The 922,746-nt window shown below is 52.5% G+C and carries 803 protein-coding genes and 2 tRNA genes (1 of these 805 running past the window's edge); 403 read left to right on the forward strand and 402 right to left on the reverse strand.

Annotation, left to right across the window (positions count from 1 at the left end):
- Both dnaA and ACYVC2_RS17560 read left to right on the forward strand, forming a co-directional pair.
- On the forward strand, positions 1–180 hold the end of the coding sequence (dnaA, locus tag ACYVC2_RS17555) for a chromosomal replication initiator protein DnaA (RefSeq protein WP_461107174.1). Its footprint begins 1,230 nt before the window's first position; the window shows 180 of its 1,410 coding nt (coding positions 1,231–1,410); the start codon falls outside the window, past its left edge; it ends in the stop codon at positions 178–180.
- Between the two features lie 58 nt (positions 181–238).
- Positions 239–1,219 carry a GNAT family N-acetyltransferase gene (locus ACYVC2_RS17560; RefSeq protein ID WP_461104044.1) on the forward strand — a complete coding sequence of 327 codons (981 nt, stop codon included), beginning with the start codon at positions 239–241 and terminating at the stop codon, positions 1,217–1,219.
- 63 nt (positions 1,220–1,282) lie between these two features.
- Here ACYVC2_RS17560 and ACYVC2_RS17565 read toward each other — a convergent pair whose 3' ends face one another.
- The 9 genes from ACYVC2_RS17565 to ACYVC2_RS17605 form a co-directional block, all read right to left on the reverse strand.
- Entirely contained in the window at positions 1,283–2,074 is a 792-nt protein-coding gene (locus ACYVC2_RS17565) for a DUF3108 domain-containing protein (RefSeq protein ID WP_461104046.1), read from the reverse strand.
- A gap of 28 nt (positions 2,075–2,102) precedes the next feature.
- A complete protein-coding gene (locus ACYVC2_RS17570; RefSeq protein WP_461104048.1) occupies positions 2,103–3,149 on the reverse strand; it encodes an aminopeptidase in 1,047 nt (348 codons plus the stop codon).
- A gap of 82 nt (positions 3,150–3,231) precedes the next feature.
- Complete coding sequence (locus ACYVC2_RS17575; protein WP_461107176.1) at positions 3,232–4,311, reverse strand: AAA family ATPase; 1,080 nt, start codon at positions 4,309–4,311, stop codon at positions 3,232–3,234.
- 113 nt (positions 4,312–4,424) lie between these two features.
- Positions 4,425–5,345 (reverse strand): PorP/SprF family type IX secretion system membrane protein, encoded by a 921-nt coding sequence (locus tag ACYVC2_RS17580; RefSeq protein ID WP_461104050.1) that lies wholly within the window; start codon positions 5,343–5,345, stop codon positions 4,425–4,427.
- Positions 5,346–5,451: 106 nt separating this feature from the next.
- Positions 5,452–8,730 carry a hypothetical protein gene (locus ACYVC2_RS17585; protein WP_461104052.1) on the reverse strand — a complete coding sequence of 1,093 codons (3,279 nt, stop codon included), beginning with the start codon at positions 8,728–8,730 and terminating at the stop codon, positions 5,452–5,454.
- 120 nt (positions 8,731–8,850) lie between these two features.
- Complete coding sequence (locus ACYVC2_RS17590) at positions 8,851–9,903, reverse strand: NAD(P)/FAD-dependent oxidoreductase (RefSeq protein WP_461104054.1); 1,053 nt, start codon at positions 9,901–9,903, stop codon at positions 8,851–8,853.
- An 87-nt stretch (positions 9,904–9,990) separates the two neighbouring features.
- A complete protein-coding gene (gene cmk / locus ACYVC2_RS17595; RefSeq protein WP_461104056.1) occupies positions 9,991–10,710 on the reverse strand; it encodes a (d)CMP kinase in 720 nt (239 codons plus the stop codon).
- A 142-nt stretch (positions 10,711–10,852) separates the two neighbouring features.
- Complete coding sequence (locus ACYVC2_RS17600; protein ID WP_461104058.1) at positions 10,853–11,440, reverse strand: GNAT family N-acetyltransferase; 588 nt, start codon at positions 11,438–11,440, stop codon at positions 10,853–10,855.
- Between the two features lie 123 nt (positions 11,441–11,563).
- Positions 11,564–12,160 (reverse strand): LutC/YkgG family protein, encoded by a 597-nt coding sequence (locus tag ACYVC2_RS17605; protein ID WP_461104060.1) that lies wholly within the window; start codon positions 12,158–12,160, stop codon positions 11,564–11,566.
- A gap of 270 nt (positions 12,161–12,430) precedes the next feature.
- On the opposite strand from ACYVC2_RS17605, the gene ACYVC2_RS17610 reads away from it, so the two are divergent.
- From ACYVC2_RS17610 to ACYVC2_RS17630, 5 genes are all read left to right on the forward strand, one after another.
- On the forward strand, positions 12,431–12,913 hold the full coding sequence (locus tag ACYVC2_RS17610) for an SgcJ/EcaC family oxidoreductase (protein ID WP_461104062.1): 483 nt from the start codon (positions 12,431–12,433) through the stop codon (positions 12,911–12,913).
- 237 nt (positions 12,914–13,150) lie between these two features.
- Positions 13,151–14,629 carry a histidine kinase gene (locus ACYVC2_RS17615; protein ID WP_461104064.1) on the forward strand — a complete coding sequence of 493 codons (1,479 nt, stop codon included), beginning with the start codon at positions 13,151–13,153 and terminating at the stop codon, positions 14,627–14,629.
- 98 nt (positions 14,630–14,727) lie between these two features.
- On the forward strand, positions 14,728–15,510 hold the full coding sequence (locus tag ACYVC2_RS17620) for a LytR/AlgR family response regulator transcription factor (RefSeq protein ID WP_461104066.1): 783 nt from the start codon (positions 14,728–14,730) through the stop codon (positions 15,508–15,510).
- Between the two features lie 11 nt (positions 15,511–15,521).
- Positions 15,522–15,737, forward strand: a complete 216-nt coding sequence (locus ACYVC2_RS17625) for a hypothetical protein (protein WP_461104068.1) — start codon at positions 15,522–15,524, stop codon at positions 15,735–15,737.
- A gap of 39 nt (positions 15,738–15,776) precedes the next feature.
- Positions 15,777–16,112 (forward strand): translation initiation factor, encoded by a 336-nt coding sequence (locus ACYVC2_RS17630; protein WP_461104070.1) that lies wholly within the window; start codon positions 15,777–15,779, stop codon positions 16,110–16,112.
- An 8-nt stretch (positions 16,113–16,120) separates the two neighbouring features.
- On the opposite strand, the gene ACYVC2_RS17635 is transcribed toward ACYVC2_RS17630, so the two are convergent.
- Positions 16,121–17,626, reverse strand: a complete 1,506-nt coding sequence (locus tag ACYVC2_RS17635; protein ID WP_461104072.1) for a peptide MFS transporter — start codon at positions 17,624–17,626, stop codon at positions 16,121–16,123.
- Positions 17,627–17,811: 185 nt separating this feature from the next.
- On the opposite strand from ACYVC2_RS17635, the gene ACYVC2_RS17640 reads away from it, so the two are divergent.
- The 4 genes from ACYVC2_RS17640 (at position 17,812) to ACYVC2_RS17655 (ending at position 20,504) form a co-directional block, all read left to right on the forward strand.
- Positions 17,812–18,501: a peptidoglycan DD-metalloendopeptidase family protein gene (locus ACYVC2_RS17640; protein ID WP_461104074.1), complete on the forward strand. Its 690-nt coding sequence runs from the start codon at positions 17,812–17,814 to the stop codon at positions 18,499–18,501.
- Positions 18,502–18,592: 91 nt separating this feature from the next.
- Entirely contained in the window at positions 18,593–19,093 is a 501-nt protein-coding gene (locus tag ACYVC2_RS17645) for a GbsR/MarR family transcriptional regulator (RefSeq protein ID WP_461104076.1), read from the forward strand.
- A 51-nt stretch (positions 19,094–19,144) separates the two neighbouring features.
- A complete protein-coding gene (locus ACYVC2_RS17650; RefSeq protein WP_461104078.1) occupies positions 19,145–19,909 on the forward strand; it encodes a thiol-disulfide oxidoreductase DCC family protein in 765 nt (254 codons plus the stop codon).
- A gap of 49 nt (positions 19,910–19,958) precedes the next feature.
- The gene (locus ACYVC2_RS17655; protein WP_461104080.1) at positions 19,959–20,504 is read left to right on the forward strand and encodes a hypothetical protein; all 546 of its coding nucleotides are present in this window, start codon (positions 19,959–19,961) and stop codon (positions 20,502–20,504) included.
- Positions 20,505–20,532: 28 nt separating this feature from the next.
- Here the strand turns inward: ACYVC2_RS17655 and ACYVC2_RS17660 are convergent, their stop codons facing one another.
- Positions 20,533–21,327 carry an alpha/beta fold hydrolase gene (locus ACYVC2_RS17660; RefSeq protein ID WP_461104082.1) on the reverse strand — a complete coding sequence of 265 codons (795 nt, stop codon included), beginning with the start codon at positions 21,325–21,327 and terminating at the stop codon, positions 20,533–20,535.
- 99 nt (positions 21,328–21,426) lie between these two features.
- Here ACYVC2_RS17660 and ACYVC2_RS17665 point away from each other — a divergent pair, with 99 nt between their 5' ends.
- From ACYVC2_RS17665 to ACYVC2_RS17680, 4 genes are all read left to right on the forward strand, one after another.
- Positions 21,427–21,693, forward strand: a complete 267-nt coding sequence (locus ACYVC2_RS17665; RefSeq protein WP_461104084.1) for a hypothetical protein — start codon at positions 21,427–21,429, stop codon at positions 21,691–21,693.
- Positions 21,694–21,713: 20 nt separating this feature from the next.
- On the forward strand, positions 21,714–21,947 hold the full coding sequence (locus tag ACYVC2_RS17670) for a hypothetical protein (RefSeq protein ID WP_461104086.1): 234 nt from the start codon (positions 21,714–21,716) through the stop codon (positions 21,945–21,947).
- Between the two features lie 47 nt (positions 21,948–21,994).
- On the forward strand, positions 21,995–22,384 hold the full coding sequence (locus ACYVC2_RS17675; protein ID WP_461104088.1) for a DoxX family protein: 390 nt from the start codon (positions 21,995–21,997) through the stop codon (positions 22,382–22,384).
- 66 nt (positions 22,385–22,450) lie between these two features.
- Positions 22,451–23,164: a hypothetical protein gene (locus ACYVC2_RS17680; RefSeq protein ID WP_461104090.1), complete on the forward strand. Its 714-nt coding sequence runs from the start codon at positions 22,451–22,453 to the stop codon at positions 23,162–23,164.
- Between the two features lie 61 nt (positions 23,165–23,225).
- On the opposite strand, the gene ACYVC2_RS17685 is transcribed toward ACYVC2_RS17680, so the two are convergent.
- Positions 23,226–23,765 (reverse strand): hypothetical protein, encoded by a 540-nt coding sequence (locus ACYVC2_RS17685; protein WP_461104092.1) that lies wholly within the window; start codon positions 23,763–23,765, stop codon positions 23,226–23,228.
- 144 nt (positions 23,766–23,909) lie between these two features.
- On the opposite strand from ACYVC2_RS17685, the gene sufB reads away from it, so the two are divergent.
- Positions 23,910–25,388 (forward strand): Fe-S cluster assembly protein SufB, encoded by a 1,479-nt coding sequence (gene sufB / locus ACYVC2_RS17690; RefSeq protein ID WP_461104094.1) that lies wholly within the window; start codon positions 23,910–23,912, stop codon positions 25,386–25,388.
- 119 nt (positions 25,389–25,507) lie between these two features.
- On the forward strand, positions 25,508–26,455 hold the full coding sequence (locus ACYVC2_RS17695; protein WP_461104096.1) for an alpha/beta hydrolase: 948 nt from the start codon (positions 25,508–25,510) through the stop codon (positions 26,453–26,455).
- Positions 26,456–26,472: 17 nt separating this feature from the next.
- Here ACYVC2_RS17695 and ACYVC2_RS17700 read toward each other — a convergent pair whose 3' ends face one another.
- Positions 26,473–27,003, reverse strand: a complete 531-nt coding sequence (locus ACYVC2_RS17700; protein ID WP_461104098.1) for a DUF2911 domain-containing protein — start codon at positions 27,001–27,003, stop codon at positions 26,473–26,475.
- Between the two features lie 273 nt (positions 27,004–27,276).
- Entirely contained in the window at positions 27,277–29,298 is a 2,022-nt protein-coding gene (gene uvrB / locus ACYVC2_RS17705; protein ID WP_461104100.1) for an excinuclease ABC subunit UvrB, read from the reverse strand.
- Between the two features lie 180 nt (positions 29,299–29,478).
- On the opposite strand from uvrB, the gene ACYVC2_RS17710 reads away from it, so the two are divergent.
- Complete coding sequence (locus tag ACYVC2_RS17710) at positions 29,479–30,000, forward strand: hypothetical protein (RefSeq protein ID WP_461104102.1); 522 nt, start codon at positions 29,479–29,481, stop codon at positions 29,998–30,000.
- 17 nt (positions 30,001–30,017) lie between these two features.
- Here ACYVC2_RS17710 and ACYVC2_RS17715 read toward each other — a convergent pair whose 3' ends face one another.
- A complete protein-coding gene (locus tag ACYVC2_RS17715; RefSeq protein WP_461104104.1) occupies positions 30,018–31,091 on the reverse strand; it encodes a long-chain-fatty-acid--protein ligase in 1,074 nt (357 codons plus the stop codon).
- 37 nt (positions 31,092–31,128) lie between these two features.
- Here ACYVC2_RS17715 and ACYVC2_RS17720 point away from each other — a divergent pair, with 37 nt between their 5' ends.
- Positions 31,129–31,674 (forward strand): hypothetical protein, encoded by a 546-nt coding sequence (locus ACYVC2_RS17720; protein ID WP_461104106.1) that lies wholly within the window; start codon positions 31,129–31,131, stop codon positions 31,672–31,674.
- Between the two features lie 4 nt (positions 31,675–31,678).
- On the opposite strand, the gene ACYVC2_RS17725 is transcribed toward ACYVC2_RS17720, so the two are convergent.
- Positions 31,679–32,878, reverse strand: a complete 1,200-nt coding sequence (locus tag ACYVC2_RS17725; RefSeq protein ID WP_461104108.1) for a sensor histidine kinase — start codon at positions 32,876–32,878, stop codon at positions 31,679–31,681.
- A 342-nt stretch (positions 32,879–33,220) separates the two neighbouring features.
- Between ACYVC2_RS17725 and hemA the strand changes: the two genes are divergently transcribed.
- Positions 33,221–34,519 carry a glutamyl-tRNA reductase gene (gene hemA, locus ACYVC2_RS17730; protein WP_461104110.1) on the forward strand — a complete coding sequence of 433 codons (1,299 nt, stop codon included), beginning with the start codon at positions 33,221–33,223 and terminating at the stop codon, positions 34,517–34,519.
- A gap of 83 nt (positions 34,520–34,602) precedes the next feature.
- Here the strand turns inward: hemA and ACYVC2_RS17735 are convergent, their stop codons facing one another.
- Positions 34,603–35,334 (reverse strand): class I SAM-dependent methyltransferase, encoded by a 732-nt coding sequence (locus ACYVC2_RS17735; protein ID WP_461104112.1) that lies wholly within the window; start codon positions 35,332–35,334, stop codon positions 34,603–34,605.
- 159 nt (positions 35,335–35,493) lie between these two features.
- Here ACYVC2_RS17735 and ACYVC2_RS17740 point away from each other — a divergent pair, with 159 nt between their 5' ends.
- On the forward strand, positions 35,494–35,892 hold the full coding sequence (locus tag ACYVC2_RS17740) for a phage holin family protein (RefSeq protein WP_461104113.1): 399 nt from the start codon (positions 35,494–35,496) through the stop codon (positions 35,890–35,892).
- Positions 35,893–35,963: 71 nt separating this feature from the next.
- Here ACYVC2_RS17740 and ACYVC2_RS17745 read toward each other — a convergent pair whose 3' ends face one another.
- From ACYVC2_RS17745 to moeB, 5 genes are all read right to left on the reverse strand, one after another.
- Positions 35,964–36,629, reverse strand: coding sequence for a zinc metallopeptidase (locus ACYVC2_RS17745; protein WP_461107178.1), 666 nt, complete (start codon positions 36,627–36,629; stop codon positions 35,964–35,966).
- A 184-nt stretch (positions 36,630–36,813) separates the two neighbouring features.
- On the reverse strand, positions 36,814–37,293 hold the full coding sequence (gene rfaE2, locus ACYVC2_RS17750) for a D-glycero-beta-D-manno-heptose 1-phosphate adenylyltransferase (RefSeq protein WP_461104115.1): 480 nt from the start codon (positions 37,291–37,293) through the stop codon (positions 36,814–36,816).
- A 16-nt stretch (positions 37,294–37,309) separates the two neighbouring features.
- A complete protein-coding gene (locus ACYVC2_RS17755; protein ID WP_461104117.1) occupies positions 37,310–38,362 on the reverse strand; it encodes a lysylphosphatidylglycerol synthase transmembrane domain-containing protein in 1,053 nt (350 codons plus the stop codon).
- Positions 38,363–38,466: 104 nt separating this feature from the next.
- Complete coding sequence (gene panD, locus ACYVC2_RS17760; RefSeq protein WP_461104119.1) at positions 38,467–38,820, reverse strand: aspartate 1-decarboxylase; 354 nt, start codon at positions 38,818–38,820, stop codon at positions 38,467–38,469.
- Positions 38,821–38,925: 105 nt separating this feature from the next.
- Positions 38,926–40,065, reverse strand: a complete 1,140-nt coding sequence (moeB, locus tag ACYVC2_RS17765; RefSeq protein ID WP_461104121.1) for a molybdopterin-synthase adenylyltransferase MoeB — start codon at positions 40,063–40,065, stop codon at positions 38,926–38,928.
- 163 nt (positions 40,066–40,228) lie between these two features.
- Here moeB and ACYVC2_RS17770 point away from each other — a divergent pair, with 163 nt between their 5' ends.
- Entirely contained in the window at positions 40,229–40,984 is a 756-nt protein-coding gene (locus tag ACYVC2_RS17770; protein ID WP_461104123.1) for a 3-keto-disaccharide hydrolase, read from the forward strand.
- Positions 40,985–41,117: 133 nt separating this feature from the next.
- Positions 41,118–41,990 carry a hydroxypyruvate isomerase family protein gene (locus ACYVC2_RS17775; RefSeq protein WP_461104125.1) on the forward strand — a complete coding sequence of 291 codons (873 nt, stop codon included), beginning with the start codon at positions 41,118–41,120 and terminating at the stop codon, positions 41,988–41,990.
- A 51-nt stretch (positions 41,991–42,041) separates the two neighbouring features.
- On the opposite strand, the gene ACYVC2_RS17780 is transcribed toward ACYVC2_RS17775, so the two are convergent.
- The 3 genes from ACYVC2_RS17780 to purQ form a co-directional block, all read right to left on the reverse strand.
- Positions 42,042–42,914, reverse strand: coding sequence for a glycosyltransferase family protein (locus tag ACYVC2_RS17780; RefSeq protein WP_461104127.1), 873 nt, complete (start codon positions 42,912–42,914; stop codon positions 42,042–42,044).
- 140 nt (positions 42,915–43,054) lie between these two features.
- Positions 43,055–43,624: a type 1 glutamine amidotransferase domain-containing protein gene (locus tag ACYVC2_RS17785; protein ID WP_461104129.1), complete on the reverse strand. Its 570-nt coding sequence runs from the start codon at positions 43,622–43,624 to the stop codon at positions 43,055–43,057.
- A 273-nt stretch (positions 43,625–43,897) separates the two neighbouring features.
- A complete protein-coding gene (gene purQ / locus ACYVC2_RS17790; RefSeq protein ID WP_461104131.1) occupies positions 43,898–44,584 on the reverse strand; it encodes a phosphoribosylformylglycinamidine synthase subunit PurQ in 687 nt (228 codons plus the stop codon).
- 285 nt (positions 44,585–44,869) lie between these two features.
- Between purQ and ACYVC2_RS17795 the strand changes: the two genes are divergently transcribed.
- Positions 44,870–45,466, forward strand: a complete 597-nt coding sequence (locus ACYVC2_RS17795; protein WP_461104133.1) for a hypothetical protein — start codon at positions 44,870–44,872, stop codon at positions 45,464–45,466.
- Positions 45,467–45,491: 25 nt separating this feature from the next.
- Here the strand turns inward: ACYVC2_RS17795 and ACYVC2_RS17800 are convergent, their stop codons facing one another.
- From ACYVC2_RS17800 to ACYVC2_RS17860, 13 genes are all read right to left on the reverse strand, one after another.
- On the reverse strand, positions 45,492–46,421 hold the full coding sequence (locus tag ACYVC2_RS17800; RefSeq protein ID WP_461104135.1) for a bifunctional metallophosphatase/5'-nucleotidase: 930 nt from the start codon (positions 46,419–46,421) through the stop codon (positions 45,492–45,494).
- The gene (locus ACYVC2_RS17805) at positions 46,399–47,139 is read right to left on the reverse strand and encodes a 5'-nucleotidase C-terminal domain-containing protein (RefSeq protein WP_461104137.1); all 741 of its coding nucleotides are present in this window, start codon (positions 47,137–47,139) and stop codon (positions 46,399–46,401) included. The genes ACYVC2_RS17800 and ACYVC2_RS17805 overlap by 23 nt, the downstream gene beginning before the upstream one ends.
- Positions 47,140–47,277: 138 nt before the next feature.
- Positions 47,278–48,060: an ethanolamine ammonia-lyase subunit EutC gene (eutC, locus tag ACYVC2_RS17810; RefSeq protein ID WP_461104139.1), complete on the reverse strand. Its 783-nt coding sequence runs from the start codon at positions 48,058–48,060 to the stop codon at positions 47,278–47,280.
- Positions 48,061–48,113: 53 nt separating this feature from the next.
- On the reverse strand, positions 48,114–49,496 hold the full coding sequence (locus ACYVC2_RS17815) for an ethanolamine ammonia-lyase subunit EutB (RefSeq protein WP_461104141.1): 1,383 nt from the start codon (positions 49,494–49,496) through the stop codon (positions 48,114–48,116).
- 74 nt (positions 49,497–49,570) lie between these two features.
- Entirely contained in the window at positions 49,571–50,902 is a 1,332-nt protein-coding gene (gene eat, locus ACYVC2_RS17820) for an ethanolamine permease (protein WP_461104143.1), read from the reverse strand.
- 12 nt (positions 50,903–50,914) lie between these two features.
- The gene (locus tag ACYVC2_RS17825; protein ID WP_461107180.1) at positions 50,915–53,461 is read right to left on the reverse strand and encodes a phosphocholine-specific phospholipase C; all 2,547 of its coding nucleotides are present in this window, start codon (positions 53,459–53,461) and stop codon (positions 50,915–50,917) included.
- Between the two features lie 136 nt (positions 53,462–53,597).
- Positions 53,598–54,743, reverse strand: coding sequence for a hypothetical protein (locus tag ACYVC2_RS17830; protein WP_461104145.1), 1,146 nt, complete (start codon positions 54,741–54,743; stop codon positions 53,598–53,600).
- Between the two features lie 42 nt (positions 54,744–54,785).
- The gene (locus tag ACYVC2_RS17835) at positions 54,786–55,058 is read right to left on the reverse strand and encodes a hypothetical protein (protein WP_461104147.1); all 273 of its coding nucleotides are present in this window, start codon (positions 55,056–55,058) and stop codon (positions 54,786–54,788) included.
- A 124-nt stretch (positions 55,059–55,182) separates the two neighbouring features.
- Entirely contained in the window at positions 55,183–56,493 is a 1,311-nt protein-coding gene (gene ahcY, locus ACYVC2_RS17840; protein ID WP_461104149.1) for an adenosylhomocysteinase, read from the reverse strand.
- Between the two features lie 136 nt (positions 56,494–56,629).
- Positions 56,630–58,486, reverse strand: a complete 1,857-nt coding sequence (locus ACYVC2_RS17845) for an outer membrane protein assembly factor BamB family protein (protein ID WP_461104151.1) — start codon at positions 58,484–58,486, stop codon at positions 56,630–56,632.
- A 79-nt stretch (positions 58,487–58,565) separates the two neighbouring features.
- Positions 58,566–60,227: a beta-N-acetylhexosaminidase gene (locus ACYVC2_RS17850; RefSeq protein ID WP_461104153.1), complete on the reverse strand. Its 1,662-nt coding sequence runs from the start codon at positions 60,225–60,227 to the stop codon at positions 58,566–58,568.
- A 36-nt stretch (positions 60,228–60,263) separates the two neighbouring features.
- Positions 60,264–60,929: a GDSL-type esterase/lipase family protein gene (locus ACYVC2_RS17855; RefSeq protein ID WP_461104155.1), complete on the reverse strand. Its 666-nt coding sequence runs from the start codon at positions 60,927–60,929 to the stop codon at positions 60,264–60,266.
- Positions 60,930–60,963: 34 nt separating this feature from the next.
- Positions 60,964–62,283: a UDP-N-acetylmuramoyl-tripeptide--D-alanyl-D-alanine ligase gene (locus ACYVC2_RS17860; RefSeq protein ID WP_461104157.1), complete on the reverse strand. Its 1,320-nt coding sequence runs from the start codon at positions 62,281–62,283 to the stop codon at positions 60,964–60,966.
- Between the two features lie 89 nt (positions 62,284–62,372).
- Between ACYVC2_RS17860 and ACYVC2_RS17865 the strand changes: the two genes are divergently transcribed.
- The gene (locus tag ACYVC2_RS17865) at positions 62,373–64,601 is read left to right on the forward strand and encodes an FG-GAP-like repeat-containing protein (RefSeq protein ID WP_461104159.1); all 2,229 of its coding nucleotides are present in this window, start codon (positions 62,373–62,375) and stop codon (positions 64,599–64,601) included.
- Between the two features lie 92 nt (positions 64,602–64,693).
- Positions 64,694–65,059, forward strand: coding sequence for a hypothetical protein (locus tag ACYVC2_RS17870; RefSeq protein ID WP_461104161.1), 366 nt, complete (start codon positions 64,694–64,696; stop codon positions 65,057–65,059).
- A gap of 19 nt (positions 65,060–65,078) precedes the next feature.
- Here the strand turns inward: ACYVC2_RS17870 and ACYVC2_RS17875 are convergent, their stop codons facing one another.
- The gene (locus ACYVC2_RS17875) at positions 65,079–65,519 is read right to left on the reverse strand and encodes a response regulator (protein ID WP_461104163.1); all 441 of its coding nucleotides are present in this window, start codon (positions 65,517–65,519) and stop codon (positions 65,079–65,081) included.
- 544 nt (positions 65,520–66,063) lie between these two features.
- On the opposite strand from ACYVC2_RS17875, the gene ACYVC2_RS17880 reads away from it, so the two are divergent.
- The 7 genes from ACYVC2_RS17880 (at position 66,064) to ACYVC2_RS17910 (ending at position 74,549) form a co-directional block, all read left to right on the forward strand.
- On the forward strand, positions 66,064–67,335 hold the full coding sequence (locus tag ACYVC2_RS17880; protein WP_461104165.1) for a LamG-like jellyroll fold domain-containing protein: 1,272 nt from the start codon (positions 66,064–66,066) through the stop codon (positions 67,333–67,335).
- 95 nt (positions 67,336–67,430) lie between these two features.
- On the forward strand, positions 67,431–68,426 hold the full coding sequence (locus ACYVC2_RS17885) for a phosphotransferase enzyme family protein (protein WP_461104167.1): 996 nt from the start codon (positions 67,431–67,433) through the stop codon (positions 68,424–68,426).
- Entirely contained in the window at positions 68,423–69,499 is a 1,077-nt protein-coding gene (locus tag ACYVC2_RS17890; protein ID WP_461104169.1) for an NAD(P)H-dependent flavin oxidoreductase, read from the forward strand. The genes ACYVC2_RS17885 and ACYVC2_RS17890 overlap by 4 nt, the downstream gene beginning before the upstream one ends.
- Before the next feature lie 21 nt (positions 69,500–69,520).
- Positions 69,521–70,102 carry a YdeI/OmpD-associated family protein gene (locus ACYVC2_RS17895; RefSeq protein ID WP_461104171.1) on the forward strand — a complete coding sequence of 194 codons (582 nt, stop codon included), beginning with the start codon at positions 69,521–69,523 and terminating at the stop codon, positions 70,100–70,102.
- Between the two features lie 129 nt (positions 70,103–70,231).
- Positions 70,232–71,755, forward strand: coding sequence for a gliding motility-associated C-terminal domain-containing protein (locus tag ACYVC2_RS17900; RefSeq protein WP_461104173.1), 1,524 nt, complete (start codon positions 70,232–70,234; stop codon positions 71,753–71,755).
- Between the two features lie 73 nt (positions 71,756–71,828).
- Entirely contained in the window at positions 71,829–72,623 is a 795-nt protein-coding gene (locus ACYVC2_RS17905) for a ThuA domain-containing protein (RefSeq protein ID WP_461104175.1), read from the forward strand.
- Positions 72,624–72,701: 78 nt separating this feature from the next.
- Positions 72,702–74,549 (forward strand): glycoside hydrolase family 9 protein, encoded by a 1,848-nt coding sequence (locus ACYVC2_RS17910; RefSeq protein WP_461104177.1) that lies wholly within the window; start codon positions 72,702–72,704, stop codon positions 74,547–74,549.
- Between the two features lie 56 nt (positions 74,550–74,605).
- Here the strand turns inward: ACYVC2_RS17910 and ACYVC2_RS17915 are convergent, their stop codons facing one another.
- The 3 genes from ACYVC2_RS17915 to msrA (ACYVC2_RS17925) all read right to left on the reverse strand — a co-directional run bounded on the left by ACYVC2_RS17915 (position 74,606) and on the right by msrA (ACYVC2_RS17925) (position 77,306).
- Entirely contained in the window at positions 74,606–75,220 is a 615-nt protein-coding gene (locus ACYVC2_RS17915; RefSeq protein WP_461104179.1) for a Uma2 family endonuclease, read from the reverse strand.
- A gap of 128 nt (positions 75,221–75,348) precedes the next feature.
- Positions 75,349–76,557 (reverse strand): MFS transporter, encoded by a 1,209-nt coding sequence (locus ACYVC2_RS17920; protein ID WP_461104181.1) that lies wholly within the window; start codon positions 76,555–76,557, stop codon positions 75,349–75,351.
- An 86-nt stretch (positions 76,558–76,643) separates the two neighbouring features.
- Positions 76,644–77,306 (reverse strand): peptide-methionine (S)-S-oxide reductase MsrA, encoded by a 663-nt coding sequence (msrA, locus tag ACYVC2_RS17925; RefSeq protein ID WP_461104183.1) that lies wholly within the window; start codon positions 77,304–77,306, stop codon positions 76,644–76,646.
- A gap of 124 nt (positions 77,307–77,430) precedes the next feature.
- Between msrA (ACYVC2_RS17925) and ACYVC2_RS17930 the strand changes: the two genes are divergently transcribed.
- A complete protein-coding gene (locus ACYVC2_RS17930; RefSeq protein ID WP_461104185.1) occupies positions 77,431–78,279 on the forward strand; it encodes a helix-turn-helix domain-containing protein in 849 nt (282 codons plus the stop codon).
- Positions 78,280–78,343: 64 nt separating this feature from the next.
- Here ACYVC2_RS17930 and ACYVC2_RS17935 read toward each other — a convergent pair whose 3' ends face one another.
- Positions 78,344–78,898 (reverse strand): fasciclin domain-containing protein, encoded by a 555-nt coding sequence (locus tag ACYVC2_RS17935; protein WP_461104187.1) that lies wholly within the window; start codon positions 78,896–78,898, stop codon positions 78,344–78,346.
- A gap of 532 nt (positions 78,899–79,430) precedes the next feature.
- Between ACYVC2_RS17935 and ACYVC2_RS17940 the strand changes: the two genes are divergently transcribed.
- From ACYVC2_RS17940 to ACYVC2_RS17960, 5 genes are all read left to right on the forward strand, one after another.
- Entirely contained in the window at positions 79,431–80,000 is a 570-nt protein-coding gene (locus tag ACYVC2_RS17940; protein WP_461104189.1) for a hypothetical protein, read from the forward strand.
- An 802-nt stretch (positions 80,001–80,802) separates the two neighbouring features.
- Positions 80,803–81,483 (forward strand): sensor histidine kinase, encoded by a 681-nt coding sequence (locus tag ACYVC2_RS17945; protein ID WP_461104191.1) that lies wholly within the window; start codon positions 80,803–80,805, stop codon positions 81,481–81,483.
- A gap of 108 nt (positions 81,484–81,591) precedes the next feature.
- Positions 81,592–82,239 (forward strand): response regulator, encoded by a 648-nt coding sequence (locus tag ACYVC2_RS17950; protein ID WP_461104193.1) that lies wholly within the window; start codon positions 81,592–81,594, stop codon positions 82,237–82,239.
- Between the two features lie 42 nt (positions 82,240–82,281).
- Positions 82,282–83,310 carry a dipeptide epimerase gene (locus ACYVC2_RS17955; RefSeq protein WP_461104195.1) on the forward strand — a complete coding sequence of 343 codons (1,029 nt, stop codon included), beginning with the start codon at positions 82,282–82,284 and terminating at the stop codon, positions 83,308–83,310.
- Between the two features lie 30 nt (positions 83,311–83,340).
- A complete protein-coding gene (locus ACYVC2_RS17960; protein WP_461104197.1) occupies positions 83,341–84,414 on the forward strand; it encodes an aminotransferase class I/II-fold pyridoxal phosphate-dependent enzyme in 1,074 nt (357 codons plus the stop codon).
- A 60-nt stretch (positions 84,415–84,474) separates the two neighbouring features.
- Here the strand turns inward: ACYVC2_RS17960 and ACYVC2_RS17965 are convergent, their stop codons facing one another.
- The 5 genes from ACYVC2_RS17965 to ACYVC2_RS17985 form a co-directional block, all read right to left on the reverse strand.
- Positions 84,475–85,314, reverse strand: a complete 840-nt coding sequence (locus ACYVC2_RS17965) for a sugar phosphate isomerase/epimerase family protein (protein WP_461104199.1) — start codon at positions 85,312–85,314, stop codon at positions 84,475–84,477.
- Positions 85,315–85,403: 89 nt separating this feature from the next.
- A complete protein-coding gene (locus ACYVC2_RS17970; RefSeq protein ID WP_461104201.1) occupies positions 85,404–86,312 on the reverse strand; it encodes a 2-oxoadipate dioxygenase/decarboxylase family protein in 909 nt (302 codons plus the stop codon).
- Positions 86,313–86,357: 45 nt separating this feature from the next.
- Complete coding sequence (locus ACYVC2_RS17975; protein ID WP_461104203.1) at positions 86,358–87,125, reverse strand: acyl-[acyl-carrier-protein] thioesterase; 768 nt, start codon at positions 87,123–87,125, stop codon at positions 86,358–86,360.
- A 52-nt stretch (positions 87,126–87,177) separates the two neighbouring features.
- Positions 87,178–89,382: a M28 family peptidase gene (locus ACYVC2_RS17980; RefSeq protein WP_461104205.1), complete on the reverse strand. Its 2,205-nt coding sequence runs from the start codon at positions 89,380–89,382 to the stop codon at positions 87,178–87,180.
- A gap of 131 nt (positions 89,383–89,513) precedes the next feature.
- Positions 89,514–90,233 carry a LolA family protein gene (locus tag ACYVC2_RS17985; RefSeq protein WP_461104207.1) on the reverse strand — a complete coding sequence of 240 codons (720 nt, stop codon included), beginning with the start codon at positions 90,231–90,233 and terminating at the stop codon, positions 89,514–89,516.
- Between the two features lie 187 nt (positions 90,234–90,420).
- Between ACYVC2_RS17985 and ACYVC2_RS17990 the strand changes: the two genes are divergently transcribed.
- From ACYVC2_RS17990 to ACYVC2_RS18000, 3 genes are all read left to right on the forward strand, one after another.
- On the forward strand, positions 90,421–91,641 hold the full coding sequence (locus ACYVC2_RS17990; protein ID WP_461107182.1) for a nucleoside permease: 1,221 nt from the start codon (positions 90,421–90,423) through the stop codon (positions 91,639–91,641).
- 230 nt (positions 91,642–91,871) lie between these two features.
- Positions 91,872–92,648, forward strand: coding sequence for an exodeoxyribonuclease III (locus ACYVC2_RS17995; protein ID WP_461104209.1), 777 nt, complete (start codon positions 91,872–91,874; stop codon positions 92,646–92,648).
- Positions 92,649–92,776: 128 nt separating this feature from the next.
- Positions 92,777–93,370, forward strand: coding sequence for a pseudouridine synthase (locus tag ACYVC2_RS18000; protein ID WP_461104211.1), 594 nt, complete (start codon positions 92,777–92,779; stop codon positions 93,368–93,370).
- Between the two features lie 170 nt (positions 93,371–93,540).
- On the opposite strand, the gene radC is transcribed toward ACYVC2_RS18000, so the two are convergent.
- From radC to ACYVC2_RS18015, 3 genes are all read right to left on the reverse strand, one after another.
- On the reverse strand, positions 93,541–94,236 hold the full coding sequence (gene radC, locus ACYVC2_RS18005; protein ID WP_461104213.1) for a RadC family protein: 696 nt from the start codon (positions 94,234–94,236) through the stop codon (positions 93,541–93,543).
- Between the two features lie 113 nt (positions 94,237–94,349).
- Positions 94,350–94,616, reverse strand: a complete 267-nt coding sequence (rpsT, locus tag ACYVC2_RS18010; protein ID WP_461104215.1) for a 30S ribosomal protein S20 — start codon at positions 94,614–94,616, stop codon at positions 94,350–94,352.
- A 215-nt stretch (positions 94,617–94,831) separates the two neighbouring features.
- Positions 94,832–95,230: a Dabb family protein gene (locus tag ACYVC2_RS18015; RefSeq protein WP_461104217.1), complete on the reverse strand. Its 399-nt coding sequence runs from the start codon at positions 95,228–95,230 to the stop codon at positions 94,832–94,834.
- Between the two features lie 89 nt (positions 95,231–95,319).
- On the opposite strand from ACYVC2_RS18015, the gene ACYVC2_RS18020 reads away from it, so the two are divergent.
- Positions 95,320–96,342, forward strand: a complete 1,023-nt coding sequence (locus ACYVC2_RS18020) for a zinc dependent phospholipase C family protein (RefSeq protein ID WP_461104219.1) — start codon at positions 95,320–95,322, stop codon at positions 96,340–96,342.
- A 124-nt stretch (positions 96,343–96,466) separates the two neighbouring features.
- On the opposite strand, the gene ACYVC2_RS18025 is transcribed toward ACYVC2_RS18020, so the two are convergent.
- Positions 96,467–97,345: a sugar phosphate isomerase/epimerase family protein gene (locus tag ACYVC2_RS18025; protein ID WP_461104221.1), complete on the reverse strand. Its 879-nt coding sequence runs from the start codon at positions 97,343–97,345 to the stop codon at positions 96,467–96,469.
- A 139-nt stretch (positions 97,346–97,484) separates the two neighbouring features.
- Here ACYVC2_RS18025 and ACYVC2_RS18030 point away from each other — a divergent pair, with 139 nt between their 5' ends.
- Positions 97,485–98,693 (forward strand): class I SAM-dependent rRNA methyltransferase, encoded by a 1,209-nt coding sequence (locus tag ACYVC2_RS18030; RefSeq protein WP_461104223.1) that lies wholly within the window; start codon positions 97,485–97,487, stop codon positions 98,691–98,693.
- A gap of 174 nt (positions 98,694–98,867) precedes the next feature.
- On the forward strand, positions 98,868–100,604 hold the full coding sequence (locus ACYVC2_RS18035) for a pyruvate dehydrogenase complex dihydrolipoamide acetyltransferase (RefSeq protein WP_461104225.1): 1,737 nt from the start codon (positions 98,868–98,870) through the stop codon (positions 100,602–100,604).
- Between the two features lie 155 nt (positions 100,605–100,759).
- Here ACYVC2_RS18035 and trxA read toward each other — a convergent pair whose 3' ends face one another.
- From trxA to ACYVC2_RS18075, 8 genes are all read right to left on the reverse strand, one after another.
- Complete coding sequence (gene trxA / locus ACYVC2_RS18040; RefSeq protein ID WP_461104227.1) at positions 100,760–101,104, reverse strand: thioredoxin; 345 nt, start codon at positions 101,102–101,104, stop codon at positions 100,760–100,762.
- A 312-nt stretch (positions 101,105–101,416) separates the two neighbouring features.
- Positions 101,417–101,644 (reverse strand): type II toxin-antitoxin system MqsA family antitoxin, encoded by a 228-nt coding sequence (locus tag ACYVC2_RS18045; RefSeq protein WP_461104229.1) that lies wholly within the window; start codon positions 101,642–101,644, stop codon positions 101,417–101,419.
- The gene (locus tag ACYVC2_RS18050) at positions 101,641–101,922 is read right to left on the reverse strand and encodes a DUF4258 domain-containing protein (RefSeq protein ID WP_461104231.1); all 282 of its coding nucleotides are present in this window, start codon (positions 101,920–101,922) and stop codon (positions 101,641–101,643) included. Before ACYVC2_RS18050 ends, ACYVC2_RS18045 begins: the two co-directional genes overlap by 4 nt.
- Before the next feature lie 4 nt (positions 101,923–101,926).
- Positions 101,927–105,562: a DNA polymerase III subunit alpha gene (gene dnaE, locus ACYVC2_RS18055; RefSeq protein WP_461104233.1), complete on the reverse strand. Its 3,636-nt coding sequence runs from the start codon at positions 105,560–105,562 to the stop codon at positions 101,927–101,929.
- Entirely contained in the window at positions 105,562–105,687 is a 126-nt protein-coding gene (locus tag ACYVC2_RS18060; protein ID WP_461104235.1) for a type II toxin-antitoxin system RelE family toxin, read from the reverse strand. Before ACYVC2_RS18060 ends, dnaE begins: the two co-directional genes overlap by 1 nt.
- Before the next feature lie 127 nt (positions 105,688–105,814).
- The gene (locus tag ACYVC2_RS18065; RefSeq protein WP_461104237.1) at positions 105,815–106,006 is read right to left on the reverse strand and encodes a hypothetical protein; all 192 of its coding nucleotides are present in this window, start codon (positions 106,004–106,006) and stop codon (positions 105,815–105,817) included.
- Between the two features lie 39 nt (positions 106,007–106,045).
- The gene (locus ACYVC2_RS18070; RefSeq protein ID WP_461104239.1) at positions 106,046–106,261 is read right to left on the reverse strand and encodes a hypothetical protein; all 216 of its coding nucleotides are present in this window, start codon (positions 106,259–106,261) and stop codon (positions 106,046–106,048) included.
- Positions 106,262–106,456: 195 nt separating this feature from the next.
- Positions 106,457–106,780 (reverse strand): hypothetical protein, encoded by a 324-nt coding sequence (locus tag ACYVC2_RS18075; protein ID WP_461104241.1) that lies wholly within the window; start codon positions 106,778–106,780, stop codon positions 106,457–106,459.
- 191 nt (positions 106,781–106,971) lie between these two features.
- Between ACYVC2_RS18075 and ACYVC2_RS18080 the strand changes: the two genes are divergently transcribed.
- Together ACYVC2_RS18080 and ACYVC2_RS18085 are read left to right on the forward strand one after the other, a co-directional pair.
- Complete coding sequence (locus ACYVC2_RS18080; protein ID WP_461104243.1) at positions 106,972–107,517, forward strand: hypothetical protein; 546 nt, start codon at positions 106,972–106,974, stop codon at positions 107,515–107,517.
- Positions 107,518–107,617: 100 nt separating this feature from the next.
- Positions 107,618–108,094: a nuclear transport factor 2 family protein gene (locus tag ACYVC2_RS18085; protein ID WP_461104245.1), complete on the forward strand. Its 477-nt coding sequence runs from the start codon at positions 107,618–107,620 to the stop codon at positions 108,092–108,094.
- Positions 108,095–108,169: 75 nt separating this feature from the next.
- Here the strand turns inward: ACYVC2_RS18085 and ACYVC2_RS18090 are convergent, their stop codons facing one another.
- Positions 108,170–108,685 (reverse strand): acyl-CoA thioesterase, encoded by a 516-nt coding sequence (locus ACYVC2_RS18090; RefSeq protein ID WP_461104247.1) that lies wholly within the window; start codon positions 108,683–108,685, stop codon positions 108,170–108,172.
- A 184-nt stretch (positions 108,686–108,869) separates the two neighbouring features.
- On the opposite strand from ACYVC2_RS18090, the gene ACYVC2_RS18095 reads away from it, so the two are divergent.
- The 3 genes from ACYVC2_RS18095 to polA all read left to right on the forward strand — a co-directional run bounded on the left by ACYVC2_RS18095 (position 108,870) and on the right by polA (position 114,253).
- Positions 108,870–109,745, forward strand: coding sequence for a sterol desaturase family protein (locus ACYVC2_RS18095; protein WP_461104249.1), 876 nt, complete (start codon positions 108,870–108,872; stop codon positions 109,743–109,745).
- 144 nt (positions 109,746–109,889) lie between these two features.
- On the forward strand, positions 109,890–110,942 hold the full coding sequence (locus tag ACYVC2_RS18100; protein WP_461104251.1) for a fasciclin domain-containing protein: 1,053 nt from the start codon (positions 109,890–109,892) through the stop codon (positions 110,940–110,942).
- Positions 110,943–111,175: 233 nt separating this feature from the next.
- Complete coding sequence (polA, locus tag ACYVC2_RS18105) at positions 111,176–114,253, forward strand: DNA polymerase I (protein WP_461104253.1); 3,078 nt, start codon at positions 111,176–111,178, stop codon at positions 114,251–114,253.
- 267 nt (positions 114,254–114,520) lie between these two features.
- On the opposite strand, the gene ACYVC2_RS18110 is transcribed toward polA, so the two are convergent.
- The 6 genes from ACYVC2_RS18110 to ACYVC2_RS18135 form a co-directional block, all read right to left on the reverse strand.
- Positions 114,521–114,973 carry a YHS domain-containing (seleno)protein gene (locus ACYVC2_RS18110; RefSeq protein WP_461104255.1) on the reverse strand — a complete coding sequence of 151 codons (453 nt, stop codon included), beginning with the start codon at positions 114,971–114,973 and terminating at the stop codon, positions 114,521–114,523.
- A complete protein-coding gene (locus tag ACYVC2_RS18115) occupies positions 114,970–115,881 on the reverse strand; it encodes an alpha/beta fold hydrolase (protein WP_461104257.1) in 912 nt (303 codons plus the stop codon). The genes ACYVC2_RS18110 and ACYVC2_RS18115 overlap by 4 nt, the downstream gene beginning before the upstream one ends.
- 37 nt (positions 115,882–115,918) lie before the next feature.
- Positions 115,919–116,548, reverse strand: a complete 630-nt coding sequence (locus ACYVC2_RS18120; protein ID WP_461104259.1) for a LysE family translocator — start codon at positions 116,546–116,548, stop codon at positions 115,919–115,921.
- A gap of 89 nt (positions 116,549–116,637) precedes the next feature.
- Complete coding sequence (locus tag ACYVC2_RS18125) at positions 116,638–117,141, reverse strand: DinB family protein (RefSeq protein WP_461104261.1); 504 nt, start codon at positions 117,139–117,141, stop codon at positions 116,638–116,640.
- A gap of 37 nt (positions 117,142–117,178) precedes the next feature.
- On the reverse strand, positions 117,179–117,613 hold the full coding sequence (locus ACYVC2_RS18130) for a DoxX family protein (RefSeq protein ID WP_461104263.1): 435 nt from the start codon (positions 117,611–117,613) through the stop codon (positions 117,179–117,181).
- Between the two features lie 39 nt (positions 117,614–117,652).
- Entirely contained in the window at positions 117,653–118,126 is a 474-nt protein-coding gene (locus tag ACYVC2_RS18135) for a YHS domain-containing (seleno)protein (protein ID WP_461104265.1), read from the reverse strand.
- A 386-nt stretch (positions 118,127–118,512) separates the two neighbouring features.
- Between ACYVC2_RS18135 and ACYVC2_RS18140 the strand changes: the two genes are divergently transcribed.
- Positions 118,513–120,879 (forward strand): ATP-binding protein, encoded by a 2,367-nt coding sequence (locus tag ACYVC2_RS18140; protein ID WP_461104267.1) that lies wholly within the window; start codon positions 118,513–118,515, stop codon positions 120,877–120,879.
- The gene (locus tag ACYVC2_RS18145; RefSeq protein WP_461104269.1) at positions 120,876–122,387 is read left to right on the forward strand and encodes a sigma-54-dependent transcriptional regulator; all 1,512 of its coding nucleotides are present in this window, start codon (positions 120,876–120,878) and stop codon (positions 122,385–122,387) included. Before ACYVC2_RS18140 ends, ACYVC2_RS18145 begins: the two co-directional genes overlap by 4 nt.
- A gap of 20 nt (positions 122,388–122,407) precedes the next feature.
- Here ACYVC2_RS18145 and ACYVC2_RS18150 read toward each other — a convergent pair whose 3' ends face one another.
- The 4 genes from ACYVC2_RS18150 to ACYVC2_RS18165 form a co-directional block, all read right to left on the reverse strand.
- Positions 122,408–123,037: an MOSC domain-containing protein gene (locus ACYVC2_RS18150; RefSeq protein ID WP_461104271.1), complete on the reverse strand. Its 630-nt coding sequence runs from the start codon at positions 123,035–123,037 to the stop codon at positions 122,408–122,410.
- 6 nt (positions 123,038–123,043) lie between these two features.
- Positions 123,044–123,589 carry a nuclear transport factor 2 family protein gene (locus ACYVC2_RS18155; RefSeq protein ID WP_461104273.1) on the reverse strand — a complete coding sequence of 182 codons (546 nt, stop codon included), beginning with the start codon at positions 123,587–123,589 and terminating at the stop codon, positions 123,044–123,046.
- A gap of 74 nt (positions 123,590–123,663) precedes the next feature.
- Positions 123,664–124,203: a carboxymuconolactone decarboxylase family protein gene (locus tag ACYVC2_RS18160; protein ID WP_461104275.1), complete on the reverse strand. Its 540-nt coding sequence runs from the start codon at positions 124,201–124,203 to the stop codon at positions 123,664–123,666.
- A 75-nt stretch (positions 124,204–124,278) separates the two neighbouring features.
- Complete coding sequence (locus ACYVC2_RS18165; protein WP_461104277.1) at positions 124,279–124,839, reverse strand: TetR/AcrR family transcriptional regulator; 561 nt, start codon at positions 124,837–124,839, stop codon at positions 124,279–124,281.
- A gap of 283 nt (positions 124,840–125,122) precedes the next feature.
- Here ACYVC2_RS18165 and ACYVC2_RS18170 point away from each other — a divergent pair, with 283 nt between their 5' ends.
- From ACYVC2_RS18170 to ACYVC2_RS18205, 8 genes are all read left to right on the forward strand, one after another.
- On the forward strand, positions 125,123–125,908 hold the full coding sequence (locus ACYVC2_RS18170; protein WP_461104279.1) for a hypothetical protein: 786 nt from the start codon (positions 125,123–125,125) through the stop codon (positions 125,906–125,908).
- On the forward strand, positions 125,895–127,010 hold the full coding sequence (locus ACYVC2_RS18175) for a hypothetical protein (RefSeq protein ID WP_461104281.1): 1,116 nt from the start codon (positions 125,895–125,897) through the stop codon (positions 127,008–127,010). The genes ACYVC2_RS18170 and ACYVC2_RS18175 overlap by 14 nt, the downstream gene beginning before the upstream one ends.
- A 263-nt stretch (positions 127,011–127,273) precedes the next feature.
- Positions 127,274–127,780, forward strand: coding sequence for a peptide-methionine (R)-S-oxide reductase MsrB (msrB, locus tag ACYVC2_RS18180; protein WP_461104283.1), 507 nt, complete (start codon positions 127,274–127,276; stop codon positions 127,778–127,780).
- Positions 127,781–127,795: 15 nt separating this feature from the next.
- On the forward strand, positions 127,796–128,440 hold the full coding sequence (gene msrA / locus ACYVC2_RS18185) for a peptide-methionine (S)-S-oxide reductase MsrA (RefSeq protein ID WP_461104285.1): 645 nt from the start codon (positions 127,796–127,798) through the stop codon (positions 128,438–128,440).
- A 70-nt stretch (positions 128,441–128,510) separates the two neighbouring features.
- The gene (locus tag ACYVC2_RS18190; protein WP_461104287.1) at positions 128,511–129,299 is read left to right on the forward strand and encodes a hypothetical protein; all 789 of its coding nucleotides are present in this window, start codon (positions 128,511–128,513) and stop codon (positions 129,297–129,299) included.
- A 12-nt stretch (positions 129,300–129,311) separates the two neighbouring features.
- A complete protein-coding gene (locus ACYVC2_RS18195) occupies positions 129,312–129,761 on the forward strand; it encodes a DM13 domain-containing protein (RefSeq protein WP_461104289.1) in 450 nt (149 codons plus the stop codon).
- A 137-nt stretch (positions 129,762–129,898) separates the two neighbouring features.
- Entirely contained in the window at positions 129,899–130,819 is a 921-nt protein-coding gene (locus tag ACYVC2_RS18200; RefSeq protein WP_461104291.1) for a carbohydrate-binding protein, read from the forward strand.
- A 76-nt stretch (positions 130,820–130,895) separates the two neighbouring features.
- The gene (locus tag ACYVC2_RS18205) at positions 130,896–131,054 is read left to right on the forward strand and encodes a hypothetical protein (protein WP_461104293.1); all 159 of its coding nucleotides are present in this window, start codon (positions 130,896–130,898) and stop codon (positions 131,052–131,054) included.
- 100 nt (positions 131,055–131,154) lie between these two features.
- On the opposite strand, the gene ACYVC2_RS18210 is transcribed toward ACYVC2_RS18205, so the two are convergent.
- The 12 genes from ACYVC2_RS18210 to ACYVC2_RS18265 form a co-directional block, all read right to left on the reverse strand.
- Entirely contained in the window at positions 131,155–131,994 is an 840-nt protein-coding gene (locus ACYVC2_RS18210) for a hypothetical protein (RefSeq protein ID WP_461104295.1), read from the reverse strand.
- 76 nt (positions 131,995–132,070) lie between these two features.
- Positions 132,071–133,105: a Rieske 2Fe-2S domain-containing protein gene (locus ACYVC2_RS18215; protein ID WP_461104297.1), complete on the reverse strand. Its 1,035-nt coding sequence runs from the start codon at positions 133,103–133,105 to the stop codon at positions 132,071–132,073.
- 6 nt (positions 133,106–133,111) lie between these two features.
- The gene (locus ACYVC2_RS18220) at positions 133,112–133,534 is read right to left on the reverse strand and encodes a hypothetical protein (RefSeq protein ID WP_461104299.1); all 423 of its coding nucleotides are present in this window, start codon (positions 133,532–133,534) and stop codon (positions 133,112–133,114) included.
- Positions 133,531–133,764 carry a hypothetical protein gene (locus ACYVC2_RS18225; RefSeq protein WP_461104301.1) on the reverse strand — a complete coding sequence of 78 codons (234 nt, stop codon included), beginning with the start codon at positions 133,762–133,764 and terminating at the stop codon, positions 133,531–133,533. Before ACYVC2_RS18225 ends, ACYVC2_RS18220 begins: the two co-directional genes overlap by 4 nt.
- Positions 133,765–134,357: 593 nt before the next feature.
- Positions 134,358–134,885, reverse strand: coding sequence for an SCO family protein (locus ACYVC2_RS18230; RefSeq protein ID WP_461104303.1), 528 nt, complete (start codon positions 134,883–134,885; stop codon positions 134,358–134,360).
- Between the two features lie 128 nt (positions 134,886–135,013).
- Positions 135,014–135,481 carry a toxin-antitoxin system YwqK family antitoxin gene (locus ACYVC2_RS18235; protein ID WP_461104305.1) on the reverse strand — a complete coding sequence of 156 codons (468 nt, stop codon included), beginning with the start codon at positions 135,479–135,481 and terminating at the stop codon, positions 135,014–135,016.
- A 169-nt stretch (positions 135,482–135,650) separates the two neighbouring features.
- Entirely contained in the window at positions 135,651–136,400 is a 750-nt protein-coding gene (locus ACYVC2_RS18240) for a YHYH protein (protein ID WP_461104307.1), read from the reverse strand.
- 306 nt (positions 136,401–136,706) lie between these two features.
- A complete protein-coding gene (locus ACYVC2_RS18245; protein ID WP_461104309.1) occupies positions 136,707–137,390 on the reverse strand; it encodes an SDR family NAD(P)-dependent oxidoreductase in 684 nt (227 codons plus the stop codon).
- A 103-nt stretch (positions 137,391–137,493) separates the two neighbouring features.
- Entirely contained in the window at positions 137,494–139,509 is a 2,016-nt protein-coding gene (locus tag ACYVC2_RS18250) for an amylo-alpha-1,6-glucosidase (RefSeq protein ID WP_461104311.1), read from the reverse strand.
- Between the two features lie 102 nt (positions 139,510–139,611).
- On the reverse strand, positions 139,612–142,260 hold the full coding sequence (locus ACYVC2_RS18255; RefSeq protein WP_461104313.1) for an MGH1-like glycoside hydrolase domain-containing protein: 2,649 nt from the start codon (positions 142,258–142,260) through the stop codon (positions 139,612–139,614).
- A gap of 47 nt (positions 142,261–142,307) precedes the next feature.
- Positions 142,308–143,123 (reverse strand): SDR family oxidoreductase, encoded by an 816-nt coding sequence (locus tag ACYVC2_RS18260; protein ID WP_461104315.1) that lies wholly within the window; start codon positions 143,121–143,123, stop codon positions 142,308–142,310.
- A gap of 442 nt (positions 143,124–143,565) precedes the next feature.
- Positions 143,566–145,140 carry a GMC oxidoreductase gene (locus tag ACYVC2_RS18265; RefSeq protein ID WP_461104317.1) on the reverse strand — a complete coding sequence of 525 codons (1,575 nt, stop codon included), beginning with the start codon at positions 145,138–145,140 and terminating at the stop codon, positions 143,566–143,568.
- Positions 145,141–145,760: 620 nt separating this feature from the next.
- Here ACYVC2_RS18265 and ACYVC2_RS18270 point away from each other — a divergent pair.
- Together ACYVC2_RS18270 and ACYVC2_RS18275 are read left to right on the forward strand one after the other, a co-directional pair.
- Complete coding sequence (locus ACYVC2_RS18270; RefSeq protein WP_461104319.1) at positions 145,761–148,721, forward strand: ligand-binding sensor domain-containing protein; 2,961 nt, start codon at positions 145,761–145,763, stop codon at positions 148,719–148,721.
- Entirely contained in the window at positions 148,714–150,198 is a 1,485-nt protein-coding gene (locus ACYVC2_RS18275; RefSeq protein WP_461104321.1) for a sigma-54-dependent transcriptional regulator, read from the forward strand. The genes ACYVC2_RS18270 and ACYVC2_RS18275 overlap by 8 nt, the downstream gene beginning before the upstream one ends.
- A gap of 270 nt (positions 150,199–150,468) precedes the next feature.
- Here ACYVC2_RS18275 and ACYVC2_RS18280 read toward each other — a convergent pair whose 3' ends face one another.
- The 6 genes from ACYVC2_RS18280 to ACYVC2_RS18305 form a co-directional block, all read right to left on the reverse strand.
- Positions 150,469–151,719 (reverse strand): exo-beta-N-acetylmuramidase NamZ family protein, encoded by a 1,251-nt coding sequence (locus ACYVC2_RS18280; protein WP_461104323.1) that lies wholly within the window; start codon positions 151,717–151,719, stop codon positions 150,469–150,471.
- A 213-nt stretch (positions 151,720–151,932) separates the two neighbouring features.
- Positions 151,933–153,063, reverse strand: a complete 1,131-nt coding sequence (locus ACYVC2_RS18285; RefSeq protein ID WP_461104325.1) for a PA14 domain-containing protein — start codon at positions 153,061–153,063, stop codon at positions 151,933–151,935.
- 152 nt (positions 153,064–153,215) lie between these two features.
- Positions 153,216–155,837, reverse strand: a complete 2,622-nt coding sequence (locus ACYVC2_RS18290) for an ABC transporter permease (RefSeq protein WP_461104327.1) — start codon at positions 155,835–155,837, stop codon at positions 153,216–153,218.
- 58 nt (positions 155,838–155,895) lie between these two features.
- Positions 155,896–158,532 (reverse strand): ABC transporter permease, encoded by a 2,637-nt coding sequence (locus ACYVC2_RS18295; protein ID WP_461104329.1) that lies wholly within the window; start codon positions 158,530–158,532, stop codon positions 155,896–155,898.
- Between the two features lie 59 nt (positions 158,533–158,591).
- Positions 158,592–161,192: an ABC transporter permease gene (locus tag ACYVC2_RS18300; RefSeq protein WP_461104331.1), complete on the reverse strand. Its 2,601-nt coding sequence runs from the start codon at positions 161,190–161,192 to the stop codon at positions 158,592–158,594.
- A 94-nt stretch (positions 161,193–161,286) separates the two neighbouring features.
- Positions 161,287–161,613, reverse strand: coding sequence for a PadR family transcriptional regulator (locus ACYVC2_RS18305; protein WP_461104333.1), 327 nt, complete (start codon positions 161,611–161,613; stop codon positions 161,287–161,289).
- A gap of 332 nt (positions 161,614–161,945) precedes the next feature.
- Here ACYVC2_RS18305 and ACYVC2_RS18310 point away from each other — a divergent pair, with 332 nt between their 5' ends.
- Positions 161,946–162,269: a hypothetical protein gene (locus ACYVC2_RS18310; RefSeq protein ID WP_461104335.1), complete on the forward strand. Its 324-nt coding sequence runs from the start codon at positions 161,946–161,948 to the stop codon at positions 162,267–162,269.
- A gap of 108 nt (positions 162,270–162,377) precedes the next feature.
- Here the strand turns inward: ACYVC2_RS18310 and ACYVC2_RS18315 are convergent, their stop codons facing one another.
- Positions 162,378–163,388 carry an SDR family oxidoreductase gene (locus ACYVC2_RS18315; protein ID WP_461104337.1) on the reverse strand — a complete coding sequence of 337 codons (1,011 nt, stop codon included), beginning with the start codon at positions 163,386–163,388 and terminating at the stop codon, positions 162,378–162,380.
- 189 nt (positions 163,389–163,577) lie between these two features.
- On the opposite strand from ACYVC2_RS18315, the gene ACYVC2_RS18320 reads away from it, so the two are divergent.
- Positions 163,578–164,141, forward strand: coding sequence for a dihydrofolate reductase family protein (locus ACYVC2_RS18320; RefSeq protein ID WP_461104339.1), 564 nt, complete (start codon positions 163,578–163,580; stop codon positions 164,139–164,141).
- Positions 164,142–164,147: 6 nt separating this feature from the next.
- Here ACYVC2_RS18320 and ACYVC2_RS18325 read toward each other — a convergent pair whose 3' ends face one another.
- The 5 genes from ACYVC2_RS18325 to ACYVC2_RS18345 form a co-directional block, all read right to left on the reverse strand.
- Positions 164,148–165,035 carry an NmrA family NAD(P)-binding protein gene (locus ACYVC2_RS18325; protein ID WP_461104341.1) on the reverse strand — a complete coding sequence of 296 codons (888 nt, stop codon included), beginning with the start codon at positions 165,033–165,035 and terminating at the stop codon, positions 164,148–164,150.
- Between the two features lie 99 nt (positions 165,036–165,134).
- The gene (locus ACYVC2_RS18330; protein ID WP_461104343.1) at positions 165,135–165,887 is read right to left on the reverse strand and encodes an SDR family NAD(P)-dependent oxidoreductase; all 753 of its coding nucleotides are present in this window, start codon (positions 165,885–165,887) and stop codon (positions 165,135–165,137) included.
- Between the two features lie 90 nt (positions 165,888–165,977).
- The gene (locus tag ACYVC2_RS18335) at positions 165,978–166,919 is read right to left on the reverse strand and encodes a helix-turn-helix domain-containing protein (RefSeq protein WP_461104345.1); all 942 of its coding nucleotides are present in this window, start codon (positions 166,917–166,919) and stop codon (positions 165,978–165,980) included.
- Between the two features lie 91 nt (positions 166,920–167,010).
- Entirely contained in the window at positions 167,011–167,457 is a 447-nt protein-coding gene (locus ACYVC2_RS18340; RefSeq protein ID WP_461104347.1) for a type II toxin-antitoxin system VapC family toxin, read from the reverse strand.
- Positions 167,454–167,678, reverse strand: coding sequence for a hypothetical protein (locus ACYVC2_RS18345; RefSeq protein WP_461104349.1), 225 nt, complete (start codon positions 167,676–167,678; stop codon positions 167,454–167,456). Before ACYVC2_RS18345 ends, ACYVC2_RS18340 begins: the two co-directional genes overlap by 4 nt.
- 183 nt (positions 167,679–167,861) lie before the next feature.
- Between ACYVC2_RS18345 and ACYVC2_RS18350 the strand changes: the two genes are divergently transcribed.
- Genes ACYVC2_RS18350 through ACYVC2_RS18360 form a run of 3 tightly spaced genes read left to right on the forward strand, consistent with a single transcriptional unit; the run spans position 167,862 to position 171,837 of the window.
- A complete protein-coding gene (locus ACYVC2_RS18350; RefSeq protein ID WP_461107184.1) occupies positions 167,862–168,659 on the forward strand; it encodes a 2Fe-2S iron-sulfur cluster-binding protein in 798 nt (265 codons plus the stop codon).
- 19 nt (positions 168,660–168,678) lie between these two features.
- Positions 168,679–169,686, forward strand: coding sequence for an FAD binding domain-containing protein (locus ACYVC2_RS18355; RefSeq protein WP_461104351.1), 1,008 nt, complete (start codon positions 168,679–168,681; stop codon positions 169,684–169,686).
- A 24-nt stretch (positions 169,687–169,710) separates the two neighbouring features.
- A complete protein-coding gene (locus ACYVC2_RS18360) occupies positions 169,711–171,837 on the forward strand; it encodes a xanthine dehydrogenase family protein molybdopterin-binding subunit (protein ID WP_461104353.1) in 2,127 nt (708 codons plus the stop codon).
- 45 nt (positions 171,838–171,882) lie between these two features.
- Here ACYVC2_RS18360 and ACYVC2_RS18365 read toward each other — a convergent pair whose 3' ends face one another.
- From ACYVC2_RS18365 to ACYVC2_RS18375, 3 genes are all read right to left on the reverse strand, one after another.
- Complete coding sequence (locus ACYVC2_RS18365; RefSeq protein ID WP_461104355.1) at positions 171,883–172,314, reverse strand: putative quinol monooxygenase; 432 nt, start codon at positions 172,312–172,314, stop codon at positions 171,883–171,885.
- 355 nt (positions 172,315–172,669) lie between these two features.
- Positions 172,670–173,215 (reverse strand): hypothetical protein, encoded by a 546-nt coding sequence (locus ACYVC2_RS18370; protein ID WP_461104357.1) that lies wholly within the window; start codon positions 173,213–173,215, stop codon positions 172,670–172,672.
- 219 nt (positions 173,216–173,434) lie between these two features.
- Positions 173,435–174,343, reverse strand: coding sequence for an SDR family oxidoreductase (locus ACYVC2_RS18375; protein ID WP_461104359.1), 909 nt, complete (start codon positions 174,341–174,343; stop codon positions 173,435–173,437).
- 245 nt (positions 174,344–174,588) lie between these two features.
- Here ACYVC2_RS18375 and ACYVC2_RS18380 point away from each other — a divergent pair, with 245 nt between their 5' ends.
- Together ACYVC2_RS18380 and ACYVC2_RS18385 are read left to right on the forward strand one after the other, a co-directional pair.
- Complete coding sequence (locus ACYVC2_RS18380; RefSeq protein ID WP_461104361.1) at positions 174,589–175,179, forward strand: Crp/Fnr family transcriptional regulator; 591 nt, start codon at positions 174,589–174,591, stop codon at positions 175,177–175,179.
- Positions 175,180–175,459: 280 nt separating this feature from the next.
- Entirely contained in the window at positions 175,460–177,595 is a 2,136-nt protein-coding gene (locus ACYVC2_RS18385) for a xanthine dehydrogenase family protein molybdopterin-binding subunit (protein ID WP_461104363.1), read from the forward strand.
- Positions 177,596–177,659: 64 nt separating this feature from the next.
- Here the strand turns inward: ACYVC2_RS18385 and ACYVC2_RS18390 are convergent, their stop codons facing one another.
- The 3 genes from ACYVC2_RS18390 to ACYVC2_RS18400 form a co-directional block, all read right to left on the reverse strand.
- A complete protein-coding gene (locus ACYVC2_RS18390) occupies positions 177,660–179,234 on the reverse strand; it encodes a Na+/H+ antiporter (RefSeq protein ID WP_461104365.1) in 1,575 nt (524 codons plus the stop codon).
- 193 nt (positions 179,235–179,427) lie between these two features.
- Positions 179,428–179,733 carry a hypothetical protein gene (locus tag ACYVC2_RS18395; RefSeq protein ID WP_461104367.1) on the reverse strand — a complete coding sequence of 102 codons (306 nt, stop codon included), beginning with the start codon at positions 179,731–179,733 and terminating at the stop codon, positions 179,428–179,430.
- Positions 179,734–179,788: 55 nt separating this feature from the next.
- Positions 179,789–180,283, reverse strand: a complete 495-nt coding sequence (locus tag ACYVC2_RS18400; protein WP_461104369.1) for a PD-(D/E)XK nuclease family transposase — start codon at positions 180,281–180,283, stop codon at positions 179,789–179,791.
- A gap of 409 nt (positions 180,284–180,692) precedes the next feature.
- Between ACYVC2_RS18400 and ACYVC2_RS18405 the strand changes: the two genes are divergently transcribed.
- A complete protein-coding gene (locus ACYVC2_RS18405; RefSeq protein ID WP_461104371.1) occupies positions 180,693–181,502 on the forward strand; it encodes an AraC family transcriptional regulator in 810 nt (269 codons plus the stop codon).
- A 70-nt stretch (positions 181,503–181,572) separates the two neighbouring features.
- Positions 181,573–183,006, forward strand: a complete 1,434-nt coding sequence (locus ACYVC2_RS18410) for an alpha/beta fold hydrolase (RefSeq protein ID WP_461104373.1) — start codon at positions 181,573–181,575, stop codon at positions 183,004–183,006.
- 118 nt (positions 183,007–183,124) lie between these two features.
- Here the strand turns inward: ACYVC2_RS18410 and ACYVC2_RS18415 are convergent, their stop codons facing one another.
- The 4 genes from ACYVC2_RS18415 to ACYVC2_RS18430 form a co-directional block, all read right to left on the reverse strand.
- Positions 183,125–185,785 carry an ABC transporter permease gene (locus tag ACYVC2_RS18415; protein ID WP_461104375.1) on the reverse strand — a complete coding sequence of 887 codons (2,661 nt, stop codon included), beginning with the start codon at positions 185,783–185,785 and terminating at the stop codon, positions 183,125–183,127.
- A gap of 68 nt (positions 185,786–185,853) precedes the next feature.
- Positions 185,854–188,502, reverse strand: coding sequence for an ABC transporter permease (locus ACYVC2_RS18420; protein ID WP_461104377.1), 2,649 nt, complete (start codon positions 188,500–188,502; stop codon positions 185,854–185,856).
- Between the two features lie 94 nt (positions 188,503–188,596).
- Positions 188,597–191,212, reverse strand: coding sequence for an ABC transporter permease (locus ACYVC2_RS18425; RefSeq protein WP_461104379.1), 2,616 nt, complete (start codon positions 191,210–191,212; stop codon positions 188,597–188,599).
- Between the two features lie 110 nt (positions 191,213–191,322).
- Positions 191,323–191,661, reverse strand: coding sequence for a PadR family transcriptional regulator (locus ACYVC2_RS18430; protein WP_461104381.1), 339 nt, complete (start codon positions 191,659–191,661; stop codon positions 191,323–191,325).
- A 193-nt stretch (positions 191,662–191,854) separates the two neighbouring features.
- Here ACYVC2_RS18430 and ACYVC2_RS18435 point away from each other — a divergent pair, with 193 nt between their 5' ends.
- The 3 genes from ACYVC2_RS18435 to ACYVC2_RS18445 all read left to right on the forward strand — a co-directional run bounded on the left by ACYVC2_RS18435 (position 191,855) and on the right by ACYVC2_RS18445 (position 194,758).
- Positions 191,855–192,367 carry a Uma2 family endonuclease gene (locus ACYVC2_RS18435; RefSeq protein WP_461104384.1) on the forward strand — a complete coding sequence of 171 codons (513 nt, stop codon included), beginning with the start codon at positions 191,855–191,857 and terminating at the stop codon, positions 192,365–192,367.
- Between the two features lie 20 nt (positions 192,368–192,387).
- On the forward strand, positions 192,388–192,909 hold the full coding sequence (locus tag ACYVC2_RS18440) for a dihydrofolate reductase family protein (RefSeq protein WP_461104386.1): 522 nt from the start codon (positions 192,388–192,390) through the stop codon (positions 192,907–192,909).
- 103 nt (positions 192,910–193,012) lie between these two features.
- Positions 193,013–194,758: a serine hydrolase gene (locus ACYVC2_RS18445; RefSeq protein ID WP_461104388.1), complete on the forward strand. Its 1,746-nt coding sequence runs from the start codon at positions 193,013–193,015 to the stop codon at positions 194,756–194,758.
- A 2-nt stretch (positions 194,759–194,760) separates the two neighbouring features.
- Here the strand turns inward: ACYVC2_RS18445 and ACYVC2_RS18450 are convergent, their stop codons facing one another.
- The gene (locus ACYVC2_RS18450; RefSeq protein ID WP_461104390.1) at positions 194,761–195,036 is read right to left on the reverse strand and encodes a hypothetical protein; all 276 of its coding nucleotides are present in this window, start codon (positions 195,034–195,036) and stop codon (positions 194,761–194,763) included.
- A 174-nt stretch (positions 195,037–195,210) separates the two neighbouring features.
- Here ACYVC2_RS18450 and ACYVC2_RS18455 point away from each other — a divergent pair, with 174 nt between their 5' ends.
- Positions 195,211–196,158: an SPFH domain-containing protein gene (locus ACYVC2_RS18455; RefSeq protein WP_461104392.1), complete on the forward strand. Its 948-nt coding sequence runs from the start codon at positions 195,211–195,213 to the stop codon at positions 196,156–196,158.
- 96 nt (positions 196,159–196,254) lie between these two features.
- The gene (locus ACYVC2_RS18460) at positions 196,255–196,983 is read left to right on the forward strand and encodes a universal stress protein (RefSeq protein WP_461104394.1); all 729 of its coding nucleotides are present in this window, start codon (positions 196,255–196,257) and stop codon (positions 196,981–196,983) included.
- 54 nt (positions 196,984–197,037) lie between these two features.
- Here the strand turns inward: ACYVC2_RS18460 and ACYVC2_RS18465 are convergent, their stop codons facing one another.
- The 3 genes from ACYVC2_RS18465 to ACYVC2_RS18475 all read right to left on the reverse strand — a co-directional run bounded on the left by ACYVC2_RS18465 (position 197,038) and on the right by ACYVC2_RS18475 (position 198,611).
- On the reverse strand, positions 197,038–197,514 hold the full coding sequence (locus tag ACYVC2_RS18465) for an OsmC family protein (RefSeq protein WP_461104396.1): 477 nt from the start codon (positions 197,512–197,514) through the stop codon (positions 197,038–197,040).
- A 100-nt stretch (positions 197,515–197,614) separates the two neighbouring features.
- On the reverse strand, positions 197,615–197,953 hold the full coding sequence (locus ACYVC2_RS18470; RefSeq protein ID WP_461104398.1) for a cupin domain-containing protein: 339 nt from the start codon (positions 197,951–197,953) through the stop codon (positions 197,615–197,617).
- 16 nt (positions 197,954–197,969) lie between these two features.
- On the reverse strand, positions 197,970–198,611 hold the full coding sequence (locus ACYVC2_RS18475) for a pyridoxamine 5'-phosphate oxidase family protein (protein WP_461104400.1): 642 nt from the start codon (positions 198,609–198,611) through the stop codon (positions 197,970–197,972).
- Positions 198,612–198,730: 119 nt separating this feature from the next.
- On the opposite strand from ACYVC2_RS18475, the gene ACYVC2_RS18480 reads away from it, so the two are divergent.
- Positions 198,731–200,206, forward strand: coding sequence for an aminotransferase-like domain-containing protein (locus ACYVC2_RS18480; protein ID WP_461104402.1), 1,476 nt, complete (start codon positions 198,731–198,733; stop codon positions 200,204–200,206).
- Here ACYVC2_RS18480 and ACYVC2_RS18485 read toward each other — a convergent pair.
- The 4 genes from ACYVC2_RS18485 to ACYVC2_RS18500 all read right to left on the reverse strand — a co-directional run bounded on the left by ACYVC2_RS18485 (position 200,124) and on the right by ACYVC2_RS18500 (position 202,998).
- On the reverse strand, positions 200,124–200,483 hold the full coding sequence (locus ACYVC2_RS18485; protein WP_461104404.1) for an Ada metal-binding domain-containing protein: 360 nt from the start codon (positions 200,481–200,483) through the stop codon (positions 200,124–200,126). The two genes, ACYVC2_RS18480 and ACYVC2_RS18485, sit on opposite strands and share 83 nt — an antisense overlap.
- A complete protein-coding gene (locus ACYVC2_RS18490; protein ID WP_461104406.1) occupies positions 200,480–201,172 on the reverse strand; it encodes a 2OG-Fe(II) oxygenase in 693 nt (230 codons plus the stop codon). Before ACYVC2_RS18490 ends, ACYVC2_RS18485 begins: the two co-directional genes overlap by 4 nt.
- Positions 201,173–201,307: 135 nt before the next feature.
- Positions 201,308–202,177, reverse strand: a complete 870-nt coding sequence (locus ACYVC2_RS18495; RefSeq protein WP_461104408.1) for a methylated-DNA--[protein]-cysteine S-methyltransferase — start codon at positions 202,175–202,177, stop codon at positions 201,308–201,310.
- Positions 202,178–202,275: 98 nt separating this feature from the next.
- A complete protein-coding gene (locus tag ACYVC2_RS18500) occupies positions 202,276–202,998 on the reverse strand; it encodes a lysoplasmalogenase (protein WP_461104410.1) in 723 nt (240 codons plus the stop codon).
- A gap of 128 nt (positions 202,999–203,126) precedes the next feature.
- Between ACYVC2_RS18500 and ACYVC2_RS18505 the strand changes: the two genes are divergently transcribed.
- Complete coding sequence (locus tag ACYVC2_RS18505; protein ID WP_461104412.1) at positions 203,127–203,729, forward strand: hypothetical protein; 603 nt, start codon at positions 203,127–203,129, stop codon at positions 203,727–203,729.
- Positions 203,730–203,785: 56 nt separating this feature from the next.
- Positions 203,786–204,088 carry a hypothetical protein gene (locus ACYVC2_RS18510; protein ID WP_461104414.1) on the forward strand — a complete coding sequence of 101 codons (303 nt, stop codon included), beginning with the start codon at positions 203,786–203,788 and terminating at the stop codon, positions 204,086–204,088.
- 102 nt (positions 204,089–204,190) lie between these two features.
- On the opposite strand, the gene ACYVC2_RS18515 is transcribed toward ACYVC2_RS18510, so the two are convergent.
- Positions 204,191–206,812 (reverse strand): M1 family metallopeptidase, encoded by a 2,622-nt coding sequence (locus ACYVC2_RS18515; RefSeq protein WP_461104416.1) that lies wholly within the window; start codon positions 206,810–206,812, stop codon positions 204,191–204,193.
- Between the two features lie 143 nt (positions 206,813–206,955).
- Here ACYVC2_RS18515 and ACYVC2_RS18520 point away from each other — a divergent pair, with 143 nt between their 5' ends.
- The gene (locus tag ACYVC2_RS18520; protein ID WP_461104418.1) at positions 206,956–208,224 is read left to right on the forward strand and encodes an asparagine synthetase B; all 1,269 of its coding nucleotides are present in this window, start codon (positions 206,956–206,958) and stop codon (positions 208,222–208,224) included.
- A gap of 27 nt (positions 208,225–208,251) precedes the next feature.
- On the opposite strand, the gene ACYVC2_RS18525 is transcribed toward ACYVC2_RS18520, so the two are convergent.
- The 6 genes from ACYVC2_RS18525 to ACYVC2_RS18550 form a co-directional block, all read right to left on the reverse strand.
- A complete protein-coding gene (locus tag ACYVC2_RS18525; protein ID WP_461104420.1) occupies positions 208,252–208,896 on the reverse strand; it encodes a DUF3575 domain-containing protein in 645 nt (214 codons plus the stop codon).
- A gap of 154 nt (positions 208,897–209,050) precedes the next feature.
- The gene (locus ACYVC2_RS18530) at positions 209,051–209,983 is read right to left on the reverse strand and encodes an NADP-dependent oxidoreductase (RefSeq protein WP_461104422.1); all 933 of its coding nucleotides are present in this window, start codon (positions 209,981–209,983) and stop codon (positions 209,051–209,053) included.
- 83 nt (positions 209,984–210,066) lie between these two features.
- Entirely contained in the window at positions 210,067–210,678 is a 612-nt protein-coding gene (locus tag ACYVC2_RS18535) for a 2,3-bisphosphoglycerate-dependent phosphoglycerate mutase (RefSeq protein WP_461104424.1), read from the reverse strand.
- 330 nt (positions 210,679–211,008) lie between these two features.
- Positions 211,009–211,845 carry a T9SS type A sorting domain-containing protein gene (locus ACYVC2_RS18540; RefSeq protein ID WP_461104426.1) on the reverse strand — a complete coding sequence of 279 codons (837 nt, stop codon included), beginning with the start codon at positions 211,843–211,845 and terminating at the stop codon, positions 211,009–211,011.
- Positions 211,846–211,851: 6 nt separating this feature from the next.
- Complete coding sequence (locus ACYVC2_RS18545; protein ID WP_461104428.1) at positions 211,852–212,466, reverse strand: type VI secretion system tube protein Hcp; 615 nt, start codon at positions 212,464–212,466, stop codon at positions 211,852–211,854.
- Positions 212,467–212,849: 383 nt separating this feature from the next.
- Positions 212,850–215,138, reverse strand: a complete 2,289-nt coding sequence (locus ACYVC2_RS18550) for a GH92 family glycosyl hydrolase (RefSeq protein ID WP_461104430.1) — start codon at positions 215,136–215,138, stop codon at positions 212,850–212,852.
- A 172-nt stretch (positions 215,139–215,310) separates the two neighbouring features.
- Between ACYVC2_RS18550 and ACYVC2_RS18555 the strand changes: the two genes are divergently transcribed.
- Genes ACYVC2_RS18555 through ACYVC2_RS18565 form a run of 3 tightly spaced genes read left to right on the forward strand, consistent with a single transcriptional unit; the run spans position 215,311 to position 220,281 of the window.
- Positions 215,311–216,213: a ThuA domain-containing protein gene (locus ACYVC2_RS18555; RefSeq protein WP_461104432.1), complete on the forward strand. Its 903-nt coding sequence runs from the start codon at positions 215,311–215,313 to the stop codon at positions 216,211–216,213.
- Positions 216,214–216,222: 9 nt separating this feature from the next.
- Positions 216,223–219,393, forward strand: coding sequence for a PVC-type heme-binding CxxCH protein (locus ACYVC2_RS18560; protein ID WP_461104434.1), 3,171 nt, complete (start codon positions 216,223–216,225; stop codon positions 219,391–219,393).
- Positions 219,394–219,417: 24 nt separating this feature from the next.
- Positions 219,418–220,281, forward strand: coding sequence for a sugar phosphate isomerase/epimerase family protein (locus tag ACYVC2_RS18565; protein WP_461104436.1), 864 nt, complete (start codon positions 219,418–219,420; stop codon positions 220,279–220,281).
- Positions 220,282–220,330: 49 nt separating this feature from the next.
- Here ACYVC2_RS18565 and ACYVC2_RS18570 read toward each other — a convergent pair whose 3' ends face one another.
- Positions 220,331–221,659 carry a sensor histidine kinase gene (locus tag ACYVC2_RS18570; RefSeq protein WP_461104438.1) on the reverse strand — a complete coding sequence of 443 codons (1,329 nt, stop codon included), beginning with the start codon at positions 221,657–221,659 and terminating at the stop codon, positions 220,331–220,333.
- A 99-nt stretch (positions 221,660–221,758) separates the two neighbouring features.
- Positions 221,759–223,282 (reverse strand): right-handed parallel beta-helix repeat-containing protein, encoded by a 1,524-nt coding sequence (locus ACYVC2_RS18575; protein WP_461104440.1) that lies wholly within the window; start codon positions 223,280–223,282, stop codon positions 221,759–221,761.
- Between the two features lie 197 nt (positions 223,283–223,479).
- On the opposite strand from ACYVC2_RS18575, the gene ACYVC2_RS18580 reads away from it, so the two are divergent.
- From ACYVC2_RS18580 to ACYVC2_RS18620, 9 genes are all read left to right on the forward strand, one after another.
- The gene (locus ACYVC2_RS18580) at positions 223,480–224,421 is read left to right on the forward strand and encodes a phosphatase domain-containing protein (protein WP_461104442.1); all 942 of its coding nucleotides are present in this window, start codon (positions 223,480–223,482) and stop codon (positions 224,419–224,421) included.
- A gap of 212 nt (positions 224,422–224,633) precedes the next feature.
- Complete coding sequence (locus ACYVC2_RS18585; protein ID WP_461104444.1) at positions 224,634–227,774, forward strand: SusC/RagA family TonB-linked outer membrane protein; 3,141 nt, start codon at positions 224,634–224,636, stop codon at positions 227,772–227,774.
- 25 nt (positions 227,775–227,799) lie between these two features.
- On the forward strand, positions 227,800–229,251 hold the full coding sequence (locus tag ACYVC2_RS18590; RefSeq protein WP_461104446.1) for a RagB/SusD family nutrient uptake outer membrane protein: 1,452 nt from the start codon (positions 227,800–227,802) through the stop codon (positions 229,249–229,251).
- 34 nt (positions 229,252–229,285) lie between these two features.
- Positions 229,286–229,765, forward strand: coding sequence for a DUF4843 domain-containing protein (locus ACYVC2_RS18595; protein WP_461104448.1), 480 nt, complete (start codon positions 229,286–229,288; stop codon positions 229,763–229,765).
- Positions 229,766–229,844: 79 nt separating this feature from the next.
- A complete protein-coding gene (locus ACYVC2_RS18600) occupies positions 229,845–232,337 on the forward strand; it encodes a S9 family peptidase (RefSeq protein WP_461104450.1) in 2,493 nt (830 codons plus the stop codon).
- 212 nt (positions 232,338–232,549) lie between these two features.
- Complete coding sequence (gene nadE, locus ACYVC2_RS18605; protein WP_461104452.1) at positions 232,550–234,634, forward strand: NAD(+) synthase; 2,085 nt, start codon at positions 232,550–232,552, stop codon at positions 234,632–234,634.
- A 28-nt stretch (positions 234,635–234,662) separates the two neighbouring features.
- Complete coding sequence (locus tag ACYVC2_RS18610) at positions 234,663–234,905, forward strand: DUF433 domain-containing protein (protein WP_461104454.1); 243 nt, start codon at positions 234,663–234,665, stop codon at positions 234,903–234,905.
- Positions 234,905–235,171: a DUF5615 family PIN-like protein gene (locus ACYVC2_RS18615; protein ID WP_461104456.1), complete on the forward strand. Its 267-nt coding sequence runs from the start codon at positions 234,905–234,907 to the stop codon at positions 235,169–235,171. The genes ACYVC2_RS18610 and ACYVC2_RS18615 overlap by 1 nt, the downstream gene beginning before the upstream one ends.
- Before the next feature lie 2 nt (positions 235,172–235,173).
- Positions 235,174–236,040 carry a DMT family transporter gene (locus ACYVC2_RS18620; protein WP_461104458.1) on the forward strand — a complete coding sequence of 289 codons (867 nt, stop codon included), beginning with the start codon at positions 235,174–235,176 and terminating at the stop codon, positions 236,038–236,040.
- Between the two features lie 17 nt (positions 236,041–236,057).
- Here ACYVC2_RS18620 and ACYVC2_RS18625 read toward each other — a convergent pair whose 3' ends face one another.
- Both ACYVC2_RS18625 and ACYVC2_RS18630 read right to left on the reverse strand, forming a co-directional pair.
- Positions 236,058–236,579 carry a helix-hairpin-helix domain-containing protein gene (locus ACYVC2_RS18625; RefSeq protein WP_461104460.1) on the reverse strand — a complete coding sequence of 174 codons (522 nt, stop codon included), beginning with the start codon at positions 236,577–236,579 and terminating at the stop codon, positions 236,058–236,060.
- Positions 236,580–236,673: 94 nt separating this feature from the next.
- Positions 236,674–237,618, reverse strand: a complete 945-nt coding sequence (locus tag ACYVC2_RS18630) for an OmpA family protein (RefSeq protein ID WP_461104462.1) — start codon at positions 237,616–237,618, stop codon at positions 236,674–236,676.
- A 205-nt stretch (positions 237,619–237,823) separates the two neighbouring features.
- On the opposite strand from ACYVC2_RS18630, the gene ACYVC2_RS18635 reads away from it, so the two are divergent.
- The 25 genes from ACYVC2_RS18635 to ACYVC2_RS18755 all read left to right on the forward strand — a co-directional run bounded on the left by ACYVC2_RS18635 (position 237,824) and on the right by ACYVC2_RS18755 (position 266,107).
- Entirely contained in the window at positions 237,824–238,906 is a 1,083-nt protein-coding gene (locus ACYVC2_RS18635; protein WP_461104464.1) for a hypothetical protein, read from the forward strand.
- Between the two features lie 295 nt (positions 238,907–239,201).
- Entirely contained in the window at positions 239,202–239,756 is a 555-nt protein-coding gene (locus ACYVC2_RS18640; RefSeq protein ID WP_461104466.1) for a peroxiredoxin, read from the forward strand.
- 96 nt (positions 239,757–239,852) lie between these two features.
- Entirely contained in the window at positions 239,853–240,440 is a 588-nt protein-coding gene (locus tag ACYVC2_RS18645; RefSeq protein ID WP_461104468.1) for a carboxymuconolactone decarboxylase family protein, read from the forward strand.
- Positions 240,441–240,607: 167 nt separating this feature from the next.
- Positions 240,608–241,606, forward strand: a complete 999-nt coding sequence (locus tag ACYVC2_RS18650) for a c-type cytochrome (protein ID WP_461104470.1) — start codon at positions 240,608–240,610, stop codon at positions 241,604–241,606.
- A 340-nt stretch (positions 241,607–241,946) separates the two neighbouring features.
- Positions 241,947–243,116 carry a sensor histidine kinase gene (locus ACYVC2_RS18655; RefSeq protein WP_461104472.1) on the forward strand — a complete coding sequence of 390 codons (1,170 nt, stop codon included), beginning with the start codon at positions 241,947–241,949 and terminating at the stop codon, positions 243,114–243,116.
- Positions 243,055–243,813 carry a LytR/AlgR family response regulator transcription factor gene (locus ACYVC2_RS18660; RefSeq protein ID WP_461104474.1) on the forward strand — a complete coding sequence of 253 codons (759 nt, stop codon included), beginning with the start codon at positions 243,055–243,057 and terminating at the stop codon, positions 243,811–243,813. The genes ACYVC2_RS18655 and ACYVC2_RS18660 overlap by 62 nt, the downstream gene beginning before the upstream one ends.
- A gap of 144 nt (positions 243,814–243,957) precedes the next feature.
- Positions 243,958–244,101, forward strand: coding sequence for a hypothetical protein (locus ACYVC2_RS18665; protein WP_461104476.1), 144 nt, complete (start codon positions 243,958–243,960; stop codon positions 244,099–244,101).
- 229 nt (positions 244,102–244,330) lie between these two features.
- Positions 244,331–244,528: a hypothetical protein gene (locus ACYVC2_RS18670; protein WP_461104478.1), complete on the forward strand. Its 198-nt coding sequence runs from the start codon at positions 244,331–244,333 to the stop codon at positions 244,526–244,528.
- 22 nt (positions 244,529–244,550) lie between these two features.
- Entirely contained in the window at positions 244,551–244,718 is a 168-nt protein-coding gene (locus ACYVC2_RS18675; RefSeq protein WP_461104480.1) for a hypothetical protein, read from the forward strand.
- A gap of 21 nt (positions 244,719–244,739) precedes the next feature.
- Entirely contained in the window at positions 244,740–245,924 is a 1,185-nt protein-coding gene (locus ACYVC2_RS18680; protein ID WP_461104482.1) for a radical SAM protein, read from the forward strand.
- A gap of 51 nt (positions 245,925–245,975) precedes the next feature.
- Entirely contained in the window at positions 245,976–248,264 is a 2,289-nt protein-coding gene (locus ACYVC2_RS18685; protein WP_461104484.1) for a peptidase domain-containing ABC transporter, read from the forward strand.
- A 6-nt stretch (positions 248,265–248,270) separates the two neighbouring features.
- A complete protein-coding gene (locus ACYVC2_RS18690; RefSeq protein ID WP_461104486.1) occupies positions 248,271–248,987 on the forward strand; it encodes a hypothetical protein in 717 nt (238 codons plus the stop codon).
- 235 nt (positions 248,988–249,222) lie between these two features.
- A complete protein-coding gene (locus ACYVC2_RS18695) occupies positions 249,223–249,432 on the forward strand; it encodes a hypothetical protein (protein ID WP_461104488.1) in 210 nt (69 codons plus the stop codon).
- Positions 249,433–249,549: 117 nt separating this feature from the next.
- The gene (locus tag ACYVC2_RS18700; RefSeq protein ID WP_461104490.1) at positions 249,550–251,991 is read left to right on the forward strand and encodes a TonB-dependent receptor; all 2,442 of its coding nucleotides are present in this window, start codon (positions 249,550–249,552) and stop codon (positions 251,989–251,991) included.
- A gap of 17 nt (positions 251,992–252,008) precedes the next feature.
- Complete coding sequence (locus ACYVC2_RS18705) at positions 252,009–253,193, forward strand: lanthionine synthetase LanC family protein (RefSeq protein ID WP_461104492.1); 1,185 nt, start codon at positions 252,009–252,011, stop codon at positions 253,191–253,193.
- Complete coding sequence (locus ACYVC2_RS18710; protein ID WP_461104494.1) at positions 253,190–254,422, forward strand: lanthionine synthetase C family protein; 1,233 nt, start codon at positions 253,190–253,192, stop codon at positions 254,420–254,422. The genes ACYVC2_RS18705 and ACYVC2_RS18710 overlap by 4 nt, the downstream gene beginning before the upstream one ends.
- Before the next feature lie 60 nt (positions 254,423–254,482).
- A complete protein-coding gene (locus ACYVC2_RS18715) occupies positions 254,483–255,412 on the forward strand; it encodes an LLM class flavin-dependent oxidoreductase (protein WP_461104496.1) in 930 nt (309 codons plus the stop codon).
- A gap of 2 nt (positions 255,413–255,414) precedes the next feature.
- Positions 255,415–257,604 carry a peptidase domain-containing ABC transporter gene (locus ACYVC2_RS18720; protein ID WP_461104498.1) on the forward strand — a complete coding sequence of 730 codons (2,190 nt, stop codon included), beginning with the start codon at positions 255,415–255,417 and terminating at the stop codon, positions 257,602–257,604.
- 24 nt (positions 257,605–257,628) lie between these two features.
- Positions 257,629–258,633 carry a hypothetical protein gene (locus ACYVC2_RS18725; RefSeq protein WP_461104500.1) on the forward strand — a complete coding sequence of 335 codons (1,005 nt, stop codon included), beginning with the start codon at positions 257,629–257,631 and terminating at the stop codon, positions 258,631–258,633.
- A 172-nt stretch (positions 258,634–258,805) separates the two neighbouring features.
- Positions 258,806–259,015 (forward strand): class I lanthipeptide, encoded by a 210-nt coding sequence (locus tag ACYVC2_RS18730; RefSeq protein WP_461104502.1) that lies wholly within the window; start codon positions 258,806–258,808, stop codon positions 259,013–259,015.
- 25 nt (positions 259,016–259,040) lie between these two features.
- The gene (locus ACYVC2_RS18735) at positions 259,041–259,265 is read left to right on the forward strand and encodes a class I lanthipeptide (RefSeq protein WP_461104504.1); all 225 of its coding nucleotides are present in this window, start codon (positions 259,041–259,043) and stop codon (positions 259,263–259,265) included.
- A 60-nt stretch (positions 259,266–259,325) separates the two neighbouring features.
- Entirely contained in the window at positions 259,326–259,541 is a 216-nt protein-coding gene (locus ACYVC2_RS18740) for a class I lanthipeptide (protein ID WP_461104506.1), read from the forward strand.
- 208 nt (positions 259,542–259,749) lie between these two features.
- Entirely contained in the window at positions 259,750–262,944 is a 3,195-nt protein-coding gene (locus ACYVC2_RS18745) for a lantibiotic dehydratase (protein ID WP_461104508.1), read from the forward strand.
- Positions 262,945–262,949: 5 nt separating this feature from the next.
- A complete protein-coding gene (locus tag ACYVC2_RS18750) occupies positions 262,950–263,648 on the forward strand; it encodes a hypothetical protein (protein WP_461104510.1) in 699 nt (232 codons plus the stop codon).
- Between the two features lie 11 nt (positions 263,649–263,659).
- On the forward strand, positions 263,660–266,107 hold the full coding sequence (locus tag ACYVC2_RS18755) for a S9 family peptidase (RefSeq protein WP_461104512.1): 2,448 nt from the start codon (positions 263,660–263,662) through the stop codon (positions 266,105–266,107).
- Between the two features lie 87 nt (positions 266,108–266,194).
- Here ACYVC2_RS18755 and hemH read toward each other — a convergent pair whose 3' ends face one another.
- The 4 genes from hemH to ACYVC2_RS18775 all read right to left on the reverse strand — a co-directional run bounded on the left by hemH (position 266,195) and on the right by ACYVC2_RS18775 (position 270,105).
- On the reverse strand, positions 266,195–267,256 hold the full coding sequence (gene hemH / locus ACYVC2_RS18760; protein WP_461104514.1) for a ferrochelatase: 1,062 nt from the start codon (positions 267,254–267,256) through the stop codon (positions 266,195–266,197).
- 111 nt (positions 267,257–267,367) lie between these two features.
- The gene (locus ACYVC2_RS18765; RefSeq protein ID WP_461104516.1) at positions 267,368–268,162 is read right to left on the reverse strand and encodes a hypothetical protein; all 795 of its coding nucleotides are present in this window, start codon (positions 268,160–268,162) and stop codon (positions 267,368–267,370) included.
- Between the two features lie 299 nt (positions 268,163–268,461).
- On the reverse strand, positions 268,462–269,280 hold the full coding sequence (locus tag ACYVC2_RS18770) for a hypothetical protein (RefSeq protein WP_461104518.1): 819 nt from the start codon (positions 269,278–269,280) through the stop codon (positions 268,462–268,464).
- A gap of 93 nt (positions 269,281–269,373) precedes the next feature.
- Positions 269,374–270,105, reverse strand: a complete 732-nt coding sequence (locus ACYVC2_RS18775) for an NUDIX hydrolase (RefSeq protein ID WP_461104520.1) — start codon at positions 270,103–270,105, stop codon at positions 269,374–269,376.
- A 153-nt stretch (positions 270,106–270,258) separates the two neighbouring features.
- On the opposite strand from ACYVC2_RS18775, the gene ACYVC2_RS18780 reads away from it, so the two are divergent.
- Positions 270,259–271,893 (forward strand): carboxylesterase/lipase family protein, encoded by a 1,635-nt coding sequence (locus ACYVC2_RS18780; RefSeq protein ID WP_461104522.1) that lies wholly within the window; start codon positions 270,259–270,261, stop codon positions 271,891–271,893.
- 62 nt (positions 271,894–271,955) lie between these two features.
- On the opposite strand, the gene ACYVC2_RS18785 is transcribed toward ACYVC2_RS18780, so the two are convergent.
- Positions 271,956–273,233: an NAD(P)/FAD-dependent oxidoreductase gene (locus ACYVC2_RS18785; protein WP_461104524.1), complete on the reverse strand. Its 1,278-nt coding sequence runs from the start codon at positions 273,231–273,233 to the stop codon at positions 271,956–271,958.
- A 275-nt stretch (positions 273,234–273,508) separates the two neighbouring features.
- Between ACYVC2_RS18785 and ACYVC2_RS18790 the strand changes: the two genes are divergently transcribed.
- The 6 genes from ACYVC2_RS18790 to porG all read left to right on the forward strand — a co-directional run bounded on the left by ACYVC2_RS18790 (position 273,509) and on the right by porG (position 278,559).
- Positions 273,509–274,123, forward strand: coding sequence for an anthranilate synthase component II (locus ACYVC2_RS18790; protein WP_461104526.1), 615 nt, complete (start codon positions 273,509–273,511; stop codon positions 274,121–274,123).
- The gene (locus ACYVC2_RS18795) at positions 274,120–274,896 is read left to right on the forward strand and encodes an alpha/beta fold hydrolase (protein WP_461104528.1); all 777 of its coding nucleotides are present in this window, start codon (positions 274,120–274,122) and stop codon (positions 274,894–274,896) included. Before ACYVC2_RS18790 ends, ACYVC2_RS18795 begins: the two co-directional genes overlap by 4 nt.
- Positions 274,897–275,037: 141 nt before the next feature.
- On the forward strand, positions 275,038–275,706 hold the full coding sequence (locus ACYVC2_RS18800; RefSeq protein ID WP_461104530.1) for a CBS domain-containing protein: 669 nt from the start codon (positions 275,038–275,040) through the stop codon (positions 275,704–275,706).
- Between the two features lie 84 nt (positions 275,707–275,790).
- Complete coding sequence (locus ACYVC2_RS18805) at positions 275,791–276,666, forward strand: NAD kinase (RefSeq protein ID WP_461104532.1); 876 nt, start codon at positions 275,791–275,793, stop codon at positions 276,664–276,666.
- A 162-nt stretch (positions 276,667–276,828) separates the two neighbouring features.
- Entirely contained in the window at positions 276,829–277,830 is a 1,002-nt protein-coding gene (locus ACYVC2_RS18810; RefSeq protein ID WP_461104534.1) for a DUF6089 family protein, read from the forward strand.
- 57 nt (positions 277,831–277,887) lie between these two features.
- On the forward strand, positions 277,888–278,559 hold the full coding sequence (gene porG, locus ACYVC2_RS18815; protein ID WP_461104536.1) for a type IX secretion system protein PorG: 672 nt from the start codon (positions 277,888–277,890) through the stop codon (positions 278,557–278,559).
- A gap of 49 nt (positions 278,560–278,608) precedes the next feature.
- Here the strand turns inward: porG and ACYVC2_RS18820 are convergent, their stop codons facing one another.
- The 4 genes from ACYVC2_RS18820 to ACYVC2_RS18835 form a co-directional block, all read right to left on the reverse strand.
- Entirely contained in the window at positions 278,609–281,356 is a 2,748-nt protein-coding gene (locus tag ACYVC2_RS18820) for a VWA domain-containing protein (protein ID WP_461104538.1), read from the reverse strand.
- 60 nt (positions 281,357–281,416) lie between these two features.
- Positions 281,417–282,196, reverse strand: coding sequence for a hypothetical protein (locus tag ACYVC2_RS18825; RefSeq protein WP_461104540.1), 780 nt, complete (start codon positions 282,194–282,196; stop codon positions 281,417–281,419).
- Positions 282,197–282,267: 71 nt separating this feature from the next.
- A complete protein-coding gene (locus ACYVC2_RS18830) occupies positions 282,268–283,008 on the reverse strand; it encodes a LytR/AlgR family response regulator transcription factor (protein WP_461104542.1) in 741 nt (246 codons plus the stop codon).
- Complete coding sequence (locus tag ACYVC2_RS18835) at positions 283,005–283,760, reverse strand: sensor histidine kinase (protein ID WP_461104544.1); 756 nt, start codon at positions 283,758–283,760, stop codon at positions 283,005–283,007. The genes ACYVC2_RS18830 and ACYVC2_RS18835 overlap by 4 nt, the downstream gene beginning before the upstream one ends.
- A 204-nt stretch (positions 283,761–283,964) precedes the next feature.
- On the opposite strand from ACYVC2_RS18835, the gene ACYVC2_RS18840 reads away from it, so the two are divergent.
- Both ACYVC2_RS18840 and ACYVC2_RS18845 read left to right on the forward strand, forming a co-directional pair.
- Positions 283,965–287,138, forward strand: coding sequence for a two-component regulator propeller domain-containing protein (locus tag ACYVC2_RS18840; RefSeq protein ID WP_461104546.1), 3,174 nt, complete (start codon positions 283,965–283,967; stop codon positions 287,136–287,138).
- Between the two features lie 264 nt (positions 287,139–287,402).
- A complete protein-coding gene (locus ACYVC2_RS18845) occupies positions 287,403–287,792 on the forward strand; it encodes a hypothetical protein (RefSeq protein WP_461104548.1) in 390 nt (129 codons plus the stop codon).
- A 4-nt stretch (positions 287,793–287,796) separates the two neighbouring features.
- On the opposite strand, the gene bshB1 is transcribed toward ACYVC2_RS18845, so the two are convergent.
- Entirely contained in the window at positions 287,797–288,516 is a 720-nt protein-coding gene (bshB1, locus tag ACYVC2_RS18850) for a bacillithiol biosynthesis deacetylase BshB1 (protein ID WP_461104550.1), read from the reverse strand.
- A gap of 306 nt (positions 288,517–288,822) precedes the next feature.
- Here bshB1 and ACYVC2_RS18855 point away from each other — a divergent pair, with 306 nt between their 5' ends.
- Together ACYVC2_RS18855 and ACYVC2_RS18860 are read left to right on the forward strand one after the other, a co-directional pair.
- Entirely contained in the window at positions 288,823–289,980 is a 1,158-nt protein-coding gene (locus ACYVC2_RS18855) for a sensor histidine kinase (RefSeq protein ID WP_461104552.1), read from the forward strand.
- Positions 289,977–290,699: a LytR/AlgR family response regulator transcription factor gene (locus tag ACYVC2_RS18860; protein WP_461104554.1), complete on the forward strand. Its 723-nt coding sequence runs from the start codon at positions 289,977–289,979 to the stop codon at positions 290,697–290,699. The genes ACYVC2_RS18855 and ACYVC2_RS18860 overlap by 4 nt, the downstream gene beginning before the upstream one ends.
- A gap of 87 nt (positions 290,700–290,786) precedes the next feature.
- Here ACYVC2_RS18860 and ACYVC2_RS18865 read toward each other — a convergent pair whose 3' ends face one another.
- Both ACYVC2_RS18865 and ACYVC2_RS18870 read right to left on the reverse strand, forming a co-directional pair.
- On the reverse strand, positions 290,787–291,902 hold the full coding sequence (locus ACYVC2_RS18865; RefSeq protein ID WP_461104556.1) for an AI-2E family transporter: 1,116 nt from the start codon (positions 291,900–291,902) through the stop codon (positions 290,787–290,789).
- Positions 291,903–292,001: 99 nt separating this feature from the next.
- Positions 292,002–292,952 carry a helix-turn-helix transcriptional regulator gene (locus ACYVC2_RS18870; RefSeq protein ID WP_461104558.1) on the reverse strand — a complete coding sequence of 317 codons (951 nt, stop codon included), beginning with the start codon at positions 292,950–292,952 and terminating at the stop codon, positions 292,002–292,004.
- Between the two features lie 215 nt (positions 292,953–293,167).
- Here ACYVC2_RS18870 and ACYVC2_RS18875 point away from each other — a divergent pair, with 215 nt between their 5' ends.
- On the forward strand, positions 293,168–293,716 hold the full coding sequence (locus ACYVC2_RS18875; protein WP_461104560.1) for an anthrone oxygenase family protein: 549 nt from the start codon (positions 293,168–293,170) through the stop codon (positions 293,714–293,716).
- A 37-nt stretch (positions 293,717–293,753) separates the two neighbouring features.
- Here the strand turns inward: ACYVC2_RS18875 and ACYVC2_RS18880 are convergent, their stop codons facing one another.
- Both ACYVC2_RS18880 and ACYVC2_RS18885 read right to left on the reverse strand, forming a co-directional pair.
- Complete coding sequence (locus ACYVC2_RS18880; protein ID WP_461104562.1) at positions 293,754–294,512, reverse strand: LytR/AlgR family response regulator transcription factor; 759 nt, start codon at positions 294,510–294,512, stop codon at positions 293,754–293,756.
- Positions 294,509–295,618, reverse strand: coding sequence for a sensor histidine kinase (locus tag ACYVC2_RS18885; RefSeq protein ID WP_461104564.1), 1,110 nt, complete (start codon positions 295,616–295,618; stop codon positions 294,509–294,511). Before ACYVC2_RS18885 ends, ACYVC2_RS18880 begins: the two co-directional genes overlap by 4 nt.
- Before the next feature lie 294 nt (positions 295,619–295,912).
- Here ACYVC2_RS18885 and ACYVC2_RS18890 point away from each other — a divergent pair, with 294 nt between their 5' ends.
- The 13 genes from ACYVC2_RS18890 (at position 295,913) to ACYVC2_RS18950 (ending at position 318,876) form a co-directional block, all read left to right on the forward strand.
- Positions 295,913–298,474: an AfsR/SARP family transcriptional regulator gene (locus ACYVC2_RS18890; protein WP_461104566.1), complete on the forward strand. Its 2,562-nt coding sequence runs from the start codon at positions 295,913–295,915 to the stop codon at positions 298,472–298,474.
- A 278-nt stretch (positions 298,475–298,752) separates the two neighbouring features.
- On the forward strand, positions 298,753–299,355 hold the full coding sequence (locus ACYVC2_RS18895; protein WP_461104568.1) for an RNA polymerase sigma-70 factor: 603 nt from the start codon (positions 298,753–298,755) through the stop codon (positions 299,353–299,355).
- A gap of 162 nt (positions 299,356–299,517) precedes the next feature.
- On the forward strand, positions 299,518–300,771 hold the full coding sequence (locus tag ACYVC2_RS18900; RefSeq protein WP_461104570.1) for a FecR family protein: 1,254 nt from the start codon (positions 299,518–299,520) through the stop codon (positions 300,769–300,771).
- Positions 300,772–300,952: 181 nt separating this feature from the next.
- Positions 300,953–304,450 carry a TonB-dependent receptor gene (locus tag ACYVC2_RS18905; protein ID WP_461104572.1) on the forward strand — a complete coding sequence of 1,166 codons (3,498 nt, stop codon included), beginning with the start codon at positions 300,953–300,955 and terminating at the stop codon, positions 304,448–304,450.
- A 42-nt stretch (positions 304,451–304,492) separates the two neighbouring features.
- Positions 304,493–306,025 (forward strand): RagB/SusD family nutrient uptake outer membrane protein, encoded by a 1,533-nt coding sequence (locus ACYVC2_RS18910; RefSeq protein WP_461104575.1) that lies wholly within the window; start codon positions 304,493–304,495, stop codon positions 306,023–306,025.
- Positions 306,026–306,322: 297 nt separating this feature from the next.
- Positions 306,323–308,362 carry a hypothetical protein gene (locus ACYVC2_RS18915; protein WP_461104577.1) on the forward strand — a complete coding sequence of 680 codons (2,040 nt, stop codon included), beginning with the start codon at positions 306,323–306,325 and terminating at the stop codon, positions 308,360–308,362.
- Between the two features lie 16 nt (positions 308,363–308,378).
- The gene (locus ACYVC2_RS18920; RefSeq protein WP_461104579.1) at positions 308,379–310,601 is read left to right on the forward strand and encodes an outer membrane protein assembly factor BamB family protein; all 2,223 of its coding nucleotides are present in this window, start codon (positions 308,379–308,381) and stop codon (positions 310,599–310,601) included.
- Positions 310,602–310,790: 189 nt separating this feature from the next.
- Positions 310,791–311,774, forward strand: a complete 984-nt coding sequence (locus ACYVC2_RS18925; RefSeq protein WP_461104581.1) for a hypothetical protein — start codon at positions 310,791–310,793, stop codon at positions 311,772–311,774.
- Positions 311,775–311,824: 50 nt separating this feature from the next.
- Entirely contained in the window at positions 311,825–313,189 is a 1,365-nt protein-coding gene (locus ACYVC2_RS18930; protein ID WP_461104583.1) for an enolase C-terminal domain-like protein, read from the forward strand.
- A 139-nt stretch (positions 313,190–313,328) separates the two neighbouring features.
- Positions 313,329–314,612 carry a glycoside hydrolase family 71/99-like protein gene (locus ACYVC2_RS18935; RefSeq protein ID WP_461104585.1) on the forward strand — a complete coding sequence of 428 codons (1,284 nt, stop codon included), beginning with the start codon at positions 313,329–313,331 and terminating at the stop codon, positions 314,610–314,612.
- Positions 314,612–316,174, forward strand: a complete 1,563-nt coding sequence (locus tag ACYVC2_RS18940; RefSeq protein ID WP_461104587.1) for a glycoside hydrolase family 43 protein — start codon at positions 314,612–314,614, stop codon at positions 316,172–316,174. The genes ACYVC2_RS18935 and ACYVC2_RS18940 overlap by 1 nt, the downstream gene beginning before the upstream one ends.
- Before the next feature lie 185 nt (positions 316,175–316,359).
- The gene (locus ACYVC2_RS18945; protein ID WP_461104589.1) at positions 316,360–317,751 is read left to right on the forward strand and encodes a chloride channel protein; all 1,392 of its coding nucleotides are present in this window, start codon (positions 316,360–316,362) and stop codon (positions 317,749–317,751) included.
- A gap of 138 nt (positions 317,752–317,889) precedes the next feature.
- Complete coding sequence (locus ACYVC2_RS18950) at positions 317,890–318,876, forward strand: amidohydrolase family protein (protein ID WP_461104591.1); 987 nt, start codon at positions 317,890–317,892, stop codon at positions 318,874–318,876.
- A gap of 53 nt (positions 318,877–318,929) precedes the next feature.
- Here ACYVC2_RS18950 and ACYVC2_RS18955 read toward each other — a convergent pair whose 3' ends face one another.
- Complete coding sequence (locus tag ACYVC2_RS18955) at positions 318,930–320,036, reverse strand: alkene reductase (RefSeq protein WP_461104593.1); 1,107 nt, start codon at positions 320,034–320,036, stop codon at positions 318,930–318,932.
- Positions 320,037–320,136: 100 nt separating this feature from the next.
- A complete protein-coding gene (locus ACYVC2_RS18960) occupies positions 320,137–320,406 on the reverse strand; it encodes an ArsR/SmtB family transcription factor (protein ID WP_461104595.1) in 270 nt (89 codons plus the stop codon).
- A 408-nt stretch (positions 320,407–320,814) separates the two neighbouring features.
- On the opposite strand from ACYVC2_RS18960, the gene ACYVC2_RS18965 reads away from it, so the two are divergent.
- The 8 genes from ACYVC2_RS18965 to ACYVC2_RS19000 all read left to right on the forward strand — a co-directional run bounded on the left by ACYVC2_RS18965 (position 320,815) and on the right by ACYVC2_RS19000 (position 326,724).
- Complete coding sequence (locus tag ACYVC2_RS18965) at positions 320,815–321,135, forward strand: hypothetical protein (RefSeq protein WP_461104597.1); 321 nt, start codon at positions 320,815–320,817, stop codon at positions 321,133–321,135.
- 168 nt (positions 321,136–321,303) lie between these two features.
- Positions 321,304–321,816, forward strand: coding sequence for a molybdopterin-dependent oxidoreductase (locus ACYVC2_RS18970; protein WP_461104599.1), 513 nt, complete (start codon positions 321,304–321,306; stop codon positions 321,814–321,816).
- Positions 321,817–321,915: 99 nt separating this feature from the next.
- Complete coding sequence (gene modA / locus ACYVC2_RS18975) at positions 321,916–322,656, forward strand: molybdate ABC transporter substrate-binding protein (protein ID WP_461104601.1); 741 nt, start codon at positions 321,916–321,918, stop codon at positions 322,654–322,656.
- Positions 322,657–322,741: 85 nt separating this feature from the next.
- Complete coding sequence (modB, locus tag ACYVC2_RS18980; RefSeq protein ID WP_461104603.1) at positions 322,742–323,407, forward strand: molybdate ABC transporter permease subunit; 666 nt, start codon at positions 322,742–322,744, stop codon at positions 323,405–323,407.
- Entirely contained in the window at positions 323,404–324,219 is an 816-nt protein-coding gene (locus ACYVC2_RS18985) for an ATP-binding cassette domain-containing protein (protein WP_461104605.1), read from the forward strand. The genes modB and ACYVC2_RS18985 overlap by 4 nt, the downstream gene beginning before the upstream one ends.
- A 167-nt stretch (positions 324,220–324,386) precedes the next feature.
- Positions 324,387–324,929, forward strand: coding sequence for an L-threonylcarbamoyladenylate synthase (locus ACYVC2_RS18990; protein WP_461104607.1), 543 nt, complete (start codon positions 324,387–324,389; stop codon positions 324,927–324,929).
- Positions 324,930–324,985: 56 nt separating this feature from the next.
- Complete coding sequence (locus ACYVC2_RS18995) at positions 324,986–326,434, forward strand: CCA tRNA nucleotidyltransferase (protein ID WP_461104609.1); 1,449 nt, start codon at positions 324,986–324,988, stop codon at positions 326,432–326,434.
- A gap of 80 nt (positions 326,435–326,514) precedes the next feature.
- Positions 326,515–326,724, forward strand: coding sequence for a hypothetical protein (locus ACYVC2_RS19000; protein ID WP_461104611.1), 210 nt, complete (start codon positions 326,515–326,517; stop codon positions 326,722–326,724).
- 98 nt (positions 326,725–326,822) lie between these two features.
- Here the strand turns inward: ACYVC2_RS19000 and ACYVC2_RS19005 are convergent, their stop codons facing one another.
- Positions 326,823–327,614 carry a M23 family metallopeptidase gene (locus ACYVC2_RS19005; RefSeq protein WP_461107186.1) on the reverse strand — a complete coding sequence of 264 codons (792 nt, stop codon included), beginning with the start codon at positions 327,612–327,614 and terminating at the stop codon, positions 326,823–326,825.
- Positions 327,615–327,913: 299 nt separating this feature from the next.
- On the opposite strand from ACYVC2_RS19005, the gene ACYVC2_RS19010 reads away from it, so the two are divergent.
- The 3 genes from ACYVC2_RS19010 to ACYVC2_RS19020 all read left to right on the forward strand — a co-directional run bounded on the left by ACYVC2_RS19010 (position 327,914) and on the right by ACYVC2_RS19020 (position 331,128).
- Complete coding sequence (locus ACYVC2_RS19010) at positions 327,914–328,105, forward strand: cold-shock protein (RefSeq protein WP_018620078.1); 192 nt, start codon at positions 327,914–327,916, stop codon at positions 328,103–328,105.
- 189 nt (positions 328,106–328,294) lie between these two features.
- Positions 328,295–330,436: a Tex family protein gene (locus ACYVC2_RS19015; RefSeq protein WP_461104613.1), complete on the forward strand. Its 2,142-nt coding sequence runs from the start codon at positions 328,295–328,297 to the stop codon at positions 330,434–330,436.
- Between the two features lie 74 nt (positions 330,437–330,510).
- The gene (locus ACYVC2_RS19020; protein ID WP_461104615.1) at positions 330,511–331,128 is read left to right on the forward strand and encodes a C40 family peptidase; all 618 of its coding nucleotides are present in this window, start codon (positions 330,511–330,513) and stop codon (positions 331,126–331,128) included.
- Positions 331,129–331,231: 103 nt separating this feature from the next.
- Here the strand turns inward: ACYVC2_RS19020 and ACYVC2_RS19025 are convergent, their stop codons facing one another.
- Complete coding sequence (locus ACYVC2_RS19025) at positions 331,232–331,486, reverse strand: GIY-YIG nuclease family protein (RefSeq protein ID WP_461104617.1); 255 nt, start codon at positions 331,484–331,486, stop codon at positions 331,232–331,234.
- Between the two features lie 150 nt (positions 331,487–331,636).
- Here ACYVC2_RS19025 and ACYVC2_RS19030 point away from each other — a divergent pair.
- Positions 331,637–331,710, forward strand: a tRNA-Ala gene (locus ACYVC2_RS19030).
- A gap of 145 nt (positions 331,711–331,855) precedes the next feature.
- Here ACYVC2_RS19030 and ACYVC2_RS19035 read toward each other — a convergent pair.
- Complete coding sequence (locus ACYVC2_RS19035) at positions 331,856–332,353, reverse strand: DUF3299 domain-containing protein (RefSeq protein WP_461104619.1); 498 nt, start codon at positions 332,351–332,353, stop codon at positions 331,856–331,858.
- A 90-nt stretch (positions 332,354–332,443) separates the two neighbouring features.
- Here ACYVC2_RS19035 and ACYVC2_RS19040 point away from each other — a divergent pair, with 90 nt between their 5' ends.
- The 5 genes from ACYVC2_RS19040 (at position 332,444) to ACYVC2_RS19060 (ending at position 336,730) form a co-directional block, all read left to right on the forward strand.
- Complete coding sequence (locus ACYVC2_RS19040) at positions 332,444–334,018, forward strand: sensor histidine kinase (RefSeq protein ID WP_461104621.1); 1,575 nt, start codon at positions 332,444–332,446, stop codon at positions 334,016–334,018.
- Between the two features lie 4 nt (positions 334,019–334,022).
- On the forward strand, positions 334,023–334,679 hold the full coding sequence (locus tag ACYVC2_RS19045) for a response regulator transcription factor (RefSeq protein WP_461107188.1): 657 nt from the start codon (positions 334,023–334,025) through the stop codon (positions 334,677–334,679).
- Between the two features lie 139 nt (positions 334,680–334,818).
- Complete coding sequence (locus tag ACYVC2_RS19050) at positions 334,819–335,454, forward strand: peroxiredoxin (protein WP_461104623.1); 636 nt, start codon at positions 334,819–334,821, stop codon at positions 335,452–335,454.
- A gap of 144 nt (positions 335,455–335,598) precedes the next feature.
- Entirely contained in the window at positions 335,599–335,844 is a 246-nt protein-coding gene (locus ACYVC2_RS19055) for a hypothetical protein (protein WP_461104625.1), read from the forward strand.
- Positions 335,845–335,956: 112 nt separating this feature from the next.
- Positions 335,957–336,730, forward strand: a complete 774-nt coding sequence (locus ACYVC2_RS19060; protein ID WP_461104627.1) for a glycoside hydrolase family 25 protein — start codon at positions 335,957–335,959, stop codon at positions 336,728–336,730.
- Between the two features lie 32 nt (positions 336,731–336,762).
- Here ACYVC2_RS19060 and ACYVC2_RS19065 read toward each other — a convergent pair whose 3' ends face one another.
- The 3 genes from ACYVC2_RS19065 to ACYVC2_RS19075 all read right to left on the reverse strand — a co-directional run bounded on the left by ACYVC2_RS19065 (position 336,763) and on the right by ACYVC2_RS19075 (position 339,018).
- Entirely contained in the window at positions 336,763–337,506 is a 744-nt protein-coding gene (locus tag ACYVC2_RS19065; RefSeq protein ID WP_461104629.1) for a shikimate dehydrogenase family protein, read from the reverse strand.
- Between the two features lie 72 nt (positions 337,507–337,578).
- Positions 337,579–338,223 (reverse strand): DedA family protein, encoded by a 645-nt coding sequence (locus tag ACYVC2_RS19070; RefSeq protein WP_461104631.1) that lies wholly within the window; start codon positions 338,221–338,223, stop codon positions 337,579–337,581.
- Positions 338,224–338,256: 33 nt separating this feature from the next.
- Complete coding sequence (locus ACYVC2_RS19075) at positions 338,257–339,018, reverse strand: phosphosulfolactate synthase (protein ID WP_461104633.1); 762 nt, start codon at positions 339,016–339,018, stop codon at positions 338,257–338,259.
- 129 nt (positions 339,019–339,147) lie between these two features.
- Here ACYVC2_RS19075 and ACYVC2_RS19080 point away from each other — a divergent pair, with 129 nt between their 5' ends.
- The 3 genes from ACYVC2_RS19080 (at position 339,148) to ACYVC2_RS19090 (ending at position 342,967) form a co-directional block, all read left to right on the forward strand.
- Entirely contained in the window at positions 339,148–339,597 is a 450-nt protein-coding gene (locus ACYVC2_RS19080; RefSeq protein ID WP_461104635.1) for a PaaI family thioesterase, read from the forward strand.
- 751 nt (positions 339,598–340,348) lie between these two features.
- Positions 340,349–342,364 (forward strand): hypothetical protein, encoded by a 2,016-nt coding sequence (locus tag ACYVC2_RS19085; RefSeq protein WP_461107190.1) that lies wholly within the window; start codon positions 340,349–340,351, stop codon positions 342,362–342,364.
- Between the two features lie 141 nt (positions 342,365–342,505).
- The gene (locus ACYVC2_RS19090; RefSeq protein ID WP_461104637.1) at positions 342,506–342,967 is read left to right on the forward strand and encodes a PPC domain-containing DNA-binding protein; all 462 of its coding nucleotides are present in this window, start codon (positions 342,506–342,508) and stop codon (positions 342,965–342,967) included.
- Positions 342,968–343,047: 80 nt separating this feature from the next.
- Here the strand turns inward: ACYVC2_RS19090 and ACYVC2_RS19095 are convergent, their stop codons facing one another.
- From ACYVC2_RS19095 to ACYVC2_RS19105, 3 genes are all read right to left on the reverse strand, one after another.
- Positions 343,048–343,644, reverse strand: a complete 597-nt coding sequence (locus tag ACYVC2_RS19095; protein ID WP_461104639.1) for a bifunctional nuclease family protein — start codon at positions 343,642–343,644, stop codon at positions 343,048–343,050.
- Positions 343,645–343,749: 105 nt separating this feature from the next.
- Complete coding sequence (locus ACYVC2_RS19100) at positions 343,750–344,712, reverse strand: electron transfer flavoprotein subunit alpha/FixB family protein (RefSeq protein ID WP_461104641.1); 963 nt, start codon at positions 344,710–344,712, stop codon at positions 343,750–343,752.
- 86 nt (positions 344,713–344,798) lie between these two features.
- Positions 344,799–345,536 (reverse strand): electron transfer flavoprotein subunit beta/FixA family protein, encoded by a 738-nt coding sequence (locus ACYVC2_RS19105; protein ID WP_461104643.1) that lies wholly within the window; start codon positions 345,534–345,536, stop codon positions 344,799–344,801.
- Between the two features lie 171 nt (positions 345,537–345,707).
- On the opposite strand from ACYVC2_RS19105, the gene ACYVC2_RS19110 reads away from it, so the two are divergent.
- Positions 345,708–346,037, forward strand: a complete 330-nt coding sequence (locus tag ACYVC2_RS19110) for a tetratricopeptide repeat protein (RefSeq protein WP_461104645.1) — start codon at positions 345,708–345,710, stop codon at positions 346,035–346,037.
- Here the strand turns inward: ACYVC2_RS19110 and ACYVC2_RS19115 are convergent, their stop codons facing one another.
- On the reverse strand, positions 346,038–346,844 hold the full coding sequence (locus ACYVC2_RS19115) for a hypothetical protein (protein WP_461104647.1): 807 nt from the start codon (positions 346,842–346,844) through the stop codon (positions 346,038–346,040).
- A 315-nt stretch (positions 346,845–347,159) separates the two neighbouring features.
- On the opposite strand from ACYVC2_RS19115, the gene ACYVC2_RS19120 reads away from it, so the two are divergent.
- On the forward strand, positions 347,160–348,023 hold the full coding sequence (locus tag ACYVC2_RS19120) for a sugar phosphate isomerase/epimerase family protein (RefSeq protein ID WP_461104649.1): 864 nt from the start codon (positions 347,160–347,162) through the stop codon (positions 348,021–348,023).
- A 140-nt stretch (positions 348,024–348,163) separates the two neighbouring features.
- Here ACYVC2_RS19120 and ACYVC2_RS19125 read toward each other — a convergent pair whose 3' ends face one another.
- A complete protein-coding gene (locus ACYVC2_RS19125; protein WP_461104651.1) occupies positions 348,164–348,802 on the reverse strand; it encodes a YciE/YciF ferroxidase family protein in 639 nt (212 codons plus the stop codon).
- 416 nt (positions 348,803–349,218) lie between these two features.
- Between ACYVC2_RS19125 and ACYVC2_RS19130 the strand changes: the two genes are divergently transcribed.
- On the forward strand, positions 349,219–349,572 hold the full coding sequence (locus ACYVC2_RS19130) for a hypothetical protein (RefSeq protein ID WP_461104653.1): 354 nt from the start codon (positions 349,219–349,221) through the stop codon (positions 349,570–349,572).
- 204 nt (positions 349,573–349,776) lie between these two features.
- On the opposite strand, the gene ggt is transcribed toward ACYVC2_RS19130, so the two are convergent.
- The 14 genes from ggt to ACYVC2_RS19200 all read right to left on the reverse strand — a co-directional run bounded on the left by ggt (position 349,777) and on the right by ACYVC2_RS19200 (position 363,082).
- Positions 349,777–351,519: a gamma-glutamyltransferase gene (gene ggt, locus ACYVC2_RS19135; protein WP_461104655.1), complete on the reverse strand. Its 1,743-nt coding sequence runs from the start codon at positions 351,517–351,519 to the stop codon at positions 349,777–349,779.
- Between the two features lie 230 nt (positions 351,520–351,749).
- On the reverse strand, positions 351,750–353,066 hold the full coding sequence (locus ACYVC2_RS19140) for a gluconate:H+ symporter (RefSeq protein ID WP_461104657.1): 1,317 nt from the start codon (positions 353,064–353,066) through the stop codon (positions 351,750–351,752).
- Between the two features lie 63 nt (positions 353,067–353,129).
- Positions 353,130–353,885 (reverse strand): hypothetical protein, encoded by a 756-nt coding sequence (locus ACYVC2_RS19145; RefSeq protein WP_461104659.1) that lies wholly within the window; start codon positions 353,883–353,885, stop codon positions 353,130–353,132.
- A 214-nt stretch (positions 353,886–354,099) separates the two neighbouring features.
- Positions 354,100–355,755: an alpha-glucan family phosphorylase gene (gene glgP / locus ACYVC2_RS19150; RefSeq protein WP_461104661.1), complete on the reverse strand. Its 1,656-nt coding sequence runs from the start codon at positions 355,753–355,755 to the stop codon at positions 354,100–354,102.
- Between the two features lie 143 nt (positions 355,756–355,898).
- Positions 355,899–356,597 carry a DUF4097 family beta strand repeat-containing protein gene (locus ACYVC2_RS19155; RefSeq protein ID WP_461104663.1) on the reverse strand — a complete coding sequence of 233 codons (699 nt, stop codon included), beginning with the start codon at positions 356,595–356,597 and terminating at the stop codon, positions 355,899–355,901.
- Positions 356,598–356,617: 20 nt separating this feature from the next.
- Positions 356,618–357,397, reverse strand: coding sequence for a DUF4097 family beta strand repeat-containing protein (locus tag ACYVC2_RS19160; protein WP_461104665.1), 780 nt, complete (start codon positions 357,395–357,397; stop codon positions 356,618–356,620).
- Between the two features lie 43 nt (positions 357,398–357,440).
- Positions 357,441–358,211: a HEAT repeat domain-containing protein gene (locus tag ACYVC2_RS19165; RefSeq protein ID WP_461104667.1), complete on the reverse strand. Its 771-nt coding sequence runs from the start codon at positions 358,209–358,211 to the stop codon at positions 357,441–357,443.
- Entirely contained in the window at positions 358,195–358,713 is a 519-nt protein-coding gene (locus ACYVC2_RS19170) for an RNA polymerase sigma factor (RefSeq protein ID WP_461104669.1), read from the reverse strand. The genes ACYVC2_RS19165 and ACYVC2_RS19170 overlap by 17 nt, the downstream gene beginning before the upstream one ends.
- 98 nt (positions 358,714–358,811) lie before the next feature.
- Positions 358,812–359,198 carry a type II toxin-antitoxin system VapC family toxin gene (locus tag ACYVC2_RS19175; RefSeq protein ID WP_461104671.1) on the reverse strand — a complete coding sequence of 129 codons (387 nt, stop codon included), beginning with the start codon at positions 359,196–359,198 and terminating at the stop codon, positions 358,812–358,814.
- Positions 359,195–359,419 carry a DUF2281 domain-containing protein gene (locus ACYVC2_RS19180; RefSeq protein WP_461104673.1) on the reverse strand — a complete coding sequence of 75 codons (225 nt, stop codon included), beginning with the start codon at positions 359,417–359,419 and terminating at the stop codon, positions 359,195–359,197. Before ACYVC2_RS19180 ends, ACYVC2_RS19175 begins: the two co-directional genes overlap by 4 nt.
- A gap of 47 nt (positions 359,420–359,466) precedes the next feature.
- Positions 359,467–360,609 carry a glycoside hydrolase family 5 protein gene (locus tag ACYVC2_RS19185; RefSeq protein ID WP_461104675.1) on the reverse strand — a complete coding sequence of 381 codons (1,143 nt, stop codon included), beginning with the start codon at positions 360,607–360,609 and terminating at the stop codon, positions 359,467–359,469.
- Between the two features lie 48 nt (positions 360,610–360,657).
- Entirely contained in the window at positions 360,658–361,422 is a 765-nt protein-coding gene (locus tag ACYVC2_RS19190) for a M15 family metallopeptidase (protein ID WP_461104677.1), read from the reverse strand.
- Positions 361,423–361,549: 127 nt separating this feature from the next.
- Positions 361,550–362,416, reverse strand: coding sequence for a hypothetical protein (locus ACYVC2_RS19195; RefSeq protein WP_461104679.1), 867 nt, complete (start codon positions 362,414–362,416; stop codon positions 361,550–361,552).
- A gap of 195 nt (positions 362,417–362,611) precedes the next feature.
- Entirely contained in the window at positions 362,612–363,082 is a 471-nt protein-coding gene (locus tag ACYVC2_RS19200) for a lipocalin/fatty-acid binding family protein (RefSeq protein ID WP_461104681.1), read from the reverse strand.
- A gap of 162 nt (positions 363,083–363,244) precedes the next feature.
- Here ACYVC2_RS19200 and ACYVC2_RS19205 point away from each other — a divergent pair, with 162 nt between their 5' ends.
- From ACYVC2_RS19205 to ACYVC2_RS19220, 4 genes are all read left to right on the forward strand, one after another.
- Positions 363,245–364,138, forward strand: coding sequence for a helix-turn-helix domain-containing protein (locus ACYVC2_RS19205; protein WP_461104683.1), 894 nt, complete (start codon positions 363,245–363,247; stop codon positions 364,136–364,138).
- Between the two features lie 70 nt (positions 364,139–364,208).
- Positions 364,209–364,628 (forward strand): ester cyclase, encoded by a 420-nt coding sequence (locus tag ACYVC2_RS19210; protein ID WP_461104685.1) that lies wholly within the window; start codon positions 364,209–364,211, stop codon positions 364,626–364,628.
- A 15-nt stretch (positions 364,629–364,643) separates the two neighbouring features.
- Positions 364,644–364,988, forward strand: a complete 345-nt coding sequence (locus ACYVC2_RS19215) for a YciI family protein (RefSeq protein WP_461104687.1) — start codon at positions 364,644–364,646, stop codon at positions 364,986–364,988.
- A 110-nt stretch (positions 364,989–365,098) separates the two neighbouring features.
- Entirely contained in the window at positions 365,099–366,592 is a 1,494-nt protein-coding gene (locus tag ACYVC2_RS19220) for a serine hydrolase (RefSeq protein WP_461104689.1), read from the forward strand.
- 69 nt (positions 366,593–366,661) lie between these two features.
- Here the strand turns inward: ACYVC2_RS19220 and ACYVC2_RS19225 are convergent, their stop codons facing one another.
- The 8 genes from ACYVC2_RS19225 to ACYVC2_RS19260 form a co-directional block, all read right to left on the reverse strand.
- Positions 366,662–367,558, reverse strand: a complete 897-nt coding sequence (locus tag ACYVC2_RS19225) for a YihY/virulence factor BrkB family protein (protein ID WP_461104691.1) — start codon at positions 367,556–367,558, stop codon at positions 366,662–366,664.
- A 96-nt stretch (positions 367,559–367,654) separates the two neighbouring features.
- Positions 367,655–368,059, reverse strand: a complete 405-nt coding sequence (locus ACYVC2_RS19230; protein WP_461104693.1) for an energy transducer TonB — start codon at positions 368,057–368,059, stop codon at positions 367,655–367,657.
- Positions 368,060–368,171: 112 nt separating this feature from the next.
- A complete protein-coding gene (locus ACYVC2_RS19235; RefSeq protein ID WP_461104695.1) occupies positions 368,172–369,026 on the reverse strand; it encodes an SDR family oxidoreductase in 855 nt (284 codons plus the stop codon).
- 382 nt (positions 369,027–369,408) lie between these two features.
- Positions 369,409–370,395 carry a YihY/virulence factor BrkB family protein gene (locus ACYVC2_RS19240; protein WP_461107192.1) on the reverse strand — a complete coding sequence of 329 codons (987 nt, stop codon included), beginning with the start codon at positions 370,393–370,395 and terminating at the stop codon, positions 369,409–369,411.
- A 252-nt stretch (positions 370,396–370,647) separates the two neighbouring features.
- Positions 370,648–371,580 (reverse strand): hypothetical protein, encoded by a 933-nt coding sequence (locus ACYVC2_RS19245; RefSeq protein WP_461104697.1) that lies wholly within the window; start codon positions 371,578–371,580, stop codon positions 370,648–370,650.
- 114 nt (positions 371,581–371,694) lie between these two features.
- Entirely contained in the window at positions 371,695–372,702 is a 1,008-nt protein-coding gene (locus tag ACYVC2_RS19250) for a c-type cytochrome (protein ID WP_461104699.1), read from the reverse strand.
- A 120-nt stretch (positions 372,703–372,822) separates the two neighbouring features.
- Positions 372,823–373,701: an SDR family oxidoreductase gene (locus ACYVC2_RS19255; RefSeq protein WP_461104701.1), complete on the reverse strand. Its 879-nt coding sequence runs from the start codon at positions 373,699–373,701 to the stop codon at positions 372,823–372,825.
- Between the two features lie 100 nt (positions 373,702–373,801).
- Positions 373,802–374,302, reverse strand: coding sequence for a hypothetical protein (locus tag ACYVC2_RS19260; RefSeq protein WP_461104703.1), 501 nt, complete (start codon positions 374,300–374,302; stop codon positions 373,802–373,804).
- A 333-nt stretch (positions 374,303–374,635) separates the two neighbouring features.
- Here ACYVC2_RS19260 and ACYVC2_RS19265 point away from each other — a divergent pair, with 333 nt between their 5' ends.
- From ACYVC2_RS19265 to ACYVC2_RS19280, 4 genes are all read left to right on the forward strand, one after another.
- Positions 374,636–374,980: a PadR family transcriptional regulator gene (locus ACYVC2_RS19265; RefSeq protein ID WP_461104705.1), complete on the forward strand. Its 345-nt coding sequence runs from the start codon at positions 374,636–374,638 to the stop codon at positions 374,978–374,980.
- Between the two features lie 112 nt (positions 374,981–375,092).
- Entirely contained in the window at positions 375,093–377,717 is a 2,625-nt protein-coding gene (locus tag ACYVC2_RS19270; protein WP_461104707.1) for an ABC transporter permease, read from the forward strand.
- A 46-nt stretch (positions 377,718–377,763) separates the two neighbouring features.
- On the forward strand, positions 377,764–380,418 hold the full coding sequence (locus ACYVC2_RS19275) for an ABC transporter permease (RefSeq protein ID WP_461104709.1): 2,655 nt from the start codon (positions 377,764–377,766) through the stop codon (positions 380,416–380,418).
- A 587-nt stretch (positions 380,419–381,005) separates the two neighbouring features.
- Complete coding sequence (locus tag ACYVC2_RS19280; RefSeq protein ID WP_461104711.1) at positions 381,006–382,043, forward strand: sialidase family protein; 1,038 nt, start codon at positions 381,006–381,008, stop codon at positions 382,041–382,043.
- Here ACYVC2_RS19280 and ACYVC2_RS19285 read toward each other — a convergent pair.
- Positions 382,040–383,446: a TolC family protein gene (locus tag ACYVC2_RS19285; RefSeq protein ID WP_461104713.1), complete on the reverse strand. Its 1,407-nt coding sequence runs from the start codon at positions 383,444–383,446 to the stop codon at positions 382,040–382,042. The two genes, ACYVC2_RS19280 and ACYVC2_RS19285, sit on opposite strands and share 4 nt — an antisense overlap.
- A 106-nt stretch (positions 383,447–383,552) precedes the next feature.
- Between ACYVC2_RS19285 and ACYVC2_RS19290 the strand changes: the two genes are divergently transcribed.
- A complete protein-coding gene (locus tag ACYVC2_RS19290; protein WP_461104715.1) occupies positions 383,553–385,184 on the forward strand; it encodes an amidohydrolase in 1,632 nt (543 codons plus the stop codon).
- Between the two features lie 3 nt (positions 385,185–385,187).
- Positions 385,188–385,424, forward strand: a complete 237-nt coding sequence (locus ACYVC2_RS19295) for a hypothetical protein (protein WP_461104717.1) — start codon at positions 385,188–385,190, stop codon at positions 385,422–385,424.
- An 81-nt stretch (positions 385,425–385,505) separates the two neighbouring features.
- On the opposite strand, the gene ACYVC2_RS19300 is transcribed toward ACYVC2_RS19295, so the two are convergent.
- A complete protein-coding gene (locus tag ACYVC2_RS19300) occupies positions 385,506–385,970 on the reverse strand; it encodes a 3-oxoacyl-ACP synthase (protein WP_461104719.1) in 465 nt (154 codons plus the stop codon).
- Positions 385,971–386,027: 57 nt separating this feature from the next.
- Positions 386,028–387,755, reverse strand: a complete 1,728-nt coding sequence (locus tag ACYVC2_RS19305) for a GMC oxidoreductase (protein WP_461104721.1) — start codon at positions 387,753–387,755, stop codon at positions 386,028–386,030.
- A 133-nt stretch (positions 387,756–387,888) separates the two neighbouring features.
- Between ACYVC2_RS19305 and ACYVC2_RS19310 the strand changes: the two genes are divergently transcribed.
- The 4 genes from ACYVC2_RS19310 to ACYVC2_RS19325 all read left to right on the forward strand — a co-directional run bounded on the left by ACYVC2_RS19310 (position 387,889) and on the right by ACYVC2_RS19325 (position 391,709).
- On the forward strand, positions 387,889–388,743 hold the full coding sequence (locus tag ACYVC2_RS19310; RefSeq protein WP_461104723.1) for an SDR family oxidoreductase: 855 nt from the start codon (positions 387,889–387,891) through the stop codon (positions 388,741–388,743).
- Between the two features lie 81 nt (positions 388,744–388,824).
- Positions 388,825–389,688: an SDR family oxidoreductase gene (locus ACYVC2_RS19315; protein WP_461104725.1), complete on the forward strand. Its 864-nt coding sequence runs from the start codon at positions 388,825–388,827 to the stop codon at positions 389,686–389,688.
- 64 nt (positions 389,689–389,752) lie between these two features.
- Complete coding sequence (locus tag ACYVC2_RS19320; protein ID WP_461104727.1) at positions 389,753–391,123, forward strand: cytochrome P450; 1,371 nt, start codon at positions 389,753–389,755, stop codon at positions 391,121–391,123.
- A 211-nt stretch (positions 391,124–391,334) separates the two neighbouring features.
- On the forward strand, positions 391,335–391,709 hold the full coding sequence (locus ACYVC2_RS19325) for an HPF/RaiA family ribosome-associated protein (protein WP_461104729.1): 375 nt from the start codon (positions 391,335–391,337) through the stop codon (positions 391,707–391,709).
- Positions 391,710–391,784: 75 nt separating this feature from the next.
- On the opposite strand, the gene metK is transcribed toward ACYVC2_RS19325, so the two are convergent.
- The 4 genes from metK to ACYVC2_RS19345 form a co-directional block, all read right to left on the reverse strand.
- Positions 391,785–393,062, reverse strand: a complete 1,278-nt coding sequence (gene metK, locus ACYVC2_RS19330) for a methionine adenosyltransferase (RefSeq protein WP_461104731.1) — start codon at positions 393,060–393,062, stop codon at positions 391,785–391,787.
- 84 nt (positions 393,063–393,146) lie between these two features.
- On the reverse strand, positions 393,147–394,328 hold the full coding sequence (locus ACYVC2_RS19335; protein WP_461104733.1) for a lycopene cyclase family protein: 1,182 nt from the start codon (positions 394,326–394,328) through the stop codon (positions 393,147–393,149).
- Between the two features lie 137 nt (positions 394,329–394,465).
- Complete coding sequence (lipA, locus tag ACYVC2_RS19340; protein WP_461104735.1) at positions 394,466–395,344, reverse strand: lipoyl synthase; 879 nt, start codon at positions 395,342–395,344, stop codon at positions 394,466–394,468.
- 135 nt (positions 395,345–395,479) lie between these two features.
- Positions 395,480–396,271 carry a hypothetical protein gene (locus ACYVC2_RS19345; protein WP_461104737.1) on the reverse strand — a complete coding sequence of 264 codons (792 nt, stop codon included), beginning with the start codon at positions 396,269–396,271 and terminating at the stop codon, positions 395,480–395,482.
- 211 nt (positions 396,272–396,482) lie between these two features.
- Here ACYVC2_RS19345 and ACYVC2_RS19350 point away from each other — a divergent pair, with 211 nt between their 5' ends.
- Complete coding sequence (locus ACYVC2_RS19350; RefSeq protein WP_461104739.1) at positions 396,483–396,926, forward strand: OsmC family protein; 444 nt, start codon at positions 396,483–396,485, stop codon at positions 396,924–396,926.
- A gap of 91 nt (positions 396,927–397,017) precedes the next feature.
- Here ACYVC2_RS19350 and ACYVC2_RS19355 read toward each other — a convergent pair whose 3' ends face one another.
- Together ACYVC2_RS19355 and ACYVC2_RS19360 are read right to left on the reverse strand one after the other, a co-directional pair.
- The gene (locus tag ACYVC2_RS19355; protein ID WP_461104741.1) at positions 397,018–397,383 is read right to left on the reverse strand and encodes a hypothetical protein; all 366 of its coding nucleotides are present in this window, start codon (positions 397,381–397,383) and stop codon (positions 397,018–397,020) included.
- A 561-nt stretch (positions 397,384–397,944) separates the two neighbouring features.
- Positions 397,945–398,742 carry a hypothetical protein gene (locus ACYVC2_RS19360; RefSeq protein ID WP_461104743.1) on the reverse strand — a complete coding sequence of 266 codons (798 nt, stop codon included), beginning with the start codon at positions 398,740–398,742 and terminating at the stop codon, positions 397,945–397,947.
- Between the two features lie 139 nt (positions 398,743–398,881).
- Here ACYVC2_RS19360 and ACYVC2_RS19365 point away from each other — a divergent pair, with 139 nt between their 5' ends.
- From ACYVC2_RS19365 to ACYVC2_RS19395, 7 genes are all read left to right on the forward strand, one after another.
- Positions 398,882–399,673, forward strand: coding sequence for a FecR family protein (locus ACYVC2_RS19365; protein WP_461104745.1), 792 nt, complete (start codon positions 398,882–398,884; stop codon positions 399,671–399,673).
- 23 nt (positions 399,674–399,696) lie between these two features.
- Positions 399,697–402,849, forward strand: coding sequence for a SusC/RagA family TonB-linked outer membrane protein (locus ACYVC2_RS19370; protein ID WP_461104747.1), 3,153 nt, complete (start codon positions 399,697–399,699; stop codon positions 402,847–402,849).
- Between the two features lie 79 nt (positions 402,850–402,928).
- On the forward strand, positions 402,929–404,608 hold the full coding sequence (locus ACYVC2_RS19375) for a RagB/SusD family nutrient uptake outer membrane protein (protein WP_461104749.1): 1,680 nt from the start codon (positions 402,929–402,931) through the stop codon (positions 404,606–404,608).
- A 151-nt stretch (positions 404,609–404,759) separates the two neighbouring features.
- Positions 404,760–406,181 carry a Gfo/Idh/MocA family protein gene (locus ACYVC2_RS19380; RefSeq protein WP_461104751.1) on the forward strand — a complete coding sequence of 474 codons (1,422 nt, stop codon included), beginning with the start codon at positions 404,760–404,762 and terminating at the stop codon, positions 406,179–406,181.
- A gap of 118 nt (positions 406,182–406,299) precedes the next feature.
- Positions 406,300–407,697 (forward strand): putative oxidoreductase C-terminal domain-containing protein, encoded by a 1,398-nt coding sequence (locus ACYVC2_RS19385; RefSeq protein WP_461104753.1) that lies wholly within the window; start codon positions 406,300–406,302, stop codon positions 407,695–407,697.
- A gap of 37 nt (positions 407,698–407,734) precedes the next feature.
- A complete protein-coding gene (locus ACYVC2_RS19390) occupies positions 407,735–408,907 on the forward strand; it encodes a Gfo/Idh/MocA family protein (protein WP_461104755.1) in 1,173 nt (390 codons plus the stop codon).
- Between the two features lie 52 nt (positions 408,908–408,959).
- Complete coding sequence (locus ACYVC2_RS19395) at positions 408,960–409,793, forward strand: ThuA domain-containing protein (RefSeq protein WP_461104757.1); 834 nt, start codon at positions 408,960–408,962, stop codon at positions 409,791–409,793.
- A gap of 20 nt (positions 409,794–409,813) precedes the next feature.
- Here ACYVC2_RS19395 and ACYVC2_RS19400 read toward each other — a convergent pair whose 3' ends face one another.
- Positions 409,814–410,674, reverse strand: coding sequence for a hypothetical protein (locus ACYVC2_RS19400; RefSeq protein WP_461104759.1), 861 nt, complete (start codon positions 410,672–410,674; stop codon positions 409,814–409,816).
- Between the two features lie 183 nt (positions 410,675–410,857).
- The gene (locus tag ACYVC2_RS19405; protein ID WP_461104761.1) at positions 410,858–412,255 is read right to left on the reverse strand and encodes a Gfo/Idh/MocA family protein; all 1,398 of its coding nucleotides are present in this window, start codon (positions 412,253–412,255) and stop codon (positions 410,858–410,860) included.
- Positions 412,256–412,620: 365 nt separating this feature from the next.
- Here ACYVC2_RS19405 and ACYVC2_RS19410 point away from each other — a divergent pair, with 365 nt between their 5' ends.
- Positions 412,621–413,085 (forward strand): DUF3244 domain-containing protein, encoded by a 465-nt coding sequence (locus tag ACYVC2_RS19410; RefSeq protein ID WP_461104763.1) that lies wholly within the window; start codon positions 412,621–412,623, stop codon positions 413,083–413,085.
- Between the two features lie 71 nt (positions 413,086–413,156).
- Here the strand turns inward: ACYVC2_RS19410 and ACYVC2_RS19415 are convergent, their stop codons facing one another.
- Positions 413,157–413,558 (reverse strand): c-type cytochrome, encoded by a 402-nt coding sequence (locus ACYVC2_RS19415; protein WP_461104765.1) that lies wholly within the window; start codon positions 413,556–413,558, stop codon positions 413,157–413,159.
- 173 nt (positions 413,559–413,731) lie between these two features.
- Here ACYVC2_RS19415 and ACYVC2_RS19420 point away from each other — a divergent pair, with 173 nt between their 5' ends.
- Positions 413,732–414,490, forward strand: a complete 759-nt coding sequence (locus ACYVC2_RS19420) for a class I SAM-dependent methyltransferase (protein ID WP_461104767.1) — start codon at positions 413,732–413,734, stop codon at positions 414,488–414,490.
- Here ACYVC2_RS19420 and ACYVC2_RS19425 read toward each other — a convergent pair.
- From ACYVC2_RS19425 to ACYVC2_RS19435, 3 genes are read right to left on the reverse strand one after another with little or no spacing between them, the layout of a single operon-like run.
- Positions 414,468–414,860: a type II toxin-antitoxin system VapC family toxin gene (locus ACYVC2_RS19425; protein WP_461104769.1), complete on the reverse strand. Its 393-nt coding sequence runs from the start codon at positions 414,858–414,860 to the stop codon at positions 414,468–414,470. The genes ACYVC2_RS19420 and ACYVC2_RS19425 overlap by 23 nt on opposite strands.
- Positions 414,842–415,144: a hypothetical protein gene (locus ACYVC2_RS19430; protein WP_461104771.1), complete on the reverse strand. Its 303-nt coding sequence runs from the start codon at positions 415,142–415,144 to the stop codon at positions 414,842–414,844. Before ACYVC2_RS19430 ends, ACYVC2_RS19425 begins: the two co-directional genes overlap by 19 nt.
- Before the next feature lie 42 nt (positions 415,145–415,186).
- Positions 415,187–416,875, reverse strand: a complete 1,689-nt coding sequence (locus ACYVC2_RS19435; protein ID WP_461104773.1) for a VRR-NUC domain-containing protein — start codon at positions 416,873–416,875, stop codon at positions 415,187–415,189.
- A 91-nt stretch (positions 416,876–416,966) separates the two neighbouring features.
- On the opposite strand from ACYVC2_RS19435, the gene ACYVC2_RS19440 reads away from it, so the two are divergent.
- The 5 genes from ACYVC2_RS19440 to ACYVC2_RS19460 all read left to right on the forward strand — a co-directional run bounded on the left by ACYVC2_RS19440 (position 416,967) and on the right by ACYVC2_RS19460 (position 421,074).
- Positions 416,967–417,974: a DUF2157 domain-containing protein gene (locus tag ACYVC2_RS19440; protein WP_461104775.1), complete on the forward strand. Its 1,008-nt coding sequence runs from the start codon at positions 416,967–416,969 to the stop codon at positions 417,972–417,974.
- A complete protein-coding gene (locus ACYVC2_RS19445) occupies positions 417,961–419,151 on the forward strand; it encodes a hypothetical protein (protein ID WP_461104777.1) in 1,191 nt (396 codons plus the stop codon). The genes ACYVC2_RS19440 and ACYVC2_RS19445 overlap by 14 nt, the downstream gene beginning before the upstream one ends.
- 45 nt (positions 419,152–419,196) lie before the next feature.
- Entirely contained in the window at positions 419,197–419,412 is a 216-nt protein-coding gene (locus ACYVC2_RS19450) for a type II toxin-antitoxin system VapB family antitoxin (protein ID WP_461104779.1), read from the forward strand.
- Positions 419,409–419,804: a type II toxin-antitoxin system VapC family toxin gene (gene vapC / locus ACYVC2_RS19455; RefSeq protein ID WP_461104781.1), complete on the forward strand. Its 396-nt coding sequence runs from the start codon at positions 419,409–419,411 to the stop codon at positions 419,802–419,804. The genes ACYVC2_RS19450 and vapC overlap by 4 nt, the downstream gene beginning before the upstream one ends.
- Positions 419,805–419,886: 82 nt before the next feature.
- Entirely contained in the window at positions 419,887–421,074 is a 1,188-nt protein-coding gene (locus tag ACYVC2_RS19460) for a phosphoglycerate kinase (protein WP_461104783.1), read from the forward strand.
- Between the two features lie 124 nt (positions 421,075–421,198).
- Here the strand turns inward: ACYVC2_RS19460 and ACYVC2_RS19465 are convergent, their stop codons facing one another.
- The 4 genes from ACYVC2_RS19465 to ACYVC2_RS19480 all read right to left on the reverse strand — a co-directional run bounded on the left by ACYVC2_RS19465 (position 421,199) and on the right by ACYVC2_RS19480 (position 425,644).
- Positions 421,199–421,999 (reverse strand): SDR family oxidoreductase, encoded by an 801-nt coding sequence (locus ACYVC2_RS19465; RefSeq protein ID WP_461104785.1) that lies wholly within the window; start codon positions 421,997–421,999, stop codon positions 421,199–421,201.
- Between the two features lie 111 nt (positions 422,000–422,110).
- Positions 422,111–423,607 (reverse strand): tetratricopeptide repeat protein, encoded by a 1,497-nt coding sequence (locus ACYVC2_RS19470; protein WP_461104787.1) that lies wholly within the window; start codon positions 423,605–423,607, stop codon positions 422,111–422,113.
- A 33-nt stretch (positions 423,608–423,640) separates the two neighbouring features.
- On the reverse strand, positions 423,641–424,396 hold the full coding sequence (locus ACYVC2_RS19475; RefSeq protein WP_461104789.1) for a zinc ribbon domain-containing protein: 756 nt from the start codon (positions 424,394–424,396) through the stop codon (positions 423,641–423,643).
- Between the two features lie 150 nt (positions 424,397–424,546).
- Entirely contained in the window at positions 424,547–425,644 is a 1,098-nt protein-coding gene (locus tag ACYVC2_RS19480) for a Nif3-like dinuclear metal center hexameric protein (protein ID WP_461104791.1), read from the reverse strand.
- A gap of 639 nt (positions 425,645–426,283) precedes the next feature.
- On the opposite strand from ACYVC2_RS19480, the gene ACYVC2_RS19485 reads away from it, so the two are divergent.
- Together ACYVC2_RS19485 and ACYVC2_RS19490 are read left to right on the forward strand one after the other, a co-directional pair.
- Entirely contained in the window at positions 426,284–426,496 is a 213-nt protein-coding gene (locus ACYVC2_RS19485) for a hypothetical protein (protein ID WP_461104793.1), read from the forward strand.
- A gap of 44 nt (positions 426,497–426,540) precedes the next feature.
- Complete coding sequence (locus ACYVC2_RS19490; protein ID WP_461104795.1) at positions 426,541–426,972, forward strand: hypothetical protein; 432 nt, start codon at positions 426,541–426,543, stop codon at positions 426,970–426,972.
- A gap of 135 nt (positions 426,973–427,107) precedes the next feature.
- Here ACYVC2_RS19490 and ACYVC2_RS19495 read toward each other — a convergent pair whose 3' ends face one another.
- The 8 genes from ACYVC2_RS19495 to ACYVC2_RS19530 form a co-directional block, all read right to left on the reverse strand.
- On the reverse strand, positions 427,108–428,265 hold the full coding sequence (locus tag ACYVC2_RS19495) for an aldose epimerase family protein (protein WP_461104797.1): 1,158 nt from the start codon (positions 428,263–428,265) through the stop codon (positions 427,108–427,110).
- A gap of 219 nt (positions 428,266–428,484) precedes the next feature.
- Positions 428,485–429,183, reverse strand: coding sequence for an L-ribulose-5-phosphate 4-epimerase (locus ACYVC2_RS19500; RefSeq protein WP_461104799.1), 699 nt, complete (start codon positions 429,181–429,183; stop codon positions 428,485–428,487).
- 86 nt (positions 429,184–429,269) lie between these two features.
- Entirely contained in the window at positions 429,270–430,814 is a 1,545-nt protein-coding gene (locus ACYVC2_RS19505) for an alpha-N-arabinofuranosidase (RefSeq protein WP_461104801.1), read from the reverse strand.
- Positions 430,815–430,873: 59 nt separating this feature from the next.
- Positions 430,874–432,364, reverse strand: a complete 1,491-nt coding sequence (gene araA / locus ACYVC2_RS19510; protein WP_461104803.1) for an L-arabinose isomerase — start codon at positions 432,362–432,364, stop codon at positions 430,874–430,876.
- 100 nt (positions 432,365–432,464) lie between these two features.
- Positions 432,465–434,105 (reverse strand): ribulokinase, encoded by a 1,641-nt coding sequence (locus tag ACYVC2_RS19515; RefSeq protein ID WP_461104805.1) that lies wholly within the window; start codon positions 434,103–434,105, stop codon positions 432,465–432,467.
- Between the two features lie 310 nt (positions 434,106–434,415).
- Entirely contained in the window at positions 434,416–434,844 is a 429-nt protein-coding gene (locus ACYVC2_RS19520) for a response regulator (RefSeq protein ID WP_461104807.1), read from the reverse strand.
- Between the two features lie 318 nt (positions 434,845–435,162).
- Positions 435,163–435,588, reverse strand: a complete 426-nt coding sequence (locus ACYVC2_RS19525) for a response regulator (protein WP_461104809.1) — start codon at positions 435,586–435,588, stop codon at positions 435,163–435,165.
- Positions 435,589–435,829: 241 nt separating this feature from the next.
- Positions 435,830–436,531: an NUDIX hydrolase gene (locus ACYVC2_RS19530; RefSeq protein WP_461107194.1), complete on the reverse strand. Its 702-nt coding sequence runs from the start codon at positions 436,529–436,531 to the stop codon at positions 435,830–435,832.
- A 232-nt stretch (positions 436,532–436,763) separates the two neighbouring features.
- Here ACYVC2_RS19530 and dtd point away from each other — a divergent pair, with 232 nt between their 5' ends.
- The 6 genes from dtd (at position 436,764) to ACYVC2_RS19560 (ending at position 441,957) form a co-directional block, all read left to right on the forward strand.
- Positions 436,764–437,216 carry a D-aminoacyl-tRNA deacylase gene (dtd, locus tag ACYVC2_RS19535; protein WP_461104811.1) on the forward strand — a complete coding sequence of 151 codons (453 nt, stop codon included), beginning with the start codon at positions 436,764–436,766 and terminating at the stop codon, positions 437,214–437,216.
- A 96-nt stretch (positions 437,217–437,312) separates the two neighbouring features.
- Entirely contained in the window at positions 437,313–437,954 is a 642-nt protein-coding gene (locus ACYVC2_RS19540; RefSeq protein ID WP_461104813.1) for an O-methyltransferase, read from the forward strand.
- A gap of 38 nt (positions 437,955–437,992) precedes the next feature.
- Entirely contained in the window at positions 437,993–440,482 is a 2,490-nt protein-coding gene (locus tag ACYVC2_RS19545) for a LysM peptidoglycan-binding domain-containing protein (protein WP_461104815.1), read from the forward strand.
- 126 nt (positions 440,483–440,608) lie between these two features.
- Positions 440,609–441,178, forward strand: coding sequence for a DUF3109 family protein (locus ACYVC2_RS19550; RefSeq protein ID WP_461104817.1), 570 nt, complete (start codon positions 440,609–440,611; stop codon positions 441,176–441,178).
- A gap of 77 nt (positions 441,179–441,255) precedes the next feature.
- Positions 441,256–441,588, forward strand: coding sequence for an MGMT family protein (locus ACYVC2_RS19555; RefSeq protein WP_461104819.1), 333 nt, complete (start codon positions 441,256–441,258; stop codon positions 441,586–441,588).
- Positions 441,589–441,687: 99 nt separating this feature from the next.
- Positions 441,688–441,957, forward strand: coding sequence for a hypothetical protein (locus ACYVC2_RS19560; protein ID WP_461104821.1), 270 nt, complete (start codon positions 441,688–441,690; stop codon positions 441,955–441,957).
- Positions 441,958–442,130: 173 nt separating this feature from the next.
- Here the strand turns inward: ACYVC2_RS19560 and ACYVC2_RS19565 are convergent, their stop codons facing one another.
- The 5 genes from ACYVC2_RS19565 to pgi form a co-directional block, all read right to left on the reverse strand.
- A complete protein-coding gene (locus ACYVC2_RS19565) occupies positions 442,131–442,679 on the reverse strand; it encodes an NADPH-dependent FMN reductase (RefSeq protein ID WP_461104823.1) in 549 nt (182 codons plus the stop codon).
- Between the two features lie 19 nt (positions 442,680–442,698).
- Positions 442,699–443,265 (reverse strand): precorrin-2 dehydrogenase/sirohydrochlorin ferrochelatase family protein, encoded by a 567-nt coding sequence (locus tag ACYVC2_RS19570; RefSeq protein WP_461104825.1) that lies wholly within the window; start codon positions 443,263–443,265, stop codon positions 442,699–442,701.
- 91 nt (positions 443,266–443,356) lie between these two features.
- Entirely contained in the window at positions 443,357–444,262 is a 906-nt protein-coding gene (locus ACYVC2_RS19575; protein ID WP_461104827.1) for a hypothetical protein, read from the reverse strand.
- A gap of 236 nt (positions 444,263–444,498) precedes the next feature.
- Positions 444,499–445,377 (reverse strand): porin family protein, encoded by an 879-nt coding sequence (locus tag ACYVC2_RS19580; RefSeq protein ID WP_461104829.1) that lies wholly within the window; start codon positions 445,375–445,377, stop codon positions 444,499–444,501.
- Positions 445,378–445,532: 155 nt separating this feature from the next.
- Positions 445,533–447,191, reverse strand: coding sequence for a glucose-6-phosphate isomerase (gene pgi, locus ACYVC2_RS19585; protein ID WP_461104831.1), 1,659 nt, complete (start codon positions 447,189–447,191; stop codon positions 445,533–445,535).
- 130 nt (positions 447,192–447,321) lie between these two features.
- Between pgi and ACYVC2_RS19590 the strand changes: the two genes are divergently transcribed.
- Both ACYVC2_RS19590 and ACYVC2_RS19595 read left to right on the forward strand, forming a co-directional pair.
- On the forward strand, positions 447,322–448,986 hold the full coding sequence (locus tag ACYVC2_RS19590) for an ArnT family glycosyltransferase (protein WP_461104833.1): 1,665 nt from the start codon (positions 447,322–447,324) through the stop codon (positions 448,984–448,986).
- Positions 448,987–449,266: 280 nt separating this feature from the next.
- On the forward strand, positions 449,267–449,695 hold the full coding sequence (locus ACYVC2_RS19595; RefSeq protein ID WP_461104835.1) for a hypothetical protein: 429 nt from the start codon (positions 449,267–449,269) through the stop codon (positions 449,693–449,695).
- Positions 449,696–449,700: 5 nt separating this feature from the next.
- On the opposite strand, the gene ACYVC2_RS19600 is transcribed toward ACYVC2_RS19595, so the two are convergent.
- From ACYVC2_RS19600 to ACYVC2_RS19610, 3 genes are read right to left on the reverse strand one after another with little or no spacing between them, the layout of a single operon-like run.
- Entirely contained in the window at positions 449,701–451,194 is a 1,494-nt protein-coding gene (locus ACYVC2_RS19600; protein WP_461104837.1) for a serine hydrolase domain-containing protein, read from the reverse strand.
- 29 nt (positions 451,195–451,223) lie between these two features.
- Positions 451,224–452,294, reverse strand: coding sequence for a helix-turn-helix domain-containing protein (locus tag ACYVC2_RS19605; protein ID WP_461104839.1), 1,071 nt, complete (start codon positions 452,292–452,294; stop codon positions 451,224–451,226).
- A 49-nt stretch (positions 452,295–452,343) separates the two neighbouring features.
- Positions 452,344–453,489, reverse strand: coding sequence for an acetamidase/formamidase family protein (locus tag ACYVC2_RS19610; protein WP_461104841.1), 1,146 nt, complete (start codon positions 453,487–453,489; stop codon positions 452,344–452,346).
- A 162-nt stretch (positions 453,490–453,651) separates the two neighbouring features.
- Between ACYVC2_RS19610 and ACYVC2_RS19615 the strand changes: the two genes are divergently transcribed.
- Positions 453,652–455,133: an MFS transporter gene (locus ACYVC2_RS19615; protein WP_461104843.1), complete on the forward strand. Its 1,482-nt coding sequence runs from the start codon at positions 453,652–453,654 to the stop codon at positions 455,131–455,133.
- Positions 455,134–455,272: 139 nt separating this feature from the next.
- Here the strand turns inward: ACYVC2_RS19615 and ACYVC2_RS19620 are convergent, their stop codons facing one another.
- Entirely contained in the window at positions 455,273–455,677 is a 405-nt protein-coding gene (locus tag ACYVC2_RS19620) for a Dabb family protein (RefSeq protein ID WP_461104845.1), read from the reverse strand.
- A 177-nt stretch (positions 455,678–455,854) separates the two neighbouring features.
- On the opposite strand from ACYVC2_RS19620, the gene ACYVC2_RS19625 reads away from it, so the two are divergent.
- Positions 455,855–456,619: a M48 family metallopeptidase gene (locus ACYVC2_RS19625; RefSeq protein WP_461104847.1), complete on the forward strand. Its 765-nt coding sequence runs from the start codon at positions 455,855–455,857 to the stop codon at positions 456,617–456,619.
- A gap of 200 nt (positions 456,620–456,819) precedes the next feature.
- Here ACYVC2_RS19625 and ACYVC2_RS19630 read toward each other — a convergent pair whose 3' ends face one another.
- From ACYVC2_RS19630 to ACYVC2_RS19655, 6 genes are all read right to left on the reverse strand, one after another.
- Positions 456,820–456,963 carry a DUF433 domain-containing protein gene (locus tag ACYVC2_RS19630; protein ID WP_461104849.1) on the reverse strand — a complete coding sequence of 48 codons (144 nt, stop codon included), beginning with the start codon at positions 456,961–456,963 and terminating at the stop codon, positions 456,820–456,822.
- A gap of 97 nt (positions 456,964–457,060) precedes the next feature.
- Positions 457,061–457,723, reverse strand: coding sequence for a restriction endonuclease (locus tag ACYVC2_RS19635; protein WP_461104851.1), 663 nt, complete (start codon positions 457,721–457,723; stop codon positions 457,061–457,063).
- Positions 457,720–458,190 carry a type II toxin-antitoxin system VapC family toxin gene (locus ACYVC2_RS19640; protein ID WP_461104853.1) on the reverse strand — a complete coding sequence of 157 codons (471 nt, stop codon included), beginning with the start codon at positions 458,188–458,190 and terminating at the stop codon, positions 457,720–457,722. Before ACYVC2_RS19640 ends, ACYVC2_RS19635 begins: the two co-directional genes overlap by 4 nt.
- 324 nt (positions 458,191–458,514) lie before the next feature.
- Entirely contained in the window at positions 458,515–461,136 is a 2,622-nt protein-coding gene (gene clpB, locus ACYVC2_RS19645) for an ATP-dependent chaperone ClpB (RefSeq protein WP_461104855.1), read from the reverse strand.
- A gap of 227 nt (positions 461,137–461,363) precedes the next feature.
- The gene (locus ACYVC2_RS19650) at positions 461,364–462,314 is read right to left on the reverse strand and encodes a tryptophan-rich sensory protein (protein WP_461104857.1); all 951 of its coding nucleotides are present in this window, start codon (positions 462,312–462,314) and stop codon (positions 461,364–461,366) included.
- 19 nt (positions 462,315–462,333) lie between these two features.
- The gene (locus ACYVC2_RS19655; RefSeq protein ID WP_461104859.1) at positions 462,334–463,428 is read right to left on the reverse strand and encodes an SDR family NAD(P)-dependent oxidoreductase; all 1,095 of its coding nucleotides are present in this window, start codon (positions 463,426–463,428) and stop codon (positions 462,334–462,336) included.
- Between the two features lie 158 nt (positions 463,429–463,586).
- On the opposite strand from ACYVC2_RS19655, the gene ACYVC2_RS19660 reads away from it, so the two are divergent.
- A complete protein-coding gene (locus ACYVC2_RS19660) occupies positions 463,587–464,144 on the forward strand; it encodes a DUF4136 domain-containing protein (RefSeq protein ID WP_461104862.1) in 558 nt (185 codons plus the stop codon).
- Positions 464,145–464,210: 66 nt separating this feature from the next.
- Here ACYVC2_RS19660 and ACYVC2_RS19665 read toward each other — a convergent pair whose 3' ends face one another.
- The 4 genes from ACYVC2_RS19665 to pheS form a co-directional block, all read right to left on the reverse strand.
- On the reverse strand, positions 464,211–465,530 hold the full coding sequence (locus ACYVC2_RS19665; RefSeq protein WP_461104864.1) for a DUF937 domain-containing protein: 1,320 nt from the start codon (positions 465,528–465,530) through the stop codon (positions 464,211–464,213).
- A 185-nt stretch (positions 465,531–465,715) separates the two neighbouring features.
- Positions 465,716–465,904 carry an exodeoxyribonuclease VII small subunit gene (xseB, locus tag ACYVC2_RS19670; RefSeq protein ID WP_461104866.1) on the reverse strand — a complete coding sequence of 63 codons (189 nt, stop codon included), beginning with the start codon at positions 465,902–465,904 and terminating at the stop codon, positions 465,716–465,718.
- Between the two features lie 64 nt (positions 465,905–465,968).
- Positions 465,969–467,165 (reverse strand): exodeoxyribonuclease VII large subunit, encoded by a 1,197-nt coding sequence (gene xseA, locus ACYVC2_RS19675; RefSeq protein WP_461104868.1) that lies wholly within the window; start codon positions 467,163–467,165, stop codon positions 465,969–465,971.
- An 85-nt stretch (positions 467,166–467,250) separates the two neighbouring features.
- Positions 467,251–468,312, reverse strand: a complete 1,062-nt coding sequence (gene pheS, locus ACYVC2_RS19680) for a phenylalanine--tRNA ligase subunit alpha (RefSeq protein ID WP_461104870.1) — start codon at positions 468,310–468,312, stop codon at positions 467,251–467,253.
- Between the two features lie 377 nt (positions 468,313–468,689).
- Between pheS and ACYVC2_RS19685 the strand changes: the two genes are divergently transcribed.
- Together ACYVC2_RS19685 and ACYVC2_RS19690 are read left to right on the forward strand one after the other, a co-directional pair.
- Positions 468,690–469,121 (forward strand): LytR/AlgR family response regulator transcription factor, encoded by a 432-nt coding sequence (locus ACYVC2_RS19685; protein WP_461104872.1) that lies wholly within the window; start codon positions 468,690–468,692, stop codon positions 469,119–469,121.
- Between the two features lie 256 nt (positions 469,122–469,377).
- Positions 469,378–469,797, forward strand: a complete 420-nt coding sequence (locus ACYVC2_RS19690; protein WP_461104874.1) for a LytR/AlgR family response regulator transcription factor — start codon at positions 469,378–469,380, stop codon at positions 469,795–469,797.
- A gap of 104 nt (positions 469,798–469,901) precedes the next feature.
- Here ACYVC2_RS19690 and ACYVC2_RS19695 read toward each other — a convergent pair whose 3' ends face one another.
- The gene (locus ACYVC2_RS19695; protein WP_461104876.1) at positions 469,902–470,576 is read right to left on the reverse strand and encodes a porin family protein; all 675 of its coding nucleotides are present in this window, start codon (positions 470,574–470,576) and stop codon (positions 469,902–469,904) included.
- 226 nt (positions 470,577–470,802) lie between these two features.
- Here ACYVC2_RS19695 and radA point away from each other — a divergent pair, with 226 nt between their 5' ends.
- Positions 470,803–472,188, forward strand: coding sequence for a DNA repair protein RadA (gene radA / locus ACYVC2_RS19700; RefSeq protein WP_461104878.1), 1,386 nt, complete (start codon positions 470,803–470,805; stop codon positions 472,186–472,188).
- A 66-nt stretch (positions 472,189–472,254) separates the two neighbouring features.
- Here the strand turns inward: radA and ACYVC2_RS19705 are convergent, their stop codons facing one another.
- Both ACYVC2_RS19705 and ACYVC2_RS19710 read right to left on the reverse strand, forming a co-directional pair.
- Positions 472,255–472,392, reverse strand: coding sequence for a YgjP-like metallopeptidase domain-containing protein (locus ACYVC2_RS19705; protein ID WP_461104880.1), 138 nt, complete (start codon positions 472,390–472,392; stop codon positions 472,255–472,257).
- A gap of 317 nt (positions 472,393–472,709) precedes the next feature.
- Positions 472,710–473,720 (reverse strand): DUF2268 domain-containing putative Zn-dependent protease, encoded by a 1,011-nt coding sequence (locus ACYVC2_RS19710; RefSeq protein ID WP_461104882.1) that lies wholly within the window; start codon positions 473,718–473,720, stop codon positions 472,710–472,712.
- 516 nt (positions 473,721–474,236) lie between these two features.
- Here ACYVC2_RS19710 and ACYVC2_RS19715 point away from each other — a divergent pair.
- Positions 474,237–475,124: an alpha/beta fold hydrolase gene (locus tag ACYVC2_RS19715; protein WP_461104884.1), complete on the forward strand. Its 888-nt coding sequence runs from the start codon at positions 474,237–474,239 to the stop codon at positions 475,122–475,124.
- A gap of 40 nt (positions 475,125–475,164) precedes the next feature.
- On the opposite strand, the gene ACYVC2_RS19720 is transcribed toward ACYVC2_RS19715, so the two are convergent.
- The 3 genes from ACYVC2_RS19720 to ACYVC2_RS19730 are packed head-to-tail and all read right to left on the reverse strand — an operon-like array spanning position 475,165 to position 476,933.
- Positions 475,165–475,824 carry a hypothetical protein gene (locus tag ACYVC2_RS19720; protein WP_461104886.1) on the reverse strand — a complete coding sequence of 220 codons (660 nt, stop codon included), beginning with the start codon at positions 475,822–475,824 and terminating at the stop codon, positions 475,165–475,167.
- Positions 475,766–476,017, reverse strand: coding sequence for a hypothetical protein (locus ACYVC2_RS19725; RefSeq protein ID WP_461104888.1), 252 nt, complete (start codon positions 476,015–476,017; stop codon positions 475,766–475,768). The genes ACYVC2_RS19720 and ACYVC2_RS19725 overlap by 59 nt, the downstream gene beginning before the upstream one ends.
- Positions 476,018–476,060: 43 nt before the next feature.
- Positions 476,061–476,933 carry an AraC family transcriptional regulator gene (locus ACYVC2_RS19730; protein WP_461104890.1) on the reverse strand — a complete coding sequence of 291 codons (873 nt, stop codon included), beginning with the start codon at positions 476,931–476,933 and terminating at the stop codon, positions 476,061–476,063.
- Positions 476,934–477,070: 137 nt separating this feature from the next.
- On the opposite strand from ACYVC2_RS19730, the gene ACYVC2_RS19735 reads away from it, so the two are divergent.
- Genes ACYVC2_RS19735 through ACYVC2_RS19745 form a run of 3 tightly spaced genes read left to right on the forward strand, consistent with a single transcriptional unit; the run spans position 477,071 to position 482,946 of the window.
- A complete protein-coding gene (locus ACYVC2_RS19735; RefSeq protein WP_461104892.1) occupies positions 477,071–477,955 on the forward strand; it encodes a sugar phosphate isomerase/epimerase family protein in 885 nt (294 codons plus the stop codon).
- Positions 477,956–477,997: 42 nt separating this feature from the next.
- Complete coding sequence (locus ACYVC2_RS19740; protein ID WP_461104894.1) at positions 477,998–479,113, forward strand: Gfo/Idh/MocA family protein; 1,116 nt, start codon at positions 477,998–478,000, stop codon at positions 479,111–479,113.
- Between the two features lie 32 nt (positions 479,114–479,145).
- Complete coding sequence (locus ACYVC2_RS19745; RefSeq protein WP_461104896.1) at positions 479,146–482,946, forward strand: PVC-type heme-binding CxxCH protein; 3,801 nt, start codon at positions 479,146–479,148, stop codon at positions 482,944–482,946.
- 144 nt (positions 482,947–483,090) lie between these two features.
- Here the strand turns inward: ACYVC2_RS19745 and ACYVC2_RS19750 are convergent, their stop codons facing one another.
- The 4 genes from ACYVC2_RS19750 to ACYVC2_RS19765 form a co-directional block, all read right to left on the reverse strand.
- Complete coding sequence (locus ACYVC2_RS19750) at positions 483,091–483,549, reverse strand: hypothetical protein (RefSeq protein ID WP_461104898.1); 459 nt, start codon at positions 483,547–483,549, stop codon at positions 483,091–483,093.
- Positions 483,550–483,622: 73 nt separating this feature from the next.
- Positions 483,623–484,153, reverse strand: a complete 531-nt coding sequence (locus ACYVC2_RS19755; RefSeq protein WP_461104900.1) for an RNA methyltransferase — start codon at positions 484,151–484,153, stop codon at positions 483,623–483,625.
- 51 nt (positions 484,154–484,204) lie between these two features.
- Complete coding sequence (locus ACYVC2_RS19760) at positions 484,205–486,034, reverse strand: Kelch repeat-containing protein (protein ID WP_461104902.1); 1,830 nt, start codon at positions 486,032–486,034, stop codon at positions 484,205–484,207.
- 85 nt (positions 486,035–486,119) lie between these two features.
- Entirely contained in the window at positions 486,120–486,671 is a 552-nt protein-coding gene (locus ACYVC2_RS19765; protein ID WP_461104904.1) for a PH domain-containing protein, read from the reverse strand.
- A gap of 107 nt (positions 486,672–486,778) precedes the next feature.
- On the opposite strand from ACYVC2_RS19765, the gene mutS reads away from it, so the two are divergent.
- The 5 genes from mutS to ACYVC2_RS19790 all read left to right on the forward strand — a co-directional run bounded on the left by mutS (position 486,779) and on the right by ACYVC2_RS19790 (position 496,947).
- Complete coding sequence (mutS, locus tag ACYVC2_RS19770) at positions 486,779–489,439, forward strand: DNA mismatch repair protein MutS (RefSeq protein ID WP_461104906.1); 2,661 nt, start codon at positions 486,779–486,781, stop codon at positions 489,437–489,439.
- A 226-nt stretch (positions 489,440–489,665) separates the two neighbouring features.
- Positions 489,666–490,070, forward strand: coding sequence for a hypothetical protein (locus ACYVC2_RS19775; RefSeq protein WP_461104908.1), 405 nt, complete (start codon positions 489,666–489,668; stop codon positions 490,068–490,070).
- Between the two features lie 5 nt (positions 490,071–490,075).
- A complete protein-coding gene (locus ACYVC2_RS19780) occupies positions 490,076–491,332 on the forward strand; it encodes a hypothetical protein (RefSeq protein ID WP_461104910.1) in 1,257 nt (418 codons plus the stop codon).
- Positions 491,333–492,070: 738 nt separating this feature from the next.
- A complete protein-coding gene (locus ACYVC2_RS19785) occupies positions 492,071–495,262 on the forward strand; it encodes a SusC/RagA family TonB-linked outer membrane protein (RefSeq protein WP_461104912.1) in 3,192 nt (1,063 codons plus the stop codon).
- Between the two features lie 26 nt (positions 495,263–495,288).
- Positions 495,289–496,947, forward strand: a complete 1,659-nt coding sequence (locus ACYVC2_RS19790; RefSeq protein ID WP_461104914.1) for a RagB/SusD family nutrient uptake outer membrane protein — start codon at positions 495,289–495,291, stop codon at positions 496,945–496,947.
- A 187-nt stretch (positions 496,948–497,134) separates the two neighbouring features.
- On the opposite strand, the gene ACYVC2_RS19795 is transcribed toward ACYVC2_RS19790, so the two are convergent.
- From ACYVC2_RS19795 to ACYVC2_RS19820, 6 genes are all read right to left on the reverse strand, one after another.
- Positions 497,135–497,884, reverse strand: a complete 750-nt coding sequence (locus ACYVC2_RS19795) for a TMEM175 family protein (protein WP_461104916.1) — start codon at positions 497,882–497,884, stop codon at positions 497,135–497,137.
- Positions 497,885–498,025: 141 nt separating this feature from the next.
- Positions 498,026–499,003 carry a tryptophan--tRNA ligase gene (gene trpS / locus ACYVC2_RS19800; RefSeq protein WP_461104918.1) on the reverse strand — a complete coding sequence of 326 codons (978 nt, stop codon included), beginning with the start codon at positions 499,001–499,003 and terminating at the stop codon, positions 498,026–498,028.
- A gap of 89 nt (positions 499,004–499,092) precedes the next feature.
- On the reverse strand, positions 499,093–501,360 hold the full coding sequence (locus tag ACYVC2_RS19805) for an NADP-dependent malic enzyme (protein WP_461104920.1): 2,268 nt from the start codon (positions 501,358–501,360) through the stop codon (positions 499,093–499,095).
- A gap of 111 nt (positions 501,361–501,471) precedes the next feature.
- The gene (locus ACYVC2_RS19810; protein WP_461107196.1) at positions 501,472–501,879 is read right to left on the reverse strand and encodes a PIN domain-containing protein; all 408 of its coding nucleotides are present in this window, start codon (positions 501,877–501,879) and stop codon (positions 501,472–501,474) included.
- 310 nt (positions 501,880–502,189) lie between these two features.
- Positions 502,190–502,606, reverse strand: coding sequence for a hotdog fold thioesterase (locus ACYVC2_RS19815; RefSeq protein ID WP_461104922.1), 417 nt, complete (start codon positions 502,604–502,606; stop codon positions 502,190–502,192).
- 162 nt (positions 502,607–502,768) lie between these two features.
- Positions 502,769–505,399: an ABC transporter permease gene (locus tag ACYVC2_RS19820; RefSeq protein ID WP_461104924.1), complete on the reverse strand. Its 2,631-nt coding sequence runs from the start codon at positions 505,397–505,399 to the stop codon at positions 502,769–502,771.
- A gap of 283 nt (positions 505,400–505,682) precedes the next feature.
- On the opposite strand from ACYVC2_RS19820, the gene ACYVC2_RS19825 reads away from it, so the two are divergent.
- The 9 genes from ACYVC2_RS19825 to ACYVC2_RS19865 all read left to right on the forward strand — a co-directional run bounded on the left by ACYVC2_RS19825 (position 505,683) and on the right by ACYVC2_RS19865 (position 515,359).
- Positions 505,683–508,487 carry a PAS domain S-box protein gene (locus ACYVC2_RS19825; RefSeq protein ID WP_461104926.1) on the forward strand — a complete coding sequence of 935 codons (2,805 nt, stop codon included), beginning with the start codon at positions 505,683–505,685 and terminating at the stop codon, positions 508,485–508,487.
- 5 nt (positions 508,488–508,492) lie between these two features.
- Positions 508,493–508,882, forward strand: a complete 390-nt coding sequence (locus ACYVC2_RS19830) for a response regulator (RefSeq protein WP_461104928.1) — start codon at positions 508,493–508,495, stop codon at positions 508,880–508,882.
- A gap of 253 nt (positions 508,883–509,135) precedes the next feature.
- Entirely contained in the window at positions 509,136–509,405 is a 270-nt protein-coding gene (locus ACYVC2_RS19835; RefSeq protein ID WP_461104930.1) for a sigma-70 family RNA polymerase sigma factor, read from the forward strand.
- 438 nt (positions 509,406–509,843) lie between these two features.
- Entirely contained in the window at positions 509,844–510,482 is a 639-nt protein-coding gene (locus tag ACYVC2_RS19840; RefSeq protein WP_461104932.1) for a histidine phosphatase family protein, read from the forward strand.
- Between the two features lie 140 nt (positions 510,483–510,622).
- A complete protein-coding gene (locus tag ACYVC2_RS19845) occupies positions 510,623–511,723 on the forward strand; it encodes a sensor histidine kinase (protein WP_461104934.1) in 1,101 nt (366 codons plus the stop codon).
- 57 nt (positions 511,724–511,780) lie between these two features.
- Positions 511,781–512,518 carry a LytR/AlgR family response regulator transcription factor gene (locus ACYVC2_RS19850; protein ID WP_461104936.1) on the forward strand — a complete coding sequence of 246 codons (738 nt, stop codon included), beginning with the start codon at positions 511,781–511,783 and terminating at the stop codon, positions 512,516–512,518.
- A 37-nt stretch (positions 512,519–512,555) separates the two neighbouring features.
- Positions 512,556–513,419, forward strand: a complete 864-nt coding sequence (locus tag ACYVC2_RS19855; RefSeq protein WP_461104938.1) for a DUF3298 and DUF4163 domain-containing protein — start codon at positions 512,556–512,558, stop codon at positions 513,417–513,419.
- A gap of 117 nt (positions 513,420–513,536) precedes the next feature.
- Complete coding sequence (locus ACYVC2_RS19860) at positions 513,537–515,075, forward strand: hypothetical protein (protein WP_461104940.1); 1,539 nt, start codon at positions 513,537–513,539, stop codon at positions 515,073–515,075.
- Entirely contained in the window at positions 515,072–515,359 is a 288-nt protein-coding gene (locus ACYVC2_RS19865; protein WP_461104942.1) for a hypothetical protein, read from the forward strand. The genes ACYVC2_RS19860 and ACYVC2_RS19865 overlap by 4 nt, the downstream gene beginning before the upstream one ends.
- A 22-nt stretch (positions 515,360–515,381) precedes the next feature.
- Here ACYVC2_RS19865 and ACYVC2_RS19870 read toward each other — a convergent pair whose 3' ends face one another.
- A complete protein-coding gene (locus ACYVC2_RS19870; protein WP_461104944.1) occupies positions 515,382–515,858 on the reverse strand; it encodes a group II truncated hemoglobin in 477 nt (158 codons plus the stop codon).
- Positions 515,859–515,964: 106 nt separating this feature from the next.
- Positions 515,965–517,098, reverse strand: coding sequence for an alanine dehydrogenase (gene ald, locus ACYVC2_RS19875; RefSeq protein ID WP_461104946.1), 1,134 nt, complete (start codon positions 517,096–517,098; stop codon positions 515,965–515,967).
- 175 nt (positions 517,099–517,273) lie between these two features.
- On the opposite strand from ald, the gene ACYVC2_RS19880 reads away from it, so the two are divergent.
- Together ACYVC2_RS19880 and ACYVC2_RS19885 are read left to right on the forward strand one after the other, a co-directional pair.
- Complete coding sequence (locus ACYVC2_RS19880) at positions 517,274–517,738, forward strand: Lrp/AsnC family transcriptional regulator (RefSeq protein WP_461104948.1); 465 nt, start codon at positions 517,274–517,276, stop codon at positions 517,736–517,738.
- A 173-nt stretch (positions 517,739–517,911) separates the two neighbouring features.
- A complete protein-coding gene (locus ACYVC2_RS19885) occupies positions 517,912–518,634 on the forward strand; it encodes a DsbA family oxidoreductase (protein ID WP_461104950.1) in 723 nt (240 codons plus the stop codon).
- 132 nt (positions 518,635–518,766) lie between these two features.
- On the opposite strand, the gene ACYVC2_RS19890 is transcribed toward ACYVC2_RS19885, so the two are convergent.
- Complete coding sequence (locus ACYVC2_RS19890; protein ID WP_461104952.1) at positions 518,767–520,395, reverse strand: catalase; 1,629 nt, start codon at positions 520,393–520,395, stop codon at positions 518,767–518,769.
- 230 nt (positions 520,396–520,625) lie between these two features.
- On the opposite strand from ACYVC2_RS19890, the gene ACYVC2_RS19895 reads away from it, so the two are divergent.
- The 4 genes from ACYVC2_RS19895 to ACYVC2_RS19910 all read left to right on the forward strand — a co-directional run bounded on the left by ACYVC2_RS19895 (position 520,626) and on the right by ACYVC2_RS19910 (position 524,375).
- On the forward strand, positions 520,626–521,597 hold the full coding sequence (locus ACYVC2_RS19895; RefSeq protein WP_461104954.1) for a Kelch repeat-containing protein: 972 nt from the start codon (positions 520,626–520,628) through the stop codon (positions 521,595–521,597).
- Between the two features lie 85 nt (positions 521,598–521,682).
- Positions 521,683–522,582, forward strand: a complete 900-nt coding sequence (locus ACYVC2_RS19900; protein WP_461104956.1) for a 3-keto-disaccharide hydrolase — start codon at positions 521,683–521,685, stop codon at positions 522,580–522,582.
- Between the two features lie 29 nt (positions 522,583–522,611).
- Positions 522,612–523,769, forward strand: coding sequence for a DUF1624 domain-containing protein (locus ACYVC2_RS19905; RefSeq protein WP_461104958.1), 1,158 nt, complete (start codon positions 522,612–522,614; stop codon positions 523,767–523,769).
- A gap of 180 nt (positions 523,770–523,949) precedes the next feature.
- The gene (locus tag ACYVC2_RS19910) at positions 523,950–524,375 is read left to right on the forward strand and encodes a Uma2 family endonuclease (RefSeq protein WP_461107198.1); all 426 of its coding nucleotides are present in this window, start codon (positions 523,950–523,952) and stop codon (positions 524,373–524,375) included.
- A gap of 26 nt (positions 524,376–524,401) precedes the next feature.
- On the opposite strand, the gene ACYVC2_RS19915 is transcribed toward ACYVC2_RS19910, so the two are convergent.
- Together ACYVC2_RS19915 and ACYVC2_RS19920 are read right to left on the reverse strand one after the other, a co-directional pair.
- The gene (locus ACYVC2_RS19915; RefSeq protein ID WP_461104960.1) at positions 524,402–524,785 is read right to left on the reverse strand and encodes a VOC family protein; all 384 of its coding nucleotides are present in this window, start codon (positions 524,783–524,785) and stop codon (positions 524,402–524,404) included.
- A 92-nt stretch (positions 524,786–524,877) separates the two neighbouring features.
- Complete coding sequence (locus ACYVC2_RS19920; RefSeq protein ID WP_461104962.1) at positions 524,878–525,267, reverse strand: helix-turn-helix domain-containing protein; 390 nt, start codon at positions 525,265–525,267, stop codon at positions 524,878–524,880.
- Positions 525,268–525,371: 104 nt separating this feature from the next.
- Here ACYVC2_RS19920 and ACYVC2_RS19925 point away from each other — a divergent pair, with 104 nt between their 5' ends.
- Together ACYVC2_RS19925 and ACYVC2_RS19930 are read left to right on the forward strand one after the other, a co-directional pair.
- The gene (locus ACYVC2_RS19925; protein WP_461104964.1) at positions 525,372–526,358 is read left to right on the forward strand and encodes a metallophosphoesterase family protein; all 987 of its coding nucleotides are present in this window, start codon (positions 525,372–525,374) and stop codon (positions 526,356–526,358) included.
- A gap of 120 nt (positions 526,359–526,478) precedes the next feature.
- The gene (locus tag ACYVC2_RS19930) at positions 526,479–527,792 is read left to right on the forward strand and encodes an esterase-like activity of phytase family protein (protein WP_461104966.1); all 1,314 of its coding nucleotides are present in this window, start codon (positions 526,479–526,481) and stop codon (positions 527,790–527,792) included.
- A 232-nt stretch (positions 527,793–528,024) separates the two neighbouring features.
- Here the strand turns inward: ACYVC2_RS19930 and ACYVC2_RS19935 are convergent, their stop codons facing one another.
- Both ACYVC2_RS19935 and ACYVC2_RS19940 read right to left on the reverse strand, forming a co-directional pair.
- A complete protein-coding gene (locus tag ACYVC2_RS19935; protein ID WP_461104968.1) occupies positions 528,025–528,270 on the reverse strand; it encodes a hypothetical protein in 246 nt (81 codons plus the stop codon).
- A gap of 168 nt (positions 528,271–528,438) precedes the next feature.
- Complete coding sequence (locus ACYVC2_RS19940; protein ID WP_461104970.1) at positions 528,439–529,119, reverse strand: hypothetical protein; 681 nt, start codon at positions 529,117–529,119, stop codon at positions 528,439–528,441.
- Positions 529,120–529,502: 383 nt separating this feature from the next.
- On the opposite strand from ACYVC2_RS19940, the gene ACYVC2_RS19945 reads away from it, so the two are divergent.
- Both ACYVC2_RS19945 and ACYVC2_RS19950 read left to right on the forward strand, forming a co-directional pair.
- A complete protein-coding gene (locus tag ACYVC2_RS19945; RefSeq protein ID WP_461104972.1) occupies positions 529,503–532,706 on the forward strand; it encodes a TonB-dependent receptor in 3,204 nt (1,067 codons plus the stop codon).
- 223 nt (positions 532,707–532,929) lie between these two features.
- A complete protein-coding gene (locus ACYVC2_RS19950; RefSeq protein ID WP_461104974.1) occupies positions 532,930–533,721 on the forward strand; it encodes a hypothetical protein in 792 nt (263 codons plus the stop codon).
- A 20-nt stretch (positions 533,722–533,741) separates the two neighbouring features.
- Here the strand turns inward: ACYVC2_RS19950 and ACYVC2_RS19955 are convergent, their stop codons facing one another.
- Entirely contained in the window at positions 533,742–534,122 is a 381-nt protein-coding gene (locus tag ACYVC2_RS19955; protein ID WP_461104976.1) for a hypothetical protein, read from the reverse strand.
- A gap of 164 nt (positions 534,123–534,286) precedes the next feature.
- Positions 534,287–534,430: a hypothetical protein gene (locus ACYVC2_RS19960; RefSeq protein ID WP_461104978.1), complete on the reverse strand. Its 144-nt coding sequence runs from the start codon at positions 534,428–534,430 to the stop codon at positions 534,287–534,289.
- Positions 534,431–534,776: 346 nt separating this feature from the next.
- Here ACYVC2_RS19960 and ACYVC2_RS19965 point away from each other — a divergent pair, with 346 nt between their 5' ends.
- Entirely contained in the window at positions 534,777–535,421 is a 645-nt protein-coding gene (locus ACYVC2_RS19965; protein WP_461104980.1) for a response regulator, read from the forward strand.
- Here ACYVC2_RS19965 and ACYVC2_RS19970 read toward each other — a convergent pair.
- Complete coding sequence (locus ACYVC2_RS19970; RefSeq protein ID WP_461104982.1) at positions 535,418–537,511, reverse strand: tetratricopeptide repeat-containing sensor histidine kinase; 2,094 nt, start codon at positions 537,509–537,511, stop codon at positions 535,418–535,420. The two genes, ACYVC2_RS19965 and ACYVC2_RS19970, sit on opposite strands and share 4 nt — an antisense overlap.
- Before the next feature lie 181 nt (positions 537,512–537,692).
- Between ACYVC2_RS19970 and ACYVC2_RS19975 the strand changes: the two genes are divergently transcribed.
- From ACYVC2_RS19975 to ACYVC2_RS19990, 4 genes are read left to right on the forward strand one after another with little or no spacing between them, the layout of a single operon-like run.
- Positions 537,693–537,872, forward strand: coding sequence for a hypothetical protein (locus ACYVC2_RS19975; protein WP_461104984.1), 180 nt, complete (start codon positions 537,693–537,695; stop codon positions 537,870–537,872).
- A complete protein-coding gene (locus ACYVC2_RS19980) occupies positions 537,872–538,012 on the forward strand; it encodes a hypothetical protein (protein ID WP_461104986.1) in 141 nt (46 codons plus the stop codon). The genes ACYVC2_RS19975 and ACYVC2_RS19980 overlap by 1 nt, the downstream gene beginning before the upstream one ends.
- 58 nt (positions 538,013–538,070) lie before the next feature.
- A complete protein-coding gene (locus ACYVC2_RS19985; RefSeq protein WP_461104988.1) occupies positions 538,071–538,589 on the forward strand; it encodes a carboxypeptidase-like regulatory domain-containing protein in 519 nt (172 codons plus the stop codon).
- 19 nt (positions 538,590–538,608) lie between these two features.
- Positions 538,609–538,881, forward strand: coding sequence for a DUF4242 domain-containing protein (locus tag ACYVC2_RS19990; protein ID WP_461104990.1), 273 nt, complete (start codon positions 538,609–538,611; stop codon positions 538,879–538,881).
- A 123-nt stretch (positions 538,882–539,004) separates the two neighbouring features.
- Here the strand turns inward: ACYVC2_RS19990 and ACYVC2_RS19995 are convergent, their stop codons facing one another.
- The gene (locus tag ACYVC2_RS19995; protein WP_461104992.1) at positions 539,005–539,136 is read right to left on the reverse strand and encodes a hypothetical protein; all 132 of its coding nucleotides are present in this window, start codon (positions 539,134–539,136) and stop codon (positions 539,005–539,007) included.
- Between the two features lie 275 nt (positions 539,137–539,411).
- Between ACYVC2_RS19995 and ACYVC2_RS20000 the strand changes: the two genes are divergently transcribed.
- The gene (locus ACYVC2_RS20000; RefSeq protein ID WP_461104994.1) at positions 539,412–541,601 is read left to right on the forward strand and encodes a bifunctional alpha,alpha-trehalose-phosphate synthase (UDP-forming)/trehalose-phosphatase; all 2,190 of its coding nucleotides are present in this window, start codon (positions 539,412–539,414) and stop codon (positions 541,599–541,601) included.
- Positions 541,602–541,794: 193 nt separating this feature from the next.
- Here ACYVC2_RS20000 and ACYVC2_RS20005 read toward each other — a convergent pair whose 3' ends face one another.
- On the reverse strand, positions 541,795–542,364 hold the full coding sequence (locus ACYVC2_RS20005) for a response regulator (RefSeq protein WP_461104996.1): 570 nt from the start codon (positions 542,362–542,364) through the stop codon (positions 541,795–541,797).
- Positions 542,365–542,772: 408 nt separating this feature from the next.
- Between ACYVC2_RS20005 and ACYVC2_RS20010 the strand changes: the two genes are divergently transcribed.
- The 3 genes from ACYVC2_RS20010 to ACYVC2_RS20020 all read left to right on the forward strand — a co-directional run bounded on the left by ACYVC2_RS20010 (position 542,773) and on the right by ACYVC2_RS20020 (position 544,462).
- Positions 542,773–543,264 carry a response regulator gene (locus ACYVC2_RS20010; protein ID WP_461104998.1) on the forward strand — a complete coding sequence of 164 codons (492 nt, stop codon included), beginning with the start codon at positions 542,773–542,775 and terminating at the stop codon, positions 543,262–543,264.
- Positions 543,265–543,381: 117 nt separating this feature from the next.
- Complete coding sequence (locus ACYVC2_RS20015; RefSeq protein WP_461105000.1) at positions 543,382–543,906, forward strand: hypothetical protein; 525 nt, start codon at positions 543,382–543,384, stop codon at positions 543,904–543,906.
- A 184-nt stretch (positions 543,907–544,090) separates the two neighbouring features.
- Complete coding sequence (locus ACYVC2_RS20020) at positions 544,091–544,462, forward strand: hypothetical protein (protein WP_461105002.1); 372 nt, start codon at positions 544,091–544,093, stop codon at positions 544,460–544,462.
- Positions 544,463–544,620: 158 nt separating this feature from the next.
- Here the strand turns inward: ACYVC2_RS20020 and ACYVC2_RS20025 are convergent, their stop codons facing one another.
- Positions 544,621–544,986, reverse strand: coding sequence for a hypothetical protein (locus ACYVC2_RS20025; protein WP_461105004.1), 366 nt, complete (start codon positions 544,984–544,986; stop codon positions 544,621–544,623).
- A 249-nt stretch (positions 544,987–545,235) separates the two neighbouring features.
- Between ACYVC2_RS20025 and ACYVC2_RS20030 the strand changes: the two genes are divergently transcribed.
- Complete coding sequence (locus tag ACYVC2_RS20030) at positions 545,236–546,819, forward strand: ATP-binding response regulator (protein WP_461105006.1); 1,584 nt, start codon at positions 545,236–545,238, stop codon at positions 546,817–546,819.
- Positions 546,820–546,834: 15 nt separating this feature from the next.
- Here the strand turns inward: ACYVC2_RS20030 and ACYVC2_RS20035 are convergent, their stop codons facing one another.
- On the reverse strand, positions 546,835–547,035 hold the full coding sequence (locus tag ACYVC2_RS20035; RefSeq protein ID WP_461105008.1) for a hypothetical protein: 201 nt from the start codon (positions 547,033–547,035) through the stop codon (positions 546,835–546,837).
- 163 nt (positions 547,036–547,198) lie between these two features.
- On the opposite strand from ACYVC2_RS20035, the gene ACYVC2_RS20040 reads away from it, so the two are divergent.
- From ACYVC2_RS20040 to ACYVC2_RS20055, 4 genes are all read left to right on the forward strand, one after another.
- Positions 547,199–547,966: an SDR family oxidoreductase gene (locus ACYVC2_RS20040; RefSeq protein WP_461105010.1), complete on the forward strand. Its 768-nt coding sequence runs from the start codon at positions 547,199–547,201 to the stop codon at positions 547,964–547,966.
- A 5-nt stretch (positions 547,967–547,971) separates the two neighbouring features.
- Positions 547,972–548,481 carry an SPW repeat protein gene (locus ACYVC2_RS20045; RefSeq protein ID WP_461105012.1) on the forward strand — a complete coding sequence of 170 codons (510 nt, stop codon included), beginning with the start codon at positions 547,972–547,974 and terminating at the stop codon, positions 548,479–548,481.
- A gap of 447 nt (positions 548,482–548,928) precedes the next feature.
- Entirely contained in the window at positions 548,929–550,584 is a 1,656-nt protein-coding gene (locus ACYVC2_RS20050) for a hypothetical protein (protein WP_461105014.1), read from the forward strand.
- An 11-nt stretch (positions 550,585–550,595) separates the two neighbouring features.
- Positions 550,596–551,132 (forward strand): T9SS type A sorting domain-containing protein, encoded by a 537-nt coding sequence (locus tag ACYVC2_RS20055; RefSeq protein ID WP_461105016.1) that lies wholly within the window; start codon positions 550,596–550,598, stop codon positions 551,130–551,132.
- A gap of 100 nt (positions 551,133–551,232) precedes the next feature.
- Here the strand turns inward: ACYVC2_RS20055 and ACYVC2_RS20060 are convergent, their stop codons facing one another.
- From ACYVC2_RS20060 to ACYVC2_RS20085, 6 genes are all read right to left on the reverse strand, one after another.
- Positions 551,233–553,005: a hypothetical protein gene (locus ACYVC2_RS20060; RefSeq protein WP_461105018.1), complete on the reverse strand. Its 1,773-nt coding sequence runs from the start codon at positions 553,003–553,005 to the stop codon at positions 551,233–551,235.
- Positions 553,006–553,197: 192 nt separating this feature from the next.
- Entirely contained in the window at positions 553,198–554,817 is a 1,620-nt protein-coding gene (locus ACYVC2_RS20065; RefSeq protein WP_461105020.1) for a RagB/SusD family nutrient uptake outer membrane protein, read from the reverse strand.
- A 16-nt stretch (positions 554,818–554,833) separates the two neighbouring features.
- A complete protein-coding gene (locus ACYVC2_RS20070; protein WP_461105022.1) occupies positions 554,834–558,256 on the reverse strand; it encodes a SusC/RagA family TonB-linked outer membrane protein in 3,423 nt (1,140 codons plus the stop codon).
- Positions 558,257–558,277: 21 nt separating this feature from the next.
- Positions 558,278–559,279, reverse strand: a complete 1,002-nt coding sequence (locus ACYVC2_RS20075; protein WP_461105024.1) for a FecR family protein — start codon at positions 559,277–559,279, stop codon at positions 558,278–558,280.
- A 38-nt stretch (positions 559,280–559,317) separates the two neighbouring features.
- Positions 559,318–559,968 carry an RNA polymerase sigma-70 factor gene (locus ACYVC2_RS20080; protein WP_461105026.1) on the reverse strand — a complete coding sequence of 217 codons (651 nt, stop codon included), beginning with the start codon at positions 559,966–559,968 and terminating at the stop codon, positions 559,318–559,320.
- Positions 559,969–560,543: 575 nt separating this feature from the next.
- Positions 560,544–560,705, reverse strand: coding sequence for a hypothetical protein (locus ACYVC2_RS20085; protein WP_461105028.1), 162 nt, complete (start codon positions 560,703–560,705; stop codon positions 560,544–560,546).
- 9 nt (positions 560,706–560,714) lie between these two features.
- On the opposite strand from ACYVC2_RS20085, the gene ACYVC2_RS20090 reads away from it, so the two are divergent.
- The 8 genes from ACYVC2_RS20090 to ACYVC2_RS20125 all read left to right on the forward strand — a co-directional run bounded on the left by ACYVC2_RS20090 (position 560,715) and on the right by ACYVC2_RS20125 (position 569,265).
- Complete coding sequence (locus ACYVC2_RS20090) at positions 560,715–560,918, forward strand: hypothetical protein (RefSeq protein ID WP_461105030.1); 204 nt, start codon at positions 560,715–560,717, stop codon at positions 560,916–560,918.
- Positions 560,919–560,926: 8 nt separating this feature from the next.
- Positions 560,927–561,124: a histidine kinase gene (locus ACYVC2_RS20095; protein WP_461105032.1), complete on the forward strand. Its 198-nt coding sequence runs from the start codon at positions 560,927–560,929 to the stop codon at positions 561,122–561,124.
- Complete coding sequence (locus ACYVC2_RS20100; RefSeq protein ID WP_461105034.1) at positions 561,121–561,267, forward strand: DUF3500 domain-containing protein; 147 nt, start codon at positions 561,121–561,123, stop codon at positions 561,265–561,267. Before ACYVC2_RS20095 ends, ACYVC2_RS20100 begins: the two co-directional genes overlap by 4 nt.
- 263 nt (positions 561,268–561,530) lie before the next feature.
- Positions 561,531–563,786 carry a TonB-dependent receptor gene (locus ACYVC2_RS20105; protein ID WP_461105036.1) on the forward strand — a complete coding sequence of 752 codons (2,256 nt, stop codon included), beginning with the start codon at positions 561,531–561,533 and terminating at the stop codon, positions 563,784–563,786.
- A 152-nt stretch (positions 563,787–563,938) separates the two neighbouring features.
- Positions 563,939–566,572, forward strand: coding sequence for a TonB-dependent receptor (locus ACYVC2_RS20110; protein ID WP_461105038.1), 2,634 nt, complete (start codon positions 563,939–563,941; stop codon positions 566,570–566,572).
- Positions 566,573–566,721: 149 nt separating this feature from the next.
- Entirely contained in the window at positions 566,722–567,864 is a 1,143-nt protein-coding gene (locus tag ACYVC2_RS20115) for a sensor histidine kinase (protein WP_461105040.1), read from the forward strand.
- 46 nt (positions 567,865–567,910) lie between these two features.
- Positions 567,911–568,690, forward strand: coding sequence for a LytR/AlgR family response regulator transcription factor (locus ACYVC2_RS20120; RefSeq protein WP_461105042.1), 780 nt, complete (start codon positions 567,911–567,913; stop codon positions 568,688–568,690).
- 332 nt (positions 568,691–569,022) lie between these two features.
- Entirely contained in the window at positions 569,023–569,265 is a 243-nt protein-coding gene (locus ACYVC2_RS20125) for a TraR/DksA family transcriptional regulator (RefSeq protein ID WP_461105044.1), read from the forward strand.
- Between the two features lie 386 nt (positions 569,266–569,651).
- Here the strand turns inward: ACYVC2_RS20125 and ACYVC2_RS20130 are convergent, their stop codons facing one another.
- Positions 569,652–573,218 (reverse strand): carboxypeptidase regulatory-like domain-containing protein, encoded by a 3,567-nt coding sequence (locus ACYVC2_RS20130; protein WP_461105046.1) that lies wholly within the window; start codon positions 573,216–573,218, stop codon positions 569,652–569,654.
- A 510-nt stretch (positions 573,219–573,728) separates the two neighbouring features.
- Here ACYVC2_RS20130 and ACYVC2_RS20135 point away from each other — a divergent pair.
- A complete protein-coding gene (locus ACYVC2_RS20135) occupies positions 573,729–574,391 on the forward strand; it encodes a dihydrofolate reductase family protein (protein WP_461105048.1) in 663 nt (220 codons plus the stop codon).
- A gap of 191 nt (positions 574,392–574,582) precedes the next feature.
- On the opposite strand, the gene ACYVC2_RS20140 is transcribed toward ACYVC2_RS20135, so the two are convergent.
- The 3 genes from ACYVC2_RS20140 to ACYVC2_RS20150 form a co-directional block, all read right to left on the reverse strand.
- A complete protein-coding gene (locus ACYVC2_RS20140) occupies positions 574,583–575,809 on the reverse strand; it encodes a PAS domain-containing sensor histidine kinase (RefSeq protein WP_461105050.1) in 1,227 nt (408 codons plus the stop codon).
- A gap of 521 nt (positions 575,810–576,330) precedes the next feature.
- The gene (locus ACYVC2_RS20145) at positions 576,331–578,763 is read right to left on the reverse strand and encodes a TonB-dependent receptor (protein ID WP_461105052.1); all 2,433 of its coding nucleotides are present in this window, start codon (positions 578,761–578,763) and stop codon (positions 576,331–576,333) included.
- Positions 578,764–578,941: 178 nt separating this feature from the next.
- Complete coding sequence (locus ACYVC2_RS20150) at positions 578,942–579,298, reverse strand: DUF6249 domain-containing protein (RefSeq protein ID WP_461105054.1); 357 nt, start codon at positions 579,296–579,298, stop codon at positions 578,942–578,944.
- Positions 579,299–579,490: 192 nt separating this feature from the next.
- On the opposite strand from ACYVC2_RS20150, the gene ACYVC2_RS20155 reads away from it, so the two are divergent.
- Entirely contained in the window at positions 579,491–580,042 is a 552-nt protein-coding gene (locus tag ACYVC2_RS20155) for an RNA polymerase sigma factor (RefSeq protein ID WP_461105056.1), read from the forward strand.
- Positions 580,043–580,077: 35 nt separating this feature from the next.
- Complete coding sequence (locus ACYVC2_RS20160) at positions 580,078–580,563, forward strand: hypothetical protein (protein WP_461105058.1); 486 nt, start codon at positions 580,078–580,080, stop codon at positions 580,561–580,563.
- Positions 580,564–580,785: 222 nt separating this feature from the next.
- Here ACYVC2_RS20160 and ACYVC2_RS20165 read toward each other — a convergent pair whose 3' ends face one another.
- Both ACYVC2_RS20165 and ACYVC2_RS20170 read right to left on the reverse strand, forming a co-directional pair.
- A complete protein-coding gene (locus tag ACYVC2_RS20165; protein ID WP_461105060.1) occupies positions 580,786–581,265 on the reverse strand; it encodes a CYTH domain-containing protein in 480 nt (159 codons plus the stop codon).
- A gap of 10 nt (positions 581,266–581,275) precedes the next feature.
- Complete coding sequence (locus ACYVC2_RS20170; RefSeq protein ID WP_461105062.1) at positions 581,276–582,220, reverse strand: CHAD domain-containing protein; 945 nt, start codon at positions 582,218–582,220, stop codon at positions 581,276–581,278.
- A 289-nt stretch (positions 582,221–582,509) separates the two neighbouring features.
- Between ACYVC2_RS20170 and ACYVC2_RS20175 the strand changes: the two genes are divergently transcribed.
- Positions 582,510–584,378 carry a glycoside hydrolase family 2 protein gene (locus tag ACYVC2_RS20175; protein WP_461105064.1) on the forward strand — a complete coding sequence of 623 codons (1,869 nt, stop codon included), beginning with the start codon at positions 582,510–582,512 and terminating at the stop codon, positions 584,376–584,378.
- A 450-nt stretch (positions 584,379–584,828) separates the two neighbouring features.
- Entirely contained in the window at positions 584,829–585,479 is a 651-nt protein-coding gene (locus ACYVC2_RS20180; RefSeq protein ID WP_461105066.1) for an HAD family hydrolase, read from the forward strand.
- Between the two features lie 163 nt (positions 585,480–585,642).
- Here ACYVC2_RS20180 and ACYVC2_RS20185 read toward each other — a convergent pair whose 3' ends face one another.
- A complete protein-coding gene (locus ACYVC2_RS20185) occupies positions 585,643–586,614 on the reverse strand; it encodes an NAD(P)H-quinone oxidoreductase (RefSeq protein ID WP_461105068.1) in 972 nt (323 codons plus the stop codon).
- Between the two features lie 267 nt (positions 586,615–586,881).
- Here ACYVC2_RS20185 and ACYVC2_RS20190 point away from each other — a divergent pair, with 267 nt between their 5' ends.
- Positions 586,882–588,606 (forward strand): M14 family metallopeptidase, encoded by a 1,725-nt coding sequence (locus tag ACYVC2_RS20190; protein WP_461105070.1) that lies wholly within the window; start codon positions 586,882–586,884, stop codon positions 588,604–588,606.
- A 55-nt stretch (positions 588,607–588,661) separates the two neighbouring features.
- On the opposite strand, the gene ACYVC2_RS20195 is transcribed toward ACYVC2_RS20190, so the two are convergent.
- The gene (locus tag ACYVC2_RS20195; RefSeq protein ID WP_461105072.1) at positions 588,662–591,997 is read right to left on the reverse strand and encodes a glycosyl hydrolase; all 3,336 of its coding nucleotides are present in this window, start codon (positions 591,995–591,997) and stop codon (positions 588,662–588,664) included.
- Between the two features lie 420 nt (positions 591,998–592,417).
- Positions 592,418–592,798 (reverse strand): hypothetical protein, encoded by a 381-nt coding sequence (locus ACYVC2_RS20200; protein ID WP_461105074.1) that lies wholly within the window; start codon positions 592,796–592,798, stop codon positions 592,418–592,420.
- Between the two features lie 267 nt (positions 592,799–593,065).
- On the opposite strand from ACYVC2_RS20200, the gene ACYVC2_RS20205 reads away from it, so the two are divergent.
- Positions 593,066–593,842, forward strand: coding sequence for an NUDIX hydrolase (locus ACYVC2_RS20205; protein ID WP_461105076.1), 777 nt, complete (start codon positions 593,066–593,068; stop codon positions 593,840–593,842).
- Positions 593,843–593,971: 129 nt separating this feature from the next.
- Here the strand turns inward: ACYVC2_RS20205 and ACYVC2_RS20210 are convergent, their stop codons facing one another.
- Positions 593,972–594,334 carry a T9SS type A sorting domain-containing protein gene (locus ACYVC2_RS20210; protein WP_461105078.1) on the reverse strand — a complete coding sequence of 121 codons (363 nt, stop codon included), beginning with the start codon at positions 594,332–594,334 and terminating at the stop codon, positions 593,972–593,974.
- Positions 594,335–594,637: 303 nt separating this feature from the next.
- Here ACYVC2_RS20210 and ACYVC2_RS20215 point away from each other — a divergent pair, with 303 nt between their 5' ends.
- From ACYVC2_RS20215 to ACYVC2_RS20225, 3 genes are all read left to right on the forward strand, one after another.
- Positions 594,638–595,267, forward strand: a complete 630-nt coding sequence (locus ACYVC2_RS20215; protein WP_461105080.1) for a DUF4142 domain-containing protein — start codon at positions 594,638–594,640, stop codon at positions 595,265–595,267.
- 196 nt (positions 595,268–595,463) lie between these two features.
- A complete protein-coding gene (locus ACYVC2_RS20220; RefSeq protein WP_461105082.1) occupies positions 595,464–595,958 on the forward strand; it encodes a DUF2231 domain-containing protein in 495 nt (164 codons plus the stop codon).
- A gap of 18 nt (positions 595,959–595,976) precedes the next feature.
- Positions 595,977–596,660 carry an NUDIX hydrolase gene (locus ACYVC2_RS20225; protein WP_461105084.1) on the forward strand — a complete coding sequence of 228 codons (684 nt, stop codon included), beginning with the start codon at positions 595,977–595,979 and terminating at the stop codon, positions 596,658–596,660.
- Between the two features lie 294 nt (positions 596,661–596,954).
- Here the strand turns inward: ACYVC2_RS20225 and ACYVC2_RS20230 are convergent, their stop codons facing one another.
- From ACYVC2_RS20230 to ACYVC2_RS20240, 3 genes are all read right to left on the reverse strand, one after another.
- Positions 596,955–597,818: a manganese catalase family protein gene (locus tag ACYVC2_RS20230; RefSeq protein WP_461105086.1), complete on the reverse strand. Its 864-nt coding sequence runs from the start codon at positions 597,816–597,818 to the stop codon at positions 596,955–596,957.
- A 232-nt stretch (positions 597,819–598,050) separates the two neighbouring features.
- On the reverse strand, positions 598,051–598,419 hold the full coding sequence (locus ACYVC2_RS20235) for an SPW repeat domain-containing protein (RefSeq protein WP_461105088.1): 369 nt from the start codon (positions 598,417–598,419) through the stop codon (positions 598,051–598,053).
- A 19-nt stretch (positions 598,420–598,438) separates the two neighbouring features.
- Entirely contained in the window at positions 598,439–598,687 is a 249-nt protein-coding gene (locus ACYVC2_RS20240) for a hypothetical protein (protein ID WP_461105090.1), read from the reverse strand.
- A 268-nt stretch (positions 598,688–598,955) separates the two neighbouring features.
- Here ACYVC2_RS20240 and ACYVC2_RS20245 point away from each other — a divergent pair, with 268 nt between their 5' ends.
- From ACYVC2_RS20245 to ACYVC2_RS20265, 5 genes are all read left to right on the forward strand, one after another.
- Positions 598,956–599,732, forward strand: a complete 777-nt coding sequence (locus tag ACYVC2_RS20245) for a hypothetical protein (RefSeq protein ID WP_461105092.1) — start codon at positions 598,956–598,958, stop codon at positions 599,730–599,732.
- 125 nt (positions 599,733–599,857) lie between these two features.
- Positions 599,858–600,175, forward strand: a complete 318-nt coding sequence (locus ACYVC2_RS20250) for a hypothetical protein (protein WP_461105094.1) — start codon at positions 599,858–599,860, stop codon at positions 600,173–600,175.
- Between the two features lie 30 nt (positions 600,176–600,205).
- Positions 600,206–601,360 (forward strand): zinc-dependent alcohol dehydrogenase, encoded by a 1,155-nt coding sequence (locus ACYVC2_RS20255; RefSeq protein ID WP_461105096.1) that lies wholly within the window; start codon positions 600,206–600,208, stop codon positions 601,358–601,360.
- 12 nt (positions 601,361–601,372) lie between these two features.
- The gene (locus tag ACYVC2_RS20260) at positions 601,373–601,864 is read left to right on the forward strand and encodes a hypothetical protein (protein WP_461105098.1); all 492 of its coding nucleotides are present in this window, start codon (positions 601,373–601,375) and stop codon (positions 601,862–601,864) included.
- Between the two features lie 48 nt (positions 601,865–601,912).
- The gene (locus ACYVC2_RS20265; protein WP_461105100.1) at positions 601,913–602,167 is read left to right on the forward strand and encodes a hypothetical protein; all 255 of its coding nucleotides are present in this window, start codon (positions 601,913–601,915) and stop codon (positions 602,165–602,167) included.
- Between the two features lie 128 nt (positions 602,168–602,295).
- On the opposite strand, the gene ACYVC2_RS20270 is transcribed toward ACYVC2_RS20265, so the two are convergent.
- Positions 602,296–603,204, reverse strand: a complete 909-nt coding sequence (locus tag ACYVC2_RS20270; protein WP_461105102.1) for a manganese catalase family protein — start codon at positions 603,202–603,204, stop codon at positions 602,296–602,298.
- Between the two features lie 166 nt (positions 603,205–603,370).
- A complete protein-coding gene (locus ACYVC2_RS20275; RefSeq protein ID WP_461105104.1) occupies positions 603,371–603,850 on the reverse strand; it encodes a YciE/YciF ferroxidase family protein in 480 nt (159 codons plus the stop codon).
- A 342-nt stretch (positions 603,851–604,192) separates the two neighbouring features.
- Between ACYVC2_RS20275 and ACYVC2_RS20280 the strand changes: the two genes are divergently transcribed.
- The 3 genes from ACYVC2_RS20280 (at position 604,193) to ACYVC2_RS20290 (ending at position 606,782) form a co-directional block, all read left to right on the forward strand.
- Positions 604,193–604,975, forward strand: coding sequence for a sterol desaturase family protein (locus tag ACYVC2_RS20280; RefSeq protein ID WP_461105106.1), 783 nt, complete (start codon positions 604,193–604,195; stop codon positions 604,973–604,975).
- A gap of 235 nt (positions 604,976–605,210) precedes the next feature.
- Positions 605,211–606,176 (forward strand): fasciclin domain-containing protein, encoded by a 966-nt coding sequence (locus ACYVC2_RS20285; RefSeq protein ID WP_461105108.1) that lies wholly within the window; start codon positions 605,211–605,213, stop codon positions 606,174–606,176.
- Positions 606,177–606,500: 324 nt separating this feature from the next.
- Complete coding sequence (locus ACYVC2_RS20290; RefSeq protein ID WP_461105109.1) at positions 606,501–606,782, forward strand: hypothetical protein; 282 nt, start codon at positions 606,501–606,503, stop codon at positions 606,780–606,782.
- Here ACYVC2_RS20290 and ACYVC2_RS20295 read toward each other — a convergent pair.
- On the reverse strand, positions 606,779–607,255 hold the full coding sequence (locus ACYVC2_RS20295; protein ID WP_461105111.1) for a helix-turn-helix transcriptional regulator: 477 nt from the start codon (positions 607,253–607,255) through the stop codon (positions 606,779–606,781). The two genes, ACYVC2_RS20290 and ACYVC2_RS20295, sit on opposite strands and share 4 nt — an antisense overlap.
- Before the next feature lie 304 nt (positions 607,256–607,559).
- Between ACYVC2_RS20295 and ACYVC2_RS20300 the strand changes: the two genes are divergently transcribed.
- The gene (locus ACYVC2_RS20300; protein ID WP_461105113.1) at positions 607,560–607,955 is read left to right on the forward strand and encodes a response regulator; all 396 of its coding nucleotides are present in this window, start codon (positions 607,560–607,562) and stop codon (positions 607,953–607,955) included.
- Between the two features lie 107 nt (positions 607,956–608,062).
- Here the strand turns inward: ACYVC2_RS20300 and ACYVC2_RS20305 are convergent, their stop codons facing one another.
- Entirely contained in the window at positions 608,063–608,539 is a 477-nt protein-coding gene (locus ACYVC2_RS20305; RefSeq protein ID WP_461105115.1) for a low affinity iron permease family protein, read from the reverse strand.
- A gap of 108 nt (positions 608,540–608,647) precedes the next feature.
- Here ACYVC2_RS20305 and ACYVC2_RS20310 point away from each other — a divergent pair, with 108 nt between their 5' ends.
- Positions 608,648–609,718 carry a DNA glycosylase AlkZ-like family protein gene (locus ACYVC2_RS20310; protein WP_461105117.1) on the forward strand — a complete coding sequence of 357 codons (1,071 nt, stop codon included), beginning with the start codon at positions 608,648–608,650 and terminating at the stop codon, positions 609,716–609,718.
- A 360-nt stretch (positions 609,719–610,078) separates the two neighbouring features.
- Here the strand turns inward: ACYVC2_RS20310 and ACYVC2_RS20315 are convergent.
- The 7 genes from ACYVC2_RS20315 to ACYVC2_RS20345 form a co-directional block, all read right to left on the reverse strand.
- Positions 610,079–610,155: transfer RNA gene (locus ACYVC2_RS20315), tRNA-Asp, on the reverse strand.
- A 185-nt stretch (positions 610,156–610,340) separates the two neighbouring features.
- Entirely contained in the window at positions 610,341–611,546 is a 1,206-nt protein-coding gene (locus tag ACYVC2_RS20320; protein ID WP_461105119.1) for a cellulase family glycosylhydrolase, read from the reverse strand.
- A 66-nt stretch (positions 611,547–611,612) separates the two neighbouring features.
- The gene (locus ACYVC2_RS20325) at positions 611,613–612,671 is read right to left on the reverse strand and encodes a glycoside hydrolase family 43 protein (RefSeq protein WP_461105121.1); all 1,059 of its coding nucleotides are present in this window, start codon (positions 612,669–612,671) and stop codon (positions 611,613–611,615) included.
- Positions 612,672–612,730: 59 nt separating this feature from the next.
- Complete coding sequence (locus ACYVC2_RS20330) at positions 612,731–613,222, reverse strand: Fur family transcriptional regulator (RefSeq protein WP_461105123.1); 492 nt, start codon at positions 613,220–613,222, stop codon at positions 612,731–612,733.
- A gap of 58 nt (positions 613,223–613,280) precedes the next feature.
- Entirely contained in the window at positions 613,281–613,619 is a 339-nt protein-coding gene (locus ACYVC2_RS20335; protein ID WP_461105125.1) for a DUF6686 family protein, read from the reverse strand.
- A 16-nt stretch (positions 613,620–613,635) separates the two neighbouring features.
- Entirely contained in the window at positions 613,636–613,971 is a 336-nt protein-coding gene (locus ACYVC2_RS20340) for a hypothetical protein (protein ID WP_461105127.1), read from the reverse strand.
- A 322-nt stretch (positions 613,972–614,293) separates the two neighbouring features.
- Positions 614,294–619,000 (reverse strand): translocation/assembly module TamB domain-containing protein, encoded by a 4,707-nt coding sequence (locus ACYVC2_RS20345; protein ID WP_461105129.1) that lies wholly within the window; start codon positions 618,998–619,000, stop codon positions 614,294–614,296.
- A 497-nt stretch (positions 619,001–619,497) separates the two neighbouring features.
- Here ACYVC2_RS20345 and ACYVC2_RS20350 point away from each other — a divergent pair, with 497 nt between their 5' ends.
- From ACYVC2_RS20350 to ACYVC2_RS20370, 5 genes are all read left to right on the forward strand, one after another.
- On the forward strand, positions 619,498–620,376 hold the full coding sequence (locus ACYVC2_RS20350; protein ID WP_461105131.1) for an MOSC domain-containing protein: 879 nt from the start codon (positions 619,498–619,500) through the stop codon (positions 620,374–620,376).
- Positions 620,377–620,412: 36 nt separating this feature from the next.
- The gene (locus ACYVC2_RS20355; RefSeq protein ID WP_461105133.1) at positions 620,413–621,255 is read left to right on the forward strand and encodes a UbiA prenyltransferase family protein; all 843 of its coding nucleotides are present in this window, start codon (positions 620,413–620,415) and stop codon (positions 621,253–621,255) included.
- A gap of 53 nt (positions 621,256–621,308) precedes the next feature.
- Entirely contained in the window at positions 621,309–622,292 is a 984-nt protein-coding gene (locus tag ACYVC2_RS20360) for a 3-hydroxyacyl-CoA dehydrogenase family protein (protein WP_461105135.1), read from the forward strand.
- Between the two features lie 143 nt (positions 622,293–622,435).
- Positions 622,436–623,524 carry a dipeptidase gene (locus ACYVC2_RS20365; RefSeq protein ID WP_461105137.1) on the forward strand — a complete coding sequence of 363 codons (1,089 nt, stop codon included), beginning with the start codon at positions 622,436–622,438 and terminating at the stop codon, positions 623,522–623,524.
- Positions 623,525–623,689: 165 nt separating this feature from the next.
- The gene (locus ACYVC2_RS20370) at positions 623,690–624,295 is read left to right on the forward strand and encodes an RNA polymerase sigma factor (RefSeq protein ID WP_461105139.1); all 606 of its coding nucleotides are present in this window, start codon (positions 623,690–623,692) and stop codon (positions 624,293–624,295) included.
- Positions 624,296–624,331: 36 nt separating this feature from the next.
- On the opposite strand, the gene ACYVC2_RS20375 is transcribed toward ACYVC2_RS20370, so the two are convergent.
- From ACYVC2_RS20375 to ACYVC2_RS20435, 13 genes are all read right to left on the reverse strand, one after another.
- Positions 624,332–625,252: an SMP-30/gluconolactonase/LRE family protein gene (locus tag ACYVC2_RS20375; RefSeq protein WP_461105141.1), complete on the reverse strand. Its 921-nt coding sequence runs from the start codon at positions 625,250–625,252 to the stop codon at positions 624,332–624,334.
- 49 nt (positions 625,253–625,301) lie between these two features.
- On the reverse strand, positions 625,302–626,411 hold the full coding sequence (locus tag ACYVC2_RS20380) for a bile acid:sodium symporter family protein (protein ID WP_461105143.1): 1,110 nt from the start codon (positions 626,409–626,411) through the stop codon (positions 625,302–625,304).
- A gap of 132 nt (positions 626,412–626,543) precedes the next feature.
- Positions 626,544–627,821: an amidohydrolase/deacetylase family metallohydrolase gene (locus ACYVC2_RS20385; RefSeq protein WP_461105145.1), complete on the reverse strand. Its 1,278-nt coding sequence runs from the start codon at positions 627,819–627,821 to the stop codon at positions 626,544–626,546.
- 119 nt (positions 627,822–627,940) lie between these two features.
- Positions 627,941–629,164, reverse strand: coding sequence for an aminotransferase class V-fold PLP-dependent enzyme (locus tag ACYVC2_RS20390; RefSeq protein WP_461105147.1), 1,224 nt, complete (start codon positions 629,162–629,164; stop codon positions 627,941–627,943).
- A 152-nt stretch (positions 629,165–629,316) separates the two neighbouring features.
- Positions 629,317–629,787: a RidA family protein gene (locus tag ACYVC2_RS20395; RefSeq protein WP_461105149.1), complete on the reverse strand. Its 471-nt coding sequence runs from the start codon at positions 629,785–629,787 to the stop codon at positions 629,317–629,319.
- A 146-nt stretch (positions 629,788–629,933) separates the two neighbouring features.
- Complete coding sequence (locus ACYVC2_RS20400) at positions 629,934–631,703, reverse strand: PQQ-dependent sugar dehydrogenase (protein WP_461105151.1); 1,770 nt, start codon at positions 631,701–631,703, stop codon at positions 629,934–629,936.
- Positions 631,704–631,859: 156 nt separating this feature from the next.
- Positions 631,860–633,107, reverse strand: coding sequence for an amidohydrolase/deacetylase family metallohydrolase (locus ACYVC2_RS20405; RefSeq protein ID WP_461105153.1), 1,248 nt, complete (start codon positions 633,105–633,107; stop codon positions 631,860–631,862).
- A gap of 156 nt (positions 633,108–633,263) precedes the next feature.
- Positions 633,264–634,478 (reverse strand): aminotransferase class V-fold PLP-dependent enzyme, encoded by a 1,215-nt coding sequence (locus ACYVC2_RS20410; RefSeq protein ID WP_461105155.1) that lies wholly within the window; start codon positions 634,476–634,478, stop codon positions 633,264–633,266.
- A 92-nt stretch (positions 634,479–634,570) separates the two neighbouring features.
- Positions 634,571–635,287 carry a carbohydrate-binding family 9-like protein gene (locus tag ACYVC2_RS20415; RefSeq protein WP_461105157.1) on the reverse strand — a complete coding sequence of 239 codons (717 nt, stop codon included), beginning with the start codon at positions 635,285–635,287 and terminating at the stop codon, positions 634,571–634,573.
- A 23-nt stretch (positions 635,288–635,310) separates the two neighbouring features.
- Positions 635,311–635,775 (reverse strand): RidA family protein, encoded by a 465-nt coding sequence (locus ACYVC2_RS20420; RefSeq protein ID WP_461105158.1) that lies wholly within the window; start codon positions 635,773–635,775, stop codon positions 635,311–635,313.
- Positions 635,776–635,902: 127 nt separating this feature from the next.
- Positions 635,903–637,465 carry a SusD/RagB family nutrient-binding outer membrane lipoprotein gene (locus ACYVC2_RS20425; protein WP_461105159.1) on the reverse strand — a complete coding sequence of 521 codons (1,563 nt, stop codon included), beginning with the start codon at positions 637,463–637,465 and terminating at the stop codon, positions 635,903–635,905.
- A gap of 18 nt (positions 637,466–637,483) precedes the next feature.
- Positions 637,484–640,882, reverse strand: coding sequence for a SusC/RagA family TonB-linked outer membrane protein (locus ACYVC2_RS20430; RefSeq protein WP_461105160.1), 3,399 nt, complete (start codon positions 640,880–640,882; stop codon positions 637,484–637,486).
- A gap of 259 nt (positions 640,883–641,141) precedes the next feature.
- Positions 641,142–642,263: a FecR family protein gene (locus ACYVC2_RS20435; protein WP_461105161.1), complete on the reverse strand. Its 1,122-nt coding sequence runs from the start codon at positions 642,261–642,263 to the stop codon at positions 641,142–641,144.
- Positions 642,264–642,457: 194 nt separating this feature from the next.
- On the opposite strand from ACYVC2_RS20435, the gene ACYVC2_RS20440 reads away from it, so the two are divergent.
- On the forward strand, positions 642,458–642,850 hold the full coding sequence (locus ACYVC2_RS20440; protein ID WP_461105162.1) for a VOC family protein: 393 nt from the start codon (positions 642,458–642,460) through the stop codon (positions 642,848–642,850).
- A gap of 22 nt (positions 642,851–642,872) precedes the next feature.
- Here ACYVC2_RS20440 and ACYVC2_RS20445 read toward each other — a convergent pair whose 3' ends face one another.
- The 6 genes from ACYVC2_RS20445 to ACYVC2_RS20470 all read right to left on the reverse strand — a co-directional run bounded on the left by ACYVC2_RS20445 (position 642,873) and on the right by ACYVC2_RS20470 (position 649,414).
- Positions 642,873–643,814: an alpha/beta fold hydrolase gene (locus tag ACYVC2_RS20445; protein WP_461107200.1), complete on the reverse strand. Its 942-nt coding sequence runs from the start codon at positions 643,812–643,814 to the stop codon at positions 642,873–642,875.
- 74 nt (positions 643,815–643,888) lie between these two features.
- Entirely contained in the window at positions 643,889–646,459 is a 2,571-nt protein-coding gene (locus ACYVC2_RS20450) for a penicillin-binding protein 1A (protein WP_461105164.1), read from the reverse strand.
- A 266-nt stretch (positions 646,460–646,725) separates the two neighbouring features.
- A complete protein-coding gene (gene msrB / locus ACYVC2_RS20455) occupies positions 646,726–647,247 on the reverse strand; it encodes a peptide-methionine (R)-S-oxide reductase MsrB (RefSeq protein WP_461105166.1) in 522 nt (173 codons plus the stop codon).
- A gap of 147 nt (positions 647,248–647,394) precedes the next feature.
- Positions 647,395–648,231, reverse strand: coding sequence for an anti-sigma factor (locus tag ACYVC2_RS20460; RefSeq protein ID WP_461105168.1), 837 nt, complete (start codon positions 648,229–648,231; stop codon positions 647,395–647,397).
- Positions 648,228–648,782 carry an RNA polymerase sigma factor gene (locus tag ACYVC2_RS20465; protein ID WP_461105170.1) on the reverse strand — a complete coding sequence of 185 codons (555 nt, stop codon included), beginning with the start codon at positions 648,780–648,782 and terminating at the stop codon, positions 648,228–648,230. Before ACYVC2_RS20465 ends, ACYVC2_RS20460 begins: the two co-directional genes overlap by 4 nt.
- Positions 648,783–649,027: 245 nt before the next feature.
- The gene (locus ACYVC2_RS20470) at positions 649,028–649,414 is read right to left on the reverse strand and encodes a hypothetical protein (protein WP_461105172.1); all 387 of its coding nucleotides are present in this window, start codon (positions 649,412–649,414) and stop codon (positions 649,028–649,030) included.
- 136 nt (positions 649,415–649,550) lie between these two features.
- Between ACYVC2_RS20470 and amaB the strand changes: the two genes are divergently transcribed.
- The 8 genes from amaB to ACYVC2_RS20510 all read left to right on the forward strand — a co-directional run bounded on the left by amaB (position 649,551) and on the right by ACYVC2_RS20510 (position 656,077).
- A complete protein-coding gene (amaB, locus tag ACYVC2_RS20475) occupies positions 649,551–651,086 on the forward strand; it encodes an L-piperidine-6-carboxylate dehydrogenase (RefSeq protein WP_461105174.1) in 1,536 nt (511 codons plus the stop codon).
- 604 nt (positions 651,087–651,690) lie between these two features.
- Positions 651,691–652,101, forward strand: coding sequence for a hypothetical protein (locus ACYVC2_RS20480; RefSeq protein ID WP_461105176.1), 411 nt, complete (start codon positions 651,691–651,693; stop codon positions 652,099–652,101).
- A gap of 581 nt (positions 652,102–652,682) precedes the next feature.
- Positions 652,683–652,997 carry an ArsR/SmtB family transcription factor gene (locus ACYVC2_RS20485; protein WP_461105178.1) on the forward strand — a complete coding sequence of 105 codons (315 nt, stop codon included), beginning with the start codon at positions 652,683–652,685 and terminating at the stop codon, positions 652,995–652,997.
- A 2-nt stretch (positions 652,998–652,999) separates the two neighbouring features.
- On the forward strand, positions 653,000–653,488 hold the full coding sequence (locus ACYVC2_RS20490) for an SRPBCC family protein (RefSeq protein ID WP_461105180.1): 489 nt from the start codon (positions 653,000–653,002) through the stop codon (positions 653,486–653,488).
- A gap of 455 nt (positions 653,489–653,943) precedes the next feature.
- Complete coding sequence (locus tag ACYVC2_RS20495; RefSeq protein WP_461105182.1) at positions 653,944–654,426, forward strand: hypothetical protein; 483 nt, start codon at positions 653,944–653,946, stop codon at positions 654,424–654,426.
- A gap of 242 nt (positions 654,427–654,668) precedes the next feature.
- Positions 654,669–654,899, forward strand: coding sequence for a hypothetical protein (locus ACYVC2_RS20500; protein ID WP_461105184.1), 231 nt, complete (start codon positions 654,669–654,671; stop codon positions 654,897–654,899).
- A 370-nt stretch (positions 654,900–655,269) separates the two neighbouring features.
- Positions 655,270–655,467 carry a hypothetical protein gene (locus ACYVC2_RS20505; RefSeq protein ID WP_461105186.1) on the forward strand — a complete coding sequence of 66 codons (198 nt, stop codon included), beginning with the start codon at positions 655,270–655,272 and terminating at the stop codon, positions 655,465–655,467.
- Positions 655,468–655,624: 157 nt separating this feature from the next.
- Positions 655,625–656,077: a hypothetical protein gene (locus tag ACYVC2_RS20510; RefSeq protein ID WP_461105188.1), complete on the forward strand. Its 453-nt coding sequence runs from the start codon at positions 655,625–655,627 to the stop codon at positions 656,075–656,077.
- Positions 656,078–656,120: 43 nt separating this feature from the next.
- Here ACYVC2_RS20510 and ACYVC2_RS20515 read toward each other — a convergent pair whose 3' ends face one another.
- The 4 genes from ACYVC2_RS20515 to ACYVC2_RS20530 all read right to left on the reverse strand — a co-directional run bounded on the left by ACYVC2_RS20515 (position 656,121) and on the right by ACYVC2_RS20530 (position 659,430).
- Positions 656,121–657,152 (reverse strand): aldose epimerase family protein, encoded by a 1,032-nt coding sequence (locus ACYVC2_RS20515; RefSeq protein WP_461105190.1) that lies wholly within the window; start codon positions 657,150–657,152, stop codon positions 656,121–656,123.
- Positions 657,153–657,264: 112 nt separating this feature from the next.
- Complete coding sequence (locus ACYVC2_RS20520; RefSeq protein WP_461105192.1) at positions 657,265–658,074, reverse strand: TIGR02757 family protein; 810 nt, start codon at positions 658,072–658,074, stop codon at positions 657,265–657,267.
- Positions 658,071–658,289, reverse strand: coding sequence for a hypothetical protein (locus tag ACYVC2_RS20525; RefSeq protein WP_461105194.1), 219 nt, complete (start codon positions 658,287–658,289; stop codon positions 658,071–658,073). The genes ACYVC2_RS20520 and ACYVC2_RS20525 overlap by 4 nt, the downstream gene beginning before the upstream one ends.
- Positions 658,290–658,311: 22 nt before the next feature.
- Positions 658,312–659,430 (reverse strand): DPBB and LysM peptidoglycan-binding domain-containing protein, encoded by a 1,119-nt coding sequence (locus ACYVC2_RS20530; RefSeq protein ID WP_461105196.1) that lies wholly within the window; start codon positions 659,428–659,430, stop codon positions 658,312–658,314.
- A gap of 468 nt (positions 659,431–659,898) precedes the next feature.
- Between ACYVC2_RS20530 and porX the strand changes: the two genes are divergently transcribed.
- Together porX and ACYVC2_RS20540 are read left to right on the forward strand one after the other, a co-directional pair.
- On the forward strand, positions 659,899–661,464 hold the full coding sequence (gene porX, locus ACYVC2_RS20535; protein ID WP_461105198.1) for a T9SS response regulator signal transducer PorX: 1,566 nt from the start codon (positions 659,899–659,901) through the stop codon (positions 661,462–661,464).
- 241 nt (positions 661,465–661,705) lie between these two features.
- On the forward strand, positions 661,706–664,147 hold the full coding sequence (locus tag ACYVC2_RS20540) for a PAS domain S-box protein (RefSeq protein ID WP_461105200.1): 2,442 nt from the start codon (positions 661,706–661,708) through the stop codon (positions 664,145–664,147).
- A gap of 6 nt (positions 664,148–664,153) precedes the next feature.
- Here the strand turns inward: ACYVC2_RS20540 and ACYVC2_RS20545 are convergent, their stop codons facing one another.
- A complete protein-coding gene (locus tag ACYVC2_RS20545; RefSeq protein ID WP_461105202.1) occupies positions 664,154–666,610 on the reverse strand; it encodes an alpha/beta hydrolase in 2,457 nt (818 codons plus the stop codon).
- A 38-nt stretch (positions 666,611–666,648) separates the two neighbouring features.
- A complete protein-coding gene (locus ACYVC2_RS20550) occupies positions 666,649–667,881 on the reverse strand; it encodes an ROK family transcriptional regulator (protein ID WP_461105204.1) in 1,233 nt (410 codons plus the stop codon).
- Between the two features lie 307 nt (positions 667,882–668,188).
- Here ACYVC2_RS20550 and ACYVC2_RS20555 point away from each other — a divergent pair, with 307 nt between their 5' ends.
- Both ACYVC2_RS20555 and ACYVC2_RS20560 read left to right on the forward strand, forming a co-directional pair.
- Complete coding sequence (locus ACYVC2_RS20555) at positions 668,189–671,512, forward strand: SusC/RagA family TonB-linked outer membrane protein (RefSeq protein ID WP_461105206.1); 3,324 nt, start codon at positions 668,189–668,191, stop codon at positions 671,510–671,512.
- 20 nt (positions 671,513–671,532) lie between these two features.
- Complete coding sequence (locus ACYVC2_RS20560) at positions 671,533–673,131, forward strand: SusD/RagB family nutrient-binding outer membrane lipoprotein (RefSeq protein WP_461105208.1); 1,599 nt, start codon at positions 671,533–671,535, stop codon at positions 673,129–673,131.
- A gap of 97 nt (positions 673,132–673,228) precedes the next feature.
- On the opposite strand, the gene ACYVC2_RS20565 is transcribed toward ACYVC2_RS20560, so the two are convergent.
- From ACYVC2_RS20565 to galK, 4 genes are all read right to left on the reverse strand, one after another.
- Positions 673,229–674,791 (reverse strand): FG-GAP repeat domain-containing protein, encoded by a 1,563-nt coding sequence (locus ACYVC2_RS20565; protein WP_461105210.1) that lies wholly within the window; start codon positions 674,789–674,791, stop codon positions 673,229–673,231.
- Between the two features lie 74 nt (positions 674,792–674,865).
- Complete coding sequence (locus tag ACYVC2_RS20570) at positions 674,866–675,546, reverse strand: cell division ATP-binding protein FtsE (RefSeq protein WP_461105212.1); 681 nt, start codon at positions 675,544–675,546, stop codon at positions 674,866–674,868.
- A 78-nt stretch (positions 675,547–675,624) separates the two neighbouring features.
- The gene (fsa, locus tag ACYVC2_RS20575; RefSeq protein ID WP_461105214.1) at positions 675,625–676,293 is read right to left on the reverse strand and encodes a fructose-6-phosphate aldolase; all 669 of its coding nucleotides are present in this window, start codon (positions 676,291–676,293) and stop codon (positions 675,625–675,627) included.
- A 59-nt stretch (positions 676,294–676,352) separates the two neighbouring features.
- On the reverse strand, positions 676,353–677,519 hold the full coding sequence (galK, locus tag ACYVC2_RS20580) for a galactokinase (protein ID WP_461105216.1): 1,167 nt from the start codon (positions 677,517–677,519) through the stop codon (positions 676,353–676,355).
- A gap of 365 nt (positions 677,520–677,884) precedes the next feature.
- Here galK and ACYVC2_RS20585 point away from each other — a divergent pair, with 365 nt between their 5' ends.
- The 3 genes from ACYVC2_RS20585 (at position 677,885) to ACYVC2_RS20595 (ending at position 679,878) form a co-directional block, all read left to right on the forward strand.
- Complete coding sequence (locus tag ACYVC2_RS20585) at positions 677,885–678,607, forward strand: tetratricopeptide repeat protein (protein WP_461105218.1); 723 nt, start codon at positions 677,885–677,887, stop codon at positions 678,605–678,607.
- Positions 678,608–678,688: 81 nt separating this feature from the next.
- On the forward strand, positions 678,689–679,036 hold the full coding sequence (locus ACYVC2_RS20590) for a transmembrane 220 family protein (protein WP_461105220.1): 348 nt from the start codon (positions 678,689–678,691) through the stop codon (positions 679,034–679,036).
- Complete coding sequence (locus tag ACYVC2_RS20595; RefSeq protein WP_461105222.1) at positions 679,036–679,878, forward strand: hydroxymethylglutaryl-CoA lyase; 843 nt, start codon at positions 679,036–679,038, stop codon at positions 679,876–679,878. The genes ACYVC2_RS20590 and ACYVC2_RS20595 overlap by 1 nt, the downstream gene beginning before the upstream one ends.
- Before the next feature lie 82 nt (positions 679,879–679,960).
- On the opposite strand, the gene ACYVC2_RS20600 is transcribed toward ACYVC2_RS20595, so the two are convergent.
- Positions 679,961–680,485: a DUF7935 family protein gene (locus ACYVC2_RS20600; RefSeq protein WP_461105224.1), complete on the reverse strand. Its 525-nt coding sequence runs from the start codon at positions 680,483–680,485 to the stop codon at positions 679,961–679,963.
- Positions 680,486–680,610: 125 nt separating this feature from the next.
- Between ACYVC2_RS20600 and ACYVC2_RS20605 the strand changes: the two genes are divergently transcribed.
- The gene (locus tag ACYVC2_RS20605) at positions 680,611–680,907 is read left to right on the forward strand and encodes a HesB/IscA family protein (protein WP_461105226.1); all 297 of its coding nucleotides are present in this window, start codon (positions 680,611–680,613) and stop codon (positions 680,905–680,907) included.
- Between the two features lie 38 nt (positions 680,908–680,945).
- Here the strand turns inward: ACYVC2_RS20605 and ACYVC2_RS20610 are convergent, their stop codons facing one another.
- Positions 680,946–681,539 carry an HNH endonuclease gene (locus ACYVC2_RS20610; protein ID WP_461105228.1) on the reverse strand — a complete coding sequence of 198 codons (594 nt, stop codon included), beginning with the start codon at positions 681,537–681,539 and terminating at the stop codon, positions 680,946–680,948.
- 374 nt (positions 681,540–681,913) lie between these two features.
- Here ACYVC2_RS20610 and ACYVC2_RS20615 point away from each other — a divergent pair, with 374 nt between their 5' ends.
- Positions 681,914–682,285: a CoA-binding protein gene (locus ACYVC2_RS20615; protein WP_461105230.1), complete on the forward strand. Its 372-nt coding sequence runs from the start codon at positions 681,914–681,916 to the stop codon at positions 682,283–682,285.
- Between the two features lie 85 nt (positions 682,286–682,370).
- On the opposite strand, the gene ACYVC2_RS20620 is transcribed toward ACYVC2_RS20615, so the two are convergent.
- From ACYVC2_RS20620 to selD, 7 genes are all read right to left on the reverse strand, one after another.
- Positions 682,371–683,378: a 3-oxoacyl-ACP synthase III family protein gene (locus tag ACYVC2_RS20620; protein ID WP_461105232.1), complete on the reverse strand. Its 1,008-nt coding sequence runs from the start codon at positions 683,376–683,378 to the stop codon at positions 682,371–682,373.
- Between the two features lie 102 nt (positions 683,379–683,480).
- A complete protein-coding gene (purS, locus tag ACYVC2_RS20625) occupies positions 683,481–683,732 on the reverse strand; it encodes a phosphoribosylformylglycinamidine synthase subunit PurS (protein WP_191038342.1) in 252 nt (83 codons plus the stop codon).
- Between the two features lie 82 nt (positions 683,733–683,814).
- Entirely contained in the window at positions 683,815–684,489 is a 675-nt protein-coding gene (pssA, locus tag ACYVC2_RS20630) for a CDP-diacylglycerol--serine O-phosphatidyltransferase (RefSeq protein ID WP_461105235.1), read from the reverse strand.
- Positions 684,490–684,587: 98 nt separating this feature from the next.
- Complete coding sequence (locus ACYVC2_RS20635) at positions 684,588–685,226, reverse strand: MBL fold metallo-hydrolase (RefSeq protein WP_461105237.1); 639 nt, start codon at positions 685,224–685,226, stop codon at positions 684,588–684,590.
- 63 nt (positions 685,227–685,289) lie between these two features.
- Positions 685,290–685,991 (reverse strand): SAM-dependent methyltransferase, encoded by a 702-nt coding sequence (locus ACYVC2_RS20640; RefSeq protein WP_461105239.1) that lies wholly within the window; start codon positions 685,989–685,991, stop codon positions 685,290–685,292.
- Positions 685,992–685,998: 7 nt separating this feature from the next.
- On the reverse strand, positions 685,999–686,769 hold the full coding sequence (locus tag ACYVC2_RS20645) for an alpha/beta fold hydrolase (protein ID WP_461105241.1): 771 nt from the start codon (positions 686,767–686,769) through the stop codon (positions 685,999–686,001).
- Between the two features lie 72 nt (positions 686,770–686,841).
- Positions 686,842–687,894, reverse strand: coding sequence for a selenide, water dikinase SelD (gene selD / locus ACYVC2_RS20650; RefSeq protein ID WP_461105243.1), 1,053 nt, complete (start codon positions 687,892–687,894; stop codon positions 686,842–686,844).
- Positions 687,895–688,222: 328 nt separating this feature from the next.
- Here selD and ACYVC2_RS20655 point away from each other — a divergent pair, with 328 nt between their 5' ends.
- The 3 genes from ACYVC2_RS20655 to ACYVC2_RS20665 all read left to right on the forward strand — a co-directional run bounded on the left by ACYVC2_RS20655 (position 688,223) and on the right by ACYVC2_RS20665 (position 693,845).
- Positions 688,223–691,639 carry a TonB-dependent receptor gene (locus ACYVC2_RS20655; protein WP_461105245.1) on the forward strand — a complete coding sequence of 1,139 codons (3,417 nt, stop codon included), beginning with the start codon at positions 688,223–688,225 and terminating at the stop codon, positions 691,637–691,639.
- 73 nt (positions 691,640–691,712) lie between these two features.
- Positions 691,713–692,582 (forward strand): glycerophosphodiester phosphodiesterase family protein, encoded by an 870-nt coding sequence (locus ACYVC2_RS20660; RefSeq protein ID WP_461105247.1) that lies wholly within the window; start codon positions 691,713–691,715, stop codon positions 692,580–692,582.
- A gap of 9 nt (positions 692,583–692,591) precedes the next feature.
- Positions 692,592–693,845 carry a ComEC/Rec2 family competence protein gene (locus tag ACYVC2_RS20665; protein ID WP_461105249.1) on the forward strand — a complete coding sequence of 418 codons (1,254 nt, stop codon included), beginning with the start codon at positions 692,592–692,594 and terminating at the stop codon, positions 693,843–693,845.
- A 3-nt stretch (positions 693,846–693,848) separates the two neighbouring features.
- On the opposite strand, the gene ACYVC2_RS20670 is transcribed toward ACYVC2_RS20665, so the two are convergent.
- The gene (locus ACYVC2_RS20670) at positions 693,849–694,844 is read right to left on the reverse strand and encodes a patatin-like phospholipase family protein (protein WP_461105251.1); all 996 of its coding nucleotides are present in this window, start codon (positions 694,842–694,844) and stop codon (positions 693,849–693,851) included.
- Positions 694,845–695,113: 269 nt separating this feature from the next.
- On the opposite strand from ACYVC2_RS20670, the gene ACYVC2_RS20675 reads away from it, so the two are divergent.
- Together ACYVC2_RS20675 and pafA are read left to right on the forward strand one after the other, a co-directional pair.
- A complete protein-coding gene (locus tag ACYVC2_RS20675) occupies positions 695,114–696,088 on the forward strand; it encodes a polyprenyl synthetase family protein (RefSeq protein WP_461105253.1) in 975 nt (324 codons plus the stop codon).
- Between the two features lie 86 nt (positions 696,089–696,174).
- A complete protein-coding gene (gene pafA, locus ACYVC2_RS20680) occupies positions 696,175–697,836 on the forward strand; it encodes an alkaline phosphatase PafA (RefSeq protein ID WP_461105255.1) in 1,662 nt (553 codons plus the stop codon).
- Positions 697,837–697,929: 93 nt separating this feature from the next.
- Here pafA and ACYVC2_RS20685 read toward each other — a convergent pair whose 3' ends face one another.
- Complete coding sequence (locus ACYVC2_RS20685; protein WP_461105257.1) at positions 697,930–698,700, reverse strand: biotin--[acetyl-CoA-carboxylase] ligase; 771 nt, start codon at positions 698,698–698,700, stop codon at positions 697,930–697,932.
- A gap of 115 nt (positions 698,701–698,815) precedes the next feature.
- Between ACYVC2_RS20685 and rsfS the strand changes: the two genes are divergently transcribed.
- Both rsfS and ftsH read left to right on the forward strand, forming a co-directional pair.
- A complete protein-coding gene (rsfS, locus tag ACYVC2_RS20690; protein ID WP_461105259.1) occupies positions 698,816–699,211 on the forward strand; it encodes a ribosome silencing factor in 396 nt (131 codons plus the stop codon).
- A gap of 158 nt (positions 699,212–699,369) precedes the next feature.
- Positions 699,370–701,397: an ATP-dependent zinc metalloprotease FtsH gene (gene ftsH, locus ACYVC2_RS20695; RefSeq protein WP_461105261.1), complete on the forward strand. Its 2,028-nt coding sequence runs from the start codon at positions 699,370–699,372 to the stop codon at positions 701,395–701,397.
- 55 nt (positions 701,398–701,452) lie between these two features.
- On the opposite strand, the gene ACYVC2_RS20700 is transcribed toward ftsH, so the two are convergent.
- The 18 genes from ACYVC2_RS20700 to ACYVC2_RS20785 form a co-directional block, all read right to left on the reverse strand.
- Positions 701,453–701,944 carry a metallophosphoesterase family protein gene (locus ACYVC2_RS20700; RefSeq protein WP_461105263.1) on the reverse strand — a complete coding sequence of 164 codons (492 nt, stop codon included), beginning with the start codon at positions 701,942–701,944 and terminating at the stop codon, positions 701,453–701,455.
- Positions 701,945–702,054: 110 nt separating this feature from the next.
- Positions 702,055–703,731 carry a fatty acid--CoA ligase gene (locus tag ACYVC2_RS20705; RefSeq protein ID WP_461105265.1) on the reverse strand — a complete coding sequence of 559 codons (1,677 nt, stop codon included), beginning with the start codon at positions 703,729–703,731 and terminating at the stop codon, positions 702,055–702,057.
- Between the two features lie 182 nt (positions 703,732–703,913).
- Positions 703,914–705,155 (reverse strand): NupC/NupG family nucleoside CNT transporter, encoded by a 1,242-nt coding sequence (locus ACYVC2_RS20710; RefSeq protein WP_461105267.1) that lies wholly within the window; start codon positions 705,153–705,155, stop codon positions 703,914–703,916.
- A gap of 285 nt (positions 705,156–705,440) precedes the next feature.
- On the reverse strand, positions 705,441–707,777 hold the full coding sequence (gene ppk1, locus ACYVC2_RS20715) for a polyphosphate kinase 1 (RefSeq protein WP_461105269.1): 2,337 nt from the start codon (positions 707,775–707,777) through the stop codon (positions 705,441–705,443).
- Positions 707,778–707,845: 68 nt separating this feature from the next.
- Positions 707,846–709,849, reverse strand: coding sequence for a DNA topoisomerase (ATP-hydrolyzing) subunit B (gyrB, locus tag ACYVC2_RS20720; RefSeq protein WP_461105271.1), 2,004 nt, complete (start codon positions 709,847–709,849; stop codon positions 707,846–707,848).
- A gap of 449 nt (positions 709,850–710,298) precedes the next feature.
- Complete coding sequence (locus ACYVC2_RS20725) at positions 710,299–710,703, reverse strand: hypothetical protein (RefSeq protein WP_461105273.1); 405 nt, start codon at positions 710,701–710,703, stop codon at positions 710,299–710,301.
- Between the two features lie 66 nt (positions 710,704–710,769).
- Positions 710,770–711,978 carry an alanine dehydrogenase gene (locus ACYVC2_RS20730; RefSeq protein WP_461105275.1) on the reverse strand — a complete coding sequence of 403 codons (1,209 nt, stop codon included), beginning with the start codon at positions 711,976–711,978 and terminating at the stop codon, positions 710,770–710,772.
- A gap of 91 nt (positions 711,979–712,069) precedes the next feature.
- A complete protein-coding gene (gene tsaE / locus ACYVC2_RS20735) occupies positions 712,070–712,492 on the reverse strand; it encodes a tRNA (adenosine(37)-N6)-threonylcarbamoyltransferase complex ATPase subunit type 1 TsaE (protein ID WP_461105277.1) in 423 nt (140 codons plus the stop codon).
- A 38-nt stretch (positions 712,493–712,530) separates the two neighbouring features.
- Positions 712,531–713,820: a Gfo/Idh/MocA family protein gene (locus ACYVC2_RS20740; RefSeq protein ID WP_461105279.1), complete on the reverse strand. Its 1,290-nt coding sequence runs from the start codon at positions 713,818–713,820 to the stop codon at positions 712,531–712,533.
- Between the two features lie 272 nt (positions 713,821–714,092).
- Positions 714,093–715,475: a RagB/SusD family nutrient uptake outer membrane protein gene (locus tag ACYVC2_RS20745; protein ID WP_461105281.1), complete on the reverse strand. Its 1,383-nt coding sequence runs from the start codon at positions 715,473–715,475 to the stop codon at positions 714,093–714,095.
- Positions 715,476–715,481: 6 nt separating this feature from the next.
- Positions 715,482–718,679, reverse strand: a complete 3,198-nt coding sequence (locus ACYVC2_RS20750; protein WP_461105283.1) for a SusC/RagA family TonB-linked outer membrane protein — start codon at positions 718,677–718,679, stop codon at positions 715,482–715,484.
- A gap of 301 nt (positions 718,680–718,980) precedes the next feature.
- Positions 718,981–720,687 (reverse strand): RagB/SusD family nutrient uptake outer membrane protein, encoded by a 1,707-nt coding sequence (locus tag ACYVC2_RS20755; protein ID WP_461105285.1) that lies wholly within the window; start codon positions 720,685–720,687, stop codon positions 718,981–718,983.
- A gap of 34 nt (positions 720,688–720,721) precedes the next feature.
- A complete protein-coding gene (locus tag ACYVC2_RS20760; protein ID WP_461105287.1) occupies positions 720,722–723,997 on the reverse strand; it encodes a SusC/RagA family TonB-linked outer membrane protein in 3,276 nt (1,091 codons plus the stop codon).
- Between the two features lie 268 nt (positions 723,998–724,265).
- A complete protein-coding gene (locus ACYVC2_RS20765) occupies positions 724,266–726,026 on the reverse strand; it encodes a phospho-sugar mutase (RefSeq protein WP_461105289.1) in 1,761 nt (586 codons plus the stop codon).
- A 525-nt stretch (positions 726,027–726,551) separates the two neighbouring features.
- Positions 726,552–727,613 (reverse strand): NAD-dependent epimerase/dehydratase family protein, encoded by a 1,062-nt coding sequence (locus tag ACYVC2_RS20770; protein WP_461105291.1) that lies wholly within the window; start codon positions 727,611–727,613, stop codon positions 726,552–726,554.
- 90 nt (positions 727,614–727,703) lie between these two features.
- Positions 727,704–729,656, reverse strand: coding sequence for a KUP/HAK/KT family potassium transporter (locus tag ACYVC2_RS20775; protein WP_461105293.1), 1,953 nt, complete (start codon positions 729,654–729,656; stop codon positions 727,704–727,706).
- Between the two features lie 339 nt (positions 729,657–729,995).
- Positions 729,996–731,456, reverse strand: coding sequence for a M20 family peptidase (locus tag ACYVC2_RS20780; RefSeq protein WP_461105295.1), 1,461 nt, complete (start codon positions 731,454–731,456; stop codon positions 729,996–729,998).
- A 770-nt stretch (positions 731,457–732,226) separates the two neighbouring features.
- Positions 732,227–733,771, reverse strand: a complete 1,545-nt coding sequence (locus ACYVC2_RS20785) for a TROVE domain-containing protein (RefSeq protein WP_461105297.1) — start codon at positions 733,769–733,771, stop codon at positions 732,227–732,229.
- 114 nt (positions 733,772–733,885) lie between these two features.
- Between ACYVC2_RS20785 and ACYVC2_RS20790 the strand changes: the two genes are divergently transcribed.
- Positions 733,886–734,923 (forward strand): helix-turn-helix transcriptional regulator, encoded by a 1,038-nt coding sequence (locus ACYVC2_RS20790; protein WP_461105299.1) that lies wholly within the window; start codon positions 733,886–733,888, stop codon positions 734,921–734,923.
- Positions 734,924–734,967: 44 nt separating this feature from the next.
- Here ACYVC2_RS20790 and ACYVC2_RS20795 read toward each other — a convergent pair whose 3' ends face one another.
- On the reverse strand, positions 734,968–736,158 hold the full coding sequence (locus ACYVC2_RS20795) for a hypothetical protein (RefSeq protein ID WP_461105301.1): 1,191 nt from the start codon (positions 736,156–736,158) through the stop codon (positions 734,968–734,970).
- A gap of 118 nt (positions 736,159–736,276) precedes the next feature.
- A complete protein-coding gene (locus ACYVC2_RS20800; RefSeq protein WP_461105303.1) occupies positions 736,277–737,611 on the reverse strand; it encodes an Nramp family divalent metal transporter in 1,335 nt (444 codons plus the stop codon).
- A 198-nt stretch (positions 737,612–737,809) separates the two neighbouring features.
- On the opposite strand from ACYVC2_RS20800, the gene ACYVC2_RS20805 reads away from it, so the two are divergent.
- The 9 genes from ACYVC2_RS20805 (at position 737,810) to ACYVC2_RS20845 (ending at position 748,145) form a co-directional block, all read left to right on the forward strand.
- The gene (locus tag ACYVC2_RS20805) at positions 737,810–738,469 is read left to right on the forward strand and encodes a metal-dependent transcriptional regulator (RefSeq protein WP_461105305.1); all 660 of its coding nucleotides are present in this window, start codon (positions 737,810–737,812) and stop codon (positions 738,467–738,469) included.
- Positions 738,470–738,500: 31 nt separating this feature from the next.
- Complete coding sequence (locus tag ACYVC2_RS20810; protein ID WP_461105307.1) at positions 738,501–739,577, forward strand: LptF/LptG family permease; 1,077 nt, start codon at positions 738,501–738,503, stop codon at positions 739,575–739,577.
- A gap of 91 nt (positions 739,578–739,668) precedes the next feature.
- Positions 739,669–740,601, forward strand: a complete 933-nt coding sequence (locus ACYVC2_RS20815) for a DMT family transporter (protein WP_461105309.1) — start codon at positions 739,669–739,671, stop codon at positions 740,599–740,601.
- A 16-nt stretch (positions 740,602–740,617) separates the two neighbouring features.
- Positions 740,618–742,051, forward strand: a complete 1,434-nt coding sequence (locus ACYVC2_RS20820; protein ID WP_461105311.1) for a DUF6056 family protein — start codon at positions 740,618–740,620, stop codon at positions 742,049–742,051.
- A gap of 4 nt (positions 742,052–742,055) precedes the next feature.
- The gene (locus tag ACYVC2_RS20825) at positions 742,056–743,798 is read left to right on the forward strand and encodes a hypothetical protein (RefSeq protein ID WP_461105313.1); all 1,743 of its coding nucleotides are present in this window, start codon (positions 742,056–742,058) and stop codon (positions 743,796–743,798) included.
- A 70-nt stretch (positions 743,799–743,868) separates the two neighbouring features.
- Entirely contained in the window at positions 743,869–744,852 is a 984-nt protein-coding gene (locus ACYVC2_RS20830) for a glycosyltransferase family 2 protein (protein WP_461105315.1), read from the forward strand.
- Between the two features lie 61 nt (positions 744,853–744,913).
- The gene (locus ACYVC2_RS20835) at positions 744,914–745,885 is read left to right on the forward strand and encodes a glycosyltransferase (protein WP_461105317.1); all 972 of its coding nucleotides are present in this window, start codon (positions 744,914–744,916) and stop codon (positions 745,883–745,885) included.
- An 87-nt stretch (positions 745,886–745,972) separates the two neighbouring features.
- A complete protein-coding gene (locus tag ACYVC2_RS20840; protein ID WP_461105319.1) occupies positions 745,973–747,505 on the forward strand; it encodes an MBOAT family O-acyltransferase in 1,533 nt (510 codons plus the stop codon).
- 34 nt (positions 747,506–747,539) lie between these two features.
- Complete coding sequence (locus ACYVC2_RS20845) at positions 747,540–748,145, forward strand: Uma2 family endonuclease (RefSeq protein ID WP_461105321.1); 606 nt, start codon at positions 747,540–747,542, stop codon at positions 748,143–748,145.
- A gap of 321 nt (positions 748,146–748,466) precedes the next feature.
- Here the strand turns inward: ACYVC2_RS20845 and ACYVC2_RS20850 are convergent, their stop codons facing one another.
- The 4 genes from ACYVC2_RS20850 to prmC all read right to left on the reverse strand — a co-directional run bounded on the left by ACYVC2_RS20850 (position 748,467) and on the right by prmC (position 751,845).
- Positions 748,467–749,321: a DUF2911 domain-containing protein gene (locus ACYVC2_RS20850; protein ID WP_461105323.1), complete on the reverse strand. Its 855-nt coding sequence runs from the start codon at positions 749,319–749,321 to the stop codon at positions 748,467–748,469.
- A gap of 99 nt (positions 749,322–749,420) precedes the next feature.
- Positions 749,421–749,936, reverse strand: a complete 516-nt coding sequence (msrB, locus tag ACYVC2_RS20855; RefSeq protein ID WP_461105325.1) for a peptide-methionine (R)-S-oxide reductase MsrB — start codon at positions 749,934–749,936, stop codon at positions 749,421–749,423.
- A gap of 51 nt (positions 749,937–749,987) precedes the next feature.
- Positions 749,988–750,965 carry an AAA family ATPase gene (locus tag ACYVC2_RS20860; protein WP_461105327.1) on the reverse strand — a complete coding sequence of 326 codons (978 nt, stop codon included), beginning with the start codon at positions 750,963–750,965 and terminating at the stop codon, positions 749,988–749,990.
- A gap of 31 nt (positions 750,966–750,996) precedes the next feature.
- Complete coding sequence (gene prmC, locus ACYVC2_RS20865; RefSeq protein WP_461105328.1) at positions 750,997–751,845, reverse strand: peptide chain release factor N(5)-glutamine methyltransferase; 849 nt, start codon at positions 751,843–751,845, stop codon at positions 750,997–750,999.
- Between the two features lie 76 nt (positions 751,846–751,921).
- On the opposite strand from prmC, the gene ribD reads away from it, so the two are divergent.
- Positions 751,922–752,947 carry a bifunctional diaminohydroxyphosphoribosylaminopyrimidine deaminase/5-amino-6-(5-phosphoribosylamino)uracil reductase RibD gene (gene ribD, locus ACYVC2_RS20870; RefSeq protein ID WP_461105330.1) on the forward strand — a complete coding sequence of 342 codons (1,026 nt, stop codon included), beginning with the start codon at positions 751,922–751,924 and terminating at the stop codon, positions 752,945–752,947.
- 46 nt (positions 752,948–752,993) lie between these two features.
- Here ribD and ACYVC2_RS20875 read toward each other — a convergent pair whose 3' ends face one another.
- The 4 genes from ACYVC2_RS20875 to nagA all read right to left on the reverse strand — a co-directional run bounded on the left by ACYVC2_RS20875 (position 752,994) and on the right by nagA (position 758,423).
- Positions 752,994–753,500: a hypothetical protein gene (locus ACYVC2_RS20875; RefSeq protein ID WP_461105332.1), complete on the reverse strand. Its 507-nt coding sequence runs from the start codon at positions 753,498–753,500 to the stop codon at positions 752,994–752,996.
- Between the two features lie 13 nt (positions 753,501–753,513).
- On the reverse strand, positions 753,514–756,468 hold the full coding sequence (locus tag ACYVC2_RS20880) for a TonB-dependent receptor (RefSeq protein WP_461105334.1): 2,955 nt from the start codon (positions 756,466–756,468) through the stop codon (positions 753,514–753,516).
- 56 nt (positions 756,469–756,524) lie between these two features.
- Complete coding sequence (locus ACYVC2_RS20885) at positions 756,525–756,716, reverse strand: hypothetical protein (RefSeq protein ID WP_461105336.1); 192 nt, start codon at positions 756,714–756,716, stop codon at positions 756,525–756,527.
- A 543-nt stretch (positions 756,717–757,259) separates the two neighbouring features.
- A complete protein-coding gene (gene nagA, locus ACYVC2_RS20890; protein ID WP_461105338.1) occupies positions 757,260–758,423 on the reverse strand; it encodes an N-acetylglucosamine-6-phosphate deacetylase in 1,164 nt (387 codons plus the stop codon).
- A 108-nt stretch (positions 758,424–758,531) separates the two neighbouring features.
- Here nagA and ACYVC2_RS20895 point away from each other — a divergent pair, with 108 nt between their 5' ends.
- Positions 758,532–759,806 (forward strand): 3-phosphoshikimate 1-carboxyvinyltransferase, encoded by a 1,275-nt coding sequence (locus ACYVC2_RS20895; protein WP_461105340.1) that lies wholly within the window; start codon positions 758,532–758,534, stop codon positions 759,804–759,806.
- Positions 759,807–759,808: 2 nt separating this feature from the next.
- Here ACYVC2_RS20895 and ACYVC2_RS20900 read toward each other — a convergent pair whose 3' ends face one another.
- The 3 genes from ACYVC2_RS20900 to ACYVC2_RS20910 form a co-directional block, all read right to left on the reverse strand.
- Entirely contained in the window at positions 759,809–760,192 is a 384-nt protein-coding gene (locus tag ACYVC2_RS20900) for a DUF1398 family protein (RefSeq protein ID WP_461105342.1), read from the reverse strand.
- 73 nt (positions 760,193–760,265) lie between these two features.
- Positions 760,266–761,042, reverse strand: a complete 777-nt coding sequence (locus tag ACYVC2_RS20905; protein WP_461105344.1) for a helix-turn-helix domain-containing protein — start codon at positions 761,040–761,042, stop codon at positions 760,266–760,268.
- 72 nt (positions 761,043–761,114) lie between these two features.
- A complete protein-coding gene (locus ACYVC2_RS20910) occupies positions 761,115–762,035 on the reverse strand; it encodes a hypothetical protein (protein WP_461105346.1) in 921 nt (306 codons plus the stop codon).
- Positions 762,036–762,283: 248 nt separating this feature from the next.
- Here ACYVC2_RS20910 and ACYVC2_RS20915 point away from each other — a divergent pair, with 248 nt between their 5' ends.
- Both ACYVC2_RS20915 and ACYVC2_RS20920 read left to right on the forward strand, forming a co-directional pair.
- Complete coding sequence (locus ACYVC2_RS20915) at positions 762,284–763,324, forward strand: NAD(P)H-binding protein (protein WP_461105348.1); 1,041 nt, start codon at positions 762,284–762,286, stop codon at positions 763,322–763,324.
- A 31-nt stretch (positions 763,325–763,355) separates the two neighbouring features.
- The gene (locus tag ACYVC2_RS20920) at positions 763,356–763,700 is read left to right on the forward strand and encodes a DUF4260 domain-containing protein (RefSeq protein WP_461105350.1); all 345 of its coding nucleotides are present in this window, start codon (positions 763,356–763,358) and stop codon (positions 763,698–763,700) included.
- A 61-nt stretch (positions 763,701–763,761) separates the two neighbouring features.
- Here ACYVC2_RS20920 and ACYVC2_RS20925 read toward each other — a convergent pair whose 3' ends face one another.
- The 5 genes from ACYVC2_RS20925 to ACYVC2_RS20945 form a co-directional block, all read right to left on the reverse strand.
- Entirely contained in the window at positions 763,762–765,198 is a 1,437-nt protein-coding gene (locus ACYVC2_RS20925; protein ID WP_461105352.1) for an alpha-L-fucosidase, read from the reverse strand.
- A 106-nt stretch (positions 765,199–765,304) separates the two neighbouring features.
- A complete protein-coding gene (locus ACYVC2_RS20930) occupies positions 765,305–766,324 on the reverse strand; it encodes an AraC family transcriptional regulator (RefSeq protein ID WP_461105354.1) in 1,020 nt (339 codons plus the stop codon).
- The gene (locus tag ACYVC2_RS20935) at positions 766,325–766,906 is read right to left on the reverse strand and encodes a Uma2 family endonuclease (protein ID WP_461105356.1); all 582 of its coding nucleotides are present in this window, start codon (positions 766,904–766,906) and stop codon (positions 766,325–766,327) included.
- The gene (locus tag ACYVC2_RS20940) at positions 766,903–767,646 is read right to left on the reverse strand and encodes a helical backbone metal receptor (protein ID WP_461105358.1); all 744 of its coding nucleotides are present in this window, start codon (positions 767,644–767,646) and stop codon (positions 766,903–766,905) included. Before ACYVC2_RS20940 ends, ACYVC2_RS20935 begins: the two co-directional genes overlap by 4 nt.
- A gap of 62 nt (positions 767,647–767,708) precedes the next feature.
- Positions 767,709–768,626 carry a cation diffusion facilitator family transporter gene (locus tag ACYVC2_RS20945; protein WP_461105360.1) on the reverse strand — a complete coding sequence of 306 codons (918 nt, stop codon included), beginning with the start codon at positions 768,624–768,626 and terminating at the stop codon, positions 767,709–767,711.
- Between the two features lie 360 nt (positions 768,627–768,986).
- Between ACYVC2_RS20945 and ACYVC2_RS20950 the strand changes: the two genes are divergently transcribed.
- Together ACYVC2_RS20950 and ACYVC2_RS20955 are read left to right on the forward strand one after the other, a co-directional pair.
- Positions 768,987–769,838: a GLPGLI family protein gene (locus tag ACYVC2_RS20950; RefSeq protein WP_461105362.1), complete on the forward strand. Its 852-nt coding sequence runs from the start codon at positions 768,987–768,989 to the stop codon at positions 769,836–769,838.
- A gap of 163 nt (positions 769,839–770,001) precedes the next feature.
- Positions 770,002–772,980 (forward strand): TonB-dependent receptor domain-containing protein, encoded by a 2,979-nt coding sequence (locus tag ACYVC2_RS20955; RefSeq protein WP_461105364.1) that lies wholly within the window; start codon positions 770,002–770,004, stop codon positions 772,978–772,980.
- 93 nt (positions 772,981–773,073) lie between these two features.
- Here ACYVC2_RS20955 and ACYVC2_RS20960 read toward each other — a convergent pair whose 3' ends face one another.
- Complete coding sequence (locus tag ACYVC2_RS20960) at positions 773,074–774,000, reverse strand: LysR family transcriptional regulator (RefSeq protein ID WP_461105366.1); 927 nt, start codon at positions 773,998–774,000, stop codon at positions 773,074–773,076.
- A gap of 132 nt (positions 774,001–774,132) precedes the next feature.
- Here ACYVC2_RS20960 and ACYVC2_RS20965 point away from each other — a divergent pair, with 132 nt between their 5' ends.
- Positions 774,133–774,534 (forward strand): hypothetical protein, encoded by a 402-nt coding sequence (locus tag ACYVC2_RS20965; RefSeq protein WP_461105368.1) that lies wholly within the window; start codon positions 774,133–774,135, stop codon positions 774,532–774,534.
- A 208-nt stretch (positions 774,535–774,742) separates the two neighbouring features.
- Positions 774,743–775,648 carry a LysR substrate-binding domain-containing protein gene (locus ACYVC2_RS20970; protein WP_461105370.1) on the forward strand — a complete coding sequence of 302 codons (906 nt, stop codon included), beginning with the start codon at positions 774,743–774,745 and terminating at the stop codon, positions 775,646–775,648.
- Positions 775,649–775,693: 45 nt separating this feature from the next.
- Here ACYVC2_RS20970 and ACYVC2_RS20975 read toward each other — a convergent pair whose 3' ends face one another.
- Both ACYVC2_RS20975 and ACYVC2_RS20980 read right to left on the reverse strand, forming a co-directional pair.
- A complete protein-coding gene (locus ACYVC2_RS20975) occupies positions 775,694–775,921 on the reverse strand; it encodes a hypothetical protein (RefSeq protein WP_461105372.1) in 228 nt (75 codons plus the stop codon).
- Positions 775,922–776,017: 96 nt separating this feature from the next.
- Complete coding sequence (locus tag ACYVC2_RS20980) at positions 776,018–776,602, reverse strand: hypothetical protein (RefSeq protein WP_461105374.1); 585 nt, start codon at positions 776,600–776,602, stop codon at positions 776,018–776,020.
- 336 nt (positions 776,603–776,938) lie between these two features.
- On the opposite strand from ACYVC2_RS20980, the gene ACYVC2_RS20985 reads away from it, so the two are divergent.
- Positions 776,939–777,844, forward strand: coding sequence for a helix-turn-helix domain-containing protein (locus ACYVC2_RS20985; RefSeq protein ID WP_461105376.1), 906 nt, complete (start codon positions 776,939–776,941; stop codon positions 777,842–777,844).
- Positions 777,845–777,848: 4 nt separating this feature from the next.
- Entirely contained in the window at positions 777,849–778,721 is an 873-nt protein-coding gene (locus ACYVC2_RS20990) for an aldo/keto reductase (protein ID WP_461105378.1), read from the forward strand.
- A gap of 222 nt (positions 778,722–778,943) precedes the next feature.
- On the opposite strand, the gene ACYVC2_RS20995 is transcribed toward ACYVC2_RS20990, so the two are convergent.
- Both ACYVC2_RS20995 and ACYVC2_RS21000 read right to left on the reverse strand, forming a co-directional pair.
- On the reverse strand, positions 778,944–780,014 hold the full coding sequence (locus ACYVC2_RS20995; protein WP_461105380.1) for a M42 family metallopeptidase: 1,071 nt from the start codon (positions 780,012–780,014) through the stop codon (positions 778,944–778,946).
- Positions 780,015–780,139: 125 nt separating this feature from the next.
- On the reverse strand, positions 780,140–780,565 hold the full coding sequence (locus ACYVC2_RS21000; RefSeq protein WP_461105382.1) for a helix-turn-helix domain-containing protein: 426 nt from the start codon (positions 780,563–780,565) through the stop codon (positions 780,140–780,142).
- A 135-nt stretch (positions 780,566–780,700) separates the two neighbouring features.
- Between ACYVC2_RS21000 and ACYVC2_RS21005 the strand changes: the two genes are divergently transcribed.
- From ACYVC2_RS21005 to argB, 9 genes are all read left to right on the forward strand, one after another.
- Complete coding sequence (locus tag ACYVC2_RS21005) at positions 780,701–781,390, forward strand: ClpP family protease (protein ID WP_461105384.1); 690 nt, start codon at positions 780,701–780,703, stop codon at positions 781,388–781,390.
- 201 nt (positions 781,391–781,591) lie between these two features.
- Complete coding sequence (gene clpX, locus ACYVC2_RS21010) at positions 781,592–782,824, forward strand: ATP-dependent Clp protease ATP-binding subunit ClpX (protein ID WP_461105386.1); 1,233 nt, start codon at positions 781,592–781,594, stop codon at positions 782,822–782,824.
- 174 nt (positions 782,825–782,998) lie between these two features.
- On the forward strand, positions 782,999–783,604 hold the full coding sequence (locus ACYVC2_RS21015; RefSeq protein ID WP_461105388.1) for a hypothetical protein: 606 nt from the start codon (positions 782,999–783,001) through the stop codon (positions 783,602–783,604).
- A gap of 203 nt (positions 783,605–783,807) precedes the next feature.
- Positions 783,808–784,443, forward strand: a complete 636-nt coding sequence (locus ACYVC2_RS21020) for a hypothetical protein (protein WP_461105390.1) — start codon at positions 783,808–783,810, stop codon at positions 784,441–784,443.
- An 8-nt stretch (positions 784,444–784,451) separates the two neighbouring features.
- Entirely contained in the window at positions 784,452–785,174 is a 723-nt protein-coding gene (locus ACYVC2_RS21025) for an alpha/beta fold hydrolase (RefSeq protein WP_461105392.1), read from the forward strand.
- A 217-nt stretch (positions 785,175–785,391) separates the two neighbouring features.
- Positions 785,392–786,528 carry an aspartate aminotransferase family protein gene (locus tag ACYVC2_RS21030; RefSeq protein ID WP_461105394.1) on the forward strand — a complete coding sequence of 379 codons (1,137 nt, stop codon included), beginning with the start codon at positions 785,392–785,394 and terminating at the stop codon, positions 786,526–786,528.
- Positions 786,529–786,561: 33 nt separating this feature from the next.
- On the forward strand, positions 786,562–786,939 hold the full coding sequence (locus ACYVC2_RS21035; RefSeq protein WP_461105396.1) for a GxxExxY protein: 378 nt from the start codon (positions 786,562–786,564) through the stop codon (positions 786,937–786,939).
- A gap of 50 nt (positions 786,940–786,989) precedes the next feature.
- Positions 786,990–787,964, forward strand: a complete 975-nt coding sequence (locus ACYVC2_RS21040; protein WP_461105398.1) for an N-acetylornithine carbamoyltransferase — start codon at positions 786,990–786,992, stop codon at positions 787,962–787,964.
- A gap of 79 nt (positions 787,965–788,043) precedes the next feature.
- Positions 788,044–788,826, forward strand: coding sequence for an acetylglutamate kinase (gene argB, locus ACYVC2_RS21045; RefSeq protein ID WP_461105400.1), 783 nt, complete (start codon positions 788,044–788,046; stop codon positions 788,824–788,826).
- A 59-nt stretch (positions 788,827–788,885) separates the two neighbouring features.
- Here the strand turns inward: argB and ACYVC2_RS21050 are convergent, their stop codons facing one another.
- Together ACYVC2_RS21050 and ACYVC2_RS21055 are read right to left on the reverse strand one after the other, a co-directional pair.
- Entirely contained in the window at positions 788,886–789,416 is a 531-nt protein-coding gene (locus tag ACYVC2_RS21050) for a C40 family peptidase (RefSeq protein ID WP_461105402.1), read from the reverse strand.
- Between the two features lie 344 nt (positions 789,417–789,760).
- Positions 789,761–790,195 (reverse strand): cytochrome B, encoded by a 435-nt coding sequence (locus tag ACYVC2_RS21055; RefSeq protein ID WP_461105404.1) that lies wholly within the window; start codon positions 790,193–790,195, stop codon positions 789,761–789,763.
- Between the two features lie 52 nt (positions 790,196–790,247).
- Between ACYVC2_RS21055 and ACYVC2_RS21060 the strand changes: the two genes are divergently transcribed.
- The 3 genes from ACYVC2_RS21060 to ACYVC2_RS21070 all read left to right on the forward strand — a co-directional run bounded on the left by ACYVC2_RS21060 (position 790,248) and on the right by ACYVC2_RS21070 (position 794,971).
- Positions 790,248–790,589 (forward strand): DUF4286 family protein, encoded by a 342-nt coding sequence (locus ACYVC2_RS21060; protein WP_461105406.1) that lies wholly within the window; start codon positions 790,248–790,250, stop codon positions 790,587–790,589.
- 342 nt (positions 790,590–790,931) lie between these two features.
- Complete coding sequence (locus tag ACYVC2_RS21065; protein ID WP_461105408.1) at positions 790,932–793,298, forward strand: glycosyltransferase family 4 protein; 2,367 nt, start codon at positions 790,932–790,934, stop codon at positions 793,296–793,298.
- A gap of 170 nt (positions 793,299–793,468) precedes the next feature.
- A complete protein-coding gene (locus tag ACYVC2_RS21070) occupies positions 793,469–794,971 on the forward strand; it encodes a glycoside hydrolase family 130 protein (RefSeq protein WP_461105410.1) in 1,503 nt (500 codons plus the stop codon).
- A 93-nt stretch (positions 794,972–795,064) separates the two neighbouring features.
- Here the strand turns inward: ACYVC2_RS21070 and ACYVC2_RS21075 are convergent, their stop codons facing one another.
- Both ACYVC2_RS21075 and ACYVC2_RS21080 read right to left on the reverse strand, forming a co-directional pair.
- A complete protein-coding gene (locus ACYVC2_RS21075) occupies positions 795,065–796,441 on the reverse strand; it encodes a SusD/RagB family nutrient-binding outer membrane lipoprotein (protein WP_461105412.1) in 1,377 nt (458 codons plus the stop codon).
- Positions 796,442–796,461: 20 nt separating this feature from the next.
- Entirely contained in the window at positions 796,462–799,572 is a 3,111-nt protein-coding gene (locus tag ACYVC2_RS21080) for a SusC/RagA family TonB-linked outer membrane protein (RefSeq protein ID WP_461105414.1), read from the reverse strand.
- A 1,269-nt stretch (positions 799,573–800,841) separates the two neighbouring features.
- On the opposite strand from ACYVC2_RS21080, the gene ACYVC2_RS21085 reads away from it, so the two are divergent.
- From ACYVC2_RS21085 to ACYVC2_RS21110, 6 genes are all read left to right on the forward strand, one after another.
- Positions 800,842–804,015, forward strand: coding sequence for a SusC/RagA family TonB-linked outer membrane protein (locus tag ACYVC2_RS21085; protein WP_461105416.1), 3,174 nt, complete (start codon positions 800,842–800,844; stop codon positions 804,013–804,015).
- A gap of 66 nt (positions 804,016–804,081) precedes the next feature.
- Positions 804,082–805,536 (forward strand): SusD/RagB family nutrient-binding outer membrane lipoprotein, encoded by a 1,455-nt coding sequence (locus ACYVC2_RS21090; RefSeq protein WP_461105418.1) that lies wholly within the window; start codon positions 804,082–804,084, stop codon positions 805,534–805,536.
- A 260-nt stretch (positions 805,537–805,796) separates the two neighbouring features.
- Positions 805,797–809,027 carry a SusC/RagA family TonB-linked outer membrane protein gene (locus ACYVC2_RS21095; protein ID WP_461105420.1) on the forward strand — a complete coding sequence of 1,077 codons (3,231 nt, stop codon included), beginning with the start codon at positions 805,797–805,799 and terminating at the stop codon, positions 809,025–809,027.
- Positions 809,028–809,048: 21 nt separating this feature from the next.
- Complete coding sequence (locus tag ACYVC2_RS21100) at positions 809,049–810,605, forward strand: SusD/RagB family nutrient-binding outer membrane lipoprotein (protein WP_461105422.1); 1,557 nt, start codon at positions 809,049–809,051, stop codon at positions 810,603–810,605.
- A 484-nt stretch (positions 810,606–811,089) separates the two neighbouring features.
- Positions 811,090–811,602, forward strand: a complete 513-nt coding sequence (locus tag ACYVC2_RS21105; protein ID WP_461105424.1) for a hypothetical protein — start codon at positions 811,090–811,092, stop codon at positions 811,600–811,602.
- Between the two features lie 50 nt (positions 811,603–811,652).
- On the forward strand, positions 811,653–812,042 hold the full coding sequence (locus ACYVC2_RS21110) for a hypothetical protein (RefSeq protein ID WP_461105426.1): 390 nt from the start codon (positions 811,653–811,655) through the stop codon (positions 812,040–812,042).
- A gap of 127 nt (positions 812,043–812,169) precedes the next feature.
- On the opposite strand, the gene meaB is transcribed toward ACYVC2_RS21110, so the two are convergent.
- The 4 genes from meaB to ACYVC2_RS21130 form a co-directional block, all read right to left on the reverse strand.
- The gene (meaB, locus tag ACYVC2_RS21115; protein ID WP_461105428.1) at positions 812,170–813,150 is read right to left on the reverse strand and encodes a methylmalonyl Co-A mutase-associated GTPase MeaB; all 981 of its coding nucleotides are present in this window, start codon (positions 813,148–813,150) and stop codon (positions 812,170–812,172) included.
- 29 nt (positions 813,151–813,179) lie between these two features.
- Positions 813,180–813,851 carry a 2-C-methyl-D-erythritol 4-phosphate cytidylyltransferase gene (locus ACYVC2_RS21120; protein WP_461105430.1) on the reverse strand — a complete coding sequence of 224 codons (672 nt, stop codon included), beginning with the start codon at positions 813,849–813,851 and terminating at the stop codon, positions 813,180–813,182.
- Between the two features lie 69 nt (positions 813,852–813,920).
- Positions 813,921–814,964: a tRNA preQ1(34) S-adenosylmethionine ribosyltransferase-isomerase QueA gene (gene queA / locus ACYVC2_RS21125; protein WP_461105432.1), complete on the reverse strand. Its 1,044-nt coding sequence runs from the start codon at positions 814,962–814,964 to the stop codon at positions 813,921–813,923.
- Positions 814,965–815,079: 115 nt separating this feature from the next.
- Positions 815,080–815,442 (reverse strand): hypothetical protein, encoded by a 363-nt coding sequence (locus tag ACYVC2_RS21130; protein WP_461105434.1) that lies wholly within the window; start codon positions 815,440–815,442, stop codon positions 815,080–815,082.
- A gap of 136 nt (positions 815,443–815,578) precedes the next feature.
- On the opposite strand from ACYVC2_RS21130, the gene ACYVC2_RS21135 reads away from it, so the two are divergent.
- From ACYVC2_RS21135 to ACYVC2_RS21145, 3 genes are all read left to right on the forward strand, one after another.
- Positions 815,579–816,574, forward strand: coding sequence for a gluconolaconase (locus ACYVC2_RS21135; protein WP_461105436.1), 996 nt, complete (start codon positions 815,579–815,581; stop codon positions 816,572–816,574).
- Positions 816,575–816,760: 186 nt separating this feature from the next.
- Complete coding sequence (locus ACYVC2_RS21140; RefSeq protein WP_461105438.1) at positions 816,761–817,735, forward strand: gluconolaconase; 975 nt, start codon at positions 816,761–816,763, stop codon at positions 817,733–817,735.
- 992 nt (positions 817,736–818,727) lie between these two features.
- A complete protein-coding gene (locus ACYVC2_RS21145) occupies positions 818,728–820,947 on the forward strand; it encodes a reprolysin-like metallopeptidase (RefSeq protein ID WP_461105440.1) in 2,220 nt (739 codons plus the stop codon).
- A gap of 233 nt (positions 820,948–821,180) precedes the next feature.
- Here ACYVC2_RS21145 and ACYVC2_RS21150 read toward each other — a convergent pair whose 3' ends face one another.
- Positions 821,181–821,822 carry a 3-keto-disaccharide hydrolase gene (locus tag ACYVC2_RS21150; RefSeq protein ID WP_461105442.1) on the reverse strand — a complete coding sequence of 214 codons (642 nt, stop codon included), beginning with the start codon at positions 821,820–821,822 and terminating at the stop codon, positions 821,181–821,183.
- Between the two features lie 270 nt (positions 821,823–822,092).
- On the opposite strand from ACYVC2_RS21150, the gene ACYVC2_RS21155 reads away from it, so the two are divergent.
- Entirely contained in the window at positions 822,093–824,447 is a 2,355-nt protein-coding gene (locus ACYVC2_RS21155; protein ID WP_461105444.1) for a PAS domain-containing sensor histidine kinase, read from the forward strand.
- Between the two features lie 54 nt (positions 824,448–824,501).
- Here ACYVC2_RS21155 and ACYVC2_RS21160 read toward each other — a convergent pair whose 3' ends face one another.
- Positions 824,502–825,713, reverse strand: a complete 1,212-nt coding sequence (locus ACYVC2_RS21160; RefSeq protein WP_461105446.1) for an alpha/beta hydrolase — start codon at positions 825,711–825,713, stop codon at positions 824,502–824,504.
- Between the two features lie 630 nt (positions 825,714–826,343).
- On the opposite strand from ACYVC2_RS21160, the gene ACYVC2_RS21165 reads away from it, so the two are divergent.
- The 3 genes from ACYVC2_RS21165 to ACYVC2_RS21175 all read left to right on the forward strand — a co-directional run bounded on the left by ACYVC2_RS21165 (position 826,344) and on the right by ACYVC2_RS21175 (position 829,294).
- Positions 826,344–827,225: a PE-PGRS family protein gene (locus ACYVC2_RS21165; protein ID WP_461105448.1), complete on the forward strand. Its 882-nt coding sequence runs from the start codon at positions 826,344–826,346 to the stop codon at positions 827,223–827,225.
- A 77-nt stretch (positions 827,226–827,302) separates the two neighbouring features.
- Entirely contained in the window at positions 827,303–828,481 is a 1,179-nt protein-coding gene (locus tag ACYVC2_RS21170; RefSeq protein ID WP_461105450.1) for a cation:proton antiporter family protein, read from the forward strand.
- Between the two features lie 111 nt (positions 828,482–828,592).
- Positions 828,593–829,294: a porin family protein gene (locus tag ACYVC2_RS21175; protein WP_461105452.1), complete on the forward strand. Its 702-nt coding sequence runs from the start codon at positions 828,593–828,595 to the stop codon at positions 829,292–829,294.
- Between the two features lie 222 nt (positions 829,295–829,516).
- On the opposite strand, the gene ACYVC2_RS21180 is transcribed toward ACYVC2_RS21175, so the two are convergent.
- Both ACYVC2_RS21180 and ACYVC2_RS21185 read right to left on the reverse strand, forming a co-directional pair.
- Positions 829,517–830,227, reverse strand: a complete 711-nt coding sequence (locus ACYVC2_RS21180) for a hypothetical protein (protein WP_461105454.1) — start codon at positions 830,225–830,227, stop codon at positions 829,517–829,519.
- Positions 830,228–830,480: 253 nt separating this feature from the next.
- Complete coding sequence (locus ACYVC2_RS21185; protein WP_461105456.1) at positions 830,481–830,792, reverse strand: hypothetical protein; 312 nt, start codon at positions 830,790–830,792, stop codon at positions 830,481–830,483.
- Positions 830,793–830,907: 115 nt separating this feature from the next.
- Here ACYVC2_RS21185 and nhaD point away from each other — a divergent pair, with 115 nt between their 5' ends.
- Both nhaD and ACYVC2_RS21195 read left to right on the forward strand, forming a co-directional pair.
- Positions 830,908–832,203: a sodium:proton antiporter NhaD gene (gene nhaD, locus ACYVC2_RS21190; protein ID WP_461105458.1), complete on the forward strand. Its 1,296-nt coding sequence runs from the start codon at positions 830,908–830,910 to the stop codon at positions 832,201–832,203.
- A 144-nt stretch (positions 832,204–832,347) separates the two neighbouring features.
- Positions 832,348–833,058: a LolA-like protein gene (locus tag ACYVC2_RS21195; protein WP_461105460.1), complete on the forward strand. Its 711-nt coding sequence runs from the start codon at positions 832,348–832,350 to the stop codon at positions 833,056–833,058.
- A gap of 113 nt (positions 833,059–833,171) precedes the next feature.
- Here ACYVC2_RS21195 and ACYVC2_RS21200 read toward each other — a convergent pair whose 3' ends face one another.
- From ACYVC2_RS21200 to ACYVC2_RS21230, 7 genes are all read right to left on the reverse strand, one after another.
- Positions 833,172–833,945 carry a hypothetical protein gene (locus tag ACYVC2_RS21200; RefSeq protein WP_461105462.1) on the reverse strand — a complete coding sequence of 258 codons (774 nt, stop codon included), beginning with the start codon at positions 833,943–833,945 and terminating at the stop codon, positions 833,172–833,174.
- A 120-nt stretch (positions 833,946–834,065) separates the two neighbouring features.
- Positions 834,066–835,160 (reverse strand): exosortase N, encoded by a 1,095-nt coding sequence (gene xrtN / locus ACYVC2_RS21205; RefSeq protein WP_461105464.1) that lies wholly within the window; start codon positions 835,158–835,160, stop codon positions 834,066–834,068.
- A complete protein-coding gene (locus ACYVC2_RS21210; protein ID WP_461105466.1) occupies positions 835,147–837,783 on the reverse strand; it encodes an XrtN system VIT domain-containing protein in 2,637 nt (878 codons plus the stop codon). Before ACYVC2_RS21210 ends, xrtN begins: the two co-directional genes overlap by 14 nt.
- Positions 837,784–837,873: 90 nt before the next feature.
- Entirely contained in the window at positions 837,874–838,173 is a 300-nt protein-coding gene (locus tag ACYVC2_RS21215; protein WP_461105468.1) for a winged helix-turn-helix domain-containing protein, read from the reverse strand.
- On the reverse strand, positions 838,170–838,817 hold the full coding sequence (locus tag ACYVC2_RS21220) for a hypothetical protein (protein WP_461105470.1): 648 nt from the start codon (positions 838,815–838,817) through the stop codon (positions 838,170–838,172). Before ACYVC2_RS21220 ends, ACYVC2_RS21215 begins: the two co-directional genes overlap by 4 nt.
- Positions 838,818–838,871: 54 nt before the next feature.
- Complete coding sequence (locus tag ACYVC2_RS21225) at positions 838,872–839,237, reverse strand: diacylglycerol kinase family protein (protein ID WP_461105472.1); 366 nt, start codon at positions 839,235–839,237, stop codon at positions 838,872–838,874.
- 46 nt (positions 839,238–839,283) lie between these two features.
- On the reverse strand, positions 839,284–839,985 hold the full coding sequence (locus ACYVC2_RS21230) for a DUF1361 domain-containing protein (protein WP_461105474.1): 702 nt from the start codon (positions 839,983–839,985) through the stop codon (positions 839,284–839,286).
- A 174-nt stretch (positions 839,986–840,159) separates the two neighbouring features.
- On the opposite strand from ACYVC2_RS21230, the gene ACYVC2_RS21235 reads away from it, so the two are divergent.
- The 4 genes from ACYVC2_RS21235 (at position 840,160) to ACYVC2_RS21250 (ending at position 845,111) form a co-directional block, all read left to right on the forward strand.
- Complete coding sequence (locus tag ACYVC2_RS21235; RefSeq protein ID WP_461105476.1) at positions 840,160–840,786, forward strand: Uma2 family endonuclease; 627 nt, start codon at positions 840,160–840,162, stop codon at positions 840,784–840,786.
- Between the two features lie 31 nt (positions 840,787–840,817).
- Positions 840,818–841,654 (forward strand): nucleoside triphosphate pyrophosphohydrolase, encoded by an 837-nt coding sequence (gene mazG / locus ACYVC2_RS21240; RefSeq protein WP_461105478.1) that lies wholly within the window; start codon positions 840,818–840,820, stop codon positions 841,652–841,654.
- A 109-nt stretch (positions 841,655–841,763) separates the two neighbouring features.
- Positions 841,764–842,513, forward strand: coding sequence for a metallophosphoesterase family protein (locus tag ACYVC2_RS21245; protein ID WP_461105480.1), 750 nt, complete (start codon positions 841,764–841,766; stop codon positions 842,511–842,513).
- A 210-nt stretch (positions 842,514–842,723) separates the two neighbouring features.
- Positions 842,724–845,111, forward strand: coding sequence for an ABC transporter permease (locus ACYVC2_RS21250; RefSeq protein WP_461105481.1), 2,388 nt, complete (start codon positions 842,724–842,726; stop codon positions 845,109–845,111).
- Positions 845,112–845,167: 56 nt separating this feature from the next.
- Here the strand turns inward: ACYVC2_RS21250 and ACYVC2_RS21255 are convergent, their stop codons facing one another.
- From ACYVC2_RS21255 to ACYVC2_RS21265, 3 genes are all read right to left on the reverse strand, one after another.
- Positions 845,168–846,118, reverse strand: a complete 951-nt coding sequence (locus ACYVC2_RS21255) for an aldo/keto reductase (RefSeq protein ID WP_461105483.1) — start codon at positions 846,116–846,118, stop codon at positions 845,168–845,170.
- Between the two features lie 211 nt (positions 846,119–846,329).
- The gene (gene guaB, locus ACYVC2_RS21260) at positions 846,330–847,802 is read right to left on the reverse strand and encodes an IMP dehydrogenase (protein WP_461105485.1); all 1,473 of its coding nucleotides are present in this window, start codon (positions 847,800–847,802) and stop codon (positions 846,330–846,332) included.
- A 299-nt stretch (positions 847,803–848,101) separates the two neighbouring features.
- Positions 848,102–848,530: a DUF2141 domain-containing protein gene (locus tag ACYVC2_RS21265; protein ID WP_461105487.1), complete on the reverse strand. Its 429-nt coding sequence runs from the start codon at positions 848,528–848,530 to the stop codon at positions 848,102–848,104.
- Between the two features lie 40 nt (positions 848,531–848,570).
- On the opposite strand from ACYVC2_RS21265, the gene recJ reads away from it, so the two are divergent.
- The 5 genes from recJ (at position 848,571) to ACYVC2_RS21290 (ending at position 855,519) form a co-directional block, all read left to right on the forward strand.
- The gene (gene recJ / locus ACYVC2_RS21270) at positions 848,571–850,313 is read left to right on the forward strand and encodes a single-stranded-DNA-specific exonuclease RecJ (protein ID WP_461105489.1); all 1,743 of its coding nucleotides are present in this window, start codon (positions 848,571–848,573) and stop codon (positions 850,311–850,313) included.
- A gap of 69 nt (positions 850,314–850,382) precedes the next feature.
- Positions 850,383–851,114, forward strand: coding sequence for an LPS export ABC transporter ATP-binding protein (gene lptB / locus ACYVC2_RS21275; RefSeq protein WP_461105491.1), 732 nt, complete (start codon positions 850,383–850,385; stop codon positions 851,112–851,114).
- 98 nt (positions 851,115–851,212) lie between these two features.
- On the forward strand, positions 851,213–852,073 hold the full coding sequence (locus ACYVC2_RS21280) for a hypothetical protein (protein ID WP_461105493.1): 861 nt from the start codon (positions 851,213–851,215) through the stop codon (positions 852,071–852,073).
- A 220-nt stretch (positions 852,074–852,293) separates the two neighbouring features.
- Positions 852,294–853,232 (forward strand): hypothetical protein, encoded by a 939-nt coding sequence (locus ACYVC2_RS21285; RefSeq protein ID WP_461105495.1) that lies wholly within the window; start codon positions 852,294–852,296, stop codon positions 853,230–853,232.
- A 4-nt stretch (positions 853,233–853,236) separates the two neighbouring features.
- Positions 853,237–855,519: a hypothetical protein gene (locus ACYVC2_RS21290; RefSeq protein WP_461105497.1), complete on the forward strand. Its 2,283-nt coding sequence runs from the start codon at positions 853,237–853,239 to the stop codon at positions 855,517–855,519.
- 28 nt (positions 855,520–855,547) lie between these two features.
- Here the strand turns inward: ACYVC2_RS21290 and recO are convergent, their stop codons facing one another.
- On the reverse strand, positions 855,548–856,240 hold the full coding sequence (gene recO / locus ACYVC2_RS21295; protein ID WP_461105499.1) for a DNA repair protein RecO: 693 nt from the start codon (positions 856,238–856,240) through the stop codon (positions 855,548–855,550).
- Between the two features lie 349 nt (positions 856,241–856,589).
- On the opposite strand from recO, the gene ACYVC2_RS21300 reads away from it, so the two are divergent.
- On the forward strand, positions 856,590–857,426 hold the full coding sequence (locus tag ACYVC2_RS21300; RefSeq protein ID WP_461105501.1) for a fumarylacetoacetate hydrolase family protein: 837 nt from the start codon (positions 856,590–856,592) through the stop codon (positions 857,424–857,426).
- Between the two features lie 65 nt (positions 857,427–857,491).
- Here the strand turns inward: ACYVC2_RS21300 and ACYVC2_RS21305 are convergent, their stop codons facing one another.
- The 3 genes from ACYVC2_RS21305 to ACYVC2_RS21315 all read right to left on the reverse strand — a co-directional run bounded on the left by ACYVC2_RS21305 (position 857,492) and on the right by ACYVC2_RS21315 (position 859,682).
- The gene (locus tag ACYVC2_RS21305; RefSeq protein ID WP_461105503.1) at positions 857,492–857,707 is read right to left on the reverse strand and encodes a hypothetical protein; all 216 of its coding nucleotides are present in this window, start codon (positions 857,705–857,707) and stop codon (positions 857,492–857,494) included.
- Between the two features lie 54 nt (positions 857,708–857,761).
- Entirely contained in the window at positions 857,762–858,904 is a 1,143-nt protein-coding gene (locus ACYVC2_RS21310) for a 5-(carboxyamino)imidazole ribonucleotide synthase (RefSeq protein ID WP_461105504.1), read from the reverse strand.
- Between the two features lie 73 nt (positions 858,905–858,977).
- Positions 858,978–859,682 carry a head GIN domain-containing protein gene (locus ACYVC2_RS21315; protein WP_461105506.1) on the reverse strand — a complete coding sequence of 235 codons (705 nt, stop codon included), beginning with the start codon at positions 859,680–859,682 and terminating at the stop codon, positions 858,978–858,980.
- A 335-nt stretch (positions 859,683–860,017) separates the two neighbouring features.
- Here ACYVC2_RS21315 and ACYVC2_RS21320 point away from each other — a divergent pair, with 335 nt between their 5' ends.
- Entirely contained in the window at positions 860,018–860,719 is a 702-nt protein-coding gene (locus tag ACYVC2_RS21320) for an ABC transporter ATP-binding protein (RefSeq protein ID WP_461105508.1), read from the forward strand.
- Here the strand turns inward: ACYVC2_RS21320 and ACYVC2_RS21325 are convergent.
- On the reverse strand, positions 860,684–861,523 hold the full coding sequence (locus tag ACYVC2_RS21325; protein ID WP_461105510.1) for an aminotransferase class IV: 840 nt from the start codon (positions 861,521–861,523) through the stop codon (positions 860,684–860,686). The genes ACYVC2_RS21320 and ACYVC2_RS21325 overlap by 36 nt on opposite strands.
- Positions 861,524–861,604: 81 nt before the next feature.
- Between ACYVC2_RS21325 and ACYVC2_RS21330 the strand changes: the two genes are divergently transcribed.
- From ACYVC2_RS21330 to ACYVC2_RS21340, 3 genes are all read left to right on the forward strand, one after another.
- Positions 861,605–863,116, forward strand: coding sequence for a TolC family protein (locus tag ACYVC2_RS21330; protein ID WP_461105512.1), 1,512 nt, complete (start codon positions 861,605–861,607; stop codon positions 863,114–863,116).
- A 97-nt stretch (positions 863,117–863,213) separates the two neighbouring features.
- Complete coding sequence (locus ACYVC2_RS21335) at positions 863,214–864,638, forward strand: efflux RND transporter periplasmic adaptor subunit (protein ID WP_461105514.1); 1,425 nt, start codon at positions 863,214–863,216, stop codon at positions 864,636–864,638.
- A gap of 163 nt (positions 864,639–864,801) precedes the next feature.
- A complete protein-coding gene (locus ACYVC2_RS21340; RefSeq protein ID WP_461105516.1) occupies positions 864,802–865,806 on the forward strand; it encodes an NAD(P)H-dependent glycerol-3-phosphate dehydrogenase in 1,005 nt (334 codons plus the stop codon).
- 190 nt (positions 865,807–865,996) lie between these two features.
- Here ACYVC2_RS21340 and ACYVC2_RS21345 read toward each other — a convergent pair whose 3' ends face one another.
- Positions 865,997–866,185 carry a hypothetical protein gene (locus tag ACYVC2_RS21345; RefSeq protein WP_461105518.1) on the reverse strand — a complete coding sequence of 63 codons (189 nt, stop codon included), beginning with the start codon at positions 866,183–866,185 and terminating at the stop codon, positions 865,997–865,999.
- Between the two features lie 144 nt (positions 866,186–866,329).
- Between ACYVC2_RS21345 and ACYVC2_RS21350 the strand changes: the two genes are divergently transcribed.
- From ACYVC2_RS21350 to ACYVC2_RS21370, 5 genes are all read left to right on the forward strand, one after another.
- Positions 866,330–866,905, forward strand: a complete 576-nt coding sequence (locus tag ACYVC2_RS21350; RefSeq protein WP_461105520.1) for an RNA polymerase sigma factor — start codon at positions 866,330–866,332, stop codon at positions 866,903–866,905.
- 83 nt (positions 866,906–866,988) lie between these two features.
- The gene (locus tag ACYVC2_RS21355) at positions 866,989–868,008 is read left to right on the forward strand and encodes a S1C family serine protease (protein ID WP_461105522.1); all 1,020 of its coding nucleotides are present in this window, start codon (positions 866,989–866,991) and stop codon (positions 868,006–868,008) included.
- Between the two features lie 102 nt (positions 868,009–868,110).
- The gene (locus ACYVC2_RS21360) at positions 868,111–868,392 is read left to right on the forward strand and encodes a hypothetical protein (protein ID WP_461105524.1); all 282 of its coding nucleotides are present in this window, start codon (positions 868,111–868,113) and stop codon (positions 868,390–868,392) included.
- Positions 868,393–868,513: 121 nt separating this feature from the next.
- Positions 868,514–868,762 carry a MoaD/ThiS family protein gene (locus ACYVC2_RS21365; RefSeq protein WP_461105526.1) on the forward strand — a complete coding sequence of 83 codons (249 nt, stop codon included), beginning with the start codon at positions 868,514–868,516 and terminating at the stop codon, positions 868,760–868,762.
- A gap of 67 nt (positions 868,763–868,829) precedes the next feature.
- Entirely contained in the window at positions 868,830–869,240 is a 411-nt protein-coding gene (locus tag ACYVC2_RS21370) for a molybdenum cofactor biosynthesis protein MoaE (protein ID WP_461105528.1), read from the forward strand.
- Between the two features lie 80 nt (positions 869,241–869,320).
- Here ACYVC2_RS21370 and ACYVC2_RS21375 read toward each other — a convergent pair whose 3' ends face one another.
- Positions 869,321–870,442 (reverse strand): endonuclease/exonuclease/phosphatase family protein, encoded by a 1,122-nt coding sequence (locus tag ACYVC2_RS21375; RefSeq protein WP_461105530.1) that lies wholly within the window; start codon positions 870,440–870,442, stop codon positions 869,321–869,323.
- Between the two features lie 190 nt (positions 870,443–870,632).
- Between ACYVC2_RS21375 and ACYVC2_RS21380 the strand changes: the two genes are divergently transcribed.
- The 13 genes from ACYVC2_RS21380 (at position 870,633) to ACYVC2_RS21440 (ending at position 890,113) form a co-directional block, all read left to right on the forward strand.
- Positions 870,633–871,145 (forward strand): ribosome maturation factor RimP, encoded by a 513-nt coding sequence (locus ACYVC2_RS21380; protein WP_461105532.1) that lies wholly within the window; start codon positions 870,633–870,635, stop codon positions 871,143–871,145.
- Positions 871,146–871,231: 86 nt separating this feature from the next.
- The gene (nusA, locus tag ACYVC2_RS21385) at positions 871,232–872,476 is read left to right on the forward strand and encodes a transcription termination factor NusA (RefSeq protein WP_461105534.1); all 1,245 of its coding nucleotides are present in this window, start codon (positions 871,232–871,234) and stop codon (positions 872,474–872,476) included.
- A 167-nt stretch (positions 872,477–872,643) separates the two neighbouring features.
- Positions 872,644–876,021, forward strand: a complete 3,378-nt coding sequence (infB, locus tag ACYVC2_RS21390) for a translation initiation factor IF-2 (RefSeq protein ID WP_461105536.1) — start codon at positions 872,644–872,646, stop codon at positions 876,019–876,021.
- A 175-nt stretch (positions 876,022–876,196) separates the two neighbouring features.
- Entirely contained in the window at positions 876,197–876,901 is a 705-nt protein-coding gene (locus tag ACYVC2_RS21395) for a metallophosphoesterase (protein WP_461105538.1), read from the forward strand.
- 172 nt (positions 876,902–877,073) lie between these two features.
- A complete protein-coding gene (locus ACYVC2_RS21400; RefSeq protein WP_461105540.1) occupies positions 877,074–879,173 on the forward strand; it encodes a BatA domain-containing protein in 2,100 nt (699 codons plus the stop codon).
- A 127-nt stretch (positions 879,174–879,300) separates the two neighbouring features.
- Positions 879,301–880,488 (forward strand): esterase, encoded by a 1,188-nt coding sequence (locus ACYVC2_RS21405; RefSeq protein WP_461105542.1) that lies wholly within the window; start codon positions 879,301–879,303, stop codon positions 880,486–880,488.
- Positions 880,489–880,686: 198 nt separating this feature from the next.
- Positions 880,687–881,778 carry an esterase gene (locus ACYVC2_RS21410; protein WP_461107202.1) on the forward strand — a complete coding sequence of 364 codons (1,092 nt, stop codon included), beginning with the start codon at positions 880,687–880,689 and terminating at the stop codon, positions 881,776–881,778.
- A 195-nt stretch (positions 881,779–881,973) separates the two neighbouring features.
- Positions 881,974–883,596 carry a carboxylesterase/lipase family protein gene (locus tag ACYVC2_RS21415; protein WP_461105544.1) on the forward strand — a complete coding sequence of 541 codons (1,623 nt, stop codon included), beginning with the start codon at positions 881,974–881,976 and terminating at the stop codon, positions 883,594–883,596.
- 20 nt (positions 883,597–883,616) lie between these two features.
- Positions 883,617–884,489 (forward strand): alpha/beta hydrolase, encoded by an 873-nt coding sequence (locus tag ACYVC2_RS21420; protein WP_461105546.1) that lies wholly within the window; start codon positions 883,617–883,619, stop codon positions 884,487–884,489.
- 139 nt (positions 884,490–884,628) lie between these two features.
- Complete coding sequence (locus ACYVC2_RS21425) at positions 884,629–886,179, forward strand: carboxylesterase/lipase family protein (protein WP_461105548.1); 1,551 nt, start codon at positions 884,629–884,631, stop codon at positions 886,177–886,179.
- Positions 886,180–886,215: 36 nt separating this feature from the next.
- Positions 886,216–888,555, forward strand: coding sequence for a glycoside hydrolase family 3 protein (locus ACYVC2_RS21430; RefSeq protein WP_461105550.1), 2,340 nt, complete (start codon positions 886,216–886,218; stop codon positions 888,553–888,555).
- Between the two features lie 99 nt (positions 888,556–888,654).
- Positions 888,655–889,701 (forward strand): SDR family NAD(P)-dependent oxidoreductase, encoded by a 1,047-nt coding sequence (locus tag ACYVC2_RS21435; RefSeq protein ID WP_461105552.1) that lies wholly within the window; start codon positions 888,655–888,657, stop codon positions 889,699–889,701.
- Between the two features lie 124 nt (positions 889,702–889,825).
- The gene (locus ACYVC2_RS21440; RefSeq protein ID WP_461105554.1) at positions 889,826–890,113 is read left to right on the forward strand and encodes a hypothetical protein; all 288 of its coding nucleotides are present in this window, start codon (positions 889,826–889,828) and stop codon (positions 890,111–890,113) included.
- A gap of 170 nt (positions 890,114–890,283) precedes the next feature.
- Here ACYVC2_RS21440 and ACYVC2_RS21445 read toward each other — a convergent pair whose 3' ends face one another.
- The gene (locus ACYVC2_RS21445; RefSeq protein WP_461105556.1) at positions 890,284–890,541 is read right to left on the reverse strand and encodes a DUF6582 domain-containing protein; all 258 of its coding nucleotides are present in this window, start codon (positions 890,539–890,541) and stop codon (positions 890,284–890,286) included.
- An 82-nt stretch (positions 890,542–890,623) separates the two neighbouring features.
- On the opposite strand from ACYVC2_RS21445, the gene namA reads away from it, so the two are divergent.
- Positions 890,624–891,694, forward strand: a complete 1,071-nt coding sequence (namA, locus tag ACYVC2_RS21450; RefSeq protein WP_461105558.1) for an NADPH dehydrogenase NamA — start codon at positions 890,624–890,626, stop codon at positions 891,692–891,694.
- A 91-nt stretch (positions 891,695–891,785) separates the two neighbouring features.
- Positions 891,786–892,640 (forward strand): KPN_02809 family neutral zinc metallopeptidase, encoded by an 855-nt coding sequence (gene ypfJ, locus ACYVC2_RS21455; protein WP_461105560.1) that lies wholly within the window; start codon positions 891,786–891,788, stop codon positions 892,638–892,640.
- Between the two features lie 261 nt (positions 892,641–892,901).
- Here ypfJ and ACYVC2_RS21460 read toward each other — a convergent pair whose 3' ends face one another.
- On the reverse strand, positions 892,902–896,636 hold the full coding sequence (locus ACYVC2_RS21460; protein ID WP_461105562.1) for a PAS domain S-box protein: 3,735 nt from the start codon (positions 896,634–896,636) through the stop codon (positions 892,902–892,904).
- A gap of 168 nt (positions 896,637–896,804) precedes the next feature.
- On the opposite strand from ACYVC2_RS21460, the gene ACYVC2_RS21465 reads away from it, so the two are divergent.
- The 3 genes from ACYVC2_RS21465 (at position 896,805) to ACYVC2_RS21475 (ending at position 898,964) form a co-directional block, all read left to right on the forward strand.
- Positions 896,805–897,140 (forward strand): PKD domain-containing protein, encoded by a 336-nt coding sequence (locus tag ACYVC2_RS21465; protein WP_461105564.1) that lies wholly within the window; start codon positions 896,805–896,807, stop codon positions 897,138–897,140.
- A 7-nt stretch (positions 897,141–897,147) separates the two neighbouring features.
- Positions 897,148–898,059: a hypothetical protein gene (locus ACYVC2_RS21470; protein WP_461105566.1), complete on the forward strand. Its 912-nt coding sequence runs from the start codon at positions 897,148–897,150 to the stop codon at positions 898,057–898,059.
- A gap of 104 nt (positions 898,060–898,163) precedes the next feature.
- The gene (locus ACYVC2_RS21475; protein ID WP_461105568.1) at positions 898,164–898,964 is read left to right on the forward strand and encodes a hypothetical protein; all 801 of its coding nucleotides are present in this window, start codon (positions 898,164–898,166) and stop codon (positions 898,962–898,964) included.
- A gap of 89 nt (positions 898,965–899,053) precedes the next feature.
- Here ACYVC2_RS21475 and ACYVC2_RS21480 read toward each other — a convergent pair whose 3' ends face one another.
- From ACYVC2_RS21480 to ACYVC2_RS21510, 7 genes are all read right to left on the reverse strand, one after another.
- Positions 899,054–900,460: a WG repeat-containing protein gene (locus ACYVC2_RS21480; RefSeq protein WP_461105570.1), complete on the reverse strand. Its 1,407-nt coding sequence runs from the start codon at positions 900,458–900,460 to the stop codon at positions 899,054–899,056.
- A 110-nt stretch (positions 900,461–900,570) separates the two neighbouring features.
- On the reverse strand, positions 900,571–901,146 hold the full coding sequence (locus tag ACYVC2_RS21485) for a retropepsin-like aspartic protease family protein (protein WP_461105572.1): 576 nt from the start codon (positions 901,144–901,146) through the stop codon (positions 900,571–900,573).
- Positions 901,147–901,159: 13 nt separating this feature from the next.
- A complete protein-coding gene (locus ACYVC2_RS21490; protein ID WP_461105574.1) occupies positions 901,160–902,503 on the reverse strand; it encodes a hypothetical protein in 1,344 nt (447 codons plus the stop codon).
- Between the two features lie 75 nt (positions 902,504–902,578).
- Positions 902,579–906,013, reverse strand: a complete 3,435-nt coding sequence (locus ACYVC2_RS21495; RefSeq protein ID WP_461105576.1) for a hypothetical protein — start codon at positions 906,011–906,013, stop codon at positions 902,579–902,581.
- Positions 906,014–906,148: 135 nt separating this feature from the next.
- Positions 906,149–907,639, reverse strand: coding sequence for a hypothetical protein (locus ACYVC2_RS21500; RefSeq protein WP_461105578.1), 1,491 nt, complete (start codon positions 907,637–907,639; stop codon positions 906,149–906,151).
- A gap of 80 nt (positions 907,640–907,719) precedes the next feature.
- Positions 907,720–908,163: a hypothetical protein gene (locus ACYVC2_RS21505; RefSeq protein WP_461105580.1), complete on the reverse strand. Its 444-nt coding sequence runs from the start codon at positions 908,161–908,163 to the stop codon at positions 907,720–907,722.
- Between the two features lie 88 nt (positions 908,164–908,251).
- Positions 908,252–909,757, reverse strand: coding sequence for a hypothetical protein (locus ACYVC2_RS21510; RefSeq protein WP_461105582.1), 1,506 nt, complete (start codon positions 909,755–909,757; stop codon positions 908,252–908,254).
- Positions 909,758–909,958: 201 nt separating this feature from the next.
- On the opposite strand from ACYVC2_RS21510, the gene ACYVC2_RS21515 reads away from it, so the two are divergent.
- From ACYVC2_RS21515 to ACYVC2_RS21550, 8 genes are all read left to right on the forward strand, one after another.
- The gene (locus ACYVC2_RS21515) at positions 909,959–911,698 is read left to right on the forward strand and encodes an Ig-like domain-containing domain (protein ID WP_461105584.1); all 1,740 of its coding nucleotides are present in this window, start codon (positions 909,959–909,961) and stop codon (positions 911,696–911,698) included.
- A gap of 288 nt (positions 911,699–911,986) precedes the next feature.
- Positions 911,987–912,502 carry a Rieske 2Fe-2S domain-containing protein gene (locus tag ACYVC2_RS21520; protein WP_461105586.1) on the forward strand — a complete coding sequence of 172 codons (516 nt, stop codon included), beginning with the start codon at positions 911,987–911,989 and terminating at the stop codon, positions 912,500–912,502.
- A 33-nt stretch (positions 912,503–912,535) separates the two neighbouring features.
- A complete protein-coding gene (locus tag ACYVC2_RS21525; RefSeq protein WP_461105588.1) occupies positions 912,536–912,979 on the forward strand; it encodes a thioredoxin family protein in 444 nt (147 codons plus the stop codon).
- Positions 912,980–913,939: an FAD:protein FMN transferase gene (locus ACYVC2_RS21530; RefSeq protein WP_461105590.1), complete on the forward strand. Its 960-nt coding sequence runs from the start codon at positions 912,980–912,982 to the stop codon at positions 913,937–913,939.
- Positions 913,940–913,968: 29 nt separating this feature from the next.
- Positions 913,969–914,193 (forward strand): DUF4266 domain-containing protein, encoded by a 225-nt coding sequence (locus tag ACYVC2_RS21535; RefSeq protein WP_461107204.1) that lies wholly within the window; start codon positions 913,969–913,971, stop codon positions 914,191–914,193.
- Positions 914,194–914,204: 11 nt separating this feature from the next.
- Positions 914,205–915,410, forward strand: coding sequence for a DUF3570 domain-containing protein (locus ACYVC2_RS21540; RefSeq protein WP_461105592.1), 1,206 nt, complete (start codon positions 914,205–914,207; stop codon positions 915,408–915,410).
- 230 nt (positions 915,411–915,640) lie between these two features.
- On the forward strand, positions 915,641–917,173 hold the full coding sequence (locus tag ACYVC2_RS21545) for a DUF2271 domain-containing protein (RefSeq protein ID WP_461105594.1): 1,533 nt from the start codon (positions 915,641–915,643) through the stop codon (positions 917,171–917,173).
- Positions 917,118–917,798: a PepSY-associated TM helix domain-containing protein gene (locus ACYVC2_RS21550; protein ID WP_461105596.1), complete on the forward strand. Its 681-nt coding sequence runs from the start codon at positions 917,118–917,120 to the stop codon at positions 917,796–917,798. The genes ACYVC2_RS21545 and ACYVC2_RS21550 overlap by 56 nt, the downstream gene beginning before the upstream one ends.
- Before the next feature lie 95 nt (positions 917,799–917,893).
- Here the strand turns inward: ACYVC2_RS21550 and ACYVC2_RS21555 are convergent, their stop codons facing one another.
- Complete coding sequence (locus tag ACYVC2_RS21555) at positions 917,894–918,115, reverse strand: hypothetical protein (RefSeq protein ID WP_461105598.1); 222 nt, start codon at positions 918,113–918,115, stop codon at positions 917,894–917,896.
- A gap of 254 nt (positions 918,116–918,369) precedes the next feature.
- The gene (locus ACYVC2_RS21560; protein WP_461105600.1) at positions 918,370–919,128 is read right to left on the reverse strand and encodes a PAS domain-containing protein; all 759 of its coding nucleotides are present in this window, start codon (positions 919,126–919,128) and stop codon (positions 918,370–918,372) included.
- 736 nt (positions 919,129–919,864) lie between these two features.
- Between ACYVC2_RS21560 and ACYVC2_RS21565 the strand changes: the two genes are divergently transcribed.
- The gene (locus ACYVC2_RS21565; protein WP_461105602.1) at positions 919,865–921,193 is read left to right on the forward strand and encodes a vanadium-dependent haloperoxidase; all 1,329 of its coding nucleotides are present in this window, start codon (positions 919,865–919,867) and stop codon (positions 921,191–921,193) included.
- A 22-nt stretch (positions 921,194–921,215) separates the two neighbouring features.
- Here the strand turns inward: ACYVC2_RS21565 and ACYVC2_RS21570 are convergent, their stop codons facing one another.
- Both ACYVC2_RS21570 and ACYVC2_RS21575 read right to left on the reverse strand, forming a co-directional pair.
- The gene (locus ACYVC2_RS21570; protein WP_461105604.1) at positions 921,216–921,653 is read right to left on the reverse strand and encodes a response regulator; all 438 of its coding nucleotides are present in this window, start codon (positions 921,651–921,653) and stop codon (positions 921,216–921,218) included.
- Between the two features lie 226 nt (positions 921,654–921,879).
- Complete coding sequence (locus tag ACYVC2_RS21575) at positions 921,880–922,335, reverse strand: hypothetical protein (protein ID WP_461105606.1); 456 nt, start codon at positions 922,333–922,335, stop codon at positions 921,880–921,882.
- Positions 922,336–922,746: the final 411 nt, after the last annotated feature.

The raw sequence follows: 922,746 nt of genomic DNA on the forward strand, positions 1-922,746 counted from the left end.
CAGGTGGCTATGTATCTGGCCAAAGAAAAAACGGATCTATCGCTAAAGTCCATTGGCTATCATTTTGGGGGCCGTGACCACAGTACGGTTATCCATGCGGTACAAACCATCAGCGAAAAAGTGGCCAAACATGCCGAAACCCGCGATGTGGTCGAGAAGCTAAAAGCACAGCTCAAGTAGGGTATTCGGTCGTTCACTTCCGTTACCGCAACACATTTTCGTCGTCAGCATGACAACCATGCTGAAGCTGCTAGCGCGTTCTCAAATCAACACCATTGCCTGGAACACCTGCGTCAGGACATCGACGCGGCCGATTGTGTATGGCTATAGCTGGTATCTGGACGCAGTCCTGCCAAAACCTGACTGGAAGTGGGTCGGGCTGGCGCTCATTGACGAAACCGGCGACTATCGGGCGGTTATGCCGGTTCCGCTGCGCCGGAAAAAAGTTGCCGGCTTTTCCTACGAATGGGTAGTTCATCAACCGTTTTTCTGTCAGTTTTTGACGGTTTTTGGCTTCAGCGACGCTCTTGACCCAATGCCATTCTGGCAGGCCATGCAGACCAATTTTCGCTACGGGTCGATACTTACCCTCCAGCATCCGACGGCTGATTTTTCTTCTTTTGCCACACCTCGTCAGACGGCGACTCAGGTGCTTGATCTGTCGGTCAGCTACGAAACCCTGTTCCGCAACTACACTGCCGACCGTCGGACGAACCTGCGCCGGGCCAGGCTGGCAAACTGGCTCATCGTCGAAGCCGATGAGCCGGAAGCGTTGCTGCACCTGTTTCACGAAAACCATGCGGAAACCATTCCCGGGGCTGTTGCCGACTGGGCTTATGAGATGCTTAGAAATCTGTTTGCCGAACTTAGCCGTCGTAAGCGGGTAACTTTATGGTACGCCACTCAGCACGGACGCATTGAAGCGGGGGCATTATTTGTTCGGGATGCAAACCGAATCATTTATCTTTTCAATGCTTCGTCGGCTGTCGGTCGACGGGGGAACGCCCGAACGTGGCTGATCGATCGGATGATTCAGGAAAATGCCGGTTGTACGGATTTGATCTTTGATTTCGAAAGCCCCGAAAAGCCGACGGTTCGGTCCTTCTATCGCAGTTTTGGCGCGGTCGACGAACCCTGCTGGATGGTCCGCTGGAATCGTTTGACGCCGATCGAGCGGTTCGTCCTGGGGGTGAGAGATCGGCTTCAAAAACTAACTTAGCGTATAAAAAGCGTGCCCCGGTTCTAAACCGGGGCACGCTTTTTATACCCTGAAAACCACTTCTTAATAAAATTTAAGCGGTTGTTTGAGGCCGTTATTTTGTTTGAGGTCCATGACCATCGAGCCAATCCACAGATCGACCTCTACTTTCACCGGTACTTTATTATTGTCGTCGGAAACGAAAATTCGAATCGATTCTTCTTCTTTGAACATCGCGTTGCCGGGCGGCAGAACGGGGTTCAGTTTGATGACATTGACTTTCCCCCGTTTCGTTTTCACTACGTCTTTCCCCCGATACCGGACTTTCATGTTGTAGACCGTGTCGTCGTAGAAGGCAGGAACCTCAATGATCTGATCTTTATTGACTTTGTTGAAATCGATGGTTCGGAGAAAATAATAACCACTGATCAGGTCGTGCACGTTGTCGGGTACTTTAAACACGTCGTGTTCGGTCCGTTCTTCGGCTTTTACCGTATTGGTTTCGTGGTTGAAGGTGATGTTCTCTTCCTTCCGGTAACTGTTTTCCTGAAGGTTGGTATAGAACTTCTGCGGCAAAATAGCAGCGGTATCGATGTACGATCGCCAGGTATCCCGAACGCGCGTTACCAGATCGAAGGCCCCGACCGTCCGTCCGTCTACATTGACGCGGTAGCAGGGGCGATTATTCACTTTGTAGAGGGTAGGGCTAACGTCTACGATCGCTTCGGCTGCATTGATAAAGCCGTAATGCACCCGGTATTCGAGATGTTCGCCTGGCCCGAAACTATTGTTCGCGACACGTCGGTAGGCATCCATCGCCATAAAGCCAGTGCTCAGGATAGAAAAAATACCGATGCCGATGACTAACTTTTTCATACGAACAGCCGCCCCATACGGGCTTCGTTTACAAAGATGGATAGGTTTGTTTCAGGTAGGTCAGATATCGTTTAAAGTTGCCACCAAACTGCTTCTCGAATTCCTGTTTAAATCGGTTTTGTTGTTTTCGATACGTTAGATAACCAATAAAATACGCATTATTCGGTAGGTTTAGTTTGTCGAGCCGGCGTTTTTTTACTGAGCGTACCGACGTCGGGCTCTGTTCGCTGCGAATCGTATCGACACTCACCACGATTTGCCGAATGGTCTGCCACTTCAACGAATCTTTGAGGGCAACAGGCGTGTCAGGTTTAAACGCATGGTATAAACTATCGAGCGTCCGCGTACCCCGTAAAATATGATCATCATATCGATCATAAAACGCTTTTGTCGACATATAGTTCTGATAAGCTACAGCCGACATCCCATACTTCTGAGCCAGAAATCGTTGTGCGCCGTATTCGCCCACAAAATCGGCCAGATTTTCATTATACTCCAGGCTATTTTTCACAAAAAGCGTGCCATGCGTCAACTCATGAATAATCAGTTCGGCCAGGCTCCCTTCGGGTCGATCGAGAAAACTGGACAGAATAGGATCATTCAAAAAGCCTAAAGTCGACCAGGCCGACACTTCGCTGGTTCGGGTATCGAATCCTTCACGCTTCAAAGTCGAAACCGTAGAATCAGCCCAGTCTTTCTCGAAAAAACCTTTGTACGAAAAAGTGCCAATAACCGGGAAATGCCACTGTTTGGCAACGAGCGCATACGGCTCGGCCCCCGTGACAACCCACAGAATCGGTTTCCCATGCTGATCGTAAAACGACTCGTAGCTGCCCGATGGGTCCAGCCCCAGCGAGTCAATGGCAAAACGCTTGATGTCGCGGATGAGTTCTATCTTTCGTTTCAGCGAATCGGGGTAAGCCGGATCGGCCAGCACCTCGGCAACCGGGCGGGTGTTCCACAAAATGCGGAGTTGCCCCCGGGCCTGCATCCAGCCATAGCTAACCAATTCCCACTGCCAGACAACCAGCATGACCAGTACCCCTACGATGACAAGACCGATTTTTTTGCGCATGGGTTGGAAGACAACTGTACGGTTGCAAATTACGCTAAAGAACGTACAACTGGCTTAGTTGTTTGAAGGCTTGCATGGCGGCCTAGAAACCCATTTTCACCTCATACCGCTCGCCCGAAACGGTTTGTTCGTCGAGGTTGAAAATATCGGCCAGCGTCATGGCCGCATCCGTACGGTAAGTTACACCCAGATGCGTGAGCAGGGTATTGGCCTTAGCCGCGGTTAATTTCCCAAAGGCGTAGTCGACCATCAGACGCCCTTTTCGCAGGAGCGCTTTGTCCAGAAGATGTTTACTGGCATTGAAGGTAGCAATGACCTGGATGTGCATGCAGTCGGCCAGCAGCCCGTCGGTGAGGTTCAGAATGTTCGAAACACTGTTGGTATCGCCCCCAGCCTCGCGCGATTGCAGAATCCGCTCGGCATCTTCGATGATCAGCACCGATTCCTTGTTGTCGAGCAGAAAGGGAATGATTTCGGGTGAGGTCAGGTAGTTCGTCATGTAGGGGGGCAGAATGAGCATGTCCTTCTTGATCAACGAACTGAGGTATTTGATGTAGGTCGTTTTTCCCGTGCCGGGTTCGCCGTGCAGCAGCACCAGCCCTTTACTTTTGGGCTGCGCCAGCAGATCGACTAACCGCTCATGCACAGCCGGAAAGTCGTCGTTATAGTGAAGTTCGAGGCTGATATCGGGTGGGAGAATCTCGACCCGTTCGGTATGTAGTCCGCCCAGTCCGCTCTGTATCAGGTAAATATGCGTCTGGTTATCTTCGTGGACGTACTTATGCTCCTGAAATCCATCGAGGAGGGTTTTAGCCGATGCTTCGTCGCGAAAATAGCCGTACAACCGGAAGAACCGATCGCCCACAAACTCAGCTTTAAGCACAACTCCATCGTCGTGCTGATAGACTCGTTCGATGACGTGCCAGCCCTGATCCGTCACCCGCGTCGAATGGTTGACCAGCACGAATCCGCGGCTATCGAGCAACTGCTGAGCCGACGGCTTGAAGTCGTCGTTGAAATGAAGATAATTAGGATAGCTGCCGAACGTCTGAACAAAGTGCGGGGCCAGCGGAAACTCCCGATCGAGATCGTTGGGAATGTACAGATTCTGGATAATAGCTTGGTTTGGCATACGACTGTTGGCCGACAGATAGCGCAACATATCGTCCCTGGAAATGTTCTCGTAGGTTTTCAAACAGGCGTTGCGTTACGGTTCTGGGGTACTAAGTTACCGAAAAATTCGGATGCCTGTTCGAAAAGATGATTACGGAGATCCTAATAGGTAAAGCGCAACGCGTTGGGGGCAAAGCGCAGCATAATCTCGTGAACGCTTTTCTGGTCGAACTGCGTAGCATAAGGGCTCTCGGGCGTCTGGGAGTTGAAAATATACCCGAGCCGGATTGTTTTCGTCAGTTGATACTCCGCAAAAGCCTGCAGGTAATCCGTTGAGATAATCCCCGGACTGTTCTGCCGGTACGATAAGCCCAGCCCGACTTCTTCGCTGAACCAGGCACGGAGGTTGAGGTCGACGCCGAGCGGGCGGTTTTCTATTTTTGAAATCAACACCGACGGGATCAGGACAATATCGTCGGCCACTTCAAACGGAACTCCTGCCTGGAACATGATGGGACGAACGCCCTGATAAATCGACTGACCTGAGTAATTTAAGGTCGGTACGGAAAGCTCGGGAGCCGATACGCCCGCAAAAAAACGATCCGACTGGTAATAAATTCCGACTCCCAGGCTGCTGGTGGCCTTGTTGATGGTCGTACCGCTCGCAAAGTCGTATAGCGGCAATACGTTGACGCCCCCCTGAACGCCAATAGACAGTTTTGCCAGAGCAGGCATGTTGAAGCGGTACGCCACGCTGCCGTATACCCCCGTGTTGGCAAACAAACCCATCCGGTCGTTCAGCGCCTGAAAGCCGAGTCCTATTCGGCCGTTGGCAATTGCTCCATCACCCGAGACACTCTGCGTGATGGGAGCGTAGCGCACGCTGAACCATTTACGACGAAGAAAAGCCGATAAATGAAACGATTCCCGACTGCCCGCGTATGCCGGATTGATACTCAACGGATTCTGTAAGTACTGGGAGTAGAGCACTTCTTTCTGGGCGTATACAGGTCGGCCCGTTAGCCAAAACCCCAAACAGGCTACGGCCAGTAGCGCGGCTCGTTTGCAGGAAAAATGCCTCATAGAGTCGTAAAAAAAGTACAAGTATGGCGTAAAAAAAGCGTGTCACGGTTTTTGATTATGGGGTATCATACCGCGACACGCTTTGTATCAAAAATGCTTGTGCAAGCTAGAAATCATACCCGAGCGTCAGGTAGGCGATGGGCTTGCCAACGGTTTTGTCCTCCAGCCCCCAGGCATAATCGAACTTAACGAAATAGCCGAAGATCATAGTCCGTACACCAGCCCCGTAGCCAATCAGGAACGGGTTCTTAAAGTTGGTCACCGTGGCCCGGAACGGGATGTTACCCCCACCGACCACTTCCGTGTTCAGGCTGTTTTGCTGGCTGAAAGGGCCGCTGCCTGTCCAGGCCGTACCGATGTCGGAGAACGCGACCAGTTGCAGGTTTCTAAGGAAATTCGAAGTTACGTTACCACGATACAGGTAGCGAATCAGTGGCAGCCGTAGCTCGGCATTGAACAGCATGTAGCTGTTTCCGGTTAATTTTCCCTGCCGGAAGCCACGCAGCGGAGCGGCAAAGTCCAGGAAGAACACGTTGCGGTAGTCGTACGGAATTTCGTTTTGGGTAGTGTTCGGCACCAGCAGCGGATTCGATGCAACCTGCTCTTTCTGGTTGTTGATCCAGTTTTCCATACCACCCAGGGTGGCCTGCTTGGGCGCGGCTCCTCCCGACTGACTAAACGCAAAGCGCAGGGCCAGTACCATATCGCGGTGGATCTTCTGGTAGTGGCGGGCATCGAGCGACAGGCGCCGGAAACTTTCGGACGACGAACGCAACCCGGCATATTCTTCGTAGCGCAGTTTGACTTTCGTACCCATGGTCATGTTCATGCCATTGATCCGGCTGTTGTCGAATACGAACTCTCCCCGCAAACCGGCGTAGTCGGACACTAGATCGGGCAGCGCAAAGGACGACAGGTCGATCAGGCGGGTCATGGCGTAGAACGGCGATACCGTAAACCGGCTATTGACGGAAATTGGATACGAAGCCGACACGGCGATGCGGTTGTACCGGTTTTTCTGCGTCAGGCCCGCATCGGGCACGAACAGGGTCTGGCGGTCGACCCGCACCCCGTAGTCGATAAGATGCGTCAGGTTGGTGTATTCGGCAAACAGATCGCTGTTATGCAGGGCGTTGGTCAGGCTGAGGTAACCCCCGGCGCGCAACACATGATTTTCCAGCAAATCGGTCAGGGTAACCTCCTGGGTATAACCAAAACCCCGGATCGGATCGATGCGCCAGTTCGAAGGAGCTTCGTTGATACCGAAGGTACTCTTGTAATCGAAAGGTCCGCGAATGGTAATGTTCTCCCGACGGCGGTTGCGCAGCGGGGCGGTCGTCAGGCTGGGCAGGGTGCCTGCTCCGGTTCGACGCTGACGGTACTCGGCGGCTTTCAGCACGTCCGGATCGAACTGGTAATTGTCGGTATCGACTTCACCGGGCTCAAGTTTCAGCTTGTTCGCCGATCGCGCACCCGCAACACTGGGGGCCGTTCCGCTGGAATCGGCAGGCATACGAGCCGCGGTTGCCGAATCGATTTTCGCGGGGGCAGGCTTGGGGGTATTCTGTGCGTTGAGTCGGTTGATGGCCGCGGCCCGTTGCGTGGGGGGCGTCTGAACCGATTGGTTCAGGCTCAGCTTCGAGCGAAACCCAATGTATTCATCTCCATCTTTCAGGGCGCTGTAGACGAAGCCGCCGTTGGCCGGGGTTAAATCGTACAACCGAATGCTTTGCGGCAGCGCGGTAACCTGACTGACGCTTCGGTTCAGGCTGTCGGCCTCCAGCCGGTAGAGGTTCCGAATGCCATTCACGTCATTGAGAAAATAAGTCGTGGTTTCGCTGGCCGGAATGGGCTGCGTAGCGTGCGAAAGTGAGTCTGTCAGCCGAACTACCGACAAATCCCGGGCGCTGCCTTCGTGCGAGAACAGGCTCATGTAATCCCGAACCGTTCGGTACGAACCTTTGTCGACTCCCAGGGTATCTTCCCGGCGGTTGGAACTGAAAACCACCTGCCGAGCCGTGCGTCCGACGAAAGCAGGGTATAAATCATCGTAGAGGTCGTTGGTCAGCTGCTGATAGGAACCCCGGTTGATGCTGTATAAAAACAGATCGTTCTGGCCTTTGCGATCGGCGCTCAGAATCAAGCTGCCTCCATCCTCCGAAGCATCCATCCAGACGACCTGCGATAAGCCATTGACCTGGCGTTTGAACTGCTGCTTCGGCCGCTTCTCGAAATCGCTGAACTGGTACAGGTTCGTTTTTCCGAACTCATCGGTCATGACCAGCAAATTATTGCCTTTCTGCCAGGCCAGCAGGGGCGTACTGGTTGGGGTAAACAGCCCATCGAGCCGGTAGCCACCCGACAGCACGTTGGTTTTTTTACGGTTAGTCGTGTTGATCACTTCCACCGTGAATTTGCCATCGCGCAGGATGCTGTAAGCTATAAACTGTTTATCGGGGCTTAGTTTAAGGCTAACCAGCGAAGACTTGTCATCGGCCGAACTGACCTTGACCTGGAAATCGTCGGCGCCCCCCTGATACGCCTGCGTTACGCTGTTGGCCATGCCCGCGTAGTATTCGCGCCATTCGCGCAGAAACCGGCCGTAAGGAACGCCCAGCGTACTGGTAATGCTTTTTTCTTCGTTGCGGATGATGCGCGTCAGGTTCAGAATGTTCGAGACGTTATCCCGTCCATAGCGCTGAACAATGTAATTCCAGATCGAATGGCCGACTCGCTCGGCATCTTTTCCCGACAGGCCGGCCAGCAGCGAGGCCTTTTTGATGGGGTGTGTCAGAGTCACATCGCGCATGTAGTCGTCTAGTTCGAGGCTGTTGCCATCGGCGATATACGAGGCAATTCCCGGCATGAACCAGTCGGGCAGGGTCAGTAGCAATGAACTTTGGAGCGCATCTTTCAGACTGCCGCCGTAGAGCATATCGTATACGAACAGCATCGCAACATCATGAATGATCTGCCGCCGGAAGCTGACCTGGTCGCCGGTGAACGCCAGCTCGATCCGGGATTTGGACAGGTCCTGTTCGCGGCTGGTCAAGCCGCTCTGGGCGGTGATGCCAATGTTACTCTGCGCCAGCTCGGAAGGTGAGTTGAACAGGAAAATCTTAACCCGGTTGTAGGGCGTATACCCCAGCAGTTCGGTAATCCGGTCGAATTCCGACTCCGCATACTGGGCCGTCAGGTTAGCGATCTGGGTGCCGTCCTGATAATAGTAAATCTCGAAGTTTGAGGTGCGGATGGTCTTCCAGTCGAAACTGCGGTACTGAATACGATTTTTCCCAAATCGCTCAAGCGACGGGTAATTTTGAGCTGTCGCGATGCCCAATCCGCCCAACAACAGGCTCAACAACAAAATGTATTGTTTTCGCATAATAAAACGATCGCCATACGCCGTGTTTCCGTGGATCAGAGTAACAGGCGTTTACCTAACTAATGTAGTACCGTAAAGCTAACAGATCGACGCTGGTCGATGCCAGTTTAATTTGTGTTACTATAACGAAACATAACGGCTAATATTCGCTTCGGAGTCCAAATCTTCATGATCTAACAGATACCTGGCAAATTGCTCGGCCAGATAGGGGGCCAGCGAAACCCCCTTAGTACCCATCCCGCCAAAAATACCTACGGTCGGATGGGCAGGATGGAGCCCAATAAACGGCCTTCGGTCTTTGGTCGACGGCCGGATGCCCGCCTGCTGCGCTACCACCCGATACGGAACGTTCAGAATTTCACGCACTTTCGATTCCAGAAACGCGCGGCCGTCGTCCGTTGTTTGCCAGTCCAGGTCATGCCAGCTGTACGTTGCGCCGATCCGGATCAACCCATCGCGAACGGGTAAGATAAAAACACCCTGATTGACGATGTTTTTGACGGTATATGTTTCGGCTACCGCTGTCAGAATTTGCCCTTTGACCGGGTTATAAGGCAGCCAGCTAAAGAGCGGATTTTCGCGGGTCATTACGCCGTCGCAAAAGATGACTTTCGAGAAGGTAATATCTTTCCAGACAACGCCCTCATCTTTAATCTTCAGATCGTCCGACTCGATACGGCCTTCGAAATATTGGTTCTTTCGAACGAAATAGCCTTTGATAACCCGAACAAATTCGGTTAGGTCCAGCCAGCCCGATTGCGTCACCGTCAGTCCGCCAAAGGGATTGTTGACAAAAGGGCGGTAAGCCTGATCATCAGTGCTTTCGGCTACGTAGGGTCGTATGGCTGGGTCGGCCGTCAGGGCCAGGTAATCGGATTGCTCGCGGCTAGAGCGGAAAGGGCGGTAAATGGTTTTTGGGTGAAAGAACCGAACGGCCAGTTCCTGTTCGATACCGGTATAAAACTGATGCAGAAACGGAAATAATTCGTCGGCTTTCCAGGTACGAACGAGTTTGCGGCCCGTCAGCGGATTGACGATGCCTGCCGCTACGGCCGATGCGGAGGGTAATCCTGGATCGTCGGCCAGAATCACCGAACACCCGCGCTGGTCGAGCGTCCAGGCCAGCACGGAGCCCGCTACACCCTGGCCCACAATCAGAAAATCGGCAGTCATGAAGGGGAAATTAAGAATGAATAATGGATAATGAATAGTTAATAATGTTTAGATGAGTCAGCCCCATTATCCATTGTTCATTATGCATTAATCATTGTCCAGTTTAACCTGTTCGTTGGTTCGATGAAGCTCGGCCAGGCGCCGGTCGGCCAGTTCGATTACCCAGTCGACCTGCTCCTCGATGGTCATGTGCGAGGTGTCCAGTGAAACGGCATCGGGAGCCTGTACCAGCGGACTTTCAGCGCGGGTTGTATCGATATGGTCCCGTTTTTCAAGGTTTTGGATAATCTCTTCCAGGTTGACCAGCTCGCCTTTTGCGAGCAGCTCCTGCTGTCGGCGTCTGGCTCGGGTAAAGGTATCGGCTGTCATAAACACTTTGACTTCGGCATCGGGAAAGACCTTCGTGCCTATATCACGTCCATCCATGACGACGCCCCGCCGGCGGCCCATTTTCTGCTGCTGTGCGACCAGCGCCCAGCGAACTTCCGGAATGGCACTGACCTCGCTGACGATATTGGAGATATACATTTTACGTATTTCTTCCTCTACGTTCAGGCCGTTCAGGCAGGTTTCGTTGCGGTCTGTTTTGTTATTGTGCTTGAAGGAGATATGGACTTTGTCCAGTGCAGCCATGACCTCTTTGTGATTGGAAAGAGATATCCGTTCCTGAATGAAAAACAAGCTAACGGCCCGGTACATAGCCCCCGTGTCGATATATCCGTAGCCCATGCGGGCCGCTACGGCTTTAGCAGTTGTGCTTTTCCCACAACTGGAATACCCGTCGATGGCAATCACTATTTTCGGCATGAATCATAAACCCGCCGGAGCAGGAATGGTTGAGCAAAGTAAGCACAAAAAGCGGAGGAGGCAAAGGGGAGAGGCCAGGGCGTGGGCATAGGAATAAAGGCATAGGGTGAAGAGTAATTCTCAGCATCCCATGCCCTTGCCTCTATGCCCTATCCTCGCTGCTCTCCGCCCCGAGCCTTATTGCTTCCGTTCTTGGCCTTTCTGCCCGAAGCATGGCGAAGATATGCTCGTCGAGGTATTCATTGTTTTTGACCGCGGCTTTCCGATGAATGGCTTCGTGCCGGTAACCGGCAGCTTCGAGCACGCGCATCGACCCGATATTCCGCTCCAGCACACAGGCGAAAATCCGATTCACCTGAAAGTTCTGGAAGATGTAATCCGTCATGATGGGTAATGCACTGGTCATGATGCCCCGGCCCCAGTAGTCTTCGCTGAGCCAGTAGCCGATTTCAGCATTGTACCGATAAATGTCGTCTTTCACCGTGAAACCAATGTTACCGACGGCCTGTCCGTCGATCTCGATGGCCAGGTTGTTGGGCTGCTGGTAAGATTTGTTCGAGCGCACCCAGGAATGCGCATCCCGGGGCGTGTACGGATACGGGAAAAAATCGCGGACGTTGTTCCAGATGCGCCGATTGCTGGCATGGCGAACCAGCGACTCTTCATCACCTTCACGCCAGGGACGTAATTGACCAAGAGAGAGCGGAAACGTAATCAAGGTAGTAGTCAAAAGGTGCGAGGATTGTATACGTCACTAACTAGATGAACCGCCAAATGTTAAGCGATTATACCCCTTACCGATCTCGAATCGAAGATTCGGGCCGAATGATCATATTTTGGCTCGGCTGATGGGTCACTGCTTTTCCGAAGGCGTCATAATCACCGTCAGGCTCCGGGCACCGTGGGCACCCACAACCAGCGACTGCTCGATATCGGCCGTTTTCGAGGGCCCGCAGATGAAAACTCCGTATGTAAGCGCGTTTCGGTCGATATGCTGGTAAGCAATGTGCATGTTCGGCACCAGCGTATCCCGGCCGACAACGAGTACCAGATGCTGCGTAATGAACGGCAGCGAGCGGTTCAGCATGTTGGGTTCGGGAAGCCAGACCGCTCCGTTTTCGGCAACCACAAACTCGCCCTGGAGAACCGTCAGGTCCATTTGTTCCAGAATCATTTTGTCGGTTTCCGACCCCACGGAAACCAGGTCGAAGCCGGGTAGCGGAACCGACGAAGCAATGCGCTCGGCATCCGGGAAAGCCGTCCGCAGTTGATCGCCAATCGAGTCACCGGGCTTTAGTTCGACCAGTTTCCCGCCCACAAACGCCAGCGCATCACGGAAGCGGGTAAATATATCGTCGGCCTCATTGACAAACGTCGGTACATTGGGTAGAGGTAGGGGTTCGGGTTTGTTCTGCCGGACGCGGGCCAGCAGTTGATCGCGAGTACTCATAACGGAAAAATTGCGTTTAGGGGCAATACTACAAAATAACTGCAGGAGTTTCACGAAACGTCAGTAAAGCCGGGCCACAGTTTCTGGCTCCTGGCTTACCGATCATAACCTGACGTGGTGGGCAATCCGTCAGCCAGTTCATCCTGGTCTTACCTGATTTCATACCCGCTCAATTGGCATTCGTCGGAAAAAACGACCCGTTAACTATAGACCTCGCTAGTTTTGAGCTAGTCTATCAGCCAAGCCTGAACAGCTACAACAAATGTACCGATGATCAAAGGAATCGAAACCACTGCTTTCTCAACTGTCATCAAAGCGGAAGAACTGACAGTACGGCGGGTGTTCGACGCCATGGCCGCTGCCTGGAATGCCGGTGATGCAACCGCATTTGGAAAATGCCTGACGGATGACTGCGATTATGTCACCTTTGCGGGGCAGCACATCAGGGGGCGTCAGGCGAATGAGCAGATTCACCGGGAACTGTTCGACTCATGGATCATGAGCGGCTCCACGATGCATGTGGGAAAAGAGCGGCCGTCGGTTGTTTTCCTGAGCCCTGCGATTGCACTGGTCCATTCGACCGGTACGGTTCAACTGCGCTTTCAGAAAGAACCGCCCCCTGACCGGCTGTCGATCCAGACCACGGTGTTGGTGAAAACAGCCGGCGACTGGAAGGTTCGGGCGTTCCACAATAACCGGATTCGACGACCCGGATTTCTGCAGCGAATCCTGATGAGCCTCAAACGCAGGTAGTTGACTGCGAGCTACCGCACCGAATAACCGATGAAAGCCCGCCGAATAATAGCCGATACTAATTGCCCAATTTGGGTACAGTCAACCGAGGCTACCGGCTATAAGCCGGAAAAGCAGGCTACCGAAAAAATTTTTACATTTAAACCGGCCAGCAATGTATAGCTTATGTCGAGGCTCAACAAGGGCGTATCGGCGGGTAACGATCACTGACGGCTCTTGCCTATCGCTAGAAAACCTATGACCCGCGAACAACTTATCGGTACAATTGGCAAAAACGGTCGACGGCTCAACATGATGGGCTCCGACCTGGCCCGTTTCGATTTCAGTGGGCTTGACCTGACCGGAGCCGACTTTCGCTTTTCTAATCTGGAAAAGGCTAATTTCCGCGGAGCCATTCTCCGGGCGGCCGATCTGAGTTTTTCAAACCTCGAAGGCGCTTCCTTCGTCGACGCCGATCTGTTCGAAGCGAATCTGAATTTCTGTGGCCTGGAAGACGTCGACCTGACCGGTGCCAACGTAGAAGGGGCCACGTTCAATTTTTCGGGACGCAGCAAATACCGCCCCCCAACGGTAGAGCGTCCGGAACCCATCACGCTGACAACTATTCTGCAGAAACCGGGCCTGGGCACCTGCATCGGGGCGCTATTGGGGGGACTGCTGATCTACGGTTGCAATGCGGTCATTTACTTTACAAACCTGATCGCTACCGCCGAAGATCCGCTGATGGCCGGTTTATACCGCTTTCTGATCGTGCAGAACATGACCGACGGCGCGGTCGTTTTCTTACTGGCCTGGGCCCTGTCGGGCTGGCTGACCCGTCAGTTTCCGGCGGTATGGCTACGGCACCTATTCATCAGTTTGGCGGTAATGGGCAGTTTCTTCGTTGTGAACACTGGACTGTATATGACGCTTGGCCGGCCTTATCTGGAAGAACTGGCAAAGCGGCCGGGAGGCATCGAGAAAACGGCAGCCTGGTACATCTATGTCATTGGCGACCTGCTGATTGCGAACTTTTTTCTGTACGTGCTGCAGCAGGGCCGCCAATTGACCCGGAAACTTTCCGAACAGGAGTTTCAACTGCTCAATCTGGAGAAGTTGAAAACCCGGGCGGAACTGGATGCGCTTCAGGCAAAAATCAATCCTCATTTTTTGTACAATTCTCTGAACAGCATTGCCAGTCTGGTCCACGACGATCCGGATAAAGCCGAAGAGATGACGCTGCTTCTGTCGAAACTATTCCGCTATTCGACTGGGCGGAATGGCGAACTGTTTGCCACGCTGGCCGACGAACTGGAGATGGTTCAGACGTATCTGAAAGTAGAACAGGTTCGCTTCGGAAGCCGGCTTACGTTCAGCGTCGAAGTAGCGGACCCTTCGCTGAGTGAACTCAAACTGCCTCAGTTTCTGCTGCAGCCGATTGTCGAGAATGCCATCAAACACGGTATTGCCAAGCGGGCCGACATGGGGCGAATCGACGTGCGGATCTACGAGAAAAACGGCGACCTGAATTTGTGTGTCCACGACAACGGCCCCGCTTTCCCCGACGATATGGATGGGGGCTACGGGCTGCGCAGCATCCAGGATAAACTCAAACTGCTTTATGGCGATGCCGCTCGCGTCGAGCTGCAAAACTGGCCTCTCAAACAGGTTTTACTGTCTATCCGAATAGATAAGGTGCGGTCGGAACCGACTATTTTATCGGGTGAACCGACCTGATCTAATGGTTGTCATTGGTCATTTATGGTCATTATAAAGACGTTGACAACCGTCCTTTACAACGAATGACCATCACTGCCTCCTTACGCAATACAAACATGCTACTACCCTTAAAAACGTTACTTGTCGATGACGAACCGCTGGCGATCAGTCGGTTACGTCGTCTCCTGGATAAACACCGCGATACGTTCGAGGTGATCGGCGAAGCGTCCAACGGGGCTGAAGGGCTGACGCTCATCGAAGCCCAGCAACCGGACGTCATTTTTCTGGATATTGAAATGCCCTTGCTCAATGGCTTCGAGATGCTGTCGAAAGTGACCACCGTGCCAATGGTCATTTTTGCGACGGCCTTCAATCAGTATGCCATTCGGGCGTTTGAAGAAAATTCCGTCGATTATCTGCTTAAACCCGTTGAAGCGGAACGACTGGCCCGAACTGCCCAGAAAATCCGCTCGCTGGTCGAGCGGAACGATAGCGCTCAGGCAATCAATAACCCAATGACCGAAAGCGTCATGCGGTTGCTGGCCCAGATGCAGCCCAAAAAAGAAGTTTATTCTATTTCGGTCAAGACCGGCGAAAAAATTATCCTGATACCGCTTTCCGACATCGCTTATTTTGAAGCCGAAGACAAGTACGTTTTTCTGTGCACGATTGACGGGCAGAAATACCTGACTAACTACACCCTGACGATACTCAACGAAAAATTGCCCGACACATTTGTGCGGGTAAGCCGGTCGGTAATGGTCAATCGCCAAAAAATCAGTGAGGTACACCGCCATTTCGACGGCAAATTCATACTGGTGATGACCGACAAAAAAGGAACGAAAGTAACCACGGGTAGTACCTACGGTGAAACCGTCCGGCAGTTGATGGAACTCTGAACCCCACCGTCATGAAAGTAGCTACTGAACGAAAAATTATCCGCTGGTTTCATATCCTGGCCAGCATTCCGATTCTCGGCTATATCTACGGGCCGGTGGCGGCCATGCCTGAGCCCGCTTTTGCGGTCAGGGTGGTGATTTTGCCGGCGGTAATCTTATCAGGCTTCTGGCTCTGGCTGGGCCATCGCGTCCGGACGTGGTGGCGTACGCCCGTAAGGCACGGCTGATCGGCGAAAAGCGTTAGTTTTGCTGCCAAATCGTTGGTCATGAGTAAGAAAAACAGATCAGGAATCATTTACTCCACGAATCCGGATTTTCAGTATGAATCAGACGGACCGTCGGAAGCCGAGACCTTACCACCCACTCAGCAAAATCTTAAAATCTGGCTGGTCAAATTAGGAGGCAACAAAGTGGTAACGGCGGTTCGTGGCTTCGTTGGCAGCGAGGTCGCTCTGGCTGACCTGGGCAAACAGTTGAAAACTGCCTGCGGATCGGGTGGTTCAACGAAAGACGACGAAATTCTGATCCAGGGTGATCATCGCGACAAAGTGCTGACCTGGCTCACCGGCAAAGGCTATAAAGCCAAAAAAGCGGGCGGGTAAAAGCTGGGTTATTGAATACCACCCATCCACTTCTTCAGCGGTTTGGTTAGCAGCAAAAGCAGCAAGCCGAATCCGAGACTGAAATAGGCTACACTCTGGAAAAGAGAGGGCATCTGCTGTACGTTTTTCTCATCGAAACCCCCGGCAAACAGACCGGCAATCAGATTACCCAGCGAAGTACCGACAAACCAGAGCCCCATTAGCTGGCTGGTGTAGCGCTTAGGTGCTAACTTGGAAAAAGCACTCAGTCCCACCGGGCTTAGAAATAGCTCACCGAGGGTAAAGAACAAATACGTGAATGTCAGGTACAGGGGTGAGATGCGCGTGCCGGTCAGCGCCAGTTTAGACGCCACCACCATCACGACATAAGCCAGCCCCAGCAAAAGCAGGCTCGTGGCAAATTTGGCGGGCACCGAATAGTTCAGGTTTCGGTTTGCCAGAAAAACCCACAACATGGCCAGAATCGGCGAGAAAATAAGAATGAAGGCCGGGTTCAGGTTCTGAAACCAGCTCGACGGCATTTCCCAGCCAAAGAAGTTCAGATTCGTGTACCGATCGGCGAAGATCTGCAGCGACGAACCCTGCTGCTCGTTGCCCGCCCAGAACATGGCCGACGCCAGAAAAAACGCGAACAGTACAACTACCCGCTTTTTCTCGACCATATCCAGGCCACCTGCCGTCAGGATGTAAGTGAAATACCCTATAGCGGTCAGCGAAATGATCGTGCCCATAGCCTGCGCCAGGCCCTGGGCGGTGGTCATGTCCAGCACACCGGTTAGTTGAAGAACAGTCAGCACCACAATGATAGCGGCTAAAAAGGCCAGTAATGAGCGATTATTGCCTGCAGCTTGTTGATCACCGGTTTCTGCTTTGGGAACATAGTTGCCATGGTTGCCCAGAAACCGATGCCCCAGTGTGCGGAACGTAATCAAGCCAAGGCCCATTGCCACGGCAGCCGCTCCGAACCCGTAATGCCAGCCCACGCGCTGGCCCAGATAACCAACCACCGAAATACCGAGTAGAGAGCCGAGGTTGATGCCCATGTAAAAAATAGAAAAAGCCGCATCCTTCCGGGCACCGCCCTCCGGATATAACTCGCCAACAACGCTACTGATATTGGGTTTGAGCAAACCAGTGCCCATCGCGACCGTGAAGAGGCCTACGTAAAATAAGCTCGGACCCGACGGAATCGCCAGGATAATGTGGCCGAGCATAATGATAATGCCACCGTACCAGATGGATTTACGCTGTCCCAGAAGTGTGTCGGCAACCCAGCCACCGGGTAACGAAAGCAGATAGACCGACGCGGTATAAATGCCATAAATAGCAGCTCCCTCCATTTCGTTCAACCCCATTCCGCCCCGAACTTTATCGATTAGAAACAGCAGCAGAATGGCCCGCATACCGTAATAGCTAAAGCGCTCCCACATTTCGGTAAAGAACAGCACGAAAAGACCCACTGGGTGACCGAATAGGGTAGCTTTGCTGGCGGGTTTGTCAAGAGTGGCTTCCATGGAATAGGGATAAGGGATCAGTTTGCCGAAGAATAGTGACGAATTAACGGAAAAATAGCTGTAAATATATCCTTCGCATCTGGAACGGCAAGGTAAAACATGTGCTGGTGAAGAACGGTAATTGGTACGACAACCGTTTGTTATCATCCCGACTTACCCATAGTTTCAGCAAACGTTTTTTCTCTATGTCTGAAGTTTTAAGACTCCTTCCGATCGATTTTCAGAAAGATCCGTATCTGGTGCTCGACTTTTCGGCGACTAATCCTGATCTGGCTACGCTCGATCTGACCAACACGGCTGTGTTTACGGACTATGTATTCGGCAAACTAAAAGCGGCTGGTGCGCTCGTGGGCGTAGGTGGTTATAACGAACACCGTGTCATTTACCGACGAAGTGACCATTTCAACACGTCTGGCGAACCACCCCGCGAAATTCACCTGGGTATCGACCTGTGGGCCGAGGCCGGGACGCCGGTTTTTGCTCCGCTGGATGGCATCGTACATAGTTTTCAGGACAACGCCCAGTTTGGCGATTATGGCCCGACGATTATTCTTGAACACACCGGACGCATGTCCGACGACTCAGATGCGGCTTCCCAGCCGCGTTATAGTCTCTACGGACACTTGACCCGGAAGTCGCTGGAAGGGTTGTATGAAGGGAAAGTGCTTAAAGTCGGGGAGGAGCTGGGCGAGATCGGCCCTTATCCCGAAAATGGTGACTGGCCTCCGCACCTTCATTTTCAATTGATGACGGATATGCTAGGCCGTAAGGGCGATTTTCCCGGCGTTTGCTCACTGGCCGACCGCGTACGGTTTCTTAAAATCTGCCCAAACCCAAATCGATTACTGAAAATCGCCCGGCTTCCATTGCCATAAAGCTTATAAGAGTTTTGCAGTAGTTTGGCTAGGTATGTTGTAAATCTTTCAAAATGTTTTGAAACTATAAAAAACTATTTTACCTTTGAGTATGACATTTGAGGAAGCGAAGGCTAAATTTATTCATACCTGGGGTACGCTCGCGACCCAGTGGGGCATCAACCGCTCGATGGCACAACTCCACGCGATTCTGCTGATTGCGCCCGAGCCGCTGGCCACCGAAGATGTTATGGAACAGTTGCAGATCTCGCGCGGAAACGCCAGTATGAATCTGCGGGACCTGATGGATTGGGGGCTGATTTACAAGCAACTAAAGCCTGGTGAACGGCGGGAGTTTTTTGTTGCCGAAAAAGACATTTGGAAAGTAGCCCGGCAAGTGGCCAAAGAGCGTCGACGCCGGGAGATTACGCCGGTTGTCGAGGTGCTGAACGAACTTCAGACCATTCCAACAGACACACCTGAAGCTCAGGAGTTTCACCGGGTGATCGCCGGATTGAGCAGTGTAGTTGGGTTTGCCGATAACACCCTGAATGCGGTGATCAGAGCTGAGGAAAACTGGCTGATGAGCCAATTCCTGAAAGTATTCCGCTAATTTTTTTACTTTATAATTTCAATTGTTTTTGAAAATTTAAAAACATATAATATGAAAAAGCTGATCATTTACGACGGCAGTTGCCCGATGTGTCGGCTGTACACGAAAGGCATCGTTGCTACCGATAAAAGCGGCAGCTTAATGCGGATGAGCAACGATCAAATCAAACAGGAGGCCATTCTGAACCGCCTGGACCGGCAAAGGGCGCGCCACGAAATTCCGCTGGTAGATCTCGACGGTGGCGAGACGCTTTATGGAGTAGATACCTGGGCTTATGCATTGGGTCAACCTAATCCGTCGATTCAAAAGCTCTTATCGATCCATTGGTTCAGAGCCCTTCTTCAAAAGCTATATGCCTTTATTTCATACAACCGGCGCATTATCATTACATCACCACCCGGTCGCTGGCAGTTGCTCGACCTTCAGCCTGCGTTCAATCCGGGTCAGCGACTGGCGTTCATCGGCATTGTGTTTAGCCTCGTTGCCGCTCTTTTCCTGAGTGGACGTGTCTCTGTGTGGCCACCAGCCGCTTTCGCCCTGGTGATTAGTCAGCTTACATTGACTGGTATCTATCTGTTTGTCTTACAGCCAGGTGAGGGCTTCGAAAAAATCCTGGATTACGCGGGTCATCTGGGCATGAGCCTACTGGTTGGCAGTAGCGTAATGGCCCTTTCCTCGCTGCTCGGCTGGACGACACTCGGCCTGATGGGATATGCTCTGATGATTGGCCAGCATTTTATTCGCACCTACCGACTCGGACTCAATCCGTGGCTGAGCGTCTGCTTTACGGTACTGGCTTTGCTGTTACTTCGATAGCGATGGATGCCGCAAAAAGTTTTTACTATCACCTGTTCTCTTACTGACTATGGCTAGCTCAGACAATTTGTCAAATCGTATTTACTGGCATTGGACTGTATTGCCGGTACTGGCATACCTATTAAGCTGGAGCGCTGGTTTAGCAAGTTTGATTGCATTCCCAATACTAGTGACAGTGGCCTATTATTTACTTTTCAGAATTTACCCAGGCGTCAGCCGGCCAGGCTATTGGTTCTTTACACTTCCCGTCACTTTTTTTATTTGGGTGAAGTGGGGCCCAGCCATAACCTATTCCCGGCCAGATGGTATTTTGACTGGAGTCATGGCCTACTATGCTGGGCAACTGATCAATACATTTCTAATTCCTTTGCTTCTTGAGCGAGGTAAACCAGAGTTATTATTGAGGTGGGTGATAAGTACCTCAATAGCAGCCTTCATTTGGTTAATTCTGCTCAGGTTAATCGGGATAGTTTGGCTGATGATACAACTGAACAGTAGTGATCTGGCTATTTACTTCATTTACCCTTCGATTGCTTTGGTTGCGAATGGAATCAGTGGCTTTTTTCTGACAAAAGCTTACAGGACTGATGATTGAAAAAATACAAACTAATCATTGCTGTAAATCAGTTCCTTAAAAACTCCACAACCGCTTTGGCAAATTCCGGGGTGCGCATGGCCCCGCCGTGGTCGCCCGGTACAATGACCAGCCGCGACCCTGGGATGGCATCGACCAGTGTTTGCGGGTCGCCGTTGTCTTTGTCCTGATCGCCATTGACTACCAGTACGGGAATTCGGATTTTACCCAGGTCTGATTTACTGGTCACGGGCTGAAACTCCTGTAAACGAGCTAACACGACCGTATCGGCTCCCGATTTTTTGGCGTAGTCGACCGCAGCCTGTAATTCAGGATGACTGCCGGGTTTAGTCAGCGCTTCGTGGAAATTCCGGCGCCGAAACCAGTTGGGATCGGAGAAGTCGACACTGATGCCGCCCATGACCGCCCGACGTACCTGCTTGTCCATGGTCAGTAGTTTGGCCGTCAGAATGGCCCCGCGTGAGTAACCCACCACATCATAGTTGGTCAGGCCGAGATGTTTCATCAGCGCCATTACGTCCTTCAGTTCGGTGTTATCCCGGTAGGCTTCAGCCGCATGCGGTTTGTCGGAGAGTCCGTTGCCCCGCAGGTCAAGGGTAATAACTTTGAAACCGGCGTCGGCCAGCGCCTGCCGAACGGGAGCACGTTTCCAGCTTTCGCTGGTACTGATAAACCCATGCAGCAGTACTACCGGTTTGCCCGTGCCCAGCACATCGTAGTGAATTTTAGTTCCGTCGAAGGACGTGAAGAGTGGCTCACGGGACGTTTGAGCCTGAACGAAAACGCCTGAGAGTAAGCCTAGGACGAGCAAAACGGATTTCATCGGTATCTGGTAACGTATGAATGCAGAGGGTGATTCAATAAGTCTAACCTTTCGCTATTCTACCGGGTTATCTAACAAGAAACAAACCACTCAACGATTATGACCACTCAACTGGAACATCCGATAATTGATGATACCGACATAATCGGTTCACGCCTTAGCCGCATCGACCCCAATAATTTCCGAAACCAGAGCGGAGCGGCTTTGGAAGACGGTGATGACGAAGCAATCGACGACGATTTGAACGAGGAGGAGACAGACGACGAGCCGATAGATGAAGACGGCGATCCGACCGGCGAACACGACCATCATCAGGACGATAATTATGCACTCGGTGGCCACGTGACCCGGTCGGGTAGTGTTTAACTTTTTAGCTCTTGACGGTTATGAACGACGAAAATAAAGCGTACGATCCCGCAGAAGATGAAAACCAGGGCGTCGTGCAGCGTATGGCGCAGGTCGAGAAAGCCAGCGCGGGTACACCCCAGACTGGTGGCCTGAACCCTGAACCGCTCCAGGACAGCCAGTCCGGACAGCCAGCCGATGAGGAGAATGTCAACGATGAACTACTGACTGAAGAGGAGGTGGCGAAGGGCAGCATCGGCATGGAAAGTGAATAGATGATTTTCAATAGACAGGACCTTATCCCTACTTCTCTCAGAAACGTATGAATACGAGTCAGTTAGCGCAGCTTGTCATGCGTATTGGGTTGGGTATCAACATGTTGATGCACGGGCTGGTACGTATTCCGAAACTGAGTGCTTTTGTGGCGAAAACGAGCGCTGGGTTTGCCCAGACAATCTTGCCTACGCTGCTGACGAAAGCGTTTTTATATACCCTCCCCTTTGTCGAACTGACCAGCGGCCTGCTGATCCTGCTGGGTGGGCAGTTCGGCAAATGGGGCTACTTTATTGGGGGGCTGACCATTGGGGCGCTGCTCTTCGGGACAACCCTGAAAGAAGACTGGACCGGTGCTGGAAATCAGTTGATTTACGTCATTGCCTTTTACCTGGCCCTGCGTGGACTCGACACCTCTTCGCGCAACCGATACCGTTGATTCCGGGGGGCTTCCAACGGTTCGTCAATCCGATGAGTCCGTATAGGAAACCAATGTACAGTTCCGATGAAATCAACGTTGTTTGTTATTGCCGCTTTATTCAGCAGTTTCGTTCTTTCTTCCGCCTGCCATCAGGAAAGTGTTCCGGTTCAGCCGGGCCTTCCTTACCAATCGTCCTTTCAGTACGACAGCGACGGCTGGGAAGCCGGGCTGGTCGATTACGGAACCGCTCAGGACAGCCTTATGGAATTCAAAGCCGTCCGAACGGGCCTGCCAGCTCCACTCGATACCACCCGCAAGTCGCTGATGCTTTCGAGCATGAACCGCAGTGACGACGCATTTATGTTTCTGAAGAGGAAGGTAACCGGGCTCCAGCCGAACGCCGATTACACGCTGTTATTTGACATCGAACTGGCTTCGCAGTACGCAACAAACTCGGTAGGTATCGGCGGATCGCCGGGCGGCAGTGTGTACCTGAAAGCAGGCGCTACTGCCACGGAACCCGTAAAGGAGCTGCATGATGATTTTTACACGCTCAATGTCGATAAAGGGGCTCAGCTGGCCGATGGCAAAGACGCTATTACGCTGGGGAACATCGGTATCGGCGAGGATGCCATGGGGTATAAACTCATTACCCGATCGAATGCCGACAAACCCTTCACGGCCCGAAGTAATGCCAAAGGAGAACTGTGGTTGTTGATCGGGACGGATTCGGGATTCGAGGGGCTGACTACGCTATATTACAGCAGTATTAAAGTAACGGTCAAGTCCGCCTTGTAACGGCCTAACTTACCTCGCAGTACAAAGACCATTGCTTCGGCGATGGTCTTTGTGGTAACGGCTAGTCGCATTTTCCGAGGCTGGTTACTTTGTTTTGATCGAGTTGCCAGCAGTTGTTATAAACGTCGCTGAAAACAATCTGCATATGAAACGAAGAATCACGAACCACCTTCTCAAGGACGGAGGCTTTCCGCTCATTATGCTTTACTATGTAGAGTTCCATGGCATCCCCCGCTTTCAGTACGTCTCCCGACGAAAAGCTACTGTAAAAATGACCACCTTTCAACCGGACGCTGTCAGGTAACGCTTTTTTTTCAGCAGCGTCGAGTAAGGCAACCTGATCAGGATACGAAACGCCTTTGTATGTATAGCCGACTTTCTTGATCAGCGCGGGGCCAACCCCGTTGTTGACGACCGTTAGCGTAAAATCATCTTCTTCATGCGAACCGCCTGCCTGTAAATAGGGCCAGACCGACGCCTGCTGCTGCTCACGGGCAATTTTGGTTTGAAAAATAGATACGATCAGGGCGGCTAAACTTAGAAAAGTAGCTGAAATACCAAGGAGAAGTTCCAGATTGATACGTTGCCGGGGTGTGCTCATAAGCAGATAGACTATACCGATTAACATGCCTGAAATAACATAAACTTTACGATATTTGCCCTACCTTTTCGGAACGTACCTAACCGGCAAGTTGTTGAATAATATACCGCAACGGAACAAAAAACCGTGCGACTAACCGAAACTATGAGCAAGGACGCTGACATTTTAGAAAGCATAACCAACGCCGAATATAAATACGGATTCGAGACGATGATCGAGGCCGACGAAGCCCCGGTCGGTCTGGATGAGAGTATTATTCGGTTCATTTCTGCGAAGAAAGACGAACCCGACTGGCTGCTCGAAAACCGGTTGAAGGCGTTTCGGATGTGGCAGGAGATGACGGAACCGCACTGGCCGAATGTTTCGTATCCGAAAATTGACTACAAGGCTATTAAATATTACTCGGCACCGAAGCAGAAAAAAACGGTCAATTCGCTCGATGAAATCGACCCCGAACTGCTCGATACCTTCAACCGGCTCGGTATATCCCTCAGCGAACAGAAACGGCTGACGGGGGTAGTCGATGAACCGCAGGGCGATCGGCCACGGGTGGCGGTCGATGCCGTGATGGACTCGGTGTCTGTAGCAACGACGTTCAAAAAAGACCTGGCTGAGCGGGGTATTATCTTCTGCTCCATCACTGAGGCCGTCCATGAACACCCCGAACTGGTGAAAAAATACCTGGGTTCGGTGGTTCCGGCGAAGGATAATTACTTTGCAGCCCTGAATGCAGCCGTCTTTACCGATGGATCGTTCTGTTATATTCCGAAGGGTGTCCGTTGCCCGATGGAGCTTTCGACTTATTTCCGGATCAACGCGGCCGGTACCGGGCAGTTCGAGCGGACACTGATCATTGCCGACGAAGGCTCGTACGTCAGCTACCTCGAAGGCTGTACGGCCCCCATGCGGGATGAGAACCAGCTACATGCCGCCGTTGTCGAACTGATTGCCCACGCCGATGCGGAGATCAAATATTCGACGGTGCAGAACTGGTATCCAGGCGACAAAGACGGCAAAGGCGGAATCTACAATTTCGTGACCAAGCGTGGTATCTGCGACGGCCCGAACGCGAAGATTTCCTGGACGCAGGTCGAAACTGGCTCGGCCATTACCTGGAAATACCCATCGGTGATTCTAAAAGGCGACAACTCCATCGGTGAGTTCTATTCCGTAGCTGTTACCAACAATATGCAACAGGCCGATACGGGCACCAAAATGATCCATATCGGTAAAAATACCAAGAGCCGGATCGTGTCGAAAGGAATTTCGGCGGGGAAAAGTCAAAATTCATACCGGGGGCTGGTGCAGGTGCTGAAACGGGCTGAAAACGCCCGTAACTACTCGCAGTGCGACTCGCTGCTGCTGGGCGATAAATGCGGAGCGCACACGTTCCCATATCTGGAAGTCAACAACCCGACCGCGACCGTCGAGCACGAAGCTACCACGTCGAAAATTGGTGAAGACCAGTTGTTCTACTGCAACCAGCGCGGTATTCCGACGGAACAGGCCGTTGCCCTGATCATCAATGGGTACGCCAAAGAAGTATTGAACCAACTCCCGATGGAGTTTGCCGTTGAAGCGCAGAAACTACTGGCGATCAGCCTGGAAGGAAGCGTTGGCTAATTGCGTCGACGATTTCGATATATTTAAAGCCTCTGCGGAAACGTAGGGGCTTTTTTGTACACTAAGCAACCGTATATTTCGTATACAAGTAGAAACCCTTATCACCTGCTCACCCGCCAATGTCATTCCGCAACTTCCTTTTCTTTTCATTTATCAGCACGCTGACTTTTACGGCTAGCGCCCAGTCGCGCCGGCGCGCTGAACTGACCACCTCCCAGAATAACGGGCCCGTCCCGGTGGTGTCAGCTTTGCAGACTCGTTTGCTGGAAAGTATGGTGCTGAACAGCTCATTGCTGAACCGGCAAGTGAAGTTTTCGATTTATTTGCCTCCCGATTATTACACGTCGACCCGTCGGTATCCGGTGGTGTATCTACTCCATGGCTTGGGAGACAACGAAACCAGTTGGGTTCAGTTCGGCGAAGTCGATCGGATTGCGGATGCGGGTATCCGGTCGGGCGAGTTGCCACCGATGATCATTGTGATGCCCGATGCCGGAGCTACTTTTTATATCAACGATTATCAGAGTAAAGTGCGCTACGAGGATATGTTTGTGCAGGAGTTTATTCCGCACATCGATTCTATGTTCCGGACGCGTCCGCAGCGGGAATTCCGGGCTGTTTCGGGCCTGTCGATGGGCGGGTATGGTTCGCTGGTATTGTCCATGCACCATCCGGAACTGTTCAGCGTTTGCGCGGCTTTGAGCGCGGCCGTTCGTACGGACGAAGCGTTGATGAGCGTTCCCGACGAACGGTACAATACCGTATATGGGCCTCTGTTCAGCGGTCCAGTCAAAGGCGAGGAGCGGCTGACGATTACCTGGAAGCGCAATAGCCCGATTATCCTGGCCAAGTCGGCTCCAGAGGGGGACCTGACTAAAGTGCGCTGGTATATCGACTGTGGCGACGACGATGCCCTGACGGTCGGTAACGCAATGCTGCACATTGCATTACTGGACCGCAAAATTCCGCACGAATACCGGGCCCGCGACGGTGCTCATACCTGGTCGTACTGGCGGACGGGGCTACCCGATGCATTGAAATTTATCGCCATGAGCTTTCATCGATAAAGCCGTTTTCTGGTGAATTACCGGCGTTGAATGGGCACAATTGCCTCGGTGTCATCCCAGACCAGCATCATATCCGTTCCGTTGTTAGCAGCAGGAGCGAAGCTGATATAAAACTGCTCGGCCATTGGGCTATGTTTTCGGGAAACGATGGGCACGCGGAGGACGTCTTTCGTCTGGTCGTAATTGGTGCCCCATTGGCCGGTTTCGCTGTTGAAAATAGCGATCCAGCCGTTCTGCGACGGAATCGTCCAGAACGAATACTTCCCTTCATCCAGCGGCTGCCCGGCTACGATTACGTTCTGGTCGAAGTCGACCACCGTCGCTTCGTTGGCACCCGTTCGCCAAACCTTGCCATAGGGCACCAGCCCGCCAAATATTTTGCGCCCCTTTTTATACGGCTGACAATAATCGACCTTGATTTTTAAGCCGTTCTGGTCTATCTGAGCGATGGCTTCCGGGCTGCTGGATTTCGTCCAGCTCCGCAGGGTGAAGAAGCCAACCAGCGCAATCGCTGCAATAATGCCAAGGATAATCAGGATACGTTTCATGCGCTTTCGAGCGGGTTTGAACTGACGGGTTGCAAGGTAGGAAGATTTTGTAATTTGCGGACGTTTTCGAACCTCTCTCGTAAACGAGCTATCCGAAACAGGCAATTGCCGAGTTGGGCAGCTAGGCATGCAGAAGATTCAGCGGCTATAGTTGAACAAATCACAACACGCATGAGACGCCGGGTATATAGGATATAAAATACAATGAGGTAATGCTATCCGGCCGGTTGCATTACCTCAAGGAAAGGCCGAGGATCTTTCCTCAACCGAAAGCTAAGCCGTCTCCTTTTTTAGCTTATCCCGCAGCTGAAACAGTTCGTCGCGCAGGCGGGCCGCTTCCAGAAAGTCGAGTTCTTTGGCGGCTCGTTCCATCTTTGCCTGAGTTTCAGTGATCACTTTTTCCAGATCGCTTTTACCCATATACCGCACCACCGGATCGGCCGCAATCCGAATTTCTTCCGGCTCAACATAAAAATGCTTAGGCTTCGAATCGGCTACTTTTGTTTGACCCATGATGGCTTCGCGCGATTTGAGAACCGTCGTTGGGGTAATGCCATGATCGGCGTTGTACTCCATCTGAATCGCCCGGCGACGGTTGGTTTCATCAATCGCTTTTTGCATCGAACCCGTAATCCGGTCGGCGTACATGATCACTTTTCCGTTGGCGTTCCGGGCCGCCCGGCCGATGGTCTGGATCAGCGAGCGGATATCGCGCAGGAAGCCTTCTTTGTCGGCATCCATAATCGCAACCAGCGACACTTCGGGTAAATCCAGCCCTTCGCGCAACAGGTTGACACCGACCAGCACATCGAAATTACCCAGCCTCAAATCACGCAGAATTTCGACCCGGTCGAGGGTTTTAACCTCCGAGTGAATGTAACGGGTCTTGATCCCAACCCGGTCGAGGTATTTGGTCAGCTCTTCGGCCATACGTTTCGTCAGCGTAGTCACCAGCACCCGTTCGCTCCGTTTGACGCGCGTATCGATGGAGTCGAGCAGATCGTCGATCTGGTTCAGACTCGGTCGCACTTCGATTTCTGGATCGAGCAAGCCGGTCGGCCGGATGAGCTGCTCGACAACCACGCCCTCGCTCTTGCGAAGTTCGTAATCCGACGGGGTGGCCGAAACGTAAATGGTCTGCCCCGACAGGTCTTCGAATTCCTGAAAAGTCAGCGGGCGATTGTCCATGGCCGACGGTAGCCGGAAGCCGTAATCGACCAGCGCAGTCTTACGCGAACGGTCGCCCCCCCACATGGCTCGGATCTGCGGAATCGTTACGTGACTTTCGTCGATAACCAGCAGGTAATCGTCCGGGAAATAATCGAGCAGGCAGAAAGGCCGCTGACCCGGTTGCCGGCGGTCGAAATACCGGGAGTAGTTTTCGATGCCGGAACAGTAGCCCAGTTCGCGCATCATCTCCAGGTCGAATTCCGTTCGTTCCTGAATTCGGGTGGCTTCCTGCTCCCGAAACTCCGACTCGAAGTACCGAACCTGAGCCACCAGATCGTCCTGAATCTCATACATGGCGCTATTGAGCGTATCGCGCCCGGTAACGAACAGATTTGCCGGGAAGATGGCTACGAATTTTTCGTCGGAAATTTTTCGGCCCGTTCCCGGATCGATGCGCTGGATCGTTTCAATTTCGTCGCCGAAGAAAATGACCCGGTACGCAAAATCGGCGTAGGCCACGTAGAGGTCGACCGTATCGCCTTTAACCCGGAAGTTACCGCGTTGAAATTCGCCTTCGGTGCGGCTATAGAGAATACTCACCAGCTGATGCAGAAACTGGTTACGGCTCATCTGCTCGCCTACGCCAATCCGAACCACATTGCGTTTAAATTCATCGGGGTTACCCATGCCGTAGATGCACGATACCGACGCCACCACGATCACATCGCGCCGACCGCTCATTAGGGCCGACGTAGCCGCGAGCCGTAATTTATCGATCTCTTCGTTGATGGCCAGATCTTTTTCGATATACGTGTTGGTCGTAGCGATGTAGGCTTCCGGCTGGTAATAGTCGTAGTAGGAAATGAAATACTCGACCGCGTTCTCAGGGAAAAACTGTTTGAATTCGCCGTAGAGCTGGGCCGCCAGGGTTTTGTTATGACTGAGAACGAGCGTTGGACGGTTGGTCTGAGCGATGACGTTCGCTATAGAAAAGGTTTTCCCCGAGCCCGTTACGCCCAGTAAGACCTGAGCGGGTTCATTCTCATTGACCCCTTTGACTAACTGCTCGATGGCCTTCGGCTGGTCGCCGGTAGGCTGAAATTCTGAGGTTAATTTAAAGTTCATTAGCGACGTTGATAAGCTGGCTAATTTACGAAGATCGACCCTCAATAACAAGGCGATCTTGAAAATAAGCCGCTCAAAGAAGACGCGCTGGTACTCTGGTTACGGCAATCAAGTTTGTTGGATAGTAGAGTTCCAAATGAAAGCACTTTGCATGGACAGATTACTAAAAATAACCACCGTATGGAGAATAGTTACGAATCGCAGGAGTCCATTGTGTATGTAAAAAAGCAACCAGTCTGGGCCTTCTGCCTGCTTTCTTTTCTGACCTTTGGTCTGTACCCTATTTACTGGTTTTATAAAAACTGGCGCTTTTTTAAAGAACTCTATGATTGGGATATTTATCCGGTCTGGCGCGCTATTTTCTCGATCTTTTTCATCCATGCACTGCTGGAGCGAATCGATGATCTGGCCATAGAAAAAGGTCATCCGGGTATCAACAGCGGTGGCTATGCAACTGGCTATGTAGTGATTGCCATCGTACAGCGGTTTCTAGACCGCGTGGCCCCCGATCCTTTCACTCTACTGGCATTATTTATACCCACATTTTTATTGTTGATACCGAGCCTCAAACAACTCAACTACATCAACGATCAGGCCGGCGACAACAAGTACCGCCCCATCTTCAGTCCGGGTGAATCGGTTGCTTTGTTAATCGGTGGTATTATGATGGCATTGGTCGTTGCCGGGACACTGATGTCCTAGCCTGAATGACTAGTCTGTTACAGCACCATCAGATTGCAGCCCCGAACATCCGAATTGTCGAACCGGCCAATAACGCGAAAGTGATCATCGCCCAGGTATTGACCCAGATCCTGGGTTTCGATGAACGCACACGAATCCAGATTGGCCAGATCGGCTACGTTGATACCACCCGTGCGGGTATAATCGTCCGGGTAAAGCAGAAACGGATCATTGATATCGCGCAAAAATACGCGTAGGGTGGCGCTCGGCCGAAATACGCCCGCACCTGATGAATACGCCTGCGAAAGCAGTTCGGTCATACCATATTCTGAATGAACGGCTCGTATGCCTAACCGGTGCGTTAGGATTTCGTGTACTTCTTCGCGCAGCAACTCCTTCCGACGTCCTTTCATGCCACCCGTTTCCATGACGATCAGGTCTGGGAAGCGGCTCAGAAAGGATAAGTCCTGGTCCGATTCGGCCCAGTCGAGCAGGCCGAACGTAACGCCAATGAGCAGAATTTTTTTTGCGTCCTCCTGTCGGCTAAGTTGCCGAAGGCGTTCGGTCAGCTCCTGATGGTTGTGCAGGAAAAATCCCGACTCTTTTGAGTCCGTTTGGGCCATAAATCGCTGAACCATATACACCAGCGAGGAGTTATTTCGTTCAAGATAAGACGGCAACAGCGCCAGAATATGAAAGTTGCGAAGTGGGCCGTAGGTTTGTTCGAAAATCTGCGTACTGATGGCATCATACAATTCGGGGTCAGGTACCAGATGGCGGCTGGTCTGATCGCCGGTCGTACCGCTGCTGGCGAAGGTCAAGGTCTTGTCTTCCAGTACGTTGGTGCCCGTTAGAACCGTATGTGTTTTGAAAAAACCGATCGGCATGAACGGAACCTGATGCAGCGAACGTACCTGTTCGGGCCGAACGTTCAGATGGTGCAGATAACGGCTATAAACCGGATTGTACACCGCCTGATAGCGGAAAATAGCCAGGGCGAGCGATTCAAACGCATCACGATCGGGTAAACGGCCGCTGAGCGTCAGAATTTGCTGCCGGAGCGACTGCCGAAGTCGAAAGGCTTCGGGAGAAAGGGTTAATGAAGCAGACAAAACAAAAAAGCGTTTATTGCACAACGAGTACAACAGTATGCGACGGCAACTAATTCAACCGTATCTTCTCATCGTAGGCCTGGGCCTGACAGTATCGGCCTGTTTCACCGAACCTAACTACTCCGACACGCCTGTCATTGATTTCAAAGGGCTGTTCAAGTATACCATTGCGGCCGGTAAAGGGGTTGGCCAGTCGAAACGGGATTCCGTTGTCATTACCATTGGGTTTAAAGACGGTACGGGTGACCTGGGCACCGATCTGCCCCTGTCTAAAAGTGACTCCGTCCGCCTGGCAACCAACGGCGGCTGGGGCAATTACCAAATCACAACGTTGCGGCTCGTAAACAAGCAGTACGTAGAGTATAAGGTTCCTACCAACCAGACGCTCGTTTTTCCGAATCTGACCAAAGACAAACCGAAAGGAGCCATCGAAGGCTCGCTCGACTTTTTTCAGATTTTCCAGTATGGTACCCGGTATCAGCTCTATCCGACTAAATTCCAGATTAAAATACGGGACCGGGCATTGCAGGAAAGTAATGTCATCGAGACCGATACGGTTTCGGTGCCTTATCCGACCAACTGATTCGTCAGTTTGCGTTGAGCACAATCCGAAAGGTAGTGCCTTTGCCCACTTCCGAGCTTTTGACAAAGAGCCGTCCGTTGTGGTATTCTTCAATGATTCGCTTGGCCAGCGTCAGGCCTAGGCCCCAGCCACGTTTTTTGGTGCTGAAGCCAGGAGAGAAGACTTTCTGCATATTGGCCTTTGAAATTCCTTTGCCCGTGTCGGTAATGTCGATGGCCACTTCCTGATGCGGAAGCGGTACCAGATTCAGCCGGAGTTCGCCAACGCCTTTCATGGCATCGACGGCATTTTTGCAGATGTTTTCAATGACCCACTCGAACAACAGCTTGTTGATCCGGATCATCTGCGTGGGAGGAATCTGACTGGCCAGGCTCATTTTGACCTTCGTCGAAATTCGTTTCGACAGGTAATCGGTCAGTTGCTGAACCACATCGTTCAGATTCTCTTCCTTTAGCGTAGGAATAGAACCGATACTCGAAAAGCGGGCGGTTATCGTTTCTAACCGCTGCACATCTTTTTCTATTTCGTCGGTTATCGATGCATCGAACTGGTCCGGGTCAGAACGCATGTATTCGACCCAGGCCATAAGCGACGACATGGGTGTACCCAACTGGTGAGCCGTTTCTTTGGCGAGCCCTACCCAGACTCGGTTTTGCTCGGCCCGGCGCGACGAGCTGAAGGCCAGATAAGCCAATACACCCAGCGCCGTCAGAATCGTCAGCAATGCATACGGAAAATACTCCAGCTGCCGCAGCAGATTCGAATTATTGTAGTAAATAAGCCCACGCTGTCCATGGCCCATCTCGACTGGAATGGGCATGTGGTTTTTGCGCATATCAACAGTTTTCTCCCGTAAAATCTGTTGAATCTGTTCCGGTGTTAGTTTATCCTCATCATCCAAAGGAATATTTCGGTATATCGTAATCTTTCCGTCGGGGTTGACAACGATGGCCGGAACAGACTTGTTGGCTTCCAGGATTTCGCTGGTTACAAAGGTAAGGTCGCCGGAGTTGGCGTGACTGGAGTCGACCAGGTACTCGATGGTTTTGGCGTATAGCTGAATGTATTGCTCTTCGCGACCTTCCAGTTTCTTGATAAGCCGGTTGGTGTACAGAAGCGAGGCCGTTCCGACCAGCAGCAGATTCAGCGCTACGATAATCTTCAGAATGTTATTCTGACTATAAATGTCAAATGACTTCAGCATGGTGTTGGGCTGCCAGTTCGGCCTCAAGGCCAGATTCCGAAAAGCAGCTTTCATTCGAACACAAAAGTAGGGCGAATGAGCAACCAATTTACCGGGCTATCCGTATAGATTGGGTGTAAATCAGCCTACCCGCTTTTGATAACGCTGAAAGTGCTTTCCTGGTGTAAAACGAACGTCTGAAAGCCAGTTTGTGTTAAAAAAATGAATAGGATTGAGCGAAGAAAGAGGCTGTCTATTTGGATGCTTTCTAAATAGTAAACCGATCGGTCAGAGCCCTAGCTATGTCCGATAATTATGCTGTAATTTTGTATCGGCTAAAGCCAGTTAGTACGATTTGCGACGATGTTAGATACGTTCAAAGCAATTAGTTTATCACATAAAACAGCGCCCCTTCGGGTGCGGGAATTAATTGCACTTAACGAAGACGAAGCGAAGCAACTGATGCTTCGGCTGCGGGATTTTTTCGGGCTTACAGACCTGCTCGTTATTTCTACCTGCAACCGCACGGAGGTGTATTACGCTTTTGAACAGGATCTTAGTTCTGAAATTGCCCGCCTGCTGTTGATCGAAAAAGGATTGATCGACACAGAAAATTATTTGCCTTATTTTCAGTTCTTCGATGGCCACGACGAGGCCGTTCGGCATTTATTCGAGGTCTGCGTTGGCCTGCACTCACAGGTGGTGGGCGATATGCAGATTCCAAATCAGGTGAAACAGTCGTATCAGTGGTCGGCTGACCTGGAAATGGCCGGTCCGTTTCTGCACCGGCTCATGCATACCATCTTCTTCACCAACAAACGGGTTGCTCAGGAAACGCCGTTCCGCGATGGCGCGGCATCGGTTTCGTATGCTGCCGTTGAGTTTATCGACGAACTGGTCGGCGAACATCAGCAACCCAACGTACTGGTCATTGGCCTGGGTGAAATCGGGACGGATGTCTGCAAAAACCTGGAAGCCCGATTTGGCGGAGGACGCGGCCGGACGAACATTACCCTCTGCAACCGTACACGCTCGAAAGCGGAGGAATTAGCCAGCCAACTCGGATTCCGGGTAGCCGATTTCGCGAATTTGACCGACGAAATTCAACGGGCCGATGTCATTATTTCATCGGTCATGCGCGACGAGCCACTCATTACGCCCGATTTATTGCGGGATATGAATGTGCTTACCTTCAAGTATTTCATCGACCTGTCGGTGCCTCGTAGCGTAGATGCGACTGTTGAGCAGATTCCGGGTGTGCTGGTCTACAACATCGATCATATTCGTAATCGGGCCGATGAAGCCCTGCAACAGCGACTGGCCGCCATCCCGCAGGTCGAATCGATTATTACCCAGGCAGTAGCCGAATTTGGGGACTGGTCGAAAGAGATGGTCGTATCGCCGACAATCAACAAACTGAAGAATGCCCTGGAGCAAATTCGGCGCGATGAAATTGCCCGGCACATGAAACACCTGACCCCCGATGAATCGGAGAAAATTGACAAGATCACGCGGGGGATCATGCAGAAAATCATCAAATTGCCCGTTCTGCAACTCAAAGCCGCCTGCAAGCGAGGTGAAGCCGAAACATTGATCGACGTGCTGAACGATCTGTTCGATCTGGAACGACAAACCGCCGACGAACCTAAACGAGGTTATTGATCGGGTCCTTATATACACCAAAAACGCCCAGCCTGATTCAGGCTGGGCGTTTTTGGTGGGGGATAGTCCCAAAAGAATCTGCTTCATTTTCCAAAAAACATGATGTGCTGCTGCGGCAGTCGATCATCGTTTTTCATCAGCTTCAGCCCGGCCGCTTTCATTTCTTTCGTTGCCTGCGCGACGCTTAGTTTATGGAGTTCTTTAATCGGCACATTGGGGTCTTCGGCCCGGTATTCGACCAGGACTATCCGACCGTCGGGCTTCAGAGCCGAAACGATGTGATTGATCATCTCCCGTGGGTACGAAAACTCATGATAGGCATCGATGAGAATGGCCATATCAATGCTGTTGGCTGCGAGTTTCGGATCGGACTCCGTTCCCAACACAGGCTGTACGTTTGTTACTTTTCGTTTGGCGATTCCTTCGTTCAGGTACGTAATCATTTCGGGCTGAATATCAACCGCCAGCACTTTGCCTTTGGGTAACTTAGGAGCCATCAGAAACGTAAAGAAGCCCGTTCCAGCCCCGATATCGGCCACAACATCCGTTGGTTTCAACACGAGGGCTTGTAGTAATAAATCCGTGCGCTCTTCCCGTTCCCGCTCTGGCCGTTCGAGCCAGGAAGCGCCCAGATGACCCATGACCTGCGCAATTTCGCGGCCCAGATAAACCTTGCCAATACCGTCGCGGGTTGCGTTTTTATATTGATAAGAATCAGAGCGCTCCGGTGCTGTCGACGTCGTAGGCTGCTGCTGCGAAGTTCCCTGACCACAGGCAAGCAGCGAAGAAAGTAGGAAGATCCAAAGGCGATGCATAGTTGACACAGGCGATTATTCAGTTCAGGCGTTTGACTTCGGGTCGTGTCACGGTTAGCATTGGCATTCCCAGAAACTGTGACACGGCTCGAAGCCAGACGTCTACAGTAAACAACCCCAGCCCGAAACGGTTGTTCAGGAAAACCAATTGTCCCTACTATGAATCTCATCCTACACATTTTACTTGATGCCGCCGTGATTTTCGGACTGGCCTACCTCATGCCCCAGGTCGATGTGAAAAATTTCGGAACGGCAGTGCTTATAGCAGTGCTGCTGGGCTTGTTGAATTTTTTTCTCGGCTGGATTATTCGTTTCCCTCTGAATTTAGTAACGTTTTTTCTGCTCACGGGCCTGGTCCGAATTATTGTTACGGCTCTTCTGCTGAAGCTGATCGACAAGTTTCTGGACGATTTTATCATCGTTGGATTCTGGCCCGCTCTTGTCATTGCGTTGGCTGTAGCCGTGGCCGGTATGCTCATCGACCGCTCTGCCCCAACGCAGGTGATGGTCGAATCAGGCTATGAAGTAAGTCTGTCTGTTTTATTGAAGCTGGTATAAAGTATTTGGTATAGACATAAAAAAGCCGCTCCGGTACCGGAGCGGCTTTTTTATGTCTATCGCTAACTGGATCAGTCGCTTCGGCGACCGCCCATGAGCAGGCTGGCGTAGTAAAGCAGCGTAGCTAACGAACCCAGGGCGGCTACCACGTAGGTCATGGCGGCCCACCAGAGGGCGTCTTTCGCAAAACCGTATTCACGCTGATTGACAACCCCCCGTTGCTGAATCCAGGCCAATGCCCGACGGCTGGCGTCGAACTCAACGGGCAACGTAATGAACGCAAACAGGGTAGTCAGCGCGAACAGTGCCACACCGATAGCCAGCGGAATAGGCGTAGTACGGATCAGCAACACCCCTGCCAACAGCACCCACTGTAAATACTGCGAAGACACCGTCAGAACCGGCACCATGGCCGACCGTAGTTTCAACGGGGCGTAGGCCACTTTGTGCTGCACGGCGTGCCCGCATTCGTGCGAGGCAACGGCAGCAGCAGCTACGCTCCGACCGTAATATACATCGGCGCTGAGGTTCACCGTCTTTTCTTCCGGATTGTAGTGGTCGGTGAGCATTCCCTCCACCGACATCACGCGGACGTCATAAATGCCGTTTTCACGTAACATGGTCTGAGCTACTTCGGCACCACTCATACCATTGCTCAGGCCGATTTGAGAATATTCGTTGAATTTACTTCGTAATCGCCAGCTCACGAAAGCACTGGCGCCGAAGAGGAGAATCATGATTAACCAGATCATCGTCGATAAGTCAGGTTTAAGTTTTTCAGGTAACGACTATGTACCGTGTCGTCAATAATAGAACAACGGTTGAGCCAAAAAGTATCCCGGACGTTCACCATTTATCCAGCCCGGTGTCCGCTTAACCAGGCCATGGATAAGCCGGTAGTCTACTTATAAAAGCGATGACTTAGTAACTTTGTTTGATCCGTTCGATGAGTTTGGTGGTCGAATAGCCCGGCACCAGGGCTATGGTTTCGACGCGCCCACCGTGTGCCAGTACGAAATCGGCTCCGACAATTGTGGCAACGGTATAATCGTTTCCTTTGACCAGAATGTTCGGCCGGATTGCTTCGATGAGCTCGATGGGCGTCGGTTCATCGAACAGCGTAACCGCATCGACGAACTCGAAAGCGGCCATCAGCCGGGCTCGGGCGTACTCGTTCACGACCGGCCGCAACGGCCCTTTGACGCAACTTACGGACGTATCCGTATTTAACCCCAGAATGAGCTTGTCGCCGAGATGTCGCGCTTTTTCCAGGTAATCGATATGTCCTAGATGAACGATGTCGAAGCAACCGTTGGTAAATACAATCTGTCGACCTTCGGCCCGCCAGCGGTCGGCTTGTGCAATGGTCTGTTCGCGCGTAAGAATTTTGGATTCAGTCATAAGTAGGGCCAGGCAATTACCGCTCCAATCTGATCGCCTTTGGATCGTCGAGTACGTCGGGCAAGTCGGTGGTTTTGTTGCGCCGGAGCAGCACTGCTAACAGCGCCAGAATACCCAGAATGATAATCATTACAGTCGAGACGCCGTGAATAAACGTTGCCAGCACCTGACCATCCTGACTGGTCAGCCCATAGAGCAACGCCACCTGGCCGACGAGCAGGTGAAACGAGCCGATACCTCCCGGCGTTGGAGCCGCCATACCCAGCGACCCTACCACCAGAATAGTTAATCCGGCCAGCGGGCCCAGGTCTGCGGTGGCGGGCATGGCAAAGAACAACGTATACGACATTAGGTAATACATGGTCCAGATCAGAACCGTATGCAGGATAAAGCCACCGGGTCGGCGCAGTTTGCGAACGCTCAGCAGACCCGAAAGCAGCCCTTTCAGGAAACCGCTGATTTTCTGATATAACGGATGCTGGCCCAGCGCTTCCCGATACCGGTTAAACAAAAACCAGCCCAGCAACGCGATCCCCAGCAGGACGGCCCCGACGAGTAGCAAAATCCCCGAACCACTCGATCCTTTGGGTAATTTACCGCCCAGAAATTCCATGAAAAACTGGCTCAGCCGATCAAATTCCAGCACAAACGTAACCCCCAGCAGGAGTAACAGCATCAGTACGTCGAACAGACGCTCGGCCACTACAGTACCAAAACTGACATTGACCGGAACCCCCGATAGCCGATAGAGCGTACCACACCGCGCTACTTCGCCCGCACGAGGGAGGGCCAGATTGGCCAGATACCCGGTCAGCACGCTCACGGTTGCGTCGAGCGAGGTTGGCCGTTGCGGAATGACCGGTTCCATCAGAATCCGCCAGCGCTCGGCCCGGCTCCAGTGGGCTACGATCGTCAGGACGGCGGAGAGCAATACCCAGCGATAATCGGCAGCGCTGATCTTTTTCCACAAATCGCCGGCGTCGAGATGGCTTTGTTGAAATGTAAAGTAGAGCAATCCACCGGCAATGGCCAGCGAAATGAGGTATTTAAGGATATTTTTCAGATTCATATGCTTGGTTTCGCGGCAGAAAAACCGCGCTCATGACGATCAGGGCGCGGCTTCCTGCCGCGAAACAACCGTGCAAAGTAACGGAGATTTCGGCTAAAAGAAGGTCAACCCTTTACCAGCCGGTTGTTATCGTCTGGAAAAACAACGGTTGGTGTGAAGGTTCGGGCCTCTTCGGCGGTCATCATCGCATACGAAATAATGATGATGATGTCCCCAACCTGTGCCCGACGCGCGGCCGCCCCATTGAGGCAGATAATTCCCGATCCGCGTTCCCCTTTGATCACGTACGTGACCAGCCGCTCACCATTGTTGTTATTGACTACGTGAACCTGTTCATTCTCAAGCAGTCCGGCGGCATCCATCAGGTCTTCATCAATCGTGATACTACCCACGTAATTGAGCTCGGCCTGCGTGACTTTTACGCGGTGCAATTTTGACTTTAAGACGGTAAGAAACATAATTCGCTAAATGATGCCGTGTTAAGCGCGGTAAAGGTAGAGCAATTACTACCCCTTACCAACGGCACCCCGAAAACAGCCGTAGCCCTGGCTTGGTTCCGGCGGCTAGTACACGGCCATTTCCGGCTCGACATCCCGGGCCCAGGCGTTGATTCCACCTTCGAGGTTATACAGATTCGTCAGACCGTCCTGCGCGTAGAGATATTGCGCTACGTTGGCTGATCGAATGCCGTGGTGACAATACACCACAACCGGTCGGTCGGTAGGAATGCGCTTGCGGTTATTCGGAATCATGTCGATCGGAATCAGCACGGCACCGTCCAGGTGGCAGAGGTCGTATTCGGTCCGTTCGCGAACATCGAGCAGGAAAATAGAATCGCCGTTGGTCAAACGGTCGGCCAGTTCGCGGGCCGAAATTTTTTGCGGACCTGCATAAACGGGTGTCGGCCGAACCCCGGCCGACGCCAGCCCCTGTCGGGCAAGTTCTTCCGCATTAGCCCGGCGTTTGGTTTTTATTTTCTGCTGATCCATGGAGAGCAGGTCAACCATGAGCAGGTGTTCGTTCAGCGACAGACCGATGCCTGTAATGAGCTTGATCACTTCATTGGCCTGAAGGGTACCGATTACACCCGGCAACACGCCAAGCACCCCGGTCGTGTCGCAGTTCGGAATTTCAATCGCATTGGGAGCTTCCGGAAACAGGCAGCGGTAAGTGGGGCCTTTGCGTCCGTCGGCCAGATCGGCGTTCAGCACGGCTACCTGGCCTTCGAAGCGGTGAATAGCGCCATAAACGAAGGGTTTGCCCAGCATAACGCAGACGTCGTTTACCAGATAGCGTACCTTGAAATTATCGGTACAGTCGACTACGATGTCGTATTCAGCGATGATTGCGCGGGCATTTGTGATGTCGAGCGCAGTAGTATAGGTGTCGAAGGTCAACTCTGGATTCAGCCGCTTCATGTGGTTGACGGCCGCTTTCGCTTTGGGTTTTCCCACTTCATCGGTGGTGTAGATAATTTGCCGCTGCAGGTTGCTAAGGTCGATCGTATCCGGATCGATCACACCGATGGTACCGACGCCAGCAGCCGTCAGGTAAAGCAGAACCGGGCATCCTAACCCGCCGGCACCGACTACCAGGACGCGGGCGTTTTTTAGCCGCAATTGGCCCGATGCGCCTATTTCGGGTAAATTTAAATGTTTTTGATAACGTTGTTTTTCAGCAGGTATTAGGGTCGTGGCTTCCATGATATGATGCGTTGCGCAACCTGGGAGGACAGTGCACTTATCCAACAGATTTCTAAGGCTTAAAATTGCGTCATTACACGCAGATGGGGAAATATTTAGTAAACGTTTCGGAACAGATTTTTTTTACTACTATTGTCCCGCAAAATCCTAACGATTCTCAACTATGAACCCTGTATGTTTATCGGGCAAGCTGCCTGTTGTTGCTGGTTTGCTTGCTCTGGCCCTGACCCTTCCTGACCACTCCACCCATGCCCGCCCTACACCCCAAAAAACCGAACTGACCAGCCCATTGACCAAAGGAGGCTGGGAAAAACTATTCGACGGGAAAACCCTGACCGGCTGGCATACCTACTTAAAAGCAGGGCAACCCATTTCCGAAAAATGGACGGTCGACGACGGAGCCATTCACCTGGCTTCCGGGGGCGCTGGTGACCTGGTGACGGATAAGGAATACGGTAATTTTGAGCTGGAAATGGAATGGAAAATTGCCGAAGGCGGCAACAGCGGCATTATTTATCACGTACACGAAGATCCGAAGTACCGGGCAACCTACCAGACTGGCCCCGAAATGCAGGTGCTCGACAACGAACGCCACCCGGATGCCAAACAGGGCCGCGATGGCAACCGCACAGCCGGTTCGCTGTATGACTTGCAAAAACCCGTTACACTCAATGCGGCCAAGCCCGCTGGCGAGTGGAACAAAGCGAAGCTGATTGTCAACAACGGGAAGGCAGAGCAGTACCTGAATGGTAAGAAAACGGCCGAATACCCAACCAGCGGTCCTGAATGGGATAAGATGGTGTCGGAGAGTAAATTTAAAGGGTGGGAAGGCTTTGGTAAATACGACAAAGGACACATCGCCCTCCAGGATCATGGCAACAAAGTCTGGTTTCGGAACATCCGAATCCGTGAACTGTAGAGACGCGACCGCACCGGCGGCCCGGCCTTCGCATCGCATGTCCGGAGGCTTGTTGACCAGATGGTTTGCTAATTAATTGCTGACCCACAGGATACGCAAAGGATTGCGTCTCTACAAAATGATCACATAAAATATGATACGCCGAACGGCCCTGAAAACCCTAACCGGTACCGCCCTTGCGCTGCCAACCCTGACCGATTCTCTTGCCCTCGCTATGCCATCCTCCGATCTCACCGCTCCCGCTCTGAAAGGCCGCATCAACCATGCGGTATGTAAATGGTGCTACGGTAAAATTCCCCTCGAAGACTTCTGTAAGTCGGTCAAAGAAATGGGAATCACCGGTATCGATCTGCTCGATCCACCGCAGTGGGAAGTGGTCAAGAAGTACGGTCTGACCTGCTCATTACCGCAGGGAGCCGGAAAGGGCATTACGCAGGGCTTCAACGATCCGAAACTGCACGATGAGCTAGTGGCTAGCTACGAAGCTATTTTCCCGAAACTCAAAGAAGCGGGTTTCGATAAGGTGATCTGCTTCTCGGGCAATCGCCGGGGCATGAGCGACGAAGAAGGCATGAACAACTGTGTTACCGGTCTGAAGCGGCTGATGCCCAGCGCCCAGAAATACGGCGTTACGATGATCATGGAACTGCTCAACAGCAAGGTCGACCATAAAGATTACATGTGCGATCATTCTGCCTGGGGAGCCGAAATGTGCAAGCGCGTTGGCTCCGACAACATCAAACTGTTGTATGACATCTACCACATGCAAATCATGGAGGGCGACATCATCCGGAATATTCGCGAGCATAACAAATACATCGGTCACTACCACACAGGTGGTAATCCGGGGCGGAACGAAATCGACGAAACGCAGGAACTTTATTACCCGGCCATCATGAAAGCCATTGTCGATACCGGCTATAAAGGTTTCGTAGCGCAGGAGTTTATTCCGAAGCGCGATCCGCTCAAAAGCCTGAAAGAAGCTGTTTTGATTTGTGATGTATAGTCGACAGGTCTGTCGTAACGTAGGTGGAAACCTGTGTTACGACAGGCCTGTTTATACCTTCCTGTAATTCTTATATTCGCCAATACGCCAGCCGGTCAACTTTTCCATAAAGGTCAGAAACCGTACTCTGGGCGAGTAATTCTTCCGGCTTATGTCGAACGTAAAGGACCAGTTCAACCGGTCGACGCGGGGCTGCATGACGGCGGGGTGCGTACCCCTGAAATGGTCTAGTGAGTCGATCTGGCTGTAGTCGAATACGTCGACGCTGTCGTCGGCCTCCTCGATCGTTGCGTTGCTGTTCCAGAAGCGATTCGCGTATCGGAGACGCTTTCGCTGGGTTTCGGGTGGTTTAACCCAGCCGTAATGATAGATATAAGCATCGATAGGCTTCACTTTCAGCTTCTGGTTGTCGCGGGTACGAAACCCCTGCGCATCCCGATACGAAACCACGTTCCCGGTGTTCCGGATTATCCGAATTTCGTGCCGATACCACCGCCGGGAGTCGCCTACATAGCTGTAGGAACCATAGAAGTGTACATATTTGAATAACAGTCCCTCGACGGTTTGGTCCGGCAGGTATGACTGCATCGCTTCCCGAACGACCGGAATGTATTTTTCGTGCAATACCTCATCGCCCTGGATGTAAAAGGCCCAGTCAGCGTCGGATGAGACAGCCGCCAGCGCTTTATCCGTTTCCAGCGCGAGGACACGTCCGCCGGCCAGCGCGTTGGTATCCCAGGTCGTTCGGACAATCCGAATTTTCTCCGATGGAATGGCTCTGATCAGCTCCAGGGTGGCATCGTCCGAATCGCCCACCGCAACGACAAACTCATCGCATAGGGGGAGCACGGAGGTAATGGCCTCCACGATAGGGTAATCGAACAGGATGGCATTACGGATGAAGCTGAATCCGGCAACTTTCATAGACGACAAATCAGGTTGACGATGAGTCAACAAAGATAGGGCCGTTTTACCGGTTCCAGCATCACCAGGCTATTTACGGAGTTTAACAGGCAGTCGAAAAGCATAAAAAAAGGCCGACCCGTTTGGGTCGGCCCTGTACACTATGCGTGCTGTCCGGCGTGTTTTCCTTCCCGAATCTCCTCGATCATTTTTCGATTGAAAGCGGGTATATCGTCGGGTTTGCGGCTGGTAACCAACCCCTGGTCTGTAACGACTTCTTCGTCGACCCAATTGGCTCCGGCATTTTTCAGATCGGTTTGAATCGAAGGGTAGGAGGTAAGTTTACGCCCTCTGACGACATCCGCTTCGATTAATAAAGTCGGCGCGTGACAGATCGCGGCTACTGGCTTATGGGCTTCAAAAAAATGGCGTACAAACTGCACGGCTTTGGGATCGGTCCGGAGCTTGTCGGGATTCATTACTCCGCCCGGCAACAGCAGTGCGTCGTACTGATTTGGATCGGCACCCGCCAGCGGCAGATCGACCGGGAAGGTTTCGCCCCACTCGGTTTCATCCCATCCTTTCACTTCTCCGCCTGTTGGAGCAATCAAATGCGTCGTGGCTCCGGCGTCCTGTAAGGCCTGCCGGGGTTCCGTCATTTCAACCTGTTCAAAACCGTCGGTGAGCAGAATCGCCACCTTCTTTCCCTGCAATCGTTGCTGCGTTTCCATAATACGTTGATAAATTGGTTCCTGTTTATCTAACTATGGAAAGAAGAGAAGGTTCGGACTTTTCGTTTTCAGAGCGGATCACACGAGCGATTAGTAGGTTGATAATCAAAATTTTTATGTGCGCTATAGCTGCTTTGGTCAGGATGACTAAGATAGGTATGAGATAGGTAATTAGGTAAATAGCTATCCTCCGCAATAGATTTATCACATAAAACCAAAAAGTCCCGCCGAAGACAGGACTTTTTGATGTGTACTAAGCTGTGGTGAAAATCGTCAGACCAGCACGACTTTGAGCAATTGCTCCAGGATCAGCCGCCCGTCGGTGTTGCCCAGAACCGGGTCCGAAGCCCGCTCGGGGTGCGGCATCATGCCGAAGACGTTCTTGGCTTTATTGGCTACACCAGCAATATTTTCCAGGCTGCCGTTTATGTTGGCGGCTTCGGTCACCGCTCCCGTCTCGTCGCAGTAGCGGAACAGCACCTGATCGTTGTCGTTCAGGGCCTTGAGCGTATCGGCATCGGCAAAATACCGGCCATCGCCGTGGGCCACCGGAATTTTATACGCAGCTTTATCCAGCCCTGCCGTCAATAGCGCGTCTGTCGATTCGGGTTTCAGGTAAATATTTTTGCAAACATATTTCTGGCTGCTGTTCTGGAGCAGCACGCCCGGCACTAACCGGGCTTCGGCCAGAATTTGGAAACCGTTGCAGATACCCATTAGGTAACCACCCCGGTTGGCATGGGCAATCACTTCATTCATAATCGGCGAAAACCGCGCCACAGCGCCCGTCCGCAGGTAGTCGCCGTAGGAAAAACCGCCGGGCAGAATGATAAAGTCGCACCCCTGCAGGTCATGGTCTTTGTGCCAGAGCTTAACGACTTCCTGATCCATCAACTGGAGGGTATCGACAGCGTCCTGATCGCAGTTCGAACCGGGAAAAACAACAACGCCAAATTTCATAGGAAAAAGCGAAAGTGTGAGCGAGCGAAAAGCGTGGTGTCGGTTCCGGGAACTTCCGCACCTTCACTCGGTTGCTCGTTGATACTGCAAATATAACAGTTACAGCTCACTTCTACGATTCACACAGGCTCTTCTACAGCTAAATCATGGAGTTCGACAACTGAGCAGGTCCCTAATTGAAGCACCCGTTTAAACGTCCTTACTTTGTTTCAGTATAGGGCGGGCTACCATCAGCACGCCCAAGGTTGCTAAACGAACCGTCTATCCTCCTCTTTTTCTCGTTCAATGGCACGCATAACCAACAAACTACTCGGAACGGTAGCCCTGATCGGAGCGCCGTTTCTGTGCATCAATACCTACCTGCATGTGCCCGATCCAAGTGCGCACGTTTATAATACGGACTCGCTCAGTGGTTTTTTCGATCTGCTGTATATTTCCGGCTGGCTCTGCAGCCTCCTGGCCCTGCGTCGGATGGGTGCAATGGGCCACGATCGGTTCGGGCGTATCATTACCCTACTCAGTATTGGCTCACTCATGCTGGCCGATACCTGGAATGTGTACGAGATCATTCTGCCTAACCACAACACCACCCTGTATTACATCCTGGATTCGTTCTGGCCCATTAGCAATGTCGTGATGCTGGGTGTGGGCGTAGCGGTGATACGGGCCAGAAAGTTAACCGGCTGGCAACGATACGTGCCTTTTCTCTGCGGATTATGGCTCCCTTTGACCATACTGGTATCGTTTACGCTGACGGATTATGGTTTTCTGATATCCAACGCCTATACGGCTACGGTCTGGACGTTGCTGGCTCTTGTGGTGCTGACCAACAAAGAGCCCGTCGACGAAATTGACCTGGATGAAGTGGGCTATCAACTGTAAAGTAGGGTGATTGTCAATGCCAAAACTATTTTACTTCAACCGATTTTCCGGTGCTGCTTACCGCTTTGCCCCGCTCAAACGTTAGGTCGATTCGGCCTAGATTGATGCCTGCAAAACCAACCTGGTTGATCCAGACCGGTTGCCCGTCGAGATTATTGACCGCTACGGGCGCATCCAGAAACGTGTGCGTATGACCACCGATGATCAGGTCGATGTTTCGGGTTTTGGTGGCCAGCACGTTGTCGGAAACCGTCGGTTCATTGTATTTAAAGCCCAGGTGCGACAGGCATATGACGTAATCGCATTGTTTTTCGCTGCGGAGTCTGGCTGCCGTATCGTTGCCCAGTTCAACTGGATCGAGGTATTTGGTTTCCTTGTAGGCATCCTTCGGAATGAGTCCTTCGGGTTTGATGCCCAGGCCAAAAACACCCAGCCGAATCCCGTCTTTGTCGAACACCTTGTAAGGCATCGTCCGGCCGTCCATGACCGTATTCTTAAAGTCGTAGTTGGCAATCAGCAATGGGAAACTGGCTTTGCCGAACTGCGTGACCATGTTATCGATACCCCCATCGAAATCGTGATTCCCAATCGTTCCGGCGTCGTAACCCAATTTGTTCATCGCCAGAATTTCGGGTTCTCCTTTGTAGAGATTGAAGTAGGGCGTTCCCTGAAAAATGTCTCCTGCATCGAACAACAGCACATTGGGCTGTTCCTGCCGGATTTTCCGGATGAGCGTTGCCCGGCGCGCTACCCCCCCTTTGCCCGCATTGCGGCTCCCATCCATCGGGAACGGGTCCAGCCGGCTATGAACGTCGTTGGTATGTAGAATGGTGAGCGACGTGGCTTTTCGTTGCAACCCGACATTAGCCAGAGCATTCGGTGCCACTGAACCGATTACGGCGGCTGTACTCAGGAGTTTGAGGAACTGGCGTCTATTCGATGCTGATGCGTCCATCGGAAGTGGGGTTAATGGGTTGACCGGTTTTGCCCAGGTCCCGGAAATAATCGATCAGGGCGTCTCGGATAAGGTAATTGATATTTTCTCGCTTAAGGGCCTTTTGCAGAAAATCCGCGCTGTCGCCCCCGTTGGCGATGTAATCGCTCAACGCAACGGTATAGGTTTCGTTGGGTTGCAGGGTCCGGCCGTTGGTAAACGTAACCGACTGAACCTGTTTGTCATGAAGTTTAACGCGTAAACCCCCTACGACCAGGCCATGTCCGCTGGCAAAGTGGTTTAGAAACTGCTGGAGTGTAGTACCCGTGACCGTAAGAACAACCAGCTGGTTATCAAACGGCATCACGCCGAAAATCGAGCCGGTGGTAATAGTACCCTTAGGCAGGTTATCCCGAATACCCCCATAATTCAGGTGTGAGCAGTCGATGGGTTTGCCGTAGCGTTGAGAAGCCTGTTTGAGCAGTGCATCGGTCAGCAGGTCGTTGAGGGGCGCATCAGGCAGGCCTTTGTCAATCGGACCGGTAGACTGTGCCAGTACTTCATTCATTGTCCGGTCGATTCCCTGGCGGTAGGGTTTCAGGAAGTTCGCCATGCTGCTGTCGGCCGAGGCCGCTACCGAGTCTACGCCGATGCGGTTGGCGGTTCGGTTTGTCAGATGATAGCCGGGTGTGCAAGCCCAGAAGCTGGCAATGACCAGCCACAAAAGGTGTCTTTTCATACGTATCGGCAAGTTCGGAAACTCTTTGCAATCGTACGTTAACAAAGTGTTAGAAAGCGTCTAATTCCGGGCGTTTCACGCCAAAGCGTGCCCACGGCTTCGACGATGCCCGAACAAACCGTAGCCTGCTTTGGCGTATTAGCCTAATAGCCCATTATTATCCTTCAGCGCTACGCCGGTGATCTGTAACCGAAAAGCCGTGTCGATCAGGTACATCAGTTTATGGACGGCCATAACTGGCGATAAACCCTGTTCGCGGATGTTGGAGATGCAGTTCCTGCGTTCGTCGGTCAGGCCGGGTTGTGGGGCATAGGTGACATAAGCGCCCATGCTGTCGAATGAACTGAGTCCCGGTCGTTCGCCAATCAGAATGATGGCCAGTCGAGGGCGTATCAGCCCGCCAATGGCATCCATAATGGCTACCCGGCCCTGTTCGACCAGCAGAATCGGTGCCAGCGAATAACCCGCTTGCCGAACCTGCTTCACCAGTAGGGAAACGACAGGAATGGCATTTTGCATAATCGCTTTCCCCGAAAGGCCATCGGCAATGATCAGACTGATATCGGCCGGCGAATCATTCAACTTACCGAGTTGCTCTTTAGATTCAGGACTCAGTAAACGACCCAAATCCGGGCGCTGTAGGTAGGTGTCCCGATTGGAGGCCTGGCTCCGGATGTTGTAAACGGGCAAACCGGTATCGACCAAACCCGCCTGTAGCTCAGTCAGATCCAGCATCGAGTAAACGGCATCTTTGGCATGGGCATGCGCCAGCTTGAACCGAAGCGACTCCCCAGTCGGAACAGATACGCCGGTTCGGCCCAGCGCAATGCGGGCGCTGGTGTACGCTTTGAGGGGTTCCCATTCGTCGGGTTTGGCGGTAGTTTTCTTGGGGTAGGGCATAGGGGTAAGGGCGTAGGGCATAGCAGGAGGGTCTGGGACTGAGTGAGGACACCCTTTACCCTTACCCCCATGCCCTATCCCATAAGCAGAGCGGTGTATAGTTGATGCTGAAGTCCATCGGATAATCGGTTTCCCTGAACATCCATGATGCGCTGGTGCAGCAGCCAGCTTTCAAATTCTGGAGCAGGATGCAGACCCAGCACCCGGCGCAGGTAGAGCGCGTCGTGAAATGAGGTCGACTGGTAGTTCAGCATAATATCGTCGGCCCCCGGAACGCCCATAATGAAGTTGATGCCGGCTACGCCCAGCAGGGTCAGCAGCGTATCCATATCATCCTGATCGGCCTGCGCGTGGTTGGTGTAACAAATATCCATGCCCATCGGGAGGCCCAGCAACTTCCCGCAAAAGTGATCTTCCAGACCCGCCCGGATAATCTGCTTGCCATCGAACAGATACTCCGGACCAATGAATCCAACGACAGAATTGACTAAAAACGGGTGGTAGTGACGGGCCACGGCATAGGCCCGCGCTTCGCAGGTCTGCTGATCGACGTTGTAGTTCGCACCGGAGGATAAGGCGCTGCCCTGGCCCGTTTCGAAATACATCAGGTTATTACCCAGCGTCCCACGTTTCAGGGATAATCCGGCTTCATACGCTTCCTGCAGCATCGTGAGCGTAACGCCAAAACTCGCGTTGGCTCGCTCCGTACCGGCAATAGACTGAAAAACCAGATCCACCGGAACCTGCTCGTTCATCAACTGGATCGTCGTGGTGATGTGGCTCAGTACACAACTTTGGGTTGGGATGGCAAACCGTTCGCGCAGTCCGTCGATCATGTGCAGCAGTCGGGCTGTCACCGCTGGGCTGTCCGTCGCCGGGTTGATGCCGATCATGGCATCCCCACTGCCATACAGCAGCCCGTCGATAATACTGGCGGCTATGCCGCGAGCATCGTCTACGGGATGATTGGGCTGGAGCCGGACGGATAAATGGCCACGCAACCCCACTGTATTGCGGAACCGCGTAACGACTTCGCACTTTTTGGCGACCAGGATAAGGTCCTGATTACGCATCAATTTCGAGACGGCTGCTACCATTTCCGGAGTCAGTCCCGGAGCCAGTTGTTGAAGTGTGGCCGTGTCGGCTTCGTCGCTCAGCAGCCAGTCCCGTAAGTCGCCTACGGTAAAATGGCTGACAGGCGCAAAGGACACCTGGTTATGCGTGTCGATGATCAGGCGGGTTACGTCGTCGGCTTCGTAGGGAATGACAGCTTCGTTCAGAAACGTAATTAACGGCAGGTCGGCCAGCGCCATCTGAGCAGCTACCCGTTCTTCGTAACTTTCGGCCACCAGGCCCGCCAGCGCATCGCCCGACCGGAGCGGACTGGCTTTCGCCAGTAGCGCTTTCAGGTCAGCGAAGCGATAGGTAAACCCGTCGATGGTACATTGGTAAGCCATACGTGAAAGCGAAAAAATAACGCACCAAAAGCATTACATCGTACAGATGCCATATCTCGAAAAGCCGGGTGCGGTTAAGATAGGGGTACATCGGTCTGCCAGGCCTGTTTGCGTTTTCTGTACCGGCCGGATGCGTAAAACAATCCTGCCACGATGATCAGCCCGCCAAAAAACAGGAAGCTCAATCCGCTATAAAAATAAATCATTGCGGCTAAGGTTATACCGGCCAGGATGAGTGCCAGTAAGGGAAATACCGGGTAAAAAGGCGCTTTGAACGGACGGAGTATATTGGGTTGACGCTGGCGGAGCCGGAACAGCGCCAGCATGCTGACGATATAAACGACAACGGCTCCGATGGTCGACAGAATGACCAGGTTATTGGTATCCAGGAGCAATAGGGAGGCAATGCCGAAAATCGCTCCTGCCAGCAAAGCCCAGTAGGGCACCTGCCGGGTCTGGCTAACGCTGGCTAGCACGTCGGGTAGGTAGCCGCTACGCGCCAGAGCGAATAGCTGCCGCGAGTAACTGATGATGATGCCGTGAAACGAAGCGATCAGGCCGAATAGGCCAACGCTGGCAAATAACTTCGTCAGTGGGTTCTCCCGCCCTAGCACCAGCCCGATCGACTCCGGAAGCGGGTAGTCGAGCTGAGCTAGTTTTTCCCATTCGGCAATGCCACCTACGCAGACCATAACCGCCAGGGCCAGAATCGTTAGGGTCAGTAAAGCCGAAATATACCCTTTGGCAATGGCGTTTTTCTCGTTTTTGACTTCTTCGGCCACCATCGCTACACCTTCCAGACACACGTAGAGCCAAATGGCAAAGGGCAGCGCGGCAAAGACGCCCGCCCAGCCAAACGGCATGGGGTTATGCATGAAATTGGCTAGTTTGAAATCGGGCGCTACGACACCAATAAACAGCAGCAGTTCGGCAATGGCCAGCAAGGTCATGATCAGCGAAAACCAGGCCGCTTCTTTGATACCCAACAGATTGATGATCGTGAACAGCACGTACGAACTGACCGACGCCAGCAGAACCGGCACGGACGGGTACAGAAAATGAAGATAGCTGCCCAGTGCCCGGGCAATGGCTGGTGTCGCGAACAGAAACTCGATAAGGGTCGCATAGCCCGCTACCAGCGCGCCCATCGGGCCGAAAGCGTGCAACGCATACGCAAACGGACCACCTGCGTTCGGGATCGCCGTGGTAAGCTCCGTAAAACTGAATATAAAGGTAAAATACAGCAGCGTAATGAGCAGTGTAGCGATCAGCAGGCCAACGGTTCCGGCGACACCCCAGCCGTAGTTCCAGCCGAAATACTCGCCGGAGATGACCAGGCCGACGCCGATGGCCCAGAGGTGGACGGGTCTGAGTGCTTTTTTGAGCGTCTGTGGGGGTTGGTTCATGGTCTGGGTGGGCTAGTCACTCTTTCGGGCACTCTCGCGTTCGACCTTAGCCACAAAACCTTCGCCCAGTACTGGATCGCTGAAACTGGCTTTTCCCGTTTCGACGCGACCGGCGTAGCGTTGCTCGTACTCTGCGAAGTCAGCCACTTTCACGCTGAAGTCATACCAGTTATGGCTATTGGCAAGGTTCAGAATCAGGGTGGTCTGGGCACCTTTGGTACCGGCTTTTTCCAACAGCCTCGACTGTGGTTTAGCGTGGTATGCATTGTCCGTAAGCTGAACGGAATAGGTGCGTTTGGGGTCCGTATTCGTTAGTTTGACCAGCACATTCCCCGTATACTGCTTTTTTGCATCCTGCTCATAGCCACAGAAAACCAGCACGGCAGGCACGGTATGGCCTCCTTTACATTCGCGAAAAAAACCATTTGGACCGTGTATGCACACATGGAAAGGCGCCTGAACGGGCCAGGTATCCCGCAGTTCATCGCCGGCCATTACGGTATACGACCGGATCGCTACGTCGTTAGGCAGGTATTGATACACCTGAAAAGGAGCGCCGAGCGCCTGCTTGCCAAAAACTTTATTCTGAGCCGCCAGGGTGAGCGAAAACTGGTGGTTGGCCATCATATGCCCATCGGCGTGTAGGTCATACGGTAACGCACAGGACGGCCGGATGCCTTTTTCCTGACGGGGCAGGTAGGGCGACGTAACTGGGCTTAGGTTGGCCTGACGGATTTCGTCGGCCGTCAATGGCTTGTAGTTCGTGGGGACGTTCTTGAACTGCGCTTTGTGGATGCTTTCGATGAATGGCTCTTTGGCCACAAACGCGGGTAGTTTGATATTTTCTCCCCGGTACGGCCGGAACGCCGACGACAGATCACCACAAATACTCCGACGCCAGGCCCCGATGTTCGATTCCTCGATTTTTTTTCCGGTTTTGTGGCTCAGGAAATTCTCCAGAAACTGAAGCGTCGACGTATGGTCGAACACTTCGGAGCAAACATACCCACCCCGGCTCCAGGGTGAGGCAATAACCAGCGGGACGCGATAACCGAGGCCAATCGGACCGGTACGGCCTTTGTTGGGGCGCTTGTCTTCCTGCGCCTGCGTCACAAATTCCGGGCGGGTGTCGATGCTTTTGCTGGTCAGGCCGGTTTCGGGCCGGTCGGGGTGCGCCGGTACAAACGGCGGTACATGGTCGAAATAGCCGTCGTTCTCGTCGTAGGCCAGAATAAAAATGGTTTTTTTCCAGACTTCCGGGTTCTGCGTCAGCGTGTCCATGATCTCGGACAGATACCAGGACCCATACCAGGGGGCCGACGGGTGATCGGAAAAATTCTCGGGGGCTACGATCCAGGAAACCGTCGGCAGTGTCCGGTTTTTCACATCCTCACGGAACTGGTGCAGCACGTCGCCTTTCGGTACGCTGACCTTCCGCTCGCTGGTACCGTCGCGGTACGTCAATTCGGTCAGTGCATGATAGTCCGGATCGGCAACGTTCGTGGCAAAGGCTTTCTGGTGAATTGCCCGCTCTTTCGGAGAAAGCTGCTTAAATTTTTCGGGCGTGTAGTTCACCAGATCCGATTGCACCTGCTTCTGCCACTTCTGCTGATAAGCTAGGGCGCGTTTGGTCGGAACGTAGTCCTTATCGCTCTCCGACAGGCTTTTAAGCTTGGTTTCCAGGGTTTGTAAGCGTTCAGGAATGGCTTTTTCTTCGGCCTGAATGAAGCGGTAATAGGCCGGATGAAACCGAACCCGGTACTGCGAAAACCACTCGATCGGGTTGTCGCTGAAATTGGCTAACCAGCCTTCGGCTTCGCCCGACAGCCCCGTCGAAATATTGATTTCGTTCTGATAAATTTTCCAGGGAATGCCGTGTTCTTCCAGACGTTCGGGAAAGGTCGTCCAACTGACTTCGGCGTCATAGTCTACATTTTCGTTGCGGACGTTGGCCATGGCATTCGGATCGCGCGGATCGCGAAGGGTGCCTGTCCAGAAAAACAGCCGGTTAGGTGTTGTACCGGTCAGCGACGAGCAGAAATTCTGATCGCAGACGGTAAAGGCATCGGCCAGGGCGTAATAAAACGGAATATCTTCCCGGTCGTAATAGCCCAGCGTCAGCGGCATATCAGCATATTCTTTATGACCTGACTTCTTGGATTCCAGCCACTTATCATATTTGCCGCCGTTGCGCGCATCGACCTGATTTTCCCACGAATGCGGCAGCGAACTCATCCAGGTCGCTTTGGTATCTTTAATATTCAGCCGGAAGGGCGCATAGGTTTCGTTGGCCGCGTTGGTCTGTAACCAGACTTTATTTTTATTAGGCAGCGTAATGGCGCGTGGATCGCTGAAACCCCGAACTCCCTGCAGCGCGCCAAAGGTGTGGTCGAAGGAGCGATTCTCCTGCATCAGAATCACAACGTGCTCAGCGTCCAGGTAAGTTGTGCCCGGTTGCGGATCGATGGCGAATGCTTTTTGAATCGAATCGGGAAGAACACCAGGTAGGCTAGCGGATAAAAGAGCCGCTTTTTTGAGAAAATCGCGTCGCGAATCCATCATGGGTCGAAGTACAGGCTGATCACCCCAAAATAACGCTATTCCGCCAAATATGCGCCCATTCGGCGAAAACTATTTCGGAAGTAAAGGCAAAAGAGAAGGGATATTTCAACCAGTAAACGTTCAGGAAGCGCCCCTACATGATCTTTTCGGGCAGTGAAATGACCGTGCGGTCGGGCTGATAGCTGACTTTCCGAAGCCGCCCGAACAAACTCAGGCCAACCTGTACGTTGATCAGCCCCCCCGAAAACGGTTCCTGAGTCAGCAGTGGGCTATAAGACACTTTAGTCCGAAAAAACAGGAAACTGTCTTCCGTACGGTCTGCTTTGTGCAGGTTATCCTTCAGCTTAAAGTCGACGATGACCCCCAGCATAGGCGCATGGCTCTTCAACCGGAAATCCTTGTAGCGTTCGTCGTTGTGGTCGCGCGGGGTGATGCCAAAATAGCGGTAACCAATGTACGGAATGACCCGGGTGCGGGCGTTAGGCTGTAGAATATGGCCCAGGGCCACTTCGCCCAACACCGGACTAATGGGCGTTCCGGTTTCCCAGAGCTGGTTCTGAAAGGAAAAATTAGACCGGATCTTACCGCCGAACAGCGTCGGTTGTACCAGTAGCAGGGTTCGTCGGTAAGTTACCTCCAGACCAATTCCCACGCCAAACATCGGATTGATGAGTTGATGGAGAGGCCCCGTGGGCAAGGCAACACCTCCCCCCAGAAACACTCCGTAGCCTATTCGGGAGGAGTGGTAGGTTGTTATTAAATTAGGCGTGTCGTACAGTTGCTTCGCCACCTGACGCTGCCAGCGTTGGAGCGCCTGCAGATCGTCGCCCCCGCCGGTTTCGCTTCGGAACCGGTTGACCTCGGCTCCCAGCTCGGAGTTGGTCAGGTATTCGATCTGCTTGGCTTTATCTTTAAAATATTTATCTACTTCGAGTTCGATAAGCTTGGCTTTCATTTGCCGGGCGTGCACTTCCACCAGATCGAACAGGAGCTGATTGTAAATAATCGTACGATCGTTCCGCGCGGTTTCAGAGACCCACGACAAGTTTCTGAACATCAAACAAAACGACTCGATGGCGGGCGGGCTCCAGAGCGACGTGGGCCGTACCTCGTAGCCGATCTGGTAGTGAAACTCGGAGCCGCCCAGGCCCGGCTGGACTGGGGCATGAAAGTCGGAAAGCCGGAGCCGTCGGGTGGCACTCCAGTGCAGCGTGTCGATCATGGTCTGCGCCGGGCAGAGTAGAGGAGACAGCAACAACACAGCGAGTAGACGGTTCATAACATGCGTTTCAGAGAATGGGAGGAGGGACTTTACAGCAAATTACTTAATCGCAGTTCGAAGCCGGGAAGGGCCGTGTAAAGCCTGCACTCGAATCGGCCACCAGCCCCCGTTTCGCCGATTCCAGATCACGAGTTCGGCAATAAGATCAGCGTTTTTTAATCCTGTTTTCGTATTGGTGGGCTTCTCAAAAACGATCTGGCCGTCGGCTTCGCGTTCGATGCGGAGCGATGGATTGGCCTGACAGAAGTCGTAAAACTCGTCGTCGGTCAGACGGTCATCCCGGCGGATGGTCGGATTCAACGGGAACATCATAGTTGAGAGTAGCTTCCTTGGGTCAATACTAACACTTTTTATGCAAAAAAGCGCGGTCCCGTTGCCAGAACCGCGCTCATTGTCAGAACCGGGATTTTTGTGATTGAATTGACCGGTTCGAATATTAATACCGATACATTTCGGATTTGAACGGCCCATCGATCGGTACGCCGATGTAGTCGGCCTGCGCCTGCTCGATCGGCTCCAGTCTGGCGCCTACGTGGGCCAGGTGCAGAGCCGCCACTTTTTCGTCGAGTTTCTTCGGCAGAACGTATACTTTGTTTTCGTATTTGTCCGCGTTGGTCCACAGCTCCAGCTGGGCCAGCGTCTGGTTCGAGAACGAACACGACATCACGAAGCTGGGGTGGCCCATGGCGCAACCGAGGTTGACCAGGCGACCTTCGGCCAGGATGATGATTTCCTTACCGTCGATCTCGTACATGTCTACCTGTGGCTTGATCTGGCTCTTGGTATGGCCGTAGTTTTCGTTCAACCACGCCATGTCGATTTCATTATCGAAGTGACCGATGTTGCAGACAATTGCCTTGTCTTTCATCGCTCTGAAGTGGCGATCCTTGATGATGCTGATATTGCCCGTTGCCGTTACGAAGATCTGAGCTCGTGTAGCGGCTTCATCCATCGGCACCACTTCATAACCGTCCATAGCGGCCTGCAGCGCGCAGATCGGGTCGATTTCCGTAACCAGTACGCGGCAACCTGCGCCCCGTAGCGATTCGGCCGAGCCTTTGCCCACGTCGCCATAACCGGCTACAACGGCCACTTTACCGGCCAGCATCAGGTCGGTAGCCCGGCGGATAGCGTCCACCAGCGACTCGCGGCATCCGTATTTGTTATCGAATTTCGACTTTGTAACTGAGTCGTTTACGTTGATGGAAGGCAAGTGCAGCGTGCCGTTTTTCATTCGCTCGTACAGGCGGTGAACCCCGGTCGTGGTTTCTTCCGACAGCCCTTTGATGCCCTGAATCAGCTCCGGATACACGTCGAACACCATGTTAGTCAGGTCGCCACCGTCGTCGAGGATCATGTTGAGCGGCTGACGCTCTTCGCCGAAGAACAACGTCTGCTCGATGCACCAGTTGAATTCCTCTTCGTTCATACCCTTCCAGGCGTAAACCGGTATACCGGCAGCCGCAATCGCAGCCGCTGCATGGTCCTGTGTCGAGAAGATGTTGCAGGACGACCAGGTTACCGATGCACCCAGTTCAACCAGGGTTTCGATCAGAACGGCCGTTTGGATGGTCATGTGCAGGCAACCGGCAATGCGGGCACCCTGCAGTGGTTTCGACGGACCGTATTCGGCGCGCAGGGCCATCAGGCCGGGCATTTCTGCTTCGGCAAGCCGGATTTCCTTGCGGCCCCATTCGGCCAGCGCGATATCTTTAACTTTGTAGGGTACGTAAGTGGATGTTTGCATGATTTGTGAAATACAACGAAAGTTTATAAATCAACAAGGAGATTTATGACTAGGTACTTTCTTAGGAAAGTGCAAAAATAAAGACTGTTTTCCAGATTCCCTATTGCTCTCGTGTACTTTACGCACCCAAACAGGCTTACCTGGTTTCTTGCCGCAGGCGAGCCACTTTACCATCCATGGTCGAGATAAGTATATCCCGGTTGCTGAGCGGAAACACCCGATTGACCATAGCATTCGACAGTTTATGCGCCCAACTGAGCTGATGCGTCCGGCGATCGATGGCGTAAAGCACTCCTTCGTCGGTTGGAACAAAGATCGTTCCGGACCGCTCGACGATGGGCGAGGGGCTGATTTCGGCCCCGTAGTGGCAATTGACGAACCACTCGGCTTGTGGGGTATCGGAGCGGGTCGAAAATGCCCACACGCTGTCGCTCATGCACTTGACGTAGAACAACGAACCATCCTGCGATAAACCGCTGGCTTCGAATCCTTTGTGCTGGTTCGATTTCCAGAGTTCTTTTCCGGTCTTTGCCGCCAGCGCGGTTACCGTTCGGTCAGGCGTTTGCAGGAAGATACGACCGGCGGTCAACACGGGCGTGCAGGCTGCCGGTGAGAAATTACGAATTTTTTCATTCGTCCACGTCCAGACGGGTTGCCCGGTTTTTCGGTTCAGTGCGTAGAATGTAGACCCCCACGACCCGAAATACACGGTTTGCCGATCGGCTACCGGCACCGATTCGACAAACCCGTTGACGTTCGCAAAGGTCCACCGAACCGCCCCATCGTTGAGGGATAATGCCCGGAATTTACCTTCGGAGCTACCGATGTAAACGGTATTATCGCTGATGAGCGGGCACGCCACAATGGGTTTGCCGGTGTCATGCTTCCAGAGGAGTTGCCCGTTTCGTTTGTCGAGGCAGTAAATAGTGCCATCGGTCGAAGCTACCACCACTCGTTTTTTGTGCAGCGCCGGGGTCGAATACACTTTGCCGCCGGTAGGAAACCGCCATTTCACAGAGCCGTCCGTCAGCGAAAGCGCTACTACCTGACCCGCCGTATTAGGGTAAATACAGATCGCTTTGTCGGCAACGATTCCCGCCCCGATGTCACTGCTGTCCTGCTTTTCCCAGGCCGCCACCACGGTTTTGTACTGGTCGTTGAGCTGATACGATGGACGAGGATACGGGTTTTTGTCCCGACTGAATTGATGATTGGTCAGGAAGATGGTCCGCCAGGGAGCGGCTGTCTGACCGGGTTGCTGACCGACGGCGGGCGTTCGAACGGCAAACGACATGGTATCGTTCTGAATCGTAACCACATTATAGCCCCCAACCGCGTCTTTGGCCCGTAGGTTTGAGCGGCCCATTGTTCCCGGAATCCCTTCGAAATCCAGTTTCTGGTTGGCGTGGCCGTGTCCGCATAAGGCCGCCTGTACATTGGTTTTTTTTAGCTCGTCGATAAGCAGATACCAGTTCGACAGGGAATTGTCGAGCGGGTAGTGGTTCATGAAAATGACCGGCTTGTCGGAATTTTTGAGCTTGTCGACCTCCGACCGCAACCAGAGCACATCTTCGCGGGCCACCAGACCCGGCGACATGCGCATGTTGGGCCCGCTTCCGCAACCGATAAAGCGGTATTTGCCGAAATCGAATGCAAACCGTTCAGCCCCAAACACTTTTCTGAAACTGTTACAGCCGTTTTCCGACCATTTGGTGTCGTGATTACCCGGAAAAATGTACCACTTCCGGGTTAGGCCATCCAGGACTCGTTTCGCTTCGGCAAATTCCCGGTCGGCTCCGTAGTCGGTTACGTCGCCCGTAAACACGACGAAATCGATATTGGGCAAAGAGTTGATGTCATCGACGGTTCGCTGCAGATCCTCGATGGCCGTTTCGGGAGCGCCCACGTGGGTATCCGTTACGAAGGCAAAGCGAATGGGTTGCGCCCGTACGGTTCCGAAACAGGCCAGCAAAAAAATAAGCAGTTTTTTCATGAGCAGACATGTATCACGGGTTTCAACCCGTACGTTCAGCCAGCAAAACGGGTTTTAACCCGTGATACATTTGACTACGCTACTTCTGTGCCGTTTCCTTCGGCCAGACATACTCGAAGTTTTTGTTGATCGGCGCGCCGAAATAATTGACGTTCAGATAATCGAGTCGTTTTTTGTGCGCTTCCAGCCGCTGCTTGAAGTCGTCGATGTTTTTGTCGTCCCGGGGTGTCCAGGCCGTTTCGGCTACTGCCAGAATCCGTGGATACGTCATGTACTCTACGTAATGCGTGGTGGGCATGTACTCCGACCAGACGTTGGCCTGCACACCCAGCACGTGTTTTGCCTGTTCGGCCGTCAGGCTGTCGGATACCGACGGATTGAAGCTGTACACTTTTTCGAGAGGCAACAGGCCACCAATGGCTACGGGCTGGGTTTTCGGATCAGCCTGATAATAATCGAGGTAACAGTACGTGGTGGGCGACATAATGACGTCGTGATTCTGCCGGGCCGCAGCAATACCGCCGTTTACCCCGCGCCAGCTCATGACCGTGGCGTTCGGCGACAGCCCACCCTCCAGAATTTCGTCCCAACCGACCATCCGCCGACCTTTGGAGGTAATAAACTTATCGATTCGCCGGATAAAATAGCTCTGCAGTTCGTGCTCGTCTTTCAGTCCTTCTTTCTTCATCAGGTCCTGGCAGAACTTGCTTTGTTTCCACTCGATTTTGGGGCATTCGTCGCCACCGATGTGGATATACTGACTCGGGAATATATCCATGATTTCGGTCAGGACGTTTTCCAGAAACGTAAAGGTTTCTTCGCGCGGGAACAGCACCTGTTCGTGAACGCCCCACGTGCCCGTTACCGGCAGCATACGGTCGGGATTGCCGCCCAACTCCGGATAAACCGACAGAACAGCCACCGAATGACCGGGCATTTCGATCTCCGGAATCACCGTGACGAACCGCTCCTTCGCGTATTTGACCACCTCGCGCGCGTCGTTCTGGGTGTAGAAACCGCCGTAGGGCACATCGCTGTATTTCCGGTCGCGGTAATGGCCGACCATGGTTCGGGGGCGGATGGACGCCTGCTCGGTGAGTTTCGGGTATTTTTTGATTTCGATGCGCCAGCCCTGATCTTCGGTCAGGTGCCAGTGAAATACGTTCATTTTGTGCAACGCCAGCAGGTCGATGTATTTTTTGATAAATGCTACCGGATAATAATGCCGACCGACGTCGAGCATCGATCCGCGATAACCGTAGCGGGGCTGGTCTTCGACGGTGCAGGCAGGCACTGACCAGCTAACCCCACTTACTTTGGTCGGGCTAAAAACGGCGGCTGGCATCAACTGCATCAGCGACTGCACCCCGTAGAAGAACCCCTGCGGCTGGTCGGCCGTGATGACGATCTGCTTCGGCGAAACCGTCAGCGTATAACCTTCCGGGCCGAGTTTGTCGTTTTTGGCACTCACAAACGAGATGCCTTTTGCTGATTTCCCCGTCGTGACGGTCGGAGTTGTGCCGGTGGACTTTCCTAATTGATCGGCCAGCATCTGGGCAATCCGCCGGACTTCAGCGTTGGTCGACTGAACGGCAATGGTGGGCTTGGCGGGCAAGGTGTAGCGGCCACTGCGCGGCTCCAGATGAACCGGCTTTGGCACGATGGCATAGTCGGCCGTTTGTGCCTGCAAGCCGGTTATGGTAATCAGCGCGATAGCGAGACAGATCAGCGTATTTTTCATTAGGGAAAGAAATTGGAAGATGGAGCACAAAAACAGTTACTTCAGATAGGGACCCAGAACCTTAGCCCAGCGCTGGTAACCAGCCGGAAGCATGTGCAGGCTGTCGGGCTTGAATAATTCCGGGACGGGTTGGCCGTTGGGACCCAGCATTACCGGTCGGATGTCGACAAACTGGGTATTTTTTTGTTTCGCCAGATACTCTTTGATCAGCCGGTTGGCGATATCGACCTGCGAAAAATACTGCCGACGGGACGGACTGGGCTTGATGGAAATAAACGTAAACAGGACGTTGGGAAGCTGCTTCCGAACCCGCTCGAAAATGGACACCAGGCGCTCGTACGTCTGCTGCCCCGTCACGTGACCCGATGCAATGTCGTTTTCACCTGCGTAGAGAACTACCTGTTTGGGATGATACCGGACGATCACCCGATCGGTATAGCGGAGTACGTCGCTCAACTGCGAACCCCCGAAGCCACGCTGAAGGATCGGCTTGTTCGGGAAGTACGCCGTCAGATTGTCCCACAGCCGAATGGAGGAGCTGCCGGTAAACACAATCGGATTTTTGGGTGGGGGCGAAACGCTATCCATTTTCTCGAACGCCCGGATTTCGTTTTCGTAGGGCGGGGTGGAAGCACCGGGAGTGTTCTGTCCCAGCAACCGAAAACTAATGAGCAACAGGGTAATACTCCAGCTAAATTTCATAAGTGTAGGCCAATAAGCGTCAGTTCGTAAGGTTTCAGATGAAAGGCACGACGGATTCTAAACTCATGCCCCTCGACCCTTTGACGAGAATAGAGGTGTTGGTCATGGGATTGTCCATCAGCCAGTTATGTAGCGAAAATTTATCCGGAAAATAGTAGGCTTTGGGCAGGTCACCCAGTGCGAAATGCATGTCTTTTCCCGCCAGAATGACCAGATCGAACCGGCCCTCGGCGATCAGCTTTCCCAGTGCCGTGTGTTCGGCTTCGCTTTCCTCCCCCAACTCGTACATGTCGCCCAGAATCACGGCTTTACGCTGAGCGGGCATAGCCGCAAACTGACGAATGGCAGCCGCCATCGAACTTGGATTGGCATTGTAGGCATCGAGCAGAATGGTGTTCGTGCCTTTGGTAATCAGCTGCGAGCGGTTGTTTGTCGGGTTATAGTCGGCGACGGCCCGGTTGGCATCTTCGGGCGAAACGCCAAAATACTCGCCGATCGCCAGGGCCGCGGTCATATTCTCGAAATTGTAGCGGCCGGGCAGATGCGTCGTTACTTCCTGACCGGCCGTATTCCGATACACGACAACCGGCGATTCCTGCAGCAGTTCGACGGGATCGCCGGGGTAAAAAATAGCCTCGGCAAACGTGGTTTCCGACCGGATCGATTTCAGGCGCTCGCGGTACATGGCCGTCAAAACTTTGTCGCGCGAGTTGATGAACACCGTTCGACCGTGCTGCGCCAGGTAATCGTATAATTCTCCTTTTCCTTTCCGGACGCCTTCGATGCCGCCGAAGCCTTCCAGATGCGCCTTGCCTACGTTCGTGATGAGGCCGTGGGTGGGCTGGGCGATGGAGCACAGCAGCTCGATCTCTTTCTGATGATTGGCCCCCATTTCGACGACTGCCATTTCGTGCTGTTCGTTGAGTGACAGCACCGTCAGCGGTACGCCAATGTGGTTGTTGAGGTTACCCACGGTTGCGTATGTCCGGTAGTTTTTGGACAGCACCGCAGCGACCAACTCTTTGGTGGTGGTTTTGCCGTTCGAGCCCGTCAGGCCGATAACCGGAAACGTCAGTGTTTGCCGGTGATGCCGGGCCAGGTCCTGCAAGGCCGTCAGGCTGTCGGGGACGAGCAGGCAGCGCGGGTCGGTTTCGGCTACGGCCGGGTCGTCGACGAGGGCGTAGCGGGCCCCCGACGCGAGTGCCTGCGTAGCAAACTCGTTACCGTCGAAACTGGCTCCTTTGAGCGCAACGAACAGACACTCAGGGGTAATTCGGCGGGTATCGGTCGATACGCCCGTGCATTCCTGAAATTTATGATAGAGTTGATCGGTTGACAGCATGTCCATAGACATAAATGAGGGCTCTGTACGTTCTTCTTGGGGAATGGCACCGCCGGCGCAGACCAGGGTCTGGGTTTGCGGGCTGAAAGGCTCAAATTTAGATGAAAAACCTGTTTACGCTTTGTTTCCTGTTTATTCCCCTGCTCAACTGTGCGCAGTCGAACGGCAAGATTGGCTTTCGATACGACCCTACCCCAACGGTCAGTATCAACGGCCGGGCACTGCTGAATCCGTGGGCGGGTGGACTGAATACGCCCCAGTACTCGACCCTTCGCCTGAACACCGATGCCCGCGATGACCTGATGGTGTTCGATCGGGCTACAGCCAGAGTCAGTACGTTCATTGCCGTCGACAATCCGACCGGTGCTGGAACGACCTGGCAGCACGCGCCGGAATATGAACTCGCGTTTCCGGCCATGAATGGCTGGGCACTGCTGGTCGATTATGACCAGGATGGCCGGAAGGATCTGTTTACATATGGGTCGGGAAACGTAGTGGTTTATCACAATGAATCGCAGAACGGACAGGTTAGTTTTAAAGTTGCGGCCAATCCGCTCATGACCGAAGGATACAGCGGACGGATTCAGTTGTATATCAGCAGCGTCGATATCCCCGCCATTACCGACTATGACGACGACGGCGACATCGACATTATCACGTTCGATGGAACTGGCAACCTGGTTGCGTATCAGCAGAATATGAGCATCGAACGGACCGGCCAGAAAGGACTGGATTATAAACGATACCAGAATTTTTGCTGGGGGCATTTCCAGAAAGAATACTGCAATGATTTCACCTTCGGCGTGCAGTGCGACGATGGATCGGGGCGGGCAGGCGTCGATCTGAGCGGGGCAAGACCCCTGCATACCGGCAACACCCTGACCGTTATCGATACAGACGGTGACGGTAAAAAAGACCTGCTGTTTGGCTTTGTCAGTTGCGAAAACATTGCCCGCCTGCGCAATGCCGGTCCGAATAACGAGAAGGCCAATTTTACCAGCTACGACAGTTTGTATCCGGCGCAAAATCCGATCCTGTTCCCGGCTTTTCCGGCCGCGTTTCTGGAAGATGTCGATGGCGACGGACAAAAGGATTTGCTGGCATCGCCCAACATGAGCACAAACGAAAATCAGCTGTTCGATTTTCGGGCGTCGAGCTGGTTTTATAAAAATGCGGGAACGAACCAGAAACCCGATTTCAGGCTGGTACAGAAAGATTTTCTACAAAGTGACATGCTCGACCTGGGCGAGCATGCGGCTCCGGCCCTGGCCGATCTGGACGGCGACGGCGACCTGGACCTGCTGGTTGGCTACGGGGGCGTAGGCATCGGGCAGGATTATCGCGGGGGTGTCTGGCAGTTTGAAAATAAAGGGACGGCGCAGAAACCGGCGTTTGTGCTGGTCACGACCGATTATCTGGGTATTGGGTCGCTGAAACTGACCAGCCTAATGCCGTCGTTTGTCGACATTGATGGCAACGGCAGCATGGACCTCATCCTGATTGGTACCGGAGCTAATAATCTCGAAATCCGGGCATTTGTCAATACCGCAGCTAAAGGAGCCTCCGTCAAATACGATCTGTCCAGCGCTGTGCTGTGGTCTAAGCCGGAGGATATTGGTGCCGAGGATTTACCGACGGTGACGGATGTGGATCGGGATGGTAAACCAGACCTGTTGGTAGGAAAGTATAGTTACGGTACGATTCAGTATTTTCGCAACACCGGAACCGCTCTTAAACCGTTGTTCCAGCTGCAAAATCAATTTTTTGGCGGATTCACGACCGACGATTACGTGTATGCGCGAGCCCGGTCGATCGTTGTAACCGATCTGAATGGCGATCGGAAGAACGAAATCGTGCTGGCTGCCAACAATGGTTCTGTTCGGGTATATCAGTTCCCGAACCCGCTCGATCAGACACTGACACTTCTGGATTCGCTGCCTTCAATTGGTATACCCAGTGCCGGTCTGATTGCTACGGCCGCTGACCTCGACGGCGATCAGTTGCCGGATCTGATGCTGGGTACGCTGGCGGGTGGATTGCGGTATCTGAAAAATACCTCTACCCGACTGACGACGGACCCCAATGAAGATGCTGGCGTACCCTGGGTATTTCCTAACCCAACCGACCGGTACCTGACCGTTCGGGCACCTTACGACGGCTCGATCGATGTGATGGCGCTGACGGGGCAGCTGATTTTAGCCAACCAGGCGGTCAGAAGCGATATCGATACGGTTATCGACCTGAAAGGAGTGGCCAGCGGCACCTACCTGATCCGGCTCTCTGGGCAGGACCGAACAGCGCGGGTACAGAAAATCATTGTGTGGAAATAGCCGCAAACTCTTTCGGTGGTTGGTGGTTAGTACTAACAACTGGTGTCTGTACCAACGAAAGTCAGCCCTTTAGCGCCAGTCACTAAACTGCCATGGAAAATATCAATAACTCCGATCAACAGCCTGTCGAGCAGAACTCGGGTGGACCGCTCGAAGGTATGTCTCCTCAGCACACCAACATGCCGTTGAACAACGACGAACAGGACGATGTCGTATACGCGGGCCTGGGCGTTAATAACCGCCCCGATATCATGAATCCTGGCGACGACGAAGCTGCCGATACCCTGTTGTATACCGATAGCACAACCGCACGCCATGCTACCGACGAGGTTTCGAACGATGAAGAGTTCGATGAGTTTACGGATGAATTGGACGACGCCGATTTGTCGGACGATGACATAGACGAAGAAATCGCCGAACTTGAGGAGGAAGAAGAGGAAGGCAACGAGCGCTATTGATCGTAACCCTGTTTTGGGGTTAATCTTTGCGATGCCTGACGTCGAGCAGCGTAACGGTCTCGTACCAGTAGGTCCGTAAGCTGCTCAGATACGTCTTCCAGTCAGTGTAGCTGAAGGGCTTGGTAGTAAACGAAGACGCCCCGAACATATACGCACGTTCGACCAGTTTGGCATTTTTAATAGCCGATAGTATGACCACAGGCAGTAACCGTCCTTTAGGATGGGCCCGAAGCAAGGCCAGAAAATCCAGCCCGTCTACTTTATCCTGCAGGTCGATATCCAGTAAAACGATTTTCGGCCCTTTGCCGCTCAGGTCGTCGATGTAAGTTTTCGCGTCTTCGAAATTGCTGACGTGGGTGAAAGAGGCTTCAGGAAAGCTTGCCTGGGCGGCCCGATTCAGTAAATCAGCAATCAGTGGATCGTCATCTACCAATAAAATCGGGAAGGAGCCTTGCTGCATAATTATTTACGAGTGAATAACGCGTATTCACAAGATCAGTAGTGTATAGGTTTGTGGATCAACAATCCAGCGATTTGTTTTCTGGACCGATAGAACCGGGCAAAGGTTCACAAAAGTTAAACCAACAAATTTAGTCAATAAAAGTTAAAAGGCACTATCCTGGAGGTAAGAGTAAAAAAATATTCTAACTAATCAAGACGTACTTAATTAGTTAGCCTTCAGCTACCTTTTTCAGTGTTGATCCCGAATTGCATAAACACAGCAAGGCATGGGAGGTCATACTATATTGGCTGTCTTTTTCAGTTTTTTTATTCCGGGTAGGACTAGTGCTGCATAGGCTATTGTGCAGTTTGTGTAGCGAGTATATTGTGGTTTATCCTGATAGGCTGGTCCATTTACCGGTAGGCCATCATCGACCGGTCTGCTTCTACCCCGATTGATATCTAATGAGATAATTAAACTAGCTTGCTTTATCGATATGTTTGTTGCGCCAGAGTGCGCTCATCGTAACTTTACCTGCTAGATGAAATTCCTTTGCCTGTGTTTGTATAGTTTACTTTTAGGCGTAAATGTGAGCGTTCAAGCGCAGAATTTGACAAGTGGCCTACTGGCTTGGTACAAATTTGATGGCGATACGAAGGATACAAGCCCTTACGCCCATCATGGCTCCCCTCTCAATATAACGTTTGGTCCAGGAAAATGCGGTCAACCCAATTCAGCTGCGTATCTGAATGGAAAAGATGCGTATGTGAACCTCCCATTGGCGTCATTACTGAATGGGAAAAAACAGCTAACGATCACGGCCTGGGTTAAACCTGCCCGGTTTAATAACATTCAGCAGACGTTAAAGTCCGTTTACTCTCACTGGCTTGATTACGGAACTTCAGGGTCTGTTGGGCTATTATTCGGTGTTGGTCCCGACAGTTCCGTAGTAGGAGCTTTCTCGGCAGGCTATCAGGTTAGCTCTGTTCATAATGTCGTGCGATCAAATGACTGGCAACTGATCGTTTTACTGTATGACGGGACGAAGTTGCAGGCGGCCGATAGAGCGCTATTTCAGGTAAACTGTACTGAATACTTACCAAACTGTAGTGATAGTTATTCAAGTTGTTCTGGAACACCAGATGCCATTGGAAGTACGGCTAAATACACCTACATCGGTGCTCGTCGGAACAATTCCAGTGTTCTGATAGATTATTTTGAGGGATATATTGATGACGTAAGACTCTACGATAGAATCCTGAGTAAGGAGGAATTAAACAAATTATTTCTGGAATGTGGACCACCGCTTTGCGACGATAATAATTGCCTGACCGACGATCAACTTAATCCAGTTACTTGCCAGTGTGAACATATCGCTAAACCAAAGCTAAATTGTGATGACAACAATTGCCTGACGGATGATCAATATAATCCGTCTACCTGTCAGTGTGAACACGTCGCCAGACAACCGGATTGTAATGATAACAATAGCCAAACTGACGACACATATGACCCTGCAACCTGTATGTGCCAGCATGTTCCGAAAGGCAACTCGGCAAAACCTGGTGTTTATCTTCCTTCAGCTTTTACACCAGATAAAGACGGTATAAATGATACATATAGGCCCATATATCAAGGAGTTAGCCGCGCTGTGTTGACCATCTTTGACCGGTGGGGCGAGGTAATATTTCAGGGAAGTACTCTAACCGACGCCTGGGATGGAACCTACCGGGGCGTTCCTTGTAGTCAGGGAGTTTATCCGTTTAGCTTAAGTGGTACGTATGATACAGGGGAGGAGTTTACACGGCAGGGGAATATATCCTTAATCAAATAACCGAGTTTCTTTAGGGTAACGGATCGAAAGCAACCCCTCGCAGCGAAAATGCACAGGAACGACTAATTTTGCCCCCCCAAATCGCATCCACCCATATGTCGCCCTTTCCGGTCTCATCCTCGATTGTATCCGCCCCACACCTTGCCCATTTTGTACAGGAGAAATATTGCCTGAGTGCAGATACAACCTGCCGGCTGCTGAAAGCGGGCATCAACCATTCCTATCTGATTACCGACGGCCCGGCAAAATTTATTTTTCGTCTATACACTCTGGACTGGCGGACTGAAACCGAAATCAGCGAGGAAATCCGGTTGCTCGATTTGCTTCGGGAGAACGGCTTGCCGGTGTCTTACCCCATTGCCGATGCTGCGGGAAGCTATCTACAGGAGTTGATGGCACCTGAAGGTAAGCGATTCGGCGTGATGTTTTCGTTCGCCGAAGGCGACAAACTATTGACATTTTCTGACGAGGTGCATTACCAGATCGGCACGGTCATGGCCCGGTTCCATCAGCTTACGCAATCGCTGACTTTGGATCGGGTAGCGTATACGCCCAACCTCCTGCTGGTCGATTCACTCAGGAAGATAGCGCCATTTCTTCCGGCGGACTCCGACGAAATGCGGTTTCTGCAACGGACACAACGCTTTTTGCTGGATGAATTCAGCAAAATAGACGAGCGCCAGACCCGCCGGGGAGCCGTTCATCTCGACATCTGGTTCGACAACCTGAATATTGCCGCCGATGGTACCGTGACCCTTTTCGATTTTGATTTCTGCGGCAACTGGCTGCTTTGCGGTGATATCGGGTATTACATTATGCAACTTCATAGTACCGAAACCGACGTAGCTGAATTTTATAGAAAACGAGACCGTTTTCTGGCGGGTTATGAGTCGGTTCAGGCCATCAGCGAGGAAGAAAAACGCATCCTGCCCCTGTTGGGCGTGAGTATTTATTTCTTTTACACAGGCGTTCAGTGCGAGCGGTTTGATAACTGGTCGAACGTATTTTTGAACGAACTTCACCTGAAGCGGCTGATCAACCTGCGCGTCAAACGCTGGTTCGATTTCAATAAACTGGATGAACAAGCATGAGTATCTGGCCTGACAATCGGATTCGGCAACTCCTGGGCATTAAACTCCCCCTTCTCTTGGCTCCCATGGCCGGGCCGGGTTCGGCTGAACTGGCCAGTGCGGTGGCCGAAGCGGGTGGCCTGGGAGCGCTTCCCTGTGCGATGCTGAGCGCAGAACAAATCCGGACCGAACTGACGACTATCCGCCAGCGTACGTCCCGACCGATCAACCTTAATTTTTTCTGTCACAAGCCACCGGCGGTTGATAGCGAACGGGAACTCCACTGGAAAAAACGTCTGGAACCCTACTACCGTGAGTTGGGGATTGATCCACAACGTCCCACGCCGGTGTCTAACCGGACCCCCTTCGACAGCGTACTTTGTGATCTGGTGGTCGAGATGAAGCCCGAAGTAGTCAGTTTCCATTTTGGTCTGCCCGACAAAGCGCTTCTCGACCGGGTAAAAGCGACGGGAGCGAAAGTACTCTCGTCGGCGACGACCGTGAAGGAAGCCATCTGGCTTGAGGAGCACGGTTGCGACGCGATCATTGCTCAGGGCGCAGAAGCGGGCGGGCATCGGGGTATGTTTCTGACGACGGATATTGCTACGCAGGTAGGAACCCTGGCCCTTGTTCCGCAGGTGGTCGATGCCGTGCGGGTGCCCGTCATTGCGGCAGGTGGTATTGCCGACGCCCGGGGAATCGCGGCTGCTTTTGCGTTGGGCGCGTCGGCCGTGCAGATTGGAACCGCCTATCTGTTTTGCCCCGAAGCGAACGTCTCGGCTGTTCACAGAAAAGCGCTGCAGCAGGCCAAGGACAACAGTACGGCGCTGACCAATGTGTTTACCGGCCGACCAGCCCGGAGTATCGTCAATCGACTGGTGAACGAAGTTGGGCCGATGTCCGACGTCGCACCGGCCTTTCCGCTGGCGGGTGGGGCGCTGACGCCCTTACGCGCGCAGTCGGAACCGGCTGGTTCGGGCGATTTTATGCCGCTCTGGGCGGGGCAGGCGGCTCATCTGGGCCGGGCGCTTCCGGCGGGTGAACTGACCCATCGGCTCGCCGAAGAAACGCTGGCGAAACTAATGTCGCGCTAAACCATACAATTATCAGGTGTTATGACTCCCGTTTTCTTTCCAAATCAGGCTGACTTCCGAAACTGGCTGGCCGATAACCACGATAAAGCCACCGAACTGCTGGTCGGCTTTTATAAAATCGGCACCGGAAAACCCAGTCTGACCTGGTCACAGTCCGTTGATGAAGCGCTTTGCTTTGGCTGGATCGATGGGGTGCGTCGGTCGATCGATGCGGACAGTTATTGCATCCGGTTTACTCCACGAAAACCTAAGAGCATCTGGAGCGCGGTCAATATTCAGAAAATAGACGAACTCTCGCGTCAGGGGCTGATGCATCCGGCGGGCATGGCGGCTTTTGGCAAGCGGGATGAAAAAAACTCGAAAATCTACGCCTACGAGCAGAAAGACGTTGGGCTGTCGGAAGAACTGGAACAGTTGTTTAAAGCCAACGAGAAAGCCTGGGCCGTGTTTCAGACCATGCCGCCTTCGTACCGAAAAACCGCCATCAACTGGGTTATGAGCGCCAAACAAGCCGAAACCGTCCGGAAACGCATGCAGGAATTGATTCAGGACAGCGAGCAGGGTGTGCGCATCAAACAGTTGCGACCTTATCCCAAAAAATAGCTGAGTAAAGAAGCTGAACAGGTCGCTTTGACTCGGCATACGCTGGCGAAGCAACCATTGGCAGATCGCTTTCGTATTGGCGAAAAATATGTATCTTGGATACCCCTTATCGGTCAGGGTACCAGCGTTATGCGGAGACGATCTATCTGGCTGTTGCTATGGTTCACGGTATGCCTGCCCGGCCTGCTCGTGGGGCAGAACCTCATTCCGAACGGCAGCTTCGAAACCTACCGCAACTGCCCAATCCGGGATAATCAGCTGGCCGAAGCTACGCCCTGGTACAACCCAACCCGCGCCACCCCCGACTTTTACCACGCCTGTTACCAGACGGGTCAGGTACCTTTAGCTCCGCATTCGGGTCAGGGATTGGCCCGGCTCTATTTTGACCAGGGATGGGCCGAGTACCTGGCCATTCGTCTGACCAGGCCGCTGGAAGCCGGCGAATGCTATTCCTTCGAAATGTATGTTGCCACCGAGACGCCGACCCGCTACCAGACCGAAACCCTCGGCGCCCACTTTTCGGCCCAGCCTCTTACCGCGCCCACCAGTACCGACCGGCTGAACACCTCCCCGCAGGTTCTGGATAACCTGGCGCATGTGGAAAAGTTACGCTGGGAGCGCCTGAGCGGGGTTATTAACGCTAAAGGTGGCGAGCAGTACGTAACCATCGGCAGTTATTTCAAATCGCCCCCATTTCTGGGGTTTTACTACGTGTACGTCGATGATGTATCCCTAAAGCGGGTGACGCTCGATCTGGGCCGGGACACGACGTTATGCGGTCGTAGAAGTACGCTCCTGCTGGATGGCACCACCCCCGACGCCATCTACTACAAGTGGCAGGATGGAAGCACCCAGGCGACCCTGCAGGTAACCAGGCCGGGCAAATACTCGGTAACGGCCATCACCTCCTGCAAACGCCTGACCGACTCCATTACCGTCGATTATTCCCTCGATTTCGATCTGGGTGCCGATTCGACCCTCTGTAACGGCCAAACACTTACGCTGAAGGTTCCCGTCGATTCGGGCTCGGCCTATCGCTGGCAGGATGGGTCTCAGCAGAATAGCCTAACCGTCGGGCAGGCGGGCCAATACAGTATCCGGGTGACAAAAGCCAGTTGCATCGTTTCGGATACGATCCAGATCCGCTACGTCCGGCCGCCGACTTTAGAGCTAGGTCCTGATCAGGAGCTTTGTGGCGCGCAGACATTTACGATCAGGCCCACCGCTGCCGACGGGCAGTTTTTCTGGCAGGACGCGTTCACCGATACCGACCGGACCGTCAGTACATCGGGCGTGTACCGAGCCGGTGTCCGGAACGACTGCGCCACCGTAACCGACTCCATAACGATCGATTATGGAGCCTGCGATTGTCAGTTATACGCACCCAACAGTTTTACCCCCAACGATGACGGACAGAACGATGTGTTTCTGGCGTTCGGTTGCGGAGATATTACCATTACGTCGCTTTCGGTGTTCAACCGCTGGGGTGAGGTAATCTTCCATACCGACACGCTACCGTTTCAGTGGAATGGGTATTATCATGGCGAGCTTTGTCCAACTGGTGTATACGCCTGGAGCGTTCGATACCGGCTGAAGCAGGGGAAGCAGATCAAACTGATGCAGAAACAGGGCCCGCTGAGCCTGATTCGCTAGTTTGTTGCGCAGAAAGCCAATTTCTGCTCTACTTTTGTGCAACGGCTGCCAGCGCTCAAGACGCCAACCCCCGATGACAAAACGCATATTCATCCTGGTTTCCATTCACTGTTTTCTGTTTGCCTTTTTTAGCCTGCTACATGGCCCCGTCTTAGCGCAGGGGAGGAAGCCGCAGTTCCGGGTAGTAGCCATTGCCGAAAAGGGTGGGGGGGTGCATGCGCCGTTTGTTGCCGAGGCCAAAAAGTGGCTGGCTCAGCAGGCCACCGACAACAACTTCACCATCGATTACATCGAAAATACAGACCCAATCAACGATCAGTTTTTGGCGCAGTATCAGTTGTTTATTCAGTTGAATTATCCGCCTTACATGTGGACCGATACCGCTAAAGAGGCTTTTCGGAAATACATTACCGAAGGCAAGGGGGGCGGCTGGGTCGGCTTTCACCATGCCTCTTTGTTGGGTGAGTTTGATGGGTACGCCATGTGGCCCTGGTTTTCGGAGTTCATGGGCGGTATTCGGTATAAAAACTACATCGCTACGTTTGCCAAAGCGATGGTTCATGTCGAAGCCCGGAATCACCCGTGCCTGAAAGGGGTGCCAGATACGTTTGAGGTAGAAAAGGAAGAATGGTACACATATGACAAAAATCCTCGCCCGAACGTAAAGGTGCTGGCTACGGTCGATGAATCGACGTACTCACCCGATTCGAACATCAAAATGGGGGGCGACCACCCGGTGATCTGGTCGAACGAGCACATGAAAGCGCGCAATGTTTACATCTTCATGGGCCACCATCCAGACTTATTTAAGAACGATGCCTTCGTCAGAATCTTCCGCAACGCCATTTTCTGGGGTGCCGGAAAATGATGTTTACTTTTTCGACAGGATTGACAGGATTTTCTCCCTTCTTTTCAATCCTGTTCATCTTGTCAGAAAAACCAGTAAATGACCAGACTCATCAACGCCGTAATTCTATTTGGTTGCCTGCTTCCTTCGCTTGTTAGGGCTCAGACGATCAACGTTCTTACCAATCAGGTAGGATACGAACAAACGAAACCCAAACGGGCGGTGGTCATGACCGACCGACAAGTGTCGATTTCTACGTTTCAACTGATCAACACGGCAACGGGTAAAGTGGCTTATTCGGGTAAGCCGGTCTTCAGCGGTCCGGTCAGTAAATGGAAAAACTGGGTTTTCTGGACCATCGACTTCAGCCCATATACCACGGAAGGAACGTATCAGGTGCAGGTTGCTTCCGGCGGAAAAAACGTATCGTCGTATCCGTTCGCGATCGGGAAAAATGTCCTGGAGCAGTATACGCTGTCGGATGTGATCTACTATTTCAAAGGGCAGCGCAGCTCCGGATTGCTGGACAAAGCCGACCGAAAACTGGTACTGGCGGGTCGGCCTTCCGATACGCTCGATGTGCATGGTGGCTGGTATGACGCAACCGGCGATTACGGCAAACACCTGTCTCACCTGACGTTTTCGTCGTATTTCAATCCGCAGCAGATTAGCCTGACGGCCTACAGCCTGCTGAAAAGTTACGCGCAACTGACCAAACGCAAAGGCACCGATTTTCGGCAGTTCAACCGGCGGCTGCTCGACGAAGCCATGTTCGGGGCCGATTATCTGGTGCGCGTTCAGGCGAAAGACGGCTCGTTCTATCGGTCGGTGAAAGCACCCGGCCCCGGTAAGCTGCCGAAAGACCGGGTGATTCAGGCTGAGGACAAAGCGTACCGAATCAAGCAGTCGAAAGACCAGACATTGGCCAGTGCTGCTGACGAAACCAACTGGCGACGCTACCAGGTAAGTTACCGGTCGGGGGGCGGTATGGCCATTGCGGCACTGGCGATGGCAGCTACGTATGCTCCTGAGCAAACCGGCGATTATAGCGTAGCGGAATATCTTAAAGCGGCTGAAAATGCGTTTTCTTTCCTCGAAAAAGAGAATCTGGCCATGACCAACGATGGCAAAGAAAACATCGTGGATGACTATTGTGCCCTGACGGCAGCGACGGAACTATACAAAACGACAAAGAAACCGAGCTACAAACAGGCTGCCGACAAACGAGCGCAGAATTTGCTGAACCGGCTGTCGGCCTGGAAAACCTACCGCGATTACTGGCGGGCCGACGATCAGGACCGGCCGTTTTTTCACCCGTCGGATGCCGGACTGCCCGTAGTTAGTCTGCTGTATTACTGGCCACTGGCATCCGCTGAGATGCAAAAAACGATTCGGGAAGCTATCCGTCGGTCGATGACGTATGAACTGGCCGTAACCAGTGAGGTCAACAATCCGTTCGGCTACAGTCGGCAGTTGGTGCAGGATACGCTCGGCAACCGGCGCACGACGTTTTTCTTCCCGCACGGCAGCGAAGCGTCCCCCTGGTGGCAGGGTGAAAATGCCCGGCTAGCTTCGATGGCTACCGCGGCCCGGCTCTGCGCGCCCCTGTTCAGCGACGACAAATCGTTTCACGATAAGCTGGAACGCTTTGGGGCCGACCAGCTCAACTGGATTCTGGGGCTGAATCCGTACGACGCCTGCATGTTACAGGGGAACGGGCATAACAATCCGGCGTATGGGTTTTTCGGTACGTTCGAATATACTAATGCACCGGGTGGAATTGTGAACGGGATCACGTCGGGTCTGAACAACGAAGACGACATCGATTTCAACCTGTCGTACAAAATGACGGGTAAAGACAATGACTGGCGCTGGGCCGAACAGTGGCTTCCTCACGCGGCCTGGTATCTGCTGGCCCTAGCCGAAAACGGCGAAAACATGGATTAACACACCCTACGGTGTGTTAACAGGCCCAATCTTTATTCAATCTGTAAAGGAAGAATTCAGAACTGAATATCTTCTTCGGTCAGTAAAGCGGCCAGATTCATAATAACATCGTCCAAAACGGGTACGTCGGCATCCCAGTTCTGGGTGAGCCAGGGCGACGCTTTTGTGGCAACGAATATTTTTTTTGGTTCGGTCAGAATCCAGATGACGCGTTCGACACCGAAGTCGAGCAGTCGTTCCGTTTTCTCATAGACGTAGCCCGACTCTTTTCCTTCAAATTCGGCTGGCTCAATCCGGACATCTACTTCGATGGCAATTCGGGGCGGAACATTGAAATATTTGTCTGTCAGAGTCAAACCGGTCGATCGATCGAAAATGGCAATGTCGTTCGACAGATTGTTCCCTTTTTCAAGATGTATACCCGACTCGTTGGTTGCTAATAAATACCGTTTCCGGTTGACATGACTAAATAAAAAGCCGTGTATCAGCGATACGAGCATGGCTTGTAATGAACTACTTCCCATAATTTCGGCGGGTTTTTTCTTGCCAGCAATTACGTCACGGTAGCCTCGACGGTAGAGCGGACGCCCATTGAGCGTTTCGTAAATCAGGTACGAAGGAATACCGGGCTTCCTCCGCTTTTTCTGAGTGACTCCAACTGCTACAGTCATGGCTTTCGTTGATTGAGTTCGGAAAACAATACTACGGATTTTATACTACATAACGTATGTGAGAACATAATACGAACAGGGTGCACAGCATGAGTTGTGCGCCCTGTTTAATTTCTGCCTACTCTCGTTTAAAAGAGCTTTACGATCCGGGCTAGCAGGGATGAAATCAGCAGCATGATAGCTACCAGACCCAAGCCATAATACAACCCAAAGGATTCGGCTACGAAGCCAATAATGGGTGGACCGGCCAGAAAACCAATGAAGCTGAACGTGGCAAAGGTAGCCAGTCCGGCAGCCGGCGGAATACCCGGTACTCGCATCGAAGCGCTGTACAGGATAGGCGCGCCCAATGAACAGCCCGCACCCAGCAACGCGAAACCAATCAGTGCAGTCATCGGATAAGGCAGGATAATGGCAATGATCAGCCCCGCAGCTGCTACCAGCCCGCCAATCTGAAGCCAGCGTTTCGCCCCGATTTTCGGCAGAACGGCATCACCCAGAAACCGAAAGCCGGTCATAGTCAATGAGAAGGCACCAAAGCCCAGCGCGGCAATCTGACTGCTGGCCCCCAGGGTTTCACGCAGATATACCGCACTCCAGTCGAGCGCCACCCCTTCGCCCATCGCTACGGCCAAACCGATCAGAATCATCAGGAATAAATCCAGGTTCGGGACCACAAACGATGACCCCGCTTTCTCGCCGGTTTCGGTGCGGCTGCTAGATGGAATCGTGCTGAGCACGGGCTGGAGCAGAAACGTGATCAGGAGCACCAGCCCCGCCATGAGGGCCATGTGCATCGAAGGCGATACGTGCAGGGCAATCACGGCTCCGGCCACACCTGAACCGAGTAGCCCGCCCAGGCTCCACATGCCGTGGCACGACGACATAATCGCAATATTCTGTGAACGCTCGACATTAGTGGCCGCCGTATTCATGGCGACGTTGATGAGTGCACCGCACAGACCGACCAGTAAAAGCCCAAAAGCCATGACAACCGTATTAGGCGCATTGATCGGGATGCTGATGGCCAGCGTCAGCCCCACCGCCGACCAGAAGCAGGCCCGAGTTTCGCCTAATTTAGCGATGATCCAGCCCGTCAGGGGGTTCATAATCAGTAGCCCAATCGGCATAGCGAAAAGCGTCATGCCCAGATCGGCATCGGAGAGGTGGAGTTTCTCCTTAATGTGCGGGATGTGCGCGACCCAGCTCCCGAAGAGCAGACTGTCGGAGGCAAAGACCAAACCGACAGCGAGCGCCTGCCGATTCAGAAAGAACGTGAGCAGGTTTCGTACGAACACGTTTCGGTGTAATTTATCCAGTGATAGGGTTGTATTCATGATACAAAAATAGCCGGTCCAGACCGGCTATTTTTAACAATCTATTATCCGTTATTGATGCTGGGTTAACTCTTTAGCGTTGTTATCTACTCGATCATTGTTAACGCCGTATTATTTTTGAGGTGTCCGGCCATTGCTTTCCGGAGTTTTTCGACCTTCGGCAGCGATACCCGCTGGATATAGGGTTGATCCGGATGCAGCGCAAAGTAGTTCTGGTGGTAATTTTCGGCCGGGTAGAACACCGTGAAGGGAGTTACTTCCGTAACGACCGGATTGGCGTAATGCTTCGACTCATTGGTTCGTTTGATAGCGGCCAGGATTTCAGCTTTCTCTTCCGGTGTCCGGTAGAACGCAACAGACCGGTAATCCCGTCCGACATCGGGCCCCTGACGATTCAGGGTCGTTGGATCATGACCCGCAAAAAAGGCGTCGAGCAATTGCGCATAGCTGATCACTTTCGGGTCGTAATAGACCTGTACTGTTTCGGCATGGCCGGTCTGGTCAGTGCAAACCTGTTCGTAGGTTGGATTTTTGACGGTGCCACCCGCGTAGCCCGAGATCACTTCTCGAACGCCTTTGAGCTGGTTCATGCCTTCATCCATGGCCCAGAAACAGCCACCGGCAAATGTAGCAACGGCTTCACCCGGCTTGAGAGCGGGCAATTTGGCGGGCGTGTAATCTTTCGACTGCCCTTGTGCGCAACCTGCCAATAAAAGCAGGCTCAACACGTATAAATGGAATTTTTTCATGCTGTTTGGTATGAGTAATACGCTGCCATATAAACGTTTAAAAGTCATTTGCGGTTTCATCTGTGACGTGACTAAAAACGCTCTCCGTTTCTGTTTTCGCAATCTCTCGCCTGCCCGATCAACCATGAAATTACAGTTCGAAAAAATTGAACCCGAAGCCGGAAGTTCGTTTCGGGTTATTCACCATACCGAAGTTGATACCTGCGGAGTATACTGGCATTACCATCCTGAGTATGAGATCGTTTACATACCCGTGGGCGACGGGCAGCGACGGATTGGCGCAAACGTATCCCGCTACGAAGCGGGTGAGTTGGTGTTCATCGGTCCGAACCTGCCGCACCTGAATTATAGCTACGGCAGGCAGGGCGACTACGAGGAAATTGTCGTGCAGATGCGCGGAGATTTTATGGGCGAATCGTTCCTGCAAAAGCCTGAGTTGGCCCTTGTCCGACGCTTGTTTGAACGGGCACATACCGGACTAGCTTTTGGCGCCGAAACCAAACAGCAGGTAGGCAAATGGCTCGGGCAGATGACCCGCCAAACGCCCTTCGAGCGGTTTCTGACCTTGCTGCGGGTACTCCAGCAATTGGCCGACGCACCCGATGCCCGACCGCTCCATACCGATGAAGTTCGGTTTGAACTGAATCCGAAGGAGCAGGAACGCATCAACCGGATTTGCCAGTACGTAGAGCAGCACTATGCGGAGCCGGTAAATATCCAGGCCATTGCCGATCTGGCCAGCCTGACGGTTCCGGCATTCTGCCGCTATTTCAAGCGCATGACCCGCCAGACCTATACCGACTTTGTGAACGAATACCGCGTCAACCAGGCCCGGCGGATGCTGCATTCTGCCCGAACCATTGCCGACGTGAGTTTTGCCGTTGGCTTCAATAATCTATCTCATTTCAATAAAACCTTTCGGGCCGTAACCGGTCAGACCCCAAGCGCGTACAGAAAAGCCCTGGTGGGTTGAAGGAACTGACAACAAAAAATCCCCGTGGTAAGCGCGGGGATTTTTCTTTCTGGATAGAATCGGATCATTGGGGCATCAGTACCGTATCGATTACGTGGATTACGCCGTTGGACTGATTCACATCGGGAATCGTCACTGTCGCCGTGCCTCCTTTAGCATCCATCAATTCAATTTTTTTGCCTTTCTGCATGGCCGTCAGCGTACCACCCGATGCTGTTTTCAGTGTGGCTTTTCCACCACCATCCGCAATGGCTTTCATCAGATCGGCGGCACTCATCTTACCCGGCACGACATGGTAGGTGAGAATACCCGTCAGCATTTCCTTGTTTTCGGGTTTCACCAGAGTTTCAACCGTGCCTTTCGGCAGTTTGTCAAACGCTTTGTTCGTTGGAGCAAACACCGTGAAAGGACCCGGTCCCGACAGGGTTTCGACCAAACCAGCCGCTTTGACGGCCGCTACCAGCGTGGTATGATCTTTCGAGTTGACTGCATTTTCAATAATATTCTTCGACGGATACATCGGTGCACCGCCGACCGTAACTGTTTTTTCCTGCGCAAACGAAGCCTGGCCAAGCGCCAGTAACGAGACAATAGCAAACGTGATTTTAAGCGACTTCATAATGTTGTCTTTTGGTAATGAGTGAAACTTTCCATTAGATACTAGTGTGGTTGTCGACAACATGAAGACTTACGCAGCTATGGTGCTTTCTGGATTTAATTTTTCTGTAAATATTTTATAAATTACTGAAAATTAAGACTTTATATATATACGTAATTAAGCGTAACTACTCAGGACTTACTTAAAAACAGACCGCCGGACATATGTCCGGCGGAACTGAATCCTTTAGTAGGTAAGGGTGCGGTATGAATAGAAAAGCAAGACAAAGTTGCATCGAAAAGAGGTTGGCGGGTAGGGGAGATAGACCCAAAAGCAGGCTGTAAAAAGGCCAGATCGGAGTGAGATTTTGCGGGGGAGGGATACGGGAAAAATACGGTATTTTATACAAGAAATATTGTTGAATTTTAATGTAAAATGTTGTCTGATAAGCTGTTATGGAGTTGAGGTGAATTCAGTTCATTTTTAATTCAGGATATTCTACTTAGTTTTCCTGCCAATAAATAAATGTTTCACTATAACAAATATTCAAGACATGGCGAAGATATTCAAAGCAGATGGCTTAGATTATGATGGTTCTAAGTTTGTGAATAAGCAAATAACTTTAAATTTAGAAGGCTCTGTCACAACTACTGGAGAGCCGATTACATTACAGGCTGCAAGAGCAATGACAGATGGTTATTTACAGCCCATTATAAGCCGTTATAAAACTTTAGTGGCCAGTTTGGGCGAAAAGAGTAGTGATACAGATATTACTAATGAAATAGATTCATTATTAGATGCTAATATCTCTGTATTTTATGGGAAGGAGACATTATTACTGTTGCTATCACAACCTGACTGTGAAGGCATAAGATTTTATTTTTGTAAGAATCATAAAGATAAGCAATCATTAGTTTTAGTAGGGATTGATAGTAATGAAAGAGATTTAGGGCTTCCAGATGAATTTAAAACAATTATAGATCCTGACTTAAAATCATTCCCAGAAGGTGTATTAGCCGAAGAAGTAGGTGGGCCAAATACGTTAAGAGATTATTTGAGCGGTATTCATGAATTAGTGGAAGACCCTGTTGGGGAAGCTTTGAACAAGAGAATAAAAATATGATTATTTAACTACAATAATAGCCGGAAGGTAAGCCTTTCGGCTTAAGTTTATTTATGAGCAATGGGCAGATTATATACCTAATTTTGTTATTAAGCACCTGGTTGCTAAGTATTTACTGTAGAAAGAGTGATGAATCAATAAGTATATTTCCATGGCTACTATCCATTTCTATATTAACAGAAATAATTGTGAATGTACTATATCACATTTATGATGTAAAAGACAATTATAACATTGTTTACCATATATATCTTCCTATAGAATACTGTTTTCTAGCCATTTATTTTGTTAAAGTCAACTGTCAGTTATGGATTAAACGGTTAATAATATTCTCAGTGCCTACGTATGTGCTGGCTAGTTTTTTTATTTCGTGGAAAGTTACTCCCTTGAATCAGCATCCTGGACTATCGTTTAACTTAGAAGGTGGATTGTTGATAATGCTCAGTATATTAACACTATTTTTTATTGAACCGAATCCAAACATCTCGATCAGTAAGCAGCCTGTCTTTTGGATTTGTCTTGGATTGTTGCTTTTTCATACTGGTATTTTTTTCTTCAACTTCGTTTACTCATATATTAATATTCGTAAATCTGATATGGCTGTTGAGCTTCATCAATTAATTATAAAAAATTTGAATTATTGCCTTTATATATTATTTTCTATAGCATTTTTATGCTCCGAACGGATGCGGAAATATACTTAGCCGTTGTCGCAAGTACGGTACTGATGATACTCCTCAGCGGTGTAATTGGTATTGCTATACTACGATATCGTCGAAGGGTCGAAGATCATTTACGGGATATGAAAAGTCTTCAGGAAACTTTCCAACGTACTCTCCTCCAATCTCAACTCGAAACACAAAACCAAACGCTTGAGTATCTTGGACGGGAATTGCACGATAACATCGGTCAAATGCTTTCCGTTGCCATGCTTCAACTCAATGGGCTGGAGGAAGATTTGACGGAGTCATCCCATCAGGGGGCTGTGCACCGGATGATCCAGACGATCGAAAATACAATTCAGGCAGTTCGGCAACTGGCAAAAACGCTCGACAGTAGCACCGTTCGGCGATTTGGCCTGCGCGAAAGCCTGGCTCTTGAACTAGAACGGATTGGGCAGACGGGGCGCTACCAGACTCAACTTAACCTGGTGGGGCAACCGTATAGCCTGAGCGATGAAGCCGAAATCATATTGTTCCGGATGGCGCAGGAGTCCCTGAACAATGCTCTCAAACACGCCCGGGCGCACACCCTTACGGTTACAACCACTTATGCATCTGAAGCGTTTACTCTCCTGATTGCCGACGATGGCCGGGGCTTCGACTTAACCGAGGCTACGAACCGCCCGCTCGAAAAAGGTGGATCGGGTGTAAATAACCTGTTTCAGCGGGCTAAGCTGCTGGGAGGAACGTGCACCATCGACACGCAGCCCGGAAGCGGTACTCGCATAGAAATTGAACTTCCCCGTCAATTGAGTCAATAGCCGAATCGTCAAAGAAAAATTCATTGAAAATACTTCGCTGGTCATATTGGAAAAGGATAGTTAACGGCCTAACTTTCAGGTTGTAACCCTAAGCCTCCTCTTTTGATAATGTCCACAACCATTGCGATCGTCGACGATCATAGCCTGATTGCGCAGGCACTTTCCGAATTAATCCAGAAGTATGATGGGTATGATGTGCTGTTCGTAGCCGAAAACGGGGTCGATCTGATCCGCTATCTGAAACGAAAACAGGTCCCCGATATTCTGCTGCTGGATTCACAGATGCCCGAAATGGACGGCTTTGAAACGGCCCAGTACCTGCAGCAACACCATCCGGAAGTGAAAATAATTGCGCTCTCCATGTTCGACGAAGAAGAGAAAGTCGCTCGTATGGTCCGGCTTGGCGTACGGGGCTATCTGCTCAAAGGTTGCCGACCGTCGGAACTGCGGCTGGCGCTGGATGATGTCAGTAAAAAAGGATACCACTATTCGGATTTTCTGACCAACAAGCTGATCCGAAATCTGAAGCCCGGTGACTCGTACAGCAACGTAGCGGTTCCGCACTTGAATGAGCGCGAAACGACCTTCCTTAAACTCGCAGCCAGCGACCTGACGTATGTCGAAATAGCCGACAAAATGTGTGTTTCGCCCCGCACGGTGGATGGCTACCGGGAAACCCTTTTTCAGAAACTGAATGTAAAAAGCCGCACCGGTATGGTCCTCGAAGCCTTACGGCTTGGGCTGATTAAGTTATAAGGTTGATAAACGGACTGCTATCTTTGCGGAAAGTACTGACCCATGCAGCTGTTCGTTCACCGCATCGACCTTCGCCTGACCCATACCTTCACTATTGCCCACGATAGTCGCGATGTGCAGCCGACGCTGATTGTCGAGCTGCGCGACGGCGCGTACCGGGGTTACGGCGAAGCAACGGCTACCCGCTATTACGGCATTACCATCGATGGTATGGTTGCCGCGCTCGAAACCGTTCGGACACGTATCGAAAGCTATGACCTGGCTGATCCTGAGACCTTTTGGGAAGTCATGCAGCCGCATCTGGCGCAGAATCCCTTTGCCCTGTGTGCGCTGGATCAGGCTGCCTGGGATTTGTGGGCCAAGAAGCAGGGACAACCGCTTTACAAACTCTGGAACCTCGACCCGACGAACTGCCCGCTGACCGATTATACCATTGGCCTGGACACGCCCGACCGGATGGTGGCGAAAATGCAGGAACGCCCCTGGCCACTTTATAAAATCAAGCTGGGTCGCCCCGAAGAAGATATTGATCTGATTAAAACACTGCGCCGTCATACCGACGCCGTATTTCGGGTCGACGCCAACTGCGGCTGGACGGCGACCGATGCCATCGCTAAAGCGAGTTTACTGGCCGATCTGGGCGTTGAATTCATCGAGCAACCCTTACCCGCCGACGACTGGAACGGTGCGAAAATCGTTTTCGAACAGTCGGCCTTGCCCATCATTGCCGATGAAAGCTGCATTGTCGAATCGGACGTCGATCGGTGTGCGGGCTATTTCCACGGCGTCAACATCAAACTTACCAAATGCGGGGGTCTCACTCCCGCCCGGCGCATGATTGCCCGCGCTCGTGAGCTGGGCCTGCTCGTTATGGTCGGCTGCATGACCGAATCCAGTGTCGGTATTTCGGCGATTGCGCAGTTGCTGCCTCTGCTCGATTATGCGGATCTGGACGGTGCCTTGCTCATCGCTAACGACCCTGCCACCGGGGTTACATTCGAACACGGTAAGGTTATATTTGCGGCCGAAAACGGCACCGGCGTCCGGTTACTTCAAAGCGAATCCATATAAGCCCGAACTCCCGAGTTCGGAGTAAACTACATGAGTGAATTTCTGGCAACTGACCATCTTCCGAATCGAACCATAGCGTACAACGGTCAGGAGTATCTTTTTTTTAGCGGTACCGCATACCTGGGGCTGGCACAGTCGCCGGGGTTTCAGGCGCTGATGAGCGAAGCTACGAGCCGGTATGGCACCGTTTTTGGCAGTTCCCGCATCGGAAATCTCCGGCTGGGGGTTTATGAAGAAGCGGAAGCCAGATTGGCGGCCTCGGTCGGTGCGCCGGCAGCGCTGACGCTCTCGTCGGGCATGATGGCGGGTCAACTGATCGTCAACTGGCTCCGAGGACAGAACGCTACGTTTATCTACGGCACAAACGCGCACCCGGCTTTGTGGCATCAGCCCACCGTGTCACTGCCTAACCTGTCGTTTGCCGACTGGTCCGCGCAGGTGGCCGATGAGATTTACCGTCTCGAAGCTGCCCAAACCAGTGCAGGGCCAATCGCTATTCTGGTGAATTCGATCGACGCAGTCCGTTCGGAGTATTATGCTTTCGACTGGGTCAGCACATTGCCGGATCATGTACCGATTCTGCTCATCGTGGATGATTCGCATGGCATCGGCGTATTGAATGGTGGACGAGGCATCTGGCCGCAGCTTCCGACGAAGGCGAACGTAACGACGCTGGTTACGGCATCGCTGGCGAAAGCGATGGGTTTGCCGGGGGGCGTCGTGCTGGGCAATGCCGATACATTGACGGCGTTGCGTCGGACGGCGTTTTTCGGGGCTTGTTCGCCGATGGCACCCGCCTGTTTGCAGGCTTATTTGCAGGCCGATGGCCTCTACGCGGAGGGCTATAAGCGGCTTTGCCGGAACCTGAAACTAGCCGAAGAACTACTGCTTCCTACTGGGCTTTTCCGGCATGCGAAGGGCTATCCGGTTTTCTTCACCGAACAGGATGCACTTTATCCGTACCTATTCGAAAAAGGCATTGTGGTCTATTCATTCGCCTATCCGACAGCTGCTGACCGGGCCAACACCCGCATTGTGATCAGTGCCTTTCACGAATCGGAAGACATCGAACGCTTGGCCGAGTGTATAGCTAACTTTACGTAGTACCGACTGACTATCTCGGTTGATGTGGAAGACTGTCTCACCCGACCGGGACGGTCGGTACTACTTCAAGCCTTCCAAAAATGTCAGGCTGGCGGGCATCTGCTCTACCGAGCGGGAGGATTCGTCTTCGATGAAATAGTGCTTTACGCCCGACTTTCTGGCCTGCTTCATCACCGCAGCGACACCTACGTCACCCTGGCCGAGCACAACATTCGATTCGACGTCGGAGTGGCCGGTGTTCGAGTCGGGGGTGCCGGGCTTGCGGTCTTTGAGGTGCATCAGCGGAAAGCGCTTCGGATATTTCTGCAAAATGGCCACTGGATCGTATCCTGGCGCTTTTACCCAAAAAATATCCATTTCGAAATTCACGTACTTGGGGTCGAGGTTTTCGGCTAGGTAATCGAAAAACGTACCGTCTTTGTAGGTCTGAAATTCATAGCCGTGGGTGTGATAACAGAGTGTTATACCGTTGTCGGCCAATAACTTACCCGCTGTATTGAGAATATCCACGGCGCGGTCGGCATCGTAGATCGTAAAAGCATCTCCACCGTGTGGAATCCAGAAACAGGCCACGTATTTGGCACCCAGCGTCCGGGCTTCGGTCAGGACCTTCGGCACGTTATTGTCCAGATCTTCAAAGCTCGCTCCGACGCTTATGGCTTTAAGGCCGTTCTGATCCAGTACTTTCCGGAAATCGGCCGCGCTCAGCCCGTACGTTCCGGCTATCTCGACTTCCCGAAAGCCCATCTGCCTGACCTTGGCCATCGTTCCGGGTACGTCTTTCGCGAACTGATTCCGGAAACTATAGAGGCCTAGCCCAACAGGTGCTGTTTTCTGAGCCAGGGTTGTCAATCCCGAGAGCAGCAGCCCGGCGAGAAGAAGTGTAGAGGTCGTCTTCATGAAGGTTAGGGTTAAGTCTTTCGTCTGTAGATCGTTACTGGCGAATATCGACCCGTGACAACTACGAACCACAAACAATGAACCGGATATTATCTACCCGTCTGGGTGGTGAAGGTGCTTTCAAAAATCTTGTCGGCATTGCCGGTTTCAAATCCTTCGCGTCGGTGCTGGCGGGTGATCTGATCGGCGGGCAAATGTCGGAACGGAGGCAGAACCCGGCGTTCGGCAAACTCGACATACGAACCGGCAATGCGGAAATGCTCTCCCCCGGCAAACTCGGCATCGATCATCTGCGCGACCGTCGACGCCTGCCGCAGATCGCCATCCGGACTAACTTTGATCGTGCCCCCCGCCGAGTTGAGCCGGAAACCGTGGCGTTCCAGAAACTGGACGAACTCCTCGATGGTGTTGTAGCCCGCTTTCAGGTTGTGTACGCTGATGGTAAAATGGTTCAGGTAATAGCGGTTGTAAATGACCCAGGCCGCATATTCGCTTTCGTTCAGCAGGGTCTGGTAGCCGGCCAGCGTCGGGGTAGTCCAGAGCGGCTGGTGCAGAAACCGGTCGACCGCGTCGGCGTCGTCCAGGTCCAGGGCATCGACCGGGTCGCTGGTTACGGTGTCGGTATAACGATGAATGAGCTGCTGCGCCGTGTCGGACAGCTCATGCACGCGCAGTTCGCTGGCGAAGATACGCGGAAAATGGGGTTCCGGTGGGCTATACCAGTAGGCCGTCAGCTTCTTACCGGTGAAATTATACTCGTCCCGTTTTTCGTAGCCGTAATGCCGGAAAATCTTCTCGAACGAGGCTATGCCCAGGTTGGGTACTCCCATTGTCCGGAAGGCAATGTGGTCGTTCTCGATCTCCGTCGGGTCCGCAATGATGCCTTCGGTAATCATAGCGTCGATAACCTTCTGCACGTCGGGAACGCGTTCGCTGTACCGGCGCATCAGCCCGCCCAGCACGGCGTCGAGGGTTTGGGTAGGTGATGAAGTGATCATAGGGATCGTTTTTTGAGTTTGTATTGATTTGTGCCGGAACCGTAATTAGATCGTTCCTGAACGCTCGTTGGTCCGCCACCGGCTGCGCGCGAGCAGCACATCTTTCCCCGACTCCTGCTGCACGATTCGATGAACCCGTGTCGCCGGAGATTCATCCGTGGACTGCACCAGCAGCGAATCGCCCCAGTGGCTTTCGGTCCGGTAAACTAAATCAATTTCGGCTAATTCGCCAGTCTGTAAAGTTTCTTTATCGACCGCTTCGAGCAGCCACTGCACATAGGCCACATTATTGACATGCTGATTCTGGTCGATGCTTAGCCAGCCCACTTCTACATTTTTCTGATTCGTCGGCGAAAAGGGCCGTGTCTGGAAGTCGGGCTTGATGATCAGTTTCGGTAGCGGATTATCGACCGCCGGTGGGTGAAGGGTTTTGATAAACGCAGGCAGGGGCACCATGGTCCGTTTTGCGGTACTAAACACCAGCCAGACGCTGGAAGCATCCGCCAGCAGGGTCCCACTATCGCTGAAAACCCGGAAGTCACGATGAATAAAATATTTCTCGACTTCGGTAGGGTAGGTGACCACCCGGATGGTTTGCCCGTAGCGCGGGTACTGGTGCATCCGTACCTGGAACCGCATAAGCATCCAGCCAAACCCCTGACGTTCGAGATCCGCAATGCCGATGCCGTAATCGATGGCATTGCGGTTGGCGGATTCCTGCATCCAGTTCATAAGCGTGGGCAGGCTTAATCGGCCGAAGGCATCGCACTCGTAGCCCCGCAGCGTAAAATGGTCGGTCTGTATAAACGACATGAAAGACGGCAAAAAGACAAAGGTATCACGGCCCGGCCGTGATACCATGTCATTACTTACCACTACCGACTGCCGACGGACCGCTCATACCCTGCGAAAGAGCTAATAATTTATCGCTCAGGGTCTGTATCGCTTTTTTGTACCGGGCTTCTACGTCAGGCAGGTTTGCGGTGGATTTCAGGGAGGCTTCGTAGAGTAGCGCGGGCAGCATCCACGACGCGTAGCCGCTGTTGGGATCTGAGGAAGCATAGAGCGAGCGATACCACGCGCCGAAGGCATTGCCTTTGGGATCGATAAACGACCGCTCCAGCAAGCGCAATTCTTTGTTCAGCTCCGCCAGCTTATCCGTACGCCCCGACTTCAGGTAGGTTTGCCGGGCTATTTCGCAGGCATCCGCATTCTTTTTCAGGTCGGCCACTACGTTGAGTAGGGGCGAAATGGAGTATGTTGGGGCATACGCCTGAATGGCTTTTTCGGCGGCCTGGAGGTGAATGGCCAGATCGGTCGGGTAGCGGGCCACATCGTAGGGGACCAGATCGGCGTTGGCGAGCCGGAGCGTCATCGTGCCGACCACTTGCTCCATCATCGGCCCCATTTTATAGGTCGGATCGGCGAACTTGTCGTAGAAATACAGGTCGTCGTACTGCGAGTGATACAGCGTTGGCCCTTCCATCCCCGCGCTCAGCGACGGAATCCCGATGTGCATGTACGGCGCAATATGGTCCGAACCACCGCCCAGGTTGCCAATCGTCGGTTCGCCCGCCATCACCGCCGGAGCCGACGAGCCCGTCACGCGTGTGGGGTTGCCAGCCGCTTTATGACCCATCCAGTGCTGATAGACCGTTTTGTTCGAATCGGGGTATTGCACCGATTGCGTCGCTTCGATAATCAGCTTTTTCATCGAGGGCGACGCGCTGGCCCCGAACGTCCGGCCCGATACAGCCGCGTCGTAATTCATGTAGGCCACCGCTTTTTGGGTAAGCTCATCGCGGAATTGCTCGCTCCATTCGGCCGAACCGATCACACCAGGTTCTTCGGCATCCCAATGGCAGACTTTAATGGTTCGGCGCGGACGCTGGCCTGCTTTTGCCAGTTTCCCCAGCGACTCGGTCATGCTGAGCAGCATAGCCGTGCCCGAATTGGGGTCGGTAGCGCCGTAGGACCAGGCATCGTAATGACAACCGGCAATGATCCATTCATCCGGGAATTCTGCACCCGTCAGCGTACCCACGACCTGATAAATGCGCTGGATAGTTTTCTCCTGTTTAACCATCAGCCGCACTTTCAGGTCTTTACCACCTTCAAGCCGGTAAGTGTAAGGCAAGCCACCCTGCCAGCCCGCCGGAACGGCTCTGGCGCCGGTCATGCGTTTCAGTACTTCAGTCGCCGAACCGTAGGGAAGGGGCGTAACCGGGATTTTATGCAGGCCCACCGCATTCTGATCGAGCCGCTTCGGCGTATTTTTGGCGTCCATTGGCAGAGCCGCTTCGCCGGGCGTCAGCGGATCGCCGGTGTAGGGTGTCGTCAGCAACGATCCGCGCTGAATCACGCTCTCGCTGTAATACGGTCCTTCCGGAAAGGTCAGCCCACGCATGTAGCCGCTATCGGCCGGGTCAGTGAAAATGATAACCCCGATGGCCCCGGCCGCCTGCGCCCACTGCGCTTTGTACCCGCGGAAATTACCGCCGTAGCGCGCCAGCACGATCTTGTCTTTCACCGAAATGCCCATGGCTTTCAGTTGCTCGAAATCTTCCTTGCGACCGTAGTTGGCGTAGACGACCTCGGCGGTTACGTCGCCCGAACCCGACCAGGCATTATAGCCCGGTGTCAGGCGCGGATCGCTGCTGTACTTGTCTTCTTTGAACAGAAATTCCCGGATGTTCAGCGGTTGCTGGATGGGTTCGACCAGTTCGACGGCTATCTCACCGGGGCCTTTGGGCAGCAACACATCGTGCGGGTAAATGTCTACCTGCCAGCCCGCTTTGCGCATGGTTTCGGCAATGTAATCGCGCACCTGTTCATTCTCCTTCGAACCGGTAATGTGTGGAACACTGCTCAGTTTGACGAGGTGGTTTTTAAACGAGGCTGGCGACTGATGGCTTTTGAACTCGGTTTCAAGTTTGACCTGAGCCGCTTGCCGGGCCGGAACAAAACCCGACAGTGACGCGGGCGTATTGGACTGGGCCTGTACAGCAACGGCACCGAAAAAGAGTGCCAGTGTTGAAGCGGTAATTTTTAGTATAGAGGACTGTTTCATGAAATTTAGGTTGTATGAAGCCCGAATATCGGTATTTGCTGTGGTAAAGATGAAAATTTACCGCCGAATATTTGGTAAATAAAAATGAGACGCTCGTTTGAACGTCTCATTTTCTGTTGCATAAAGGCACCTTATTTCGGTTTGGCAAAAATGGCTGGATCGACATTACCGTTTACCGTAAATTTCGTTATTTTGGCTGTAATCGCGCCCGGCGCGCCAGGTGCTGTTATTTCGCTTGAATAAGGAACGCTAAGCCCATCAACTGTCTTGTAATCAGAGAATTTAGCCGTTGTCTCTCCCTGCTGGCCGCCCATACTGACTGTTCCTTTAAATCCCAGCAGCTGGAAGTTCGTGGCATCTACATAGTAATTAAAAGCGCCTTCAGGACGAGTTGTTTTAATCGTAAACACATCCTTGCCATCGAATTTCTCTTTACCTACGAGTTCGTAAGGAATCTTGTCCGATTTGGCATAGGCTAATTGAAGCATAGGGGGTTCAGTGGCGCTTTTTATCGACTTCAGGGCCTCTGCAGGCATATCCTGCGGGGTGTTGCCCCCCATCATCGGATTGATCATCCAGCCCTTGTCGTTATCGATGACGTTTGTTATCTGCTGGCCCATTACAGAAATATCGCTCCGCATCGATTTACCAACCACAAACGTACTTTTAGAGGTCAGATCCATACCCTGAATGGACATGGTTTGCTCGTATTCCAGCGTTTTAACAGCCGCAATTTTGTCAGCGCCACCTAGTGCTGTAATGTTTTTATCAATAATTTCATCGGCTGTCTGCGCGAAGGATAAAGCCGGAATTGCTGCCAGAGCAACAAGGGTAATCAGTTGTTTTTTCATGAAAGTTTAGTCAGAAACTATACCAAAGATACTGAATTCGACCCGGAAACTACTCCCTATAGGTTGCCACTTTCGAACATTGATTTCTGTCTGGCTGCCTGATGGGTAACTTTCGCCACGAGTGGCTTGCAGGGCTGACGGGCATTTTCTACCTTCATAAGTTGAAACCTTAATGAGAACTTCTACAATGCAGTCGACAACCCGCATTAAACTTTCCGTCATGATGTTCCTCCAGTTTTTCGTGTGGGGCGCCTGGTACGGTCAAGTAACAAAATATCTTGAAACACAACTCCATGCTACCGGTGTACAGCAGGGAGCAGCTTTCTCTACTTTTTCGATTGCAATGCTTGTAGCCCCCTTCTTTGTAGGGATGATTGCCGACCGGTATTTTGCCGCTCAGAAGGTGCTAGGTATTCTAAATCTGTTAGGTGCGGCCGTTTTATATTACCTTATTCAGGTTAATGATGCCGACCAGTTTTTTTGGGTACTTCTGGTTTACTGTCTGACGTTCGCCCCAACGCTTGCGTTAACCTCATCGATTGCGATGCAACAGATGACCAGTCCTGAAAAAGAATTTCCAGGTATTCGGGTTTTAGGTACTGTTTCCTGGATCGTTGTAACAAACATTGTCGGTTATTACGGCTTCGGCGATAAAGTGACGATTTTCCAGCTGTCAATGTACTCGGCGGTTATACTGGGTATTTTCTCGTTCTTTCTGCCCGACACGCCACCTAAGGCTACAACATCCACGTCTGTTTCACAGATTCTGGGACTGGATGCGTTCAAATTATTCAAAGACCGATCGTTCGCTATTTTCTTCCTGTCGTCGGTGCTGATCTGTATTCCGCTGTCGTTTTATTACGCCATGGCTAATCCCTCGCTGACCGACGGAGGGATGAAGAACGTAGAAAATAAAATGTCGCTGGGGCAGGCATCGGAAGTGATTTTTATGCTCCTGATCCCATTAGCTTATACACGGTTAGGTGTCAAAAAAATGCTTATTGTGGGGCTGGTAGCCTGGATTGTGCGGTTTATATGTTTCGGCTATGGCGATGGAGGTTCAGGCGAATGGATGCTTTTTCTGGCTATCATACTGCATGGGGTTTGTTATGATTTTTTCTTCGTGACGGGCCAGATTTATACCGATAACAAAGCCGGAGAAAAAATCAAATCATCAGCGCAGGGGCTTATTTCCCTGGCAACCTATGGCATTGGTATGGGCATCGGTTCTTATCTTTCCGGTATTGTAAAAGATATGTTTAAGACTGGAAACAGCGTTGACTGGACTTCATTCTGGCTTGTCCCAGCGGGTATCGCAGCTATTGTATTAGTTGTCTTCGTGCTACTCTTCACCGATAAGAAACGGGTCCAGACTAAAGAAGATGAACTGGTGCCAGGAAATTTATGAGTGATCTTGATCAACCGTTACCGCCATCGACCGAATGGGATTTCTGATCACCCAGCGTATTGCTGCTAGTTGTGATGAGTGGAATTCTATGTCGGTCGATGAGCGGTTCTGGCGAGTTTTCAATTGGCTAAAAGAGTATAGAATAACTTCGCCGGATAAAGCCAAAAGAAGCCTGCTTTTCGTTAAACCATATTGGCTGAAATCCTGCGAAGAGTAGAATCATTCCCTTCATGCAACTTATTTCCTATAACATCAATGGAATCCGGGCGGCTATCCGCAATGGGCTGGTCGACTGGCTTTCCGGGCAGAACTTCGATATTCTTTGCTTTCAGGAGGTGAAAGCTACTGCCGACGTTGTCGATTTGTCAATCTTCGAGCAGCTAGGTTATCAATACCACTGGCATGCGGCCGAAAAGAAAGGCTATTCCGGTGTCGCAACCTTCTCGAAACTGGCTCCGACGAATGTAGTGCTGGGCTGCGGGTTACCCGTTTATGACTGCGAAGGCCGCATCCTTCGCACGGATTTCGACGACCTGACGTTGCTGAACTGCTACTTCCCATCGGGCACGACCGGTGAGGTACGGCAGGGCGTCAAGATGGAATTTCTGCGGGATTTCCAGCAATATATAGATACGTTGCGTCAGACGCGGCCGAAGCTCATTGTGGTGGGCGACTATAACATTGCTCATACGGCCATCGATATCCATGATCCGGTGCGAAACAAAAATACGACGGGTTTCCTGCCCGAAGAGCGAGCCTGGATGGACCAGTGGTTTGGCGCAGGCATGATCGATGCGTTCCGCTATACGCACCCCGCCGACGTAGCGTATAGCTGGTGGAGTTACCGGGCGGGCGCACGAAGCAATAATAAAGGGTGGCGTATCGATTATGCGTCGGTAACCGATACCCTCCGCAACCAGATCGTGGATTGCCGGATGCTGCCCGACGCCGTACACGCCGACCATTGTCCGGTATGGTTGACTATATCTGAACCTGGATTGATGTGATTTTATTGACTGACCATGATTTTATAGCAAAAGCAATTTAATCTTTTCTGAACCATAGAGCGGGCTGTTGCTTTGTAAACCCTGTGAACTTTGCGTTCCTTTAAAAATCAGAAAATCAGTTTGATCAAATGCATTCCGGTTCAGACTACTTCCTTATTTACAAACCCTACCTCACGCTCTCGCAGTTTTCTCCGGAAGGAGAGAAGCTTACGCTGGCCGATCTGGATTATGACTTTCCTAAAGACGTTTACCCGGTTGGGCGGCTCGATGCCGACAGCGAAGGCCTGTTACTACTCACCAACGACAAACAACTGAACCACCGTCTGCTGAATCCGAAGTTTCGTCATAATCGCACGTACTATGTGCAGGTAGAAGGCGCCCTGACCATCGAAGCCTGTCATCGCCTGTCAACGGGGGTTACCATTTCAGTAGATGGGAAGCCGTATCAGTCGCTCACGGCCAGTGCTCAAATTCTTGCCGAACCTACGCTTCCCGAGCGCACCCCCCCCATCCGACACCGGGCCAACATCCCAACATCGTGGCTATCGATTTCGCTGCATGAAGGAAAAAACCGGCAGGTCCGTAAGATGACGGCCGTGGTGGGCTTTCCCACGCTTCGGCTCGTCCGCTGGGCCATCGAAGAACTTACTGCTGAAGGGATGGTACCTGGTCAGGTGCGTACGCTGAGCCGGCCCGAACTGATGCGTGGCTTACGCCTGTGAGCAGTACCGGTCAGCTGTAGAAGGCCATTTCGCCCGACCGTCTCCGGTCGGTACTACAGGGTAGCCGTTTCTGTGGTTTTGTTGTCTGATAGTCAAGGTAGTTAATTGCGGCTCGGTACAGATTAGAACCGAATTAAAATTCTTGGTAAGTGCCGTTGAACAACCGTAGATCAGAAAATACCTTCGTCGGCAAAACTGTAATACGCTTTGTCGGTGAAAATCAGGTGGTCGAGGACCGGGATATCCAGAATTCGTCCGGCATCTTTTAATTTACGGGTTAGATCTTTGTCGGCCTGCGAGGGCATCAGATTGCCCGACGGATGGTTGTGGAACAGAATCATCGACGAGGCCAGATGCTCGATGGCCTGCTTGAAAATGATTTTCGGATCGGCTACGGTGCCGGCTATGCCTCCAGTACTGATTTGTACCGGCCGCAGTATTTCGTTGGCGCGGTTCATCAGCAAAATCCAGAATTCCTCGTGCGGCTTATCCATCAGATGCGGAATCATCTCGTTGTAAGCATCGCGGGAGCAGGTAACCCGCGCCCTTTGTGGTCGGTCCTGTTCCTTGCGCCGACGCCCCAGTTCCAGAGCGGCCACGATGCTGATGGCTTTCGCTTCGCCAATCCCCCGGAATTTCGACAGGTCCTTGATGCTCAGCTTCGCCAGATCGTTGAGGTTGTTACCGACGCTCTTCAGAATGATTTTGGCAACGTCTACCGCCGTCAGATCTACCGTGCCGGAGTTGATCAGAATCGCAATCAGCTCGGCTTCCGATAAGGCAGCTTTGCCTTTGAGCATTAATTTTTCACGCGGTCGATCTTCTTCGGCCCAGCTTTGAATGGTTCCGGGATTCTGGTAAGCCATCGGTGCAAGTAAGTTACGAGTGGATTTTCGTTGACAAAATGCACAAAAAAACCTTACCTACAAAAAAGGTAAGGTTCCTGAAATGAAGATCGACGGCTACAACAGCACGGCTACTAGGCAGCCGCAGGTTTCAGACCATTCACCAGACGAGCCAGTTTCGATTTGTTGTTGGCTGCTTTGTTTTTGTGAATGATGTTACGCTTTGCCAGTTTGTCCAGCGCCGACGAAACGGTTTTGAACAGTTCGACAGCCATAGCGTGGTCGGTTGTGGTACGGAGTTTTTTGACCATGTTCCGGGTCGTAACATGCTGATAACGGTTCTGAAGCCGCTTCTTGGCACTCGACCGGATTGCTTTTTTGGATGACTTATGGTTTGCCATTGGTATATAAATGAGATCGTTGTCGCGATATGAGGGCGCAAAAATAAGAATTTCGGTTGGAACAACCAATAGTTCCAGCCGAAATTCTTGATAGAGTAGTCATTGATAGTCATTTAGCTGGCATTCATTGACATTAAATAGTCGTTGATTGCCAGTCTGGAACTTGCGATTAAAAACCACCGAATGACAACTAAATGACTATCAATGACCAGGCATTACTGCCGAATATCAGCGTTAACGATCAGCGATTTTTCCCAGATTCCCTGGTTCTGAGTTACGAATTGTTTGTAGGCTGCGCTATTCTCGAACGTCCTGATGTCGGCCTCACTCTGAAACGTCAGGTAGTGTACAACGTCATAGTCAGAAACAGCCTGATTTGGCAAAATCGTCTTGCCCGAGGTGTAATTGACGACCTGTGGAATTTCGTGCTTTAGCGCTGCAAAACCATTCATATGCTGCTCAATAGCTCCATTTTCCACCCCTTTTTTAAATTTTATGCACACAATCTGCTGTTTCTGGGCTTTGCGCGCGGGGGAGTAAGCACCATAGATTGTTAAAGCAAACGCACACATCAGCACAATGATGAGTGTATAACCTTTCGATTTGGCATTCATGATTATCTTATTTTTTATTTTTTCGAAATTTTATTCTGATTCACACGGTCGTTTAAATGAATAGTTAAATATTTTTCCTTTAAAGTACCATGTTTTGTCAAATGTACAACGGTTTTATTTGGTTGTTGTTTTCTGGCTCTATTTTTTTCGGAAGTTTAGTAAGCGGCAGGCCACATTATCCAATTCATCAGACGGGGTCACGGCCTGTCTGGGGCTTTTTTGCGCACCAGAAGATCAACCGACTGGCCGTTTTTACCCTGCCCACCGACATGATGCCGTTCTTTAAAAAACACATCAATTTTCTGACCGACAATGCCGTCAATCCCGATAAGCGCCGGTACGCTGTCGTTGGTGAAGCGCCCCGCCATTTCATCGATCTGGATGCCTATCCGGACACATCCGTGGCGACCTTGCCCCGGTACTACAAGGAGGCATCCGAACGGTACGGAGCCGATACGCTGGCGTTGCATGGCCTGGTACCCTGGCAAATTCAACTGACCAAATACCAGTTGACGGAAGCGTTCAGGCAGCGTAACGTCCGCCGAATTTTGCGCGTAGCCGCCGACCTGGGTCACTACATTGCGGATGCCAACGTGCCGCTGCATACCACCCGTAATTACAACGGTCAGCTGACGAATCAGCAGGGTATTCATGGGTTCTGGGAATCGCGCTTACCGGAATTGTTCAGTATGGATTATGATTTCCTGACGGGGCAGGCCGACTATGTGTATTCTCCGCAGAAAGCCGCCTGGCAGGCAGTATTTCGGGCTAATGCGGGTCTGGATTCGGTGTTGCGTTTCGAGCGGCAGTTAACCACGGAAATAGGCGAAGCACGCAAATTTGGTTTTGAGGAGCGCAACGGGATTACCACCAAAGTGTATTCGGCAGAGTTTTCTCAACGCTATCACGAACGCCTGCGCGGGCAGGTCGAGCGACAGATGCGGGCGTCGGTTAAGATGGTCGGCGATTTCTGGTATACCTGTTGGGTCGATGCAGGCCAGCCCGATCTGCGATCATTGGCTAGCTACCAGCTCACGGAGGAAGAACAAAAGGCAGAAGCCGACGAAAAGAAAAGCTGGCTGAAACGGTTATTTTCAGCCAGGGAAGAGTAATCTGAACCGCGTCGGCGGCCCGGCAGGATTTTTATGATTTTACTGACTGACTTTGATTAATCCGCTTTCGTAGAAAGCTTAAGTTTGAAATCAAAGTCAGTCAGTTAAATCACATAAATCCTGGTCAGACTTCCAGCGTTTTCATGTACTCAGCGTCGTTTTTCAGGCTGGCCAGTGACGATTGAGGATACTCTTCCTGCTCAACCAGGTAATATTTGATGCCGCTGTCCATGGCGATCCGCAGGGTCTTCTTGAAATCGACATTTCCTTTGCCGATATCATTCTGAACGGGCTTGCCGTCTTTTACGGTATAGTCTTTTATGTGGCAAAGCTCATACCGCTTGCCATATTTTTTCAGGTGCGCTGCGGTATCGACGCCTGCTACGTCGATCCAGCACAGGTCCAGCTCGAACATGACGTTTTTGGGGTCGGTATTCTCCAGCAAAAATTCCTGCGGTAACTTACCATCGAGCGGCCGGAACGAATAATCGTGGTTATGATAACCGAACTTCAGACCAGCTTTTTTGACTTCCTGGCCCACCGTGTTGAACTGCTCCGCAATTTTCTTCCAGTCGTCCCAGGTTTTCTGCGGTCCCATGTACGGGCAAAGCAGGTAAGACAAGCCCGCGTCGTGTGCCATTTCAATGCTCTTCTTGAGCTCGTCGGGCTTGTCGGCCTGCGCTTTATAATTGAAATGGGTGCTAACCATCTTCACGCCCAGCCCGTCGAGAAACGACTTGATTTCTTTGGGTTGCATACCCCACAGAAAGCCCTGCTGACCGCTGAAGCTCTCGAACTGTTTGTAGCCCATCTGCGCCAGTTGAGTCATGACGCCTTTGGGATCTTTGGGCAGCACGTCGCGAACGCTGAAAAGCTGAACGCCGAAAGGACTGATTTTTTTGGTAGGAGCCAGCCAGTTTGCGGCTAAAGAACTCGTTTGGTTAAGCGCAAATGTACCAGCCGTGAGTAAGCCAGCTTGTTTAAGAAAACTGCGTCGTTGCATAAATAGAAAAAAGTTTGCGGCATTAGAACGTAAAAGTAGTGAAGTATGATGAGTGAAAAATGAAGAATAATGGTGTTGCTTTTATTCTTCACTTTTCACTCGTCACTCTTCACTACTTTTGTGCTCTTTTTTGAAGCGAATGACATTTTCGAAATTATATCTGCAAGCGGGTCGGGATGAAGCCGTTCGGCGCTTTCACCCCTGGGTATTTTCCCGCGCCATCGGTCGCTACGAAGGCAATCTGAACGACGGCGATGTCGTGGAGGTATTCGACAGCAAAAAGAACTACCTGGCTACCGGCCATTACCATGACGGGAGTATTGCTGTGCGTATCTTTTCGTTCGGAGCCACGACGGGTGGTCCGGTTACCCCTGATTTGCCTTACTGGACACAAAAATTAACGCACATTCGGGCTATTCGCCAGGCAATCGTAACCGGCGAAACCAATTGCTACCGACTGGTTCATGGCGAAGGCGATGGCTGTACGGGCCTCATTGTCGATATGTATAATGGGGTTGCCGTACTCCAGGCGCACTCCATTGGCATGCACCGCGAGCGCGAACTGATTTCCGAAGCGCTGAGGGCGGTGTTCGGCGAAGAGTTGAAGGCGGTATATGATAAAAGTGCCGATACCCTGCCCGACGAATACGGCGCAACAGTGACCAATGGCTATTTGTTCGGTCGGACACCGGTGCCGCATCCAGTTCTGGAGAATGGCAACACCTTCCTGGTCGACTGGATCACGGGGCAAAAAACGGGTTTTTTCCTCGACCAGCGCGATAATCGAGCACTGCTCGCGCAATACGCTCAGGGAAAAGATGTGCTCAACGCCTTCTGCTATTCCGGCGGTTTTTCGGTATACGCGCTTAAAGCCGGCGCCCGGCTGGTGCACTCGGTCGACGTGTCGCAGAAAGCCATCGACCTGACGAACCAGAACGTGGCCGCCAATTTTGGCGAAACTGGCCAACACGAAGCCTACGCTGAGGAGGTTATGCACTATCTTAAAGAACACGGTCCGTCGCACGGTGATCATCAGTATGACGTGGTGGTACTCGATCCGCCCGCTTTTGCCAAGAGCCTGTCGGCGCGTCACCGGGCTGTGCAGGGCTATAAGCGTCTAAATGCCGAAGGGTTTCGTCGAGTGGCCAAAGGCGGAATTTTATTCACATTTTCGTGTTCTCAGGTAGTCGACCGGGAGTTGTTTTATAACACCATCGTGGCGGCTGCCATCGAAGCGGGGCGGCAGGTGCGGGTGTTGCATCACCTAAGCCAGCCCGCCGATCATCCGGTCAGTTTGTTTCATCCGGAAGGGGGGTATCTAAAAGGGTTGGTGCTTTGGGTAGAATGAGAGGCAGTGCAGAATGAAGAGTAGACTGACACAAGTTATTCTTCACTTTTCACTCTTCATTCTTCACTACTTTTCCCCGCTTTCCGCTAATTTTGGGACTCAACTGGAGTGCCAGCCCAGCGCGTAGGCGATCTGCCGGTTTTTTCGTATAACCCGATACATACATAGCTGCATATGGCTGAATTAATTCGAATGCCCAAAATGAGCGACACCATGACCGAAGGCGTCATTGCGGAGTGGCACAAAAAAGTGGGCGATAAGGTAAAATCCGGCGACGTACTGGCCGAAGTGGAAACCGATAAAGCCACCATGGACCTGGAGGCTTATGAAGAAGGTACACTGCTGTATATTGGTGTTGAAAAAGGCGCATCTGTGCCGGTCGATGGCGTACTGGCGATTATCGGGGCGGATGGCGAAGATTACAAAGCCCTGCTAAACGGGTCGAGTGGTGGGAGTCAGGAAGCTCCGCCTGCGCCGAAACCAGAGCCCACCCCTGCTCCGGCCAACAGCGCAAGTGGTGAGGTCGCTACGAAATTGCCCGATCAGAAAGCTGTTTCGGCGGCTCCGGCCGAGAACGTAAATGCTTCGGTCATTCGGATGCCGAAAATGAGCGATACCATGACCGAAGGAACCATCGTGGCCTGGCACAAAAAAGAAGGCGACACGGTGAAATCGGGCGATATTCTAGCCGAAGTGGAAACCGACAAAGCCACCATGGACCTGGAGGCTTATGAAGAAGGTACACTGCTGTATATTGGCGTAAAAGAAGGCTCGTCCGTCGCCGTCGATGATATCATTGCCGTGGTCGGTGAGAAAGGTGCCAATTTTAAAGTACTTCTGGAAGGTGGCGGTGGCGCACCCGCGGGTGGTCAGGAAGCTGCAACGGGTGAAGGAGGTAGCGCTACGGCTCAGCAAAATCCGCAGGCCAATCTACCGGCCGATGCCGACACCGACTTATCTTACGCGGGGGGGGCTGGCGACGTTTCGGAAGCGAACGGACGCCTGAAAGCGTCTCCGTTGGCCAAGCGCATTGCTGAAGAAAAGGGTATCAATCTGACGCAGGTAAAAGGGTCGGGACCAGAAGGGCGTATTGTTAAAAGCGATGTCGAATCGTTCGTGCCGGGCGCTGCTCCCGCGCCGAAACCAGCGACTCCGCAACCGGCTGCTCAGCCTGCTCCGGCGCCAGCCGCTGCATCGGCACCTGCTCCGCAACCCGCACCAGCACCCGCCGGTGAGTACGAAGATATTCCGGTTAGCCAGATGCGCAAAACGATTGCCCGTCGGTTGAGCGAAAGCCTGTTTACAGCTCCGCATTTCTACCTGACCATGGAAATCAACATGGACAAGGCGATGGATCTGCGGACGATGGTCAACGGCGTTAGCCCGGTGAAGGTGTCGTTCAACGATTTCGTGATCAAGGCCGCTGCGCTGGCGCTGAAACAGCACCCGAACGTAAACTCGTCGTGGCTGGGCGATAAGATCCGGAAATACAAATACGTCAATATCGGGGTAGCGGTAGCCGTGGATGAAGGGTTGCTGGTGCCGGTGGTTCGTAACGCCGATCAGAAAACCCTGTCGACCATTTCGGGTGAAGTGAAAGATCTGGCCGGAAAAGCCAAAGATAAAAAACTGCAGCCCAAAGACTGGGAAGGCAGCACATTCTCGATCTCGAACTTGGGTATGTTTGGCATCGACGAATTTACGGCCATTATCAACCCGCCGGATTCCTGTATCCTGGCCATCGGTACGATCAAGCAGACCGTGAAATTCGAAGGTGAGGTAGCCAAGCCAACGAATGTAATGAAAGTAACCCTGTCCTGCGACCACCGCGTGGTGGATGGCGCTACGGGGGCGGCTTTCCTGCAAACGGTTAAGCAATTGCTGGAAGATCCTATGCGGATGTTGGTGTAAACTATCCGAAAGCTCTTTGTCATTCCGACGCAGGAGGAATCTTAAACCTTCCTATACGCCAAGTTTAAGGTTCCTCCTGCGTCGGAATGACATTATAAAAAAAGGCCGCTCCTGAAATTTCAGGAGCGGCCTTTTTTTATAAAAGAAACTGGAAATTAGATCGTTGCGGGTTCCAGAGCGCCCTGCAGCTTTTGCTCCAGTACGTTCTTAGGAACGGCGCCAATGACTTTATCGACCAATTGGCCGTTTTTGAAGATCATCAGGGTGGGGATGCTGCGGATACCAAATTTAGCAGGCACCTGCGAGTGCTGATCAACGTCCATTTTCGCCACAACGGCTTTCCCTTCGTATTCACCGGCCAGTTGCTCGACAACGGGACCGATCATCTTACAGGGACCGCACCATTCGGCCCAGAAATCTACTAAAACAGGTTTGTCAGAATTTATAAGATCGTTGAAGTTCGCGTCGGTCGCTTCTACGGCATGTGTTCCTGCTGCCATGACTGAAAATAGTTTATTTGTTGAACTTGTTTCATGCACATAAACCGTTTTTCAGGCGATTAGTTCCGGGAATATCTGCGACTGCATGCGCCAGCCTGATAATCCGTAACGGGAATCCTTGAGCGATAGCAAGGTTTGCTTAGAGACATCCTTTGCTCTGCTGCTTGTGGTAATCCTCAGATTTAGCTGCGTGCTATTTCGCTTAAACATCTGCTCAACGGCATGAAGCTTATAAGTTACCCTGCTACAATTTATGTGCTTACTCACCTAGCAACTCACACCGTCCATGGCCACTAGCGCTCGCAGGAAGACTTAGGCGGCCTGTAGCCGAATGACTTCCAGTTCGGCACCTTTGGAAACGGCCTCCTGAGCCTGAGTTAGTAAGCGATTGGTGATGTCGCTGTCAAAATATTTCTCTCCACAATTTGGACAAATGCGGGCGGGAACCTCTTTAAAAACGATGATGGCTCCGTCACGTTCTAACGTAACAGTAGTAAAGCCCATCTCAGGTGTGCCAACTTTACAGGTTAGACAAATCATCGCTTTTGGGTTTTAAAATCAGGTTCCCAAAGAAAAACAGTGGGTTCGTAAGCCGTAACAATATAACACTCACCAACCTCATCCTGCGCTATTACGATATGAATGGGCCGTTCAGCAACAAAGGCCAAACGCAGAATGCTCGGATATGGTTTGTCGCCTGGGTATTCGGCAATGGTTTCGCCGTTTCTAATTACTTCTTCCACCTCAGGTTGCGTGATGTTTCGCTTGAACATTTGCTCAACGGCATGAAGTTTATAGGTTACCCTGCTACAATCCATAGGCCTACGCTACCTTGCAACTCACGCCGTCCATGGCTTCCAGCGCTCGTAGGAAGGTGTTGGCCGGGAACACTTTTACCGTTCGGGCCTGTAGGCTGACCTCAATGCGTTCGATCGGATCGACTACATTCAGCGACAGAGTGCAGGTGCCCGGATGCGCATTGACCAGTTCGTTGATCTGACTGATCAACTGTGCATTCAGCGAATCAAGCGTTAGTGATACGCGCACTTCCTTGCAGAATTTCTCCCGCATTTCGGTCAGAAGACGAATGTTGGTTGCCTTGAACTCCAGATTTTCGGAGTTCCAGCGGTTCTGCGTTTTGCCCGTGATGTGCAGAAAGCGTCCCACGTCGATGTACTGACCCATGCGTACGTAGTCGTCGCCGAAGAGCGCCAGCTCGATGGCGGTGTTGTAGTCTTCGATCTTGAAAATACAGAACGGATTACCGTTTTTGGCGATCTTGGTCTGCACTGAGGAAACAATCCCCGCTACTTTAATTTCCGGAGTTTTTATCTCGTAAATCTTATCCAGCGTGCAGTTGCAGAAACCTTCGAGTTCGAGTTTGAATTCGTCGAGCGGGTGGCCTGTGATGTAGAAACCAACTACATCTTTCTCGAATTTAAGCTTCTCGATCTGATTCCATTCCGGCACCGTTGGCGCTTTAGGGCGGGGCAGCATCGGTTCGCCCCCCGTCAGCGCACCAAACAGCGACTGCTGGGCGGCTGCTTTCTCGGTATGGTAGTTGTTGGCGTAGCGGATGATCTTATCCAGAAAAGGCGAGGTTTCCGTCTCCGGAACATCGAAATACTGAGCCCGGTGATATTCGTCGATGGAGTCGAATGCACCGGCGTAGGCCAGTGATTCCCAGGTTTTTTTGTTGACCGTGCGGAGGTTTACCCGGATGGCAAAGTCGAAAATGTCTTTATAGGCACCGCCCGCTTTTCGTTCCTCGATAATGGCTTCGACGGCCGCGTCGCCCGCGCCTTTGATACCGCCCAGCCCGAACCGGATTTCGCCCTTGGTGTTCACGCCAAACACTCGCTCCGATTCGTTCACGTCGGGACCAAGCACCTGGATACCCAGATTTTTACACTCTTCCAGGAAGAACGTAATCTTTTCGATGTTGCCAAGGCTGCTGGTCAGGACAGCCGCCATGTATTCCGACTGATAGTAGGTTTTGAGGTAGGCCGTCTGATAGGCTACGAACGCGTAACAGGTCGAGTGCGATTTGTTGAAGGCGTACGACGCAAAGGCTTCCCAGTCGGTCCAGATTTTCTCGCAGGTTTTTAGCGGGAGTTTATTGGCCGCGCAGCCTTCCATAAACTTGCCCTTCATCTTGTCGAGCGTCGCGCGGTCTTTCTTCCCCATCGCCTTCCGCAGCACGTCGGCATCGCCCTTGGTAAAGTTACCGAGCTTCTGCGACAGCAGCATCAATTGCTCCTGATAGACCGTAATGCCGTAGGTATCGGCCAGAAACTCTTCCATTTCCGGCAGGTCGTACTTCACTTCTTCCCGACCATGCTTACGGGCGATGTAGTTCGGAATGTAGGCAATCGGCCCCGGACGATAGAGGGCATTCATGGCAATGAGGTCGCCAAAGCGGTCGGGCTTCAGGTCCTTCATGTGCTTCTTCATCCCGTCGGATTCGAACTGAAAAATGGCGTTGGTTTCGCCCCGCTGAAACAGCTCGTACGCTTTTGGATCGTCGAGCGGAATATCATCGATATCGGTTTCGACGCCATCGATCAGCAGCCCACCATGATTTTGCTTAATGAGCCGCAGGCATTCCTTGATGATGGTCAGGTTGCGCAACCCCAGAAAATCCATCTTGATAACGCCCGCATCCTCGATAACTTTTCCTTCGTACTGCGTGATAATCAGGTTGGTATCTTTCGAGGTCGATACCGGTACGATGTTTGACAGATCGTCGGGAGCAATGATGATTCCGGCGGCATGCACGCCCGTGTTGCGCACGGTGCCTTCGAGTCGACGCGCCTGCTGCAATACGTTCTGGACTTTCTCGGTATCGATCAGTTTCATGGCCCGGCCCGTGTTCTGATCGCCCGATTCGAGCGCCCGCATTCGCTTTACGTTCTCGACCTCTTCGGGCTGAATTACGCCTGCCAAGCCGCCCGGCCCGTCGATCGGATCCTCGAAGATCCGCTTGAGGGTCATGTTATACGTCGGCTTGTCGGGCACCAGCTTGGCCAATGCATTAGCATCGGATAATGGTAAGTCCATCACCCGGCTCACGTCTTTGATCGCCGATTTGGCCGCCATCGTACCGTATGTAACGATAGCCGCTACCTGCTGTTTCCCGTATTTATCGACCACGTAATCGATGACCCGCTGACGGCCTTCGTCGTCAAAATCCGTATCGATATCGGGCATCGATTTCCGGTCGGGGTTGAGGAACCGTTCGAACAGCAGGTCATATTTGATCGGGTCGATGTTGGTAATGCCAATGCAGTAGGCTACGGCGCTACCGGCGGCACTGCCCCGTCCTGGCCCCACCATTACGCCCAGGTCGCGCCCGGCTTTGATGAAGTCGGCTACGATCAGGAAGTAACCGGCGAAGCCCATGGTCTTGATCGTGAATAGTTCGAAATCAAGCCGTTCCTGGGCTTTCTGGTCGATCTCGCCCCAGCGTTTTTTAGCACCTTCGTAGGTCAGGTGTTTCAGGTATTCCCACTGGTTCGCGACGTCGTCGGTGTGTATCTGAAACTCCTGCGGAATCGGGAAATTCGGCAGGAGAATGTCGCGTTTCAGCTTCAGCACTTCAACCTTATCGACAATCTCGTTGGTGTTGTCGATAGCTTCGGGCAGGTCGTGGAAGAGCGTGCTCATCTCCTGCGTGTTCTTAAAATAGAACTGGTCGGAAAAGAACGCAAAGCGGGTATTCTTGGGCATTACTTCGTCGTCGCTGAATTCCTTCATCGACGGTGTACTTTGCTTTTCGCCCGTGTTTACACACAGCAGAATATCGTGAGCGACCCAGTCGTCGCGATCGACGTAGTGCGAATCGTTTGAGGCAATGATCTTGACGTTGTACTTGCGGGCAAGTTTCACCAGCACCTGGTTGGCTTTGATCTGGTCCGGAATTTCGTGGCGTTGCAGCTCGACGTAATAATCCTCGCCGAACCGATCGAGCCACCATTTGAACTCCGCTTCGCCCGCTTCTTCACCTTTTTTCAGAATGGTTTTAGGAACGATGGCACCGATGCAGCAGGTCGTGGCAATCAGACCCTCTTTGTATTGATCAATCAACGCTTTGGTGACCCGCGGGTATTTGCCGTATAGGCCCTCCATATACCCCAGAGAGCAGAGTTTCGCCAGGTTTTTATATCCCTGCGGATTCTTGGCCAGCAGCAACTGATGGTAGCGGATGTCCTTCTGTTCTTTGGTGAACTGTTTGCGCGTATGATCGTCCACCACATAAAATTCACAGCCGACAATCGGTTTGATTCCCTGTTTACTGGCTTCGGCCACGAACTCGAATACGCCGAACATGTTACCGTGATCCGTAATGGCTACGGCGGGCATGTTATCAGCTTTGGCCTTCTTGATCAGCTTTTTAATGTCGGCCTGGCCATCGAGCAGCGAATATTGGGTGTGGCAGTGGAGGTGCGAAAATTGCATTAGCTATAGATATCTTTGCGGTCGCCAATGGCAACTATGGTTATTGTAAGTATGCCGTCATCAATGGTATAGATGACACGATAATCACCTATACGAATTCGATACGAGTCTTTTTGGCCTTTCAATTATTTGCAGCCATCGGGTCGGGGTTCGTCGGCCAGTAGTTGTATTCTATCCCGAATGCGTATGATCACTGGTACAGGTAGACGAGCCAATTCTTTCTCGGCCGATTTTTTAATCAGGACCCTGTATTTACTCATTAGCTGCTTTGTCTGCTAAAATCCGATCAACGACTAGCGCAAACTCTTCGGTTGGCTCGTCGCGCCGGGCTTCGGCTTCCAAACTGTCTAAAAAGTCATCTAGTTCTTCTCTATACGTTTGAATATTGATGACTACGGCCGTACGACGGCCATTATCATCAGTCAGATAGTTGATGCCTTTCATGAACGTTTGTGTTTTCTTACTTCGTAAAGAATAAACTGCTTATTCATCAATAAACCGACTTTTGTTCCTGGCCCACCAATCGGCCTTGCTCTGTTCGCCAAGGGCTTCGATATCCTCTCCAAAATTGAACTGCGCAGCCAATTCTTCCAGACGAATTCGCTCAATTAATTGAGCTAACCATTGTCGGTCAACAGCAGACCGATCAATCGAAATCAGATATTTGTCGGACTGAGTATCTAAGTGGATCGTTGTCATCGGTACGGCTATTGTATAGTTCGTCAGATAAAGTTAATTAGTTTTCGACGGGCAATCGCCAGGTTAGTCGCGAGAATTTTTGTGGGAATAAGCTAATCCGTTGAGGGTGAAACGGATCGGATGGCTAACGTTACCGCTCATAACGACTCACCCCGCTCAGGCCTGGTGGCGGGCTCATCTGGTGCAGTAAGTGGTCTACGACTCATCACTGGCCAGGAGGCCGGTTACACCGAAAAGCAACGTTCCTATCACTTTAGGGCCAACCTTCTTTCCCGTAAATCGGCCAAACTCACGCATCCAGCGGGTCTTTTCTACCACCTTAGCCCCGGTTTCGCGTAAGGCCTCGCTCGCTTCCTTACCGGCAGCCCGCTTACTAAAGTACATGACGGGGGCGCTTAGACCCAATACCGAAATGCCCACCAGGGTTCCGGCTACCGCACCGACAGTGCCCGACAGCTCTTTACTCTGTTCTTCTAACTGCTTCCATTTTCCTTCGAAATCGTACTCTTTAGCGTCCATGACTATAGCATATTAAGATGAAAGGAACAGCAATGCTTAAAGATACAGACTGGTGGTATAGATACTGCAATAGAAAGCAGTAATTGTAACGATTAAGCCGGATTGATCGTCGGCGAGGCCATTCAGGGTTATTTGCTTGTATTCTTTTTAAACGAACTTATATCTGATGAACTGGCTGGGGCGTTTGATAGATGATTTATCAACGTAAACCATCGATCAACGAACCCATGTTCAAATCATATGCTGTCCGATCGCTGCGCAATCTGTTGCTGGCTGCACTTTTTATCAGTGGTTTAACGACAGCCTGCAAAAAATCGGGCGGTTCCGATCCGACCGTCGATCCCCGCGATCAATACGTCGGTACGTATACGGGAACCTATCGAAACACCATTTATATTGTGGCCGATATATTTGGAAGTCCCAGGGCAGGTGATGCTACCGCGACTATTACGAAAGGGTCGAATGCTAAAGAAATTTATATTGAGCTGGTTACCGCCGGTGATATCACCGGCGACCGGAACCTGAAGGTAACCGCTGAACTGGATGGCGTAAATTTTACGGTTATCGACAAAAACACGGATACGATCCCTATCGGCAATCCGGTTGGCTCAGATTATACCGCCAGTGGTGTTTTTGATCCAAATACCAAGACGTTTTCCTATTCATCTGTGGCGAATGGTCTTCGAAACGGAGCCCAGTATAAGCAGACGTATGAGGTAGTTGCCACGAAAAAGTAAGCTGGTCAGTTACTTGCACGAGTGCATACTGACTATGAGCCGGGCGGTAGAAAATACGCCCGGATAGCTTTTCTGACCGATCACGTATCGACTTTCGGTTATGAAATACCTATTTACGTTCTGCCTGATCCTGGCAGTTCAGCTTGTGCAGGCGCAAACCGCCGTATCGACTTCAGCAGGTGCCAGCACCGCTTCAAGAACTCAGTCTGCCGACGAGAAGGCCGTACTGGCGGTCGAGAGACAGCGCTTCGACGCGCAGGTCCATAAAGATTATGCGGTACTGGATCGTGTACTGGCTAACGATCTGATCTACACGCACTCCAACGGCAACACCGACACCAAAGAATCTTACATTCAGTCGATTCGGGACGGGAAATCGCAGTACGATGCCATCGATATCGAAGAGCAGAAAGTACGCCTGTATGGCAACACGGCCATCATCAACGGTATATGTATGATCAAAGCCATGAACAATGGCGAAACCATCAACACTCACCTGAAATACACCGACGTGTATGTGCGGAAAGGCAACCAGTGGCAGATGGTTACGTGGCAATCGTTTAAAATGGCCAAGTAAGTTGTTTCCGATAGGATTAACAGGACATACAGGATTACGTAAACAATAAATAATCCTGTATGTCCTGCCAGAAACTTACACTTTCAGATATTCCCGCAACTCTGTCGCGTCGTGGGCGTTCATGCGCCCGGCCAGCACCAGCCGCAACTGTCGCCGACGCAGGGCACTCTCATAGCGCTCTTTCTCCTCGGGGGTTTCCGGAATGACGGGTGGCACTTCGATGGGGCGACCGCTCTGGTCGACGGCGACGAACGTATAAAACGCGCTGTTGGTGCTCACCCGAATCCCCGCCGGAATGTCTTCGGCCCAGACCTCAATGAACACTTCCATCGATGAACTGAACGCCCGGGTTACCTGCGCTTTCATGGTGACGATGTTGCCCAGGCGGACGGGCTGGGCAAAAGATACGTTATCGACCGAGGCCGTAACCACAATCCGGTTCGAGTGTTTCTGAGCGGCAATGGCGGCCGCAATATCCATGAAGTGCAGAAGTCGCCCACCCATCAGATTATTGAGGGTATTGGTATCATTGGGAAGCACCATTTCGGTCATGACCGTTACGGATTCGCGGGCGTGTTTGGGTTGGGGCATACTTTACTGGGAGCGGTCGACGGATGAAGCGGTAACCGGCTCGCTGTAAAGCAACCATGCAAAAGGCAAACGGGCAAGCCAAACGCTAAACTTTACGGGTAGTGGTCCCTGAATACGCGTAAAACAGCAGCTAATCTTCATTATTTCGTTATAAATTTGTCTGATTCCCTAACGAGCAGAAAGCATGGAACGGCTGGTCAATTACTTCGAACACATTCCTTCAGCGCACCGGAGCCTGATTCTGGTCGGTGGCATTGCGCTGTTCTGGATCATCGAAAGTGCCATTCCGCTGTTTCAGTTTGCGAAAACTACCCCCGGTTATCGGAAATGGAGCCATGCCGGTATCAACCTGTTTTTCACCCTGACGACCATCGTTGTCAACTTTGTACTGGCCTTCATTCTGCTCAGAACCAGCGACTGGGCCGTTCAGCATCAGATTGGGCTGTTGCCATGGCTTCACTGGCCCCGGTGGGCAGAAGCGATCATGGGCCTATTGGGTCTGGATCTGGTTGGGGCCTGGCTACCACACTGGGTTCAGCATCAGGTGAAATTTCTGTGGCGCTTTCACCTGATTCACCATACCGACGCTTACGTCGATACGACGACGGCCAACCGGCATCATCCCGGCGAAAGCGTAGTTCGGTTCGTGTTTACGACACTCGCGGTGCTGATCATGGGAGCGCCGATGTGGCTCGTTTTTTTGTACCAGGCCCTGTCGGTGATGCTATCGCAGTTCAACCATGCCAACATCGAGTTACCCCGCTGGGCCGACCGGTTGCTGGGGTTGGTTGTCGTAACCCCTAACATGCACCATGTGCATCATCACTACGTACTTCCGGTTACCAACACCAACTATGGGAATATCTTCCCGTACTGGGATCGTCTCTTCGGTACGTACCACCGGATGGCCGGGAAAGACCTGCATTATGGGATCGATACACACCCCGAGCCGCAGGAGCACTCGCATATCGGAAACCTGCTTAAAATTCCCTTTCAGTCGTACCGCCCGCCGGTGGGCGAGAAGCCCGCGCCGAAGAAGGTGCCACAACAGAAAGTGTAAGGCTTTACCAGGCCTGCTGCTGTGATTATAATGCGATTATAAACGGGTACTTACCAGGAGTTATTTGGTAAATCCATATTGCCGGGATAATTTTAGGCCCCTCATCCCTAGTTATATACTACTATTTTTTAACTCAACTCAATTATGTTTCTAAATCACAACCTGCCTGCCGGACAAAAGTGGGGCTGGATGCTTACGGTGTTGACTGGGCTGACGCTAGCCTTCAACGCCTGTAAAAAAGAAGACTCGACTCCGCCGACGGTCCAGACGATTACCGACCAGATCAACGGCGGTAGCAACTTTACGCTCCTGAAAGCCGCGCTGAGCCAGGCCGGGCTGAGTGGAGCACTGGGCTCTGCGGGTACCTACACCCTGTTGGCCCCAACCGACGATGCCTTCAAGGCGTTTGGTCTGACCAGCGAAGCGATCATTAAGCTAGCCCCCGTTGATTTGGTTAAATCGGTTATTCAATACCACGTACTCCCTACCAAGCTGGATGCGTCGACTATACCCGCAGCGGCCAATACTGCCCAGCAAACCCTATTTGCAGGAGTGGCAGGGCCTAGCTCGGTTTATTTCACGAAGCCAGTGGCTGTAACCGCATCCGGAGTATCGACCACGGCCATCACCGTCAACGGCGCGCATATTCTGCAGGCTAACCAGCAGGCCAGCAACGGCATTATCCATGTTATCGACCGGATCCTGCTGCCGCCTATTTACGGGTCTATTCCTACGACAATCGCTCAGATTCCTACCGTTTATGCGTTGCTGGCTCCAACGGCCGGTGTGTCGTTCAAACTGCTTCAGCAGGCGGTAACCAGAGCGGGGGCCACTACGGCCAGTTCGCTGAGCGCAACCGGCCCGCTGACCGTCTTTGCGCCCACCGACAACGCTTTCAAAGCGTCGGGATTCGATTCTACCAAAATTGCGAATACGCCGGCCGCCACGCTGGCGACGGTGCTGGGCTACCACGTCGTTCCGGGCCGAATCTACACGCCCACGCTGACCAACGGCGCCAGCCTGTCGACGGCAGCCGGTGCCGCTGCCGGTACGCTGACCATCGGGACCAGTGCAACGGCCGTAACCGTGACGGGGAAAGGCAATGGTACGTCAGCCTCGAACATCGTCGGGCCTGACGTGACGGCCAGCAACGGCGTTATTCAGATCATCGACCGCCTGCTACTGCCGCAGCAATAGCGCTGAAAACCTCCTGAACTTTTTTGAACGAGCCGCTCCAAACAGGGCGGCTCGTTTGTTGTTACCTACGTATAAAACCCAAAGAAGCCTTGCCGACGCGCCCTGAACCGGAATCAAAAGCTGGCTATAACTGTTATTGATGTACCCGGTTTTGCGTCAATTTCTTATCCGAAAACGACAAGATTGTCGGCAAGACTTTCGACCTTTGAGGTCTTGATCTGTGACCCTATCGAATGGCTCAACCACAAAAAAAACTCTTCCTGTTAGATGCGCTGGCGCTGGTTTACCGTGCTCATTTTGCCTTTAGCAAAGCGCCCCGCATTTCGTCGCGCGGCATAAATACGTCGGCTGTTTTTGGCTTTATGAACGCCATGATCGAGGTGCTGACGAAAGAAAAACCCACCCACATCGGCGTTGCGTTCGACTCGGCGAAGAAAACCTTTCGCCACGAGCAGTTTCCGATGTACAAGGCCACCCGGCAGTCGCAGCCCGAAGATATCAGCGTGGCCGTGCCCTACATCAAAAAGATTGTGGAGGCCATGCACATTCCCATTCTGATTCTGGAAGGATACGAAGCCGATGATATCATCGGCACTATCGCTAAAAAAGCGGCTCTGGCTGATTTCGAAGTGTATATGATGACGCCCGACAAAGACTATGGTCAGCTTGTCGAAGAGCATATTCATATTTACAAACCAGCCTTCATGGGTAAACCGGCCGAAAAACAGGGCGTCAAAGACGTGCTGGAGCGCTGGCAGATCGAACGGATCGACCAAGTGACGGATATGCTCGGATTGATGGGCGATTCGGTCGATAACATTCCGGGCATTCCGGGGGTAGGCGAGAAAACGGCCCAGAAACTCATTGCCGACTTCGGCTCGGTCGAAAACCTCATTGCCCGCGCCGACGAGCTGAAAGGTAAACTGAAAGAAAACGTCGTCAACTTTGCCCAGCAGGGACTGCTGTCGAAGCAACTGGCGACCATCCATCTGGACGTGCCCGTGCCGTTCGACGAAAACCTGCTCCGGCATACCGAATACGACAAACCCCGGCTGGCCGCCCTGCTGGATGAACTGGAATTCCGGCAGATGAAGACCCGGCTCCTGGGAGCGGGTTACGACGAGAAACCACTGCCCGACGCCTTCAAAACGCCGGAAGCCGGGCAGATGAACCTGTTCGACTCGCCGGGTGGAGAGGCACCCGCTTTCCTGCCTTTTCCGAATATGAGCGCGGTCAACCCATCGGGAGCCGACGATCTTCCATTTGACTTCAGCTCTGAAACGACGCCCACGGCTCCGGCTAAGCCAGCGCCGAAAGCAAAGAAAACGCCGGTTCGGGTGCCCCAGGCTTCAGGTAGTGAGGCAACGCCCCTTCAGGTGACTAATACGATTACGACAGACGATAAACCGGGTGCGGAAGTGACTGAGCAGGCCGAAGCCCCGGCTTACCTCGACGTGTATCCGGATTATGAAATCGATGAAAACCAGCCCGAACGGCGGAAGACGATCCTGTCGGTCAAACACGATTACCGCCTGGTCGATACCCCTGAACTTCGGGCGAGCCTGGTGCATTACCTGAGCCTGCAGGAAAGTATTTGCTTCGACTCCGAAACAACCGCCATCGACCCCGTCGAGGCTGACCTGGTTGGGTTGTCGTTTGCGTATCGGACCAGCGAGGCCTTCTACGTACCGGTGCCCGCCGACCGGACAGAAGCGCAGGCGATTGTCGATCAGTTCAAGCCGGTGTTCGAAAACCCCGGTATTCAAAAGATCGGGCAGAACCTGAAGTACGACCTGCTGATGCTGAAAAAATACGGGGTGGAGGTTCAGGGCAAGCTGTTCGATACCATGATCGCGCATTACCTGATCGAACCGGAGATGCGGCATAACATGGACATGATGGCCATGACGTACCTGAACTACAGCCCGGTGGAGATCGAATCGCTGATTGGCAAGAAAGGCAAAGGCCAGCTGACCATGCGCGACGTCGACATCCAGAAGGTCGTCGAATACGCGGCCGAAGATGCCGATATCACCCTTCAATTGAAAGAAACGTTTGCGCCCCGGCTCGAAAAAGATAACCTGCATAAACTTTTCGATCAGGTCGAAATGCCACTGGTACAGGTACTGACCGACCTGGAGCTGGAAGGGGTTAAGATCGATACCAACGCGCTGGCAGACCTCTCGGCTACCCTGGAAGTAGACATGCGGCAGGTGCAGCAGGAGATTTTCGGCATAGCGGGCGAATCGTTCAATATCGGTTCACCGAAGCAACTGGGCGAAGTTCTATTCGATAAACTTAAGCTCGACAAGAACGCCAAAAAGACAAAAACCGGCCAGTATGCAACTGGCGAAGAGATTCTGTCGAAGCTGGAAGCCGAGCACGAGATCGCCCGTAAGATCTTGGACTACCGCGAGTTGATCAAACTGAAAAATACCTACGTCGATGTGCTGCCCACACTGATTAGCAAACGTACCGGACGGATTCACACCTCGTTCAACCAGGCCGTTGCGGCCACCGGTCGGCTGTCGTCGGTCAATCCGAACCTGCAGAATATTCCGATCCGGACCCCGCGCGGGCAGGAAATCCGAAAGGCGTTTGTGCCCCGTGGCCCGGAGTTTCTGATCATGTCGGCCGATTATTCGCAGATCGAGCTGCGGATCATGGCCGCTTTCAGTGGCGATCAGACCATGCTCGATGCCTTCAACAACGGTGTGGACATTCACACCCAGACTGCCAGTAAAGTCTTTCACGTGCCGATCAGCGACGTCACGAGCGATCAGCGCCGGAAAGCCAAAACCATCAATTTTGGAATTATTTACGGCATTTCGTCCTTCGGTCTGTCGCAACGGTTGAAGATTCCGCGGAAGGAAGCTGCCCAGATTATCGACGATTATTTTGCGGAGTTTCCGGCCGTGAAAGCCTACATCGATCAGTGTATCGAAAAGGCGCGGGGTTTTGGATACGCCGAAACGATTCTGGGTCGACGCCGGTACCTGCGCGACATCAACTCACGCAACCAGACCGATCGGATGTTCGCCGAACGCAACGCCGTCAACGCACCGATTCAGGGAAGCGCGGCCGACATGCTCAAGATTGCGATGATCCGGATTCATGAGTTTATGCAGCAGCGACAGCTGAAATCCAAAATGATTCTGACGGTGCATGACGAACTGGTCTTCGACGCCCACCGCGACGAAATAGACCTGCTTCGCGAGCACGTAGGGGAAATCATGAAAGACGCAATTCCGATGGCTGTCCAGATGGAAACGGGCATTGGCGTCGGTGAAAACTGGCTGCTGGCGCACTAACTCATGTGGACAGTATAAGGCGAATACGGATCGAAGCGACCAATCGGCGAGACCAGTAAAGCCCATTTCGATTCGTATTCGCAAAAGCAGAGACTCCTGCCAGCCGGAAACATTTCCGGCTGGCAGGAGTCTCTGGAAGGTTCGTCAATCAGCCTTCGTCAGGTGCACAGGGTTCTGTTCGGCCGGTTTCGGATAAGATCGCAGCTTGCGGCCCTTTTCAGCATTAGAGATGCTGAGTAGATTATCAGAAATAGGGTCTCAATAGGGTCAATGGCCGTCTTTATCCTTAATAGCTGGCCAGTTAATGTCTGCTTTCTGAATATGACCAGAGCGGTCTTTATTCCAAAGCGTCTGAACCTTCCTGTTATAATTGAAATAAAGCTTCCCGTCGTCAATCGTCCACGCATCGGCTTCAGTAGGCGCTTTATGACCCTGTGATGTTCCGTAGGCGCAGTAGCCGCCATACTGAGGTGTGTATTTTCCCGGATCGGCTTTAAAGGCCTCTCGGTTCTGGGCATTGGCGAAATACCAGTTAGCTCCCTGATAGCTGTAAGAAATGGTAGAATCCCCCAGAATGGGTTTGCCATCTGTAAAATAGCCAACGGGATCGTAGCCTCGAATGGCTTTGCCAGATGGGGCAAACACCGCCGATTGTTGGGCAAAAGCCGTTGTCATAGAAAACAAAACGATACTGATTAGACGCAAACTGGTCATTTTCATGGTTTTTTGGTTGTTAATCGATTGGTAGGTTGGTTGGTCATTAGTTGATGAAGGATAGCGTCATGAATTAAATCCGGTCGACGCCAGGGAATAAAATGATTCATGTTCGGAATCATCTGAATCGTTACTGGTGCATTCGTAAGCATTCGTTTGGCGAAGGCCGCATTACCCGGTGGTACGAGTGGGTCATCTTCACCCTGAATGACCAGTACAGGTATCCGAATGGTGGTCCACAGCGGCAACATGCGCTGTAATTCGCTTTTGAGCGCCATAATCTCCTGATTACTCACATCAAGTTCCGTGGGGAGCCACTGCCGAAACGGAAATACGCTTCCCAGGGGACGATACCATTCTTTCTTCTCCAGGTCAGGGTCAATAGAAGGCGCAACCAGAATTAGCCCACCTACCGCTTCCGGGTAATCCATAGTCAGTCGGACAGCAACCGGTCCACCCAGCGAGTAGCCTACTACAATTGGCTTATGATTGGAATGGGTAAGGCGTAGCAATGGAGCCAGATCAGCGGCCTGGGCCGATAGAGATCGTTCCGGATTGCCCAATCCCGATTTACCAAATCCTGGCCGATCTACCGCCAGTAACTGAGCCTGGTTATATAGCGATGAGTCGGCAAAAAATCCGATAAAGGCATCCCAGGCACCGGGTGATCCGTGAATGAAAAGCACGGGGGGTAACGTATCGGCTCCGATGCTGGCATAATGAATCGAACGATCATAGCCATCGACGGTACCAAATGTTGGCTTTACCGGACGATCGGCAAAGTATTTGGCGATTTTTTGGTCCGACATTCGCACCGAAATGCATTGTGGAAGCAGGGCGATGAGCAATACCAGTACGAATAGCCACTTATACCAGTGAGAAATAAGTAGCCACCAGGAAGTTGGCAGGTGCATAGAGCGAGCAGACGAACCGCCTGTTTTGAATGGATCATCAAGCCCTTATGACTTGAATAGTTTGCCAGAGAGCCATGCCAATAAATAATCCGCCTGTCAGCCGATTGAGCCACGGGCCGTTCAGATACTGAACAATACGTTGCCGGTCAGCCAGCCAGGCCACCACAACCAGCAGGCCAAATGCACCGGTTGCCGTACCCAGCGCAAACACCCACTGACTAGCCGGCTGCCCCGTAGGAACCAGCGTGTGACTACTTATCGTGGCCTGGCTTAGATAAAGCCATACCGCCGACCAGAAGGGGAGTAACTGCGGATTCGTGCCACCCAGAACAACCCCTTTCCAGAACGGCAACGATCTGGCATCCGCTACAGATTCGGTAAGGACAACGGGCTTCTGCCGGAAAGCAGCAACGCCTGCTCCGAGCAAGACCGGAATAGGAGCATACGCCAGGGCGGTCGTCCAGCTCGAACTGGTTGGAATATGCATCAATCCACCGGCGGCCAGGCTACTGTAGGCAATTTCGGGGAGGCTTCCGCCGAAGGCCAGCCACAGCCCGGCGCGTCTGCTCTGGCTGAGGGTCGTTTGTACCACCGCCAGGTTAACCGTGCCTGGATGAATGGAGCCCGCAAAACTGATGATACTGACGAGGAGGAATAATAGAAGCATAAGTTTGTCCTGAAGCAGGCATTTGATTGTCAGTCTGGGGTAGTGGCGGTCATTTACCAGGGTTTACTATTCCAGGCCAATCAACTGACCTATTCGTGCGACTGGTGCTGTACCGTTGAGTAGGCTACGCCAAAGTGTTGGGGTAGCTCAACCGCTGGAAAGGCATTCAGAACGGCAACCTGCACCAGCGCCATATGATGAATGGCGTGCTCGATATTATACAATAACTCACGGGCAAAGGATGACGGAATCTGGATGAGCGCGGCACCACTGACCGATACATCAGCTTCCAAAGCAAGTGGCTGGTTCAGGTCGAGCCGATGAATAGCCCGGTCGATAGCGCCCAGCCGCCGTAGAGCCTCATCAGTATTTACTTCGAGCTGTAAATCGCGTTGACGTCGGTCGTAGTTCAATTGACCCGTTTGCGCGCTGTGAACCAACAGTTCGTAGAATTCCAGAATATGCCGAACGTGCTTGCCAATGGTGTTGCCCGAGAGTACAGCCAATGGACGGGCATATTCTGGATCGGTTAGCTGACCGACAACCTCCGCGAGTTGCATCAAAATATCAGTACTGGCAGATTTGAGCGACATGGTCGTGTTAATGAAGAATGAATAGAGATACTCCCAATCAGGCGTTAGAACGGATGGGCTTCTTGCCGGAAACGGAAGCTAGTAGACCGCTCAGGATGGGTAGCCACTGCTTACGGGTTAGCAACAGAATGGTCGAACAGCTAACGGCTACGTCTATTGCCAGAAAGAACAGGTACCCCCCGTCGTTTTGAACAGCAATTCCCAGTACGGTTAGGTGAGACAGGATTGCCCCTAGCATGACCCCAAGCCCTAAGCCAGCTCCAATCCAGCTCGTGCGTGGCATCAGGATGAGTACCGAAGCAGCCAATTCGACAAGGCCAGACCCAATACGTCCCCAGGGTTCGATCCCTAGCGTCGAGAAGATATAAACCGACTCGGGTTGCGCCAGAAATTTAAAATACAGTGTCTGGAGCATAATAATGGCGGCTACTAAACGAGCGGCCCAAAGGAGATAAATTGACGCCTTCTGCATGATTGACACCAGGGTTATTTATGCGATGAATAAGTCAGGTTAGGACTGCGTGAATTTGCTCCAACTGGCATCTGCTTTTTTGTGCAGGTTAGCTTCGTCTTTGTTCCATTTAGGCAATGTATTGTTGATGAACGAGTGGTAGAACAGGAATAACTTACCATCTTTGACCTTGAACGTTTCGGGGTCCACTTCTACTTTCTCGCCCGTTGCGCCCATGGCATACGCACACCAGCCGCCATACTGAGGCTCGTATTTCTCTGGATTTTCCTGAAATGCTTTCAAATTAGCCGGCGTTGCGAAGCGGTACGTAACGTTCTGGTAGGTAAAGGTGTTGGCTGCTGAGCCTTTCACGGCCTTGTTCTGGGTGAAGTAAGCAACAGCATCGTACCCCTGGAGCGCAAGACCGTTGTCCAGATTGAATTGTTGTTTGCGAACAGCGAGGTTCGATTGGGCCGATGCTGACATACACGGGATAAGCACGAAAGCGATAAGCAGGAACGAAAGGATTTTCATGGTACTGGCTTGTTTGGATGATGAATAGCTTGTGTAAACCACAGCGGTTGTCACCAACTTGTTTTCTATCGTCTGATTGCCAAATACCGTTCCAGTCGTGCCAGATTAGATGAAAAGACTCCTGAGAGCCAAAAAAGAGCAGAAAAAGAACTTTTGGCCTGAAGTAGCCTCTATAAGACTGCTACAGGAATTTCCGATATTTCGTAAGCTTCACGAAATAGCAGAGGAAAACGTAGTGCCTATTGATGCAGATAAGGGCGGTGATCGTCGGAAAAAAGCCCCAAACCGGCTCATTAAGGCAGTCGGAACGGAAGGCCACTTTTCGGAATGGAAATTGTACAGTAAAGAACTGTGAACCAATGGGGTAATTTTTTGAAATCATTGTGATGAACGCATCGGCTGGCATTCCCTATAACGTACTTCGCCTGTCGCATTTCACGGTCGAAAATGCGCTGGAGCCCATCCTGCTCTTCGACCCGCAGGGGCGGATCAATCGGGCGAATGCGGCTGCCTGTCAGTATCTGGGTTATTCGCCTTCCCAAATGCACGCAGTACACTTCAGCGATATTCATCCGACGTACACCCAGGCTCAATACCTGGAATTATGGCAGACGCTCCGGCACTACCACACGCTGACGTTTGATTTACCTCAGTTACGGCAGGATGGCACCAGCCGTCAGGCCGAGATTGGGATGAATTTTGTTCAGCTCGATGAGCAGGATTTTCTGTGCTGCTTCGTGCGCGACATAACGGAGCGTTCGCAACTGGATGATACGCTGCGTCGAATCTCGGAAGGAACGGCCTCCGACATTGGCATTGATTTTTTTCAGTCGCTGGTGCAGCAACTGACCACCACACTCAACGTACAGTACGCCATCGTGACCGAATGTACGAATGTGGAGAAGACCCGCGTCCGAACGCTGGCTTTCAGTGTGAACAGCAACCTGCACGAAAACATCGAGTACGATCTGGCTGGTACGCCCTGCTCCATCGTGATGAAAGACCGGGACTTTTATTTTCCCACCGACGTAGCCGAAAATTTCAGCCAGGGCGCCGGGGTTGAATCGTACATCGGAGTGCCTATTCACGATAAATCCGGCGAAGTAATCGGTCATCTGTCGGTGAGTGATTCCCGACCCATGACTGACCACCATAAATACATGGGTATTCTGCGGGTGCTGGCGGCTCGATCCGGCGCTGAAATCGGGCGAAAAGTAGCCGAAGAACGGCTGCTGCAAATACAGCAACAGTTAGAAGATACGGTGGCCGCCCGAACGCGCGAACTGGCGACCGCCAAAGAGGAGGCTGAAGAAGCCAACCGGGCTAAAAGCGATTTCCTGACTACCATGAGCCATGAACTACGAACGCCACTCAACGGTATTCTGGGCTATACTCAGCTGTTTAGACGCGACCCGCAACTGTCGGAAAATCAGCAGAAAGGCGTTAAGATCATGCACGACTGTGCCGAAAATCTGCTATCGCTCATCAACGACGTACTGGACTTGTCGAAAATAGAAGCCCGGAAAATGGACGTACTGTCGGAGGTTTTTTACCTGCCCGAACTACTGCATAATCTGGCACAACAGACCCTGGTTCGGGCGGAGCAGAAAGGACTCTTATTTGAAACCTACTTGTCCGGCAATTTGCCGGACTGGGTTGTGGGTGATGAACGTAAACTTCGCCAGGTGCTGCTCAATCTGTTGGGTAATGCCGTGAAATTTACCTCATCGGGCACCATTACCTTCCGGGCTGACTGGAATTCCGGCAATCAGACAAGCCATGCCGACACCGAGGCCCCATCACCCACTATTCGGTTTATGATTGAGGATACGGGGGTTGGCATCGCCAATGAGCAGTTGGCGAGTATTTTTCTGCCATTTCAGCAAATTCGTGAATCGATTGATTTTGTGGAGGGTACCGGTTTGGGACTGTCTATTACCGATCAGTTGGTTCGACTAATGAACGGCGACCTCTACGTATCCAGTCAGGCAGGGCGGGGTACGCAGTTCCGGCTTTCGCTGCCTTTGCCAGAAGCGCCTTCCCCGCCCGCTACGAATCGGGTAGCCCAACGTGCTGCGTTTGTGTTGGGGTATGAAGGGCCGCGTAAAACGATTCTTGTTGCCGACGATGGGTACGCAGCCTGCGCCATTTTAACTCATCTACTGCTACCGCTGGGCTTTACCGTTATCGAAGCCCGCAATGGCCACGAAGCTGTTGAACAGGCTATCCGGTATCGACCCGATCTGATTTTACTGGACCTGGTGATGCCTCATTTAGACGGCTTTGGTGCGCTGATGAAAATTCGGGCAAACCCGGCCACGAGTTTAACTAAAGTCGTTGCGTTTTCGGCACGGGTCTTTGAACAGGATCGACAGCAGAGCCAACAGGCCGGTTTTGATGATTTTGTTCCTAAACCGGTTGATCTGGATGCGCTGCTGACTAAAATTGGGCAGCATCTGAACCTGGTCTGGCAAACCCGGCCTTTTACCCATGAAGCGCTGGTTTCAGCAACCAGCCCTGGTAGTCTGGAAACGAAGGCTACCCCTGCTCAATTACCCGAAATCGCGCAGCTCGAAGCCTTATACAACTTAGCCAGTATGGGTGATATTCAGGGAATTCTGGCACAGCTCACCGCTATAGAACAAGACAACCCCGTTTACCAATTCTTTGTAGACGACCTTCGCCAGGCGGCCGAGGAGTTCGATATGCGGAAGATTAGAAAATACCTTCAAGCCTGCTTACAATCGTTATGAATGCGTTTATTGATGCAGATGCCAATTCAGGTGCGGATTCTTCCGGATCAGCCCGTACAATTCTGATTGTGGACGACATGCCGAATAATATCAGCGTGTTGTTCGAAACCTTAACCCGATTCAGCTACAAAGTCCTGGTTGCCCGCGATGGGAAAAGTGCGATCGAACAGGCGGGGCTGGCGCAGCCCGATCTGATTCTGTTAGACGTGATGATGCCCGGCATGGACGGTTTCGAAACCTGCCGTCGGCTAAAGCAGCTTGAATCGACGCAGCCCATTCCGGTGATTTTCATGACGGCGCTCTCCGAAACGATTGATAAAGTCAACGGATTCAACATGGGAGCGGTAGATTACATTACCAAACCGTTTCAGCTTCAGGAAGTACTCGCTCGTATCCATACGCACCTAACCCTGCGTCAACTGCAACGGGAACTTGAATCCGCTAATGTCTTGCTGGAAAAACGCGTTGCTGAACGAACGGAATCGTTGTCGAACGCACTGGCTGAAGTGGAGCAGTTAAAGAATCAGCTGCAGGCCGAGAACGCGTACCTGCGCGACGAAATTAAACAAACCAGCAACTTCGAGGAGATTGTCAGCCAGAGTAAAGCCTTTGGAAAAGTGCTTCGGCAGGTCGACCAGGTAGCAAATACCAACACATCGGTGCTGATTCTGGGCGAATCGGGTACCGGCAAGGAGCTGCTGGCCCGCGCCGTGCACAATCGAAGTGGTCGGAAGAATCGGCCTTTGGTGAAAGTTAACTGTGCTGTATTACCCGCCACCCTCATCGAAAGCGAGTTGTTTGGGCATGAAAAAGGAGCTTTTACGGGCGCCACCAATCAAAAAATCGGTCGCTTCGAACTAGCCGACGGCGGAACGATTTTTCTGGACGAAATCGGCGAAATACCCATTGAGCTACAGGCTAAGTTGCTCAGGGTATTACAGGAAGGCGAGTTTGAACGGGTGGGCAGCAGCAAAACCATCAAGGTCAATGTGCGGTTGATTGCGGCTACGAACCGCGACCTCGAAAAAGAAGTGGGCGAAGGCCGGTTTCGGGAAGATTTGTATTACCGACTCAACGTGTTTCCTATCCAGAGTTTGCCCCTGCGAGAACGTAAAGACGACATCCCACTATTGGTGCGGCATTTTTGCGCGAAGCACGGCCCCAGCATTGGTCGCCAGATTGACGTGATTCCGCAGGATGTACTCGACGTCCTGATGGCCTACCATTGGCCGGGTAACGTTCGGGAATTGGAAAACGTAGTGGAACGTTCGCTGATTATTTCGTCGGGTCGAAAACTGGATCTCGGCGATTGGTCGGGCCGGAAAAGTACAGGACCCGCCAAGGCTGGATTAATGACGATGGAAGACTGCGAACGGAACCACATCCTTTCGGTGCTGGAGCATACCCGCTGGAAAGTGAGTGGAGAGAACGGAGCCGCGAAAATCCTCGACATGATTCCCACGACGCTCGACTCTAGAATGAAAAAGTTAGGTATTCAGCGCCCGTAAGCGTAGGGTTCCGAAAAGCTTCATGAATGACCAAACATTCTCCTTAACGAATCGGGCAGGTGTGGCAGGGTTCGCAGGCTCGCCAATGTGTCTTCATCTACTTTGTGGGTCAGTACGATCTGAGATACAGCTTGAATGGTAATCGTTGTGTCGGCGGCTTCGACCAGGTTTACCTCGTCACCGGCCTGCACGGCTCCGGGTTCAACCACCCGAAAATAAATACCGGATCGACCCTCCCGAGCGAAGTGGCGGGTCATGCCGGGATTGTCGAACCGAACGTTTAGCTTATAACACGGAAATCGGGGTTGTACCGCCCGCAACAGAGCCGACCCCACCCGAAACAGGTCGCCGATGCGTACCTCAGATTCAAGTAAGCCCTCTGTCGTGAGGTTTTCTCCGAACAGGCCCGGTGCCCAATCGTCGCGTTCGATTTGGTGCCGCCAGTGTGCGTAATGCGCGTTATCATAAGCGTACACAGCCTTGTCTGGCCCGCCATGTACCGTCAGGTCGGCCTGTCGATCTCCTACGAAATTGAGCGGTTCGAGTGATACTGGTCCGGGAATAGACTGTTTGAAAATACCGGTAGTGATCGTCCGCCCACCCCATTCGACAGAACGAGGCAGGCCAACATTGACAGAAAGGATGTGCATGACGGTCTAAAGATTGGGGATAGGGTCTATACTGATTCGGCGCTCGTCGGCTGGGATGGGTAGGTCGTTAATACTGGCGAATCGTTTTTGCATGAGGCCATTTTCATCGAACTCCCATAGCTCGTTGCCATAGCTACGGTACCACTGTCCGTCGGCATCGTGCCATTCGTACTCGAACCGGACCGCCATTCTGTTTTCACGAAAGCCCCAGAGTTCTTTCTTTAGTTTATAACCAAGTTCTTTTTCCCATTTGCGGGTCAAAAACGCTTTAACTTCTTCACGCCCATTAATGAATTCTGTTCGGTTACGCCATTCTGTGTCAACGGTATAGGCTAAACTTACTTTTTCAGGATCTTTGCTGTTCCAGGCATCCTCGGCCATCTGTACTTTTTGCAAAGCTGTATCAAGCGTAAAGGGTGGCAGGGGTGGTCGCAAGGCCGGGTTATAGGGGGGCTGAGCGAGTACATCGTCCCACATAGTGTCTCCACAGGCTTCGATAACAAAAGGCCGACCGTCGTCCTCGAACGGAGCAGGCGAATTAGTTGTATCCATGATACGTTGGTTTAAATGGTAAAGAAAAATCCGGGCAGGCCTTCGTACGTCTGCCCGGTTGGTATATGCCGTGGCTAAACCGTTTCGAGTTTTACAGCTACGGGAAAATCGATAGGAATTTCGGTCAGGTTATGCAGGTAGTTCATCGCTATTTTGTCGCTTATCTGTAAGATTACATCCACCAGATTTCCATCTGTATAGCCAGCCGCATAGAAAGCCTCTAGCGTGTCAGAAGCTACCCGCCCTTTATTCTCGGTAATGTCTTTAGCCAGTTTAACCAGTGCGTCTAACTTGCCAGTAGCGCTTTGCCCAGTACGTAAATTCAGGATTTCATCGTCCGAAAAACCATTCATCTTGCCCAGAACCGTATGGGCACTCTGGCAGTAAAGGCACCCATTGACTTCGCTCACGACCAGATTGACTGCTTCTTTTTCTTTGTTGCTCAATGATGTTTTAGCTCCCTGAAAAGCCAGATACCTGGCCAGACCATTAGTAGAGTGGGCAATGGTGGCATACAGGTTAGGTACGAAACCAAGACCCTTTTGCAGATTATCGAATAAAACCTGGTTACTTTCAGAGACTTCGTCCCGAGTAGGTACTGTGAACTTTCTCATTGAATTGCTGAATTAAACGTGGTAATTAAAGTTAAAAATCGAACAGAACAGTCTGTCTATATTGAATTAAAAAATTTAGAGAATTTTCTCTGCCAGTGCCCGTGCCGATTGAACCGGCCACACATCCTGTTGCATTTGCCCGGCAATTAGGGCTCCTTCAAAAAGTACGGTCACCGCATCAGCCAGTTCAGCCTGAGCCGTTTCTGCCAGCAGGTCAGTGAAAAACTGGCGCATTTTGGCTTTGTGGGTACGAATCACAGCCCGCACAGGCTCACTTTCCTGCGGAACCTCAGAAATGATATTCTGAAAATTACAGCCCCGGAAACTTACTTCTTCCGAAAAATTAAGTAATAAATCGAAGGCGGCCAGCACTTTAGCCTTAGGCGTATCGTAGGGGGCCACCTGGTTATTTAGCTGAGTAAACCATTCGCTGCTGGTCTTCGTCAGGTAGGCAATAAGCAGGTCTTCTTTGGAGGCAAAGTGCTGATAAAGACTTGCCTTCGCTACGCCCGCTTCGTCGATTAACTGATTAATACCTGTCAGGTTATACCCTTGTTTGTAAAAAAGCCGTGATGCCGTATCAATGATCCGTTCACGGGTTTCGGATGGGCGGGTTTCAGATACGTTTGCTTTCATGATTTTTCTCTTGGCTAGTTTATGAACAGACCAGTCTGTCTAATGGTTCACTGGCTGATTTTATTTTTTGGGATACCCTCGATTTCGCCAAGCCATAAGCGGTGACTAAGCATCAGGGGTATGCCGTATGCTCACGATTTACCGGAACAGTTACGACATATCGTAATTACATTTTCTGGCATAAGGTCAAATTAGGGGATAACTTACTAATTAGTAAGGAGTTATAATCCGAGGAAAACTGGTACAAGCCTTGACTGAATGTACGTGATCAAGCCGACAACTCATGTGTACCGCAACTTACTTACCTTTTGGTCCAAATGGCTTTATCCTGACCCATAGTCGCGATGAAAAAGCCATTCGCCCGGCGGCTCGTCCCCCAGAAACAGTTCGCCTTGGCGGCATGAAAGTAACCTTCCCGCAAGACCCACAAGGAAAAGGAACCTGGATTGCATCGGGGAGTCGTATCGGGTCATCCGTTCAAACAGCCGTCGGTCTACTCAACGGGAGCTTTATTCCCCATCTGTCCCAACCACCCTATCGCCATAGCCGGGGTTTGGTTCCCTTGCATTTTTTCACTTATGCATCGATTAATGCGTTTGTTACGACCTATGACTTTAGCGGGATCGAGCCTTTTACCCTGCTCATCATTGAAGCCGGTGGGCCGAGAGGTCGTCGGGTGGTTGAACTGCGCTGGAACGGGAATCGGCTGTTTGTGCGTGAAAAAGATCCGGAGCAGCCGAACATCTGGTCATCGGTAACGCTGTACAGTGCCGATGTCATCCGAAAACGGGAACGCTGGTTCTGGGATTGGTGCTATCGCCATCCAAATCCATCTGTAGACGATATCCGGCAGTTTCACCGGTCTGCCGGCAGTGGCGATTCGGAAAACGGCCTTCGGATGAACCGCCAAGATACCCTGCTAACGGTTAGCCTGACCACCATCGTCCATCAGGAGGATGCCGTAGCTGAGACCGCCGACCGTCGGGCAACTGAACCGATGATTTACGAAGATTTCATGCAGCACACAGGCCAACAACAACCCATCAATCAGTCGTATGCAACCGCTTAGTGCCTCCCGGCAACGCTCCGCTATCCGCACATCAGCCCGAATCTGGGACAGGCTGCTGGCTTATTTGCCCCAAATTCGGTTCGATAGCCCATTTTTCATTCGCCTGCGACATTGGGAGTACTGGCCGTTCGAAGTCGTTTATCTGCCCATATTTTTCTACTATAGCTGGTTGTCGATAAAAGCCCGCTCGTTATTTTTCTTCTCAGCTTCGAATCCATTCATTGAAACCGGTGGGTTATTAGGAGAATCAAAAGCCGATATTCTGGATAACATCCCCGCTGAATTCAAGCCGACAACCCTGCTCATACCGGCCTTAACACCGATCTATTTAATTGTTAGCCAGCTAATGGAACATGGGTTGACGTATCCACTCATTGCCAAGCCAAATGTGGGCGAGCGCGGCTGGCGAGTTGAAAAAATTGAAAGTCACGGTGCCTTAGTCAGCTACATCCAAAGCAATTCGGTCGATTTTCTCATTCAGGAATACGTCGACGAACCGCTCGAACTGGGCGTGTTTTATTATCGAATGCCGGGGCAGCAACAGGGCGTCGTGTCGTCTATCGTGCAGAAAGAATTTCTATCCATACGGGGTAATGGCCGCGATTGTATAGAAAATCTAATCAGACAAAATGAGCGGGCTATTCTTCAACTTCCCGCCCTGACCGAAAAATACGGCAATCGGTTTCACGAAATACTGCCCCCCGGCGAAACAATCACCCTCGTATCCATCGGCAATCATTGTAAAGGAACCAAATTCCTGAACGCCAACCACCTCATCACGCCCGAACTGACGCGTGTGTTCGATCGGATCAGCCAATCCATCGACGGTTTTTACTTTGGTCGTTACGACCTGCGCTGTCGGACTGTAGCCGATTTGTACGCGGGCAAGCACATTCGGATTCTGGAACTGAATGGGGCCGGGGCGGAGCCCGCGCACATCTACCAGCCGGGCTTTTCACTTTGGGAAGCCTACCGGGTGTTGTTCCACCACTGGCGGGTGCTGTATGTCATCAGCCGCGAAAACCACCGTCGAGGGATCGCTTATATGACGCTCGATGAAGCCGTTCGGATCTGGAAACGCACCAGGAAGAATAAAGTGTAGGATAGTGTTTGCGATGTTTTTCACGGTCTGTGTCCTCCCAGATCGCTCTCGCGACAGCCAGTGAATACCATCCGGCAGAGTGGTCTGTGTCCTCACAGACCATGGAAAAACTCAGTAAAGCAACAACCAGAAATGAACTCACTTTTTAGTCCTGTCAATACAAACTTAACCGGCCTGACCGTTGCCTGCGACATTACCGACCAGATTAGTACGACACTGCCTGAGTCCATCCTCAATTAATGCATCAATAAACCAATACAATCATGAACAGACAATCAATTTTCCAGAGTGTAGCCGGCCTGTTACTAATCGGTGCTACGTCTATCATACTGGCCGCATTCAAACCAACTGTTACGTCTACCGGCAATGAAAAACCACCACGCCGTGTAGAGAAGACTGAAGCCGACTGGAAGAAAACACTGACTCCCGATCAGTTTGCCGTAACGCGAAAACAGGGTACCGAACGCCCATACAGCAGCCCCCTGGCCAGCAATCACGAACACGGTACGTATCGATGCGTTTGCTGCCACGAACCCCTGTTTAGTTCCGATACCAAGTTTGAATCGGGAACGGGCTGGCCAAGTTTCTACGCCCCACTCCATAAAAACGTCATTAAAGACCTGACGGATGCCAGTCATGGGATGGTTCGAACGGAAGTGCAATGTGCGGTTTGCGATGCTCATTTGGGTCACGTTTTTGACGATGGCCCTGCACCAACTGGCCTGCGTTACTGCATGAACGGGGTAGCCCTGGAATTTGTCAAAAAATAGTAAACGGCGGAAACCATGCGATTAATTCAGATTTTCATACTTGGATTCTGGCTGTTGACGAGCTGTACACAGGCCCAGGATGTAGACACGACCCCTGCCCGCTTACCCAGGCTGAAACCTGGTGAGGCTGTGGCTACTTTTGCCGGGGGGTGTTTTTGGGCCCAGGAAGAAGGATTTGATCAGCTTAAAGGCGTTCGGGAGGTTGTTTCGGGCTATTCTGGAGGCAATGTTCCCAACCCAACGTATCAGGAGGTGGGTACGGATGTGACGGGCCATGCCGAGTCGGTACAGGTCTACTACGACCCAACCGTAGTGAGTTACCGTGACTTACTCGATGCATTCTTCGCTGGTCACGACCCAACGACGCTCAACCGACAGGGTCCTGATGCAGGACGAGATTATCGCTCAATAGCGTTTTATCGTACACCCGCCGAAAAACAGGAAATTCTGGCGGCTATCCAGCGGGTGAATGCCTCGAAGCATTATGCCAATCCGGTTGTAACGGAGGTGGTGCCTTTCAGTGTGTTTTATCCCGCCGAAAAATACCATCAGAACTATTGCCAGTTGCATCCAAACCAGCCCTATATTCAGCACGTATCGCTACCCAAGGTAGAAAAGCTGCGCCATGCTATGAAGGGGAAATTGAAACAGGAAGGATAGTGGTTTAACAAGGTGCCCATTTGTTTTGTCATTCCGGGAATGACAAAAACATACGCTAAATCCCATTTCCATGAACGAATTGAATCAGGCAGATAAAACGCTGCACAGCCTGGCCCAACTCATTGCCCTGACGGGTATGCAGTGGCTGCCACTCCTTGCCGATGACAGTCAAACGAACATGGCCTGGAACAGCCATCTTAACCGGCTGGAGGGCCGCACTTTTGTCTATAAAGATCAGCAAGTTCGTTTGGTCATCAATACGAAACCACTTGCGCTTTGCTTCGTAGATGACAATGACCATGTTTTGGTCCTGTTTTCACCTGAAAACAGGACGCCGGCTGAGGCAACTGCCTGGTGGAAACATCAGATGCAGACATGGGGGATTTCGGAAATCAGCGGATTGAACTACCAGTTGGATCAAGACCCTGTAGGCCCTCAAGCCGTCTACAAACCAGCAGGATTAGCTGAATGGGCTAAGTGGCGAACAATAGCGAATACCGCCTTACAGCAATTGACTGAGTGGAGTGGCCGGGCGAGCGAAGTCAGGATTTGGCCGCACCACTTCGATACAGGCGTATACTACTCGCAACCGGGCGCCAATGGGCAGGAGAAAGCCGCCATCTGGGCGGGCTACGCCATCGCCGATGCATTGTGCGATGAGCCTTATTTTTACCTGTCGGGCTACAACAGTATGCAACCCATCGACTTCGCCAGTGCACCAGCCCAATCGGTAGGGGAGTGGCGAAATACGCCGGATTGGAAAGGGGCTCTGCTGCCAATTTCGGCCAGTAACCATACCGACGCTATAGCCCTATTCTTCCGGGAAAGTTATAGCTGGCTCGATAAGCAACTCGGTTAAACAGGCAAAACCATGAAACAGGTAATAGCTTTTTTTCTTTTGCTGACCTTGCTGGGGAGTGGATGCGTCAAACCTAAAGAGCTGGTTCCATTAGGAAGTGCCGGAACGCCCGTTAGCGTTGTTGATTCGGTTCAGACATTCGACAAAACGGGGCAGCAATTGCGCGCTTCGGGCACGTTTCAAAATGGTGTTCATACGGTGAGTGGAACCGTAAAACTGTATGAACGTAACGGCAAACAAACGCTGGTATTCGAAGGATTTCGGAGCGACACCGGCCCCGACTTACGTATCTATTTAGCCAGCGATACACAAGCGAGCAGTTTTACGGAAGTCGGTATGCTGACCGCTACCGGCAATTTTTTTGTAGACGTCCCGGCGGGTGTTTCGCTCAGCCAACAGCGCTACGTACTCATCTGGTGCAAACGATTTTCTGTGCATTTTGGGAATGCGCAGCTAATGTGAAATACCCATGTAATATGGGTTAATAGACTGCCATACCCCGAACAAAAACAGAGAGGCCCGGCGAACAAAAGAAAACGTGCGGCATCGCTGTATACCAACTTCTTCACTCTGTTTGACTACTTTTTAACACCCGCCATATGAACTACCGAACAACAATTTACCTAGCCTTGGTGCTGCTTTTGTTAAACAGGCTGCCCGGCTATGCACAAGGGTGTAGTGATGCTGGTTTTTGTACCATTGGTGCGCTTAAACAACACGGGGCAACCAATAACCAAGGGCAAAAAATCACCCTACTCCTACCGATAGGCCTGGGCGACGAAGCGGTTTTCGTATTTGCACCCGGTATTCAATACGATAATCAACTGTCGGCCAGGTGGGCCGTTCAGGCAAAACTTACCGGTAATTATGCCAGTGGTAATTTAGGGACGGCCGCAGGACCAGGCGATGTTATTTTATCGGGAACCTTTACGTTTCCTGCCAAAGCAAAATGGGCAACGTCGTTGACCCTCGGCACGAAACTTCCGCTGAATCAGGGTAATCTGAAAGCGGGTGGACAGCCGTTACCGATGCAATATCAGAGCAGTTTAGGAACCGTCGATTTAATAACGGGCCTTTCGGTAAGCAATAGCCGATGGCAATTTTCGGCAGGCTGGCAGCAACCGCTTACCGGGGCCAATGGCAATACCTTCTTACCCGGTTCGAGTCCGAAGCCTGAGGCACCCGCTTACCCACCTTCCAACCAGTTTAACCGGAAGGCCGATGTACTGGTACGAGCCGCTTACACCTGGGCAATTAATGATCGGTTGAGTCTCAATGGCGGATTGCTTGGTATTTATCACGTAGGGGAGGATACCTATGTAAACACGATCGGTAATTCACTTAGCATCAGTGGCTCGCAGGGTCTTACACTCAATGCGACCTTAGCTGGCTGGTGGACCGTAAGTTCGAAAATGCGGCTTGGCTTTACCGCAGGAACGCCTTTATTAACCCGTGAGGTTCGTCCGGATGGGCTTACGCGAAGTATTGTTTTTGCCCCTGAAATTAGCTGGCTTTTCTAAGCTATCCTCAGCTTACTTATAGAAAGCATACCTCTTTTTTACTCATTACGACCGCTTTCCTGATGAGCGAGTTGGTATGGTCTATGCTCAGCCGGATAGCCTGGGCCAGCCAGGGCTCAAACGTACTGTGCCCCTCAGCCAACAATGTTCGTGGTCGGGTGCGCTGCTGGCTTTATGGTCGTACAACCTGTTCCTCTGCGGAGGTGAGATTTGCCGGGGGCGGGCCTTCGACTAACGGCCAATAAGTTCTCCCGCCTAAATCTGGCCAGTGATTATGGCTTCGGATTAAAATGGCTCGCAGGGGCTCTTCTTCAACTTCGGCGGTTTTTCTAATCCTACCAGCACATCGCTACCGACTGATCCAACGGAGCCTGGGCCAGCGGCTGAACCGAATTGGTGTAAAGAATGAGCCAGTTATCGGCTTGCTCCAGGCGGCCGCGCAGTGCAACCGAACGGCCCACATTGATAAGTATAGAGGCATTCAGTGGTTGTCCCATCGGCCCAACGACAAGGTAGTAGTTAGGTTGGCCGCTTCGATTCTGTACCGATAGCACCGGCGGAATACCTCCGGCAATACAGCGCACGGCACACGACCGATGCGGACGGCCTTCGCCGGGTTTCATGACCCCAAGCATGCATTTGGGGTCCGTAATTTCGCCCCTTAAGCTCACAATGCCCAAATTACCTGGCTCCAACGCTGACGATACTGGCGGTACGGCTGACGGTTTCGTATCCGAAACGCTGAGTAACGCATCGGCTTCTTCGGTCAGTTCCAGGGCGGCTTTCCCATTATGATACAGGAGGGTTCCTCGCACCTTCAACCGTTTATTAGCCAACGAGCCGTATTTGCTTTCCCATACGTTCAGGGTTGAATCGGCTCCGCGTTTGTTGAAACCGATGAGCAATATACGCTCAAAAAGGGGTACATTACCGGCTGTTTGTTTCTCCTGAATTCGGAGAAACGGTATAGGTATTCGAATTAATTCGCCTTCGAGCGTAGTGAGTTTACCATACTCAAACACAGCTCCCGAAAACCCGCGCTGCTGCCAGACGAGTAACCCCGCCAGGATCGGTACAATCACCACCAGGGCAAGTGCAGCTCGCCGAACCGCTGTTCGGAATGAAAAAGGGGCGTCGGCCTGCCAACCGATATAAAAATCATCTTCTGGTTTCATGATACAATGGACAAGATTTCTGACAGGATTGATAGGATTTTAAACACCATCATCCGGGCAAATCCTATCAGAAAAATTATTGAAAATAAGCTGGTTCCTGAGGTGTTCCAGGGAGACTGGGTGTTGGATTAACCCAAACGGTTGTACCAATACATTTCACCGCGTAGGTCTCTACCTTTTCGGTGAACGGTGGGGGCGACTGCCCGTTATGAGGCTGATACTGGTAGCCGTGCCAGGGGCACGTAATGCAACCGTCGATAATCTTTCCTTCGCCCAGCGGCCCGTTCTGGTGCCGACACTGGTTATTTACCGCCGATAGCTTACCGTTATACCGGAATAGAGCGATGTTCTGACCGTCGATCATCAGGGTTTTTGCCCGGTTTTCGGCAATCTCATTTACCTCGCACACCTCCACAAACCCATCCATCTCCTGCCCCAATGGCCGACTGTCTTTCCGTTGGCTGACTATCGCTGCGGCCAAATGCAAACCGATTACCAGGGCCATGCCAATCGCGAGCACAACTGTATAGACAGTAGCCGTTTCCTGTTGCAGGATGCCAAGCAGCACGTGCATCACAATGAGGCCATACACAACGTACACACCCATGTGCAGGGTTTTCCAAACGCGGGGACTTAGGTTTTTAAGCCAGAAATCGTGGCTGGTAGCGGCCATTACAAACAGAATCAATAGCGCGAAAAAGCCTAATGTCTGAAACGGAAATTGCGAAAGATGCCGATAATCGGGTTCTGCAGTAAACAGCGACACCAATGGATCGACGTTACCCCGCGAATGAAACTGAATCAGGCTGAAAATGCCATGTACCGAAGCTACCAGAAACATACTCACGCCCAGATGACGCCGGTTATAAAGCAACGGTAAATAGCGCGTATTGAGCCGACAAAGCGGGCCAATGAGCAGGATAATGTGGAGCATCAGGAACGCAAGCGTACTGGTCGCCCGGATGATGATGGTTTCGACAGTTACGTCAGGAAACAAAATAGCCTGAAGTCCGCAGAAAATAGCCAGATACAAGCTGACAAGCCCGGCGATAGTCCAGTCGTATAGCTTTTTCTGGCGATTCCAGGAAACGGGCAGGTAGTGTAGCGCCATAATTACCTAAAATTGAATGGTTTGAAGAACACGATGTCCCAGTTCATCCACCAGCCTGATGGTTGGGTGCAGGCTTGAATCGGGTAGTGTAAACCGGTACAGACCCGTTACATCCACCGAGCCAATGGCCAACTCCTGCGCTTGGGTAACTACCCGTACCACCACGGAAGGAGCTTCGAACGGCTGGCGAACAACGAGTTCAAGCTGAGGGTCGGCCGACTGGCTACTCCGGCGCAGCGTAGCCTGTCTACCCGGCTTGTCTACCCGCCTGACCACCATAGGCAAAGCCGCCGGCACGGGTAAATCAATGGTTTGTTGCTGCATAACTGGATTTCTGTTCAGGCGCAGCGCTGAAACAAACCCGATGGGCAACAGGACAGCCAATAGGCCCCACATTGCCCGGTGTGTTTGGCGAAGTTTAGGCGTCATGGCAATACAGGGGTTGAATCGGCAGAGGAAGGCGACGAACGACGGAATAACTTTTGGAATAGCAAGGGCCAGAGAATTGCCGAACCCGGTAGCAGCAACAGCCGAACAGCCAGACGCATGCCTTTCGCTTCGTGGTCAAGCCGAGCGGCTCCCCAGCCTATGAAATACAGGCCGAAAATCAAGCCGATCAGCAGGTAGCCGTAAAACAATAAAACCAGTAGGTGAATCATGATTTTAAGCGTTAGGCCCGGTTGTAGATTTTCAAATGGTTTTATCGGTTTTCCAGTCGTTGAGGCCCGTAGTTGACCATACACACCTTATGAGAACAAGATGGATGCCAGTTGAAAAGTAAAGTTTATGGGCTTATAATCAGCAGGATAGCTTGTAGGTAGGGGTAATAATCCGGTGCTTGCCCACGATATTTCGTGATTATTCCGAAAAGTCAGGAAAGGGGCTGTTTTGTTACGTCCTTGTCAAACAAACAACATCAGGCCGCAATCGCATCCGTGCCACTTCTCAATTACATATGGTTTCAGAACAGACAAATGAGTCGGTATGAGTAGGCCTTTTGAGTTCTTCAATCCTCAGTGTCCGTTGAATATAGACGGGTTACAGTGCCGATACCGAACAGACAAACCAGTTTAAACAAACAATGCATGGGCGTTAACAAAACAAGTACAGGTTGGCAAGGGGCGTTACCTGATTAAATGCCTATGCCAGTTTAGATCGTTGAATTCGCCTAAAAGACAGCCAATCGGCGTAAAGTACCTTTCAAATAGGTAAGTTGTTGGTTATCTAATGGATAGAGTGTCCTGACTAAAAACTATTCCTTCTCTAGTTCGCGTATATCGGCAATGAGGTTTTGAAGGGAGGCCGAGCTTAATCCGTTGTAAATACCTCGAATATGTCGTTTTTTATCCGTCAATACGAAGTTTTCGGTATGCAGAAAGACCGATGGGTCTCGTTTTTCGCCCAGGTCTTCTTCAACAAAGTAATATTTTCGTCCCAGATTATAAATTTCGTCTTTGTCGCCCGTCAGCAACAACCACCGTTGGGCATCTACCTGGTGCGATTGGGCGTAAGCTTTTAGTCGGCCTAGGGTATCTTTTTCTGGCATGACCGAGTGAGAAAGAATCAGGATCCGATTATCATGCAGGAAAGTATCCTGCAACGCGTTCATGTTTTTGGTCATTCGCGGACAAATGCCGGGGCAAGTCGTAAAGAAGAAATCGGCGATGCATATTTTTCCGTCCATGTCCTTTTCGGTGAAGGGTTGCCCAGTATGAGCCAGGAGCCGAAAGGGTCGGATATGGTGAAAGCTATCAGGCACTTCTTTTTCGAAGTGGGGCATGAAATCAGCGGTGTTGTAATAAGGTAGCTTTCGCCCGGTCGGTGAACTGCAAGCGGCCAACATGCCTGCACTCGTTACCCAGGCCCAGTATTTTATTCGCTGTATAGGCAACATTACCAGGAGGATAGTTATTGTTTGAGCTTTATTTTTTGGTCGCGGAGCGAGTAGCAAAGAGCTGTCTTTTGAAGGCCATAAGTATACCCTTCTTTGGCTACATAGTTCAGGTATAACTTCCCATTTTCGCGCCAGCCTTGTTGCAGCCCTTCTTCGTGGTCATCTACGTAATTGGCAAAAATGTAGGGTTGTCCGCTTCTGTACCAACGTCTTTGCTTGCCTTCCCGCTTCTCTTCGTAGTAGGTATAATCGAATTTAAGTACGCCCTTTTCCGGCCAGAAGCCATAATGTCTTCCTGTGCTGAGGTTGTTTTTGTAAAGCCTTACTTCAGAAGGATTGCCGCTTTCGTAAAAACTTTTGTAACGGCCATGTAGCATGCCCTGGTAGATAGACGCATATGATTTTACAGTACCGTTGTGGTAATCGTCTTTGATTATACCTGAATAGGTTTGGTTGCCTAAAAAATAAAGACCATTGGTCAACGACAATCGTTTATCACTAACCAGTACGGTATCCTGCGGAATGTGCGTCGTGTCTATGCTGTAATTTTTGACAGACGGAGCGTTATTGGCGGTTGGCTTTTGAGTCGCCAGATTACAACTGCTTATTGCCGCTACCAGGCAGCAATAAGCAGTTGTATGTAGTACCAACCTACTGGGTAAATGTGCCTTTCGTGCCATAATAGCTACCAGATTTAAGGATGTAATAACCCGTATTCAGGTAGTTTTCGTTGCGGGTATGGTAGTGATAAACGCCATTCGGAAATTCTGTTGTCGCAGCTGTGTGCCCATTGTAGGCATCAAGGTTGCTGGGGTAAGTGCCATCCATGTCTTTACGCCCGTAGATCGGAAAGCCGTCCCGCAGGAAACCTACCAACTTGGCATCGTCCTGCGTGGTGTACGTACCCGTAACGTGGTAATGATAAGCCCCTGTTTGTTCGGGGTGAGCACCAGCACCATCCAATGAAGAAATCTTCCCTGCATCTAACTCGGTATTGGGCCCTTCCTGGTTGTTATAAATGGCTACCCCATTAAGAGCCATACCAATGGCTCCAATACTGGTAGCTTCGTGCGTGCTTGCTGCGGCAGGCTTGGCCGGAATGGTCATGGTGTAGGTTTGCGAGAGCATGGCATTGGGGTTAACCACGTGACCAGCGGGAGGAGCTTCATACAAGGCATTGCCCGTACCCCAGTAAGGTGATTTGTGGCTGTGAGGCCGGCCATCACTTTTGAGGATTATGTTGTCTCCGCTAATTGAAACGGTTACATCGCTTGTTACTTTAGACTTCAGTACGCTGGTAATGTCCACGCTGGTGGTTGTCGTGGTACTTGGCGTAGCCGTGTCATCGTTTTTACAGGCCATTAGCCCCAGGAGCATCATGGGAAAAATGATTTTTTTCATGTGAATCAAATGAATGGTTTAAAACACTTTTGAGACTACATGTCTTAGACTTGGTTTTTTAAAAAAGCTACGGCTAATCACATTTATTTTGCTTGTTGAGGAAGCGTACATGGCTGCTATGGAACAACTATCTGATTAACAATGTCTTAATTGTGGGTAAATAGCTACGCTTCAGGAGCGAGTCAGGAAGGTTTAGTGGGTGTTTCTGCGCTTACCTGGCCTCTGCCGTTAATCAGGATCAGGGCTGTAGCCGAAGACTCAAAAAACAATAGGGCATCGAACGGAAGCTGCCAGCAAAGGCCAGGATTAAGACCGGTTATATATTTTTACGACCGTTTCGCGCGTCATTCGGCCGGTATCACTGACCAGAAAGGTAATCAAGTCGGCAATGCGTTCGGTAGGTACCCACTGGGCCGGGTCGGCATCGGGCATAGCGGCCCGGTTGGTGGGCGTATCGAGCGTGCTGGGCACCACAACGGTTGCGGTCGTATGCGTATGTTTGCCTTCGGCATTGATGAGCTTAGCCAGTTCGAAAACAAGAGCTTTGCTCATGGCATAAGCAAATACATCTTTCCCTTCGGTCGGATTGAGAGTAGGCCGGGCACCAATCAGGATGAATTGGCCTCCTCCCCGGTGTTCGAAGCGGCTCATCAGCGGTTTAACCAGGTTGAAGGCCGACATAAAATTGAGGTCGATCATTTTTTCGAGCTGCCGAACGTCGGTTTGCCCGATGCGTCCCATCGCAAATTCGCCAACGAGCAACACAGCCGCGCCTATATCGAAATCCGACGTTTCGGCCATGAAGGTTGTTATACTGGCTTCATCCAGTACATTCACGATAAACGATCGCACGTTGGGCAGGTGGTCATACACGTGAAGATCGCGGTCGGAACTGAACGTCGCCACTACCGAATAGCCTTGCGCGTGCATGTGTTCGACAACGGATTTGCCCAGATTGCCCGCTGCGCCGGTTACAAGAATTGTTTTCATAGGGGTTTGCTGTTTATGGTCATTAAATGGGCATTGAGTGTCCTGCATAGTATTTGGCTGAAAGTCCGATAACGCGATCATAAACATCCCCAACGTCCAGGCTTCAATCAGGTACAGTGACCAGTTTTTCTGAATGGTTTGCATCTCTGATAGTGGGCAATTGTGCCGGATAGTCTGTTAGTAATTTGATGATGGACCCTACCGACCAGGCCTGACTGGCAGTGCCGCGGCCTTGTTGAGGATGTAATCCGTCGAAAATCTCGGAGATACCGAACAGGCAATCGTGCTCGTAAAAATGCTGTTTCAACGTAGCCAACTCCGTGTACATCCGCTTGCGGACGCTGGCCGAATCACCATGAACACTGAAATAGGCAGGCCAGTATTCGCCCAGTAAAAATGGCCAGACGGTTCCCTGGTGGTAGGCTGTATCACGCAGCCATGAGTCGCCACCATAAACCGCCACAAAAGCCGGGTCGCTGGGAGCGAGTGTGCGTAACCCGTAGGGGGTGTACAAATGTTGATCGACCGTTGCCAGAATCTGCTGTCGATCGGTCTTATTGAGCAAGGGAAACGGCAAGCTGAGCGCGTAAATCTGATTGGGCCGGATGCTACTGTCGGGCGATCCACCGGGAATCACCACGTCATTCAGGTACCCTTTTTCGTTCCAGAAGGCAGGTCGGAAACTCTCCTCAAAACGGCGGAGCATAAGCGTGTATAAATCGGGCTTACGACCTAATTGCTTCGCAAAATAAATCGTGATTTTCAGGGCATTATACCACAGCGCATTAATCTCGACCGGACAACCGTGGCGGGGTGTTACAACATAATCACCTACGCGGGCATCCATCCATGTCAGTTGGGCTGTTCCTGTTCCACCGTATAGCAATCCTTCGTCGGTAACGTGAATGCCGTAGCGAGTACCGCTTTTATGCGCATCCAGAATGGTCAGTAATTGCTCGAAATGCTGTTCGACAAACGCCAGATCGTTGAACCGTTGATGGTATTCGTAAAGCGCGACAAACAACCAGAGGGTCGCATCGATGGTATTGTATTCAATCGGATCCTGGTTGTTGTCGGGAAATCGATTGGGAAGCATGCCGTCGTCCAGGTATCGGAAAAAAGTCGCCAGAATCCGTTGCGCCATTTGCTGATGCCCCAGCGAAATACACAAACCGCGAAGGGCAATCATGGTGTCGCGGCCCCAATCGGTAAACCAGTGATAGCCCGCAATAATCGTCTCACTGGGTGCGGTCGGCGTTCCGATGGATTGGCGCTGTACGATAAACTGATTGGCCGAAATGACTAAATCCTGCAAAAACGGTTCGGTCTGACTGTTGCGCAGCGCATCAACTCGCTTGATTTCCGAGGCCCGCAGTTTGGCAGGGGCCGGGATCAGGAGTTTTTCGTCGGTCGAAAAGGTCAGAAAACACTCTTCGGCTGGTTCCAGTCGGGTTAGTATATGGCCAATCGAGTAAGCATCTTCCGTGAAATCTAATCCGCGTTGCTGTTCCTCCCGGTAGGTAAACCGATTGTACCAGGCTCGATTTTCGGTAAACGCGCCCGATGAAAACGCCCAATACAACGGTTCTGCCCCGTAATGCGCATAAAGTTTCAGATAGGGGCTGGTCTGGGCAATGTAGTAGTTTTCGTAGTCGCTTTGGTGAAACAGGCTGTGGTAGTCGCGATGAACGAACAAAGGCATCAACTGAAGCGTAACGGCTTTTTTGCCGGTGTTACGATAAACGACCACCGTTGTGTTGGCAGTTTGCACCATAAACACGGTTTTGGAAATACGATGCTCACCTGCCTGATAAACCCATGTGGGCAATGGCAATCGCTCAAACGAAACCAGATGCTGCCAGCCCTGCGGATGAACAAATTCGCCATACCGATTGCTCGACAAAGCCACGGCGCCCTGCTCGGTCAACAGTGTTTCGTCGACTTTCGAAACCAGAACCTGCCGGTCGGTGGGCGGATTGCGCGCAGCAACCAATAATCCATGATACCGCCGGGAGTTGGCTCCCGCCAGTGTGCTGCTGGCGTAGCCACCCAGTCCATTGGTAATCAGCCATTCGCGCTGGGCGAGGTCGTCAAAACTAGTGTTCAGAAGGGAGTACATGAGGTCTGGAGTTTATGGTTTGTAGTTGGCTGATACCCCGTCTTCGTAGGATGTCAGTTTCTCAAAAATGACATCCCCGCAAACTGAAAAACGTGACTGCTCTCAGCCAATCAAGTCGGCCACTACGCCTGTCCAGCCGGTTTGGTGGCTGGCCCCCACACCTTGTGAATTGTCGCCGTGAAAATATTCGTAGAACAAAACCAGGTCTTTGAAATGGGGGTCAGTAGCGTATCGGTTCTCCTTTCCATTAACGGGCCGATGACCGCTGGCATCGGGTTGAAACATACCTGTCAGCCGTTGGGCCAGCATCGAAGCCGCTTCGCCGAGTGCCACCCGATGACCGGAGCCAGTCGGAAACTCAACCTGCACCTGATCGCCATAATAGCTATGGTACGTGCGGAGCGCGCAAATGAGCAGGTAGTTCATCGGCATCCAGATGGGACCTCTCCAGTTGGAGTTGCCGCCAAAAAGCCCGCTCGACGATTCGCCGGGTTCGTAGCGCAGACCGAATTCCTGCCCGTTGATGGTCACCGAGTAGCCCTTTTCGTGGATCTTTGAGATAGAGCGAATACCACCCGGCGCCAGGAATTCCCGTTCATCAAGCATGGCGTGCAGCAGCCGTTCCAGGCGGGCGGGCGGAATCAGTGATAGCAACAAATCTTCGTTTGTATCGATATCTTCCACCACGACGTGCATCTTTCCCTGCTTCTGATATTGCTGAAACCAGCGCATTCGTTTGGTGAAATCAGGCAGTTTGGCAAAGATGCTTTTCGGAATCTTCAACACGGCAAACAGCGTCGACAGACCTACCAATGATCTGATTTTTAGCGGGATGTACTGCTGTCCCGGCAATTCCAGAATATCGTAAAAGAACCCTTCGTTCTCATCCCAGGAACCATCCCAGTCTTCGCCCATTCGGTTGAGCGATTCGGCAATGTAGACGAAGTGCTCAAAAAATTTCGTCGCTACGTCTTCGTACGTAAGGTCGGTTTTGGCGATTTCGAGCGCCATTTCCAGCATATTCAGGCAGTACATGGCCATCCAGCTTGTCCCATCTGCCTGTTCGAGTCGTCCTCCACCAGGAATCTGGTTGCTTCGATCAAATACCCCGATGTTGTCCAGGCCCAGAAACCCACCTTCGAACACGTTATTGCCTTTCGCATCTTTGCGGTTGACCCACCACGTAAAATTGAGTAGCAGCTTCTGAAATACCCGCTTCAAAAAATCGACATCACCCACACCCGTTCGTTCGGCATCGAGCTTGTACACCGCCAGACATGACCACGCATGAACCGGTGGATTTACATCGCCAAAGGCCCATTCGTAGGCGGGCAGTTGGCCGTTTGGGTGCATGTACCATTCGCGCAAAAACAATATCAGCTGGTTTTTCGCGAAATGTGGGTCAACCCGGGCCAGGGGTACGCAATGGAAGGCCAGATCCCAGGCCGCATACCAGGGGTACTCCCATTTGTCGGGCATCGAAATGATGTCCTCGTTGTTGAGCGTCCGCCACTGGTGATTACGCCCGTTTTTGCGTTCGGCAGGAGGAGCTGGCTGGCCAGGATCGCCGTCGAGCCATTGGGGCATATCGATATAATAAAACTGCTTTGACCAGAGCATACCGGCAAACGCCTGACGCTGAATATTTTTTGTTTCAGCATCGGCATCCGGCGATTGAATGGCAGCATAAAACCCATCGGCCTCCTGAACGCGCCGGGCAAAAATCTGGTCAAATTCCGCGCCAAGCGGCTGCTGGCTGGTTTGGCGGGTTAGCCGCAACTTGACCGTTGCCGACTCGCCCGCCGGGATGGTAACCTGATAGACAGGCGCGGCTTTGGAGCCTTCGACGCGTTGGCTCAGGGTGCCGAAGGATCCACCGATAATGGCTCTGTGGAAAGCATCTTTAGTAAACGGATGGGCGTTCGGGGAGCCAAAAACGCGCTCGGTATTCGTCTCATTTTCGGTAAACAACACCCTGGACGTTGGGTCGAAATACAGCGTGTAATCGCTCAGTTGCGGGTGTTGGGTAAGCAGGCTGCTGACTCCTTCGGTGTCGGTACCGCGCCGGATGCGAGGCCTGTCGGGAAGCTGACCAAACGACCAGTTATTCCGAAACCAAAGCGTAGGCAACACGTGTAGGGGAGCGGCTTCGGGCCCTCGATTATAAATGGTTATCTTGATCAGGATGTCCTGCTCCGAAGCTTTGGCATACTCCGTACATACATCGAAATACCGATTTTCGTCGAAAATACCCGTATCCAGCAACTCGTATTCGGGCTGATGGCGGTCGCGGTACCGGTTCGTTTCTACCAGATCGGCATACGGGAAAGCCCGTTGTGGATACTTGTAGAGGTGTTTCATGTACGAATGTGTGGGTGTGCTATCCAGATAATAGTATAGTTCCTTCACATCTTCGCCGTGGTTCCCTTCGTTGCCCGTCAGCCCGAAAAGCCGTTCTTTCAAAATAGAATCCTGTCCATTCCAGAGGGTAATGGCGAAGCAAAGCCGCTGCCCTTCATCCGAAATGCCGGCAATGCCGTCTTCGCCCCAGCGGTAGGCCCGCGACCGGGCATGGTCATGCGAGAAATACTCCCAGGCATTGCCATGCGGACTGTAATCTTCCCGTACAGTTCCCCACTGCCGTTCAGACAGATAAGGTCCCCAGTGCAGCCAGTCGCGTTGACCCGTGTATTGTTCCTGCAACCGAAGCTGTTCGGGCACCGTGTTTGGTTGTTTCTTTTGTGTTTTCATCAGAAAAGGTTTGTTGTTTATGGAGACGCATCTTTGCGTTGCTACGGTTAGCCGTTATCTTCAAAACCAGGGTACAGGGTCATACCCCCATCGACAACGAGGGTATGCCCGTGAATGTAATCGGCTTCGTCGGAGCATAGCCAGGCAACGGTCGAGCCAATATCGGAGGTTTCGCCAATGCGTTTGTAGGGAATGAGCCGCATGAGACTCGACAGAGCCTGTGGCGTTTCCCAGGCTCCCCGGTTGATGGGCGTTCGAATGGCACCGGGGGCCACGCTATTGACCCGAATTTTGTAGCCACCCAGTTCCTGGGCAATGGATTTCATGAGCAGCATGACTCCCCCTTTGGAAGCTGCATAATTCGAATGGCCCGCCCAGGGAATAATTTCGTGTACCGAACTCATACAGATAATTTTACCGGTAGCGTGCGAAACTTCCGGGCGTGGGCCACGGCGCAGAAACTCACGGGCGGCTTCGCGGGCGCACAAAAATTGACCCGTCAGGTTCACGTCCAGCACAAACTGCCAGTCTTTGAGGCTCATGTCAATAAACTTCGCATCTTTCTGCAAGCCTGCATTCGCCACCAGAATATCGACCGTACCAAAAGTGGCAACAGCCTCGGCAAACATCTGTTGTACCTGGTCTTCTTTGCTTACATCGGCCTGCGCGAGCAGTGCCTGACCGCCATTTTCCCGAATTAAGTTGGCGGCTTCTTCGGCTCCTGTCGGGTTGCCGATATAGTTGACAACCACATTGGCCCCTTCACTGGCTAGCGCAATGGCCGTGGCTTTCCCGATGCCTGAACTGGCACCCGTAATGATGGCCGTTTGGCCGACTAATCGTTGGTTGGGTTTTTGAAACATGATGATCGTTAGTTAATCAATTGGTTTAGCTGGTTTCCCACCGTTGAGGGGTCTGATTTTATACTAGCCGGCTTTACCATCTAGACATTAGGAAGTCCATACGGCGGGTCGGTGAAATACACGTCGCCGTTACTTTTTACGGTCAGGCCGTTCGAGCTATTCAGTTTTTTACCCTGGTAGTTATCCGACAGCACCATCATAGAGTTTTTGATCGCATCACGGATAATTCGGCGGTTTCCGTGCTGACAGACAATCAGACACCTGGCAGGAACAATAGCCAGCCCGTTGGAACCTGGTTGATGATACTCCCCAATACCGAAACCGGTGTAGCCACTTCCTTCACAGTTTGATCCCGACCCGGTAACCGCAGTAGTGAAAAAACGAACGAGTGAACGAGCCGAAAAGCGATACGCGTAAGGGTAGGTCTCTTAACATGATTTTTTCAGTTCAATACGTTCTTCAGTAGATAGTCACCTACCCGTAACGCATTGGCTGCCGTCGTCAACGATGGATTATAGGCGCCCGACGACGGGAAAAAGCTGGCATCGGCTACAAACAGATTGGCGAGTTCGTGAGCTTTGCAGTTCACATCGAGTACGGAGGTTGCCGGATCGGTACCGAAGCGGAGCGTGCCACATTGGTGCGAAACACCACTGAGGCCAAGGTCATAGCCCGACCAGTAGACCGTTTTTAGGGCCGGATCAATCTCACCCAGCTTCACGAACAGATCCCTGAGTTTTTGTTTCAGTGCCTCGAAAGCCGCTACATTGTTCCGTTCGCGGTGGTAGATAAGCTGGATGGCCCCATCGTGGGTAAGCGTTACCCGATTCTCGTGGTCGGGCAGGTCTTCGGCGGTAATCCAGAAATCAATGCTGTGAGCCGATAGCCAGGAAGCCTCTTTGCCGGGCAAAAAATTGGCGGCTAAATCAACTACGGTTGGTGGATCGTTTTTGCCCATCAACTGAATTTCGCCCAGCGGATGCGGATTGTCGGGAGTCGGTTCGTAGTAATCGCCGATGCAGAAGTACTTCTGGAAAAACGACGTGTTCAACTTATCGGGCGTGTAGGCAATCAGACAGCCGTTGATGTGCGCCATATAATTCCGTCCTACCAGACCATTGCCATTAGCCAACCCGTTGGGATGTTGGTCATTGGCCGACCGGAGCAGTAAAGCCGCTGAATTGATAGCCCCGGCGGCCAACACCACTACGTTCGCCTGGTAGATTTCGGCCGAACGCGGCCCGGTCTGGCCGTTGCGTTGTACCTGCACAGCCGTGATGCGCTGGCCGCTATCATCCGTGATAAGCCGGGTAGCCGTGGCATTGGTTAGCAAGGTTACATTCGGGTGCTGCAAAGCCGCCCGAACACCGGTTACGTGCGAATCGGCTTTGGCTTCAGACGGATCAGGAAATCCATCGAAATTACCGAGTACCGTCGGGGCATCGGGGCGTTCGGGTTTGTCCTGAGCGAGTCGTACGGCCATCGGGATAGGAAATGGTTTCAGTCCTGTCCGCCGAACATTTTCATACAGTTCTTCGGCAAATGGTTCGGGAGAAATTGGGCCAAACGGATAGGGTTCACGAGCCGGTGGTTCGGTAGGGTCGCTGCCCCGTACGCCATGAACGCTGAACAGTTGTTCGGCTTCGGCATAGTACGGAGCAAAATCGGCATAGGTTAGTGGCCAGGCTGGCGAGATACCTGCCTGGTGTTGCGTTTGTCGAAAATCGGACTCATGGAGCCGAAAGCTGGCCGCGCCATACATTTTGCTGTTGCCCCCAACAACGTAGTGGGTGAACGGCCTGAATGGCTGGCCATCTTTGTCATACCACACCTCATCGGTGCGATAGCGTCCCTTGACGACGACTTCAGTAACATCCCAGTTTTCTTTTTCTTTCGGGATAAAATCGCCCCGTTCCAGAATCAGGATTCGCTTGCCGGACGGGGCTACCCGCTGGGCAATTGTTCCACCACCGGAGCCAGTGCCGATGATAATGATATCGTAAGTAGGTGTTGTCATGGGTAGGCGTTCGGGCTTTTTAAACGTTCGTTTTCTAGTCATTCCGGAAGGCAGGGTGTATTCGTAACCGATTGACTATCTATTGCCAACTACTGTACCAGCCAGGAAAAAACAGGAAAATGGTTTTAACAGCGCAGAGAAGGCCGTTTTTTAGGATTGGTACACTGGACCAACCCGTTGGCAAGTCCCGATATTTCGGGAGTATTTTGAAATGTCAGGACGAGAAGGACAACTGGCATTGATTCTGTTCCTGGACGTGCCTCCTCCGTATACCCGACCAAATCCGAGTTTTATTCCCTGAAAACTAACCAGGTCAGGTACTAATGTTTTTTGCGCAGAATAGCCTGAAACCTACTGGCGAACGGGGGAGAATAAGCCAGAACTGGTTGGGGAGCGACTTTAACTTCAAGGTAGCATTTACGATATATCATGAACGTTCTGAAATATCGTGAAGTGTATCAGTCTACGGCTTATGCATTTCGGATACCTGTTGTTAGCAAAAAGGCTAGATTATTCGTATGGGGTGGCTTTTAACAGGCCTAATGTCAATTGTAGAAGTAGGAACGAAACTTGCGGGGCTTACGGAAGGCCAATTGTGCCTGTCTGACAAGTAAGCCGTTATGAAAATTAAAGATTTACTCATCGTACTCGGATTACTGGCAGGTAATTCGGCGATAGCGCAGGAAGTCGGTAGCCCACTTTGTCAGCATTTCAGTCCCAGAGATTATCAGGCGCATCCCGAAAATCGGGCCATCGTGCAGGACAAACGGGGTGTCCTCTACGTCGGCAACTACAACGGCCTGCTCGAATACGACGGCAGTACGTGGCGACTTATCGAGGTTCCCGGCCTTACCGTACGCGCTTTAGCGGTCGACCAAACCGGTACTGTTTTCGTAGGTACCCAAACCGATTTCGGCTTTCTGAAAGCTGCCCCCACCGGTCGAATGCAGTTTGTATCCCTATCGAATCGACTGCCTGCTTCTGACCGTAACGTGCCGCCCGTCTGGCGTTTATTTTGCACCCCGTCTGGCGTTTACTTCTGCACCTTCCGGAAAATCATTCGGTATCGGCCTAATGAACCGCTACAGATCTGGTACCCGAAACGATTGTTTCAACTGGCCAGTTATGTACACCAAACCATTTTCGTTCAGGATGAAGGGCTTGGCCTGATGCAGCTTGATGAGGAAGGGCGGGTTAAACCCGTTCCCGAAGGCAAGCAATTTACCAATGTCACGATACAATCCATTCTGCCGTATGCTGGTCAGAAACTGCTGGTAGTTACCCAGCGTGATGGGTTATTTCTGTACGACGCCCCATTTTTGCACCCTCATCCCGTTCCGGCAACGGTAACTCATCTAACCACAACCGAAGAAAACTGGCTCAGGCACAGTACCGTTTCCCAGGCTATTGCTCTACCTGATTCGGCATCAGGAGCCGTTCGTTACGCTATTTCGAGTCTGCGCGGAGGCATCAGCATTCTGGAGGCTGATGGGCGACTCTTCCAGCATCTTCATGAGCAAACTGGATTGAGTAAAAATCAGGTGCATTGCCTGTTTCTCGATAAACAGAAAACACTTTGGGCCGGATTGGCAAATGGCATCGAAAAAATCGAAGTGAGTAGCCCAATAACCCGGTTTGGCACCAGCCTCAACATCAGAGCTACGGTTTGGGATGTGTTTCGGCACGAGAAGCGGCTTTATGCGGGTACAAACGTCGGGCTGTTTTATTTAGATAAGCAAGTGGGTTCTTTTCTGTCGGTGAGCGGATCGGAATCACCCTGTTGGGATATGATTTCCTACGGACGCGACCTGCTCGTTGGGGCAATGGGAGCTGTAATGCGCGTTCGGGATGGGGAGTTGCAACAGACCGTACCTATGAGCGGGGGGATGGCGTATGCACTGACGCGTTCCCGAGTGGATACCACTGTGGTGTTTGCCGCCATGTTTGATGGGGTCAACGTACTCCGATTCACGAACGGACAGTTACGATGGCTGGGTCGGCTACAGGGCATCTCCGGCGAATGCTGGTCCATCGTAGAAGAGCCTGACGGAAATCTTTGGGTGGGTACGCACTTACAGGGCTTTTATCACATCAATCTATCGGGTGGTATTAGCCTGAATCCGCCGATTCGGCACTATGGGCTGAACAAAGGGCTAAATCAGTTAATCTGGAATTATGTTTTCTCTACCCCAGACGGCCTGTTTTTTACCACCAAGAATCGCATTTACCGGTATGTTACCCGCACCGACCGGTTTGTGGAAGATACCCGGTTTAGTTCCCTGTTTCCTGATTCAGCTATTGGATCGCCTTATTTCGCGCAGGATACTAAGCACACATTCTGGTTTTCGCATCCGCCGGGCCTGTTGCGTCAGCGGCCTAACGGGTCATTTGCCCACGACAGTCTAAGTCTGTCACCCATTCAGCGGGGAGGCTTTGCCGTATATCCTGAAGCCAATGGCATTGTCTGGATTGGCAACGACGAAGCCCTGTATCGGTTCGACGATAGCCGAAAATTACCGACACCAGCCTATTCGACCCTGATTCGCGAAATCCGGCTGACGCAGTCCGATTCCCTACTGGCTGTGGCGAACCCCGCCAACGAATCCGGGATCGAACTGGTTTACCGGGATCGGGCCATTTCGTTTAATTTCTCCGCAAGTAGTTTCGTGGGCGAGGGTGGCAATGAATTCCAGTACCGGCTGATGGGTCATGGGCTGATGATGGACGATACGAATTGGTCGAAATGGACGAAAGAAACCAAGAAAGAATACACCAATCTGCCCGCAGGAATGTACACATTTATTGTGCGGGCCCGCAACCCTTACCGACAGCTTAGCCGCGAGAGCACCTATTCATTTAACGTACTTCCCCCCTGGTATCAGACGAAAATAGCGTATCTGTTCTATGGTTGTCTATTCGTTCTTCTCCTTAACAAACTGATTCGCTATTATACGCGCCATCTGACAAATGAGAAAACAAAACTGGAACGACTTGTCGACGCCCGAACGGCGGAGGTAGTTCGGCAAAAAGAAGAACTGGAAGCGCAGGCTGTTCACTTAAAAACGGCTAAAGAAGCAGCTGAACGGGCGAACCGGGCCAAAAGCGAGTTTCTGGCGAATATGAGCCACGAATTACGCACTCCGCTCAATGGCATTCTGGGGTTTGCCCAATTACTGCGTCAGGATACCTCGCTGACTACCACCCAGATGAAAGGTATCCGCATCATCGAGGAAAGCGGTGATAACCTGCTGACGCTCATCAATAAATTGCTGGCCATCACCCGAGCCGAAGGGGTGGAAAACAGTGCCTGGAAGGTAGAACTGGGCAGTGAACCGGCCAATGGTATGGAACAAAAGGAGCATTCCGAACGCCTTCAACTGCCTTCCGTCCAGCATCTCGAAGACCTGCACAAATTGGCCATGACAGGTGATATCCAGGGCATCCTGACTCAACTGCGCTTTATCGAAACACTTGATCCAGCCTATCAGCCTTTTGTGAATGAAATTCGGAAAATGGCCGACGTATTTGATACCAAGAACATCCGACAGTACCTTAAAACTTGCCTGGAACCCCATGATTAATCAGACTGGCCCTGCATCCGCCAACATTCTGATCGTTGACGATACGCCCAACAATATCAGTATTCTGTTTGAAACCCTAAGCAGCAACGGCTACAAAGTGCTGGTTGAACGCGACGGCAAAAGCGCTATCGAGCAGATTCGGTATGCCCGGCCCGACCTAGTGCTGCTGGATGTGATGATGCCGGGCATGGATGGCTTTGAAACCTGTCGTCGGCTCAAACACGACTCCGAAACGCAGGATATTCCGGTTATTTTTATGACGGCGCTCTCCGAAACGATTGATAAAGTCAATGGCTTCAACATGGGCGCTGTTGATTACATCACCAAACCCTTTCAACTTCAGGAAGTACTCTCACGGATCGATACCCATCTGACCCTTCGTAAGCTCCGCTGGGAGTTGCAACAGGCCAACCAGTTACTCGAACAACGGGTGGCTGAGCGCACGGAAGAGCTTTCGAAAGCATTAAAGGAGGTCGAAAAACTGACCAACCAGCTACGGGCCGAAAATGTCTATCTACGTGAAGAGATCAAATCGACCAGCAATTTTGAGGAGATCGTTACCCAGAGCAAGCTGTTTCGGAAAGTCCTTACGCAGGTCGAACGGGTTGCGACAACCAACACGTCGGTGCTAATTCTGGGCGAATCGGGTACGGGTAAAGAGTTACTGGCCAGAGCCGTACACAATCTGAGCAGCCGCCGAAATCGGCCCCTGGTCAAAGTTAACTGCGCGGTTCTCCCCGCCACATTGATCGAAAGTGAGTTGTTCGGGCACGAAAAAGGCGCGTTTACCGGCGCTGCCAATCAGAAAATCGGGCGATTTGAACTAGCCAATGGAGGTACTATTTTTTTAGATGAAATTGGGGAAATGCCCATCGAACTTCAGGCCAAATTACTGCGGGTATTGCAGGAAGGCGAGTTTGAACGACTGGGCAGTAGCAAAACCCTGAAAGTGAACGTCCGGCTGATTGCTGCCACCAATCGAAATTTAGAGACTGAAATTCAGGAAGGGCGCTTTCGGGAAGATTTATATTATCGACTGAACGTTTTTCCGCTGCAAAGTCCGCCGTTACGAGACCGCAAAGAAGATATCCCCTTGCTGGTTCGTCACTTCTGCACCAAACACGGCCCCGGTATCGGTCGGAAAATAGAGATCATTACCCAGGATGTACTGGATGCGCTTTGTGCCTATAACTGGCCGGGTAACATCCGCGAACTCGAAAATATTGTCGAACGATCACTCATCATTTCGTCGGGCCGCACACTTGAACTTGGCGATTGGCTGACGCGAAAAACCACGCTCAATAAACGAGTAAACCCTATTACGCTGGAAGAGTGCGAGCGGGCACACATCCTGTCGGTACTGGAAACAACCCGCTGGAAAGTAAGTGGTAAAAATGGTGCGGCAGCTATTCTGGACCTGATTCCGACAACACTGGAGTCGAAGATGAAGAAACTGGGTATTAGCCGGCACGCCTAAGCCGGTGGCTTACTGGCAAAAGCTGCAGGAAACAGAAATCAGATTCTTTTTGAAAAGGGCTCTCTATTGAAAGTAGCGCCATAGTTGATGAAGCAAATCTAAAAATAACTTTAGGCATGCAGGCAACGAATAAGCGGGTATACATGACCTGGACAGTGGCCCGAAAACCAGTGAATCGATACGTACCGCAAAAAGGGCTAGGCAAATCCATCGTTCCTGTACCCAAATTTAACCTTGCCTGTCAGTGCACCGGGCTTCCGACGAAAGGCGTTACGGATATAGCAAATACTTTTTTCGCATCTGCTTAAATTCCGACAGGCCGGGCTCCCAACTCTGGCGAATTTCTTTTTCGGATTTGCCCGCGATAATTTGCTGCTTGAGCGTTTCCGTGCCGGCAAGCTTATCGAAGTTGCCCATCTGCTTACTTTGGCTCATGTCGAAAAAACGGGCTTTATCGGGATACGCCTTGTAAAGCTCCATCAGCCATTGCAGGTTAATCTGTTTCGTTTTGCGGAAGATATTGGTGTCGTATTTCCGCAGGTCGAGCCCGTAGCAATCGGTATCCTGATGGAGCGGAGTTTCGCTCATGCCTTTGAGGCTGACCGGCCGGAACGAAAACGAATACTTTCCTTTCAGAGCCGGAGCGCCCAGTACCGTGAAGGGCATGTACGTGCCTCGTCCCTGGCTGATAATCGTACCCTCGAACAGACAAAGACTGGGATACAGCAGAATGGCCTGTTGCGTATTCAGGTTCGGCGATGGCAGAACAGGCAGCGTGTAAGGCATGTCGTGGTTGTAGTTGGCCAGCTTGATGATGCGCAGCTTGCACGAATTTTTGCCGGGCAGGCTCCAGCCTTCGCCGTTGACCATCTGCGCAAATTCGGCCATGGTCATGCCATGCGTAATCGGAATCTTGTGCATACCGATTCCCGAATGCAGGTGATCTTCCAGAATGGGTCCATCGACAACAAAACCGTTCGGGTTCGGCCGGTCCAGAATCATCAGCTCTTTGTTGTTTTTGGCGCAGGATTCCATCACGTGGTTGAGCGTGTTGATGTAGGTATAAAAGCGCGCGCCCACATCCTGGATGTCGTAAATCAACAGGTCGATGTCTGCCAGATGTTCCTGCGATGGCCGTGAATTCTTGCCGTACAGCGAAACCACTTGAATCCCGGTTTTCGGATCGACGCTGTCGTCGACCTTAGCACCGTTGCTGGCATTGCCCCGAAAGCCGTGTTCCGGTCCGAAAATTTTCACCACGTTCACGCCGAGACTCACCAGACTATCGACACTGGGCTTACTGCCGATAATCGACGTTTGATTGACCACCATGCCGATGCGTTTCCCTTTGAGATAGGGGAGATAAGCGGCCGTTTGATCGGCCCCCGTCATCAGGGACGACTTTATAATAGTGGTTTTCCGATTTACCGGACCGGGAATGTAACCCCCTATATTGGAAGATGACAGGCTATAGAAGAGCCCTAGCGAAAGGGGAATTAGAACGAACAGGATGGTTTTCATGCCAGATCAGCGTGCTGTAGGAACCGGCAAGTTGCGGATAAAACCGATTGCTTACAAATCTACTTAGTCGAACGGTGTTTAGTGGGGCAGGGGTAGGGGCAGAGGGGAAGGGCTTAGGGCAGAGGGGGAAGGGTGTAGAGTACTGTAAATCCGCGCTTCTTCCTCGATGCTTCACCCTATGCCCCGTGCCCTTACCCCTACCCTCATTGCCCTTCACTCGCTTACCGTGAACTCGACCCGGCGGTTTTGCGCCCGAAGTTTTTCGCTGGTATTGTCGGTAACAGGCCGGGAGCCTCCGTAGCCTTTCGCCGTAATGCGGGTTTCGGCAACTCCATGTTGGCTGATGTAATGGGCCACCACTTTCGCGCGGTATTCCGACAGGGTCTGATTCAGGCGTTTGTCTCCCACATTATCGGTATGCCCGGCGATCTCAATCTGGAGCGCCGGATTCGCCTGTAAAGCCTGCACCAACCGGTCTAACTCGGCATATGACTCAGGCAGCAGCGTATACTCACCCTGCGCAAACCCTACCTGCTGGAAGGTAACCGGTTTGCCTACGCTGAAGCTTGTAAACGACCGTCCGGCCGTATTGGCTGGGACAACCGCAGGCGTATCGGGTGTAACGACCGCCGAAATGGGCTTCGGTGGGGGTGTGGCTTTAGCGATCGAAACCGTCCGGAAAGCGAGGGGTTTGGTATCGGGAGTTTTTGCAGATATGGTTTTTGCGACGCGGAGACCGGTAGTAACCAGCAGTGCGCGCGGGTGTACGGGTTCACGACGGACCGGAGTGGGAGGAGCGACCACCGGCTTACTGAACAGGTACTTGGCCGGAATGACCTGGTTGGGTGGTGCATTGAAACTGAACAGACGCTGGTCTTCAGGGGATTGCCAGAAGACCGAGATAACGCTACCTTTCCAGTCGTTGTAGTACTCGATTCGCAGGTCGTAGAGCTGCTTACCGGTCAGCGAAATTTCTCCGACAAAGCGGCTGTCGTCTTGCTTACGCCATTCGTCGATTACCTTCCAGCCACCCACCCAAACCCGCACGCCATCGTCGACCGTTGCGCTGAACCGGTATTTGCCCGACGTAGGGGCGTAAAGTTTTCCCGTCCAGCGAACCGAGAAATATTCGCGCGGAACCCCCGGCCCTGGTGAAGCCCAGTTCCAGTTAAAATTGACCTGTGGATCGGTTCGGGTGAGGACCTTTCGTTCGAAATTGGGTCCATCGAAATACTCTCCCTGAAGCCCTGCCTGCAGGCTTTTGGCTGAGCTGCTTTTCTGCGCCCAGCTTCTACTGCCGATCATCGATAAACTCAGTAAGGCTATGCTCCATAACGTTCTCATACGACCCCCGATTTAGCCGTAGAGAAGTTACGATATTTTGCCGCTTGCCCGTATCAATCAGGTTGATTTCGAGGAGAATAAGTTAGCGTACGGGCACCTTTCCGCCATCCCTGCAACCCTTACCATGCCGGGCATCCCTTACCATCCTCATCTTATTCACTTCGCAAACTTTTGACCGGGTTCATCAGGGCCGCTTTGATGCTCTGGAAACTGACCGTCAGCAGCGTAACGGCCAGCGCTCCCAGGCCCGCCAGCGCAAAAATCCACCACGACAGCTCCGTGCGGTACTGGTAATTCTGGAGCCAGTCTGACAGCAGGTAGTACGCAATAGGGGCCGCCAGACAGAACGCCACCAGAATCAGCATGACGAACTCTTTCGATAACAAACCCCAGACATTGAACACCGACGCACCCAGCACTTTTCGAATGCCGATTTCCTTGGTGCGTTGCTCAGCCATGAACGAGGCCAGCCCAAACAAGCCCAGACAACTGATCAGGATGGCTAAGCCGGCGAACCCACCCGCTAATCGGCCAATCCGTTGTTCGGTCCCGAATTTTCGATCGTATTGGGCGTCCGCAAATTTGTAATCGAACGGAGAATCGGGGCTGTAGCGTTTAAAAACCTGTTCTACTTTCGACAACGCTTCGCTGGTCGATAGCTGCGGAGCCAGGCGGATATTGATCGTATTGACATTTCCGTAATCAATAACAAAAAACGAGGGGTTGACCGGTTTGAATGGATCTTCCTTGATCATGTCTTTGACAACGCCAATAACCTTGAATTGCCGACCTGCCCGACCAACGAATTCGCCGATTGGGTTTCTGAATGCCATCAGCCTAACAGCCGCTTCGTTCAGGATGATCGAAGCCGTATCGGTTGAATAAGTCCGGGAAAAATCCCGTCCTTCCCGGATCTGCCAGCCAATCGTTTTGCCGTAATCGTGCGTTACGTAATTCGTCATGACCAGTGGTTTACTACCAGGCTTTTTGCCCTTCCACGAAATATCGGTTGTACCACCCGCCTGGGATGTTATCGGATCCGACGATTCAGACATACCGTCGACGGCTCCTGTATTGAGCAGATCCTCACGAAGGGCCGTATAATGCCGGAACAACTCGGGGGCATTCATGCCGATTTCGATCAGGCCACTGCGGCTATAGCCTACCGGACGGTCTTTGGCATGTTCGATCTGCCGGAATACGATAATGGTGCCGATGATGAGTACAACGGAAACCGTAAACTGAAAACCGACCAGTAGCCGCCTGGGAATCGTAGTCGACCGACTGGTTCGCATCATACCCTTCAATACTTTGATAGGCTGGAAGGCAGATAAGTACAAGGCTGGGTAACTTCCCGCAATCAGGCCGCTTAGCAGGCTGAAACTAAGTCCGGCAAGCCAGAACAGTGGTTTGGTCCACAGAATGGCCATATTTTTCTCGGCCACCTGATTGAAAAACGGTAGTGTAAGCTGTACGAACAGAATAGACAGAATAAAAGCCAACATCGCCATGAGGAGCGATTCGCCCAGAAACTGACTGATCAACTGACTACGCAAGGAGCCGATGGCTTTGCGGATACCCACTTCCTTGGCGCGTTTTTCGCTTCGTGCGGTGCTTAGGTTCATGAAGTTGATGCAAGCTAGCAGCAGCACCATAACGCCAATGCTTCCAAACAGCCAGACAAACGTAATCGTCCCGCCCGTATTGACGCCATTTTTGAAATCAGCGTACAGATGCCATTTCGACATCGGGTGCAGAAAGAATTCGGGTTTATAGCCCGGTGGATTATCCCGCTGCATGCGGATGTCCCTGATTTTGGTTGATACCTGGTCAAAATCGGCACCGGGTCTGAGCTGGACGTAAATCTGGTAAGAATTGGAATCCCATTCGTCCCGGTCGCGTCTGGCTCCCTCATCGTTGGCTGCATAAAATTTCCAGGGAATCAGAAACATGACGTCGTGGAAAGTGCTGTTGGCTGGAAAGTCCTCGTATACACCGGCCACTTTTACGGTCTGCTTATTGTCGAGTCTGATCAGCTTATCGAGCGGGCTTTGGGCGTCGAAAAGCGCTTGTGCCAGCGACCTGGACAGCAGAATCGTATTCACGTCCTGGCTTCCGAACCGGGTGCCCGAAACGACGTTCGGCGATAACATATCGATAACGTCAGGCTCGACGTAATTGCCGGTTTTCAGGAGCTTTCGCTCCCCGGCCGCTACAATAACGTCGCGCGATTTGGATAGTCCCACCGATTCGAAATCGGAATACTTGCTCCGCAGCTCCTGCGCCAGTGGAATCGGCATCACATCGTAGGCTACCTTTTCAACGTCGAACTTCACAAACTGCCAGAGCATAGCCAGTCGGTCATGATTTTTAAACTGTCTGTTGAACGAGAGTTCGTCATACAGCCAGAGGCCAATCAGCATCGCGACGGCCATGCCCGAAGCCAGCCCAAAAATGTTGATGAAGGAGTATACTCGGTTCTTAGTCAGGTTTCGGAAAGCGATGGTCAGATAGTTGCGAAACATAGTTGTATGGCTTGGTCTCGGGTATGGGTTTACTTTACGTTTCATCAGTGACGGCCGCAGCAGGCTCACGACGTCCCGCACATAGCGCCACCGCGCTTCGAATAAGCCTACTTCCTGAATGCGTTGCCGAAACAGCTCATCCAGATCGCCTTCCAGTTCCTCCACGCGGTGAAAGGGGAGCAGCCAGTGAAGCAAGCGGGTCACGAAGCGGGGTGGTTTGTTGGGCATGGGGCAAGGGGGTAAGGGCATGGGGTTGGGGGTGGGGTACGGCTACTCTTATCCTATGCCCCTATCCCCACGCCCTATGCTATTCAGAACGCAGACTTTTTATTGGGTTCATCAGAGCCGCTTTGATGCTTTGATAGCTGACCGTTAGTAGGGTGACGAACAGGGCGCCGACGCCCGCGACGGCGAAAATCCACCACGAGAGTTCTGTCCGATATTCGTATTTCTGGAGCCAGCCGTTCAGAAAATAGTAGGCGATGAAGGCCGCCAGTCCGAAGGCAATGATAACCAGTATCACAAAGTCGCGGGAGAGCATCAGCCACAGATTCGCGACAGAAGCCCCCAGTACTTTACGGACACCCATTTCTTTGGTGCGCTGCTCAGCCACGAACGAGGCCAGCCCAAACAGACCCAGACAACTGATCAGAATAGCCAGTATGGCAAAGCCGGAAGCCAGTTTGCCAATTCGTTCTTCGGCCGCGAACTTCAGGGCGTACTGTTGATCCGTGAACCGGTAATCGAATGGGCTGCCCGGATTGAATTTACGGAACACTGTTGCAATTTTAGCCAGTGACTCGGTGGCGCTGCGAGCTGGGTTGAGCCTGATGTTGATGACATTAGCCCAGCCGTAATTTAGCATATAAACAGTCTGGGTAACCGGTTTAAAGGGCGATTCCATCAGCATATCTTTAATGACGCCCACCACCCGGAAAGGCGTGTTATTCCATTTGATCTGCTTGCCGACGGGATCTTTCAGGCCCATATAACGAACGGCCGTTTCGTTAAGCACCATGCCCGATGAATCACTGGTAAATTGCCGGGATAGGTCGCGGCCCTGCACAAACTGCCAGCCCACCGTTCGGCCGAAATCATGTGAAATAGCAATAGTCCCGAAGCTCTCTTTGAAATTTGGGTCTTTCCCTTCCCAGGTGAAGCCGTTATTTTGCGAATTAAGATCCGTTGCCGGAGCCGATGAGGTCGACATGTCGACAGCCGCACCGGTCTGGATGAGCGCGTCTCGGAGCGCATTGTAGTGCTGATGCAGTTCCGGCGTGTTCATGGCGACAGTGATCAGGCCAGTCCGATTATAGCCGACCGGGCGGTTTTTGGCGTACTGAATCTGCCGGAAAACAATGATGGTGCCGATGATGAGCGTAACCGAAACGGTGAACTGCACCACGACCAGCACCTGCCGGGGCAGCGACGCAAAACGCCCGACCCGGAAGGTGCCTTTCAGTACTTTAACAGCCTGAAACGACGATAAGTAAAGCGCTGGATAACTCCCCGCAACCAGACCGGTTACTAAACTGAAGCCGATGCCACAAAGCCAGAAAACCGGATTCGTCCACAAAAGATGGATCTGTTTATCCGCCACCTCGTTAAAAACAGGCAGAATCAACAGTACCAGCGCTATAGACAGCCCGAACGCAAACGCAACGACCAGCACCGATTCGCTAAAAAACTGAGTGATCAATTGACTACGTACCGAGCCGATGGCTTTGCGAATGCCGACTTCTTTGGCGCGTTTTTCGGAGCGGGCCGTCGAGAGGTTCATGAAATTGATGCAGGCCAGCAATAGCACAAACAACCCGATGATGCCGAAGAGCCAAACGTACTGAATCCGACCGTCTGGGTTCCCGGCTTTATCCCAGCCTGAGTAAAGATGCCATTTGGGCATCGGTAGCAGGTAAACGACGGGCTTCAGAAACGCTGTTTCTGGATTATGCTTCAGGCGTATGTTTTTGATTTTGGCCGAAACTGCGTTAAAATCGGCGTTTGGTGCGAGCTGAACCAGCACTTGCCACGAGTGGTTTCCCCATTCGACATTGTCCTGCGCCCGCTTCACCCAGTCTTGCGAGGCTACGTACAAATCCCAGGGTGCCATGAATTTCATATCCCGGAACTCCGTATTGTACGGGAAATCCTCGTAAACACCGGTTACTTTCACGTCCAGCTTGTTGTCGATCTTCATCAGTTTCCCGACGGGGTCGGTCTCGCCAAACAGCGCTTTGGCCGTCGATTCCGACAATAAAATGGAGTTCTGGTCTTTTAGGCCGGCTCGCGTACCGCTCAGCATGTTCAGCGTGAGCATATCCGGCGCACCGGCACTGAGGTAATTCCCGGTTTTTGTAAACTTCTTCTCGCCATACGCCAGAATATGATCGCCGGTCCAGGACGACATGACGACCTGCGTAAAATTATCGCCGTAGACCGTCCGCAGTTCCGGTCCCATGGGTGCCGGATTATATTCGCCGTGGTAGACTTCGCCATTGAAGCTGCCGTTCTGCATGACCTTGGCAATGCGGTCGTAATGCTGGAAATATCGATCGAAGGAAAGTTCGTCGTAGATCCACAGGCCAATCAGCATGGCCACAGCCATTCCCACGGCCAGTCCACCAATGTTGATGAATGAATACACCCGGTTCCGGGCCAGGTTCCGGAGGGCAATTTTTAGGTAATTCCGTAGCATAGTGGTAAAAGCTGGGGTTGGGTAATGCGGAGATTGTCTTTTAATCATGGAGGGGCGCAGCAGGCTCACGACGTCCCGCACATAGCGCCACCGCGCTTCGGATAAGCCTACTTCCTGAATGCGTTGCCGAAACAGCTCATCCAGGTCGCCTTCCAGTTCCTCCACGCGGTGGGGGGCCAGAAGCCAGCGGAGCAGACGGGTCACGAAGCGGGGTGGGGTGGTGGGCATGGGGCAAGGGGGTAAGGGCATGGGGCATGGGGGTGGGCTACGGCTACTCTTATCCTATGCCCCTATCCCCACGCCCTATGCTATTCGGATCGCAGACTTTTTATTGGATTCATCAGAGCCGCTTTGATGCTTTGATAGCTGACCGTCAGTAACGTGATGAGCAATACGCCCGCGCCGGAGGCTGCGAATACCCACCACGAGAGTTCTGTTCGATACGTGTAATGCTGGATCCAGCCGTGCATGAAATACCAGGCTGTTGGCACGGCAATGAACAGCGAAATGATGACCAGCAGCACAAAATCTCTGGACAGTAGTTGCCACAAACTGGATACAGACGCCCCCATGACTTTGCGAATGCCGATCTCCTTGGTCCGTTGCTCCATCACAAACGACGCCAGTCCGAACAAACCCAGGCAGGAAATGAAGATGGCGAGCCCGGCGAAGAAACTGGCCAATTTGCCGATACGCTCTTCTTCGCTGAATTTTCGGGCGTATTCCTGGTCGGTAAAGCGGAAATCGAACGGATTGTCCGGGTCGTATTTTTTGTAAACCGCTTCTACTTTTGCCAGGGCTTCGGGCGCACTTTTGAGCGGGTTTATTTTAAAGGTTATGGTCGAAATGCGGTTGTAATTGATGCAAAAAATCATCTGTTTAACCGGTTCATAGGGCGACTGGGTCACCAGATTTTTCACGACGCCAATCACCTTAAACGGCACGTCGCCCCATTTGATGACTTCACCGACTGGATTTTTCAGGCCCATGTAAGCCACGGCCGCTTCATTGAGAATAAACCCGGCCGAATCGGTGGCAAACTCTTTCGAGAAATCCCGTCCTTCCTTGATTTTCCAGTCGACCATTTTACCGAACCCGTGGGTGACGCGCAGGGTAACGAACTCATCGGCCATGTTCGGCACTTTGCCTTTCCAGTCGAAGCCGCCGTTGGTAACCCCCGTATCCGTAATAGGCGAGTCGGTTGCGGACACTTCCTCAACGGCCCCCGTATTCAGCAACTCCTCCCGAAACGTGGCAAAATGGGTAATCAGCTCGTTGGTCCGGATCGGAAAAGACACCAGGTTGTTCCGGCTGTAGCCGACGGGGCGATTCTTGGCGAATTCGATCTGCTGAAAAACAATCACCGTACCGATGATCAGCGTAATGGAAACGGTAAACTGAACCACCACCAGTACTTTGCGGGGCAGCGCGGCAAACTGCCCGACCCGAAAGGTGCCTTTCAGCACGTTAATCGGCTGGAAAGAAGAGAGATATATGGCCGGATAACTCCCGGCGATCAGGCTGGTAAACAGGCTGAAACCGAGCACTGAGCTCCAGAACAGCGGACTAGTCCAGGGCAGGCTGATGTGCCGATCGGCAACGGCATTGTACGCGGGCAGGACGAGAAAAACCAGTAACAGAGCGAGGATAAGCGCAACGCTGACAATCAGTAGCGATTCGCTGAAAAATTGCAGCATAATCTGCCTGCGTACTGAGCCGATGGCTTTGCGGACGCCCACTTCTTTGGCGCGTTTTTCACTGCGGGCCGTCGAGAGATTCATGAAATTGATGCAGGCCAGCAACAGCACAAAAATGCCGATGATACTAAACAGCCGGACGTATTGAATTTGACCGCCGGTGTTCACGCCATTCCGAAACTCCGAATACAAATGCCACTTAGGCATGGGAAGCAGAAACAGTTCGGGCTTAAACCGGGCGTCGTCGCTGCTGCTGACCTTATGCAGTTTGGCATCTTTAATCGCCATCGACACGGTCTCCATGCTGGAATTGTCGGCAATCTGCACGAACGTTTGAAACCAGCTATTTCCCCAGCCGAGCCATTCCGGTAATTCTTTCTTTTTCAGGTCGAAAGGGGCGATAAACGCCAGGTTGGCGAACGTAGAATTGACCGGTATGTCGGCGTAAACCCCCGTAACTTTTACGTCCCATTTCTTGTCGATGTTGATGAGTTTGTTCAGCGGGTCGGTCTCGCCAAACAGCGATCTGGCTACTGATTCGGAAAGTAGAACGGAGTTGGCATCACGAAGACCCGACCGGGTGCCTTTCAGCATCGTCAGCGCGAGCATCTCCGTAATACCGGGTTCCATGAAATTTCCGACTTTCGTAAGCTTCTGATTTCCCAGCGATAGCAGGTGATCACCCGGATATTCAGCCGTAACGACGTATTTGAAATGGTTTCCGTAGCTGCTCCGTAGCTCAGGGGCTAACTGCATCGCCTGCCCCGATCGGGTGTCAGTTACGCCATCGAATGTCTGGTTCTGCATCACCTTGGCAATGCGATCATAATTGGCATATGTCTGGTCGTAGGCAAATTCATTCCAGACCCACAGGCCGATGAGCATGGCCACGGCCATGCCCGTTGCCAGACCGGCAATGTTGATAGCCGAATAGCCCCTGTATTTAGTCAGGTTTCGGAAAGCAACTTTGAAGTAATTGCGCAGCATAAGGATGTTGTTGGGTTTTGGATACGCTGAATGTTGCTGTTTCATGAGCGACGGACGTAGTGAGCTCACCACATCGCGCACATAACGTCGGCGGGCCTGTCGCAAACCCAGCTCCCGGACGCGTTGCTGAAATAATTCGTCTAAATCTCCTTCCAGCTCTTCCAGTCGATGCGAGGCCAGAAACCAGTGAAGCAGGCGATTGGCGAAGCGGGGAGGTGGGTTCATAATGGATAATGGATAATGAATAATGAATAATGGTAGATAGGGGATGATGAATCAGGAAATTGGACGAGTGGTATCATTTTACATTATTCATTTATCAAGACCAGGCGGTTTGGGGAATGGCGTCCCACATCTGGTTCCGCAACTGCCGAATCTCCTCCAATGCCCGCCGGCCAAAAGCCGTTACCGAATACAGTCGTTTCCGACGGCCGCCCCGTTCGGTCGTTACCCCGCCCATTTCCGAATTCACCAGCCCTTTCTCCTGAAGTCGGTTCAGGGCCGAATGCACAGCTCCCAGATTTACGGAGCGACCCATCTGCTGTTCAATCTCATTGACGACAGCCGCCCCGTAAGCGTCGCCTGCCCGGATGGCGACGGCCAGCAGCACGACTTCCTCAAACTCGCCTAAGTAAGTGCCCTTCATACCTGAAGATTAGTTGTGTAAATGTATAACAAATGCTTTGCCAGGATCTAAAAAGGGCTATTGCAGCTCAAGAAGGCGTTTCTGGGTAAGAAGATACTATTACGGAATGTCCAGAAACGGACATCGATCGTACGGTCGTGGACAGCTCAGGCAGGTGAAAGCAGGCCAGTAGTCGGGAATAAACTGAAACATTACGCTATAATATTTCATTGCTGAAAACAAACCTTCCCGAAAACCGTTTTATATACGTGAGTCGCTGATAGACGGGGATGCTGTGAAAGGCACCTGATTTTAGATAATAGCCGTTCTACCAAGCGAACAAAAAAAGCCAGGTGACTTCGCGTCGTCTGGCTTTATTTTTTGACCTATATCCTGAAAGCGTGAAAGAGCCGACACCCCGGCATTGGCAGACTATCGAAATACCTGCGAAAGTTTTTAGCCAGCGACTTAGCCAATGCACCGATATCCAGCCATCTACCGGTGCATTGTTCTCCCGGCTGGTGCTAATTCACCAGGTCGCCAAAGCGTTTGCTACCGAAGCTCTTATTGAATCCGGAGCGTCACTGGCCGATCTTGCCATTGAAGAAATCACTGACCCCCCACTGTACGGCTATCTTCCCGATGACGACCCTGTCATTATCCAGTTCAGCTACTAAAAAGCCGCATCAGAGCGTACTGATGCGGCTTTTTAACCAGGTTTTCAGTGATTGTTTTATCATCATTCGGTGGTCTTTGATTGAGAAATGACAACCGAATGACAACATCTACGGTTGTCCGCCACCACCAGCCGCTCCGTACACCTGCCCCGTCGCATAGCTGCCGTCGTTCGCAGCCAATTGCACATAGATCGACGCCAGTTCGGCGGGTTGTCCGGGGCGTCCCAGCGGTGTGTCACCGCCAAAGTTTTTCAGTTTTTCCGCCGTAGCGCCACCGCTGGGTTGCAGGGGCGTCCAGATCGGGCCCGGTGCTACGCCGTTTACCCGGATGCCTTTCGGACCAAGCTGTTTCGCCAGCGACTTGACGTAATTCATCGTAGCGGCCTTTGTCTGGGCGTAGTCGTACAGGTTAGGCGAGGGGTCGTAGGCCTGTTCGGATGTAGTACCGATGATTGTCGAGCCAGGGGGCATGTGTGGCAGAGCCGCTTTAATGATCCAGAACGGCGCGTAAATGTTCGTTTTCATGGTAGCGTCGAAATCTTCCGACGTAAGGTCCAGAATAGATTGGCGCTGTTGTTGTCGGGCCGCATTGCTGACCAGAATATCCAGCCCTCCCAATCCTTTCACGGCCTCATCGACCAGCCGTTTGCAGAAGGCTTCATCGCGGAGGTCGCCGGGAATGGCAATCGCTTTACGGCCTTCTTTTTTGATCAGCTCGATAACTTCCTTCGCATCGGGTTCCTCGGCGGGCAGGTAGTTGATTGCCACATCGGCACCTTCACGCGCGTAGGCAATGGCCGCTGCCCGACCCATGCCCGAGTCGCCACCCGTAATCAGGGCTTTCCGACCCTGCAAACGACCCGAACCCTTGTAACTCGTTTCGCCATGATCCGGCTTGGGATTCATTTTACTAGCCAGACCCGGCCAGGGTTGCATGGGCGTAGTAAACGGCGGCTTAGGGTACTTGCTGGTTGGGTCGACAAGGACCGCTGGAGCGTTCGAAACAGAAGGCTCCGGGGCCGAAGCCGCAAACGTTGGGGCTGCCATCATCGAAGCGGCCAGTCCGCTTCCGATTCCGCCAATAAGCTGGCGTCGGCTCAGTTGATTTTCAGTTGACATGTCTTAATCTTCCGTTGAGTATTAAAGATTCTATAGCTTGCCTGTAGAATATACCTGCTAACAAAAGGAGCAAGCTGAAGGTTAGATTTTTTCGAAATGATTATTTTTCGACAGGATTGACAGCCGGGCCGACGCTTCGGAGTTCCATGATTAAACAAACTGTGTTAATCCTGTCAGAAAAAACACATCATGCGAAAACTAAAACTACAGGTACAGATTTCGGTCGATGGATTTATTGCCGGACCGAACGGCGAAATGGACTGGCTGGTCATGAACTGGGGTGACGATATCATGCGTGAAGTGACCACCATAACCGAACCCGTGAGCACAATTTTACTGGGCCGTAAACTAGCCGAAGGCTTCATCCCCGCCTGGCAATCGCGAGTCGATAGCTCCGAAGGCGCTGAGCCCGGCTCGCAAAAAATGGTCGATACGCCCAAAATCGTGTTCTCGAATACCCTGGATGGCATCGAAGGGAAAAACGCAACCGTAAACAGGGGCGACCTCGTACAGGAAGTCACCAGCCTGAAAAATCAATCGGGTGGTGATCTGATTGCCTACGGCGGGGCTGAGTTCGTCTCTTCACTTGTCAAAAACAACCTGATCGACGACTACTACCTGTTCGTCAATCCGGTGGTTTTAGGTGGGGGAATGGCTATTTTCAGCAGCCTCGACAGCCGGAAGAGTTTGACACTCGTGGAGGCCAAACCGTTCGACTGCGGAATTGTGCTGTTGCATTACCGGTCGGCCTGACGCGTGTTAACGCCGGGCCAGCCATTCCTGCGGGCTGGTCCATTGCACATCGGGATAGCGCTCGTTGTCGAGGGTTTTGTGCTGCACCGTAATCATGCTCTGTTGATACTGGCTTTGCTGCCAGCGCGGAAAAACTTGCTGCTCCCCTTCCGGATGAGCGGCCCGTTCCCGTTGATTGTAAGCGGCCAGATCGGCGAGCGAGCCCAGCCGAACCACATGATAGGCCTGGTGCGTCGCTTCTTCTGCTACCTGGGCTAACTCGTTGGCGCTGAGCTGAAAGCTGGCGATGCGCAGAAGCCGGGGCGTCGAATCGTCCAGAGCAGCGGCAGCCGTATAAGCCGCGGTATTGTCCATGGTCGTGAAGTCGATGCGCCAGTCGGGGGCCTCCCAATACCCAACCTGTTTGTTCTTAAAGTCGAGCAGGGGCGTGCCGTAAAACAGAATTTCGGCGAAAGCACCATTCAGAATAGACGTAGCGGCAATGGGCTTACCATCGATAAGCGTCATAAACTCTTTCCGAAGGTCGAAGTTGCGGTTTTCGCCGGCGTCCTGTTGCGTAAAATCGCTGGCAAAGTCGGAGGGAATAAATCGGGGCACTCCGGCGGCAATAGCCGCATCGAGCAGCTTCGATTGTGTATCGACGATGACATCCCGCAAACCCTGCATGACCGATACGATGCACGAAACGCCTTCACAGGCCCTGGTCAACTCCGCTACGTCTGTCAGGTTTACTTCTACGATCTGTGCGCCCTGGTCTTTAAGTCCACCCACTTTCTGATGATCCGAACTCGGCCGAACCAGCGCCCGCACCTCTGCCCCACGGCTGATCAGTTCCCGGACGATGCGCCCGCCCAGATTACCTGTTGCACCCGCTACTAAAATTTTCGTTACCATTCGTTGGTTGGTCTTATAATCAAAAAGAAAGCGGCAGGCATCTAGCTACCGCTTTCTTACAACGCATTTCTCTCAACTTGGTTTGTATCCAGGATACGCTTACAGGTGCATACCGCCCGTTACTTCGATGCGCTGCCCATTGATCCATTTCGCTTCATCGCTGCATAAAAACGCGACCACCCCGCCCACATCGTCGGGAAGGCCGACGCGACCCAGCGCCGTTATCTGCGCGACAAAAGCCCGCGTGTCGGGCGTATCGGTCATGGTACTACCCCCGAAAATAGCACCTGGTGCCACCACATTGGCTGTAATCCCACGCGAACCCAGTTCCAGCGCCAGATAGCGGGTGAAGACATCTACGGCGCCTTTCATCATGGCGTAAGCGGAAACACCCGGAAAGGAGTAGCGGGTTACTGCCGACGAAATGTTGATAATCCGTCCGCCGTCGTTCAGTAGCGGCAGGGCGTGCTGGGTCAGAAAATAAACGCCTTTCAGGTGGATGTTCAGCATCTGGTCGAACTGGTCTTCGGTGGTCTGGGCAATAGGCGCGTTGAGACTCGTACCGGCATTATTGATTAGAAAATCGAAGCGATCGGTGTCGAAGCGTTGCGACAGAACGGTGGTCAACTGCGCAAAAAAAGCGTCGAATCCGCTTAGGTCGGCGGTGTTCAGTTGCAGGGCCGCGGCTTTCCGCCCCAGCGCTTCGATCTGGGCGACGGTGGATAACGCTTCTTCCTGCTGGCTGTGGTAGGTGAGTACGACGTCGATGCCCTTCTGAGCCAGGCTCAGGGCCATGTTCTGGCCAATTCCCCGGCTGCCGCCGGTCACTAAAGCAATTTTAACTGTGTTCATCTGGTTTACTTGACTTGATAAAAGACCCGGCAAAGGTCTGTCGGCAAACCAGTTGAGCGATTGTAGAAGTCAATCCGTTTTTTGTAGCAATCAAACCAGCACCTGATTTCGATAGGCACCGGGCGCTACCGTCGTTTGCTGCTTGAACGTTTTGGAGAAGTGGGCCACGTCGGTGAAGCCAAGGCTATCGGCAATTTCTGCCAGGGTCCAGCTGGGTTGCCGAAGAAGTACTTTGGCTTCCTGCACGATGCGGTGGCCGATTAATTCGGTAGTCGTGCGGCCCGTCGTTTCTTTCAGCACCTTGTTGAGATGATTGACGTGCACGGCCAGTTGGTCGGCGTAATCGCTGGCCGTACGCAGCCGAAGTTGCTGCTCCGGTTTTTCAATAGGAAACTGACGTTCCAGCAGTTCTGTAAACAGCGACGACACCCGCGCCGAAGCGCTATGGACCGGATTCTGGGCTGGAGCAGGTTGTAGTTTCTGTCCGACATGAATCAGTTCGAGCACGTAGGTGCGCAGCAGATCGTACTTATAGGCGTAGTCCGAAGCCAGTTCTTCCCGCATTTTCTCGAAAATGGCCTGCACCCGAGCCACGTCGCCAGCCGCCAGTTGAAACACCGGAAAACCACCGGCTCTGAAGATCGGCAGCTCGTCGAGCACCACACCGCTGTTCGTGGGCAGTAGAAAGTCCGCTGAAAAAGCACAGGATGAACCCGGCTGATGCGGGTCCTGTGGCAACCAGTAATAAGGGATTCTGGGCGTAGAAAACAGCAGCGCATCCGGTTCGATGTCGATGACCTTATCCGCGTACTCGACCCGGCTGCGTCCGTGAAGCAGGCTTATTTTATAGTTCACCCGACAGGGATACGCTATCATAGGTTGCGCACCGATCCCTTTCAGAACACCATCTGTGCTAAACAGATCAAAGGGTTCGGCTTCCTGCCCTGTATGTTGTCGCTCCGATACATCGAGACCAGGATGTGTATCTGGTTCATGATGCAGTCGACAATCGTCCAGCAAACGAATACTCATAATAATCTTTCCGGCAAACCGGTTAACATTGGCATTGATTTATCAGGCCTAATCATCAAAATAAATCTACTTTCACGATCAGCCTACCCGATCAACTGACTTCTAGGAGATCGTAATTGTCAGGCCGATACAGCCGAAGGCCAGGCACTCGTTCAAAATGTTTTTGATTAAGTGTAAAAACGGGTATGTCAAAAAACAACCCTACCCCAATCGTAAAGCGATCACCAAGGCCTGTATCTGGATGAAGCCGACATGTTTCCACGGCTAGTTCAATACAATCGCCGTGATTCAGCTGTATATATTTATCCAACTGCTTTCGGATCACATCAAACTCGCTTTTTGTAATTGGGTCAATAGCACGGCCTCGGATATTGATCAACCATCGCATCAATTCAATATAGATGCTGGCTGAAATGACGGGTACAGCTTTGGTTGTCAGTTCTCTGTAGGCTTTTACGAGTTGTGGCTTCTTTAAAAAGAATCGGCTCAGTACGCCCGTATCGACCAGCGCAAACGAATTGGGAGAATTGGAGGTCATTCAGGTAGAACAAGCGTAGGCTTAACGTCTTTATGTCTAGCCAATATGCGCTGAATGGCTAAGCCCGGATCTTCAATGGGTAATTCCCCGGCGGGAATAGTGCCTTCAATAAGTTTTCCTGCGGCATTGTATCCGTGTATGACCAGAGGGGGCGGAGACTTCTTTTTTGTTTTCATAGCTATCAGCTTGTCGTCCTTTAACAAAGTTAACTCTTTTTTCATTGCCCAATTAGCGGGCTTATCGCTGACATATAGCTAATGGGCCCCTTATTTGTAACAATAGCTTTTACCAACTGGTTAAGGATCGTGAGTCATTCGTTGTTCAGCAACTGACTGTCAATGACCATGAATGACGACAAATGACCATTACTGACCACAACTGACTACCTACTGAAGAAAGGTATGATGGACGAACACGAATCACCTGACCTGACGGAGGACGAAAAGCGGCTCTTTGCCGACCTGATGCCCGAAGACCTGACCGAGATCCTGGATACAGGCGTCAACCGACGACATTTCCTCAAACTCATGACGCTGGCTGGCGGGGGCATGCTAGCCGCTCAGTCGGCGGTGGCCGAGCAGTTGATGACCCGCCCGTTTAGTGAAACGGTTCCGGCCGAACTCGCTCCGGCCAGCATCGAAAACGGCGTGAATGTCTCGTTCAAAGTCAACGGTACGGCCCGCAAACTGACGGTCGATTCACGGATGACCCTGCTGGATACCCTGCGCGAACGGCTGGACCTGACCGGCTCCAAAAAAGGCTGTGACCACGGCCAGTGTGGGGCCTGTACGGTAATGGTAAACGGTCATCGGGTGCTCTCGTGCCTGACGCTGGCCGCCAGTTGCGAAGGGAAAACCATGCAAACGATCGAAGGATTGGCGCAAGGGGGAACCGGTTCAGTCGCCCGACTCCATCCGATGCAGGAAGCTTTTCTGAAGCACGACGGTTTTCAATGCGGCTTCTGTACGCCTGGCCAGATCTGCTCGGCAGTGGCCATGCTCGATGAAGCCCGAAAAGGTCATGCCAGTTATGTAACGGAGAACGTTCGCCAGCCAGCGGGACCAGTGAAGCTTTCGACCGAAGAAATTCGGGAGCGCATGTCGGGAAATATCTGCCGGTGTGGAGCGTATCCGAACATCGTGGCGGCCATCCAGGAAGTGCACAGCGGCCAGCCCGTCGAACAGGTTTTCCGCTCCGTTTAATCCTTAGCCAACCTATTTCATGAGACCTTTCACGTATACCCGGGCCAATGATCCCGCGTCGGCCATCAAGTTGCTGGCCGGGAATCCGACCGCCCGATTCCTCGCCGGTGGAACCAACCTGCTGGACCTGATGAAGGAAGACGTTGAGCGGCCAACGGCGCTGATCGACATTTCTGAGCTGGGTTTAAATGATATAAAGACCATCAGTGCGGGCCCTAACAAAGGCGGTCTTTCGATTGGCGGGCTCGGCAAGAATACCGACGCGGCTAACCATCCGCTCGTGCGCCAGCACTACCCGCTTCTGACGCAGGCGATTCTGGCTGGCGCTTCGGGGCAACTGCGAAACATGGCGACCAATGGCGGTAACCTGCTGCAACGGACCCGCTGTCCGTATTTCTACGAAGTGGCTATGCCCTGCAACAAACGCCAGCCCGGCACCGGTTGTGGAGCAAAGGAAGGCATCAACCGGATGCACGCCATCTTTGGCTGGTCGGAGCAATGCGTGGCGGTGTACCCGTCGGATATGGCTGTAGCGCTGGCGGCTCTGGACGCCGTAGTCAATGTCAGAAATACCAACGGTCAGGAACGGCGCATCCCGATGTCCGATTTTCACCGGCTGCCGGGCGACAAACCTGAGCAGGATACGAACCTGGCACATGGCGAGCTGATCACCTCCATCGAACTGCCGCAGAACCGGTTCGCCGAGAAATCGTACTATCTGAAAGTCCGCGACCGGGCGTCGTATGCGTTTGCGCTGGTATCGGTGGCCGCAGCCCTGGAAATGGACGGAAACCGGATTAGGCAGGCCCGGATTGCGATGGGCGGGGTTGCGCATAAACCCTGGCGAGCCCTGAAAGCCGAGCAGATGCTGGTCGGCAAAGAAGCGACGGAAGCGAATTTTAAACTGGCCGCAAATGCCGAAATGGCCGATGCCAAACCGCTGGCCCATAATGCATTTAAAGTAGAGCTGGGCAATCGGAGCATCGTTCTGGCCTTGCAAATGGCCATGAACGGTGGCAAAGCGTAATGACCACAACTGACTACTAATCCGATGAAGGATACCAATAAAACAATCGGCACGCCCATCAGCCGCATCGACGGTATAGCTAAGGTGACGGGTAAAGCGGCTTATTCGATGGATCATCCGGTGAAAAATCCGGCTTACGCCATTCTGTTTAAAAGTACCGTTGCCGCCGGGATGATTCAAAACATCGACAGCGCGGCTGCGGAAAAAGCGCCTGGTGTGCTGGCCGTTATTACCCATAAAAATGCGCCGAAACTGAACGTTAAGGGCGGGCTGCGTGGAGGTGCTTTGCTACAAAGTCCGGAGATCGAGTTTTTTGGGCAGAATATCGGGATTGTGGTTGCCGAAACCTTCGAGCAAGCCCGCTACGCATCCCGGCTCATTCAGGTGACGTACGATAAAAAAGAGCCTAAAGTCGATTTCGAGAAGCTGGCCGGCCAGGCCCGTCTGCCGAAGGACAAAGAGAAAGCCGATGCCAGCCGGGGCGACGTCAAAGCCGCCCTGAGCCAGGCAATTCAGAAAGTAGAAGAGGTGTATGAAACGCCTATCGAGCACCACCACCCGCTGGAACCCCACGCGGCCATTGCCGAATGGAACGGCGACAACGTCACGCTATACAGCAGCGCGCAGATTGTGAACGGTGCGCAAAGTGCCGCAGCTGCCACGCTGAACCTGAAGCCCGAACAGGTGCGGATCGTGTCGCCTTATATCGGGGGTGGATTTGGCTCGAAAGGCGGGCAGTGGGCCAACCTGGCGCTGGCGGCTGTGGCGGCTAAACAGGTCAACCGCCCGGTGAAGCTGGCCCTAACCCGGCAGCAGATGGTCAATTCGGTGGGGCTGCGGCAGCACAATCAACAGAAGGTGAGTCTGGCCGCTACGGCCGATGGCAAGCTGACGGCGCTGGCGCACGAGATTACGACCCACTGCGCCATCAACGACGAGTTTGTCGAACCCTGTGGCGACTGCTCGAAAATCATGTACGACACGCCCAACTCGCTCATCACGTACCGGGTCGTGCCCATGAACCTGATTCTGCCGACCTACGCGCGTGGTCCTGGCAAATCGACCGGTAGTTTTGCGCTCGAATCGGCAATGGACGAACTGGCTTACAAGCTGAAAATGGACCCGATCGAGTTCCGGATCAAAAACGAGCCCGAACGCGATCCGTCCAATGGCAAGCCCTGGTCGTCGCGGACGACGGTGCCGTGTCTGCGCGAAGGGGCCAAAGCCTTTGGCTGGGAAAAGCGTAAGCTTGAACCCCGTCAGAACGAGCGCGGTAACTATTGGATTGGCTACGGCGTTTCGGCCGGAACCTACCCCGCCCACCAGCGCCCCACCTCGGCCTTAGTAAAGCTGAAACGCACAGGCGACGATGTAACGGCCACGGTCGAGCTGGCCGCTGCCGATCTGGGCACGGGCACCTACACGATCCTGACCCAAACGGCCGCCGATGCACTGGGGTTACCGATTCAGAATGTCAAGGTAAACATTGGCGATTCCAATCTACCTCCTGCAGCTGGGGCGGTAGGGTCGGTGGGGGCCGCCAGCTATGCCAACGCCGTCAACGACGCCTGTGAGAAGATTACGCAGGATTTGCTTTCCCGATCCGGCAAACAGTTTTTCGTTCGCCCTACGGCCGCGCAGTTGATGCGATCCGAGAAAATTACCGACTACCAGACGCGCGTCGACAGCAAACCGCCTGAAAGTGCGGAGGAGTTTTCGGCGCATAGCTTCAACGCCAATTTTGCGGAAGTCGCCGTGAACAAATCGACGGGAATGGTCCGCGTAAACCGGTTTCTGGCTGTAACGGGTGCGGGGAATATCCTGAATCCGAAAACCGCCCGCTCGCAGATTATCGGCGGGAATGTCTGGGGCATCGGTATGGCGCTGACTGAAGAATCGGCGGTCGATCCGCGCTGGGGCAATTTCGTCACCCGTTCGTTCGCGGACTACCACGTTCCGTCCAACCTGGACATTGGCTCGCTGGACGCTATTTTCATTAAAGAGAAAGATGAGCACGTCAACACAATGGGCGTGAAGGGCATCGGCGAAGTGGGTATCGTGGGCGTAGCAGCCGCCGTAGCCAACGCAGTTTTCAATGCCACTGGCAAGCGGGTTCGGGATCTGCCGATCACACCGGATAAAGTATTGTGAGGATGCGGGTTGTGTTCTGGTATTTGTAGCGCCAGGCCTGTAATGCTACAGGCCTGGTTTTTTGGCCGAACCAACCAGGTTGACGTCAACAAGCTCCAGCGACTTGACCATATCTTTTACCGTCTCCTTGTATTTCTTAAAATGGGGGGTCGTCACATGGGCATTGTATGCGGCTGTGTCGGCGTATATTTCAAGAATCGTGATGCTTGACGGATCTTTTTTATCGGCGACGGCATAATAAGTCAACACCCCTGGCTCCACACGAACAGCCGTCGTCATTTGTTCTTTCAAAGCAGCATTGTAGCTCTTTAGTTGCGCCGGATCAACGTTGATCTTTGCCAGCCGAACCATTTGATTTTTGTCCTGTGCCATAGCCTCTTGACCAGAAGAAAAGGTCAGCATAAACAGCGTGAAAAACGTTGCCACTAAGTTAGTCAGGCAGAAATGCTCCTGATAAACTGTTTTAAATGATTTCATGGAAAAGGAACAGTCTTGTAGATTCGCATGAATTGAGTTGTACTGTTATAGGCTACCAATCAGGTTTACGCCCACCCGTAAATATAGCCAACTCCATTGTAGAAATACAGCCTACGAAAACGGGATGGCCAGGATGGCAGCCGACGTAACCGATGAAGAAGACAAAATGATCAGGCCTTGTTTTTTGTGCGAGTGTGTTGGCGATTCACGCTTTTCGAATCAGGCTTTTTTAAGGTTGCAGTTCGTTCTTTATCCGCTTTAATATAATCGCTGATGGTCTGCTTTTGATCACTTGTCAATGGCTTTCCCTGTATAATGAAGTCGACTCCATTTGGTTCTTTAATGTATCCCATCCTTATACTTTTTTAAAATATCTGTCGACTAATCGGCTTGCCGCCAATGTATTTATGATCATTAATTGACCACCGACTAAAACAGCATTAAGAGACCTTTGATAGTGCTCAATCAGTTGTGTCTTTGCTGTGAAAGAAACGTACCCATCAAATCCTCGCTCAAACGAAATTTTGCAGGCGTACGCTACTAAATTTCCTGCAACGCCTTCATAGCGTTTATTTTGCCCCAAATTGAATGGTGCACTTTCGAGCAGGTCCATGTAAACATGATCGGTATTAATGGTAAAACTGATGGCGCCTTGAATACTATTGGGCTCGTGTAAAATGGTCAGCTTGTAGACTTCTTTCGTATTATTCTCTAACTCTGTCTTCCAGTCAAATAGCCAACCATTCTTTTTGGTCAGCTGTTTCAGATCAACTGTCATCAATTTTAATACTTCAGTCTGGACGCTATCACCCGAAATGCGATTTCGGATGGAATTTGTTAGAAAGTCAACCTCGAAAGCCAGGCCAGTTTCTTTACGTTCTCTCAATTTACGAATGTACAAAAATTAGGCTAGTAGAGAAAAAGATTCTTCCTCTATGAATTGTGTAGCCAAGAGTAGACGTAATTTTTCGTGTAAGGTAACTTCATTACAAGGCATACCATCGAGTAAGTATAAGTAATGGGATAGTGCATGCCTCCTTCAGGGGGCACATACATAGCTAAAATTACTATACATGTGCCCCCAAAACAGGTGGTAGGAGATGGTCAATGGCAATCAAGCTTAACTACTTAAAGCCTTGTACTCCTTAGCGTCAAAATAGTCTCCCTGATTTAGATCGTCGATCAGGCCGGGGTGCGTGACTTCCCAGCCCAGTTGCTGTTGGGTTTTGAGGCTGGTGGCCGGGTTGTCGAATGCGATGAAACGACCCATCCAGCCGAAATGACCGGCCGCTTCGTCAGGAGCGATCGAAACGACGGGGAGGTTCAGTTGCTGGCCGATCACTTCAGCAATTTCCCGGATCGGGATGCCTGTGTCGCCGATCGCGTTGTAGCGGGCGCCAACGGCTCCTTTCTCCAGCGCCAATCGGTACAGACGAGCCGCATCCAGCCGGTGGACGGCCGGCCAGCGGTTACTGCCCTCACCTACGTAGGCCGACACGCCTTTCTGCCGGGCCGTGTTGATCAGAATGGGGATGAAACCGTAGTCGCCCGCGTCGTGTACCGAGGGGGACAGCCGAATGACCGACGCATGGACGCCCGCTTCGGCCAGTGCCATGGCCGTCGCTTCCGAAGCCCGCGGAAAGCCGGGAGCCGGGTCATCTTCGGTGGTAAAATTGCTGTCGGTACGTAACCCTAGAATACCGCCGGTCACCACGAACGGACGGTCGGAGCCTGTCAGCACGGAGCCAATGGCCTCGATGGCCCGCTTATCGGTTTCGGCCGCGGCAATGTAGTTCGAAAAGTCATGGATGAACGCCGTATGAATAATGCCATCGGCCTCCGCAGCTCCTTTTTTTAGACTGTCGAGGTCTTCGAGACTGCCCCGCAAGACCTCCGCTCCGGCTTTGGTGAGCGATTGGGCCGATTCCTCCGAGCGAGCCAGGCCAATCACTTGATGACCAGCGCTGAGCAATTCCTGTACGACAGCGGAACCAACGAACCCGGAGGCTCCCGTAACGAATACACGCATATAATTTTGTTTTAAATGGTCGTACAAAACTAGCGGAGTATCCACCCACCAGACGAGGACATTTGACTCATTTTTCTGAGGACATTTTTATCGTATTTTTCGTTTTATTGCAGGCATGCCTTGCATTGAAGCTGTTTAGGATTGACATCTCCAGCTATTGGATAGGAACTTCGGTTCTACAAACCCTAGCCAACTTCGTTAACGTGGCATGGCTCACAGCCAAAAATCTACATACTCTTTTCATCATGTTTGACGAATTCGAACAATACCTAAGACAGTACATTCCTGAGCTTACGGGTGAGCAAATGCAGTTGATCCGTTCGAAGTCGGTTGTGAAAAAAGTGCGCAGAAGGCAGATGTTGATGCGTGAGGGAGAAGTGTGTCAACTGAAAATATTCGTGCTTCGGGGCCTGCTCCGGACCTACCGGGTAGCCACCAACGGCAGTGAGCACATTATGAAATTTACGTCCGGGCAGGGCTGGATAACCGATCCGGATAGCTATTTCAACCGGACACCCTCGGAATTGACCATTGACGCCGTTGAAACCAGTGACGTGGTGCTGTGGAGTCACGACGATTACGAAAGCCTGCGGATGGCTATTCCGGAAATAAACGCCTTCTCCGAAAAGCTGATAACCAGAGGCATTGCCGACACCCAGAAGCGAATCCTGGTGAACATCAGCGCCAGCGCAGAGGAAAAGTACCATTATTTTATAAACACGTATCCCGACATTTTCCGACGGGTACCGCTGCATATGGTAGCTTCTTATCTGGGTGTATCCCGCGAAACACTTACCCGAATCCGGCAGGGGCAGGCGGTAGCTGCAAGGGAGTAATTTTTGTATCCGGGCACAGTATTGAGTCTACTCATTCCAGTATGATCCTGCGGGGGCATATCGAGGATCCGAGTGCCTATTATCATAAGCGGTGGCCTGTTCTTTACTCTGAGTTTGTCTCCCTTCTTTCCGCTCCCAAACCATACTATTGGGTAAATAGCGCCTTACGTCAATCATTTCCGACTGTTCGTCAAATACTTTATCCGGCTGCTTGTGGAAGCGATAGCTTTGCTCTGGATATGCATTGAGGTTGACAATCAGTGCGATAAAGAAGGCGGTCATGAAAAGTAAGAATACCGTAAGTCGGCGGTCGTTTTTGACATCCGGAGCGCTGGCCATCGGGGGATTGGTCGTTTCGTTTGCGCTGCCCGACCGACCAGCCAGGCAGTCAACGCGTCCATCGACCGAAACCACGATGAACGCCTACCTGCGTATTGGCTCCGACAACCGCATCTGTATTATTCTTTCGAAAGTAGAAATGGGCCAGGGCATCTGGACTACCTTGCCGATGCTGATTGCCGAAGAACTGGATTGCGACTGGAATCAGATAACCGTAGAACCCAGTCCACCCGGAAAAGAAGCTGATTTCGGCCAGTCGCTCGTGGCTCGGAATACGGGTGGTTCTGAAACTACCGTTTCCGAATTTGATTCCTGCCGCCGGGCGGGGGCTACGGCCCGTACCCTGCTGATACAGGCGGCTGCTAAACGGCTGGGTGTATCGCCCGAAACATGCCGGACTGAAAACAGCTATGTCATCGTTGGTAATCAGAAGATCGGTTATGGTGAACTGGCCGCGGAGGCCGCTACGCTGCCCGTTCCGACCGTTTCGCTCCGGGAACCCAAAGACTGGAAATACATCGGCAAATCGATGAAGCGGCTCGATGCCTCCGTCAAGATTAACGGGAAAGCCAGATACGGGATCGATATGCAGTTTCCGGACCTGCTGACGGCGCTTGTGGCACATGCCCCCGTGTTCGGCGCCACCGTAAAATCATTCGATGCGACCAAAGCCAGAGCCGTAAAGGGTGTTCGTCAGGTGATTCAGGTGCCCACGGGCGTGGCTGTTCTGGCCGATACGTTCTGGGCCGCGAAAGTCGGGCGGGATGCGCTCACTATCGACTGGGATCTGGGCGAAAACGCCACCTTCGACAGCAAAAAACAGGTAGCCGAATACCGGGCGCTGGCCAAAACAGAAGGGTTGCCGATTCACCGTAAAGGCGACGTTGCGTCAGGCCTCAGTAAATCCGCAAACGTACTCAGCGCGGAGTTCAGCTTCCCATACCTGGCCCACGCGCCCATGGAACCGCTAAACTGCACGGTCAAACTGGTCGGCGATACATGCGAGGTCTGGACGGGCACGCAGTCGGCGCTGCTGCACCAGGCTGAACTAGCGGCTTACCTGGGGCTAAAGCCCGAAAATGTCCGGTTGTATACGCCTTTTTTGGGTGGCAGTTTTGGCCGACGCGGCTCGTTCAGCGCCGACTGGATCCTGGAAGCCGTTCAGATTGCGAAGGCCAGCGGGAAATTCATCAAGCTGGTCTGGACGCGGGAAGACGATATCCGGGGTGGCTATTACCGACCCGTTTATGTCCATAATGTACAGATTGGTACCAACGCCGACGGGCTCCCCGTTGCCTGGCAACACCGGATTGTAGGTCAGTCGCTGTTTGCCAACACGCCCCTTCAGGACATGATCGTGCAGAACGGAATCGACTATAGCTCCGTTACGAAAGGCGCTCCCTACACGGACGCCATTCCGGATCTGTCGTTCGAACTACACACAACCACCGTTGGGATTCCGGTGCTCCCCTGGCGGTCGGTAGGGGCTACCCATACTGTTTTCGTGGTAGAAACGCTGGTGGACGACCTGGCTGCGCAGGCCTCCATCGATCCGGTCACCTACCGACGTACGCTCCTTAAACAGTCACCCCGCCATCTGGCCGCGCTGAATCTGGCCGCCGAGAAGGCCGAATGGGATAACCCCTTGCCAGCGGGTCGCTACCGGGGCGTAGCGGTGTGCGAAGCGATGGGTAGCTATGTAGCGCAGGTGGTCGAGGTGTCGGTAGCCGATAAACAGATTCAGGTGCATCGGGTGGTGTGCGCCATCGATTGCGGTCTGGCCGTAAATCCCGACGGGGTTCGTGCGCAGATGGAGGGTGGAATCGTTTATGGCCTGACGGCCGCTCTCTTCGGCGAGATTACATTTGCCCACGGACGTGTTCAGCAAAGCAACTTCCACGATTACCGAATCCTGCGACTGGCTGAAACCCCGGATATCGAAGTACACATCGCACCCAGCACCGCGCGCATGGGTGGAGCCGGCGAACCCGGTGTGGCGCCCATCGCTCCTGCTTTAGCCAACGCCCTGTTTGCGGCCACCGGCAAGCGGGTCAGGCAACTGCCGCTTACACTGTAGTACCGACCGTCCCGGTCGGGTGGGTGAGGTTGCTTCACAGCCGACCGGGACGGTCGGTACTACCTTACCGCAGCAACAGCCGCTCTTCTTCGTGGTCGAGGTAATAAAGGTGCTTGCGGACAATGTCTTCGTCGAGGGTCATGGTAGTCCGGTTTTTTTCGACCAGCCACCGCCGTTGCCGGTCCAGAATATGGCGGTACAGGTCTTTGACCGGTTCGCTCATCATGGCCGCCCCATCACCCGATAACTGGCGGGAACTGTGGTCCATCAGCTTTTTATAAGCGGGCTGGGTCATCTCATCCTCACTCAGGTGTTCGCGCATGTACTGCAGAGCCAGCGCAGCAAACTCCTTTTCGATAAACGCGTCGACCTTCTCTTCCGGCTTGATGTAATCCCGTTCTTCCAGCCCGACCTTTTTAATAATGTAGGGTAAGGTAAGGCCCTGAACGACAAGGGTCAATAGGATTACAACAAAGGTGATGAACAGGATGAGATTGCGCTGTGGAAAAGCGGTGCCGTTGTCCAACTGAATCGGGATAGACAAGGCGGCTGCCAGCGAGACCACCCCCCGCATACCGGTCCAGCCGAGCATCAGCGGGGTTGTCCAGCCCGGATTTGAGTTATCGGCTACGGTAATAAAATTCCGCATGACCAGGGTCGTGATCACGGCCCCGTAACAGGATAAAATCCGGACAATGATCAGCGTTACCGTAATCAGAACACCGTAGCCAATGGCTTCGCCGATGCTGGTGCCGTCCAGACCCGAAACGATCTGTGGCAGATCGAGCCCAATCAGGATGAACACCAGTCCGTTCAGAATGAAGGAGGTACTTTCCCAGAAATTAAAGCCTCTGATTCGGGACCGGCCACTCAAAAAATCGAACCGGTGGTAAGACATCATCAGGCCACCGCTCACAACCGCCAGTACCCCCGAACTGTGTGCCTGCTCGGCCGCGATGTAGATGGCATAGGGCGTAAGAATAGACAGGGCCATGTCGATATTGACATTGGTAGGCAGGATCTTGTGCAGTTTCATGAACAGCCACCCAACCCCCAGACCAATTCCGACCCCGCCGACCAGCATCCACAAAAAGCTAAGGAAAGCATCCTGTGCAGAAAACCGGCCGGTAGAAACGGCAATCAGCGCGAACTGAAAGACGATCAGCGAAGACGCATCGTTGAGCAGACTTTCTCCTTCCAGAATCGACATCAATCGCTTAGGTACGTTGACGAATCGCATAATGGCACTGGCGCTGATCGCGTCTGGGGGCGACACGATGCCCCCCAGCACAAAGCCGAGTGCCAGCGTAAAGCCGGGAATATAGTGCTGAGCGATCAGGGCCGTACTGAAAGCCGTGACAAAGACGACCAGAAAGGCAAAGGAAAGGATAATGCGACGCCATTTCCAGAGTTCTTTCCAAGAAACGGACCAGGCAGCCTCGTAGAGGAGCGGTGGTAAAAAAATGATGAAGATCAGCTCCGGGTTCATGTCGAGCATCGGTACACCGGGAATAAAACCGATGACAAGACCCGCTACCACCAGCAATACCGGATACGCCACTTTGAGCCGCTGAGCCAGGATAATCAGCAGCAGCATGACCAGCACCATCCCCAGATAAAACGTAACCTGTTCAATCATTACAATGAAAAGTAAAGTGTAGCAGCAACCAGAGTCCCATAAAAAAACAGGCATTCTGCCTGTTTTTGGAGTCTAATATATTGGTTTTTGAGTTAAATGGGAATTGGGATGCTTATAGCTTAGCGGACGTCTTTTGAAAAAGAGGATAATTTCTCTTCTCTATAATAAATATACTCAAGCCGGTGAAGTTGCTCTATGCTTCCTGTTTTTTCTGAATATCAATTACTAAATCGACAGCGACATCAACCGAATTAGCAATCTGCTCAATGGTCAGGACGTTTAAGGCCAATAAGTTCTTTATCGTCTCTTTTTTGACTGCTAAAATTCTCTGTTGTTCGGCCTTTACGGCTTCCGCATTAGCTGCGGTTACACGTGCAAAATGAGCCCTTTCCTCCGGAGTCATTTTCCTGGTATCTAACTCGTCAATTGCCCGTCGGAGCCACTCTTCATTCCAGAAGACAGGGTACTGCGTTGGCTCAGTTGTATGTAAGGTTTTCATCGTATACACTAACTTATCTAAGTCTGACTCTACCTCGGCTACTGGCTTGTCAAATTTAGCCAACTCCATGGTAATAAACCGGGGCCGCCCGTGCGGTCATTTGACTATCAATGATTTCACCTTGCTCACTTCTCAAATTGGCAACCGTATGAAAATAAGAGGTTGCCAAAATACTTTTCTCCAGAAATGCAATAATATATATTTTAGGCAGGCCAGCGTAATCGAACTCACCCCGTTCAACGACCGTGTTGAATTTATGGAGGGCATAAAACTTCATACGTTGAATAAAATAAGGAGTATGGCCTAACTGCATTTCAACAATGAACTGAGTGCCATTCTCATCTATGCAAGACAAATCAAAAATGCCGCTTCGGCTGTCGATGGTCAGAGCCTCGAATGCATTTTTGTCGAAATAAACTTCCTGAATCGGGATACTGGATTTAATAAGTGCCTGTAAAGCGGTGCGCAGGAATAAGCTATCAGATTCGTTGCCGAAAGCGGCTTTAAAGCCATAATCAGAAATGATTGGGATGTATACGGTGGTCTCCATTCCATAAAAGTACCAGTTATTGAGAATATTGTATACATGGGGGCTATTCAATAACCCGAAGTCATGGCTCTGGCATATTTGTCCCAACTGCTCAAAGCAGGTTTAAGAAATCAGGAAGTCATCGGCGCATTTTGATGGAAGATTTATTACAATTTTTAGCCCAGCAAGCTCAGGATCTTAACCTGGGTTACGAATGATTCAGATCACCTTGCCTTCTTTGCTACCCACACTTTATACAGACAAGTCCCCCAGTAATCGAACGCGTAGAAGGGAACAGCGGTGAACATGATTTAGCTAACCACTTGCTTGCGAGCTGTTAAAGTGCTATTTGGCCTTGAATTAAGATCAGGTGATTTAACTTCGCGTTGTTTACAGCTGGATTACAACTGCGGCTAACCGTTCGATACCCATGACGGAGATTTTCGATAACATCAGAAAACTATATCGGTTCTATACGCCCGGTAACGAACTGGCCGATTATATCGAATTCTTCTCCGAGTCGTCGGCCGCCGAAACGTATCGGTACGTAGCCGATAACCAGTTCATGATTCGGATGTTTCCCAGCTGGACACCTACGGGCTACATCAATCTGGGGCCGCCTTATCGGATGACGGTAGGGGCGGAGCAGTTCCTGATTTCGCAGCATACCGACGTTCTTATTCTGAGAAACACCATCGTTGAGCGGCACAACCTGCCGACGGATCACATCTTCACTATCAAATTTTTTCCCGGTGGGCTGGAAGCCGTTCTCGGCGTCAATCAGGCTCAGTTCACCGATCAGGTCGTCCACCTGAATGCCGTGCTACCGGCTTCGCTGATTCAGCGCGTGAAAGAAGCCGACCATTTCGACGAACGCGTCGCCCTGCTGGAGCATTACCTGCTAGGTCAGTACCATCTCCGGAAGAAGCCTGATTATTACCGGAGTATTGTTCAGGATACGATCGGTACGTTCAGCAATAGTGGACTGGAACTGAATACGGGTCAGTTGGCCGATCGCCTGTTTCTGACAGCGAAGACCATCAACCGGTATTTTCATCGGGTGGTCGGCACTTCGCCCAAACAATACCTGACGATGGTCAGAACCCGGGCTGCGTTGGCTGGCTATGTGGCGAACAAAGACCGCTTCTCGCCCTACGAGTACGGCTATTACGATATGAGCCATTTCTACAAGGACATCGTCAGGTTTACGGGCCAGAAGCTTCGCCAGCAGACCGACTGAAATTGTCCGTTTTTTACTAAAATCTCTACGGCTAACCGCGTTGCTTTGTCGGAAACTAATTCAATTCCGCATGAATCGATTTTCGATAGCAACCGGTCTGCTGCTGGTCGGTCAACTTTCGGCTACGCTGGGCTTCGGGCAGTCGGGCGTGGTGCGCAAACTGGAACCCTGCGCCTGCCCTGTGTCGGTCGACAGCAGTTTTCGTACCCGCTGCGCCTACCTGATCGTGCCCGAAAATCGTCGTAAAAACAACGGCAAAACCATTAAGCTTCCGTTCATTGTCGTCGAAAGTAAGAACCCTGCCAAACGAAACGATCCGCTCCTGTTTACGAGCGGTGGACCGGGCGGCAGTTCGCTGGGTTGGGCGAGCGGTGTACCCCGACGACTGGTCATCAACGATCGCGACTGCATTGCGTTCGAGCAGCGCGGTACGCAGTTTGCCGTGCCCAATCTGTGGAGCGACGAACTCAGCAACACGATCAAAGAAGCCTACCGAAAGAACCTGAACAAAGACAGCATGGCCGTGGTCGGCGTCAGGCGTTACAAAAAAGCGCTGGAGGCCAAAGGCATTGACCTGTCGGGATACAATACCGACGAAACCGTATCGGATATCCATGATCTGCTGGCTACCTTACGGATCGACTCGGTCAATCTGCTGGGAATTTCGTACAGCGGTGGGCTGATGACGGCCGTGCTCAGGCGTGACCCCACCCGCATCCGATCGCTGATTCTGGATTCGCCGTTACCAGCTTTTGTACCCATCGATGAAGACGAACCCGCCAACCTGGCCGAAGCCCTGCGTAGCTTATTCAAACGCGTGGAAAGGGATTCGACCGATAAAGAGCGGTATGGTAAGCTGAAGGAGCGGTTTGAGCATTATTTTACATCCATCGGCGGCAAAACGTTTTCCATTCCGTATGTCGAAAAAGGCACTACCGATACCGTGCGGATTCAGTATACGCGAAATGACCTCTGGGATATTGTCCAGAATAACTTTTCTCCGCGACTGCCCTACATCCTGACCGAACTGATCAAAGGCAATCATGCAGCCTATGTCAAACCGCATCTGGATGGGATATTCGCGAATAGCAACGGCCCTTCCGGCATGCGCTTATCGGTATACTGCGCCGATCAGACAGCTTACCACAGCGAAAAGGTACTCCAGCAACTCTACGATGCGTACCCGTATCTGAAAGGCTACCACATCAACGACGTCTACAGAGCCCTGTGCGACTGCTGGCAGGTACCGCCCATCAAGGCCGAAACCAAGATGCCTTTCTATTCGGCCAAACCCGCTTTGCTGGCCGACGGTGAACTGGATAATGCCTGTCGCCCGCTTTATATCGACCGAATCCATCACTACATGCCCAACAGCCAGCGACTGCTCTTTCTGAATCGGGCACATGGTGTCGGTGGCCCCGATTTTAACCGCTTCCTACAACAGTTTCTGAACAATCCGTATCAGCCGCTAACCTCGGACAATCAGGAGATCGTGGTGTATTGAAGGGCGTTGGGGTAAGGGCAGAGGGGAAAGGGGTAAGGGTAAAGGGCATGGGGGAAAGGGGTAAGATTCTCATTTCACCTTAGCCTTTCACCCCATGCCCTTACCCCTCTGCCCTTTCCTACTCACTCCGCAAACTCTTCACCGGATTCATCAGCGCGGCTTTGATACTCTGAAAACTAACGGTCAGCAGGGCGATGATGGCCATTAACAAGCCCGTCAGCGCGAAAATCCACCAGCTGATTTCGGTTTTAAACTCGAAATTCTGCAGCCATTGGCTCATGGCGTACCAGGCAATCGGCGCGGCTATGACCGTAGCAATCAGCACCAGCTTCAGGAAATCTTTGGTGATCAGCGCAATGATACTGCTCACCGACGCGCCCAGTACTTTCCGAACGCCGATTTCCTTCGTCCGCTGCTCGGCTGTAAAGGTCGCCAGCCCGAACAGACCCAGGCAGGCAATCAGCACGGCAATCAGCGTGGAGGTTTCGATAAGCTGCGCCGTCCGGGTTTCATTCTGGTACGCCTGGGCCAGAGTCCTGTCCAGGAACTGGTACTCAAAAAGGCGGTTGGGAAACGTAGCTTTCCATGATTTTTCAATAGTGGCTAAAGCCGCCTGGATCGATTCGGTGGTAGGTTGTTCGCTTTGTAGTTTGATACCCGCCTGGTAAAAATTGTTCGGTACCACCTGAATGAGCGTCGGGTCTATTTTCTGGTGCAGGGAGTTGACGTTGAAGTTTTTAGCTACGCCAATAATCGTGGCGAACTGTGCTCCATCGCCGTAGTACACCTTCTGACCAAGGGCCGCTTCGGGCCGATCGATGCCCATTCGGGTGAGGAAAATCTCGTTGGCTATGACCTTGAAAGCAGCCGATGACGTATCCGTATCCCGAAGTTTTTCGCCAGTCAGTAATTGAATGCCGTAGGTATCCAGAAAATGAGAATCGCCCATTTTCATCTGAGTTTTGATTTCATTGACTTTGGCTCCTTTTCGATATTGCATACCCTGCATCCAGTTGCCTTCCGACGAGGCACTGTTGAGCGAGAAACTGACATCTTTGATCTGCGGGGATTCCATCAATTGCGTCCGCAGCGTTTGTAGTTTGTCGGGTTCATTGCTGGGTAGCCCAACGGTAATGATGGCGTTCTTATTAAAACCAAGATCGGCATTCTGAAAAAAAGAAAGTTGCCGATTGATAAGCAAAGCACTGCTTATCAGGATCATGGAAATGGTAAACTGCACCACTACCAACCCCTGCCGCAGTGAAATACTGCGTTCACCTTGCGGAAGCTTATTGATTCTCAGGGCCCAGATCGGTGGTATTCCCGATAATCGGAAGGCTGGATAGGTTCCGGCCAGAGCGGTGGTGACGAAGGCTAAAACCGCCAGAAATGCCCCAATTTTCCAGGAGAACAGATCGGCTGTTGTGAGCGGTAAGTCCATCATGGTAGCTACTGACGGAAGCAGCAGCCAGGCCAGCAGAAAAGACAGGAGGGTAGATAGACCGGTCAGTAATCCGGCTTCTGTCAGAAACTGATAGATCAGTGACAGACGATTGCTTCCGACAGACTTACGAATCCCGATTTCTTTGGCTCGTTTGAGCGCCTGCGCCGTAGTCAGGTTGATGAAATTGATGCAGGCAATGAGCAGCACGAAAGCACCAATCAGGGCTAACATATTGAGCAGTTTGACATTAGCCTGCCGACCGCTGAAATTGAACCCATAATGAATCTCCGCTAATGGTCTTAGGGCAAAATGCTGATTCTGAATGGTCTTTGGGTCTTTCTGGTATTTAACCTGAATCGCCTGGAACCGGTTGGCTAATTGAGCTGGTTTGAAAGCCGGTTTAAGGAGTGTATACACATGGAAATTGTCGCCGAAACCGCTCCAGCCATGTGAGTCGAAATCGGGCTGTAGCTGCTTGAGGCTGGAAAACGAAATCAGAACATTGAATGGGAAGTTGGTGGTTGCTGGGTAATCGTGCAGGACACCCGTAACTTGTAAATCCTGTTTGTTGTCATAGCGAATGGTTTTTCCGACGACGTCGGTGGTGCCAAAAAATTTTTTTGCGTACGACTCCGTCAACACCACCTGATTCGGCTGCGAAAGTGCCGTACGAGCGTCGCCTGTTAGCCATTGGTAATCAAGGAGATGGAAAATATCCGGACTGGTAAACGCAATCCGTTCCTGGAAAAAACTACCCGATGCGGGTATTGCCAAACTCCGGCCCCAGTCGTAATAGACGGGTACGATGGCCTCAAACTCCGGCGCTTCTTTTTGGAGCACAACACCCATTTCTGTGTAGGTGCCGGGGTGGGGGTTGGGGTCGCTGTTGTTTACGGTTTCGACCCGATAAATGCGGTCGGCGTTTTTGTGCTGCTTATCATAGCTGGTTTCATGGACGATAACCAGAAACACCAGTAAGGCACAGGCTATGCCTAACGCCAGACCGAAGCCATTGATAACAGAAAACGCTTTGGCATTCGCCAGATTGCGCCAGGCAATTTTTACATAATTGCGTATCATGACAGGGCTCAATAAAAAAGGTGAGGGATATTTTTTAGCTGTTTCCGATTGGGCCAGGGGCCGCAGTAATTTCAGGGCGTTGAGGCCGTAGCGCCAGTTGGCCCGGCGTTCGCCTAGGGTTTGCACCCAGTAGGGGTATAACTCGGCCAGATCGCCCATCACGTCTTCCCGCGTATCGGGATGAGCGAAGGTGTTCAGCAGCCAGGTAGCGAAGCGGGGCGGGGTAGTGCGCATGGGGGTAAGAGCATGGGGCATGGGAGTAAGGGCGCAGGGAGGGCTTGGGAACTACCCTATGCCCTTACCCCCATGCTCTATGCCCCAGATTATTCAGATCGTAAACTCTTGATCGGATTGGTCAGCGCGGCTTTGAGGCTCTGGAAACTGACCGTTACCAAAGCGATGGCAATTGCCAGTGAGCCCGCCAGGACGAAGACCCACCATTCGATGGCAACGCGATAGGCGAAATCCTGCAACCACCGGTTCATAGCGTACCAGGCGATGGGCGAAGCGATCAGGATGGCAATCAGCACGGGCTTCAGGAAGTCTTTTGACAAGAGCGCAACGACGCTGGCGACCGACGCGCCCAGTACTTTCCGAACCCCGATTTCTTTCGTCCGTTGCTGGGCCGTGAACATGGCCAGCCCAAATAACCCCAGGCAGGAGATGAGGACCGTTAGGCTGGCGAAAATGCTGAACAACTCGCCAACCCGCTGTTCGGACTGGTAGATGGCGTTGAACCGTTCGTTGAGAAACGAATAAGCAAACGGGGTATCGGTCTGGGCTTTCCAGATCTGCTTCAGGGTTTTCAGCAAACCCGGCAAGTCGTCGGTTTTTATCCGAAGCGCCATCTGGTAGTTGTCGCCCCCGTAAAACAGGACCAGCGGAGCTATGGCCTGGTGCATCGACTCGAAATGGAAATTTTTGACGACGCCAATGACGGTGTATCTCCGCTTCTGTTCCGGACTGCCATTGCCCACCGCCCAGACACGTTTGCCGATGGGGTTTGTCCAGCCAAATCGTCTGGCGGCCGCTTCGTTGATCAGGAGAGCAGAACTGTCGGAAGGGAAGGCTTTCGAGAAGTTGCGTCCCTGGGCCAGCGCAATGCCTAAGGTGGGCAGGTAATGCTCATCGATGTAGTAGTTTTTTTCCCGATACGTCGTCGCTTCCGGTTCGCCATTATCGGGCACAAAGCCGTCGTTGCTGCTGTTGGAGGCCCCCGCCGGAACGAAGCCTGCCAGTGTCACGTCCTGCACCTGGGGCAGTCGCCGTAGCTCGGTTTTGAGCGCATCGGCTTTGTTGCCGAGTGTATACGTGTCATGCAGCAGCAGGACCTGATCCTTATCGAACCCAACTTTCTTGCTCTGAATGAAATGCAGTTGCTGATAAACAATCACGGTCCCGATGATCATCCCGATCGATACCATAAACTGGGTCGTAACCAACGTATTACGTAACCAGCTACTGCGGCTGCCAGCCTGTAAGCGACCTTTCAGCACGCTGACCGGTTTGAAGGCCGACAGGAAGAAAGCCGGGTAACTCCCGGCCAGCAGACCAATGAGCAGGCAGGTCGTCAGCATTCCCGGAATCATCCAGCCAGTTGTGAGCGCGCTGATCGTAAATTGTTTCCCCGACAGCCGGTTGAAGCCTGGTAAAAGCAGAACGACAATCCCCACAGCGACAATCAGTGCCAGGAACGTGACCAGTACGGATTCGCTCAGAAACTGCCCTACCAACTGACCCCGCAGCGAACCCAGTACCTTCCGAACTCCCACTTCCTTCGCCCGCCCGGCCGAACCAGCCGTGCTTAGATTCATGAAATTGATACAGGCGACCAGCAGAATAAATACCGCAATGGCCGAGAAGATATAAATGTACTTGATGTCGCTGTTGGGCTCGATTTCGGCTTCTATGTGGGAGCGCAGATGAATGTCGGTAACCGGCTGAAATTCGAACCCGAAGTGATTGCCTTTTCGAATGAATTCGCTCAGGTTCATGCCCAGAATCTGCTGAAGTTCGGTGCCTATGTACTTGCTGACCATTTCCGGTATTTTCGCTTCGAGTTGCGCAGGGGAGTAGCCGGGGCGCAGCACGACGTACGTCAGTATACCACTGGTCAGCCAGGTGTCGCGCAACTGAATCGACCCTAACGAGCCAAACATATCGTAGTGAAAATGAGTGTTCGAGGGAACATCTGCGCAGACGCCCGTCACCCGGAACAGTCCGCGTGTGCCGACCGTCAGGCTTTGCCCGATAGGGTCCTGATCACCAAAGTATTTGCGGGCGGTGGTTTCGGTAATGACAAGTGTGTTGGGGGCGGTCAGTACGGTCTTGCTGTTTCCTTTCAACAGCGGAATGGCGAAGACCCGAAAGAAATTGGAGTCGGCGAACGCAACGTGTTCTTCTTTAAAGCCCTCCACGTCCTTGCGTTTGACGATGAACGTACCCTCCTGGTACACGCGCGTCATGTCTTCGATGCCCGCGTAGTCACGCGCCAGCGCCGGCCCCGCCGGTACGCTCACGTAAGCGGCTTTCAGTTCCTTCCCCCCGATTTGCCCATGAATAATCATCCGATAAGTCCGGTCGGCTCGGTCGTGATAGCGATCGTAACTGAGTTCGTGCTGCACGAACAACACGATTAGCAGACACGTAGCCAGCCCGACGGCGAGCCCGATGATATTGATGGCCGTAAACGCTTTGTGCAGAATCAGGTTTCGCCAGGCGATTTTCAGATAATTGCGGATCATAGTAGGACTCAGGGAAAAAGTGGTACGGTATTGCGGTACTTGTTTTGATCGGGCTAGTGGTCGCACTAATTTCAATGCATTTAAACTATAGCGCCAGTTGGCCCGGCGTTGCCCCAGGGTCTGCACCCAGTGGGCGTACAACTCGGCCAGATCGCCCATCACCTCCTCCCGGGAGTCGGGGTGAGCGAAGGCGTTGAGCAGCCAGGTAGCGAAGCGGGGCGGGTTCATAGCTTAAATGAATAATGTAGAATGGATAATGGGAGATGTAAACTCGTTAGTTATCAGCGGGCTATTTTAGTAGGATGCTGCCATTATGCATTGTCTAGTCCGAACGCAGCGATTGTACAGGATTCATCAAGGCCGCTTTAAGACTTTGGAAACTGACAGTAAGCAGAGCGATTACTATCGACAGTCCACCAGCCAGCGCAAATACCCACCACTCAATGTCGATCTTGTAGGCAAAATCAGTCAGCCACCGATTCATCACATACCAGGCAATGGGCGTTGTGATGAGGATAGCGATCAGAACCGGTTTCAAAAAATCTCTGACAAGTAGAGAGACAACACTGATGACCGATGCGCCCAGCACTTTCCGAACCCCGATTTCCTTCGTGCGTTGCTCGGCGGTGAACGTGGCGAGTCCAAACAGACCTAAACACGAAATGAAAATGGCTAGAATGGCAAAGTAATTAGCTAACCGACTCACCATCTGCTCGCTCTGATAGAGCCGGGTAAACTCCAGATCTGAGAACTGATACGTAAACGGGAATTTAGGATTGAGCTGCTGGCTAACTTTTTCCAGGCTGGCCAGCGCTTCCTGGGTTTTACCCGCTTCCGTACGAACGATAATGGTACCCCAGGTTCGGGTTTCGTCCAGTCGCATAACGATCGGCTCGATAGCCTGATGCATAGAACTGAAGTGGAAATCCTTTAATACACCGATAATCTTGCCCTGCCGAGAACCCCACTTTAGCGGTTGATCAACCCCGCTTTTGTAGCCCATTTTGGCGAGGGCTGTTTCGTTGACCAGAAAGCCAACTGAATCGGTGCCAAACGCTTTCGAGAAATCCCGTCCTTCTTTCAAGGTCAGACCCATCGTTTTTACGAAATCATAGCCCACGGTCTCGTCAGCAAACTTAACGGCCTGATTGGGGTCTTTGCCTGTCCACACGAAATCGCCGGTATGATGCTCAATGAGGGTGGGCGTACCCCGCATACGCGAGACGGTCTGGATACCAGGCATTTTGCCCGCTTCCTCTTTAAACAGTGAATAGTTTCGGCCTAGCTCACCTTCCAGCGGGATGTAAATCAGGTTTTCACGGTTATATCCGATGTTCTTGGTCTGGATATAATCCACTTGTCGATACATGACAAGCATACCCACAACCAGCAGAATGGATAGTCCAAACTGAAAGACTACCAGACCTTTCCGAAAATTCGTTGCGCCAGGACTAAACCGTAGCTTACCTTTCAGAACTCGGACTGGATTCAACGCCGACAGGAAAAGGGCCGGATAACTGCCTGACACAAAACCCGTCAGTAGGAGTAAGGTCAAGAGCGTAGCCCAGAAGATCGGTTGGCTGAATGGCAGAAAAAGTTGTTTGCCCGTAAGGTTGTTGAAGGCCGGTAGAATCACCATAACCAGGGCCACTGCGAGCAACATGGCGAAGAAAGTGAGCAAAACGGCTTCGCCCACAAACTGACCCACTAATGATGAACGGGCTGCTCCAACAGACTTCCGAATCCCCACTTCTTTGGCCCGTTTGGCCGAACGAGCCGTGGCCAGATTCATGAAATTGATACAGGCAATCAACAGGATAAAAAGGGCGACAAAGCTGAACAACTGCACATACTCGATGCGACCGCCCTCAAAATGACCGTTTTTGGCCGTAGAGTGAAGGTATTTTTCTGAGTAAGGTTGCAAGGCCAACTCTTCAATAAATGCCTTGTTTTTGGGTTTATAGCGATAGGTGAAGTCCTTGATTTTTGCTTCAACTTTAGCCAGATCGGCAGGTTCGCCGTTGCGACCTGAACGTAATTGAATGTATGTAAACGGATTGACGTTCCCCCAGTTATGTACCCAGTCGTTTGCTTTTACGAAATCGCCCCAGGTCCGTAGAAAATCGAACCGCTGCGACGAATTGGCGGGTAGGTTTTCGAAAACGGCGGTTACGGTCAGATCATCCTTATTCTCGTAGCGAATAGTTTTGCCAATGGCTTTGTCTGGACTTCCAAAAAACTGATCGGCCATTTTCCGGGAAATCGCAATGCCGTTGGGAGCGTTTAACGCTGTTTCGGGTGTTCCTTCCAGTAATGGGTAACTAAACATCCTGAAAAAATCAGCCCCGGCAAATGAGCCTTCCACCTTGCTAATCTTGTCGCCCACCTGAAACGTAGACGGCTGATTCCATTCAAGACCGCTGGCGTATTGTATTTCCGGAATGACGCGCTTGAGTTCGTCGGCCAGCAACCCCTGGGTTTCATAAGCAGCTTCCGTTTTGTCATCAAAATGATTGCGTTCATACACCTGGTAGAGGTTCTTGCCATTCGCGTGGAAACCATCGACACTACGTTCGTCCTGCACCCACAGCAAAATGAGCAGGCTACAGGCCATGCCTAGCGCAAGTCCCAGCACGTTAATGATTGAAAATGCTTTGTTGCGAATCAGATTCCGAAAGGCAACCGTTACATAATTCCGTATCATATCAGGACTTAGGAAAAGGGGTGTTGTATACTGTTCATTGGACTTCCGTTTGGCTAGTGGTCGCACTAATTTCAGTGCATTTAAACTATAGCGCCAGTTGGCCCGGCGTTGCCCCAGGGTCTGCACCCAGTGGACGTACAACTCGGCCAGATCGCCCATCACCTCCTCCCGGGAGTCGGGGTGAGCGAAGGCGTTGAGCAGCCAGGTAGCGAAGCGGGGCGGAGCGTGGTGCATAGGGGTAAGAGCATGGGGATGGCTCTGGTGGCGGGGGTAGCAGAGAGGGTTTGAGAGACAAGGCCGCTTGGGTGCGTTCCCTGCCCCTAGCCCTTACCCCTATGCCCTTTTCACCCACCCATGAGTTGTAGGGTTTGGGGTGGTAGTGCGTTCCATAATTCGGTACGCACCTGCTTCACCTCTTGCAGCGCTCTTCGACCGGCTGCCGTAACCGTGAAATAACGCTTGCGTCGGCCTCCCCGCTCGGCGGTCGCTCCGCCCATTTTTGACGACAGAAATCCTTTTTCTTCCAGTCGTTGCAGGGTTGTATGAATCGTGCTGAAGCCCACGGCCCGGCCTGTTTTCTGTTCGAGTTCCTGCGTGATCGTAACCCCGTAAGCCTCTTCGTCCAGAATCGCCACCGTCAGCAAAACCAATTCCTCAAATTCACCCAGAAAGGCCCTTTTCATGGTTAGGTCATTTTATACGATAATGTCGATCAAATGCGGTGCCAACTCACAGAACATACGTTTGGGACGCTAAAAACAGGATTTCTGGAAAATCTGCCCTCAGTCTACTGTCCAGAATCGGACAGCAGTTGTCCGTTTTGCGGACAGCCGATCAGCGCACGCATTCAGCCAGGCGAGCGGCCATGTCGATCGAATGTTTGTTTATCTTTGGGAAAACATCGGTCAGGTTATGGAAGTGGTTATCGAACAGCCGATTGGCGACGAATTTCAGGACGAGAAGATGTCAAGTATCAATCACGCAGAATTACAAAGTCATTTATCATTTCTGCTACGGGCGACATACCGGCACCAATACAGCATTTATACTGAACTGGACTTTGAGTTTGCTTCCGGCAAAACCCGTCCAGACCTCTGCATTATGCCTAAGCGTAAAGCTGACTGGCTGGCCGACGAAATCGTTGTCCAGGATGTGCCCCTAACGACGATTGAAATCCTATCTCCGGAGCAGAGCCTGAACAGTCTGAGTGACCGGATTTACAAAAAACACTTTCCGGCCGGGGTTAAATCGGTCTGGCTGGTTGTCCCTACGGTGCAGACGGTTTCTATTTTGTTACCTGATCGTCGGCAAATCAATGTGTCGGAAGGAATGGTTACCGACCCTGTAACCGGTATACAACTCAAATTGAGTGAGATTTTTGAAGGATAAGTTTTCGTGATAAACGAGCTATGCGAAAGGTAATATTGGCGTTGGCCGTCAGCCTGGATGGCTACATTGAGGGGCCAAACGGCGAGTACGACTGGTGCTTTACCGACCAGGACTATGGAATGACCGCTTTTCTGGAACGGATAGACGCTCTTTTTATCGGCCGGAAGAGTTACGAACTCATGAACAATCCAGCCGAAGCGGCCAGCAATTACACGTTTCCGGAGTACAAAAAATACGTGTTCTCCAGTACGCTGACGGATGTAGGCACTGGTGCGGAGCTAGTTCGGGGCGACATAAAAACGTGGGTCGATCAGTTGAAAAACCAGCCTGGTAAGGATGTCTGGCTCTTTGGCGGGGCCAGCCTGACGGCTTCGTTCATCGACGAGGGATTGGTGGATGAGTTGTTCCTGGCCGTGCATCCGATTCTGCTGGGGGCGGGAAAACCCCTGTTTTCAAACATCCAGGAGCGGATTAAACTGACCCTTACCGAGTCCAAAACATATTCGACCGGGTTGGTTTCGCTTTGGTATCGGATGGGGTAAGGTGTATCGGTTACGTAACGGAGGGCGGTTTGCCGCCCCGGTCCAGTCGGAAGAAAGGTCAAACCTCCTATCTTGCGAGGGTTTTAAGCCTACCCTCGCTCCCATGAATCGACTCACTACCCTCCGTCTGATAACCTTACTTATTAGTGTGTACTGGCTAACGATCGCTACGGCGGTTGGTCAGACCAAAGCCGAAAAAATCGATGCGCTGATCCGACAGTACGTGGCTAACCGACAGTTTAACGGTGCGGTGCTGGTGGCCGACAAAGGAAAAGTTATTTTCAAGAAGGGCTATGGAATGGCCAACATGGAGTGGAATATCAATAACACCTCCACCACCAAATTCCGGCTGGGCTCCATTACCAAACAGTTTACCTCCATGCTCATCATGCAACTGGTGGAGCAGGGAAAGCTGAAATTAGCTGGAAAAGTCACCGACTACCTGCCCGATTACCCCAAAGCGACGGGTAGTAAGATTACCCTACATCATCTGCTTACGCATACCTCGGGGATACCGAGCTATACCAGCTTCCCGAACTTTTTCGAGACCATGAGCCGGGACCCCTACACGCCCGATGCGTTCGTGAAGAAATTCTCCGGCCTGCCGCTGGAATTTGAACCCGGTACCCGGTTCGTATACGACAACTCCGGGTATTTTCTGCTGGGTGTGATTATCGAGAAAGTGACGGGGAAGCCCTACGCGCAGGTGTTGCAGGAGAATATTCTTACCCCGCTGAACATGGCCGATACGGGCTACGACCTCGCCGGACCGATCATTGCCAAGCGGGCGTCCGGCTACGAGAAGCGGAGCGAAGGGTACGTCAACGCACCTTATCTGGACATGTCGATTCCGTACGCGGCTGGCTCTTTGTATTCGACAGTGGAAGATTTACACCGCTGGGACCAGGCCCTGTATACCGACAAGCTGCTGGCCGACACGACGCTGAAAGCGGCCATGTTCACCCCGTTTCTGAATCATTACGCCTACGGTTGGCAGGTCGAAAATATTATGGTAGGTAAGCTGAAAGACAGCCTGTTGCTCATCGAACATAGTGGTGGAATCAACGGGTTCAACACCCTGATCAGCCGGATTCCTGAAGACAAACGGCTGGTCGTTTTGCTGAATAATACGGGCGCAGCACCCCTGGAAATCATCCGGAAAAATATTCTGAATATCCTCTACAATCAGCCGATCGAGCCGCCTAAAAAACCAATCGCCGAATTACTGCGGAAGTCGGTTCTGTCGGAGTCGGCGGAGGCTTCGCGGCAGAAGTTCAAGATTTGGCGGGGCGGCAAAGCGTATAGTCTGGATGAAAGCGAAATGAACAGCGTAGGCTATGAACTGCTGCGCGATGGCAAACTGCCGGAAGCCCTTACCGTGTTTACGCTGAACGCCGAATCGTTTCCGGCGTCGTATAATGTGTACGACAGCCGGGGCGAAGCGTACCTGAAAGCAGGCGATAAAGCTGCGGCCATTCAGGATTATAAAAAATCGATCGAGCTAAATCCGCGTAATGCCAATGGGTATACCAAACTAAAAGAGCTGGGTGTGGCCGTCAACGCGCCCAAAGAGGTAACCGTTGCCGTCGATACCCAGACCCTGGAGTCGTATGTGGGCAACTACCAGCTGGCTCCCTCGTTTGCGATCGCCATCACCCGGACCGGCGATCAGCTCTACGGGCAGGCTACAGGGCAGCCCCGGTTCGAGCTGTTTGCCGAGTCGAAGACCAGGTTTTACCTCAAAGTAGTCGATGCGCAGGTCACCTTCATGAGCAACGCCAAAGGTGAAGTCGAGCAGCTGATCCTGCACCAGAACGGACGGGATATGCCCGGCAAGCGCGTTCGCTGAGGCTAGTTGATAAGCAGTTTGATGGGGTGCATGTAAATGGTTAACCAGGTGGTGCTGGCCGGCAGGTCCGGATAATGGTTGGCCGCATGCAACTCCCACTGACTATCGTTTTCGGTTTGGTCAGTCAGGCGATAACTGAGTTCGATAAAGTAGCCTTCGAGGTAATACAATTCTATTTTGCAGGCGGGACGGGCAACCGTCGTCAGGAATGTTGCCGTGCTGTAGGCAAGCCTGGCCAGTTGAAACGGTGTGAGTCGGTTTAAGGTAAAGGCAGTCATGCAGGGGAGGGGTTAAGATCATCTGCTTATGACGAAGGGCAGGTCCGTTGGCCACCGTCGGCCGAAAAACAGACTGTCTGCCCATCGCCCTACAACCGCTCAGGTACTATTTATGCCGGAGATTCGGCGGAATCCGTACCTTGCAGCCGCCATTAAGTCTTAACCCATCCGATCATGAATTTTCTAGCTGTTCTCATCGTTCTGGCCGTCGTCGTTGTCTACCTCTCCGTTGTGGTGGTGCAGCAGGGAACGGTTGCCGTCATTACCGTATTTGGTAAATACACCCGGGTTATGGCCCCTGGTCTGAACTTCAAAATTCCGTTTATCGAAGTCGTTTACCGGCGCATTTCCATCCAGAACCGCTCCGTCGAACTGGCGTTTCAGGCCATTACCGCCGATCAGGCCAACGTCAATTTCAAAGCCATGCTGGTGTATTCGGTCTTGAATCAGCAGGAGGAAACGATTAAAAACGTAGCGTTTAAATTCATCGACGAAGCCTCGTTCATGCAGGCGCTGGTGCGGACGATCGAAGGGTCGATCCGGAGTTTTGTCGCCACCAAACGCCAGTCGGAAATTCTGGCGCTTCGGTCCGAAATTATCGAACACGTCAAGGCGCAGCTCGACAGCCTGCTCGAAAGCTGGGGGTATCACCTTACCGACCTGCAACTGAACGACATTGCGTTCGATGAGGTGATCATGCGTTCGATGGCGCAGGTAGTGGCCTCGTCGAATCTGCGGGCAGCGGCCGAAAATGAAGGGCAGGCTCTGTTGATTACGAAAACAAAAGCTGCCGAAGCCGAAGGCAACGCCATTCAGATATCGGCGGAGGCCGAAAAGAAAGCCTCGCAGCTACGGGGGCAGGGGGTAGCGTTGTTTCGTGAAGAAGTGGCCAGAGGGATGGCTGAGTCGGCCAAAGTGATGAACGAAGCCAACCTGGATGCATCGCTGATTCTGTTTTCGATCTGGACCGAAGCCATCAAACACTTTGCCGAGAATGGAAAAGGAAACGTCATATTTATCGACGGCTCAACGGAAGGCATGGAAAAGACCATGAAACAACTGCTGGCTATCGAAACCATGAACAGCCCCCAACCCAGTCGGATTATTCCGCCCAAGCCGTAGGTGAATGCATAGGCGCATAAGGCAATGAATATGCAGGAGTTGTCGGGAAGGTAGCCCGTTTTTTTTGTTTAGCTAAAAACATTCATCTGCGCAGTTATGACAAACCTACTTTTTCCCACCGATTTCTCAACCAGCACCACCGTGGCCCTCGACTGGGTGCGGCTATTTGCGCATAAGACCGGAGCGACCGTTACCCTGCTCCATGCGTACCAGCCCATGATTCCGGATACTACCCTGCCGACCATCGGCGATCCGGGTCTGGGTGTCGTGGCTTCGATGGAGATTGAAGATATCAGCCGTCAGCGGCTGGGCGCACTGGCGACACAACTGCGCAAGGAAGGCTTGCCCGTGCGAGTCGACTGGCGCATCGGGGACGTAGAAGACAGCATCCTGGAGTCGGCCCGCGAACACTCGGCCGACCTGATCATCATGGGGCGTAGTGACCTGAACACGTTTTTCGACCGGCTAGCGGGGAGTGCCGTTACCGAAGTGGCCGACGAAGCGCGCTGCCCGGTACTCATCGTGCCATCGACGGAAGAAGGGAAACCGATCCGGCCCGCGCAGGTGCGTTCCATCGCGTATGCCATGCAACCCCAAACGACGCAGAGTCTCATCTCGTTTCAGACCGATTCACTCGTGAAAGCCTTCGGTGCTCAACTCGACGTGTTGACCGAAGACGAAATCGATGACGTTAAGGCGGATTTGATCGTGATGCAGTTATACCCCAAAAATGGGTTTCTGGACAGCTTGTTTCACCCCAACCACGTAGCCCGGCTTGTCGAGAAATCGGAGGTGCCGGTGCTGGTGTATCACGAGCGAAAATAATCCTTCTGGTTTTGGTTTGTGCCGGTGCCACCGGCACAAACCAAAACCAGAAAACTAATCCTCATCGACTCTGGCGAAGGGTTTGTGATGAACCGGGAAATTACAGGAGTTTGCAATAAAGCAGTTTTTATTGGCCTGATGATGCAGTTCGTTGGCTGTTTCAATCATGGCTTCCTCCGCAACCACCACCGTGGGATGAAGCGTGACTTCCGTAAAATGACCACCTCCTTCGGGTGTCTCGACCATCGTGCCTTCCGCCCGGTCGATGTAATCGACCACCACAACGCCCGCTTCGGCGCATAAATGCAGGTACGACAACATGTGGCAGGTCGACAGCGAAGCGACCAGAAGTTCTTCGGGGTTGTGTTTGGTTTTATCCCCCCGAAACGCCGGGTCGGACGAGCCCAGAATAGCCACTTTGTCATCGACCGAAATGGTATGGCTGCGTTCGTATGCTCGGTAACTGGCCGTTCCCTGACCCGTATTGCCGGTCCATTCGACGGTTAGAGAATAATGATGTTCTTTCGCCATGCGTGTCTGATGTTCAGCTCATTCGTGTAGTGCCGACCGTCCTGGTTGGGTAAAAATCAAGATTCACCCGGCCGGACAGTCGGTGCTACAACGATGCAACTTACTTATTTTCTCCGCCGATAGGGCCATAGAACAACACCCAGGTCGCGAAATCGTCCGTAAAGTTCTCAAACCGATGGTCGACGCCCGCCGGAACGAACAAGAGATCGCCCGGTTTGATCGCGCTTCGCTGCCCCGCATAGTTGAACGTACCCGTTCCTGACGTGACCACATAAACCTCGTCGCGTTCGTGTGGAGTCTGCCGGTCAATTCGATCGGGCTTGTAATACTCGACTACCAGACTTCCGTGTGCGAACAGCTCGATGAATTCTTTCGAATGACCCTGCAATTGATGCAGCGCATCTGCCGGAGTCAGGTGGATGGCTTTCAAAGCGGACATAGATGACCAGAATTCATTAACTATTTTCCTTCGTCAATTTTAAATACTCCGGCAAAGGTGTTGTGGCGCTGTAGTCTGCCGGAACGGGTGCCAGGCGCACGGTCTGGAGCGGAATGACACCCGCCCAGGTCGGCAAGTCTTTATCCTCCTCGTCGTCGTTGGGGCCGCCCGTACGCATTTTGGCCGATGCCTCGGCCAGCGAAAATGCCAGCACGGTGGTTTTCCGCAGTTCGCTGGCGGTGGTTGGGCGCAGATCGTCCCAGCGGTTCGGGATCAGATGGTCAGTGATCAGGGCCAGCGCTTCCAGGGACTCGGCTTCGTCGGTCACTTTTTCGGCATTGGCGAAGATGACGACCGACCGGTAGTTGACGCTATGGCTGAACGCCGACTTGGCCAGAACCAGTCCATCGGCCAGCATCACCGAAATACAAACCGGCGCGCCGTGCTCGATGGCGCGGATGAAATGACTGCCCACCGACCCGTGGATATACATCTTATCGGCTTTGCGGGCAAAAGCCGTAGGAATGGCCATCGGTTGACCGTCGATAACAAAGCTGACGGTGCAGAAAAGCGCGTCGTCTAAAATAGGGTGAATCGTTGCCGCGTCGTAATGCGCTCGCTTGGCTAATCGACTGGGCGTGGTGCGGGCTGTTTGCATAAAAAATTGGCTGGTTGACAGTTGATAGATTCCAGCGATCGTAGTGAATGGTATTGTAAATGTCGTTCTTTGCCGGACTACTGATATGGTCCGCTTTTCAGACATTTGCTAGTCCGGTTATGATTCCGTTGAAAACGCTCATTTTACTCGATAAGGCTTCCGTTACACCGATTTTCGTGCAGGTCAGCAATCAGCTTGGGCAATTGATTCGACAAGGGACTCTGCCGCCCGGGTACCGGCTGCCGGGTACGCGCCAACTGGCTGAGTTGCTGGGGCTAAACCGGCAGACGGTGGTGGCGGCTTATGACGAGGGGCTGGCGCAGGGCTGGCTGGAAAGCCGGACGGGAAGCGGGACTTACGTAGCGACTCATTTTCCGGATGTCAGGCCGCAACCGTTTACATCAGCGGCAGACATGCCCACACTTCCTGCCGCTCTCGCTGATCGACCAGGTTATACCTTTGAATCCCTCGATTTTCTGAAGCGGCCCGTACTGACGAACCAGGCTGGTTTACGACTGGACGATGGTTTTCCGGATAGCCGGCTGGCACCGATGGAGGAGCTGAGCCGGGCGTATCGGTCCTATTTTCGGTGGGGAAATCCGCAGCAACATTTTGGGTACGGCGATACCCAAGGCCACCTGCTACTACGTGAGCAACTCTCTGTGCATCTGAACGAGACCCGCGGCTTACGGACCACGGCCGACAACGTGCTCATTACGCGTGGTAGTATCATGGGCCTGCACCTGGCCTGTCAGGTGCTCTTACGGCCGGGCGATGTGGTCGTGACGGGCGAAACAACCTGGGCTGGTGCCACCATGAACCTGCAGAAAGCGGGAGCATCGGTGATGACCGTGCCGGTCGATCAGCATGGGCTGGATGTAGAAAAACTAGCCGAAATTTGCCGGAAACGGCCAATCCGGCTAGTGAATGTCACTCCGCATCATCATTACCCGACCACCGTCACCCTGCGCGCCGACCGGCGAATTCGATTACTCCAACTGGCTGAACAATACAGCTTTGCTATTCTGGAAGATGACTACGATTACGACTTTCATTACCTCAGTCGCCCCATTCTGCCGCTGGCCAGTGCCGACCGGAAGGGCATGGTGGTGTACGTCGGTTCGCTGACGAAGTCGGTGGCGCCCGCTTTTCGGATCGGTTACGTGGTGGCCCCTGCGGCTCTTATCGACGAACTGGCCCGGCTCCGGCGCATCATCGACCGGCAGGGCGATCCGATGCTGGAGTTTGCGATCGGTCAGCTGATCAAGCATGGAGACATGAAACGCCATTTCCGGAAAGCCCTGCGCACTTACCACGCCCGGCGCGACCGTTTCTGTGATCTGCTTGCAACGGAATTGACCCATGCTCTATCGTTTACCAAACCCGACGGTGGATTGGCCGTCTGGGCGACGTTCGATGCTGAAATTGACATGGACGCGCTGGCGCAGCGGGCCGCTCAGCAAGGACTGTTTTTTTCGAGCGGAACCGCGCATAACCCGCCTGGTCAGCGGCTCAACGGTACCCGGTTAGGATTTGCTTCAAGTACGGAGGAAGAACTGGAGCAGAGCGTACGTCTGTTGAAACGGCTGCTCTAGGTATTACGGCTGGTACGCCAGCCCGGCCTCGATACAGTTTATAGGCTTCCGGCAGGCAAACCGCGCAGGGACGGTAACCCAGCTCAACGGCTTCCGACTCATTTCTGAAAAATACCCGGTTTTCGACTTTCATTCGCTTGCCTGCCCGGCAGTCGAGCCGGCCATAGATCTTGCCCGGTCGATGCCCGCCCAGCATTATAGCCCCGGTTTTCACCAAACGACTCAACGCCCGTAAGCGTGCGTAAGGTATCGGGCCCAACTCGGTATGGCGGATCATGCAGCGTCGTGAAAAATCAATCCGAGCGTCATTCGGGTGCCACGGCTAACTTCGCTGACGCCGTGGCGCATGGTCAGTCGGTAGTAGCCCCGGGTTCCCTTGGCCGGTCGGTATTTGGTCGTAAAGACTACCACCTGCCCCTGGCCGGGCTGGAGAACGATGGCTTTCGATTGCTGGCGGGGCCGCTGTTCGAGCAGAACGAATTCGCCACCGGTATAATCCTGGCCGGGTTGGTTCAGAAATAAAACCGCCTGAAACGGGAAATACAGATCACCATACATATCCTGGTGCAGCGCATTCCAATCGCCTGCACCGTACTTCAGCAGGAGGGGTGTTGGGCGTTTCTGACCCGCTTCGTGGCAGGTAGCGAGCCAGGTATCGAGGTCCGTTGCGTAGCGTTGAGCAATTCCTAGTTTTTCGTTCCACTCGTTGGCAACCGGTGCTAGCTGGGCAAACAATTCATGCCGCAGCGCATCGACAGCGGGTGGCAGCGGGTAACTAAAATATTTATAAGTACCGCTGCCGTAGCCATGCTGCTGCATCACAACGGTTTTGCGGTATAAATCCGAAGCATCGAACAGGCTGGCCAGTTGCTGGCATTCATCGGGCGATAGAAGCGGAGGCAGTAATACAAACCCTGTTTCCGAAAGCGTATTTTGGTGCGTCGACCAGTCTACAAGTTGAGTCATAAGCGTGTCATTCATGGTAACTTAGTAGTCGTTGATTGTCATTTGTGGTCATTGGTTGTCATTTATAGTCATTCGTTGTCCTGAACTACAAAACAGCGAATGACTATAAATGACCACTAAATAATAACCAATGACTTACTGATCCATTCGGGCGGCTTCCCAACCGAGCATGGCCTGTTTGCGGTTTATTCCCCAGCGGTAACCACCGAACAGGCCGGTTTTCCTGATAACCCGATGGCAGGGAATCAGATAGCCAACCGGATTAGAACCGATGGCGGTGCCAACGGCCCGTGAAGCAGCGGGCTGACCGATGGCTTCGGCAATCTGATCGTAACTGGCCAATTGACCTTCAGGAATCTTCAGTAACGCTTCCCATACCTTGAGTTGGAAAGCCGACCCACGGACCAGCACCGACAGGCGCGGTGGGGTTGGCTTCTGCCGGTCCAGGTCAGACAGCGGGAAAATCTGATTCGCCAGAGCCTGTAAACGACCCGGATTGCGAGCGAGCTGGGCTTCGGGCCAGGCCACTGCCAGCACCGTTTCGGGCGTTTCGCCTTCGTTCAGAAAGTGGAGCATCGCAATTTTTTCAAGATCTGTCGCTGCGCTGACCGCGCCCAGAACGTACGGGCCAAATGGACTGTCGAAGACGCCGTACGTAAGCGTTAGCCCCAGGCCTGCCTGCTTGAACTGTCCGGGTGTCACCCCTTCGATCGTCACAAACAGATCGTGCAGACGGCCCGTGCCCGAAAGCCCTGCATCATAGGCCGCATCGGCCAGGGGAGCCCCGGTTCGGAGTCGTGTTTTGGCGTGTTCAAGCGTCAGGTACTGACCAAATTTCTTGGGGCTCACACCCGCCCATTCCGTAAAAAGTCGCTGAAAATGAAACTCACTCAGGTTTGCTTTTTCGGCCAACTCGCTCAGGGACGGTTGATCCCGATAGTGCGCAGCCAGGTGTTCGATGGCCTGGGCAATCTGTCGATACGTAAAGGGGCTGTCGGTTGTCATAGCATTTGTTGTTTTTGCTGAACAAAGGTCGCAAGAACCGGCTCGCTGAAAAACCCGATTCTTGCGAAGATTTATACACCGATCAAGAGCAGATTACTTTATGGATTTTGGGCATTGACGCTTTTGGGGCTCGCCAGCGCCTGAGTCATACCGACCACGATTAGGTATTGGGCGGCCGCATACGTACTCATAATGAGCCAGGTGGCGCCCGGAATGAGTATCAGAAATTTATTGATCGCCAGCACCGAATCGGAAGCCATAAATAGCAGAGCCCCAGCTACAACCTGACCATAACGCGGTAACCCCTGTCGTAACGTGGCCAATAGACCCATGGCACAGAGGCAAACGGCATAGACCACTACAGGCCACCATAAAACCGCCAGCGTCGGACTCTGCCTGAACGCAGGCCTGAGCGCGAGCAGGAAAAGAACGGCGTACAAACCAAATAGAATCGCCTTTAGCCAGAACGAACGGATATTGAGCCGGTAACCCGGTTGGCGGGTAGACTGCCAGAAGGCGATGCAATAACACAACTGCATCGCCAGAAACGCGCCCAGGCCCGGTGCGAACAGATCGACTTCCCGAATCATCAGAAAAACGTCGCCTGCCAGCGCGAACCCCATACCGATCAGTACCCAGCGAGCCGCTTTCGAGCCGGTGAGTAAAGAGAAATGTTGCCCGGTGAATACGAATAACGATCCGATGATCAGGGGCTTACAGGCGTAATGTAGCCACTGGATGTTCAGCGTATCGCCCAGCATTTCGAGCAGGGTAATACCAACGAAAGCGACATTGAAGCGCAAAGCGGGCTTAGGCATCATAGCGATTGACGGGTGAAGCGATTCGGGCGGTAAGTAGCCTAAATTTCTGTCAATATAACCTAACCAGAACAAACCATTAGCTGCTAAAATGAGTCATACCAAATAAAATGCCTGACTCGACAACGCCTATGAAAACGAACCGGCTTTCTGGAATCAGTTTGCTCTTTATGCTGATCGGATGTCAGCCCGATCCGGTTACCCCCGACAAAGACGTGGCGGCCCTATACGAACGGTTTCATGGTAAGTACAAACCCACGCAGGCCGTTGTCAGTGAGGCTGTGGATATAAACCTCGACGGAAAAGCCAGTTTCGAATTGTTGAGCGAAATGCCCGCGCTGGCGACGGCCGATTTACAGATCAACATCATCGCTAAGAATGATCATGTACCGACCGACGAATTTTTGTTTACGCAATTCTGGCCGGAGCAGTACTTAAGTCAGGGCGGAAGGGTACTCGACGGTCCGGTTGCCTATGAACCGACAATTACGGTCAATTACGCTGAGCAGCCAGTTACCCGGCGCTGTTCGTTCAACCGGCAACTAACGGAAATAAAACTGGAACCCGCTCAGAATCAGTCAGTCGATCCCATCCGCTGGGTGCAACCCGAGTCCGTCGATATCCGGGGTAAGCAACAGATCCAGGTGGTCAGCCAGCGCCAATTGTATACCCGTGCAGGCTGGAGAACCGTAACCATAACGATCCTGTATGAACGCTATCAACAAACAACCTGAGCAAACCTTTACGGCTTCTGTGGGTTAACTTAGGTAAAGCTCAACAAAAACAAAAAATGGATAAGCTACAGAAACTTGAGTTAATGAATAAAGTGGTCCGCGAACTGGAAGATTTGCAGAACAGCCAGACCGCGCTGATCGAAAAGATCAGCAAAATCGAGGTCGATAACATGAATGGCTTGAACGATCCACGACTCGAAAATGACCTGGGCAACATGCACGCTAAAATTGCTGAAAACCTCGATGCTATCACGGAAATCTTCGCGTATTTCGAAACAAGACGAGACGAGTACAACGAGAAAAACCGCTCGGCCATCGAAGCCATTGAAGCTGCTGCGGCTGCCGACGCTGCGAATTAATAAGAAACTAAACACATCGAACCGCCGAAGCGGAGCTACGGAGAATACAGAGAATAATAACCTCTGTACCCTCCGTGGCTCCGCTTCGGCGGTTCGATGTGTTTAATCCCTATAAAGCAACCGGCTGGACCGGAAGGTGTTATCGGCGGCCTGTAGCAACTTAGCACGCAAGCGGGCATTGTAGCCGGGATGATCGGTCAGGAACTGGCGGACCAGTTGCGCGACGTCGGGCGTCTGGTAGCTCGATAGGGTCGACCGTAACCACGATTCAGGGAAAAAAATATCGCCGGTGCGCTGAATCTCTTCCAGCAGATCCAGACTTTTGGGTAGGTATTTCGCCGAGGTTTCGGCCCGAAGCGGATGGTGCAGATACCCCAGGGCTGTAGTTACCCAGGCTTCGTGTTCGCGGTTGGTTTCCGAAGCGAGTGAGGCAAAAAACTGGTCGCGATCGGCCACCCTGGACGACAGCGCCGGCATCATAAATTCCAGCCTTTTCTGCCGATCCGGGTTTTTGATGCGGCTGAGTTGCTGGGCCAGAATCCCTTCAGCGGGGTAGTCGCGGACGGCCAGCGCCAGCGCCAGCGAGGTGTAATCGTCTTCGGTCAGTGTAACCCCCGCCGGTGCTTTCTGCTCGTTCCAGATGGAATAAAGCCGATCCTGAGCCTGGCGACTCAGCGCAACATTCTGATACAATCGAAACAGCAGCTTTTTCTTGCCCGCGACTTTCTCCTGCTCCATCGCCCGCCAGGCTTCCTGCTCGACCGAAGCTGCCAGCGCCGGACGGTTTTCGGGTCTGGTAAAATTCCAGACAAGGTCGGAAAGCTGGTTCGTCAGCAGACGCAGGTTCAGTTCTTCGGATTCTGTGCTTAACCACTGTGTATTGGCGGAGGCCAGTTGAGCCGGTGAAATTCCCTGGCCCGACAGCATATTTTCGTACAGATTAATGTACGTGGCGGCTCGCGTGACGGGGTTTTTAGTAGTCTCTGTCTGTATAACGGTCAGTGTGTCAACCGGGAAAACGCCATAACCCTGTCCTGATGAGTTGAAAGTAACGTATAAGGGGGTTTCCTTACCAATGGCTTCTTTCAACGCAACCCGTGGCTCATTCATGTCTACCGTCAGTTCTTCTGTACGACCCCGATAAACCAGGGTAATTTCGAAACGTTGCGGCCAGAAACGGCTGGAGTTGTCTTCCGCCTGTTGAGATATCACGAACTGCTTAATGGTGCCACCCTTGCCGTCGAGTTGATACGAAAACTTCGGCCGGCCGGTTTCGTGCACCCAGACGCGGTTCCAGGCACCCAGGTCCGTTGGCGTCCGGGCATCCAGAATCGCGATCAGATCGCCCCAGGTAGCGTTGTCGAAAGCGTATTTTTTGAGGTATTCACGCAGCCCGTCGCGCAGTGCCGTTTTGCCCATCAACCGTTCCAGCTGACGCATCATGATCGGCGCTTTATGGTAAATGATACCTCCGTAGAGTGTACCGGCTTCCTGCAGATTGGCCAGCGGCTGCCCGATCGGGTTGGCTCCTTCGGTACGGTCGACGGCGTAAGCCGCCGGAAAATGATCGACCACAAACTGAAGATCGTAGTTAGCCTCGGGGCGGTCGGAAGGCCGCACTCCCGACGCTTCGGAGGAGACCTCCGTGATTTTATCGGCTATGAAATTGGCGAAGACCTCCTTCAGCCAGACATCCTCGAACCAGCGCATGGTCACCATGTCGCCAAACCACATGTGTGCCGTTTCGTGGCTGATCAGCGTTGCGCGCGACAGCTTCTGATCGCGGGTGGCTCCGTTATCCAGAAACAGGCTGGACGACTTATAGTCGATGGCTCCGACGTGTTCCATGCCGCCGTACTGAAAATCGGGAATGGCGGCAAAGTCGAATTTCCGGAACGGATACGGAATCTGGGTGTAGTCTTCCAGAAAGCGCAGGGCGTCGGCGTGCAGGTTAAAAATCGGGTCCAGGCTCAACCGGATTTTTGTCGTGTCGGTTTCTCGGTGAAGAAACGTCATAGGCCGGTCGTTGACCGTGCGCGTCACGGGCGTGAACTTGCCCGCTACGAAAGAGAACAAATAGGTCGGGAGCACATCGGACGGCTGAAACGTTATCGTTTTGCGGTCGCCCGCCACGGTTGAGTCCTGAACCGGCGCGTTCGCCATGGCCTGCCAGTGGGCCGGAATGGTCAGCGATACCTGAAAGGAGGCCTTCAAATCGGGCTGATCGAAGCAGGGAAACACGGTTCGGGCGCGGTCGGGAACCAACAGCGTGTACAGGTATTCTTCATTGCGGTTGAGCGACAGATTTCCCGCCGTAAACTGAATCGAAATTTTGTTTCGTCCCGGCTTCAGCACATCAGTAGAAACGATCAGATGTTCACTCTCAAAGACAATCGGAATTGCCGTTTCGTTGACGGAAATGCTCTGGATATGAGTACGTTCTTCCTTGAAATCGAGCTGGAGCGGTATACGGGTATGAACCCAGTCGAACGTTATTGTTTCACTGGCTGGAATTGGCTGGTTTTTTTGCGCCGGAATGTCGAACTTTAAGCCATAAGCCAACTGGCTGATCGTTTGTTTACGGGCTTTGGCCAGCGTCTGCGATACACCCGTTTCGATGGCGGGCGCGCTGGTGGAGCTTGAACGGCGGTTGCACGAGAGGGCCATTAGAAGAACGAGCGAGTAAGTGCCGTAACGAGTGAGTTTTAACGGATTCCAGACCATAGGTTGTTGATGCGTTTGACGTTTGTGTGCAGCCGGAAAAGCGGTTGGGATACCCCATCGGCTGACTAGCGAACCGGGCGCCAGCAAACGATAGTCGGTTTGGGCGTGAGTTAGTATTGTTGGGTCAAAAATAAACGTACTCTATGAAACAGCGCATATCGTTTCTGTTGCTTCTGCTGGCCTTTCTGGGTCAGATGACGCTGAGTAAAGCTAACGCCATTCTGATTCCGATGGACGATCAACAGACGAACCATCTCAAAGCCTACGGTATTGCTTACAAAATATTGAAGGAGGATCAGGACGTCGACTGGCTGCTGAACTACCGCGGAGGGAGTTTTATGACCAAATATACGACGGCCGTCGAGACGGAATGCCGGGTTCGGGGCGTTTCGTTCGAGACGATTTCCGATTCGAAAGCAGCTTCCATTCGGCAGCAACTGTCGGACCCCGATGTAAACATGAACGTGGTGACGCTCCAGAAAGCGGCCAAAATCATCGTCTATTCGCCGGTGAAGGTCGGTCCGGCCGAGTTCGAGAATACCGATGCCGTACTGCTGGTGCTTACGTATGCCGAAATTCCGTTCGAGCTGGTGTACGACGAAGAGGTGCTGAAAGGCGATCTGGCCAAATACGACTGGCTACATTTGCACCACGAAGATTTTACGGGTCAGTACGGCCGCAACATGCACCGGCAGTCGGTGGCCGACATCAAAGCGCAGGAAGACATTGCCCGCAAGTTTGGCTATGCGAAAGTGTCGCAGATGAAACTGGCCGTGGCCAAAAAAATCAAGGAGTTCTGCGCGGGTGGTGGGTATCTGTTCGCTATGTGCTCAGCCGCCGAAACCCTCGACATTGCGCTGGCTGCCGAAGGAGTCGATATTGTCGGCAGTGCTTACGATGGCGACGGTGTAGATCCCAACGCGCAGGAGAAACTGGATTTTACCAAAACCCTGGCCTTCAGCAATTTTACGCTCGAAGGCGACAATGGCTACCGGGGTTTTTCCACCTTTTCAGATATCAACTCGGCCGGCGGGCGTAGCTTCGATCAGGCAAGTGGCTTTTTCGAACTGTTCAACTTCTCAGCCAAGTGGGACGTCATTCCGGCCATGCTTACCCAGAACCACGAGCCGATCATCAAGGAGTTTTTCGGGCAGACCACGGCCTTTCGCAAAGGAGCGGTGAAACCGAGCAGCCTGGTCATGGGCGAAGGCAAAACCTCGGACCGGTATATCTACGGGGAAGTGGGGCGGGGCCAGTGGACGTTCTACGGCGGGCACGACCCCGAAGGAACGCGCGGGGGAAATTTCCGGACGCCTACCGACCTCAACCTGCATCCGCATTCGCCCGGCTACCGGCTGATCCTGAATAACGTGCTGTTTCCGTCGGCCCGCAAGAAGAAGCGCAAAACGTAGGCGTCGAACGGCCCCAAAGAACCCGCTTTACAACCGGTATTTTACGGTGAACAAGCCCTGGATGCTGGTGACCTGAGCGCCTTTTCGACTCATGCCAAAGCCCGGTTGATAATTGAACGCCCGATCGCCGAGGTAATCCGTCCGCGTGGGCTGGAAACCGTATTGTAGCCCCGCATCCAGTGCGAATCGTTCAGATAGCCGAACCATGGTTCCGGCGGAAAGCGCCGTTCCCCAAAGAAACCCCTTGACCTGGAGGTCGATGTACGGTTTTTCGTACGGGCTGAAACCAGGGTCTATCACATGGGCCACGCCCGTTTGTTTATACTGAGAAGCGATAAGTTGAGCCCCGACGAACAGATTGAACCGCGGCTCTTTGCGAGCCAGACTGAGCAGGTAGATCCGGCCGCCCAGTTTCCCGAACCAGCCGGAGCTGCGCCGGTCGCTGATGCCATCGTACACCTTCACCCTGGATAGGCCATCGAAGGCAGACTGGAAGACATAACCGGTCTGAAACGTCAGGGCATAAGCCGGATGCCGGCTAAACTCCGACGTCAGCTCAACAGTGCGGATCGCCAGCGGAACGAGATTCAGGCCAATTCGGCTTTGCCACTGCGCTTTAACGGCGGTCTGAACGATGGCAACGAGCAGGAGGGATGTAACGAGTAATTTCATTGGAACGCAGTGAGGTCGGATGAAAAGACCGTATGCATCCGTAAAGGGTTGGAATCCGAAAATAATTGGGTTATAAAGTCGGAATGGATTCTGGAGGGTGTGCCACGGTTCAAAACCGTGGCACACCCTCCAGAATCCCTGTTTTTGTCGAAAATTAAAACGTTAGCACGATCTTACCGGTGGTTCGGCGACTTTCCAGTTGCCGGTGTGCCTCGGCTATCTGATCGGCGGGCAGGACTTGGCTCACGGAGATCGTCAGCTTACCCGCGTCGATGAGTTTAGTCAACGCACGCAGATCATCGCCACTGGTGTGAACCAGAATGCGCTCAGCCCGGATGTCGGGCCGCACCGCCAGCACTTTGTCCATGGCTCCGTAAGCGATCGAAATCAGTCGGCCAGCCGGTTTCAACACCTTTGCTGAGGTGAAAATGGTGTCGGCCCCGGCCGTATCGAAGACCAGATCGACGTTCTCAACGGCCTCTTCCACCGTTGTCTGGGTGTAATCGATAAACTCATCCACGCCGAGGGATCTGACAAACGCTTCGTTCTTCCCCGAAGCGGTGCCGACGACGTAAGCGCCGAGTGCTTTGGCCAGTTGAACCCCCAGGTGTCCGACGCCCCCCGATGCCGCCTGAATCAGCACCTTTTCGCCCGCCTGCAGATGCCCGTGTTCGGTCAGCGCCTGCCAGGCCGTGAGGGCAGCCAGCGGAGCCGCAGCCGCTTCTTCAAACGAGAGCGATTCGGGCTTCAGTGCCAGATGAGCGGCTGGTGAAGCAACGTATTCGGCATAAGCCTGGCCAGGGTTGGGAAAATTGACCATACCATATACGGCATCGCCCGGTTTAAAGGTCGTTACGTCACTGCCAACTTCCGTCACTTCGCCGGCCATGTCCCACCCCAGAATGATGGGGTGCGTATACTGCTTCGAGTAGGGAGCAGAGCCCGTCCGGGTTTTAAAATCGGCGGGATTGACCCCGAACGCCTTTACCTGTACCAGTACCTCATCGGCCTTGATGGTGGGTGTCGGGACGTCCTGAACCGAAAAATTTTCGGGGCCGCCCCAGTCGCTTAGTACTACAGCTTTCATTTGATTTGATTGATTTGGACCAGTAACGCGGGTGGAAACCCGCGATTCGGTTATGAACTGAAAATCGCGGGTTTCCACCCGCGTTACTTCGGTAACAGATGAAATTGCCCCGTGGCCTGATCGTAGTCGTACTGGCGCGGAATGCCGGTAGCCAGCTCGACCTTCTCGATGTCTTCGGGACTGATGTGTTCCAGTTCCATCATGAGCGCCCGCAGGCTGTTGCCGTGGGCCACCACCAGTACCGGCTGACCGGCCTGAAGATGCGGTAGAATTGCCGTTTTGAAATAAGCTGTCACGCGGGTATGCGTATCGGCCAGGCTTTCGCCGTTTGGGGGCGTATCGGCGTACCCACGTCGCCAGCGGAACACCTGCTCTTCGCCAAATCGCTCCTGGGCTTCGTTCTTGTTCATACCCTGCAGATCGCCGTACATGCGTTCGTTGAGGGCCGCATTGCGTTCGACGAGTAGACCGGGTTGGCCGATCTCCTCCAGAATAATCGCCATGGTTTCGATGGCCCGCTGGAGAACTGAGGTAAACCCGATATGAAAGTTGAGCCGATGGGATTTGAGCAGCACTCCGGCTTCGTGGGCTTCGTGCCGACCCAGATCGGTCAGTGGGGTATCGGTGGTTCCGGTAAAGCGGTTTTCGGCGTTCCACTGCGACTGTCCGTGGCGAACAATGACAAAAAGAGGCATAGCTGAATGGCAGAGATCTGCTTTTTAGTACAGTTCATCGCTGCAAAGTGTTTTGAAAAAGCGATTTTTTAGGAAATAGTTCAACCGCACCGGGAAGGCCAAAAAGCAGAAATCCCGAAAGACGACCGTTTTCAGGCTGTCTTTCGGGATAAAATCGTTGATCCGGTTGATCCGAAGGTTGTCCGGAGCTAATTAAGACCGAGGAGCCTACTGCCATTCCGACGCAGGAGGAATCTTAAACTCGCCTATATAGGAAGCTCAAGATTCCTCCTGCGTCGGAATGACAAGAGACCAACTGATTGGGGCTTTTTATGACGTTCCGGTTGCCTCTCAGGGCCGCACGATAAAGGATTTAGCCGCCTGCTGGTTTTTGGCACCGACCCGAACGATGTACGTTCCGGGCGCGAGCGTCAGCGCAGCCGGTATATTGAAACCCTGATCGGCATCGAGTCGGGCGTTTGGTTCGCGGTGAAGTAGTCGCCCCTGCTGATCATATAAGGCGACCGAGACGTTTTCCTCCATGCCTACGCCAGAGATGCGGAAATTGATCTGGCGGGCTTCGCCCGGATTCGGAAAGACCGTAACCGCCAGCACAGAAACCGCCCCTTTTACCGCAATGATCTGGCTGTAACTGAAACTACCGTCCAGATCGACCTGTTTCAGCCGATAATACGTATAGACCGTACTAGTGTTCGGGTCGACGAACTGGTAGTTCACATTCTGAGCCGAAGTTCCTTTGCCTTTTACCGACCCGATCGTTTCGAATCCGGCGGCTGGATTGGCCGAGCGTTGAATGGCAAAGTAATCGTTGTTGATCTCGGCGCTGGTGGTCCAGTTCAGTTGCACCTGCGTGGTGTCGAGTCGTTGTCCGCTGAAATTGATCAGCCTGACTGGCATCGGCGTGTTTATGAAGCAAACACCACTGCATTGAGCCGACGCATCTCTGACGCGGGCACCTGGCAACCATTCTGCCTGCCGATTCGCCACCAATAGTGTCGAGTAATACCCCGCCTTCGTCATGGCCACCAACCGATCGGCGGCTTGTTTCTGCTTCGTAACTGGCGGGTCTGTTCGCTCACCGGCCAGGCCAGCGTGGCCATTTATCAGCATCAGCACAGCTGCCCAGACGGCAAGGTACGGGCCTTTTTTCGGGCTATAATATGCCATATGCCACTAAAAGTTAGCCGTGTTGGTGGTCTGGTTCCACGTGGCTGGCGGATTGGCAGTGATCACCCCCGTATTACTCTGGGTATACGTCGTTACCTGAATGGCACCATAAATGATCTTGAAGCTTTCTCCCACGCATCCATTCGTACAGCCTGTGCCAACTCCTGCACTGGCATTGAATTCGGTTATGATGGCATTCTTCAGATCTATTTTATAGACCGTGGCAGGTGCGGCATTATCTCCCGAAGATCTGGTGACCAAAATTTGCGCGGAGGATAAAATAATACCCGAAAGACCCGCCTGCATCAAGCGGTTGGAAGACTGGTCGACGTTTTTAGTGATGGTAATTGCATTGAGCTGCGTTTTACCAACATTGTTGCCGGCGCTACCAATCGTTGACGCGTTTTCATAACCATACTGAAAGCTGGTAATCGTGGCAAAGTTCCTGAGAGCGCCTTCCTGCTGAGGACTGGCATTCGCCGTCAGTGTCCCGCTGGTTACAGGCGCGGAATTGGCATCTTCTCTCGCCCCTACGGCGCTGAAGTAGATATCCTGCGAAAAAGCCGTGCCTGTGCAGAAAAGAGCGATTACAGTAACTAAAAAAACGTACAGTTTTTTCATGAGGTAAATTTGGTTAAGTTGGATAAAGCTTTGAGGATTAAAAAGTAAACAGGGTACAAGGTAATATATACGGATCAAAGAATTACATTAAAAAAACAGAATAGAGCTTGGTGCGGGTACTTACTTTAGGGAAAGGTATATATTGGGCGATATAATTCCCCTGCTTGCTGAAATAGAGCTGGCTCATCTGAATGAAATTCGCCGGGAAACAAGGGCCGATAATAGACTTTTGCAGGCTGTTGATAAAAAGCCTGTTCAAATTTGTACGCTTCCAGGAAGGGTTTACTTGTTCGTATTCTTCCGACGGCAGGAGAAATCTTATTGGTGAATTTAAGATTTCTCCTGCCGGCAGATGAACAAAAGAGTAGTCAGTCTTAACGGGTTTATTTCTTTTCTGCGGTCGAGAACGAATAGGGGAGATCAACTGGTTTCGTGCCGCGTTGCCGGTTTGGGGTTGCCGACATCGTAAAGTTTAGTACAGCGCCTTTTTGCAGCTCTTGGTGGCTCAGCCAGTTTTGGGGGTAGGGCTTTCCGTTCAGTTGCAGCGACTGGATATACCGATTCCGGGCGCTGTTGTCGGGCGCGTTGATTACCAGTTGTTTGCCATTTTCCAGCGTTGCCGTTACCTTTTTGAACAACGGAGCGCCGACCACGTACTGGTCGGTGCCGGGGCAGACCGGATAGAAGCCCATGGCCGTAAAGACGTACCAGGCCGAGGTCTGGCCGTTGTCTTCGTCGCCACAGTAGCCATCGGGGGTGGGCAGGTATAGTCGGTTCATGACTTCACGGAGCCAGTACTGCGCTTTCCAGGGTTCACCGGCGTAGTTGTAGAGGTAAATCATGTGCTGAATAGGCTGGTTCCCGTGCGCGTACTGGCCCATGTTGGCAATCTGCATCTCCCGGATCTCGTGAATGACGCTGCCGTAGTATGACTCATCGTAAACGGGTGGCAGCGTAAAGACCGAATCCAGCTTGGCGACGAATTTTTCCCGCCCGCCCATCAGGGTCACCAGTCCTTGTACATCGTGGAAAACCGACCAGGTATAGTGCCAGCTGTTGCCCTCCGTAAACGCATCCCCCCACTTGAACGGGTTAAACGGCGACTGAAACGAACCGTCCTTGTTTTTGCCCCGCATCAGTCCGGTTTGTTTGTCGAACAGGTTGCGGTAATTCTGAGAGCGTTTGGCGAAGCGATCGATTTCGGCCTGCGGACGTTTCAGGGCTTTCGCCAGCTGATAAATCGTGAAGTCGTCATACGCGTACTCCAGGGTACGGGCGGCATTTTCGTTGATTTTTACGTCGTAGGGCACGTACCCAAGCTCATTGTAATAGTTGGCTCCCCGCCGACCAACGGCATCCATTGGCCCTTCTTTCTCCGAATTTTTCAGGATCGCTTCGTACAGCGTGTTGATGTCGTAGCCGCGTCCGCCTTTCAGGTAGGCATCGGCAATGATCGAGGCCGAGTTGGAGCCGATCATGGTATTGCGCAGACCCGGACTGGCCCATTCGGGCAACCAGCCGCCTTCTTTGTACGCATTCGCCAGGCCCTCCTGCATCTGTGCGTTCAGCGACGGATACATCAGGTTCAGGAACGGAAACAACGACCGGAAGGTGTCCCAGAACCCAGTGTCCGTGAACATATACCCCGGTAACACCTGACCGTTGTAGGGGCTGTAATGCACGACTTTTTTGGTCGCATCGAGTTCGTAAAACTTGCGGGGAAACAGCAGCGATCGGTACAGACACGAATAGAACGTCTGCAACTGGGCCAGCGAACCCCCTTCGACCTGAATCCGGCCCAGCTCTTTATTCCAGGCCGCTTTGGCTTTCTGCCGAACCCCCTCGAACGAATCCACTCCGATTTCGCTCAGGTTTTGTTCGGCCTGTTCGTAGCTGATAAACGACGAGGCTACCCGCGCCTGAACCTGCTCGCCCCTGGCTGTTTTGAACCGAACGACCGCACCCGCGTGGCCCGCCTGGCTTTCCAGATCGCTGCTCAGTTTTTTGCCATTCCAGGTTTGGGTTGCTGTAAATGGCTTGTCGAAGTAGATGACGAAGTAGTTCTTGAAATTGGCCGGAACGCCCCCACTATTCCGGGTAGTGTAACCGATGATTTTTTGCTCGGCGGGCATGATTTTTACGTACGATCCTTTGTCGAAGGCATCGATCAGCACGAACGAACTGTCAGTTTTGGGAAAGGTAAAGCGAAAGCGGGCGGCCCGTTCCGTTGGCGCAATTTCGGTTGTAACGTCGTGGTCGGCCAGGTAAACGCTGTAGTAATACGGTTTCGCTATTTCGGCCTTGTGCGAGTACCAGCTGGCGCGTTCATTCTCGTCGATGCGCAGCTTCCCGGTTAGGGGCATGATCGAAAACTGGCCGTAGTCGTTCATCCAGGGCGACGGCTGGTGCGTTTGTTTGAACCCCCGGATTTTGTCGGCGGCATAGGTATACGCCCAGCCGTCGCCCATGCGACCCGTCTGGGGCATCCAGAAATTCATCCCCCAGGGCAGAGCGATGGCCGGATAGGTATTGCCATTGGATAAACTGGGCTTGGAGTCGGTTCCAATGAGCGGATTGACCCACTCCACCCAGTCGGCCGATTGGGCGAGGGAGGGCACAGGCAGAGCCGCCGATAGGCTGGCTCCGAGTAACAGGTAAAGCAATTGTTTCATAGGGCGAAGGTAGCGAAAGGTGGTCTCACTTTCGGAGTGCGGCCAGCGCGCCAGGCTGATTAAGAACGCAAACTAGCCTATTTTCACCCCAACGCCGTAGAGTCTATAAGTAAATCCCGCCGGAAACCTTCTTAACAAGGCAGGTCACCGTATTCCTTAAAAGCCGCCGTTCATGCAAACCAATCGACGCGCATTCTTCCATCAGATTACCGGTATGCTGGCAGCCGCAGGTATAGCCAGCCAAACCGAAGTGCTGGCGAATCACCCGAATCGGCATTCCGCCAAAGACAAGCCCTATGTCGTTTTCGTGACGGGCGACCACGAGTACAGTGGTGAGCTGACGATGCCGCTGATTGCCGACGAGCTGGAAAAGCACTACGGCATGCGAACGAAAGTGCTGAAATCCGTGCCTGATTACAACGGCGAGAAAGACATTCCAGGGCTCGAAGTACTTCGGGAAGCCGATCTGGCGGTTTTCTTCCTGCGCTGGCGTCTACTGCCGCAGGAACAACTGAATTACATCGACGAATACCTCAAGTCGGGGAAACCCGTGATGGGCTTTCGAACGACGACTCACGCGTTTAACTATCCCGACGGCGACGACCGGAAGCGCTGGAACGCGTTCGGTGAGTTTGCGTTTGGTGCTCCTCCGGGTTGGGGTGGCAAGGCGCAGCACACTCACTACGGACACAACAGTACGACCGACGTAACGATTATTCCGGCTGCGGCCAGTAACCCCATCCTGACCGGCGTGGCCCCGTCTTTTCACGTGGCTTCCTGGCTCTACCGGGTGCTACCCGATTATCCGCCGAAGGATGCCGTGCCGCTGCTGATGGGTAAATCCGTCAACCCCGACAAGGCGGCCATCGACAATCCGGTAGCCTGGACCTGGCGGAACCAGTGGGGCGGCAAAGCGTTTCTGACGACGATGGGCCACCCGGAAGATTTTCAGGTAGAATCGGTGCAGCGGCTGGTGATCAACGCCATTCACTGGGAGCTGGGACTACCCGTTCCTAAGAAGTGGAAGGGGAAAATCGATATCAACGTACCGTACGGCCATCCTAAAAAATCCTGACCCAACACTATGCCTAAGCTTCGGAAAACCAGTGCCAAAGGGTTGCTGATCATCATTGGCATTGCCCTGATTGCCTTCAGTGCGTTTCAGAACAACGCCCCCCAGTCGCTTCCGCTCAAAAAAGGGTCGCGCATCATGTTGCTTGGCAACAACCTGGGGTCGCGGATGATGAACTACGACAATTTCGAAACCGAGTTGCAGGTTCGGTATCCGGACAATCAGTTGTTTATCCGGAATATGTGCGACGGGGGCGATACGCCCGGCTTCCGGCCACACGCCAGCCGGAACGAGCCCTGGGCTTTTCCGGGTGCCGAAAAATTCCAGACCGAATACGCTAACCCTTCGGAAAGTGAAGGCCATTTCGAGACGCCCGACCAGTGGCTGACCCGCCTGAAAACCGACGTGATCATTGCCTTTTTCGGCTACAACGAGTCCTTCCAGGGCAAAGCTGGTCTGGCCAACTACAAAGCCGAACTGGATGCGTTTATCAAATGGACGCTCAAGCAGATATACAACGGAAAGACAGCTCCGCAACTGGCCATCGTCTCGCCGATTGCGTTCGAAGATCTGTCTGACAAATACGATCTGCCAAACGGCAGGCAGGAAAACGAGAACATTTTGCTGTATACGAACGCCATGAAAGACGTGGCCGCTCAGAACAACGTGCTCTTCGTCGACGCCTACAACCCGTCGAAACAATGGTATGCCGAAACCCAGGAGCCGCTGACCATCGACGGCTCGCAGTTGAACGAAGAAGGCTATAAAAAACTGGGGGTACTGCTGGTCGATCAGGTATTTGGCAAAGCACCGTTGAAAGCCGAAGCTAACCGGAAACTGGTGCATGATGCCGTGATGGAGAAAAACTGGATGTGGCACAACGACATCAAAATTCCGAACGGCGTACACGCCTATGGCCGTCGGTACAACCCCTTCGGGCCGGACAATTACCCGGCGGAGATCGAGAAGATCCGGCAGATGACCGCTGTTCGCGATACGGCGATCTGGCTGGCGGCTGCCAAAGGCCAGAAATTGGATCTGGCCGCTGCGGATAAAAACACGAAGCAGCTGCCCGCCGTTAAAACCAATTTCAACCCGGAGAAGAACGGCAGCCTGACGTACCTGTATGGGCAGGAAGCGCTCAGTAAACTCAAAGTGCCACCGGGCTACAAAATCGAACTGTTTGCGTCGGAGCAGGAATTCCCGAATCTGGCCAAACCCATGCAGATGTCGTTCGACAACAAAGGTCGGCTTTGGGTAGCCTGCATGCCCAGCTACCCGCACTACAAGCCGGGCGATACCAAGCCGAATGACAAAATCATTATTCTGGAAGATACCAACAACGACGGTAAAGCCGATAAGGAAAGCGTGTTTGCCGACGGCCTGCACCTGCCGCTGGGTTTCGAACTGGCCAAAGAAGGGGTTTACGTCTCGCAGGGCACGAACCTCAAGCTGTTCAGCGATACGAACAACGACGGCAAAGCTGATAAGGTCGAGATTCTGCTGAGCGGCTTCGACGACCACGACACCCACCACAACAGTCATGCCTTTACGGTCGATCCGTCCGGCGCGATTTATTCGGGCGAAGGGGTATTTCTGCATACCAACGTCGAAACGTCCTACGGACCCGTTCGGGCGACGAACGGCGGATTTTACCGTTACGCGCCCCAGCGCCACAAACTCGAACGCACGGCGCAACTGTCTATCCCGAACCCGTGGGGGATTGCCTTCGACGACTGGGGACAGCCGTTCTTTGCCGAAACCTCCAGCCCCGACGTGCGCTGGATGATGCCCGGTACGGTGCTGCCACGCTACGGAGAAGCGACCCACAAATCGGTGCAGCTCGTCGAAGAGGCTCACCGCGTACGGCCTACATCGGGTCTGGAGTTTGTATCGAGTCGGCATTTTCCCGACGACATTCAGGGCGATTTTCTGATCAACAATACCATCGGTTTCCTGGGTACCAAAGAACATACGCTGGTAGACGACGGTACGGGCTACAAAAGCAAACACCGCCAGGATCTGGTGGTCAGTGAAGACCGTAACTTCCGGCCGGTCGACATGGAATTTGCCCCCGACGGCTCGCTCTACCTGATCGACTGGCACAACATCCTGATTGGGCACATGCAGCATAACGCCCGCGATCCGCTACGCGACCATTCGCACGGCCGGGTGTACCGGATAACGTACCCGTCGCGGCCGCTGGTAACCCCCGCCAAAATCGACGGAGCCAGCGTGGAAGAGCTGCTGGACAATCTCAAACTGCCCGAATACCGCACCCGCTATCGCACCCGTCGTGAACTGCGGGGCCGGGACGTCAACGAGGTGCTGACGAAACTAACCAAATGGGTCGCTACGCTGGACAAGAACGACCCGCGCTACGAGCACCATCTGCTCGAAGGACTGTGGGTGAGCTGGGGCATGAACAAAGTCGACCAGAACCTGCTGCGGCAAATGCTGAAGGCCAAAGATTATCACGCCCGGGCGGCCGCGGTTCAGGTGGTTCGCTATACGGGTCATCAGGTGGCCGATCAGGCCGATCTGCTGATGCAGGCCGCCCGCGATGAAAACAGTCGGGTTCGGCTGGATGCGATTGTAGCTGCGTCCTGGATCGGTCCCGAAAAAGGATTGCCGATTCTGGCCGAAGCGGCCAAAAAACCGCTGGACGAGTGGATGATTCACGCTCACGAAGCTGCTGTGGCGCACCTGAAAGGTGAGAATGTAAAGAAAGAAAAAGAGACAACGACGAAATCGACACTGAAAGGGCCAGAACTGGTCCTGTATAATCAGGGGCGGCAGATTTACGCCAAAGAAGGCTACTGTACAACCTGCCATCAGCCCGACGGAAAAGGCCTGATCGCGTCTGGGTTCCCCCCGCTTACAGCCAACAAATGGGTGCTGGGCAACGAAGATCGGCTGATCAAAATAGCCCTGAAAGGGCTACTGGGACCAATTGAGGTCAGCGGAAAAAAATACCCTGGCCAGGTACCCATGACACCCTTCGGAGGGTTACTCAAAGACGACGAAGTGGCTGCGGTGCTGACCTACGTCCGGAATTCATTCGGCAACCAGGCGCCGGCAGTCTCGCCCGAGAAGGTGAAGAAAATCAGAGCGGCTACCGAAAGCAAGAAGGATTTTTATTCGCCCGAGCAATTGCTGAAGCAACACCCTTTGGAAAAATGATGCGGTTCATTCAATCCCAACCTCATGCCCAATTTACAATCGTCACCTGTTGGTTTTAATTTATTGGCCTGGTCGGCGCCCATTTCTGAAAAAATGCATCCGATGACGGAGCGGCTCAGGAAAATCGGTTACGACGGTATCGAATGTTTTATCGATTATCAGGACGTTTCGACCTACGCGCAATTCGGTAGCCACCTGCGGGAGTTGGGTTTGCAGAGCACCTGCGTGATGGTGATGAGCCCGGACGAAAACCCCGCCAGCGATTCGGCCAGCGTTCGTGAGCAGGGACTGACCCGGCTGAAAGGAGCCATCGATCGGGCGCACGCGATGGGAGCAACGGTCATTTGTGGGCCATTTCATTCCGCCTTTGCGACCTTCTCGCGTCAGGAACCTCAGCCCGACGAATACGCGCGAAGCGCTGAAGTGCTTCATGCCGCCGGCGATTATGCCAAACAGGCCGGTATCGTACTGACGCCCGAAGCAATCAACCGCTTTGAGTGCTACCTGTGCAACACGATGGCGCAACTAGCCCGACTGGTGCAGCAGACGGATCACCCGAACGTACGGGCTATGTTCGATACGCACCACGCCAACCTGGAAGAAAAACGATTTCCGGACGCCATCCGGACCATTGCGCCGGTGCTGGCCCACGTGCACATCAGTGAAAACGACCGCGGCACGCCCGGCGATGGGCATATTCCCTGGGACGACACGTTCCGAACCCTGGCCGAAATCAATTATACCGGCTGGATGACCATCGAGGCCTTTACGCGGAACGACGTTGATTTTGCCAACTCGATCAATGTCTGGCGCGAATACAACGACCCCTGGGACATTGCCGAGAATGGTTTTCGGTTCATTAAAGCCATGCAGGCAAAATATTCCTGATGTATCGCCCGGTATCGCGGACTCAAGTCCGCGATACCGGGCGATACCGTTAATTGATCAGGGGCAGGGTGATGATAAATTGCTCGTTGTCTTCGTAAAGAGTTGGAGGTGGCTGGCTCAGTATCTGGTATTTCGACCATATATTAGCCAGTCCTACGCCGTTGGACGCGACGCGCACACTTTTTCGCTGTACATTATTGCGGACCTGAAGCTGCTCGTCTTCATTGGTCGTGATGGCAATGGTCAGGGGGCGGCTGGCCAGAATGACGTTGTGCTTGACGGCATTTTCAACCAGTAGTTGCAGGGTCAGCGGAGGCAGCTTTCGGTTCATCAGCGAAGGCGTCACCTGGCAGATTACCTGCAGCGCTTCGCCGTGTCGGGTTTGCAGCAGGTGGCTGTACGAGCGGATAAACGCCAGTTCGTCGGCGAGGGTCGTCAGCGACTGGTCGTTGGCCCGCAGCAGATACCGGTATACTGAGCTTAATTCATCCAGAAAAACCCCGGCTCGCTGCGCATCATCGTCGATCAGCGCGCTGAGCGAGTTCAGGCTGTTGAACAGAAAATGCGGATTTACCTGCGCCTGCAACGCCCGGATGTGTACTTCATTTTTTTCCTGTTCCAGCCGTTGCATGGCCAGTTCGGCTTCTAACTGATTGCGGTGGAGTTTTTCGCGTTCGTGCGTTAGTTCACGTTCCATCACGGCGCTCCGAACGGCCGCCTGCCGCTGCCGGTATCCCAGCCCGAGCGAGAAACACACTAGTTCGGCAATGATGCCAATCTGCATGTACGTCAGCGATATACCCCAGAACGATCCCGACCAGTCTTCATTTCCCCAGCTCAGCGACAGAAACATCGACGTCAGCCCGCCCGTCAGCAAAAAAGCCGTGCCAACGGCATAATAGCGCGAGACGGTATCGCCCAGTGAAAGCATTTGCCGAATGCCGTATATACCCAGAACGGCCATGGCAAGCCGCATAGTGATGAACGTGGTCTCGTACACGCCGGGCGACCATAGCCAGCGTACGTAGCAAAGCATGAACTGGCCGACGACATAAATGACAATCCCGACTTTGACCCACTGCAACTGTCGGTAAAAATCCGGTAGCCGTCGGCGCAGATACAGAATATCGTCGGCAAAGTCGAAATAAACATAATAGGCTCCCATGGGGGCCACCGCCCGAACAAAGTAGTTGGTTTCTGTCGAGAACCAGTCCCGAAATACGTAGACACGCATGCCAAAATAGAAGAGCCAGGCCAGCATGTAGAGCGTATAGAGACCGTAGCTACGATCCCGATACGTGATCCACTGCACCACGTTCAGCAGCATGATCGACAGGACCATCCCGATAAAAACCGCTCCCCAAATCTGAAAAGTCATGCGTAGATAGTCTGGATAGTCATTAATGACAATACTGAAGCGGTAATGCTCTGGCGAAGCAACGTTCCCAGAGCATTATCAGGATAGGCTTAAGACCGGCTATTTTTCGAGCAGTACGTTTGTCTGGGCATTAGCCTCAAACGTGTTGGCCGTTGTCAGGTCGGTGTTGGCCGACGCGCCGTAGGCCACGAAGACCCCGTAGCCACCGCTGCCGCTGATGCGCGTATTTTTGATCGACAGAACGGCTTTGGTTCCGTAAATAGCGATGTTGGCTTTCTTACCCGATACAATCGCGACGCTGCCGCCATTGCTGACCTCGGCATTTTCCAGGGCGTTTTTGGCGTCCTGCGAGTAGCAGATAATGCCTTTCCAGGAGGGCGTCGTGCGATCGACACCGGTAAAGACTATTTTCTGGTCGGCGGTGCCTTTGGCCGACAGGTAGCCGCCCGTATTGATTCGGATCACGGCATCCCGGTTCATCTCGATCGTAACGCCGGGATTGATTTTCCAGCCTGCATCGACCGTGAAATCACCGTTGAGCCGGTAAGGGGTTTTGTCCGCAAAACCCGGCCAGACCACTTCTGCGTTTCCTTTGATGCCCGACTGTGTGACTTCGACCACGTTGCGGCCGTTGCCGCCGGTAAACGTCGAGGCTGCGTCGAGCTTCGCTACGTTGGCCGCATCGAGCAAAATGCCCGAATCGCTATTGCCGGTGAATGCGTTCTGAGCAAACTCGCGGAGAATGCCCCCATCGTAGACATAGATGCCATAGCCGTCATTCTGCGAGAAAAGGCAGTTTTTTAGACCAATCTGCGCTTTGCTGCCGCCCGACAAAAACAGGGCCGCTTTGGTGGTACTGTAGAGCGTCCGGCTACCAGCGTGCATCACCTCTACGTACTCCATGGTATTGGCGTTGCTGCCCGAATACAGCGCCATGCCGACCCAGTACCCTTTCGTTTTCTGAACGCCCACGAATTTGATTTTCTGATCGGCGGTACCTTTGGCAATCAGCAGTCCACCGCCGTCGTTGACGTTCAGGCGAACGTCGCGCTCGAAGGCAATGACTACACCCGGATTGATGGTCAGCTCATGATTGACATCGATGCTTTTGGTGACGATATAATCGGGCAGCTCGGGATTGGCTATTCGGTCGATGAGGGTGGTTTTGACGGTGATATTTGCATTGATGACCAGCGGTTCGGCAGCCGATGCCGTAATCAAAACCTTATCCGTACTTTTTCCGGATACGCTCGATACCGTCAGTTCCAGTTCGTATTCGCCTACTTCGTCGGGTTTGAAGGTGGGCTTAAACGACGTTGGTTCGGTGAGCGTGGCGGTGCTTTTGGCGGGCTTGCGTACCAGATTCCACTGGTAGGAGAGGGGCTTATTCTGGCTGTCTTTCGAGGCCGATCCATCCAGGCTGACCGTCTGCCCGACCTGTACCGACTGATCAGGACCCGCGCTGGCCGTTACCGCTCCGACTGGGTTGACTTCGTTTTCTTTCTTACAACTGGTCAGTAGAAACAGGCTGGCCGTCATCCAAATAAATAACCGTTTGAGCGCGGTTGGAGTAATAGTAGGGTAAATGGCAAGGCTGGCGGAAAGGAATGGTGTCGATTGCATGAAAAAGAGGATTTGTTGTTTAACCGATCAAAGGTATTGTCAGGCCCTCCGGACTGGAGCGACGAACGCGATGAAACGTAAAAAGCGCCGTATGAACTGCCGGTTGAGAGGCTTGAAAAGTGAACTCAATTTGATGAGTGGTATCGTCCAAATGGTAAGCAGCCGACTTTCAGCAGCACCTTGCCGGCAAATGAATCATGAAGAAAGTCATTGTATTGACCGGCCTGAGCGGCAGTGGTAAGTCGACCTTTGCCCAACGCTTTTGCGCCGAAAACCCAAACTGGCTCCGGGTGAACCGCGACGATCTCCGGCGAAGCCTGCTGACCGTATCCCTGGCCGAGTATTACGGCACCTGGCCGGAGCCCAAGCGGAATCGGATCGAGACGATTGTCAACGAGTTACAGACGACGGCATTGCTGGAAGCGCTGAACCGGGGCTGGCACGTGCTGATCGATAACACCAATCTGAAACTAAGCTACATCAACGCGTTCCGGCGGATCTTGACCACCCATTTCGATGCGGTAGAGATTCAATATCGACTACTCGATACCCCGATAGAAGAGTGCATCTGGCGAGACAAGTACCGCGATGATTCGGTGGGGGAGGCTGTCATCCGGCGGCAGGCCGATCAACTGACCAGCCTGAAAGGAAAATTTTCGTTTCAAACCGAAGTACTGACGCGCCATCCGGCTTTTCAGCGGCAGCAGGACGACTCACTACCCCGATGTGTACTGGTCGACATCGATGGCACGGTAGCCATCAAAGGCGATCGCTCACCCTACGACTGGCAGCGGGTAGGAATCGACAGCCCCAAGTGGCCGATTATCCGGCTGGTGCAGTCGCTTCGCTCTTCAGGCTATCGGGTGGTGTTTTTTTCGGGACGGGATGCTGTCTGCCGGTCGGAGACCTCGGCCTGGCTGGAGCAGTATTTTGGTTGGCAGTCGACGGACTATAGCCTGTTCATGCGCTCCCAAAACGATCAACGCAAAGATGCCATCATTAAAAAAGAACTGTTCGAAGAGCACATTGTCGGGCGGTACTTCGTCGAATTTGTTATCGACGATCGGCAGCAGGTCGTAGACATGTGGCGTCGGGCGCTGGGACTGACCTGCCTTCAGGTCGATTACGGCGATTTTTAAGTGGGCTTGTCGCTGGTATGAATTTTAGAGAAACCTACCAGCCGTATGGATTGCGTTAATCCAAATTTAATACAATTAAATATCATTATTATATTTAAAATGAATCGTTATTAAAAATATAAAATTGAATAAATTAAAATTATAAAAATAAAATTTTGTTGATCTGCTGATGGGCCGTAATTTTAAGGGTTACCATCAACAATTCATCAACGATGAACAGAAAACTACTATTTAACCTATTCTTGCTGCTGGGTCTGGCGAGTTTTTCGTTTGCTCAGGAGCGTACACTCACCGGAAAGGTGACGTCCAGCGACGATGGCGGCTCGTTGCCCGGTGCCAGCATCACGCTGAAAGGCACCACGCGTGGCACTACCACCGATGCAAATGGTAATTTCAGTATCGCCATGACGGGCAAGGCTACGCTGGTTGTTTCGTCCATTGGCTTTGCGCGACAGGAAGTTGAAGTGGGCAACCGCAGCACCATTACGGTTCAGTTGCAAAGCACCAACAGCGACCTGGAAGAAGTAATCGTAACGGGTTACGGTGGGGTGCTCAGCAAGCGGGAAGTGACCGGAGCCGTCTCGAAAATCAAGGGTGCTGAAATCCAGAACCTGCCGGCGCAAAGTATCGACCGGGCCATGCAGGGGCGGATTGCGGGGGTGCAGATTTCCTCGGCCAACGGGGCTCCCGGTGGCGCCATGCAGGTGCGCATCCGGGGCGTCGGCTCGATTACGGCGGGCAACGAACCGCTTTATATTGTCGATGGTGTACAGCTCAATACCCAGAATACCAACAGCAACGCCAGTTCCAATCCGCTTAACTTTCTGAATCCCAACGACGTCGAGTCGATCGAAGTCCTGAAAGATGCTGCGGCTGCGTCGATCTATGGTTCGCAGGCGGCCAATGGGGTTGTCATTATCTCCACCAAGAAAGGCAAAGCGGGCCGGACGCAAATCCGCTTCAATCACTACCAGGGAATCGTTGAGCCGATCAAATATTTCGACGTACTCAATTCGCAGCAGTGGGTGAACATGCGCACGGAGGCTTTTCAGAATGCAACTCCAGCCGAATCCAGAGCGTGGGCGCTTCGGCAGGTACTGGGAATTCTCCGGTATCCGACCGCAACCCTGAATGCGCTTAACGAAAGCCAGTTACAGGCGATTGCCGACACGCTGAAAACCTACGACTGGCAGCGGGAGGCCATGCGCAATGGCCGGGTGCAGAATTACGAAATTTCGATGTCGGGCGGGAGTGAACGGAATACCTTTCACTGGTCGTCTTCGTATAACACGCAGGATGCCAATGTTATCGCCGTCAATTTCAAACGCTTTACGTCCAGCTTACGCCTGGGGCAGAAACTTTCAGACAAACTGCATTTCGAGGAGTCTTTGAATCTCAGCACGACTACGCAGGGTGGTCAGTATGCGTCGCCCAATGGCGGGGGGTTTTTGGGATCGGCTGCGTTCGGCGGCCCGCTGATGGTACCATCCAATGCCATCTACAATCCGGACGGCTCGTATGCCAACACCCCGGCGACGGGCAATGCGGTGGGGGTTTTGAGTCATAATTTCATTATGTCGGCCAATTATGCCAAGATTACGGCTGTCACGAATCAGATGGTCGGTACGATGGCGCTCACGTATCGAATTACTCCTCAGCTCACGTTCCGCCCGACGGTCAACCTCGATTATCGGCTCATTCGGGGCAACTATTACGCCGATCCCCGCATTCAGGATGCGTATAGTGTGCAGGGCAGAGACTCGTTTCAGAACGACGAGAACGTAAACTTCCTGACCAATGCCACCCTGACCTACGGCCGTCAGTTTGGCGAACATTCGATCAACGCCCTGGCTGGGGTCGAGTATCGGAGTGATTCGCGGAATGCCAGCAGCGGCACGGCTACCGGGTTTCCAACGCCCGACTTCCAGTATATTTCGGCGGCTGCCGTTTATACGAACATGTCGAGTTTCTGGACCGGGTATCGCCGGGCGTCGGTCTTCGGTAAAGTCGATTATAACTACAACAGCCGCTATTTTCTGTCGCTGATTGGTCGCTACGATGGGTCGTCCCGCTTTGGTGCCAACAATCTGTTTGGCTTCTTCCCTTCTGTTTCGGCCAGCTGGCTGATTTCGGACGAGCCTTTCCTGAAGGGAAATCCGGTGTTGACAGAACTGAAAGTACGGGCCAGCTACGGATCGACCGGTAACGATCAGATCGGCAATTTCGATTCCCGTGGTCTGTACAATGGTGGAGCCAGCTATAATGCGACGAGCGGTATCTATGCGGCTACCCTGGCCAATCCCGATCTGAAATGGGAGCGGAATACCGAGCTGGCGGCTGGGCTGGAATACGGTTTGTGGAACAACCGGATTCGGGGGCAGTTCGACGTCTATGAGCGGACCAGCAACGACCTGCTATTGCAGCGGCAAGTGCCCAACACCAGTGGATATACGACCATTACGTTCAATGCGGGTCAGTTGAAGAACCGCGGTTTCGAAACCGAGATAAGCGTCGACGTATTGAAGACCTCAGCCCTGCGCTGGGAAAGCAGTTTCAACTTCTCAGTCATCAACAATAAGGTCACGAAGCTCTACGACGGCATATCGCCCCAGGCCAACGTCGACAGCCTTGTTCTGCTGGCTTCGCCCGTACAGGTGGCCAGTTCAGGCCTTACGCCCACGACCGTTACGCGTAACTTCATCATCGGCAAACCCGTTTATGCCAACTACGTTCCGATCTATGCGGGTGTAAACCCAGCCACAGGCCGGGCTATGTGGTACGACCAGAATGGAAACATTACATACACTTACCAGACCCCGCGTGACTCGAAATATGCCGGCTCCGACTTTGCGAACATTTACGGTGGTTTCCGCAATCAGGTTTCCTACAAAGGGCTGGAACTGACGGTGTTTTTTCAGTACGAGTTCGGCCGACGCGCCAACAACTCGCAGGGCCTGTCGCTCATCGACGATGGAACCCGGAACGTGAACACCCTGCTGTCTACCTATGAAAGCCGCTGGCTGACACCGGGTCAGATCACCGACGTACCGCGTCCGTACAACGGGGGTGCCGAGGTGCTGGGCTCTTCATACGTGTCCAGTACCAGCCGGACCATCGAAGATGCTTCTTACGTCCGCCTGAAGCAGGTACAACTGGCGTATTCGTTCCCGAAAGAACTGCTGAACCGTACCAAGCTGATTCAGAGTGTTCGCCTGTATGGGGTGGCGACGAACCTGCTGACCTGGACGAAGTGGACAGGCTACGATCCGGAATTCCTCAACCTGGGGTCTGGAAATACCGGTGCTATTCCACAGTCCAAGACGTACACCTTTGGAATCGAAGTCGGATTCTAACTCTATCTCTTTTGTCATTCAGATTATGAAACTATACTCATTTAGCCGGGTGCTTTCCACGGTTTTGTTGACAGGTGGACTCTTTGCCTGCAGCAGTTTGATCGACGTAAAACCCAGAACATCCATCGATTCCGCCACGGCGCTTACCACGCCGGAAGCCATCAGTGCCGCCGTAAACGCCGTGTACGATGCGCTGCAAAGTACCGACCTGTACGGCCGCGACCTGATTGCCTTACCGGAAGTACTGTCCGACAATGCCCGGGCTACCGGCAACTCAAGCCGTCTCGTCCCTGAATTTCAGAACCAGCCGGGGTCGCATCTGATCAACTGGACGCAGGATTACTACGGGATCAATCAGGCCAACCTGATTCTGGAGGCACTGCCCAAAGTGACGCTCACGGATGCGCTCCGCAATTCGTATCAGGGCCAGTGCCTGTTCCTGCGGGCGCTGATGTACTTCGATCTGATGAAGTCGTATGCGTATATGCCGACAGCCATTGTTAATGAATACAACCGGGGCGGGGTTCCGCTGATCTTAACGGGTGTACTGACACTTCCCCAGGTGACACTGCCGACCCGACCGAGCATCGACGACGTCTACAAGCAGATCTTCGCCGATCTGACGACCGCTATCGACAAGCTGAGCGCAACCGCAAAAACGCGGGGACCGGTCTACGCAACCCAGGGTGCGGCTCAGGCGCTGTATTCGCGGGTAGCGCTTTACGCCGGGAAATATCAGGAAGCGGCCGATCTGGCAACCAGTGCGCTGGCTTCGGGGGTGGGCAGCTTTCAGCCCAAAGCCAGTTACGTAGCCGGTTTCCGGTCCGCCGTCAACCCGGAATCGATGTTTGAGATCAACTTTCAGACGAGCGAAAACATTGGCGTCAATACCTCGCTGCAAACAACCTTCACGACGCTCGTAACGCTGGGGAATACGGCCACGACCGGCGGTTTTGGCGATGCCGTACCGACCGCTTCGCTCCTGGCTGATCTCGAATTGGAGAAAGATGCGTCGGGGGCGGTGCTGGATATCCGTCGGCAGTTGTATGAACTGGGCACGAAAGGCCGCGGGGCGCAGAACGTTGAAACGACGAAGTTTCTGGGTAAAAACGGAACCATCAACCTCGACAACGTACCCGTCATCCGGATTTCGGAGATGTACCTGAACCGGGCCGAAGCCTATTATAATCTGGGGAAAACCACCGAAGCGCTCAAAGATCTGAACACGATCCGGACGCGGGCGGGCTTACCCGAAAAAACGGGCCTGACCAGCGATGGGTTGCTGAACGAAATCATCCGGCAGCGTCGGCTGGAATTTGCCTTCGAAGGCCACCGGTTTTGGGATCTGAAGCGGCTGGGTCGCGATATCGTCAAAGCACCTTCGAACCTACCGTTCACGGATTATCGCGTGCTGGCGCGAATTCCCATCGCCGAGATCAACAACAACCCGAACCTGAAGCAAAATTATAACTATTGAGCCATCGGCCCGGTACAAAAAACTCGTCATTACTATGAAAATACTGCTGCGTTTCGTGCTGATCGGCTTTGTGCTGTTCACCCAAACTTCCTGCTTCAAGGAAAACGATTTTCTGTTTAACAAAAAAACGGTCGTCGAATTTCAGGCGACGGTAATCACCTCACTCGCTGTCGGAAAAACGTATCCCCTGCTTCCGATTAAAAACGGGGCGGGCAGCCAGACGACGCAGGTCAATCTGGTAGGGGCCCAGCGCAATAACGACGAAGTGATCCGGTTTTCGGTCGATAAAGACAACACGACGGCGGTAGAGGGCGTCCATTACAACCTGAAAGGCGGTACCTTTACGATTCCGGCAAAAGCCAGCATTGGTACCTGTGCGGTCGATATTTTGAACGGGACGGCACCCGCGGGGACGACCAAAACCGTAGATTTGGTGCTGACGCTGGAAGGCAATGGCTCGGACATTATGCCCAATGAAAATTATAAGAAAGTAGGCTATCGGATTTCATTCTAGTTCGTACCGCGGACTTGGGTCCGCGCCAAAACTGTGGACTCAAGTCCGCGATACACAACACCCTAACAACCGCTCAATTATGCTTCTCAACCGAACGATTGTCCGCCAGAGCCGCTGGCTTTTGCTGATTTCCGGGCTTACGTTTTCGTTTGCCGGCTACACACAGGAGGCACCGACGTATCAGACGCCACCCAAAGCGCTGGCCGATCTGGTAACCGCTCCCCTCACGCCCACTGTCAGCATGTCGGACAAGGGCGATATGATGCTCATTCTCGAACAGGCAGCCGCGCCAGGCATCGCCGAACTGGCCCAGCCTGAGTTCAAACTGGCCGGTCTGCGCCTGAACCCGGCCAACAATGGACCCAGCCGGGCACGCTATGTAACGGGGCTGAAGCTCAAAAAGCTGACCGATAAAGACGAAAAAGCGATTGGGGGGTTACCTACGACGCCGTTGCTCAGCTTTATCCAGTGGTCGCCGGATGGAACGAAAATCGCGTTCGCCAATTCGACCGATAGCCGGATTGATCTGTACATGGCTGATGTCGCTACGGCATCGGCCAAAAAGATTGGTTCGCTGGCGCTCAACGCAACCCTGGGTGTGCCGTATCGGTGGTTATCCGACAGCAAAGGCCTGATTGTGAAGGCGATCCCAGCCGGTCGCGGGCCTGCACCCGAGATCAGCCGGGTTCCCGTAGGTCCGACCACGCAGGAAAATGTGAAAGGGACACGTGGTCAGGCTCCGACGTATCAGGATCTGCTCAAAAACCCGTCCGACGAGAAACAGTTTGCGTATTACACCACGGCGCAGGTCGTTCGGATCGGTCTGGATGGGGCGGCTACCAGCATTGGCCAGCCGGGGATCATCCTGTCCGCCGATCCGTCGCCAGATGGTCAGTACGTACTGATCGAGACGGTTCATACGCCGTTCTCCTACCTGGTGCCGGTCAATCGATTTCCGCTCAAAACGGAAATTTATGCCGTTGGCGGAGCGCTGGTAAAGACGCTCAACGATGGGCCTTTGCAGGAAGCCGTTCCCTACAGCCGCGATGGCGCTCCAACGGGTCCGCGCGACTTCAACTGGCGGGCTGATGCGCCCGCGTCGGTGTATTACACGGTGGCTCAGGACAAAGGTGATCCCAAAGTAAAGGCAGATGTTCGGGACAAAGTCTATATGATCGAAGCGCCGTTCTCCGCTCAGCCGAAAGAGATCTATGCCGCTCAGTTCCGGTTCGAGAACTTCGACTGGGGAAACGAGTCGATGGCGCTGGCGACGGAACGGTGGTGGCAAAACCGGAAAACGATCACCAAAACGGTCAATCCAGCCAACTGGCAAACCGCGGTCCTCTTCGATCGGTCGTATGAGGATCGGTATACGAATCCGGGTCAGCCCGATACGAAGCATAACCAGTACGGACGTGAGGTGCTGAACCTGCTGCCCTCCGGCGAAATCCTGATGCTAAACGCCGTGGGTTCATCGCCCGAGGGCGACCGGCCGTTTGTGAGTCTGCTCAATCTGAAAACCAAACAGACGCGCGAGCTCTGGCGGTCGGCAGCTCCGTATTTCGAGCGACCCATTGCCGTTCTGGACGCCACGAAGCAGGTCATTCTGACCACCCGCGAAACGCCCGACGAAAACCCGAATTATTTCGTTCGCAACCTGAAAGCGCGCATTGCGCCCATGCAGGCAACGTTCTTCCCGCATCCGTATCCACAGCTGAAGGGAATCCAGAAGCAGCAACTCCGTTACAAGCGGGCCGATGGTGTCGAACTGACTGCTACGCTGTATCTGCCCGTTGGCTATAAAAAAGAACAGGGGCCACTACCGACGTTTCTGTGGGCTTACCCGGCCGAGTTCAAGAGCAAGGAAGCTGCCAGCCAGGTGTCTGGCTCGCCGTATCAGTTCAACCGGATCAGCTACTGGGGTGGTGCCGCGTTCGTGACGATGGGTTATGCCATTCTGGACAATGCCAGCATTCCCATCGTGGGCGAGGGCGATAAAGAACCGAATGATACGTATGTGGAGCAACTGGTGTCGAGTGCTAAAGCGGCTATTGACGAAGGGGTTCGGCTGGGCGTCGTCGATTCGAGCCGTGTTGGCGTTGGTGGTCACTCGTATGGTGCTTTCATGACGGCCAACCTACTGTCGCACAGTAAATTATTCAAAGGGGGAATTGCCCGCAGTGGGGCCTACAACCGGACGCTGACGCCGTTTGGTTTCCAGAACGAGCAACGCAGCTACTGGCAGGCTCCCGAGGTGTACAACAACATGTCGCCGTTTATGAATGCCGACAAGATGAAGACGCCCCTGCTGCTGGTGCATGGCGAAGCCGACAACAATACCGGTACGTTCCCGATCCAGTCGGAGCGCTATTACAATGCGCTGAAAGGCTTTGGCGCCACTACTCGACTCGTTTTCCTGCCGTACGAAAGTCATGGCTATACGGCCAAAGAGTCGCTGCTGCACATGTTGTGGGAAATGAACGGCTGGCTGGATAAATACGTGAAAAATCCTGCCGTTGCGGGGGCGGCCAACAAAGCCGGCAAAGTAGGCGGAGGGACCAACGAGAAGTAAGTCCGGGTTTATTGGGTTTATCCTTATCAAGCCGGACTGGGCATTGCTCAGTCCGGCTTTTTCATGGGCCGGCGTTCAGGAATTTAAACTCTGCATTCGGCAAATCTATTTTTACCCCATATTTGTTATTCTTACGGAATCAATACGTACCGTAGCGATGAGGTTACGTTACTCATAGATGTACTCATTCGCTCGCTCACCCATTGCCATACATGAAACTCCTCAAAGTAGCCGCTGGTGTGCTGAACCAGACCCCGTTAGCGTGGGAACATAACAAACAGAATATCATCAGTGCCATCGAAGAAGCCCAGCGGCAAAATGTCAGCCTGCTGTGTCTGACCGAGCTTTGTATATCGGGTTACGGCTGCGAAGATGCGTTTTATGCCCAGAACACCATCGACCAGTCCATTGCCTCGCTGCTCGATATTGTACCCTATACGGCCGACATCGCCGTGGCGGTTGGGTTGCCGTTGCGTTTCAATAACCGCACCTTCGACACCGCCTGCCTGATTGCCAACAAGCGGATTCTGGGCTTCGTGGCCAAGCAGTACATGGCCAACAATGGCGTTCATTACGAAACCCGCTGGTTTCAACCCTGGCCGCCCTTTGTGCGGGATGAAATCAAGATCGGTGAGTTCAGTTATCCGTTTGGGGATATCGTATTCGATCTGTCGGGGGTTCGGATTGGCTTCGAAATTTGCGAAGATGCCTGGGTGGCCAACCGGCCAGGTCGCATCCTCTACGAACGGGGCATCGATGTGATTCTGAATCCAACGGCCAGTCACTTCGCCTTTCTCAAATCGCAGGTGCGTGAGCGGTTCGTGGTCGATGCGTCGCGGGCGTTTGGAGTTAGTTATGTGTATGCCAACATGCTGGGCAACGAAGCGGGCCGAATGATCTACGACGGTGATGCGATGGTCGCTTCGAACGGCGAACTGCTGGTATCCGGGGATCGCCTGAGCTACGAAGATTTTCTGATTGTGCCGGCGGTTGTAGACATCGAAGCTACGCGGCTCAATCAGACCCAGAGCCGGGGGAATCTGGCGCTGGCGTATCCGAACCTGCGCGTGTCGGACCGGTTCGACTGGCCCGAGATTGCGCCCGTTATCCAGAAAGCGGAACTCGAAGCGTGGGAGCGGGGCGGTTACCTGAAAGAAGAAGAATTTGCGCGGGCCGTGGCGCTGGGGCTGTTCGATTACCTGCGCAAAAGCCGCTCGCAGGGCTATGTACTGTCGTTGAGTGGGGGCGCCGACTCGTCGGCCATTGCGGCACTGGTCTTTCTGATGATCCGGATGGCGGTCGAAAACATCGGCATCGATGGCGTGAAGAAAAAGCTCAGTTACATCAAAGCACTCCAGCCCTGTCAGACGTCCGAAGAGATGATCGGTAAACTGCTGACCGTGATGTATCAGGGTACGGAAAATTCGTCGGACGATACATTCAATTCTGCCAAATCGCTGGCCGACGACATAGGCGCTACCTTCCTGAATATCAATATCAATGGCCTGGTGGATACTTATCGCGGGTTGATCGAAGCCCAACTGGGTCGTCAACTTTCCTGGGAAACCGACGACCTGGCGCTGCAAAACATTCAGGCCCGGGTACGGGCTCCGGGTATCTGGATGCTGGCCAACCTCAACAATGCCCTCCTGCTCAGCACGTCGAACCGCTCGGAAGCGGCCGTAGGTTATGCCACCATGGACGGCGACACAGCAGGTAGTATTTCGCCCATCACCGGCATCGATAAACATTTTCTGCGCGGATGGTTGCGCTGGCTCGAAACGGTTGGCCTAAACGTGAAAAACGAATCGACCCCCGCCGACCGTACGGGTTCCGTAATAGATTCGGCCGCTCCGGACCAGCTTATTAAAGTCAAAGGACTAAACGCGGTAAACAACCTGCAACCGACGGCCGAGCTACGTCCGCTGGACAAAAAACAGACCGACGAAGACGACCTGATGCCGTACGATGTGCTAAACTCCATCGAAGAATCGGCCATCCGCGACAAACAGCCGCCGGTTGAAGTGCTTAAGCTGGTCGAAGTTCGGTACGCAGGCCAGTACGACCGCGACCGGCTGCTGGTCTGGGTCGAACGATTCTTCAAACTCTGGAGCCGCAACCAGTGGAAGCGTGAACGCTACGCTCCCTCGTTTCACCTCGACGACCACAACCTGGATCCCCGTTCGTGGATGCGCTTTCCGATTCTGTCGGGTGGCTTCGAGAAAGAACTGGCCGAAATGCGCGACTGGGCGGCCGAACAGAAGCCCAGCACTCGAAAAGGCAAGATTGGGTTTTAGGCGTATCTTTGCTGAAATGGATAGAGCTATGAACGAAATTCACTGGCGTGATTACATTGTTTCTGACCCACGCATCATGTTGGGCAAACCCACAATCAAAGGAATGCGTATTACGGTTGAGCTAATCGTTGACCGAATGAGTTATGGCGAAACGATTGATGATCTGTTGGAAGCCTATCCGCATTTGACCCGTGAGGGAATCTTAGCCTGTTTGCGATATGCAGCTTACACGCTTAATCATGAACTTGATGATTATGATGTAGCTGCCTGATGAAAATATTGGCTGATGAAAACGTTGACTTTCCTACTATCTATCACCTCAGGGACAATGGATTCGACGTTTTATCCATTGCAGAGGACGATTTTGGAATAATTGATGAGAATGTGCTTGCAAAAGCGGTGCGCACGAATGCTGTGTTATTGACAGCCGAAAAAGCCGTTCTGATTCTTGCTTTATTTAATGACCAGAAAGAAAATCTGATCGATGCTTTCACGGTTCTGACTGCACATAAGACGCGGATTATCCGGGGAGAATAAACATGAAACAACTTCTCCCTGGTCTTTTGTTTGCGGCTCTGTGGGCCTCGGCTTCGGTCGCCACAAAGTTTGGTGTGCAGTCCGTTCACCCACTGATTCTGGCCAATACCCGGTTTTTTATTGCGGGCGGTGGTATGCTGCTCTTTGCCTACGGCATTCAGCGGGCTCAGACTGCCTGGCCGAAGGGTAGCGAATGGCGTCAGCTCACCCTGTTTGCGTTGCTAAATACCACCATCTACCTGGCGGCTTTTGTACTGGCCCTCAAACAGGTATCTGCAGGAATCGGCAGCTTGTCGACGGCTACCAATCCGCTCTTTATTTCGCTGATGTCGGCGCTGTGGCTCCGCCGGAAACCGCGCTGGAACGAGATGGGCGGGCTGGCACTCGGGCTGATGGGCGTGGGCGTAGCGACGTATCCGCTGCTGCAAAACAGTTACGCCACCGTCGAAGGACTCCTGATATTGCTGGTCGGAATGATCTCGATCTCAGCCGCTACCGTCTACTACGCCAGCATTCAGTGGCGCTTGCCCGATCTGGCCATCAACGGCTGGCAGGTATTCATCGGTGGAGTACTGTTGCTGCCGTTTACGCTCCTGACCGCCGATTTCAGCGGGTCGCAGTACGACCTCCGGTTCTGGGCGTCGCTGTTCTGGCTGATCATACCGGTGTCGGTAGCCGCGCTTCAACTGTGGTTCTATCTTGTCCGGCAAGACCCGATCCGGGCGTCGTTGTGGCTGTATCTGTGTCCGGTTTTTGGCTTTACCTATTCCTACCTACTGATGGGAGAACCCATCACCACTTATACGCTCATTGGTACGGCGCTGGTCATTGGCGGATTGTATCTGGGACGAAAAGGGGCATCTGCCTAGCCACTCCAGCTTTTCTTTCAGGCACGGCCTGCTTCGGGTGCCGTAAACGCCATCGGTTTACCATCGGCGAGCTGTTTGGCCTGCTGTGGCCAGGTAGTCGGGTCGTAGATGCGGTAGCGCGCTCCGGCTGCAGAGAGAATTTCCCGGATCTGTTCAACGGGTGTTTCAGCTAGCTGCGAAAATTGTCGGATACCCGCTTTGGTCAGGAGTTCGGCCACTTTAGGACCAATGCCTTTGATTTCGATAAACCGGTCTACGCTGTCGATCCCGGGTTTGTCGCTGGGTTCCTCGATAATCGTCAGTTCGATGTTCGTTCCGTCGGCTTCATTGACGATGTCGATAACTTCCGTTCGGGCTCCGTCCATGGAGTCGACCGTGTCAGACAGTTCCGTCACGTAGCCGACCGGGCTAATGATGACATCGAGGGTCGTATTTTCAGTCAGCACGTGCCCTGCGGATTCCGCGCTCCATTCATCCTTCGTTGGCTGATGGTCATCAGCGGGCATTCTATCGCCTTTAATGGGTGATTTCTTTGTCATGGCAGCGTTGAGTCTTGGTCCAGTGTTTATGGCGGCTGGTTCCACTTTTTTAACTCAGGCTGTCTATATATTGTTGAATAATTAACTGAATAAGTTACTGTTTCAGCACAATCATTTCCACTCTGCGGTTTAGTTGCCGGGTCGTTTCCGAATTGTTGCTGGCAATGGGTCGGGTAGGACCGTAGCCACGGGTGGTGATGCGGTTGGCCGCAATTCCATTCTGCACTAGATATGCCTTCACCAGGTCGACACGCTGCTTGGAGAGCCGGATGTTCTCATCGAAATCACCCTGATTGTCTGTATGCCCCGACAGTTCGATTTCGGCGGTGGGCTTGCTTTGCATGAACATCAGCAACTGTTCCAGTGCGGGCATGGCATCGGGCAGCAGCTCGGCCTTGCTCTGAACAAACTGGATGGCTTTGAGCTGGGTTGTTTTGCCCGTAGGAGCCACTACCAGTGGCGGCACGTAAGTAATCTTAGCATCCAGAGTTTTTGGGGGCGTAACACGCGCCTGTGTGGCCGTAGCGGCATTACTGGTTGCTGGTTGCTCCGAAACGGGGGGCGTCGACACCGGAGCCGGGCTCACCGTCGAAGTATTGGCGTGAACGGGCGCGGCCGCATTGGTTGCCAGCGGGCGGTCATCGGGTGGTTTGGTTCCGACACGATATAGCACAATCATGTGGTTGGAGATCCGGTCGGTATACCTGGAGGTCGGTGCGTATTGTTTATCCAGGGTTTCGTAGCCAGTCGCCGTAACCAGTACCTGAAAGGCGTCTCTTGATCGTAGCGTTAGCTTAAACGCACCATCAGTACCCACCCGTTGCTGAGTACTGACCGCACCAGCCGAATTTTTTACAGCGATGGTCGCATTCGCTATGGGCTGGTGCGTGGCGGCATCGGTAATGACACCTTCAAAGGCCAGCGTGACCGGGTCGGTAGCCAGAACAGGTTTGAGAACCGTTTGCCCCCAGCTGGTCGAAAACAACAGACAATTGATGAGGAGAGAGCTGATAAAAAAGATCGAGTAAGTTCGCTTCATTCTATAAATGCAACGGAGAAAAGCTGCCCAAAAGTACGTCGAAATGCGCAAAAATAGAGGTAACCAAATGCGCTAAAATGACACACGTATAGGGGCGTTTCGGGTAGCTAAAAATGGCTCATAAACTGCTGACTTATAATGGATTATCTATATGAAATATTTGGGTGAAAATGAACGCTGAAACCTACTTTTTCGTTACTATTGTATGACACAGATAACCAACGTGACGATGCATTCCCCGAACGCCCAGGCGCCAGTTACCCCCGCTTCGACGGGTAACGCACCAATGGATGACAACTGGCGGAAATCTATTCCGGCGCAGGTGTTTCTGAACCATTTTTTTGCGATGGATTACCACATCCGGTTTCAGAATGATCTCTTTGATCTGGCTAAGTTTCCAATCTTTCAGCAGTTCTACGGACGCGTAACGGACGAAGGTCGTAAGGGGCTGGAGAAGTTATTGTTGAATAGCTGGAGCGCCGAGTATGCCCTTCGGATTACGCCTGTTGTAAACGACGAACAATACCTGCAAAGCTCGCTGCACTGGACCTTCCCACAGGCTTATTACAGTGCGTTGTTTAGCGCGCGGGCTTTTCTGGCGGTGCAGGGCGTCAATGTCAGCAATGAAGAATTGATCCGTAAACGGATTGGCAACATGGTTGTCCGGGGCTATTATCCGGCTTCTATCGGCTATTATGCGCTGGGTCCGATCAACAACTACCGGATTCAGCGGCTGCCCATGGCCCGTCGATTTACGGCCGCCACCAAGACCGACCTGCTGCTGCCTTCGCGGGAGGGATCGGTGCAGGCTGAACTGGCCCAGTTCCTGAAAACAACCCGCGATCAGCGGGTGCGGGCGCTGCGCAATGCCATTCAGACCAATCCGAAAACAGCCTTACGCAGCCCAAAAACAGGTGAGATCTTACAGAAATTCAGTGTGGAACAGTATAAACAACTGGCTAAGCAGATCGGCTACACAACGTATTTCGATATGCTGAGCCGGCTACGAATTTCATCGACGAATCGCGAAATCGAGCGCTTTGTCGATTCCGAAATCGATGTCAAGCTTTTCCACCAGAGCCTGGTCGATATTGTGGCGCACGTGAACTCGGTTCACGAAGCGTATATCGCCAAGGCGCTTGGCATCCAGGCTTATCGTCAGTTAGTGGCCAAACTACCTTCGTATTTGCAGGAGAGCTTTGTTCGGGAGCGAATGAACACGGTGATTCTACCGATGTTGCAAACGCCCGAAGCCGACCAGGAGCCTTACCTGCAAATGGCCGCCTGAGTTAAAAACGTGATTGAGGGGTAAATCCCGACCAGCAACGAGGCTGGTCGGGATTTATGTTTATAGATAAAATGATAGTTTGCACCTTTCTGGTAAATAGTATTATTCTTTTTGAAACAATTTTGGAGACCAGTAGCCGCTTTGAAGTACATTCTGCTGAATGTCAGTTTTTTGGTTAAAAAGCCATAAGTTTTGTCTATAGAGCGATTGATAAAAATCATATTACTGCTGTGTAGAGTGTTCGTAAATTGCACTCGGTTAAGAAGCAGTTAAGAATACAATCTCTATAAATTCCATGAAAAATCATATCGTTTCTGTAGGTTCAGAATTCCCGGAGTTCAAAAAACTGGCCGTCGTTTCGCTCGAAAAAGACAAAGAGTTCTACGAAATTTCGTCCGACGACCATAAAAATGCCGGTCAGTGGCTGGTGATGTTCTGGTGGCCAAAGGATTTTACCTTCGTCTGCCCAACGGAAATTGCTGAGTTCAACAAAAGATTTGACGATTTCCAGGACCGCGATACGATGATGATCGGTGCTTCGACCGACAGCGAATTCGTTCACCTGGCCTGGCGCAAAAACCACGACGATCTGCGTGGGCTGAAATTTCCGATGCTGGCCGATACCTCAAAGTCACTGGCTGAAGAACTGGGGATCCTGGAAGCCAACGAGAAAGTCGCTTACCGCGTAACGTACATCGTCGATCCGCAGGGAATCGTTCGTTGGGTCAACGTAAACGACCTGTCGGTAGGCCGGAACGTAAACGAAGTGATTCGCGTACTGGACGCGCTGCAAACCGACGAACTGTGCCCCTGCAACTGGGTAAAAGGCGAAGCTACGCTGACGGCCTAGCCAATTTTGAGTGAGTGAAAGATAGAATGAGTGAATAATAGACACGACTTCGATTCATTCACTCATTCTATCAATCACGCATTCAATATTACTCTCATGACGACCACACAAAACGAAACTGTAACGTCGCTGCTAGGCCTGGTGGGGCTCAGTGCGGAGGGCCAACATCCGGTGCTGGATTCGCTGGCTCAAACCGAGCATCGGTACCTGCGCGACCTGAAAATCAACGTGGGGAACGTGCTGAACAGCAGCCAGACCCTGTCGAAGAAAGAAGCGTTGTTACTGGCTCTGGCCGTGGCGGTAAACGAAAAATACCAGCCGCTCATCGACTCGCTGACGGCGGCTGCCAAACAGGAAAGTACGTCTGAGGTCGAAATTTCGGAAACCATCGCCTGTACGTCGCTGCTCAGTACCAACAACGTGTTCTACCGCTTCCGGCATTTTGTCGGCAAGGACTATTACCAGCAAACGCAACCCGGTATTCGCATGAGCATCATGATGAATCCGGCGTTGGGTAAGGAATTTTTTGAGTTGATGAGCCTGGTGGTTTCGGCCGTAAACGGCTGCGAACTCTGTGTTCGGTCGCACGAAGAAAGCGTCCTGAAACACGGGGCCAGCGAAGCGCGTGTTTTCGACGCCATCCGCCTGGGCTCGGTCATCAAAGGCCTGATCACCGTGTTATAAATTCGATCATAGTGTTTACCGAACCGCCCGGATTCTTATCGCCAACTGGCCTTAAGGCGTCGGGCGGTTCGTCGTATCTGTCTAGAAAGTAGCCGTTTACACATTTTTTTAGGTTGGCGTTCAGGATTGGCTTTCTTTGTAATGAACCTCTTTTGATACCCTTAACCATGAAAAAACGAACTCGTAACCTGGCAATAGGCATTGTCGGTACGTTTGTACTGCTGATTGGCATTGGCTTGGCTTACATCAAGCTGGCGCTGCCGAATGTCGGGCCGGCTCCTGACCTGAAAATTCAGGCCACAGCGGCTCAGATCGAACACGGTAAATACCTGGCTCACCACGTCGCCGTCTGCATCGACTGCCATTCTACCCGCGATTTTACCAAACTCATGGCACCGATGGTACTCGGTACGGAAGGAAAAGGTGGAGAACGGTTCTCACCCGAGCAGGGCTTTCCGGGAACCTTCTATTCACGAAATATTACTGCTGCGGGGATTGGCAACTGGACGGACGGTGAAATCTACCGGGCCATTACCACGGGCGTCAGTCGCGACGGGCGGGCACTCTTTCCGGTAATGCCGTACCGGAGCTATGCGCAGATGGACCCCGAAGACATCAAAGACATTATTGCTTATCTGCGGAGTTTGCGGCCCATTCCGAATGCGATTCCCGACCCTGAGCCGGCTTTTCCGATGAACTTTATTGTCAATACGATTCCGGCTAAAATTGAACCGGGTAAGCGGGCCGACACCACCGACCGGATCGCCTACGGCAAATACCTGACCACGTTTGCATCCTGCGCCGATTGCCATACGCCCGTCGATGGGCAGGGAAAACCACTACCAGGTATGGAGATGGCCGGTGGGCGTGAGTTTCCGATGCCAACCGGTATGGTCCGCTCGATGAATCTTACTTCGGATGCGTCGGGAATCGGTACCTGGACCAAGGCCGCTTTTATCAGTCGGTTCAAAGCGCACGACGGCCAGCTTGAAAAACAGCCAACCCTTCGCGACGGCGAATTCAATACCATTATGCCCTGGCTGATGTATGCGGGCATGAGCGAGCCAGATCTGGGCGCTATTTACGATTACCTGCGCACGCTCAAGCCTGTTCCGAACAAGGTAGAGCGGTTTACGCCCAAAGCCAGCCTGGTGGCGACCCGTTAAAAGTTGAGTTTTTCCAAAACATTCTGGTAGTCGGACCGTTTTATAACTGTGTGGCAAATTCAGGCTGGCATCGATGTGTAGGGAATTTTTCTATGTACGTAGACAATATCTATTATAAAACGTGTATATAATTCGCAAGTAATTGCCCCTTACAATCTTCAGTACTGTATCTGCCGTAATGTAAAGCCCGCTTTCTCTAAACAAGAAGCGGGCTTTTTGTTATCTTGCCATGAGCGGCCGGCCAACGGGTCATTGTTTGCTAATGCCCGCCTTCAGGTTATGGATAGAAGCGAACCGACGACGTCCGACTAAGCGCCTTTACGAATCGGCTCAGGAATTCATGCGGCAACTGTTTGTTAAAGATACGTTTTACCCCAATGGGTGGTGGCGGCTTGTCGCTCACCTGACCATGTGGGCCGTTTTATTTGTATTTCTGCTCGGCCAGTACGAATGGTTTTCGCGGAGCCCTCAGGTAAACGGCGTGGTGTTATGGCTGGCCGTGGGCAACCTGCTAACGATGATCATTATTTATTACTGGATGGCGGGGTGGGTGCTTCCGCTGCTGTACCAGAAGCGCTGGCTGGTGCTGGTTCTGAACATTCTTTTCGTTTATATCATCAATTCCTTCTGCAATTATTTCGTGTTTGTCGGAACCGATGACTGGCTCGACGCATCGCCTGGAATTCATCGGGTGGCCGGCATCTACCGAAATATCGGTCTGGTCGGGGGGTTGTTCAACCAAACGGTTTTCGTCCTGAACTGGTCGTTTATGCTCAATGCGGTCATTCCGATCAGCATTAAATTTATGAAGGATGTACTGGTCACCCGCAATCAGACTACCCAGCTGGAGCGGGATAACCTGGTGCTGGAACTCAACTTCCTGCGCTCACAGGTCAACCCTCACTTCTTCTTCAACGCGATCAATAATGTGTATGCCCTAATTGTCGACAAAGACGAGCAGGCTGCTACCATTTTGCTGAAGCTATCCAGTCTGATGCGGTACGTTCTGTACGAAGCCGGCACGTCGTATGTTACCCTGCAGCAGGAAGTCGAGTTTTTAAAAGATTATGTAGATTTAGAAAAAATTCGGCACGGCACGAATGCATCGATTCTGCTGCAGATCGACGGTGAAATCGGCGACTTACTGATTCCGCCCCTGGTACTCGTTACGTTTGTCGAGAATGCGTTCAAGCACGGCCTGAATGCCACCATCCGGGAGTCGTGGGTAACCATCGATTTACAGATAAAAGGAAATTCGCTGCATTTTCTGATACGGAACAGTAAGCCCCCCGTTCGGCCACAGACTCGTACGAGCTCGTTGCCAAAAGTGGGTGGTATTGGTCTGACGAATACACAACGACGGCTGGAACTGCTTTATCCGGATACCCACCAATTGCGTATCCAGGAGACCCAGTCGACGTATACAGTTGACTTAACTATTTTACTGGATGGAACGCGAACTAACCTGCCTGATCATCGACGACGAACCGCTGGCTCGGGAATTGCTTAAAAAATTTGTGGCCCGCGTACCGACCTTATCCTTATTGGGAGAGTCCAGTAACGCCATCGAAGCGGTTGCGGCCATCCATAACCAGCGGCCTGATATTATCTTTCTGGATATCAATATGCCGGAAATGACGGGTATCGAACTGCTCAAGTCATTTACGGCTGCCCGCCCGCAGGTGATCATGACCACCGCGTATCCGGGCTATGCCCTGGATGGTTTCGAATACGATGTAACGGATTATCTGCTGAAACCTATTCCGTTCGACCGTTTTCTCAAAGCCATCAATCGGGTGCGCGATCGACTCGGCAATGCGAGTGCACCCCCAAGTCCGCCCCCCGCGCCGACCGAGCCAGCTGCGAGCGTCAAAGACGACAAATCGGGTCGGGGCAACAAATTTCTGTGGGTGAAGGAAGATAAAAAAATGGTCAACGTGAACACCGATGATATTCTGTACGTGGAGGGGATGAAAGACTATGTGAAAATTTATCTGTCTGATAAACTGGTCGTTACCCACATTACCATGAGCCGAATGGAACAGCTGTTGCCCGAAAACGATTTCATCCGGGTCAACCGCTCGTACATTGTTCGGCGCTCGGCCATTCGGGCGGTTAACGGAAACACCATCGAAACCGTCAACAAAAAAGAAATTCCGATCGGGATCAGCTACCGGGATTCCATCAAAGACATTACGCGGGATTGAGGCTTCTCTGTTAACTACTTACCCATTTTTGGTAGCATCTATCTAATAAAAGCGGCATTTGGTCGAAATAATTTTCGTATAGATAGTTCGAAGCGCATATTTGATTCGATAATCGTTAACCAAACTTCTTAATCTCCTCTAATCATGAAAAACGCATCTTTACTCCCTGGCCTTCAGTTAAAAAAAGAAACGATCAGCGTGTTAGACAGCAAAGCGGGCCTGTTCACCGCTGATAAGCAGCGGACCGGAACGGTGATTACCGGTACGATCGTCATCAGCACGCTATAGAGCGCTCTACTTCGTAACAGACATCGAACTCGGGTTGAACGACTGGTGAGGAACCGGCTTCAGCCCGAGTTTTTGTTTGTTCTGGGGGCCTGTCAGACGGCCGTGTGCGTAACCAGATGAGTCGGAGCCAGGGCCTATTTAGTCGAATAAACGAGTCGCTTGGTCGAAAAAAATTTCGGCTGCGTCAGCTGCCCCCTACCTTTCCCGAAACCATTCTGCAGCGGGACACATGAAAAAAGTATTTACCTTCTGGAAACGTCGTTTCAGCACGCGGACGCTGGAAATGTCGACCGATGTATTCAGCGACGTCATTGGTGAGCAGGAAGCGCAGAAAATTCGGGGGGGCGACAAAGAGTACATGCCCGTGTATGACACCCACGAAAAGTCGGCGCTCCGGACCCCGTCGATCTTACTCGATTTTATGTGAAATTTTTAACCAGGCTCATACCATGAACAAGAAACAATTTTCGATTTCCCCGAAGCACAAACGGGCAACCAAAAAAGCACTGGAGCAATTCGATCAGGAAGACCAGAAAGTCAACGGCGACGACATCCGGGGTGGCAACTGGACCGAGTATGGTGGTGGTCCCGATAAAGACGGCACTCCGAAAAAATAAACCTAAAACGGCTCAATCCCCTTGCTAATCAAAGGCGCTATCCTGAAAGTTGCGAGCCAGTGCAACCTGAATTGTACGTATTGTTATATGTACAACCTGGGCGATGACTCGTACCGACGCCAGCCCCGGCGCATGCGGGCTGCGGTGCGCGATGCCCTGTTGCATCGGGTGCTGAGCCACAGCGTCCGGTATGGGCTGAGCACCTTTGATTTCATCTTTCATGGGGGCGAGCCGCTGCTGGCGGGCAAACGGTTTTTCGAGCAGTTCGTACAGGAAGCCAGCGCCGTTCTGCAGCCGCGGGTCGAACCCCGGTTTTTTTTGCAGACGAATGCGGTATTGCTGGATGAGGACTGGTGCCGACAGTTGGGTCAGCTGGGCATTCGCGTCGGGATTAGTCTCGACGGCCCAGCGTCGGTCAATGATCGCTATCGGCTCGATCACCGCGGACGAAGTTCGTTTCTGGCGGCTGAGCAGGGGCTACGGTGCGCCCTCGGATCGAAGGACCTGATGAATCAGCCCGGTGTGCTGACCGTTGTCGACCCAACTACCGACCCGATGGTGGTGTATAACTACTTTCGGTCCGTTGGCGTAGAGGTGCTGGATTTTCTGCTTCCCGACGCCACCTTCGATCGGCCACCCCGCGGGTGGCCAGGCCGCGAAACGCCCTACGCCGACTGGCTGATCCGGATTTTCGATGGCTGGTTCGGCGCTCCGAATCGACCCCGCATTCGCCTGTTCGACCAGTTGATTGCGCTCATCGTGGGGCATGACGTGACGTCGGAGCGGTGGGGGATGGGCCCGAACGAATTTATCGTCGTCGAAACCGACGGTGGTATCGAACCATCGGACATGCTGAAAATCTGCGGTCCGAACTTTACCAAGACCGATGCCAATGTCTGTACTCACGACCTGGTCGATGCGCTTAGTCATGAACTTATGGCGCTGCATCGAAACAGTCATCAGCAGTTAAGTTCGACCTGTCAGAAATGCCCGATCGTGGCGGTATGCGGAGGAGGGTTTCTGGCCCACCGGTATAGCCAGATCAATGGATTCGATAATCCGTCGGTCTACTGCCGGGATTTGCTTCGGCTGATTACGCACATCCAGAATAAGGTCTGCGCGTTTTTGCCGGCCGAGCTTTGCCAGGAGGCCGACCTGGAGCCGCTTTCCTACGCCGATGCCCTGTTGGCACTGACCGATGAATAGACGTCTATCAGCCACACGAATTCAGAAAATGAGGATTTTACCGCTTACGCCATGAGAGCACGCGCCTATAAATACTACCGGCAGTTAGATTACATGGACTGTGGGCCGACCTGCCTCAAAATGGTAGCCGCTCATTACGGTAAGGACTATTCCATGGATTTCTTGCGGGCCAATGCCTACATTACCCGGCAGGGGGTCAGCATGTTGGGAATCAGCGAAGCGGCCGAAAAAATTGGCTTCAAGACCCTGATGGTGAAGCTGACCTACGATCAGGTCCTGCACGAGGCTCCACTGCCCTGTATTCTGCACTGGAATCAGGAACATTTTGTAGTACTTTACGAAGCCGGCGAATCGTTTCTGAGTTTTTTACCCTTCGTGAACGCCCGAACGGAGTTTCTGGTAGCCGACCCCGGCCATGCCCTGATCCGCGTCGATCGCGAAACGTTCCGCAAGTGCTGGATCTCGTCGGCCGATCAGAAAGGCGTAGCGTTATTACTGGAACCGACTCCGCATTTTTACGAGCATCAGGAAACCGAAACGACCCCCACGCAGGGGTTTCGGTTTTTGCTTAAATACCTGGCGCCCTATCGTCGCTACCTGGTGCAGATCATGCTGGGTATGCTCTTCAGCAGTTTGCTGGCCATGCTGTTTCCGTTTCTGACGCAGGGGCTGGTCGACTACGGCATTCACCGGCATAACCTCGGGTTTGTGCACCTGATTCTGTTGTCGCAGTTGCTGTTGTTCGTCGGAAGTACCGTTATCGATATCATCCGAAACTGGATTCTGCTACACATCAACACGCGCATCAGCGTGACCATCATTTCGCATTTTCTGATCAAGCTAATGCGGTTGCCCATCAGCTTTTTCGATACCAAGAACATCGGCGACATCTCGCAGCGGATCAACGACCATCACCGGATCGAATCGTTTCTGACCGGCTCTACCCTGAACACGCTCTTCTCGCTGGTCAATCTGGTGATTTTCTCCGTCGTGTTCACGCTCTACGACCTAAACCTGCTCGTGGTTTTTCTGGTGGGCAGCACGCTGTCTGTCGTTTGGGTTTTGTTGTTTCTGAAACACCGCAAAGAGTTGGATTACAGGCGTTTTCAGCGCCTGCGCGATAACCAGAACAGCCTCTATGAGCTTATAACGGGCATGCAGGAAATCAAACTGAACAACTGCGAACGGGCCAAGCGCTGGGAATGGGAGCGGATTCAGGCCAAGTTGTTCAAGATCAATATCCGGGGGCTGGTGCTGGAACAGTACCAGGAAATCGGTTCTACGTTTTTTACCCAGCTCAAAAACATCCTTATTTCCTACATGGCCGCAACAGCCGTCATTCACAACGAAATGACCCTTGGGATGATGCTGAGCATTTCGTATATCGTTGGGCAGATGAACGGGCCACTTAGCCAGATTCTGCAGTTTATGCGCAGTGTTCAGGATGCCAAAATCAGCCTGGAACGGCTCAGTGAAATTCATAACCGACCTGATGAAGAGTTGAATGAAGAACTGACGATGGGCAAACTGTCTATCCGCCGACCGCACGAAACTGGCCCCACGCCCGTCAGCTCCTACGCCAGAACCTGGGAAACGGAAGCTGGTATCGTGCTGAACAATGTCTCGTTTCGCTATGGTGGCCCGCACTCGGCCTACGTGCTGAAAGACATCAGCCTGCACATTCCGGAAGGGAAAGTGACGGCCATTGTGGGCAGTAGCGGCAGCGGAAAAACGACGCTGTTGAAACTGTTGCTGAAGTTTTACCCACCCACAGCGGGCGAAATTCTGGTGGATGGCAACGACCTGAACGACATATCCGCCAAAATGTGGCGCAACAACTGCGGTTCGGTCATGCAGGATGGGTATATTTTCTCCGACTCGATTGCCCGCAACATTGCCATCGACGGCGAACGCATCGACGAGCTGAAACTGGTTGAAGCCGCTACGGTGGCTTCGATCCATGAATTTGTGAAGCGATTGCCACTCGGCTTTATGACAAAAATCGGGAATACCGGAGCCGGGTTGAGTGGCGGACAGCGCCAGCGCATTTTCGTCGCCCGGGCGGTTTACAAAGACCCAAAATACCTGTTTTTCGACGAAGCGACCAGTGCGCTGGACGCGAACAATGAGCGGGTGATCATGGCCAATCTGGAGCAGTTTTTCGAGAACCGGACGGTTCTGGTGATCGCGCATCGACTCAGTACGGTACGCAAAGCCGATCAGATCATCGTGCTCGACAACGGCATGATTCGGGAGCAGGGCACGCACCTGGAGCTGGTCATGAAGAAAGGGTATTATTACGAACTGGTGAAAAATCAACTCGAACTGGCCGAAGCCTGATCTATCATGCCACAGCAATCGTCCCATACCGTGTTGAGCGATGAGATTCAGGAAATCATCGGGTACGTGCCGCACTGGATCGTGCGCTGGGGCATTACCGCCATGTTCGTCGTCTTTCTGATTCTGCTGCTGTGCTCGTATCTGATTCGGTTCCCGGATACGATTTCGGCGCCGGTCACCATCAGCGCTACGGTACAGCCGTTCAAAATCAGCTGGTATAAATCGGACGTCAACGTCGACTATCACTGTACGGTCCGAAACGGGCAACGGGTGCAGGCCGGCGATACGGTCTTACTGGAAGAAAATATAAGCAGCCGAAGCCAGCTGGCCTACCGAAGCCCGCTGAAGGGAGTCGTGCATATACTGCGGGGCAGCAAAAAAGAAATAAAATTATCGACCATTCTGGTGATGCCGCAGGCCGTGTCGGGTTGTGAGGTTCAGATTCGACTGCCTATCCAGGGCTCGGGTAAAGTGAAAGCCGGCCAGCGGGTGCTTATCCGGCTCGACGAATATCCCACGGACGAATTTGGCTTCCTGGAAGGGTTTATTACGTCGTTTATCCCGGTTTCGTTCGATCAGCATTATCGGGTCAATGTGCGGTTGAGCAACGGCTTGACAACGACGCTGGCCAAAAAACTGCCCCTGCAGCCCGAACTGCGCGGAACCGCCGAGATCATGCTCGACGAGAAAAAACTGCTGCAACGAATTATTGGCCTGCACTGACTCCCAGGGAGCAGCATACCCCCGCTTTTGCGTGAGCCCCACTCGCTCGCCATCCGTTGAAAACAACCTGATCCGGTCGGTAGAGGAAAGGAGTAACTACACTTAAAAACTCGTCGGGGCTGATCGCAACTTAGTCGAAAACCCCGCTCCATCGGTCGAAAAAAGTAGGCGTTGGGCTGGCTCAACGCTTTTTTTATATCCAAATAATAGCCGAACCTGTAAACGAAGCGCAGTTATGGATATTCTCAAACGAATTTTTGGTAACAACAAAAAGCGGTCCTTCCTCGACGAAGACGGGTTTGCCCGGCTGCCGACCGAAGCGATGGACACCATTCTGGGCGGTCGCCCGGCTGACCCGGCGGCAGCCGCTTTCGATTTGCCTGCCGACCTGACGGCTACCCGGACGAACCTGACCAACTACTCGCATCCGGAAAACCGACATTAGTCGAAACGTCGTACCAACTGGTCGAAATAAGTTGGTTGCCCAGGTAGAGCACACTTGCTTTGAGATAGAAACCGGACAATGAACGTGGCGAAATGATCGATAAAACTATCTACTGATATGAAAAAGGCCTATATACTTTTGCTCGTTATCGGCATGCTGAGTGCAGCCTGTATACCTGCGCTGGCGCAAACTAAAACCCGGTTGGTCGGTACGGTGCAGGAGCAAAATACAGCGGCTGGAGCCGTTCCCTTCGCTACCGTAGCGCTGGTGCAGGCCGCCGATTCAGCGCTCGTAAAAGGGAGCGTTACCGACGCCGACGGCCGCTTCAGCATCGATAACGTCGAGGCCGGAACCTACCGGCTGACCGTCAGCTTTGTCGGTTTTCAGAAATACACCGGTCCTGAACTGGTCATTGGCAGCGAAGCCGAATCCAATGTCGGGGTTATTCGTCTCCTGGCTGAAGCCAAACAACTGACCGAAGTCAAAGTTGTCGGTACCAAACCGTTTGTCGAAAAGAAATCGGATGGCTTTGTCGTCAACGTTGAAAATAGCGTAGTGAGCTCCGGCAATTCGGCGCTGGAAGTCCTCGAACGGTCGCCGGGGGTATTGGTTTCTGATAACGGCAAGGTGTCGATGCAGGGGAAAGCGACGATGGTCATGATCGACGGAAAGCAGGTGCAGGTATCGGGCGAAAGCCTGGGAGCCCTCCTTAAAAGTCTGAAATCCGATAATATCGCCACCATCGAGCTCATTACGCAACCGTCGGCCAAGTACGATTCGTTTGCGGGGGCTATCATCAATATCAAAACCAAAAAGAACACCAAACCGGGTTTCAACGGGAGCCTGAACCTGGGGCTGACCCAGAGCATCTATACCAAATATACCGGTGGAGGGAATTTCAACTACAAGGCCGGAAAACTGAACGTCTTTGGTAACTACAGCTACGGCAACAACCGTAGCTGGCGGCAGAACGAAGAACGCAGCCAGTTCCAGAATCAGCAGGGACCTAGTCAGTTGCTGACCAATTCGGAGTCGACGGCGCAGAGTCTGAGCCATACGGGTAAGCTGGGCCTGGATTATTACCTGTCCGACAAACACGTGGTGGGCATCAGCGCCGACGGGAATCTGTACCGAAACAATACGGATCAGTTTTCAACGACGAATTTCAGCCACGTACCCGCAGTTACCGACTCGACACTGACGACGACAGGGAACCGGACCAGTCGGCAAAACTTCGTCGCTTACAATTTTAATTACAAGGGAACCCTCGACACGAACGGGCGAAGCATCGAAGTGAACGTCGACTACGGCCACGATTACTTCGCCAGTAACTCCTATTACGTTGGGCATTTGCGGTACATGAACCCCGATTTTAGCCGGTATCGGGATGGGTTGCAGAACCTGCCGACCTATACGACCCGGTTTACGACCTACAAAGTTGATTACACGATGCCGTTCCGCAGCGGCCTTACCATGGAAATCGGGGCCAAGTCGGCCTTCGTAACCACCAACAACGACGTCCGCTTCAATGTCCAGCTCACCGACGGCGGCCCCTGGCAAAACGACCCCAGCCGAACCGACAACTTTGTGTACAACGAGAACATCAACGCGGGCTACGTGACCCTACGCAAGACCATCGACAAATGGCAGATTCAGGGCGGTTTGCGGGCCGAGCAAACCAGGGCCGATATCAACTCGATCGCTACGAATACCCTGATTCACCGGAATTACACCAACCTGTTTCCGAACCTGTTTGTGGAGCGGGCTTTCGGCGAGAAACATCAGCTATCGGTTGGTTTCCGGCGGGAGATCGACCGGCCCAGCTACAGTAACCTGAATCCGTTTATTCTGTACACGAATCAGTACACCTATTTTCAGGGCAATCCGTACCTGAATCCGGCCAAAGCGTATGTATTCACCCTGTCGCATACGTTTAACAACAGCATTTCTACCACCCTCGATTACAGTTATCAGAAAGACGCTTTCTTCGAAACCTTCGAGCAGTTTCAGGATACGAAAATCACCCGGCACTTCATCACCAACCTGGGCGTAGCCAGCGGGTTTGGCCTGAACGTCAACTTCCCGGTTCGGCTGGCGAAGTGGTGGGAAAGCTCGAACAACGCATACGGCACCTACGGAAACGTGAAAGACGCCAATTTTCTGGGCAATGGGCTGAATGTAGTTTCGTGGGGATACTACGCCAGTTCGGTCCACACGTTCACGCTGGCCAAGGGCTACAAGGCCGACATGTCGATCAATTACCAGGGCCCGTTCCGATACGCCACCGCCACCCAGATCAGTACCTTCAACATGAACCTGGGGCTTCAGAAAAGCCTGTGGAACAACAAGGCCAGCCTGAAAATCAACGCCAACGATATTTTCTGGACCCGTCGCTACGGAACCCGGACCCTGGCTGCTAACCAGAACGTGAGCGACCTCTCGTACCGCGATACGCGCCTGGTTCGGGCCACGCTCACCTACAAGTTCGGCACGAAAGGGCTCAAGCTACGGCAGCGAAACGTCGGTAGCCAGGCAGAACAGAACCGGATCAATCACTAAAACGACCTGCCTGCTGTATGGAAACGTTTCTCGAAACCGACGTGACGACGGCTGTTCACCGGATTGCCCGGAGCCTGGCCCTGCCGACCAGCCGCCTGACATCTTTCGGATATGCCAATGGGTTACTGGGGCAAGTGCTTTTCTGGCTCTATTATGCCGACTTTGCCGATGACGAGGCCGCGGGTGAGCGGGCGCAGGCGCTGCTGATGGATGCCATTGAGCGGGTAACGCAGCCGTATAAGGGCCATAATTACGCCAAAGAGCTGGCCGAGTTCGGAATTTTTCTGGAGTATGCCCGGGCCAATAACCTGATCGAGTTCGATACTAACCTGCTCCTGAACGGACCCGATGCGCTGCTGGCCGATACGCTGATCACCGCCTTCGAACGCCGGGATTTCGACCCCTTTACCGGGGCCCTGGCCCCCAGCTTTTATTTCCTCAGACGCCTGGCTACTAACCGGGCGGTGCGCAGCCATCTGGCGCGCACCGTGATGGAACTGAATAGCAGCGCGAAGCTAGATCCGGATGGAAATCTGTTCTGGCCGTCGAAACTGTTTGGCGACGATCGGGTATACCTGGGGCTGTCGCATGGCTCGGCAGCTATCATACTCTTCCTGACCTGCGTAATCGAAGCGGGTATCCTGGTAAGTACGGCCACCGATGTACTCCGGCGCAGCATAGGATACCTGCTCACGCATCGGCAGGATTATCGGATCGTTGGGGCCTGTTACCCCGACATTGTCGGCGAGCAACCGCAACGCTCCCGGTTAGGATTGTGCTACGGCGATATGGGCGTTGCCTACAGCCTGCTGCGGGCCGCTCGGGTGCTGAACGACTCGGAAATCTACGGCGAAGCTCTGACCATCTTTTCGATCGCAGCGAGCCGGCGGACACCCGACCGGAGCGGGATTCAGGACGCCGGCATTCTGTACGGTGCGGCCGGAACGGCCCTGCTGTTCGATAAAGCCTACGAACTGACTGGCCAACTCGTGTTCGATGAAGCGGCCCGGTATTGGTACGAGCGTATTCCGGGTTTTGCCGTTCACGACAATCCGACGGCGGGCTACCGGGGCGTGTTCAACCAGCATTTTCCGCACACCAATATTGCCTTTATGGAAGGAATTGCGGGAATCGGGGCTGCGCTGATGAAATACACCCAACGCGACAATTACTCTTTCGACGAATTAATCTGGCTGTTATGATTGCATTTGAGCGTACTTCTATGGTTGTTGATAAAGCGGCAATTGAGCGAAAACTGGCGCAGCTACGCTACCAGATCGAGTCGTCGGCGCCTAAAAACGATACCCTGCTGTCGGGGCGGATCGGGCGCATGGTGTATTATTTTTACCTGTTCCGGTACTACCAGGACGAACTTTTTGGTGAACGTGGGGTGGCCATTCTGGAGGAGGTGGTCCAGCATATTCAGGATAAAACCGCGCCTTATCTGCTTAGATACCCATTTTCGTATGGCCTGTCGGGTTTTGGCTATGCCATGTCGCTGCTGATCGAAGAAGGAATTATCGATATCGATTTCGATGAGCAACTGACGGAGTTCGACGAGATTATTTACCAGGCTGCCCTGCCCGATCTCAGCAACGGAAATACCGATTATCTGCACGGAGCGCCCGGTGCCATGCTGTACCTGTCCCGACGCCTTGGTAACCCGGCCGTCAGGGTTTATCTGGAAGAGATGGTAACCGTGCTGGACTCACTGGCGATTCGGGACGAACGGGGGCTGCGCTTTCCTAATACGCACATTGCCCGTCTGAACGAGTCCGACAATATCAACTTCGGCCTGGCCCACGGCCTCTGTGGTATTTTGCTGGTTCTGTTGCGCGTATACCAGCAGGGCGTGGCGCGTCCGGTCATCGAGCGGATCGTTTCGGACGGAATTCAGTATATTCTAAGCTATCGGACAAAGCCCGACCCGGCTCAGAACCGATTCTCGCAGTTTCCGCTCACCATCGACGAAACCAAACCCTGGGATTCGCCCGAAAACAGCAAGGAATACAATGCCCGGCTGGGCTGGTGTTACGGCGATCTCAACGAAATGCTGTTGTTCTACCAGGCCGGTGCAATTCTTGGCCGACCCGACTGGGTTCGGCTGGCCGATGAAGTTGGCGAAGGGGTTATCCAGCGACACGACCCCCATGAAACCATCATCAAAGACAGCCACCTCTGTCACGGATCGGCGGGAATTGCGCAGTACTACAAGCGCTTCTACGACCAGACTGGCCATCAGGCCTATGCCGACGCCTATCAGTTCTGGCTCGGCAAAACGGTTCAGTACCTGGAAAAAGAGCTGACCGATGCGGCTTACACGAACCATGCCGGCGAATTGCTGGAGGGGTTTGTGGGCTCTTCGCTGGTGCTGCTGTCGGCGGTGGGGGAAGAGAACTACGTCTGGGACCGGATTTTCCTGCTTTGCTGACGAACCTGATTTCCATCAACTATTTACGAAATCTCTTACTAACTAAACGGCTGAATCGAGATGAAAAAGTTGAAAATTGGCCTTATTGATTTTGGCCTTCGCCACGGACGACTGAACAGCCTGCGGGTGATCGAGGACCTGATTGAGTATACCCAGCACGCCGATCGACTCGGGTTCAGCCGGTTCTGGCTGGCCGAACACCACGTGCCCCGCACCCGGGCCCCCTGGTCCGATCCGCAGCCGCTGGTACCGATTCTGGCTGGTATGACCAACCGCATCAAAATCGGTGTAGCGGGCGTACTGATCAGCATTCATACCCCATACCACGTAGCCACCACCTTTAAACTGCTGGCAAATCTGTTTCCAGGACGCATCGATCTGGGCCTGGCCAATGGTATTGTCGGTGAAACCGTGGCGCAGTACTCTATCGGGCAGAGCAATCAGGTGCTTCGTTCGCTGTTCGAAACGAAAATGCGGGAACTGGTTCATTACCTGCAGCATGAAGACGACCTGTATCAGAATGGCAAAGGGGTCGTAATTCCGCCCTTTAAAGGAAAAATCCCGGACCTCTGGACCCTGGGCGTATCGTACCATACTCTGGACCGGGCGTTGCAGCTTCGCACCAATTTCGCCCGTTCTATTTTTCATCAGGGCTCCGATTCGACTTATGAGACCGAGAAACTGCAGGCTTTTCGCGAAGACTATTACCAGCAGCATGGTAAGTATCCGCAGATTACCCTGGCGGTGGCGGGTTGCTGCCACCAGACTTCGCAACGCGCCAAACGCATCCTGACGCAACTCAACGACCGGAAAGAAGTCGGTAAAGGCGATCTGTTCGGAAGCCCGGCCAAGTTTCATGATGAGGTGATGGCCCTGCAGGAACGCTACCAGATCGATGAGGTTATTTTCATGAGTGCCGCTATGCAACCCAAAGATCGAATGGTTGGTATCGAGCTCATCAGTGATGTTTTCAACCTAAGCGTCAACTAGTTATGCAATTTCCACACTATCGGCAACTGGATGCGATGGATTGCGGGCCGACCTGCCTCCGAATGATTTCGCGCCACTACGGTAAAACGTATACCCTGAACACGTTACGTAATTTTACGAAATACAGCCGCGATGGTGTGTCATTACTGGGCATTAGTAAAGCCGCCGAAAGCATCGGATTCCGAACCATGGGGGCCGTTTTGACGCTCGATAAATTGTCTAGCGAAGATCTGCCGCTGCCCTGCATCGCTCACTGGGATCAGAACCATTTTGTGGTGGTTCATAAGATCAAAAAAAACAGAATTTTCGTCGCCGATCCGGGTAAGTCACTCCTGACCTACCAGCAGAACGAGTTTGAACGACACTGGGCCAGCACGCAGAAAGACGGCATAGGGCAGGGGGTGGTGCTGCTGCTGGAACCTACGCCCCGCTTTTATGAACAGGATGGCGAAACTGAATCGAAGCTGGGGCTGCAAAAGCTGTATAGCTACCTGCTGACCTACAAACGACTGCTGATTCAGCTGTTATTCGGTCTGATCGTCGGTAGTTTGCTGCAGTTGATCTTTCCGTTTCTGACCAAGTCGATCGTCGATGTTGGTATTAACACCCACAACCTGAACTTTATTTACCTGGTACTGGGCGGACAGCTGATGCTGGCGCTCGGGCAAACCTCCCTCGACTTTATCCGGGGCTGGATTCTGCTGCACATCAGTACCCGAATACGACTCGCTATTCTGTCGGATTTTCTGGTGAAACTGATTCGGTTGCCACTGTCTTTTTTCGACACAAAAATGACGGGCGATATCATGCAGCGCATGAGCGATCATAACCGAATCGAAGCCTTTCTGACCAACACAACTCTCAACGTACTGTTCTCGCTCGTCAACCTGATTGTTTTTGGGGGCGTCTTGCTGGCTTATAGTCTGCCTATTTTTGCGGTATTTATTGTCGGTAGTGGGCTCTATGCGGCCTGGGTCGTTATTTTTCTTCGGCAACGTAAGAAGCTGGATTACAGGCGGTTTCAGATCGCTTCGCAGAATCAGAACAACATCATTCAGCTCGTCGGAGGGATTCATGAAATCAAACTGAACGACTGCGGCACCCAGAAAATCTGGGAATGGGAGCGGGTGCAGGCCCGGTTCTTTAAACTCAGCACGCAGAGCCTGGCCCTGAACCAGAATCAGCAGGTTGGCGCGTTTTTTATCAACCAGGGAAAAAATATCGTCGTTATTTTCCTGGCTGCCAAAGCTGTGTTGCAGGGGCAGCTGACCCTGGGCGAAATGCTGGCGATTCAGTACATTATCGGTCAGTTGAATTCGCCCATCGAACAACTGATTCAACTGATGCAGGTTACGCAGGATGCCAAACTGAGTCTGGACCGTCTGAACGACATTCATATGGTGCCCGACGAAGAACCCGACGGAAAGCCGCTGCTGCATTACCTGCCCGAGCACCAGGATATCGTACTGCGCAAGGTCTCCTTCGCCTACCCCGGTGCGGGCAATCAACCTGTGCTGAAAAACATCGACCTGACCATTCCACAGGGGCGGACCACGGCCATCGTAGGAACGAGCGGCAGCGGAAAAACGACGATTCTTAAGCTACTGTTGCGGATGTATGACCCCGATGGGGGCGAAATTCGGGTGGGCGAGCAGCACTTCAGTTCGATCAGCCATCAGTACTGGCGCCGAAAATGTGGCGTGGTGATGCAGGAAGGCTTTATCTTCTCCGACACGATTGCCCGCAACATCGCCATCGGCGACGAAAGCATCGATCTGCACCGGCTGGCCCACGCCGTGAAGGTGGCGAACATCCAGCAGTTTATCGAAGAGGCACCGCTGGGCTACAATGTCAAGATTGGTGCCGAAGGAAATGGCATCAGCCAGGGACAAAAACAGCGTATTCTGATTGCCAGAGCCGTTTACAAACAACCTGAATATATATTCTTCGACGAAGCGACCAGCGCGCTGGATGCCAACAATGAGAAAGTGATCATGGGCAATCTGGAGCAGTTCTTTCGGGGCCGTACCGTCGTTGTGGTGGCGCACCGCCTGAGTACCGTACGGAACGCCGACCAGATTGTGGTGCTGCACCGGGGCGAAATTGTCGAACAGGGTACCCACGACCAACTGGTCGATAACCGGGCTTATTACTACGAGCTCGTGCGAAACCAGCTTGAGCTCGGCAACTAACCTTTTCTCCAATCTATTTCGATCATGGCTATTTCGAACCGTAAGTCGTCCTGGACCGACTTAGTCGATGCGTTGCGCTCCATGAAAATCGCGGTAGGTCAGCAGCCGCCTGCCCGGTTTGAACCCGATGTCCTGGGGACCGTGACCGACGTAGCCCGAAACCGACTGAATCCTGATCAATATCGGGTGGTTCGTAGGGCCATTGATCTGTGTAATAAGGCGCTGGCCCGGAGTAAAAAAGGTGACCTGGCAATGGCCAGACAACTCTTCGACGAAGTTGAAACGTATATACCTGCGTTATCGGGCGAAGCCCGCGCCCTGGTCGAGGTAACCTACCATTCGGAGATCGCTTATTTTCATCACCGAAGCCGCAATCCCACAGCGGCCGAAGCCTGTATTGCCCGAACGCTGGTGCTGGACGACGAGTTGCAGGGAGTCTACTACGCCTTTCACGGGCATAAAATCCATACCCTTCACAACAAAAGCCGGGCGCTGTTATTCCAGGGGGAATACGAAGCGGCCGCCGATCAGATGCTGGCCATCCTGCGATATCTGCTCGATCCTACGCAACGGCCTTATGCGACGGGCGACTGGGGAGCGGCCTGCCTGGAACGCTACGATACGGTCCAGCGGGTGCCCATCTGCTTTGAGTTTACGTTTTTCGATTTCGTCTACGACGGACTGCGTTCGCCCCGGTTCGATACGGTCCTTACCAATCGCTCGACCAAATTGGTCGAAACGTTGCGGCAGGTGACGGAAGTTAGCCCTATTTATGCCACCGCCCTCGACTGGCTGACAACGAAGCAGTTGCTGTATGGGGCCGAGACGGCTGCTCCCTACATTCGGGCTACGGCCCAGTTTCTGCGCGATCAGCCACTCCGGTACGATTTTCTGAAAATGGCGTTGCTGATGGATGCCGCCCGTGTGGCTCAGCTTGTTCAGAAACCTGCTTATGAAAAGATCGTACGACAGTTCATCGACGACTACTACAATATCGCATTGGTCGCTCCGAATCACGAATTGGTCTAACGACTAAAGCAGCTAGTCCAAATTATTACGAATACGTCTGAACGTAAACGTACTTTGTTCAGCAAGTCAGGAGATAGCACAAATAAGACCTCTTATTCAAAATCCGCTAATTACAATCTTGCAATTCCTTTACTTTCATTAATATCTGTTTCACATTTAACTAATAAGCCCCATGAAAAAGAAAATTAACCTCGGCAACAAGTTAGCACTCGACAAAGAAACCGTCTCGAAGCTCGACGAAAATCAACTGAAAGGCCTGGCTGGTGGCGGATCATTCTCCTGTAATGGCGGAGCCGTTGCGGCCGAAGGCGAACCAGACGGTCAGGAAGTACTGGGCACCATCGATGTGCATTCGTGCTGCAATGGATCCTGCAACGGCTGATCTTTAACTCCTCTCCAAGCGTGTCATGAAAAAGAAAATCAATCTTGGCAACCGGCTGATCCTCGATAAGCAAACGATCGCTCAACTGGACGAACAGCAACTCCAGGGTGTGATTGGTGGTGCGGCCGCCGGTACGTTCTCCTGCAAAGCCGCTCAGGAAGCCGCAGAGAATCAGGACGACGATGCAAGACAAGGTCTCGAATCGTGCTGTAACTCCTCCTGCAACGGCCCCGGCCAGCCAGCCTGCTAACCAGCGAATTCATTAGAAAATCATCCGTTTTTCCTGTTTCACATTTAACTAATAAGCCCCATGAAAAAGAAAATTAACCTCGGTAACAAATTAGCGCTCGACAAAGAAACCATCTCGAAACTCGACGAAAACCAGCTCAAAGCACTGGCCGGCGGTGGCTCACTCTCCTGTAATGGCGGAGCCGTTGCGGCCGAAGGCGAACCAGACGGTCAGGAAGAACTGGCTACCATCGACGTGAATTCATGCTGTAATAACTCCTGCAACACGAAAGCGTAGTGTTTCGATAAATGGCTGTGGCAGACCGGGCCGGTTCCTGATCTGCCACAGCTAAAAAAAGTAAGCCGCACCAACCGGCACGGCTTAGCGAGTGAGCCATTGATCTGAGCAGAAAAACAGCATGTCACTTTAACTAATAAGCATTACAAATATCAATAGGTATTTCTGTTTTTTTCTATTTGGACCCATTTATTCTGCTTGATCAATCATGAAGACAGTGTCTACGATAGGCTCCCACGACTTTTATTTATTGCGAAATCCGCTCTGTTCGATTGACGAACTACTGATTTTTAACGATACGGTAAACGCAGGCGATCGGGCTACCATAGAAGAACAGCTACGCAGCCGGTTTGCGAATCCACTCTTCCAGGAAGCCATCTACGTGGCTTCGCCCGAACTGTATCGGGAATTTGAAAAATGGCTGAACCAGGAGCCGGCGGCTGCGAAAGACAATGAACAGCTGATACTGACGCTGTATAAATACTATCACCGCATGGGGAGCCGCTGTACGCCGTATGGCCTGTTTGCTGGCTGTTCGGTCGGAACCCTCACCACAGACCCCACTACCGTTCGCTTCGACGAATCGGCGAAATACCGGAAACATTCCCGGCTGGACATGAACTACGTGGCCGAACTGGCCGAATCGATCGGCCAGGACCCGGCTATAAAAGAACAGCTTCGCTATTTTCCAAACACAAGCCTGTACCGGCTGGGCGACAAACTGCGTTATGTCGAATTCAGGTTACACAACAAACACCGTTCATACTTCCTCTCGTCGCTGAGCGTCACCGATTACCTCGACACCCTGCTGGCAACCGCTCAGAAAGGCGCGTATCGCCGTGAGCTGGCGCAGGCGCTGGTATCCGAAGCTGTCTCGTTTGAGGAAGCCCTCACGTTCGTCGACGATGTCATTGCCAGCCAGGTGCTGGTTAGTGAACTGGAACCGACCGTGACGGGGCGTGAATTTTACGACGTACTGCTGGAAAAGCTCGGTCAGCTCGACAACGGCGACGCTGTTGCGCATAAACTTTTAGAGATCAAGACCTTATTGCAGGATCAACGCCACGATCCACATAAATACATCGAGCTGAGCGACCGTATCAACCAGAACTTCACGCATACCAACGCGAAGGATTTGATTCAGACGGATTTATTTTTTAATACCTCCCTGAATCAACTGAATGAATCCGTTACGCAGGCGCTGACCCGCGACCTCGATAAACTCTTTGTGTTGAGTCGGCGGAACCAGAACAGTAATCTCGAATCGTTTAAAAAGCGATTCTACGACCGCTATGAAGAACAGGAAGTGCCGCTGTTGCTCGTGCTGGATGCCGAATCGGGAATTGGTTACGGCGACGTAGCGGGTAGCCGGGCCGACCATCTGCCGCTCATCGACGGGCTGACGCTGCCCTCGAACGAGCGAAAAACGACAACCGCCTGGGAGAAAGCCGATAAGTTTAAGTTCGAGGCTTATAAAAACGTGATCGCGCACGGACAAACGAGTCTGGAACTGACCGATGCTGACCTGAATGCGCTGGCCACCACAACGGGCGAACTGCAGATTCCGGATAGCTTTTTCGTGTTCGGCAGCTTACTCGCGCAGTCGCCCGAAGCGCTCGATCAGGGTGCGTTTCAGTTTAGCCTGAACTCGTGTAATGGTCCTTCAGCCGTAAACCTGCTGGGCCGGTTCTGCCACGGCAGCGAACAACTGACCGATCAGGTCAGGGCCTGTGTGGCTTACGAAGAACAACACAATCCCGATGCCATCTACGCCGAAGTGGTTCATTTGCCGGAGGCCCGAATGGGGAATATTCTCATGCGGCCAACCCTGCGGCAGTACGAAATTCCGTATTTAGGGACCGCATCGGTCGGGGCCGACAACGTCATTGCGCTCGACGACCTGATGGTATCGGTTCCGTATGGGTCGCGAATCGTCCTCCGATCGAAGAAATACAACAAAGAAGTGATTCCCCGGCTTACGTCGGCGCACAATTACGGTCGGGGGGTGACGGTCTATAAATTTCTCTGTGATTTGCAGAGCTACGGCCTGCATAGCAGCATTTACTGGGACTGGGGCCTGCTGAGCGAACAGCCGTTTCTGCCCCGGGTGACCTATAAGCACATCATTCTGAGCCGGTCGCAGTGGCGGCTCAACGCCGATGACTTGTCGGAATTGACAGATAAGAACGCCGATCTGACGGCGGTTTTCAGTGCCTTTCGGCAGGTTCAGCACTTGCCCCGCTACGTGACCCTGGTGGAAGCCGACAATGAACTGCTGATCGATCTGGAGAGCCCATATGCCTGTCGGATTCTGCGGGATAAGCTAAAGAAGCGCCGGAAAATCGTACTGGCCGAATTTCTGGGTACCCCCGACAACTGTTTTGTCAGCGATGCGGGCGGGCGCTTCACCAACGAACTGATTATTCCATACCGGAAATTTCATGCCGACCTCGCTCCAAGCCTGCCTAAATTGCCCAAAGCCGCGCCGGTGCGACGTGTTTTTGCGCCGGGTAGCGAATGGCTGTACCTGAAACTTTATACCGGCACGAAAACCGCTGAGCGGCTGCTGACGTCCGCCATCAAACCGCTGACCGAGCAACTGCTGGCCGATGATGTCATCGACAAGTGGTTTTTTATCCGCTATCGGGATACGGACGAGCACCTGCGCCTGCGGCTCCATAACGGAACCGACGCGAACTTTTACAAAAAGGCCCTGGAAGCCACCCATACGGTCCTGCATGAATACATCAGTGAAGGCCTGATCTACAAACTACAGACCGATACCTACCGACGCGAAATCGAGCGCTACGGCGTCGGAACCATCGCCCTGACCGAAGACCTGTTTTTCAACGATAGCGTAGCCATCGTAACTGTGCTCGACATGCTCGACGGCGATGCGGGCGAGCGATACCGCTGGCTGCTGGCGCTACGGGGTATTCACGCTTTGCTGGACGATTGCCGTTACGAGTTGCCCGACAAACACCGACTCATCACGCAGATGCGCGATAATTTCTTCCGCGAATTCGGGGGTGGCACCCCGCTCATGGTGCAGTTGAATGACAAATATCGGGCAGTTTCCCGCGAGATTCAGACGTTCATGAATCCGGACAACGACGAAGCCAACGAGATTGCGGAGGCTGTGGAGGTGTTCCGGGTCCGGTCGCAGCAGAACGAGCGGATTATCCGGGATATTTTCACCGTGCAGGCAAATCATGAAGGAACCCTGCAACCCGACGATCTGCTGCCCAGCTACATCCACATGTTTGTGAACCGGATGTTCATCTCCAACCAGCGGGCGCACGAACTGGTCATTTACCACTACCTGAGCAAATACTACGAATCGCTGATGGCGCGCAGCAAAGCCAAACAGCCGCGCCAGCCCGCGTTCGTTACTAACCCCTGACGATTATGCCTGCCCAGCCCGAAATCAGAAGCGAAGAAATTCAGGATATTATGCATCGTACGCCCAGTTGGTTGACCCGCTGGGGCATTACGATACTGCTCGCCATTGTGATTATTGTTCTGACGGGGGCCGCCTACATTACCTATCCGGATCAGGTTACGGCCAACATCGTAATTGAATCGTATGCCAAACCGCTGCCGATCGTGGTGCCTGCTCAGGCCCAGATAAAGCACATGATAAGCCGAGACCGGATGCGCGTTGGGGAGCATAAGCCCTTGCTGGTATGGTCTACCGGCGACACGCTCCGGGCGCCAATGGCTAGCACACTTCATCTGATGGTTCATCCCGGCGCGAATACGACCGTCATGGCGGGAGAAACCCTGGCGATACTCGTTCCGATCAACGTACCGTATCGGATCAAAGGACACTTGCCCGTAGAAGGGTCAGGTAAGGTAGGTGTGGGGCAACACGCTATTATTCAGCTAGATGCATACCCATATCGTGAGTTTGGTTCGCTGCTGGCCTCGGTCGAAACGATCTCGCCCCTGGAGGTAAACGGCTATTACGACATTCGATTCGCGCTGCAGAATGGACTGATGACGCAGCAGGGGAAGCCGATCAATAGCCGTACCTACCTCCGGGGGAAGGCCAGTATTCTGACCAGTGAACGCAGTTTGTTAAGCCGGATTTTCGACATCATCTAAGCCAACGTTCCATGACTACGTACCTGATTTCACTGAGCCGGACCTGGCTGCTGCCGGGCCTGTTCCTGCTGTCGACGACTGTCCGCAGCCAGGATGCTCCGACCTATCAGCGCCCGCCCGCGGAGATGACCGATCTGCTGCTGGCCCCCCCGACGCCCACGATCAATTTATCGCCGACTAACGACTACCTGCTTCTGCTGGAGCGGGCCGCCCTGCCGACCATCGACGAACTGGCGGAGCCTGAACTTCGGCTGGGCGGAATCCGGATCAATCCGGCCAACAACGGACAAAGCCGGATTGGTAGCTACGTCAAATTGAGCGTCAAGCGAGTAAACACATCGGAACTGGTAGCCATTCGAGAATTGCCGGCCGGACGATTTACGGATTTACACTGGTCGCCGGACGGAAAAAAGTTTGCGTTCATACTCATCGGAACAAATCAGCTCGACTTGTGGATGGTCGATGTGGAGCAGCGGCAGGCCCGCCGGTTAGTGGGTGCGGTAAACGACGTGATCTCGGGCGAACCGTATCAATGGGCGCCGGACAGCCGCTCGTTGCTGGTCAAGCTAATCGATCCGCAGCGGAAAGCGCCCCCCCAGCCCCGGCTTATCCCCACAGGGCCGATCGTCCAGGAGAGCCTGGGTAAGAAAGCCCCCTCCCGAACGTATCAGGACCTGCTCAAAAATCCGCACGACGAGGCTTTGTTCGACTATTATCTGTCGGCCCGGTTGGTCAGTGTAAACCTGTCGGGCAGGGTGCACGACGTGTTACCGGCCAGCGTACTGACCAGTTTTAGTTTTTCGCCCAACGGCCGCTATGTGCTGGCTGTCCGCCTGAAAAAGCCGTATTCATACCTCACCACGTACATGAATTTCCCCAAAGACATCGACGTAGTCAGTTCGGCGGGGCGGCTGGTCAAACGGCTGGCATCGATACCGCTGATGGAAACGATGCCACTCGGTTTCGATGCGGTTCGGCCGGGGGTGCGTTCCGTCAACTGGCGTTCCGACGCACCGGCTACCCTTGTCTATGCTGAGGCTCAGGACGGGGGTGACCCAGCCAAAACAACGACCGTTCGGGACCGGGTATATACCCTGGCGGCTCCATTTACAACGCCCAAAGTGCTGGCTACACTAAACAGCCGCTATCAATGGATCAGTTGGGGGCACGACAGCCTGGCTTTGCTGGCGGAAGGCTGGTGGAAGAGCCGGAATCAGAAAATGTGGCTTCTCAACCCCGCCGATACCAGCGCCAAAGCTCGGTTGCTGTTCGACCTGAATACCGAAGATCAGTACAAAGACCCTGGCTACCCGATTGTGCGTTACAACCCCGCCGGTCGCGAAGTGCTGCTGACAACCCCCGACAAACGCTGGCTGTACTTTGTCGGCGATGGCGCATCGCCCACGGGCAAACGACCTTTCGTCAGCCAGGTACAGATTGCCGGGAAGGAGCAGCGCGAAATCTGGCGCTCGCAGGAGCCTTATTATGAAGTACCCGTGGATGTTTTGGATGCGGCCACAAACCAGATTCTGATCCGGCGTGAATCGGTCAGTACGCCCCCCAACTACCTGATTCGTAACCTGGCCCAGCAGACGGAACTAGCTCTGACCAATTTTCCGCATCCGTACCCCGCGCTGAAAGATATCCGGAAAGAACTAATTACCTACGAGCGGAAAGATGGTGTCAAACTGACGGCCAAGCTGTATTTGCCCTTGGGCTATTCGCCCGAGAAAGGGCGGTTGCCGGTGCTGATCTGGGCTTATCCCCGCGAGTTCAAAAGTGCCGATGCGGCCGGGCAGGTAAAGGATTCGCCGTATCAGTTTACCCGCCTGTACTGGTCCGGGCCGCTTTACTGGCTCACGCAGGGATACGCGGTGGTCGATGATCCCGATTTGCCCATCATTGGGCAGGGCGATGCGCAGCCCAACGATACGTATGTCGAACAACTGACGGCGGGCGCTGAAGCGCTGGTTCAGGAACTGGTCAGGCGTAATGTGGCCGACAAAAACCGGATCGCGATCGGGGGACATTCGTACGGCGCGTTTATGACAGCTAACCTGCTGGCACACACGAACCTGTTTGCGGCTGGGATTGCCCGTAGCGGAGCCTATAACCGGACCCTGACCCCGTTTGGCTTTCAGACCGAAGAGCGAACGATCTGGAATGCACCGGATATCTACGCCCGTATGTCGCCGTTTATGTATGCCGACAAGATCAAAGCTCCCATGCTGATGATGCACGGCGAAGCGGACAACAACTCGGGGACGTTTCCCCTCCAGAGTGAGCGATTGTACAACGCGATCAAAGGCAATGGTGGCACGGTCCGATACGTATTGCTACCGCTGGAAAGCCACGGCTACGCTTCTAAAGAATCCATTTTGCATACCTTATGGGAGATGAACACCTGGCTGGACAAATACGTGAAGAATCCGGAAAGCCGTGAGTCGGCCCTGAAATAAATCGTTGCGTAAGAGCCCTAAACAGACCCTGGGAAATTCAAGGGTCTGTTTAGGGCTCTTACGCAATCAGGCTATCGGAAGATTCGATCAGGCCGTTTTCACCAGATCGACCAGGGCTTCGATCCAGATGGGGGTGTCGTTGAGGCTTTCGACCAGCTGCCAGTGCTGCCCACCGGCCTGTTCGAAAATCTCCTTGTATTCGACGCCCACTTCGATGGTCGTTTCCAGGCAATCGGCCACAAATGCGGGCGAAAAAGCCAGCACACTCTGGATGCCTTTACCGGGCAATTCCTTGATGACTTCGTCGGTATAGGGTTTGATCCACGGATCGCTGCCCAGCCGCGACTGAAAAGACGTGATATATTTTCCTTCCGGAATACCCAGCGCTTTGACCAGTAGGCGGGTGGTTTCGAAACACTGTGCCCGGTAACAATGCTGATTCAGCGCATGGAACGACTGGCAACAGGTGCCAAACTGACAGACCGAATGGGTAACATCGCCCTTGCGGATCTGGCTTTCGGGCAGGCCGTGGTAGCTGAACAGAAAAAAATCGAAATCATAGGAAGCCATGTATTTGCGTGCGATCTGCGCAAATCCTTCGATGAATTTAGGGTGCTCCAGAAATCGGTTTACGAATCGGATGGCCGGGATTACCTGCCAGTTCTTCACAATTTCCATCACCTTCTGATAAACCGAGCCCGTAGAAGCTGATGCATACTGCGGGAAAAGCGGGAGCACGATCAGGTCGGTCAGGCCCATGCGCTGAAATTCGGTCAGGCCTGCTTCAATGGATGGACTCTGGTAGCGCATGGCCAACTTCACGACGTAAGCTTCGCCCAGCGATTTTTGTAGTTCCTTCGTGACAACTTCGCCGTAGTATTTCAGAGGAGAGCCGGTTTCGGTCCAGAGCTGCTTGTAGATTTTAGCCGATTTCGGGGCCCGGAACGGAGCAATAACGCCATTGACGAGCAACGAACGCGAAACCAGCGGAATATCGATGACCCGGCCATCCATCAAAAATTCGCGCAGGTATTTGCGGACGTCGGGTACGGATGGGCTATCGGGAGTGCCGAGATTGACGAGTAGAACGCCCGTTTTTCCAGCAGATCTGGTAGGGGCCACGGGTGTGTTTAAAGCGGGTGCTTCCATGAAGAGGAAAACAGTGATTTAATCGAGTTAGTTTGCCGCAGCGGGTTCGTTTCTGGTAGCCATCCGGAGCGCAACATTAAACCGCAAATTTACAAACTCTGCCCACATAATTTATTTGGCCTGGGCCTGTGGATACCGGCTGAGGTCGGTACGGGTAAAATCACTGAACACTTCGCCGGGCAGGCCAGTAAAGACCATAATGTCGCTGAGGTCGTGGTCGCCCCGGTCGCCTGATAGTAAAATATCGCCATGCTGCTGGTAATCATCCCAGGGGAGGATAAAAACGGGTTCTTTGTCGGTGGGTTTAGGAAAGTTAGCCCACTGCGAAACCAGACGGGTTTTTTTATCGACCCATATTTTATACCGATTGCCCGACATGGCGCTTCCGTTCTTGAGCGTCAGTTGAAGAACATCGGCGGGTCTGCCCGCCCGGGTCGTTTCGTCGCCCAGGTACTTGAGCGTCACTCCGGCATCTTTTAGCTTGAAAGGCATCAGCAGCCAGTACGAATCGCTGATCCAGGTTCGTTTTCCCTGTTTAACGTATTTCGCCACCGAATCCGGATTCGTAACCTCTTCACCGTTCCGGAAAACCCGGCCCATGTCGTTGTTGATGTTCATCAGAATCGTCTGATCATCGTGAAGGTTATCGATTCGTACGTCGCCCGACCATTTATCCCAGACGAATTTCCGCTCGCCATCGAAGTTCCAGCTGATAAGCTGGGTCTCGTCCCAGGCCGCCCGGCCTCCCATGGCCGCCATGACCGCGTCGGCAATCTGAACGGCCCGGGCGTCGGAGCCTGTAGCATCGAAGCCAGAAGCGGGTGGATTGGGGCTTCGCCTGGATTGAGCATCGGCAATAGTTATGCTGAGCCAGAAGAAAACCAATAAGCGTATATATACTTGCATAGGGTGTGAGGTTTGAACAACAAAAGTAGAACAAGCGATTAAATTGTTTGTTTTTCGCCGGCCTTAATTCTGTTTTTTAATATGGTAATGGTCTGACTTATATCTGATTATGGTTGAGGGAGCGGCCGTTGGTTCCTTTCTGTGGTACAGCTGGCATTGGCCATCCGGCAGGGTAAAACCGATTGTTTGGGGCTTGTGTTTATCAATCGTTCAGAAGATCCCAAATTTAACGGATTTCTATATACGTTTCCTGACTTGCCTGGCCGGAGCGTGGTTAAAATGCACGCGCCGAAAGGCGTTCAGTTGGTAGGAAGGGAATGCGGTTGCAGGGTCCGTTTGGCGCGTTCCAACTGGTGGTATATGTCAGCAAATGAGCTACCCGACGCCACAGCCTGGGTCAGCCCAGGCACCCCGGCTTTTCCGACAATCATCAGCCAGCGGGTCACTTCATCCGCCGAGGTCTGATAGGCTAGCATAGTGTGGGTATAATCGCGCCCAAAAAAGTCCTGCGTGGTTTCCAGCTCGCTGAGTTTTAGCATGGGGCGCGCGGGTAGGGGCGTCGGGTCGGTCTGCCGCAAACTGTCCGGGTGTTCCCAAACCGCCGGATTGCTGAACCGATAGTCGACCATCAGCGCCAGCCCTTCGTTGAACCACTGCGGAATCTGCCGTTTGACGCGCCACCAGCCCAGGCGGGCGAACAGTTCGTCGTGGCAGAGCTCGTGGGCGATCACGTCGGTGTTATTGCCGTCTGGGCCCAGTACCAGATACGAGGCCCCCCAAGGCATTCCCAGGCTACAGCCAGCTCCTTCGCCCCCGGCACAATACTGTTCATAATCGGCCTGTTTGGGGCAATAAATCAGGGTTGCCTGCCCCTGGCGGCTACCCCAGAACTGCCGAATGCGGTGGTGGGCGGTGGCGACGTGGGTGGCCAGCTGACGTTGCTGAGAAGCCGTGGCTGCCGTACTGACATAGACACTGTTCGTACCGGGCAGCAACCGATAGGCAGCGGAGGAGCCTATCCGCATGCACCGCAGTAGTTGTGGATATAACAGGAAAAACCCAATCGGCAGAACAATCAGTAGAGACAGGCCGTAACGAAGGACTAGGTTGTCGCGCATGAACAGGCAGCGAATCGGCTGTTTGTTGGTTACTGGTTGGATCGGGCGGGGCAACCCGGGACAAATGTCTGAATTATGTCCAACAACCTCCGATTATTTGTCGGAAATAAACCGATAAAGATAAGGCGCTTTATGGGCACCGCCGGAATACTGCTTGGCCAGACGTTCTAAAATGTTTAGACTGAGCATTCGGCGCTGAAAACTGGACCGGTGCAACTCCTGCCCCAGAATGGTTTCATACAGCCGCTGCAGATCGGCCATCGTGAAGGTGTCGCCCAGCAGACTGAAGCCTATAAGCTTACGATCTAGATCTTCCCGGAGCGTATCGAGCGCTTTCTGAACGATTTGCCGATGATCCTGCATCAGCGGAGGCAGGTCGGCCAGGTCGTACCAGGTACAATGATCGGATAGAGCATCGGGAATCGGCACGGCTTTCGTGAAATCGATCAGGGCATAATAACCAACCGAAACAAACCGACGCAGCAGCCAGTGGTTCTCGACAACAGGAACCCCTTTGGCCTCCATGATGGCGCGCATCGGAGCCGGGTCGTACCGGCTCCGGTCGCCAAACACGTAAAACTGTTCGAGGTAAATATCCGTCAGGCCGGTGCGTTCGGCCAGCACCCGCCGGGCCGCGTCATGCAGATTTTCGGTTTCCCGAATAAAACCGCCGGGCAGCGCGAGCAGGCTGGTATTGCGGTATTCGAGCAAAAGAATCTTCAACTGATGCTGGTGGAACCCAAACATTACTACATCGATGGCCAGACCTGGTAAGTAGCCTGTACCCGCTGGCGTAATTTCTTCCGCAATTAGCTGGCTTTGCATGTGATTAAAATTTGATCCTGGGGCCGAAAAGATTGGGTGATCTCACCGGAAATCTTTATTATTGTCGCACTTTGTTACAATAATAAAAAAAGGCTGTTGCATTCTGACGGATCCAGTCGAAAACGAGTAATTTTTTATCTTAAACTCTGTGCTATGAAATTTCTGTATGTTTCGTTGCTGATGGCTGTTCAGATACCATTGGCAACTGCCCAGTCGAATCTGCAGTCGGCAACACCGCAGGCTAAAACAGCGAACGGGATGGTCGAGGGGGTTGCCGAAGCGAGTGGCATTCGGGCCTTCAAAGGCATTCCGTTCGGCCAGCCGCCCGTCGGCGATCTGCGCTGGAAAGAACCGCAGCCCGTCAAGAACTGGTCGGGTGTCCGCAAAACTACCAAGTTTGGGCCAAGGGCTATGCAGCGGCCCATTTTTGGCGACATGGGCTTTCGCTCGGACGGTATGAGCGAAGACTGCCTCTACCTGAACGTTTGGACGCCTGCCAAGTCGGCCAGTGAAAAACTGCCGGTGCTGGTGTATTTTTACGGGGGTGGCTTTGTGGCGGGCGATGGGTCGGAAGCGCGCTACGACGGGGAAAGCATGGCCCAGAAAGGCATCGTGGCGCTGACGGTAAACTATCGGCTTGGCGTTTTTGGTTTTTTTGCGCACCCCGAACTGACCAAAGAATCACCGCATAACGCATCTGGCAATTATGGCCTGCTGGATCAGACGGCTGCCTTACGGTGGGTCAAACAGAATATTGCCGCTTTCGGTGGCGATCCGAACAAAGTCACGATCGCCGGAGAGTCGGCCGGGTCGGTGGCTGTAAGCGCTCAGATGGCCTCACCCCTGGCCAAGAATCTTTTTTCTGCCGCTATTGGCGAGAGCGGTTCCTTACTGGGTGGTATGCCTCCTAGTCCGCTTGCCACTGCCGAGAAGGCGGGCGTTACCTTTGCGACTGGCGTAGACGCAAAATCGCTGGCTGATCTGCGGGCGATGCCGGCTGAAAAAGTGCTTGAGGCTACAGCCAAACCGGGTGTTCCCTGGTTCACATCTACGGTCGACGGTTACTTCTTCCCTAAACCGCCCGCGGCTATTTTTGCAGCTGGCGAACAGGCACACGTGCCGTTACTGGTCGGCTGGAATTCGCAGGAAATGGGCGGAAATGCCATACTTGGGAAAGAGCCGCCAACCCCCAAAAATTATGCCAATGCGGTGAAAAAACTCTACGGCGAACGGGCCGATGAAGTGCTGAAACTGTATCCGGGTACCACCGAAGAAGAAGTACAGCAGTCGGCAATGGACCTGGCCAGCGACCGGTTTCTGGCTTACAGCACCTGGAAATGGGCCGATATGCAGATAAAAACCGGCGGAGGCAAGCCCGTCTATCGCTATTATTATTCGCGGCCCCGCCCCGCTATGACCGCAGAAATGGGTAACGCCACGGCCGGACTGGCTGGAGGAGTCGTGAAAGGCGACGGAACAGCGCCTAAAATGCCGCCTGCCCGCGGGGCCGTTCACTCGGCGGAGATTGAATACGCAATGGGAAACCTGGCCAGTAATAAAGTCTATGCCTGGACGCCCGACGATTACCAGATTTCGAAAGTGATGCAGGGGTATTTTGCCAACTTCATCAAGAACCACGATCCGAACGGGGCAGGACTGCCGAAGTGGCCTGCGGCCAATAGTGGCAACAGCGTTCAGTTTATGCAGATCGACGTCAACACGCGGCTTGAGACGGAAAAGAATCGGGCTCGTTACCTGTTTCTGGACCCGATGTACACGAAGCAGTAAGCTATAAAAAAGCGACGCCGTGCCACAGTCCAGGACTGTGGCACGGCGTCGCTTTTTTTAGGCTAGGCGTTGATGATCTGCTCCGCCACTTCACGGCCTGTTTGCATGCTTGCATTCAGCGACGGATAGGTGGTCTGATCACCACATTGGTATAGGCTGTCAGCCAGTCGAAGCGGTCGCCGGAGTGGGTCGGTGCCAGCCAGGTCGGGCGGGTAGGCGGGCAACGCATGAGGAATGTGGTAAGTACGCAGGTGACGCCACTGCTGCACGTCTTCGCCAAACCAGCCCGACAACTCCTGGCGAATTTGGGCTACCAGCGCCTGTTCATGAATCAGTTCCAGACCCTGCGTGCTGACCGAAATAAGGCTGTGGTTTGCAGGTGCATATTCCGGGGCAACGTCGCTGAGGATGGTCGCGTTGTGCACTGCCGAGCTCCGGTGCGTGTTGAGCATCAGGAGCTTCCGGTCTGGTACGTTGGGAGGGGCTGTGGCCGAAAAATACGTGCAGGTTGTGTGGTTAAATGCCAGTTCGGTAGGCGTTGGCTTGTCCAGTAAAGCAGCTGCCTGAGCCGTATCCACGGCCAGCACGATGGTATTGGCCGCAATCGTTTCGCCGGTTGTCAGTTGAACCGCATGATCCGAAATCTGCTTTACTCTGCTGTTCAGCCGAATCTGGTCCGGCGCTAATCGACTGGCAAGCTGCTGGGCAATAGCACCCATCCCTTGCGCCGGAACGGCCGCGTCGCCGGTAAAAAACATCCGGAAACAGAACTCGAAGAAATTACTCGACGTAGTCAGCGCATCCTCCAGAAACACTCCACCAAAAAACGGTCGGAAAAATTGTCCGATCATCTTTTCCGAAAAACCGATTTCTTCCAGAAAAGCAAGGGTCGTCATGGGCGTCTGCCGAAATAACTCACCAACCGTCAGGCTTTGTGTCCGACGCATCAGTTCTGCAATCCGGAGTTTATCGCCAAACGTGCCAACGGGCGAAATCAGCGTCTGGAAAACGGATGAGGGTTCCTTCAACGGATTGAGCAGGCTCATCCAGTTTGCCTGATCGCGAATGAGCGCGCCCGACCGAAACGTACGCAGATCAAGCGCAGCATAGTTGAGCAGACGCTGGGCTTCGGGATAAGCGGTCAGGAGAATCTGAAACCCCCGGTCGAGCCGGAATCCCTCCATAACGTCGGTGCGTACACGACCACCCACTCCATCGGCCGCTTCGAGCACGAGCGCGCGGATGCCTGCCTGCCTGAGGTAAACGGCGCAGGTTAGCCCTGCCATACCGGCGCCAATAATAACCACGGGCGCATCGGCGCCGGAAGAATCTGTAGACATACCAAACGATAAGTTTGTAATACAGCAGGCTACTGACCGGATCGACGTTTATTACTTCTTCTGGCCGGTACTGGCTGCTACTATAAGCAAATTCAACCGCTATGTTAACCTATCTGTTTGTAAAACGCCAACCGTCTGGTACTTTTTTTATAAGACTTGTATAATTCTAATTTTTAAAATACGTAAATAATTGATATACAGATAGTAGACTTTTATAGTTATTGCTTTTTTACGGAAAGTGTTAATTTTGTCGTCAGAAATTGCGTTATGCCTGCATGAACCTGCTGGTCGTTGATAATTTCGATTCGTTTACCTACATGCTGGTCGATTACCTGCAGCAGGCGGGGGCGCATTGTCGGGTTGTCAGAAATAACGAACCATTAAATCGACTGACGAACCTACCCGTGGATGCGGTGGTGCTCTCGCCCGGTCCGGGCAGTCCCCGGCAGGCAGGTCGATTGATGGAGGTTATCGATCACTATCATCAGCGGGTGCCGATGCTGGGAATTTGCCTGGGTCACCAGGCGCTGGGTGAATTTTTCGGCGCTACGTTGACCGAAGCCGACCGTCCCATGCACGGTAAAGTAGCGCGGGTTCGTATACTGACGGACGACAGGCTGTGGCGGGGTTTGCCCGGCGAATTCGAAGTGACCCGATATCATTCGCTGGTGCTGACGGCACTGCCCCGGCACCTGGTGTCTCTGGCGGTGACCGATTTGGGCGAATTGATGGCTTTGCGCCATCAAACATTACCGCTCTGGGGAGTTCAGTTTCATCCGGAAGCTGCCCTGACCCAGTACGGTTTGCGGATCATTGAAAACTGGATCGATTTTGTATTGTTTACTCATAAAATAAAGTCTGCCACAACCTTAATCACACAATACGTATGAGCTATACGATCCGGGAAGAAGCGGGTTTCCGCTACGTAGACGAGGGCCAGGGGGAAGTGTTGCTGCTGTTACATGGTCTGTTTGGCGCATTGAGCAACTGGGACGGGGTGATAAGCACCTTTTCGGATCGGTACCGGGTTATCATTCCTTTATTACCTATCTACGAGATGCCCATTCGGCAGGCTAGTCTGGAAGGGCTGCTGACGTACATCGAAAAGTTTGTGGCGCAGAAATCACTCCAGGATCTCACCCTGCTGGGTAATTCATTGGGCGGTCACCTGGCCATTCTCTACACATTTAGCCACCCGGAGCTGGTTCGGCGGCTGGTGCTGACGGGAAGTTCGGGCTTGTTCGAAAACGGAATGGGTGGTTCGTTCCCCAAACGAGGAAGCTACGATTACGTGGCCGAGCGCGTAGCCTACACGTTTTACGACCCGTCGGTTGCCTCCAAAGAGCTGATCGATGAAGTGTTTGAAATTACAACGAGCATTCCCAAATGCATGAGTATTGTCGGGATTGCGAAGTCGGCCCAGCGCAACAATGTCGCCAAAGATCTCTACAAGATTCAGGTGCCGACGCTGCTTGTCTGGGGCCTGAACGACACCATTACCCCCGCCGAAGTAGGGCATGAGTTTAACCGGCTGATCGCTGATTCGGAGCTGCACTTCATCGATAAGTGCTGCCACGCACCAATGATGGAGCATCCCGACCAGTTCAACGCCTTGCTGGATAACTGGCTAGTCCGGCATCCGGTAGCGGAACTGGTTAGTTGATTCCACTGGCCAGGCGTTACCAACCGGTTAGAGACGGGATATCCGTTCACTAACTGATGACTGTTTTTAGTAAGATTTGGAAACTATGCGGGAAAATGCGTAGTTTTCTGGCAAACGCTTTTCACTAATCAACCATTTACTATGCTGGCTGCCGAACTGATAGATCCAATGCTCCCGGCCCTGAAGCCTACCGATTCTGTCGAGCAGGCTTTGGATTGGATGCAGGAGCACCGCGTCGGGCAACTCGTACTGACCGATCAGGGCGAATACCGGGGCGTAGTTAGTGAAGAGTTACTGATGGATGCTGCCGACGGTGAGCGCCCCGTTGGTGAGGTGATGCGCCTGTTCGAACAGACTTATGTGCTGGAAGAACAGCATCTTTTTGAGGTCATGAGTCTGGTTATTCAGCATCAGATGGAGATCGTGGCCGTGATTAACGAAGGACGGGAGTTCAGCGGAACGATCTCGGTTACGGAATTGCTCAAACAATTTGCGCAGGAGCTGGGCGTGCAGGAGAGTGGGGCAATTCTAATTCTGAACATGAACGAGCGAGACTATTCGATGGCCGAAATCAGTCGCCTGATCGAATCGAATAATGTCAAGATCATCAGCAGTTATTTTTCCAGCGCGGCCTACGGAATGCCCGACCGATCCCGACTGACGCTCAAGCTGAATCGACGCGATATCACTCCGGTGATCTCTACCCTCGAACGCTTCGGCTATCAAATCGAAGCAAGTTTTGCCAACACACCGATCGAAAGCATCGATCAGGAGCGGCTCGATTCACTGCTTCGTTATCTTAATACATAAATTAGCAACGGGTGAAGGGGAAAGGAGAAAGGGCAAACGACCCTCTGCCCTTTCCCCTCCGCCCTCTGCCCTTCGCCTTTTTTCATGAAAATCGCCATTCACGGGCGCAACTTTCCCGAATCGGCCCGCCCCTACATCCAGTCGATGTTTGAGGAACTGGCCCGACGACAGACCGAGTTAATTATTTCGGAGGGCTACCGCGAATACCTTGACAATGCGGGTGTAGCGCACTATAGCCAGGCGACATACACCATTGAAGAAGGCGTAGCGGATGCCGATTTCATTTTCAGCTTAGGGGGCGATGGAACCCTGCTCGATGCGGTTACGCACGTTGGTGCCCGACAGATACCCATCATCGGAATCAACATCGGGCGGCTGGGCTTTCTGGCTACGGTAGCGCCCGCGTCGGTGCGACTCATGATCGACGCCCTTTTCACCGAACAGTACAGCATCGATGAGCGGACGCTGGTGAGCGTTCGATCGAGTCAGGATATTTTCGGCAACCTGCCGTTCGGCCTCAACGACTTCACGATTACCCGTACCCAAACCTCATCGATGATTACGGTGCATACGTACCTGGACGGCGAATTTCTGAATTCGTACTGGGCCGATGGCATCATTATATCGACACCTTCAGGATCGACAGGGTATTCATTGAGTTGCGGAGGGCCGGTCTTACTGCCACAAACGAATAATTTCATTATTACCCCGATCAGTCCTCACAATCTCAATGTCCGGCCAATGATCGTTATGGACAGCTGCCAACTGGCATTTGAAGTCGAAAGCCGTAGTGGGAACTTTCTGGCTGCGCTGGATTCGCGCTCGTTTACGGTAGAAACCGCCGTCCGGATCAGCGTTCAGAAAGAAGCGTTTAAGGCTCGGCTGGTCAAGCTGAGCGATGATAATTTTCTCAATACCCTCCGCAGCAAACTGAACTGGGGCTGGGATATCCGCAATTGATTGGTAAGGCAAACCTCTCTTGCATTTTTCTCCTGAAAAGGCTCTGTTTTGTGGCCTATGCGATAATTTTTCCGGTACGGTGCCAATAAAAGCGAGGGCCATGCCGTTTCCGAATTGGCTGGTTTGCGACCAGTCGAAGGGTGATTCACGTATTTCATGCATATGAATAAGTATAAGCAGTTGTTGAGGATGAGTGTGGCCGTTTGCCTACTGCTGAGTCAGATGACGAAAAGTTCGGCGCAGGGCTATTACAACGCGCACTTTCTTCCCTATTCGTCGGTATCGTTCGGCGGAGGAACATCTACCTATTTCGGTGATCTGGCTGGTTACCGGCAGCCGTTTAAGACACTGGTTACCTTACCGCGCTGGAACATTGGTATTGGCTATACCCGTCAGTTTACGCCCAAATTTGCCGCCCGGGCCACGTTTACCTGGGCCCGTATCGTCGGCGATGATTACACGTACAATAAGAACGATCTCAACGATAATTTGCCTCAGTACATCCGGAATTTACACTTCCGAAATGATCTCAAAGAGTTTGCTATCACTGGTATTTATAACTTCATCGCCGACGGACGGAATTCCGATAGCCGGGCCCGGCTCACTCCGTACCTGTTTGGTGGAATAGCCCTAGTAGCGCACAGTCCCGAAGCTTTAACCCCTGATTCGGCTGGTACAGCTCAGCATTGGGTAAAACTACAACCGTTACATACCGAAGGGCAGGGGTTACCGGGGTATGATAAACCTTATTCACTGGTAACAATCGCTATACCTGTGGGAATAGGCGTTCGTTATAAATTGAATGAAAGTTTTAATATCGGTGCCGAAATTGGTTACCGGTATACGTTTACCGATTATTTGGACGATGTAAGCGCCAACCAATATGCCCCTCGGGATGCACAACAGGGAGTTGCAGCGCTGGTTACCGACCGACGACGTGAGATTCTGGCTGCCCGGGCCAGCAATCACCCTGATCGTTATGCGGTTATTCAAAACATACTTACCAATGGAACACCTGAACAGCAGCAAATGGCTCTAGGTGCGTTGGCCGACCCCGTGCGAAGTACCAATTCTACGTTTTCATTACCCGATGGTTATTTACTAACTCAGTTTACCATTCATTATATCATTCCGGCGAAAATAAAGTGTCCGCCTATTAAATAGCGTACCCGGCCAGAAAGCTAAACGGCTTCCTGATTATCGACTGTTGTCATTAGACTTATGTCTTCACATTGTAGTAAGGTGGCCCGGCTGCTTCTGGTCGGGCTTTTTATCAGCCTGAGCGCGCGGGCGCAAAAGATTGAGGTTGGGGCCGGTTTAGGCGGTATGCTGTATAAAGGCGACGTCTCGCCTTCGCTCAACCCCCGGTTCTATCGTCCCGCGGGCAACGTGTTTTTTCGCTACAATGCCACCCGGTCTTTTTCGATGCGGGCGGGGTTTGCCATTGGGTCCTTCCGGGCAGAAGATGCCGTCAGTAATGATCCGTTTCGGCAGGCGCGTAATTATTCCTTTCGAACAAACATCAATGAAATAACGGCTGATCTCGAATACAATTTCCGGAATTATAAACCACAGCCTAAAGTGAAAAACTGGTCTCCTTATATATTCGGGGGCGTCGGGATATGCAACTTTAGCAATTCGGTCATCAGAGCCCGCGGTATGGTATCCTTCCCGCTGGGTGTTGGAATCAAATACGAAATAAAACGCCCCTGGAGCGTCGGTGTCGAGTTTGGCACGCGCTTTACCAACAATGATTATTTGGATGGACTAGGCGATCGGACCTTCGGAGTGACAACCAGTAAGCTGGGCCAGGGTGATCCGGCACTCAGAGACAGTTATACCTATACGGCTATAACCGTTAGCTATACCTTCTACAAGATTATCTGCCCCTGACAATTTACTGGCTAACTAAGCAACGGAAACGCTTCTGCAACACCAAATTTTACGGCATTTTTTTCGCCTGCGCTTCCAGGATGAGTTGCCGGTCGGCATTTTCGGCTGTGATGTGGGCGTAGGTGCCTTTGCCTAACTGAGCTAACCGTTTTAGCTTCTCGCTATTCATCTCTTTCCGACTGAAGGTAAAAATGGTCAGGTAAATAGCCTGTTCACTGGCTTGCTGAACCAGCCGATAAACGTCGTCGCTGATTGGAAACTCGCCGTCCGTAGCCAGGATAATCCGGTTGTTGCCCGCCCGGATGTATGCTTTATCGGCCAGTTTATAGGCCAGCTGAATACCTCTGTTCCCGTCGGTATCGCCGGCAGGTTGGAGCTGCCCGATTATGCGGGCAATCTCGGCTGTCTGCATACCTGATGTTGGTTTGAGAGCTACACGGGCTTTTCCTGAGTAGATCACAACCGAAATCTGATCTTCAGGTCGTAGCAGCGTTAGCAGGGAGTTGATCGATTTTTTGAGAAGGGGTAGCTTGGCGGGCGAATCCATCGACGCGGATACATCCAGTAGCAAAACCAGGTTATTAGCCGGGAATCCGGTCAACGATAGCGCTCCTTCAGATTGATCGGATGACTTGGTTACGTACACGGTATCCACTTTTGTTCGATCGATGAAAACCGTGTCGTGTTGGATAGCCGTTTTATGGGCCGGAGCTGTCGTAGTGAATGGCTTAGTCAATGCACTGGGTTCGACAGCGAGCGTAGCGGTAGGTTCATGAGTAATTGTGGAACTGGCTTTTTCGGCTTTCGATGACTGGGAAGGCAATGGCGATGAGCGCCGGAAAGTGAAGACGTTGGGCTCGTCAATTGTTTTTAGCACCTGCTCCCTGGCCAGCTCACTGAATTTGTTGTACTGGTATACGAGCTCCTTGAATGAATAATAAAATGACTCGTATGGTTCACGGGAAGAACGGGCCGGTACTTTCGGCACCATCTCTGCCAGGTTGATTGAATGGTCGGCCAGGTCTTCGTAGGGCGAATAAGGACACAAACCGTTACTGCGCCCCAGGCGCTTGAGGCCTTTCAGGTTCTCATACTCATCGATAATTAACTTTCTGGCTGCCGTTTTCAGTGGCTCTGTGGCGGGTAATGTAGTCGTTTCCTGCTTTAAATAGGCTTTCACACCGAACAGCACTTCTTTATCGAGGTCGATCATGCTCAACAGGGCTTTTCCAGCTACAACCCACGAATCCGTCGGCTGACTGACCGGATAGCTTTCCTGGATGCGCCGGACATCCTCGTAAAGGCGCTCTTTCTTCCGGTCGAAGGTGTCGAACAGGTAAGCATACCGAGTCAAAATCGCGTCGGAGCGCTGTAAATCATCCTGCTCGTAGTGCTTTTCACTCGTATAAGCAATAAGCTCGATGCTGAGCGCGTCCATTTCTTTCAGTATGGCCAGCAGCACATCGGCCTGCCCGCTGATGGAGGCACGGTAGGGTTGCGGAATAGCCTGGCTATGCAGGATCAGAAGCTGGTGTTCCGATAGCGGTACTTTATACTCGTCGTGCACGTAGGTCAGGCTACCGCGTCGACCGTTTCGGACTGCGTTACGGAACGAAGCGACCGACGACTGATATTGGCGGAGCAGCCCCTGCAACGTGTTCATCTGCCGTAATGACTCGTTTATGAAATCGACATAACCGTTCAGCGCCTGAAACGTAGCCGGACTCGCTGGCGCCGTAGCTCGCTTCAGGGTAAACGATGTGGGAGAGCTATCCGCAAAATGGGGTGTAGCGCTGGTTGGTCCAGTCGGTAAGACAGGCGGAGCAATCGAAAAAACCGGTGAGTATTTTGGATGGTCCAGCAGTTGTATACTCGAAAGACTATACTGGACAAACTGCTGATACCAGCTGATCAGGTCGTTGTTGTAATGATTCAGGAACGACTCGTAGAATGCGTTGTTGTGCCGGGCGGATTTCCGGGCGGAAAAGGTATAATCGTCGATGGCCTGCTTCTTCAGTTCCTGAATGGACCGGAGCGCATTCCGGAACGAGTCAAGCATCGCATCGGCCGGATAGCCGATGTGTGGTTTCGCCTTCCCAAAGGTAGCCAGTGTTTTTTCATCGGACCGGATGCTGCGTTGAATGAGTTCAACGGGCCAGTTAACGGCTCCCGTTTCATCCAGATACTGGCGCAGCGTATCCAGTACCGTCTGCTGATCCGTCAGCGCCTGCACCATTTCGTTCTCCGTAAACAAGTGAGCGTCCGATGGCGAATAAGGTTGATACCGGTGGTAGATACGCTGAAGTTGTTTGTAGAATGGCTGGCTGTCCTGATTAAACTGGTCGAACAGGGCCTGCAACTCCAGTATCCAGCCATCGGCTTTCCGGAAGTGATCCTGCTCGTAGTCCTTTAGCCGGTTGTAGGTTTCCAGGGCTTTGAAGGTTTGATCGATTCTGGTCAATATATTCCAGAGCGCCTGAGCACCGGTCTTCAGACGAGCTCGTTCGGCGTCCGTCAGTGCTTCGGCGGCCAGGGCTTTCTGGTAATAATACGTTTCCAGCGGACCCGACGACGACAGGGTAAGAGCCGACCCCGGCCGGGCCGGATACGATCGCCTGTCGGCCTGGTACGTCTGAAGCTGATGAAAGCGCCGGGTTACATCATCGACCGAATGGTTCAGGAACGCTACATACTGATTCAGCGCCTGCTGGGGTGTTTCCCGGACCGTTTCCCGAAAATAATAGCCCGAAGCAAAAAGGGGAGCCAGCCCCAGAAAAAGTAAGAAAGACGTTTGCATGGCTGGAGGATAGATAAGCTACGGGTAAATTGCTATAAATCAGCATTTTAGAAAATGAACCTAATCGACCATGTCAATTCGGTAATGCACGACGCGCTCGCTGGTGAGGCTGCTTCCTTCCCGAAACGGCTGCGAAAGGTCTGTACGTTTAGTTGAGGTAAGCAGCATACCAAGGGCCGTAAACCGGCGCTGCGGACCTTCGAAATAAGTGCGTGGAATGGTGTAGGAGCCGTTGCCCGTACTCACGTTGAGGGTGAGGTAATCGGCTTGGTCGGTGCTGCCAGTTTCTTCGTGGAGATATCCCCACCGGTCTTTGGTTTCGTTGATTTTGCTGACCAGCAGTTCGCTTTTTGATGTTTCGTGCTGCCAGCGTTTCCAGAGTGTAGACAGGCGATTGCCGGGTTCAATTCCGCGCCACCGCAACCCCAGAGGCTGGCTGCGTACATGGGCTGCTGGCAGCGGAAACTGGTCGGTAGCCAGTTCGGGCTGCGTTTCGATTTGGCCCATTTCGTATTCGCTCCCGTCGGTGAGCACCACCGTGAAGGTATAAGTTGTATTGCCCGCAATGGCGCTGCCCGACGAGATCAACTCGTAATAAGGGAAAGCGCCGTAGTAATTCGAAGAGCCATTGTTGAGCCGTAACTTCTGTCCATTGGCTTTTACCTGAATGGCCGGGTTCGCTATGGATCGACCCTTCGCGTCTTTCAGGTAAGCCTGAATGGAGTTGTTGACATGACCATCGGTGAAGAGGTGGCGCTGGACAACGATGTTTACAACCAGTTGCGCCGGATCGGTTACGGGACTGGTCGATAAGTCGGAGCGATGGCAAGCAAACAGCATAAGTAAAAAGAGGAGAGGCAATGCACGCACAGACAACGGCATGGGGGAGTAGGAAACGTTAAAGCGGACGATCAGATTTTCTCAAGCATACTCAGAAACTCCTGTTTTTTGTTGCGCGAAACGGGTAGAGTTTTGTTGTTGGCCATGACTACCTCGCCCCCGTCGCCCCGGATGTAGCGCTGCACATACCGTAAGTTGATCAGGTAACTGTGATGGACCCGGCAGAAGCCTTTTGTCTCCAGGACTTCTTCGACTTCCTTAAGGGTTTTGGAAATCAGGATGATATGACCGTTTTTGAGCGCAAAGCGCGTGTAGCCGCCGTCCGATTCGCAGTAGTAAATTTCTTCGCTGTGAATGATCTGTAGTCCCTCCATCGTCGGGAGCGCGATGCGCCCGCCCGCCCGCTGGCTCTGCAAATAGCCCAAAAACTGCTCGATCTGCGTGGGCATCTGCGTGGCCAGTTCCTGCTGAGCTTTGGCCACGGCCTGCACCAGCTCATCTTTATCGACTGGCTTCAGGATGTAGTCCAGGGCGTTGTGCCGGATGGCTTTGATCGCGTATTCATTGAAAGCGGTAGTGAAAATGACCCGAAAGTCACTGTAATGGCATGCTTCCAGCATATCGAAACCGCTCATGCCCGGCATTTCAATATCCAGGAAAACCAGGTCCGGGTGAAGCGTTTCAATGGCGGTCTGCCCTTCGGTGCCGTTGGCGCAGGTGGCTAAAATCTGAACCGTTGGGCAATAGCGCTTCAGCAGCAGGGTCAGCACGTCGCGGCAGTGTTTTTCATCGTCGATAATGAGCGCTGTCATGGTTGTTTGAGTTTCATCGTGAAGGTAACGCAGGTGCCGACCGAAGCGCCTGTGTCGGTGGTTAAATCCCTAAAGTCGATGCGCGCATCGACGTCATAAATCTCGTTGACAAGCTGGAGCCGTTGCGACGTAATTTTGTGTCCATACGATTTATGGGCCGTCAGCCCATTGAGCTGAGCCCGAATGGAAGCCGCCCGCCCAATGCCGTTGTCGACGATCTGAATCGATACATAATCATTCTGCTGAAAGCAATTGATCCGTAGCAGGGGCTTGTCGACGTGCTGCTGCAATAACCCGTGGCGGATGGCATTCTCGACGTAGGCGTACATGACCAGCGGAGGGATGCAGACGCTATCGGGGTTCAGGGAGTCGCTGACAGTCAGGAGTATATCGAATCCATTGTCGCTTCGCAACTGCTCCAGCTCTACGTAAACCTGCATAGCTTTCAGCTCATCCCGCAGCGATACCCATTCGGTCGCTGTGTTCAGAATGATTTGCCGCATCAATTTCGAAAATTTGGTCAGATAGAGCGAGGCCCGTTCGGCTTCGTTGCGCAAAATAAAGTAATTGATCGAGTTCAGACTGTTATACACAAAGTGCGGATTCATCTGAATGCGGAGGGCCAGTAATTTCGCTTCGGCAATCCGGCGGCTACTGTCGAGCAACTGCTGCTGCGTTTGTCGGTAAGCCAGTTCGTTTTTCAACGACCGCCGGCGAACGAAACCCGAAACAATTTTCTTCTCACGTGCCACAGGATAGCTAAGTAATTGACAGCCAAAGCAACAATGAATTTTGATTGAAAAATAACTGGAATTGATAACGGGTAGGTTTGACCGAATAACTGGTTGCCTGCGTAAATAATCTGATTTTCACTAACTAACTTTCGATCGTACAACAGTCCTGTTCCTTCGGGCAGGCAAGTCGAACGGGTCGGTCGAGCCATATGAATAAAGAGCGTGAGTAACGGCGAGGTAACAGGAAGGGCGCACTGGTGGCAAACGCTGTTGCTACTGTCTATGCTGGGTGCCAGTGGGCAACCGGGCCGGGCTCAGGCTCCGACCATTGCGTTTCAACGCCTGACGTTGCGACAGGGGCTGGCAACAAATTTCAGTACGGCTTTTGCGCAGGATAAAGCCGGGTTTATCTGGATCGCTACCGTAAACGGGCTGAACCGCTTCGACGGTGTTCGTTGCCTGACTTTTACCCGCGAACCCGGCAACCCCCGTTCGCTGTCGCATCGCCTGATGCGCACGGTGTTTACCAGCCGCAACGGTACGCTCTGGGCTGGTACCCAAGAAGGTCTGAACCGGTTCGAGCCCGCTACCCGGACCTTCCGAAGGTTCTCGTTTACGAAGCTGGGACCGGGCTGCAACTTTATCCGCCATATAGCCGAAGGTCCGGATGGGCAGCTCTGGCTAAGCACGCGCGGAGGCATCGTAACGTTCGAGCCCAGCACCGGAAAAACAGGACAAATTCCTTTACCCGCCAGAAAGTCCTCGTTGTCGGCCGTCAGATCAGTTCGGCGCATGCTGAGCGATGGACAAACCCTTTGGATCGGTACGCAGGGTGGGCTGTTTGCGTATGACCTGGCGACCAGACAGATCCGGTCTTTTCAACATGATCCGGTACAACCGGAATCATTGCCCGATAATTACATCACGGCGCTGGCCCGAAACCCCAAAACGGGCGAAGTGCTGGTCGGAACAAACTCCGGTAAAATCGTTAGCCTGAATCCCCGCACCAACCGTTTGGAGTCCCTACAACTGGCTGTCGATCAGCCGGTTTCTTCCTTTCTATTCACTCGCTCGGGCGAGCTTTGGGTGGGCATCAACGGGGGTGGGCTGCATCGATATAATCCCGCAACCCGACAGTTCGTCAGCTACCTGAACAACGAAAACAACGCCCGCAGCCTGGTTTCCAACTCCGTCAGTGCGTTGTTCGAGGATCGGTCGGGGGTGGTGTGGGTGGCCACCGACGATGCAGGTGTCTGCTGGTTCAATCCAACGGTCAATAAGCTTCATTCGCTGTTCGATGAGATCAATTACCAGCCCGTCAACTCCCGGGGGTTCGATGTAGGAGCGCTCCACGTAGAGCGGACCAACTCACTCTGGCTCGCTACCCGCGATGGGCTGGTACACGTAAACCCGAATACCAGTACCTACCGGACCTATCGGCACAACCCCAACGACCCGCAAAGCTTAGACAACAACCATACCTACACGGTCGTGACCGACGCCCGCGGGCGGGTCTGGACGGGCACGCCAACGGGCCTCAACCGGATGGACCCGGCCACGGGGCGAATGGAACACATTCCGGTGCTGGCCATGCCCGACGATTCAGCTGCGAAATCAGACGGGAGCGCCGTCTGGCATAAGTCGATTGTTGGGAATCAGGTATTTAAAGTGATCAACGCGCCCGACGGACGGCTATTTATCGGCACCAGTGAAAAGATCTGCATTTACGATCCGCGCACGGACCGGTTTAGTCACCAGCTCAACGATGCGCGCATTCGGAAACTGCCGGGGAAAAATTATAATATCCTGTATTTCGACCGGCAGCATAATTTGTGGGCCGGTGGGTTCGGACCCGTCTACAAAATCAGCCCCGATCTTCGGTTACTGGCACAGTATGAACACGACGATGATCCGCAGAGCTTACCCGACGAAGGAGTGACTGATTTTGCCGAGGACCGGTTCGGGCGAATGTGGCTGAGTACCGACAACGGGCTGGCCTGCCTGGATCAGAAAACCGGTAAATTCCGGGTTTTTACGACCCGGCATGGCTTGCCGCACGACGATATCTCGGCGCTACGAATGGTGGGCGATACACTCTGGCTGAGTACTAGTCAGGGGCTGGCCTGCCTGGATATTCGCCGGTTTCGGATCACGGTTTTCGATGAAACAGACGGTGGCGCATCCTCCGAATTCGAATCGGCGGCTGTCGCGCAGGATTCAACGGGACGGCTGTATTTTGGAGCCATGCGTGGATTGGTGTATACAAACCCGCGACAGATTCGCCTGAACCGGGCGGTGCCGCCCGTGTATATAACCTCGTTTCGGGTCAATACACAGGAGTTGTTCCCCAATCCACAGGCGATCCTGCCCAGCTTAGTCCTGCGCCACACGCAGAACATGTTTACCTTCGAGATGGCGGCCCTGAATTACGATAGCCCGGCTGATAATCAGTACGCTTACTGGCTGGAAGGTTTCGACGATGCCTGGAACCAAAACGGGAATCGGGCCTTCGCCAGCTACACGAATGTTCCACCCGGCGATTATGTGCTGCACGTCATGGCATCCAACAACGACGGCGTCTGGAACCGAACGGGCTACCGGTTGCCGATCACCATTCAGGCCCCATTCTGGCAAACCTGGTGGTTCCGGATTGGGTCGCTGCTGGCTCTGCTGGCCCTGGTGGGCTACGTAGTTCGCTGGCGCGAAAAACAACTGGCCAGTCAGCAGCGCGAAAAAAGTGAGCTGCGCGAGCGGATCGCTGCGTCGGAAATGAAGGCACTCCGCTCGCAGATGAACCCTCATTTCTTGTATAACTCGCTGAATGCCATTCGGTTGTTCGTGCTGCAGAACGACGGTGACAACGCCGATAAGTACCTGGTCAAGTTTGCGCGGTTGATGCGATTGATATTGGACAACTCGCGGCAGGAATGGGTGACGCTGACCAGCGAACTGGAACAACTCAGCCTTTATCTGGAACTGGAGCAACTGCGCTTCGATAACCTGTTCGACTTTTCCGTAACGACCGATCCGGATTTAACCCTGGACAACACCCTGATTCCACCCATGATCATTCAGCCGTATATCGAAAATGCGATTCTGCACGGCATGGCACACAAGCAAAGCAAGGGCTGGATTCAGGTGCGTATCGACCGGAAAGCCGACCATCTGAACTGCACCGTCGACGATAACGGTGTCGGGCGACAGCGGGCGCAGGTACTCAAAAAACAGGTTTCCAGCCACCGAAGCGTTGGGTTGCAGGTGACCGAAGACCGGCTCCAACTGATTGGGCAGCGAAGCGGTCAGTCGGCAGGCGTTACAATTATCGATAAATACGACGATGAGCAGGCAGCTACGGGTACAAGGGTGCTCATTCGGTTACCTTTTATTAATCAATAGCGCAATAGGGTCTCCTATTTGCCGTTTATTTAGCGAGACTTACCCATTATTCATCCAAAGCATCCAGTTGTTCATTCGGGCTATTGGCCAGGGTGACGATCAATCAATTTTGTGGCGTTCAGCACCAACCCTTGGTTGAATACACGACCACATGAACCGATTGACAAGCCCGAAAAGCATACGCCGGATGCGATGGGTGCTTCTGTATGGGGCGTTCGCGCCCAGATCGTACGCTATTCCTGCCCTGTCTAAGCCAATCTGGCGATGCTGCTGAACCTGAAACCATATTACTGGCTTTTGGTGGTCATTGCGATGATTTTCGTGCTGATCGGCGTTGTCGGCGACCTGATCATACCCGGCGGTGTAACGAGCCTTTTCTGGCAGAAAGTAGGACCTTACGCCGTCTTCGGACTGATTTTTATGGTCATTCTAACGCTGGTCCCGATCGCATTGAAGGGATTTATCCTGGCGCAGTATAAACTTGGCAACGGCGACCAACCCATCGTTCATTTTCTCGATCGGCACGTAAAAAAGCTCGTCCGGCTTGGCTGGGTCGTTTTGATACTGGGTTTGGCGGTTGCGCTGCCGTTTATGCTGAAGGCCGGTTTCTTCGAGCCATCCTCGACCGAATCCCGGGTCCCGCTGGGTTACTGACTGGTTAAACCAGCGCGAATAAATCCTGGACCCCCAGCATTCGCTTGCTGATAAAACCCTCGCCAAATTCGGCCCCGATCATGTGACCATGTTCGCGGGTGCGCGATTCGAGGAATTTCACAAACGCTTCTCCCGAAATATAACTTTGCGGCTCGGTGCTGTTGGGATCGAAAAACTGACTTTTGTACGCTTTGATGGCTTCGAGCTTCTGGTTCCAGTAAGGTGTCACGTCGACCACGAAATCGGGTTTGAGCGACCGGTCCTGAATGAAGTGATAAACGTAGATGGGCCGGTGTGCTTCCTGCGGCTGACCGTCTTTGCCAACGGTTTTTATTTGCCGCAGCCCCGAATAAAAACAGGCATCGACCACCAGCTGAGCGGCCCGCCCGTGGTCGGGATGGCGATCGTCGGGGGTGTTGGTCAGCACGATTTGGGGCCGATACTGCCGGATCAGCGGAATCAGCGCCAGCTGGTGTTCCTCATCGTTGCGGAAAAAACCATCGCGGAAGCCCAGGTTTTCGCGGGCTGCCAGTTTCATGATCCGGGTGCCTTCGGCGGCTTCCTGCGCCCGGATTTCCGGAGTGCCCCGGGTGCCGAGTTCTCCGCGGGTCAGATCGACACCGGCAACGGTTTTGCCTTGGGCCACCAGCGAAAGAATGGTGCCGGAGCAAGTCATTTCAATATCATCGGGATGGGCCGCAATGGCCAACACGTCAACTGTCATTGGACTGAGTAGATGAATGGCTGAGCAGAGGTTAATGTCGCAGCAGACAATCAACTAATCAATCGGCGAAGGGATTTGTTCCGGAAAAAGCAGAGTTTCTGACGTCCAGAGAGTTTTCGGCTGCCCAAAGCCTGAGTTACTTAACCGGAGCGACTAACCGATTCAACTGAACTTCGGCCCGGTGCAGGGCAGCGCCGACCGATTCAGTATGCGGTAAAAGTCCCGGATTTGCCGGTAAAAAGGTCATTCGACCCGCTGATAAGTTGCCGAAAGTTCTGAACTTTCGGCCGTTTTATCGCTTCGCCCATGCAAAGTCGATCGTTGCGGATTCTCATTCATGTACTTGGTGGACTGGCTTTTCTGGCGCTGCCTTATTTCCTGACTTCTGGCGGCTTTTCAAAGCTGGACGAATTGCCCTACAACGCACACGAACAGCGTAATCTTGCTTCGTATCTGCTCACCATCGGGTTCTTCTACGCCAATTATTACGGGTTGATTCCACAACTGTTTTTCCCGAAAAAGTATGCAATCTACGCCTTCAGCGTTGTCGGGTCGTTTCTGATCATACAAGGTCTGCTGGTCGAAATCAACCAGCGTGGCTTGCCGCTGCCAGACGAGGACCCTGCGGTTCATGACCCTCATCGGCAGCGTTCCAACGACATTGCGCCTTCCTTTTTTCGCAGACCCCAACCTCCGCCGGAGCCGCCGAACAGGCGCGGGCAACCCGTTTTTCCGGATGAGCCGCCCGGCGCTCCCCGCCCAGGGCGCGAACAGGCTGGTTTCCCGGTCGAAGTGAGCCAGACGTTTTTTCTGTTTGCGCTGAGCTTTCTCCTGTCGCTCATGCTGCGGATCAACGACCGGCTGCGGGAAACGGAGCAAGAAAAACTTCAGACGGAACTCTCGTACCTAAAAGCGCAGATCAATCCGCATTTTCTGTTCAATACGCTTAACAGCATTTATTCGCTGGCCATCGAGCAGTCGGAACATACTCCCCAGGCCATCATCGAGCTCTCGGCTTTTTTGCGCTACATCACGAACGAAACGCACGAAGAGCGGGTGTCGTTACCGAAAGAGCTGGCGTATATCGGGCATTACGTAGCCCTGCAACGCTTGCGGCTGGGCGACACGGTGCAGCTCACGTTTACTAGCTCGGGCCATGCGAACGGTAGTCAGATTGCCCCGCTCATTCTGATCTCGTTTATCGAAAATGCCTTCAAATACGGGGTCAATCCGCAGGAAGACTCGGTGATCGATATCGACATTTCAGTGCACGAAAACGAATTGCACTGTCGGGTGTTCAACAAAAAAGTACACGTGAGCCAGAGCCCGCACACGGCAGGGAGTGGCATCGGCCTGACCAACACAAAAGCCCGATTGCGGTTGTTGTACCCAGATCGGCATCGGCTGACAATCGCCGACAATCCAGCCGATTTTACCGTCGATTTATTCCTGACCCTCTCATGATTCGAGCCATTGCCATCGATGACGAACCGCCTGCCCTGCGCGTCATCACCCGTTTTTGTGAACAGGTCGACTTTATCGATTTGCAGAAGACGTTTTCGCGAACCGATCAGGCGCTGGGTCATCTGGCGGAATTTCCGGTCGATCTCTTGTTTCTGGATATCAATATGCCGGCCGTATCGGGCATCGATTTTTACAGGATGGTCAGTTCGTCGGCCGAGTTGGGTAAAACGATGGTGATTTTCACGACCGCGTACGCCGAACATGCCGTGGAAGGCTTCAACCTGAGCGCCGTCGATTACCTGCTTAAACCGTTTACGTTCGAGCGTTTTCTGCAGGCCGTCAACCGGGCGTCGGAGTATCATGCTTTTCTGCACGCTCCGGGTTCTGCCAAACCGACGTATGTATATATCCGCGCCGATTACCGGCTGCATAAAATCGCGCTGGCCGATATTCTGTTCATCGAAGGACTGGACGATTACCTGAAAATTCACCTACAGAACAGCAAGCCCGTCGTAACCCGGATGACCATGAAATCGATGCTGCAAAAGCTGGCCGAAACCGACGAGCAGGGTGAGGGTTTCATGCGGGTACACCGGTCGTACATCATCCCCGTAAGCCGCCTGGAAGCGATCCGGAATAAAACCGTGCTGGTGGCCGGGCAGGAAATCCCCATCGGCGCCAGCTACGAGGAAGACTTTTTCAAACGATTTACCCGGTGAGGGGTGAGGAGCATAGGGGGAAGGGGTTGGGGCATAGGGTGGGTGATAGCGGTGCTCCTATGCCCCAACCCCTTCCCCCTATGCTCCTCAGGCTTCGGCCTGGACGATTTTTCGCCGACGTTTAGGTAAGCGGAACAGATTGCTGCCTGCTTCTTCCGGAGTTTGATCGCCCAGCAGAACGCCCCAGGGGCGTAGACTTTCGACCCGGTCGAAAATCACTTTCAGGATGGCAATGGCCGGAATGGACAGAAACATGCCCGATACGCCCGCCAGTGCACCGCCCACCAGCACACCCACAATGGAAACCAGCGCATTGACCCGCACCTTCGAGGCCACGATCATCGGCACCAGTACGTTGTTGTCGATAAACTGCACCAGCAGAAAAATACCCACAACGCCCAGAATAACCGATACTTCGGGATTGTTGCTGAACGTTACCAGCACCGTCAGGGCCGTAGCCACCAGCCCGCCGATGTACGGAATCAGGTTGAGAATAGCGGCCATGACGCCCAGCAAAATCGCGTACTGCACGTTCAGAATAATCAGCCCGATGGAGTTCAGCGCAGCCACGCAAGCCGTTTCGATCAGCAGTCCGACCATGTAACTCTGGATCACCCCCTTTACTTCGCTCAGGACTTCCCGCACCCGGTCGGTGTGTTTCTCGGCAAACAGAACGACGATAAAGTGGAGCAACATGGTTCGGTAATAGAGCAGCAGAAAAATATAGATGGGTATCAGCGTCAGGGTGCCGAGCGGTCCCGTAATAACCCCTAGTGTGCTGGGACTCTGCAGGGTATCGAGCGTCTGGGCGCGGGCTTTCTCAATGTATTTTTCCTGCTGCCGGTAGCTGATATTATATTCCCGCCTGACCCAGGTTTGTACTTTCCCGAAGAAGTCGGTCAGGTTCTGGCGAATTTTCGGAACATCTTCCGCAAAATCTGATAGCTGCATCGATAGCAGCGCCATCAGGCCACCAACCACGATTAGGGCTACCAGCAGCGCCAGACTAATGGCAATTACTTTGTGTACACCCCAGCCGATGAGCCGGTTTTCGATGGGACGCAGCAGTACGGCAACCAGCCCCGACAGGGCCAGCGGAACCAGGATATCCTGGCCTAAATAAATGGCCGTAGCCAGAATGGCCAAAGCCAGCAACGAGTGCGAAAATTGATGATAATGAGGGCGTGTAGAGTCGGATGGCATACAGTCAGAAGAAATAACATAGGTGACTGCGTACTCAACCGGACCAGACCGGTTTTGTTCAATCGGCCGATCTTTGTGGGTTCGACTCGTCATCCGGGCTTAATGAACCGAGTATTTTTTGGGCTTCTGACCCATGTGCTTTTCAAAAATCCGGGTGAAATGACTCAGGTTTGTAAACCCCAGCTGCAGGCCGGTCTCCGAGATCGACAGTTTCTGCTCCCGGATCAGATAAGCCGCTTCCCGCATCCGGAAAGTCTGGTAATACTGGTAGATGCTGCTCCCGAAAATCTGCCTGAACAGACGTTTCATCTTACTTTCACTCATGCCAACCAGGGTGGCCAGGGCCGGTAGTTCGGGGGGCTGGCTCAGGTCTGAAAGGAGCCTGTCCCGCAGCAGATACATCCGTCTGATATCTGCCCCGTTCAGGGAGTAACTGACGGTGCCCTGACGCTTGAGTAATTCGACAAAAAACAGGCAGATCAACTCCTGAGCTTTGATTTTCAGGTAAAAATCGTGCAGTGGCTGGGGCACTAACGCACCAACGAGCTGGGCCGCCACCTGCTGAATACCGGGCGAGATCAACTCCTCATACACGTAGGGGTGATCCTGAGCAAGAATCCCCTGCAGGAGCGGATGAGCCGACGGCTGGTGGAGCAAACTGCGCAGCACCTCTACCGGGGTGATAAGCAGAATGGTGTTGATTGGGATTCTGGCCGGGAAATAGAGATCGACTTCAAGCGTACCTGAAGTGACCTGTACAGAAGGCAACTGGTTAGCCCTCTGGCCACCAATAGGGGCACGTCCGACCGGTTCGTGCAAGGGGCTGAAAACCTGGCGAAAGCTGAAGATGACCCTGTCGCTGTCTTGATCAGACGCTTTTCGCCTGAAGGCCAGATCGTTGGTTAGCGCACATTGCACGATCAGCATGGTCAGGTTGGGGCCTAAATCGTAGGTACGAATCGATCCCTGACCGGCGGTTGGCGGTAGGGTAAGTACCCCCTGATCAATTTGGCCACCCAGTAAGTTCGCTAATCGGTTCAATAAGTCCATACGCCTGTAGTGCCGATGGGATGGTCGGAAGAAAAGTAACACTATCGAGCCCGGCCATCCTGATCTGCCGACCTAAGCCAGTGTCACATCAACTTCAGTCATCAAATTAATCAAAGATACCGTTTACGACTATTCCTTGGCCTGACAGAGATATTTTATTCTGGAACGACTCATGAACTTTGCGGATGATCATTGATTAGTAATTCGATTGTTCCATGAGTACACGCGTAACAGATCATAAACAAATTGCCAGTATTGGCGGTGGGCCGGTTGGGTTAGCAACCGCGATCGGAAAACGGGTTCAGTTCGTCGCCCTGCTTTTGCTCCTGCTGGTGGTCGGAGTCTTTTGGGGCGTCTGGCTGGCGCTGAGCCGTTCTTACCAGGTTTTCAGCGTCGACGAACTGGCGCATATCGCCCGGGTCGTCGTGGCTAATCTGGCGGTTCCCATGCGGCTTTTATCCATGACCTGTGTCGCGTCTCTGGCGGTAGTGGCCTGGCTTTTTCCGGCCAAAAAATCGACCGCTTTTTATTTGCTGCTTGGCTCAATCGGCCTTATCGTGCTGGCGTTGGGAATCACTGTGGCGGTTGAAGTGCCCATCAACAATCAGGTGATTACCTGGACCTCGGCGACGGCTCCGGCCAATTGGACGGCGCTTCGCGATCGCTGGCAATGGTTCAATGTCATTCGGGTAGTGGCCTCGCTGACGGGTTTCGGGCTATTCGCTACGGCTATTCTTCGGCCGTTCGATAATCGGAATAACTGATTTGTAGCCCTGCCAGCGCTGGGCTGGCCAAATGGTTTCACCGGCCCAGCCAGTCTTTAAACTCCGACAATCGGCTCATGCTGACGAACACCTCTTCCCGGGCTGGAGGCTGCAACTCCAGTTTCAGCTTGCCGGCTGAGTATGCATGCATGCTTTGAATCGAAGATCGATTCACCAGCATCTGCCGGTTGACCCGAAAAAACTGGGCTGGATTGAGCATACCCGCCAACTGGTCGAGGCTGTATTCGATGGGCAGGAACGCTCCGGTTTTCGGCAATAAAAACGTGGCTTTTTCCTCCGAGAAAAAATAAGCGACATCGGCCACTTCCACGCTGTAAATTTTAGTGCCGATGCTGATCATGAACCGTTCCCTAAACCCGGCCGGCTGTGGTTTTCGTAGCAGCTGGAGTAGGGCCTGTACATCCGGGGTTCCAGACTGGCTGCGAATGGTCCTGAACTTATCCATGGCCGCTACCAGTTCGTCGTACTCAATCGGTTTGAGGAGGTAGTCGATGCTGTTCACTCTGAAGGCTTTCAGCATATACTCGTCGTAAGCCGTGGTGAAAATGACGGGCAGCGAAAGCGGTAGTGCGTCAAAAACCTGGAAAACCAGCCCATCTTCCAGATGAATATCCATAAAAGCCAGGTCAGGCAGGGGATGGGCTTTAAACCAGTCGATCGTTTCCCGGACCGACGGGAGCTGGGCTAGAATCTGAATCGTGGGATCATACGTCTTCAACAGGCGCTCCAGCTGGCGGGCGTTGCGGTTCTCGTCTTCGATCAGAATAACGGTCATGATAGCAGGGGGAGTTTTACAATAAACTGGCCAGCCTGCTCCCCGTACAACACCGGTCGGTCGGTCAGTAGCTGGTACCGGTGAAGGATATTCTGCAAGCCGATGCCCGTCGATGGTTCGGGCTGATCGCGGGGTTGCAGCGGATTGGCTACCCAGAGATAATCATCCTGAATCTGGATTTGTATCTGCAACGGCTCCCGAACCGACATGCGGTTGTGCTTGACGGCGTTCTCGATCAGGAGCTGTAGCGACAATGGAGCAATACAGTACTGCAACTGGACCTCGGGCGAAATGGTTAGGACGACCTCGAATTTGTTTTCGAAGCGAATCTGCAGCAGAAACGTATAGGCTTTTATAAAATCCAGTTCCGTTTTGAGCGGAACGGTATCCTGGTCCCGCTGTTCCAGAATATACCGGTACACTTTGGCCAACTGCTTGACGTACTGCTCCGACAGCATCGCGTCCTCATGAATCATCGAGGTAAGAATGCTCAGGCTGTTGAACAGAAAGTGCGGGCTGATCTGATCTTTAAGGGCGGCAAACTGGCTCAGGGCGGCTTCTTTTTCCACGCGTTCGGCCCGTAGCTGAACGTCTTTGAGGTGTAAATACGAGCGGGCGATGATGGTCAGGTAAAAAGCCGACAACATGACCACCACAGAAAAGCCGTTGTTGACCCGTTGAAAATACTCGAATAGCTCGGGCGCAAAGGGCGGTCTGCCCGACTTAGGCTGCAGATTCGGCCAGAGCTGAAACAACACAAAAATAAGCAGATGGATAACCTGCTGAAAAATCAGGCAATACAGCAGCGACAGGGTAACCGAAATCAGAAACGTAGCCAGCACCGACGACCAGCGGAAGCCCAGTAGAAAATCGACGCCGAACCGATCGAACAGCCGCGACTGAATCCGGTCGGTCAGGCTGATTCCCCCAAAATACAGCACCAGCGAGATCAGACTTAACGGAATGACAATCGGTATGATGTGCAGTAAGCTGTCCAGGGTACGGGCTTTCTCGGGTAGGTTGACGTAGAGCAGCAAAGGGCCATAAAGGACCTGTAGCTGAAGCGCCAGCTGCCAGCGTTGCCTGGACGTGAGGGGGTTGGTCATGGTCTATCCTGACATGAAAGTATAAAGTTGCGGTTAAGGAATGGATATGCCAAACCCAAGCCGACGAGCCCGGGATTTAGACCGATGAGCAACGGATTTGACCCGAAGAGCGCCCTTGCTGACGGGAAAGCCAGCTGCCGTTTGGCATCCGATGAATTTTGGGTAACTTCGAGGAGTTGATCTGACCGTGGCAGGTGGAGCCCATATGCTATGCTGACTGTCAGCAGTCAGCGAATCGTGTTCTGATCGGGACGACCAACGACGTCCTCAAACCCTTTAGCTTTCAAAAACAGCGTGATACTGCGCTTATGCTTTTATCTGGTAATGGGGCTCCTGGCCACATCCGTTACCCTCAATGCCCAATCGTATGGGTTGCGCTTCAGAGGGCAGGAAGAAATTCAGGATAACCGTACGTCCTTAACCCTAAGTCCGGAGAAGCCATTCTGCTTCAGGGGACAAGTCGAAATAGCCTTCGATGTGTCGCTGGCCCCCAACTACGAAACGTATTTTGGCTACATCTTCCGGATTATTCAGGATGAGGGGCAGAACCTCGATCTGCTCTACGACCAGAAAACCCGGCGCTTCAAACTGATCATCGGCGAACGATTTTCGGCCGCTACGATCTCTCTTGATTCCACTCAGCTATTTTACCGATGGACCCGGTTCCGGGTACAAATCGACCTGACTCAGCAGAAACTCCAGGTCTACGCAAATAATAAGCTGGTCGTTCAGGATAAGGTTCCGTTTACGGAAAGAGGCTGTTTCAATATCTTTTTTGGCGGAAACGATTTCAAGACGTTCAAATCGAAAGATTTGCCGCCTATGAATCTAAAAGATGTCGAGCTGTCGGAAAATGGGGAGCGGAAGTATTATTGGCCTTTAAACGAAGTCAACGGGCTGACGGCGACGGATCAACTGCACGGACAGATCGCTTCGGTGAAAAATCCGGTCTGGATTCAGGCATTGCATACAGACTGGAAACTGGCCGAGCAATTTACTGTAAAGGGAAATGCCAGTGTCGCCTTCGACCCGACAACTGAACGGCTCTACATCGTCGGTACAGAAGCCCTGTATCGGTATTCGGTCCGAAATCGGCAGCAAGAAGCTCTCCCGCAAAAAAATGTACTGCCAAATGGCCTGCCGGGTAACCAGGCGGTGTACAACCCAGGGCTGCACCGGCTTTATAACGTGTACGTAGATCAGAAAGCCGTTGCGGTGTATGATACCGACTCTCACCGCTGGAAAAAAGAGTCGCTGAGGCCCAAATACACCATTGCTACAGAATACTGGCAGGCCAACAAATTCGTTGCGGGCTTCGATTCGGCACTCTACATGCTGGGTGGGTATGGACAACTGACCTATAAAAACCGGATTCACCGATACCATTTCAGGACGCAGACCTGGGATAGCCTTCCAACGAAAGGAACCCTGTTTTCGCCACGCTACCTGGCCGCGCTGGGAACAACGGCCAGCGCCGATACGGCGTATATCCTTGGCGGATACGGGAGCCTGACGGGCGAACAAATGCTGAATCCTAAAAGCTCGTATGACCTGCTGCGGTACGAGGCCCGGACAAATACCTTCACGAAGCTCTATGAGTTACCTGTGCCGAAGACCGATTTCGCCTTCGGTAATTCGCTGGTGATCGATACAAAAGCCAATCGATTTTACGGCCTTATTTTTCCAAATCAGCAGTTTCGGTCCCGGCTGCAGCTAATCCGTGGGTCGTTGTCCAAGCCGAGCTATGAGTTGCTCGGCAGCGTAATTCCCTACCAGTTTCACGATACGCATGCTTACGCCGATCTTTATTTTTGCCCGGCCAGTCATCAACTGCTTGCCGTTACGCTATACCGGAACGAAAAAGCGGCCACCACCGACGTGAAGCTGTATACCATTTCCTTTCCCCCGAATGTTATAACGTCGCCGAACGCACCACAAACGCAGCCGGATCGGAGGTATTGGCTGTGGGCACTGGTGGCTTTTTTCGTTGCGTTTCTGGCGCTACTTTATGTCCGACGCTGGCGGAGTCGGCCGCAGGAACCCGTTTTGCCGCTGGAGCCCGCATCCCGACAGAGCCCGCTGGACCCGCCCGTCACCGCCCTCGTCCAGCCCGAACCCGCTTCTCCGGTTACACCCAGATCCCGCGTTTATTTATTTGGGAATTTCCAGGTGGTCGACGGTGCGGGAGCCGATATTACCAGAGCCTTTACACCTTTATTGAAAGAGCTTTTTCTAGTACTGACGCTCAACAGCATCGGCAAACAGCGGGGGGTTCCGTCGGAAAAGCTAAATGAGATTTTGTGGCCCGATAAATCCGGGCGCGATGCGGGCAATAACCGGTCTGTCAACATCACCAAGCTGCGAAGTATCCTGGAAAAACTAGGCCCCTGCTCGCTCTCAAAAGACTCGGGTTACTGGAAAATCACCTTCGATTTCGACCCTATTTACGTCGATTATGAACGCTACATAACCATCATCAGCCACAAGGCAGTTCTATCGAAGCAGGCCATCGCCGAATTGGGCGACATCACCGGTCGGGGCTCGTTTCTGGCGAATACCGAGTACCCCTGGCTCGACGATTTTAAAGGGGATATCTCTAATACGCTGATCAACACGTTTCTGCAGTTTGCGCATCAGATGGATATCGGGCAGGACCCTGAATTCCTGATTCAGATTACCAGCTTCATTTTTGACTACGACCCCGTCAACGAAGAAGCGATTATGCTCAGGTGCCGGGCGCTAGTGCTGATGGGCAAACATACGCTCGCTAAAAACGCATTCGAAAAATTTGTTCGGGATTACAAAAACCTCTACGGGGAAGATTACCGCCAACCCTTTTCGGCGATACTCGATTAAGTAGGCCGGATTGTTTTCTGTATTTTCTATCTTATTTTCTAAAAAACCTAGGTTTTCTTACATATTAAGCAATTATTAAGATTTTTTTAGGGGTTACCTCTTTAATTCGCACCCGGTTGCTTTCAAGAACAGGAGATTGTCAGCGGTTGTCGTCGAGGCAGGGCAGCAAGGTTTGACCGTGCAAACCTTAAAAAAAGCCGATCCACTCAGTATACGGCACTCGCTGGCGTGTTTTGTCTTTTACATTAATACTTCCTACCATGGGTGTAATCAGGAAGATGTATTCAACAGGTAGTAACCCAGCAGAACCGTCCGATTTGCTGGGGTTGGATAGCCTCTTTAAAGAATTTTACGATCGACTGGTTTATTTCTCGCTTCAGCTTGTCCACGATCAGGCCCAGGCGCAGGATATTACCCAGGATGCGTTCATCAAATACTGGCAGGAGCGGGAGTCGATCCTGGCCAATAAAATTGCGATAAAAAATTACCTGTACACGACCGTTCGCAACGCCAGCCTCAATGCCATCCGCCACGAGAAAGTGATCGATGCCTACCGGCTCCAGCAGGGAACCAACGAGCCCGAAGAAGCCACCATCATGGACGCGATCATCTCTTCGGAAGTGATGGCCGAGATTCACTCGGCCATCGAAGCGTTGCCCGAAACCTACCGGCAGATTTCTGTCATGAGCTATCTGGAAGGCAAACGCAACCAGGAGATTGCCGATGAACTGGGCATGTCGGTCAACACCGTCAAGAAACAGAAATATCGGGCGCTTGAGCTGCTCAAACTCAGGCTTTCGCCGGAGCTCTTCATGATTCTGCTGGCTTGTTCAGGTATCGCAGCCGGGATTGCGAGCTTTAGCCCGCTTCTAAACCACTAAAAAAGCGGGCTAAAGCTCGCAATCCCTGAACCACATGAAAATCAATCGCTTATCATGTGGTTTTAAGCTCTTTTTCTTGAACGGAAAAAATAATTCATTAAAATCTTTATCTTCTTTATCCTATTTCCCCAGTCGGGTGTCTCTATAGTGTAAAGCAGCACTATGGAAGACTTTAGCGGCTATTTCAGGCAGGCGGAGCTGATTGCCAGACATCTTAGGGGCGAGTTGAGCCGTTCGGAGCAGGAAGAGCTCGACAACTGGATCAGGCAGAATGATCGGAACCGGGCACTTTTTAAGAAGCTAACCGACGAAGGCAGACTTAATGCCGAGCTGGAACAATTCGTGGCAGCGGGAAAAACTGACGCCTGGGACCGGATCGCAACCGAGTCAGGATTTGATAAAACCGGAAAGTTGACGTATATAGGTCATCGTTTAATAAGATATGGTGCCGCTGCACTGGTGTTACTGGTTTCGGGCTTACTGATCTACCAGCGATACTATAAGGCGGAACCTACCCGACGGATAGCCCAACGGCCAATCGAGATTGCACCCGGCAGCAATAAAGCCATTCTGACATTAGCCGACGCGTCGCAGATCGTTCTGGATGAGGCCACAAACGGCGAAATTGCCCGGCAGGCGGATATCGTTATCACCAAAACGGCAGACGGCCAGCTCGTATATAATCATGCCGGCACGGCGGCTGTCGCATCTGACAAACAAGCCTTCGTTTACAACACGATCACGACACCGCGTGGGGGGAAATTTCGGGTGGTGCTCCCCGATGGGAGCCGAGTGTGGTTAAATGCTGCCTCGTCGTTGCGGTATCCTACGAAGTTCAGCAGCCGGGAGCGCAAAGTCGAGCTACGGGGCGAAGCGTATTTTGAAATTACACATGCAACGAGCGCGGCCCGAACAAGCCTGCCGTTTCGGGTTCATTCGACCGGCCAGGTAGTCGAGGTGCTGGGGACACACTTTAATGTCAATAGCTATACAGACGAAACCAGTACAAAAACTACTTTGCTGGAGGGTAAAGTAAAGGTTATAAAAGCGCTTCCCGCTGCTTCGGCGCATCCGAACGGCAAGCTGGTATCTGCCTTGATTCTCAAACCCGGCGAGCAGGCACAACTGACCTCGGGAGGCAGCTCGAAAATAAACCTGGTCAGGAAAGTGGACATTGAGGAAGCCGTCGCCTGGAAGAACGGCCAGTTTCAGTTTAAAGATACCGACCTACCAACGATTATGCGGCAGATTGCCCGCTGGTACGACGTCGAGGTAGGCTTTCAGGGCAAAATTCCCGATACCAAGTTCCGGGGGAAAATTTCACGGGATGTTCCGCTGACCCAGGTTTTCCAGATTCTACAATTGAGCGGAGTCAACTTTAAAATCGAAGGACGAAAAATTACCGTACGATCATGACCGACACCGGCCAGGACGGGCCAGGCCCGGACCAGCCACGGATGATCCCAATAAAAAAAGCCGGAACGTGTTGCGAGCACTTCCGGCCTGAAATCTGGGATATCCCGCCTGCAGGCAGGCCGAACAGCAACGAATCAATTGGCGTAGAAACGTTTATTAACTCCCAAACCCTTACAAAAGTATGGAATACTCTACTTTTTACCTACGGCTGTGCCTGGCGGAGCCGTGGGCGCAAATGAGTAAAGTGCGGCATTTCCGGTGGCTGGCAATCAGTCCGGAAATGAAACGAAAATGGATTATGCGACTCAATATTACCAGCATACTGTTTCTGACAGCCTGCCTGCACATTTATGCAGCGGGCTACAGTCAGCGTATCTCGATCAACGAACGAAATGCCCCGCTGGAAAAAGTGCTGGATAAGATTGAAAAACAGAGCGGCTACTCGTTCTTTCTCCAAACAGATCTGCTGGCCAGGAGCAATAAGGTGTCTATACATCTGAAAAACGCGACTCTGGAAACCGTATTGACCGAACTGTTCAGGAATCAGCCCCTGAGCTACTCCATTATCAGTAAAACCATTGTCATTAAAAAGAAGGAAGAAAGCGGGCTGGATACATCCACAAAGTCAACGTCCTTTCCGACAGCCGAGGCCCGGGCGGGTGTAACGGCCGATTCGAGAGTAGACCTTCAGAAGCGCGTGACAGAAGTGCTGGCCGATAAAATTCAGACCTTCAAAAACGTGCTGGTTCCGATCACGGGCAAGGTCACCGACGAGAAAGGAGAGGTGTTGCCTGGTGTAAGCATTGTCGTGAAAGGCACACAGCGTGGCACTACGACCGATACCCGGGGTCAGTATCAGCTCGACGTGGCCGACAAAACCGCCACGCTGGTATTTAGTTTCGTGGGCTACGAAAGTCAGGAAATCCAGCTCGGCGATCTGACGACCCTGAACGTTACTTTAAAAGCCAGCGAACGCGGCCTGCAGGAAGTGGTCGTCGTTGGCTACGGTGAACAGCGCAAAAGCGACGTAACTGGCGCAACCAGTACCGTAACGGCGAAGGAAATTGCCAAGCGGCCGCTCGTGCGGGTGGAACAGGCCTTGCAGGGCACCACGTCGGGGGTGGTTGTGGCCAGTAGCAGCGGCCAGCCCGGTCGCGGACTGAACGTACGTATCCGGGGCGCCAACTCCATTACGGGTTCGAATGAGCCGCTGTACGTCATTGATGGATTCATTGGCGGAAACATCGAATCGTTGAATCCGAACGACATCGAATCGCTGGAGATTCTGAAAGATGCTTCTGCAACAGCTATTTACGGGTCTCGTGGGTCGAACGGGGTCGTGCTGATCACCACCCGATCGGGGCAGGAAGGCAAAGCCAAAGTCAATTTCAGCACCTGGTTCAGCAAAGCCAGTATCCCCAAAGAACTGCCGCTGATGAACGCCTACGATTTTGCCCGTACGGTCAACACCCAGTTTACCTCGACCGGTAACCCGGCGGCCTTTTCCGACGACCGGCTCCAGGCGCTGAAAGCCAGCGGAGGTACCGACTGGCAACGGGAGCTTCATCAGGAACCCCTCATTCAGAACTATCAGCTCGACGTGTCGGGTGGTTCGGCGGCCTTCCGGTATCTGGTTTCGGCCAATTACCTCGACCAGCCCGGTCTGATTCTGAATCAGTATTACAAGCGGGCCACGTTGCGGGCCAACATCGACGCCAAGATCAACAACCGGATCAACCTGAAGTTCAACGTAGCCGCCGTATTGCCACAAAACCGGAACACCAACTACTCCGGCGACCTGACCGATCCCTTTACGCAGGCGACCGAATGGGACCCCACTTCGCCGGTTCGTGATCCGGCCACGGGGCAATTCATTTACACGGCACCGTATGCGTCGATCCAGTACAATCCGGTGGCGCGGGCCACGAGTCAGATGGACGACAGCCGGAACACCAACCTGGCCGGAACCGGTATCCTGACCTACGAAATCGTGAAAGGACTTACGTTTACGACCAACACGACCTATCAGATTTCGTCGCCGTTCAGCCAGGCACTGTTCGGGCCCGGTACAGGCAACGGGGTATTATACGCCCAGGTGAGTGCCTCCCGAAACTGGAATTTTCAGAATAGTAACTTCCTGACCTACAAAGGGAATTATGGCGATCACGCCCTGACCGTAACGGCGCTGTATGAGCAACAGCAGGGACAGGGTATGTCGGTAACGGCCCGCTCGAACAGCCTGTCGACCTATGCGCTGGGGTATTACAACCTGAGTTTAGGGGCCAGCCAGCAGACCTCGTCGGGCTACGGAGCCGATGCGTTACAGTCGTACATGGGTCGGGTGAACTACGCCTTCAAGGACAAATACCTGCTCACGGCCAGCGTCCGGGTCGATGGCTCGTCGCACCTGACCCAAAAATATAGTACGTTCCCATCGCTCGCCCTGGGCTGGAATATCGCCCGGGAATCGTTTCTGCAGAACTCCAAACTGTTTTCGGATCTGAAAGTCCGCGCCAGCTATGGGCAGACCGGCAACCAGGCGGTGGGTGCCTACGCCACCATTGCGCAGATCACCACCGGCGGTAGCCAGCCGGCTTATTACTTCGACGGCTCGACGCCCAGCGTGGCAACGCCCCTGGGGGCTCCCGTGTCGAACAGCCTGAAATGGGAAACCACCTCGCAGTACGACGCCGGTATCGATGCGTCGTTTCTGAACGGACGCATCCGGTTCACGGCCGATGCGTACTACAAAAACATTTCGAACCTGCTGTACAGCTACCAGGCACCGTTCTACCTGGGCGGTGGCGACTACCTGCGGAACATCGGCAGCGTCGAAAACAAAGGACTTGAGTTCTCGCTGGGCGGTACGCCGGTTGCCGCGGGCAAGCTGCGGTGGACCACTAACTTCAATATCTCGTTCAACCGTAACAAGGTGCTGGACCTGGGCGGGCTGGATAACGTCATTGTCAACGGAGTCGGTTCGGCGCTGAACAATGCCTCGATTCTGCGCGTGGGTCGGCCATTGGGCGAATTTTTCGGCTATCAGTTTCTGGGCACCTGGAAAACGAGCGAAGCCGATCAGGCGGCTCAGTTTGGCATGAAGCCCGGCGATGCCAAATACGTGGACGTCAATGGCGATCATACCTATACGGCAGCCGACCGGGTACCTATCGGCAATGGTACGCCGAAGTACTCGTTTGGGTTTATCAACGACATCAATTACGGCAATTTCACCCTGAGCTTTATGTTCCAGGGCACGCACGGCAATCAGATTTATTCGCAGACGCTGGCGTATCTATGGGGTGGCCTGGGCGATCAGCGGAACGCGACGACTACCGAAGCGCTGAACATCTGGACCGCGCAGAACCAGACCGATAACCCGGCGTTCAGCAACACAAGCAAGAACTTTAACAACAGTAGCCGCTATGTCTACAATGGCAGCTACACCAAGCTTAAGAACCTCTCGCTGACGTACCGGATTCCTGATCAGCTGCTGAGCAAGGCAAAAATCCGGAGCCTCGAAGTGTACGTAAGCGGCCAGAACCTGTTCACGATCACCAAATACCCCGGCTATGATCCGGAGGTGTCTAACGGTACGAACGCCATCACGCAGGGGCTGGAAATGGGGGTTATCCCGAACCCGAGAACCTATACCCTGGGCTTACGACTCGGCCTGTAACGACCGGTTTATCTCATCAGAATCTTAGTCAGATACAGCATCATGAACACCCGATATTCACTTCTAGTCCTATTCCTGGCCTTGTTTTCGATCAGTGGCTGCCAAAGCCTGGTCGAAGATCCGAAGGGCAGCCTGACGCCGGGAACCTACTTCAAAACCCAGTCCGACCTGGACGCATCCGTGTCGGCTATTTACATCCAGTTTGCTCGCGACGGAGCCTGGGGATTCACCACCCGAAGCACTTCGTATTTCGGCTCCGACGATTTTACCACCGATCCGGGGTTGAACAAAGAAGATTTCCGGCTCTTCGACCGGCTTAGCGGCAGCAGCGGCAACAACAGCCTGGTGGCGCAGTGGCAGGGGCCCTGGCAGGGAATTTACCAGGCCAACAACGTAATTGCCAACTACAGCAAGGTTAGCTCGACCGACGTCCTGAAGAACCAGGCGGCTGGTCAGGCGTATTTTCTGCGGGCGCTGGGCTATTATTACCTGGTCAGAACCTTCGGACCCGTGCCGATCATCCTGACCCAGATCGACGTGAACGACCGCCCACCCCGCGACCCAGTCGACAAGGTATACGCAGCGATCATCAGCGATTTGCAAAAAGCCAAAGAAATGCTGCCCACGTCGTTTCCGGGGCAGCCGGGCAGGGCCAACCAGATGGCGGCCCGGGCGCTGCTGGCGGATGTGTATCTGACCATGACGGGCTGGCCGCTCAACCAGGACAGCAATTACAAACTGGCGGCCGACGAAGCCAGCGCGGTTATGCAGGCGGGGCAGTACAACCTGAACACGGCCTATGCTACGGTGTTCAGCACTAACAACACGTCCGAGTCGATTTTTGGCCTACAGTACAACGTGAGTGGCGGCCTGCCGCTTCGCAGCGCAGGGTCGTCGTCGGTACCGCTCGATGAAATCGCCGTGAACGGCTCCAGCGGCTGGGATGATTACTACCCGGAAATCAATTTCTACAAAAATGCGCCCAAGTGCAGCCGCACCGATGCGACGTTCTACACGACCCTGAAACTGCGCCAGCCCGACGGCAAAACCTTTAAGCTGGTGCCGTGGGATTCGCCGGAAACCCATGCCGGGCACCCGTATTACAAGAAATTCCGGGCGGGTCTGAACGGCGATGGAGTGTCGGAAACAGAAACGACCATCAACGCCATCAATCCCAGCACCAACAAAGTATACGACATTATCCGGTACCCGCTTGTTCTGCTGGCCTATGCCGAAGCCTCGGCCATGGCTGCGGGCGGACCAACGGCCGCTAGTTATAGCGCCATCAATCAGGTACGGAAACGCGCTGGCCTGCCCGATCTGACGCCTGGTCTGTCGGCAACGGCTTTCCGCGATTCGGTGGTGTACGAACGGGCTTACGAGTTTGCGGGTGAATTCGGGGTGCGCTGGTTCGATATTGTTCGGTTGCAACTGCTGCCGAAGATCATCGCGAGCCGAAGTCCGCTGGAAAACCCGATACCGGCGAATGTCAACGTGAGTCAGAAATACCTGGCACCGATCCCTGTCAACGAAATGGCCCGAAATCCGGACTGGAAGCAGAATGACGGCTATTAAACCGGAAGAATTTTTGAAAAAATCTCGCGAATGCATTTATGCGTTCGCGAGGATATAAGGCTCTCATATGTAGGTTAAATCAGAAAGCATAGTAGAGTTTCTGCTATGCTTTTTAGTAAATGACATGCCTTGACTAATTTTCAAGGGCCTGCCTGGATTTAACAAAATAGCCACAGTCGATTTTTGTCATTCCGACGAAGGAGAAATCTTGGGTTATCCTGATTCTTAAGATTTCTCCTTCGTCGGAATGACAAATTACCACCTTTATCCTTTTTAAGAATTCTCTTTTTTCGAAACATGAATACGACAAAAGAATATAATCCGCCAACGAAGCCATCGCCGGGTCGGATTGTCGTCTTTAAACTAATCGGTGTTCTGTTTTCCGTTCTGTTGCTTTGTTTTGTTGAAATACTGCTTCGGCTATTCCAGTATGGGTATGACACCCGGTTATTTATCGACTACCCAGAAGATAAAAACTATCTTATTTTAAATCCGGATGCGTCGAAAAAATATTTTACGAACCAGCGTATTGCGACAACCGGGAATGTCGAAGTATTCAAAAAGAAAAAAGACCCGGCTACCCTGCGCATTTTTGTACTGGGCGAGTCCACTACCATCGGATATCCTTATTTTCATAACGGCTCGTTTCACCGCTGGCTTCAGTACCGGTTAATGCACACCTTTCCAGACCGGAATTTTGAAATCGTCAACCTCGCACTTACAGCCGTCAATTCGTATACAACCCGTGGATTTGCTAAAGAACTGATTGATTACGAGCCGGATGTGGTGCTGATCTATACGGGTCATAACGAATACTACGGTGCGCTGGGCGTCGGCTCGACGGAAACGATCGGAGGTAGTCCGAACCTGGTGAACCTACTGCTGTATCTGCGTCAGTTTCGCATGGTTCAGTTGATGACGAATATTTATGAAGGTATTCAGACGGCTGTAACGCCGAAAGCACAACGTTCGGGTGGGACGCGCATGAAATTGATGGTGGCCGATCAGCAGATTCCGTATGGGTCTGACTTATACCAGCGCGGTGTCGAACAGTTTCATTCGAATATGGACCAGACGCTGGCTACATTGTCTGAACATAACATTCCGGTTTTTATCAGTAATCTGGTCAGCAACGAAAAAGACCTACCACCCTTTGTGAGTTTTTCGGTCGATTCCCTGAAATTTCCTGCGTTCAAAACGAATTATACGTTGGGCATAAAGGCGTTTTCGGATAAGAAATTTTCGGAAGCTTACCGGTATTTTAAACTGGCCGATCAAGCCTTTAACCGTCACGCACTTTGTACGTATTATTTAGGCAAAACAGCCTATTTGTTAGGCGATTATGGGCAGGCGAAAACCTACTTCTCGAAAGCACGCGATTTGGATGGTTTGCGGTTTCGTGCCCCTGAATCATTAAATGAAATCCTGAAGCAGCTTTGTCAAAAATATAAGGGTACATTTCTGGTTGATACAAAAGCCATTTTTGAAGCCAGTTCAGTGCACAATATCATTGGCGACGAGCTGATTCTAGAGCACGTTCACCCAAATCTGAGCGGTTACGCGCTGTTGTCCGATGCCTTCTATGAAGCCCTGAAACACCAAAAAATTGTGGCTGTTGACAAAAGTAGCGAAATCAGTTTTGCTCAACTGGTGCAGCGGATGCCCCTGACGAAGATCGACTCGCTGGCGGGCCAGTATAAAGTGGCCAATCTGAAGCGGAACTGGCCGTTTAGTACGGTCATGCAGGCCGATACATTTGCGGTTACTTCCGAAGAAGAAAAGATAGCGTATGCCCTGACCTTTCAGCAGCTTCCGTGGCCGGATGCCACGGGCCAATTGTATGATTTTTACCTGAACCACCACGAGCCGGAAAAAGCCAGAAAGACCGTAGAAGCACTGGTGCTGGAATACCCGACTGATGCGCGGTATTCCGAAAAAACGGCCATGCTTAGTGGCGAAACGAAGGATACAGAAGACGCTATTTTTTACTTTAAAAAAGCCTTTGCGTTGGCTCCTACCTTTGAGAAAGCACGGTATCTGTTTGTGCTTTACCTACAGCTCGACCGGCCTTCGGAAGCCATGCCGTATCTGGATTACGCCATTCAGCACAACAGCTCGCAGTTCGGGCTGAGTCCGGTGAAAGCGTATGCCGAACAGGTCATCGACCTGAAGAAAACCCTGGCCCACGACCCGACGAACGTACCGGTTCTGGCCCAGATTGCGCAGGCGTATTACCGGATGGATAACAAAGAGGTTGCGGCTGCTTACCTGAAAAAAATAATAACGATCGATGCTGGTAACAAAGACGCACGGGCTCTGCTGTCGCGGATAAACTAAAGAGACTTACGGACCAATGAATACAAGCAGAAAATGGGTCGATAAAGCCGCCTGCGCTGGTGCACCTGGCCAAATTATGGTCGTGGGACTATTGCTCGGAAGCGCGCTGTTCTACGGCATGCAGGAACGCGATGTCCCTCAGCAGGCGGGGCGCGACTGGCCCAACTATGGCGGAAACAAAGCCGGTAACCGGTATTCGCCCTTGACCCAGATTAACCTTCAGAATGTAAAAAATTTACAGGTTGCCTGGATGTACGATGCTTCGGAACAGCCCGACCCGGCGAATCCGGGTCGCCGGAGAGACCGGGCCATTCAGTGCCAGCCGATTGTGGTGAACGGGGTGCTGTATGGTACCACTCCCGAGCTGAAGCTCTTTGCCCTGAAAGCGGGTACGGGCGAGCAGCTCTGGAAATTCGAACCATCGAAAAATGACCGGCTGAACTCGAACCGGGGCGTGGTGTACTGGGAAAATGGCGAGGACAAACGGATACTTTATACAGTTGGGTCCAGCCTCTATGCGGTCAACGCGCAGACGGGTCAGGGCATTCCCAGCTTCGGCACCGATGGAAAGACGGACCTGCACCAGGGGCTGCAAACGAACCTGGACCACGACGTGAGCAAGCTGTCGGTCAACGCGACCTCGCCCGGTATCGTGTACCGCAACACGTTCATCATCGGGTCGAGCGTGTCGGAGTCGGGCGACGCGGCTCCGGGTCACGTGCGGGCGTTCGACGTGATTACGGGCAAGCTCAAATGGGTGTTTCACACGATTCCGCAGCCCGGCGAGTTCGGCTACGACACCTGGCCACCCGATGCGTATAAGAAAATTGGCGCGACGAATAACTGGAGCGGCATGTCACTCGACGACAAGCGGGGCGTGGTGTATTTCGGGACCGGTTCGCCCGCTTCGGATTTCTACGGCGGTGACCGCAAAGGGCAGAATCTGTTTGCCAACTGCATCATGGCGCTGGATGCCGAAACCGGCAAGATGAAGTGGTATTACCAGACCATTCACCACGACCTGTGGGACCGTGACCATCCCAGCCCGCCGAATCTGACGACTGTAATGCATCATGGAAAACCGGTCGACGCCGTCGTGCAGGCAACCAAAGACGGTCTGGTATACGTGCTCGATCGCGACAAAGGAACCTCGTTGTTCCCGGTGGAAGAACGCAAGGTGCCGGTAAACGGATTGCCCGGCGAACATCCGTGGCCGACGCAGCGATACCCGCTCAAACCCCAGCCGCTGAGTCGCCAGGTGTATACCGAGGCCGACATTACCGACCTTTCGCCCGAAGCACACGCGTACATAAAAGATCGCTTTCTGAAGCTCCGCACAACCAATAAGTTTGCTCCGCCAAGTACCAATGGCACGCTGCTCTTCGGCTACAGCGGGGGTGCAGAATGGGGCGGCAACGCCATCGACCCCGAGGGAATTCTGTATCAGAATGTCAATGAGGAGCCCTGGGAGCTGGTCATGACCGAACGGGCCGGTATCAACTCGCAGAACAAGCCCCTAACGGCCGGCAATGCCCTGTATGTCGCCAACTGCTCGGCCTGCCATGGGCTGGACCGGAAAGGAAGTGGCCCCGAACTGCCAGCGCTGGTGAACATCGGCAAAAAGCGGTCGGCGGAGGAGATTAAAGCCATTCTGAAGACGGGCAGTGGCCGCATGCCGTCGTTCCAGCAACTGTCGGAAAAGGAACGCGACGCGATTGTCGCCTTTCTGCTGAATACCGAAACCGGCCCGGCGAACGTGGCCAGCACAAAACCGGCCCCGGCAGCGCAAACGGGCAAAGATGGCTTCCCGTACGTACCTGCTTACGTGGGTAAAGTCTGGCAGCGGTTTACGGACCAGAACGGCTACCCCGGCATTAAGCCACCCTGGGGTACGTTGAACGCCATCGACCTGAATACCGGCAACTACCTCTGGCGCGTGCCACTGGGCGAGTACCCGGAGCTGACCAAAAAAGGCATTCCCATTACCGGAACCGACAGCTACGGTGGGCCACTGGCCACAGCGGGTGGCCTGGTGTTCATTGCCGGTACGAAAGACGAGAAGATCCGCGCGTTCGATAAGAAAACCGGTAAGGTCGTCTGGGAGTACCAACTACCCGCGGGCGGTTTTGCCACCCCGATCAGCTACGAAGTGGCCGGCAAACAGTACGTGGTCATTGCGGCCGGTGGAGGAAGAGGGCAGAAAATTGGCGGAAACTACATCGCCTTTGCGTTGAAATAAATGGAGCTGTTTCGGATGTTAACTGGAATATATACTCAATTGCTGGTCGTACGCTGAGTTTGTCATTCCGACCGGTCCGCCGGTGCGGCAGGAGGAATCTTGAGGTAAAGCAATCCTTAAGATTCCTCCTGCCGCACCGGCGGACCGGTCGGAATGACAAACTCATTCATTACCCTAAACAGTTTCAGCATGAAACGACTCATCAACTGCCTCCTTGTCGGCCTCATTGCCGGTGTGAGTATGGGCTTGAAACCCAGTCTGGACGTACCGCAGGCGGAGATTACCAACGGGCTGGTCCGGGCACAGCTTTACCTGCCAGATGGCGTAAACGGCTATTATCGGGGTACCCGCTTCGACTGGTCGGGGGTGGTGGCCAGCCTCGATTACAACGGGCATAGCTACCACGGCCAATGGTTTGATACCTACAACCCGACTACCCACGACGCCATCATCGGGCCCGTCGAGGAGTTTGGGCCGTTGGGGTATGCCGAAGCCCAGCCGGGGGAGAGCTTTGTCAAGATCGGTGTTGGTAGACTGACCAAAACGGACGCAAAAGTGTATAACTCGTTCCGGCTCTATACCATTGCCGACGCGGGTAAGTGGACCGTAAAAACGAAAGCCGATCAGGCGCAGTTCCGGCATACGCTCACGGATCAGCATTATGGTTACGACTACCAGAAGGCCCTGAAACTAGCCAAAGGAAAGCCCGAACTGATCATTACCCACAGCCTGAAAAACACGGGCGATCGAACCCTCGAAACGACGGTTTACGACCATAATTTTTTCGTGATCGATCAGCAGCCCACCGGGCCGGGTTATGCCGTTACGCTGCCTACCGATGATCTGTCGGCCGAAGGAGGCAAAGGGGTAGGGGAGATCGTCAAACTTCAGGCCAATCAGCTGGTCTACCTGCGCGATCTGCAGAAGCGGGAGCAGGCGTATTTTCCCGACCTGACGGCCGGCAAACCCGTCGCCTACAAACTGACGGTTGAAAACACGAAAACGGGGGCGGGCGTGAACGTAACCAGCGACCGGGCCATCGACCGGCTGGTATTCTGGTCGTCGTCTACCACGGTTTGCCCGGAACCCTACCTCAATCTCAAAATCGAGCCCGGAAAAACGGTCAGCTGGCAGCTTACCTATCAGTACTACACCAAAGACAGGAGCAAGTAAGCCAATCAGGCGGAATAACTTTTATCATAAATGAATTGAATAAACCCTGTATGAAAAAGCCAGAACTACAGTCAGAAGCCAGTCGTCGGAATGCGTTAAAAATGCTGGGATTAGGGTCGACCGCCGGAATTTTCGGCTTGTTCGACAGCCCAAAAGCCCGGGCCGAAAATTACGTCGCGCCTGCCTATGCCAAAGGTGCAGCTCCTGTGACCATTAAGAGCGTACGGGCCATTACAACCGCACCGGGCGGCTCGAACCTGGTGATCGTGAAAGTGGAAACCTCTGAGCCGGGCTTGTATGGGCTGGGTTGTGCGACGTTTACGCAACGCGCTCTGGTTGTAGTACCGGCCATCAATACCTACCTGAACGAATTTTGCGTCGGCAAAGACGTCGACAACATCGAAGACATGTGGCAGTCGGCCTACGTCAGCTCCTACTGGCGCAATGGACCTGCCCTCAATAACGCCCTCTCGGGACTCGATCAGGCGCTATGGGACATTAAAGGCAAACGGGCCAATATGCCGGTTTATCAACTGCTGGGTGGAAAGGCGCGGTTTGCCGTCGATACGTACACCCACGCCAGCGGACCCACACCCGAAGCCATTGCCGACCGGGTGCAGCAGTTTATGGAGATGGGTTTCCGCCATGTCCGGATTCAGCAGGGCGGCTACGGGGGTGTGGGCGCCATGGCCTACCTGAAACCCGACTTCAAAGTGGCTGGCTTCGGTAAGGAGACGGACGATTTCTCCGATCAGCGGACGTACCTCAAGCGCGTTCCGAAGATGTTCGATGTGGTACGCAAACGCTGTGGCGAAGACGTGCAACTGCTGCACGACATGCACGAACTGACCGAGCCCATCGACGCCATCAACATGATCAGGGGGCTGGAAGAATACCGTCCGTTCTTCATCGAAGACCCGTTTTCGCCCGAAAACATGAGCTGGTTCAAGCAGCTCCGCCAGGTAACGTCGGTGCCAATTGCGATGGGCGAACTGTTCAACAACACTAACGAATTCAAGGAGCCGATGGCGAATCATCTGTTCGATTTCATTCGCATCCACATTTCGCAGATCGGTGGGATTACCCCGGCCATGAAAGTAGCGCGGCTGGGCGAATGGTTCAACGTCAGGACGGCCTGGCACGGACCGGGCGACACCTCACCGGTAGGGCACGCAGCCAACAATAGCATTGACATTGCCGTTTGGAACTTTGGCATTCAGGAGTCGCAGATGTTCAGTGACAAAGTGAAAGAGGTGTTTCCGGGCTGCCCGACCATTAAAAACGGGTATTACCACGTCAGCGAGTCGCCCGGTCTGGGCATCGACATCAACGAGAAAGAAGCCGCCAAATACCCGATCGGTACCAAATCCCGGTGGACCGTTCGCAAAAGCGACGGTACGATTCTGAAGCCGTAAGATGCCGAATTTAAACTGTTCAGGCTATTTTTTGTCATCCCGACGCAGGAGGGATCTTGAGGACTGATTTACCTCAAGATCCCTCCTGCGTCGGGATGACAAAGAGACGCCCTCGACATTGTTTTTTGTTTTCAACGTCATGAAAGTACGTTCTTACCTGAGCTTCGTTCTGCTCATTATGCTCGCGTTGACCGGGAAAAGCCAGTCGGCCGAGGTGCACTACGACGAAACGGGTTGTTTGTACACCCAGTACCGCGGTCTGGTGATGGCCGGCTATCAGGGCTGGTTTACGGCGCAGGGCGATTCGGCCGACCGCGGCTGGCACCATTATGAGAAACGCGGGAAGTTCGAGCCTGGGTATGCGTCCATCGATTTCTGGCCGGATACCCAGGAATACCCAACGACTTACAAAACGGCTTTTGAATACCCGACGGGCGAAGCCGCCTACGTCTACAGCCCTTACGACGAGACCAGCGTCGATCTGCACTTCAAGTGGATGAAGGACTACGGGATCGACGGCGTGTTCATGCAGCGGTTTCTGGTCGAAGTCAAGTCGGAGAAAGGTAAGCGGCATTTCAATAAAGTGCTGATGAACGCCCTGAAAGCCTCGAAAAAATACGGTCGGGCGCTCTGCATTATGTACGACCTCAGCGGCTCGACGGCGGCCGACCTGGATTTGCTCGTCAGCGATTGGAACGAGCTGCAGCAACTGTTCGCGTTGTTCGACAATCAGGAAAATCCGACTTACCTGCGCCACAACGGACGACCGCTACTGGCCATCTGGGGCGTGGGGTTCAACGACAACCGGAACTACACCATCAGCGATATTCAGCGTCTGGTCGATACCCTCAAAGGGCCAACCCGAAAAACCTCCATTCTGCTGGGCGTACCCTATTACTGGCGAACGATGACGAAGGATACCGAGCGGTCCGACCTGCTGCCTGCCGTGATCAAAAGTGCCGATATCATCATGCCCTGGGCGGTCGGGCGCTACAATCCAACCACCTATAAGTCGGTCGCAACCAAAACTCTGAAGGGTGACATCGCCTGGTGCCAGGCGGCTAACGTCGACTACGTGCCGCTGGTGTTTCCGGGTTTTAGCTGGGGAAATCTGAAAAACAGTCCAACGGTCTACAACCAGATTCCGCGTCAGAATGGCAATTTCCTCTGGCAGCAGGTGGTGGGTGCCCGGCAGGCGGGCGCGCAGAGTCTGTATGTCGCCATGTTTGACGAAGTCGACGAGGGAACCGCTATTTTCAAAACCAAAAAGGAGGGTGACTTGCCGGTAAACGGCGACGGCAAATTCGTGGGCATCGAGGCCAATCTGGATTCGGATTATTACCTTTGGCTTACCGGTCAGGCCGCCAACTGGTTTCATGGCCTGGCGGGATACCGTTCCCAAAAGCCTTCCCGGTCCAATTAATGATCCAACGATTCCTTGCCTGCCTGTTTTTCGTTTCGATGGCTACGGGCTGTCTGGCGCAGGTTCCCAGGCCATCAGGTACCACCATCACTTACCACAATCCGGTTATTCCGGGCGATTTTGCCGACCCGTCGGTGATTCGCGTGGGCGACACGTATTACGCGGTTGGTACGTCGTCGGAGTGGGGTCCGGCTTACCCGATCTACACCTCGAAAGACCTGGTCAACTGGTCGTACGTAGGGCCGGTGTTTGCAACGCTGCCTGACTGGACGATGGGCAGTTTCTGGGCACCCGAGCTTTTTTACCGAAACGGCACTTTTTATGTGTATTACACCGCCCGCCGGAAATCCGACAAACGGTCGTATATCGGCGTAGCCATGACCCGCGACCTTCGCAAAGGCTTTACCGACCAGGGGTTGCTGATCGAATGGACGTCCGAAGCCATCGATGCGTTCGTGATTGAAGACGGTGGAAAACTGTACATTACCTGGAAAGCCTACGGGCTCGACAAAGGAAAAGACATCGAGATTCTGGGTGCCGAACTGGCTCCGGATGGGTTAAAAGTGACCGGCAAAGCGTTTACGCTGATAAAAGCTGACCGGAACACCTGGGAATCGGGTGGGGCCGAGGGGCAAGCCATCTTTAAGCGGGGTCGGTATTATTACATGACTTATTCGGGAAATGCCTGCTGCGGCCCTCGCTGCAATTATCAGGTTGGACTGGCCCGCGCCGAGAAACTCCAGGGACCGTGGGAGAAATACGCCGGGAACCCGGTGCTGATCAGTGACGATAACTGGAAATGCCCAGGCCACGGAACCGTCGTCACCACGCCCGACAACCGCTACTACTACCTGCATCATGCCTACAACGCCGTCGATTTTACCTACACGGGCCGGCAGGGCGTCTTGAGCGAACTGGTATGGGACGATAAGATCCAGTGGCCCGCCTTTCGCTATGGTCTCGCCACACCCGCGCAGGCCGAATCGCCCCTGAAAACCGATCAGAAAACCGAACTGGACCTAACGGCCGACTTTAGCAAAACGACCGCTTCCGTTCCCTGGTTTTGGGATGTGAGCCTACCCAAGCCGGCGTATTCAGTCGCGGATGACCAGTTGCGTTTAACCAGTAATAGTACTACGCCGACGGGCAGTTTTCTGGGACTGGTGATCAAAAAAGGGACGTACACCCTGGCAGCGAAAGTGATTCCGCAGGCCGATGTGCTGCAAAGTATATGCCTGTATGGCGATGCCAGCAACGCGCTGGGTCTGGGGGTTCGGAACGGTACGCTGGTGTTGTGGCAGGTGAAAGACGGAACGCATACGGAACTGAAAACCCAGCCTATTCCTGATAATCCCGCTTCGGTCAGTCTGCAACTGCGGAGCCATGCCGGACAGTTCTATGAGTTCGGCTGGCAGACGGATGGGGGTAAATGGCAGCATCTGACCGAAACCATACTCGACGGTTCCTACCTGCCCCGCTGGGACCGGGCTCCGCGCATGGGCTTCAGCGTGTCTGGAGCTGGCACAGGCCGTATTCAGTCGATTCAACTGAAATACGACTAGCTCCGTGGTAGCGAAGCGCTGGCTTCGGGTGCATATTGGCAGCTTTTTCGTTACACCCGAAGCCAGCGCTTCGCTACTACAGATTGTCAGGAAACTTAAAATTTGCTTAGAATTAACCTGCCTGTCAATCAGATTTCGGCTACAGCCGTTTAGTTAAGAAATAGCCTTGTTCTCATCTCTGACAAATGGCCGATCGACCTTCCCGATACGCGCAGGTGCTGGCCTGGCTTGATCAGCATCTGATCAAACGACTTTACACCGAGCGGGTCCGCCGGATAATTTTACAAAGTTTACCCTTCTGGATCGCTTCGCTGGTGACCGGACTTGTAGCCGTTGGCTACGAAGAGCTATTCGTGTGGGCTGAGCAAACCAGCTTTCGATGGCTCCATACAACTCCGTCTTTATTTTTTCTCCTGACTCCGGCTTGCTTCGTACTGGCCTGGCTATTAGTTGTTAAGCTGGCTCCGGCCGCCCGGGGGAGTGGTATTCCGCAGGTGATGGCCAGCATTGAGTTGTCTGAACCGACTACGCATGCTCATACCGCCTACCTGCTCAGTCTGCGGGTTGCGGCTGTCAAATTGCTAAGCAGCGTGGTGCTTCTCATCGGAGGAGGTGTTATTGGCCGGGAGGGTCCGACCATTCAGATTTCGGCCGCTATTTTTCGGGTCATCAACCGGCTACAACCGGCGGGCTGGCCGCAATTGTCGCGACAAATTGCACTCGTGACGGGTGGAGCGGCCGGGCTGGCGGCCGCTTTCAACACACCGTTGGGTGGTATTGTGTTTGTAGTTGAAGAACTGACGCAGACTCACATCACCCGTTTCAGGACGGCCGTTTTCACGGCGGTTATCATTGCGGGCATGACGGCGCAGGCCATCCAGGGACCTTATTTGTACCTGGGATTTCCAAAAGTGACGGCCTCGACGGGCTGGTTTCTGGGAATCGTTGTCTTTGCGGCCATGATCTGTGGGTTAGCGGGTGCTTTCTTTGCCCGCGCTTTGTTGTGGCTCAATGCCTACCGTCGGCGGTTCCATACCTTACCCGAACAGGCAGGATGGGTAATTTTCTGTGGGTTGCTCATGGCTGGCTTGGCTTATGGCCTGGGGGTCGATGCTATTGGAACCGGTAAGCCCATCATCAATCGACTTCTCTTTCAAAACGATCATCAGACGCCCTGGTATCTTTTTCCGGTTCGGTTTGCGGGTATGGCACTTAGTTACAGCAGTGGAGCTGCAGGTGGTGTTTTTGCAACATCGCTGAGCGCCGGGGCTATTCTGGGCGATGCGCTCTCCCGGCTGGCTCGTGTAGCGCCGAGTGATACGAACCTAGTTATTCTGGTCAGTATGGTCAGCTTTCTGACGGGCGTTGTTCGCTCGCCGTTCACGGCCGCCATTCTGGTGCTGGAAATGACGGATCGGCATTCGGCTATTTTTCAGCTCCTGCTGGGTGGTCTGATGGCGCAGGGGGCCGCGTCGCTCGTCGATCCGGTTTCATTCTATGAGCACCTGAAAGCCGGCTTTATGCGTGAAGCCATCGCCCAATCGCCACCGAACCGTCCGGAACAGGCAGCAGGGTAAGCAGGAAAAGAAAATTTGAGTGGAAAAGTAAATACTACCGGAGCCGGTGTTTTGGAAACGGGTAAATTAAGTCATTTTTAACCGGCGACACCAGTGGTTGCCGTACCTTACCCAATCAAATTTATACCCAGTTGACCTATGAGAATTTTTCCCCTTTTTGTGGCCTGCCTGATGGTGGCAGGCATTTCCGTCGCGCAGACGACTGTACCGCGCCGACCCCTGCCGATCATTGACGTCCACGTGCACGCCATGAAGGTCAATCCCAGTTTCTCGCTTGAGATGTGTCCGTGGTTTTTACGGGATATGCCCGGTGGTGATCCGAATCAGCAGATGCGGGCGTTCCTCAACACCGAGTGCGTCGATCCGCTGAAACCCGCCAAATCCGATCAGGAAATGCAGGCTGCCGTGCTGGAAACCATGCAACGGCTCAACATGACCATTGTGGCCTTCGGCGATCCGCAAATGTTGCGGCAATGGAAAAAGGCCGCTCCGGACCGGGTAATTCCGGGTATTGGCGTGAGTTCGCCGGATGAAATGAGCGTAAAAGCCTTCAGCGATTCGCTGTCTTCTGGTTTTTATCAGGTAATGGGAGAGGTAGCCCCTCAGTACCGGGGACTTTCGCCCAGCGACATGAGCCTGGACCCTTATTTTGCCGTAGCCGAAAAACTGAATATTCCCGTGGGTATTCACATGGGAACGGGCGGTAACGGAATGGCCAACATCACGCAGGCCAAATACCGGGCTTCGCTGGGACGGCCGTTTCTGCTGGAAGATCTGCTGGCGCGCCACCCGAAGCTGAAAGTATGGGTGATGCACGCGGGCTATCCAATGGCGGATGAGATGATTGCACTAATGGGGGCCAATGCCTACGTGTACGTGGACCTGGCTGGTTTTATCTGGAGTTATCCGCAGGCCGAAATTCACGCGTATATCAAGCGGCTGGTGCAGGCAGGCTTCGGCAAACGTATTCTGTACGGAACGGATTTTATGATCTGGCCCAAGCTGTTCGAAACATCCATTAGCGTGATCGAAAACGCCGATTATCTGTCCTTCGATCAGAAACGCGACATTCTGTTCAACAATGCTGTCCGCTTTTTCCGGCTGGATGCCAATAAGTTCAAGTGATGATTTTTGCAACTGCCCTTCCATTAGCTGAAGGGCAGTTGCAAAAGTATAGTTTACACGAGCACTTCGGCCAGCGTTGGGTAGTCGGTAAATCCTTGCGCAAAGCCGTTCGGACCGGGCGCGTAGAACGTGGCTGGGTCGGGCAGGGCTAACTCCGCTCCGGTAGCCATCCGCTCGACCAGATCGGGGTTGGCAATGAAGGGACGACCAAAGGCAATCAGGTCGGCCTGACCGCTGGCCAGATCGGCTTCGCCCCGCTCGACATCGTAACTGCCACACAGAATCAGGGTGCCTTTGTAACCTTCGCGGATAGCGGCTACCGTTTCGGCCGGAACCGCCGGAGCGCCCAGGCCCGAGTGATCGACCAGGTGCACGTAAACCGCTCCCAGTTGATTCAGTTGTTCGGCCAGGTACACATACAGGTCGTGGGTATCTTCGGCATGAGGCAGCAAATCGCCCGCGGCCCCGAACGGCGACAGCCGCACGCCCACCTTATCAGCGCCGATGGCTTCAATCGCCTGCCCAACGATTTCCAGTAAGAAGCGAGCCCGGTTTTCAACCGAACCACCGTATTCGTCGGTCCGTTGATTGCTCCGATCACTCAAAAACTGCTCGATCAGGTAGCCATTCGCTCCGTGGAGTTCGATGCCATCGAACCCGGCCTTTACCGCGTTCCGGGCGGCCTGAACAAATTCAGCGATAGCGGCCCGAACGTCGGCCGTAGTCATTTGTTCGGGTGTCGCGTTCGGAACCAGACCTTCTGAATCTGTCCACATATCGCCTGCTGCGGCTACGGACGAGGGTGCCAGAATCTGAGCTCCCTCCGGAAGGTTGGCCGCATGGGCAATCCGGCCCGTGTGCATGAGTTGCACAAAAATCTTACCGCCTTTTTGGTGAACCGCTTCCGTCACGTCTTTCCAGGCTTCGACTTGCTGGTCGCTGAAAATTCCCGGAATGCGGGCGTAGCCTAATCCATTGGGTGAGGGGGATGTTCCCTCAGTGATGATCAGCCCGGCCGAGGCACGTTGGGCATAATACTGTGCGATCAGCTCGTTGGGCACATTGCCGATGGCACGGCTGCGGGTCATGGGAGCCATGACGATGTGGTTCGTCAGGGTTAAGTTGCCGAGAGTGGCGGGGGAAAATAATCTCTGGCTCATGCGCTTGAGAATTTAATGAGTTGGTAGGCTTTCGCCTGGGTAAATTCTCCTGACTAACGCATTTATATATTTAAAAGTTTGGATGGATTTAATAAAAAAATTAGGTCAGTCCGGTTAGAAAGTCCGTCAATTGCTGGATGGCATCTTTGTTCAGGTGTAGCTGTACGTTGCGGCCTTCCTTCGTGGAATTCACCAGGCCGGAGTCGATAAGGAGCTTAATATGGTGAGAAACACAAGGTTGAGACAGACCGACCAGCTCGATCACCTCGGCATTGGTCAGGGTTTCTTTCTTTTTAAGTTCGAGCAGAATAGACAGCCGCGCTTTGTCGGCAATGGCCCCCGTCGCTTTCTCAACGAATTTATTGTCCATAGGTAATTGTTGTGATGTTCAGCCAGTAACTAGTACTTATCGGGCAAGTACAAATTAACAACATTTTGGTCAGGATGGTGCCGCCGTTTAATCAAGTCTCGTTTGGGTCCGAGAGGAGGAAATAAGCAGCTGGGTATTTATGGTTAGAGTCAGTGAAATACCGCGTGGTTTGTCCTGCCGCACCGGCGAACAGACTAAGACTCCTTATGTGACCCCGACGGGGTCATACCGGGAATGTGAATACCGGAGCCATGTTCTACAAGACGAAACTTTACAATATAACAACTCACTTACCACCAGGCTTTTGAGGAGAAATTTTCAACACTCAGTTTGTAAATGAGTTGATACTACGGAGGTGATCATAACTGGTTGCCGGTAGCTCATCCCATCACATAAATCACGACCTGAATGACGATTGAATTGTATGCCATTCCTGAGGCTACTCAGCCTGAACATCCCGAATTGCCCATCTCCAATACGGTTGGCGAACTGCCCGAACAGGAACCGACGCTTGATTTAGGCGAGTTGCTGGGCAGCTTTTCGTCGGAGGAAGAAGCACTGGCGTTTATCAACGAGCGGGTTGCCACCCAGGACCAGCAGGTGGTCGATACGCACAGCGCACCTTTCAACGATTATACCCACGTCGAATGGCTGACCATCACCATTCAGACCCAGGACCAGCAGACGCGAACTGAAAACTATTATCTGGTAACAGACGAAGGATATTAGCCAGCCTGGTGCAGATAAGGCCGGGTTTAGTCGGCGAAAACGTTATATTTGCTCAACTATAACGGCCGCCGGGAGCGTTCACATAAATTGTCGGCTTGCATCGGCGTTTTCGGTTGATGCGATGGGCATAACCGCGCTGGGGCTGGTCATAACTCCGACAGATTTACAATGAACCTACATAACCTGATATCTGGCGCTGGTCAACGCATGGCTGGCCTGTTACTTACATGTTGTCTGTTGGCTGGAGCAAGTTACGGGCAAACTGCACTGACCGTTTCTGGCGAGGTAACCAAACCACTGACGCTTCAGGCGGCCGATCTGAAAGCAATGCCCCATACGGAAGTAACGGACAAAGATCGCGACGGCAAAGAACACCGCTATTCGGGGGTTCCGCTGATCGAGTTGCTCAGGCAGGCCGGAGCCACGGTTGGTGGCGAACTGCGGGGTAAAAACCTGGCTAAATTTGCAGTTGTGAAAGCCACCGATGGGTACGAAGTAGTGTTTGCTCTCCCCGAACTCGATCCCGAATTTGCTACACGAACCGTTTTGCTGGCCGATAGCGTCGATGGCGCACCGTTGGCCGCCGGTGTAGGACCGTATCGGGTGATTGTCCCAGGAGAGAAAAAGCCCGCCCGCTGGATTCGGGAGGTTAAATCGATCGAGATTCGGTCTGCTAAATAGACTGGAGATGAACGGGTTGAGTATTCGGTTCCGACATTATTATCTACAGTTACCCTGGCAGGGCCATCAACCAACTGGACCGGCTACTTCACAACGCCTATGAAAAAGATACTACTGGTCTTGTTGCTCCTGTCTGCGGGAGTAAGCGCCCAGCCGCTCCGGGTGGCGGTAGCTGCCAATGCGCAGTTCGTGATGGAAAAACTTCGGGTAGCGTTCCAGCAGAAAACAGGGCTCACGGTCGAGACTATCGTCAATTCGTCCGGCAAACTGACGACCCAGATTCAGCAGGGAGCCCCCTACGATGTATTTCTGTCGGCCGACATGACCTATCCGCAAACCTTGCATCAGCAGGGTCTGACGACAGCCGCCCCGGTTGTGTACGCGTATGGCACACTGGTGTTGTGGACCGCAGGTGATATGCCCCTCGTTGCAGATCTGAAGATGCTGGTCAATCCGGCTGTTCGGCATATAGCCATCGCCAATCCGGCTACGGCTCCCTATGGCGAAGCGGCTGTATCGGCCCTGAAACAGAAGCAGTTGCTGAAGAAAGTGCAGCCCAAGGTTGTTTACGGCGAAAGCATCGCTCAGGTGAATCAGTACATCCTGTCGGGAGCTGCCGAGGTCGGTTTCACGGCTAAGTCGGTAGTGTTGGATTCCAGCCTGAAAGCGCGCGGCCACTGGATCGAGTTGCCCACGACAGGCTACAAACCCATTGCTCAGGGAGTGGTGGTGCTGAAACGGAGCAATCAGCGCAAAGCCGCCGAGCAGTTTGTTCTCTTTTTGCGTAGTCCGGTCGCCCGCCGTATTTTGCAGCAGTTCGGCTATCAGGAACATAAGTAAATGGATAATGTAAAATGAATAATGTGGTACGGTCATTATTCATTTTACATTATCCATTATTCATTCCACATTATTCATTGTCTTTATGCCCATCGACTGGGAACCTATCTGGCTGACGTTGCGCCTGGCAGGCATCACGACCCTCCTGTTGCTGCTGATCGGCATACCGATGGCGGGTTGGCTGGCGCTGAGCCGGTTTCGGCTGAAGCCCGTTGTCGAAGCGCTGATCAGTTTGCCACTGGTGTTGCCGCCTTCGGTAGTCGGCTTTTATTTATTATTGGCGTTCAGTCCGACGAGTGGGCTGGGAGCCTGGCTCATTCGAACCCTCGACCTGCAACTGGTCTTTTCGTTCGAAGGGCTAGTGGTGGCATCGCTGCTGTATAGCCTCCCGTTTATGGTGCACCCGATTCAGGCGGGGCTGGAAAATCTGCCGGTTTCCTGGCGGGAAGCCTCTTACACGCTCGGGCAATCGCCTGTCCGTACCCTGTGGCGGGTGCTGCTGCCCAACTGCAAACCGGCACTGCTGACGGGGATTGTGCTGTCCTTCGCGCATACCATCGGTGAGTTCGGGCTGGTGCTGATGATCGGTGGAAACCTGCCCGGTCAGACGCGCGTGGCGTCTATTGCCATCTACGACGAGGTCGAACTGCTGCATTTCGAAACGGCCCATGCCTATGCCGCCTTATTACTGGGGGTGTCGTTCGCTATTCTGCTGCTGGTCTACGCGGTGAATAAACGGGTGACGATATGATTCAGGTGGCTGTTTCCATGCCCCGGCTGTTTGCCGAAGGAGCCGGGGAGCTACAGGTGGATCTGTCTCTACAACCGGGGAGCCTGACGGCCATCGTCGGCCCGTCGGGTTCCGGAAAAACTACCCTGCTGCGTTTACTGGCCGGTTTGGAAACACCTCCGCAAGGGCACATTGGCGTCGGCGAACAGATTTGGCTGGACACCCGGCAAGGAATTAATCGGGTGCCCCAGCAGCGATCCATCGGCTATATTTTTCAGGATACGGCCTTGTTTCCCAACATGAGCGTTCGGGCAAATATTGCCTACGCGGCTCCTGCCGGTCAGGGGCCGCTGATCGATGAACTGATCGACGCAACGGGTCTGAATGCGTTTGTCGATAAAAAGCCGACAGTACTCTCGGGTGGTCAGCGGCAGCGGGTGGCGTTGGCCCGTGCGCTGGTGCGTCGGCCGCAGTTGCTGTTGCTGGATGAACCCTTTGCAGCTCTCGATGCCATTGCCGCCAGACAACTGCGACAGGTGTTGCTCAGCCTGCATCGCGCCTGGGGAACGACGACGTTGCTGGTCAGCCACCACGACGCCGATGTGCAGACGTTAGCCGACCGGGTTATTCACCTGGTGCAGGGTCGTATTCAGAAGGATCATCAGGTAAATACTGGCTTCTCGACAGCGGAGCCAATCCGGGAGCGGGTCGAACGGATTCAGTTTGATGAAGCTGCCCAGGAATGGCTGATCGAATCCGCCAGCTCACAGATTCGCTCGGCCAATCCAGCCTGGGGGCAGGTTCGCGTCGGCGATCTAATTCAGGTTGGTTAACCTTCTTTTCGACAGGATGGACAGGATTTTATGACTGTAAATAATCCTGTCCATCCGGAGCGTCGGCCCGGCTGTTAATCCTGTCAAAAAACTTGTTCTGTAGCTGCGAATCGGTCAGCTGAACGGTTTTTGCTCAGTTCGCCGTATTTTTGCGATTTATTTGTCTGATGACTCCATCCATCCGCGATATCGCTTATCAACTTCGGCAGGGACAACTCATTGCTCTGGCTGATGAAACTGGTTGGTCGCTGGCCGCTGACCCGGTGAACGATGCGGCTGTAACGCAGCTGTTGACGGCTGTTGCGAGCATGCCCGCTGGGCTGCAACCGACGGTACTGATCCAGAACGCTAATCAGCTTGGCCTGTACGTAGTCAAACTGCCCGAGGTCGCTTACGACCTGGTAGAGTTTGCTGAAAACCCACTCACGGTCGTGTACGATCAGGGAAAAAACCTGTCGATGGTGCTCTGGCCATCGACTGAGTCGGAAGCTGGAACCGTGGCCGTTCGGCGGTCGTTGACGGAGGATATCCAGCGGTTGATCGGTAGTTTCGGGCGTGGCCTTCTGACTATTCCATTCGAGTCATTGGTGGTGCCGCCGGTGGCCGAATCCCTTGTCAGTAGTCGCTTCGGTACACTACCCGGTATGCCGAAACGCCCCCGGATCATGCAGTTGCGCAGCAATGGGGAAGTCAGTTTTATCAGAAAATAAAGTCGATGGTTGTCAGTAGCTAGTCACTGATAACTATCGACTGACAACTTGTTTTCATGAATTTTAGCGATACATTACAGAAGAACCCTATTTTCAATACCATTGCCCACGAGGCCAGTTTGCTTGGCGTGCGGGCTTACGTAATCGGCGGGTTCGTTCGGGATTTGGTGATGAATCGCCCGTCGAACGATATTGATGTGGTTTGCATTGGCAGCGGTATTGCGCTGGCCAACGCGGTGGGGAATTCGTTAGGAACCAACGTGGCAGTGTTTCCAAATTTTGGAACCGCCATGCTGCGCACTGGCCAGCCGGAGTGGGAGGTCGAGTTCGTCGGAGCGCGCAGGGAATCGTACCGGAGCGATTCGCGCAAACCGATTGTTGAAGATGGAACCCTCGAAGATGATCAGAACCGGCGGGATTTTACGATCAACGCCATGGGTATCAGCCTCAACGCTACGGATTTTGGGGAGCTGCTCGATCCCTTCGACGGATTGAAAGACATCAAACGGAAAATTATCCGGACACCGCTCGATCCGGACATTACCTTCTCCGATGATCCGCTGCGCATGATGCGGGCGATCCGGTTTGCCTCCCAGCTGAGCTTCGATATTGAGCCCGATACGTTCGATGCCATTGTGCGCATGAACGAACGGATCACGATTGTCTCGCGCGAACGCGTTACCGATGAACTGAATAAAATCATCCTGTCCGCCACGCCGTCATACGGCTTTAAGCTGCTGTATCACGCGGGTTTGCTGGAGCGGATTTTCCCCGAACTGATCGCGCTGAAGGGCGTTGAGACCATCGAGGGAAAAGGGCACAAAGATAATTTTTACCACACGCTCCAGGTTCTCGACAACATTGCCAACCGGACGCAGAAAGACAAAATAGCGCCCGGAAACGAACTCTGGCTACGTTGGGCGGCTTTGTTGCACGATATTGCCAAACCAGCTACAAAACGCTTCGATCCGAAAGCTGGCTGGACGTTTCACGGGCATGAAGACTTGGGAGCCCGCTGGGTACCGGGTATTTTTCGGACCATGAAGCTGCCCCTGAACGAACACATGCGGTTTGTACAGAACCTGGTTCGGCTTCATCTGCGCCCCATTGCGTTGACCAAAGAACAGATTACCGATTCGGCCATACGGCGGCTGCTGGTGGACGCAGGCGACGATCTGGAAGGATTGATGGCGCTTTGCCGTGCGGATATTACCTCGAAGAACTACGAACGGGTACAAAAGCACCTACGTAATTTCGACCGCGTCGAACGGAAACTGATCGATCTGGAAGAACGCGATAAACTGCGTAATTTTCAGCCCGTCATTACGGGGGAGTTGATCATGGAAACGTTTGGACTATCGCCGTCGAAAGAAGTGGGTGAACTCAAAACCGTTCTGCGGGAAGCGATTCTGGACGGTATCGTACCCAACTCACTCGATGCCGCTTATCCGTTTTTGCTCGAAGAAGGCCGCAAGCGGGGGTTACAAGTAAACAGAAATGTATAATGAAAAATGGTTAATGAATAATCCGCGTCTGGAATAGTCATTAACCATTTTTCATTATACATTATCCATTAATTCATCATATGGACAATAACAATACCAATTTTCGGCGCTTTTTTGGCGCATCGCTCACCATCCTGGGCGTAGTGGTCGTACTCTTTGCGCTCATCGCCTTTCTGTCCGACGGGAAGGCAGTACTGGGTATGCACATATCCAAGGGCGAATCGGCCGCTCCCTTCATCGTCGGTATGATCTTCCTGGTAACGGGAGTGAACCTGGTGCGGGAGTCGTGATGAGCAATGAATAATGGACAATGTATGATGAATAATGGCTTTCAGGGCTATGGCCTGCGGTCGGCATTATTCATCATACATTGTCCATTATTCATTGCTCACTGCGAAGTTTTTGCCGACAACAGCCAGGTATACGGATTGATGGGGACGGGTAAGCCGTCGGGCTGAATTTGCAGGTACATCAGGTGCAGATGTGTAGGTGAGCGGGTTTTGTAGGCATTGTAGCCCGAACGGCCCATCTCAGCCAGTTTTTGCCCTGTCTGTACCCACTGGCCCGGCGTTACGTTCACCTGACTGTTGTGGGCGTAATAAAACAGGCCGTGGAAGATCGGATCGTAGACCCAGATCCAGTTGCCACCCCGGTATTCGGAGCCGGGTTTCCAGGCCGTTTCGATGCCGATTACCAGTCCTGAACTCATCGCCAGTATGTCGACGGGCTGACCCGTACGATCGTCGAGGTAATCCTGGTTGCGATCGCGGATGAAAATGTCCTGAGCGGGATGACTGCCGCGAACGTTATAATCGAACAGATCGAAGCCATTACCCCGGTATCCTTCGCCGTGGGTGCCGCCGATGGCACTGCTGGTGTAGCCGCGCAGGGGAAACGTAAAATACTGACCTGTTCGGCAGAGGCTATCGCTCAGGAGTGAATCCTGCGGGTAGCTTTCGGCGCTTCGGAACCGCTCATGCAGGCCATTCATGATGGAGCTGAATTGTTTACGAGCCGAATCGGGCGTTATGCTTTGTACACGAATCTGGGTATAGAGGGTCTGAAACCGCTGGCAATAGCTATACAGCGAAGGAACGCTGTCGGTACTGACAACGACTTGCGACGAAGCCACATTCAGCCCACCAATTACCAATGCCCCAACAATTCCCGCTACCCGCATGAATGAAGTTACGTCGATCTTCACTACTTAATATCGTCAATGAACCGCCAAAAGTACGCAAAGGAGCGGGATGTTCGTAGCCATCGACGAATTGAAGCGACGGGTCTATGGCTACCGGACCACTTCTGGAAAGTAGCAGAGAATGGCCACATGCTGGATCGGTTTTGGTGTCTATAAATGAACGATAGGACCGAGGTTAAGGAAAAAGTAAAAAAATATTGATTTAAGGGCAAAAAATGCCAATACAATTTGGAAATCAATTTTATTGTGTCGTTCTTCGCCCAAATTTAAACCAAACAATGCAAACAGGAACTGTAAAATTCTTTAATGAAACCAAAGGGTTTGGCTTCATTAAACCCGATGAAGGTGGCGAAGACATTTTTGTGCACGCTTCTGGCCTCATCGATCAAATCCGCGAAAACGACAAAGTAAAATTCAATGTCGAGCGTGGCAAGAAAGGCTTAAACGCCGTGAACGTCGAAATAGCTTAATTGTAAGATATACGAGACACCCGTTGTAAAAAACATGCCAGCTGGCATGTTTTTTTTTGCCCTGTCGGTTCGTAAGGCCATTTTTGCAATCCAAAACTTATTGTCATTCTTAGTCATTGATCGTCATTTACTAATGCAAGTAGTGATAATGAACGACGATCAATGACTAAGAATGACGCTATAACCGTAATGACCCCTTCTATTGAACAGCGTGTGGCGACCCGGCTGGCGCTGAATCCGAAATCGGTAGTTGCTACCATCGAATTACTTAACGGCGGAGCGACCGTTCCGTTTATTGCGCGGTATCGTAAAGAAGCGACAGCCTCCACCGACCGTGGGCCGCTCGACGAAGTGCAGATTGGCCAGATCAAAGAAACGTACCAAAAACTGATCGACCTCGACAAACGCCGGGAGGCCATACTGAAATCCATCGGTGAGCAGGGTAAACTGACGCCTGAACTACATCAGAAAATCGAAGCCACCGATTCGCTGACCGAACTGGAAGATCTCTACCTGCCTTATAAACAGAAGCGTAAAACCCGCGCTACCCTGGCCATCGAGCGGGGGTTGGAACCGCTGGCCAACATACTGATCGCCCAGCGTGAATCGGCCGTCGAACGAGCCGCTCAGCGGTACCTGTCCGACGCTGTACCTACGGTAGCGGAGGCCTTGCAGGGAGCCCGGGATATCCTGGCTGAGCGGATAAGCGAAGATGCAGCGGCCCGCCAGCGTACGCGTAACCTGTTCGAGCGGGAAGCGATTATCCGCTCGGTAGTCAGGAAAGGGAAAGAAACCGAGGGCGTGAAGTTTAAAGATTACTTTGATTTTGCCGAGCCGCTCCGGCGTGTTCCCTCGCACCGGCTACTGGCTATCCGTCGGGGAGAAGCCGAAGGGTTTCTATCGGTGAGCGTCGGCCCTGATGAAGAAGCGGCTATCGAACGGCTCGAACGTCAGTTCGTAGCCGAGCGAGCCGGAACGCCGGCCTGTAAGGAACAGGTGTCACTGGCTATCCGCGACAGTTACAAGCGCCTGCTCAAACCCTCGCTCGAAACTGAGTTTGCCAATCAATCGAAAGAAAAAGCCGATACCGAAGCCATCCAGATTTTTGCCGATAACCTGCGTCAGCTTCTGCTAAGCCCGCCCCTGGGGCAGCAACGGGTGATGGCGATCGATCCGGGCTACCGAACGGGCTGTAAAACCGTATGCCTAGATGCACAGGGAAATTTACTCACCGATACAGTCTTGTACCTGGCTCAGTCCGATAACCAGCGGCAACAGGCAGCACAGGTTGTTCAGAAGCTGGTTGCCCAGTATCAGATCGACGCCATTGCGATTGGTAACGGCACGGCCGGACGCGAAACCGAGGAGTTTATCAACAGCCTGAACTTAAACAGGCCGGTGTTTATGGTCAGTGAGCAGGGCGCATCGATTTATTCGGCTTCGGAAGTGGCTCGCGACGAATTCCCCGATCGGGACGTTACCGTGCGGGGAGCTGTCAGCATCGGCCGCCGGTTGATGGACCCGCTGGCCGAACTGGTCAAAATCGACCCGAAGTCCATCGGGGTAGGGCAGTACCAGCACGACGTAGACCAGGCCGATCTGAAGTCGAGTCTGGACAAGGTTGTCGAAAGCTGCGTCAATCAGGTGGGCGTGTCGCTCAATACGGCCAGCGCTTACTTGCTGCGCTATATATCGGGGTTGGGGCCACAACTGGCTGGCAATATTGTGGCCTACCGTACTGAACATGGCGCCTTTACCTCCCGCGATCAGCTCAAAAAAGTTCCGCGGCTTGGTCCCAAGGCATTTGAACAATGTGCCGGATTCCTACGCATCGAAGGGGCTAAGAATCCGCTGGACAACAGTGCGGTACATCCGGAGCGGTATGCCGTGGTTCAGCAGATGGCCGTCGATGTGCAGAGTACCGTGGCCGACCTGATTCGCAAACCCGAAGCTCGTCAGCAAATCCGTCCCGAACGCTACGTAACCGGCGAGGTAGGGCTACCGACGCTCCGCGACATTCTGGCCGAACTCGCCAAGCCGGGCCGCGATCCACGCGAGCAGCTATCGGTATTCGAGTACGACGCCCGCATTCGGTCGGTCGATGATCTGCACGAAGGAATGGTTCTGCCCGGGGTGGTCACGAATATTACGGCTTTTGGCGCTTTTGTAGACATTGGCGTCAAGCAGGACGGGCTGGTGCACGTATCGCAGATGGCGAATCACTTCGTATCGGACCCCAAAACTGTGGTGAAAGTGTACCAGAAAGTAAAAGTTAAAGTGATGGAAGTCGATAAGATTCGCAAACGCATTGCGTTATCTATGAAAATTTGATAGGTTGCACCACTAATCAATCGGATAACACCGTCGTATTGATCCTTTGGTGTCCTAATCCTATCCTCAGCTTTATGCAACATCGCTGGCCCTGGGACCTCACCCGTTCGCTACTGCTAAGTGTTTCTCTACTTTCTTTGTTGACCGCCTGCGACGCGCTCCGCTCTTCAGGCCCGTCCGTCAGCCGCCGTCCGACAGCCCATTCCGTCGCCCGTCGCCCAGCTTCGGCCAAAGGAGCTGTCCGGTCAGCGGGTGCCGCGAAATCTACGGAAAAAGTGGTGGATACCCGCACCTACGAAAACCGCTACGTGCCGGAAGTGGTGAAAATTGCCCGTACATATACCGGAACGCCTTACCGGACCGGAGGCAACACCACCGATGGAATAGACTGCTCGGGGCTGGTGTATGCCGTTTTCAATACCGTTGGTCTGAAAATGCCCCGGATTTCCTGGCAGCAGTCGGAAGTGGGCCGTGAAGTGGAGGTAGCCGAAATTCTGCCCGGCGATTTAATTTTCTTCGTGCCAGATAAAGGGCAGGCGGGGTATGTATCGCACACGGGCATCGTAACCGAAGTGCATGGTGAGCAGAACATCCGCTTCATTCACGCATCTTCCTCACGGGGCGTTCGCGAAGACAATCTTTATTCCGACTATTTCAAAGGCCGCTTCGTGAAAGCCCTACGCCCATTCTGAGTCTTGACCGATTCCATCGACAGCCAAAGCGCCGTAGAAAGAGCCTGATGCATCAGGCTTTCTACGGCGCTTCAATAAATAAGTCGGTTATTTTTAGTACTGATCAGACGACGGGCTGAGCTGCGCTGATCAATTCTTCCCAGTAAGAGCGATCTTTCTTCTTCAGTTTCATTTCCAGACTCAAAGCCTCGTTGCGGGTCGGAAACGGTTGGGTGAACTTAACCTCCCACGGCTTACCGTCGGCAGTAGCAGGATTCGTTTTCGCGTTATGCTGCCACATGGTGATTTTCAGATCTTTCGTCTGCCCGATAAAATAACGGTCGGCCGACGGGCTGTAAATAATATAAACGGTATGCATACGGTGTCGGGTATAGAATCAAAACTACACAATTGATAGGATAAAACAAACTTTACTTTAGTAAGTGGGCCGACTCGGTGGCAGGAGCAAAAAAAATGAGTTTGGGTTTTGGAGCGGTTGATTTTTTGCTCATCTTTGCACCCACAAAAAGGGGGTATAGCTCAGTTGGCTAGAGCGCTACAATGGCATTGTAGAGGCCGTCGGTTCGAATCCGACTATCTCCACTACTCTTCGACACAAGTTAAAATCGATGCCTCCTGCGGAAACGTAGGGGGCATTTTGCATTCGGATAAGTTATAAAAGCAAGACTCCGGACTGAAGCTGTTCAGTCCGGAGTCTTGCTTGATGATATCTGGTGGAAACGAACGCTTATTGATCGATCATCTCCGCATCGGCCAGAATATAATTTAGTTCGTAAATATTGTCGGCGTTCAGTTTAAGCGTACCGCGGAATGTCCGGCGTTCGTCTGTTTTAAATTTTTTGTCGGATTTCTTAAATTTAAGCGAAACGACCGATTCCGGACCAGCTCCTCCGCAGAAGAAGCAGGCGCTGTAAGGAAAAGCCGACAGCACGTAGATGTTCGCTTCGAGATCGACCGGAAGCACATAACCCGTCAGTTCGACTGGTTTACCGTTCAGTTTCTGAATGTTCTGGCCAAACGTTGGGTAGAGCATATAAACCGATTCTTCAGCATACCATTTTTTCTTGAACGTAACGTCGCGCAGTGTTTCCCACGACAGTTTTACCGGCTCAGCCGCAACCGAAGCTTTTGAAACAGGCCTGGTAGGGTTGACGGGCGGTACGGTTGGGCGAAAAGCCGAACCCGCAAATGAGACAACGATTAACGCAATCAGTAGACGAATCATGAGGCTGGAAGTCTTAATGATTAAGATACAGAGGTAAAAATACAAAAAAGATTACTTTTACTAAACCATTTTGTTTCGACCACGCTACTCGTGCCCGATTTACTCAACGATAACGCAAAAGATGGCTCGGTAATTCCCGTTCGGTTTACCCGGCTGTATATGACGATGCTGATTATCCTGGCCGTACTTCTCACTGTAGGCCAGGGGCTTACGCAATGGCGGTTGCGCGCGGTGGAAGATGAGATATGGATTGTTCGGTATGCTGCTCTACAACGTCACCAGAGCCAGCAGATCGTCAAGCAGGCGCTGCAACTGGCCGATCCGAATGAACAAACTAAGTTTTCGGAAAATGTAGCCGAACTGCGCCAGGTTTTTCCGGTTTTCGAGCGGTATCATTTGCAGGTTCGCCAGGGCCGCGTCGAGGACCAGAAGGTAGTCATCAAAAATTCTGATACCATTCAGCGGCTTTATGCAGGCATCTGGCCGCAATTTGAAGCCTTCCGAAAAAGTGCGCAGCGGCTCATGCGTCTGAACCAGTACAGCGAAATTCAGCAACCCGACGTACAGGCCAGTCTTGAACGGCTTTTGGCGAATGAAAAACCGTTTCTGGAAGAGATGGACGCCATTGTGCGGGAGTACAATGGCGAAGTGCGCTCTAAGTTAACCCAGCTCCGGTCCATAGAATTTTATCTGTTTGTGTTTACCGTAGTGGCGCTGGCGGCTATCGGTTTGTTAATTTTCCGGCCCGCGGCCCGAAAATTGAAACAAACGTTTGCGCAGTTGGTTGAAGCGGAAAGCCAGACAGCTGCGGCCAATAAAAAATTGATCAGCGCCAACAAATCGCTCAAAGAAACCCGTCAGAAATTGTTCGAAGCCACCAAGCTACAGTATGAACAACAGATCGATGAGCAGAAAGTACGCACGTCATACCTGATTGCGGGGCAGGAAGAAGAACGAAAACGGCTCTCACGCGAATTGCACGACGGGCTGGGGCAGATGCTGACGGCGATCAAGTTGCAGATCGAAGGACTGGAAGCGGGTCTGGTGAAATCGGCCGCTGAGCAGAATGGTATGTTGACCTATCCGAAAAATCTTCATACCCTGAAGAGCCTGGTAACGCAGACGATTCAGGAGACCCGCGCCATTTCGAACGACCTGATGCCGACAGTGCTGAGTGATTTTGGGGTATTGCCGGCGCTTAAAATGCTGGCCGAACAGGACCGTACTGAGCATATCGACGTAACGTTCGAAACCAATCTGACGGTCGACATGCCCCGGCTGGACAAAAACGTCGAGATTACGCTGTATCGGGTAACGCAGGAAGCCGTCAGCAATGCCGTTCGTCATGCCAGGGCATCCCACATCCACATCGAACTGAATGAGCGCGGAAACACGTTACAGTTGACAATCAGTGATGATGGAAAAGGGTTTCAGGCATCTCGCCGGAAACAGACCGATGGTTTGTCAAAAGCCAAACAGGAAGCAACGGAAAGCCATGGAACGCGGGTGAAAGCAAGAACGCCTTCGCAGGGGCTCCATAACATTCAGGAACGAACAAAACTGCTTAACGGTAAATTTAAAATTAGTTCTACGTTGGGAAAAGGTACTAAAGTACAGGTTAGCATTCCCTATCAAACGCATTTGGCGCATCATGGCATCTATTAAACTAATGCTGGTCGACGATCATTCCATCGTTCGCGACGGTATCCGGCTCCTGTTGGAACAGGCCGATGGATTGGAAATTATTGACGAAGCCAACGACGGCGAAGAAGCCCTCGATAAGCTGAAAGCACACCAGTCAGATCCGGCCCAGATGCCGGAACTGATTCTGATGGACATTTCCTTGCCGGGCATGTCGGGTATTCAGGCTGCTCAGATTGTCAGTCGTCTGTACAAAAACGTGCGGGTGCTGATGCTGTCCATGCATAACAACGAAGACTACATCCTGAAGTCAGTAGAAGCCGGTGCGTATGGGTATATTTTGAAAGATTCGTCGTCGGACGAGATGATCAAAGCGATCCGAACGATTGCTGCGGGAGAAAAATACTACAGCTCGCCGGTGGCCTCCATTATCCTGAGTGGCTACATGCAGCAACTGAAAAAAGGAAACCGGCAGGGACGAACCGAACGGCAGTCGAAACTGTCGAACAAGGAAAAAGAAATTTTACAGTTTCTGGTCGATGGGATGAGCAGCCGCGAAATTGCCGAAAAGCTCCAGCTTAGTGTCCGAACCGTTGATAACCACCGGGCCAACATGATGCGTCGGCTGCAGGTGCGCAATGCTGCGGAACTTGTACGGATGGCCGTTGAAGATAAATTGATCTGAAGAATCGGGCAACGGAAACGTTTTGCGAACTCCACAGCAATTTTTTAGGTTTGCGAGTAAAACCGGCAATCAGCCGGTTTTACAACTCCTGATTAATATATTTATTAGGTAGAGTTTGTAAACTAAAACCCAATCAACTATGTCACTTCGCTTAGGAGATATCGCCCCTGATTTCGAGGCCGATACAACCCAGGGTCACATTCATTTTCATGAATGGCTAGGCAATTCGTGGGGAATGCTGTTTTCACATCCGGCTGATTTCACCCCCGTCTGCACTACAGAGTTGGGCAAAACAGCGCTGCTAAAAGATGAATTCGGCAAGCGGAACGTAAAAGTCATTGCCGTATCGGTAGATGACCTGGATTCGCACAATCGCTGGACGCCCGACATCAAAGACGTGACGGGTTCGGAAGTGAACTTCCCCCTAATTGCCGATCCCGACCGGAAAGTCGCTGAATTGTACGACATGATTCACCCGAATGCCAGCGAAAAAGCAACGGTTCGTTCGGTATTTGTCATCGGCCCCGATAAAAAAATCAAACTAACCCTGACCTACCCAGCCTCCACGGGACGTAATTTCAACGAACTGCTGCGCGTCATCGATTCGCTGCAGCTGACCGCCAATTATCAGGTCGCTACGCCCGCCGATTGGCAGGAAGGGGAGGATGTGATCGTTACCCCAGCGGTTACGAACGACCAGTTGGAAACGAAATTTCCCAAAGGTGTAACGTTTGTCAAGCCCTATCTGCGGACAACGCCCCAACCCAACAAATAAGGGAATTTGCTGCCATAGAAAGGTTCCAGGCCAGGATATTGAACGTTGGTGCAGGACACGTTCGCTAACTTTAAGAATCCTGGCCTAAAACTTTAGGGCTCATCGGGAAGTTAGGGTTTCGTTACACTAAATGAACGAAGCGTTATGGCAAAGCAAGCAAACACCAATCCCGAACACAAAGAAGGACCCGTGGCAACAGCCATCGAGGAGCAAACCGCAAAGTTACCGTCTGATCTTTTCTTATGGGCTTCGCTGGGATCTATGGCCATTTCTCTGGTCCTGCAGGCTAATGGCGACCGCACCCGAAGCTTATTCGTGGGGCAATGGGCGGCTCCTTTTCTGCTGTTAGGCCTTTATAATAAACTGGTCAAATTGGAAGGACACGATTAACCAACTGTTCTGCCTTATCGATAAAAAGCCCTTTGCCAACGCGAAGGGCTTTTCTGTATGAATGCTATTTACCCGGAAAGCGTTACTTTCGGGTTAGTAATTGATCAGTAGTATGAAAGGACGCGTTCTGTCCAGACTCATTTTCCGGCGGTACGGTTTATGGATTGCAGCAGTGGTTATTCTGTTTATCGGTTTCTGGGTGGTCTGGTCGCGCCGACCCGATGAACTAGACTGGCGTTTTGTCAAAGCATTCGGCATCCGGCTTCCGATGCGCTACGGAATTCATGGCATCGACGTATCCCGGCACAATGATCGGATCAACTGGGCGCGTGTGCGGCAGATGGAAGCCGAGGGTGTTCGGCTTCAGTTCGTTTTCATCAAGGCGACGGAAGGCGCTACGCTGGCCGATAAACATTTTGCCAAAAACTGGCGTGAAGCCAAAAAGTCGAGTCTGCGCCGGGGGGCTTATCATTTCTATCACCCCACCCGCGATCCGCTCAAGCAGGCCGACAACTTTATCAGCCATGTGCAACTGAGTGAAGGAGATTTTGCTCCCGTTGTCGACTTCGAGGTGGTTAATGGGCAATCGGACGAAACGATCGTCGAAGGGCTCCGTCTGTGGCTGGAAACGGTAGAGCGGCACTACCAGGTAAAGCCGATTATTTACACGAATGGCAGCCTTTACCGACGCTACATCAAAGGCAACCTGGATGAGTATCCGCTTTGGATAGCCGATTATTCAACGAAGCACCTGCGTCGGTACAATCCCGACAAGCTTTATCTATGGCAACATAACCAAAATGGTTGGGTACAGGGAATTCGGGGGCAGGTCGATTTCAATGTGTTCGTGATGAACGAAGACCGACTCGGTGAAATTTGCCTGTGAGGTTTTGCCGTGGCGTATATGGAAGCCGTCGGCTACTGCTGCCAGATTTCCCAGGCTTTGTCCGCCTGTAATTCCAACATTCGTAAGCCATTTTGAGTCGAAGCACCCTGTTGCTGGCCCAACTGCATAAATTTTGTTTCGGCTGGGTTATAAACCAGATCGTAGAGCAAGTGCCGGTTCGTTAGGAGCGAGTAGGGCAGAATAGGCGCCTGATCGACGTTCGGGTATGTCCCCACAGGCGAAGCATTGATGATCAGCGGATAGTGAGCAAGTAGGGCCGGTAAGTCATCATAGGTAAACGTAGTTTCGGTTTTCGTGCGGGAGACGTACGCGAAGCGTATACCCAAATCCGTCAGAGCAACCGTAACAGCTTTCGATGCGCCACCCGTACCCAGAACCAGGGCCTGTAAATCGGTGGTCGATCGGCCGAGGGAGGTAAGCCAGTCAGTCAATGCCTGTCGGAAACCGTAATAGTCAGAGTTATAGCCCGTTCGGGAGCCGTCCGGTTCAATTCGGATAACGTTGACCGCGCCGATCTTTTCCGCCGACGCATCTAAGCGATCCAGGTAAGGCTGTACCGCTTGCTTGTACGGTATAGTGACATTCAGGCCCTTCAGCTCTGGCAGCCTGAACAACTCCGGTAAGGTGCCGATATCAGGCAGTTCGAATAAATCATAACGGCTGTCGGCGATGCCTTCACGCGTAAATTTTTCGGTAAAATAGCGCTGCGAAAAAGAGTGCGTCAAAGGATAGCCAATCAGTCCGTAACGGGTCATAACAGAACAGGTTAAAAACACTTATGCCACCGCTTAGAGCCGTGGCATAGCTAAAGAGCGGGATGAAATAGGTCAGGATCTTGATCGCTTTCTGACAAACTCGATGACGATCGGCAATACCGACAGGCCAACGATACCGAATACCACTAATTCGAAATTTTTCTGTACGATCGGAAAATTGCCGAAAAAATATCCCAGCAGCGCAATACTCGTTACCCAAAGTACGGCGCCCATGATACAGAATTTGATATACGTGCCGTAATTCATACTGCCCGCCCCGGCCACAAACGGCGCTATGGTGCGTACGATGGGAATAAACCGGGCGATGATCACGGTACGACCGCCGTATTTAGCGTAAAATTTCTCTGTTTCTGCAATGTATTCGCGCTTAAAAAAAAGAATCCGCTCCCGGGATTTGATCTGCGTACCCAGAAATTTACCAACGAAATAATTGACGTTGTCGCCCATCAGAGCAGCCAGAATCAATAAGGGGATGATTACCCAGACACTTAGCTCGTTGGTTGGCCGGGCCGCCAGAGCACCAGCGGCAAACAGCAGCGAATCGCCGGGCAGCAGCGGCATAACGATCAGCCCCGTTTCGGTAAAAACGATCAGGAACAGGATAGCATACAGTAAAACGCCGTATTCATTGGCCCACAGATCGAGGTGGCGATCGAGGTGTAACAGAAAATCGAGTAGCGATTTGATTAGGTCCATGAGGAGGAATTTATAGTTGCCAGTAGCTGGTAACTATTTTTCTAAGAAGTGTGTGAATGTGTCGCCCCGTAGGCCTAATCGTATGGTTTCCAGAGGAATAACTTCGTGAGGAGCGATATTGCCGAGATTGACATTGGCACCCAAAAGCTTGACGAACCAGACCTGCTGTTCTTTTTGGGGAGCCTCCCACAAAATACTTTCGAACGGAACCTGCGTCAGAATTTCTTCGACCAGCCCCTGGCGAACCTCCCCACTCGACCGGAACAGGCCGACGGTACCGCCTTCGCGGGCTTCGCCGATTACTTTCCAGGCCCCTGCCTGCAATTCAGCTTTCATCAACTGAATCCACTTGTAGGGCGGTATGATTTTAGCTTCATCTTTCGAACCGACTTCGGATAAGACGGTCACCTGCGAGGACAACTTACGGATATACTCGCATTTCACATCCTGCGGCATGTCGATCGAGCCATCGGACACTTCGGCGTATTCCAGATCATATTTGTCCAGCAGTCGGCGGTAATCCTCAAACTGGTCGCGGACAACAAAGGCTTCGAACAAGGTTCCACCAAAATAAACCGGAACACCGGCATCGCGGTAGATAGCCAGTTTTTCTTTCAGATTTGGCGTAACGAAAGAGGTTGCCCAGCCTAATTTGATGATATCTGCGTACTGGGTAGAGGTCGATAAGAAGTCTTCCACTTCCCGCAGGCTCAACCCTTTATCCATTACCATCGTTAACCCACTTTGGCGAGGTTTTGCGGTACGTTCGGGTATCTGCGTAAGAGTATAATTCATTTGACGGAATGAAGAGGCAAATAAAAAATCGCTCAAAAGTAGTATAAGTCTTGAAAACCTCCCAAGAAAGTACACAATTTATCGCGTCTTATAGGCTTGTAACTTAGTTTAGTGCTATTTTTACCGGATATGGACAATCCCGCAAATCATCGCCTGGCTTTCTTACGTGCACAAATCGGTAAGCAATTAAGTAATAGCCCATCGCCGTTAGGCCGTTGGCTCAATGGTATACTCAAAGATGCCGACCCAGGTTTGTTGGTCATGGATTTCACGGTTCGGGCCGATATGACCAATCCAGCAGGCGTGTTGCATGGTGGAGCAGCCTCAGCCATCCTCGATGATTTGATCGGAACGATGGTTTTTGCGCTCGGTCGGGAATATGCTTATACATCCGTCAATCTTACGATTGATTTCCTGCATGCGGCTCGTTTAGGCGAAACCGTTACAGCAACTGGCCGGGTGGTAAGGGCTGGTAAAAATATTATTCACTGCGAAGGCGCTATTACAGCCGCCGATGGGAAGATCATTGCCAAATGTAGTACGAACTTAATTCAAACGTCCGTAAAATTGGCCGTGTAAGCCTTTTACTGGCAGGCCTGTCAGCCCTATAGCTATGAAACGGTTATTCATCCGTATCCAGGCAACTCGTGATAAAAGAAAAGTGATTTTTGCGTTTATAAGCCAGAGCAAGGGTAACCGTAGGCACTATAAACGTAAATAGTTAGTAAAAAACGATAAATTGACCGTATTGAGTCATAAACAACCAGACAAATCGGCTTATTCGTAGCTTTATTATTACAAAAACGAGTTGTAAGTGTTAATTTTTGAGTTGCAGATGTACATAATAGATTTATTAGGAACAAACAATCTTAGCGGTTCGGTAACTAAAAAAATAGTAGAATTCGATCAACGCTCTACTAATTATTGAAAAAATATTGAAATAATACATTGACTTTTGCAATTCAGTCTTAACATTGCAGAAAAAAAGTGGATTAGAGGACCATCGGTCGGATGGTCTGTGTGGCAGGCCGCATTCGTATGGCCAGCATTTGACGGAAGGGTTACTCATAACCTAATATATTTTACAATTATTTTGGGTCTTGAGAAACATTTGCCTGAGAAATTAGTCATAAGACATAATAAGGCTGCTTGCGGCCCAACGATGTCGGTTATGAAGGATTAATTCGCCAGGCAACGTTCGACGCTGTAATAGTGTGAACATTCCTCAACTATCCATAGCCGCACCCGGAAGAAGAAGTGTTTAATAAAAACATTGCGTCAAATTAACTCAATAAATATGCGAACATTTATCCAACAACACCCCATGAGGATGCTGGCTGGACTCGTGTTGCTAAGTTTTGCAATACCTTCTGTTACCCTTGCTCAACAGGCTGACACGGTCAGGGTTCAACCCACCACAGTAAGTTCATCGACAGTTTCCAGCGGAAATTACAAGAACGAGAAAATTTATAGGCTCGGGAAAGGAATTTACACGGACACGCTGCGCAGAGATGAATTCAAAGCAGTAGCCAGTGATGTGGCGGAATTGGACGATTGCGACACGACGTTTCAAACATTTATTTTGGTTCGACGCTTGTCCCCCTGGCGGGTTGGCCTCTTTGCTGGGCCCAACTTCGCCTATTGCGGTACCTGGGAGAACACCTTCGGACCCAACAAGCGGGATAAGACGCTTTACAACGGGGCTGGTTTCAACATCACAGCCAACATCGATTACTTCCTGACGCCTGCTACCCGTCGGTTACGCTTTGCGGTAGGAACTGCATTTGGCTATCAGAACTACATCACGCGTAAGATTTACCGTGATTACCTCTATGGTCTGGCAGCCGCCCTGACGCCCCCCGTCACCAGCGACCAGGTAACGATCCGTCAACGAGCTTCGGAAGACATGTTCCTGACAGTTGGTCCAGCCTTGACGTTTACACTGGCCCGTAGCCGCAAAAACCCAGACGCAACTACTTTTATTGAAGCGGCTGCTCGTGGGGGCTTGTTCCGGACGGAAGCAGCTACGATTGCTGCGTTCATCCCATCGCAGGGTACACTGCCTCCAGGCACAGTACCTTCGCTGGTAGAAGGCGGACGACTGCTGCGCTCGGTTAACCCAAGCTCAAACCTGTATCACCTCGGTGCTATTGGTTCGCTGGGGGTTTTCTTCCCGCTCAGCAATAACTGGAATATCGGTGTTCAGGGGCAAGGCTTTATCACCCAACTCAATTATCTGATTGTCAATGGTATCGATAACCAGATGTATGAGTTTAAGCGGAAACACGGTGGTTTTAGCGCCGGTATCGCCGTTCGGAAAGGATTTGTACAGAAAAAACTTATCCCCAAAGCACCTGTTACCTGCCCAACCTGCGAACAGATTCCCGAGCTGAACGTCCGGTTCAACGGTGCTTCGCTGAAAGGTGCATCGCTGGCTTATGTGGATAGCACCGATGAGCAGAAATACGCTGCTGTGAATAAAACGGCTGTCGCCCCGGTTATTAGCTGGCGCAGCACGACCCCGAATCCGAAGAACGAAACATTCACGGCTCGTTTGTACTACCGTCCGGATTCTGTAGTAGCTACCGCAGCGGATCAGGTAATCGCTCAACTGGAAAACTCGACGGACACGACCCTGGCTTTCCCAACAGCTTACTTCTCGAATGGTCAGCTGGCTCCCGGTTTTTACTACGTGACGCTGCACAATAAGCAGACCGCTAAGTGTGGTACCTGTATGAGTGAAGTGGCAACGACCAGTTTCGCCAGCATCAACCCGCCGAAGATTACTCCTGAGTGTAAATACAACCACAAGCTGGAACGCCTGGAAGTATACTATCGTACGCCGTATACACGTGAAGTGGCCAATGTCTGCTACTGTAACGGCACGATCACCTCTGTTGGCGACACGGTTACCCGTCTGCGCTACCGCGGTCTGAACCGTCGCCTGTCGACCGGAGAAATCTCCTTCGATACGAACACGGTTATCCTGAACCTGCGTGATCTGCCAGGTGGTTTGGCTGAACAGCTTCAGGCTGAAAAAGCGAAGATTGAAAGCGGCAAAGCCCTGCGCTTTAAAGGCAGAAACAGAAGACCACAAGTATCGTACTTCCGTGCTGTCTTCACCGTTACGAAACTGCCTTGCAATGGTCAGCCTGAGCAAGTGGTAGGTAGCTTCAACACCACCATCAGCGATAACAGCTACTCGATCACGGATCTGAAACCGTTGACCGACGCTCAGAAAGCTAAATTGCTGGCACCGCCTGCACCGGCTAAGAAAAAGGCAACTCGCCGGAGCCGGAGCGGTAGCAGCGGACGTCGTGACGCTACGATGTTCGGTGTGGAGTAACGATAACGAGTACCGATAACAAAAAACCGGAGGCCAACGCTTCCGGTTTTTTGTTGTGTAAAGTGTAGATGTACGTGTTTTTAATCGAGCTTACCCATGCGTTGGTGTTTCCTTTTATTTATCTTTTATCATCTAGTAGCTATGGCAGATGCACAACCACAACCCACTCCGCCTGTTCCTGCCGTTATGACCACGATGATGCAGACGTACGCTGTGCGCTTACGACCCGGGCAGGATTTAAAGATGGAGTTAGACGCGCTCGTTCGGCAGGAGCGAATTGGGGCTGGTGCCTTGCTGACCTGCGTGGGTAGTCTGACCGACGTGACTCTGCGGCTGGCCAATCAGGATAAGCCCAGCATCTGGCATGGCCATTTTGAAATTGTTTCGCTGGTCGGGACGCTTTCCGCCAACGGAAGTCATCTGCATTTATCCGTATCTGATTCGACGGGCCGTACGATTGGGGGGCATTTAGTGGAGGGTTGTAAAATATATACCACCGCTGAGCTGGTCATTGGTGTGCTCCCCGAACTCGCCTTCGAGCGTGAAACGGACCCGACGTTTGGGTATCGGGAGCTGGTGGTTCGTAAAAGAAAGCGGAAGTAGAAAGCTACAATGGCAAAAATAAAAGCCACCCGTTTGGATGGCTTTGTAAGAATATGTTGGAAGAAGTAAGGGTAAGCTTTTCAATTTCGTTTGCTCATTTCATCCCGGATTTTGGCGGCACGCTCGTATTCTTCATTCCCGAGCGCTTCTTCCAGCATGCGTTGAAGTTCTTCGGAAGAGGCATTTTTCAACTGGTCGCCGAAGGAGCGGGATGACGAACGATTCGATGAACGCACCAGTTCTTCCTGCTCTTCCTCCTCATCGTTACCGCTGGCCGTAATGCCCGCTTCCGATAAAATGGATTCATTGGTATAAATGGGTACGTCGAATCGAATGCCGATGGCAATGGCGTCAGAAGGCCGGGCGTCAATAACAGACTCCCGAACACCGTCGAAGCAAACGATTTTAGCGAAAAAAATGCCTTCCCGTAGATCGGAAATCATGATTTCGCGAACCGTAAACTTGAATTGCTCGGCAAACTGCTTAAACAGATCATGAGTCATGGGCCGGTTCGGCACAATCTTCTCGATCTCAATGGCAATAGCCTGTGCTTCGAACATACCAATAATAATCGGCAATCGGCGGTTGCCATATTCTTCGCCCAGCACCAGCGCAAACGATCCTGACTGCGACTGACTGGGCGATAGTCCTAATATTTCCAGTTTAATTTTATCCACGGCGTAAATTTAGCAATTTTTAGTCGTCAGTCGCCAGTCAATAGCCAAGAGTAGCAATAGGTTTTTTTTACGGTATTATCCTGGCTATTGACTGGTAAGCTGCGGCTATAAAGCCTGTACCGCTTTCGTCAGCCGGGGCAGCACTTCGAAAACATCACCGACAATGCCGTAGTCTGCCGACTTGAAAAACGGGGCTTCCGGGTCCTTGTTGATAACAACAATTACCTTCGAGGAGTTTACGCCCGCCAGGTGTTGTATGGCACCGGAGATGCCACAGGCGATGTATAAATTCGGGCTGATTTTCAGGCCGGTTTGTCCGACGTGTTCAGCGTGCGGACGCCAGTCCAGATCCGATACGGGCTTCGAGCAGGCTGTTGCCGCATGTAGGGCTTTGGCCAGGTCTTCAACGATGCCCCAGTTTTCGGGCCCTTTCAGGCCACGGCCCGCCGATACGACCAGATCTGCCTCGGGTAAAAGTATATCCCCAGATGATTTTTCAGCGCTTTTTACGGCGATTGCAAAGTCCGCATCGTTCAGAGCCGGACTAAAGGCTTCGACCGATGCCGTGGCCTCCTTCTCTTCGGGAGTGATCGTATTTTTCTTGATGGCCAGAATTTTCACATCGGCTTTCAGCTCATTAAAGGCAAAAGCTTTGCCCGTGTAAATGCTGCTTTTAACGCGAAAACCGGCTGATAGGTCGGGTAATTCGATGACGTTTGCTGCCAGACCAGCTTTCAATTTACCAGCCAGCCGGGCGGTCATGGCATCGGCCAGGGATGATTTAGCCAGAACAATCACTTTGCTGCCTTCCTGTTGGGCAGCTGCCGCCACTACCGTAGCATAGGCCATACCGTTGGGTTCGGTCAGTTTGGCATCGGCCGCCCGAAGTATTTTGGTCGCACCAAACCGGCCTGCCGACGCTAACTCCGCATCGTCGGCCTGCCCAATGACGATGGCGGTAGCGGATGTGCCGGTCATTTCGGCAACTTTAGCACCATAAAAAATAGCTTCCTGAGAGGATTTTTTGATTTTGCCTTCGTCTAATTCGGCGAAGATGAGAACTGACATAAGCGTATTTATTAAGTCGTTAGTAGATTGTCGGTACGAGTTCGTCAGGTACCCTGACGGACTGACCTGTGATTGATAACCGACGATTAGATGACCTTAGCTTCCGTATGAAGCAGTTGGATGAGCATTTCTGCCTGGTCGGCCGGAATCATTTTAACGGCTCCCCGCGGGGCGGGCAACTCGTAGCCAACCACTGTGGTAAGCTTATCGGTGGCGGTTGGATCGACCACGGTAAGCGGTTTGGTGCGGGCGGTCATGATACCACGCATGTTCGGAATTTTCCATTCGGCAATGGGTTCCTGACAGCCCAAAACCAGCGGCAATCGGGCTTCCAGACTTTCTTTACCCCCTTCGATTTCACGGGTTATCTTCGCGGTGTCGCCGTCGAGATCAAGTTGCATAACAGGTGATATCGACGGAATACCGAGCATTTCCGCTACGATTCCGTGAACCTGGCCGCCATTATAATCGATCGACTCGCGGCCCATCAAAATCAGATCGTACGTATTCTTTTGGGCAATGGCGGCAATCTGTTCCGCCACAAAGTACGCATCGGTCGGTTCGGCGTTGACACGGATGGCGTCGTCGGCACCGATGGCCAGGCATTTGCGGATAACCGGTTCGGTATCGGCTTCCCCGACGTTGAGAACCGTGACGGAAGCGCCGGTTTTTTCTTTCAGTTCGACGGCCCGTGCCAAGGCATAATCGTCGTAAGGACCGGTAATGAACGTTACTCCCGCTTTGTTTAATTTGGTGTTATTGTCCGTAAAGGCAATTTTGGTGGTAGTATCGGGCACACTCGTTACACACACTAAAATTTTCATGCTAATGGGGTTTTGTAGTGGTTAGTCGGCAGTGAATAGTTGTCAGCGCTGGCTATCGATCAGCAGGTAATCCATACAACGATCAACTGATGGCTAATGACTATTTTTACGCTTCAAAAGTACAAACTGTCTTAAATAAAAGTATGCAAGCATACTATTTTTCTTGCACGAATGAATAACGAACGTATCCAACAATTAATTCGATTTGTACAGGAAGAACCTGATGAACCGTTCAATGTTTATGCACTGGGGATGGAATACCTGGATAGCCAGCCTGAGCAGGCACGGGTCTATTTCGATCAACTGCTGAGGGCGCATCCCGACTATCTGCCAACTTATTACCATGCTGCAGCGCTATACGCCAGCCTGGACGAACGCGATAAAGCCGCTGATATATACGACAAAGGCATTGCACTGGCGCAGGTACAGCAGAATCAAAAAGCTTTGCTGGAGCTAAAACGCGCTCAGCAAGCCTTTGAGGACGACGAAGATGAATGGTAATTACCGACGGGGCCGGCTTTTCGTTTGCTGCACTATTTCCTGCCTGAAGAGCAGCGGCACGGCCGCCTGCTCTGGCAGCGAATACGTAATTGCCAGATAATTGGCATTAGCTACCTTAGGAAGATAAACAAATCCTCGGACCGACTCGCCGGGCGCCAGTGTATTGGCTTTTAAGGCCAGTTCGCGCCAGCGGTATTCTTCATAATCGTACCGCTGCATTCGATTGGCGAACGTACTGTAGTCGACGGCCCGTTTAATTGCGAGGCCCTGATAGGCAAAGCTATGAGCCGCGCGGTTGTTGACATATTCGCGGTAAGAGCGGCTGTTGCTGGAAGATGAAACATCAGAAGCGATCGCAGCCACCATCAGAATGGTGTTGAAGACTTTAGCGCGCTTCAACCGCTTCTCTTCCTGCTTGCGCTTCTGCCCAACCCGCCCAGCTTCGTAGCCTGGGTCTGCGGCTGTCCGAACCAGAGCCAGACTGGCATTATTGGTTTCCCGAAGCGTATCCTGGGTGCTATTGAGGGCTGTGAAATGAAAATCCGCCGGGTTGACATCGATCGAGTGATCGGTATAATTTTTCACCTCCACATCGAGCGTAACGAACTCCAGGTCTTCGCGCTCGAAAGAAGCCACCACAGCAACGCCATTCTGTTCGGCCTTCGTTACGGGCCGCCCATCGAGCATGGCGATGTCGCCCGAAACCGGCTCAAGACGAAACGTAGGTATAGTAGGAGCACAACTGCTCAAGGCGTAGGTCAGTAAACCCGCGGCCAGGAGTGATATCGGCGTAGAAAAAAGCTTCATAGTCAGTACGATTTGAAGCGGTGAATCTAGATAAACGTAGATAAGTACCGTGAAGTTACGAACGAAGGTAACAGGATTTCGTTAAAAGTGAATCGGATTTTGTATCAATGGTAAAGGCTGGTTACCAAAGGCATAAGCCAAAACAAACTGGACGTGTTGCCCTGAATCCGTCGGAATGGCCGCTCAGTTCGCTTGTCTGCACGAGCGTAGGTCGTAATGAAGCCATGACGTTTACATTTTTGTCGAAGTGAGGGGCTGTTGTAAGTAAAAACACCGGTTCGTAGGCCTTATTGACGGTAAAAGAAACCAATAACCATGAGAAAAACCCTTTTTGCCTTGGGGCTTGCGGCCACTTCACTACTGCACGTTATGGACGGTGTGGCCCAGTCCGGGAAACCCCTTTATACATTTCCCATCGGTGTTCAGGCGTATACCTACCGGAATAGCTTCCCAAAAGATGTAGCCGCTACCCTGGATACCATCAAAGCCCTGGGAATTACCGAAATGGAGGGTGGGGCACCCAAAGGAATGACTCCTGAAGCGTTTAAAAAAATGTGCGATCAGCGAGGAATCAAGATTCCGGCTACGGGTGATGGCTATGAACAGATCGTGAAAGATCCTATGGAAACGGTGAAAAAAGCCAAAGCGCTGGGGGCATCGTTTGTGATGGTCGCCTGGATTCCGCACGAGCGTGGGCATTTCAGCCCCGACAATGCCAAAAAAGCGGTTGAAGATTTTAACCGGGTCGGTAAGGTGCTGAAAGACAATGGCCTGACGTTCTGCTACCATAATCATGGCTATGAATTTCAACCTTATCAGAACGGCACCCTATTCGACTACATCGTCAAAAACACCAATCCAGAGTATGTTTCTTTCGAAATGGATATTTTGTGGGCACAGCATGGCGGAGCCGACCCCGTCGACTTACTGAAAAAATACGGTAACCGCTTTAAACTGATGCACCTGAAAGACCTCCGAAAAGGCGTCAAAGGCGACCTGACGGGTGGTACTCCTCCCGAAAACGACGTGACGCTTGGGGACGGACAGGTGAATATTCCCGAAATCTTACGTCTGGCAAAAAAAGCGGGGGTCAAGCACTATTTTATCGAAGACGAGAGCAATCATGAATATGAACAGATGCCCAAAAGCATTGCGTATCTGAAAAGCCTGAAGCAGTAGCAGAGAGCGACACGGTTAAAAGTCAGGAAAGGCCGGTTTGGGCCGGAAGTTAATTCCGGCCCAAACCGGCCTTTCTCGATAAATGTAGTCTGGAAAATAGTTACGGCGCTTTGGCTTGATAGCCGCGAATTTGCCGGGGATCAAACACCCAGTGGGCCACCCAGGGTGACGTTCGAATCTGGATTGAACGCTGGATGACGGCTGGCGTGATGGCTTCCCGGATGCTGCTCTTCTTCTTCTTTGGCGCGCGTATTTACAAAAGACTCGGCCAATATGGTCAGCTTGCGGTCGGTTTCTTTCTCTTCTTCCAGTGTCAGGGCCAGTAACTCGGCCGATTGGGTGAAGTCCAGCACGCGCGCCAGTGTTAGGAGTGATCCGTAGATAGCAATCTCGTAATGTTCGATTTTCTGAGCCGCAATAATTAAAGCCGCATCGCGGGTCAAGGACCCGCTTTCGGTATCGGCTATATCACGTCGGGCATCACTGATCAGCCCGTCGATGGCGTCGGAAGCCCGCTCTTCGGTCCGCATGCCAATGATCCGGAAAATCTCTTCCAACCGTTCTACCTGCTGACGGCTCTGGTCCTGGTGCTGCAGAAAAGCACTGCGAACATCATTGGTTGTGCTGGCGTCGGCCTGGTGCCCCAGCGCTTCGACGATGCGTTTTTCAGCAAAATAAACGCTCTTCAATTCGCTGATAAATAAATCGCGCAGGCCTTCGTCAGTGGCCGAATCGCTTCCACTGAAAAAACTTGCTATTTGTTCTGCCAAGGATGCCATAAAAATTATGTGTTTGGATGGAGTTACTATGCTGTTGTGTATCCCTCTAAATTCATGCCAACCACTGATTGTCAGTAGATTGTGCTTTTATTTTCAGGTGTTTGTTTATGTTTTTCTACATGTGCCGTAGCTGATTGTCAACCAATTCAGGATGCGGTGCAGCCACCTCCCTCACTTTTCGCCTAAAATAGAGCATAAGTAGTAATATTCTTATGGCTAAGGGATTCAAGCAGTTAAAGTAGAAGCGATATCGACTTGCAGGAAGACTATATATTTAACGAAATTCAACGTAAAATAGTAAAACGATGAATTTAGTTGATCTATTTTTAAGAAACTTGCGTCTAATGATTTAATATGATTTTAAAAAACTTAATTCCCATAATTGTAGTTAGCAGATACACACTTCAGTTTAAGCAATGAGTAACGCAAATTCACTCCAATATTTTGTATCGCAATCGTATCGGCAGGTTCAGCTCTCGGTAGAAAAAGGTACACAACCGTATACATACGGAGATTTCAACAAGCAGTTTATGGAACTGCTCGACGCATCGGGTGACGAAGAATATACCCGGAACATGACCATATTATTGGTAGAGGAAGCCGCCCGTTTAAAACAGACAACTGACTATCTGCGCCAGGAAATGGCTTTTGAAGCGCAATCGTCGTTAACGGGGGGAACATCCGGTTCGACGACCTATGCGGAAACCGGATTTGGCGGCAATGCCCGGACTGACTTATCGGTGCAACGCCTGGGGCGCCATAGCCGATAGGTTTGAGCAGGTTTATAGTTGAGTTGGTAAGTCGACCACCTTCATCGAATGAGGTCGGTTTACGAATGGTTAAATCTCGTACTCGACTGAGCAGCCTGATCAATCAGCAAATGCGGTTGATCAGGCTGCCCAGTCGAGTACGAGCCGTTTTTGTAAGTTTCATTTCCAGACGGCATACCCATGCCAGGTACACTGTCTGAAAGCTTAATAACCGGCCGCCTGCCCGTCTTTGCGCATTTCGGTAGCGCCCCAGTAGATCCGATTTACCGCATCCCATTGAATAGCCTGATAACCCCCGAAAAAATCCGTGGGGGTCAGGTGGTGTCCCCGCTTCTCCAGCTCAGTCCGTACTTCGTTTGGAATCCCACTTTCCAGCGCCAGCCGACCGCCGTCTGTCATGCGGGTGCCGATGGGTTCGCTGCTGCCCGAATGACTGAATCGGGCGGCATCACCGGCTTCCTGTACGTTCATCCCAAAGTCGATGATGTTGCACAACACCTGCAGATGTCCCTGCGGCTGCATAGCACCGCCCATTACGCCAAAGCTCAGGAAAGGCTGCCTATTTCTCATCACAAAACCCGGAATGATGGTCGTGAAGGGACGTTTGCCTGGTGCATACACATTGGCGTGACCGGGTTGCATGGTAAAGCTGGTGCCCCGGTTGTGAAAAACGAAACCCAGCCCGTCGGGAACCATGCCGCTGCCAAATTCGAGCATATTGCTCTGTATAAGCGACACCATATTCCCGTCCTTATCTGCTACGGTCAGGTAAACCGTATCCCCCGCACGAAGGGCAGGCTCGCCCGCGTCGAAGTGGTCGGACGCTCTGGCAGGATCGATCAGTTTTCGGCGTAGAGCCGCGTAGTCTTTCGTCAATAGCCACCCGATCGAGTCGTGGGCAAACTCCGGATCGGCGTAATAACGGGCCCGGTCTTCAAACGCCAGTTTTTTGGCTTCGACCAGCAGGTGCAGGTAATCTGCGCTGTTATGCCCCAGCCGTTTCAGGTCGAAGCCTTCCAGGATGTTGAGCATCTGCAGAACCGCAATACCCTGACCGTTGGGGGGAAGTTCATAAACATCATACCCGCGGTAATTGACCGAGACCGGATCGATCCAGGTGCTGTGGTGAACGGCCAAATCGACTTTTCGAAGATAGATGCCCGTCCGGCGGGCATACCGATCGATGGTTTCGGCGATAGCACCTTTGTAAAAAGCATCGCGTCCGCCGGTGGCTATTTTTTCGTATGTAGCGGCCAGGTCCAGGTTGCGGAACACCTGCCCTTCGGTGGGTGCTTTGCCATCGATGAGAAACGTCCGGCGGAAATTGACAAATTCAGTAATAGTTTCCTGACTGGCCGCCAGCCGGTTGAACGCGACCTGCCACGAATAGGCAATCACCTGAGGTACGGGTACGCCGTCGCGGGCGCATCGGATGCTGGGTGCCAGTAAGCGCTGCATGGGTAGCCTGCCGAACCGATGGTGCAGTTGAAACCAACCGTCGACCGTGCCAGGAACCGAAACCGACAGTGGCCCGTAAAGCGGAATCTGGGCGCGCTGTCCCAGAGCTGTCTGTAAACCTTCATACGTCAGCCCCCTGGGCGAGCGGCCGCTGGCATTGAGGCCGTAGAGCTTCCGGTCTTTCGCCGACCAGACAATGGCAAACAGATCACCACCGATGCCCCCGTTGTTCGGCTCGATGACTCCCAGTGCGGCATTAGCGGCAATGGCAGCATCGACGGCATTGCCACCCTGTTTGAGAATGTCCAGCCCGATCTGCGTAGCCAGCGGATGGCTGGTCGCTACCATCCCATGTTTTCCCAGAATTGGGCTGCGCGTCGCGAAATTAGGGCCAGTAATGCGGTCTCCTTTTCCGGTCGCCTGCCCGAAGAGCTGAGAAACTGAAAGACACAGGATGCCAACGTAATTATAAAACCAGGAAGAGCGCATGTTATAAGAGGATTCCTCAACGTATTTACAAGATAATCCTACCCCTCATTTACTCTCCTCGCCCAGTTCAAAAAGGCTTTAATAACCTGGTTTCGATAAACCTGCCCATCATGGAGAATCATGGGAATGAAGGTGAATCGGTCAACGTCGGGAATGATCTTATTTAGCTTCGCCAGATATGAATGAGCGTACGAATAAAACCAGGCGTCAAACTTTCGGGCGTGGGCCAACTACGTCAATACCCAGTGCAATACCATGACGCCAGCCAGACCGGTGACCGACACCAGCGTTTCCATAATCGACCAGGTTCGGAGTGTATCGACCATGGATAGCTGAAAATACTCCCGAAAAAGCCAGAAACCCGTGTCGTTGACGTGCGAGAACATCATGCTGCCTGCCCCGATACTCAACACCATCAGGTTGGGCTCGACGCCGGTAGCCGTCAACAAGGGTGTGACAAAGCCAGCCGTGGTAATTCCTGACACCGTAGATGATCCTGTACAGACGCGAACCAGTGCAGCCATGCCCCAGGCCAGTACGTACGGATGCAGGGTCGAATGCTGCATCATGTCGGCAATAGACTGGTTGACTCCCCCCTCGGTCAGTACCTGCTTGAGTGCTCCGGCGCCCCCGAAGATCAGAAAAAGCAGGGCAACGTCTTTGACGGCTTCAGCCAGCAGTCCTGTAATTTCAGGCATAGACTGTTTCCGTCGAATTCCCAGCGTAAACGTCGCGACCAGCACAGCGATAAACATACTCACGATGGGCTCCCCAACGAATGACAGGGCTTGGTGCGTAAACGAATCAGTGGGTAGGAGTGGAGCTGCCAGTGTACTGATCCCGATCAGCAAAATAGGAAGTAGCACCGTCAGGAAGCTTACCGCAGCTGACGGCATCTGGTCTTCCTGAAGATCCGGTGCAATGAAAGCCGCATTGGGTAAGGTTGTATACCGCTTCAGCGTGGAACCGAATAAGGCACCAGAAACCAGAATGGCCGGAATGGAAACCAGAATCCCGTAGAACAGCGTCAGGCCCATGTCTGCATTGAATTGTTTCAGAATGGCCAGTGGAGCCGGGTGGGGCGGCAAATACCCCTGCGTAACGGACAGCGAGGCCAGCATGGGCAGGCCAATGTAGAGCGCGGGCAGTTTATAGCGGTAAGCCACCGTGATGACCAGCGGAGCCAGCAGCATAAACCCGACCGAATAGAACAGCGGTAGCCCAACGATAAACCCCGTCACCATAAACGCCCAACGGGCATGCCGTGTGCCTACCAACCCCATCATGTTGATGGCAATCCGCTGAGCGGCCCCGCTTTGCGCAACCAGTTTCCCCAGCATGGCCCCCAGTGCAATAATAGCCGTAATGGAACCGAGGGTGCTACCGATACCTTTCTGAATGGCCTCTATAATGGCCAGCGGCTTCAGCCCCAGCGCCAGACCAACGCCGATGGAAACCGCCAGAAACGCCAGAAAGGTATGCAGGCGAACAACCGAAATCAGCGCAATAAGAGCAAGAATACCAAGAAACGTGATGGTTAGGGGCATGACCAAACAGAACGGACGCTATTCGGCAAACCGGAAACGGGTGTTAATCTACTTAATCTTGACTCAATACAGTTTAACCTTATAGCGGTAGCGCCCCTGGAAGTATTCCCGCATTTTTACCACCTCGCGGTGCTGATCCGAAATCCAGAACGTAGCGTGAGCCCCCCGCTGTCCGTAATCAATTTTCAGAAGCCAGCAGTTGATTCTGGCATTCCCTCCAACGGGTAAATCCTCACGACCGATAACAGTTAGCCGATAGTAATTAGAAGCTGGGCTACCAGGCTCGTAAAACGCAATCGCAAATTGTTGTCCCACGTTTTTAAACGGCACCAGCGGGAGAATTTCCAGATCCATTGGAAATTCAAAGGCAGGCGGATTCATGACAACAGCAAATGAACTGTCTTTGGCTGTGTGTCGATGAGCCACCGGAATACTAACCGTCGATCCGTTAAAGACGAAGTTCCGGCTCCCACGTTTGGCGTAGGTAGCATCGTGGGTCAGCGGAGCCAGCGAAGGTAGCACGCCAGTCGCCGTAACATCCGCTATCAGCGAGTCTTTCTGATACCATTTCCAGCCGAACTGATACGTTTTCTGACCCGTTGGCGAGGTTACCAGGCGAATGGTGCGGTCCCAGAGGTCGGGTGTCGTCAGTCGTTTTCCGGTGGCGCTGTCTTCGAAAAAAACGGCATAGGTCCGTTTTCCGTCGCGAAAAGCGGCCAGGTTTACTTTCAGATTCGTGGTGTTGAGTGTGTCGATCTGAGCGGTTGCCGACCCGAACGAACCGATCAGCAGGCTGGTGATAAAGAGGAGGTGTTTCATAAGTTTTGCCTGAAGCATCCACCAAAGTAAAACCACTCCCTGCAGATCGGCCAGCTTAGTTTGTTCAACGGCGATTTCTCAATGAGAAACCCGCTGATTTGTGGGATAAAGGTCATTAAGTGGTCATGGATTGTCATTTGTTGTCATTTGTCGCGTGGTAGACAACCAAGACAATGAATGACAACAAATGACAATCCATGACCACTTAATGACTTCAGTACAACTGTTCGTAATAATCGGTTGCCATACGGTTGGCGCCGAAATAGCCATTCACGTCGTTCATGCTGCGTAAAACTAAAGCCTGCCAGTCGTCGGGGCGCTCGTAATACATGGGTATGATCTCGCGCTCGATCAGGTCGAACAGGTTGTCGCGGTCCAGTTCGTCGCGGGCGTGGTCGGGTAGGAGGGGGTCGGCCACAGGAATCAGGAAACTGTTCTCGCCCGGTTTGGTAAACTCCCGAATCCAGCCGTCGTTGGTCGAAATATTGACGGCTCCGTTCATGGCAGCTGTCATGCCGCTGGTCCCCGAAGCTTCCCGGTTGACAATCGGCGTGTTCAGCCAGCCATCGGCACCGTCTTTCAGTAGTTTGGAAAGTCCCAGTTCGTAACCCGTCAGCACGGCCATGTTCGGAAACAGGTGGCTGAGGTAATACAACTGGTTAAAGATGTCGGTTGCTTTGCTATCCATCGGATAGGGTTTGCCCGCCCAGATAAGCTGCACCGGATACTTCGACTGTTTCAACAGACGCGTAAACCGCTCCAAATCCTGCGTCAGTAAATCCGGACGCTTGTAGGCGGCAAACCGACGCGCCCAGACCAGCGTCAGCACGTTCGGATCGAAAAGCTTACCGGTCTGATCGGCAACAACCCTGAACAAGGGTTGTTTCAACTCAACTTTTCGGGTGGCAATCGCCTTTGTATCCTGCGCCAGCCGGGCCGCTTCAATGGCCGGATCGGTCCAGGAGCGCTGGTTTTGCGCATTCGTAATGTGTTTGATGGGGCAAATGCCTTCGTAGCGTCCCCACATATGCCGGGCTACCTCGCCGTGTAGTTTGGAAACCCCATTGGCCAGCCGACTCAACCGCAAAGCCACCAGCGAATGATTAAAGACGTTGTCCTGAATGCCTGTCATCTCCCGGACGCGAGCCAGCGGCAGGTCGCCAAAAAAGTGCATGTCGTTCAGCAGGTTGATGTCGTGCCTCTCGTTGCCGGCTTCTTCCGGCGTGTGGGTCGTAAAGACCAGCCGCTGACGCACCGCATCGACGGAGCCGAGCTTCTGATACAGGTAAAAAGCCGCCGACACGGCATGGGCTTCGTTGAGGTGATACACATCCGGCATGGCACCGAGCGCATCGACGAGTTTGGCTCCCCCAATGCCGAGCACCATACACTGGGCAACTTTCAGATGGACATCGTTGTCGTACAGCCGATAGGAAATGGACCGGGCCGGACCGTCGTTACCGTCGATGTCGGTAGTCAGAAAAAACAGCGGAACGGTCTGAAAGTGCTTCGGGTCCAGGTAATAAGCGCGTACCCGGACGGGTTGACCAGCGATATCGATGGTAAACTCGATATGAGTATCTTCCAAAAAAAAGTACAGCTTCTCGCGAAACTGTACGTCCATGGCATTGTCGGTCTTGCGAACCTGATCGTAGTAGCCGTATTTCCACAAAAGACTGATTCCGATCAGGTTCTGATTCAGCTCAAAGGCGCTTTTCATGTGTGAGCCGGCCAGAAACCCCAGGCCACCTGAGTAAGTTTTCAGGGCCTGATCGACGGCTATTTCCATGGACAGGTAAACAACCGATTTCTTAAACCGATCGTCGACAGAGTAAGGTGGGCGGAAGGCCCCCGGAAGTTGAGAGATCATAGGTATGCGGGTAAGAAAAGCAAGCTAGAAAAAATCCGCTTTCTTCTCCGCAAACGAATCAGGGCTTTTTCCAGTACGTTGGTTTGTCGAAACCGATTGTCTGGGAAAAGCCCTGAGGCTATGATGAAGAATCCTGCCTGCGTTTAGTTGGTTTTTCGCAGATAGACATTGTTGCTGATCGATTCGAGCCGGACAGCCGGGCCTCCACCGTTGACGGTTCCTTCCAGCAGGTAGCCCACAATCGGGTTCTTCTGTTTCTTCGTTTTAAAGTCGATGGTCATATCCGAATACACCTCGCCGGTAATGGTTTTCATGGCTACGTTGGCCCCTTTCGATCCGGGCCAGCTCATGTCGACATAGCCACTGATGGTTTTGGCAAAGACCGGTCCCATGGCGCCTTTAATGTCGATATTACCGTTGATGGTTTCTAACTGTAACTGAGCCTGTTTGGGCAGAAAGACCTGGTAGTTGATGTCGCTGCATACCCACGAGCGCTGACCGTCGCGGTCGGAACTCCAGGAGTAGCGCTGATCGGGGCAGTCTTCGGCCTTTCCCTGCTTCGTCATCTCCTTGTCGAAGTCGGTTTTGAGACTGACTTCCTGCGCCGTGGAGTTAGTCGTTACGGTGAACGCGTCATTCAGTCGGCCACCGTTAACGGTGACTTCGATGCGCACCGAAACCGTCGGTTTATCCCAGTAACGAACCTGAATACTGTCGGCAAATTTGAGGTTCAGGTTGACGAGCTGATTGGGTGCTACCGGTAAGTTTTTCTCAATGATTTTCTGCGCAAAGGCCGGGCCGACCAGCAGCGTGAAGAGAAGGAGATAGAGCGTTTTTTTCATGGGAAAGGGTCGGGAGAGGGTTATTTCTGCTTACGGATGTAGATGTTGCTGTTGATGGTTTTGAGTTGCAACTCAACCCCACCACCGTTCGTAGTGCCGTCGATGTTGCGACCTCCGCCCACTTTCGACATGCCATCTTTCGTGTTCTTAACCCCCAGATCAAAATCTGTGTACATCTCGCCCTGAATTGAGCTGAGCTTCAGATTCGCTTTCGAACCTGCAGGAAGGGTAATGTCGATTGGTCCATTGATGGTCGAAATTGCCGTAGGTTTTTCCTGGCTAAGGTTCGAATACACCACGTTGACTTCGCCGTTGATGGTGTTGGCGACCACCGGCCCCGTAACGTTGTCCAGATCGATCGACGAGTTGTTGGTGCGGATTTCCAGATCGCCGTCCATGTTGCTGATCATGACTTTGGACCCGTGCCAGTTGACCTCCTGGTAGAGGATCGCCACTTTTCGGGGTAACTTGATCGTGTACGTGATCTGCTTGCGGGCCGCTTTTTCGATCTTCAGCCCACCGCTTTCCTGGGTTACGGCCAGCCCGATGCCGGTGTTATCGACGGCCGTGTTGTAGATTGGTTTCAGCCCTTTGGCGCGTTCGGGGGGGGCTTCGTAGCCCGACGAAGCCTGAATCAGCACCTCGTCGCTGTTGTGCCCTTCGATTTTGAGCTGGGCCGCGTCCATCTCAATCGTCACCTTTCGGTCTTTGCTATTGGTCAATTTGGTCTTGTATTCCTGAGCATTGGCCGTAGTGAGGCACCACGCCAAGCTGAGGCTTAGCAGAAGCAACTTTTTCATGAAGGAATTGGAATTAAAAAATGGATACTTTGTAATGGAGTTTCTACGTATGAATCAGCCGATTAGCGCCTTCTTCCGCCTTCTGGCGCACCACGTCGAGCAACTGGCGGTTCTGAGCCAGCCGTTTCATTTCGTTGACGGCTCGTTTTTCTTTAATCGCCACCAGTACCTCGATCAGGGTAATCTGAACGTTCGGGTCGGTCTGCACCTTGAGCGATTGAATCAGGCCATCGCGCACGGCCGACTCATTCTCAAAGCGCGCCAGTGCCTGACAGGCCGCCAGCCGCACGTTTACGTTCGCGTCGAAATTCAGCGTATTGAGCAGCAACTGAGTAATGTCCTGATCGGCCTGAGGGAGCTCGGAACTCTGGTTGACAGCCTGAATCCGTTCGCTGGCCGATGTACTGGGCATGTGTTCGAAGGCCAGCACTTTTTTGATTTCCTGAACCGGTGCATCAGCGGTCGCCGTGGTTTGTGCATTGGTTGTCGTGGCCTGCCGCTGGTTGTAAAACAGACCGCCCGCAAATCCGACGAGTAGCAGGGTTACACTGGCCGCCAGCCGCAGACTCCAGCTTGTCAGACTGACGACTCGGCCCGGTTCGGGCGCGTTCAGTTTGTCGGCCAGGCGACTGATCGACTCAGCCGACGGGTGTTGGCTTCGGCTGGTGGCGAAGTAGCGAAACTGCTCGGCGTGCTGCTGCAGGTGGGGCGGAATGTTCTCCTGCTGGAAGTAATTTCGCAACTGTTTTTCTTCCGCCAGCGAGGTTTCGCCCTCGTAATATTTCTCCAGCAGCGTTTCAATGTCCTGCTTCATAGTCGTTTGCTTTTACGTAATTATCCCGCAGCCGCTGTCGGGCCCGCGACAAAATCACTCGAATGTTGTTGACGCTGAGTCCCGTAATCTGTTCGATTTCCTCGAAGGAGTATTCTTCCACGTCGCGTAGGTGGAGCACAAGCTTTTGCTGGTCGGGCATGGCATCGATCAGGTTGCGAATCAGTCCGGCGCTGTCGGCGAATTCAAGCTGCTGGTAGGGCGAAACGCCATCGGCCTGCAGGCTGAGCATGTCGGCCGCATCGCTCATCTTCTGCCTGTTGTGCGCTTTCAGCTTGTCCAGACAGAGATTTTTGGTCATCTGTACGGCCAGCGCTTCGACGCTGTGGTACGCATCCAGCTGTTGGCGGTTGGTCCAGAGCCTGAGCAGCACATCCTGTAGGGCATCTTCGGCCTCTTCGCGGTTGCGCAAAAACAATTGCGCCAGCCGAAAAAGGCGTCCCTGAACGGGCAGTATGCGTTGTTTGAAAGCTTGTAGATCCATTTCAGTGACAAAGACGACTGAAATCAGAAAACATTACAGGCAGGAGTGAAAATTTTTGAAAAAGGGGTAAGTTGGAACACCGGCTGGGAAGGTCGGTGCTACCAGAAGCGACGAATGGAGTACGCGTCGAAATGGCCGTCCCGGCTAAGCAAAGCCATTTCATCTACAATCGACTGAGCGATAATAATTCGGTCGAAAGGATCTTTATGATGAAATGGTAAAGATCTGATGACCACTGTATGGTCGAAGCGAACAGGTAGGGTTGTAATGTTGTTTTCCCAAACAATACGGTTGAGTTGCTCAAATGATTGCGATAAGTCAAGCTTGCCACCAATACTTAGTTTAATGGCAATTTCCCAGAAAGAAGCAATACTGACAAAATTGGCATTGCCAGCATCCTCAATCAATGTCCGACAGGTCTGGCTAAGTTGTGGATCGCCTTCCAGATACCAGATTAACGTATGCGTATCTAATAACAGGTTCACGGCATGTACTCCTTAAAGTCTTCCAGAGGCTCATCGAAATCATCAGCCATGAACGTGACCAACCCTTTTGCACTGCCGAAACGAGGAACCCGGGCAGGGGAATGAAGCAGGCGCATTAGATCATCGTATACCTGCAAAAATTGCTCATCGGACAGTTCGGCAATTTCTTTGACAACATGAATTTTTAGTTCGGCGGCCTGCATAACGTTTCTTTTTACCATGAATATAAGAAACGGTTAATTAATTATGCCCGTTTCTATGGATTTACTCACACCTTCCGGATCAGCTCCAGCAGCTTGCGGTCGAGTTTGTGGCCGTGCCAGTCTTCGTAAGCCACATCGGTGCGGTCCGAATCGAGAATGCCGAACGAGCCCGAAAACTCCCAGAGCGCAAAGCCAATCCCATGGCTGGTCAGAATGTCGAGCACGTCGCTGAACCAGGCCAGGAATACAGCATGCGGGGTTTTGTTCCAGCAACCGCACTCGCCACAGTGCACCCCAACGCCTTTGTTGACCAGGTCGATCCAGGGCTGATAGAACGTTTCGAGCATGGCACGGCTCAGGTATTTGTCGCCTACCTGCCCCGGCCATTTGGGTTCGGGCAGATGCTCCGGGTCTTTGTTGGCCCAGGGCGCTTTGTAATGCGAAATAATTCCCGGGTTATAGCCCCGACAGCTCTGGGCAATGTCCAGGTCGGTAATTTCGGGAATAACTGAACTGCCAACGTCGTTGCCATCGGCGATAATCAGGTGGGCCGGGTTCTCCTTCCGGATGGCACCGGCCGCGGCCTGCGCTACCTTCCGATACGTGGCTCCCGGTACCGAACTCCGCTTGGAAAGCTGGTCGTTCATGTCGGCCCGCAGGCTGGGTTCGTTGAGCAGATCGAAACTGATTTTTTTCGACGATACGTTTTTGTACCGCTTGGCCCACATGTTCCAGTGAAAGCAGAACGCGTCGAGCGCAGCCTGATCGGTCCAGAGATTATAGGGTTCGTGAAAGCCCGCGTTGACGCAGTAGCCGGGTGCCCGGTGCAGGTTCAGGCTCACGTGCAGGTTGTATTTGTGTGCCATCGCGACCAGGGCGTCGATGCGATCGACTGCCTGCTGATCGATCTGATACACTTCGTCGGGGGTGATATTCCGGCTCCGGTCAAATTTCAGGTACGATGGATACGCCATCGGCAACCGGACAAAATCGAAGCCCCAGTCCTGCATCCATTTGAAATAATCTTCCTGCGTGGCCGGGCGACTGTTGGCTGGGTCGGGCGAAAAGAAATCCAGCAGGTTAAAACCCTTCCACTTCGGCAGCTTGTTTTTGGCCGTCGGCCTTGCTTCGGCAAGCAGACCGGTTCCGGCCGTACCCAGGGCTGCCGTCAGCAGACCCGTGTTCTGAATAAACGTTCTTCGTTGCATGGCCAATAGAGCGCTGAAAATCGCCGATCTACTTATCGCCGACCGCGATCATTTTACCCCGGTTTTAGCCAGGCTTTTGTTGGCCTGCCGGATCGTCTGGTGCGGTAAGTCGTACGTAAAGCAACGTTCCCAACCCCGAAAATCATAATGCCACCACTCCCACGGAAAGATCGAAAAGCCGACCTGCTCCATGGCCGCTCTTAGTATCGCGCGATGAGCCAGCGACGCGCTGTCAGACTGCATGTAGTTGTGGTAAGCGCGCGGAGTCGATTCGTCGTAATCCGATGGCATGGATAAGCGCTTGCCGGTTTTTCGGTCGAACAGCGACAGGTCGATAGCCATGCCCCGGTTGTGCTTCGAGCCTTTCCGCGGATCGGCCACAAAGGTTGTGTCGCCGTGTTCTTCATAAAAAAGCACCGTGATGGCATAGGGGCGATACCCATCGAACAGTACCAGACCGAAGCCCTGTTTTTTAAGATTGTCGCTCGCCTGCCGGATCGCCAGAGCCGCCGGTTTGCGCATGAATACATCGGCGGTTGGGTAAAGCCTGCGTTTGAGAAAATTCGTCGTGTCGGCGTAGGTAACGTCGAACTGGGCATCGGGCAGAATCTGGCGCATATCGACCAGCTCATTGTCGGGGTCAGCTTCGACGATTTTTTTGTAAATGGCTACGTCATTTACAACCGGCAATCCGTATTTGCTTTTCGGCAGATCAAACGTTAGCGACTTCTGGGCGCTGGTCGGCGGCCCGAATAGAGACAGGATAAACAATAAACTGCTCAGGCAGATCAGAAAACGTAGCGAACGGGCCATAGCGGAGAGGAAGTAGGGTGACTAAAAATACCCATTAAATCGATCTCAACGTGCCTGTCGATAATAAATCTATTCCGAATGCCACCAGAAGGCAGTTGCTGGGTAAACAAACGATTCACCGCTATGCTTAGCTCAGTTTAACTGTCAGCACCTCATGCGCCAGTTGCCAGCGACCGCTACGCTTACGCCATACCCGCAGGAATGCCTGCCGGGCACCGTTGAAGGTTGCATACCCATAACTGTAGCCAAGATCGCCGGAAGGAGCCGTGAGCGCCCGCAACGGCTGATAGTCGACCTGTTGTACGGAAGTTTCGGCTAAGCGCTTGGCAGCCGCACCTTCGTAGCGTTCGTGGCCTTCGCGCAATAGCCGAAGGGAATCGCTGGCTGGCAAAACAGCTTTGTAAGCGTCACGCAGGTTTTGCGTTCGGGCTGCCTGCGAGAAGGTCGCTTCCAGTTGCATCAACTCCCGGTTACTGACCGCTGTATCGGCAACCGCCGTGGCTTTGCGGGCAAACTGAGTTGGTGAAATTAATTTCGGAGCGGCCTGCACAGGTTTTGCATGCCCGCAGCCGAAGTCGATCAGTACTTTCCAGTCGCCGGTCGTGGTTTTGTGCCACACGCTCGTAAACTGCCCATAGGCTACGGGTGCGGCATCGTTCAACCCCGGTCGGACATCGAAAGGGCCGGTCGTGAAGCCGAACGTTCCGGAGGCTGCGATTTCGGCATAGTTCGGGTTCCAGCTAATGCGTTGCGAGCCATCGGGAACGCGCTCGTAGGTAGCTTTCCCCGGTCTGAACTGATCGCCGGTGAAGACAACTGACTGGTCATCCAGGTTCGCTACAAACGAATCCCGAATGCCATTCTCACGACCGGCTTTTGCAAATCCGCGCTCGGCCGCGACCAGCGCTTCATAGTCGGCCTGAACCGTCTGGGTTTGCGTTCGGAGCGCATTGGCGCATAGCAGTAACACACTCAAAAATAAAGGAGCGATCATACGTTTGTCTGAGAAATGATAGGGTGTAAACATACAGCAGCACGGCGGTTCTGTCAGCCAGCATTCGCTCAACTGAATCATTGATTGGCTGAACCGGTGGAAATGGTTTTTGGACCGTAGACTGGCACACCAAACGATACATCTACCCCTTTGATTAGACCATTTCAGAAAACTGTATGAACGAAAAGAAGCCCGTCAGCGAATGGGCAGATCGCGTACGTCGATGAGATGTCTGGCCAGCTGCGGATCGTCGGCCATCAGAGATTTGATATGGTTGAGCAACTCATCCGGAAGCTGCGGCTGCCGGCTAATAATGTCGACACCTTCGCGCGTGAACAGCGTTCCGGAAAACCAGATAACCGCCCATTGGCCGTTGGGATCCTGCAAGGCCACTTTCCAGTGGCTCCGTACCAGACTCAGCAGGCCTTTACCGCGCCAGACAAAGGCCGAATCATCTTTTGGGTCTGGATAATCGAATCCGGTGAGGGTTTTGGGCTGGCCTTTCTGCACGTACTTCACTTCGTCCAGCAAGACGTTGGCCTGGCCTTTTTGTTGGGTAACGGAGTAGGTAAAGGTCGGGCTTGTTTTATCACCTTTGAGCCACATCGGAAAACTTGTGCTGCAAATAAACCACGTACCGACCAGTGCCTGGAATAAGTTAGTCATCGGAAGCTGATTAAGTGTTCGCTTTTTGCGCTACAACGCCGTAATTTTAACTGATCGCGTGGGGCGCAGGTTTTTAGATGGTATGCAAATAACAGACAGATTTTTATGACAATGCCGGTTCGGGCAGCATTGTCATAAAAATCTTAAGATTTCACGTTACAAATGATTGTCGATCGGCAGAACGAGGTGATTCAACAGTACTCCCTTGCGCAAAGCAGTAGCACGGGCAGTACGGTCTTTGATATGTTCGAAGCAAAAGGAGAGTTCCGGCGGCACAAGTCCAACTTTCTGGTACCTCACCGCAAAGATTATTATTTTCTGTGTCTGGTGCGCCAGGGAAACAGTCGGCATTGGGTCGATTTTGTGCCGTATACGCTCCAGCCGAACACTTTTTACTTTTCGTCGCCCCAGCAGGTGCAGGTCAAAGAGCAGAGCGAGCCCATGACCGGCATTATGCTCTCGTTTACTGAAGAATATCTGCAGCTGGATGAAAACCGGTCGCTGCGTGAGCTGCCTATCATTCAGAATCCGGACAATGCTCACGAGATGAAACTGCTGCCCGACCAGGTGCAGTTCCTGGAAGACCTGTTGGGTAAGATGCTGGCAGAGTTCAATGCTACCCAGAGCTGGCGAAACGATATGCTGCAATCGTACGTCAGCGTGCTGCTGATCTACTTGAGCCGACTCTATACGGAGCAGTTCCTGCCGGAGCAGCCTTCGCCCGACCGGAGCCTGCTGAAAAAATTCAGAGCCTATATCGACGAGCATTACGATACGCTGCACCAGGTAGCCGATTATGCGGAGCTACTGAATCTGACACCCGGCCACCTGAACGACCGGATCAAGCAGCAGAGCGGCAAAACCGCCATCGAACACATTCACGAGCGACTAATGCTGGAAGCCAAACGACGGCTGCTGCACACCGATCTGTCGGCCAAAGAAATTGCCTGGCAACTGGGCTTCGACGATGTCGCGTATTTCCACCGTTTCTTCAAACGTCTGTCGGGTGAAACCCCGGCCACCTTCCGGACAACGATCCGCGAAATGTACCATTGAAACCGACATACGGCCAATAACGGCGCTGAAACGGGTCTGTAGCTTTGTCCCGTCAATCAGCAACAGCCGTATGCTATCAGAAACAGACCACAACAAAGCCATCGTGACCCGCTTCAACAAAGAAGCCATCGAACAGGGCCGACGCGAAGCTTTCGACGAACTCATCGCCGATTCATTTATCAATCGCACAGCGCCAGCGGGTATGCCGCCCGGTCGGGAGGGCATGGTGCGCTTCATCCTCGACGTACTGCGACCCGCTTTTGGCGATCTGCGGGTCGAAATCTACGATCAGATTGCCGAAGGGGATAAAGTGGTGACGCGTAAGGCCTTCCATGCCACGCACGTCGGTCCGTTTATGGGCATTCCTGCCACGGGCCGATCCATCATTTTTCCGATCATCGACATCATCCGGCTACAGGACGGCAAATACGTCGAGCATTGGAGCATCCGCGATACCCACGCTGTTCTTCAGCAACTGACTCAGGCTTAATTTCTTCGCTTTCGAATGAAAAACTACCTTATTCTGGTTCGTGAACCCGACGGGCGCACAGTTGTCCCACCAGTTGAAGACAATCGGCAGCACCAGCTTGCGGTGAAAGCCTGGATCGACGATTTAGCGGCAAAGGGACATTGGGGAAGTGGGAATGCGCTGACGCTCTCCGGGAAAGTGATTCGCCCTGGTGCGTCGGGACCGCAGGTTTCGGACGGGCTGTATCAGGTAAACGGGCTGGAAATAGTAGGAGGGTATCTGCTCATCAAAGCCCGCGACCTCGACGAAGCCGTAGCGCTTGCGCAAACCTGCCCCATGCTGGATACCGACGGCTTTCTCGAAATCCGCGAGACGATGTGAGCGGAGAATACGATTGAGTGAAGCGTCTTTTCTTTACGAGTCTGCTACGATTTTTCAGCAATGCTGTAACCCCGCGCGGAGCCTGAAGTTTCCAGCAAAATTGACTTCGTATGGGTGACAACAGACTTCGTCTTTGGGTCGGACTATCGGCCTGCTTCTATCTGATAACCGGCGTCGGCTCCTTCGGGCAGACGAAACCAACAGGTTCGACTCTGCCGCAATCGACTAAAGCGGTCGATGCCTTTCTGCAAAAACAGCTACTCGAACGACGAATTACCGGACTTCAGGTGGCTGTAGTGCAGCACGGAAAGCTTGTGCTGTCGAGGTCGTACGGTACCGCTAATGTGCAGGACGCCATTCCAGTTACGAACCGAAGCATTTTTCCGATCAACTCCTGTACGAAAGCGTTTACGGGGGTGGCCATGATGCAACTCGTCGAAGAAGGGAAAGTCGATCTGGCGGCTCCGGTGGCCTACTATCTGGATGGCCTGCCGCAAGCCTGGCAACCCGTTACGATCCGACAATTGCTGACCCACGTTTCGGGTCTTCCCGACATCAACCGAATTCTGAACCCCGGTACGTACGGACTACAGGGCATCGGTACGGAAGAAGAAACCTTTGCCAAGATTCAGACCTACCCGATGGACTTCCCGACAGGAACGCAGTTTCGCTACAACCAAACGAACTACGTGCTGCTGGGCAAGATCATCGACAAACTCCGGGGGAAACCGTTTGCGCAGGTTTTCCAGGAGCGGCAGTTCGATGTGGTGGGAATGCCCGGCACGTGTTTTGCCGATTCGCGCGATGTGATTCCGGGTATGGTGCAGTCGTATCGCTACGTGAGCAACCTCGACGGTAAAGCGCTTGGCAAAGAAAAGCTGATCATCAACTACGCTGAATTTCCGCCCATGCGCCGGACGGCTTCGGGCCTGAACAGCACGGCCGAAGAGATGGCCCGCTGGATTATCGCGCTGCAACAGGGGAAACTGTTGAAAACCAAAGAAGCACTGAAAACGCTCTGGACACCGGGCACTTACAACGATGGATCGCCTACGCAATGGGCGCTTGGCTGGATGGTCAAGCCAAGACCCGGACACGATGCCATTGTCATTACGGGCGGAACGCGCTCGGCCATGTTTGTTTACCCGAACGATGATCTGGCCATCGTGGCGCTGACCAATCTGGCAGGTTCTTATCCCGAAGAGTTTGTCGATGAACTGGCGGGGTTCTTCAATCCGGCCATTCCGTTATCCGATCCCATTACCGCCCTGCGGATGCAACTGGAGAAACGGGGTTTCGACCAGAGCGAAACGGTTTTTGCCGACCTGAAACAAACGAATCCGGGTTTTCGGCCGACGGAGAACGACCTCAATGACTGGGGGTATCGACTCATGAACGGAAGTGGCAAGCCGAAAGAAGCGCTGGAAATCTTTAAGCTCGTTGTGGCTCTATACCCCGACAGCTGGAATGCGTACGATAGCCTGGGCGAGGCCCTGCTGAAAAACGGTCGACCCGACGAAGCCATCGGCATGTATCAGAAATCGATTGCCTTAAACCCGGATAACCAGAACGGAAAGAGCGTGTTAGAGCGCATCCGGAAGTGAAATTGATTGAACACAGAGTCACGGAGAACACAGAGAAAAATAACCTCTGTGTTCTCCATGACTCTGTGTTCAATCGATCTCTTTGATCTGGTAGGCGACAGCGTGGGCGTTGGGTTCGGCGTCCAGATGAATCCACTGGGCATAATGCCGGGTAAAACTGGCACCGTAGTAAAAAATCAGGGAGGCATAAAAGACAAACAGCAAGACCAGAATGATCGCTCCCGATGTTCCGTATAATGAACTGACAGAGCTATTGATCAGGAGCCGGTCCAGCACCTGTTCGCCCAGATCGATCAGGATACCCGTAACCAGCGCGCCTACCCAAACAGCCTGCCAGCGAATCCGGATGTCGGGCAGGTATTTGAAAACGACCGCCACCCAAACCGTCAGCATAACCACCGACAGCAGATGATGGCCCGCCAGCATGGGTAAGTCGTAATCGATGCCGTCTGGCAGGCGCGTTTGCATCAGAATAATGGCCCGATGAATGGCCATCGACAGAATGAACAGAAAACCCGAGAAGATAATGATGCCAAAGGCAATCACTTTATCCAGCAACACATGCCACACGCGCCGACGGGCCGACGATTTTACGCTCCACAACTGATTGAGTGAATTTTTGATAATGGCAAACAGGGTGGTGGAGGCCAGCAGCAGAATAAACACGCTCAGAACCGTTAAAAAGGGGCTGGAGCGCGGTTGCTGAAGGTTTTTGGAAATGTCGCGCAGTTGCCGGGCGCCCTGATGCCCAAACAGGTCGGCCAGCTTATGGAAAAGTTGCCAGCTGATGCGCTGGTTGTGTTCATTGAGCAAGCCGCCAAACAACTCGCTCAGAATAATAACGATGGGCGGTATGGCAAAAAAGCTGAAAAAAGCCGTCGCAGCCGCCATCCGGATTGGGTCGTTGGCGCGTAGGTTCGCCAGCGCGTCGGCCACCAAGCGAAGAACAGGGGTCACTTTTTTCACAATTCACCGGAGTACCTGAATCTGGCTAACGATCTGTTGTGCAACATAGTTTAGGCAACGGACCGATCCCGAACAGAAATCCGCGCGTGTCGTCTATCAGCGTAAACTAAAATTGACGGGTATGTTGTAACGCACGTTTACGGCTCTTCCCTGCTGTCGGCCGGGTTCCCACGCGGGCATACTAGCGACCAGGCGCACAGCTTCTTCATCCAGTCCCTGCCCCAGGTGATTCAACGCCTTGACATCGCGGATGATGCCCTGATCGGTGACGATAAACGTTATGAATACACGACCCTCCAGTCGGGCCGTGCGGGCCGCTTCCGGATAGTGAAGGTTCTGTTTGATATAATCGCCGAGCTTACGCATGCCGCCGGGAAACTGAGGAGGCTGTTCGACCACCGTAAATATGGGTGAATTGGCCGAGGCCGTAGAATCCGCCTGCGCATGGGCAGGAAGCTGAAGTATCCCCAGTAGTAGAAAAAGAAGCAGGAAAGCAGGCATAAGCGAGCGTTAGCGATTGACGATACAGATGATAGCCCTTTGTCGACAAACGTAGTCCGTTGGGAAACACCAACGCATTATTTTTGAGGGAATGGTATATACGCGTCTCCGACTAAGCCCGCTGGGCAAAATCCTTAATCGTTGTGGTGGGTCGACCCAGTTCTGACCAGGTCAATTCGGCTTCGAAGCGCTCAGAGTACTCATTCATCGCTTCGAGGATATGGCTGCCGTAGTTTAGTTTTCTGCTAAACCGACTCAGAAACTGGAGCGCACCTATAGGCGCTTTCAGCACGAAAAGCTTTCTGTGGTAATGCTGACAAAAGAGCCGGGCCGCAGCTTCGTAGGTATGGGCTTCCGGTCCCTGAACCACGTAATCGTAACTGTTCTGATCAGATTGCCGGAGCGCCTTTGCTACCTGTCGTCCGTAATCCTGACCAGCGATGAACCATAACCGAACCGTCGATGAGCCTCCCAGCGCCAGAAAAGGGCCCTGCGTCTGCATCTGAAAACTTTCCATGAACGTAGTCGGGTAAAAGATCGTCGTCGGAATATCGGATGCTTTCAGCAGTCGAACGGCTTCGTGTTTAATTCGGAACACCCACCAGTCGAACCTATTCATACCCTGATAGCGCATCACCAGCGACGACAGATAACCGATTCGGCGAATACCGACCGCTCTCGCAGCGGCAATAATCGTTTTCATACCGTCGGTCTCTGTATGAAATTCTTCAGGTTTCTCGGTTTGCCTGACCGAAAGACTCAGATAAAGAACCTGCTGGTTCTGTAAACCGACGCAGATGCTGGTTGAGTTCTGCAAGTCTGCCTGCACCACCCGGGCTTCCGGAAACATGGCCTGCGCCTGTTCGGTCTGCCGAGTCAGGATGGTAACCTTAAAGCCAGCTTTAATCAATTGCTCGGTGACAGGCTTTCCGATCAGGCCGGTTGCGCCGATGACTGCGACATTCATACCAATGAAGTTCTGCAGACAAACGTATGAAAGCCACGGATTCGGAGCAAATCAGTTGATAAACTGTTGACAATCAAAATGACATATGCCTGGGTGGGTGCGATAAGAAACTACAGATCAGGCAGCTTCACCGCGGTTTGATACCGGTTTTTTGCCAATTGGTAGCAGTTCTCATTGAACATCGGCCCGTCAATCCGTTATTCTTACATCATCCAAACCACACCATCTATATTCTTATTCCACCATTCAACCAAAACAAATAACCCGATGCGGAACCCATTACTCCGCATCGGGTTATGTTCGTACCGCGGCTGGAAAGCCGCGCACAGATTCGGTATTTTAGCTATCAACAAGCGCGGCTTTCCAGCCGCGATCCGAACACTCATTTTCTGGCGGCCTCTACTTTCTCCTGGGTGGGAATAGTCGCTACGTCGCGCTCCCGCTCGGTTTGCTCGACGTATACGGCATAGTCGGCTGGTTCGATTTTAACGCCAAAGTGGTTGGCATAAGCCAGCGTAAATTCTGCGCCGAAGTACAGAATAGCTGCCGTGTAATAAATCCAGGTCAGAATAACGATAAGCGATCCGGCGGCTCCGTAGGTTGAACTGGTGCCGGTAGTTTCGATGTACAAACCAATCAGATAGCGACCGAGCATAAAGAGCAGGGCTGTAAATATGGCTCCCCAGCGAACATCTTTCCAGTTGATTTTAGCATCGGGCAACACTTTGAAAATCACTCCGAAAAGAATCGTAATGACGGCCGTACTAACCAGAAAATTCAGCGCGCTGACCACGTAAACCCCCAGGCCGGGCAGAAAACGGGAAAGCTGATCGCTCAATGCTAGTACAATGCCGTTGACGATCAGAGATACTAACAATAAAAAACCCAGGCTGACGATCAGGGAAGAGGAGAGAAGCCGGTCTTTCAGCATTTTCAGCCAGCCACGTTTAGGTTTGGCTTTTACCCGCCAGATCAGGTTGACCGAATCCTGAATCTCGACGAAAATACTGGTGGCACCGATGACCAGGGTAACAATGCCAATAGCGAGTGCCGTACTGGTTTTTCCCGAGAGGCCTACGCTCTTGATCATATCCTGGATTTGCTTGGCGGCTTCGTTGCCGACCAACCCGTTGATCTGACCGAAAATCTGCCCCTGAATAGCTTCTTCGCCCAAAAAAATACTGGCCAGCGAGATAATCAGCACAAGCAGGGGGGCCAGCGAGAAGATAGTGTAGTAGGCCAGGGCTGCGCTCAGCTTCAGGCAGCGATCATCTAAAAAGCTGTTGAATGCATCTTTCAGAACAGTCCATGCGTTCGCGAAAAAGCTTTGTTCAGAAGCCTTCTTCGGCTTAACCGGATGCGTTTTCATAGGTATCGAGTCGGCAAATAGTCCATTGTAGAACCGGGCCATTAGATTAGCCATAGGTATATCGTTTTCCAATAGAAGCCGCCTGCCAAACACAACTTGGCCAGGCCACTTCACTTAGAATAGATAACCAAAACCGAATCGAGTTGTTACCTAAAATGTTCATTTATAGCTATTTGTTGTTAGCCAATGGCCTACCGTTGTAGTGGTTACCACTCCAGCCAATAGCCACAAATGACCATGAATGACAGGTACTTATCGACCCAAATCAGCCACCCACTGCTGCGCAAACAAACGGGCTTCGGCAACGGGCTCCTTACCCAGCCGGTAAAGAAATTTCCATTCGGCGGGTTTCCGTTCATAAACCGGATTGGCAAAAGCCTGTTTACGACCCATCGGTACTAGCCGGGCTTCAAAATCAACGCTTTCGGTGAGGGCAATAAAATCCTGAAGGCGCTTTTTCAACAGTGGCCGGAAATTGGCGTGTGCGTCGAACTCTGCCTTCTGCCGACGCTGTTCGGCCAGTCGCTCCTTATCGACCTCAGGAGCCGCCGTAGAAGCATCGATGTTTCCCTGCGCCTGCTGTTTGAGCCAGCTCAGATATTGCTTCTTAAACTCAGCCGCCGGTAGGGCCTGCATCTTTTTCAGCGTCGCTATGCGCTGAGTCTGTCGGGTGCGGTCACTGCCCGTCAGCGAAGCCAGTTCCTGTTCTTCCCGGCTGATCTGCGCCTGAGCAGCCATTTTCAGCATGGCAGGGTCCATTTGTACAAACGCCTGATCCATAGCCGCCAACTGGCTTTGCATAGCCGTCTTTTCGGATTCCTTTTCCTGCTTTTGCTTGGCTAGTCCGGCTTCGGTGTAGGCCTCGTCGTAGGGATAGCGCGAGCGCACGTCCTGAAGCCACTCCTGTTTAAAGACTGACGATTCGACATATACCCGGACAACTTTCCCCAGCGCCCGCACGGTCGAAGCGCGGGACGTTTCGGGCAGTTGACGGGCCATTTGGCGCATCGAGCCGGTGGCATTGAAGAAAAACCAGTTCGGTTCTTTTAGGTTCAGCAGTACGTCGTGCCGGAGCTTGGGGGCTTCGATGCCCAGCTCGGTCATGACGTCGCCGGTGCGGGCTGCCATCAGCCAGAGGCTGACGGCCGCGAAGATTAAGGCGGAATAGTTTCGAATGGATGACATGGTGTGAACAAGTAAACGTGTTTTTGAAATGAGTAGTAGACTCATTCAGCCGTTTTTCTGATCTGTGCTTCGATTATTCGCTGTGGCACAGATCAGAAAAAGGTCGGACAATCTTTATTTGGCAGCAACTGGCTGATTCGTCGGGGCCAGGGCCGTGAAGGTTTCTACTTTATTACGAATCGGCTTTTGCGACCGCAGGTAAGTATAGATAGCGCCTAAATCCGTCTCGGTCATACCCGCATACATCATCCAGGGCATCAGCGATTGTTTTTCTCCAGGTTTTACCGGGTGTGGCACATAGCCCCGCGCCGGATCGTGCGCTTTGAAACGGGCGATGAACTGAGCTTTGGTCCAGCGGCCAAGTCCGGTTTCTTCGTCGGGGGTAATGTTGGCCGACCGTATCATGGCTCCCGGCATGGCAAATTCGCTGCCCCCGGCAAAATCCATCCCTGCTACCGGCGCTCCTTTTTCCTTCCGGGTATGACAATCTGAACAGGATGCGGCATTGACCAGATACTGGCCGTAAGCCAGGGTTTCGCTAGTGTCGGGGCGTGTCTGAAAATCCGGTTTCTGCGGAATCGTGTTCAGGATGAAGTTCATCGGGAAATCCGCTTCCGACTTTGGAATGGTGTTCTTAACCGGTTTCAGGGTCCGGACATAAGCGATGATCGACTTCACGTCTTCGGGGTCCATATGGCCGTAGGCCGGGTGGGGCATCACCGGGAAAAGCGCCTGCCCGTCGCGGCTCACGCCCGAGGTGATGGCCCGGAACACTTCGCCGTCGGTCCAGTTGCCAATGCCCGCGGGAGTAATGTTACGGGAATAGAACGTACCCGGAAATCCCATTTCGGGACCGAAGCGATCGCCCCCTTTACCCAGCGTTCCCGGAATCGGCGGTCCGGTAAACAGGCTCCAGTCGCGGGTACTGTGGCAGTCCATACAGACATTAACGTGATTCGCCAGGTAGCGACCCCGTTCGATCTGAGCGGCAGTGGCGTTTATTTTCAGATCCGGTGCCTGACCGACATTGGGTAAGCCCAGCTTGATATAAGCCAGACCGCCCGCTATACAAATCAGGACGATGGCCAGTCCAATGCCAAGGATACGGAGTGCTTTTTTCATGACCGATAATGGTGAGAGTGAAAAGGGGAGCCGGTTGTTTCGGTGAAATCCGGCTCCCCAGACGTGTTATGAGGTGTATGAAAGGTGGAAAACAAAATGTACTTATCAGTCGCCTTCGGGTCAGGCCATTTCCAGTGCCGGGCTGAAGACCTGAGCGTGGTCGGCAATAAACTCCGAGTAGCTGCGGGGAGATCGGCCCAGTAGTTTCGTGACGAGCGCCAGATCGTCGGCCGAAGCCACCAGACCCTCGTTCTGGAAGAAGTGGTACATATGAGTCCAGTCGTCGATGATCCAGGCCGGTACCCACTGGTCGATCTGGGCGGCAAAGAGCGCCATGTCATCGTTAGCGTAGCGTACCGGAAAGCCGAGCTGATCGGTCAGAATCCGGGCCGTGTCCTGGCCCGTCAGGCTATCCGGGCCAACCAGCGGAATCGACTGCCCATTCCATTCGTCGGAGAGTAATGCATTGACCGACGCTTCGGCAATGTCGCGTATATCGACCCGGTTCAGACCGACACTGCCAATGGGTTGGGTATACAGCCCCTGGTTGACAATGGCGTTGGCAAACCACAAATCGTTCTGGTAGAAATTGTTGGGGCAGATGAACGTGTAGTTCAATCCCGCCTGCTGAATGGCGTTTTCAATGGTGATCTTGGGGCGAAAATGCGGAATGTGCGGGCCTTTGCGCGCGTCATGAATGCTTTGGTAAACGATCTTATGGACTCCTGCCCGTTTTGCTGCAGCTACGACATACTGGCCCTGGGCGGCTTCCGTATGGCTTTGCCGATTGAGCAGGAAAACCCGGTCGACATCGGCGAAGGCTTTGGGCAACGTGCCGGGGTCTTCCATATTGCCAATCGTGAACTGAACACCGGCGGGCAATTGTTCGGCTTTTTCGGCGGAGGTAACCAGGACCCGCACGGCCTGATCGCGACGGAGCAACTCGGCAACGATCAGACTACCGACGTTACCCGTACCACCAATAACTAACGTTTTCATGGTTTTTTGATTAATTGAGGAAAGAGTTATAGCTTATCTGGGCGTACAGAACCACTTTGGTGAGTCTAGTCTATACAGACAGGATATTTGAACGCCTGATTTAGATTGCCTTCCAGGTCATGGTTGTTTTGGAAGACCGGTTGTACTCGGTAACTGAGATTTCCACTTTCAGGCCAGCGGCCGATGCTTCCAGTACCTTCCACTCCGCTACATCGGTGGCATCGTCTTCCTGCACGATCCGGATTGTTTTGGTCTGTGCGTTGTATGACCAGGTACCGGGCCTGGCAACCGAAGGGTCGGTCTCCGAATCCGAACAGGATAGGCTGCCGTTGCCGCCGGATAGTTTGCCGTTCGCTTCGAAGCGGATCGTATTGTCGCGGTCGCAGGGGCGCATGAAGTCGAGCAGTTCGGAATCCAGTTTTCCATCGCCGTCGTGGTCGATGGCCGGGCTTACCTGAAACGACGTTAGCATCAGGTCTTTACCCACGAAGGCGGGGGTATCGTTGCCGGGCTGGATGGTTTCGCTTTCTTTTTTGCAGGCCGAAGTCGCCAGCGTTAATGTGGCCACGGTGGCCAGTAATAAGGTAGTGATGCGGTTCATTGCTTTGGTTGTTTACTGATTAGAAAAGAGTTGCTTTCGGGTTTCTGTCCAACTGACGATACAAAAGTGAGTCGGCAACGGCCGTTGTCCCACAAGCTGTTGGATCAACCGGAAAAAGCGGAGGATGAATTGTCGGAGACGAGCGGCCAAGTGTAGATCGTCTCAGCGGCCTTTGCCCTAACGGACACGTTCACTAGCGGACAGCGTCTGTACATTTCCGGACAACCAAACCGCTCAGAGGGGGTTCAGGCGCACGTTAGAAAGCCTTTTCTGAATTTGGCAAGGTATTTGTTTTGCATAATTATAACTAATCATCGATAACCCGTTCTGGTGATGCGCAGAGCGTTTTTAGGGGAGTTTGAAGAAATCGTGCTGCTGGTCGTAGCGGCCTGTCCGGACGAAGCGTACGGGGTGACGATCTGGGAAGATGTTCAGCGACAGACGGGCCGCTCGATTACGATGAGTGCCGTTCACGCGACGCTGTACCGGCTCGAAGATAAAGGGTTTCTGACCTCGACCCTGGGCGGAGCCACGACCGAACGGGGTGGCCGACGAAAACGATTTTTCGCCCTGACGGCGCTGGGTATCCGGGCGCTCAACGACATTCAGGAAATGCGAAACCGACTCTGGCAGGCTATTCCGCCGGGAAAACTGCAATGGGGAATGAATAATGGATAATGAATAATGGATAATGTACAATGAAAAATGATGTTGCTAAGGTTATTATGAGTTAAGTGTTTGTTAATTAGTTGATTACCCATTGTTCATTTTACATTATCCATTATCCATTATGAAACACTCCCCGCCCCGTTGGGCCGACTGGCTGTTGGACACCTTTGTCGATCCCCGCCTGAAGGAGGACCTGCAGGGCGATCTGCACGAAGTGTTTTACAAACGGCTGGAAGAGGCTGGCCCCACCAAAGCCCGGCGCCAGTACGGCTGGGCGGTGCTGCATTACCTGAGTCCATACTTTTTTAAACCAATCCGTCCTACTCATACATCCGCTTACTATTCCTCTCCATTTTTTCTGAGTCCAACCATGTTTCGTAATTATCTGACCGTTGCCTGGCGAAATATTGCCCACAATAAATCATTTTCGGCCATCAATATCCTGGGTCTGGCGCTCGGTATGGCCTGTAGCCTGTTGATCCTGTTCTGGATTCAGGACGAGTTCCGGGTAGATGCGTATCACGCCAACGGACCACGGCTGTATAACGTCATGGAACGTCAGTTCTACGACGGAAAGGTCGAAGCGAGTCCGGGAACGCCCAGCCTGCTGGCGGATGAACTCAAAAAAGAATTCCCGGAGATTGCTTATGCGGCCACGCTTTCCTGGGAAGAAGAGCGTACGTTTTCGGTAGGTGATCAACTGAATAAGGAAAAAGGCCGCGCTGCTGGTGCCGACTGGTTCAGCATGTTCAGTGTTCCGCTGCTGGCGGGTTCGGCTGAAACCGCGCTGAATGCACCGACGGCCATCGCGATCTCGCGCAAACTGGCTCAACATTATTTTGGTAGCCCAGCGGCCGCGATGGGGAAGGCTATCCGGCTGGGAGCCAAAGACGATTACCAGGTCAGTGTGGTTTTTGAGGATATACCGGAGAACAGTTCGGTAACCTACGACTACCTGCTGAGCGCACAGGACCTGCTGAGACGCAACGAATGGTTGAAAGACTGGGGGACCAACGCCCTCGAAACCCGGATCATGCTCCGAACCGACCGCAACGGTGTGGCGGCTGATCCGGCCCGACTGGAAGCGAAGATGCGGTCGTTTCTGAAGCGTAAAAATCCGGGTATGGCCAAGCACGGACTGGATATTCAACTGTTTCTGCAACCGTATCCGGAAGCTTACCTGTACTCCAATTTTAAGAGCGGGTATCAGGATGGCGGCCGCATCGAATATGTACGGCTGTTCGGGATCGTTGCGGTGTTTATCCTGCTGATTGCCTGCATCAATTTCATGAACCTGGCGACGGCCCGCTCCGTCAAACGGGCGCGCGAAGTGGGCGTACGGAAAGTGGTCGGTGCCGGGCGCAGCGGGCTGATCGGTCAGTTTATTGGCGAGGCTTTGGTGCTGACGTTGCTGGGGCTGGCCATTGCCGCGGGGCTGGTCTGGCTGTTACTGCCTACATTCAATAGCCTGACCGGCAAGCACATTACATTCCGATTCACGGAGGCTTCGTTCTGGGTTACTTTGCTGGGCATGACGCTCGTTACGGGACTGCTGGCCGGTAGCTACCCGGCGCTCTTCCTGTCGTCACTGAACCCGATTCGGGTGTTGAAAGGTACGGTCCGGCATAGTTCGGGGGCGCGGCTGTTTCGGCAGGGGCTGGTGGTGTTTCAGTTTGCGCTGTCGATGCTGCTGATTATCGGAACGATTATCGTGTACCGGCAGATTGATTTTATCCAGACCAAAAACCTGGGCTTCGACCGGGAGGGGATGGTGTATCTCGCTTCCGAAGGGGAACTATTGAACAAATACGACCTCTTCAAGCAGGAGTTGCTACGAATGCCCGGCATTCAGTCCGTAACCCGCATGGACGGAACCCCTACCAACGGATTTGGGAGCACGGGCAACGTGCAGTGGCCGGGAAAAGACCCGATGGCGAGCATCCAGTTTCAGTTCTCGACAGTCGACTACGATTTCGCGAAGACTCTGAAAGTGAACGTGACCGGCCGCGATTTTTCCCGCTCGTTCGGCGCCGATTCGGCCAATTTCCTCATCAACGAAACCGCTGCCCGCCGGATTGGTTACCGTGAGCCGATCGGTAAGCCACTGACGATGTGGGGCAAACCCGGAACGATTGTCGGGGTTATTGCCGATTACCACCAAAGTTCGATGCACCAGCCGATCGAGCCGTTCATTGCCAAACTGGGTGGAGGCAAATCGATCATCGTACGAACCCAGCCGGGCCAGACCCGACAGGCGCTGGCCAGCATGGAAACCCTGGTTCAGCAGATGAATCCGAAATTTCCCTTTCAGTACCAGTTTGCCGACGAAGCGTTTCAACAGTTATATCGGAGCGAAACCGTGGTGGGCACGCTGGCGAATTACTTTGCTGTTCTGGCGGTGTTCATTTCCTGCCTGGGTTTATTTGGGCTGGCGGCTTTTACGGCCGAACAGCGTACGAAAGAAATCGGCGTTCGGAAAGTACTGGGCGCATCGGTCCCCAGTATCGTTGGTTTACTGTCGCAGGATTTTCTCAGGCTAGTGCTGGTGGCCATTGTGTTGTCTTCGCCCGCAGCCTGGTTTGCCATGAGTCGGTGGCTGGAAGGATATGCGTATCGAATCGACATCGAATGGTGGATGTTTGGGCTGGCGGGCTTACTGGCGGTTGGCATTGCACTGCTGACGATCAGTTTCCAGAGCATCAAAGCCGCCCTGATGAACCCCGTCAAAAGTTTGCGGAGTGAATAAATCAAATCCCGGAGCCGTGTAAGTCTTGTGTTCTGCTAAACCCGAAATGATGGAAAACACGCCACCCCGCTGGGCCGACTGGCTACTGGAAACGTTCGTAGATCCTCATCTGCGGGAGGATCTACAGGGCGATCTGCACGAGGTTTTCTATAAACAAGTTGAGAAAATGGGGCTGGCTAAAGCCCGTTGGGCGTATGCATGGGCCGTTCTGCATTATATAAACCCGGTCTTTTTTGGCCGGAAACAGCCAGCTCAATATTATTCTCCCTCTTTACTCCATCCGGCTATGATCCGTAATTATCTTAAAGTTGCCTGGCGCAATCTGCGCAAACATAGTGCTTATTCGGCTTTGAACATCTTCGGGCTGTCGCTGGGTCTGACAAGTTGCTTACTGATGACGTTGTATGTAGTCGATGAGTTGAGTTATGATCGTTTTCATCAGCATGCGGACCGGATTTATCGGGTTGATACCTACGCAAAATTTGGTGGAACCGTACAGGATCTGGCCGAAACTCCTGACCCAATTGGGCCTACGCTGAAAAAAGATTATCCCCAAGTTGAAGAGTATGTGCGATTTTTTAAGGCGGACGGTTCCCGATTGGTCAGGAAGGGGAAGGAGTTCATCGAGGAGGCCCATACGATCTATGCCGATTCGACGCTGTTTAACGTCTTTACCCTGCCCGTCTTAGCTGGAAATCCGCAGACGGCCCTTCGGCAGCCAAACTCGGTCGTCATTACTGAATCAACCGCGAAGAAATATTTTGGTCGCCCGAATGTGCTTGGTCAACTGATCGAAGTCGATAAATCGGTTTATACGGTAAGTGCTGTCATCCGGGATATTCCCCATAACTCCCATTTTCATGCCGATTTCATTTTTCCGATGAGTGGCCTTGATTACGGGTGGGGGAATTTTCTCACAACTAACTTTCATACGTACATCTTGCTGCGAGCGGGCGTTGATCACACGGTTTTTAACCGGCAGCTCATGCAGGTCATCAAGAAGTACATTTATCCGCAAGCCAAAGATATATTACATCTCAACAGTCCGGACGATTTCAATCGGGGGGATACCCGGTTTGAAATGACGCTGTTTCCGCTGACGGACATTCATCTACGATCCGATCGGCGGGCCGAACTGGAACCCAACGGTAATAGCCAGTTTGTGTACATTTTTTCAGCCGTAGCCCTTTTCGTGCTGCTGATTGCCTGCGTCAATTTCATGAATCTGTCAACGGCTCGCTCATCGGGCCGGGCCAAAGAAGTCGGTATTCGTAAGGCACTGGGCACGAATCGAAAGTCGTTGATGGGGCAATTCCTGACCGAGTCCACGCTGATGGTGACCCTGGCGTTGCTGATCGCGCTAGGCATGACGAAGCTGGTTACGCCTTTGTTTAATGATCTGTCGGCCAAAGAGTTAGGGGTGACTACACTTTTTTCGTTTCCTATTTTACCTTTTTTGTTGGCGATACCATTACTGGTCGGATTGCTGGCAGGGAGTTATCCGGCTTTTCTGCTGTCGGCCTTTCAGCCGGTTGCGGTACTGAAAGGAGAGCTGGGCAGTCGGATAAAAACATCAACGTTTCGGAGCGCCTTGGTGGTCTTTCAATTCGTTTCTTCCGTTATCCTGGTAATCGGAACGATCATTGTGTACCGTCAACTGGCGTACATTCAGACGAAAAACGTTGGCTTTACCAAAGATCAGGTCCTGATCATTGATGGTACTCAGGTTCTTGGCGATCAAATCGAACCCTTTAAGCGGGAACTATTAAAATTGCCGGGCGTCACGGCGGGAACGGTCAGTGGGTTTCTTCCCATTTCGCCGGCTCTTCGCAATGGTCAGACGTTCGCTAAGCAGGCCGACCTGAGCCCCGCTACTATGTTTGACACCCAATCGTGGATTGTCGATGCCGATTACATGAAAACGATGGGTATGAAAATTCTGAAGGGACGTAATTTCTCGGCGACCCCCAACTCCGACGACCGCGGGCTGATTATCAATGAGTCGCTGGCAAAACTCCTTGGCTATCGTGACCCGGTAGGCCATCCGTTGTATACAGGCGACAGAAGCCAGCCTCCGTATACCATTATCGGCGTTGTAAAAGACTTTAACTATGAATCCTTGCGGCAGCGTATCAGTCCACTGTGTTTCCAGCGGGGGACGAACGCGGATCGGGTGGCCCTCCGGGTAACGGCTACGGCTACACGACCGGTTCTTGGGCAGATTGAAGCGATCTGGAAAGCGATGGCTCCTGAAGCCCAGTTTCGGTACCGCTTCATGGACCAGGCTTTCGACTCGATGTACCGGTCCGAACAACGGATAGGGAGAATTGCGCTCACGTTTGCCTGTCTGGCTATTCTCATTGCCTGCCTGGGACTGTTTGGCCTGGCGGCTTACATGGCCGAACAACGGACGCGCGAAATTGGTGTCCGGAAAGTACTGGGTGCTACCTCCGGTGACATTGTTTCCATGCTGTCGGGAAGTTTTCTTAGACTCGTTCTAGTGGCCATTCTTATTGCCTGTCCGATCGGCTACTATTGTATGGAACTCTGGCTACAGAATTTTGCCTATCGAATCGACATTGAGTGGTGGGTTTTCATAGTTTCCGGTCTTGTAGCGGTCGGCATTGCGTTGCTCACGATCAGCTTCCAAAGCATTAAAGCTGCCCTGATGAACCCCGTTAAAAGTTTACGGAGTGAGTGAGCAGAAGGCAGGGTGTGGCGTGGGTTGCAGGGTGTAGCAGGGGTACGGATAGGAGGGAAGCGTCAACCAATCAGGGCGTTGGTTTAACTTGTAGTGCCGACCGTCATCGGTCGGCTGTGGAAAGTTGTTTCGCCCACCCAGGGACGGTCGGTACTACAGAAAAGCCGCTTCCTGGATTTTTTACGAACTACTTCAACTAGAGTACCCTAAGAGCCGGTCTTTTTGTCAAGTCAACAAACGTGATCGTAAAAAATAAAGCCAGACGACGCGAAGTCACCTGGCTTTTTTGGTTCGCTTAGTAGAACGGCTATTATCTAAAACTAGGTGCCTTTCACAGCATCCCCGTCTATCAGCGACTCACGCATATGAAACTAGCGACAACGGGAATTGTTTTAGATCGGTGAATTATTTTCCACTTTTTTGTCGAAACTAAGAAAGGCATTTACTAATGTGGGCCGATTGAGCAGAACATGAAGAGGTAGTTGAAGCAGCGCTGTTTCATCACCGCCGATATGAATTAGCCTTTTTATACCTTTATGGGGTATATAAATTAGCGCGGGGTGCGCTTTTTACGACAGACCATATTCATGAACCGTTCCATTTCTCACCTGATCATTGCCTTATCCCTTACAATTCAGTATGTTTTCGCCCAATCGAGTCCTGCCATTCTTCAGCGCGAATGGATTTACGAACAGGCGCCCACCCCTGAATGTCACGCATCGACCATTGCCCAGACTCCAACGGGCCTGATAGCCGCCTGGTTCGGTGGAACCTATGAACGGCACCCGGACGTCGGTATCTGGGTTAGCAGCAAAACGGGTTCAACCTGGACAACTCCCGTCGAAGTGGCCACGGGCGTTCAGCCCGACGGTAAACGGCTGCCCTGCTGGAATCCCGTTTTGTATCAGGTACCCAAGGGCGAACTGATCCTGTTCTATAAAATTGGTCCCAGCCCGTCTACGTGGTGGGGGTTATTGAAGCGGTCGAAAGACGGCGGCAAAACCTGGTCGGAAGCAGAACGCCTGCCAGACGGAATTTTGGGCCCGATCAAGAATAAGCCGGTTCTGTTATCATCAGGCGTGTTGTTATGCCCAACCAGCTCGGAAGACCATAACTGGCGGGTCCATTTCGAAATGACCAGTGACTGGGGAAAAACCTGGCAAAAAACTGCGCCGATCAACGATGGTGTCGACGACGGGGCCATTCAGCCTAGTGTGCTGTTTCATCCCAACGGTCAGTTGCAGGCGCTTTGCCGCAGCCAGCGAAGCGGTTTTATTGTAGAAACCTGGTCGAAAGATCAGGGCAAAACCTGGTCGCCACTGACGAAAACGACGCTGCCAAACCCCAACTCAGGTACCGACGCCGTGACCCTGAAAGACGGTCGGCAGGTATTGGTCTATAACCCAACCTCACCCGTAGCGGGCAAGAGCGGACCACGGACCCCGCTGGACATCGCCATTTCTCAGGACGGAAAAACCTGGAAAACCCTCGCCCGACTGGAGTCTGAACCGGGTGAGTACTCGTACCCGGCCGTTATCCAGACCGCCGATGGACTGATTCACGTGACGTACACCTGGAAACGCCAGCGCGTCCGGCACGTGGTTCTCGATCCGAACAAGGCTTAGTTTTGCCGTCCGAGTTCCTGCGTAATCGTACTGCTTAGGCGCAGGAGCTCGATCTCGGCGCTTTTCGCATTGAATTCAGCATCGATCAGCCGCAGCTGCGCATCCAGCAAATTTCGTTGCACATCGCGAAAACCAACGGCGGTCAGGGTGCCCAGTCGGTAACGGTCATAGGCGATGTCGACGTTCTGCGTCGAGATCTTATAGTTCTGCACTTCGAGCGAAAGGAGTTGCAGGTTGGTTTTGTATTGCTGATACGTCTGGGTCAAGGCCAGATCGAGCTGGACCCGCTGGTTGTTGGTCTGGTACTCGGCTGCCAGCGCATTGGCCGTGGCTACCTGATTGAGCCGACGCTGGTTGAACCCATTGAATATGGGCACCGATGCCTGCACCCCATACGTAAACCCGTTGTTGCGGGCCGTGGCTACGGTGGTGTTACCGCCCTGGTTATTGGTGCTGGTGTAGGCATAACCCGACAGCAAGTTGATCGTTGGTAACTGTTGCGCTTTGGCTAGTTTGATATTCAGATTGGCTACCTGCTGGTTCAATACGGCCGCGATTAGCAGCGGGTTGTTGGTTTTCAGGGATTCCCGCAATGGCTCGAGCGCCAGGTTAGAGCGTACCAGAATGGTATCACGGACCGCAAATTCAGTGGCTGGGTCGCGCACCAGCAAAGTGTTCAGAAACACTTTAGCATTCGACAAGGCCAGTTGCTGAGCGATCAGAGACGCCGTGTCGACGTTGTAATCGACCTGAGCCGACAGGTAATCTACTTTGGAAAACGTGCCGACTTCAAAATTCGTACGCGCCAGGTCGAGCCGATACTGCGATATGTCGAGCGCCTGCCGGACCGCCAGTAAGCGCTGCAGTTGCCGTACTACATCGTAATAAGCTGTCGAAACGCTGGCCAGCGTTGCTTCTATGTTGGCACGGGTATTTACTTCACTGATACGCACCAGCTCTTTCAACTGATCGAGCACGTAGAACGTCGCAAACCCATTGAAAATGTTCCAGTTGAGGTTAATACTGGTTGTGGTCGTTTTACTGATAACCCCCGGCCGGTCAGTTGGCGACGTAGTCGGTACCAGATACGTCTGCCGCAGGTGTTGATTGGAACTGTTGTTGTTGAGATTGCCGGAGAGGGTAGGTAAGAAGCCGGCGTTGCCCAGGGTATTGTTGTAGAGCGCAATCTGCTGCTGTACCTTGTTTATTTTGATCTGATAATTTTGACCAAGAGCCGTTTGGATGGCGTCGCCCAGGGTAATCGTTTCCCCCTGCTGTACAACGGTGGGATTACGTAGGGCGCGCTGAATAGGGGTTTGAGGGGGTTGAGTAACACTGGGAGCTTGTTGAGCGAAGGCCGAAATCGAAAAACAGGTAAAGAAAATCCAACTGCTGAGCTTCATTGAATTGAGGTTATCAAGGACGAGTAGGACAAAAATACGAGAATCTGCGATTCGCTGCTTGGCTATTTAACTTTCTCCTAACTTGCAGTTTTCCTGACCGCTCATCATGACACGTTTGCTCCTCTTATTGGCCGCTCTGTTTGTTGCTTTAACCGGCTGTTCATCGAAGAAAAAAGCTGACCTGCTGGTCACCAACGCACAAGTCTATACGGCAGATTCGACCTTCTCGACGGCCGATGCCTTTGTGATTCAGGACGGAAAGTTTCTGGCCGTCGGGTCCGCCAAAACCCTAGCCCATCAGTACGAAACCGCTACGGAAATCGATCTGGGGGGCCTGCCGGTCTACCCTGGATTCTACGATCCACATGCGCATTTTCTGGGTCTGGGGCAAGTGCTCGATCAGGCCGATCTGGTCGGGGCCGGTTCGTTCGATGAAGTCGTTGAGCGACTCAAAACGTTCTACAAAAGCCATCCCAACGTACTGTGGCTCACGGGCCGTGGCTGGGACCAGAATGACTGGCCGGACAAAGCGTTTCCAACGAAAGAAAAGCTGGATGAAGCTTTTCCGAACGTGCCGGTCGCGCTGATGCGGGTCGATGGGCATGCCCTACTGGTCAACTCGAAAGCGCTGCGGATTGCCAGCATAACCGCCGGCTCGAAGCTGCCTGGTGGCGAAGTGATGTTGCAGAACGATCAGCCGACGGGTGTGCTGGTCGACAATGCCATGCAGCTTATCCGGCGGGTGCTTCCCCAACCCGACAAGGCCGACAAAACCCGGATGCTACTCAACGCCCAGAAAGCCTGCGTAGCGCTGGGGTTGACCACCGTCTCGGACGCGGGCATTAGCCCGGACGAAATCAAGCTGATCGATAGTCTGCACCGGACCGGCAAGCTGAAAATCCGCGATTACGCCATGGTCAGCCTGGGCGAACCCAATCTGAATTATTTTCTCAAACGCGGTCCTTTCCAGACCGACCGGCTGACGGTTCGGGCGTTCAAGCTCTATGCCGATGGGGCGCTGGGTTCACGCGGAGCCTGCCTGCGCCAGCCCTACAGCGACCGCCCCGAAACCGGTGGTTTTCTGCTGCTCAGCCCATCGGAACTGGAACGCGTAACCGGGCTGCTCTACAAATCCGATTTTCAGGCGAATACCCATTGTATCGGTGACTCGGCCAATCATCTGATGTTGGCGCTTTACGGAAAACTGCTGAAAGGCAAAAATGACCGACGGTGGCGCATTGAACACGCGCAGGTGGTATCGCCGGACGATGTCTGGGAATTCGGTCGTTACTCGATCATACCGTCCGTGCAGCCGACACATGCCACTTCGGATATGTACTGGGCCGCCGACCGGCTGGGACCGGTTCGGGTAAAAGGAGCATATGCGTTCAAGGATTTGATGAAGCAAAACGGCCTGATCGCCTTCGGGAGCGATTTTCCCGTGGAAGCTGTCAACCCGCTGTTTGGCTTCCACGCAGCGGTGGCCCGGCAGGACGCAAAAAACTACCCCGCCGGTGGTTTTCAGATGGAGAACGCTGTCGACCGGAAGTCGGCGCTGCTGGCCATGACGCGCTGGGCTGCTTACGCCAACTTCGAAGATAAACTACGCGGCTGTATCGCCCCTGGTAAGCAGGCCGATTTTGTCGTGCTCGACCGCGACATCATGACCGTTCCGAACCAGCAACTCCGCCAGACGCAGGTGAAGCAAACCTGGATTGGTGGTGAGCGGGTTTTTTAGGTAATGACTATTTTTGAACAGATTTCAACCAAAGCCGCCGAAGTAGCCATGTCAGCAGCACAAATGTGGATTAACGAGGGGATCAACCAGGGGCTTGCCAAAGGCATTCAACAAGGGATAGAAAGAGGCATTGAACAGGGGGTTGAACAGGGCATTGAACGCGGTATTCGGGGCATGCTGAACTCGGTATGGATGCCGCCACCATTGCCACCGCCCTCGATATGCCCCAGGCCAATGTAGAACGGCTGATCGAAAAAATACGCAACGAAAAGGAGTAGGCTGGTTTGTAATGAACGAATGGTCGATCAAACTTTTGTCTGATCAGACAATCCGCAGAACTTCATACGTCAGTTTATTGAACGTAAGGGTATCCCCGGCTTTACGGCCTGACAGTACTGTGGCGATGGGCGACGCTGGTGAAATCGCAAAATAATCCTGTCCCTCCAGCGTCAGTTTTCCAGCGCTGATGCTGACGAAAAAAGCGCCCCGGTTTGTCAGTACCAGGCTTCCCGGCTGAACAATTTCGTAGGTTTTTTCAACGTTCAGTCGGCTTAACTCCTGACTTAGTTTCAGGGCTTCGGCCAGGAGTTGCGCATTCCGGTCACGCTCAAGCTGAGCCATTGCCCGACCCGTTTCGTATTTGTCGCCCGCGCTGCTTTTCGACTCTGAATTGGCGGCCTCCTGAGCCGCTTCCATTGCCTGGCGGGCCGTATCGATTCGTTGTTGTACGTATGTCTGGCAAAGCGCGAAGAGAGCGGCCTTTGTAGGCTGATCCGGGGTGTTCATGTGACGGGAAAGCAACTAATTATTGTTAGAGTTTGTGCAGATCTTAGCGGCTGCTTTCTATAAGTTTCCTCGCTTCATTTCGCGTACGGCAAAATTCGCGGCCCGCGCTGTCAGGGCCATGAAGGTGATGGACGGATTCTGGTTGCCGGTCGAGGTCATAGCGGCTCCGTCCGTCACGAATACGTTCTTCACCGCATGTAGTTGGTTATGCGCATTCAGCAGCGACGTTTTCGGATCGTGGCCCATCCGCACACCACCCATCTCGTGAATGTCGAGGCCGGGGTTTCGGTGATCATCGTAAGGTTTGATCCGTTTACAACCCGCTTTGTCGAGCATCTCGGCCCCCTGAACCAGAAAATCGTTCATCATTTTCAGGTCGTTGTCGGTGTAATCGATGGCCGTCACCAACTGCGGAATCCCCCAGGTGTCTTTCTGGTCGGCACTCAACCGAACGTGGTTTTCGTAGCGAGGAACGGTTTCGCCCTGCATCATCATAAACACCGTCCAGGCACCCGGATCGCTCAGTTTATCTTTGAAATCGGCCCCAAAGCCCGCCTGCGACGCGCCCCGGTGCCAGTTGGTGCGGGCCGCGCTGAAAGCGACTATATACCCCCGCTGAAAATCCATTTCCTGCTTACGAACGTTGCGGAAGTTAGGCATAAACGCCGTGGTTGGGCGCCGGCCGTAGTAATATCCATCCTCGAACCCATCGTAGTCGGCAATGATATTGCCCCGATAGTTGTGGAAGGCCACGTAGTGCCCCAGGAGCCCGCTGTCATTGCCCAAACCGTTGGGAAATCGTCGGGATGTCGAGTTAAGCAGGATCAGGTTGCTGTTCAGGCAGGCCGCATTGACGAAAATAATCCGGGCAAAATACTCGGTCATCTGCTTCGTGTGCGTGTCGATCACCCGCACCCCCGTCGCTTTTTTCTTCGCTTCGTCGTAAATGATCGAATGAACCACCGAATCCGGGCGCAGGGTGAGTTTGCCGGTTTTGGCCGCCCAGGGGAGGGTAGACGAGTTGGAACTGAAATAACCACCGTAAGGGCAGCCCCGATAACACAGATGCCGGGCCTGGCACTGTGCCCGGCCCTGATCGTAATGGATTTGCTTCGGTTCGGTCAGGTGAGCGCACCGGCCAATGATCACGTTTCGATCCTGATACGATTCCGCCACGCGCTTTTGAATATGCTTCTCTACGCAGTTGAGCTCCCAGGGCTTCATAAATTCGCCGTCGGGCAGGGTTTCCAACCCATCTTTGTTGCCGCTGATGCCCACGAATTTTTCAACATGACTGTACCATGGCGCTATGTCCTCGTAGCGGATGGGCCAGTCGACGGCGGCTCCGTCGCGGGCGTTGGTTTCAAAATCGAATTTACTCCACCGTTGTGTCTGACGCGCCCAGATCAGCGATTTACCCCCCACCTGGTAGCCCCGAATCCAGTCGAAGGGTTTTTCCTGGACGTACGGATGCTCGGCGTCTTTCACGAAAAATTGCTGCGTGCTCTCATCCAGCGCGTAGCATTTGGTGGCGATAGGGTTGGCCTGATCGAAAGCGTCAGGCATGCGGTTTCGGTGCGAAAACTCCCAGGGATTCATCGTCGCTGTGGGGTAATCGACCAGGTGTCGGACGTCGCGCCCACGTTCCAGCACGAGCGTGCGCAACCCTTTCTCACACAACTCCTTTGCTGCCCAGCCCCCGCTGATGCCCGACCCGATCACAATAGCATCGTAGCGGTTCGTCGCCACGATGCGGGCCGCCTTAGCATCGCCGTTGATAGTCATAAGTTTATATTATTTGACCCTACGATAATACGGATTATCCGCTGTCGCACAAAATCTACTATTTCAATCGGGTTCTCTAAACAACTGCCTTGGCTTTCGGATTAATAAACTAAGTACAATCCAAAACAACGTTATGACAGTTGACATTCCTCCCCAGCATCAGGATGTCCAGCCGGGCATCGAAGCCGAGCTGACACCGCAGCCGGAAGTGATCCGGCCTTCCTACAAAGGTGCCAATAAACTCAAAGATAAGGTAGCCCTCATTACCGGTGGCGACAGCGGCATCGGCCGTGCCGTAGCCGTGCACTTTGCCCGGCAGGGGGCCGACGTCGCAATTTCGTACACACCCCGTGAAGAAGTAGACGCACAGAAAACCAAAGAACTGGTTGAAGCCGAAGGGCATAAGTGCCTGCTCCTGCCGGGCGACATTCGGAAAGAAGGGTACTGCACCTACATCGTCGAAGAGACCGTGAAGACGTTCGGGAAACTGAACATTCTGGTCAATAACGCCGGGTTGCAGTTGCAGCACCAGACGCTCGAAGAAGAAACCGACGAAGATTTGCTGGCTACTTACGAAACCAACATTTATTCGTTTTTCAGAGTAACGAAAGCCGCCGTGCCCCACCTGACCAAAGGCGATACGATTATCAACACCACCTCGATTACGGCGTACCAGGGCCGCGCTGACCTGCTCGAATATTCGTCGACGAAAGGAGCCATCATGACTTTTACGCGGGCGCTGTCGAGCAACCTGATCACGAAAGGAATTCGGGTCAATGCCGTAGCGCCTGGCCCAATCTGGACACCGTTGAACCCGGCTTCGGTGAGTGCCGAAGAAGTGGCGAAGTTTGGACAGGACGTGCCGATGAAGCGGCCCGGTCAGCCGAGCGAAGTAGCGCCCGCCTACGTGTTTCTGGCATCGGAAGATGCTTCGTACATCACCGGACAGGTTTTACACCCCAACGGCGGAACAATCGTCAATGCCTAAAAACAGTAGTTAGTTGATAGTGATTAGTTGCCAGTCATTAACTAACTACTATCAACTAGCCACTATTAACTAGTGACTATTATGGACCAAATGGAAATAAAAACCAGGCCCCAGCATCAGGATGCACAGCCGGGCCTGGAGTATAAAATGGACCCGCAGCCGATCTACATTCGGGATAATTACCAGGGGGCCGATAAACTGAAAGGTAAAATTGCCGTCATTACGGGCGGTGACTCGGGCATCGGGCGGGCCGTGTCGATACACTTTGCCCGCGAAGGAGCCGATCTGGCGATTATCTACCATCCGCGGGAGGAAGATGATGCGCAAAAAACCAAAGAACTGGTCGAAGCCGAAGGGCGCAAATGTCTCCTGATTTCGGGCGATCTCAAGGACCTGACGTTTATTCAGGATGCTGTCGACCTGATTATCGATACCTACGATCACGTCAATATCTTAGTCAATAACGCGGCTAACCACGTGGAGCAGAAGGAGTTTACGGGCATCTCGGACCAGCAGATGCGCGAAACGTTCGAGCTGAATATTCTGGCAATGTTTCGGCTGACGAAGATTCTGTTGCCGTACATGAGCGAAAACGACTGCATCATCAACACAACCTCCGTGGTCTCGTATCGGGGCAGCCAGGCACTGATCGACTATGCTTCGACCAAAGGAGCGGTAACGGCTTTTACCCGCTCGTTATCGCAGAATCTGATCGAGCGGAAAATCCGGGTCAACGCCGTGGCGCCAGGCCCGATCTGGACACCGCTGATCGTGGCAACCAAAACGCTGGAAGAAGTCGGGAAATTCGGCAAGGAGACACCGATGGAGCGGCCCGGCCAGCCCGCCGAACTGGCGCCCGCTTATGTATTCCTGGCGTCGGAAGATGCGTCGTATTTTGCCGGCCAGGTGATTCACGTCAACGGGGGCGAAGTCGTGAATTCGTAGCGATTCTGCCCGTTTCTAATTAACTTTAATGTCGTTCCGAAGAGGATTCGGAACGACATTTTTTATGGAAATAAGTTACCGTGCCGCTCAGCCTGTACCCTTAGTATCCGGGTTGCCGTTGGTCGGCAATACCCTGGCTTTCCTGAGAAATCCGCTGGACATGTTGTTGAAACTACAGCGACAGCAACAGCGGATGGTCCATCTGCGGATTGGAGGTCGGCATCAGTACCTGGTTTTTAGCCCCGAAGACAGCAAACACGTTCTGCAGGAAAATCACCGGAACTACGGCCGTTCGCTGGCTTTTCAGGTGCTGAAGATCTTTCTGGGCAATGGTTTGCTTACCAGTGATGGCGAGTATTGGCGTCGGCAACGGCGACTAGCCCAACCCGCTTTTCATCGTCAGAAACTGGCGGCCCTGACAACGACGATGATCGCCGAAACCGCCGACTGGCTCGACGAACTCAGGCAGCGTAACCGCAACCAGCCGGTCAACATCTCGCAGGCGTTTATGGACGTCACGATGCGGATTGTCTGCAAAACCCTGTTCGGGGCCGATGTAGCCGCGCAGTTAGGAGGCTTGTCTTCGGCGCTCGATACCCTGAATTATATGGCGAACGAGCGGCTGGTCTCGCCGTTTCGAACTCCTCTGCACTGGCCTACACCCGGAAACCTACGCTTCAGGCGGGCGGGTAATCTGGTCGATTCATTTATTTATGGGGTGATCGACCGGCGACGGAAAAATCTGGAAGCAGGCGCTGAGTCGGGCGACGACCTGCTGGGCATGTTGCTCAGCACGGAAGACGAAGAAACGGGCGAGCGCATGTCGGATCAGCAGTTGCGGGACGAGTGCGTAACCCTGTTTTCGGCCGGCCATGAAACCACAGCCGTGTCGATGGCCTGGACGATCTACCTGCTTGGCCAGCACCCGGACGTGTTGGCCCGCCTGCGTAGCGAAAGCCAATCGGTTCTGGGCGACACCCGAACGCCATCCCCCGAGCTGTTTCGCGCGCTTCCCTACACGATGCAGGTCGTTCAGGAATCGTTGCGGTTATACCCACCCGCCTGGATTATGAGCCGCCTGGCGCTTGGGGATGACCATATCGGGCCCTATACCATTCCGGCCAATAACACCGCGCTGGTCTGCCCTTATCTGCTGCATCGAGACCCGGCCAACTGGTCTGATCCGGAACGGTTCAATCCGGATCGTTTTGCACCAGGTGGCGAAAAAGACCAGTTGCCTTCGTATGCTTATTTGCCGTTTGGGGGCGGTCCGCGCCTGTGTATCGGTAATCAGTTTGCCTTGATGGAAATGCAGATTTTATTGGCTATGCTCGTGCGCGAATTTTCTATTCAGGCTGTTCCAAACCAGCGAATTATGCCCAAACCGCTCATCACCTTACGGCCCCATAGACCGATAAAAGCTTTTCTGCGCTAGAATGAATTAGACTTTTTAAAGAATCTAGTTATGTAACCGTTCCACGTATTAAGCAAAAATAGCCAGTAGTCAGACGCTTACCCTGTTTAGCTGGTGGAAGGCGTGAAACAGGGTTGCATCTTTCATAGAGAGGCTTGACTTTGTAGATCAAATAGCCAAACTTAGTTAGTCCATTGATGTTCTAATTTCAGTTCACTTTAAAAGCGACACAATGAGACTACAAATTCATGCCGTGCGATTCACGGCCGACCAGAGCCTGTTAGATTTTATCCAGGCTAAGCTTGACAAGTTGGATACCTTCCATGACCGCATCATTAGCGGTGAGGTCTTTTTAAGGCTGGAAGGAGCCGATTCCAATAAAGTCAAAGAAAAAATAGTCGAAGTCCGACTGATGATACCCGGAAAAGAGCTTTTCGTCAAAGAGCACGACAAGAGCTTCGAAAGTGCTACAGACCGGGTCATGGATGTGCTGAAAGATAAACTCGTTCGCTGTAAACAGAAACGAAACGATATTTCCAGCCCGGCTATTGCGGAAGCTAAAACCCGAGTCGAAGAAGACGAGGTCGTTGATCTCGATGAGTTATAAATAGTATGCTTTTCATATAAGCAAAAAGCCACTCCAAACGGAGTGGCTTTTTGCTTATATGCGCAGTCGCGCGCTTTATAATCCAAACGTTTCTTTGATTTTGTCGACAAAATCGAGCTTTTCCCAGGTGAACAATTCAACTTCGACTTCTTTCGAGTGGCCATTCGAACCGAACGTCTTTTTGACAACCTCATTTTTACGGCCCATATGCCCGTAAGCGGCCGTTTCAGAATAGATTGGGTTACGCAGTTTCAAACGCTGCTCGATGGCATACGGACGCATGTCGAAGATCTGCCCGACTTTCTCGGCAATTTCACCGTCGTGCATATCGACTTTAGCCGTACCGTAAGTATTTACGTACAGACCGCAGGGGTTAGCCACCCCAATTGCATACGACACCTGTACCAGCACCTGATCGCAGAGACCAGCCGCTACCAGATTTTTGGCAATGTGCCGGGTAGCGTAAGCTGCCGAACGGTCTACTTTCGAGGGGTCTTTGCCCGAGAAAGCACCACCGCCGTGTGCGCCTTTACCGCCGTAGGTATCCACGATGATCTTCCGACCGGTCAGACCCGTATCGCCGTGCGGGCCGCCGATGACGAACTTACCCGTTGGGTTGATGTAGTACGTGATGTCGTCGGTAAAAAGTTTGTGCAGTTCGGCTTTCTGAGCCGCCTTGACGCGCGGGATAACGATAGTGATGATGTCTTCTTTGATCTTGTTCAGCATCGTTTCGTCGTCGGCAAAATCGTCGTGCTGAGTCGAAACCACGATTGTGTCGATACGGATGGGCTGATGATCGTCGGAATATTCGATCGTCACCTGCGATTTGGCATCGGGGCGCAGATACGGCATCAACTCAGGTTCATTGTTCCGGATCTGCGACATTTCGCGCAGGATAGCATGGGCCAGATCCAGCGGCAACGGCATATAATTGTCCGTTTCGTTGGTTGCATAGCCGAACATCATACCCTGGTCGCCCGCGCCCTGCGCATTCGCCCGGGTTTCAAAATCGTCGCTGGCTACCTGACGGTCAACCCCCTGGTTGATATCTGCTGACTGATCATGTAAAGCGGAGAAGATACCACACGAATTCGCTTCGAACATGTATTCGCTTTTAGTATAGCCGATTTTGCGAATGACATCGCGGGTGATCTTCTGAACGTCCAGATACGTATCGGTTTTGATTTCACCCGCCAGTACCACCTGACCCGTCGTAACGAGTGTTTCGCAGGCTACCTTACTGGAAGGATCAAAAGCCAGAAAATTATCGATGAGCGCGTCTGAGATTTGATCAGCGACTTTATCAGGGTGTCCTTCGGAAACGGACTCGGAAGTGAAAAGATAAGGCATTGCTGCGGGGTATAACTTGGTTTTGTAACCACAAAGCTACAAGTTTCTGAGCAGGTGGCAAGGCGTTGGTTGACAGCGAATGAGTTAGCTGGTCAGCTTTCTGCGCAATACGTCGATAAACGCCTGTATAAAAGGCCGGAAGGGGAGGGTCATAAACAGCCGAAGTTCGTCGATAAAGCGCGTATCTTCATCTAAAAATGCAAAGATACGTCGATGATTTCGGGTGTAAATTCGGGTAAAGACATCACTGGCCGGATGGCGACGATTTTGCAGAACGTTCAGAAAAATGCTGTCGTACAGTTTAAACCGGCGTTTGAACCACGATTGCCGGCGGTTAGGTTTGCCGGTTTCGGCCAGATTCTGCACGATGGTCTTCAGACAGCGCTGGGTGCGCTGAAATGTATAGCCCGTTGAGGGTTTGGTAAAGCCACCGGCGGTGCCGATCCTGACGATATGCTCCGACGGGTTTTCTTCGGTTGGTTCATCCGTCATTGGAATCACGCCGTATTCGGTCTCTGTAACCACGTACGTACCGGTATCCAGATAATGTTCGATGTAGTGCCGGAGTTCGGCGTCATATTCTTCGTCGGCCAGCAGGGTTTCGTTGAAGAGGGTGTATTCGACCAGGGCCGTTTTTTCGTCGAATGGCAGGATGTACATGAACCGGCAATCGCCCTGCTGCGGAATCCGGAAATCCATAATTTCGGGCTCCTCTGGGTTAAAACAAGGCCTTTCGGCGGTAATGATCCAGCCCTTGAAATGTTGTAACAGATTGTGGTTTTCCGGCTGATCCAGCTTCAGCGCATACGTGCTGTCGAACACATAATCGGCGATGTAGGGCTCATCGTCGGCAATGACGAACCCACCCTGGGGCGTCTCTTTGATCCGGTTGATAGTGGCCTGTTTACGCTCGATATTGGGATATTTAGCCAGTTCCTCCTGAACGAACGTATAAAAATCGATGCCCCGTAACATTTTGTACTGATATTTCCTCAGGTCGATCGGTCCGGCATGCGTTGTCCCATGAAAACTGACCCGGTTCCACTTCCGAAACAGGATCGATTCAAACGGGGTGGGCTGAGCGGATGGTCGGCGGGAAGCCCCGGCTTTGCGTTCCCAAAAACACCAGGTCCGGTCGTTCTGATCCTTGGTTTCCCGGTCCAGGAGTAAAATAGATCGATCGCGTAAAGGAGACTGGGTCAGGTGGTAGGCCAGACTCAAACCCGCCATGCCACCTCCCGCAATGATGAAGTCGTACTTTTTCATGCAACAAAGAAAGAGTCCGGACCGATGGCCCGGACTCTTCAATACTAAATAGAGAAAACGGCTAATTGTTTAAAAGTATGAATAATGGATTATGTACAATGAATAATTGGATAGTTCATTATCCATTATTCATTTTTTTAAACGTTCACATGTTTTTCAGCATGGTAGCTCGACCGTACCAGCGGGCCCGACTCTACGTATTTCAGTCCGCGTTTCAGCCCTTCTTCCCGGTACATGGCAAACGTATCGGGATGAATCCATTCGATCACTTCGTGGTGCATTTTGGTCGGCTGCAGATACTGACCCAGGGTCAGAACGTCGAGGCCGTTTACAGCCAGGTCGTCCATCGCTTTGAATACCTCATCGTGGGTTTCGCCCAGACCGAGCATAATCCCTGATTTGGTCCGCTGTCCATATTCTTTCGTTCGGCGAATCTGTTCCAGGCTACGCTCGTAGCGGGCCTGCGGCCGAACGCGACGGTATAAACGCTCGACCGTTTCCATATTGTGCGAAACCACTTCCTGACCCGCCGAGATCATCCGCTCGAGTGCTTCCCAGTTGCCTTTGGTGTCCGGAATCAGCGTTTCGATGGTGGTCGTGGGCGAGGCTTCTTTGATGAGCCGCACTGTCTGGTGCCAGATTTCGGCACCCCGGTCTTTCAGTTCGTCGCGGTTCACCGAGGTGATGACAGCGTGTTTCACTTTCATCAGTACGATGGCTTCGGCTACGCGCCGGGGCTCGTCGGTATCGTATTCATTGGGGCGACCCGTAGCAACGGCGCAGAAGGTGCAACTCCGGGTACAGACATTCCCCAGAATCATAAACGTAGCGGTACCAGCTCCCCAGCATTCGCCCATATTCGGGCAGTTACCGCTTTCGCAGATGGTGTGCAGCTTATGCTCGTCTACCAGTTTGCGTACTTTGGCATATTCAGGGCCGATTGGTAGTTTGACACGTAACCAGTCGGGGCGTTTCTTCCGTTGTTGTTCGGAGGGTATTACGGGTAGTTCGATCATGACTCCTCAATCCTTTCCAGCAAAATTCGTTTTTTGAGCGTAAAGTTCAAAAGCGAAACGCAATGGGCAGAGGGGTAAGGGCATGGGGCAAAAATCGATCCACCCCATGCCCTTACCCCTCTGCCCATTGCGCTCTTATTTCTTCCCGCCGAAAAACAGCGTGATGTAGCCCGAGGTGAAGAAACTGCGATTGCCGTCTTCGCGCTTGCCATTCGGGTCGGTATTGGGAATGATCACCACTTTATTAGGGAATATTTCGGCCAGAAAACCGACTTCAACGCCGGTAGTGTTGCTCCGGAACGCGCTCAGCTCGAAGCTTAGGGCCGCTTTTACGTTCAGCCCTACCGTCAGCTTCGATTTATCGAGGCCCTGAAAGAAGCCACCGGCTCCGGTAACGGTCTCGCCGGTAGCCGTCGAAAACCCGTTGACTTCCGATGCGGGCACGGTACGGGTGAAATTGCCGTAGGAAACTTCCAGATAATATGGCTTGATTATACCCAGCGACGGACCAGCGGCAAAAATCCCGCTGACGGCGACCCCTTCGTCGGCGCTGCGCTGAAACAATTTGACTTCGCGACCGTATTGCGGCCGCACGACAAACAGATAGTTTTCTTTGCCTTCGATGAATCGTGAACCAATGCTGTTGACCGAGGACTGAAGCTCTTTGGGGTGTTTTACATTGACCAGTTCGACGCTCAGATAACGGGACTGGGGCAGTCCGAACAGGGTGCCCGGTATAACTTTCGACTGCCGAAAGGAAAATCCACCGATCACCCCTGAATTGGTGTTGGTGGTAAGCCCAAACGTAGTTACGGTGTGGTAGTTTTCTTCTTCTGTATCGGCAGTCGCGCGCTGGGCTTTACTGACCTGCGTGGATAGGAGCAAAGCACTCACTACGGGAACAAGTAATCCGTATATAGTTCGCATTGTTGTAAAATCCTGAAATGAATTAAAGCTACTGTTTTTTACGCAGTTTCCCAAAAACATAATTATAATTCATGTAACCACACGCGTAATTTATATGTTTGGCTCGCAAATGGCAATTAACCAGCGGGTTAATCAATTAATTAGGAAAAGGGTATTTATTCGCTTTCTTTACGGCTAAACCCCTTACGGAACCAACTTACAAACTGATTCAATGGCTACAATTCATATTGACTACCTGGGCGAACTCCGAACGGACTGCGTTCATTTACAGTCGGGTACGCACATTAACACCGACGCGCCCACCGACAATCAGGGGCGGGGTGAGGCCTTTTCGCCTACCGACCTGGTTGCTAACGCGCTGGGCTCCTGCATTATTACAACGATGGGTATTTCGGCCCGCCGGGACGGCATCGATCTGAAAGGCAGCGAACTCGACGTGACCAAAATCATGACCAGCCAGCCACCCCGGCGCATCGCCCGGATCGAGATTGAATTGGTGTTGCGGGCGAGCCAGAACGGCAACCCGTTCCTGCCCGATGAGGCCACCCGCGCCCGGCTGGAGGGCATTGCTCATACCTGCCCGGTCGCGATCAGCCTTCACCCCGATATCGAGCAGGCAGTTCAGATTCGCTGGGAAGAAGCGGTAGCAGCGTAGGAAAAGAAGTAGGATGTAGGATGTATGGTATATGAGGTATGATGTGTTCGAGAGGAGTTACATACATCATATACCATACATCCTACATCTTTTATTTTCGTCTTCTGAGTAAGTAGACGAACCGGCCGACATCACCATCTTTATCCGCCATGACAGACGTGGAAACTAGCTCCCAGCCGTTAGTGGTGATAAAATTCAAGGCATCAATGACGGTATTGAATTTTATTGCCTGTCCATCTCTTCCACTTATGCGCTGTAGTTTGAGAATCGAAGCTGAAAATTTAGGCTGACCGTAGTCAATCCAGATGTGCGTGTTGGAAAGGCCCGTTCGGTTTGTGCCGATCATCTGGCAGTACGTGATGTCTAGATCATTGACATTTTCTCCATCGACCAGCACCTGCGCTGAAGTGGCCAGTGACGCGAGCGCTAATACGGTCAAAACGAATAGTTTGTGCATAACTGAGTCAGAAAAGTTAAACGGAGCCCGGCCGCAGCAGGAACAACCTACCAGACTAAGTGCATAATCTTCTTCAGCTACTGTCTCGAAATGACTGAAACAGGCGCCGGCTGAGGTCTGTAAAACCTGTGGGAGTTGTGAATAGGTCAAGGGGAGTGAAACCGTATCAGGCCACGAACGCTGGCTTAGAAAGACCAACTCGGCCAGCCGCCGGTAGATATAGGTTTCGAAACGGAACCGATCGAGCTTTAGGGAGGCCAACTCAGCGAATTCAGGTACGGCCCCAACCAACGCACATGCAACCAATCAGCCACCTCGACGCGTTTTCAACCTGGATCAGGTAAAAAGAAAGGAATAAGGAAAAATACTCATTTTAAACGCCCTGCATGGCTAAATTTAGTCTACATAACTAACGGGCCGATTTTCCGCTCATGGGTATACCCATTCTGCCATTGAGTCGGTTGAAAAGCGGGGAAAGAAGCGTCTGGATAACGGATACACAACGGGCCCGGTCGGCTGCTTATTCGGTAAAGCAAGCCCGCAACGGATGCGCTCGGAGACTTATTTTCGTTTTCGTTTCTGTCGCCAGTATTTAATATCGGCGGTTAGGTTTTCAAGAAAAAAGGAAGGCCCTACCGATAAGTATAAACCCGTGTAATTGATTTGGCTTTCCGGGATATCTTTTTTAAGGACAAACCGATAGCCCGTTAAAATATTCAGTCCGAACCAATGCAAAGGACGAAACCAGCGAACCTGCGGAAACTGATAGGCCGCCGAAACCCCCACCCCCAGGGGCAAAAACACGCCCCGCGCCACTTCATGTTTGTCGGCTCCTTCGTCATTGATTTCGTAACGCGAGTGCCCGTAGCCGAACTCGATGGGCATGCTGACTTCAAATGCTTTTCGGCGAAACAGATAACGCTCGTAAAAAACGGTTCCCATTCGTAAATGCCGCGTCACCGACTCATACGTATTGGGTAATAAGCCCGGTTGGTCGAGCCGCTGATTGATGAAATAAAAGCCAGCCCCTGCCTTGAAACTGGCCGACCGGCCTGAGCGCAACGCCGGGCGTTCGTGCTGAGGAGGAAACAGAAAACCGGCCCGTATGCCATAAACACTAACAGGTTTACGGCGATTGTCTTCGGTACGGGTGTCATTGAAAAATGTGAACCGCTGATCGGTAGATGCCGTGAACGTCAGCGATTTAGGGCTGCTGCTCTGCAGGGAGTCCCGCTGGGGGCCAGTTCTGGCTTTCAGCCGGGTTTGTCGCTCGATCTCGGCTCCAGGCTGTGCCCATACGTAGGTGCCGAGGCTGATACAGACCAGCCAGCCGAAAAGCAGATGCGAGAATAACCCCATTGTTTCTTACCCGTTGATAAAGACATAACAGCGAAGCGGAGGAATGGTTATCCGTTTTTTCTTTCCGACAAACTCCAGAAGCACGTAAGTAGAATTACCGGGGCGCTGTGTTTTGGGCATATAGCAAATCGGACAATCCGTGCCCAACAAACCATACTCTGCCTATAGCGTTGAAGAGTTCGCTCTCGACGATCTGTTCGTGCGTTGGGTACAACACCCCGACGACGAAGAGGTAGCTGCGTATTGGCAAAATTGGCTGGACAAGCACCCCTACCGGAGCCGCACGGTCGATCTGGCCCGTGAGCTGATTCAAACCGGCAGCCATCCTTCGAGAGTACCGGCTTTGTCGTCGGAAGAGATTTCGTCGGTGTGGGGGCGCATTCGTGAATCGCTTCAGACGATGGAGGATGTGCGACCGCTTCAACCCGATGTTCGGGCGGTTGTGGGCTGGTGGTATTTTATGCGGACGGTGGCGGCCATGCTGGGGGTTGTGCTGCTCATAGGCTGGGCGCTCTGGATGCAATACGGCCCAAATCAATGCATCTCGACCGTTAATACCCTGGCCGATCAGACGCGGCAAATCCGATTGCCCGACAACTCAACGATGATCCTGCATCCCAACAGCAGCGTTCGGTATGCCCGATGCTGGACCGACGAGTCGCCACGAGCGGTCTGGCTGGAAGGCGAAGCCGACTTTGCGGTTAAGCACCGGAACGACACTTCGTCGGCCCGACTTTTCCGGGTTCATGTAGACGATTTCACCATCGAAGCCGTCGGTACCACATTCCAGGTGCGCCAGAACCCCAAAGGCACTTGTGTCGCGCTGACGTCGGGTAACGTAAATCTGCTGCTGAAACAGCAAAAAACCATACGGCTCAAACCCGGTGAATCGATCGAGGTTGCGAGTAATTCCGTAAAAAGTTTACCCTAGTTTTCTTTTTTCTAAACCTACATATGAACACAACAATTACCCAACCGCCACGGCGACCGTGGCTTCCTCTGCTTGGGCTGACAGCACTGTCGCTACTTGGACAGCCGGCGTTCAGTGCGCCCCCTTCCCATCCGATGACCGTTGCGGACCCGGCGCAGGAGCGTGTGGTGACCGGTAAGATCGTCTCGTCGGACGACAACAACCCGCTTCCCGGTGTAAACGTGGCCGTAAAAGGGACGACGCGCGGAACGACCACCGATGCCGCCGGCACGTATCGGATCAGCGTGCCCGCTGGCGGAACCGTGCTGGTGTTTTCGTCGGTAGGGTTTCTCTCTCAGGAGGTTGCGATCGGTAGTCGTTCGGCTATCGACGTTACCCTCGCCAGCGACAGCCGGGCGCTCAACGAAGTGGTCGTAGTTGGCTATGGTACGCAGAAAAAAAGCCAGTTGACGGGTGCTATCTCGTCGGTTTCGGCGAAACAAATAACCGAACAACCGATTACGAATATCGGCCAGGCAATGCAGGGCCGCGTAGCGGGTGTAGACGTAGCACAGTCGGGGAGCAAGCCTGGCTCAACGCCAACAATTCGTATTCGGGGTCGCCGTTCGTTCAACGCCGGAAATAACCCGCTCTACGTAGTCGATGGAATTCCACTTACGGGAGATAGAAATGAACTGCTGGGCACTCGTCCATTCGATTTTACCTCGGGTGGCTATGAAGATCTCAATCCCAATGATGTTGGCTCGCTGGAAATTCTTAAAGATGCTACGGCAACAGCCATTTATGGTGCCAGAGGAGCTAATGGAGTCGTACTGGTCACGACTAAACGAGGTAATAACAACGGAAAGACTACGATCAGCTATGATGCTTATGCAGGGGTTACAGATCCGTTAGACAAAGTTCACCTGTTCAATGGCCCCGAATTTGCCGAATTTGTGCGGGAAGCTTACCGGTCGACTAATGAATATAATGACGCCAATGGTAAGCCTGTGCCAACGGGTGTAGCGGATGCCTATGCAGACGCCCACGTTGCGCCGTTAGGTGGTGACCCAGCTGTAGCCGCCGGCATTGCCGCCAACAGGAGCACCGATTATCAGTCCTTGATCCTGAGGCAGGGATTTCAGCAAAACCACTCGCTGGGTATTCAGGGAGGTAACGAAAAAACACAGTTCTATATTTCCGCTGGCTATTTTCTGGACAAAGGCATTAATCCTGGTCTGGATTACACGCGTTACTCACTAAGAGCCAATATTGACCACCGAATCAATAAGGTGATCAAAGTCGGTGTTTCATCTTACATGATGTATAGTCAGCGGAATGGAGCCAATCTTAATCCATATGGCTTCACGCTTGCACAAAATCCGCTTGGCAGACCTTATGACGATAATGGTAACATCATCTTCTCACCAACCAACGATGCCCTGCTGACTAATCCACTAGCCGAAATTGTGCCAGGCGCCCAGGTTGATCTGATTAAGAAATACCGCATTTTTAACAGTATCTATGCCGAAGCCAACATCATCAACGGCTTGACATACCGCGTTAATTTTGGTCCCGATTTTTCCGTTTCGCGGGCGGGTCGCTTCACCGGCTCACAAACGAACGACCGTAAAGGTGGTGACCCCACGGCGTCTAACAATAATCAGTTTGGATTCAATTACACCCTGGAAAATATCCTGACGTACAACAAAACGTTTGGTGATCATAATCTAGCTATAACGGCTTTACAATCCATCCAACGGGATAATTTTGAATATAGTAACCTTTCTGTGCAGGGTGTTCCGGCCGAAACGCAGCAATATAACAATGTAGGCAATGCCAGTTTGGTGCTAGGCGTAGGGAGTAATTTGATTCAGTGGACGCTCAATTCGTTTATGGGCCGGGTCAACTATGATTACAAGGATAAATATCTGGTAACCGCTACGTTACGTCGGGATGGGTCAAGCCGATTCGGTGAAAATACCAAGTATGGTAACTTCCCTGGTATTGCTCTGGCCTGGAACATCAACAATGAAGATTTTCTGAAAGATGTTTCCTGGCTCGATCAGTTAAAGTTACGGGTTAGCCGGGGCTCTGTAGGCAATCAGGGGGTTGTCCCTTATCAAACACAAGGATTGTTAAGCCGCACCGTATATGCCTGGAATAATACGGCAGCGTACGGGTATCGCCCCGGGTCAATTGGGAACCCTGATCTGAAATGGGAAACATCTACCTCATCAAACATTGGTATAGACTTTAGCTTATGGCGCGGTAGGGTGGCTGGCTCGATCGAATTCTATCAAACGAATACGACTGACCTGCTCCTGTCTGACCAATTACCTCAGTCTATTGGCTTTAACTCCGTGACTAAAAACGTCGGCGAAACCCGAAACCGGGGTGTCGAAATTACGTTATCGACCGTAAACGTCAACTCAAAAAGCGGATTTAAATGGACAACGGATTTTGCCTTCACCAAAAATAATGAAGCCATTATTTCGCTGTATAACGGCCCCGTTGATGACCTCGGTAACAAGTGGTTCATTGGCAAACCCTTAACGGCGTATTTTGACTATAAAAAAGCAGGCATCTGGCAGACCAGCGAAGCCGATGTTGCTAAGTCATATCAAAGCAATGTTGGACAAATTAAGATACAGGATACCAATAACGACGGCAAGATCACAGCCGATGACCGCGTGTTCTTAGGCTCGGATATTCCCAACTTTAGCGCCGGTATTACCAACCGCTTCTCCTACAAAGGGTTCGATCTGTCATTCTTCCTGTATGGTCGTTTTGGTCAGACAATCCTGAGCGGATTCCACCGGGATAACAATCAGTTAGCAGGCCGATATAATCAAATCAAAGTGGATTACTGGACGCCCAATAACCCAACCAACGAATTTCCCCGGCCCAATCACAATCAGGAATTTCCTGTCAACAACTCAGCTTTGTTTTACTTCGATGGCACATTCGTGAAGGTTCGTAACATCAATTTTGGGTATACCTTCTCCTCAAAGTTGACCCAGAAGCTGGGCATGCAATCGCTACGTTTATTTACCAGTATTCAGCAGCCGTTCATCTTCTCAACCTATCGCTCGAAGTACAACGGTGTCGATCCTGAAACAGCAGACGGCACGATCAACAACAACGTTACGCCTGCGACCCGGATAACGACCTTTGGTTTAAACGTTAAATTTTAAACATACCGGACAAGGCTGCTTAAGACAACTTTTAATTTCTAAAAAAATGAACCGGATATACATAAAAAAATCAGTTTGTATGCTTGGCATACTGGCTTTTATGTTAGTTAATCAATCTTGTAAAGACATACTGGAGGAGAAAGTAATTTCGTCTATCGGGAATGATTATATCAATACGCCAAAAGGTTTCGAGGATGCTACCAGAGCCTCTTATGCTCCGTTACGGAGTTTCTACGCAACGCAGCAGGGCCTGACAATGACGGAATTCGGTACGGACTTGTACGCGACCGGTTCTGATGGGAGTTACAAAGGTTTTCATTTCTACGATACCCAGTTAAATAGTTTTGTCGATATTCTGCAGGGTGTTTGGGAAGAACTTTACCGGGGCATCAATACCTGCAACGCGGTCATTGGGCGAGCCCCCACAGCAACAGGAATAAGTGACGCGCTGAAAAAGCAGCGGGTGGCCGAAGTTAAGTTTCTGCGTGCCCACTATTATTTTATCATGGTGCAACAATGGGGCGGTGTAGACTTGCGGTTGACGGAAACGCTGGGGCCAACAAAAAAAACCAGTCGGGCCACCGAAGCTGATATTTATAAAGCTATTGTGTCTGATCTCGAATCGGCACTGCCAGATCTGGAGAACAAAGCCAGATCGTCGGACTATGGCCGAGCTACGAAAGCGGCTGCGGAGCATCTCTTGGCTCGTGTGTACCTGACAAAAGCAACGTCGTCGGCGAAAGCAACCGACGATTATGCCAAAGCAGCTACCTATGCTCAGAATGTAATTGCTAATTATGGGTTTAAATTATTGCCCGATTTTGCGAGTGTTTTCGCGCAGGGAGCAGGCGAAATTAACGATGAAGTAGTTTTCGCAGTCCAGTATACGTCTGATCCACTAACCAATGCTGCATCATCCCCATTAGCCAGTTCGGGGGGTAATACTGGTGGTAATAACCTTCACCTGTTCTTCGGTATGCAGTACGATACGCAGGCTGGCATGGTTCGGGATATTTTTTATGACCGTCCTTTCAGGCGCTTACGCCCGACAACCTATGCCCTGGAAACTGTTTTCAAGGATCGCGTAAATGATTCGCGGTATAAAAAGTCGTTTCGGGACACCTGGTTGAGTAACAATCCAGGTACATTTAATACGGCCTTCGATAAGTCGAAGTCAACCGTTACGTTTAAAGCAGGAGACACCGCTATTTTTATTCCTGGCTATGAAATGCCACTAGCCGAGCGAGCAAAAAAACCGTATCAGGTTTTAGTGCCGAGTGCCTACTCCGAAACCCTGTTCCTGCCGCTTTCCAAATTTTTCGACCCGCTCCGGCCCGATAAAACATATGAGCCTGGTAGCCGCGACTATCTGGCGTTCCGCCTGGCAGAAACATACCTGATATTAGCCGAAGCTCAGATAAAGTTGGGGAAACCGACAGAAGCGGCTGCGGCCATCAACGCAGTACGTCGGCGGGCGGCCTGGCCTGGCAAAGAAACGGCTATGGAAATCACGCCAGCTGCTGCTACGATGGACTTCCTGATGGAGGAGCGTGGCCGGGAACTCATGGGTGAACAGATGCGCTGGATGGATTTGAAACGCTGGGGGAATCTGGTAGAGCGAGTTAAACTCTACAACCCGCAGGCTGCTGCAAACGTGAAAGAAACCAACAACTTGCGTCCAATTCCGCAAACGCAGATTGATCGTAGCGAAAAAGCCGCTGATGGTAGCCCAGGTTTCCCGCAAAATCCGGGGTACTAACGGTTGAAAAATGAAAGTCCGAATGCGTAAATGAGCGAAGAAATAGCCGAATGGCTTTCGCTTGTTTACGCATTCGGGTTGAATAGTAGATAATCAAAACCCTGCCTTTGGATAATACAGGCGCTTCTGGCGTCGCTAACCCTTACGTTTTATGGCATCCGAAAAAAACGCACCTGTTAGCCGGAGAAAATTTCTCGATCTGGCCGCAAAAAGCACCGTGGCTTCGGCTGCGCTGATCCATGGTTTTCCAACCATTGTGCCCGCGTCAGTATTTGGTAAAAATGCGCCTAGCAACCGAATCAACGTAGCAGCTATTGGTACGGGACGTATTTCACGCGGGCACGATATGCCGGGTGTCTGGCAGTACGACAACGCCCTGATCATGGCTGTCTGCGATCTGGATACAAAACGGGCCGACGATGCGAAGAAGCTGGTAAACGGATACTACACCAAGAAAACTGGGAAGGATTACGACGGCGTTAAGGTCTATCATGACTACCGCGAACTGCTGCTCAACAAAGATATCGATGCGGTCATTGTCAGCACGCCCGACCACTGGCACGCGCCAATCGTGATCGACGCCGTTCGGGCGAAGAAAGACGTTTACATGCAGAAGCCAGCGTCGCTGACTATTTCGGAAGGGCGCATGATGGCCGATGCGGTGAAACAATCCAGCCAGATCGTGCAGGTCGGGAGCCAGCAGCGCTCGTCGGAGCAGTTTCGGTATGCCGCCGAACTGGTTCGTAATGGCCGAATCGGGCAGTTAAAAACGGTATACGTCGGACTGCCCGGCGATCCGGCGGGAAATGAAGAACCGCAGATGCCGGTTCCGAAAAACCTGAATTACGACATGTGGCTGGGCACAACGCCCGAGGTCTACTACACCGAAAAGCGGGTGCATCCGCAGGCTGACTATGATCGGCCGGGCTGGCTCCGTTGTGAGCAGTTCGGAGCCGGGATGATTACCGGCTGGGGGTCGCACCACATCGACTGCGCGCACTGGGCCATGAACACCGAGCATACGGGTCCCGTGGAAATCTGGGGAAAAGCCGACTTCCCAAAGAGTGGTTTGTGGGACGTACACGGCATTTTCCGGACTGAAGCGCTATACGAAAACGGGGTTCATATGATCGTGAGCAACGAAATTCCGAACGGGATCAGGTTCGAAGGGACCGACGGTTGGATTTTTGTCTCGCGGGGCGATGCATCGGTAACTGCCAGCGATCCGGTGGCGAAACAGAATGCGGCTAAAAAGCTGGATGCCAGCGATCCCAAGCTGCTTACCTCGGTGATCGGGCCGAACGAAGTGCACCTGACCGTCAGCAAAGAGCACCACGGCAACTGGCTGGAAAGTATCGTGAGCCGGAAAGAACCGATCGCGCCCGCCGAAACGGGTCACCGCTCGTGTTCGGCCTGCTTACTGCATCACGCAGCCATGAAACTAAACCGCAAGCTGTACTGGGACCCGAAGAAAGAGCAGTTTAAAAACGATCCTGAAGCCAATAAACTCCTGTCGCGCCCGCAACGGGCTCCGTATGCGATTAAAATGATGGCATCGGCAAAAAGTCATTGATGAATGAAACCTAGAGCGGCCCGTCGATACGGCACAGCGAACACAGAGGGCTGATCGTAGCTTCTTTCGTATCCTCTGTGCCATATCGACGGACCGCTCTTTGTTAAAACTAATGTTCATGAAAGTAACCCCACTCGTCAGTACACTAGTTATGACCGCGTTGATTGCCGCCTGTCAATCGTCGGAGAAGAACCAAAAAAACGGCGCTGATGTCCGGCTGATAACCCTGGATCCCGGCCATTTCCATGCCGCGCTGGTGCAAAAAAGCATGTATCCGGGTGTCGATTCGGTTGTGCATGTCTACGCGCCCGATGGCCAGGATTTACAACAGCATCTCGACCGGATTCAGGGGTATAACACCCGCCCCGACGATCCGACGCACTGGAAGGAGGAGGTTTACAAAGGCCCTGATTTTCTGGATAAAATGCTGGCCGAGAAGAAAGGGAATGTGGTCGTTATCGCAGGGAACAACCGGTTGAAAACCGATTATATTCAGAAATCGGTTGGAGCTGGCTTCAACGTACTGGCCGATAAACCTATGGTGATTAGTGCGTCGAATTTCGATAAGCTGAAAGAGTCGTTTGCGACAGCGGAGAAAAACAAGGTGCTGCTTTACGACATCATGACCGAGCGGTACGAAATTACGACCATGCTTCAGCGGGCTTTCTCCCAGCAGGCTGATGTATTTGGTACGCTCGAAAAAGGAACTCCTGATAATCCGGCCGTAACGAAAGAAAGCGTACACCATTTCTACAAGAACGTATCGGGAAGCATACTGACCCGCCCGGCCTGGTTTATGGACGTGGCCCAGCAAGGCGAAGGCATCGTGGACGTAACGACGCACCTGGTCGATCTGGTCCAGTGGGAGTGCTTTCCGGAACAGACGATCGATTACCAGAAAGACATTCAACTGACCTCCGCCCGACGATGGACAACCGATATGAGCCTGAGCCAGTTCAAAGCCATTACGAAGCAGGAGGCTTTCCCGGATTATCTTAAAAAAGACGTGGTGAAAGATAGCATGCTGCAGGTATACAGCAACGGCGAAATCAATTACCAGCTCCGGGGTGTTCACGCGAAGGTGTCGGTGACCTGGGCCTATAAAGCGCCCGAAGGCGCAGGCGATACGCACTACTCGATCATGCGGGGAACCAAAGCGAATCTGATTATCCGGCAGGGTGCCGCCCAGCAGTATAAACCGACGCTCTATATCGAAGCCGTTGCCAATAACAAAAACCTGGAAGCAGCTATCGAATCAGCCCTGCCCCGTATTCAGCAGGAACATCCGGGTGTAGGGGTTAAAAAAATAGCGACCGGCTGGGAAGTCGTGATTCCGGACAAATACAAGGAAGGACATGAAGCGCATTTCGGGCGCGTGGCGCAACACTACCTGGACTATCTGAAAGCCGGTAGCCTGCCCGCCTGGGAAGTGCCGAATATGATTGCCAAGTACTACACGACGACGCAGGCGCTCGAACTGGCGAAAAAATCGAAATCCGAACCAGCAAAAAAATGACGGTCCCAGGCTCGTCTTTGCTTATTCTTCTTTACATATGAACGCATCTCAGTCCAATCGGCGGACATTTATCAAGGAATCGATTACCACGGCAGCGGGCCTGGTTGCTCTGCCTGGTCTACCTACCGAAACCATCGGTGCGCCCGCAGTCGTGCGCAGCAGCTCGTTAGACGGCCATACTGGTAGGCCAACAGCCGCCCGAATCCGATTCTCCGTCATCAAGATGAACCACGGCCATATCTACAGCCAGGTAGAAGCTGTAATCCGGGGGGGAGGGGAGCTGGTCTCCTTCTACGCACCCGAAGCCGACCTGAGTGCTGCTTTCGCCAAGCGGTATCCGCAGGCCAAACAAGCCAAAAGCGAACAGGAAATCCTGGAAGACAAGTCGATTCAACTCGTCCTTAGCTCGGCCATACCCGAAGAACGCGCTCCGCTCGGCATTCAGGTGATGCGCCATGGGAAAGACTACATGTCTGACAAACCCGGTATTACGACGCTCGACCAACTCGCCCAAGTGCGCAAGGTTCAGAAAGAGACTGGGCGTATTTACTCGATCATGTACAGCGAGCGGCTTGAAAATAAAGCGACCGTCAAAGCGGGCGAACTGGTGAAAGCAGGGGCCATCGGTAATGTCATCCAGACCATTGGGTTGGGGCCGCACCGAATGACCCCCAAATCGCGGCCGGAGTGGTTTTTTCACCGCAAGCAGTTTGGGGGAATTATCTGCGACATCGGCTCGCACCAATTCGACCAGTTTCTGTTCTTTACCGGTTCTAAAAAAGCGGATATCGTCGCGTCTCAGGTTGGCAACGTTCATTATCCGCAATACCCGGATTTTGAAGATTTCGGCGATGTCATGCTGCGGGGCGATGGAGGAATGGGCTACATTCGTGTCGACTGGTTTACGCCCGATGGCCTGAAAAGCTGGGGCGATGGACGGCTGACGATTCTGGGTACCGAAGGGTTTATTGAGATTCGCAAGAATATCGATCCGGGTGGACGAGAAGGGGGCAACCATCTGTTTTTGACCGACCATGAAGAAACCCGGTACATCGATTGCAGCAAAGAGCCGCTGCCCTATGGCGAACAACTCGTAAACGATGTCCTGAACCGAACCGAAACGGCCATGTCGCAGGAGCACTGTTTTCTGGCTACAGAACTGGCACTCAAAGCACAGAAACAGGCTCAGCCGGTTCACTTCAAAAAATAGCGTTGCCCCTCAAGACTACCATAAACGTTATATACATTACTTAACGCATACGATGAATCGACTGGCACTGTTCGTACTGTCGGGTCTGGCTCTTTTTCTGCTTACGACGAGCGTAAAGTGCCAGGACGTAAACTGGAAGAAAGTAAAGGTGCTGGTTTACACCAAAAATGGTCCCGGCTATGTGCACGACAATATCCCTAACGCGGTTCAGTGCGTCAGGAAACTGGGCGCACAACATGGCTTTGCCGTCGATGTTTCGGATCAGCCCGCCGTCTTTACAGAAGATAATCTTAAGCAATATACTCTGCTGGTTTTTGCCAGTACCAACAACGATGTCTTCGATACCGATCTGCAGCGGTTGGCGTTTCGGCGGTATATCGAAGCGGGTGGAGGCTTTGTCGGCATCCATTCCGTGATGGGTACGGAGCGAAACTGGAGCTGGTTCAAACGGATGCTGGGCGGTACATTTGCCTGGCATCCAAAATTTCAGAAGTTCAGAATCGAGATGATCGACGCCCGGCATCCGTCCCTGGAGGGCCTACCCAAGTCGTGGGAAAAAGAAGACGAGTTCTATTTCTCGAAAAATATGTCGCCGGGGCCAACGGTCATCATGGCCAACGATTTGACCTCGCTGAATCAGGATGAGCCAGAGAAAGTAAAGATGTTCGGCGGATCTTATACCGAGTTGTACCCGTCGGCCTGGTATTACAATTTCGATGGGGGCTACACCTGGTGTACGACACTTGGTCATGCCAAAACCGATTACGAGCAGGATAGCACGTTCATCCGGCACATTTTTCAGGGCATTCGTTACGTGGCGGGGCAGGTAACGAAGATCGATTTCAGCAAAGCCTACGCCGATTCACGAGATACGCCGATTCGATAGAAATACTCGGTTTTTTCGATTTACTGCTGGAAATAATCTACTTTTTCGGCATCGGTATTATTGCCCAGATCGGCCTCAACGAGTGTACCTGGCAGTACCGTCGTACTGACGGTCAGGGTTCCCGTCGTGGCTCCTGGCAGCAATGTACCGGTCAATCCCGCAGAGAGTACATCGCCGGCGGCTACCCCCCGGTTAGCCGTCAGTGTATAAAACCCACCGGATGGACCACTCAATGTCCAGGCGCTGTTCTGTACCGGCCGGCCGCCTACCGAGGTAGCACCCGCCGGAAGACTAAGCGTTACTTTGGGGTCCCGACTGATCCGGACAATAAAGGTACCGGTAGTAGCCACCGAATTCAATTCGAAGACGTCGACTACAACGTTGAAATTGGGCGTTGCCCCGGTCGCTGTCGAGGGTCGGGCATACAGAATCGGCGACAGATCCGATAAAGCCGTAGCCGTGACGACAAGCAGACTCTGGTCGGTCAGCGTATTCGACACAATATGATTGGTCAGGTTAACGGCGCTACCTTCGGTGACGGTCAGGGGCGTGTTGGCTTCAGAATTATAAGCGACCTGCAGCGTATACTCACTGTAGCCATTCAGTTCGGAAGGCAGGTAGTTGACCGCCACCGTGCCCGAGAAAGGAACGGCTGTGCTGAACTGGTAAAGCCGATTAATACTTGGATTACCGGCCAGGGGCGTGCTGGTGCGCTGAATTGTGTTATTGGCCAGCGTCAGATTCGTCGACGGAGTCAGCGTAAGCCCTTCGAAAACAAGGGGAGTACCCGACAGAATCGTCATTCCAGTGCTACCAATGGATAACTGGGCCGACGCGCGGAGCGCCAGCAACAGAGCGAAAAAAGTTAGACGGTATCGCATATGTATATTGGTCAGACCTTTCGCTGTGAACCATGACACGGCTATGACTCACCGAGAAAGACCTATCTGGAAAGTGAACATTCAGTAAACAAAAATAGAGCTAAACTGCCCAGAAAAAAGGCGGTGCAGCTCTATTTTTAAGACTAAAAAATAGATTAATTGTTTAGCGACAGGTACGATTGGTTAACCTGCCTTCGGCTCGGGTCCTCTAAAGGCATCTTTTTTATCGACAGGAGTCAGCTTAACTGGCTTTCCTTCTCTGGCAGATTGGTAGATGGCTTCCATAACCTTCTGATCCTGAAGCCCTTCCTCGCCTGGAGTGAAAGGAGGTTTATTTTCCAGAATACATTCCGAAAAATGATCCATCTCCGTGGCGAAGTGATCCTTATCCGCTATTTTATGCTGGATAACCTGATTTTCCTCACCCTGAGCCTGACTGGTCTCCAGTTGTAAACCGGTATAAGGAAAGGCCGGGTCCATTTTGATCCAACCCGTATCGGCCAGTACCCGGTAGCTTTTGTCGTCGTGGTGCCCATAACTGGTAGCGCAACTGGCCTGCACTCCACTGGGAAATTTCATCAGCCAGTTGACCTGCTCCTCGACCTCGGTAAACCGCGGGTCGCTGGGGGTGCTGTGGATGTAGCCGACTACTTCGGTAGGTTCTTCACCCAACACGTATCGGATGGTGTTGAGGCAGTACAGACCTACATCGGGCAGTGAGCCACCGCCCGCTAACGCTTTGTTGAAGCGCCAGTGTTTGGGGTTATCCGAGTTTTGGCCATTGTTGGCGATAATGGATTTCACCTTGCCAAATTGTTGTTTCTGGACCATGTCGCGGACCATCCGGTTGTGGGGCTCGTACTGAATCCGGTAGGCGATCATGAGTTTCCGGTCTGCCTGTTTGCAGGCGTCGATCATTGCCTGGCATTCGGCTGCAGAATTAGCCATGGGTTTTTCGCAGAGAATATGTTTCCCGGCCTGAGCGCCCCGGATGGTGTATTCAGCGTGCATGCCATTGGGCAACACAATGTAAATGGCCTGTACTTCTTTGTTGTCGCGCAATTTGTCGTAGTCGGCGTAGCTATAGCAACTTTCTTTTTTTATGCCGTATTGCGCAGCTACTTTTTGCAGTTTCTCCGGACTGCCACTGACCAGCGCCACTACTTTCGATTTTTTGCAGGTGCCGAAAGCCGGTAGAATCTGGTTCAGCGTCAGGTGACCAAGACCGACGATGGCATATCCGACGCGCTGGTCGTTGGACATGGGCGTGGGCGTATCGCCTTCCTGCTGCTCGGTTTTGGCTTTTATCTGCTCCAGCTCAATGGGTTTTTGCGGATCGATCGGCACATCTGCCGGGGGAGAGGTGGCCGGCAGTTTGGGCACGGGCCCGCTGGGTGCGCTGGCGGTAGGCACCGATGAAGTCTGGGAGGCTGCTGGTTTTTTTTCGCAGGCTGCCAGGGCAGTGCCTACCGCACCGATGGCCAGACTCCGGCCGGTAAACTGCAGAAAATCCTGGCGCGATACGGGAGACGAGGCCGGGTGGTCCAGCAAAAAATTTACAAACTGATCGATTGGTTTCATAACGTCATGAGTTTACTTCAGCAACCGATTGTAAAAATGGGTTGTTCGAAAGATTGACTGAATCGCCGGATAGGACGATCAATCAGGGCGAAAACGAATCCGGTTAATCGCTCCATCTGCTCGTCTGAGTGAGCCAGAAAGGCGATGATCGGCAACAAGCCTTACCTGTTGGGGCTGAGCCCCGCATAAAAACAGAGGCAGAAAATAATCCAGACAGGGTTGTTTCCTGCCTCTGTTTTTTATGCGACTAAGGGATTGTAACAGCAATGATAAGTCTGGACGTTTCGGCGCTGTTACGTTTAAAACAACCTTCCTCCGGCACAAAGCCGGATGATTCTATCCACACCAATTTAATCAGTAAACTCATGAAAACCAATTGCTTCTCAGCGCAGTACCGAACGCTCCTGGTAGGAATTACCATGCTGGTATCGGCCTCGTCCTTGCACGCTCAGACGTTTACAGGGCAAGACAAACTAACAACTACGCCGTCGGGATTGGAAGCGGTGGTCTACCCGGTCGTCAATAAACCGAGCACCATTCGGCTCAATTTCGACAACCCCCTGCCAGGCGGGGTCCGGGTGGTTATCCGCAACGAAAAGGGGGCTATAGTATATGACGAATTCGAGACGGTTGCCAACTACCGCCGAAACTTCGATCTAATCGGCATGCCCGCCGGTACTTATACTCTGGAGCTGAACAAGTCTAATGCTCATTTCTCTCAGGCGTTCACCATCGAACCACCTACGCTTGGACGTATTGCCATGGGGAATCGGCCTGAGCGGAAAGCGCCCAAAGAGCCAGTCGATAACAAGCTGATTGTGAGCTATTGATCTCGCTTATGTTGAACAAAAAGGCCCAGTCTGGATAGACTGGGCCTTTTTGTTCAATAAATGAAAGAAGACTAAGCCGATTTTTTTGTACTCTTCGTCGTTTTCGTTGAGGATTTCTTGGTCGAGCTTTTCTTGGCCCCGCCATCCAGCGAGTTGATCCAGGTCGCCAGTTTCACCGCGTCTTCCTTTGGAACCTGTTTCATTGGGGCCATAGGTGGGTAACCAGGCCAGTGTTCAGGAATCGGATTATAAATCAGGTTCACAATTTCTTCCGTCGAATAGTTCTTTTTGGCGACATCTGCATAAGCCGGACCCACCAGCCGTTGATTGGGGCGGTGGCAGGCGATACAGGTGTATTTCGTCATCAGGGCATTCATATCTGCCGGAATATCGGCTGGTGCCTGAGCATTAGCGTCGAAGGAAGCTACGGCCAGCGCAGCCGAAGCGATGAGAATGCCAAATAATTTTTTCATGAGATCAGGTAAGCAGTAAATAAAATGAACAGATTGAGAATCGGTACTAGGTCGGCCTCGCAAAAATAGACGGTTTCGAGTGATAACCCAATTTTAGCTTTGGTTTTTCCTAGTAAACTAATGATTAGACTGTTGGTCTGTAAAAACGTTTAAAATTTGTAAAAAAATAAAATATGCAACCTCTCGATCGTTTTTCTGGTCATGCCGATCTGTATGCACAATACCGTATCGATTACCCGCCCGATCTCTACGATTTCGTGCTCTCCTTTACGGCCGAACGGCAATTAGCCTGGGATTGCGCGACTGGCAACGGGCAGGTAGCCGGTGCCCTGGCAACGGTTTTTGAGCAGGTCGAAGGGACGGATATCAGTGAGTCCCAGTTGGTACTGGCCGTTCAGCACCCCCGAATTCATTACCAGGTTAGTCCGGCCGAGCAAACGCCGTTTGTAAATCAGACGTTTGATCTGATCACGGTGGCACAGGCCCTGCACTGGTTCGATGTCGATGCTTTCCATCGGGAGGTCAGACGGGTAGCAAAACCGGGGGCGGTTCTTGCGGAGTGGGGCTATGGGCTGGTGCAACTCGGCGCTGGTCTCGATCCGGTCTTGCTGGATTTCTATCGAAACCGCGTCGGGCCTTACTGGGATCCACAACGGGCTTTCATCGACAATGCTTATGCGACCCTGCCTTTTCCGTTTGCCGATGCCCAGCGAAAGGAATTCACTATCCGGCGCAACTGGTCACTGGATCGGTTTCTAAATTACCTTCGTACTTGGTCGGCCGTTCGGCAATACATCTATGAGAATGAAGAAGACCCCGTAAATCAACTGGTGAAGGAGTTGGCACCAATCTGGGGCGAAGGCGAGCGCGAAATACGCTTTCCGGTGTTTTTGCGCATAGGGCGGGTTGTTACGTCAATTTCGCCGGATTGATATACTTTAGTTTGGGCACCCGGAGAAAGTCGCTGTCGTTATCGGAAAGTAAAATGAGGTTATTGACAATAGCCGTACCAGCAATAATGGCATCTGGCAGCTTGATCCTGACGCTACGACGAATCGCAATCGTCTGCTGAATAACGGCTTCGGTTAGGCTGAACTCTCTTCCTGCATTCAGAAATGATTGAATCTTTGCTTCGCTGTCAGGGTCAGTTGGTTTATAACTTAACAATTCCATGCGTGTAATGACTGAATAATTAGTCTCTTCATCCATTATATCGCTTAGGAAAATTAAACCTTTTTCAGGCAGAGACCCTTGCAGAGCTTTGCTGATGGCATTGGTATCGACTATATATCTCTTTCCCATGAGTCACGCAGCTCCTGAAGTTCACGATTCATTTTTTCTTTTTCTTCAGAAGACAGGTGGCTTAGGCTACCCACTAAATAACCCAGTCCTCCATTTTTTTTATGTTGTTTCTCTTGGGTGGGTGGGGCAATCAGAATAGTTTGATTTTCGGCTAAAGCGGCATTGGCAGCTGCAGCATCAACCAGAATGACCTGGATCTCGACGGTCTTGTTGTTAAACTCTTCTGGCACCGTTACCTGTACGATCTGATCGTGCGGTACGGCGTATTGGCGGATCATTTGCATGGTAGTGCTGTTTTGTGACGAAAATACAAAATTATTTGACAATCAGGCTTCCCAAATCACACGAATGACCTTGCTTCGTACGCCGATTGTCTGGAAAAATTCCAGCCAGTGCAGTTGCTGCGAACCGAGGTGATCCGTCGGTGATTTAACTTCGACAAATTCATAATAACCCTGTTCGTTCCAGATCAGCAGATCCGGGAAACCGCGGGTATGTTCGCGGAGGTTACGGGCCATTTCGAGCAAAATCAGCCGCAACTGATCGGTGTCGATCAGTTCGATCATGCGTTGTACCAGCGTCAGTAGCTCGTCCGACCAGTCGACCAGCACGTTGGTGATTCCGTATTTGGCGTTGAACATCCGGCCCGTGTGCCGTCGCCAGTCGTCTCTGGTGGCCAGTTCGTTCAGTCGCTTTTTCAGCAGTTCTTCGCGCTTCAGATAAAAGTCGGGCAGGTAAAAATCAGACGGGGCGCGTTGCAGCGGGTGGTGAATGGCCGATACGTTGGCATCGTAGATGATATCCCAGAACACCAGGCCAAACAAACCCCGCCAGGGGTAATTCTCCGTAAAAGCCGCGTCGTAATCCTGCTCGAGGTAATAATTCATAACTCCCGCTTCGACGTGGTGTCGGTAAGCCACCGGAATATTGACGCTCTCCGCATCGGACAAAAAGCGCGTGGTGGCTTTTCGGGTCCGTTTTTTTTCGCCCGCGCTCAGGATTTTATCCCTGAAGTCGGTGGCAAAATACCGCTCTTCCGCATTCAGCGGATTGACCGCAATCTCGTCGCAGAGGGCAAGCGCTTCTTCCACCGAACCGTTGCGGAACAGGAGCCGGGCGCGTCGTTCTCGGGCCGGCACGCGGTCCGACAGTTCATAAACGGACAGCGCCTGTTCGGGTAGTTTCTGCCGTTCCAGAAACCCACCCACCCGGCAGACCAGTTTCTGATAGCCGGGAATGGCGATCTCAGTCAACTCCGGTCGGGTTTCGTTCCAGTTCAGAAACCAGTTGTAAATATCTTCGGCCGGGGTTTCGTTTTCTTTGAGGTGATGAAACTCCTCATTTGTGAGCGATATCAGGAGTTTATCTTCTACCTCTTTCCGGGTGCGAAAACGCGCTGTCAGCTTCGTCTCGTCGTAGCGCTCGAAATTGACCATGCCCAGATCCCGTACGACAAACTCGGTCATGTTGACGCTCCGGTTGCCGAAGAACAGGTATTTGATCATCATTCCCTCGGCTTCGAAATTCATCTTGACAACCGTTTCGTGGGTCGTCAGGCTGGTGACAACCTCCCCGAAATCGAGCTCCTGAAGGGCATATCGCACCACCCCTTCTTTTTTTTCTTTGTTCAGGGGACGGATTTCTTCGGGCTCCAGCGGCAGCAGTTCGAGCAGCTCCGGTTTAGTGAAAACGCTGATGGCCGATTCGCCCAGGCTAGCGTGCAGGGGCGACAGTGCCTCAATAAAACCGGCCGTAATAAGTTCATCAACAGCAGCTGGTAAATTCGTTATTTCGTTATACTGCAGTTTATTGACGCGAAAAAAGAGCCCGGTGCGGTTACTGAAACGGACATAAAGGCTCTGCGCATCGAGCCCCATTGCCTCGAATCGGCGCACAAAATCCCATTCGGCATCGTTCAATAAACTACCATACAGTCGTTTGACGAAATCCAACACATAGCGGAAATTGTCGAGGTAATACCGGGGGGTAAGAATAACTTTCTGTCGTCCAACCATGCAATGATCACGGACGTCAGTCCGGCTTGTGCAATAATGACAAAAACTAACTGAAATCTGTGGTACATTAAGAACAAAAAAACAACCGTTTATGTCCCCAACCGAGGTGCTGAATGAGCTGAATAAACAGGGTATTTTACCGCCTGAACAACAGGCTCGAATGGCCGAAATAGAACAGAAACGGCCGTTTTCGATCCACTGGGAACTGCGGGCCATGCTCTACATTGGTATCCTGCTGTTGAGTTCGGGATTAGGGCTGCTGGTCTACGACAACTTCGACCAGATCGGGCATGGGGCGTTGCTGGCGGCTATTGCCGCAGCCTGCGTCGGGGGGTATGGATTCGCGTGGCGGTTCCGGCCGGAGTGGACGTATGCTAAAACCCAAAGTCGATCTACGTTCGGCGATTATGCGCTGATTTTGGCCTGTCTGCTTTTCCTGACGCTCGAAGGATACGCTCAATACGCCTACAACGTATTTGGAAGCCGCTATGGCCTGGTGACCCTGCTACCGGCTGTGCTGTTTTTGCCGCTGGCCTACCGCTTCGACCACCGGGGCGTCCTGGGTATGGCTCTGACGGCACTCATCTCGTGGGTGGGCGTTACCGTGCGACCCCTTCAATTGTATCTTAAAACCAATTTTTTCGATCAGCAAACGGTTTTTTCGGCCATTACCCTGGCACTAGCTCTGATTACCACAGCGCTAGTACTCGAACGCCAGCGCATCAAACCGCACTTTACCTACACTTACCTGACTATTGCCGGAAATCTGCTACTGGTAGCTCTACTCGGAGGGCTGTTCAATTTTGAGGACGTGTGGGGCTGGTTTGCGCTCGGGCTGGCGGTTACCTGCCTTGCCTTCGATCAGTATGCCCGACGGGAGCGCCGACTCGGAGACAGCCCGGCCGGATCGTTCGTTTATCTGCTCATCAGCGTGATTTACGGATATATCGGTGCTACCTACATCGTTTTTCACTACTTGCGGCTCGGTAAGATGGGCGATACTATTTATTACTGGTACTTCATCCTGACAGGCATCGCCCTCGTCTATTACCTGATGAGTCAGCTGCCTAAAGGAAACCGAACCAATGAAAGCGTATAACGAACAATGGATTTATAACCGCCAGATCCTGGAGCAGGCCGAGCGCTGGCACCGGCAGGGGTTCTTGTCGGATGCACAAATTGAAGTGGTTCGCCAATCGTATCCGGTCGGGTTTCGTCAGACCAACGGGTTTATCGAAATCGGTCTGTTTCTGTTCACGACGGTGGCGATTCTGGCCTGTTATCTGCTACCATCCAGTGTCTTTTCCAGCATGCTGGACACTCAGACAGCCTATAGCTTCTTCAACCTGGCGTTTGGCCTTGGTGTCGGCGTTGTCGGCCGAATACTGATCGGTCGTCGACTGCTTTACCGAAATGGGATCGACAATGCCTTCGTGGTGACCCAGACCGGCTTTCTGGCGTTTGGGCTTAACCAGTTTCTGCCCAACGGCTTGTCGGTGGCGACCCATTGTCTGGCGACGTTACCGCTATTGGTGCTTGTGCTATGGTACTACGGCGATACGCTCATTGCGTTTTTTACGATCGCTACGTTCTACACGCTCGTATTCGACCAGTTGATCAAGTTCGGTTGGGGAAAAGACGCCTTCCCGTGGGTGATGATGGCCACGTCCGTAGGTATCTATCTGGTTGTCAGGCAGGTTATCCGAAACCAGTCCCGACAAGGGTATTATACCGATCCGCTGAATCTCATGCAGTGGATCAGTTTGCTTATCCTGGCCGCCAGCGGTAATTATTACATGGTACGCGAACTACACGGCATATTGATTAGACCGAGCTTTATTGCTTCCCGCCATGTAGTTGCGCCCGAAATTTCTCTAGCGGGCTTGTTCTGGCTATTGACGTTCGTTATTCCGGCGATCTATCTCTGGCAGGGACTGACGAAGAAAAACCGAACGCTGATTATCCTGGGAATTTTGGGATTGATTGCGGCTGTGATGACCCTGTATAAGTACACACATTGGGTAGCGCTCAATGTGGCGCTAACCATCGGAGGACTACTTCTGATCGGAATTGCTACGATTTGTATCCGGCTCCTTCGGCAACCGTCGTACGGCTTTACCGACACCCCGGACGACGATTCGCCCAGCGAATTTCTGAGCAGCATGAGTACCATCGCGTCGATGCAGGCTGCTACAACGGCCCACCAGACACCCAAAAATGACCTGCGGTTTGGCGGTGGAAATTTCGGTGGAGCCGGTAGCGGAGAAACGTACTGATGTGTATGAAATTCGTTATTTTTGTGTATGAAAATTCTTTCAACTATGCGCACGAATATTGATATTAATGATGGATTGCTTGAGAAGGCCTTAAAAATGAGCAAATTGAAAACGAAAAAGGCTGTTGTTGAACTGGCTTTGCAGGAATACATCAATACAATGCGCCGTAGAGATTTGTTGTCTTTACGGGGAAAAGTTCAGTGGGATGGAGACCTGGAACAGATGCGAACTGACAACGCTCCTAATGAGTGGGGCCAATGATTATTGATTCATCAGTATGGATAGATTTTTTCCGCGATGTTCGGAACGCACAGACGGATTTAGTTGCTGAGCTACTGATGACCAAAGCGGTATTATACATGACAGCTACGGTTTTGCAGGAGGTTTTGCAGGGTGTGCATACGGATAGCCAGTTTGAACAAATAAGGGAGGACTTGCTAGCCTGTGTGATGTTAAAACTTGACCCCATTGAAGCGGCTGTCGAAGCGGCCCAATTATACCGCGCACTCCGGAAAAAAGGCATCACCATCCGTAAGCCAAACGATTGCCTGATTGCGCATTACGCTATTTTCTACAACGTCCCCGTGCTGCATAACGACGCCGATTTCGATCAGATCGCCCGTTTTACGCCCCTGCGAATCGCGAATCCGTAAGCGCTGGTACGAAACTTCCCGCTCGCGTCTGCCGAAAAACCGCTAAGTTTGGTCCCGAAAACCAACGACCATACGCAGTCGCATGAAAACAGTAGATTCCTTCAACTTTGCCGGAAAGAAAGCCCTCGTGCGGGTGGATTTCAACGTGCCCCTCGACAAGGCATTTAACATCACAGACGACACCCGGATCAAGGCTACCATCCCGACCGTGCTGAAAATCGTGAACGACGGGGGTTCGGCTATTCTGATGTCGCACCTGGGCCGCCCGAAAGGAGGACCCGAAGAAAAATATTCGCTGAAACACCTGCTTCCCGCGCTGAAAGAAGCGTTTGGGCGCGACGTGAAATTCGCGGATGACTGCATCGGTCAGTCGGCTATCGACCAGGCCGCCAGCCTGCAACCCGGCGAAATTCTGCTGCTCGAAAACCTGCGTTTTTACAAAGAAGAAGAAAAAGGCGACGTGGCGTTTGCCGAAAAACTCGCCAAACTCGGCGACGTTTGGGTAAATGATGCCTTCGGAACCGCACACCGTGCACACGCCAGCACGGCCGTGATGGGGCAGTTCTTCACCGACCGCGTGGCGGGTTACGTCATGCAGGCCGAACTGGATAACGCCAAAAAGATTCTGGAAAATGCCGAACGGCCTTTTACCGCTATCATGGGAGGGGCTAAAATTTCCGATAAAATCCTGATCATCGAGAAATTGCTCGACAAAGTCGATAACCTGATCATCGGCGGGGGCATGACTTATACCTTCACGAAAGCGCAGGGTGGCCAGATCGGTAAATCGCTGCTGGAAGCAGATAAGCAGGACCTGGCGCTCGAATTGCTGAAAAAAGCCGAGGAAAAAGGCGTGAAGATTTACATGCCGGTCGATAACGTCTGCGCAGATGCTTTCTCAAACGACGCTAATCGGCAAATAGTGGCTACCGGTCAGATTCCCGATGACTGGGAAGGACTGGATATCGGTCCGGAGACGATCAAACAGTTTACGGACGTGGTGCTACAATCGAAAACGATTCTCTGGAATGGGCCGATGGGTGTGTTTGAGTTCGAAAATTTTGCCACCGGCACTAACGCCATTGCCGAAGCGGTCGTGAAAGCAACGGAAGAGAACGGGGCTTTCTCGCTTATCGGTGGTGGTGATTCGGCTTCGGCCATCAACCAGGCCGGTTTCGGCGACCGCGTCAGCTACGTATCGACCGGGGGAGGTGCCCTGCTCGAATACATGGAAGGCAAAACCCTGCCGGGCGTGGCTGCGCTGGAATAAATAGAGTTGCCAAACGTATGACCCAGCCGGGATCAGATAGGTATAGTCGGACATGCCTGCTATGCCTATCTGATCCCGGCTGGGTCATGTTCTATTCCCCGCTTTATTATTTGTTTGCTACGAGTTACATCTTGTAATGATTCCGAATCATACGCTCGTAAACGCTCGTGGGAAGAAGGCGCTTTAACAGCACCGAGAATTTTTCCAGTGGTTTTCCCACCCGATACGATCGCTCGACCTGGGGCGACTGCATGATTTTCTCCACCAACGGACCGAATACATCCGGCTCAAGGCCCTGACTGACACTTTCATCGATCAGCTCATACGTTCGGTCAAACGTCGCTTTATATATACTATCGGTAGGCAGCGACACCCGCAGCCTGTTTTTATTGATATCCGTTTGAACACCGCCGGGTTGGATGTAACAGGCCTGAACACCAAACGGAGTCAATTCTAACCGCAGCGCTTCGGTCAGTCGATCGACGGCAGCTTTGCTGGCGCTGTAAGCACCCCGGTAGGGTAGTCCCGCTTCGGCCGCAATTGAGCTGATGTTGATAATCAGGCCTGACTTTTTCGCACGCATGCTGGGCAACACCGCCTGAATGGTTCGGATAACCCCCAAGACGTTGGTGTCGAAAACCCGCTGTACATCGCTGATGGACAAGGCTTCGATGGGTGCCGCGATGCCTAATCCGGCATTGTTGATCAGCACATCGAGCCGACCCTGCTCCTGCAGAATTCTCCCAACGGCCTTCTGAATACTTTCATCGCTGCACACATCCACATCCAGGGTACGGAAGGGTTTGGCTTGTTGTTCAATGGTTCGGGACGTACCATAAACGATGTGGCCCCGCTGAGCCAGGTAAGTCGCTATATGCTCGCCTAAGCCGGTCGACGCGCCCGTAATCAGTATAATCTTCGACATGCTATTCGTGGTAAACGCTTTTGAGAAGCCGACACGAAGGTAGTGCCTGGCGGTACAAGATGACAAGCCAGCGCCTAAACTGGAAAAATTGTTTTGCGGCAGCAAGGTTCTTCACAACTGGCTCAGAGCCGCTTTGGCTTTGTTGTCGACACTGTTTTTATACTCATGGTGCTTAACGCTGAGGGCTTTTTCAAAGAACGATCGGGCGCGTGTCCGCTCTTTTTTCTGCTGATAAATAAATCCTAGCTGCAAAGCGGCTGTTGCGCCGAAAGAAAGCTGATCTGGTTCGCTAAGCGTAAGCGCCCGGCTAAGGTAGGGAATGGCCGCGTCTGGGTCGTTCCGGCGCTGAAAGATGCGGCCCATGCGGTAATTATATTCCGCTTTTTCGGCGGTACCGGAAAACGTCGTTTCTGAATATGGGCGCAGGTATGCCAGCGCGCTATCTGTAAACCCGCCATCGGAGGCCAGCCGGGCGCGCATCAGAACTTTGGCATTCGGCGATACGCCTTTCTTCAGGTAAGCTTCTGCAAACTTCTGAGCCGCTTTATCCGATTCGACCGTAGTGCGGCCTACGCTTGTAACTTTTTGCAGGAGCGGCCGCCATGTTTCCGTCGGTTCATTGGCCAGCCAATGGCAAAGAAACAGTTTGTAATACGAATCTTTCAGAAAATTCTGCCCCCGGTAGTTAGTCAGAAATTGCTGGAAATGACTGCTGGCGGGGTTGTATTCCCCTTTTTGTAAGTAAATATCGCCCAGGATGTTGTCGATGATGGGCAGCGGCAGATACGCTTTGTCGCGGGGCCGACTGTTGAGGTAAGCCAGCGCCTGTTCGCTATGCCCATTTTTCTGTTCGATGGTTGCCCCGAAAAAATGAAGCAGCAGATTGTCCGGATTCGCTTTGACCAGTTTTTGTAAGGTTTGCCCGTCGGCATCGGTAAACGTCAGGACGTAAGCCCGGACCATCAACTCGATCAACTGGGCTTCGAGCCCGAAGGTGGCGTCGTGTTGGGCACGCTGTAATTCCTGCAGACCTTGGCTTACATTGCCGTGGAGGCCCAGCAGGTTGGCAACCCAGCCGTAATTTTCGGGCACCGAGCCAATCATGACGTGCAACGTGCCCAGCGATTTATACGTTGGTAGAAAGTCCGGAAAGCGTTTCTGGTTCTCCGCCAGTAGCTTAAAAGCGCGAATAACATCCCAGCTCGCACTGATCTCCCGGCCGAATTTCAATTTTGCAAACGCCCAGTGTAACCGAACTTCGGCCTGAATGACCCGTTTCCAGGGGGAGGTGTCGTCTAGCTGCTTCAGGGCATCGAGCCGGTCCTCTTCCCGATCGCTGAGCAATGCAAACGCCCGATCGTCGTCGGAGGTGACAAGCGTCAGCATGTCGATGTAATCATCGACAAAAATGCGGATGCCATTGGGGCCCGGCTGGCGACCAACCAGTTGCTGAGCCGGCTGAACGCTGAGTTTTTGCAGGTCGGTATAGGCTCGCTGCAAGCCCGGTGTCCAGCTAAAGTCCTGCGCAAAGGTGAACCCGGACGTGTAAAGAAGAAAAAACAAAAACACCGGGTTGAAACCCGGTGCCGTTGCAAAAAAACGTTTCATAGCCTGCACTAGTCAGAGTGTAGTCTGTTGTGGCTACCGACCACGACCCACTGGCGCTGGTTCGGGAACCCCTTCGACGTCGGCCAGAATGCGACCACAGTGTTCGCAGACGATAATTTTCTTTTTGTCTTTGATATCAGCCTGACGCTGCGGAGGAACGACGTTGAAACAACCGCCACAGGCTCCGCGTTTGACGGTCACCACGGCCAGCCCGTTCAGGGCATTCCCACGAATTTTGTTATAGGAGTTCAACAGACGGGTCTCGATGGTCGTAGCCTGTTCGTCCCGCTGCCGGATGATCTCTTTTTCTTCTTCCTGGCTTTCCGACGTAATCTGATCCAGTTCCTGTTTTTTGGCTTTCAGATCCTCCCGCCGTTCGTTCAGGGCTGCCTGGGTGCTTTTGATTTCTTCCTCTTTGCCCCGAACCCGAAACTGCGCTTCGTTGGCACGTTTCTCCACCAGCTCGATTTCGAGCGACTGTAGTTCGATTTCTTTCGAAATGGCGTCGAATTCACGGTTGTTCCGCACGTTCATCTGCTGATCTTTGTATTTGGTGATCAGCTTCTCGGCATCTTTTTTGGCCACCCGATTGCGTTCGATGTCTTCCTCCAGGGTCTTGATTTCAGTCTGGAATTTGCCAATGCGTGTTTCGAAGCCAGCGATATCGTCCTCCAGATCGCGGACTTCTTCGGGCAGACCTCCGCGAATTTTAATGAGTTCGTCTAATTGAGAATCAAGGGATTGCAGTTTCAGAAGAGCGTCTAATTTTTGCGCAATCGTAAGTTCCATTCGGAAGTTGGTTAATATAAAAATGGATAATGAATAATGAATGATGTATAATGAACGTAGTCAACACATAACTTAGTCTATTATGTGATTGACAGCCAGCGGGTTATTAATGGCCGTTGGCGTTGTACATCATTCATTATCCATTTTTCATTAAAAGTACCGAACCGGATTTGTGTTGGTTTCGGCTAAAATTACCGCAAAAGTAGTAAATTTTTTTGCCAAAAGCTGGAAAATCAACTCTTTCGTAAAGACCTCACTTTCATAGTGCCCTATATCGCAAATGCCGATGCGACCATCTGCGTCGAAAAACTCGTGGTATTTATAATCGGCCGTAACGAACACGTCGGCCCCGGACCGGATTGCGTCGGGCAGCAAAAAGCTGCCCACTCCTCCGCAGACGGCTACCCGCTGGATGGGTCGGTTAGGGAGGGGTGTATATCGAATCAGGTTCAGATTCATGCTCTTTTTCAGGTAAGATAACCAGTCTACGGGCGCCATTGGCTCGACCAGTTCACCTACGGCTCCCGAGCCAACTTCCTGATTCTGATTGTCTAAAGGTGCCAGATAATACGCGACTTCTTCGTAAGGATGGGCCTGCCGGAGGGCCATCAGGACCTGCCCCTGCTGATGCGTCGGCAGGATAACCTCGACACGGTTTTCGGTTTCTTCGTGGTATGCGCCAACTTCCCCGATGGTGGGGTTCGTTCCTTCGCCGGGCTGATAAGTTCCGGTTCCTTCAACCCGGAAACTACAGTTTTTATACGCGCCAATCTGCCCGGCCCCGGCGGCATAAAGGGCGTCCAGCACCCGTTGGGTAGCTGATACGGGCACAAACGTCGTGAGCTTCGTCAGGACCTGGGTTTTAGGAGTCAGTACCCGGACTTGTTGGAGAGACAGTTTCTCCGCAATCTTGAAATTGACCCCGCCGGCCACATTGTCTAAATTGGTATGAGCTGCGTAAAGAGCTACATCGTTTTTGATGGCTTTGATCACGGTTCGTTCAACGTAGGTTTTGCCATTCAGCTTCTTCAGTCCCTTAAACACAATCGGATGATGCGCTACAATGACATTACAACCTTTGACAATGGCTTCATCGACAACCGCTTCAGTAGCGTCGAGTGTTACCAGAACCCCTTTGATTTCGGCTGAAGGATCCCCGACGATCAGCCCGGCATTGTCGTACGATTCCTGGTAAGCCAGGGGAGCCAGGGTTTCGAGGTAGGCAGTTAGATGGCGTATTTGGAGCATGGCTGCGTAAACGTAGATACGATTGAACTTGTGGCTGCAAAATAAGTGGCTTTGTCAGATATAACCGGCTCGGCGTCGATCGATTCCTGGTCCGGTTCATGCTGTTACCAGCTTACCTCCCTAGCGGTTGGCTTGCCAGCATATTTAGAGAAATTTTTACGCCAACTACAGAATTTTAAGTTTAAATTTTTGGACTGATTACTAATTTAATATAGCTACTTGCGCCATTTTTTCGAATGAACAAATTCATTCTCCCAGCACCTTCATCGCTGCATTTGGGCAGTGGGCTCATCGGGAGCGGTAATCAGGCCAGAAAAGAGATGTAAATTGATAATCAGTCGTTCTTTGGAACTATATGCGATTGCTTAAACGTGTACATCGGTTTAAAAACTAATGGGTTTTCTTGGGCTTTATGTACATTCGTGCCATAGGACAGCTTAAAAAGTCACTGATTTTTAATTAACAAAAAGGGATTTCTTATAAAGTCTGGTATTTAGTCATACTTTCGGGAGAATAAATTGGTGCTATTCGTTGAAGGATAAATTTTTCATATTTGCAAAAAAATAGAAACAGGGTTAAACCCTTTTATGGGAAGAGGGTCCTACTACGGAAGAAAGAAGCTAAGCAGAAACACACCGTATGTACAAAATCTTACTTTTACTGGTTGTTAGCCTGAGCGCTCTGTTCGCTTTTATAGGCTATTGTGCTGTACTGATCGACTGGATTCAGGATTTTGTCGGGGGCATTTATAAAGAACATCTTTTCGAAGTGCTTTTTGAAACGGCCGGATTAGCCGTTTATACATACCTCGGCATTCGATTTTTTAACCGAAATTTGGGCTCGTTTCGTTAAACGGCAACCGCTGATACGGAGCCGTTGGATTTGATCGTATGTATATGTTCATACAGAAATATAAAAGTGCTGTTTGCTGGATTTTGATAGCCGTATCTTTCGCCTGTCAGGATAAAAAACAATCCGCCGAAAATACACCTACTCCCGATGCCGTTCGGGATCTGCTCATCGATAGATCTTTCTGGAACAGAACCCCAGCCGACTCGGCGCACAAGGAGCTTGTCAATACGCATCGGCTGACCATTACCAACACATCTCATGACTATGCTTATCGGCAAATCGAAGTTCGATTCGATTATTACGATCGGAATCAGCATCGAATTGACTCCGCCATGCATGTTGTGAATCGGACCATCGAACCAAGGGCGGCCATAACCATTGGCGCTCTGAAACTGAATCCGGCTAAGGAAGCAACTGCAACCGCTACGGCTACCATTGTCAAAGCCGTAGCGGAGAGCCCGAGTGTCACTCAATAGCTGAGTAGGGGGGTGGAAACCCGCGAGTGCTAGTGACTAATCACGAGTTTCCACCCACGCTATTAATAAGCCAGTGCGTCCCGATTCAGCTAGTTTAATTGCTTGAACCGGGACGCACTGGCTTGTTGAAAGCGCTTATTTCTTCGTTGAAAACTGGTAGACCGTTGTGCTTTTGTAAGTCTGGCCGGGTTTGAGCGTGGTGGTCGGGAAGGCTGGCTGGTTCGGCGAATCGGGGTAGTGCTCGGTTTCCAGGCAAAGGGCATAGCGCTTTTTGTAGGGGAATCCCTCCCGCCCGGTCACTGACCCGTCCAGAAAATTACCGGTATAGAACTGAATGGCCGGCTCCGTCGTACGGACGTTCAGTACACGGCCGCTGGTGGGCTCATAAACGGTAGCCGCCTGTTTCGGCGACTCGGCGGATTCGTTGATTACCCAGGCATGGTCGTACCCACCGCCGTATTTGATTTGTGTATCGGTCGAGTCGTTGATGCGTGAACCGATAACCGTCGGCCTGGTGAAATCGAAGGGCGTATTGGCAACGGGTTCGAGCTTGCCTGTCGGAATCAGGGTTTCATCGACGGGGATAAACCGGTCGGCGTTGAGGGTCAGGACATGGTCGAGCACATCGCGTTTAGCCCCACCCGTGAGGTTAAAATACGTATGGTTCGTCAGGTTTACCACCGTCGGTTTATCGGTCGTAGCCTGGTAGTCGATCCGAAGGGCGTTGTCTTTCTGCAGGGTATAGGTCACTTCCACCGATAGGTTTCCGGGATACCCTTCTTCGCCATCTTTCGAAGTGTAGTTCAGTTTAAGTGCCGGTTCATCGCCTTCAACGGGTGTGGCGGTCCAGAGTACTTTATCGAAGCCGACAGTGCCGCCATGGAGGTGATTGCCCATGTTGTTGGTAACGAGCGTGTAGTTTTTTCCGTCGAGCGTAAACTTACCTTTGGCAATCCGATTCCCGTACCGGCCAATCAGGGCGCCAAAGTAGGGGTTGTTTTTCACGTAGCTCGATAGCGAGTCGAAGCCCAGGGTTACATCCTCGAATTTTCCGTTTCGGTCGGGCGCGGTCAGCGCAACGAGAAGGCCACCATAATTAGTAATTTGGGCCGTCATACCCGACGCATTCTGTAGCGTGTATAAATCCGCCGTCTGGCCAGTGGGAAGCTGCCCGTACGGTGCTTTTTCAATACCGGGTTTTTGCTCGGTCGTTTCTTTTTTGGAGGTACAGGAATTCATAACAAGGCAGCCCGACAGCAGAGCCAGTGACAGAAGTTGAGGCAGTAATTTCATGAATTATTGCGGGTTGGGGAATAAACAGATGAAGTACAGGCATTCATAGATGAGCCTATACTCGCTCAAAGCTATACATTATCGGGTAGGCCTACAACGATATCGCGGGTTAAGCCACAACATATTCAGGAAGCGGGGCCAAACGGTTAAGTCGGCCCGGTCGTGATACCTTTAGGCTACCAGGCTACCAGGCAGATGATAAATAATTTAATTCACTCGTCAGCACCCCTGGCCATAATAGGCGTCTTTGCCATGTTTACGCTCGTAGTGTTTTAACCGCAGGGTGTCTTTGATCCGGGGCGTGGCGGCATTGATTTGCAGTGTCAGGTAGGCCATGCGCGCCACTTCTTCCAGAACGGCGGAGTTATAAACGGCTTTTTCGGCCGTTTTTCCCCAGGTGAACGGACCGTGGTTTTGCAGCAGTACCATCTCCATTTCGCTATAAGACAAGCCTTTTTCGGCAAATACGTTGAAGATCTGATTGCCGGTCTCGTGTTCATAGTCGCCCTGAATCATCTCGTCGGTCAGGGCTGGCGCGCAGGGAATGTCCTGGTGTGTATGGTCAGCATGGGTGGTGCCGAAGATAGGAATGTCCAGACCCGCCTGCGACCAGGCTACGGCGTAGGTACTGTGGGTGTGCGAAATGCCCCCGATCTTGTCCCAGGTTTTGTAGAGCAGTGCGTGGGTTTTGGTGTCCGATGAGGGGCGCATAGACCCGTCGACCACCTTCGCATCGTAGTCGCAGATGACGATATCGGTGGCTTTTAGGTGTTCATACGGTACACCGCTGGGTTTGATGGCAAACACGCCCCGTTCGCGGTCAACAGCGCTGACGTTGCCAAAGGTAAACAACACCAGCCCCAGCTTCGGGAGCTGCATGTTTGCTTCATAGCATTCTTCTCTGAGTGACTGATACATGATTGACTGTTGAATGATAGATTGATTGAATGGCAGATTGAGCAAATAGTTTCATACATTCTCTCATTCAATCAATCAAAATTATGTCATTGCAATTCCAGCACTACCACCGATACCGGCGGTAGGGTTACGGCCAGATTATCGCCGGACAGTTTGGCACCGGTAAAGGCCACGGGTTTGATTTTGGCCGGATTCTCGAACGTATTGTGATCGTGTACACTGGCCGATGTGAGCAAACGACCGGTCAGGCCCGTTGCCTTCAGTCCTTTCAGATCGACGGATATGTTCTGTGGTTTTTTGGGGTCAATGTTCACCAGCGAGACGTGTACTTTGCCCGATTTATCGCGTGAAGCCGATACCGACACGGCCGGCAGCTTTTCCTTGTCCAGTTCGAAATCATCCGATTTGACCGATACGGGCAGCATCGTTGCATCCTGATGAACGTTGTACATTTCCAGCACATGGTAGGTAGGTGTCAGGATCATTTTGTCGCCTTTGGTCAAAATGACCGATTGCAGCACGTTGATGGCCTGGGCCAGGTTAGCCATGCGCACCCGTTCGCAATGTTTGTGGAAAATGTTGAGGGTCGCACCCGCCAGCACCGCATCGCGCATGGTATTCTGCTGATACAGGAACCCCGGATTCGTACCCGGCTCGACATTGTACCAGCCGCCCCATTCGTCGACAATCAGCGCTATTTTTTTCTCTGGATCGTATTTATCCATCACAGCCGAATGTTTCTCGATCAGTTCGTCCATCAACAGCGCCTGTTGCATGGTTTTGAAATACTCCTGATCCGTAAACGCCGTGGCCGATCCCTTCTTGCCTTCGCCCCACGACAGTACCGAATAATGGTGCATGGCCAACCCTTCCATGAGCGAACTGGGTATATTTTTCATGAGCGTTTCAGTCCAGGTGTAGTCGTTATCGCTGGCTCCCGACGCAATCCGAAACATCTTCTGGTTACCCACCTGCGTGTTCATGAAAGTGCTGTACTGCCGATAGATATTGGCATAGTAATCGGGTTTCATGTTGCCGCCACATCCCCAGGCCTCGTTGCCCACACCCCAATAGCGAACCAGCCAGGGCTTTTCGCGTCCGTTTTGCTGACGCAGGTTCGACATGGGGCTGTTCTTGCCGAAGTTTACGTACTGCACCCATTCGCTCAGATCCTGAACCGTACCACTGCCGACGTTTCCGGCCAGATAGGGCTCAGTGCCCAGCAACTCGCACATGTTCAGGAAATCGTGCGTACCGAAGCTGTTGTCTTCCGTCACTCCACCCCACCAGGTATTGACAATTTTAGGGCGTTTGGCTTTGGGGCCGATACCGTCTTTCCAGTGGTAGGTATCGGCAAAACAACCGCCGGGCCAGCGCAGGTTGGGTATTTTAAGCTTTTTGAGCGCCGTCACTACATCCAGTCGAACGCCGTTCTTGTTCGGGATTTTCGTGTTGTTGTCGCCAACGTAAAAGCCGTCGTATATGCACCGGCCCAGGTGTTCCGCAAAATGGCCGTAGATGTGTCGGCTGATGACGAATTTACCTTCATCGGCGTTGATCGTCACTTTGTTCTGGGCCGTGGCGAGCAGGCTGCAACTGGCCAGCAGTAGGGTTAGAAAACGTTTTTTCATGGAAAGGGTAGGGTATACTTTGTCATGACTCCGGCCGGAGTCATGACAAAAATGAATGATTACCGATAAGCCGCTTCGCTCCAGCGCAGTTCGTTTTTCAACTGGCGCAGGTTGGTGTTCCGATCGATGACCACCAGTTCGACGCCGAACAGATCCGCAAAATCGTCGATATGCTCGGTGGTCAGGTTCTGGCTGTAGACGGTGTGGTGGGCGCCACCGGCCAGAATCCAGGCCGCACAACCGGTTTGCATATCGGGCAGGGGTTTCCAGATGGCGCGCGCTACCGGCAGTTTAGGAAGCGCTTCGGGCACCTCGACAGCCTCCACCTCGTTGACCAGCAGCCGGAACCGATTGCCCATATCGATCAACGATACATTGATAGCAGGACCCGCCGGTGCGTTGAAAACCAGCCGAACCGGATCGGCCTTGCCGCCAATACCCAGCGGATGAATTTCGCAGGTAGGCTTGTCGGCGGCTATCGACGGACAGATTTCGAGCATGTGCGAACCCAGCACAAGCGGATTCGACGGGTCGAAATGGTAGGTGTAATCTTCCATAAACGAGTTGCCCCCGGGCAAACCTGCTGCCATCACTTTCAGCGTACGTACCATCGCCGAGGTTTTCCAGTCGCCCTCACCGCCGAACCCATACCCGTCGGCCATCAGGCGCTGTGAGGCAATCCCCGGCAGTTGCGTCATGCCATGCAGATCCTCGAACGTGTCGGTATAAGCCGAGAAATTGCCGTCTTTCAGAAAAGCCCGAAGTCCGATCTCGATCTTGGCCGCGTCGCGCAGGGAATTATGTTGCGCTCCGCCTTTGCGAAGCGACTCCATCAGCGTGTAGCTGTCGGCGTATTCGGCAACCAACCGGTCAATTTCGGCGTCGGTAACCTGATCGATCACCGCCACCAGATCGCCGATACCATGGGTGTTCACCGACATACCGAAGGTCATTTCGGCAGCGACTTTATCGCCGTCCGTTACGGCTACCTGCCGCATGTTATCGCCAAAGCGAACAACTTTCATCGTCTTTAGTTCGTAGGCTGCTACCGCCACCCGCGCCCAGCCTGCAATCTTCTGTACCACATCGTCCTGCTGCCAGAAGCCGACGACCACTTTCCGGCTTAATCGCATCCGCGACATGATGAACCCAAATTCGCGGTCGCCGTGGGCCGACTGGTTGAGGTTCATGAAATCCATGTCGATGTCCCCCCAGGGGATATCCCGGTTAAACTGGGTATGGAGGTGAAGCATGGGCTTCTTCAGCACGCTCAGACCCCGAATCCACATCTTGGCGGGCGAAAAAGTATGCATCCAGGTAATGATGCCGATGCAGTTTGGGGCAACGTTCGCTTCCTGACAGATCGCGTAGATTTCGTCCGGCGTTTTCACCACAGGCTTGAACACAACCCGCACCGGCACCTGGGGCGATTTATCGAAAAAATCGGCGATGATGGCGGAGTGTGCATCGACCTGTTTCAGGGTTTCTTCGCCGTATAAATGCTGGCTGCCGGTGATGAACCAGACTTCGTACTGTTTCAAATTAAGCATGATACATTTTGTCATTTATTGGTCATTTGGTTGTCATTTAATCGTTCATATCGCTTCCACAACGAACGACCATTAATGACGCGCAGCAAATGACTAAAGATTATCTGGATTGGCCTTCTATAAATTCGCCCAGACTCAGGTACTTCTGGTACAGGACTTCGTAAGTAGCGGCCTGTGCCGAACGGGGGGAATAATCGGCATCGAAGCCGGACCCCATCGCTTTCTGAGCAGCTTCCATAGTCGGGTGAACGCCGGCCGCTACGGCTGCGCACATAGCTGCTCCCAAGGCACAAGCCTGGTCGGCGCGGGCAACCTGAATGGGCATGTTCAGCACATCGGCCAGGGTTTGCATCACAAAGGGCGACTTTTTGGCGACCCCGCCGATTGCAATCACTTTTTTGATAGGAACCCCTTCTTCAAGGAACCGATCGACAATTCGGCGGGAGCCGAAAGCCGTTGCTTCGACCAGCGCTTTAAAAATCCGGGGGGCGTCGGTTCCGAGATTCAGTCCTGCTATGGCGGCCTTGAGCGTGTGGTTCGCATCGGGCGTCCGGCGACCATTGATCCAGTCCAGGGCAATCGGATCGGTAGCGGTAACCGGCAATTGAGCTGCCTGCGTAGACAGGTGCGGAATCAGCTGACGGCTCAGGGTGTTGGCGGCTTCTTCGCCCAGTAATTCGCGTACGGGATTGGTGATCAAGCTGGCAAACCAGGCATAAACATCGCCGAAAGCCGATTGGCCCGCTTCCAGTCCCAGCATACCCGGTGCTACCGAACCGTCGACCTGCCCACAGATTCCCCGGATGAGCCGATGTCCAATCTCGTCGTTGGGGGCCATCAGGATATCGCATGTGGAGGTGCCGATGATCCGGACAAAGGCGTAGGGCTCAATTTCGGCACCGATGGCGCCCATGTGCGCATCGAACGCGCCGACACCCACAACCACGTCGGGCGATAGGCCCAGTTTCGCGGCCCAGTCCGGAGAAAGCGTACCCATCGACTGATCGGCCGTGTAGGTATCGGTAAAGAGCCGATCGCGCAGCCCACTCAGGAGCGGGTCGAGCCGGGTTAAAAATTCGTCCGAAGGTAGTCCGTTGAACTCGCTGTGCCAGAGCGCTTTATGGCCGGCTGCACAACGCGAGCGTCGTAGAGTCAATGGATCGGTGTGACCGGTCAGCACCGCCGATATCCAGTCGCAGTGTTCGACCCACGAAAAAGCGTGCTGCCGAACCGCTTCGTCGACGCGCAGGGTTCGCAGCATTTTCGCCCAGAACCATTCCGAGGAGTAAATACCGCCGACGTATTTGGTATAATCGACATCCCAGTGGTGGGCTAGCTTATTGATTTCTTCCGCTTCCTGATTGGCTGTATGGTCCTTCCAGAGAATGAACATGCCGTTTGGATTGTCGGCGAAATCGGGCCGTAGCGCCAGTGGAAGCCCCGTTTCATCGACCGGGCCGGGTGTAGAGCCCGTAGTGTCGATAGAAATACCGACGATCTGTTGCCGCACATCGTCGGGGGCCTGGGCGAGCGCGCCCGTAATAGAGGCTTCCAGCCCTTCGAGGTAGTCGAGTGGATGCTGACGGAACTGCGAGGTGGCGGGGTTGCAATAAAGCCCTTGTTTCCAGCGCGTATATTCGTGAACATGCGTTCCGACGGCTGCGCCCGTCTGTGTATCGACAACCAGTGCTCTGACTGAATCGCTCCCAAAATCAACACCGATAACGTATCGAGTATTCATAATGTATACTGCTGTATCAAGCAGAAATTCGATCTGTTAACAAGTTAGGAGATTACCGAAAATTAGCTATTTCGGAGAATAGTGTTTAGTTGACACAATATTACTTTGTTATTGTGCTTTTTTTACGAGAAATAGTAATAATTTTTTTATCGATAGACTATTTGTCTGGATAACTGGTTTATGGACAGGTATTTAGTCTCAGGCGGTTCTAACCTCCCTGGTATTCACATAAGGTATAGCCTTACAGGCTGATCTGATTGTCAGCAAGCCGGTAATAGGCAGGAAAGAACAGGTCTTCAGACTAGTAGGATCAAAAGCTGTTTGGGTGCAGGCAGGACTGCCAGTAGGTAATAATCAGGTGAATCTGAGCTTTGAACTCCTGAAACTCCTGCGCTTTGATATGGAACCCCTGAATTGTGGTTTCATATGCCTGCCTGACCTGATCGGGGCTAGCGGCCGTCGTGTAAAAAAGAAACGGAATCGATTTCTGACGCAGGTAATCACTGCGGTTAATCTGACGACGGAGGTCGAGCCCGCTCATGCGGGGCATAGAGAAGTCGCACAGAATCAGCAGCGGTTTTTCATCCGTGGTTTCCAAATAATCCAACGCTTGTTGACCGCTTCCGAAAAAGTGAATTTTGTTCGTGAATGTTAACTCCCTGACCGCTCGTTCGAACAAAAATTGATCATCCTCATCATCATCAATGTAAACAATTGGTCCATCCGTTAAACTGATCATAAGTTCGGTTGAGAAAAACAAAGACCGCCAGACGGACTGGCGTACCTAACAAAAAGCCACATTTAAGCAGCTCAACAGAAGAGGTTTATAGGGAGGAGTAAAGTTGTAGTGATGATAACTGGCCTGGTTACTTAACTGTTCAAATTATTTATCCACTGTCTGGGGGCTTGTAGCAAACGCTGGGGGATGTTCATTCGAACGGAGCCGACTGTGATTAACGATGCCAGCCGGCTATTTAAAAAATCAGTAGCCAATCGTTTACAAGCGTGACTTGTAATATACTTATAGTTGGTTTTTCCTCTAAAAATTTACTACTGATCAATTTGTCCGGCGGGTCGGAATTTTAGCCAGATTGAACCAGTACAAGCGAACTTGTTCGGCCAGGTCGACCAGCGCTTTATGATCGATGGGTTTGGTCAGAAATGTATTAGCCCCCAGCCTGTAAGCCCGATTGATATCCTGCTCGTCGGAGGAAGTTGTCAGAATGACGACGGGTATGTGTTGGTAATGGGGGGAATTTTTCAAATGTTTGAGCACCTCAAATCCATCGATGACTGGCATATTTAGATCCAGCAGAATCAGATCGGGCAGAAACAGTGGCGTTTCGATACTTTCCAGTACATCGGTGCCGTCTGTGGCAAACCGTAAATTATACAGGGCGGAATCCCTTTGGAAAGCGGTTTTGATTAAGAACTGATCATCCTCGTCATCATCAACAATCAGTACGTTAAACGTTGTTCTCATTAACCAGTGTAAGGTATTGAGTAACCTATTTTTTTATAGGTTCGTTATATATGGCTAAAATACGCAAATAAGTGTTTCTGAGATTGTTTCGACGATCTATAAAAGGCGAAAGCTGCTTATTGATCCCTCAATCATCCGGGTAAGCACTTTCTTTGGTCCGAAAAAACAGGCAACGTCTGAGAAAAGACAGGCTGGAGCCGCAAAAGTCCGGGGTAGTCGGCTACGTTGCTGGGCGGAGCTCTCAGGATAAAGTCAATTCCGGGAAGAAGCTAACGTAATCGGTTAAATACTGCTGATATTTATCGGCATTTAGCCGGTAAAGCTGCCCTTTTTTAGTCACCGAGTTGGTGTCTTTCTCGCCAGTATTGATGAGCAGGTCGGTCGACAGGATTTTTCGGCTGAAATTCCGCCGGTCGAGTTGGGTACTGTAAATAGCCTCGTACACCTTCTGAAGCTGTGGAATGGTAAATTTCTCAGGCATCAGTTCGAACCCGATCGCGTGCAGGGCTGCTTTATAACGGAGTTGACGCAATGCCTGCTCAACCATCACGTCGTGGTCGAAAATTAGTTTGGGTTTATCGTTCAGGCTGATCCAGTAGGCATTGTGGGCTTTGATGGCATTCGGGTCCTGTTGCTGGCTGTTGACCAGCGCGTAATACACCACCGAAATTGTCCGCTCGACAGGGTCCCGCCGAACAGCCCCGAATGTCTGCAACTGTTCGAGATAGTGGTTGGTCAGACCTGTCAGGTTATATAGAATCCGTTGGGCGGCATCTTCCAGGTCTTCATTTTCGTTCAAAAAACCACCCATCAGCGACCATTTCCCAAACTCAGGCTCAAAGTTGCGTTTGATGAGCAGCAACTTCAGTTCTTCGCCATCGAAACCGAAGATGATACAGTCGAGAGCAACAAGGATGCGAGTGGAGTGCGTATAATGAACCATAAGGAGCGGAGCAAAACCGATCGCGAATAGGAAAAATCGCGTTTGCATACCATAATTACAGAAAAAGTTGTTCATACGTCCCCGAGCGAAGCAAATTTTTTTGCTTCTGCGGTGTAGGGCCGTTCTCCACCTGCCTCAAAGTTTAAAACAGGATGCGCGCAAACGTTGACTTGAGGATGCAGATAAGCCCGATACATCCTATTTTTGACAGTTCATTTATCATTTCAATGCTATGATCGCCGTTGTTCAGCGTGTTACGCAGGCATCCGTTACCATCCACAATCAGGTGAAAGGCCAGATCGGAGCCGGGTTTTTAGTATTAGTAGGCATTACGCATACCGATACGCGCGAAGACGTAGATTGGCTCAGCAAAAAAATCGTCGGGTTGCGGGTGTTTGGCGACGACGCGGGCAAAATGAACCTCGATCTGGTCGCAATAAACGGTAATATTCTGTTAATCAGTCAGTTTACCCTTCATGCCAGTACCAAAAAAGGCAATCGCCCCAGCTTCATCGAGGCTGCCCGGCCGGAGGTGGCCGTACCGCTTTACGAAGCGATGATTGCACAGCTGTCGATCGATCTGGGCAAGCCGGTTCAAACGGGCGAATTTGGGGCCGATATGAAAGTAGAGTTGCTCAATGACGGGCCGGTGACCATATTAATTGACTCAAAAAACCGGATTTAGTGTATTCGATTACCAATTTCTTGTATCTATCCGTTACATTTACTGAAACCAGCCTTTGCCTGTCGAAAATAAACGTTCATACAGGTTAATAGCCGAATGGATTTTTTGCCACCCGACATCAGTGCTTACGCAGAAACGTACACCTCGCCCGAGAGTGCGCTATTGCATCGGCTCAATCGAAACACGCGCGCTCAGGTGATGGCCCCCCGTATGCTGTCGGGGCATATGCAGGGGCGGTTTTTGTCTATGATTGCGTGGATGGTTCGCCCGCGTCGAATTCTCGAAATCGGTACGTATACAGGGTACTCGGCGCTCTGTCTGGCCGAAGGACTAACCGACGATGGCCGGCTTATCACGATCGATCAGAACGAAGAGCTGGAAACCTTTGCCCGCTCGTACTGGGAGCAGTCACCGCTTAATGCTAAAATCGACCTTCGGGTCGGTATAGCTGCCGATATCCTGCCAACGCTCGACGAAACGTTCGATCTGGTGTTTATCGACGCCGACAAGCGCAACCTTTCACGCTATTTCGATTTGATTTTCGATAAACTTCGGCCGGGTGGTTTTATACTGGCCGACAATGTTTTATGGAGTGGCAAAGTGGTTGAATCGCCCAAGCCATCGGATCTGGACACGATAGCGGTGCAGGCATTTAACCAGAAAGTGCAGGACGACGCCCGCGTCGAAAATGTGTTGTTGCCCGTACGAGACGGGATCATGCTAATTCGAAAATTGTAAGTATGATGGATGAAATGACCGCCGTAGCGGTAAGATGTATGAAAAAACAGACCTATTCCTTACTTCTTCTTTTGCTTCTAACGGGTTTCGTTGCGTCGGCGCAAATGAGCCCTCCCACGGTTCCGGAGCGAGTGATGATGGCCGACATATCGGTGCAACTCGACCCCGATGCCCGCCGGATTATCCAGCAGGATGTAAATGCGCTTATGTCCAACCAACAATATTGGCTGGCTAAGCTTGACCGGGTGGTACTGTATTTCCCGATTATCGAATCTATTCTGATCCGGGAAGGTGTTCCCAGCGATTTTAAATACCTGGCCGTGCAGGAAAGCTCCCTGACGCCCGACGCCGTATCGACCTCGTCGGCGGTGGGATACTGGCAGTTTAAGCAGGAAACGGCTCAGGGAAATGGCCTGCGCGTCGACGAAGAAGTCGATGAGCGAAAAAATATTTCGGCCTCGACGAAGGCAGCGGCTACGTACCTCAAAAAAAGCAATGCGCAGTACAACAACTGGGTGGCTTCGCTTTATTCGTATTACCTCGGGGCGGGGGGCATCGCCAAGCTGATTCCGCCGGATTGGGCGTATGCGCGTGAAGTCGCACTCGACGGGCGCACCGACCGGTATATTCTGCGTTTCTTCGCCCACAAGGTCGCCATTGAAAACGCCCTCAAATCGCATCAGACCAGTAACCGCTTTGCCCTGATCGAGTACCCCAACGGGGGTGGAAAAACCATGCGCTCGATTGCGGAAGAGCTGGGTGTGGAAGAATTTGAACTGCGTAAATACAACCGCTGGGTGCTGGGCGAGTCGGTTCCGACCGACAAGGCGTACGTGATGGCTATTCCGGTCGCGAATACGCAGATCAACGATATACGGCAGAAAATTGGCTCGGTGCCGGGTGGGAAAGCGCCGGAACTGGCTCAGAGCGATGTGGGTTTTCCCGTCCTGCGTCGGGTGACGACCAATGCCTCCGGTAAGAATGCGCCGGTTTTATACGAGATCAACGGCTTGCCTGGTATTCAGGCGCAGGCCGGCGACAATGCGTCGTCGCTGGCCCGGAAAGGAAAGATCAGCCTGTCGAGTTTCATGCGCTTCAACGACATGGACGAATCCGATCCGGTCATTGTGAACGACATTTATTATCTGGCAAAAAAGCGGAAAAAAGCGCTCGTGCCATTCCATACCACCCGCGAAGGCGAAACCTCGCGCAGTATTTCGCAACGCTACGGGCTCCGGCTCCGGAAGCTGTTGCGCTTCAACCGCCTGGATCGGGGACAGCAATTGACGGCGGGGCGCGTGATTTGGCTACGGGAAAGACGCCCGGCTAACAAACCGATCGAGATTATCAATGCGCCAACGCCACCGGTCTACGATCCGACGCCTGCACCACCAACGCCTGTTGCATCGCAGGACGTTGCGGCCAACACATCCGCTGGCCGTACCAGCAGCAGACCCGTCAATGGCGCTGATGGCGTTCCCCGGAATGCGTCTGAGCGGAAGCTATATCAGCCTAAATTAGTGGGGGGGGGCATTACACCGAATGATGGTTCCTCGGCTCCGGCCACAGCTCCCACGCCCCCGCCGACTACTTCGAACTCCGTATCGACCAGCCGTCCGGCTCCCACGCCCGCTACGGGAGGTAGCGAGGGGTCGCAGCGGGTTGTCATTGTCCGGGCCGCCGACGCAGATGGCGAAACCAAGACCGTGCCGGTAGCCACAACTCCCGAAGTGGCTGATAAACCAAAACCAGGCGGAGCTGAAGATGGCTGGCGGGTAAATGGTCAGAAAACAGACACCTATGCCCGCAATCGACCGGCAAAATCGCCCGCTACCCCTACGCGTTCTTCCTCAGGCAGCTATGATGGACCCAGTGAGCAACAGGCCGACGGCTCAATTACGACCATGGATACGAAAACGACGGTTCGTCCGGCCGCACCGGTTGTGACAAAAGCTGAAACGCGCCCATCGGTGGCCGTGGTTACACCCGCGCCGGAAAAGGCCGAGAAGAAACCCGCGGAACCTGCGATGACCATGCCGGAAAAGAAACCCGCGCCAGTGGCTACTACCGCTGCGCCCATAACACCGGCAGCTACACCGGCCACCGCTGACCGCGCTGTAACGATGCATACCGTCGGCAAGGGGGAGACGTATTACGGTATTGCCCGCGAGTATGGCTTGACGCTGAACGAACTGCTTGAACTGAACAACCGGACGCTCGATAAGAAACTTGAAGCCGGCCAGCGGCTGAAAGTGCGGGCAAATACGGATAAAATGGCCGCTTCTACCAAAACAGAGCCAGTAGTATCCACAAAGTCTTCGTCGTCGGTCAAAGCGGGGCCGGCTACAAAAGCAGCTTCAGAGCCAGTAACCCCATCGGGCGAAACCTACCATACGGTTGCCAAGGGAGAGAACCTGTTCCGGATTTCTAAACTGTATAATGTGAGCGTTGCCGAACTGCAGGAATGGAATAACCTGACCACCGCTTATGTTCGCGAAGGACAGAAAATCAGGGTCGTCAAGCCGTAAAAAAGCCTCTGTCGTGTTTCACGGAAAAAGCCGCTCATCGAGCGGCTTTTTCCATTGTTCGGGCTATTGTATCTTTACTGTATAATCCGCAGATCGCTGCTGGGCCGGCCAGACTGCACTACTTTTATGATCCTGATTGATAATACCTGCATAAGCGACGATGTCGCTGAAAAATTTTTCGTTTGCAACCTGGACAAATGCAAAGGGGCCTGCTGTGTGGAAGGCGATATGGGCGCTCCGCTGGAAGGCGATGAGCCTGCCATCCTCGACCGAATTTATAAGGATGTAAAGCCCTACCTTTCGCCCGAAGGAATTCGGGTGATCGAACAGAAAGGCGGCTACGAGTCAGACGGTGAAGGCGGTTTTGTCACAAATACGGTTGCAGGACGGGAATGCGTTTATGCCACCTGGAACGACCGGGGAATCCTGAAATGTGGCATTGAAGAAGCGTATAACGAAGGGAAGGTAGACTGGAAAAAACCGATTTCGTGCCATCTTTACCCTATACGGGTGACTAAATACGAATCTTTTCATGCTCTCAACTACGATCGCTGGCCCATCTGTAGCCCGGCCTGTAGTTTCGGCGAACAGTTGAACGTTCCTATCTACAAATTTGTGCGCGAGGCCTTGATTCGGGCTTATGGACAGGAATGGTACAACAAATTGACAGAGGCCATCGAAACCCCTAAAGCCTAAATAATCCGACGCTCAGGTTAACTTGTTATGCAGTAAACATAAAGTGTTTAGTGCCAGCTAAGGAGTGGGTTCGTAGAATGGAACAGCGAGACTATTTTGAAGAAGTTTATGAAGTGGTACGGCTTGTACCGAAAGGGCGAGTGACTACCTACGGCACGATAGCCCGTTATCTGAGCCTGCGGGCGGGTGCGCGTATGGTGGGTTGGGCGATGAACGGTTGCCATAACCGCCCGGATGTACCCGCTCACCGAGTAGTCAACAGCGTCGGTGTCTTGTCAGGAAAACACTTTTTCGGCGGGCCGACCATCATGCAGCAGCTGCTCGAAGACGAAGGCGTTCGGGTAGAAAATGACCGTGTCGCTGATTTTAAGGCCTTATACTGGGACCCGGCCGTTGAACTGACTTTGTAACAACAGGGCGATGGGTTGGATAATATATGGGTTGAGTTTCATATATTGCCGTGGTTAAGTTGCACCTAAATCCACAAGCCCACTCGTATTACGTTTTGGATGAATCCAGAACGAAAACTCGATCAGTTAGAGCCGTTGGTGGCTGAGAGCTTACAGAAAATTGATCGGCTCATTGAGGAGCAGGGCCAGATAGTTAGTGAAGTGGCCAGGATTCCTGAACTTGAGCGAACCGTTGCAATAACGGCCAAAGCGGTCGCCGACCTAAAAGTTTCCACCCAGCGCCGATTTGACGGGTTGACCATTTCCACTCAGCGACGGTTCGATGAGGTAAACCGTCGGTTTGCCGATCTGACTATTTCCTCTCAGTAACAATTTGGTATAATGGAGCATCGGTTCGATGAACTAAGCCGCCAGTTTGTTGACCTGACGGCGTCTACCCAACAGCAATTTGAGGAGTTAAAATCGAATCAGGAAGCTGTCATGCAATACCTGCGAGCGAAGCTTTCTTAAGTTCTTCGGTTTACTTTTCGCAGAAGTGCAACCTAGACAGGCTGGCTGTTTTGCTGAACCGCCTGAACTAATGCATCAACTACGCCACGCAATGCCTGGGTTAACTCCGGATCGGTGACCTGTCCGTCTGCGGCTAGCTTAGTTCGGACAAACGGCACAATCAAAGAAGCCGCTTCGGGCAAATTGGCTGTCAAAATGTTTAGCGTATAAGCCAGCGAAGTGTGTGCCCGGGAGCCACCCATATCGGACGGACTTGCACTGATCACACCAACGGGCTTGTGAACGAATTCACCCGACGAAGCCAGCCAATCCAGCATGTTTTTTAGCACACCCGGCATGCCGTGGATATACTCGGGTGTGCAGATGATCACGGCGTCGCATTTCCGTAGCAACGTACGCAGCTTATTGACCGGCTCAGCCGTATTAGCCGCGTCGCGTTCGGGGCTGAAGGGCGGAATGTTTTCCAGATCGTCATAGAGAGTAACCTGCACAGTAGGAGGGGCCAGTTCGGCCGCGGCCCGTAATAGTGCTGTGTTGGTGGAAGAGGCCCGCAGGCTACCGGAAATGGCAAGAATACGCATGAAAAGGGATAGGACTGTCTTACCGCAACACCTTCGTAATCTCGTTTAGTTTCTCCATCTTCTGGACAAAATCGCCCTTGAGCTGGTTGCGGATGGCTGTCAGGTTATCTAGCGTTTCCTGTAAGCTATCGGGCAGAATGTCTTCGAGCACTTCGCGGAAACGTTTGGCGAAGGTCGGTGATTTGCCGTTAGTGGAAATGGCAATTTTCAAATCACCTTTTTTAACCACCGAACTAAGGTAAAAATCGCACAAGTCAGGCGTGTCGGCAACGTTCACCAGAATCCGCTGCACCTTGCAATCGACCTGTACCTGCTGGTTCACGTTCTTATCGTTGGTACCAGCGATAACCAGGTCTTTATCTGAAAGATGCACGGCATGGTACGGCTCCTGAATCAACTGCACTTTAGGATGGCGGTGAGCCAACTCCCGGATCTCGTCGCGTATAACGGGGGCCAGCAGCGTCACGCGCGCATCTGGCGAGTTGCCCAGTAAAGCCGTAAGCTTTTCGAGTCCGACGTATCCGCCCCCTACGATAAGTACGTGCAGCTTTTCGGCCTTGACGAAAATAGGAAACAGGGTATTCATAAAAGTCGATAGTCGTAAGTTGTCAGGGCATGTACAACGACTTACCCTTCTGACAAACTTACGACTATTGATGGATGCCTGACGGCTATTTTTAAAATTTAAACCCAAGGTTCACGCCCAGAATCCGGCGTTTGCTGTTACCACTGGCCAGCACATCGGCAAAACCGTAATGATACACGAAATCCAGCATGATCGGACCCGCATCGAAACCCAGCCCAGCCAGACCGTTGATGGTAGCTGCCTGAAAATCAGCGTTGCCCAGATTGAAATCGTTTTTGTCGGTGCCCAGCGGGGTTGCATATTCGGCACCCAAAGCCAGCCGTACGCCCGAAACACCCCGTTCCGACTGCGCTAGTTTGACACCGATATAAGCCGGGATGTGCAAATAGCGCTGGTCGATATTACCTATAATTTCACCCACGTTGCCCGCTGATCCATCACCGGGTTTATAGAACTGCGAGCTCGATGTCAGGTACTCGGCACCGACCTGACCATAGATCCGGCCACCGCCCCGTACGAAAAAGCCCAGTTGATAGCCCAGACGACCGGTTAGTCCCTTACCATCTACGGTTTCGCCTTCAAAACGAGTTGAGTTGGCACCGCCGTAAACACCAAACGTGAAATGTTTGTAGTTCTGGCGATGTTCCTGCCGCTGTTCGGCTTCGACATTGCGTTGGCCGTCTTCAAACCCTTCGTCATAGGCCCGGCTCAAGTCGCGCTCATCGAACGTCCGGTTGTCGCCGATGCGTCCTTCATACCGATTGTCATAGCGCCGGTATTCTTCGTTTCGGCGGTTGTATTCCCGGCGTTCGTCAATGACGTTATCCCGCTGACGGTCGTTCTGGCGGTCATAACGGCGTTGGTCACGACTGTCGTAATCATATCGGTCGGAGCGGTTGTAATCGTATCGGTCATTGTAAGAATTCTGCTGACCGAATACGTAACTTGTGCTACAGAGGCTTGCCAGCAGCAAAGTTGTTTTAGTCAAAGTTTTCATAAGTCAAATAAGTTGAGTATTCAATGCTACAACTAGCCTTCACCGGAGAATGTTTATGTAAACGTTCGTTTAATTTTTTTAGACAAAACCGGTATCATAAAAAAGCCGCCTTAACATAAGGCGGCTTTGTAAATCGATTGCTCGCAGAGATGCGGAGCGTAAAAGAACAAAATCAGTTGATTATGAATCTTTTATTGCTTCAATCGTGCTCTTCAGCTATACCGATGAGGCTGGATTTAGAATTTGAACCCAACGCTGGCGCTCAGGATCCGGCGTTGCGAACTCGCGAAACCTGATTCCTGCGTAATAGCATTGCTGAAACCGTAGTGATAGGTCAGGTCGAGGAAAACCGGACCTGCATCGAAGCCCAGTTGGCCCAGGCCGTTGAAGGTTCCCTGTTTGATCTGGAAGTTATTCAGGTTACCGAACTGATTGCTGCTCGACCCGATCTGGTTCGCATATTCCACACCTAGTTGTACCCGAATGGCCGAAATACCCCGATCCGATTCTGTCAGCTTATAACCGATGTATACCGGAACCTGAATGTACTTGATGTTGATCTGGTCTTTGATGCTCGACGCTGACTGACCCGAACCGGCCACGAAGTAGTTTGAGCTAGAGGCAAAATATTCTGCTCCAATTTGCCCGAACAGGCGGCCACCGCCCCGTACGAAGAAACCGGCCTGATAGCCTAACCGCCCCGTCAGTTTACTGTTGCTGCCATTGTCGACAGATTCACCCTTGAACTTGGTGGTGTTCAGACCAGCATAAATACCGAATACAAAGTTTTTGTAGTCATTGGCCTTGTCCCGACGAGGGCTGCTGTAAGTTTCGGTGCTGGTGGTTGTCGTCGTTCCATACGCAGGCGAAGCCGCGCTGTTCGTCGAATACGTGCTGTTGGTCGATGTGCCGTTGTTCATCGTCGAATTACTGTTCGACATCGAGCTGGAGGGCGATGTGTTGCTTACTGCATTCGTACTATCGGTCGTGACCGGGGAAGTGTACGTAGCGTTGGTGTTCGTACTCGTAGTTGAGTATGAGGGAGTTGTAGTTTGCGCATGGGCCATGCCGATGCTACATAGGCAGATTGCCAGGAGTGTACGTTGACGTTTCATAGTGACACTTAGACGTTGAGTTAAATTAAAAAGGGTGTAACCGAAGCTACACCCCAATAACAGGCAGAAAGCTGCAATGTTTTTATATTTGGTACTTTTTAAAAAAATTTAATTAGGTATTGGTATCCGGAAATTATAATCATACTGCAAATCGACTAGCTCTTTCGCAGACTCTTAAATGCATTCATTAGCCCATTTGTCGAGCTGTCGTGCGTACTGACGGGCGCATCGTCCTGAAGCTCGGGCAGGATGCGGCTGGCCAGTTGCTTGCCCAACTCAACGCCCCACTGGTCGAAGCTGAAAATGTCCCAAATAACGCCCTGGGTGAAGATTTTGTGCTCATACAGGGCAATCAGACTACCGAGGGTATAGGGGGTCAATTTCTTAAACAGGATCGAGTTAGTAGGCCGGTTGCCTGAGAACATCTTGAAGGGTGCCAAGGCTTTTATTTCGTCTTCACTTTTGCCTGACTGGCGCAGTTCGTCGGCCGCTTCCTGCTCGGTTTTTCCGTTCATTAGGGCTTCAGTCTGGGCAAAATAATTTGCCATTAAAATTTTATGATGCTCCCCAATTGGACGCTGGCTGATGGCCGGAGCAATGAAATCGCAGGGAATCAGTTTGGTGCCCTGGTGAATCAGTTGGTAAAAGGCGTGCTGGCCGTTGGTGCCGGGTTCGCCCCAGATGATCGGCCCAGTCTGGTAATCGACCGGTTTGCCGTCGCGGTCGACGGATTTGCCGTTGCTTTCCATGTCGCCCTGCTGAAAATAAGCCGAAAAGCGGTGCAAATACTGGTCGTAAGGCAGAATGGCCTCGGTTTGCGCGCCAAAGAAATTGTTGTACCAGATGCCCACCAGTCCCAGAATAACCGGCAGATTTTGATTGAGCGGGGTGTCGTGGAAATGGGTGTCCATGGCATGTGCACCGGTGAGCAACTCTTCGAATTTATCGAAGCCGACATACAGCGCAATCGACAGCCCAATGGCCGACCAGAGCGAGTACCGACCGCCTACCCAGTCCCAGAACCCGAACATATTATCGGGATCGATGCCGAATTTTTCCACGGCTGACTGATTGGTCGACAGGGCCGCAAAATGTTTGGCAATGGCCGCTTCGTCTTTGGCCGCGTTCAGAAACCACTGCCGGGCCGTTTGGGCGTTGGTCATGGTTTCCTGGGTGGTAAATGTCTTGGACGCAATCAGAAACAGCGTGGTTTCGGGGCGAACCGTTTGCAGGGTTTCGTAAATATGAACCCCGTCGACGTTCGAGACAAAGTGCACCCGCAGTTTTTTATCGTCGGCATACGGCTTCAGCGCTTCGGTCACCATAACCGGGCCGAGGTCGGAGCCACCAATCCCGATGTTTACGATGTCGGTAATTGCCTCGCCGGTGTATCCCTTCCATTCGCCCGAGCGAATCCGTTCGGTAAAGGATTTCATGTGGTTCAGCACGGCATTTACTTCGGGCATCACATCTGTGCCATCTACCAGAATTGGCGTGTTGGAGCGGTTTCGCAACGCAATGTGCAGCACCGCCCGATCTTCGGTTCGGTTAATCTTATCACCCGAAAACATCTTGCCAATGGCGTCTTTCAGCTCCGCCTGTTCGGCCAGATGAAGCAGCAGGTCCAGGGTTTCGGTCGTCATGCGGTTCTTCGAGAAGTCGAGTAGGATATCCTCAAACCGACGCGTAAACGTGTTGAATCGCTCAGGGTCTTCGGCAAACAGATCGCGCATATGGCGGTCTTTCAGGCTTTCGTAATGAGCCTGTAATTGGGCATAAGCCGGCAAGTCGGTAAATCGGTGATTGGCGAGCATAACGGGTCGTTGAAGTACATGGTCAAGTTGTCGGCGCGAATATCGTCAATCCCCGCAATCTTTTTTCGGCTATTTTTACGGACTTTTCTCGACAGAAACCAGGGCTTTTTTGCCCTTATAATGTTATTTGATGAACCAAAAACTGTTCTATTCGCTGGTGCTGACGGGGTTGGGAGCCTTGTTTTTTATTCCATTTCTGGGGGGCGTCCGGCTGTTCGACTGGGATGAGATCAACTTCGCCGAATGCGCCCGAGAGATGATTGCCCTGGGTGACTACCTGCACGTTCACATTGATTTTAAGCCTTTTTACGAAAAACCACCGCTGTTTTTCTGGCTTCAGTCAATGATGATGAACCTGTTCGGGATCAACGAGTTTTCGGCCCGGCTGCCGAATGCTATCTGCGGGGTCATTACTTTGGTTTACCTCTATAATCTCGGCCAGAAATTACACGGTCACCGCTTCGGACTGCTGTGGGCGCTGGCGTATCTGGGATCCGTAACGCCCCATTTGTATTTCCGTTCCGGCATCATCGACCCGTTTTTCAACCTGTTTATTTTCGTCAGTCTGGTCAACGTCATTTTTGCGTCCTGGAAACGGGAACGGCTCGGGGGCGCCATGACCGTGCCGAAAAGCGAGTGGACGTATATCCTGCTGGGTGGGTTTGTGCTGGGCCTGGCCATTCTGACCAAAGGGCCCGTTGCGTATCTGATCATTGGTCTGGTGCTGGCTACCTACTGGGCGCTCAATCGGTTTCGGTGGTTTATTACCCCGCTGCAGTTTCTGGCCTTTTCGGCGGCTGCTTCGCTGGGGTCGCTGCTGTGGTATGGACTGGACATCTACCTGAATGGTCCAACGCTGGTGCGCGAGTTTCTGGCCTACAGCATCCGGTTGTTCAGTACGCCCGACGCCGGGCACGTGGGCTTCCCAGGCTATCATTTTATTATGCTGTTAGTCGGTTGTTTTCCGGCGTCGATCTTCGGAATACGGGCGCTGGGAACCCTCTTTATCGAGCGAAACTACCAGCGCGAGTTCAGGCGATGGATGCTGATTCTGTTCTGGGTGGTGCTGATTTTGTTCAGTATCGTGCAATCCAAAATCGTGCATTACTCCTCGCTGTGCTACTTTCCGGTAACCTACTTTGCTGCCCTGACGCTGCTGCAACTGGAAGAGCGAAAAATTCAGTTCAACAACTGGATGCGCGCCGGCCTGCTGATCGTGGGCGGTATATTTGTGGTCGCTACGGTCGGTTTGCCGATTCTGGCCCACCGGATGGATCTGGTCAAGTCGGTGGCCGACCAGGACCCATTTACGCAGGGGAATCTAGCCGCGAAAATCGACTGGACGGGCTGGGAAGTGCTGCCTGGCGTCTGGCTGTTCGGAGTGCTGGTGCTGACGCTGATCTGGTATAGTCGGCGCGAAACGGCCCAGGCTTCGCTGGCGCTGTTTGTCGGTATGGCGGTTTTCATTACCCTAACGCTGTGGTTTTTCATCGGTCGGATCGAAGGCATCTCGCAGGCTGCGGCCATGCGCTTTTTCGAGCGGGCGCAGGGGCAGAATGTCTATGTGAGAACCTACGGTTACCACAGCTATGGTCCGTTTTTCTACACCCAGAAACCACCCGTCACGAATCCGAACTATTACAACGACGAATGGCTGCTGCGGGGCAACATCGATAAGGACGTCTGGTTCATTCGCCACGCGTCCGAGCAGCCTACCGTGCTCGACTCGCTGCCGGACATCCGAAAAACCGGTGAAGAAAATGGATTCGTTTTTTACCGGCGCCAAGCCAGATAAGCAGGGGTTTTGATGGCAAAACGACCGTGAATCTGAGCAGGTAGAAAAACCAAGGAGTTAACCAATGAGCCGGTTTAGAATTTAACAGGTATTTAACTGACGATCAGACTGTAAGTTTGTCCTTGCGACGAAGGAGGAATCTTAGGAATTGATTTGCCTCAAGATTCCTCCTTCGTCGCAAGGACAAACGCACTCACTTTTCAAAACCTGAACAGCTTGTTAAAGCTATTCTCGTACGGATTCCTGAAAACTGTTGACCCCCTCTTTAGTTATAGGAGGCATGGCAACATCAACGACTTCTGTCCGGCGCTTCGCCCTTTCGTATCGGTTCTGGTCAATGCCCGTGGGCGTAATGCTTTTGATTGGCTGGCTGACTGCCTGTAGCAAAGGCAGCCAGCCGGGCTCAGGACCGCAGAAGAAGTTGCAGGTAACGGTCGGCGAAATCAAAGAAATTCGGCTCAGTCCAAGCGCCGATGGTACATCCGAACTGATTGGTACATCGGACAATCAGGAAGTGGTGGAAGTGTCGCGCCAGCAACTGGCTCCCGCCGTCGATACGCTGAAACGCGGTACGTCAGGCCCAACGACCTTTCAGATAAAGGGCGTCACGGTGGGTACGGCCAATGTGGTTTTCGCCAAAAAGCAGATGGGCGACGCGGGCCCCGGCACAGCCGTACGCACCTATGTGGTACGTGTGACGGCGAAATAATCCCGTTACTCTTCTTTAACCATTTCCCAGACGACGTTGCCATTAAGAACCCCCTGACAACTCGTAATCTTGCCCTGGGCATTGCGCCGGAAAACACCCCGGGTCACGTAGTCCGTGAAGCGAATGGTATCGGTTGCCACTGGATAGGCTGCAATGCCCAGCCGCCAGGTCGTTCCTTTCTGGATCAGGTGGTTGCCCTCCCGCGTCAGATAAATGCGTTCGTCGTTTCGCTTGTACGCACCTTCGTAGTCGGCTAACTGGCTAGGTGATAGCCTGATCGGTTGAATCGGATTGGGCAGGACGTTCTTCCAGCCGTAGACCTGTGCCACACTGCGGACGATTTCATTAATGAAATCGGTGCCGTCATTCTCGTTGACCATGACCACCACTCCATTGCCTTCGTGCAGGCTCCCCATAAACAGACTCACAAATCCGGCATTCTGGCCCGTATGAAAAAAATACGGGTCCGATCGCCCATCGGAGCGTTGAGTCAGAAAAAAGCCCAGCCCCATGTCGGTACTGTCCAGCGCCATACGGTCGACGCTATAGCCCGACCCACCGAAAATATTACGCGCCTGCGGCCGAAGCATTTCTCGAACGAGAGCCCGTGAAAGAACGGCCGATTTACACTGATAAGCCCGCTGTACCTCGATCATCAGCTTGGCCAGATCGGTTGGGGTCGTATACAAGCCAGCCGCGGCCTGTTGCGGGTAAACATATGGCTTACCTTTAAACCAGTTTTGTCGGCAATACGCCCAGGCCGCCTGTGGTTTATAACGGGCAGGTAGCGGTTGTTCAAACGTGCTGTGGTGCATGCCCAATGGCCTGAATACTTGGTCTTGCACAAAATCGGCGAAGGGTTGCCGGGTTTGGTCCATGACCGCCAGTTGGGCAATCATCATCCCGCCCCCGGAGTAGCGCCACTGGCTGCCCGGCACGAAGTTGATCTCGATCCGGCGGGACTGAGCAATCGAGTCACCGTTCAGAATTTGGGGAACTGTCGGTATCGGGTCTTCCGGCTGAATACCCCAGAAACCGTGCTGGGTGGCTCCCGCCGTATGGCTTAGTAATTGCCGGAGCGTGACGGCCCGCGTGCGGGTAAACTCCGACTCCGGAATCGTCCAGGACCGCAGATACCGATTGACGGGCGTGTCGAGCACCATTTGCCCTTTTTCGGTCAGTTGCAGCATGGCCAGGGTAGCGACGGGTTTGCTCACAGACCCCGCCGAGAAAAGAGTTTCGGGCGTTACCCGAATCTTGCGGGTAGTATCGGCCCAGCCGTAGCCTTTGGCCCAGGCGAGTTTACCCTGGTGCACCACGGCGATGCTGACGCCGGGTATGCCGTATACGTTCATGCGCTCTTCGATAGTCCAGCGTTTCTGACCGACAACGGGCAGATAGGTTGTCAGGCTCTGCTCTACGGCCTGCTGTTTCGGATGAATGGATTGGGCCAGGCAACTGCTACCCATAAGCAGCAGGATCGAAAAATATGGTTTCATACAGGGTTTTTGGCCGAAAAGTAGGTGGTTTATCGGCCCGGATCGTCCCAACGGGTAGTTTGGCACATCTGCAGATATGCCCTGGGCGACAAACCGGTTTGTTCTTTAAACACCCTGTTGAAGGTTGTTTTGGAGCGAAATCCCGCTTCCAGAGCGATACCCAGAATGCTAAACCGTTCGGCGTCGCCCCGCTCGAGGCTTCGTTTCACGTCGGCCACCCGCAATTCGTTCAAATAGTCGGGTAAGGATTTTCCCATCCCTGAATTGATGGTTTGCGAAACGGTGTTGGCCGGTAAGCCCACCTGCCGTGCCAGACTGTCCAGCGTCAGATCCGGATCTTTGTAAAGCTGTTCCTGCTCCAGAGCCCGTATAACCCGTTCTTTGTGGCCGTCCGGAACGACCGCCACCGCTTTTTCTTTCGCAAGTGTAACTCGTCGGCTCCGGACCAGGGCAATCAGCGCCAGCCAATAGGTAAAAACGGGTAAAACAAATTCTGTCAGGTAAAACTTAGGGTATCGCTTGGGTAAATACCAGTGGTTGATGAGAGGATCAATGACCGCCAGTGCGTAAAAAATGCCTAAACTAACCAAAAACCAGCGCAGCCAGCGGGGCGAATCCTGTACTTGCCTGAGTTGATTCAGGCTTAAGCCCAGGTAAATAAACATGGACAGACACATGCCATAGTAATCTACGTAGCGCGTGTAAGGCTTGTGAACAGTTTTCCAGAACCAGGTTTTGTAGTCCAGCGAATGCACGCTTACAAAGACAAAAAAAACCACCTGAATCAGCAAAGGCACCAGGTGCCATCTGCTCGGTTGTACGGACTGGCGCACCCAGTTTTGTACGGCAAAATAAAGAAAGGGTCCAAAGCCCCACGAGACAAATAAAGGCAGGAAATACAACTGGTTATATTGCGCGTATACGCCGGTGCGCGACAGGCAGTAGTCGATCACCTGTAAGGTCATGCCTAACACCAGCCAGCTCAGCCAGAAAAAAGCGGGTTGCCGGGTCCGGCTGGTCAACAGCCAGATCCCGGTTGTGATTCCCTGGACAATGCAGAAAAATTGAAACAGAACAACCCAGTCAACGAACAGATTCATAGCCAGTCGATACGCTCACAAGTTTGCCTTTAGATACGTTTCAAAAGTGTCAAGCCCAATAGTCAAATTTCTTCTTCGTAAAAATCGCTTTCGGAATCATGGCGTGAACGCCCAGCGTCTGGTCGACCACCTGACTGACCTCGAAATCGACGGCGGTGCTGGCAATGGATAAGGCTTCGTTGAAGGTAAAGCCCAATTCATCCCGCATAAACGCGCAGGCTTCGGAGAGTGCATTTTTCATGGCTTTGTTGAGGTCTTTGTCCAGCCCGACAGCAATAAAATGCGTTGGGGTCTCGGCGCGGGGGACCTTGAGAGTTTTGCCTTTGTGCACGATGAATTGAACGGTCAGGTTAATAGCCGTTTCAATGGCCACGCCACTCACTTCGCCATTTCCCTGCGCTCCGTGCCCATCGCCCGTTGTAAACAGACCGCCCGCTACCGATACGGGCAGGTACAGCGTCGACCCTTTGGTGAGGTGTTTGATATCCAGATTGCCGCCGTAAAAATTAGGCGGAATTGAACTCTGGTGCCCCATATCGGCAGGTGGCGATAAGGCCATGACACCCATAAACGGCCTGAGCGGAATGTCGATACCATCTTTGAGCGAAGCCGTTTTTCGCTTCATATCGTACCGATACACGAAGGTTTCGCGGGTTTTTACTTCATCGGGAATGCCCCCGCCACCGGGCCAGACGCTGTTGACGCCAAATGGTGCCGGAAAGGTCATGTCCAGAATCCGGATTTCCAGACTATCGCCCGACTGGGCACCTTCGATGTAAACCGGTCCTGTCAGCATGTGCCCGCGAATACCGGAAGGCTCCGGTTTGACATTCTTCAGGATCGCGATGACTTCCTGGGCATGCTGATCGAGTGGCAGATTGTTTTTGGTGTAAAACTCCTCCGGGTTGGTCCGGCTAACTCCCGACGGATTGACTGTCTGAATCTCGACCACATCCCCGTCTTTGACCTTGGCAATCGGCGGCACGTCGGCTCCGTAATAGCCCCAGACCATGTTTTCGGGTAGTGAACGGATCACATGATCAGGCTTGACAGCAGCTTTAGTCTTTTGACCGTCGGACCGATTCGCACCGTTGGGTAATTGAGTCAGGGCGTCGGAACTGAGTTTTCCAACGGAAAGAATAGCCAGGCTGTTTTGGGTTGATTTGCGCAGAAAACTGCGTCGGGAGGTTTTCATCAGATTGTAGAGGTTGTTGATTCCATGATTAAGCGTAGTAAGATAAGCAATCCATCGTCAACTGGTCGCGCCGGTGGCATTTACGTAACAAATAAGCGCCTGACTGCCGCAAACAACCCGCTCCGTTAGCCAGTTACCTTTCCGAAGAAACCTGTTTTGCCCGTGTCAGTACCAACTGCCTCCCCTACGAAGTCGGCATCGAACAAATGGATTATTCTGGGAACGATTATGTTCGGGACGTTCATGTCGACCCTCGATAGCAGCATTGTGAACATTGCCTTGCCTACTATCAGGCGCGAGCTAGCCGCTGGCGACAGTGTGGAGTGGATCGTGCTGTGTTACCTGCTGACCACCACCAGTACCTTACTCATCATGGGTAAACTGTCGGATTGGGTCGGTCGGCGGCAGTTGTATATCACGGGTTTCTGCGTTTTCGTACTGGGGTCGCTGCTTTGTGGGCTCGCCTGGAATCTGTGGTCGCTGGTGGGCTTTCGGGTCGTACAAGGCCTGGGGGCTTCCATGATTTACGCCATCGGTCCGGCTATCATCAGCGATGCCTTCGATCCGAAAGAGCGTGGGCAGGCGCTGGGGCTCATGGGCTCGGTGGTGGCTGCAGGGTCCAGCGCGGGGCCGGTCATCGGCGGGTTGTTGCTGGGTAAATTTGGCTGGTCGAGTATTTTTTTCGTCAATGTCCCGATTGGCCTGATCGCCATCTGGCGAGCCTGGACGATCCTGCCCGATAGTCCAAAGGTTACCGGGCAGCGGTTCGATTTATTGGGAGCAGGGCTTTTTCTGGTGGGCGTGACGGCTTTGCTGACGGGATTGGATTTTGGTCCGGAGCCGGATTACGGCTGGGACAACGAGCTGGTCATTGGTCTGCTGGCCGTAGGCGGGGTGCTGATCGGCGGTTTCCTGTTCTGGGAAATGCGGGTCAGCGAACCGATGTTACGACTGAACTTGTTCCGGATCTGGCCGTTTACGTCGGCTATCCTCGCGGCTTTCTGCGGCTTCGTAGCTTCCGGTGGTAATCTGTTTGTTATTCCGTTCTTTCTTCAGCAACTGCTCGGTCTGAACCCCGAGCGGGCGGGGCTGGTCCTGCTGGCCGGACCCCTGACGCTGAGCGTCATCGCGCCCCTGGGTGGCTATCTGTCCAGTCGGGTTCCAACCCGACTGCTTTCAACAACCGGTTTGCTGATTACGGCCTGTGGCTATTTTGCCTTTTCGTTTCTCGATACGAGCTGGGACTGGAAAGATATTGTCTGGCGGAGTTCGCTGGTGAGCTTTGGGTTCGCGCTTTTTCAGTCGCCCAACAGTAGCAGTGCGCTTAATTCGGCACCGCTGAACCAGCGGGGTATTGCCAGCAGCATGATTGCGTTTATGCGCAACCTGGGCTTCGTAGTGGGTATTGCGCTGGCAGCGGCTGTGTGGTACAGCACCAGAAATCGATACGCTTTGGCGCATAACGTGACGCCCGAAACACCAACGGCCCAATTGCTCGGCATGCACTATGCCTACCTAACCATGACAGGGTTGATTCTGACAGGAGCGCTTCTGTCCTTCTTACGTGGTAAGCCCACGCCTGCTTTATCGCCCGCCGTTGAGGCCGCCCCGCCCGGACCGGTAGTTAGTCCACCGGCTAGTTAGGCGGGGGATTTATTGTCATTAATTAGTCTTTTGTGGTCATTAATAGTCATTAGTCGCTCAACGACTAGCAGCAAACAACCAACGACTATCAATGACTACCCAATGACAATAAATGACTAATACTGACCATGAATGACCCTCATGACCGCTTCGGGCCGATCGAGTCGTAAATGACCACTTTTTCCCAGAGCTTCGCGTAGTTGTTTCGGAAATCGTCGTGGATGGGATGCTTCTGATACGCTTCTTCATCGGCCGGACTGTCGAAGAAGCACAACCACGAATACGTATAATCCCGCTGAATGACATCGCGGTTGGTGGCTGCTGGCGTGCCAATGTGAACCATTTTGATGGTTGGGCATTTCGCCAGCTTGTTCAGGCCCTCCAGCAGTTTGGCTTTGTCGGCTTTGTTGCCAGGGTTTTTCAGGTAAAAAAGAACGTGATGGACAAATAATTCTTTAGGCGCAACGGCGGTGGCAGGTAGGCCGGCACCGAGTCCGGCGGCAACGCTGGTTTTAACAAATTCTCTCCGGGATTGCTCGTTCATGGGCTGGTTGGTTTATCCACGGCAAAAATGCCCAATGATTTGTCTTCAGGCAAATTTGTTTGTGGCTGATCTGAATATAGTGAGATGGGCGTAATTACGTGTTCTGTAAACTTTTGTGCCAGTTATATAGTCAATCTACTGAATTACGTTTGCGATAAAACAATGCAGGTTCTGCCAATGAAACGAATAACCACACTTTTGTTACTGATTAGTCTGCCTTTACTAAGTTTTGCACAAGATAACTCCAGTCTGCTCCAGGCTGGTATTGAAGCGCTTCAGGCCGCTACGCTGTCGGATGCGCAGGTTGCTGAGTATTCACGCCAGGCCGTTCAGCAGATGGATGCTCAGAACCCGGTAGCCGGCCCCAGCGACCCGTATACGCAACGGCTGAATCGGATCGTCAGCCGCCATCATAAGGTAAGCGGGCTGCCGCTTAACTACAAAGTCTACAAAGTGAAAGATGTCAATGCGTTTGCCACAGCTGACGGGAGCGTGCGCGTCTTCAAAGGGTTGATGGACATCATGACGGATAACGAACTACTGGCGGTGATGGGCCACGAAATCGGCCACGTCATCAATCATGATTCCCGCGATGCCATGAAGAGCGCGCTACGTCGGTCGGCCGTTCGGAATGCGGCAGCTTCAACGTCCGGTGCCCTGGGAAAACTGTCCCGTTCGCAGTTGGGCGCTGCCGCCGATTATTTGCTGAGCGCGTCGTTCAGCCGTCGGCAGGAGTCGGAAGCAGATGATTACAGTTATGACTTCCTGAAGCGAAACGGCTACAATGTGCTGGCGCTGGCTACGTCCTTCGAAAAACTGGCTAAACTCAGCGGAGGGGGTGGAGGAGGGCAGGTTACGCAGATTCTATCGACCCACCCCGATAGCAAAGCCCGCGCCCAGCGCGTCCGGGACCGTGCCCGACGAGACGGCCTGGCGAGGTAGATGCTTAATAAATGCCTGGTTGAGTCAAACCGACTGCTGAACGTGGACTAAATAACTCCTGTGCTACTAACTTGTCAACTGCGCCTGGCAAAGTGCCTTGGCATCCAGGACAAGACGTAACCTATTGATTTGGTCAACAATCCAGGTCGTCCTGTGAACGATTTTTCTCGGCAATCGATTGACCAACTTTGTCAATTCACTTATACAACTACCCGGACTTTACGCTCTCGGTCAGCTGCGTAGAGCAGACAGGCCCGGATTTGCTCTTCGGTTAATTCGGGAAAATCTTCGATAATGTCGGCATGACTCATTCCCAAGCCAAGCCAGCCCAGTACGTCATACACGCTGATGCGCTTACCCGTAATGCAGGGGCGTCCGAAGCGAATTTAGGATCAATGGAAATGTAGTTTTGATACGTCACAGTTAGTTACAAGAGAATTTTTATAAAGAAAGGCTAAAAAATTTTGGCACGTAACTATTTATCATTGAGACTAACTCTTTTCCATCAATTAGTTTTAAACAATGCTGATAGGCTTTAGTTGCATATTTTTTGATAACATCAGCTGAGAATCTTAAATTAGTAATCACGACGCCAGTGCTGGCTTTCAGTTCATTAATCTTAAATAAGAACCTTTCTATTACGTCAATTCCTAAAGGAGATTTTTTACGCGTTTTACATTCAATCAGGTGACTAGTGGAAATTAATCCTTCTTTTACAGCAATCATATCATAACCGCCGTCTCGTGTTCTTTTTGTTGGAGTTACATCATAACCTAATCCTATAAATAGCTTCCTGACGATTCGCTCGAAATCATAGTGATGAGTACTATAAATTTTTTTATTGTCTTTATAAATTTCTAAAATCAATTCATCAACTTCATCTGTCTCGTGTACTTTGCTCAATTCCTTGAGCAAGAGAACGGCCGTTGTGCCATCTCTATCAGATTCTGAAGTTTTTAAAAGGTCTACTTTCACATTAAGTGTCCCATCTTCGATTCTGAACAAGAAATCTTCTAATATTGGAACGATGTGGTTGGTAGCTACACCGGCGTTAATGTGCTGTAGATTTTTAAGGAGAACTGAAGATGATATAATAAACTTCATGAGCTCAAAAGTTGATTGCTATAAATATACAAAAAAGCCTGGTCATTTTGCAGGGACCAGGCCTCTGAACATTGTCTATAGCGCATGCGGTTGATCCATTTTAACCCGTCGACCCGGCTAAAATCTTTCTCGTTCCGGCTGACAACTGTTAAGCTGTGAACCAATGCTGTTGACGCAATGATGGCATCCGGAAGTTTTATTTTGGTTTCCCGGCGTACCTGAATGGCGCGTTCGATAGTAGCTAAATCAGCTAAAAGAATGATGCTGGCAATATCGATTAACTTTTGACATTTATCTAAGTAAGCTTCCGGTGCTTGAAAACCCATCAGCTCAATCTGCGTAATGACGGAGATGATAACGCCATTGGAGTCGAAAATGCCATCTATAAAAGATAGACCGCTGGCAGGAAGCAGTTCAGCCAGATAATCGATAGCGGCATTGGTATCAATCAAAAATCTCTCTCCCATTCATTCCGCATTTCTTCGAGTTGTCGGTGAAGGTCGGCTGCAACCTCCGGTGGAATACTACCCCGGAATCGTTCTGATAATCGTTCAACCGGTCGATCTTGCTTTGGGCGCTCCGTAAATGTGGGCTCCTGCGGAGTTAAACGAATAATATCTAGATTCTCGAGGTCACGTAATAAGGGTACTGCTTTCTCATTCAGTATCTCTACAACAAACGTCTGCATAGGCATCAATTTTTAACAAGATAACGAAATACTTACCTCTAAACAAAAAAGCCCGGTCACTTTACTGCGACCGGGCTTGGCATTCTGTTTGTCAATTAGTCGATTATAATTCGATCTCTGCATCAAGGTTAGTGAAGGCAATCTCGCCGTCATCATTCAGCTCCATCAGCACGACGGAGTCTTTTTTGACCTCGCCGGAGAGGATGCTCTTCGACAGTTCGTTCAGGACCCGGCGTTGCAGGACGCGTTTCAGCGGGCGGGCACCAAACTGCGGATCGAAGCCTTCTTCGCCCAGCTTGTTCAGCGCTTCGTCGGTGGCGTCGAGCTGAATGCCGTTATCGGCCAGCCGCTGCTTGATCTCGCGGAACTGAATGTCCACAATCTTGCGGATGTTGGCCTTCGTCAGCGGTTCGAACATCACGATCTCGTCGATCCGGTTGAGGAATTCGGGGCGGATGGTTTGTTTCAGTAACTCCATCACCGCCGATTTGGCTTCTTCCAGCACCAGCGTATGGTTCCAACCTTCATCTTCGGCAAACTTCTCCTGAATCAGGTGGCTGCCAATGTTGGAAGTCATGATGATAATCGTGTTCTTGAAGTTCGCCACGCGGCCTTTATTATCGGTCAGACGACCTTCGTCGAGCACCTGCAACAGGATATTCCAGACATCAGGGTGCGCTTTTTCGATCTCATCGAGCAACACAACCGAGTAGGGTTTCCGACGGACGGCTTCGGTCAGCTGACCACCTTCGTCGTAACCGACGTATCCCGGAGGAGCGCCGATCAGGCGACTTACGGCGTGGCGCTCCTGATACTCCGACATGTCGATGCGTACCATCGCGTTCTCATCGTTGAACAGGTATTCGGCCAGCGTCCGGGCTACTTCGGTCTTACCGACGCCCGTCGTACCCAGGAAGATAAACGAACCGATTGGGCGTTTGGGGTCCTGCATACCGGCCCGGCTCCGACGAACGGCATCTGAAACCACTTCGATGGCTTCCTGCTGACCGGCTACCCGCTTGCCCAGTTCTTTCTCCAGATTGAGCAGTTTTTCGCGGTCGCTTTGCAGCATTTTCGACACCGGAATGCCGGTCCACTTCGCTACGACTTCGGCAATATCTTCGGCCGTCACTTCTTCCTGCATCATCCGATCCGTCGATCCGTTATCCGAACCTTCCTTGGTAAGCGAATTCAGCTTTGTTTCGATTTCGGGAATCCGGCCATAGCGGATCTCAGCTACCTTGCCGTACTCACCCGAGCGTTCGGCCTGTTCGGCTTCGAAGCGTAACTGATCGAGCTGTTCTTTGAGCGTCCGTCCTTCGTTGACCGACGCTTTCTCGGTTTCCCATTTGGCTTTCAGGCTATTGCGCTGTTCACTCAGGTCTTCGATCTGTTTGTTCAGGATCGTTTCTTTCTCTTTGTCGTGTTCGCGACGGATAGCTTCCCGCTCAATTTCCAGCTGCATGATCCGTCGGTTCAGCTCGTCGAGCTCTTCGGGAACAGAGTCCATTTCGAGCCGCAGTTTAGCCGCGGCTTCGTCCATCAGGTCGATGGCTTTGTCGGGCAGAAAACGGTCGGTGATATAGCGCGTCGATAACTCAACAGCGGCAATGACCGCGTCGTCTTTGATGCGTACCCCGTGGTGCAGTTCGTATTTTTCCTTGATCCCGCGCAGAATCGAAATGGCGTCGGCCATATCTGGTTCGTCGACCATAACGGCCTGGAACCGGCGTTCGAGCGCTTTGTCTTTCTCGATATACTTCTGATACTCTTTTAGCGTAGTCGCTCCAATCGTATGTAGCTCACCACGCGATAGAGCGGGTTTCAGCAGGTTCGCGGCATCCATCGCGCCTTCGCCACCAGCCCCCGCGCCAATCAGCGTGTGAATTTCATCGATGAATAGCACGATCTCGCCGTTGGAATCGGTCACTTCCTTGATAACCGCCTTCAGCCGTTCCTCGAATTCGCCTTTATACTTGGCGCCCGCAATCAGCAGACCCATGTCGAGCGAAACGATGGTTTTCGATTTCAGGTTTTCGGGTACGTCGCCCGACACGATCCGCTGAGCCAGTCCTTCGACAATGGCGGTTTTACCCACACCGGGTTCACCCAGCAGAATGGGGTTATTTTTGGTACGGCGGCTCAGAATCTGCAACACCCGCCGGATCTCTTCATCGCGACCGATAACCGGGTCGATTTTACCGGTGCGGGCGCGCTCGTTTAGGTTGATGCTGTACCGCTCTAGAGATTGATATTTTGCTTCAGCGTTCTGGTCTTTCACCGAATTTCCGTTTCTAAGTTCGTTGATAGCCGCTTTCACCTGTTTTTCAGCAAAACCGGCGTCTTTCAATAAGGTTGCAATTTGATCTCTACCGGCCATAAGTCCCAGCAACATCAGCTCGACGCTCACAAATTCGTCGCCGAAGTCTTTCGTCAGGTTGCTGGCTTTGGCTAAGGCCGCGGCCGTATCGTTGCTTAGATACACGCTGCCATTGCCGCCCGACACCTTCGGATAGGTCGTCAGGATAGCTTGTAAAGCGCTGCTCGTATTTTGTAAATTGATTCCCAGCTTTTTAGCAATGAAACCAATTACGTTTTCATCTTCCGACAGAATCGCCTGCATCAGGTGACCTGTTTCAATGGCTTGCTGGCCGTTGCCGAGAGCGATCTCCGACGCCTTCTGCACGACCTCCTGTGCTTTGATGGTGTAATTCTTAAAGTCCATGAGCTTTAGGAATGAATAATGGATAATGTAAAATGTATACTATGAGCTTAAGTGTAGGAAGCATTATACATTTTACATTATCCATTAACAAACAACGGGCCGGGCTGGTTTTCCGGACATTTTGGCCTGTTTTCGTACATTTGATCAGCACTTCCAGCCAAAATGTCTATACAACAAAAAAGCCGCCCTGCTTGTACAAGACGGCTTTCGGTTTAGACGCTTTAAACTTAATCAAGACTCTCGGCCTCAATGGGCTTCATGCGCTCACGGGCAATCTGAGCCTGATGAGGTTCTTCGGTTTCAATTGCACTCGCCAGCACTTCGGCGTCGACGTCGTCGATCACATACCGATCATATGCCTGAAACTTACCCTGGGGTAGCCAATAAGCCAATAAACCCGCGTAGGCAGCGGCCAGAACAGCCGCTGTGCGCCCAACGATGGGATCTTTCTCCCACTGCCGGGTAGCAATACCGCCAAAACCAGCTACGAAAGGAAGCATGTACCAGGGGTCATTTAGCCGCCGGGCCACCCAGTAACCCACGCCCGCAGTAGCTGCCAGAATACCGGCCGATACGGGTTCGTCGCGCTCATCTTCGGCTTTCCACAAGTCAAGGGTCAGCAGCGTGTTGGGCGTTCCTACTACGGTAGCGGCCGTAAGCCAGCCCGCGTACAAACTAACCGGAATGCGCAGGTATTTTTCAGGAACCGGTACATCAGTTTTACCGATTTCCAGACTTTGGTGCAGGCCCAGCGCTACAGGCAGGTTAAACTTCGTGACCAGGTCGGAGATGATAATACTTTGTGGGTCGTTTTGCGAGAAAAAACGGCCGAAAATCGCATTGAGTGTCCAACTGGCCCACCACCACGGTTGCGCTTTCTGGTACCGTGGATTTGATTCTTCCGACGGAAGCGCCTGATGTACCAGCAGGGCCGTAAGCCCGGAGTAGATCGTGGACCAGACTACTCCAAACGCCCAGCCTGCCGGAACAATCTGGTTCTGCTCGAACACCTGCTCGTATTCGACCGGTACATCGTATTCGTATTCAGAGCCGCCTGGCTCCGCTTCATGGCGCTTCTGGCTTTCCCGACGCGACTGGCTGCTCGATACGGTTGTATAGATGATGCTGCCGACGGCAAACACGGCCGTGGCTATGCGCCAGAATGATGAGTTTTTCATAGTTCGCGTTTATGATCGACTAAGCAAGGGCTTCTTCTTCCACATCCTCTTTGGCCTCGACCGCGTCAGACATAACCGATTCGGCTTTGGATTTTGTCGTTTTGTATGCATCGACCACAGACTCGACAACGTTATCGACTACCGACGACAGCGTATCGGAGATCGTGTCGCCCAGCGATTTGGCTTTGTAGCGATACCGGACCCGGTCGATAGCGTTCGTATTCGCATAAGCATACCCCAGCGCAATTCCCGCCAGCACGGCAATGCCGATACCAATGCCCCAGGCCATTTTAGCCGATGACTCTTCCTCGTCAGGGCTTGGTTTCTGCTCCATTTTATTCCGCATGAGCGACGCCAGTGCTTCTTGGGGAGCGATATAGGACATAACCTCGTACGATTTGTTTTTCAGACCGCCCGGAACGATTTTCGGTTTACCCGCCATCAGCGCATCGTACCCGGCTTTTGCTACCATGACCGGGTCCTGTACTTCGTCGGTCACTTTGGTATTTTCAGCCCCTGCTTTGTGGAAGAAGTCCGTATCAGTCGCATTTGGTAACAGCGCCGTAATCGACACGTTGGTGTCTTTCAGCTCGTTGGCCAGCGATTGAGTGAAATTATACACGTACGCTTTCGTACCGGCGTAGACGGCCATCAACGGGGTCGGCGTGATAGACAGAAGGGAAGCCAGATTCAGGATCTTGCCTTCGTTTCGCGCCAGCATGTCATACAGAAACAGCTTGGTCATCTGCGTCAGCGTCAGCACGTTGAGGTGAATCATGGCTTTCTCCCGTTCCCAGTCGGTGTCGGTAGCGAACAGCCCATACAGACCAACGCCCGCATCGTTGACCAGTACATCGACCGCAATGCCTTTAGCCTTTACCTGATTGTAAACGTCCTGAGCCGCATCTTCCTGGGCCAGATCCTTACTAATGACAGTAATCTGTTGGGTACCATAGTTACTTTTAAATACTTCACCCAAACGATCGAGTTTGTCGTCGCTGCGGGCTACCAGTACTAAATTATAGCCATCCTGGGCGAAAAGTTTGGCGAGTTCCTGTCCGATACCGCTGGAGGCACCGGTGATCAGGGCTGTTTTTCCTGTTGCTGGAGTCATAACCGTCAATAATTTGGTAGTTAAAGCTATTGAACCACCTTCCGTAAAAGTTGTTTTGATTATCTACAGATAAGTGCCTCTCTCGAAAATCCGGAATTCAGGAGAACAACAAGGGGTAGTAATGTCGATAAACGATTAATTGTCATGTAATTAGCCTTATGAAAACGCTTCTTTTTTTTATAACAATGGCGTGGATGAGTGTAGGCTGTTCGTCGTATCGAATTGTCCGTAATGAGACGGATAAGTCGGCCGATTGGGCGTCGTACCGAACGTTTACGTTCATCGATACCAACCGCATCAATCCAGATCCGGGAAGCACGTATCAGGCCGCCATCGAGCAGGTAAAGAAAGCTGTTGCGACGGAACTGGCTAACCGGGGATATCAGCAGATTGCCAGCAACCAGTTGGGAACGTCAGCCGATCTGCTCGTCAATATCGGTGGGGTCGTCAACGAAAAAACGCAGACGCGGCAGACAACCATCTACGAAGCCCCGCGCTATATCGGGCAGTGGCGATATCACTGGCAAAGCCAGGAAGTACCCGTCGGTACCTACCGGGAAGGGACGATCAACATCCACCTGGTGGATGCCCGGAAAAATAACCTGTTATGGGACGGGGCCGTATCGAGTGTGTTAAGTAAGGGCAAAGTAACACCAGAGCAGATTCAGGCGGGCGTTAACCGATTGTTTACCAAATTTCCGGGTAACCGGTCCTAACGAAACGATCTCCTGACGGTCAGGAAGATCGTTTCGTTAGGCATTCAAGAAACGCCTGATAAGCGTTTATTTGGCCACTATTTTCAGGTCGATCTTGCGCAGTGTCGGTTTGGGAATATGGGAAGTGTCGCGCGGACTTACGCCGGTGCCCCGTCCGATCGCATCGACCCGAAGGTAATTGATGCCTGCGGATACCAGCTGTTGCTTGATCTGATAAACCCGCTTGAACGATAGACTGCGGTTCATGTATCCGCCCGGTGCGTCGTTGGCATACCCGACCAGTTGTATCTGTAGTTGTGGATTCGTCTTCAAAAGCGCAGCCAACTCATTGATAACTGCCTGCGAACCAGGCGTCAGGGTAAGCGAGCCGGGCATGAAAGCAACACCCGTCAGCGGAAATACACGACCTTTGGGTAGCGCCGGATTGGTCAGATAAGGCGTCAGGAGCTGCGTCAGGGCACTGGAAGCGGTTGCCGGAGCGGGCGCAGTCGTTGCAATCGTCGATGCGCTTTTAGCCGCGGTTGCATTCGGATCTTTCGGAACGGCTAACGAACGCGCAACCGTGTCGGCCTGAATGGTATCGGTGCTGACGGTTGTGGCACCGCTTACCGAATCCCGCCCATTCGAATAATTCTGGGTGTTCTGATACACATAATACCCCCCCGCGGCCAGCGCCACCACGATCAGGGCGCCAAATCCCCATTTGGTAAGTGCGCCGTTGTCGTTATCCGAATCGTCCGTATAATCGTAGGTAGCGGCCGGGCGGGTTGTTGTCGTAGTCACTCGGCTTGGCGTTTCTACGGCCGTACGACGAGCCGGAGCCGCCATGCCCGCAACGATCTGTTGTAATCCCACTTTCTCCACGAGTTTCGGAAAAAAATCTTCCGGCACTTCATTGACCAACGCATCGCGTTCTGAGAAGAGCAGCGAAGCCAGCCCGTCGGCATCCAGCTTCCGATCTTTCACCTGTTTGCCCAGCACGTGCAGGACAATGGTTGTCGTTAGGCCGAGCAGCGAAATAGCCGATGAGTTCCGGATACCGGCGTAGCTCGAAATCATCATCCCAATGGAGCTTTTCATGGCTGGCAGCAGATGACTGATGACATCGTTGCCCTGGCTGATCAGCGTGTTGGTCTGACCGGGCTCGCGCAGGGTATTGCTCAGGTTATCGAGCAGCAAACCGTCGTAGCGCCCTTTCTGAATATGATTGTAGAGTTGATTGACGCCGATCTCGCTGGTAGTGCGTTTCATCAGGCCACCAACGATCGTATACGTCAGGCCGTTGAGGGCTTTGCTGGTTTTTTCGACCGATTCATCGATATACGTGGCTATCCGGGCGGTAACGTCCGAATTGAATACTTCAGTTAAATTGGCAAATAAGTTCATACAGTGAACAGACTCAATCAGCAGGATAAATGGGTGCTCTTACTTACATCACAACCTAAACCGGGCCATACAGCACCTCAGGCGTATTTACTCAGTGAGTATTCTCGCAGAGAATAATACCTGGGGGTTAAAATTAGGAAGGTTTGGCAAAGGTTTCATAAGACAGCCCAATAAAATTACCCAAATCAGCGCTTTGGTAACCGTTCGATGACCTCCTGATATTCGGTTTCCACAGCCCGTAGCCGCGCCTGGCAGAACGCAATCAGGTCGCTGGCCAGGCGAATCTTTGCCGGTAGCTCATCGAGCGGGACCTGCTCATTCTCAATTTCGTCGACCAGCGTACTGAGCTGATCATAAGCTTCCTGGTAAGTCATACAGATTGGGGAAGAGCAGACAGTAGTCAGTAGCCCGGTTCGATCAACTGACTACTAACCACTGTCAGCTAACTACTACATCAATACTAGAGTCCTGCATTTGCACCTGTAGCGTTTCGCCCGGCTGAATGCCAGTGGCTTGCGTCAGGATTCGGCCATTCCGCAGGAGCAGGGCATACCCACGGCGGAGTACGTTGGCGGGATCGAGATGGCGAAGAGTAACCATCTTTTCGGTCAAATCGGTATGGCGATCGCGCAGGTACGTCTGCGACACAAACCGGAGTCGTTCGGTTTCCCGATCCAGGTCTTCGCGTGCTGTCTGCATCGCTTCCCGGGCAACCACCGCCAGCCGATCCCGAAGTAATAAACAGGATTCTTCGAACTGCCGGTTCTGTTCGATCAGAAACGCGGCCGCTTTGGTTGGTGTCTTTACGCTCTGATGGCACATCATGTCGGTAATGCTGATGTTTCGTTCGTGACCGATACCCGCCAGAATCGGAATCTCGAATCCCGCGACGGTTTCGCCCATCAGGTAGGTGTCGAACGAACCGAAATCCAGTTGCGAGCCACCGCCCCGCACAATCGCCACGGCATCGTAGGCAATCCCGCTGGTACGAATGCGCGCCAGTTGTCCACAGATAGCCCGTTCGGCCCCCTGCCCCTGAACCTGCGTCAGAAACTCATCGACCACGAAATCGTACCCAAACGGATTCTGGGCCAGCTCGTGCCGGAAGTCGCGCCAGCCATCGGAGTTGGGTGCCGCAATCAGAGCCAGTCGCTGCATCACCGCGGGGCGGGGTAAAAGCTGATTGGCTGTTATGTACTGACCGGCTTCGAGCCAGACCAGGTCTGGCCGGTTCTGCACGAGGCTGTCGAGGATGGCCTGCCGCTCCCGCTCTAGATTACCAAGGGTATAGGAGGGGTCGATTTTCAGAATTTCCAGCCGAAGTCCGTAAACCGGGCTAAAACTGACCGAAACCAGCAACAAAAGTTGAATATTACGGGCAAAGGCAACCCCCGTTTCCTGCTCAAAATCGCGGATTGTATGGTAATTCCGACGCCAGATACAGGCTTCCAGTTTGGCAATCGTTTCGCGACCCGCTTCTCGCTCGACCAGGGTCAGAAAGCAGTAGCCACGGTCAGGATAGTTTTTGATATCGCTCGTTTCGGCCACTACCCACACCGCTTTCTGCCCGAACGCTTCGTCCAGGACGGCTTCGAGGCTAAAGGCCAGATCAGAAAGGCGAATGGGAGACGGCATGAATCAATGCGTGAATGTTGAATGAGGGAATGAATAAATGAGAGGACGGCAAGTTTTATTCGCTCATTCGACATTCACTCATTAATTATAATCCTTCGAACTGCCGCAGGAATCGAACGTCGTTTTCCGTGTACAGGCGTAAATCATTCACGACGTATTTCAACTGGGTAATACGCTCGATGCCCATACCGAATGCAAAGCCGGTATACTCTTCAGGGTCGATGCCGCAATTGGCAATGACCTGCGGATCGACCATGCCGGAACCGGCAATTTCGACCCAGCCCGAGTGCTTACAGATATTACACCCTTTGCCTCCGCAAATCTGACACGAAATATCGATCTCGGCGCTGGGTTCCGTAAACGGAAAATACGAGGGACGAAAGCGGATCAGCGTACCCGGCTCGAACATTTCTTTCACGAAATGATAAAGCGTGTCTTTCAGGTCTTTGAACCCCACATTGCGGTCGATATAAATGCCTTCGACCTGGTGGAACATGCAGTGCGCCCGGGCCGAAATGGTTTCGTTTCGATACACCCGTCCCGGCATAATGGAACGAATAGGCCGAAATTCGCCAGTATCTTTCTGCCGTTCCATCAGCCGAATCTGCACGTTCGACGTGTGCGTCCGCAGCAATATGTCGGACGAAATGTCGGTATCGGAGCTGGCTTTTTCAATGAAAAAGGTATCCTGCATGTCGCGGGCAGGGTGATTGTCGGGGAAGTTCAGCGCTCCGAAGTTGTACCAGTCGGTTTCGATCTCCGGACCGTCGGCCACGTTGAAGCCCATCCGCTCGAAAATCTGGATGATGCGTTGGCGAACCAGCGTCAGCGGATGCTGCGTTCCGGTCAGGTTCGGTATAGTGGGTAGCGTTAGGTCCAGGGGCGCTACGTTTTTAGCCGCAGCCCGCTGTTCTTCGACCAACTGGCTAAACGCGTCGAAACGATCCTGTGCGAAATTTTTCAGCCCATTCAGTTCCTGTCCAACAGCGCGCCGATCGGCCTGAGGAACCGTTTTAAGGCCTTCAAAAAGTTCGGTTATTACCCCTTTGCGGCTGATAAACCGCATCCGAAACTGCTCCAGCTGCTCCGGCGAATCAATAGTATACTGTTCAATCTCCTGGTGGAGTTCTTTTACTTTATCCAGCATGCGCTATCGGTTTTTAGCTGTTTGCTCCTGCAAAGGTACGCAAAAACTAAGGCGCGATGGGGGCGCACCGGGTTCCTAATCGTCCGAATTTATGAAATTAGTGGGTCGTAGTGAGTGACTTAAAGACCCGTAAACCGTTTCATAGATTTAAGTGCCATTTGCTCATTTGTTGAGTAAGCGGTACAATAGTATTGATAAATAAGAAGTTATAGAGAAAACTATTGCTTTATGTAACTGGATGGCGAAGCAGGACTGATTCTTGCGGACTTATCTAACAACAAGGCAGTGAGATAACGGCCCCACCACTCGGTTTTAGCCGATTAATTGGCTGAACATCAGGTAACGAAAATTCGGATCAATCATCAACCCAAGGCATTATGAACGCATTCGCTAACGACTCCCTATTTGATTCTATGTCCATTCCGCTCCACAATAGTGTGGAAAATCTTGCCGACTCCTCCTCGTTGCAAAAGTTACTGATTCCTTTTTACGACCGTAAACGCACGGTCGCTGTCGATGAAATTGTTCGTCTGGAAGGTTCTGGAAACTACACCAAATTTTTTCTAAAAGACGGCACCAAGATGTTGGTTTCACGCACACTCAAAGAATACGAAAATCTGCTCGATAATCAGGCTTTCGTGCGCGTGCACAAGTCGTGCATTGTCAATCTGGGGTTTGTTCGCAAATTTTTCATCAAAAAAGAAGGTGAACTCGAACTGACCGATGGTCAGCAAGTGAAAATTTCGCGTCGGCGGGCACAGGTCTTTGTCGATCGCATCCGGCTGTTTCAGCCTGTAGCGCTGGTATAAGGAAAAGGGGTGAAATTATCACTCGAAAAAGCCAGAAATCTGCATACGTCACCACTACGTAGTTTTACGCAATAGCTCAAGTACATTCACCCGAAAAAATCCCAAATATCAGAACTAATGGTCTGATTTGCAATAAGTTGAGGGCCTGCCTCAGCCCCTGCAGATCAGACCATTTCTTTTTGAACCCATAGCGATCAGGTAGTTTTGTTTCATTCAATCGATGACGGAAACGTCGCCCCAAAACTATTCTCTATCTATGGAATCCTCTAGCTTTTCTCAAACACAGCCCCTTTCGATCGTTCCGCACTTTCCTGCGTCTTATCAACGTAATGCACAGCGTATTGCGCTTCCTTATCTAAACCGTACGATTTTCATTTCTGTCGACGATATTCTGTGTCTGCAGGGCGAGGGAAATTATACGTTTCTATACACTCGCGACCGCAAGCGGTATCTGGTGTCGAAAACGCTCAAAGAGTTTGAAAAAACCCTCGACGGCTCCATGTTTCCGCGTATCCATAAATCGTACATCGTCAATCTGGCTTACGTGCAACGGAGCATCTTCAGTAAAGAGCACCAGGTCCGGTTGGCCGATGGCCGGGAAGTTAGCATCTCCCGTCGGCGGATGAAAGCCATTTCAGCTCAGCTGAATCAGTACTGGAAGCGGTTGTATAACTAACGGTTCAGCGAAGAAATCGCTACGAACAACAAATACATAATGCAACAAAACCGGCCGCCGGACTCAATGGTCCAACGGCCGGTTTTTTAGTTTAGCCCAGGAGCCTAGAATATTCGATAAGCCAGGGTAACCTGCCACGATTTCATGCGCTGACTGAACCTGCCCTGCGTGTCGTTGATCTGGGCTATGTCGGAGAGGTTGCCTTCGTAGCGTACGTCGAGCCCGAAAGACCCAATGTCCAGGCCGCCCCCAAGCTGATAGCCATAATATGCCTTAGACCAGGCATCGTTGAGTGTACCGTTGGTATACTGGCTCAGGGCTTGGCCTAACCGCTGGTTATCGTCGACCCGAAACGAAATAACTGGGCCCGCCACTACACGGATAGGGCCACCCTTAATGCCCAGCAAAAGCGGAACATCGAAGCTGGTCATTTTTACCGTCGTCGATTCTTTCTGACCGTTCCGGATGATATCGAGCGACCCGGCCCGGGTCGAATACAAAATTTCGGGCTGAATAAACAGATTCCGGCCAATGCGGGCGTACACGCCAAACGAAGTCCCGGTTCGGGTATCGTAGCTATCGCTCAGGTTATTGCGGAATGTCTGCCCATCTACACTGACTGTCGGCGACCCATTGGAGTTGGTTCCGGTCGTGACAAAGTTGCCGAAGGTAAGTCTGGAGAGATTGACACCACCCTTAATGCCGAACTGAAAGCCGCTCTGGGCAAACGTTAGAGCCGGAAGCGCCGTAAGTGCTGCGAAAAGCAGGATTTTTTTCATAGTTAGCTGTGAAAAAGACGATTAATAGGTAAACGTAAACCGATGGATTCCGTTGTGAAACGCCAACTTATTTCGAGCGAATGGCGTTTTAGTAATGGATAATTGTTGATGTAAAATGAATAATTGAAGCGCTTTGTAAGGCTTTGATTGGTTGAGTCTCCAGTAGTTTAATCGACTGTACAGCTCATTTTACATTATTCATTACACCATTATCTATGACTCCTGAATGGCCAAAATAAAAACCACCTATTTCTGTCAGAATTGCGGTCTCCAGTCGGCCAAATGGCTGGGTCGCTGCCCATCATGCGGGGAGTGGAATACGTTTGTCGAAGAGCTTGTTCAGAAAGACGAACCCGAAAAAGGGAGTTGGCGGAGCCCGTCGTCCGGACCAGGAAACCTGAAAGTTGCTCCGAAGCCGAAAGCCATTCATGCCATCAATTATGAAGAGCAGCCCCGCATACGTACGACCGATGGCGAACTGAACCGGGTACTGGGCGGAGGAATCGTACCCGGGTCGTTGGTGCTGATAGGTGGGGAGCCTGGCATCGGTAAATCGACGCTTCTGTTGCAGATTGCGCTTAGCCTGGCCGGTATGCGCGTCCTGTACATATCGGGCGAAGAAAGCGAGCAGCAGATCAAGATGCGGGCCGAACGGCTCGATGCACCCACCAGCGATTGCCACGTCATGACCGAAACCTCTACCCAGAATATCTTCCGGGTGGTGGAGCATTTCGAGCCCGAAATCCTGATTATCGACTCCATCCAGACCATGCAGTCATCGCTGGTCGAGTCGGGAGCGGGCAGTGTCTCGCAGGTTCGCGAATGCACGGCCGAATTCATGAAGTACGCTAAGGAGAGCGCTGTACCGGTGTTTATGATTGGCCACATTACCAAAGAAGGATCGCTGGCCGGACCGAAGGTACTCGAACACATGGTCGATACGGTGCTGACGTTCGAAGGGGATCGGCATACCACCTACCGCATTCTGCGAACGACCAAAAACCGTTTTGGCAGCACCGACGAACTGGGTATTTACGAAATGCTCGGAACCGGGCTGCGTCAGGTAACGAATCCATCCGAAATTCTGATTTCTCAGCGCGATGAAGCACTTAGCGGAGTTACCATTGGCTCGATGCTCGAAGGAAACCGGCCGCTGATGATCGAAACGCAGGCACTGGTCAGTGTAGCCACGTACGGAACCCCGCAACGGAGTAGTACGGGTTTCGATGCCAAACGCCTGAATATGTTGCTGGCGGTGCTCGAAAAGCGCGGTGGTTTCCGGCTGGGGCAGCAGGACGTATTTCTGAACATTGCCGGTGGATTACGGGTAGAAGACCCTGCCATCGACCTGGCCGTATGTGCCGCCGTCGTGTCGAGTTACGAAGATATTGCCATTCCGCCGTCGGTTGCGTTTGCCGCCGAAATTGGTTTAGGGGGCGAAGTGCGGGCCGTCAGCCGAATCGAGTCGCGGATTGCCGAAGCCGAAAAACTGGGTTTCAAGCAAATATTTATTTCTAAATACAACCTCAAGGGGCTCGACACGAAGGGGTATAAAATCAGCATCAAACCTGTGTCAAGACTGGATGAGGTATTTCAGGGAGTGCTGATGTAAGGCCGTTTAGGTAGCCCAATCCGCATGGCTTACGGGTAACCTATTCCACTCCGTTTTTAACTGCCTCTAGGTAGGTAAGTAGTGGTCCATGAAGTGAACGAATCTGTCGTTGTGTAGTCTTTCAGATAGATGAACCATTTCATGGACAACTACAATAATTTCTCGCTGTTTGTATTCTCGTTTTGTGGTTCGTCTGAGCTTCAAATTCTTGCTGATGACGTCTTGCTCAGTTCAATTTTGAAAGAGCAAATAGTCCAACCGTTTCGTTGTTCATTCTTCCGGTTGGGGCAAGGAGAATGTTCTTGCTAGGTTGGCGAACAACGTCAATTTTATATTGCTGATGAATGATTTCGTCCATTAATAATCTCGCTGGATTTGCGCTAACTGAATTAGATGTTGCGTTCCAGGTTTATCGCAATCCGCATACTTTATGATATTGACCATCGCCTTTCAGACGGCGGTTCTTTTCAAAATTGCGAGTTCTTCCAATAATACGCTGTTTTTCTAAAAGACTTTTGATACTAGTAAGAAACCTTTTTGGCAAGCTCATAGCCAGATGCCGACAAAAATCGTTTTGCATTTTCATCGGTTAGATTTAACTCGATCATGTAACGAATAGCAGCTTGCTTATTGGTCGCTTTCTGATAATAATGCTTGCAAATCTGATAGCCCACAAAATAACCTAAATCTCTTACCTGTTGGCCAGCAATTTCCCGCTTTCCGTATAACCAACCTCCTTTCCAATTAAACTCAGCGTACATCTCTTGTTTAAAGGCATCCCAAATCAACTGCTCATGTTTTAAACCAAAGGCGATATGGCCGTCTGGATGAACAGCCGCCAGGGGTTGTTCATAAACCAGTTCTGCAATGAAGTCGGCCATACCCTCTTCTAAACACTTACCCAGCAACTGCTTGTGAGATGCCGTGTATTGCTTCTCTAACTGAGCACTTTGGAGGATCCGATCTTTATTGCGTTGGGTCCACTGCTGGGTATGCACAAATTCGTGTAAAACTAAGGGGACCGCCCAATTGGGCTGGCTACTGGCCGCTACTTCGGTACCGATATATACGGTCCGGTTATCAATGGTTCCGCCTGAGTTATTGATGCCTACACAAAAGTAGATGTCGCCATCCCGGAAAGCCGGGTAGATGCGCTTAAATAAGGCTATTCGATTTCGAATTTCAGTTTCCTGCTCTAAAACCGACAAAATCCAGGGTCTTTTTTGGAGTAGAGCCGTCTGGTCTTTTTCAATAAAGGCTCGCCAATTAGCGGTACTACCGCCCCGTAAGACCATAAATTCTTTCAGGCCCTGACTGGCCCGATCAACATACAGCTTCTGGATAAAGACGGCTTGTTTAGCGGTATCTTTTGTGGTTATCACACTGTCAAAGGCTTGATAGAACCTTGGTAAATCGTCAGTGTGCAGGTTTATCTGGGCTCTGCCAGGAAAAGCCATCAGCAGCAATAAAACAGTCGTAGAAAGAAAAGAAAGGGAGTTTTTAAGGCCTGTCATCAGAATACTAATTGTCATGCATATAAATTGATATAGAGGTGGACTCCTGTCTGAGATGCAAAAGACCAACGGTGAAGACTCAAGGCTCGGACAAGTAAAGTTAAGGGGAACGAAGTTGAATTCAGAATGAGAAAGCCCGGCTTGGCCTGCTTCAGTGCTTGATGAATGATGTTCAGCAGGGTGTCGAAAACCAGAGCCAGATTGGACTCGGGCTGTGCCAGTTGGAAAATTATAGGCGTTCCTCTGCTTTCGCTCCGGAAAAACAGCTTTGTATCAGTCCAGATGCGCCAGGTTTTCAGGACTCGACCATTTCTCGGGCTGAGGGCGTTGGTGTAGTTACGCTTCGGTAAGGTTGCCCGGTAAAGGGTCCGATGCCGAAGGTTGGTTCGTGATTCCACCCAGGCGCATCTGTCTCATGCCGAATGGTAAATTCCTGAGTGAAAACGCGCAAAAGGCTTAACCCGGGCAAAACCATTTAGCAGACCTTCGGTTAGTTTAAGGTGCAAACTAATGCACGCATCAATTAAAAACGTTATGAGCTACATAAAAGCAGGAATCGATGCCTATGGCAACGACATTAAACTTTTCTATCAGGACCTGGGCAGCGCCAATGCTACATCGACCGTTGTGCTGATTCATGGTTGGCCGCTGAGCAGCCAAATGTGGGATTACCAGTTAGCCGAACTGCCAGCCCACGGTCTGCGGGTAGTAACCTACGACCGCCGGGGTTTTGGTAAGTCCTCGCAACCCTGGGACGGCTACGATTACGATACCCTGGCCGACGATCTGAAAGCTATACTGGACGAACTGAATCTGCAGAACGTAACCCTGGTTGGTTTCTCGATGGGTGGGGGCGAAGTGGCCCGGTACATGAGCCGACATGGCGGAGCGCGCATCGCGAAAGTTGCGTTCGTCAGTGCTGTAACGCCTTACTTACTCAAAACCGACGATAACCCGGACGGCGTCGATCAAAGTGTATTCGATGAAATTACGGAAAACCTTCAGAAAGATCGGGCCGATTTTCTGCAAACGTTCGGTAAGCAATTTTATGGGGTTAGTCTGCTGAACAAGCCCGTCAGCCAGGCACACCTCGACGGCGACTTCGCGCGGGCTTACGTGGCTTCTCACAAAGCAACCCTCGATTGCGCCAATGCCTTCGCTACCACCGACTTTCGGGATGATTTGATGGAAATTCGGGTGCCGGCTCTGATCATTCACGGGGATTCCGACAAAACGGTGCCCATCGAATCGTCGGGCGAACGGACCGCCAATGCACTGCCAAATGCCCAATATATCGTTTACGAAGGAGAGCCACACGGTCTTTTCTTTACCTCAAAAGATCGGCTCAACGAAGACCTGGTTGCGTTTGTAACGGAAGGCATACCGGTTCGCGAGCAGGTTGAGACAACGACGATTTACTAGGGCAAATTGCGAACAATAAGAGCCTGGATACTTAGACAAACTAAGTATCCAGGCCTTTTTTTAGTTGCTCAACTAAGCTAACCTGTACGTCGGCAAGCCGGGCAATCTTATGAATTGAGAAATTAGTCTCTTTCAGTAGGTTCAGAATAACCAGCCGCTTCCCATTTTCAAGCCCACGATCGAAGCCTAACCGCTCTCCCTTTTGAAAAAACGGGTCTTCCTGCTCTTTAAAAAACTGAGTTAGTTTTTCCATAACTGTCTCTAAAACGGGTTGTAATTTACGAAGTTGGACCAATACCCGCAACTGGTTTATATGTCGTTCAAAAGCTAAAGAGCCGGATGTCGTCTCATAAATCCGCTGCACGATTTGTTCCAAAATGACCTCCGGTGTGGTGCCTTTATAATCGGCTAAAAGCGTAAACAAAATTTCTTCGGGCTTAGCTGAATTGAGGAACAATTCATAAGCAAATTGCTGAAATGACAACAAATGGTAACGCAGGATCGAATCGCCCGTATTGAGTTCCGTTGACATTTTAGGCGGCTTACTTCCCATAAAAAATACGTACTGCCGAACGGGTAGCCGATAGGTCTGAGCAAGCATAACGCAGTACTCACCCATTCGATAGATCATATCCGGGTCATCAGCCACCGAATCGTCGGCCCGGCTGAAATTCAAGGTGCAGAACAAACGTGTTTCCATCTCGATCATGAATACGCTTGAGCGCATCCGGTTTGCGCTCTTTGGTATGCTGAAGATCATCCGGTAACTCTTCTGACCGAAGGGGGTAAATATGGAGAAGATCTTCTATAAGCGCAGGAATGGCTGCTTCTAAATTCTCCCGGATACTTTTATCGTATTGATGAACCGAGAACGGCTTACGGCGGACTTTCATAACTCTGGATGGTGTCCCGTAAGACTGTCCAGATGCCTTTGCGTTACAACTGCCGATAGGTCTTTACATAGCCCGATGGAGTCTGCCCCGTAATGTCTTTGAACTGTCGGTTGAAGTTCGACAAGGTTCGGAAGCCGCTTTCAAAGCTAATCTGCGTGATGTTTAATTTGCCGTCGATGAGCAGTTTACAGGCATGACCGATGCGCACTTCCGACACAAATTCGGAAAAGGTTTTGTTGGCCCTTGTCTTGAAATAGCGGCAGAAGGCGGGGGGCGTCATGCCCGCCAGATCAGCTACTGTTTCCAGGCTGAGATCGTTGGGGAAGTGACCCAGCACGTAGTCATGAACCAGCTGCATGCGGTCGGTCTCGTTGGGTTTAACCGTGTTCGTGTAGCCGGGGCTGGTCAGGTACTGATAATCCGTAGCGTGCGACAGATTATTCAGCAACGTCAGCAGGCTGATGACCCGCTCGAAGCCAACGGGCTGGCTGGCCAGGTCCTTGAGCGCTGTTTCGGTGCGCTTACGGGTATAGCCGGTCCATTCGAGACCTTGCCGGGCGTGCGCCAGCAGATGCCGGAGTGGCGCCATCTCCTGCTTTTCCAGAAAAGACGTGCCCAGAAAATCTTCTGTAAAATAAATAACCGTTCCTTTGGTAATCAGTTCCGATGGCTTGTCGAAATAAGCTTTATCACTGCGCCAGAGGTGTGGCAGGTTGGGGCCTAGAAAAACCAGGTCGCCGGGCGCAAACGGCCTGATCGAGTCGCCGATGAAGCGCGTTCCGGTTCCTTTCTCTACCAGAAATAGCTGATAATGCGGATGAAAATGCCAGTTCGGATCGAAATGTGGTTCAACGAGCTCTTTGACCGTAAACGAAGATCCGACTGGTTCCAGGTCTTTACGAAGGGCGTTTTTCATCGAATAACTCTATTATTTTAACGGGAAAAGTTGAATGTATGCAGATTTGATGCAAAAATAAAGTCAATAATAGCTAAAAAATGGTGAGCAGCTATAGTATTGGTTAAATAAATTTGTGAACTATTAATTGACGAAATATGAATAAGCTGGGAATGAACCTGTTTGTCTGGACCGCGTCTATGGATGAAGATTTGTCGGATACGCTGGCCTTTCTGAAAACAAGTGGGTTCGATTTTGTGGAGATACCCATCAGTAACACCAATCTGGCAAAGTGGCAGCGCCTGGGAGAGCAACTGCGGGAACTGGATCTGCCCGCGCAGACCTGCACGATCTGCGGACCGGAATACAACCTGATCAGTTCCGATGCATCCGTCCGTCGGGCTGGAGTCGACTATCTCAAACAAGTTGTCGATTGTTCCCGCGCTGTGGGGTCCGAGATCCTGATGGGACCGATGTACGCCGGTTTCAAGAAATTTACGGGTCAACCCGCTACAGCCGAAGAGTGGAACTGGTCGGTGACGGCCATGCGCGAAGTGGCCGAATATGCCCAGACCCAGGGCGTTACGCTAGCCATCGAATACCTGAACCGCTTCGAGACCTACCTGCTGACCTGCGCCGACGAGCTGGTGCACTACGTGGAAGCAGTAAATCACCCGAACTGCCGCGCGGCCTTCGACACCTTCCACGCCAATATGGAGGAGAAAAATATAGCCGAAGCCTTACGTACGTGTGCGCCGTATCTGGTTCACGTTCAGATTTCGGAAAATGACCGCTCCACACCTGGCCAGGGGCACATTAATTTTGACGAAGTTTTTGAGGCTTTGCAGGATATCAATTACGAAGGTCCGATTGCCATTGAAGCCTTCGGCCCCAATCCGCCTGAGCTGGCGGCTGCCACGCATATTTTCAGGCCTATGTTCGAGTCGCCCGAACAACTGGCTGTCGATGGGCTGGCGTATATCAGAAAGCATGTCGTACCGACCGTCGAGCTAGCGAACCAGCCGATTGGTAACGAATTATAAATCCTTTACTCTTACAGCCGACTGGTCTGGTCGGTACTTCCAATGAACGTAAACATCGCCATTGTAGGCCTTGGTTTTGGGGCCGAATTTATCCCGATTTATCAGCGGCATCCGAACGCGAATATGTATGCGATCTGCCAGCGCAACGTCGAAAAACTGAATGAGATCGGCGACGCCTACGGCATTGAAAAACGATATAGCAACTACGACGAGCTACTGGCCGATCCGGCTATCGATGCCGTCCACATCAACTCGCCCATTCCGAACCATGCCGAGCAAAGCCTCAAAGCCCTTCGTGCGGGTAAGCACGTGGCCTGTACCGTGCCGATGGCCACGAGTGTAGAAGACTGCCTGGAAATCGTAAAAGCGACAAAAGAATCGGGGAAAAAATACATGATGATGGAAACCGTGGTCTACAGCCGCGAATTTCTGTTTGTTAAAGAGCTGTACGAAACCGGCGAATTGGGTAAAGTTCAGTTTCTGAAAGCCAGCCACCAGCAGGACATGGACGGCTGGCCGGATTACTGGCCTGGGTTGCCGCCCATGCATTACGCGACCCACTGTGTGGGCCCCGTGGCGGGGCTGCTCAAACTCGAAGCCGATTATGTATCCTGTTTTGGGTCGGGCACGATTCGGGAAGAACTGGCGAAAATCCATAACTCGCCGTTCGCCGTTGAGTCAGCGCATATCAAGTTTAAAGACAGCGATTTATCGGCTTACGTGTACCGCTCGCTGTTCGACGTAGCCCGGCAATACCGGGAAAGTTTTGAGGTGTACGGCGATAAAAAGTCGTTCGAGTGGCAGTTGATCGAGGAAGAGCAACCGGTGATTCATACGGCCAAAAAGCCGGAGCCGGAAATTCCTGAGAAAGTGACCGTGCCGGATTATGCCCGTTTATTACCCGCCGAAATTGCCGGGTTCACGACCAAAGGGGTGTATGATGCCGATGAGAGCCAGCACCTGTCGTTTACGCAGGGGGGGGGGCACGGCGGATCGCATCCGCACATGGTGCATGAGTTTGTGTCGGCTATCATCCAGGACCGTGATCCGTTCCCGAATGCGGCTCAGTCGGCCAACTGGACGAGCGTGGGTATTCTCGCCCACGAATCAGCGTTGCAGGGAGGGAAGCTCATCCAGCTTCCAAATTTTAACGTGTAGTGCCGCCCGGCTGGTCGGATATCCTAAAAACCATGAAAAAACTACTTACCGCTATTGGGGTCATTGCGGTGCTTACCCAGTGCGCGCGCCAGTCGTCTACCCAAACGTCGGTTCGGCAGGTAACGGCCCAGCCGCGTCGGACGGAGATCCTGTTTCTGGGTGATAACGGTCATCACCGGCCCATCGAACGGGTGCCACAATTGATGGCTGCGCTGGGCGACAAAGGCATCAACATCACGTATACCGACAAGCTGGAGGACCTTAATCCTGATAATCTGAATAAGTACGACGGTCTACTGATCTTCGCCAACTGGGACAGCATTCCGAAACAGCAGGAAAAAGCGCTGCTCGACTACGTATCGTCGGGGAAAGGGCTGATTCCGGTTCACTGTGCTTCGTATTGTTTTCGCAACTCGGCCGAATACGTCGATAAAGTAGTCGGTGGGCAGTTCTGGCGGCACCGGATGGATACGATTCAAACCCGCTTCACGCAGCCTAATAACCCGATTGTGGCGGGTCTGCCTTCGTTCAAAGCGTACGACGAAACCTACCTGCACAGCCACTTGCAGCCAGACAATAACGTGCTGGCCGTTCGGGATATCAAAGCCGACCAGGCCAACGACAAACCGGGGGTTAAAGAAGAACCGTATACCTGGACGCGGCAGTACGGCAAAGGCCGGGTTTTTTATACGGCCTACGGTCACGACGAACGCACCTGGAGCCAGCCCGGTTTTCAGCAATTGCTGGAACGGGGAATTCTGTGGGCAGTCGGCGATGCGGTCAAAAAACTACACGACGACCTGAAACCGCAGCAGTTTACCTATCACGAAGCCAACCTGCCGAACTACGAGAAACGGTCCGGTCCGCAACTCGAACAGAATCCGCTGTCGCCCGAAGAGTCGATGAAGCATATTCAGGTGCCGGTGGATTTTACCCTCGATCTGTTTGCGCACGAGCCCAACGTGATGCACCCCATTGCGATGGCCTGGGATGAACGGGGGCGGCTTTATGCGCTGATTACTAAAGATTATCCCAACGAGCGAAAACCCGAAGGTGGCTCTGACTACATCGTGATCTGCGAGGATACCGATAAAGATGGTAAAGCCGACAAGTTCACCAACTTCGCCGAAGGGCTAAGCATCCCGACCGGTATGGCGTTTGCCAACGGCGGTTTGTATGTGTCGCAGGCGCCACACATGCTGTTTCTGCAGGATACCAACGGCGACGACAAAGCCGACGTAAAAAAGATCGTCTTCACTGGTTTCGGTACGTTCGATACCCACGCCGGGCCCAGCAACCTGCACTATGGCTTCGACAACTGGATCTGGGGCAGTGTAGGCTATTCAGGCTTCAAAGGAAAAATCGGGGCCGACAGCGTCAAGTTCAGCCAGGGCTTTTTCCGGTTCAAACCCGATGGCTCGAAACTCGAATACGTAACCAGTACCTCGAACAACACCTGGGGTTTAGGCTTTATGGAAACCGGCGATATTTTCGGCTCGACGGCAAATAATTCGCACGGCTGGTACATGGCCATTCCGAACCGGTATTTCAACGGCGCACCGCACATTCGCGAAAATGGCAGCCGCAGCACCGACACGCACAAAGACATGAAACCCATTACCGAGAAGGTACGGCAGGTGGACGTATTCGGTGGGTTTACGGCCGCTGCCGGGCATAATTTTTATACCGCCCGCGCTTTCCCGAAAAAATACTGGAACAACATTGCCTTCGTGGCCGAGCCAACGGGTCATATTCTGCACCAGAACGTGATGAAGAAAACCGGTACCGATTTCGAAGATACCGAAGGCTTCAACCTGATGGCCGGTGCCGACGAATGGTTTGCGCCGGTATTCGCCGAAGTCGGACCCGATGGTGCCGTCTGGGTGGTCGACTGGTACAGCTATATCATTCAGCACAACCCGACGCCCAAGGGGGCTACCAACGGATCGGGTAACGCTTACGAAACTCCGCTCCGCGATTTTACCCACGGTCGGATTTACCGGGTCGGCTATAAAAACGCCCCGACTTATACGCCGATGGCGCTCAGCAAAGACCGTCCGGCTGAGCTGGTAGCTGCGCTGAAAAACAATAATATGTTCTGGCGCATGACGGCCCAGCGGTTGCTCATCGAACGGAATAACAAAGATGTGGTGCCGCAACTAGTTGCCCTGGTGAAGGACCAGTCGGTCGATGAGATTGGCAACAATCCGGCGGCTATCCATGCGCTGTGGACACTGAAGGGCCTGGTTTTTGGTGATTCGGTCGGGCTGATGAAGCCAGAAGCCATCACCCTGTTTCAGGATATCAAGAGCGCCTTACAGCACCCGTCGGCGAGTGTTCGCAAAACTGCCGTACAGGTAATGCCCATGAATGCGGTTAAAATTGGCCTAATTCGCCAATATGACCTGCTAAACGACAAAGAGCCGCTGGTTGTATTAAATACATTGCTGACGTTATCGGAGCGCGACTGGGTGAAGTCGCCCGAAGTGCAGGAGATGGTGCTGGCGCGTCTGAATAAAGCCAGCGAAGTCAATGACCGCTGGTTACCCGATGCTTTCGCCAGTGTACTGACGGGAAATAACGGGCTCCTGATGAAATCCTATCTGACTAAAATTGCGACCACTGCGCCTGCCCAACCTAAGCCGACGCACGACATGGAAGCGCATAACCATTCGACCAATAAAGACGCGAACGTGCTGACCGCTTCGACGAGCAATAAAAACTACGCACCATCCAACCAGCCGGACCTGATCGTAGCGGCTATCCGGACCACCCCCGGTTCGCCATCCGTTCGGGAGCGGGCTCAGGTCTTTGTCGATGTCACAAATGTAGGTGGAGTCGCTATTCCGGACGGAACGCCCATTCCGTTGTCGATACGTGTCGAAGGGCCCAAAGGAACCACCGATGCTGCTAAAATCGACTTTGTGAGCGTTACGCACAACACCGGCATCAAACCGGGCGAGACGGTGACCATCAGCAAATCGAACAACGGCCCGTGGGTCGGCGATATGGGCGTCATGTTCGAGCGGGCCGGGCAATATACCATCACAGCCATGCTCGACCGTGAGAACAAGATTGCGGAAAGTAACGAACAGAACAACAACGCCACGCATACGCTGACGTACCGTGCTCCCCAAAGTATGAGCGCGTATGTGCTGGAGCGCGCTATCCGTAGTTATGCCTCGACGGCTCCCGTGGATTCGGTCATTGCTCTGCTTCGGCAAACTCAGAAGTTAAATCCGACCGAAAGCGAAGCGGTCGTGAAAGGCGTTACGGAAGGCTGGAATCTGAAACAGAAAGCCGATGTCCGGGAAGCCGATAAATCGTTCCTGGCCAGTCTGAGCAACAGCGTTTCGGGCGATAACCGCGAGCGGTTGAACCGGCTCTATGAAGCCTGGGGCATGGCCAAAGCCGAGCCTGTCGATCCAAACGTAGAAGTCGTGCGGATGAAAACCGTGCGCGAAGAGATGCGCTTCGATAAAAAGGAGTTTACCGTAACCGCGGGCAAGCCGGTTGAACTGGTACTGGAAAACCCCGATGCTATGCAGCATAATCTGGTGATCGGAAAACCCAAGAGCATGGAGATCATCGGTGCTGCGGCCGACAAACTGATTACGGCCAAAGACGGGGCCGAGAAAAACTACGTCCCCTCGATTGCACAGGTGATCGTAGCGACTCCGCTGGTTAACCCCGACCAGACCTATCGGCTCAAGTTCACGGCTCCCTCAACTCCCGGCGATTACCCGTACGTTTGTACGTTCCCCGGCCACTGGCGTATCATGAACGGCGTCATGAAAGTAGTGGGTGCCAAAACTGCATCGGTTAGTAAATAATTAGTACACGTCATAGGTGGTCATTGACCGTCATCCGTTGGGAAAGTTCAATCCAGCGAATGACGATCAATGACCACCCATGACGTTTTATAGATACCAAAAAAGCCCGCTTACGGCGGGCTGGTCAAGTCGATCAGTAGATGACTAAGCGTTGTCCGCCGTCGTGTCGGCCGAAGCGGGCGTGCTGTCTGGTTCAGGTTTCGGAACGGCTCTGGTCCGTGTGGTGGCAGGCTTGCTCGGTGTGGCTGCTTTAGGTGCGGGTTTACGTGCAGGAGCCGGTGCTTTGGGCGCTGCACTCGCTGCCGAATCCGCTACTGTATCAATGGCTTTCTTGGCAGTACGTTTAGCGTTCTTCTCGGCCTTCGCTACATTCTTCTTCGCTTTCTCAGCTTCTTTTTTAACTTTTTTTGCGGGTTTGTCGGCTTTCTTTTCCGACTTATGCATCAGTTTCGCCAGTTTCTTCGCCAGTTTGTCCGCCGATTTTTCGATGGACTTCTTTATCTTTTTGGTAGCGTCTCCGGCATCGCTCAGTTTCGCTTCGATCGAGTTGACGATCTCCGAAGCCAGCGACTTCTGTTTGGATTTCAGGGCTTTGTTTGCCATTGGTTTGGTAGGAAAAATTTACAAATAAATACGGAATATCCGGGACAATCAAAAATCCAGTGTTAAGGTTTAGTCAGCTTTTCTGCAGAAAATCCCAGCAGACGATACCCGTCGTTACCGCCACATTCAGCGAATGTTTGGTACCGAACTGTGGTATTTCCAATACTACATCAGCTACCTGAATCACCTCTTCCCGAACGCCCGTTACTTCGTTACCCAACACAAAAGCGTGCGGTTTGTTTAGCTCCGGTCTAAAATCATGGAGCAGCGTACTACCCTCGGCCTGCTCGACGGCTGCGACTACCCAACCATCAGCCTGCAACTGCCGAATCAGGGTGACTACGTCCGGAACGTATTCCCAATCGACGGATTCGGTAGCGCCCAGCGCTGTCTTGGTAATGTCGCGGTGTGGGGGCTGGCCCGTAATGCCGCACAGATACAGTTTTTGCGCCCGAAACGCATCTGCTGTTCTGAACACCGACCCGACATTGTTCAGGCTGCGGATGTCGTCCAGAATGAGACAATACGGAAATTTTTCGGCTTCTTTAAAATCGTCGACCGACAATCGGTTGAGATCACTGAGGGAAAGTTTGCGAGGGGGCATACGGTAACCTACTATTTAAAATAAATAGCAAAGCTACATAATCCCGGATTGTTAGGGTTTAACAAAACGCGTACGTAGATGCTGTCCATCAGCAGTGACCACACTGGCAATATAAATACCGGCTGGCAAAGTCGATACATCCGTAAAAGATTGAGAGCCTGTTTGGGTAATCAGACGTCTGCCACCTAAGTCATGAACAGTCAACTGGCTGATTGTGGCACTCGTGGATAGACGGAGATTGAGCAAGTTTGTGCTAGGAGTAAGCCAGGTTGTTAACTGCGCAGGTTGTTTATCGTTCAGGCGACTAACCGAGATGATAGTGGAAAAATGGGTACTGCCGTCAAGGTCCACTTGTTTCAGTCGGTAGTAGCTCACAGGGACGGGCATGGTAGGGTCCGTAAAAGTGTAATCAGTAGGCTGACCGGTGGTTCCTTTCCCCTGGATGCTGCCAATGGATTCAAAGCTTTTAGCGTCGGCGCTGCGCTGAATCTCGAAGTGGTCATTGTCTTTCTCCAGCGAGGTTTGCCAGGTAAGTTGAGTGCCTATGTTTTCGGTCCATATCCCGGAGAATGATACTAAGTTGACGGGTAGAGCCAGGTTTGTCGTATAGATATCGATCTTACTGGGATCATTTACATGATATAGCCCATCGTTTTCGGCAAAAAGTGCCCGTTCTCCCGCACTGGCTGCTGACAAAGATTTTTTGACCTGTGGAAGCTGTGTTACTGACCACTGATCTGTACTTGTTTCATAAATATCAACTGTAGAAGAGCCGGTAGAGCTTCCCGCAAAAAAAACCTTACTGCCAGCACTGGTTGCGGCAATACCTGCTCTTCCTTCCGAGAGCTGTGCAGTACTCCATTGGTCCGTACTGGTATCGTAAATATCCACGACGCTGGAAGCGGGACTACCGCCTGCAAAGAAGATCTTCTTGCCAACGACGATTGTTGTAATAGACGATCTCGCCTGTGAGAGCGTAGCCGTTGTCCATTGGTCGGTGGCCGTATCGTAAATGTCTACCCGGTCAGAGAGGGTTCCATTCGATGCCGATCCTCCGGCGAAGAAAACCTTCGTTCCCACTCCAATCATTGTTGATCCGGTTCTTGCCTCTGGAACCGTCTTGTTTGTCCATTGGCCTGTAGGTATATCGTAGCTATAAAAATCAGATAGGATGTATACGGAGGCAACCGCAACTAATACTTTATTTCCAGCTCCTGCTGCCTGTATAAACGAATAGCCAACTGGTATTTTGGTCGAGGACCACTGATTTGTAGTCAAGTCGTAAATGTCGAGTGCGCTGGAATAATAATCATATAAACCTGAGCTAACATCCCCTCTTCCTCCTGCAAAAAAGATCTTTCCAGCAGTACTCGTGACAGCTATATTAGAACGACCCTGCGAAAGTTTAGCTGTAGCCCATTGGCCGGTAAGAGCATTATAAATATCTACACTCGCAGAGCCTCTCGACCCATAATAGGAGAAACCGTTAGTTCGACCTCCGGCAAAGAAGGCCAGGTTGTCGACACTTATCGTGCTTATGGAATGTCTGTATTCCGAAAGCGTAGCTGATGTCCATTGATTTGTAACACCATCATAAATGTCTGCCTGATTTGTTTCTCCACCGAGAAACGTTCGATTATAGTACCCACCGGCAAAGATGGCCTTATTACCTACACCAGTAACCCCCATATTCGATCTGCCCTGCGATAGCGTAGTGCTGTACCACTGAGCTGAAACCGGCCGACCAGCTAATAATACCAGAACTAATAAGCAGATGTAAACTTTATAATTCATAACTAAATGGGTTGATAGATAAAACTTCACGTTAAAAATTAAGTAGAAACAGGCTTCGAATTTTCTTACTGAAAGAGGATAAGTCATGAAGCCAAACTATCCCATCAAAGTCGACAGCATATTATCTTTAGATGGATTTTGGTTGATTTTGTAACGCAGTTGCCTTAAATTCTTACACCCCAGCCTGTTTACCTTGCTCCTGCAGCAATTGCTTAATATCCCGTAGCGTGTCGCGTACTTCGGTGAGCAGGATTTCGCTGGTGTCGGCGGGTTGGGGAGCGCTTCGGGCGGCTATTAACTTTTGGCGCTGTTCAAGAATCTGAGTGCGAAACGTTTGGGCGTCAATGATGCCGATCAGTTCCATGTCGTTGGCTTGCTTCGAATTTTGGCCGGCGGTTTCAAATTTCAGGATACACAGATCAAAATATCGGAGAACCGGACCGGCTACGAACGTCACATCCTGGATATTTTCGAGAGGAATGGTCTTTTCGACCTCCACCAGAATTCCTTTCCGGAAATGCAAAGAGCGCTCGGTCAGTTCGCAACTGAGCTTCTGAAAATAGTGGCGGCTCCACCATTGCCCGATGCCCAGCAGCCAGAAGGGCAGCAGGACAATCCCGAAGACAGTGACCAGCATGATGAACGCTATGTACAGCAGCAGATAGGTTCGAATGATTGGGTTGAATTGGACCGTAATAGGGAAAGAAGGGGTAGTGGTATCCATGGTAGAGCGTCTATTGGGTTGGGTATGTAAGGTGCTAAGCGGGGGAAATAATAGCCATTTTCTCGGTAAATTTTGGTATTTTTGTTAAAAACAACAGCTAAAAATCAGTGAAGACAGCCACCGCAGCGAAGCCTCAATCGAAGAAAAACGAAACGCCCCTCAACCGCCAGTATAACCAGATTAAAGCCAAATACCCCGGTGCGTTGCTGCTCTTCCGCGTCGGTGATTTCTACGAAACCTTCGGCGAAGATGCCGTGCGGGCCAGCAAGATTCTGGGTATCACCCTGACCAAACGGAACAACGGTGGCTCTAACGAAGAACTGGCTGGGTTTCCGCATCACTCGCTCGATACGCACCTGCCGAAACTGGTTCGGGCGGGCGAACGCGTCGCCATCTGCGATCAGCTGGAAGACCCGGCACTGGCCAAAGGCATCGTTCGGCGGGGTGTCACGGAACTGGTAACGCCGGGGGTGTCGTTCAACGATAACGTACTCGACACCCGACGCAACAACTACCTCGCGGCTGTTCATTTTGGTAAAAGTGGGGCTAGCCATCCAGACGACCAGTTTGGCGTGTCGTTTCTGGACGTCTCGACGGGCGAGTTTCTGGCGTCGCAGGGAAATGCGGCTTATGTCGATAAACTGTTGCAAAGCTTCAACCCGTCGGAAGTGCTGTATTGTAAGCGCAACCGCCAGGAGTTTGGGCAATTGTTTGGCGATAAGTTTCATACCTATACCCTCGAAGATTGGGCCTTCACCTACGACTTCGGGTATAATTTCCTTAAACAGCATTTTCAGACCACCTCGCTCAAAGGCTTCGGTATTGAAGGACTGCCTGACGGAATCATTGCCGCCGGAGTTATTCTGCACTACCTGAACGAAACCGAGCATAAAGACCTGCAACACATTACCCGGGTAACCCGGCTCGAAGAAGACCGGTATGTCTGGCTCGACCGGTTTACGATCCGGAACCTCGAACTAACCGTCGCTCAGCAGGAGGGAGGGGTGCCGCTGATTCAGATTCTCGACCAGACCGTAACACCCATGGGGGCCCGGCTGCTGCGAAAGTGGCTCAGCCTGCCACTGAAGGAAAAAGCCCTGATCGACGAGCGGTTGAACATGGTCGAGCTGATGACAGCCGATGACGAACTGACCGATACGCTGGTGAATCACCTGCGGCAAATCGGCGACCTGGAACGGCTGGTGTCGAAAGTGGCGGTTCGACGCATCAATCCGCGTGAATTGTTGCAGTTGAAACGGTCGTTGCAGCACGTGCTACCGATCAAAGAACTGCTCATTACGACGCTGAGCATCAATGAATCGCCTTCGCTGAAAAAATACGCCGATCAGCTCAATGCCGTTTCGTTTCTACTCGATCGAATCGAAGCCGAACTGCGCGAAGATCCGCCGACGCTCTCCAACCAGGGCGGTATGATCAGACCCGGTATCAACGCAGAACTGGATGAACTGACGGCCATTGCTTATTCGGGGAAAGATTATTTGCTTCAATTGCAGGAGCGCGAAGTGCAGCGCACGGGCATCAGCTCGCTGAAGGTGGCGTACAATAAGGTGTTTGGGTATTACCTGGAGGTAACCCACGCACACAAAAACCGCGTGCCCGACGACTGGATTCGGAAACAGACGCTGGTCAATGCCGAGCGATACATTACCCCCGAACTGAAGGAATACGAAGATAAGATCCTGAACGCCGAGGAACAGATTTTCCAGATCGAAGCCCGTATGTTCAATGAGCTGGTGCTGGCCGCCGGCGAATACGTTGGGGCCATCCAGCAGAATGCCCGGGTCCTGTCGGTGCTCGATGTACTGGCGTCTTTTGCCCGCGTTGCCGTCAGGAATAAATACGTTAGGCCGCAGGTAACGGAAAGCCGAGTACTCGACATTAAAGACGGGCGGCACCCGGTTATCGAGCAGCAACTGCCAGCGGGCGAGCCGTATATTCCAAATGATATTTTCCTCGACGACGAAACCCAGCAGATCATCATCATTACGGGTCCAAACATGGCCGGCAAATCGGCTCTGCTGCGACAAACGGCCCTGATCGTACTGATGGCGCAGTCGGGAAGTTTTGTGCCGGCTTCGTCGGCTGAAATCGGCCTTGTCGATAAGATTTTTACCCGAGTAGGGGCCTCGGACAACCTGTCGAGGGGGGAGAGCACGTTCATGGTAGAAATGACCGAAACGGCGAGTATCCTGAATAACCTCAGTGAACGGAGTCTCGTGCTGATGGACGAAATCGGGCGGGGTACGAGTACGTACGACGGGGTTTCCATCGCCTGGTCGATTGCCGAATTCCTGCATAACAAAACCGACTGCCGGCCCAAAACCTTGTTTGCCACCCATTACCACGAGCTGAACGATCTGGCGACGGATAATTCGCGGATCAAAAATTATAACGTGGCCGTGAAAGAAATGGGCAACAAGGTGATTTTTCTGCGCAAACTGAAAGAAGGTGGCTCGGAACATAGTTTCGGTATCCATGTGGCGCAGATGGCCGGTATGCCCGCGCAGATTGTAAGCCGGGCGAATGAAATCCTGAAGCAGCTCGAATCGTCGCACGGACGCGAAGCCAACCGGGAAAAGATCCGGGATGCCGTGCCTGCCGAACGCGAATTAGCCCTGCGCATCATCGAAGCGGGCGACCCGAAATCGGAAGCCATTAAAGAAAAACTACGCACCATCGACGTCAACCGGCTGACGCCCATCGAAGCACTGTTAAAATTGAATGAGCTCCTGAAACTGGTCGAATAAACCGGCTCAAGCGGCTGTTTCTGAACGAACCGGCCAGGCACATGAGACACTTGGCATGGCCGAGTGTCTTTTTTGTTTGTGATCAGTGCTGATTCTGTTCCTGTCTATCCAGAAACGGGCACGGTCTGAAAACAGGTGTATTTACGACGGTAAACGGGGATTTTCCCGTTGATTCAGGCTTCGGAAGCGGGCATTTTTGTAGCGTAAATTCTTACTGCGAAACACTATGCCACAAAATCCGAAGAGTGCCCTGATTGATTTCTACGAAGTTAACGGGAGCGATGAGCCAATTACACTCCGCGTGACAGTCAGCTACAAACAGAATGCTGTCACATCGGTGCGGATCAACGAACGGCCGGTGTTACCTCCCGACGGCCAGGGTGCCGGCGAAAGCTTTGTACGGTCATTTGCCACAGAGCTGGGTACGAACCAAGACCTTATTGATAAAGAGCTGGTCATGAAAACGTTCGTACACGACATCAACGACGAGGATAATCGTACGGGACTGATCATTCATTTGTCGGGGGGCGTAAAAGAACGTACCTGGGAGCTGGGTCCTATCACCGTCGAAGACGGGGCAATTATGCTGTACTCTTCAGACATTGGGTTCTTTCAACGAATAAATTCGTAATTGCTATGCTACGCTTTTTAGTCGTACTCGTGCTGTTTCCGTTGTTGGGACGAGGGCAGAATCAACCCGCTTCGCTATCGGAAGACGATAGTCTCTTTCAACTGAATGTGCTGGCTCCTCCGGCGTCGCCTGGTGCCAGCCTGCTGGGCGTTTCGCCCAGTGAAATCCTCAAGCCTGTCGATCCGAAAGCCTTTGCGGCCTCTATACAGAATGCAACGAAAAGCTTTACGACCTTACCCCAAAGTTTTGCCGTCGATGTAGCTCCGGCTAAATTCTTTACGGCGAAGAAGATCGATTACGCACAATTTTCCAAAAACGAAATCCCTGCCAATAGCTGGCAAAGCTGGGTCGTTTCGCTCGCTTACAAGAGCGATACCGTTCTGAAGGTGAAGACTCCTCAATTGGCGGTAGGCACTAAAGTCTCTATTTTAAGAGGCTATATTGGGAGTAAAACCGGTCAGTTACTAAGTGAAAGTACACGGGAGTTGAATAAACTGATGGGAATTTCAAACCGTCAGGAAATTCTCCGATTAAAGCCTGTAATGCAGTTACAGACTCAGATTGATAGCCTGAAGAAACTGGCCAGAGAGCGCGTGCAGAACAACGGAATCGATAACGAAGTAGAGCGTTTGACTAATCTTGCTTCAGCTTTAGGCACACAACTAAATGATACAATTACAGCTTATGTAGCTAAGCAAACCGATGCGATCACCAGCCTGCGCCACCTGAAACAGATCGCGAAAGACATCAAATACACACGCTATGGGTTTAAACTCGATGCCGCGCTTGGGTGGGTCTTTAGTTTCCCGAACGAATCATTTCAGGCGGGTAGTACCAATAAATTCGGTGCCTGGCTTACGCCCGCTTACGATTGGGAAAAAGGTAACTTTTCCGCCCTGGGTATTGTCCGCTATCTATTCAATCCCGATAACCCGCTGGCGGATACAGAGGGCATTCTGAAAGGTAAAAAAGTACAGACGATAGACTGGGGTGCCCGGCTGGTATATGGCGGTTCCGATCAACGGATAGCCATCAGTGGTGAAGCGATCTATCGTAGTATCGTTAGTAAACAGGACCCGGCCTTGAGCGTTTCCCCGAGCTGGCGAGTGGTATTTAATGCCGAATATGAACTGAGTGCGAACACGCGCCTAACTCTCTCAGTAGGTAAAGATTTCGACAATACGGTCATTAAGCAGGGGAATGTCATTGGCTTTCTAAACCTGATCGGAGCTTTCGGTGGCGATACCGTCAAACTTCGGTAGCGGTGCTATGTACATGGATTCATCACCCGAATGTAGGGCAACGCTACTAGCTTTGCAGGAGATATGTGCCAGAGCATACACAGGATTTAAAATTTCAGAGGAGTTAATTTAATCAATACGGTTCAGTTCGACACTGTGCTCCGTATTGCTGTTGCAACAGCCGTTGGCCCAGTCTTCTTTAAGAAGGCTGGGCTATTGCTTTTTAAGCTAGTAAGAAACGAATCCCTATTGGATACAAGTGACTATTGACATATAAAATTTTAATAAAACAGTCCATGCTAAAATATAGCTTGTTGAATTGATGAAATTATAGGTTTAAATTCTGCATCGCTACATTAAAAACTGATTAAACTACTATTTATTCTTAGTTAAGGAATATAAGGAGTCAAGAAATTAAGTAAAAATACTTATATATCGTAAATAGCCTTGCAACCTGGCAGGTAAGTAAAGAATTGTACTTTATCTATAAAATATTTTCGCTAGTCTACAAAATGTTATATAATATTAACTTATGTAATAGAGGTATTAATTAAGATATTATTCTAAATTATGAGATATATTGATAAAAAAGTATGAATTTATTGCACATAGAGAAATTATATTTTACAACAGGTCTGTTAGGCGTCCACAAGGAATATATAATTTTTTTGATAGAACCGCTTGCGTCGAAATTTGTTTACCATACTTTTGTAAAATTATTTCTTGAGTAATCTAACTTAATCTAATCTTATTAAGTCGATGAGGAAAAATTTACTTCTGAGCCTGCTGTTGATTTGCTCGGCATGGTCTTTGGTCCTGGCTCAGGGACGAACAATTAGCGGTAAGGTGACGTCGAGTGAAGATGGAACTACACTTCCGGGCGTATCGGTGGTCGTGAAAGGCACCACAACAGGAGCTGTTACAGATGGCGACGGAAGCTATTCGATAGCCGCCCCGGCCAAAGGAACGCTGGTGTTTTCATTTATCGGTATGGCCAGCAAGGAAGTTGAAATTGGTGCCAGCTCGGTAATCGACGTGAAACTGATGACCGACACCAAGCAATTGTCTGAAATTGTGGTGACCGGGGTAGGGGTCGCTACCGACAAACGGAAAATAGCCATCTCGGTCGAATCGGTTTCGGCTAAAGAACTGCCACAAACGCCGTCTGCTTCGGTCGATCAGGCCCTGATCGGGAAAATCCCGGGCGCGCAGATCACCAGCCGGAGCGGAACCCCCGGCGCCGACGTAAACATTCTGTTGCGGGGGATCAATACCATCAACCGGGGCACATCGCCCATGATTCTGATCGACGGGATTCAGATGGGGGCTACCAGCCTGCAAACCATCGACCTGAACTCCATCGAGCGGGTCGAAGTCGTGCAGGGAGCCGCTGCTGCTACTATCTATGGGGCTCAGGGCGCAAACGGGGTTATTCAACTGTTCACCAAAAAAGGAAAAAACGGTCAGCTGAACATCGATATCTCGTCGAGCATCGCATCGAATACATACCTGAACGTGGGCGGCCTGAGCAAGGCAAAATACCACGCGTTTGCTACCGACGCCAGTAACAACATTATTGGTTCGTCGGGCAAACCCATCACCTACGACGCTGCCAATGGGATCTACACGGAAAACGTACAGTATAATTCGACCGATCCAACCGCTACCAACAGCAAGCCGTACGACGCCAACCTGCAATACCACGATCATTTCGCGTACTTCTTCAAACCCGCCAATACGATCAACAACAGTATTGCCATTTCGGGTGGGAGTCAGAAAGCCGATTTCGGTATTTCGGTCTCGAACAGCCATCAGGAAAGTAATATTCTTAATAACGGCTATTGGGACCGCAGCAACCTGTCGGCGAATATCGGGATGCAGCTAGCCAAAGGGCTTACCCTGCGGTCTATCACACAGCTGGCGTATACGAAAAGTACGCTCAAATCGGCTGACCGTACTATCCTGTATAGCATGCTGAACGCCTATCCACTGGCCGACTTTTCGCTGACGACTACCGATGGGTCTATTCCGTATAACATGAACCAGACGATCGGGATCAATGCCTCGAACCCGTCGTATCGGCAGGCTTATACCCGGAATAACGACAACAAAATCGACATCATTCAGAACCTCAACCTGAATTACAAGTTTCCGAAGTTCGTCGAGTTGGATGCGAAATACGGACTCAACTACCAGGTTCAGAACCGCGATCTGGAATATGGAAACCAGACGAACAACGCTAACATCAAGTACTGGCAAGGTCTGGGAACGGCAACCTATATCTCGAACTACAACACCAATAGCAACGGTGATCTAACGAAGTATCTGAACACCAAGCTGTTCCAGAACTTCCTGGCGACGGCAACGACGGTTTTCGATTTCAAAGAAGATTTTGCCTCGCGTCTGCCCATCCGCTCGGTTACGCAGTTTGCCTTCGACTACCGCAACAGTAAAAATACCGAGTATATCAACGCGGCCCTGGGGCTACCATCCGCTTTCTCGCCCTACAACGCGACGAACGCATCGTCCTGGCGGATTTATAAAGACTACACCGAGCCATTCATTACCTACGGCTATCTGATCAACCAGCGGTTTGAATACGGCGACTGGCTGGGTGTTTCGGGCGGCTTCCGGAGCGATTTCTCGTCGGCCTTCGGACAGGGGTCCAAGCCATTTACGTTCCCACGTGGAGATGCTTACGTGCGCCTGTCGTCGCTGAAGTTCTGGGAAAACAGCGCGGTCAATGGCTTCCTGCCTGAACTCAAACTCCGGGCGGCTTATGGTCAGGCGGGTATTCAGCCGCAGCCCTTCGACCGGTACGTGACTCTAACACCAACCACAGTTGGAAATACGACTGGATTCTACTACTCCAATCAGCAGCCGAATCCGACTTTAGGGGTAGAGGTCTCGGAGGAACTGGAAATCGGAACCGACATGGTCTTCAGCTTATTCAAAGGGTCCAGCTGGTTAAACGCCATTGCGCTGTCGGCAACCTACTGGGATCGGAAAACCAAAGACGCTATTTATTCGATCGACGTAGCTCCGTCCGTTGGGTTGGGCCAATTAAAGGATAATGCCTTTACACTGGGCTCGAACGGACTCCAGATGTCGTTGAATTCGACGGTCTATCATAACTCGAATTTCAAGTGGAATACGACGATTAACTTTGGTAAGCAAAGCTCGAAAATCGTTTCGATCCGCAACAATTCGCCCGTTATTGTCACCTCGAACGCCGGCAGCACGAACTATGTTTTAAAAGCCGGTGAGAAGATTGGTCAGCTATACGGGTATAAGACCATCCATGCGGTCGATGCGAAAGATCCGAACGGAAACTTCTTCATCGCCCAGGCCGACCAGGAGCAATATACGGTAGCCAGCAACGGATATGTGGTGAACAAAGCCACGAAACAGCCGTACTTCACGGCCGACAAGTTCAGCTTTGGCGATCCAAACCCGAAGTTTAATATGTCGTTCATCAATGACCTGACCTATAAGAACTTCCTGACGTTCAATGTGCAGTTCGACTGGGTCAACGGCAACCACCTTTACAACCAGACGAAAGAATGGATGTACCGCGATGGTATCCACAGCGATTACGCCAATCCATTTACGATCGACGGACAAACGGGTGCCTGGACAGCTTTCTACCGGGGCGTTTATGCCCAGCGTACGGCCAATGGGACGAAAGATTACTTCTATGAAGATGCTTCGTTCCTGCGCCTGAGAAACATTTCGGTGGGGCTTGATTTCTCCCGCCTGTTTAAAATTCCGGGCGTAAAACGGCTTCAACTGGTGCTGTCGGGACGGAACATCTGGACGTTGACCAACTATACCGGCTTCGATCCGGAAATCAGCTCGGGTACGTCGAACTCGGCCTGGGACCGTGGTACTGATCACAGCACGATGCCAAACTTCAAGTCGTACCAGGCAGCTCTGAACATTGGATTCTAAGATTACCCCCTCAAAAAATTGATTCTATGAACAAGTTTAAACTATATGCATTAACCCTGGCGTTCTCAGGACTGATGGCGTCCTGTAAGGAACAACTGGACGTTAAAAACCCGAACCAGCCGTCGTCTGACGCATTACGTTCGGAAACGGGGCTCATCCTGTATGGGGAAGGTTTTTATATCACCGGTTTCCGGGATGTGAAATATTACGATGGCGTTCCGGGCTATTTCTGGTCGGGGGCCATCGGCAACCACGAGCTGATGGGCGACGTGATCGGGACCGATATTGCCAACGTCTTTATCAACCAGATTGGCTGCCCCGATCAGGTGAAACTCGACGACGGTACGGTGCTGGTCAACCCGAATTCGCCCAGCAAGCAAATCGATTTCATCCGGATTACGGCGAACGTAAACTCGACCGGTTTCCAGAACTCGATCTATTACGAATGGGCGTACATGTATAACATGAACAATGCGGCCAACACGATCCTGGCGAATATCGACGCGGTTACGTTCACGGGCGATGCCGCGACGAAGAAAGGCGTGCTGAAAGCCTGGGCGTACTGGTGGAAAGGGTACGCGTATTCGCGGATCGGCTCGATCTATTACGCGGGTATCATTAACGACAAAGCAAACGGCGAAGTGCTCAGTGGCACAAACGGTAACTACGTCACGAAAGAAGCCATCATTGCCGAAGCCAACAAGAGTTTCGATGCAGCCACTACCATCCTGAACGGATTAACGGCCAATGCCGACTATACGGCCACGCTGCAGGGCCTGATTCCGAACTTCAACCGGGTTGGTAAAGGAGGAAGCGCGACGGCAGTCATCACGCCGGCCATGTGGATTCGGAACATCAACACGATGAAAGCCCGCAATATCCTGGTAAACACCCGTGTGGCTGCCATGACCGCCACGCAGTGGGCCGATATCCTGACCCTGACCAACAATGGTATTCTTGCTTCAGACTTTGTATTTACGGGCCGTTCAAACCAGAGTGCTGATTTCCTGTCGCCAACGGCCGGAACGGTTTCCGGGAAAACAACGGGTTCGGGCAATACCTACAAGATTTCGGAACGGCTGATTCAGGATTTCAAAACGGGCGATCTACGGTTTACCAACAACTTCAAGCAACGCACCTCTCCGTACATTGGCGAAACATCACGGGGCAACTCCTTCTTCACCCGCTATGACCTTGTAAACCGGGGAGCCTCAGGTTCGGAAGGTAGTGCATCGGTCATTTCATTCTCGAATACGAACGCTGGTGGCTATGAACTGTACATGGCCAGCTCGTACGAAGAAAACCAGCTGATGAAAGCCGAAGCGCTGATCTATACGGGCAAAATTGATGATGGTCTGGCGCTGATCGACGAAGTCCGGAAAGCACAGGGCGCCGGGCTGGACGCCGTTGCCAAAACAGGGCTGACCCTGGACGCTGCCAAAGAAGAGCTGCGTCGGGAACGTCGGATCGGCTTATTGTTCCGGGCGCTGTCGTTCTACGATGCGCGTCGCTGGGGCCTGCTCGAAACAGGCCGGACGGGCGCCGTGGCACTGAGCCGGACGGGCGCCGTGAGCAAAAACGCTACCATCACCTATGGCTATCTGGATTACTGGGATGTACCCGATAACGAGCTCGCCTACAATCCGCCAGCCGCCGGTAGCGCCCCCACCAAGAATCCGAAATAAGCTTATTTATGGTTGTGGGTTACCGCTAGATAAACACGTAGTAATCTACTAGTAAGTCTAAAAATAGAGCATGCAGGAGTAATCCACAGTCATAAATAATTCCAGTATAAAAAGAGACTCCCGGTACAGTAGCTATGGGCTTCGTACCGGGAGTCTCTTTTTATACTGGAAGTCTGAGAAAGCTAATTTACCGTCGGCCGTTTGGTCCTCTGTTCGTAGCACCGGGACGTTCGAGGCTACCACGCTGGTCTCTCGTTCGGTAAACCATGCGAGCGACGACAATCAGTGGTAGTTTGGTAAAGAGTGAGATAAATGCAAAGGCCGGGCTCAGAAACGACAGCCCAACCGCCAGCAGGGCATTGATCATATCCAGGTTGCAGAACAGCCGATACTGAGAAATCATGGATTCTGATATGCTGTCCTCCTTCAGGAAATCGTGTCGGTTGATGCGATTCGAAGAGAACCAGTGATTATCAGACACATAGTCCCAGATGAGATTCTGGCAGCAGGCGATCAGCAGCGTATTTAAACTGTAGAGAAAAATGGCGGGTGTATCGAAAAAATACGAGCTGACCAGCGACGTCGAAAACGGGAGGGTTACGATAAAGAATAGCCAGGCAACATTGTACCCGAGCAACCGCTCATCGATCTGTTTGATGTGAGCGAAAAACATGTGGTGCGTCTTCCAGAAATTGGCGATGTTGACGAAGGATAACAGAAAAGCCGCAAATACTTTCCATTCGCCCAGAATATCGGAGAAGCTTAAATGACCGCTGGATGTCGGCTCGATTTTAATGTCCAGGGCCAGCAGCGTGATCGCAATGGCTACGACCGCGTCGCTAAAAAAGACAAGCCGTTCGAGTTGCAGATTTTTTTCCTCGACTTGGGCTGCCTCGTCTTTTGTAGAATGGTGGGTGGGCTTGTTTTTAACTGACACGATGCTGTCAATTTGTAGAACGAACAAGCTGCAATATAACTACATTTTGTGCCCTAGCGCGGACGGTCGGCCGTAGCGGGGGTGGAAACCCGCGATTGTTTACTAAAATCGCGGGTTTCCACCCCCGCTACGGCAAGTCCACTAATTAAAGCCTAGCTTCTCACGGACACGCCCTATGGTCTGTCCGGCAATCACTCTTGCTTTTGCTTCGCCGGCCTGTAGCTCGGCTTCGAGGGCGTCGTTGTTCGTAATGTAGTACGTATAGCGTTCACGCTCGGCGGAAAACTGCGCCAGAATGAGTTCATAGAGTGCTTTCTTGGCCATGCCGTAACCGTAATTTCCGCCTTCATACAAACCGCGCAGGCTGGCAATCTGCTCGTCTGATGCCAGCAGCGAATACAGCTGAAACGTAATATCGGTATCCGGATTCTTCGGTTCTTCGAGCGGAGTAGAGTCCGATTTTATTTTCTTGATCACTTTCCAGAGCTCGTTTTCGGGCAGGAAAATGTCGATGTAGTTGTTGTAAGACTTGCTCATTTTCGCCCCGTCGATGCCCGGAATGGTCATCAGGCGGTCGTCGATGCGGGCTTCGGGCAGCACGAACACCTCTTCGTCGTATTGCCGGTTGAATGCGCTGGCAATGTCGCGCGTCATTTCGATATGCTGCCGCTGGTCTTTCCCGACCGGGATGATTTCGGCATCATACAGCAGAATATCGGCTGCCTGCAATACCGGGTAAACGAACAGCCCCGTATTGACCGGCCCGCTCGAACGATCCGACTTCTCTTTGAACGAAGTTGCGTTGTTAAGCATCGGCATGGGGGTAAAACAGCTTAGATGCCAGGCCAGTTCAGTATGTTCGGCCACCCGCGACTGCCGCCAGAACGTATTCTTTTGAGTGTCCAGCCCAAACGCCAGCCAGGTAGCCGCCACCGCCCGCGTGAACTCCCGGCGGGTGGGCCCGTCCTTGATGGTTGTCAGCGAATGCAGGTCCGCAATGAATAGAAATGATTCATTGTCAGGTAGTTTCGATAATTCGATAGCGGGTTTAATCGCGCCGAGGATATTGCCTAAATGCGGTCGCCCGCTGGATTGGATTCCGGTTAAAATACGTGCCATGATTTCAGTGAAGAGTGAAGAATGAAGAGTGCTGAATATGTATCGCGTCGCCAGTTATTCTACACTTTTCATTCTTCACTCTTAATTAATTATTTTCCTTGTGCTTCGACGACGGCGATGGCGACCATGTTGACGATTTCGCGTTCGGAGGAGCCTAGCTGCAGTACGTAGACGGGTTTGCGAATACCGAGCAGAATCGGGCCGATGGCGTCGAAACCGGCGGCTTCGCTCATCAGGTTATAGGCAATGTTGGCCGCCGACAGATTCGGGAAAATGAGTGTGTTGGCGCCTTCGCCCACCAATTTGCTGAACGGATGATTCTGCTGCAACAATTCGGTGTTGAAGGCCAGGTGCGCCTGAATTTCACCATCGACGATCAGATCGGGATGTTTCTGTTGCAGAATCTCGACGGCCCGGTTCATCTTCTCCGCGTCCTCACCTTTGGCGCTCCCAAAGTTGGAGTAGGTAACCAGCGCGATCCGGGGTTTAATGTTGAACCGCTCGACGGTCCGGGCGGTCAGCTCCGTTATTTCCACAATTTCTTCCGCCGTCGGGTTGAAATTGACGGTCGTATCGGAGAAAAACAAAGGCCCGCGTTTGGTCAGCAGAATATACATACCGGCCACTTTTTTCACCCCCGTCTCTTTCCCGATGATCTGTAAAGCGGGTCGGATGGTGTCGGGATAGCTGCGTGTCAGGCCCGAAATCAGCGCGTCGGCCTCGCCCGTTTCGACCATCATGGCCCCGAAGTAGTTGCGGACGTTCATCGTTTTTCGCGCTTCAGTCGGATTGACGCCCTTGCGTTTACGCTTCTCGAAATACTGATCGCCAAACCGCTGCACCAGCGCATCCTGCTCGGGCGATCGAGGATCCAGAATCGGTATCTGGCCTAAATCCAGGTTGTTTTCCTGAATGATCTGCTGAATCTTAGCCGTTTCGCCCAGCAGAATTGGGTAGGCAATGCCTTCATCCCGAACCTGTTGGGCGGCTTTAAGTACCTTCAGGTTCTCTGCGTCGGCAAAAACTACCCGCTTGGGATTGGCTTTGGCTTTTGTCAGAATGACCCGCGAAATCTGGTTGTCCTGCCCCAGCCGCCGGGCTAGCTGCTGCTCGTAAGCGTCCCAGTCGGTGATGGGTTGACGCGCCACGCCCGACTCCATAGCTGCTTTGGCCACGGCAGGCGCTACGGTCGACAGCAACCGCGGATCGACGGGTTTGGGCAGAATATAGGTTCGCCCGAACAGCATGTTCGATTCGCCGTACGCCAGGTTCACCAGATCGGGCACGGGCTTTTTGGCCAGCTCAGCCAGCGCGTAGGTAGCCGCCAGCTTCATGGCTTCGTTGATTTCCGTGGCCCGAACGTCCAGCGCTCCGCGGAAAATGTACGGAAAGCCGAGTACGTTATTCACCTGATTCGGATAATCCGAACGCCCGGTAGCCATAATGATATCGGGTCGGGCGGCCATGGCGTCGTCATAACTGATTTCCGGATTCGGGTTGGCCATCGCAAACACGATCGCATGCGGAGCCATGGACCGGATCAGCTCCTGGCTGACGATATTGCCTTTGGAAAGACCGATGAACACATCGGCACCGGCGAAGGCATCGGCGAGTGAGCTAATCGGTCGGGTGGTGGCAAACGGACGCATCATCTCGTTGAGGTCCGTGCGGCCGGTGGTGAGCGGTCCGTTGACATCGAACATCACCATGTTTTCCCGCTTGGCGCCCAGGGCAACATACTGGCGGGCGCACGAAATGGCCGCGGCCCCCGCACCCAGGATGACAAACTGAGCCGTTTCGATCTGCTTACTGACCAGCTCCAGCGCGTTGAGCAGGGCCGCTCCGCTCACAATGGCCGTGCCATGCTGGTCGTCGTGCATGACCGGAATAGTCATCTCGCGCTTCAGCCGCTCTTCGATTTCGAAGCATTCGGGCGCTTTGATGTCTTCGAGATTCACGCCCCCAAACGTCGGTTCCAGGATCTTGACGGTGCGAACGAACTCGTCGATGTCTTTGGTATTCAGTTCGATGTCGAAGACGTCGATATCGGAATAAATCTTGAACAGCAGCCCTTTTCCTTCCATGACAGGCTTGCTGGCGATCGCGCCGATATCGCCCAGACCGAGTACGGCCGTACCGTTGCTGATGACGGCAACGAGGTTTCCTTTGGTAGTGTATTTGAAGGCATCGTCGGGGTTGGCTTCGATGGCCAGGCAGGGTTCGGCCACTCCCGGCGAATAGGCTAGCGAAAGGTCGCGCTGGGTGCTATATTCTTTCGAAGGAATCACTTCAAGCTTGCCCGGACGTCCCTTGGCATGGTAGTCCAGCGCATCTTCGCGCCTTATTTTCTGAATCATGGGGTTGCTGCAACGATTGGAGCGCGAAGGTACGGAAAAAGTAAGCGGGCTAGCGGATTAATGTAGTGGAAGAGACTTACGGCTATTCAGGTAAGTCTGTTAATTACATAATCATTTATCATGATCTTCTAAAATTTGATGGAAATCTTCCAGACTAATTACATTGACTCTGGGAAAATCAATCGTGACTAATACATTGAAATGTGCATCTTCAGTTAGTAAATAATCAGCGCCAGCGGCAATAGAACAGTCAGAAAATTTATTGTCATCCGTGTCGACGGTAAGAAACCACCAAAAGAACGACACCCATACTTTCTCGACAAAGGGAGAATTAATCAGCGCTTCAAGTACCTTATCTGCGACATCCCGCCGACGAAATTCCCATTCAATAATCTCATCGTATTCTTCTAAAATATCGGTTGTCACACAGAGGGTAAAACTTTCGGAGAAAATAGCCTGATAAAGCCAGTGAGATAACGATTTTGGCGAGATAGCGCTTAGTAACTGGTTGGTGTCAATGACCCACTCTTATGACTGAGAACCACCTTTAGAACGGACTTTGTAGTCGGTACGTAAATGAGTTTTTCGCCAATCACTCATGGTGTCGTCCGTAAAACCCTGCTGATCCCAAACGCTATCGGCTAGCATTGCCGCTTTTTGGGCAAAATAGTTGGATTATATTACCTTGATTTCCTTTAAATCTTCGTAGGGAACGTTACGGGAAAAACCTTCAATAACTCTAACTGAAGATTTGAAAGGGGATAGTTGCTTTCCATGGCAATATAAATTGACGATAACAAATTTAAAGAATGTCATGGTGATTCGTGTATTATCCCCCAATCACCGCAATCGTCAGCCGGCTCACGCAGACCAGCTTGTCGTCTTCGGTCGTGATGCGGATGTCCCACACGTGCGTGGAGCGTCCGATGTGGAGGGGCGTACACCGGCCATACACCCAGCCGTCGCGGACGGAGCGGATGTGGTTGGCGTTGATCTCCAGCCCTACGGCCCGCTGCTTCGTCGGGTCGTCCAGCAGCATGTACGACGCCACACTGCCCAGGGTTTCGGCCAGCACTACCGACGCGCCCCCGTGCAGAATGCCGAAAGGCTGGTGGGTCCGCTTGTCGACCGGCATACGGGCAATCAGGTAGCCTTCGCCCGCTTCGATGAACTCGATACCGAGGAGTTTACCAATGGAGTCGGTGTGGGTGAAATCAAGGGCATTCAGGTCAAAGCCAGCTTTCATACTCGATTAAGGTTGAAACGTTTCGTGTTCGTTGCGGCATGCCGCCTTCATTTTTTGCCAATATAGAAAAAAGGGTTGATCGGATGCCCGATCAACCCTTTTGCAAACGTAAGCAGGCAGAAACTAACCGGCACTCAGGCCATATCCACTAATCGGTACATCCTATTCGCCCTTCAGCACGTCCACCGGGTTGCTCCGGGCGGCCCTGATCGTCTGCGATCCGATCAGCAGGCAGGCAATCAGCAAAACCACCAGCAAGCCGATCAGCAACTCGGTAACCTGCATGGGCGTGTGGTACGGAAAATGGGTCAGCACAACGGCTTCGAAGAACAGGTAGGTAACGGGCAGAGCAATAAGGGCCGATAGCGACAACTGTGCCAGAAAACCACGGCTCAGCAGGTAGATCAGGTTGGCGGAGCCCGCGCCCATCACTTTGCGGATGCTGATTTCCTTCAGCCGGGTTTCGGTCGTGTAGACTACCATACCCAATAAACCCATCGATGCGACCGAAATGGCGAGTAGGGACAGGAACCCAACGATCTTGATCAGAACCGAGAATTCGCGGTAAGCATCTTCTATTTCCTGGTCATAGAATTTAGCCTGGAATGGATGAACCCGGTCGATCTTTTTCCAGGTGGACTCGATCCTGGCCAGGGTTGCCGGCAAGTCGGTACTTCGTATTTTGGCGTTGATGATGGCCCGGTCTTCGGGTGTCCAGAACATAAAGGCGACCGGCTCGATGAGGTTGTCGACTTTCCCATAGTGGAAGTCTTTCATAACGCCAACGATCGTCATCCTGCGTTCTTTTACCCTGAAACTACTGAAGGTAATTTCCTTCCCGATGGCTTTTTCGGGATCTTGGCCAGCGATGTTGAACCGTTTTAAGACTTGCTGGTTGACGATCACTTCCGTGGCGGCTTCGGCAGTCGTAGGGCGTGCCCTGAAATTCCCTCCGGCGATGAGCTTGTACTCGTGCAGAGCCAGGTAGTTTTCGTCGACGTGGTTCGTCAGCACCAGCGCCGAGTCGCCAGAATCAGCGTATTTCATAAAACCGCCCCAGGCATTTCCTACGCTGGTGATGATCAGCGACCGCGACAGGGCCGTTACCTCGGGCAGCTCGCTCAGTTTTTTCAGAAGTGCGTCGGGTTTGTTTCCCTGCGTATTGATATTCAGGATGTTTTCAGTATTGAATCCCAGGTCGAAGGCGAGTATGTTTTTATATTGCACGTAGCCGATGGCGGTCGTTGTGACGAAGATCAGGGTGAGCGTGTATTGAACCACCACCAGAGCGCGTCGGAGGGTTACGTGTTTGATTACTTTCACCGACCGATACGCTGGTGGTCTGGCCGGTCCGCCGGTGTGGTTCAGGGCGGCCATGTTTCGGAGCGCACTGATCGCGCTGACTTTCGAAAAGAACAGTGCTGGCATCAACCCCGCTATAACCCCTACGGTGACTGAAAAGAAGATGAACGCAAGAATTCGGTACGGTGTAAGCGCAAGCTTCACCAGGTGTTGCATCTCCGGGGCCAGCTGGATCAACTGCGGCCGCAGGACCAGAAAGAGCACGAACGAAAGAAGCAGGGCGGCCAGCGAAATCATGACCGCTTCCACCAGAAACTGTTGCCATACCTGACTCTTCCCGGCACCGATCGCTTTGCGAAGACCCACTTCCCTGAAGCGACGCATGGCGCGTGCCATGGAAAGATTGGTATAGTTGAAACAGGCCGACAGAATCACGACGAGGGCCAGCCCGCTGAGTATCCAGAGCACAACCGGAGGCAGGTGAGGGCCCACCGAGCCCGAGCCTCCTTCAGAACGCCGGAGAGTCTCTCCGACCACGAGCTCATTTAACGGAAGAAGCTCGAGTTGAATTTTCGAGGGGGCTCCGGCATGATTCTCCTCCCTGGCCAGTGCGTCGAGCTGCAACTGGATAGACGCCATATCGGCCTTGTCGGATAGCAGCAGGTATACGTAGTTCGACGATATATTGGTCCATTTCTCGAAGTCGTGGTTGGCCCTGTTGAGTTGCTTGGCCGTCGACAGCGATACCAGCGCTTCGAAGCTGATGTGCGAAAAGAAAGGAACGTCTTTCATGACACCCGTTACCTGGTAATCGAGCGTATCGAACCGGATCACCTTGCCCAGCGCAGCCTGGTTGCCGAATAGCTTCCGCGCGGCCGTCTCCGTGAGAACGATCGAGTAAGGATCGTTCAGCGCCGTGTTGGGATTGCCTTCCAGCATCGGAAAGGTAAAGATCCGGAAGAGGGACGGCCCCGCCCAGAAGCCTTTGAGCGGGAGAACGTTGTCGCCAACCCTGGCGTCCTGCGAAAAATCAGTGCGCAGAATAGTTACGTCTTCAACGCCGGTCACTTTCTGCCGGAGTAGCTTGCCGGTTTTAAGGGATGCCGTGGGAAACTTGCCGACGGCCTGCGCCCGGTTGGGGGGCGTCTTGCCTATCCCAGCCTGGCTTTGTTGCCGATTGTCCGTCAGTACGCTGGTGATGCGATAAATCCGCTCCCCATTCTGGTGGAACTTGTCGTAGGAACGCAGGTCGAACACAAATGCGATCAGCAGTAAGCCGACGGACATACTGATGGCGAGACCGACTATATTTATGGCCGAGAAGAGCTTGTTGCGCATCAGGTTGCGCCTGGATGTTTTGATGTAGCTTCCGATCATGATCCAGTTGGTAAACAGGGGAATACGTTTTGATCGTTGTAGGGGATCGGTTTCGAAGAAATTGACGGCGTCGACCCTGTCGATCCGCTTCGCACGGGGAAGCGAACGATCCATTCGACGTACTCGCTTCGAATACGCGGATAACCTGTTGCAAGAATACCGGGTTCGTAGAGGCAGAATGAAAAAATGGGATGAATCAGGCTGAAAATGGGACGAATGACCAATGGCAGCCCTACGCGTCAGGGAAGGGTATGAAAGCGACGACCTTACCGGATACGGTTGGTTTCAGAAGGAAGTTGTTACGGCTGATAACTTATCACCACGACGACCAAAAACGTATGTACAGCCTGTTAAACCTAGTCATGTATTTAGCAGTTTCGTCATAAAACGGACCACTATGCCAAGGCACCAGCAGCCGCTTCATGCCATAAACCTACTTAATCAGCAGCTCGACGTCGATTTCGCACTTCGGGCCGCTGGTCTGGGCATTTGGGAACTGGATCCCGTTACCCAACTGGTGCAGTGGGACGACCGATGCCGGCAACTCTTCGGCCTGACCGGCGATAGGCCGCTGCCTTACGAAGAAGCCATCCGATGCATCCATCCCGATGATGTCGACCGCGTCGATCAGGCGGTTCAGTGGGCCATGAATCCGCAGTCAGGGGGGCACTACGATGTGACCTATCGTACGATCGGGGCCGACGATAGGGAGGTGCGGTGGGTCCGCTTTATGGGTAAAAGTTATTTTCACCCGGGCGGTCAGGTTTATCGCTTCGCTGGTGTGGCCCAGGAGGTTACCCAGCAGATGTGGGATCAGCAAGCCTTACAGGAAGCCAAAGCCCGTCAGACCTATCTGTTGACGCTCAGCGATCGCCTGCGCTGGCTGAGCGACCCCATCCAGATTCAGTATCAGGCTGCCTGTCTCCTGGGGGAGTTGCTGGGCGCGAACCGGGTGGGATACGCCCAGACCCAGAACGACAAGGCACTGGTAGCCGTAACCTGCAACTACACGCAGGGCGTGCCGGGTATCGAGGGCGTGTATCGATATGAAGAGTATGGCCCCGACCTGCTAAAAAGCATGCAGGCTGGCCAAACGGTTGTTCGTGCCGATATTGCGGGAAGTCCTGCCCTGAACGCAGCGGAGAAAAAGGCGCATGCGGTGTTGCAACTGGGAGCTACCCTGAACGTGCCGCTGGTAAAAGAGGGCCAATTGGTCGCCATTCTGTTTGTTCATTATCAGGAGGCACATGCCTTCACAGAGCACGAGGTAGGGCTGGTGCAGGAAACGGCCGAGCGCATCTGGGCAGCTGTCGAACAGGCTCGGGCCGAAGAAGCCTTACGCCAGTCTGAAGCCAAATTCAGACGCTTAAGTGAAAGCGGATTGGTAGCGGTAGCCTTCTTTGAGATTGGCGGATCTATTGTCGAAGCCAACGACGCCTTTTTGGCGATGCTCGGCGTAAGTCGGGATGAATTGAACTCCCAAAAGGTTCGCTGGGATGTATACACTGCCCCAGCCTGGATGACCCGGACCCGGCAGGCTATCGCAGAATTTAAAAAAACCGGTTCGATCCGGCCCTACGAAAAACAATTTTATCATACCAGTGGTGAACTGCGCTGGGGCATCTTTGCCGGTGCCACCCTGGGCGATGGTAAAACCGGTGTTTCTCTGGTCGTCGATATTACCCAGCGTAAGTTGGCCGAAGAGGCCGTGCAGGAGAGTAAAGAACGTTACAGCACGCTGCTGGAGAACTTACCCGATTATGCCATCTTCCGCCTAAACCCCGACGGTATCATCACCGAGTGGACCATCGGTGCCGAGCGGGTAACGGGCTATTCCGCCCAGGAAATGGTCGGTTGCCATGTCTCACTGGGCTATCCACCGGAAGAGCTAGCGGTTGGGCAACCCGAAAAAGAACTTCAGGAGGCTATCCGGACTGGCCGTGCCGAACGGGAGTTCATCCGGGTGCGCAAAAATGGAGAGCACTTCTGGGTCAATGAAATAACTACGGCTATTCGTGATGGGCACGGTCAACTGACCGGCTTTACCAAAATCAGCCGCGACATCAGCCGCCGTAAGCGGGCGCAGCAACGGCGCCTGCAACTCGAAGAGCGCACGCGCCTGGCGCTTGAAGCCGCCGATATGGCCACTTGGGAATGGCATTTACCGACCGATGCCATGTTCTGGAACGAACCGCTTTTTCGGCTGTTGGGTATGAGCGCGCAACCCGAGCCGCAACCGTCGGATGCCTTCCTGAGCCGGATTCATCCCCAGGACCAGCCATGGGTGAGGAGCGCGTTGGCCCGGGCCGTTGAGGAGCAGGGCTTGTTCGATGTCGAATTTCGTGTCGTGGCCGCCGATGGGCCAACCCGCTGGTTGAGCGGCTACGGGCGCATAACGGGCCAGGAAAGCGGTCTGCCAACGCAAATGAGCGGGGTCATGTTCGACATTACGGACCGGAAGCTGGCCGTCGAAGCGCTGCGGGAAGTCGACCGACGCAAAGATGAATTTCTGGCCTTGCTGGCTCACGAGTTACGTAACCCTATTACCACTTTATCCAATGCGCTGATGCTGCTCGAAGCCACCGGGGGCGAGGACGAACAATTACCCCTGGCGTCGATTCAGCCGATGATGCGTCGGGAGTTGACTCATTTAGTGCGTCTGATCGATGATCTGCTGGATATCAGCCGGATCAATCGAGGTAAAATCGAGCTTCGCCGACAACGGCTCGATCTGACTAAACTGGTGAATGAAGTAACGACGACCATGCAGCCGCTGATAGAACAGGCGCACCAGCAGTTGATGACGCATCTGCCTAGTCAATCCGTTGATATCGAGGGGGATGCCGACCGGCTCCGGCAGGTGCTGCGCAATCTGCTGGGCAACGCAATCAAATTTACGCCGGCCGGAGGACGGCTTGTGGTAAGCCTGCAACCCATCGCTGGAGAAGCCTGTCTGCGGGTGGTAGATACGGGTATTGGGCTGGCAGAGCAGGACCTGACGCGGATTTTTGATATGTTTGCCCAGGTAGATGCGTCACGCACGCGGTCGCAGGGTGGTTTGGGGCTGGGGCTGACGCTGGTTCAGGAATTGGTTCACTTACACGACGGTCGGATAGAAGCCCATAGCGAAGGGCTAGGCCGGGGTAGCGAATTTATCCTGTATCTACCTTTATCGGTTAGCCCATCTATCAACTCCTTATGAATGCAATGAACAAACCCACCGCCAACGGGCTGATCCTGCTGGTCGATGATAATCAGGATGCCACACTGATCATGTCGCGCATGCTGCAAGTCAATGGGTATCGGGTTCATACCTGCCACAGTGGTCAGGAGGGCCTGGAAGCAACCGAGCAACTGCGTCCGGCGGTGGTCGTTCTGGATCTGGCCATGCCGGGTCTGGATGGGTATACGGTCTGTCAGCAGATCCGGGCCCAACCCTGGGGTAGCTCGATACGCCTGATTGCGCTATCGGGTTACGGCAGTCCGACCGATCAAACCCTGACTCGGCAATCGGGTTTTGATGCACACCTGGTCAAGCCGGTTGACTGGACCAGCCTGACCAGGTTGTTGGATCAGTGGCTGGCGGGGACCGCCTGAGCAGGAAGCTGACGAATGCTGCCTTCTCCCGATATTGGTTAAGTTTTGTGGTGGCTGTATTTACCTTAGTATGGTACGTCTTATCGTTTACTTCTTAAACGTATACCTGTTTACCAATCAGCGATAAAAAATTGCTACTTCTGGTAATTTGCAGTGACCGCCAAGCCGATTGGTCGTCCTAAGTCAACGCTTGCTGGAAATCTTCGTTGCATGAATCGACAAAATGCCGGCAGGAACTGATTTTCCTCAAAAGATGCCAGTCGATCCAGATACGTTCTTAGCAGAAATCTTCGATCCATACGCGCACCGGCTTTATAGCCTGTTGCTGGTATTGGTTAGGGAACCCTTTGAGGCTGATCGTTTTCTGGAGCTTACCCTTCTCAAAGCCTGGCAGGAAGTACAGCTCAGGGGATTGCCGGATACCAACGAGCGGTTTAGCTGGTTAGTCCGGCTGGCTTTGACGACAGGCCTAAGCCCAACCGATATCGTACGGGTAATGACCCAACTGACAATGTGGAAATAACCTGTTTGGCTGGGTAAACACAGAATACGTGATGAGCTCCGGAAAGCCGATGGTAGGTGCCAGACACTCGTGATTTGCTCCCGCAGGTGTTCGCGCGATAGGTGGCAAAGGCCCTATACGCCCTATAGACCCCAAAAACTTATCAATGATACGGCGTCGGCTGATGCCAACTGGAGCCGGGAAACACGGGGCAATACGAATCATTTGCTGCTGAAAACAACTATAGAATACAAGATGCTGGCATTCAACACTAAGGTCCCAGTGCGGTCGGGTTGGTTTTTATTGTAAATTTGTAGGAGCAAAATGTAGTAAAGCGAATAATTGTTTAAGTGTTGTTTCCGTGACGTTTTGGTAATTAACTGTTTACCAAAATGTTGTATCGCTTTCAACAGGTTGCGCTCAATTTTAGAAATTTCGTCCATACACAACGCAGTACGCTTGACACAAAAAACAATTTACCTGATTCGCCACGGCGAAACCGACTACAACCGGCGGGGCGTAGTACAGGGCAGCGGGGTCGATTCGGACCTCAACGAAATGGGACAGGCGCAGGCACAGGCATTTTTTCAGGCCTACCAGCACGTCCCCTTCCACAAAATATACATTTCGGGCCTGAAACGGACTTACCAAACCGTCGAATCGTTTATCGATCTGGGGTTGCCTTACGAAAAACTAACGGGCCTCAATGAAATCAGTTGGGGCATCATGGAAGGCAAAGCTCCCGGCAACCTGGAAAATGAATATTACCGGGATCTGATCGAAGCCTGGTCGTCGGGCAATACGGCCAGAACGACCGACGGGGGCGAAAGCCCGGATCAGGTGGTAGACCGGCAGCGCGAAGCCTTCGAGGTCATTCTCTCCCACCCGGAGGAAGAAATCGTGCTGGTAGCCATGCACGGCCGGGCTATGCGGATTTTGCTGTGCTGGCTGACTAATCAGCCCCTCTCCTCGATGGACCAGTTCGAACACAGTAATCTTTGCCTGTATAAACTTCACTACACCTACGATACAAACACCTTTACGATTGAATTAGCCAACGACACGGCCCACCTGTTATCGCTGGCCCTGGCGCACTAGTTCCAAATGCCGAACCAGTTATCCGGTGTTCATGGCCGATAATCCACCTATATGCCCACTGATACCGGCTAGCGCCAAACTGTTCGCGGAAGACCGTATATTCGTTACTTGTCAGAGAATGGGCGTTGAGTGAAATGGACATGTCGAAGCAGAAAGTATATTGGTTTTGTCAGCTTTTTGGCTGGTCGCTCCTCGTGCTGGTGGAGTACTTGGCCTATGTGCTGGAATCGGGTTTCGTAGCCGATGTGCTCTACCTGGCCATTGCCAATATCTTTCTGGGAATCACGCTGACGCACCTCTACCGGCTGATGATCCGGCGCTGGAACTGGGTTCGGCTGCCTTTCTTCCGGCTGGCTCCGCGTGTGCTGCTGTCGGTGTTCGTCATGGCCGTTATCATGACTACCCTGAACCTGCCCGTCGATCAGCTCCTGGTGCCGCAACATATGGTCGATGAACCCTGGCTGGTGATCGGGTATCTGATCAGCTGGGGGAAGACCATGCTCACCTGGGTGTTGAGCTATACGGCTTATCATTACGTCGAAGAAAATCGAAACGCGGAAATCGAACGCATTCTGCTTAAAACCAGCATTCGCGAAACCGAAGCCAAGGTTTTACGATCGCAACTGAATCCGCACTTTGTCTTCAACGCACTCAACAGCATCCGGGCACTGGTCTACGAAAACCCAACCAAAGCGCAGCAGGGCATTACCCAACTCTCGAACCTGCTCCGAAATTCGCTGCTGGCCGACCGGCGGAAGACCGTCGAACTGCGCGAAGAAATCAAAACGGTAGAAGACTATCTGGCCCTGGAAAAAGTTCGTTACGAAGACCGGCTGACTTCTCACATCGATCTCGACGGTCGAACGCTCTTCTGGCAGGTGCCGCCCATGATGCTGCAAACCCTGGTCGAAAATGCTATCAAGCACGGCGTTTCGACCGCCGTTGGGGGCGGATTCGTGGAAGTAAAGTCGAACATCGTGGCCGATAAACTGCACATTCTCATCCGGAATACAGGCGTGCTGGGCGATAAGGAGGCTTCCGGCGGTTTTGGTCTGGCCAACACCGCCCAGCGGCTCGAATTGCTGTATGGACCCGAAGCAAGTTTTCACATCTTTCAGGAAAACGACCATCCAGATCCGCGAACCGGTGGACCCGTCGTTTGTGCCGATATTACCATTCCGGCCCAGTCGGAAGGCTTGTTTAAACGCCATGCAACCGTAAAAATGATGACGGATGAATAAAACATTCCCCCGTCTTCACCTGCCATCATCGTACCGGCGATCCGGTCATCATTCCCTATGAAAACCCTTATTGTTGACGACGAACGCTTAGCCCGCAACGAACTGCGCCGGCTGCTCGAAAATTTCCCCAAAATTCAGATCATCGGCGAGGCCGCCAACGCCGACGAAGCGCTGCCCATGATCGAAGAACTGGAGCCTGATTTGCTGTTTCTGGATATTCAGATGCCGGGCAAAAATGGCTTCGAGCTATTGCAGTCGATCGAAGGCAAAACTCCGGAGGTTATTTTCACGACTGCCTTCGACGAATATGCCATCAAAGCGTTTGAATTCAACGCCCTCGATTATTTACTGAAACCCGTCGAACTGGCCCGGCTGTCCGAAGCGATTCATCGGGTCGAAGAAGAACAGCATATTCCGGAGTCGTCGGGTGGGCCATTGCCGGGAGGCTCTACAAAGATTTTAGGCGAAAACGATCAGGTGTTCGTGAAAGACGGCGAAAAATGCTGGTTCGTCAAGCTTGGCAAAGTGCGGCTGTTCGAGTCGATGGGAAACTACGTCCGGCTGTATTTCGATGATCAGAAACCGCTGGTTCTCAAATCGTTGAATGCGCTCGAAGACCGACTCAATCCGGCTACGTTTTTCCGGGCGAATCGAAAGCATATTATCAATCTGCAATGGATTGAAAAAATCGAACCTTGGTTCAGCGGGGGGTTGCTGGTGACCCTGCGCGGGGGCGATAAAATCGAAATTAGTCGACGACAGGCAATTCGATTTAAAGATTTGTTAAGTTTGTAATAGTTAGAGTGATCGTTGGTTAAAAATGGTCACTCTAATGAATAAAACTGACAAGCTGTATAAAGCAACTGAGTTGGTGATCAAACGCCAGTTGCTCTGTTTCATGAAGTATTATTTTGTCGTCTTCCTCTTCGTTCTTTTTGGTTTTTTCGCTGCCTGCCAGTTTACGCCTTCAGGACCTCCCGCTTTAGAACATAAAGAATACACCTTTGCCGGCGCCAACCGCTGCGATACTACCCGAAATCTGGGCGTAAACGTATCGGTGTCGTATGTTTTGCTCAAGGAAGGAACGGAAGGGGCGCAGAAAATCAACGATAGTCTGCGCCGGCTGGCGGTAAACAGCGTAATCGGCTGGCTCGACAGCGCCACCGTAGCGGCCAATCCCGACACTCGTACCGACCTCAACAAGGCGGCCAGCCTGTTTGCCACCGACTACGAGGCCATGCGGAAGGACCTGAGAACGCTGGGCGGCTGTTGGGAGCTGAAAACCTCGGCCGACACGCTCCACGCCAATGCAAAAACCCTGACCGTTCGGTTCGAAACGTACGCTTACACGGGTGGAGCGCATCCCAACGCCAATCTGTCGTTTTACAATTTCGATCGGGAAACCGGACGCATGTTGACCCTGGCCGATATGGTAACCGACACTACGGCTCTGCTGGGCGCGGTCGAGAAAGCGTTTCGGAGCCAACAGGAGCTGCAGCCGCAGGTGAATCTGGAAGAACAGGGGTATTTTCTGCGGGATGGCCATTTTTTTCTGCCTGCCAACGTTGGCATGAACCAGGAGGGGCTGGTTTTTTACTATAACCCCTACGAAATTGCCGCTTATGCCGTCGGCCCGATCCAGGTGACGGTGCCGTATGCCCAACTGAACGGTATTCTGCGTGACGAATGGTTTTAATTTAGTTCGTACGTATACGAAATTGATCGGCATCGGGGATTCTGCAGGCGGTTATTTCCGTAAGTTTGCCCGTTCGACGCACCCGTCGCCACCGCTGCTGCGTTGCTTTTGTCGTGTATGAAATCAAAATGGATTGTTCCGGTTGCGGTCAGCAGCCTGTTTCTGCTCCTGTTTTTCTGCTTTAAGGTCATTCGCTTTCAGGAACTGTATTACACGTTCAACGACATGTATATCTTCCTGCAGGCGTCTTACAGCTGGATCGATGGGCGACCGCTGCTCTACGAAAACATCTGGGGCTACGACGACCGGATTCATAACAACTACGCGATGCTGCTGTGGGGGCCGCTGATCTACATCAGCGGTGCATACGGGGCTTTTATCATCCAAACCCTGCTTACCCTGCTTAGTTACGTCCTGTTACTGCGGTATATAACCCGACAGATGGCAATCTGGGCCGTATGGCTGATCCTGGTACTGTTGCTGATCGGCCCGGTCTGGATCTGGATGAACGATCACCCCGGCATCGGCTGGCATCCCGAGCTGACCTATCTGCCGCTTTCTCTGTTGTTTCTGCTCACTTTATTTACCTACCAGACCGCCTGGTTTTGGGTGACGGCCGTCCTGATCGTCCTGGTGAAAGAAGATGGAGCCTTACTGGCCGGCGCCATTCATCTGGCCTTCCTAAGCCTGCATTACCTGCTGGCCGACCGCAAACGAACTATTTTCGGGATTCTCACCCAGGCCCGGTTCTGGATGGTGCTGGGTGGCTGGGCGGCTGTGTTTATAGCGGGTATGGCCTTTTTATCGTTTAAGAACCACGCGGTCGAGCCAGAGCCCCGCCTGCAACAGGCGCTGAACGCCATTGCATCAGGATTGCACGAAGGTACCTTCATTCGTAAAAACCTGAAGCTGCTGATTCAGACATTTTTGCTGTTGTTGCCGTCCATCGGAATTCTGGTATACGGCCTGGCCAGGGTGGGTTGGCGGCAGGCGGGGAGTATCGTGCTGGTGTATAGCGTGGCGCAACTGGCCCTGTTGTTATCCAACTGGGTGCAGGGGGCCACTTACTACGGCACCAACGCGCTGTTCGATCTGGTATCGCTGACCTGGCCTCCGCGGTTCGTGCTGGTGTACGCGTTTTCGATAGCCTATGTGCTGATGGTCTGGGTCCTGTTCGAAGCCGGAAAGCGCCCTGTGCCGATCTGGCAACCCGCACTGATCGGCCTCGTGCTGCTGCTGATTCAGTTTCCGATCGTGCAGTACGCCCGCCCGGATTTCCGGCCCGTTACCATCCTGAAAAACCTGCTTCGACACCACTTCGACCCGTTTAAGGAACCTATGCTGCCCGCTTCAGACGTTGCCGTGATCGACAAACTGGCGCAGACGATCCCAGCGCATTCGAATGTGTTTATCTTTGATTTCCTGGTTCCGGTTTTTCATAAACATTACAACATCTGGCCGACCGAAAAGCAGTGGGAAGATGCCGACCTGGCCATCATTCCGAACAATGATTTTCAGAAGCTGGGTGCGCGCCTGCCGCGGGTGATGAAACATCCCTACCGCGCCATTCGCCTGAACACCTATACGATCTTTGTCACACCGGCTTATGAGCCCTACGTAAAGGCTTCTTTGTCCGCTAAACCTATCGCACAATGACCCTGGATCAGTTTACCGCAACCCTTATGGAGCCGCAACCACCAACCGGTCTGCACCCCGTCGCCCAGGCGCTCTGGTACGACGCCAACGGCAACTGGGAGCAGGCCCATAACATTGCCCAAAGCCGCGAAGGGACACAGGCATACGACCGGCTCCACGCGTATCTGCACCGCAAAGAAGGCGACCGCTTCAACGCTAACTACTGGTATCGGCGGGCGGGCGCGTCGTTTTTCAACGGGTCGCTGGAGGAAGAGTGGCAGGCACTGGTGCAGCAATACCTCTAGGGAGAGGTAGGTTTGCGTTTCGTCAGGGAACGTACGGCCCGCCTGTTTCGCCCCAACCCCAGGTAGGCATGGGTGCATCCTGCGGTTCGCCGACGTTATCGACCTTTGAATTGATCACTGCCAGCCGGGACCCCCACTCCAGGTAGCCGACTAAAGCCGAACGAAATTCCGGATCGTCGGGCAAGCCCACGGTATCGGCGGTATCCAGGATCAGATCGATCCAGCGCCGGCGCTGGGTTTCGGTCAGGTGGCGGCCCAGGTGCTTGTGAATCATGGCATAGTGGCTGCCTTCCTGGCTGCTGTATGTCGTTGGTCCCCGAAACACTTCAGCAATAAAATGAGCGACGTGCCGTGAGTGATCAGGCGACATATGCCGAAAGACTGGTTCCAAAATGTCATCGTTCCGGACGCGCTGGTAAAATAAGGCCGTCCAGGCTTCAAAATTTTCCATACCGCCCGCCCATTCATAAAGCGTCGGTATCGTTTGCTCCGGTTGCATAGCCATCCATTTGTTTGTTTACTGTCGGTTACTCAGGCAAATAAATAAAAAAAGACCGCACTCCAAAGAATGCGGCCCCGTCTGTCGATGAATAAGTAATATCGTATTAGACCTGTTCTTCTTCCTCTACCAGAACCGAGCTGACGGCGGTAAGGGGCAGGTCAAATGCGTCGGCAACTCCTTTATAAACGACCTTGCCATCCACCACATTTAATCCCAGTTTGAGATCGGCATTGTCGCGGCAGGCCTGCTGCCAGCCTTTGTTGGCTAATTGCAGCGCATACGGAAGGGTCGCGTTGGTCAGGGCCACGGTGCTGGTATAGGGCACCGCACCCGGCATGTTCGCTACACAATAATGGACGACGTCGTCGATGATGTACGTCGGATTTTCATGGGTTGTTGGATGGCAGGTTTCAATGCACCCGCCCTGATCGACGGCTACGTCGACGAGTACGGTTCCCGACCGCATCTGTTTGAGCATCTCCCGCGTGATCAGGTGGGGCGCTTTAGCTCCCGGAATCAGCACGGCCCCGATGATCAGATCGCAGACTTTGATCATCTCCCGAATGTTGTATTCGTTCGACATCATGGTCTGCACGTTCGGGGGCATAATGTCCGACAGGTACCGCAGGCGCGGCAGGCTTACGTCCATGATGGTTACGTGGGCACCCAGACCCGCGGCCATTTTAGCCGCCTGCGTACCGACGATTCCTCCCCCCAGCACCAGCACATTTGCGGGTTTTACCCCCGGAACGCCCCCGAGCAGAATGCCCCGGCCTTTCAGTGGTTTTTCGAGGTATTTGGCGCCTTCCTGAATGGCCATCCGGCCGGCTACTTCCGACATAGGAACCAGCAGGGGCAGGCTCCGGTCGGGCCGCTCAACGGTTTCGTAGGCCAAACAAACGGCCCCTTTCGCCAGCATGGCCCTGGTCAGCTCTTCCGATGAAGCAAAGTGGAAATAAGTGAACAGCAACTGGTCCTGCTTGATCAGGTCGTATTCGCTCGCAATGGGCTCTTTGACCTTCATGATCATCTCGGCAATGGCATACACATCTTCGATGGTAGGCAGCATGGTCGCTCCGGCCGCAATGTATTCTTCGTCTTCAAACCCGCTGCCTTCGCCCGCGTTGACCTGTACGTATACAATGTGGCCGTGCTTACGAAGCTCGGTAACCCCGGCTGGCGTGAGAGCTACCCGGTTTTCGTTATTTTTTATCTCTTTAGGGACGCCAATAACCATAACGACGAAAGCGGTTTTAGATGAAGATCAATCGATAATACAAAGGTAAAATGAGCGTATTTGTTTTCTAATAGAGGTCATTTTTTTGGGAAATCTGATTAAAATATGCATCATTTGCAGGAAAAAGTACTGCCACTCCGGCATCGTCTGCAACCGTACCGTACTAATTGCCGCCATGGAATTTCTGGATAAGCTCGACCGTCGCCTATTGACCCTGCTGCAGAACAACGCGCGCCTGACGATTCAGGAGATTGGCGCGAAAATCAACCTGTCGAAAACGCCGGTTCATGAACGAATCAAACGACTCGAACGGGAAGGCGTTATCGATCGTTACGTAACCATCCTGGATAAGAAAAAACTGGGGAATCTGCTGATGGTTTACTGTCAGGTAACCCTCGACCGACAAACCCGCGACGCCTTCGCGGCTTTCGATCTGGCCGTCCGCGAACTACCCGAAGTACTGGAGTGCAATCGCGTATCCGGTACGTTCGATTACCTGCTCAAAATCGTCAGCCGCGATATGGAAACCTACAACCGGTTTCACCAGGATCGCCTGTCGGTCATTCCGGGAACGCTGCACATCAGCAGTTTTTTTGTCATGGCCGAAGTGAAAAACTCAACGGTCATCCCGATCGATTGATTGCTTAAACACAGAACCACCGAGAACACAGAGGATATTTAGCCCTATCTCTGTGTTCTCGGTGGTTCTGTGTTTAATCTCACACCTAAATTAATTAGCGCAAATTGGTGTTGGATGGTCAAAGCCGCTCGAGACGGGGCGGCTTCGTTGAAGAAACCATTACAAACTGCATTATGGAAGTCGAAATATGGAGTGATGTCATGTGCCCGTTCTGCTACATCGGCAAGCGGAAATTTGAACAGGCGCTGAGTCAGTTTGATCACAAAGAGGACGTACGGGTTGTCTGGAAAAGCTTTCAGCTCAATCCGGCCATGAAGACCGAACCGGATAAAAACATCAATCAATACCTGGCGGAAGTGAAAGGCTGGAGCGTCGGGCAGGCGAAACAGATGAACGACCGGGTTACGGAAATGGCCCGCGAAGTAGGGCTGGAATACAATTTCGATCGGGCCGTGGTAGCTAATTCGTGGGATGCCCATCGGCTGGTGCAACTGGCCAAAAAACACGGTCTGGGCGACGCAGCCGAAGAGCGGTTATTCCGGGCATATTTCACCGAAGGCCGCAATACCGCCGATCGGGCAACCCTGACCGAGCTAGGAACGGAAATCGGGCTGGCCGAAGCGGACATCACGCGCGTTCTGACGAGTAACGAATTCGCGCCGGAAGTAAGCCAGGATATTTACGAAGCGCAGCAGGTAGGAGCGAAGGGCGTTCCCTTTTTCGTGCTGAACCGGCGCTATGCGGTGTCTGGCGCGCAGGCGCCTGAAACCTTCCTGGGCGCACTGACCACCGCCTGGTCTGAGTGGGAGCAGCAACACCCAAAGGTAACGCAACTGGCTGACGACGAAGCGGTTTGCACACCCGAGGACGGTTGTGTCGTACCGGAGAAGAAGTGATAAATTCGTTTGTTATGCTGACGAAGGAAGCATCTTAAATCGTCCCAACTAAGCGTTAGCTAATGTCGAGATGCTTCCTTCGTCAGCATGACAAAAAAGTATGGCCTGCTATGGCAGAACGAATCCAGTAGGTCAATACGGCTTCGCTTCGTGCGAGGTTTCGACGGCTTCCTGCACTGCTTCTTCAGCAGATGCCTGACCGTTCGACTGGCTTTGTTGCAGTCCTTCACGCACGCGACGACCGTACTCTTCGTCGCAGAGCGTAAATAGCTCGATCATTTTGTCCTGAATGGGCTGCTCGGCTCCCGACAGCGCATTGACCAGGTTGCTGATTAGATCGTCGCGTTCCCAGTCTTCGTGCAGCCGGTAGCGTTCGCCCGCCTGCTTGAAGTTGTTGGTGCGGTCGATCGGTTGGCGAATGACGTTGCCGGCAACGTAGGGCGTGTGGTCGGGACCCGACGCGGCCGGTTGTTTCAGCCCGTTCATCGAAGACGGTTCGTAATTCACGTGCTTGTTCTGATCCGGAGCCGTGTCTACATGGTAGGCCATCTGCCCGTCGCGCTGGTTGGTCGCTACGTGTTTTCGGGGCGCATTGATCGGCAGTTGCAGATAGTTCGTGCCAACCCGATACCGTTGCGTATCCGAATACGAGAACGTACGACCCTGCAGCATTTTATCGTCGGAGAAATCCAGTCCATCGACCAGCACCCCGGTTCCGAAAGCAACCTGCTCGACTTCGGCGAAATAGTTTTCCGGGTTCTTGTTCAGCGTCATCATGCCGACGGGCAGGAACGGAAACTGATCGGTCGGCCAGATTTTCGTGTCGTCGAGCGGGTCGAAGTCCAGTTCCGGATGGTCATCGTCGCTCATAATCTGAACACACAGCTCCCATTTTGGGAAATCTCCGCGCTCGATGGCATCGAACAGATCCTGCGTAGCGTGGTTGAAGTTTTTCGCCTGAATGGCTTCGGCTTCCGGCTGGGTGAGGTTTTTGATGCCCTGCACCGGCTCCCAGTGGTATTTGACCAGCACCGCTTCGCCCGCCTGATTCACCCACTTGTAGGTATTCACGCCCGAACCCTGCATCAGCCGGTAGTTGGCCGGAATGCCCCAGGGCGAAAACAGAAACGTGATCATGTGCATGGCGTCGGGCGTATTGCTGATGAAATCGAAAATACGATGCCCGTCCTGGCGGTTGGTGACCGGATCGGGTTTGAAGGCGTGCACCAGATCGGGAAACTTCATCGCATCCCGGATGAAGAACACCTTCAGGTTATTGCCCACCAGGTCCCAGTTGCCGTCTTCGGTATAGAATTTCACCGCAAAACCGCGGGGGTCGCGCAGGGTTTCGGGCGAGTGTCCGCCGTGAATGACGGAGGAAAAGCGAACAAAAACCGGCGTCTGCTTGCCTTTCTCCTGGAACAGTTTAGCCCGGGTGTATTTCGAAATGGGTTCATCGCCCACCGTTCCATACGCTTCGAAAATGCCGTGTGCCCCTGCGCCCCGTGCGTGCACGACCCGCTCCGGAATACGCTCCCGGTCGAAATGACTGATCTTTTCGAGGAAGGCATAGTTCTCCAGCGTTGCCGGCCCGCGGTTGCCAACCGTACGTAAGTTCTGGTTGTTGGTCAGCGGGTGACCCTGGCGAGTGGTTAAGGTTTGATCGACGGGCTGGTCCTGCGGCTGCAGACCGGTAGCACCGAATTCGGGTCCGGGCGTAGAATGCCCATTCTGACCATTGCCGTTTTGATTTGTAGCCATGATTGATAGTTAGTAGATCATCGGCTTAACGGGGGGTCGGCTGAATAGTTTGTTGATCGGACTGTATTATTAGGCAACGTTCCTGCGTGTCGAAGGCCCTATTCCGGCTTTTTTTTCTTCATCTACTGAAAAGGTGAGTAGCATTTGGCCACCCGTACTTTGTTGAATGACCGCGCACCAGAATAGCCGCGGTATTAGCGCTGGTTTTGACCTTAAAACAACCGATATACATGAAGAATGGTGTAGGATTATTCTGTTGGATAAGCCTGATGAGCAGTGGTCTGGCGGTGCAGGCTCAGAGCTGGCAACCTGTTACCACACAAAATACCTGCTCGACCCGTCACGAAAACGCAGCTGCGCTCATCGGCGACAGTCTGTACGCCGTGGGCGGACGCGGTATGAAACCCCTGGAAGCGTTGAATCTGAAAACGCTGGTCTGGCAAACCCTACCGACGCCCCCCGTCGAAATGAATCACTTTCAGGCGATTACTTACGATGGCGAGCTGTATGTCATGGGCGCTTTCCAGGGTGCTTATCCGCACGAAACGCCCATTCCGAATATTTACATCTACAGCCCGAAACAGGGTAAATGGCGCGTGGGCCCCGAGATTCCGAAGGAGCGGCTACGAGGGTCGGCCGGAGTGGTGGTTTATAAAAACAAAATCTACATGGCCTGTGGGATCATCGACGGGCATTACGACGGGCATGTCGCCTGGCTGGACGAGTACGACCCGAAGACCAATACCTGGAAACGCCTGACCGACGCGCCCCGCACCCGCGACCACATCAGCGCGGCCGTCGTAGACGATAAGCTGTACCTGGCCGGTGGCCGCAATTCGACCGCCCGGATCAACAAAGTGCTCGAAACGACGATTGCCGAAGTCGACGTATATGACTTTAAAACGGGTCGCTGGTCGACCTTGCCAGCGTCCGCTAACATTCCGACGCAGCGGGCCGGTGCCACGGCCGTGACCCAGGGCGGTAAAGTCTGGATCATGGGGGGCGAAACCACGCAGCTGCTGGCGCATAACGAAGCCGAAGCGCTGGATCCGAAAACGGCCCGCTGGACATCTGGCCCGAAGATGAAACAGGGTCGGCACGGTACCCAGGCCGTTGTGTATATGGGCCAGATTTACATCGTGGCCGGATCGGCCAACCACGGTGGCGGCCCCGAACTGAACACTGTTGAAGTACTGAAATGAATTAAACACAGAGCCACAGAGAACACAGAGACTTAGCGTATTAATGCAACTATCTCTGGGGCTCTGTGTTCGTCTCTATCTTTCTATGAAATACACACTACACACCCTGGTTATCCTGTTGTTTACCGTTTCCATGAGTATGGCCCAGAAAGGTCCGGACCAGCCGGAGTGGGTCAGCATCTTCAACGGGAAAGACCTGAGCGGATGGGACATCAAAATTGCCGATCGACCGCTCAATGACAACTACAAAAATACCTTCCGCGTCGAGAATGGGATGATGCGGGTGATGTACGATCAGTACAAAACCTTCGACGGGAAATACGGGCATATATATTACAACAAGCCCTATTCGTACTACCGTGTACGGTTTTCGTACCGGTTTTTGGGCAAGCAAACCGCCGGTGGCGATGCCTGGAATGTGCGCAACAGCGGCATCATGCTACATTCGCAATCGGCAAAAAGCCTGTCTATTGCGCAAACCTTTCCGGTTTCGCTGGAGATGCAGCTGCTGGGCGGGCTGGGCGATGGCGTTCGGCATACGGGCAACCTCTGCACACCCGGTACGCAGGTGTATATAGACGGTAAACTTCACCCCGAACACTGCACGGACTCCGACTCGAAAACGTACGATGGCGACCGCTGGGTGACGGCCGAAGCTATTGTGCTGGGCGATTCTATTATTCATCACATAATCGACGGCGACACCGTTCTTACCTACGAAAAACCGCAGGTAGGCGGGGGCTTCGTCAGTCAGGACCACGACTGGAGCGCTGGGCATTTCAGTCCTGAAGCCGCTACGTTCTGGAAAGGCAAAGCCAACACGGCGCTGAAAGAAGGCTACATTGCCCTTCAGGCCGAGAGCCACGCCATCGATTTCCGGCAGGTCGAAGTACTCGACCTAAAAGGGTGCATGGACCCGAAAGCGCTGAATTACAAATCGTATTTCGTGAAAGCGGATAATACCAAGTGTCGCTATAAGAAATAGTCAAAAATAAAAATTCAATCAACGCAGGCATGAACCGAATAACGATCATCGACATAACCCGTGGTTTGGTCATGGTGATTATGGCGCTGGATCATGTTCGCGATTTGCTGCATACGCCCGCGCTGACGCAGAATCCAGCGGATCTGGCCACGACTACTCCCGCCATTTTCATGACGCGCTGGATTACCCACCTGTGCGCTCCCACCTTCGTGTTTCTGTCCGGTACCTCGGCCTACCTCTCGCTTCGGAAGCGGAACGACGTGTCGGCCCGGCGGTTTCTGCGGAAGCGGGGGCTGGTGCTGATTTTGCTGGAACTGACGATTGTCAATTTCGCCTTCTGGTTCGACATTCACTTTCATTCGCTGATGCTGCAGGTCATTTTTGTCATTGGGGGCGGACTGATCATGCTGTCATTTCTGGCAAAATTGCCGCCCAAGTGGGTTGGTATCATCGGGTTGATTATCGTCGGCGGGCATAATCTGCTGCAAGCGGTGCCAACTTTCCCGAACCTGGGGGCTCGCCTGGGCTGGTCGCTGCTGTTCCGGACCGATTTCTTTCCGTTGGGGTCTTCGTTTGGGTTGCTGGTAGGGTATCCACTGATTCCCTGGCTGGGAATTATGCTGCTCGGCTTTGCCTGCGGCCAACTGATGGAGCAACCCCGCGACCGGCGAAAATCGCTGCTGTTACGAGTTAGCCTAGGGTCGTTGCTGCTGTTTGTACTGCTTCGGTTACTAAACGTATACGGCGATCCCGTCCCCTGGAGCCCACAGAAAGACAGCTTGTTTACTGTTCTGTCGTTTATCAACGTCACCAAATATCCGCCTTCGCTTCAGTACGATTTGCTGATGTTAGGGCTGATGTTCCTGATTCTGTCGGCGGCCGACGGAGCCAATAACGTCTTTACGCGCTGGCTGACCGTATACGGTAAAGTGCCCATGTTCTATTACATCCTGCACTGGTACCTGGTCCACCTGTCGATGATTGCCATGAGCCTGCTGCAAGGATACACGCTGGCCGATATACCCAGCGGTCCGCTGAATTTTGGCCGACCCGAAGGCGCGGGTATTTCGCTGGGGCTGGTGTATGTTGTCTGGCTTGGACTGGTGCTGGCGCTGTACCCGCTCTGCCAGTGGTATGGTCGCTATAAAGCTGCTCATCCGGAGATTGGGTGGCTACGGTACGTATGAACACCTACTGTGTTTCGATGCATTCAAACTAAGCGAACCCATGCAACGTCCCCTCCACATACCCCAGGTTGATCGTCTTTCGGACGAGGAATTGATCCGACTTTGTCTGGCTAATCCTGAACTGAGGTTGAGCGCGATGAAAACGGTATTTTATATGTCGAGCCGTCAATCGATGGGCTGCTGACAAGTAGCAACAGAAGTGAGTTGAACACAGAAATCGGCATCTGGAATCGCAGGACAAAAGCCGGAAAAGTAATCGACTCGAACGGCGGTTTCTTCCTACAGGATAAATCGATGAAAGCGCCCGATGTGGCCTGGATTCGACGGGATCGGTGGGATGCCCTCAGCTCCAGAGAGAAGCACTCGTTTCCGTACCTGGCGCCCGATTTTGTGCTGGAACTGGTCAGCGATTCCAACAACCTCGACGCTGTCAAAGCGAAGATGGAAAAATGGATAGCCAACGGCGTCCGGCTCGCGTGGCTGGTTTCGCCTGACGAAAAACTGACGTACATATACCGAACCGGCCGGGCTGTTCAAGTTCTGGCCTTTACCGAGAAATCATCCGGTGAAGTCGTACTGACCGGGTTTGAGACAGTACCGGCCTAAATCCTGGAGCTGTAATGGCTAACCAGTTATACCTGAACCAGTTGAATGTTGTTGCCGCAGGTATCGTCGAATACCGCCAGCACGGTAGGACCCATTGTGGTGGGTGGCATACTGAACACTACACCCAGGTTCAGGAGCCGTTCGTGTTCCTGCCGGATGTCATCTACGTTGAACATAGCCGCCGGAATGCCCGCTTCATGTAACGCTTTCTGATAAACTTGAGCGGGCGGAAAAGCGATCGGTTCGAGCAGCAACTCGACTCCGTCTTTCGCTTCGTTCGAGACGACGGTCAGCCACTTGTGGTCGCCCAGGGGAATGTCTATTTTTTTGACAAACCCCAGCACGTTCGTGTAAAATTTCAGCGCCTTCTCCTGATCATTCACCAGCAAACTTGTGACGTTAATTTTCATGCTTCATGACGATTGTTTCCGTATACAAAAGTCAGCAGGGGTTTTTATAGATACTTCTCGAAAATTGCTTTTCTTCAAAAAAACCGATTGAGTTAGCTACACGAAGACAGGCTTCTGGCTTTGTGCTTGGACGGAGTAGAACCGGTGATTTTCTTGAAAAGCCCCGTAAACGAACTGAGGCTATCGAAGCCGACCTGAAAGCAGACATCGTTCACGGAGGTGCCTGTTTGCAGAAGTTGTTTGGCGTGGGCAATCCGAACCATCGTCAGGTATTGATAAGGAGTCTGTCCGTAATAGCGTTTGAACGTCCGGAGAAAGTGGAATTTCGACAGAAAAGCCGCAGCCGCTACATCGTCCAGACAGATGGCGTCGGCGAAATGACGGTCGATAAAGCGCTTAGCCTGCACGACTTGTTCGCACACACATGTCTGGGAATAAAGTTCGGCGCGAATCGCCAGAACGCGTTGCTGGTAGTAGGTCATTGGTCAAATAACGTATTTATTCCTGGTTTGCCTGTTAAGAAAATGCGATGTGCCCGTTTATGATCTAACATAACTATAACCCTGGCTTAACTGACGAGTCACGCGTGAACGTTTACTTTGCGCAAACCGATAGACGCATGAATCGCCGGGATGTAGTCAGACGAATGGGAGCGGGCCTTACCGCCCTTTCGGCCAATCAATGGACAGCCGCGCACGCCAGTCCGACAACCAGGAAACGGGTCCTCCGCATTGCCCACGTTACCGATATTCACATGCAGCCGCTGGTTGGGGCGGCCAAAGGATTCGAAAAGTGCCTCCACCACGTGCAGGGAATGGGCGACAAAGTCGATCTGATCATCAACGGGGGTGACTCGATCATGGAAGCGCACGGGCGTGGTCAGGACAGCGTCCGGCGGCAGTGGAAACTCTACCAGGAGGTCATGAAGAGCGAAAATGCGCTGCCCGTGCTGAGCTGCATCGGTAACCACGACATCTGGTGCCGTCAGGAAACGCAGACCGCTTTTCAGGACGGTCAGCAGTGGGCGATGGACGAGCTTCAAATGCCCCGCCGGTACTACAGCCTGACGCAGAACAACTGGCACATCGTCGTGCTCGACAGCGTTCAGCCCAAAGCCGATGGCGGCTGGTATACGGCGCACATCGACGAGGAACAGTTTCACTGGCTCGAAGCCGATCTGAAAGCCACCCCGGCCGGGCTACCCATTCTGGTGATCTCGCACGTTCCAATCTTGGCGGCCTGCGTTTTCTTCGACGGACAGCGGTTTGCCAATGCCAACTGGGTGGTGCCCGACCGCTGGATGCACAGCGATACCGTCCGGCTGACGAACCTGTTTCACCGCTTTCCGAACATCAAAGCGGCCCTGAGCGGGCATATTCATCTGGTGGATCGGGTCGATTACAACGGCATCAGCTATTTCTGCAACGGCGCGGTGAGCGGGGCCTGGTGGTTCGGCAACTACCACCATACTCCTGCGGGTTACGCCCTGGTCGACCTGTTCGACGATGGCTCTGTCGTCAATACGTATATGCCTTACGGTACATCCGCCCGGCCATTGGCTGGTAGTGATTAGCTCCAATTGCCCGAACGGCCGCTAAACGTAATCTTCGGGTAACAGTGTGGGTCAGGATATTACATTTGGGTAATATGAGGCAGGCTAGCTTTGTGCGAAAAATAAGGCTATCGTTTATCTATGCGAATTCAACGTATACCCGCTGTCGTTAGCACCGGTTGTGTGTTTCTGGGTGGTCTGCTGGTAGCGGCCTGCGCCGACCACACCATTCTGTCTTTTTCGTATCCTGCCTTCTCCGAAGCTGCCAATCCGAAGGTGCTGTCCCTCGCGCCGAACGGAACCGTGATCTACAACGGTGGATTTGGATCGGCCATTGCCGCCGACCCGCACGATCCGACGATCTTTTACCTGCTGACCGACCGGGGGCCCAACGCTGCGGGCGCTGCAGCTAATTCCATTATTTTCGGGAAAGCCGATTTTACCCCACAGATCGGTAAGTTCCATGTCGTGGGCAATCAACTGGTACTGGATCAGACGATCCTGCTCAAAAATGCGGCCGGTCAGTTGCTGAACGGATTACCCAATCCGTCCGGACAGGGAAGTACCGGCGAAACAGCGCTGGACCTGAATGGGAACCCGATTGCTCCGAACCCCGACGGACTCGATTCGGAAGGACTGGTACTGGCTTCGGACGGAACCTTCTGGATCAGCGACGAATACGGCCCCCACATCGTTCATTTCGATGCCACGGGCAAAACCATCGAACGCATCAACCCATTTGGCACCGGTACCGGCGGACGGACGTTGCCGAAAGTACTCGCCCGCCGGCGACCGAACCGGGGTATGGAAGGGCTGACCATTACGCCCGACGGCAAAACCCTGGTTGGCCTGATGCAGTCGCCGATGTATAACCCCTCGTCGGCCGCCATAACGGGCTCGACCGTGTTGCGCATCGTAACGTTCGACATTGCTACCGGCGCGACCAAACAGTACGCTTACTTGATGGAGAACGCCAGCCTGACCGGCTGCAGCGAAATTGCCGCCATTACGAACACGACCTTCCTGGCCCTGGAGCGGGATGGCGATTACGGAGGAGATCCGAAGAAACCAGCTACGTTCAAACGGGTGTATAAAGTCGATCTGGCGGGTGCAACCGACATTTCGGACCCGGCCAACAGCGATGGCGGGAAGCTGTACGGTGGCCTGACAGTCGAACAATTGAAGGATAAAGCCGGGCTGCAAACCGCTGGCGTAGTCCCCGTAACGAAAACCCTGGTTTTCGACCTGCTGACGGGTATCTCACCGGTATATCCGCACGATAAAGCCGAAGGGATCACCCTGATCGGAACCAACCAGTTGGCTATTTCCAACGACGATGATTTTGGAGTGGTCGACAACGGCATGAATGGGTTTACATCGAAAATTCTACCCGCTACGGGCAAGGTCGATGTAAACCGAATTTATTTCGTAACCCTGCCTACTCCACTGCGATAAGCCGACGTAATGGCATAAATGAATCGGGGAATTCGTTAGCTGGCTACGCTAACGAATTCCCCGATTTGTGCTGAATTTTGTTTTATACTCTTTTTGTCATGCTGACGCAGGAAGCATCTTAAGGCATACTTTTTAGTGAGTAAAGACGCCTTAAGATGCTTCCTGCGTCAGCATGACAAAATCACTGCTTTTGTCCTGAAGAATTTAGACAGGCCTTTATAAGGAGTACTTGCTACGCCACCTCGCTTACGGCTGGCTTGGGCTGTTTCTTCACTTTTTTCGCTTTTTTATCGGATTGTCCATCCGATTTATGCTTTCCGTCTGCTTTCTTTAAGAGCTTAAGTACTTTGCCCGCTAGTTTCTTCGCCGATTTTTCGATGGCTTTTTGCGCTTTCTTCGACGTTTCGACCGAGTTACCAAGCTGTGATTCAACGGCTGTGGCGATCGAATGAGCCAACTCCTTTTTCTTCGCTTTCATTCGTAAGATGGGTAAATATTGGGTGCAAAAAAATCTACAAAGAACTACGAAAAAAAAGGTACAAACAAAAGGCTAATGTTATGTTTATGTTATCTTTTTGTTAGTTTTTGTGCTGTTGAACAAGTAGTTACGGCTTCAGCAAAGTCCTCTATTTCAGTTATTTAAGGTCTATTGGTGGCGGGCGTCGTGTTTGGTGGTCAGTACACAACGGCGGGCGGCCCGCACGGTCTGATTTAGTTGCTTATGTAAATACGTCGTGGTCAGTTCCAGATTTCGCAGCGTTATGGCTTCTTGACCCACTTGCCGGGTTAGTTCATTGTAGGCATTGGCCTGATTGCTCAGCTCATGCAGATAGTACGTTGGGCGATCGGGCCTGAAATCGACCAGCTGGAGCAGTTCGACCAACCAGCTAAAATACTGGCCCAGCAACGTATAGGAATCTTCGTATAAATGAATATCCTTTCCCTGAACGGGTTTCCGGCGGCTAACCGGAAAATCGGGGAGGGGGAACCGCTGAATTTTCTGGCTGAGAACCCGTAGCAAATCATGGGTCACCGTGCCAGTCTCGAACTGTCGGTCAATAGCTTCCCACAAGCGGCTGGTTGTGTGCCTGATTGAGTCATCCGGGGCGAGTACGCATTGTTTTCGCCGTTCGGCGAGCGCCTGATAGTGCCGTAACTGCCGGTCAAATTGTCCGTTCGTGTGCTCGATCCGCTGGATAAGTGCCTGAAGCAGGGCCTCTTCAGGAAATGAATCGACGCCGGTGCGTTTTCGCCAGTTCGCCAATGACTGAGCAAGTTCAATTGCCTGGTTGAGCTTTTTTGCCTGAACGCATTCGTAAGGTGTCATGGATAAGGAATCTACTACCTGAAAGTCGGATAAAGAGCCGCTGTTCCGGCCCGAATCAGCCCTGTAAATCAAGCATTTATTAACGCGGCTATCCCGGATTTCATCGTCTGCTAATGCGAATTAATTCACCGTAAAACTCAGATACAGAGTTAGTTGCTATAAAGGCCTGATGGTGAATACGTAGCCTTACGAGCAAATTAACAACAATAAGATCGAGATTAAAGAAGGGTTAAAGAATCATAACATAGTGTTAATCTTCAGGTAATACTGTGCCGGTAGTTTTGCGGGACAAAAGTCACTCACTGTCTAGTCGTCTTTCGCGTCTATCCACACTCCTCCGCTTATCAAGTCAACCTGAATTGCATCTCCATTTTTTTTCATCAATGAAAATTCATTTACTATCCAGCTTAGTCCTCTTTTGGCTGGTCTGTTTCTGCGGCCAATCGGCCAGCGCGCAAACCACCCAGGCCTCGATTTCGGGGGTTATTTTAGACAGTCAGAAAGCGCCACTACCCGGCGCTACGGTCCAGGTTCGGAACGAATCGACCGGTTTTACTACCGGAACGGTAACCAATGCGCAGGGCGATTATTCGTTCAAAGAACTGCCGCTGGGTGGTCCCTACACCATTAGGGCCACGTTTATCGGCTACGGCGAACAGACCCGCACGGGCTACGCGCTCAACCAGGGCGACGCCATCCGGCTCAACCTGACCATGCAGGAAACCGACCAGACTCTCGAAGTGGTGCAGGTGGTGGCGTCGGGGCTGAAAAACAAAACCGAGAACCTGGGCGCAGCTACGGCCATATCGGCCAAGTCGATCGCGGCACTGCCGGTCAACGGCCGGAATTTTACCTCGCTGATGGATTTGTCGCCCCTGAGCCGGGGTGGGAACATTTCCGGTCAGCTGGGCTCATCGACCAACTACACGATCGACGGGATGAACGCCAAAAACCCGACCTCCGCCGGATCGACCACGAGCCGGAGTGGGGCACCGTACTCGATTTCCATCGAGGCCGTCCGGGAGTTCAAGGTGATCACGAATCAGTACGACGTCATCTACGGCCGTAGCGGGGGTGGTATCGTCAGCGCCGTGACCAAAGCCGGTACTAACAAACTGACCGGGAGCGTGTTCAATTACACCCGCGCCGACTGGCTGTCAAGTCCTTACGACATTCGGGGCAACAACCGCACGAACAAGTTTGCCACGAATCAGTACGGGTTCTCGCTTGGCGGACCGATCATCAAAGACAAGCTGCACTACTTTGTGGTCTGGGATCACCAGCAGGATTCGCGCCCGCTGATCATTGCCGATGTGCAGTCGCCGGCCGACGAAAACCGGTTCAACGTAACCCGGTCTACCCTCGATCAGTTCGTCAGCATTGCCCGCAGCAAGTACGGCGTGGCAAATTCACCTCAATACGGCACTTTCGACAAGGTGCGCGGTTCGGATGCGGCTTTTGCCCGGATCGACTGGCAGATCAACAAAAACAACCTGCTGACCATTCGCGACAATTACACCAACGATCGCAACAAGCTCGGTTTGCAGGACAATACCTCCATCAACATCTACGAGTCGTACGGCAACGATTTCAACCGCGACAACAGCCTGCTGGCGACCCTGCGGACGTCGATCAATCCGCGGATAACCAACGAACTGAAGGTGCAGCACCTGTACACCTACCAGAAAAGTGCCCCCGGCGATCAACTACCCGCGGCCAACATTCCCCGGGCGATCGTCGAAAACGTGGCCTCGACCATCAACGGAAGCTCGCGCTCGACGAATATTCAGATGGGCGGTCACCGCTTCGCGCAGGAAGGGTTCGATAACAATGTGCTGCAACTGGTCGATAACCTGTACTACAACACCGACAAGGCCCAGTACACCTTCGGGATCGATCTGATGTACACCCGCGCGCATTCGCTCTACGGCAGCGAAGTCAACGGACGTTTCCATTACACAGTCGATACCGACACCAAAATGACGGCGCTGGAGAAATTTGCGGCCCTGCAACCTTACCGGTATTACCGCGAAGTACCGCTGGTAGCCGATCCGAGCGTTACGGGTAACATCCTGAACGCGGGAATTTATGGGCAGATGAGCACGAAGCTGGCGCTTGGATTAGACATGACTGCCGGGCTGCGTCTCGATTATGCACACTACCCGACGGCTCCGCTGAACCAGCTGGTGTATGACGAGCTAAAACTTCGGACGGACAATAAACTGAAATCGTTTGTGGTACAGCCGCGGTTGCAACTGACCTGGGACGTCAATGAGCGGCATACCGATTTCGTTCGATTCGGGGCCGGGGTGTTTGCTTCAGATATCAACAACTACGTCCTGATCAATAACCTGACGTTCGATGGCAAACACCTGGCTACGGTCGACGTCCGCGCCCCGAACATCCCGACGCCTGATTTCCTCGCTTACCGGCAGAACTACAACAGCATCCCGTCGCTGGCGGCTTTCCAGCTACCGACGATCAACATGACTGGGTCCGATGCCCGGGTGCCGGTGCTGTACAAAGCCAACCTGTCGTATAACCGCTACCTGACCGACAAGCTGAAAGTGGGTATTACGGGTTATGCCACACTGGGTCGCCATAACTACATGTACGTAGACCGCAACATGGTGACCGATCCGTTCTTCCGCCTGGCCAACGAAGATAACCGGGGCGTGTATATTCCCCTGGACAAGATGCCGACCAACGGCGCGGGCGACTGGCTGCAGGGCCGCATCAGCCAGAAGCTGGGTCGGGTGCTGGAGCTGAACAGCCAGGGTAAAGTGAACCAGTTTGCGCTGGTGGCCGACGCTACGTACCAATACTTCAGAGACGGTGAGTTTTCGGTTAGCTACACCTGGAACGACACCCGCGACAATACCTCGTTTAACGGTAACGTAGCCAATACGGCTACGCTCTCGCTGCCCGTCAAGGACGATCCGCGGAATTTGAGCAAAATGACCGCTTCCGATAACCAGTTCCGCCACAAGGTGGTCTTCTACGGAACCTTGCCCACCTTCTACGGCATCAGCATCGGGGTTCGATATTCGGGTATCGGTGGCACGCGCTATTCGCTGTTGTCGGGCGCGAACAGCAACGCCGACTTCGTATCGGGCACCAACGACCTGGCCTTTATCTTCGACCGGGCCAATGAGAACGTACCGACCAACGTGAAAAACGGCTTACAGGCGATCTTCGACAATCCGGACGCGAGCCAGAGTATCAAGGATTACATCAGTGAGTACGCCGGGAAAATTGCCGAGCGAAACGGGGGTGTCAACGGTTTCTACGGTGTTTTCGACATTCGGGCCAGCAAGCGCTTCCGGCTGTATAAAACCCACAGCATCGATGTGTCGGTAGATGTGTTCAACTTTGCCAACCTGCTCAACAAATCCTGGGGTGTCAACAAGTCGCTGGGAACGCAGGCCTTGTATGCGCTCGGGATTCCGGCTACCTCGACTACGCCAGCCGTCGCAGCGTTCGACAAAACCAATCAGCGGTTTGTGTACCGGGTGAACACAGCAGGTGTGGTTACGCCTTCCGGCGATCCGTACCAGCTCCAGCTGGGCGCACGGTATAGCTTCTAAGGATACCGTAAACGAGTTTATTCAGAACACAACAGCAAGGCCGGATGGCGAAATTCGTCGTCCGGCTTTGGTGTATTGTATCACCGACCGTCCCGGTCGGGTGTTAAGCAGAAACTTCTCGCCCGACCGTCCCGGTCGGTGATACAATACTTTAGATAAAATATCTTGTATGTAAATTTCTCTATATATTCGTCTGTGTATGATGTTGTAACTACAGCCCGTTATGGGAAGCTTTTCGATCCAGATTCCGCAGCCCTGTCATGAACGCTGGGCCGATATGCAACCGACTGAGCGCGGTCGGTTCTGCGCCAGTTGCCAGAAAACAGTAGTCGATTTCACCGGCCTCTCCGATGCGGAAATCATACGACTGCTCAGTCGACATCCGGAAACAACCTGTGGACGGTTGCGAAATGAACAGCTCAATCGCCCGCTCTACGTGTCTGAACCTGGTTCGGGGCCAGTGTGGCGGCACTGGCTTAGTCTGGTTGCGCTGGGATTATTTGGCTGGCAAACGGCCCGTGCTCAGGTCAGTCGGCCTACCCGCCACCCGCAGCTGATGGCTCAACGCCAGACACCGGTGAGCGCCGGGATTTCCGTAGCCCCAATTCCGGTTGAGACCGCCGGTGGGCCGGAGAAGATGTGGACGATTACCGGGCGAGCGCTGCTTCAAGATTCTGTCGGAAACATAACGCCCTTGTCCGGTGCTGACGTAGCACTTGGTGGCTTTAAAACACAGACGGATAGCGCAGGAGCGTTTACAGTGTCTTTCCCTAAACTGACGCGGGCGACGGATCTGACGGTCTTTGTCTCGGCTCTGAATCGTATTCATAATCGGAGTCGTATCCATGAGCGGATTACGTTCGATGTTTCCCCGTTTATGAGTTCGATTACGCTGCCTGATCTGGTGATCAACGCGCCCACGTGGGCGCCAGCCCGGAACATAACGGGCGGTGGTCTGATGATCGTTCGAAAGCCCTCCCTATGGCAGAAGGTGAAACGGAAACTGTTTCGCTAAGCTGAACCTGACCGGCTTTACTACCTGACTTCGATTCGCGTCAACTCGATAGGGCTCCCAATACTGTTGTCGGATTCCATTCCCGGATAGGTCAGCGTGTAGCCGTTGATACGAACTGCCAGTCGATCTTTTTTGTAGGCATCTGGTAAATTACAGGCTACCCAAGGAACATTGAGACCCGATACGTCAGGCTGATCCAGGTAAAAAATCGTGAAATTGCCAGCAGAGGTAGTATACGACTTGGCGATAACGATCGTCTCTACTGCCTTCAACTCTTTCACTCGTGTATACATAGTTGTAGCGTCGTTGCAGCCCCAAAGATCGACGGGCATGATCGTTTCGTCGGAATGGCAATTCGTTAACGAAATAAAAAGCAGGGGCAGAATCGGTAAGGGTCTCATGGGGTCAGTCTGTTTGTTCATATGAACCACGACGACCTGTAAACGTTGGAATGATTACGATTGATAAACAGGGATTATCTCAGTGGAGATTGTCCAGGCTAGCAGCCAATTTTCAGATTGTTATATAGAGATTACCACTCATCTGGCTCTTGGCTGGTTGCCGGTTACCCGAAAAATAGCAGCCAGGTTAGCAGGACAAACAGCAGCAGACTACCCACAAACGCCAGTTGCCGGATGCGCGAATAACGCACGTATCGGCTGTTACCGGCTATCAGATTCATCAGTTCATTGATCCAGTGCGTTAGCATAAACGGCCCAATCGTTTTCAATCGGCTAGTTCGGCAAAATACCGTTGCGGTCGGTTATCGACATGTTATGATTCGGTTAAGCTTACAGCCCAGTCGGTCAGGCCAGCAAACACACATCGGCTGGCAGCCTGCCGCAACCCAGCATCCGACGAATGAGCGAACGGTTGACCGTTGGGTAAAAAAGGTAGTTGTAAAGGTGGAGCGGCCTTCTATCTTCAAGGTTCCCGGTCGGCGTCTGCCGGAAAGCCAATTCAGGATCAGGTCGATGGCATCCTGAACCCTGGGCCGACGGCACTGGTAATGCAATGCCCGGCGGGTAGCACTACTGACTATTCTCGTTTTCCCAATGATACCTTATAATCTTGTTTTACTGGATGATCATCAGGTTGTACTGGAGAGCCTGGCGAACCTGCTGGCCACCTCCACCCGGTTTCAGGTAATCGGTATGGCCAACGACCGGCTTTCGCTACTGGATGTACTGGAGCAGGCCGAGTCGGGCCGACAGACCGTCGATGTGCTGATTACCGACCTGATGCTGCCCACATTGACAGGAACCGACCTGATCGTGCTGGTGAAAGCCCGGTACCCACACGTAGCGGTGCTGGTTCTGTCGGGCTCCGACGACCCCGTGCTGATCCGGCAGGCGCTACAGGCTGGTGCTGATGGCTACGTGACCAAAACCGCCGACAAAAGTGAGCTGTTCGATGCGATCCAGGCCGTTGCAGTCGGCCGCCGGTACATCGACAGCCGGGTTTTTCCGCTCAGCGAATCGACGCCAGCTACCGTTGCCGACAGCCCACTGACCGAGCGCGAAGCTCAGGTAGCCTGCCTGATCCTGGAAGAATTATCGAGCACGCAGATTGCCGAGCGGCTGTTCATTTCTTTCAACACCGTAGAAACCCACCGCAAACGGATCTACCAGAAATTAGGCATTACAACGGCGCTGGGGCTGATGAAATATTCGCTGGGTCGGGGCGCCCTGAAGTGCTAGAACGACAGCAGCAGCCGGGCGGTAGTGCCATTTTTCCGGCTCGACTCGATCCAGAACTGAGCCCCGATGGCTTCGGCACGCTCCCGAATGTTGTGTAAGCCCATGCCCGCTTCCTGTAGGTGATCGTTGCCGATGCCGTCGTCGATGACCTGAATGGCCAGCCAGTTGTCATGCCTGACCAGCCGCAGGTGGGCCTGTTGCGCCTGAGCGTGCCGCAGAATATTTGTGCAGAGTTCGAGGCAGATCACGTACAGGTTAAATTTGACATCCGGAGCCAGCGGCAGTCGGCCCGCCGATTCATCTGTGAGCGAAAACGCGGTTTTACCCACCAGGTTGAGCTTTTTCACCAGCCCTTTCAGCGAAACCACCAGTTCCTGCTGAAGCAACTGTTCCGGTATGAGGTTGCGCGAGACCTGCTGAACCTGGGCCACCGCGTCGTTCAGCAGGATGAGGCTGTTTTCGTACAACTGCTTATCGCGGGGTGGCAGCCCTTCGGCATCGATGGTCTGAAAGGTCATTTTGGTCGCGCCGAGCAGGCTGCTCACCCGGTCGTGCAGCTCGGTCGCCACGCGCTTCCGCTCGATGGTCTGCCCTTTGATCAGCGCCATTTCAATCTCCCGGTTTTTGGCCTGTAGCGCCCGGTTGGTCCGTCGCAGGCGCAGGCTGTAATAGAGCAGGAGCAACCCCAGCAGGCTGATGATAATAAGGCCGACGAGCAGCAGATTCCGCAGGCCTTTCTGAGCCGACAGTCCTAGCCGCAATTGATCGATCTTCAGTTGCTTGATCGTGGCCTGCTGGGTTGCCTGCTTCTGGGCCGAAATGGCCTTCAGTTGCTGGGTTTCCAACTGATGCTTCAGGGCACTGGTCTGCGCCCGCCGAAGCAGTTCATTGGTACGGAAGGTGCTGCTGAGACGATCGATTTCCGCCTGTTTGGCCAGGGTCTGATACCGCTGGTTCTGAATGAGCTGTTCGTGCTGATAGGCGGTTTCCAGCCGTTCGCGGTCGTATTTGGCTTTGATGCGCAGGCTTTCTACCTGATTGATGGATTGCTGCTGTTCCCGCATTTTGGCGTTGTAAAGCCGCTGATAGGCAAAGGCATTTTTCCAGTCTTCCAAATGCTCGTAACTTCTGATCAGGACCGAATAGGCGGTGAGCATCGGCGCATACACCTTCTGGTTTTTAACCAGCGCTTCTTTGGCGCTGGCAATGGCGTCGGTATACTGAGCCAGACCCAGGTACGCTTCGGACAGATCGGCCAGGGCATCGGCCTGGGGGAGGGGTGCTTTGAGCTGATCCCAGTATGCGGCCGATTGTTTCAGAAGCGGAACCGCCTGCGCAAATTTATGCTGGGTGGTATACAGCAGCCCGATGTCGTTGAGCAGATACGCTTTGTTCGAAACCGATGCTTTGTGCTGGTTCAGCAGTGCCCACGCCAGCAGGTAATGCGTTTCGGCGTTTTCCAGGTCTTTCTGCCCTTTGTAGGCTTCGGCCAGGTACTGGTGCAGGCTGGCCAGGTGCAGCCGTTCGATTTTTGGGTCCTTCTCGAACCAGCGGATGCTTTTCTGCAGGTATGATACCGCGTCGTTGTACTCGCCGATCGTGCTGCTGATCTTGCCCAGGTTCCGGTAAATCCGCCATACGTATAGGCCGTACTGTTCGGGCGACGTATCGACCAGGGCCAGCAACTGATAATTCAGTTTGATGGACTGGGGATAGTTGTTTTTGAAATCCCGGTAGTAGCGCTCATTTTCGAGGAGCCCTTTAATCTGGTATTTGATATTCTTTTTCCGCTCGGCCAGTCGGATCAGGCGATTGGTGATGAGCAGAGCGCTGTCGCGGTGGGTCATGCCGCTGTAATGCACGTACGCCAGAAAATGCAGGTACTCCAGGCGGGCCGTGTCGACCCGTGGGGTTGGGCGCAACTGATCGAGCTGGCGCAGGCGCGTGCGGGTAGCCTGCAACAGACTATCGACATAATGCCGATCCATCCGGCGGTCAAAATCGAAAGGTGGTGTATCATAGCTCTGAGCCCGCAGGGAAAGGCAGATTCCCGGCCAGCAGAGCAGCAGTACGTAGTGACGCAGTTTCATTGTATTCACCAAACGGCAAAATCCTTCTCATCGACTCCTTCGCGTGGCCTTCCAGCCCCAAAATCACTGAATTCAGTGACTCCAAATCACGGATTCGGGGGATTTACGGGTGTCTGGAGACGAGCGACCTTTGTGCCGTTAATTCTCTGATATACAACCTAAAGGTAATTATCTATCCCTCATGAAGTTTTCCATCTTAGGACTGGCTTATTTAACGGTCATCTGCCGAATAGCCACCGCTCAGCACGCTGAGCCGATTCCTTCGCCCAACGGTACTTCCCCGTCTGCCATCTCGGCCACTCAAATAGCCAGACAGACTGATCAACTGCCCATTACGTTTACACTTGATACCATCTATTGATGAAAACCCTGCTTATTTCGCTGGTCGCCCTACTCTGCGCGGTCCTTTATTTTCGCTCGTTCCGCTTCGACTTTCTCGATTTGACCGGTCCACAATCCGACATTACCTGGGAAGATATTACCGAAGATCTCTGTCCGTAAGGCATCGGGCCGCTCGGTGCATGAGCGTGGTTCCCGATTCATATACACCACTAAATAAATGATTCGATTTCGTCATCATCAACTACTCAATCTGACCGTATTTTGTGTACTGTCAGTCTGCGGGGCCTTCGGGCAAAGCATTCAGGGCCGTATTACCGACAATACGGGGGCGGGTATCGCTGGCGTACCGGTCGTGGTTCTGAATACCGAAACCGATACAACGACCGACTCCACAGGGGCTTATCGGGTTCAGCTAGCGCCGGGTTCATACACGCTTCGTTTCGGTTTTGACCGCTTCGACGTGGACAACGTATCGGTTGTGCTAACGGACGACATCCCGGTTACCGTCGATGTCAACCTGTCGGAAGAACACTCCCGGCTCAGTAAAGTCTACGGAATGCCGCTACCGGAACCCCGTAGACAGACCACTAACGAGATTGATCCAGATTATCGATTTCCGGATAGCCGGATGAATACGTGCTCAGAATCGTTTTCGCGGCACGTCAATCAGCAGGATAAACGTGGAGACCAGCGACCACGCCAAAAACGGGGCGTAACCGAAAAGCCAGACGAGTAGGAATGTAAAAACAACGACCATGCCAAAATATGTCATTGAACGGGAGATTCCCGGTGCCGGCTCCCTGAGTGCCGATGAACTGAAAGCGATTTCGCAGACCTCCTGTGGGGTGCTGAACAACATGGGCCCGCAGATTCAGTGGGTTCAGAGCTACGTAACGGGCGACAAGATTTACTGTGTGTATAATGCGCCCAATGAGGATATGATTCGCGAACACGCCCGGCAGGGTGGTTTCCCGGCTAACTCGGTCAGTAAGGTGTCCACCATCATCGATCCGACCACGGCCGAGTAGGCTACCATCGCGGGAATAAAATCACCGGACTGCGGGCTTTTTTAGCTGCAATCCGGTGATTTTCGTTGGCTGCCTACCCAAATCTGGCAAAAGCGCGCAGGCGATGACCAGCCTGTCGGGTGCTTAGTCGTCGCCCTCTACATCGACTCCAGACTCAATGGCGGCCGCTTCGTCGTTGGTCGTAGCCGAGTCGAAATCGGTTGAATCGAAATCGGTTTGATCCAGGGTCGTTTCCTGTGGCTGCTGATTTTCCATAACTGGTTCTGCTGGTTTAAACGTACATTATCCGTAAAACCTGAGCATGGACGTGAAGTTGCCGATACCGTCATTAGTAAGGTACTGGCCTAAGGATGGCTGAACTACGCTTGCCCGGAAACCAGGCGACCGCACTAATACAGGCCGTTCATTCACTTTTTGCGTCAATTGTCCCGCCCTTTGTTTCACTTGCCCGGGAAAAGGGTTTACCTATACCGCGCCGAACGGTCAGGCAATCATAGCCGACCAAGTCTTCGGTGCGAATTCCCTATAGTATGCAAGACAATCGTTTAGTCATTATTTCGTACCGGCTACCGTTTTCCTTTAAAACCGAAAATCGGGTCACAACCGTCAAACCCTCGGCGGGCGGGCTGGTAACGGCCGTCAAATCGCTGGATTTTCCGGATTCGGCCCCCAAACCCGTCTGGGTTGGATGCGCCGACTTCTCGCCAGCGCACTGGAAGAAGCACAAACACCTGGTCAATGACGATTTCGAGTATGTCCCGGTGTTTCTGGACAAAGCCACCAACAAGGGGTTCTACAATGGGTTTGCCAACTCGGTGCTCTGGCCGCTTTTTCATTATTTTCCCACGTACGTCGACTACCACCAGGAGTACCTGACGGCCTACCAGACTGCCAATCAGACTGTTTGCGATACCGTTGCGGAACTGTTGCAGCCCAACGATCTGGTCTGGGTGCATGATTATCACTTTCTTCCCCTGCCCGAACTGATTCGTCAGCAACAGCCCTCGGCGACCATCGGCTTCTTTCTGCATATCCCGTTCCCGTCCTACGAACTCCTGCGCCTGCTGCCTGGTGCCTGCCGTACGTATTTACTGAAAGGCTTGCTGGGAGCTGACCTGGTGGGGTTTCATACCACCGACTATCAGGTCCATTTTCTGGAGTCGGTGAAGGTGAGCCTGGGGTTGTCGCATCGCCTGGGCGTCATAGCGACCGATCAGACGAGTGTAAAAACCGGAGCCTTTCCCATTGGTATCAACTACAATTTGTTTCATGCCGCTTTTGAGCAGGAAGAGGTGGTGCAGGAACGGCAGGAGTTAAAGCGATCGTATCCGTACAAAATCATTTTCTCCGTCGATCGCCTGGATTACACAAAGGGCGTGATGCAACGACTGGATGCGCTGGAGGTCCTGCTTCGGCAAAATCCGGAGTGGATCGAAAAACTGGTTTTTATTCTGGTAGTGGTACCCTCCCGCGACCAGATTCAGACCTACGGCGAGCGGAAGCAAATGATTGAGCAGGCCGTAGGGCGAATCAACGGGTTGTTCGGTACGCTGACCTGGCTGCCCATTGTTTACCGGTACTCGGATATAAGCTCTCAGCAGCTATCGGCTCTCTATTCGGCCTGCGATGTGGCCCTGATAACCCCTGTCCGCGACGGCATGAACCTGGTTGCCAAGGAGTTCATTGCGTCCCGGCAGGATCAGCAGGGAGTTCTGGTGCTGAGTGAGCTGACGGGGGCGGCCAACGAGCTGGGCGAAGCCCTGCTGGTCAACCCACTCGACGAATATGAGGTGGCCGGGCAATTGCTGAACGCCCTGACGATGGACCCCGACGAACAGCGGGAACGTATGGCGATCATGCAGCAGCGCATAGCCAGTTACGACGTCCGGCAGTGGGCCCATGACTTTATCGACCAGTTGACGGGGCAGATTCAGGCGTCGGCGGGGCAGGGAGCTAGCCTGAATGAAACCGATCGACAAGCAATGCTGGAGCAGTACGCAAAAGCCAGCTCGCGGCTTTTTCTGCTGGATTACGATGGCACCCTGGTTGACTTTACGGCCGACCCGGAGGAGGCCAGCCCCCCAGCCGAAGTGCTCGATCAGTTGAGCCAGCTGGCGGCCAATCCCAAAAATAAAATCGTGGTGATCAGTGGGCGACCTGAGCCAACCCTGGAGAAATGGCTTGGGCAACTGCCCATCGATCTCGTCGCAGAGCACGGCGCGTCGGGCCGGCGGGATGGCGTCTGGACGCGGCATGGGGCCGACAACCAACCCTGGAAAGCGATGCTACGCCCAATTCTGTCGGATTTTGTCAGCCGATGCACCGGTTCGTTTATCGAAGAGAAAGAAGCTTCGCTGGCCTGGCATTACCGCGGAGTCGGCGAGCGCATGGGGTTCGAGCGGTCCCGCGAGCTGATCGACCTGCTGGACCATCTGCTGCCCAGAGAACTGCGGGTACTGGACGGTCAGAAAGTGGTTGAGGTAAAAAGCCAGGAGACGAGCAAAGGAAAAGTAGCCAGCCAGTGGGCAACGGACCAGCCGGATGCGTTTGTGGTAGCGATTGGCGACGATCAGACGGACGAAGACATGTTTGTCGCTCTGGCCGACAGAACCCCCTATACCATCAAAGTTGGGTCGCTGGCTACCCAGGCGCACTACCGGGTTGAGAATGTCAGGCAGGTGCTGGCTCTTTTAGCCGAGTTTGCCACACATGCCGAATAGCGGTCTTGTAGGAACTAAGGCCTATAAATGAGTCGGTCGAGTACAGGCCCTCTCACGAGCGGCCACCTGTCGGCACGGGCATACCAGTTGAGCTTAGCTTTATCGGTATGCCCGTGCCGACAGGTGGCTGTGTGCATACCAGTTGAGTTTGAGGCTGTCCGAGGGCAATCGTAAAGCACCGAAATGGAGTCGATTATTTAGTGGAATGCCCCTGCCAATATTGATCTAATTGGGTAAACTGCTCTAGCCAGCCCATATACGTCGTCGGTTTGACCAGATAAGCCGTGCTGGCGTGCTGAAAGCAATCGGCCATATCTTCCTGGGCACTGGAGCGGCTGAGTATAATCAGCGGAATGGGTCGATAGTCGGGGTGGGCCTTCACCGACTTCAACACATCGATGCCGTGTTCGGCCTGGGGTAGGTATAAGTCGAGCAGGATCAGCTTAGGTAGTTCTTTTTCGGCCTGGTGGCAACTGTGCAGATAAGGCATAACTTCCTCCGATGTCGAAAGCCACACCATCTCGGCCTGTGGATAGCGTTGCAATAAAGCCCAGCGGGTCAAGAACCATTCGTCTACGTTGTCTTCAACGACCAGAATGCTTTCCTGTAGAGGAGTTGGTTGATGCCAATCTGTCGGATAGTCAGTTTCCTTCGGAAAATAAGTCTCATACACTTGGGCCCGATACCGGGCAAGTTGTCGGTAGAAGGATTGAACGGAGAGATCCCGCTGAAAAGCCGGGTCCTGATCGGATGAATGCCTCATAAGACAAGGTAGTATAGGGAGCTTTTTAATAAGGAGTGATGTATCCTAAAGGTAAAATCTTACACAACAGCAATTTACAGAAACAGTGAAAAGTAAGGTAACGGGCTGTCGTTGCCAATACGTTTCCCCCGCCTGCCCCGATGGGCTCCTGAACTTACCCGATAAGCGAAAATTAGTAGCGATCTGGCCAGCCGATGGACCGTTGGTTCACTTTCCAACAAGTTTTGAACTTCGAAAAAAGACATCGATGCAGGGAAACACTTATTAATGAACTGATTGACAGAGGATAGTATATCCTATTTACGCCGGCTTTGGCGAACGCTGGTCTAGGCAATACCGTAAGTGCCGGGTCGATTTCCTGCCGACTGGGTTATAGTTCTGATAACCGAATCATCCTCCAGGCGTCAAATGATGAAAAGTAAAGCAAGTTATTCTCCGACTAACGTCAACTTTACGGCCGCCAAAGTGCTGATTGTCGACGATAATGCGGATCAATGGGCACTGATCCGGCCAGCCATGCAACAGTGCATGCCAGAAGTCGAAGCGGTATATGCGCCGACGGCAGAGCAGGCCCTGGCTCTGCTTGAGCAGTGGCAGACGCTTGAATGGGAAGTTCCCAAACTGATTTTACTCGACCTATATCTGCCCTACAACGCCAACGGCTGGCATGTGCTTAAAGCCATCAAAGCTTTCAAAGCGCCAATCGATCAGATTCCGGTCATTGTGTTTAGTTCCTCGGCCTCAGCGGTCGATATTGCCACCTCCTATAGCCTGGGCGCATCGGCCTACGTGGTCAAACCGACTCAGTATGAAGACTGGATGCTGTATTTCACGCAGATACGGGCTTATTGGTGGGAAACCGCCAGCCTGCCTATCATTCAATACAATGTGCTGGGGTAAACCAGACCGACAAGCTGGCTGACGCGTTTTATTGGCTCATCGCTGCTTCAGTTCGTACCTGGTCAGGTGGGGCGCCTTGTTTTGTTTGTCAACTGCAAATGCGGCATACCGATTTCGATGTTACTCTTACTTGATGGATTTTTTCGGGGAATTTACTGCCGCAGGGTAGGCTACTGGGTAGAAGACTGTGAGAAAGCATTCGAGCTATTGAATGAACTCGTCAGGCAGGAGTGGGTAGTTGAGCAGGCCATCCTGGCCGAAAACGGGGCACGACTTCGCCTGCCCGTCGAAGCGTTTGATGGCCGGTCTGTACGGGCACACCTGCACGCTCTGCAGCAACAGTGGGAGCAACTGCTCCAGCACCCGCCGAAGCTGACGGGCCGGGCTGTCCGGCAACGAGAGCAGTATTTACAACTGGATGCGTATTACAACAGGTTGCTGAGGCATTTAAGAAAACAGCTTTTACAGGACCAGGTCAGAGAAAGTCAGCTGGCTCAGTCTAAGCCAGATACGATTCACGTAAGCAGTCAGGAAAATCGATTACTGGAGCGAACCCGGTATTTATACCAGCAGACCCAGGAAAATCGTCGACGTAACTGGTACCGGTTGCAGGCTCTGGAGCTACAGGCTAAAACGGACTGATTGGCTAGCCTGGCCTTCGACACTGGTAGAGAGACGGCTGGCTCTGCCGCTTTTCCGGAGCCTGCCGTCCTGAACACAACCAGGTCCCACAGCCTCACTTCCGTTCTCCTCTCCGAACCGATTTATGAGCGCATCGGTATTGATCAGTACGAGTGCTTAGCCAACGCCCAAACAACGTCAACCCATGAAGTATTTACTGCGTGTTCTTTGTCCGCTATCGGTCAGCTGTTTAATTGGCTGCGACACTGGCGTCCGGGAGCTGGATTTCATCAATAAACAATTTCAGGCTACGTATAACCTCGACTCAACCCGCACCATCGACAGCACACGGTTAGCGGCTCTGCGCAACGCAAAAGCCGTTTATAATTTCAGTGAGGACGGAAAAGGAACGACTCACATTCAGATGGGCATGGTATCGAACGACATTCCGTTTACGTGGAAGGTCCAGAACGACAGCCTGTCTATCAATAAGGCGGTGTATCTGGTCCGCAAGCAGAATAGAGGGCTTGTGCTGGTCAATGACTCGGTCAAGCTTTTTTTTAGCCGACAGCCGTAGCCAGTACCGGTCCGGAAAGGCTATTGGGCGGGACAGCGCCTGAACCCAAGTCGGTGTGATCGGCAACCTGGGCGACGCTTCCGAAAGCCGCACAAGTGCCGACACTACCGTTCTTTCGCGTACCCCTGGCCCCTCTACGGGCCAATCACCTACGCCCTTTATTGCCTGACGGGTTGCCGCGAGCCACTGCTCGTGCTGGTACCAATCGGTTTCCGCGGGCCCGCAGCCTGCTGATTGACGACTTTGCCGGATTGTTTCCCCGAGCCGTGTTCTGCTGTGTTCTGCTTCTGTTGATTGTGCCCCTGGCCAGTGGCAGCCGAAGCGGCTTTCGACTCCGAACTGATGGTCAATTCGTTGCTTCGCCCGGCAGGCGTAACCCGCTTACTGGGAGCCACATGAGTTGCTTTGGGGCTGGTCGAACTCTTTCCACTGGCATTGTCAGGCAGATTACCACCCGACTGGGCGTAGGTATGGGCGGTAGCTATGGTCAGCAATAGGACTACCGGTAAGGATGTTGCTTTCATACGTTACAAATCAAGCTGGGGTTTCCAATAAGTATTCCCCTGTTTAACGGACCAGCAGGGAAAAAAGCTGGAGCCCATGAGCAGGAGTGAGGAAAAGGGCAACTCACCGAATCCGCGGATTGCGGGACCGTTTACCAACTACTTTAAACCCTGTGCTGATGAGCAGGTTGCAGAACAATGGTCACGTGCGCTTTTAACTGACTCCGTTCAGGCTCGTCGGCCAACCACCAGGTTTGACTAAGGGATTGTATGGCTAATGAGGCAGAATCTTTCGATTCCTTTCCGGATCGATCAGACGTAGAATCAGACCATAAACGGCTTCAAAAAGCGCTACGCCAGTCGGAAGAGCGGCAGCGGCTGATACTGGGAAGTGCTAAAGATTACGCCATTTTTACAGTCGATCTGGCCCGCCGGATCAGCAGCTGGAATGCCGGCGCTCAGGCAATGTTCGGGTTCGCAGAAAATGAAATCCTGGGTCAACTGGGCGACATCCTGTTCGTTCCGGAAGACCGGGCTACGGGCCAGCCTCAGGGCGAGGCTCAGAAAGCCATTCAGGAGGGGCGGGCCGAAAACGAACGCTGGCATCAGCGCAAGGATGGCTCGCGCTTCTACGGCTCCGGCGTAACGACACCCTTGCGTGAGGAAGACGGGGTGATTGGCGGGTTGGTCAAAGTTATGCGCGATCTGACCGCCCAGAAGCTGGCCGAAGAAGCCCTGCAGGCCGCCGACCGACGAAAAGACGAGTTTCTGGCCATGCTAAGCCATGAACTGCGTAATCCACTGGCCACCCTGCACAATACCCTGCTGTTGCTGGAACTGACCCAGGGCCAGGACCCTAGCCTTCCCTTGCCGAAAGCCCTGGGCCTCATGAATCGGGAAGTGCTTCATCTGGAACGTATGGTCGCCGATTTGCTCGATGTAAGTCGCATCAGTCGCGGAACGGTTCAGTTGCAGTGGGAACGGATCGATCTAAGGGCACTGATCACCAGAGCTGTGGAAGTAGTGCAGGCTTTATACCACTCGGGAAATCGCCAGTTGATAGTCGCATTAACTCCCGGACCTGTTTACGTGAAAGGCGACTCCACCCGGTTGCATCAGGTGCTGGTGAATCTGCTTACCAACGGCATTAAATACACACCGGACGGGGGCCACGTCTGGCTTGCCCTGGAGCAACGACCGGATAAGCCAGAAGCCATAATCCGTATTCGCGACGATGGTATCGGCCTGGCCGCCGATCAGCGGACGAGTATTTTCGAGGTATTCATGCAGGTAAACAATTCATTGGATCGACCACAGGGGGGGCTGGGGCTGGGCCTGACCGTCGTCAAACAATTGGTCGAACAGCACGGTGGCCGCGTCGAGGCCCGGAGCGAGGGGCTGGGGCTGGGGAGCGAATTTATCGTTCAATTGCCATCGCTTCCCGTAGAATCAGGGTCGGGGGCAACTAGAGGGTCCCGCTCCGCCGAAGCTTCCTTTCGGGTACTGGTCGCCGATGACAACCGCGATCTGGCCGATACAACGGCGATGCTTCTCCGCCGGTCGGGCTACGACGTTCATACCCGCTACGGAGGTGAGGAGGCCGTCGTAGCTGCCGAACAGTTACGGCCCGATGCGTTGTTGCTGGATATCGGCATGCCCGGTCTGGATGGCTACGTGGCCTGTCAGCAGATTCGCCAGCAGCCGTGGGGAAGCGCCATTTTTATCATTGCCCTGACCGGCTACGGGCAGGAAGAAGACAAACGCCGGACTCGCCAGGCCGGTTTCGATGCGCATCTGGTCAAGCCGGTAGACTTTCAGGAGCTGACCAGTCTGCTGGCCTCGCTGAAAAAGTAGACGCAACAGGTTCTTTCAGACGACCAGGGCGGTCTGGCGCAGCGGACCCGGATCGTGTGCCACACGTATTCTGGGCTCGTAAGTCCGCATCCGGTCGGACTGGTAAACCGCGCCCGATGCGTTCGGATCGTTGCTACCGGAACGGGCAGGGGCCATGATTCTCTCCCTCCGCACGGCTTCTGTGCGGCTACCCCGTTTCCTCAATTTTAAGCTCATTTTACGGTTTTACGGTCGTCTGACCGGTTAAAAAAGCGAAGACGAGCGAAAGTCGCTAACAAATGTAGGGGCAACAGGACCTAACCGTTTAGTGGTCGGGCCGGCGCACAGCTCGCTGGCCGACGCCCTATAAATCAACCCAAACGACTAAACATACCCAACTATGGACAACCCAACCAAAGCCGTCAATCCACACACGAGCGTCGAATCGCTGATCGATAAACGTATTCTGCTATCAGGGGGCACCACCGGAATCGGCCGCGCCATTGGCCAGCTGATGAGTTCCTATGGGGCGCGGATTTTTACCTTCGGGCGGCATCCGGAACCGCTGGAGGAAGCGCTCTCGGCTATGCGGGATGCAGGTGGCCAGGCCGACGGGATGGTGGCCGACGTGGCCACATCGGCGGATATTCGGCGAGTGGTCGAGCAGGCCGAAACGACGCTGGGCGGACTCGATATTCTGATCAACTGTGCCGCTTTAGGAGCAGAGTCCATCGCCGAAATGGCCGATGAAGACTGGCGGTACGTCATCGACACGAATCTGGTGGGTTATCTGGCGCTCACCAAAGAAGCCCTGCGGTTAATGGAGAAGCAGGGCGCCGGCCATATCGTGTTGATTGGTTCCATGAGTGCCCAGGTCCGCGAATCAGGCTCATCGGTCTATGTCGCTACCAAATCGGCGATCGAGGGCTTTGCTGAAAGCCTGCGCAAGGAAGTCAATGAGAAAGGGATCAAGGTCAGCCTGGTCGAGCCCGGTGCCGTCGGTTCCGATATGCAGCCAACCACGCCGGAAGAAGAGCAAGTCGCTCAGGAAAAAGGAGAAATGCTCAAAGCACAGGACATTGCCGTTTGTGTGCAGTACATTCTGACACAGCCCAAACGCTGCGACATTGTCGGGGTTCAGATTCGGCCGCATCTTCAACTGATCTGACGCGTATGTTCGATTATCCAACGCCACCGTTTCGATCCTCGGTTTTTTCGACCCGAGTGCATGCCGTTTGGGACTACCTGGCGGGGCTGCTGCTGATCGGTTCGCCCTGGCTGTTTGGGTTTGCCAGCGAGCCGCGGGCGAAAAGGCCCATCGTGGTGGCCGGGGGACTGGTGCTGTTGCTGGCAACGGTGACTGACTACGAAGGGGGGCTGTTCAGGAAAGTTCTGATGACGCTTCACCTGGGAATCGGTAGTCTGCTGGGTGCGTCGCCCTGGTTGGGTGATTTTACCGATCGGGTCTACCTGCCGCATTTGTGCCTGGGGTTACTGTGGCTGCTGGCGGGCCGATCGTGGGAGGTTTCGAGGCCGGTTAGAAATGAATTGAACTGGGCGAAAATCCCGCTCGGCGAAATCCAGCTTTTTCCCGTGCGAGCTATTCGTTCTGGGGTATCGATTCCGAAAAGCAGATGTGTCTGGACCTACTGTCGAAAGGGAAAATGGACGCCCGGAAACTGATCACTCACCGCTTTCTGCTGGATGAGGTCAATAAAGCGTTCGAAACGGCCGAAGATAAAGAAAAGACGCATGCGGTCTTTATGGCACTGATCGTTTGATGGAATAAGGTTTACTGATGGAGCGGGCTGTCGATCTCAATAGGATGGGCAGCCCGCTCCGTTGTTAATGACAGTTTGACAAAAATGAGCAACCATGAGCACCGACGCGCTATGATGCCGTCCTGGTTTCCTCCTCGATTTGGGCCAGAACCGCCGTAGCCGTCCGGTTTGGTCGAAAAATCACCGGATTCGGGGAGGGGGAAATCACGGAATCCGGTGATTTTTTGGCCAGCTGAAAGCCGGAATTTTGCCCTGTCAGGCTAAGAAGTCAGACAGCCTGCCGCAAAGCGGAGCCCTGGCAACCGACGCAGGCAAGGTTCTTGAACAACCCATTAACACCATTACTTTTATGCGTAAACACCACTACTTCTGCTTCCTTTCGCTGGTACCCGGTGCGCTGCTGGCGCAGGGAAATTACGTCGCGAACACGGCTAACAAAAGCACACCCGGTATCTACAACACCCTGGTAGGGCCCGGTGCCGGAGCCGCCGGGCCGATCACCGGCGACCGGAACACCATAACGGGCTATAATGCGGGGCTCGTGCTGACCTCCGGTTACTGGAATACCTTCAACGGCGTCGATGCTGGTCGGTTCACCACCTCCGGGGCTTTCAATACCTTTATCGGGAAGGAAGCCGGGCTCTTCAATGTCAATGGCAATGCCAACACATTCGTCGGGGCGCTGGCCGGCTACAGCAATACATCGGGGGTGGTCAATACGTTTGTGGGCTATCAGGCGGGGTATGCCAACACTACGGGCGCCTACAACAACTTTTTGGGTTATGGAGCCGGACATGAAACCACGACCGGAAACGCCAATGTGTTTATCGGTCACATGACGGGCTATTTGAATACCACGGGTCGCTACAACATTTTTATGGGCTACCAGACCGGCTACAACAACACCACGGGTTATGAGAACACCTTCATCGGTTTCGAAAGTGGCAAAAGCAATACCAGCGGCATCGACAATGTCTTCCTGGGCCATCAGGCGGGATTCAACAATACCACGGGGGTCGATAATGTGTATACGGGCGTGGCCGCCGGCTACCTGACAACCGTGGGCAAGTATAACGTATTTATGGGGCACAACGCGGGTTTGTTCAATCAAACGGGTTCGCAGAATACGTTCCTGGGCCATCAGGCCGGGTATAATAATACGGCTTCGTCGAACACGTTTGTGGGCTATCAGACGGGGATGAACAATACGGGCGGCACCAACAATACATTCGTGGGAGCCAGCGCCAACGTACCGTCGGGGTCCAATTTAAGCAACGTAACCGTGGTAGGATACAACGCCCAGGCGACCGCTTCGAACTCGGTTATTCTGGGCAACGAAGCCAGTGTAGGAATCGGCAACACGGCTCCGCAGAACAAACTGGAGATTACGAAAGGCGTTGCCAACCAGTCGGGCCTGCGGTTCACGAACCTGACCAGCAGCTCGCCCGCCCGCCTGCAGAACCAGACCCGGTTCCTGACCGTCGACGCCAGTGGCGATGTGGTGCTGGCCAGCCTGAACAGTTCCAGCCGGGAGGGTGCAGCATCGGCTCCGTGGCAGGCCAGCGGAGAGAATCTGCAGAATACCAATGCAGGTGGGGTCTTGATTGGCAGCGGCATCAGCAAAACCCCAGCGGGTTATCGGCTTTACGTTGCGGACGGCATCCTGACCGAGAAAGTAAAAGTAGCCGTGAAAAGCACCGACGACTGGAGCGACCGGGTTTTTGAGAAAGGGTATACGTTGAAAAGCCTGCAGGAGGTAGAGCAGCATATTCGCCAGCAGGGCCATCTGCCCAGTGTCCCGTCGGCGGCTGAGGTGGTCGAAAAAGGTATAGACCTGGGAAAAATGGATGCCAAACTGCTGGAAAAGATCGAAGAACTGACCCTGTACCTGATCGGGCAGCAGCATGAACTGGAATCGATGCGGCAACAGAACAAACAACTGCACGAGCAGAGCCGCCGGATGGCGGAACGGATGGCCATACTGGAAACGAAAGTGAATCCTTAACGATAACCCTCATGAAACGTATTTTAGGCCTCCTAAGCCTGCTGTTGCTGGCTCGTCTGGTGGTTGCGCAGGAATACCGTCAGCAGCTTAGCCTGAGTCGGGCGGTCACCTCGGGTGTCGTCGGCGAGAAGGCTACGGAATCGATTGCGGCCCGCAACCGGATAAGCGGGGGCGCTACGGCAACCTATACGGCCGGTCGGTCGGTGAGTCTGCAACCCGGCTTTTTCGCGCTGACCGGCTCGGTCTTCCGCGCTACCATCGAAACCGTATCAGCGCTGGGCGACAACCTCAACGTGTCGGTGCGAGCCTACCCAAATCCATTCGCCGGGCACACTACCATCGAGTATCACCTGCCGGTGGGCGGGCCAGTGCGGCATACGCTCCTGAATGCCAGCGGACGGGTACTACGGCAAACAGAAACCACCACCGAGTCGTCGGCTGGCACTCACCAGACGCAGATCGACGCCAAAGACCTGCCGACGGGCGTGTACCTGTACCAACTGACCGTAGGCGCTCACACGCATACCCTGCGGTTGATCAGAAAATAACCGGCTTTGCTCGTAAGCGGACAGTCTTTTGACGAATGAAAGCGAGCGGACTCGATTTACTGCTGAATCGAGTCCGCTCGCTGGTTAAAAACAGACCCACTCAGCCGATGGTCAGCGTATGTTCGAAGGGGGTGATGCCCGTCAGGTATACATGTACCCCATCGGTGCGCAGACTGCCGAAATGCGAGGAGTAGAGCTCGCCTTCGAGTCCCGTCAGCTTGCTGTGTTTGAAACTACCCGGCCCGAAGGTGATGGAATCTTCACCAGTCTTGTATTCGCCCGAGCCCTGTTCCAGTGCGTAATTGTCCGTACCCGCCAGCTTGGTCAGACCCGTCAGTGAGCCGCCTTCCCGAAAGCAGAGTTCGATCGTTACATGGACGCCCGCTTCGCTTTTTACGCTGAACGTCAGCTTGTTGGAGCCATTCTTCTCTTCGGCTACAATGGTCGTTTCCAGCGTCTTTACGTTGCTCTGCGGCCGGTGCCCGAAATCCATCTTGTTCCAGAACCGCCCGTCGGTGCTGGGCGAATGGGCGTAATTTCCGTCGGCTCGTTTGTAGTTGGCTGGCAAGGGCTGATAATAGGGTACTTCGAGCTTTTGGTGTAAGGTATACTTCCCGTTCGCGTGCGTAATGCCCTGGCTGTGAAAATACCCGGTACTGAAAAAGTCGGTGGATAAGCGCATGTATTTCAGGATGGCCGCGCCTTTGCGGAAACTGAAAAAGTTCGGACTCGTCGACCGGCCCGACGCAATGATGATCGGAAAATCGGCTCCGCCGAATAGCGTCGTCGTGGTGGTGTTATGGCGAATCCGGACCAGGTTGGTCTGCCTGAAGAATTTTTCGAAGTTCACCGAAGGCGCTTTCGGAGCAGGTGCCGGCTTTTTATAGATCGGTTCTTCCAGATAATATACCAGCAGGTCCGGCAGCAGCCGTTCGGTAAAGCCGGGAAGCGTCTGAATAAACTGAGCGATGGCCGCAAACTCAGGATTGGTATCCTGAATGGCCAGGTACTGGTAATCGTGGTAAAAATTCAGGATGCCGATCGGCGCAAACTGATCCTGCCGTCGCGAGTCGACCGTGACCAGTTCGCCATTGGGCTCGCAGTGGTAGTAGACGAGCATGAGGTTTTTACGAACCGGCTCCAGCAGTTTCGGCATAGACAGCAGGCGCGCCATGGTTACCAGCGCCCGGTCGATGACCGCCGAATAATTCATGCTCCGTTCCAGGTAATTGCCTTCATCATCGATGAACACCCCTTCCGAAAGCCATTCGTGAATCCGCTTGAGGTAGCCCGGATCGGGATAGAGCGCGTTGATTTTTGCCAGCGCAGCCGATACCACCCAGCGGTGGTTCGGCGTATGAACACCGCCCGTTTTGAGTGCTTCGCCCGCTTTGACGATAAAGTCTTTCAGCCCGGCTTTCACCTCGGTTAAGGCCGGCTGACTGTTTTGCCGAAGGATGGTGGCGGCTGCACAGAGGGGCTCCAGAATAAAGGCTGTGTCGGGTGGGGAGGCTAAATTGCCAAAATCGAGGGTGCCGTCTGTATGCTGGGCTTTCAGTAGAAACCGGATAATTTTGGTCATAGAAGTCGCCAGCTCCGTCTTCTGATAATACTGCGAGGTCGGTTCGCAAAAGGCGGCTGCCAGATTCGCCAGGTCGTAGCCCGAACGTCGTTTTACTTCCGTAATGTCGGTCGCCAGCGTCTGCATCAACCTGGCAACCTCCGCGTTGTTGGCCGCCACCATTTTCGGGTAGAACGCATCGGCCAGCCAATCTGACGGCCAAGCGCCCCAGGTTGTGCCCGAAGAAAGACCGACCAGCGCGCCCGCGCTCAGAAACTGGTGTAAAAACGATTTTCGGGTAATGGTTTCCATTGAGTAAAAGGATTAAACGAAACAGAGTCGAACTGAAGGATTCTGTGTGTCTGAACTGACTTAATCGTATGAATAAAAAACTGATTGACATTGGCGGGATGGTAGTACAACCCCTTCCGGGTCGACTATTTATAGAAGCTGGCCTGGCTATAAATAGTCGACCCGGAAGGGGTCGCAATATACTTAACCGGATTAATACCCTGGGTTCTGGGTCAGTGCCGGGTTGACCGTAAAGGCGGTTGTCGGAATCGGGAAAATTCGTTTGTTGGGGTCGGCGTCGGTTTTGAACCCCCACCGGCCCTCATACTTCCCGAACCGGATCATGTCGTTCCGGTGCCAGGTTTCCGAGACAAACTCGCGGCAACGTTCGGCATAAATATCCTCCAGCGTGACGCTGGATAAGGCCGCCGATGTCGTGCGGTTGGCGCGTAACTGATTGACCAGCGAAAGCGCCGTTTGCCCCTGCGTAGCCGTGCCGCCCCGCAGCATCGCTTCGGCTTTCATGAGCAGAATGTCGGAATACCGAAAAAGAGGAACATCGTTGTTCTGATTGCGTGAGGTCGAGCTGGCGTCGGGGTAAAACTTGATGTTACGATAGCCCATGTTCCAGGCGATTTCGTCGTTGCCCAGGTCGAAGGTAGCGACGTCCTGCCGCAGAATGATGTTCGGCGTCAGGGTTACCTGGTAAGTGTAAGGCGTGGCCCCGTCTGAGCCCGTATAGAACTGATCGTAGCCTTTTTTGGTCGTCGTGACCGTAACGGGAGTCACGCCGTCGCTCATGAACTGCGGACCCGTCAGCCACTGGCCGTTCCGAACGTCGTTGGGGTCGTTGAAGTAAGCATAAAACTCCGGCAGCGTACTCCGGGCCGAACTGGGCGTAAACGGCAGGTTGAACTTCTTGGTCTCCGAGCGTGGAACGTCGTAACGGGCGTGGTACATCATGCCGTTCGTGCCCGGCATGGCCGTAGCAGCCGGGTCGTAGGGAATGGCAAAGATGAACTCCTTCATCTGCGGCCCATTGTTCGGGTAGAACATCTGCAGGTACGAGGATCGGGGCTCCAGCGCGTACAGGCCCGAGCTGATGACACTGTCGCAGGCAACGACGGCCTCCGAATAGCGCTGGGTACCGGTGTAATATTCGGCGTTGAGGTACATTTTAGCCAGCAGCGCAAAGCCGGTGTACTTATTGGCTCGCCCGTAAACGGCCTGACCACTGGCCCGGCTCAAATACGGCAGCGCGTTTTTTACTTCTTTCTCGATGAAACTGAATACCTGCGGACGAGCCACGTTCGGATGGGGGGTAAAATCACCATAGGTTGTATCGATCGGCACATTGCCATACAGATCCATCATCATAAAATAAGCCAGTGCCCGCACCATCTTCAGCTCGGCCAGGTTCTTGGGCTTATCCGTAGACGAGGCCGGGATGGTCTGATTCAGGATCGACAGAGCCTGGTTGGTTGTGCCAATCACCGTCGATAGCCAGCTCCAGGTGCTGTTCGTTCCGCCATGATCTTTCGTCCAGCTGTGGTAGTGCCACATCAGATACCCCTGGTTATCATACCAGTTACCCCCGCGGGCGGGCAGAATCGCTTCGTCGGTACTTAACGACTGCATGAACCAGTAGTCGAGCGAGAAATTACCCCGTAGAGCCGCATACGGCGGCCCCGACGCCTGAATGAACTGCGACGAGTTCTGGGGGAAAATGGCGGGCGTCAGTTCGGTCGTGACTGGCACCACCAGATCATGGCAGGCCATCGTCAGGGACATGATCAGCAGCAGTAACGCGCTGGGAAATGCTATCTTTTTCATGGTTTCCGCTATGAGGTTAGAAGGACACGTTTACACCCACCAGAACGGTCCGGGTTTTGGGATAGAAATTGTTCGAATCGACGCCGGGGGCAATGCCACCCTGGTTCACTTCCGGATCGATGCCTTTGTAACCCGTGATCACGAAAGCGTTGTTGACGGTCGCATACACGCGGAGGTTTTTCACGTACTCGCCCAGCTTTTTAAAGTTGTAGCCCAGAGTAGCGTTGTCCAGTCGAACATAACTGCCGTCTTCGATGAACCGGGTCGAGTATTTGTAGGCATTGACGTCGCTGGGCGATTCGTTGGCTACGTCGACCAGAATGTTGGTGAACTGGGCCGTGCTGGGTCGGAACAGATCGGCGCGGGTAGCATTGAAAATCTTGTTTCCGAACACCCCGCGGAAGAACACGTTGAAGTCGAAGTTGCCGTAGCGCAGCGAGTTGGTCCAGCCGAGCAGTAGTTTCGGTTGCGGACTGCCCGAGTAGCGGTAGTCGGTCCCGATCACCGGGGTGGTGGTCAGGTTGCCGTTATGATCGAGGTACTGCGAAACGCCCTTTTCGTTTTTGCCCGCGTACTGCAGCGTGAAGAACTCGCCCAGCGGCATACCCGCCTTCAGGATCTGCAGCGTACTGCCGGTCTGGCCGGCCCCTTCGGGCTGGGTCGTCCGGGTCGAGTCGCCCCCGACGAACAGCGGATTGGTCAGGCTACTGATTTTGTTGGTGTTGTGCGCCAGGTTGAGGCCGGTCGTCCAGCTGAAGCGGGTGGTTCGAACGGGCGTAGCGCTCAGGCTGAACTCGATCCCTTTGTTGCTCATGTTGCCGCCGTTGGCGATGATGCTGCCCACCGGCACCAGAATCGGATCGACGCGGTACGAGTAGATCATGCCCGTCGTGGTTTTGTCGTACCATTCGAGTGAGCCGTTCAGCTTCCCTTTCAGTACGCTGAAGTCAACGCCGATGTTGGCCGTGGCGGTTCGTTCCCATTTCAGATCGGGGTTCGATGCCTGCGTAGGTCCGTAGGCTGCCGTCTGCACACCGTTGTAGTAGTAGGTGCCCAGGCTACCCGAGATGACCTGTGCCGTGTAAGCATTGAAGCCCGATGAGTTGCCCGTAACCCCGTAGCTGGCCCGCAGCTTCAGGTCGTTGAATATGGTCTGGTTCTGCATGAACCCTTCCTGGCTGATGCGCCAGGCTGCGCCCACCGCCGGGAAGTAGCCCCACTGGTTGTTGGTCCCGAAAACCGAGCTGCCATCGCGCCGGATCGAGCCCTGGATCAGGTATTTGTCTTTGTAGTTATAATTCAGGCGGGCAAAGTCAGAGATCAGCCGGGTTTCCTGGTAGATTCCGTCGGACCCGAAATTGACCCGGTAGGAAGAAACCGCGTACGGATTGCTCAGCGCAAAGTTATTGTAACCGATGTTATCGACGGGGAAGTTGGTACTCGACGTCTGGAAACCATCGCCCGAAACCGTTCCCTGCCAGGAGTAGCCCAGCACGGCATTGATGGTATGCTCGCCGAACGACTTATCCCAGGTCAGAAACGTTTCCAGCACTTTGCGCGTGGTCTGGTAGGTATTGCGCAGTGCCGAGCCATTGGTGCCGAAGTTCAGCAGCCCGTGGACGGCCGGTGGATCGGGGTTGTTGTAAAAGTTGGCACTGTTGTACTGCGTAAAATAGCTGTCGTACGACTCGCCATGCAGGGACGTGTTGTTTTGATACGACAGATTCAGGTCGTAGGTCAGGCCGAACGGCAGGTTGACGTGCGTATTGAACGAGCCCACCAGGTTGTTGTACTTGGTGTTGTCTTTAGCGTGATTGATGATGGCTGCCGGGTTGAAATAGCCTGTATTCTGGAAGTTCTCGAAGTAGCTGCCATCCGGATTCATGACGGGCGACACGGGCAGGTGGTTGATCATCTGCAGCAACACGTTGTTGCGTAATGGCGTGTTGTTGGCGTTGCTGTTGGAGTTGGTCACGTTCAGGCTGAACCGGATGCGGTCATTCAGCGCATACTGGTCGACGGCCAGGCGGGCAATGACCCGGTTGAGCGAACTGCCCTGCAGAATGCCCTGCTTGTCGAGGTAGTTGATGCTGGCGCTGTAGGTGCTGTGGTCGGTGCCGCCACTGATCGACAGGTTGTGGTTATTCGAGACGGCCGAGCTTTTTTCGACGGCATTCTGCCAGTTGGTGTTGGCACCTTTATCATCGACCGGCGAGAAGGACTGCCCGTTTTTGGTCAGGAAATCGCGTAGCTGGCCCGCGTCCATCATGTGCAGTTTGCTGGATACGTTTTCGATTCCGGCGTAACCACTGTATGTAATAACCGTCTGGCCTTTTTTGCCCCGCTTGGTCGTCACCATAATGACCCCGTTGGCGGCCCGGTTGCCGTAAATAGCTGTTGCAGCCGCATCTTTCAGCACGTCGATGGAAGCAATGTCATCCGGAGCAATGATCGAGATGTCGGCACCGGGCACTCCGTCGATTACGTAAAAAGGTCCCTGCGAACTGTTGATGGTCGACGCGCCCCGCAACACCACGGCCGCTGGGGCATTGGGGTCGCCACTGGCCGAAATGTTCAGGCCCGGCACTTTACCCTGCAGGAGCTGCCCGACGTCGCTGATGGCCCCACGGTTTAGCTCCTCGGGCTTGACAGTGCTGATGGCGCTGGTCAGGTTTTTGCGCGACTGCGTACCGTACCCGACTACCACTACTTCATTCAGCGATTTTTCGTCCGTCAGCAGTTTGACGTTCAGGGTGGTCTGCGTGCCGACCCGAATTTCCTGCGGCTGATACCCCACGAAGCTAAATACCAGCACCGCCGAATTGTCGGGCACCGCCATCCGGAAGTTACCCTGCGCGTCGGTGGTAGTGCCTTTGGCCGATCCTTTCACGACGATGTTGACGCCCGGCAACCCTTCGCCCTTGGCGTCCCGTACCGTTCCCGTAACGACCTGATCGGCCACCGCCGGTTCTTTCGATTCAGCGAGTGCCGATGTTTTGAGCGCCAGGTCCGAATCGAGCGAGACCGGCAGCGTTTGGGGTTCGGCACTGGCGACGTTGGTGGCCGAGGTGGCCGTTTTGGTGCGCCCGGCTTTGCTGGCCTGGATGAGGTAGGTATTCTTTTTGACTTTTTTGTAGCGCAGGCCCAGCGGTTGCAGCAGACGCTGGAGTTCCGACTCGATCGGTTGGTTAAAGTCCAGAACAGGCGTCATCAGCCCTTCGATGGCTTTGTCTTCGAACAGCAGATCGACCTGATAAGCATCTTTCAACTGGCCCAGTACGTCTTTAAGGGGTAAGTACGTCGGTAACTGAAGTTTCTGAAGCGGGTTTAGGCCGGGTTTCTGATACCGCTTCGCCAGCACCTGCCCCGAGGCCGGCCAGATCTGCACGGCGAGCAGGATCACGAAAAAAGGATGAAAGAGTAGGGTATTTTTCATCATAAAGTGCATTAGAGGGTGCTATCAAGGAGTTAATGGATCTGTAAAAGTGATCTGATCGCCTTTCTGGCTGACCCGAACGTCGAGCAGGTCGGCAATGACCTGACTCAATTCGGCCGCCGTTCGGGTGCTGAACGTGCCGGATACCGTGCGTTGCGCCAGGGCCGAATCGGCAATGACCACCCGCATGCCGTAGTTTGCTTCCAGCTGTTTCGCGATGTCGCGCAGGGTCGTTTCCGAAAAGGCAAACCGGTGTTCCTGCCAGGCCGCGTAAGCATCGCGCAGGGCCAGGTGTTTCATCGACAGAAAGCCCGCCGAATCGAGGCTCACCAGATCGCCGGGCTTCAGGATGATCCGCCGGGCGGCCGGGCGCGCCGTCTGAACGATCTGAACCTTACCGCGCTGCAATACTACTTTAGCCCCGCGGGCTCGGGAAAAGACGCTGAATTCGGTACCGAGCACCACTACATCCAGGTGATGGTCGGTGCTGACCACAAACTGTGAGTGGTTGTTGAGGTGCTTAACGGCAAAACTGGCTTCGCCGGTCAGATACACCCGGCGCGTCTGAGTACCAAAATTGAATCGGGGATAGCGGAGCAGTGAGTTGGCGTTCAGAGTAACCACACTCCCTTCGGGAAGCTCCACCCGGCGCGTTTCGCCATAGCCCGTTTCGATGGACCGATAGGCTATATACGACCGGCTCGCGTATAAGCCGCCCAGCAACAGAAGCCCCGCCAGCATGGCCGCCCAGCGCCAGCCTACGAAAAACCGGTTTGGGTGTCGAACCTCAAAAACGGGTTGCTGGGGCACCTGCTCCCCCAGCAGCGTACGCATGGAGTGTTGCAGGGCGGTTTCTACCTCGACAGAGTATTGCGGATTCTGGTGTTCCCATTCTTCGAGCCATTCGTAGTAGCGCTCCCTGTTTTCGGGCTGTTGCAGCCAGTCCGCGATCATCCGGCGCTGCAGCGCCGTCACCCGATCGGCGAAGTGCTCAAAGATCAGTTGTTTGTTGACAGGAGTATTCATGCGTTGATAAGCAGGTATAAGGGTCTCAGCCGAATCGTTTACAGAAACAGGCTGCTTAATGTGAGTAAAAGAGAAATCGTGAACAGCGCCGTGCGTAGCTGATGAAGTGCTTTGGTGATGTGCATCTCGACGGCTTTGATCGAAATGGAAAGCTCGTCGGCAATTTCCCGGTGTTTTTTGTTCTCGAAACGACTCATCAGAAAAACACGCTGGCACTGCGGAGGTAAGCCGTTGATAACGCCCTGCACTTTCTGGTAGAGTTCGGTGAATTGTAAGATTTGTTCCGGGTCTTCCGTCTCGGCAATGTCCAGCGAAAACTCCGACGAAGACGGCTGATGGGTCAGCTCGTCGCGCAGGTGATTGTAGATCCGGTTCCGCAACGCCCGGAACAGGTAGGCCCGAATCGAGCTGGTGATGTGCAGATGAAGCTGGCCCTTCCAGAAGTTGGAGAATACTTCACACACCAGATCTTCGGCTTGCTCTTTGGACTGCACAAACCGTACCGCGTGGTTGCACAGCGGGCGGTAATACCGCCGGAACAACAGCTCGTACCCCTCGCGGACACTGCGGTCGAAGGCCTGCCGGATAAATACTTCCGAATCGACCACCCGGCTTTCGGTAGGGTCGGTATCGACTACCTTCATCGGGTTAGCCCGGTAGTCCGGATGAAGGGGTTGTGGCTGGCTCATACGTCGGGTTAGTTATATACGAAGACACAGAAGCGGGCGGATACCCTAGCCCCGGATCACTATTAATTTAATTTTTTAATGAAAACTTTAGATTGGCTCATCGATATACGGCCGATACGTCCCGGAAAAAGAATAAAATATACGGCATGCTGGAGAAAAACCGTGTTGTATAGCGCAGGTAGACGTAACGAAGCGGTTGGGTGTCCATTCGTGGGAAGACCAGCCGGAGACGGAGCGATGAACAGTATAGCCATGATCGTCTTGGGTGGACCTGCAAACGGGGTCGTCAGTTCAGGAACCGAAGAAACCGGCACCGTTAGTTCAGTTGTATGGGGTCTACAAAAATAGCAGCTTGAGGAACAGCCCACTCAACGAGGTTGTAAAAGTGCCGGTCTGTGTTGGGGTTGAATCCGGAGCAGGTGCGCCCAGAGCCAGCCGTTTCAGCGGCTTATCTGTAGCTGTTAGCCCGGTTTGCCCCTGCATTGGGCGTATTGACTACTTTTATTCCGGCCTGGAACGGCAGCTGTCGTACTTTTATCATTCCGTCCCATGTAAGCATGTTGAACTGGTTGAAATTACACCGTACGGAAGTATTGATCGGAATGGCCCTGGCGGTTCTGCCGATCTTCTACGCGGTATACAGTGGCGTCGGCTGGCGACCGCTCAATCCGCACGAACACCTGATTTAGAATGGGCTGGCTTATCTGTTTCTGTTGCTTTTCTCGTATTTCAACCATACCGTGTTCGTGCCCCGCTGGTTTCCCGGCAAACGCTACCGGCGGTATGCGATCATTCGCCTGGGGTCGACTCATCCGGCCCTTTCGAAAGCCATTCGTCGCCGGGTGGTGCCCCTCCTGCAGGACGGTCTAAAAACCGGGCGCATCACGGCCCGCCGTTTACGCTCCTGCTGCCGGTCAAGCTGGCGATCTTCTTTCTGCTGGGGAGTGTAAGTAAGCTGATGTCCATTTCCGTGCAGACAGCCAACCGGCTCCGGCGAGTCGAGAACGACCAGTTGCAGGCCGAGCTGCGGCAGTTGAAAGCGCAGATTCAGCCGCATTTCCTGTTCAATACCCTCAAAGTATTTACGCGCTGGCGATCCGGAACGATGCGCGCACGGCCGACACGTACGTCCCTTACTCCGGTACGACGGCCGTGATCACGGCAAATGATTATTTCCGAATCGACGGACCACGCGTCTGGATCGAGTATTCGACGCAGGGCGGGATCGTGATCCGCACCCCCCCGCATCCACATTCTGTCTGGCGCGACCGAACCGGCGATTACGGCGGAAATCAGTAATCTCGGATTGCAAAACCTGTCTGCTTTAGCCCATCAGCCGTCCCGCGGGATGGCTGATGGTTTTTCTAACCCCCGGATGACCGTTGCCGGAGACGGTCATAGCCGCCCGTCCTACGCTGAATTTGTTTGTATGGGTGGGCTAACCGGCCCTACTTTTGTGCTGGCGAATGCGACCAGTGTAAACACCTTCCTTTTTGTTTGTAGGAGCGACCCAAACCCCCGACAGCGCCGATCGGCTCTGCCTGGTGAGGGATTCAATAGCCATGAAACTATTTCGACTGCTTTTCGTCCTGTTTTCCCACGTCGCCTATGCGCACCTCGGCACGATTACCGGCACGGTGACCGATGGCACTACCCGTCTGCCTCTGCGTGGCGTTACCGTACAACTGGTTGGGTTGGGAAAAGCCTCCCTGACGGATGAGCTGGGGCGCTACCGCTTCGAAGGACTGGTAGCTGCGCCGTATAAAGTCGAATTTTCGCACGTCGGTTACGCTCCCTTCGTGCAGGACGTAACGGTCGTCGATGACCAGGCAACTTATATACGGACGAGCCTGACGGTAGCGCCGGTGACCCTGCAGGCGGTAAACGTATCGGGGCTGAAAGCGCACGATCAGCAGTTGATCGGCAGCCTCGACATTCGGCTGCGGCCGGTGACCAACTCGCAGGAGATTCTGCGGCTCGTTCCTGGATTGTTCATCGGTCAGCATGCGGGGGGCGGCAAAGCCGAACAGATCTTTCTGCGGGGTTTCGACCTGGATCACGGCACCGATATTCGCCTGACCATCGATGGCATGCCGGTCAATATGGTGTCGCACGCTCACGGACAAGGCTACGCCGACCTGCACTTTGTGATTCCGGAGCTGGTTGAAGGCGTCGATTTCAAGAAGGGGCCCTACACTACCGATAAAGGTAATCTGGCCACGGCGGGCTGGGCTGATTTTCGGACCCGCACAACCCTGGACCGCTCGTTCGCCAAACTGGAAGCAGGACAGTACAACACGTACCGCGCCGTGGCCGGGCTCGATTTGCTGGGCGAAACGGGGCGGGCAAAAAACCAGTCGGCCTACCTGGCCTCTGAATATTCCTACAGTGATTCGTACTTCGACAATCCGCAGCATTTCAAGCGGGTCAACGTGCTGGGTAAGTTCCACCGCCACCTCGGCCAGAATACCAACCTGACCCTGACGGCATCGACTTTCTGGAGCAAATGGAATCACTCGGGTCAGATTCCGGACCGGGCAGTTGCCTCTGGGCTGATCGACTGGTTCGGTTCAATCGATCCGACCGAAGGGGGCGAGACCAGCCGGACCAACGTGAACGCCCAACTGACGACGGTAACCCCGCGGAATCACACCATCAAAAACCAGTTTTATTACAGTAATTACAACTTTGAGCTATATTCCAACTTCACCTTCTTCCTCAACGACAGCATCGACGGCGATCAGATTCGTCAGAAAGAACACCGGAATCTGTTCGGCTACAACGGCAGCTATTCGACTCAGGCTACGATCGGCCGAACCCGCTGGACAACAACCCTGGGCGTGCAGTATCGCCAGGACCTCACACAGGGCACCGAACTGTCGCACACCAAAAATCGGGTAGAAACCCTGAACCGGATTCAGTATGGCAACGTCAACGAGATCAATGCCGCGCTCTATGCCGATGAGGTGGTGCAGGTATCCAGCCGATTCAGCGTTGTCGCCGGGGTTCGGGCAGACTATTTCCGGTCGCAGTACGACGATTTACTTGCCAGTCCCATGACCACTAAACGGGCCACGCAGGCCATTGTCTCGCCCAAACTGAATCTGTATTATACCCTCAATCCCCGTATTCAGCTGTACCTGAATACGGGGAAAGGCTTCCATTCCAACGACGCGCGGGTCGTAACGGCGCAGAACGGCCGGGAGATTTTACCCGGTGCCTACGGCTCCGACCTGGGGATCATCATCAAGCCGTTTCCGAAACTGCTCATCAATGCGGCAGCCTGGTATCTGTGGCTGCAGCAGGAGTTTGTGTACGTAGGCGACGAAGGCATCGTAGAGCCCAGCGGGCGTTCGCGTCGGCAGGGGCTCGACCTCTCGCTGCGGTATCAGCTGACGAAAACCTTATTCGCCGACATCGACCTGAATACGGCCAAACCCCGCTCGCTCGATGCCGAATCAGGGCAGAACTACCTGCCCCTGGCACCGGTGTTTACCTCGACGGGTGGCCTCTCGCTGCAAACACCGAACGGACTGAGCGGTTCGCTACGGTACCGGTACATGGCCGACCGGCCCGCCAATGAAGATAACAGCATCGTGGCCAATGGATATTTCGTGACGGACATGCAGGTGAATTACGCCCATCGCGGAAACTATACGTTGGGTTTGTCGGTGCAGAACCTGCTGAATACGCGCTGGAAAGAAACCCAGTTTGCCACCGAAAGTCGGCTGAAAGGCGAAGCGGCTCCGGTAGAAGAAATTCACTTCACGCCCGGTACGCCCTTTTTTGCCCGCCTGAGCCTGACCTACTTCTGGTAGCTGGCGGGTGGCTTCAGACCAAACATCTACCGCTCGAAAGGCTCCGTCCAGCTCTGGAAACCGGTCATTCAGGCAGATTCTTTTTCTGGCGCTGATCCTGGCTACCAATTTCGTCCTGTCAAAAAACCAACCCGCCATCACGGACGAAGACGATGAGAAAAATATTCCTTTTGTTTTTACTTACCCAGGCAGCTTTTGCCCAGTTCGGCCCCGGTGGGCCCGGCGGCAGACCCGGCGGACCCGATTCCTTCGGTCAGAAACAGGAAAAAACGTTTATCCCCGGCACCGATACCGATACCAAGCCCAAAGGAAACGGGAAACTGGCGGGTATCCTGATGGACTCGACCACCCATAAACCCGTCGAATACGCAACGATTGCGCTGATCAGCACCCAGACCAACAAACCCATCGACGGAACCACGGCCGACGGGAAAGGCTTCTTTTCGCTGACGCGGCTGGCCCCCGGCACGTATCGGCTCCAGTATTCCTTTATCGGCTACAAAACCCGCACCTCGGCGCCCCTGACCATTGCGAAAGGTTCCGACATCAATGTGGGGGTCATCAACCTGCCGCCCGACGTCAGAACCCTCAGCGAAGCGACCGTGACGGGTCAGGCGTCTATGATCGAAGAGAAGGTGGACCGGCTGGTGTATAACGCAGAGAAAGACGTGACCACCAAAGGGGGCGATGCGGCCGACGTGATGCGGAAGGTACCCATGCTGACGGTCGATCTGGACGGGAACCTGACCCTGCGCGGGAGCAGCAACATTCAGGTGCTGATCAATAACAAGCCCAGTACCATCGTTGCCAGCAGCGTAGCCGACGCCCTCCGGCAGATTCCCGCCGACATGATCAAGAGCGTGGAGGTGATCACCAGCCCTTCGGCCAAGTACGATGCCGAAGGGTCGGGCGGGATCATCAACATCGTGACCAAGAAAACGACCCTGCAGGGGCTGACCCTCGATGTGAATGGCGGTGGTGGCAACCGCGGAGCCAACCTCGGCCTGAACGCCAACTACCGCACCGGCAAAATGGGCTTCTCGCTTAGCGGATTCGGCCGGGCCGAGTACAACGTGAAAGGCGAGTTTGAAAATACCCAGACCACTGCTACGGCCAGCGGCAATCAGGTGACCATTCAGAAAGCCAGCACCCTTACCCAGCGGCTGTTCGGCAACTACCAGCTGGGCTGGGATTATGACATCAGCCCGAATACCTCCCTCACGGCCAGCGTGCGATACGGGGCCCGGAACGGCAACCTCACCCAGAATGGCCTGCTGACCACCACCTATCTGCCCGGCGTAAGTGCGCCCCTGCTGAGCGCCCGCGACGTGACCACCAAAGACATCAACGGAAATGTCGATGCCAACGTGACCTACACGAAAACCTACAAGCCGCAGCAGGAACTGAGCATACTGGGCATGTACAGCCGCAACGACCGGCAGAACAATTTCACGGCCGACCTGCTCAGTACGACCGATTTGCAAACGATTCTGTCGCGCCAGCGGAACGACAACCCCAGCAACAACCAGGAGTCGACGCTCCAGATCGATTACTCGACGCCTGTGGGCCGGAAAAATCTGCTTGAGTTTGGGGGCAAAGGCATTGTCCGGCAGGTGAGCAGTGACTACACCTATTACGCCGGGCAGGGGGCGACGGGCGATTTTGTGGTCGACAATACGCGCCAGAACAACTCACTGAACTACCAGCAGAACATCGTCGGCGTGTATGCGTCCTGGACAGCCGCACTGCCGGCTAAATATACGCTCAAAGCCGGTGCCCGCTACGAGTACACGATGCTGGATGCCCGCTTCGGCTCGGAGCAGACCGGTACACCGATCTCGCTGTCCAATTACGGAAATCTGGTGCCGAGCATCAATATTTCGAAAAGCCTGTCGAAGGGCAAAACCCTCAAACTGGCCTACAACCGCCGACTGCAGCGGCCGGGCATTCAGTTTCTGAATCCGAACGTCAATACCGCCAACCCCACTAACATCAGCCAGGGCAACCCCTACCTCTCTCCCGAACTGACGGATAACGTCGAACTGAGTCTGTCGATGCCCATCCGGTCGGTGTACCTGACGGCAGCTCTGTTTGCCCGAAGAACCAACAATGAGATCACCAGTGTGCGGGATACGGCTACGGTGCTCATCAACAACGTGACGCAAACGGCCATCCGGACAACCTACCAGAACGTGGGCTACGAAGATACCTACGGGCTGAACGTGTTCGGCAACATCAATCTCTCGGCGAAGCTACAGCTCAACGGGGGCCTCGACCTGATGCATGTGAACCTGACCAACAACAATGCCAACCCCATTTATTCGGCTTCCAACTCGGGTTGGGTAGTGGGAGGGCGTCTATTTGGAACGTACACCATCGGCAACGGCTGGGGGCTTCAGGGCGGGGGCGGCATGATGGGCCGACGCATTCAGTTGCAGGGATACCAGGGTTCCTTTGCGTTCTATAACCTTGGTTTTCGGAAAGATATCGCGCAGAAAAAAGGAAGCATTGGGCTGGTGGCCGAGAATTTCCTCAATCACCCCTTCGTCGTCCGGTCGGAGTCGGTATCACCCATCCTCAGTCAGCTGAGCGTCAGTAGCTTCTACAACGCGGGGGTCAAACTAACCTTTACCTATAAAATCGGTAAGATGACCTTTGTGGATTCGAAACGGAAAAAATCCATCCAGAACGACGATGTGAAAGGGGGCGACAGTGGTGGCGACAACCAGCAACCCCAGCAACAGTCGGCTCCCGGCGGCAATGGCGGTGGGCGACCCCGGTCATAAAAGCAGGTAGTCGGCCCATTGTCAGTCATGCCCTTTCTTGCTGGCATCTGGCCCCCGAAACGGGTCATTCACCTCAGTTTATTTTAAGGAGCTACCAAAATAAGTCAACTTTGTAACGCTCGGGCGAGAACGCCCTACACCATCTGTTCATGGACGCCGTGTCTTCGCATCGATTAACGTTTACCCAGAAAGTTCGTCTGGCCGCCGGTGTGTTCATCATCTACTGGCCCATCCGGATTTATTACAACATGAACGGGTGGAACTGGACGTTTGCGCAGGATGCCTGGCGACTCTGGCTCATCGAAATTCCGCTGACGATTCTGTTCTTCGTCGGCTGGTTGAGCGTAACCGAATGGCTGGAAGAAAAGCTGTTCAACCGCTCGGGTAGGGATTTCCTGATCACCATGAACTGGCGTTCGCAACTGGCTACGCTGCTGGTGGCCGGAGCGCTGGCCGTACTGTTCAATTTGATCTTTCATACCATTACCCGCCAGATTTACGGCCATGTCGTCAGACGGGAAACCCAGCTGAAATTGGGTGAAGATGTGGATTCAGGTTTTCCAAGACGAGAGCTCCGCCGGCTACCGCGGCCCGACCGACACCGGAATGCCAATAACGCACTGACCATTATGGCCATGCTGATGGCCTATTACCTGGCGGCCAACCGGCGGGGCTACAGCCAGTTGGCTCAGTTGCGCATTCAGGCTGAGGAGCTGGGGAAAGAAGCCGCTCAGGCGCAGTTTACGGCCCTGCGGAACCAGGTCAATCCGCACTTTCTGTTCAACAGTCTCAGTATTCTGGCCTCGCTGGTGGAGGTCGATGCCCGGCTGTCGGTGCAGTTTATCAACCGTTTGTCGAAAGCCTACCGGTATATTCTCGAACAGCGCGACGCCGAACGGATTCAACTCCGAACGGAGCTCGATTTTATCGAGTCGTACACATTTCTGCTGCGGATTCGCTTCGACGACCGGCTACAGGTGCATATCGACCTGCCCGAAGCCGACCGCGACCGGTACCAGATTGCTCCGCTCACCCTGCAACTGCTGGTTGAGAATGCGGTGAAGCACAACCGGATGTCTGATGAAGAACCGCTGATTGTGCGCATCGACCGCCAGGACGATTACCTGCGCGTTGCGAATCCGCTTCAGCCCCGGCCCAGCCTGGAAGAATCGACCGGCGTTGGACTGACCAATATTGTGAATCGCTATCGGCTGCTTTCCAGCCAGCCCGTCTGGGTGGGGGAGATCGACGGCGAGTTTGTCGTTAAAATTCCATTACTGAAGGGTGACTGAGTTCAAACTACAGAATCCTGCTTCACCTGGCCATCGATTTACTACTATGAATGTTGTCATTGTCGAAGACGAAAAACTGACTGCCCGGCGGCTTGAGAACCTGTTGGGTGAATACGATCCGGCTATTCGGGTGCTGGCCATACTGCCCTCCGTAACCAAAGGCGTTGCCTGGTTTGCCGAACGGATACAGCAGGGGCTTCCCCAGCCCGACCTGCTTTTTCTGGATATACACCTGGAAGATGACTCCGGGTTTCAACTGATCGAACGGGCCGGGCTGACGTTGCCAGTTATTTTTACGACCGCTTACGACCAGTATACCCTGCAGGCTTTTAAAACAAACAGTGTCGATTATCTGCTCAAGCCCATCGATGAAGCCGAACTGGCGGCTGCGCTGGATAAGTTCAACCGCCTGCGCACGTCGGCGAGCCCGGCTCCGCTACCCGATATGATGGCCCTGCTCCGGGCGTTGAAATCGACGCCTTCGCCTTATAAAGAGCGATTTATGGTAACGATCGGCACTAAAATTCGTAGCATCGACGCGGCCGATATCGCTTATTTCTCCTACGAAGACAAAGCTACCTGGCTGACCACGCGCGATGGGCTACCGGTGAGCATCGAGTACAGTCTGGATAAACTGGCTACGCTGGTCGATCCGCTGAAGTTTTTCCGGGTCAATCGGGCGTTCCTGGTGTCGCTGGAAGCTATTCGCACCATTCATACCTATTCCAGCAGTAAACTCAAGCTGGAACTGCAGCCGGCGTCCCGCCAGGAAGTGTTGGTCAGTGGCGACCGAATTGCCGACTTCAAGGAATGGCTGGGAAAGTGAGGCAGGGGCGGGCGAGCTAGTCTTATCGCTTATGTATTCCCATCCAATGCCATCCTGAAATGCCAAATACATCAGCCATCCCAAGTTCTGTTGATAACCCGGCAAAACAGCCTTTTTGTTGGGGCGCCAATCCCTTTTCTACCCCTAAATCAGCTACTTTCGACCAGTTTACGGGATAGCGTTAATTGACTGAAAAATATATAACTTTAAAAAGGTTAAAACATTGATTTTCAAATAGTTATCTTTGGTAAATAATCTGGTTTATTAGGGCTGTCCAGGCACTATCCGGCGCTATTTAGGGTTATATTATCAGCGACTAACTACTCAACTTTATGTATTGCATCAAGTGTGGAAATCCGATCCCCGAAGCGCGGCTGAACGTACTCCCCAGTGCTAAAACCTGTGTCCATTGTTCACAGGCTCAGCGCGTAGCGGGCTTTCCGCTGATTACCGGAAAAACCGAATATTCTGCTCTTCAGATCGTATCACAGGCTGACGCCCAACAGCTGCACAAAATGGGAGCCCGACGAGGCACAGGAGCCTCTACCTATATGAAGCGGGAGAAGCGGACCTAGGATCTGTTGTCCGATACGGTTCGTGTACTGCACTCTTTTTTTCTACTGCCGGCTGACTCTACTGCGAGTTGGCCTTTTTTGTTGGCTTTGATCTGTCGGAGACGTTCAGTGTCCGGTCGAGCGAAGTTCCTTTCCGTTAGCCGTTTTTTTTCAGTAGAATTCAGTAAGTCGACTCGGCTGGCGGGACGGGGGTATTTAATCGTACTGGGGTGGGCGATCCCGGCAGCCTATCGTCTTTAATTTAATCAATTGCCGAAAGTAATCGGGCAATTTGAGCTAGCAGCCATCTGCTGCCCGCAGTCTATCGATAGGAAACAGACTGTGTAAAGTTCTTTTTATGGGATTGTAAAGGTGAGCTTAGGCCATCTGCATAAATAAACACTACGTTATTGAACCCGGATTGTCTGAATGCCCAGCACCGGACGACCATCGGTCGTAACACCCTGTATCACCACGCGAAACGTGCGTACGACGTCTGACAGCGGAAACCGTAACTGACTACGCCCCTGACTATCCGTCTGCATGAGGGGTTTCCAGTACAGTACATCCCGGTAATCGACGGGGCCAGCCAGAGCGCTGGTAGTTGCTTCGGCATCGTAGCGGGGTACATAAAACTCGCGCTGTACCGACGGGTAGCCAATGAACTGAATCGGCGTCATTCCCACCCTGGGTTGCGTGCTTCCCTGCATAGACCGTACACTTTTTGAGTAAAAAGCAATGACGCCATTCCCACCCCGCACCCCGTATATACCGGTCGTAGCCGCATTTTTCAGCACTTCGATACGTTCAATATCTCTTGAATTGAATTGCAGCAAAGCGGTCCCATCAGGGTCCTGAATAGGTACGCCATCCAGCAAATACAGGGGCTGCGTACCACTTTTAAAACTACTCACTCCGCGTACAGTTACCTGATAGCCAGCTGGTTTTGTTACTCCTCCTGGCAATGCGATACTTCGTGAAACCGTTACGCCCGCCAGTCGTCCCTGAATCATTTCGTATAGGTTTGGGTAAACTGGCGACTTCTCATCGAACACCAGAACGGCATCAGCTGCATTGTGCAAACTACGTTGTTGAATATCCTCGGGCCGTTCATCGATTTTTTTTTGTGCCCGAACCGTCACTTCGTTCAGCACTTTTGCCGTTTTATCGCGGTAAAAATCGGCGTTGGCTTCCTGGCGAATGCGAGCCGCTTCCAGTTGAGCCCGTACCGTCGGCCCGTTTGGAGCAGTCGTTAGGTAACTAGGTTCCCATCCTTGGCCGGGCGCTTCCTGCACCAGAAAGGCTTCTTTAGCAGAAAGTATTTTAAACCGGCGATCGGCAAGTTTGATCAGTAGCCGTACCGTGTCAGCAATGGCCAGGCCCCTTAGCCAAAAGCGGCCCTGTTCGTCAGCACCGGCCGATTTTATGAATGACTGACCGGGGCCTGTCATCGCCACAGTAATCTGCGCGCCGGGTATGGGGTCGTTCTTCGGGTTCAGAATGCGACCCCTGAGCGAAACACCACCCAGCGAATCGGTTTCGGGCGTGCCACTGACCCGTCGCCAACCCTGGGTCAGCAGCAGGTCGTCCAGGGCTCGACGGGTTTGAAGAGTGGGCTTCTCAACATACTGGTTTGGGTTTTCGATATGGCCGCGAAGCTCGCCCGTTAGCAACAGGTGGGCCGACAACGTAGCCTCGGCGGTATCAGCAGGCACTTTATCGGCGTCAATTACCGATGCCGATAAGGCGGCTACTACCGGTAATCCGTTATCGTTCAGATTGACGTTCAGGCTAACTAATTCGCGGGGCTGATACCGGGTTTTGTTAACTCCCAACCCCACTCGGACCGGCGCAATTAATTCGGGAATGAAAACTAATCGCTCGGCTTGTGGCCTGACCAGGGGATCGTAAAGGGTGATTTGCGCCAGGCCCGGCAACCAGTTCATCAGGGGCAGGCTTATTTTGGCCACCCCATTCTGCAAGAGAATTTTCCGCTCATCCACCACTCGGCCGTGCTGCTGAATCAGCAGGTAAGCCGAGTCGGTAGCCATACGGTTGGTACTCATAATTGTCAGTGCCAGACGAGTTGTATCACTGATCGCATCGGCCCGAAGCATCAGTCCTTCCAGTTCGGGTTTGGGCAACGGAACCCGCTGCGACTGATTGTGATGCACAAATTCAGCGTAATACGTCCGCTGTGCCGTTGGCGCCATCGACACGCTGGTCATGCCCTGCTGATTGGTTTTAAAACGAACGATTTCAGCGCCCAGGTCGTCGACAATATGTCCCGCGATGGGCAAGCCATGCCCATTGGACTGTACAATTTTTATGCCCAGCCGCGCTGGCAATCCCCAAATCCAGCGGCCCCCTTCGGGCAGGATCTGAATGTCTGCGGGCTGAGACACAGCATCACTACGTAGGGAGACGTCGTTTCGAAACAGGTTGTAGATACCCACAGACCGCTCGAAAGCAGGGCGTCGCTGAGCATCATCTTCGTCGGTATAGGCGCGTAGGCGATACGTTCCCGTCAGGAGGGTATCCGACAGGCGGAAATGGCCTTCGCCCCGTCCGTCAACAATCCGTATCCATTGGTGCTGCACGAGTTTGCCGGTTGCCGTAAGCAGGTCGACATGCATGGCCGTTTCGCCACCGGCTCGCTGGTGACTGGTCGCATCAAGTAAGTACGTGCTCATCCAGAGCCGGTCGCCAGTGGCGTAAAAAGGTTTATCGATGTGCACAAACAAGGTGGGGGCCAGTATTTTGAACCGCTTGTTAAAGGCCGCTGTGATTCGTCCCAGCTGGGCGTCGGCGGGCGCGAGTGTTCCCTGGGTCGCCAACGGACTGTTTGTAGAGGGCTCTTTCTGATTAGCCCCTTCGGGTTTCCAGTCGGCGGGCAACATGGTCGATAACCGGTCATTGCTCATCGAGCCTTTTACTTCCATACCTTCGGGCAACGTGATCACGCCATCGACGGTCATTTGCAGCTGACCGCTAGGCAATCTCATTTCCGTATAGGCATAGCGAGCATCGGGATAGGGTGAAAAACCCGAAGACGCCTGTGTATAAAATACGATCAGTTTCGGGGGGGAGACCAATCGGCGTTCCGTCGATAACCGACCGGGTTGAATTAGGGTAGAAACCTTAATTGGCACTAACCGCTTGTAGTCGTTAACCGCAGCCGCGAGGGTGATCACCTTCCGATCCAGAGATATCATTCTGGAGACATCTTCCTGATAGATCAGAAAACCGGCCTGTTCGTACGTACTATCGGCCAGGCTGGCCATCAAATGCCGGATCGACCCTTTATAGGCGGTCAGCCGGTTACGCCGGAATCGGCTGGCTTGCCGTTCATTCTCGGGTTTTAGTTCTTCGAAACGGGCAGTACCGGCCGAATAAACTTGTCCTGCCGTGGTGGCATCGAAATGTTGCAAATTATAGATCAGCCGATACCCCAGCGCCTGATTATCGATGATTAACGGCTCATTAGCCGTCGCATACAGGTGGTCTTTATCTTCCTTGAACTGGAGAACTTCGCTGTTTACAAGCAGACACTGAGCGCCAAACGGCTCACCGAAAAGCTCTTTTTTAAACTGGCGCAGGTGCCGTTCCCAGCCCTTTGGATTGCCCCGTACGGTTACCGCATCGAGCATTTGTTCAGTTGCTTTTAACTGAAAATTGGCTTTTTGTGGGGCCGTATTGTCAAATCGGATTCGTTGCGTAGCAGACTGATAACCAACGAATGAAGCGGCTATCTCGACCGTACCCAGTGGCACGCCAATTAACGTATAATAACCTTTTTCGTTGGTAACTGCCCCCCGCGTTGATTTATTGACGTAGACGTTGGCAAACGGCAGCGGTTTTCCCGTCATGGCATCCGTAACGTAGCCCGTCAGTAGGGCTGTCGTTTGGGCAGGAACCAGCCGGGGCGATCCTAGCAGGAGAATAAAGGTGATCCAGTGGAACGAGCAACGCATTAGTAGTAAATTACCCTGGATCAAAAGAACTCTGCTATGTAATTATACCTATGACCGGAACAGGCAAAAGTCGGTCGATAAAGGAGTTGGGGTTATGGGCCTAATGGTCTGAGTCTCTGACCGCCCTGACTGACGATGGCTGGGCATATATTTTTGATGAATTATCGATTCTTATAAAACTCCCTACTGATCGATAGCCTGGACCGCCTGGTCGACAAAGGATGAACTAGTCGTTACCGGGGTCAACACGTAAGAAACCACGAATCAACAAACCTTATAAAGCTGGAGTGACCAGGCCCGACAGATGTCGATGGAGGAGCCAACCGATCATTGAGCGCTGGTTGTTGAGCCAGCTATGACTTTACCTGACAAAATTTGCTTCGTCAATAGCTGTGGGCACGGTTGCCTCATCTCTAGTCGCAAACCACCTTCATTTTGGCGCAATCACCCCGGTTTCCACAAACTATTCTGCTTTACCTTTGAGCGGTACCAATCGGCTAGCCAACAGCCATGAACAGCCTCAAAAAACAGGTGCTGTTTATGCAAAGGAAGGCTCGCTCTGTATCAACTCGTTTCAATCAACATAAGGCCATTATCATGAGAAAGTTAGTTTTGTTCGCCCATATGTCTCTGGATGGTTTTGCCGGAGACATGAACGGCGGCCTGGGTTTTTTGTCCTACAATGAGGAACTTCAACAATTCGCGGATGAGCTGGTAAAAACGGTAGGTGCTCCTGTCTACGGCAAGAATACGTATCAGTTGATGTATGGCTACTGGCCCACCGTTCTGGCCGATCCAACGGAGAGCCAGCGGTCACTGGCCCATGCGCAATGGGTGCAACAGATTCCGAAAGTCGTTTTTTCCACCACCTTGCCTAGTGCCGATTGGCAGAATACGAGGCTGATCAGGGGCAACGTGGTGGAAGAGGTGAACCAGCTTAAACAGGAGCCCGGCAACGATCTGGTGATATTCGGCAGCCCTGGCCTGGCCAAAAGTCTGATGGAGCTGGATCTGATCGATGAGTATAGATTAACGCTGCATCCGGTCATACTCGGAGAAGGTATCAGTTTGTTTGGGGGCAATACACAAATGAGTAAGTTGACATTGCTGGAATCAAAAACGCTCGGTTCAGGGGTAGTGACGTTGCATTACACAGCGCGGCAACAAGATTGATAGCCTACTAGCTCAGATGGGAGTGAAAAGGGGCTGCTGTTGACAATCGAGGGAGGTGCCGTCCTTGTAATTTTTGCATAAACCCTCCCCGGTAAGCACCGACACTGCTCAGAAAAGGATACGCCAGTTTAGCCCGGACAAGCAACATGTATGTAAAAAAATAGCCGTTTACCTGGTTCTGTAACGTGCTGCTATGCGGGGAGGTACACGCTGAAGGTTGCCCCCTGACCGGGTTGACTTTGAGCCGTTATCCATCCCCTATGATTGGCAACCACTTTCTCACAGATCGCCAGGCCAATGCCCGTTCCGGCATACCCATGTCGCGTATGTAATCGCTGAAATACTGTAAAAATCCGATCCAGGTATTTCTCTTCGAAACCAATCCCGTTGTCGATTACGTCGATCCGATAATAGCTGTGGACCGTTTGGTGGGGCGTAAACTCACTGGGTAAATCACGGGTCATCACCCGACTCGACAGAATCTGAATCTGCGGAGCAACCCCAGGCTTACGAAACTTAAGGGCATTGCTCAATAAATTCTGAAACAACTGCTCTAACTGAGAGGCATCGCCCGCTAGCTGAGGTAAGTCGCCGATCTGAATGACTGCGGCAGATTCCTGGATGAGTAGCTCTAGGTTCTGAACCACGGCTTCCACAATGGTGGTGAGTGATACCGGTCGGCTGGTATCCCGTTGCGTGGAGATCCGCGAATAAGTCAACAAATCCCGAATCAAGCTCGACATCCGGTGGGCTGCAAGCTGCATGCGTTCCAGGTAGGTTATTCCTTCGCCTAACTCAGTGCGGTATTGGTTCTGAAGAAGGTCACCGAATTGCTGTACTTTCCGAAGCGGCTCCTGCAAATCGTGTGAAGCGATAAAGGCAAACTGTTGCAGGTTTTGGTTTGATCGCTTCAGGTCTTGAATCGAATCCTGCAATTGCTGGGTTCGCTCGGCCACTTGTTTATCCAGCTCTCTCGACTGCTGCCGCAATTGCTCTTCCCGCAACAATAACGCCTGATGGGTGGCCACCTGTTGGGTAATCTCGATACCCGTTGCTATGATTCCATACACAGCGCCCTGCTTGTTTTTGAGAGGCTTAAATGAAAAATTAAAATAGACGGTCCTGGTAACTCCATTGACTACCATCTGGGCAGGGGTATTGTCGGTGGCGAATGTAACGCCCGTGGTAAACACCTCATCCAGAATGGCCAGAAAGGGCTGTCCTTCCATCTCGGGAATCGCTTTGGCTAAGGGCATACCGAAAACATGATCCCCCTTTCCCCAAACGGCTAGCTGGGGTTTATTGGCTACGGTTATGATCAACTCCCGACCAACCAGCAGGGCAATGGGAATGGGGGATTCCATTACCAGGGCTCGGAAAATGGCTTCGTTATCGAGTATCTCAGAATCACCAATCATACCGGAGTCAAGTAAAGCTATAGCTATCTAACTCTAATCGGTTCGTTGGGTTTTCGCTTTTGCCTTTACTCGAAGGCGACTCTTGGTTGTCGATTCGGCGAACGGCTAAGGAGATTACTCAGTGAGAAGAGCCGTATACACCTTACGATTGGCCATAGTAACTCTTTACGCGTGGGCTTTCTGCTCAGTAAAACCAACATACTGAGCATTTTTTATACGTATGGAATTCTTATAAAATACCCTCAAAATAGGAGAGTGGTGTAGCTGACAATGAATTTCGGTTTGTCGCTACGGTGAGCTATCGAATTTGGAAACCGGTAGTGACAGCCAGGCCGTATAAAGCCTAATACGCTCGGTTGGGTGGTCGGCTTTGTTTTCAGCTACGAGGCAAAATAGATGGTTATGTGCACCAATTGGCTGAGCCTATACCTTCCGCCCGCTTATCGATGCCCCGCTTGGACATGGCAACAGACGGCAAGCGTGGTTTATCATTGGGCGTACTCGTTTATGGTATAGTCAAGCTAATTTCCGCCCGAAATATCGTCGTTACGAATACCTCGCTGGTTCTTTTTAATCGATTCCCTGAGCTTCCCAAATTTATAATTCAGGCTAACGGTGAATGACCGGAAATAATCCCATCGGAAATTAGTCTGCTGGAAATCAGGTCCGAACGTACTGGTAAGGTTTTCCCGGTATGTACGAAACGGATTGTTGATCGAACCCGCAACAACTAATTTTTCCTTGATCAGGTCTTTGTTGATACTCAATGAAGAGCTGATCAGGCTATTGGTCTTACCCTGTAAGTTGACTCCCGGACCATTCAACTGCAGATTGGCAGTCAGCCGCCAGTCTTTTTGCATTCTGTAATTGGTTGATACAGCGATATTGTGCATTAATCCTTCATTCTTAATCAACACGCCATTCACTAAACCCTGCACCATGCCATAAGCGACCCGGCTGTTGATGCTTACGTTCCACCGTTTGGTAATTGGATAATTGAGGTTCATGAACATGTTGGGGAGCTTCGCCGTACCCGTATTTCCGTAGGATGTCCGCGTAATGGTTGTCGTTGAATCATACACTGAAACGGGAAAAATCAGGTCTCGGAAAAACGTGAACCCCAGGCCCAGGTTCAGTCGGGCTTTTCCTGCTCCGCTGAACGTTAGCTGGATGTCATTCACAAGTGCAGGCCGAAGGTCAGGATTGCCGGTTCGCTCGAAATTTGGGTTGGAACGATCTACGAAGGGATTTAACTGATAAATTCCCGGCCGTTGAATGCGTTGTGTATAACCCAGGGTAAGGCCACTCGTATTCTTGAATTTTCGATTTACAGACACCGAAGGGATTAGGTTAAAGTACGTCCTTTTTACTCGGGATTCGACCGATATAAAATTGGCGTCGATAACGGTTTGCTCTATACGTAGCCCAGCTTTTACCCCCCAGCCTTTCATGGCAAACTGATAGGTGGTGTATCCGCCAAAAACATTCTGCGTATTTCTGAATCGGTTGCTGATCGTTGGTTGAATCACAAACTGGCGTGTTACGGAATCTACTACAGCATACTGAAAATCGCTTTGGTTATCTCGTAAAATGCCCTTTAGCCCTGCTTCGATCTGGTGATTTCTGATAGGGTGGACATAGTCTAGCTGAACGGTTTGTTCGGCAAACTGCTGGTCATTGACCTGCCGATAGTCAGGCATGGTATAACTTATGCGGTTAGTAAGGTTCAACTCACTCGCCTGTTGGTCGCCATACGTTAAATACCGGTACGAGAGGGTCAGCAAACGGTTTTTATCCGCCCGAAAACTGTGTTGATAATTCAGGGATGCATCTACGCCATTTCCGTTTCCCGTCCGATTCGTTGACAGGGTATAGCCCTGCAAACGAACATCCGAACGCGTCAGCGAACTGGTTTGTAGCGAGTTGCCCTCCGACCTGTTGCCATTCAGATTGACCTGGGCTGAGATCAGGTTCAGCGTATCGATTTCATAACTCATTTCGTAGCCCAGGTACGCCGTTCGACTCTCCGATCCGGTCGTGCCTTCCTGGAAAAGAGTAGTCGGGTCCCCCTCCGTCGTAATTCGTTGAACACCAGTCCGAATGGGGAGATTAGTCTGCAGATTGGCTCCGCCAAAGGCTGAGATACCGAATTTACCCAGCTTGGCCGAAATCGATCCGCCCAAACCTGGTCCGCCGGAAGGGAACCGTTCGCTGAGATTGAGAGAACCGTTGTAGCCATTATCCAGCTTTTTCGTTGTGATAATGTTAATGATTCCGGCCAAACCTTCGGCATCGTATTTGGCCGGGGGCGAGGTAATCACTTCAATGCGCTCGATGGAGGAAGCGGGCATACTCCGAAGAATATCCTTGTAGTTTCGCTCCATCATACTCGAGGGTTTCCCATTGATCAGGATCTTAACATCACCATTCCCTTTCAGCAGGATCGTATTGTCGGCATCCAGCGAAAGTAGCGGCACCTTTCGCATCATCTCTAATACACTGGATACTTTACTTTCAGGATCAGCCTGCAGGTCGTAGGTAATCCGGTCGATTTCCTGCTTTACGATCTGTTTTGTCGCCGTTACGACCACTTCGTTCAAACCAACGACGGCAGGGCTAAGCAGTATGTTGCCCAATACCACGTTCTTTTGCAGAGAATCTGTCAGCTCAGCAGGAATTTTTTTCGTCTTATAGCCTACCCCTACCATCGCCAGCGAGTAGCTGCCCGCATCCAGCCCCGTAAACGAAAAAGTGCCATCCGCTTTGGAATAATCGACTTTCAGAACGGTAGCTGGGCCCTTCATCAAACTAACCGTTATGAACGTCAACGGGTTGTGGCTTGCCGAATCAGAAATGGTGCCGCGAATCGAATAGTCCGTTGACAGGGTTTGAGCAACGCCCGTGTGTGCGCTCAATAGAAGGATCAGCCCTGTAAGGATGTGTATGGTTTTCACGGAATCAATGGTTGGCAGGATGGAAAAGACAAGGCGATCCCAATAAGAGATTTGGGCTCTTTTAGGAAGAAATCACAGAAAGGGAGAGGAGTCGGTTGGGGGTATTACCCGGTAAGAATCAGGAAAAGATGATCTGGCTTTATCCGTGACTGAAAACCAGGAGATAGTCCGGGCATGATTACTTTTTCTTAGCCAGTTTCTGCTCAATAACGAAGTTGAGTATTAGGCTGATCCCCCCGAACAAAAATACCATGGCAGGGAAAGAGATGCCTTTACTAAATCCATAAAAGTCGTGCAGCACATCCCCAATTACCTCCCCAATGATCATTCCGAGGGCAATTCCGACGAATAGCATCCCGAATTTCAGGGTAGGTGATCCAGAGTCTTTGCGCGAAAATATGGACGCATCGACTCCCCGTTCGATCATGGCCATCCGCTCGCGGGAACGTGTCATCAGGAATACATACACGATACCAAAAATACCGGCAAAGGCACTAAGGGATATGAGTATATGTTTTACGTCATCACCACTCATAGCGTTATTCGTTAACTGGTTTTGTTAATTGATTTTCACAGCATAGGACAGGCGAAACAAAAATTGGGTTACAGATTTAGGTAAAAATTTAACCATAAAAATAAAATGGGGTGAAGCTGTAACCTCCTTTTGAAAACGGAGGTCTAATCGGGTAAGGTGCACGAACGAATGTTCAACCTAACCAGCAGGCTCGTGAAGCAACCGGAAGATCAGGTCTATATCGACAAAGTCAGGAATGGAGACTTGGCTTCCTATGCCTTTCTCGTGGACCGCTATCAGCATATGGCTTACACGATTGCCCTACGAATTATGCGCAATGCGGAAGATGCTGAAGACGTTGCCCAGGAAGGGTTTGTCAAAGCGTATCAGCAACTACACCGGTTTGAAGGAAAATCGAAGTTCTCCACCTGGCTTTACACCATCATTTATCGGATAGCTCTTACGAAAGTAGAGCAACAGCGGATCGCAACGGTTCCCATCGATGAAAAAACGGCGGAAGCCTACCCCCCACACGAACAGAGTTACCAGTTAGACCAGCTCCAGCTCTCCGAGCAGCAGGCCTATATCAAAGAGGCTATCGGACGATTGCCGACAACAGAAGCACTATTGATCACGTTGTATTACCTGGACGAGAAAACAGTCAGGGAGATTGAAACGATTACCGGCTTATCAGAATCCAACATCAAGGTGAAATTATTCCGGGCCAGAAAAGTATTGGAAGAACAGTTGCGTTTTTTGTTGTAAATGAACAGGTTGTCGACTTGAAGAACCCGTTAGCTATGGAAGACGAAAAAGAAGATGGTTTCAGAAAGCTGATCCTAACAGCCGGACCCGACCAACCGGGGGCTGACTTTACCCAGGCCATTATGAAACGGGTACAGGCTGCATCGGAACAGGATTCGGCGAAAGAAGCAGCCCTGATCCGGCTTTTACAAGCGCATACCCTCGTCGAGAAGCCGTCGGCTGATTTCAGTCGTCGGGCTATGAATCGGATTATCGTTTCGCCCCCCAAACCGTTGGCTCCCATCATTCGCCCTGGTGTATGGTATATGATGGCAGCATCGCTGCTATTGATCGTTCTTTTCTGTACATTACTGCCATTCGCTCCCTCTCAACCGACATCCTCTGAACCAGATCGTTTCTTTCGGGACCTGGAGGCCTCCCTCGATGCTCTTCCGATCAACTACGTGTTGACCATTTTCGTGGTAAGTGTTCTGATGATGGTAGACTTTCTTCTAAGGCGGACTCGGCCTATGCCTTATTAAAACAAGCGTTTGGTAAGCGTCTTGTCGCTGCATAACAAGGCTAAATCCGTGGTTTAGTTAGAACATCGGCGCTCCTTCACCCTGGTCACCAAGTCGTTGTACCCGTCAACGGAGAGGAAAATCGACACGCGAATGCCTGATGGGGCACTACGGGCCTGGTAGACCTGCGGGAGCCATTGATAGCCCCGCAACCAATAAGGGCAGTAAAACAAACAGGCCCGCTTACTCGGAAGGCTTGTTCCAGTTCGAAAAAGGATATTTACTTAAATTGACATTATCGTATTTCGCTTCACCGGTCACTTCCTGACCGATCCAGTCCGGCAAGTCGATTGGCTGATCGGCGGAGGCCAATTCTACCTCGGCTACCACCAGACCCTGATTTTCTCCCTGGAACGCATCGACTTCCCAAACCAGTCCGCCATGGTCGATTCGGTAGCGAAACTTCTCCAGGATCGGCTGCTCACATAAGTGGTGAAGGAGTTCCAGAGCGTCGGCGTAGGGAATTGCATACTCGTACTCAGGCCGGGTAGCGCCCAGCCGCTTTCCTTTAATCGTTATGTACCCTTTGTCGGCCACCAGCCGGACTCTGACTGACCGGTCCGGCTGACTATTCAGGTACCCTTGCTGGTAAAGTTGGCCCTTCGCGTTTTGTTTCCAGGCCGATCCGACGACCAGAAACTTTCGTTCGATTTCGATGCCCATAAAAATCGGGTTAAGTGGCCAGTGGCCGAGGTGCAATGGTTATTTGATGCGCTTCCGACCGCCATAGCTTCCAGGAGCGTCGGTATCGTTTTACAAAACTGCCCGGCTTTTCGGCCAGTAACCGCCTGGCTAAGGGGTAAATCTGCTCCTGTAACTGGTGTCGCTGCGCCTGCAACCCTTGCCAAAGAGCCTCTTTAGTCAGTTGTCTGCGTATCGACAGACGGTCTGATTCAATGAGCTGGGCCAGCACCCCATAATCATGATCATCGCCTAACAACTCGCCCAGCCGCCCCAGCTCGTGTCCATACGCTTTAAAGAGACCAGGCCAGATTGGCTCCAGCAGCCGGGTGTGATACCACAGCGTTTTGACGTCTTTGCGTAGCTCATGAAAATGATCGATACTGGGTTTATCGATAGCTACAGCCAGGGCATGACGGGCCCGGCGGTAGACGGCTTTCAGGTTAGGCGCTATCGACCCAAACCCTTTGTGCCGTTTAGACAAGCCGACGATCTTTCGGGATGCTAGCTCAAAGGTCCTGGTCACCCCACCGACCTGGGTAGGATCGTCGAAAAACTGGCTAACGGCCTCGTCCTGCTCCTGAATCAGGGTTTTTCGAAGGCTGGTAAATACCTGAGTGGACACGCCCCTGGGGTGAGCCTGCTGAAGCTTATCCAGGGTTCTGATCATGACCGTAGCATCCCGTAAAGGAGACAATTGCTGGCCAATCGTTCGGTAGAAGCTATTCTGCCGGCGAAAGTCCTTTTCGTTCATTCCGCTACGAACCAATCGAAATAAGGCCCGGATCTTTTTGATTCGTTTTCGAATACTATGAATCGCTTCGCCGGTGGCCTGGTCCGGCTTTTGTAAAGCGTCAAGAGCCGCCTTCACTTCCTGGGAAAGGATTCGGTCGAGGTTGTGGGCAATCGACTCATCCTGCTTAAAGACATATGCCATGTTGATGCTATTAACTTCGCTCTCTGTCGACAGATAACCCGGGAAGAACGCAAATGGATTTTCGTCAGTACCTTTTAGGTAGCCTGCGCCCACGACGGCTGGATGGATCCGTTCGCTTGTTTGATCGTACGTCTTGAGGAAGATCGGACGGTAGAGGAGCGACTAACCCTTGTTTTATAGACAATCGCTTTATAAGGTATTGAATCAAGTGTGTAGCAAAAACTTTTTAACGGTAAAATCAGTGATACAACCAGCAAATGCCCCGGAGAATTCTGTTCGCCGACAATCAATGAGTTTCCTTCTCGTCACCCGCCATGATCACACAGGTAGAGAAACGTTTTCGTTTGTCGTCTTCCTGGCGATTCTTACCGCAGTAACTATTTTTTTATCGCCAGTAGCTCTGGCGCAACAGGCCCAGTTGCCGACCCGCTGGACAAAAGCAGCGCTGGCCGCCCAACTGCCCCTGGGTGAATACCCCCGCCCTCAGCTTCGGCGCAGCGAATGGCTTTGTTTAAACGGGGTATGGAAGTATCAGGGTGGTAAGTCGGTCTCTTCGGCCAACGACCCGGCAACGGCCGTAAGCTTTCCGGCGAATATCGAAAAAATACGGGTACCTTATTGCCCCGAATCGGTACTGTCGGGCATCCAGCGAAAACAGGAAATCAACATGTGGTATCAGCGCACGTTTACGATTCCCCCTACCTGGAAAGGCCGCCAGATACTGATTCACTTCGAAGCTGTCGATTACAAGGCTACCGTTTTCGTCAACGGCCAGAAGGCGGGCAGCCATTCGGGGGGGTATGATGCCTTCGCACTGGATATCAGTGCCTTGCTGAAAAAAGGCGAAAACAGCCTGGTGGTGGCCGCTTATGACCCCAATGATGGTCGTACCCCATCGGGCAAGAACGGGCCGCGCGGTGATTATACGTTCTCCTCCGGTATCTGGCAGACGGTGTGGCTCGAACCGGTCCACAACACCTATATCAAAAACATTCGGCTTTTGCCTGATCTGGCCGGCAAGCGACTGAAGGTCGAGGTCGATGCCAGTCTCGCAGCCAGGGTAAGAGCAGTCGTACTCGAAGGGAAAAAAGAGCTTGTCCGGGCCGACGGAACTACCGGAACGGCTTTTTACATACCGATTGCCAATCCAAAAGCCTGGTCACCTGATTCGCCTTTTCTGTATGATTTGAAAATCACGCTCCAATCGGCCACGGGGACCGTATCCGACGAAGTGAGCAGCTACTTTGGCATGCGGGACGTAACGCTGGGCAGGGTAGATGGGGTCGTGCGCCCCTTGCTGAATGGTCGGTTTGTGATGCAACTGGGCTTGCTGGACCAGGGTTACTGGCCCGATGGTATTTTAACCGCACCTACCGAGGAGGCTTTGAAATCGGATATCCAGTTCACTAAAAAAGCCGGCTACAATCTGATTCGCAAGCACATGAAAACCGAGCCCCAGCGATTTTATTACTGGGCCGATAAACTGGGCTTGCTGGTTTGGCAGGACATGCCTGCGATCTGGTATCCCGACGAAGATACCCTGACTACCCGGACCGAGTTTCGAAACGAACTCAAAGCGGTGATCGATGATCATTATAATTCACCATCGGTTATTTGCTGGGTTCCTTTCAACGAAAACTGGGGAGCTTTCGACGTAAAGGCCATTACCGACTGGGTCAAACACTATGATCCGTCGCGATTAGTGAATGGCAACTCGGGCTTCAATAACAATCCGTCTTATCAGAAAGCCTACGGCGATCCGAAAAACGGCGATTTTGTAGATACCCATATTTACGTCGGCCCCTATAAAGCGTCAGAACCTGATAGCCAGCGAGCGGCTTCTCTGGGTGAATTTGGCGGTGTCGGCCTGTTTGTGCGTGGTCATATGTGGCCCGTCGAGAACAATGCGTATGCGTACGAACCAACCCGATCGGCGCTCACCGACCGCTACGTTTTTTTACTCGACCAGGTAGACCAACTGATGCGTTACCGGGGGCTAAGTGTGGCTATCTACACCCAAACCACCGATGTTGAGCACGAAGTGAATGGCTTGCTGACGTACGACCGCGCGGTCGAGAAAATGGAGGTCGAACGCCTTCGGGCTGTTAACCAGGCGGTCATACAAGCCAGTCGTACACTAACTTCGAAAAAAGAATAAATGCCGACATGAGCAGTCGAGAGCAGTGGCCGAAGAACTGACTAAAGCCTGTCTGGTCGACAACTTTGCCAAGCGAGCCGTTCCTGGTTCAGAGTTAAAGAGTCCTCACTGCCCAGCCTCGCTTTCTGCGCAGGCTAGCGGGTCGGCCGATATAGCCAATTCGTTACGTAACGATTCTGACATGCCGTTTTCTTGATTTACCACCGGGGTAAGGTTTCTTCACACCGTTGCCGGGGTCAGGAACGAACTACCCTATCGGATGCGTCGATGGAAGAAGGGGCCGGGAATAGCCAGATTCTGTTGGCTTTTTGCCGACTTGTAAGAATTTTTTACGGGCTGATTGGTTGTAGTCATGAGAGCGGTCGAATGTTGTTGCTTCGCCGGAGAACCCTTTCTCAGGGGCGTTGATAAAGCAACAACGTTCGACCGACAAACCTGCATACAGCACACATGGAGCTAAAAACCAATCAGCCGATTACGGCTTTGTTTATCGATATTGGCGGAGTACTGCTTACCAACGGCTGGGACCATACCGCCCGCAGGCTGGCCGCCGAGACGTTTGATCTGAACCTGGCCGATCTGGAAGAGAGGCATCACCTGACCTTCGACACGTACGAAACGGGTAAACTTACTCTGGACGATTACCTGAACCGAATCGTCTTTTACCAGCCCCGGGCATTCTCCAGAGACCGTTTTCGGGCGTTCATGTTCGACCAGTCGCAGCCTTATCCCGACATGATCCAGCTCATTCGTCGGCTGAAAGAAATGTATAGGTTGAAAATTGCCGTTGTCAGTAACGAAGGACGGGAACTGAACCAGCACCGGATTCAGACCTTTGGTCTGGCTGAGTTCGTCGACTTCTTCGTCTCCTCGTCCTATGTTCATCTGCGAAAGCCAGACGTCGACATTTATCGGATGGCCATCGACCTGGCGCAGACACCGACCCATCAGATCCTGTATCTCGATGACCGGCCGCTGTTTGTCAGTGTAGCGGCTGGCTTAGGCATTCGGGGCATTTGCCATGTCGACTACCCGACTACCCGGGCTGCGCTGGCCGCGCTCGGCCTGGCAACCGATGCCTCGCCAGTAGCGAATCGATAACCGACCCGGCTTGTGCGGTTAAGCCGTTGTCTGCCATCGGAAGCCAGGGCTCTGGCCCGCTTTGGTAAGTGCAACCTACGTTGGCCTTGATCCGGTCGATTAGCTGTCCGGCCAGCAGACCCTGGACATGAAACGGGCGGAGGGGTCCCCTGCGTTTCAGTGCTCATTCGTTGACCAGAATAATCTTTCCAATGTGCTGGTTGCTTTCCATCAGCCGATGCGCGTCCTGAGCGGCTGCGAACGGAAATGTCTGATGGATTACGGGGGTAAATTTCCCGCTCTCGAGTAACGGCCAGACATGGCGATAGACATCGGCCGCCAGGCTTTTCTTGAAGGTATAGTCCCGGTTTCGCAGGGTGCTGCCCGTCAGGGTAAGTCGCTTCTGCATGATCTGCCGCAGGTTGAGCTGAGCCTCCGGGGCCTCAATGGTATTGATATAGACCAGCCGTCCTTCCGGGCGCAGAAGATGGAGGTTTTTAGATAGGTAAGAGCCGCCAACCATATCCAGAACAACGTCTATTCCCTCGTCGGCAAAGGCCTGCTCAAAATCCTGGGTTTTGTAATTGACATAACGGTGAGCCCCCAGGGCCAGACAGGCTCTGCCTTTGTCGTCCGAGCCTACTGTTACGAACACGCGGGCGCCCAGCGCCTTTCCCAGTTGAATAGCCGTGATCCCGATACCGCTGCTTCCGCCATGAACCAGCAGGTTTTCGCCCGCCTGCAGCTTTCCGCGCTGAAACACGTTCGACCAGACCGTAAATACCGTTTCGGGCAGGCTGGCTGCCTGTGCGAACGTCCAGCCGTGGGGTAGGGGCAGACACTGGCCTTCCCGAACGGCTACACAGTCGGCGTAGCCACCGCCCGCCAGCAGCGCACAGACAGCATCACCGGGCTGCCACTGCTGCACAGCCGGACCACATTTGACGACGACACCCGCCACTTCCAGCCCCGGAATATCGGCCGGTACACCCGTCGGAGCCGGATAGTGCCCTTCCCGTTGAAACACATCTGATCGGTTGAGACCCGCAGCCCGCACCTCGATCAGCACTTCGTCCTGGTCAGGCTCCGGCGTTGGGTAATCCTGAAGGGACAGCACCTCAGGGCCGCCGGGCCGGGTAATGACAATGGCTTTCATACGTTCACGCTGAAGAAACGGTTTATGTCAGCTCTTTCGGTGGGGGAGCGAGCCACGGTTCATGGGGCATTAGCAAAAACTGCGGCACACTCCCCACCGAAAGAGCTGTATGTATTCCAAAACCCCGTAGACCCGTTACGGTTTAAATTCCGTACGTACCGGTTAGCGCTTACTTCAGTCGATTCAGTTCCGTAGCCGATACACCCCGGCAAAAATGTGGTTTTATTTCAGCCACGGGAATAACTTAGGGGCCTGATACAACCGGCTATGAAAAAACACGTCCTCCTGCTGCTTACCCTGCTGACAACCGCACTCCGTGCTCAGAATAAACCCGACTGGACTACGCCTTACGAACGCAGTCAGGGACGCCAGACGGCCACGTATGCCCAGATCATCGACTACTACCAGCGGCTGGACCGGCAGTTCGACCAGGCCAGGCTCATCGAGGTCGGCCAAACCGACGTAGGAAAACCACTACACCTGTTTCTGCTGGCGGCCGACAAGGTGTTTTCGCCCCGCGCCAATCGGGTAACGCTGCTGATCAACAACGGCATACACCCCGGCGAACCCGAGGGTATCGACGCCTGCATGATGATGGCGCGCGATTTGCTACTGGCCCATAAACTTCCCAAAAACGTCCTGCTGGCCATCGTGCCGGTCTTCAACGTAGACGGTTGCCTGAACCGGGGGGTATCCAGGGTAAACCAGAACGGCCCGGAAACCTACGGCTTTCGGGGGAACATACGGAACCTGAACCTCAACCGTGACTTCATCAAAGCCGACGCCGAAAATACCCGCTCGTTTCAGCGGATGTTTCAGCAGTATAAACCGCAGGTCTTTATCGATAACCATACAAGTAACGGCGCCGACTACCAGCACGTGGTAACCTATTTTGCGACCCAGAAAGATAAACTGCACCCGGCCGTATCGGGGTATATGACCCAGCGGTTCCAGCCGGACCTGGACAAAGCGCTACAGGAGCGGGGTTTCCCCTCTGCGCCTTATGTGAACCATCCGAAGGATACGCCCGAAAGCGGTCTGCTGGGCTACAACGATTCGCCACGCTACACGACCGGTTATGCCGCCATGTTCAACTGCTTCGGGTTTACCCTCGAAACCCACATGTGGAAAGACTATCCGGCGCGGGTAAAGGGGAGCTACGCGTTCGATGAAGCCGTGCTGCAACTGTGCGAACGCGACGCGCCGACGATTCTGGCGAACCAGCAACGCGCCGATGCGGCCGTCAGCCAGCAAACCACGTTTCCCCTGAACTACAAATTAGATCCCGGCAAGGTCGATTCGATTCAGTTTCTGGGCTATGAAGCGGCTTACAAACCGAGTGACGTGTCGGGCCTCAAACGCCTGTATTACGACCGGAACAAACCCTTTACCAAACGCATCGCCTATCGGAACACCTTCGTGCCGGAGCTGGAGCTCACGAAGCCCGGCGCGTACGTGATTCCGCAGGCCTGGCGCGAAGCGATCGACCTGCTGAAGCGCAACGGGGTTCGGATGCAGGCGCTGAGCCGGGATACGCTCATGACCGTGTCCGCCTACTACATCGACGATTACCGAACCGGGCAGCGTCCGTACGAAGGCCACTATCTGCATTCGGCAGTCAGCGTCCGCACCGAACCGCAGCAGATTCAGTTTTACCGGGGCGACTGGCTGATCCTGACCAATCAGCCCGCTAATCGCTACCTGATCGAAACCCTGGAGCCCCAGGCCGCCGACTCGTTTTTTGCCTGGAACTTCTTCGACAGCGTGCTCGACCAGAAAGAGTATTTCTCCGATTATATCTTTGAAGACACCGCTGCCGAACTTGTGCGCAAAGACCCCGCCCTGGCGCAGAAGCTGGCCAGCAAGCGGGCGTCGGACAAAGCCTTTGCCGACAATGCCCACGCCCAGTTGGCGTACATCTATCAGCAGACGCCCTACTTCGAAAAAACCGCTAATCGCTATCCGGTTTACCGGCTGGAAAAGCTCCGCTAATGTAGTGCCGACCAGGAGGGTCGGCACTACATTGGTACTCCAACTGATAATAAATTTATCGCTTTGTTGCTGCGTTGGCCAGACCAGGGCTTTCGGCCAACACCCGGACCGGTCCCAGCAGGCCCGACGGCAGGAGAGGAGAGTCTGCCCGGTAGAATGGCAGGGTCGTAAACGTGATCTTATTGGTTACGCCAGGCTGGGCGTCGCCGATCAGGCGGTTGACCCACAAGTTCGTCACCCTGACCTGTACGGTGTTGCGGCCTGGCCTCAGGGCATCCGTGATGTCCAGGCGAAATGGTTTTTTCCAGACGGTGCCCACCGGTTTCCCATTGACCAGCACCTCCGCGATGTTTTTTACCTCGCCCAGATCAAGCATGTACGAGGCTCCTTTCGTCTGGGCCGGTAGCTCGAACGTGTTGTCGTAGGTGGCCGTGCCGGAGAAGTACTTGATGCCGGGATCCGTGTTTTCCGACAACGACGCCAGCGACGCTAAGCTCGTCTGCTGGGGCGCACCGCGGTCGGCCTGAAAATGAACCGTCCAGGTACCCGTTACGCTCGCCACCGGCGACTCCGTGACGGCGGGTTTAGTATAAGACGCCACGGTCGCTTTGTCGGCGAAAACGATAAAATAAGCACCCCACGACTCGAATGAGAGGGGTACGATCGTGCGCCCGTCTTTGATCTGGTACGACACCGTTTCCTGCTTACCCGTTTGTGGGTTCCACCGATGCGGCACTTTTCCCGTTACCCGAAAGCTGATCTGCGCTTCGTTGGCGTCTGCGCTCCGGCTGTCGAGCCAGTAGATATCGCCCTCACTGGTCTGGCGGTGTACGAAGAGGATGGGTGCCTTCTCGTCCGTAATGGACACGTCTTTTGGAATGTTCATCGCGCTCAGCACAGTTTCGACTGGTTTTGTCGAGACGTTCGAATTGCTCCAGATCTGATTGGCCAGCGTCGTAAACTCGGCCGGGCCACCGGGGTTGTCACTTAAGCTGGGCGAGTGGTCGGGTTTGGCACCGACCACTTTCATCCCGGCTTTGACCAGCTCACCCAGCTTTTTCAGCACCGGCAGGGTCATGGTTTTGGCGGTTTCATCCAGCACCAGCACGCGGTAGGTCTGGCCACTCGGGGTAACGATTCGGCCGTTTTCGACCCGCAGGGCTTCTTTGATCACCGTTGCATTGGCAAAGTCGAAAGCGTAACCGGCGGGGATGGCGGGTAACTTATCCGCGAAAGCCTGGGTGATGTTGTAGTTTTCGCCGTAGTAGTACAGCACGTCCACTACAGGTTTGCCCTGTTGCAGCAGGTAACAACTGCGGCCCAGGTATTCCATCCAGGGTTTGGCCTGTTCGGCCCAGGTCTCCTGTCGGGTGAAATACTGCCCGAAAGGCCCGAGCGAGAAGCCGGGCTTTTTATCGTCGAGAGGCTGGTGAACCGACGTGTGAATGACGAAGCGGTTTAGTCCCGATGCCATTTCGAGGTCGGCGGTGCGCTTGAGTTTTTCGGGATGCCAGCTAAACCCATTCTGAACGGAGGTCATCGATTCGGCCGCTACCAGGTTCTGCCCGTAGATATGCGCGACCGATGCAGCCTCCCGGATGTCGGCCTCGCTGCGCACTTCTTCATTGCTGCCACCGGCCAGGCTACCCGGCGTCCACATCGCCGACATCGGAATGTCGGCCCGGCGTTTGACGTCCATGCCGTCGGCTAAATAAATCCGACCGTTCTCGTGCGACTCGGTGTAGCGTTTCATACCGCGGGCGCGCAGGGCGTCACCAATTACCTCGTAATGGCTCTCGACGATCAGCTCGCCGATGGTCTTGCGGAAGTCCCACAGGAATTTTTCGCTGGCTTCGCCACTCTGCACCACCCGACCCGTCAGCACCGGCAACCAGGGTGTGATGGCATAGCCACGTCGTTTCTGAAACTCCATCGGCAGAGTTTTGGTCCAGGTCATATGCCCGGCTTCGTACGAGTCCAGCACCATGTATTCCAGCCCTTTCGCGCCCATCTGCCCGCCGGTCGCGTCTTTGTACATGTCCAGGTAGGTGTCGATGTAGGTGCGAACGGCGGTTTTATCGAGTTTATCCACTTCCAGACCGGTCGCTTCGGGCGAGGCCGGGTGGTTCTCGCGACCGGTCAGCGAATAGCCCAGTCGCATGACGACCCAGTTGCCAGCTGGAGGAGTCCAGTTGAGTGTACCATCGGCGCTCATCTTCGTGGTCAGGTCAACTACGTCGCTGGTCGGAATCGCGTCGGCGTCGGGTTTCACCAGCGAGTGAGTATTTTCTTTCCAGGCCGCGAAACCTGCCTTCTGCTCGACCAGGTCGACGCGGTCTGTATTGTGGAGAACCAGTTCGGCGACGGGAACGCCCTGCGGTTTGCCCGGCGCGGCATTCCCCCCGAACATCGACGCAAACGGATTCCCTTCGGGCGCTTCGGTTTTGAAGGTGAAGCGGAAGAACCGGGCCGTGGTGGGTAGAATACCCATCGTGCTCTGGGGAACCGTACTGCCCCGAATGATGACCACGTCGCGGAAGTTGACGCCGTCGTCGCTCACTTTTAGGCTCCGGTTGTCGGGCATGCCCCGGAACTCCGCCAGTTCGCCCGCTGCGGGAGCCCCCACGATCGTAAACGCTTTGACCGTTTGCGGGCTGTCGAACGCATACTGTACCCACATGTCCTGGCCTATTTCCATCGGCGGCAGGAGGGTAGTTTTGGCCAGATCGCCGTCGGTGAGGTCGGCCAGATTGAAGGACCCTCCGCTTGCCGTGATTTTAGGATTCAGCGAAGCCATCGGTTTCTCGGCAGCCGGCAGCTGATAAGCGATCACAGCCGCATCGGCGTAGTAGTTCGGAACGTTTTTGGGGGTGCCACCCATCAGATTAGAGGCTGTGAGCGGCACGTTCTGGAACTTACCCGTAGTAGCTGGCGGCTGGGGTAATTTGCCCGAAAATGCCTGCCCACCCGTTACCCGCGTTTCGCTCCAGACGTATTTCTTCATGGCATCGGCAGCCGGTACCCAGGGGCCGCCCGTTACGCTCCAGCCCGGCGAGCCTGCTATGGCCATTTCGAGCCCGAGTTTTTTAGCCAGCTCGGTTGTGTGCTTAAACGCATCTTTCCATTCGGGCGTCATGAACACCAGCTTTTTCGGGGTCACGTTGGGCGTGAGCAGGCTGGCGTCGAAGTTCTGAAAGCCGCCGATGCCGACGCGCTTCATCCATTCGAGGTCTTTGGTGATGCCTTCTTTGGTAATGTTGCCGTTCATCCAGTGCCACCACACCCGGGGCTTGGCGGCATCGGGCGGTGTCTGGAAACCCTTTTGCAGGGGCGAAGGCTGTGCAAAAGCCAGCGCCGGGAGGAGCCAGGCCAAACAGGTTAATTTTTTCATAAAAGATAGGGTAAGGAGTAAGGTATTGATCTTAAGGAATTTGTTAGCAAATTACCGATCGAAACCCAGTTCACTTTCATAGAGTTACTCCGTGGCGTCGGGAGCGCTTGAGCCGAGTTCAGCGCTTATCCCGATGGGGCTGACAGGAGCTTTTGAGTAGAGTGTATAAGCGAGCAGCTAACCCAGGGAGCAAAAATTCCTTAGGTTAGCTGCCGGGAGTGGGATAGGCTATTAGGGTAATACAAACCAGCGCTACGATTTTTCTGTCATCCCGACGCCAGGAGGGATCTCAGTACTTCCGGACCCATAAGTAAGGACGTTTTAAGATCCCTCCTGGCGTCGGGATGACAGAAAAATAGCTTGTTGTTAATAAATAAATCAGTCTGCTGGTCGTGCGGAAATCACGTTAGGGGCAGCTTTTTATTGTTTTACGCGTAGCGCCGTCGACTCAAACATGTTCATCAGCGAACCTTTCAGATGGTCATCGTCTACTTTGGTCAGCTCGATGGGGATTTCGCCCGCCTGATCCGTATTGAAGTAGATCGTCAGTTTGTCTTTTTCTTCTTCGATTTTTGTAATGGGCATGGCCGGTCTAACCCCCGCAGGGTCTTTTAGCTCACCGGTCAGTTTACCGTCTTTTCGGGCCAGGTCGGTAATGAATTTGGCGTCGCCCTGCGGGGTACCCGTCACCAGAACTTCCCATTTGCCGGCAAAAAAGTCAGCCGGTTGTGTCGTCTGCGAAAAGCCCCTGACACAAATACCCAGTAGAAAAATGAACAGAAATAAACTTACTTTTTTCATTGTGCTAATTGATTAATTGTGAAACGTTTACTGGAAAAATGTCTTTACTTAACGTATTTACATAGCAGGCCCTGCACCGAAAGCGGCAATGAGGTAGCCATTTGGTCGTCAGAGAAGCGAGTTAAGAATAAATTGTAGCCCCAATCTACTTGATTATTTACGGATTAAATAGAACTAATCTTAATAGTGTAAATTTTACGGAATAAAGATAAGGGACTTCCATTCTCAATCCGTAAAACTTACGGATTTATTTTTTAGCTTTGACGTATGAACTCGCTAGAAGAAGTCGACGACTTTGTCAGAAACGGCCATAAGCATTATCTGCCCCACCTGAGTCTCGACCCAGTCATTTTTGGCTACCACGATCAGCAACTCAAGATTTTACTGCTGAAATGGAAAGGACTCGATGGCTGGGGCCTCCCTGGCGGGTTTGTTCAGCGAAGAGAGCCCCTGAGTCAGGCAGCTCATCGTATTTTGCAGGAACGGACCGGCCTGGAGCAGGTATTTCTGCAGCAGTTTCATGTTTTTGGCGATTCACCCTATCGGCTGCAGGAGCGGAGTACCCGCGAGTTTTCCGAAAAATATGGCCTGGAAGTGGCCGACGGCAACTGGTTGTTCGAACGGACGCTGTCGGTCGGCTACTTCGCTTTGGTTGATTATTCGCAGGTCAGCGTCCGGACCGATTTTTTCACCGCAGATTACCGGTGGTGGGATGTAAAAGAAATTCCGGCGCTTTTGTTCGACCAGAACGAGGTGGTCGACAAGGCCCTGGCTACGCTTCGGCTTCAGATTTATCATCAGCCCATTGGCTATAATCTCTTGCCCGAAAAATTTACCCTGCCCGAAATTCACACGTTGTATGAAACGATTCTGGGCAAAGAACTGGACCCGCGAAACTTCTCGAAAAAGCTGGTGAATCTGGGACTGATCCGGAAACTGTCCGAGCAGCGTGCCATTGGCCCTCACCGCTCGCCCTATCTGTATCAGTTCGAAAAGGAAGCTTACGAAGAAGCCCTGAAGCAGGGCATCATCCACACGTATTAGCTGGGTAAGTCCTGCGGACGAGCTAACGGGTAAGCGAATCAGACTCGCGGTTGAGCAAGTTTCGATGGGTTTACCCGTTAGCTCCGGATGCGTCTGGAGCGTTGTGTAATGAAGCGACGAGGCAGAGGCTTACGGTTCCTGAACCACGAAGCTTTCATTGGGATCGGCCTGTACCACAAACGTCTTCGTGAGGGTTTCCGAGCCGGTGTCGAGGGTAAGCCGGTAGGTGCCCGTTTCCAGGGCCGAAAAGTCGAACTGCTGGTTCAGGCCTTTTTGCAGACTTACCGTTTCGGTGTAAAGCGCGTGTCCCTTGGCGTCCCAGATCGCCAGCTGTCCTTTTGTTTGAAGGGGTTGTACGTAGAGTTTTATTTTATGCGTGCTGGTCATGACCAGGTGCGTCTGAGCGGCCGACAGTTTACTGGGCTCATTGCTAGTGGCGAACGATGCGGTACTGGCTACCAGGCCCAGCATCAGAATAAATACTTTTTTCATGGCTTTCATTGTAAATGGTTGATTATCTGGTTTGATGGCCGGCTCTTCAGAGCGGGTTGCTGCGCTGCCGATCCGGTGAAACAAAGTTGCTATGTCCGGCACAAACCAGAAAAGCAAAGGTGATGAGCAACTGAATAAAGAAGACAAGTGCGGGTTTTCAGCAGATGAGTGCTTTGCCCCGATGACCTCGAACCGGCTCGGTGTATAACTATTTGGCTGGAATCGGCGGGGCGGCCGAACAACCGAACGAAACGGGGCGTTAGGCCAGGCAAACCAATTCAATTATTTACAACGACTCAAGTTATGAAAACACAATCGATTGCCCTGGGGCTGATGCTGGCCCTGCTGACGACCGGTGCTACGCTGGCCCAGCAAAACAGCGCTTCCATGAATTCGGGTACGACCAACATGGTCGGCAAAGAAACCAAGTCGGAGTTCGACCAGCAAAACCAGAAAGGAGCCGCTGCCGTTGCTGCCGTATCGGCTAGCCCGGCGAAGCTGTCCAGCGCCGACCAGAGCCTGATGATGGAAGTAGCCAAGGGCGGCATGATGCAGCTGGAAGTCAGCAAAGTAGCCGTGCAGAAAGCCACCAGTCCCGAAGTGCGTCAGCTGGCGCAGGCAGAGGTAGATGAACAAACCGGCCTGGCGTCGAAACTGCAGGAAATTGCCAGCGCGAAAGGAGTTACGCTGCCGTCGGGACCGGATGCCGAAACCCAGGCGATGGTAACCAAACTACAGGGAATGTCGGGCGCGTCGTTCGACCAGATGTACGTAGCCGAAAGCGGGGTTAAAAACCACGAGAAACTCGACAAGGTGATGTCGAAAGTGGAGTCCAGTGCATCGGATGCCAGTCTGAAAGGTGTCGGTCAGGCTGCCCACCCCCTGGTAAAAACCCACCTGAAAGTCGCGCGTCAGATCAAAGATAAAATGTAGTCAGTCAAAAAAAGGGTATTCATGCAGCCGGTCATCCTGACGAAGGATGACCGGCTTTTTTGTCGGCCTTCATTTTCTGTAACAGAAGGCCGTTACCACGCGGCTGTTACCACGTGGCCTTTGCCTAACAATCCAGCCAAACAGCAAGACGGTATGGACAACCAGCCGGTTAGCTTGCCAACGAAACACATCAAACATGGAAAGTAGAGCCAAAGTAGCAGGTCATCCGGCGCATCCTATTCTCATCGTATTTCCTTTGGGTTTGCTGCTTACAGCCGTCATTTTTGATGTTGTTTATTTCCTGAATGATAATCCCGCGTTTCCAGTGGTGGCCTACTGGATGATCACCGCCGGGCTCATTGGCGGTCTCCTGGCCGCGGTTCCCGGCTGGATCGACTGGTTTGCCATTCCGGCGGGCACCCGGGCCAAACGAATCGGGCTGCTGCACGGGCTGGGCAACGTTGTGGTGCTGGTGGTTTTTCTGCTAAGCTGGTGGGGACGTACTGACGAACCCGGTCATCACCCAACGCTGTTTGCCCTGATCTGTTCCTTTATCGCTTTCGTGGTGCTGGGAATAACCGGTTGGCTGGGCGGTGAACTGATCGATCGGCTGGGCGTTGGTGTCGACGTGAACGCGCACCTGGACGCGACCAATTCCCTGACCCATAAGCCAGACCTGCACACCAGATAAGGCGTATGACCTGAAGTTATGACTGACCAGAACGTGCTCGATACGGCGGCTAAATACCAGGCCTGGCATCACCACCTGGAAGAAAACCACAATCAGATCAACAGCATAGAGCCCGTTTATATTCACCGGGCAGAAAAAGACGGTAGCCTTTTATACGCCCTGCTTCGGATCAACGCCAACTCGCCTGAAGGGAGCTCGCTGCATCCGATCTGCTTTTTGAAAGGAAATGCCGTGTCGATACTGGTGGTATTGCTCGCTGAAGAAACAGGCGAAAAGTACGTGCTCCTGGTCCGTCAGCGCCGGATTTGCGATGGTTCTCAAACCTATGAGCACCCGGCCGGGATGATCGACGAAAATGATCCATCGCCCCACGATGTGGCGGTGCGGGAGCTGGGCGAAGAAACAAAGCTGGCGGTGAAGCCCGAAGAGGTAAAGCCGCTCTTCGATAAACCGCTGTATTCGGCTACCTCGACCAGCGACGAAGCCCTGCATTTTTTTTACCTCGAACGGCGCATGGCGCTGGCCGATATCAAAGCCATCGACGGGCAGCAGACCGGCAAAGAAAGTGAAAACGAACATACCTCTTTGCGCATCGTCACCTTTCCGGAAGCTCACCGACTCGTGAGTAACATCCACGGAGTGATGAGTCATCTGCAATACCTGAAGCTGACTGGCGAGTATGTGCTAATGAGCCAGCTCTGACCTCCATTCTTAAAAAAACAGAGAGCGCAAAGGACTTCGCAGGAGCTGGGCCGATACAACAGGTTGTCAGAGCTTTCTTTGTCATTCCGACCGTAAAGAGGAATCTTAAACTATCCCGTGAGGAGATTTCAAGATTCCTCCCTGCGGTCGGAATGACAACAGACGTGCTGTGCTGCGTTGTTTTCGGCAGAAAAGGAAACCTTGAGCAGGTTTATACTTTTTGGCTTCAAAATAAGAATGGGCTAAACCATCTCTTTTGAAGACGGTTCAGCCCGGTTCTGACCCACCAATCAATTACATTTTTTCGCCCGCCTGGGTCATTTGTTCCGTCTGGGCGTGGCCTTCCGGCATCGGTGGGCCCAGTACCGGCTCCTGTCCAAAGGGTTGCGCTTTCATTTCCTTGAACTGACCACGACCATCCAGTGAAGTGCCGTGAGTCCATCGCTGGTTCTGGCCGACGGTTGGCGAATCGGGATCGATGTTGGTATCGACAAACGTGTAGCTGAACTCCTGATGCTCCTGCGTCTGCGGGAAGCTGTTCGGAATAGGCAGCACGCCCAGCATGTTACCGTGCCCCAGTTCTTCGAGCACGGCCAGCCACTGCTGCTGGTGCATCGTGTCGCGGGCGATCAGAAAAGCGAGCATGTCTTTCATACCCGCGTCGTCGGTCATTTCATACAGGCGCGTAGCCAGCGTACGACCCGTCGCTTCGGCATTGACATTGGAGAACATGTCGGCTGCGATATTGCCCGAACTGACCACCCACGATCCGTTGAACGGTACACCATTGGCATCCGACGCCAGCGCGCCCATACCACCCGACAGAAAATGACGGGGATCGCCACCGCCCATCACTTTTTCCAGGATTGGGTCGTCGCCGACAATGCTTTCGATCACACTGCTGGGCGCTCCTTCCAGATTCAGGCACACGGCCGTTGCCAGCATTTCGATGTGCGATATTTCTTCGGTGCCCGTGTTGAGCAGCATGTCGCGGTAACGAACTGGCCCGCGGGAGTTCCAGGCCTGAAACAGGTATTGCAGACAAACGCGGATTTCGCCTTCGACGCCCCCGATGGCCTGCTGCAGGGCCCGGGCAAATTGTGGATTGGGCTTATCGACCCGTACTTTATACTGGAGCTTTTTGTCGTGATAAAACATAGATACTGGGAATTATTGGTTTTAAGTTGCCGGTTGGTTGACCGACTGGGCATTGGTGGAAACACCAGCCTGAGCCCAGGTACTTCCGGAAGCGACAGCCCGCAGAGTGAGTATCATAACCGTTGTTTCATGCGTCGATCGAACGGGTGCCCTGTGGCCGTACTTACCTTACTAACCCGCCGATACCCTGAAGTATGTCCGCCTGGTCCCGGTAAGTGAGGAAACGGATAGGCTATCGATCCGCCTTTTTGTTTGTTTTGGGGCTGGTCTGGGTTAGCAAACCGGCACCCAGTTCAAGCAGACCGAATGCCACGTGTGGCCAGCGGATCTGCCTGGCAAAGCCGAACAGCCAGGGGGATGCCGCTACCAGAACCCCGTTTACCTTATCGACAGCAAGGTGGGTAGTCATAGGAACCTGTTTGGACAGGCCCGCTTCGTAGCTGGTTAAGGCCGACAGCCCCAGTACGGCTACGCCCGTACCGACCGCTACCCGCCGGGCTGCATCGTTGCTGGCAAAGCCCAGCAGCCAGGGCGACGCCAGAAAAAGCGCTCCGGTCGTATAGTCCAGTATACCGTGGACTTTTGTTGGAATAGGTTTCATTGTGGTGATGTGTTTACGATTAAACTTTTCCCCGGTCGTCCCAGTGATCCTTGATGATAGCCCCCTCAGCGTTTCTGACGAGTCGGCGCGCATACTGCTGCCCTTTGATGATGCCTCGCTCGTCGGCCTGGCCCACGAAAGCAAGAACTGGGTTTCCATCCTCGTTCGTTTTCATCGCTACGTCGTAGCGTCCGAACCGGAACGCAATCATCTGTGAGGGGGCGTAGGTCTTGTTGAGGTGCTTGAGCAGCCGTTCTCCGAGCTTCATAGCCTGTTGGTTTGTGCGAAAAATCTGCCAGTGGTCCTCCCGAGTCCGTTGCAGGAATTGTCTTTTCTACCGCTGCCGAACCAAATCGTTCGTAGCAAACCGGGCGAGTTAGGTAACGGGCTATTCGGGCTCCGGGGGCAGTTTCATCAGGGTAGCGCCGGACCGGCCATTTCCTCACTTTGGGTATGAATTGTCTGCCCACGATCCGTAGCCAGGTTTATCTACTCACAAAAGCACAGACTAGCTATTAACCAAACTTTCTAAACGGATGACAAAAATTGTGTATACAGTGCTGCTGGGCCTGTCAGTACTGGCCTGTTCGACCCAGGAGCGGGATAACATGGACAACGGCACCGCAGCCGGATTGGGTGATGACTACGTGGCCAGACGCGTCAGTGGGGTTTGGCTGCTCAGTACCGACTACCACTACCAGGAACCCTGCAATTACCTGCCCGAGGAATTCGTCCGGAATCTGTTTCAACTGGGCGATAAGGTCGAGCTGGAGCGGTCCAGTGAACTGAAGAGTTGCGAACTGCGGTGGGAGGGCCATAAAATTGGTTTCTATCTGGAGAGCGAGAAGCCCTTCGAGTCGGTCTACCAGTCTGAATACTACTTCAACAAATTGTTCGAGCCTAAGGCCAATCGGCAAGCTGATCAGAACGGCGAGTCGAAGCCGACCCTGTCTGGCCCGCAACCGCAGGGAACCGGAGCCGAGCTGCCCGCCAGTACGACCACCGCAAGCCCGAAGCAGGATTCGGCCCGGGGCGCTCAGCCCGGCGCTCCGCTGGCAGGTGTTACCAGCCCCGCTCCCAAGTTGGTCGAGCCAGCCCAGAACACGGCTACGGGCGAAGCAGTCGATATGGTGGGCGACAAAGCCATCTGGGAACCGGGCAAAAAATCCCTTCACGTACTGTTCAACAACCATGTATTCACCGTGGCGGCTTCGATGCCCGGTGACCCGGCTAAACTAAAACAGGGCTGTATTGGACTGGCTAAGCTGCTGATCGACTCGATCAATAATCCGAGAGGGCATACTGGCAACTAATTCCGCGAGAATTGTTCACAGCCTAAACCGTTGCCTTACTTCTGCGGGGTATCCATAACCAAGCAGTGGAAAGACCGGTTGGTTATCCATGGCGATTGCAATAGAGTCATCAGCTAATTCCGTCCATGAAAAAAGTAACCTCCCTACTTACGCTGCTTCTGCTTGGCGGTTTTGTCAGCAGCTGGGCACAATCGGCCACCGGAACCGCCCAGGGGCAGCGTGGCGCTTCGCCCGCTCCTGCCGACAACGGTAGTAAAGCCAGTAACAGCCAGCTCGAAGGCAAAGGCGTTCCTTACGGCAAAGAGAAGCAACAACAGCAGAGCCGTTCGAAAGCCGGCCAACCAGACTACACCGGCAATCCGGCGTCGGGAACTGGCCAGAGAGCCCGGCCGGCGAAGAAAGCCACGGCTAAATCAGCTGGTTCGACGAGCAGTAATCAATAAATCTTACCAATCTATAACGCAACGAAGCCTATGCTGGCCATGAATTATCGGGGCCCCCGACGGGTCCGCATCGATCGTAAACCTTATCCGGAAATCAAGCATCCCGAAGATGCCATCGTACGGGTCACCCGCTCCTGTATCTGCGGATCGGATCTGCACCTCTACAACGGTAACGTACCCGATACGCGGGTGGGCATGACCTTTGGGCACGAGTTCATCGGGGTGGTGGAAGTGATTGGCTCGGCGGTCGAGAAAATAAAGGTAGGCGATACCGTACTGGTGCCTTTCAATATTGCCTGTGGCAAATGTAGCTTTTGCCAGCAGGGGCTCTATGGCAACTGCCACGAATCGAATACCGAAGCCACGGCCGTAGGGGGTATTTTCGGGTATTCGCATACGGCCGGCGGCTACGATGGTGGGCAGGCCGAATACGTACGGGTGCCCTACGCCAACTTTGGGCCAACGGTTATCCCGCCAGGTATGGACCCCGATGATGCGGTTCTGCTCACCGACGTGGTACCCACGGGCTATCAGGCAGCCGAAATGGGCGGTATTCAGCCCGGCGACACCGTCGTCGTGTTCGGGGCCGGTCCCGTCGGGATTATGGCCGCCCGCTGTGCCTGGCTGTTTGGGGCCGGGCGCGTCATCGTCATCGATCACATCGATTACCGGCTCGAATTCGTTCGGAACTATGCGCCCTGCGAAGCGTATAATTTCAAGGAGATGGACGATCCGGTAGTATTCATCAAGAAAATGACCGACTGGATGGGGGCCGATGTCTGCATCGATGCGGTCGGTGCCGAAGCCGAGGGGAGCCCGCTGCAAACCATTACCGGACGGAAGCTGCTGATTCAGGCCGGGTCGGCTACGGCGCTGCACTGGGCCATCAACTCGGTCAAAAAAGGCGGTATCGTGTCCATCGTCGGGGTCTACGGTCCCACCGATAACCTGGTGCCTATCGGCAATGTCGTCAACAAAGGCATCACCATCCGCGCCAACCAGGCTTCGGTCAAACGGCTGTTACCCCGGCTGATCGAGCATATTCAGAGCGGGGTGCTGAACCCCAAGGCAATGATTACGCACCGGGTGCCGCTCGAAGAGGTGTCCGAAGCGTACTACATATTCGCCAACAAACTCGACAACTGTATCAAACCTGTTCTTATTCCTCCTTCTGCCAGAGGTTAACCATAAGCTACCATGGAAAACAAAGAGTATGCGCACATCCTGGGCTGGGGTATCGACGCCGATCCGAAGAACGACCCGACTTACCCCATCAAGCACCGTACCGACGCCGAACAGAAGGGCTATAGCTGGGAGCGTCCTTCGCAGCAGCCGGTCGACGTCGAAGTACTCCAGTCGATCGAACGGCCCAACGTGAGCGCTGTTTTCGGCACGTCTGTACCGCCCAGCGGCCTCAGCGGGCAACTCCGCCGGCTGGCCTTCAAAGCCAGCGAGTCGGAATATGGCCACTGGCTACCGCTGCTGCTGGCCGACCGGATCAACGTGGTCGAAGGCATCGTGGACGACATCCGGCAGGGGCACATCCCGAATATTTTTGCCGAAAAAGGATTAAAAGCGGCCTGGAAGTACGACCGGAAAGGGCTGCTTCAGACTGTGGTCATTGGGGCCATCGTCACCACGGCAGCCGTCGCACTTTTATCGGGTAAAAAAAGCCGGAAAAGGGGCTAGGCCAATCGTGAAACCAATTTATCATCTTAATAAAATCAACTCAGACACATGAATCCACTGAACAATCCAGAACACAAAGAAGGCCCCGTGGCTAATGCCATCGAAGAACAAACCGCTAAACTTCCTTCCGATCTCTTTCTGTGGGCGGCACTCGCTTCCATGGGTGTATCGGCCTATTTGCAGGCAACCGACGACCGCAAACGTAGTTTGTTCGTAGGCCAGTGGGCGGCTCCTTTCCTGCTGCTGGGCCTGTACAACAAGCTGGTCAAACTGGAAGGGCACGATAAAACGAACAAAAAATAAAAACTGGGTTCTTCTGACCAGATCAGAAGAACCCGTTCTATTGCGTATAAAAACAGGGGTAGGCTACTGTACTGGTAGCCTACCCCTGTTTTTATGGAACCGGTATCGGTCCGGATGTTATACGCTGATCAGTATTCGTATTTGATTCCCATTTTCTTCGCCATATCGGCAAACATCTGCGGGTCGAACCCGTCGGCACCAGGGGCGTTGAACTGCGGTTCTTCTTCCAGGTCCGGTACCGGATAACCCGGCATTGCGCCCTGAACCACGAAGCACTCCTGGCCGTCGTCGGGATGCGGGCCGTTCCAGATCAGCCCTGCCTGGGTGTAATCTTCCGGACTAAACGTATAAAGCGACAGGTGCAGCTTCTGCTCCATGAATTTCCTGGCTTCGGGAAAAGCATTGTTGCTCAAGTCCGGAATAGGCAGCAGCTTGGTCACCTCAACGCCGGTCAGTTTCTCCAGCGCCTTGGCGTAAGCCACTACGTGGAGCCCACCCCGGACCAGCAGATAGCCTACCATCGTGCGCGCTGTCGGATCGGAGACCATCTCATAGGCCCGCATCTTGTTGCCCCGCGCTCCGCACTCCAGAAAGAAGTTATGCAGCAGATCGAGCTTCAGATTGCCACTGCTGAACACGTTCTGGCCGGACCAGAAATTACCCATCGAATCGACGGGCAGCGACGTCTGGGCACTAGACATGTAATGGTAGGTGTTGCGGGCATCCGTTGCGTTGGCCAGCGGAGCCTCTACCGGATCGAAGCCTCGTTTGGTTACCCCCGTCAGTAAGAGATTGATGGCATAGGACACCACCTCGATATGCCCATATTCTTCACCGGCGATGCTGGCGATCACGTCGTAGAACGGACGGATTTTCTTGCGTCCCCGAAAGTTGAACGACTGATAAGTGTAATTCATCAGCGTTGACATCTCGCCGAATTTACCGCCTAGTAGCTCCTGAATGGCAGCAGCATCGTTGGCGGAGGGATTCTTGGGGGTTGGCAACTCGATAGGAAGCCGATCCATTTTTAAGATCATAACCTTGGAGGGGGTGTTTAACAAGCCAGGAACATTCGTCCCTACAGGTCAACCCCCCGCTTCCGGAAATAGTCATGAAAGCCGGTGCCGGAATGATCCAATGGTCCTTTCCAGCACCGGCTAAATTTACCCTATGAACTCATGATACGCTCAGGCTGATGGGTTGTTATTCCGCGGCCGCTTTTTGGTTTACCGAGCTGGTGGCAATGGTTGTCAGTTTGGCATCGGCGGCTTTTTCTTCCTGCAGTGTCGAATCCAGAATGTTGGCAATTTTATCCTGACCAGTTTGCTGAGCCAGGGTGCGGGCCGTACCGTAGCTGGCAATCTCATAATGCTCCATTTTCTGCGCGGCTCCGATGATAGCCGCATCGGCCAATGGACCATCTTCCAGTTGAGCCAGTAGATCCTGAGCTTCTTCGATGAGCCCCTGCATGGCCAGACAGGTTTCACCGTCCGGGTCGATGCCTAACTGGGTGGCAATCTGTTCCAGCCGCGTAACCTGACTTTCGGTTTCGCGCATGTGAACCTGCAGCGCTTGCCGAAGCTGCTCGCTCTGGGCGCGCTCGGCTAGTTCTGGCATTGATTCCAGCGCTTGTTTTTCAGCTGAATACAGATCCTGGATCGTGTGTTCAAAAAAATCGTCCATTGTTTCCATGTATGTGTCGTCAGGTTAGTTTTGTACGCTGACTGGTAGGAGAACAAGGACAATTGTGCCCTGGCTTCGAAATCGACGATATGAGTGAGGCAGCGGCCTTCGGTGCGGACTGGTTCAGGCACGGCGCTCATCGTCGTTTTTCGGTATGCAGTTGAGCACTTGCGGTTTAACCCGGCTCTCGACGGGTAGATGGGCCGGATACGGCAGAAAATATTCTTAACCTTACCGGATTCGCTCTTGTTAAGGCCATTGGCAATCAACCTACCATGATTCAGATTGCATTTATCTTGCTCCTGGCCCTGCTGCTGGGGCTCAATTGGCAATCAACCTACCATGATTCAGATTACGTCTCTTTCTTCGCTGGGCCTGACGGCACTCCTGTTTTTTGGGGCCGTTTTTGGCCGGTATATTCTGTTTTCGCTTGCCTTCGAATGGCTGTTGATCAGGGCGCAGCCGGATTCGACCGAAGCTCGAACGGTTCAGGTTCGCCCAAGAAAGCCGGGTCAGCAATGGCGGGAGATTGGCTGGTCGGCACTGACTTCGGTCATTTTTACCGTCATCGGTTTGGGAGTCATGCTCGCTTACCAGGCTGGGTATACCCTGATCTACACGGATATTCATGACTACGGATTGCTATGGTATCCAGTCAGCATTGGGTTGGTATTGTTCATTCAGGAAACCTACTACTACTGGCTCCACCGCTGGATGCATCGGCCGGGAGTTTATCCACTGGTTCACAAAATCCACCACGATAGCCTGACGACCTCTACCTGGACAGCGTTCTCGTTTCATCCCCTGGAGAGTACCTTACAGGCTCTTATCTTACCCCTCATCACGTTTATTCTGCCCCTGCACGTTACCGCCATCGGACTCATTCTTATCATCATGACCCTGTCCGGCGCGGTGAACCACCTGAATACCGAAATTTATCCGCACCGCTTCGCCCGGCACTGGCTGGGCCGGTGGCTGATCGGGGCCACCCATCACAGCCTGCACCACAGCCAGTTTCGTTATAACTACGGGCTGTATTTCACGTTTTGGGACAAGTGGATGAACACCGAAAGCCCGGACTTCCCCCGGTTGTTTGCGCAGAAAAGCAAAAAGAAGGCCAACTGACGGACAGGTTCTTCGGCAGGCTCACCGAAAAGTCTTTCAGAATTTACGACGACGCAGCCTGACATGCCCTTTCGATCACTAATTAGTACGTCGGCTCCCCACTCACTACGCCAGCCTGTTATTAGGTGCGTTGAAAGAGGTAATGCGGTCAACTAATCTGGTGCAGTGGATCCGGAAAAGTTGGCTAATCGGAAACGCCTGATCAGTTCGTGCAGCTAACTAAACAACTAACGTTATGAAAAGTAAGTCGATGATAAGTCTTCTAACCCTGAGCGTAACTGCCTTGTATTCGGCGGGCTGGGCTCAGGTTTCCTCGTCGCCTACCAATGCAGGAGGGACTTCCGGCGGAACAACCAGTCGCCCGCACCAGAAAGCGACCGGCCGGCATGCCAATCCTGATTCGAACCCCAACACGCCGACCAGTTCGGGGAGCGCTTCGTCGTCAGACGGGCAGTATCGGCAAAGCGCAGCCGCCAACGGAACCGCGGTCAACAATAGCAACTCGACTAATTATAACAGCAACAACGTCACTAACGCACCGACGGGGGTAGGCAGCAATCCTTCGGTGTCGACAGACCCGACGAGCCTGCAGGGCAATGCCGCGGTCGAGCCCACGGCGAGTCCGTCTGGTAGCGGAACGCGGACGACCACCGGAGCCACCAAAGCGGTTATAACGGGGGCAGGCCGCTCACCAGAACCCGCCGTAGTGGCTGGCAGCACAGAACGAAATACCAGCATCCACGACTTTATCGCGTCATCGCCCAACTACGTTACGCTGCAAAATGCGCTCCAGTCCGTCGATTTATACACGACCCTGAAAGACGGTGGGTCGTACACGCTGTTTGCGCCTTCGAACAATGCGTTCAAGAAGCTACCCGCTTCGATGCAGTCGAGTTTGCTGGAAGGGCGCAACACGGAAGCACTGAAGCAGTTGTTGTCTTACCACCTGGTACAGGGAACGATCGATGCGGCTGAACTGACAAAGCGGATCAAAGCTGGCGGAGGCAAAACACAGTTGCAGACCCTGGCTGGCGGAATGCTGACCGCTAAACAGGGAGCCGGTGGTAACCTGACCCTGACCGACGAACAGGGGAAGACGGTCTCGATTGAATCGCCCGACAAGCAACAATCGAATGGTGTCGTCCACGAAATCGATGGGGTTCTATTGCCTAAAGCGGCTGCCAAAACATTCGCCAAATAAACCTCAGGCGTGGTCGGACTGTACGGAAGGACGAGGCAGAATAATGATGCCTTTCGGGAATTTCATTTTAGATTCGAAACAAACTGCTTCGTTAGAACCAGGGTCCCTGGTTCTAACGAAGCAGTTTGTTTATAAGCCACTCTATAAAATGGGCTAACTCCGGGCCCGGCAAAGTTTCTGATGGGTTAGCAAGGCAGTGTCCGCTCCCGCTTGTGAGGGTCAGACGTGCGGACAAATCCTCATTTTCACCTTTTCAGGTGGCCATTTCTCCCGCGGCAGCGTTGTCTGTATGAACGAGTAACGAACCCGTAAAAGTCAAAGACGATGAACACTGTCACCAGATATTACAGCCCGGATCAGGAACAGCAAACCGAAGGCGGTTCAGCCGCCGATAATCGCCCCGTAGACCCTCAGCAGACAGATACGCCTTCGAGCGCAGCCAGCGACGCAGCAGAGACGGCAGGGGAGGGCAGTAGCCAGGACGGGACGGCCGAGCCAGATTCAACCATTTTGGGCGTGGGGCCTAACCGTGCGGCTGGCGGCTTATCCGGCGATGGTTCCCGCACCGACGAGTACGACGCTGCCGTGATGGGCATCGGCGATTAGAGCGGCTGGGCGGGCTGGTATTGCCGCCACGCCCGCTCCAGAAAATCGCTCAACTGCTGCACCAGCGACGGCGGGCTGATCACGCTGACCGAATCGCCGAGTCGGGCCAGTTCATACACGAGTTCTTTATTGACGATGATAGACAGCTTTACCCGAAACTCATCGTCGGTATCGGTCAGAACCCCTTCCGGCTGGAAGGGGTAAAAGGGCTGTGCCCGGAAATGAAGCCCCTGCTGCCGGGTAAACGATAAAACGACATCTTCGGGCGGATTGTCGTAAGCGGCCACGCCCAAAGCCTGAAAGAAATACGCGTTGGCATCGAAGGGCGGCACCGTCACGGTATCGTCGGACAGGCGAATGGAGCCGTCGATGATCCGGTCCAGGCCAAATACCCGAACCTGACTAAAGTCGATCGCCGAGACTTCTAATCGTACCTGAGTAGAGTTGAAATAGATTGCCGCATCGCTCGACAATTGCCTCTGGGCTTTATTTGCCGTATCTATTACCTGATGAAAGGAAGGCCAGATCAGGCGGTCTGCTGCTAAGTACCTGAAAGAATCGTCCTCGTCACGCCTTTGTATCGATCCTAAGGTCTGGGTAAACTGATATCATATCGATATTTACAAAATGTATAGGTATTTTTACCTATATTTGCTGCTGTTTTGCAATCGGTAGGTCTAGGTTTTAGAAACAGCTTCAGGTGTTGTTCCCGAGCTGATTGCGTAGGTGAGTTGTCAGTTATACTAAACGTTACGTCCGAACGTAACCTGTTCGTTCATGAGTATTGCTCCTTGTGTCTGGATTGTCGATGATGATGCGGACGATCAATTTCTGTTTGAAGTGGCATTGAAACAGCTAAGTCCTCAGGTTTTGGTGAGGCCGTTGTACGACGGGGAGGAGTTACTGCCTGCGCTTCAAAAAAGCCCCGTTTTACCTACTTTAATCCTGCTGGATTTAAATATGCCCCGTCTGAATGGGTTCGAAACCCTTCAGCAACTGCGATCCCAGACGGCTTTTGCGTCCATACCGGTCGTTGTTCTGACTACATCGACCCAGGACGAAGATAAAGAGATGGCCTTTCAGTTGGGGGCCAATGGTTTCCTGACAAAACCCCCTTCCTTCGAACGGACGCTGGCCTTGTTTAACCAACTGGCAGCGCAGTGGCTGGGCTGATTGCCCGAACAGGCCAGCCACTGCGTAAATCGTTCGCTGTCAACCTTCTGCCCGGCCGATCGAGCGGTCCGCGGTTGGAGAGAAGGCTGACAGCGTTTCAAAACAGGTTAATCGTCGGCCGATTCCTTTAGCTTCTGCTGAGTATTGTCGATGGCCTCTTCGACTGAGTGAGACTTGCGCAAATCGGTAGTTTGTTTCGTGAGTTCGGCCATTGTACAGTAATGTTTATACAGAATGTCCAGCTCCTCCTCCGATAAGTTTTCGCTTGCCACCAGCCGATTGCTGGCCCCTTTGGTGGCAGCAATAAGCTCGTTGAGTTTCAGCTGAACCGAAAGCGATTCTTTATTCTGCGCTTTCTGGATGACAAAAACCATCAGGAACGTAATGATCGTCGTGCCGGTATTGATGACCAGTTGCCAGGTTTCGGAAAAATCGAAGATCGGACCCGTGATAGCCCAGATCAGAACGGAAGCCATGGCCATCAGGAAAGCTGCTGAACTGCCTGTAGCTTTGGCAACCGTTGTAGAAAAGCGTTCGAAGATACCTTTGGTAGTCGGTTCAGATAAAAGGGGTTGGGTCTCCATAAATAAGACGTTTGAGAAATAATCGTCAAAACTCGCGCCAATAATTGATCTAAAGAAGGTTTTTTAGTACATATAATCCTGATTTAATCCGATAGTCTCCTGATCCTTATGCCGCTTACGTTAAACGACTTACGCCAGCAGGCGGTCTCAGCGTCGCTTTTCGAACCTGCTTCGCTCCGGCAAGCCATCGGACGGTTTGGCTTTGTCCAGGCTGACCCGATTCGGGCACCGGCGCGGGCGCAGGACCTTATTCTGCGACACCGGGTGCACGACTATAGCGCCGACGATCTCGAACGGGATTACCCAAGGCTGGACCTGGAAGAAGATTTTCTCTATGCGTATGGGTTCATGCCGCTATCAACCTGGCAATTGTTGCACCCACGATCCAATCGGGCACTCAGCCCGGACGAGCAGCGTGTGCTCGATGTCGTTGCCAGCCACCGGCGAATCCATCCCCGCGAACTAGACGGTTACCTGGGCATTCAACGTGCGCGCAATGGCTGGGGCGGCTACTCGAAAGCAACGACGCTCATATTGCAGTCGCTTCACTATCAGGGGCTGGTGCGGGTCGCTGAACGGCAAAATGGGGTTCGTTTGTATGAACTGACCGACCGATCGATTGAGCCGATGGATCCCGACGAACGCCTGCGCCAGCTTGTCCTGCTGATTGCGGCTATTTTAGGGCCGCTGTCGGAGCAAAGTCTCCGGGCCGTCTTACACCACCTGGCTTATGCCGCTCCCTCCCTGGAGGGCCGACGCTCCGTGATAAGCAGGCTCATCGAGGCCGATGAATTGGTCCAGGCCGTTGTTGATCGGGTGCGGTACGTCTGGCCCGCCCGGCTTCCGGTCGATGACCGGCCCAATGAGACCGTTCGCTTTCTATCTCCTTTCGATCCCCTGGTCTGGGACCGTCGGCGGTTCGCGCATTTCTGGCAGTGGACGTATCGGTTTGAGGCTTACACACCAGCGTCGAAACGACAACTGGGTTACTACGCTATGCCGATGTTATGGCGCGAAGATATCATCGGCTGGGTCAATGTGTCAACGCCGAACGGCCAGTTGCTGGTCGAGCCGGGGTTTAAGAAAGATCCATCAGCCGACCTGGTCTTCGACCGTGAATTTGACGCCGAAGTGGAGCGGCTTCGCCGTTTCCTGAAACGACGACTGGCTACTACCTAAGGTTAACGAAACCCTGTGCAGATAGAATATCCGCCTTCAAACAGTCATTCAGGACTGCGGGGACAATCCAAGGTCAATCGGTCTGGGCTGCGCCGTTGAGGGCGTCGATGCATTGGATAAACATTGAATCCCGCACAAGCTCGTTATCGGTATCGAAAATTCCGCGCTGTGTTGGAGCATTTGCCCGGTGGTCATCGAAACTTTATATGGGAAATCCCGGGTTGGCGGGTTGGGCAAATAAGGGATAAAACGGATGACGCATGAATTCCCTTTACCCGGATTTTACTCAGTACAGCCGGGGCGTAATCTTCCTGCCAACAAAAAAGCACTTACCATTGCTGATAAGTGCTTGATTTTCAGTGGCGGTCCGGACGGGGCTCGAACCCGCGACCCCCTGCGTGACAGGCAGGTATTCTAACCAACTGAACTACCGAACCAATTTCGATGACTGGTCAGCGTTGCCGCCTTCCTTAATCGTGGCACAAAAGTAGACGCTTTGGCTATTCCGCGCAAGGGGCCATCGAAAAAACTTTATGAACGGTTCTGGACTTTCGACCGGATTCCTTGGTAATCAGTGATTTCGTTTCGAAACATTTTTTGCAAATTTTCTAAAAACAGGGAATTACTTACCCGTGGCCTGTTTTATAGCCGCTACTTCGGCCGGATCGACGGGCGTACCGTCATGTTTGAAAACTTCATGAAACCAGATGGCCGGCTCGCGACCGTTTACGTAAGGCTTCTGCCAACTGTCCCAGGGAAGGAATGTCTGGGTCTTCCCCGCTACAAAACCCCAGTTGATCATTCCCACTTTCTCTTTCTTGGCGATGGGTAAGTGCGTCTGGAACTTGCTGTTGACGCCCCGCGCCATGTATTCCGTGCAGATGACTGGCCGACCGAAGGTTTTAAGGGCCGGAATGACCTTTTCCAGATCTTCGGCTTTGGAGTACTGGTGAAACGTGATGATATCGGAATTGTCGAACTGTACTTTTTCCATCGGGGTCCACTTGGTGGAATCCTGCCAGTCTTCGGCGCTGCGATAAACCCATACACCCGACGTCAGGGGCTGCGTGGCACCAGCCGCCCGCGCCCACGCGAACACCTGTGGCAACAGGGCTTGGATAAGCGCACGCTTCTGCTCCTCCGGCAATTCGGTTTTCAAATGATTTTTCCCATAGCTGTTGCCGTTGGTGTTGTCGGGTTCGTTCCATAGATCCCAGGCCAGAATACGCTGATCATTTTTGAACGCGCCGACGACGCCTTTCACGTAGGTCTCCAGGCGTGGGTACTGCGATTTGTCGGCCAGCGCTTTAGCCCCCGGACTTTGTACCCAGCCCGAGTTATGAATGCCGGGTGTTGGGGCGTGTTGCTTGCCGAGTTTCGGGAACGGGTCCCAGCAGGAGTCGAACAACACCAGCATGGGCCGGATTTTATGCTTCGCACAAATCGAAAGAAACTGGTCGAGCCGTTTAGTGAAGCCTGTAGAGTCCTGCCAAAGCAGATCGTGCAGAAAAACGCGCATGGTGTTCATCCCGATCCTTTCGGCCATCCCCAGCTCTTTGTCGATGGTTTTCGGATCGAAACTGTCGGCCTGAAACATCTCCAGCTCATTGATCGCGTTGGCAGGAACGTAGTTGGAGCCAACCAGAAAAGGTTCTTTGGCATACCAGGCATTGGCGCGTTCGGCCGACCAGCGCCCGGTTGCTGCCGTTGTATCGGTGGTGTTGACCGCCAGGGAGTCGATGGCTTTCTGTTCGGTTTTGTTCGCGGATTTACAACCGTTCAGGCCAAGCAAAGCGGCCAGCAGGGCCGGGAAAATAAGTGTTCGCATGGGGGAGTAAGAAAGTAAGAAATGAAAAAAGTACTGGGTTCGGATAAACCAGTCGACGCTGGCAGTCTATTCCTGTGGAACAGGCATCGGCACTTTCGGCATTGGTTTACCAAAATTAGGCGATCCATCGGGGTTCCAGGAAAATGGCTGAATATGCGGAGCGCGTTTGTTGCCGCAACCGTCCGTAGCAGCGGAGTTGGCATGGTAGATCATCCAGTCCTGCCGACCGTCGGTCGAGCGAAAAAAACCACCATGACCGGGTGCCCATACGCCGTTTTCGGGGGCCTGTGTAAAAACCGGTCCCTGGGTTTTTATCCAGTTGTTCGGATCGAGCAGATCTCCTTTGCCGTTGTAAGTCAGCAAACCCAAGCTGTAGTCGAGCCAGCAGGCATTGGCCGAATAAACGATGAACAGCTTATCGTTGTGACGCAGAAATTCGGGGCCTTCGTTGACGTATATTTTGGGTACTTCGCCGTTCTTCTGCCATTCCTGCGGCACGTCGCCGTGCTGTTCCCAGGGTTGGTCGGGCTGCGAGATTTTGACCCGGTTACCGGCGAAGGTCCAGGGGTTTTTGAGCTTCGCCAGGTAGATGTCCTGTCGGCCGTTGGCCCTCCCTTCCCAACCCGACCAGGCCGCGTACAACTGCCCGTTGTAGTCGATAACCGACAGGTCGATGGCCCAATGATCGCCCGCGTCGCCCAGTTTGCCTTTCAGCGTCCATTCGCCCTGCATGGGGTCGAGCGAAGTGTTTTCGATGACCCAGATGCGGTGAGTCAGGTTATTCACGGAATCGGCCGCGAAATAAATGTACCAGCGGTTGTCGAAGGAATGGATTTCGGGTGCCCACAAATCCCGCGAATAAGAACGACCAGCCGGGGGCGTGTAAACGACTTTGCTTTCGGCCGTCCGGAGGTCGGCTATGTTTCGGGTTTTCCACAGAGTCAGGTTGCGACCTGTGGTGTTCATGTAGTAGTACCAGCCGTCTTTCTGCAGCACCCAGGGGTCGGGACCCGAGTCTTTGATGGGGTTGGTAAAGGTTCGTTGAGCCAGCAGGGGCTGTACGGCAAACAACCCTGAAAAGAGTAGTATGCTGAGAATCCGCCTGTTTATGAAAGCAAGGATCATGCTGTAGGAAAGAATTTACTACAAAAGAGCAGGAACCTGCTTTTTACCCCTTCCGGTATTCACTTATCTGCCGGGAGGGGATTCGGTTTGGTCGCGCAGTCGTCGTCGGTGCATTGTCCGTAGAAAACCAGCGAGTGCGATTCGACCCGAAACTGGAGGGCATGGCTGACATTCGTCTGAATGAGGTGCAGACGCGGATCGCAGAATTCCTTGACCCGGTGGCAGACCGTGCAGACCATGTGGGCGTGCTGTTGTCGCCCCAGCGATTTCTCGAAGCGGCTTTTTACGTTGTCTTCATCGCCGAACTGGTGCCGCTGTACCAGGCCACACTCGACCAGCACTTCCAGGGTGTTATACACCGTTGCCCGGCTGACGGGATACGATTTCTGTTGCATGGCCTGGTAGAGGTCTTCGGCATCGAAATGGTCGTCGCGCGAATACACTTCGTCCAGAATCGCAAACCGCTCCGACGACCGGCGAAGGCCTTTTGCCAGGAGCGACTTTTCCAGCCGGACGCGGGCCGTAGCCAGCAACGAGTGAGGATTTTCCATCTGCTTGTTGAAAATATAGAAAGGAACCAGTCAGCAACCGGTTCCTTTTCTTAGTCTACTAACCTAACCTATGAGTGGTGTTGAGAAGCTGATCTACTTCCATCAGCAACAGTGCTTCGTTCATCATCTGCACGATTTCGTCGAGTTCCTCGTCCGAGAACATCAGAAAATAGTTGGGCATGGGCGTCTGCATGAGCCATTCTTTGCCGTGGGAGGTGAAAAACGGCCGCATTGCGGTTCGGTTGGTCATCACGGCCTGGTAGCTGGTAAACTCGGTTTCCGACAGAATGAACAGCGAGTTTTTGTAAGCGACGTTATAAGATTGGCAGCCTGAACAGTAGCCGACGTAACCGGTTTCGCGTTGAGTCAGGGTTTTTAAATGATGCTGATGGTCCATGCGTACGAGGATCGATCTAGTTGGATTGAATTTTCAGCAACTGATATAGATTCAGCCGCCGTAGAGTCCGCAGCATGCCCGAGCGTAAGGCATCGTGGTCGGCTCGAGACAGGCTGAACTGAATGTCGGGATGACCCGTGTTGAGAATCAGATGCAACTGGCCGTCGGGCATGCGCGCACTGTTTTGCTCGAAACTGACCGTATCGAGGGTCCGACACAAGCCAACGAATTCGTCGGGGGTTAAACCCAGCAGCAGATTCCGGAAGGTCATCCCGACGCGCTGGCAGTGTTGGCATTGAGCGATGCAGACATCTTTGGCTTCGAATAGGATAGTGGGCTTGCAGGCGTTCATGGGCTGATGCAGTTGAGTGGTTGAGTGTATTGTGCCTGTGTCCGGCAATGGGTCGATGGCGCGCTCAACGGATGGCCACTACCGGCGCACAGGGCTTAAGAACATTAAACTATACTACATGGCGGACGAGTCAGATCCATTTAGCAAACTAGTCCCTACTTTATTTAGACTAATTTTAAACAAACATAAAAGCCAAACTGCTGCGATGCAAGAATTTAGGGGAGAAGTTTAGGTATTTTTTAGTATAAGGCTAGTAATCAGAACCCTGGCCCTGGGAGGGAGAAGGCAACAGAAGCCTCGCAAACTTGCGAAAAGGATACGTTCAGAACGTTTCGCGACCTTTTCCCGTCGTTGTCGTAACTGGGGCCAGCCCTGGTGTAGGGATGTATTCGTCGGTGGTGGTATTGGGAGCCAGACCAGGCGTCGTTCGTTTGCCTCCAAAAAGCCGGTTGAACGATCGGGTATACAGCAAGCTAAGTCCGCCACCCGTAGCGATGGTACTGGTGGTGCTATACTGACTCAGAATACTCTGCTGGTTTCGGTTGTACACTTTGGCCCGGAGCCGGCCGTCGGAGGTGATGAAATACTCCAGCGTCCACTCCCCAAGCAGACTGGCAGCATTGTACTGGCTCTGACCATAGGTAAACCCACCGTCGCGACTGATGCGAAGCCGGTCATTCAGCAGCCGGTAAGAGAACCGCAACTGCAGGTTATTCAGTAAATTGTCGCTCTGCGTGCCGGCTACGAACCCCCCGAACGAAAGGCCAATGTCCAGATTTTCGTTCAGGTTGGAGGCCAGTCGGCTGATTTGGTTCGAGAGCAATTCACTCACGCTGTTGGCCACCCCACTGTTTACCTGCCCCTGATCGAACAGGCTCGTATTTTCGGATAACAGCTGATTGAAGAGTAACACGCTGCTTACCTGGCGGGTCAGTTCCTGATCGTTGCTCTGAAGCCGGGATTCGAAGGCGGTCACGGCCTGCCGGAAATCAGACGAAGAGGGGTACTCCTTAATGTCCAGATCGTAACTGATAGAAGGGCTGCCCAGCTCGCCATTGAGCTTGATTACCAGATCGACCGGATACCGGCGGCTCTGATCGGCAGTGGTCTTCTGGCCGTTCAGCAGGGGAGACAGCGACGTGTATTGCGTGTAGGCCGCCGTTACATCCAGCAGGGCTCCGTACGGATCACCCGTCCAGGTGATGCGGCTGTTCGGACGAATCTGAAAGCGTTTATTGATGATATTCTGAAACGTGAAGGTGTAATCACCCTTCTGGATTTCGTAGTTGCCCGTCATGGTGAAATCTCCTTTGGTATCGACCTTCATGGCAAGCCGCCCTTGCCCATACGCTTTGATGATATCGCCAGTTTGCCGATCCAGCTGAATTTCGCAGTAAGCATCTGGGGTAATGTCGAAGTTGAAATCCATCTGAATGCGCGACAGGTCGAACTCGCCTTCCGTCTGTGTGCCGGTGCGGCTAGCCGGCTGCGTGGTCGATTTAACCGGACCGTTTCTGCTGAGGTTCACGAACCGAATCTGGTCGTCCTCCGCTACGGAGGTCGCCCCGTCCAGGGGTATGTAAATCCGGGTACCTTTGTTGCTGGCCACGTTGGCCCGGATCGTCAGGTTGTCGGTCGGACCATAGAGTTCGGCTTTCCCGCTCACGACAGCCTGGCCATAGAACGCATCGTTGTCTTTGGCCACCGTATTCATGATCTTGAAATTTTTCAGATCGGCGTCGAACCCGAGGGTGAAGTCCCGGAAGCCTTCGTGATAAACCCCCCCGCGGATCTGGGCGGTGTTGCCCTGAGGGTCGCGCAGGGTCAGCTGCCGGGTAATAATTTCATTTTCGCCGAAGTAAATATTGTCGTCAAACGTAAAGTCAGCTTTCAGGTAATCGAACCGGCCCCGCCCGCCCTTGATGGCGACCTGACCCATCAGAATCGGTGACGACAGCTTACCTCGAACCGAGATGACCCCGCTGGCAATACCCCCAAGGTTCGAGAAAAGACCCGTAGCGAAAGGTTCGGCCAGACCAAGGTCGGCATTGATCAGGCTGGCTTTGAGGGCCAGCGAATTGGTTTTAAGCTGGGGCGTGTACGTCCCGATCAAAGTCAGCACGTCGGCTCCGTTGCGATTGATCCGGGTGTCGACATTCAGCCGCTGAGCCGCCTGATCCCATTCTCCCCGTCCGCGTATATCCCCGATGAGGGCCTTCTGATACGATAGCGCCGTAACCGCCAGGGTACTTTCCAGAATCGGGGTGTCATACAGATTCCGTACGGCCAGCGACCCGTTCAGGGTGCCCCCCAGGCTCGTGTTCAGTAGCGGGTTGAGCGAAGCCAGCAGAAAATTCTGCGCTTCGACGTTCAGGCGCTGAACCGAATCGGCCGAGATTTTACCGGAAGCCTGTACAAACTGATTTTCGTTCAGCAACGACAGATTCCGAATGGTGTATTCATCGCCGACCTTCCGGATCAGACTCTGTGGGTTCAGCACCCAGTCGCCATCCAGGACGCGCACTTTCGATTGCCGGAAGGTCAGGTCGATGGCGTCGCCTTTGAATCGCAGCTCGCCGTTCAGATCAGCCCGGTTCACGAACTGGCCACTGCTGTCGGCCTGTTCAATATCGCTCGTAAAATCAATGTGATCAACGTCCCAGGAAGCCTCCGCCACTAAGTTTCGCGTAGGAAGAAGCTTGCTGAAGAGTTGGCGTTTAGACGAGATCACGGCCGAGGCCAGCACTTCCTGATCATACACAAATTTGGAAGTGGTGATGTCCAGGTCGCTGGGGCCAAATCCAATCGTGCCCAACCGGACCGAATCCGTTTTGACGATGGCTGTCAGAAACGAAGTATTGTCGACCATAAACCGCCCTTCGAGTCGGGTACTAGGAGCCAGGTAGGCCGACATACCCAGAAAATTCACCAGTGGAGCGGTGTTCTTGGTGATGAACTGGTAATCGACGCCGTAGCGTTTAGCGGGCGCTACCTTGCGCCGGGTCAGCCGGTCGGCCTGCGTCCGCTTTTGCTCGTAGTAAGCTTTCATACCGGCCGCATTCCCTCTGAAGTACAACTGGTATTCGGTTATGAGCCGCTTCAGGTCGTCGATCGTACGCTGGGGCTGAAACGTGCCCTGTAAGCGGGTAGTCAGGAAATCGGAGTCGAGATTGAAATATCGCTGAGTACTGACCGAATCCCGTTTGAGCGAGTCGGTGTTCGGCACGGTTTCCTGTTCGACAGACGAAAAGAGCGTGAGTTTATCGACCGAAAGCGTACGGCGGTTCAGGCTAAGGGTGGTGTTGTCGAACGTCGCCGTACCGACGATGTCGTCCAGTTTGCTACCTTCCAGCCGGATATCCAGATCGGTTTTTACCAGCAACGAATCGCTCAGGTAGCCGAGAGACCGCAGGTCTGCGTGCTGAACCGAACCGCGGAAATCATAGCGGTTGCGGGGCGCTTTCAGGTTGAAGACGCCGTCGAGATCAAAGGCCAGATTGGGATCGTGGACGTGGAGTTGCCCTTCGAACAGGGCTTTCTGAAGATTGCCCCGGGCAACCACGTTTTTATACTCATAACCCTGCCAGCCAAAGCGCCCCAACTGTCCGTCGAAGTCGATGCTGGCCAGTTCCAGGTCGGTACCCTGCCCCGAAATCCGTCCTGCCCCATCGATTTTGCCGAACTGATCCGGCTGGTCGATCAACTGGCCCAGGTCCAGGTTTTCGCTGCGCAGGTTGGCCGTATAGATTGTCTGACTGGCGTGGTCGGCAAGTTTAAGCACCAGATCGCCCATTACGTTCCCGATGGCCGTCCGGAACGTACCTTTCGTTTTGAAATCATCGAAGGCACCCACAAACGTAGCGTCGAACGAAGCCGTGCCCAGTTTTTGAATCGTGTGGTTAAACGACGAATCCGGGTAATATTGCCGGATGTCAGCCATGTTGACGACCGACGGCGTAAAGGCAAAATTGACCGTCGTTTTGGCCATATCGGGCAGGCCTTTCCAGGCCAGATTACCCGCCAGCCGGCTGCGTCCGTTGGGCCCGAAGCGCAGATCGGTATTGTGAAGCCTGAAGTCGTTGACCGTGCCGGTAAAGTTGGCCGTCAGGAGCCAGGTTTCATTCAGTTCACGCAGGTAATCGGAGAAAAAGCCCAGGTCTTTCGATTGAACGCGGCTGTTGCGGAAGCGGGCGCGCATGACCACCCGGCTGTTGAAATCCCCGAATGCCGCTGGTTTATCGTACAGAAACGTCAGCTCGTCCCGAATGATGGAGTTGCCGATATGAGCGTATAACTGCCCGAGCTCCATTTTGGTATTGCAGTACAGAAACCGGGTGTCCAGGCGTCGGATTTTAATCCGGGTGTCGCGGTCGATGCCCGACAGGCCCCTGGCCTCGAAGGCAATCGTATCGCCCAGAATCAGAAAATTATGCACTTCAGAATTTAGGTTCCGGAGCGTAAAGTGGTTATAATCGAAGTTTTTGGGGTCGCGCATGAAGGGTTCGCGCGGGTCTTCCAGCGTATAGGCACCGTCGACCAGGTGGATGTGGCTGACCGTAAACGGCACATTCTGATTCGGTACGCTTGGCTTGGTCGGATCAGCGGTCAGTTCTTCGATCCGGGCAATAAAGTCGTCGAGATTCGTGTCGCCGTCGGTCAGGTTTTTGATCATCCGGACATCCGGCTTGTACAGGACAATCTCGTCGAGGTGCAGGTTGTGGGCCGACGAATCGATTAGATTCTTCAGGTTGTAGTTGGCATCGAGCCGCCCCACCGTGATCATGGGCCGCCCCTGACGATCCGTAATCCGGACCCCTTCGAGGGTCAATGAATCGAACCATTTAATGGAAACGCCCTGAATATCAACAGGAAAGCGAAGTTTGTCGGAGAGCCATTCCGCGCCTTTCTGGGCCAGGCGGGTTTGTACGGCCGGTAGTTGCAGGCTCAGCAAAATTCCCAACGCTAAACCCAGTACCGTTAAGACCAGGTAGAGCAGCGTTTTGAGGAATATGGTAAAAAACTGACGCATCCGGGACGGAAAGGCCTAATTTACAAGGAATAATGAAATTTTACCATCGCTTGGACTACTAACTGAGGGAACGGTTTAGTGGGGGCTTCCATTGTTTCTCTACAAAGAAATTGTTCTCTTTTCCTTTTGTTTGGGAAATAGAAGCAGACGGCATGAATTTGTCCTGAAAAAGGAGAGCTTATTCCCGAAAGCCACTTCTTAAGGAACCACACAACCGTCGGATTAATTCGCCGGTAATCCAGGAGATTATCGCATTATCCGGTCGGACAGGCTTGGCTGTTACGCGTGTTCAGCAGCAGCCGAACACGCGCCGAATGCCGCAAATCTACCGAAAAAGGATTGTTTTATCACCGCTGGCGGGCCTGAATCCGACGCCGTCGGTTATCGACCTTACCGGAACGATTCTGAATGGCCTAGGTGATAACCCAAAAATGAGTGCTAATTTTAGTGCGCCGAACAGCCGTCGGCCGACTGACGGCTGTTGACCCGCGACCACCATGATCATCTCCGAACTGTACATCTATCCCATTAAATCGCTCAGCGGCATTTCGGTGCCCGAAGTGCTTGTCGAACCCCGGGGGTTTCGCTACGATCGTCGGTTTATGATCGTGTCTCCAACGGGCGACTTCATGACTCAGCGAACGAACCACCAGATGGCGCTGATCGACGTAGCAATCGGGGAGGACACCCTACGGGTATGGCACCGGAACCGGCCCGACGATGCGCTGGAACTGCCTCTGTCGCCGGCCGCTGGCGACACTGCCGAGACGCTGCCGGTGACCATCTGGGATAGCAAAAACGTACCGGCTCAGCCGGTCAGTTCGGAAGCCGACAACTGGTTTAGCCGCGTGCTCGAAAAGCCCAGTCGGCTGGTGTACATGCCCCCGGCAACCCACCGGCCCGTCGATTCCGCTTACGCACGTGATCCTGCCAACGACGTGGTTAGCTTTGCCGATGGCTACCCGTATCTGCTGATCGGGCAGGCTTCGCTCGACGATCTCAACCAGCGTGCAGCCCAACCCCTGAGCATGCAGCGCTTTCGGCCCAACATTGTTGTCGGCGGGAGTACACCCTATGACGAAGATGCCTGGGCGGAGTTTCGGATGGGTAATCTGGATTTTTACGGGGTGAAGCCCTGCGCCCGCTGCGTGCTGACTACCATCGATCCGAAGACCGCCCTGCCGGGTAAAGAGCCGCTGAAAACGCTGGCTACCTACCGGCAGTGGAAACACAAGATCCTGTTTGGACAGAACGTACTGGCTCAATCCGTCGGTGATGCGCCGATCGGCAGGCTACGCGTTGGAGCCACCATCGAGGTTGTCCGTCGGCAGGAACCCTGGCTGGCGGCACCGGTGCCGATTGCTGTGCACGACTGAATTGAATTACTCAACGTTTTTTCTGGACTACCTGTTTTGCTGACGTATCTGCGGACTATTTATTATCTGGATTTTCTGGTTGTGATCGGCGCTGTGCTGTCGAACCGCATGGCTGCGCGCCTGTCTGATGTCGAACCGATTCACTGGGCAACGCCTTTGGTGCTGGCACTGGTTGTTTTCATCATCTATACCGTCGATCGACTGCTCGATGTGCGCAAGTACGAAGCCGATGCCCGGAGCCAGCCACTCACCGACCGGCATCAGTTTCACCGTCGGCACGCTAACCTGTTATGGCGCGTTGTGGGTGGGGCTGCTGTCGTGGCACTGGTCCTGACGTTCTTTCTGCCGGGTAGTGTGATTAAGTTCGGGATTGCGCTGGGACTCATTTGTGCGGCCTACGTCGGCGCTGTGTTCCGATTACCACCCCGCCATCCGGCTCTGCTCCTGAAAGAACCGCTCGTGGCGGTGTTGTACGCGGCCGGTGTCTGGGGCAGCGTATGGGTACAGCGCCCGACCGTCGATAAGATCGATGTGACCGAATGCCTGATGTTCCTGGGGATTGCCTTTCAGAACCTGCTTCTGTTTGCGGTATTGGAACAGTACGAAACGCCCGATCAGCCGGTGTTTTCACTGGCTACGGAATGGGGTCGGGATCGTTGCGACCTGATTCTTCGCTGGTTAACCTTCGGTATCGTGGCCGTAGGGTTTATCCTCTGTTTCCTGACGAGCGATCGGTTTGCGCAACGATCGGCCCTGATGCTGACCCTGATGAGCCTGACGCTCTACGCTATTCAGCGGTACCCCGCTTATTTTCTGAAGAACGAACGATATCGCTGGCTCGGCGACGGTGTATTCTGGATGCCCGCTCTGGTGTTATAAACGTCGATTTTTCTGAACAGCAAGCCTTTGGAAAGTACTAAACTACCTGAACGATGAAGCAAGCAATAAACCCGGCCGAGATACCGGTGGGTGTAGTGGGCTTAGGCCTGATGGGGTGCAGCATTGCAACCTGCTTTCTGATGGCCGGGCATCCGGTGGTGGCCATTGCGCCCATTCCAACGGATATGCAAACCGCAGAACCACGGATTCGGACCCACCTGACCAACTCGCTCCACGAAGGGCTGGTGACTCAATTGCCTGAGTTTTTTCTGGCCAACGTAACCATCACGGAAGATTATGATCGGCTGAAGGATTGTCAGCTGGTGGTGGAGTGTACGCTGGAAAATATCGATATCAAGAAAGTCGTCTACGCCAAAATCGAAGCGGCCGTTTCCGCCGAAGCGGTCATTACCAGCAACACGTCGGCGATTCCGATCAGCCTGCTGCAGCGCGAAACCCGTTTACCCGCGCGCTTTCTGGGCCTGCACTGGATGGAACCTTCGCACACGACCCGGTTTCTGGAAATTATCTGTGGCGATCTGAGCGAACTGTCGAAGGCAGAATGGGTATACGACCTGTCGCATTACTGGGCTAAGGAGCCGACGCTGGTACGCAAAGACATCCGGGGCTTTATTACGAACCGGCTAATGTATGCCATGTACCGGGAAGCCTTCAATCTGGTCGAAAATGGCTATGCGACCGTCGAGGATGTTGACCGCGCCTGTCGCAACAGCGCGGGGTTCTGGATGATGCTGGCGGGCATTTTTCGCTGGATGGACCTGACCGGCGTGCCGGCTTACCACACGGTCATGACCGATTTATTCCCGACCCTGAGTAACCGCACCGACGTGCCCAAACTGATTGACGATATCGTTAAAGAGGGCGGGAAAGGCGTGCTGAACGCCCACGGATTTTATTCGTACACGTCCGAAGAAGCCGAAGCCTGGCAAAAAACCTACGAAGAGTTCAGCTACGACATTCGCCGACTTGCGCTCAAATATCCGGCGGACGTGGTGAAGAATAAACTAGCCGAATAAGTTATGGTCATTCATGGTCGTTGGTTGTCATTAATAGTCATTTATCGGAAGTGTTACAGGCTACTCGATTGCAATAAACGACAACCAATGATCCATAATGACCCCGAATGACAATAAATGATTACCTACTGACTTTTCCTCCTATGACTTCTCCCTTCATCATTGATGCCCACCTGGACATGTCGTTGAACGCGCTGGAATGGAACCGCGACTACCGGCTGTCGGCGCACCAGATTCGCGAAACCGAGGCCGGTATGACCGATAAAATCGACCGGGCCCGCGGAACGGTGTCGCTGCCTGACCTTCGGCGGGGAAACATCGGACTGGTCGTGGCAACGCAGATCGCCCGGTTCAACCAGAGCAACGGGAACCTGCCCGGCGCGGGCTGGAACTCACCCGAACAGGCCTGGGCCACGACCCAGGGGCAGCGGGCCTGGTACGAAGCGATGGAAGACGCCGGAGAAATGGTTCAGATTCGGGATCGGGCGGGGCTGGAAAAGCACCTCCAGCTCTGGTTCGACGAATCCATTCCCAATGACCAGAAACCGGTCGGGTACATTCTGAGTCTGGAGGGTGCCGATTCCATCGTGAAATTGTCGTATCTCGAAAAAGCGTACGGGTATGGGTTACGGGCGCTCGGGCCAGCACACTACAGCACAGGTCGGTATGCTCCCGGTACGGGTCTGAGCGGCCCGCTCACGGTGCAGGGCCGCGAACTGGTGCGGGAAATGGATCGGCTGGGCATTATTCTAGATGTGACACACCTGACCGATGAAGGGTTTACCGAAGCACTGGATCTCTATAAAGGGCCGGTCTGGGCGAGCCACCACAACTGCCGTGCGCTGGTGCCGCATCAGCGCCAGCTGACCGACGACCAGATTCGGCAGCTGACCGAGCGGGGGGCCGTGATCGGTGGGTGTTTCGATGCCTGGATGATGAAACCCGGTTTTACGCAGCGCACGAGCAATCCGGCCGATTTTGGCATTACCCTCGAAACCATCATCGACCACTACGATCACATCTGCCAGCTCACCGGCAACAGTCAGCACATTGCCATCGGCAGCGACCTGGACGGAACCTACGGCACCGAACAGTCGCCGACGGATCTGGATACCATTGCGGACCTTCAGCACCTGACCGGCCTGCTGGCGAAGCGCGGCTACACGACCGACGACATTGAGAATATCTGCTACAAAAACTGGCTGCGTTTCCTGCGAAATGCCTGGTCGTAGGGTTTTCCGGAAAGCGTTCGGCCCAATGTGAAAAGCTGAGAATCGCGAAAAATGTGCTTTAGCGGGTCTGCTACGGTATTATTTGCATAAATCGCCCGATTACCAAATGATTAAGTATGTTTCTCCGATTTTAACTATTATTTTGCATTGATAGACGGATAAACTTTGGATAGTCAACAGCGGCTTCGCGACGAGAACGAATACTTACTGAAACTCTGGCACCGAGCACAGGCCGGAGATAAGGATGCCTTTTGTCAATTAGCCGAAACCCAGTACCGCTTGCTATTTTCCTACGCTACTAATTTCACGACCGACCGTGAGTTTATCAAAGATTCGATTCAGGAAGTGTTTATCCGAATCTGGGAACGGCGTACTACCCTGACCATTCAGGTAGTTTCCATTTATCTTTTCAAAGCCCTGCGCAACCAGCTCCTGCAGGAGTTTCGGCGCAGCACGCACCTGCTGTCGTCTTTTCAGAGTGAGGAAATGACTGAGCTTTCGGATTGGCGGACCATTGAAACCGACATCGAACAGCACGAAGCAGACTCGGAAAGCCAGGACCGGGTTCGTCAGGCGATTCACACGCTGCCCAAACGCCAGCAGGAAGTGGTTTTTCTGAAGTTTTACAAAGGACTGGAAAACGAGCAGATCGCGGAACTGATGGAAATCAACCGGCAATCGGTAGCGAACCTGCTGTTTCGGGCGCTGGGCGCGCTCAAAAGCCAGATGGCCTTTTTTACCTACTGGCTGACCACCTTTCTGATTTTTTGAGTGGGTAGCGCCGAAGCTTCGGCGCTACAGATCCAATCATTTCTGCCGCATCACCCATTCCTGACCGGGCGCATCGACCCGGAAGGTTTCGATATTGCCCTGATCCTGGAGGGTTACGTAGGCGGTTCGGCCATCTTTTCCGCCGAAGGCGATGTTGCTAGGTTTTTTGCCGATCAGGGTGATTTCCTGAAGCAGCTTTCCGGTGGGCGACAGTTTGGCGACCGTTCCTTTCCCATGGCGGGTGATGTACAGATTCCCTTTGGCGTCGCAGCGCATGCCGTCCATGCCGAAATCGGGGAACTCGGTGAGCAGGCGTTTATGGCTGATGGAGCCATCGGCCGACAGGTCGTACGCCCATACTTTCCGCTGAATGGACTCGTTGACGTAGAGGGTTTTGTTGTCGGGGCTGACTTCGATGCCGTTCGTGGTGCCAACGTTGGCTTCCAGTTGCGTAACCTTGCCGTCGGTGTCGATCCGCCAGAGGTTGCCTGTGTTATTCTTCCAGTTCGGGTCGCTGGCGTAGAGCCGGTCTTTGCTGTCGATGGCGATGTCGTTGGGCTGGTTCATGCGGGGTTCATTCGCAAACACGACTACCTGCTTGCTGCCTTTGGCGATTTTCAGGATGTTGTGCTTCGGGTAATCGGCAATGAACATATCCCCGTTTTTACTGAACCGAATGCCGTTACCGACGCTGCCCGCGGGCAGTTCGACAAACAGGCTGGCTTTGCCATCCGGCGTTACCTGTCCAATGGTGCCTTCTTTAGCAAAATTGACGGCATACAGTACTCCAGCTTTATCGACGGCTGGCCCTTCGGCACCCGCCGTAAAGCTGTTTGCGGGTGTGAAAGCGCTGGCTTTAAACAGCTCGTCGGCGAAAGGACGGAAGGCGAGCAGGCCAGCCAGGAGTGCCGCACTGGATAGTGCGGCACTGGACAGGAAAATAACGGAACGATTCATAAAACGGTTGTATTCAAACGGACGCCGACAGAGAAGGCGTATGACTGCATTATACTTTATTCAGGACCATCTGTTCCGATTCGGACAGGTCTTCTTTGGGTGGACGGCGGTGCCACCACGACGCCAGAATCGAACCGGTAATGTTCATCAGCGGTCCGAATACCGCCGGGGCCAGCCCGACCGTAGCGACTTTGCCCATCTGGTTTGCGAGTCCCGACGCCAGCCCGCCGTTCTGCATCCCGACTTCGATGGCAATGGTCCGGCAGTCGCGCTCACTCATGCGGAACAACCGACCCGACCAGTAACCCAGAAAATAACCGGACAGGTTATGTAGCAGCACCAGCCCGATCAGCGAGGGCCCGATGGTCAGCAGTTTGTCGCGACCGGCGGCCGTGATGATGGTGATGATAAACCCAATCCCGAACATCGACACCAGCGGCATCGCGTCGTCGAGCCACTTGGCTTTGCCACTCAGAAACTTGTTGAACAGCAGCCCGGCCCCAATCGGGAAGATCACCATTTTGAAGATGTCCCACATCATATCCAGCACGTTGATGTCCACCAGTGCTCCGGCGAAAAACTTCATCAGCATGGGCGTCATGAATGGGGCCAGCATGGTCGAAATGGCTGTGATGGTGATCGAAAGCGCCAGATTGGCTTTAGCCAGGTAAGAAATAACGTTCGACGCCATGCCGTTGGGTGAGCAGCCGATCAGGATGATGCCGGCGGCAATTTCGGGCGGAAAGCCGCTCATGCTAGCAATCAGAAACCCGATCGTGGGCATAATCATGAAGTGACTGACTACACCGATCAGCACCCCTTTCGGCATTTTGACCACGCCCACAAAATCTTCGAGGCTCATGGATGTACCCATCCCGAACATAATCAGTTGGATCAGGGGCGTGATGAGCTTGCTGAACTTAAACCCGTTGACTTCAACAAAATACGTTGGGTAGTACAGCGCCGTTGTGACGGCCGCAAAGATCATCACCGTATACGTAAACCCTTTCAGGGCGTCGCTGGTCCGGAACGCCAGCGCAATACTCACAAAGAACAAGATGAACAACGGGCCTGCCTGCGCGATATGACCGGTGGCCGCCATGCCCAGCGCCACGATCAGGCTGAGGGCCGCTACGCCCCAGAGTAGTTTTGACGTCATTGTCGGTTAAAATGGGTTTTTGAAAAAAGCGCCCGGCCGTTGGGTTCTACTTGATGCAGAAATGACTGACCGTCTTTTGTATCCCGGGCTTTAGCCCGTTAACGCCCCGGACCTCAGCCCGTCCGGGATACATCAGGAGCGGGGTTGCTGGGTAACGACGACCGGATTGGCGATGCCGTTGAGGTCGTAAACAATTTTGCCTTTCCGTACCGTCATTTCGCACTCCAGTTTCTGCTTCCCTTCGATCTTGTGGCCCGTGTAATCGAAGAAGCCGAAAACCCCCGTGTCGCGCACTTCGAACTTGCCTTCGTGTAGTTTCAGAATCGCTACGTCGGCCACCGAACCCACGGACAGGCTACCCAGTTCCGGACGTTTAATAGCCTGCGCCGAATTCCAGGTGCTGGCTTTGATAACGGCGGGTAGGTCCATGCCCATCGCCAGAAATTTCGACATCACGTTCAGCATGTCTTTCATGGCGTTGTTCATACTGCCGGTATGAATGTCGGTGCTGATGGTGTTGGGAAAGAACCCATTTTTCAGCGCCGGAATCGCCTGCGAAAACGCAAAGCTGATGCCCCCGTAACCGACATCGAAAAGAAGCCCCCGTTTCTGCGCTTCCCAGACGAAGGGTTTTACCTGATTGGTCGTCACGTCCACGATGGCTTCACGGGTTTTCAGTTGCCCGAAACAATGGGTGAAAATATCGCCCGGCCGCAGGTGTTTCAGAAATAACTCTTCGAGCGAAAGTGTCGGCGTGCTGCCCCCGAAATCGATCATAACGGGCAGGTTCGCCAGCTTTCCGGCTTCGGCAGCCCGGTCGGTGGGCGTCCAGTCGTGGCCGTTGAAGTGGGCCAGCTTGACGCCGACAACCTGCTCCGGATATTTTTTCGCCATGTCAGCGGTTTTCTGCGCGTCCATGTCCGCCACGTTCTGTTCAAACGTTCCCCCGCGCATACCACTGCCGACAATATTCAGCAGAGCCAGCACCCGGGTTTGCGACAGATCGATGGTTTGTTTTTTGAACGTCTCGAAGTCGCGCCAGCCCGAGCAGCCCGCGTCGACAATCGTCGTGACGCCGTTCCGGAAGGTAAACCCATCGGGCGGGAGTGCATTGGGGCCATTGCTGTACGTCTGATCCAGGTTGGTCCCGAAGAAAACGTGCGTGTGGATGTCGATCAGACCAGGTGTCACCAGCATTCCTTTAGCATCGACCACCTGAATGGCTCCTTTGGCATCGATGTTTTTGGCAACCTGGGCAATCTTGCCGTCGCTGATCGCGACGTCCATAATTCCGTTGAGGTTATTCTTCGGGTCGATGACGTGCCCGCCTTTAATGACGATGGTATACGGCTGCGCCAGAACAGGGTAGCTCAGGAATAATACCGAAAGAAAAAGGAGAAGTTTTCGCATGGGTTGAGGAGGGTTCAGTGGTTGAGTTGAATTCAGGAGTATTTTTGTCATTCCGACGAAGGAGGAATCCGCTCCGGCGGCCCGGTCCTTTCGTCGGAATGACAAAAAGCTACTTAGAATCAGGCGGCTGCTTTCGACAGTTCTTCTTTTAAGCGTTTGGCTACGATCTTTTCCTGGCCGGGCTTCATCATCCAGACCGTCACGTTGATGTTGCTGGGGCCGCCACCACCCACTTCAATCGACGGATCACCTTTGCGGAGGGCTTCCTGTAAATCCTTGCCAGAAATCCGGAGCTTCGCCGTATCCCACGAAATACGCAGGGTAGGGGTGTGGTTGCCCAGCGGTGGCACGTCGACGCGGGTCTGAATACCCGGCACGGTTTTTACGGCATTGTCGATGTGCGCGATGCCGTCTTCCCAGGTTTTCCAGAGCTTGTCGTGGTCTTCGTTGATGAATTTTTCCAGCGCCACGTACATCCCGAAAATCTCTTCCTTGTTCACCTTCATGCCCCGTCCGATGTTAAAACCGCGGGGTGGCATGTGTAGCCGGGCGGCCGAGATAATGTCTTTTTTGCCCATCAGCAGACCCGCGCTCTGTGGACCGCGCATGGCTTTGCCGCCCGAGACGACCACGAAATGAAAGCCCATGTCGTTGAAGCGCCACAGGTTTTCGACCGGCGGGACGTCGGCGGCAATATCGATGGAAGTGGGGATGTTGTGTTTTTTGCCCAGCGCTACCCACTCTTCGTGCATGATCTTACCCTTATCGGCTTCGATGTGCAGGAAGTGCATCAGCGCGGTTTTTTCGTTGATGGCCTTTTCGACATCAGCCGCCGTTTCGACCGGTACAATTTTGCAGCCGGTGTTGGTCAGGGCGTGGTTGTATACAATATCGTGGGCTTTCTGGCAGATCACTTCGGTCTTCATGCCGGTCCCTTCGATGTGGGGCAGCATTTCTACCTTCTTCTGATCCATGCCGGTCAGAATCCCCGCCAGACCGAGCGTCATGCCCGAAAAAGCCCCCGACGTCACGACGGCCGCTTCGGAGTGAACCATCTGAGCTATCTTGGCACCGACCTTATCCTGAATCTCATCGAGCAGACAAAACTCTTTTGCGCCGAAGTTGATTGCGTCCAGCACTTCGTCCTGCATGAGCGACCCCGTCATGTAGGTGAGCGTACCGGCGGCATTGATGAACGTTCGGATGCCGAACTCTTTGAATAAATCCCGTTTGGGAGCGGCCAGCGGAGCCGCCGTTGTGGGTAACGAAACGCCACCACCGACCAGACCACCCAGAAGCGGAACGCTCGATAAGTGCTTGATGATTTTACGTCTGCTGAGCATAGAAAAAAAATGTGTAAACGTTGATGCTGTCGAACGGATAAGCTGGTGTTTTTGTCATTCCGACGAAGGAGGAATCCGCTCCGGCGGCCCGGTCCTTTCGTCGGAATGACAAAATAAAGGTTCAGGCTCCGGGTTCCTGGCTTGCTGTTGAATTAGATGTATGCAATGCAGTCCATTTCGACCAGCGATTCACCCGGCACTCCCCCGTAGACCGCCACCGTCGTGCGAACGGGCGGCTTGCTGCCAAACCGGCCTTTGTAGACCTCGTTCATTCCTTTGTAATCGTTCAGGTCGTGCAGAAAAACGCTCACCTTGAGGACTTTTTCCATCGACGAACCGGCTTTGATCAGTTCTTTCTCCAGCTCTTTCAGAACTTCGTCGGTATGCACTTTGATATCGCCTTCTTTGTGATAGCCCTTGCCCGCCACAAATACCAGATTACCCAGCTTGGTCGAACCCGAGAACAGCGGCACATCCTGGTGATTGACAACATTGAATACTTCTTTTTCGGCGGCTGCTTCGACAACAGGTTCAGCGGCAACTTTGCTGGCGGCACCCAGGCCAACCACGCCGGCAGCCGAGGCAAAAAGGCGTTTTAAAATAGAACGGCGTTCAGTTTTCATACGATAAATTGATTTGGAAATATGAATAATTGGTAATGAATAATGGCCAATGGATAATGAATAATGGAAAGGCTAATTTCCAGACTTTGTAGCTATAGGAAGCACTATTCATTTTACATTATTCATTATCCACTTACCCTTTACGGTTATTTTTTACGTTTGACGGGTGCTTTGGGTTTTGGTGTTATGGCCAGCCGGACTTCATCGACTTCAGCCCGAGTGACCGCATCGGCCGAGTTGCCGAAGTTATTTCGAATGTGGGTCAGCACTTCGGCAATGTCTTCGTTCTTCAGAAAACTGTGCTGCGGCATGGCGTTGTTGTACGATTGCCCTCTAACCTCGATCGGCCCTTCCAGCCCTTTCAGCAGCACGGTAATCAGTTTCTTCTTGTCGCCCAGGACCCATTCCGAGCCAGCCAGGGGCGGGAAGCGCTGCGAGTCGCCCATGCCGTTACGCTGGTGGCAGGCCGAGCAGTATACGCCGTAGACTTTGCTGCCTGCTATGGGTTTGTCGCGGTCCAGGTCGTCGGAAATGGGGTCTGGGTCGCGGATGTTCGACATGGTTTTCCGTTTCTCCATCTGTGCCAGCTGTGCCGTTCCGAAGGTAGGCTTGTCGCCTTTGTAGGTGACGCGCCAGATCTTTCCTTTCTCGGTTTCGGCCAGATACAGCGAACCATCGGGCCCCATTGCAATCCCCATCGGACGGTATACGGCATCGCTCACGTTTACGATAGGGTCAACGCCGGCAAACCCATCGGCGAAGACTTCCCAGTCGGTCGACAGCGCTCCGTTTTTGGTGGGCATAAAGCCGATAAAGTAACCGGCCTGCGGATAGGGCGCGCGGTTGGTCGATCCGTGGAAGGCGATGAACGCGCCGTTCTTATAGCGTTCCGGAAAGTTGCTGCCCTGGTAAAACAGGATATCGTTGGGAGCCCAGTGGGCCGGGAAGCCAATCAGTGGTTTTTCGCACTTGTCGCAACGACCCACGATTTTGCCGTCTCCGCCATATTCGGGGTTAAGCAGTTTCTTGCCCTGTACCTGATCGTAATAGCAGTAAGGCCAGCCGCCGTCCATGCCTTCTTTGACCTGAAACAGCTCTTCGGCGGGCAAAACGGCGCTCTGCCAGGGGGTGTATTTCTCGGCCCACAGCATCAGAAAATCGTCGCGGCCATGCTGCAGGGCATACAGGCTATTGTTCGCGAAGTTCCAGTCCATACCCACCACGCTCCGCAGACCGGTGGCATACCGGCGGCCGTCTTTCTGGGTTTGGCCCGGCTTGGCTGCGTCGAACTGCCAGATACCGCCGTGGTCTTCCAGCATTGGGCAGGGATCGATACCAGCCATGTTAGGGGTGCGGTTTTTCGGCTGGCAACCGTTGGAAGGGGCTCCGTAGGCAACGTACATATGTCCGGCGTTGTCGAACGTAACGGGTTTGGCAATGTGCTCGTGCATTCCGTGTTCGTGATCGTCGGTCAGGATCACTTCCATCGGACTGTCGGGCACCAGCTGGCCGGGCTTCAGTTTGTACCGATACACGTAGAGTTCGGAACTGAAATACAGGTAACCGTTGTAAATCCGCATGGCGGTTCCGTAAGCGCGTTCGCGGGCGAGGCCGCCGAAGCGTTTCATGACATCAGCGCGACCGTCGCCGTTGGTGTCGCGCAAGGCAATCACCGACTCGTCTTTGTCGCGGGCAAAGCGGGCTTTTACGTAAATGTCGCCGTTTTCGGCCACGGCAAGGTGTCGGGCACGACCGGGCAGGCTGTCGACCACGACGGTAGCCTCGAAGCCTTCCGGAAGGAAGAGCCCACCGTTTTCGGCGGTCTGAACGGGGAGTCCGTTTCTGGATTCGCGCTGCGTGAAGCCCACAAAAATCAGCAGCGAACAAATAATTCCTTTAATGTAGTGCTTTGCCATGCAGGGTTATAGGTATTACGGTCGGACTGGCGTGCCAGCTTCAGCCCGTATGTTAATCAGATACGGGCTGAAGCCCGTGATACAGTCTTCTGGAACAAACTGAAAAACGCTCGACGCCGTCAGCGACTACGCCGAGCAGTTAAATACACTTCTTAGTTAGTTCAGGCCCATCGGATTGACGATGCCATTCAGGTCGTACACGATCTTGCCGCCTTTGATCGTCATCTCACATTCAAATTTTTGCTTGCCCATAATCTTGTAGCCCGTTTTGTCGTAGAAACCAAAGTTGCCCTGGCGCATGCTCAGAATGGCGACGTCGGCAATGGCACCCACCGAGAGATGCCCCAGATTCTCCCGTTTGATGACCTGCGCAGGGGTCCAGGTACTGGCTTTGATCACGCTCGGAATATCTTCGCCCATGACTACGAACTTCGACATGATGCTGAGGATGTCTTTCATGGAGCCGTTCATGCTGCCCGTATGCAGGTCGGTGCTGATGGTGGTTGGGTAGAACTTCGCCTTGATCGCCGGTATGGCCTGCGAAAAATTGAAGCTGGCCCCGCCATAGCCCACATCGAACACGATGCCTCTTTTGCGGGCTTCCCAGACAAAGGGTTTCACCGTCTGGGTCGCTTCATCAACAATGGTTTCCCGGACATCACCTGGCAGGAGCGTGTAGGCATGGGTAAAGATGTCGCCCGGCCGCAGGTGTTTCAGGAACAGATCGGCCAGCGGCAGGGGCGGAGTGCTGCCGCCAAAATCGACCATAATGGGCATATCGGCCAGTTTCCCGGCCTGTACAGCATGATCGACCGGAGCCCAGCTCGAACCCTGGTAGTGCGCCACTTTGAAGCCGACGACGTCATTTTTGTTCTCCAGCGCGACTTTAGCCGCCTGCTTCGGGTCCATGTCGGTGGTGTCCTGCTCGTAGTTGCCGCCCCGCATGCCTTCGCCCACGATGTTCATGAACGAAAGCACCCGCGTTTTCGAGGGCAGAATGATGTTCTGCTTGAAGGTGTCAAATGATTTCCACCCGGCTCCACCCGCATCGACGATGGTGGTTACCCCGACCCGGAACGTAAAGCCATCCGGCGGAAGGGCGGTCAGGCCATTGCTCAGGTAGTGATTCACGGCGGTTCCGTGGAAAACGTGGCCGTGAATATCGATTAGACCGGGCGTTACCAGCATCCCTTTAGCATCGACCACCTGCCGGGCCAGCTTCGGATCGATCGATTTGGCAACCTGCGTAATCTTGCCGTCAGTAATCGCCACGTCCATCTGCGCGTCGATGTTATTCTTGGGATCGATCAGCCGCCCGCCTTTGATGAGCAGCGTATACTGCTGGGCTTCGCCGGAGTAGGCCGTCAGGCAGAAAAGAGAAAGGAATACGAAGAGTTTACGCATTTAAGAAGTCGGGTTCGGACTAGTCATTTATTATCAAATTCTGCTAACGGTGCATGTCTGTCATCCCGACAAAGGAGGGATCTTAACGTCTCCTTACCAGAGTGTTGAGAGCCTTTAAGATCCCTTCTGCGTCGGGAGGACAGACACGCACAAACACTACGCCGACGCTTTGCTGAGTTCTTCTTTCAGTCGGGTAGCGACGATTTTTTCCTCGCCGGGTTTGAGCATCCAGGCCGTCATGCTGATGCCCGTCGGTTCGCCTACTACTTCAATGGACGGATTGCCGTTACGCAGGCTTTCCTGCAGGGCCTTAGGCGTCAGTTTCGTCGTATCCCAGGTCACGCGGAGGGTAGGGGTGTGGTTGCCTAGCGCGGGCGCGAAGGTTTCGACCGAAACCCCCTTGACGCTTTTGGCGGCATTGGCGATGTGGGCGGCCCGCTCTTCCAGCATTTTCCAGTCTTTATCCTGATCGCGTGCGACGAATTTTTCCAGCGCGACGTACATGCCCAGTACTTCTTCTTTGTTGACCTTCATGCCCCGACCGATGGTCGAGCCGCGCGGGGGCATACTCAGCCGGGCTGCATCGATGTATTTTTTCTTACCCATCAGCAAGCCCGCACTTTGCGGTCCACGCATGGCTTTTCCGCCCGATACGCAGACCAGGTCGAAGCCCATGTCGTTGAATTTCCACAGGTTTTCGACGGGCGGCACGTCGGCGGCAATGTCGATCATCGTCGGGATGTTGTGCTTCTTACCCAGGTCGACCCACTGCTGATGCGTGATCTGGCCCTTGTCGGACTGAATGTTGAGAAACCAGAGCAGTGCGGTTTTGTCATTGATGGCTTTTTCGACATCCTCAATCGTTTCGACCTGAATGATCGTACAGCCGGTGTTGGTCAGGGCATGCGAATAGCCGATGTTGTGGGCCTTCTGCGCAATCACTTCCGATTTCATCCCGGTGCCTTCCAGATGCGGCAGGGCTTCCACTTTTTTCTGGTCCATGCCTGTAAGCACGCCCGCCAACCCCAGGGTCATAGCTGAGAAACAACCCGCCGAAACCACCGCCGATTCGGCATGGGTCAGCCCCGCAATTTTTTCGCCGACTTTGGTCTGCACGTCGTCGAGCATCATAAACTCTTTCGACGACGCCAGAATGGTATTTACTACGTCGTCATCCATGAGTGAGCCGGTCATGGCGGTGTAGGTACCGGCCGCATTGATAAACGTACGGATGCCGAGTTCTTTGATTAGGTTCCGGGGAGCGAGCGATGGAGCCGCCAGCGCGGCCGTCAGGGGGGCGCTGGCGCCAAAAAAGCCACCCACCAGGGGCATGCTCGATAACTGCTTGAGTAAGTTTCTTCGATTAAGCATAGTCGTTTCGTTGATAGCGCGGCCGGTCGGCCGTAGCCGTGGGAACCCGCGATTGTTAGTCTATTCGCGGATTTCCACCCGCGTTACAGGTATTACTCAAAAACAAGGGTTCCGTACCGCTTGAATTCGTGGAAACTACCGCTCGTTTTTTTCCACGACCAGGTCTGATAACCTTTGTCGTAATCGATGCGGTAGAGGTTGCCCCGCCATTTCGTACCAGACGTTGGAACGGCCGGCACAATCGGGTTCATTAATCGGTAGGGAATGAAGAATTCGGCGGTCCAGCCATTAATGGCTGCCTGACTCGTTTTCTCCCCTCCCTGTATCGTGGTAGCGTGCTGGGTTTTGTTGTTGTCGTTGTAAAACCAGGGTTTCCAGCCCTGGGCCCGGCCATTGAGGTTCGGTACCAGAATCGGTAGTTCGTAATTCAACGGCGATAGCTCGTATTCAAAATAAATGGGTACCGCCGGGTCGGGCCAGAGAAACACCTCGACCACGTCTTCCTTAAACAGGGTTCCGAAATCTTCCCGGATGGTTGCTGTCAGTTTCTCGTCGTCGCACTGGAACAGAAAATAAAGTCCGGTAGTCGAATACAACACTTTTGTTTTTGTCGCCAACGCCCGTTTTGCCGATTCCTGGATGGTGATGGGCACCCAGGTTGCTTTAGCCCAGTTGGCGTTGTCGCCCGCGCCGTTCACCCGAAAATCTTCGGTTTTTTTGACAAGGTATTGTGTCGAATCACTCGACTGGGCATGAGTGGCGATGCCGATTCCCAGAAACAAAGCGAGAACGAGTCCAATCCGAGTCATGATCCGTCAACGTCAGGAAGCGATTATACATAAGCAATGCAGTCCATTTCGACCAGCGAATTGCCCGGTACGCCCGCGCGCGGTGCTACGGTCGTGCGAACCGGCGGCTTAGGGCCGAACCGTCCTTTAAATACCTCGTTCATGCCTTTGTAATCCACCAGGTCATGCAGGAACACATTCACTTTTAGAACTTTATCCATCGACGAACCGGCCTTGATCAACTCTTTCTCCATTTCTTTCAGCACATGGTCGGTGTGCGCTTTAATGTCGCCCTCGAAATGAGCGCCAATGCCGAAGATGAATAACAGATTTCCCAGTTTAGTAGCGGCCGAATACAGCGGAACATCCTGGTGAACAATAACATCGGTCACCTCCTTTTTGGGCGAAACGGCTGGTCTGGCCATAGCGCTGGTTGTCGTGTTCAATCCGGTAACCCCCGCTACGGAAGCAACAAATCGTTTTAAAAGAGATCGTCGTTGGGTTTGCATAAACAGGAAACGTAGATGATACTCGGTCGGGAATTTATAAAATTCTGAGGATTCCGTTCAGCACTATTAAAATATTTTAATAATATACCTGAAAACAACAGAATCCTCAGAATCTACTAGTCTAAGCTTATTTATCCCACCAGACAACGCTGGACAGCGTGTTGGTTCCGCCCTGCCGTGTCCGTGCGTCAACGAAGTTGGCGTTGTTGTAGGTGCCTTCCGAATCCGGAATAACAAAGCGGGTAGGAATTTTGCCGCCCGTAAGGTTTCCCGGATAGTTGGTCGGTGTTAGTACCGGGTAACCGGTCCGGCGCCAGTTGGAGAAGATCTCGTATTCGTCTTCCAGAAAGAGCGAAACCCATTTCTGCGTACCGATCTGTTCCAGTTGCTGGGCCGTCGTGCCGCTGGCTTTGTACGGGTTGGCCGCCAGATAAGCGTTGATTTTGGCGTCCGAAATAACCCCGCCGGTTCCGAACAGGGCCCACTGGCGCATGTTGGCTTTCACCGCATTTTCGTAGGCTGCCGTAGCGGTTATGCCCGTGTACCAGCCCCGTACGACCGCTTCGGCCAGCAGCAGGTTCATTTCCGAATTGCCCATAACCACCAGCGGAGCGCTGTATTTCAGCAACGTATTCGGGTTAGGCTCCGAAAAGCTGTTGAAATTGGCAGGCAGGCTGTTGTAAGCCGCATTGGGCATACCGCTCTGGCGGGCGGTGGTCGTATCGGCCGTGAAGGTTTTGTTATCGGTCGTTGTCCACACGATCGAGATCACGTTCAGGCGCGGGTCCCTGGTATTCTTCAGGTAGTCGATTAGGGTTTTGGCGAACTTGCCTCCTTCGACGTTGTCGCCACCAGGCGTAATGTAATCGGTGCTGAGCAGGCCGTTGGCAATGAAGTTCCGGCTGGCCGTCTGCGACCCATCGACGTAGGCAATCACCGCCCGGTCGGCGTCGTCCAGAATCACCCCACCCGCGATGGCTTTCTGCACCCAGGTTTTTGCCATTGCCGGATCAACCTCCGTCAGGCGCATACCGAGTCGCAGCATCAGCGAATAGGCGAATTTCTTCCACTTGGTCACGTCGCCACCGAACATCAGATCAGCGTTGCCGAAGGTTGTTTTCGAGGCATCGAAAGCCGCAATCGACTCGTCCAGCTCTTTCAGCAGATCGGCGTAAATGGCCTGCTGGGTATCGTACTTTGGTCCGTAGTTTTTGTCTGCCAGCGCTTTGCCCGCGTCGAAATACGGAATGTCGCCGTAGAGGTCGGTGAGCCGGTGGAAGATGTACGCTTTCCAGATGCGGGCGGCCGATAGTTTGTTCACATTGGCCGGGTTCGACGAAACCGCGTCGATCACCTGACGGATGGAAATCACCGAGCCCTGACCCGCGTTGGTTCCGGCGTAGGCGTCCCAACTGGAGGTCGAATAGCCGTAGTTGAAGTACTTGTCGCCCGCAGCCGGCACCTCTTTGTAAGTCGCAAAATGCTGCATCGACTGGCCGATGGTCAGGTAAGCCGCTCCCGTGAAGTTGGTGCTTACGCCATCTAGGAGCGCCCGAGTGAACAGGTATTCGGGTACGACTTCGGAGTATTTGTTCGGGTCTACGTTCATCTCTTCGAAGCCTTTGTCGCAGGACGACAGCAACAGGAACAAGGGAGCTGCGCAGAGTATATTTTTGACTAGACGGTTCATGGTCAGAAAGTTAGTTGGTTAGAATTTCACCGTTAGGTTCACGCCAAGGCTACGGGTTCTGGGCACGCCGAACGCTTCCAGCCCCTGCGCGTTGGTGCTGGTGTAGCTCGACTCCGGATCGAAATACTGGTTCTTTTTGTCTTTGTACAGAATGGCCAGGTTCCGCGCTACGAAGGAGATCGAGGCACCCTGCAGTTTCACGAACCGCAGTTTGTTGACCGGCAGGTTGTAGCTCAGAATGACCTGACGCAGCTTCACGAAGTCGTTGTTGAACATGAACATCGCCGTGTAGTTCTTGTCGTTGTCGTAGTAGGTATCGACGTCTTCTTTCGCCCAGGTTTTGCTGTACGGCGTTCCTTCCGGCGTAACACCCGTTACCGTAATGCCCGTTTCGCGGCCGGGCAGGGTTTCCTGCGGCAGGCCGAAGCGGTAGGCATACTGGTAGAGATTCGAATAGACGATGCTGCCGAATTTGCCGTCGATCAGCACGTTCAGTGAGAAGTTTTTGTAGCGGAAGTTGTTCGTAATCCCCATCGTCAGCGGAGGGGTTCCCTGGCCGATTTCCTGCAGATCACCCCGTACGGCGTAGCCGCTGGCAGTGTTGAAAATGACGTTTCCGTTCGCATCGGTTTTCTTCTGGTATCCCCAAACCGTTCCGTACGGCCGATCGACTACGTTCCGGACGATACCGCCCCCGACCCCGGTTCCGATATCGACGCCGGTAATGCCCTGCGCCAGCCGCTCGATCTTGCTCTTGTTGTAGGCCATGTTGTAGCTCACATCCCAGCCAAAATCTGCTTTTTTGATGGGGGTGCCGGTCAGCAACAGCTCAACGCCTTTGTTGCTCAGCTCACCCACGTTCAGCAGCGCCGAGGTGTAACCCGACGACAGCGCGATGTTCGAGGTGACGATGTCGTTCGTGGTTTTGCGGTTGTAAAGCGTCAGGTCGATACCGATACGGTTGTTCAGGAATTTCGCTTCGATACCGGCTTCGTAGGTCGTCGAGGTTAGTGGTTTCAGATCGGGGTTGGGCACCTGCGCCGACGACAGCACCTGCACCGGGCGACCGTTATGACCGCCCTGCTGCATCGAGTAGTACTGGTAAATCTGGTAGGCATTTACCGTAGCACCACCCACCTGGGCCCACGAAGCCCGCAACTTGGCAAAGCTAATGGCCTGTGGCAGCCGGAACGCATCCGACAGAATGAACGACCCACCCACCGACGGGTAGAAGATGTGGTTGCTCTTCGGGTTCAGCACCGAGAACCAGTCCTGCCGACCCGACAGCGTCAGGTACGCCACATTTTTGTACCCAAAATCGACCGAGCCGAACACCGAGTTGATGGCGCTTTTCAGGTAGGTCGGCGTGGTCGTCGACGTGGCCAGGTTGGTGTAGCTGTAGAAGTAAGGCACCGTAAATTCGGTACCGGCAATGAGTGTCTGGTCGAAAATGGCCTTCTGGGCGTTGGCACCGAGCAGGGCCGAAAAACTAAGGTCCTTGAAGAAGGTTGTGTTGTAGTTCAGCGTCAGCATACCGTTGGTTTCCGACGAGGTCGTCTTCCGGGCTTCGTAAGAACCCAGCGGTTGGTAGGCATTGTTGGTCGGCTGGATGTATTCCGACGAGAACGCATAGTAATCCTGGCTGACGCTTCCTTTGAGGAACAGGTTGTCCAGGATGTCGTAGCGGATGCTTCCCTGGCTGATGAACCGGTGTTTGGTATCGTCGTTCTTGAACTTGTTGACCACGAAGTACGGGTTCGGAGCCGCCGGTACCGGGTTCCACTCCATTTCTTTGCCCGTTACCGGATCATAACCCGGAGCCAGGCTGCGGATGTCTACCACGTTGGCGATCAGGTACGTAGCCCAGTGTGGGTTGAAGTCGGCGTATCCAACTTTGGGGCGGTTCGTGCCTTGTTCAACGTTGTACTGAAAAACCGTTTCAACGCTCAGCTTCTTGCCCAGAAACGCGTTCAGGTTCAGGTTGGCGATGCGCCGGTTAAACGACGAATTCGGCACGATACTGTTCGACTGGGTATTGTTCAGCCCTAACCGAAAGTTGACCGTTTCGTTGCCGCCCGTCAGGCCCACCGAGTTGATGTAGTTGGTTCCCGTCCGGTAAAAGTTCTTCAGGTTGTTCCGCTGGGGCGAGTAAGGGTGCAGTTGCCCATCCACCTGAATCGTGGGCTGGCCGTCCATCCGGGCTCCGTACGAAAGACGCCCCGTGCTTTTGGCTTCGGTAACGGTCGTCGGTTTTTTCCCATCGACGCCCTGCCCAAACTCATACTGCCAGTTCGGAATCACGGCAATATCTTCGAAGGTCGTATTGCTGTTGATTTCTACGCCGACACCTTTTTGACCGCGCCCTTTTTTGGTCGTGATCAGTATGACCCCGTTAGAAGCGCGCGCTCCGTACAGCGCTGCCGCCGGCCCGCCTTTCAGTACGCTGATCGATTCGATATCGTCGGGGTTGATCCCGCCGATGCCATCGCCCCGGTCTACGTTCATGCCGTTACCGTCGGCCGCCGTGCCACCTGGCGTGCTGTTGTCCATAGGCATCCCGTTGATCACGTATAGCGGCTGGTTATTCCCGTTCAGTGAGCCATTCCCGCGGATGATGATCCGGCTGGAACCACCCGGTCCCGTAGCCATACCGGTGGCGTTTACCCCGGCAATCTTTCCCGTTAGGGCGTTGGCTACGTTGTTTTCACGGGCTTGCGTGAATTCACTGCCTTTTACTTCCGACACCGCATAGGCCAGCGCTTTTTTCTCCCGGGCAATACCGAGCGCCGTCACGACGACCTCACCGAGTGTGCTGGCTTCCGGTACCAGGTTGACCGTCAGACTGGTCTGATTGCCAACGGTTACCTCTTGGCGCTGAAAGCCGACGAAGCTGAAAACAAGCACCGCATCGCCTTCCGGAATATCGATGGCGAACGAGCCATCGGCAACGGTGGTGGTTCCCCGCTGGGTTTCTTTCAGCACGACGCTCACGCCCGGCAAACCAGCTCCCTTTTCGTCTAAGACTGTCCCCGTAATTTTGCGCTTCGGGGCTTCCCGCAGGGTCATCGGCTTCAATTCTGTTGTTTCGACCCGGGCTTCCTGACGCTTTAAGATGATCCGTTCCTGAAAGACTTCGTAATTGACCTGGTAGGGAGTAAGCACCCGGCTCAGTACGTCGGAGAGTGCTTCGTTCTGAAATTTGTAGTTCGTTTTCCGTTCGACCCCGAAAATCTGCGGGTTGTACATGAACTTGATTTTCGTAACGGCTTCCAGTTTGTCCAGTACCCGTTCGATATCGGCATTGTGTAATTGAAATGTTACTTTTTGCTCCAGCACCTTCTGGCCGCTAACGTCGTAGGCGTGGGCGAAGGTGGCGAGAGCGACAGAAAGGAAGGCTTGGTAGAGGCCAATGCGCATGATTTTCTGTATTGTCTTTTGACAAAGTAGTCTTTTTGACATAGTTTTGGCTGTTGTCGGATGAAAATTCGGCACAATAAAGTCCCAGTCCGCTATAGCGGAGTCGTAATGAGCTTACACGAAGGGGCTGTTTTCGAGTCGAAGGTGTTGGCGCATCTTCGACTTTTGCTTTGTTAGAGGATCTTTGGCGATGGGTTGGTCATAGGCTTCTTTAGTTCAGCGTAGGTTAGTTTTCAACGTGTCCTCATAACGTCTTTGGCTAATTACAGCCTTTACTATCAATCACAATGTAGGTATCCAGCTGGTCGTAGTGGGCGTTGATCGTGTGGCAGATCAGGTCCAGTTTGTCGAACAGCGGCTCGTCGGCCAGGGAGGCCGTCAAGAAGCAGTTCTTCATGGCTTCTTCGTCGAAAATGATGCGAATACTATACGCTTTTTCCAGGGCGGCAAAGACCTCGGCAATGGGCGTACGTTTAAACGTAAATGCCTGATTAGGAGCCTCTTTAGCCAGCAGAGCCGGCTTGTTGACCAGGCTCCGGACCAGCCGGGTATCTTCCGCCGAGAACACCACCTGCTGGTTGGGCGTCAGCACCGTACCGCCTAGTTTATAATCTTCTTTCTGGTTTTCTGATGTCTGTTCCCGCGCATATACCGATACTTTTCCCGTTTTCACGACCACTTTCACCTGTTTGGCGGTTTCGTTGGTCTGAACCGTAAAGCTGGTACCCAGTACTTTCGTGATCAGGCTATTGGCGTATACATAAAAAGGACGTGATGGATTTTTAGTGACATCGAAAAAGGCTTCACCCGTTACGTACACTTCACGTTTCACCCCTAAAAATTGCTTCGGATAACTCACCCGGCTTTTTGGGTACAGCAGAATCAGGCTCCGATCGGGTAAGTTGACCACCATCGGTTTATCGGTAGTATTTTTCACTTCCGCCAGCGGGCTCTCTACCTGAGCGACCAATTCATTGTAGGTTACATCCTGATCGGTAGTGGTCCGATGCGTCAGATACCAGCCGAACAGCCCAAGCACGACCAGCACACTGGCTGCCATACCGTAGCGGATCGGCGAAAATTGAAGCCATCTGATCCGTTCAGGCTTTTTTTGCGCATCCAGAGCGCTGTAAAGTCGGCTTATCTCGTGCTGAATTTCCCCATCCGAAAGCTGAGCCCGGTTGTTAATTCGCTGCTCATTTTGTGTACTGAGGGTGATCAGCAGAAAATAGGCTTTTTCGACCAGCATTTTCCGGTCAGGATTCCGGGCCAACCACTCCATCCAAAAAGCGCTGGCTTCGGGGTCATTATCCAGTTTCCATCGTTGAAACGAGGAATCAGCTGCTAATTCTTCCGGTTCCAGATCTCGGTAATCCTGCATGCGTCAAGTACGATCTATGCTCTTTTGGGGTAAAGATGCAAGAACATGACGCCGATACTCATTTTGGGGAAATTTTATTTTAAAAAATTTTAGAATGCCTGTTTCAGAGCTAAATCGGCCTGTTTGGGGAATCAGAACCTAGCTATTTTCTTTGTAGGCAGCCTGACGACTCACCAGGCTCGTCTGTTTATACGATGAATATCGAACATTTTGCCCTGTGGGTACGCGATCTCGATCGGATGCGGATTTTCTACGAAACCTACTTCGGCGCTATCGCCAACGATCGATACGTAAATGCCCGAAAAGAATTTTCATCTTATTTTCTGAGTTTTCCCGACGGTGGGCCACGGCTGGAGATTATGCAGATGCCCGGTATTCGGGAACGCCAGCCGGATGGCCTGGCGCAGTGGATGGGGTGGGCGCACCTGGCCTGCTCGGTGGGTAGCGAGGCCGCCGTGGATGCCCTGACCGAGCGGCTCCGGACGGACGGCTATATCGTCGTCGACGGACCACGCCGGACGGGCGATGGCTACTACGAAAGCGTGGTGCTGGACCCGGAGCAGAACCGGATCGAGATAACGGTTTGACCGATAACGAGGACCATCCGCGTTACAGCTTGACGACCATAGGCTTGGCGCGCACCGTTTCTTTAACATCGCGCCGGGTCAGGATATCGAGCAGAATCTCGGTCATGTACTGCCGTTTGTTGAACACAATGTCGTGGCGGTTTTCGGGCAGCAGAAACTGCTTTACCCGCGCATTGACCAGGTGCGCCTGCGCAAACGATACGTTGGTGGGGTAAACCAGCTCGTCGCGCTGGCCGTGTAGCATGGTTATATTCGACCGAATCTTGGGCCAGTCCGGCAGAATCGCTTCCAGGGCCTGGCGGTGGGCTAGTTTCTCATCGTTGGCCAGCCGTAGCAGGGGCGGTACCCCCCAGTGAATCAGCGGGCTGTCGGCAAAATAGCTGATGGGGTACGTGCGCTCCAGTCCGGGGCCGAGCGCCGATGAGACAAACACAACGTGATTAACCCGGCCGGGATTGTTCATGGCGAGCCGGGCCGAAACCGAACCACCATACGAAGAACCGACGACCATCAGATACGGGGCCTTCCGGTACCGATCGATGAGCGGCTGGAGTAATTCGGCCTGACGAATGATCGAGGTTTCGACCCGGCCGTAATCGGAAAAGCCGTAACCCGGCCGGTCTACAGCTACCAGTTGGGCGCGGTTCAGTAAGGTCGTATCTTTGAAAAACTCGTTGAAAAACGAAAGCGAACTGGGGGCTCCGTGCACAAACAATACTACCGGCAGGGAGGAATCACCGGGCTGAACGGGTGTTTCCATAAACCGGATGGTGCGGATGGGTTCGCTCGGTTTGGCCACCCGGTAGTAATGCACGACCGGACGAATGCGCTGCCCCTGAAACTCTTCGGCGATCTCCTGATCCGACTGGCGCGAATCGACGAACCAGGCGGCAATGACCACCCCGGTCGCCAGCACGAACAGCGCCAGAAAAGCCCAGCCAAGAACGCGCAGAAATCGCTTCATTAAGGTTGTACGCAAAGCCATTCCTGCAATATACTGATTAGATTTTGCCCTCAACGGGTTCCTTTTCTTCTTTTTTAACGACCGGTGGTATCGGGCAGCGTTGTCTGATCGATTGGCGGTGGCGTCTGGATAAAGGTCGAATCGACTGTTTCGCCCGACGTTTCGGTCGAATCCGACTCGCTGGCTTCCTCTTCATCGTCCGAATAACCGCAGTTCAGGTATTCTTTGCTGACGCCGTCGAGCTTGGGCAGAGGACCCTGTAAACTTTTGAATTTCGGATCGTTGTAGACTTTCTCCAGGAAACTACCTACCAGGGGCAGGGCTGTTTTAGCGCCTTCGCCAAGATCGGTCGACCGAAAGTGAATACTCCGGTCATCACCACCGACCCAGGCCCCGACCACCAGGTTGTTAGAAATACAGACAAACCAACCATCGGAATTGTTTGAGGTCGTTCCGGTTTTTGCGCCCAGCTCATTGTGGTTTTTGAACAGGTTGAACGACCAGAGGTTCTGCGACGTGCCACCCGATTCCTGCAGCCCACCCTGAAGCATGTAGCGCATGAGGAAAGCCGATTCGGGACTTATGGCGCGCTGGTGCTGGCTGGTAAAGGTTTCAATGACGTTGCCGTCGCGGTCTTCGATTCGCTGCACGATCATCGGCTCGGTCGATTCGCCATCGTTGACAAACGTGCAGTAGGCACCCACCAGTTCATACAACGATACGTCGGACGAACCCAGACCGATGGAAGGGACAGCCTCCAGCCGACTTTTAATGCCCATGCGGTGCGCGTACTGCGCCACCCGCTCGGGCGTAACCCGATCCGTGAGTTGGGCTGTAATCGAGTTGACAGAGCGGGCCATGGCCCGGCGCAGGGTCATGTTCGAATACGTGAAATAGCCGGTCGAATTGCGCGGTTCCCACAACTTATCCTCTCCATTCTCGCGGTATTCTTTTCGAAATGGACGGTCTTCCAGCCGATCGCAGGGGCTCAGGTTGATCAGCGTGTCGTCGATGGCCGTAGTGTACACGAACGGTTTGAAAGTCGAACCGGGCTGCCGTTTGCCCTGCTTCACGTGATCGTATTTGAAATAATCATAGTCGAGGCCGCCGACCCACGCCCGAATGTAGCCCGTATGCGGGTCCATAGCCACCATGCCCGATTGCAGGAAGTGCTTGTAGTAAGCGATGGAGTCGTATGGGGTCATTTCGGTCGAGTCGTAGCCGCGTTTGCTGTTCCAGCTGAACACCCGCATCTTGTACTTTTTATGTTTCATGTAGTACATGATCGAATCCGGGTACAGTGGCATGAACCGGCGGCTCAGGGTCTTATACCGCTCCGTCCGACGGGCCACCGAATCGATGAAGCCAGGCAGTTCGTTACCATCTTCGTCGGTCCACGGATTGCGCCCGCGCCAGTGGTTATCGAATGTCCGCTGCAACTGCTTCATTTTCTCTCTGATCGCATCTTCGGCGTAGGTCTGCATCTTCGAATCGACCGTTGTAATGATCCGTAACCCATCGGTATAAAGGTCATACCCATTCTCTTCGCCCCATTTTTTCACGTAATCCTGGACCGCGTTTTTCAGGTAACTGGCTGGGCCTGAATACGGGTTTTCGGGCGTGAAGTCGGTCACGAGGGGCAGCGCACTGATAGAATCGGCCTGGGCTTTAGTCAGAAAATTATATTTCGCCATCTGGCCGATGACCACGTTCCGGCGTTCTCGGGAGCGCTTGGGATGCCGTAGTGGGTTGTAGCTGGTTGTCGCTTTTTGTAAGCCAACCAGCACAGCGCCTTCCTGTACGTTGAGGCTATCGGGCATTTTGTTGAAAAACGTTCGGGCTGCGGTTTTCAGCCCGAACGCATTGCTGCCGAAGTCTACCGTATTGAAATAATAAGTGATGATTTCGTCCTTGGTGAAATTCCGTTCCAGCTTGAGGGCCATGAGCCACTCTTTCGATTTGTAAATAATTTTTCGCACGAACGGAATCCGGGTCAGGATCCCCGAACTGGTTTTCCGGCGGGTTTTAAACAGGTTTTTGGCCAACTGTTGGGTGATGGTCGAACCGCCCCCTTCTCGGCCAAAACTAAACATGGCCCGGCCAATGGCGCGTGGATCGACACCCCCATGTTCGTAGAAACGGGCATCTTCGGTGGCCACCAGGGCATTGATGAGTTGCTTCGGAATGTTTTCGTACTTGATCGGTGTGCGGTTTTCGGCATAGAATTTCCCGATCATTACCCCATCCTGCGAATAAATCTCCGACGACTGGTTCAGTTTCGGGTTTTTCAGTTCTTCCACACTGGGCATCTCGCCCGTCAGGTACAGGAAATTATAATTGAGGGTAAACACGTAAATACCCAGCAGCAGTGATCCCCACAAAAAGACTTTCAGGCCATTTTTCAGGTACGGATAATACCAGGAGTTGGGGTCGATGTACTGATGAACGAACGAACGGAGCTTGTTGCGGTAAGTGCGGTAGGTAGCGGTCCATGAATTGACCCGCTCTTCGCCGGCTACCCGCGCGATCTGTCGGCCAACTCCACGCCTGACATTGCCCAGCAGGTGCTGGCGTTGTCGGATTCGTCGTCGGAACGCACCAAAAGCGTGCCGAACGGCGCGGAATCGCTCCCTGTATTGACTCATGCGTATGTAATCGAAGAAAACTTTATACTAGTACACAGGATCATCCCAGAACACTAACGTAAGTGTATTTACTTAATTGGGTAACGTAAAATCTACTTCAGTTACCCCGCTGGGCAAGTCCGGGTCCGGTTCGACCGGGCATCAAATATAACGTATTTTCGATCCATGTTATATACAAAAACCGGGCTGCGTGAACAACCCGGCCATTTTCTGGGAGAAACAGGAAAGCCTGCGGGAAATGAAGCGCGGTCTGTTGCGTTCCGGCTTTATTTCTTTTCGAAGGTCATAGCGATGCCATTCATGCAGTACCGCAAGCCTGTGGGTTTAGGACCGTCGTTGAAAACATGCCCCAGATGACCGCCACAGACGTTGCAAAGCACTTCCGTACGGACCATTCCGTATGATTTATCGGTGTTTTCCTGAATGGCGTTTTTGGCAATAGGCTGGTAAAAACTAGGCCAGCCCGTACCCGAATCGAATTTAGTATCGGACGAAAAGAGCGGATTATGGCAGGCCGCACAATAGAATGTCCCGTGATCGTGAATAGAATTCAGCGGACTGGTAAAGGCGCGTTCGGTGCCGTGTTCGCGCAGAACGGTAAACTGACCGGGAGTCAGGATCTTCTTCCATTCGGCATCGGTTTTAACCACCTTCCGGGGAGGGTTATCGTCGGCTACAGGCTTCACCAGCGTCGTGGTTTCGGCTGGTCGGGACAGAATCCCGGCAGACCTAAAGGCCACACTGACAACCAAACAGGCGGATACTACGAAAAGCAGGATAGTTTTCATGAGATAATGCATAAAAGCTGGTGTAAACATACGCAGACGGCGCGTATGCCAATTTCGTCGCCAACTGCGCCAGTCAGGGCCGATACGCCTAGACTGAAAGATACCAGCAGCGCGTCAAAAGAATAACAAGAAAACGTAAGCGTGCGTTCAGCTTTTCAACTGGGTTATAGCCAGCAGGGTAGAGAGCGTAGGGGTGGGGCTACCCCCCCGCTTTTCAACGGTGACGGCAAAGGCATCGGCCCGGGCAATCGAGTGGTTCAACTGTTGCACCAGCTTTGCGTCGCTGCCAGCATCGAAAACACCCGCATCGACCGGCTTACCGTCGACCAGCGACCAGAGTTGATATTGCTTGTCGGCTGGCAGAGCAGGAAGCGATTGTACCTGTACGGCAACCTGCTGCGTCTGGGTATTCCAGAAAAGAAGGATATTTCCTTCCGGTGCTTTCTCGTTGCCCCGCAGTTGAAGCGTGCGCAAACCGGGCTGCCTAACCAGCGCCAGCATCTGATCCGTTTGGGTCTGATTGGCCCGCAACTGGCGTAACTGAGTCTGTAACGACTCGTTCGCATCGCGGGTGGAAGCCAGAGTTTTCTGATTCGAACGCAGCTGAGATAGCAGATAGAACGAGAAAACCAGCAGCAGCAGTCCTACCGAAGCGGCCACTACCCAGGTAAGTCGGTAGGTATACGTAGCGGGTGGGTCTACCGGCATGGGGCGAACGATCGTCTCCCGGTCGGGTTGCTGTTGGGGTTCGGTGGGCTGCTCGAAGGGCAGAGTTTCCAGTAATTTAGTCCGTATAGAGGCTGGTGGTTCAACGCTGTGGGCCGTTGCGTATTGTTCGAGCGCAGCCGACAGTTGGTCAAGTTCTCGCCGTATGTCAGGATAAATAGAGGATAGGCAGTCAACCTCGCGCCGTTCCTGGTCGTTTACAACGCCCAAAACATACGATTCCAGAATACCTGATTCTATATATTCTGTTACATTCATAATTTAAATAGATCCTTTAACTCCTGTAAGGCAGCGCGAACTCTGGTCTTTACAGTGCCCAGCGGCAGATTCAACTCTTCGGCAGCTTCTTCATGCGTATAGCCACCGAAATAAACCAGATCAATTAGCTGCTTACGCTCGGGCCTTAACTTATCGACCACTTCCTTAAGACCGATATGATCTGGATTGGGCTGATCCGTATGATGCTGTTGATCAACAATACCTACGTTGTCTTCGTCGGTTCGGATTGCGCCAAAAGGCTGAGTTTTACGGGATCGTAGCGAATCAATGGCGGTATTCCTGGCTACGTTCAGCATCCAGGTGAATAAACGACCTTTGCTGGCATCATAGGCATCGATGTTTTTCCAGATTTTTACGAAAATATCCTGTAAAATATCCTGCGCCTGCTCTTCTTCACGGACAATGCGCAGAACGACACCGTATAAAGCCGGCGAATATTGGTCGTATAACCACTGAAAAGCTTTTTGGTCGCGCTGGACCAGCTTTTCGAGCAGGATACTTTCCGAAACTAAAGAAGACTGACGTTTCACGCAGGCGGTTTTAAGTGAGCCAAATATAGAGAGAAAATCAAAAAACGAAAGATAGCCCGTCAATAAAGTCACGCATGCCTGCTACGCTTATAAATTAATGCGGCCTCTTGCCGGTCGTTTGTAAAGGGCTGACAGCAAACGAAGTGGTCGGTACGTGCTGTACATAAACCGAACCACTTCGTTTTGCCGGTCAGCCATAATACGCTGATCCGCTCCGCATACATAACCGGAAGGTAGCTTTATCCTTACTGGTCCGACTTCTTCTTCGGCGTAGGAACAGTGTTCGGATTACTACCGGCACCCGTAGGCGCCGTGGTTACATTGTTGCTGTTGTAATTAGTCGTGTTGCTGTTGTTGATCGACGTGCCGTCGCTGGAGGAGCTTTCCCGATAGCGGGCATCCTGTACCGACGTGTTGGTATTACCGTTGTTATTACGGGTATTTTTCCGGTTCTGTCTCATGGCTCGCTTCTGGTCACGGGAGCCTTTCATCGGGGTCGAATCCGGCGCAATGGCTCCCTGCGGATACGTGGTCGAGGTGGCCGTTCCGGTGGGGGTTGTCTGCGCCCAGCCCGGTGTGGCAGCCAGCGTAAGGCCGACGGCGATGAGGCTTAATGTGTGCTTGATTTTCATAACGTTGTTGAGCTTACAAGGGTAAAATCTTATTCTTTTTAACTGAATTGGCCGTAAAAAGTTTACCCTATAGGTGCATGGTCCGGCCAAAGGCCAATAGTTTTGCCGGGTAATCAACAACCCAAAAACCAATCGTATGCAGTCTATTCTTCCCCTACCCACTCAACCTGTAAAACCAGGAACTAGTACAGGTCAGCTTTTCTGGCACACCGAAGCGGCTGGCAATCAGAAAACCATTGATTCGTATTCACCCGCCGATGGGCAACTCATCGGGCGGGTCATTGGATCGTCCCGCGCGGATTACGACCGGGTCATCGAAACGGCACAGGCCGCTTTTGTGCAGTGGCGTCAGGTACCCGCTCCGCGCCGGGGCGAAATTGTCCGGCAAATGGGTGAGCAGTTTCGGCACTACAAGCGCGAACTGGGTACTCTGGTCAGTTATGAGATGGGTAAGTCGTTGCAGGAAGGGCTGGGCGAAGTACAGGAAATCATCGACATCTGCGATTTTGCCGTCGGGCAATCGCGGCAGCTCTACGGGCTTTCGATGCATTCCGAACGACAGGCGCACCGGATGCTGGAGCAGTGGCACCCCCTGGGCGTGGTAGGGATTATTTCAGCCTTCAATTTTCCGGTGGCCGTCTGGTCCTGGAACGCTATGATTGCCTGGGTGTGCGGGAACGTGTGCGTCTGGAAGCCGTCCGAAAAAACACCCCTGACCGCGCTGGCCTGCCAGCAGATTATTGGCGAAGTGCTACGCAACAACGACGTGCCCGAAGGTGTCTCGTGCCTCGTTACGGGTGGCCCGGATGTGGGTGGATGGCTGGCCAACGACCCGCGCGTCGGGCTGGTGTCGGCAACGGGCAGTATCCGGATGGGTAAAGCGGTTGCCGAAGCGGTAGCGGGACGGTTAGGGAAAAGCCTGCTTGAACTGGGTGGTAACAATGCCATCATCGTGACGGAACAGGCCGACCTGGATTTAGCCATTCCGGCGATCGTGTTCGGCGCAGTAGGTACTGCCGGGCAACGGTGTACGACCACGCGCCGGATCATTGTGCAGGAAAGCATCTACGAGGACGTGAAGAACCGGCTGAAGCACGCGTACACCCAGCTGCGTATAGGCAACCCGTTAGACGAGTCGTTTCATGTCGGTCCGCTGATCGATCTGCAGGCAGTTCAAGCCTATCTGTCGGCCGTTCAGGCCATTCGCGAAGCGGGCGGCCGATTTGTTGTCGAGCCAGAGGTATTGAACGGACTGGGTTTCGAATCAGGCTGTTACGTCAAACCCTGCATTGCCGAAGCCGAAAACGGATGGGCTATTGTCCAGCGCGAAACCTTCGTGCCAATTCTTTACCTGCTCCAGTACAGCACCCTCGACGAGGCCATTGCGCAGCAGAATGCCGTCCCGCAGGGTTTGTCGTCGGCTATATTCACCCTGAACCTGCGCGAAGCCGAGCAGTTCCTTTCAGCGGCCGGGTCCGACTGCGGCATTGCTAACGTGAACATCGGTACGTCGGGGGCGGAAATAGGCGGGGCTTTTGGGGGCGAAAAAGAAACGGGCGGTGGCCGCGAATCCGGCTCCGATGCCTGGAAAGCCTACATGCGCCGACAAACCAATACAATCAACTACGGCACGACCATGCCACTGGCGCAGGGAATTACCTTTGAGTTATAAGTTTTTCCAACAGGATTGACGGGATTTTACTTAAGGCTATAAAATCGGCTTTTCAGCACGTAGCCCGGCGTATCGCGCTTCATACTCCGGCGCATACGCCGAAGTTCGCCCCGCCGTGTAAGACGGTACAGTTCGTTGTCGTCGCCAAAAAAGTAGTTAGGATAACCGTCAATGTCCCAGGCTCTTTGCACAGGAACCTGTACTCTATGCCGCTTAGTCAATTCGCCGAATTAGGTTTTGTTTATCTATAACGAAAGATAGTTATTTGTTTTCGACATCCGGCTATGAATTGGTACTGATAAAACTGCGGAACTATACGGCGCTGATAAAAAGCTGAAAGCCTATTTTTAGTGCCGCGAAATCGCGCACAATAATATGTTGGGTGATACGAACAAACATAAAAAATGAGTGTATTTCGTCGCTCAGTCGACAGGCCGCACGTCTCGACAGGACATTTTGGAGCTTCCATTTTAGGGTTTCCTGCGACAAGGGAAACGCTCCAGTTGAGGTAGTTAAAAACTACATCTATCACATATCGTGCAACAGAGCGAACGCTTAGCAAAGAGTAATATCTCGAATCTAATTGCTATTTATCCGATAAAGAATGAATGATAATAAACTTAATGAATGGATAACTGGAATTCAAGCAAACACTGATCCAGAGAAAGCCTATATCAATTTTTTCATGTATGGGGGAGGAGTGGATGAGTCAGCAATTAGAGCTAACAAGGATGGACTTCTTCTTTTTGCCCAACGCCTTATCCAAGCAGCTAATGAAATTGATAAAGTGGTAGAAGGAAAAACGGTCTCGATTAGCGACGAGTATGCAGAATGGATTGACTCAGAAAGCGAAATTTGTTTCCATTACGTTGAAAAAGTAAGTGGCTATACTAACAGCGATGAGCCGGAAACTTGGCAGGACAGAATTGAGAAATATTTCATCTTTGCTCTATTCATTAGTGCGGTAGGCATTTTTATTTTGGGCCTATGGACACTTGTCAATTTTTTTCGATAGACCTTTCATAAAGGAAGCTATCTGGAGACAGGCAACTCGTCCCGTAGGAGGCTTTGCAGCCCAACCAAATGAGGGTGTAAAGGTTGACGCACGTTTGTTGTCTTGGGTCGTTCGCTCATCCATCAGCCCTCATGGTCGTTGGGTGCAGTCCAAATAGTTACTTGCATTTCCGCGTCCGAGTGACAGTGCGAACGCCCCGGTAAGGCAACGCGGGGCTTGTAGACAGGGTCCGGTGACAAAATTTACGCCCCGCTGAGGCAAGTTTGGGCATCTATTTCCGGGTTTCGGCTGGCAGGGTGAACGCGCCGACAAATCAGGGTTAGGTGTTAGGATTGCGACTCCTTTGACAAGATCAACGTTTCGACAGGCAGGACTCGAAATAATACAGTCACCCAAACTACACATTTCGCATTTTGTATAGCTGCAACGAGCGTGAGGCAATCGGCGAGTCAGTAGCCATTTTATGATGCCCCTCCAGGTTGACAATCCCAACTGATTTTCTTTCTGAAAAAACTTGCGAAACTGAATGGTTGCGCGTAAATTTGCAACCATTCAGTTTCGCAAAGTAAAAAGTAAATAAGATGAGACGCGATATTTTTCAGGCAATAGCCGACCCTACAAGGCGGGCAATCATCACCCTGATTGCCTTGCAGGCCATGACACCCAACGCTATTGCGGAGAACTTCAACACGACCCGACAAGCTGTTTCCAAACACCTGCGTATACTCACCGAATGCGAACTGGTGAAACAGGAACAGCAAGGCAGGGAGATCTACTACTCACTGGAAGTTGAAAAAATAAAAGAGGTTGATCAGTGGGTAAACCAATTCAGGAAACTTTGGGAAACTCGCTTTAATCAACTTGACGACGTATTATCAACACTTAAAAAAAGCTAAACATGAACGATTTCACCGTTGACAAAACAACACAAACGGTCACCTTCTCCCGAGAATTTGATGCCGATCTTTCGTTGGTATGGGATGCTTATACGAAGCAGGAGATTCTTGATCAATGGTGGGCGCCCAAACCCTGGACCTCAAAAACAAAATTTATGGATTTTGAAGTGGGCGGTCGACGGTTTTATGCGATGGTTAGTCCTGAAGGGCAAGAACGTTGGGCAATTCAACAATACACATCCATTAGTCCGAAAACTAATTTCAAATTGTTGAATGCGTTTGCCGACAAAGATGAAAATCCAGAATTGCCCGGTTCTGAGTGGGATTTAACGTTCAGCGAACAAAACGGGAAGACAACCGTACGGATCAGTATTTATAATGAATCGCTTACCCGCTTAGAGAAGATGCTTGAAATGGGCTTTAAGGAAGGAACGGCTATGACCATGAAAAACCTGGAAGAGTTGCTGGCCACTTTATCGCTGCAAAAGTAAAGAGATAAATTGCCGTTAACATCGGCTTGGCGAAGTAGGGCTGAACGATCTATATTCAGTGCTGGTAGTCAATCGGCAGTAGTGCATTTGTTCAGCAGACAGCTTCAAATACTCAGCATCGCCAAGCCGTAAACCGTTGATTGCAAAGGCATACAGCCAGTAAGTGCTGCACCAGCGGACTACTTGTTGTGCGCTCGGTTGGGCGACAAAGTTTCCTGCGAAAGCATACTCGCCCTCGCAGGAAGCGTTATCGCCCAAGGCAGGCAAATTTGTAAAGACGAATGTAGCTGAGTTTAGTCTATCTTGTGGACACAATCGGCCGTTGCGAATGCTGGGTGCGAGTCCATACTACATGGTGTAAAGCCGATCACGGGCGACAGGTTGAGAATTTTAATGAATTAGACAAATTTCGGCTAACAGGGTAAGCGTTGTAAAAAATGGCTTCATGTTAAGGAATGATACGATTTCTACTTGATTTTCAGACGACCAATATTATCGTAATTACGGACAATTCAATTCAGAAAGTTGATTTCTATTATGTAGCCGATTTTCTTGAAATTGAGAAAAATGAGGAGAATGATTATGAAATGTCAATCAGGGATATTTTTAATAGTTTGCTGAATTACTGGAAGTTACTTTTGAGCGAGAATTCAAACGATATATTTTTAATATATGATTTATCCGATCAGTATATTTCATCGTTTCACTTGGAAATTTTTGATGTTAAAGGGCGTAGCTTTTTAAAGATTACCAAAAAACATACTCAGGAATTGACGAGTTGGTCGGTGACAAAAAACACCAGTCTCGCAGAATTAAAAAGTAAAAAATGGGAAATTGACAACCATTTTTCTATGCAAGGAAACCGCGAGAGTATTTTACGAGGTCTTGATTGGAGCTTAGAAAATTTACGAATCAATACGAATCCTGTTAATCTATAAAGGAAAAAAGGATAGCTTTCAGTCGACAATTTAAATGGCCCGCGTGGGAAGGTTCGAGCTTCTATTTCGGCGTCTCGGCTGACGAAGTGGACGCCTTGGTTGGGCAGGGTTAGCTTCGCGACTGAATCGAATGAAAGCTTGCTCCAGTCGACAGGTATAGCTTGAGGTAAAGAACGAACTCAACGTGTCAGAATTTTTTTACTTTAAACAGCAATATGTTTTCCCATAAGGACTACTCGACAATGACACTCGACGAATTGATGTCAGAAGAGACAAAATTAAAATCACAAAAAATTCCCGTGGCTCTGTTCATCGGGGCATTGGTTGGCGTTGCAATTTGGTCGGCTACCCATCAAGGTGGTTTTGTGCTTACTATTGGTTTACTACTGGGTGCTTTTTGGCTTAGTTCCAGGTTTGCAAAAACCCTAAAAAGCATTCAGGCTGAACTAGGCCGCAGAGATACAGTTGGATAATTAGTCGGCTGTCCTTGTTCCGTAACAGGCAGCCGTCCTACAGGAGACTTTGTCGCCTAAGCCTGGTCGGGAGAAAAGGCCTGGCGATACGGCTCCGGATCATCATGAATCAGCTTCTGGGTGGCAGGTCACTTCCAGAGATATTGTTACACAACGCTTCTGATTGTCAATTTGCTGTCAATCCTGGCTGTATGGTGGATGACGTTTGTCATCTCATCGTACATGACCAGGTGCTTCACGACTGTTGTTAATTTTACAGCCGGCACAGGGATATTTGTCAATAAACTTCCGGAATCTACTGTTGAAATAAAGCAAAGCCGACCCCTCCGGACATGGATTGCACCTTCCTAAATAAGCCGACCGATCACCTATGAGTAAGACACGAACATTGCTGGTGCTGGGTCTCCTCTTATTGATTGGCTCTTTTAAGGTTCAGGCAGATACGTTCGATATCCAGCTTTACGATACGTATTATGTCATTGGCTGGGGAATCCTCCTCAGGAGTGTGGGTTTGGTATGCTGCCTCATAGCGGGCATTTATTTCTTACAGAACCGTCCGGTTAGGTAGTGGGGCTATTACAAATCGTGTGACGCAAAGCAAATTCTGCTGGGAAAAGGATCGAGCCTTAGTAGCCTTTCGAGTAGTTTCCCAGGCCACTCGTTCTTTGGCGTTGGGCAGCCGGCAATACCTGCTGGCGATTGCTCCTAAACCACCATATTTTTGTATGAACTTACGACTTGTACTGAGTCTGGCCTGTGCTGTGGCCCTGTTGAGCCATTGTTCGACCAAACCATCCGGGACGCCCATTGTTGGCACCTGGGAACTCGTGTCGGCGACAAGCACCGAAAAGGATTCGACTTATTCGACCTTCGATCCGACGCATAAAATGATTAAACTTATCAACGCTACCCATTTTGCCTTTCTGAATCATAGCATAGACCGAAGCAAAGATTCGTCTGCGACGGCCTTCTCGGCCGGTGGGGGTACTTATACGCTGACAGACAGTACCTACACCGAGCATCTGGACTACTTCTCGGATAAAGCCTGGGAGAACAACAAATTCGAGTTTGTCGTGCATATCACGGGCGATACGCTGGTTCAGAAAGGAGTCGAAAAACTCGATAAGCTGGGGATCGACCGCATTATCATCGAGAAATACAAACGAGTCGACAAGTAAGTTTCGACGTCTGACCCGTTTTCCTGCTCACTAAAGGCTGGACTTAATCCAGCCGGACCCAGATCGTACCAGAAAGGGCTTCCCAGGGTTCGAGAATGGTCAACCCTTCGCCATTGTTGAACGCATCTACATTGGCCGTCAGCGGTTCGATAGCCACCCGGTCGCGTCGGGCGGGTGTATAGCAAACCAGGTAATTAAGCTTTCCGGGGCCGGTTTGCTGCCCGACAATCAGGCGGACACCCGTTTGGAGCGACGTTAGGACGGTTTCGGCGAATGGTTCGGCTGCGTCCGGCTGGCTGGTCGGCTCGATCGCAAAAGCGGTGTCCAGTTCTACCCCGTCGAGGTTCAGCGTACCCGCTTCTTCGGTCGGATGTCGCCCGTCCGGAATCATGTTTTCGTCGAGTGAGATGGGCGTTCGGGTGGGCAGCGACAACGACAACTGGTCGACCGGCTCGTCGGTAAAGCTAAAATACGGGTGCCAGCCAAACGCTGCCGGAGCGCGGGTTATTCCGATGTTCTGGGCTGAATAACTGATCCGTAAAGCGCACATTTTGTCTTTCTCAGGATTACTGCCATAAGCTAGCTGATTGGCCTGAACCAGTTCATACGTAACGGTCAGAATAAACGGAAACGGGTACCCCACCGTATCGCCCAGGTATTCATACCGCAGCGTCAGCTGCGCATGCGTTGCGGTAACATCCTGATCCACGACCGAAAACGCGCGGCCATGTACGAAACCATGCAGCGCATTATCACGCCTGCTCTCGTTTAGTTTCAGGGCATACTCTTCTCCATCGAACTGATAAATCCCATGCCGGATGCGGCTCGGAAACGGATACAGCAGGGCGCTGGCGTAACTTTCATCGGCCAGCAGGGCCTGGGGCGAGTCGGGTGAGTGCAGCAGGGCAAACAACTTTTTCCCCTTCCGTAGTACCAGGCGTCGGAGAATCCCGCCAAATTCGGGGATAATGGTAATGAATTCGCCCGATTCGGTATGTTCGAGCAGGTATTCGGTAAGTGAGGTGGTTCCGCTGGGTAACGGTCCAAATGGCTGAGTCGTGATCTGAAACGGCATGATAACGTAAACGCAGGTCGTTTTACTAGTAAGCCATTCTGTTCATCTATTGTTTGTTCACATCGGCGAAATTAATCTACAGTACCGGCGACATGACCCGTAAGCCATTCATTCACATTTCTCCCTCGACGCCCAGCCCAAACAGGGCGAAATCATACCGTACGGGGTCGGCCGGATCGAAACTGCGCAGGGCTTCTGTTAGCTCCAAAGCCGCTTTCCAGTCTGTTTGCGGGCGCGTCAGCAAACCCAGTTGGCGAGCTACGCGGTTAACGTGTACGTCGATGGGCATCACTAACTGATGCGGTTGCAGACGCGTCCATAGTCCAAAATCCACCCCCCGATCGTCCTGGCGAACCATCCATCGTAGAAACATCAGCAGCCGCTTACACGACGAATTGCGGGCGGGTGTGGCAATGTGTTTGCGGGTGCGCTCCGGGAAAAAGTCGGTAAGGCCGCAGAATCGGTCGTGGAAGGCAATCAGGCTGGCTTCGACGGTGTCGGAAGCCGTCCTTGCGTCGCCCGTCTTGCTGGTTAAAAAGGCGTCTTCCAGCGAATCGTGTTGCTGGTAATACTGCCGGAAAAAGTGCAGAAAGTAAAGCGCATCCGTAGCATTGAAGGTTCGGTGTTTGAACGCCAGAAACCGCTTCAGATCACTTTCCTGGTGATTTCGGATGAAGTCATAAGGCGCGCCATCCATCAGATCGACCAGTTCGCTGGTTTTCTTCAGAATCACCGGTCGTTGCCCCCAAGCCAGTACAGCCGCCCAGAAGCCCATGATTTCAATATCCTGCCGACGGCTGAAGCGGTGCGGAATACAGATCGGGTCGCGCTCGATGAAGGAAGGTCGATTGTATTGATCGGCCTTCGCGTCTAAAAAATCTTTTAAGGAAGAAGTTGACGTCAGGACATGATCCGGGTTCATCGGCTATGGCCTCCGCTTACTACCCAGGCCATGGCCTTGGAAATTCCGGAAAAAACGGCGAGTAGCGTCGACATGACAAAGGTGAAGACCGCAATAAACGGATACGCCAGAGTAAACATAATGCTGAACGTAACGTAGCCCGGTGAGGCTTTCATCTGGGCATCCCGTTCGCGGTGACGCCGGGCAATCCGTTGTTCCTTTGTTTCTTTTTCCATAACTATTAAGTAGGGTCGCTTCTTAGCGAACGATATAACTCACCTCAGCTCGAAAACGACGATCGGTGGGTGAAAGTTTCGCGAAGGCCTGCGTCGATAACTTAATTAAAATCTTATCATTGATGCCTGTATTGGGCAGCCTGCCAATTACCTTGACCCAGATACTCTGGTTATTGAACTCATTCCGGACCTGCACCAGCGTCCCGATTGGAGCCGTGCGGTGCAACGCCAGGTATTTCCCCGATCCATCAGCCCCTTCGATCATTTCGGCCACTCCGCTGTCGGAAATTCGTCGTCCATGTACGGGCATCGGCGCGTCGTTGCCGGGCCTGGGCGACTCGATCTCTACTTCGGCAGGCGCAGTGCCAGCGGGCGTAAGGGGCCGATTCGTTACGTCGGATTCGGGTCGGCGTTCGGGCTTCGATTCGGCCGGTGCGACTGGACGGGTTTCGGCCGGACGAGGCTCGGTCGGTGGCGTTGAGGGGCGGGGTTCGGCCGGATGGACGGCAACCGTTCGCGCAGGGGTGTCGGGCGTCCGGGCCGCCACGGTTGGCATAGACGTTGACGGCATCCGGGCCAGATGCGCTTTTTCAGAGACGATGAGCGCCTGACCGATCAGGACGTTATTGCCCGCCAGGTTGTTCCATTTGCGCAGATCGTCCTGCGATACTCCATAGCGGCTGGCTAAGCTGTAAAGCGTCTGACCGGCTTCGACGACGTGGATACCCGCTTTGGCCGGATCGTCGGTTTTGCGGGCATCTTTATTCTCCGCTTTGGCCTGACGACTCGCTTCTTTTTCCTGCTTCTTTAGTTCCTTATCGGCCGTTTTTTCATCCTGGTGGCTAAGGCTACGCTCTGGAACCGGCACTTTGACGAGCTGACCGTAACGAACCGATTCTTTCAGCTCTGGGTTGGCGGTCCGAATTTCGGCGACCGACCGTTTATAGCGCCGGGCAATCGCGTAGAGCGTCTGACCTTCATCGACACGGTGCAGAATGAAGCGTTTCCCGTTTTTCTTTTCAACGCCAACCGAATCGGTGATCATCGACCCAATGGGTAACCTGGGATGCGCATTGACGAAGGAGGTATACGCCAGGCTACCGAACAGGAGCAGAACGCAATGTATAGAGCGGTTTTTCATAGGTATCGCAGCGGGCTACTCGTCGATGTTGGCCAGCCTGTCAGCCGTATGTACGACTTTGGTTGTAAAAATAACGTAAAATACTCCTGTTTTTATTAGAAATAAAGTTTTACAGGGCCATTAGGTCCCAGCAGCAAGCGGTCGCGAAGCAGAACTTAGGCACTTCGAGCCCTGGTTTGTCATAAGGACGATTAAATGTCTTAAAAGAAACCGGAAGCCGTCGGTTTTTAAAAGAAAGTAAGTAAAGGGGGCGGTAGAAGCCGTTGTTTCTCCTTCTGTTTTTACGAACTGCACACCGATGGCATCGTCCGGCAGCGTTGTTGTCCGGCAGACGGGTTGCTGTTAAATCTTCTTAAAATACCAGTTTCGCCGATCTTTCCGAACAGAAGATCACGTTTGAGGTTAAACAGAGAGCAGATTTGTAATTTGTACACCGAATAGCTCCACGATTTAAACACTGCCGAACCTATGCAAAATTATTCGATACTCTGGGCCGACGACGAGATCGATCTCCTGAAGCCCCACATCTTATTCCTCAAAAATAAAGGTTATGACGTAACCTCAGTCAATAGTGGAGCCGATGCCCTCGATCAGGTCGAAAATACGAATTACGATGTTGTATTCCTCGACGAAATGATGCCCGGCATGACGGGACTGGAAACCCTGTCGCAGATCAAACAGATGCGTCCTAATCTGCCGGTGGTTATGATCACCAAAAGCGAAGAGGAGCATATTATGGAAGAAGCCATTGGCTCTAAAATCGCTGATTATCTGATCAAACCGCTCAATCCCAATCAGATTCTGCTGTCGGTCAAAAAGATTCTCGACAACAAGCGGCTCGTGACCGAGCGTACCAACATTGGCTATCAGCAGGATTTCCGGAATATTTCCATGCAGTATAACGACCGCATGGATTTCGATGAATGGGCCGAGGTATACAAAAAGCTGATTTACTGGGAGCTGGAACTCGATGGTTCGCAGGACAGGAGTATGTCTGAAGTGATGAACATGCAGAAAAGCGAAGCCAATTCGGAGTTCTGTAAATTCGTAATGGACAATTACGAAGACTGGCTGAACGAACCTAAAATGGCCAGTCCGGTTATGTCGCACCAACTGATGCGCAAGAAAGTATTTCCGCTGCTGGATCAGAGCGGCAATGCGGCCCCGCTGTTTTTCGTGCTGATCGATAACCTGCGCTACGACCAGTGGAAAGTGATTGAGCCCCTGCTGACAGAGTATTTTACGGTTGAGGAAGAATCGTCGTACTATTCGATTCTGCCGACAACCACAGGCTTTGCCAGGAACGCTATTTTTTCGGGTATGATGCCCAGCGAGATGGAGCGCAAACATCCCGATCTGTGGGTGAATGACGATAATGAGGACGAAGGGCTGAACAACCACGAAGATGAGTTTTTGCGTCGGCAGCTTGAGCAAAGCCGCCTGAACGTCAAAATGTCGTACCACAAAATCCTGAACGTCAACCAGGGGAAGTCGCTGGTCGATAACTTCAACAACCTGCTGCAGAACCACTTAAATGTAGTCGTCTACAACTTCGTCGATATGCTCTCGCACGCGCGTACCGACATGGCCATGATCAAAGAGCTGGCTCCCGATGAGTCGGCGTACCGGTCTATTACACGGTCGTGGTTTCTGCATTCACCCCTGCTGGAATTTATCCAGAAAGTAGCCGCCAAGGGCGGACGGCTCATCATTACGACCGACCACGGCATGATCCGGGTGCAGAAACCGGCTAAAATTGTCGGTTACCGCGAAACCAATACCAACCTGCGCTATAAGCAAGGCAAAAACCTTGGGTTCGACGATAACCATTTGTTCGTAGGCCGAAAGCCCGAGCGGTTGTTTTTGCCCAAGCCGCATGTATCGACCGCTTACGTGTTTACCCTGGAAGATTACTTCTTCGCTTACCCGAACAATTATAACTATTACGTCAACCATTACCGCAATACCTTCCAGCACGGAGGGGTATCGCTGGAAGAAATGATTATTCCATTTGCGTATCTGAAGGCAAAGTAAGTTACGCTCACTAATTATACCGTTCGGAAAACGCGCACTCTCGATCAGAGTGCGCGTTTTTTTATTGGTTAATGGGTGGTTGGGCCGCTTAATATATTTATCGGTGGGGGATGTTATTTTAATGTTTATTTTATTTACATCATAATTACATTTTGGCATAAATGGACTCTACTGTAAGGGTCTATTTACTATATACGGCCATAAGAATACGAATTGTATGTCTACTGATGATATAGTCCGCTTGAATCAGTCTGTCAGCCAGGCACAAGAAGCCCGGCTGACGGCGGAGAAAAGATTAGCAGAAAAAATTGACGAACTCTACCAGACTCAGGAACAGAACCGACAGCTTAACGCCAGTCTGACCAGACAGATACAGGAAAAATCGCAGGAATTACGCCGGTATGATCAGGAGTATCGGCAGATTATCGAATCCATTCAGGACGTTATCTATAAGATTTCGCCCGCCGACGGCGTGTTTACCTTCGTCAGTCCGGTGATCGAGAAGATGCTGGGGTATACGGAGGCAGAATTACTCTACCAGCCTTATACCATACTGGTTCCGGCCGAATATCAGGATGAGCTGCGCGATTTTTACCTGAATATGATGCAGGCAAAGCTGGATAATACGTATCTGGAGCTTCCGGTGATACGTAAGGACGGGAGCCGGCTGTGGATCGGACAAACCGTTCGGCTGCTGACCACTGACGACGGTACACCGCAGTTCGTTGCGGTAGCGCGTGACATCTCCGATCGCCGGAAAGCCGAGGATGCGCTCGTGAGTGCGCAAACGCGCCTGGTTACGGTGATTTCCAGTTCGGCATCGGCGGTCATGATCGAAGACGAAAACCACGTGATCGTGCTCATCAATCAGCAGTTCTGCGATTTGTTTGGACTGGACTCGGAGGTTTTACAGGAAGAGCATATGGTTTGTTCCGTGGTGTTCAAACAGGGAGCACACCTGGTAAAGGAGCCTGAAAAATTCCTGAAGCGGATTGATGAGCTACTGCTCGACCGGCAGGTGGTTATCGGCGAGGAAATCTGCATGGCCGACGATCGACGGTTTGAGCGCGATTATATTCCGGTTTTTCGCGACGACCAGTATATGGGCCACCTGTGGCGCTATACCGACGTAACGGAGAAATACCTGGCGCGCGAACAACTGCGCAAGAGCGAGGAGAAGTACCGGGGTATCATGAACAATCTGGAACTGGGTCTGCTCGAAGTAGATAACGACCAGACTATTATTCGGGCGTACGATCGATTTTGCCAGATGCTGGGCTACACCGCCGATGAACTGATTGGACAGAACGCGTCGACGCTGTTTCTGGCTCAGGAAGGGCAGGAAGTGCTGGAAAAGCAGCAGGCCCTGCGCTATCATGGACAGGCTTCATCCTACGAAGTTCCGCTGCAGCACAAGAACGGACAGACGGTCTGGATGCTGGTTAGCGGAGCGCCGATCATGGATGAACACGGCGCGATCGTTGGTTCGATCGGGGTGCATTACAACCTCACGGAGCGGAAGAAGCTGGAACTGGAACTGGAAGAATCACGCCTGGCCGAAAAGCAGTTTCTGGCCAATATGAGCCATGAAATCCGTACTCCTTTGAACGCCATTATTGGCATGACTCACCTGCTGTACGACACACGCCCGACGCAGAATCAACTGGAGTATCTGGACATTATCCGCTCGTCGGCCGATTTTTTGCACACACTCATCTCCGATCTGCTCGATATGGCTAAAATTGAAGCCGGCCGCGTAGAAGTGTCCCGTCAGCCGTTCGATCTGGCCGGGTTGCTGCGCAGTCTTCAGAAAATATTCCAGATGCGGCTTCAGAAACGCCCCATCAGCATGGATGTTATGCTCGACGCCCGGATTTCGGGGAAATACATAGGCGATGAACTGATGCTGAATCAGATTCTGCTGAATCTGCTCGGCAATGCCGAAAAGTTTACCGAAGAAGGGTCTATTATGCTCACGGCGCGCATCCGGAAAAAAGAAGCCGACCGCACCTGGATCGAGTTTCAGGTATCGGATACAGGCGTGGGTATTCCAGAGGATAAGCTGGACCGGATTTTTCAGAAATTCCGGCAGGTAAGCCCCGAAGGGCATAAGCACAAAGGAACCGGACTAGGTCTGGCCATTACCAAAGAACTTATCGAGCTACAGGAAGGGAGTATTTCCGTTCGCAGTACAGTTGGCGAAGGGAGTCAGTTTACGTTCAGCCTGCCCTATGCGCAGGCCATTCCCGAAGAGAAAGAGCTGGGGCAGCCCGAAACTCCGCCAACGGGCGAAACGGCCAGCCAGATCGAACACCTGACCATTCTGGTCGCCGAAGATAACCTGATGAATCAGCGGTATGTGAGCGGGCTTCTGAAAAAGTGGGGCGTCACTTTTATTATTGCCAGCGATGGGCAGGAGGCCGTGGATATGTGCCGCAAAGAAAAATTCGATCTGATTCTGATGGATATTCAGATGCCGGTGCTGAACGGTTACGATGCCACCATTGCCATCCGCGCCATCGACAACCCGAACCAGAACACGCCGATTCTGGCCCTGACTGCGTCGGCCATGCTGGATCAGAAAGAAATGGCGATCAAAGCGGGAATGGACGGCTTTCTGCCAAAACCGTTCGCTCCCGATAAGTTGCTGGCGGCTTTGCAGGAACACGCCAGAAAGGCATAAAAGCCGCTATGGAACCACCACCTGGCTTGCTACCTGCCCGCGCGCCAGCGACCAATCGTTATCGAAAAAGCCTGCTTTTCGGATGCCTTTTACCCCATTCCGCAGCATGCTCAGATCGAAAATCATGAAGTCGGGGAAACCACTGCCCCCCGCAAAATACTGGTTCGCATCGGTTGCTCTCAGTCCTGCAAGACCCGTTCCGGTCACGACGGCAACCGATGCAGCCGGGCTGTCGGGGCGGGGCCAGGCGAAATAAGCGCCGATGGTATCGCCCGTATAGCGCTCATTGCCAATGGTCAGTAACCCCCGGCTTGCCTGGATCGGGCAGTTGGCCAGCAACTGGGCCCAGGCCCGGTTCGTGGTCGAGTTACCATAAAGAATCACGCCCCGGTCGGCGAACGGGCCTGCCATAAATTCTTTATCGCTAACCATATCGACGGCACCATTGCCCCGGTAATACCAGGTTTCGGCGTCGTAACGGGCTTTGTTGTAGGCCCAGGCGTTTTCGTCGGCCGTCCCTGCCGTGCCATATACGAACACCATTCGGTGGTTGAACGGCTCTTTGAAGGTACCGTTCCGGTGCGGACCTTTCTGCGTCGGCGTTGGTTTTGTCGCCACTTCCCATTGTTCTTTTCGGGCCAGGTACAGCTTGTCGGTCTGATTGCGGACCACATGACGGATGGCTTTCAGACTATCGAGGGTGATGGTAACGGTTTCGCCCGGCTGAAAGTCGCTCAGATCGACCGACAGCAAGCCTACATTGTCGGCTTTACCGCTGATCGTCTTCGCTTTCTTGTCGCGGATCAACTGAACCCGGCTTAGTTGCAGCGGGTGAAGCTGCTGCTCGACACTGACCCAACGCATGCTGGAGGAAATAGCGGGATTGGCTGTAGTGAAATCGATCGTCTGAACTGCGCTATCGGCCGGAATGCGGTGCCAGCGGAAATACTCGAACAGTGGTTTCCAGTCTACGCTTTCGTTGCTGTACCAGTGCGAGCCGCCGGGGTATTCGTAATACGAGAAATCGGGATGGAACGTACCGAGCAGTTTCTTCATCTGCCGGGCATATTCGACCGAAACGGTCCGGTCAGCATCGCCGTGTAACACATACACACCCAGCGGTTTATAATTAGAGGCCAGCGCCAGGACGTTGCTGGGGTTACTGGCCTGAAGCAGCAGCTTTTCCATGGGAGAGCCGCCTTCGGTCGGGATTTTGCCGTCGTGCGAACCATAATCGGCCAGCGTCGGGTAGCCCGCACAGGGGGCAATGGCGGCCCAGTTGCCGGGCAGGGTAGCGCCCAGATACCAGGTGCCATGACCACCCATCGAGTGGCCGGTCAGGTAGATCCGTTGTGGGTCGGGCTGGTATAGTTTCTTTCCGATGGTGAGCACTTCCAGCGCGTCGAGCCGGCCCCAGTCCTCCCAGTTGAATCCGCGCGGGCGTCGGTTGGTGGGGGCTACGAGTACGCCCCAATCCTTTGGAACGTAGGCCCGGGCCTGACCGCTGGCTTCGACCCCCGCCCCGTGGACCGACAAAAAGAAAGCCGGTGCCTTGCCATCGGGCTGTTGCTGCGGAGCTACTCCGTAATATTGAACACTGCCGTCGATGTGGCTGACGAAGGTATGGTTCTGATGAGCCAGAGGTTCGACTGCCGTCAGACTGATTTCCTTTTCATCCAGGGTTTTTCCGGTCTGCGAAAGCACGAGTTGGGCTTTCAGATCACCCTTTTGCCGAACCCCCGACGGATTGATCCGAAACCCAACCTTGCGGGTAGCCAGGGGCGCTATGGCCGGCAGGTCGGTTACCTCGTCGGTACCTGCCAGCCGGCTTCGTAGCTGTAAGCCTGTGAGGGACTTGGTCGATGTGTTGACGACGACTACGGCTCCCCAGATCGGTTCGCTTTGCCGGCCCAGGACAAGGCTGGGTAGGGTAGGGTCGTCGGTATTGAGGCTTATCGGCTTTTCCGGAAAAATCAACTCCGTCAGCAACCCCTGACTACGCGAGAACGGCGACGTGCGCACGTAGAATTCATTACGACCTTTTTTCAGCGCAACTGGTATGAACAACCATCCGCTGGCATACGGATCGCCCGCGTGAGGAGCCCCGTTGACATACACCATGTTGTGGCCGGTTGTATGCAGCAGCGCCGTTTGTTCCCGGTTCGAGTCGTAAGTCAGGTACAGATAGCCATTCGTAAACGAGCGCCCGCGGAACTTCTTGTCGTTATCGGCCGTAACCGCCTGCCAGACCAGTTCCTTACTGTCTGTCAGCGGTTTTCCTTCCGCGGGCGTCTGCAAGGTAGTCTGGTAGAGCTGATACGCCAGCTCATCGGTATAAAGTGCTTCCCGGCCGTAGTGGTGACAGGGGCCAATGGCCAGCCCTTTGGTAAACGAATAAACCGACTGGGCCCGGGCCGTCCAGGCGAACAGCAGGACCCATCCGATCGTAAAAAGTGGTTTCATAAGTTTGTTGATGAGGGCTTTACCTAAACCGGGCGCGGTCAGTACGTAGCAAAAATGTCTTCCATTACGTAGGCATGTGTGCCTAACCATTTGGCCGTACCGTTCAGTTGGGTGAGCTCGATGGTCATGTCGTTCCGGAAATCGCTCAGGCAGTATTTACTGATGGCCTGCTCAATGGTACTCAGGATAAAGTCGGCGGCATTGGTCAGCACACCATCGATAATGATCATTTCGGGATTGAACAGATTGATGGCAACGGCGAGACCCTTTCCGAGCTGAAAACCTGCTTCGTGCAGCACATCGATGGCGTATGAATCGCCCTGGTGAGCTGCGCTGATCAGCTCGTCGATACCAATCTGATCGACCTGCTCTTTAAGTCCGGCCAGTTTGGAAACCTGGCCGGCCAGGATGCCGTCCTGCACCCGCCTGACCAGCGCGGAAGCCGAGGTGATGGTATTCAGGCAGCCGATCTTACCGCAGTGGCACAGCTCACCTTCCGGATCGACCTGAATGTGTCCCAACTCACCCGCGAAGCCACTAGCCCCCTGAAATACTTCCCCATTGACAATAATTCCCAGCCCTACGCCCCAGTCGATGTTGATGGCCAGTACCTGTTTTTTGCCCTGCGCCCCGCCGAACCGGCTTTCACCGAGCACGGTTGCTTTCGTGTCGTTGATCAGGTAGACGGGTTTGCCGATCTGGGCTGAAAACCATTTTGTCAGAGACTCCTCGCCCTGAGTCAGGTTTTTATACGTCAGGTTTACGCCCCGACGGGAGTCGATCAAACCAGGCATCGAAATACCAACGGCAATCAATTCCTCGCGGGCCAGCCCCGACTCGCTCATGGCATTCTCGAAACAATCGGCCAGGGTAGACAGAAAGGTAGGGTTGTCATGCAGCCGCAGGTCATAATCGCCCCGGAAGATTACCGTCCGCTGGGTATTCATCACCAGAATTTTTGTATCGTGGATACTGACATCGATCACTGCGACGTGATTCAGCTTTGTATTTAGCCCAAATAATACGGGCCGCCGGCCGTTGTTGCCGATGGCAGTACCAATGGCGGTAACCCATTGCGTCTGGATGAGTTCTTCCACCAGACTGGTTACCGACGGAACGCTGTTGTGGAGCAGATTGGCTAAGGTTGCCAAGGTGCAGGTGCCTTGTGTATAAAGATAAGCCAGCACCTTGCGCTGCTTCTGGTTCTTCTTATAGTCAACGACCGATTGCGGAAAGGGGGGTTCTTCTTCAAGGAAGACGGATGAATTCATGGGGTATTAGAAGTAAAGAGAGATAAGCAGCAAATATTCAGGTTTAGAAATCACTATTTCCCAAAGGAGATTCTACGATTAAATTACTTTCACGTATTTTTGCAAAAAAAAGCTTCCGGGTCAACAAGGTGAAAATTTAGGCTATAAGTCGTTGATTGAACGCGAAATTGGTCAGCAAACTAATTTAATTTATTCATATAAATACAAAAGTTTATAAAAAAAAATATTAACTAGGCATTAATACTTAAATAAATTAATATTAATATTGTATTAAACTTCCTGTACTTCACTTAGATCAAGTTTCTTTATGGCAAAAAATTTACAAGGCCTTATTGTCCTGTTGTGGATGATAAGTGGCCCTGTATTGGCTCAGACCATCACGGGTCGGGTCACTACAACCACCGATGGACAGCCCTTGCCTGGTGTATCCATTGTACTGAAAGGCTCCTCTTCTGGTACAGTGACAGATTCGGATGGCAAATACAGCATTGCTGGGGCTAAAAACAAAACCCTGGTTTTTTCCTTCATCGGCTACAAGACTAAAGAGGTAGCCATTGAAAACCGCTCGACGGTCGACGTCACGCTGGACGAAGATGCGTCAATGATCAATGAGGTCGTGGTCACGGCCCTGGGTATCAAAAAAGAAGAACGGGCGCTGGGATATGCCACCGCCATTGTCAATAGCGATCAACTGGTTAAGACGGCATCGCCCAACTTTGCTACCGCCCTGTATGGTAAAGCTCCCGGGGTAAGCATCAGCGCTACACCCGGCGGTGCTACCAGTGCCGTGAACATCAACATCCGCGGGTTTTCTTCGATTACGGGCAACACGCAGCCGTTAATTGTAATGGATGGTATCCCCATTCGGAACGGCGAAGTAAGAAACAACGACTACTGGGGCGATCAGCGCATTCGCGGGAACGGGCTTTTGGATCTGAACCCGGCCGATATCGAAAACATCTCGATTCTGAAAGGAGCCTCGGCGGCTGCTCTGTATGGTTCGGAAGCCGTTAATGGCGTGGTTCTGGTTACGACAAAGAGCGGTAAAGGAAAAAAAGGGCTGGGCGTCGATTTCAACGCCAGCTATAGCGTCGATAAAATTGCTTACCTGCCACGGTACCAGAACGTGAGAGGGCCTGGCTACATGCAGAATTATGCGAACGGTGGTCAGGATGCCAATGGGTTTATCTACTACGACACCGACGGTGACGGCAAAGGCGATACGCGTGGGTTGCTAGGGGCCAGCGTAAACTTCGGGCCTAAGTTCGATGGACAGCCGGTCATGGCGTTCGATGGGGTTATCCGGCCTTATTCTCCCTCCGGAAACAGCTATGCTGATCTATTCCAGAACGCCCACAGTGCCAACATCAACCTGTCGGTTTCGAAAGCGAGTGAAAATTCATCGCTTCGTTTTTCGTATACCCGTCAGGATAATGGCATGATCAGCTACCAGGCGAAAAACGAAAAGAACATCATGAATCTGAACGCCAGCTTCAATGCCAACAAAAAGCTGAAGACAGATCTGGTTGTGAACTACATTAATCAGTATACGCACAACCGGCCGTTTAAAGTAGATCGCATGATCAACAACTTTACGGGGATGATGAACCGATTCGAATCGGCCGACTGGTATTTCAACAAGTACCAGACCAGCCTGGGGTATAAATTCGTAACCGGCACCAACCAGAGCCTGACGCCGAACGAAAACATCATCCGAAATGGGTTCAAAACGGATATCGGCGATTACGTATGGAGCACCCGGGCCAACACCTACGACGAATACAGCAACCGGATCATTGCGAGCATTACCCAGAACTGGGAGATCATTCCGAGCCTGAACCTGCGTGGTCGTATAGGAACCGACTTTACCTCGGAGCGAATCGAAGACAAGCAACGGAGCTCTATTCCGCTGGCGTTCGGCTATTCGGGTTCCTTTGCCATGAACAACAACCTGTATAGCAACGTATACGGCGACCTGTTGCTTTCGTATAACAAGAAAGTAAGCGACGACATCACGATTTCAGCCATGGCGGGTTACAATGCCTACAAGCAGCTGAATACAATGATGAGCCGCTCGACCAACGGCGGGCTGAGTACCGAGAATTTCTTTGATGTCTCGGCGTCTGTAAACACCGCAGGCGGTACCAACAGCCGTGATCGATGGGTGCGGGATGCCTTCCTGGGTACGTTGAACTTCAATTTTAAAGATATCGTGTACATTGAAGGAACCCTGCGCCGGGACAAAACCTCGACCCTGGCTCCGGGCAACAACGCCTTCGTTTATCCCTCGGTGAACTCGTCGTTTGTATTCAGTGATCTGTTCCGGCTGCCAGCTGCCATCAGCTATGCGAAACTGAGAGCTTCGTATGGCATTGTGGGTAACTACCCGACTATTTACCGGGCTAACACGGCCTATACGCAGGGTAGCCTGAACGTGCAGCAAACGGGTGGAAGCTCGGTATTGTACACAACCATCAGCAGCGATTACGGCAACGATAAAATCCGCCCTGAACAGAAGCGCGAATTTGAGTTCGGTCTGGAAACCCGGCTCTTCAAAAACCGGCTGCGGCTCGACCTGGCTTACTATAACGCCCAGATCGTCGACCAGATTCTGCCGCTGACGATTTCGGCCACCTCGGGGGCTAAAACGATTCTGGCTAACATCGGTACACTCCGCAACCAGGGCCTCGAAATGGCGTTGAACATTTCGCCTTTGCGGGCCAAAAGCCTCAACGGTTTGAACTGGGACCTGACGCTGAACCTGGCTAAAAACACCAACAAGGTCGAAAAACTGGCGAACAATTCGACGGAACTGCTCCACGCCGATTACGACGGAAACGCGGCTCAACTGCGGTCGGTGGTGGGCCAGCCCATGGGCGACATCTATGTGCATGGTATCCTGAAAGATGCCAGTGGCCGTAACGTGGTCGGACCGGATGGCCTGTATCAACTGGATGGCAACAACTGGATCAAAGCGGGAAATGCGATGCCGAAACTAACTGGCGGTCTGCTGAACAGCTTCAGCTACAAAGGCTTTACGCTGGATCTGGTTACCGACTTCCGGATCGGAGGTGCCATTATGCCGACGGGTATCAACTGGATGACATCGCGCGGGCTGACGGAAGAAAGCCTCAACGCCATGGATGCCGAACACGGTGGACTGAGTTATTACCTTGATGCCAACGGCAAGGGCGTTCAGACAACGGCGGCTGCCGGTCCGAGCGGACAGACGGTGTATCACGATGGTATGCTGATGGATGGCGTGTTGCCAACGGGTGAGAAAAATACCAACGTCATTTCGCAGGCGATTTACTACAACGCAACCTATAACTGGGGTGGACCTCAGTATGGCAACGCGCGCTACGAATTGTACGTGAAAGAGAACACCTATGTTAAAATGAGAGAAATCTCGCTGGGCTATCGCATCCCAGCCGGTTTCACCCGCAAAATCGGTACCCAGAACCTGACTCTGTCGGTGTTCGGACGTAACCTGTTCTTCATCTACCGGACCATTAAAGATCTGGATGCTGAGCAGACAAATACGGGTACGAAATGGGTAGACAACATCAGTAACGCCGGTAGCAACCCATCGTTCCGCACCATGGGGGTTATGCTGCGGGCCAGCTTCTAATTTTAACGAAATCATCGAAAATGAAAAAAATATCATTTCTGGTAGCTACCGTGCTTTTACTGGCAAACGTCTCCTGCAAGGATTCGGAATTTACGGAAGCTTACCCAGACCCATCCAAAATTGCCCAGACGACCGTTGAGAAGCAGTTTACCGGCGTCCTGTATGCCAACCGCGATTACGTACTGCCGGGCTATCGGTTCTACTTCGTTACCCTGCGAACGACCCTGAACCATTACAATCAGGCAACGGGCTGGATCAACTCATCCGGCCAATACGTGCCGGGTTCGTCGGGGGTAGAAGATGTGTGGTACACCTACTACAACATGCTGGCGCAGTACCGTGAACTGCAGAAAGTATACAACGCGTTACCCACTGATCAGCAGAAGGACCGGAGAATTTTCATGCTGACAGCGGCTGTTTATGTGTATGACCAGACCCAGACGATGGTCGATCTGTTCGGCTCGATTCCCTTCAGTCAGGCGGGGCTGCTGAGTACTAACGGGGGCGATTACACCGCGTCCAGCGCTAAATTCGATACGGCCGAGAGTATTTATTCGTTCCTGCTCGACGATCTGAAAAGCATCGCTACGGAGCTAAACAGCATTACGGTGGGTGCCGGTTATCTGACTGCGTTCAAAACACAGGACTACCTCAATAAGGGGGACATTACGGCCTGGAAACGGTACTGCAACTCGCTTCGGTTGCGCCTACTGAACCGGGTTTCGGATGTGGAAAGCTTCAAGTCCCGATCGAATACCGAGATCGCGGAGATCCTGAACAACGCAACGACCTACCCGGTCGTTGAAACGAACGCGCAGAACATCCAGATCAATGTCTACGATATCAACACGGATATCAATTCGAAAGGATTCCGTGATGGGCTGGAATCGACCGACTGGTTCGGTAATACGGCGGGTAAGGCGATCATCGATAACATGAACACCAATAAGGACCCGCGCCTGCCCCTGCTGTTCGAGCCGGGTGCCAATGCCGCCGGAAAATACATCGGCATCGACCCGACCGCTCCGGAATCGACCCAGCAGGCCTTGTACAATGCCGGTCAGGTGGCCATTTATAACCGCTACACGCTGAGCCGCAACCAGTTCTTTCCTGGTATCCTGATCAATGCTCCGCAAATCAGCCTGATCAAGGCCGAGTACTATCTGCGGGCTGGAAACGATGCGTCGGCCAAAACGGCGTATGAAACGGCCATTCGCCAGTCGGTGCAGTTCTACAACGGTATTCTGGCGCTCACCAATGCAACTGGCATTACGGGCTCATCCGTACCTACGGCAGCAACCGACGCTTCGATCGCGGCTTACATTACCGGCAGTGGCGTCAGCTGGAGCAGTGCCACCAGCAATGCCGACAAGCTGAAGCTGATCGCTACCCAGAAATGGTTGCATTACAACCTGGTTCAGCCTTACGAAAACTGGTCGGATATCCGTCGGCTGGATTATCCGACACTGAGTTTTCAGACGGACAATGCCAACAACCAGACCCTGCCGCCCGTTCGCTGGACGATCCCAGGGAATGAAATTACCTACAATGCCACCAACTATGCGGCCGTGAAAGCAACGGATAACCTGAAAACCAAAATTTTCTGGGACGTTAAATAAAAGCTATGGCATTGTAACCGAAAAATGTATTTAAATTGGTAAAAAAAATAAAGAGGTAGCCCTGTGGGTTACCTCTTTTTGTATGCTTCTGCTGTTTCTATTTCTTCTGATTTTCCAGCACCAGCAGCTGTGGAAAAGAGGTAATACCTTTCAAAAGTAGCTGGGTCATTTCGCCAACGGTGTGAAAATACGAACCCAGCACAATATCAACGTCGCCGTCCTGGTCGATGTCGGCGGCTTCCATCGTTAGCCACTTTCCGTAAGCTGCTTCTGGTGTACTGAAAGGTTTGAGGGTTCCGCCTTCGTTGGAAAAATACACAAATCCCTGTTCGGGCTGAGCCAGATTCGTGTAAAACGACGTAGCGGCTATATCGATGTCGCCGTCCTGGTCGAAGTCTCTCGCCACGGCCTTACTGGCTCCGTACATCGGGTAAAACCAGGTTTCTTTAAAGTTATCCTTTCGGTCGTTGAGGTAGAGCCGGACGCCGTGGTAGTTCTTATTGCTGGATGAGTAATCCCAGTTGTCGCCGTTCGTCAGCAGAATATCCTGAAAACCATCTTTGTTGAAATCAACCAGTTCGACATAGCTGGCTCCGAACACGGGTGGAAAACGCAAGACGGTTTTTTCGTTGAACTGGCCGTTGCCCTGGTTGTAAAAAATCGACACTTCTTCCCGCGCCTGCGCCATCAATACCAGCAGATCCGGCTTTTTGTCATGGTTGAAATCCGCAATCTCCACTTTTCGGGCACCGGGCAATGCTTTCAGGACATGTTCTTTGGTGGGCTCGAAATTATCGTACCAGAACAGTTTCCCCGCGTTGTTGCCAAATCCGCAGATCACCACATCGTCTTTACCATCTGCATTCAGGTCGCTGACCGTAAACTGGACAGGACGTGGTAAGTCTCGGATATTGACCGGAGAAGAACCGGCTTTCGCTGATCGCTCCAGCGTCATCAGCCGACCCAGTCGTTGGTCGGAGGGGGCGAAAATACCGATGGTGAGCAGCCGGGGTGCGGCTTGTTTAGGAAAATCAATGTCGGTCGATGGGGTATCGATCCACCAGGTATCGGCTAGTTGTAGCTGACTCCCCAGCACATACAGCGCATGCTGTGCGTCGCCTACGTAGAGCTGGGCCGTGTTGGGGTCGTATTTCAGTAAAGTAGTCTGCGGAACGGGTTTATCGCCCAGTGAAACAGCTTTTGCTTTAAAGAGGGAGAGCTGATCCGTAATGGGCAGATGCGGCTTCTGTGGGAGCGGTTCGGCGGGAGCCATCCGTTCGTAATACCGGACGATCTGCTGCCAGTCGTTGACCGAAAGTGCCGCCGTCTCCGGGTAAACGTTCAACGGACCCACGGCTTTTTCTTCTTCCGGTGAGAGCGCTCGTAGCGTATCCTGGTCGGGTAATTTAATCCCAAGCCGCCTGCCCATATTAGGCAGCACTCCGGTTAGCCAGGTCTTTTTATCCAGTAAGTCGGGTTCGGGAAACAGGTGGCAATTGCTGCAATACCGCAGGGCCAGCCGTCTGCCAGCGGCCGTAGAATCGGTACTGGATGCTTGTTGGCGGTCGGCCGTAGAAAGGGGATCGGTTCTGTCCAGGACAGAAAACGAGGCCATTCCAAAGGCGACGATAAGAACCAGACCGGTTTTGAGAGCGGGCATTGAGCGAACGAATTGGCTAATGTGCAACTAATGACAGCCAGCGGTCGCAGGTTCGGGCGAAGCAAACTCGTCAGTTATCCCCGTAGTTCGATCACCTGCCCGTCCTGACAGCGCAGCACGCGGGCCGGGTATTTGTGTATCAGTTCGTAATTGTGGGTCGCCATCAGAATGGCCGTGCCCGCGTTGTTGATCGACTGAAACACCTTCATGATCTGGTCGGCAACGGCCGGGTCAAGGTTTCCGGTCGGTTCGTCGGCGATGATAATTTGTGGATCGTTCAGCATCGCCCGCGCAATGACCACCCGTTGCTGCTCGCCCCCCGACAGTTGGTGGGGCATCTTTTGCTGTGCTGTTCCCAGCCCGACCTGAGTCAGTACTTCCGCAATCCGGCGATCCATATCCGCTTTGTTGGTCCAGCCGGTAGCTTTCAGGACAAACTTCAGGTTCTCTTCGACCGACCGATCGAAAAACAGCTGAAAGTCCTGGAAGACGATCCCGATCTTACGGCGAAGCTGTGGTATGTCTCTGGATGTCAGTGCGTTCAATGCATATCCAGCTACCGTGCCTTTTCCCGTTTGCAGCCACAGATCGGCGTACAACGTTTTCAGCATCGATGATTTTCCGCTCCCGGTACGACCAATGACGTACACAAAATCGCCTTTGTTCACCAGGAAGGATACGTCGCCTAAAACCAGCTTTTTACCCTGATAAATATCGGCGTGATCGAGTGTAAGAACGGGTTCGGAGGAATGCATACAAAAGTCGTTAAAAATTAGTCGATAGTCAGCGCTGGTAAGCGGCTGACTATCGACTAACGAACGGCGGCTTATTTATTATTTTTTCACTGGCAAATTAGCCTTTTCGTGATCAGCCAGGAATTTGGCCAGGCCAATGTCGGTGAGGGGGTGGTTGAGCAACGATTTGATTACGCTCAGCGGAGCCGTCATCACGTCGGCACCAATCTCGGCGCATTTGATGACGTGCATTGGGTGCCGAACCGAAGCCGCCAGAACTTCGGTCGTGATGCCGTAATTGGTGAAAATGGTCACGATCTGTTCGATCAGTTCCATTCCGTCGGTCGAGATATCATCCAGGCGACCAACAAACGGCGATACGAACGATGCGCCTGCTTTGGCCGCTACCAGCGCCTGACCAGCCGAGAAAATAAGGGTACAGTTAGTGCGGATGCCTTTTTCCGAGAAATATTTGATGGCTTTTACCCCGTCGGCGGTCATCGGGATTTTCACGACGATATTCTCATCGATCTCAGCCAGTTCATCGCCTTCTTTGATCATCTCGTCGTATTTGATCGATATCACTTCGGCGCTGACATCGTTGCCGACGATTTCACAGATTTGCTTGTAATGGCGCATCACGTTGTCTTTGCCCGTAATGCCTTCTTTAGCCATCAGCGAAGGGTTGGTAGTAACTCCGTCGAGGACACCCATTTCCTGGGCCTCCCGAATGTCAGCCAGATTGGCCGTATCGATGAAAAATTTCATAGTAAAAATGGAAGTTAATTAAGTGGTTTGTTTTCCGATCAGCCGGTGAGCTAACCTACTCACGGACTGACTAATTCACTGACTACGTGCGTTCCGTCCTGGATTTTGCAGACGTGAATGTACGTATCTTTCCCCGTTCGCGCTTTGTATTGCTTTATAATCTGGCTGGTAAACGCCGACAGAGACTCTTCGCGTACCAGATTGATCGTGCAGCCGCCAAAGCCGCCCCCCATCATCCGGGCGCCCAGCACACCGGGCTGATGACGGGCAATCTCGACAAGGATGTCCAGTTCGGGGCAACTGACTTCATACCAGTGACTCAGTCCTTCGTGCGAACCGTACATCAACTGGCCAAAAGTAGCAATATCATTAGCTTCGAGAGCAGCTACGCCATCGAGCAGGCGATTATTTTCCTGCACCACATAGGCACAGCGTCGGTAAATCAGGGGATCGGTATCGCGCAGATGCTCGTCGAGCATGGCCATCGTGACATCGCGCAGGCTTTTGATGGCCGGATAAAACGTTTGCAGGAACCGCACGCCCGCGTCGCATTCGGCCCGGCGGGTGTTGTATTCCGACGAGACCAGCGAATGCTTGACCCGCGAATCGCACAGAACGATGCTGATACCATCCATACGCAGCGGGGCGTAGGTATACTCCAGGGAGCGGCAATCGAGTTTGATGACATGATCGGCTTTACCCATCATACTGGCGAACATATCCATAATGCCCACTTTCGCACCAACGAACTCATTTTCGGCCCGTTGCGACAATTTGAGCAGACTAATTCGATCCAGTCCGAACCCAAACAGTTCGTTGAGCGCCATACCGACCCCGTTTTCGAGCGCGGCCGACGACGACAAACCCGACCCCATCGGAATGGTCCCGCCAAAAACGCAGTTGAAGCCACCAACCGCGTACCCGGCCAGCCGAAACTGAGCGATTACGCCCAGCAGATAATCGGCCCAGGTGTGCGTAGGTGCCAAAGGATCGCCCGAAGCCTGGTAGGTTTGATCCAGGTCATGCGCGACAAAGTGGAGTTCATGATCGGTCCGGCGACCCACAGCCAGGTAGATGGCTTTATCGATAGCCGCCGGCAGCACAAACCCTTCGTTGTAGTCCGTATGTTCGCCGATCAGATTGACACGGCCAGGTGAGCAAATCAGTAACGGGTCAGCGTGAAACAACTGCTGGAACGACGTGGCGAGTTGGCTAAGCAGATTCATGTCGGGGTTAAAAATTTAGCGATTCGACCGTAGTTGAAACGTAAACGCTTCGCTAAACACAAGCAACCGTCGTCTTACAAAGAAACTGAACTGGACGGAAATAAAAAATGGCAAACCAATGTCTCACCGCTACGACCACCTACCCTTGCTTCGGTCAAGACCTGGGGGATTCAGCAGGAGCTGGTAGCACCGATTTGCCGATGCAAAGTTACGCAATTGTTCATCAAACGACCAAATTTCACTCGTACCTTTGTGTAAAATCAATTGTGAATGCACGATGCGTGCTTGAGTGAATGCCTTCTGGCTACTTGTCTTTGCGGCTATAATTCATCCAGTTACGCCTTCATGAATTCACTTATTCTTCAATGAAGCGACTGCCATTGTTCATTATCCCTTGCATATTATTTGTTGTACTGGCCTGTAATTCAGCCGGAAATTATATCGAACAGGGCCGGGTATACCTAAAAGAAGGTAAGTTTCGCGAAGCGATTCAATCCCTGAATCAGGCCATCGAATCCGACGATACCGACCCCGAAGCGTTCAACTCGCGGGGGGTAGCTTATTTTGAACTGAAAGAATACGCGAATGCCGCCCTCGATTATGACCAGGCCATCAAGCTGAAACCCGATTTCTACCGGTCGTACTACAACCGGGGATTGTTGAAAGTGGCACAGAACGATTTGCCGGGGGCGCTTAAAGATTACTCCGACGCTATCCGGCTGATGCCCGACACCAGCCGCGGCCTCAGCGCCGAAGTGTTTCTCAACCGGGGCCAGTTGTTTGCCACACAGGGGCAGATTCAACCCGCACTGAACGATTTTTCGCAGGCAATCACATTAGATTCGAAAAATTCACTGGCTTTATATAACCGGGGCAACCTGCGGTTCCAGCAGAAAGATCTGGTTGGAGCGATCGCCGATTTTCAGCAGGCGGTACAGGCGAACCCAAAATTCGGCAAGGCGTTTTACGGATTAGGCATTGCCCAACTGCTTCACGACGAACGCGAGCCTGGGTGCCTGAACCTGAAACAGGCTCAGTCGCTTGGCTATGCTGATGCGACAAATGCCGTGGCGGAATATTGTAAATAAGTAGTCAGTCGTTAGTGGATAGGTATCGGTCACTAGCTACTATTGACTGATCCGTGCCAACTAATGACTAGTATCTAAACCATGCGTAAAACTATCTCTATCGTTTTTGGGCTGTTATTCATTCTGTTTGCGGCTTTTCAGTACAACGATCCCGATCCGGAGGTCTGGATTCCTATCTATGGATTTGCCGCTGTAGCCTGTTTTATGGCTTTCGCCGGAGTAGGGCAGTGGTGGTTTTTTGCGGCTATGGCCGTTATATATCTTATTGCGGCTTATTATCAATGGCCACCTGTCTACGAAGGGTTTATGTTCAGTGAGACCGGGATGCGTAGCCTGAACATCGAACTGGCCCGCGAAGCAGGGGGCCTGGCTATTTGTGCGGCTGTCATGGCTTTGCTGGCCGCGCTGGTGCGTAAACCCATACGCTGATGAAACTTATCGAATGTCCACGGGATGCCATGCAGGGGCTGGCTCATTTTGTGCCGACCGATCTGAAAATCCGCTACCTGAATACGTTGTTGCAGGTTGGTTTCGACACGCTCGACTTCGGGAGCTTCGTCTCGCCGAAAGCCATTCCGCAAATGCGCGACACGGCCGAAGTACTGGCCGGGCTTCATGTGTTCCGGACCAAAACGAAACTACTGGCGATTGTCGCGAATCTGCGCGGAGCCGAACAGGCGGTGAGTTACCCACAAATTCAGTACGTTGGGTTTCCGCTATCGGTGTCGGAAACATTTCAGCAGCGTAATACCAATAAGTCCATTGCGGCAGCCTTTGCCGATGTTGAGGCCATCCAGACACTGTGTCTGCGCAAACAAAAAGAACTGGTCGTTTACCTGTCGATGGGCTTTGGGAATCCATACGGTGACCCCTATAGCCCCGATCTCGTGGGCGAATTTACCGAGCGGCTGGTGCGACTGGGCGTTGCCATTATTGCTCCCTCCGACACGGTAGGCTCATCGACCCCCGATGGAATCGAGACGTTGTTCCGGCACCTGATTGGCGCGTTTCCGCAAGTCGAATTTGGGGCGCATCTACACGCACGACCGGGGGAGGCTCCCGATAAAGTTCGGGCGGCTGTCCGGGCGGGTGTTCAGCGGATCGATGGAGCGCTACGGGGCTTCGGCGGCTGCCCGATGGCGGCCGACGACCTGACCGGAAACCTGCCCACTGAAGAAATCCTTGACACCTTAACCGGCGAAGGCATCTCGCTTCCAATAAATCAGGAGGCCTTTCAAAAAGCGCTCACGCTGTCGGCGGGGGTGTTTTAGGGTGTAGGGGTAAGGGCACGGGGCAGAGGGTTGGCAAGTATTATTTTTACCCTATGCCCCATGCCCTTACCCCTACACCCCTTCACATAAACATCGCCTGGATTTCTTCCTTAACGGCTTTGAGCGCGTTGGATGTCGGCTGCCGCTCTTTCTGGATGATCCGCTCGAAAATCCGCTTCGACAGATCGAGGGCGGGCGCGTCGGGGCGCGTATCGCCGGAGGCCTGGTTGATGAGGACCATTACTTCGTTCATGGCCGACTGAATTTCATCCCAGACCGCCTGGCTCATGTACACCTGCTGCGACAGGTTATGGTTGTACTCGTCCCGGATTTCCTGCAGGAGTCGCTGCTGCAATTCCAGTACCGTCGTTGAACTTCCTCCCAAGCGCAGTAATAAATTGTTGGGGCTGATGCGTTCCAGAAACAGCACCATCCGTTCGTAAGCCTGTAACCGGATGGGAACGACCGACTCGGTGTAGCGATTTTTAACTTCATACTGATGGCGGTCGGCTTCGCGTTCCAGTAACAGCTTTACGGTCAGGTACATGCCGTATAGAACTAACGCAGCCGGAACAATCAGCTTCAGAAAGTCACTCAATAGGTCCATAAACAATGGGAACGTTGTTGCGTAAAAATGGGTAGTGTTGAAAAACAGTTACTCTGGTTGGCATTCGACGTGTATGGGTAACGGATGCGCCTGCTTAACACAAACGACAAACAACCCATATAGGTATGCTGACACTCGAAAATCCAGTCTGGGTCCGGCCCGAAGCGCGCGAACAAATTCAGGACACCTTACAGGCCAACAAAATTCCCGGTGAGTATGGCCTGCGGGTAGGCATCCGGGGGGGCGGCTGCGGAGCGTCATGGCTTTTAGGATTCGACTTGCCCGGCCCCTCCGACGAAGTATATACGGTAGAAGGTGTCCGCGTCATTATTGACCGGAAACATTTACTCTATGTGCTGGGCGCAGAGATTGGCTTTGAGCCGGGCGGTTTCACGGTAGAAAAAGCAAACGAAAGTCGGTAGACGTGTTCTGAACACAGATCCTGGATAAGATGAAGAAATTATTCGATGGTGACGTGCTTCCAGTTCTCTCCCGATCGGATGCGGTTGAGCTGGGTATGGGTAATGCCGAACTGTTTAGCAATCATTTTTAGCCGGTTTTTGTCGTTCAGCAGCAGTTTCTTAATGATCTTGACTTTGCTCTCGGTCAGTTTATAATTACGGGTCTGGCGGGGCAGGCTCCGGTTCTTAAGATAGGGGTTCTGCCGATTGTGTTCGATCATTTCGTTTTTGGTCACCCACCGCAGATTCTGGTAATAATTATTCTGCTTATCGTGATCGAGATGAATCACAAAAGTCTGATCGGAATTATCCCGACCGACAAAATGCTCGGCCACCAGTTTATGAACGTACCGATTCAGGGTTTTACCTTGCGAGCGAATATTTAATGACCGATATCCCTGAATTATAGAGCCTTTTATCAGTTTACTGGAGACACTGGGTGCTTCGGAACCCGCCCGGTTGGCAGATGACGACTGGAAACTTCGTAAACGCCCATAATTCGAGACTTCATAGTGGGGCGGGTTCTCGATACCCTCAAAGACAATAGGTATCCATTTCTCATTCCAGTAACTTTGATTCCCTTTGGCGTCCATAAATGAAGCAAATTTTGATGCTAGGTTGATTAGTTGTGGGCGCTAACTGAATAGGACGGAGACACTATTAAGGAGAGTGAAAGAAAGTAGCAGTATCCTCAGAAATAGGGGCCTAAACAGGTTTTTGAGCCATTTAATGAGTGCTTAACAACTTTACATTAAAATAGTTACGTTTTTTTTAATAGGCGGCCGAAAATTTGCCAAATTAAGGAAATCACCTGAAACGTAAACCAGTCGCATCGGGAATGCCCGACTTCGTTTCCGTTATCCTGAGTTTAGGTGAGAACTAGCCTGAACGTATTGAGAGAACCGCCTGGCAATCGGATTGGTTATAGGAGCAGGCATACGGCATCAATGCCATACGCCCGACGCGAATGGACACTCCTGCAAAAAAGACGCTGGTGATTGGCGCGACCGAAAAATCCGGTCGTTATGCGAACCTGGCGGCCCATAGCCTGCTCCGACACGGGCACGCTATTGAATTACTGGGTTTACGAGAAGGAACGATTGATGGGCACGCAATCCAAACGGGGCAACCCGCGCTGGAGGATGTGGATACAATAACGATGTATGTCGGGCCGCGCAACCAGTCGGGCCTCTACGAGTACATTAAAAGCCTTAAACCCCGCCGGGTCATCTTCAATCCCGGCGCTGAAAATCCAGACTTCGAGCGTCAACTCCGCGACGAAGGCATCGAACCCATCGAAGCCTGCACGCTGGTGATGCTGTCGATCGGAACGTACTAAAAGGATGTATGATATAGGAAGTATGATGTATAAATTCAGATTTGTTCAATACATCATACTTTCCATATCATACATTCCATCCCACTTACCATTTTATCAGCGCCGAAGCCCAGGTGAAGCCGCTACCAAAAGCGGCCAGACAGACCAGATCGCCGGGTGCGATGCGTCCTTCTTCAAACGCTTCGGTCAGGGCAATCGGAATGGAAGCCGCGGTGGTGTTGCCGTACCGCTGAATGTTGTTGAAGACCTTCTCTTCGGGTAAGTTCATCTGCTGCCGAACGTATTCCGAAATACGGATATTGGCCTGGTGCGGCACCAAAAGCGCCAGGTCTTCGGGTTTGTATCCGTTGGCTTCCAGGCTTTCGCCGATGACCTCCATAAACCGGACTACAGCGTGTTTAAACACTGCATTGCCGTTCATAGACACGTTATAGTTGCCGTCGGCCAGCGTGGCTTCGCTAACCCAGCGCCCGTCGCGGCTGCTGCCCGGATCGCGGACGTACAGTTCTTCGGCATACCGGCCATCGGCATGCAGGTGGGTCGATAGCACCCGGTGTTCGGGATCGGTCGTGGCCTGTAAGACAGCCGCTCCGGCTCCATCGCCAAAAATAACCGCTACTCCGCGGCCTTCGTTGCTCTTGTTCAGAAACGTCGACTGGATTTCGGAGCCAACCACCAGAATGGTTTTATACATCCCGGTTTTGATGAACTGGTCGGCTATGGAGAGGGCGTATACAAAGCCCGAGCACTGGTTACGGATGTCGATGACGCCGATGTTCTCCAGACCTAGTTCGCGCTGCATCAGAAAAGCGGAGCCAGGAAAGTAATAATCGGGCGTGATGGTGGCATAAACGATCAGATCGACGGCGTTGGCTTCCAGCCCGGCACGGTCCAGGGCCATCCGCGAAGCAGCCGCAGCCATACTCGCATTGGTATCTTTGCCGTACGTGAAATAACGCCGTTGTTTAATCCCGGTTCGTTCCTGAATCCAGGCATCCGACGTGTCCATGTACTGAGTTAGCGCATCATTCGTGACGACGGTATCGGGTACGTAAAACCCCAATCCTTTTATACTTGAATAAACGGTAGTCATTCGTTGCTGGGAAAAGTCGGTAAAAATAGCATTTTTCCGTGTAGATATTTTATTTGGCAGACCACGGGTGCTATCGATACCTGAAAAATACACTACCGAAGCCTAGGCAGTGTGCAAATCGAATGAATACTCTTCCATGATCAGGTTGGCCAGCAATTGTTTGCAGGCCGAATCGACGGTAGTACGCGCCTGCTCTTCAGTATCGGCATCGACTTCAAGCCGAATGTGTTTTCCAATGCGAACATTGTCGATGGTATCCATCTGAAGATTGTGGAGCCCCAGTTTGACGGCTTTGCCCTGCGGGTCCAGAATTTCCGAACGGGTCATGATGTTGATCTCGGCGATGTATTTCATTTTTTTAATGAGCGACTGAGTGACTGATAGAATGAGTGAATGGAATAGGGACAATTAATTGCTGATTCACTCATTCTATCAGTCACTCATTAAAAATTAGTGAGAGGATAATGTAAAGCAAAATAACCAGCGGTATGGCCGCAAACTGCAAAAATAACAGGAGTAAGACGGAAGCGATCAGAAAACTGTATTTAATCCGATTGTCGGCCCAGGCGAACGATTTAAATTTAAGCGCAAACAGCGGAATTTCGGACACCATCAGAAACCCGAAAGCGATCATCATGCCAATGGCTGCGTCGTTTTTCCAGATGGCGTCGTATTGGGGTTGATAGCGTTCCATGAGTGGAAAAGCCGCAATCAGGATGGTGTTGGCGGGCGTCGGTACGCCAATGAATCGGTCACTTTGCCGAGTGTCGATATTGAACTTGGCCAGCCGCAAAGCCGACAAAACCGCAATCAGAAACGCACCATAAGCAATGGTGCCCAACCCCTGAAACCAGGCCAGTTGAAAAACGATCGTAGCGGGCAACACGCCAAACGTAACCACGTCGGCCAGCGAATCCAGTTCCTTTCCGAACGGTCCCGATACCTTGACCAGTCGCGCAACGAACCCATCACCGAAATCCAGCACAGCCGCCAGCCCAATCAGCCAGGCCGCCGTGTCGAGATGCCCGCGCAGGGTCATGACCAGACCAATGCACCCGCAAAGCAGGTTACCGCAGGTCATGGCATTCGGAAGGTGCTTCAGTAGATTCATATGTAGCACCGAACTTCTGGTTCGGTAGGCCGCTAGGCCAAATAATTTCTTAGTTAACAAAAGCTGGCCTGACAGCCTACCGGGCTGGAAACCCGATATTACGCTCTGACAAACGGATTCGTACGCTTCTCCTGCCCGATGGTCGTTGGCTCCATATGACCGGCATAAACGGCATAATCGTCGGGTAGGGTATAGAATTTGGTACGGATGCTATTCATCAGGTCGGCGTGGTTGCAGTACGGAAAGTCCGTTCGGCCAACGCTTCCCCGGAACAGCACATCGCCCCCCACTACATACCGCTCCGCGTGGTTGACGAAGGCCACATGCCCCGGCGCGTGTCCGGGCACAAAGATGACATCCAGAACGGTATTGCCAAACTGAAACTGATCACCTTCCTGCAAATAGGCGTCGATTTTCGAAGGTTCGTACCCGCGCAGGCCATAGAGTTCACAACGCGTCGAAACATCGTTGTAGATGACCATGTCGAGCTCATGTAAATAGGCTTTCACCCCGAACTTACGCTTCACATAAGCGACCCCGAATACATGGTCGAGATGGGAGTGAGTAAGCAGTAGATACTTGACGTTGAGCTGGTTGTCTGTGATAAATCGGCCCAGCGCTTCTTTTTCTGCCTGCTCATAACAGCCCGGATCGATGATAACCGCGTCGTGGGTGGCGTCGTCGGCAATGACGTAGGTATTTTCGTGAAAGGGCGAGAATTCGAAAGCCTGGATCATAGGTATCGCGGGTTTTAACCCGCAGTTTGCAGTAAAAAAAGCGGGTTGAAACCCGCGATACCGTTACAAAAGTAAAAATACGGTTGGCTTTTTGCGTAAATCGGGCGGTTGGGTTTTCCATTCGCGAATAGACAGGGTCCGGACGAAAGCATCGGAAGCTGTCAGATTGCAGGCTACGCAGAGCCGGGTGTTGGGCTGACAATTGGCGACCACATCGGCGAAGAGCGCGTCGTTGCGGTAAGGGGTCTCCATAAAAATCTGCGTCTGCTGCCGTTGCTGGGCTTCTTTTTCGAGGTGACGGATCGCACGGGCGCGATCCTGCCGCTCGATGGGCAAATAGCCGTGAAAGACAAACGATTGCCCGCTCATACCCGACGCCATGAGCGCCAGCAAAATAGACGACGGACCCACCAGCGGCTCGACGCGCCAGCCCAGTGAGTGGGCCATGCCGACCACCACCGCGCCCGGATCGGCCACACCCGGACAACCGGCTTCCGACAGGACTCCTGCGTTTCGCTTTCGCTCGGTCAGCTCCTGAATCTGCCGACGCGTGTCGGTAGCAGGCGTATCTTTGTCGAGGTCAAAAAACGTAGTTTCGTCGATGATTCGCCCTGTTTTCAGGCCACTGATGAATCGCCGGGCCGAGCGCACATTCTCGACAAAATAAGCGTCGGTTGCTTCAATGATTTCCCGAATCTGGGGCGGCAAAACCTGGTGAGCGGTTTCGTCGGCGAGCAGCGTCGGGATAAGATAAAGGGTTGGCATGACCAGATCAGGTGTTTACAAACTTCAGCAACACCTCCACAAACTCTGCCGGTTTTTCGGCCTGCACCCAGTGACCTACGCCCTGGATGGTTACCAGCTGAACATTCGGGAAAATTCGTTTGATCGTCGGAAGATCTTCGTCCAGGATATACGGCGACTCGCTGCCCCTAATAAAAAGTGTGGGATCGGTGACCACGCGCGGGTTGGTCAGCTCTTCGCCGATGCCGTGCAGTTCGCGCTCGATGACGGGTAAATTGAGCCGCCAGGCAAACTGCCCCTGTTCGTTCCGGTACAGGTTTTTCAGCAAAAACTGCCGCACCGTCGGAATCGGTTCGTAGACGCTCAGAACCGCGTCGGCTTCCGTACGGCTCTTGATACTGGCTAAATCGATGGCTTTCATCCCGCGAATAAGTTCGGCGTGGTGTACCGGATAAAATTTCGGCGCAATATCGACCACGACCAATTTTCGGAACGTGCCTGGGTAAAGCATAGCGTACTGCATGATGGCTTTGCCGCCCATCGAATGCCCAACCAGAACCGGCTTATCGATGTGGTGATCTACCAGAAACTCGTGCAGGTCAGTGGCCATACCCTGGTAATCCTGGTCATCGCCATGGGGAGACTGTCCGTGATTTCGCTGATCGAGGGAGAATACGCGGTAACCCTGGGCGGCAATGGTTTTGCTGATCGTCAGCCAGTTGTCGGAAGAACCAAACAAACCATGCAGGATGACAAGCGCTGGACCGGTTTCGCCAACCTGACGGAAGAATAATTTCATAGCAAGATTGGAGGGAAGAAGACCGAACACCACCCGCTAACGAGTACCTGGGTCGGGCTTCCTGTTTCTGTGTTAATGTACATAAATAACTTTGTCGCGTTTCTCGACCAGCTCACCGAAAGAGCGAAGCGTAAAGCCGTTTTCGGCCGCTACCCGCTCAAATTCCACGGTGCTTTCTGGAGCGACGGCAATCAGTAAACCACCGGATGTCTGCGGATCGGCCAGCAGGTAACGCTGGTTGTCGGTCAGGTCAGCGATTTTATACCCGTAGCTATCCCAGTTTCGGGCCGTACCTCCCGGAACACTTTTCTGAGCCAGGTACTCATCGATAACCGGCAGGGCAGGAACCGCGTCGAAACTAATTACCGCACTCAGGCCAGAACCCTCGGCCATTTCGGTAAGGTGCCCCAGCAGCCCAAAGCCTGTTACGTCGGTCAGCGCTTTTACGTAAGGGAGTTTTCCCAGAACGGCTCCAAAACTATTCAACTGGGCCATTTGCGTCGGAGCCAGTTGGGCATGTTCGGGTTTCAGAAGTCCTTTTTTCTGCGCCGTAGTCAGAATGCCCACGCCAAGCGGTTTGGTCAGGTACAGTTTACAGCCAACGGTGGCCGTATTGTTCTGCTTCAAGTGATCGAGCCGGACTTTCCCCGTGACGGCCAGGCCAAAAATTGGTTCCGGCGAGTCGATGCTGTGGCCACCGGCGAGCGGGATGCCCGCCTGCTGACAAACGGCGCGCGACCCTTCGAGTACCTGGCCAGCCACCTCGGGCGGAAGCTTGTCGATCGGCCAGCCCAGAATGGCGATGGCCATAATCGGCTCACCACCCATGGCATACACATCGCTGATGGCGTTGGCCGACGCTATCCGGCCAAAGTCAAAGGCGTCGTCGACGATGGGCATAAAAAAATCGGTGGTGCTGATGATGGCCTCACCATTGCCCAGGTCCAGCACGGCGGCATCGTCGCGCGAGTCGTTACCGACCAGCAGCGAAGGAAACGGGGGCTGAACCGATGTCTGGTTCGATCGTAAGATCTGGTCCAGAATTTTAGGCGAGATTTTACAGCCACAGCCTGCCCCATGGCTATACTGCGTGAGTTTGATGGCGGATGTTTCGGTCGGTATCATAAACGGGACAAAACTAAGAGAGCGTACGGCTAAAATAAGCTGTGTAATGTAACTATTACGCCGGAAGAGTGGGAATGGTTCTGCCTATTAAGAAAGTGGAAACGATTGTATTCGTTTGATTAACAATATAGTAATACTGTTTTATAGAACGGAAGAAGTTAAAAGTAGGATTATTCTTGTAAACTAGTTTATGTAATGGCATATAGTGGTACTTTTTTAAGAAGGGGTACTTTTCTACGAAAAAAAATATAAGCATATTTGTCAGTAAATTGGGTACCGATTCGATTGGGTCGGTTGCTCAAACGTACTAACCAAACAAACACTTCTTATGTCTAAAAAACTACTGCAATTTCGGGTGGCGTTGGTGCTGGTCGGCAGTATGCTATTGGCTGTGCTCGGTGGGAGCGTAGCCGTGGCGCAGGTAACAACGGCTGTTATCAACGGACTCGTGACAGACGATAAAGGAGCTCCGTTGCCAGGAGCCACGGTCGTTGCTGTCCACGAACCGTCGGGTAGCCGGTATGGAACAACAACAAACACGTCAGGGCGTTACACCCTGCCAGGTGTCCGTGTAGGCGGCCCCTTCAAAATAACGACCACTTTCGTTGGTTTCAAAGATCAGGTTAAAGAAGGAATCTTCACTAACCTGGGTACATCCGCTGACGTAAGTTTCAGCCTGGCCGATGCCAGTGCTCAATTGTCTGAGATTGTCGTATCGGGTAGTCGGAGTGACATCTTCAGTTCTGAGCGTACTGGTGCAGCTGCAACTTATGGTCGGGAAACAATCAATACCATTCCAACGATTGGTCGTACTTTAAACGATGTCACTAAATATAATGCCTATGGTAATGGGCAGTCCTTTGGGGGGCAGGACCCTCGATTCAACAACATCACGATTGATGGTGCGGTTTTCAACAACGGGTTTGGTTTAGGATCGTCGGCTATTGCTGGTGGCCGGACGGGTACAACAGCTGTTTCGCTGGATGCGCTTGACGAAATCCAGTTAAACGTAGCACCTTACGACGTGCGGCAGACGGGTTTTTCGGGAGCTGGTATCAACGCTGTAACGCGTTCAGGAACGAACGAATTTTCGGGTTCTGCTTATTACTTGTTTCAGAATAGCGATTTAGCTGGTAAAAAAGCAGATGGTAGATCCCTCCCCCCGGTTACTATCAATAAAAAAACCTCTGGTTTCCGGTTGGGTGGCCCCATCATAAAAAACAAATTGTTCTTTTTCGTAAACGTAGAACAATTCAAGAGCAGCGTACCCGCTCTGGACTTTGTTGCTCAACGGGATGGCGTGACTTCAGGAAACATATCGCGCGTAACAGCAAGGGATTTAGAGGATCTTAGCTCCTTTATGAAAACGAATTTTAATCGTGATCTGGGTGCTATTGATAATTTTAACAACGAAGTAAAAAGTTTGAAAGGGTTGATCCGGCTTGATTACAATATCAACGACAACCACAAACTAGCTATACGGTATTCGCACCACGATTCAGAGTCAGACCAGGCGATCAGCAATAGTAACAGTAGTAACACCGCCGGAAGTCCTAACCGTACCGGTTATTCAACGGGTGCATATGCTGGTAACCTGGCTCTTTCTCCCCAAAACACTGGCTATAAAATTGCCGATAACACCCGCTCGATTGCTGTAGAATTGAACTCGACGTTTGGTGGGAAATTTGCCAATAAACTGATCGGAACCTACAACAAACAGATTGAGGATAGAACCTATAGAACCGATGTCTTTCCAACCATCGACATCCTGAAGGATGGATCTACCTATACCTCGATTGGTTTCGATCCATTTACACCAAATAACAAGCTTAACTACTCGACGCTGAATATTACTGATAACTTCAGTTATTTTGCGGGTAAGCACACGCTAACATTCGGGTTATCGTACGAAAAATACACGTCGAACAACGTATTCTTCCCTGCTTCGAATGGAGTATATGTGTACAACTCTATCGATGATTTCAAAGCCGCTGCACTGGCCTCGATAAATAACCCAACAAGTACCACGTCTCCGGTCGGTGTCAATAAATACCAGCTTCGTTATTCACTACTACCTGGTGGAGCAGAACCGTTACAGACATTGCACAGAAGTACGTATAGCGCGTATGTGCAAGATGAGTTTCAGGTTAACCCAACGTTCAAGCTAACGGCCGGCGTCCGGGCTGATATTTTTGCCTATAGTAACGCAACCGCTAAGGATTTTTATAATCCTGTTATTGCAGGACTAACGTTTAAAGATGAAAATGGGGCAAATTATAACGTCAACACAGGGGCTTTCCCGAAAGCCCGTCTGTTGATTTCGCCCCGTATCGGTTTTAACTGGGATGTGAAAGGCGACAAAATGACGCAGATTCGGGGTGGTAGTGGCCTCTTCGTATCGCGTATTCCTGAGGTATTGGTTTCCAACCAGTTGGGCAATAACGGTGTCAACACGGTACTCATTACTTCACCAACTAATTCAAAAGATTATCCGTTTGTCACTGATCCCAGCAAGTTGCCTGCGGCAGTAAGACCTAATCCCGAAAATACGGATATCACCAAATTACCCCCTTATGTTGTTAACGCTACAGACCCCAATCTAAAATATCCCACTGTCTGGAAAACCAACCTCGCTATTGACCAGCGGCTGCCGTGGGGGCTGATTGGAACGGTGGAAGTGATTTACAACAAAACTATTCAGGGGCTTCGCTATATTGATGCTAACCTGAAAGCTCCAGATCGTACCTTGAGCGGGTCCGATACACGCAGTCGTTTCCCTGGTTCAGGTGTAGTCAGTACAGGGACGGGAGCTAATAATACCGTCAACATTGCCCGTTTCTACAACACGGCTGTCACGAATGTATTTGTCCTGAAAAATACAAACCAAGGGAATTCCTACACGTTTACAGCTAAACTTGAGAAGCCCGCTACGAAAGGTTTTGGTGGTTTGTTAGCCTATACATATGGACTGGCCAGAGATTTGACGTCTGTAGGGAGCACTGTAGTAGCCAATACGCCTACGGTTGCTGGTCAAAACTATCTGACTACGTCATATGCGGATAATGACCTGCGGCATCGGATCATTGGCTACGTCAACTACCGGATAAATTACGGCGGCAAATTTGGTGGGTCAACTACCTTCACACTCGGTGGTTCATCGACTAGTGGTTTCAAGACGTCTTATGTGTATAGCGCCGACCTGAATGGTGACGCCCAAACGAATAATGATTTGATCTACGTTCCGAAGAATGCGTCAGAATTATCATTTGCCGCTATTACAACGGGTTCAGGATCAACGCTTCAAACGCTGTTTTCACCAGAACAACAGCAGGCGGCTTTCGATGCTTATATTAATAACAACGACTATTTGAAAACCCGCCGGGGGCAGTATGCCGAGCGGAATGGTGGATTTGCTCCCTGGTTAACCCGTTTCGACTTCACGGCTATTCAGGAGTTTTATGTTAAAGTAGGGGCAAAAGGAAAGCGGAATACGATTCAATTCCGGGCTGACATTCTTAATGTCGGTAATCTATTGAACAACAAATGGGGTGTAGGCTGGATCGCAACGACTGCAAACCCGTTGGTGTTGTCAAGCCTAAGTGCTTCAGGCGTACCAACTTACCAACTCGCCAGACAGACGACACCAGATGGTCAGTCGATTCTGCTGAGAGATTCATTTGTGAAAAACATCACAATCGATAACGTGTGGCAGGCTCAGCTTGGTGTCCGCTATATCTTCGATTAATAATTGTTAATTAAACAAAAATCCCCCGTACGTCCAACGTAACGGGGGATTTTTGTTGTCACACATTCAGGTTATGAAAATAAGATTTCTGGTTCTGTTCACTATGCTTGTCATGCGGCATGGAATTGCTCAGCAAGTAAACCGTTTTCACAACAGTCAGACGGTCGATACCTTTTTTCAGGTTAAGCCCGATCGTAGACATCCACTTATATTGGCCCACCGGGGTGGTCCTGGAGCCGTCGATACGGAAAACTCGATTCCTACCTTTGATCAGACTGTTAAAGTGCTTCCGGATGCCATTATTGAAATGGACGTTCGGATGACACGCGACAGTGGTCTTGTATTGCTGCACGATGCCACTTTAGACCGGGAGTCGGATGCGAAAGGAGCTGTTGCCGATTGGACACTGACCGATCTGAAAAAAGTCCGGCTCCGAACGCTTGGCGGTAAACTGACGGCTCAGCAGATGCCCACTTTCCAGGAAATACTGGCCTGGAATAAGAACCGCTATATGCTGGCTCTGGATGTAAAACCCGGAACCGACCCACTGATGGTTATGAAGGAAGTAGAAAAGCGCCAGGCTCAGCACTCGGTTTTTGTCATTTGCTACTCTGTAGCCGAAGCGCAGCGTGTTCGCGATCAATACCCAACCGTCTGGCTGGCGGTAGGGGTAAACAGTATGGCTGACCTGGGCCGACTGGAGAAAAATTCATTGGCAGCCGCAGGACGTTTAATCGCCCTGACCCCACAACAACTTCAGCCCGCTACGTTTTATGAGCGATTGCATAAACTGGGTATACCGGCTTCTGTAGGTACTTACGGACCCGGACAACTGGACGAAAAACCAATGACCGAGGCAACCCACGGGTATAGAACCCTGTTTGGTCGGGGTGGAGATATTATCACTACAGATCGACCAGTAGATGTATCCAGGATATTTTAGCCAATCGACATGCAACGGTTCCAGCTTATACTAATTGGGCTACTAACTGTATGGGTGGACGGGCTGGCTCAGCAGGTGGGCCAGCCATTCCCGGTCTGGCAGCCCGGCGAACTCGCTATTCACCACATCAACACCGGGCAGGGAAACGCGACGTTTGTGATTTTTCCGGAGGGAACAACCCTGCTGGTCGATGCAGGAGCCATTAATTCAGTGGATTGGCGAACCAATAAGCCGCGAAACATTCTGGTCAAACCTACTAATGAGCGGCAGGCTGGCGAGTGGATAGCTCGTTATGTACGTAACGCTTTACACTTCCAAAAAAGCCCGGCAATCGACTACGCACTTATTACGCATTTCCACGACGACCATATGGGAACCCCGTTGAACGTTGGTAAACGTTCGGCGAACGGCTACGTGTTGAGCGGTATTACCGAAGTGGGCGAACACATTCCGATCCGAACGATTCTGGATCGGGGCTGGCCTGATTATAACTACCCGCGCCCAATGACTGCCGATTCGATGGTCAGTAACTACCGTCGGTTTCTGAATTGGCATCGCCAGCATAAGGGGCTTAAGGTAGAGCGGTTTCAGGCGGGCCGAACGGACCAGATTATTTCCGTGAACAAGCCTGATCGCCAGCAGCATCCTTTTGAGGTAATTAACCTGGCCGTCAATGGGCAGATACGGACGGGAGAAGGTTCTGCTACCCGGTTTATTTTTCCGGATTTATCGACGCTCCAGCCAACTGCATACCCAAACGAAAATATGTGTAGTGCGGTCTTTCAGATTCGCTACGGCCGATTCGATTATTTTTCCGGTGGCGATATCCAGGGAGTGCTTCAATTTGGGGCGCCAGCCTGGCATGACGTCGAAACACCGATCGCGGGCACTGTCGATTCGGTTGATGTACAACTGATTGATCATCATGGGTATGCGGATTCGCAAAATGGAAGCCTGCTGGCACGATTACGACCCCGGGTTTTTGTACTTCCGGCCTGGGCTTCATCGCATCCTGCTCCCGACGTGCTTGAGCGGATTTATTCAGAGCAGACCTACAAAGGCGAGCGGGATGTATTTGCTGTCAATCTTCTGGACGAAGCGAAAACGGCGATCCGTGATTTTTTGCCGCGGCTAAAAAGCCAGTCCGGGCATGTCGTCATTCGGGTTGATCCGGGCGGGGCTACTTATCGGATTTTTATTTTAGCGGATGACGACGAATCCTTCACGATCAAGGCAATTCACGGCCCCTATCGCTCCCGGTAAAGATCAGGGCAACACGGCTGATTTATCGTCCAGTCGTTTCGATTTCAGCAGCTCGATTCCCGCCTGATATCCCTGAACGATCATGCGGCTGATGTCTTCGGAGGTAAACTTCATCAGGTTCAGGTACAGCGGTTCGGTTGGCCGAATAACCGTCAGCGACAGGTGCCGACCGTTGCTTTTTTCGCGTTCGGCAAAGCGCTCAGCCCACGCAATGTCATTATTGACCAACTGGTTCACCGTGATGTCTTTCACGCGGTCCATCAGGTTCAGCAGGTTTCGGTAGTTGAACTTCTCGTTATAAATTCGGCGGGCATGGCAGGCCACGCAGGCAATGTCCGTAGCGCCATCTTCAATGGCCACCCGCAGCGGTGCCACCTCGCGCAGCCCACCATCCAGAAAGGCCCGCCGATGATCGCCACCGATTTGTACGGCAGGCATCAGAAAAGGCAGCGAACTGCTGGCATACACATACTCCAGAAAGTCGGGGTCATGGGCATCGGCATAACACATATCGCCCCCAATAATGTCGACAGCGCCCACTTTGATCTTGACAGGGCCGTTCTTGATGGCCTCGATATCGACGTGACTACGGATCAGGTTTTTGATCGGGCTATTGTCCAGCAAGCCTTCGAACCGGCTCATCACGGTGTTATAACCCATCCGAAAGCGGGACCGGATCACGGCCACATCGTCGGGTTTGGTAATATTCCGAATCCAGAACTCAATCAACTGCTTGCCCACCTTAACCCAGTCGACCTGACCAGTGTCGGCCTGTTGGCGGGCGGCTTCGTTCGCAATAAATGTAGCATTGAGGCTGCCCACCGAAATACCGTAGAGCTGATCAGGAACGAATCCTGATTCGAACAGCGCCATGGCGGCTCCGACCTGAAAGGCGCCTTTCAGCGAACCTCCACCCAGAACGAGCGCTTTTAGGGGTGATTGGGATGGGGTAACAACAGCGCCGGGTTGTGGAACGGGCGGAATCGGATTGTCAATCATAAAAAAAGCGGCTATGTGACATAAACGGCACATAGCTTCGGAAAATTGATTCTTTTCCGTCAATAAACAAAATAGTAGCCCGTCGCCGGGAAGATGTCTTTTCGGTTTTCTGAGCCGCTTTTTCGGGGTCTGCGCTTTCCTTGCTAATTTTACCCGACATTCAGTCAATCGTGTCGCTGGTCGGTAAACTCTCCCTTGAAAGATAGCGAACCCCCGGCACTTGTTAACTGATGTCTGTCGACTACCGACTATTGACTGACGATTTCTACATGCCTCTTACCGTCGCTGATATACAAGCCCCTATTTCTGCCGAAATGGCCCTGTTTGAGCAGAAATTCCGGGCACAGATGAAAAGTGACGTGATGCTGCTCGATCAGATCATGAACTACATCGTGAAGCGGAAAGGCAAACAACTGCGTCCGATGTTCGTGTTCCTGACGGCCGGCGTTTGTGGTCAGATTTCAGAGGCTACCTACCGGGGTGCTTCACTGATCGAATTGCTGCACACGGCTACCCTGGTTCACGACGACGTAGTAGACGATTCGAACTACCGACGCGGGTTTTTCTCCATCAATGCGCTCTGGAAAAATAAAGTAGCCGTACTGGTAGGCGATTACCTGCTGTCGCGCGGGCTGCTGCTGTCGGTCAACAATGGCGATTTCGAACTACTTCAGATTGTTTCGCGGGCCGTGCGGGAGTTGAGCGAAGGCGAATTGCTCCAGATCGAAAAGGCGCGTCGGCTGGACATCACCGAGGACGTTTATTACGAGATCATCCGCCAAAAGACGGCCTCGCTCATTGCTGCCTGCTGTGCCGTCGGGGCCCGCTCGGTCGATGTAGCGCCAGAGATTGTTGAACAGGCCCGCGTCTTTGGCGAGAAAGTCGGGATTGCGTTTCAGATCAAAGACGACCTGTTCGATTACGGTACGGCCGAAGTAGGTAAGCCACTAGGCATCGATATCAAAGAGAAAAAAATGACCTTACCCCTCATTTACGCGCTCAGTAAGGCGGGGTTTCTGGAAAAGCGACGGATTATCAATATCATCAAAAACGAGAGCGAGAACCCCAAGAAGGTAAATGAAGTGATTGCCTTCGTCAAAAATTCGGGCGGCATCGAATACGCTACCGAAGCCATGAACCAGTACGTTGCCGAAGCCCAGGCGCTCCTGAACTTATTTCCTGATTCACCCTACCGAAAGTCGCTGCATCAACTGGTGCAGTACACCATCGAGCGGAGTAAGTAGGGAGGCTGTCGCTAGCTCCGGCTTCGATAGAACACCTGTTGATTTGTTTGTACCTTTGCCCGACTCAATTATTTACGATCTGTTTCATGCGTTTACATTGTACCTGCCTGCTGTTCTCGATCCTGACGGTAACAGCTTTTGCCCAACCGAAGAAATCTACGGCTCCTGTCCAGAAACCGGCTTCGGGTATTGCCCGTCCTAAACTCGTAGTCGGTATTGTAGTCGACCAGATGCGTTATGACTATCTGTACCGGTATTATAACCAATTCAGTACGGGCGGCTTTCGGCGGATGATGGACGGGGGGTTCAATGCCCGCAACAACCACTACCATTATGCCGCCACATACACGGGTCCGGGTCACGCGGCTGTGTATACCGGCTCCGCTCCGGCCCTGAATGGTATTGTCGGAAATGACTTTTACGAGCGAAACATCGGCCGGCTGATGTACTGTGCTGAAGATACCACGGTCAGTTCGGTCGGTAATTCGGGGACGGCGGGAAAGATGTCGCCCCGGAATTTGCTGGTCACCACCATTGGCGACCAGCTTAAATTGGCCACCGACGGTCGCTCGAAAGTGATCGGGATCGCGCTGAAAGATCGGGGGGCCATTCTGCCCGCAGGCCATACGGCTAATGCCGCTTACTGGTTCGATTCTAAAGACGGTAACTTTATTAGCAGTACGTTCTACCAGAAAGAGCTTCCGCAATGGGTACAGGCGTTCAACGCCCGTAAGTTACCCGAGCAGTTCATCACCCAGAAGTGGGAGCCGACTCTGGCTATGAATCAGTATACCGAAAGTACGGTAGATGACGAGCCTTATGAATCGGTGATGGCTGGTGAGACCAAGTCGGTGTTTCCACACTCGTTTGCTGTTCAGGCGGGCGGGCTCAAATACGAACCTCTGCGCACCAGCCCCTACGGCGACCAGATCACCAAAGAGTTTGCGCTGGCGGCCATCAAAGGGGAGCAGTTAGGCCAGCACGACGTGACGGATATGTTGTGTCTTAGCTTTTCATCGCCCGACTACATCGGCCACTCATTTGGTACGCACGCTATTGAAACCGAAGATAACTACATCCGGCTCGACCGGCAGCTGGCCGATATTTTCAATCAACTGGATGCTACGGTGGGTAAAGGGCAATGGCTGGCGTTTCTGTCGGCCGATCACGGCGTTGTGGATGCGCCGGGCTTTCTGGAACAAAACCATATACCCGCCGGTACGCGAGGTTACGCTGAAATTGGGGACGCGGTGAAAAGCACGCTCGAAAAAGCCTACGGGCCCGGGCAGTGGGTGCTGTCGTACATCAACCAGCAAATCTACCTCAACCAGACGCTGCTGGCCGAGAAGAAAATTCCGATGCAGGAAGTCTATCAGCTTTTACGGACAACGCTGCTGAAACAGAAAGCGGTGGTCAACGTCATCAACCTGCACAACCTGGGTGCCGAAGCCCTGCCCACGTTGCAGGAAAACCTGTTCCGGAACGTATATCACCCGAACCGTAGCGGTGATTTCTACGTCATGCAGGCCCCTGGCTGGATCGAGGGGCGTAACAAAGGAACCACTCACGGTACGATTTACGCATATGATACCCACGTGCCTTTCCTGGCTTACGGCTGGGGCATTCGACCCGGCGAAACTCTCCGGCGAACCCACGTCCACGATATTGCGCCGACTATCACAGCCTTGCTGCACCTGCTCGAACCCAGCGGCTGCATCGGAAACCCCGTCGAAGAAGCGATTAAATGAGGCAAATAAAAGGTAGGATATATGAAGTAGGATATATGATGTATGAGTTTGAACAGCTACATCCTACTTCATATATCCTACCTTTTATTTGCCTCATACATCCTGCACAAAGCTTACTTCCTTGAAGCCGAAATACCGCACCTGGCTCTGACTGGCGATGGCCAGGCGACCGGTGTCATCAACGCCAATGATCGTTCCCCGGAAATACTGCCCTTCGCTTTCGAAAAGATGTTCCTCCTGGTATCTGTATAGTATTTGTAGATAGTTCGTTTTCAGCACATCGCGCTGACCGGAGCGAAGTTGCAGATACCGGCTTTCGAGGGTCTCACAGAGTCGACTGAGCAGGCCCGGTACATCGTAGCCGTTGGGAAGCGGAGACTGTTGCTGCAAAGACGTGGCCGTTGGGTAACTAAATTCTGTCTGATTGACATTCAGGCCCATGCCCACAATAGACCAGGCAATGGTATAACCGTGCAGGGTATTTTCGATTAAGATCCCACCAAGTTTCTGATTACCGACATAAACGTCGTTGGGCCATTTGATCCGCAACGCATCCCCGAGCAGCGGCTGAAACAGATCATAGATACCCAGCGAAACGGCGATATTGAGCCAGAATTGCTCATGCGCCGTCAGAAACGACGGTTTTAAGATGAGCGACACTGTCAGGTTTTGTCCTGCTTTGGCTTCCCATTGATTACCCCGCTGCCCCCGGCCGGCTGTCTGATTGTCGGTAATGACAAGGACTCCTTCGACGGGGTCGGCCTGAGCAATCAAAGCGGCCGCTTCATCGTTAGTAGACTGACAGCTTGGCAGGTATTGTATTTTTTGCCCAATAAAAAGTGTTTTGGGATAGATTTTGTACAAAAGATTGTATAGTTTAGTAGTGAGAGAAGTTAATGCATGGTGCTTACGGCCATTTGCTGATCCGTTAGACAAAGTACCCGCTCATTGACGCATCGTGCAATGTTAAACCGAAAGCATGAGAATTAACAAAAACCATGAGTTTACCGCCGAGCAAATCCGTGACTTTGTGGTCCGGGGTATGCAGGAAAAAAAAGCACAGGATATTGTTGTAATGGACCTGCGCAACGTCAAAAATGCAATCTGTGACTATTTTGTTCTTTGCTCGGGTAACTCCGATACACAGATTGATGCCATCTCAACGTCGATAGAAGAAGAAGTATATAAGGCCAGCAAACAGGATCCCTGGCACAAAGAAGGGAAACTTAACCGGGAGTGGATTTTGCTGGACTATGTAGACGTCGTGGCCCATGTCTTTAAAAAAGAGCGCCGGTCTTTCTACGATCTTGAACAACTTTGGGGTGATGCTGAGATTCAGGTAGTTGAAGAGAATGCTCTGACAACGGTATCCTGAAATAGAACTGCTTATCTTTGTTGAAAAAAAAGCAGTGAAGTCCTGAAAATGGGCCGCTTATCGGGCTGACGAACCGTTTGTCCCAACCGTTTTGCACTAGAAACATTCAGGTGCGAAACAGTGTTAATTTTTGAAATCCGTTTGTACAACCTGAGGAAATGGCAGATAACAATAATAGAAATCCACTAGTACCCCGTGGTCCACGTAAACCTAATTTTCAGGGTTGGATTGTAGCGTTGTTGATTGCCGCCATTCTAGGCATTACGTTCTTTAACCGAAGTTCGGCTACTCGTGAAACTTCACAGAAGCGGTTTGAACAGATGGTTAAAGACCACGAAGTGGCTGAAGTGGTGGTCGTTAATGATAAAGTTGCGGAAGTAACACTGACGCCACAGGCAGCCCAGAGCCCTAAATATCGCAACATCTTTGCCGACAAGCCCTATTTTGGCAGCAACCATGGCCCTCATTTCCAATTCCAGATCGCATCTGGTGAAACCTTTAAAAAGGACCTGGATGCGATGGAAAAAGATGTGCCGGCCAATGAAAAAGTCGAATACCGCTTTGAGCAACGCAGTGATTTTGGCAGTATCATTAGTACCTGGGGTTTCCTCATCGTGCTGATTCTGTCGATGTACTTTCTGTTGGGTCGGATGTCGGGCGCGGGTGGACCTGGTGGGCAGATTTTCAACATCGGCAAATCGAAAGCTGCGCTTTTCGACGCCGATAATAAGGTGAAAATCACCTTCAATGATGTAGCCGGGCTGGACGAAGCCAAAGAAGAGATCAAAGAAATCGTCGATTACCTGAAGAATCCAACCAAGTTTACTAAGCTGGGGGCTAAGATTCCAAAAGGTGCCCTTCTGATTGGCCCTCCAGGGACAGGTAAGACGCTGCTGGCAAAAGCTGTAGCTGGCGAAGCGGGGGTTCCTTTCTTCTCGCTGTCTGGGTCTGACTTTGTCGAAATGTTCGTCGGGGTAGGAGCGGCCCGTGTACGTGACCTGTTCAAGCAGGCGAAAGAAAAAGCGCCCTGTATTATTTTCATTGACGAGATCGACGCCGTGGGCCGTTCGCGGGGGCGGGGATCGATGCCCGGTGCCAATGACGAACGCGAAAACACGCTGAACTCGTTGCTGGTTGAAATGGATGGGTTTGCCACCGACTCGGGAATTATTATCCTGGCGGCTACGAACCGTCCGGACGTGCTGGATTCGGCGCTGCAGCGTCCCGGTCGTTTCGACCGTCAGATCAGTATCGACAAGCCCGATATTATTGGCCGGGAGGCTATTTTCCGGGTCCACCTGAAGCCGATCAAACTGGCTCAGGACGTCGATCCGAAAGAGCTGGCTGCGCAAACCCCTGGTTTTGCCGGTGCTGAAATCGCCAACGTCTGCAATGAAGCCGCGCTGATTGCCGCCCGTAGCGACAAAGAAGCCGTCGATATGAAAGACTTTCAGGATGCGATGGACCGTGTAATTGGTGGTCTGGAAAAGAAAAACAAGATCATCTCGCCGGAAGAGAAAGAAATCGTAGCGTACCACGAAGCGGGCCATGCGGTAGCTGGCTGGTATCTGGAGCATGCCGATCCGCTCGTAAAAGTAACGATCGTACCCCGTGGAGTGGCTGCTTTAGGCTATGCCCAATACCTGCCCCGCGAGCAGTATCTGTACCGTACCGAGCAGCTCATGGACGAAATGTGCATGGCATTAGGTGGTCGGGCGGCTGAAGATATCATTTTCGGTAAAGTATCCACGGGTGCGCTGAGTGATCTGGAACGGATTACCAAACTGGCCTACAGTATGGTCACTATGTATGGGATGAACGATAAAATCGGTAACGTTTCGTTCTACGATTCCAAACAGTCGGACTATTCGTTCAATAAGCCTTATTCGGAAGAAACGGCTAAACACATCGACGAGGAAGTTCGTAAGATCGTTGATATCGCCTATACTCGTACGAAAGACCTGCTGACCGACAAACGGGAGGCACTGGAGATCATCGCGAAAGAACTGCTTGAAAAAGAGATTCTTTATCAAAATGATCTGGTTCGTCTGATTGGCAAACGCCCGTTCGAGCGTGAGACGGTATATCAGGCTTATAAAAACAAAGGAGTGGCTGAAGAGATCAAGGAAGAAATCGGTAAAGAAGCGAAACCCGCCGAAACCGAGCCTGAATCGCTGCCGTTATAAGCATCGCTTAAGTCAATAAAAAAGGGACCCTGTACAGGGTCCCTTTTTTATTGACTTATTTTTTACCCAGTTCAATGACTTGCATATCCAGTATGCGCCCCGCGTCGAGCGAAAAACGCAGCAGGGTACGCATGGTATGAAAACCGGTTTTTCCGGCTGCCCCCGGATTGAGGAAAAGCAGGTTCCGCATCGCCGGATCACGGGTGACTTTCAGCATATGTGAATGCCCACAGACAAAAAGATCGGGCGGGCTGGTCTTTAAATGCGGCCGCACCGCTGGATTGTACTTAGGTGGTGAGCCACCAATGTGAGTCATCCAAACGGTTAAGCCTTCGAGGGTAAACCGTTGATGGGCGGGTAAATCGATGGCTTCGCGGTCGATGTTTCCGCAGACAATACGCAAAGGGCGAAAGGCCTTCAACTGATCGGCTACGGTCAGTTGCCCCACATCGCCGGCATGCCAGATTTCATCGCAGGCATCAAAATGAGTGAAGACCTGCGGATCGAGGTAACTATGCGTATCAGACAGTAAGCCAATTCGTGTCATACGTCGTGTAGAGACGCCAGAGATGGTGTCTTCTGTGTAGAAATAGTTATAGGTTAAAACCAAGGCATTCCTGGCGTATAGAAAGGCCAGGAATGAAATGTTAGATAGCCCTACGAGAGGATCAACTCCTTCATTTCGCTCCGAATCCGCTTTTTGTCGATCTTCCCAACGCTTGTCTTCGGAATGTCGGGTACGAAAACGATTCGGTCAGGAACATACCATTTGTGAAGTTCGCCCCGGTCGACCTTTGCTGATAGGCAGGCCTTTATACTTTCAGCCGTAAGCTTATAGCCTGGTTTCTGAACGATGAGCGCGTGTGGTCGTTCTCCCCAGTGCTCGTCGGGCAGTCCAATAACGGCCGACTCGGCAACGCCCTCCACCTGCGACAGCACATCTTCCATATCCAGTGAGGAAACCCACTCCCCACCGGTTTTAATGACGTCTTTTGTCCGGTCCGCAATCACTACCCAGTTGTCGGGCGTAATGCTGGCCACATCGCCGGTATGCAGCCAGCCCCCTTTCCATAAATCGGCACCCCGCTCAGGATCGTTGTAGTATCCCTGCGTAAGCCAGGGACCGCGGGCTACAATCTCGCCGAGCGCATGGCCATCGTGTGGTACGAATTGCCCATGGTCGTCCATCAGGCGCATCTCGATGAAGGGCGAAATGCGCCCGGCTCGTGTCCGTAGTTCAAGCTGCTCGGCGGCAGGTAGCTGTTTTTCCTGGTCGTTTAGATAACCGACAGCCATGACTGGAGCTGTTTCAGACATACCGTAACCCGACATAACCGTAATACCCAGGTCAATTGCGGCTTTGGCCAATCCTTTTGTGAGCGCTGAGCCACCAATCAACACTTTCCAGCGACTGAGATTATCCCGGTATTTCTGAGCCGCTGGACTGCTAACCAGCATATTCAAAATGGTAGGTACGCAGTGTGATAGCGTAACGCCTTCAGTAATCAACAGCTTAAGCAGGACTTCGGGGTCATAGCGGCCCGGATAAACCTGCTTGGCCGCCATCATCGTTGCCAGAAATGGAAATCCCCAGGCATGGACGTGGAACAAAGGCGTTATGGGCATATACACGTCCGACGACCCTTTAAAGGGCATAGCTTCGTACCCGATGATATAAGTCAGCAACCCCATGGTGTGCATGAATAATTGCCGGTGAGAGAAGTATACCCCTTTCGGATTGCCCGTCGTGCCGGTTGTATAAAAGGTGGTAGCCCAGGTATTTTCGTCGAAGTCGGGGAAATCGTACTCGGAGGAGGCCGCTGCCAGTAGTGCTTCGTATTCGCCCGAAAAAGAGGACGGTACATCGGCAAGGGGCGTACCGGAATACACTTTATCGCTTAAAATAACGTATTTCTTAACCGTGGTAAGCTGGCCCTGAATGGCGTTTAGTATAGGCAGGAAATCTTCATGAATGAGTACAATCGAATCTTCCGCATGATTCATGGTATACAAAATCTGAGCAGGTGACAGCCGTACATTGACCGTATGCAGAATAGCGCCCAGACTGGGAATGCAGAAAAAAGCCTCGAGATACCGGTGGCTGTCCCAGTCCAGAACCGCTACGGTATCTCCTGGTTTAACCCCCAGGTCGGTCAGGATATTAGCCAGTTTACGCACCCGCTGATTAAACTCGACGTAGTTCATGCGAAATAAGTCACGGTAAATAATTTCGCGCTGAGGTTCGTAGTTGAGCGATTGAGCCAGCAGTTGCTTGATGAGTAGCGGGGGCTCGTGAGCCTCGGCCGTACGGGGGATTAGTTTTGTCTGAATCATTTTAGCGGCAGCGGTTTAGGAGGTTGTTCTCCGGGCTTAGATGCGGCTCGGCAACAATTACTATAAAAACGAAGGAGCCGAAGGTAGGGTTGAATGAAGTAAAGAAAAAATAATGGTGAATACAAAAGCCCGCTTCTGAACCGTTCAGAAGCGGGCTTTTGTCATACTAAGCGCGCCCAGTCCTACAGCAGTAACCCTGCCAAAGTGGCGGACATATAGCTGGCCAATGTGCCACAGATGAGCGCTTTGAAACCCAGCTTAGCTAAATCGCTCCGACGTTTGGGCGCTAACTCGCCAATACCGCCCACCTGAATAGCAATAGAACTGAAATTGGCAAAACCGCAGAGCGCGAAGCTGACAATGGCAATGGTTTTTGGGTCGAGCGTTGGTTTAACTTTGATGAGTTCGAGGTAAGCAACAAATTCATTGACGACCATTTTGGTCCCCATCAGCGATCCAGCCGTCTGAATATCTTTTCCCGGAACGCCCATGGCCCAGGCAAAAATAGAAAATACCTTGCCCAGTAAGAAGTTGAGACTTAGGCTGCTCGTTCCAAACACGTAGAACCCTACCCGGAATAACAGGCTGTCGATGAGCGCAATCAGAGCGATAAAGCCAATCAACATCGCCACTACGTTCAATCCTACTTTTAATCCCTCACTCGCCCCCGCAGCAATGGCATCGAGCAGATTCGCGTGAATCTTTTTTATTTCTACTTTAATAACACCCTGCGTGTCTGAGGTCTCGGTTTCGGGCATCACGATTTTACTGATCACCAATGCACCCGGCGCGGCCATAATGCTGGCGGCCAGCAGGTAAGGCGCGGGCACACCCAGCGAAATATATACGGCCAGTACACCACCGGCGATGCAGGCAAAGGAGCCTGTCATGCTGGCCAGCAATTCGGAATTGGTCATGCCGTTGAGATAAGGCTTAATCATGATCTGCGCTTCGACCTGCCCGACAAACGTACTGGCCACGTTGGAGAGCGCTTCGGCACCACTAACGCCCATAAGCCACTTCATAGCCCGCGCCATGATGGCGACAATCCGCTGCATGATACCCAGGTGATAAAAAATATTGACGAGTACCGCTACAAAAATAATGGTCGGGATAACCTTAAAGAAAAAGATGAAATCATTCCCCGGACCAAAAACTTTCGTTAGCACATCGGTGCGGACAAGCGACGAAAAAACGAACTCGGCTCCCGTATTGGCTTTTTGCAAGAGCCGGTCGACATAGTAGCCAAGCCGTTGAAAAAGAGTCTGGCCAATATCGGTTTTGAGGACAAAAACGGCTAAGCCAAACTGAAGCGCCAGCCCTACGCCGACGGTACGAAAATTAATTGCTTTGCGATTATTGGACAGGGCATAGGCAATACCCAGAATTAAAACAATGCCAATTAGGCCGGTGAAGCGATTCATTCAAAAAAGACGAAGTACAGTTAGGTCAGCTAAGATACAAAAAGAGTAGCTAGTAAATGAGAATAGGACCAACTGGCAAATAATATTCGCCAATTAGTCCTATTCTCGTCAGACTGTGTTAACTGGTGAGTGAAGGCAAATCCAGGACAAAATCCGGCAAAACCGCTTTCTCCGATAACCGACCAAACCCTAAAATGCTCTTCCGTTCCGTATCGAGCCGGTACATGTACCCGTACCAGTTCCATCGGCTTATTCATTAAGCCATCGAATATAAACGGCAGTTCGCTAGATGTTCGCAATGGCCCGTTCGGCACCTTCCTGATATTCTTCTTCAAGCTTGGCTACCTCAGCCAGTTTAGACGCTGAATCGAACAGGCGCGCATCCGTAACTTCCTTTTCAGTTACGTCAAAAAAGCGTTTGTGCATGTTGAAGGGTTCACTTCCCTCGGGCACGTCGCATTTTTTGAAGTCACCATCTTCTTTTAGTTCGTAAGAATTTACGTTATCGAGCAGGTTATAACTCAGGATCAGGATCGCCTGCTGTTTGACCCGAGGGTCGGCCAGGTAAAAGAGCGATTCGATCCGCCGGTCGAAGCTACGAACCATGACGTCGGCGCTGCCGCCGTAGACCTTCGGATCACCGTTATTGTGAAAATAATAGATTCGGGTGTGTTCCAGGTAATCGCCGACAATGGAGCGAACCGTAATGTTGTCGCTTAGCCCGGCTCGCTGCGGACGCAGGCAACAAATGCTCCGAACAATCAGACGAATGGGAACGCCTGCCTGCGAAGCCTTGTATAATTCGTCGATTACCTGCTTGTCTTCCAGGGAGTTAACTTTAATGCAGACACCACTCGGCAGGCCCCGCTGCGCATTGTCGGCTTCGATTCGGATCAACTTGATAAGCTGTTCGCGCATATCCCGCGGAGCCGTAATGAGGTATTGATACTCGTTTGGCAGTGAGTGGCCCGTGATGACATTGAAGAACTCCGAAATGTCATGCGTGTAGATTTCGTTCGTAGTCAGCAAACCGATGTCGGTGTACAGCTTCGACGTATCTTCATTGTAGTTACCGGTGGCCATGTGCGCGTACCGGACCACCCGGCTACCTTCACTGCGGACCACCAGGAGTAGTTTCGTGTGGGTTTTGAACTTACTGATGCCATAAATGACAAAACAGCCTGCTTTCTGGAGCCGTTGGGCTTCGCGGATGTTATTCTCCTCATCGAACCGGGCTTTTACTTCGAACAGGACCGATACGTGTTTGCCGTTTTCGGCCGCTTTCAGCAAAGCTTCTGTTATGCGGGACCGTTTGGCTAGTCGGTAAACCGTAATTTTTATGGCCAGCACGTTCGGATCTTCAGCCGACTGTTCGAGGAGTTGCAGGACTGGCTCGAAATTATTGTATGGATGATGCAGCAGCAGGTCGCGCTGTTTGATCAATTCGAAAATATCGTCTGTCTTATCGCGGCCTATACCCAGTGCCGGAACCGGCGCATGAGGAAGGGGCATATCGTCTTTGAATTCCTGATTACCGATAATCTGCCAGAAAGCCGAAAAATCGAGTAAGGTATGCGATTCGAATATATTCAGGTCGTCGATTTCCCAGCGTTTCTTAAGCAGATTCAGCATCCAGGGTGAGGCTATTTCACCGCTTCCGTTCGTCTCGATCTCGACGCGCGTAACCCGCCCCAGTCGTCGGTTTTTAATTTTTTGCCGAACTTCATCCAGGAAATCAACTTCATCGTCATCGTTTTCATCCAGCGTGAAATCGCCATTTCGGGTAATCCTGAACAGTGTGAGCGAAAGGATGTCGACGTTACGGTAGAGTTTCTTTAGATTCTGGCGGACGATTTCCTCGATGGGCAGAAAGACAACGCCATCTTCCCGTTCGAAGGATAGAAAGCGGGGCAGGTTGGCCGGAATCTGCACGAAGGACAGCCGCTGCCGATCGTCTTCATCCTCCGAGCGCTGGCTTTGCAGATCGGCTCCTTCCGGACTCTGCGTGACCACCCCGAAAATAAGTACCTTCGCCAGCAGCACCGGGAATGTATGGGTATAGTCGTACAGCATGGGCGTCAGTGTCGGATAGATGGCCCGGTCGAAGTAGTTGGTTGCTTCCGTCTGCTCGTCTGTCGTCAACTGGTCATAGGCTACCAGCTGAAGCCCGGTTTCGAAAAACAGGGGTAGCAACTGCTCTGAAAATACTGCCTGCTGGTCCTGAAAAAAAAGATGGGCGGCCGTGTATAGCGCCTTTCTGAAGGGCACTTCGCGTAAGCCCGAATAATCGATGCGCTGCTTGTGGTAGTCCAGGTAATTGTACAGGCTCCCCACGCGGATCATGAAGAACTCGTCGAGATTCGAAGCTGAAATAGCCAGGAATTTCAGCCGTTCCATCAGGGTGCGGTTTGGGCTACGGGCCTGGTCCAGTACGCGCTCGTTGAATTTTAACCAGCTTAAATCGCGGCTGAGATAATCACTCTGATCAATGACGCTACTGACTTTTTCGCTGACTTTGGCCATTTTGTCGATCGTCTGAACGGGTGCACTGGTCGGGCGCTGGGTAAACCGGGAAACCAGATTCCCCAGTATCGTGCGGTTAGGATTCAAGGAATAACGCATACTCAATTTTAAGCTTTCAAGTAAAACAAAAAAGCGGGCTTTTTGGCCCGCCTTATGTTATCATTCGGTTAAACATCGACCCGGGCGTATTTCGCATTCCGTTCGATGAAATCGCGTCGGGGCGCCACCTCGTCGCCCATCAGGGTCGAGAAGACGTGATCGGCATCGGCGGCCGACTCAACCGTTACGATTTTCAGGCTGCGGGTGTCGGGGTTCATGGTCGTGCTCCAGAGCTGCTCGGCATTCATTTCGCCGAGCCCTTTGTAGCGTTGCACGCCTACGTTTTCTTCGCGGCCTGCACCCGCCAGTTCTTTCACGGCCGCTTCGCGCTGTGCTTCGGTCCAGCAGTAGCGCTCTTCCTTGCCTTTCTTCACCAGATACAGCGGAGGTTGCGCAATGTAAATATAGCCGTTGTCGATCAGGGCTTTCATGTTGCGGTAGAACAGCGTCAGAATCAGTGTCCGGATGTGGCTGCCATCTACGTCGGCATCGGTCATGATGATGATTTTATGATACCGAAGTTTATCCAGGTTCATCACCGTCTCGTCGTCTTTCTTTTCAAGCCGTACGCCCAGCGCTGTCCAGATATTTTTTATTTCTTCGTTTTCATAGATCTTGTGCTCCATGGCTTTCTCGACGTTCAGGATCTTACCCCGCAACGGCAGAATAGCCTGGAAAGCCCGGTTACGGCCTTGCTTCGCCGTACCGCCCGCCGAGTCGCCCTCAACCAGGTAAAGTTCGCATTTCTCCGGATCGGTATCGGAACAGTCGGCCAGTTTGCCCGGTAGCCCCATGCCGCCCATAAAATCCTTACGCTCGGTCATGATACGCTTATAGGCCAGATCGGCGGCAATGCGCGCCTGCGCCGACACCAGCACTTTCTTGACGATGCCCGTCGCGGTTTTGGGATTTTCTTCCAGCCAGGTTTCGAGCAGATCGGCCATTGCCTGACTGACCGCACTGACCACCTCCTGGTTGCCCAGTTTGGTTTTGGTTTGTCCTTCGAACTGCGGTTCCTGAACTTTCACCGAAATAACGGCGGTTAGGCCCTTGCGGAAATCTTCTCCGCTGAAGCTGACCTTGCCCGAATTTTTGGGTAGTACGCCGGGGTTTTTGTCGGCATAATTTTTCAGCACCCGGGTCAGCGCCGAGCGGAAGCCCTGTACGTGCGTACCGCCCTCGTGGGTGTTGATGTTGTTTACGTACGACAGTACGTTCTCACCGGCTTCGTAGTTGTATACCAGCGCTACCTGTACGGGGGTCGAGCCTTTGTCGCTTTCCATGTAGATGGGTTTCATGCCATCGAGCGAGGGGCGGGTTTCGTCCAGATACTCGACGAACTCGACCAGCCCTCCTTCCGAAAAGAAATCATCCTGACGCAGCGGTTCACCGGTTTCGTCCAGTTCGCGCAGGTCTTTCAGGAAGATATGGATGCCTTTGTTGAGATACGCTAGCTCGCGCAGACGACCGGCTACGGTATCGTACTTATAAACCGTCTCGGTAAAGATGCTACCGTCGGGTTTGAAATGCGTTATGGTGCCGGTATCGCTGGCTTCGCCAATGACCCGCACGTCATACTGAGGAATGCCTATTTTATACTCCTGTTCGAAGATTTTGCCTTCGCGGTGCACTTCCACCCGCATGTCGGTCGAAAGCGCATTGACGCAGGAAACACCGACCCCGTGCAGACCGCCGGAAACTTTGTAGGTATCTTTATCGAATTTACCACCGGCGTGCAGAATGGTCATGGCAATCTCCAGGGCCGACTTCCCCATTTTGGTGTTGATGCCGGTCGGGATGCCCCGTCCGTTATCCTGAACAGTAATGGAATTGTCGGGGTTGATGGTTACGCTGATTTTATCGCAGTAGCCTGCCAGCGCTTCGTCAATAGAGTTATCAACGACCTCCCAAATCAGGTGGTGCAGTCCCCGAATCCCGACATCGCCGATGTACATGGCGGGCCGTTTCCGAACGGCCTCCAGGCCCTCTAAAACGGTGATGTTATCGGCACCATATGTACTGTTGGGTGCGGTCGCAACGGGAGCATCTGCTTCAATCAATTCGTTGGTCATATTATAAGGAAAAAATGTCAAAAATTTGTTGTTCAGGGCTTAGTCAACCGTACCTTGGGGGTATACGTTACAGATTGTAAAAATACAAAAAATAATCGTTTTTTCCTACCCCTTTTGGTAAGATTTGCATAATATACAAAAAAATGTTTTAACCCCCAAGTTACTTCCCAATTAATGGCTTTTACGCACTCTGAGACCCGGTTACGATTCGTTTTGCCAGTCAACAGTAGGGGATATACAAGCCGGAAATTAAGTTTTCAGAACGCGTTTTTTTACACGACTAATTCACAAAAAAATAGTATTGAAGGCGCAAACCATCCAGCTGTATTCGATCGTGATTTATGCGTAAAATTTTTCGCTGTTCAGGCCAGACGATTCGGAGTCGCCGGGCGCAAAAAATTAAAGCCAGACGGCAGGGGTCTGGCTTTGGCATACACGGTAAAAAGCGATTAATCTTCTGGATAAGGAATGTAGACGAAACCGGCAAAATCGCCATGAACGACGAACAGACAGCAGTACTCGTCGGGCTTTTTGTAGTTTTCTTTCCAGAGGTCTACCGATTCGGGGCCGATCAGTGCCCGCTGCACGAATTCATCCAGAAACGAGGCTTTATAATTCCACTGATTTTCCAGCTCGTTTACGCCGATCAGCAACTGCCCCACGGGCACATCCCGACGGGAGGCTACAAAGACAGGGTATTCCGAAAATCCGCGTTTCCGGATCTGATACGATGCTTCCTTCAACTGGTCGGCCACTTTGACAAAGTCCGACGAAATAGCTCCCATCAATTCCTTGTTAACGTCGTAGGAGTTAGCGTCGTCGAGTAACGTATTTTCGTTGCTGTGGTTGATCATCGGATAAGTTGATCGTAGTTAGTTGATAGTGGGCAGTCGATAGCTACTGACTACCAGCTACTTGTTTTAAAACCGGGCCGCCAGCAAGAGGTCCAGATCCTTGAAACGCAGGTTGAACTTCCGGGCAATGTAGGCATTGGTAAGCGTCCCTTTATGAGTATAAACACCTTTCATAAACCAACGGTTCGCATACATCATCTGCTCGATGCCTCCTGTGGTACCGGTTTCCAGCAAAAAAGGCAGAAAGATATTGCTCAGGGCCATACTGGCCGTGTAAGCGACCCGGGCGGCAATATTCGGAACGCAGTAGTGGATCACGCCCATATGCTTGTAGGTCGGATTCTTGTGGGTCGTCATGCGGGAGGTCTCGAAGTTGCCACCCTGGTCGATGGATACATCGATGATGACCGAGCCTGGCTTCATACGGCCAACCATTTCTTCGGTGACCACAACGGGGCTAAGACCGTCGCTGGCGCGCATGGCCCCGATGACCAGATCGGCCCGCTGCACGGCTTCCGTCAGCGTATCGGAGTCGATGATGGAGGTGTAGACGTGCTGACCGACGGCGTATTTGAGCCGCTGGAGTTTGTACAGATGCCGGTCGAAAATTTTGACATCGGCGCCCATCCCCAAGGCGGTTCGGACGGCATATTCGGTCACGGTTCCGGCCCCCAGCATGACTACTTTCGTTGGCGGAACGCCGGTGATACCGCCCATGATAATTCCCCGCCCATTATCTGCATTGCTCAGGTATTCGCTGGCGATGAGCAGCACGGTACTGCCGGCAATCTCGCTCATCGACCGAATTATGGGTAAGCCGCCGGCCTGATCCTCAATGTATTCGTAGCCAAAAGCCGTTAGGTTCTTGCTGTTGATTCGCTCGAAATAAGCTTTGTCATGAGCAGGCAGATTCAGAGCCGAAATAACCGTACTGCCCGATTTTACATGTTCGAACTCTTCGTCAATCAGCGGTTCGATTTTCAGGATCAGGTTGGCTTCGTAAACTTCCTTCGGCGATTTGGCGATCTGAGCACCCGCTTCGCTGTATTCGCTGTCCGGGAATTTGGCTTTTTCGCCCGCGCCCTGCTCAACGATAACATTATGGCCATTACGAACCAGAATGGCTACGGCTTCGGGAGTGAGCGCAATGCGGTTTTCCTGAAGCGATACTTCTTTGGGTAACCCGATGAGCAGGCTGTTCTGGTCGCTTTTCAGAGCCAGTGGGGCTTCTTTCGGATATAGGGCCGTTTGGGCTAATTTCTCAAATCCAGTCACATGTGCAACGTTTACGATTTGCAGTCTGCTGGTGTTGGGTTTCGGCCAGCGCTACCCTTTATTTTGCAGACGGCAAACTGAATGCCGAAAACTATCCAATCAACTCAGTTTCAATCGTCCGGTGGCTGTTTTTACCGACCGATACACGAATCTGATAATACGAGGCAGGCCAGAGGGAGGTCATGTGTTCGGGCCGCTCGATAAAGCAATAACTACCCGAAGCCATGTAGGTTTCGAGGCCGCGATCCAACGCTTCGGCTTCGTTCCGCAGCCGGTGGCCATCGACATGATAAACCGAATGGCCTTCGTGGGTCGTATACTCGTTCACGATCGAAAACTCGGGGCTCTGTACGGGGCTGATCACCCCCAGCATTTGGCAGAGGGTTTTAATCAGGGTCGTTTTGCCCGCGTCTTTTTCTCCCGTAAATAGCCATACCGGCTGATGGCGCCCTTGGGCCAGTAACTGATGGGCTACGGCGTCGAGGTCGTCGGCGTGATGAGTATGCAACGTCATGGGCCTGTTGGATCGATAGCCCGCAAAGATACAGATTTTTAAGCCGTCCACTTCGTTCGCATCGGCCGACTGAGCAGACGGTCGGCTTCGGCGTCTTTTTCGAACTTCTCTTTGGCTGGATTCCAGTGCAGCGGGCGCCCCAACTGATAGGCAATGTTCCCGAGGGTGCAGACCGAAGCGGTCCGGTGGCCTACCTCCACGTCGCAGATTGGATTCTTGCGGCTGCGGATAGCGTCGAGGAAGTCTTTGTAATGATTGTCACTGAAATAAACCCGCTTGTCGGTTTCGCCGATAACCTTGTCTTTCAGCGTTTCCGGGGTGGTGGTCAGTTCGCCACGGGCTACTTTCACTTCGCCCTCGGTGCCGATAAACTGACAGAACTGTTTGCCTTCTACGGGTGTGTGGTGCATCTCAACGCCGTTGGCATACCGGTATACCAAACCCTTGCCGTCTGCGCCGGGAATCAGCTCGACCGGGCCGGAGTTATCCATATCGAGCCCCCACTGCGCAATGTCGAACATGTGGGCGCCCCAGTCGGTCATACCGCCCCCGCCAAAGTCGCGAATGTCGCGCCATTTGCCCCAGAATGAGGCTGTTAGCGTCGGATCCAGCACATTATTGTAAGGTCGCTCAATTGCATTCGGACCCAGCCAGGCATCCCAGTTGAGGCCTGCCGGAATTGGTTCGGCGGCTAAATCGAACTCGTGCGGGGGGCCGCCTACGTTGACGTTGATGGTTTTGATCTGCCCGATGTAGCCGTTACGTACCAGCTCGACAGCCTGCCGGAACTCTTTCCAGGAGCGTTGCATGTTGCCGGTCTGGAACACGCGCTTGTATTTGCGGGTAGCTTTCACCATGTCCCGGCCTTCGGCGATGGTGAGCGACAGGGGCTTTTCGCAGTAGATGTCTTTTCCGGCTTTCGCAGCTGCTATCGCAATGGCACTATGCCAGTGGTCGGGCGTGGCGATGACTACGGCGTCGATGCCCTTACTGGCGAGCAGCGTCCGGTAGTCGTCGTATTTCTGGCAACCGGTATAGCTCGCTTTTTCGGTTTTGTCGGCATAAAATTTATTGACGGCTTCGACAAACGGGTCCATTTTCGGCTGGTCTACATCGCAGACGGCTACAACGCGGGCGTCGTTCTTCAGAAACTGGTTTCGAAGCCCATTGGCCTGTTTACCAAGCCCGATAAACCCTAGCGCGATCTGATCACTGGGAGCCAGATAACCCCGGCCTAGTACATGACGGGGAACGATATAGAAAGCTGACAAGCTGGCAGCCTGCTTCAGGAATGTCCGGCGGGTGGTCGAAGCCGATGTATCTTTCATGAACGTAGTCGTTTACCAAACAAAAGAGAAGAACGGGTAAGCTATACTTGCTTATCGGGAGCTATAATTCGACGGCTCCGTAGCGTCTGACCAGTTCATACGAATACGTCTGGTTGAGTCTTACCCCAGCGCGGATGAGAACCCACACTATAGTAAATTTGATTCCCCTGTCTAATCTTTGTAAGAGCGTGGACCTGTATCGACACAAAAATTCCCCAACTGTCCGCTGTCAGTTAGCGGGGCAGTTGGGGAATCTGCAGGCGGTTTATTGATCAGTAGCCGGTATTCTGTGGAAACGTCGCCTTGTTGTTATACACGTCGATTTCCGACTGCGGAATAGGGTAGACCGTCCGGTAATCCGGCATCGTAATGCCAGTCACTTTAATGGCCGCCACGGCCGTTCCTGTTCGAACCAGGTCGAACCACCGGTCGTTTTCTAGGGCGAGTTCCAGCCGGCGTTCGGCAATCACCGCCGTCTGAAACGCTTCTTTGGTAGCCAGCTGCGCGCTGGTATAAGCAGCCACGCCCGCCCGCGTCCGCACCCGGTTCAGCGCTGTAAACGCGTCGCCAGTGGCCTGATAGCCAACCTGATTGAGGGCTTCGGCGTACAGCAGCAGCACGTCCGCGAAACGTAAGACCGGGAAGTCGTTACCCACGTCGTTCGTTGCCGACAGTTCGTCGTAATACTTGCGCGGAACGGCATTGATGCTGCTCGGAACGGGCACCTGCACTGTCAGCGGAAGCCGCTTGTCGCCAGTGGGGTAGGCGGCCCGCAACGAAGGTTCGATGTTGTCGCCGATGCTGGTGCCAAACCACGAACCGTGCCCTTCGCCCTGTAATCCTCCTTTCTTGTATTTGACCGAGAACAGCAGCTCCGCGTTGTTTTTGTTCGTTACCAGAAACACGTCGGCCACGTTGGGAAGCAACTGATAGGTCGTTCCGTTGACCAGATCTTTCAGCGTCGATACAGCCAGATCATACTTCTTTTCGGTCACGTACACTTTGCCCAGCAGCCCTTTTGCGGCACCGGAGGTCGCCCGGCCGATGTCGTTGCCGGTGTAGGTAGCCGGTAACCCCGCTGCAGCTGCCGTCAGGTCTTTTTCGATGGCTGCGTAAATGTCGGTCACTTCGTTGCGGACGTACGAACGCGCGTCGGTCGTTGTACCGGCCGTCAGTACCAGCGGCACTTTGCCCCAGAGACGCACCAGATTGAAATACGACAGGGCCCGGATAAACTGCGCTTCGCCTTTATAACGCGCTTTCAGAGTCGCATCCATGGTTACCGCATCGATCTTGTCCAGAATCAGATTGCAGCGGTTGATACCCGTGTAGAGGCTTCCCCAGGTGTCGCGCAGGATGGTGTTCGTGGTCGGCTCGATAAACCGGTCGATGTTGTAGCGTAGCCCGGCGCTCGATGAGGGGTCGTTGTCGAGCACATTGTCGCTGCGGGCTTCGATCAGGGTAAAGAAATCGTTGCCGTACTGGTTGGAGCTTTGCAGTGCATCGTAGGCCCCGTTGACCGCGTTATTAAAATCCGTGGCGGTCTTATAAAAATTATCGACGTTCGGCTGCGACAGTGGCTTGAGGTCCAGAAAGTTTTTCTGACAGGCCGTCAGCCCCACGACAGCGGTAAGAATTATGGCTATTTTTTTCATGATTCGTTAGAAGGATAAGTTGAGACCGACCGACGTAGTGCGGGGGAGGGGATAGGTTCCGTAATCTTCGCCCGACGACAGCGCGCTGTCGGGGCGGCTGTTGACCTCGGGGTTGAAACCCAGATACTTCGTGAACGTAAACGGGTTCTGTGTGGTCACATACAGTCGGGCCCGGCTCAGCCGTAGTCGGGTCAGCAGTGCGCCCGGCAGCGAATAGCCCAGCGTGATGGTCCGGATACGTACGTACGAACCATCTTCGATATGCCAGGTCGAGATTTCGCCGTTGGAGCCCGAAGCCAGCCGGTTGGCGCGGTTCACCAGTCCATTGCCGGGGTTCTCCGGCGACTGCCAGCGGTCGAGCGCCCCTTTGAACAGGTTGCCGTTGCCTTCCATATTGTAGATATACCGGCGAATCAGGTTCATGATTTTATGCCCCTGCACCCCCTGCACAGCAATGCCCAGATCGAAGCCCCGGTAGGCGAAATTGGTGTTGAACCCGAACGTGTACTTCGGAAAATAGCTGCCCGTTACCGACCGGTCGCTGCTGAAATCGATCTTACCGTCTCCGTTGGTATCCCGGAATTTAAAATCGCCGGGGCGGGTCGTGCTGGTGTGCGGATAGGCATCGATTTCCGCCTGATTCTTAAACACGCCGTCGTAAATCATGGTATAGTATTCGCCGATCGGATGGCCAATCTGGGTGATAAACTGCGCACCGGCCACGCCACCGGCTACGATGATCGGGTCGCCGGCGGGGCCGAGGGCTTTAACTTCGTTGCGGTTGGTAGCGATGTTGGCATTAGCCTCCCAGCGTAGCCGTCCGAAGGTCTGCCGCGTGCCGACCGTAAATTCAAGTCCGCGGTTGTTGACTTTTCCGATATTCTGCAGCTCCGTGCTAAAGCCCGACGCCCGCGGCACAGGTACGTTCAGAAGCAGGTCGGAGGTGTTGGCATTGTAATAATCGACGGTCAGGTTCAGCTTGTTCTGCAGGAAACTCACGTCGAAACCCACATCAAGCATGGCGGTTTTTTCCCACTTCAATTTGTCGTTGGCCGAATTGCCCGGTGCCAGACCACTCACGATGGTTTCGTTGCCGAGAATGTAGTTCTGGTAGTTGAGCAGACTGACCGAGCCGTAGTTCGGAATCTGGAAATTACCCGTCAGCCCGTAGCTGGCCCTGATTTTAAAATCACTCAGCCAGTTTACGGATTTCAGGAACGACTCCTGCGAAATGTTCCAGCCTGCCGACACTGACGGAAAATACCCCCAGCGGTTGTCGCGGCCGAAACGCGACGACCCATCGGCCCGGATAGCCGCCGATACCAGGTACTTACCGCCGTAATCGTACTGTACCCGACCCAGATACGACAGCAGCGACCACTCCTGAATATCGGAGCTTCCCGACGAAACCTGCCCGGCGTTGAGGGTATAAACCAGGTCGTTCGGGAAATTGGTAGCCGTCAGCTCATTGGCCACCCGCCGGTCTTTCTGCGAGGTAAAACCTGCCAGTCCTGAAAGGGTATGCTGCCCGAACGAGCGGTTGTACGTCAGGGTATTTTCAACCAGCCAGTCGACAAAGTTCTGCGCCCGCGAGAAGCCCGTTGGCACCGAAGCCCCTTTCCGGTCGCGAACTTCGAGGGTAGACGGCCGGTAATAATCGCGCTGGAAACTGTTGATGTCGGTTCCTACGCTGAGCCGATACGCCAGCCCCTTGATGATCTCGTACTGTGCGTAGGCATTCCCCAGCACCCGCAACTGGCTCAGTTTGTCGCTGACTTGGTTGGCAATAGCTACCGGATTCAGAATCGACGTAGCGCCGTAACCCCAGGCGTTGCCTGTCCAGTTATATGACCCGTCCGGGTTATAGACCGGGAAGATCGGCGGCATTTGCAGCGCCAGCCCAACGACGCCTTCGCCCAGATACGGCCCTTCGGCTTTGATCAGGTCGTGGTACGAATAGGTTGGGTTCAGGTTGACCCCCGCCGTCAGCCGGCCGCTTTTCACTTCGACATTGGCGCGGGCGCCGTAGCGTTTGAAGCCCGAATTGATGACCACCCCCCGCTGGTTGAGGTAATTACCGGAGATATAAAACTTGACGTTGTCTTTGCCGCCCGAGATCGACAGCGTATGGTTCTGAATCGGGGCGGCCCGAAAGATGGCGTCCTGCCAGTCGGTGTTGGTGAGACCCGCCTGTCCGCTCAGATAGGGAACGATTTCGGGCTGGATAAGTGTGCTGGGTGCGCCTACCCCTTTGTTGCGGATGTCGTTCGAGTCGGTTGGTTTTTCCGTCGGATTTCGGTCGATGTAGGCGTTGTTTTTGGCTTCGTAGCTCAACTGTGCATATTCGTAGGCGTTGATCATGTCGATTTTTTTCGATACGGTCTGCGTGCCGATGTACGAATCGTAACTGATCGTGGTCTTGCCTTCTTTTCCTTTTTTGGTGGTCAGCAGCACTACGCCGTTGGAGCCGCGCGAACCGTAGATGGCAGCCGCCGAGGCATCTTTCAGGACCTCGATGCTCTCGATATCATCGGTGTTGATGGTGCTTAGTACGTTGATCGGGTTATCGGGAAACTGCGTGTTGGTGCCGCCGGTTGCGTACTTGGTATCGCGCGAGAGCGGAATCCCATCGATGACGTAGAGCGGGTCGTTGCCGGCGCTGATTGAGCCCGTTCCACGCACCCGCACGGACAGCGCAGCCCCCGGTGCACCCGAGGTCTGCGTTACCTGCACCCCCGCGATCTTGGCCGCCAGTGCCTGATCGAAACTGGCGACGGGCTGGTTGGCCAGGTCTTTAGCCTTCACTGAACCGATGGCGGTAGTGATGTCGCGCTTGTTCTGTACGCCATAGCCCACCACTACTACTTCGCCCAGGGCGTTGTCAGTGGCGGTCAGTTTTACATCCACGACGCTTCGGTTTCCAATGGTCACTTCGGTCGGCTGATAACCGATGAATGAAAAAACCAGGGTTTTGGCGCCCGCCGGCACATTAAGCTGGTATTTTCCCTGCGCATCGGACGTGGCCCCTACGCTGGTGCCTTTGGCCTGGATAGTCGTACCGGCCAGGGCGTCGCCGGTAGTCGCATCGGTAACGGTACCGGTAATTGTCTGAGCGTAGCTGAACTGAACCATCAGGAACAGCAGACTGAAAAACGCTCCTAGTCGATACCCATTTCGGGCAGATTCTGGTAACGGACTGATCATAAACGGATTGTTTACAGTGAAAAATTTCAGGCTGGAAAAGGTAGGTTAGTAAGGCTCGTTCGAGCCGATGCAAGTATACTAGTAAACTGGGTATTTTTTTATAGACTTTTAAGGACGGTCAGGCGTTGCATCGAGTTTTTTATAGAAAGTCTATTGATTTTGACGGGTAATGCCGTTGTGTCCCGGCTGAAATGGCGATTTTAACCCACAAAAAAAGCCCGACCTATGACAGATCGGGCTTTAGTAGCTGTAAAAAAATCAGGAACAGGCCGTTACCTCTTAAGGGAGTTTAACGGTAATTTTAATAGCCGGGGTTCTGCTTGAGCGTAGCCTGACCACTAACTTTGCTGTTCAGGATTTCCTGGAGCGGTATCGGATAATACTCGTGTTTGCCTTTTACAAACTGGGCGCCCTTGAAGTAGGTCCGCATGTTCGACTCTTTTTGCATGTAGGCGTTCAGCGTTTCGGCGGCAATACCCCAGCGGACCAGATCGAAGAAGCGGTGGCCTTCCATACCGAACTCCAGCCGGTGCTCGAAACGAACCGCTTTGCGGGCAGCCTCCTTGTCGGTCCAGGGTTGATTGTAGAGGCCGATGGTGTAGTTAGCTGCCGGTTTGCCGTCGTCCATTTTTACGAACCCGTCCGGGTTTGAAGCACGCTTCCGGATGATATTGACGTATTCCCGCGCTTTTTCCAGACTACCGACCTCGATTTCCGCTTCAGCCAGCCACAGGTACACGTGGGCCAGCCGCAGAATGCGGTAGTTGTTGGCGTTCAGCCGGTTATTACTGGCAAACGTGTTCGTGCCTACGTCGGTCCGGTAGAACAGGTGTTTCTTCGGCTCATAGGGTCCTCCGTTTCCCTGGTCGCGCACCCACGATTTACCCGGCATCAGCCCCCAGTCGAGGTAGGGAATACCCCGACGACCAACGGTCCAGTCCAGTCGTGGATCGAGTGAGCCAGCATAGGGCGTAAAGGGCTGGGTCGATTCGAGGCCCTGGTCGCTCGGCACGTCGGTGCTGTTGAACGTGTCCAGCAGCGGTAAACCACTGGCGTCGGTCTGGTAGGCGTTCACCAGGTTCTGAGAAGGCTGAAAGAATCCGCAGCACGTGGTCGGTCCACCGTAGGGGTAGTTCAGCACGGCGCCGTTGTTGCCGTTCTCACCCGTTCCGTCGTTGACCGAGAACTGAATTTCAAAGATCGATTCCGCATTATTGTTCGTGGTCGCCCGGTGGTTGTCGTGGTAACGATCCATTAACTTATACTGCCCACTGGCGACAATCGCTTCCAGCAAGGTTTTGGCTTCGGCCCATTTCTTCTGGAAAATATACGCTTTGGCCAGCATACCTGCAGCCGCCCATTTGGTCGGCCGGCCGGGTTGCGATTGTTTGGCGGGCAGGTTCTCGTAGGCAAACTTGAAGTCGGCCTCGATGTTGGGCCAGATGTCTTTGTCATTCGATACTTTGGTGCTGTTCAGATCGAGCGGATTATAGGTTTTCTCGTCGATGTAAGGTACCATATTGAACATCTTCTTGGCTTCGAAGTGGTAGTGGCCACGCAGGAACCGAACCTGAGCCCGCACCTGTACCTTGTCGGCCTCAACCATGTCGGTCGTTTTCTCAAGCGCCTGCAACACGTCGTTCGAGCGAGCGACACCATCGTAACAAACCCGCCATTTTCCGCGGAAATAGCCGTTGTCGGGCTGAATACTTTTGTATTCGATGTACGAAATATCCGGCTGGTCGCCCGTAGTCGAACCTTTGTACGCATCATCGGCGGCTACCGCACCGAACACCCAGTTGTCGGCGGCCGAGTGATACGACGTACCGCCCGAGCCCCAGCCATCCAGCAGCGAATAAGCGCCGATGAGCAGATAGTTGACGCCGGTTGTATTGTAGAAACTGGAGGCTCCCAGTACGGCTTTCGGCTGTACGTCGAGGAATTCATCTTTGCAGGCTGTCAGGGTTCCGATACTCAGCAGGGCAGCCCATACTATTGTCTTTTTCATGATTTTTTATCCGTTCAAAAGGTGGGTTCGTGGGTTAAAAGGCGAGGTTGAGGCCGACTAACATGGTTTTGGCAACCGGGTAGGCTCCTTCGTCGACACCGATGTGCCGGTCGTTGCCCGTGCCGCCCGAATCCCGCAGGTTGATCTCTGGGTCCAGTCCGGAATACTTAGTGACCGTGAACAGATTCTGGCCCTGAACGTAGACCATCGCATTACTCAAGCCCAACCGCGACATCAGCCCACGGGGTAGGGTATACGAAAGCTGAACGTTTTTCATCCGCAGGTACGAACCGGGTTCCAGGTAGTAGGTCGATGGGTTCGAGCTGATGTTGTCGTTCGAGCGTAGCTGGGGCAGTTTGGCGTCGGTTTTGCCCGGCCGCCATGAATCGGTCCACATTCTGGTACTACGGTTGCCGGCGAAGGTCTGAAAGTCCGTCCAGTAGCGGTTGTAGTTAAAGATTTCGTTGCCGTAAACCCCTTGCCCAAAGATCGTCAGGTTGAAGTTTTTGTAGCCCAGGTTGAGGTTCAGACCGTACGACATTTTGGGGTGCGGGTTGCCGATTACCTGCCGGTCGCTGGCATTGATGACCCCGTCGCCGTTCAAATCCCGGAAGTGAAACTGCCCTGCCTTGTTGTTCAACCCACCACCGAACTGCACCGCGGCTTTCGATGCTTCTTCATCCGTCTGGAAAATCCCGTCGATCACGTAGCCGAAGAACGACGAAATAGGATAACCTTCCTGGGTCACGGTCATGGCCGGGATACGGGGCGTAAAGCCGAAATACTGCGTGCTCGGGTTACCGTCGGTGCGGGTAACAAGGTTGCGGTAGGTCGAAATGTTCGCGCCAATGCTGTACGTAAAGTCGCCGTTTCCGAGTTTACCGCTGTGGTTCAGCCCGAGTTCAAATCCCCGGTTCCGGAACGAAGCGATATTCTGGAACGGGTTGGTTGCCTGCCCCTGGGTGTACTGCACCTCTACTGGAAACAAGGCGTCGGAGGTTACCCGGTTGAACCAGTCGAAGGTAACGTCCAACTTGCCTTTGAAGAGCGAAGCATCGACTCCGAAGTCAACCGAGGTTGTTGTTTCCCACTTGGCATTGGCGTTCCCAAACTGCTGAAGCTCATAGCCTTGCAGCGAGGACGTCCGCGAGCCATTCAGGTCGTAGAACGAAGTCGTAGCGCTGGTTCCGTAGATCAGGTACGGGTTGTAGTTCCCGATTTCCTGGTTTCCGGTCTGGCCATAGGCCGCGCGGACTTTCAGGTCATTGATCCACGTAACCGGCTTCAGAAACTCCTCCTGCGAAACCCGCCAGCCAGCCGATACGGCTGGGAAATACGCTACCCGGTTGGCTGCGGCAAAACGCGACGAACGGTCCCGGCGGATGGTTCCGTCCAGGAGGTATTTGTCGAAGAAGGAGAAGCTGGCTTTGGCAAATTCAGACGCTAACTTCCAGTCCGATCCACCACCGGTGTTGGTTTGGGTACCGGCGTTTCCGGCGTCGAGGTAGCGGTTGTATAGGTCGTCGTTGGCAAATTTAGACCGGTCGGCGCGGAAGAACTCAAAGTTATTCTTGATCGATTCCGTTCCCAGCAGTACGTTGTATTTGATCGATGAGCCGATCTCACTGTTGTAAGTCAGGGTGTTATACCAGGTCCAGGTGTAGCCGATCTCGTTGCGGGTGAACATGGAGTTGGCCGTAGCCGCTTCCGACGACTCGATATCGCGCGGGGTATAAGCCCGAATGTTATAGGTATTGTAGTCGACACCGAAGCTGGTTTTGGCGGTCAGGTTCTTCAGAATATCGACTTCGGCATAGGCATTTCCGAAAAAGCGCAGCTCTTTACCGACGTTATCCTTGTTTCGGTACAGCAGCGCAACGGGGTTGCGGGCATTATCGAGGTCGCCCCCTTTGGTACCGGCGAAATTACCCGCTACGTCGTAGACCGGTATAATAGGCTGAATCCGGTAGGCAAAGGAAACGGCATTGCTTTCGTTGTTATTGGCCGTAATGCTTTGGGTCGAGTTGCCGCCACCTACGCGTTCACCATAGGCGACCTGCAGGTTTTCGCCCACCCGAATCCGTTTGCTGACGTTAAATTCGGTGTTGGCCCGGATCGAGTAGCGTTTGTAGTAGGTGTACTTCATGATGCCCTGCTGATTGAAGTAATTGGCCGACATGGCGTAGCGGCCACCTTCGCCCCCGCCGGTCACCCCCAGCTGGTGATTCTGAATCGGTGCCGGATCGAAAATTTCCTTGAACCAGTTCGTCCCTTCTTTACTGGCTTTGGTAATCAGCCAGTTGGTTTTCTTGAAGTTGACGTTGTCGACGTCGGTGGTATAGTTCACGTAGTTGCCGTTGGCATCTTTCGCTAAGCGAGGATCGCCTTCCATTGCACCATCCGGGAAGATGTAATCTGGAATAACCGGGGTGGCACCGTTGCCGAACTGGGCGTGTTTGGGGTTGCCGTTGACCACATTGCCCGCGTTCCGCCGGGATTCCCAGACCAGGCTGGCGTAGTCCTGGGTATTGAGCAGGTCGGGAAATTTACCGGGTCGGGCAACACCGTAATACGCGTCGTAAGTCAGCTTGGGTTTGCCGGCCTTTCCTTTTTTGGTAGTGATGATGACCACCCCGTTTCCTGCCCGCGAGCCGTAGATGGAGGCCGAGGAAGCATCTTTCAGTACCTGGAGCGACTCGATGTCGTTCGGGTTCAGGGTGTTCAGATTGCCTTTGGTCGGTACGCCGTCGATGACGTAGAGCGGAGAGTTGTCGTTGATCGTGCCGAACCCGCGAATCCGCACCATGACCCCACCGCCCGGTGAGTTGTCGTTGCCGACAGTAACGCCCGCCACTCGGCCCTGTAGCGCCTGGGCTACGTTGGCCGAGGGTACTTTCAGCGCTTCTTTCATGTCGACGGTTGCTACGGCTCCCGTGATATCGCGTTTTGCCTGGGCACCGTAACCGGTTACAACTACTTCATTCAGGGTTTTGATATCGGCGGTTAGGGTAACGTCAATGTTGGTCCGGTTGCCGATGGTAATGTCCTGAGCGTTGAAACCAATGGCCGAAACCGTCAGGGTGTTTCGATCCGTGGGGACATTGAGCGAAAACTGACCATTGACATCGGTCACCATCCCGATTTGGGTGCCCTTCACGACAACGTTGGCACCCGGCAGTGGGTTATTGTCGTTGCCATCGGTAACACGACCGGTGACTTTACGGTCCTGGGCAAAGGCCCCTACGCACACTAACCAGCTCATCAGAAAGAGCGGCATAAGTCGGTACGCTTGTTGTAAAGCGTGTTTCATAATTAAAGGTAGAGATTAGGTGAAACTTTGGGTTGTAGTAAAAGTACATAGGTATTACTGCTTAAAATTAATCTTCATTTAATTAAAATTAAAATAGTATTAATCTAAAAATTTAGTGGATTAACCAAAAAAAGCCCGTTCTACGCGTAGAACGGGCTTTTGGATCTAAAAAAGATTTAATTTAATGATACGATGAAAGCCTGTTAGGCGAGTTAAATCTGGAAAAGTAACGCTGTGCCTTATACGTAGTTACTTAAATCAGTTACGGCTAGGTAAGCTGCAACTCATCGATAACCCGCTGTACTTTTGCTTTTAGCTGCGCATACGTGTCGTCGAAGGCTTCTTTACTTTCCAATGGTTCGCGTACACTGACGTAAAATTTAATCTTAGGCTCTGTACCCGACGGACGGGCAGAAACCTTGGTACCATCTTCAGTGAAAAATTGTAGCACATTCGAGGATTCGATCCCCATTTTTCCCGCTTCGATCGCTGACGTTTGACCCGACTGGGCATCCAGCCGCGTCAGGGCTTTGTAGTCGTCTACGCGCACCACGGGCGATCCGGCAATCGACTTAGGCGGATTGGCCCGAAAATCGGCCATCATCTGCTGAATTTCTTCGGCGCCCGATCGGCCTTTCTTGGTTAGCGAAACCAGTGCCTCGTAGTAGAACCCGTTTTCCATGTACATAGCCATCAGCATGTCGAACAGGCTCTTGCCCTGATCTTTAGCATAGGCTGTCAGTTCGGCAATAATGGCGCAGGACGCGATGGCGTCTTTATCCCGCACGAAATCACCGATGAGGTAGCCGTAGCTTTCTTCGCCACCACCGATGAATTTCTCTTTGCCTTCGAGTTCGCGAATGACCTCGGCAATGTATTTAAACCCGGTGAGGGTATTGTAGCAGGTGACGCCGTAATTTTTGCACATCTGATCGATCAGATCCGTCGTCACGATGGTCTTGGCCACAAACTCCTTACCGGTCAACTTGCCCGCATCTTTCCAGGCGTTCAGCAGATAATAGATGATCAGACTAGCCATCTGATTTCCGTTCAACAGTTCGAACTCACCGTGGTGATTGCGAGCGCCCGCGCCCACCCGGTCGGCATCGGGGTCGGTAGCCATCACCAGGTCGGCATCGATCGAAAGAGCCAGATCCAGCGCTAGTTGCATGGCTGCCCGCTCTTCAGGATTGGGCGATTTTACGGTTGGGAAATTGCCGTCGGGGGTAGCCTGCTGCTCCACGATGTGTACGTTGTTGAAGCCAAGCGCATCCAGTACGCGGGGTACCAGCGTGATTCCCGTGCCGTGGATAGGCGTATAAACGATGTTCAGGTTCGCCTGGCGCTGAATAACCTCCGGGTTCACCGCATTCGACTTGACCCGCTCTACGTAGGGGGCATCGATTTCTTCATCGATCAATTGAATCTTTGCCGGAACCCCCTCGAATTTGATATCATCAACAGAGGTCACCTTGTTTACTTCTCCAATGATGCCTTTATCGTGCGGAGACACTACCTGACCGCCGTCGTTCCAGTACACCTTGTAGCCGTTGTATTCGGGCGGATTGTGCGACGCCGTCACGACAATACCGCTCTGGCATCCCAGTTGCCGAATCGCGAACGAAAGTTCAGGTGTCGGGCGCAGGCTGCTGAACAGGTACACTTTAATGCCATTGGCCGAAAAAATATCGGCCGCCAGCCGGGCAAACTCCGGACTCATCCGCCGGCTGTCGTGCGCAATCGCCACGCTGATATCTTCCTGATCTGGAAAGGCCGCATTGATGTAGTTGGAAAGACCCTGGGTGGCCGCCCCAACCGTATACCGATTCATACGATTAGAACCGACGCCCAGCACACCCCGCAGACCGCCGGTGCCAAATTCGAGATCGCGGTAGAACGAGTCGGTCAGTTCGGTAATATTACCAGAATCGATCAGGTGCTGAATGGATTCTTTGCTTTCGGCGTCGTAATTGCCGGTAAGCCATTTGTCAACACGCTGCTGGGTTGAAGAGTCAAGGGCCGTTGTCATGCTTGTTTTGCTAAGCTATTGTTAATAATAAGGAGAACATTTTGGGATTTTGTACAAAAAAAGAAATTATTCCCGGGAATACGTTAAAAAGCCTTCGGCGGTCAGATATGTCGTCTAATTCTTCCTAGCAATGAAATGGCTCACACGAGCAAATTGTTTACAGCTAAAAGAACGTCAGCTAAAATTCTCGTTTAATACAGATTCGTATTCAGCCGTTCCAAACTTTACCTCATTGGTAGTTAGTCCGCCAAAATTACAATTCCCGCCGTGTTCACCAAATCCGTACGATGGATTCGGACTTGGGTAGAAAGCATAAGTAGTGTTTTCGTCCGGAGTAGCCGAGTCGCTTTGGCAATGTAACGGAATGTTTTCAGAATTGATGGCGCCCAAGCGACTTGAAGAGGGCTTCGCTGGTGGTCGGCGCCGGCTTAGGTAAGGGTAATAGGGGCGTTCGCCCGATCAGATGATAAAAAGACAACCATCTGATCGGGCGGGGGAGGGGGGCCGCGGACGGAACCGCGCAGATTATTTCAGAATCGGTTCCAGGGCGGCCCGGTTTTCATCGAGCCAGGCGTGAATGTCGGTGACGATCTCACGGATACCAAGCTGAGGTTTCCAGCCCGTTCGGGCCGTCACGTTGGTGTTGTCGGTGATGTATAGCCGGATATCGGCAGCCCGGTTTTCGGCCACCTGTTTGATGGGTATGGTTTTGCCGGTTATCTCCTGACAAATTTTGGTCAATTCCTGCAGTGAGGCACTGCTTTCGACACCACCACCCGCGTTCAGGATTTCGCCGTTGACGTCGCCCAGGTTGTGCAGCTCCCAGTCGATGAGCCGATAGAGGTCGGCAATGTGCAGCATGTCCCGGGTTTGTTTGCCGGTGCCACCGTAGCCAATATACGCCAGTTGTTGCTCAAAATAATGTTTGGCAATCCAGAGCACCATCACCCCCTGATCGACCTTGCCCATCTGCCACGGGCCCGTAATGACACCGCAACGGTTGATTACCGTCCGCAGTCCGTAGAACTCGTTATACTCCTGGATCAGCAGTTCCGAAGCCAGCTTGGTGGTGCCGTACAGGGACCGGGCACCGTCCAGCGGAAAATTCTCGGCAATTCCTCGCGACGATACGCCGGGAACGGGTTGTTTATCCGTTAACACAAACCGTGTGTCGGCCTCTTCGAAATTGAGCGTCTCGATCGTTTTGATGGGGTAGACGCGGCTGGTCGACAGGAAAATGAAACTGGCTTTGTGCTTCAGGGCGTAATTGAGGCAATTGACCGTTCCAAACAGGTTCGTATTGATCAGGTAATCGGGAGTGCCATCCAGGCCCGCCAGCACCGACGGTTCGGCGGAGGCTTCGATAACCGTATCGACACCGGGCAGCGCGTCGAAATCTTCTTTGTTGCGAATGTCGCCGTGCAGAAACTCAATGCCAGCCGCTTTCAGTCGGGCCAGGCTTAATTCCGAACCACGCCGTTTGAGGTTGTCGAGGGCAAAAATCTGATAGTCTGGGTAGTTCTGTTTGAGCGATATAGCCAGCGATGAGCCCACAAATCCGGCTCCGCCGGTGATTAATACTTTCATAAATGAATCAATGGTAGATAGTCGATAGTGAATAGTTGTGGGTCAACAGAAGCATATAACGATCGACTACCAACTATTGGCTATCGACTATTATGTAGTAATGCGTTTGAGTTTGACGTTTTCGACGGGACGAATGACCAGCGGCACTTTTTCGACTTTAACCGAACTGCTGTCCAGCCCAAACCAGCGATCTTCGGGAGTTGTGAAGCCTTTTATGGTAAAATAAATATTCATGATCAGCCGTTCGCGGGGGGGCAGTTCGTTCTCGAAAGACAAAAACTTTTCCAGGACTACGAAGCGGAAATCGCCGATCACGTTCTGACGGCTGAGCGATTCATAGCGGCTCGTAATATCCACCTCTTTGTTTTTCACCATGTCTTCGATCACCTTCCGAAAGAACAGATTGATCCGTTGCTCGACCCGAAAACCCAGTTTGAAGGTCACTTTATAGGCATCGTCGGGAGCGATGGTGTTTACTTTGTATTCCATCGTATACGGATCATCGGTGGTATCGACGTGGACGAACCAGTAGATATCCGCACGTTTGGGGCGTTTCTGAAAAATCGAATAAATAATTTTCGACTCGATTTCCGATTGCCGGGCTGCGTTGCTCATGAACACGATGTGCGTCGCATATTTCGGAATACTGATGTCGCGGCTAAGTTCCTTGATGGCCTGCGTGTACTGATCGATGCGTACGTATTCGGTCAGGCGGAGTTTAATCTGGAACGCCTGCAGCCAGATGTACATGACACTGGCGATGGCCGATCCGATCAGTACCGATACCCACCCACCGTGCGGAAACTTGATCAGGTTTGCAATCAGAAACGAGCCTTCGATGCCCAGATAAACCGTCAGAAACAAAACAACTCCCCAGGCCTGGTATTTGTGCGTATACAGGTAATACGACATCAGCAGGGTAGTCATCAGCATGGTCAGGGTAATGGCTAACCCATAAGCCGCTTCCATATTCGACGATTCGCGGAAGTAAAGCACGACACCCACGCAACCCGCCCAGAGCAGGAAGTTAACGCTCGGTACATACAGCTGCCCTTTCTGAACACTCGGATACCGCAGCCGAACTTTAGGCCAGAAATTCAGTCGGATGGCTTCACTGATGAGCGTAAACGAACCGCTGATGAGCGCCTGACTGGCAATGACCGTAGCCGCTGTGGCGATGCTGATGCCGATGGTCAGGAACCAGGGCGGCATCACTTCATAAAACGGAATCCGGTCGCTGAGGGTCTGGCCTTCCATGCTGAGCAGCCAGGCGCCCTGGCCGAAGTAGTTCAGGACCAGACATGATTTGACGAACACCCAGCTCACCCGAATATTGGCCCGGCCGCAGTGGCCCATGTCGGAATAAAGTGCTTCGGCCCCGGTCGTACATAGAAAGACTGACCCCAGCAGCCAGAAACCGCCCGGATACTCTGACAACAGCCAGTAGGCATAATACGGATTGAAAGCCACCAGAATCTGGGGGGCGTTGGCAATCTGAATGGCTCCCAGCACGCCCAGCATCACAAACCAGGTGAGCATAATCGGGCCGAAAGCTGTACCGACCACGTTGGTTCCAAACGCCTGGATGAGGAATAGAATCGTCAGAATGGCGATCACAATCTCGATAATCTGGAGATGGGTGATGCTGGGGTAAAGCAACCGTAACCCCTCCACTGCCGACGATACCGATATCGGTGGGGTAATAATGCCGTCGGCCAGCAAGGCCGATCCGCCGATAATGGCCGGTAGGGTCAGCCAGCGGGCATGACGCCTGACCAGGGCATAGAGGGCAAAAATTCCTCCCTCTCCGCGGTTGTCGGCGCGTAGAATCAGGATTACGTATTTGACCGTCGTTTGGAGGGTAAGCGTCCAGAATACGCAGGAGAGGGCCCCCCGGACGACATCTGGTCGAATTGCATTGTTTGGGCCAATGATAGCCCGGAGTGTATACAGGGGCGACGTACCGATATCGCCGTAAATAATACCCATTGCCACCAACAGCCCGGCGGCCGTAACGGTGTCTAAATGTTTTTTGTCTTCCATAAAACAGGCTTGCGCCTTTCACTTTACGACTGGGTCAAAACGGGGCAAAGATAACCGATGTTTAGATTCATTAATGCGGCCTTAACCGAAAGTTGATCATGCCTTACCCGATGAATGGGTAGGCCTGAAGCGGTTTACGGAACGATTTCGGGCTAAAACCAGATACGACTCTCTTTCGTACATATACATACCACAAGAAACGGGACGTCAATATGTCCTGCTTTGATTCGGGTTTTGTTTAATTAGGTGTGTTGGTAGATGGCCTGTTGCTTAAACAGGCCATCTCTTTTTAGCTCAAAATTTATCCGAAGGAAAGCAATAAGCTGGTCGCCACACCCTCTAAGACTGACTATTCTGGAGTAAAGCAACATAAAAGCGAATCATATTTTTATAATCGTTGAGCCCGATGCGCTCGTTGGTGCCATGAATTCCCTGCATGTCGGCTTCCGATAAAGGAAGGGGCGAGAAGCGATAAATAGACGACGTAAGTGACGAGTAATATTTAGAATCCGTGGCACCTAACATAACGTTGGGAGCCACCAGAACATTGGGGAAGACGCTTTTTATCGTTCGGTGAATGGTTTGAAACCCCAGCGTTTCGGTGCTGGCCAGTGGTACCGGATTATTACCCTTGCCTAATGCCGTCACAGTAATGCTGTCATTGTCAATAACTTTCCTGACGCGCTCGATGACCCCCTCGACCGTGTCGCCCGGCAGCAATCGGAAGTTGACCGTAGCGGTTGCATCGATGGGAAGCACATTGTCTTTGGCGCCTGCGCGAAAAATGGTAGGGGCTGTCGTGGTACGTATACTGGCGTCGCCCGACTTGGTTTCCGAAACGAACGTTTCGATCAGCGGACCGAAAAGCCACTGGTTGCTGAAGACAACCCGCTGACCGAACGAAACTTCGGAGGCCAGGTAGTCTAGAAGCTGATCGACGCCCCCATTTAGCCGGGCCGGAAACGGGTTGTGCTCTAGTTTGCTGACGGCTTCGGCCACCATACCGATACTGGTTTGTCGCGGAGGCATGGACGAATGCCCGCCTTTCCCAATAGCTGTGAGCTCCAGACTCAGATAGCCTTTTTCGGCAATACTGATCAGCGCTACGGGTTTATTGGTACCCGAAACACCTTCGGTTTTAATGACGCCCCCTTCGTCCAGCACGTACTCGAGCGAAACACCCCGTTTTTTTAGAGCCGCGGCAATGGTCTGGGCGCCCCGCTGTCCGGATGTTTCTTCGTCCTGACCGAACGCCAGCAGCAGGGTTCGTTCGGGCTGGAAACCGGTACGCAGCAGATAATCGACGGATTCGAGCAGGGCAATCACCCCCATTTTATTGTCGAGGGTGCCGCGGCCGTAGAGGTAGCCGTCGGCAATGATGCCCGCAAAGGGCGGACGTTTCCACATGCGCTGGGTCCCCTGAATGACCGGTACTACGTCGTAGTGACCCATCAGCAACACCGGTTTTAAAGCCGGATTGTGCCCTTTCCATTCGAAAAGCAGGCCATACTGGTTGAAGGTTTCGGGCTTCAGCCGCTGATGAATGAGCGGAAACGCAGTCTGGAGGTAGGCCACAAACTTATCGAACTGCGTGGTGTCCGTCAGGGTATAATCGGTAAAGGAAACGGTTGGGATGCGAATGGCTCCGGCCAGACGATGGATGGCGGAATCAGACACCTCGATGGGTTTAGCGGGCGGTACGTCGGTCAACTGATGCGATTTCAGTCGAAACGTATTGACGAGGACAGCAATGATCAGGAGAACAAAGACGAAGGCAACAATTCGTAGAAATAATCGCATAGGTTAAGATCAGCTAAACGGAGATATAGACTGATCTAAAGACGCGATTAATTTTCTAAGGGCAAAATTTTATTCGGTAATACAGATATTTGCTTGTTAAAAATTGTCTTTATTATATTAAAAACAATAATAACACCAAAACCGGGTAACGGTCGATCAGACTTCTGTCCGGTGCTCTGTCTTGAGCTATCACAGATCGTGCTGTGAGGTGGACTTTCACCACCAACCCCCAGATCCCATACGAAGTAATTCTGATCTACGACACCGGTTTTGATGCGTTAACTAACAAGGCAACAAACGAAAAGAGACGGTGCTCTACCCCTGAGCTACACCGGAACCAGGTTCCGATGGCCGGATTCGAACCGGCGACGGCCTATAAGACGAAAGTCGAAGTAACTCTTTTCTACGGCACTTGTTAAGGCGTTATTTCATTTGCAAAAAATAGAAGTAGGGTTTCGTATGACCCCTACGGGGTCAAATAGTTATAGGATGACGTATTGACTATAAATATGTGACCCCGTGGGGGGCATACAAATAGACCACTCGGTAGTACCTGATCGCTTCTCGAAGCTACGGCACCTGCCTAGTTTAGAACAGGAGTAACAGCCGGGGTGGGAGCGGGGCATCGCATGCCGGAGTCGAACCGGACCATCTCACTTCACAACGGAAGCCACATGATTCCTCCCCATCGGTGGAGCGAAGTAACCCACCCCTACGACATCCTGTTTTTCGATAACCCGGTAAAGCCCGAAAGCCTTACCGGGGTGATATCAAAGCGCAATCAGATCAATCGCGCTGAGCGTCGTTTGCCCTTCTTCGAGGGCCTGCAGTACATCAAAAACTTTATCCGACCAGCCGGCGATCAGGTATACATCGTTCGGCTCGACCTGTAAAGGAGCCTTACCGTAGCCCGCCAGATCGAACAGATAGAGCCTTGCCTCCGGAAACAGCGCTTTATACTGTAACCACTTTGCCGATAGCGTATTCTCCTGACTTCGGTTCCGCGTTTGGCTATCCCACAACTGCGTATCGGTAAACAACATCACTTTGTCGGCCCGATAGCGCCGTTTGATCAGGTCGTCGATGACCAGATAGCCGTTGGTAGCATAGCCTACTTCGCCCTCGCGCCGGTAGAAGGCGTCGACGTTGGCCAGTATCTGCCGCGAGGGCAACGGAACGGTTTTCCAGCGTTCGCCAAACATACCGCTGACGACGTTCCGGCATTTGGCCTGCAGGAGCATGCCGAGCAGCAACCCGATATCGTAGAAAAGTACGTTGCTTCGGGGCGAAACGGGCATCCGCATGGAGCCCGACACATCGCAGGCAATGACTACACTAGTCTTTGCATCGAACCCACGCAGGTTGGCCACGCTGACGTAGACGGCATCTTCGAGCGCTTCCAGCAGCATCGGTACGTACCCGAATGATAATCCTTTCAGTTCGCGGTAAGCCGACAAAAACCGGAACGGCAACTGTTTGGCTTTCCGAACCGCTTTTTCGTTGGTCAGCAGCGCGCAGACCTTTTCTACATGCGCCCCGCTAATGCCCGCTTCGAGCATGTTACGCAGGTTTCGCAACGCGGCCATGTAGCCCAGTCGGCCACTGTCGATCAGCTCTTCCCACTTTGACCGGACAGCCGCACGTTTTTCGGCTTCGGTTGCGAAGGTAGTCTGTCCCAGCGCACTCAACTCGGTTTCCCAGGTGTACGGCGTCGTCAGGGTATCCGTCACGATCTTGTCGAAAACCGCCTGCTGAGCGTCGTCAGTGGCTTTCGGGTGCACCAGAAACAGCGCATCCCGGACCTTGACGGCGGTATCCCGGTTATATTTGGCGAACTGGTATTCATCGAATTTATTGAAGGCCATCGCCAACCCTTTCTGCATCTGTTTCGAGATCCGATTGAGCTTTTTCGCGCCCGTCCGGTTGTTCGTCAACTGATAGTAGGCCAGCAATTCCACGATCTCGTCGGGCCGCTGAATGGCTCGCCCAACGGCTTTGCTAACCAGCCGGTCGCCGTTGTGTACTTTGGCCAGCTCCGCCAGCAGGACAACCGGGGCCGAGCGCAGGTAAAGCTGCTCCCGAACATAAACGGCCAGTTTCGCCACAAAGACCGGATCGACCTGATCCACCAACGCCTGAATGCGGGCCAGCCGCTGGTCGGCCTTTTCGTAGAACGAATCGTTCAGCATCGTCGTAACCACAGCCGAATACAGTTCCATCTCCGGCGTCAGCGAATACGCTTTGGCGCCCTCGTAGTTGACGACTGGCGTTGGGTTTTGGTTGAAGAGCTGGGTAATAATCCGATTGAATTTCATGGTCGTCGGCGGTTTTTCTAAACTTGACGATACAAAGGTTTAGGGCCTCTGCGCAGTCTTTTTGCGTAGTTGGAAAAAAATATAGTTTTTTGAAAAAATCTTTTGCCACCAGCCATGCCTGTCAACCGAAATGCCCTTATTCGTTACCGGGCTATTGATAATTGCCTGACCAACAAGTATCGCCAGTGGACGCTGGAGGCCCTGATCGAAGCCGTTTCGGAGGCTTTGTACGAATACGAGGGAATGGAGAAAGGCATCAGCCGCCGAACCATTCAGGCCGATTTGCAAATGATGCGCTCGGACAAACTGGGCTACAATGCGCCCATTGTGGTTATCGATAAGAAATACTATGCCTACGACGATCCGAACTATAGCATCACGCAGATTCCACTGACGGGCCATGACCTGGGCCGAATCAGCGAGGCCGTCGAGGTGCTCAGGCAATTCAAAGGCTTTTCGCATTTCGAGCAGTTGAGCGGTGTCGTTCAGAAGCTGGAAGCGCACGTCTATTCGGCTAAGTCGGATCAGCGACCCTTGATCGATTTCGAAAAAAACGATCACCTAAAAGGGTTAGCGCATTTAGATACGCTGTATCAGGCGATTATACAGCGGAAAGCTGTTGCGATCACGTACCAATCCTTCAAAGCCCGGTTGCCCAATCAGTTTCCGTTTCATGTCTGGTGGCTGAAGGAGTTCAAGAATCGGTGGTTTGCGGTGGGTGTCCGTGGGAGTCAACCGGAAATTCAGCATCTGGCTTTGGATCGGATTGTGCACATCGAACCTTTCGACACGATTCCATACCGCGACAACGCGGACCTGGTGGCCGGTGCGTACTATACCGATGTCATCGGTGTAACGGTCAGCCAGACGCTGCGTCCCTGCCGGGTTCAGCTCTGGGTGTCGGCCGAACATGCTCCTTACGTGGAAACCAAACCGCTGCATCCGTCGCAGGAACTGCTCGAACGACGGGACGACGGCGTTGTCATCTGCCTGACCGTGCAACTGAATTTTGAGCTGGAGCGCGAGATTCTGGGCTTCGGCGACGGCATGAAAGTCCTGTCGCCAGCGCGGCTGCGCGAAAAAATCTACCAGAAGTTCCGAAAAGGAATCGCGCTGTATGAACAGGAGAACCCCAGCAAAACAGAGACCTGATGGTCAGATCAGTACACGCCTTTTTCGCCAGATATCCTGCAACTTCAGTGCTCAAACAACGGAACACTGAGCATCAATTGGAACGAGCGGGCATCGGCCATATGGGTAGCGCGATCGGTTACCACATGAGGCATCATACGCGCTTCAATATATAATTTATGTTTTTGGCCCATTGGTAATTCAGTTCCAAGGCCGACCAGATAACCTATAGTAAAGCCCGGCCGGATAAGGATATCCCTTTCATAACCGGAGAAGGTATAATAGCTTTTTATCGACGTTGCCAGGGCAGGAGCGAAGCCTGCTTTCAGATACCAGCGTATAGTCCTGTTCATAAAAACATATCGGCAGGTAAGTGGAAAGGCGAAATAGTTTTCTTCAAAAGAATAAAATCGGCTGCGTGTATCGGTAGGGTCAAGTGGATTGTTGATGGTAATAACCCGATTGCCGTGACTGTGCGTATACAATACCTCCAGGCCCAGCGACAGCCGTTTTCTGGGGGCAAGCGTAAAAAAGCCGCTGATGGCTGTCGTATAGTTTGGCCCATATATACCATTGGGGAGCCAATAGATATTATCGGGTGGGTCACCAAATGTATAATTCCAACTGTTTACGGCAAGCCCCACAGCTAACCCAGTTTCGTAGTGGAATGCTTTTTTGGGGCTTTTTATTGGTTGAGTCGGATCTACACAGTGATTATACGCTCTGATTATACGCTCATAATGAACATTGTCAGGATAAAAGCTTCGGGTATCAAGCTGTCGGGCGAATGCCGGATCGCTACAGGCGGTCAAATTTTTTGTGAGCATCATTAAAGCCAAATTACCCCGCAAGGGTACAAATGACTTATCCGGCAACTGGAGTGCGTGAGTCAGCCGACCTTCTGGGTTGAACAAACTGTATAAACTGACATGACCTTTGAGTTGCTCACGCATAAAATAGGAGTTCATCTGGTCAGCCTCGATCAGATGAACCGACAGTCGATTAACACCAGTTAACTGATAACCGAAGAGTTGGTCAGGGGTGTACTCCTGAATAGAACCGTCTGATTGAGACCGGAATTCAAGTTTCCGGCTGGTACGCTCTTTCAGTTCGCCCCTAAGCGTATCACCTGATGTGAGGATGACATAACCCTGCGTAAAAAATAGCTGCGAATAAGCCCGTTCGGCAAAACAAAAGATTAATAATAAGAGGCTGAGAACTCGGTAACTCTGGAAGTGCACGGAATGATCAGTCAAAAAAGAGTGGTTACTCAAAAATAGACAGATTCCAGGTTTTATTTAGCTTAAGAACAGGCCTAATAGATTATGGTAAGCATGAAATTGGTCTAACCAAAGGTCGCTAGATGATTGTATATCAGACGATTGTGTCCCACAGTAAATAGCCGTTCAGGACGATGATAATTCCAGCTACGATCCAAGAAAGGGTTTTCAGCCAGGCTGGATTGACGAAACGGCCCATCTTCAGCTTATCGCTGGTAAACTGCACCAGCGGCACCACGGCAAAGCTAAGTTGTAGCGACAGAATAACCTGACTGAATACAAGCAGTTCGCTGGTGCCGCGCTCGCCGTACAGAATCGCGATCACGAGAGCCGGAACAATGGCCACCAATCGGGTAATGAGTCGGCGTAGCCAGGGTTGAATCCGCAGGTTGATAAAGCCTTCCATTACAATCTGACCCGCCAGCGTACCCGTCAGTGTGGAGTTCTGGCCAGATGCCAGCAGCGCAACGGCAAACAGAATTCCTGCCATCTTAACCCCCAGTACCGGGTCGAGCAGTCGGTGGGCGTCGGTAATGTCGGCCACCGACTGGTTTCCGGAAAAGTGGAAAGCGGCCGCCGACAGGATAAGAATAGCGGCATTGATGAAGAATGCCAGAAACAGCGAAACCGTTGAATCGATGGTCGAGAACTTAATGGCTGTCTGCCGACCGGCATCGTCACGTTTGAAGTCGCGGGTCTGAACGATGCTCGAATGCAGGTAGAGATTATGCGGCATAACCGTAGCGCCCAGAATCCCGATGGCAATGTACAGCATACCCGGATTGCTGATAATTTCTGCGCTGGGCACCAGCCCCGCCACGACCTCACCTATGGCGGGTCGGGAAACCAGCAGTTCGTAGCCAAAACAACCGATAATCAGAAAGATCAGACTCGCTACGATCCGTTCGATCGTCTGAAACCCTTTATTCTGTAGATAAAGCAGCAGCAGTACGTCCAGCGCCGTGATCAGAATACCAACCGGAAGCGGTAGGCCAAACAGCAGATTCAGCGCAATGGCCGACCCGATGACTTCGGCCAGATCGGTAGCCGCAATGGCAATTTCGGCCAACAGCCACAAGCCAATGGCAACCGGACGACTGAAATGATCGCGGCAGGCCTGTGCCAGATCACGACCCGTAGCAATGCCAAGTTTCAGAGCAAGATGTTGAAGTAAAATTGCAAATAGGTTGGAAATAAGCACTACCGACAGCAGCCGGTATCCAAAACGTGCCCCTCCGGCAATATCGGTAGCCCAGTTGCCAGGGTCCATGTACCCCACCGCAACCATCATGCCGGGGCCAAGGTACGCACGCAGGGTTTTGAAGAAACCAGCTCCTGCCGGCACATGAACGGATCCGTGTACTTCGGCTAGTGAATTGGCCTCATTCGTTTGTCTCCAACCTTTTATAGGTGTATTTGTTGCTTCCATTTACTAATAGCACCGCGGGTGCTGGCTTGAATAACTACGGCGAGTCGGCTTTGTCCCAGCTATAACGAATCAAATATAGGGATTGTTGAAATAAAAATTTAGACTAGTCTAAATTTTTAGAAAGTTTAACATAAAAACTACCTTTGCCCGCAAACGGTTTCCTGTTCTTTTACCGTTTCAATCACAAGGCTGTTGTTTATGCAATCGTTCACTGAAGAAAATTATCTGAAGACGATCTATGCCCTGGCCAACCGCCAGCAGGGGGAGGTAAGCACCAATGCGCTGGCAGAAATGACTTCGACAAAGGCTGCGTCGGTGACGGATATGCTCAGGAAACTGGCTGACAAGCAACTGATCCACTATAAAAAATACCAGGGCGTTCGGCTGACCGACGAGGGCGAACGGCTGGCGTTGCAGATTATCCGGCGTCATCGGCTGTGGGAAGTGTTTCTGGTTGAAAAGTTAGGTTTCGGCTGGGATGCCGTCCACGAAATTGCTGAAGAACTGGAGCACATCCGGTCCGACGAACTGGTGACTCGCCTAGATGCTTTTTTGGGCAATCCGCAGTTCGATCCGCACGGTGATCCGATACCGACGTCGGCGGGCAAGATGCCGACGACCGGTTACCGAAAACTGTCGGAGGTGGTTGTGGGCGAAGCTGTTTGCCTGATGGGGGTACTGGAACATTCGCCCGAATTTCTGCAACACCTCGACCACTCGAACCTAACGCTGGGCTGCCTGGTGACCGTAACGGAAACCAGCGCCTTCGACAAGTCGGTAGTCGTGCGAATCGAAGGGGGGCGAATTGTGTTCGTCAGCAACGAAGTGGCAAAAAATTTATTGGTAGATAGTCGTTAGTCTGTGAGTGAATCGCCCGACGGCTCTGTTTATGAAATTATTAGACTGGTATATTTTAAAGCGATTTCTACAGACCTACATCTTCGTGGTGATGGTCATCGTGCTGGTAGTGGTCATGATCGACTACACCGAGAAAGTAGACAACTTCCACAAGACCAATGCGCCGGGCAGCGAAATTTTGTGGGACTATTACCTCAATTTCATACCCTACTGGGCCAATTACATCAGTCCGCTGATGGTCTTCATCGCCACGGTCTTCCTGACGTCGCGCCTGGCCGCCCGTACCGAAATCATTGCGATCCTGAGCAGCGGAGTTAGCTTCATCCGGCTTCTGTTTCCGTACGTACTGGGGGCTTCGGTATTGGCCGTGGCTACGTATTTTATGGTCAACTACCTGATTCCGAAGGCCAATAAAGTCAGGATCGCCTTTGAAATAAAGTACATCAACGACGTATATACGTTTTCCAAGCGCAACAACCACATCAAGATAGCCCCCCAGACCTACGCTTATCTGGAAAGCTATTCGAACGCGAGCAATACAGGCTATAAGTTTACTCTGGAGCGTGTGAAAGGGAACAAGCTCGAAGAAAAACTTTCGGCCGACCGAATCGAGTGGGACGCCAAGAAAAAGAAGTGGGCCGTATACGATTACAAAATCCGGACGATCGACAGCCTGCGCGAATCACTGACCTCCGGCACCCGCATCGACACGACTCTAAACCTGAAACCCGATGATTTCGACTCCGACTTCAACCTGTTCGAGACCCTGACCCGGCCAGAACTGAACCGACACATCGCCCTGCTGCAAAGCCGGGGTTCAGATGGGGTAGAAACCTACCTGCTCGAAAAATACAGCCGCGATACCCGCCCCTTTGCTATCATCATCCTGACGGTCATCGGTGTAATCATGTCGGCCCGCAAGAGCCGTCGGGGCGTGGGTTGGCAGGTGGCGCTGGGCTTTATCCTGGCGTTTACGTACCTGTTGTTTTTTATGCTGGCCAAAGGCATTGCTGAATCAGGTAACTTAAATCCGATTGTGGCAGTCTGGTTACCAAACGCTATTTTTGCAGCCATCGGCGTGTTGCTGTATAACACGATACCGAGGTAATAGCTTAATGAATAATGAACAATGTATAATGAATAATGGCTAGCCGTCTGTTTTATTCATTTTACATTGTTCATTATTCATTGATCACATCATGATAAACAAGCCTTCGCTTACGGATTACCTTCAGCTCCATTTCATTGTTCTGATCTGGGGGTTTACGGCTATTCTGGGCAAACTGCTCCAGCCGCTCGACTCCTCGGCGGTGGTGCTGTTCCGGACGTTTCTGGCCGTGCTGGGTATGGGAGCTGTGCTGATATATCGCAAACAGAGCCTTCGCGTGCCAGCGGCCGATCGCTGGCGACTGCTGGCAACGGGGGCTGTTATCGCCCTGCACTGGGTGCTGTTTTTTCTGGCTGCCCGCCTTGCCAACGTGTCAGTTTGTCTGGCTGGTATGGCCACTAGTTCGCTCTGGGCGAGTGTGCTGGAGCCTCTGGTGCTGCGCCGGCGGGTACGTCTGATCGAAGTGCTCCTGGGGGCGGTCGTGCTGCTGGGGCTGTATGTGATTTTTCAGTTCGAGTTCGATAAAGTGGTCGGCTTGTTGGTGGCCGTGTTTTCAGCCATGCTTTCTTCTCTGTTTACCATCATCAACAGTCGGTTCACGCATCGGTACGATGCACTGGTCATCTCATTTTACGAGATGGGCGGGGCTGTGCTGGGCGCATTTGCCCTCTGGATCGGCGTGCAGGCTGTCGATTCGCCGGCGGGCAATGTACCCGTTCAGTATGTGCCCGAAACACCCTGGCAATGGCTCTGGCTGCTGATTCTGGCGCTTGTCTGCACCGTATATGCGTATTCGGTGGGGGTGCGGCTGCTGCGTAAATTTACGCCCTACATGGCCGTGCTGACGGTCAACCTGGAGCCGGTATATGGCATTCTGCTGGCGGTACTGATCTTCGGCGATGCCGAACGTATGACGTCTGGTTTCTATATTGGCACCCTGATTATTCTGGCCGCCGTGCTCGCTTATCCATTTCTAAACAACCGGTTTACCAAGACACAGGCTCGCCTGCCTGCCTCGACGTAACCGTCTTATACGAAGTATGTCTATAGTTGTATCGCGTGTTATTACGGTGCTGTTGGTCATCTTTGCCATCGTGATACTTTTACCTCTCATCGTCCTGGCGACGTATAACCATCCCTCTCCCACGGATGATTATTGTTTTGCCAACACAGTGCTGCACTACGGTTTCTGGGAAGCCCAGCAGCTGTATTACGACGGCTGGACGGGTCGGTACTTTCATAATTTCATCGTACATACCAACCCGGTGGTAATCGGGTGGTTCGGCGGCTATAAGATCTATCCGATCCTGTTGCTGGCGTTACTGGTCGGCGGTTGCTACGCGCTGGCTAGTCAGTGGCTAAATCGGGTGTTTGGTGCCACCACGAAACTAGCGGTCGGACTGGGTCTTTTCATTGGCTTTATCACAACCCTGACCGGTATACCAGAATACCTGTATTGGTACACGGGCCTGGCCAGCTACGGCCTTTCCAGCACGTTGTTTTTGTTTTTGCTGGCTACGCTGCTTGCCCACCAACGACGTGGGTTCGGCTTGCTGCCGGGCTATATTCTGGCGGAGAGCCTGCTGGTATCGGCCATTATCGGATCGAGCGAAATGACGATGGTGCTGGTTGCATCGGTACTGGGCCTCATTGCCCTGGGCGAGCTGATCCAGCGCCGTCGGCTATCGGTCACGGTGCTGATTTTACTAGGCGTAGCGGCTGTGTCCTGCTATTTCCTGATGAAAGCACCTGGCAATGCCATTCGAATGGGTGGTAACCCCAACAGCAGCAATATTCCGCTGACGCTGGGTTCGTCATTAAAGTTTGCGGCCAAATACGTACCCCGCCAGGTGCTGCTGACCCCCTGGATACCCCTGTCGTTACTTTACCTGCCCGTGGCCTGGAAGCTCGTCGGGTCGCGCAATCGATTGTCCGATCTGCCCGCTTACCTGCGCCTGCATCCGGTGTTGGGCCTGCTGCATGGTGCCGCCACGGTGCTGGCCCTGATTTCTCTGCACTTTTATGGAGTCGGTATTCCACCGATTCCGCGGCTGATCAACCTCGTCAATCTGGCTTTCTGGCTAAGCTGGCTGTATAACCTGACGCTCTTGGTCGTGGCATTCCGTCATCGGTTCCGTCCCGAGCGGCTGCAACCCTACCTGGCTCCGCTGATGCTGGTCGCTGTGGTCTGGGCCATAGGGATTGCCTCCGTCGGGACGTTGCTGCCTGTGGTGTATGGCGACTGGCTGAGTGGCCGCGCTGCACAATATAATCAGGCTATGGAAGAGCGATACGCGCAACTGACTCTGGGCAAGCCCGAGAGTCAGCTGCCGCCCCTGCCCGCGTACCCGGCATCCTTGTTTCTGGAAGACATCCACGCCGACCCGAAACACCTTTGGAATCGCTGCCTGGCGGAGTATTTTCATAAAAAAACGATCACCCTGAAAGACAAACCGAGTCCGTCGGCGCAGTAATCCTATGAACGTCGCTTATACTCCTTCGAAGGTAATCGGTCGGATAAACAGCCTGGCGCTCGTACTGATCGCCATTCCGGTACTGTGCTTTGGCGTGTTGCTGTCGGTTTATGTGGTGGATGTGCCGTGGATGGATGATGTCGATGCGTTTCTAAGCTTTATTCTGGGTTATATCGACGCGCCGACTGTCGGGAAAAAAATCGACTGGTTGCTTCAGCCCAACAACGAGCACCGTATTCTGACCGGAAAACTGATCACCGTTTTTCTGTACAAACTGACTGGAACCGTCAATTTTCGGTGGCTGATTTTTGCCGCCTTTCTTTTTCTGCTGGCCGTACCCGTCATTTTTTATCGGGTCTTTCGCTCGATGAATCTGCCCATGGTAGCGTTTGTTCCCGTCCCCTTTCTGTTGCTCCAGCCGCAGTATTACCTGACCACCACCTGGGCCATTACCAGTCTGCAGCACCAGGTTGTGGTCGGTTTGATCGTCGTTACGATTTATCTGCTCGCCAATGGAGGCCGGAATCGGTTTGTGGGGGGGCTTGGGTTGCAGATACTAGCGTCGTTTTCGATGAGCAACGGGCTGTTTGGCTGGGTGGCTGGCGCGGTCGTGCTGGCTACGCAGCGCCACTGGCTACGGCTGGGTGTCTGGCTGCTGGTGGGGGTCGTGACCATCTGGGGATATTTTCACGATTTTCAGAATGCGCAGGGCAACGACAGCAGCATTACGTTTTTTCTAAAATATCCTTACCTGGTATTCCTGGGCTTTTTTACCTTCACGGGCGGGCTTTTCGACTTTTTTCCGAACGCACCGATCCTATGGCGGAGCCTGCTGCCCACCCTGGCGGGTTTCGTGCTGATTCCGGCCATGCTCTGGCTGTTGTGGCAGATGAACGAATCGATCCTGCGTCGACGTGGGGGAATCGGCACCCAGCGATCAGGTGAACAGAACGCCCTTCAGAAACGACGGTATTTCTTTACCGGCTGTTACGCCTTTCTGATGGTCAATGCCGTTGTCGTCGCCGTGTTGCGCCCACGCTTTGGTTATGAGGTCATGCTGATCAGCAATTATATGATTTACGCGGCCATGCTGGTGTCGCTGCTGTACCTCAACGTACTGAGTGAACAGTACAAAAATCGGCCGTTCGTTGACCGGTGGGTGCCAATCGGCGCAGTCGTGGGGCTGGTGGTCTGGGGTATCTGGTACGGCCTCCGCCTACCAAAAATCGCGTTCCGTAAAGAGCAACTGCTGACCAACGCCTTCAATCAGAAGCACAACGAAACGGGGCTGGGCCCCAGTTGGGGGTCGGCTTTTGTCGACTTGGCCGGTCGAAGCCTGGGTGAATCGGTCCGTCGCGGCATTTACCGGTACCCCAACTCGTATTATACGCCTTACGAAGCCACACTGCTGGGACCGGCGCATGCGATGCCCACCGATTCGACGCTGGATCTGCACGTCGATGGGGGCGGTTACAGCTACCAGGCCGCAACGGGTTATGAGGCTCTGCCAGAACCGGTCGGTCAGTCGGCGGTGGTGGTTCAATCGACGCAGCGAACGTACCTGTTTCCCTCGTCGGTAGGATTTTCGATGGCTAATTTTTACCTGAATCGCCCGGTAAAAACCTTGCAGGCCGAAATTATTATTCCGATGCTTCCACCGGGAGCCTACCGGGTAGGGGTGCTGATTCCCGCTGAAAATCGGCGAAATTCCATTCGCTTCAGTCGGCAAATGATTACCGTTCCTTAAGAATAGCCCGGCGAAACTGGCCCCAACGTCAAAAAAGATTACTTTTGCCAATTCGGCCACCGACCCAACCATGACTACCTTGTCAAATCCACAAATTTCTATAATTGCTCCTCTATTTAACGAAACCGAGTCTTTCCCGAGTTTGATTGCCCGGTTGAATGCGGTTATGGAATCGTTGCCCCTGACGATTGAAGTAGTACTCATCGACGACGGTAGCCGCGATAACACAGCGCTACTGATGCAGCAACTGGCCCTGACCGACAGCCGCTACCAGTGCGTTTTTCTGTCACGTAATTACGGTCACCAGATCGCCCTGACGGCTGGAATTGCAACGGCTAACGCCACCGAAGCGCTGTTTATCATCGATGGCGATTTACAGGACCCCCCCGAATTGCTGACCGACTTTTATCAGAAATACCAGGAAGGTTACGACGTCGTTTACGCCATCCGGAAAAAACGCAAGGAAAACTGGTTCAAACGGATCGCCTACTCAACATTTTACCGATTCATGCGGTCGATTTCCTACATCGATCTGCCGCTCGACAGTGGCGATTTCTCGCTCATCAGTCGACGGGTTGCCGATGTTCTGAACCAGATGCCCGAGGAAAGCCGGTTCATTCGGGGAATGCGCAGCTGGATTGGTTTCCGGCAAATTGGGGTCGAATACGAGCGGGATGCCCGGTTGGCGGGTGAGTCGAAGTATTCGTTTAAGATGCTGCAGCGACTGGCTTACAACGGTATTTTCAATTTCAGCGAATATCCGGTCAAGGTGATCACCCGGATGGGAGTCATCACCATTGCAATTGCGGGCATTTATTTGATTCAAACCCTCATCAAACGATTTGTCTATCATGACGTACCCGAAGGGTTTACGGCTCTTTTGTTTGCCATAGTGCTCTTCAGTGGGGTTCAGTTAATTGCGCTGGGCCTTATCGGGGAATATGTACTTCGCATCTTTTTTCAGGCAAAAGGCCGCCCACTCTACATTGTTCGCGAGCTGATCCGGCATCAGCAGCGGCAACCACTGGCGGCTCCGAAAGAAACCAGCGTCTGATTATCAGCCCATAAGCTTCGTCAACTAAATTATCGCTCATCCGACTTCCAACGTTCTTATCGTGCTGAATTCCGATCCAACAGCTTATCCCGATCGCATCCATATTGTCATACCGTTATTTAACGATTGGCAGGCGCTTGGGTTATTGCTGGAACGAATTCGGCTGGTTTGTGAGCCCGCGCTGGTGCAGCGAATGGCTTTTCTGATCGTAGACGATTGTTCGGTGATGAACTACGACACCTTACCGACGGGCATTGGTGAGTCGATATCGATTCTGCACCTGTTCCGGAATGTAGGCCACCAGAAAGCCATCGCCCTGGGTTTGTCATACCTGGCGTCGTTGCCGGAGCAGTACCCCGCCATTGTGATGGATTCGGATGGCGAAGACCGGCCGGAAGATATTCCGAAACTGCTTGAAACAGGCGTTGAACAACCCGGCCGGGTGGTGTTTGCGCACCGGTCCAAGCGGCACGAAAGCCTGGTATTTCGGGTGTTTTACGAAGTGTACAAAGCGATATTCCGGCTTCTGACGGGCAAGGTCATTACATTCGGGAATTTTAGTTTTGTTCCGGCCGACCGACTCCGAAAACTGGCTCACGTTTCTGAAATCTGGAACAACTACCCGGGGGGCGTCATTCGGTCCCGGCTGCCGTACGCGGCTGTCCCGCTGGAGCGAGGGCGTCGGTTGGCGGGCGAGTCTAAGATGAACTTCGTTTCACTGGTCATGCACGGACTGAGTGCCGTATCGGTGCTGATCGATACAACGGCGGTTCGGCTTGTCCTGTTCTGTATCATGATGGTGGCGGTGTCTTTATTCGGCATTGGCCTGACCGTGGCCGTTCGGTTGTTGACCGATGCGGCCATACCTGGTTGGGCTACCTACCTGGTGTTTTCGTTTCTGATTGTTATTCTACAGGCTTTTCTAATTTCATTACTGCTGGTATTCATTGTGTTATCGTATCGAACGCAACCTCAATTTATTCCGGCGCGTCAGTTTCGGGATTTCGTTGAGAACGTCGAACGGGTATATTAAAAAGAGTTGACAGTTGCTGATTAATAGTAGTCAGTACGTTTGCTACTAACCACTATCGACTCACAACTAGCCACTAGTTACGGAGGGATGCTTTTTAATTCACTACAGTTTCTACTGTTTTTTATTGTCGTTACGCTCAGCTACTTCAGCCTGAAGTGGCAGGGGCGGTGGATGCTGTTGCTGGTAGCCAGTTGCTACTTCTACATGGTTTTCCAGCCCGCCTACATCCTGATCTTATTCCTCACCATCGTTATCGACTACATTGCCGGTATCTGGATTGAGCAGTCAGCGGGCAAATCCCGGCGGTGGCTGCTGATTCTGTCGCTGGTTTCGAACCTCGGGATTCTCGCTTTTTTTAAATACCTGGGTTTTTTTACGGAAAACGTGGCAGCCCTGTTCGATGCGTTTCACCTGCCGCACTTGGCCGATCTGGTTACCCATCAAACAAACCGGGTGTTTGTGAAGGTGCTGCACCTCTTCGGCCAGAGTGGGATTTCGTCCTATAAAGACAATATGTCGATTTTGCCCATCGGTCTCTCGTTTCATACGTTCCAGGCGATGAGTTATACCATCGAGGTATACCGGGGCAATCAGAAAGCGGAACGGCACTTTGGGATTTATGCACTCTATGTCATGTTCTATCCGCAGTTGGTGGCGGGACCCATCGAGCGGCCGCAGAATGTACTGTGGCAGTTTCACGACTATTTCAAATACGACAAAGAGAACGTAAAGGCGGGTCTGATGCAGATGGCGTTCGGGCTTTTTAAAAAGCTGGTCATCGCCGACCGGCTGGCGATGCTCGTCGATCATGCTTATGGCAATCCATCGGCGCATAACGGCCTGACGTTACTGGCGGCTACGTTCTTCTATACCTTCCAGATTTACTGCGATTTCTCGGGCTATTCCGATATCGCGATCGGAGCGGCCCGGGTCATGGGCTTTACGCTCATGGAAAACTTCCGGACGCCCTATATTGCCCAATCGATCTCGGAGTTCTGGCGACGCTGGCATATCTCGCTCTCGACCTGGTTTCGGGATTATCTCTACATTCCGCTCGGTGGCAACCGAAAGGGTGAAGTCCGGCAGTACCTGAACATGCTGATCGTGTTTCTGGCCAGCGGGCTCTGGCACGGCCCGAACTGGACGTACGTCATCTGGGGCGGTCTGAACGGTCTTTATCAGATTCTGGCTGTGGTGCGGGACAAAGCACTGGCGAGAATGGGCTTTTCCCGGACGCCACCCGGTGCCATTACCTCGCCCGCCAACGAGCAGGAAAGCCGTCGGTCGCCCGTACGAGCGGTGGTGAATACGCTCATTACCTTCGTGCTGATCATGCTAACGTGGGTATTCTTCCGCGCCCGCAGCCTGAGTGATGCCTTCCTAATCCTCAAACGCATTGGCACCTTGTCGTTTAGCGACACCATCGATAGCCCGATGAACGCGACTGAAATGGGTCTCAGCGTTTTTCTGATTGTATTTCTATTGCTGAAAGAGCAGTTTCTGTTCACCATTCCCACCCGCAGCACGTTACGTTTCGCGGTGCTGTTCGTCCTGATTACGTTTGTAACGTATCTGTTCGGGGTGTTCTCCTCCAATCAGTTCATTTATTTCCAGTTCTAATTCGGTATCTTTGGTCTAACCAATTGCTGAAGTCATGGAGACCTTGTCAGCCCTCATTCCTCCCGTCGAAACCAACTCCTCAATGCCGATATCGTTCCGGATTCAGCAGATCAGAAACCCGGACGATTTTTACGCTTTTTGTCAGGAGAACCCTGACTACAAGTTCGAGCGCGAATCGGACGGACGCATTATCGTTATGCCTAATACAGGAGGAAAAACTGGTCGCAAAAACTCAGAGCTCACCACGGATGTGACGCTCTGGAACCGCCAGACTAAATTGGGTGAAGTCTTCGACTCATCGACGGCGTTTAATTTGCCTGATGGCAGTACCCGTTCGCCGGATGTATCCTGGATTAGTCAGGAGCGATGGGATGCGCTTACGGAACGTGAACAGGAACAGTTCCCGCCGATCTGCCCCGATTTCGTGATCGAATTGCTTTCCGTGACTGATTCGCTGAAAGCCGCTAAAAGCAAAATGACCGACGTCTGGATTGCGAATGGCTGTCGGCTGGCGTGGCTCATCGATCCTAAATCACAGACGACCCATATCTTCCGGACAAATGGCGAAATTCAGATCGTCGGCTTCGACCACCCGCTATCCGGTGAAGACGTCCTGCCCGGTTTCGAGTTGACTCTTTAAGCGCTTACAATAGTAGGCCAGAAGTTGTGCGCCGATTACAAACGTCAATTACGGATGTCTTCTGAGTCAAGTGGCTTATTTTCAAGCTTTTATGAAAAAGGCGTTTGTCATCCTGACGAAGGAAGGATCTTAAGGGCTCCTAACCAAATCATTTAGCAACGTTATGATCCTTCGTCAGGATGACAAACGTCGACCATTATTCACGTTAATGCTAGAATAACAAAAAGTCAGGCCGACCGAAAGCTTTCGGTCGGCCTGACTTTTTGTTAACATACTTTGCTGATCATAACAGGCTTGCATCGGCCAGTAAAACTCAGAAAATTACTTCTTCGCACTGGCAATCAGATCGTTTGCCATTTTTACATAATCTCCATTTTTAGCAGCCGTGGCCAGCTCTACTGTTTTCTGCGCACTGGCTATTGCGTTCTGCTTGTCTTTCAGCTTTAATTCAATCCTGGCTTTCAGCAACATGATCCAGAAAGCGTTCGGATTCTGCTCAACGGCCTTGTTGACCCAGGTCAGGGCTTGCGACAAATCCCGATTGGTGTCATAATAGTAACTGGCGGCTTCGAAATAGGCAGGCTTCTCAGAAGCCATCGAGGCCTTGATGTTGCTGGTGATAACCTGATCGATGTCGACGGTGATCGGCACGGGAACGCGTGTGTTATCCCACATAATTTCCAGGGTGGCCGAACTGGGCAGAATATCGGCAATGTTGATGGTGAAGGTTTCTACTTTGTTGGATAAAGTAGTTGGTTTTACCTCGACCCGTGCCACTTCATTCGCTGGCTTATAATCAGCAACATTTGCTCCCAGGTTCAGATCTTTGGACAGCATTACCTCCCACTTGCTCTTGCCGGGAATCGTAAATAAACCGTACGTTCCGGCTTTCACTTCCTTTCCGCCCATTTTCACGTCACTGGAGAACGTAATTTTGGTCGTTGCATTGGCACCCGTACGCCATATTTGGCCGAACGGAACCAGATCGCCAAAGATCGCTCGTCCTTTTACGGCTGGTCTTGAATACTCAAGAGTAATCTCGCCTAATCCAAAACTTTGTTTGGTTGTTTGAGATGGACTGGCAGCTGGAATTTTTAATTGCGCGGTAGCGATGGAGAAGCTGAATACGGTCAGCAGAAGGGTTGCTGAACTAAACAAAAATCGATTACTCTTCATGGGATGTAAAATACAGACTATTTTTAGTTTGTCTGCAAGTTACGCATTCAGCTCCTGTTGAAGAAAAATAACCGTAGTCGATGGAGTATTGAGCCGTTGTCATTTCGCCAGTACAAACTTCAGTACCTCACCGTTCATGCAATAGCGCAGGCCAGTCGGATCGGGGCCGTCGTTGAATACGTGGCCCAGGTGCGCATCACAGACCGAACAACGGACTTCGGTGCGGTTGCCATCCGGTTCGGTGTAGAGCGCATTCGGAACGATTGGTGCGTAGAAGCTGGGCCAACCCGTGTGCGAATCGAACTTGGTTCGGGAAGAAAACAACGGATTATGGCAGCATACGCAGGCGTACGTACCTGCGCCATGCTCATGTGTCAGCTCACTGCTGCCGGGCCACTCGGTGCCTAGTTCGCGGGTGATGTTGTATTGAGACCGGGTCAGGATTTCCCGCCATTCGGCATCTGTTTTCTCAACCCGTCGGTTGTTGGGCGACGTAACCCCGGGTGGTCGGCGGTGGGGAGGACGCGGCTTGCTGAGGTACGTGCCGTAGAACCCCAGGGCACCCACGACGAGTACGGCAATGAGCAGGAACAGATGAATCGGTTTCAGGCGCATAAACGGCTACTGAACCAGAACACGAATTCTGCGGGCCAGGTTCGTATGAATTTACCGGCCAATGGCTACTTTCCGTAGAATGGAATCGATGACTTGTAGCGTCGTTACACCGTCGGCTTCGGCTTCGTAATTGAGCATAACCCGATGGTTGAAGACGTCCGGAGCCACTTCTTTGATGTCTTCGGGCAGAACGTAGTCGCGCCGGTCGAAGTAAGCGAGGGCTTTGGCGGCCAGATTCAGGTGGATACTGGCGCGGGGCGAGACGCCAAACTGAATATAGCGGGCTTCGTCGCGCAGGCTATATTCCAGCGGTCGGCGGGTGGCAAAGACCAGCTCGATAATATACCGTTCCAGGGTTTCGGAGATGGAAATGCCGTTGATTTCATTGCGAATGGCGACCAGATCTTCTTTCCCCAAAACCGGGCGTACTTCGTAGTCGAAATTCATGTTCGACATTCGACGCATCACTTCCAGCTCATCCTCTTTGCTCAGGTAATCGACGAATACCTTCATCATGAACCGGTCGACCTGCGCTTCAGGCAGCGGATACGTTCCTTCCTGCTCGACGGGGTTCTGGGTGGCCAGCACCAGAAACGGCTGATCGAGCACAAACGTTTCTTCGCCGATGGTCACCTGCTTTTCCTGCATGGCTTCGAGCAGGGCCGACTGCACCTTAGCAGGCGAGCGGTTGACCTCATCGGCCAGAATCAGGTTGGCAAAAATAGGCCCTTGTTTGACTTCGAAATCGGCTGTTTTCTGGTTGAAAATCATCGTTCCGATCAGGTCGGCGGGCAACAGATCGGGCGTAAACTGAATCCGTTGGAAATCCAGCTCCAGCACCTTGGCCAGGGTGTTGATCGTCAGGGTTTTGGCCAGACCCGGTACGCCCTCCAGCAAAATATGCCCGCCCGTAAACAACCCGATGAGCAGGCGATTGAGCAAGCGATCCTGGCCGACCACAACCTGGCTCATCTCGCTGAAGACCTCGCGGATTTTTGTATGGTTAGCGAATGTAGTGGTCGATTGCATAACTGTATCACGAACTTCCGTCCGTAGTGCATTAAAATGTGGCCCGGATGCTCCGGTCTTTGCCGTGAATGTCTTTATAAACCTGGATGTTCCGGAAACCCCGGTCGGCAAAAACCTGTTGAGTAGCCGCTCCGAACCGTTCATTAATCTCAACGTAACAGGCCCCATCTTTCGTCAGATGGCGGACGCAGAAATCGGCGACCGCTTTGTAAAAAACCAGCGGATCGCTGTCTTCGACGAATAGGGCCAGGTCGGGTTCGTAATCCAGCACATTCTGGTCCATGTCGGCGGCCTCCGACCGGGTTACGTAAGGGGGGTTGCTCACCACACAATCGAAACGCTGGCCAAAATCGGCCGGAACGTTCAGAATATCCTGGATGCTAAACAGCACGTCGGCGTTGAGATTCATTGCGTTCCGCTGAGCCAGAGCGAGGGCCTGGTCCGATACATCCCAGCCCGTTACGACCGATTGGGGCAAAAACCTGGCCAGAGTAATGGCTATGCAGCCGCTGCCGGTGCCAATGTCTACGATCGGAACATCATCGGTCCGGTCGGCGAAATCGTGCATGATCAGCCGGACCAGGTCTTCGGTTTCGGGCCGTGGAATCAGCACATCGGGGGAGACTTCGAACTCCAGCCCGCAGAAAATCGTCGTACCGATCACGTGCTGAATGGGTTCCTTGCGATTTAGCCGTTCCAGGATTTTAAACCAGTCGGGCTCGGTGCGGTTGGGGGGCAGGGGTTTATCGGTCAGTACGTCGGTTTTACGTAACCCAAAGTAATGGTCCAGCAGCATAAACGCCATTTCCCGGGCTTCTTCGGGCGGATAGGCGGTAATGTTTTTACTCAGTCGATCGTAAAGAGGTTTGGCAGTGGCCATGTGGTTTAGTCGAGTAATTTTGCCAAAAATAGGGAAGTTTGCGGTTTAATGCTTCCGCGAATATCGATCTACGACTATGAATCCATTCATGCTTCGCGCTCTTGAACTGGCTACCCTGGGCCGGGGGCACGTCAGTCCAAACCCAATGGTTGGGTGCGTGATTGTATACGGCGACAAACCCCGCATCATTGGCGAGGGCTGGCATCAGCGCTACGGCGACTGGCATGCCGAAGTAAATGCCATCCGATCGGTTCGACCCGAGGATGCGCACCTGTTGTCCGAAGCGACGGTATATGTAACGCTGGAGCCCTGCTCGCACTGGGGAAAAACGCCACCCTGCGCCGATTTACTCATTGAGAACCGGGTCAAAAGCGTCATTTGCTGTAACGACGATCCGAATCCGCTCGTGGCCGGACAGGGGTTTTCGAAGTTGCGGGCGGCTGGTATTGCGGTCGAAACGGGGGTGATGGAGTCGGAAGGGCGCGCCTTAAATGCGCGCTTTTTCACCTTCTTCGAACAAAAACGGCCTTATATCATCTTGAAATGGGCCGAAACGACCGACGGCTTCATGGCGCACGAAGGTGGGCGGCCCGTCAGGATCAGTGGTGATCTGGCGAACCGGCTCGTGCATCGCTGGCGAAGCGAAGAAGACGCAATTATGGTGGGTACCAACACGGCCCGGAATGATAACCCACGCCTGGACACGCGTCTGTGGCCGGGCAAGAATCCGACGCGGATCGTGCTGGACCGGACCCTGTCGCTTCCATCGAATCTACACCTGTTCGATGGCGCTCAGCCGACGATCGTGTATCACCAGAACCCGAATGAGCCGCCATTGGAGCAGCCAAATCTGACGTATTCAGCTACGGCATCACTCCCGGATCTGGTTGCGAATCTGCACCAACGAAAGATTCAATCGGTGCTCGTCGAGGGCGGAGCGGCTTTGCTGAATTCGTTCATCGACGAGGGCCTGTGGGACGAGATGCGGGTATTTCGTAGCCCAATGCTGCTGGGGCAGGGCGTGAAAGCGCCCCGTGTCCGGGGTGGGTTGCTGAGCCGGGAGTTGGTCGGAGCAGATGAACTGACGGTATACAAAAAATAGCCCCAGACAATCGTCTGGGGCTAATGACAAAGGGAGCCTGATGCTGTTACTGCTGGGCAACCGGTGCAGCATTTGCGCCGATATCTCCGCTGGCCACGAGCGTCGCACCAGCCATAATTTTGACGTTGGCGCTGTAGGCGTTCAGCTTATCGTAGAACCCCGCTTCGCTGATCGTAAAATATTTGTTGGTAGCGAATTCGCCCGTGGTCCCGCTCACCGAATCGAGGGGCTTCAGAACGGTTGCCGAGCTTTCGGAAAGCTTGCCCTGGTAGACCGACGAGGTGTAAGAAGTACCTGAAGCTGTGTTATACAGGCCGATCTGGACCAGCGTCGTCGACGTATTGTATTTGTAAAAGACCACACGTCCGCTGATCGTGGTGCCGCCGGCCGCCGACAGTGTATAAGCTTTGTAGGTAGAGACCGTACCGCCACCGGGAGCTACATTGGTTAGCGGCTCATACTCTTTCTGTTCACAGGATGTCGATAAAACCACCAGAGAGAGAAGGAGGCCCAGCAGAGGCCGGTACGTTAGTTTATTGAAAATACGTTTCATCTGCGACTGAAAATTAGAAGTTGAACAACACACGACCGTAGTAATAAGCCCCGTTGGACCCCTGCTGGTAACTGGAATACAGGGTGAAGCCGCGGTTTTCGGGCCGGAGGATCTGCGGGTATTTGTCCAGGATATTGCTCCCGCCGATCGAAAATTTCACGTTCGGATTCAGGGTGTACCCCAGGCTCAGGTCAACGATCGTTTGCGCTGAGAACGTCTGGTCGTAATAGTTGCCTTTATCGTCGGCCGATATCGAGAGCGACGTGATTTGGCCGAAGTAAGTGCCCCGGATCATCGCATCCCACTTACCCTGTCGGTACATGACCGAGCCAATCAGTTTCGTCCGGGGAGTGCCGGTTTCGAACTGACCGATCACGTCGCGGCTGAGGTATTTGCCGACTACCTGGTCTGGGGTCAGGTTGGCTACGTTGAGGTCCAGCGTTTTGCGGCTGAGCACCGTATTTTTGCTGAAAATAGCGGCCAGGCTGTACGTAAAGCTTTTCGTACGCGACAGTGACTGGGTGTAGTTGCCCACCAGTTCGATGCCTCTGGAGCGAACATTGGCCCCATTGACAAAAAACTGCGCTTCGCCCCCGCCAATTACTTCGTCGTAGTTATTGCCCACTTCCGATGCATTGAAGAAACTAGTCTGGAAGATCCGGTTATCGACATCGACCTGGTAAGCGTCGACCGTCACTTCAAAGCCCCGCGATGGCTGGTAGGTCAGTCCCAGCCCATACGTGCGGGAGTTTTCCTGTTTCAGTCCTTTGATACCCAGCACCCGGGCCGCCGTGCTGTTGGTTGGATAGGTCGTAACATCCAGCGGCTGTGGAACGCCGTTGGCATCGGGCACAAACGCCGTTGTCGTGTGGGTATAGTTCAACTCCTGAAGGGAAGGTGCGCGGAAGCCGGTGGCAATCGAGCCGCGAATCGTCAGGTTGTTCGTGACCGAATAGCGGGCGGCCAGCTTCCCGATCGTGACTCCGCCGAAATCCGAGTAGTTTTCAACCCGAACCGCGGCTGCTACCAGGAATTTACGGGTTAACTCCAGCTCGGTATCCAGATAGGCGGCCATGGTGGTCCGGAAGGCGTTCCGTTCATCTTTGGGCCCGAATCCGGAAAAGCACTGGCAGTTGGCCGCAAAATTCTTGATCGTGACCTCCTGCCCGGCATATACGGATAACGGCTTCCCATCGGCTCCTACGATCGGTATGGCATTTTCATTCTGCAGCGGTTTCCCGTCCGGGCCGATCAGCAGCCCCGGCTGGGTGGCCGTTACGATACCGGCATCGCCGTAGGCGTAGCTTTCTTCCTGACCGCGGATGATCTTGTAATTTTCGACCCGCATCTCCGCGCCAAAAGCAATGTTGAGGCCGCTCATGATGCCTTTAAAATAACGGGAGAAGTCAAGGTTCGTCGAGTTCTGGGTGAACTGGTTGGTGCCAATGTTCATGTTTACCGGCGAATTGGCCCCGATAGACGCGTTGAAGGTGTTGACCATGCCAATCTGGGAGGTGTTGCTGCCGAAGGTGTTGCTGAAATCGACACTGAACTCACCGACTTTGCTACGAATGCCAACGGTGCTCGACACATCGCCGGTGTTGGTCGTGAGCTGGGGCCGGAACCCGTTCGGATAGAGCAGGTAGTTGAAACGGTCGGTCTGCGAAGGGCGTCGGTAGTAACAGGAGAATCCTTTCAGGTATTTGTACGAGATGCCGCCGAAGCTGTACAAGGTCGTATTGGGGCTGATCTCATAGCCTGCGTTGTAGAAAGCCGTTCCCAGTGTAATGCCGGGCATACCCGCGTATACCGCAAAATCAGCTCTGGACAGGTTCCGGGCACTCAATAGCCCTGACTCGGTTTTTAGGGTCGACATTAGCGAAGTGTTTCCGGCGGCCTGCGCGTTGATCAGCTCCGGGTTGGTAATGATCGGGCGCCCTGTTTTGTCCGTACGCAGGTTGTTCAGGTAGGTATTGTCGTAAATCTCCCAGTCGTTAACAAATGGGCGGACCGTGGGTCGGCGCTGTGTGATCTGCCCCGTGATGTTGAGGTAGCCTTTATCGCCGATCTTAAAGCCGTAGTTGGCATCGAACTGGTAATTGAATCCATCGGGCTTACCCGACTGCGTCAGGTCGCCGGCCTGACCACCCGAGTTTATGTAGCCGCCACCCGTCAGGCTGCCCGTCAATTTGTTGGTCCCTTTCTTCAGAATGATGTTGATCACCCCGGCAACGGCATCCGAACCATACTGGGCAGCCGCCCCATCGCGCAGGATTTCGACCCGATCGATAGCAGCCGCCGGGATAGTCATCATATCGACCGACGTAGAGGGGCTGCCCACCGCCGTTGTAGTAATCAGCAGCGAAGACGTATGCCGCCGTTTGCCGTTGATCAGCACCAGGGTCTGATTAGGAGCCAGGTTCCGGAGCTGTATCGGATCGACGTGCGAGTCGAGGTCGCCCCCCTGATTGCGAACAGAGTTGAAGCTGGGTGCCACGAAGGCCAGCATCTGGGCCAAATCCATCTGGGGTAGATCGCCCATGATATCTTTAATCGAAATCACATCTACCGGAACCGGCGTTTCCAGCACGGTACGGCCGGTATTGCGGGTTCCGGTGACGATCAGTTCGGTCAACTGCGTGGCGTCCTCTTCCAGAGCGACGTTAAAAGAGCTTTCACTACCTACTTTCAGTTCTTTCGATTTGAAGCCGATGAAACTAATCACCAGCACGTCGTTCGGCATAGCTTCCAGTGAAAATGTACCCTGATTGTCTGTGATGGCTCCTTTCCTGGCGTTCCCTTTGATCAGCACATTGACGCCCTGAAGTGCTTCGTTATTATTGCTGGCGAATACTTTTCCGCTGATTCGTTTGGTCTGCGCCAGAACTGTCATGGGTAACAGCATAATGAGCACAAAGACGCTAAAACAGGCAGAAACCAGGTTCTGACCGAGTAATTTTTGTTTCATAATAAGCATGGGAAGAGTTGATGGTAAAACAGGTTTGTCAAGCTGTCAGGCAACGGTTAACCAATCCGGTAGTCGATAACTGCCGGGGAGGAATCGCTCAGCAACTGGTTGACGATCAGAGTAGAATCTAGTCTGTTTCGGCGCGTCTTGCTACGTAAAGGCGTTTGTCGATGAGTAGGTAGGGGAGATACAGAGCAAAAGGCCGGGAGAGTAGCATCGGCGTAGTGCGTACGTATTGATTGATTCATGGCGTTTCAATATGCTGTTAAGTGGAATTTTAAGCGTATTTATTTCGAAAAATGGGCAATATGCTGACCTACAGTCATTTAAGCGACTGTGCATGGCTACCAAAAACGTAGGTTAATCTCCTGCAGAAGTCCAGGCGATCATCATCGATACGCCACCTGTCTGCTTTCCGAATACGTAAGCTCTCTACTTAATCGTGCGCACGAATCGAGAGTAATAATTTGTTGTACTTTATCAAATATGCCAATTATAATTACAATAGCAAATCATTTTACAGAATATAATATTAATTTATTTAATAAATACAGCACAGTATATTATTGATACTATTTTTATTGGTATTTTCTAGTGGAACCGTATTTATACTCAGTTTGAAAAGGGGGATGGCCGGGTCAGGTCGGTGGGGGTTAGATAAACGCATCGGGCCAGGTAGCACCTGGCCCGATGTAATCAGTTGACATTCAGGAGAAGGAACAGAGCGGTCGAATAGCTCGATCGAGCCGACGAATGAGCTACCGTCTGACGACCAGGCCGATTGGGCAGGCTTAACGGACAGGTGTACCCGAAGCCCAGACGTTTTTTACCTGCAGCGAGGCATCGGTCCGGATCAGGTTGGCCACATAACCCGGCTGAACCCGGCCCAGCTGGTCGCCCAGGCCAATAATGTCGGCCGGAATCGTCGACGCCATCCGCAGGGCATTGGTGAGCGGAATGCCCGCCTGTTCAACTGCAATCCGTACACAGTCGATCAGGGTAATGGCCGACCCGGCCAGGTTTCCTTCGTTGTTCACGTACCGCCCCGGACCGTTGGCATCGGGCTCGAAATGCACGACGAACTGCTCCAGCGTAAATTCGGGCCGGGGCGGATTCGCAAACAGTGCATCCGATATCAGGAAGAGCCGCTCGCCCAGCAGTCGGTAGGCGATTCGGATACTGGTTGGATTGCAGTGGTAGCTGTCGGCAATGATGCTCGCCCTAACCGTCGGATGATCGAATACCGCGCCCACGATGCCGGGCTCGCGGCTTTCGAAACCACGCATGGCGTTATACAGGTGCGTCGCCAGCGGGATTCCCTCGTTAAACGCGGCCGTAGCCTGTTGATAGGTGGCATTGCTGTGGCCCAGCGAAAGCAGCGTATTGGAATGCTTCAGGGCTTTGATGGTGTTAAGTTGCTCGGGCGTCAGAATTTCCGGAGCCAGTGTCAGAATCCGAATGCTGTCGGCATGGGTACTGAACAGGGTTTCCAGTTCACCGTCGGCGGGCGTTCGCACGTAGGCCATGCTGTGAGCCCCGCGCTTGATCGGATTGAAATACGGTCCTTCGATGTGAATGCCCGGCACACCAAACGGATTTTCGGCGCGCACCGTCGCCACGGCTTCCATCGACTGGCGCATGATGGCGAGGGAGGTGGAATGAATGGTCGGAAGCAGAGTCGTCGTACCATTCTGGACGTGGGAATGGTAAATATGCCGGACCGTATCGGGCGTCGGAATATCGTTTAGAAATAAGTTCGAACCGCCGTATAGCTGTAGGTCGACCATCCCCGGAAGCAGATAATCGCCGGCCAGATCGACAACCGATGAGTCGGTGGCTGGTTCCGACAGTGAGGCCTGTGTAATTTCCTGAATACGAGCCTGATCGACGCGTACGGATGCGTTGGTCAGCCAGTCTTCTCCCGTAAAAACGGTGGCATTGATAAAGTGAATCATAACGAAAAGCGGCTTTTGTACCGCGCCCTAAGTCAATTATGACCGGAATGTAGCCGATTTTTCGTTTTTTTGCGAACGATTTTGTGCCAGTACCTATCTGTTTATCTCTTGAACGCTGTTCGTTTACTTCCTCCCGCTACGCTGACACAGCCCGGTATTGTTCAGGCGACCATACCCTTGGCGTCCTCGAAAAGCGAAAGCAACCGGGCGCTGATTATCGACGCGCTGACCGGCTTTGGCTGCGATTTGCGTAACCTATCTACTGCCCGCGACACGCAGACGATGATCCGACTGCTAAAAGCAGACGATTCGACAGCGGACGTGCTGGACGCCGGAACGACCATGCGCTTTCTGACGGCCTACTTCGCCGTTACGGGTAAACAAAAAATCATGACGGGTACCCCACGCATGTGTGAGCGACCCATTGGAATTCTGGTCGATGCGTTGCGCACGCTTGGGGCAGCCATCACTTACCTGAAAAAGGATGGGTATCCGCCCCTGCAGATCGACGGCTTCTCGGCCTCGGCAACGAACCACCTGCAGATTCGGGGCGATGTGAGCAGCCAGTACATTTCAGCCCTGCTCATGATTGCACCTATGCTTCCTGCCGGACTGACGCTGGAACTGACAGGCGCTATTGGATCGCGCCCATACATCGACATGACGATCGAACAGATGATCTATTTTGGTGCAGACGTTCGGGCAGACTGGAATGCCAAAACGATTACCGTTGCGCCAACGCCTTATGTTCCAAAGTCTTACGCTATTGAGTCCGACTGGTCGGGAGCCAGTTATTGGTACAGCGTAGCAGCTCTGGCGAACGATGAAACCGCTGAGATCAATTTGCTGGGCCTCAGAGCCAAATCTTTACAGGGCGACAGTGCCATTGTCGACATCATGCGACCACTGGGCGTTGAAAGCACGTTTACCGATGCCGGAGTTCGATTGACAAAACGGCCGGCCGAATCGTCACTGGCCTGGGATTTTACCGACTGCCCGGACCTGGCGCAGACGGTGGCTGTCTGTGCCGCCGTGACAGGGGTACGGCTGACGCTGACGGGGATTGAGAGCCTGAAAATTAAAGAAACCGACCGCGTCGCTGCCCTTCAGAACGAACTCCGGAAAATAGGCGCAGAACTGATTGAGGTTGAGCCAAATCACCGCTACGAAGTCCGCCAGCTGAATACCAAACCGAAGCTGCCGGCTACGATTGCTACCTACGACGATCACCGGATGGCGATGGCATTCGCGCCCGTAGCGATGCGGGAAGAAATTAGTATCGAAGAACCGGGCGTAGTGGCCAAATCGTACCCTAGCTTTTGGGACGATATGGCGCGGGTAGCTACCGTCGAAACTGTTTCGGCTGAGGCCAGTGCCGATTGAAATTAGTTTATGGGAATTGTTTCCTCATAACAGCCGCCGACTCCCACGTAAATTACCCGTTTGTCAGCCCCGTTCAGGATAGCGTCGTAAAAACGAACTCCAGCCTGGGCAATGGCCTCCATAAAGCCAGGATAATCGATTTCTCCGGTCTGATTAGCGCGAATGGCTTGTACGGTTTTTGCCTGATCGAACGTTGGAGCGATAGGTCTCGGTTCAATCCCATTCGCGTGTAAGGTTGTAGCGCCCTCGGCCAGTCGGTAAAGGACGATGCCGGAAGAAACCTCGACGGTATAAGACTCTACACCCGCTTCAATGAGTTTTTGGGCCAGGTCAGGGTAGTTTTGGGCAGTGGCGTAGGCGCGCCTGATTCGTTCTTCGACCAACATGATTGCGTTGTTTAGTTCAAGGCAAAAGTCGGCAGACGGTCGGCGGTCTGCTTGTAAAAAATCGTTTTTCGCTTCATTGAGCGCACGGCCCAGTGAGCAGAAATTCGGCCGGACTGACGCCCGTAAACGCTTTGAACTCGTGGCTGAAATGCGCCTGGTCGAAATATCCGGCGGCCAGGCCTGTTTGTGTCAGGCTTTGCTGGTCACCCAGTAACTGCAGTGCCTGACGCATTCTGACAATCGATGAAAATTTTTTCGGAGACGTACCGACCAGGCTCCGAAACCGCTTCTCAAGTGGGCTCTGGCTGATGCATAATTGGTCCAGTAGTGTCTTGATCCGAATTGTTCCTCCCGACTGAAGTATGTACTGCACTGCCTTCAACACCAGCGGATCGGCGGTCATATTCCGAAGTTGTGACCACAGGAACTGTTCGATGATCCTGAGCCGCGTCGAATCGTCGGTAGCCTCGGTTAACTGCGCTTCGATGGCATCAAGGTGTGATCGAGCCATGAAATTGTCGAGCGACAGGCTTTCGCCGAACAACTCGTGAACCGGATGTTTAAAAAAGGAAGCTGCGCCGGTTTCGGTGAAAATAACCAGCACGGAGCCCGTTGCCGGCGCGTTCCTGAACAGGCGGAACGTAGGCTGAATTCCGGTAATGCCAGCGGTTGCCAGGTCTGTTTCGACTCCCTTGTCCAGATAAGCCAGTTTACCCCGGTACTGAAAGCCCATCACCAGCCCCGTGTTAGGCAGAACTTTATAGGTTTTCTCCGCATCGGACTCCGAAACGATAAACTGCTTTACGCACGATTTGAGTCTGTCGGAAGGGGCATAAACCTGAAAGCGCATGTGAGTGGCGGCTCGTTAATGGCTTGACATAAAGGAATTGTAAAGCGGATCAGACGGTCTTCACCAGTTCAGTTAATCCAGGCGTGCCGCTTTTTTGAGTTCGTGCTGACGACCGTAAATGTACCGTAACGCTACGCCAAATCCCAGGCCCGTACCGTTGGCCGTGAGCGACGAGCGGGTTTCGGAGGTGCTGTTGACCTTATAGACCACATCGGAACGAAGCGCGTTGCCCAATCCCCAGTATTTTCGCAGGTAAAAGCCCAGTTCCAGAAAAGGCGAGACCCGTACGGTATAATCGACTCCAACTTCGGCCAGCCCTGAAATCCGGGCAAGGGTAGTCGTGTTGTTCAGGCGAAGGGTGTCGGTCGTACGAAGCCGGTTGTTACGGCTGTAGCCGATCAGTTGAAAACCGTCCATTTGGCTATCGCCATTCGGAATCAGCCAGGCGCCGGCCGTGAGCCAGAACCCTGTACCGTTAGCCGCTCGTCTGGCCGATCCGATTCGCCGTTTCAGCCGCACCGGAATTCCGAAACCCGCGTTCTGGTAAGTGAAAACCAGCGGACTCTGCCCGTTTGCGATCGAGATCGTCAGGTGCGTGGGGGCATGCGTATACCCTGCTTCGACCGACCATGCATTGCGATACGTGTACCCGAGCAACGCACCCCAGACGGATTTCAACGAAGAGGGGTTGCTCATCAAGCCACCGAACGAGTTGCTGAGTGTGCTGGCATCGTTGCGAAACCCGCCTTCTGCACTGACGTACCAGGTCTGTACCTCGGCTAAGTCCGGAAGGTGGTCTTTGCCGACTTCACGATTTCGATCGGAACTGTTGGGGGACTGCCACGGCCCACCCGGATTCTGATCAGGGTCGGCCCTGAGAATCCGCCGACGCTGGGCCGGGGGCGTATAATAGCTGGTATCAATCACCACTTCCTGAGCCAGCGTCGAGGCTGAAAAGGCCAATAGGAAAACAAGCAGCGAGATGTGTTTCATGAAAACGTAGTTCCTGAAAGATCGATCGTTGATGACAACGTTATATCGATTACGCAGGTTTCCGGGCTGGCGTTGCTACTCACAAAAAGTTCTGGCACAGAGCTATCGGATGGCTGCATGTACGATTGTTGCGCTCGGTCCGACAGCCGCACTTTTTCGCAATCGGTCACTCGATTTTCGCCCTTTGTCAGCCGCTGCCCCATCACTTCGCCAGACCTTTGTAGCGTACTAATCGACTCAAAACTGTCATGAAAACGACCTCCGATAAATCGACACCGCATGTTCTGATGCTGGGTGCAACCGGCAGCATTGGCTACGCTGTGACTGCGAATCTGCTGGCCCGTCAGTTGCCCGTCACCATTCTGGTTCGTAGCCGGGCTAAAGCAGAATCACTTTTTCCAAATCAACCGACGCTCACCATTGTCGAAGGAGACGTTCAGGATGCTGACCTGCTCAGTCGACTTGCTACCGGGAAGGATTTCATTTTTCATGGTATCAATTACCCCTACAATAAATGGTTTGGCAACATGGATAGGGCTACGGAAAAAGTGATCGATGCAGCCGGTCAAAACCATTCGACTATCGTTTTTCCGGGCAACGTCTACAACTTCGGGAATACGCCGGAGCCTATCCGGGAAGACAGCAAACCCAATCCATGTACCCGTAAAGGACAGTTGCGGGTGGAGCTGGAGGCTGGGCTGGAAGCAGCCGCTAATGCCGGAAAATGCCGGGTGATCAACGTTCGTCTGCCCGATTTCTGGGGGCCGAATGTGCTGAATGAAGGGGTAAAGCCTATTTTTGAAAATGCCCTGATCGGCAATGCCCTCCCCTGGCTCGTAAACGCCGATAGGCCTCACCAGGCTGTTTATACCAAAGATGCTGCCGAGATTATAGTTCGGTTGCTGCTCCGTCAGTGGGAGACCGATCCGGTACCGACAAAGCCGTACGAGGTCTGGAATTATGGGGGAACCACGCTGCCCTCCGTCCGGTCGTGGTTCGAACAGATTACGTCGCTGACGGGCACGGCGTTGAAAGTCAAGTTGTATAGCCGGTTAACGATCAGCCTGTTAGGCTGGTTTATGCCTGTTCTTCGGGAGGTAAAAGAGATGCTATACCTGTACGAAAATACTATTCTGCTAAATGATGAGAAAATACATGCTCAGTTTCCCGACTTTAACCCTACGCCTATGAACCAGGCGTTGACTGAAACCCTGAGCTGGTTTGCTTCTTTAGCAAACCGACCCTTCGTTCCGGCAAAAAACGCCCCGCTGGTTGACGCCCGTAACTAGCACTTCCACTCTTTAAACATCTTGAAAGTCAATGAAAACGCTACTGAAGTCCGAAGAGTTGATCCAGTTTCTGGGTGCTATTTATTTGTTCTCCCACCTGAATTTTGCCTGGTGGTGGTTTCCGGCTTTGCTGCTGCTACCCGATGTGAGTATGATTGGTTACGCAATCAACCCGGCGATCGGTGCTGTACTGTACAATATAGCCCATCATAAAGGGCTGGGCATTGTGATTGGCTTGCTGGGGCTAATGCTGGGAAACCAGACGCTGATGCTGACGGGAATAATATTGTTTGCTCATTCGAGCATGGACCGTATGTTCGGCTACGGCCTGAAATATTCCGACAGCTTCAAGCATACCAGCCTGGGAAATTTGTAACGCACTTGGTTGCTGATTGACAGGTCAGCCTGCCCTGATGGGTAAACGCCTTCCATATAACCTAACTGATTTTCAGTACCCAAACCGGTTGTCCGGCCTGCTGTTGCCGGATTTTTTCCGGGATAATCACGCTCAGTCCATCGGCTGTTTTCGTGATTTTCAGTGCCTGCGAAGTGCCGAGAAGTGTGGCTTTGGCAGTCGGAGAGACCTTGATGGCTGGCAGGGTCAAGCGGGCCGGAAGCTGATTCTCCGTTTCCCCGGGTAGATACGAAGCGTACATCGACTTACCGTTTGAAGTAAAAGCCCATTGCCCTTGCCGATACGGTGCCAGCGGCTTTGTACCGTAAATGGACTCGCCATTGACGGCCATCCACTGCCCAATATCCCGTAGCCGCTGGTAAGCTTCCTCGTGCCATTCGCCGTCCGGACCGGGCGCGATGTTGAGCAGCAGATTCCCGTTTTTCGCAACGATATCCACCAGCGTCTGCACGAGTTTGCGGGTAGGTTTGAACCGCTCTTTGGGAATGTACGACCAGCTATCGCCCATCGTCATGCAGCTTTCCCACGGAATGGGCATGTAGTGATCGGGAATCGACTGCTCGGGCGTTACGTAGTTTTCAAACTCACCCGAAACCGTCCGGTCGACTACCAGCAGGCCGGGCTGGTGCTGGCGGGCCATCCCGGCAATCCGGGCCATGTTGATGTCCTGATTATAGGGAATGCTCCGCTGCCAGCTGATGGTTGAGTCGATGCTGCTGAACGGACGAACCCAACCGCCGTCGAGCCACAGGATATCGACCTTCCCGTAGTCGGTCATCAACTCCTGGATCTGGTTGTAAGTGAAATCGCTGAACTTCTTCCAGTGGTCCGGGTATTTTTTCGGGTCGTAGCTGACGTTGCGGTCTTTGGGTGGGAAATAGGGCCACCAGTAATGCTCGGTGTGCCAGTCGGGTTTGGAGAAATACGTGCCGACCATAAAGCCCTGCTGCCGAAATGCACCAAGAATTTCCTTCGTCACGTTGCTGCGCGGGTTGGCCGAGAACGGCGTTTTTTTGTCGGTGATTTTATAATCCGTCTGTTTCGTGTCGAACATGCAGAACCCGTCGTGGTGCTTGGTCGTGAAGATCATGTACTTCATGCCCGCTTGTTTGGCCGCATCGGCCCAGCGCTCAGGGTTGAACTTAACGGGGTTGAACGTCGTCTGCAGATTCTCGTACGCTTTTTTGTAGTCGTACCAATTGGCTGCGTATGGCCCTTTGCGCTCGCACCAGCCTTCGTCTTCGGGGCATAGCGACCACGACTCAACGATGCCCCATTCACTGTAGGTGCCCCAGTGCATCAGCAGCCCAAACTTGATATCCTGCCAGTTCTGAAGCTTCTGCCTGACGGCTCCATCGGTCGGCCAGATGTACTTATCATGCTTTTGTTCTGAATGTTGTTGCGCAAATCCTGGTAATGAAAGGAGTAAGCTGAACAGGAGTATAATTTTCGTCTTCATAGGGTTGTGTTTGTTGTGTGGCCGACCGGACTACCGGCGAAGCCCGCGGTTGGTCGCTGTAAATAGACAGGTTTCGGGTTGAGAGACCGGCTTGCCTGCTCTAACTCTATGCCTGTGCGAGCCGGAAAGCGCCGGGTGTCTGGCCGGTCCATTTTTTGAAGGACCGGAAAAAAACACTGGGTTCGGCAAAGCCCAACAGGTAAGCAATGTCGGTTGTGCTTAACTGATGCTCACGCAGATGACTGACTGCCAGATCTTTGCGGGTTTCGTCCAGCAACTGCTGATACGACGTGCCAGCTTCCTTCAGGTGGAGTTGCAGAGTCCGTACTCCCATTGCCAGCCGGTCGGCGACAGCCGCCAGCGTCGGTTCTTCCCCTTTCATAATCGCCACGATTTCCGCTTTAACCCGGCGGCTGAGCGAAGGGGCTTTCAGTCGGGTGAGTAGGTCGTTTGCGTGTTTCTCGAACAGTATAGACAAGGCTGGGCTGGCGTTTAATACAGGCATGTCGAGCAGAGCTGCATCGAAGATCATCGCCGTTTCGGGCGCGTCGAAGACCAGGCGGGCGGGGGCAAATACACGCTCATGTTCACGGATATCGGCCGGGCGGGGGTAAGCAAACCGAATCTCATCGGCCGTGATGGGCAAACCCGTCAACGCCCGCATGGCTGACAAATACACCGACAGTTCTGAATTAAGTGTGTGTTCGGGATAAATAATATCGCGGCTGGTAATGCGCAGATTTAAGACAAACTGATTGCCTGACGCCGTCCGGTGACCCGTTGTGGCAATGCCTTCGCAAACAATATCCTGGTATTGACAGAGTTTATCGAACGCCCGGCCCAGCGTTGGGCTGTGCATCATCACATAGGCCAGCACCCCAATCGCCACGGGATTGATCATTTCCCCCAGTTTCAGCGCAATCGTCGGGTCGCCGGTAGCGGCTGTGATTTCGCGCCACAGCGCCTGTACCTGCGTAATCCGTATACGTCCGTCGGGGTCGCGGAGCTGTTCGGGGCTAATACCGACCGTGCGCGCCAGGGCGTCACTGTCGGCACCCAGTTTTCGGGCCGCAAACAAAATCAGGTTGACGGAAGCAATCGACAGGGTATCGTTGGTAGGCAGCATCTAACGAAAAATACGCTCGTGTGACACAAGCAGGTCCGGAAAAATACAACTGGGAATGTCACCCGATTCGTACACGTCGACCAGCGCATAGCGCCCCTCTTCGAGTACATATACGTTTACGGCTTTCTCTTTGGGCTGAACGATCCAGTATTCGCGCACGCCCGATTCTTCGTATAGATCAAATTTCTCCCGGAAATCATTGCGGGTTGTCCGGGGCGACGTGATTTCGATAATCCAGTCCGGAGCGCCCAGACAACCATCGTCATCCAACTTACTGAGATCACAAACGACGCAGATATCGGGCTGCACCACAGTATGCAACTGATCGGGCTTACGATCAGTACGAATAGGTAATCGCACATCGAATGGAGCCGTGTATACGTCGCAACGTTTGTCGCCCAGATAATTACTAATGTCCACGAGTAAATGACTAACAGCCAGTTGGTGGGCTCGCTTAGGCGCGGGCGACATGCGGTACAATTTACCTTTGATTAGCTCTACGCTTTCGTCGAACTGCCATTTTAGGTAGTCGGCGTAGGTGTATGTGCCGTTTGGGTCGAGTTGCGAGATGTCGGTAATCATGAATCGTGCCGGACAATTTCAGTCCGCAAGTTCCTAAAATAGTTCGACGCCCGCAATAATCGGCTGCCATACCACGAAAATACCTCCCCGTCAACCAGCATCACGCGCGCCGTTGGGCAGATCTCCCGGAACTCGGTCAGATGTTTAGCCACGAACGGATAGGGTTCGGAGGAGAGAAAAATCAGGTCTGGGTTGGCAGCTTGTACATCAGTCGAGGTAACTTCCGGATAGCGGCTTCGACAGGCGAAGGCGTTCTGAAAACCCGCCCGCTCCAGCATGGCGTGAATGAACGTGTCGTTGGCTGCTACCATGTAGGGTTTTCGCCAGATGAAATAAGCGACGGTTGAGTTAGGGGCAGAGGGCGTGGGGGAAAGGGATGTTTCGATTTGGTGGGCGAGGGCTTCGGCTTCCTGCGCTTTTCCGACCAGGATACCAACTTCCCGGATCATGGCGAGCGCTTCCGGAAACGTATGTACGTCCGTAACATGAACCGGATAGTGTTGCTGAAGTATTTCGATCTGATCGCGCGTGTTTTCTTCTTTGTTGGCCAGAATCAGGGTCGGGGCCAGCGCGTGAATGGCGTCGAGATGTAAGGTTTTGGTGCCACCCACCCTGATTTTTGTCGCCACCTTATCGGCTGGATGGACGCAGAATTTTGTAATACCGACAATTTCCTCATCCAGACCTAAATCGAACAGCAGTTCAGTCTGAGACGGCACGACAGAAACGATGCGTTGCATAGGAAGTGGTTTTCTGTTTCTGACAGGGTTTACAGGATTAAATAAATGACCTAAAATCCGCTTCATCCAGTGGCCGGTTCTGTCAAAAGAACGGGTTCGATATAAACCTGTCGGATGGACGGCTCAGTTGCCTGAACTGCCTGCCGGATCTGAGTCATTGCCAGAATGGTATCTTCGTTGGTCAGGTTTTCCTGAAACGCGATCTGCTGAATCAGCACAATTTCTTCGGGCCCCATTTGAAACGTAAACGCACGCACGGATTTAAGTACCGAGGGGTTTGCTTCAGTCGTTTCAATGATTTTCTGCGTAATGGCTTTGTCGGCGGCTTCGCCCATGAGCAGACTGCGGCTTTCCCGCGTCAGCAGAACCGAAACGACCGTCAACAGCAGCCCGATCAGGACTGAAGCGACGCCATCCAGATAAGGGTTGTTCAACGCATGACCCAGAAAAATCCCCAGGAAAGCGATAAGGAGGCCCAGTACGTCGGAGGCATCTTCGAAAAGAACCACAAAAGTTGCCGGGTTTTTGCTGGCTTTTACCGCCGACCAGAAAGGCTGACTGCCGCGCTGCTGGTTAAACGCCCGGAATGCCGTAACCAGCGACGCGCCGTCCAGCACGATAGCAACACCCAGCACGATGTAGTTCCAGGTCGGATTTTCCATCGGTTTCGGGTTTTGCAGATGCGTAATGCCTTCGTAGAAAGACAGACCACCCCCCACGGCAAAGATCAATACCGACACGATGAACGACCAGAAATATAGTTCGCGCCCGTATCCAAAAGGTCTTCGCTCATCGGGCGGGCGCTGGCTCCGCTTCATGCCGAGCAGCAGCAGCAGTTCGTTGAGGGTATCGACCAGTGAATGAATCCCTTCGGAAACCATGGCGGAACTTCCCGTAACACCAGCGGCAATGAACTTGGTAGTGGCAATGGCCAGATTGGCCCCCAGGGCTGTATATATTGCTTTTTTCGTCGATGCCATGCTAGTGGAACCATTTGACTGCCTGTCTGTTTGGTAAGTCTTTTCTATCAGTCTGGCGCTGGCTGGCATCCAGAAGTGAAGAAATCCACCAATTTTTCGATCGTACACTCTATTTGCTCAGGCGGATAAACTTCCTGTTAACTTTATTGTCGAACAGAAAATAAAGGCAGCTGAGGGCCTCCTTCCACTGGCTGCCTGGAAGAAAAGCTCAGCTGAAAGGGCCACAAAAGGGCATTTCGGATTCCGGCACTCATAACCCAAAACAGCCGACTCAGCGCCGATTTAGCCGCTTTTAAAAAGATTTTGATAACGAGTCGTAAAAAAAATGCAACGTTTACTTCCAAAATCGCTTATTCGGACATGAAACGCTCTCTCATTGTAGTTGCCTGGGTTGGCCTGTGCGCGTCAACGGTATACGGCCAGACCCCTATGGCGGGTAAAATTACGTACGAAGGCATGCGCCAGGTTGATTTTTCGCAAATGCGAATGAATGTCAACGGCCAGGATGTGCGTCCGGGTAATGCCGGAGGAGGGGAGCCGGCTGAAGGCGGAACCAACGTAGTGACCTTCACGCAGAAACTGGTGTTTGCCGGCACGATGGCCAAAGAAGAGCGCGACCGTCCGCAGGGAGGGATGATGCGTTTCAACCGGGCGGGTGGCGAAGGTGGTGGCGACGGGAGCGGTGATCCGACTGCAGAACGGCGACCCCGGCGGGAAGGGGGGCAGCGAATGACACCCCCGTTCGAGCAAACCACCTATCTGGATCTGGCGAATCGGCAACGGATCGATGTGCTGACCGTGAAGAAAGATTCCGTGAGCCAGATCTATCGCTCGGAAAAACCGCTGCCCGCAGTGACCGACTGGAAGGAGGTCGATAAGACCAAAAAAATTGCTGGTTATGTATGCCACAAAGCCACGGCGATTCATCGGAAAGCGCCCTATACCATCTGGTACACCACCGATTTGCCGTTTACCTATTCGCCCGTCGCTGACCTGACACCGCCGAAGGGAGTCGTGCTGCAGATCGAGTCGGATAACGAGTCCTATAAGGCAACGACAATTTCTACGGAAGCGGTAGCCGAAGCGACCGTACAGCCACCTAAAGAGGCTAAAGTGGTGTCGGCTGAAGAAATGGATCAGATCCGCCGGAAAGGCATGGCCGATTTCCGGCAGCGAATGATGCAGAATATGCCCATGATGCCCAGAAATTAAACGTGGGTAGTTTGTTCGGAAAGATGCCGTGCCGTGCCACGGTTATCAGCCTACACTATTCCGAAAAGAGTCATCCGATGAATAAGGTATGAAGAATGTGTAGTGGTACAATGAATAAAGTTGCCGTAATGCGGGTGGCAACTCTGCTAATGAAGTATGTAAAATGAAAACTTTATCGACCCCTAAGCGACTGGCCTTTCTTTCACTGGTCATTGTTCATTGTACATTATTCATTCACACAGCCGCTGCTCAATCGACCCTGCAGGGTATCGTCGTAGACTCGGTGAGTCGGAAACCCCTGATCGAAGCATCGGTATCGCTGCTCGCCAGAGACTCTTCGCTCGTTTCGTTTGGCATTACTGACGGCGAGGGGAAGTTCAGCTTTCCCAAAACTGCCGAAGGGCAGTATCGGGTGCTGGTGACGTATGTAGGGTATCGGGGGCGCTCCCGGCGGGTGACCGTAGCCAAAAACGACCCGGTGACCGATGTGGGTACCATCGATATCGTCGCGCAGTCGCAGACGCTGATGGAAGTGTCGGTGCAGGGCGAAAAAGCGCCCATTGCGGTCAAGGGCGATACGCTGGAATTCAACGCCGATTCGTTTAAAACCCGACCCAACTCGCAGGTAGAAGACCTGCTGAAAAAACTCCCCGGCGTTGAGGTCGACCGCGACGGTAACGTAAAAGCGCAGGGACAGGCAATCACCAAGGTGCTGGTCGACGGAAAACCGTTCTTTGGAAATGATCCGAAAATGGCCACCCGAAATCTGCCCGCTGATATCATCGATAAAGTGCAGCTCTACGATCAGGCGTCTGAACAATCGACTTTTTCGGGCGTCGACGACGGCGATCGCGAGAAAACCATCAACATCACTACAAAGAAAGACAAGCGCAAAGGTACCTTTGGCCAGCAAACGATCGGGGCGGGGCCCAAACCCGACGATGATGCCCGCTATTCGGGCCGGGTCAGTCTGAGCCATTTCAACAACGGCCGGCAGATTTCGGTGCTGGGTATGGCCAACAACATCAACCAGCAGGGATTCACGGCCCAGGATCTGGGCTTGGGGAGCAACTTCGGCGGAGCCGGGCAGGGGCAGGGCGGCAGTGCCGGTGGTGGCGGAAACGTTATACGGGGCGGCTCCGGGGGCGGTAGTGGTAACGGGGGCGGTCAGGTTGGTAGTAACGCCATCACCCGGTCGTGGGCGGGTGGCATCAACTACCGCGACGGCTGGGGTAAGAAAATTGACGTTGTCAGCAGTTACAACGTGAGCAATACCAACACCCTGACCGATCAGAACAGCCGCCGGACCAACGTACTGCCGACCACAAACTCAGGTACCGGCCGAACCGATTCGGCCTTTGTTCGCACACAGACCAACGGGTCCAACAACGCGAATACCAATCACCGGGTCAATCTGCGGCTCGATTATCGACTCGATACCCTGACGACGATTCGGGTGATTCCGAGCCTGTCGTGGCTCAATTCGACCTATAATAACTACAGCCAATCGCAGACGACCAGTGCCGAAGGCGTGCTGACCAATACCAGCATGACCAATTACAACTCGGCCGGGAGTGGGTTTACGGGCAATAACTCGTTTCTGCTGTTGCGTAAATTCCGGAAGAAAGGGCGGACGTTTTCGGTGAACTGGAACGTAGCAATGAACGATCAGGATAACGAGGGCATCAATAAGTCGGTGAATACCTTCAATGGCTTATCGACTACCCTCACGAGCGGAACCATCACCAAAGACTCTTCGGGATTGGTTACCCAGACCATCAACCAGCGGAACAACCAACAGACACGGTCCATGACCAACAGCGTCAACGTGAGCTATACCGAACCGCTTTCGCTGCGGCAAACCCTGGAGTTTCACTACAACCTGTCGAACAACCACAATACCTCGAACCGGTTTGTAAACGATTTCAACGAAGCGACTAGCCAGTACGACCTGCTGAACCAGACCCTGACGAACCAGTTCGTCAACGACTACATGACCAACCGGGCGGGGCTGACCTGGCAGACAAAACGGCTGAAATACACCTATGCGTTTGGGTTAGACGGCCAGCAGGCGAGCCTGAACTCGAACAACCTGAGCCGGGAGACGAACCTTAACCGAACCTTCCAGAATCTGCTGCCGAACGCGCTGTTTACGTATAAGTTTTCGAAGGGTCAGAACCTGCGGATCAACTACCGGACGCGCATCAACGCGCCTTCGGTCAATCAACTGCAGCCGGTGCCGAACAATACCAATCCGCTGAATATTCAGTTGGGTAATCCCGATCTACAGCCCGAATACAGCCATACGCTCTCGCTGAATTTCAACCGATTCGACCCGGCCACGTTCCGCAACCTATTCGTCTTTTTCAATGCCAGCCGGACCGATAACAAAATCGTGAACTCGACCGTATTCTCGGCGGCCGGAGCGCAGACGACCCGACCGGTTAACACCGATGGCTATTATACCCTCAACGGATCGCTGGTGTGGGGAAAGCCCGTCAAATTCGGTACGCAGAAAACGAACCTGAACCTGTCGACGACCGCGACCTATAACCGGGGTATGAGCTTTATCAACGAAAAAGCCAACCTGGCCAAAAACTTTCTGATCGGGCAGGGTGTCACCCTGAGTTCAAATTTCACGGAGAAACTAGACCTGAACCTGTCGGGCAATATCAACTGGCAGTCGGCCCAGTATTCGTTGCAGCCGCAGCAAAACACGAGTTACCTGAATCAGTCGGTTACCCTGGATGTGTATTACCAGCTTCCGCTTCGGTTCACATTCTCGACCAATGTGTACTACAACCATTACGGAGGTAGTTCGGCCAGCTATAACCAGTCATATACGCTTTGGAATGCAACCCTGGCGCGCCAGTTGTTCAAGCAGAATCAGGGCGAAATCCGGTTTCAGGCGTTCGATTTGCTGAATCAGAACCAGAGTATTGTCCGGAACGTGACCGATACCTATACCGAAGAAGTACGGAGCCGGGTGCTGAACCGCTATTTCCTGATCAGCTTCGTGTATAATCTGCGCCGGTTTGGGGTAGGCGTTACGGCACCGAAGAACTCCTTCGACCGGTCTTTCCGGCAGGATGGCGGTGGCAACCGAGGTCAGGGACGCGGTGGGTTCCGACAGAATGAGTAGCGCCGACGATTTTTTACTGAACGTATTGAAAAGGGATGTCAGCACCGGCCGACATCCTTTTTTCGTTTTGATTACTGCCCCAGGTTCATTCGATCAAAGAACCTGTATGAGTTCGTCTTCGGAACAAGCGTACCCTTCGCGTGTGTGCATATACGATGCCAATTGCTCGATGAAAGCGGTTGTATACCGCGGCAGCTGTTTGGTTTTCAGGGTGGCCGCGTACCAGGTCCGCAACACGCGCTTCTCCGTGATCCGAACCGCCGATAACTGACCTGACTGCAGGTACGGCTTCACCACCCAATTCGGCAGTACGGCAACGCCCAGCCCTGCTTTTACCATCTCCAGAATGGCTTCTGTCAAGGTGATTTTATATACCTTGGTGGGGCGCCGATTTTTGAAGAGCATCAAGAAATTGGTGCTCTCCTCGTCTGGAATATTGTACATGATGTAATTCTGATCGGCAAACTCATCGATCTCGACCCAGCGACGACCGGCCCAGGAATGATCCGGAGCGACAATAGCGACAAACTCGTCCTGAAAAAGCGACCGATAGGCAAACTTCGGGTTCTCTGCCCCTTCTGTAATGGCTACATCGATCCGGTTCGCCAGCAGATGCTGGTCGGCATCCTGCGTACCAGCCTCCAACTCCACCTTGATATCCACTTTCGGATACAACCCCTGAAACTCCCGCAGAAAACCCGCCAGCCAGTGATAAGACGTGTAGCACTGGGTACATAGCCGAACTTCGCCCGATTCCTGGTCGGTCAGGCACCGAACTTTAGCGCGCGTTTCGGCCACTTCGGCCAGGATTTTATCGGCAGCCTGTAAAACTACTTCTCCCGCGGCTGTAAGCAGCATCTGTTTCTTGTCGCGAATGAACAGCTGTGTATTGAAATAGCTTTCCAGTTCTTTCAACTGATGACTAAGCGCAGACTGGGTCAGGAAGAGCCGATCGGCGGCTTTGGTCAGGGTGCCACTGGCGGCCACTTCCTGAATCATTTGCAGGTGCCGAATATCCATGATGAATTTTATTCATGATTTCGACAAAAATAATTCGCTTTACTAATCTATCAAAATCCTGCACCTTTGACTCCGTCGAATAAGGCTACTATAAACCGCACGCAAACCATGAAAAAGATAAGTCAACGATCAATGAACGCACTGATTATGAACCTGCTATTGATACTTCTGTTTCTAGCTTCACGCACCCTGCCAGCACAGTCCGACGATACCCTAACCAGCATAAAACCGTTCGAAATGGGTATGTACATGGGTTCTAACTGGACTATCAATGTCATACTAAAGGTTCATCAGAAAGGCGGGGTTACGCTTACCGTGAGAAATACCAGCAACCAGGTTATTTATCGTCAGTTCCTGAACCGATCGCCGGTTAGCTATCATCAGAAAATCAACTTTGAAGACAGTGAATCCGGCGTTTATTCAATTGAGGTCAGCGATGGTCGACAAACCGTGGTTCGCCGGGTTGATATAGTCGATATACCGTCTGTTGCTTCGCAACGGTTCATTACGTACGGTCCGCAGTCAGGCCAGTGAGATAGGCGGAATCATAAAGAAGGGCAACCGTTTTCGGCTGCCCTTCTTTATGATTGAGTAAACTCCTGCTGTCTGTTTGCGTCTTTATGCCCGGAAGGTTGTACTGCTAGCGGGTAGTAGTTTTATCATTTAAATTAATGATTTTTGTGTCTCGATAGATTCTGTCGATATCTTGCGGCCTGAATGTTGTGCCATACCGATTCATCAGATGAATATTCAACAACTGGAATACATTGCCGCTGTCGATAACTTTCGCCATTTTATCCAGGCCGCCGACCATTGTCACGTAACACAGCCAACGCTTTCGATGATGATCCGGAAACTGGAGGAAGAACTGGGGGTGAAGATTTTCGACCGGACCAAGCAGCCCATAATTCCAACAGCGATCGGGCGTCAGATCATCGATCAGGGAAAAGTGATCCTTCGGGAAGCTGGTCGGTTGACCGAGATGGCCCGGCAATACAACGGTGATCTGTCGGGTGAATTAAAAATTGGGGTCATTCCAACCATCGCTCCGTATTTGCTGCCGCATTTTGTGCAGGCCTTCATTCAGCAGTACCCCGAAATTCGGTTGCACATTTCCGAGATGATTACCGAACGGATCGTAAACGAACTGAAGACGGGCAATCTGGACGTCGGTATTGTCGCGTCGCTGTCGGGCGATCAGGCATTGCTGGAAATTCCGCTGTACAAAGAACGGTTTTACGTTTACGTGTCGGAAAAAACCGGGCTTTATAACAAGCAGTATATTCTGCCGAGCGATATCGAGCCCAACGAGCTCTGGCTGCTGGAAGAAGGTCATTGTTTCCGGACCCAGATCCAGAAGCTCTGCGAACTAAGCCGCAACAGCACCATCGGCACCAGTTTCAACTACCGGTCTGGCAGCATCGAAACCCTGATGCGGATGGTCGACCGAAACGGGGGCATAACAATTTTGCCCGAACTCGCCGTACTGGAGCTTCCCGAAGAGCGCCGGAAGTTTGTTCGTCATTTCAAGTACCCCGAACCCACCCGCGACGTATGCCTGACCGTGAACCGTGAGCAGGTAAAAAAACGCCTGATCGATGCTTTGAAGACCGCCATTCTGGCCGATGTCCCGAAGGGAAACGCGTAACTAGTTGGTCAGTAACATGTTGCTCTTCATGCTTGAACAGATAGGTTAGTCTATTTTCCGCGATTGAAAGCGGGCTTCATCGCTACGTATCTCATTCGCCAGCGAAGCCAGGTATGGCTTTCCTTCGCGCTGATACTGAGTGGTTTCGGCTGGTGTCAGCCGGATCCTGATGTCGTACAACCCGACTGAGCCACTGACTACACTAAAGATCAGATCGCCGGTTTCGGCTTCGGATAAGGTATAATTCCAGCTTTCTTTAGCCAATTCTTTCATAAAGTCTGTAAGGTACTATTCTGATCGGTAAGCGTGCCTGATTTTCAATGGTTCGTTAACGAACTGTGGCAGGCCTACCGATCAGAACCAGGTGGGTTATAGATCGGTTTCGATATATTTTCCCTTGGGAATGCGGTCTACGACCGCTTCGGAATAACCCGTCGGAAGTTTACCGCCGGGCAGCCACAGGGCGTTGGCCCCCATTTCGTTACCCGACGGCAGGCGAACATGCAACTCTACCGGATCTGGGATGTCGATGCGAACCAGCGGTTTTCCCTGCCAGCTACCGGTCGGGATACCCAGCTCTGCTTCGATGGACGCTACGTTTTTCGCGGTTTTGATCAACATGGCGTCCATTTCCGGTTTGGCCATCACAAACTGGGTATTGTCCGGATAACCGAGTAACTCCCGCCCGTAGTCGTCCAGCGCTTTTTTCGTTACCAGATAAGAAGCGCCGTTCTTAAACAACGATAACTGGAAGGTAAGGTAGGACGGTTGCAGATACACCGCCGGATCGGGACGCCGTCCCTTCGGAAGGGCCAGTACTTTATCACTGGTCCATCCATCGATCCAGGACACTGACAAAGCTGGTCCCGACGGAACAGGCGTGTGGTCCTGGCACGCAAAAGCCAGTGCTGACAGCATCACCGCCAGCAGTGTTTTCATAAACGATACGTTCATACAGGGTAAATTGAGTTGGTGGAATCAATACAAAGCGCCCGATTGGTGCGCTTATTGGGGAGTAAAAGTACGGTAAGACCTGATCGGGTGCATGCTAGGCGAGTACTATTGAGTAAAAGGCGATTTAGGTAACAAATCCGACCGAATAATCGACATATCGCCGGGTAAACCAGCCTAAAGGCCGTACTGACTGGCGGCTCCATTTTAGCAGAAACAAGTAATAGAAGAACCCTGCTCCGATTTGAACACAACAAACCGAAATCCGGCTACTTTCCTGTAGAGGTTTCCGCAGACATTTGTGTTGTCGTCAAAGCGCGGCCGACAAGCGATAAGAACATGAAAAAAGAGAAAAACTCCATTCTGGTTATCGAATCGATTGGCCAACTGCATCGGTTGCTGCAATTGCCCAAACCGGCGCATCCACTGGTGAGCGTCATTCGCTTCGATCAGATCAGCGTAGCAACCGAAATCGAAAAGGCCATTTATCCTTTTTACCAGGTTTGTCTGAAGAAAAACTATGCGGGTAAGCTAAAATACGGGCAGAACTATTATGATTTTGACGAAGGGGTACTTTCGCTGATCGCTCCCGGACAACTGCTTTCTACCGATACGGTTGCCGCTGAGGGGTGGGTACTGGTCATTCATCCCGATTTTCTGCAGGGGTATTCGTTGAGCAAGACCATCCGGCAATACGGGTTTTTCTCGTATGATCTCTCGGAAGCCTTGTTTCTTTCCGAAAAAGAGCAGCAACTGATCGAAGGATTGCTGGCAACCATCGAAGCTGAATACCACGCTTCGATCGATCGGCATAGCCAGGACATTATCGTCACGCAAATCGAACTGCTGCTGCATTATGCCAGTCGTTTTTACAACCGCCAGTTCATTACCCGCAAAAAAGTCAACAACGATCTACTCACCCGATTCGAAGCGTTATTACTGACTTATTTCAATACTGATCAGGCGCTGAACGATGGCCTGCCGACGGTAGACTATGTGGCTGGGCAACTGAATGTTTCTCCCCATTACCTGAGCGACCTCCTGCGCAACACCACCGGACAAAATACCCAGCAGCACATTCAGAACAAGCTGGTCGAAAAGGCCAAGGAGATTCTGAGTACGACGACTTTGTCGGTCGGAGAAATCGCTTATCAGTTGGGATTCAAGTATCCACAATCCTTCAACAAACTTTTTAAAAGCAAAACCAGTCTTTCGCCACTTCAATTCAGACAATCGTTCAATTAACATCATGATGAACAGTAAACCAAAGAGCACCTTTCTGTTAGGAGGTGATCTGGAAGTCAACCGAATCGGCTACGGAGCTATGCGCATTACCGGTCCGGCTATTTGGGGTATGCCCGAAAATCCGCAAAACTCGATCGATGTGCTGCGCCGTGCGGTCGAGTTAGGCGTAAACTTTATCGATACCGCCGATCAATACGGGCCGTTTACGTCCGAGCAGTTGATCGCAGAAGCTCTTCACCCGTATTCGGAAAAGCTGGTGATCGGTACCAAGGGCGGCCTCGTGCGCTTTGGTCCCTGGGCCGATATCCACAACGACGCCAGTCCGCAGCACCTGCACGAAGCGCTGAACGGCAGTCTGCAACGCCTGAAACTGGATCATATCGATCTGTACCAACTGCACCGGATCGACCCGAAAATTCCGGCCAAGATCACGTTCGAATTTCTGCAACAGGCGCAACAAGAAGGCAAAATCCGGCACTTGGGCCTGTCAGAAGTATCGGTCGAAGAGATTCAGGAAGCGCAGCACTACTTTCCGGTCGTTTCGGTGCAGAACCGCTACAGCGTATATGACCGAAAATGGGAATCGGTAGTAACGTATTGCGAGGAGCAGAACATCGCCTTTATTCCCTGGTTTCCGATCGGTGGGGGCATGGCTCCGCAGGACGAAGCAGTAATTCAGCGCATTGCTGAAGAGAGAGAATCGACCACACACCAGATTGCCTTAAGCTGGCTGTTGCACCGGTCCGACAATATTCTACTGATTCCGGGCACGTCTAATCTGAATCATCTGGAAGAAAATATGCGCGCTGGTGAGGTTGTTCTTTCCAAATCGGATATGGAAGAACTTAACCGCATAGCGACTGTGGAGACGGTATAAGTACCTGTGACAAAAGCATAAAAAAGCACGCAGCCGGCTTGAGGGCCGGCTGCGTGTATAATATAGAAGTAATTCAGGGTTTCACATTGAAGGTATAATTCACTGCTGGTCAGAAGCTAACTCTGTCATTCCTCCTGCCGCACCGGCGGACCGGTCGGAATGGCAGAGTCACTTATTTTTTCGAAGCTACAAGCAGATTCTATAAGAGCAGTGGTGTACCTATTACTTGATGTACCGAAAATCTTCGTTGCCCTTTAGCGATAACAACGTCTCGTACATCAGCCGGATCACGTTCTGCACGTCGTCCATGTGCACGGTTTCTACGGTCGTGTGCATGTATTTGAGCGGCAGCGAGATCAGTGCCGAAGCGATACCCTCGGTGGCGTAGGCAAACGCATCGGTGTCGGTGCCGGTCGAACGGCTAACGGCCTGACGCTGGAAGGCAATCTCTTTTTGCTCGGCCACGGCAATCAAATACTCCAGTACGTTGTTCTGTACCGCCGGACCGTAGCAGAGAACCGGACCGTCGCCACATTTCAGATCGCCCTGCTCTTTCTTATCGTACTTCGGCGACTGGGTGTCGTGCGTAACGTCGGTGCAGATGGCGAGATCGGGCTTGAGCCGGCGGGCAATCATTTCGGCACCACGAAGTCCGATTTCTTCCTGCACCGCATTGACCACGTACAGCGTAAAAGGTAAGGTAATGTTGTTTTCTTTCAGCAGGCGGGCCACTTCGGCAACCATAAAGCCGCCCATCCGGTTGTCGAGCGCCCGTCCGACATAGTAGCGGTTATTCATTTCCGTCAGGCCATCGACGAATGTGCAAACCGTACCCACGTGAATGCCCATGTCCAGCACTTCCTGTTTGGTTGCCGCGCCCACGTCGATAAACAGATCGGTTACTTTGGGAGCTGCATCTTTGGCCAGGTCGCGCACATGGATGGCTGGCCAGCCAAACACCCCTTCGACCACGCCTTTTTTGGTGTGCATGTTTACCCGCATCGAGGGGGCAATCAGGGCGTCGGAGCCGCCATTCCGGCGAACGAACAGGTAGCCATCGTCGGAAATATAATTGACGAACCACGAAATCTCGTCGGAGTGTGCTTCGATGACAACTTTATACTCTTTGCCGGCCCCAATCACCCCAACGGCGGTTCCGTAGGTATCGACAATGTATTCGTCGATGTAGGGTTTGAGGTAATCCAGCCAGATCTGCTGCCCCGACGATTCGAAACCGGTGGGGGAGGCATTGTTGAGGTACTTGTACAGGAATTCTTTACTTTGTTCGTTCATCCGTTTAACTAATTATGGCCCTGATACAGCTAACGCGGAGCAAGGCAAATAAACCAGATCTGATCCTTGATTATCTGCCCAATCCGCGTTGTCTGTGTTCTGTACTGCAAAATAAATGAAATAGCTCAAAAGCCAATCCGCTCGCGTTTCTGCTCGACGCCCATGGCGCGCAGAACTTCCATGGCGATCCGGTCATCGTATTTGCGTTTCCAGTAGTCGGTTTCCAGCCGAAGCTTGTCCAGTTCGACCTGCTGCTTCTCCACCGTCAGGCGGAGGGTTTCGAGTTCGTGGTGAATGAGTGCATCCGGTTTTTCGTCGATCACCTGGGCGGGAATGGCTTCGTCGGTCAGCAACGTCAGGGGCGAAACGTCCAGCACCTGGGCAATCTGGGTCAGTCGGGAAAGTGTCAGGTCGGTTTTGCCGCGCTCGATGTCGCCGTAGGCCGTAGTCGACAGGTTGAGCAGATCGGCCATGTTTTCCTGCGATAAACCGCGCTGAAGACGCTGTAGACGTATTTTTTCGGCGGGACCACGATTTGAGAAAGTGCTCATATCAAGTAAGTGCGATAAATTCTAAACCAAAACTGACAGGGTTTTTCAGGAGGATAACGCAAATTTGTACCGAAACGATTCTCGAACTTACACCAAGTCTTCTTGGTTTTCAAATTAACGAAGTAAACCCCAATTATGAATTACGAAAAAGAATTCCGCAATTTCGCCGTGCATCACATGGGCCTCAATGGTCTGACGGTGGACGGTTACATGAACCATACCGTGAATAACCTGCAGGTCGAAAACATGACCCGCTCGGTTATCGAAGAACGACCCATGAACTTCCGGGAGGTAGACGTATTCTCCCGCCTGATGGCCGACCGGATTATTTTCATGGGCCTGCCCGTCGACGACAACATCGCCAACATCATCGTGGCTCAATTGTTGTTCCTGGAATCGGCCGATCCGAAGAAAGACATCCTGATGTACCTGAATAGCCCCGGTGGTTCGGTTTATGCCGGCCTGGGTATTTATGATACCATGCAATACGTACGGCCCGACGTCGCTACGGTCTGCACGAGCCTGGCGGCTTCTATGGGCGCTGTGCTGCTGGCTGGTGGTGCGGCTGGTAAGCGTTCGGCGCTGCCACACGCCCGCATCATGATCCACCAACCGTCGGGTGGGGCGCAGGGCCAATCGGTCGACATCGAAATTACGGCACGGGAGATCGTCAAACTCCGCGAAGAGCTATACGAAATCCTGGCCCTGCATTCGGGTAAGTCGGTGAAACAGATCGAAAAAGATTCGGATCGCGACAAATGGATGCGCGCTGAAGAAGCGAAAGAATACGGTCTGATCGACGAAGTACTGCGTCGGGAGAAATAGATATGTACCACGGCCGGGTTGGCTCGCTGACCGCCAATTAATAATTTTGCTACATTCCGAATGACTCAGGCTGGCCTGAGTCATTTTTTTTGCCGAAGTTTAGGCTACAATTCATCGTAACCAATGGTTTAACCAGATCCCGGACGACCAGCCTCGTTCTTTTCCGTCCGGAGTAATCAGCTTATTACACTGCAAACGTTCATGCCACAAATCAGTTGCTCCTTCTGTGGACGGCGCAAAAATGAAGTAATGTTGCTGCTGTCGGGTATCGACGCGCACATCTGTAATTACTGTATCGAGCAGGGCCACCAGGTTGTGCTCGAAGAAATGCGCCCCAAACGCAGTGAGCCGACTGAGGTTCATATCAATCTGATCAAACCCGTCGATATGAAACGGCATCTGGATCAGTATGTCATTGGTCAGGACGATGCCAAGAAAGCCATTACTGTTGCCGTATACAACCATTACAAGCGGCTGATGCAGCCCAAAACGGCCGACGACGTAACGATCGAGAAATCGAACATCATCATGGTGGGCGAAACGGGCACCGGAAAAACGTACCTGGCCCGCTCCATTGCCAAAATCCTGGAAGTACCGTTCTGCATCGCCGACGCAACCGTGATTACCGAAGCCGGCTACGTGGGCGAAGATGTCGAAACTATTTTGACGCGCCTGCTGCAGGCTGCCGACTATAACGTAGAAGCCGCCGAGCGGGGCATCGTATATATCGATGAGATCGACAAGATTGCCCGCAAGTCGGACAATCCCAGCATCACGCGCGACGTGAGCGGAGAAGGTGTACAGCAGGCGCTGCTGAAACTGCTGGAAGGGTCCGTCGTCAATGTGCCGCCACAGGGCGGACGCAAACATCCCGACCAGCGGCTGATTGCGCTGAATACCGAAAATATTCTGTTTATCTGTGGAGGAGCGTTCGACGGCATCGAACGGCACATTACCAAGCGGATCAACACCCGACCCATCGGTTTCTCGGGCGACCGGCGGCTCAACGAAACCTTCGAGCGTGGCCATCTGATGCGGTATATCTCGGCGCTGGATCTGAAATCGTTTGGGTTGATTCCCGAACTCATCGGTCGCCTGCCCGTACTGACGCACCTCGAACCGCTCGATCGGTCGGCACTGATGCAGATCCTGACAGAACCGAAAAACGCCATTACAAAGCAGTATAACAAGTTGTTCAGCATGGAAGGGATTACGCTTCACTGGGATCCCAGCGCGCTGAATTATATTGTTGATCAGGCCTTACAGTACAACCTGGGTGCCCGGGGCCTGCGCTCGATCTGCGAGTCGATTATTACCGACGCTATGTTCGAAATGCCGTCGCAGGTAGATGTGAAGGAGTTGACCATCAGCCTGGAGTATGCCCGTGAAAAATTCGGAAAATCCACCGCCCATCAGCTCCGGTCGGTAGCCTGAACAGTCAAGTAATTAATTTATTTTACCACAGAAATGCCCAATTCTCAACTTGAGAATTGGGCATTTCTGCTTCTGAAGGCTGAAAATTTTAGATTCCCTCTTAACAAATGAAGAAATCGGCGGTTTACGGATTGATAACACATTCGTTACACCAATCTAACCAATTATTTTCTTATGAAAATGAATACTCAACGCATGCTGGCCAGTTTGTGTATGCTGGCTTTTATGGCTTCCTGCAGCCGGCCGGTCGCTTATTTTCAACCCACTGCCCGCGAGCATTTTGCGACAGCTCCGACCACTGCTGCTCCCGCACGTGCAGCCGAAGTTTCGGCTCCGGAAAACTCTGCTGCTGTTCCAACTGCGACACCGACCGAACAACTAGCTCAGGCTAATACGGCTCTCGATCAGGTCGATGCGATGGTGCGCAACGATAGCAAACTAGCGGCTGATAAAACCGTTCAAAAAAGACTGAACAAGGTTCGGAACCTACTGGCTGCTACGTCTGCTAAAGCAAGTCTGGCACCTACCGAAACCAGCGCTCCCAAAAAAATGAACCTGGTTGAGCGGATGATGCTGAAAAAAATGAACAAAAAAATCAGCAAGCAACTGGCTCCTGCCAATCCGGAAAAAGCGATGATGAACTCCGGTACGCTGGCGGTTGGTGCGGTACTGGTTATTGTTGGTTTACTGCTTTTATTGCTGACAACCGGAACGGGTGTAACCGTGGGCGTAATTGCTTTACTGGTTGGGGCAGTCATCCTGCTGATCGGTTTGTTATGACCTAATAATTGTGGCTTTCCCGGCTCCTGAGCGGGAGGCCACACTCTTCAGCCCTGTAAAGCCAGTCGTATAAATAGACTTTACAGGGCTTTTTCAGGCCATTACCCGGATTCAACGATTTTTTTTAGTTGTCGTATAACAAACTAATCAAGTTGTAGTTGTTGAGGGTGATATCTCAGTCGTTCACATTAAAACCCATTTTTATGAGTACCCTCTCTAAGCACCTTTTCGTAGCCCTGCTGGGAACCGCCCTGATTTCGTCGTGCAGCCGGCCAGTCGCCTATTTTCAGCCGACCGCTCGTGAGAATTTTAAGACGAATCGGACAGAAACAGTAGCCGCTGCTACGCCAGCCCCCGTCGTTGAAGCGACGACCGTCGAAGCAACTCCTGCCGTTACGGAAACGGTTGCTCCCGCCACTGCGTCTACGCCCGCTGAACAGCTCAGCCAGGCAAAACAGGCCGTTGGTCAGGTGGAGGCTTACGTACGGAACGACAGCAAACTGGCTTCCAACAAAAAACTGGCAAAGCGGATGACTCGTCTGAACGAATTACTGTCGACGGCCAGCACAAAAACAGCTGTTAGCGAAAATGCCGCTTCGACCAAAAAAATGAACCTGATGGAGCGGATGGTGCTGAAGAAAATGGATAAAAAGATCAAAAACCACGTAGCGCCGGATGAAACGAAAGTGATGAATTCGAACCTGCGGTTAGGGCTCATTATCGGTTTGATCGGTCTGCTGGTCTGGATTCTGGGTGGCGGAACGGTGCTGGGCGTATTAGGGCTTATTGCCTTCATCGTGGGTATCGTCCTCATTATTCTGGGCGTGGTCAACTCATAAACTCGCTGATGCAAACCCAACACTTCGTACTGGTTTTGCTTCATGGACACGGCGTAGATGCTTCCATCTGGGATGGCATCTACGCCGATCTTGTTTCAGAAGCGCCTGTCGTAAAACCTGACTTTTCCCGTTCTACCCGCCACCCGACCATCGAAGCCTACGCCGAAGAACTTTATGCACAGCTTCAGTCGGCGCAGATCGGGAACGTCGTTTTAGTCGGACATTCGATGGGAGGGTATGTCGCACTTGCTTTTGCGGAACAACACCCCGACATGATGAAGGGACTGGTGATTTATCATTCCACTGCCTATGCCGACGATGAGTCTCGCCGGAATCTGCGTCGGCAGACAATTGCCGGATTGGAAAGAGACGGATCGGCTCCGTTTATTAAGCAGCAACTGCCGAAGATGGTGGCTCCGACCTACCCGGCCGATAAAGTTCAGACGTTAGTAGACCGTTACCTGACGTTGCCCCCGGATGCGCTCATCGCCGGATTGACCGCGATTATGAACCGACCCGACCGGACGCCGGTTTTGCGCGAAGCCAAATTTCCGGTTTTGCTCGTATTGGGTCGGGAGGATCAGCTCATCCCTTTTGAAAAGACGGTGCAACTGGCTGATTTATCGAGTCAGATAAGCATTGCACCTATCGAACAGGCGGGTCATCTGAGTATGGTCGAACAACCTGAGGTATCTGCTGCGGTATTGAAGACATTTATGGCCAGGCTTTAGTCGAACCTGATATTTGGTAAACCTGCTGCAACAGGCAGGGAATGATAAAAACGTTCTCAGAACAAACGTGTAAACAGGTTCGACAAAAAGGAAGCCCGAGCGGCTTCCTTTTTGTGTATTTGCCTTTTTTCAGCTGATAATCCATACATTTGCCCCTTGTTTTTAAAGAAACGCTGGCAGATCCGTTAGGGGCGATGCTGGCCTATACGCTACTGGAATGGCTGAGTTATTTAACGTTTATCCGCTGTACGACATTGAGCCCGTTCGCGCGCAGGGCAGCTACCTCTGGGATGTAAACGGCACCCGTTATCTGGACCTGTACGGCGGTCATGCCGTGATTTCGGTCGGGCATACGCACCCGCGCTATGTGCAGGCGCTGACCGACCAGTTGCACAAGATCTCGTTTTATTCCAACTCCGTCCGGATTCCGCAGCAGCAGGAACTGGCCGACAAACTGGGTGCCTTGTCCGATCATCCGGATTATGCGTTATTTCTCTGTAACTCGGGAGCCGAAGCAAACGAAAATGCCCTCAAACTAGCCTCGTTTCATAACGGTCGGACCAAAGTTGTCGCGTTTACGAAGAGTTTTCACGGGCGTACGGCGGGGGCCGTTGCCGCAACGGACAACCCGGCCATCGTGGCTCCGGTCAACTACAATAAACACGTCACATTCCTGCCTTACAATGATCCGCAAGCAGCCCGCGCCGGTATCACCGACGAAACCTGCGCCGTTATTGTCGAAGGGATACAGGGGGTTGGCGGCATTCAGGTTGCGACGGATGAGTTTCTGCAAACTCTGCGCCAGCGGTGCGACGAAACCGGTGCGATACTGATTCTGGATGGTGTGCAGTGCGGGTACGGTCGTTCGGGTAAATTTTTCTCCCACCAGTTCAGCGGTATCACAGCCGATATCATTTCGATGGCAAAAGGTATGGGCAATGGTTTCCCAATCGGTGGGATTCTGATCTCGCCCAAGTTCAAAGCAAGCTACGGATTGCTGGGTACTACCTTTGGCGGAAATCACCTGGCCTGTACGGCGGCTATTTCGGTGCTGGATATCATGAAAGAAGAAGGGCTGATGGAAAACGCTACGCGGATCGGTAACTATTTTATGGACGGCATTCGGCAGATCGGCGGCTACAAAGAACTACGTGGTCGGGGCCTGATGATCGGTATCGAATACGATTTTCCGGTAGAGGCTCTGCGCAAAAGCCTGCTGTTCGATCATAAACAATTTACGGGGGTAGCCGGTAAAACAATCATTCGCTTACTACCTTCACTGGCGATTGGCGTCGATGAGGCCGATCAGTTCCTGGAAGCGTTACAGCTTTGTTTAAAGGCAGAGGCTGTTTAAACGCAAAGGCGCCGGGAAAGCGCTAAGTACGCAATGACCGAAAATGAATTATCGCGGATTATAGTCGATTGCGCCTTAAAAGTTCACAGAACCCTTGGGCCAGGATTGCTTGAATCGGCTTATGAAGAATGTCTCGCATACGAATTGTTGAATGCTGATCTTTTTGTTGAGCGACAGAAACAGCTGCCGGTCATTTACGAGTCGATCAAATTAGATGCCGGGTATCGGGTCGATCTAATTATTGAACAAAAGGTAATTATTGAGCTGAAAGCGGTTGAATCGATTACCGATGTTCATTTGGCGCAGCTCTTAACTTACTTGCGGTTATCTGGCTGTAGGTTAGGGTTACTTATAAATTTCAATGTTAGTTTACTGAAAAATGGAATACGCCGGGTGGTGAACAATCTATAGAACTTTTGCGATCCTTGCGGCTATCTTTGCGCCTTTGCGTTTAAACACCAATGACTAATTTTCTTTCCCTCGCTGACGTCACCGACCTCGATGCCCTGATTCAGTCGGGTCTTGCTGCCAAAGCGAATCCGTTTGCCGACCAACACCTGGGTAAAAACAAAACCATCGGTCTACTTTTCTTCAACTCCAGCCTGCGGACGCGCTTAAGCACGCAGAAAGCCGCTCAAAACCTGGGCATGAATGTCATCATGATGAACGTGGGACAGGATAGTTGGGGGCTGGAAATGGAAGAAGGGGTCGTGATGAATGCCGACAAAGCCGAACATGTTCGGGAAGCAGCCGCAGTCATTGGGCGGTACTGCGATGTAATTGGCATCCGGGCCTTTGCCGAGCTGAAAGATCGCGATAAAGACTACCAGGAGCAGGTTATGCACCAGTTCGCGAAATACGCCAAAGTGCCCATCGTAAACCTCGAATCGGCCACGCGCCACCCGTTGCAATCCCTGGCCGACTGCATCACGATTGAAGAGGCCCGGAAAAACTGGCCCGGTGTCGCAGCTCGCCCCAAAGTCGTACTGACCTGGTTACCCCATTTTAAACCGCTGCCTCAGGCGGTCGCCAACTCTTTCTGCGAATGGATGAACGTACGGGCTCAGTCGGGTGAGATTGACTTTGTGGTAACGCATCCGGAAGGATACGAACTCGCCCCTCAGTTTGTGGGGAATGCCCGGGTTATTTACGACCAGACCGAAGCCTTTGCCGGGGCAGACTTTATTTACGGTAAAAATTGGTCGTCGTACAGCCACTATGGGCAGGTGCTGACGCAGGATCCTTCCTGGGCCGTAACCATGGATGACCTGCGCCGGACAAACAACGGGCGATTTATGCACTGTCTGCCGGTTCGGCGAAACCTGAAAGTGTCGGATGAGGTGCTGGATGGTCCGTATTCGCTGGTAATCGAACAGGCTGCCAACCGCGAATGGTCGGCGCAGGCAGTACTAAAAGAAATTTTACAGGGTTTATAATTTAACACAGAGGCACAGAGCACCCAGAGTTTTAATTTATTTCTCTGGGTGCTCTGTGCCTCTGTGTTCAACTAAAACGATGGATTCCCTTACAGTTATTAAAATTGGTGGAAACGTCATCGACGACACTGCCGCCTTATCCCGTTTCCTAACAGCCTTTTCGAGCCTCTCCGGGGCCAAAATATTGATTCACGGGGGCGGTAAAGTAGCTACCCAGGTAGCCGCAAAGTTAGGCATCGAGACCACTATGGTCGAAGGGCGCCGGATCACCGATCAGCCCATGCTCGACGTCGTGACGATGGTTTACGGAGGGTTGGTCAATAAACAGATCGTTGCCAGGCTCCAGGCAGTGGACGTAAATGCCATCGGGCTGACGGGTGCTGATGGCGGTACGGTTCTGGCCAGGAAACGACCTGTGAAAGACATCGATTATGGCCTGGTAGGAGATATCGAAGAAATAAACTCCGGGCAGATTCAGTTTTTCCTGCGTCAGAATCTTACCCCTGTTTTTGCGCCACTCACCTACAGTCAGACGGGCAGTCTGCTCAATACCAATGCCGACACGATGGCTTCCGCCATTGCGGTCGACATGGCTCACCACAACAGCGTAACGCTGGTATATTGTTTCGAGAAAAAGGGAGTGCTGAAAGACCCTGACGACGACACCAGCGTCATCAACGAACTGACGCCCGCGCTGTATACCGAATACAAAACTGCCGGAGTTATCAACAAAGGGATGATTCCGAAGTTAGACAATGCCTTCAGGGCGCTGGATAATGGCGTATCGAAAGTGATTATCTGCCATGCCGACGACGTGGCAGCGGCTGTGAGCCAGGGAGCCGGAACGACGTTGAAAAAGTAACGCGGCTGGAAAGTCGCGTTTAAGCTAATCTGCAAGGGCGGCTTTCCAGACGTCTTACTTTACTTTTCAGCAAGCAGATGAGCAACGCGCCGAACACCCATGAATCGTCGTTGGTAGTAGCTGGCGTCGAGGTAATCGTAGCGGACGCCCCCGTTCCAGGCCGAGTGAATAAATTTGATCTGATCGCCGATGACTTCCGTAATCAGGCCAACGTGACCGATACGGCTGCTGCCTGAGCTGTGCCCTTTGAACAGAATCAGGTCGCCGGGTTGTGCTTCCCCTTTTGTAATGGCCTGGCCGACATTGCCCTGCGCTGCACTAGAGTGCGGTAGTAAAACGCCGAAATGCTTAAAGCAAAACCGGGTGAATCCCGAACAATCGAATCCGTGGGTACTGCTGCCCCCTGAACGATACCGGGTTGCCAAATGCTCTTTGGCAAAACCGATGACTTCTTTTACGAGTGGGAGTTGCTCGTAGAAACTTTCCTTATTAGTTACGGTGGGTACTTCAGTTGCGGTGGATATAGTTTGCGCTTTACTTATGCCAAACGAGACAGCGCAGACGGCTGTCAGGAGCATTTTCCGTATCATAGAGTAGGGGTCAAGTCACAAGTTACGTCTATAAAAGTAGCGTGTACCGGGTAAACTACCTACCGATTGAGGAAAAATTTCCACACATTAATCAGAATTTTTTATGCCGAATCGACTAAGTCGCTGAGGCTAAAAGCAGTAAAAGTCAAAAATATTGGTTGTTTATATTGGATTTTAATTTCAGAACAGGAACGTTTGCCAAATAAAATAGATGGATCGATGCGCAGATCAGAAATCTATGCAGCCTGTTAATAAGCGTGACCCCGCCAGTGGGCCACAGCTACAGTCGATTTAACCGTCTATAGCCGTGGCCCCCTGGCAGGGTCATACCAGATGTGAGTCTATTAGAACCAGTGTGCGCCAGGAATGCGGAAAGGCCAGGGAATGGAGGCCAGAATGAGTAGTAAACCGATCCCGTAAAAAATTCCCACCAGGCGGTGTTTCGTCGTGTCGGAGCCCGCCCGTTTAGACCGCGAATAACCGACCGTAATCAGTGCGATCGCGATGAGCATACCAACCGTGTGTTCCACACTGTAAAAGCGGTAAAACTTATCGCTTATCTGACTGAAGTTGACCTTCGGACTGATAAATAACAGGATCAGACCCAGGACAAACTGGGTATGGATCGAGATGAGTGTAAAGAGATATAGTTTACGATTGCCGTCGGTATAGCTACTTCGGCCCTGCCAACGGCCGATGGCGGTGGCCACGGCTGCTACCAACAAAACAAGGGCTATCCAGCGGAGCCCTGAGTGCGCGTGTACTAATCCAGGATACATAAATCAGGCTTTTAAACGAACGAGTTGATTTGATTGGCAAATAAACAACCAAATGACCAACTTACACCGTTCATCCCTTGTTTGTCAGGATATGATTCTTTACAATACTACGTATAGTGTAGCCACCGAAGCCGCTACCGACTGGCTTAACTGGATGAAGCGTTTCTTCGGCCCCACGGCTATGGCTACAGCGCTGCCCGTCGATTTTAAGATCCTTCGTCTGCTGACTGAACTCGACAATGGAGGAGTGACCTACTCCGTTCAGCTTACCTTCGTAACTATGGACCTGTATCTGGCTTATCAAGAACTGCATGCCGATGCCCTGCGTCAGCGAATTCAGCATCGGTTTGGTAATCAGTTGGTTTCCTTCGAGACGCTCCTCGAAGAAGCCTGAAATAAATTCTGCCAGAATAAACCCAGTGGTTGGTTCGGTTGACGAAGCGCCAGGCCACTAAAGTATGCTGCGGATTTCCCTGTAGGCTATGCATCCTTAATTTAACTTAATTGTTATTACACCCAATCAGGCCACTTTCTATCGATACAGACGTGACGGGGTTTGGCCGAAGTGGAATCGGCTTTTTCAGGGATATTGGGCAAAACGGAGGTTTAGTTGGATAATAATCTGTCGAGTCGGATGAATTGGCTACCTGACTTTCGAATTGTATTATTTTACTAAACAAAACACCGTCTACACTGCTTATAGAGTTGTGCTTTCTGTTAAGACAACTCAACAAATATGACAAACAGTGTAAATCGTATCGGTATTCAGAATCACAGCCATCCTGACCAACCGGAAGCTGATTCAATTGTGTGGGGGCATAATCCAAAGCATGTAGCCTTTGTAGGAGACTACCTGCCCCGACAGTGTGGAATTGCTACGTTTACATCGGACCTTTACACCTCCTACAATACCTTTATTCCGGAGGCCAAGCCACTGGTAGTATCGGTCAACGATACCCTTACAGGATATGATTATCCCAATGAAGTGCGCTATGACTTTTACCAGCACGACCAGGAAGCGTACCGCAAAGCGGCTGAATTTCTGAACGCAAAAGATGTCGAAGTCGTGTGTCTGCAGCACGAATATGGCATTTACGGAGGACCCGCCGGTAGTTATATTCTTACCCTGCTGCGCAACCTGACCATGCCGGTCGTGACCACCTTTCATACCATTCTGAAAGATCCCAGCGAAGAGCAGTTGCTGGTGCTGAAAAGCATTGCCGATCTGTCGTCGCGGGTTATCTGTATGTCGGAGAAAGGGCGGCAGTTTCTTATCAACATCTACGAAGTTCCTGAAAGTAAAATCGATGTGATTCCGCACGGCATACCCGATATGCCTTTTGTCGATCCGCATTTCTACAAAGATAAGTTCGGTATGGAAGGCAAGCAGACGTTGCTGACGTTTGGTCTGCTTTCGCCCAATAAAGGTATCGAGAATGTTATCAACGCGTTGCCGCGTATCGTGGAGCAGTACCCAAACGTGGTGTACATGGTCCTGGGCGCAACGCACCCGCATCTGCTGAAGCACGAAGGAGAAGCCTACCGCAACAGTCTGAAAAAACTAGCGGCCGATCTGGGCGTGCGCGACAACGTCCGGTTTTATAACCAGTTTGTCGAGCTAGAGGATTTGCTGGAATACCTGGGTTCGGCCGATATCTATATTACGCCTTACCTGAATCCGGCGCAGATAACCTCCGGAACCTTATCGTACGCTTTCGGTTGCGGAAAAGCGGTGGTATCCACACCCTACTGGCATGCTGAAGAACTTCTGGCCGACGGTAGAGGGATATTGGTTCCCTTTGGTGATTCCGAAGCCATAGCTGATCAGCTGATCAACCTGATCGCGGACGAGCCAACGCGGCATGCCATGCGCAAAAAAGCGTACATGATGGGCCGCGAAATGATCTGGGAGAAAGCTATTCAGGCCTACGCTCAATCGTTCATGAACGCGCGCCAGGAGCGGATGAACTCCATCAATAGCCAAGTGCCTTATACGATGGGAGCACATAGCAATTCGGCCTTTAAATTACCCGCGCTCCGGCTCGATCATCTGTTTCGGCTGACCGACTCGACCGGGATCGTGCAGCACGCACGCCATCACCTGCCTTACTATGAAGAAGGGTACTGCACCGACGATAACGCTCGTGCGCTGATCCTGACCCAGATTCTTCAGCAGGTGGGCATGAGTGATCAGAAGTTGGCGAAAGCCGCCGACAATTACTGCGCGTTTATCAACCACGCTTACACAGACGACTACCGGCGTTTCCGAAACTTTATGAGCTACGATCGTCGCTGGCTCGAAGAGGTGGGCTCCGACGATAGTACGGGGCGGACGATCTGGGCGCTTGGTACCTGCATCGGCCGATCGTCCGAGCGGAATACGGTATCCTGGGCCATGAATCTGATGGAAAAAGTGCTGCCTACCGTGGCCAGTATGACCTCGCCCCGTGCGTGGGCTTTTGCTCTGATGGGCATCCATGAGTATCAGAAAAAATTCAACGACGATCGTCTGGCCAAAAATATCCAGCGGCAGTTGCTCGACAAACTGATTTTCCGCTACACCGAAACCGCTACCGAAGACTGGCCGTGGTTCGAGAATACCCTGTCGTACGACAATGCGGTACTGGCGCACGGGCTGCTACGCTCCGGCGATGAGCGGCTGATGAACATTGGCCTCAAAGCCCTGCGCTGGCTGGTCGATCTTCAAACGGCACCGAGTGGTCATTTTCAGCCCATCGGCTCCAACGGCTTTTATACCAAAGGGCAGCCGCGCGCTTATTTCGACCAGCAACCGCTGGAAGCACACAGCACCGTATCGGCCTGTCTGGCGGCCTTCGAGGTCACGGGCGATGAAGACTGGCACCGTACGGCAATTCGGGTGTTCAAATGGTTCTCAGGTCTGAACGATCTGGGTCTGCCGCTGTACGACCAGCAAACGGGTGGTTGCCGCGACGGTCTGCATATCGACCGGGTAAATCAGAACCAGGGGGCTGAATCGACGCTGTCGTATTTGCTGGCTTTAGCCGAATTGTACGCCAGCCAAAAGCAGCGCGGGTCTACCAAAGCTGTTAACGTAGCGATGCCCGCACTGATGCATGGGTAATGTAGATAAATAACCAACAGGTATCCTTTTAAGAGAAAGTTTATATTGAGCTGATACGAGTACGCGAAGACGCCGAAAACAATTTATGCTGATTTGTCAGCTTTATAACTTGTTTTCGGCGTCTTCTTCGTTCTAATTTGCGCCAATTACTTTCACAATTCTGACTGCCAATGAGTATAAAAGCCACCCGTACCGGTATTGTGCTGCGACCCGATCCGACCCGGGTTTTATTTCGTCCGTTCGAGTTGGGAAGTGCCACCCGCACTCTGAAAATCATTGCCCGCGTTGGCAGCATGACCGACGAAGAAGCGGAACAGAAACTGGATGAAGTTATCCGCGAATTTGGCGGGCGTCATTATAAACTGGAACGCTTTTTATTGCAGCGGTTCGAGCAGATAAAGTCACAACTGCTGACCGACGAGCCACTGACCGAAGACCGGAAGCTGTTGCTCGGGGCTTATTTCACCATGGAATATTCGCTCGAATCGGCCGCACTCTTCAACCCGTCGATGATCTGGCATCCGGATCAGACCAATGTTCCACCCGGCTACAAACGGTTCATTTTGAGCCTGCGGGCCACGGGCGAGGGACACGTTTCGTCGATTTCGTTCCGGATGGGTTATATCGATGAGGCCGGGAAGATCGTCCTGCGGAAACCGTCGCGGTACGTAACCTCGCCGGAAATTGTGCAGAATCATCGCTTCAACCGGGCTCAGTTTGAACGTAAACTCTACGAATTGCGGCTGGAAAACAGCATTCAGGAGAAGATGATGATGGGCCTGGGCGATGAATTTAGCCTGTCGGAACTGGATGCCCAGATCAAACGGGTAACCGCTCAGTTTCGGTACAATGCTGAATACGAAACGATTGCCAGTGGACTATTGGCACTGGCCAAGTCGAACTACGAAATCCACTTCGAAGACGATCAGAGCCTGGACGAGCGCTGCATTTTCCCTACCTCGCCGAATGAAACGAACGGGATCGAAGACGCCCGGTTTGTGGAATTTACCGATGACGACGGCCAAATAACGTACTATGCTACTTACACCGCTTACAACGGTCGGGTGACCTTTCCGCAATTGCTGGAGACCAGGGATTTTACGCATTTCAGCGTCAGCACCCTCAACGGAGCCGAAGTATCCAATAAGGGCATGGCACTGTTTCCGCGTAAGATCAACGGGAAGTATGCCATGATTTCGCGGCAGGATGGGGAGAATATTTACCTCATGTACTCCGACGACCTGTATTTCTGGCAGGTGAAAGAACTGATCCTGAAACCAACTTACCACTGGGAATACGTACAACTGGGGAACTGCGGCTCGCCGATCGAAACCGAAGAAGGCTGGCTGGTACTGAGTCACGGCGTTGGGCCCATGCGAAAATATGCTATCGGGGCGTTCCTACTCGATCTGAACGACCCCTGCAAGGTCATTGGCCGTACGGTAGAGCCCATTCTGAGCCCGGATGAAAATGAACGTGAAGGGTATGTACCGAACGTGGTCTACAGCTGTGGTGGGCTGATCAACAACGGCGAACTCATCATTCCCTACGCCATGTCGGACTATGCCAGTAGTTTTGCTACGGTGAATGTAGCCGAACTGCTCGCTGAACTGACGGGGAAAACTAACTCCGAAGTCGAAGCACCTCAGGAAATAGAACAATCGGAAAAATAGCCGTCGGAACCGGGGCGAGAGCCTGCTACCGGCACTAAAAAATAGTCCGCTAAACTGAATTAGCGGACTATTTTTTTGCACGATTAATTGAATTTACTTATCCCACCAGACGGCCTGGTAGATATCGTCTACGACCGTAGCGTTCTTGTTGTAGTTCCGCTCATCCTGCGAAGTCGGCAGCCGGAGTGGAATCGCTTTCTTCGCCGAGGATTGATTGGCTTTTATGGCCGGAAACCCGGTCCGACGCCAGTCGTTGTAGCCTTCCGGCGAAGTGAACAGGGCTACGTATTTCTGGGTGATAATCTTTTCCAGCGTGATTGATGTAGCTGTTTCACTGGCTGTCGACTGTTTGAACGCTGTTGAGATATCCGCGCCCGTCGTTCGTTTGACGGAAGCTGTTACAGCTGCGTTATAAGCAGTAGCTGCGTCGGCGGCTTTCCCTAAGCGAAGCTGAGCTTCGGCTTCGATGAATTTGGCTTCCGTATACGTAGCCAGTGGAGTAGGGGACGTCGAGGAGGCAACGGCCGGGCCTGGGTCAGACACATCGGAATTGTCGGACTCTTCGGGAGCCAGCCCAGAATACCCGCCTGCTTGGTCTTCAGATACCAGATACGGCAAACGAGGATCGTTGGTCGTTTTCAGGTAATCGACGAAGAACTTACCCATTTTGATATACCCTGCCCGAATCGACAGAAAATCATACCACTGGTTATAGTTACCGGCAATGTCATAGAAAACAGCGTTCATGTCGGGCTGATCGGCCGATACCTTGCTTAGCGCGGCCAGCGCCTGGGTAGCACTCCCCGATGGGTCGACCTGGCTGAGTCGGTTCGCGTATCGGGCTTTGATGATGTAAGCCGCATTTAGCCAGGCTTTTACGTTTCCTTTGAAGATAAGGTCATCAGCTCCTGGTACAAACGAGTTCGCCGAAGCAGGCTGGCTCAGGTCGGTAATAGCGCCGTCCAGCAGAGCCTGAATTCCTTTGATCACATCTTCCTGTTTGTCGTATTTCGGCTGAAAATTACCATTCAGCGCCTTAGCTGCGTCTGTGAACGGAATATCGCCCCAGAAGTCAGTGGCAATACCGAAGCTCAACGCCTGCAGCACTTTCGTTATACCCGAATAATACGGGTTGCCGGTGCTGTAATTGGTTAGCAGGGTGTTCGCATTAATCAGCGTACCGTTATAAATCGTCGCCCATTCGTTGGTAATATCGGCTTCGGTAATGACGTACTGCCCAAAGGTCTGGTACTGGAACTGGTTCCCGGCAGCCTGCTGAGCCAGTACCGCGCTGATCCGGCCTAACTGGCCACCGTAAGTAGCAAACGTCGATAACTCGGCACCCGACAGCAGCGTGGCTGCCGAAGCCGTTTGCGGAGAGTTGGGGTTTACCCCGTATTCATCGAACTGGTCTTTGCAGGAACTGGTCATGAAGCTAAGCGCCAGTGCTGCCAACAGTATTTTTTTCATAGCTTGAAGTCGTTGATAAATTAAAATCCGAAGTTGACGCCGAAGATGTAGGATTTCGTGCCCGGGTTGTTGAAGTAATCGAACCCTTGCAGGTTAGAGCCCGCACCCGTCAGACTCGTTTCCGGATCGACGCCTTTGTAGTTGGTACTCAGGTACAGATTCCGGCTGGATACCGACAGGTCGACGTAGTTGACGAACTTGTTTTTGAGGTTGAGCCGGTAGCTTAGCGCCACTTCCCGAATCCGAAACCAGTTCACGTTCTCCACAAATTGCTCAGCCGCCCCGCCGTTGTCGCCCAGATACTGGCCGTAGTAAGCCAGTGCCGAAATGGCCTTTGTATTAGCCTCGCCCGATTCGGTTACGCCCGGAATGACGTATGTATGCTCACGGTCGGCCGACTCCTGCGTACGACCGATGCGCTGCAGACGAGCATAGGTGCCGTTCCAGATCGATCCGCCCCGGCGAATATCGAATAGGGCTGTCAGCGTGATTCCTTTGTAGGTAAATGTGTTCCGGATGTTGCCCAGCCAGTTCGGATATGGGTTTCCGATGTTCTGCTGCGCACCCTGCAGGAGCGGCAAGCCGTTAGACCCGATAATCAGCTGACCCCCGGCGTTCCGTTGCCATTTGGTACCATACAGCACACCCAGTGGTTGGCCAACGATGGCGTATCCACCGATGCCATTGAAAGCGGATTCCAAACTGACTTCGGTGACGCCCTCGGTCAGTTGAAGCACTTTACTGACGTTCTTCGACCAGTTTAGGTTGATGTCCCACGAGAACGACGGGGTTTTGATGGCGTTGATCCCCAGCATCACTTCGATACCCCGGTTACGCAATTGACCGGCATTGGTATAGGTTGCTGTAAAGCCCGAGCCGGGAGCCGTTGGGCGGGTCAGCAGAATATCGACGGTGGTCTGCTGATAAGCCGTAACGTCCAGGTCGATTTTGTTCTGCAGGAATTTCAGGTTAAGACCGGCTTCCAGTCCTTTTACCCGCTCGGGACGCAGGCCTGAGGTGCCGACTACCGCATTGTAGTACGAATACCCGTTGACGCCACCGTAGGGGAAGTTGAGCCCGTTGGTGAATCCATCCGTAAACGACGGCTTGCTGAAATACGTCCGGGTGCGGTAAGGAACTGGCGGAATACCCGACTCAGCGTAGGCTAAACGGACTTTACCGAACGAGATGGGCGTATTTTTCAGTGCAGTTTCAGTGAATACCCACGACAGCGAGGCCGATGGATAGAAGAAGTTGTTTTTCTGATCACTGTCAAACGTCGAGGACCATTCGTTCCGGCCGGTCAGGGATAGGTACAACTGGTTGGCGTAATCGAAATCGAGCTGGCCGAAGACGGCGGTCGTGAGTCGGCGGCTACCCGCATTCGACGCGTAGAGTTCAGCTGCATTCCCCAAGTTGTAAAAATTAGGGATGGACAGATTCCGACCCCGCGCGAAATTGTCGGTAAAATTGAACGAAGTCGCGTTATGTCCCAGCGTATAGTTGACCCCGAATTTTTCGCTGAAGCGGTGTTCGCCCCGCAGGATCAAGTCGCTGTACACGTCGCGGCTGGTGATGTTATCGTAGTTCACCTGACCATACAACTGCTGGTTATCATCCCCGTTGGAACTGATCGAGAAAACCTGCCGACGGGCATCTGAATACGCATCGACCCCGATTTTGTAGGTCAGATCCAGGTGCGCGTTCCGGTGGTAATTCAGATAAATATTACCCAGCACCCGGTTGATATCGTCCGTGAATGGGTTCTTGTAGGCCGAGTAGTACGGATTATCGTAGAAAGCGTAATAGTTTTCGTTGAATCCGGTTTTAGGAAACTGGTAATTCCGCAGGTCATAGGAGGCCGGTGCGCGCAGTAAGCTCAGCATAACCCCGGCTACGTTGCTACCGTTCTGGGCCTTATTCCCGCCCGACTTGATATAGCTGACGGTTCCCCCAATTTTCAGGTTGTCAGTCATGCTGGCTTCTCCCGTTACCCGGATCGTATTCCGCTTGTAATCCGTGTTGGGCACGACCCCATTCTGAATCAGATTGCCATATGAAATCCGGAAGTTCGCTTTGTCGTTACCACCCACCAGGGCCACATTAGTCGTGTGCGATACTGCCGTTTTGAAAAAATTGCCTGTGTTGTCATAGGCCTGCAGTCCAGGTACGCTCGAAATTTTCGGTCCCCAGCTATTGGGCGTGCCGGCCGGGCCATCGTCGTCCGTGCCAAAGCGCTGGTCAGGGCCGGCATCTGCCGTAGCGTACGTACCATTTGAGCCTTGTGCGTAGGTCGACTGCAGATCAGGCAGTTTGTTCACCTGCGACAGTTCGAGCCGGTACCCGACCGTTACACCGATGCCATTGCGTTTCTGCCCTTTTTTGGTCGTGTACACAATCGCGCCATTACCGGCGCGGGCACCGTACAAAGCAGCAGCCGCCGGTCCTTTCAGAATCGTGACCGACGCAATATCGTCCGGGTTCAGGTCCAAGGCCCGGTTCGAGTTGTTGACGCCACCAAGGTTCGCGTTGAATGGATAGTCGCCAGCCGAAGACGTTGTGGTTTCATTGTTAATCGGAACACCATCGACCACGATCAGCGGCTGCTGTTCGCCGGTGAAAGTCGACGGACCGCGTAGTACGATCTTACTGGAAGCGCCCGGTGTACCCGACGAACTGGTCACGATCACCCCAGCGGTTTTGGCAGCCAGCCCCTGAATCACGTTCGGTTCGCCCGACCGGGTCAGGGCATCTCCGCCTACGTTGGCGACCGAGTAACCCAGGGTTCGTTTCTCACGCTGAGCCCCTAAGGCCGTTACGACCACTTCCTGCAACTGCTTGGTGTCGGCTTTAAGCGACACATTGATCGTCGTTTGCGAACCGACAGCGATTTCCTGCGATTCGACGCCGATAAAGCTGAAAATCAGACTGGTATTGGCCGGAACGTTGATGGAATAATTGCCCTGAGCATCGGTGTTCGTTCCTTTGGTGGAGCCTTTGATCTGGACGTTCGCGCCGGGTAAGGCATTTCCATCTTCGGCGGTAGTGACTTTACCGGTCACTGTTCGGTCTTGTGCGTGCGCCAGGCCAATAGAGCCCAGCAGCATCAGTCCCCATAAAAGCTTTTTCATAAACAGCTGGTTTTTGTTAATGAATAAAAATAAAACAATAGATACATGTTGGTGTATGCCAACGATTTAAAACGGACCATCTGTATGGTCGGCTTTATCGAATAGGCTAGCTGGCTGGAATAGTCAGGCTATTGTCGTGAATCGACAACAGTTCACCCCCGCATGGAGGGCAAATACCTCAATTACGCAAGCCGAACCAGCGCTGATGGCTGAGTGATGGAATGGAAAAATGCCCAAAGTGATTCGTAGCTGTTGATCACCGGACTTGTAAAACTTGGATAGAATAGGATTGGTAAAACAATCGGTTTAGCTAGATTCATAGTGATCCTATCCCCGAGAGCGCATAAAACTCTCTACCACCGCGGTTGCCACGGGTAAAAACACAGGAAGGATTTTAGCTAAGTTAAGAATAACCAAAAGTAACAGTTTCTGGGGAAATGCAACGTGCTATAGTTACTTTTTTGCAGTGCATAATCGACTGTCATTCTGAATGACTGAATTAGCAGAAACAAGATGATTGGCGAGTGAAACTGAGGATATATACGTGACCTCTATACAAATAGAGGTCAACTTGACCTTATTAATAAATTGAAATCATTATCTGATCAAAGTATATAATGCAAAATAGGGTTTTATAATTTACTAATAAACCCTATTTTTATTTTGATAACTATTGTAAATAAAAAGATTGATACTTATGTATTTTTACTTATAATTATTGACGGTTTATTTAAGTAAGATGAGTAGATAACCATTTATTTTTTCAGTAATTATACCAGAGAGAAATAGGTAGCCTAAATGGTGGATTTACGACGGTTAGACAACTAGCCCTTTTCTCGGTTTTACCACAAACTGATCAGGATCAAGTACTGGTGATCTGAGTTGCTAATGGATTGATAGTCACCATAAAAGCCGCTGGAAAGATAAGCTTTGACTTGCTGGAGTGGTTCTAGACTTCCATGCTGTGATACTTCTTTCAATACTGAGTGAACAGAAGCTAAATACCAAGACGGTTGACGTTGAAATGAATAAATAGTCGGTTTTTAATTTGGTTTCTATTCGCTACATATGATCAGTTATTTTGCATAATCTGTTGATTAATAGGCTGAAATAAGCGTTTGGGCTTACCTACTCTCACGATTAAAAACAGGTTGACAAAATACTGCAAGTTGACAGTCGTTTAACATTTATTTAATATTGAATAAACTAGCTATATTTGGTAGTTTTTTCAGTAGTTAATTTTGCACTTCTTAACTTAAACAGTGTTCTATGCGCAAATTTCTATTGACACAGTTCCTACTGTGTTTATTCGCTATTCCATTGCTGGCTCAGGATATCGCCATTAGTGGTAAAGTCACGTCGACGGAAGACGGTTCGTCGCTTCCCGGAGTCAACATCGCCGTCAAGGGTACCTCGAGAGGAACCAGCACAAATTCAAATGGCGAGTACCAATTCAATGCCCCCGCTGGCTCAACGTTGGTTTTTAGCTTCATCGGATTTACGACACAGGAAGTTAAAGTCGGCAATCAAACCGTCGTCAACGTGAGCCTTGTTTCAGACGCTGCTCAGCTGCAGGAAGTAGTAGTAACCGCGCTTGGCGTTAAACAGCAGGAAAAAGCGATTGGGTACGCCGTTCAGCAGATCAAAGGGGATAATCTGACTCAGACAAAACAGGTCGATGTGAATACGGCCCTGGCCGGGCGCGTTGCGGGTGTACAGGTACTGGGCGGTTCGGGCGCTAAATTCGGTGCATCTTCCATCCGTATTCGTGGGATCAACAACCTAACCGGTGGTAATCCAATTTATGTGGTGGATGGTGTCGTGACCGAACCTAATTATGTCAACACAGATGACATAGAAACGCTGACAGTACTCAAAGGTCCTTCGGCTACGGCCTTGTACGGCCAGCGCGGTTCAGAAGGAGCTGTAGTTATCACACTGAAAAAGGGTTCCAAAACGTCAGGGATAGGAATCGATTTTAACCATACCACGACCCTAGAGAAGGTATACACGCTGCCAAATTATCAGAATGAGTATGGTGGAGGGTATTCGCAGGAATGGAATATATTTAAATTCAATCCTGCTTCGGACCCTGCTTACCTTCAGGTAATGGATGGGGCTAAGTATTACGATTATTATGGTGATGAAAGTTGGGGCCCTCGTATGGACGGTACGCAATATGCACCCTGGTATGCCTGGGATCCGACCCACCCTGACTTTGGTAAGTTAAAAGCATTCGTGCCGCAACCGAATAACGTTCGTGATTTTTACAATACCGGCAAGGCGTATAATACTAATTTAGCCCTATCCAAGGCCGGTGAAAACTACAACGTTCGGGTTTCGTACACTAATCTGGCTCGCACGGGAGTCGTTCCAAATAGTAAACAGGGAAAAAACTGGCTGGCGTTGACATCTGGCATCAGTTTAACGCCCAAGCTGTCCATCGCCACGAATATCAATTACATCAACGAGAACCTGTTCAACGTGCCAGCAGAAGGGTATGGTACGCAAACGACCGGATCGTTTAACCAATGGTTCCACCGGGATGTAGAAATGGATAAACTGCGCGACTATAAGCGGCCCGACGGTTCGTTCCGTAGCTGGAATATCAACAGTCCACGTGATCCGAACCCGAAATACTGGGATAATCCGTACACTGAAGTATACGAAAATATCCGTCAGGAAACCCGTCAGCAGGTATATGGAAATGTTACGGTGAACTATAAACTGACGAATGCCTTAACGGCGTCGGGTATCGTGCGCGGACGGTTCAATAACCGTAAGTACGAGGATCGGGTGGCTTCCGGAACGCTGGTGCAGGATCGCTTCCGAACGTATACCAGTGAGCAGAACGAACAGAACTATGTTGGTACGCTGGCCTATACAAAAGCAATCAACGCGTTTTCGGTCAATGCCGCTGTGTTTGGTGAAATTCGCCGGAATACAACCAACTACGTGAATGAACAAACCGCGGGTGGATTAGCCGTTCCCAACTATTATAACATCGCTGCGTCTAAAGACCGACCAACGGCTCAATATACAAAAACAGACCGATCGGTTCGGTCCGTGTATGGTTATGCCTCAATTGGGTATAAAGACTTCTTATTTCTGGAAGGTAATATGCGTAACGACTGGTCGTCAACGCTCCCCAAAGGCAATAATTCGTACTTATATGGTGGCTTGTCGGGGTCGTTTGTATTCTCAGAATTTATTGCGGGCAAAAATCTTCTGTCGTTTGGTAAGCTGCGGGCATCTATCGCCAAAGTTGGTACCGATACCGACCCTTATTCTGTCTTCCAAACCTATACGGTCAACCAACCGTACGGAACATATCCGCTCCTAACCGTGCCGGATCGGATTCCGAACGCTGTTTTAAGACCAACGATTTCGAACTCATACGAAATCGGTACTGAACTGAGATTCCTGGCTAACCGGGTTCGTTTCGACGCTAACTATTATTTCCGTCAATCGAAAGACCAGATTATTCCGCTGTCGGTGCCTTCATCTACTGGGTTCAGCACGGCTGTGATCAATGCAGGTAATATTCAGAATAGCGGGTTCGAATTTAGCCTGGGTGGTACCCCCATCAAGAATAGCAACATCACCTGGGATATAGATGCAAACATCGGTATCAACCGGAGTAAAGTTGTGGATCTGTACCAGGACCTGCAGAACTTGCAAGTAGGCGTGAACGACGGCTCTGTCTTACCGGGTGTAGCTGCAACTCCTGCCTCGTTCGGATTCAATGGGGCTCCCCGAATCAGCCTAAATGCTTTTAAAGGCGAATCTTTCGGTCAGTTAATAGGCAACGGGTTTGTGATTGATCCCAAAACAGGCCAGCGAGTCATTGGCAGCGATGGGTTTTATCTACAACAGACTGATAAACGATTGGGCTCTATTCTACCCAAATTTACGGGTGGTTTAACCTCCGCTTTCACCTATAAAGGGGTGAGGCTTGGTTTCTCGCTCGATTTTGGCGTGGGCGGTAAATTTATGTCGATCACTCAGATGTTTGCGGCTGGCTCCGGTCTGCTGGATGAAACCGCTGGTCTGAACGACAGAGGTAAACCCAAGCGCGACGCACCCGGCGATGGGGGTGGTATTCGGTTAGTAGGTGTGAAAGAAGATGGTACGCCAAACAATGTATACCTCGATGCACAAACGCTTTACGAAGTAAATCTGTCGTCTTATTGGGAAAACTGGGTCTTCGACCGGACTTATGTAAAACTTCGTGAGGTCAGCGCGGGCTATACTTTACCGCAACGGTGGTTTAGCGGTTTACCGTTCCGGAATGTGAGTATCAACGTTATCTCGCAAAACCCCTGGTTGATTTATACCGCTAAAAAAGGTATCGATCCGTCGCAACTGGAAACTTCCTGGTATGAAGGGGGGCAGTTACCAGGTACTCGTAACGTCGGCGTCAATGTTCGCTTCAGCCTCTAATAAAAGCAAACTAAACAAACAGAACCGGGAAACAGCTAGTGAACCCCGGTCCTAATGCTACTTCAAATGATAACGATTCGAGTAAAACAATATGGGATAGCAGCTGTGCTGGCTATGGTGCTGGCGGCCTGTAACCCTAGTGATTTTGGGAATAAAAACATCGACCCCAATAATCCTTCTACGCCGAACACAAACTTGTTGCTGTCGAACGCCATTCGGAGTCTGGGCAGCCAGACCGCCGGTATTGCTGGTTTTGCCAAAGATCTGTACCCGCAGTATCTGGGCGAAATTCAGTATACTAGCGAATCGCGTTTCCAGAGCAGGGTATATGATTACGGCCCGATTTATAGTGGGCCACTTACTGATCTGCAGACGATCATCAACCTAAACACCGATGCGGCAACCAAAGATTTGCCTTACGTGAAGGTTGGTGGGTCGACCGCAAATCAATTGGCCGCTGCCCGCATTCTGAAGGGGTTTTATTTTCTGCATATTACCGACCGCTGGGGCGACGTACCCTATTCGACAGCTCTGAAGGGAGCAAGTACTCTTCAGCCCGTTTTCGATAAGCAGCAGACAATATATACCAGCTTGTTTAAGGAATTTAAAGAAGCGGCCGCCCAATTCGATAGCGGTACACTGAACGGTGACTTTCTGTTCAACGGCAGCACCGACCGGTGGAAAAAATGGGCGGCATCTCTGCGCCTGACGATGGCCCTTCGGTTGTCTAAGGTTGACCCGACTACCGGTAAAACAGAGTTTCAGGCTGCCATGAAGGATGGAGTACTGGCATCGAATGCCGACAACGTCGTATTTAAGTACCTTGCTGATGCAAACAATCAGGACCCTTATTACAACAATTATGACGTTTCCAAGCGGTATGATTATGCAGTTAGTGAACCCTTTATCAATGTACTGACCGCTCTAAAAGACCCGCGCTTGCCCATTTATGCGGACAAAACCACTGATGGTGGGCTATATAAGGGGATGCCATACGGGCTTCGGAATGGAACAGGTTACAACTCGCGGAACGTTTCGTTGATTGGAGCCTATTTCCGAGCACAAAATGCTCCCCTGACAATCACAACCTATAACCAGATTTTGTTTTCAGAAGCCGAAGCTGCCAAGTTGGGATGGATTGATGGGGGTGACGTTAAGGCTGAAGAGTATTACCTTAAAGGAATTCAGGCCTCTTTTGATCAGTATAACCTAGGCGCATCGACTACTTACGTAGCGCAGGCAGGGGTTGCCTATAATCCCGCTAAAGCAGTTGAGCTAATTCAAACGCAGAAGTGGATTGCTAATTACCTTGGTAATGGCTATGAAACGTGGGCTGAGTACAGACGGACGGGCTTCCCGGCGTTATCGCCCGGTCCAGAACCACTGACACCGGATAAACTAATCCCACGTCGGCAAGCTTACCCAACTACCGAACGCGATCTGAATTCTACAAATTATCAGGCTGTACTTTCCTCTCAGGGACCTGACGAGCTGAACACGCGCGTTTGGTGGGATAAGTAATTATGGCTAGGTGATTAATCTTGTTTTAATAAAAGGGGCCTTTCGAAAGGCCCCTTTTGTTGTTTATAGAATATGGGTAAACGTGCTTAACTAAAGAGATTATTTTGCTAAAGTAGCTGGTGTTATTGATTTATATGGTCGATCCGGTAAGCGATTATTTAGGTGTAAATACAGTCAATAAAAATCCATTTTAACGAATTATTAATATCTTTGGCCAAGTCTGACATTTCAGTACTGCTTCTTAACTTAAACAATGTTCTATGCGTAAATTTTTACTAACGCAGTTTTTACTGTGTTTATGCGCTATTCCATTGCTGGCTCAGAATCGGAGCATCAGTGGAAAAGTCACTTCATCGGAAGACGGCTCTCCGTTGCCAGGGGTTACGGTCCTGCTCAAAGGCACCACCCAGGGAACCACTACGAACGCGGATGGGATTTACCAGATCAATGCCTCTACGGGCGACGTTTTACTGATTAGCTTCATCGGTTTTACCACTGAAAGCCTAAAGCTGGGTAATCAGACAACGGTCGATGTGGCGCTGAAACCCGATGCATCACAACTGCAGGAAGTAGTCGTAACGGCACAGGGCGTACGGAAAAGCCAGCGCGAGCTGGGGTATGCCGTTGCCAGAGTGCAGAACGAAGACGTAACCGTTGGCCGTTCTCCGCAACTGGCCCAGGCGCTGTCGGGAAAGGTGACGGGGCTGGCCGTCTACAACCTCAATAACAGCGTCGATCCGGCCGTAAAAGTTGTTCTGCGCGGGTATCGCTCTTTAACCGGGAACAACGAAGCCCTGGTCGTACTCGATGGGATGCAGACCACCTCGACGGTTCTGGCGCTCATCAACCCAAACGATATTGAAAGCGTAACGATTCTGAAAGGGGGGCAGGCGGCTACCCTTTATGGCTCGGCGGGTATCAATGGGGCTATCCTGATTACGACTAAAAAAGGTGTAAAAGGCAAACTGAAAGTAGCGTACTCCAACAGTACGAACTTCGATCAGATCAGCTTTATGCCGGCGCTTCAGGATAAATACGGCTCCGGTTCGCACTATGCCACCTCCTTTGGTGGAACAGGTTATAAAACCGACTACCTGGAGCGGATGAAAGATAACTGGCGGTCTTACGAAAACCAGCAGTATGGCGACCAGTTCGATGGTTCGTCCCGGATTCAGGGCCGCACCGCCGAAGATGGTAGTCAGCTGATCATTCCGTATTCGGCGATTCCCAACGCCCGTCGCAAAGCATTCGACACCGGTGTGTCTGTGAACAACCAGGTCAATTTTCAGGGTGGCGACGAGACGACCTCGTTCTACATGTCGATTGAAAACCAGAAGATCGCCGGGATCGTACCACACGACAAAAGCGAGCGCACCGGTACGCGGCTGTCGGCCACCAAAGAGTACAAAACCCTAACCGCCAGCTTCAATGCCGCCTACACGCAGGCGAGTTACGACCGAACAGGGTTCGACTTCTACAACGGGATACTGAACCAGCCAGCCAACCTGCCTCTGCAGGACCTGCGCAACTGGCAGACCAATCCGCTCGCCAATCCCAATGGCTTTTATAACGACTACTACAACAACCCGTATTTCGAGGCCGATAACAACCGCTACAACTACAAAGATGCGAACCTGAACGGCAACCTGAACCTCAACTACCGACCAACCAGTTGGTTGTCGATCAATGAGCGGTTGGGCGTTCTCAACAACTCGAGAACCGGCAAGAATACGGTTGGTAAGTTCCTGTACTCCGACTGGGCTAAATCCAAATCGTATATACCCGCTCCGTTCTTCCGCGATGGCGATGGTACAGGGATCTACCGGGCCATTACCGACGTGCTGGGCTCTGTGCAGGATTATTCCGGAACGGAGAATGTGATCAACAACGAGTTTCAGATCACCGGAACGAAAGAGTTTGGTCCGCTGTCCACCAAGTTGTTACTGGGTCAGAGCCTTTATTCGCGCTATACCAAGAATATTTCTGTCCAGTCCAACTCGATTGTCGTACCAGGAATCTACAACGTATCGAACCGGCAGGGCGAGTTAGTCGGTGGTGAGATCATTACTCAGGAGCGTCGGTTGGGCTATTATGCCGATTTATCCCTGAACTACCGGAACTGGCTGATTCTGAATGGCTCGTTCCGCTTCGATCAGACCTCCAAGTTCTACAAGCCCGAACGGCCATCGAACTACTGGTCATACCCCTACTACGGAGCAGCCGTGTCGTTCATTGCTACGGATGCCTTCCCCAGTATTCAGAGCCAGTTCCTGAACTACCTGAAAATCCGGGCGAACTACAACAAAAACGCCAACGATAATATCCCGCTTTACGGCCTCGATCTAACCTACCCGAACGGTCCGGGTTTCCCTTACGGAAACACCGTCGGGCTGACCGTAGGCAACACCCTGCCCGACCCGAACTTACGGCCTGAGCAGGTGTATTCGAGCGAAATCGGCGCCGAACTGCAACTGCTGAACAACCGCATCAATATCGACGTATCGGCTTACACCCAAACCTCGAAAGGGCAGGTGATCACCGTGCGCATTCCAAACTCGACGGGCTTTCAGAATTTGCTGATCAACGTCGGGGAGACCAAAAACTGGGGATACGAGGCTGAGTTTAAATACCTGATCGCCCGGGGAAATAAATTCTCCTGGGATGCCAGCCTCCGGTATTCGTACAACGATAACAAAGTTGTCGACCTGTATCCGAATGTCAACGAGTTCCAGTATGGCGGGTATTCGTATGCCAACACGAACGTGATCAAAGACATGCGGTTTCCCTACCTGAAAACGGATGGGTATCAGTATGCACCGGATGGCTCGGGTCGTGTGCTGGTCAACGCAACCACGGGTTATCCCCTGCGTCAGACGAACCTGACCGGGCGGGGCGGTGTATTGCCCCGGCATATTGCCGGATTAGGATCGAAAATCGAATACGGCAACTTTGGGTTTACGTTTAACTTCGAATACCGCGGTGGCAACGTCATGTTCAGCGACCTGGGTCGGCAGATGACCTTCACGGGAACCGGTAAATGGACCGAAGATCGGGCTCCGCACGTCTTCCCCAACTCGGCTATTCTGAATACCGATGGCAGCGTGTCGGCCAATACAACGCCTGTACGGGAAGCTGAATATGCGCTGTGGGTCGATAATTACCGTCTGATCTCCGAGAATTTTGTGACACCCGCCTGGTTCATCAAGCTCAGAGACATCAATCTGTCGTATCGGCTGCCACAAAAGCTGCTGGAAAAAACGAAGATTTTCTCGGGTGCGAGCATCGCTTTATACGGCCGGAACCTGATCACGATCGTCGATAAGCTCAACTACTATACCGACCCTGAGTTTAGCTATTCGGGTAATCCAACGCCCGGTAGTCAGGCTACAACAACGCCTTCCAATACATCGGCTATCGGGATCGGTATCAATACAACGGGGCAGACTCCGCCCGTCCGGCAGTATGGCGTAAACATCAACCTCTCGTTTTAATTACCCAACGATTGACTTGACATGAAGATAAAAACAATATATATAGCCGCGCTCATAGCGGTGCTTGGTTCGGGTTGTAATACCAAATCGTTTCTGGACATCAACACGAACCCCAACCAGTTACCAACGGCATCTCCCAGCTTTGTCTTTACCAACGCGCTGAATACGACGGCGACCAATCTGGCTGGCAACAATGCCGGAAATGCCGGGCAAAATGCCAACGAAATCGGGTTTTACTGGGCTGGTCAGTGGACCCAGGGCAACGGTTATATTATCAACACGGCCCAGTTTGCCTACCAGTATACCGACGGCGATTTCAACTACTGGGATACGTACTACGACAATCTGCAGGATTACCAGTTTGTGATCAACAATGCGGATGCCAACAGCCAGAAATACCTGAAAGGACCGGCGAAAGTCATGAAGGCTATGCTCTATCAGCAATTGGTCGACATGTACGGGAACGTACCGTATACCGACGCGCTGAAAGGGGGTTCGGTGCTTGCGCCTAAATTCGACGATCAGAAAGCGGTTTATGAAGCCTTGATTCCGCTGCTGGACGAAGCCATCACGGATCTGAAAGCCAATGCGTTTGCCAGCGCCTTCACAGGAGCTGATATCGTCTTCGGCGGGAACATAACCAAGTGGGTGCAGTTTGCCAATTCGCTCAAGATGCGTATTCTGATCCGGCAGTCGAAAATTGCCGATAAACAGGCTTACATCCGTACGGAAGTCAATAAGATCCTGACCGAAGGGTCGGGCTTCATCACCGGTGCCGATGTCGGCATTGGCGGACCATCGTTCTTTCTGGCAACGGCGGGTAAGTTAAACCCCGTTTACGACCGCTGGGGCTACGACGCCAACGGGGCCAAACGGGCACTCAACAACTACCCACGGATCACGCAGTTTCTGGTCAATACCCTCAAAGCAGCCGGCGACACCCTGCGGCTGAAGCGCATCGCCTACGCCAACGGGGGCGAAAATGCCAATACGCCGGGCGTAAGCACCCAGAAAGAAGTTATGGCCAACTATTCGGGCACACCGTTCGGGGCCAGCTCCGGTTACCTGCCGGCCAACACCGTTTCGCTGGGGCCAAGCCTGATCGTGAAAGGTGATTACAGCCGACCTTATATCATCATGACCGCTTCTGAAATCCAGTTCTTGCTGGCCGAAGCGAAGCAACGGTTTACAGACGTAAGCCTGCCCAATACGGCGAAAGCGTACTTTGAAGAAGGCATCGTTCAGTCGTTCCGGGTGCTGGGTGCAAACACGGCCGGGGCCGCTTCGTTCAAAGGAAGCAAAATCGAGAACTACGACTGGGATGCCTCGACGGACAAACTGGCGGCCATTGCTATCCAGAAATGGATTTCACTCGCCAATTTCAGCGGGCTGGAAGCCTGGGCCGAATACCGCCGAACCAACTTGCCGAATATCCCGCAAAGTATTCAGGTACCGGATAACAGACGTCCTCTTCGGTTTTTTTATCCAAATACCGAAGGCGGCTCGAACTCGGCCAACGTAAAAGCCCAGGGAACCATCGACGTGTTCAACACAAAATTGTTCTGGGACGTCGATTGATCTGACTCATTGCCATTTGTCTCGGGAGGCCATTATACCAATGGCCTCCATTTTTTTTGTTGGTCACAAAAAAGCGGGTCGACAAGATCGACCCGCTTTTTGCATTACGCTTTATCCAACTATTAAGGTGTAAAATCGACAGAAACTCGTTACGCTTATCGATACCCGCTACGCCAGAGCGTGGGTTCAACTTCTACGAGGAGCTGGGTTCGTATAACTGGCGTTCACTGACCCATGAATTAGTTCGAAATGTAGGGTTTATTCGATTGAGAAGGGTGTTCTGCAATCGCAAAGTCTATTTTTCGGTACATATATTAATTTTTCGGTAGGTAACATTATGTTAAAAGTGAACCACGAATCAGTGCGGACAGATCATCTCGTGCGTCCGATACAATCCTTCGGCAACCTCAGAGTGGCATCCAACGTACGATTAAACTTTTTGCCTGAAACGAAGTTATTTTAGGCAGATAATCGACTCAACGACATGAAAGACGAACAGGATGTAAAAAAGGAAGAAACCCAGATAACCGGTCGGACCGAAGGACCTTTCGGTACGGACGACACCGATGTCGACAGGGCGGCACAGGACAACCAGCACCGGGCCGACCAGGAAAACTCCGTCAATGGTTCAGACAGCCAGCAGATCCGGGGCGGGCAGGATGGTCGGAATGACCGGTTCCTGGCCAGTACCGACATGGACAGTAAAAATGGTATCCTGCGTATGGGCGATAATGCCAATAGTACACTCGAAATTACGCAGGAAGGGCTCGACAGCGCCGTGGCCGGCGATTCAAAAACAAATACGGCTATGGTTGATGTGACGACCCACGGACCGGATGATTACGGTTCAGCCGATCAGGTCGGTGTACCGAAAGCCGAAGAAGCCGCTAAAAAGCAAAACGAATCTACCTCAGACGATCAGTCGCAAAATGGCCAGTCAGATGAGGAGGAACTTGCCGAAACAGGTACGAACCTGAACAACGAACCGACTTACTAAGTCGGACGTCGTTCATTTGCAACATTCTCAACCACTTAACAAACAACGTTATGAGCGTAAGTAGCAATTCCCGCAAAGAAAGCACCGAGTCCAACGCGGCTCAGGCTATGCATAGCCCAATGGGTCTTCACCCCGAACAGGGCCTGGCTCAGTTAAATGATAAAGGGCTGGAAAATGAACTCCCGTCACGAGTGGCCGGCAGCAGCGATACCGATGTGCCAGGCGACGTCGCTGAAGCGGACTCACTGGTTGCCGAAGCCGACGATAATAAGGGGATCACCAGCGACAACATCGAAGAATCGAAACGAGCTTCCTGGGGACAGCCTCCGCTGGCCGACGAAGATAAAGTGGCCGATGCCGACTGGAATCGCAGCACCGAAGAAGTAACCATACCCGCAACCCGGGCCAACGAGCCGGAGCGGACCCTGGGAAATGCCTAGTTGACAGTTGATAGTCAATAAAAAATCCGTTTTGGCAGAACTTACCAAAACGGATTTTTTATTGGCCTGTAGCGCCGACAAGGAAGATCGGGCGAGGAAAGTAACCCCATGCACCCGACCGGGAGGGTCAGTCTTCTTTCTTCAGCAACGTTTCCACCGCCGTAATGGGAAGGAGTGTGCCCTGACGAATTTGGTCTTCAAGCTCAGCCAACTGGTTGCGTCTGCTGGGCTGGTCGTAAAACTGGGTTTCGAGTTGTTGCCGCAGCAGCGATCGAAACCAGGCCAACTGCTGTTCCTGTCGTTGGCGGGTTTGATGGCCGTTTCGAGTGGTGAGTTGATGATGGTCCTGAATGGTCTGCCAAATAATCGAAATACCCGCCTGAGTGACGGCTGAGCAGGTTAGCACCGGCGGATACCAGCCTGTTTCCGCCGGCGGAAACAGGTGTAACGCATTCTGGTACTCAAGGCGGGCGCGCTCAGCCAGCGCCACATTGCTGCCATCGGCTTTGGTAATAACCAGCGCATCGGCCAGTTCCATAATCCCCCGCTTCATTCCCTGTAGCTCATCGCCCGCTCCGGCCAGCATCAGCAACAAGAAGAAATCGACCATTCCATGGACTACCGTTTCGGACTGGCCGACGCCTACTGTTTCGATCAGGACCACGTCGAACCCAGCCGCTTCGCACAGCAGAAGGGCCTCGCGCGTATGCTGCGCCACACCACCTAGAAAATCGCCCGCGGGGGAGGGGCGAATGTAAGCCTCAGGATTCATCGAGAGGGTTTCCATGCGGGTCTTATCGCCCAGCAAACTACCGCCCGATCGCTGACTGGTCGGATCGACCGTCAGCACCGCCAGGCGATGTCCGAGTTGAGTGAGGTAAGTCCCGAAGGCTTCGATAAAGGTACTTTTTCCGACGCCCGGTACGCCGGTGATGCCGATGCGAATAGCATGCCCGGTGTGAGGGAGCAATTGCTGCAATACCTCCTGCGCCAGCGGCCGGTCGTCGGCTCGTCGGCTTTCGATCAGCGTGATGGCTCGACTCAGGCGAAGTTTATCTCCGCTGAGAACACCAGTCACGTATTGATCGACGGAAAGACGTTGGCGCATGAAAATCGGCGGGTCGGTAAGCTCTGACTTTATCGAAGATCCTCGGGGGTGGTAATTTTTATATTTTCGTACGATCCCTCGATCAGCGTAATCGGAAAACCGGCGTATTCCAGCACACTGGCACAATCGGTGAAAAAGGGTTGCTCCTCCGTCTGAAAGGCCTGCCGGAAGGTGGCCAGCGTGAAGGTCTGGGGCGTTTGTACCAGTCGGTACCGGCTGCGATCGACAGCCTGACTGATGCCATCGATCCCGATCACCCGAACCGAATCTTTAACGGGTACGCAGGTTACGGCCGAACCCATGCGGGCGGCTGTTTGGAACCCATTCTGAATGATATCCGATGAGACAAACGGGCGAACACCATCGTGAACCGCTACCAGACCATCCGGCTCGTCGATCGCCTGCAGCCCATTCCGTACCGACTGAAAGCGTGTGGTACCTCCAACGACGGTTCGAATCGCGGGCTGAAAACGGTGTTCAGTGCACAGACGCTCCCAGGTGGACAGGTCACGGGCGGGCAGCACCAGGATAATCTGCTCAGCGGCTAGTACCGCCAGAAACCGCTCGATGGTGTGCTGGAGAATGGGTTTGCCGTTGAGCAGCAGAAACTGCTTGGGAACGTCCGACTGCATTCGGCTACCGCTTCCGCCGGCAACAAGAATGGCAAAACAGGATGTCGATAAGCGTAAGGTGTCGGTCATCGGATATAACAAACGAGGGGCCTAAAGCCCCTCAAAAATACAAACCACCAGTAACTTATGCTTATCGACTTAAATAATCAGCATGGCGTCGCCGTAGCTGAAGAAGCGATATTTTTCCTTGATCGCCTGTTGATAGGCTTCCCGGATCAGATCGTGGCCGCCAAAGGCACTGGTCATCATAATCAGCACCGATTCGGGCAGGTGCAGACTCGTAAGGAGTGAATTGGCAATTTTAAAATCATATGGGGGGAAGATAAACTTATCCGTCCAGCCTTCCACCGGTTTCAGACGGCTGTTGGCCGATACCGACGACTCGATGGCTTTCAGGGAAGTTGTCCCGATGGCGCATACCCGCTTTCCTGCATCCAGTGCCGTATTGACGATCTGAGCAGAATCTTCGGGAATGCGGTAATTTTCTGAATCGGTCTTGTGTTTGGTCAGATCCTCGACATCGACCTGACGGAAGGTACCTAACCCCACGTGCAGTGTAATGGGCGCGAAGTGAATTCCCTTGATTTCCATGCGCTTCATCATGGCGCGGGTAAAGTGCAGACCGGCGGTCGGAGCAGCAACAGCCCCCACATGTTGGGCGAAAACCGTCTGGTAGTCGTCGCGGTCGCCAGTTTCGGCTTCCCGGTTCATTTCGCGGGGAATCGGCATCTCGCCCAGTTCATCTACCGCTTTCATAAACTCCTCGTAACTACCGTCGAACAGAAACCGGATTGTCCGTCCGCGGGAGGTCGTATTGTCAATGACTTCGGCCACCAGATCGCTATCGCCGAAGTACAGCTTATTGCCCACGCGAATTTTGCGGGCGGGGTCTACCAGCACATCCCAGAGTTTCATTTCGCGGTTCAGTTCGCGCAGCAGAAACACTTCAATTTTAGCGCCTGTTTTTTCTTTGTTGCCGTAAAGCCGGGCCGGAAATACTTTGGTGTTATTGATCACCATGACATCGCCATCGTCGAAATAGCTCAGCATATCCGAAAAATGCTTGTGTTCAATGGTTTTGGCTTTTCGGTCAACGACCATCAGCCTTGATTCACCCCGCTCAACCGGGTATTTGGCGATAAGACTGTCGGGTAAATCAAACTTAAATTCGGATAACTTCATGGTATATCAGCAGGAAAAAGAACGACGCATTTTTGTAAAGGCCGCAAATATAGTGAAAAACCCGGAAAAATTAAGTATATCCGGGCTCTTTTCTTGCAAATATCAAAGAAATCACTTAAGGGTGAGCCTCAATGGAGTTAATTGGCTGAACAGCCCCCTCGGTATTTACCGTTGGACGCTCAGCTACGTTAAACTTGGCCATCAGTTCAGACGATACTTCGTTGGCATATGTGCCCTGCGCAGACACAAATACGCCTTTCATGCCGTTGGAGGCTGTAATGGCGTATAAGGTCATTTCATCGCCGGGGTCGGAAGTGCCTTCGAAGCGGTGAAACTCATCGACGATAAATTCTTCGCTACGGAGTTTGGTGCCCGTGCTTTTTTCTTCCAGATAATCTTTTTTGGGGCCGAACTCGTGCGTATAGCCGCGACCGCGAAGGTCTTCCATCGCTTCGGTCAGGGTGGTGAAATGTTTCATAACGAAATCGTATTAAGCGTATAGGCATAAAACTTAAAAGCAGGCGGATAGTTTGTTCATCATCGGTTTTGTGCACTACTTGCTCGGGCAAAACCAGTTCGATACTGCTTTTTTCCCTTACATACTGTTCCGTAATATGAATTTTCTTCTGCCTGCTCGTTTCTTCTGCCTGCTTATCCTGCTGAGTCTGTGCGTCGTGGCCTGTAATACCGACGATCCGGAATTCGACAGTCCACTCATTCCGGCCCGTATTGCCTTTACGGCCAACCGGCTCTATCCGGAAGGCATTGCTTTCGACCCAGCCACTGGTCGGTTTCTGGTCAGTTCGATCACGCAGGGAAAAATCGGTTACGTGGATGAACAGGGGCACTACCTGTCGTTTATCGAGAGCGACACACAACTGATCAGCGCTATCGGTTTGAAAGTACACGACGGAAAACTCTACGTCTGTAATGGCGATCAGGGCGTTTCGAATAAAAGCACCGCTCAGACGACCCTTAAAACCGCGGGTCTGTTTGTTTATGACCTGGCTACGGGTCAGAATCTGCGCCGGACTAACCTGGCCACGCTGTTGCCGAACGCGAGCCATTACGCCAACGACGTAGCTTTCGACGATAAAGGCAATGCTTACGTGACGGATTCATTTGCGCCGGTCATCTACAAGGTTCCCGCCGATACTAACCAGGCCAGCATTTTTGTCGAATCGCCCCTGTTTGCGCAGGGCGAAGGCATCAACCTGAACGGCATCGTGTATCATCCCGACAATTACCTGATCGTGGTTAAAGCCAATCAGGGGATCCTGTATAAGATCGACATGAGCAACGGAAACAAGGTGACGGAGATAACCGGGGCCAGCCTCCCCAACGGCGATGGTATGCTTTTGTTCAACAACGACTTGTACGTGGTCAATAATCGGAACCGGGTCTCGCAGGTGCGCAGCTCCGACGGGTGGAAAACGGCCAGCGTTGTGAAGACCGATTCTGTCGGCTACGATCAGGCAACGACGAATGTTCTGGCCGAAAACAAAATCTACACCCTGAATGCCCGCATCACGGAAGTAAACGCGGCCGTAGCTGCCAAAAATCCAGCCCTGCTTCAGGCGAATACCTACAGCATCCAGCAGTTTAAGTAGGGTAGGGGAAGGGCGCGGGGCAGAGGGGAAGGCAGGGAGGCTGGTGAGTCTTAACCCTTCTCCCTCTGCCCTACGCCCTTCCCCCTCCGCTATTAAAAAACTATTAAAAACTTCTTAAACAAAGTTAGTCTACAGGCATTTAGTAAAGAGCGCCAGCGTTGGCGTGTGTTCATCTAACATAATGTTATGAAAGCAAACTACACTCTCTTTACTTTCCTGAGTACGATCGGTTTAGGGCTGGTTGCCTGCGAAGATCACCAGCTTAGTCCGAATGCGTCGTTTCCCGAACGCATCAATTTTGTGGCCGAACGCCAGTATCCGGAAGGAATTGCTTATTCTGCTCAGCTAGACCGGTTTCTGGTCAGTTCGATTACGCAGGGAAAAATCGGTGCCGTCGATATCAACGGTAATTATACGGATCTGATCACCCCGCCCGAGCTGATCAGCAGCATGGGAATGCGGGTCGCCAACGGACACATTTTCGTCTGCAACAGCGATCAGGGCGTTTCAACTAAAAGTACTCCTCAGACTACCCGGAAAATTGCGGAGCTCCTGATCTTTAACGTGTCGAGCCGGCAACTAGAGCGCCGGGTCGACCTGGACGATGTGTATACCAGCGACCGGCATCTGGCCAATGATCTGGCCGTACTGCCCGATGGTACTGTTTACGTGACGGATTCGTTTGCGCCGGTCATTTACAAAGTGTCGCCCGCCGGTCAGGCCAGTGTACTGGTCGAAAGTCCGTTGTTCGTAAGCGCTACGTTTGGACTCAATGGCATTGTTTACCACCCCAATGGCTATCTGATTGTGGCGCAGACAGGGGCCGGAAAGCTTTACAAGATTGATCTGAAGAATAACAATGCCATTTCTGAAGTAGGTGGGCTATCCAATCTACCCGCAGATGGCATGTCCTGGCTTAATGGCGATCTGTACGCGGTAACCGGTGGAGGAAGCAAAGTTGCGAAACTGCAAAGCTCCGACGACTGGAAAACGGCCGTGCTTGTTGCTACAGATGAGAATGGCTACAACCAGGCAACGACAAACGTAGCCGTCAATGGAAGTATTTATACGCTCAATGCGCGTATTGGCGAAATCAGTGCGGCTATGGGTAATCCGGCCCTGCTGCAATCGCGGAACTACAGCATTCAGAAGTTCCGGTAAAAGCCGTAAAAGCGTAGGGGTAAGGGCACGGGGTAAACATCTGATTCACCCTAGGCCCTTCCCCCTTTTCCTTGATACCAATGTGGGTCGGCAGAAAAATTACCATTCAGGCAGTCATCACTCCTAAAAACAGTCGATCTTACTGGTATTGGGGTTGTTCTCCAGATTGACTTCATCACCCCTTCTGCCGGGCCGCTCAGGCTCATCCTACTAGGTGTGCTTCCTGCACTCAGCATACCCATTAACCCAAATGAGCGAACATCGCCACCAGCTTGAGATAATCAGGGACGTATCCATGATCAACCATACAAGCGAGCAACCGCTGGCATTCCTTGAGAATTCGTTATGAGCTGGGACTAGGTTGTGTAATTAAATTGGTGAAGCCGTCAACAATGATATAGCATGGCCTGAAAGTTAACCAAGCACGGTGTTACAAGATAATTCTTCGAGGGAATATACTTAATAAGTTTAGCACAGAAAATGATCGTCTGCACTGATAAATTCATTTTGATAACTATTTCTAATATTTAATATATAAGTTTCTTTACCACAATTACCCTATAATATACAGGGTGTTGCAATTGTTGAGAATGGCCTATTCTGACGATGGTAACTAACACTAGTGCTCTTCTGACCGTATCGCGTATTACTTAGCAACTTTGTTACTTCTACTTAAAAATGGTAGTAGTTATGCCAGTGTTTTTACTTGTGTCAGTAAGTAACCACGCATTCATTCGATTTATCTAAAACTATTCGTCATGAAAGTTTACATTTACGCAAAATTTGCTGCGTTAGTTGTAATATTAACGCTCTACTCGTTTACTATCAATGCACAGACAGGTTATTTTGAAACCGTTCCGCAGCCGCGGAATGGGCCGGATCAAAACAGGCATATCAGAAAATCACTGTTTTATCAGCTGAGAATTAGTGACTTACGAACTTATTTATTAAAAGCACCCGTCGAGTTCACCAATAAGGGCTCGGCAATCCCTTTGCAGATTCCCTTGCCCGACGGCAGTGTGGAAACCTTCGACATGCTCGAATCACCTGTTTTAGCGCCCGCAGTGGCGGCCAGGCATCCGGATATTAAAACGTATAATGGGCAGGGGCAGACTCATAAAAACTACACCATCCGGATCAGTCTTACAACCCTGGGTTTTAATGCCATCATTATGGGGATAAAGGGTGATGCGGTCTATTTCGACAAAGTATCGACTGACAAGACCGACCAACTTTACCAGTCATATTTTGCCCGTGATGCGGAACGACCAAAAGCGACAAAAGCCTTCGGTCAACTTAAAAGCACCAAATGCGGCACTGACGAAACCACCGGTTCTTCGACTAAAATCCAGCGCGTTGACAAAGGAGCTCGCCCGAGTGGAACTCAAAATAACACGGGCACCGTGCTGAGAATCTTTCGACTGGCCATGGCCGCCGATGGGGAGTTTACTCAACAGGCCGCGTATGGGGGTGATGTCAATGCCGCTTTTGCGGGTTTGGTAGGCTATGTCAACCGGGTAAATGCGGTCTACCGAGTTGAGCTAAGTGTTCAACTGAACCTGGTCAGTGATGAAAGTTTAGTCTATACCAACTCGGCCACCGATCCCTACACCAATAGTGACCAGGTAATTATGTTAGACGAAAATCAGGCCAATCTGGATACCAAAGTTGGCAGTGCTAATTACGACGTTGGCCACGTATTAGGAACTACAGCTGGATCGGGAGGAGGCATCGCTGCCCGGGGCTCAGTTTGTTTGGACGGTCAGAAAGGCCAGGGCGTTTCCGGCGTTGGAGACGGTTCCTTTGCTCCCGTGTTTGACGACCAGTTAGTTGCTCATGAAATTGGGCATCAGTTTAACATGACTCATAGCTACAATAGTAGTATTCCAGTTTGTACCACCCGTAGCCCGGATACGTCGGTTGAGCCCGGTTCAGGAGCGACCATTATGAGCTATGGTTTTACCTGCAATGATGACACCGGGAGTGATGATTACGAACAACCCGCTTATGCGCCCTTTCTTACCTTCCATAGCACGAATTACGATCAGGCCGAGGGCTATATCGCTACCTTATCCTGTTACACAACCGCAGTCCTGTTAAATGTACCTCCGGTAGTGGTGATGCCTGCCAATCGCATCATTCCCAAATCGACCCCTTTTGCCTTAACGGGTAGCGCCCTGGACCTGAATCTGGGTGATGCATTAACCTACTCCTGGGAAGGAATGAATACTGGGACAATGACGCCTGATGTAACTACGCTGGCCAATACGGCTCAGCCTCCCTTTTTTAGAAGCTATGAGCCAGTATCAACTGGAACGCGGACATTTCCTCGCTTATCGGCCATACTCGATGGCTCTAACCAGGGCAGAGGGGATAAATTGCCCTCAGTGGGTATCGTTACTACCCAGCGGTTAACTGTCCGGGACGGGGTGGGTGGCCTCTCGTATGGCGAAATGACTGTAACGATCGATGGAAATTCAGGGCCGTTTTTAGAAACAACCAATTTGTCGGGGGTTTATCGCCAGAATACGCCCCAAACCATCACCTGGAGTGTCAACAATACCACCGCCCCACCCGTCAGTTGCGCTAACGTCGATATATTGCTGTCGACTGATGGGGGCCAGTCTTTTACCACCGTGCTGGCCTCTAACACCCCCAATGATGGTAGTCAAGTCATTACACTTCCCAATGTAGTAACCACTCAGGCTCGTATCAAGGTTGCCAGCAGCAACAATATCTTCTTTGACATCTCAAATGCTGATTTTACTATCACCGATGCTTTGCCTGACCTGACTCCTACTCTATACGCGCGCTCCTCAACCTTAAGTGGTAATGCTACCTTTACGGTAGTTGTAGATGTATCTGAGATCAACTCGGTATCTAGCAGTGGATTAGTGACGGCCAAGATCACGAAAGACGCTAAGTTTAGTCTGACGATGCCCGCTAATGCTACATCAATCGGTAGTCGGCCAGTTCAGAACAGTGCGTGGGGCTTTAGTACATCTGATCCCAACTACTATATTTTGACCACTCAACAGGTAATTGGCAACGGGTCTCAGCTCTCGTTTGGATTGAATGGGACGTTGAGCCCCGGCGGGACTTCAGGGACGTTGGCGATTAGCTCGACGCTGGTTGGGGGAAGCGGGGGCGAATCCATGGCCACCGTTGACAATAACATGGACGCCGATAAGATCGACTATTTCCAGCAGTGAATTAGCAGGATCTTACAAAATACCTATTGATGGCGGGAGCATAAGCCCACGCCGTGGCGAAATGTTAATCAAGAAGGCATAAGATGGGTATATTTTTTGCCTGTTATAGGCCTTCACCAGACTTGAAATAAACAAAAATGTAAGCAAAGAAAAGCCACTTACATCATTTCTGCATGTAAGTGGCTGATTATAAAACGGAAGGGTATGGATTGGGAGTCAAAAACTCATGCCCCTTAATCCGGTAACACTTTGAGCATGATGTCTTTGTAGTACACTTTGCTCTTGGGGTCGTGACCCTGCAGAGCCACGGTGCCCATGCTGAGTTTTTTGCTGGATTTACCCGTGCTGATGCTGTCGGGTTCGGTATAGTCGTTGATGACTTTGTCGTTGACTTTGATGATTACCTTTTTGCCCTGCACGATGATGTGCTCGGTATACCATTCGTCATCTTTCACGAATACCTCTTTCACATCCTGAACCCCGTAGACACTGCCCGTTTTGCGCCAGTCGGTATGAGACTGGTTGACCTGAATTTCATAACCTTTCGACGGCCAGCCCGATGGCTGATAAGCCGTGTGGATGAACATCCCGGAGTTGGAACCGGGCATCGTTTTGACCTGCGCTTTCCATTCGAAGTTCTTGAAATTATGATTGCCTACAGGACCTTCGTAGAAAAGGTGGGCGCGTGGCCCATTCACGACGATAGCTCCGTCTTCAATTTTAAACGTACTGGGGCTGTCTTCCGTGACTTTCCAGCCGTTGAACGTTTTCCCATCGAAAATACTGACCCAGCCATCAGCCAGCGGACGGCTGATGAAACTGATACAAAAACCGACCAGCAATGTGGCGGCAAAAAGCGATAAGCGAGTTTTCATGCGCAGTAGCGAGTTGTGTTTTGACAGACCTCCTTCACTAAAGCATAAGTACCGACGAAACTAACGAATCGGATGGAACAGGTGAACCATTTATTACCCGAACGGCTGAGTGAGGCCCTGAAATATTCGCAGCGATAAGCTATTTAGTAACGGGAAGTTATGGGTTTGGGGAGTTTGTTTTCCACAGGATCGACAGGATGAACAGGATGAACAGGGTTTATTGGCTTGCTAAAATCCTGTTCATCCTGTCAATCCTGTGGAAAGAACCTGATGGATTCAGTAACTTCGCCATTTGTTTGTTCGAACGGTATTAACGATTCTTACCCAATGCTGACGGGTCAGCCTACCGAAGTTGTATTAGCTGAAATGCTTGATGCCCTGCCCGATGCCGTAATCTGGATGCGGGCCGTACGTGATCAGGCCAACCAGGTGATTGATTTTCAGATTGCCTATGCGAATCAATTGGCCCGGCACATGGCCCACGATGTGTATCAGGTAAGCCTTGGGCGGAGGGTGCTGGCCGATCATGACCAGTGGCGGGATGAGGCCGAAAAAAACTTCCGGGCTATGTGCGCCGTGCTGGAAAGCCAACAGTCGTACGAATTCAGCTATTTTAATCACAAGCTCAGCATCTGGTGTCTCACCAGCCGGGCTAAGTTTGGCGATGGCATCCTGAGTGTTACCCGCGATATATCTGCCCTGAAAGCCGCCGAGCGAACGAACGACCAGCAAACCAGTCTCCTCAACAATGTCCTGGATAGTTCGCCCAGCGGTATCATGGCCCTGAAAGCCGTTCGCGACGAAGCAGGAGTAATTACCGATTTTAGCGTTGTCGTCATCAATAAAACCGGTGCTGATATCCGGCAAAGCGACGTCAGTGCGATTGTTGGGCAGCGGATGCTGGACTTGTCCCCCTCTATTCGGGAGAATGGCTTATTCGAGCAGTATGTACAGGTGACCGAAACCCGACAACCCCGGCATGTGCAAGCGCACATTGAAGCGGATGGCAGCTGGTACGATATGGCGCTGTCGCCCTTCGACGATGGGCTCACCGTGACCTACACCGACATCAGCGCCAACCTGAAAGCCCAGCAGCAGATCGAACAATCGGCCGACGAACTGCGCGTGGTGATCGATTCGGCCCACGTTGCCATTTTTCTCATCAATCCGGTGCGCAATGAAGCGGGACAAATTGTGGATTTTCGATTCCGTACGGCCAACCAGATGATGGCCTCCTATGTAGACCAGGAGCCGGGTACGCTCACCGGCGAACTAGTAAGCCGCTGGTTTCCAACCTATCTGACCAATGGCTTGTTTCGGCGTTATGTGGCTATTTATGAAACCGGCCGAACGCAGCACTTTACCTTCCATTACGTTTCCCCGGTCATCGATGCCTGGATCAATATTACGGCTACCAAGCGGGGCAACGACGTACTGATAACCTTTTCGGACTTTACCGATCTGAAGAAACTTCAGCAGCGGCTGGAAGCATCGGCTACGGAGCTTCAAACTATTATCGACACCAGCCAGACTGGTATTTTTCTGTTTACGCCCGTGCGCGATGCAACGGGCGAAGTGGTCGACTTTCGCTTTCGGGTCGCCAATCAGCAACTGGCGTCGTATGTCGGCCAGGATGCCGACACCCTGGTGGGCGGCCTGGGAAGCCGTTGGTTTCCGGACTACAAAACCAATGGCTTGTTTGATGCGTATCTCAAAACGTACCAGACGGGCGAATCGCAGCGGTTCGACATTCACTACGACGGTAGCGGTATCAATGTCTGGCTCGATATCATGTCTACGAAGATGGGCGACGACGTGCTGGTTACCTTCGGCGACTACACTCCTCTGAAAGAGCTTCAGCAACAGTTGGAAGCTTCCGTGGCGGAGCTGCAGCGCTCGAACAAGAACCTGGAACAGTTCGCCTACATCGCGAGCCATGATCTGCAGGAACCGCTGCGGAAAATTCAGGGTTTTGGCGACATCCTTCAGGCGCAGTACGCGCCCCAGATCGGGGAGAGTGGGGCCGATATGATCCGCCGGATGCAGTCGGCAGCAGCCCGGATGCAGGTCCTGATCAAGGATGTGCTGGCTTACTCGCGAATTGCTACCAAACGCGAAACCATCGAACCCGTCGATCTGAATCAGGTCGTAAAAGATGTACTGACCGATATCGAAACCGCCATTTCGGATAAACAGGCCACGGTGACCGTCGATCCGCTACCGACGATTCCCGGCGACGCGGCTCAACTGCGTCAGCTCTTTCAGAATCTAATCAGCAACGCTCTCAAATTTACCAAAACCGGTAAGGCCGATCCGCCCCCCGCCATTTCGATCACTGCCCGGCGTGTGTGCAGCCGGGACCTGCCTGCTACGATGCTGGGACCGATTGACGCCGACCTGCCATTTTACCTTATCGAGGTGACCGACAACGGCATCGGTTTCGATCCGCGTCAGGCGGAGCGTATTTTCGAGGTATTTCAGCGGTTGCACAGTCGCAGCGAATACCAGGGGACTGGTATCGGTCTGGCTATTGTCCGGAAAGTGATCGACAACCATCACGGCTACATCGTTGCCGAAGGACAGCCCGGCGAAGGCGCTATATTTCGGGTGGCTTTACCCGCATAACCGTACTTGTTAGCACGTCGTCGATCCTGGTCAGGATCGACGACGTGCTGCGACCTATTTGACCGTCGTAAACAGCGTATAGGTATAATCCAGCCAGAAAGGAATCGTTTCGGCATGGGTTTTTCCCACCACGGGGGCCAGTTGCACAACCTGCGATCCTAATACGTCGTGCATAGCTGTATACGCATTCAGTGAATTCAGGAAATACACTTGCGGGTCTGCCGTACCATGGGTCAGCAGAAGCGGAATCAGCGGTTTCCAGTTGTAGATATCGTTGTCGGCTAAGGCCGCCAGAAAAGCGGTATCCGTACCGAGCAGAACGCCCTGTTTGAAAGTATCCGTAAGCGCCTTATCGAAGGGGACATCAATGCTGGCCAGTTGCCTGTTCATTTTTATATCGCTCAGGTAAGGCTCTTTAAAATAATAGTCCAGCGGCCGGTTCAACGTGCCATATACCTGGTTGTAGGTAAGCAAAACCCACAGAAAAGCCCGGTTCCACTGCACGTTGGGTTGCGAGGGAAGAACCGAAATCAGGGCTTTGGTAAAGTTCGTCTTATCGTAGGCACCGGCTCCGGCCGATACCGCTTTCAAATTGAACTCTGTGGGTACTTCTTCCTGCATTTTTTTGTAGAGCGCCATGGTCGCGTAGCCCCCTTCTGAATAACCAGCCAGGTACAGGCGAGAATCCCACTTGATGGCCGAATTCATATTTATGTATTCGCGGGCAGCTCGTAGCATGTCGAGGCTGGCCTGTGCCAAACTTTTTTTCAATTCGTAGGTGTGGATCTGGTTTTTGGATTCGCCGAAACCGATGTAATCCGGGCAGGCAATCAGATAGCCATTCGAGGCAAAAATAGACGAGAAGCCAAACGCTTCGCTGGCCGGCCCGAAATAGGACGGCGCATCGGCATCGTCGAAAATGGTACCGTGCTGCTGGCTGATCATGGCTACCGGGTTGGACGTGGCCGGCACCAGCAAAAGCCCCGAAGCGGTGATGGTTTTACCATCCCAGTTCTGGGTTTTATAAACCAGCCTATACGCGGAAATACCGTATTTGAGCAAAGCCGAGTAGGCTGGATTGGTTTGACTGACGATGGCCTGAAGCTGCTGCAGCGGAATGTCGTTGCCAACTTTAGTGCTGCTGACCAAATACGTATTGGTTGGGTGGTCTACCTGAATAACATTGACGCAACTGGACACGAAAAAGAAAGTGATCAGGATTGCGTAGAGCTGATACCAGGAGCGAATAGGTTTAAGTGACTGCATAAAATGGTAATGGTTAGAGAGGATGATTGATACTACGAAATCAGGCGTGTTGTCTACCTCCAGCGAAGATCAGCCGGATAAATCAGAGCTGTTATCAGGATTGGAATTCAATCGCTAACCAGTGGGCCAAACGCAAAACGTTCAGCCAGCGCATAACAGGACGTGTCGTGAATACCGGGATGGGTTGTCTCCAGTATACAAAAAGCGCAGTTGATTGGTCAACTGGCGAAATCAGCGGAGAAGATGGGCGATGTGAATCGAAGAAGACGTAGCACTTTTCATGAATGAACGGTTAAAGGAGTGAGGTGATTTTCAGATGCCAAGGTAGCGAAAGAGCGGTAGACTAGCTACGGGATATGGGAAAAAAACCGCCCTTGTCTTACCAACCAGCTATCTGAGTGCCCGAATTGGATAAGGACCTGGCGAGTAAGCCATTGAAGTAAGCTAATCAGCCCTAAAACAGCGTGCTGACTCCTGTATTTCCATCGCAGGAATTCGGTGGGTCAGCGTCGCTGTTTTTCCTTTATCGACAGGCTGGCGCTGGGCGGTCGATAAGCTTCTCGGCTCTTTATTCACTATTCTGTCGGTTGTTTCGTTACTTTGGCAACGGAATCAACCCTGAATGGTCTTATGCGTCTGTTTGTTTTATTGATCAGTTTACTGGTAACAACTGCCTGTAAGCTGGAAATTGCGAGTGGAGAGGCTCAATTTGCTTCCGATCCAACCAGTTCACCCATAACGCCGGGGCAGATCGACGAAGCATCGGGCATGGCCGACAGCCGCAGCCAGCCCGGCAACCTCTGGATCGAACAGGACAGCGGTAGCCCAGCCGAACTGGCGTTGCTGGGCTACGACGGTCAGGTGAAAGGCAAGATCAGCATTCCGAACACCACCAACCGCGACTGGGAAGAAATGACCATCGGGCCAGGCCCGCAGGACGGAGTCAATTACCTCTACATCGGCGATATTGGCGATAACAACGCCCAGAACGCGCTGTGTCAGATTTACCGGCTGCCCGAACCAGCCTCCCTGCAGGCGACGATTTCGGGAGTGGAGCGGATCAATTTCCGATATCCCGATGGGCCCCGCGATGCCGAAGCTATGTTTGTCGACCCGCAGACCAAAGACATTTACATCATTACTAAGCGGGAAGAAAAAGTCCATCTGTATCGGCTGGCCTACCCCCAGAATATCAACGAAGTAACCGTAGCCGAGGCCTTTGGCGAACTGCCATTAGGCGGAGGGTTGGCCAACTACGTAACAGCCGCGGCCATTTCGCCCGACGGAAGCGAGATTCTGGTGCGGACCTATACGCAACTTTTCTACTGGAAACGCCAGTCGGGTCAGTCGATACCCGATGCGCTGCAACGAGGTAGCAGCCGCCAACTGGTGACTCGCCTGGAGCCGCAGGGCGAAGCCGTTTGTTTTGACAAAGAGGCCAAAGGCTTTTTTACCATCAGCGAGCGCGCGAACGCAGCGTCGGTAAATTTGTACTATTACGCCAGAAAATAGCCGTCCGTACGGAGTGCCTGCGTAACGGCCTGCACCGGGCTACGAACGACGCCTGACGAACGATTTTCGATTCCCGAATGGATTCTTCGATTCTGCTTATCGTACTGAGCTTGTCGGTGTTGATTTCCTACGCCTTTGACCTGTTCAGCAGCCGTTTCAAAACACCGTCGGTGTTGCTGCTGCTGATATTGGGTATCCTGACCCGGCAGGCCACTACGTACTTCGACGTGCAGGTTCCGTATGTCAATACCATTCTTCCGACGCTCGGTACCCTGGGGCTGATTCTCATTGTGCTGGAAGGTGGTCTGAATCTGGAACTTCAGGCCAATAATTTACGGATTCTGCGCCAAACCCTGCTGGCCTCGCTGCTGTCGATTATTGGCGGCACCCTGATCATGGCCGGAATGCTGTATCTGTTGCTGAATGACTCATTTTATCACTGTCTCATTGCTGCCCTGCCGTTTTCGATTGTGAGCAATACTGTAACGGTTCAGACCGTAGCGAACCTATCGGATGGTCAGCAGGAATTTGCCGTTTATGAGTCGGCTTTTGCGAGCATTCTGGGGGTGATGGCGTATAATTTTCTGCTGTTGAGCCGTAATTCGGTCTTTGGCGCGATCTGGTCGTTCACGCGTGACACGCTGGTGATGGCGCTTATTTCCCTGGCCTGTTGTTTTTTGCTGTTGTACCTGATCGGCCGAATCAACCACCGCATCAAATTTCTGCCTATCATTTCGGTGCTGTTTCTGGTATACGCCCTCGCCGAAATCAACCACCTGTCTTCGCTGCTGCTGATCCTGATTTTCGGGCTTTTTCTGAACAATACCGAGCTGTTTATCCGGGGGCAACTGAGCCGGGTACTGAAAAACGATCTGTTCGAGAAAGAACTCGACCAACTCAAGAACCTGACCGCCGAAGGGGCCTTCGTCGTCCGGACGTTCTTCTTCCTGATCCTGGGCTATGCCGCCGTTCCGGGTGATCTGCTGGATACGGACGCCCTCATTGTCAGTGCTTTGTTTATAGCTGTTATCATCGGCTGGCGCTGGGTTGTCTTACGGCTCACGTACCGGGGACCTTCCAATCTGCTGCTCTGGATCGCTCCCCGCGGCCTGATTACCATATTGCTATACCTGAATATTCCCCCGGATCTTCGACTGGTGGGTTTACGTGAAGGTATTCCGATGCTGGTGGTCGTTCTTTCTTCTCTCGTCGTGATGGCGGGTGTGCTGGGCGACAAGTCGGAGAGCGGTAGCTAAGGCTGAAGCCGCAATCGATGGCCTTATCTAATCAGCATCCGTGAACCTCATTCCAACGCTTTTGACGCATAGACGGTCCTTCTGCCGGATACTCTAAACAAAACAACGGGAATGAAACGGATTTACGGATTATTGCTTACAGTGCTTTTTCTTTCGACGCACACAACCCTGATGGCTCAGCACGCTTCGCTGGAATGGCGGGTCAAAGGCGGACTGAACCTATCCTATCTGGCGATCGATAACCCCTCTATCCCTAATCCTGCGCTGAAGCCTGGGTTCAATCTGGGAGTGAATGTAGCGTACCCCATCGGCGAAAACAGCTTCCTTCAGTCCGGGCTAGCGCTAACCCGGAAAGGAGCCCGGCAGATCGGTGAAGCACCCATTGGCTTCAACAGTCAGTATCTGATGCCCGGTCGTGAAGCCACACTGACCAGTAATCAGCTTTACCTGCAACTACCCATCTATTGGGGTTACCGAATAACCCTGGCCCCGACCACCCGGCTTGTCCTGACCGCCGGGCCGTACGTTGCCTACGGGTTTGGCGGAAAGACCCAACTAACCGGCGATATTATCTATGGCGATATGATCGATTACAGCACCGTGGAGCAGAAAACGTTCGGTAAAGATGGTCTCCAGCCGTTCGATATGGGACTGGGAACCGGCATTGGCCTGGAATTAGGCGAAACGCTTCTGACCCTTGGGTATGAATGGGGCCTCCGCAATATCGGACCCAATGGGGATGCTTATTTACCTTTTTATAAAAACAGCTACCGGAACCGGAACCTTTCCCTGTCAGTAGAATTCAAATTCTGACGGATAGATGTATTCGTTTTTAATGGATTAAATTCTTGATTGTTAGCTATATATAGCAGTAATTAGCTGTAGGCCTAACGCAGTGGTATGCCCCCGGAGGGGTCACATAGTTATAGAGATTAGATCGACTACAACTATGTGACCCCTCCGGGGGCATATCGAATGCATTTACCGATGCCTGATGGCTAAACCAGGCTACTTCAAGAAAAAAACCGCTCCGGTTTATTTGGAATAAAATAACGCCCAGCTTGGTTTGTAGGAATAAAAATTCCCGTTCTGGTCGAACTTAACATCGACGCCTTTATCGACCCGGAGTTCGCCCGTGGCTAGCGTAAGTGATACAGAATAATATTCTAGCTTGGTTTTGTCGATGGCCTGCCAGGAGGTGGCTTTCGAATCGGAATAACTTTTAATGAAATCGGCGGTATTGACTATGTATGCCACATCGGCATCTGTAATGGGGGCATTGCTGGAAAAACCACCCGGAATGCTGGAAGAAACCGTTACCCCGGCGACCCGCTGCGCCTTCAGCCGAATAGCCTCGTAGCGATCCTGACTCGAGGCCCAGGTTGTTTTATAAGCCACCCGAACCGTAAAGTTTTGTGTACTACCATCTTCGGCTGTCACGATGTACGTGACAGGATTGGTAAAGTTCTGCACACTTCCCGAAGCGGGTTTGGCGGTTGCCCCAGCCGGCAACGTAAACGTGAATTTCAGGGCCGTAAGGTCGGTGCCGCCGGGCACGGTCATCGTAAACGAGTTGGTAGCAGCATCGAACGTAGAGGTCGCTCCCGTGACGCCATCGACGGCGGGGCTGTCCAGACTCTTGGCCGAACTCTTTGGTGTGACAGAGCTATCATTTGACTTGCATTGAACCAGCAGACAAATCAGGAGCGGCAATAACGCGGGAGCAGCATTAAAAATGGATTTCATGCGGGTGGACTGGTTTATTTAGAATTAATGACAACTGAAAGAAGCCACCTTCGCCGGATGAAACAACAGCCAGCGAGTGGTTGATACTCAGTTGGAAATTCCCGCCAAACCACCGGAAGTAACGATGGGCCAATGAGTTTTTTACTAATTGTTGAGCAACAATATAGTCCAACAGGCCAGAAGAATCCAATTGAGCTGGTAATTTAGCTTTCAGAAAGCCCTTGACGTTAGTAAAACCAAGCTGCTTTCCAGGCTACAGATACTGCCAGAATCGCCAGAAAGGCCGGTTGCGGAGATACAACAGGTCTGCTTCGTTGACAAAGGCTTCGCGCTCGAAACTAATGTTTCGGTAGGCCTCGTAGTGGTCGCGGTAGTGAAACCGGCGGATGAGATATTCAATCCCGTACCAGAGATAAAAGAACAGGACGCCCATCTCCGCCTGCTGACGGAGGTGAATGCGCTCGTGATTGATCAGGACAGGCCCAGGGTTAGGCTTCCGCACCAGAATAAACGGAAACAGCGCCATTCCATCCGGGCGCAGCGACGAGACATGGACGACAAACATGCGGGTTGTTTTATCCGGTTTTCGCTCTGCGCCGTTGGGCGAAAGCCTGTTTATAAATCAGAAACAATGAGCCAGACAAAATTATTCATTAAGTATCGAATTGACCACCGTTCTTATGTCCTTATTACTTATCTGCTTGTTTGCCGCCGGTTATGTCCTGATTACACTCGAACATCTCATTCACGTCAATAAAACGGCTACCGCTCTGCTGACGGGCGTATGCTGCTGGACCGTCTACGCCGTTATGGGATCGGCCTCGGCCTCGGTCGTGCATCAGCTGGGCGAGTGCCTGACCAGCACGGCTGAAATTCTGTTTTTTCTGATGGGCGCGATGACCGTTGTCGAATTGATCGACGTACACGACGGGTTTACCCTGATTACTGACCGGATCGCCAGCCGGAATGTTCGTACGCTGCTCTGGGTAATGGCCTTGCTGGCGTTTTTTCTGTCGGCGTTGCTGGACAACCTGACTACCGCCATTGTCATGGTGTCGGTAGCGCGTAAACTGATTCAGCCAGCCGAACAACGGCGGATTATGGCGGGGATGATCATCGTTGCCGCTAACGCGGGGGGCGCCTGGTCGCCGGTTGGCGATGTCACGACTACCATGCTCTGGATCGGGGGGCAGATCACGACCATCAATATTGTGCAGATGCTGTTTCTGCCCAGTCTGGTAGCGATGGTTGCTCCGCTACTGCTCTTGATCCGTACATTCAGGCCAGGTACGCAAACAACCCGAACGACCGCACAGCAAGGCATCAGTCGGCCCTACGCGACCCCCGTTGCCCGACGCGACCGCCGACTGATGCTGGCAATCGGGTTGGGCGGTATGTTGTTCGTGCCGCTGTTTAAAACTCTTACGCACCTGCCGCCTTACATGGGCATGATGCTGGTGCTGGGCGTGATCTGGATCGCGTCAGAAGTGCTGCACAGCGATAAAGACGAGTCTGAACGTCGAAAATTCACGGCGGCCTATGCCCTCAGTCGTATCGATGTATCGAGCGTGTTGTTTTTTCTGGGAATTCTGCTGGCCGTCGGTGCGCTGGAAGCAACGGGTATTCTGCGGGAGCTGGCCGGAGCGCTCAACCAGTCGGTGGGTAGTCTGGACGTGATTGTGCTGCTGATCGGCCTGCTGTCGGCAGTGGTCGACAACGTTCCTATCGTTGCGGCCACGATGGGCATGTATGACCTGCAAACCCATCCGACCGATGCGAAGCTATGGGAGTTTCTGGCTTATTGCGCCGGTACGGGTGGGAGTCTGCTGCTCATCGGGTCAGCCGCGGGCGTAGCCGTTATGGGGATGGAAAAACTGGAATTTGGCTGGTACCTACGCAAAATCAGCTGGATGGCGCTGGTCGGGTATGTTGCTGGAGCGGCTGTATACCTGATCCAGTTCGCCCTGCTGGCGTAGCGCAGAAAACGCCGTTTGGGGTCAGTTGGGTGGCTGTTAATCTGATCGTTATCCCCACAAAATGGCTATCGAAACAACGGGTTCAGCGCCTTGCTGTTTTAGGTCCGATCCGCTACCTTTGGTTGAAAACATAGCCCCAAACCCATGAAAAAAACAGGAATTTTTGTGAGCCTGCTGTTGGCTTTTTGCCAGCTGGCGCTTGCCCAGTCTACGCCGACGGCCGAGGAGATAATGGACAAATACATTACGGCTATCGGTGGTAAAGATGCGCTGATGAAAGTAAATGATCTGACGACGAATATGTCGGCAGAAATGAACGGCAACGCCATCATCATTACCCGAAAGCAGAAGCTGCCCAACAAATTCTCGATGGTGATCAACGCCAACGGGATGGAGGTGATGAAGCAGACCGGCGACGGTTCGAAAGTTGTTATGGGAGGCATGCAGGGGAGCCGCACCCTCGAGGGGCCGGCGGCACAGCAGATGACGGCCATGAGTACACTTTTCCCGGAACTGCATTACGCCGAAAATGGGGTGAAATCGACCGTGGTCGGCACGGAAAAAGTTGACGGCAAAGAGACTTACAAACTCAGCCATACCACGGCCGATGGAGGGGCCACCTGGACGGATAATTTCGATCAGGCTACTGGCCTTAAAGTGCAGTCGACCGTTACCAACAAATCACCCCAGGGTGAAATGACGAACACCACCGTTTATTCGGACTACAAAGACACGAATGGCATCAAGTTTCCGATGACGCTGCAGCAGCAGTCGCCCCGTGGCCCCATGACGATGTCAGTTGATAACGTAAAAGTCAACAAGGGATTAAAAGATTCCGACTTTACGGCTCAGTGAATTTATAGTCATTCGTAGTCATTAATGGCCAGTTGTGGTCATTAGTAGTCATTGATTGTAAGCATTCGGCCACGAATCTATGAATGACAAGTAATGACCACAACTGACCATTGCTAATACGTGACGGGTGCCGTTGTTGAGCGTACCCGCATCCCGAAACCAAGACGAACGCCAGCGTACCAGCCGGAAAGCTGAATGCCAGGATTGCTGCTACTCACTTCCTGACTGGCATTCAACGGCGCATTGGCCGCCAGTCGATACCCTGCCACCAGACCAACGACAAAAGATCGCTCGATCGTCGAGCAGTCTATCTGACGCTGGCTGTACGGAAAACGGAGGTTCGCGGCTAGCCCTGCATCCAGACCAATGGTCGTGCTGCGAAGGGTTGTGGTTTGGGAAACCCCTGGATTGGTGAGCACTGAATTCAGAGCGGGCGTTGTGTTGCTAACCGGCGAGACCCGCAGGTGAAACGGTAACGAAACCACACTGAGCTGGGGTGACAGCTGGAACCGGTCGGTGCCGACCAGCCGATAGGAGCCACCCAGTTTAGCGTAGTACATACCGGCCTGGGCCTTATAGGTGCCGTTGGTAGCGGTTGTCCCCGAGCCGAAAGACAGCCCTGCTTCGGCATGAAACGACAACGGTCGGTTGGGACGCGAGAACTGAGAAGCAACGCTAAACGTAGGTAGTTGACCGGAAAGCGGGCTGTAACCCGCCTGCTGCAGCGCCTGGTTTAACTGACTTAAGTTAACGCTTTGCAAACCAATACCGTACGTAGTCACCGCATCATAATTCGTCCAGCGTTTCGCCGATCGCTGAGCTATACTTACCGGCGCGAGCAGGGCCGATGCCAGTAGCATTCCAAAGAAAAGATAAAGTGCTTTCATGGGCTTTATAAGAAGTTGTATTATAAAGCTAATCAGTTGATTCGGGAATTGTACAGAATAACGAAAGTTTAATAGTCACGCTTTTCCTGTATCCCGAACCCCGGGAAGCGCGCTTGCTGATTAGTGTGGCTTGTCGGTCGTGATATTGATCAGGGCAAAGCCCGTTTCACCCCGAAGCATGCGGCCACGCATCGTTAACTGGCTGATCGTCTTCGTCGAACCATTGCTGAACCACCAGCTCGTATACAGAATTTTTTCTTTTTTTTGCAGTTCACCCGCGTAAGCAGGATGGCCGTCGTACCAGGTTTCGCGCACACGCCGTAGGGTATACCCACTTCCACGCCAGCAAACCATTGGGTTGTGCTCGGCACTGAACCAGTCGGTTTGCGGTTTCAGATAAATCAACAGTCCTGACCTGAACAGCTTTGTAAATCCGTTGGGCATAGTATGGCTGTGAAGTCCGCTCGTATAAGTCGAGCCGATCAACGCCCGATACTGTTCGGGATCACTTGAGCCAGCCGCAGGTTTGTGGGACTGAGCAGCAAAGGCCATCAGCCCGATCCCGGCCGCCAGCAGACCCGCTCCCCAACCCAGCCCGCCCAGGGTTACCCTGGAGACAGACGTCGTTTCCGGACGTCGGGTCCGTTGTACCAGCCTCTGGGCCAGCAGCCACATAGGTAACCAGGCGTAAACAGCAACGCAAACCAGACCGATGCCTTCGTGAAGTGCGTTGCCGGGCATGGCTTCAAACGCGACCAGCAACACAATCCGCAAGAGGTTGCAAAAAATCGTCAGGCCAAATGCCGATAGCCCGTATATGAGTACCCACCGAAACGGCACGGATCTGCGCAACTGCCGTTCGTGCCAGATCAGAGCGAACAAGGCAACCAGGAGCGATACACCCGTCATTTGCAGGCCCATACAGGCCGGATCGACCGCCATTTCGACCGAGCTGTTTGCGCCTGAAGTCTTAACAAGTACATTGCCTTCCACCTGCACCGGCACCCCGACCAGGCGCAGTAAACCACCGGCCCATGCACTTAGCTGTAGCCGGATCGGGAACATGAAAAGCGCGGATACGTAGCGCAGGCCCGGCGACAGGAGCAAAAGAACCAGCAGACGACCTACCCAGCGAAATTGTCGGGATGGGCTGGGTAGGCCGACAAAGAGCAACAGTGCCACCGTCAGCAGGGTAGTCAGGTCAATGAACGGCATACCGCTTCTGCCAGAATAACCAGCCTATCAACCCCAGCACCATAATCAGCAGCGCCCATTCGTGCGGTTCGGGAACGGCACCTTCCTCTTTCAGGGTTGCGTTGTCGAGGCCAGCATGGTCTTTTTTGATGCCGAACCGGTTGTAATCGTTATCGCTTTCGAGTACGATCAGGCTGGATAATGGAGAGACCACATGTGCACGCTGAGCCTCCTGGATGAGCTTATCGGTCTGGTAATTTTTGACGAAATAATGCCGCCCGATGTCTGCCAGTAGTCGATTATAGCTGAACAGACGAGCCAGGTGATCCGGCGCTACCGATGCCGTTGCTGGATTAGCCTGCGTTTTGCGAATGCCGACTCCGGCTTCCGGGAGTATAACCCAATTGGCCTGATCAGACTGCCGTATGAACTGATGGGTTTCGAGAAGCCGCTTTGTCAGGTCATCCCGTGTGCCCTGCATAACGGTCAAGACCCGCAGTTCTGCCAGCGATTTGAGGTATGATGCGGGTTGGGATTGTAACGAGAAGGTGTGGATAGAAGCGGTTTGTTTCGCCAGGAGACTAAAATGGTCGGCAAAGCGACTGTCGCGCAAGTCGCTCAATGACGGGGATATCGTTGTCCCTTTGGTAACGAGTAAGGCCGTCGCCGGTTGCGTGATGCGGTAAACGGGGAACAGGCTGAACGATTGTTGTTTCAACTGAGCATACAGGTCATCCATATTCTGAGAAGTCAACGGTTGTAGACCATCCAGAAAAACCCAGGCTTTTGCTCCAGCCTGCGTAGTAGCCTCATAAACGGCTTTCACCTCATCGGCACTCCACTCCGAATTGATGTCCAGAAATACATCGGTGGGCTGGAATCGTTTATACGCTGGTCGATACGCGGCCATTTGGTAAGCTTCCTGGCCCAGGACAAACGCGCCCGTTGACAGCGCAGGAGCCAGGAACCGAAGCGACCAGTCAGGGTCGTAGCGTCCCTGATGTGTCAGCGCACGGTCGGTCAACCGATCGAAAAGCCAGGGTGATTTCAGATGTGCAGGGGCCAGATCGAAATCCACCTGGATCAGCTCATCGGCATGGCTGGCGTCGGGCCCTTCGAAAGAAGGAGTCTGATAAATCAGCACGTCGTTATCGAGTTGTAAGGGCGACGTAATGCCCAGCTTCACCCGCCGGTCGTCGCCCGCCCGGCAGGGAAACACCCGCACCGTAACGCGGTTGCCTTCCTGCCAGTATACCACCGATGGATCACGCACGGCCCGGCGCGATTCGACCGCTACAACAGTGCGATAGGCTGAATCGGCTTTGGCTACCGTAGTCAGATAAGCGGGCTGCTCCTGACCATTGACCCACAGCGACATAGACGAAACCACAGAACCCGGCGATAGCTGAAAGGTTAGTAACGCTTCTTCCGTAGTCGTGTGGGCCTCATTTCGAATTCGGATTGTCTTTTCGGTATAACTCAGTCGATACTGCGGCCAGATACGCACCTGCGACACGACTTCTTCAGTCGTTAGGTGCCGTCCCGTCCAGAATTTCTCTTCGGTGTTGTGCCGGTCTGCCGATATGGTTTTGAATACGGATAATTGTTCTTTGTCTGAAAGCACATTGGTCGGAAACAAACGTGAGGCAATGACAACCAATGGGTCGTGCCAACGGACATCATCGAGCGACGTTCGCGTTCCCGGTATCCAGCTACCTCCGTCGAAGAAGCTTCCCTGGTCATACACCTGATTGCTGAGTAAGAAGCGATCGGTAATCCACCCCGGCTTCAGACGCTGGGCAATGAGTACCCAGTCGGGCAGGTCGCTGGTTTTGCGGACGATAGCCTGTTGTTTGGTTCGCTCGATCTGGGTTCGTGTTTGTGTCCAGCCTACCAGAAACACGCTAAGGGCAATGATCGGCAGACAGAACCCCACCACAACCCCTAACCGCAGGTGTTCTTCCCGACGGGTATCCTGCCAGAGCCGTTTTCCCAGCGAAATCGCGAAAGCCAGCGGTACGAACGAGTGGATAGACAAGCCTAAACCAACAAGCATAGGAACGCTAATGATGTAAAGTTCAATGACGTAGATAGCCATGTAGGCAAAGAGCCACCAGCCAAACGCCAGTGCTGCATAGAGCAACTGCTGGGCACGAACCGACAGGAATTCCTTCCAGGCATAGCCTGCCATCGCCAGCCCCACCGCTACTAGTGCCCAGCATAGCCACCCTGTCGATTGCTGAAAAACGGGAATCGTTCGGTTGAGAGCGTAGGCGCTGATGAGCCAGAGCAATAGGCACAGCCACCGCGTATGCCGCCCGTCGGTATAGGTCTCCTGTCTGTATTTGAAATAACCTTTAGCCGATAAGTCTATTGAAAACCAGACGGCCAGGCCATAATGGAAGAAGGCCATCAGCAAATCTGTATCGGCTTTCTGCTGTGGATCAAGCCCAATGTCGTACACAAAAAAAACAGCTCCTGATAAAACAAGGAGGATAAAGCCGAAACGGAACACAGGCTCACGAAACGGTGCCCAAATCGAAAGTCGGGTTGAAGAGGATACATTACTGTCTCCGGATTCGGGCTGAACAGCAGACCAATCGGGTTCGGCCGGTTGAATTGGTAGTTGTGTCTCAGGTTTCATATAAAAAGTACTTTGTATTTAAAAGTAAAAATGGCTGATCTATGCGTTCGCAAGGGAAGTGCGATCGGTCAGATGTGGGTATTGGTCAGGTTACAGGTTCCTGATAAACTCTTCGAGGGCGTTCAGGTGGTCGGTAAAAGCCTGTTGTCCTGGCTGGGTAGCCGAATAGGTTGTGTTGGGTTTACGCCCGACAAACTGTTTCTGCACAGACACGTAGCCTGACTCTTCCAGCGCCCGCAAGTGTGTAGCCAGGTTGCCGTCGGTCAGGCCGAGCAGTTCTTTCAGCGCGTTGAAACTCATGAATTCGTTGACCATCAGAACCGACATAATACTGAGTCGCGCTTTGCTCTCGAAGGCTTTGTTGAACTGAGCCAGGAGGTCATTTTTCATGAGGAAGTACGTTCGTATTTGTAATACATCGTCAGGCCGTACACAATGTGCAGCACCCCGAAGCCAATGGTCCAGGTCAGCAGGTTCGAGCCGGGCCAGAATAAAGACAGTAAACCGAGCCCGATTTCGCAGTACGCCAGCGACTCGACATCACGCAGGGTATATTTGCTGCCGTTGAGCAGCGCCAGCCCGTAAAAAATAAGCGTAGCCGGAAAGGCCATCCAGATTAGATTGTAGTGTAACAGTGCCAGACAGAAGACCCCCCCGACGGCCAGCGGAACCGCCAGCGCCCATAACAGCCGCTGCGACGCTTTGTTCCAGACCGATTGGCCCTGACGACGCGCTTTGCGGACCGTAAAATATACGCCGGACAACAGGGCTAGGATTAAGACCGCCACGGCAACGGTTACCAGAAACTGCTTGAATCCCAGGGGATTGGTCTCGGTAGTAGGGCCAAGCCGGTAGTCGCTGATGGCTGCGAACCAGTCGGTTTCCCGGCGCATGTACACAACAGCCGCTCCGGCCAGGGCAACCAGCCCGGCAGACACCCCTGATAAGCCACTGAGCGAGAGAAACTTGGAGGAGCGCTCCATCAGGCTGCGGATTTCCGTCAGCGTTTGTAAATGTTCACGCGATTCGTACATGATCTTTAGAAACGAAAGAATAAGACAAGCTCGCCAGAGCGAGGCCAAGGTTCACTAAAATAAGGCCAGCAAATGACTGCCGAAAATGATCAGTCCTACGCCAACCGCCGTAATCGTCAGGAGCAGGACTGCCCCCGACGACAGATCCTTGATGGCCTTGATTTGCGGATGGATACCCGGAGACACAAAATCGCATAGCTTCTCGATGGCTGTATTGAACGCTTCCGCAGCCCACACCAGCCCGATCTGCGTCAGGACGATTGCCCATTCGGTGCCGCTCAGGTCCAGGAAAAAGCCAGCCAGCATGACCAACCCCGCCACCAGCAAATGAACTTTGGCGTTATTCTCGAATCGGAACAGGTCGATAACCCCCTGTCCGGCGAATCCGAAACTGCGTATGACCTTGCGGAGATCAATCATTCGGCAAATCTACCACTAAAATAAATCTACCCTGAATTACCTGCATTTAGTCGGTCGATTTAGCGTCATGTTCGACATACCAGTAGAAAGCTACGTACAGCGCGATCAGTACGAAGCCGTAACCCAGAGTTAGTTTCAGACTCAGGTGATCGCGGTATGCACGGGCAATGGCCCAGGTCAGCGACGATGGCTTGGTCAGTACATCCCAGCTGTTCCACCGGCCGAAACGGCCCAGGTAGATGCCGAAGCCCGATAGCATCTGACTTGTCAGGATCAGCACCCAGGTCAGCCACAGACCCGCCATGGGCCGGATCATCCGATGAACGAGCAGGATCGAGTACAAACCGATCAGCAGACCCGTCAGCGCAAACAGGAACAGCGTCATGGTGTCGAACCACAGGAGCGGATCGTCGATGTGCTTGATGTGATATAGGTCGGTAATGATGTACGGCGCATTGGGCAGAAAAGCTAGCCAGACGAGTAGCCCGAACCCTAAAAGCCACTGGCTCCGGAAACCGCTTTGCCGCAGATCGCGCAGTACGAGTACGACCCCTAGCGGAAACCAGGCCAGAAACACATTCCAGGTTAGCATGACGAAGAACCACCAGTTGCCCGTCAGTAGACCCCGAACGATAACTAAACTTAAGCCAGTTAGGGTCAGGAGGGTGAGCGCCTGGATCCCTTTTCCCGGCCGGGCATCCCGCGGTAGCAATAAACCAGGATTGTAAACAGAAAGTGATTGTGGCATATATAAAAGTACTTTGTTTTGCAAAGTAAATAGAGTAAGCCAATGCCAGTCAAGCGATTCAGTAAAAATATTTTCAATGGTTCAGCACTGACTCGATTTGCGGATAGGCCCAATCCCATTCTGTTCCCGCCTTTGTCTGATTTTTGTTACCTTTACCCAAAACCAAGGAGAAAGATGGTAGCGGTTGAAAACCTGGCAGAATACCTTCTGGAGCAACTCAAAACGAAGGAAGTGGTGCGTGTACCCGCTTCTGAAGCCGAGTTTCTGGAGATTGCCCCCGAATTTCCGGGCCGATTGGAATACCAGCAAGGTGAAATTATAGCCATGAGTTTAGCGTCTGCCCTGCATGAGTTGATCGTCTCGTTTATAAGTCGTTTACTAACGAACTATTATTTTGACAAAGATTTTCTGGTGACCAGCAGCAACGCTGGTTTGCAGATTCCGCGGGCTGACGGCAGCTACTACCAGCCCGATTTGATGGTGACAAAAGGCACCTGGCAGTTTAAAGAAGGCTCGAAGTCGATTATTACCAACCCGTATCTGCTGGTCGAAGTGATGTCGCCGGAGACGTACCGGTACGATAAAGAAGACAAACTGCCGTTGTATAAAGATGTTCCGACATTGCAGTACCTGGTCTACGCGGCTCAGGATCGCCCTTATCTGACGGTTTACCAGCGAACCGACCAACCGGATGTCTGGCTGAATACCGATTACAAAACCATCGACAGCATTGCTCAACTCGGGGATTTGTCCCTGCCTTTGCGCGAGATTTACCATAAAATACAGTTTTCGCAAGCCTAAAAACGGGTTTGCCGATCAGGCGATTGACTCAATGAAGCAATTTAACGATTTACCCGTCCGCCGTCAGGAGCAGTTGATGGCGTTCGACCGGCTGCTGACCATCATGGATGAGTTACGCGCTCAGTGCCCCTGGGATCGCAAACAGACGATGGATAGCCTGCGCCACCTGACTATTGAAGAAACGTATGAACTCTCCGATGCCATTCTGGAAAAAGATCTTCCCGAAATTCGCAAAGAGCTGGGAGACATTCAGTTACATCTGGTGTTCTATGCAAAAATTGCCTCTGAGTTAGCCACCGAAGCGGCCGGCCGCTTCGACATGGCCGATGTGCTGAATGGTGTCTGCGAAAAACTCATCAGCCGGCATCCGCACATCTACGGCGATACCGTTGCGGAAACCGAAGAGCAGGTGAAAGCCAACTGGGAACAACTTAAACTTAAGGAAGGCAACAAGTCGGTGCTGGGTGGGGTGCCGGGTTCACTGCCTGCCCTGGTAAAAGCCATGCGAATTCAGGAGAAAGCGCGGGGTGCGGGCTTCGACTGGGAAGAAAAGCAGCAGGTATGGGAGAAAGTGGAGGAAGAGATGCAGGAGTTCAAGGCCGAATTCAACGTCGAATCGGACACGTCGATCGATCTTCAGCGCGCTGAAGGTGAATTTGGCGATCTATTGTTTTCACTCGTAAACTACGCCCGGTTTATCGACATCAATCCCGAAACCGCGCTTGAGCGAACAAATAAAAAATTTATCAAACGCTTTCAGTATCTGGAGCAACAGGCCCGCACAAATGGCAAAAGCTTAAGCGAAATGACCTTAGCGGAAATGGATGTGTACTGGAACGAAGCCAAAACAGCACCCGGATTATTTTGATTTTACGGCTCGATCCTAATTTTGCGTTCCGCAAAAGTTGAATCTAAAATCAAGGTCGGCCCATAAAAATACATCAATCCCGCCAGGCCGCCGGAGCGGTTTAGATCGTATGAGAATAGCGTTTATTACGGATATACACATTGGCGCTGAGGGCGAACGACCACAGGGCGTCGATGTTCGACAGAACTTCCTGGATGCATTGGCCTTTCTGACGGAACTGAAACCCAATTGCCTTGTCATTGGCGGTGATATCTGCAGCACAGTGGGCAACCGAAGCGTTTATGAGTGGGTAAAGGACCAACTCGATGACCTGCCCTTTCCGTATTACATCGTTTCGGGAAACCACGATGAGTCGGTGATGATTGCGGAAGTATTCCGGATGACCCACGACCTACATCAGAACGAGTTGTATTATGCCCTGCCGCTGGAGGGCCGCCCGACGCTGTTTCTGGATTCGTCGAAGGGCGCACTGTCAGACGAGCAGTGGACGTGGTTACATGATTATATGCATGCGCTGCGCGATAACAACGTGCTGATATTTATGCACCATCCGCCCGTGCCTGCCGATGTGGCGTTTATGGATGCCCATTACCCGTTTCGGCAATCGGAGGAATTTATCAAAATGGTTGCGGATCAGGCCTGCCATATAACGGTCGTTTGCGGCCATTACCACGTCGAGAAAGAAGTGCAGTTGGGCGATTTGCTGGTGTTGCTGACGCCTTCGACCTTCTACCAGATGAAACAGGACACCACCGAATTTGCGGTCGATAACTACCGGATCGGTATTCGCGAGCTGAACCTGACGACGCACGGCACTAACAGCACGGTTCATTACCTCGACCCGCAGGCTAGCCGCTAAAAGGTGCAACGTATTTAGGGACCGAACGAAAACGGCGAAACCAGTTTTAGCAGCTTTTGGCTATTGTCCCGGATCGTACGGACTATGTCCGTTTATGGACGGTCTGGCGACTGTATTAGAATCGCCAATAGCTCTACTGCCAGCAAAAGGCATTTTTTCGTCCTGGCAACTTATTTGCTGCTGACTTCCATAGCTTCCCTGAGTTATGACATGCTACTAAGTTATCTTACAATTGCCTGGCGGAATGTAGTCCGCAATAAAGTGTATAGTACCCTGACCTTGCTGGGCCTGGCCACGGGTATGACCTGCGCTATTTTGCTGGGTCTGTATGTGTTTGATGAATTACAGTACGATCGATACCACCGGCATGCCGCGCAGATACACCGGGTAAATCTGCATATCCGATGGGCCGAAAATGAATATAAACTGGGCATCGCATCGGCTCCCATCGGCCCCGCTCTCCGGCAGGAATACCCGGAAGTCAGAAACGTACTGCGGGTAAAAACCAGTAACGAAGCTTTGTTGCGGGTCGGCGAAAAAGCGCTGTATGCTAAGCAGATCATCTACGCTGACGCTTCACTGTTCGATTTTTTCGACTATGTCTTTGTCGAAGGAAGTCCGCAAGAGGCTCTTACCCGCCCGACGAACGTGATTCTGACAAAGAAACTGGCGCTGAGGCTGTTTGGAAAAACCAGTGGTTTGCTGGGTAAAACCGTCATGCTAAAAGAGAGTATGCCATTTACGGTAGCGGGCGTTCTCGACGAAGTTCCTGCCAATCATCATCTGAAATTCGACGTCATCCTGCCCTACACCAACGATAAAGCCAGTGGGATCAATCTGACCAAGTGGGATAGCTTCAACTCGTTGGTGTACGTGCTGCTCAATCAGCCGAGTGACCGAACGGCGCTGGAAGGAAAAATGGCTGGTTTTTACAAAAAATACATCGCTAGAGCCATCGGCGACGAAGGTGGTAGGAAAGTTCAGTTCGATATTACGTTTCAGCCATTGGTCGATATGCACCTTCACTCGACGCACCTGATCGGTGAAGAAAATGGCAGTAACATAGCGTATGTCTATACGTTTTCGGCAATTGGTTTGCTTATTCTGCTGATTGCCATTGTCAACTACATTAACATGGCAACGGCCCGATCGACTGGGCGAGCCAAAGAAATAGGCGTTCGCAAAGCCATCGGTTCGCTACAAATTCAGTTAATCCGGCAGTTTCTGACAGAATCCATGCTTCTATCGTTTCTGGCCTTGTTGATTAGCTTACTACTGGTCGGTGTGCTCTTACCTCTCTTCAATATCATCGCTGATAAGAGCCTGATCATCGGCCTGAACGTGCAGACGGTGGCGCTGTTGACTGGCTTAGCCTTCCTGACAGGGCTGGTCAGTGGTGTTTACCCGGCCTTTGTTCTCTCCCGATTCAAGCCCATTACGGTGTTGAAAGGTACGTTCAGCGTCAGGGGGAAAGGAGCTTTGTTAAGAAAGTCGTTGGTTGTATTTCAGTTTACGATTTCAATGATTATGATCGTAGGCACTCTGGTTGTGTACCAGCAGTTGCAATACATGCGGCATTCCCAGCTGGGCTTTAATCAGGAACAGGTGATAACCGTTCCGCTCAAGGCGCCATCCGTTCAGCAAACGGCCATGGTGCTAAAGAACAGGCTGTTACAAAACCCTATTGTTCAAAGCGTGAGCCTGACGGATGGCTCGCTGGGGGGTGACCCGAATAACAAGACGACTTTCAGTTTTTACGCCGGAGGAATCGAGCAGCCCGTCAGCACTGAATATTTTTCCGTCGATCCCGACTTCCTGAAAGTACTTCAGATCAGGCTAAAGGAAGGTCGTAATTTTTCTTCTAAATTGATCAGCGATTCAACGGGAGCGGTGCTGGTCAACGAAGCGATGCTGAAGCGCTTAGGCTGGAAACATCGAACCGCGGGTTTAATCGAGTTCGATACAAAAAAGATACCCATTGCCGGGGTTATCCGTGATTTTCACCTGCGATCGCTGCATAATCAGATCGAACCGCTCGTCTTGATTCTTCACCCCGATCGGGCCGACAGGCTGTTGGTTCGGGTGTCGGCCCAGAATATACCAGCGGCTCTTGCCTATGTAAGCCAGACGTACGAAGCGGTAAATCCGAATCAGCCTTTCGAATACTCGTTTTTAGACCAAACCTTCGCCGAGCAGTATCGTTCCGACGAACGAAAAGGTCATCTCTTCATTGGTTTTTCTGCCATGGCGATCTTTATTGCCTGTTTGGGGTTGTTTGGCCTGGCGACCTTTACCGCCGAGCAGCGCACCAAAGAAATTGGCGTTAGAAAGGTGCTGGGAGCTTCTGTAATGAGCCTGGTGACGTTGCTTTCGGCTGATTTTCTCAAACTGGTGCTGATGGCGATCGTTCTGGCCGTACCCATTGGCTGGTATGCAATGCATGGCTGGCTAGCCGGGTTTGCGTATCGCATCAGCCTGGCCTGGTGGATGTTTGCCCTGGCAGGATTGCTGGCCGTTGGCGTAGCCCTGTTGACGGTTGGTTACCAGAGCATCAAAGCTGCGCTCATGAATCCAGCCAGGAGTTTACGGGCTGAATAAGTTGTGAGAGCGCGGATACAGTCAATCCGAGTACCCACAACTTATTCAGCTAAACATTAAAAAGCACTGGCCATTGTCAATTTGGTCAAGGCCGAATCGTCTAGTTTCAGAGCAACGGCTTTAGCAATATCCCCAAATTGGGTTAGGTTGGTTGCGCTGACAATCGGAGCTGTCAGGCCGGGATGCTGGATGAGCCAGGCCAGCGACACTTCTGCCGGAGTGGCTTTATAGTCTTCGGCCACTTCGTCGAGCGTTTTGAGAATGCGATTGCCCCGCTCATTCAGGTATTTTTTAATCCCTGCGCCACGCTGGCTCTTGGCCAGATCCGCTTGCGAGCGGTATTTGCCGGTCAGAAATCCGCTGGCCAGCGAATAATAACTGATAACGCCAAGACCGTACTGCTCGACGATGGGCGCATACTGCGCTTCGTATTTCTCGCGGTCGTATAAATTATACTCGGGTTGCAGGCACTGATAAACTGCGTAACCCGCGTTGGCGCTGATCTCAAGCGATTGGGTCAGGCGTTCGGGCGAGAAGTTAGACGCGCCGATATAGCGTACTTTACCGGCTTTGATCAACTGGTCGAACGTGTTCAGGGTTTCTTCGATCGGGGTTGTCAGGTCGTCGTAATGGGCCTGATATAGATCGATATAGTCGATTTTCAGGCGTTTCAACGAATCCTCGACCGATTTCAGGATGTAGGCTCTGGACAGATCTTTTTTATCTGAATCGAACCGCGAGCCTACTTTGGTGGCAATGATGACCTGATCGCGCTTTCCTGATTTTTGGAGCCAGTTTCCAATAATCGTCTCCGATTCACCGCCTTTGTTGCCCGGTGCCCAGCGCGAATACGAGTCGGCGGTATCGATCAGGTTGAACCCGGCATCAACAAACGCATCGAGTAATTGAAAAGAGGTCGATTCGTCGGCTGTCCAGCCAAATACGTTGCCGCCAAAAGACAGCGGAGCCACCGATAAGTCGGAATGGCCAATAGTCCGTTTTTCCATCAGGTTGTTCGTTTGCTCATCAGGCCAATGGGGCCAGGCTTATTGAAAACGATGCGGATTACAGGACTGTTCAATACAATAAGGCATCTGGCTGATTTTACTGAACAGAGGCCGTAAACGGTTACCGACAGATCAAAGAATACTACTTCTTAACGATCACTGGTAAACCCTTACGGCCTCTGCGGTTTATTTAGTTTGTCGTACTTGTGCTTTATCGCGACGAATAGTTCGGCGCTTCTTTCTGGATCTGAATATCGTGCGGATGGCTTTCGCGTGAACCAGCTGTCGTGATTTTCACAAATTTAGCCTGCTGCAGGGCCGGAATATCGGGGGCACCGCAGTAACCCATCCCAGCTTTCAACCCACCTACCATCTGGTAAACGATCTCCGAAACTTTGCCCTTAAACGGCACTCGTCCAACGATTCCCTCCGGTACCAGCTTCTTGATATCGTCTTCCGCATCCTGAAAGTAGCGGTCTTTCGAGCCGTCTTCCATCGCTTCGACCGATCCCATACCCCGGTATGTCTTGAACCGACGCCCTTCGTAGAGCACCACTTCGCCGGGTGCTTCCTCTGTTCCGGCCAGCAACGATCCAATCATAACCGTACTGGCACCACCTGCCAGCGCTTTGGTAATGTCGCCCGAGAAGCGAATGCCCCCGTCGGCAATGACCGGAACATCGGTACCCTGCAGGGCTTTGGCCGACTCATATACCGCTGTTAACTGAGGCATACCGATACCGGCAATGATCCGAGTGGTACAAATACTGCCCGGCCCTACACCTACTTTAACGGCGTCGGCACCCGCATCGGCCAGCGCTTTTGCGCCTTCGCCCGTCGCCACGTTCCCCGCTATGACCTGAAGTTTCGGAAACTGCTGTTTGATGTTCCGGACGGCATCGATGACTCCCTTCGAGTGCCCATGCGCCGTATCAACGCTGATTACGTCGACGCCCGCTTTCACGAGGGCTTCGATGCGCCGGGTTAGATCGGGGGTTACGCCCACAGCCGCGCCCACGCGTAAGCGGCCCAGCTCATCTTTACAGGCATTCGGATGGCTCTTTTTCTTCAGAATGTCTTTGTAGGTGATCAGGCCGACCAGGTGATAATCGTCGTTGACGATCGGCAGCTTTTCGATGCGGTACTGTTGCAGGATGCTCTCGGCTTCTTCGAGCGTCAGGCCTTCGCGGGCTGTAATCAGCTTTTCGCGGGTCATCACGTCCGTAACCGGCTTCGACAGCTCAGTCTGGAAGCGAAGATCGCGGTTGGTCAGAATCCCGACCAGCTTGCCGGCCTCATCGACCACCGGGATACCCCCGATTTTGGACTCGCGCATGATCTTGTGCGCGTCGCCCAGAGTAGCCGTTTCCAAAAGCGTAATCGGATCGATGATCATACCACTTTCCGACCGTTTCACCTTCCGGACCTGTTCGGCCTGAGCTTCGATGCTCATGTTCTTGTGGATGATGCCAATCCCGCCTTCCTGGGCCATGGCAATGGCCAGTGCCGATTCCGTAACGGTATCCATCGCTGCCGAAATCAGCGGGATATTCAGGCGAATTGCCCGGGTAAGTTGGGTTGTAGTTTGCGTATCGCGGGGAAGAACCTCCGAATAGGCGGGCAGGAGCAGTACGTCGTCGTAGGTGAGAGCCTCGTAGAGAAACTTACTGGTATCTAAGCTCATGTGCAAATAGCAGGTTGTGTTATTTGCCGGGTAAAATTACAAAAAAAATCCGAACCGCAACGGCGGCCCGGCAGGATTTATTTGATCTAAATGATTTTTATGATTTTGTTTTATACCGGCCCGAACGACAGCAACGCCAGTTATAAACGCATGGTTCCAGTTTTTCAACGCATAAGAAAACAACGCATAATCAGGTAATCGAAGCCGTGGAATAGCAACAGTCAGGGCCGCTCCAGAGGAATGCCTACATCAGTGTAGTTAATAAAATCACATCAATGCTGCCGGGCCACCGTTGCGGTTCAGAACTTCTTCAACGCGATACTGATCGATTTGCCGCTGGCACTCACGTTGAACTGGCAGTCGCTGAATTTAGGAGCCGACATTTTGGGCCGAAAATTATTGCTGAAGCCGTAAGGTTCTTTAGGGATACCGAATACCCGCTTGTCCATCTTGCCGTTGGCATTTTCGTCGTGAAAAACCGCTACGGCATATTCGCCCGGTTCAACCGAAAACGTCGTCTGAACGCTATGGCTGGTCGCGTCTAGCTTTTTGCCTTCGAATGGCTTGCCTTCAGGAAAATTATTGCCAGCCTTGTACAAGGCAATAAAGACGGATCCCTGCAAGGCCTGAACCTGCTGAACTTCAACCTGTAAATTGACTTTCTGGCGAGCCGCCGACGGGGCTACTTCGGATGCGAGGCAATGGATCAGCAAAAGCAAATAGAGCATAAACGCGGGGTTTTTCTAAAAACGGATTTATCTTGCGTATATGATAGCCCAACTACCCCCACTCACCAAACGCTGGAAGACCAAACCCGTTCCTGACTCGGTTGGGCAACGGGCGGCTATCGAGGCATTAACTCACTCGCTGGGCATAAGTTCATTTTTAGCCGCCCTATTGGTGCAACGGGGCGTGACCTCCTACGACGAAGCCCGCACGTTCTTCCGGCCCGAGCTAAGCCATTTGCACGATCCTTTCGACATGAAGGACATGGATCGAGCCCTAATACGGTTGCAAATAGCAATGCAGCCCGAACGGCAGGAGAAAATTCTGATTTACGGCGATTATGATGTGGACGGCACTACTTCGGTGGCGCTGGTCTACAGCTTTCTGCAACGCTACCACCCCTACATCGATTATTACATACCCGATCGTTATAAAGAAGGGTACGGGATTTCGAAGCAGGGCATCGAATGGGCAGCCGAAAACGGGTTTTCACTCATTATTGCGCTCGACTGTGGCATTAAATCCATTGATCGGGTGGCTGAAGCCAAAGCGCTCGGCGTCGATTTTATTATCTGCGATCACCACCGTCCCGGCGATGAGATTCCGGATGCTGCCGCCGTACTGGACCCCAAACGGTCGGACTGCGCCTATCCTTATAAAGAATTAAGCGGCTGTGGGGTTGGCTTTAAATTGCTTCAGGGGTTCTGTATGCGTCAGGGTATTGCTTTGGACGAGTTATATCCAAGCCTCGATCTGGTAGCGGTGAGCATTGCATCCGACATTGTGCCGCTCACCGGCGAAAACCGGGTAATGGCCTACTACGGCTTAAAATTTCTTAATTCGGCACCACGCACGGGGTTAAAGGCGTTGATCAAAGTAGCGGGCTTTTCGCGGGAGCTGGAAATCATGAACCTAGTGTTTGGCCTGGGGCCGCGCATCAACGCAGCCGGCCGGATTCAGCATGCCAAAGCCGCCGTGCAACTGTTGCTGGCCGAGTCGGAAAAAGAGGCCGACGATTTTGCGATGGCCATTAACAAACATAACAACAGCCGCCGTGAATTCGACAGCAGTATGACCGAACAGGCACTGGCCATGATCCGGCAGAACGAAGCCCTACTACATGCCAAGAGTACGGTTTTATTCGACGCCAGCTGGCATAAAGGGGTTATCGGAATCGTCGCGTCGCGGTGTATCGAACATTTTCACCGGCCAACGATCATTCTGACGCAGTCGAACGATAAAGCCGCTGGGTCGGCGCGGTCGGTGCCGGGTTTCGACGTATACGAAGCCATTGAAGAATGTGCCGACTTGCTGGAACAGTTTGGTGGACATACGTTTGCCGCCGGTATGACCATGCCCGTCGACAACATTGATGCGTTTCGGCAGAAGTTTGAGGAAGTGGTATCGCGGAAGATCAAAGACGAACACCTGACGCCCTTGATCGACATCGATCTACCGCTCGACTTCAGCGAGATTACCGATAAACTGGTTCGGATCGTTAAGCAGATGGGTCCCTTTGGCCCGCACAATATGCAGCCGACGTTCATGACCGAGGATGTATATCTGGTCAGTGAACCGATTATTATGAAAGAGAAACACCTGAAAATCAACGTGCGCCAGGGGCGGTCCGGTCATACGCTCACGGCTGTTGGGTTTGGACTGGCTCATGTTGCCGATCAGCTTCAGCCGGGCAAACCGTTCGCGATCTGTTATCAGGTCGAGCAGAACTTCTTCAACGGAAACGTATCTCTGCAGTTGATGCTCAAGGATGTGAAAGGGCAGTAGCTAGTTATGGGTTGCTAGTGGTTAGTTGCCTGTAACCAGTGCCTGTCATCTATCCACTACTAGAAAGTTATGATTCTTAGAACCGAAAATTTAATCAAAAAATACGGGTCGCGGCTGGTCAACAACAACGTGTCGTATCAGGTTGAAACAGGCGAGATCGTCGGCTTGCTCGGTCCGAATGGAGCCGGCAAAACTACCTCCTTCTACATGGCCGTAGGGTTGATCAAACCCAACAGCGGCAAGGTGTTCATCGACAATACCGACGTGACCGACCTGCCAATGTATAAACGGGCGCGTCTTGGACTCGGATATCTGGCGCAGGAAGCGTCCGTTTTCCGCGACCTGTCGGTGGAAGAAAATGTACTGGCTGTGCTTGAAATGACCAGTTTACCCAAGCGGGAGCAGAAGCTGAAAGTAGAGGAGTTGCTGGAAGAGTTCAGCCTGACGCACGTGCGTAAAAGCAAAGGGAAAGTATTGTCCGGGGGCGAGCGCCGACGGACGGAAATTGCCCGTGCCCTCGCCGTCGATCCGAAATTTATCCTCCTGGACGAACCCTTCGCGGGCGTCGACCCCATTGCCGTTGAAGACATTCAGAGCATCGTGGCTAAATTAAAGCACCGCAACATCGGTATCCTCATTACGGACCACAACGTCAACGAAACTCTGTCGATCACCGACCGGGCGTATTTGCTCTTCGAAGGGAAAATTCTCAAGCAGGGCACCGCCGAAGAGCTGGCGAGTGATGAACAGGTTCGCCGGTTGTATCTGGGCCAGCATTTTGAGCTGAAGCGGAAGATTTAGCCGGTTAATAAATTCGAATTTGCTTATATACTATTCGCTGAAAAATATTGGACATTTATAGTAATAAGGTCTTCATCACGATCAGTACTATAAATGCCATGACGACAGAATATAACTTCAGCAGTGAATTATCAATTCTATATAATCGGCGTAAAACACTTGATCCGATCCGGCAACCGGAAGTTGCTAAATACTTTGATGAGCTAAGTTTAACGCTAACAGCATTCCTTACGGATTGTGGTGTAAAAGCTATTTCTCCTTATGTATCCAGAGATTTTGCAAAAGTAGATGAGCTAAGAAAGCATTTAAAAACTTGTTCAGGGTTTCAGGAGGATCTGTATAGATTGTTTCCGGCCAACGTAGATAATTGTGAGTACATATATAAATTTCAAGACTTCGAAAAACTTATCGAAGATCACCGTAAGTATAGTAGAGGTGAGTATTTAAATGATGATATTGTTGAATCTGTTGAGGATTTATATGCACAGCTCAGTGGTAAAAGCTGGATAGCCTTATCTAAATACCTAAATGGGTATAACCCTGAACGGGAAATGATATGGTGGACAGCCGACAATATCCATACTATAGATCCTTATGAAGCTCGCTTAAAATTAGGCTTGATAAGTAAGTCGATTCCCAAATATGCAGTACTTATGCGTGTTCGTCTTGATGAAAAAAGCCGAAAGTCGCTGTATATTCCCAACTGCGTGGAAGCCTTCACCATGCCTATATTTTATGCTCAGCATAAAGATAATAACACCGGACGTACGATTGATCTTGGAACTGCCACTGAAGGTTACAGTGAGCTTGTTGGCAGACAGTTCGATGTTGCTCAAGTAGAAATACATTATTGTGAAATAGATCGCTTAAAAAGTGCAGAAAAAGCTCCGAATGCAGAAGCACCAAGGGCTTTCGAAATCACCCAAGCTTTTCTCAATAATATTGATGCACCCACTTAAAGGTGCAGTTTATTTTCAACATGGAATCTACTACAAATCATACTTTATTATAATATATGGATATTTATAAACCTATAAGTAAGGCTGAGTGGATTGTAGAAATCAAACTTCTGCTTGATAGTGATTATCCACAGGGAGATGTTCGTGAATCTTTTGGCTTTTCTATATAGAGAATTTTTATTTTTCGAGGATACCTAACCGACAGTGGCGAGCAAGAACTGTGAAAAACTTTGCTATGGCCATGAATGAATTGTTTGGGAAAAAATATCTGCAGGAAATAGCCTATCTGTTCTCTACGGATGACTTGGCGTATAATAAAGATACTCTATTGAGGGTGCTGAAGCTGTGTAAAGTAGCTGGAGCGGCATTGCGTAAAAATGGTGGGATCAAGATTTTTCAATTTGTTGAAGACATATGGTTAAAAAAAATTGTCTTATCACCTGATTATTTCATTACAGGCCAGCGGTTCGACTTGCTTTTGATTGATTCTATTAATCTGATAAAAAGCTATCTTCCACGTTACTTTTCGATGGAGGACTATAATCGACTTCAACAAGCCAGGAATGTTGAATTTCAGGAAATTTATTATTACCCAAGGTTCTTGAAACTGTTAGATAGCATACTACAACATACCGAAAATGGCAAGGTTTTGTACCTTGCTTCTACAACCTTACTTGATTACAGCTATATACCAAGTGTATCTGGTAAGCGTCAAGAAATGATTTCACAACGATTTGGCGACAAATGGACCAGTAGCAATGAGAAAAATGGCATTCCAGAGGAGATATGGAAGAGTAGCTATTTGCCTTTTATGCAGATGATAGATGTAAACGTTGCCATCAACCATGAAAAGGATCAAAAAGTAGAAATCGTAGATGGAATAAATACATTTCGGAATAAGGTCTTAAATATGATCGGCAATGACAACGCAAAAGAGGCTTTCAGTTTGCTTGTAGAAGCAGGTTATAGGTATGCAAATAACATCAATAATGATTTCAATAGTTTAGTAATATCTAAATCGAAAAATCTGTCAAAGAGAAATGATAATGTTCATATACCTACTACACTACGTGCATATAAAAACCCTATGATTGAATATAGTGAGTTGCATAGTTTATTTTATGATAGCCTAAAAGTTTTATCGTTCGACGACGAATAATAATATGAAAGCTACCTACGATTATACCGAAGCTCTTGAACTGTGCTTGTCTGAAATGAAGCAAACACATCAATTCTTCTTTGACTCGGCTGATGTAGTAAATATTATTCAGGGCCGGGATGCCTATTTTGATCGATACGGTAAATTTAACAGTGCAGAGTTTGAATCTCTAAGAACACTTGTAATTAGTTTGGCTTGGGGGGGGGTATTGAGCAATCAATCTACCAGCGTAAATACTATATATATGACCCCAACACATCAGGCAGAAATATTCCGACTGTTACAAAATGATTTTGGTATATACCATTCTAAAGAAGCCACATCGGAACAATATATCAAGCAATTCGTTGATGAGGTCGGCCATTTAGAGGAACTTTCTTTTCGAGACGAAGACCCAGTTAATAGGCTAACTCACCTTATTGATAAGGGAAAACATGGATTTAAGATAATACAAAGTTTGTCCCCCCTTGTCTGGAATCAACGTTTCAAAGATTTCAGAGATAGTCGTACAAAAAAATTCGAAGTTGTTGATTATAATTATAGAGATTTTAAAGTAGGTGACGATGATTACTTTCAGGATTACCTAACTGTAGTAAAAGAGTTGAAGAAAGGCAAACACGAAATCAATGCTTTCAGCGATGCACTTGCATTGGCTTACCTGGCTCGACTTGTCAAAAAATTTAATAATAGTTCGGATGAAACTGTACCCATACCGATTTTCTTCGATTCAAGCGACTTTAAATCTGCCCTGGAAAAATATGGACTGATTGAGCCATTCATTATAAAGCTAGCCAACGGTACCACGCAATGTATACTGCGCAACGCTAAATTTTTTTTAGCTTATTCTGTAGCCAATTTTGGTCGTCAAATAATAAGTTATCATAATCAGGGCGATGAGTTAGTAAAAGCAGTGTTAGAAAACACAAATACTATGGCCTCTTTTAGAGATAGACTGGCTAATAAAAATATGATTACTACTTTAAAGAGCGATTATTTTGATAAACTTGAACAGGAAATAGAAACATATTTAACTTTTGAGTTTTGTAAAAAACGACTGGTCCCCTTTTTTGCAGAAGAAAGTTTAGGGCAAATCAGTGATTACGTCCGGCAGAATGATAGTATAAAAATTCTTATCGATGAACTGAAAAAGCTTGACCAGGATCAACTTAACTCTCAGTCGAAAAAACAACAGAATGAACTGGCGGCTTACTTGAGCAAGATTAAAACATGGGATGTTATAGAACAAAAAATTAAACAATTTGAAGAATTAAATAATACCCTTGAAGACGGGCTGGATGTGTTCAACGATTTTGGTCTTGTGCGTTTTTTTATACCGGATGCGTATCATAAAGGAATTGTTTCTTTTCTGGATAACAAAAATGGTATATTTTCTGCCGACGATAGAATAAGCTTTTTAAAATCGCAGAAGATATACGATTATTATGTCGAATTCTCATCAGATGAGTGTAATCCACTGCTAAACTCAGAGCAAACAGAAAACCTATATATATTACTTTGTGTTTTTTGGGCATTAGGTTTTTACGAAGAAATATACAGTAAAATATTGAATGATAAATTACATTTTAGTGTGATTGGCCCCGATCATCCATTATTGATGATTAAAGCAGCGGCTCTATTTAAAGGTGGTAATCCGCAAAATAGAGAAGCTTTATTGAATAAGATTATATCTCGGCTGGAAAAAAAATTTAATAGTGGGGAACATCAACAAACTAAATATGAAGTGGCTGTAATGCTTGCTTATATTTATTTCAATAGTTATCCTGACGGTAATAGATTTTCGGCTACTGCCACATCTGTTCAAGTAGCAGATCAACCACTATATGCTAAAAAAGCAATTTATTACGCGCATCAGGCATGTGAATATTATAAGAACACACGAGTTGAGCTACTATCGGCCAGGCTATATGCTACTAATATTTTAATATATTATATAGTAGAGGTAGGTACTGATGACGAGATTAATAAAATATTAGAAACATTTAAGCAATTTGCAGCATTAGAGGTGAATGCAGGTACTTCGTGGCATTTTCGGTATGACGATACCGTGGCCCGATATTATTACCGGCAGTCGAAACAGAATAGCAATTATTCTATAGAGAAGCGGAAAGGCTTTTTGAAACAATCTAAAGAGAAAGTAAATTATGCGTTAAGTCGGTGGGAAAAGGTTAGTCCAAATATTCTACGTAAGATAAGCGGGTGCAGAGATGTACAAGACATTAAAAATTTTAGAGATATAACCATCGCACTTGATCCGTTAGATTCCTAAGCTAATTACCTCCTCAGGGCATAGAAGGTTACCCCAGCACCTCCCGCAATACCGGCAGCGATTTTACTTCGCCGATGGAATCGACGTGAATCTGATAATAAGCCACCAGGGCGTCGAGCAACTCATTGCGGGCCACCCGACTTAGCTGAATGGGCGTGCCCAGAGACTGACGCAGCATGATGTTTAAGGCTGTTTCCATCTCGGTATCGGGTAAAAAAGGATACGAATTTTCGCGTAGCTGATTCTCGAACTCGCGGGCCGATTCGGGCCCGAAGCCCAGAAAAAACGATAGTTTTAGCAGAAAGGCGAGGTGGAAATTCTCGTAGTTCTTCGGCGCATCTTCCAGGAATAATACCGAATTGACCAGAAACCGAAATAGGGGTGGACTGCTGGCTTCTTCTTTCAGGACCTTGTTCAGCATTTCGGTAACGAACATCGCAATCGTCGACTTGGCAACCTCGAACGGCAGACTTTGAAACGGATGGCTTGTTTTTACTTCCGAGAGCCGGTGCAGGTCGCGGTCGTGCTTATTGTAGACGACCATATCCAGCAGCGTTAAAGGCTGAAACAGCGCAATTTTGTTGTTCTTGCTGCGGGCTGTCCGCACGCCATTGACAATGTAACTTTGCAGACCGAATTCTTCGGTATAAACGCGGGCTATGATGGAGGTTTCGCGGTAGCGGAGGTAACTGAGGGCGATTCCCTGGGTTTTTTGCAGCATTTCGAGTAGGCCGTGAGCCTACTAAGTTAACACTTTTTCGACAAATTTTCGGCTGAATTCCCGGATCTCATCGCGCACGGCTCGGTAGCTGGCCATGACCTGAACCGCTTTTGGGTTGAGGCTGTGCGTTTCGACACCAGCACTCAACACTTCCGCCCAATCACCGGAAAAATAGCAATCCGAGCCGGATGCGCGAACGCTTTGGTTAAGTCGGCCAGGCGGTTTTCCTGGTCGGTGAATATTCCCGTTTTAGTCAGGTCCGCAGCTGATACTAATACTTTATAGTAATATTACGATAAAGTAAAATCCACTTCAAATCTCCTTTTCAATCGATCTTCTATTTTATCTTATGAAACTCTACAAAACCCGTTCTGGCATCGTTGTCGAATCTCAGCATCAATTTTATACCATCCCTGACGTCGATTGGGATACGTTGGTGAATCGGGATGATCTACACGATTTTTTACGGCAGGCAACGGCCTCTTCGTCGGCAGGCGACGAATACCGGAACTGGACGCAGAATGACCTGCTGGCGCCGATTGGTCGGCAGGAAGTCTGGGCGTCGGGCGTAACATACCTGCGTAGCCGCAATGCACGCATGGAAGAATCGAAAAAATCGGGCGGGGATAATTTTTATGACCGGGTGTACGATGCCGAACGCCCCGAATTATTTTTCAAAGCTACACCGGAGCGAGTAGTGGGGCCGGGTGCCAACGTGCGCATCCGCGCCGACTCGACCTGGAACGTGCCCGAGCCTGAACTAACGCTGTTTATCACCTCATGGGGCCGGATTGTCGGGTACACCTGTGGAAATGACATGAGCTCGCGGAGTATCGAGGGCGAAAATCCGCTGTATCTGCCTCAGGCAAAGTCGTACGACGGCAGTGCTGCGCTGGGTCCATGCCTCTATGTTCCGGAGACCCCCATTGCGTCCGATACACAAATCCGACTGGAGATCGTTCGGGACGGACAGCCTGTTTTTGCCAACAGCATTGCCATCAGTCAGATGAAACGGCAGCATACCGAACTCGTCTCGTTTTTATTTCGGGAATGCTCGTTCGCGAACGGCTGCTTCCTGATGACGGGGACCGGGATTGTCCCTTCCGACGATTTTACGCTGCAGTCCGGTGATGAGATCAGCATTACCATCGATGGTATTGGCACTCTGACAAACACAGTGGCCTGAAGCCGGTTACTGTAAAACCCAATTTTCTGGAAGACGCAGCAATCTGCGTCTTCCAGAAAATTGGCTTAGGGATTGTTGACCGTCAGGTTATCGACGGTTAGGTTGCGGATGTGTACATCGCCCAGCGTTACCTTCCGGACGGCCAGACGACCGATGGCTACAGCACCAATGGCCAGCGCGCCAACGGCTACAGCGCCTATTGCCAGCGCGCCCAATGCGCTGGAACCGACCGCCAATGCCCCGACGGCCTGTTTCTTGATCAATCTGTTTCGCTTGCTCATAGTAGTCAGATGATGGTACGTTTACTTTTTTTAACTACAGGCAGAATCAATATGTTATGACGCAGTTACGACCTTAATCCCCGATTTCACGTGGGCTACTTTATCGCGCAGGGCCTCCAGCGAATCATCCATAACGGTAACGTGACCCATTTTGCGGAAAGGTTTCGTGATCGCTTTGCCGTAGAAAAATGGAAAGACGCCGGGCATAGCCAGTAATGTTTCCAATCCTTCATATACGGCCGGTCCTGTATGACCGTCTTCGCCCAGCAGGTTCACCATGGCTGCGGGTTGGTAGGCCGTAGTATCGCCGAGGGGGTAGTTCAGAATGGCCCGCCAGTGTTGTTCAAATTGTGAAGTGACGTTGGCGCGGATGGTATGGTGACCACTGTTGTGCGGCCGTGGCGCTACTTCGTTAATCAGCACATTCCCCTGTTTGTCGAGGAATAGCTCGACCGCCAATAACCCCACGATTCCGAATGCATCGGCGGTTTGCCGGGCAATGGCCTGTGCCCGTTGATCGATTTCCGGCGTTATTTCAGCGGGTGCGAACAGATATTCGACCAGGTTTAGTTCGGGATGAAACACCATCTCTACGGTCGGAAACGTCTGGACCTCTCCCTGTTCATTGCGGGCTACGATAACGGCCAGCTCTTTTTCGAAATCGACGGCTTTTTCCAGTACGCCCGGTGCATCGAACGCTTTGCCTACGTCGGCTACGGTAGCAATCCGTTGTACTCCCCGACCATCGTACCCATCCCGGCCGAGCTTGTGAAAAGCGGGCAGAAAGTTCGGTTGCTGAATGTCAGCCAAAGCAACGTCGGCGCGATTCTCGGTCAGGATAAAATCGGCCGTTGGTAAGTTGTGCGAGCGGTAGAACTGCTTCTGAAGTCGTTTGTCCTGAATCGTGCGAATGACAGACGGCTGAGGAAATACCCGTTTTCCTTCGCGCTCAAGGGCTTCGAGCGCTTCGACGTTGACGCGCTCGATCTCGATAGTCAGCACATCGACGGTCTGGCCGAACTGGTAGACCGTGTCATAGTCTGTCAGAGCGCCCTGAATGAAGCGGGAGCAGAGATGGCGGCAGGGAGCTTCGGCGTCAGGATCGAGCACATGAACGCGGAGATTCCAGTCGATGGCGGCCTGTAACAGCATCAGCCCGAGCTGGCCTCCGCCGAGAATACCGATAGTTGGTGTCAAAGGCGTAATTGGTTAATTGGGAGGCAAAAATACCCAATCAACCAATTACTCGCCTGGACAATGGCGCAATTGTTTAGTCCCGACGGCTAATATCGGACCCGCCCGATTTACTTTTCGACAATACTTTGGCCGAGCCGTAATAGTAAATGTCCGAGCCTCCGGAAGCCTGCATGTTCAGTTCCTGCGAGGCATTGACGTACACGTCCGAGCCGCCGGATGAGTTGGCCCGGCATACTTCGACCATTAGCTTGCGGGCATCGAGGTCTGCTCCTCCAGAGCCGTTGGCGTTGAGCGTCCGGGCCGAACCCTGCAAAATGGCGTCGGCGCCACCCGAAGCTTCTACATTTAACTTATTGGCTTTCAGGGTTAGTTTGACATCCGATCCGCCCGATGCGTCGAGGTCAAGATCGTCGAACGACAGCGATCCCTGCCCGAATACATCCGCTCCGCCCGATGCCTGCAACGTTCGTAACTGCTTGAAGGTCAGATATGCTTTTACGTAGTTGTGCCGGCCAAAATTCCAGCCGCTCAGGCCTTTCCGCTCGATGTATAACTTCAGAACGCCACGCTCAACTTTCGAGATAACCCGGTCTTCGTCGACCCCTTTTACCTCAAAGGTTAATTTTTCGGAATTGCCCTGTGTCAGGTAAACATCGATACCGCTGCTCACACTCAGACCGGTAAAGCCTGACACAGGGCGGTCTTTTTTCCAGTCGTCGTCAATGGTGGAATTTACACTGGTGGTAAGCATGAAAATTCCCAGGAGAATCGCTTTCATAATCAAGAAGGTTTTGATGATTTATGAGAAGATGGCAAAGTAATCCATTACGTTGCATAGCTACGAAAAAAGATGTCCGTTTTCAACGATAGCTTTGTCCGTTACCGGACGTTGCCGGTAGGAGTCTACCAGGTAAATTTCTATCAATCAGTTCACTATGAGTTTGGCACGACGCTTGAACCCATTTAAACGACTGGGTAGTCGACCCCCGTTGGCGTATGCAGGAAGGCTGAGCGTATTCGTCTCTTTCAGAAAAATTAACTGGTTGACATAACCAGGTATAACCATAATTCGACTAGATTAACCGAACTAAATCTTTACTAAAGTAACTCATTATGATTCAACTTCGCAACGTCTCCAAGTTCTATCCCGCTGGGTTTGGCCGGGTCTACGTGTTGCGTAACATCAATCTCGATATCACTCAGGGAGAGTTCGTATCCATTATGGGCCCGTCAGGGTCGGGTAAATCTACTCTGCTGCATATTCTGGGACTGCTGGAAGAACCGTCGGAGGGCGAGTATTTTTTCGATGACCAGCCGGTTCAGAAACTGTCTGAGAAGCGACGCACCGAGCTACACCGGACCCGGATCGGATTTGTTTTTCAGGCCTATCACCTGATCGACGAACTGACCGTATACGAAAATATCGAAACACCCCTGCTGTACAAAGGCCTCAACGGAGCCGAGCGCAAAAGTCGGGTTGCCGAACTGCTCGACCGGTTCAACATCGTGGCCCGAAAAGACCTGTTTCCGGCCCAACTGTCGGGCGGCCAGCAGCAACTGGTCGGCATTGCGCGGGCCCTGGCTGCCGAACCGTCGGTGATCTTCGCGGATGAACCAACCGGCAATCTGCACTCCGACCAGGCGCGTGACATCATGGAACTGTTTCGTGAACTGAACCAGAAAGACGGGGTGACCATCGTCCAGGTAACACACTCGGAAGTCAACGCTGAATACGGCTCGCGGATTATCCGGCTAAAAGATGGCTGGCTCGAAGATTCATCAACCATGAATCTGAGCGAACAAGGCGTCAAGTAATTGTTCGGGAGGCCCCCAGGAGCCGGGTCCGATTTTCGCCGTGCCCATCATTCGCAACCACTGAATTCCCATGACGTTGGCGCAGAACACGGCTTCGGCCTGAAGCAGTACCTCGGGTGAATACAGTCCCTGGACTATTTCGATGCCAAGTTTAGGGGCCACCCGAAGGAGCTGTTGCCGCAGAATACCATCGATGCAGCCGGTATGAAGCGAAGGGGTGTACAGGGTTTGACCAGACCACCAGAACAGATTCGACGCCAGGCATTCGGCCAGGTGCCCCCCGGTATCCAGCAGGATAACCTCGTCAAGATGCTGTTGTTGCTTATACAAACCGGCCAGAATATAGGGGAGGGCATTCAGGGTCTTAAACCGCGAGACTGGTGAAAATGACAGGCGGAAGGCTTCGTATAAGCCAGCGCTGCTTTTCTCGGAAATCGAAAAAACGGCTCCCGGCCGGGCGCTGATCAGCAGGTTGGCCTCATTCTGAACGGGTGTGTACAAACCGCCAGGCTGGCGCCAGATTTGAATCTTGATGCGGGCTGGTCGGTTGGTTAACTCGTTCGCCGAAAGTAGTTGTAGAATACGTTGATGCAGGGCTTCGGCGGAGAATTCGTGAAGAGGATTGAGTTGCAACGCCTTCATGCCAGCCGAAAGCCGGGCAAAGTGATCGGGCCAGAACCAAATCTGCCCGTTTTCGTAACGGATGGTTTCAAATAGACCATCGCCGTATTGAAAAGCCCGATCCGTAAGCGAGAGTTGAAAAGCACTCTCGGCGAGTACATCCGAATTATAAACCAGAAACATGCTTCGTTTGCGCCGTTTATCCTAAAATGATAGCTGCGCCGAAGGTAAGTTTGTATCATTGAACCATCAAATAGTATGTGTATGCAAGTGGCGTGGAAACAGATACGAGTCATAGTGGCTCTTTGCCTGACGACAAGTCTGTCGGAACTATACGCACAAAATACGCCGGCTCAGGCCAGCACAGCCGCTGTACCGCCCGGCAATGTCAATACAGCCTCGCGGCTGAACTTGCAGCAGTGTATCGACATTGCCCAGCAGAACAACATTTTAGTTCGGCAGGGCAAACTGACCGTAGCGAATGCGGATCTGCAGTTGCATCAATCACGATTGAATTTGCTGCCGACCGCCGTTTTTCAGGGTAACCAGTCTATCAATGGGGGGCGCAGTATCAACCCGCAATCCAACGAATTCGTCCAGCAGACGATCAATTCCAGTAGTTTTCAGTTCAACGCGTCGGCTACGCTGTTCAATGGGGGGGTGCTACGAAGCACCGTAAAGCAGAACAACATGGCCTTGCAGGCCAGCCACTTTGAATTGAACGCGACACAGAATAACGTTTCGCTGACGGTTGCCCAGAATTACCTGAACGTACTGACTGGTACCGAACAACTGGCCGTAGCGCAGCGGCAGGCCGATGTAACCCGGGCCCAACTTGAGCGTACACAGCGGCTGGTGGCGGCTGGATCGGCCCCTGAGGCAAATCTGTTCGAACTCCGGGCGACGCTGGCCAGCAACGAAGTCGATATCGTTACCGCCCAGAATACGCTCGATCTGGCTAAAGTAGCCTTGCTGCAGGCCATGAACGTACCGATCAATCAGGAGTTCGACGTGGAGCCGATCAATGTTCCCGATCCGGGTCTGGACCCCTATACCGCATCGGTGCAGCAATTATACGATGTCGCTTCGACCAATCTGCCCGAAGTAAAAGGAGCTGATCTGCGCGTTAAAAGTGCCACACTGGGCGTTCAGGTTGCGAAAGGTGGGCTTTATCCGACCCTGTCGCTGAATGCGGGTTTGAGTACGTTGTATTCCAGTGCTGCCAGCATAGCGTCGCCGAATGGGCAGGTCGTTGGGCAAACCACCGTCGGGTACATTACCGATCCGGTGACCGGAACCCAAATCCCGGTCACCTCTCCGATACCGGGGTATGACCGGAATGGAATATCGTATGCCACTCAATTGAGCAATAACTTTAGCCAATCAGCTTCTCTGTTTTTGCGCGTTCCGATTTTTCAGGGAAATTTGTCTCGCAACCGGATTACAACCGCAAAAATTCAACAGCAAAATGCCGAGCTGACTGCACTCAATACGCGCCTGACCTTGCGGCAGCAGATTGAAACGGCTTATACGCAGATGAAGGCGGGTGCCAATAAATACCGCGCTACGCAGGCGCAGGTAGCGTCGCTGGAACGAGCGTTTCAGATGGCCGAAAGCCGCCTGAACGCCGGAGCGATCAACGCAACGGATTATACCATTGCCAAAACTAATCTGGATCGGGCCCGCGCCAGTCTGGTGCAGGCAAAATATGATTACGTATTTCGAACGAAAATTTTAGATTATTACCAAAACAAATCGCTTAGTTTTACGAATTAGCGAAAGCGTGAATGAGCGGAAGAGCGAAAGCCGTCCGGCCTGATTCGCTTTTTCATTGCTTCGGCGATTCACTCTTTCGCTCTTACACCCTTTCCCTATGAAGAAAAAGTCAAACCGCATTTGGTGGATATTAGGTGGGCTGATTGTGCTGATTGTCGGCGGGCTAGTAGCCGCTAAACAAACGGGCATGATTGGCAAACCCAAAGCCACAGAAGTAGATTTTGCCTCCGTGACCCGCGCTAACATTACCGAGCGGGTCAGTGCCTCGGGCCGGGTTCAGCCCCAAGTCGAAGTAAAAATCAGTCCGGACGTATCCGGCGAAATTATTGGCCTTTATGTAAATGAGGGCGATCCGGTCAAGGCAGGTCAATTGCTCTGCCGCATTCGGCCCGACAACTATGAATCGCTGCTGGCCCGGGCTAAGGCTACGGTCAACCAGAGCCGGGCGCAGTTAGAACAGGCAAAAGCATCGGTTTCGCAGTCGAGTGCCCGCCTGATCCGGGCCAAGGCCGATTATGACCGAAACAAAAAACTGTTTACCGACAAAGTGATTTCGGTGGCCGATCTGGAAACCAGCGAAGCCAACTACAACGTCGCCAAACAGGAAGTGGAAGCCGCTAATGCCAACGTTCGGGCGTCGCAGTTCAACATCCAGAGCGCCGAAGCCAGCCTGCGCGATGCCAACGAGAACCTTCGTAAAACAACTATTTACTCGCCCGTTAACGGAACGGTCTCCAAGCTGAACGTCGAGCTGGGCGAGCGCGTGGTCGGTACCTCGCAGATGGCCGGTACGGAGATCATGCGCATCGCCAATCTTCAGAACATGGAAGTGCGGGTAAACGTAAACGAAAACGACATCGTCCGCGTAAACCTGAGCGATACGGCCGATATCGAAGTCGATTCCTATACCACCGCCGGTAGAAAATTCAAAGGTGTTGTTTATGAAATTGCCAATACGGCCAACGGCCTGACCAGTTCGTCGGGATCGGCCGCAGCTGCTTCGTCGCTGTCCACTGATGCCGTGACCGAATTTGAAGTAAAAGTGAAGATTCTGAACAGCTCCTATAGCGACCTGCTGGCGCAGAAAGATAAAAAAGGGTATCCGTTCAAGCCCGGCATGACGGCTTCGGTCGAAATCATTACAGACCGGAAATCAAATGTGCTGGCCGTGCCTATTGCCGCCGTAACGACCCGTAATGCCGATTCGAGCGCAGTCGAAACGGCCGAGATTAAAGATCGACCTACAGGTACGGTTGACGAAAACCCGGCCAGTCAGCCCGAAAAGAAAGACAAGCCCAAAGAGATCGTATTCGTTAATGTGGGTGGTAAGGCCGTGCAGCGCGAAGTAAAAACCGGGATCAGCGATTTTGAAAATATCGAGGTTGTATCGGGTCTCAAACCAGGCGAACAGATTATATCTGGGCCGTTCATCGCCGTCTCCAAGAAGTTGAAAAATGGCGAACTCGTCACCAAACGTGATCCGAATAAAGCCAAGAAGAAAGAAGAGAAAACGGATGAGTAGGTCTGAACCGCATGGGCGGCTCGGCAGGATTTAGCTGATTTTACTGACCGACCATGATTTCAGCTTTCTCTGAAAGCGGCTAACAAATCACAGTCGGTCAGTAAAATCAGCTAAATCCCGGTTCTGACAATTGGAATGTGGGGGAGCTTTGTAGCTTTACCGCATGAAAGTAACCCAACCCGTCCGGCTGACGATGGTAGGGGGGGGCAGCTGGGCTACGGCACTGGTGAAGATCCTTTCCGAAAATAACGTCAGCGTGAAATGGTGGCTGCGCAAAATATCCGACGCGGAGCATATCAAAAAATTTGGACATAATCCAAGCTATTTAAGCGACGTACAGATTAACACCCGAAAGGTTAAAGTCTGTACGAAAATCCGCGATTCGGTTCGCGATAGTGACTTTGTCATTCTGGCCGTACCGGCCGCTTTCGTAGGCGACGCACTGGTTGGCCTGAAACCTCAGCATTTTGCCAACAAGTACGTCGTTTCAGCCATCAAAGGCATGATTCCTGAGGCTAATCAACTTGTAACTGATTGGGTCAGTGAGCAGTATGGTGTGCCATCCGATCGAATGTCCGTCATTGCCGGCCCGTGTCATGCCGAAGAAGTGGCTCTCGAAAAACAATCGTATCTAACCATTGCTTCGCCCGACCCGGTGTGCGCCGAACGAGTCGCCGATTTGTTGCGTTGTCGGTATGTGCAGACTACACCCGTAGATGATATCTATGGGATTGAATACAGTGCGGTCATGAAGAATATCATCGCACTAGCCTGTGGGATCACCCGCGGCTTAGGCTATGGCGATAATTTTCAGGCGGTGCTGGTATCCAACGCCATGCAGGAAATCAAACGGTTCGTCGATGCGATTTACCCCAAGCACCGCGATCTGAGCGGGTCGGCCTACCTCGGCGATCTGCTGGTTACGGCTTATTCGCCCTTCAGCCGCAACCGAACGTTTGGAACCCTCATTGGACGTGGATATACCATTCAGTCGGCACAGGCGGAGATGAATATGATAGCTGAAGGCTATTATGCCGTTAAAAGTATTTATGAGATCAATCAGCAATTCGGGGTCGATATGCCGATCACGAATGCGGTCTACGGGATTTTGTATGAGCGGGTTGCCCCAGCCGGTGCCATGAACAGCCTAAAGGGAATGTTGACGTAGAAACGCAATCCTTTACGTCTTCTGTGTGCCAGCAAAAACAATCCGGTCAGAAGACGCAAAGGATTGCTGCATCGGCTGACCCGTCTCTACGAGTAGCTAAAAAACAAAAGCCCTCTGACGAGTCAGAGGGCTTTCATACCGTTTATAGCGTTGTCGGTAAAGCGTACCGGCAGTTGTGCCTTAGTAAAAATTACTTCGCGCTATCAGCAGACATCGTCGAAGCCGAATCAGTAGCCATCGTCGAATCCGTAGCCATCGTCGACGAAGAATCCGTCGTGGTGCTGGTCGTTTCGGTGCTTTCGGTCTTTTTCGAGCTGCAAGACGTAGCCAGGGCGATCATAGCCATGAAAAAGAAGGCGGATTTCGTAATTGCTTTCATAGTTTTGGGGGTGTTTTCGTTTACGTGGTTAATAGATCAATGTCAACGTTAATACCCGATAGGAAAAAAGGTAACCCAACATTTTTTAAATTTTTTTTTGGGTTACGTTTCAGCGGTTATTGTATTAAGTAATGACTCAACTCAATGAAGGAAAGTAGGCTACCCGTATTGACCGATGAAGAGTTGTTGACGGGTTTGGCTGATGGCTCCGATGATGCGCTAGCGCATTTATACCGCCGGTATTTTCCGATGGTGCTTCACTTCGTCACCAGCAATAGTGGTAGCGAAGACGACGCCAAGGATATCTACCAGGAAGCGCTGATTGTGTTATACGAGAAAGTGAGAAGCGGTTCGCTGGAGTTGCATTGTCAGTTGAAAACGTATTTGTATTCGATCGGCAGGCGTTTGTGGCTGAAGCAACTAGCACAACGCAGCCGGTTTATGGTACGCGACGTAGAAGCGCCGGTCGATGATGAATTGCTTCAGGAGGACCTGATCGACCACGAGGAGCGCGATCGTCAGTTCACGCTGATGGCCGACTCTCTCGACCGACTTGGCGAACCTTGTCGAACCCTGCTGAACGATTTTTATATTCAGCATTTGAGTATGCAGGAAATTACCGAAAAGTTTGGCTATACCAATGCCGATAACGCTAAGACGCAGAAATACAAGTGTCTGATGCGCCTGAAGCGGCTGTTCTTTTCGGAATATAAATCGTAAGGCCGACTTTTGGGAGTCGGCTGGTTTTAAACAACAAAGTGGCCGACTCTCTGGAGCCGATGTACCCCACGTAGCTAAAGACAATGGACACGAACGAAGAAAAAGACATCGAAAACGCGCTGCGTGCGTATGGTGAACGTATTCGATTTAAGCAGCGACTGGCTTCGCTTCAGGCTGGCCTCGACATGCAGGCTATGCAGGAAGAAGCCCGCTCTTATGGTTCGCAAACAGAATCCGGTAAGATTCGTGCGCTGTGGCAGACCTACCGGACAACGCTGGCGGTGGCGGCATCGGTGGCACTCATTACAACCTTCAGTACGATTTTTCTATACCGATCCTATCAGCAAAGCCACCGGGAGCAGGAGCAGCAGTATAGTTTGCTAAGCAAAGAAATTCAGGCCGTCAAATCCTCGCAGCGGCAGTTACTGAACGATATCAACGGCCGTGGCCGCGGGCTCAGCCTTAATCCGGCACAGGTAGCCGGATCGGGATTCTTACTCACCGCCGATGGGTATTTTGTAACCAACAATCACATCGTTCGCGAAGCCGATTCGGTCTATGTGCAAAGCACCAAAGGGGAAGTCTACAAAGCCCGAGTCGTGTACGCCGATCAGGCTCGTGACGTAGCCATCCTGCAGTTATGCGACGACAGCGCTTTTCGTACACTGCCCCCCGTTCCCTATAATTTCGACGCTCATCCATCCGATTTAGGTGAGCGCGTCTACACACTGGGCTATCCGCGGGAGGAAATCGTATATGGTGAAGGGTATCTGAGTTCCGGAACGGGATATCGGGGCGACTCGACAGCGTATCAGGTTGCTATCGGCGTAAACCCCGGTAACTCAGGTGGTCCCTTGCTGAACGAAAAAGGCAACGTCATCGGTATGATCAGTGGTAAACAGACTACCTCAGAAGGTGTGAGTTTCGCCGTTAAAACCAATTACCTGCTCGAAGCCCTCAATAACATTCCGCCCGACTCGCTGAAAGGAATGCCCATTCGCCTGAACCGGAAAAATACGTTGACGGACTTGAACCGTAAGCAGCAAATCAAGCGCATGCAGGAATACGTATACCAGGTTAAGGTTTTCAAACATAAAGAGTAGCGTGAGGCACTGTGCCGAAAACCATGGTGCTTATTGAGGTAAAATAGTAAACAATTCATCCGGCAAAGGGGTTGTTGAGTCAAACAAACGAACTCTACAGTCATGAAAAAGTTAATGATGCTGGTTGCTGGGCTGGCGTTCTCAACGGCCGTTGTAGTCGCTCAGGACACCAAAGAAAAAGCAAAAGATGCCGCCCATCAGGCCAAGGAAACCACCAAAGCTGCAGGCAGAAAAGTAGGTCGCGAAGCCGATAAAGCCGGTGATAAAATCTCGACGGCTGCTAAAAATACAAAAGAAGACGTCAAAGACGGCACGAACAAAACACTCGATAAAGCCGATCGGAAGATGAAAAAGGCGGAACGCAAAATGGATAACTCGCAGTAGTTTTTTGTCATTTCGTTATAGAAACTGCGTCATTGCATCTTGGTAGTGGCGCAGTTTTTTTATGAGATCACATGAACTTCGATCTGCCGGTATTGCGTTAATAAATTTTATTTATCCTTTTATGAGTGCATCAGTTTCGGTTCTTTTGTTTGGCATAACGCGCGACCTGACGGGGAAGACAACGATTTCGGTACCGGTCCGTGAGGGGGCCAGTGTTGGTGATTTGCTCGGCCAGGTACACCAGGAGTACCCTGCTTTGGCAGGCATTCGGTCGCTGCTGATCGCGGTAAACGGTGAGTACGCAGAGCCAGATCAGGCCATCAGCCAGCAAGACGAAATTGCCCTGATTCCGCCCGTGAGCGGTGGCTAACGGAATAAGAGATAGTCTTTTTTGGCAGAGTTGGCCTTGTATATCGAACGTTAATTGCTTTCCAGGCATGATTACGATTACCTCAGACCCTATAGATGTTGCACAAGCGCTGCAAGACCTTCAGTCGGGCCAGGCGGGAGCAATCGATTTTTTTCTGGGCGTCGTTCGCGACAATACCAATGATCGGTCTGTAGACAGGCTGGAGTATGAAGCCTATGATCGCATGGCCATCACCGAAATGCAGAAAATAGTCGATGCAGCTGGTAAACGGTGGCCAATTCTGCGCTGCGTGGTCATTCATCGTAAAGGCATTCTACAGATCGGCGACATGGCCGTGCTGATCGGCGTGGCTACGGCTCACAGGGGCGATGCGTTCGAAGCCTGTCGTTACATTATCGATACCATCAAACAGACCGTGCCGATCTGGAAAAAGGAAGTATTTACCGACGGGGAGCAGTGGGTGAATGCGCATCCGTAAGAATGTATTAACTGTATGATGTAAGATATATGATGTATTGGCCAACCATATATTATATATCTTACATCATACAGTTGATATTATTTGATCACATACGTGCCCATGATCGGGTAGTGGTCCGAGTCGGTCACGTAGTTGATCGTTTCAAAATTCAGGGCGGAAAGCTGCGGATCATGAAACTGATGATCGATGCGAATAAAATTAGGCATGTGGTTGTAGCTAAAACCAAAACCATGACCTTTCTCTTCGAAGCTGTTGGGCAGTAGCCGACGCATCCGCTCATAGACTACGCCATAGGGGGTATCATTAAAGTCGCCGGTTACAATAACCGGGTAAGGACTGGCCTGAATATACTGCTGCAATTTAGTAACCTGTATGTTGCGTTCGACAAAGCCGGTGCGCAGGGCGCTCAGCACGCCCCTTGTTTCCTGCTTCACTTCTTTTATTTCATCCTGCTGAAATACCTTGCCAATACGAATGCCCATCGAGTGCAAATGCACATTGATGACCCGGATCGTATCGTTGCCCACTTTAATATCTGCCCAGAGTAACCCATTGGGTACTTCGAAAGGTTCACGGCCCCAATTTATGATGGGATAGATGGAAAAAATTGCCATGCCAAAGGCCCCTCCCCGGCTTTGAACATTGACGGGGTGCAGAATGCAGGAATAAGGATACCCGGCTTTACGAAATCGCTGAAAAAAATCATAATCAGGTGAAATCGTGGACGTATAAAATTCTTGAAAGCATTTAATCGGAGCGTCGACATGCAATACATAATTGGCTAACCGACGAAAGCGAGGAGAAGACGGATATTGATCAAGCGTCTGGAGATCAAGGTCAAAGGTTTTAACATTGTAACTGAATACTTTCAGGGGCGTGCCGTTACCGGAAAATTCATTGATTTGATTCCAGCCAAAAGTGCGGCTCCCGAATAAGGCAATCCCCACAATCAACACGATGCCCGACAACCAGCTTCGCCAGGGGCGAGCCGTCAGCCACAACAGGAGTACGACAAAATTTAAGACCCAGGCCACGGGAATGGTAATCATGATCAGACCAGCCAGCCAGTGTTGAGTGGGTAAGCTATAAAGGAGCCAATAGGCCAGCCAGGTATAAAAGACTAACCACAAATTGATCGACCATAACAGCGACCGAAAGAAGAAGGTAATAAGTTCTCCGATCCGTATTCTTAATGCCATGCCATCGTTGTTGAATGCAGCAAAAACCGTATCAAAAGCCAAAAATAAGGCATAATGACCGGAATGCTCATAAGCCGGGCCGAGCGGGGGCTTGCGGATCAGGAAGAAACGTATTATATTTGTGGCACTAAAACCATATGGCATTGATCAAAAAAGGGAGTCGCACTCCCTTTTTTGTTAGCCTTACCTTATGGACGACAACGCTAAAATAACCGGATTACTTCAGCCCTATTTGGCTGGCGATAGAATTTATGTCGTTGATATTCAGGTGGCTGGCCGCAGAGGAGGACATTTGAAAGTTACCGTTTTGCTCGATAGCGATACGGGAATCACGATTGACGAGTGCGCAGAGATCAGCCGGAAACTGGGTGTGCAGATGGATGAGTCAAATTTTTTTGGAGAAGCTCCCTTTACATTGGAGGTATCTTCGCCAGGAGTCGACTATCCCTTAACGTTCCCACGGCAGTATATACGCAATATTGGCCGCCAACTTGTCGTGACGCTTACCGACGATAAAACCCGCAGGGGGAGGCTCGAATCGGTAACCGACGACCACATTGTGATGGATGTAGAAGCGGAGCCGAAATCAAAGAGTAAAAAGAAAAAAGAAGCCGATTTAATCACCGAAGCGGCCCCCGTCGGACCGACGTCGATTCTCTTCGGAGACATTAAAAAAGCGAACGTAGAGGTTTCATTTAAATAAAGTTGCCAGCCGTCAGTTACCAGTTATCAGTAAAATTTACTGGCTGCCAGCTACTGACAACTGCCAACTCTTGACTAAACACGAAGATGACCAGTGGACTATTAATTGAATCGTTTGCTGATTTCGCCCGGTCGAAAAACATCGACCGGCCAACCATGATCGCTATTCTGGAAGATGTTTTCCGGACGATGATTCGCAAAAAATTCGGTACGGATGAAAATTTCGACGTCATTATCAACGCCGAAAGTGGAGATCTGGAAATGTGGCGTACGCGGGAAATCGTAGACGACGACTCGGAAGATATCTGGGACTATGACAAAATTCCGCTCGCCGAAGCCCGCAAAATTCAGGACGACTTTGAAGTTGGGGAACAGGTAGCTGAAGAAGTTAAACTCGAAGATTTCGGTCGCCGGGTAGTGCAGACCGCCCGCCAGACGCTGATCCAGAAGATAAAGGATATGGAAAAAGAACTCCTTTATCAGAAATACAAAGATCAGGTCGGCGATCTGGTCAGCGCTGAAGTGTATCAATTGCTGAAGCACGAAATTATTCTGGTCGATGGTGAAAGTAACGAACTAAGCCTGCCACGTACGGAACAAATCTCGAAAGATCGTTACCGTAAAGGAGAAGCCGTTAAAGCGGTGATCAGCCGGGTCGATATGCTGAACGGAACGCCTAAAATTGTTCTCTCACGCACATCCCCCGTTTTTTTGGAGCGTCTGTTTGAAATTGAAGTGCCGGAAATATACGACGGCCTGATTTCTATCCGCAAGATTGTTCGGGAGCCGGGCGAACGGGCTAAAGTTGCCGTCGAGTCCTACGATGACCGCATCGATCCGGTGGGTGCCTGCGTCGGCATGAAAGGCTCGCGTATTCATGGCATTGTGCGCGAACTGGGCAACGAGAACATCGACGTTATCAACTATACCGAAAACCTGGAGCTGCTCATTAGTCGGGCGCTGAGCCCGGCAAAAATCAGTTCGATGCAGATCGACCGCGACGCTAAACGGGTTTCGGTTTTCCTGAAACCCGATCAGGTCTCGCTGGCCATCGGTAAAGGTGGACAGAACATCAAACTGGCCGGACGACTGGTCGATATGGAAATCGACGTATTCCGGGATAATGAAGGTCAGGAAGATGACGAAGACGTCGACCTGATGGAATTCTCCGACGAAATCGACGAGTGGATGATCCAGGAGCTTCGGAAAGTTGGGCTCGATACGGCCAAAAGCGTCCTGGCGCTCAACAAAGAAGAACTCGTCCGTCGGACGGACCTGGAAGAAGATACCGTCGAAGAAATTCTAAATATCCTCAAACAGGAGTTTGAGTAAGTATTAATGGCCAATGAATAATGTAAAATGAACAATGATTGACCGCCATTTCATTGTTCATTTTACATTATTCATTATTCATTATCATTTCAAGGGATTTTTATTCTCAGAACTGGTGTTCATAAGATACCAACAACCATTAAATTTGCCGAATATAGACCGAACGTATGGCAGAAGAAAAGTCAATGCGCCTAAGCCAAGTGGCAAAAATTCTCAACAAAGGACTTTCCTCTGTTGCGAGTAGTCTGTCTGCCAAAGGGTTTAAGGTTGAAATTAATCCTAACACCAAAATCAACATGGAACAGTTGGAGGTGTTAGCGAAAGAGTACAAATCAACGGAACTCCTGAGCGGAGCTCGTCGGACCGAACCGTCGGTTGCGGTCGTGGAGCCACCTCGTCGTCAGGAGGAGGATGTCGTTGCATGGCGTCGGGATGACGCGAGACGTCCACTTGTCGAAAACAAACCAGAAGCCGTTCAAGCTGAACTGCCTAAAGCTGCTCCTGTGGAGCCAAAATCAGCACCGCAGACTGCCCAGACGGGTCTGCCGGGCTTGAAAGTTGTCGGTAAAATTGACCTGAACGCCCGCCCAGCGGTTTCGACGCCCCCTGCTCCGCAGGTAAAGGCTACTCCCCCGCAGGACGTGAAGCCAGTTGAAACTACTGAGAAACCAGCCAGTACGGCACCTGTCGATACACCCAAACCGGTTTCTACTCCGCCAGCACCTTCGCAACCTACCGTTGTGCAGCCAGTGGCTGAAGTGGTAAAACCTGTTGAAGCAAAACCTGCACCGGTTCAGCCAGTGGCCACGCCAACACCGGTAGAAACGGCGCCGAAAGAAGCGCCAAAACCACCAACGGTCGTCGACCAGCCCGTTCAGCCACCTGTGGCCAAACAGCCCGAACCACAACAGCCAGTCAATCGACCGGAAGCGCCCAAACCGGCCGATCCGGTCGCTTCGGCGCCCAAACAGGAGGCCCAGCCGCAACCTGCCAATCGATCCAATAATCGGCCAGACAACCGGCCGAATCCACCACAAGCCCGACCCGTTACTTCAGACTCTGAAGATGGTAATTCGGCAGCCCCAACGGAAACGATCCGGGCCGCTGGTAGTCATCAGCTCGGTGGGCTGAAAATCCTTGGCAAAATCGAGTTGCCGGTCAATAACCCTCGTCAGGGGGGAGGCAACAACAGCAACGCCGACAAGAAAAAACGGAAACGGATTCGCGGTGGACGTGAAGGAGCCCTTGGTAGTACGGTAAACCCCAATCAGGGTGGCCAGCCGCAGGGTGGAAATCGCAACGATCGGCCACCTCGTGAAGGTGACCGTGGGCCGGTAAACCGTGCCCAGGGCGATCGGCCGGCGGGTGATCGCAACCAGAACCAGACGGGTGGCCAACGGGACAATAACAACAACCGTCAGCACCAGGGCCAGGGGGATCGGACTCAGGCACCAGCTAATCGTGGAAACGCCCCCGCTCAGGACGGTAATAACGCCAACCGGGGTGGTCAGCCAACTACTAACGCGAACACCAACGCCAATGGACGGAATACTAATAATAACAACAACCGTTCAGGTGGGCGAAATACGAACAATAACAACCGTTCAGATCGGGGAGGCAACAATCGCCGGGAAGCGCCTACGCAGGCCGACGTCCGGAAGGCGATTCAGCAAACCAACGCCCGGATGCAGGGAAATACCCCAAACCGGGGGGCCGATCGTCGGCGGGATCGGCGGAGTCAGCGCGAAGAAGACCGTCGTTTATTGAACGAACAGGAGGAACTGGAAGCAAAAACGCTGAAAGTGACGGAGTTCGTCTCGGCTAACGACCTGGCGTCGCTGATGAACGTATCCATCAACGAGGTTATTTCGGTTTGTCTTAACCTCGGTATGTTCGTGTCGATCAACCAGCGGTTGGATGCAGAGGCCATTACGGTCATTGCCGACGAATTTGGTTACGACGTACAATTCATATCGGCAGAAGATGAAACCGAAGCAGGTATCGACGTTGAAGCCGATGAGCCCGAAGAGCTACAGCCACGTGCTCCCATTGTGACAATCATGGGACACGTCGACCACGGTAAAACTTCGCTGCTCGATTACATCCGTCGCGCCAAAGTAGCGGCTGGTGAGGCCGGTGGTATTACCCAGCACATCGGCGCGTATAGCGTAAAAACCAGCGATGACCGCATGATTACGTTCCTGGATACACCGGGTCACGAAGCCTTTACAGCCATGCGGGCACGGGGTGCGAAAGTAACCGATGTGGTTATCATCGTTATCGCGGCCGACGACAGCATCATGCCACAAACGCGCGAAGCTATCAACCACGCTCAGGTAGCAGGTGTACCGATTGTTTTTGCGTTCTCGAAAATAGACAAACCGGGTGCCGATGCCGAGAAAATCCGAACGGAACTGTCTGCTATGAACATGCTCGTCGAAGAATGGGGGGGTAAGTATCAGGCACAGGAAATTTCGTCGAAATCGGGTCTGGGTGTCGATGATCTACTCGAAAAAGTACTGCTGGAGGCTGAACTGCTCGAACTGAAGGCCAATCCTACCCGACGGGCTTTAGGTACGGTTATCGAAGCCTCGCTGGATAAAGGCCGGGGTTACGTATCGACCGTGCTGGTTGAGAACGGTACCCTCCACCAGGGCGATATCATGCTCGTCGGAGCTCATTACGGACGCATTCGGGCGATGACAAACGACCGGGGCGAACGCATCAAAGAAGCCGGACCATCGACTCCTGTTCAGATCCTGGGTTTACCCGGTGCTCCTCAGGCAGGTGACAAGTTCAATGTGATGGAAACGGATCGGGAAGCGCGCGAGATTGCCAACAAAAGGGAGCAACTCCTGCGTGAACAGACGCTACGTACCCGTAAGCACATTACGCTCGAAGAAATCGGTCGCCGGAAAGCTATCGGTACCTTCAAAGAGCTGAACGTGATTGTGAAAGGAGACGTAGACGGTTCGGTAGAAGCCCTGTCCGATTCGTTACTCCAACTCTCTACCGAAGAGGTTCAGGTAAATATCATCCACAAAGCCGTTGGCCAGATATCCGAGTCGGATGTGCTGCTGGCGTCAGCGTCAGATGCGGTTATTGTTGGCTTCCAGGTACGCCCATCGTCGAGTGCGCGGAAACTGGCCGAGCAGGAGCAGATCGAAATCCGTCTCTACTCGATCATTTACGACGCAATCAATGAAGTGAAAGACGCAATGGAAGGCCTGTTGGCCCCGACCGTCGAAGAGGTCATTGTGGGTAACGTTGAAGTGCGTGAAGTATTCAAGATCAGTAAAATCGGTACAGTGGCTGGTTGCTACGTCACCGAAGGAACGATCAAACGGAATAACAAAATCCGAATCATCCGCGACTTCATCGTGGTACATACCGGAGAGATCAGCGCGCTGAAACGCTTCAAAGACGATGTGACTGAAGTGAAAACAGGTTACGAATGCGGCTTGAGCGTTCGTAATTTCAACGACATCGAGGTGGGCGACGTGATCGAAAGCTTCGAACTGAAAGAAGTAAAACGGACGCTATAAGTTTGACACGGATTGTTGTGATTTGACTGACTTTGATTATTCCATTTAGCTTTCTGCGAAAGCATTTTTAAGTCAAAGCCAGTCGGTTAAATCATAAAAAGCCAGGTTTAGAATTCAGCCCCAACTGGTTAGCCAGTTGGGGCTTTTTGTATCTTGATCGATCAAAGTAATCAGTATGAAGATCCTTACTGTTAGTGATCTACACGGCCGAGCGGTCTGGAAACAAGCACCAATCGATCGCTACGATCTTGTCATCTTTCTGGGCGATTATACAGATAGCCATGTGCTCGACGATGAGACGATTTATCATAATCTCCAGGAAATCATCCAGTTGAAAAGTGCCAGCCCCAACAAGTATGTCTTACTAATTGGCAACCACGATGCTCAGTATCTGCATTTTCCGCACTACCGCTGTTCTGGCTTTCGGTCATGGGCACAACCGGCACTGAGCGATTTATTCGGTTGCCACAGATCATTTTTTCAAATTGCCCATCAACAAGAGTCTTATCTGTTTACTCACGCAGGCATCACAAATCACTGGCTGAAGCACCTACTAGCCGGCTTAGAGCAGAACGAACTACCCATAACGCCCGAATATAATCTGGCCACCTTGCTCAATCAAGTCCATCAGCAACCACACCGGGTTCGGAAAGTATTATTTGACGTCGGGCCTCGGCGGGGCGGCTACGCGCCGTATGGCGGCCCCCTCTGGGCGGATCGTTCCGAAACAAAAGCGGACTATCTGACCGGCTTTCATCAAGTAGTTGGGCATACCCCCATTGCAGAGTTTACGACGTTGGGAGACGAATCAGGCTCGATCACCTATACCGATGTGCTACAAACCCAAACGACGTTTTACGAAATCACAATCCCTGACTAACTTAGGCATTCAGGAAACGAAAAACCTGGGCCAGATCGTTAAAATAAATATTGTCATTTACGGATCATTAGTTGTCAGCTAGCCGTCACTTATACGTATTCCTTGCTAATTGGTATCGGGTGATGTTAATGACTAATAAGTGACCATTGAATGACTTTTCTATACTGCCTGAATGAATTTCCTCTATCCTTCCTTCTTATTTGGCCTGATGGCCGTGTCGGTCCCGATTGCGATTCACCTGTTCAACTTCCGGCGAACACGACGGGTATTTTTTACGAACGTAGCCTTGCTACGAACGGTCCAGACCGAAACGAAGTCGTTCCGGCGGCTGAAACACTGGCTTATTCTGGCTTGTCGCTGTTTGTTTCTGGCCTGTCTGGTACTGGCCTTTGCGCAGCCGTTCATTCCCGGAAAAAACAAACTGGGTCTATCGAGGCAGGGTGTCACCAGTTTGTACGTCGACAATTCGTTCAGTATGCAGAACGAGCGGAACACCAAGCGCTATCTGGATATTGCCATCGGCCGGTTAGATGAACTGCTGACCTTGTTTCGCAATGCGACGTCGCTCCAACTGTTGACCAACGATTTTTCGGCCGCCGAACAGCAGGCAGGTTCGGCCGAGTCGATCAAAGATCGGGTTACTTCGATCCGGTTTGCGCATACGCCCCGTACACTCGAAGCGGTGTACCGGCGGCAACGAAATCTGCTTAGCTCGCTCAATCCGGGTGGACATAATCAGCTGTTCTGGTTTTCGGATTTTCAGAAAAGCACTACAGGCGACTTGTCGCGGCTGCGGATCGACACAACCGATCGCTTGTTTATTGTGCCACTGGATGCGCAGTCGACCAAAAACGTTTATGTCGATTCGGTCTGGCTCAGTACGCCCTTTATTCGCGAGATGCAGAACAATAGCCTGAACGTCAAGCTGAACAATGCAGGCCAGGAAAATGTGAAAAACCTGCCCATACGGCTCTATCTAGACGATACTCAGACGTCAACGGCGACGGCGACGCTGGCACCGGGTGGTTCGGCGACGGTTTCACTCAATTTCAATGTGACCTCAAAAGGCTATCACAAAGGCCGGATCGTGTTTGAAGATTACCCCATCACTTTCGACAATCAGTATTTTTTCGTCATCGAAGCGTCGCCGGCCGTCCGGGTATTACACCTGTATGAGCAACAGGCCGCTCCGGTCGGCCGTACGACGGGCTATGTCGATGCGGTTTATTCGAACGACAGCTTATTCGTTCGGCGGAGTTTCAACGCCCAGAATTTCGACGTCGGGCAGTTGAAGGAAACGGACCTGGTAGTGCTGGAAGGCGTCGCCGATGTCAATGGCACCCTGCGTTCCGAGCTGGAGCGGTTCGTGCGGCAGGGTGGGAGTTTGGCCATCATTCCGCCGGCTGTTCCGAACAGTGCTTCTTACGGCCCTTTTCTGCAGGGACTGGGCATTGGAAATCTGCAGGTAACAGGTTCTGCCAGTAGCACGCCCAGCCCCTTACCCGTGGCCGACCCCGACCGGCGGAATCCGTACTTCCGTGACGTGTTCCAGCAGAGCTACCAATCCGAAGCCCTGAACATGCCGAGCGTGGCTCCTGTATGGCGGTGGAATGCCGGAGATCGACTGCTGAGTCTGCGCGACGGAAGCCCGCTTCTAACGCAGTCTAAAGTGGGCAGCGGTTCGACGCAGGGGAACGTGTATGTGCTGGCTAGCCCACTCACGGCTGCCTATGGTAGTTTGGCTGAACATGCACTCTTTGTGCCGGTCATGTATAAAATGGCGGCTCTGAGCGTGCGGGCGCAACGAACAGCTTATTCGTTTGAGGATAACCTGGTCACCATTCCCGTGAGTAATCCGTCAGATCGGGCGGTGTACAAGTTGAAGCACGATAAACTGGAAATCATTCCCGTTCAGCGTATGGTGGGTAACCAACTCATACTCGAAATGCCCAAAAGCAATGAGTTGGCTGCCGGACAGGAAGTGGAAGCTGGATACTATGAATTACTAAACGACCAGGGCAAAACGGAGCGGCTGCTGGCTTTTAACCACGGAAATCAGGAATCGGCCATGGATTTTTATTCGGCTGACGAACTGCGACGGGCATTTGCCAATCAGTCCAACGTGGAAGTGTTCGACAGCATTCAGGATGGCGATTTTGTGCAGGTACTGGAACAGGAAAATTTAGGAAAAAGTCTCTGGAAATATTTTCTGCTGGGCGCCTTGGGCTTTTTGCTGCTTGAAGTCGGCCTGGTTCGGTTTATGAAAGGGTAAGGTATGGCGGGCGGGTGCCATACCCGACATTAAAAAAGCCCTATGGGGTCGTCTTATCTTACAAAAAAACAGCTTTCCCGTTCGGCGATCAGGAACTTTATGTATTTTTGACGTAAAGCCCTAACCTATGCTCTTACGCCGAACCTGCTACCTGTCTTTCCTGGCCTTACTAGTTGGAAATGAATGTGTGCTGGCCCAGCAGGCCCATGTCAATCTGGATTGGAATCCGCAAAAGAACACACAGAATCTGATGCCGTTTGGTGCAACGGTTCTCTCACCCGAGGTTCGCGATGACCACACCATCATCTTCCGACTGAAAGCGCCCGAGGCCAGACAGGTCATGCTCACGGGTGGACCAATGTTGCTGGCCTTATCGGCGAAAGAGCCTATCCCTTTTCAGAAAGGCGACGATGGACTCTGGTCGCTGACGGTAGGGCCGGTAAAACCCGATATCTATGTCTACAAATTCATTATCGATGGCGTATCGGTAGTCGATCCGAACAACACGCTGACGGGCTTCAACGACCAGCCAGGCTATAGCAACGTGGTCGTTCAGGGCAATGGCCCCGCTTATTACGACGCCAAACCCGTTCCGCACGGAGCCGTAACCCGCCACATCTATCATTCGGACGTGCTGAAGGGCGAACGGGAAATGTACGTTTACACACCACCGGGCTATACACCGAAAAAAAAATACCCGGTCCTGTATCTGGTGGGTGGCAGTGGCGAACTGGCTTCGGGCTGGAGTCTCGATGGGCGGGCTAATTTCATTGCCGACAACCTCATTGCCGAAGGAAAAATGGTGCCAATGCTGATTGCCATGCCCAACAATCAGGTGGTTCACCGCACCGATCCGGCCCACACCGAAAAAACGTTTCCGCTTTTTGAAGAAGAGCTAAAAAAGCAGATTATCCCGTTTATGGACAACGCCTACAGCACCCGTGCGGACCGTAAAGGCCGGGCGCTGGCGGGTCTGTCGATGGGAGGACGGCATACGCAGCTAGTCGGCTTGAAGAACCTCGATCTGTTCAGTTCATTCGGGGTATTGAGCGCGGGCGATCTGGAAACGGAGAAAGTCAGCGCGGCTTTGCTGAACGATCCGGCAGCCAATCAAAAAATCGACTACCTGTTGGTTGGGCAGGGAACGGGCGAAGTCGAAACCATCGGCAAGCGGGCCGTAGCATTACATGAAGCCCTGCAGAAACATAACATCAAACACGATTACTACGTGGGTGGCGATGGGGCACACGACTGGGGCACCTGGCGGCATCTGCTTTACTACAAACTACTGCCCAATCTCTGGCGAAGTAAGTAGTACCAACCGTCCTGGTCGGGAATGAGCAATCGTTTATGACCCACCTTACGCCCTTGCAGAACTGCATCTGAACCAGCTTTATCAAAACTTGCCTAATCACTTTTTCCTATGCTTATGACCCTTTTACAAACACGATCGACCCCAAAAGGCCTGTGGCTGGGGCTAGCCATTGGCGCTTCGCTGCTGGCGCCCTGGGCAATGGCACAAATGCCCCAGCGGACACCGACAGCGAACGATACGCTGAAGTCGCCTAAAGTGCTGGACGACAAGCGGGTACTGATTCAGATTTACGCACCTAAAGCGAGCGAGGTAATGGTCGGGGGCGATTTTGCCTCGGGCAACAAGCCGGTTAGCCTCACCAAAAACGATCAGGGTGTCTGGTCGGTAGCGGTCGGCCCGTTGCGGCCGGATTATTACACCTACACCCTGATGGTAGACGGCGTTCGGACGATGGACCCGAAGAACCCCGTTGTCAAGCAGGGCATTTCCAGCCTGGAGAATGTGATGGCAGTGCCGGGCGCTGAAACGGCTTTCGAAGATAACCGCGCGGTGCCGCACGGTGAGGTTCGGGAAGTCTGGTATCAGTCGAACACGCTCGGTATGGCCCGCCGGATGCACGTGTATACGCCACCCGGCTACGAAAAAGGGGCGACGAAATACCCAGTGTTCTACCTGCTGCACGGCGGGGGCGACGACGATTCGGGCTGGAACACGGTGGGCCGGGCGGGCTTTATTCTGGATAACCTGATCGCGGCCGGTAAAGCCAAACCCATGATTGTCGTGATGCCCAACGGCAGTATGCCGCTACCTCCGCAGACGGGCATGCCAGACGCGCAAACGATGAACCGGCTGCGGGATTTGTTTACCAGTGAACTGCTGAAAGATATCATGCCCACGGTCGAGAAAACCTATCGGATTCTTCCTGCTCGGGAGAGCCGGGCCCTGGCGGGCCTGTCGATGGGTGGGTTTCAGACGCTGGATGTAGCACTGACGCGCCCCGAGCTGTTCGATTACGTCGGTGTGTTCAGTTCGGGTTTTTTCGGTTCCGCGATCGACGAGGCCGAAACGAAGTACGCCAAAGCGTTAAACGATCCGTCGTTCAATAAGGGCAAGAAACTGTTCTGGGTCGGTATCGGGAAAGATGACTTTGTGATGGATGCCAATAAGAAAACCCTGGCTCTGTTCGACAAGCACCAGATCAAATACCAGTACAAGGAATCGTCGGGCGGGCACACCTGGATCAACTGGCGGCAGTACCTGAACGAATACGTGCCTATGCTTTTCCGGTAAGGCGGACTCACTCACAAAGCATGTAATTCTTCTTTGTCATTCCGACGCAGGAGGAAGCCTATGGTTCCTTACTGATAAATGAGGACGCTTTAAGATCCTCCTGCGTCGGAATGACAAGCCCATCCGACAACGGATCTAAATCACTGAAACTTCCTCAACGGCATTAAACTCAACCTATTCTAAACCTGTGTAAGTATGAAAAAAGTGGGACTCTTGATCGCGCTGCTGACGGCGCAACTCGTTCCCTTCGCCGGAATGAGTCAGAAAAGCAATGGAACGAATGCCCCGATCAGCACCGGTTCGAAAGACGCGGTTGCCAAGACCGAATCCGGAAACGTAAAGGGCTATATCCACAACGGTATTTACACCTACAAAGGCATTCCCTACGCCAAGGCCGAGCGATTCATGGCTCCCTCCAAACCCGATTCGTGGACGGGCGTTCGTAGTTCGATGGCCTATGGACCCGTATGCCCACTGATGGAGCCGACCACGAAAGTAAGCGACGAGTCGGAGTTCGTTTATCATCACGACTGGGGCTATCCGAACGAAGATTGCCTGCGGCTGAACATCTGGTCGCCGGGTGTCGATACGAAGAAACGACCGGTCATGGTCTGGCTGCACGGGGGCGGATATTCGTCCGGATCGTCGCAGGAGCTGCCTTCATACGATGGTGAAAATCTGAGTAAGAAAGGCGATGTCGTACTGGTTTCGGTCAATCACCGCTTAAACATACTGGGTTTCCTGGATTTGTCGGAATACGGCCAGAAGTACAAAGCGTCGGCCAACGTGGGTATGATGGATCTGGTGTCGGCGCTGCAATGGGTGAAAGCGAACATCGCCAGTTTCGGGGGCGACCCGAACAACGTAACCATCTTCGGGCAGTCGGGTGGGGGCGGCAAAGTGGTTACGCTCATGAACACACCGTCGGCTAAAGGTTTGTTTCATAAAGCTATTTCCGAGAGCGGTACGGCTGCCAGCTTTCAGGAAAAAGCCATGACTAAACGGGTAACGGCTGCTGTGCTGGAAGAACTGGGGTTGCAACCGGCTCAGGTAGATGAACTGCAAACCATGCCGTACACCAAACTGGCCGCAGCTGGCACCAAAGCCCTGCAAAAAGTGAGAACCCAACTGGCTGCCGAAGGAAAATCCATGGCGGGCGGCTGGAGCCCAAGCCATGACGGCGAGTTCTTGCCGTATCAGCCTGCCAGTCCCGAAGCACTGGCCCTGTCTGCCGCGGTGCCGTTGCTGATCGGTTCGACCAAAAATGAGTTCCTGCCGTCGCTGGGCGCTATGCCAAACGGAACCCTGGACGAGGTCAAAAGCTATTTGCATAAGAAATATGGGGATAAAACGGACGCTTACATAGCCGCCGTAAAAAAAGCCTACCCGGCCGATACCAAACCCACCGACCTGATGGACATCGACGATCGGTTCCGGCAGAGTGCGGTTCGTTACGCTAACCTGAAATCGGCGACCAATACCGCCCCCGTGTATATGTACCTGTTTACCTGGCAATCGCCGGTGGTAGACGGTCACTACAAAGCGATTCACTGCATCGAGATCCCGTTCGCGTTCAACAACATCAGCCGTTGTGAAGAAATGACCGGCGGTACCAAAGAAGCCTATGCGCTGGCCGACAAGATGAGCTCGGCCTGGATCAGCTTTGCGCGGACGGGAAACCCGGCCCACAAAGGCTTACCGACCTGGCAGAAATATACGGCAGATAATGGGGCGACTATGTTCTTTGATAATCAGTGTGTCGAAAAGTACCACCACGACAAAGACTTGCTGGAATTAACGGCCCCCAAACCTTTATGAGCTTTTTTAGATCAGACCATATGAAACGTCGTCTTTTATTGAGCAGTATGCTGCTGGGCCTTTGTTCGCTGTCTTTTGCGGCTAAGGTCGATACGCTGGACGTGCCGTCGGCGGTGATGCAGAAAAACCTGCGGGCGGTGGTAGTGCTGCCGAATTCGTACGCTAAGGGCAAAACCACCTATCCCGTGTTGTATCTACTGCATGGCGGTGGTGGTAAGTTCAGCGACTGGATTCTGAAAACACCTGATCGATCGCTGTTGCAAAATCTGGCAGATCAGTATAACCTGATTATCGTCAATCCGGAGGGAGAAGACCTGAGCGGCTACATCGACAGTCCGGTTCAGAAAGACAACCAGTTCGAAACCTACATTACGAAAGAGGTCATCGCGAAGATCGACAACTCCTACCGAACCATCCGGGATCGAAAAGGGCGGGTTATCACGGGCCTGAGCATGGGCGGTCATGGCGCTTTATACTTGTCGGCGCGGCACCCGGATCTGTACTGTGCCGCCGGCAGCATGAGTGGTGCCCTCGACCTGAACCGGGCCAACTGGAAAATCGCTCCGGATTTCGAAAGTCGGGTAGCGCCCCGGTTCGAACGGATTCTGGGACCCGCTGATGCCAAGCCCGATCTGTACGCAGCCAATTCCGTAGTAAACATGGCGGATAAGCTAAAAGCCAACGGCCTGCCGCTAATCATCGATTGCGGTGTCGACGACTTCCTGATCGAGCCGAACCGGGAGCTGCACCGGCGGCTGGTTTATAACAAAACACCCCACGATTACACGGAGCGTCCGGGCGGCCATACCTGGGACTATTGGCAGAACTCGCTGCCATACCATGTGCTATTTTTTCAGAAGATTTTAAAACAGAATGGTGTAGTAACGCCATAACTGGTTTCTGTCCTTCCGACGGCAGGAGGCATCTTATGCTCTCTTAATAGTAGATTTTAAGATGCCTCCTGCCGTCGGAAGGGCAGAAATCCTACTACAAACTGAAGCTGCTTTGTTTTTTGTTAACCTTTTTCTTCGGATGAAACGAGCGTTCCTGTTTTTTCTGTGCTTCAGTTCGCTGATCACTGTTGGTCAGCGGGTCAAAACGGCAGATGGGCTCATTGAAGGTTCCATCAGCCAGACCGGGGAAGTCCGAATTTTCAAGGGCATTCCGTTTGCGGCCCCGCCGGTCGGGAGCCTGCGCTGGAGAGCTCCTCAACCGGTGGTGAAATGGACGGGCGTTCGGAAATGTCAGGTATTTGGACCAAGCCCGATGCAGGCGAAACCCGCCCCCTTCATGTACTGGTCGTCGGAATTTCTGATACCGGAAGAGCCCATCAGCGAAGATTGCCTGTACCTAAACGTGTGGACGGGCGCAAAAGCAGCTACGGAAAAGCGCCCGGTCATTGTGTATATTCCCGGTGGCGGCTTCCGGAGCGGGGGTGGAGCCTGCCCGATTTACGATGGGGAAGCCATGGCGAAAAAAGGCGTTGTGTTCGTCACCATCAATTACCGGCTGGGGGTATTCGGGTTTCTGGCGCACCCTGAACTCTCGCAGGAGTCGGGTTACAACGCATCGGGCAACTATGCCCTGCTGGACATGATTGCTGCCCTGAAGTGGGTACAGAAAAATATAGCCGCTCTGGGGGGAGATCCAAAGAAGATAACCCTGGCTGGTCAGTCGGCAGGAGCGGCTGCAGTCAGTTTTTTAACCGCGTCTCCTCTGACCAAAGGACTGTTTCAGCGGGCCATTGCCGAAAGCGGGGGTAGTTTTGTCGTGAGTCCGACACGACCTAAACTTACTTTGCCAAGCGCAGAGCAACAGGGCGTTGTGTTTGCCAAGGCTTTGAATACCAATTCGATTGCAGAGTTGCGCGCCAGACCAGCCGATGAACTGCTGAAAGCGACGGGTGGGTTGAGCGCCCCAATTACAGACGGTTACGTAGTACCGGAAAGCATTTATGCCATTTATGCCAAAGGGCACCAGAATGATATTCCGCTCATTGTCGGCTGGAATGAAGATGACAAGGTTATGGGCACACCTGCCAAAGCCGATGTCTTTCGGGAGCAGGCGAAAAAGCGATTTGGTGATAAGACCGATGCTTTTCTCGCGTTATATCCTGCTCAGACCGATGCGGAAGCCGCCCAGTCGCAGGGGAGTGTCAATCGCGATGAATCGTTTGGTATTCAGGATTATACCTGGGCCAGATTACAGGCTAAAACCGGAAAAGCACCGGTATTTGTGTATAATTTTAACCGTAAGTTACCAGCCAATACCCCGGAAACCCAGTTTGGCGCTTTTCACTCGGGCGAGATTGCGTATGCGTATGACAACCTTCATAAGCTCCATCGCCCCTGGGAGCCTGAAGACCGGTATCTGGCGGATGTGATGTCGTCGTACTGGGTCAACTTTGCTAAAACTGGTACGCCAAACGGAGCTAAACTACCTAATTGGCCTGCCTATCAGCCAGCTACTGAAAATGTAATCATGCTGGACAAAACGATTCAAAGCCGACCGTTGCCTACGAAGTCACAACTAACTTTTTGGGAGCGCTACTACGGAGTCAATGAGTTGCCCGACCAGCCGTAGTGGGCTTCGTCGACGATTAACAACTACTGTAAACCTATGAGCAAGAAAACGATTTGTGTGGGGCTGGCCAGCCTGGTGTCGGCCTCTGTTGCGTTGGGTCAGAACTGGTCAGAAACCAAGTCGGAGACCTGGACGAAGGTAACCAACAAAGGCGGGCAGACCCTGGGGTATGCCGCATCGTCGGGAGTAAAGTTATTGACCGATAAAGGGTTTGCTTTCAAAGACCTTAACAAAAACGGGAAGCTCGACAAGTACGAAGACTGGCGATTGTCGGTCGATGTCCGCGCGAAAGACCTGGCCTCCAGGATGACTATCGAGCAGATCGCGGGCCTGATGCTCTACAGCAAACACCAGCCGATTCCGGCAGCCGCCGGTGGCCCGTTTGCGGGTACGTACGGCGGAAAAGTTTTTGCCCAGAGTGGCGCTAAAGCGTCGGACCTGTCGGATCAGCAACGTGAATTTCTGACTAACGATAACCTCCGCCACGTACTGATCACGTCGGTACAGAGCCCGGAAGCCGCTGCCGAATGGAATAACAACGCACAGGCGCTGGTTGAAGGACTTGGCCTGGGGATTCCGATCAACAGTAGCTCGGACCCCCGGCATGGCACCCGCGCCGATGCAGAATACAATGCGGGGGCGGGTGGAACCATTTCGATGTGGCCCGGTTCGCTGGGGCTGGCGGCTACGTTCAATCCGGAGCTGGTGAAGCGGTTCGGCCAGATTGCGGCCACCGAATACCGGGCGCTGGGCATCGCGACGGCCCTGTCTCCGCAGGTCGATCTGGCTACCGACCCCCGCTGGAACCGCGTGAGTGGTACGTTTGGCGAAGACCCCAAATTGGCAACCGATATGGCGCGCGCTTACATAGATGGGTTTCAGACGTCTGTCGGTGCTTATGAGATTACCGGCGGCTGGGGCTACTACAGCGTCAACGCCATGGTGAAACACTGGCCGGGGGGCGGCTCGGGTGAAGGCGGACGCGATGCGCACTATGGCTACGGTAAATACGCGGTGTATCCGGGAAAGAATTTCCAGACGCATTTTCTGCCGTTTATCAATGGCGCTTTCAAACTGGGCGGCAAAACCGGTATGGCTTCGGCGGTGATGCCGTACTACACGATCTCCTTTGACCAGGATAAAAAATACGGTGAAAACGTGGGTAACAGCTATAATAAATACATCATCCATGATCTGCTGCGGACCAAATATAAGTATGACGGCGTCGTTTGCACCGACTGGCTGATTACGGCCGATGAAACGGCGGTGGATGTGTTTCTGACCGGCAAATCGTGGGGCGTCGAGAAATTGTCAGTTGCCCAGCGGCACTATAAAATCCTGATGAATGGCGTCGATCAGTTCGGTGGAAATAATGAGTCGGGGCCGGTCATCGACGCCTACGCCATGGGCGTCAAAGAGCATGGTGAAACGTTTATGCGAGCCCGGTTCGAGCAGTCGGCGGTTCGGCTGCTGAAAAATATATTTCGGGTAGGCCTGTTCGAGAATCCGTATCTGGACCCGCAGGTGTCTCAGCAATCCGTCGGAACCGCCGAGTTTATGAAAGCGGGCTACCAGGCCCAGCTGGCGTCGGTCGTGATGCTGAAGAATAAAGCCAAAGCCCTGCCCCTCACGAAGGGAAAAACCGTATACGTGCCGAAGCGCTTTGTTCCGGCAGGACGTAATTTTCTGGGTATGGAAACCCCTGAAAAGCTGGACTATCCGGTCAATATGGCCATTGTGGCAAAATATTTCAAGGTAACCGACAATCCCGCCGAAGCCGATTATGCGCTGGTCTTTATCCAAAGCCCGAATTCGGGTGGTGGCTACGACAGCCAAGACTCCAAAGCGGGCGGAACGGGCTATGTGCCAGTTAGTTTGCAGTACGGCCCATATACCGCTCAGGGCACCCGCGATCCGAGTATAGCTGGTGGAGATCCGATGGAGAAGTTTACGAATCGGACGTATAACGGCAAGACCGCTAAAACCATCAACACCACCGACCTGACGATGGTGACGGAAACCCAAACCAAAATGAACGGAAAGCCGGTGATTGTGGCGTTGCAACTGGCTAATCCAGCCGTTGTGGGCGAGTTCGAGAAAGCAGCCAACGGCATTCTGGCTCACTTCGGCGTACAGGATCAGGCATTGCTGGATATTCTGACGGGTGCTCACGAACCGTCGGCCCTGCTGCCGATGCAGATGCCCGCTGATATGAAAACGGTGGAAACTCAGGCCGAAGATGTTCCCCGCGACATGAGCTGCTACCGGGATTCGGAAGGCCATACTTATGATTTCGGCTTTGGCCTGAACTGGAACGGCGAAATACAGGATGCACGTACGGCGAAGTACAAACAGTCGGTCGTTAGTCTGAAATGAACGTACCGCGGCCAGACTGGCCGCGGTAGCTCAATTGCCCCCAATCCATAACCTTCTGGCAAAACAGCGGTTATTTTAGTTCAACGATATGAACTGACCATGGGGGTTTCCATTCAAACAAAAGCAGTGCTCTGGGGCCTGGCCGGCCTGGGCGCGTGGGCGGCCACGAAAGCATTCCTGGCCCAGAAACGTAAGATTGATTTTCGGGGCAAGACGGTCCTTATTACCGGCGGCTCGCGCGGGCTAGGGCTCGAAATGGCTCGTCTGCTGGCGCAGGAAGGGGCGAATCTCGCTCTCTGTGCCCGCGACGAAGACGAACTGGACCGCGCCAGAACCGAACTGCAGTCGTTCGGGATTTCGGTCTATACACAGCCCTGTGACATTACGGACAAAAATCAGATCGAGCATTTTGTCGAGAATGTGCGGCAGGCCATCGGACCCGTCGATGTGCTCATCAATAACGCGGGGGTGATCATGGTGACGCCCTATGTACACGCGACAGAAGAGGATTTTCGGGAAGCGATGGATACGCACTTCTGGGCAAGTTTCCATTTTATCAATGCGGTGTTGCCCCAGATGCTGGCTCGGCAAAAAGAAGATACTTTCCGGGGGCGTATCGTGAACATTGCGTCTATTGGGGGTAAATTATCCGTACCCCATCTGCTCCCATACTCGGCCAGTAAATTTGCGCTGGTGGGTTATTCCGAAGGCTTACGGGCCGAACTGCTCGAAGAAAATATTTACGTAACTACCGTTTGTCCGGGGCTGATGCGCACAGGTAGCCCACGTAATGCTTACTTTAAAGGCCAGAACGAGAAAGAATATACAGTCTTCAAAATCAGTGACTCGCTGCCGGGGCTGACGATGGACTCTACCAGCAGCGCTCGCGAAGTAATTGAGGCTTGCCGGTTCGGGGAGGCCGAGCGGGTGATTACCTTCCCGGCCAAATTCGGGGTGGCACTTCAGGGGGTAGCGCCAAACCTGATTGCCGAAGTTATGGCCATCGCCAGTCAGGCTCTGCCTGATCCGGGTGGTATTGGCACCCAACGGGCATTGGGCAAAGACAGCGAAACCCGCCTGTCGGAATCGGTGGTAACCCACCTGACGAACGAAGCCGCCGAACGAAATAATGAAATCCCTGGCTAAGCAACTGGCTTCGACGGGATGCTGCCAATTCTAATCGTTACTTTATAACCTGACCGAGTCTAAATGCCGTTTCATACGAAACGTTTCATTTACTAACACAAACGGACTCAGGTCCAGACCGATTATGAAAAAAGTACTCGTTGTTATAGCCGTCCTCGCTCTGGGATTAACTAACGCTCAGGCGCAGGATGCCAGCAAACTGAAGAAAAAAGCCGAAACGGCAGCGGCAAAAGCTCAGGTAGAAGCCGATAAAGATGCGCTGAAACTGAATAAGGAAGCCCGCAGGGAAGCAAAAGCGCGGGGCGACAAAGAAGCGCTCAAGGCTGCCCGCAAAGAACAGTATAAAAAGACGGGTGAGCTGATTAAAGATGAAGCCAGCAAAGACGTCAAAGCCGTGAAAGAGAAGCTGTAGGCTATTGACTACCCATAAGCAAAAACGCCCGACTAGTATAGGTTGGGCGTTTTTGCTTATTTAATGGGAGTTATTGGTAACCGTCGGAGTAAGGGCAGTACAGGCACGGTCTGTCGTCCCGACCGGTCCGCCGATAGCGATGATTCAGCATATTGCGCAATTGAGACGCATCAATCGGCGTCAATAGTCACATCGTGTTTCTTCGCGGCTTTCCTGATCCGGTCTTTGATCACATCGACTTCATCCGCGTCGTACTTGGCAGCATTGTCCTTGTGATTAATATAATTCCAGGCTGCCCGAACGTGCTCAGGGGTATCGATTGGGTATTTTTTATTGGTCCGGTCGGCAAATTCAACGTCACCGTATTTATGCTCGCCTTCTGTCGGTTTGACATCGTCGCGTCGATCAATCTTCGAATCACTGGCCATAATCGTTGAGGTTTTGTTTAGTTAAAATAAACGGCCTTGCCTTCCCGAATGTTTACGGGGTATACAACCTAATTAGCTTTTCATGTCGACGCTATTTTCTCCGCTACCGTTGCGTAGCCTTTCGCTCAGAAACCGCCTTGTTGTTTCACCCATGTGCCAATATTCCAGTGAAGATGGATTTGCCAACGACTGGCACCTGGTTCATCTGGGGAGCCGGGCTGTTGGTGGCGCTGGCCTGATCATTACCGAAGCAACGGCCGTATCGCCCGAAGGCCGTATCTCTCCCGACGATCTGGGTATCTGGAAAGACGAACACATCGACGGCCTGAAGCGGATTACTCAGTTTATCCGGCAGCAGGGCACCGTTGCTGGCGTGCAGTTAGCGCATGCGGGTCGTAAAGCCAGCCACCAGCGCCCCTGGGACGGAGGGAAAGTTATTGCTCCGACCGAGCCGCGGGGCTGGCAAACCGTAGCGCCCAGTGCTATTCCTTTTCAGGCCGACAGCCCCTCACCACGGGCATTAACCGCCGACGGAATCGAAAAAGTACTGACCGATTTTCAACAGGCCGCCCAACGGGCGCTGGACGCAGGCTTCCAGCTCATCGAAATTCATGCTGCTCACGGCTATTTACTGCACCAGTTTCTGTCCCCGTTGAGCAATCAGCGGACTGATACGTACGGTGGCTCGTTCGACAACCGCATCCGGCTGCTGCTCGAAGTGGTCGACCGTATTCGGGCGGTATGGCCGGAAAACCTACCCTTGTTTGTCCGGATTTCGGCAACCGACTGGACCGAAGGCGGCTGGACCATTGAAGACTCGATTGCGCTGGCACTACTACTGAAAGACAAAAACGTAGACTTGATCGACTGCTCGACGGGCGGCAATGTAGCGCATGCTAAAATTCCGGTAAGTCCGGGCTACCAGGTTCCGTTTGCGGAGCGTATTCGTCAGGAAGCCGGTATGCCAACAGCGGCTGTTGGACTGATTACCTCGGCCGAACAGGCGGAATCGATTCTGGCGAGCGGCCAGGCCGATTTGATCCTGATGGCACGTGAGTTTTTGCGTGACCCGTATTTTGCGCTGCACGCGGCCCGGGAACTAGGCGACGACTTGCCCTGGCCTGTGCAGTATGAGCGCGCCAAGCCCCGGTGAAAATTACCCTGTCGTAAACATTTTAGCCACAGAAACAGTAATCTTGCCAGCAAAGTCTTGAATCATTCACCATTTATAAACTGAGAAGATCATGCGTTGGATTGGAGGACGTGAAAGTGATAATGTCGACGACCGCCGGGGAAGCGGTGGAGGTGGACTGCTGGTTGGCGGGGGGATCGGCTCGGTCGTCATTGCCGTAATTGTCATGCTGTTAGGTGGCGATCCGTCGGAAATCCTAAATCAGGGATCTTCTGATCCGGCTACTTCGCAGGCACCCGCCGGGCCACAGGCCGACGATGGAGCCGCTGCGTTTACCCGAAAAACCCTGGCCAGCACCGAAGATGTCTGGACCAAGCTATTTGCCGATCAGGGAGATCAGTATCAGAAACCCACGCTGGTTATGTTTCGCGGAGTAACCCAGTCGGGGTGCGGAACGGCCCAAAAGGCGATGGGCCCTTTTTACTGCCCATTAGACCAGAAAGTATACATCGATCTTTCGTTCTACGATGACCTGCGGGAGCGGTTTAACGCCCCCGGCGAGTTTGCGATGGCTTACGTGATTGCCCACGAAATTGGTCACCATGTGCAGAAACAAATGGGCATTATGGACAAGGTCGATCAGCTCCGGGAGCGGATGGGTGAGCGCGATCAGAACCGACTCTCGGTTCGGCTCGAACTGCAGGCCGACTTTCTGGCGGGGGTGTGGGCACATCATGCCCAGGGACAAAGCATTCAACTCGATAAAAACGATATCGAAAGCGCCATTACGGCTGCGAATGCCATCGGTGATGACCGGATTCAGCAGGAAACCCAGGGTACTGTCGTTCCTGACGCGTTTACACATGGCACTTCTGCCCAGCGGGTGTACTGGTTTTCGAAAGGATTCAAAACAGGTGATATCAAGCAGGGGGATACCTTCAATAGCCGCGAGGATGCTAACCTGTAGCTGATCAGAATAGGTGGCTCGCCGGATTCGTAGTTCCAGTTTACCGCCGACACCGATGCGGCTGAAATCGAAAATGTCTGCCAGTAGCCCCACTGGAGCGAACGGAAGTTTGCGCTGAACAGCACAGCATTAGGGACACAAAACCGGATTGTACAGTTCTCATAAATCAGAAAAGGCGACAAATCACTTGTCGCCTTTTCTGATTTATGGTCTTTCCTGCGCATCCTGGCCCCGGTGCCGCTCACCGTAATAAGACGGGGGTTAGGAAACGTAATTCTTCCATTCTGTCTGGAATTCGGCGAACGCTTTTTCCAGTGCCTGCAGGGCTTCCGACAACCCACTGGTATCGTTTACCTTCAGCTTACCTTCGGCCGTTCGGGCGATGTCGGCCACGCGGGCAACTCCGATGGTTCCGGCGCTGCCTTTGAGGGTGTGCAGGTGACTTTTTACGGTAGGGATATCACCCAGCGCGTAAGCGGAGGTAGATCCGTTGACCAGCTCCATGGCTTCCGTAACAAACTCTTCCATGATGCTGTCGACCAGCTCCTGACCCCCAATATCGCGTAACTGACTTACAATTTCGGCGTCGATGATCGGCAGCGATGGTTCGGGAGCCGACGTAACCGCTTGAGTAGGTGGGTTCGGAGTCGTTGCTTGTTTAGCCCGGCTAGCGTCTGAGATCTCCTTAACCTTGGCCACCAGGCTTTGCGCCCGTATGGGTTTGGCGATGTAGTCGTCCAGGCCCTGACTGATAAACCGTTCTCGGTCTTCCTTCATGGAATAGGCCGTCATGGCGACGATGACCGGCAGGGTTTTGCCGAATTTTTCGCGCAGGTGGCGGGTGGTTTCAACACCATCCATATCGGGCATCTGGATATCCATGAAAATAACATCGAAGGGCGGTAAAGGGCCTGGGGCAGAGGGCATGGGGGTAGTACTCTCTACCCTCTGCCCCGAGCCCTCTACCCGTTCCTCCACCGCGCGAATAGCCGCCGGGCCGCTGTCGGCGGTAGTGACGATACAGCCCGCCCGGCGCAGAATCTCGCTGGCTACTTTGCGATTGACGGCGTTGTCGTCGACCAGCAGTACGTTCGGGTGGTACGTGTTGAAGAAGTTCGCCAGTGCAATTTCAGCTACTTCCGTTGCCTGCTGCGTCGGGCTGATCGCCGTTTCTTTCAGTTCCACTGTGAACCAGAAGGTGCTGCCCGTTCCTACTTGCGACTCAACGCCCACGTCTCCTTTCATCAGGTGCGCCAGTTCTTTCGAGATGGCCAGGCCAAGGCCCGTGCCGCCAAACGACTTCCGGGATGAGTTATCGACCTGGCTGAACGAATTAAACAGCAGGTTGATGTTTTCGGGGGAGATGCCGATCCCCGAATCCCGGACGGCGATTCGGATGCGGTTGAATTTGCCGCGTTTGCTGATCAGCGACACCTCTACCCGGATCGTTCCGTTTTCGGTGAATTTGATGGCATTCGAGGTCATGTTCGCCAGCACCTGCAGCAGACGGGTCTGGTCGGCAATGACGAAGGTGGGCAGATCGGGACCGATGTGGTAGGTCAGCTCATTGTTTTTCGAATTGGCCTGCTGACCGAAGAGGGCAATGAGTTTCTCGAAGATTTCCTTCAGCGCCACCGGCGATTCGTGCAGCACCATCTTCCCGGCTTCGATTTTGGAAAGATCGAGAATGTCGTTCAGAATGTTCAGCAGGGTTTCCGACGAGCGCTTGACAGTGCGGACATAGCTGCGCTGTTCGTCGTCCAGTTGCGTATCGTTCAGCAAATCGATCATGCCGATGATGCCGTTCATGGGCGTCCGGATTTCGTGGCTCATGTTGGCCAGAAACTGTTCTTTTACCTTCAGTGACCGTTCGGCTTCGTCTTTGGCTTTCTGCAATTCGGCCGACTGGCGTTTTAGCTCGGTAATGTCGCGGGCCAGTACAGCCACCACCGAGCCGCTGCTCGCGTCGTCGTCCAGCATCAGCATGTTGAACATGTACTGCCGTTCGGTGCCGTCTTTCCGGCGCATGCTAGCCTCGAAATTCCGCAGGCTGCGGTTTCGGCCCAGCTTGAACATGGCACGACGGATGGCGTTCTTGTCGATGAAAAACTGGGTAATTTCGTGACCCAGCACTTCGTCGGGTGTGTAGCCCATCCGCTTGAAAACCGACGGGCTGATCATCGTGATTCGTCCCTGGCGGTCGACGCGGGCGTAAATGTCCTGGAGGTTTTCAAAAATGCCCCGGAATTTTTCTTCGCTTTGCCGCGTAGCAATTTCGGCGCGTCGGCGGTTGGTGATATCGCGGGCAATCCCCGACACCTCATCGATCACCCCGCCCGCCAGCAAAATCGGGTTAAGGTGGAATTCGAGGTAGGTTTCACCCCGGTTGGTTTCAAAATGCAGTTCGAAGTTCTGTGGTTGCCCCCGAAAGGCCTGCCGGTATTTTTCTTCCAGCCGCTTTCGGTTGTCGGCTCCGATCATGCGCCAGCCCAGGTCGGGGGCACTGGTATAAATGGTTGGGGTTTCGTTCAACTGATATTCGATCAGTCGGGCGTAATTTTTGTTGAACGAAGTCAGTTGCAGGGCTCGATTCACCGACCAGATCAGGTACGTGCTGCTGTCGAAAATTGCATTCAGCCGGGCGTTCTGCTTGTCGAGCCGAACCTCCGACTGTTTGCGGGCGATGGCCAGCGCCACCTGCCCCGAAATAAATTCCAGCAGTTCCAGATCGCGGGGACCGTAAGTCTGGGCGTTGTCATACGACTTGACGCCAATAATCCCCGTAATTTCATCGCCGATGCGGAGCGGAGCGGTCAGCATCACCTGCGGCTGACGTAGCCCGTATAAATCGATCAGGTGCTGGTCGGCCAGCTGACGAATGTCTTTCTCGTACAGAAACAAGGGTTTGTTGGCCAGAATCGTGTATTCGATAATACCATTTCCCAGCTTTCGCTTCGTGAAGCGCATGTTGCTGCCGAAATACTCATCTACGTAGTAGGGAAACGACAGATACGTTTTGCTCGAGTCGTAGAGGGCAATGAAGAAGTTTCGGGCGTCGATAATATGGCCGAGTTCTTCATGAATTTTGTGGTACAGTTCGTCGAGGTTCGGCGCGTTGATGGTCCAGTTGGCAATGCTGTAATACAGCTTCTGCGATTTTTCAGCCCGGATTCGGCCCGTCGTATCGTGCATGATGCACCGGAAAGCCGTCGGCCGGCCGTTATCGAACCGGCAGTTGACGCTCCCCGACAGAAAAATCGTTTTCCCGGCCTTCGTCCGAAACACTGTCTCCACATACGGTAATTTGTCGCCTTCCTGAATGCGGTGTAGCATGCCCAAGGTGCTCTCGGCGTAGTCAGGATGCAGGACATCGCGCAGGTTCAGGGCCGAAATTTCTTCGGAGCTATACCCGAGCGCTTCCCGCCAGGCCCGGTTCACGAAGATAAACTTGCCGTCGAGGGTCAGCAACTGGATCAAATCGGAGGTGTTGTCGACCAGATCCTGCAACTGCGCATTGGTATTCGATAGCGCCGAAGCAACGCGCCGTTTGTTGGTAACGTCTTCGCCGATGACCGTAAATGAGCTGACATGGCCATCCGACTCGTTTACGATCACCGAATTGAGCTGTACACTCCGGAAAGCTCCACTGCGGGTCAGCAGGTTGATTTCTTTCTGTTCGAAGAAACCCCCTTTGGTAATGGCCTCGTCGAAGTCCACTTCGAGCCGGGACCGGTCGGCGGGTGTAATGAGCGCTTCAAAAAAATTTTTACCGATGATGTCATCTGGTTGCCAGGCCGTTACCCGGTAAGTATAAGGGTTGACGTACGTCAGGATACCATTTCGTTCGATGGTCAGACCAACCAGATTCAGTTGATCGACCGTCTGCCGAACGTCGAAGGTCGATAAACCATCGGAAACGGCGATGCCGTCGCGTTCGTGCTGAAGCCGTTGACTTTCGGCCACTAATTCATCTTTGGTTTTTGCGGACCCGCGCATAATAAGTAGGTGGTAAGACCTTTCTGTCTGACTAGTTAAATTTACAAAAAATGTTGGTTTATGATAGCGAAACCTGGATGGCTGTCCAAAATCAGGCCGGTAACCTACCGTATAGACTGGTTTTCATGTGTAAGTATTGTTTATCTTGCTAAGGTTCCTCGGATCACTATGCTAAAACGTTGCCTGGGTGTCTGGATCGTGCTGACGACCGTAGCCTGCGAACCTTTCGACCTGACCAAAAAAACGTTTCCGGTTTGTGCCAAACCGTCTGCCAGCATTGGCTACTCCGCCGGTACGCTGGACGTCACCTTTTTTCTGGATAACCCCCAGGGCGATATTGGCGCCGTCGGCTGGGACCCCGGCGACGGCAAAGGCGTCGGCCGCACCGGAACGCGTGTAACCTACACGTACGACAAAGCGGGAACGTATACCATTACGCTCGTCATCGCCAACTCGTGCGACGACAAATTCACGACAACCCGCCAGATTACCGTTCGCAATTAACTGAATCATGCGCCTTCTTCTCACCATTTGTTCGATATTACCGGCTTTCGCAGCGGCCTGGGCGCAGGATCGTGTGCAGAATGTTCGGATACGGGTACTAGACTCCGCCCAAATCGAAGTTCGGTACGATCTGATCAATGCACGCCCCGGCGATTCCGTTTATGTCGCCATGGAAAGTCGGCTGCGGGGCGAACTGCGGCTGCTGCCGGAATACATCCGTGGGGATGTTGGCAGGCGGGTTACGGCGGGCAACGACCGTCGGATCGTCTGGGATGCGCTGGCCAATGGCTATTCCCTGAACGAAGACATCCGGGCGACGGTCCTGGTAAAAGCCAGTCTGGCAACCGACCGGCCAGCCCCTTCGACTCCGGTAATCGCCGATAAGCCCAATGTGACGACCACCAACCCCGCACCCGCTAAATCTGAAGACGCCGTTCCGCCTGCCATGACAAATCCTGGTCAGTCGGCTTCTACGCCGGAAAGTGCGGTGAAAAGGCGGTATGCCGGGCCGGCCTGGGCGCTGCTGTCGGCGGTGGCACCGGGCGTTGGCAACATGTTTGTACAGATGCCCAGACCGAAAATTGGCTTACGACCGTTAGTAACCGTAGGCTGTTATGGGCTCCTGATCTATGGCCTGAGTGAACGCCGGAAATCGCGCGACGAGTACACGATCTACGAGCAGCAGAAGAACGCGAAGGATGCTGAACCGTATTACCAGTCGGCCAACAATCACCACCACACGTACATCCTGGCGACTCGTGGAGCGCTGGTCGTAGCTGCGGCCGATGTGATCCTGACTTTCATGAAGGGGGTGCGTAACAGCCGGTTGCAGCGGGAAGCGCGGCAGGAGAGCCCTGTAAGCCTGCGCCCTGGACTTCAGGCCGGGCAACCAACGGCGGTGGTTCGGTACTCGTTTTAAAGACCGACTGGAATTCTGGTTGATGACTGTTTTTGTCAGCATGACAAAAAGGCTGTTTTGGCTTTTTCTGAATAATTTAGACAGTCTCTTAAGTGAAAAATGAAATGACTGATCACTGTAAACGTCTGTTGCTGGCATTTGGCCTGAGTTTTCTTAGTAGCCTAATCGGCGTTGCGCAGGTAGTGAGCCCATCGCCCCAGCCTTTTGTGTATTCGGCTTCCAGCGCCTGGCACCCCGTCGTGCTGAAAGCTGCTTCGGACCCGACGGGACGGTCGGCGCCAGCCGCAGCGGGACGGAGTGACGTCAGTGCGGGCGGGAAGAGTGCTTCGTCGGATTACAGACCAGCGTTTACCGGTGATTTCGTGACGAATCGCAACCGCTGGCGTGCCGGTACTATCGGGGATTACCATTACCAGATCGGACTCGGCTCGTATAGTATCCGGAAGCGGAACGTACGCACCCCGAAGCTGGCCTATACCGCGATCGATTTACCGCAGGAGATCAACCTGAACCGGGCGGAAGTCTTTACGATCAAGCTGGATGTGCTGGCCGATTCGGGGCAGGTACCAACGGGTGGTTTATTGTTCGGGGTAAAAGACTCACTGAACTTTTGCTCCTTTACCACCAATGGCCGGGGCGAGGTAGCTATCAAACGGGTAGCCAATGGACTGACATTTACGGATTACATGCCCGGCCTGCCATTCAAACCCGGTGTGCCGGTCGACAAAAACCGCAACCGGCTGACCATCAAACGTCGGGGCGAATACCTGCACTTTTACATCAACGAACAGGAAATTCGTACCAGCCCCTATGCCTTCCGAATGCTGTCCGGCAACGGCATTGGCCTGACCAGTTTCGGCTACTGGACCTCATTTCAGAAGCTGAGCGTGACGGTGGGATTGTAGGGGCGGAGGGGGAAGGGCCTGGGGATAAGAGGTTGGGGCAGAGGGTTGTTGACAGATCGTTTACCCTCTGCCCAAATCCCTTACCCACCTCAATTCCTCACCTGTTCGCCGGCGCGGTTGATGTTCATGAGCTGACCGTTCAGGAAAACGGCTGCGGTGTTGCCCCGAAATGGGGTTACGGCTTCATATTCGGGTTGAATGACCCATTCATCAGCCTCATTGACATATCCCCAGCGGCCCTGGCTACGGGCGCGTCGCCAGCCTCGTTCGTCGGCCCCTAGTTCGACTTTGTCGTAGGGTTTGTCGCCGAAATATTCTTTGTATTTGCCCTGACGAGCGTCGGCAGGGGTTGCCGGTTTCTGCTCAGGCTCTGTCGTTGCTATGCTTTCATCGGGTGGCGCGGTAACGACCATCGGTTTTTCGGCGGCTTTAGGAGGGTTGGCAGGCGTCGTTTCCGGTTCCGGCATTGTTTCCTCGGGTGTATCCGTATTGGCTGGCGTCGATGCCTCGGTTGTTTTTTCCGGCTCCTGCTGCCTAAAACTGGTCGATTTCCGTTCGGTGGTCTGTTCTGTTTTTCGCCTAGGTTTGGGTTCCGGCTCCTGGTCGTTGCCGCTTTTGATAAACCAGTAGATAATAGCCAGCAGGACCAGCGCAAACAGAACCCCGTAAATGCCGCTCCGGTCGGGCTTGTATACTTCTACCCGAACCGTGCTGAGGGGATTGTCGTTTGCGTCGAAAAGAGTGTAATCGGTCGTTTTTGAGGGGGTTACCCAGCCCCGGTTGATGGGCGAAAGCCCTTCGCCCAGATCGTCGATCGTAACGGCCAGCAGATTCTCTACTTCCCACGCCAGGGTTACCGACTGACCCTTGCGGACGCGCGCAGGAGTGGCCGTAAACGAGCGGACGACGGGCGGGGTTTCGGGTAGTTTCGGCGCTGGCTCCGGGGCCGGTTTGGGTAGTTCGACTTTCGCCGGTTGAACAGGGGGTGGAGTCACAACGACCGGTTCCGTCGGCCTGGGCGCTTCGACGACCGGACTGGGCTTTGGTGGTTCGGGTGTGGGGTCGATTAATTTTTCGAACTCATCCGGTTTCGTAACCGGAGCCATCACAGGAGGTGTGTTGACCAGGGGCGGTTCCGGTTTTGGGGGAGCCGTAGTTGCCGCCAGCCGCTGCAAAACGGTAGGTATCCAGCGGTTTTTGACAAAGTCGGGGGACAGTTTTAAGGACGAAGCAGCATTGACAATCTGATTCAGATCCTGATCGATCAGATGGCTGCGGGAGGGTTGGGCCAGTCGGGCAATGCGTGCCTGTATGTTCTGAAACAAAAGGCTGTTGTTACTCACCTCCAGACTTACGTCGTTCGCCCGTTTTAAGGCGTCCGTCAGCGAGAGGCCAGCCTGTTGAGCATCCTGTAGATAGCCGTTTGTCCGCCAGATATCCGGTCCATCCAGCACGATGGCTTCGCGGAGTCGGTCGGTCAGTTCGGTTTCTGTCATAGAAGGCGGTGATTCTGAAGTAAAAGAAGTACTTGCCGTAGCCTGAACTTGCCGCAGCACAGGTTTTTACCCGCGTTGCGGCAAGTCCATTAGTATCGTAACAGCAAATATTAATCGAACGTCACCACATTCCGCCGATAATCCACGGAAATTTTCCCAAACTTCGACAAAGCCGATTGGCCGAGCAGCAGTGGGGCTTTGGTACTGCGCACCACGCTCGCGTTTACATTTTCCAGCACCCGGTCGCCGATCTGTACTGATTTGAGCCGGATGACATCGCCCGGCGAGATGTCGCCGTTGGCATCCTGAAACTTTGATTGTCCCACGATGTCCGCTTCGGTAATGGCCCCCTGTTTGTACATGAATTCCGCTTCGGTGGCCGAAATGGAAATCAGGCTGGCTCCGGTGTCCAGAATGAATTTCATCGGTACGCCATTGACAATGACGGGCACCTTAAAAACCCCATTCTGCTTTTCCATCGCTACTTCGGTAGGGCCCGACCCGATTTGTTTAAGCGTCGGCTGAGCGGCTGTCGATGGAGCCCGGACCGCTTCTGTTTTTGCCGAATCAGGCTTGCTGCGTTTGGGACGCTTCGGCTGGTGACCGCCCGAGCGCGAACAGCCGGAACAGCCGGACAGATAAAACAGGCTGCTGAAAACCAGGGCTATGGATAGGGCGCGTGTCATGATGTAAGCAGGTTTACTCGTAACGAATCAGGGCTTTTGTTTTAACGCGCCAGCCGCCGTTTTCCAGCACAGCCTCGCCATCCCGACGCATGGTAATGCGCGTGTGCGCGGGGGTATAACTATTTTCACTCTCGCAGGCCGGTTCGATCATGTAGTTCCGGTACGTAATAAACCGGGCGACGCGGCCTGGGTCGGCTTCGAACCGGAACGCAGCCACTGCCGGGTTGTCGGCACTGACGCTGAAGCGGTAGGCCGATTCGGGCGAGAGCATATCAGACTTCTGCGTCAGGTCGAACTGGCCGCTCGGATCGGGCGGTGGAAAATAAAATACCTCCGATCGGACTGGTGTCGGCAACGGTTCGGGTGAGGGCTGAATCGGCGCGGGCGGTACCTGGGACTGAACCAGGGCCGATTCGAGGGAAGATTCCGTCTCAATGGAAGGCTCGCCCGAACGGGTTCCGGGTTTAGAGACAACCGTCTTTGGACTTTTCAACTGGCGGATCGCTTCGAGCGGATTGACATTGGGTCCTAATTCGGCCAGAAGAGCGTCGTACGCTTTAGCTTTCTGTCGGTTGGCATCCTGCTGACCAGCGTCCTGCTGCGATTGCCGGGGCTCATTCGTCGGCTTGGGGCGCCGGGCCGCGTCGAGCGAGCGGCTCAGCTGCGAATTATCGTTGCGTAGCCGAACGGCCTCTGCCTGCGCTTTCCGGTATAGCAGAAAATAAACGGCGGCTGCCCCCCCCAGCAAGCCCGCCAACGCACTGACGAGTATCATCCAGAATTGTTTTTCCTGTTCCTTTCGTACCTGTATTTCCAGCTTACTGATCTGAAGAGCCGTGTCTGAAACCTCGGTTTCTTCATCGCTGACGGGCTGGGTAGCCGTTGGCGAAGCGGTAGCAGTCGGTGTTACGCCGGGAGCTTCATCGGGCGGCAGCAGGTTGTCGATTTTCGCCAGAATCTGTTCCTGAACCGTTGGACTCAGGGGAACACTATACGGCTTTTCGGCTCTGTGAGTCGTATAAAACCGGGTGAGTTGTTTTCGGATGGCGGCATTCGCTTCGCCAGGAGCCATTGCCTGAAACGCCTGAGTGCCTTTCAGTTCGCTCAGTTCCTGCATTTTAGCGCCGACCTGATCCCAGCTTCCCACGGCCCGGATAATTTGCTGTGGGTCGCAGCCATCCCCGCAATTCAGCAACTGGGTATGGATCTCCTGCGCTTTGGGCTGCTTGATGCCCGCAAACACCGCTTTGGCTACCTCTTTCGTCAGCGTATCGACAGCCGCCTGATTGGCGCTCTGCGCCAACGTACGGGTGGCAGCTACGCTGACAATAATTGATAGAAAAGTAAGTCGTTTCATTATAGTACCGGGCCGCTGACCCGGTTGTGAGTGCTTAGCTAATTTAAGAGACACGCCCGGGCCTTTGGCCCGGTATTACGCCAGGGCATTTGCCAGCTTATTGATGGCGCCGATGAGCGGGTAGAAAAACAACGTTTCCTCGATCGGAGCGCCCAGCGCATCGGTCATGCCACTGTATTCGGCGGCTACGTCGCTTTCTTTCCGCTGAATCCCGTCCATGAGCGAAGTGTCCAGATGGGTTCGCAACTCCTGCTGCGCCACCACCAGGGCCCGGGCCGAGACGTTCAGATTGCGGACAAAGCTAAACTGCTGATTGATCGCAAAGAAGAAATCGATGAAGGCGTTGGTTTCTTTCAGCAACGAATCGATCACGTCGGGCTTGCGCAGGTCGGCGTAGGTCAATGTCGGAAATTCGTCGTTGAAGGTAGCCGGATACACATAACTGATGGCTTCGGTATCGACCGGACGGCTGCTCGAGGGCTGCATCAGTGCCCCTTTGCAGGTCACCTCTTTCGGGCCTTTGCGTTCGTAGAACAGCGTCAGTCCGCTGGCATCGTAGGTTTGTTCGTAAACTTTCTCGAAGATCGTCCGGGCTAGTTTGCCCAGCATCTGGTCGTCAGCGCTAATGATAGTCAGTACTTTAGAGCCCGTGCCACTGAACGTAATTGCCCCCGGCAGGCCGATGCCTTTGTGTTTCATCAGCCGCGCAATGTGATAAATCAGGGCGGTATAAAACAGCACAAAAACGACTTTTAGATCTTCGTCTTTCGCCAGCATCCCATTGAACGACAGCATACTCTTGGCTTTTACGTCGTTGCTCCGCTCGATCGAGAACCAGAATGCCATGATGTCTTCCGAGCGGTTTGTGTCCAGAATTCGCCGGTTATTATCGCTCAGGTTGCCGAGGCTCTGGCTTTCCAGCAGCGTCTGAATCCGGTCGGCATATTTACGGACGAAACCGTTGTGGCTGGCTGCGCCGTACTCGCTGAACGCATCGCCGTAAATGGCATTCCCCGCAAACCGGAACGACGTCAGCAGCTTGGGCTCGTTACGCTCGTAAACCACCACGTCGGAGGTGCCACCACCGATGTCTACGTTGATCACCGGCCGGGCCGATGCACTCAGGGTTGGATTTTGTTTATAATAATAGAACGGGGCCACCGATTCCGATACTTCTTTCAGCTTGCCGGTTGGCCCGCCGATGTAGCGATCGTAGAGCGACTGCCAGTCGGAGCGAAGCTGACTCACGCGGCCGGGGGTCATGCTGGCCGGAAAAAACCAGTATACCGTCGTCTGCGACAGATTTCCGCCTTCGGTCAGAACCTTGTTTTTGATCAGCATCAGCAACTCTTCCAGAAACGCTTCGACCCGGCGCTCGTTTTGGTCGCTGGTTTTGGCCCATTTCAGGTTTGTCGTAATCCGGTTCGAGCCGGCCGGTTGCCGCTCGACGTAGAACGGAATGTTGAAATCCGCCAGCGCCTGTGTTTGCTGATTGAAACTCAGGTTCAGCGGTTCGGCAATGGCCGTGCGCGTCGGGAAACTGTCGGGTTTGCCCGGGCCGATGGTGGGAGGTACAAACTCCAGATCGTACAGCAGAAACAGCTCGAAGAGGGCGGGATTGTACTGGGGTGGAGCCACCAGCGTTGCCACCTGAGGTGTCGTTTCGGCCACGTCGAACGGGCGGGGCGTGCCGCCGTCTACGCTGTATTCGATGTGGGTATTGGTGGTGCCGAAATCCACCGAAAAGGCAAACTGCTTGCTACCACCGTTGTACAACTGCCAGCGCGGAATCAGCAGGCCGTCCATGTCGCGGCCATCGGCGCGGATGTGCGTTTGCAGGTAGTCGAACTCTTCGCGCAGCACATAGTACACACTCGACCCGTCGGTATTTTGCTGGCGAACTGTGCGCTGATGAATCGACTCGGGCGTAAGCTGGGCGTTGCCCGGTTGTTTGAAATACGTTAGTTCGTATTGATTCTGGCTGTCGAAACCCGATTCGATCAGCTCGACCCGATAATCGGCAGGTACCGTGACAGCCCCCGAACGCACGAATGGGTAAACATTGACCGTGAACGAATTTTCAACGATAATTCCTTCGTTCGTCAGTTCATTCGGGGCCGTCGAACTGCCAATAGTCGGGCTATACATCCGTTCGAACGTAACGAACTGGTTACCCGGCTGGTTGGGCGCGGTTACCGGAATGTCGAGCGTGACGTTGATGCCGTTGCCCTGTGGTACCATCTTCAGCCGAACACGTCCCGTAAACAGATCCTCAACGTCGAAGAAATCGAAGAAGTCCTTTTTAAGTGGCAATAAAAAGCCCTTATCCGTGGCGGGGGTCTGTAGGTTTCCATCGAAGAAACGCCCCCGATCGGTGGGGAACGGAAGCCGGATCAGGTACGGCTCCAGCAGGTCGCTGACCGTCAGCCACGGATAATTGCCCGGCTGCCCCGGCAACGGCCGCTGATTGGTTCGCCACGGCTCGCGGACGTAGTAGGGAACCGGCGTGTTGGCGTTCCACTGGGTTTGCGGCACGTAAGTAAACTGCCGGAAAAAGCGATTTTGCAACGCCATCGGCCGTGGTTGACCGGGGTTCAGGCGGGCATATTTATCCGACTTGATGATGAAATCGCTGACCTGACTGATCGCGCCGACATCGGATTTTTTCTTTCGGAGCGGAAACCCCAGTACTTCGACAATATCGCCGGGACCGGTGGTCAGCTCATCGAAATCCTGATCGAATTTTTCGCGCGTGAGCAGTGGCTGGCCGTTGTGCGATTCGATGTGTTCGTAAAACAGCGTTGGGTTATGCTGCTGCAGCAACGCCCGGCTGCGGTTCAGGTAATCATCGACTTCGCGGAACCGGTCGCGGAAGGTCGGCATAAATTGCTTCAGGGCGTACCAGAATTTCTGGTATTCGATGTCACGCTGGTACAGCGGACAAACCGACGAGTCGAACAGCCGATCGTTGCCCATCGACACATCGACCCAGCTGAGATCATTTCCGGAGCTGAAGAACAAGGTTTTGGGCGAGGTACCACCCACTACGCGCCCGCGGTAGTTCAGTACGAACAGCCGGTTGATCGCGTCGAAATTGTATTCAGGCGCATCCTGGTCGAGAAATAGCTTCAACGCATCGCCGAGTCGTTTGTGACCTATGCTGGTCGACTGCCGCAGCCGGTCCAGATCGGTACGAATATCGAAAGGGGTAATGGTAACGTAGGTCTTCAGCTTGTCGTAATTGAAAAAGAGTTCACCCACGTCGAGGGCGTCGGATACGATACGCTGGTCATTGACGGTGCCGCTGAGGTCTGGCCGCAGAGCCAGGTTCAGAAAAGCCGACCGCACCAGGTCCATGCGGGCAAACGGGCTTGGAATCGAGGTAGGCTGTTTGCTGGTCTGCCCGCCTTGCGGATCGCGGATGGCGGCAATCTGGTCGGTACCGAGCGGTTTGCTGACGTACCAGTGCAGACCGGGTGTTGGGTTATGTAAACTGAATGTTGTTGGCATAGTTCATGGTCATTCGTGGTCATTGGCTTTGCGTCATTTCTGGTCATTCATGGTCATTTGCTGCGCGCCACTGGAGAGGAAGCAAATGACCATGAATGATAACTGAATGACTATCAAATGACTACTACTGATAGTTTAGTAATCCATCACTTTGGGCAGTTTTTCGCGGACAAAGCGGTCGGTGCCTTCGGAGAATAACTGGATAAATTTATCGGCTTCGCTGCCGTAGGCTTTCCCTTCGGCGGTTTTGTTGAGCGTCTGGTCCAAATCGTCGACGATGTCGAGTTTGACGTCCGATTCTCCGCCGAATAGTCCTTTCTTTTTCGGCTCGAAGCCGCGAACGGTATGGCCCAGGTTAGCCGCGTCGAGTAGGAACGGTTCGAAGGAGCGCTTGTTCTCGCGCATCTCGGTCAGCCACTGCCGAAAGGCTGCGTCGAAATTTTTGACGCTGTTGAAAAAGCCCGAGTTCAGAAACGAAGTCGAGATCTGGGGATTGGCTTTGGCCCACTGCACCGTCCCTGCGGCCTGTCGGATTCGCTGGCTGAGGTATGTGCTGAACAAAGCCATCTTCGACAGCGGCAGGCTGATGAGTTGTTTGGTAGCTCCGGCCAGGTTTCCCAACTGAATGCTGAGGCCATCCTGTTCGATGCCGAATTCTTTATAGACCGGATTGGTCGGACGACCGTTGGTGACGGCCAGACTCGCATCGTCGGTATTCATAAAATCGACAATCGACAGCGCCGAGGCCAGCTCCACAAAATGCGCTTCGTTCTTCTGCCCCCCCGCGCCGGGGTCGTACGTATACGCCTTGGTCTGGTCGTCGCCGATGTAATACAGCGCGTTGACCGACGGATTGACGCCTTTCTGGTAATAATTCAGCGCGGCTTTAGTTTTGGCGATAAACGAAGCCGGATCGATGAGTTTGTTTTCGTTGGTGGTCAGGCTGAAGTAGGGCATGACCGTAACGGCCCCGATTTTCGCGTTGGTCAAAAAAGCCGGGTTCGGAATCTGGCCGATGGCCTGAGCCCCGCGGATATTTTTGAGCAGGATCGGAAAACCAGCGGCACCCGTACCCCCAAAAATGGAGCTGATGATGAAAATCCGGTCGTTGGCCCCGAAGTTTTCTGCAAAGGCCTGAAACACATCCGAATAGCGAAACTGATTCAGCACCGTACTGCCGATGTTCGGATTGCCGACAAAACCGATGTCCATTTTGGTTTCCAGGTTTTCTTCCGAAAACAGCAGGCTGGCAAATGCTTTACTGGGTCCGTCCAGACCTTCGTAGTTGATGTAATCGCGGAATTTTTCCTGCTGAACCCCTTGTAATTCAAAAACATAGGTATCGGCAATGGTTGCATTGCCGCCGATGGACCGGTTCAGGGTTTTGATTTCGGTACCGAAGAAGCCCGAAGTCGGCTTGGTTTGCAGACCCGCCCGGATGTTGCCGTATTCGCGCAGCAGGTCTTTGGTCCGCAGCAGGTCGTCGTTGGTCGCATGCGGGTCGAGCACGATGGGAATGACCTCGTCGGTATTATTCAGCTTTACGCCCGATGCCAGCAGGAACGTCAGTGCTTTCAGCACCCGTGAGCCCGTTCCGCCAATCGCAAAAACAAATAGTTTAGCCATAAGAGTCAATAGTCGCTAGTCGTCAGTTGCTAGTCGTCAGCCACTTTTGACTGACGACTAGCAACTGACGACTTTGAAATTTATTTCGAAGGCCAGAGCATTGGCTGGTGTTTTGCGTTTTTACTAAAGTTTTTCATGATCATCGAGATGATAAAGAAGATCAGGGCGGTCAGCAGCGCCATCTCGAAAGCGTAACTGAAAAAGACGCTGATGCCCTGATCGAAGAGGGTGCCCTGGTCGGGATCGGCTTCGTCGCGCGGAATTTCCTGTCCGGCTTTCTGATAGCAGGTAACCAGCGCAATGATAAACAGCAGCAAGGCGCTTATGCCCGTCATCAGTAACCAGTGCCCCATACTGCTGAAACTGACCCTGTTGAAAGGCCAGATGTAAAAGGCAAAAGCAACGAGGAAAGCAATGCCAATGGCCGTCCAGGTCAAAGGTGACAGCAGCTCTTCCTGATACAGATCTTCGAGCAGATTGCCGTTTACGAACAGGTTGTAGAAGTTATAGAGGGATTCTTCCATGAGTGAAAAAAGTGAAGAATTAAGAATGAAGAGTGAAGAATACCTTTCCGGCTGATTAAATTATTCTTCACTCTTTATTCTTAATTCTTCACTCCATTTTGATAGTTAACGTGAAATATTCGGTTTGGTTATTCGGATTGTAAGCGCGTTCGACGCCCTGCAACAGGTTTTCCAGCCCGAATGTAGAGTTGGCATCGGGTGAGGCATCGTTGGTGGTATTGGTGCTGGCGATCCAGCGAGGTGGAAACTGCCGCTTTAGCTGAATGGTGGCCGTACGCTCACCGCGTGCGGGTTTGTCGGTGGTCAGTAGGAGCTTGTGCGTGGTTCCGTTTGCACCCGTGTACGCCTGAACCGCCGATACCCGAAAATTATCTTTTCCGGAAACCGCATACTGACTGGCATCGGTGAGCAGCGACGCTGGTACACGCAGGGCCGATAGATCCACCGCAACGGGAATCGTCAGGCTTTTGTCCGTAACGTCCGGCTGTACGTCCGTCAACTCATGAACCGCTTTGGCATGGCTGCGAACTTCTTCGTTGGAGCGCTTGAAGCGGCCTTTGCGGGCAGGGTCGCTGACCAGTACGGTATAAAACGGCGTCGTTGCTTTCGCGTCGCGGCCGAAAAACCACGAGTCGGCAAAGCCCGGCAACTGGTCGAAGCGCCGGATGGTCTGGTAGGCGGGGTCCTGGTAAAGCCGCTGCAGGGTTTCGTTGCGACCGATCAGGCAAAGGTAATAAGGGCGTTGGCCCGTGTATTTTTTCTTCGCGTTGTTCCAACTGTAATAGGTGCCGTCGAAGTCGGCTTCCAGCTTGATCACCAGCATCGAATGGGTGTTGGCGTAGGGATTGAAAACCGTTGTCAGGAGTGAGCTGGCGGCATCGAGGGTTTTCTGCGCGCTCATGCCCGTCAGGTTGGCATCCGAGTAGATCAGGTCGGAGACCAGTATGCTCAGGTCGTCGCTGGACGTGTTGCGGAGGATATCACTAAAAATCCGCTCGAAGTCGGTGCTGGTGGTTTTACCTTTCGTTTTGGCAACCGTAAAGATGTTTTTTTCCTTGAAGAACTGGGGCAACGATAACCCCAGCGGATTGACTTCGGTGTTGACGACGAAGAGTTTTCCCTGTCCTGGATTGACCGCATCGAACTCCGTCAGCACGTCGTTGAGGGTTCGTTTGAAGGCACCATTGCCTCCCGGCGCGTCGTAGGGAAACATGCTGCCGCTGGCTTCGAGATACAGGTTCAGGCGAAGCGGTTTGGTCGAGACAGCTGCCCCCGACAAGTTGATCGTCGGGTTTTTGCCATCTTTGGCGAGTTTGCGGTAAATACGGTTGCGTTTGATGTACGCCACCAGCGCCGACTCGTCGAGTTTGCCATCGGGTGTCAGTAGCGCTTTCGTTTTCTTATCCTTGCCGAGTGCCTGGCTTTCCTGGCCGACAAACACCCGAAGCGCATCGGCTTCTTCGACATCGATGGTGCTGTCTTCCAGCGCATCGCTGATTTTCTCATCCAGCTGGTCAGACGAGCTGGAACAGCCAGTCAGCCCACTTAACGAAGCAACCAGTACCAGCAACAAACAAAAACGAGTGCAGATCATGAATAATTCTTAGGGATTGATACGCCAGATCAGGTAACCGAAACGCCCAAATTTCGCCTGCACATTCTCACCTGTGGACAGATTACCTTTAAATTTTCTTAAATTACTATACAACCTAACGAAGCAGCCAGCCATTTTATGTCAATCGGTACCAGTAATCGATGAACGGACGTTTACCTTTGTAGTTCTATTGTTGATGACATGACGCTTCGCCACATTGTTTTAAGTTTTTTGCTGGCTCTTCCAATTCTCCTCCAAAATTGTGCGCAGGTAGCCCAGCCACCCGGTGGCAAGAAAGATACGCTGGCTCCGAAACTGATCAGTAGTATGCCAGCTCCCCGGCAGTTAAACTACAAAGGAAAGACCGTCGAGCTGGAGTTCGATGAATACGTCAACAGCGAGAATCTGCAGCAGAAAATCACGATTACGCCCCAGGACAGCAACACCTACCTGGTGAAATCGCTGCCGGAAGGCGTTCGCCTGACCTTCAACAAACCCTTTCAACCGAACACGACCTACACCATCGATTTTGCCGACGGCATCAAGGACATTACCGAACGGAACGTGGCTAAAAACACGAAAGTGGTCTTCAGTACCGGGGCCACGATCGATTCGTTGTACATTACCGGGAACGTAGTGGACGACGAAAGCCGACTGCCGTTGCTGGGGTTTGTGGTGGGGTTGTTTGCGCCGACGGATACCTTACCGATCAACCGGAAGCGCCCGCAGTATTTTGCCCGAACCGACAGCAGTGGCAACTACCGCATCGAGAACATCAAAACTGGAAAATATAAAGTATACGGCTTCGATGATAAAGATCTGAATCTGGTGAACAACACACCGGGCGAACGCGTCGCGTTTCGAGACAGCGTGCTGAACCTGAATCGGAACTATACGGATGTGAATCTGGTGGCGTTTCGGGGCTCGGGCAAACCGCGTATCAGCCGACGTGAGCGCACCGACGAAACCCTCGGACTCGAACTGAGCAGTGGTATTGCCAGCTACAAACTCCGCTTCGGGCGATTCTCGCCAACTACGTCGACGACAGCCGTCTCCACGACTGCTACGCCGACAACCACGCCGGTTCCAGCGCCAACGGCTCCGGCATCCACTACGGCCAAATCGACCACCGATACGATCGTGTCTTTTCTCGAAACTCCCAAAATGATTCGGCTGTTTCGACCCGCCAACCGGGCTGCCGACGATACACTGCACCTGACCATCATGGCCGAAGATTCGGTGGGCAACGTGACCGAACTGCGCGAGCGCGTTTATTTTTCACCGCTGAAAACGAGAGCCAAGAACCGGACTCCGCTTTCGGTGCAACTGACTCCACCCGCCACCGAGCCAATCGATAATAACCTGGAATTTACCCTGGTTTTCAATAAACCGATCTTCCGCTTCAATACCGATCTGATCGTGATCGGTCCGGATAGTACGAAGCCAATCAAGCTGGCGCCGACCGACCTGACCTGGAGCAACAACTTATCCCGGCTGGTCATTAAACAAAAAACCAACCTGCGCGATACGTTGCTGTTCCGACTGCAAAAGGGCGCTTTCATCAGCGTACAGGGCGATACATTGCCCCGCTATTCGACCCGGTACACCATCGCTAAGGAAGACAGCTATGGCCTGATTGCCGGGCGCGTGAATACGGCTGCACTGGGCTCCAACGTAAAAAACTACATCATCGAGTTGCTGGACGACAAGTACAAAGTCCTGCGAACAGCCTACGATACCCCAACGTACACCTTTGCCCGACTGAAACCGGGCTTATACCGCGTCCGGCTGATCAGCGACACCAACGGCAATCACCGACGCGACATCGGTAACGTGCAGAAAGGCCTTCAGCCCGAACGGATCGTATACGCGCCGGGTACTGAAGAGAACGGTACGATCCGGGTCAAGCAGGATTTCGAACTGACGGATATCGATTTCTGATAGACCTGCTGTTAACATCGTACGTCGTTTATAGGCCTTTTCACATTTCTGCTCTGAAGTACCAGCTAGCGCCTGCCAGAGTGAATTACTACACAGAATAGCCTGACTTTGAGCTAAGTATTTTTTACCAGGCTACCGCCACACGTTAATTAATAAGACGCTGCCCGCTCCACGTTTCATGTGGTGTATTTAGACCATTTCTGTATAAATTATTTTTTGATACACTTTGCAACAGCGGTGAGTAGTAGTACGTATTAGAAGCAGTCATGGATATTACCTACTACGTTTATGACCCGCTTTGACTTTTTAAAATCGCTTGGGTTTACCGGCGCTGCGCTCATGGCCGCCATGACCTCGTGCATTCGGGAAGAAGATACGGTTGTTGATGCACTGACCCTATCCGGTCAGCAAAGCACATCGCCTACCTCCTCTACGGCTCCCAGTAGCACCACAACATCTCCCACGTCGGGTACGACCAACTCAGGCGTAGATCTGAGCCAGATTACCAACCGGTTGCTGACCATCAACCTAAAGACGACAACCGCCCTACAAACCGTGGGCGGCTATATTGCGCAGAGTGGTATCGTCGTGGCTCAGGTCAGCTCGGGCGTTTACGTGGCCGTGACCCAAACGTGCAGCCATGAACCTAAAAAGGCTATTATCTTCAACAAAACAGAATTCTACTGTACACAGCACGGTGCCCGCTTCGACCTGACCGGAAAGGGTAAAAATAGCTTTGGTAGTAAGGGACTTACGGTTTACAAAACCGCTACCGATGGCACAACCCTGGTGGTGTACAGCTAAGCAAACAAACGGATTAATTTACCTGCAAAACCTATGAACGCGTTATTTCTCTCGCTGCTGACCACGTTGGTTACCCTGACATCAGGCTGGCAGCTTAATTTTGATCAGGCCAAAGCCGAGGCTGGACAAAACCACAAACTGATTCTGCTCAACTTTTCGGGTTCGGACTGGTGCGGACCGTGTATCAAACTGAAAAAGACGGTTTTCGAGTCAGCCCAATTCGAGCAATTTGCCGACGAACACCTTATCCTGGTGCGGGCCGATTTTCCCAGGTTGTCCAAAAACAAATTAGATACAAAACAGGAAGCTCATAACGAAGCCCTGGCCGAAAAGTATAACAAGCAGGGTAAATTCCCCTTTACGGTGCTGCTTGATCCAGACGGTCATGTTCTGAAGGAGTGGGATGGCTATCCGCAGGCGCTGACAGTGGATTCATTTGTGGCGTCTATTCAGGCGCAACTGCCTGCTCCGAAGTAGATGGAACCAACTGACAGCATTCATCAGTGGGTGGGGAGGCTCATGGGAAACCGCTTCGAAATCAGCGTCGTGAGCGCCGACGCCGACTGGGCCCAGGCCCGGCTGGCCGATGCCGTAGCCGAAATCAGCCGGATCGAACGCTTGCTCACTACCTTCGATGATGCGAGCCAAACCAACCAGATAAACGCCCGCGCAGGTCTTGGGCCCGTGCGGGTCGATGCGGAAGTGTTTGCGCTTATCCAACGGGCGTTACGGCTGTCGGTGCTTACCCAGGGGGCTTTCGACATTACGTACGGCTCGATCGACAAACGACTCTGGAACTTCGATACCGCTATGACTGCACTGCCCGATTCGCAAACGGCCCGGCGGCTGGTGCGGCTCATCAACTACCGGAATGTACTGCTCAACGAGTCTGACTCCACCGTATTTCTGAGAGAACGGGGCATGCGGATTGGCTTCGGGGGCATCGGCAAAGGGTACGCAGCCGAACAGGCGAAGCGACTGCTGCAATCGCTCGGGGTAACCAGCGGCATTGTCAACGCGGCCGGTGACCTGACCACCTGGGGAACGCAACCAAATGGCCAGCCCTGGACCATCGGCATTGCCGACCCCGCCCGCCAGGGAGTGGCCACCCGTGCTTTTTCGTACCTGAATATCAGTGACATGGCCGTAGCGACGTCGGGCAATTACGAAAAATACGCCCTGATCAACGGTCGACGCTATTCGCACACCATCGATCCGAAAACAGGCTACCCGGTATCGGGGATCAGGAGCGTAACCATCGTTGCGCCCAATGCTGAACTGGCCGACGCGCTGGCAACGCCCGTCATGGTGATGGGCGTCGATGTCGGACTTGATCTGATCAACCAGATGCGTCATATTGGCTGTATTATCCTGGATGAGAAGAACCGGCTCCATACCTCCCGTATTATTCGCCTGGTAACGCCAGCCGCTGTATAAAACTCAAGATTGTACCCACTCAAATCATGATGAAACGAATGAAGATTGTACTGCTGTTCGCCGTGGCTCTTTCGGGCGCTACGTTGTCGGGCTGCGTATCCGTGAAAGAATACCAGAAGAGCCGGATCAACGACGCTGATATGGAGCTGTCGGCCCGGAAGTCGGAGAAGTTCGAGCAGAATTTTTACCTCTATCGCGAAGGGGCAGCGGGGGCTAATGGCGGAAAAAGCGGGGGCGGCTGCGGCTGTAATTAAGCACTACAAGCATGAAGAAAATCTGCCTGTCGGTGGGGCTGCTCCTGAGTTTGTGGCGAGTCGGCTACGCCCAGCAAACGCCCGCTTATGAAAAACGTAAATTACAGGTGGCGGAGGTCAACCTGGTGTCGAGCTATTACGAGCAGGGTGGTGAAAATTCGGCGGTGACGGGCGGTATCGGCTCGGAGTACCTGCGCGATTACGCCCAGTCGTTCGATCTGGTACTTAAAACCACCGACCGGCGCAATCGCGAGCACAGCCTTGTATTCGATTTTAACCTGGATCATTACACGTCGGCGTCATCGGATCAGATCGATCCGCTCACGGTTTCGTCGGCTTCGCGAAGCGATACGCATATTTACCCGTCCGTTTCCTGGAGTATGCGCGACGACGCCCACCGCGTGACGAAAGGCATCTCGTTTGCCTATTCGACCGAATATGATTACAAATCGTACGGGGTCAATCTGAATTACAGTAAATCATCGGCCGATAACAACCGGGAGTTTACCCTGAGGGCGGGCGCTTTTTTCGATACCTGGACGGTGATCCTACCCGCCGAACTCAGGCCGGAAGGCTATGGGTCGGGCGCACACGGTGACCGCGATCCGGTCGATCATAAACCGCGCAACTCCTATAATCTCGGACTTTCGCTCTCGCAGGTCATCAATAAACGACTACAGGCGTTTTTTACGGTTGAACCGGCTTTTCAGCAGGGCCTGTTAAGTACGCCTTTCCATCGGATTTACTTTACCGAAGGCTCCGAAACCGTCGAGCGGTTACCCGGTTCGCGGTTCAAGTTGCCGTTGGGGGTGCGGCTCCACTACTTCCTTGGCGACCGGTTTATTTTTCGTACCTTCTATCGATATTACCTCGACAGCTGGGGTATGAAAGCGCATACGATCAATCTGGAGATGCCCATCAAATTGACGTCGTTTATTTCACTGAGCCCATTTTACCGGTATAGTCACCAGACAGCAGTACGGTATTTTGCGCCCTACGGCCAGCACGCTATTACGGACCGCTATTACACCAGTGACTACGACATCTCGGGCTTTCATAGTCAGTTTTTCGGGATGGGAGTAAGGCTGGCTCCGCCGGGGGGCGTATTGGGCATCGGTCACTGGCAAAGCGTTGAACTACGGTATGGCCGCTACGACCGGAGTGCGGGGATGGGCATGCAGGCCAACAGCCTGACTTTCCTGACCAAGTTTAAGTAACAGCGGAGCCAGCAGCGTGGGCTCGGTCAACAACAATCCTTGGCTGAGCTTGCCCCGTAAACGCCCTGATTCAGCCCTCGAAACCAGTCATTCACCCAGATTTGTTTTCTGACGCGGAGACAGTCCAGCAACTTTGGCTGTAGTTCCAGCTCAATAGAACAGTGCATAAAACTGACCTACAATAGTACTCGACTCTTGGGTAGTCTCTACGTAAGCAACTTCCTGAATTTATGAACTTAACTTCCGTGGCAGGGCTCGTGCCGCTGGTGATCGGCCTGCCCAATCTAACCAACTCATCGGAACCGCCGGGCCTGGGCCTTTTCATCGATCATCTGGAAAACGTATTGGGCAGCTCGTTCGATCTTAAAATTATTGCGAATTCGGCAGAGGTAGCCCGGCAGGCCGAGCAGGCGATACTGTCTGAAATCGCCCGTCTCGACGCCGTCCTGAGCCGCTATCGGCCCGATAGTGAGTTCAGTCGATGGCTGGCTGCTCCGCTCCAGCAGGCAGTTCCGGTTTCCAGCGACTTGTTGGCTATATTAACCGCTTTCGATCATTGGCAGGACCAAACGGGCGGAGCGATCAATGCCGCGGCTGAATACCTTGGCCAGCTTTGGCACCGAGCCGCCTTTGAGCAACACATGCCGACCGAAGCGGCTCGGCAGCAGGTTACGGGCGCGGTCAACCAGAAGCATTGGTTGCTGGATTCAGACCGACAAACCACCACTCGCCTGACGCAGGCGCCACTTCGATTAAATACCTTTACGAAGAGCTACATTCTGGATCAGGCGGCTAACGTAGCCCTGGGCCTTCCGGGGGTAGATGGGCTGGTGCTCAACGGTGGGGGAGACATCGTCGTTCGGGGTAACTGGCCGGAAACCGTTGCTATTGCCGATCCAAGAGCCGATGCAGAAAATGCAACACCGATTGCCCGATTGGCTGTACAAAACAAAGCCGTAGCCACCAGCGGAAACTATCGTCGGGGTTGGCAACTGGGGAATCAACGGATATCGCACATCATAGATCCACGCACCGGGCTACCCGCGCATGACATCATCAGCGCGACGGTGCTGCATTCGGATGCCGTAACGGCCGGGGCGCTGGCAACAGCTTTCAATATATTGACTCCCGATGAAAGCGCAGCGCTGGCGACTCAACTGCCCGATACAGAGTATCTGCTCGTTACGCGCACTGGACAGACCATAACCAGCCCGGACTGGCCGGGTACCGCCCTGCCGCTGCCCGAAGGGAGAGTTGTTGGCCCAAAACCAACTACTGCGCATCTGCTTTCGCTACCGACTAAAGACAAGCTGTGGAATGCCAGCCAGGAACTGCTGATTTCGTTCGAACTGGCCCGGTTCGAAGGGCGGTCGCATCGGCCATTCGTAGCCGTATGGGTCGAGGACGAGGCCGGTAATCCGGTTCGTCAGCTGGCGTTGTGGTACAATAAGCCCCGCTGGCTACATGATTTGCGCGACTGGTACAATCTTCGCGTCAGTCCGGACTTAGCCTCCTCGGTAACCAGCGCAACTCGTTCGCCAGGCCAATATACGCTCGTCTGGGATGGTAAGGACGACAAAGGTCAGTATGTGAAACAAGGTAAATACACCGTTCTGATCGAAGCCGCCCGCGAACATGGCAGCTACCAGCTGATGCGGGAAACGATGGATTTTAACGGAAAAGTCAAACAGCAACCCCTGCCCGGTAATGTCGAAATCACAGCCGCGTCCCTGGATTACCGCGAGAAGTCAGCAACCCGCTAACCGACAGCCGGTACAGGAGCAATCGACGGCAAAGCCAGGCAGCAAACGCTGGGCCGGGCTGGTTCGGTGGCTGCATCTGTATTTGTCGGTCGTGAGTTTTGTGCTGGTTCTTTTCTTTGCCGTAACGGGCCTGACGCTCAACCACGCCGACTGGTTCGACGATGCGACACGGACGACGGAGGTGAAAGGGCGGATCGATAGAACCTGGATAGTTGGTACCGATTCCAATGCGGTGAACAAACTGGCAATAGTGGAGTACCTCCGGTCGGTGCATCAGCTCAAAGGCAGTGTCAGCGAATTTCGGATCGACGACCGACAGGTCAGTCTTTCTTTTCATGGTCCTGGTTACTCCGCTGATGCGTTTATCGATCGACCGGAGGGAACCTATCAACTTACCGAAACCCGCATGGGCCTGGTCGCGATATTGAACGATCTGCACAAAGGGCGGGATACGGGACCGGGCTGGGCCTGGGTCATCGATGGGGCCGCTGTGTTTATGACGCTGGTTTCCTTAACGGGGCTGGCATTACTCCTGGTTCTGAAAAAACGCCGGCTCAGCGGTCTCTGGTGGCTACTGGCCGGAGCCCTGGCAAGCGGACTGGCCTACTGGTGGCTGGTTGTTTAAGTGTTTCGACTTCTCGGCCCGCAGAATTGTAAAGAAAGACCATACTCGTGCTGAGAAATGGCCGCCATCTCTAGTCGATTTATGGCCTTTTTAGGTCAGTCTTTTGCTTTGGATTTGTCTGAATTCGTCGGGTTGGCTTCCGGCTCCAGCATCCCCTGCATGGCCTGTTCGCCGTATTCCCGTTGCAGTGTACCCAGTTCTTTGTCCGAACGGGCGTCCGTCTGGTCGGTATTGCGGACAGCGCCTGGCTGGAGGTTATGTTTCTTTTCGAGATTGCCGACCTGAATATCCGATCGGTCCTTACGGGTCTTACGCATAGCTCTGAACAAGGTTAACGAAATGAACTCACTATTGCGATAAACTGCTGTGGAGTCATTTGTTTCATTAAGTTAACAATAACGTACAAGCGGTACGTCAACTTGTCCCGGATGATCCTATTCTGAGTTAAGGCTTGCTCACAAAACAAGATCGAGTTGTTGGCAAGCCTATAACTGGTTTCCCGAAAGGGTTTGAGTAGGGCAAAGCAAGCGTTCGCCATCCATCGATGGCGGTCGTTTTCTGGCCAATGCGGCTAGGGAATTACCTGACTGATGTCCCAGCACACGCCCAATACCCAGGCCGGATTCAAGGGTGAGGTGAATTTGACCACACCCTTGATTCTGAGGGTACGTACCTGACCCACCAACGGAATTCGAAAAACTTCTTCGAAACGGCTCGTGCCTTGTTTTAACTGCTCGACAAGACGGTGGGTCACCGCACGGTCAGCTTCTATGGAGCTGTCTGCCAACGTTTGGAGGGAGATGGACGTTCCGGGCTCCAGACCAAATAGACGATACATGCCGTCGGACCAGAAGAAGCGATCGGTTTCGCGGTCATAGTCCCAGCTTCCCAGGTTTGCCAGTTCTTCGGTTTGCTGTAAGAGGGTAAGCTGCTTGATCAGTTCCTGCTCTGCCTGTACCCGATCCGTAATATCGGTAAAGAAACAAAGCAGCGTTTGCTGTGCCTGCTCGGTAATAAGCACTTCGAACCACCGGCCATCCGTAGGGAGCTGGTAATCTACCCGTAGTTTCTGACCCGTGAGAGCCACCTGCTGATAGCAGGCCCGCAGTTCGTCTCCCTGCGGAAACACTTTCTGGCAACTCTTACCTTGTAAATCGTCTGGACATTCGCCCAGCAGGGCTGCCGCGGCAGGGTTAACCAGCAAATAGTGAAAATCGATAGGCATGCCATGCTGGTCACGAACAATCTGATACAGAATCAATCCGTTGAGAGAGTCTCTGAGCAGGGCCTGCAATAAGGTGTCATTGGATAGGCTAGTGGTCGATACCATCGCGAGTAGGGAGTATAGACTTGGTAAGATCAACGGGCAGCTACAGCTCTGTCGGCAGACGCGTTAGACGTAAAACGACCGGTTTTGCACATCCAGTCTCAGTCAGGTCTATGAATTGAGGCTTGTTCAGTAACTAATAAGCTCGATTCGACTCATCGATCTAACCGGCAAGGCGTTTGAGTGAATTTAACACGCTGTTGAAGCAACCGCTTGTCGAGTGTAGTTCCCGGAGGGAACGATGAAAACAGGTTAGTACAGCAAAAGAACAATAACCTTCACATAAGAATATACAATACTATTAACGATAGATTATTGATTTTAGATTCATAAATCCCACAGACCAGTCGAACTGAACAAGGAAAAATGTGCGAAGAACGCCCGAAGACTCTAATAATCAGGTGAAGAGTTCTTGCGATCTGCAGTGACTTAAATCCTGTTTTTCAATCGTAGTAACTACTGATTCTTACCATCATAGCGTCCCGGGAAAGTACAATCAATTATAATCCTGAAGAGATGGGCAGTGCAGATAGACTTGTATTCTGGCAGGCCCAGTTACCGATCAGTAAAAAAATCGACCTATCCCTCAAGAAATGGGCTGGCCAACCTGATTCGCTCTAAATTTTGAAACAGGTTACCTGCCAGCGGTTGCTGCTGGCGGTCGTCAGGGCAATACCTCACCGGTCCAACTTATGCGGTAGGCCTGCTGAACTTTTCGAACTTATATTCTGCCATCATTATGAAACTTCTGTGTAGCCTGCCTTTTGTGGTTGTCAGCGCTTTAGGCATTGGGATGAGTAGCTCCTTATCTTCGACCTATCCTCAACACCAGCAGGCACCCAGTCCGGATGTAGCCACTTACCCCGCCGATGTGCTGACGGACTGGCTGGCTCTCCAACTCCAAATCACTCAAACTACGCCGGCGGCTCCGCCCGTGGCCATTCGGCGCCTGGCTTATACGGGTGTGGCGCTTTATGAAGCCCTCGTACCCGGAATGACCGCTTATGAGTCCATTGCTCCCCGGTTGAATGGACTGACCACGTTGCCTGCAATAACTCCCGGGGTTTCGTACCACTGGCCTAGCTGTGCGAACGCGGCTCTGGCGACCATCTTTCGGGCGCTTTACCCCATGACTTCGCCGAAGAATAAAGCTGCCATCGATTCGCTGGAAGCCGCCCGCACAACACTCTACCAGTCGAAATGGCCAGAAGAGGAACTGACCCGGTCGGCCGATTTTGGCAAACGAATAGCAATTGCTGTATCTGAATGGGCTAAAACCGACGGCTATGATAACAACGCGCCCTATGCACTCCCTACAGGCGCTGGTAAGTACGTTCTGACACCCCCCAACTTCTCACCGGCGGCCCTTTGCAACTGGGGGCAATGCCGTCCACTGGTTAAAGGCAGCGATGCCGGTACGGATAAGACTCCGCCCATTCCTTATTCAGAAGACCCCGCATCCGCTTATTATGCCCAGGTCAGAGAGGTGTACGAGCTATCGCAGCATTTGACCCCCGAACAAAAGGCCATCGCGTTGTTCTGGGCCGACGATCCGGACGGCTCCAGCTTTGGGGGTGGTCACTGGATGGCTATACTGCATGAAGTATTGACTTCCCGGAAACCTAAGCTGGATATGGCGGCCAGGGCTTATGCTCAGTTGGGCATTACCTGCGCCGAAGCTACTTTCTGCGTCTTCAAAGGCAAGTACAAGTACAACGGCCTTCGGCCGATCACGTATATCCGTACGGTGATGAAGCAGCCCAACTGGAATACGCTGATCGTTACGCCCCCGCATCCGGAATATCCTTCGGGGCATGCCCTGATTTCGGGGGCAGCCGCTCAGACGCTGAGCCAGTTGTTCGGAGCCAGTTCCGCTTTCACGGATTCATGCTATACGTTTCGTGGCTACGGACCTCGTGCTTATACGTCCTTCGGGCAGGCGGCTCAGGAAGCCGCCGACTCGCGCGTCTACGGGGGCATTCATTACCGCCCCAGCTGTAATGCCAGCTTAGCAGACGGCAGAATCATAGCCCGAAATGTAGCCCAAACGCTTCGATTTATGCGGTAAACTTGGTTGAGAGAAATTTGCCTCAGTAGGAAGTACGACTTAAGCCCGCCGTTGGCTGTCGATTGAGTTCCAGCCAATACTGGCAAAGCGTCTCCATCGTTTTCCTGACCGAATTGATATCTACTGGTTTTAACAGAAACGAGTTGACGCCGGCCTGATAGCATTGATCGATCTCAAGAAAAGAAGCATCGGTACTCATCATCACGACCGGTATCGTTCGGAGGGTGGGGTGTTGCTTTAAGGCAAGCAGCGTCTGATGCCCATCCAGCCAAGGCATGTGTCGGTCCAGAACAATCAGACTGGGAGCAGGACTAAGGTGGTTCAGTGCCTCCAGCAGGGCCTGACCGCTGGCAAAGATGCGCAGGGGATAAGCCGTCAGGAAGCGGGAAAATACCTGCTGAACCAGGAGCCGGTAATTTACCGAGTCATCAACGATACAGATTAATCCTGGAATAGTCATCGGGCTATCTGGTTGAGCGTTAGACGAACTTCGTGTACCTGTTTTCGATGGCCCCTGAAAAGAAAATGTTATAGAACGGGCCGGCCAGCCCGGCGAATACCGGTTTTCTTATTCATAAAAAAGGTCGGCCCAATAAGCCGACCTTTTGCTTAACTCAACATACTCACTTGGTAGACTGCCCACAACAAGCTGATACAGGCTACAAACGGTCTACCAAATTAAATCCCTATTGAGGTTTGGTGCTGCCGCTCGACGAGTTGTCGCTCTGGCTGCTGCCACTACCACTACGTTTCATACGTCGGCCATTACCCTGGCCAGACGAGCCCGATGTAGAACCTGATGTTGAACCCGACTGGCCCGAAACCGAGTTGCCATCCTGGCTGCTCGTCCCCGACATGTTGTCGGAACTATTCATTGCGCCCGACCGCATACGTCCGCGACGACCCGATTGGCCCTGTCCACTACTTCCCGTGCTTCCATCGCTGGAAGAACTGCCGGAACTGTTTGTTCCCATTGTCGATCCACTGCTACCACTTCTACCGCCTTGGCTGGTGCCACTTTGAGCAGATGAACCATTGGATCCGCTTCCCGTTCCACTGGTGCCGGGAGCTGTTGTTTGTGCCTGAGCGTTGAAAGCCATTACTGCCAGTAAGAAGCTTCCCATCAAGATGATCTTTTTCATAGCTTTGAGTTGGTCGGCTAGCTGATTGTCCAAACTAACCAGCAGTGTAACGGCACAAAGATCTTTTTGGCTTTTAAAAAGGGGGTACTTTAATAGGAAATTAATTTTGGGCCCATAAGATCACTGTTTGTGCCGCTTATTGAGGGTTGGCCCGGCAGAAGTAGCTAAAACGTTATGACCGGCTACGCGCAGACGTAGTGAAACGGCTATAGTACTAAGCCAAAAAATCTACCCGGCAATCGGAAATGGCTTACGGACTAGTGATTGATTGGCTAATTTGCTGATTATTAAATACTTATTTATTGGTTTGCTTTCCCGCCACCTGCTTTCTGTTCCGTTCTGAATCGTTTTCAACAGCGACTCCAACCATACCAATGCATAACATTTTAGCCTAAAGAGGTTTGTTTTTAG

The organism is Spirosoma koreense (genome assembly GCF_054777875.1).

What these genes read in the sequence shown, in the direction of transcription:
- ACYVC2_RS18075 (WP_461104241.1), bottom strand. Translation starts at nt 106,780, where the DNA reads ATGGACGCTAAAGAGTACGATTTCGAAGGAAAATGGAAGCAGTTAGAA.
- uvrB (WP_461104100.1), bottom strand. Translation starts at nt 29,298, where the DNA reads ATGAACTTTAAATTAACCTCAGAATTTCAGCCTACCGGCGACCAGCCG.
- ACYVC2_RS18155 (WP_461104273.1), bottom strand. Translation starts at nt 123,589, where the DNA reads ATGGATACAACTAATTCGCCTGCTCCGTTCGAGGACGACGGTCGGCCT.
- ACYVC2_RS19440 (WP_461104775.1), top strand. Translation starts at nt 416,967, where the DNA reads ATGTCCCCAACCGAGGTGCTGAATGAGCTGAATAAACAGGGTATTTTA.
- ACYVC2_RS18145 (WP_461104269.1), top strand. Translation starts at nt 120,876, where the DNA reads ATGAATGCGTTTATTGATGCAGATGCCAATTCAGGTGCGGATTCTTCC.
- ACYVC2_RS19525 (WP_461104809.1), bottom strand. Translation starts at nt 435,588, where the DNA reads ATGAGAACAACGTTTAACGTACTGATTGTTGATGATGACGAGGATGAT.
- ACYVC2_RS21025 (WP_461105392.1), top strand. Translation starts at nt 784,452, where the DNA reads ATGCAAACCCAACACTTCGTACTGGTTTTGCTTCATGGACACGGCGTA.
- ACYVC2_RS21340 (WP_461105516.1), top strand. Translation starts at nt 864,802, where the DNA reads ATGAAAGTAACCCAACCCGTCCGGCTGACGATGGTAGGGGGGGGCAGC.
- ACYVC2_RS20760 (WP_461105287.1), bottom strand. Translation starts at nt 723,997, where the DNA reads ATGAAACACGCTTTACAACAAGCGTACCGACTTATGCCGCTCTTTCTG.
- ACYVC2_RS20585 (WP_461105218.1), top strand. Translation starts at nt 677,885, where the DNA reads ATGAAGCGACTGCCATTGTTCATTATCCCTTGCATATTATTTGTTGTA.
- ACYVC2_RS20640 (WP_461105239.1), bottom strand. Translation starts at nt 685,991, where the DNA reads ATGCCAACCCTTTATCTTATCCCGACGCTGCTCGCCGACGAAACCGCT.
- ACYVC2_RS21335 (WP_461105514.1), top strand. Translation starts at nt 863,214, where the DNA reads ATGAAGAAAAAGTCAAACCGCATTTGGTGGATATTAGGTGGGCTGATT.
- ACYVC2_RS18110 (WP_461104255.1), bottom strand. Translation starts at nt 114,973, where the DNA reads ATGAAAATGACCAGTTTGCGTCTAATCAGTATCGTTTTGTTTTCTATG.
- ACYVC2_RS19500 (WP_461104799.1), bottom strand. Translation starts at nt 429,183, where the DNA reads ATGTATCAGTCACTCAGAGAAGAATGCTATGAAGCAAACATGCAGCTC.
- ACYVC2_RS17870 (WP_461104161.1), top strand. Translation starts at nt 64,694, where the DNA reads ATGGAAAATATCAATAACTCCGATCAACAGCCTGTCGAGCAGAACTCG.
- ACYVC2_RS18430 (WP_461104381.1), bottom strand. Translation starts at nt 191,661, where the DNA reads ATGAAAAGGGCCTTTCTGGGTGAATTTGAGGAATTGGTTTTGCTGACG.
- ACYVC2_RS20165 (WP_461105060.1), bottom strand. Translation starts at nt 581,265, where the DNA reads ATGGGCATCGAAATCGAACGAAAGTTTCTGGTCGTCGGATCGGCCTGG.
- tsaE (WP_461105277.1), bottom strand. Translation starts at nt 712,492, where the DNA reads ATGACGTTGCATACTCATCACGCCGACGACCTCGACGCCGTAGCCCAT.
- ACYVC2_RS21165 (WP_461105448.1), top strand. Translation starts at nt 826,344, where the DNA reads ATGCGTCTGTTTGTTTTATTGATCAGTTTACTGGTAACAACTGCCTGT.
- ACYVC2_RS20390 (WP_461105147.1), bottom strand. Translation starts at nt 629,164, where the DNA reads ATGCTCAGCAGACGTAAAATCATCAAGCACTTATCGAGCGTTCCGCTT.
- ACYVC2_RS19230 (WP_461104693.1), bottom strand. Translation starts at nt 368,059, where the DNA reads ATGCCTGCTTTCCTGCTTCTTTTTCTACTACTGGGGATACTTCAGCTT.
- ACYVC2_RS20845 (WP_461105321.1), top strand. Translation starts at nt 747,540, where the DNA reads ATGGAGACCTTGTCAGCCCTCATTCCTCCCGTCGAAACCAACTCCTCA.
- ACYVC2_RS17615 (WP_461104064.1), top strand. Translation starts at nt 13,151, where the DNA reads ATGACCCGCGAACAACTTATCGGTACAATTGGCAAAAACGGTCGACGG.
- ACYVC2_RS20745 (WP_461105281.1), bottom strand. Translation starts at nt 715,475, where the DNA reads ATGAAAAAAATAGCCATAATTCTTACCGCTGTCGTGGGGCTGACGGCC.
- ACYVC2_RS18200 (WP_461104291.1), top strand. Translation starts at nt 129,899, where the DNA reads ATGAACTACCGAACAACAATTTACCTAGCCTTGGTGCTGCTTTTGTTA.
- ACYVC2_RS18470 (WP_461104398.1), bottom strand. Translation starts at nt 197,953, where the DNA reads ATGTCCGCTTTGAAAGCCATCCACCTGACTCCGGCAGATGCGCTGCAT.
- ACYVC2_RS21215 (WP_461105468.1), bottom strand. Translation starts at nt 838,173, where the DNA reads ATGAAAAATGACCTCCTGGCTCAGTTCAACAAAGCCTTCGAGAGCAAA.
- ACYVC2_RS19075 (WP_461104633.1), bottom strand. Translation starts at nt 339,018, where the DNA reads ATGAATTATACTCTTACGCAGATACCCGAACGTACCGCAAAACCTCGC.
- vapC (WP_461104781.1), top strand. Translation starts at nt 419,409, where the DNA reads ATGATTATTGATTCATCAGTATGGATAGATTTTTTCCGCGATGTTCGG.
- ACYVC2_RS21280 (WP_461105493.1), top strand. Translation starts at nt 851,213, where the DNA reads ATGACGACAGAATATAACTTCAGCAGTGAATTATCAATTCTATATAAT.
- ACYVC2_RS19520 (WP_461104807.1), bottom strand. Translation starts at nt 434,844, where the DNA reads ATGATCAGTTTAACGGATGGACCAATTGTTTACATTGATGATGATGAG.
- ACYVC2_RS19900 (WP_461104956.1), top strand. Translation starts at nt 521,683, where the DNA reads ATGAAATACACACTACACACCCTGGTTATCCTGTTGTTTACCGTTTCC.
- ACYVC2_RS17965 (WP_461104199.1), bottom strand. Translation starts at nt 85,314, where the DNA reads ATGAAGACGACCTCTACACTTCTTCTCGCCGGGCTGCTGCTCTCGGGA.
- ACYVC2_RS20600 (WP_461105224.1), bottom strand. Translation starts at nt 680,485, where the DNA reads ATGGACCTATTGAGTGACTTTCTGAAGCTGATTGTTCCGGCTGCGTTA.
- ACYVC2_RS17675 (WP_461104088.1), top strand. Translation starts at nt 21,995, where the DNA reads ATGAATACGAGTCAGTTAGCGCAGCTTGTCATGCGTATTGGGTTGGGT.
- ACYVC2_RS18350 (WP_461107184.1), top strand. Translation starts at nt 167,862, where the DNA reads ATGGACGAACACGAATCACCTGACCTGACGGAGGACGAAAAGCGGCTC.
- ACYVC2_RS20245 (WP_461105092.1), top strand. Translation starts at nt 598,956, where the DNA reads ATGACAAAAATTGTGTATACAGTGCTGCTGGGCCTGTCAGTACTGGCC.
- ACYVC2_RS19020 (WP_461104615.1), top strand. Translation starts at nt 330,511, where the DNA reads ATGCAACATCGCTGGCCCTGGGACCTCACCCGTTCGCTACTGCTAAGT.
- ACYVC2_RS20110 (WP_461105038.1), top strand. Translation starts at nt 563,939, where the DNA reads ATGAGAAAAATATTCCTTTTGTTTTTACTTACCCAGGCAGCTTTTGCC.
- argB (WP_461105400.1), top strand. Translation starts at nt 788,044, where the DNA reads ATGGATTCCCTTACAGTTATTAAAATTGGTGGAAACGTCATCGACGAC.
- ACYVC2_RS19930 (WP_461104966.1), top strand. Translation starts at nt 526,479, where the DNA reads ATGCGAATTCAACGTATACCCGCTGTCGTTAGCACCGGTTGTGTGTTT.
- ACYVC2_RS18455 (WP_461104392.1), top strand. Translation starts at nt 195,211, where the DNA reads ATGAATTTTCTAGCTGTTCTCATCGTTCTGGCCGTCGTCGTTGTCTAC.
- rfaE2 (WP_461104115.1), bottom strand. Translation starts at nt 37,293, where the DNA reads ATGACTGAATCCAAAATTCTTACGCGCGAACAGACCATTGCACAAGCC.
- ACYVC2_RS18880 (WP_461104562.1), bottom strand. Translation starts at nt 294,512, where the DNA reads ATGACCGTTATTCTGATCGAAGACGAGAACCGCAACGCCCGCCAGCTG.
- ACYVC2_RS21530 (WP_461105590.1), top strand. Translation starts at nt 912,980, where the DNA reads ATGGAACCAACTGACAGCATTCATCAGTGGGTGGGGAGGCTCATGGGA.
- ACYVC2_RS18225 (WP_461104301.1), bottom strand. Translation starts at nt 133,764, where the DNA reads ATGATTCACCTACTGGTTTTATTGTTTTACGGCTACCTGCTGATCGGC.
- ACYVC2_RS20400 (WP_461105151.1), bottom strand. Translation starts at nt 631,703, where the DNA reads ATGGCAAAGCACTACATTAAAGGAATTATTTGTTCGCTGCTGATTTTT.
- ACYVC2_RS21555 (WP_461105598.1), bottom strand. Translation starts at nt 918,115, where the DNA reads ATGCGTAAGACCCGTAAGGACCGATCGGATATTCAGGTCGGCAATCTC.
- porG (WP_461104536.1), top strand. Translation starts at nt 277,888, where the DNA reads ATGTCTTCACATTGTAGTAAGGTGGCCCGGCTGCTTCTGGTCGGGCTT.
- ACYVC2_RS20305 (WP_461105115.1), bottom strand. Translation starts at nt 608,539, where the DNA reads ATGGAGACCCAACCCCTTTTATCTGAACCGACTACCAAAGGTATCTTC.
- ACYVC2_RS18465 (WP_461104396.1), bottom strand. Translation starts at nt 197,514, where the DNA reads ATGGCGAAAGAACATCATTATTCTCTAACCGTCGAATGGACCGGCAAT.
- ACYVC2_RS18725 (WP_461104500.1), top strand. Translation starts at nt 257,629, where the DNA reads ATGGCTATTTCGAACCGTAAGTCGTCCTGGACCGACTTAGTCGATGCG.
- ACYVC2_RS21070 (WP_461105410.1), top strand. Translation starts at nt 793,469, where the DNA reads ATGAGTATAAAAGCCACCCGTACCGGTATTGTGCTGCGACCCGATCCG.
- ACYVC2_RS21110 (WP_461105426.1), top strand. Translation starts at nt 811,653, where the DNA reads ATGAGCGTAAGTAGCAATTCCCGCAAAGAAAGCACCGAGTCCAACGCG.
- ACYVC2_RS19425 (WP_461104769.1), bottom strand. Translation starts at nt 414,860, where the DNA reads ATGGGAAAGAGATATATAGTCGATACCAATGCCATCAGCAAAGCTCTG.
- ACYVC2_RS18150 (WP_461104271.1), bottom strand. Translation starts at nt 123,037, where the DNA reads ATGCACATCCTTTCTGTCAATGTTGGCCTGCCTCGTTCTGTCGAATGG.
- ACYVC2_RS18960 (WP_461104595.1), bottom strand. Translation starts at nt 320,406, where the DNA reads ATGGACAATAAATTCGTTGAGAAAGCGACGGGGGCCATTGCCGACAAA.
- ACYVC2_RS21565 (WP_461105602.1), top strand. Translation starts at nt 919,865, where the DNA reads ATGAAACTTCTGTGTAGCCTGCCTTTTGTGGTTGTCAGCGCTTTAGGC.
- ACYVC2_RS17645 (WP_461104076.1), top strand. Translation starts at nt 18,593, where the DNA reads ATGACATTTGAGGAAGCGAAGGCTAAATTTATTCATACCTGGGGTACG.
- ACYVC2_RS20960 (WP_461105366.1), bottom strand. Translation starts at nt 774,000, where the DNA reads ATGGATATTCGGCACCTGCAAATGATTCAGGAAGTGGCCGCCAGTGGC.
- ACYVC2_RS21360 (WP_461105524.1), top strand. Translation starts at nt 868,111, where the DNA reads ATGAAAAAGTTAATGATGCTGGTTGCTGGGCTGGCGTTCTCAACGGCC.
- ACYVC2_RS21255 (WP_461105483.1), bottom strand. Translation starts at nt 846,118, where the DNA reads ATGGAAAAACGGACTATTGGCCATTCCGACTTATCGGTGGCTCCGCTG.
- ACYVC2_RS20780 (WP_461105295.1), bottom strand. Translation starts at nt 731,456, where the DNA reads ATGCGATTATTTCTACGAATTGTTGCCTTCGTCTTTGTTCTCCTGATC.
- ACYVC2_RS18545 (WP_461104428.1), bottom strand. Translation starts at nt 212,466, where the DNA reads ATGAAAAAACTGTACGTTTTTTTAGTTACTGTAATCGCTCTTTTCTGC.
- ACYVC2_RS18825 (WP_461104540.1), bottom strand. Translation starts at nt 282,196, where the DNA reads ATGCTGTTTGCTTGCCATCGCTCCGACTTATCGACCAGTCCCGTAACC.
- radA (WP_461104878.1), top strand. Translation starts at nt 470,803, where the DNA reads ATGGCCAAAATAAAAACCACCTATTTCTGTCAGAATTGCGGTCTCCAG.
- ACYVC2_RS20235 (WP_461105088.1), bottom strand. Translation starts at nt 598,419, where the DNA reads ATGAAACCTATTCCAACAAAAGTCCACGGTATACTGGACTATACGACC.
- ACYVC2_RS20190 (WP_461105070.1), top strand. Translation starts at nt 586,882, where the DNA reads ATGAAAAAACACGTCCTCCTGCTGCTTACCCTGCTGACAACCGCACTC.
- ACYVC2_RS19590 (WP_461104833.1), top strand. Translation starts at nt 447,322, where the DNA reads ATGAACCAAAAACTGTTCTATTCGCTGGTGCTGACGGGGTTGGGAGCC.
- ACYVC2_RS21290 (WP_461105497.1), top strand. Translation starts at nt 853,237, where the DNA reads ATGAAAGCTACCTACGATTATACCGAAGCTCTTGAACTGTGCTTGTCT.
- ACYVC2_RS20990 (WP_461105378.1), top strand. Translation starts at nt 777,849, where the DNA reads ATGATGAACAGTAAACCAAAGAGCACCTTTCTGTTAGGAGGTGATCTG.
- ACYVC2_RS19325 (WP_461104729.1), top strand. Translation starts at nt 391,335, where the DNA reads ATGAGACTACAAATTCATGCCGTGCGATTCACGGCCGACCAGAGCCTG.
- ACYVC2_RS19750 (WP_461104898.1), bottom strand. Translation starts at nt 483,549, where the DNA reads ATGGCAAACAAAGCCCTGAAATCCAAACAGAAGTCGCTGGCTTCGGAG.
- ACYVC2_RS19285 (WP_461104713.1), bottom strand. Translation starts at nt 383,446, where the DNA reads ATGAAGCTCAGCAGTTGGATTTTCTTTACCTGTTTTTCGATTTCGGCC.
- ACYVC2_RS18275 (WP_461104321.1), top strand. Translation starts at nt 148,714, where the DNA reads ATGATTAATCAGACTGGCCCTGCATCCGCCAACATTCTGATCGTTGAC.
- ACYVC2_RS21065 (WP_461105408.1), top strand. Translation starts at nt 790,932, where the DNA reads ATGACAAACAGTGTAAATCGTATCGGTATTCAGAATCACAGCCATCCT.
- ACYVC2_RS19940 (WP_461104970.1), bottom strand. Translation starts at nt 529,119, where the DNA reads ATGACACCTTACGAATGCGTTCAGGCAAAAAAGCTCAACCAGGCAATT.
- ACYVC2_RS21350 (WP_461105520.1), top strand. Translation starts at nt 866,330, where the DNA reads ATGAAGGAAAGTAGGCTACCCGTATTGACCGATGAAGAGTTGTTGACG.
- ACYVC2_RS19430 (WP_461104771.1), bottom strand. Translation starts at nt 415,144, where the DNA reads ATGCAAATGATCCGCCAATACGCCGTACCGCACGATCAGATCGTACAG.
- ACYVC2_RS19920 (WP_461104962.1), bottom strand. Translation starts at nt 525,267, where the DNA reads ATGACCTACTACCAGCAACGCGTTCTGGCGATTCGCGCCGAACTTTAT.
- recJ (WP_461105489.1), top strand. Translation starts at nt 848,571, where the DNA reads ATGATAGCCCAACTACCCCCACTCACCAAACGCTGGAAGACCAAACCC.
- ACYVC2_RS19200 (WP_461104681.1), bottom strand. Translation starts at nt 363,082, where the DNA reads ATGACTAACTTATTCCAGGCACTGGTCGGTACGTGGTTTATTTGCAGC.
- ACYVC2_RS17685 (WP_461104092.1), bottom strand. Translation starts at nt 23,765, where the DNA reads ATGAGCACACCCCGGCAACGTATCAATCTGGAACTTCTCCTTGGTATT.
- ACYVC2_RS20610 (WP_461105228.1), bottom strand. Translation starts at nt 681,539, where the DNA reads ATGGACGCCAAAGGGAATCAAAGTTACTGGAATGAGAAATGGATACCT.
- nadE (WP_461104452.1), top strand. Translation starts at nt 232,550, where the DNA reads ATGAAACTCCTCAAAGTAGCCGCTGGTGTGCTGAACCAGACCCCGTTA.
- ACYVC2_RS21185 (WP_461105456.1), bottom strand. Translation starts at nt 830,792, where the DNA reads ATGTTTGTCGTCCATGTCTCGTCGCTGCGCCCGGATGGAATGGCGCTG.
- ACYVC2_RS18900 (WP_461104570.1), top strand. Translation starts at nt 299,518, where the DNA reads ATGGAAGACTTTAGCGGCTATTTCAGGCAGGCGGAGCTGATTGCCAGA.
- ACYVC2_RS20010 (WP_461104998.1), top strand. Translation starts at nt 542,773, where the DNA reads ATGATGAAAAGTAAAGCAAGTTATTCTCCGACTAACGTCAACTTTACG.
- ACYVC2_RS20330 (WP_461105123.1), bottom strand. Translation starts at nt 613,222, where the DNA reads ATGGAAAATCCTCACTCGTTGCTGGCTACGGCCCGCGTCCGGCTGGAA.
- ACYVC2_RS21570 (WP_461105604.1), bottom strand. Translation starts at nt 921,653, where the DNA reads ATGACTATTCCAGGATTAATCTGTATCGTTGATGACTCGGTAAATTAC.
- ggt (WP_461104655.1), bottom strand. Translation starts at nt 351,519, where the DNA reads ATGCGCTCTTCCTGGTTTTATAATTACGTTGGCATCCTGTGTCTTTCA.
- ACYVC2_RS21420 (WP_461105546.1), top strand. Translation starts at nt 883,617, where the DNA reads ATGAAACGTCGTCTTTTATTGAGCAGTATGCTGCTGGGCCTTTGTTCG.
- ACYVC2_RS21095 (WP_461105420.1), top strand. Translation starts at nt 805,797, where the DNA reads ATGCGTAAATTTTTACTAACGCAGTTTTTACTGTGTTTATGCGCTATT.
- ACYVC2_RS21200 (WP_461105462.1), bottom strand. Translation starts at nt 833,945, where the DNA reads ATGAAAGCACTTTATCTTTTCTTTGGAATGCTACTGGCATCGGCCCTG.
- ACYVC2_RS19165 (WP_461104667.1), bottom strand. Translation starts at nt 358,211, where the DNA reads ATGAAGCAGGACATTGAAACGCTGCTGGAGAAATATTACGAGGGCGAA.
- guaB (WP_461105485.1), bottom strand. Translation starts at nt 847,802, where the DNA reads ATGAGCTTAGATACCAGTAAGTTTCTCTACGAGGCTCTCACCTACGAC.
- ACYVC2_RS21155 (WP_461105444.1), top strand. Translation starts at nt 822,093, where the DNA reads ATGGATTCAGTAACTTCGCCATTTGTTTGTTCGAACGGTATTAACGAT.
- ACYVC2_RS20965 (WP_461105368.1), top strand. Translation starts at nt 774,133, where the DNA reads ATGAACGCACTGATTATGAACCTGCTATTGATACTTCTGTTTCTAGCT.
- ACYVC2_RS18550 (WP_461104430.1), bottom strand. Translation starts at nt 215,138, where the DNA reads ATGAAACAATTGCTTTACCTGTTACTCGGAGCCAGCCTATCGGCGGCT.
- ACYVC2_RS19280 (WP_461104711.1), top strand. Translation starts at nt 381,006, where the DNA reads ATGAACCGTTCCATTTCTCACCTGATCATTGCCTTATCCCTTACAATT.
- ACYVC2_RS21345 (WP_461105518.1), bottom strand. Translation starts at nt 866,185, where the DNA reads ATGAAAGCAATTACGAAATCCGCCTTCTTTTTCATGGCTATGATCGCC.
- ACYVC2_RS21440 (WP_461105554.1), top strand. Translation starts at nt 889,826, where the DNA reads ATGAAAAAAGTACTCGTTGTTATAGCCGTCCTCGCTCTGGGATTAACT.
- ACYVC2_RS17975 (WP_461104203.1), bottom strand. Translation starts at nt 87,125, where the DNA reads ATGTCGTTTATACAGACCGACCATTTTACGCTGCGGGGCTACGAGTGC.
- ACYVC2_RS18420 (WP_461104377.1), bottom strand. Translation starts at nt 188,502, where the DNA reads ATGAACCCGCCCCGCTTCGCTACCTGGCTGCTCAACGCCTTCGCTCAC.
- ACYVC2_RS19790 (WP_461104914.1), top strand. Translation starts at nt 495,289, where the DNA reads ATGAACAAGTTTAAACTATATGCATTAACCCTGGCGTTCTCAGGACTG.
- ACYVC2_RS18645 (WP_461104468.1), top strand. Translation starts at nt 239,853, where the DNA reads ATGACGACCACACAAAACGAAACTGTAACGTCGCTGCTAGGCCTGGTG.
- ACYVC2_RS18905 (WP_461104572.1), top strand. Translation starts at nt 300,953, where the DNA reads ATGGAATACTCTACTTTTTACCTACGGCTGTGCCTGGCGGAGCCGTGG.
- purQ (WP_461104131.1), bottom strand. Translation starts at nt 44,584, where the DNA reads ATGAAATTTGGCGTTGTTGTTTTTCCCGGTTCGAACTGCGATCAGGAC.
- ACYVC2_RS20915 (WP_461105348.1), top strand. Translation starts at nt 762,284, where the DNA reads ATGAAAACGACCTCCGATAAATCGACACCGCATGTTCTGATGCTGGGT.
- ACYVC2_RS18650 (WP_461104470.1), top strand. Translation starts at nt 240,608, where the DNA reads ATGAAAAAACGAACTCGTAACCTGGCAATAGGCATTGTCGGTACGTTT.
- ACYVC2_RS21030 (WP_461105394.1), top strand. Translation starts at nt 785,392, where the DNA reads ATGGCTGAGTTATTTAACGTTTATCCGCTGTACGACATTGAGCCCGTT.
- ACYVC2_RS18215 (WP_461104297.1), bottom strand. Translation starts at nt 133,105, where the DNA reads ATGGCGCTACACTACCTGCCCGTTTCCTGGAATCGCCAGAAAAAGCTA.
- ACYVC2_RS21560 (WP_461105600.1), bottom strand. Translation starts at nt 919,128, where the DNA reads ATGGTATCGACCACTAGCCTATCCAATGACACCTTATTGCAGGCCCTG.
- ACYVC2_RS20275 (WP_461105104.1), bottom strand. Translation starts at nt 603,850, where the DNA reads ATGGACGATTTTTTTGAACACACGATCCAGGATCTGTATTCAGCTGAA.
- ACYVC2_RS20180 (WP_461105066.1), top strand. Translation starts at nt 584,829, where the DNA reads ATGGAGCTAAAAACCAATCAGCCGATTACGGCTTTGTTTATCGATATT.
- ACYVC2_RS18285 (WP_461104325.1), bottom strand. Translation starts at nt 153,063, where the DNA reads ATGAGAACGTTATGGAGCATAGCCTTACTGAGTTTATCGATGATCGGC.
- ACYVC2_RS17885 (WP_461104167.1), top strand. Translation starts at nt 67,431, where the DNA reads ATGTCGCCCTTTCCGGTCTCATCCTCGATTGTATCCGCCCCACACCTT.
- ribD (WP_461105330.1), top strand. Translation starts at nt 751,922, where the DNA reads ATGAATCCATTCATGCTTCGCGCTCTTGAACTGGCTACCCTGGGCCGG.
- ACYVC2_RS20900 (WP_461105342.1), bottom strand. Translation starts at nt 760,192, where the DNA reads ATGTTGGTCGAAGAACGAATCAGGCGCGCCTACGCCACTGCCCAAAAC.
- ACYVC2_RS21500 (WP_461105578.1), bottom strand. Translation starts at nt 907,639, where the DNA reads ATGGCTAAACTATTTGTTTTTGCGATTGGCGGAACGGGCTCACGGGTG.
- ACYVC2_RS20335 (WP_461105125.1), bottom strand. Translation starts at nt 613,619, where the DNA reads ATGGACCATCAGCATCATTTAAAAACCCTGACTCAACGCGAAACCGGT.
- recO (WP_461105499.1), bottom strand. Translation starts at nt 856,240, where the DNA reads ATGCTGCAAAAAACCCAGGGAATCGCCCTCAGTTACCTCCGCTACCGC.
- ACYVC2_RS20320 (WP_461105119.1), bottom strand. Translation starts at nt 611,546, where the DNA reads ATGCGAACACTTATTTTCCCGGCCCTGCTGGCCGCTTTGCTTGGCCTG.
- ACYVC2_RS20255 (WP_461105096.1), top strand. Translation starts at nt 600,206, where the DNA reads ATGCTGGCCATGAATTATCGGGGCCCCCGACGGGTCCGCATCGATCGT.
- modA (WP_461104601.1), top strand. Translation starts at nt 321,916, where the DNA reads ATGAAAAAGATACTACTGGTCTTGTTGCTCCTGTCTGCGGGAGTAAGC.
- moeB (WP_461104121.1), bottom strand. Translation starts at nt 40,065, where the DNA reads ATGGAAGCCACGACCCTAATACCTGCTGAAAAACAACGTTATCAAAAA.
- ACYVC2_RS18780 (WP_461104522.1), top strand. Translation starts at nt 270,259, where the DNA reads ATGAAATTTCTGTATGTTTCGTTGCTGATGGCTGTTCAGATACCATTG.
- ACYVC2_RS18590 (WP_461104446.1), top strand. Translation starts at nt 227,800, where the DNA reads ATGAAACTATACTCATTTAGCCGGGTGCTTTCCACGGTTTTGTTGACA.
- ACYVC2_RS20405 (WP_461105153.1), bottom strand. Translation starts at nt 633,107, where the DNA reads ATGCGTAAACTCTTCGTATTCCTTTCTCTTTTCTGCCTGACGGCCTAC.
- ACYVC2_RS19300 (WP_461104719.1), bottom strand. Translation starts at nt 385,970, where the DNA reads ATGAACACCCCGGATCAGCCTACAAAGGCCGCTCTCTTCGCGCTTTGC.
- ACYVC2_RS19895 (WP_461104954.1), top strand. Translation starts at nt 520,626, where the DNA reads ATGAAGAATGGTGTAGGATTATTCTGTTGGATAAGCCTGATGAGCAGT.
- ACYVC2_RS19570 (WP_461104825.1), bottom strand. Translation starts at nt 443,265, where the DNA reads ATGAATACCCTGTTTCCTATTTTCGTCAAGGCCGAAAAGCTGCACGTA.
- ACYVC2_RS20260 (WP_461105098.1), top strand. Translation starts at nt 601,373, where the DNA reads ATGGAAAACAAAGAGTATGCGCACATCCTGGGCTGGGGTATCGACGCC.
- ACYVC2_RS20885 (WP_461105336.1), bottom strand. Translation starts at nt 756,716, where the DNA reads ATGAATCAATCAATACGTACGCACTACGCCGATGCTACTCTCCCGGCC.
- ACYVC2_RS19170 (WP_461104669.1), bottom strand. Translation starts at nt 358,713, where the DNA reads ATGGATCTACAAGCTTTCAAACAACGCATACTGCCCGTTCAGGGACGC.
- ACYVC2_RS19780 (WP_461104910.1), top strand. Translation starts at nt 490,076, where the DNA reads ATGCTACGCTTTTTAGTCGTACTCGTGCTGTTTCCGTTGTTGGGACGA.
- ACYVC2_RS18795 (WP_461104528.1), top strand. Translation starts at nt 274,120, where the DNA reads ATGAGCTATACGATCCGGGAAGAAGCGGGTTTCCGCTACGTAGACGAG.
- ACYVC2_RS21105 (WP_461105424.1), top strand. Translation starts at nt 811,090, where the DNA reads ATGAAAGACGAACAGGATGTAAAAAAGGAAGAAACCCAGATAACCGGT.
- ACYVC2_RS17640 (WP_461104074.1), top strand. Translation starts at nt 17,812, where the DNA reads ATGTCTGAAGTTTTAAGACTCCTTCCGATCGATTTTCAGAAAGATCCG.
- ACYVC2_RS17735 (WP_461104112.1), bottom strand. Translation starts at nt 35,334, where the DNA reads ATGCATCGCCTTTGGATCTTCCTACTTTCTTCGCTGCTTGCCTGTGGT.
- ACYVC2_RS20565 (WP_461105210.1), bottom strand. Translation starts at nt 674,791, where the DNA reads ATGCCCGCTCTCAAAACCGGTCTGGTTCTTATCGTCGCCTTTGGAATG.
- ACYVC2_RS20365 (WP_461105137.1), top strand. Translation starts at nt 622,436, where the DNA reads ATGACTTCTCCCTTCATCATTGATGCCCACCTGGACATGTCGTTGAAC.
- ACYVC2_RS19625 (WP_461104847.1), top strand. Translation starts at nt 455,855, where the DNA reads ATGAAACGAATAACCACACTTTTGTTACTGATTAGTCTGCCTTTACTA.
- ACYVC2_RS20135 (WP_461105048.1), top strand. Translation starts at nt 573,729, where the DNA reads ATGAACAGCCTCAAAAAACAGGTGCTGTTTATGCAAAGGAAGGCTCGC.
- ACYVC2_RS19610 (WP_461104841.1), bottom strand. Translation starts at nt 453,489, where the DNA reads ATGAAAACCTCCCGACGCAGTTTTCTGCGCAAATCAACCCAAAACAGC.
- ACYVC2_RS20665 (WP_461105249.1), top strand. Translation starts at nt 692,592, where the DNA reads ATGCAACGGTTCCAGCTTATACTAATTGGGCTACTAACTGTATGGGTG.
- ACYVC2_RS18615 (WP_461104456.1), top strand. Translation starts at nt 234,905, where the DNA reads ATGAAAATATTGGCTGATGAAAACGTTGACTTTCCTACTATCTATCAC.
- ACYVC2_RS21055 (WP_461105404.1), bottom strand. Translation starts at nt 790,195, where the DNA reads ATGTATCCTGGATTAGTACACGCGCACTCAGGGCTCCGCTGGATAGCC.
- ACYVC2_RS17680 (WP_461104090.1), top strand. Translation starts at nt 22,451, where the DNA reads ATGAAATCAACGTTGTTTGTTATTGCCGCTTTATTCAGCAGTTTCGTT.
- ACYVC2_RS18340 (WP_461104347.1), bottom strand. Translation starts at nt 167,457, where the DNA reads ATGACCTCCAATTCTCCCAATTCGTTTGCGCTGGTCGATACGGGCGTA.
- ACYVC2_RS20770 (WP_461105291.1), bottom strand. Translation starts at nt 727,613, where the DNA reads ATGAAAGTATTAATCACCGGCGGAGCCGGATTTGTGGGCTCATCGCTG.
- ACYVC2_RS17920 (WP_461104181.1), bottom strand. Translation starts at nt 76,557, where the DNA reads ATGAATACAACCCTATCACTGGATAAATTACACCGAAACGTGTTCGTA.
- ACYVC2_RS19045 (WP_461107188.1), top strand. Translation starts at nt 334,023, where the DNA reads ATGCTGGTCGACGATCATTCCATCGTTCGCGACGGTATCCGGCTCCTG.
- ACYVC2_RS20030 (WP_461105006.1), top strand. Translation starts at nt 545,236, where the DNA reads ATGGCTAATGAGGCAGAATCTTTCGATTCCTTTCCGGATCGATCAGAC.
- ACYVC2_RS19205 (WP_461104683.1), top strand. Translation starts at nt 363,245, where the DNA reads ATGATTGTCGATCGGCAGAACGAGGTGATTCAACAGTACTCCCTTGCG.
- ACYVC2_RS20805 (WP_461105305.1), top strand. Translation starts at nt 737,810, where the DNA reads ATGCAATCGTTCACTGAAGAAAATTATCTGAAGACGATCTATGCCCTG.
- namA (WP_461105558.1), top strand. Translation starts at nt 890,624, where the DNA reads ATGTCGACGCTATTTTCTCCGCTACCGTTGCGTAGCCTTTCGCTCAGA.
- ACYVC2_RS18255 (WP_461104313.1), bottom strand. Translation starts at nt 142,260, where the DNA reads ATGAAAACACAAAAGAAACAACCAAACACGGTGCCCGAACAGCTTCGG.
- ACYVC2_RS20000 (WP_461104994.1), top strand. Translation starts at nt 539,412, where the DNA reads ATGCAAGACAATCGTTTAGTCATTATTTCGTACCGGCTACCGTTTTCC.
- ACYVC2_RS19715 (WP_461104884.1), top strand. Translation starts at nt 474,237, where the DNA reads ATGAGCTACATAAAAGCAGGAATCGATGCCTATGGCAACGACATTAAA.
- hemH (WP_461104514.1), bottom strand. Translation starts at nt 267,256, where the DNA reads ATGGAAGCACCCGCTTTAAACACACCCGTGGCCCCTACCAGATCTGCT.
- ACYVC2_RS18935 (WP_461104585.1), top strand. Translation starts at nt 313,329, where the DNA reads ATGAAAGTACGTTCTTACCTGAGCTTCGTTCTGCTCATTATGCTCGCG.
- ACYVC2_RS18355 (WP_461104351.1), top strand. Translation starts at nt 168,679, where the DNA reads ATGAGACCTTTCACGTATACCCGGGCCAATGATCCCGCGTCGGCCATC.
- ACYVC2_RS19115 (WP_461104647.1), bottom strand. Translation starts at nt 346,844, where the DNA reads ATGAAGCTTTTTTCTACGCCGATATCACTCCTGGCCGCGGGTTTACTG.
- ACYVC2_RS21405 (WP_461105542.1), top strand. Translation starts at nt 879,301, where the DNA reads ATGCTCTTACGCCGAACCTGCTACCTGTCTTTCCTGGCCTTACTAGTT.
- ACYVC2_RS17660 (WP_461104082.1), bottom strand. Translation starts at nt 21,327, where the DNA reads ATGAAATCCGTTTTGCTCGTCCTAGGCTTACTCTCAGGCGTTTTCGTT.
- queA (WP_461105432.1), bottom strand. Translation starts at nt 814,964, where the DNA reads ATGAAGTTATCCGAATTTAAGTTTGATTTACCCGACAGTCTTATCGCC.
- ACYVC2_RS18745 (WP_461104508.1), top strand. Translation starts at nt 259,750, where the DNA reads ATGAAGACAGTGTCTACGATAGGCTCCCACGACTTTTATTTATTGCGA.
- ACYVC2_RS19515 (WP_461104805.1), bottom strand. Translation starts at nt 434,105, where the DNA reads ATGAATACTCGATACGTTATCGGTGTTGATTTTGGGAGCGATTCAGTC.
- ACYVC2_RS17740 (WP_461104113.1), top strand. Translation starts at nt 35,494, where the DNA reads ATGAATCTCATCCTACACATTTTACTTGATGCCGCCGTGATTTTCGGA.
- ACYVC2_RS19465 (WP_461104785.1), bottom strand. Translation starts at nt 421,999, where the DNA reads ATGTCGAAGATTATACTGATTACGGGCGCGTCGACCGGCTTAGGCGAG.
- ACYVC2_RS20765 (WP_461105289.1), bottom strand. Translation starts at nt 726,026, where the DNA reads ATGACAACGGCCCTTGACTCTTCAACCCAGCAGCGTGTTGACAAATGG.
- ACYVC2_RS21575 (WP_461105606.1), bottom strand. Translation starts at nt 922,335, where the DNA reads ATGAAAAAGATCATCTTGATGGGAAGCTTCTTACTGGCAGTAATGGCT.
- ACYVC2_RS19400 (WP_461104759.1), bottom strand. Translation starts at nt 410,674, where the DNA reads ATGCGATACCGTCTAACTTTTTTCGCTCTGTTGCTGGCGCTCCGCGCG.
- ACYVC2_RS18770 (WP_461104518.1), bottom strand. Translation starts at nt 269,280, where the DNA reads ATGCGCGACAACCTAGTCCTTCGTTACGGCCTGTCTCTACTGATTGTT.
- porX (WP_461105198.1), top strand. Translation starts at nt 659,899, where the DNA reads ATGCAAAATTATTCGATACTCTGGGCCGACGACGAGATCGATCTCCTG.
- ACYVC2_RS21545 (WP_461105594.1), top strand. Translation starts at nt 915,641, where the DNA reads ATGAACTTAACTTCCGTGGCAGGGCTCGTGCCGCTGGTGATCGGCCTG.
- ACYVC2_RS18130 (WP_461104263.1), bottom strand. Translation starts at nt 117,613, where the DNA reads ATGCAGAAGGCGTCAATTTATCTCCTTTGGGCCGCTCGTTTAGTAGCC.
- ACYVC2_RS19350 (WP_461104739.1), top strand. Translation starts at nt 396,483, where the DNA reads ATGGCTACAATTCATATTGACTACCTGGGCGAACTCCGAACGGACTGC.
- ACYVC2_RS20545 (WP_461105202.1), bottom strand. Translation starts at nt 666,610, where the DNA reads ATGAAACCACTTTTTACGATCGGATGGGTCCTGCTGTTCGCCTGGACG.
- ACYVC2_RS20645 (WP_461105241.1), bottom strand. Translation starts at nt 686,769, where the DNA reads ATGAAATTATTCTTCCGTCAGGTTGGCGAAACCGGTCCAGCGCTTGTC.
- ACYVC2_RS17835 (WP_461104147.1), bottom strand. Translation starts at nt 55,058, where the DNA reads ATGATGTTCCCGTTGAATCCGACCATCCGCCGGGATGACCGTCTGACC.
- rpsT (WP_461104215.1), bottom strand. Translation starts at nt 94,616, where the DNA reads ATGGCAAACCATAAGTCATCCAAAAAAGCAATCCGGTCGAGTGCCAAG.
- ACYVC2_RS19130 (WP_461104653.1), top strand. Translation starts at nt 349,219, where the DNA reads ATGAGTAACGCAAATTCACTCCAATATTTTGTATCGCAATCGTATCGG.
- selD (WP_461105243.1), bottom strand. Translation starts at nt 687,894, where the DNA reads ATGATACCGACCGAAACATCCGCCATCAAACTCACGCAGTATAGCCAT.
- ACYVC2_RS21160 (WP_461105446.1), bottom strand. Translation starts at nt 825,713, where the DNA reads ATGCAGTCACTTAAACCTATTCGCTCCTGGTATCAGCTCTACGCAATC.
- ACYVC2_RS18440 (WP_461104386.1), top strand. Translation starts at nt 192,388, where the DNA reads ATGCGAAAGGTAATATTGGCGTTGGCCGTCAGCCTGGATGGCTACATT.
- ACYVC2_RS18325 (WP_461104341.1), bottom strand. Translation starts at nt 165,035, where the DNA reads ATGGTAACGAAAATTTTAGTAGCGGGTGCAACAGGTAATCTGGGCGGG.
- ACYVC2_RS17700 (WP_461104098.1), bottom strand. Translation starts at nt 27,003, where the DNA reads ATGAAACGTATCCTGATTATCCTTGGCATTATTGCAGCGATTGCGCTG.
- ACYVC2_RS20085 (WP_461105028.1), bottom strand. Translation starts at nt 560,705, where the DNA reads ATGGTTGAAATACGAGAAAAGCAACAGAAACAGATAAGCCAGCCCATT.
- ACYVC2_RS19915 (WP_461104960.1), bottom strand. Translation starts at nt 524,785, where the DNA reads ATGAAAATTAACGTCACAAGTTTGCTGGTGAATGATCAGGAGAAGGCG.
- ACYVC2_RS20420 (WP_461105158.1), bottom strand. Translation starts at nt 635,775, where the DNA reads ATGCAAACCCAACGACGATCTCTTTTAAAACGATTTGTTGCTTCCGTA.
- ACYVC2_RS21475 (WP_461105568.1), top strand. Translation starts at nt 898,164, where the DNA reads ATGACTGATCACTGTAAACGTCTGTTGCTGGCATTTGGCCTGAGTTTT.
- ACYVC2_RS18035 (WP_461104225.1), top strand. Translation starts at nt 98,868, where the DNA reads ATGGCTGAATTAATTCGAATGCCCAAAATGAGCGACACCATGACCGAA.
- ACYVC2_RS17845 (WP_461104151.1), bottom strand. Translation starts at nt 58,486, where the DNA reads ATGAAAAAACTGCTTATTTTTTTGCTGGCCTGTTTCGGAACCGTACGG.
- ACYVC2_RS20415 (WP_461105157.1), bottom strand. Translation starts at nt 635,287, where the DNA reads ATGACTCGGATTGGACTCGTTCTCGCTTTGTTTCTGGGAATCGGCATC.
- ACYVC2_RS18505 (WP_461104412.1), top strand. Translation starts at nt 203,127, where the DNA reads ATGAAAACGAACCGGCTTTCTGGAATCAGTTTGCTCTTTATGCTGATC.
- ACYVC2_RS20635 (WP_461105237.1), bottom strand. Translation starts at nt 685,226, where the DNA reads ATGATCCAGGCTTTCGAATTCTCGCCCTTTCACGAAAATACCTACGTC.
- ACYVC2_RS21410 (WP_461107202.1), top strand. Translation starts at nt 880,687, where the DNA reads ATGGCACAAATGCCCCAGCGGACACCGACAGCGAACGATACGCTGAAG.
- ACYVC2_RS20460 (WP_461105168.1), bottom strand. Translation starts at nt 648,231, where the DNA reads ATGAATGTAACAGAATATATAGAATCAGGTATTCTGGAATCGTATGTT.
- ACYVC2_RS18510 (WP_461104414.1), top strand. Translation starts at nt 203,786, where the DNA reads ATGGATAAGCTACAGAAACTTGAGTTAATGAATAAAGTGGTCCGCGAA.
- ACYVC2_RS20105 (WP_461105036.1), top strand. Translation starts at nt 561,531, where the DNA reads ATGAAACTATTTCGACTGCTTTTCGTCCTGTTTTCCCACGTCGCCTAT.
- xrtN (WP_461105464.1), bottom strand. Translation starts at nt 835,160, where the DNA reads ATGCCGTTCATTGACCTGACTACCCTGCTGACGGTGGCACTGTTGCTC.
- ACYVC2_RS19480 (WP_461104791.1), bottom strand. Translation starts at nt 425,644, where the DNA reads ATGCTCCAAATACGCCATCTAACTGCCTACCTCGAAACCCTGGCTCCC.
- ACYVC2_RS19560 (WP_461104821.1), top strand. Translation starts at nt 441,688, where the DNA reads ATGAATCCAGAACGAAAACTCGATCAGTTAGAGCCGTTGGTGGCTGAG.
- ACYVC2_RS19255 (WP_461104701.1), bottom strand. Translation starts at nt 373,701, where the DNA reads ATGAAAACGTTAGTTATTGGTGGTACGGGTAACGTCGGTAGTCTGATC.
- ACYVC2_RS20920 (WP_461105350.1), top strand. Translation starts at nt 763,356, where the DNA reads ATGAAAACGCTACTGAAGTCCGAAGAGTTGATCCAGTTTCTGGGTGCT.
- mazG (WP_461105478.1), top strand. Translation starts at nt 840,818, where the DNA reads ATGAAGCAATTTAACGATTTACCCGTCCGCCGTCAGGAGCAGTTGATG.
- ACYVC2_RS20115 (WP_461105040.1), top strand. Translation starts at nt 566,722, where the DNA reads ATGGACGCCGTGTCTTCGCATCGATTAACGTTTACCCAGAAAGTTCGT.
- ACYVC2_RS19905 (WP_461104958.1), top strand. Translation starts at nt 522,612, where the DNA reads ATGAACCGAATAACGATCATCGACATAACCCGTGGTTTGGTCATGGTG.
- ACYVC2_RS19740 (WP_461104894.1), top strand. Translation starts at nt 477,998, where the DNA reads ATGAACGTAAACATCGCCATTGTAGGCCTTGGTTTTGGGGCCGAATTT.
- ACYVC2_RS17890 (WP_461104169.1), top strand. Translation starts at nt 68,423, where the DNA reads ATGAGTATCTGGCCTGACAATCGGATTCGGCAACTCCTGGGCATTAAA.
- ACYVC2_RS20505 (WP_461105186.1), top strand. Translation starts at nt 655,270, where the DNA reads ATGAGTAAGACACGAACATTGCTGGTGCTGGGTCTCCTCTTATTGATT.
- ACYVC2_RS21520 (WP_461105586.1), top strand. Translation starts at nt 911,987, where the DNA reads ATGACCCGCTTTGACTTTTTAAAATCGCTTGGGTTTACCGGCGCTGCG.
- ACYVC2_RS17940 (WP_461104189.1), top strand. Translation starts at nt 79,431, where the DNA reads ATGGCGAAGATATTCAAAGCAGATGGCTTAGATTATGATGGTTCTAAG.
- ACYVC2_RS17745 (WP_461107178.1), bottom strand. Translation starts at nt 36,629, where the DNA reads ATGATTCTCCTCTTCGGCGCCAGTGCTTTCGTGAGCTGGCGATTACGA.
- ACYVC2_RS19655 (WP_461104859.1), bottom strand. Translation starts at nt 463,428, where the DNA reads ATGACTCCAGCAACAGGAAAAACAGCCCTGATCACCGGTGCCTCCAGC.
- ACYVC2_RS20825 (WP_461105313.1), top strand. Translation starts at nt 742,056, where the DNA reads ATGAACGTCGCTTATACTCCTTCGAAGGTAATCGGTCGGATAAACAGC.
- ACYVC2_RS17985 (WP_461104207.1), bottom strand. Translation starts at nt 90,233, where the DNA reads ATGAAAAAACAACTGATTACCCTTGTTGCTCTGGCAGCAATTCCGGCT.
- ACYVC2_RS18000 (WP_461104211.1), top strand. Translation starts at nt 92,777, where the DNA reads ATGCATTCCGGTTCAGACTACTTCCTTATTTACAAACCCTACCTCACG.
- ACYVC2_RS20820 (WP_461105311.1), top strand. Translation starts at nt 740,618, where the DNA reads ATGTCTATAGTTGTATCGCGTGTTATTACGGTGCTGTTGGTCATCTTT.
- ACYVC2_RS18405 (WP_461104371.1), top strand. Translation starts at nt 180,693, where the DNA reads ATGACGGAGATTTTCGATAACATCAGAAAACTATATCGGTTCTATACG.
- ACYVC2_RS19395 (WP_461104757.1), top strand. Translation starts at nt 408,960, where the DNA reads ATGAATCGACTGGCACTGTTCGTACTGTCGGGTCTGGCTCTTTTTCTG.
- ACYVC2_RS21425 (WP_461105548.1), top strand. Translation starts at nt 884,629, where the DNA reads ATGAAACGAGCGTTCCTGTTTTTTCTGTGCTTCAGTTCGCTGATCACT.
- ACYVC2_RS21180 (WP_461105454.1), bottom strand. Translation starts at nt 830,227, where the DNA reads ATGAAATCCATTTTTAATGCTGCTCCCGCGTTATTGCCGCTCCTGATT.
- ACYVC2_RS19065 (WP_461104629.1), bottom strand. Translation starts at nt 337,506, where the DNA reads ATGACCCGTTACGGACTGATTGGCTATCCTTTGACGCACTCTTTTTCG.
- ACYVC2_RS18540 (WP_461104426.1), bottom strand. Translation starts at nt 211,845, where the DNA reads ATGGCATATTATAGCCCGAAAAAAGGCCCGTACCTTGCCGTCTGGGCA.
- ACYVC2_RS17710 (WP_461104102.1), top strand. Translation starts at nt 29,479, where the DNA reads ATGGAGAATAGTTACGAATCGCAGGAGTCCATTGTGTATGTAAAAAAG.
- ACYVC2_RS17955 (WP_461104195.1), top strand. Translation starts at nt 82,282, where the DNA reads ATGCAGCTGTTCGTTCACCGCATCGACCTTCGCCTGACCCATACCTTC.
- ACYVC2_RS19540 (WP_461104813.1), top strand. Translation starts at nt 437,313, where the DNA reads ATGGATTTTTTGCCACCCGACATCAGTGCTTACGCAGAAACGTACACC.
- ACYVC2_RS18520 (WP_461104418.1), top strand. Translation starts at nt 206,956, where the DNA reads ATGAAACAGCGCATATCGTTTCTGTTGCTTCTGCTGGCCTTTCTGGGT.
- ACYVC2_RS19160 (WP_461104665.1), bottom strand. Translation starts at nt 357,397, where the DNA reads ATGAAAAAGTTGCTTCTGCTAAGCCTCAGCTTGGCGTGGTGCCTCACT.
- ACYVC2_RS18315 (WP_461104337.1), bottom strand. Translation starts at nt 163,388, where the DNA reads ATGTCAACTGAAAATCAACTGAGCCGACGCCAGCTTATTGGCGGAATC.
- ACYVC2_RS20095 (WP_461105032.1), top strand. Translation starts at nt 560,927, where the DNA reads ATGTCCATTTCCGTGCAGACAGCCAACCGGCTCCGGCGAGTCGAGAAC.
- clpB (WP_461104855.1), bottom strand. Translation starts at nt 461,136, where the DNA reads ATGGACTTTAAGAATTACACCATCAAAGCACAGGAGGTCGTGCAGAAG.
- ACYVC2_RS21090 (WP_461105418.1), top strand. Translation starts at nt 804,082, where the DNA reads ATGATAACGATTCGAGTAAAACAATATGGGATAGCAGCTGTGCTGGCT.
- xseB (WP_461104866.1), bottom strand. Translation starts at nt 465,904, where the DNA reads ATGACTTACCAGGAAGCTTATGATCAGCTCAGTACGCTGGTCGACGAA.
- ACYVC2_RS18280 (WP_461104323.1), bottom strand. Translation starts at nt 151,719, where the DNA reads ATGAAAACCATCCTGTTCGTTCTAATTCCCCTTTCGCTAGGGCTCTTC.
- ACYVC2_RS18755 (WP_461104512.1), top strand. Translation starts at nt 263,660, where the DNA reads ATGACTACGTACCTGATTTCACTGAGCCGGACCTGGCTGCTGCCGGGC.
- ACYVC2_RS18940 (WP_461104587.1), top strand. Translation starts at nt 314,612, where the DNA reads ATGATCCAACGATTCCTTGCCTGCCTGTTTTTCGTTTCGATGGCTACG.
- ACYVC2_RS17785 (WP_461104129.1), bottom strand. Translation starts at nt 43,624, where the DNA reads ATGGAAACGCAGCAACGATTGCAGGGAAAGAAGGTGGCGATTCTGCTC.
- ACYVC2_RS20620 (WP_461105232.1), bottom strand. Translation starts at nt 683,378, where the DNA reads ATGACTACCGTTTATTCAAGTATAAAAGGATTGGGGTTTTACGTACCC.
- ACYVC2_RS20375 (WP_461105141.1), bottom strand. Translation starts at nt 625,252, where the DNA reads ATGAATCGTTCCGTTATTTTCCTGTCCAGTGCCGCACTATCCAGTGCG.
- ACYVC2_RS18170 (WP_461104279.1), top strand. Translation starts at nt 125,123, where the DNA reads ATGTGTACCGCAACTTACTTACCTTTTGGTCCAAATGGCTTTATCCTG.
- ACYVC2_RS19765 (WP_461104904.1), bottom strand. Translation starts at nt 486,671, where the DNA reads ATGGATACCACTACCCCTTCTTTCCCTATTACGGTCCAATTCAACCCA.
- ACYVC2_RS20755 (WP_461105285.1), bottom strand. Translation starts at nt 720,687, where the DNA reads ATGAAAAAGACAATAGTATGGGCTGCCCTGCTGAGTATCGGAACCCTG.
- ACYVC2_RS18220 (WP_461104299.1), bottom strand. Translation starts at nt 133,534, where the DNA reads ATGACGCCTAAACTTCGCCAAACACACCGGGCAATGTGGGGCCTATTG.
- ACYVC2_RS20970 (WP_461105370.1), top strand. Translation starts at nt 774,743, where the DNA reads ATGAATATTCAACAACTGGAATACATTGCCGCTGTCGATAACTTTCGC.
- ACYVC2_RS20310 (WP_461105117.1), top strand. Translation starts at nt 608,648, where the DNA reads ATGCCGCTTACGTTAAACGACTTACGCCAGCAGGCGGTCTCAGCGTCG.
- ACYVC2_RS20160 (WP_461105058.1), top strand. Translation starts at nt 580,078, where the DNA reads ATGGAAGACGAAAAAGAAGATGGTTTCAGAAAGCTGATCCTAACAGCC.
- ACYVC2_RS19755 (WP_461104900.1), bottom strand. Translation starts at nt 484,153, where the DNA reads ATGCCCCCTCGCAAACTTTCCCTCAGTGATCTCAACCGATTGTCGGTC.
- ACYVC2_RS17770 (WP_461104123.1), top strand. Translation starts at nt 40,229, where the DNA reads ATGAACCCTGTATGTTTATCGGGCAAGCTGCCTGTTGTTGCTGGTTTG.
- ACYVC2_RS20775 (WP_461105293.1), bottom strand. Translation starts at nt 729,656, where the DNA reads ATGGAAGACAAAAAACATTTAGACACCGTTACGGCCGCCGGGCTGTTG.
- ahcY (WP_461104149.1), bottom strand. Translation starts at nt 56,493, where the DNA reads ATGCAAACATCCACTTACGTACCCTACAAAGTTAAAGATATCGCGCTG.
- ACYVC2_RS18690 (WP_461104486.1), top strand. Translation starts at nt 248,271, where the DNA reads ATGCCACAGCAATCGTCCCATACCGTGTTGAGCGATGAGATTCAGGAA.
- ACYVC2_RS17910 (WP_461104177.1), top strand. Translation starts at nt 72,702, where the DNA reads ATGACCAGACTCATCAACGCCGTAATTCTATTTGGTTGCCTGCTTCCT.
- ACYVC2_RS18265 (WP_461104317.1), bottom strand. Translation starts at nt 145,140, where the DNA reads ATGACAACACCTACTTACGATATCATTATCATCGGCACTGGCTCCGGT.
- ACYVC2_RS20440 (WP_461105162.1), top strand. Translation starts at nt 642,458, where the DNA reads ATGAATATCGAACATTTTGCCCTGTGGGTACGCGATCTCGATCGGATG.
- ACYVC2_RS18810 (WP_461104534.1), top strand. Translation starts at nt 276,829, where the DNA reads ATGAATAAGTATAAGCAGTTGTTGAGGATGAGTGTGGCCGTTTGCCTA.
- pafA (WP_461105255.1), top strand. Translation starts at nt 696,175, where the DNA reads ATGCGTTTACATTGTACCTGCCTGCTGTTCTCGATCCTGACGGTAACA.
- ACYVC2_RS17875 (WP_461104163.1), bottom strand. Translation starts at nt 65,519, where the DNA reads ATGCAGCAAGGCTCCTTCCCGATTTTATTGGTAGATGACGATCCACTG.
- ACYVC2_RS17585 (WP_461104052.1), bottom strand. Translation starts at nt 8,730, where the DNA reads ATGCGAAAACAATACATTTTGTTGTTGAGCCTGTTGTTGGGCGGATTG.
- ACYVC2_RS19825 (WP_461104926.1), top strand. Translation starts at nt 505,683, where the DNA reads ATGCCAAGGCACCAGCAGCCGCTTCATGCCATAAACCTACTTAATCAG.
- ACYVC2_RS19820 (WP_461104924.1), bottom strand. Translation starts at nt 505,399, where the DNA reads ATGGATCGTTCGCTTCCCCGTGCGAAGCGGATCGACAGGGTCGACGCC.
- ACYVC2_RS20905 (WP_461105344.1), bottom strand. Translation starts at nt 761,042, where the DNA reads ATGCGCTTTCAGGTTTATGCCCCTTCCGACAGACTCAAATCGTGCGTA.
- ACYVC2_RS18335 (WP_461104345.1), bottom strand. Translation starts at nt 166,919, where the DNA reads ATGAGTATTCGTTTGCTGGACGATTGTCGACTGCATCATGAACCAGAT.
- ACYVC2_RS20140 (WP_461105050.1), bottom strand. Translation starts at nt 575,809, where the DNA reads ATGATTGGTGATTCTGAGATACTCGATAACGAAGCCATTTTCCGAGCC.
- ACYVC2_RS21005 (WP_461105384.1), top strand. Translation starts at nt 780,701, where the DNA reads ATGAATTACGAAAAAGAATTCCGCAATTTCGCCGTGCATCACATGGGC.
- ACYVC2_RS19745 (WP_461104896.1), top strand. Translation starts at nt 479,146, where the DNA reads ATGAAAAAACTACTTACCGCTATTGGGGTCATTGCGGTGCTTACCCAG.
- ACYVC2_RS18140 (WP_461104267.1), top strand. Translation starts at nt 118,513, where the DNA reads ATGAACGCATCGGCTGGCATTCCCTATAACGTACTTCGCCTGTCGCAT.
- ACYVC2_RS21265 (WP_461105487.1), bottom strand. Translation starts at nt 848,530, where the DNA reads ATGCTCTATTTGCTTTTGCTGATCCATTGCCTCGCATCCGAAGTAGCC.
- ACYVC2_RS18720 (WP_461104498.1), top strand. Translation starts at nt 255,415, where the DNA reads ATGCAATTTCCACACTATCGGCAACTGGATGCGATGGATTGCGGGCCG.
- ACYVC2_RS20560 (WP_461105208.1), top strand. Translation starts at nt 671,533, where the DNA reads ATGAAAAAAATATCATTTCTGGTAGCTACCGTGCTTTTACTGGCAAAC.
- ACYVC2_RS18685 (WP_461104484.1), top strand. Translation starts at nt 245,976, where the DNA reads ATGAGAGCACGCGCCTATAAATACTACCGGCAGTTAGATTACATGGAC.
- ACYVC2_RS21355 (WP_461105522.1), top strand. Translation starts at nt 866,989, where the DNA reads ATGGACACGAACGAAGAAAAAGACATCGAAAACGCGCTGCGTGCGTAT.
- ACYVC2_RS17775 (WP_461104125.1), top strand. Translation starts at nt 41,118, where the DNA reads ATGATACGCCGAACGGCCCTGAAAACCCTAACCGGTACCGCCCTTGCG.
- ACYVC2_RS19845 (WP_461104934.1), top strand. Translation starts at nt 510,623, where the DNA reads ATGTCGAAGCAGAAAGTATATTGGTTTTGTCAGCTTTTTGGCTGGTCG.
- ACYVC2_RS19145 (WP_461104659.1), bottom strand. Translation starts at nt 353,885, where the DNA reads ATGAAACACCTCCTCTTTATCACCAGCCTGCTGATCGGTTCGTTCGGG.
- ACYVC2_RS19980 (WP_461104986.1), top strand. Translation starts at nt 537,872, where the DNA reads ATGAAAACCCTGCTTATTTCGCTGGTCGCCCTACTCTGCGCGGTCCTT.
- ACYVC2_RS17945 (WP_461104191.1), top strand. Translation starts at nt 80,803, where the DNA reads ATGAAAAGTCTTCAGGAAACTTTCCAACGTACTCTCCTCCAATCTCAA.
- ACYVC2_RS18175 (WP_461104281.1), top strand. Translation starts at nt 125,895, where the DNA reads ATGCAACCGCTTAGTGCCTCCCGGCAACGCTCCGCTATCCGCACATCA.
- ACYVC2_RS21505 (WP_461105580.1), bottom strand. Translation starts at nt 908,163, where the DNA reads ATGGAAGAATCCCTCTATAACTTCTACAACCTGTTCGTAAACGGCAAT.
- ACYVC2_RS17755 (WP_461104117.1), bottom strand. Translation starts at nt 38,362, where the DNA reads ATGAATCTGAAAAATATCCTTAAATACCTCATTTCGCTGGCCATTGCC.
- ACYVC2_RS17805 (WP_461104137.1), bottom strand. Translation starts at nt 47,139, where the DNA reads ATGAAAAGACACCTTTTGTGGCTGGTCATTGCCAGCTTCTGGGCTTGC.
- ACYVC2_RS21035 (WP_461105396.1), top strand. Translation starts at nt 786,562, where the DNA reads ATGACCGAAAATGAATTATCGCGGATTATAGTCGATTGCGCCTTAAAA.
- ACYVC2_RS21040 (WP_461105398.1), top strand. Translation starts at nt 786,990, where the DNA reads ATGACTAATTTTCTTTCCCTCGCTGACGTCACCGACCTCGATGCCCTG.
- ACYVC2_RS20675 (WP_461105253.1), top strand. Translation starts at nt 695,114, where the DNA reads ATGCCTCTTACCGTCGCTGATATACAAGCCCCTATTTCTGCCGAAATG.
- ACYVC2_RS19605 (WP_461104839.1), bottom strand. Translation starts at nt 452,294, where the DNA reads ATGAATCTGTTCGTTGACTGGGTTGTTCTGTTTCAATTTTTCTGCATT.
- ACYVC2_RS17570 (WP_461104048.1), bottom strand. Translation starts at nt 3,149, where the DNA reads ATGCGCAAAAAAATCGGTCTTGTCATCGTAGGGGTACTGGTCATGCTG.
- ACYVC2_RS19815 (WP_461104922.1), bottom strand. Translation starts at nt 502,606, where the DNA reads ATGAAAGCTGGCTTTGACCTGAATGCCCTTGATTTCACCCACACCGAC.
- ACYVC2_RS19495 (WP_461104797.1), bottom strand. Translation starts at nt 428,265, where the DNA reads ATGAAATTACTGCCTCAACTTCTGTCACTGGCTCTGCTGTCGGGCTGC.
- ACYVC2_RS18630 (WP_461104462.1), bottom strand. Translation starts at nt 237,618, where the DNA reads ATGAAGCGAACTTACTCGATCTTTTTTATCAGCTCTCTCCTCATCAAT.
- ACYVC2_RS20555 (WP_461105206.1), top strand. Translation starts at nt 668,189, where the DNA reads ATGGCAAAAAATTTACAAGGCCTTATTGTCCTGTTGTGGATGATAAGT.
- ACYVC2_RS21550 (WP_461105596.1), top strand. Translation starts at nt 917,118, where the DNA reads ATGTCGAAATCACAGCCGCGTCCCTGGATTACCGCGAGAAGTCAGCAA.
- ACYVC2_RS21015 (WP_461105388.1), top strand. Translation starts at nt 782,999, where the DNA reads ATGAAAATGAATACTCAACGCATGCTGGCCAGTTTGTGTATGCTGGCT.
- ACYVC2_RS20285 (WP_461105108.1), top strand. Translation starts at nt 605,211, where the DNA reads ATGAAAAGTAAGTCGATGATAAGTCTTCTAACCCTGAGCGTAACTGCC.
- ACYVC2_RS20445 (WP_461107200.1), bottom strand. Translation starts at nt 643,814, where the DNA reads ATGAAGCGATTTCTGCGCGTTCTTGGCTGGGCTTTTCTGGCGCTGTTC.
- ACYVC2_RS20250 (WP_461105094.1), top strand. Translation starts at nt 599,858, where the DNA reads ATGAAAAAAGTAACCTCCCTACTTACGCTGCTTCTGCTTGGCGGTTTT.
- ACYVC2_RS21175 (WP_461105452.1), top strand. Translation starts at nt 828,593, where the DNA reads ATGAAACGGATTTACGGATTATTGCTTACAGTGCTTTTTCTTTCGACG.
- ACYVC2_RS18295 (WP_461104329.1), bottom strand. Translation starts at nt 158,532, where the DNA reads ATGCCCTTACCCCCTTGCCCCATGCCCACCACCCCACCCCGCTTCGTG.
- ACYVC2_RS18165 (WP_461104277.1), bottom strand. Translation starts at nt 124,839, where the DNA reads ATGAAAGCAAACGTATCTGAAACCCGCCCATCCGAAACCCGTGAACGG.
- ACYVC2_RS18120 (WP_461104259.1), bottom strand. Translation starts at nt 116,548, where the DNA reads ATGCTTCTATTATTCCTCCTCGTCAGTATCATCAGTTTTGCGGGCTCC.
- ACYVC2_RS20185 (WP_461105068.1), bottom strand. Translation starts at nt 586,614, where the DNA reads ATGAAAGCCATTGTCATTACCCGGCCCGGCGGCCCTGAGGTGCTGTCC.
- ACYVC2_RS20485 (WP_461105178.1), top strand. Translation starts at nt 652,683, where the DNA reads ATGAGACGCGATATTTTTCAGGCAATAGCCGACCCTACAAGGCGGGCA.
- ACYVC2_RS19855 (WP_461104938.1), top strand. Translation starts at nt 512,556, where the DNA reads ATGAATAAAACTGACAAGCTGTATAAAGCAACTGAGTTGGTGATCAAA.
- msrB (WP_461105166.1), bottom strand. Translation starts at nt 647,247, where the DNA reads ATGAAAACTATCCTGCTTTTCGTAGTATCCGCCTGTTTGGTTGTCAGT.
- ACYVC2_RS19650 (WP_461104857.1), bottom strand. Translation starts at nt 462,314, where the DNA reads ATGAAAAACTCATCATTCTGGCGCATAGCCACGGCCGTGTTTGCCGTC.
- ACYVC2_RS19490 (WP_461104795.1), top strand. Translation starts at nt 426,541, where the DNA reads ATGTTCATACAGAAATATAAAAGTGCTGTTTGCTGGATTTTGATAGCC.
- ACYVC2_RS18870 (WP_461104558.1), bottom strand. Translation starts at nt 292,952, where the DNA reads ATGGACTTATTGAACCGATTAGCGAACTTACTGGGTGGCCAAATTGAT.
- ACYVC2_RS19985 (WP_461104988.1), top strand. Translation starts at nt 538,071, where the DNA reads ATGATTCGATTTCGTCATCATCAACTACTCAATCTGACCGTATTTTGT.
- ACYVC2_RS18895 (WP_461104568.1), top strand. Translation starts at nt 298,753, where the DNA reads ATGTATTCAACAGGTAGTAACCCAGCAGAACCGTCCGATTTGCTGGGG.
- ACYVC2_RS18230 (WP_461104303.1), bottom strand. Translation starts at nt 134,885, where the DNA reads ATGCCCCACTTCGAAAAAGAAGTGCCTGATAGCTTTCACCATATCCGA.
- ACYVC2_RS18320 (WP_461104339.1), top strand. Translation starts at nt 163,578, where the DNA reads ATGCGAAAACTAAAACTACAGGTACAGATTTCGGTCGATGGATTTATT.
- ACYVC2_RS17865 (WP_461104159.1), top strand. Translation starts at nt 62,373, where the DNA reads ATGAAAAACCTGTTTACGCTTTGTTTCCTGTTTATTCCCCTGCTCAAC.
- ACYVC2_RS20480 (WP_461105176.1), top strand. Translation starts at nt 651,691, where the DNA reads ATGAATGATAATAAACTTAATGAATGGATAACTGGAATTCAAGCAAAC.
- ACYVC2_RS19270 (WP_461104707.1), top strand. Translation starts at nt 375,093, where the DNA reads ATGAAACACTCCCCGCCCCGTTGGGCCGACTGGCTGTTGGACACCTTT.
- ACYVC2_RS19290 (WP_461104715.1), top strand. Translation starts at nt 383,553, where the DNA reads ATGACACGTTTGCTCCTCTTATTGGCCGCTCTGTTTGTTGCTTTAACC.
- ACYVC2_RS21000 (WP_461105382.1), bottom strand. Translation starts at nt 780,565, where the DNA reads ATGAGCACTTTCTCAAATCGTGGTCCCGCCGAAAAAATACGTCTACAG.
- ACYVC2_RS20325 (WP_461105121.1), bottom strand. Translation starts at nt 612,671, where the DNA reads ATGATCCTTGCTTTCATAAACAGGCGGATTCTCAGCATACTACTCTTT.
- fsa (WP_461105214.1), bottom strand. Translation starts at nt 676,293, where the DNA reads ATGAAATTTTTCATCGATACGGCCAATCTGGCTGACATTCGGGAGGCC.
- ACYVC2_RS19125 (WP_461104651.1), bottom strand. Translation starts at nt 348,802, where the DNA reads ATGGCATCCTTGGCAGAACAAATAGCAAGTTTTTTCAGTGGAAGCGAT.
- ACYVC2_RS17905 (WP_461104175.1), top strand. Translation starts at nt 71,829, where the DNA reads ATGACAAAACGCATATTCATCCTGGTTTCCATTCACTGTTTTCTGTTT.
- ACYVC2_RS20215 (WP_461105080.1), top strand. Translation starts at nt 594,638, where the DNA reads ATGAAAACACAATCGATTGCCCTGGGGCTGATGCTGGCCCTGCTGACG.
- ACYVC2_RS19580 (WP_461104829.1), bottom strand. Translation starts at nt 445,377, where the DNA reads ATGAAACGTCAACGTACACTCCTGGCAATCTGCCTATGTAGCATCGGC.
- ACYVC2_RS20655 (WP_461105245.1), top strand. Translation starts at nt 688,223, where the DNA reads ATGTCTAAAAAACTACTGCAATTTCGGGTGGCGTTGGTGCTGGTCGGC.
- ACYVC2_RS20395 (WP_461105149.1), bottom strand. Translation starts at nt 629,787, where the DNA reads ATGAAAACTGAACGCCGTTCTATTTTAAAACGCCTTTTTGCCTCGGCT.
- ACYVC2_RS19435 (WP_461104773.1), bottom strand. Translation starts at nt 416,875, where the DNA reads ATGGTTGGACGACAGAAAGTTATTCTTACCCCCCGGTATTACCTCGAC.
- ACYVC2_RS21490 (WP_461105574.1), bottom strand. Translation starts at nt 902,503, where the DNA reads ATGAAACGACTTACTTTTCTATCAATTATTGTCAGCGTAGCTGCCACC.
- pgi (WP_461104831.1), bottom strand. Translation starts at nt 447,191, where the DNA reads ATGCTCGCCAATCACCGATTTACCGACTTGCCGGCTTATGCCCAATTA.
- ACYVC2_RS19640 (WP_461104853.1), bottom strand. Translation starts at nt 458,190, where the DNA reads ATGGGAGAGAGATTTTTGATTGATACCAATGCCGCTATCGATTATCTG.
- ACYVC2_RS18565 (WP_461104436.1), top strand. Translation starts at nt 219,418, where the DNA reads ATGCCCAATTTACAATCGTCACCTGTTGGTTTTAATTTATTGGCCTGG.
- ACYVC2_RS19720 (WP_461104886.1), bottom strand. Translation starts at nt 475,824, where the DNA reads ATGGAAACACGTTTGTTCTGCACCTTGAATTTCAGCCGGGCCGACGAT.
- ACYVC2_RS18995 (WP_461104609.1), top strand. Translation starts at nt 324,986, where the DNA reads ATGAATTTTAGCGATACATTACAGAAGAACCCTATTTTCAATACCATT.
- ACYVC2_RS18985 (WP_461104605.1), top strand. Translation starts at nt 323,404, where the DNA reads ATGATTCAGGTGGCTGTTTCCATGCCCCGGCTGTTTGCCGAAGGAGCC.
- ACYVC2_RS18785 (WP_461104524.1), bottom strand. Translation starts at nt 273,233, where the DNA reads ATGTCTACAGATTCTTCCGGCGCCGATGCGCCCGTGGTTATTATTGGC.
- ACYVC2_RS21480 (WP_461105570.1), bottom strand. Translation starts at nt 900,460, where the DNA reads ATGACAGAAACCGAACTGACCGACCGACTCCGCGAAGCCATCGTGCTG.
- ACYVC2_RS20130 (WP_461105046.1), bottom strand. Translation starts at nt 573,218, where the DNA reads ATGCGTTGCTCGTTCCACTGGATCACCTTTATTCTCCTGCTAGGATCG.
- ACYVC2_RS19185 (WP_461104675.1), bottom strand. Translation starts at nt 360,609, where the DNA reads ATGCAACGAAGAACGTTTATTCAGAACACGGGTCTGCTGACGGCAGCC.
- ACYVC2_RS19120 (WP_461104649.1), top strand. Translation starts at nt 347,160, where the DNA reads ATGAGAAAAACCCTTTTTGCCTTGGGGCTTGCGGCCACTTCACTACTG.
- ACYVC2_RS17665 (WP_461104084.1), top strand. Translation starts at nt 21,427, where the DNA reads ATGACCACTCAACTGGAACATCCGATAATTGATGATACCGACATAATC.
- ACYVC2_RS21380 (WP_461105532.1), top strand. Translation starts at nt 870,633, where the DNA reads ATGGACGACAACGCTAAAATAACCGGATTACTTCAGCCCTATTTGGCT.
- ACYVC2_RS18390 (WP_461104365.1), bottom strand. Translation starts at nt 179,234, where the DNA reads ATGATTGAACAGGTTACGTTTTATCTGGGGATGGTGCTGGTCATGCTG.
- meaB (WP_461105428.1), bottom strand. Translation starts at nt 813,150, where the DNA reads ATGCGCCAACGTCTTTCCGTCGATCAATACGTGACTGGTGTTCTCAGC.
- ACYVC2_RS20850 (WP_461105323.1), bottom strand. Translation starts at nt 749,321, where the DNA reads ATGAAGAGTAATCGATTTTTGTTTAGTTCAGCAACCCTTCTGCTGACC.
- ACYVC2_RS20410 (WP_461105155.1), bottom strand. Translation starts at nt 634,478, where the DNA reads ATGCTTAATCGAAGAAACTTACTCAAGCAGTTATCGAGCATGCCCCTG.
- ACYVC2_RS18695 (WP_461104488.1), top strand. Translation starts at nt 249,223, where the DNA reads ATGGATATTCTCAAACGAATTTTTGGTAACAACAAAAAGCGGTCCTTC.
- ACYVC2_RS18125 (WP_461104261.1), bottom strand. Translation starts at nt 117,141, where the DNA reads ATGTCGCTCAAATCTGCCAGTACTGATATTTTGATGCAACTCGCGGAG.
- ACYVC2_RS19685 (WP_461104872.1), top strand. Translation starts at nt 468,690, where the DNA reads ATGAACGCATTCGCTAACGACTCCCTATTTGATTCTATGTCCATTCCG.
- ACYVC2_RS21365 (WP_461105526.1), top strand. Translation starts at nt 868,514, where the DNA reads ATGAGTGCATCAGTTTCGGTTCTTTTGTTTGGCATAACGCGCGACCTG.
- ACYVC2_RS18135 (WP_461104265.1), bottom strand. Translation starts at nt 118,126, where the DNA reads ATGAAAATCCTTTCGTTCCTGCTTATCGCTTTCGTGCTTATCCCGTGT.
- ACYVC2_RS18360 (WP_461104353.1), top strand. Translation starts at nt 169,711, where the DNA reads ATGAAGGATACCAATAAAACAATCGGCACGCCCATCAGCCGCATCGAC.
- ACYVC2_RS21430 (WP_461105550.1), top strand. Translation starts at nt 886,216, where the DNA reads ATGAGCAAGAAAACGATTTGTGTGGGGCTGGCCAGCCTGGTGTCGGCC.
- ACYVC2_RS17635 (WP_461104072.1), bottom strand. Translation starts at nt 17,626, where the DNA reads ATGGAAGCCACTCTTGACAAACCCGCCAGCAAAGCTACCCTATTCGGT.
- ACYVC2_RS20005 (WP_461104996.1), bottom strand. Translation starts at nt 542,364, where the DNA reads ATGAGGCATTCATCCGATCAGGACCCGGCTTTTCAGCGGGATCTCTCC.
- ACYVC2_RS20785 (WP_461105297.1), bottom strand. Translation starts at nt 733,771, where the DNA reads ATGAAATTCAATCGGATTATTACCCAGCTCTTCAACCAAAACCCAACG.
- ACYVC2_RS19725 (WP_461104888.1), bottom strand. Translation starts at nt 476,017, where the DNA reads ATGAAAGTCCGCCGTAAGCCGTTCTCGGTTCATCAATACGATAAAAGT.
- ACYVC2_RS20790 (WP_461105299.1), top strand. Translation starts at nt 733,886, where the DNA reads ATGCCTGTCAACCGAAATGCCCTTATTCGTTACCGGGCTATTGATAAT.
- ACYVC2_RS18210 (WP_461104295.1), bottom strand. Translation starts at nt 131,994, where the DNA reads ATGAAACCAGAAGATGATTTTTATATCGGTTGGCAGGCCGACGCCCCT.
- ACYVC2_RS18965 (WP_461104597.1), top strand. Translation starts at nt 320,815, where the DNA reads ATGACGATTGAATTGTATGCCATTCCTGAGGCTACTCAGCCTGAACAT.
- ACYVC2_RS20750 (WP_461105283.1), bottom strand. Translation starts at nt 718,679, where the DNA reads ATGATCAGTCCGTTACCAGAATCTGCCCGAAATGGGTATCGACTAGGA.
- ACYVC2_RS18775 (WP_461104520.1), bottom strand. Translation starts at nt 270,105, where the DNA reads ATGCAAAGCCAGCTAATTGCGGAAGAAATTACGCCAGCGGGTACAGGC.
- ACYVC2_RS18020 (WP_461104219.1), top strand. Translation starts at nt 95,320, where the DNA reads ATGTTTTGTCAAATGTACAACGGTTTTATTTGGTTGTTGTTTTCTGGC.
- ACYVC2_RS19190 (WP_461104677.1), bottom strand. Translation starts at nt 361,422, where the DNA reads ATGGCCCGTTCGCTACGTTTTCTGATCTGCCTGAGCAGTTTATTGTTT.
- ACYVC2_RS19545 (WP_461104815.1), top strand. Translation starts at nt 437,993, where the DNA reads ATGAAAAAACAGACCTATTCCTTACTTCTTCTTTTGCTTCTAACGGGT.
- ACYVC2_RS19050 (WP_461104623.1), top strand. Translation starts at nt 334,819, where the DNA reads ATGTCACTTCGCTTAGGAGATATCGCCCCTGATTTCGAGGCCGATACA.
- msrB (WP_461104283.1), top strand. Translation starts at nt 127,274, where the DNA reads ATGAACAGACAATCAATTTTCCAGAGTGTAGCCGGCCTGTTACTAATC.
- ACYVC2_RS21330 (WP_461105512.1), top strand. Translation starts at nt 861,605, where the DNA reads ATGCAAGTGGCGTGGAAACAGATACGAGTCATAGTGGCTCTTTGCCTG.
- ACYVC2_RS20800 (WP_461105303.1), bottom strand. Translation starts at nt 737,611, where the DNA reads ATGGAAGCAACAAATACACCTATAAAAGGTTGGAGACAAACGAATGAG.
- ACYVC2_RS18240 (WP_461104307.1), bottom strand. Translation starts at nt 136,400, where the DNA reads ATGAAAAAAATCATTTTTCCCATGATGCTCCTGGGGCTAATGGCCTGT.
- ACYVC2_RS21120 (WP_461105430.1), bottom strand. Translation starts at nt 813,851, where the DNA reads ATGACCGACACCTTACGCTTATCGACATCCTGTTTTGCCATTCTTGTT.
- ACYVC2_RS19180 (WP_461104673.1), bottom strand. Translation starts at nt 359,419, where the DNA reads ATGGTAAAAAGAAACGTTATGCAGGCCGCCGAACTAAAAATTCATGTT.
- ACYVC2_RS18930 (WP_461104583.1), top strand. Translation starts at nt 311,825, where the DNA reads ATGAAAAAGCCAGAACTACAGTCAGAAGCCAGTCGTCGGAATGCGTTA.
- ACYVC2_RS18380 (WP_461104361.1), top strand. Translation starts at nt 174,589, where the DNA reads ATGTTTGACGAATTCGAACAATACCTAAGACAGTACATTCCTGAGCTT.
- ACYVC2_RS21300 (WP_461105501.1), top strand. Translation starts at nt 856,590, where the DNA reads ATGAAACTCTACAAAACCCGTTCTGGCATCGTTGTCGAATCTCAGCAT.
- ACYVC2_RS20700 (WP_461105263.1), bottom strand. Translation starts at nt 701,944, where the DNA reads ATGACACGAATTGGCTTACTGTCTGATACGCATAGTTACCTCGATCCG.
- ACYVC2_RS21230 (WP_461105474.1), bottom strand. Translation starts at nt 839,985, where the DNA reads ATGCCACAATCACTTTCTGTTTACAATCCTGGTTTATTGCTACCGCGG.
- ACYVC2_RS17860 (WP_461104157.1), bottom strand. Translation starts at nt 62,283, where the DNA reads ATGTCTATGGACATGCTGTCAACCGATCAACTCTATCATAAATTTCAG.
- ACYVC2_RS21305 (WP_461105503.1), bottom strand. Translation starts at nt 857,707, where the DNA reads ATGAGCAAGCGAAACAGATTGATCAAGAAACAGGCCGTCGGGGCATTG.
- trpS (WP_461104918.1), bottom strand. Translation starts at nt 499,003, where the DNA reads ATGGCACGTATTTTAACCGGAATCCAATCCAGCGGGCGACCGCATTTA.
- ACYVC2_RS20435 (WP_461105161.1), bottom strand. Translation starts at nt 642,263, where the DNA reads ATGCAGGATTACCGAGATCTGGAACCGGAAGAATTAGCAGCTGATTCC.
- nusA (WP_461105534.1), top strand. Translation starts at nt 871,232, where the DNA reads ATGACCAGTGGACTATTAATTGAATCGTTTGCTGATTTCGCCCGGTCG.
- dtd (WP_461104811.1), top strand. Translation starts at nt 436,764, where the DNA reads ATGATCGCCGTTGTTCAGCGTGTTACGCAGGCATCCGTTACCATCCAC.
- ACYVC2_RS20065 (WP_461105020.1), bottom strand. Translation starts at nt 554,817, where the DNA reads ATGAAAAAGATAGCATTTCCCAGCGCGTTACTGCTGCTGATCATGTCC.
- ACYVC2_RS19960 (WP_461104978.1), bottom strand. Translation starts at nt 534,430, where the DNA reads ATGCTAACGCACTGGATCAATGAACTGATGAATCTGATAGCCGGTAAC.
- nhaD (WP_461105458.1), top strand. Translation starts at nt 830,908, where the DNA reads ATGTCCTTATTACTTATCTGCTTGTTTGCCGCCGGTTATGTCCTGATT.
- ACYVC2_RS18620 (WP_461104458.1), top strand. Translation starts at nt 235,174, where the DNA reads ATGAAACAACTTCTCCCTGGTCTTTTGTTTGCGGCTCTGTGGGCCTCG.
- ACYVC2_RS19505 (WP_461104801.1), bottom strand. Translation starts at nt 430,814, where the DNA reads ATGAAAAAACGTTTTCTAACCCTACTGCTGGCCAGTTGCAGCCTGCTC.
- ACYVC2_RS18415 (WP_461104375.1), bottom strand. Translation starts at nt 185,785, where the DNA reads ATGCCCCATGCTCTTACCCCCATGCGCACTACCCCGCCCCGCTTCGCT.
- cmk (WP_461104056.1), bottom strand. Translation starts at nt 10,710, where the DNA reads ATGCCGAAAATAGTGATTGCCATCGACGGGTATTCCAGTTGTGGGAAA.
- ACYVC2_RS19370 (WP_461104747.1), top strand. Translation starts at nt 399,697, where the DNA reads ATGAACACAACAATTACCCAACCGCCACGGCGACCGTGGCTTCCTCTG.
- ACYVC2_RS20040 (WP_461105010.1), top strand. Translation starts at nt 547,199, where the DNA reads ATGGACAACCCAACCAAAGCCGTCAATCCACACACGAGCGTCGAATCG.
- ACYVC2_RS20055 (WP_461105016.1), top strand. Translation starts at nt 550,596, where the DNA reads ATGAAACGTATTTTAGGCCTCCTAAGCCTGCTGTTGCTGGCTCGTCTG.
- polA (WP_461104253.1), top strand. Translation starts at nt 111,176, where the DNA reads ATGGCTCAACCACAAAAAAAACTCTTCCTGTTAGATGCGCTGGCGCTG.
- ACYVC2_RS18715 (WP_461104496.1), top strand. Translation starts at nt 254,483, where the DNA reads ATGAAAAAGTTGAAAATTGGCCTTATTGATTTTGGCCTTCGCCACGGA.
- ACYVC2_RS18700 (WP_461104490.1), top strand. Translation starts at nt 249,550, where the DNA reads ATGAAAAAGGCCTATATACTTTTGCTCGTTATCGGCATGCTGAGTGCA.
- ACYVC2_RS18205 (WP_461104293.1), top strand. Translation starts at nt 130,896, where the DNA reads ATGGTCTATGCTCAGCCGGATAGCCTGGGCCAGCCAGGGCTCAAACGT.
- ACYVC2_RS19635 (WP_461104851.1), bottom strand. Translation starts at nt 457,723, where the DNA reads ATGAAGTTTATTATATCATCTTCAGTTCTCCTTAAAAATCTACAGCAC.
- ACYVC2_RS17695 (WP_461104096.1), top strand. Translation starts at nt 25,508, where the DNA reads ATGTCATTCCGCAACTTCCTTTTCTTTTCATTTATCAGCACGCTGACT.
- ACYVC2_RS20015 (WP_461105000.1), top strand. Translation starts at nt 543,382, where the DNA reads ATGTTACTCTTACTTGATGGATTTTTTCGGGGAATTTACTGCCGCAGG.
- gyrB (WP_461105271.1), bottom strand. Translation starts at nt 709,849, where the DNA reads ATGACCAACGAATTGATTGAAGCAGATGCTCCCGTTGCGACCGCACCC.
- ACYVC2_RS18625 (WP_461104460.1), bottom strand. Translation starts at nt 236,579, where the DNA reads ATGACAAAGAAATCACCCATTAAAGGCGATAGAATGCCCGCTGATGAC.
- ACYVC2_RS20930 (WP_461105354.1), bottom strand. Translation starts at nt 766,324, where the DNA reads ATGCTGCCTACCAACGATACCCTGTCGATTGCTTCCGTCAACCTGATT.
- ACYVC2_RS18330 (WP_461104343.1), bottom strand. Translation starts at nt 165,887, where the DNA reads ATGAACACAGTTAAAATTGCTTTAGTGACCGGCGGCAGCCGGGGAATT.
- ACYVC2_RS18025 (WP_461104221.1), bottom strand. Translation starts at nt 97,345, where the DNA reads ATGCAACGACGCAGTTTTCTTAAACAAGCTGGCTTACTCACGGCTGGT.
- ACYVC2_RS18445 (WP_461104388.1), top strand. Translation starts at nt 193,013, where the DNA reads ATGAATCGACTCACTACCCTCCGTCTGATAACCTTACTTATTAGTGTG.
- ACYVC2_RS18845 (WP_461104548.1), top strand. Translation starts at nt 287,403, where the DNA reads ATGCTGCTGAACCTGAAACCATATTACTGGCTTTTGGTGGTCATTGCG.
- ACYVC2_RS21245 (WP_461105480.1), top strand. Translation starts at nt 841,764, where the DNA reads ATGAGAATAGCGTTTATTACGGATATACACATTGGCGCTGAGGGCGAA.
- ACYVC2_RS17850 (WP_461104153.1), bottom strand. Translation starts at nt 60,227, where the DNA reads ATGAAAAATACGCTGATCTGTCTCGCTATCGCGCTGATTACCATAACC.
- ACYVC2_RS19710 (WP_461104882.1), bottom strand. Translation starts at nt 473,720, where the DNA reads ATGACAATTAGTATTCTGATGACAGGCCTTAAAAACTCCCTTTCTTTT.
- ACYVC2_RS20025 (WP_461105004.1), bottom strand. Translation starts at nt 544,986, where the DNA reads ATGAAAGCAACATCCTTACCGGTAGTCCTATTGCTGACCATAGCTACC.
- ACYVC2_RS20875 (WP_461105332.1), bottom strand. Translation starts at nt 753,500, where the DNA reads ATGAAACGTATTTTCAATAAACTAACGTACCGGCCTCTGCTGGGCCTC.
- ald (WP_461104946.1), bottom strand. Translation starts at nt 517,098, where the DNA reads ATGGTTATTGGCGTCCCTAAAGAGATAAAAAATAACGAAAACCGGGTA.
- ACYVC2_RS17795 (WP_461104133.1), top strand. Translation starts at nt 44,870, where the DNA reads ATGGCACGCATAACCAACAAACTACTCGGAACGGTAGCCCTGATCGGA.
- ACYVC2_RS17565 (WP_461104046.1), bottom strand. Translation starts at nt 2,074, where the DNA reads ATGAAAAAGTTAGTCATCGGCATCGGTATTTTTTCTATCCTGAGCACT.
- ACYVC2_RS19885 (WP_461104950.1), top strand. Translation starts at nt 517,912, where the DNA reads ATGGAAGTCGAAATATGGAGTGATGTCATGTGCCCGTTCTGCTACATC.
- ACYVC2_RS21250 (WP_461105481.1), top strand. Translation starts at nt 842,724, where the DNA reads ATGCTACTAAGTTATCTTACAATTGCCTGGCGGAATGTAGTCCGCAAT.
- ACYVC2_RS19880 (WP_461104948.1), top strand. Translation starts at nt 517,274, where the DNA reads ATGGAATTTCTGGATAAGCTCGACCGTCGCCTATTGACCCTGCTGCAG.
- ACYVC2_RS19775 (WP_461104908.1), top strand. Translation starts at nt 489,666, where the DNA reads ATGCCACAAAATCCGAAGAGTGCCCTGATTGATTTCTACGAAGTTAAC.
- ACYVC2_RS17630 (WP_461104070.1), top strand. Translation starts at nt 15,777, where the DNA reads ATGAGTAAGAAAAACAGATCAGGAATCATTTACTCCACGAATCCGGAT.
- ACYVC2_RS17650 (WP_461104078.1), top strand. Translation starts at nt 19,145, where the DNA reads ATGAAAAAGCTGATCATTTACGACGGCAGTTGCCCGATGTGTCGGCTG.
- ACYVC2_RS20810 (WP_461105307.1), top strand. Translation starts at nt 738,501, where the DNA reads ATGAAATTATTAGACTGGTATATTTTAAAGCGATTTCTACAGACCTAC.
- ACYVC2_RS19530 (WP_461107194.1), bottom strand. Translation starts at nt 436,531, where the DNA reads ATGGTTCATTATACGCACTCCACTCGCATCCTTGTTGCTCTCGACTGT.
- ACYVC2_RS18830 (WP_461104542.1), bottom strand. Translation starts at nt 283,008, where the DNA reads ATGACAGCGCTCATTATCGACGATGAAAAACACTGCCGCGACGTGCTG.
- ACYVC2_RS21540 (WP_461105592.1), top strand. Translation starts at nt 914,205, where the DNA reads ATGAAGAAAATCTGCCTGTCGGTGGGGCTGCTCCTGAGTTTGTGGCGA.
- ACYVC2_RS20910 (WP_461105346.1), bottom strand. Translation starts at nt 762,035, where the DNA reads ATGAAACACATCTCGCTGCTTGTTTTCCTATTGGCCTTTTCAGCCTCG.
- ACYVC2_RS18260 (WP_461104315.1), bottom strand. Translation starts at nt 143,123, where the DNA reads ATGTTTCAAAAACCCAACCAACGATTAGTCGGCCAAACGGCCATCATT.
- pssA (WP_461105235.1), bottom strand. Translation starts at nt 684,489, where the DNA reads ATGAATCTACTGAAGCACCTTCCGAATGCCATGACCTGCGGTAACCTG.
- ACYVC2_RS21325 (WP_461105510.1), bottom strand. Translation starts at nt 861,523, where the DNA reads ATGTTTCTGGTTTATAATTCGGATGTACTCGCCGAGAGTGCTTTTCAA.
- ACYVC2_RS19690 (WP_461104874.1), top strand. Translation starts at nt 469,378, where the DNA reads ATGGAATCCTCTAGCTTTTCTCAAACACAGCCCCTTTCGATCGTTCCG.
- ppk1 (WP_461105269.1), bottom strand. Translation starts at nt 707,777, where the DNA reads ATGCGTTATTCCTTGAATCCTAACCGCACGATACTGGGGAATCTGGTT.
- ACYVC2_RS18705 (WP_461104492.1), top strand. Translation starts at nt 252,009, where the DNA reads ATGGAAACGTTTCTCGAAACCGACGTGACGACGGCTGTTCACCGGATT.
- ACYVC2_RS19110 (WP_461104645.1), top strand. Translation starts at nt 345,708, where the DNA reads ATGAATAACGAACGTATCCAACAATTAATTCGATTTGTACAGGAAGAA.
- ACYVC2_RS17625 (WP_461104068.1), top strand. Translation starts at nt 15,522, where the DNA reads ATGAAAGTAGCTACTGAACGAAAAATTATCCGCTGGTTTCATATCCTG.
- glgP (WP_461104661.1), bottom strand. Translation starts at nt 355,755, where the DNA reads ATGATCTCTCAACTTCCGGGGGCCTTCCGCCCACCTTACTCTGTCGAC.
- ACYVC2_RS20195 (WP_461105072.1), bottom strand. Translation starts at nt 591,997, where the DNA reads ATGAAAAAATTAACCTGTTTGGCCTGGCTCCTCCCGGCGCTGGCTTTT.
- ACYVC2_RS21085 (WP_461105416.1), top strand. Translation starts at nt 800,842, where the DNA reads ATGCGCAAATTTCTATTGACACAGTTCCTACTGTGTTTATTCGCTATT.
- ACYVC2_RS19055 (WP_461104625.1), top strand. Translation starts at nt 335,599, where the DNA reads ATGGCAAAGCAAGCAAACACCAATCCCGAACACAAAGAAGGACCCGTG.
- ACYVC2_RS18065 (WP_461104237.1), bottom strand. Translation starts at nt 106,006, where the DNA reads ATGAAAGGCATCAACTATCTGACTGATGATAATGGCCGTCGTACGGCC.
- ACYVC2_RS20360 (WP_461105135.1), top strand. Translation starts at nt 621,309, where the DNA reads ATGAAGCAAGCAATAAACCCGGCCGAGATACCGGTGGGTGTAGTGGGC.
- ACYVC2_RS18305 (WP_461104333.1), bottom strand. Translation starts at nt 161,613, where the DNA reads ATGAAGGGCACTTACTTAGGCGAGTTTGAGGAAGTCGTGCTGCTGGCC.
- ACYVC2_RS21210 (WP_461105466.1), bottom strand. Translation starts at nt 837,783, where the DNA reads ATGAAACCTGAGACACAACTACCAATTCAACCGGCCGAACCCGATTGG.
- ACYVC2_RS17605 (WP_461104060.1), bottom strand. Translation starts at nt 12,160, where the DNA reads ATGAGTACTCGCGATCAACTGCTGGCCCGCGTCCGGCAGAACAAACCC.
- ACYVC2_RS21375 (WP_461105530.1), bottom strand. Translation starts at nt 870,442, where the DNA reads ATGGCATTAAGAATACGGATCGGAGAACTTATTACCTTCTTCTTTCGG.
- ACYVC2_RS18190 (WP_461104287.1), top strand. Translation starts at nt 128,511, where the DNA reads ATGAACGAATTGAATCAGGCAGATAAAACGCTGCACAGCCTGGCCCAA.
- ACYVC2_RS20725 (WP_461105273.1), bottom strand. Translation starts at nt 710,703, where the DNA reads ATGATCAACCACAGCAACGAAAATACGTTACTCGACGACGCTAACTCC.
- ACYVC2_RS18945 (WP_461104589.1), top strand. Translation starts at nt 316,360, where the DNA reads ATGGCCGATCGACCTTCCCGATACGCGCAGGTGCTGGCCTGGCTTGAT.
- ACYVC2_RS19860 (WP_461104940.1), top strand. Translation starts at nt 513,537, where the DNA reads ATGAAATCAAAATGGATTGTTCCGGTTGCGGTCAGCAGCCTGTTTCTG.
- ACYVC2_RS18410 (WP_461104373.1), top strand. Translation starts at nt 181,573, where the DNA reads ATGAATCGATTTTCGATAGCAACCGGTCTGCTGCTGGTCGGTCAACTT.
- ACYVC2_RS18045 (WP_461104229.1), bottom strand. Translation starts at nt 101,644, where the DNA reads ATGATTTGTCTAACCTGTAAAGTTGGCACACCTGAGATGGGCTTTACT.
- ACYVC2_RS18160 (WP_461104275.1), bottom strand. Translation starts at nt 124,203, where the DNA reads ATGAGAAAGTTCACAGTACCTACTCGGGACGAAGTCTCTGAAAGTAAC.
- ACYVC2_RS20170 (WP_461105062.1), bottom strand. Translation starts at nt 582,220, where the DNA reads ATGGCATATGTCTTTAAGCAGGATGAGTCGATTGCCCACAACCTCGAC.
- ACYVC2_RS21195 (WP_461105460.1), top strand. Translation starts at nt 832,348, where the DNA reads ATGAAAAAAACAGGAATTTTTGTGAGCCTGCTGTTGGCTTTTTGCCAG.
- ACYVC2_RS20150 (WP_461105054.1), bottom strand. Translation starts at nt 579,298, where the DNA reads ATGAGTGGTGATGACGTAAAACATATACTCATATCCCTTAGTGCCTTT.
- ACYVC2_RS20060 (WP_461105018.1), bottom strand. Translation starts at nt 553,005, where the DNA reads ATGGAAACCATTACCCGAAAATCGTTTTTACACCAGTTTCTGAGCGCG.
- ACYVC2_RS19010 (WP_018620078.1), top strand. Translation starts at nt 327,914, where the DNA reads ATGCAAACAGGAACTGTAAAATTCTTTAATGAAACCAAAGGGTTTGGC.
- ACYVC2_RS19100 (WP_461104641.1), bottom strand. Translation starts at nt 344,712, where the DNA reads ATGTCAGTTCTCATCTTCGCCGAATTAGACGAAGGCAAAATCAAAAAA.
- ACYVC2_RS19415 (WP_461104765.1), bottom strand. Translation starts at nt 413,558, where the DNA reads ATGAAAAAATTATTTGGCATTCTCATCGCTTCGGCTGCGCTGGCCGTA.
- ACYVC2_RS19475 (WP_461104789.1), bottom strand. Translation starts at nt 424,396, where the DNA reads ATGGAACTTACGATTGCGCAAAAATTAGACGCTCTTCTGAAACTGCAA.
- ACYVC2_RS19575 (WP_461104827.1), bottom strand. Translation starts at nt 444,262, where the DNA reads ATGAAAACTTTGACTAAAACAACTTTGCTGCTGGCAAGCCTCTGTAGC.
- ACYVC2_RS20495 (WP_461105182.1), top strand. Translation starts at nt 653,944, where the DNA reads ATGATACGATTTCTACTTGATTTTCAGACGACCAATATTATCGTAATT.
- ACYVC2_RS19245 (WP_461104697.1), bottom strand. Translation starts at nt 371,580, where the DNA reads ATGTCATCCATTCGAAACTATTCCGCCTTAATCTTCGCGGCCGTCAGC.
- ACYVC2_RS18585 (WP_461104444.1), top strand. Translation starts at nt 224,634, where the DNA reads ATGAACAGAAAACTACTATTTAACCTATTCTTGCTGCTGGGTCTGGCG.
- ACYVC2_RS21470 (WP_461105566.1), top strand. Translation starts at nt 897,148, where the DNA reads ATGCGCCTTCTTCTCACCATTTGTTCGATATTACCGGCTTTCGCAGCG.
- galK (WP_461105216.1), bottom strand. Translation starts at nt 677,519, where the DNA reads ATGAATCTGCTTAGCCAACTCGCCACGTCGTTCCAGCAGTTGTTTCAC.
- ACYVC2_RS20995 (WP_461105380.1), bottom strand. Translation starts at nt 780,014, where the DNA reads ATGAACGAACAAAGTAAAGAATTCCTGTACAAGTACCTCAACAATGCC.
- ACYVC2_RS20945 (WP_461105360.1), bottom strand. Translation starts at nt 768,626, where the DNA reads ATGGCATCGACGAAAAAAGCAATATATACAGCCCTGGGGGCCAATCTG.
- ACYVC2_RS19275 (WP_461104709.1), top strand. Translation starts at nt 377,764, where the DNA reads ATGATGGAAAACACGCCACCCCGCTGGGCCGACTGGCTACTGGAAACG.
- ACYVC2_RS19240 (WP_461107192.1), bottom strand. Translation starts at nt 370,395, where the DNA reads ATGAAAACGCATCCGGTTAAGCCGAAGAAGGCTTCTGAACAAAGCTTT.
- ACYVC2_RS19405 (WP_461104761.1), bottom strand. Translation starts at nt 412,255, where the DNA reads ATGAAACCAATCGATCAGTTTGTAAATTTTTTGCTGGACCACCCGGCC.
- ACYVC2_RS20175 (WP_461105064.1), top strand. Translation starts at nt 582,510, where the DNA reads ATGAGTTTCCTTCTCGTCACCCGCCATGATCACACAGGTAGAGAAACG.
- ACYVC2_RS20225 (WP_461105084.1), top strand. Translation starts at nt 595,977, where the DNA reads ATGACTGACCAGAACGTGCTCGATACGGCGGCTAAATACCAGGCCTGG.
- clpX (WP_461105386.1), top strand. Translation starts at nt 781,592, where the DNA reads ATGCCACAAATCAGTTGCTCCTTCTGTGGACGGCGCAAAAATGAAGTA.
- ACYVC2_RS19090 (WP_461104637.1), top strand. Translation starts at nt 342,506, where the DNA reads ATGGCAGATGCACAACCACAACCCACTCCGCCTGTTCCTGCCGTTATG.
- sufB (WP_461104094.1), top strand. Translation starts at nt 23,910, where the DNA reads ATGAGCAAGGACGCTGACATTTTAGAAAGCATAACCAACGCCGAATAT.
- ACYVC2_RS19830 (WP_461104928.1), top strand. Translation starts at nt 508,493, where the DNA reads ATGAACAAACCCACCGCCAACGGGCTGATCCTGCTGGTCGATGATAAT.
- ACYVC2_RS17990 (WP_461107182.1), top strand. Translation starts at nt 90,421, where the DNA reads ATGCAGTCGACAACCCGCATTAAACTTTCCGTCATGATGTTCCTCCAG.
- metK (WP_461104731.1), bottom strand. Translation starts at nt 393,062, where the DNA reads ATGCCTTATCTTTTCACTTCCGAGTCCGTTTCCGAAGGACACCCTGAT.
- ACYVC2_RS18015 (WP_461104217.1), bottom strand. Translation starts at nt 95,230, where the DNA reads ATGAATGCCAAATCGAAAGGTTATACACTCATCATTGTGCTGATGTGT.
- ACYVC2_RS21415 (WP_461105544.1), top strand. Translation starts at nt 881,974, where the DNA reads ATGAAAAAAGTGGGACTCTTGATCGCGCTGCTGACGGCGCAACTCGTT.
- ACYVC2_RS21370 (WP_461105528.1), top strand. Translation starts at nt 868,830, where the DNA reads ATGATTACGATTACCTCAGACCCTATAGATGTTGCACAAGCGCTGCAA.
- ACYVC2_RS17610 (WP_461104062.1), top strand. Translation starts at nt 12,431, where the DNA reads ATGATCAAAGGAATCGAAACCACTGCTTTCTCAACTGTCATCAAAGCG.
- ACYVC2_RS19085 (WP_461107190.1), top strand. Translation starts at nt 340,349, where the DNA reads ATGCTGGCTGGACTCGTGTTGCTAAGTTTTGCAATACCTTCTGTTACC.
- ACYVC2_RS18530 (WP_461104422.1), bottom strand. Translation starts at nt 209,983, where the DNA reads ATGAAAGCTGTAGTACTAAGCGACTGGGGCGGCCCCGAAAATTTTTCG.
- ACYVC2_RS18610 (WP_461104454.1), top strand. Translation starts at nt 234,663, where the DNA reads ATGAACGAAATTCACTGGCGTGATTACATTGTTTCTGACCCACGCATC.
- ACYVC2_RS18860 (WP_461104554.1), top strand. Translation starts at nt 289,977, where the DNA reads ATGATTCGAGCCATTGCCATCGATGACGAACCGCCTGCCCTGCGCGTC.
- ACYVC2_RS19665 (WP_461104864.1), bottom strand. Translation starts at nt 465,530, where the DNA reads ATGAACTTATTTGCCAATTTAACTGAAGTATTCAATTCGGACGTTACC.
- ACYVC2_RS18660 (WP_461104474.1), top strand. Translation starts at nt 243,055, where the DNA reads ATGGAACGCGAACTAACCTGCCTGATCATCGACGACGAACCGCTGGCT.
- ACYVC2_RS18570 (WP_461104438.1), bottom strand. Translation starts at nt 221,659, where the DNA reads ATGACTTTTCAGATTTGGGGAGCGGTTTTTATCGGGATGGTCCTGTCG.
- ACYVC2_RS18515 (WP_461104416.1), bottom strand. Translation starts at nt 206,812, where the DNA reads ATGGTCTGGAATCCGTTAAAACTCACTCGTTACGGCACTTACTCGCTC.
- ACYVC2_RS18875 (WP_461104560.1), top strand. Translation starts at nt 293,168, where the DNA reads ATGAGTACACGCGTAACAGATCATAAACAAATTGCCAGTATTGGCGGT.
- ACYVC2_RS19735 (WP_461104892.1), top strand. Translation starts at nt 477,071, where the DNA reads ATGAATAAGCTGGGAATGAACCTGTTTGTCTGGACCGCGTCTATGGAT.
- ACYVC2_RS19950 (WP_461104974.1), top strand. Translation starts at nt 532,930, where the DNA reads ATGGGAAGCTTTTCGATCCAGATTCCGCAGCCCTGTCATGAACGCTGG.
- ACYVC2_RS20940 (WP_461105358.1), bottom strand. Translation starts at nt 767,646, where the DNA reads ATGCAACGCATCGTTTCTGTCGTGCCGTCTCAGACTGAACTGCTGTTC.
- ACYVC2_RS17935 (WP_461104187.1), bottom strand. Translation starts at nt 78,898, where the DNA reads ATGAAGTCGCTTAAAATCACGTTTGCTATTGTCTCGTTACTGGCGCTT.
- ACYVC2_RS19305 (WP_461104721.1), bottom strand. Translation starts at nt 387,755, where the DNA reads ATGACTATCAACGGCGATGCTAAGGCGGCCCGCATCGTGGCGACGAAC.
- ACYVC2_RS18600 (WP_461104450.1), top strand. Translation starts at nt 229,845, where the DNA reads ATGCTTCTCAACCGAACGATTGTCCGCCAGAGCCGCTGGCTTTTGCTG.
- ACYVC2_RS18395 (WP_461104367.1), bottom strand. Translation starts at nt 179,733, where the DNA reads ATGAAAACCTTACATACAACTGAGCCAACGCAGTACCCTGTCTTCTGG.
- ACYVC2_RS18085 (WP_461104245.1), top strand. Translation starts at nt 107,618, where the DNA reads ATGAAATACCTATTTACGTTCTGCCTGATCCTGGCAGTTCAGCTTGTG.
- ACYVC2_RS21525 (WP_461105588.1), top strand. Translation starts at nt 912,536, where the DNA reads ATGAACGCGTTATTTCTCTCGCTGCTGACCACGTTGGTTACCCTGACA.
- ACYVC2_RS19410 (WP_461104763.1), top strand. Translation starts at nt 412,621, where the DNA reads ATGAAAACCAATTGCTTCTCAGCGCAGTACCGAACGCTCCTGGTAGGA.
- ACYVC2_RS17895 (WP_461104171.1), top strand. Translation starts at nt 69,521, where the DNA reads ATGACTCCCGTTTTCTTTCCAAATCAGGCTGACTTCCGAAACTGGCTG.
- ACYVC2_RS20660 (WP_461105247.1), top strand. Translation starts at nt 691,713, where the DNA reads ATGAAAATAAGATTTCTGGTTCTGTTCACTATGCTTGTCATGCGGCAT.
- ACYVC2_RS17950 (WP_461104193.1), top strand. Translation starts at nt 81,592, where the DNA reads ATGTCCACAACCATTGCGATCGTCGACGATCATAGCCTGATTGCGCAG.
- ACYVC2_RS18920 (WP_461104579.1), top strand. Translation starts at nt 308,379, where the DNA reads ATGAATACAAGCAGAAAATGGGTCGATAAAGCCGCCTGCGCTGGTGCA.
- ACYVC2_RS17815 (WP_461104141.1), bottom strand. Translation starts at nt 49,496, where the DNA reads ATGGCTTACCAATGTACCATCGACGGGTTTACCTATCGCTTCGCTGAC.
- ACYVC2_RS17725 (WP_461104108.1), bottom strand. Translation starts at nt 32,878, where the DNA reads ATGCTGAAGTCATTTGACATTTATAGTCAGAATAACATTCTGAAGATT.
- ACYVC2_RS18990 (WP_461104607.1), top strand. Translation starts at nt 324,387, where the DNA reads ATGACTCCATCCATCCGCGATATCGCTTATCAACTTCGGCAGGGACAA.
- ACYVC2_RS20220 (WP_461105082.1), top strand. Translation starts at nt 595,464, where the DNA reads ATGGAAAGTAGAGCCAAAGTAGCAGGTCATCCGGCGCATCCTATTCTC.
- ACYVC2_RS20985 (WP_461105376.1), top strand. Translation starts at nt 776,939, where the DNA reads ATGAAAAAAGAGAAAAACTCCATTCTGGTTATCGAATCGATTGGCCAA.
- ACYVC2_RS18400 (WP_461104369.1), bottom strand. Translation starts at nt 180,283, where the DNA reads ATGGAGACCACCGTATACATCCCAATCATTTCTGATTATGGCTTTAAA.
- ACYVC2_RS20500 (WP_461105184.1), top strand. Translation starts at nt 654,669, where the DNA reads ATGACACTCGACGAATTGATGTCAGAAGAGACAAAATTAAAATCACAA.
- ACYVC2_RS20525 (WP_461105194.1), bottom strand. Translation starts at nt 658,289, where the DNA reads ATGGAAAAAGAAACAAAGGAACAACGGATTGCCCGGCGTCACCGCGAA.
- ACYVC2_RS19965 (WP_461104980.1), top strand. Translation starts at nt 534,777, where the DNA reads ATGATACCTTATAATCTTGTTTTACTGGATGATCATCAGGTTGTACTG.
- ACYVC2_RS20975 (WP_461105372.1), bottom strand. Translation starts at nt 775,921, where the DNA reads ATGAAAGAATTGGCTAAAGAAAGCTGGAATTATACCTTATCCGAAGCC.
- ACYVC2_RS19935 (WP_461104968.1), bottom strand. Translation starts at nt 528,270, where the DNA reads ATGAAAGCGAAGAAAAAGGAGTTGGCTCATTCGATCGCCACAGCCGTT.
- ACYVC2_RS18070 (WP_461104239.1), bottom strand. Translation starts at nt 106,261, where the DNA reads ATGACAACGATCCACTTAGATACTCAGTCCGACAAATATCTGATTTCG.
- ACYVC2_RS21535 (WP_461107204.1), top strand. Translation starts at nt 913,969, where the DNA reads ATGAAACGAATGAAGATTGTACTGCTGTTCGCCGTGGCTCTTTCGGGC.
- eat (WP_461104143.1), bottom strand. Translation starts at nt 50,902, where the DNA reads ATGAACCAACCCCCACAGACGCTCAAAAAAGCACTCAGACCCGTCCAC.
- ACYVC2_RS20340 (WP_461105127.1), bottom strand. Translation starts at nt 613,971, where the DNA reads ATGAACGCCTGCAAGCCCACTATCCTATTCGAAGCCAAAGATGTCTGC.
- ACYVC2_RS19215 (WP_461104687.1), top strand. Translation starts at nt 364,644, where the DNA reads ATGAAAAACTACCTTATTCTGGTTCGTGAACCCGACGGGCGCACAGTT.
- ACYVC2_RS21495 (WP_461105576.1), bottom strand. Translation starts at nt 906,013, where the DNA reads ATGCCAACAACATTCAGTTTACATAACCCAACACCCGGTCTGCACTGG.
- ACYVC2_RS20530 (WP_461105196.1), bottom strand. Translation starts at nt 659,430, where the DNA reads ATGAAAAACCGCTCTATACATTGCGTTCTGCTCCTGTTCGGTAGCCTG.
- ACYVC2_RS21140 (WP_461105438.1), top strand. Translation starts at nt 816,761, where the DNA reads ATGAAAGCAAACTACACTCTCTTTACTTTCCTGAGTACGATCGGTTTA.
- bshB1 (WP_461104550.1), bottom strand. Translation starts at nt 288,516, where the DNA reads ATGACAGTTGACGTGTTGGCCATTGCGGCCCATCCCGATGATATTGAA.
- ACYVC2_RS21020 (WP_461105390.1), top strand. Translation starts at nt 783,808, where the DNA reads ATGAGTACCCTCTCTAAGCACCTTTTCGTAGCCCTGCTGGGAACCGCC.
- ACYVC2_RS18385 (WP_461104363.1), top strand. Translation starts at nt 175,460, where the DNA reads ATGAAAAGTAAGAATACCGTAAGTCGGCGGTCGTTTTTGACATCCGGA.
- ACYVC2_RS17590 (WP_461104054.1), bottom strand. Translation starts at nt 9,903, where the DNA reads ATGACTGCCGATTTTCTGATTGTGGGCCAGGGTGTAGCGGGCTCCGTG.
- ACYVC2_RS17670 (WP_461104086.1), top strand. Translation starts at nt 21,714, where the DNA reads ATGAACGACGAAAATAAAGCGTACGATCCCGCAGAAGATGAAAACCAG.
- ACYVC2_RS17575 (WP_461107176.1), bottom strand. Translation starts at nt 4,311, where the DNA reads ATGTTGCGCTATCTGTCGGCCAACAGTCGTATGCCAAACCAAGCTATT.
- ACYVC2_RS18375 (WP_461104359.1), bottom strand. Translation starts at nt 174,343, where the DNA reads ATGCGTGTATTCGTTACGGGAGCCTCCGGGTTCGTTGGTTCCGCTGTC.
- ACYVC2_RS18735 (WP_461104504.1), top strand. Translation starts at nt 259,041, where the DNA reads ATGAAAAAGAAAATCAATCTTGGCAACCGGCTGATCCTCGATAAGCAA.
- ACYVC2_RS19140 (WP_461104657.1), bottom strand. Translation starts at nt 353,066, where the DNA reads ATGCCCCTAACCATCACGTTTCTTGGTATTCTTGCTCTTATTGCGCTG.
- ACYVC2_RS19220 (WP_461104689.1), top strand. Translation starts at nt 365,099, where the DNA reads ATGGGTGACAACAGACTTCGTCTTTGGGTCGGACTATCGGCCTGCTTC.
- ACYVC2_RS18730 (WP_461104502.1), top strand. Translation starts at nt 258,806, where the DNA reads ATGAAAAAGAAAATTAACCTCGGCAACAAGTTAGCACTCGACAAAGAA.
- ACYVC2_RS18345 (WP_461104349.1), bottom strand. Translation starts at nt 167,678, where the DNA reads ATGAAAAAAGAGTTAACTTTGTTAAAGGACGACAAGCTGATAGCTATG.
- ACYVC2_RS18425 (WP_461104379.1), bottom strand. Translation starts at nt 191,212, where the DNA reads ATGCACCACGCTCCGCCCCGCTTCGCTACCTGGCTGCTCAACGCCTTC.
- ACYVC2_RS21395 (WP_461105538.1), top strand. Translation starts at nt 876,197, where the DNA reads ATGAAGATCCTTACTGTTAGTGATCTACACGGCCGAGCGGTCTGGAAA.
- ACYVC2_RS18050 (WP_461104231.1), bottom strand. Translation starts at nt 101,922, where the DNA reads ATGGATTGTAGCAGGGTAACCTATAAACTTCATGCCGTTGAGCAAATG.
- amaB (WP_461105174.1), top strand. Translation starts at nt 649,551, where the DNA reads ATGCAGTCTATTCTTCCCCTACCCACTCAACCTGTAAAACCAGGAACT.
- purS (WP_191038342.1), bottom strand. Translation starts at nt 683,732, where the DNA reads ATGAAATACATCGCCGAGATCAACATCATGACCCGTTCGGAAATTCTG.
- ACYVC2_RS20880 (WP_461105334.1), bottom strand. Translation starts at nt 756,468, where the DNA reads ATGAAACAAAAATTACTCGGTCAGAACCTGGTTTCTGCCTGTTTTAGC.
- ypfJ (WP_461105560.1), top strand. Translation starts at nt 891,786, where the DNA reads ATGCGTTGGATTGGAGGACGTGAAAGTGATAATGTCGACGACCGCCGG.
- ACYVC2_RS19025 (WP_461104617.1), bottom strand. Translation starts at nt 331,486, where the DNA reads ATGCATACCGTTTATATTATTTACAGCCCGTCGGCCGACCGTTATTTT.
- ACYVC2_RS18950 (WP_461104591.1), top strand. Translation starts at nt 317,890, where the DNA reads ATGAGAATTTTTCCCCTTTTTGTGGCCTGCCTGATGGTGGCAGGCATT.
- ACYVC2_RS18655 (WP_461104472.1), top strand. Translation starts at nt 241,947, where the DNA reads ATGCGGCAACTGTTTGTTAAAGATACGTTTTACCCCAATGGGTGGTGG.
- ACYVC2_RS21315 (WP_461105506.1), bottom strand. Translation starts at nt 859,682, where the DNA reads ATGAAAGCGATTCTCCTGGGAATTTTCATGCTTACCACCAGTGTAAAT.
- msrB (WP_461105325.1), bottom strand. Translation starts at nt 749,936, where the DNA reads ATGCGCCTGAAACCGATTCATCTGTTCCTGCTCATTGCCGTACTCGTC.
- ACYVC2_RS17855 (WP_461104155.1), bottom strand. Translation starts at nt 60,929, where the DNA reads ATGAAATTTAGCTGGAGTATTACCCTGTTGCTCATTAGTTTTCGGTTG.
- ACYVC2_RS18080 (WP_461104243.1), top strand. Translation starts at nt 106,972, where the DNA reads ATGATTTATCAACGTAAACCATCGATCAACGAACCCATGTTCAAATCA.
- ACYVC2_RS18790 (WP_461104526.1), top strand. Translation starts at nt 273,509, where the DNA reads ATGAACCTGCTGGTCGTTGATAATTTCGATTCGTTTACCTACATGCTG.
- ACYVC2_RS20925 (WP_461105352.1), bottom strand. Translation starts at nt 765,198, where the DNA reads ATGAAGACGAAAATTATACTCCTGTTCAGCTTACTCCTTTCATTACCA.
- ACYVC2_RS18100 (WP_461104251.1), top strand. Translation starts at nt 109,890, where the DNA reads ATGTTTCTAAATCACAACCTGCCTGCCGGACAAAAGTGGGGCTGGATG.
- ACYVC2_RS18750 (WP_461104510.1), top strand. Translation starts at nt 262,950, where the DNA reads ATGCCTGCCCAGCCCGAAATCAGAAGCGAAGAAATTCAGGATATTATG.
- ACYVC2_RS21515 (WP_461105584.1), top strand. Translation starts at nt 909,959, where the DNA reads ATGACGCTTCGCCACATTGTTTTAAGTTTTTTGCTGGCTCTTCCAATT.
- ACYVC2_RS21320 (WP_461105508.1), top strand. Translation starts at nt 860,018, where the DNA reads ATGATTCAACTTCGCAACGTCTCCAAGTTCTATCCCGCTGGGTTTGGC.
- ACYVC2_RS17915 (WP_461104179.1), bottom strand. Translation starts at nt 75,220, where the DNA reads ATGACTGTAGCAGTTGGAGTCACTCAGAAAAAGCGGAGGAAGCCCGGT.
- ACYVC2_RS21460 (WP_461105562.1), bottom strand. Translation starts at nt 896,636, where the DNA reads ATGCGCGGGTCCGCAAAAACCAAAGATGAATTAGTGGCCGAAAGTCAA.
- ACYVC2_RS18090 (WP_461104247.1), bottom strand. Translation starts at nt 108,685, where the DNA reads ATGCCCCAACCCAAACACGCCCGCGAATCCGTAACGGTCATGACCGAA.
- ACYVC2_RS19890 (WP_461104952.1), bottom strand. Translation starts at nt 520,395, where the DNA reads ATGGCTACAAATCAAAACGGCAATGGTCAGAATGGGCATTCTACGCCC.
- ACYVC2_RS18250 (WP_461104311.1), bottom strand. Translation starts at nt 139,509, where the DNA reads ATGTACTCCCTTCTGAACACTAGTTTTGACGACCTCGCCCAGCGCGAA.
- ACYVC2_RS18740 (WP_461104506.1), top strand. Translation starts at nt 259,326, where the DNA reads ATGAAAAAGAAAATTAACCTCGGTAACAAATTAGCGCTCGACAAAGAA.
- ACYVC2_RS19600 (WP_461104837.1), bottom strand. Translation starts at nt 451,194, where the DNA reads ATGAAACCATATTTTTCGATCCTGCTGCTTATGGGTAGCAGTTGCCTG.
- ACYVC2_RS17720 (WP_461104106.1), top strand. Translation starts at nt 31,129, where the DNA reads ATGCGACGGCAACTAATTCAACCGTATCTTCTCATCGTAGGCCTGGGC.
- ACYVC2_RS18450 (WP_461104390.1), bottom strand. Translation starts at nt 195,036, where the DNA reads ATGACTGCCTTTACCTTAAACCGACTCACACCGTTTCAACTGGCCAGG.
- ACYVC2_RS18580 (WP_461104442.1), top strand. Translation starts at nt 223,480, where the DNA reads ATGAAGAAAGTCATTGTATTGACCGGCCTGAGCGGCAGTGGTAAGTCG.
- dnaE (WP_461104233.1), bottom strand. Translation starts at nt 105,562, where the DNA reads ATGCAATTTTCGCACCTCCACTGCCACACCCAATATTCGCTGCTCGAT.
- ACYVC2_RS19450 (WP_461104779.1), top strand. Translation starts at nt 419,197, where the DNA reads ATGCGCACGAATATTGATATTAATGATGGATTGCTTGAGAAGGCCTTA.
- ACYVC2_RS17980 (WP_461104205.1), bottom strand. Translation starts at nt 89,382, where the DNA reads ATGAAACAGTCCTCTATACTAAAAATTACCGCTTCAACACTGGCACTC.
- ACYVC2_RS21400 (WP_461105540.1), top strand. Translation starts at nt 877,074, where the DNA reads ATGAATTTCCTCTATCCTTCCTTCTTATTTGGCCTGATGGCCGTGTCG.
- ACYVC2_RS19235 (WP_461104695.1), bottom strand. Translation starts at nt 369,026, where the DNA reads ATGAATGTCGCAGTCATCGGCGCAACCGGCCTGATCGGAAAGCCTGTC.
- ACYVC2_RS21050 (WP_461105402.1), bottom strand. Translation starts at nt 789,416, where the DNA reads ATGATACGGAAAATGCTCCTGACAGCCGTCTGCGCTGTCTCGTTTGGC.
- ACYVC2_RS21510 (WP_461105582.1), bottom strand. Translation starts at nt 909,757, where the DNA reads ATGATCTGCACTCGTTTTTGTTTGTTGCTGGTACTGGTTGCTTCGTTA.
- ACYVC2_RS19865 (WP_461104942.1), top strand. Translation starts at nt 515,072, where the DNA reads ATGACCCTGGATCAGTTTACCGCAACCCTTATGGAGCCGCAACCACCA.
- araA (WP_461104803.1), bottom strand. Translation starts at nt 432,364, where the DNA reads ATGCTTAATTTGAAACAGTACGAAGTCTGGTTCATCACCGGCAGCCAG.
- ACYVC2_RS17780 (WP_461104127.1), bottom strand. Translation starts at nt 42,914, where the DNA reads ATGAAAGTTGCCGGATTCAGCTTCATCCGTAATGCCATCCTGTTCGAT.
- ACYVC2_RS19260 (WP_461104703.1), bottom strand. Translation starts at nt 374,302, where the DNA reads ATGAACCGCATCACTACCTTATTACTGGCCACCGTGGCCACATTAACG.
- ACYVC2_RS19970 (WP_461104982.1), bottom strand. Translation starts at nt 537,511, where the DNA reads ATGAAACTGCGTCACTACGTACTGCTGCTCTGCTGGCCGGGAATCTGC.
- ACYVC2_RS17995 (WP_461104209.1), top strand. Translation starts at nt 91,872, where the DNA reads ATGCAACTTATTTCCTATAACATCAATGGAATCCGGGCGGCTATCCGC.
- ACYVC2_RS20020 (WP_461105002.1), top strand. Translation starts at nt 544,091, where the DNA reads ATGAAGTATTTACTGCGTGTTCTTTGTCCGCTATCGGTCAGCTGTTTA.
- ACYVC2_RS20265 (WP_461105100.1), top strand. Translation starts at nt 601,913, where the DNA reads ATGAATCCACTGAACAATCCAGAACACAAAGAAGGCCCCGTGGCTAAT.
- ACYVC2_RS19390 (WP_461104755.1), top strand. Translation starts at nt 407,735, where the DNA reads ATGAACGCATCTCAGTCCAATCGGCGGACATTTATCAAGGAATCGATT.
- ACYVC2_RS19695 (WP_461104876.1), bottom strand. Translation starts at nt 470,576, where the DNA reads ATGAAAAAAATCCTGCTTTTCGCAGCACTTACGGCGCTTCCGGCTCTA.
- ACYVC2_RS20075 (WP_461105024.1), bottom strand. Translation starts at nt 559,279, where the DNA reads ATGAATACTCCTGTCAACAAACAACTGATCTTTGAGCACTTCGCCGAT.
- ACYVC2_RS18195 (WP_461104289.1), top strand. Translation starts at nt 129,312, where the DNA reads ATGAAACAGGTAATAGCTTTTTTTCTTTTGCTGACCTTGCTGGGGAGT.
- ACYVC2_RS20070 (WP_461105022.1), bottom strand. Translation starts at nt 558,256, where the DNA reads ATGATGAAAAATACCCTACTCTTTCATCCTTTTTTCGTGATCCTGCTC.
- ACYVC2_RS18535 (WP_461104424.1), bottom strand. Translation starts at nt 210,678, where the DNA reads ATGCCTCTTTTTGTCATTGTTCGCCACGGACAGTCGCAGTGGAACGCC.
- ACYVC2_RS20815 (WP_461105309.1), top strand. Translation starts at nt 739,669, where the DNA reads ATGATAAACAAGCCTTCGCTTACGGATTACCTTCAGCTCCATTTCATT.
- msrA (WP_461104183.1), bottom strand. Translation starts at nt 77,306, where the DNA reads ATGAAAAAATTCCATTTATACGTGTTGAGCCTGCTTTTATTGGCAGGT.
- ACYVC2_RS18800 (WP_461104530.1), top strand. Translation starts at nt 275,038, where the DNA reads ATGCTGGCTGCCGAACTGATAGATCCAATGCTCCCGGCCCTGAAGCCT.
- ACYVC2_RS19975 (WP_461104984.1), top strand. Translation starts at nt 537,693, where the DNA reads ATGAAGTTTTCCATCTTAGGACTGGCTTATTTAACGGTCATCTGCCGA.
- ACYVC2_RS19380 (WP_461104751.1), top strand. Translation starts at nt 404,760, where the DNA reads ATGGCATCCGAAAAAAACGCACCTGTTAGCCGGAGAAAATTTCTCGAT.
- ACYVC2_RS19955 (WP_461104976.1), bottom strand. Translation starts at nt 534,122, where the DNA reads ATGAGACCCTTACCGATTCTGCCCCTGCTTTTTATTTCGTTAACGAAT.
- ACYVC2_RS20080 (WP_461105026.1), bottom strand. Translation starts at nt 559,968, where the DNA reads ATGAGCCAGCCACAACCCCTTCATCCGGACTACCGGGCTAACCCGATG.
- ACYVC2_RS19360 (WP_461104743.1), bottom strand. Translation starts at nt 398,742, where the DNA reads ATGGGGTTATTCTCGCATCTGCTTTTCGGCTGGCTGGTCTGTATCAGC.
- lipA (WP_461104735.1), bottom strand. Translation starts at nt 395,344, where the DNA reads ATGATCGAACTACCCGTAATACCCTCCGAACAACAACGGAAGAAACGC.
- ACYVC2_RS20830 (WP_461105315.1), top strand. Translation starts at nt 743,869, where the DNA reads ATGACTACCTTGTCAAATCCACAAATTTCTATAATTGCTCCTCTATTT.
- ACYVC2_RS20860 (WP_461105327.1), bottom strand. Translation starts at nt 750,965, where the DNA reads ATGCAATCGACCACTACATTCGCTAACCATACAAAAATCCGCGAGGTC.
- ACYVC2_RS20300 (WP_461105113.1), top strand. Translation starts at nt 607,560, where the DNA reads ATGAGTATTGCTCCTTGTGTCTGGATTGTCGATGATGATGCGGACGAT.
- ACYVC2_RS19295 (WP_461104717.1), top strand. Translation starts at nt 385,188, where the DNA reads ATGACTATTTTTGAACAGATTTCAACCAAAGCCGCCGAAGTAGCCATG.
- ACYVC2_RS19015 (WP_461104613.1), top strand. Translation starts at nt 328,295, where the DNA reads ATGACCCCTTCTATTGAACAGCGTGTGGCGACCCGGCTGGCGCTGAAT.
- ACYVC2_RS18765 (WP_461104516.1), bottom strand. Translation starts at nt 268,162, where the DNA reads ATGCAAGTATATATACGCTTATTGGTTTTCTTCTGGCTCAGCATAACT.
- ACYVC2_RS18955 (WP_461104593.1), bottom strand. Translation starts at nt 320,036, where the DNA reads ATGAGCCAGAGATTATTTTCCCCCGCCACTCTCGGCAACTTAACCCTG.
- ACYVC2_RS19595 (WP_461104835.1), top strand. Translation starts at nt 449,267, where the DNA reads ATGGCAACATCAACGACTTCTGTCCGGCGCTTCGCCCTTTCGTATCGG.
- ACYVC2_RS20385 (WP_461105145.1), bottom strand. Translation starts at nt 627,821, where the DNA reads ATGCGAAAACTTCTCCTTTTTCTTTCGGTATTATTCCTGAGCTACCCT.
- ACYVC2_RS18290 (WP_461104327.1), bottom strand. Translation starts at nt 155,837, where the DNA reads ATGCCCTTACCCCCTTGCCCCATGCCCAACAAACCACCCCGCTTCGTG.
- ACYVC2_RS21170 (WP_461105450.1), top strand. Translation starts at nt 827,303, where the DNA reads ATGGATTCTTCGATTCTGCTTATCGTACTGAGCTTGTCGGTGTTGATT.
- ACYVC2_RS18490 (WP_461104406.1), bottom strand. Translation starts at nt 201,172, where the DNA reads ATGACTCAACTTGTAGACTGGTCGACGCACCAAAATACGCTTTCGGAA.
- ACYVC2_RS20615 (WP_461105230.1), top strand. Translation starts at nt 681,914, where the DNA reads ATGGACACTCCTGCAAAAAAGACGCTGGTGATTGGCGCGACCGAAAAA.
- ACYVC2_RS20510 (WP_461105188.1), top strand. Translation starts at nt 655,625, where the DNA reads ATGAACTTACGACTTGTACTGAGTCTGGCCTGTGCTGTGGCCCTGTTG.
- ACYVC2_RS18925 (WP_461104581.1), top strand. Translation starts at nt 310,791, where the DNA reads ATGAAACGACTCATCAACTGCCTCCTTGTCGGCCTCATTGCCGGTGTG.
- ACYVC2_RS19785 (WP_461104912.1), top strand. Translation starts at nt 492,071, where the DNA reads ATGAGGAAAAATTTACTTCTGAGCCTGCTGTTGATTTGCTCGGCATGG.
- msrA (WP_461104285.1), top strand. Translation starts at nt 127,796, where the DNA reads ATGCGATTAATTCAGATTTTCATACTTGGATTCTGGCTGTTGACGAGC.
- ACYVC2_RS20050 (WP_461105014.1), top strand. Translation starts at nt 548,929, where the DNA reads ATGCGTAAACACCACTACTTCTGCTTCCTTTCGCTGGTACCCGGTGCG.
- ACYVC2_RS21225 (WP_461105472.1), bottom strand. Translation starts at nt 839,237, where the DNA reads ATGATTGATCTCCGCAAGGTCATACGCAGTTTCGGATTCGCCGGACAG.
- ACYVC2_RS20240 (WP_461105090.1), bottom strand. Translation starts at nt 598,687, where the DNA reads ATGAAGCTCGGAGAACGGCTGCTCAAGCACCTCAACAAGACCTACGCC.
- ACYVC2_RS20710 (WP_461105267.1), bottom strand. Translation starts at nt 705,155, where the DNA reads ATGAATCGCTTCACCGGCCTAATTGGCATTGTTTTAATTCTGGGTATT.
- eutC (WP_461104139.1), bottom strand. Translation starts at nt 48,060, where the DNA reads ATGCCCTACGCCCTTACCCCTATGCCCTACCCCAAGAAAACTACCGCC.
- ACYVC2_RS18460 (WP_461104394.1), top strand. Translation starts at nt 196,255, where the DNA reads ATGACAAACCTACTTTTTCCCACCGATTTCTCAACCAGCACCACCGTG.
- ACYVC2_RS19550 (WP_461104817.1), top strand. Translation starts at nt 440,609, where the DNA reads ATGATCCTGATTGATAATACCTGCATAAGCGACGATGTCGCTGAAAAA.
- ACYVC2_RS18560 (WP_461104434.1), top strand. Translation starts at nt 216,223, where the DNA reads ATGCCTAAGCTTCGGAAAACCAGTGCCAAAGGGTTGCTGATCATCATT.
- ACYVC2_RS21150 (WP_461105442.1), bottom strand. Translation starts at nt 821,822, where the DNA reads ATGAAAACTCGCTTATCGCTTTTTGCCGCCACATTGCTGGTCGGTTTT.
- ACYVC2_RS21435 (WP_461105552.1), top strand. Translation starts at nt 888,655, where the DNA reads ATGGGGGTTTCCATTCAAACAAAAGCAGTGCTCTGGGGCCTGGCCGGC.
- ACYVC2_RS17970 (WP_461104201.1), bottom strand. Translation starts at nt 86,312, where the DNA reads ATGATCACTTCATCACCTACCCAAACCCTCGACGCCGTGCTGGGCGGG.
- ACYVC2_RS20520 (WP_461105192.1), bottom strand. Translation starts at nt 658,074, where the DNA reads ATGAACCCGGATCATGTCCTGACGTCAACTTCTTCCTTAAAAGATTTT.
- ACYVC2_RS20125 (WP_461105044.1), top strand. Translation starts at nt 569,023, where the DNA reads ATGTATTGCATCAAGTGTGGAAATCCGATCCCCGAAGCGCGGCTGAAC.
- ACYVC2_RS19265 (WP_461104705.1), top strand. Translation starts at nt 374,636, where the DNA reads ATGCGCAGAGCGTTTTTAGGGGAGTTTGAAGAAATCGTGCTGCTGGTC.
- ACYVC2_RS21135 (WP_461105436.1), top strand. Translation starts at nt 815,579, where the DNA reads ATGAATTTTCTTCTGCCTGCTCGTTTCTTCTGCCTGCTTATCCTGCTG.
- nagA (WP_461105338.1), bottom strand. Translation starts at nt 758,423, where the DNA reads ATGATTCACTTTATCAATGCCACCGTTTTTACGGGAGAAGACTGGCTG.
- ACYVC2_RS18555 (WP_461104432.1), top strand. Translation starts at nt 215,311, where the DNA reads ATGCAAACCAATCGACGCGCATTCTTCCATCAGATTACCGGTATGCTG.
- ACYVC2_RS19420 (WP_461104767.1), top strand. Translation starts at nt 413,732, where the DNA reads ATGCAACCTCTCGATCGTTTTTCTGGTCATGCCGATCTGTATGCACAA.
- prmC (WP_461105328.1), bottom strand. Translation starts at nt 751,845, where the DNA reads ATGGCCACTGCCAAACCTCTTTACGATCGACTGAGTAAAAACATTACC.
- ACYVC2_RS19310 (WP_461104723.1), top strand. Translation starts at nt 387,889, where the DNA reads ATGACAGTTGACATTCCTCCCCAGCATCAGGATGTCCAGCCGGGCATC.
- ACYVC2_RS20595 (WP_461105222.1), top strand. Translation starts at nt 679,036, where the DNA reads ATGAAACTTATCGAATGTCCACGGGATGCCATGCAGGGGCTGGCTCAT.
- xseA (WP_461104868.1), bottom strand. Translation starts at nt 467,165, where the DNA reads ATGCCGTCTCCCATTCGCCTTTCTGATCTGGCCTTTAGCCTCGAAGCC.
- ACYVC2_RS20230 (WP_461105086.1), bottom strand. Translation starts at nt 597,818, where the DNA reads ATGTTTTATCACGACAAAAAGCTCCAGTATAAAGTACGGGTCGATAAG.
- ACYVC2_RS18820 (WP_461104538.1), bottom strand. Translation starts at nt 281,356, where the DNA reads ATGCAAACGTCTTTCTTACTTTTTCTGGGGCTGGCTCCCCTTTTTGCT.
- ACYVC2_RS20200 (WP_461105074.1), bottom strand. Translation starts at nt 592,798, where the DNA reads ATGAAAAAAGTAAGTTTATTTCTGTTCATTTTTCTACTGGGTATTTGT.
- ACYVC2_RS21235 (WP_461105476.1), top strand. Translation starts at nt 840,160, where the DNA reads ATGGTAGCGGTTGAAAACCTGGCAGAATACCTTCTGGAGCAACTCAAA.
- ACYVC2_RS18575 (WP_461104440.1), bottom strand. Translation starts at nt 223,282, where the DNA reads ATGCAATCGACACCATTCCTTTCCGCCAGCCTTGCCATTTACCCTACT.
- ACYVC2_RS18485 (WP_461104404.1), bottom strand. Translation starts at nt 200,483, where the DNA reads ATGATCCGCCATACCGAGTTGGGCCCGATACCTTACGCACGCTTACGG.
- ACYVC2_RS21220 (WP_461105470.1), bottom strand. Translation starts at nt 838,817, where the DNA reads ATGTACGAATCGCGTGAACATTTACAAACGCTGACGGAAATCCGCAGC.
- ACYVC2_RS19210 (WP_461104685.1), top strand. Translation starts at nt 364,209, where the DNA reads ATGCTATCAGAAACAGACCACAACAAAGCCATCGTGACCCGCTTCAAC.
- ACYVC2_RS20705 (WP_461105265.1), bottom strand. Translation starts at nt 703,731, where the DNA reads ATGATTCAGACAAAACTAATCCCCCGTACGGCCGAGGCTCACGAGCCC.
- pheS (WP_461104870.1), bottom strand. Translation starts at nt 468,312, where the DNA reads ATGCTGGATAAAGTAAAAGAACTCCACCAGGAGATTGAACAGTATACT.
- ACYVC2_RS18665 (WP_461104476.1), top strand. Translation starts at nt 243,958, where the DNA reads ATGAAAAACGCATCTTTACTCCCTGGCCTTCAGTTAAAAAAAGAAACG.
- ACYVC2_RS20670 (WP_461105251.1), bottom strand. Translation starts at nt 694,844, where the DNA reads ATGATTGACAATCCGATTCCGCCCGTTCCACAACCCGGCGCTGTTGTT.
- ACYVC2_RS18970 (WP_461104599.1), top strand. Translation starts at nt 321,304, where the DNA reads ATGAACCTACATAACCTGATATCTGGCGCTGGTCAACGCATGGCTGGC.
- ACYVC2_RS20490 (WP_461105180.1), top strand. Translation starts at nt 653,000, where the DNA reads ATGAACGATTTCACCGTTGACAAAACAACACAAACGGTCACCTTCTCC.
- ACYVC2_RS19155 (WP_461104663.1), bottom strand. Translation starts at nt 356,597, where the DNA reads ATGAAAAAAACGCTCTATCTCCTTCTCTTCACGCTGCTGGTCGGCCCG.
- ACYVC2_RS20290 (WP_461105109.1), top strand. Translation starts at nt 606,501, where the DNA reads ATGAACACTGTCACCAGATATTACAGCCCGGATCAGGAACAGCAAACC.
- ACYVC2_RS20955 (WP_461105364.1), top strand. Translation starts at nt 770,002, where the DNA reads ATGAAAACTTTATCGACCCCTAAGCGACTGGCCTTTCTTTCACTGGTC.
- ACYVC2_RS18675 (WP_461104480.1), top strand. Translation starts at nt 244,551, where the DNA reads ATGAACAAGAAACAATTTTCGATTTCCCCGAAGCACAAACGGGCAACC.
- ACYVC2_RS20740 (WP_461105279.1), bottom strand. Translation starts at nt 713,820, where the DNA reads ATGAAAGATACATCGGCTTCGACCACCCGCCGGACATTCCTGAAGCAG.
- hemA (WP_461104110.1), top strand. Translation starts at nt 33,221, where the DNA reads ATGTTAGATACGTTCAAAGCAATTAGTTTATCACATAAAACAGCGCCC.
- ACYVC2_RS18865 (WP_461104556.1), bottom strand. Translation starts at nt 291,902, where the DNA reads ATGCCATCCGACTCTACACGCCCTCATTATCATCAATTTTCGCACTCG.
- ACYVC2_RS18525 (WP_461104420.1), bottom strand. Translation starts at nt 208,896, where the DNA reads ATGAAATTACTCGTTACATCCCTCCTGCTCGTTGCCATCGTTCAGACC.
- ACYVC2_RS17825 (WP_461107180.1), bottom strand. Translation starts at nt 53,461, where the DNA reads ATGGATTCGCGACGCGATTTTCTCAAAAAAGCGGCTCTTTTATCCGCT.
- ACYVC2_RS19485 (WP_461104793.1), top strand. Translation starts at nt 426,284, where the DNA reads ATGTACAAAATCTTACTTTTACTGGTTGTTAGCCTGAGCGCTCTGTTC.
- ACYVC2_RS19000 (WP_461104611.1), top strand. Translation starts at nt 326,515, where the DNA reads ATGGACAATAACAATACCAATTTTCGGCGCTTTTTTGGCGCATCGCTC.
- ACYVC2_RS20550 (WP_461105204.1), bottom strand. Translation starts at nt 667,881, where the DNA reads ATGAATTCATCCGTCTTCCTTGAAGAAGAACCCCCCTTTCCGCAATCG.
- ACYVC2_RS19850 (WP_461104936.1), top strand. Translation starts at nt 511,781, where the DNA reads ATGAAAACCCTTATTGTTGACGACGAACGCTTAGCCCGCAACGAACTG.
- ACYVC2_RS18475 (WP_461104400.1), bottom strand. Translation starts at nt 198,611, where the DNA reads ATGCAAACAGCCCGCACCACGCCCAGTCGATTAGCCAAGCGAGCGCAT.
- ACYVC2_RS20470 (WP_461105172.1), bottom strand. Translation starts at nt 649,414, where the DNA reads ATGAAAATCAAGCACACATTAAGCCTCATCGCCGTCGGCCTTACGCTG.
- ACYVC2_RS17930 (WP_461104185.1), top strand. Translation starts at nt 77,431, where the DNA reads ATGAAATTACAGTTCGAAAAAATTGAACCCGAAGCCGGAAGTTCGTTT.
- ACYVC2_RS17655 (WP_461104080.1), top strand. Translation starts at nt 19,959, where the DNA reads ATGGCTAGCTCAGACAATTTGTCAAATCGTATTTACTGGCATTGGACT.
- panD (WP_461104119.1), bottom strand. Translation starts at nt 38,820, where the DNA reads ATGTTTCTTACCGTCTTAAAGTCAAAATTGCACCGCGTAAAAGTCACG.
- ACYVC2_RS20045 (WP_461105012.1), top strand. Translation starts at nt 547,972, where the DNA reads ATGTTCGATTATCCAACGCCACCGTTTCGATCCTCGGTTTTTTCGACC.
- ACYVC2_RS18885 (WP_461104564.1), bottom strand. Translation starts at nt 295,618, where the DNA reads ATGACCAACCCCCTCACGTCCAGGCAACGCTGGCAGCTGGCGCTTCAG.
- ACYVC2_RS19730 (WP_461104890.1), bottom strand. Translation starts at nt 476,933, where the DNA reads ATGAAAAACGCCCTTCGTAAAGACCTGGAACCAGTCGGATCTTCGTTT.
- ACYVC2_RS19335 (WP_461104733.1), bottom strand. Translation starts at nt 394,328, where the DNA reads ATGAAAAAGTACGACTTCATCATTGCGGGAGGTGGCATGGCGGGTTTG.
- ACYVC2_RS18030 (WP_461104223.1), top strand. Translation starts at nt 97,485, where the DNA reads ATGACATTTTCGAAATTATATCTGCAAGCGGGTCGGGATGAAGCCGTT.
- ACYVC2_RS19760 (WP_461104902.1), bottom strand. Translation starts at nt 486,034, where the DNA reads ATGACTTATCCTCTTTCAGTAAGAAAATTCGAAGCCTGTTTCTACTTA.
- ACYVC2_RS20605 (WP_461105226.1), top strand. Translation starts at nt 680,611, where the DNA reads ATGCTGACACTCGAAAATCCAGTCTGGGTCCGGCCCGAAGCGCGCGAA.
- ACYVC2_RS18915 (WP_461104577.1), top strand. Translation starts at nt 306,323, where the DNA reads ATGAATACGACAAAAGAATATAATCCGCCAACGAAGCCATCGCCGGGT.
- infB (WP_461105536.1), top strand. Translation starts at nt 872,644, where the DNA reads ATGGCAGAAGAAAAGTCAATGCGCCTAAGCCAAGTGGCAAAAATTCTC.
- ACYVC2_RS17620 (WP_461104066.1), top strand. Translation starts at nt 14,728, where the DNA reads ATGCTACTACCCTTAAAAACGTTACTTGTCGATGACGAACCGCTGGCG.
- ACYVC2_RS20380 (WP_461105143.1), bottom strand. Translation starts at nt 626,411, where the DNA reads ATGACGTCAAAACTACTCTGGGGCGTAGCGGCCCTCAGCCTGATCGTG.
- ACYVC2_RS19345 (WP_461104737.1), bottom strand. Translation starts at nt 396,271, where the DNA reads ATGCGAACTATATACGGATTACTTGTTCCCGTAGTGAGTGCTTTGCTC.
- ACYVC2_RS21465 (WP_461105564.1), top strand. Translation starts at nt 896,805, where the DNA reads ATGCTAAAACGTTGCCTGGGTGTCTGGATCGTGCTGACGACCGTAGCC.
- ACYVC2_RS20450 (WP_461105164.1), bottom strand. Translation starts at nt 646,459, where the DNA reads ATGAGTCAATACAGGGAGCGATTCCGCGCCGTTCGGCACGCTTTTGGT.
- ACYVC2_RS21485 (WP_461105572.1), bottom strand. Translation starts at nt 901,146, where the DNA reads ATGACACGCGCCCTATCCATAGCCCTGGTTTTCAGCAGCCTGTTTTAT.
- ACYVC2_RS19990 (WP_461104990.1), top strand. Translation starts at nt 538,609, where the DNA reads ATGCCAAAATATGTCATTGAACGGGAGATTCCCGGTGCCGGCTCCCTG.
- ACYVC2_RS19070 (WP_461104631.1), bottom strand. Translation starts at nt 338,223, where the DNA reads ATGGACCTAATCAAATCGCTACTCGATTTTCTGTTACACCTCGATCGC.
- ACYVC2_RS18480 (WP_461104402.1), top strand. Translation starts at nt 198,731, where the DNA reads ATGATTCCGTTGAAAACGCTCATTTTACTCGATAAGGCTTCCGTTACA.
- ACYVC2_RS19355 (WP_461104741.1), bottom strand. Translation starts at nt 397,383, where the DNA reads ATGCACAAACTATTCGTTTTGACCGTATTAGCGCTCGCGTCACTGGCC.
- ACYVC2_RS18595 (WP_461104448.1), top strand. Translation starts at nt 229,286, where the DNA reads ATGAAAATACTGCTGCGTTTCGTGCTGATCGGCTTTGTGCTGTTCACC.
- ACYVC2_RS21075 (WP_461105412.1), bottom strand. Translation starts at nt 796,441, where the DNA reads ATGAAAAAAATACTGTTGGCAGCACTGGCGCTTAGCTTCATGACCAGT.
- ACYVC2_RS17580 (WP_461104050.1), bottom strand. Translation starts at nt 5,345, where the DNA reads ATGAGGCATTTTTCCTGCAAACGAGCCGCGCTACTGGCCGTAGCCTGT.
- ACYVC2_RS19805 (WP_461104920.1), bottom strand. Translation starts at nt 501,360, where the DNA reads ATGATTCAGAAAATAAGGCGCGAAGATGCGCTGGACTACCATGCCAAG.
- ACYVC2_RS19035 (WP_461104619.1), bottom strand. Translation starts at nt 332,353, where the DNA reads ATGATTCGTCTACTGATTGCGTTAATCGTTGTCTCATTTGCGGGTTCG.
- ACYVC2_RS18855 (WP_461104552.1), top strand. Translation starts at nt 288,823, where the DNA reads ATGCAAAGTCGATCGTTGCGGATTCTCATTCATGTACTTGGTGGACTG.
- rsfS (WP_461105259.1), top strand. Translation starts at nt 698,816, where the DNA reads ATGAGAATTAACAAAAACCATGAGTTTACCGCCGAGCAAATCCGTGAC.
- ACYVC2_RS19105 (WP_461104643.1), bottom strand. Translation starts at nt 345,536, where the DNA reads ATGAAAATTTTAGTGTGTGTAACGAGTGTGCCCGATACTACCACCAAA.
- ACYVC2_RS19445 (WP_461104777.1), top strand. Translation starts at nt 417,961, where the DNA reads ATGAAAGCGTATAACGAACAATGGATTTATAACCGCCAGATCCTGGAG.
- ACYVC2_RS18300 (WP_461104331.1), bottom strand. Translation starts at nt 161,192, where the DNA reads ATGAACCCACCTCCCCGCTTCGCCAATCGCCTGCTTCACTGGTTTCTG.
- ACYVC2_RS20570 (WP_461105212.1), bottom strand. Translation starts at nt 675,546, where the DNA reads ATGCATTCCTCCGAACCCGTTCTTACACTCGATCACGCCGATATTTAT.
- trxA (WP_461104227.1), bottom strand. Translation starts at nt 101,104, where the DNA reads ATGGCAGCAGGAACACATGCCGTAGAAGCGACCGACGCGAACTTCAAC.
- ACYVC2_RS21130 (WP_461105434.1), bottom strand. Translation starts at nt 815,442, where the DNA reads ATGAAACATTTCACCACCCTGACCGAAGCGATGGAAGACCTTCGCGGT.
- ACYVC2_RS21100 (WP_461105422.1), top strand. Translation starts at nt 809,049, where the DNA reads ATGAAGATAAAAACAATATATATAGCCGCGCTCATAGCGGTGCTTGGT.
- ACYVC2_RS21445 (WP_461105556.1), bottom strand. Translation starts at nt 890,541, where the DNA reads ATGGCCAGTGATTCGAAGATTGATCGACGCGACGATGTCAAACCGACA.
- ACYVC2_RS20980 (WP_461105374.1), bottom strand. Translation starts at nt 776,602, where the DNA reads ATGAACGTATCGTTTATGAAAACACTGCTGGCGGTGATGCTGTCAGCA.
- ACYVC2_RS18435 (WP_461104384.1), top strand. Translation starts at nt 191,855, where the DNA reads ATGTTTGTTTATCTTTGGGAAAACATCGGTCAGGTTATGGAAGTGGTT.
- ACYVC2_RS19005 (WP_461107186.1), bottom strand. Translation starts at nt 327,614, where the DNA reads ATGCGGGTAGCGGGAATTGTTGGGGCATTGGTAATTGGTGGGCTGAAT.
- ACYVC2_RS19060 (WP_461104627.1), top strand. Translation starts at nt 335,957, where the DNA reads ATGAAAGGACGCGTTCTGTCCAGACTCATTTTCCGGCGGTACGGTTTA.
- ACYVC2_RS21060 (WP_461105406.1), top strand. Translation starts at nt 790,248, where the DNA reads ATGACCAACTTACACCGTTCATCCCTTGTTTGTCAGGATATGATTCTT.
- ACYVC2_RS20430 (WP_461105160.1), bottom strand. Translation starts at nt 640,882, where the DNA reads ATGCGCATTGGCCTCTACCAAGCCTTCCTTTCTGTCGCTCTCGCCACC.
- ACYVC2_RS18805 (WP_461104532.1), top strand. Translation starts at nt 275,791, where the DNA reads ATGAAAATCGCCATTCACGGGCGCAACTTTCCCGAATCGGCCCGCCCC.
- ACYVC2_RS20840 (WP_461105319.1), top strand. Translation starts at nt 745,973, where the DNA reads ATGCTTTTTAATTCACTACAGTTTCTACTGTTTTTTATTGTCGTTACG.
- ACYVC2_RS18640 (WP_461104466.1), top strand. Translation starts at nt 239,202, where the DNA reads ATGAAAAATCATATCGTTTCTGTAGGTTCAGAATTCCCGGAGTTCAAA.
- ACYVC2_RS19945 (WP_461104972.1), top strand. Translation starts at nt 529,503, where the DNA reads ATGAAAATTCATTTACTATCCAGCTTAGTCCTCTTTTGGCTGGTCTGT.
- ACYVC2_RS19460 (WP_461104783.1), top strand. Translation starts at nt 419,887, where the DNA reads ATGAAAACAGTAGATTCCTTCAACTTTGCCGGAAAGAAAGCCCTCGTG.
- ACYVC2_RS20280 (WP_461105106.1), top strand. Translation starts at nt 604,193, where the DNA reads ATGATTCAGATTACGTCTCTTTCTTCGCTGGGCCTGACGGCACTCCTG.
- ACYVC2_RS19835 (WP_461104930.1), top strand. Translation starts at nt 509,136, where the DNA reads ATGCCAGTCGATCCAGATACGTTCTTAGCAGAAATCTTCGATCCATAC.
- ACYVC2_RS20205 (WP_461105076.1), top strand. Translation starts at nt 593,066, where the DNA reads ATGAACTCGCTAGAAGAAGTCGACGACTTTGTCAGAAACGGCCATAAG.
- ACYVC2_RS20425 (WP_461105159.1), bottom strand. Translation starts at nt 637,465, where the DNA reads ATGAACCGTCTAGTCAAAAATATACTCTGCGCAGCTCCCTTGTTCCTG.
- radC (WP_461104213.1), bottom strand. Translation starts at nt 94,236, where the DNA reads ATGGCTTACCAGAATCCCGGAACCATTCAAAGCTGGGCCGAAGAAGAT.
- ACYVC2_RS18670 (WP_461104478.1), top strand. Translation starts at nt 244,331, where the DNA reads ATGAAAAAAGTATTTACCTTCTGGAAACGTCGTTTCAGCACGCGGACG.
- ACYVC2_RS18365 (WP_461104355.1), bottom strand. Translation starts at nt 172,314, where the DNA reads ATGAAATCATTTAAAACAGTTTATCAGGAGCATTTCTGCCTGACTAAC.
- ACYVC2_RS18910 (WP_461104575.1), top strand. Translation starts at nt 304,493, where the DNA reads ATGAACACCCGATATTCACTTCTAGTCCTATTCCTGGCCTTGTTTTCG.
- ACYVC2_RS20270 (WP_461105102.1), bottom strand. Translation starts at nt 603,204, where the DNA reads ATGATCTTAAAAATGGATCGGCTTCCTATCGAGTTGCCAACCCCCAAG.
- ACYVC2_RS18710 (WP_461104494.1), top strand. Translation starts at nt 253,190, where the DNA reads ATGATTGCATTTGAGCGTACTTCTATGGTTGTTGATAAAGCGGCAATT.
- ACYVC2_RS17830 (WP_461104145.1), bottom strand. Translation starts at nt 54,743, where the DNA reads ATGAACCGTCTACTCGCTGTGTTGTTGCTGTCTCCTCTACTCTGCCCG.
- ACYVC2_RS17900 (WP_461104173.1), top strand. Translation starts at nt 70,232, where the DNA reads ATGCGGAGACGATCTATCTGGCTGTTGCTATGGTTCACGGTATGCCTG.
- ACYVC2_RS19660 (WP_461104862.1), top strand. Translation starts at nt 463,587, where the DNA reads ATGAAAACGCTTCTTTTTTTTATAACAATGGCGTGGATGAGTGTAGGC.
- ACYVC2_RS19250 (WP_461104699.1), bottom strand. Translation starts at nt 372,702, where the DNA reads ATGAAAAAAGCACTCCGTATCCTTGGCATTGGACTGGCCATCGTCCTG.
- modB (WP_461104603.1), top strand. Translation starts at nt 322,742, where the DNA reads ATGCCCATCGACTGGGAACCTATCTGGCTGACGTTGCGCCTGGCAGGC.
- ACYVC2_RS18500 (WP_461104410.1), bottom strand. Translation starts at nt 202,998, where the DNA reads ATGATGCCTAAGCCCGCTTTGCGCTTCAATGTCGCTTTCGTTGGTATT.
- ACYVC2_RS20950 (WP_461105362.1), top strand. Translation starts at nt 768,987, where the DNA reads ATGAAACGCTCTCTCATTGTAGTTGCCTGGGTTGGCCTGTGCGCGTCA.
- ftsH (WP_461105261.1), top strand. Translation starts at nt 699,370, where the DNA reads ATGGCAGATAACAATAATAGAAATCCACTAGTACCCCGTGGTCCACGT.
- ACYVC2_RS20035 (WP_461105008.1), bottom strand. Translation starts at nt 547,035, where the DNA reads ATGAGCTTAAAATTGAGGAAACGGGGTAGCCGCACAGAAGCCGTGCGG.
- ACYVC2_RS20590 (WP_461105220.1), top strand. Translation starts at nt 678,689, where the DNA reads ATGCGTAAAACTATCTCTATCGTTTTTGGGCTGTTATTCATTCTGTTT.
- ACYVC2_RS17800 (WP_461104135.1), bottom strand. Translation starts at nt 46,421, where the DNA reads ATGGACGCATCAGCATCGAATAGACGCCAGTTCCTCAAACTCCTGAGT.
- ACYVC2_RS20515 (WP_461105190.1), bottom strand. Translation starts at nt 657,152, where the DNA reads ATGCCGTTTCAGATCACGACTCAGCCATTTGGACCGTTACCCAGCGGA.
- ACYVC2_RS19555 (WP_461104819.1), top strand. Translation starts at nt 441,256, where the DNA reads ATGGAACAGCGAGACTATTTTGAAGAAGTTTATGAAGTGGTACGGCTT.
- ACYVC2_RS19870 (WP_461104944.1), bottom strand. Translation starts at nt 515,858, where the DNA reads ATGCAACCGGAGCAAACGATACCGACGCTTTATGAATGGGCGGGCGGT.
- ACYVC2_RS19620 (WP_461104845.1), bottom strand. Translation starts at nt 455,677, where the DNA reads ATGAACGAGCAATCCCGGAGAGAATTTGTTAAAACCAGCGTTGCCGCC.
- ACYVC2_RS18245 (WP_461104309.1), bottom strand. Translation starts at nt 137,390, where the DNA reads ATGAAAACAATTCTTGTAACCGGCGCAGCGGGCAATCTGGGCAAATCC.
- ACYVC2_RS18270 (WP_461104319.1), top strand. Translation starts at nt 145,761, where the DNA reads ATGAAAATTAAAGATTTACTCATCGTACTCGGATTACTGGCAGGTAAT.
- ACYVC2_RS18115 (WP_461104257.1), bottom strand. Translation starts at nt 115,881, where the DNA reads ATGCACCTGCCAACTTCCTGGTGGCTACTTATTTCTCACTGGTATAAG.
- ACYVC2_RS18635 (WP_461104464.1), top strand. Translation starts at nt 237,824, where the DNA reads ATGACACAGATAACCAACGTGACGATGCATTCCCCGAACGCCCAGGCG.
- ACYVC2_RS19375 (WP_461104749.1), top strand. Translation starts at nt 402,929, where the DNA reads ATGCTTGGCATACTGGCTTTTATGTTAGTTAATCAATCTTGTAAAGAC.
- ACYVC2_RS19995 (WP_461104992.1), bottom strand. Translation starts at nt 539,136, where the DNA reads ATGGAAAATCAGCAGCCACAGGAAACGACCCTGGATCAAACCGATTTC.
- ACYVC2_RS18495 (WP_461104408.1), bottom strand. Translation starts at nt 202,177, where the DNA reads ATGACAACCGACAGCCCCTTTACGTATCGACAGATTGCCCAGGCCATC.
- ACYVC2_RS19195 (WP_461104679.1), bottom strand. Translation starts at nt 362,416, where the DNA reads ATGATCGCTCCTTTATTTTTGAGTGTGTTACTGCTATGCGCCAATGCG.
- ACYVC2_RS17960 (WP_461104197.1), top strand. Translation starts at nt 83,341, where the DNA reads ATGAGTGAATTTCTGGCAACTGACCATCTTCCGAATCGAACCATAGCG.
- ACYVC2_RS19470 (WP_461104787.1), bottom strand. Translation starts at nt 423,607, where the DNA reads ATGAAACGTTTTTTTGCAACGGCACCGGGTTTCAACCCGGTGTTTTTG.
- ACYVC2_RS19080 (WP_461104635.1), top strand. Translation starts at nt 339,148, where the DNA reads ATGGACAATCCCGCAAATCATCGCCTGGCTTTCTTACGTGCACAAATC.
- ACYVC2_RS20345 (WP_461105129.1), bottom strand. Translation starts at nt 619,000, where the DNA reads ATGCGTCAGTTTTTTACCATATTCCTCAAAACGCTGCTCTACCTGGTC.
- ACYVC2_RS20210 (WP_461105078.1), bottom strand. Translation starts at nt 594,334, where the DNA reads ATGAAAAAAGTATTTATTCTGATGCTGGGCCTGGTAGCCAGTACCGCA.
- ACYVC2_RS19315 (WP_461104725.1), top strand. Translation starts at nt 388,825, where the DNA reads ATGGACCAAATGGAAATAAAAACCAGGCCCCAGCATCAGGATGCACAG.
- ACYVC2_RS19565 (WP_461104823.1), bottom strand. Translation starts at nt 442,679, where the DNA reads ATGCGTATTCTTGCCATTTCCGGTAGCCTGCGGGCCTCTTCCACCAAC.
- ACYVC2_RS18095 (WP_461104249.1), top strand. Translation starts at nt 108,870, where the DNA reads ATGGAACGGCTGGTCAATTACTTCGAACACATTCCTTCAGCGCACCGG.
- ACYVC2_RS17560 (WP_461104044.1), top strand. Translation starts at nt 239, where the DNA reads ATGCTGAAGCTGCTAGCGCGTTCTCAAATCAACACCATTGCCTGGAAC.
- ACYVC2_RS19320 (WP_461104727.1), top strand. Translation starts at nt 389,753, where the DNA reads ATGGAAATAAGTTACCGTGCCGCTCAGCCTGTACCCTTAGTATCCGGG.
- ACYVC2_RS20935 (WP_461105356.1), bottom strand. Translation starts at nt 766,906, where the DNA reads ATGATTACCGACATCTCGCAACTCGACCCAAACGGCACATACACCTAC.
- ACYVC2_RS20120 (WP_461105042.1), top strand. Translation starts at nt 567,911, where the DNA reads ATGAATGTTGTCATTGTCGAAGACGAAAAACTGACTGCCCGGCGGCTT.
- lptB (WP_461105491.1), top strand. Translation starts at nt 850,383, where the DNA reads ATGATTCTTAGAACCGAAAATTTAATCAAAAAATACGGGTCGCGGCTG.
- ACYVC2_RS19385 (WP_461104753.1), top strand. Translation starts at nt 406,300, where the DNA reads ATGAAAGTAACCCCACTCGTCAGTACACTAGTTATGACCGCGTTGATT.
- ACYVC2_RS21080 (WP_461105414.1), bottom strand. Translation starts at nt 799,572, where the DNA reads ATGAAAAAGCTTTTATGGGGACTGATGCTGCTGGGCTCTATTGGCCTG.
- ACYVC2_RS20350 (WP_461105131.1), top strand. Translation starts at nt 619,498, where the DNA reads ATGATCATCTCCGAACTGTACATCTATCCCATTAAATCGCTCAGCGGC.